Source organism: Methylomonas sp. BW4-1 (assembly GCF_052474385.1).
On the sequence record NZ_CP184125.1, the window covers coordinates 2,523,573 to 3,446,318 of the forward strand.

General features: G+C 51.7%; 840 protein-coding genes, 13 tRNA genes, 3 rRNA genes, 6 pseudogenes and 3 riboswitches (2 of these 865 running past the window's edge). Of the genes and pseudogenes, 415 read left to right on the forward strand and 447 right to left on the reverse strand.

Annotated elements, in window-relative coordinates:
- A protein-coding gene (locus ACH5Y9_RS11655) for a GGDEF/EAL domain-containing response regulator (RefSeq protein WP_445369734.1) crosses the window boundary here: on the reverse strand, window positions 1-1,909 show its 5' portion. 113 nt of this gene lie to the left of the window's left edge; only the first 1,909 of its 2,022 coding nucleotides appear in the window; it begins with the start codon at window positions 1,907-1,909; the stop codon falls past the left edge of the window.
- 43 nt (window positions 1,910-1,952) lie between these two features.
- Window positions 1,953-2,375: a response regulator gene (locus ACH5Y9_RS11660; protein ID WP_445369735.1), complete on the reverse strand. Its 423-nt coding sequence runs from the start codon at window positions 2,373-2,375 to the stop codon at window positions 1,953-1,955.
- 392 nt (window positions 2,376-2,767) lie between these two features.
- Between ACH5Y9_RS11660 and ACH5Y9_RS11665 the strand changes: the two genes are divergently transcribed.
- Both ACH5Y9_RS11665 and ACH5Y9_RS11670 read left to right on the forward strand, forming a co-directional pair.
- Window positions 2,768-2,855: transfer RNA gene (locus tag ACH5Y9_RS11665), tRNA-Ser, on the forward strand.
- A gap of 58 nt (window positions 2,856-2,913) precedes the next feature.
- Window positions 2,914-3,900 carry a DUF6538 domain-containing protein gene (locus ACH5Y9_RS11670; RefSeq protein WP_445369736.1) on the forward strand — a complete coding sequence of 329 codons (987 nt, stop codon included), beginning with the start codon at window positions 2,914-2,916 and terminating at the stop codon, window positions 3,898-3,900.
- 36 nt (window positions 3,901-3,936) lie between these two features.
- On the opposite strand, the gene ACH5Y9_RS11675 is transcribed toward ACH5Y9_RS11670, so the two are convergent.
- The 18 genes from ACH5Y9_RS11675 to ACH5Y9_RS11760 form a co-directional block, all read right to left on the reverse strand.
- A complete protein-coding gene (locus ACH5Y9_RS11675; protein ID WP_445369737.1) occupies window positions 3,937-4,977 on the reverse strand; it encodes an IS481 family transposase in 1,041 nt (346 codons plus the stop codon).
- A 96-nt stretch (window positions 4,978-5,073) separates the two neighbouring features.
- Window positions 5,074-5,736, reverse strand: a complete 663-nt coding sequence (locus tag ACH5Y9_RS11680) for a phage integrase (RefSeq protein WP_445369738.1) — start codon at window positions 5,734-5,736, stop codon at window positions 5,074-5,076.
- A 63-nt stretch (window positions 5,737-5,799) separates the two neighbouring features.
- Window positions 5,800-6,408: a hypothetical protein gene (locus tag ACH5Y9_RS11685; protein ID WP_445369739.1), complete on the reverse strand. Its 609-nt coding sequence runs from the start codon at window positions 6,406-6,408 to the stop codon at window positions 5,800-5,802.
- Between the two features lie 67 nt (window positions 6,409-6,475).
- Window positions 6,476-6,751, reverse strand: a complete 276-nt coding sequence (locus ACH5Y9_RS11690) for a hypothetical protein (RefSeq protein WP_445369740.1) — start codon at window positions 6,749-6,751, stop codon at window positions 6,476-6,478.
- A gap of 77 nt (window positions 6,752-6,828) precedes the next feature.
- Complete coding sequence (locus ACH5Y9_RS11695; RefSeq protein WP_445369741.1) at window positions 6,829-7,191, reverse strand: hypothetical protein; 363 nt, start codon at window positions 7,189-7,191, stop codon at window positions 6,829-6,831.
- A 72-nt stretch (window positions 7,192-7,263) separates the two neighbouring features.
- Window positions 7,264-7,638, reverse strand: a complete 375-nt coding sequence (locus tag ACH5Y9_RS11700) for a hypothetical protein (protein ID WP_445369742.1) — start codon at window positions 7,636-7,638, stop codon at window positions 7,264-7,266.
- A gap of 104 nt (window positions 7,639-7,742) precedes the next feature.
- Window positions 7,743-8,060 (reverse strand): hypothetical protein, encoded by a 318-nt coding sequence (locus ACH5Y9_RS11705; protein WP_445369743.1) that lies wholly within the window; start codon window positions 8,058-8,060, stop codon window positions 7,743-7,745.
- A 235-nt stretch (window positions 8,061-8,295) separates the two neighbouring features.
- Window positions 8,296-8,601, reverse strand: coding sequence for a hypothetical protein (locus tag ACH5Y9_RS11710; protein WP_445369744.1), 306 nt, complete (start codon window positions 8,599-8,601; stop codon window positions 8,296-8,298).
- Window positions 8,571-10,139 (reverse strand): DNA primase family protein, encoded by a 1,569-nt coding sequence (locus ACH5Y9_RS11715; protein WP_445369745.1) that lies wholly within the window; start codon window positions 10,137-10,139, stop codon window positions 8,571-8,573. Before ACH5Y9_RS11715 ends, ACH5Y9_RS11710 begins: the two co-directional genes overlap by 31 nt.
- A complete protein-coding gene (locus tag ACH5Y9_RS11720) occupies window positions 10,126-10,566 on the reverse strand; it encodes a hypothetical protein (RefSeq protein WP_445369746.1) in 441 nt (146 codons plus the stop codon). The genes ACH5Y9_RS11715 and ACH5Y9_RS11720 overlap by 14 nt, the downstream gene beginning before the upstream one ends.
- Before the next feature lie 111 nt (window positions 10,567-10,677).
- Window positions 10,678-11,388: a hypothetical protein gene (locus tag ACH5Y9_RS11725; protein WP_445369747.1), complete on the reverse strand. Its 711-nt coding sequence runs from the start codon at window positions 11,386-11,388 to the stop codon at window positions 10,678-10,680.
- Entirely contained in the window at window positions 11,385-11,687 is a 303-nt protein-coding gene (locus ACH5Y9_RS11730) for a hypothetical protein (protein WP_445369748.1), read from the reverse strand. The genes ACH5Y9_RS11725 and ACH5Y9_RS11730 overlap by 4 nt, the downstream gene beginning before the upstream one ends.
- Window positions 11,680-12,069 carry a hypothetical protein gene (locus tag ACH5Y9_RS11735; protein ID WP_445369749.1) on the reverse strand — a complete coding sequence of 130 codons (390 nt, stop codon included), beginning with the start codon at window positions 12,067-12,069 and terminating at the stop codon, window positions 11,680-11,682. The genes ACH5Y9_RS11730 and ACH5Y9_RS11735 overlap by 8 nt, the downstream gene beginning before the upstream one ends.
- On the reverse strand, window positions 12,066-12,452 hold the full coding sequence (locus tag ACH5Y9_RS11740) for a DUF7673 family protein (RefSeq protein WP_445369750.1): 387 nt from the start codon (window positions 12,450-12,452) through the stop codon (window positions 12,066-12,068). Before ACH5Y9_RS11740 ends, ACH5Y9_RS11735 begins: the two co-directional genes overlap by 4 nt.
- Window positions 12,449-12,748: a hypothetical protein gene (locus ACH5Y9_RS11745; RefSeq protein ID WP_445369751.1), complete on the reverse strand. Its 300-nt coding sequence runs from the start codon at window positions 12,746-12,748 to the stop codon at window positions 12,449-12,451. The genes ACH5Y9_RS11740 and ACH5Y9_RS11745 overlap by 4 nt, the downstream gene beginning before the upstream one ends.
- 2 nt (window positions 12,749-12,750) lie before the next feature.
- On the reverse strand, window positions 12,751-14,547 hold the full coding sequence (locus ACH5Y9_RS11750; protein ID WP_445369752.1) for a phage tail tape measure protein: 1,797 nt from the start codon (window positions 14,545-14,547) through the stop codon (window positions 12,751-12,753).
- A complete protein-coding gene (locus ACH5Y9_RS11755) occupies window positions 14,544-14,783 on the reverse strand; it encodes a helix-turn-helix transcriptional regulator (protein ID WP_445369753.1) in 240 nt (79 codons plus the stop codon). Before ACH5Y9_RS11755 ends, ACH5Y9_RS11750 begins: the two co-directional genes overlap by 4 nt.
- A gap of 206 nt (window positions 14,784-14,989) precedes the next feature.
- Entirely contained in the window at window positions 14,990-15,664 is a 675-nt protein-coding gene (locus ACH5Y9_RS11760) for a hypothetical protein (RefSeq protein WP_445369754.1), read from the reverse strand.
- A 152-nt stretch (window positions 15,665-15,816) separates the two neighbouring features.
- Between ACH5Y9_RS11760 and ACH5Y9_RS11765 the strand changes: the two genes are divergently transcribed.
- Window positions 15,817-16,104, forward strand: coding sequence for an ogr/Delta-like zinc finger family protein (locus ACH5Y9_RS11765; protein ID WP_445369755.1), 288 nt, complete (start codon window positions 15,817-15,819; stop codon window positions 16,102-16,104).
- A gap of 139 nt (window positions 16,105-16,243) precedes the next feature.
- Here ACH5Y9_RS11765 and ACH5Y9_RS11770 read toward each other — a convergent pair whose 3' ends face one another.
- From ACH5Y9_RS11770 to rpoH, 3 genes are all read right to left on the reverse strand, one after another.
- Entirely contained in the window at window positions 16,244-17,497 is a 1,254-nt protein-coding gene (locus ACH5Y9_RS11770; protein WP_445369756.1) for a tyrosine-type recombinase/integrase, read from the reverse strand.
- Window positions 17,498-17,673: 176 nt separating this feature from the next.
- Window positions 17,674-17,758: transfer RNA gene (locus ACH5Y9_RS11775), tRNA-Leu, on the reverse strand.
- A 48-nt stretch (window positions 17,759-17,806) separates the two neighbouring features.
- Window positions 17,807-18,661: an RNA polymerase sigma factor RpoH gene (gene rpoH, locus ACH5Y9_RS11780; RefSeq protein WP_319961376.1), complete on the reverse strand. Its 855-nt coding sequence runs from the start codon at window positions 18,659-18,661 to the stop codon at window positions 17,807-17,809.
- Between the two features lie 240 nt (window positions 18,662-18,901).
- Here rpoH and ACH5Y9_RS11785 point away from each other — a divergent pair, with 240 nt between their 5' ends.
- From ACH5Y9_RS11785 to ACH5Y9_RS11795, 3 genes are all read left to right on the forward strand, one after another.
- Entirely contained in the window at window positions 18,902-20,563 is a 1,662-nt protein-coding gene (locus ACH5Y9_RS11785; RefSeq protein WP_445369757.1) for a glutamine--tRNA ligase/YqeY domain fusion protein, read from the forward strand.
- A gap of 14 nt (window positions 20,564-20,577) precedes the next feature.
- Entirely contained in the window at window positions 20,578-21,462 is an 885-nt protein-coding gene (locus ACH5Y9_RS11790; RefSeq protein WP_445369758.1) for a fructosamine kinase family protein, read from the forward strand.
- A gap of 216 nt (window positions 21,463-21,678) precedes the next feature.
- Window positions 21,679-22,323 (forward strand): response regulator transcription factor, encoded by a 645-nt coding sequence (locus ACH5Y9_RS11795; RefSeq protein WP_445369886.1) that lies wholly within the window; start codon window positions 21,679-21,681, stop codon window positions 22,321-22,323.
- Between the two features lie 17 nt (window positions 22,324-22,340).
- On the opposite strand, the gene ACH5Y9_RS11800 is transcribed toward ACH5Y9_RS11795, so the two are convergent.
- The 13 genes from ACH5Y9_RS11800 to ilvA form a co-directional block, all read right to left on the reverse strand.
- Complete coding sequence (locus ACH5Y9_RS11800; protein WP_445369759.1) at window positions 22,341-22,790, reverse strand: hypothetical protein; 450 nt, start codon at window positions 22,788-22,790, stop codon at window positions 22,341-22,343.
- Window positions 22,791-24,014: a type II secretion system F family protein gene (locus ACH5Y9_RS11805; protein ID WP_445369760.1), complete on the reverse strand. Its 1,224-nt coding sequence runs from the start codon at window positions 24,012-24,014 to the stop codon at window positions 22,791-22,793. It lies immediately after the preceding gene.
- Window position 24,015: 1 nt separating this feature from the next.
- Window positions 24,016-25,668: a GspE/PulE family protein gene (locus ACH5Y9_RS11810; protein WP_445369761.1), complete on the reverse strand. Its 1,653-nt coding sequence runs from the start codon at window positions 25,666-25,668 to the stop codon at window positions 24,016-24,018.
- Between the two features lie 4 nt (window positions 25,669-25,672).
- Complete coding sequence (locus ACH5Y9_RS11815) at window positions 25,673-26,398, reverse strand: hypothetical protein (RefSeq protein ID WP_101051910.1); 726 nt, start codon at window positions 26,396-26,398, stop codon at window positions 25,673-25,675.
- Window positions 26,376-28,190, reverse strand: a complete 1,815-nt coding sequence (locus tag ACH5Y9_RS11820) for a hypothetical protein (RefSeq protein WP_445369762.1) — start codon at window positions 28,188-28,190, stop codon at window positions 26,376-26,378. Before ACH5Y9_RS11820 ends, ACH5Y9_RS11815 begins: the two co-directional genes overlap by 23 nt.
- Window positions 28,191-28,478: 288 nt before the next feature.
- Entirely contained in the window at window positions 28,479-29,672 is a 1,194-nt protein-coding gene (locus ACH5Y9_RS11825; RefSeq protein ID WP_445369763.1) for a type II secretion system protein, read from the reverse strand.
- Window positions 29,669-30,376: a type II secretion system protein gene (locus ACH5Y9_RS11830; RefSeq protein WP_445369764.1), complete on the reverse strand. Its 708-nt coding sequence runs from the start codon at window positions 30,374-30,376 to the stop codon at window positions 29,669-29,671. The genes ACH5Y9_RS11825 and ACH5Y9_RS11830 overlap by 4 nt, the downstream gene beginning before the upstream one ends.
- A gap of 129 nt (window positions 30,377-30,505) precedes the next feature.
- The gene (locus ACH5Y9_RS11835) at window positions 30,506-31,966 is read right to left on the reverse strand and encodes a Wzy polymerase domain-containing protein (RefSeq protein WP_445369765.1); all 1,461 of its coding nucleotides are present in this window, start codon (window positions 31,964-31,966) and stop codon (window positions 30,506-30,508) included.
- Between the two features lie 587 nt (window positions 31,967-32,553).
- The gene (locus ACH5Y9_RS11840; protein ID WP_445369766.1) at window positions 32,554-33,522 is read right to left on the reverse strand and encodes a type II secretion system protein; all 969 of its coding nucleotides are present in this window, start codon (window positions 33,520-33,522) and stop codon (window positions 32,554-32,556) included.
- Window positions 33,523-33,804: 282 nt separating this feature from the next.
- Window positions 33,805-34,008: a hypothetical protein gene (locus ACH5Y9_RS11845; protein WP_201799028.1), complete on the reverse strand. Its 204-nt coding sequence runs from the start codon at window positions 34,006-34,008 to the stop codon at window positions 33,805-33,807.
- A 32-nt stretch (window positions 34,009-34,040) separates the two neighbouring features.
- On the reverse strand, window positions 34,041-34,520 hold the full coding sequence (locus ACH5Y9_RS11850; RefSeq protein WP_445369767.1) for a tetratricopeptide repeat protein: 480 nt from the start codon (window positions 34,518-34,520) through the stop codon (window positions 34,041-34,043).
- The gene (locus tag ACH5Y9_RS11855) at window positions 34,517-36,388 is read right to left on the reverse strand and encodes a hypothetical protein (protein ID WP_445369768.1); all 1,872 of its coding nucleotides are present in this window, start codon (window positions 36,386-36,388) and stop codon (window positions 34,517-34,519) included. The genes ACH5Y9_RS11850 and ACH5Y9_RS11855 overlap by 4 nt, the downstream gene beginning before the upstream one ends.
- 603 nt (window positions 36,389-36,991) lie before the next feature.
- Entirely contained in the window at window positions 36,992-38,530 is a 1,539-nt protein-coding gene (ilvA, locus tag ACH5Y9_RS11860) for a threonine ammonia-lyase, biosynthetic (RefSeq protein WP_445369769.1), read from the reverse strand.
- A gap of 190 nt (window positions 38,531-38,720) precedes the next feature.
- On the opposite strand from ilvA, the gene rpiA reads away from it, so the two are divergent.
- From rpiA to ACH5Y9_RS11880, 4 genes are all read left to right on the forward strand, one after another.
- On the forward strand, window positions 38,721-39,398 hold the full coding sequence (gene rpiA / locus ACH5Y9_RS11865; protein ID WP_445369770.1) for a ribose-5-phosphate isomerase RpiA: 678 nt from the start codon (window positions 38,721-38,723) through the stop codon (window positions 39,396-39,398).
- Window positions 39,399-39,595: 197 nt separating this feature from the next.
- Window positions 39,596-41,269, forward strand: a complete 1,674-nt coding sequence (locus tag ACH5Y9_RS11870; RefSeq protein WP_445369771.1) for a formate--tetrahydrofolate ligase — start codon at window positions 39,596-39,598, stop codon at window positions 41,267-41,269.
- Between the two features lie 134 nt (window positions 41,270-41,403).
- Entirely contained in the window at window positions 41,404-43,281 is a 1,878-nt protein-coding gene (locus ACH5Y9_RS11875; RefSeq protein ID WP_445369772.1) for a methyl-accepting chemotaxis protein, read from the forward strand.
- Between the two features lie 24 nt (window positions 43,282-43,305).
- On the forward strand, window positions 43,306-43,689 hold the full coding sequence (locus ACH5Y9_RS11880) for a bacteriohemerythrin (protein ID WP_101051900.1): 384 nt from the start codon (window positions 43,306-43,308) through the stop codon (window positions 43,687-43,689).
- Window positions 43,690-43,798: 109 nt separating this feature from the next.
- Here the strand turns inward: ACH5Y9_RS11880 and ACH5Y9_RS11885 are convergent, their stop codons facing one another.
- From ACH5Y9_RS11885 to ACH5Y9_RS11915, 7 genes are read right to left on the reverse strand one after another with little or no spacing between them, the layout of a single operon-like run.
- On the reverse strand, window positions 43,799-44,344 hold the full coding sequence (locus ACH5Y9_RS11885; protein WP_171694887.1) for a chemotaxis protein CheW: 546 nt from the start codon (window positions 44,342-44,344) through the stop codon (window positions 43,799-43,801).
- Window positions 44,345-44,361: 17 nt separating this feature from the next.
- Window positions 44,362-46,398 (reverse strand): methyl-accepting chemotaxis protein, encoded by a 2,037-nt coding sequence (locus tag ACH5Y9_RS11890; RefSeq protein WP_445369773.1) that lies wholly within the window; start codon window positions 46,396-46,398, stop codon window positions 44,362-44,364.
- 47 nt (window positions 46,399-46,445) lie between these two features.
- A complete protein-coding gene (locus ACH5Y9_RS11895; RefSeq protein ID WP_445369887.1) occupies window positions 46,446-46,883 on the reverse strand; it encodes a chemotaxis protein CheW in 438 nt (145 codons plus the stop codon).
- Window positions 46,810-48,651 carry a chemotaxis protein CheA gene (locus ACH5Y9_RS11900; protein WP_445369774.1) on the reverse strand — a complete coding sequence of 614 codons (1,842 nt, stop codon included), beginning with the start codon at window positions 48,649-48,651 and terminating at the stop codon, window positions 46,810-46,812. The genes ACH5Y9_RS11895 and ACH5Y9_RS11900 overlap by 74 nt, the downstream gene beginning before the upstream one ends.
- Entirely contained in the window at window positions 48,648-48,980 is a 333-nt protein-coding gene (locus ACH5Y9_RS11905) for an STAS domain-containing protein (protein ID WP_445369775.1), read from the reverse strand. Before ACH5Y9_RS11905 ends, ACH5Y9_RS11900 begins: the two co-directional genes overlap by 4 nt.
- Before the next feature lie 31 nt (window positions 48,981-49,011).
- Window positions 49,012-49,380 (reverse strand): response regulator, encoded by a 369-nt coding sequence (locus ACH5Y9_RS11910; protein WP_033156659.1) that lies wholly within the window; start codon window positions 49,378-49,380, stop codon window positions 49,012-49,014.
- Window positions 49,381-49,400: 20 nt separating this feature from the next.
- On the reverse strand, window positions 49,401-50,609 hold the full coding sequence (locus ACH5Y9_RS11915; protein ID WP_445369776.1) for a methyl-accepting chemotaxis protein: 1,209 nt from the start codon (window positions 50,607-50,609) through the stop codon (window positions 49,401-49,403).
- A gap of 182 nt (window positions 50,610-50,791) precedes the next feature.
- Here ACH5Y9_RS11915 and ACH5Y9_RS11920 point away from each other — a divergent pair, with 182 nt between their 5' ends.
- From ACH5Y9_RS11920 to ACH5Y9_RS11930, 3 genes are read left to right on the forward strand one after another with little or no spacing between them, the layout of a single operon-like run.
- On the forward strand, window positions 50,792-51,583 hold the full coding sequence (locus tag ACH5Y9_RS11920; RefSeq protein WP_445369888.1) for a CheR family methyltransferase: 792 nt from the start codon (window positions 50,792-50,794) through the stop codon (window positions 51,581-51,583).
- Window positions 51,580-52,176: a chemotaxis protein CheD gene (locus tag ACH5Y9_RS11925; protein ID WP_445369777.1), complete on the forward strand. Its 597-nt coding sequence runs from the start codon at window positions 51,580-51,582 to the stop codon at window positions 52,174-52,176. Before ACH5Y9_RS11920 ends, ACH5Y9_RS11925 begins: the two co-directional genes overlap by 4 nt.
- A gap of 29 nt (window positions 52,177-52,205) precedes the next feature.
- On the forward strand, window positions 52,206-53,300 hold the full coding sequence (locus ACH5Y9_RS11930) for a protein-glutamate methylesterase/protein-glutamine glutaminase (RefSeq protein WP_033156663.1): 1,095 nt from the start codon (window positions 52,206-52,208) through the stop codon (window positions 53,298-53,300).
- Window positions 53,301-53,314: 14 nt separating this feature from the next.
- Here ACH5Y9_RS11930 and fucP read toward each other — a convergent pair whose 3' ends face one another.
- The 3 genes from fucP to nhaR all read right to left on the reverse strand — a co-directional run bounded on the left by fucP (window position 53,315) and on the right by nhaR (window position 58,035).
- Window positions 53,315-54,571 carry an L-fucose:H+ symporter permease gene (gene fucP / locus ACH5Y9_RS11935; RefSeq protein WP_445369778.1) on the reverse strand — a complete coding sequence of 419 codons (1,257 nt, stop codon included), beginning with the start codon at window positions 54,569-54,571 and terminating at the stop codon, window positions 53,315-53,317.
- A 21-nt stretch (window positions 54,572-54,592) separates the two neighbouring features.
- Window positions 54,593-56,785: a glycoside hydrolase family 3 N-terminal domain-containing protein gene (locus ACH5Y9_RS11940; RefSeq protein ID WP_445369779.1), complete on the reverse strand. Its 2,193-nt coding sequence runs from the start codon at window positions 56,783-56,785 to the stop codon at window positions 54,593-54,595.
- Between the two features lie 347 nt (window positions 56,786-57,132).
- On the reverse strand, window positions 57,133-58,035 hold the full coding sequence (nhaR, locus tag ACH5Y9_RS11945) for a transcriptional activator NhaR (protein WP_205453995.1): 903 nt from the start codon (window positions 58,033-58,035) through the stop codon (window positions 57,133-57,135).
- Between the two features lie 112 nt (window positions 58,036-58,147).
- Here nhaR and ppc point away from each other — a divergent pair, with 112 nt between their 5' ends.
- The 6 genes from ppc (at window position 58,148) to ACH5Y9_RS11975 (ending at window position 66,856) form a co-directional block, all read left to right on the forward strand.
- Entirely contained in the window at window positions 58,148-61,069 is a 2,922-nt protein-coding gene (gene ppc / locus ACH5Y9_RS11950; protein ID WP_445369780.1) for a phosphoenolpyruvate carboxylase, read from the forward strand.
- Window positions 61,070-61,178: 109 nt separating this feature from the next.
- Entirely contained in the window at window positions 61,179-61,619 is a 441-nt protein-coding gene (locus ACH5Y9_RS11955; protein ID WP_415878589.1) for a hypothetical protein, read from the forward strand.
- Between the two features lie 21 nt (window positions 61,620-61,640).
- A complete protein-coding gene (locus ACH5Y9_RS11960) occupies window positions 61,641-63,734 on the forward strand; it encodes a peptidase domain-containing ABC transporter (RefSeq protein ID WP_445369781.1) in 2,094 nt (697 codons plus the stop codon).
- On the forward strand, window positions 63,727-64,620 hold the full coding sequence (locus tag ACH5Y9_RS11965) for a biotin/lipoyl-binding protein (RefSeq protein WP_445369782.1): 894 nt from the start codon (window positions 63,727-63,729) through the stop codon (window positions 64,618-64,620). The genes ACH5Y9_RS11960 and ACH5Y9_RS11965 overlap by 8 nt, the downstream gene beginning before the upstream one ends.
- Window positions 64,604-65,038: a hypothetical protein gene (locus ACH5Y9_RS11970; RefSeq protein WP_445369783.1), complete on the forward strand. Its 435-nt coding sequence runs from the start codon at window positions 64,604-64,606 to the stop codon at window positions 65,036-65,038. Before ACH5Y9_RS11965 ends, ACH5Y9_RS11970 begins: the two co-directional genes overlap by 17 nt.
- A gap of 6 nt (window positions 65,039-65,044) precedes the next feature.
- Complete coding sequence (locus tag ACH5Y9_RS11975) at window positions 65,045-66,856, forward strand: TolC family protein (RefSeq protein WP_445369784.1); 1,812 nt, start codon at window positions 65,045-65,047, stop codon at window positions 66,854-66,856.
- Between the two features lie 75 nt (window positions 66,857-66,931).
- On the opposite strand, the gene ACH5Y9_RS11980 is transcribed toward ACH5Y9_RS11975, so the two are convergent.
- Window positions 66,932-67,408 carry an FKBP-type peptidyl-prolyl cis-trans isomerase gene (locus tag ACH5Y9_RS11980; RefSeq protein ID WP_445369785.1) on the reverse strand — a complete coding sequence of 159 codons (477 nt, stop codon included), beginning with the start codon at window positions 67,406-67,408 and terminating at the stop codon, window positions 66,932-66,934.
- A 57-nt stretch (window positions 67,409-67,465) separates the two neighbouring features.
- Here ACH5Y9_RS11980 and greB point away from each other — a divergent pair, with 57 nt between their 5' ends.
- From greB to ACH5Y9_RS12010, 6 genes are all read left to right on the forward strand, one after another.
- Window positions 67,466-67,957 carry a transcription elongation factor GreB gene (gene greB, locus ACH5Y9_RS11985; RefSeq protein ID WP_415878591.1) on the forward strand — a complete coding sequence of 164 codons (492 nt, stop codon included), beginning with the start codon at window positions 67,466-67,468 and terminating at the stop codon, window positions 67,955-67,957.
- Window position 67,958: 1 nt separating this feature from the next.
- The gene (locus ACH5Y9_RS11990) at window positions 67,959-68,123 is read left to right on the forward strand and encodes a hypothetical protein (protein ID WP_205453983.1); all 165 of its coding nucleotides are present in this window, start codon (window positions 67,959-67,961) and stop codon (window positions 68,121-68,123) included.
- Window positions 68,120-68,530 carry a gamma-glutamylcyclotransferase family protein gene (locus tag ACH5Y9_RS11995; protein WP_033156672.1) on the forward strand — a complete coding sequence of 137 codons (411 nt, stop codon included), beginning with the start codon at window positions 68,120-68,122 and terminating at the stop codon, window positions 68,528-68,530. The genes ACH5Y9_RS11990 and ACH5Y9_RS11995 overlap by 4 nt, the downstream gene beginning before the upstream one ends.
- Complete coding sequence (gene dtd, locus ACH5Y9_RS12000; RefSeq protein ID WP_033156673.1) at window positions 68,527-68,973, forward strand: D-aminoacyl-tRNA deacylase; 447 nt, start codon at window positions 68,527-68,529, stop codon at window positions 68,971-68,973. Before ACH5Y9_RS11995 ends, dtd begins: the two co-directional genes overlap by 4 nt.
- A gap of 311 nt (window positions 68,974-69,284) precedes the next feature.
- The gene (locus tag ACH5Y9_RS12005; protein WP_445369786.1) at window positions 69,285-69,854 is read left to right on the forward strand and encodes a hypothetical protein; all 570 of its coding nucleotides are present in this window, start codon (window positions 69,285-69,287) and stop codon (window positions 69,852-69,854) included.
- Between the two features lie 263 nt (window positions 69,855-70,117).
- Window positions 70,118-70,630 (forward strand): hypothetical protein, encoded by a 513-nt coding sequence (locus ACH5Y9_RS12010; RefSeq protein ID WP_445369787.1) that lies wholly within the window; start codon window positions 70,118-70,120, stop codon window positions 70,628-70,630.
- A 62-nt stretch (window positions 70,631-70,692) separates the two neighbouring features.
- On the opposite strand, the gene ACH5Y9_RS12015 is transcribed toward ACH5Y9_RS12010, so the two are convergent.
- Complete coding sequence (locus tag ACH5Y9_RS12015; protein ID WP_033156676.1) at window positions 70,693-71,088, reverse strand: CBS domain-containing protein; 396 nt, start codon at window positions 71,086-71,088, stop codon at window positions 70,693-70,695.
- Between the two features lie 410 nt (window positions 71,089-71,498).
- Here ACH5Y9_RS12015 and ACH5Y9_RS12020 point away from each other — a divergent pair, with 410 nt between their 5' ends.
- Window positions 71,499-73,529 carry a methyl-accepting chemotaxis protein gene (locus ACH5Y9_RS12020; protein WP_445369788.1) on the forward strand — a complete coding sequence of 677 codons (2,031 nt, stop codon included), beginning with the start codon at window positions 71,499-71,501 and terminating at the stop codon, window positions 73,527-73,529.
- A 30-nt stretch (window positions 73,530-73,559) separates the two neighbouring features.
- Here ACH5Y9_RS12020 and ACH5Y9_RS12025 read toward each other — a convergent pair whose 3' ends face one another.
- Complete coding sequence (locus tag ACH5Y9_RS12025; protein WP_101051892.1) at window positions 73,560-73,916, reverse strand: hypothetical protein; 357 nt, start codon at window positions 73,914-73,916, stop codon at window positions 73,560-73,562.
- Between the two features lie 207 nt (window positions 73,917-74,123).
- Here ACH5Y9_RS12025 and ACH5Y9_RS12030 point away from each other — a divergent pair, with 207 nt between their 5' ends.
- Complete coding sequence (locus ACH5Y9_RS12030) at window positions 74,124-75,293, forward strand: right-handed parallel beta-helix repeat-containing protein (protein WP_445369789.1); 1,170 nt, start codon at window positions 74,124-74,126, stop codon at window positions 75,291-75,293.
- Between the two features lie 3 nt (window positions 75,294-75,296).
- On the opposite strand, the gene ACH5Y9_RS12035 is transcribed toward ACH5Y9_RS12030, so the two are convergent.
- Both ACH5Y9_RS12035 and ACH5Y9_RS12040 read right to left on the reverse strand, forming a co-directional pair.
- On the reverse strand, window positions 75,297-75,425 hold the full coding sequence (locus ACH5Y9_RS12035; protein ID WP_445369790.1) for an MFS transporter small subunit: 129 nt from the start codon (window positions 75,423-75,425) through the stop codon (window positions 75,297-75,299).
- A gap of 19 nt (window positions 75,426-75,444) precedes the next feature.
- Window positions 75,445-76,839: an L-lactate MFS transporter gene (locus ACH5Y9_RS12040; protein WP_445369791.1), complete on the reverse strand. Its 1,395-nt coding sequence runs from the start codon at window positions 76,837-76,839 to the stop codon at window positions 75,445-75,447.
- 297 nt (window positions 76,840-77,136) lie between these two features.
- Between ACH5Y9_RS12040 and ACH5Y9_RS12045 the strand changes: the two genes are divergently transcribed.
- The 14 genes from ACH5Y9_RS12045 (at window position 77,137) to ACH5Y9_RS12110 (ending at window position 91,913) form a co-directional block, all read left to right on the forward strand.
- Complete coding sequence (locus ACH5Y9_RS12045) at window positions 77,137-79,488, forward strand: TonB-dependent receptor (protein ID WP_445369792.1); 2,352 nt, start codon at window positions 77,137-77,139, stop codon at window positions 79,486-79,488.
- The gene (locus tag ACH5Y9_RS12050; RefSeq protein WP_445369793.1) at window positions 79,488-80,009 is read left to right on the forward strand and encodes a hypothetical protein; all 522 of its coding nucleotides are present in this window, start codon (window positions 79,488-79,490) and stop codon (window positions 80,007-80,009) included. Before ACH5Y9_RS12045 ends, ACH5Y9_RS12050 begins: the two co-directional genes overlap by 1 nt.
- A 25-nt stretch (window positions 80,010-80,034) precedes the next feature.
- Window positions 80,035-81,069 carry an IS630 family transposase gene (locus ACH5Y9_RS12055; protein ID WP_445366854.1) on the forward strand — a complete coding sequence of 345 codons (1,035 nt, stop codon included), beginning with the start codon at window positions 80,035-80,037 and terminating at the stop codon, window positions 81,067-81,069.
- Entirely contained in the window at window positions 81,056-82,087 is a 1,032-nt protein-coding gene (locus ACH5Y9_RS12060; protein WP_445369794.1) for a hypothetical protein, read from the forward strand. The genes ACH5Y9_RS12055 and ACH5Y9_RS12060 overlap by 14 nt, the downstream gene beginning before the upstream one ends.
- 192 nt (window positions 82,088-82,279) lie before the next feature.
- Entirely contained in the window at window positions 82,280-82,804 is a 525-nt protein-coding gene (locus ACH5Y9_RS12065) for a hypothetical protein (RefSeq protein ID WP_445369795.1), read from the forward strand.
- A 358-nt stretch (window positions 82,805-83,162) separates the two neighbouring features.
- Window positions 83,163-83,645, forward strand: a complete 483-nt coding sequence (locus ACH5Y9_RS12070) for an MSMEG_0572/Sll0783 family nitrogen starvation response protein (protein WP_101051887.1) — start codon at window positions 83,163-83,165, stop codon at window positions 83,643-83,645.
- A gap of 155 nt (window positions 83,646-83,800) precedes the next feature.
- Window positions 83,801-84,796, forward strand: coding sequence for a Nit6803 family nitrilase (locus tag ACH5Y9_RS12075; RefSeq protein WP_171694872.1), 996 nt, complete (start codon window positions 83,801-83,803; stop codon window positions 84,794-84,796).
- Window positions 84,774-85,886: an MSMEG_0568 family radical SAM protein gene (locus ACH5Y9_RS12080; RefSeq protein ID WP_445369796.1), complete on the forward strand. Its 1,113-nt coding sequence runs from the start codon at window positions 84,774-84,776 to the stop codon at window positions 85,884-85,886. The genes ACH5Y9_RS12075 and ACH5Y9_RS12080 overlap by 23 nt, the downstream gene beginning before the upstream one ends.
- Before the next feature lies 1 nt (window position 85,887).
- Complete coding sequence (locus ACH5Y9_RS12085) at window positions 85,888-86,430, forward strand: MSMEG_0567/Sll0786 family nitrogen starvation N-acetyltransferase (protein ID WP_445369797.1); 543 nt, start codon at window positions 85,888-85,890, stop codon at window positions 86,428-86,430.
- A complete protein-coding gene (locus ACH5Y9_RS12090; protein WP_445369798.1) occupies window positions 86,427-87,524 on the forward strand; it encodes a sll0787 family AIR synthase-like protein in 1,098 nt (365 codons plus the stop codon). Before ACH5Y9_RS12085 ends, ACH5Y9_RS12090 begins: the two co-directional genes overlap by 4 nt.
- On the forward strand, window positions 87,521-88,696 hold the full coding sequence (locus tag ACH5Y9_RS12095) for an MSMEG_0565 family glycosyltransferase (protein ID WP_445369799.1): 1,176 nt from the start codon (window positions 87,521-87,523) through the stop codon (window positions 88,694-88,696). Before ACH5Y9_RS12090 ends, ACH5Y9_RS12095 begins: the two co-directional genes overlap by 4 nt.
- A complete protein-coding gene (locus ACH5Y9_RS12100) occupies window positions 88,689-88,976 on the forward strand; it encodes an MSMEG_0570 family nitrogen starvation response protein (RefSeq protein ID WP_064042487.1) in 288 nt (95 codons plus the stop codon). The genes ACH5Y9_RS12095 and ACH5Y9_RS12100 overlap by 8 nt, the downstream gene beginning before the upstream one ends.
- A 124-nt stretch (window positions 88,977-89,100) precedes the next feature.
- Window positions 89,101-90,372: an MSMEG_0569 family flavin-dependent oxidoreductase gene (locus tag ACH5Y9_RS12105; RefSeq protein ID WP_445369800.1), complete on the forward strand. Its 1,272-nt coding sequence runs from the start codon at window positions 89,101-89,103 to the stop codon at window positions 90,370-90,372.
- A gap of 107 nt (window positions 90,373-90,479) precedes the next feature.
- On the forward strand, window positions 90,480-91,913 hold the full coding sequence (locus ACH5Y9_RS12110; protein ID WP_445369801.1) for an aminotransferase-like domain-containing protein: 1,434 nt from the start codon (window positions 90,480-90,482) through the stop codon (window positions 91,911-91,913).
- Window positions 91,914-92,031: 118 nt separating this feature from the next.
- On the opposite strand, the gene ACH5Y9_RS12115 is transcribed toward ACH5Y9_RS12110, so the two are convergent.
- The 6 genes from ACH5Y9_RS12115 to ACH5Y9_RS12140 all read right to left on the reverse strand — a co-directional run bounded on the left by ACH5Y9_RS12115 (window position 92,032) and on the right by ACH5Y9_RS12140 (window position 97,429).
- Window positions 92,032-92,706 carry a hypothetical protein gene (locus tag ACH5Y9_RS12115; protein ID WP_445369802.1) on the reverse strand — a complete coding sequence of 225 codons (675 nt, stop codon included), beginning with the start codon at window positions 92,704-92,706 and terminating at the stop codon, window positions 92,032-92,034.
- A gap of 14 nt (window positions 92,707-92,720) precedes the next feature.
- On the reverse strand, window positions 92,721-93,275 hold the full coding sequence (locus ACH5Y9_RS12120; protein ID WP_445369803.1) for a cyclin-dependent kinase inhibitor 3 family protein: 555 nt from the start codon (window positions 93,273-93,275) through the stop codon (window positions 92,721-92,723).
- A gap of 37 nt (window positions 93,276-93,312) precedes the next feature.
- On the reverse strand, window positions 93,313-94,164 hold the full coding sequence (gene rlmN / locus ACH5Y9_RS12125) for a 23S rRNA (adenine(2503)-C(2))-methyltransferase RlmN (protein WP_445369804.1): 852 nt from the start codon (window positions 94,162-94,164) through the stop codon (window positions 93,313-93,315).
- 275 nt (window positions 94,165-94,439) lie between these two features.
- Window positions 94,440-95,135 (reverse strand): copper resistance protein B, encoded by a 696-nt coding sequence (locus ACH5Y9_RS12130; protein WP_240617962.1) that lies wholly within the window; start codon window positions 95,133-95,135, stop codon window positions 94,440-94,442.
- Window positions 95,122-96,774, reverse strand: coding sequence for a copper resistance system multicopper oxidase (locus ACH5Y9_RS12135; protein ID WP_445369805.1), 1,653 nt, complete (start codon window positions 96,772-96,774; stop codon window positions 95,122-95,124). The genes ACH5Y9_RS12130 and ACH5Y9_RS12135 overlap by 14 nt, the downstream gene beginning before the upstream one ends.
- A 247-nt stretch (window positions 96,775-97,021) precedes the next feature.
- Window positions 97,022-97,429 carry a DUF2750 domain-containing protein gene (locus ACH5Y9_RS12140; protein ID WP_225587397.1) on the reverse strand — a complete coding sequence of 136 codons (408 nt, stop codon included), beginning with the start codon at window positions 97,427-97,429 and terminating at the stop codon, window positions 97,022-97,024.
- Between the two features lie 255 nt (window positions 97,430-97,684).
- On the opposite strand from ACH5Y9_RS12140, the gene ACH5Y9_RS12145 reads away from it, so the two are divergent.
- Complete coding sequence (locus ACH5Y9_RS12145) at window positions 97,685-97,948, forward strand: RNA recognition motif domain-containing protein (RefSeq protein ID WP_445369806.1); 264 nt, start codon at window positions 97,685-97,687, stop codon at window positions 97,946-97,948.
- Window positions 97,941-98,174, forward strand: coding sequence for a VF530 family protein (locus ACH5Y9_RS12150; protein WP_445369807.1), 234 nt, complete (start codon window positions 97,941-97,943; stop codon window positions 98,172-98,174). The genes ACH5Y9_RS12145 and ACH5Y9_RS12150 overlap by 8 nt, the downstream gene beginning before the upstream one ends.
- Before the next feature lie 218 nt (window positions 98,175-98,392).
- Here ACH5Y9_RS12150 and ACH5Y9_RS12155 read toward each other — a convergent pair whose 3' ends face one another.
- A complete protein-coding gene (locus tag ACH5Y9_RS12155) occupies window positions 98,393-99,202 on the reverse strand; it encodes a bestrophin-like domain (RefSeq protein ID WP_445369808.1) in 810 nt (269 codons plus the stop codon).
- Window positions 99,203-99,498: 296 nt separating this feature from the next.
- On the reverse strand, window positions 99,499-100,401 hold the full coding sequence (locus tag ACH5Y9_RS12160) for a MerR family transcriptional regulator (RefSeq protein ID WP_101051880.1): 903 nt from the start codon (window positions 100,399-100,401) through the stop codon (window positions 99,499-99,501).
- 91 nt (window positions 100,402-100,492) lie between these two features.
- Between ACH5Y9_RS12160 and ACH5Y9_RS12165 the strand changes: the two genes are divergently transcribed.
- The 15 genes from ACH5Y9_RS12165 to ACH5Y9_RS12235 all read left to right on the forward strand — a co-directional run bounded on the left by ACH5Y9_RS12165 (window position 100,493) and on the right by ACH5Y9_RS12235 (window position 114,261).
- Window positions 100,493-101,752, forward strand: coding sequence for a sigma-70 family RNA polymerase sigma factor (locus ACH5Y9_RS12165; RefSeq protein WP_445369809.1), 1,260 nt, complete (start codon window positions 100,493-100,495; stop codon window positions 101,750-101,752).
- Window positions 101,753-101,802: 50 nt separating this feature from the next.
- Entirely contained in the window at window positions 101,803-102,966 is a 1,164-nt protein-coding gene (gene hflK, locus ACH5Y9_RS12170; RefSeq protein ID WP_445369810.1) for an FtsH protease activity modulator HflK, read from the forward strand.
- Window positions 102,963-103,829 (forward strand): protease modulator HflC, encoded by an 867-nt coding sequence (gene hflC / locus ACH5Y9_RS12175; RefSeq protein ID WP_033156700.1) that lies wholly within the window; start codon window positions 102,963-102,965, stop codon window positions 103,827-103,829. Before hflK (ACH5Y9_RS12170) ends, hflC (ACH5Y9_RS12175) begins: the two co-directional genes overlap by 4 nt.
- A 17-nt stretch (window positions 103,830-103,846) precedes the next feature.
- Window positions 103,847-105,751 (forward strand): ATP-dependent zinc metalloprotease FtsH, encoded by a 1,905-nt coding sequence (ftsH, locus tag ACH5Y9_RS12180; RefSeq protein WP_033156701.1) that lies wholly within the window; start codon window positions 103,847-103,849, stop codon window positions 105,749-105,751.
- A 98-nt stretch (window positions 105,752-105,849) separates the two neighbouring features.
- Window positions 105,850-106,239 (forward strand): hypothetical protein, encoded by a 390-nt coding sequence (locus ACH5Y9_RS12185; protein ID WP_192394995.1) that lies wholly within the window; start codon window positions 105,850-105,852, stop codon window positions 106,237-106,239.
- 164 nt (window positions 106,240-106,403) lie between these two features.
- Window positions 106,404-106,889: an SRPBCC family protein gene (locus ACH5Y9_RS12190; protein ID WP_033156703.1), complete on the forward strand. Its 486-nt coding sequence runs from the start codon at window positions 106,404-106,406 to the stop codon at window positions 106,887-106,889.
- A gap of 42 nt (window positions 106,890-106,931) precedes the next feature.
- Window positions 106,932-107,387, forward strand: coding sequence for a PAS domain-containing protein (locus ACH5Y9_RS12195; RefSeq protein WP_101051876.1), 456 nt, complete (start codon window positions 106,932-106,934; stop codon window positions 107,385-107,387).
- Window positions 107,388-107,425: 38 nt separating this feature from the next.
- The gene (locus ACH5Y9_RS12200) at window positions 107,426-108,256 is read left to right on the forward strand and encodes a sterol desaturase family protein (RefSeq protein WP_445369811.1); all 831 of its coding nucleotides are present in this window, start codon (window positions 107,426-107,428) and stop codon (window positions 108,254-108,256) included.
- Between the two features lie 35 nt (window positions 108,257-108,291).
- Window positions 108,292-109,248 (forward strand): protein-methionine-sulfoxide reductase catalytic subunit MsrP, encoded by a 957-nt coding sequence (gene msrP, locus ACH5Y9_RS12205; RefSeq protein ID WP_445369812.1) that lies wholly within the window; start codon window positions 108,292-108,294, stop codon window positions 109,246-109,248.
- A complete protein-coding gene (locus tag ACH5Y9_RS12210; RefSeq protein ID WP_445369813.1) occupies window positions 109,248-109,889 on the forward strand; it encodes a sulfite oxidase heme-binding subunit YedZ in 642 nt (213 codons plus the stop codon). The genes msrP (ACH5Y9_RS12205) and ACH5Y9_RS12210 overlap by 1 nt, the downstream gene beginning before the upstream one ends.
- A 59-nt stretch (window positions 109,890-109,948) precedes the next feature.
- Window positions 109,949-110,860, forward strand: a complete 912-nt coding sequence (locus ACH5Y9_RS12215) for a TIGR01777 family oxidoreductase (protein ID WP_445369814.1) — start codon at window positions 109,949-109,951, stop codon at window positions 110,858-110,860.
- Window positions 110,861-110,880: 20 nt separating this feature from the next.
- Window positions 110,881-111,390: a hypothetical protein gene (locus ACH5Y9_RS12220; RefSeq protein WP_445369815.1), complete on the forward strand. Its 510-nt coding sequence runs from the start codon at window positions 110,881-110,883 to the stop codon at window positions 111,388-111,390.
- Window positions 111,391-111,394: 4 nt separating this feature from the next.
- On the forward strand, window positions 111,395-112,786 hold the full coding sequence (locus ACH5Y9_RS12225; RefSeq protein ID WP_445369816.1) for a cryptochrome/photolyase family protein: 1,392 nt from the start codon (window positions 111,395-111,397) through the stop codon (window positions 112,784-112,786).
- 3 nt (window positions 112,787-112,789) lie between these two features.
- A complete protein-coding gene (locus ACH5Y9_RS12230) occupies window positions 112,790-113,308 on the forward strand; it encodes a lipocalin family protein (RefSeq protein ID WP_445369817.1) in 519 nt (172 codons plus the stop codon).
- An 11-nt stretch (window positions 113,309-113,319) separates the two neighbouring features.
- A complete protein-coding gene (locus ACH5Y9_RS12235) occupies window positions 113,320-114,261 on the forward strand; it encodes a YbgA family protein (RefSeq protein ID WP_445369818.1) in 942 nt (313 codons plus the stop codon).
- Between the two features lie 3 nt (window positions 114,262-114,264).
- Here the strand turns inward: ACH5Y9_RS12235 and ACH5Y9_RS12240 are convergent, their stop codons facing one another.
- The 7 genes from ACH5Y9_RS12240 to ACH5Y9_RS12270 form a co-directional block, all read right to left on the reverse strand.
- Window positions 114,265-114,465: a hypothetical protein gene (locus tag ACH5Y9_RS12240; RefSeq protein ID WP_445369819.1), complete on the reverse strand. Its 201-nt coding sequence runs from the start codon at window positions 114,463-114,465 to the stop codon at window positions 114,265-114,267.
- A 174-nt stretch (window positions 114,466-114,639) separates the two neighbouring features.
- Window positions 114,640-117,138: an EAL domain-containing protein gene (locus ACH5Y9_RS12245; RefSeq protein WP_445369820.1), complete on the reverse strand. Its 2,499-nt coding sequence runs from the start codon at window positions 117,136-117,138 to the stop codon at window positions 114,640-114,642.
- Between the two features lie 17 nt (window positions 117,139-117,155).
- Entirely contained in the window at window positions 117,156-119,459 is a 2,304-nt protein-coding gene (locus ACH5Y9_RS12250) for a PAS domain S-box protein (protein ID WP_445369821.1), read from the reverse strand.
- A gap of 243 nt (window positions 119,460-119,702) precedes the next feature.
- Window positions 119,703-121,883 (reverse strand): EAL domain-containing response regulator, encoded by a 2,181-nt coding sequence (locus ACH5Y9_RS12255; protein ID WP_445369822.1) that lies wholly within the window; start codon window positions 121,881-121,883, stop codon window positions 119,703-119,705.
- 17 nt (window positions 121,884-121,900) lie between these two features.
- On the reverse strand, window positions 121,901-123,754 hold the full coding sequence (locus tag ACH5Y9_RS12260) for an ATP-binding protein (protein WP_445369823.1): 1,854 nt from the start codon (window positions 123,752-123,754) through the stop codon (window positions 121,901-121,903).
- A 13-nt stretch (window positions 123,755-123,767) separates the two neighbouring features.
- Window positions 123,768-124,580 carry an HDOD domain-containing protein gene (locus ACH5Y9_RS12265; protein WP_445369824.1) on the reverse strand — a complete coding sequence of 271 codons (813 nt, stop codon included), beginning with the start codon at window positions 124,578-124,580 and terminating at the stop codon, window positions 123,768-123,770.
- A 42-nt stretch (window positions 124,581-124,622) separates the two neighbouring features.
- Entirely contained in the window at window positions 124,623-125,504 is an 882-nt protein-coding gene (locus ACH5Y9_RS12270) for a response regulator (RefSeq protein WP_225893071.1), read from the reverse strand.
- Between the two features lie 398 nt (window positions 125,505-125,902).
- Between ACH5Y9_RS12270 and gspE (ACH5Y9_RS12275) the strand changes: the two genes are divergently transcribed.
- From gspE (ACH5Y9_RS12275) to ACH5Y9_RS12335, 13 genes are all read left to right on the forward strand, one after another.
- The gene (gene gspE, locus ACH5Y9_RS12275) at window positions 125,903-127,609 is read left to right on the forward strand and encodes a type II secretion system ATPase GspE (protein ID WP_445369889.1); all 1,707 of its coding nucleotides are present in this window, start codon (window positions 125,903-125,905) and stop codon (window positions 127,607-127,609) included.
- Window positions 127,610-127,754: 145 nt separating this feature from the next.
- Window positions 127,755-133,475, forward strand: a complete 5,721-nt coding sequence (locus tag ACH5Y9_RS12280) for an autotransporter-associated beta strand repeat-containing protein (RefSeq protein WP_445369825.1) — start codon at window positions 127,755-127,757, stop codon at window positions 133,473-133,475.
- A 327-nt stretch (window positions 133,476-133,802) separates the two neighbouring features.
- Entirely contained in the window at window positions 133,803-135,020 is a 1,218-nt protein-coding gene (locus tag ACH5Y9_RS12285; protein WP_445369826.1) for a type II secretion system F family protein, read from the forward strand.
- A gap of 57 nt (window positions 135,021-135,077) precedes the next feature.
- Window positions 135,078-135,503 (forward strand): type II secretion system major pseudopilin GspG, encoded by a 426-nt coding sequence (gspG, locus tag ACH5Y9_RS12290; RefSeq protein ID WP_033159576.1) that lies wholly within the window; start codon window positions 135,078-135,080, stop codon window positions 135,501-135,503.
- Window positions 135,504-135,971, forward strand: coding sequence for a GspH/FimT family pseudopilin (locus tag ACH5Y9_RS12295; protein ID WP_445369827.1), 468 nt, complete (start codon window positions 135,504-135,506; stop codon window positions 135,969-135,971).
- Entirely contained in the window at window positions 135,958-136,377 is a 420-nt protein-coding gene (locus tag ACH5Y9_RS12300; RefSeq protein ID WP_415878620.1) for a type IV pilus modification PilV family protein, read from the forward strand. The genes ACH5Y9_RS12295 and ACH5Y9_RS12300 overlap by 14 nt, the downstream gene beginning before the upstream one ends.
- Window positions 136,377-137,090: a prepilin-type N-terminal cleavage/methylation domain-containing protein gene (locus ACH5Y9_RS12305; RefSeq protein ID WP_445369828.1), complete on the forward strand. Its 714-nt coding sequence runs from the start codon at window positions 136,377-136,379 to the stop codon at window positions 137,088-137,090. The genes ACH5Y9_RS12300 and ACH5Y9_RS12305 overlap by 1 nt, the downstream gene beginning before the upstream one ends.
- Window positions 137,083-138,063 carry a type II secretion system minor pseudopilin gene (locus ACH5Y9_RS12310; protein ID WP_445369829.1) on the forward strand — a complete coding sequence of 327 codons (981 nt, stop codon included), beginning with the start codon at window positions 137,083-137,085 and terminating at the stop codon, window positions 138,061-138,063. The genes ACH5Y9_RS12305 and ACH5Y9_RS12310 overlap by 8 nt, the downstream gene beginning before the upstream one ends.
- Window positions 138,041-139,213, forward strand: a complete 1,173-nt coding sequence (locus ACH5Y9_RS12315; protein ID WP_445369830.1) for a PilN domain-containing protein — start codon at window positions 138,041-138,043, stop codon at window positions 139,211-139,213. The genes ACH5Y9_RS12310 and ACH5Y9_RS12315 overlap by 23 nt, the downstream gene beginning before the upstream one ends.
- The gene (gspM, locus tag ACH5Y9_RS12320; protein WP_033159567.1) at window positions 139,210-139,788 is read left to right on the forward strand and encodes a type II secretion system protein GspM; all 579 of its coding nucleotides are present in this window, start codon (window positions 139,210-139,212) and stop codon (window positions 139,786-139,788) included. The genes ACH5Y9_RS12315 and gspM (ACH5Y9_RS12320) overlap by 4 nt, the downstream gene beginning before the upstream one ends.
- On the forward strand, window positions 139,785-140,402 hold the full coding sequence (locus tag ACH5Y9_RS12325) for a hypothetical protein (protein ID WP_445369831.1): 618 nt from the start codon (window positions 139,785-139,787) through the stop codon (window positions 140,400-140,402). Before gspM (ACH5Y9_RS12320) ends, ACH5Y9_RS12325 begins: the two co-directional genes overlap by 4 nt.
- Window positions 140,392-142,656, forward strand: a complete 2,265-nt coding sequence (gspD, locus tag ACH5Y9_RS12330; protein WP_445369832.1) for a type II secretion system secretin GspD — start codon at window positions 140,392-140,394, stop codon at window positions 142,654-142,656. Before ACH5Y9_RS12325 ends, gspD (ACH5Y9_RS12330) begins: the two co-directional genes overlap by 11 nt.
- 45 nt (window positions 142,657-142,701) lie before the next feature.
- Window positions 142,702-143,448, forward strand: a complete 747-nt coding sequence (locus ACH5Y9_RS12335; protein ID WP_445369833.1) for an MgtC/SapB family protein — start codon at window positions 142,702-142,704, stop codon at window positions 143,446-143,448.
- 68 nt (window positions 143,449-143,516) lie between these two features.
- On the opposite strand, the gene ACH5Y9_RS12340 is transcribed toward ACH5Y9_RS12335, so the two are convergent.
- The 3 genes from ACH5Y9_RS12340 to ACH5Y9_RS12350 form a co-directional block, all read right to left on the reverse strand.
- Window positions 143,517-143,729, reverse strand: coding sequence for a hypothetical protein (locus tag ACH5Y9_RS12340; RefSeq protein ID WP_033159564.1), 213 nt, complete (start codon window positions 143,727-143,729; stop codon window positions 143,517-143,519).
- A gap of 316 nt (window positions 143,730-144,045) precedes the next feature.
- Complete coding sequence (locus tag ACH5Y9_RS12345; RefSeq protein WP_445369834.1) at window positions 144,046-145,263, reverse strand: M20 aminoacylase family protein; 1,218 nt, start codon at window positions 145,261-145,263, stop codon at window positions 144,046-144,048.
- 18 nt (window positions 145,264-145,281) lie between these two features.
- Window positions 145,282-146,697 (reverse strand): sigma-54 dependent transcriptional regulator, encoded by a 1,416-nt coding sequence (locus tag ACH5Y9_RS12350; protein WP_101052137.1) that lies wholly within the window; start codon window positions 146,695-146,697, stop codon window positions 145,282-145,284.
- Between the two features lie 228 nt (window positions 146,698-146,925).
- On the opposite strand from ACH5Y9_RS12350, the gene ACH5Y9_RS12355 reads away from it, so the two are divergent.
- Window positions 146,926-148,170 (forward strand): HlyC/CorC family transporter, encoded by a 1,245-nt coding sequence (locus ACH5Y9_RS12355; protein WP_445369835.1) that lies wholly within the window; start codon window positions 146,926-146,928, stop codon window positions 148,168-148,170.
- Between the two features lie 207 nt (window positions 148,171-148,377).
- Here ACH5Y9_RS12355 and corA read toward each other — a convergent pair whose 3' ends face one another.
- The 3 genes from corA to xrtA form a co-directional block, all read right to left on the reverse strand.
- Window positions 148,378-149,655: a magnesium/cobalt transporter CorA gene (gene corA, locus ACH5Y9_RS12360; RefSeq protein WP_101052135.1), complete on the reverse strand. Its 1,278-nt coding sequence runs from the start codon at window positions 149,653-149,655 to the stop codon at window positions 148,378-148,380.
- Window positions 149,656-149,929: 274 nt separating this feature from the next.
- Window positions 149,930-151,330, reverse strand: coding sequence for a mannose-1-phosphate guanylyltransferase/mannose-6-phosphate isomerase (locus ACH5Y9_RS12365; protein WP_445369836.1), 1,401 nt, complete (start codon window positions 151,328-151,330; stop codon window positions 149,930-149,932).
- A 152-nt stretch (window positions 151,331-151,482) separates the two neighbouring features.
- Window positions 151,483-153,006, reverse strand: a complete 1,524-nt coding sequence (gene xrtA / locus ACH5Y9_RS12370; protein ID WP_445369837.1) for an exosortase A — start codon at window positions 153,004-153,006, stop codon at window positions 151,483-151,485.
- Between the two features lie 250 nt (window positions 153,007-153,256).
- Here xrtA and ACH5Y9_RS12375 point away from each other — a divergent pair, with 250 nt between their 5' ends.
- The 14 genes from ACH5Y9_RS12375 to ACH5Y9_RS12440 all read left to right on the forward strand — a co-directional run bounded on the left by ACH5Y9_RS12375 (window position 153,257) and on the right by ACH5Y9_RS12440 (window position 169,660).
- Complete coding sequence (locus ACH5Y9_RS12375) at window positions 153,257-154,495, forward strand: hypothetical protein (protein ID WP_445369838.1); 1,239 nt, start codon at window positions 153,257-153,259, stop codon at window positions 154,493-154,495.
- A gap of 36 nt (window positions 154,496-154,531) precedes the next feature.
- Complete coding sequence (locus ACH5Y9_RS12380) at window positions 154,532-155,485, forward strand: glycosyltransferase family 2 protein (RefSeq protein WP_445369839.1); 954 nt, start codon at window positions 154,532-154,534, stop codon at window positions 155,483-155,485.
- 56 nt (window positions 155,486-155,541) lie between these two features.
- Window positions 155,542-156,765 carry a glycosyltransferase family 4 protein gene (locus ACH5Y9_RS12385; protein WP_445369840.1) on the forward strand — a complete coding sequence of 408 codons (1,224 nt, stop codon included), beginning with the start codon at window positions 155,542-155,544 and terminating at the stop codon, window positions 156,763-156,765.
- Between the two features lie 20 nt (window positions 156,766-156,785).
- The gene (locus ACH5Y9_RS12390; RefSeq protein WP_445369841.1) at window positions 156,786-157,358 is read left to right on the forward strand and encodes a tetratricopeptide repeat protein; all 573 of its coding nucleotides are present in this window, start codon (window positions 156,786-156,788) and stop codon (window positions 157,356-157,358) included.
- A gap of 63 nt (window positions 157,359-157,421) precedes the next feature.
- A complete protein-coding gene (locus ACH5Y9_RS12395; protein WP_033158989.1) occupies window positions 157,422-158,240 on the forward strand; it encodes an ABC transporter permease in 819 nt (272 codons plus the stop codon).
- Window positions 158,241-158,283: 43 nt separating this feature from the next.
- Complete coding sequence (locus ACH5Y9_RS12400) at window positions 158,284-159,522, forward strand: ABC transporter ATP-binding protein (RefSeq protein ID WP_445369842.1); 1,239 nt, start codon at window positions 158,284-158,286, stop codon at window positions 159,520-159,522.
- A gap of 12 nt (window positions 159,523-159,534) precedes the next feature.
- Entirely contained in the window at window positions 159,535-160,527 is a 993-nt protein-coding gene (locus tag ACH5Y9_RS12405; RefSeq protein ID WP_415878632.1) for a class I SAM-dependent methyltransferase, read from the forward strand.
- A 4-nt stretch (window positions 160,528-160,531) separates the two neighbouring features.
- Window positions 160,532-161,545, forward strand: a complete 1,014-nt coding sequence (locus ACH5Y9_RS12410) for a glycosyltransferase family 2 protein (RefSeq protein WP_445369843.1) — start codon at window positions 160,532-160,534, stop codon at window positions 161,543-161,545.
- Window positions 161,546-161,608: 63 nt separating this feature from the next.
- Window positions 161,609-162,808, forward strand: coding sequence for a glycosyltransferase (locus ACH5Y9_RS12415; protein WP_445369844.1), 1,200 nt, complete (start codon window positions 161,609-161,611; stop codon window positions 162,806-162,808).
- 50 nt (window positions 162,809-162,858) lie between these two features.
- Window positions 162,859-164,256: a glycosyltransferase family 4 protein gene (locus ACH5Y9_RS12420; protein WP_445369845.1), complete on the forward strand. Its 1,398-nt coding sequence runs from the start codon at window positions 162,859-162,861 to the stop codon at window positions 164,254-164,256.
- Between the two features lie 30 nt (window positions 164,257-164,286).
- Complete coding sequence (locus ACH5Y9_RS12425; RefSeq protein ID WP_445369846.1) at window positions 164,287-166,335, forward strand: glycosyltransferase family 2 protein; 2,049 nt, start codon at window positions 164,287-164,289, stop codon at window positions 166,333-166,335.
- Window positions 166,332-167,660, forward strand: a complete 1,329-nt coding sequence (locus tag ACH5Y9_RS12430; protein ID WP_445369847.1) for a glycosyltransferase family 4 protein — start codon at window positions 166,332-166,334, stop codon at window positions 167,658-167,660. Before ACH5Y9_RS12425 ends, ACH5Y9_RS12430 begins: the two co-directional genes overlap by 4 nt.
- Before the next feature lie 123 nt (window positions 167,661-167,783).
- Complete coding sequence (locus ACH5Y9_RS12435; RefSeq protein WP_445369890.1) at window positions 167,784-168,689, forward strand: glycosyltransferase family 2 protein; 906 nt, start codon at window positions 167,784-167,786, stop codon at window positions 168,687-168,689.
- Between the two features lie 86 nt (window positions 168,690-168,775).
- The gene (locus tag ACH5Y9_RS12440) at window positions 168,776-169,660 is read left to right on the forward strand and encodes an FAD:protein FMN transferase (RefSeq protein WP_033158993.1); all 885 of its coding nucleotides are present in this window, start codon (window positions 168,776-168,778) and stop codon (window positions 169,658-169,660) included.
- Between the two features lie 494 nt (window positions 169,661-170,154).
- Here ACH5Y9_RS12440 and ACH5Y9_RS12445 read toward each other — a convergent pair whose 3' ends face one another.
- Window positions 170,155-171,132, reverse strand: coding sequence for a malate dehydrogenase (locus tag ACH5Y9_RS12445; RefSeq protein ID WP_445369848.1), 978 nt, complete (start codon window positions 171,130-171,132; stop codon window positions 170,155-170,157).
- Between the two features lie 207 nt (window positions 171,133-171,339).
- Here ACH5Y9_RS12445 and ACH5Y9_RS12450 point away from each other — a divergent pair, with 207 nt between their 5' ends.
- The 4 genes from ACH5Y9_RS12450 (at window position 171,340) to ACH5Y9_RS12465 (ending at window position 176,073) form a co-directional block, all read left to right on the forward strand.
- Window positions 171,340-172,197, forward strand: a complete 858-nt coding sequence (locus ACH5Y9_RS12450) for an NADP-dependent methylenetetrahydromethanopterin/methylenetetrahydrofolate dehydrogenase (RefSeq protein WP_445369849.1) — start codon at window positions 171,340-171,342, stop codon at window positions 172,195-172,197.
- Window positions 172,198-172,214: 17 nt separating this feature from the next.
- The gene (locus ACH5Y9_RS12455; RefSeq protein WP_445369850.1) at window positions 172,215-173,570 is read left to right on the forward strand and encodes a glycerate kinase type-2 family protein; all 1,356 of its coding nucleotides are present in this window, start codon (window positions 172,215-172,217) and stop codon (window positions 173,568-173,570) included.
- A 24-nt stretch (window positions 173,571-173,594) separates the two neighbouring features.
- Window positions 173,595-174,854 (forward strand): serine hydroxymethyltransferase, encoded by a 1,260-nt coding sequence (gene glyA / locus ACH5Y9_RS12460; protein WP_171694822.1) that lies wholly within the window; start codon window positions 173,595-173,597, stop codon window positions 174,852-174,854.
- Window positions 174,855-175,305: 451 nt separating this feature from the next.
- Window positions 175,306-176,073, forward strand: a complete 768-nt coding sequence (locus tag ACH5Y9_RS12465) for a hypothetical protein (protein WP_445369851.1) — start codon at window positions 175,306-175,308, stop codon at window positions 176,071-176,073.
- A gap of 588 nt (window positions 176,074-176,661) precedes the next feature.
- On the opposite strand, the gene lolD is transcribed toward ACH5Y9_RS12465, so the two are convergent.
- From lolD to fur, 3 genes are read right to left on the reverse strand one after another with little or no spacing between them, the layout of a single operon-like run.
- On the reverse strand, window positions 176,662-177,360 hold the full coding sequence (gene lolD, locus ACH5Y9_RS12470; protein ID WP_445369852.1) for a lipoprotein-releasing ABC transporter ATP-binding protein LolD: 699 nt from the start codon (window positions 177,358-177,360) through the stop codon (window positions 176,662-176,664).
- Window positions 177,353-178,600, reverse strand: a complete 1,248-nt coding sequence (locus tag ACH5Y9_RS12475) for a lipoprotein-releasing ABC transporter permease subunit (RefSeq protein ID WP_445369853.1) — start codon at window positions 178,598-178,600, stop codon at window positions 177,353-177,355. Before ACH5Y9_RS12475 ends, lolD begins: the two co-directional genes overlap by 8 nt.
- 2 nt (window positions 178,601-178,602) lie before the next feature.
- A complete protein-coding gene (gene fur, locus ACH5Y9_RS12480; RefSeq protein ID WP_026146882.1) occupies window positions 178,603-179,025 on the reverse strand; it encodes a ferric iron uptake transcriptional regulator in 423 nt (140 codons plus the stop codon).
- A gap of 115 nt (window positions 179,026-179,140) precedes the next feature.
- Here fur and ACH5Y9_RS12485 point away from each other — a divergent pair, with 115 nt between their 5' ends.
- Window positions 179,141-179,695 (forward strand): outer membrane protein assembly factor BamE, encoded by a 555-nt coding sequence (locus ACH5Y9_RS12485; protein ID WP_033159000.1) that lies wholly within the window; start codon window positions 179,141-179,143, stop codon window positions 179,693-179,695.
- Window positions 179,696-179,713: 18 nt separating this feature from the next.
- On the opposite strand, the gene ACH5Y9_RS12490 is transcribed toward ACH5Y9_RS12485, so the two are convergent.
- Genes ACH5Y9_RS12490 through ACH5Y9_RS12510 form a run of 5 tightly spaced genes read right to left on the reverse strand, consistent with a single transcriptional unit; the run spans window position 179,714 to window position 182,519 of the window.
- On the reverse strand, window positions 179,714-180,187 hold the full coding sequence (locus ACH5Y9_RS12490) for a LabA-like NYN domain-containing protein (RefSeq protein ID WP_445369854.1): 474 nt from the start codon (window positions 180,185-180,187) through the stop codon (window positions 179,714-179,716).
- 7 nt (window positions 180,188-180,194) lie between these two features.
- Window positions 180,195-180,509: a pyrimidine/purine nucleoside phosphorylase gene (ppnP, locus tag ACH5Y9_RS12495; protein WP_445369855.1), complete on the reverse strand. Its 315-nt coding sequence runs from the start codon at window positions 180,507-180,509 to the stop codon at window positions 180,195-180,197.
- 36 nt (window positions 180,510-180,545) lie between these two features.
- On the reverse strand, window positions 180,546-181,133 hold the full coding sequence (locus tag ACH5Y9_RS12500) for a class I SAM-dependent methyltransferase (RefSeq protein ID WP_445369856.1): 588 nt from the start codon (window positions 181,131-181,133) through the stop codon (window positions 180,546-180,548).
- On the reverse strand, window positions 181,108-182,163 hold the full coding sequence (locus ACH5Y9_RS12505; protein ID WP_445369857.1) for an NAD(P)/FAD-dependent oxidoreductase: 1,056 nt from the start codon (window positions 182,161-182,163) through the stop codon (window positions 181,108-181,110). The genes ACH5Y9_RS12500 and ACH5Y9_RS12505 overlap by 26 nt, the downstream gene beginning before the upstream one ends.
- A 5-nt stretch (window positions 182,164-182,168) precedes the next feature.
- Entirely contained in the window at window positions 182,169-182,519 is a 351-nt protein-coding gene (locus ACH5Y9_RS12510; RefSeq protein ID WP_445369858.1) for a HopJ type III effector protein, read from the reverse strand.
- 231 nt (window positions 182,520-182,750) lie between these two features.
- Here ACH5Y9_RS12510 and ACH5Y9_RS12515 point away from each other — a divergent pair, with 231 nt between their 5' ends.
- The 4 genes from ACH5Y9_RS12515 to ACH5Y9_RS12530 all read left to right on the forward strand — a co-directional run bounded on the left by ACH5Y9_RS12515 (window position 182,751) and on the right by ACH5Y9_RS12530 (window position 187,271).
- Window positions 182,751-183,395, forward strand: coding sequence for a polysaccharide biosynthesis/export family protein (locus ACH5Y9_RS12515; RefSeq protein WP_445369859.1), 645 nt, complete (start codon window positions 182,751-182,753; stop codon window positions 183,393-183,395).
- A gap of 94 nt (window positions 183,396-183,489) precedes the next feature.
- Complete coding sequence (locus ACH5Y9_RS12520; protein WP_445369860.1) at window positions 183,490-184,725, forward strand: TonB-dependent receptor domain-containing protein; 1,236 nt, start codon at window positions 183,490-183,492, stop codon at window positions 184,723-184,725.
- A gap of 128 nt (window positions 184,726-184,853) precedes the next feature.
- The gene (locus tag ACH5Y9_RS12525; protein WP_445369861.1) at window positions 184,854-186,470 is read left to right on the forward strand and encodes a lipopolysaccharide biosynthesis protein; all 1,617 of its coding nucleotides are present in this window, start codon (window positions 184,854-184,856) and stop codon (window positions 186,468-186,470) included.
- Window positions 186,471-186,488: 18 nt separating this feature from the next.
- Window positions 186,489-187,271 (forward strand): CpsD/CapB family tyrosine-protein kinase, encoded by a 783-nt coding sequence (locus tag ACH5Y9_RS12530; protein ID WP_033159009.1) that lies wholly within the window; start codon window positions 186,489-186,491, stop codon window positions 187,269-187,271.
- Between the two features lie 48 nt (window positions 187,272-187,319).
- Here ACH5Y9_RS12530 and ACH5Y9_RS12535 read toward each other — a convergent pair whose 3' ends face one another.
- The 21 genes from ACH5Y9_RS12535 to ACH5Y9_RS12635 all read right to left on the reverse strand — a co-directional run bounded on the left by ACH5Y9_RS12535 (window position 187,320) and on the right by ACH5Y9_RS12635 (window position 221,346).
- Window positions 187,320-189,707: a tetratricopeptide repeat protein gene (locus ACH5Y9_RS12535; protein WP_319962621.1), complete on the reverse strand. Its 2,388-nt coding sequence runs from the start codon at window positions 189,705-189,707 to the stop codon at window positions 187,320-187,322.
- Window positions 189,708-189,861: 154 nt separating this feature from the next.
- Window positions 189,862-190,521, reverse strand: coding sequence for a hypothetical protein (locus ACH5Y9_RS12540; RefSeq protein WP_445366299.1), 660 nt, complete (start codon window positions 190,519-190,521; stop codon window positions 189,862-189,864).
- Between the two features lie 9 nt (window positions 190,522-190,530).
- Window positions 190,531-192,225 carry a putative porin gene (locus ACH5Y9_RS12545; protein WP_445366300.1) on the reverse strand — a complete coding sequence of 565 codons (1,695 nt, stop codon included), beginning with the start codon at window positions 192,223-192,225 and terminating at the stop codon, window positions 190,531-190,533.
- A gap of 18 nt (window positions 192,226-192,243) precedes the next feature.
- Window positions 192,244-192,906: an energy transducer TonB gene (locus tag ACH5Y9_RS12550; RefSeq protein ID WP_445366301.1), complete on the reverse strand. Its 663-nt coding sequence runs from the start codon at window positions 192,904-192,906 to the stop codon at window positions 192,244-192,246.
- Between the two features lie 11 nt (window positions 192,907-192,917).
- Window positions 192,918-193,322, reverse strand: a complete 405-nt coding sequence (locus ACH5Y9_RS12555) for an ExbD/TolR family protein (RefSeq protein ID WP_445366302.1) — start codon at window positions 193,320-193,322, stop codon at window positions 192,918-192,920.
- An 86-nt stretch (window positions 193,323-193,408) separates the two neighbouring features.
- Window positions 193,409-195,196, reverse strand: a complete 1,788-nt coding sequence (locus ACH5Y9_RS12560) for a DUF2341 domain-containing protein (protein ID WP_445366303.1) — start codon at window positions 195,194-195,196, stop codon at window positions 193,409-193,411.
- Between the two features lie 194 nt (window positions 195,197-195,390).
- A complete protein-coding gene (locus ACH5Y9_RS12565) occupies window positions 195,391-205,977 on the reverse strand; it encodes a filamentous haemagglutinin family protein (protein ID WP_445366304.1) in 10,587 nt (3,528 codons plus the stop codon).
- A gap of 42 nt (window positions 205,978-206,019) precedes the next feature.
- Window positions 206,020-206,098: riboswitch (cyclic di-GMP riboswitch) on the reverse strand.
- A gap of 473 nt (window positions 206,099-206,571) precedes the next feature.
- Entirely contained in the window at window positions 206,572-208,161 is a 1,590-nt protein-coding gene (locus ACH5Y9_RS12570; RefSeq protein ID WP_445366305.1) for a ShlB/FhaC/HecB family hemolysin secretion/activation protein, read from the reverse strand.
- Window positions 208,162-208,270: 109 nt separating this feature from the next.
- The gene (locus ACH5Y9_RS12575; protein ID WP_445366306.1) at window positions 208,271-209,830 is read right to left on the reverse strand and encodes a hypothetical protein; all 1,560 of its coding nucleotides are present in this window, start codon (window positions 209,828-209,830) and stop codon (window positions 208,271-208,273) included.
- A 100-nt stretch (window positions 209,831-209,930) separates the two neighbouring features.
- Complete coding sequence (locus tag ACH5Y9_RS12580; protein ID WP_445366307.1) at window positions 209,931-210,722, reverse strand: hypothetical protein; 792 nt, start codon at window positions 210,720-210,722, stop codon at window positions 209,931-209,933.
- 39 nt (window positions 210,723-210,761) lie between these two features.
- Window positions 210,762-210,840: riboswitch (cyclic di-GMP riboswitch) on the reverse strand.
- Window positions 210,841-211,556: 716 nt separating this feature from the next.
- Complete coding sequence (gene gspM, locus ACH5Y9_RS12585) at window positions 211,557-212,072, reverse strand: type II secretion system protein GspM (protein ID WP_445366308.1); 516 nt, start codon at window positions 212,070-212,072, stop codon at window positions 211,557-211,559.
- Window positions 212,053-213,246, reverse strand: a complete 1,194-nt coding sequence (gene gspL, locus ACH5Y9_RS12590; RefSeq protein ID WP_445366309.1) for a type II secretion system protein GspL — start codon at window positions 213,244-213,246, stop codon at window positions 212,053-212,055. Before gspL ends, gspM (ACH5Y9_RS12585) begins: the two co-directional genes overlap by 20 nt.
- Window positions 213,239-214,165: a type II secretion system minor pseudopilin GspK gene (gene gspK / locus ACH5Y9_RS12595; RefSeq protein WP_445366310.1), complete on the reverse strand. Its 927-nt coding sequence runs from the start codon at window positions 214,163-214,165 to the stop codon at window positions 213,239-213,241. The genes gspL and gspK overlap by 8 nt, the downstream gene beginning before the upstream one ends.
- The gene (gspJ, locus tag ACH5Y9_RS12600) at window positions 214,162-214,740 is read right to left on the reverse strand and encodes a type II secretion system minor pseudopilin GspJ (protein WP_445366311.1); all 579 of its coding nucleotides are present in this window, start codon (window positions 214,738-214,740) and stop codon (window positions 214,162-214,164) included. The genes gspK and gspJ overlap by 4 nt, the downstream gene beginning before the upstream one ends.
- Window positions 214,733-215,107: a type II secretion system minor pseudopilin GspI gene (gspI, locus tag ACH5Y9_RS12605; RefSeq protein WP_445366312.1), complete on the reverse strand. Its 375-nt coding sequence runs from the start codon at window positions 215,105-215,107 to the stop codon at window positions 214,733-214,735. Before gspI ends, gspJ begins: the two co-directional genes overlap by 8 nt.
- Window positions 215,104-215,646 (reverse strand): type II secretion system minor pseudopilin GspH, encoded by a 543-nt coding sequence (gene gspH, locus ACH5Y9_RS12610; protein WP_445366313.1) that lies wholly within the window; start codon window positions 215,644-215,646, stop codon window positions 215,104-215,106. The genes gspI and gspH overlap by 4 nt, the downstream gene beginning before the upstream one ends.
- The gene (gene gspG / locus ACH5Y9_RS12615) at window positions 215,631-216,062 is read right to left on the reverse strand and encodes a type II secretion system major pseudopilin GspG (RefSeq protein WP_033159026.1); all 432 of its coding nucleotides are present in this window, start codon (window positions 216,060-216,062) and stop codon (window positions 215,631-215,633) included. Before gspG (ACH5Y9_RS12615) ends, gspH begins: the two co-directional genes overlap by 16 nt.
- A 96-nt stretch (window positions 216,063-216,158) precedes the next feature.
- A complete protein-coding gene (gspF, locus tag ACH5Y9_RS12620; RefSeq protein ID WP_445366314.1) occupies window positions 216,159-217,370 on the reverse strand; it encodes a type II secretion system inner membrane protein GspF in 1,212 nt (403 codons plus the stop codon).
- 6 nt (window positions 217,371-217,376) lie between these two features.
- Complete coding sequence (gspE, locus tag ACH5Y9_RS12625) at window positions 217,377-218,888, reverse strand: type II secretion system ATPase GspE (protein ID WP_445366315.1); 1,512 nt, start codon at window positions 218,886-218,888, stop codon at window positions 217,377-217,379.
- Window positions 218,875-220,779: a type II secretion system secretin GspD gene (gene gspD / locus ACH5Y9_RS12630; RefSeq protein WP_445366316.1), complete on the reverse strand. Its 1,905-nt coding sequence runs from the start codon at window positions 220,777-220,779 to the stop codon at window positions 218,875-218,877. Before gspD (ACH5Y9_RS12630) ends, gspE (ACH5Y9_RS12625) begins: the two co-directional genes overlap by 14 nt.
- Window positions 220,780-220,800: 21 nt before the next feature.
- Window positions 220,801-221,346 (reverse strand): type II secretion system protein N, encoded by a 546-nt coding sequence (locus ACH5Y9_RS12635; RefSeq protein ID WP_445366317.1) that lies wholly within the window; start codon window positions 221,344-221,346, stop codon window positions 220,801-220,803.
- Window positions 221,347-221,497: 151 nt separating this feature from the next.
- On the opposite strand from ACH5Y9_RS12635, the gene ACH5Y9_RS12640 reads away from it, so the two are divergent.
- Window positions 221,498-222,637, forward strand: a complete 1,140-nt coding sequence (locus tag ACH5Y9_RS12640) for a hypothetical protein (protein WP_445366318.1) — start codon at window positions 221,498-221,500, stop codon at window positions 222,635-222,637.
- A gap of 57 nt (window positions 222,638-222,694) precedes the next feature.
- The gene (locus tag ACH5Y9_RS12645) at window positions 222,695-224,944 is read left to right on the forward strand and encodes a hypothetical protein (protein ID WP_445366319.1); all 2,250 of its coding nucleotides are present in this window, start codon (window positions 222,695-222,697) and stop codon (window positions 224,942-224,944) included.
- 920 nt (window positions 224,945-225,864) lie between these two features.
- On the opposite strand, the gene ACH5Y9_RS12650 is transcribed toward ACH5Y9_RS12645, so the two are convergent.
- Complete coding sequence (locus ACH5Y9_RS12650) at window positions 225,865-226,194, reverse strand: hypothetical protein (protein ID WP_445366320.1); 330 nt, start codon at window positions 226,192-226,194, stop codon at window positions 225,865-225,867.
- A gap of 553 nt (window positions 226,195-226,747) precedes the next feature.
- Here ACH5Y9_RS12650 and ACH5Y9_RS12655 point away from each other — a divergent pair.
- Window positions 226,748-227,131, forward strand: a complete 384-nt coding sequence (locus tag ACH5Y9_RS12655; RefSeq protein WP_033159034.1) for a Rap1a/Tai family immunity protein — start codon at window positions 226,748-226,750, stop codon at window positions 227,129-227,131.
- A 101-nt stretch (window positions 227,132-227,232) separates the two neighbouring features.
- On the opposite strand, the pseudogene ACH5Y9_RS12660 reads toward ACH5Y9_RS12655, so the two are convergent.
- From ACH5Y9_RS12660 to ACH5Y9_RS12680, 5 genes and pseudogenes are all read right to left on the reverse strand, one after another.
- Window positions 227,233-227,757: pseudogene (locus ACH5Y9_RS12660) on the reverse strand (REP-associated tyrosine transposase).
- 74 nt (window positions 227,758-227,831) lie between these two features.
- A complete protein-coding gene (locus tag ACH5Y9_RS12665; protein WP_445366321.1) occupies window positions 227,832-228,419 on the reverse strand; it encodes a metal-dependent hydrolase in 588 nt (195 codons plus the stop codon).
- A gap of 160 nt (window positions 228,420-228,579) precedes the next feature.
- Window positions 228,580-229,362 carry a polyphosphate kinase 2 gene (ppk2, locus tag ACH5Y9_RS12670; RefSeq protein ID WP_171694790.1) on the reverse strand — a complete coding sequence of 261 codons (783 nt, stop codon included), beginning with the start codon at window positions 229,360-229,362 and terminating at the stop codon, window positions 228,580-228,582.
- Between the two features lie 43 nt (window positions 229,363-229,405).
- Window positions 229,406-230,725: an HD domain-containing phosphohydrolase gene (locus ACH5Y9_RS12675; RefSeq protein WP_101051627.1), complete on the reverse strand. Its 1,320-nt coding sequence runs from the start codon at window positions 230,723-230,725 to the stop codon at window positions 229,406-229,408.
- A gap of 19 nt (window positions 230,726-230,744) precedes the next feature.
- Window positions 230,745-232,529, reverse strand: a complete 1,785-nt coding sequence (locus ACH5Y9_RS12680) for a bacteriohemerythrin (protein WP_445366322.1) — start codon at window positions 232,527-232,529, stop codon at window positions 230,745-230,747.
- Between the two features lie 101 nt (window positions 232,530-232,630).
- Between ACH5Y9_RS12680 and ACH5Y9_RS12685 the strand changes: the two genes are divergently transcribed.
- Window positions 232,631-233,038 (forward strand): hypothetical protein, encoded by a 408-nt coding sequence (locus tag ACH5Y9_RS12685; RefSeq protein WP_445366323.1) that lies wholly within the window; start codon window positions 232,631-232,633, stop codon window positions 233,036-233,038.
- A 12-nt stretch (window positions 233,039-233,050) separates the two neighbouring features.
- On the opposite strand, the gene ACH5Y9_RS12690 is transcribed toward ACH5Y9_RS12685, so the two are convergent.
- The 6 genes from ACH5Y9_RS12690 to ACH5Y9_RS12715 form a co-directional block, all read right to left on the reverse strand.
- Window positions 233,051-234,937, reverse strand: a complete 1,887-nt coding sequence (locus ACH5Y9_RS12690; protein ID WP_415878666.1) for an ATP-binding cassette domain-containing protein — start codon at window positions 234,935-234,937, stop codon at window positions 233,051-233,053.
- Window positions 234,928-236,148 carry a competence/damage-inducible protein A gene (locus tag ACH5Y9_RS12695; RefSeq protein WP_445366324.1) on the reverse strand — a complete coding sequence of 407 codons (1,221 nt, stop codon included), beginning with the start codon at window positions 236,146-236,148 and terminating at the stop codon, window positions 234,928-234,930. Before ACH5Y9_RS12695 ends, ACH5Y9_RS12690 begins: the two co-directional genes overlap by 10 nt.
- Window positions 236,145-237,059: an AEC family transporter gene (locus ACH5Y9_RS12700; RefSeq protein WP_445366325.1), complete on the reverse strand. Its 915-nt coding sequence runs from the start codon at window positions 237,057-237,059 to the stop codon at window positions 236,145-236,147. Before ACH5Y9_RS12700 ends, ACH5Y9_RS12695 begins: the two co-directional genes overlap by 4 nt.
- 143 nt (window positions 237,060-237,202) lie before the next feature.
- Entirely contained in the window at window positions 237,203-240,508 is a 3,306-nt protein-coding gene (locus ACH5Y9_RS12705) for a bifunctional diguanylate cyclase/phosphodiesterase (protein WP_445366326.1), read from the reverse strand.
- 123 nt (window positions 240,509-240,631) lie between these two features.
- Window positions 240,632-241,318 carry a (5-formylfuran-3-yl)methyl phosphate synthase gene (locus ACH5Y9_RS12710; protein ID WP_445366327.1) on the reverse strand — a complete coding sequence of 229 codons (687 nt, stop codon included), beginning with the start codon at window positions 241,316-241,318 and terminating at the stop codon, window positions 240,632-240,634.
- Window positions 241,315-241,878, reverse strand: coding sequence for a DUF447 domain-containing protein (locus ACH5Y9_RS12715; RefSeq protein ID WP_033157449.1), 564 nt, complete (start codon window positions 241,876-241,878; stop codon window positions 241,315-241,317). The genes ACH5Y9_RS12710 and ACH5Y9_RS12715 overlap by 4 nt, the downstream gene beginning before the upstream one ends.
- Window positions 241,879-242,031: 153 nt before the next feature.
- Here ACH5Y9_RS12715 and ACH5Y9_RS12720 point away from each other — a divergent pair, with 153 nt between their 5' ends.
- The 5 genes from ACH5Y9_RS12720 to ACH5Y9_RS12740 all read left to right on the forward strand — a co-directional run bounded on the left by ACH5Y9_RS12720 (window position 242,032) and on the right by ACH5Y9_RS12740 (window position 248,927).
- A complete protein-coding gene (locus tag ACH5Y9_RS12720; RefSeq protein ID WP_033157448.1) occupies window positions 242,032-242,838 on the forward strand; it encodes a response regulator in 807 nt (268 codons plus the stop codon).
- A 280-nt stretch (window positions 242,839-243,118) separates the two neighbouring features.
- Window positions 243,119-243,730 carry a transcriptional repressor LexA gene (gene lexA, locus ACH5Y9_RS12725; RefSeq protein ID WP_445366328.1) on the forward strand — a complete coding sequence of 204 codons (612 nt, stop codon included), beginning with the start codon at window positions 243,119-243,121 and terminating at the stop codon, window positions 243,728-243,730.
- Window positions 243,727-244,341, forward strand: coding sequence for a translesion DNA synthesis-associated protein ImuA (gene imuA / locus ACH5Y9_RS12730; protein ID WP_445366329.1), 615 nt, complete (start codon window positions 243,727-243,729; stop codon window positions 244,339-244,341). The genes lexA and imuA overlap by 4 nt, the downstream gene beginning before the upstream one ends.
- 7 nt (window positions 244,342-244,348) lie before the next feature.
- Window positions 244,349-245,839 carry a Y-family DNA polymerase gene (locus ACH5Y9_RS12735; protein ID WP_445366330.1) on the forward strand — a complete coding sequence of 497 codons (1,491 nt, stop codon included), beginning with the start codon at window positions 244,349-244,351 and terminating at the stop codon, window positions 245,837-245,839.
- A complete protein-coding gene (locus ACH5Y9_RS12740; RefSeq protein WP_445366331.1) occupies window positions 245,823-248,927 on the forward strand; it encodes an error-prone DNA polymerase in 3,105 nt (1,034 codons plus the stop codon). Before ACH5Y9_RS12735 ends, ACH5Y9_RS12740 begins: the two co-directional genes overlap by 17 nt.
- 47 nt (window positions 248,928-248,974) lie before the next feature.
- On the opposite strand, the gene ACH5Y9_RS12745 is transcribed toward ACH5Y9_RS12740, so the two are convergent.
- Entirely contained in the window at window positions 248,975-249,493 is a 519-nt protein-coding gene (locus ACH5Y9_RS12745; protein ID WP_445366332.1) for an REP-associated tyrosine transposase, read from the reverse strand.
- A gap of 428 nt (window positions 249,494-249,921) precedes the next feature.
- Between ACH5Y9_RS12745 and ACH5Y9_RS12750 the strand changes: the two genes are divergently transcribed.
- The 3 genes from ACH5Y9_RS12750 (at window position 249,922) to ACH5Y9_RS12760 (ending at window position 251,827) form a co-directional block, all read left to right on the forward strand.
- The gene (locus tag ACH5Y9_RS12750; protein WP_445366333.1) at window positions 249,922-250,230 is read left to right on the forward strand and encodes a hypothetical protein; all 309 of its coding nucleotides are present in this window, start codon (window positions 249,922-249,924) and stop codon (window positions 250,228-250,230) included.
- Between the two features lie 330 nt (window positions 250,231-250,560).
- A complete protein-coding gene (locus tag ACH5Y9_RS12755; protein ID WP_445366334.1) occupies window positions 250,561-251,115 on the forward strand; it encodes a hypothetical protein in 555 nt (184 codons plus the stop codon).
- Window positions 251,078-251,827, forward strand: coding sequence for an IS5 family transposase (locus tag ACH5Y9_RS12760; RefSeq protein WP_445366335.1), 750 nt, complete (start codon window positions 251,078-251,080; stop codon window positions 251,825-251,827). The genes ACH5Y9_RS12755 and ACH5Y9_RS12760 overlap by 38 nt, the downstream gene beginning before the upstream one ends.
- A 247-nt stretch (window positions 251,828-252,074) precedes the next feature.
- On the opposite strand, the gene rluB is transcribed toward ACH5Y9_RS12760, so the two are convergent.
- The 9 genes from rluB to ACH5Y9_RS12805 form a co-directional block, all read right to left on the reverse strand.
- The gene (gene rluB, locus ACH5Y9_RS12765) at window positions 252,075-252,797 is read right to left on the reverse strand and encodes a 23S rRNA pseudouridine(2605) synthase RluB (protein ID WP_445369891.1); all 723 of its coding nucleotides are present in this window, start codon (window positions 252,795-252,797) and stop codon (window positions 252,075-252,077) included.
- A gap of 25 nt (window positions 252,798-252,822) precedes the next feature.
- The gene (scpB, locus tag ACH5Y9_RS12770) at window positions 252,823-253,665 is read right to left on the reverse strand and encodes an SMC-Scp complex subunit ScpB (protein ID WP_445366336.1); all 843 of its coding nucleotides are present in this window, start codon (window positions 253,663-253,665) and stop codon (window positions 252,823-252,825) included.
- 265 nt (window positions 253,666-253,930) lie between these two features.
- Window positions 253,931-254,752: a segregation and condensation protein A gene (locus ACH5Y9_RS12775; RefSeq protein ID WP_445366337.1), complete on the reverse strand. Its 822-nt coding sequence runs from the start codon at window positions 254,750-254,752 to the stop codon at window positions 253,931-253,933.
- 2 nt (window positions 254,753-254,754) lie between these two features.
- Entirely contained in the window at window positions 254,755-255,408 is a 654-nt protein-coding gene (locus tag ACH5Y9_RS12780) for a site-2 protease family protein (protein WP_192393999.1), read from the reverse strand.
- 5 nt (window positions 255,409-255,413) lie between these two features.
- Window positions 255,414-256,034, reverse strand: a complete 621-nt coding sequence (locus tag ACH5Y9_RS12785) for an L-threonylcarbamoyladenylate synthase (RefSeq protein ID WP_101051618.1) — start codon at window positions 256,032-256,034, stop codon at window positions 255,414-255,416.
- 102 nt (window positions 256,035-256,136) lie between these two features.
- The gene (gene tsaB, locus ACH5Y9_RS12790) at window positions 256,137-256,823 is read right to left on the reverse strand and encodes a tRNA (adenosine(37)-N6)-threonylcarbamoyltransferase complex dimerization subunit type 1 TsaB (RefSeq protein WP_445366338.1); all 687 of its coding nucleotides are present in this window, start codon (window positions 256,821-256,823) and stop codon (window positions 256,137-256,139) included.
- Window positions 256,820-258,778: an ATP-dependent DNA helicase gene (locus ACH5Y9_RS12795; RefSeq protein WP_445366339.1), complete on the reverse strand. Its 1,959-nt coding sequence runs from the start codon at window positions 258,776-258,778 to the stop codon at window positions 256,820-256,822. The genes tsaB and ACH5Y9_RS12795 overlap by 4 nt, the downstream gene beginning before the upstream one ends.
- A complete protein-coding gene (locus ACH5Y9_RS12800) occupies window positions 258,778-259,500 on the reverse strand; it encodes a tetratricopeptide repeat protein (protein ID WP_445366340.1) in 723 nt (240 codons plus the stop codon). The genes ACH5Y9_RS12795 and ACH5Y9_RS12800 overlap by 1 nt, the downstream gene beginning before the upstream one ends.
- A gap of 25 nt (window positions 259,501-259,525) precedes the next feature.
- A complete protein-coding gene (locus ACH5Y9_RS12805; protein WP_171694768.1) occupies window positions 259,526-260,065 on the reverse strand; it encodes a hypothetical protein in 540 nt (179 codons plus the stop codon).
- A 321-nt stretch (window positions 260,066-260,386) separates the two neighbouring features.
- Here ACH5Y9_RS12805 and ACH5Y9_RS12810 point away from each other — a divergent pair, with 321 nt between their 5' ends.
- Entirely contained in the window at window positions 260,387-261,799 is a 1,413-nt protein-coding gene (locus tag ACH5Y9_RS12810; RefSeq protein ID WP_445366341.1) for a PhoH family protein, read from the forward strand.
- A gap of 5 nt (window positions 261,800-261,804) precedes the next feature.
- Here the strand turns inward: ACH5Y9_RS12810 and ACH5Y9_RS12815 are convergent, their stop codons facing one another.
- From ACH5Y9_RS12815 to ACH5Y9_RS12880, 14 genes are all read right to left on the reverse strand, one after another.
- Window positions 261,805-262,902, reverse strand: coding sequence for an AI-2E family transporter (locus ACH5Y9_RS12815; protein ID WP_445366342.1), 1,098 nt, complete (start codon window positions 262,900-262,902; stop codon window positions 261,805-261,807).
- 72 nt (window positions 262,903-262,974) lie between these two features.
- On the reverse strand, window positions 262,975-263,274 hold the full coding sequence (locus tag ACH5Y9_RS12820; protein ID WP_445366343.1) for an STAS domain-containing protein: 300 nt from the start codon (window positions 263,272-263,274) through the stop codon (window positions 262,975-262,977).
- 44 nt (window positions 263,275-263,318) lie between these two features.
- Window positions 263,319-264,521, reverse strand: a complete 1,203-nt coding sequence (locus ACH5Y9_RS12825) for a methyl-accepting chemotaxis protein (protein ID WP_445366344.1) — start codon at window positions 264,519-264,521, stop codon at window positions 263,319-263,321.
- Window positions 264,522-264,525: 4 nt separating this feature from the next.
- Window positions 264,526-265,587 (reverse strand): protein-glutamate methylesterase/protein-glutamine glutaminase, encoded by a 1,062-nt coding sequence (locus ACH5Y9_RS12830; protein WP_033157432.1) that lies wholly within the window; start codon window positions 265,585-265,587, stop codon window positions 264,526-264,528.
- A gap of 9 nt (window positions 265,588-265,596) precedes the next feature.
- Complete coding sequence (gene cheD, locus ACH5Y9_RS12835) at window positions 265,597-266,235, reverse strand: chemoreceptor glutamine deamidase CheD (protein ID WP_020482354.1); 639 nt, start codon at window positions 266,233-266,235, stop codon at window positions 265,597-265,599.
- Window positions 266,232-267,068 (reverse strand): CheR family methyltransferase, encoded by an 837-nt coding sequence (locus ACH5Y9_RS12840; RefSeq protein ID WP_445366345.1) that lies wholly within the window; start codon window positions 267,066-267,068, stop codon window positions 266,232-266,234. The genes cheD and ACH5Y9_RS12840 overlap by 4 nt, the downstream gene beginning before the upstream one ends.
- Before the next feature lie 24 nt (window positions 267,069-267,092).
- Entirely contained in the window at window positions 267,093-267,602 is a 510-nt protein-coding gene (locus tag ACH5Y9_RS12845) for an STAS domain-containing protein (RefSeq protein ID WP_445366346.1), read from the reverse strand.
- A complete protein-coding gene (locus ACH5Y9_RS12850) occupies window positions 267,602-268,363 on the reverse strand; it encodes a ParA family protein (protein ID WP_033157429.1) in 762 nt (253 codons plus the stop codon). The genes ACH5Y9_RS12845 and ACH5Y9_RS12850 overlap by 1 nt, the downstream gene beginning before the upstream one ends.
- Complete coding sequence (locus ACH5Y9_RS12855) at window positions 268,360-268,866, reverse strand: chemotaxis protein CheW (RefSeq protein WP_033157428.1); 507 nt, start codon at window positions 268,864-268,866, stop codon at window positions 268,360-268,362. Before ACH5Y9_RS12855 ends, ACH5Y9_RS12850 begins: the two co-directional genes overlap by 4 nt.
- A gap of 45 nt (window positions 268,867-268,911) precedes the next feature.
- Window positions 268,912-271,257, reverse strand: a complete 2,346-nt coding sequence (locus tag ACH5Y9_RS12860) for a methyl-accepting chemotaxis protein (protein WP_101051608.1) — start codon at window positions 271,255-271,257, stop codon at window positions 268,912-268,914.
- A gap of 42 nt (window positions 271,258-271,299) precedes the next feature.
- Window positions 271,300-271,815, reverse strand: a complete 516-nt coding sequence (locus ACH5Y9_RS12865) for a chemotaxis protein CheW (RefSeq protein ID WP_101051607.1) — start codon at window positions 271,813-271,815, stop codon at window positions 271,300-271,302.
- Between the two features lie 19 nt (window positions 271,816-271,834).
- Window positions 271,835-273,466 (reverse strand): chemotaxis protein CheA, encoded by a 1,632-nt coding sequence (locus ACH5Y9_RS12870; RefSeq protein ID WP_445366347.1) that lies wholly within the window; start codon window positions 273,464-273,466, stop codon window positions 271,835-271,837.
- The gene (locus ACH5Y9_RS12875) at window positions 273,393-273,926 is read right to left on the reverse strand and encodes an Hpt domain-containing protein (RefSeq protein ID WP_445366348.1); all 534 of its coding nucleotides are present in this window, start codon (window positions 273,924-273,926) and stop codon (window positions 273,393-273,395) included. The genes ACH5Y9_RS12870 and ACH5Y9_RS12875 overlap by 74 nt, the downstream gene beginning before the upstream one ends.
- Before the next feature lie 39 nt (window positions 273,927-273,965).
- Window positions 273,966-274,328 (reverse strand): response regulator, encoded by a 363-nt coding sequence (locus ACH5Y9_RS12880; RefSeq protein ID WP_033157425.1) that lies wholly within the window; start codon window positions 274,326-274,328, stop codon window positions 273,966-273,968.
- 413 nt (window positions 274,329-274,741) lie between these two features.
- Here ACH5Y9_RS12880 and ACH5Y9_RS12885 point away from each other — a divergent pair, with 413 nt between their 5' ends.
- The 7 genes from ACH5Y9_RS12885 (at window position 274,742) to ACH5Y9_RS12915 (ending at window position 283,194) form a co-directional block, all read left to right on the forward strand.
- Window positions 274,742-275,374, forward strand: coding sequence for a GspH/FimT family pseudopilin (locus tag ACH5Y9_RS12885; RefSeq protein ID WP_171694761.1), 633 nt, complete (start codon window positions 274,742-274,744; stop codon window positions 275,372-275,374).
- Between the two features lie 6 nt (window positions 275,375-275,380).
- Complete coding sequence (gene pilV / locus ACH5Y9_RS12890; RefSeq protein WP_101051604.1) at window positions 275,381-275,851, forward strand: type IV pilus modification protein PilV; 471 nt, start codon at window positions 275,381-275,383, stop codon at window positions 275,849-275,851.
- Entirely contained in the window at window positions 275,848-276,918 is a 1,071-nt protein-coding gene (locus ACH5Y9_RS12895) for a PilW family protein (protein WP_445366349.1), read from the forward strand. The genes pilV and ACH5Y9_RS12895 overlap by 4 nt, the downstream gene beginning before the upstream one ends.
- An 8-nt stretch (window positions 276,919-276,926) precedes the next feature.
- Window positions 276,927-277,427 (forward strand): pilus assembly PilX family protein, encoded by a 501-nt coding sequence (locus tag ACH5Y9_RS12900; protein WP_445366350.1) that lies wholly within the window; start codon window positions 276,927-276,929, stop codon window positions 277,425-277,427.
- Between the two features lie 53 nt (window positions 277,428-277,480).
- Entirely contained in the window at window positions 277,481-282,286 is a 4,806-nt protein-coding gene (locus ACH5Y9_RS12905) for a PilC/PilY family type IV pilus protein (protein WP_445366351.1), read from the forward strand.
- Window positions 282,261-282,551, forward strand: coding sequence for a hypothetical protein (locus ACH5Y9_RS12910; protein ID WP_445366352.1), 291 nt, complete (start codon window positions 282,261-282,263; stop codon window positions 282,549-282,551). The genes ACH5Y9_RS12905 and ACH5Y9_RS12910 overlap by 26 nt, the downstream gene beginning before the upstream one ends.
- A 181-nt stretch (window positions 282,552-282,732) precedes the next feature.
- A complete protein-coding gene (locus ACH5Y9_RS12915; RefSeq protein WP_084153333.1) occupies window positions 282,733-283,194 on the forward strand; it encodes a type IV pilin protein in 462 nt (153 codons plus the stop codon).
- A 20-nt stretch (window positions 283,195-283,214) separates the two neighbouring features.
- On the opposite strand, the gene queA is transcribed toward ACH5Y9_RS12915, so the two are convergent.
- The 8 genes from queA to ACH5Y9_RS12955 all read right to left on the reverse strand — a co-directional run bounded on the left by queA (window position 283,215) and on the right by ACH5Y9_RS12955 (window position 289,499).
- A complete protein-coding gene (queA, locus tag ACH5Y9_RS12920; RefSeq protein ID WP_445366353.1) occupies window positions 283,215-284,234 on the reverse strand; it encodes a tRNA preQ1(34) S-adenosylmethionine ribosyltransferase-isomerase QueA in 1,020 nt (339 codons plus the stop codon).
- Between the two features lie 149 nt (window positions 284,235-284,383).
- Window positions 284,384-284,626 (reverse strand): FAD assembly factor SdhE, encoded by a 243-nt coding sequence (locus ACH5Y9_RS12925; RefSeq protein ID WP_445366354.1) that lies wholly within the window; start codon window positions 284,624-284,626, stop codon window positions 284,384-284,386.
- Entirely contained in the window at window positions 284,623-285,405 is a 783-nt protein-coding gene (locus tag ACH5Y9_RS12930) for a succinate dehydrogenase iron-sulfur subunit (protein ID WP_240348263.1), read from the reverse strand. Before ACH5Y9_RS12930 ends, ACH5Y9_RS12925 begins: the two co-directional genes overlap by 4 nt.
- Window positions 285,405-287,189 (reverse strand): succinate dehydrogenase flavoprotein subunit, encoded by a 1,785-nt coding sequence (gene sdhA / locus ACH5Y9_RS12935; protein ID WP_445366355.1) that lies wholly within the window; start codon window positions 287,187-287,189, stop codon window positions 285,405-285,407. Before sdhA ends, ACH5Y9_RS12930 begins: the two co-directional genes overlap by 1 nt.
- Before the next feature lie 3 nt (window positions 287,190-287,192).
- A complete protein-coding gene (gene sdhD / locus ACH5Y9_RS12940) occupies window positions 287,193-287,573 on the reverse strand; it encodes a succinate dehydrogenase, hydrophobic membrane anchor protein (protein ID WP_171694755.1) in 381 nt (126 codons plus the stop codon).
- A 13-nt stretch (window positions 287,574-287,586) separates the two neighbouring features.
- Window positions 287,587-287,958, reverse strand: a complete 372-nt coding sequence (gene sdhC / locus ACH5Y9_RS12945) for a succinate dehydrogenase, cytochrome b556 subunit (protein WP_445366356.1) — start codon at window positions 287,956-287,958, stop codon at window positions 287,587-287,589.
- Window positions 287,959-287,997: 39 nt separating this feature from the next.
- Window positions 287,998-288,174 (reverse strand): DUF1674 domain-containing protein, encoded by a 177-nt coding sequence (locus ACH5Y9_RS12950; protein WP_445366357.1) that lies wholly within the window; start codon window positions 288,172-288,174, stop codon window positions 287,998-288,000.
- Window positions 288,175-288,191: 17 nt separating this feature from the next.
- Window positions 288,192-289,499 carry a citrate synthase gene (locus ACH5Y9_RS12955; RefSeq protein ID WP_033157413.1) on the reverse strand — a complete coding sequence of 436 codons (1,308 nt, stop codon included), beginning with the start codon at window positions 289,497-289,499 and terminating at the stop codon, window positions 288,192-288,194.
- A 428-nt stretch (window positions 289,500-289,927) separates the two neighbouring features.
- Here ACH5Y9_RS12955 and ACH5Y9_RS12960 point away from each other — a divergent pair, with 428 nt between their 5' ends.
- Complete coding sequence (locus ACH5Y9_RS12960; RefSeq protein ID WP_445366358.1) at window positions 289,928-290,314, forward strand: flavodoxin domain-containing protein; 387 nt, start codon at window positions 289,928-289,930, stop codon at window positions 290,312-290,314.
- Window positions 290,315-290,399: 85 nt separating this feature from the next.
- Window positions 290,400-291,440, forward strand: coding sequence for an IS481 family transposase (locus ACH5Y9_RS12965; protein ID WP_445366359.1), 1,041 nt, complete (start codon window positions 290,400-290,402; stop codon window positions 291,438-291,440).
- 646 nt (window positions 291,441-292,086) lie between these two features.
- On the opposite strand, the gene ACH5Y9_RS12970 is transcribed toward ACH5Y9_RS12965, so the two are convergent.
- On the reverse strand, window positions 292,087-293,268 hold the full coding sequence (locus tag ACH5Y9_RS12970) for an NAD(P)/FAD-dependent oxidoreductase (protein ID WP_445366360.1): 1,182 nt from the start codon (window positions 293,266-293,268) through the stop codon (window positions 292,087-292,089).
- A 143-nt stretch (window positions 293,269-293,411) separates the two neighbouring features.
- Here ACH5Y9_RS12970 and ppdK point away from each other — a divergent pair, with 143 nt between their 5' ends.
- Entirely contained in the window at window positions 293,412-296,150 is a 2,739-nt protein-coding gene (ppdK, locus tag ACH5Y9_RS12975; protein WP_445366361.1) for a pyruvate, phosphate dikinase, read from the forward strand.
- A gap of 47 nt (window positions 296,151-296,197) precedes the next feature.
- On the opposite strand, the gene ACH5Y9_RS12980 is transcribed toward ppdK, so the two are convergent.
- Window positions 296,198-297,433: a diguanylate cyclase domain-containing protein gene (locus ACH5Y9_RS12980; RefSeq protein WP_445366362.1), complete on the reverse strand. Its 1,236-nt coding sequence runs from the start codon at window positions 297,431-297,433 to the stop codon at window positions 296,198-296,200.
- Window positions 297,434-297,606: 173 nt separating this feature from the next.
- On the opposite strand from ACH5Y9_RS12980, the gene ACH5Y9_RS12985 reads away from it, so the two are divergent.
- The 5 genes from ACH5Y9_RS12985 to ACH5Y9_RS13005 all read left to right on the forward strand — a co-directional run bounded on the left by ACH5Y9_RS12985 (window position 297,607) and on the right by ACH5Y9_RS13005 (window position 301,913).
- Window positions 297,607-298,143: a transcriptional repressor gene (locus tag ACH5Y9_RS12985; RefSeq protein ID WP_051670098.1), complete on the forward strand. Its 537-nt coding sequence runs from the start codon at window positions 297,607-297,609 to the stop codon at window positions 298,141-298,143.
- Window positions 298,144-298,337: 194 nt separating this feature from the next.
- Complete coding sequence (locus tag ACH5Y9_RS12990; protein ID WP_445366363.1) at window positions 298,338-300,293, forward strand: BRCT domain-containing protein; 1,956 nt, start codon at window positions 298,338-298,340, stop codon at window positions 300,291-300,293.
- Window positions 300,290-301,075: a bifunctional hydroxymethylpyrimidine kinase/phosphomethylpyrimidine kinase gene (gene thiD, locus ACH5Y9_RS12995; protein ID WP_445366364.1), complete on the forward strand. Its 786-nt coding sequence runs from the start codon at window positions 300,290-300,292 to the stop codon at window positions 301,073-301,075. Before ACH5Y9_RS12990 ends, thiD begins: the two co-directional genes overlap by 4 nt.
- Window positions 301,072-301,698, forward strand: coding sequence for a thiamine phosphate synthase (gene thiE, locus ACH5Y9_RS13000; protein WP_445366365.1), 627 nt, complete (start codon window positions 301,072-301,074; stop codon window positions 301,696-301,698). The genes thiD and thiE overlap by 4 nt, the downstream gene beginning before the upstream one ends.
- A gap of 5 nt (window positions 301,699-301,703) precedes the next feature.
- Window positions 301,704-301,913, forward strand: a complete 210-nt coding sequence (locus tag ACH5Y9_RS13005; RefSeq protein WP_033157405.1) for a dodecin — start codon at window positions 301,704-301,706, stop codon at window positions 301,911-301,913.
- A 4-nt stretch (window positions 301,914-301,917) separates the two neighbouring features.
- Here the strand turns inward: ACH5Y9_RS13005 and ACH5Y9_RS13010 are convergent, their stop codons facing one another.
- The 16 genes and pseudogenes from ACH5Y9_RS13010 to ACH5Y9_RS13085 form a co-directional block, all read right to left on the reverse strand.
- Entirely contained in the window at window positions 301,918-302,265 is a 348-nt protein-coding gene (locus tag ACH5Y9_RS13010; protein ID WP_445366366.1) for a hypothetical protein, read from the reverse strand.
- Window positions 302,265-302,966: a hypothetical protein gene (locus tag ACH5Y9_RS13015; protein ID WP_445366367.1), complete on the reverse strand. Its 702-nt coding sequence runs from the start codon at window positions 302,964-302,966 to the stop codon at window positions 302,265-302,267. Before ACH5Y9_RS13015 ends, ACH5Y9_RS13010 begins: the two co-directional genes overlap by 1 nt.
- 102 nt (window positions 302,967-303,068) lie before the next feature.
- Window positions 303,069-304,004, reverse strand: a complete 936-nt coding sequence (locus ACH5Y9_RS13020; RefSeq protein WP_445366368.1) for a 1-aminocyclopropane-1-carboxylate deaminase/D-cysteine desulfhydrase — start codon at window positions 304,002-304,004, stop codon at window positions 303,069-303,071.
- A pseudogene (gene folP / locus ACH5Y9_RS13025) lies at window positions 303,980-304,799 on the reverse strand (dihydropteroate synthase). Before folP ends, ACH5Y9_RS13020 begins: the two are co-directional and overlap by 25 nt.
- 132 nt (window positions 304,800-304,931) lie before the next feature.
- The gene (locus ACH5Y9_RS13030) at window positions 304,932-305,150 is read right to left on the reverse strand and encodes a Nif11-like leader peptide family natural product precursor (protein WP_033157401.1); all 219 of its coding nucleotides are present in this window, start codon (window positions 305,148-305,150) and stop codon (window positions 304,932-304,934) included.
- Window positions 305,151-305,373: 223 nt separating this feature from the next.
- Window positions 305,374-305,862: a flavin reductase family protein gene (locus ACH5Y9_RS13035; RefSeq protein ID WP_445366369.1), complete on the reverse strand. Its 489-nt coding sequence runs from the start codon at window positions 305,860-305,862 to the stop codon at window positions 305,374-305,376.
- A 54-nt stretch (window positions 305,863-305,916) separates the two neighbouring features.
- Complete coding sequence (gene lysS / locus ACH5Y9_RS13040; protein WP_445366370.1) at window positions 305,917-307,413, reverse strand: lysine--tRNA ligase; 1,497 nt, start codon at window positions 307,411-307,413, stop codon at window positions 305,917-305,919.
- 38 nt (window positions 307,414-307,451) lie between these two features.
- A complete protein-coding gene (locus ACH5Y9_RS13045) occupies window positions 307,452-307,808 on the reverse strand; it encodes a DUF5615 family PIN-like protein (RefSeq protein WP_445366371.1) in 357 nt (118 codons plus the stop codon).
- A gap of 8 nt (window positions 307,809-307,816) precedes the next feature.
- Window positions 307,817-308,047 carry a DUF433 domain-containing protein gene (locus tag ACH5Y9_RS13050; RefSeq protein ID WP_033157397.1) on the reverse strand — a complete coding sequence of 77 codons (231 nt, stop codon included), beginning with the start codon at window positions 308,045-308,047 and terminating at the stop codon, window positions 307,817-307,819.
- 69 nt (window positions 308,048-308,116) lie between these two features.
- Window positions 308,117-308,350, reverse strand: a complete 234-nt coding sequence (locus tag ACH5Y9_RS13055) for a hypothetical protein (RefSeq protein WP_129871371.1) — start codon at window positions 308,348-308,350, stop codon at window positions 308,117-308,119.
- Window positions 308,351-308,401: 51 nt separating this feature from the next.
- Window positions 308,402-309,499, reverse strand: coding sequence for a peptide chain release factor 2 (gene prfB / locus ACH5Y9_RS13060; RefSeq protein WP_171694740.1), 1,098 nt, complete (start codon window positions 309,497-309,499; stop codon window positions 308,402-308,404).
- An 85-nt stretch (window positions 309,500-309,584) separates the two neighbouring features.
- Window positions 309,585-310,373 (reverse strand): prolipoprotein diacylglyceryl transferase, encoded by a 789-nt coding sequence (lgt, locus tag ACH5Y9_RS13065; RefSeq protein WP_319960541.1) that lies wholly within the window; start codon window positions 310,371-310,373, stop codon window positions 309,585-309,587.
- A 95-nt stretch (window positions 310,374-310,468) separates the two neighbouring features.
- The gene (locus ACH5Y9_RS13070; protein WP_171694738.1) at window positions 310,469-310,783 is read right to left on the reverse strand and encodes a non-heme iron oxygenase ferredoxin subunit; all 315 of its coding nucleotides are present in this window, start codon (window positions 310,781-310,783) and stop codon (window positions 310,469-310,471) included.
- A 36-nt stretch (window positions 310,784-310,819) separates the two neighbouring features.
- Window positions 310,820-311,581, reverse strand: coding sequence for a class I SAM-dependent methyltransferase (locus ACH5Y9_RS13075; protein WP_445369892.1), 762 nt, complete (start codon window positions 311,579-311,581; stop codon window positions 310,820-310,822).
- Between the two features lie 19 nt (window positions 311,582-311,600).
- Complete coding sequence (gene sufU / locus ACH5Y9_RS13080; protein WP_033157393.1) at window positions 311,601-312,053, reverse strand: Fe-S cluster assembly sulfur transfer protein SufU; 453 nt, start codon at window positions 312,051-312,053, stop codon at window positions 311,601-311,603.
- A complete protein-coding gene (locus ACH5Y9_RS13085) occupies window positions 312,053-313,276 on the reverse strand; it encodes a SufS family cysteine desulfurase (RefSeq protein ID WP_445366372.1) in 1,224 nt (407 codons plus the stop codon). Before ACH5Y9_RS13085 ends, sufU begins: the two co-directional genes overlap by 1 nt.
- Before the next feature lie 80 nt (window positions 313,277-313,356).
- Between ACH5Y9_RS13085 and ACH5Y9_RS13090 the strand changes: the two genes are divergently transcribed.
- Entirely contained in the window at window positions 313,357-313,917 is a 561-nt protein-coding gene (locus ACH5Y9_RS13090; protein ID WP_445366373.1) for a Uma2 family endonuclease, read from the forward strand.
- On the opposite strand, the gene sufD is transcribed toward ACH5Y9_RS13090, so the two are convergent.
- The 5 genes from sufD to ACH5Y9_RS13115 form a co-directional block, all read right to left on the reverse strand.
- Window positions 313,912-315,201 (reverse strand): Fe-S cluster assembly protein SufD, encoded by a 1,290-nt coding sequence (gene sufD / locus ACH5Y9_RS13095; protein ID WP_445366374.1) that lies wholly within the window; start codon window positions 315,199-315,201, stop codon window positions 313,912-313,914. The two genes, ACH5Y9_RS13090 and sufD, sit on opposite strands and share 6 nt — an antisense overlap.
- A complete protein-coding gene (gene sufC, locus ACH5Y9_RS13100) occupies window positions 315,198-315,947 on the reverse strand; it encodes a Fe-S cluster assembly ATPase SufC (protein WP_445366375.1) in 750 nt (249 codons plus the stop codon). The genes sufD and sufC overlap by 4 nt, the downstream gene beginning before the upstream one ends.
- A gap of 572 nt (window positions 315,948-316,519) precedes the next feature.
- Complete coding sequence (locus tag ACH5Y9_RS13105) at window positions 316,520-317,089, reverse strand: hypothetical protein (protein WP_415878709.1); 570 nt, start codon at window positions 317,087-317,089, stop codon at window positions 316,520-316,522.
- A gap of 527 nt (window positions 317,090-317,616) precedes the next feature.
- Window positions 317,617-319,065 (reverse strand): Fe-S cluster assembly protein SufB, encoded by a 1,449-nt coding sequence (sufB, locus tag ACH5Y9_RS13110; protein WP_445366376.1) that lies wholly within the window; start codon window positions 319,063-319,065, stop codon window positions 317,617-317,619.
- A 15-nt stretch (window positions 319,066-319,080) separates the two neighbouring features.
- A complete protein-coding gene (locus tag ACH5Y9_RS13115) occupies window positions 319,081-319,530 on the reverse strand; it encodes an SUF system Fe-S cluster assembly regulator (protein WP_319960544.1) in 450 nt (149 codons plus the stop codon).
- Between the two features lie 385 nt (window positions 319,531-319,915).
- Between ACH5Y9_RS13115 and ACH5Y9_RS13120 the strand changes: the two genes are divergently transcribed.
- The 4 genes from ACH5Y9_RS13120 to ACH5Y9_RS13135 all read left to right on the forward strand — a co-directional run bounded on the left by ACH5Y9_RS13120 (window position 319,916) and on the right by ACH5Y9_RS13135 (window position 325,111).
- Complete coding sequence (locus ACH5Y9_RS13120; protein ID WP_445366377.1) at window positions 319,916-320,545, forward strand: polysaccharide deacetylase family protein; 630 nt, start codon at window positions 319,916-319,918, stop codon at window positions 320,543-320,545.
- Window positions 320,546-320,805: 260 nt separating this feature from the next.
- Complete coding sequence (locus ACH5Y9_RS13125) at window positions 320,806-321,678, forward strand: glycosyltransferase (RefSeq protein WP_445366378.1); 873 nt, start codon at window positions 320,806-320,808, stop codon at window positions 321,676-321,678.
- A gap of 58 nt (window positions 321,679-321,736) precedes the next feature.
- Window positions 321,737-322,999, forward strand: a complete 1,263-nt coding sequence (locus ACH5Y9_RS13130) for a putative O-glycosylation ligase, exosortase A system-associated (protein WP_445366379.1) — start codon at window positions 321,737-321,739, stop codon at window positions 322,997-322,999.
- A 36-nt stretch (window positions 323,000-323,035) separates the two neighbouring features.
- Window positions 323,036-325,111, forward strand: coding sequence for a sulfatase family protein (locus ACH5Y9_RS13135; protein ID WP_445366380.1), 2,076 nt, complete (start codon window positions 323,036-323,038; stop codon window positions 325,109-325,111).
- A gap of 54 nt (window positions 325,112-325,165) precedes the next feature.
- On the opposite strand, the gene ACH5Y9_RS13140 is transcribed toward ACH5Y9_RS13135, so the two are convergent.
- The 6 genes from ACH5Y9_RS13140 to ACH5Y9_RS13165 all read right to left on the reverse strand — a co-directional run bounded on the left by ACH5Y9_RS13140 (window position 325,166) and on the right by ACH5Y9_RS13165 (window position 331,187).
- Window positions 325,166-326,170 carry an NAD-dependent epimerase gene (locus ACH5Y9_RS13140; protein WP_445366381.1) on the reverse strand — a complete coding sequence of 335 codons (1,005 nt, stop codon included), beginning with the start codon at window positions 326,168-326,170 and terminating at the stop codon, window positions 325,166-325,168.
- A gap of 2 nt (window positions 326,171-326,172) precedes the next feature.
- Window positions 326,173-327,444, reverse strand: a complete 1,272-nt coding sequence (gene tviB, locus ACH5Y9_RS13145) for a Vi polysaccharide biosynthesis UDP-N-acetylglucosamine C-6 dehydrogenase TviB (protein WP_033157383.1) — start codon at window positions 327,442-327,444, stop codon at window positions 326,173-326,175.
- A gap of 45 nt (window positions 327,445-327,489) precedes the next feature.
- A complete protein-coding gene (locus ACH5Y9_RS13150; RefSeq protein WP_101051582.1) occupies window positions 327,490-328,095 on the reverse strand; it encodes a TetR/AcrR family transcriptional regulator in 606 nt (201 codons plus the stop codon).
- 63 nt (window positions 328,096-328,158) lie between these two features.
- Complete coding sequence (gene pgsA / locus ACH5Y9_RS13155) at window positions 328,159-328,719, reverse strand: CDP-diacylglycerol--glycerol-3-phosphate 3-phosphatidyltransferase (RefSeq protein ID WP_033157381.1); 561 nt, start codon at window positions 328,717-328,719, stop codon at window positions 328,159-328,161.
- Complete coding sequence (gene uvrC, locus ACH5Y9_RS13160) at window positions 328,709-330,547, reverse strand: excinuclease ABC subunit UvrC (RefSeq protein WP_445366382.1); 1,839 nt, start codon at window positions 330,545-330,547, stop codon at window positions 328,709-328,711. Before uvrC ends, pgsA begins: the two co-directional genes overlap by 11 nt.
- Window positions 330,540-331,187 carry a uracil-DNA glycosylase gene (locus ACH5Y9_RS13165; protein WP_445366383.1) on the reverse strand — a complete coding sequence of 216 codons (648 nt, stop codon included), beginning with the start codon at window positions 331,185-331,187 and terminating at the stop codon, window positions 330,540-330,542. Before ACH5Y9_RS13165 ends, uvrC begins: the two co-directional genes overlap by 8 nt.
- 408 nt (window positions 331,188-331,595) lie before the next feature.
- Between ACH5Y9_RS13165 and ACH5Y9_RS13170 the strand changes: the two genes are divergently transcribed.
- Window positions 331,596-332,663: an OmpA family protein gene (locus ACH5Y9_RS13170; protein WP_101051579.1), complete on the forward strand. Its 1,068-nt coding sequence runs from the start codon at window positions 331,596-331,598 to the stop codon at window positions 332,661-332,663.
- Window positions 332,664-332,749: 86 nt separating this feature from the next.
- Here ACH5Y9_RS13170 and ACH5Y9_RS13175 read toward each other — a convergent pair whose 3' ends face one another.
- From ACH5Y9_RS13175 to ACH5Y9_RS13225, 11 genes are all read right to left on the reverse strand, one after another.
- Window positions 332,750-333,643: a GNAT family N-acetyltransferase gene (locus tag ACH5Y9_RS13175; RefSeq protein ID WP_240348254.1), complete on the reverse strand. Its 894-nt coding sequence runs from the start codon at window positions 333,641-333,643 to the stop codon at window positions 332,750-332,752.
- A 188-nt stretch (window positions 333,644-333,831) separates the two neighbouring features.
- Window positions 333,832-335,484, reverse strand: coding sequence for an alpha-keto acid decarboxylase family protein (locus ACH5Y9_RS13180; protein WP_205453820.1), 1,653 nt, complete (start codon window positions 335,482-335,484; stop codon window positions 333,832-333,834).
- A gap of 248 nt (window positions 335,485-335,732) precedes the next feature.
- Window positions 335,733-337,811 (reverse strand): polyribonucleotide nucleotidyltransferase, encoded by a 2,079-nt coding sequence (pnp, locus tag ACH5Y9_RS13185; protein WP_445366384.1) that lies wholly within the window; start codon window positions 337,809-337,811, stop codon window positions 335,733-335,735.
- Window positions 337,812-337,894: 83 nt separating this feature from the next.
- Window positions 337,895-338,164, reverse strand: coding sequence for a 30S ribosomal protein S15 (gene rpsO / locus ACH5Y9_RS13190; RefSeq protein ID WP_171694720.1), 270 nt, complete (start codon window positions 338,162-338,164; stop codon window positions 337,895-337,897).
- 109 nt (window positions 338,165-338,273) lie between these two features.
- The gene (gene truB / locus ACH5Y9_RS13195; RefSeq protein WP_445366385.1) at window positions 338,274-339,191 is read right to left on the reverse strand and encodes a tRNA pseudouridine(55) synthase TruB; all 918 of its coding nucleotides are present in this window, start codon (window positions 339,189-339,191) and stop codon (window positions 338,274-338,276) included.
- Window positions 339,191-339,607 (reverse strand): 30S ribosome-binding factor RbfA, encoded by a 417-nt coding sequence (rbfA, locus tag ACH5Y9_RS13200; RefSeq protein ID WP_445366386.1) that lies wholly within the window; start codon window positions 339,605-339,607, stop codon window positions 339,191-339,193. Before rbfA ends, truB begins: the two co-directional genes overlap by 1 nt.
- Complete coding sequence (gene infB, locus ACH5Y9_RS13205) at window positions 339,607-342,318, reverse strand: translation initiation factor IF-2 (RefSeq protein WP_445366387.1); 2,712 nt, start codon at window positions 342,316-342,318, stop codon at window positions 339,607-339,609. Before infB ends, rbfA begins: the two co-directional genes overlap by 1 nt.
- Before the next feature lie 14 nt (window positions 342,319-342,332).
- Window positions 342,333-343,844, reverse strand: a complete 1,512-nt coding sequence (gene nusA, locus ACH5Y9_RS13210; protein WP_445366388.1) for a transcription termination factor NusA — start codon at window positions 343,842-343,844, stop codon at window positions 342,333-342,335.
- Window positions 343,834-344,319, reverse strand: coding sequence for a ribosome maturation factor RimP (gene rimP / locus ACH5Y9_RS13215; protein WP_445366389.1), 486 nt, complete (start codon window positions 344,317-344,319; stop codon window positions 343,834-343,836). Before rimP ends, nusA begins: the two co-directional genes overlap by 11 nt.
- Window positions 344,320-344,861: 542 nt before the next feature.
- Window positions 344,862-344,937, reverse strand: a tRNA-Phe gene (locus ACH5Y9_RS13220).
- A 23-nt stretch (window positions 344,938-344,960) separates the two neighbouring features.
- Window positions 344,961-345,036: transfer RNA gene (locus ACH5Y9_RS13225), tRNA-Phe, on the reverse strand.
- Window positions 345,037-345,228: 192 nt separating this feature from the next.
- Here ACH5Y9_RS13225 and ACH5Y9_RS13230 point away from each other — a divergent pair.
- Window positions 345,229-346,050 (forward strand): HAD-IIA family hydrolase, encoded by an 822-nt coding sequence (locus ACH5Y9_RS13230; RefSeq protein WP_445366390.1) that lies wholly within the window; start codon window positions 345,229-345,231, stop codon window positions 346,048-346,050.
- A gap of 33 nt (window positions 346,051-346,083) precedes the next feature.
- Window positions 346,084-347,070: a dihydroxyacetone kinase subunit DhaK gene (gene dhaK / locus ACH5Y9_RS13235; protein ID WP_445366391.1), complete on the forward strand. Its 987-nt coding sequence runs from the start codon at window positions 346,084-346,086 to the stop codon at window positions 347,068-347,070.
- A gap of 13 nt (window positions 347,071-347,083) precedes the next feature.
- On the opposite strand, the gene dhaL is transcribed toward dhaK, so the two are convergent.
- Window positions 347,084-347,731, reverse strand: coding sequence for a dihydroxyacetone kinase subunit DhaL (gene dhaL, locus ACH5Y9_RS13240; RefSeq protein WP_445366392.1), 648 nt, complete (start codon window positions 347,729-347,731; stop codon window positions 347,084-347,086).
- Between the two features lie 164 nt (window positions 347,732-347,895).
- A complete protein-coding gene (locus ACH5Y9_RS13245; protein WP_225893059.1) occupies window positions 347,896-348,408 on the reverse strand; it encodes a hypothetical protein in 513 nt (170 codons plus the stop codon).
- A gap of 272 nt (window positions 348,409-348,680) precedes the next feature.
- On the opposite strand from ACH5Y9_RS13245, the gene ACH5Y9_RS13250 reads away from it, so the two are divergent.
- The 8 genes from ACH5Y9_RS13250 (at window position 348,681) to cpdA (ending at window position 357,179) form a co-directional block, all read left to right on the forward strand.
- Entirely contained in the window at window positions 348,681-349,856 is a 1,176-nt protein-coding gene (locus ACH5Y9_RS13250) for an acetylornithine transaminase (RefSeq protein WP_445366393.1), read from the forward strand.
- 2 nt (window positions 349,857-349,858) lie between these two features.
- Window positions 349,859-350,758 carry an ornithine carbamoyltransferase gene (argF, locus tag ACH5Y9_RS13255; RefSeq protein ID WP_033157364.1) on the forward strand — a complete coding sequence of 300 codons (900 nt, stop codon included), beginning with the start codon at window positions 349,859-349,861 and terminating at the stop codon, window positions 350,756-350,758.
- 47 nt (window positions 350,759-350,805) lie between these two features.
- Window positions 350,806-351,444: a TIGR04211 family SH3 domain-containing protein gene (locus ACH5Y9_RS13260; RefSeq protein WP_445366394.1), complete on the forward strand. Its 639-nt coding sequence runs from the start codon at window positions 350,806-350,808 to the stop codon at window positions 351,442-351,444.
- 94 nt (window positions 351,445-351,538) lie between these two features.
- Window positions 351,539-353,389: a dihydroxy-acid dehydratase gene (gene ilvD, locus ACH5Y9_RS13265; RefSeq protein ID WP_445366395.1), complete on the forward strand. Its 1,851-nt coding sequence runs from the start codon at window positions 351,539-351,541 to the stop codon at window positions 353,387-353,389.
- 289 nt (window positions 353,390-353,678) lie between these two features.
- Window positions 353,679-354,506, forward strand: a complete 828-nt coding sequence (locus tag ACH5Y9_RS13270) for an AlbA family DNA-binding domain-containing protein (protein WP_445366396.1) — start codon at window positions 353,679-353,681, stop codon at window positions 354,504-354,506.
- Window positions 354,507-354,584: 78 nt separating this feature from the next.
- Window positions 354,585-355,898 (forward strand): amino-acid N-acetyltransferase, encoded by a 1,314-nt coding sequence (gene argA / locus ACH5Y9_RS13275; protein WP_445366397.1) that lies wholly within the window; start codon window positions 354,585-354,587, stop codon window positions 355,896-355,898.
- 36 nt (window positions 355,899-355,934) lie between these two features.
- Entirely contained in the window at window positions 355,935-356,387 is a 453-nt protein-coding gene (locus ACH5Y9_RS13280) for a GDP-mannose mannosyl hydrolase (RefSeq protein WP_445366398.1), read from the forward strand.
- 3 nt (window positions 356,388-356,390) lie between these two features.
- Window positions 356,391-357,179: a 3',5'-cyclic-AMP phosphodiesterase gene (gene cpdA / locus ACH5Y9_RS13285; RefSeq protein ID WP_445366399.1), complete on the forward strand. Its 789-nt coding sequence runs from the start codon at window positions 356,391-356,393 to the stop codon at window positions 357,177-357,179.
- Here the strand turns inward: cpdA and ACH5Y9_RS13290 are convergent.
- The gene (locus ACH5Y9_RS13290; protein ID WP_020482442.1) at window positions 357,176-357,703 is read right to left on the reverse strand and encodes an RNA pyrophosphohydrolase; all 528 of its coding nucleotides are present in this window, start codon (window positions 357,701-357,703) and stop codon (window positions 357,176-357,178) included. The two genes, cpdA and ACH5Y9_RS13290, sit on opposite strands and share 4 nt — an antisense overlap.
- Before the next feature lie 153 nt (window positions 357,704-357,856).
- Here ACH5Y9_RS13290 and ACH5Y9_RS13295 point away from each other — a divergent pair, with 153 nt between their 5' ends.
- Window positions 357,857-358,513 (forward strand): HAD family hydrolase, encoded by a 657-nt coding sequence (locus ACH5Y9_RS13295; RefSeq protein ID WP_445366400.1) that lies wholly within the window; start codon window positions 357,857-357,859, stop codon window positions 358,511-358,513.
- A gap of 60 nt (window positions 358,514-358,573) precedes the next feature.
- Here the strand turns inward: ACH5Y9_RS13295 and ACH5Y9_RS13300 are convergent, their stop codons facing one another.
- Window positions 358,574-358,804 (reverse strand): sulfurtransferase TusA family protein, encoded by a 231-nt coding sequence (locus ACH5Y9_RS13300; RefSeq protein WP_020482444.1) that lies wholly within the window; start codon window positions 358,802-358,804, stop codon window positions 358,574-358,576.
- Between the two features lie 74 nt (window positions 358,805-358,878).
- Here ACH5Y9_RS13300 and cysG (ACH5Y9_RS13305) point away from each other — a divergent pair, with 74 nt between their 5' ends.
- Both cysG (ACH5Y9_RS13305) and ACH5Y9_RS13310 read left to right on the forward strand, forming a co-directional pair.
- Window positions 358,879-360,270 (forward strand): siroheme synthase CysG, encoded by a 1,392-nt coding sequence (gene cysG / locus ACH5Y9_RS13305; RefSeq protein ID WP_445366401.1) that lies wholly within the window; start codon window positions 358,879-358,881, stop codon window positions 360,268-360,270.
- A 207-nt stretch (window positions 360,271-360,477) separates the two neighbouring features.
- Window positions 360,478-360,813: a c-type cytochrome gene (locus tag ACH5Y9_RS13310; RefSeq protein WP_020482446.1), complete on the forward strand. Its 336-nt coding sequence runs from the start codon at window positions 360,478-360,480 to the stop codon at window positions 360,811-360,813.
- 80 nt (window positions 360,814-360,893) lie between these two features.
- On the opposite strand, the gene ACH5Y9_RS13315 is transcribed toward ACH5Y9_RS13310, so the two are convergent.
- The 3 genes from ACH5Y9_RS13315 to waaA form a co-directional block, all read right to left on the reverse strand.
- The gene (locus tag ACH5Y9_RS13315; RefSeq protein ID WP_020482447.1) at window positions 360,894-361,508 is read right to left on the reverse strand and encodes a hypothetical protein; all 615 of its coding nucleotides are present in this window, start codon (window positions 361,506-361,508) and stop codon (window positions 360,894-360,896) included.
- 144 nt (window positions 361,509-361,652) lie between these two features.
- A complete protein-coding gene (locus ACH5Y9_RS13320; RefSeq protein ID WP_064010465.1) occupies window positions 361,653-362,864 on the reverse strand; it encodes an argininosuccinate synthase in 1,212 nt (403 codons plus the stop codon).
- Window positions 362,865-362,961: 97 nt separating this feature from the next.
- A complete protein-coding gene (gene waaA, locus ACH5Y9_RS13325) occupies window positions 362,962-364,221 on the reverse strand; it encodes a lipid IV(A) 3-deoxy-D-manno-octulosonic acid transferase (RefSeq protein WP_445366402.1) in 1,260 nt (419 codons plus the stop codon).
- 637 nt (window positions 364,222-364,858) lie between these two features.
- Between waaA and ACH5Y9_RS13330 the strand changes: the two genes are divergently transcribed.
- Entirely contained in the window at window positions 364,859-367,633 is a 2,775-nt protein-coding gene (locus tag ACH5Y9_RS13330) for a methyl-accepting chemotaxis protein (RefSeq protein WP_445366403.1), read from the forward strand.
- Between the two features lie 71 nt (window positions 367,634-367,704).
- Complete coding sequence (locus ACH5Y9_RS13335) at window positions 367,705-368,610, forward strand: transposase (RefSeq protein WP_445369893.1); 906 nt, start codon at window positions 367,705-367,707, stop codon at window positions 368,608-368,610.
- Window positions 368,611-369,106: 496 nt separating this feature from the next.
- Here the strand turns inward: ACH5Y9_RS13335 and ACH5Y9_RS13340 are convergent, their stop codons facing one another.
- The 24 genes from ACH5Y9_RS13340 to ACH5Y9_RS13455 form a co-directional block, all read right to left on the reverse strand.
- On the reverse strand, window positions 369,107-369,460 hold the full coding sequence (locus tag ACH5Y9_RS13340; protein WP_445366404.1) for a PEP-CTERM sorting domain-containing protein: 354 nt from the start codon (window positions 369,458-369,460) through the stop codon (window positions 369,107-369,109).
- A gap of 31 nt (window positions 369,461-369,491) precedes the next feature.
- Window positions 369,492-370,016 (reverse strand): hypothetical protein, encoded by a 525-nt coding sequence (locus ACH5Y9_RS13345; protein WP_445366405.1) that lies wholly within the window; start codon window positions 370,014-370,016, stop codon window positions 369,492-369,494.
- A gap of 342 nt (window positions 370,017-370,358) precedes the next feature.
- The gene (gene ppsA / locus ACH5Y9_RS13350) at window positions 370,359-372,752 is read right to left on the reverse strand and encodes a phosphoenolpyruvate synthase (protein ID WP_445366406.1); all 2,394 of its coding nucleotides are present in this window, start codon (window positions 372,750-372,752) and stop codon (window positions 370,359-370,361) included.
- A gap of 185 nt (window positions 372,753-372,937) precedes the next feature.
- A complete protein-coding gene (locus ACH5Y9_RS13355; RefSeq protein WP_445366407.1) occupies window positions 372,938-373,204 on the reverse strand; it encodes a hypothetical protein in 267 nt (88 codons plus the stop codon).
- Entirely contained in the window at window positions 373,201-373,410 is a 210-nt protein-coding gene (locus ACH5Y9_RS13360; protein ID WP_020482455.1) for a ribbon-helix-helix domain-containing protein, read from the reverse strand. Before ACH5Y9_RS13360 ends, ACH5Y9_RS13355 begins: the two co-directional genes overlap by 4 nt.
- 477 nt (window positions 373,411-373,887) lie before the next feature.
- Complete coding sequence (locus ACH5Y9_RS13365) at window positions 373,888-376,317, reverse strand: TonB-dependent siderophore receptor (protein ID WP_445366408.1); 2,430 nt, start codon at window positions 376,315-376,317, stop codon at window positions 373,888-373,890.
- 95 nt (window positions 376,318-376,412) lie between these two features.
- Window positions 376,413-377,378, reverse strand: coding sequence for a FecR family protein (locus ACH5Y9_RS13370; RefSeq protein WP_445366409.1), 966 nt, complete (start codon window positions 377,376-377,378; stop codon window positions 376,413-376,415).
- An 85-nt stretch (window positions 377,379-377,463) separates the two neighbouring features.
- The gene (locus ACH5Y9_RS13375) at window positions 377,464-378,018 is read right to left on the reverse strand and encodes an RNA polymerase sigma factor (protein WP_445366410.1); all 555 of its coding nucleotides are present in this window, start codon (window positions 378,016-378,018) and stop codon (window positions 377,464-377,466) included.
- Between the two features lie 437 nt (window positions 378,019-378,455).
- Complete coding sequence (locus tag ACH5Y9_RS13380) at window positions 378,456-379,592, reverse strand: GGDEF domain-containing protein (RefSeq protein WP_445366411.1); 1,137 nt, start codon at window positions 379,590-379,592, stop codon at window positions 378,456-378,458.
- Complete coding sequence (nosP, locus tag ACH5Y9_RS13385; RefSeq protein WP_445366412.1) at window positions 379,585-380,745, reverse strand: nitric oxide-sensing protein NosP; 1,161 nt, start codon at window positions 380,743-380,745, stop codon at window positions 379,585-379,587. The genes ACH5Y9_RS13380 and nosP overlap by 8 nt, the downstream gene beginning before the upstream one ends.
- 137 nt (window positions 380,746-380,882) lie before the next feature.
- On the reverse strand, window positions 380,883-381,824 hold the full coding sequence (rfaD, locus tag ACH5Y9_RS13390; protein WP_445366413.1) for an ADP-glyceromanno-heptose 6-epimerase: 942 nt from the start codon (window positions 381,822-381,824) through the stop codon (window positions 380,883-380,885).
- Window positions 381,825-381,828: 4 nt separating this feature from the next.
- Window positions 381,829-382,275, reverse strand: a complete 447-nt coding sequence (rplI, locus tag ACH5Y9_RS13395) for a 50S ribosomal protein L9 (protein ID WP_033157343.1) — start codon at window positions 382,273-382,275, stop codon at window positions 381,829-381,831.
- A gap of 46 nt (window positions 382,276-382,321) precedes the next feature.
- Window positions 382,322-383,185: a hypothetical protein gene (locus ACH5Y9_RS13400; RefSeq protein WP_445366414.1), complete on the reverse strand. Its 864-nt coding sequence runs from the start codon at window positions 383,183-383,185 to the stop codon at window positions 382,322-382,324.
- 67 nt (window positions 383,186-383,252) lie between these two features.
- On the reverse strand, window positions 383,253-383,483 hold the full coding sequence (rpsR, locus tag ACH5Y9_RS13405) for a 30S ribosomal protein S18 (RefSeq protein WP_020482464.1): 231 nt from the start codon (window positions 383,481-383,483) through the stop codon (window positions 383,253-383,255).
- Window positions 383,484-383,508: 25 nt separating this feature from the next.
- Entirely contained in the window at window positions 383,509-383,934 is a 426-nt protein-coding gene (gene rpsF, locus ACH5Y9_RS13410) for a 30S ribosomal protein S6 (RefSeq protein WP_020482465.1), read from the reverse strand.
- A 140-nt stretch (window positions 383,935-384,074) separates the two neighbouring features.
- Window positions 384,075-385,436: a flagellar hook-length control protein FliK gene (locus ACH5Y9_RS13415; RefSeq protein WP_445366415.1), complete on the reverse strand. Its 1,362-nt coding sequence runs from the start codon at window positions 385,434-385,436 to the stop codon at window positions 384,075-384,077.
- Between the two features lie 27 nt (window positions 385,437-385,463).
- Window positions 385,464-385,916 carry a flagellar export protein FliJ gene (gene fliJ / locus ACH5Y9_RS13420; protein WP_445366416.1) on the reverse strand — a complete coding sequence of 151 codons (453 nt, stop codon included), beginning with the start codon at window positions 385,914-385,916 and terminating at the stop codon, window positions 385,464-385,466.
- Window positions 385,916-387,265 carry a flagellar protein export ATPase FliI gene (fliI, locus tag ACH5Y9_RS13425; protein ID WP_020482468.1) on the reverse strand — a complete coding sequence of 450 codons (1,350 nt, stop codon included), beginning with the start codon at window positions 387,263-387,265 and terminating at the stop codon, window positions 385,916-385,918. The genes fliJ and fliI overlap by 1 nt, the downstream gene beginning before the upstream one ends.
- On the reverse strand, window positions 387,262-387,966 hold the full coding sequence (locus tag ACH5Y9_RS13430; protein ID WP_445366417.1) for a flagellar assembly protein FliH: 705 nt from the start codon (window positions 387,964-387,966) through the stop codon (window positions 387,262-387,264). Before ACH5Y9_RS13430 ends, fliI begins: the two co-directional genes overlap by 4 nt.
- Complete coding sequence (gene fliG, locus ACH5Y9_RS13435; RefSeq protein WP_033157336.1) at window positions 387,953-388,963, reverse strand: flagellar motor switch protein FliG; 1,011 nt, start codon at window positions 388,961-388,963, stop codon at window positions 387,953-387,955. Before fliG ends, ACH5Y9_RS13430 begins: the two co-directional genes overlap by 14 nt.
- Window positions 388,956-390,707 carry a flagellar basal-body MS-ring/collar protein FliF gene (gene fliF / locus ACH5Y9_RS13440; RefSeq protein ID WP_192394099.1) on the reverse strand — a complete coding sequence of 584 codons (1,752 nt, stop codon included), beginning with the start codon at window positions 390,705-390,707 and terminating at the stop codon, window positions 388,956-388,958. Before fliF ends, fliG begins: the two co-directional genes overlap by 8 nt.
- A gap of 17 nt (window positions 390,708-390,724) precedes the next feature.
- On the reverse strand, window positions 390,725-391,036 hold the full coding sequence (fliE, locus tag ACH5Y9_RS13445; RefSeq protein ID WP_033157335.1) for a flagellar hook-basal body complex protein FliE: 312 nt from the start codon (window positions 391,034-391,036) through the stop codon (window positions 390,725-390,727).
- 55 nt (window positions 391,037-391,091) lie between these two features.
- Window positions 391,092-392,474: a sigma-54-dependent transcriptional regulator gene (locus ACH5Y9_RS13450; RefSeq protein WP_445369894.1), complete on the reverse strand. Its 1,383-nt coding sequence runs from the start codon at window positions 392,472-392,474 to the stop codon at window positions 391,092-391,094.
- Window positions 392,461-393,666, reverse strand: a complete 1,206-nt coding sequence (locus ACH5Y9_RS13455; RefSeq protein ID WP_445366418.1) for a sensor histidine kinase — start codon at window positions 393,664-393,666, stop codon at window positions 392,461-392,463. Before ACH5Y9_RS13455 ends, ACH5Y9_RS13450 begins: the two co-directional genes overlap by 14 nt.
- 208 nt (window positions 393,667-393,874) lie before the next feature.
- Between ACH5Y9_RS13455 and prsT the strand changes: the two genes are divergently transcribed.
- A complete protein-coding gene (prsT, locus tag ACH5Y9_RS13460) occupies window positions 393,875-396,676 on the forward strand; it encodes an XrtA/PEP-CTERM system TPR-repeat protein PrsT (protein WP_445366419.1) in 2,802 nt (933 codons plus the stop codon).
- Window positions 396,677-396,910: 234 nt separating this feature from the next.
- Complete coding sequence (gene xdp1, locus ACH5Y9_RS13465; protein ID WP_445366420.1) at window positions 396,911-397,669, forward strand: exosortase-dependent surface protein XDP1; 759 nt, start codon at window positions 396,911-396,913, stop codon at window positions 397,667-397,669.
- A gap of 83 nt (window positions 397,670-397,752) precedes the next feature.
- Here the strand turns inward: xdp1 and argC are convergent, their stop codons facing one another.
- Complete coding sequence (gene argC, locus ACH5Y9_RS13470; RefSeq protein ID WP_445366421.1) at window positions 397,753-398,781, reverse strand: N-acetyl-gamma-glutamyl-phosphate reductase; 1,029 nt, start codon at window positions 398,779-398,781, stop codon at window positions 397,753-397,755.
- 78 nt (window positions 398,782-398,859) lie between these two features.
- Here argC and ACH5Y9_RS13475 point away from each other — a divergent pair, with 78 nt between their 5' ends.
- Both ACH5Y9_RS13475 and ACH5Y9_RS13480 read left to right on the forward strand, forming a co-directional pair.
- On the forward strand, window positions 398,860-399,837 hold the full coding sequence (locus ACH5Y9_RS13475) for an NAD(P)H-quinone oxidoreductase (RefSeq protein ID WP_445366422.1): 978 nt from the start codon (window positions 398,860-398,862) through the stop codon (window positions 399,835-399,837).
- A 2-nt stretch (window positions 399,838-399,839) separates the two neighbouring features.
- Window positions 399,840-400,685 carry a sulfurtransferase gene (locus ACH5Y9_RS13480; protein WP_445366423.1) on the forward strand — a complete coding sequence of 282 codons (846 nt, stop codon included), beginning with the start codon at window positions 399,840-399,842 and terminating at the stop codon, window positions 400,683-400,685.
- 104 nt (window positions 400,686-400,789) lie between these two features.
- On the opposite strand, the gene ACH5Y9_RS13485 is transcribed toward ACH5Y9_RS13480, so the two are convergent.
- The 7 genes from ACH5Y9_RS13485 to ettA form a co-directional block, all read right to left on the reverse strand.
- Window positions 400,790-402,085, reverse strand: coding sequence for an adenylosuccinate synthase (locus ACH5Y9_RS13485; protein ID WP_171694686.1), 1,296 nt, complete (start codon window positions 402,083-402,085; stop codon window positions 400,790-400,792).
- Between the two features lie 42 nt (window positions 402,086-402,127).
- Window positions 402,128-403,324 (reverse strand): ATP phosphoribosyltransferase regulatory subunit, encoded by a 1,197-nt coding sequence (locus ACH5Y9_RS13490; protein ID WP_445366424.1) that lies wholly within the window; start codon window positions 403,322-403,324, stop codon window positions 402,128-402,130.
- A 70-nt stretch (window positions 403,325-403,394) separates the two neighbouring features.
- Window positions 403,395-404,249, reverse strand: coding sequence for a protease modulator HflC (gene hflC, locus ACH5Y9_RS13495; protein ID WP_033157325.1), 855 nt, complete (start codon window positions 404,247-404,249; stop codon window positions 403,395-403,397).
- 1 nt (window position 404,250) lies between these two features.
- Window positions 404,251-405,444, reverse strand: coding sequence for an FtsH protease activity modulator HflK (gene hflK / locus ACH5Y9_RS13500; protein ID WP_033157324.1), 1,194 nt, complete (start codon window positions 405,442-405,444; stop codon window positions 404,251-404,253).
- A gap of 165 nt (window positions 405,445-405,609) precedes the next feature.
- Window positions 405,610-406,875, reverse strand: coding sequence for a ribosome rescue GTPase HflX (gene hflX / locus ACH5Y9_RS13505; RefSeq protein WP_445366425.1), 1,266 nt, complete (start codon window positions 406,873-406,875; stop codon window positions 405,610-405,612).
- An 11-nt stretch (window positions 406,876-406,886) separates the two neighbouring features.
- Entirely contained in the window at window positions 406,887-407,129 is a 243-nt protein-coding gene (hfq, locus tag ACH5Y9_RS13510; protein WP_020482487.1) for an RNA chaperone Hfq, read from the reverse strand.
- 191 nt (window positions 407,130-407,320) lie between these two features.
- Complete coding sequence (ettA, locus tag ACH5Y9_RS13515) at window positions 407,321-408,985, reverse strand: energy-dependent translational throttle protein EttA (RefSeq protein ID WP_445366426.1); 1,665 nt, start codon at window positions 408,983-408,985, stop codon at window positions 407,321-407,323.
- 93 nt (window positions 408,986-409,078) lie between these two features.
- On the opposite strand from ettA, the gene ACH5Y9_RS13520 reads away from it, so the two are divergent.
- The 5 genes from ACH5Y9_RS13520 to ACH5Y9_RS13540 are packed head-to-tail and all read left to right on the forward strand — an operon-like array spanning window position 409,079 to window position 412,312.
- The gene (locus tag ACH5Y9_RS13520) at window positions 409,079-409,780 is read left to right on the forward strand and encodes a TatD family hydrolase (protein WP_445366427.1); all 702 of its coding nucleotides are present in this window, start codon (window positions 409,079-409,081) and stop codon (window positions 409,778-409,780) included.
- Window positions 409,773-410,528 carry a tRNA threonylcarbamoyladenosine dehydratase gene (locus tag ACH5Y9_RS13525; RefSeq protein ID WP_445366428.1) on the forward strand — a complete coding sequence of 252 codons (756 nt, stop codon included), beginning with the start codon at window positions 409,773-409,775 and terminating at the stop codon, window positions 410,526-410,528. The genes ACH5Y9_RS13520 and ACH5Y9_RS13525 overlap by 8 nt, the downstream gene beginning before the upstream one ends.
- The gene (locus tag ACH5Y9_RS13530) at window positions 410,521-410,922 is read left to right on the forward strand and encodes a hypothetical protein (RefSeq protein ID WP_445366429.1); all 402 of its coding nucleotides are present in this window, start codon (window positions 410,521-410,523) and stop codon (window positions 410,920-410,922) included. Before ACH5Y9_RS13525 ends, ACH5Y9_RS13530 begins: the two co-directional genes overlap by 8 nt.
- A gap of 56 nt (window positions 410,923-410,978) precedes the next feature.
- A complete protein-coding gene (locus ACH5Y9_RS13535) occupies window positions 410,979-411,896 on the forward strand; it encodes a methyltransferase domain-containing protein (RefSeq protein ID WP_445366430.1) in 918 nt (305 codons plus the stop codon).
- 5 nt (window positions 411,897-411,901) lie between these two features.
- Window positions 411,902-412,312, forward strand: coding sequence for a hypothetical protein (locus ACH5Y9_RS13540; RefSeq protein ID WP_445366431.1), 411 nt, complete (start codon window positions 411,902-411,904; stop codon window positions 412,310-412,312).
- A 22-nt stretch (window positions 412,313-412,334) separates the two neighbouring features.
- On the opposite strand, the gene ACH5Y9_RS13545 is transcribed toward ACH5Y9_RS13540, so the two are convergent.
- From ACH5Y9_RS13545 to ACH5Y9_RS13590, 10 genes are all read right to left on the reverse strand, one after another.
- Window positions 412,335-413,471 (reverse strand): carboxynorspermidine decarboxylase, encoded by a 1,137-nt coding sequence (locus ACH5Y9_RS13545; protein ID WP_445366432.1) that lies wholly within the window; start codon window positions 413,469-413,471, stop codon window positions 412,335-412,337.
- Entirely contained in the window at window positions 413,468-414,067 is a 600-nt protein-coding gene (locus ACH5Y9_RS13550) for a 5-formyltetrahydrofolate cyclo-ligase (RefSeq protein WP_445366433.1), read from the reverse strand. The genes ACH5Y9_RS13545 and ACH5Y9_RS13550 overlap by 4 nt, the downstream gene beginning before the upstream one ends.
- Window positions 414,060-414,998 carry a tRNA (adenosine(37)-N6)-dimethylallyltransferase MiaA gene (gene miaA, locus ACH5Y9_RS13555; protein ID WP_445366434.1) on the reverse strand — a complete coding sequence of 313 codons (939 nt, stop codon included), beginning with the start codon at window positions 414,996-414,998 and terminating at the stop codon, window positions 414,060-414,062. The genes ACH5Y9_RS13550 and miaA overlap by 8 nt, the downstream gene beginning before the upstream one ends.
- A complete protein-coding gene (gene mutL / locus ACH5Y9_RS13560) occupies window positions 414,999-416,879 on the reverse strand; it encodes a DNA mismatch repair endonuclease MutL (RefSeq protein WP_445366435.1) in 1,881 nt (626 codons plus the stop codon).
- Window positions 416,880-416,964: 85 nt separating this feature from the next.
- Window positions 416,965-418,521: an N-acetylmuramoyl-L-alanine amidase gene (locus tag ACH5Y9_RS13565; protein ID WP_445366436.1), complete on the reverse strand. Its 1,557-nt coding sequence runs from the start codon at window positions 418,519-418,521 to the stop codon at window positions 416,965-416,967.
- Window positions 418,522-418,556: 35 nt separating this feature from the next.
- On the reverse strand, window positions 418,557-419,027 hold the full coding sequence (gene tsaE, locus ACH5Y9_RS13570; RefSeq protein ID WP_205453785.1) for a tRNA (adenosine(37)-N6)-threonylcarbamoyltransferase complex ATPase subunit type 1 TsaE: 471 nt from the start codon (window positions 419,025-419,027) through the stop codon (window positions 418,557-418,559).
- The gene (locus tag ACH5Y9_RS13575; RefSeq protein WP_445366437.1) at window positions 419,027-420,490 is read right to left on the reverse strand and encodes an NAD(P)H-hydrate dehydratase; all 1,464 of its coding nucleotides are present in this window, start codon (window positions 420,488-420,490) and stop codon (window positions 419,027-419,029) included. Before ACH5Y9_RS13575 ends, tsaE begins: the two co-directional genes overlap by 1 nt.
- Before the next feature lie 255 nt (window positions 420,491-420,745).
- Window positions 420,746-421,792, reverse strand: a complete 1,047-nt coding sequence (locus ACH5Y9_RS13580) for a hypothetical protein (RefSeq protein WP_445366438.1) — start codon at window positions 421,790-421,792, stop codon at window positions 420,746-420,748.
- A 48-nt stretch (window positions 421,793-421,840) separates the two neighbouring features.
- Complete coding sequence (locus ACH5Y9_RS13585) at window positions 421,841-423,274, reverse strand: S8 family peptidase (protein ID WP_445366439.1); 1,434 nt, start codon at window positions 423,272-423,274, stop codon at window positions 421,841-421,843.
- A gap of 134 nt (window positions 423,275-423,408) precedes the next feature.
- The gene (locus tag ACH5Y9_RS13590) at window positions 423,409-424,695 is read right to left on the reverse strand and encodes an ankyrin repeat domain-containing protein (protein ID WP_445366440.1); all 1,287 of its coding nucleotides are present in this window, start codon (window positions 424,693-424,695) and stop codon (window positions 423,409-423,411) included.
- Window positions 424,696-425,076: 381 nt separating this feature from the next.
- On the opposite strand from ACH5Y9_RS13590, the gene ACH5Y9_RS13595 reads away from it, so the two are divergent.
- Both ACH5Y9_RS13595 and dctA read left to right on the forward strand, forming a co-directional pair.
- Window positions 425,077-425,658, forward strand: a complete 582-nt coding sequence (locus ACH5Y9_RS13595; protein WP_445366441.1) for a hypothetical protein — start codon at window positions 425,077-425,079, stop codon at window positions 425,656-425,658.
- Between the two features lie 191 nt (window positions 425,659-425,849).
- On the forward strand, window positions 425,850-427,160 hold the full coding sequence (dctA, locus tag ACH5Y9_RS13600; protein WP_445366442.1) for a C4-dicarboxylate transporter DctA: 1,311 nt from the start codon (window positions 425,850-425,852) through the stop codon (window positions 427,158-427,160).
- Here dctA and ACH5Y9_RS13605 read toward each other — a convergent pair.
- A complete protein-coding gene (locus ACH5Y9_RS13605; RefSeq protein WP_445366443.1) occupies window positions 427,143-428,498 on the reverse strand; it encodes a type VI secretion system contractile sheath domain-containing protein in 1,356 nt (451 codons plus the stop codon). The genes dctA and ACH5Y9_RS13605 overlap by 18 nt on opposite strands.
- 123 nt (window positions 428,499-428,621) lie before the next feature.
- Here ACH5Y9_RS13605 and putA point away from each other — a divergent pair, with 123 nt between their 5' ends.
- The 9 genes from putA to ACH5Y9_RS13650 all read left to right on the forward strand — a co-directional run bounded on the left by putA (window position 428,622) and on the right by ACH5Y9_RS13650 (window position 443,100).
- On the forward strand, window positions 428,622-431,702 hold the full coding sequence (gene putA, locus ACH5Y9_RS13610; protein WP_445366444.1) for a bifunctional proline dehydrogenase/L-glutamate gamma-semialdehyde dehydrogenase PutA: 3,081 nt from the start codon (window positions 428,622-428,624) through the stop codon (window positions 431,700-431,702).
- 176 nt (window positions 431,703-431,878) lie between these two features.
- On the forward strand, window positions 431,879-434,962 hold the full coding sequence (locus ACH5Y9_RS13615; protein WP_445366445.1) for a hypothetical protein: 3,084 nt from the start codon (window positions 431,879-431,881) through the stop codon (window positions 434,960-434,962).
- A gap of 165 nt (window positions 434,963-435,127) precedes the next feature.
- Window positions 435,128-435,922, forward strand: coding sequence for a ParB/RepB/Spo0J family partition protein (locus ACH5Y9_RS13620; RefSeq protein WP_445366446.1), 795 nt, complete (start codon window positions 435,128-435,130; stop codon window positions 435,920-435,922).
- A gap of 203 nt (window positions 435,923-436,125) precedes the next feature.
- Complete coding sequence (locus ACH5Y9_RS13625) at window positions 436,126-437,118, forward strand: alpha/beta hydrolase (protein ID WP_445366447.1); 993 nt, start codon at window positions 436,126-436,128, stop codon at window positions 437,116-437,118.
- 122 nt (window positions 437,119-437,240) lie between these two features.
- Window positions 437,241-438,017 (forward strand): exodeoxyribonuclease III, encoded by a 777-nt coding sequence (locus ACH5Y9_RS13630; protein WP_445366448.1) that lies wholly within the window; start codon window positions 437,241-437,243, stop codon window positions 438,015-438,017.
- Window positions 438,018-438,577: 560 nt separating this feature from the next.
- A complete protein-coding gene (glnL, locus tag ACH5Y9_RS13635; RefSeq protein ID WP_445366449.1) occupies window positions 438,578-439,633 on the forward strand; it encodes a nitrogen regulation protein NR(II) in 1,056 nt (351 codons plus the stop codon).
- On the forward strand, window positions 439,620-441,041 hold the full coding sequence (gene ntrC / locus ACH5Y9_RS13640; protein ID WP_445366450.1) for a nitrogen regulation protein NR(I): 1,422 nt from the start codon (window positions 439,620-439,622) through the stop codon (window positions 441,039-441,041). The genes glnL and ntrC overlap by 14 nt, the downstream gene beginning before the upstream one ends.
- Window positions 441,042-441,212: 171 nt before the next feature.
- Window positions 441,213-442,580 (forward strand): hypothetical protein, encoded by a 1,368-nt coding sequence (locus ACH5Y9_RS13645; protein ID WP_445366451.1) that lies wholly within the window; start codon window positions 441,213-441,215, stop codon window positions 442,578-442,580.
- A gap of 19 nt (window positions 442,581-442,599) precedes the next feature.
- Window positions 442,600-443,100 carry a hypothetical protein gene (locus ACH5Y9_RS13650; protein WP_033157297.1) on the forward strand — a complete coding sequence of 167 codons (501 nt, stop codon included), beginning with the start codon at window positions 442,600-442,602 and terminating at the stop codon, window positions 443,098-443,100.
- On the opposite strand, the gene ACH5Y9_RS13655 is transcribed toward ACH5Y9_RS13650, so the two are convergent.
- The gene (locus ACH5Y9_RS13655) at window positions 443,086-443,901 is read right to left on the reverse strand and encodes a DUF2066 domain-containing protein (RefSeq protein WP_445366452.1); all 816 of its coding nucleotides are present in this window, start codon (window positions 443,899-443,901) and stop codon (window positions 443,086-443,088) included. The genes ACH5Y9_RS13650 and ACH5Y9_RS13655 overlap by 15 nt on opposite strands.
- Before the next feature lie 96 nt (window positions 443,902-443,997).
- On the opposite strand from ACH5Y9_RS13655, the gene purM reads away from it, so the two are divergent.
- The gene (purM, locus tag ACH5Y9_RS13660) at window positions 443,998-445,041 is read left to right on the forward strand and encodes a phosphoribosylformylglycinamidine cyclo-ligase (RefSeq protein ID WP_445366453.1); all 1,044 of its coding nucleotides are present in this window, start codon (window positions 443,998-444,000) and stop codon (window positions 445,039-445,041) included.
- Between the two features lie 185 nt (window positions 445,042-445,226).
- Here purM and ACH5Y9_RS13665 read toward each other — a convergent pair whose 3' ends face one another.
- The 10 genes from ACH5Y9_RS13665 to ACH5Y9_RS13710 form a co-directional block, all read right to left on the reverse strand.
- The gene (locus ACH5Y9_RS13665) at window positions 445,227-445,952 is read right to left on the reverse strand and encodes a hypothetical protein (RefSeq protein ID WP_445366454.1); all 726 of its coding nucleotides are present in this window, start codon (window positions 445,950-445,952) and stop codon (window positions 445,227-445,229) included.
- 145 nt (window positions 445,953-446,097) lie between these two features.
- Window positions 446,098-447,540 carry an alkaline phosphatase PhoX gene (locus tag ACH5Y9_RS13670; RefSeq protein WP_445366455.1) on the reverse strand — a complete coding sequence of 481 codons (1,443 nt, stop codon included), beginning with the start codon at window positions 447,538-447,540 and terminating at the stop codon, window positions 446,098-446,100.
- 709 nt (window positions 447,541-448,249) lie between these two features.
- A tRNA-Thr gene (locus ACH5Y9_RS13675) sits at window positions 448,250-448,325 on the reverse strand.
- A 73-nt stretch (window positions 448,326-448,398) separates the two neighbouring features.
- The gene (locus ACH5Y9_RS13680) at window positions 448,399-449,241 is read right to left on the reverse strand and encodes a sulfite exporter TauE/SafE family protein (RefSeq protein WP_445366456.1); all 843 of its coding nucleotides are present in this window, start codon (window positions 449,239-449,241) and stop codon (window positions 448,399-448,401) included.
- Window positions 449,242-451,692, reverse strand: coding sequence for a heavy metal translocating P-type ATPase (locus ACH5Y9_RS13685; protein ID WP_445366457.1), 2,451 nt, complete (start codon window positions 451,690-451,692; stop codon window positions 449,242-449,244). It lies immediately after the preceding gene.
- Window positions 451,693-451,761: 69 nt separating this feature from the next.
- On the reverse strand, window positions 451,762-452,376 hold the full coding sequence (locus ACH5Y9_RS13690) for a hypothetical protein (protein WP_445366458.1): 615 nt from the start codon (window positions 452,374-452,376) through the stop codon (window positions 451,762-451,764).
- Window positions 452,377-452,466: 90 nt separating this feature from the next.
- Entirely contained in the window at window positions 452,467-452,718 is a 252-nt protein-coding gene (locus tag ACH5Y9_RS13695) for a hypothetical protein (RefSeq protein WP_225587427.1), read from the reverse strand.
- A 63-nt stretch (window positions 452,719-452,781) separates the two neighbouring features.
- On the reverse strand, window positions 452,782-452,967 hold the full coding sequence (locus ACH5Y9_RS13700) for a heavy metal translocating P-type ATPase metal-binding domain-containing protein (RefSeq protein ID WP_033157280.1): 186 nt from the start codon (window positions 452,965-452,967) through the stop codon (window positions 452,782-452,784).
- 178 nt (window positions 452,968-453,145) lie between these two features.
- The gene (locus ACH5Y9_RS13705) at window positions 453,146-453,355 is read right to left on the reverse strand and encodes a hypothetical protein (RefSeq protein ID WP_064009365.1); all 210 of its coding nucleotides are present in this window, start codon (window positions 453,353-453,355) and stop codon (window positions 453,146-453,148) included.
- Window positions 453,356-453,633: 278 nt separating this feature from the next.
- Complete coding sequence (locus tag ACH5Y9_RS13710; protein WP_415878787.1) at window positions 453,634-454,854, reverse strand: aspartate kinase; 1,221 nt, start codon at window positions 454,852-454,854, stop codon at window positions 453,634-453,636.
- A 65-nt stretch (window positions 454,855-454,919) separates the two neighbouring features.
- Between ACH5Y9_RS13710 and ACH5Y9_RS13715 the strand changes: the two genes are divergently transcribed.
- On the forward strand, window positions 454,920-455,195 hold the full coding sequence (locus ACH5Y9_RS13715; RefSeq protein WP_445366459.1) for a hypothetical protein: 276 nt from the start codon (window positions 454,920-454,922) through the stop codon (window positions 455,193-455,195).
- Between the two features lie 360 nt (window positions 455,196-455,555).
- Here ACH5Y9_RS13715 and ACH5Y9_RS13720 read toward each other — a convergent pair whose 3' ends face one another.
- The 12 genes from ACH5Y9_RS13720 to ACH5Y9_RS13775 all read right to left on the reverse strand — a co-directional run bounded on the left by ACH5Y9_RS13720 (window position 455,556) and on the right by ACH5Y9_RS13775 (window position 464,568).
- Window positions 455,556-456,497, reverse strand: coding sequence for a hypothetical protein (locus tag ACH5Y9_RS13720; protein ID WP_445366460.1), 942 nt, complete (start codon window positions 456,495-456,497; stop codon window positions 455,556-455,558).
- A gap of 38 nt (window positions 456,498-456,535) precedes the next feature.
- Window positions 456,536-456,817 carry a hypothetical protein gene (locus ACH5Y9_RS13725; RefSeq protein ID WP_445366461.1) on the reverse strand — a complete coding sequence of 94 codons (282 nt, stop codon included), beginning with the start codon at window positions 456,815-456,817 and terminating at the stop codon, window positions 456,536-456,538.
- A gap of 58 nt (window positions 456,818-456,875) precedes the next feature.
- Window positions 456,876-457,118 (reverse strand): DUF2442 domain-containing protein, encoded by a 243-nt coding sequence (locus ACH5Y9_RS13730; protein ID WP_319960656.1) that lies wholly within the window; start codon window positions 457,116-457,118, stop codon window positions 456,876-456,878.
- Window positions 457,119-457,120: 2 nt separating this feature from the next.
- Window positions 457,121-457,300, reverse strand: a complete 180-nt coding sequence (locus tag ACH5Y9_RS13735) for a type II toxin-antitoxin system HicA family toxin (protein WP_319960657.1) — start codon at window positions 457,298-457,300, stop codon at window positions 457,121-457,123.
- Complete coding sequence (locus tag ACH5Y9_RS13740) at window positions 457,300-457,491, reverse strand: type II toxin-antitoxin system HicB family antitoxin (RefSeq protein ID WP_319960658.1); 192 nt, start codon at window positions 457,489-457,491, stop codon at window positions 457,300-457,302. Before ACH5Y9_RS13740 ends, ACH5Y9_RS13735 begins: the two co-directional genes overlap by 1 nt.
- 48 nt (window positions 457,492-457,539) lie before the next feature.
- Window positions 457,540-460,149 (reverse strand): alanine--tRNA ligase, encoded by a 2,610-nt coding sequence (gene alaS / locus ACH5Y9_RS13745; RefSeq protein ID WP_445366462.1) that lies wholly within the window; start codon window positions 460,147-460,149, stop codon window positions 457,540-457,542.
- A gap of 139 nt (window positions 460,150-460,288) precedes the next feature.
- Complete coding sequence (locus tag ACH5Y9_RS13750) at window positions 460,289-460,609, reverse strand: type II toxin-antitoxin system RelE/ParE family toxin (RefSeq protein ID WP_445366463.1); 321 nt, start codon at window positions 460,607-460,609, stop codon at window positions 460,289-460,291.
- Entirely contained in the window at window positions 460,606-460,824 is a 219-nt protein-coding gene (locus tag ACH5Y9_RS13755; RefSeq protein ID WP_171694640.1) for an addiction module protein, read from the reverse strand. Before ACH5Y9_RS13755 ends, ACH5Y9_RS13750 begins: the two co-directional genes overlap by 4 nt.
- An 81-nt stretch (window positions 460,825-460,905) precedes the next feature.
- On the reverse strand, window positions 460,906-461,421 hold the full coding sequence (locus ACH5Y9_RS13760) for a regulatory protein RecX (RefSeq protein WP_445366464.1): 516 nt from the start codon (window positions 461,419-461,421) through the stop codon (window positions 460,906-460,908).
- The gene (recA, locus tag ACH5Y9_RS13765; protein WP_319960662.1) at window positions 461,384-462,436 is read right to left on the reverse strand and encodes a recombinase RecA; all 1,053 of its coding nucleotides are present in this window, start codon (window positions 462,434-462,436) and stop codon (window positions 461,384-461,386) included. Before recA ends, ACH5Y9_RS13760 begins: the two co-directional genes overlap by 38 nt.
- 88 nt (window positions 462,437-462,524) lie before the next feature.
- Window positions 462,525-463,817: a cobyrinate a,c-diamide synthase gene (locus tag ACH5Y9_RS13770; RefSeq protein ID WP_445366465.1), complete on the reverse strand. Its 1,293-nt coding sequence runs from the start codon at window positions 463,815-463,817 to the stop codon at window positions 462,525-462,527.
- A gap of 28 nt (window positions 463,818-463,845) precedes the next feature.
- Entirely contained in the window at window positions 463,846-464,568 is a 723-nt protein-coding gene (locus ACH5Y9_RS13775) for a hypothetical protein (protein ID WP_445366466.1), read from the reverse strand.
- Between the two features lie 359 nt (window positions 464,569-464,927).
- Between ACH5Y9_RS13775 and ACH5Y9_RS13780 the strand changes: the two genes are divergently transcribed.
- The 3 genes from ACH5Y9_RS13780 to infA all read left to right on the forward strand — a co-directional run bounded on the left by ACH5Y9_RS13780 (window position 464,928) and on the right by infA (window position 468,215).
- Window positions 464,928-465,401, forward strand: a complete 474-nt coding sequence (locus ACH5Y9_RS13780) for a hypothetical protein (protein ID WP_033157264.1) — start codon at window positions 464,928-464,930, stop codon at window positions 465,399-465,401.
- Window positions 465,402-465,779: 378 nt separating this feature from the next.
- Window positions 465,780-467,894: a RelA/SpoT family protein gene (locus ACH5Y9_RS13785; protein WP_445366467.1), complete on the forward strand. Its 2,115-nt coding sequence runs from the start codon at window positions 465,780-465,782 to the stop codon at window positions 467,892-467,894.
- Window positions 467,895-467,996: 102 nt separating this feature from the next.
- Window positions 467,997-468,215, forward strand: a complete 219-nt coding sequence (gene infA / locus ACH5Y9_RS13790) for a translation initiation factor IF-1 (RefSeq protein WP_013819653.1) — start codon at window positions 467,997-467,999, stop codon at window positions 468,213-468,215.
- A 33-nt stretch (window positions 468,216-468,248) separates the two neighbouring features.
- On the opposite strand, the gene clpA is transcribed toward infA, so the two are convergent.
- Both clpA and clpS read right to left on the reverse strand, forming a co-directional pair.
- The gene (gene clpA / locus ACH5Y9_RS13795) at window positions 468,249-470,525 is read right to left on the reverse strand and encodes an ATP-dependent Clp protease ATP-binding subunit ClpA (protein WP_319960664.1); all 2,277 of its coding nucleotides are present in this window, start codon (window positions 470,523-470,525) and stop codon (window positions 468,249-468,251) included.
- A gap of 9 nt (window positions 470,526-470,534) precedes the next feature.
- Window positions 470,535-470,858 (reverse strand): ATP-dependent Clp protease adapter ClpS, encoded by a 324-nt coding sequence (gene clpS / locus ACH5Y9_RS13800; protein ID WP_020482550.1) that lies wholly within the window; start codon window positions 470,856-470,858, stop codon window positions 470,535-470,537.
- A 125-nt stretch (window positions 470,859-470,983) separates the two neighbouring features.
- On the opposite strand from clpS, the gene ACH5Y9_RS13805 reads away from it, so the two are divergent.
- From ACH5Y9_RS13805 to mtaB, 7 genes are all read left to right on the forward strand, one after another.
- Window positions 470,984-471,439, forward strand: a complete 456-nt coding sequence (locus ACH5Y9_RS13805; protein ID WP_319960665.1) for an NUDIX hydrolase — start codon at window positions 470,984-470,986, stop codon at window positions 471,437-471,439.
- Window positions 471,436-472,533, forward strand: a complete 1,098-nt coding sequence (gene mnmA / locus ACH5Y9_RS13810; RefSeq protein WP_445366468.1) for a tRNA 2-thiouridine(34) synthase MnmA — start codon at window positions 471,436-471,438, stop codon at window positions 472,531-472,533. The genes ACH5Y9_RS13805 and mnmA overlap by 4 nt, the downstream gene beginning before the upstream one ends.
- A complete protein-coding gene (locus ACH5Y9_RS13815; protein ID WP_445366469.1) occupies window positions 472,523-473,851 on the forward strand; it encodes an AAA family ATPase in 1,329 nt (442 codons plus the stop codon). The genes mnmA and ACH5Y9_RS13815 overlap by 11 nt, the downstream gene beginning before the upstream one ends.
- Window positions 473,852-473,853: 2 nt before the next feature.
- On the forward strand, window positions 473,854-474,546 hold the full coding sequence (locus ACH5Y9_RS13820; protein ID WP_445366470.1) for an HNH endonuclease: 693 nt from the start codon (window positions 473,854-473,856) through the stop codon (window positions 474,544-474,546).
- Between the two features lie 48 nt (window positions 474,547-474,594).
- On the forward strand, window positions 474,595-475,962 hold the full coding sequence (gene purB / locus ACH5Y9_RS13825) for an adenylosuccinate lyase (RefSeq protein ID WP_445366471.1): 1,368 nt from the start codon (window positions 474,595-474,597) through the stop codon (window positions 475,960-475,962).
- A 16-nt stretch (window positions 475,963-475,978) separates the two neighbouring features.
- Entirely contained in the window at window positions 475,979-477,208 is a 1,230-nt protein-coding gene (locus tag ACH5Y9_RS13830) for a nucleoside recognition domain-containing protein (protein ID WP_445366472.1), read from the forward strand.
- 73 nt (window positions 477,209-477,281) lie between these two features.
- Window positions 477,282-478,568 carry a tRNA (N(6)-L-threonylcarbamoyladenosine(37)-C(2))-methylthiotransferase MtaB gene (gene mtaB / locus ACH5Y9_RS13835; protein ID WP_445366473.1) on the forward strand — a complete coding sequence of 429 codons (1,287 nt, stop codon included), beginning with the start codon at window positions 477,282-477,284 and terminating at the stop codon, window positions 478,566-478,568.
- Between the two features lie 65 nt (window positions 478,569-478,633).
- Here the strand turns inward: mtaB and ACH5Y9_RS13840 are convergent, their stop codons facing one another.
- Window positions 478,634-479,416 (reverse strand): MlaA family lipoprotein, encoded by a 783-nt coding sequence (locus tag ACH5Y9_RS13840; protein WP_033157256.1) that lies wholly within the window; start codon window positions 479,414-479,416, stop codon window positions 478,634-478,636.
- A gap of 90 nt (window positions 479,417-479,506) precedes the next feature.
- Here ACH5Y9_RS13840 and rnt point away from each other — a divergent pair, with 90 nt between their 5' ends.
- Window positions 479,507-480,133: a ribonuclease T gene (gene rnt, locus ACH5Y9_RS13845; protein WP_205453725.1), complete on the forward strand. Its 627-nt coding sequence runs from the start codon at window positions 479,507-479,509 to the stop codon at window positions 480,131-480,133.
- A 122-nt stretch (window positions 480,134-480,255) separates the two neighbouring features.
- Here the strand turns inward: rnt and grxD are convergent, their stop codons facing one another.
- The 19 genes from grxD to cutA all read right to left on the reverse strand — a co-directional run bounded on the left by grxD (window position 480,256) and on the right by cutA (window position 499,411).
- Entirely contained in the window at window positions 480,256-480,576 is a 321-nt protein-coding gene (gene grxD, locus ACH5Y9_RS13850; RefSeq protein ID WP_319960677.1) for a Grx4 family monothiol glutaredoxin, read from the reverse strand.
- A 133-nt stretch (window positions 480,577-480,709) separates the two neighbouring features.
- Window positions 480,710-480,825, reverse strand: a 5S ribosomal RNA gene (gene rrf / locus ACH5Y9_RS13855).
- A 160-nt stretch (window positions 480,826-480,985) separates the two neighbouring features.
- Window positions 480,986-483,880 (reverse strand): 23S ribosomal RNA (locus tag ACH5Y9_RS13860).
- A 323-nt stretch (window positions 483,881-484,203) separates the two neighbouring features.
- Window positions 484,204-484,279: transfer RNA gene (locus tag ACH5Y9_RS13865), tRNA-Ala, on the reverse strand.
- 116 nt (window positions 484,280-484,395) lie between these two features.
- Window positions 484,396-484,472 (reverse strand) — tRNA-Ile (locus tag ACH5Y9_RS13870).
- A gap of 60 nt (window positions 484,473-484,532) precedes the next feature.
- A 16S ribosomal RNA gene (locus ACH5Y9_RS13875) occupies window positions 484,533-486,066 on the reverse strand.
- Together the 16S, 23S and 5S rRNA genes with 2 tRNA genes alongside form the textbook arrangement of a ribosomal RNA operon.
- A gap of 458 nt (window positions 486,067-486,524) precedes the next feature.
- Complete coding sequence (gene fcl / locus ACH5Y9_RS13880) at window positions 486,525-487,499, reverse strand: GDP-L-fucose synthase (RefSeq protein ID WP_445366474.1); 975 nt, start codon at window positions 487,497-487,499, stop codon at window positions 486,525-486,527.
- Between the two features lie 4 nt (window positions 487,500-487,503).
- Window positions 487,504-488,625 (reverse strand): GDP-mannose 4,6-dehydratase, encoded by a 1,122-nt coding sequence (gene gmd / locus ACH5Y9_RS13885; RefSeq protein WP_171694622.1) that lies wholly within the window; start codon window positions 488,623-488,625, stop codon window positions 487,504-487,506.
- An 80-nt stretch (window positions 488,626-488,705) separates the two neighbouring features.
- Window positions 488,706-490,307 (reverse strand): VPLPA-CTERM-specific exosortase XrtD, encoded by a 1,602-nt coding sequence (gene xrtD / locus ACH5Y9_RS13890; protein WP_445366475.1) that lies wholly within the window; start codon window positions 490,305-490,307, stop codon window positions 488,706-488,708.
- A gap of 185 nt (window positions 490,308-490,492) precedes the next feature.
- Complete coding sequence (locus ACH5Y9_RS13895; RefSeq protein WP_171694620.1) at window positions 490,493-491,020, reverse strand: hypothetical protein; 528 nt, start codon at window positions 491,018-491,020, stop codon at window positions 490,493-490,495.
- Window positions 491,021-491,199: 179 nt separating this feature from the next.
- Complete coding sequence (locus tag ACH5Y9_RS13900; protein WP_445366476.1) at window positions 491,200-492,396, reverse strand: class I SAM-dependent rRNA methyltransferase; 1,197 nt, start codon at window positions 492,394-492,396, stop codon at window positions 491,200-491,202.
- Between the two features lie 6 nt (window positions 492,397-492,402).
- Window positions 492,403-493,047, reverse strand: a complete 645-nt coding sequence (locus tag ACH5Y9_RS13905) for a zinc-ribbon and DUF3426 domain-containing protein (RefSeq protein WP_171694618.1) — start codon at window positions 493,045-493,047, stop codon at window positions 492,403-492,405.
- 4 nt (window positions 493,048-493,051) lie between these two features.
- On the reverse strand, window positions 493,052-493,936 hold the full coding sequence (prmA, locus tag ACH5Y9_RS13910; protein WP_445366477.1) for a 50S ribosomal protein L11 methyltransferase: 885 nt from the start codon (window positions 493,934-493,936) through the stop codon (window positions 493,052-493,054).
- A 65-nt stretch (window positions 493,937-494,001) separates the two neighbouring features.
- A complete protein-coding gene (accC, locus tag ACH5Y9_RS13915; protein ID WP_101051644.1) occupies window positions 494,002-495,345 on the reverse strand; it encodes an acetyl-CoA carboxylase biotin carboxylase subunit in 1,344 nt (447 codons plus the stop codon).
- A gap of 20 nt (window positions 495,346-495,365) precedes the next feature.
- Window positions 495,366-495,806, reverse strand: coding sequence for an acetyl-CoA carboxylase biotin carboxyl carrier protein (gene accB / locus ACH5Y9_RS13920; RefSeq protein WP_171694616.1), 441 nt, complete (start codon window positions 495,804-495,806; stop codon window positions 495,366-495,368).
- Window positions 495,796-496,257, reverse strand: a complete 462-nt coding sequence (gene aroQ, locus ACH5Y9_RS13925; protein WP_445366478.1) for a type II 3-dehydroquinate dehydratase — start codon at window positions 496,255-496,257, stop codon at window positions 495,796-495,798. Before aroQ ends, accB begins: the two co-directional genes overlap by 11 nt.
- Window positions 496,258-496,371: 114 nt before the next feature.
- Complete coding sequence (locus ACH5Y9_RS13930; RefSeq protein WP_415878812.1) at window positions 496,372-496,899, reverse strand: TlpA family protein disulfide reductase; 528 nt, start codon at window positions 496,897-496,899, stop codon at window positions 496,372-496,374.
- The gene (locus tag ACH5Y9_RS13935; RefSeq protein ID WP_445366479.1) at window positions 496,896-499,112 is read right to left on the reverse strand and encodes a protein-disulfide reductase DsbD; all 2,217 of its coding nucleotides are present in this window, start codon (window positions 499,110-499,112) and stop codon (window positions 496,896-496,898) included. Before ACH5Y9_RS13935 ends, ACH5Y9_RS13930 begins: the two co-directional genes overlap by 4 nt.
- Window positions 499,094-499,411, reverse strand: a complete 318-nt coding sequence (cutA, locus tag ACH5Y9_RS13940; RefSeq protein ID WP_445366480.1) for a divalent-cation tolerance protein CutA — start codon at window positions 499,409-499,411, stop codon at window positions 499,094-499,096. Before cutA ends, ACH5Y9_RS13935 begins: the two co-directional genes overlap by 19 nt.
- A gap of 72 nt (window positions 499,412-499,483) precedes the next feature.
- Here cutA and ACH5Y9_RS13945 point away from each other — a divergent pair, with 72 nt between their 5' ends.
- Entirely contained in the window at window positions 499,484-499,924 is a 441-nt protein-coding gene (locus ACH5Y9_RS13945; RefSeq protein ID WP_445366481.1) for an FxsA family protein, read from the forward strand.
- A 61-nt stretch (window positions 499,925-499,985) separates the two neighbouring features.
- Here the strand turns inward: ACH5Y9_RS13945 and ACH5Y9_RS13950 are convergent, their stop codons facing one another.
- On the reverse strand, window positions 499,986-500,222 hold the full coding sequence (locus ACH5Y9_RS13950) for a YgaP family membrane protein (protein WP_101051651.1): 237 nt from the start codon (window positions 500,220-500,222) through the stop codon (window positions 499,986-499,988).
- 101 nt (window positions 500,223-500,323) lie between these two features.
- Between ACH5Y9_RS13950 and uvrD the strand changes: the two genes are divergently transcribed.
- Window positions 500,324-502,489: a DNA helicase II gene (gene uvrD, locus ACH5Y9_RS13955; RefSeq protein WP_445366482.1), complete on the forward strand. Its 2,166-nt coding sequence runs from the start codon at window positions 500,324-500,326 to the stop codon at window positions 502,487-502,489.
- Window positions 502,490-502,556: 67 nt separating this feature from the next.
- On the opposite strand, the gene pyk is transcribed toward uvrD, so the two are convergent.
- Together pyk and gap are read right to left on the reverse strand one after the other, a co-directional pair.
- Window positions 502,557-503,990: a pyruvate kinase gene (gene pyk, locus ACH5Y9_RS13960; protein WP_445366483.1), complete on the reverse strand. Its 1,434-nt coding sequence runs from the start codon at window positions 503,988-503,990 to the stop codon at window positions 502,557-502,559.
- 9 nt (window positions 503,991-503,999) lie between these two features.
- Window positions 504,000-505,013, reverse strand: coding sequence for a type I glyceraldehyde-3-phosphate dehydrogenase (gene gap, locus ACH5Y9_RS13965; protein WP_445366484.1), 1,014 nt, complete (start codon window positions 505,011-505,013; stop codon window positions 504,000-504,002).
- A gap of 276 nt (window positions 505,014-505,289) precedes the next feature.
- On the opposite strand from gap, the gene ylqF reads away from it, so the two are divergent.
- The gene (ylqF, locus tag ACH5Y9_RS13970) at window positions 505,290-506,210 is read left to right on the forward strand and encodes a ribosome biogenesis GTPase YlqF (RefSeq protein WP_445366485.1); all 921 of its coding nucleotides are present in this window, start codon (window positions 505,290-505,292) and stop codon (window positions 506,208-506,210) included.
- 51 nt (window positions 506,211-506,261) lie between these two features.
- Here ylqF and ACH5Y9_RS13975 read toward each other — a convergent pair whose 3' ends face one another.
- Complete coding sequence (locus tag ACH5Y9_RS13975) at window positions 506,262-506,903, reverse strand: methyltransferase (protein ID WP_445366486.1); 642 nt, start codon at window positions 506,901-506,903, stop codon at window positions 506,262-506,264.
- A 364-nt stretch (window positions 506,904-507,267) separates the two neighbouring features.
- On the opposite strand from ACH5Y9_RS13975, the gene ACH5Y9_RS13980 reads away from it, so the two are divergent.
- The 3 genes from ACH5Y9_RS13980 to ACH5Y9_RS13990 all read left to right on the forward strand — a co-directional run bounded on the left by ACH5Y9_RS13980 (window position 507,268) and on the right by ACH5Y9_RS13990 (window position 509,543).
- A complete protein-coding gene (locus ACH5Y9_RS13980) occupies window positions 507,268-507,708 on the forward strand; it encodes a cupin domain-containing protein (protein ID WP_445366487.1) in 441 nt (146 codons plus the stop codon).
- Between the two features lie 486 nt (window positions 507,709-508,194).
- On the forward strand, window positions 508,195-508,464 hold the full coding sequence (locus ACH5Y9_RS13985; protein WP_445366488.1) for a hypothetical protein: 270 nt from the start codon (window positions 508,195-508,197) through the stop codon (window positions 508,462-508,464).
- 35 nt (window positions 508,465-508,499) lie between these two features.
- The gene (locus tag ACH5Y9_RS13990) at window positions 508,500-509,543 is read left to right on the forward strand and encodes a methyltransferase domain-containing protein (protein ID WP_033158951.1); all 1,044 of its coding nucleotides are present in this window, start codon (window positions 508,500-508,502) and stop codon (window positions 509,541-509,543) included.
- A 225-nt stretch (window positions 509,544-509,768) separates the two neighbouring features.
- Here ACH5Y9_RS13990 and ACH5Y9_RS13995 read toward each other — a convergent pair whose 3' ends face one another.
- The gene (locus ACH5Y9_RS13995; RefSeq protein ID WP_445366489.1) at window positions 509,769-511,115 is read right to left on the reverse strand and encodes a peptide MFS transporter; all 1,347 of its coding nucleotides are present in this window, start codon (window positions 511,113-511,115) and stop codon (window positions 509,769-509,771) included.
- A 269-nt stretch (window positions 511,116-511,384) separates the two neighbouring features.
- Here ACH5Y9_RS13995 and ACH5Y9_RS14000 point away from each other — a divergent pair, with 269 nt between their 5' ends.
- Complete coding sequence (locus ACH5Y9_RS14000; protein WP_445366490.1) at window positions 511,385-513,127, forward strand: NAD-dependent malic enzyme; 1,743 nt, start codon at window positions 511,385-511,387, stop codon at window positions 513,125-513,127.
- Between the two features lie 43 nt (window positions 513,128-513,170).
- The gene (locus ACH5Y9_RS14005) at window positions 513,171-513,683 is read left to right on the forward strand and encodes a YgjV family protein (RefSeq protein WP_445366491.1); all 513 of its coding nucleotides are present in this window, start codon (window positions 513,171-513,173) and stop codon (window positions 513,681-513,683) included.
- A gap of 57 nt (window positions 513,684-513,740) precedes the next feature.
- Here ACH5Y9_RS14005 and ACH5Y9_RS14010 read toward each other — a convergent pair whose 3' ends face one another.
- From ACH5Y9_RS14010 to ACH5Y9_RS14035, 6 genes are all read right to left on the reverse strand, one after another.
- Window positions 513,741-514,358 carry a hypothetical protein gene (locus ACH5Y9_RS14010; protein ID WP_445366492.1) on the reverse strand — a complete coding sequence of 206 codons (618 nt, stop codon included), beginning with the start codon at window positions 514,356-514,358 and terminating at the stop codon, window positions 513,741-513,743.
- A gap of 55 nt (window positions 514,359-514,413) precedes the next feature.
- The gene (locus ACH5Y9_RS14015; RefSeq protein WP_033158946.1) at window positions 514,414-514,749 is read right to left on the reverse strand and encodes a DUF1508 domain-containing protein; all 336 of its coding nucleotides are present in this window, start codon (window positions 514,747-514,749) and stop codon (window positions 514,414-514,416) included.
- A gap of 316 nt (window positions 514,750-515,065) precedes the next feature.
- Window positions 515,066-515,683, reverse strand: a complete 618-nt coding sequence (locus ACH5Y9_RS14020; protein WP_445366493.1) for a TIGR04282 family arsenosugar biosynthesis glycosyltransferase — start codon at window positions 515,681-515,683, stop codon at window positions 515,066-515,068.
- A gap of 3 nt (window positions 515,684-515,686) precedes the next feature.
- A complete protein-coding gene (locus ACH5Y9_RS14025; RefSeq protein ID WP_445366494.1) occupies window positions 515,687-517,837 on the reverse strand; it encodes an FAD-dependent oxidoreductase in 2,151 nt (716 codons plus the stop codon).
- A gap of 22 nt (window positions 517,838-517,859) precedes the next feature.
- On the reverse strand, window positions 517,860-518,822 hold the full coding sequence (gene arsS / locus ACH5Y9_RS14030; protein WP_445366495.1) for an arsenosugar biosynthesis radical SAM (seleno)protein ArsS: 963 nt from the start codon (window positions 518,820-518,822) through the stop codon (window positions 517,860-517,862).
- A gap of 2 nt (window positions 518,823-518,824) precedes the next feature.
- Window positions 518,825-519,520, reverse strand: a complete 696-nt coding sequence (locus ACH5Y9_RS14035; RefSeq protein WP_171694600.1) for a DUF3047 domain-containing protein — start codon at window positions 519,518-519,520, stop codon at window positions 518,825-518,827.
- A gap of 236 nt (window positions 519,521-519,756) precedes the next feature.
- Here ACH5Y9_RS14035 and queG point away from each other — a divergent pair, with 236 nt between their 5' ends.
- Together queG and ACH5Y9_RS14045 are read left to right on the forward strand one after the other, a co-directional pair.
- Entirely contained in the window at window positions 519,757-520,857 is a 1,101-nt protein-coding gene (queG, locus tag ACH5Y9_RS14040; RefSeq protein WP_445366496.1) for a tRNA epoxyqueuosine(34) reductase QueG, read from the forward strand.
- 212 nt (window positions 520,858-521,069) lie between these two features.
- Window positions 521,070-521,591, forward strand: a complete 522-nt coding sequence (locus tag ACH5Y9_RS14045) for a putative metalloprotease CJM1_0395 family protein (protein WP_171694596.1) — start codon at window positions 521,070-521,072, stop codon at window positions 521,589-521,591.
- Here ACH5Y9_RS14045 and ACH5Y9_RS14050 read toward each other — a convergent pair whose 3' ends face one another.
- Window positions 521,592-521,861 carry a PilZ domain-containing protein gene (locus ACH5Y9_RS14050; protein ID WP_020482610.1) on the reverse strand — a complete coding sequence of 90 codons (270 nt, stop codon included), beginning with the start codon at window positions 521,859-521,861 and terminating at the stop codon, window positions 521,592-521,594.
- A gap of 86 nt (window positions 521,862-521,947) precedes the next feature.
- On the reverse strand, window positions 521,948-523,192 hold the full coding sequence (locus tag ACH5Y9_RS14055; protein ID WP_445366497.1) for a glutaredoxin family protein: 1,245 nt from the start codon (window positions 523,190-523,192) through the stop codon (window positions 521,948-521,950).
- 159 nt (window positions 523,193-523,351) lie between these two features.
- On the opposite strand from ACH5Y9_RS14055, the gene mrcB reads away from it, so the two are divergent.
- Together mrcB and lolA are read left to right on the forward strand one after the other, a co-directional pair.
- Complete coding sequence (gene mrcB, locus ACH5Y9_RS14060) at window positions 523,352-525,679, forward strand: penicillin-binding protein 1B (protein ID WP_205453698.1); 2,328 nt, start codon at window positions 523,352-523,354, stop codon at window positions 525,677-525,679.
- Between the two features lie 2 nt (window positions 525,680-525,681).
- Window positions 525,682-526,308, forward strand: a complete 627-nt coding sequence (gene lolA, locus ACH5Y9_RS14065; RefSeq protein WP_445366498.1) for an outer membrane lipoprotein chaperone LolA — start codon at window positions 525,682-525,684, stop codon at window positions 526,306-526,308.
- A gap of 6 nt (window positions 526,309-526,314) precedes the next feature.
- Here the strand turns inward: lolA and ACH5Y9_RS14070 are convergent, their stop codons facing one another.
- From ACH5Y9_RS14070 to ACH5Y9_RS14085, 4 genes are read right to left on the reverse strand one after another with little or no spacing between them, the layout of a single operon-like run.
- Window positions 526,315-528,102: a sigma 54-interacting transcriptional regulator gene (locus tag ACH5Y9_RS14070; protein ID WP_445366499.1), complete on the reverse strand. Its 1,788-nt coding sequence runs from the start codon at window positions 528,100-528,102 to the stop codon at window positions 526,315-526,317.
- 42 nt (window positions 528,103-528,144) lie between these two features.
- Window positions 528,145-530,793, reverse strand: coding sequence for a response regulator (locus ACH5Y9_RS14075; protein ID WP_445366500.1), 2,649 nt, complete (start codon window positions 530,791-530,793; stop codon window positions 528,145-528,147).
- Complete coding sequence (locus tag ACH5Y9_RS14080) at window positions 530,790-531,248, reverse strand: hypothetical protein (protein WP_033158938.1); 459 nt, start codon at window positions 531,246-531,248, stop codon at window positions 530,790-530,792. Before ACH5Y9_RS14080 ends, ACH5Y9_RS14075 begins: the two co-directional genes overlap by 4 nt.
- Entirely contained in the window at window positions 531,245-532,264 is a 1,020-nt protein-coding gene (locus tag ACH5Y9_RS14085; RefSeq protein WP_445366501.1) for a hypothetical protein, read from the reverse strand. The genes ACH5Y9_RS14080 and ACH5Y9_RS14085 overlap by 4 nt, the downstream gene beginning before the upstream one ends.
- A 691-nt stretch (window positions 532,265-532,955) precedes the next feature.
- Between ACH5Y9_RS14085 and ACH5Y9_RS14090 the strand changes: the two genes are divergently transcribed.
- From ACH5Y9_RS14090 to ACH5Y9_RS14130, 9 genes are all read left to right on the forward strand, one after another.
- On the forward strand, window positions 532,956-533,144 hold the full coding sequence (locus ACH5Y9_RS14090; protein WP_415878856.1) for a hypothetical protein: 189 nt from the start codon (window positions 532,956-532,958) through the stop codon (window positions 533,142-533,144).
- 204 nt (window positions 533,145-533,348) lie between these two features.
- Window positions 533,349-533,657 (forward strand): hypothetical protein, encoded by a 309-nt coding sequence (locus ACH5Y9_RS14095; protein ID WP_205453693.1) that lies wholly within the window; start codon window positions 533,349-533,351, stop codon window positions 533,655-533,657.
- Window positions 533,658-534,140: 483 nt separating this feature from the next.
- Entirely contained in the window at window positions 534,141-535,145 is a 1,005-nt protein-coding gene (gene dusA, locus ACH5Y9_RS14100; RefSeq protein ID WP_445366502.1) for a tRNA dihydrouridine(20/20a) synthase DusA, read from the forward strand.
- A 39-nt stretch (window positions 535,146-535,184) separates the two neighbouring features.
- Window positions 535,185-535,730 carry a GTP cyclohydrolase I FolE gene (gene folE, locus ACH5Y9_RS14105; protein WP_033158934.1) on the forward strand — a complete coding sequence of 182 codons (546 nt, stop codon included), beginning with the start codon at window positions 535,185-535,187 and terminating at the stop codon, window positions 535,728-535,730.
- Between the two features lie 2 nt (window positions 535,731-535,732).
- Window positions 535,733-536,716, forward strand: coding sequence for a ferrochelatase (hemH, locus tag ACH5Y9_RS14110; protein ID WP_445366503.1), 984 nt, complete (start codon window positions 535,733-535,735; stop codon window positions 536,714-536,716).
- A gap of 33 nt (window positions 536,717-536,749) precedes the next feature.
- Window positions 536,750-538,342: a MutS-related protein gene (locus tag ACH5Y9_RS14115; RefSeq protein ID WP_445366504.1), complete on the forward strand. Its 1,593-nt coding sequence runs from the start codon at window positions 536,750-536,752 to the stop codon at window positions 538,340-538,342.
- Complete coding sequence (gene purT, locus ACH5Y9_RS14120) at window positions 538,339-539,535, forward strand: formate-dependent phosphoribosylglycinamide formyltransferase (RefSeq protein WP_445366505.1); 1,197 nt, start codon at window positions 538,339-538,341, stop codon at window positions 539,533-539,535. The genes ACH5Y9_RS14115 and purT overlap by 4 nt, the downstream gene beginning before the upstream one ends.
- Before the next feature lie 24 nt (window positions 539,536-539,559).
- Window positions 539,560-540,135: a lytic transglycosylase domain-containing protein gene (locus tag ACH5Y9_RS14125; RefSeq protein WP_033158930.1), complete on the forward strand. Its 576-nt coding sequence runs from the start codon at window positions 539,560-539,562 to the stop codon at window positions 540,133-540,135.
- Window positions 540,136-540,999 (forward strand): HDOD domain-containing protein, encoded by an 864-nt coding sequence (locus tag ACH5Y9_RS14130; RefSeq protein WP_445366506.1) that lies wholly within the window; start codon window positions 540,136-540,138, stop codon window positions 540,997-540,999.
- A 43-nt stretch (window positions 541,000-541,042) separates the two neighbouring features.
- Here the strand turns inward: ACH5Y9_RS14130 and ACH5Y9_RS14135 are convergent, their stop codons facing one another.
- Window positions 541,043-541,621: a Maf family protein gene (locus ACH5Y9_RS14135; protein ID WP_445366507.1), complete on the reverse strand. Its 579-nt coding sequence runs from the start codon at window positions 541,619-541,621 to the stop codon at window positions 541,043-541,045.
- 69 nt (window positions 541,622-541,690) lie between these two features.
- On the opposite strand from ACH5Y9_RS14135, the gene ACH5Y9_RS14140 reads away from it, so the two are divergent.
- From ACH5Y9_RS14140 to fabG, 6 genes are all read left to right on the forward strand, one after another.
- Entirely contained in the window at window positions 541,691-542,209 is a 519-nt protein-coding gene (locus ACH5Y9_RS14140; protein ID WP_445366508.1) for a YceD family protein, read from the forward strand.
- A gap of 1 nt (window position 542,210) precedes the next feature.
- A complete protein-coding gene (gene rpmF, locus ACH5Y9_RS14145) occupies window positions 542,211-542,393 on the forward strand; it encodes a 50S ribosomal protein L32 (protein WP_033158926.1) in 183 nt (60 codons plus the stop codon).
- Between the two features lie 210 nt (window positions 542,394-542,603).
- Window positions 542,604-543,632 carry a phosphate acyltransferase PlsX gene (plsX, locus tag ACH5Y9_RS14150; RefSeq protein ID WP_319962519.1) on the forward strand — a complete coding sequence of 343 codons (1,029 nt, stop codon included), beginning with the start codon at window positions 542,604-542,606 and terminating at the stop codon, window positions 543,630-543,632.
- Window positions 543,629-544,597, forward strand: a complete 969-nt coding sequence (locus ACH5Y9_RS14155) for a beta-ketoacyl-ACP synthase III (protein ID WP_445366509.1) — start codon at window positions 543,629-543,631, stop codon at window positions 544,595-544,597. The genes plsX and ACH5Y9_RS14155 overlap by 4 nt, the downstream gene beginning before the upstream one ends.
- Before the next feature lie 2 nt (window positions 544,598-544,599).
- Entirely contained in the window at window positions 544,600-545,556 is a 957-nt protein-coding gene (gene fabD, locus ACH5Y9_RS14160) for an ACP S-malonyltransferase (RefSeq protein WP_445366510.1), read from the forward strand.
- Complete coding sequence (gene fabG / locus ACH5Y9_RS14165; protein ID WP_445366511.1) at window positions 545,549-546,277, forward strand: 3-oxoacyl-ACP reductase FabG; 729 nt, start codon at window positions 545,549-545,551, stop codon at window positions 546,275-546,277. The genes fabD and fabG overlap by 8 nt, the downstream gene beginning before the upstream one ends.
- A 71-nt stretch (window positions 546,278-546,348) precedes the next feature.
- On the opposite strand, the gene ACH5Y9_RS14170 is transcribed toward fabG, so the two are convergent.
- The 3 genes from ACH5Y9_RS14170 to ACH5Y9_RS14180 all read right to left on the reverse strand — a co-directional run bounded on the left by ACH5Y9_RS14170 (window position 546,349) and on the right by ACH5Y9_RS14180 (window position 551,580).
- Entirely contained in the window at window positions 546,349-547,284 is a 936-nt protein-coding gene (locus ACH5Y9_RS14170) for a response regulator (protein WP_445366512.1), read from the reverse strand.
- Complete coding sequence (locus tag ACH5Y9_RS14175) at window positions 547,281-550,658, reverse strand: hybrid sensor histidine kinase/response regulator (protein WP_445366513.1); 3,378 nt, start codon at window positions 550,656-550,658, stop codon at window positions 547,281-547,283. The genes ACH5Y9_RS14170 and ACH5Y9_RS14175 overlap by 4 nt, the downstream gene beginning before the upstream one ends.
- 160 nt (window positions 550,659-550,818) lie before the next feature.
- Window positions 550,819-551,580, reverse strand: a complete 762-nt coding sequence (locus tag ACH5Y9_RS14180; protein ID WP_445366514.1) for a hypothetical protein — start codon at window positions 551,578-551,580, stop codon at window positions 550,819-550,821.
- A 273-nt stretch (window positions 551,581-551,853) separates the two neighbouring features.
- Here ACH5Y9_RS14180 and fmdA point away from each other — a divergent pair, with 273 nt between their 5' ends.
- From fmdA to ureC, 19 genes are all read left to right on the forward strand, one after another.
- Window positions 551,854-553,077 (forward strand): formamidase, encoded by a 1,224-nt coding sequence (gene fmdA, locus ACH5Y9_RS14185; protein ID WP_445366515.1) that lies wholly within the window; start codon window positions 551,854-551,856, stop codon window positions 553,075-553,077.
- 26 nt (window positions 553,078-553,103) lie between these two features.
- Entirely contained in the window at window positions 553,104-553,460 is a 357-nt protein-coding gene (locus ACH5Y9_RS14190; RefSeq protein WP_445366516.1) for an FmdB family zinc ribbon protein, read from the forward strand.
- Window positions 553,461-553,563: 103 nt separating this feature from the next.
- Window positions 553,564-554,814 carry an urea ABC transporter substrate-binding protein gene (gene urtA, locus ACH5Y9_RS14195; protein WP_445366517.1) on the forward strand — a complete coding sequence of 417 codons (1,251 nt, stop codon included), beginning with the start codon at window positions 553,564-553,566 and terminating at the stop codon, window positions 554,812-554,814.
- Window positions 554,815-554,919: 105 nt separating this feature from the next.
- On the forward strand, window positions 554,920-555,837 hold the full coding sequence (gene urtB / locus ACH5Y9_RS14200; protein ID WP_319962509.1) for an urea ABC transporter permease subunit UrtB: 918 nt from the start codon (window positions 554,920-554,922) through the stop codon (window positions 555,835-555,837).
- Window positions 555,838-555,848: 11 nt separating this feature from the next.
- Window positions 555,849-557,003 (forward strand): urea ABC transporter permease subunit UrtC, encoded by a 1,155-nt coding sequence (gene urtC, locus ACH5Y9_RS14205; protein WP_445366518.1) that lies wholly within the window; start codon window positions 555,849-555,851, stop codon window positions 557,001-557,003.
- On the forward strand, window positions 557,000-557,743 hold the full coding sequence (gene urtD / locus ACH5Y9_RS14210; protein ID WP_319962507.1) for an urea ABC transporter ATP-binding protein UrtD: 744 nt from the start codon (window positions 557,000-557,002) through the stop codon (window positions 557,741-557,743). Before urtC (ACH5Y9_RS14205) ends, urtD (ACH5Y9_RS14210) begins: the two co-directional genes overlap by 4 nt.
- Window positions 557,744-557,789: 46 nt before the next feature.
- A complete protein-coding gene (gene urtE, locus ACH5Y9_RS14215; RefSeq protein WP_445366519.1) occupies window positions 557,790-558,479 on the forward strand; it encodes an urea ABC transporter ATP-binding subunit UrtE in 690 nt (229 codons plus the stop codon).
- A 448-nt stretch (window positions 558,480-558,927) separates the two neighbouring features.
- Window positions 558,928-560,178: a hypothetical protein gene (locus ACH5Y9_RS14220; RefSeq protein WP_319962505.1), complete on the forward strand. Its 1,251-nt coding sequence runs from the start codon at window positions 558,928-558,930 to the stop codon at window positions 560,176-560,178.
- A gap of 35 nt (window positions 560,179-560,213) precedes the next feature.
- Complete coding sequence (urtA, locus tag ACH5Y9_RS14225) at window positions 560,214-561,503, forward strand: urea ABC transporter substrate-binding protein (protein ID WP_425257725.1); 1,290 nt, start codon at window positions 560,214-560,216, stop codon at window positions 561,501-561,503.
- A 155-nt stretch (window positions 561,504-561,658) separates the two neighbouring features.
- Window positions 561,659-563,323: an urea ABC transporter permease subunit UrtB gene (urtB, locus tag ACH5Y9_RS14230; RefSeq protein ID WP_445369895.1), complete on the forward strand. Its 1,665-nt coding sequence runs from the start codon at window positions 561,659-561,661 to the stop codon at window positions 563,321-563,323.
- An 809-nt stretch (window positions 563,324-564,132) separates the two neighbouring features.
- A complete protein-coding gene (gene urtC / locus ACH5Y9_RS14235; protein WP_445366520.1) occupies window positions 564,133-565,251 on the forward strand; it encodes an urea ABC transporter permease subunit UrtC in 1,119 nt (372 codons plus the stop codon).
- Window positions 565,248-566,057: an urea ABC transporter ATP-binding protein UrtD gene (urtD, locus tag ACH5Y9_RS14240; RefSeq protein WP_051670426.1), complete on the forward strand. Its 810-nt coding sequence runs from the start codon at window positions 565,248-565,250 to the stop codon at window positions 566,055-566,057. Before urtC (ACH5Y9_RS14235) ends, urtD (ACH5Y9_RS14240) begins: the two co-directional genes overlap by 4 nt.
- Window positions 566,057-566,830 carry an ABC transporter ATP-binding protein gene (locus ACH5Y9_RS14245; RefSeq protein WP_033158972.1) on the forward strand — a complete coding sequence of 258 codons (774 nt, stop codon included), beginning with the start codon at window positions 566,057-566,059 and terminating at the stop codon, window positions 566,828-566,830. Before urtD (ACH5Y9_RS14240) ends, ACH5Y9_RS14245 begins: the two co-directional genes overlap by 1 nt.
- A 94-nt stretch (window positions 566,831-566,924) precedes the next feature.
- Window positions 566,925-567,230, forward strand: coding sequence for a hypothetical protein (locus ACH5Y9_RS14250; RefSeq protein WP_033158915.1), 306 nt, complete (start codon window positions 566,925-566,927; stop codon window positions 567,228-567,230).
- 12 nt (window positions 567,231-567,242) lie between these two features.
- Window positions 567,243-568,094, forward strand: a complete 852-nt coding sequence (locus ACH5Y9_RS14255; RefSeq protein WP_033158914.1) for an urease accessory protein UreD — start codon at window positions 567,243-567,245, stop codon at window positions 568,092-568,094.
- 473 nt (window positions 568,095-568,567) lie between these two features.
- Window positions 568,568-569,218: a hypothetical protein gene (locus tag ACH5Y9_RS14260; RefSeq protein ID WP_133120635.1), complete on the forward strand. Its 651-nt coding sequence runs from the start codon at window positions 568,568-568,570 to the stop codon at window positions 569,216-569,218.
- A 292-nt stretch (window positions 569,219-569,510) separates the two neighbouring features.
- Window positions 569,511-569,813 carry an urease subunit gamma gene (gene ureA, locus ACH5Y9_RS14265; RefSeq protein ID WP_033158912.1) on the forward strand — a complete coding sequence of 101 codons (303 nt, stop codon included), beginning with the start codon at window positions 569,511-569,513 and terminating at the stop codon, window positions 569,811-569,813.
- Window positions 569,814-569,822: 9 nt separating this feature from the next.
- On the forward strand, window positions 569,823-570,140 hold the full coding sequence (locus ACH5Y9_RS14270) for an urease subunit beta (RefSeq protein WP_033158911.1): 318 nt from the start codon (window positions 569,823-569,825) through the stop codon (window positions 570,138-570,140).
- Window positions 570,137-571,840, forward strand: a complete 1,704-nt coding sequence (ureC, locus tag ACH5Y9_RS14275) for an urease subunit alpha (protein ID WP_033158910.1) — start codon at window positions 570,137-570,139, stop codon at window positions 571,838-571,840. The genes ACH5Y9_RS14270 and ureC overlap by 4 nt, the downstream gene beginning before the upstream one ends.
- 94 nt (window positions 571,841-571,934) lie before the next feature.
- On the opposite strand, the gene ACH5Y9_RS14280 is transcribed toward ureC, so the two are convergent.
- Window positions 571,935-572,504: a hypothetical protein gene (locus ACH5Y9_RS14280; protein ID WP_445366521.1), complete on the reverse strand. Its 570-nt coding sequence runs from the start codon at window positions 572,502-572,504 to the stop codon at window positions 571,935-571,937.
- Window positions 572,505-572,589: 85 nt separating this feature from the next.
- The gene (locus ACH5Y9_RS14285; RefSeq protein WP_129871365.1) at window positions 572,590-572,946 is read right to left on the reverse strand and encodes a hypothetical protein; all 357 of its coding nucleotides are present in this window, start codon (window positions 572,944-572,946) and stop codon (window positions 572,590-572,592) included.
- A 431-nt stretch (window positions 572,947-573,377) separates the two neighbouring features.
- Here ACH5Y9_RS14285 and ureE point away from each other — a divergent pair, with 431 nt between their 5' ends.
- The 6 genes from ureE to ACH5Y9_RS14315 all read left to right on the forward strand — a co-directional run bounded on the left by ureE (window position 573,378) and on the right by ACH5Y9_RS14315 (window position 577,532).
- Complete coding sequence (gene ureE / locus ACH5Y9_RS14290) at window positions 573,378-573,809, forward strand: urease accessory protein UreE (RefSeq protein ID WP_171694564.1); 432 nt, start codon at window positions 573,378-573,380, stop codon at window positions 573,807-573,809.
- On the forward strand, window positions 573,799-574,473 hold the full coding sequence (locus ACH5Y9_RS14295) for an urease accessory protein UreF (protein WP_415878883.1): 675 nt from the start codon (window positions 573,799-573,801) through the stop codon (window positions 574,471-574,473). The genes ureE and ACH5Y9_RS14295 overlap by 11 nt, the downstream gene beginning before the upstream one ends.
- 126 nt (window positions 574,474-574,599) lie before the next feature.
- On the forward strand, window positions 574,600-574,815 hold the full coding sequence (locus ACH5Y9_RS14300; protein WP_445366522.1) for a hypothetical protein: 216 nt from the start codon (window positions 574,600-574,602) through the stop codon (window positions 574,813-574,815).
- A gap of 62 nt (window positions 574,816-574,877) precedes the next feature.
- Entirely contained in the window at window positions 574,878-575,495 is a 618-nt protein-coding gene (ureG, locus tag ACH5Y9_RS14305; protein ID WP_319962491.1) for an urease accessory protein UreG, read from the forward strand.
- 71 nt (window positions 575,496-575,566) lie between these two features.
- On the forward strand, window positions 575,567-576,112 hold the full coding sequence (locus tag ACH5Y9_RS14310) for a glutathione peroxidase (RefSeq protein WP_445366523.1): 546 nt from the start codon (window positions 575,567-575,569) through the stop codon (window positions 576,110-576,112).
- A gap of 61 nt (window positions 576,113-576,173) precedes the next feature.
- Window positions 576,174-577,532 carry a DASH family cryptochrome gene (locus ACH5Y9_RS14315; RefSeq protein WP_445366524.1) on the forward strand — a complete coding sequence of 453 codons (1,359 nt, stop codon included), beginning with the start codon at window positions 576,174-576,176 and terminating at the stop codon, window positions 577,530-577,532.
- Window positions 577,533-577,565: 33 nt separating this feature from the next.
- Here ACH5Y9_RS14315 and ACH5Y9_RS14320 read toward each other — a convergent pair whose 3' ends face one another.
- The 4 genes from ACH5Y9_RS14320 to cysK all read right to left on the reverse strand — a co-directional run bounded on the left by ACH5Y9_RS14320 (window position 577,566) and on the right by cysK (window position 579,954).
- Window positions 577,566-577,976, reverse strand: a complete 411-nt coding sequence (locus tag ACH5Y9_RS14320; RefSeq protein WP_445366525.1) for a hypothetical protein — start codon at window positions 577,974-577,976, stop codon at window positions 577,566-577,568.
- A 38-nt stretch (window positions 577,977-578,014) separates the two neighbouring features.
- Window positions 578,015-578,431 carry a DUF6691 family protein gene (locus ACH5Y9_RS14325; RefSeq protein ID WP_445366526.1) on the reverse strand — a complete coding sequence of 139 codons (417 nt, stop codon included), beginning with the start codon at window positions 578,429-578,431 and terminating at the stop codon, window positions 578,015-578,017.
- 14 nt (window positions 578,432-578,445) lie between these two features.
- Window positions 578,446-578,862 carry a YeeE/YedE family protein gene (locus tag ACH5Y9_RS14330; RefSeq protein WP_445366527.1) on the reverse strand — a complete coding sequence of 139 codons (417 nt, stop codon included), beginning with the start codon at window positions 578,860-578,862 and terminating at the stop codon, window positions 578,446-578,448.
- Window positions 578,863-579,003: 141 nt separating this feature from the next.
- The gene (cysK, locus tag ACH5Y9_RS14335) at window positions 579,004-579,954 is read right to left on the reverse strand and encodes a cysteine synthase A (RefSeq protein WP_445366528.1); all 951 of its coding nucleotides are present in this window, start codon (window positions 579,952-579,954) and stop codon (window positions 579,004-579,006) included.
- A gap of 556 nt (window positions 579,955-580,510) precedes the next feature.
- Here cysK and pepA point away from each other — a divergent pair.
- Window positions 580,511-581,335: a flocculation-associated PEP-CTERM protein PepA gene (pepA, locus tag ACH5Y9_RS14340; protein ID WP_319962486.1), complete on the forward strand. Its 825-nt coding sequence runs from the start codon at window positions 580,511-580,513 to the stop codon at window positions 581,333-581,335.
- 53 nt (window positions 581,336-581,388) lie between these two features.
- On the opposite strand, the gene holA is transcribed toward pepA, so the two are convergent.
- From holA to leuS, 3 genes are all read right to left on the reverse strand, one after another.
- Complete coding sequence (gene holA / locus ACH5Y9_RS14345) at window positions 581,389-582,348, reverse strand: DNA polymerase III subunit delta (protein WP_445366529.1); 960 nt, start codon at window positions 582,346-582,348, stop codon at window positions 581,389-581,391.
- 72 nt (window positions 582,349-582,420) lie between these two features.
- The gene (locus ACH5Y9_RS14350) at window positions 582,421-582,924 is read right to left on the reverse strand and encodes an LPS-assembly lipoprotein LptE (protein WP_240348239.1); all 504 of its coding nucleotides are present in this window, start codon (window positions 582,922-582,924) and stop codon (window positions 582,421-582,423) included.
- 22 nt (window positions 582,925-582,946) lie between these two features.
- Window positions 582,947-585,535, reverse strand: a complete 2,589-nt coding sequence (gene leuS / locus ACH5Y9_RS14355; protein ID WP_445366530.1) for a leucine--tRNA ligase — start codon at window positions 585,533-585,535, stop codon at window positions 582,947-582,949.
- 91 nt (window positions 585,536-585,626) lie between these two features.
- Here leuS and ACH5Y9_RS14360 point away from each other — a divergent pair, with 91 nt between their 5' ends.
- Both ACH5Y9_RS14360 and ACH5Y9_RS14365 read left to right on the forward strand, forming a co-directional pair.
- Entirely contained in the window at window positions 585,627-586,115 is a 489-nt protein-coding gene (locus ACH5Y9_RS14360) for a zinc ribbon-containing protein (protein ID WP_445366531.1), read from the forward strand.
- 58 nt (window positions 586,116-586,173) lie between these two features.
- On the forward strand, window positions 586,174-586,947 hold the full coding sequence (locus ACH5Y9_RS14365; RefSeq protein ID WP_445366532.1) for a ParA family protein: 774 nt from the start codon (window positions 586,174-586,176) through the stop codon (window positions 586,945-586,947).
- A gap of 96 nt (window positions 586,948-587,043) precedes the next feature.
- Here the strand turns inward: ACH5Y9_RS14365 and phoU are convergent, their stop codons facing one another.
- Window positions 587,044-587,772, reverse strand: a complete 729-nt coding sequence (phoU, locus tag ACH5Y9_RS14370) for a phosphate signaling complex protein PhoU (RefSeq protein ID WP_445366533.1) — start codon at window positions 587,770-587,772, stop codon at window positions 587,044-587,046.
- A 291-nt stretch (window positions 587,773-588,063) separates the two neighbouring features.
- Here phoU and ACH5Y9_RS14375 point away from each other — a divergent pair, with 291 nt between their 5' ends.
- From ACH5Y9_RS14375 to ACH5Y9_RS14385, 3 genes are all read left to right on the forward strand, one after another.
- Window positions 588,064-588,873 carry a UDP-2,3-diacylglucosamine diphosphatase gene (locus ACH5Y9_RS14375; protein WP_445366534.1) on the forward strand — a complete coding sequence of 270 codons (810 nt, stop codon included), beginning with the start codon at window positions 588,064-588,066 and terminating at the stop codon, window positions 588,871-588,873.
- A gap of 255 nt (window positions 588,874-589,128) precedes the next feature.
- Window positions 589,129-591,663 (forward strand): ExeM/NucH family extracellular endonuclease, encoded by a 2,535-nt coding sequence (locus ACH5Y9_RS14380; RefSeq protein ID WP_445366535.1) that lies wholly within the window; start codon window positions 589,129-589,131, stop codon window positions 591,661-591,663.
- A 47-nt stretch (window positions 591,664-591,710) separates the two neighbouring features.
- Window positions 591,711-592,526: a hypothetical protein gene (locus ACH5Y9_RS14385; protein ID WP_445366536.1), complete on the forward strand. Its 816-nt coding sequence runs from the start codon at window positions 591,711-591,713 to the stop codon at window positions 592,524-592,526.
- A gap of 317 nt (window positions 592,527-592,843) precedes the next feature.
- On the opposite strand, the gene ACH5Y9_RS14390 is transcribed toward ACH5Y9_RS14385, so the two are convergent.
- Both ACH5Y9_RS14390 and ACH5Y9_RS14395 read right to left on the reverse strand, forming a co-directional pair.
- A complete protein-coding gene (locus tag ACH5Y9_RS14390; protein WP_445366537.1) occupies window positions 592,844-593,809 on the reverse strand; it encodes an IS110 family transposase in 966 nt (321 codons plus the stop codon).
- A 356-nt stretch (window positions 593,810-594,165) separates the two neighbouring features.
- Window positions 594,166-596,475: a TonB-dependent siderophore receptor gene (locus ACH5Y9_RS14395; RefSeq protein ID WP_445366538.1), complete on the reverse strand. Its 2,310-nt coding sequence runs from the start codon at window positions 596,473-596,475 to the stop codon at window positions 594,166-594,168.
- Window positions 596,476-597,050: 575 nt separating this feature from the next.
- Here ACH5Y9_RS14395 and ACH5Y9_RS14400 point away from each other — a divergent pair.
- The 4 genes from ACH5Y9_RS14400 to ACH5Y9_RS14415 all read left to right on the forward strand — a co-directional run bounded on the left by ACH5Y9_RS14400 (window position 597,051) and on the right by ACH5Y9_RS14415 (window position 600,603).
- The gene (locus tag ACH5Y9_RS14400; protein WP_033157978.1) at window positions 597,051-597,569 is read left to right on the forward strand and encodes an RNA polymerase sigma factor; all 519 of its coding nucleotides are present in this window, start codon (window positions 597,051-597,053) and stop codon (window positions 597,567-597,569) included.
- Window positions 597,570-597,642: 73 nt separating this feature from the next.
- Window positions 597,643-598,611, forward strand: a complete 969-nt coding sequence (locus tag ACH5Y9_RS14405; protein ID WP_445366539.1) for a FecR family protein — start codon at window positions 597,643-597,645, stop codon at window positions 598,609-598,611.
- 344 nt (window positions 598,612-598,955) lie between these two features.
- Complete coding sequence (locus ACH5Y9_RS14410) at window positions 598,956-599,600, forward strand: energy transducer TonB (protein ID WP_445366540.1); 645 nt, start codon at window positions 598,956-598,958, stop codon at window positions 599,598-599,600.
- A gap of 253 nt (window positions 599,601-599,853) precedes the next feature.
- Entirely contained in the window at window positions 599,854-600,603 is a 750-nt protein-coding gene (locus tag ACH5Y9_RS14415) for an IS5 family transposase (RefSeq protein ID WP_445366335.1), read from the forward strand.
- A gap of 113 nt (window positions 600,604-600,716) precedes the next feature.
- Here the strand turns inward: ACH5Y9_RS14415 and ACH5Y9_RS14420 are convergent, their stop codons facing one another.
- Window positions 600,717-602,411 (reverse strand): sensor domain-containing diguanylate cyclase, encoded by a 1,695-nt coding sequence (locus ACH5Y9_RS14420; RefSeq protein ID WP_445366541.1) that lies wholly within the window; start codon window positions 602,409-602,411, stop codon window positions 600,717-600,719.
- A gap of 1,045 nt (window positions 602,412-603,456) precedes the next feature.
- On the opposite strand from ACH5Y9_RS14420, the gene ACH5Y9_RS14425 reads away from it, so the two are divergent.
- Window positions 603,457-604,011, forward strand: a complete 555-nt coding sequence (locus ACH5Y9_RS14425) for a hypothetical protein (RefSeq protein WP_445366542.1) — start codon at window positions 603,457-603,459, stop codon at window positions 604,009-604,011.
- Between the two features lie 11 nt (window positions 604,012-604,022).
- Window positions 604,023-605,798 carry a bifunctional metallophosphatase/5'-nucleotidase gene (locus tag ACH5Y9_RS14430; RefSeq protein WP_445366543.1) on the forward strand — a complete coding sequence of 592 codons (1,776 nt, stop codon included), beginning with the start codon at window positions 604,023-604,025 and terminating at the stop codon, window positions 605,796-605,798.
- A gap of 91 nt (window positions 605,799-605,889) precedes the next feature.
- Here ACH5Y9_RS14430 and ACH5Y9_RS14435 read toward each other — a convergent pair whose 3' ends face one another.
- From ACH5Y9_RS14435 to ACH5Y9_RS14445, 3 genes are all read right to left on the reverse strand, one after another.
- Window positions 605,890-606,633 (reverse strand): hypothetical protein, encoded by a 744-nt coding sequence (locus ACH5Y9_RS14435; protein ID WP_445366544.1) that lies wholly within the window; start codon window positions 606,631-606,633, stop codon window positions 605,890-605,892.
- A 258-nt stretch (window positions 606,634-606,891) separates the two neighbouring features.
- Complete coding sequence (locus ACH5Y9_RS14440) at window positions 606,892-608,505, reverse strand: alkaline phosphatase (RefSeq protein WP_445366545.1); 1,614 nt, start codon at window positions 608,503-608,505, stop codon at window positions 606,892-606,894.
- A 128-nt stretch (window positions 608,506-608,633) separates the two neighbouring features.
- The gene (locus ACH5Y9_RS14445; protein ID WP_445366546.1) at window positions 608,634-610,274 is read right to left on the reverse strand and encodes a choice-of-anchor I family protein; all 1,641 of its coding nucleotides are present in this window, start codon (window positions 610,272-610,274) and stop codon (window positions 608,634-608,636) included.
- A gap of 189 nt (window positions 610,275-610,463) precedes the next feature.
- Between ACH5Y9_RS14445 and ACH5Y9_RS14450 the strand changes: the two genes are divergently transcribed.
- The 13 genes from ACH5Y9_RS14450 to ACH5Y9_RS14510 all read left to right on the forward strand — a co-directional run bounded on the left by ACH5Y9_RS14450 (window position 610,464) and on the right by ACH5Y9_RS14510 (window position 621,305).
- A complete protein-coding gene (locus tag ACH5Y9_RS14450) occupies window positions 610,464-610,823 on the forward strand; it encodes an ArsR/SmtB family transcription factor (protein WP_205453656.1) in 360 nt (119 codons plus the stop codon).
- A complete protein-coding gene (locus tag ACH5Y9_RS14455; RefSeq protein ID WP_445366547.1) occupies window positions 610,820-611,299 on the forward strand; it encodes an arsenate reductase ArsC in 480 nt (159 codons plus the stop codon). The genes ACH5Y9_RS14450 and ACH5Y9_RS14455 overlap by 4 nt, the downstream gene beginning before the upstream one ends.
- 18 nt (window positions 611,300-611,317) lie before the next feature.
- Entirely contained in the window at window positions 611,318-611,674 is a 357-nt protein-coding gene (arsD, locus tag ACH5Y9_RS14460; RefSeq protein WP_445366548.1) for an arsenite efflux transporter metallochaperone ArsD, read from the forward strand.
- Between the two features lie 17 nt (window positions 611,675-611,691).
- Window positions 611,692-613,503 (forward strand): arsenical pump-driving ATPase, encoded by a 1,812-nt coding sequence (gene arsA / locus ACH5Y9_RS14465; protein ID WP_445366549.1) that lies wholly within the window; start codon window positions 611,692-611,694, stop codon window positions 613,501-613,503.
- Between the two features lie 138 nt (window positions 613,504-613,641).
- The gene (locus ACH5Y9_RS14470) at window positions 613,642-614,088 is read left to right on the forward strand and encodes an ArsI/CadI family heavy metal resistance metalloenzyme (protein ID WP_445366550.1); all 447 of its coding nucleotides are present in this window, start codon (window positions 613,642-613,644) and stop codon (window positions 614,086-614,088) included.
- 21 nt (window positions 614,089-614,109) lie between these two features.
- A complete protein-coding gene (arsB, locus tag ACH5Y9_RS14475; protein ID WP_445366551.1) occupies window positions 614,110-615,162 on the forward strand; it encodes an ACR3 family arsenite efflux transporter in 1,053 nt (350 codons plus the stop codon).
- A 64-nt stretch (window positions 615,163-615,226) separates the two neighbouring features.
- Entirely contained in the window at window positions 615,227-615,433 is a 207-nt protein-coding gene (locus tag ACH5Y9_RS14480) for a hypothetical protein (RefSeq protein WP_033157910.1), read from the forward strand.
- Between the two features lie 155 nt (window positions 615,434-615,588).
- Entirely contained in the window at window positions 615,589-615,852 is a 264-nt protein-coding gene (locus ACH5Y9_RS14485; RefSeq protein WP_033157911.1) for a hypothetical protein, read from the forward strand.
- 331 nt (window positions 615,853-616,183) lie between these two features.
- Window positions 616,184-617,965 carry an NAD(P)H-dependent oxidoreductase subunit E gene (locus ACH5Y9_RS14490; protein ID WP_445366552.1) on the forward strand — a complete coding sequence of 594 codons (1,782 nt, stop codon included), beginning with the start codon at window positions 616,184-616,186 and terminating at the stop codon, window positions 617,963-617,965.
- A 1-nt stretch (window position 617,966) separates the two neighbouring features.
- Window positions 617,967-618,806: a 2Fe-2S iron-sulfur cluster-binding protein gene (locus tag ACH5Y9_RS14495; RefSeq protein WP_445366553.1), complete on the forward strand. Its 840-nt coding sequence runs from the start codon at window positions 617,967-617,969 to the stop codon at window positions 618,804-618,806.
- Window positions 618,796-619,335 carry an NADP oxidoreductase gene (locus tag ACH5Y9_RS14500; protein WP_445366554.1) on the forward strand — a complete coding sequence of 180 codons (540 nt, stop codon included), beginning with the start codon at window positions 618,796-618,798 and terminating at the stop codon, window positions 619,333-619,335. Before ACH5Y9_RS14495 ends, ACH5Y9_RS14500 begins: the two co-directional genes overlap by 11 nt.
- Window positions 619,336-619,347: 12 nt before the next feature.
- The gene (locus ACH5Y9_RS14505; protein ID WP_445366555.1) at window positions 619,348-620,859 is read left to right on the forward strand and encodes a Ni/Fe hydrogenase subunit alpha; all 1,512 of its coding nucleotides are present in this window, start codon (window positions 619,348-619,350) and stop codon (window positions 620,857-620,859) included.
- Window positions 620,856-621,305, forward strand: coding sequence for a hydrogenase maturation protease (locus ACH5Y9_RS14510; protein WP_445366556.1), 450 nt, complete (start codon window positions 620,856-620,858; stop codon window positions 621,303-621,305). Before ACH5Y9_RS14505 ends, ACH5Y9_RS14510 begins: the two co-directional genes overlap by 4 nt.
- Window positions 621,306-621,362: 57 nt before the next feature.
- Here the strand turns inward: ACH5Y9_RS14510 and ACH5Y9_RS14515 are convergent, their stop codons facing one another.
- The 4 genes from ACH5Y9_RS14515 to ACH5Y9_RS14530 all read right to left on the reverse strand — a co-directional run bounded on the left by ACH5Y9_RS14515 (window position 621,363) and on the right by ACH5Y9_RS14530 (window position 625,559).
- Window positions 621,363-621,959, reverse strand: a complete 597-nt coding sequence (locus tag ACH5Y9_RS14515; RefSeq protein ID WP_445366557.1) for a hypothetical protein — start codon at window positions 621,957-621,959, stop codon at window positions 621,363-621,365.
- A 230-nt stretch (window positions 621,960-622,189) separates the two neighbouring features.
- The gene (locus ACH5Y9_RS14520) at window positions 622,190-622,528 is read right to left on the reverse strand and encodes a hypothetical protein (RefSeq protein WP_445366558.1); all 339 of its coding nucleotides are present in this window, start codon (window positions 622,526-622,528) and stop codon (window positions 622,190-622,192) included.
- A gap of 111 nt (window positions 622,529-622,639) precedes the next feature.
- Complete coding sequence (locus ACH5Y9_RS14525; RefSeq protein WP_445366559.1) at window positions 622,640-623,548, reverse strand: hypothetical protein; 909 nt, start codon at window positions 623,546-623,548, stop codon at window positions 622,640-622,642.
- 223 nt (window positions 623,549-623,771) lie between these two features.
- Window positions 623,772-625,559, reverse strand: coding sequence for an alkaline phosphatase D family protein (locus ACH5Y9_RS14530; protein ID WP_445366560.1), 1,788 nt, complete (start codon window positions 625,557-625,559; stop codon window positions 623,772-623,774).
- A gap of 350 nt (window positions 625,560-625,909) precedes the next feature.
- Between ACH5Y9_RS14530 and ACH5Y9_RS14535 the strand changes: the two genes are divergently transcribed.
- The gene (locus tag ACH5Y9_RS14535) at window positions 625,910-626,560 is read left to right on the forward strand and encodes a hypothetical protein (RefSeq protein ID WP_445366561.1); all 651 of its coding nucleotides are present in this window, start codon (window positions 625,910-625,912) and stop codon (window positions 626,558-626,560) included.
- 314 nt (window positions 626,561-626,874) lie between these two features.
- Here ACH5Y9_RS14535 and eutC read toward each other — a convergent pair whose 3' ends face one another.
- Window positions 626,875-627,651 carry an ethanolamine ammonia-lyase subunit EutC gene (gene eutC / locus ACH5Y9_RS14540; protein WP_445366562.1) on the reverse strand — a complete coding sequence of 259 codons (777 nt, stop codon included), beginning with the start codon at window positions 627,649-627,651 and terminating at the stop codon, window positions 626,875-626,877.
- 2 nt (window positions 627,652-627,653) lie between these two features.
- On the reverse strand, window positions 627,654-629,036 hold the full coding sequence (locus tag ACH5Y9_RS14545; RefSeq protein ID WP_445366563.1) for an ethanolamine ammonia-lyase subunit EutB: 1,383 nt from the start codon (window positions 629,034-629,036) through the stop codon (window positions 627,654-627,656).
- Between the two features lie 196 nt (window positions 629,037-629,232).
- Here ACH5Y9_RS14545 and ACH5Y9_RS14550 point away from each other — a divergent pair, with 196 nt between their 5' ends.
- The 4 genes from ACH5Y9_RS14550 (at window position 629,233) to ACH5Y9_RS14565 (ending at window position 632,859) form a co-directional block, all read left to right on the forward strand.
- A complete protein-coding gene (locus tag ACH5Y9_RS14550; protein ID WP_445366564.1) occupies window positions 629,233-630,678 on the forward strand; it encodes a flavin monoamine oxidase family protein in 1,446 nt (481 codons plus the stop codon).
- 129 nt (window positions 630,679-630,807) lie between these two features.
- Window positions 630,808-631,437 (forward strand): DUF47 domain-containing protein, encoded by a 630-nt coding sequence (locus ACH5Y9_RS14555; protein WP_445366565.1) that lies wholly within the window; start codon window positions 630,808-630,810, stop codon window positions 631,435-631,437.
- Between the two features lie 10 nt (window positions 631,438-631,447).
- Entirely contained in the window at window positions 631,448-632,560 is a 1,113-nt protein-coding gene (locus tag ACH5Y9_RS14560) for an inorganic phosphate transporter (RefSeq protein ID WP_033157921.1), read from the forward strand.
- Between the two features lie 170 nt (window positions 632,561-632,730).
- Entirely contained in the window at window positions 632,731-632,859 is a 129-nt protein-coding gene (locus ACH5Y9_RS14565; RefSeq protein ID WP_445366566.1) for a hypothetical protein, read from the forward strand.
- 101 nt (window positions 632,860-632,960) lie between these two features.
- Here the strand turns inward: ACH5Y9_RS14565 and ACH5Y9_RS14570 are convergent, their stop codons facing one another.
- The 9 genes from ACH5Y9_RS14570 to ACH5Y9_RS14610 form a co-directional block, all read right to left on the reverse strand.
- Complete coding sequence (locus tag ACH5Y9_RS14570; protein ID WP_205450216.1) at window positions 632,961-634,001, reverse strand: IS481 family transposase; 1,041 nt, start codon at window positions 633,999-634,001, stop codon at window positions 632,961-632,963.
- Window positions 634,002-634,212: 211 nt separating this feature from the next.
- Window positions 634,213-634,770, reverse strand: a complete 558-nt coding sequence (locus ACH5Y9_RS14575; protein WP_445369896.1) for a DUF2799 domain-containing protein — start codon at window positions 634,768-634,770, stop codon at window positions 634,213-634,215.
- Between the two features lie 631 nt (window positions 634,771-635,401).
- Complete coding sequence (locus tag ACH5Y9_RS14580) at window positions 635,402-635,590, reverse strand: hypothetical protein (RefSeq protein ID WP_033157922.1); 189 nt, start codon at window positions 635,588-635,590, stop codon at window positions 635,402-635,404.
- 181 nt (window positions 635,591-635,771) lie between these two features.
- Window positions 635,772-637,703 carry an N-6 DNA methylase gene (locus ACH5Y9_RS14585; protein ID WP_445366567.1) on the reverse strand — a complete coding sequence of 644 codons (1,932 nt, stop codon included), beginning with the start codon at window positions 637,701-637,703 and terminating at the stop codon, window positions 635,772-635,774.
- Window positions 637,704-637,711: 8 nt separating this feature from the next.
- A complete protein-coding gene (locus ACH5Y9_RS14590; protein ID WP_445366568.1) occupies window positions 637,712-638,098 on the reverse strand; it encodes a type II toxin-antitoxin system VapC family toxin in 387 nt (128 codons plus the stop codon).
- On the reverse strand, window positions 638,099-638,329 hold the full coding sequence (locus ACH5Y9_RS14595; protein WP_445366569.1) for a hypothetical protein: 231 nt from the start codon (window positions 638,327-638,329) through the stop codon (window positions 638,099-638,101).
- Between the two features lie 24 nt (window positions 638,330-638,353).
- Window positions 638,354-639,211, reverse strand: coding sequence for a DNA damage-inducible protein D (dinD, locus tag ACH5Y9_RS14600; RefSeq protein WP_445366570.1), 858 nt, complete (start codon window positions 639,209-639,211; stop codon window positions 638,354-638,356).
- The gene (locus tag ACH5Y9_RS14605) at window positions 639,208-640,329 is read right to left on the reverse strand and encodes a restriction endonuclease subunit S (protein ID WP_445366571.1); all 1,122 of its coding nucleotides are present in this window, start codon (window positions 640,327-640,329) and stop codon (window positions 639,208-639,210) included. The genes dinD and ACH5Y9_RS14605 overlap by 4 nt, the downstream gene beginning before the upstream one ends.
- Window positions 640,326-642,749, reverse strand: coding sequence for a DEAD/DEAH box helicase family protein (locus tag ACH5Y9_RS14610; RefSeq protein ID WP_445366572.1), 2,424 nt, complete (start codon window positions 642,747-642,749; stop codon window positions 640,326-640,328). The genes ACH5Y9_RS14605 and ACH5Y9_RS14610 overlap by 4 nt, the downstream gene beginning before the upstream one ends.
- A gap of 464 nt (window positions 642,750-643,213) precedes the next feature.
- Here ACH5Y9_RS14610 and ACH5Y9_RS14615 point away from each other — a divergent pair, with 464 nt between their 5' ends.
- Window positions 643,214-644,410: a tyrosine-type recombinase/integrase gene (locus tag ACH5Y9_RS14615; protein WP_445366573.1), complete on the forward strand. Its 1,197-nt coding sequence runs from the start codon at window positions 643,214-643,216 to the stop codon at window positions 644,408-644,410.
- 48 nt (window positions 644,411-644,458) lie between these two features.
- Here ACH5Y9_RS14615 and ACH5Y9_RS14620 read toward each other — a convergent pair whose 3' ends face one another.
- Window positions 644,459-645,859 (reverse strand): Fic family protein, encoded by a 1,401-nt coding sequence (locus tag ACH5Y9_RS14620; RefSeq protein WP_445366574.1) that lies wholly within the window; start codon window positions 645,857-645,859, stop codon window positions 644,459-644,461.
- A 275-nt stretch (window positions 645,860-646,134) separates the two neighbouring features.
- Here ACH5Y9_RS14620 and ACH5Y9_RS14625 point away from each other — a divergent pair, with 275 nt between their 5' ends.
- Genes ACH5Y9_RS14625 through ACH5Y9_RS14635 form a run of 3 tightly spaced genes read left to right on the forward strand, consistent with a single transcriptional unit; the run spans window position 646,135 to window position 647,646 of the window.
- Window positions 646,135-646,791 carry a transglycosylase SLT domain-containing protein gene (locus ACH5Y9_RS14625; protein WP_445366575.1) on the forward strand — a complete coding sequence of 219 codons (657 nt, stop codon included), beginning with the start codon at window positions 646,135-646,137 and terminating at the stop codon, window positions 646,789-646,791.
- Between the two features lie 13 nt (window positions 646,792-646,804).
- The gene (locus ACH5Y9_RS14630; protein ID WP_445366576.1) at window positions 646,805-647,113 is read left to right on the forward strand and encodes a flagellar transcriptional regulator FlhD; all 309 of its coding nucleotides are present in this window, start codon (window positions 646,805-646,807) and stop codon (window positions 647,111-647,113) included.
- On the forward strand, window positions 647,110-647,646 hold the full coding sequence (locus ACH5Y9_RS14635; protein ID WP_445366577.1) for a FlhC family transcriptional regulator: 537 nt from the start codon (window positions 647,110-647,112) through the stop codon (window positions 647,644-647,646). Before ACH5Y9_RS14630 ends, ACH5Y9_RS14635 begins: the two co-directional genes overlap by 4 nt.
- 279 nt (window positions 647,647-647,925) lie before the next feature.
- Here the strand turns inward: ACH5Y9_RS14635 and ACH5Y9_RS14640 are convergent, their stop codons facing one another.
- From ACH5Y9_RS14640 to ACH5Y9_RS14665, 6 genes are all read right to left on the reverse strand, one after another.
- Window positions 647,926-648,249, reverse strand: coding sequence for a hypothetical protein (locus ACH5Y9_RS14640; RefSeq protein ID WP_445366578.1), 324 nt, complete (start codon window positions 648,247-648,249; stop codon window positions 647,926-647,928).
- Window positions 648,250-648,329: 80 nt separating this feature from the next.
- The gene (locus ACH5Y9_RS14645) at window positions 648,330-650,510 is read right to left on the reverse strand and encodes a heavy metal translocating P-type ATPase (RefSeq protein ID WP_445366579.1); all 2,181 of its coding nucleotides are present in this window, start codon (window positions 650,508-650,510) and stop codon (window positions 648,330-648,332) included.
- Window positions 650,511-650,654: 144 nt separating this feature from the next.
- Window positions 650,655-653,834 carry an efflux RND transporter permease subunit gene (locus tag ACH5Y9_RS14650; RefSeq protein WP_445366580.1) on the reverse strand — a complete coding sequence of 1,060 codons (3,180 nt, stop codon included), beginning with the start codon at window positions 653,832-653,834 and terminating at the stop codon, window positions 650,655-650,657.
- 8 nt (window positions 653,835-653,842) lie between these two features.
- Window positions 653,843-655,330: an efflux RND transporter periplasmic adaptor subunit gene (locus ACH5Y9_RS14655; RefSeq protein WP_445366581.1), complete on the reverse strand. Its 1,488-nt coding sequence runs from the start codon at window positions 655,328-655,330 to the stop codon at window positions 653,843-653,845.
- Window positions 655,327-656,661, reverse strand: coding sequence for a TolC family protein (locus tag ACH5Y9_RS14660; RefSeq protein WP_445366582.1), 1,335 nt, complete (start codon window positions 656,659-656,661; stop codon window positions 655,327-655,329). The genes ACH5Y9_RS14655 and ACH5Y9_RS14660 overlap by 4 nt, the downstream gene beginning before the upstream one ends.
- A gap of 96 nt (window positions 656,662-656,757) precedes the next feature.
- Window positions 656,758-657,201 (reverse strand): hypothetical protein, encoded by a 444-nt coding sequence (locus ACH5Y9_RS14665; RefSeq protein ID WP_445366583.1) that lies wholly within the window; start codon window positions 657,199-657,201, stop codon window positions 656,758-656,760.
- A 238-nt stretch (window positions 657,202-657,439) separates the two neighbouring features.
- On the opposite strand from ACH5Y9_RS14665, the gene ACH5Y9_RS14670 reads away from it, so the two are divergent.
- From ACH5Y9_RS14670 to ACH5Y9_RS14705, 8 genes are all read left to right on the forward strand, one after another.
- The gene (locus ACH5Y9_RS14670) at window positions 657,440-658,726 is read left to right on the forward strand and encodes an MFS transporter (RefSeq protein ID WP_445366584.1); all 1,287 of its coding nucleotides are present in this window, start codon (window positions 657,440-657,442) and stop codon (window positions 658,724-658,726) included.
- A gap of 426 nt (window positions 658,727-659,152) precedes the next feature.
- Window positions 659,153-660,391 carry a TolC family protein gene (locus ACH5Y9_RS14675; RefSeq protein ID WP_445366585.1) on the forward strand — a complete coding sequence of 413 codons (1,239 nt, stop codon included), beginning with the start codon at window positions 659,153-659,155 and terminating at the stop codon, window positions 660,389-660,391.
- Window positions 660,388-661,467 (forward strand): efflux RND transporter periplasmic adaptor subunit, encoded by a 1,080-nt coding sequence (locus ACH5Y9_RS14680; RefSeq protein ID WP_445366586.1) that lies wholly within the window; start codon window positions 660,388-660,390, stop codon window positions 661,465-661,467. Before ACH5Y9_RS14675 ends, ACH5Y9_RS14680 begins: the two co-directional genes overlap by 4 nt.
- Window positions 661,468-661,538: 71 nt before the next feature.
- A complete protein-coding gene (locus ACH5Y9_RS14685; protein WP_445366587.1) occupies window positions 661,539-664,613 on the forward strand; it encodes an efflux RND transporter permease subunit in 3,075 nt (1,024 codons plus the stop codon).
- Window positions 664,613-665,284 (forward strand): heavy metal response regulator transcription factor, encoded by a 672-nt coding sequence (locus ACH5Y9_RS14690; protein WP_445366588.1) that lies wholly within the window; start codon window positions 664,613-664,615, stop codon window positions 665,282-665,284. The genes ACH5Y9_RS14685 and ACH5Y9_RS14690 overlap by 1 nt, the downstream gene beginning before the upstream one ends.
- Window positions 665,265-666,674, forward strand: a complete 1,410-nt coding sequence (locus ACH5Y9_RS14695; RefSeq protein ID WP_445366589.1) for a heavy metal sensor histidine kinase — start codon at window positions 665,265-665,267, stop codon at window positions 666,672-666,674. The genes ACH5Y9_RS14690 and ACH5Y9_RS14695 overlap by 20 nt, the downstream gene beginning before the upstream one ends.
- Before the next feature lie 57 nt (window positions 666,675-666,731).
- Window positions 666,732-667,253, forward strand: coding sequence for a winged helix-turn-helix domain-containing protein (locus ACH5Y9_RS14700; protein WP_445366590.1), 522 nt, complete (start codon window positions 666,732-666,734; stop codon window positions 667,251-667,253).
- Between the two features lie 322 nt (window positions 667,254-667,575).
- Window positions 667,576-668,040, forward strand: a complete 465-nt coding sequence (locus tag ACH5Y9_RS14705; RefSeq protein ID WP_445366591.1) for a hypothetical protein — start codon at window positions 667,576-667,578, stop codon at window positions 668,038-668,040.
- A gap of 3 nt (window positions 668,041-668,043) precedes the next feature.
- Here ACH5Y9_RS14705 and ACH5Y9_RS14710 read toward each other — a convergent pair whose 3' ends face one another.
- From ACH5Y9_RS14710 to traF, 3 genes are read right to left on the reverse strand one after another with little or no spacing between them, the layout of a single operon-like run.
- Window positions 668,044-671,241: a conjugal transfer protein TraG N-terminal domain-containing protein gene (locus ACH5Y9_RS14710; RefSeq protein ID WP_445366592.1), complete on the reverse strand. Its 3,198-nt coding sequence runs from the start codon at window positions 671,239-671,241 to the stop codon at window positions 668,044-668,046.
- Window positions 671,242-671,272: 31 nt separating this feature from the next.
- Entirely contained in the window at window positions 671,273-672,724 is a 1,452-nt protein-coding gene (locus ACH5Y9_RS14715) for a conjugal transfer protein TraH (RefSeq protein ID WP_445366593.1), read from the reverse strand.
- Window positions 672,721-673,734: a conjugal transfer protein TraF gene (gene traF, locus ACH5Y9_RS14720; RefSeq protein ID WP_445366594.1), complete on the reverse strand. Its 1,014-nt coding sequence runs from the start codon at window positions 673,732-673,734 to the stop codon at window positions 672,721-672,723. Before traF ends, ACH5Y9_RS14715 begins: the two co-directional genes overlap by 4 nt.
- Before the next feature lie 501 nt (window positions 673,735-674,235).
- Between traF and mobI the strand changes: the two genes are divergently transcribed.
- Window positions 674,236-674,688: a conjugative transfer protein MobI(A/C) gene (mobI, locus tag ACH5Y9_RS14725; protein WP_445366595.1), complete on the forward strand. Its 453-nt coding sequence runs from the start codon at window positions 674,236-674,238 to the stop codon at window positions 674,686-674,688.
- 368 nt (window positions 674,689-675,056) lie between these two features.
- Here mobI and trfA read toward each other — a convergent pair whose 3' ends face one another.
- Together trfA and ACH5Y9_RS14735 are read right to left on the reverse strand one after the other, a co-directional pair.
- Window positions 675,057-675,926, reverse strand: coding sequence for a plasmid replication initiator TrfA (trfA, locus tag ACH5Y9_RS14730; RefSeq protein WP_445366596.1), 870 nt, complete (start codon window positions 675,924-675,926; stop codon window positions 675,057-675,059).
- Window positions 675,927-675,936: 10 nt separating this feature from the next.
- On the reverse strand, window positions 675,937-676,401 hold the full coding sequence (locus ACH5Y9_RS14735) for a hypothetical protein (protein ID WP_445366597.1): 465 nt from the start codon (window positions 676,399-676,401) through the stop codon (window positions 675,937-675,939).
- A 130-nt stretch (window positions 676,402-676,531) separates the two neighbouring features.
- On the opposite strand from ACH5Y9_RS14735, the gene mobH reads away from it, so the two are divergent.
- The 3 genes from mobH to ACH5Y9_RS14750 are packed head-to-tail and all read left to right on the forward strand — an operon-like array spanning window position 676,532 to window position 681,459.
- Window positions 676,532-679,000 (forward strand): MobH family relaxase, encoded by a 2,469-nt coding sequence (gene mobH / locus ACH5Y9_RS14740; RefSeq protein WP_445366598.1) that lies wholly within the window; start codon window positions 676,532-676,534, stop codon window positions 678,998-679,000.
- Window positions 678,997-680,823, forward strand: coding sequence for a conjugative transfer system coupling protein TraD (gene traD / locus ACH5Y9_RS14745; RefSeq protein ID WP_445366599.1), 1,827 nt, complete (start codon window positions 678,997-678,999; stop codon window positions 680,821-680,823). Before mobH ends, traD begins: the two co-directional genes overlap by 4 nt.
- A 3-nt stretch (window positions 680,824-680,826) precedes the next feature.
- Window positions 680,827-681,459, forward strand: a complete 633-nt coding sequence (locus tag ACH5Y9_RS14750; protein ID WP_445366600.1) for a DUF4400 domain-containing protein — start codon at window positions 680,827-680,829, stop codon at window positions 681,457-681,459.
- A gap of 143 nt (window positions 681,460-681,602) precedes the next feature.
- Here the strand turns inward: ACH5Y9_RS14750 and modC are convergent, their stop codons facing one another.
- The 4 genes from modC to modA are packed head-to-tail and all read right to left on the reverse strand — an operon-like array spanning window position 681,603 to window position 684,946.
- Window positions 681,603-682,673: a molybdenum ABC transporter ATP-binding protein gene (modC, locus tag ACH5Y9_RS14755; RefSeq protein WP_445366601.1), complete on the reverse strand. Its 1,071-nt coding sequence runs from the start codon at window positions 682,671-682,673 to the stop codon at window positions 681,603-681,605.
- Window positions 682,674-682,677: 4 nt separating this feature from the next.
- A complete protein-coding gene (gene modB, locus ACH5Y9_RS14760) occupies window positions 682,678-683,355 on the reverse strand; it encodes a molybdate ABC transporter permease subunit (protein WP_445366602.1) in 678 nt (225 codons plus the stop codon).
- 14 nt (window positions 683,356-683,369) lie between these two features.
- A complete protein-coding gene (locus ACH5Y9_RS14765) occupies window positions 683,370-684,173 on the reverse strand; it encodes a TSUP family transporter (protein ID WP_445366603.1) in 804 nt (267 codons plus the stop codon).
- A gap of 2 nt (window positions 684,174-684,175) precedes the next feature.
- Window positions 684,176-684,946, reverse strand: coding sequence for a molybdate ABC transporter substrate-binding protein (gene modA / locus ACH5Y9_RS14770; RefSeq protein WP_445366604.1), 771 nt, complete (start codon window positions 684,944-684,946; stop codon window positions 684,176-684,178).
- A 472-nt stretch (window positions 684,947-685,418) separates the two neighbouring features.
- On the opposite strand from modA, the gene ACH5Y9_RS14775 reads away from it, so the two are divergent.
- From ACH5Y9_RS14775 to ACH5Y9_RS14785, 3 genes are all read left to right on the forward strand, one after another.
- On the forward strand, window positions 685,419-685,850 hold the full coding sequence (locus tag ACH5Y9_RS14775) for a MarR family winged helix-turn-helix transcriptional regulator (protein ID WP_445366605.1): 432 nt from the start codon (window positions 685,419-685,421) through the stop codon (window positions 685,848-685,850).
- A gap of 80 nt (window positions 685,851-685,930) precedes the next feature.
- The gene (locus ACH5Y9_RS14780; RefSeq protein ID WP_445366606.1) at window positions 685,931-687,424 is read left to right on the forward strand and encodes a SulP family inorganic anion transporter; all 1,494 of its coding nucleotides are present in this window, start codon (window positions 685,931-685,933) and stop codon (window positions 687,422-687,424) included.
- Window positions 687,424-688,290 carry a universal stress protein gene (locus tag ACH5Y9_RS14785; RefSeq protein ID WP_445366607.1) on the forward strand — a complete coding sequence of 289 codons (867 nt, stop codon included), beginning with the start codon at window positions 687,424-687,426 and terminating at the stop codon, window positions 688,288-688,290. The genes ACH5Y9_RS14780 and ACH5Y9_RS14785 overlap by 1 nt, the downstream gene beginning before the upstream one ends.
- A 73-nt stretch (window positions 688,291-688,363) precedes the next feature.
- On the opposite strand, the gene flgK is transcribed toward ACH5Y9_RS14785, so the two are convergent.
- From flgK to ACH5Y9_RS14825, 8 genes are all read right to left on the reverse strand, one after another.
- Complete coding sequence (gene flgK / locus ACH5Y9_RS14790) at window positions 688,364-690,031, reverse strand: flagellar hook-associated protein FlgK (protein ID WP_445366608.1); 1,668 nt, start codon at window positions 690,029-690,031, stop codon at window positions 688,364-688,366.
- 183 nt (window positions 690,032-690,214) lie between these two features.
- A complete protein-coding gene (locus ACH5Y9_RS14795; protein WP_445366609.1) occupies window positions 690,215-691,525 on the reverse strand; it encodes a TolC family protein in 1,311 nt (436 codons plus the stop codon).
- The gene (locus ACH5Y9_RS14800) at window positions 691,522-694,629 is read right to left on the reverse strand and encodes an efflux RND transporter permease subunit (RefSeq protein WP_445366610.1); all 3,108 of its coding nucleotides are present in this window, start codon (window positions 694,627-694,629) and stop codon (window positions 691,522-691,524) included. The genes ACH5Y9_RS14795 and ACH5Y9_RS14800 overlap by 4 nt, the downstream gene beginning before the upstream one ends.
- A 9-nt stretch (window positions 694,630-694,638) precedes the next feature.
- Complete coding sequence (locus ACH5Y9_RS14805; protein WP_445366611.1) at window positions 694,639-695,754, reverse strand: efflux RND transporter periplasmic adaptor subunit; 1,116 nt, start codon at window positions 695,752-695,754, stop codon at window positions 694,639-694,641.
- 193 nt (window positions 695,755-695,947) lie between these two features.
- A complete protein-coding gene (locus tag ACH5Y9_RS14810; protein ID WP_445366612.1) occupies window positions 695,948-696,349 on the reverse strand; it encodes a hypothetical protein in 402 nt (133 codons plus the stop codon).
- Window positions 696,313-697,425, reverse strand: a complete 1,113-nt coding sequence (locus ACH5Y9_RS14815) for a glycosyltransferase (protein ID WP_445366613.1) — start codon at window positions 697,423-697,425, stop codon at window positions 696,313-696,315. Before ACH5Y9_RS14815 ends, ACH5Y9_RS14810 begins: the two co-directional genes overlap by 37 nt.
- A 367-nt stretch (window positions 697,426-697,792) precedes the next feature.
- Complete coding sequence (locus ACH5Y9_RS14820) at window positions 697,793-699,175, reverse strand: sensor histidine kinase N-terminal domain-containing protein (protein ID WP_445366614.1); 1,383 nt, start codon at window positions 699,173-699,175, stop codon at window positions 697,793-697,795.
- The gene (locus ACH5Y9_RS14825) at window positions 699,168-699,845 is read right to left on the reverse strand and encodes a response regulator (protein WP_445366615.1); all 678 of its coding nucleotides are present in this window, start codon (window positions 699,843-699,845) and stop codon (window positions 699,168-699,170) included. Before ACH5Y9_RS14825 ends, ACH5Y9_RS14820 begins: the two co-directional genes overlap by 8 nt.
- A 207-nt stretch (window positions 699,846-700,052) precedes the next feature.
- Between ACH5Y9_RS14825 and ACH5Y9_RS14830 the strand changes: the two genes are divergently transcribed.
- Both ACH5Y9_RS14830 and ACH5Y9_RS14835 read left to right on the forward strand, forming a co-directional pair.
- Window positions 700,053-701,441, forward strand: coding sequence for an OpgC family protein (locus ACH5Y9_RS14830; RefSeq protein ID WP_445366616.1), 1,389 nt, complete (start codon window positions 700,053-700,055; stop codon window positions 701,439-701,441).
- A 23-nt stretch (window positions 701,442-701,464) separates the two neighbouring features.
- Complete coding sequence (locus ACH5Y9_RS14835; RefSeq protein WP_445366617.1) at window positions 701,465-702,322, forward strand: cation:proton antiporter; 858 nt, start codon at window positions 701,465-701,467, stop codon at window positions 702,320-702,322.
- Between the two features lies 1 nt (window position 702,323).
- Here ACH5Y9_RS14835 and ACH5Y9_RS14840 read toward each other — a convergent pair whose 3' ends face one another.
- Window positions 702,324-703,595: an IS256 family transposase gene (locus ACH5Y9_RS14840; RefSeq protein WP_445366618.1), complete on the reverse strand. Its 1,272-nt coding sequence runs from the start codon at window positions 703,593-703,595 to the stop codon at window positions 702,324-702,326.
- Window positions 703,596-703,667: 72 nt separating this feature from the next.
- Here ACH5Y9_RS14840 and ACH5Y9_RS14845 point away from each other — a divergent pair, with 72 nt between their 5' ends.
- From ACH5Y9_RS14845 to ACH5Y9_RS14875, 7 genes are all read left to right on the forward strand, one after another.
- Complete coding sequence (locus ACH5Y9_RS14845) at window positions 703,668-704,093, forward strand: cation:proton antiporter (RefSeq protein ID WP_445366619.1); 426 nt, start codon at window positions 703,668-703,670, stop codon at window positions 704,091-704,093.
- A gap of 86 nt (window positions 704,094-704,179) precedes the next feature.
- Window positions 704,180-704,779 carry a DUF502 domain-containing protein gene (locus ACH5Y9_RS14850; protein ID WP_445366620.1) on the forward strand — a complete coding sequence of 200 codons (600 nt, stop codon included), beginning with the start codon at window positions 704,180-704,182 and terminating at the stop codon, window positions 704,777-704,779.
- A gap of 58 nt (window positions 704,780-704,837) precedes the next feature.
- The gene (locus ACH5Y9_RS14855; RefSeq protein ID WP_445366621.1) at window positions 704,838-705,380 is read left to right on the forward strand and encodes a hypothetical protein; all 543 of its coding nucleotides are present in this window, start codon (window positions 704,838-704,840) and stop codon (window positions 705,378-705,380) included.
- Window positions 705,373-707,100, forward strand: coding sequence for a glycoside hydrolase family 17 protein (locus ACH5Y9_RS14860; protein ID WP_445366622.1), 1,728 nt, complete (start codon window positions 705,373-705,375; stop codon window positions 707,098-707,100). Before ACH5Y9_RS14855 ends, ACH5Y9_RS14860 begins: the two co-directional genes overlap by 8 nt.
- Before the next feature lie 71 nt (window positions 707,101-707,171).
- Complete coding sequence (locus tag ACH5Y9_RS14865) at window positions 707,172-707,381, forward strand: hypothetical protein (RefSeq protein ID WP_445366623.1); 210 nt, start codon at window positions 707,172-707,174, stop codon at window positions 707,379-707,381.
- A 235-nt stretch (window positions 707,382-707,616) separates the two neighbouring features.
- Window positions 707,617-710,322, forward strand: a complete 2,706-nt coding sequence (locus tag ACH5Y9_RS14870; protein WP_445366624.1) for a cation-transporting P-type ATPase — start codon at window positions 707,617-707,619, stop codon at window positions 710,320-710,322.
- Entirely contained in the window at window positions 710,312-710,815 is a 504-nt protein-coding gene (locus ACH5Y9_RS14875; protein ID WP_445366625.1) for a hypothetical protein, read from the forward strand. Before ACH5Y9_RS14870 ends, ACH5Y9_RS14875 begins: the two co-directional genes overlap by 11 nt.
- A gap of 119 nt (window positions 710,816-710,934) precedes the next feature.
- Here the strand turns inward: ACH5Y9_RS14875 and ACH5Y9_RS14880 are convergent.
- Both ACH5Y9_RS14880 and ACH5Y9_RS14885 read right to left on the reverse strand, forming a co-directional pair.
- Window positions 710,935-711,552, reverse strand: a pseudogene (locus tag ACH5Y9_RS14880) (IS630 family transposase); the annotation flags it as partial.
- 437 nt (window positions 711,553-711,989) lie between these two features.
- Window positions 711,990-712,274, reverse strand: a complete 285-nt coding sequence (locus tag ACH5Y9_RS14885; RefSeq protein WP_445366626.1) for a helix-turn-helix domain-containing protein — start codon at window positions 712,272-712,274, stop codon at window positions 711,990-711,992.
- Between the two features lie 88 nt (window positions 712,275-712,362).
- Here ACH5Y9_RS14885 and ACH5Y9_RS14890 point away from each other — a divergent pair, with 88 nt between their 5' ends.
- The 4 genes from ACH5Y9_RS14890 (at window position 712,363) to ACH5Y9_RS14905 (ending at window position 715,037) form a co-directional block, all read left to right on the forward strand.
- Window positions 712,363-713,013, forward strand: a complete 651-nt coding sequence (locus tag ACH5Y9_RS14890) for a helix-turn-helix domain-containing protein (RefSeq protein ID WP_445366627.1) — start codon at window positions 712,363-712,365, stop codon at window positions 713,011-713,013.
- Window positions 713,014-713,043: 30 nt separating this feature from the next.
- A complete protein-coding gene (locus ACH5Y9_RS14895; protein ID WP_445366628.1) occupies window positions 713,044-713,520 on the forward strand; it encodes a hypothetical protein in 477 nt (158 codons plus the stop codon).
- Window positions 713,521-713,552: 32 nt separating this feature from the next.
- Window positions 713,553-714,335, forward strand: a complete 783-nt coding sequence (locus tag ACH5Y9_RS14900; protein WP_445366629.1) for a hypothetical protein — start codon at window positions 713,553-713,555, stop codon at window positions 714,333-714,335.
- 204 nt (window positions 714,336-714,539) lie between these two features.
- Window positions 714,540-715,037 carry a hypothetical protein gene (locus tag ACH5Y9_RS14905; RefSeq protein ID WP_445366630.1) on the forward strand — a complete coding sequence of 166 codons (498 nt, stop codon included), beginning with the start codon at window positions 714,540-714,542 and terminating at the stop codon, window positions 715,035-715,037.
- Window positions 715,038-715,079: 42 nt separating this feature from the next.
- On the opposite strand, the gene ACH5Y9_RS14910 is transcribed toward ACH5Y9_RS14905, so the two are convergent.
- Together ACH5Y9_RS14910 and ACH5Y9_RS14915 are read right to left on the reverse strand one after the other, a co-directional pair.
- Window positions 715,080-715,586: a hypothetical protein gene (locus ACH5Y9_RS14910; protein WP_445366631.1), complete on the reverse strand. Its 507-nt coding sequence runs from the start codon at window positions 715,584-715,586 to the stop codon at window positions 715,080-715,082.
- 440 nt (window positions 715,587-716,026) lie between these two features.
- Window positions 716,027-716,455 (reverse strand): annotated as a pseudogene (locus ACH5Y9_RS14915) (winged helix-turn-helix domain-containing protein); the annotation flags it as partial.
- Window positions 716,456-716,769: 314 nt separating this feature from the next.
- Between ACH5Y9_RS14915 and ACH5Y9_RS14920 the strand changes: the two are divergent.
- The 4 genes from ACH5Y9_RS14920 to ACH5Y9_RS14935 are packed head-to-tail and all read left to right on the forward strand — an operon-like array spanning window position 716,770 to window position 719,776.
- The gene (locus ACH5Y9_RS14920) at window positions 716,770-717,894 is read left to right on the forward strand and encodes an anion permease (RefSeq protein WP_445366632.1); all 1,125 of its coding nucleotides are present in this window, start codon (window positions 716,770-716,772) and stop codon (window positions 717,892-717,894) included.
- Window positions 717,895-717,916: 22 nt separating this feature from the next.
- The gene (locus tag ACH5Y9_RS14925) at window positions 717,917-718,960 is read left to right on the forward strand and encodes a methyltransferase domain-containing protein (RefSeq protein ID WP_445366633.1); all 1,044 of its coding nucleotides are present in this window, start codon (window positions 717,917-717,919) and stop codon (window positions 718,958-718,960) included.
- Window positions 718,961-718,968: 8 nt separating this feature from the next.
- A complete protein-coding gene (locus ACH5Y9_RS14930; protein WP_445366634.1) occupies window positions 718,969-719,574 on the forward strand; it encodes a sigma-70 family RNA polymerase sigma factor in 606 nt (201 codons plus the stop codon).
- The gene (locus ACH5Y9_RS14935) at window positions 719,567-719,776 is read left to right on the forward strand and encodes a zf-HC2 domain-containing protein (RefSeq protein WP_445366635.1); all 210 of its coding nucleotides are present in this window, start codon (window positions 719,567-719,569) and stop codon (window positions 719,774-719,776) included. Before ACH5Y9_RS14930 ends, ACH5Y9_RS14935 begins: the two co-directional genes overlap by 8 nt.
- A 48-nt stretch (window positions 719,777-719,824) precedes the next feature.
- Here the strand turns inward: ACH5Y9_RS14935 and merR are convergent, their stop codons facing one another.
- A complete protein-coding gene (merR, locus tag ACH5Y9_RS14940; RefSeq protein ID WP_445366636.1) occupies window positions 719,825-720,238 on the reverse strand; it encodes an Hg(II)-responsive transcriptional regulator in 414 nt (137 codons plus the stop codon).
- Between the two features lie 65 nt (window positions 720,239-720,303).
- On the opposite strand from merR, the gene merT reads away from it, so the two are divergent.
- The 10 genes from merT to ACH5Y9_RS14990 all read left to right on the forward strand — a co-directional run bounded on the left by merT (window position 720,304) and on the right by ACH5Y9_RS14990 (window position 728,433).
- Entirely contained in the window at window positions 720,304-720,654 is a 351-nt protein-coding gene (gene merT / locus ACH5Y9_RS14945) for a mercuric ion transporter MerT (RefSeq protein ID WP_445366637.1), read from the forward strand.
- A 9-nt stretch (window positions 720,655-720,663) separates the two neighbouring features.
- Window positions 720,664-720,951 carry a mercury resistance system periplasmic binding protein MerP gene (gene merP / locus ACH5Y9_RS14950; protein ID WP_445366638.1) on the forward strand — a complete coding sequence of 96 codons (288 nt, stop codon included), beginning with the start codon at window positions 720,664-720,666 and terminating at the stop codon, window positions 720,949-720,951.
- Window positions 720,948-721,169: a GDCCVxC domain-containing (seleno)protein gene (locus ACH5Y9_RS14955; protein ID WP_445366639.1), complete on the forward strand. Its 222-nt coding sequence runs from the start codon at window positions 720,948-720,950 to the stop codon at window positions 721,167-721,169. Before merP ends, ACH5Y9_RS14955 begins: the two co-directional genes overlap by 4 nt.
- 26 nt (window positions 721,170-721,195) lie before the next feature.
- On the forward strand, window positions 721,196-721,549 hold the full coding sequence (locus ACH5Y9_RS14960; RefSeq protein ID WP_445366640.1) for a hypothetical protein: 354 nt from the start codon (window positions 721,196-721,198) through the stop codon (window positions 721,547-721,549).
- Between the two features lie 132 nt (window positions 721,550-721,681).
- The gene (locus tag ACH5Y9_RS14965) at window positions 721,682-722,968 is read left to right on the forward strand and encodes a TolC family protein (protein ID WP_445366641.1); all 1,287 of its coding nucleotides are present in this window, start codon (window positions 721,682-721,684) and stop codon (window positions 722,966-722,968) included.
- Complete coding sequence (locus ACH5Y9_RS14970; protein ID WP_445366642.1) at window positions 722,965-724,254, forward strand: efflux RND transporter periplasmic adaptor subunit; 1,290 nt, start codon at window positions 722,965-722,967, stop codon at window positions 724,252-724,254. Before ACH5Y9_RS14965 ends, ACH5Y9_RS14970 begins: the two co-directional genes overlap by 4 nt.
- Window positions 724,251-727,376, forward strand: coding sequence for an efflux RND transporter permease subunit (locus ACH5Y9_RS14975; protein ID WP_445366643.1), 3,126 nt, complete (start codon window positions 724,251-724,253; stop codon window positions 727,374-727,376). The genes ACH5Y9_RS14970 and ACH5Y9_RS14975 overlap by 4 nt, the downstream gene beginning before the upstream one ends.
- A gap of 90 nt (window positions 727,377-727,466) precedes the next feature.
- Window positions 727,467-727,652 carry a sigma factor-like helix-turn-helix DNA-binding protein gene (locus ACH5Y9_RS14980; RefSeq protein ID WP_445366644.1) on the forward strand — a complete coding sequence of 62 codons (186 nt, stop codon included), beginning with the start codon at window positions 727,467-727,469 and terminating at the stop codon, window positions 727,650-727,652.
- Window positions 727,645-727,845, forward strand: coding sequence for a zf-HC2 domain-containing protein (locus ACH5Y9_RS14985; RefSeq protein ID WP_445366645.1), 201 nt, complete (start codon window positions 727,645-727,647; stop codon window positions 727,843-727,845). Before ACH5Y9_RS14980 ends, ACH5Y9_RS14985 begins: the two co-directional genes overlap by 8 nt.
- Before the next feature lie 162 nt (window positions 727,846-728,007).
- Complete coding sequence (locus ACH5Y9_RS14990; protein ID WP_445366646.1) at window positions 728,008-728,433, forward strand: cation:proton antiporter domain-containing protein; 426 nt, start codon at window positions 728,008-728,010, stop codon at window positions 728,431-728,433.
- Between the two features lie 94 nt (window positions 728,434-728,527).
- On the opposite strand, the gene ACH5Y9_RS14995 is transcribed toward ACH5Y9_RS14990, so the two are convergent.
- From ACH5Y9_RS14995 to ACH5Y9_RS15005, 3 genes are all read right to left on the reverse strand, one after another.
- Complete coding sequence (locus ACH5Y9_RS14995) at window positions 728,528-729,736, reverse strand: hypothetical protein (RefSeq protein ID WP_445366647.1); 1,209 nt, start codon at window positions 729,734-729,736, stop codon at window positions 728,528-728,530.
- Window positions 729,737-729,805: 69 nt separating this feature from the next.
- A complete protein-coding gene (locus ACH5Y9_RS15000; protein ID WP_445366648.1) occupies window positions 729,806-731,122 on the reverse strand; it encodes a CorA family divalent cation transporter in 1,317 nt (438 codons plus the stop codon).
- A gap of 112 nt (window positions 731,123-731,234) precedes the next feature.
- Window positions 731,235-732,131: an HD-GYP domain-containing protein gene (locus ACH5Y9_RS15005; RefSeq protein WP_445366649.1), complete on the reverse strand. Its 897-nt coding sequence runs from the start codon at window positions 732,129-732,131 to the stop codon at window positions 731,235-731,237.
- Between the two features lie 222 nt (window positions 732,132-732,353).
- On the opposite strand from ACH5Y9_RS15005, the gene ACH5Y9_RS15010 reads away from it, so the two are divergent.
- The 8 genes from ACH5Y9_RS15010 to ACH5Y9_RS15045 all read left to right on the forward strand — a co-directional run bounded on the left by ACH5Y9_RS15010 (window position 732,354) and on the right by ACH5Y9_RS15045 (window position 738,185).
- A complete protein-coding gene (locus ACH5Y9_RS15010; protein ID WP_445366650.1) occupies window positions 732,354-732,680 on the forward strand; it encodes an HvfA family oxazolone/thioamide-modified RiPP metallophore in 327 nt (108 codons plus the stop codon).
- Window positions 732,681-732,696: 16 nt separating this feature from the next.
- On the forward strand, window positions 732,697-733,569 hold the full coding sequence (locus ACH5Y9_RS15015) for an HvfB family MNIO-type RiPP peptide maturase (RefSeq protein ID WP_445366651.1): 873 nt from the start codon (window positions 732,697-732,699) through the stop codon (window positions 733,567-733,569).
- Window positions 733,566-734,327 carry an HvfC family RiPP maturation protein gene (locus ACH5Y9_RS15020; RefSeq protein WP_445366652.1) on the forward strand — a complete coding sequence of 254 codons (762 nt, stop codon included), beginning with the start codon at window positions 733,566-733,568 and terminating at the stop codon, window positions 734,325-734,327. Before ACH5Y9_RS15015 ends, ACH5Y9_RS15020 begins: the two co-directional genes overlap by 4 nt.
- A gap of 17 nt (window positions 734,328-734,344) precedes the next feature.
- Window positions 734,345-734,902, forward strand: a complete 558-nt coding sequence (locus ACH5Y9_RS15025) for an HvfX family Cu-binding RiPP maturation protein (RefSeq protein WP_445366653.1) — start codon at window positions 734,345-734,347, stop codon at window positions 734,900-734,902.
- Window positions 734,903-734,910: 8 nt separating this feature from the next.
- Window positions 734,911-735,561 (forward strand): DUF3047 domain-containing protein, encoded by a 651-nt coding sequence (locus ACH5Y9_RS15030; protein ID WP_445366654.1) that lies wholly within the window; start codon window positions 734,911-734,913, stop codon window positions 735,559-735,561.
- 2 nt (window positions 735,562-735,563) lie between these two features.
- Complete coding sequence (gene arsS / locus ACH5Y9_RS15035) at window positions 735,564-736,526, forward strand: arsenosugar biosynthesis radical SAM (seleno)protein ArsS (RefSeq protein WP_445366655.1); 963 nt, start codon at window positions 735,564-735,566, stop codon at window positions 736,524-736,526.
- 317 nt (window positions 736,527-736,843) lie between these two features.
- Window positions 736,844-737,056 carry a nitrate/nitrite transporter NrtS gene (gene nrtS / locus ACH5Y9_RS15040; RefSeq protein WP_445369897.1) on the forward strand — a complete coding sequence of 71 codons (213 nt, stop codon included), beginning with the start codon at window positions 736,844-736,846 and terminating at the stop codon, window positions 737,054-737,056.
- 64 nt (window positions 737,057-737,120) lie between these two features.
- On the forward strand, window positions 737,121-738,185 hold the full coding sequence (locus ACH5Y9_RS15045) for a cobalamin-independent methionine synthase II family protein (protein ID WP_445366656.1): 1,065 nt from the start codon (window positions 737,121-737,123) through the stop codon (window positions 738,183-738,185).
- Between the two features lie 175 nt (window positions 738,186-738,360).
- Here ACH5Y9_RS15045 and ACH5Y9_RS15050 read toward each other — a convergent pair whose 3' ends face one another.
- Window positions 738,361-738,855 carry a MerR family transcriptional regulator gene (locus ACH5Y9_RS15050; RefSeq protein WP_445366657.1) on the reverse strand — a complete coding sequence of 165 codons (495 nt, stop codon included), beginning with the start codon at window positions 738,853-738,855 and terminating at the stop codon, window positions 738,361-738,363.
- A 280-nt stretch (window positions 738,856-739,135) separates the two neighbouring features.
- Here ACH5Y9_RS15050 and ACH5Y9_RS15055 point away from each other — a divergent pair, with 280 nt between their 5' ends.
- From ACH5Y9_RS15055 to ACH5Y9_RS15070, 4 genes are read left to right on the forward strand one after another with little or no spacing between them, the layout of a single operon-like run.
- Entirely contained in the window at window positions 739,136-741,286 is a 2,151-nt protein-coding gene (locus ACH5Y9_RS15055) for an FAD-dependent oxidoreductase (RefSeq protein ID WP_445366658.1), read from the forward strand.
- 17 nt (window positions 741,287-741,303) lie between these two features.
- Window positions 741,304-741,987 (forward strand): TIGR04283 family arsenosugar biosynthesis glycosyltransferase, encoded by a 684-nt coding sequence (locus tag ACH5Y9_RS15060; protein WP_445366659.1) that lies wholly within the window; start codon window positions 741,304-741,306, stop codon window positions 741,985-741,987.
- Entirely contained in the window at window positions 741,987-742,778 is a 792-nt protein-coding gene (locus ACH5Y9_RS15065; RefSeq protein ID WP_445366660.1) for a sterol desaturase family protein, read from the forward strand. The genes ACH5Y9_RS15060 and ACH5Y9_RS15065 overlap by 1 nt, the downstream gene beginning before the upstream one ends.
- A gap of 3 nt (window positions 742,779-742,781) precedes the next feature.
- Window positions 742,782-743,408, forward strand: a complete 627-nt coding sequence (locus tag ACH5Y9_RS15070) for a TIGR04282 family arsenosugar biosynthesis glycosyltransferase (RefSeq protein WP_445366661.1) — start codon at window positions 742,782-742,784, stop codon at window positions 743,406-743,408.
- A 49-nt stretch (window positions 743,409-743,457) separates the two neighbouring features.
- On the opposite strand, the gene ACH5Y9_RS15075 is transcribed toward ACH5Y9_RS15070, so the two are convergent.
- A complete protein-coding gene (locus ACH5Y9_RS15075) occupies window positions 743,458-744,039 on the reverse strand; it encodes a carboxymuconolactone decarboxylase family protein (RefSeq protein ID WP_445366662.1) in 582 nt (193 codons plus the stop codon).
- A gap of 181 nt (window positions 744,040-744,220) precedes the next feature.
- Between ACH5Y9_RS15075 and ACH5Y9_RS15080 the strand changes: the two genes are divergently transcribed.
- On the forward strand, window positions 744,221-745,096 hold the full coding sequence (locus ACH5Y9_RS15080; protein ID WP_445366663.1) for an AraC family transcriptional regulator: 876 nt from the start codon (window positions 744,221-744,223) through the stop codon (window positions 745,094-745,096).
- Between the two features lie 10 nt (window positions 745,097-745,106).
- Here the strand turns inward: ACH5Y9_RS15080 and ACH5Y9_RS15085 are convergent, their stop codons facing one another.
- Window positions 745,107-746,006 (reverse strand): LysR substrate-binding domain-containing protein, encoded by a 900-nt coding sequence (locus ACH5Y9_RS15085; RefSeq protein ID WP_445366664.1) that lies wholly within the window; start codon window positions 746,004-746,006, stop codon window positions 745,107-745,109.
- Between the two features lie 136 nt (window positions 746,007-746,142).
- Between ACH5Y9_RS15085 and ACH5Y9_RS15090 the strand changes: the two genes are divergently transcribed.
- The 18 genes from ACH5Y9_RS15090 (at window position 746,143) to traN (ending at window position 763,029) form a co-directional block, all read left to right on the forward strand.
- Window positions 746,143-746,688 carry a carboxymuconolactone decarboxylase family protein gene (locus ACH5Y9_RS15090; protein WP_445366665.1) on the forward strand — a complete coding sequence of 182 codons (546 nt, stop codon included), beginning with the start codon at window positions 746,143-746,145 and terminating at the stop codon, window positions 746,686-746,688.
- Between the two features lie 147 nt (window positions 746,689-746,835).
- Window positions 746,836-748,125 carry a pyridoxamine 5'-phosphate oxidase family protein gene (locus ACH5Y9_RS15095; RefSeq protein WP_445366666.1) on the forward strand — a complete coding sequence of 430 codons (1,290 nt, stop codon included), beginning with the start codon at window positions 746,836-746,838 and terminating at the stop codon, window positions 748,123-748,125.
- Window positions 748,126-748,140: 15 nt separating this feature from the next.
- Window positions 748,141-748,746 (forward strand): glutathione S-transferase family protein, encoded by a 606-nt coding sequence (locus tag ACH5Y9_RS15100; protein WP_445366667.1) that lies wholly within the window; start codon window positions 748,141-748,143, stop codon window positions 748,744-748,746.
- A 31-nt stretch (window positions 748,747-748,777) separates the two neighbouring features.
- On the forward strand, window positions 748,778-749,251 hold the full coding sequence (locus ACH5Y9_RS15105; protein ID WP_445366668.1) for a nuclear transport factor 2 family protein: 474 nt from the start codon (window positions 748,778-748,780) through the stop codon (window positions 749,249-749,251).
- 217 nt (window positions 749,252-749,468) lie between these two features.
- Window positions 749,469-749,750 (forward strand): type IV conjugative transfer system protein TraL, encoded by a 282-nt coding sequence (gene traL / locus ACH5Y9_RS15110; protein ID WP_445366669.1) that lies wholly within the window; start codon window positions 749,469-749,471, stop codon window positions 749,748-749,750.
- The gene (locus ACH5Y9_RS15115) at window positions 749,747-750,358 is read left to right on the forward strand and encodes a TraE/TraK family type IV conjugative transfer system protein (protein WP_445366670.1); all 612 of its coding nucleotides are present in this window, start codon (window positions 749,747-749,749) and stop codon (window positions 750,356-750,358) included. The genes traL and ACH5Y9_RS15115 overlap by 4 nt, the downstream gene beginning before the upstream one ends.
- Window positions 750,355-751,317 carry a TraK protein gene (locus ACH5Y9_RS15120; RefSeq protein WP_445366671.1) on the forward strand — a complete coding sequence of 321 codons (963 nt, stop codon included), beginning with the start codon at window positions 750,355-750,357 and terminating at the stop codon, window positions 751,315-751,317. The genes ACH5Y9_RS15115 and ACH5Y9_RS15120 overlap by 4 nt, the downstream gene beginning before the upstream one ends.
- A complete protein-coding gene (locus tag ACH5Y9_RS15125) occupies window positions 751,317-752,687 on the forward strand; it encodes a TraB/VirB10 family protein (RefSeq protein WP_445366672.1) in 1,371 nt (456 codons plus the stop codon). The genes ACH5Y9_RS15120 and ACH5Y9_RS15125 overlap by 1 nt, the downstream gene beginning before the upstream one ends.
- A gap of 69 nt (window positions 752,688-752,756) precedes the next feature.
- Window positions 752,757-753,572, forward strand: a complete 816-nt coding sequence (locus ACH5Y9_RS15130) for a DsbC family protein (RefSeq protein ID WP_445366673.1) — start codon at window positions 752,757-752,759, stop codon at window positions 753,570-753,572.
- Window positions 753,569-754,078 (forward strand): TraV family lipoprotein, encoded by a 510-nt coding sequence (locus ACH5Y9_RS15135; RefSeq protein ID WP_445366674.1) that lies wholly within the window; start codon window positions 753,569-753,571, stop codon window positions 754,076-754,078. Before ACH5Y9_RS15130 ends, ACH5Y9_RS15135 begins: the two co-directional genes overlap by 4 nt.
- A 124-nt stretch (window positions 754,079-754,202) precedes the next feature.
- Window positions 754,203-754,502, forward strand: coding sequence for a TraA family conjugative transfer protein (gene traA, locus ACH5Y9_RS15140; RefSeq protein ID WP_445366675.1), 300 nt, complete (start codon window positions 754,203-754,205; stop codon window positions 754,500-754,502).
- A 7-nt stretch (window positions 754,503-754,509) separates the two neighbouring features.
- Window positions 754,510-754,776, forward strand: a complete 267-nt coding sequence (locus ACH5Y9_RS15145; protein ID WP_445366676.1) for an RRXRR domain-containing protein — start codon at window positions 754,510-754,512, stop codon at window positions 754,774-754,776.
- Entirely contained in the window at window positions 754,773-757,187 is a 2,415-nt protein-coding gene (gene traC, locus ACH5Y9_RS15150; protein WP_445366677.1) for a type IV secretion system protein TraC, read from the forward strand. Before ACH5Y9_RS15145 ends, traC begins: the two co-directional genes overlap by 4 nt.
- Window positions 757,177-757,494, forward strand: coding sequence for a hypothetical protein (locus tag ACH5Y9_RS15155; protein WP_445366678.1), 318 nt, complete (start codon window positions 757,177-757,179; stop codon window positions 757,492-757,494). The genes traC and ACH5Y9_RS15155 overlap by 11 nt, the downstream gene beginning before the upstream one ends.
- 4 nt (window positions 757,495-757,498) lie before the next feature.
- Window positions 757,499-758,029: a signal peptidase I gene (lepB, locus tag ACH5Y9_RS15160; RefSeq protein ID WP_445366679.1), complete on the forward strand. Its 531-nt coding sequence runs from the start codon at window positions 757,499-757,501 to the stop codon at window positions 758,027-758,029.
- A complete protein-coding gene (locus ACH5Y9_RS15165; protein WP_445366680.1) occupies window positions 758,016-759,218 on the forward strand; it encodes a TrbC family F-type conjugative pilus assembly protein in 1,203 nt (400 codons plus the stop codon). The genes lepB and ACH5Y9_RS15165 overlap by 14 nt, the downstream gene beginning before the upstream one ends.
- On the forward strand, window positions 759,215-760,246 hold the full coding sequence (locus ACH5Y9_RS15170) for a TraU family protein (protein WP_445366681.1): 1,032 nt from the start codon (window positions 759,215-759,217) through the stop codon (window positions 760,244-760,246). Before ACH5Y9_RS15165 ends, ACH5Y9_RS15170 begins: the two co-directional genes overlap by 4 nt.
- Window positions 760,246-763,029, forward strand: a complete 2,784-nt coding sequence (traN, locus tag ACH5Y9_RS15175; protein WP_445366682.1) for a conjugal transfer mating pair stabilization protein TraN — start codon at window positions 760,246-760,248, stop codon at window positions 763,027-763,029. The genes ACH5Y9_RS15170 and traN overlap by 1 nt, the downstream gene beginning before the upstream one ends.
- 16 nt (window positions 763,030-763,045) lie before the next feature.
- Here the strand turns inward: traN and ACH5Y9_RS15180 are convergent, their stop codons facing one another.
- From ACH5Y9_RS15180 to ACH5Y9_RS15205, 6 genes are all read right to left on the reverse strand, one after another.
- The gene (locus tag ACH5Y9_RS15180; protein ID WP_445366683.1) at window positions 763,046-763,318 is read right to left on the reverse strand and encodes an HU family DNA-binding protein; all 273 of its coding nucleotides are present in this window, start codon (window positions 763,316-763,318) and stop codon (window positions 763,046-763,048) included.
- A 209-nt stretch (window positions 763,319-763,527) separates the two neighbouring features.
- Window positions 763,528-764,097, reverse strand: a complete 570-nt coding sequence (locus ACH5Y9_RS15185; RefSeq protein WP_445366684.1) for a PIN domain-containing protein — start codon at window positions 764,095-764,097, stop codon at window positions 763,528-763,530.
- A 3-nt stretch (window positions 764,098-764,100) separates the two neighbouring features.
- Complete coding sequence (locus ACH5Y9_RS15190) at window positions 764,101-764,559, reverse strand: helix-turn-helix domain-containing protein (protein WP_445366685.1); 459 nt, start codon at window positions 764,557-764,559, stop codon at window positions 764,101-764,103.
- Between the two features lie 342 nt (window positions 764,560-764,901).
- A complete protein-coding gene (locus ACH5Y9_RS15195; RefSeq protein ID WP_445366686.1) occupies window positions 764,902-765,102 on the reverse strand; it encodes a DUF7706 family protein in 201 nt (66 codons plus the stop codon).
- Window positions 765,103-765,105: 3 nt separating this feature from the next.
- Window positions 765,106-765,774, reverse strand: a complete 669-nt coding sequence (locus ACH5Y9_RS15200; protein ID WP_445366687.1) for a hypothetical protein — start codon at window positions 765,772-765,774, stop codon at window positions 765,106-765,108.
- Window positions 765,750-765,959 carry a hypothetical protein gene (locus ACH5Y9_RS15205; protein ID WP_445366688.1) on the reverse strand — a complete coding sequence of 70 codons (210 nt, stop codon included), beginning with the start codon at window positions 765,957-765,959 and terminating at the stop codon, window positions 765,750-765,752. Before ACH5Y9_RS15205 ends, ACH5Y9_RS15200 begins: the two co-directional genes overlap by 25 nt.
- 262 nt (window positions 765,960-766,221) lie before the next feature.
- Between ACH5Y9_RS15205 and ACH5Y9_RS15210 the strand changes: the two genes are divergently transcribed.
- The 10 genes from ACH5Y9_RS15210 to ACH5Y9_RS15255 all read left to right on the forward strand — a co-directional run bounded on the left by ACH5Y9_RS15210 (window position 766,222) and on the right by ACH5Y9_RS15255 (window position 775,674).
- On the forward strand, window positions 766,222-766,662 hold the full coding sequence (locus ACH5Y9_RS15210) for a single-stranded DNA-binding protein (RefSeq protein ID WP_445366689.1): 441 nt from the start codon (window positions 766,222-766,224) through the stop codon (window positions 766,660-766,662).
- A gap of 147 nt (window positions 766,663-766,809) precedes the next feature.
- A complete protein-coding gene (bet, locus tag ACH5Y9_RS15215) occupies window positions 766,810-767,874 on the forward strand; it encodes a phage recombination protein Bet (RefSeq protein ID WP_445366690.1) in 1,065 nt (354 codons plus the stop codon).
- A 117-nt stretch (window positions 767,875-767,991) separates the two neighbouring features.
- Window positions 767,992-768,324: a hypothetical protein gene (locus tag ACH5Y9_RS15220; protein WP_445366691.1), complete on the forward strand. Its 333-nt coding sequence runs from the start codon at window positions 767,992-767,994 to the stop codon at window positions 768,322-768,324.
- Window positions 768,324-769,325 (forward strand): YqaJ viral recombinase family nuclease, encoded by a 1,002-nt coding sequence (locus ACH5Y9_RS15225; protein WP_445366692.1) that lies wholly within the window; start codon window positions 768,324-768,326, stop codon window positions 769,323-769,325. The genes ACH5Y9_RS15220 and ACH5Y9_RS15225 overlap by 1 nt, the downstream gene beginning before the upstream one ends.
- Before the next feature lie 219 nt (window positions 769,326-769,544).
- Entirely contained in the window at window positions 769,545-769,766 is a 222-nt protein-coding gene (locus tag ACH5Y9_RS15230; RefSeq protein ID WP_445366693.1) for a hypothetical protein, read from the forward strand.
- A gap of 153 nt (window positions 769,767-769,919) precedes the next feature.
- On the forward strand, window positions 769,920-770,861 hold the full coding sequence (locus tag ACH5Y9_RS15235; protein WP_445366694.1) for an AAA family ATPase: 942 nt from the start codon (window positions 769,920-769,922) through the stop codon (window positions 770,859-770,861).
- Window positions 770,862-770,863: 2 nt separating this feature from the next.
- Window positions 770,864-771,622, forward strand: coding sequence for a hypothetical protein (locus tag ACH5Y9_RS15240; protein ID WP_445366695.1), 759 nt, complete (start codon window positions 770,864-770,866; stop codon window positions 771,620-771,622).
- An 82-nt stretch (window positions 771,623-771,704) separates the two neighbouring features.
- Complete coding sequence (locus ACH5Y9_RS15245; RefSeq protein WP_445366696.1) at window positions 771,705-772,877, forward strand: DUF3150 domain-containing protein; 1,173 nt, start codon at window positions 771,705-771,707, stop codon at window positions 772,875-772,877.
- Window positions 772,878-772,966: 89 nt separating this feature from the next.
- On the forward strand, window positions 772,967-774,787 hold the full coding sequence (locus ACH5Y9_RS15250; RefSeq protein WP_445366697.1) for a VWA domain-containing protein: 1,821 nt from the start codon (window positions 772,967-772,969) through the stop codon (window positions 774,785-774,787).
- A 350-nt stretch (window positions 774,788-775,137) separates the two neighbouring features.
- Window positions 775,138-775,674, forward strand: coding sequence for a hypothetical protein (locus tag ACH5Y9_RS15255; protein ID WP_445366698.1), 537 nt, complete (start codon window positions 775,138-775,140; stop codon window positions 775,672-775,674).
- On the opposite strand, the gene ACH5Y9_RS15260 is transcribed toward ACH5Y9_RS15255, so the two are convergent.
- Window positions 775,652-776,029 (reverse strand): hypothetical protein, encoded by a 378-nt coding sequence (locus tag ACH5Y9_RS15260; protein ID WP_445366699.1) that lies wholly within the window; start codon window positions 776,027-776,029, stop codon window positions 775,652-775,654. The genes ACH5Y9_RS15255 and ACH5Y9_RS15260 overlap by 23 nt on opposite strands.
- A 166-nt stretch (window positions 776,030-776,195) precedes the next feature.
- Here ACH5Y9_RS15260 and ACH5Y9_RS15265 point away from each other — a divergent pair, with 166 nt between their 5' ends.
- The 4 genes from ACH5Y9_RS15265 (at window position 776,196) to ACH5Y9_RS15280 (ending at window position 781,185) form a co-directional block, all read left to right on the forward strand.
- Window positions 776,196-776,843: a hypothetical protein gene (locus ACH5Y9_RS15265; protein WP_445366700.1), complete on the forward strand. Its 648-nt coding sequence runs from the start codon at window positions 776,196-776,198 to the stop codon at window positions 776,841-776,843.
- Window positions 776,844-777,004: 161 nt separating this feature from the next.
- Complete coding sequence (locus ACH5Y9_RS15270; protein WP_445366701.1) at window positions 777,005-777,505, forward strand: hypothetical protein; 501 nt, start codon at window positions 777,005-777,007, stop codon at window positions 777,503-777,505.
- Window positions 777,506-777,621: 116 nt separating this feature from the next.
- Complete coding sequence (locus ACH5Y9_RS15275; RefSeq protein WP_445366702.1) at window positions 777,622-779,385, forward strand: DUF4942 domain-containing protein; 1,764 nt, start codon at window positions 777,622-777,624, stop codon at window positions 779,383-779,385.
- A 141-nt stretch (window positions 779,386-779,526) separates the two neighbouring features.
- A complete protein-coding gene (locus ACH5Y9_RS15280) occupies window positions 779,527-781,185 on the forward strand; it encodes an ATP-binding protein (RefSeq protein ID WP_445366703.1) in 1,659 nt (552 codons plus the stop codon).
- Window positions 781,186-781,338: 153 nt separating this feature from the next.
- On the opposite strand, the gene cysG (ACH5Y9_RS15285) is transcribed toward ACH5Y9_RS15280, so the two are convergent.
- The 15 genes from cysG (ACH5Y9_RS15285) to ACH5Y9_RS15355 form a co-directional block, all read right to left on the reverse strand.
- Window positions 781,339-782,727 (reverse strand): siroheme synthase CysG, encoded by a 1,389-nt coding sequence (gene cysG, locus ACH5Y9_RS15285; protein ID WP_445366704.1) that lies wholly within the window; start codon window positions 782,725-782,727, stop codon window positions 781,339-781,341.
- Window positions 782,728-782,744: 17 nt separating this feature from the next.
- On the reverse strand, window positions 782,745-783,104 hold the full coding sequence (locus tag ACH5Y9_RS15290) for a (2Fe-2S) ferredoxin domain-containing protein (RefSeq protein ID WP_445366705.1): 360 nt from the start codon (window positions 783,102-783,104) through the stop codon (window positions 782,745-782,747).
- Window positions 783,097-784,458 (reverse strand): precorrin-3B C(17)-methyltransferase, encoded by a 1,362-nt coding sequence (gene cobJ / locus ACH5Y9_RS15295; protein ID WP_445366706.1) that lies wholly within the window; start codon window positions 784,456-784,458, stop codon window positions 783,097-783,099. Before cobJ ends, ACH5Y9_RS15290 begins: the two co-directional genes overlap by 8 nt.
- A complete protein-coding gene (locus tag ACH5Y9_RS15300) occupies window positions 784,455-784,847 on the reverse strand; it encodes a cobalamin biosynthesis protein (RefSeq protein WP_445366707.1) in 393 nt (130 codons plus the stop codon). Before ACH5Y9_RS15300 ends, cobJ begins: the two co-directional genes overlap by 4 nt.
- Before the next feature lie 4 nt (window positions 784,848-784,851).
- Window positions 784,852-785,589 carry a cobalamin biosynthesis central domain-containing protein gene (locus ACH5Y9_RS15305; protein ID WP_445366708.1) on the reverse strand — a complete coding sequence of 246 codons (738 nt, stop codon included), beginning with the start codon at window positions 785,587-785,589 and terminating at the stop codon, window positions 784,852-784,854.
- Window positions 785,582-786,358, reverse strand: a complete 777-nt coding sequence (gene cobI / locus ACH5Y9_RS15310) for a precorrin-2 C(20)-methyltransferase (protein WP_033158752.1) — start codon at window positions 786,356-786,358, stop codon at window positions 785,582-785,584. The genes ACH5Y9_RS15305 and cobI overlap by 8 nt, the downstream gene beginning before the upstream one ends.
- Window positions 786,348-787,655, reverse strand: coding sequence for a bifunctional cobalt-precorrin-7 (C(5))-methyltransferase/cobalt-precorrin-6B (C(15))-methyltransferase (locus tag ACH5Y9_RS15315; RefSeq protein ID WP_036275536.1), 1,308 nt, complete (start codon window positions 787,653-787,655; stop codon window positions 786,348-786,350). The genes cobI and ACH5Y9_RS15315 overlap by 11 nt, the downstream gene beginning before the upstream one ends.
- Before the next feature lie 2 nt (window positions 787,656-787,657).
- Window positions 787,658-788,761, reverse strand: coding sequence for a cobalt-precorrin-5B (C(1))-methyltransferase (locus tag ACH5Y9_RS15320; protein ID WP_415878329.1), 1,104 nt, complete (start codon window positions 788,759-788,761; stop codon window positions 787,658-787,660).
- A 4-nt stretch (window positions 788,762-788,765) separates the two neighbouring features.
- Window positions 788,766-789,434, reverse strand: coding sequence for a precorrin-8X methylmutase (locus tag ACH5Y9_RS15325; protein WP_445366709.1), 669 nt, complete (start codon window positions 789,432-789,434; stop codon window positions 788,766-788,768).
- A 6-nt stretch (window positions 789,435-789,440) separates the two neighbouring features.
- Window positions 789,441-790,262, reverse strand: coding sequence for a sirohydrochlorin chelatase (locus ACH5Y9_RS15330; protein ID WP_020481835.1), 822 nt, complete (start codon window positions 790,260-790,262; stop codon window positions 789,441-789,443).
- Window positions 790,263-790,264: 2 nt separating this feature from the next.
- On the reverse strand, window positions 790,265-791,065 hold the full coding sequence (gene cobM, locus ACH5Y9_RS15335; RefSeq protein ID WP_445366710.1) for a precorrin-4 C(11)-methyltransferase: 801 nt from the start codon (window positions 791,063-791,065) through the stop codon (window positions 790,265-790,267).
- Window positions 791,062-792,360 (reverse strand): cobyrinate a,c-diamide synthase, encoded by a 1,299-nt coding sequence (locus ACH5Y9_RS15340; protein WP_445366711.1) that lies wholly within the window; start codon window positions 792,358-792,360, stop codon window positions 791,062-791,064. Before ACH5Y9_RS15340 ends, cobM begins: the two co-directional genes overlap by 4 nt.
- A 2-nt stretch (window positions 792,361-792,362) precedes the next feature.
- On the reverse strand, window positions 792,363-793,010 hold the full coding sequence (locus ACH5Y9_RS15345; protein ID WP_445366712.1) for a CbtA family protein: 648 nt from the start codon (window positions 793,008-793,010) through the stop codon (window positions 792,363-792,365).
- A 1-nt stretch (window position 793,011) separates the two neighbouring features.
- On the reverse strand, window positions 793,012-793,188 hold the full coding sequence (locus tag ACH5Y9_RS15350; RefSeq protein ID WP_081733726.1) for a CbtB domain-containing protein: 177 nt from the start codon (window positions 793,186-793,188) through the stop codon (window positions 793,012-793,014).
- An 89-nt stretch (window positions 793,189-793,277) separates the two neighbouring features.
- Window positions 793,278-793,407, reverse strand: a riboswitch (cobalamin riboswitch).
- An 80-nt stretch (window positions 793,408-793,487) separates the two neighbouring features.
- Window positions 793,488-794,450, reverse strand: coding sequence for a hypothetical protein (locus ACH5Y9_RS15355; protein ID WP_445366713.1), 963 nt, complete (start codon window positions 794,448-794,450; stop codon window positions 793,488-793,490).
- Window positions 794,451-794,572: 122 nt separating this feature from the next.
- Here ACH5Y9_RS15355 and ACH5Y9_RS15360 point away from each other — a divergent pair, with 122 nt between their 5' ends.
- The 5 genes from ACH5Y9_RS15360 to ACH5Y9_RS15380 are packed head-to-tail and all read left to right on the forward strand — an operon-like array spanning window position 794,573 to window position 797,150.
- Window positions 794,573-795,202, forward strand: a complete 630-nt coding sequence (locus tag ACH5Y9_RS15360; RefSeq protein ID WP_020481840.1) for a flagellar transcriptional regulator FlhD — start codon at window positions 794,573-794,575, stop codon at window positions 795,200-795,202.
- The gene (locus ACH5Y9_RS15365; protein WP_445366714.1) at window positions 795,183-795,800 is read left to right on the forward strand and encodes a FlhC family transcriptional regulator; all 618 of its coding nucleotides are present in this window, start codon (window positions 795,183-795,185) and stop codon (window positions 795,798-795,800) included. The genes ACH5Y9_RS15360 and ACH5Y9_RS15365 overlap by 20 nt, the downstream gene beginning before the upstream one ends.
- 32 nt (window positions 795,801-795,832) lie before the next feature.
- Entirely contained in the window at window positions 795,833-796,426 is a 594-nt protein-coding gene (locus ACH5Y9_RS15370; protein ID WP_445366715.1) for an STAS-like domain-containing protein, read from the forward strand.
- A 12-nt stretch (window positions 796,427-796,438) separates the two neighbouring features.
- The gene (locus tag ACH5Y9_RS15375; protein WP_445366716.1) at window positions 796,439-796,906 is read left to right on the forward strand and encodes a FlhC family transcriptional regulator; all 468 of its coding nucleotides are present in this window, start codon (window positions 796,439-796,441) and stop codon (window positions 796,904-796,906) included.
- Window positions 796,907-796,919: 13 nt separating this feature from the next.
- Entirely contained in the window at window positions 796,920-797,150 is a 231-nt protein-coding gene (locus ACH5Y9_RS15380) for a helix-turn-helix transcriptional regulator (RefSeq protein ID WP_445366717.1), read from the forward strand.
- A gap of 207 nt (window positions 797,151-797,357) precedes the next feature.
- On the opposite strand, the gene ACH5Y9_RS15385 is transcribed toward ACH5Y9_RS15380, so the two are convergent.
- The 5 genes from ACH5Y9_RS15385 to ACH5Y9_RS15405 form a co-directional block, all read right to left on the reverse strand.
- Window positions 797,358-797,433: transfer RNA gene (locus ACH5Y9_RS15385), tRNA-Asn, on the reverse strand.
- A gap of 23 nt (window positions 797,434-797,456) precedes the next feature.
- Window positions 797,457-797,533, reverse strand: a tRNA-Arg gene (locus ACH5Y9_RS15390).
- A gap of 56 nt (window positions 797,534-797,589) precedes the next feature.
- Window positions 797,590-797,680, reverse strand: a tRNA-Ser gene (locus tag ACH5Y9_RS15395).
- Window positions 797,681-797,690: 10 nt separating this feature from the next.
- Entirely contained in the window at window positions 797,691-797,882 is a 192-nt protein-coding gene (gene csrA, locus ACH5Y9_RS15400) for a carbon storage regulator CsrA (RefSeq protein ID WP_020482891.1), read from the reverse strand.
- 161 nt (window positions 797,883-798,043) lie between these two features.
- Complete coding sequence (locus ACH5Y9_RS15405) at window positions 798,044-798,235, reverse strand: hypothetical protein (RefSeq protein ID WP_033157950.1); 192 nt, start codon at window positions 798,233-798,235, stop codon at window positions 798,044-798,046.
- A gap of 870 nt (window positions 798,236-799,105) precedes the next feature.
- Between ACH5Y9_RS15405 and ACH5Y9_RS15410 the strand changes: the two genes are divergently transcribed.
- From ACH5Y9_RS15410 to ACH5Y9_RS15430, 5 genes are all read left to right on the forward strand, one after another.
- The gene (locus tag ACH5Y9_RS15410; RefSeq protein WP_445366718.1) at window positions 799,106-799,447 is read left to right on the forward strand and encodes a zinc ribbon domain-containing protein YjdM; all 342 of its coding nucleotides are present in this window, start codon (window positions 799,106-799,108) and stop codon (window positions 799,445-799,447) included.
- A gap of 606 nt (window positions 799,448-800,053) precedes the next feature.
- Window positions 800,054-801,529, forward strand: a complete 1,476-nt coding sequence (locus tag ACH5Y9_RS15415; protein WP_445366719.1) for a NarK family nitrate/nitrite MFS transporter — start codon at window positions 800,054-800,056, stop codon at window positions 801,527-801,529.
- 78 nt (window positions 801,530-801,607) lie between these two features.
- Window positions 801,608-801,895, forward strand: coding sequence for a hypothetical protein (locus ACH5Y9_RS15420; protein ID WP_033157953.1), 288 nt, complete (start codon window positions 801,608-801,610; stop codon window positions 801,893-801,895).
- Between the two features lie 28 nt (window positions 801,896-801,923).
- Window positions 801,924-803,651: a protein kinase domain-containing protein gene (locus tag ACH5Y9_RS15425; RefSeq protein ID WP_445366720.1), complete on the forward strand. Its 1,728-nt coding sequence runs from the start codon at window positions 801,924-801,926 to the stop codon at window positions 803,649-803,651.
- Window positions 803,652-803,885: 234 nt separating this feature from the next.
- Window positions 803,886-804,353 carry a hypothetical protein gene (locus ACH5Y9_RS15430; RefSeq protein ID WP_445366721.1) on the forward strand — a complete coding sequence of 156 codons (468 nt, stop codon included), beginning with the start codon at window positions 803,886-803,888 and terminating at the stop codon, window positions 804,351-804,353.
- A 468-nt stretch (window positions 804,354-804,821) separates the two neighbouring features.
- Here the strand turns inward: ACH5Y9_RS15430 and ACH5Y9_RS15435 are convergent, their stop codons facing one another.
- Window positions 804,822-806,699, reverse strand: a complete 1,878-nt coding sequence (locus ACH5Y9_RS15435; RefSeq protein ID WP_445366722.1) for a proton-conducting transporter transmembrane domain-containing protein — start codon at window positions 806,697-806,699, stop codon at window positions 804,822-804,824.
- Window positions 806,696-809,269, reverse strand: coding sequence for a YbcC family protein (locus tag ACH5Y9_RS15440; protein WP_445366723.1), 2,574 nt, complete (start codon window positions 809,267-809,269; stop codon window positions 806,696-806,698). Before ACH5Y9_RS15440 ends, ACH5Y9_RS15435 begins: the two co-directional genes overlap by 4 nt.
- A 326-nt stretch (window positions 809,270-809,595) precedes the next feature.
- Between ACH5Y9_RS15440 and ACH5Y9_RS15445 the strand changes: the two genes are divergently transcribed.
- The 8 genes and pseudogenes from ACH5Y9_RS15445 (at window position 809,596) to ACH5Y9_RS15480 (ending at window position 820,138) form a co-directional block, all read left to right on the forward strand.
- Window positions 809,596-811,242 (forward strand): SulP family inorganic anion transporter, encoded by a 1,647-nt coding sequence (locus tag ACH5Y9_RS15445; protein WP_445366724.1) that lies wholly within the window; start codon window positions 809,596-809,598, stop codon window positions 811,240-811,242.
- A 150-nt stretch (window positions 811,243-811,392) separates the two neighbouring features.
- On the forward strand, window positions 811,393-812,106 hold the full coding sequence (locus ACH5Y9_RS15450; RefSeq protein ID WP_445366725.1) for a DUF2490 domain-containing protein: 714 nt from the start codon (window positions 811,393-811,395) through the stop codon (window positions 812,104-812,106).
- Window positions 812,107-812,156: 50 nt separating this feature from the next.
- A pseudogene (locus tag ACH5Y9_RS15455) lies at window positions 812,157-812,327 on the forward strand (cation-transporting P-type ATPase); the annotation flags it as partial.
- 76 nt (window positions 812,328-812,403) lie between these two features.
- Entirely contained in the window at window positions 812,404-813,285 is an 882-nt protein-coding gene (locus tag ACH5Y9_RS15460; RefSeq protein WP_445366726.1) for an HAD-IC family P-type ATPase, read from the forward strand.
- Between the two features lie 26 nt (window positions 813,286-813,311).
- Window positions 813,312-813,617 (forward strand): hypothetical protein, encoded by a 306-nt coding sequence (locus ACH5Y9_RS15465; RefSeq protein ID WP_445366727.1) that lies wholly within the window; start codon window positions 813,312-813,314, stop codon window positions 813,615-813,617.
- A 138-nt stretch (window positions 813,618-813,755) separates the two neighbouring features.
- A complete protein-coding gene (locus tag ACH5Y9_RS15470) occupies window positions 813,756-814,457 on the forward strand; it encodes a hypothetical protein (protein ID WP_445366728.1) in 702 nt (233 codons plus the stop codon).
- A gap of 401 nt (window positions 814,458-814,858) precedes the next feature.
- The gene (locus ACH5Y9_RS15475) at window positions 814,859-816,106 is read left to right on the forward strand and encodes an ATP-binding protein (RefSeq protein ID WP_445366729.1); all 1,248 of its coding nucleotides are present in this window, start codon (window positions 814,859-814,861) and stop codon (window positions 816,104-816,106) included.
- Window positions 816,107-816,661: 555 nt separating this feature from the next.
- Complete coding sequence (locus ACH5Y9_RS15480; RefSeq protein WP_445366730.1) at window positions 816,662-820,138, forward strand: hypothetical protein; 3,477 nt, start codon at window positions 816,662-816,664, stop codon at window positions 820,136-820,138.
- A gap of 336 nt (window positions 820,139-820,474) precedes the next feature.
- Here the strand turns inward: ACH5Y9_RS15480 and ACH5Y9_RS15485 are convergent, their stop codons facing one another.
- From ACH5Y9_RS15485 to ACH5Y9_RS15515, 7 genes are all read right to left on the reverse strand, one after another.
- Window positions 820,475-821,104 (reverse strand): sulfite oxidase heme-binding subunit YedZ, encoded by a 630-nt coding sequence (locus ACH5Y9_RS15485; protein ID WP_445366731.1) that lies wholly within the window; start codon window positions 821,102-821,104, stop codon window positions 820,475-820,477.
- 3 nt (window positions 821,105-821,107) lie between these two features.
- Complete coding sequence (msrP, locus tag ACH5Y9_RS15490; protein ID WP_445366732.1) at window positions 821,108-822,040, reverse strand: protein-methionine-sulfoxide reductase catalytic subunit MsrP; 933 nt, start codon at window positions 822,038-822,040, stop codon at window positions 821,108-821,110.
- 46 nt (window positions 822,041-822,086) lie between these two features.
- Window positions 822,087-822,809 carry an SDR family NAD(P)-dependent oxidoreductase gene (locus ACH5Y9_RS15495; RefSeq protein WP_445366733.1) on the reverse strand — a complete coding sequence of 241 codons (723 nt, stop codon included), beginning with the start codon at window positions 822,807-822,809 and terminating at the stop codon, window positions 822,087-822,089.
- The gene (locus ACH5Y9_RS15500; protein ID WP_101052916.1) at window positions 822,806-823,327 is read right to left on the reverse strand and encodes a DoxX family protein; all 522 of its coding nucleotides are present in this window, start codon (window positions 823,325-823,327) and stop codon (window positions 822,806-822,808) included. Before ACH5Y9_RS15500 ends, ACH5Y9_RS15495 begins: the two co-directional genes overlap by 4 nt.
- 3 nt (window positions 823,328-823,330) lie before the next feature.
- Window positions 823,331-824,107 (reverse strand): HvfC/BufC N-terminal domain-containing protein, encoded by a 777-nt coding sequence (locus ACH5Y9_RS15505; RefSeq protein ID WP_445366734.1) that lies wholly within the window; start codon window positions 824,105-824,107, stop codon window positions 823,331-823,333.
- On the reverse strand, window positions 824,091-824,972 hold the full coding sequence (bufB, locus tag ACH5Y9_RS15510; protein ID WP_445366735.1) for an MNIO family bufferin maturase: 882 nt from the start codon (window positions 824,970-824,972) through the stop codon (window positions 824,091-824,093). Before bufB ends, ACH5Y9_RS15505 begins: the two co-directional genes overlap by 17 nt.
- A 134-nt stretch (window positions 824,973-825,106) precedes the next feature.
- Window positions 825,107-825,385 (reverse strand): BufA1 family periplasmic bufferin-type metallophore, encoded by a 279-nt coding sequence (locus ACH5Y9_RS15515; RefSeq protein ID WP_445366736.1) that lies wholly within the window; start codon window positions 825,383-825,385, stop codon window positions 825,107-825,109.
- Window positions 825,386-825,653: 268 nt separating this feature from the next.
- Between ACH5Y9_RS15515 and ACH5Y9_RS15520 the strand changes: the two genes are divergently transcribed.
- The 10 genes from ACH5Y9_RS15520 to ACH5Y9_RS15565 all read left to right on the forward strand — a co-directional run bounded on the left by ACH5Y9_RS15520 (window position 825,654) and on the right by ACH5Y9_RS15565 (window position 839,835).
- Window positions 825,654-827,522: a sigma 54-interacting transcriptional regulator gene (locus ACH5Y9_RS15520; protein ID WP_445366737.1), complete on the forward strand. Its 1,869-nt coding sequence runs from the start codon at window positions 825,654-825,656 to the stop codon at window positions 827,520-827,522.
- Window positions 827,523-827,924: 402 nt separating this feature from the next.
- Entirely contained in the window at window positions 827,925-829,274 is a 1,350-nt protein-coding gene (locus ACH5Y9_RS15525; RefSeq protein ID WP_445366738.1) for a TolC family protein, read from the forward strand.
- Window positions 829,275-829,296: 22 nt separating this feature from the next.
- Window positions 829,297-830,466, forward strand: a complete 1,170-nt coding sequence (locus ACH5Y9_RS15530; RefSeq protein ID WP_445366739.1) for an efflux RND transporter periplasmic adaptor subunit — start codon at window positions 829,297-829,299, stop codon at window positions 830,464-830,466.
- 21 nt (window positions 830,467-830,487) lie between these two features.
- On the forward strand, window positions 830,488-833,556 hold the full coding sequence (locus ACH5Y9_RS15535; RefSeq protein WP_445366740.1) for an efflux RND transporter permease subunit: 3,069 nt from the start codon (window positions 830,488-830,490) through the stop codon (window positions 833,554-833,556).
- 9 nt (window positions 833,557-833,565) lie between these two features.
- Window positions 833,566-833,892 (forward strand): P-II family nitrogen regulator, encoded by a 327-nt coding sequence (locus ACH5Y9_RS15540; protein WP_445366741.1) that lies wholly within the window; start codon window positions 833,566-833,568, stop codon window positions 833,890-833,892.
- A gap of 904 nt (window positions 833,893-834,796) precedes the next feature.
- Complete coding sequence (locus ACH5Y9_RS15545) at window positions 834,797-835,360, forward strand: carbohydrate porin (RefSeq protein ID WP_445366742.1); 564 nt, start codon at window positions 834,797-834,799, stop codon at window positions 835,358-835,360.
- A gap of 20 nt (window positions 835,361-835,380) precedes the next feature.
- Window positions 835,381-836,403: a PIG-L deacetylase family protein gene (locus ACH5Y9_RS15550; RefSeq protein ID WP_445366743.1), complete on the forward strand. Its 1,023-nt coding sequence runs from the start codon at window positions 835,381-835,383 to the stop codon at window positions 836,401-836,403.
- A 58-nt stretch (window positions 836,404-836,461) separates the two neighbouring features.
- On the forward strand, window positions 836,462-837,886 hold the full coding sequence (locus ACH5Y9_RS15555) for a sensor histidine kinase (protein ID WP_445366744.1): 1,425 nt from the start codon (window positions 836,462-836,464) through the stop codon (window positions 837,884-837,886).
- Between the two features lie 91 nt (window positions 837,887-837,977).
- On the forward strand, window positions 837,978-839,372 hold the full coding sequence (locus ACH5Y9_RS15560) for a sigma-54-dependent transcriptional regulator (protein WP_319961298.1): 1,395 nt from the start codon (window positions 837,978-837,980) through the stop codon (window positions 839,370-839,372).
- Window positions 839,373-839,544: 172 nt separating this feature from the next.
- A complete protein-coding gene (locus ACH5Y9_RS15565; RefSeq protein WP_319961176.1) occupies window positions 839,545-839,835 on the forward strand; it encodes a hypothetical protein in 291 nt (96 codons plus the stop codon).
- A gap of 111 nt (window positions 839,836-839,946) precedes the next feature.
- Here ACH5Y9_RS15565 and ACH5Y9_RS15570 read toward each other — a convergent pair whose 3' ends face one another.
- The gene (locus ACH5Y9_RS15570) at window positions 839,947-841,026 is read right to left on the reverse strand and encodes an acyltransferase family protein (protein WP_319961177.1); all 1,080 of its coding nucleotides are present in this window, start codon (window positions 841,024-841,026) and stop codon (window positions 839,947-839,949) included.
- 184 nt (window positions 841,027-841,210) lie between these two features.
- Between ACH5Y9_RS15570 and ACH5Y9_RS15575 the strand changes: the two genes are divergently transcribed.
- Window positions 841,211-841,474 carry a hypothetical protein gene (locus tag ACH5Y9_RS15575; protein WP_319961178.1) on the forward strand — a complete coding sequence of 88 codons (264 nt, stop codon included), beginning with the start codon at window positions 841,211-841,213 and terminating at the stop codon, window positions 841,472-841,474.
- 577 nt (window positions 841,475-842,051) lie between these two features.
- Here the strand turns inward: ACH5Y9_RS15575 and ACH5Y9_RS15580 are convergent.
- The 16 genes from ACH5Y9_RS15580 to ACH5Y9_RS15655 form a co-directional block, all read right to left on the reverse strand.
- Window positions 842,052-842,288 carry a hypothetical protein gene (locus ACH5Y9_RS15580; protein ID WP_445366745.1) on the reverse strand — a complete coding sequence of 79 codons (237 nt, stop codon included), beginning with the start codon at window positions 842,286-842,288 and terminating at the stop codon, window positions 842,052-842,054.
- 202 nt (window positions 842,289-842,490) lie between these two features.
- Window positions 842,491-842,721, reverse strand: coding sequence for a hypothetical protein (locus ACH5Y9_RS15585; RefSeq protein ID WP_445366746.1), 231 nt, complete (start codon window positions 842,719-842,721; stop codon window positions 842,491-842,493).
- Window positions 842,722-842,800: 79 nt separating this feature from the next.
- Window positions 842,801-844,564: an ABC transporter ATP-binding protein gene (locus ACH5Y9_RS15590; protein WP_445366747.1), complete on the reverse strand. Its 1,764-nt coding sequence runs from the start codon at window positions 844,562-844,564 to the stop codon at window positions 842,801-842,803.
- A complete protein-coding gene (locus ACH5Y9_RS15595) occupies window positions 844,561-845,742 on the reverse strand; it encodes an ABC transporter permease (protein WP_445366748.1) in 1,182 nt (393 codons plus the stop codon). The genes ACH5Y9_RS15590 and ACH5Y9_RS15595 overlap by 4 nt, the downstream gene beginning before the upstream one ends.
- Window positions 845,735-846,811 carry an ABC transporter permease gene (locus ACH5Y9_RS15600; RefSeq protein ID WP_445366749.1) on the reverse strand — a complete coding sequence of 359 codons (1,077 nt, stop codon included), beginning with the start codon at window positions 846,809-846,811 and terminating at the stop codon, window positions 845,735-845,737. The genes ACH5Y9_RS15595 and ACH5Y9_RS15600 overlap by 8 nt, the downstream gene beginning before the upstream one ends.
- Before the next feature lie 15 nt (window positions 846,812-846,826).
- Entirely contained in the window at window positions 846,827-848,680 is a 1,854-nt protein-coding gene (locus ACH5Y9_RS15605; protein WP_445366750.1) for a peptide-binding protein, read from the reverse strand.
- Window positions 848,681-848,852: 172 nt separating this feature from the next.
- The gene (fabV, locus tag ACH5Y9_RS15610; RefSeq protein ID WP_445366751.1) at window positions 848,853-850,043 is read right to left on the reverse strand and encodes an enoyl-ACP reductase FabV; all 1,191 of its coding nucleotides are present in this window, start codon (window positions 850,041-850,043) and stop codon (window positions 848,853-848,855) included.
- A 358-nt stretch (window positions 850,044-850,401) separates the two neighbouring features.
- Window positions 850,402-852,270, reverse strand: coding sequence for a SurA N-terminal domain-containing protein (locus tag ACH5Y9_RS15615; protein ID WP_445366752.1), 1,869 nt, complete (start codon window positions 852,268-852,270; stop codon window positions 850,402-850,404).
- Window positions 852,271-852,368: 98 nt separating this feature from the next.
- Window positions 852,369-852,445, reverse strand: a tRNA-Asp gene (locus ACH5Y9_RS15620).
- Between the two features lie 6 nt (window positions 852,446-852,451).
- Window positions 852,452-852,527 (reverse strand) — tRNA-Val (locus tag ACH5Y9_RS15625).
- 13 nt (window positions 852,528-852,540) lie between these two features.
- Window positions 852,541-852,813 (reverse strand): HU family DNA-binding protein, encoded by a 273-nt coding sequence (locus ACH5Y9_RS15630; RefSeq protein ID WP_020482925.1) that lies wholly within the window; start codon window positions 852,811-852,813, stop codon window positions 852,541-852,543.
- 207 nt (window positions 852,814-853,020) lie between these two features.
- Window positions 853,021-855,438, reverse strand: a complete 2,418-nt coding sequence (gene lon / locus ACH5Y9_RS15635) for an endopeptidase La (protein WP_171696286.1) — start codon at window positions 855,436-855,438, stop codon at window positions 853,021-853,023.
- Between the two features lie 172 nt (window positions 855,439-855,610).
- Window positions 855,611-856,888: an ATP-dependent Clp protease ATP-binding subunit ClpX gene (gene clpX / locus ACH5Y9_RS15640; RefSeq protein WP_020482927.1), complete on the reverse strand. Its 1,278-nt coding sequence runs from the start codon at window positions 856,886-856,888 to the stop codon at window positions 855,611-855,613.
- Between the two features lie 103 nt (window positions 856,889-856,991).
- Window positions 856,992-857,597 carry an ATP-dependent Clp endopeptidase proteolytic subunit ClpP gene (gene clpP / locus ACH5Y9_RS15645; protein ID WP_171697797.1) on the reverse strand — a complete coding sequence of 202 codons (606 nt, stop codon included), beginning with the start codon at window positions 857,595-857,597 and terminating at the stop codon, window positions 856,992-856,994.
- 46 nt (window positions 857,598-857,643) lie between these two features.
- Complete coding sequence (gene tig / locus ACH5Y9_RS15650; protein ID WP_415880132.1) at window positions 857,644-858,939, reverse strand: trigger factor; 1,296 nt, start codon at window positions 858,937-858,939, stop codon at window positions 857,644-857,646.
- A 108-nt stretch (window positions 858,940-859,047) separates the two neighbouring features.
- Window positions 859,048-859,131, reverse strand: a tRNA-Leu gene (locus ACH5Y9_RS15655).
- A 69-nt stretch (window positions 859,132-859,200) separates the two neighbouring features.
- Between ACH5Y9_RS15655 and ACH5Y9_RS15660 the strand changes: the two genes are divergently transcribed.
- Complete coding sequence (locus ACH5Y9_RS15660; RefSeq protein WP_445366753.1) at window positions 859,201-859,659, forward strand: DUF192 domain-containing protein; 459 nt, start codon at window positions 859,201-859,203, stop codon at window positions 859,657-859,659.
- Window positions 859,660-859,661: 2 nt separating this feature from the next.
- Here ACH5Y9_RS15660 and topA read toward each other — a convergent pair whose 3' ends face one another.
- The 4 genes from topA to ACH5Y9_RS15680 all read right to left on the reverse strand — a co-directional run bounded on the left by topA (window position 859,662) and on the right by ACH5Y9_RS15680 (window position 864,673).
- Window positions 859,662-861,983, reverse strand: a complete 2,322-nt coding sequence (gene topA, locus ACH5Y9_RS15665) for a type I DNA topoisomerase (RefSeq protein WP_445366754.1) — start codon at window positions 861,981-861,983, stop codon at window positions 859,662-859,664.
- A 16-nt stretch (window positions 861,984-861,999) separates the two neighbouring features.
- Window positions 862,000-862,467, reverse strand: coding sequence for a DUF494 family protein (locus ACH5Y9_RS15670; RefSeq protein ID WP_020482932.1), 468 nt, complete (start codon window positions 862,465-862,467; stop codon window positions 862,000-862,002).
- 8 nt (window positions 862,468-862,475) lie between these two features.
- Window positions 862,476-863,573: a DNA-processing protein DprA gene (dprA, locus tag ACH5Y9_RS15675; RefSeq protein WP_445366755.1), complete on the reverse strand. Its 1,098-nt coding sequence runs from the start codon at window positions 863,571-863,573 to the stop codon at window positions 862,476-862,478.
- A 68-nt stretch (window positions 863,574-863,641) separates the two neighbouring features.
- Window positions 863,642-864,673, reverse strand: coding sequence for a LysM peptidoglycan-binding domain-containing protein (locus ACH5Y9_RS15680; RefSeq protein ID WP_033158877.1), 1,032 nt, complete (start codon window positions 864,671-864,673; stop codon window positions 863,642-863,644).
- 280 nt (window positions 864,674-864,953) lie between these two features.
- On the opposite strand from ACH5Y9_RS15680, the gene def reads away from it, so the two are divergent.
- The 8 genes from def to rpsI all read left to right on the forward strand — a co-directional run bounded on the left by def (window position 864,954) and on the right by rpsI (window position 872,632).
- Complete coding sequence (gene def / locus ACH5Y9_RS15685; RefSeq protein WP_033158876.1) at window positions 864,954-865,457, forward strand: peptide deformylase; 504 nt, start codon at window positions 864,954-864,956, stop codon at window positions 865,455-865,457.
- Between the two features lie 12 nt (window positions 865,458-865,469).
- A complete protein-coding gene (fmt, locus tag ACH5Y9_RS15690) occupies window positions 865,470-866,396 on the forward strand; it encodes a methionyl-tRNA formyltransferase (RefSeq protein ID WP_445366756.1) in 927 nt (308 codons plus the stop codon).
- A complete protein-coding gene (gene rsmB / locus ACH5Y9_RS15695; protein ID WP_445366757.1) occupies window positions 866,393-867,688 on the forward strand; it encodes a 16S rRNA (cytosine(967)-C(5))-methyltransferase RsmB in 1,296 nt (431 codons plus the stop codon). Before fmt ends, rsmB begins: the two co-directional genes overlap by 4 nt.
- Window positions 867,663-868,229 carry a DUF4390 domain-containing protein gene (locus ACH5Y9_RS15700; protein WP_445366758.1) on the forward strand — a complete coding sequence of 189 codons (567 nt, stop codon included), beginning with the start codon at window positions 867,663-867,665 and terminating at the stop codon, window positions 868,227-868,229. The genes rsmB and ACH5Y9_RS15700 overlap by 26 nt, the downstream gene beginning before the upstream one ends.
- Complete coding sequence (locus ACH5Y9_RS15705; RefSeq protein WP_171696293.1) at window positions 868,211-870,367, forward strand: sensor histidine kinase; 2,157 nt, start codon at window positions 868,211-868,213, stop codon at window positions 870,365-870,367. The genes ACH5Y9_RS15700 and ACH5Y9_RS15705 overlap by 19 nt, the downstream gene beginning before the upstream one ends.
- Window positions 870,364-871,725 (forward strand): sigma-54-dependent transcriptional regulator, encoded by a 1,362-nt coding sequence (locus tag ACH5Y9_RS15710; RefSeq protein ID WP_445366759.1) that lies wholly within the window; start codon window positions 870,364-870,366, stop codon window positions 871,723-871,725. The genes ACH5Y9_RS15705 and ACH5Y9_RS15710 overlap by 4 nt, the downstream gene beginning before the upstream one ends.
- A 73-nt stretch (window positions 871,726-871,798) precedes the next feature.
- The gene (rplM, locus tag ACH5Y9_RS15715; protein WP_020482941.1) at window positions 871,799-872,227 is read left to right on the forward strand and encodes a 50S ribosomal protein L13; all 429 of its coding nucleotides are present in this window, start codon (window positions 871,799-871,801) and stop codon (window positions 872,225-872,227) included.
- Between the two features lie 15 nt (window positions 872,228-872,242).
- A complete protein-coding gene (gene rpsI / locus ACH5Y9_RS15720) occupies window positions 872,243-872,632 on the forward strand; it encodes a 30S ribosomal protein S9 (protein ID WP_033158870.1) in 390 nt (129 codons plus the stop codon).
- Between the two features lie 70 nt (window positions 872,633-872,702).
- Here the strand turns inward: rpsI and ACH5Y9_RS15725 are convergent, their stop codons facing one another.
- Window positions 872,703-873,215, reverse strand: coding sequence for a DUF2380 domain-containing protein (locus tag ACH5Y9_RS15725; protein WP_445366760.1), 513 nt, complete (start codon window positions 873,213-873,215; stop codon window positions 872,703-872,705).
- Between the two features lie 321 nt (window positions 873,216-873,536).
- On the opposite strand from ACH5Y9_RS15725, the gene ACH5Y9_RS15730 reads away from it, so the two are divergent.
- Together ACH5Y9_RS15730 and ACH5Y9_RS15735 are read left to right on the forward strand one after the other, a co-directional pair.
- Window positions 873,537-874,889 carry a histidine kinase gene (locus tag ACH5Y9_RS15730; RefSeq protein ID WP_445366761.1) on the forward strand — a complete coding sequence of 451 codons (1,353 nt, stop codon included), beginning with the start codon at window positions 873,537-873,539 and terminating at the stop codon, window positions 874,887-874,889.
- Window positions 874,886-875,569, forward strand: coding sequence for a response regulator (locus tag ACH5Y9_RS15735; RefSeq protein WP_445366762.1), 684 nt, complete (start codon window positions 874,886-874,888; stop codon window positions 875,567-875,569). Before ACH5Y9_RS15730 ends, ACH5Y9_RS15735 begins: the two co-directional genes overlap by 4 nt.
- Before the next feature lie 87 nt (window positions 875,570-875,656).
- Here ACH5Y9_RS15735 and ACH5Y9_RS15740 read toward each other — a convergent pair whose 3' ends face one another.
- The 8 genes from ACH5Y9_RS15740 to ACH5Y9_RS15775 all read right to left on the reverse strand — a co-directional run bounded on the left by ACH5Y9_RS15740 (window position 875,657) and on the right by ACH5Y9_RS15775 (window position 886,689).
- Window positions 875,657-876,073: a hypothetical protein gene (locus ACH5Y9_RS15740; protein ID WP_445366763.1), complete on the reverse strand. Its 417-nt coding sequence runs from the start codon at window positions 876,071-876,073 to the stop codon at window positions 875,657-875,659.
- A 270-nt stretch (window positions 876,074-876,343) separates the two neighbouring features.
- Entirely contained in the window at window positions 876,344-877,144 is an 801-nt protein-coding gene (locus ACH5Y9_RS15745; protein ID WP_445366764.1) for a 4'-phosphopantetheinyl transferase family protein, read from the reverse strand.
- A 2-nt stretch (window positions 877,145-877,146) separates the two neighbouring features.
- Complete coding sequence (locus ACH5Y9_RS15750) at window positions 877,147-878,355, reverse strand: DUF3322 domain-containing protein (protein ID WP_445366765.1); 1,209 nt, start codon at window positions 878,353-878,355, stop codon at window positions 877,147-877,149.
- Window positions 878,352-881,729: an ATP-binding protein gene (locus ACH5Y9_RS15755; protein WP_445366766.1), complete on the reverse strand. Its 3,378-nt coding sequence runs from the start codon at window positions 881,727-881,729 to the stop codon at window positions 878,352-878,354. The genes ACH5Y9_RS15750 and ACH5Y9_RS15755 overlap by 4 nt, the downstream gene beginning before the upstream one ends.
- Window positions 881,730-881,958: 229 nt before the next feature.
- On the reverse strand, window positions 881,959-882,591 hold the full coding sequence (locus tag ACH5Y9_RS15760; RefSeq protein ID WP_445366767.1) for a DUF4194 domain-containing protein: 633 nt from the start codon (window positions 882,589-882,591) through the stop codon (window positions 881,959-881,961).
- 264 nt (window positions 882,592-882,855) lie between these two features.
- Window positions 882,856-883,452, reverse strand: a complete 597-nt coding sequence (locus ACH5Y9_RS15765; RefSeq protein WP_171696299.1) for an SH3 domain-containing protein — start codon at window positions 883,450-883,452, stop codon at window positions 882,856-882,858.
- Window positions 883,453-883,454: 2 nt separating this feature from the next.
- On the reverse strand, window positions 883,455-884,570 hold the full coding sequence (locus ACH5Y9_RS15770; RefSeq protein WP_445366768.1) for an N-acetylmuramidase family protein: 1,116 nt from the start codon (window positions 884,568-884,570) through the stop codon (window positions 883,455-883,457).
- Between the two features lie 691 nt (window positions 884,571-885,261).
- Complete coding sequence (locus ACH5Y9_RS15775) at window positions 885,262-886,689, reverse strand: DUF3375 domain-containing protein (RefSeq protein ID WP_445366769.1); 1,428 nt, start codon at window positions 886,687-886,689, stop codon at window positions 885,262-885,264.
- Window positions 886,690-886,955: 266 nt separating this feature from the next.
- On the opposite strand from ACH5Y9_RS15775, the gene ACH5Y9_RS15780 reads away from it, so the two are divergent.
- From ACH5Y9_RS15780 to rimI, 13 genes and pseudogenes are all read left to right on the forward strand, one after another.
- Window positions 886,956-888,692: an acetolactate synthase 3 large subunit gene (locus ACH5Y9_RS15780; protein ID WP_445366770.1), complete on the forward strand. Its 1,737-nt coding sequence runs from the start codon at window positions 886,956-886,958 to the stop codon at window positions 888,690-888,692.
- A complete protein-coding gene (gene ilvN / locus ACH5Y9_RS15785) occupies window positions 888,693-889,184 on the forward strand; it encodes an acetolactate synthase small subunit (protein ID WP_101051816.1) in 492 nt (163 codons plus the stop codon).
- Between the two features lie 32 nt (window positions 889,185-889,216).
- Window positions 889,217-890,233, forward strand: coding sequence for a ketol-acid reductoisomerase (gene ilvC / locus ACH5Y9_RS15790; RefSeq protein WP_445366771.1), 1,017 nt, complete (start codon window positions 889,217-889,219; stop codon window positions 890,231-890,233).
- A 66-nt stretch (window positions 890,234-890,299) separates the two neighbouring features.
- Window positions 890,300-891,079, forward strand: a complete 780-nt coding sequence (locus ACH5Y9_RS15795; protein WP_445366772.1) for an outer membrane protein OmpK — start codon at window positions 890,300-890,302, stop codon at window positions 891,077-891,079.
- A 122-nt stretch (window positions 891,080-891,201) separates the two neighbouring features.
- A complete protein-coding gene (locus ACH5Y9_RS15800) occupies window positions 891,202-891,642 on the forward strand; it encodes a DUF6678 family protein (protein ID WP_445366773.1) in 441 nt (146 codons plus the stop codon).
- A 241-nt stretch (window positions 891,643-891,883) separates the two neighbouring features.
- A pseudogene (pssA, locus tag ACH5Y9_RS15805) lies at window positions 891,884-892,625 on the forward strand (CDP-diacylglycerol--serine O-phosphatidyltransferase).
- A 3-nt stretch (window positions 892,626-892,628) separates the two neighbouring features.
- The gene (locus ACH5Y9_RS15810) at window positions 892,629-893,480 is read left to right on the forward strand and encodes a CHAD domain-containing protein (protein ID WP_445366774.1); all 852 of its coding nucleotides are present in this window, start codon (window positions 892,629-892,631) and stop codon (window positions 893,478-893,480) included.
- 284 nt (window positions 893,481-893,764) lie between these two features.
- A complete protein-coding gene (locus ACH5Y9_RS15815) occupies window positions 893,765-894,649 on the forward strand; it encodes a hypothetical protein (protein ID WP_205453555.1) in 885 nt (294 codons plus the stop codon).
- Between the two features lie 161 nt (window positions 894,650-894,810).
- Complete coding sequence (locus ACH5Y9_RS15820; RefSeq protein WP_445366775.1) at window positions 894,811-895,689, forward strand: hypothetical protein; 879 nt, start codon at window positions 894,811-894,813, stop codon at window positions 895,687-895,689.
- A gap of 224 nt (window positions 895,690-895,913) precedes the next feature.
- On the forward strand, window positions 895,914-896,885 hold the full coding sequence (locus tag ACH5Y9_RS15825) for a glycosyltransferase family 2 protein (RefSeq protein WP_445366776.1): 972 nt from the start codon (window positions 895,914-895,916) through the stop codon (window positions 896,883-896,885).
- A 290-nt stretch (window positions 896,886-897,175) separates the two neighbouring features.
- Window positions 897,176-898,720, forward strand: a complete 1,545-nt coding sequence (locus tag ACH5Y9_RS15830) for a 2-isopropylmalate synthase (RefSeq protein WP_033158855.1) — start codon at window positions 897,176-897,178, stop codon at window positions 898,718-898,720.
- A 13-nt stretch (window positions 898,721-898,733) separates the two neighbouring features.
- Window positions 898,734-899,540 carry a uracil-DNA glycosylase gene (locus ACH5Y9_RS15835; RefSeq protein WP_445366777.1) on the forward strand — a complete coding sequence of 269 codons (807 nt, stop codon included), beginning with the start codon at window positions 898,734-898,736 and terminating at the stop codon, window positions 899,538-899,540.
- A gap of 4 nt (window positions 899,541-899,544) precedes the next feature.
- Window positions 899,545-900,099, forward strand: a complete 555-nt coding sequence (gene rimI / locus ACH5Y9_RS15840) for a ribosomal protein S18-alanine N-acetyltransferase (protein WP_445366778.1) — start codon at window positions 899,545-899,547, stop codon at window positions 900,097-900,099.
- Between the two features lie 103 nt (window positions 900,100-900,202).
- Here rimI and ACH5Y9_RS15845 read toward each other — a convergent pair whose 3' ends face one another.
- From ACH5Y9_RS15845 to lnt, 3 genes are all read right to left on the reverse strand, one after another.
- Complete coding sequence (locus tag ACH5Y9_RS15845) at window positions 900,203-900,370, reverse strand: hypothetical protein (protein ID WP_205453549.1); 168 nt, start codon at window positions 900,368-900,370, stop codon at window positions 900,203-900,205.
- A 1,284-nt stretch (window positions 900,371-901,654) separates the two neighbouring features.
- A complete protein-coding gene (locus ACH5Y9_RS15850; protein ID WP_445366779.1) occupies window positions 901,655-903,154 on the reverse strand; it encodes an alkaline phosphatase in 1,500 nt (499 codons plus the stop codon).
- A 51-nt stretch (window positions 903,155-903,205) separates the two neighbouring features.
- Window positions 903,206-904,729, reverse strand: coding sequence for an apolipoprotein N-acyltransferase (gene lnt, locus ACH5Y9_RS15855; protein WP_445366780.1), 1,524 nt, complete (start codon window positions 904,727-904,729; stop codon window positions 903,206-903,208).
- Window positions 904,730-904,966: 237 nt separating this feature from the next.
- On the opposite strand from lnt, the gene ACH5Y9_RS15860 reads away from it, so the two are divergent.
- Window positions 904,967-905,803, forward strand: a complete 837-nt coding sequence (locus tag ACH5Y9_RS15860; RefSeq protein ID WP_445366781.1) for a hypothetical protein — start codon at window positions 904,967-904,969, stop codon at window positions 905,801-905,803.
- On the forward strand, window positions 905,766-906,374 hold the full coding sequence (locus tag ACH5Y9_RS15865) for a hypothetical protein (protein ID WP_445366782.1): 609 nt from the start codon (window positions 905,766-905,768) through the stop codon (window positions 906,372-906,374). The genes ACH5Y9_RS15860 and ACH5Y9_RS15865 overlap by 38 nt, the downstream gene beginning before the upstream one ends.
- Here ACH5Y9_RS15865 and ACH5Y9_RS15870 read toward each other — a convergent pair.
- The 4 genes from ACH5Y9_RS15870 to ACH5Y9_RS15885 all read right to left on the reverse strand — a co-directional run bounded on the left by ACH5Y9_RS15870 (window position 906,352) and on the right by ACH5Y9_RS15885 (window position 910,075).
- Window positions 906,352-907,251 (reverse strand): 5'-nucleotidase, encoded by a 900-nt coding sequence (locus tag ACH5Y9_RS15870; protein ID WP_033158850.1) that lies wholly within the window; start codon window positions 907,249-907,251, stop codon window positions 906,352-906,354. The two genes, ACH5Y9_RS15865 and ACH5Y9_RS15870, sit on opposite strands and share 23 nt — an antisense overlap.
- A gap of 2 nt (window positions 907,252-907,253) precedes the next feature.
- On the reverse strand, window positions 907,254-908,978 hold the full coding sequence (locus ACH5Y9_RS15875) for an SPOR domain-containing protein (RefSeq protein WP_445366783.1): 1,725 nt from the start codon (window positions 908,976-908,978) through the stop codon (window positions 907,254-907,256).
- 63 nt (window positions 908,979-909,041) lie between these two features.
- Complete coding sequence (locus ACH5Y9_RS15880) at window positions 909,042-909,773, reverse strand: methyltransferase domain-containing protein (protein ID WP_445366784.1); 732 nt, start codon at window positions 909,771-909,773, stop codon at window positions 909,042-909,044.
- Window positions 909,770-910,075 (reverse strand): DUF1244 domain-containing protein, encoded by a 306-nt coding sequence (locus ACH5Y9_RS15885; protein ID WP_192394498.1) that lies wholly within the window; start codon window positions 910,073-910,075, stop codon window positions 909,770-909,772. Before ACH5Y9_RS15885 ends, ACH5Y9_RS15880 begins: the two co-directional genes overlap by 4 nt.
- Window positions 910,076-910,187: 112 nt before the next feature.
- On the opposite strand from ACH5Y9_RS15885, the gene ACH5Y9_RS15890 reads away from it, so the two are divergent.
- The 5 genes from ACH5Y9_RS15890 to ACH5Y9_RS15910 are packed head-to-tail and all read left to right on the forward strand — an operon-like array spanning window position 910,188 to window position 912,643.
- Window positions 910,188-910,517 carry a hypothetical protein gene (locus ACH5Y9_RS15890; RefSeq protein ID WP_445366785.1) on the forward strand — a complete coding sequence of 110 codons (330 nt, stop codon included), beginning with the start codon at window positions 910,188-910,190 and terminating at the stop codon, window positions 910,515-910,517.
- 26 nt (window positions 910,518-910,543) lie between these two features.
- Window positions 910,544-911,086, forward strand: a complete 543-nt coding sequence (locus ACH5Y9_RS15895) for a septation protein A (RefSeq protein ID WP_033158845.1) — start codon at window positions 910,544-910,546, stop codon at window positions 911,084-911,086.
- Window positions 911,086-911,388 (forward strand): YciI family protein, encoded by a 303-nt coding sequence (locus ACH5Y9_RS15900; protein ID WP_033158844.1) that lies wholly within the window; start codon window positions 911,086-911,088, stop codon window positions 911,386-911,388. The genes ACH5Y9_RS15895 and ACH5Y9_RS15900 overlap by 1 nt, the downstream gene beginning before the upstream one ends.
- Window positions 911,385-911,648: a BolA family protein gene (locus ACH5Y9_RS15905; RefSeq protein WP_020482975.1), complete on the forward strand. Its 264-nt coding sequence runs from the start codon at window positions 911,385-911,387 to the stop codon at window positions 911,646-911,648. The genes ACH5Y9_RS15900 and ACH5Y9_RS15905 overlap by 4 nt, the downstream gene beginning before the upstream one ends.
- A gap of 14 nt (window positions 911,649-911,662) precedes the next feature.
- Window positions 911,663-912,643, forward strand: coding sequence for a peptidylprolyl isomerase (locus tag ACH5Y9_RS15910; protein WP_445366786.1), 981 nt, complete (start codon window positions 911,663-911,665; stop codon window positions 912,641-912,643).
- Window positions 912,644-912,726: 83 nt separating this feature from the next.
- Here the strand turns inward: ACH5Y9_RS15910 and ACH5Y9_RS15915 are convergent, their stop codons facing one another.
- Window positions 912,727-912,930 carry a (2Fe-2S)-binding protein gene (locus tag ACH5Y9_RS15915; RefSeq protein WP_445366787.1) on the reverse strand — a complete coding sequence of 68 codons (204 nt, stop codon included), beginning with the start codon at window positions 912,928-912,930 and terminating at the stop codon, window positions 912,727-912,729.
- Between the two features lie 238 nt (window positions 912,931-913,168).
- On the opposite strand from ACH5Y9_RS15915, the gene ACH5Y9_RS15920 reads away from it, so the two are divergent.
- Genes ACH5Y9_RS15920 through ACH5Y9_RS15940 form a run of 5 tightly spaced genes read left to right on the forward strand, consistent with a single transcriptional unit; the run spans window position 913,169 to window position 919,132 of the window.
- Window positions 913,169-913,645, forward strand: a complete 477-nt coding sequence (locus ACH5Y9_RS15920) for a formate dehydrogenase subunit gamma (protein WP_033158843.1) — start codon at window positions 913,169-913,171, stop codon at window positions 913,643-913,645.
- The gene (locus ACH5Y9_RS15925) at window positions 913,645-915,189 is read left to right on the forward strand and encodes a formate dehydrogenase beta subunit (RefSeq protein WP_445366788.1); all 1,545 of its coding nucleotides are present in this window, start codon (window positions 913,645-913,647) and stop codon (window positions 915,187-915,189) included. The genes ACH5Y9_RS15920 and ACH5Y9_RS15925 overlap by 1 nt, the downstream gene beginning before the upstream one ends.
- A 20-nt stretch (window positions 915,190-915,209) precedes the next feature.
- Entirely contained in the window at window positions 915,210-918,062 is a 2,853-nt protein-coding gene (gene fdhF / locus ACH5Y9_RS15930; RefSeq protein WP_445366789.1) for a formate dehydrogenase subunit alpha, read from the forward strand.
- Between the two features lie 14 nt (window positions 918,063-918,076).
- Complete coding sequence (gene fdhD, locus ACH5Y9_RS15935; RefSeq protein ID WP_445366790.1) at window positions 918,077-918,916, forward strand: formate dehydrogenase accessory sulfurtransferase FdhD; 840 nt, start codon at window positions 918,077-918,079, stop codon at window positions 918,914-918,916.
- Between the two features lie 3 nt (window positions 918,917-918,919).
- Window positions 918,920-919,132 carry a formate dehydrogenase subunit delta gene (locus tag ACH5Y9_RS15940; RefSeq protein WP_205453537.1) on the forward strand — a complete coding sequence of 71 codons (213 nt, stop codon included), beginning with the start codon at window positions 918,920-918,922 and terminating at the stop codon, window positions 919,130-919,132.
- Window positions 919,133-919,259: 127 nt separating this feature from the next.
- Here the strand turns inward: ACH5Y9_RS15940 and ACH5Y9_RS15945 are convergent, their stop codons facing one another.
- The 4 genes in view from ACH5Y9_RS15945 to ACH5Y9_RS15960 are tightly spaced (at most 32 nt apart) and all read right to left on the reverse strand, a layout consistent with a single transcriptional unit that may run on beyond the window.
- Window positions 919,260-920,552, reverse strand: coding sequence for a TolC family outer membrane protein (locus tag ACH5Y9_RS15945; protein ID WP_445366791.1), 1,293 nt, complete (start codon window positions 920,550-920,552; stop codon window positions 919,260-919,262).
- Window positions 920,553-920,584: 32 nt separating this feature from the next.
- A complete protein-coding gene (locus ACH5Y9_RS15950; protein WP_165786264.1) occupies window positions 920,585-921,232 on the reverse strand; it encodes a response regulator transcription factor in 648 nt (215 codons plus the stop codon).
- Between the two features lie 21 nt (window positions 921,233-921,253).
- On the reverse strand, window positions 921,254-922,612 hold the full coding sequence (locus ACH5Y9_RS15955) for an HlyD family type I secretion periplasmic adaptor subunit (protein WP_445366792.1): 1,359 nt from the start codon (window positions 922,610-922,612) through the stop codon (window positions 921,254-921,256).
- Between the two features lies 1 nt (window position 922,613).
- Window positions 922,614-922,746 carry the 3' portion of a type I secretion system permease/ATPase gene (locus tag ACH5Y9_RS15960; RefSeq protein WP_445366793.1) on the reverse strand. 2,018 nt of this gene lie beyond the right edge of the window, so the window shows 133 of its 2,151 coding nt (coding positions 2,019-2,151); its start codon lies off the right edge, out of view; its stop codon occupies window positions 922,614-922,616.

Here is a 922,746-nt window from a genome sequence, read left to right on the forward strand (position 1 = left end):
CAAATTCGGCAACCGTGCGCATACCCAAGCGCCGCGCGGCATCGACTATGACGCGGGCAATCACTTCAGAATCCGGATTGTCGATAATATTCATGATGATGGAGCCGTCGATCTTTAAGTAATCGATCTTCAACCGCAACAAATGCACGAAATTGGAATAGCCGCTACCGAAATCGTCAATCGCAAAGTGACAGCCATAGCCTTTCATGCGATTAACAAACTGGCGCACTTCCTCGTAACTTTCGATACCTTCAGATTCGGTAATCTCCAATACAATGCGCGAACCGACGCCGGGCTGAGAGAGTTTTTCGGCAATAAAGCTCACCGTATTGGCATCGATAATATCCTCGACGGTTAAGTTGATACTCATCTCCCCCTCCGACTCAGGCAAGGCTTTCACGACTTGTTCGACGATGGTGCGAGTCAAGGCGGTATATTGCCGGGTGCGTTTTGCCACGCCGAGAAAGCTAGGCGGAATGACATTACCCTCTTCGTCTATCATCCGCATCAGCGCTTCATATTTCACGACTTTCCCGCTGCGATTGTCGATGATGGGTTGATAAAAAGGCACGATGCGGCCGTCGGCCAAGGCACTGCGAATTTTCTGGCTCCAGTGGATGTTATCCTTGTAGTGCGACTTGATCTGCATTTGATCTGTATAAATCAAATAATCCCGACGTTCGATCCTGGCGCGCTCCAACGCCAGCGCCGCATGCGTATAAGGACTGTCGGCCCCCGAACAGATGCCTGCAGTCACGCGGATGTTAATCTTGTCTTCGCCGCAATCAATCGCTTCCGATTCCAAACGCTTGATAATGCTGTCTATCAATTGCTCGAAACGGCCCGGATCGCCACCGGTTTTGGAGAGCAAAGCAAATAAATCGCCGCCGATACGGTAAGCCTGCGCATCGGCGCCGCTCATTTTTTGCAAACGCTCGCCAATTTCCAACAAAACTTTATCGCCGTTGCGCAAACCGTAAAAATCATTGATGGCTTTGAATTGATCGATGTTGATCATGCCCAATATCGACGGACCGGCGTCAGCCAAATCCTGCATCAATTTTACCCGGTTGGGCAAGCCGGTTAACGCATCCGTGGTCTGTTCCCGAATCAACTCTTCCTGTTTGATCAAATGGGTGACATTAACGCTGGTGGATATAAATTCGCGAATCGAGCCGTCGGCGTCAAGGATGGGGACGATGGTGTTGTTGATGTAAATCACCTCGCCACTTTTAGTAAGATTGCTGTAGGTCCCGCGCCAGATTGCACCGCCTAGAATCGTGTTCCATAACTCCCGATGCAAACCCGGAGCCGCGTCGGGATCTTTGAGAATCCGGCTGGTTTTGCCTATAACCTCCTCGCGAGTATAACCGTAGGTTTGCACAAACGCATCGTTTACAAAAGTGATGACGCCGTGCGGATCGGTGCGGAATACGATATTAGACACATCCGTGGCATGCCGGTATTCGCTCAGACGTTTCACCCGGCCTTCCAGAGCGCGGCGTAAGCGGCTCAGTTCCAGATGCGTTTTGACCCTGGCCCGTACTTCGTCAATATCAAACGGCTTGGTAATGAAATCGGCGGCGCCCATGGAAAAACCGCGAATTTTTTCGATGGACGCTTCGACTATCGTCACGAAGAGAATGGGTATCCCCGCGGTTCTAGGATCGCTCTTGAGCCGCCGGCAAACCTCATAGCCATCCATACCCGGCATTCTGACGTCCAGCAATACCAAATCAGGCGGCGTCGGGCCTTGCGCCAACTCCACCGCACGCATGCCTTCCGTCGCCACCATAATGCCGTAATCGTCCTTGAGTGCTTCGAGTAAGCCGTGAATATTTTCGGGAAGATCGTCTACCACCAAAATAGTCGGCCTGGGATTGAGCGATAGGGATTTGTCTTTGTTCATTATCCAAGGAAATAGTTAGATCAGCGTTGCTTGACCCCAACGATTATAGTCTGCCATAGCGTTTCCGATAGGTGGCTAGCTCCAAATGCAGTCTAACCCGAGCTAGAAGCAACTCAGGCACTACGGGCTTGAGTAAATAGTCGTCGGCGCCCAGCGCCATACCCTTGGCGTCGTCACCGACTTCGGCGGCCGCAGTCACAAAAATGACCGGGATTTCGGCCGTTGCCGGATCATCGCGCAGATATTCCAACACCTGGTATCCATCCATTTGCGGCATTTTTATATCCAGCAAAATCAAATCCGGAGCCGACGCGCGCCTGGCGATTTCCAGGGCTTTTTCACCCGAAGTAGCAGCCATCACCGCATAATCTTGCCGCAAAATATTCAGCAAGGTATGCAGGTTTTCGTGAACATCATCGACGATCAGAATTTTTGGTTTTTCGTTTGAAATACAAATATCGTTCATAGAGCTCCCCCGTTCACTCCGATAGGCCATCGACAAAAGGTGAGTTCACTCTCCGGCAAACTCCTGCGCAAACTTAGACCACGATCCACTGAAGAGCAAAATTCAACAATTTATTTATCCGACAGAATATGGTTAACCGAGTACAAGTAAGGGCTGATCGGGCGCTAAACCAATGACTAAACTGGATTGTCTTTTAGGGAAGTAACGACCATGGGAAATTCAAGGCCTAGGCCAATAACCGAGAAAATACTCGTCCGAATTGCAAAATAACCGTGTATCCATTATCCTAGTCGGGATTGGGTGGTCGCTATCACGGCGACAAACGCAGATTAAGTTATGAAGCGATCAATTTCTGAAGCACTAAATCTGCTGATCAGCCCAAAAATGTATTAGGAGAGATGGCCGAGCGGTCGAAGGCGCACGCCTGGAAAGTGTGTATACGGCAACGTATCGAGGGTTCGAATCCCTCTTTCTCCGCCAACTTATAAATTATTGAATAACAATAATTTTTTTCTAAAAAGCCTCAAGAAAACAGAGTTTGCTACACAACCCTGTTACACAAGAGGCTTTTTTTGTGGGGAAAATTCCCTATCTTTTTAGACGACGTAACATCTACTACTTCAGAATTCGAGTTCCTGCTGAGCATCAACAAGCGCTCAACGCAACAGAGATTGTACGAAGCTTAAAGACAGAAAGTCGTCACGAAGCAATTCCACTTGCTTTGCAACTTGCAGCAAATGTTGCACTGGCTTTCAATGAACTGAAGTCAGGGACAATCAGCGATTTTAGCGCTTCAGAGCTGATGTCTCGCGGTCCCCAAAACCAATTACCAGCAACAGTTTCACCAATCACCGTTAGACAAAATCTTCTTAAATCCCCTTTGCTTTCCGTCGTCGTAGCTGATTTTTTGAATCGCTACAATCCCAAAAACAAACCCACGCTGACTAAGCTAAAGTCAACGTTGCCAGTCTTTATTGAGCTGATTGGCGATAAACCGATCAATACCATTCTGCAAGCAGATGTAAACAACTACTTTGATCAAGTACAAAAGCTACCTGTCCGAAGAGATGCAAAGATTTTTAGAGGCATGTCCATTAAGGAGATTATTGCCACTCATGATGGACGCTGTATTGCTGAAGGTACGTTTGAAAGCACCTATCGCGCAATGGTCAGCATGTTCATCAACTGGGCAGCAGTTCATTACAAGGATCAAGGATTTCCTAATCTATCAGTCAACGGCGCTGTGTATCGCGGTAATCGTGCAAACGGCATTAACAAGCAACGCTCACTGACGCTAGATCAAATTCGATTGTTGTTTACCCATCCGAAAATGAAACAGTACGCTGCTGATCGGAATACAGCTCATTGCTGTTGGTTGCCTTTGATTGGTCTGTTTACAGGAGCACGCCTCAACGAGGTCTGTCAGCTCAACCCTTTTACCGACATTAAACAGGATGCCGCGACAGGCATTTGGTACTTCCACTTTACTGACGAGACTGAATCAGCTGTATTAGCTCAGACCTGATCTGACAGTTACCGTTTTTGCGGGGTGTCTGTCAGATTAGATTTGGTTCAGATTTTTTTGAGCCCAAATCTGTTTTCCATCCAGCAAGGTATCCATCGGCGTTCTGCCGTTGCACATTCTGCCCTGATGAGTTCGGTCATTGTTGTAATAAACCAGCCATTCGTCCAGATCTTTTTGGAGTTCATCCAGGTCGCTATAGAGCTTTTTGCGGAACGTGACCTGATAGAACTCCTGCAAGATGGTCTTGTGGAAGCGTTCGCAAATCCCATTGGTTTGCGGCGACATGGCCTTGGTTTTGGTATGGTCGATGTCGTTGATCGCCAGGTATAGCTGATAATCATGCTGTTCGACCTTGCCACAATATTCTGTGCCGCGATCCGTCAGAATGCGTAGAACGGGTAATGCGTTGGCTTCATAGAACGGCAATACTTTGTCATTCAGGATGTCCGCGGCAGTAATCGGCGTTTTGGTGGTGTACAGTTTGCAGTGAGCGACTTTGCTGTAGGTGTCCACGTAAGTCTGCTGGTAAATCCGCCCAACCCCTTTGAGGTTGCCAACGTAAAAGGTATCCTGCGAACCCAGGTAACCGGGATGGGCTGTTTCGATTTCGCCGCAGGCTTGATCATCCTGCTGCTTTTTCTCCAACGCCGCAATCTGCGCATCGCTCAGCATTAACCCTTCGGCGGCTACCTTGGCTTCCAGTGCTTTAAGCCTCTTTTTAAAGTTCTCCAGGTCATGCCGTAACCAGATGGAGCGAACGCCGCTGCCGGATACGAATACTCCTTGTTTACGCAGTTCATTACTGGTTCGATGCTGTCCATGCGCTGGCCACTCAACCGCATAGGCTTTCACTGCCAGCTCAATGCTTTCATCGACGCGATTCTTCAGATTCGGAGACCGGCGGTTTTTGTCGATTAAGGCATCGATACCAACTTCGGCTACCAGCTCTTGATAACGATAAAACGTATCGCGCGAGACACCCATCACCTTGCAGGCTCTGGAGACGTTATTCAGTTCTTGGGCTAAATTTAACAGCCCCGCTTTGTGTTTAATGATCGGATTGTTTGTATGGATCATGAGAGTTACCTTTTGTGTTTTGTGTAAGGATTCGACACCCCTATCAAAACCGGTAACTCTCATCTTTTCAAGTCGATGTGTCAGATCAAGTCGTGACTAATACAATTCAAAAGTAATCCGGCCGTTGTGTACCTGCTTACGCTTTAACTTCTCAGCCTCACCCCATCGGGCTCCGGTTCGCAAACAAATTTGCGTAACCCACCAAGTGCTAAGATTTGTGGAATACATCTTGATAGTTTCCAGCAACTCATCGATCTGCGACCGGCTGAAATAACTGAGCTGCCGTTCCTGGATCTTGAAAAACTCCACCTCGCAAATCGGCGATTGATACGTAATCACCTTCAACTTTTTCAAGCGGTTGAAAACCGCGGCTAGATAACCGTGCCGATTATTAAAGGTTTTCAAGCACACAGCGCCTTCGTTTTGCGTGACATGAAAGCGGTACATCACAAATTGTTCAGCCGTAATCTGGCTAGCTATCGGATTTTTTAAATCTACGGCCATCTGCAACAAAACCCGGCGCCGGCGCTCGGCATCGGCCAAGTTTATGCCGTGGTATATGTACCACGCCTCAATCAACTCTTTCAGGCTGCGCTCATCCATCGCCTGCTCGTAGTTGGTGCGATACTTGGCGAGATAATCGCGCTCGAACAGTTCGGCTGCCTCACGGTTTTCAAAGCCGCTGCGCCGCGTGCGCGGAATGCCTTTCCGGTCTACCTGCACGCGCCAGGAACCGTCATGATCTTGTTTAACCGTCATGGTGTTTTAAGTGTAGGGTGTGACAAATAGAGGCGGCAAGTTTGCGGCTTACCGCCAACTGACTTAAGCCGCTGTTTCTATCAGGTCTGCTATTTGGCGATAGGCATATCTTGTATCTGGCATCACATAACCGCCTTCACGACTGAACACCAATTGAAAAAGACGTTCACAAACCATAATGCTGACTTTCTCGGCATTTTCTATGCCTTTGTCAGCGATGATCGCTGTAACCAAATCCCTAAAAGGTTCGCCGGCTAATTCTATTAGCTTGGCCGCCGATTGCTCGACCATGCCGGCAGAGATTTGCTTAAAGGCGTAATTCATTGATCCGTTTAAACTCGACAGTTCTGATTCCAGTCTAGCAATCTCCCGATTTGTCTTTTCAATTTGACCTTGCAGGTCGGGAAACGTCGCTTCCAATTCCGCTACTGTTTGTCGCTGTGCCTCGTACTGTTCTTCGGTCAAGGTTGGCTGGCGTAACCGCGAAGGGTTTTCCAAGGCTAAATCCTCTTTCTTCAACAGTTCGCCAATCTCACCGATCCTTTGCCAATGCTCGGTTATTTGCCGTTGAGCACCGGCAACCGCCTGGCGTTTCTCTATCAGTCTTCCGTTCAATGAGTCGATGTCGGCTTTTGCCTGGCGATAAGTCGCGATGTGTTCTTCGTTTAACATGTTATTCTCCAAAATATTGAGTGCTTGATGGCGCTACACGGCATGCACCGCGTAGCGCTTCGCTGGGTTAAACCAAATGGTCGTATCGACGGGCGCCGGACGTCAGATTGAGCAAATCTCCCAATATGTCCGCTGCTTCCTTGTAAATCTCAATGTGTCCGACATTGCCATGGATGTCGCTAAACATGAAAAGATTTTCTTTCACGTCGTCAATTTCCTTCTGAAGGGTGTCGACTTCCTCGGATGACATAGACCTGCCTAATTTGATTTTGCCCGTTATGTCGCCAAGCTTTTTGACGGTTTCGCTCAGATATTGCTTTTGTATTTCGTTTAAGGTGTTCATGGTGGTTTCCTTATGTTCAGTGTGAATTAAGGCCGGCTAAATGCCCGGCCTAGTTTTCCTCAAGCCCTGCCCAAACGCTAAATAGCCAGATTGCCGTTCAAGCTATCCGGAATACTTTGAGTCACGGCGTCAAACGGCTTTGCACCGATATGCGTGCGCATTGTGCTGTTCAGCTGCCAAATTAAGACACCCTGAGACCGCAGCGAATTGCCGCCACTTTTAGCCTCGTATCCCAACCGGTCCGGATTCTTGCGGTAATACCCTTCAAGGTTCACTTCATCCACAATTGCTTCCAGGTTGTCCACGACAAACTGACGGATCGTATTGGTTATTTTGGGTTTCGGGTAAACAATCAGATGCGCAGTCATGAATTCCGCATCAAAACCTTGTGCCCTCAATTGGGTCAGCGGGGTATTTACTGGCCATGGTGTAATTGACATTTTTCATTCTCCAAAAAGATTATTAAGAATCCGGTTGCGACCGGAACCGCTCCTCAAGCCCAGTTAAAACAATCAAAAGCCCGGATTGAATTTCACGCCCAAAAACTCGTCAGGAATGTCGTCGCGAAAGTCGGTAGGCAACCCACCCAATTCAATGTGAATTGGATGATCACCGTGCCACCCCCAAAACAACACGCCCAATGAAATCCGTGAATCATGCGCATCAAGTTCTTGGTAACCCAGCGGGTCTTTACTCTTGGTGTAGTAGGCCTCTTGATATAATTCGTTTGCAATCGACACAACGTTGGCAGTGATGAAATCCCGAATCGAATTAGTAACCTTGGGTCTCGGGAACACCATTAAGCGGCATCGTTTAAATTTCACGTCAATCCCTTGTGCCCGCAATTGGGTCAAAGGCGAATTCACGGGTAATACGGTTAAAGCCATGTTAGTTCTCCAAAGTAATCATTAAGAAACCCGGTTTACGACCGGAAACGCTCCTCAAGCCTGGCCTTGCAATCGTTATTTGCTGTTCGTCTCCGTGGTGGGTGTTAGTCATACGCCGCCGCTTTAAAACCGGCAAAGCTTTCGCCGTTCATGTATTCGGGTATTTCCTCGGCTGTCGGATCTTCCGAAACACCGGCCTCGGTGCGCTGCGGCGCCGGCAAATCCCAAAGGAACACGTTATCGATACCTTTCATGTTGGCTTCGGCGATAAGCTGGCCGGAAATGGCCGACAAATTTGCCGTTACGAATTGGGCTAGCGATTTAGTCATCTTGTGCCTCGGCCAAACCCGCACGCGCTGTTGATGTAATTCGGCATCGAAGCCTTTCCGCCGAAGCTCGGCTAATGGGTTAAACGTTGTCATATCTCTAATCCTCGTTGATGGTTAATCAGCGACCACTACACAGCGGTCGATGTCTCCTCAAGCCCTGGCCAGCAACGCGGTTTTTTTATAAATTCAATTTTTTAATTTTTCCTCAAAACTATTTATTAGCCGTCATACCCAGCACACCCAGCACAGCCCAGCAACGGCGCGGGTTTAACCCAGCATTCAACCCAGCATTCAACCCAGCACAAACCCAGCACTGAAAAAAAGCGCCTCATTTTTTTCCAGCCTTTAGCCAACTTAATTCCGGATTTTCCCAATCCTTGCGAAGCCGGATCCCGCGAATGAATCGACCGGAAGCAGCGCGGCGTTGTGCGGCCTCAAATCCAAGGGTTTGGACCGTATCGATAACCAAATTCTTGAAACGTGTAGACGAAACGTCACGCTTACCGTTACGAATAGACCATTGCAAATAGCTCGGATAAAGTTGAGTTTTTGCGTTTTGGAATTCAACCTCTGAGCCCGGCTCGTTTATTTTTCGACCGTCGCCTATTTGCGTTTCCGCGTCCTTATCCGGCATACAGCATTCAACCAACCGGCAACCGAATTGCTTTCGGTCATTGCTTCAAAGTTGGCCTGTTTGGTTCGTGCTGGTGGGTTCCGGATAATGCGGGAAATGTCGTCCTGAGACAGTTCAAGCAACCAATTCACCAAGCCAGGTAATTCAGCATGCAACACGGCCACTTCACCGCCTCGCGCTTGCCAATCAAGCTTTTGCTCCTCGGTAACGCGCCGCTTAAGATGAACCGTGATTCGCCGGCGCTCTAGGCCTGACGAGTTGTCAGAGTTCTGCACATGTTCGTTGCTGATCAGAATGAACAGACCTTTGAATACAAAGCTCCCGGTCGATTGCTGGTGCTTAACTTCGTAGCGCAGCGGATCGCCACCAGTCGCCGCCTTGAAGTTTTGCAGGCTGCCGCCGTTACGCTCGGAATCGGCAATGATGGCCAGCATTTTTGAAAACAGCCTGGCCAGCTCAAACTTATCGGTTTCCAACGCATTGAATGAAGTGGACACGGTATTAGCGGCCCCAACTAAAGCACCAATCAAATTCAATAGTGTGGTTTTTCCGGTTCCACCTGGCCCGATTAGGTGCAAGAATTTTTGCAGGTCATAACGGCGGTGCAGTATCGCCGCCATAAAGGCGCGAATCAGTTCAACAGTGTCCGAGTCATCATCAACTGCCCATTTCAGCCAGGCCTTAATGCGTGGGCAATCCGCTCGCCGGTTGTATGCGTATGGCAGACACCACGTTAGTGCGGTTTGGTGTGTAATCCCCGCTAACGCCCGCGTCTCGATGTTCAACAAACCGTTTTCGAACGGCAGAAAGCCCGCAGAATCATTGGGTGCCGACAGCAAATAGCCGCTTTCCAAAATAGAACGAATACCACTCAGGAAAGCAGAGCGAAAGCCGATCCCATGGCAACCCAAATACAGCATTTTTATCAGCACGCGCTGAATCGTCTGTTTGGCGTCTTGCACGTTCCAGAATAAGCCGTTAAAAATGTACCAAACGCCCAATTCAGGATTAAACGCCGCATACCCTTTCAGCGCGACCGCAACTAAAACAGCCGCTTCCGATTCTATCCTGCGCTTCAAGCGGCCATCGCTATCAGCCATGAGAAGCGCACTAGCCTCTAACGCCGGCTCATTACTGCTCGATGTCGGGATGTTTTCCAGAATGGCGGCGATTGGGTTTAATTTTGGCGCGGATGTACGAATAGCTGCCTGCACTCTTCTATCAACCTCGGTTGATATTTTCCAAGCCTTTAAGGCAAGCTTGATGCGCGTGTATGCCTGCCTGTCGTCGCGGCTGATTGTAGCCAGAGCGCCAATTATCTCCGGAGTGTCCCAAGCCGCTTTATCCTTGTCGAGCGCCTCAGATGTTGCCTTTTGCCCGTCGATCTGGATAAAGGCGTTAATGATCGCAAGCGCCTGCTTCAGGCTTTGTTCTGCTTCGCCTTCGGCGGCATTCTCAATCAGTAGCCTGGCCTCTTCATCCCGTTCTAGTGGTTTTGAGCTGATTTCATCAGGTAAGAACTCTTCAGGCCGCAACATGGTTACCACCTGTTTGACGATGATAGACTCTGGTCATTTCCCGGCACTGCACCCAGCGTTCACCGAGCGGACGGGTGGCGTCGTAGCTGAAAGCGGGCGAGTTGGGATCGACAAAGCGCGGCCATACCACAACAAGCTCGGCTCCGGCAGTTAACAGGCATCTGGCTAAGGCAACAACCCGCTTTGAATCGGGACCTGAGCTCCATTCAATGACGCAACTGCAACCATTCACCGGCCAAATGACTTGCTCCGGATTTATGTCGGGTGGTAAGACCATGGCGCAATTTTCGCCGCGGGCGTTCCATCGTTTGGCGCTATTCCAGGCATCTTGCCCCATGCAAACGACAGCCAGGAACGGCAGGTTTAAGAATTTTTGCCGCTCGGCAAGAATGGTTCCATAAGGAGGAAGTTTTCGTTTTCTTTTCATAAGTTTAGGCTTGCGTGTCTATTTAATTAGCCATAAACTGTTCTCGGTGAAAGAAAGAACAGTGCTTTGCTTTAAATAGGCCGGCGGCCTCCTCAAACCGCCGGCCTTTTTTTATGCGTGCTGGCTTTTCGTTGCTTGGTGAAAAGCACTCACCACGGCTTTGATGTCGGTAAGTTCATCGCCAACTGACCGCAACGCGTAATACATGTCATCGTCACTTGGCCTAATCTGGTCATCCTCGCCGGCCACGGCATTGCCCAACATAGATAGGATCGATAAGGCTTTGTTGGCCATCATGTTGACTGTGTCGACGTGAGCCAGGGCGTTATCAGCGCCACCCAGCGGCGACAAGCGGTGACCGGAAACAGCCGGCGTTTCAGCCATGTTTTCCGCCGGTACCGCCCAAGTCACCATCGCCGGATCCAGCTCACCAAGCAACCAATCGACGGACCCAACCAAGTTGGCCGATAGCCTCAGCAATCCGCCCAACCAAGGCCGGGTGAAGAAGGCTTCCGACTGTCCAATATTTTCCAAGTGCCAGGTCAACCGATCCATGCGCTTGGCGACTTCCTCGAAAGTCGGTTTATGAATTTTCGGGCAATAGTCGAACAGCGGCGCCGATAGTTCGAATTTCTCGGACCACACCAAACCGATGGTTTCGTCGAATAACTTCACCATGGGCGAGAGCGCTGCCAATTCGCCGCCGGCTTCCGCCTTACCTTGTGCCGCCTGTGCCTTGCAATACTGGGCAGTGACCTCGCAAAACATGGCGTTCAACAAACGCAAATGCGCAGCCGGGGTTTGCATCGATTTACTTGTCATGGCTCACCTCGGCTTTGGCGGTCTGCTTTATCGTCCTTGGCGGGATAAGCGAACACCACGCCAGATGAGTAGAAAAAGTCCATTAACTCTCTATTGATCTTCACCATGTTTTTAATAAATGGCTCCGTTAAATTGGATATTTCCGAAATCGCCCGGTCTTGGTTTCCGGCCAACAAAATTTCAAGCGCCTTCAGCCCGTTGATAGCGTCTTCCATTCGCTCAGTTAAATCCCTAAAGTGGTTGCGTTGTTTATCGGAATCTTCGGCAATCACTGCCACGGTTTTTAATTTTTCACTCATGACCTTCCCCTTTTACGATGCTGATAATTTGCCGTTCTACGCTGAACAGCGCCTTGTCGTCCCAGCTCGGAACGTGTCGCATATAGATGATTTGTTGAAACAATCGCAAGGCTTCGGCATCCAGATTCACCAAGTAAAAAAGACTCTCGGTAAACGGTAGATTGCGGTAGGCGCTTAGAAAAGCAGTAGCCAGATAGTGACCGGAACCGTCCCGCCGTTTAATGCGCTGAATCAGTAAATCCGCTTCCAGCTTTAGCGGGCCGCGCCGGCATTTTTTGCACAGTAAGTTAGATAGTGCCGCCTTGTCCTGGCGGGTAATTGGCTGCAAGGGTGGCAGTTGCGAAGGCTCTGTCTGTGATTGATCGGGTAATATGAATGTCATTTGACACCACCTTGCGCCCAGCGCTCGAACAGCTCGCCGCCTTTGTAAACGTACAAGTGAATTTCTTGAGCGGTAACCCTGGCATCCAGCCTCAGCACTAACATGCAGTCATCGAACAAGGATTTATCGAGTCCGCGAAGAGTGACCAGGTTGAACGGGAATCGATAGCCGTTGTACAGGCCAAGCAAGAATAGGCGCACGGTTCCGGCTTGGCCGGAATCGCGCTCGGCAACTCTAATCAGGCGCTCTAATGCGGGTAAACCGGCTTCTTTAGCGGCTTTGCGCTCGGTTTCAAGTTCGGCCATTTGCCGGAAGAAATCGTTTACGGCTTCGGGTTGTTGGGTGGTATTTGGGCGTATTTTGCCCGTGGCTTGGGTGTTCATAACGGTGACTCCAGTTGATTTGAGTAACCGCCACGGATGCTTCTCACGGCATGGGTGACGGGCTGAAATGGGGTGAGAAAACCGCCAACTGGAGCGATCGGCCCGAAGGCCTCCCAAAACAGCCCGCCATAACAGAATGCATACGGCACAAGGCCGCGCTGAATGACAGGCATAAAAAAGCCGCGAATGACTGCGGCGACTTTTCGCCAGTTGAACACGGGTTTCTCACGCCCGACTTTCGTTTTTTTCGAAAGCGGGGCCAGAATAGCGCTGGGAATATTCGGTGTCAACAACATAATCAGCCACCCGCCATCATCACGTCGTCCACCAATTGCGACAGGCTGCGTTTAGACTCGTAATTATTGATCTGCACCGTGCCGATGCTGCGCGATTGGTTTTGGTTGTTGTTCAGCGTGCTGAACTTGTTCATCAGCCCGCCTTTGCCGCCGCCGCTATTCAAGCCGGCCGGAGCGGCTATCGGTTTCGGCGCGCCGCCCAAGTCGATGTTAATGCCGGGAATCATATTGATTTTGCCGATTAGCGCATCCACGCCGGACAACAAAAATTCCCACAAGTTGAAATTTTTAAACCAATTTTTTAGCCCTTCAAACCCCGTCATCACGAAATCAATGGCGGATGCCGTTTTTTCGATGAACTCAGTAGTGCCCTGTATCGCTGCTTGATAGCCGGCTGCAATGGTATCGAATATGCCTAAACCGTATGTCCACTGCGACCACGTATCCAGCAGCTTGTAGACAGCCCAGCCGATTGAGCCAATGGCAACCGCCGTCGCCACTGCCGGCGCCGTAGCCAACGCAAAACCAGCACCCAACAGCGTCCCAACACCCGACAGAATAGATAGCCCGGCCAACCCGGCAACAATGCCCACAATGCCACCCGCCAAAGTGGATACCAAGCCAGTGAGTTCAGGGAAAAGCGTGGACCACCGGGTAATTTTGTCGGCCACGTGCGCAAGATTGCTATTGAGTTTGCCCACCCACTCCACGATCTTCGGCAAAAATATCGTGCCTGCCGAGATCAAGACGTCATCCCAGTGATTACTAAGCAACTGCAAGCGGTTGGCCGTGGTCAAGGCCTTGATGTTGAACTCGTTTTGCATCGAGCCTTGATACTTGGTAGCGTCGGACACCAAGCCAAGCGTTTTTTGGTACACGCCTAAATTGCCGACCAGCAGCGTGATATTGTCCGAATATTCCTGGCCGAATAAATCGCCCAATACTAAAGCCTGAGAATGTTTGGACAGGCCGCTAATCCGCTGCAGAAAATCATCAATCGCTTGCTGCGGTCCGGATTGAAAATTACTTTCCAGTTTCTTGGCCGATAAGCCGATAGTCGCCAAAGCATCGTTAAAACCGTCGCCTTGGTTTCTGGCAGTGTAGAGTTTTGACAGAAAGGCATTGATCGACGTGCCGGCCACATCAACCGGCTGTCCAAGCGACAACATTGCAGCCGACAAAGCCGCCGTTTGCGCGGTGGTTAAGCCCACCTGATTGGCTATACCGCCGGTTCTGCCCAGCAAATTAACCATGTCCGACGCTTTGGCATTGGTATTGTTGGACAGGTGGTTGATTTGATCGCCTAAATCCGAAATCTTGCTGATGGGGATATTGAAAATATTGGCTAACTTGCCGATGCTTTCCCCGGCCGCCGATGTACCCATATCAAACGCGGTAGACATCTTGGCCACAGTGTCGATAAAGGGCAGTAAATCGGGTGATTGAATACCTTGCTCACCAGCGGCGGCGGCTATTTCGGCGAGTCCGTTGGCGGTAATCGGAATAACCCTGCTCATTTTCCGAAGCTCGTTTCCGAAATCTTTCACTCCTGCTGGACTTGGAAAATCGACCATCTTGTTGACGTCGGCCATTTTGCTTTCGAATTCGATGGCCTTTTGCGTATTGGCATGAAGAGCGGTACCCACACCCCACAAACCGGCCGCACCGTAAGCAATTTTGTTAGTGCCGTTTTGAAATTTGGTGGTCATGCTGTCGATTGACGACATGATCTTGGCAGTTGGGCCGGTAACCCGGTCCAACAGTGAAACCATGAAGGTAAGGTTTTGCATACCGTTCATACTGCCACCTCACCGCTGATTTCCGACACCAGCCGGTCTATGTCGGATTTACGCCAGAGAGAACAGCGGCCGAATTTAACCGGTTTTGCAATTTTGCCATCAGCCACCTTTTTCAAGAAGGTTCGCTTTCCGATTGGGATGATCGCCGGAACTGGCGGCGTTTTTTTGGGGTTACCGACTATTTGGTCTATTCGGTAGAACGACTCTTGGTTGGTTTTGTTTGCGGGGTCTGCCATGTAATGTCTCCACTTGCATTTGATTGCCGGGAGCATTTTTAGCGGGATTTGCGTTGGATACCAGGTCGATGCACCGCATCAACCTGACCACTTTGGCTATCTGCACCGTACAAATGTACGATGCAGATAGCCAGATATGTGCCCAACATTGGTCAAACTTCCAGTTGTCGAATCAAATGCTAATTAAAGCAAAACCGATTTATTACCTATAAGAGTAGGCCTTGCACCTTCATGATCTTGTATATGTAATCTGGCGTTAGAAATTTAATAACTCGATCAGCCGATAATTCACACCACTCAAGCTGTGATATTTCCCACGCAGCCGCCTCTTTTGACATAGAGCCGTCGTCATAGTTTTCTCGATAGCAATTAACAATTTTAATATGCAATTCCTTGGTGCCGTTATTCTCCCAACGCTTATCTGCAGCTTTTCTGGCACACTCTTTAGAGAGCATTAATATGTCTCTCCTGGAGACAAATAAACCAAAATAAAAGTTAGACTTCAATAACTCACTAAGCCCTAGGTCCATTTGTCGATTGTCACAATGAAAATAAGCCTTTAGAACCGAATTCCAAGCAGCCGAAAGGCTTATTTCAGCCACAAAAGCTGGTTCCGAGGAGTTGCCGCAAGCTTCCCAAAATAAATCATCTAAGCAATCATCGAATTTCTTTCCAGTTTTCTGGTGTTCGCATTCGGCTTCAATAATAATTTCTACATATAATTTCTTGACTCGCTTCAACTCAAGTTCTGCGTCACCATCTATTTTTAGATGGTCTCCAATAATTGCCCAGAGAATTAGGTTATATGTATCACTTAATTTTTCACTAAATTCGTAGCGAAATTCATCATCGCCAAATAGGATTGGTTTTTTGTAGTCCAATTTATCCACTCCGCTAAAAGTGAAAGCCGCTAAAAAGGGAAAACCGGAAACAGGCTAGCGACACCCGCTTTTCGCCCCGTCGGGCTATCCGGTTAAAATCATCATAATAAAATATTCGATCAACGTCCAAACTTGCCGACCGGCCGTGCATAATGCCGCTTTCGATCCAGGATCAGGCCGCCATGTCCGTTTATTGCCCGAATTGCCAAGAAAAAGCGCGGATCACCTCCCGCAACAACCTCACCGAAAGAAAAACCGTCGTCGACTTGTATTGCGAATGCAAAAACCCGCTGTGCCAGGCAAGGTTTGTACTCACAAAATCATTCACGCGCTGGATTAACCCGCCGGCCAACTCCACGCTACAACTAGCGGCCAATTTGCTGAATACGCTAAGCAAGGACGAACGCAACAAGCTGTTAAGCGGGATTTATCCGCCCTGATTTTTTGTTTTTGTGCTGGGTTAGTGCTGGGTTGAATGCTGGGTTATAGCCTCTGTAAGCCTTGATAGTGCTGACTGTGCTGGGTATGCTGGGTTTTTTAAAAACTATTTAAATTTTTTAGAAAAACATTGGTTAAGACTTATGCCTGGCGTTGAAACGGTATGATCTGAGCGCCGGCTTTGAGTCCATCCAAGTAATCAGCCCAGCTCTGCATCATCCGCCGGCGTTCTTCCAGATATTGAGCGCGATTGTACGCAGCGCGGACTTGGTCCTTGGGCATGTGGCAGAGTTGGCGTTCTATCGCATCCGGCGACCAGCCTTGTTCATTGAGCAAGGTCGATGCGGTGGTTCTGAAACCGTGAGCACTCATTTCTTCACGTTGGTATCCAAGGGTTTTAAGTGCGGTGCGTATTGTGCCATCTGACATAGGCCGACCATCGCCACGGCTGGAGGGAAAAACATACTGGCCAATACCGGTTAACGGCTTGATGGCTTCCAAAATCTCTATAGCCTGGCGCGACAAGGGAACAATGTGTTGTGTTTCCGTTTTGGTGACGAAGTAGCGCCACTCCATCGCCGCAAGATCGATGTCTTTCCATTCCATCTGCCGAATTTCGCCAGGTCGCTGGAACAGGTATGGCGAGAGTCTTAACGCGCATTGCACGACAAAGGTGCCTTGGTAGTTGGAGATGTCCCGCAGTAATTGGCCGACTTGCTTTGGCTCGGTGACTGCGGCGTTGTGTTTGACTTTTTGCGCCGGAATTTGGGCGCCAACGGCTTGCGCTGGATCGTAGTCGGTATAGCCGTGAGCGATGGCATAGGCAAAAGCCGCGCTAATGTCCGCACGCACGCGGTGGGCGGTTTCCAGTTGCTTTTTGATGATGAGTGGGCGGACGACCGCAAATATGTCGGGCGATTTCACTTCGCCTATGGGTATTTTGCCGATTTCCGGAAATACGTAGAGTTCGAATCGGCGAACTTTCTTTTGGTTGGTCACATCACGCACTGTATGTGACGTCGAAGCTATCCATTGCCGGGCGATGTCTTCGAAACTGTTGACAATGGGAAGGCCGGCGTTTACTCGACTTTGATCTTCGGCGGCTTGGGTAATTTCCGCCCGGGCTTGCTTTCTGATTTCGCTGGGATCGATGCCGTTGGCAAGGCTGTTTCTAGCATCATCAGCTTTGCGCCTGGCGTTTTCCAAGGTGGTATCCGGATACACGCCGAATGAGAGTTTTTTCCGCTTCCCTTCAAACGAGAAAATGAATTTCCATATCTTGGTGCCGTTTTTCCCGACGACGAGATAGAGTCCGCCGCCGTCGTTGATAAAGTATTCTTTATCGCGCGCTTTTGCCGCTCTGTAGACTGTGTCTTTATTGAGTTGGAGTGCCATAGTGTGTCCTCTATTGTGTCCTCGGCAGGAGGCATTATAGAAAAGGACACAATGAAGGACACACTTTTAGTTGCATGCCCCCGCATTTCGCTGCATTTCTTTGCACAATAAAAAACCCGCTAAGCCAGTCGGCTTGCGGGTTTGTACTTCTCTTTGCATTTGATTGCACTAATCAATGGTACCGAGGGTCGGAATCGAACCGACACTCCTTTCGGAACCGGATTTTGAATCCGGCGCGTCTACCAGTTTCACCACCCCGGCAAAGAAAGCGTCATTATACTGATTTTTGCAGAAATGCCAAACTATTTTTTACGCTGCCAATATTACCGCTGCTTTCAGCTTTTTCATGGCGTTTTGTTCAAGCTGTCTGATACGCTCGGCCGACACTTGATAACGGTCCGCCAATTCGTGCAAAGTGGCTTTTTCTTCCACCAACCAGCGGCTAGCCAGAATATCGCGGCTTCTGTCGTCCAAGCCAGCCATGGCATCCATCAGCAATTCTTCCTTGCGGTCTTCCCAGTCGCTATTTTCCAGCAATAAAGCCGGATCGGCACCATGCTGTTCCAGATAAGCGATGGGTGCTTGCACATGATCTTCGCTGTCATCGCCCGTTGGCTCAAGTCCTATATCGCGACCGTCCAAACGCCGTTCCATTTCGTAAACCGTTTTGACGTCCACGTCCAGGTTCTCTGCTATCGCTTCCGCATCGTCTTGCGATAGATAGTTCAAGTCGTTTTTAAACTTACGCAGATTAAAAAACAGTTTGCGCTGCGCTTTAGTGGTAGCAACTTTAACGATGCGCCAGTTTTTAATCACATATTCGTGAATTTCCGCTTTGATCCAATGTACGGCAAACGACACCAAGCGCACACCCATGTCGGGGTCGAAACGCTTGACCGCTTTCATCAAGCCGATATTGCCTTCCTGTACAATGTCCGCCAACGGCAAACCGTAACCGGCATAGCCTCTGGCTACATGAGCCACGAAGCGCAAATTGGACATCACCAGCTCACGCGCAGCATTCAGGTCGCCTTCATCCCGGTAACGTAACGCCAAGTCCTGCTCCTGCTCGACGCTGAGTTTGGGCATTTGGGCGACTAAGTTCAAGTAAGAATCAAACGTCCCAACCGATAAATTGATCGGCAAAGCCAAGCTGTTGTTCATATCACCCTCGTTTCCGCGGAATAAATTAACGTTAACCGAATTCTAGCACTCGAAACACGAGAGTGCTAATAATTTAGTAAAAATCTTTTGATACAGATAGTTACACTGACTTTTGCTTCAATTTTGCTGTGTAAGCAGCTAACGATGCCGCCTTTACGAATTCCGACCAAACTCGTTAAAATGCCGATTAAGTCATAAATCTCCGCCTAACTCATCAAAACCACAGCCATTTACTCAAACATGTCAGCTTCCGATAGCCCCGTATCATCCAACTTTATTAGACACATCATTGCCGCCGATCTGGCCGCCAACAAAAACAACGGCAAAGTTGCCACCCGCTTTCCCCCCGAACCCAATGGCTATCTGCACATCGGCCACGCCAAATCGATTTGCCTGAATTTCACCCTAGCCGCCGAAAACAACGGTACCTGCAATTTACGCTTCGACGACACCAACCCGGAAAAAGAAAGCGTCGAATATATGGAAGCCATCGAACGCGACGTGCAGTGGTTAGGATTTAAATGGGCTGGCAAATATCACGCTTCCGACTACTTCGAACAACTCTACGCTTACGCGGTGCAGTTGATTAAACAAGGCGATGCCTATGTCGACAGCTCGACGCCTGAACAAATGCGCGCCGACCGCGGCACCTTGACCGAACCCGGCAAAGAAAGCCCGGACCGTAGCCGCTCCATCGAAGAAAACCTGGATTTGTTCACCCGGATGCGCGCCGGCGAATTCGCCGACGGCCAGTATGTGCTGCGCGCCAAAATCGATATGGCCTCGCCCAACATTAATATGCGCGACCCGACCACCTACCGAATCCGCCGTGTTCATCACCAACGTACCGGCGATGCCTGGTGTTTGTATCCGATGTACGATTACACGCATTGCATTTCCGACGCATTGGAAGGCATCACCCACTCGATCTGCACCTTGGAGTTCGAAGATCACCGCCCACTCTACGACTGGGTGCTGGACAAATTGCAAACCCCTTGCCATCCGCAGCAAATCGAGTTCGCCCGCTTGCAATTGGAATACACCATCGTCAGCAAGCGTAAATTGTTACAATTGGTGACAGAAAAGCACGTCAACGGCTGGGACGACCCACGCATGCCAACCATTTCCGGCCTGCGCCGGGCCGGTTTTACCCCGGAAGCGATTCGGGATTTCTGCGAACGCATCGGCGTCACCAAAAATGACTCCTGGATCGAAATGGGTGTCTTGGAAAACTGCATTCGTGAAGACTTGAACGAACGCGCTCCGCGAGCGATGGCCGTGTTAAGGCCGTTAAAAGTGGTGATCAGCAACTGGGAAGACGGCAAAACCGAAACCTACCAAATCGCCAACCATCCGCAAAAGCCGGAAATGGGCAGCCGTGAAGTCAGCTTTTCCAAAACCATTTTGATCGAACAAGACGATTTCATGGAAAACCCGCCTAAAGACTTTAAGCGTTTGGTGCCAGGCGGCGAAGTGCGCTTGCGCGGTTCCTATGTGATCAAATGCGAGGAAGTGATTAAAGACGCGGCCGGTAATGTCATCGAACTGCGTTGCAGCTACGATCCGGCCACCTTAGGCAAAAACCCCGAAGGCCGCAAAGTAAAAGGCGTAATCCATTGGGTTTCTGAACAACACGCCCTGCCCGCCGAATTACGTTTATACGACAGGTTATTCAGCCACCCCAATCCGGACACGCTGGATAATTTCCTGGACGGCATCAATCCCAATTCGCTGGAAGTGTTGACTGATTGCCGGGTGGAAGCCAGCCTGGCCACCGCCACGCCGGATACCCGTTATCAGTTCGAGCGCACCGGTTATTTTTGCCTGGACTATGCCGACAGCACCGCGGAAAAATTGGTGTTTAACCGTACCGTGACCTTGCGCGACAGTTGGGCGAAATAGCCGGTTAATTCATCATGGCCGCGCTGCAAGCATTAATTAATCACCTCGAAGCACAAACCGGCCAATCACTAAACAACCACCGCCTGAGCAGTATTGGCGGTGGAGACATCAACAGCGCTTACCGGCTGCAAGCCGCCAATATCGACTGGTTCATCAAATTAAACCGGGCAAGCCTGGCAGAGATGTTTGTAGCGGAAGCGGCCGGTTTACGCGAGTTAGCCAGCATAGGCGCGGTGCGCGTGCCCAAGGTGATTTGCTTTGGCGAATGTCAACAACACGCTTATCTGGTGCTGGAATTCATCGAATTGGGCGCGTTGCATAGCCGTAGCGCCAGCTTATTCGGGGAACAACTGGCCTTGCTGCACCAGCGACCACAAGCCTATTTCGGCTGGCCCATCGACAACACCATAGGCTCCACGCCGCAGTACAACGCCAGACACGACGATTGGGTCAGTTTTTGGCAGCAACAACGCCTGGGCAAGCAATTGCAGTTTGCCGCCGCCAATGGTTATCGCGGCTCACTGCAAACGCAAGGCTCTAAACTGCTGGAAAACATTGGCGTTTTTTTCAGCGACTACCGCCCACACCCCTCCTTACTGCACGGCGACTTGTGGGGCGGCAATGCTGCCGCCGACAACCAACGACAACCGATAATCTTCGACCCGGCTTGCTATTACGGCGACCGCGAAGCGGACCTGGCCATGACCGAATTATTCGGCGGCTTCAGCCGCGATTTTTATGCGGCTTATCAAGCCGAATATCCGCTGGACCCTGGCTACAAAACCCGTAAAACCCTTTACAACCTTTACCACATCCTCAACCATCTCAACCTGTTCGGCAGCGGTTACTTGAACCAGGCCAACAGCATGATTGCTCGGTTATTGGCCGAATTAAACTAATCGCGTCCAGCGCCGAATGGCCAACCGAAGCGATAGGTTGACATAGCCAGTTGCGATTCCCCCTCCTCCATTTTCCAGGTTCATAAAAAGAATTTTTCCCGCATAAATCCAGGAATTTCCTCCCGGATAATAGTCGTCAACTTTAAGGCCGAAACATCAAGGCATATCTTCAGCCGCGTTTCGAAATTTATGACACCAACCCATCTCACCGCTGCCATGAGCAACACCCTAAAAATATTGTTAGTCGACGACCATGCTGTGGTACGCGCGGGTTTTCGCATGTTATTGTCGGTCAGCGGCAATGTCGAAGTCATCGCCGAAGCGGAACGCGGCGAACAAGCCATTCAGCTTTATGGTGAATCCAAGCCGGATCTGGTGGTCATGGATTTATCCATGCCGGGAATCGGCGGTCTGGAAGCCATTCGCCGGATAGTAGCGCGGGATGCGAATGCGCGGATTTTGGTATACAGCATCTATCACGAACAAGTTTACGTGCGGCGCGCCTTGGATGCCGGCGCGCAAGGTTACATCACTAAAAACATGGCGCCGAATCTATTGTTACCGGCGATAGAAAGCATTATGCAAGGTAAAGGTTATACGGAACCCGGCCTGCTTAAACCCGCGGACGAGCCGTCCGCCAATGCGCAGTATCAAGCGCTGATCGATGCATTCTCGCCGCGCGAGTTCGATATTTTCCGGCTACTGGCCCAAGGCCTGACGGTCTCGAAAATTTCCGTTCACCTGTGTTTGGGCAATAAAACCATCGCCAACTACGCGACGCAAATCAAGAAAAAACTGCAGGTGCAGACCACCACCGAATTGGCCCACATCGCCGTCAACCTAAACATACTCAATCAGTAAACCCTATCTAAAACCGCTCAGCGCAATACTCTGATCGAACCCAAGGTACCGGTTTCAACGGTCACGCTCAGCCGGGTAATTTTACTGACGCGGATCGCGTTCTTGGGTTGCGAGGGGTCGAAATTGAATTCATCGCCCTCGCGAACCATAAAAGTACCCACACCGCTGACTTCCAACAAGGCAATAAAAGCCTTGCCGGACGGATTCAACAAACCACGTAATTTCAGGTTCGGCACCTTCATGGTTTCCTGATTCGGCATAAACCCATACGCACCGGCGGCGGTGCCGCCCTGCGCGCCCGCCGTTTCGTACATCAGTTCGCTGGGCGTGAACGGATCGCGCAACTGCTTCGGCGCCGCAGGTGTCAACGGCAGCGGCGTGGCCGGCGCTTCCAGAGCCTGCGCGGCTAGTGCCACTATTGAAAGAACAAGGCCGGCAATCGGCTTGATTGAATTCGACAAACTCATTTAATGCCCCGATACCAAAGAGAATAAGGCTTGAAAGAATGCATAATAGACAAAGCCCACCATCAAGCCTATGACCAAAATCATCACCGGCTCGATCAAGGCCGACAGACGCTTGATCGCAATTTCCAACAGCTTTTCGTAATAAAGCCCCAGTTCCTGTAGCACCTCGTCCAGCGCCCCGGTCCCTTCGCCTACTGCAACCATCTGCACCACCAGCGGCGGAATGCGTGGATGATCGATGCTGCGCGCAATATCCCGCCCCTCTAAAATCTGGTTCGATGCGGCCAGCAACTGATCGACATAAACCCGGTTGCCCAGCAAATTAGCGGTAATTTTCAACGCTTCAAACACCGTCACACCGCTACGCAGCAAAATCGACAGCGCCCAGTTCATCTGCGCCATCGCACCGGTCACCAGCAAGGAGCCGATCACCGGCAGTCGCAGCAACAGCCGGTCTATCCACAAACGGCCGTTACGGGTTTGATAAATCAATATCACCAGCAGCAGCAAAGCCGCCGCACCGCCGACCAGCCACAGGCCATGCTGGCGCACGAAGTCCGATATATCCACCAGCAACTGGGTAGACGGCGGCAAGGCTTTACCTTTGCCCATCAAAAACTTGCTGAATTTGGGGATGATTTTTACCACCATGAAAATGCCGACGCCGATTGCCGCCAGCACCACAATCGCCGGATAAATCATCGCGTTGATGGTCTGCGCCCGCAATGCGGCTCTTTTATCCAGATGTATCGCCAACCTTTCCATGATCTGATCCAAATCGCCCGTGGTTTCGCCGGCAACCACCAAATTGATCGCCATTTCCGGAAACACCGCCTTGTGCTTACTCATTGCCGACGACAGCGATTGGCCCACCCGAATGTCTTTCAGCATCAGGCGTAAGGTCAAATTCAAGCGCGGATTGCTTAATTGCGCCTGGGCCAGCTCCAGTGCCTGCGCCACCGGCAAGCCCGCCCGCAGCATAAAACTCATTTGCCTGAAAAAGAAAATCAGCGCCGTGTTCGTTACCGAACGTTGCGAGGCCAACCAGTCCGAAAAATTGGCCTGGCCGAAAAAGCCGCTGCTGCCGCGCCCCTGCCGCAACGCCAATACCCGCAAACCGCGCTGGCGCAATTGTGATGCGGCATTACCCATATCGTCGGCTTGCAAGCGGCCACCAATCTCGTTGCCGCGCTCATCCAAGGCGGTGTAAACAAATTCAGCCATCTCAGTTTACGCCGCGCATACCGCGGGTTTTGTGGACCGCCACGTCGCGTAACTCGTCCAGCGTAGTCATGCCCAGCAACACTTTACGGCAGCCGTCCTCCCACATAAAACTCAGACGCTCACCGGCACTGGCTTCCAAGGTTTCCTCGTCGTTGCCGCGCGCTACCAAGCGGGCGAGGGTTTCATCCAGCCACAGGGTTTCGAACAATCCCAGCCGGCCTCGAAAACCGCTGCCCTGGCAGATCACGCAACCGCCCGGTTCGTAAATCTGCACGGCATCATCATCCCGCCCCAGTTCCGCCAGCTCGGCTGGCGTCGCCAAGCGTGGTTTGCGGCAATGCCCGCATAAGCGGCGCACCAAGCGCTGGGCGATCACCGCCGCCACCGTGGAACCGATCAGGAACGGTTCGCAACCGATGTCGATCAAGCGCGTGACGGCGCTCACGGCGTTGTTGGTGTGCAAGGTCGAAAACACCAAATGCCCGGTCATCGCCGCTTTTACGGCCACATCGGCGGTTTCCGGGTCGCGGATCTCGCCTACCATCAGCACATCCGGATCGTGCCGCAAAAACGAGCGCAGGGCGTCGGCAAAGCTGACTTTCGGCCCGGTCTGCAATTGAGAAACCCCGTGCATCACATATTCGATCGGGTTCTCCACGGTCATGATGTTGATGTCGGGCCGATTGATTTCCTGCAGCGCGGCGAACAAGGTAGTCGATTTACCGCTCCCGGTCGGACCGGTCAGCAGCACCATGCCATAGGGGCGGTGTATCACCTTGCGAAAATGCTGCAAGTCTTCTTCCATCATACCCAGATCGGCCAGCGTCAAGCCGAACGCCTCTTGGCCGAGCAGCCGCAGCGTCATCCGTTCGCCCAGCCGGGTCGGCGCAGTCGCCACCCGAATGTTAAAACCCTTATCAATAGGCTTGGGCAAATGATAAGAAAATCCGCCGTCTTGCGGCATGCGCTGTTCGGCTATATCCAAGCCGGCCAGCACCTTGACCCGCGACACCAAAGCCGCCGCCGCACCGGCGTTGGCAACCAAGGGAAAATCGCGCAATTTGCCGTCCACCCGCAAGCGGACCCGCAGACCCTGAGCATCCGGCAGCAAGTGAATATCCGAGGCCCGGTAAAAATAGGCTTCGCGGATAATGCCATCCAGCATGGCCACCAAATCGGTATCGGTCTCCGCCGTCACCGCGCCGCTTTGTTCCGGCGCCGACTTTCCGGCCAATGCCTGCTTAACCTGTAATTGCAATAAAGCCAGATCGGCCATTGCCAGCGGCAATACCTGACCCAACAAGCGCTGCACCGAATCGATGCCGGCCCGATCGCCCGGATCGCCGCAGATCAGTAAGACCTGTTCGCCATCACTAACCGGCAACAGCAACTTACGCTGCACCAGACTGGGCGGAATTTTTTTTAACAAGGTGTTGTCCACCTGCAAAGTATCCAGATCGACATACGGCATGCCGTATTGCTCGGCCACCGCCCGGTGCAACGCCGATAAGGGAAAGCGATAATGAGCCTGAACCATGGTCAGCAGACTTAAGCGTTGCCGCCGCGCTTCCAGACGCAGGCGTTCCAATTGCGCAGCTTCAATCAAACCGCAGCGCACACCAGCTTCCAGGAGATGTTCGTCATTGATAGCCATACGCTTACAACGCCAAAATCACTTCGGCCAACAAAGATTGCGGATAGCCGGGCATCGCCAACACCGGCATGCGCTCGACGCTGATACGCAGCACCGCCACTTGAAACGGCAGCCGATCCAAATCGTGAATAAACCTGTTCAAAGCCAGATAGGTGCCCTCCACCTCCAGGCGCCGCAACGGTCTTTCCAACAAGGAACCCGGCGACATCCGCGCCACCCAACCGGCACTCAGCGGCGGAATCACGGCAGCGATGGGCGCAGCGGCAGCGGCCGGCGTCACCGTCGCCGGTTTGTTTTTCCGGCTTTTCTTGGTGGTTGCCGGTGCCGCCGCAACCGGCGCGGCATTGTTGCTTACCGCCGCTTTGAAAACCTCGTTGGCGCGCACATGAATCTGCGCATCCCGCGCCACTTTGGAAATATTCACAATCAGAAACTGCGAGTCGTCCGGCGCCAGATGTTTTTCCACGCTGTCCGACTGCTCCTTGATAGCCGCCAGCAAACGCTCTTGTTCCGCTAATTGGCTCTTCAAACGCTCAATGTCCTCATCCGGTTCTTCCGGGATCTCGGCGGTACGCAGGCGTTTATCGGTGGCTTCCGCCGTTTGCTGCAATTGGCCGATTTCCCGGTTGGCCGGCACCCAGCGCAACCAGGCGTATCCGCCGATGACGATCACGCCGATAGCCAAAGCCGATAACCATTGTTCGCGCTTACTCAAAGGGGGTAGTTTCATGGGGGTTTGGATTGGATAAACGAATGATTTTGCCGTCTGGCTCGGCCAATTTGACCAGCCGCAAGGAAATACTGAAGCCGTTGCTCTGCAGCGGTCCTTTGCCGAAAGTCACTTTGGGGTCGCGGACCTGCAAGTCCCAGCGGGCGGCGGCGTCCCCCACCCGTTTGATAAAGGTCTGCGCCGCGCTGTCGCTGAGCGCCCAGGCTTCCAGCACCAGGTTTTCCGCTTCGATACGCTTGGCGTCGATAGGATTGGGCGGAGCCGCATTCGGCGCCGCGGCCGGTTTTAATGCCGACTTGTCCGGCTCATCCAAACGCTCGATCACCACCTCATTGTCAACCAGCGTTTGCAGCATACCCAACACGCCTTTCACCAAATCCATGCGCTCCGGAATATCTTCGTCGTAGAAGCGGGCCAGATTTTCCAGGCGAGACTGTTCGGTGCGCAAACTCTTGATCTTGTCCTTGATCTGAGAGATTTCAGCCGCTTGGGCGTTGATGCGCTTAATAGCCTCATCGATACTTTGCCAGCTGGCGTCCACCTGTTGTTTGTAGCTCTCGACGCTACTTTTGCGCGCCCACAACGACAGCTCGACCACGCCGACCATCAGCAATAGCAGCAGTACCAGCGCCGCGGCCCGTACCTCCAAGCGATCACGCAGTGCCGGCAATGGGCCGCCCAAGCGCACCCCCACGCAACGCTCAGCTTCGGCCAAGCCCAGGGCGTGGTAAGCCGCTCCGGCCATGCCCGGCGAGACCTTATCGCCAACGACAGCATGGGTTAGCGGGTGCAAGTCCAGTTCCAGCATGTGTTCCAAATTGGCGGCCAGCTCGGGTGCCGGCGGCCAACTAGCCAGCCAGACCGGCTCGCGCGGCGGCGCATGCAGCGCGTGATAGCTTTCCAGGCAAATATCCAGCGGCGCTTTGTGCAGATTCAAATAGTGGCGCAAGGCCGTAATCCCGCCAGCGGCTATCCGCGTGCTAAACCCCAAACCGGGTTGAGTCTCCAGCAGCACGGCGTGGGTTTCTGTCGGGGGCAATAAGGCCGCGCTGCAACCGGTCAAGGGATACATGGTTTGCAATTTCAAACCCTGCCGCGCGAAAGCGTCCGACCAGCGCTGCAATAAACTTTGGTGCACGCAACTAATCAGCCAGTTAAAAGTACCGGGTATATCGTCCACCGCACTCTGCGCCGCCCAGCCCACTTCGATGGCCTCGTCGGCGGCTTTCAGCCACTCCTGCCCGGTCAAGCAGGCATTGAGCTGGCTGCGTTTGATATACCCCAACTCCACCGCCAGATCGCCGAAACGCCGTAAGGAAAACTGCTCGGCCAACGCCAAACCGCCGCCGGCCCTGGATTTACCTTGCTGCAAATCCATCACCGCCCGCGCTTGTTCCTCGGTCATATAACCTTGGCCCACCAATAAATGCCCCACCGACCAGCGGGTGACGTGTTGCAGCAACAGAGGCTCCGCTTCCCAGCGCGCCAGCTCCAACATCTGCAACAACGGCCGGGGTTTGCGGGGATTGACCGGTAACTCCACCAGCGTGGAAAACACCGCCGGCGACAGCAGAATCGCCGAACCGCCGCCCTGCCAACCCTGGCTTTTTAGCGTAGTCAGCACATCGCTCAAGCCTTCGGCCATATCCACCTGCTCGGTGTTTGCCTGAAACAGCAATTCCATGTCCTGATCGGCACGGCGCAACACGGCGGCGCGCAAGGAAAAACCGTCGGTCTCGCAGACCAATAACTGCGACGGGATAGCGAAAGGGATAAAACGGTTAAATTTCATGGAGGCTTGGCATTAGAGATTTTTTAGCGGTTTCCGGACTGTGGCATTTTCGGCGCTGTCGCTTGGCGTCCCGACGATCCTCGGTCGCTACCATTAAGTTAACAGCAGGTGATTCCCTCTCCCCCCGGGAGAGGGTTAGGGTGAGGGGAATAAATAAAGAAAGAAGCGATATTTTGCTCCCCTCATCCCAACCTTCTCCCGGGGGGAGAAGGGGCTTTTTCCTTAGCGTATTGGCAGTGACGGCCCGCAGTGAGAGCACATGGCGAGACGGATTCGGACAAAGTGGACTCATGAGATGATCCAATTAAGGGCCAAATTCAGTGTCTGGCGGGGTAAGACGCTGAAACTGCGGATGTTGCTTACAGCCGGAACTGGATTTTCGGCCACACAATCGCCGTCGAAAATTCGGTAGTTATCAGGGTCACCAGACGGTACTTCGTGGCAAATGATTGCATACCCGCGTTGTCCGATAGGCAAAAGTGGCGGCGTGCTCAACTTAAAGCTCTCAGTTTTTTGACTGCTCCCCAATACTGATTCCTTTGTCAAAACCAAGTAATCAGGGGTTCCTTCGTCCGAATCGATGTAATCCGTCAAATCGGATAAATAAAGGCGCAACACCAAATTAACTGGGTTGGGCGTTGGCAATGGTGCCCCACTTTGATTCTCAAACGTCACACTCACTGCCGCCGGTAATGGCACCTGCCAATCGGCGCTGACAATCAGTTGCGGCGCGGCCACGTCATCGGTGGCAACAGTTAAATCCATACCTTCGCTAGCTAAACTGGCGGTCGCTGCGGTTACGCTGTAATCCCAGCCTGAATCCAGCGCATCAGCGGCCGCATTTGCGCCCTCGTTACCATAGCCATCTCTAAAACGCAGGCCGCCGCCGGATTCCGGGATAACCTGTAAATAGGGGCCGCGCCAGCCTATGCCGACACCCGTGTTCTGATCCAAATACCATTCGCTAACGATTTCAGTGCCATCGCACGGCGATTTAAAGGTTTTCGGAACGGTGGCCGGAAGCACTTCATCACCGAGCCTCAATAACTCCGCCAAACATAAGGGCAAGCGCCCCATATCCGCCACAAAGCCGCTAAGCTCCGGCGCGCCGTTCACGGTGCGAGTCGGGTCGCCGACGATGGCTTTACGGATCAGTTCCATCCGGCGTTTGGTTTCGTCGTATTTGGCCTGGTCTTCCACGCCCTCGGTCAGCATCAAGCCGGTGGACGCCACCAGCGCCATCAAAAAAATCACCAACAGCATTTCCAGCAGGGTAAAGCCGCGCTCGGATTTTTGATGTATCGAACCGACCGCAGGTAGGGTGGATAAGCGCAGCGCATCCACCGGGATAGGTTTGCATGCGGTGGATGCGCTGCGCTTATCCACCCTACGCGCTGTGCCCGAAAGCTGGCATCGATTCCCACGGCGGAGCGTGATAGCCTGCGCTTTGGCGTTTTTGGCGATTTCGATCAATAAGTTCATCTCAACAAACACAGCACAGTATCGTCGCCACTGCCGGCGATCTGGCAGGAACTGGGCGTTGGGTTATTGTCGGTGTTATCCGGACCCAGGCTGACCAGCCGGGCTTTGTCGGCGTCATCCAAATCCAGCATGAGGTAATTGGCTTGATAGGCATCGGTGATCACCCACAAATTATCGACACCGGCATAACTCATCAGAGCGCTTTTACGTTGCAAATACGGGCCGTTCCAACCGCGGCGGGTATCGGGATTCCAGCCGTTGCCGGAAGGATCGGCAAACAGCATCCAAAAATTGGCCGGCGATTCGCACCAGGCCAATTTTGCGGCGTCGGTAGTGCCCGCTTCGGAAGGTAAATTGACTAAATCCGGGTTGATTTTGCCGGCGTTTGCCGGGTCCTCGCAGACATAAACACCCTGCCCCGGCAAATCGTTGCTACCGCTATCGCGGCGAAACTGCAACAACGCATTGCGGATTTCCGCGATTTCAAACCGGGTAGCGTCTTGGCGGCCTTGATCCTGCACGCCTTCATAAGCCAGCACCGCCGTCCCGGCCACCACTGCCATCAGCGCAATCACCGCCAATAACTCCAGCAGGGTAAAGCCGGCTTGCGCGCGACTTTTCAGGGTTTTGGAACGCACGGCGGCAACATCGCGCCAGGCGACGCACCGCAACATCCCGCTAAGAACAAACAATAAACACCTCATTTACTTGCTTGTGAAAATTAAAAACTTAGCCATCCGCTGTGCACTAGGCGTTGAAAGCTGCAAGCGTGGTTCCCAAGAAGGACCGTGCGATCCAGATCAAGGCGAACTGTGGGACCAAGAACAACTAGATCAATTTAAAAATCCATCACGACCTTGAAGCGGCAAGCTGGCTTGCACGCCGGGTATCAGCATTTGCCCGAGGAAAGCTGCTTTTTGCCGATCCGCAGGGTTCAGCCGCTCCAATTCGCTACGAAAACGGTCGATCCATTGCGGATAAGCGCCCATTGCTAACCTAAGGGTGGCAATGGCTTCGGGTTTGCGACCGTTCAAGGCTTGCATCAATGCTTGCCGGTAGGACAAATCCTTGGTTGGCCAAAATCGATAACTGGCATCCGCTAGCGCTGTTAGCTCGGCGCGCATCTCAAAATTTTCAGCGGCGGACGCAAAGGTAAAAATCACCGGCACATACGGAAACAACAGGGGTGCTTTATCGGGCACTTGCTGACAAACCTCCACCAAATGCTCCATGCGCCGCTGCGAGCGATCCGCTATCGCGCCCAACAAGGCCAATTCCATTTTGGTGTATTGCCATTCGTGCATACCAGCCGCAAGCAGCGAGAAGCAGAGAGCGCCTGCGCTTACTAGCTTTAAGGCTTTACCTAAATCGATACGCCAAAAACGTTGCTCGCCCAGAGCTAACACCAGCGAAGTGACACCCAGAAATTGCGCATACCAAAGCGGGTATTCCAATAAGCTGTGTATCCCCAAAACTGCCAACAACATCAGCAGCCAGAGGCGTATGCAGGCCATCGGCTGATCGTTCTTTTTGGCCTCGTCAGTTTCATTTTTAAAAAAGGGCTTCAGCCAAGCAGCCATGCCTAATAGCAACAGCAATAGCGGCAGCAATCCCAATTCCGCCAACAAATGTAAAGGCAAATTATGTGCATGTTCCAGCCGGTTGCTTAGCTCCGGTATGTGCTGGCCGGCATTAAAATAGGCCCAATCGAACTGTCCAAAGCCCTGCCCCAGCAAAGGGCTTTGGATAAACAATTGCCAAGCCACCCGCCAAATATGCAAGCGCAACGGCGCACCACCAATCTCCTGCACCAATCGGACTGCCGCGGTTTGTTGGGCGGGTAATACGCCAGTGGCCCACAAGCCTTGCAGCAGCAGATAACCGGCAAATCCAAGTAATAAACCAAGCAACCAGGCCTGTTCGTAGCGCCAGGCCAATAAGCCCAAAGCTATCCAATAAAGCCAAACGCCACGCGATGGCGTCAAGCTCAAACCCAGGACAATGCTCACGGCCATCAGCCAGAATAAAGGACGAAACCTTTTGGTAGTGCTATGGCAATAGAGCAGGGATACACCGCCTAATGCCAATAAATCCGCATAATTATTGGGTTGGGCCATGCCACCCCAATTGCCCGTGGTGCCTTGCAAGCGAAACACCAACTCGCGTAAAGCGGCGCAGCTTGCGGCTAGCGCCAAACCAGCCGCCAACCAAAACGCGACGCACGCTATCCCCAATTGCTGACGCAATAAAGCGGTCAACACCATCAGTGCAGCCGCCCAGAGTAAATACAACATGGCCATTTGCGCATGAGACCGTTATCACTTGCGGCAGTATTTTTGCCTGTAGGGCCAAGTAAACTGCCAAGACCAACGGCAGCGCGACGGTTACTGGCATCTGCAATTGATCGGTGCGCCACAGTAAAGGTATAGCCGTCAGACAGGCTAACAAACCGGCGATAATCGCCAGCCATTCTTGATGAAACGACGGCACCGGCTCTAGATTCCAGGGTGCAAACAACGGCAATAGAGGCATTAGGGCCAAAAGCGACAAACCGGTGTTTGCCCAGGTCTTTGATTTCATGAAAGTCTTAGGTTTCTGCACGAAGCGAGCTTCGCTGTTTCAGTATTCAATGGTTAATAAGTTCAAAACTCGCGCTTTTCGTGTCATCGCTGTTGCGAAGGGATGCGCGCCCGACTAGAAGTGATGTATGGGTTCCCACATCGGACCGTGGGAACTAAAACAAGCTACAAACCCAGCGACCATAGGCTTCCCAAGCACCCTGGGTTTCTCGTTCCCACGCTCCGATGTGGGAATACCTGTTTGCCCTGCTAACTCAGATCTCTAAGGAGGATTGAATAAGCAGAGCTTGCATAGTCAGGGATTATTGACCGGTGTTAGCGCCGGCCAATGTTTGGTCAACGATACGACCTTCTGGGTCAACTACACCGATCAGACGTGCTCTTGCGAAAATATCGCCGGCGCCAATGGTGTTTGTAGCAGATGAACCAACATGGAAGAGAGCAACATAGCGGGCATAGTTGTTAGCCGGATTGATATTGGCAGATCCAGCAGTCGGAGCTTGGGAGATCGCAACGCGGCTACCTGCTGTGGTGCCGGGCACGTCTTTGCCAAAGCCCAGTGCCAATACGAGATGGCACTCGGTTTGAGATAAACTGTCGCTGATCAGGTTAAGAGCGCTGCTCAAGTTTGCTGTATTACCACTAAAGGTAGTGTTGATCGAATCCGTACCGACTTGACAACCCGCTACGCCGTTGGAAGGAACGATAGAAATAGAGGCACTGGTTATAGCGGTACCTTCGGGATATTCAGTTGCGCCAGTGTCGTCAATCACTAACTCGTCCGCAGGGTTAGCACCTGCTGCTGGGTTGCTCTCGTTAAATGCCAGGTTCGGCACGTTACCTGGGAGAAATGTGCTGGTATTTTGCAACGTTTGCAGTTCATCGATACCTACGGCTTCCAACGCAGTCGCGACATTCACCCATGTAGCATTAGCTGAAGTAGCGGTTGAAATCGTCCACTGTCCAAAGAAATCTCTGGTTTGGTCTGCTAACAGCGCTTGTGCACCACTTGTTGTTTGGCCACCCAAGTTCGCCAAGTTATCCCACTGGTTTGGATAACGATTTTCAACCGCGCGGAAGTTACGGATGGAGCTTTCGGCGCTGAGCAGGTTGTTGGACGCAGCCGCTTCATCGGCATTTTCGCCAATCCCCTCATACGCCACCAACGCCGCAGTCGCCAAGGTAGCGATCAGCGTGATAACGACCAGCAGTTCCAGTAAGGTGAAACCCGCTTGTCTGTGTTGCAGTCTTTTCAGTTGTTTGCCTTTCATACTGTTTTCTCAAATGTAAATGCCGCAACTGCCTCACGCAGCCTGTTGGTCATCTTATTTTTTGGTTTTTTGATGTGACCCCATCACACTCGTTTAGTTATGCGCATCCGTGCGCGGATTAGTCCTGAATTCTCTATATTCCTCGCCCCCACTGGGCAGAAGATGGGGGATTATTTAGACAATCTCCCCTGGCCCCTCTTTGCCAAAGAGGGGAATTAATAAGGCTAAAGCGGCCTTATTCCAATCTCCCGCCTTCCACTCGGACCGTGCGAACCCCAAGCATCAGGCTTGGCCCGGTAAGCTGCTGTCCACCACAAAGCGGTATTGTTTGCCGCAGTGCAGAATCACTTCTTTTTGCTGACGCTTGAGAATTTTGACCTCGACGCGGATTTCGCCGAAGCCGTCGTGCTGCAATACTTCATCAAGCAATTCCATCAGCTTGCTTTTGACGGGTTGGGCTTGCATGTGCTTATGGTTTCTCATCATCTCTATTTCTCCCTCATTCAATTCAAGCGTGTTCATTGCGCCGGCAAGGCCAGTTTGTAACCGCTATGGCGGGCCTGATTCAGCCAGTAATCGGCTTTTTCCTGTTGTTCCAGATTGGGACTGGTGGCGTGCACCCGGTACAGCATGTATTGCGCGTGGGCATGGCCCTGGCGGGCGGCGGATTCAAACCAACGGGCCGCCAACGTCATGTCTTGCGGACCGCCCAATCCCAGGTAATACAGTTCGCCCAGCAGAGCTTGGCTGTTGGCGTCGCCAGTACCGGCGGCGCGATGGCACCAATCGAAGGCCTGGGCAAAGTTGATCTTGCGCAATTTGTCGCCGTAGCGGTAGGCGTAACAATTTTCGGTGGCGATGTCGGCCGGGGTATCCAAGCCCATGTGGTTGGGCTGGCAAGCGCAACTAATTATTGCAGCCAGCGCCAGACTGGCTGCTCTGCTTACCGAGCCCTGGCGCGGAGATCCGCGGAGTGTTTGCAAAATGTTGCGGCTCATTGATCCGACTCCCTCAGGCGCGGCGGTGCGCAAAACTCGCCGCAAACCGGTTCGTCGGGATTTTCCGGCTTGGGCACCGGCTTGGCTTGCATCGCGGTATCCGGCGCGTAGCGGTGGTATTTGTCTGTGGGATCGTATTCTTGGTGGCTGTCGTTGCCTTGGTTCAGTACATAGGGCGTAATCAACAGCACCATTTCCGATTTGCTGTCGGCGTCGACGGTCTGCCTGAACACGTTGCCAAGCACCGGGATGTCGGCCAGATAAGGCACTTTACGGCGGTTGCGGGAAAAGCTGTCGCGAATCAAACCGCCCACCGCGACGGTATAGCCGTGCCTAGCAAAGATTTCGCCTTCCATACGAGCGGTAGTAATGGTGTCCACCGGCAAATCCACGACTTCACCGCTGGTGTTATTGGTCACTGGAATGGAGGCCGCGCCTTCGTTGAGCGTAGAGTTTTCCTGCCTGAGCTGGATGTGGATGGTACCGTCGGCGTTGATATGCGGGGTGACTTCCAGAGTGGTGCCGATTTCTTCCAACTCGGTTTCCGGGGTGGTGATGGTGCGGGTGGTATTCAGGTTATCGATATTATCGATGGAATAGCCGCGCACCATGATGCGTTCCTCACCGACGAACAGGTTAGCCGGGCGATGATTGGAGGCCACCAGCATGGGATTGGACACCACGTTGACGCGGTTATTTTTTTCCAGAAATTCGATATTGGCTTTGATTTTGTCGCTGAGAAATTCGTAAACAAAGCTGCCGCCGCCGGTCATGGCTGCCGCGCCGCCCATGATCAAGGGATTGAGGCTGTCGCCTTGAATCTTGGTATTCTTGATTTCGAAGTTGAACAAGGAGCTAAAGTCTTCGCCAACCTTGACGTCGATAATCTTCATTTCCAGCATTACTTGATTTTGCGGTTTGTCGAGTTGCTCAACCAGGCTGGAAATGGATTTAAGAATGGCATTGTCGCTGGTCTTGACGATCAGTTGATTGTGTTCAGCGTTGATGGTGACGTATATCACCTTGTTGATGCCGGACACCTCGGACAGTTCGCCGGGATCGACACGCTTGCCGTCGGCACCGAGTTCCGCGAGTTGTTCGACGCTTAAATCCTTGGGTACTTCTTCGCGGAAACCTTGCTGTAAATTGCCATAGCGACCGCCCGCTGCGCCTTGATTGCCCATGCCGCCGGAAAAACGGTTGTTACGTCCGCCGTACATATTGCCGCTGCTGCCACCGCCAAAGCCGCCTTGAAAACCTCCGAATCCGCCGCCCATGCCGCCGCCAAAACCACCCATACCGCCACCGAAGCCGGTATTGCCCATACCCCGGTTATTGCCGAAACCGCCGCCACGGTTGTTGCCGCCCCGTCCGTTCATGCCGCCCATGCCGCTCAACATCATCGCGTTGCCGTAGGATACCCGCACCCGATTGCCGTAAAGACTTTCAATAGCCATGGCAACCGCAATGACATTGGGGTTGCGCAACTGAAACACCCGCACATTGTCGTCTTGGCCCATCACCAGGTCTTTACCGTACTCTTCCTTAGTCATCAGTCTGAAGGTGCCAGCATCGCCATCATCACGCCGATACCAAAGATCGCTGATGCGGCAAATGGTGCGGATCGCGTCTTCCAGGGAGACCTTTTTTAGAAAAATCGTCACATTCTTTTTGCCGGCTTCCGGGGTAGCGACGATATTGACATTGGCATCCTCTGACAGTACGCGGATGATGTCGGAGACCTGGGAGTTTTTGAACTCCAGCTCCTGAATTTCGAAAGACTTAGCGGCAGCAAGCACGGTAAAGCCTGCCGACAGCAGCATGAGCATGCATAACACCTTGATGTGCCCTGGTTTGACGATTTTCAATTACACCCTCAGTAACTTGATAATTCATGTTTTGTACTTATCGAAAATCTTGCTGCGCCCGGACGCTTTAGTCCCAAGATGCTGGCCGTTTTCGTATCAGCAGGCTGTTTAAAACTTGAATATAAAGATGCTTCCGCCAAGTTGTAAAAACCGTCGATCAAGCTGTCCTTAGCCGAGCCCAAATCGCATGGATAAGTCGAAGCGTGCCCTCCATGGCTCTGGGCTACCCGCTCTTGTGCCCTGTGGGTATCCGGGCGGGAACGACGGTTTTTTGGGTCTGACAGAAGCATCTTTATATTCAAATCGCCATAGCACAAAATGGCGCGCATTGTATGTTGGCGATTTCCCAGTTGTCGTTAGGAGTAAATCCCGAATTGTTTGCCAATAATTCCGGGCGTTAAGGATTTTGGCGGAATAATGTGCCGAAGCGCTTAAGAACATTAAGCACCTGGTTTGTTGGTTTGAGGATTTAGCTGGAAATAACTTCCGGCGATTCTGATTGCACCGAATAGCGAAGTTATGCTCCCCTCTTTGAAAAACAGGGGCTGGGGGAATTTTTTAAATAGATCCTAAGATTGGGAGGCTAAACCGGAGCGGAAAAGCTTAGCAACCGATGTCGGCAGATTCGCTACCGCCCACGAACAGGCGGTAGGCCGGATTACTGGTCTCATCGCGATAGGCAAGCCCCAAAACCGACAAGCATTGTTCAAATCGCCGGCGTTGCTCGCCGTCGATCTGCAAACCAATCAACACCTTGCCGAAGGCTGCACCATGATTGCGGTAATGAAACAGGCTGATATTCCACTGACTGCCCAGCGATAGCAGAAACTTGAGTAGTGCGCCGGGCCGCTCGGGAAACTGGATGCTGTAAACACTTTCCTTTAGTTCGAATGGTGCATGACCGCCGACCATGTAGCGGATGTGATCCTTGGCCAGTTCGTTGCCGGTCATATCGGTCACCGGAAAACCGTCTTCGGCCAGTTGCTCGATCAGATGCTGCCGGTCGTTTTCCGCACCGCTGCTGCTGATACCGACAAACACTTGCGCCATGCGCGCATCGAAATAGCGGTAATTGAATTCGGTGATGCTGCGCTTGCCGATGACTTTGCAAAATCTTAAAAAACTACCCGGCACCTCCGGTATTTCTACCGCCAGCAGAATTTCTCTATGCTCGCCTACCAAGGTGCGCTCGGCAACGTAACGCAAGCGGTCGAAGTTGATATTGGCACCGCTGTCGATGGCAATCAGGGTGTGTTGTTGTAGATGCTGTTGTTCGGCGTATTTTTTCAAACCAGCCACCGCCAACGCGCCAGCGGGCTCGGCGACCGAGCGGGTATCGTCAAAGATGTCCTTGATGGCCGCGCAAATCTCGTCAGTGCTGACGGTAATCACCTGATCGACGTACTGCCGGGCGATGCGAAAAGGTTCCTCGCCTATCTGCTTCACCGCCACGCCATCGGCGAACAAACCGACTTGTTCCAATATTACGCGCTGACCGGCTTTTAAGGCTTGATTCAAGCAATCAGCGTCGTCCGGCTCAACCGCGATGACTTTAATATCCGGGCGCACGAATTTGACGTAAGCGGCAATGCCAGCCACTAGTCCGCCGCCGCCGACCGGCACGAAAATCGCGTGAATATCGCCGGTATGCTGCCGCAGGATTTCCATGCCAACGGTGCCCTGCCCGGCTATCACGTCCGGGTCGTCGTAAGGATGGATGAAGGTCATGCCTTTTTCCGCAACCAATTCCATGGCATGCGCGTAAGCATCGTCATAGGAATCGCCGTGCAGCACGATTTTCGCGCCGCGCGCCTTGACCGATTTGATTTTGATTTCCGGGGTGGTTTTAGGCATCACAATCAGGGCTTTGATCCCCAATTTTCTGGCCGCCAAGGCCACACCTTGGGCGTGATTGCCGGCCGACGCGGCGATGACACCGTGAGCAGTTTGTTCGAGCGGCAGAGAGGCGATTTTGTTATAGGCGCCGCGCAATTTAAACGAAAACACCGGCTGCAAATCTTCGCGTTTTAGATAGACCTTGTTGTTGGTTTTCTCCGACAAGGTGGCAGCGAAATCCAATGGGGTTTCCTCGGCAACGTCGTAGACTTTTGCCCGCAATATTTTTTCTATGTATGTTTGCATTATTGTCCTCGGCAACTGCTGGCGCAATTGCCGTCCATGCGTGGGTCCTGGGGCTGTTTAGGCGTAGCTGCCTGGAGCCGGTTCGGCGTAAAAACTGCTGAGAGATCAGCGTCAATCGGTTATTATCCCATACAATGACGGGTTAAACGCCGTGTCAGATTTATAAGAGCAATCCATCAGGACCATCACCATGACTCAAGACGAATTAAAAAAACAAGTCGCTCAGGCTGCCCTGCAATATTTGAAAAACGTACCCATCATCGGCATGGGAACCGGCTCCACCGTCACCCATTTAATCAATCTGTTGGCCGACTGCGATTTCAAAAGAGACATCGAAGGCGCTGTATCCAGCTCGGCGAAAACCACCGAACATTTGCAATCCATCGGTATTCGCGTCATCGACCTGAATCAATCCGGCGATCTGGACATTTACGTAGACGGCGCGGATGAAGTCACGCCGCATAAAAAAATGTTGAAAGGCGGCGGCGGCGCGTTGACCCGCGAGAAAATCATCGCCGGCGCCAGCAAAAAATTTGTCTGCATCGTCGACGAAAGCAAATGCGTGGACGTGATGGGCAAGTTTCCGTTGCCCGTCGAAGTATTGCCCTTGTCGCGCAGCTTCGTGGCTCGCCAATTGGCTAAATTGGGCGGCCAACCCGAATTGCGCATGAACAAAGACACAGGCGCCAGCTACATCACCGACAACGGTTGCGAGATTCTGGATGTGCATAATTTGAGCATCCTGGACCCTATCGAGTTGGAAAAAACCATCAACAATATCCCCGGCGTGATCACCAACGGTTTGTTTGCGATCCGTGCCGCGGATGTGGTGTTGGTGGGTAAAGGTAGCGAAGTGATTACTTACTAAACCGCTAATTGCGACAGGTTGTCCAGCGCGACGACCTTAATCGCCGAAAAGCCGGCAGCGCCCTACCCGTCTAGCCTTGCCGGCTTTTCTCCATTAAATTTCTGGCTGCCCAAGCCGTTGAACTCTACAATATCCGCCCATCGCAGCCGCCGGCTGCTCTGCTTTTGCAACATTTCTCAGAGTATTTAGGAACTACCATGTCTGACATTGAAATTGCCCAACAGGCAAGCATGCGCCCGATTATTGATTTGGCCGGCGAAAAATTCGGCATTCCCGCCGCACATCTGGACCCTTACGGTCATTACAAAGCCAAAATTTCCCTGGAATATGTCAACAGCCTGACCGATAAAACCGACGGCAAACTGATTTTAGTCACTGCGATTAGCCCCACCCCGGCCGGCGAAGGTAAAACTACCACCACGGTAGGTTTGGGCGATGCCTTGAACCGCTTGGGCAAGAAAACCATTATCTGCTTGCGCGAACCGTCGCTTGGCCCCTGCTTTGGTGTAAAAGGCGGCGCGGCCGGCGGCGGTTATGCGCAAGTGGTGCCGATGGAAGACATCAATCTGCATTTCACCGGCGACTTTCACGCCGTCGGTGTGGCGCACAATTTATTGTCCGCATTAATCGACAACCACATTAACCACGGCAACAAGCTGGACATCGACCCGCGCCGCATCCAATGGAAACGCGTGATCGATATGAACGACCGGGCGCTGCGCAAAATCACTATCGGCCAGGGCGGCCCGGCCAATGGCTATTTGCGCGAAGACGGTTTCGACATTGTTGTGGCATCGGAAGTGATGGCGATTCTATGCCTAGCCACCAGCCGCGCCGACTTGAAAGAACGTTTGGGCCGCATCGTCATCGGCTACAAATCCGATAAAGTCACGCCGGTTTACGCCAGCGATCTGAAAGCTCATGGCGCGATGGCCGCCATCTTAAAAGATGCGATCAAACCTAACCTGGTGCAAACCCTGGAAAACAATCTGGCGATTATCCACGGCGGCCCATTTGCCAATATCGCCCACGGCTGCAATACCGTCACCGCCACCAAAACGGCATTGAAACTGGCCGATTATGCGGTCACCGAAGCCGGCTTTGGCGCCGACTTGGGCGCGGAAAAGTTTCTGGACATCAAATGCCGGATGTCGGGTTTAAAGCCCTCGGCGGTGGTATTGGTCGCCACGGTACGCGCTTTGAAATTCCACGGCGGCGTGGCTAAAGACGATTTGAACCAGGAAAACCTGGCGGCACTGGAACAAGGTTTTGCCAATCTGGAACGCCATCTGCATAACATTACCCAGCATTACGGCCTGCCCTGCGTGGTCAGCATCAATCACTTTACTTTCGACACCGATGCCGAAATCGCCTTGCTACAGCAGAAATGCGAAGCGTTGGGGGTTAAATGCGTGGTCGCCAAACACTGGGCGCACGGTGGGGCCGGTGCGGAACAGCTGGCTCAGGAGATACTGAACATCGTCGATCATCGCGAGCCCGGTTTTAGTTATGTTTACGACAGCGAACTGCCGCTGTGGAATAAGATCGAAGCCATCGCCACCAAGCTATACGGCGCGGCAAACATCAGCGCCAGCCCGAAAATTCGCGCCGAGTTGAAGGCGCTGCAAGCCAACTACGGTCATTTCCCGGTCTGCATGGCGAAAACCCAAATGTCGTTTTCCACCAACCCCAACGCCAAGGGCGCACCGTCCGACCATATCGTGGAAATCAATGAAGTACGCTTGGCTAACGGCGCCGGCTTCATCGTGGCGATTGCCGGTGACATGATGACGATGCCCGGCTTACCCAAAGTACCGGCCGCCGAGCGTATCGATATTAGCGACGACGGCGTGATCAGCGGTTTGTTCTAAATATCGCTAGGCAAATTGGGTCGATTGTTCGAATTTTTTGCAATGCAATCGGCCCGTTTCCTTCAACCTTACACGTAGCAGGTATAAGCACCCTGGACTATGCTTGAGCATATGAATAGTCGCCGGGAGTGGACATGCTTGACCTGAAAACCGTTAAATTCAACCACAAAATAGCGGCCCTATCGCTGATACCCTTAGCAGGCTTACTGCTAATGGCCTCCTTCGTGGTCTACACCCATATTGTGGAGATGCGGTCAGCGGCAAAGATTATCTCCTTAGCCAACTTTTCCGTGTACGCCAGCGATCTGGTGCATGAATTACAAAAAGAACGCGGCTTGTCGGTCGGGCATTTGGGTAGTGGCGGCCAGAAATTTAAACAAGAACTGGAGCAACAACGCTTAGCCACCGACGAAAAACTGAAACAACTGAATGCTTTTCTCAAAGCATTCGACACCAAAGCCGCCGCCACCAATCTGGCGGCTGGTTTGGCGGCGGCAGACCGGCAAATCGACCAACTCGACGAGACTCGCCAGTCGGTCACCGCTTTAAGCGCCAGCGGCGAAGTTACCATCAATTACTATTCCAATCTAAATGCCGCTTATCTGACCATCATTGCCCAATTGCCGCAATTGAGCACCAATGTAGAAATCAATCACAAGCTGGATGCCTATGCCAATTTTCTGAAAGGCAAGGAGCAAGCGGGCGTGGAACGGGCCGTGTTGGCGAACACTTTTGCCAAGGACGCTTTTGGCCCCGGCATGTATGAAAAACTGGTCACGCTGATCGCTTTTCAGAATACTTATCTGGATATTTTCGCCTCTGTCGCCCCCCAGCAGTACCTGGATTTTTTACAACACACGCTGCGCGGCCAATTTATTGATGAAACGGCGGCGATGCGCAGCAAAGCTCTGAGCAATGCCGATAAAGGCGGTTTTGGGGTAGACCCGGCCCACTGGTTTGCCATGCAAACCGGCAAAATCAATCTGTTGAAAGACGTGGAAAACTATATCGCCAAGGACACCATAGATTCGTCCAAGGCGATTGAAAACAGCGCTAGTCGCCGATTGTTGTTCAACGGCGTGTTTATTATTCTGGTAGCGGGGTTGTCTTTTTCGCTATTTTGGATACTGCGTAAGGACATAGCCGCTCAGTTGGGCGGAGAACCATGGCAGGTCAATAATCTGGCGGTCAATATCGCTGCCGGGAAACTGGAACGGCGGGGCATGCCGCAAGCGGAGCAACATGTCGGCATTTTTGCGGCAATGCTGACCATGCAAAAACGTCTGGCCGATGTGATTGGCACTATCGGCAGTTGTTCGGCGCAAATCGCTCAAGCCTCTACCGAAGTCAATAATGCGGCGCAAACCCTCAGTCAAAGCAGCTGCGAACAAGCGGCCAGTATTGAACAAACCAGTGCCGCACTGGAACAATTGACCGGGTCGGTCGAACACAACCATGAGAATGCGCAGACTACGGAACAAATTGCCCTTACCGCCGCCCAATCGGCGCAAAGCGGTGAACAGGCGATCAGAGACACCGTGGAAGCGATGAACAAAATTGCCGAGAAAATCGGCTTAATCGAAGCGATTGCCTACCAAACCAACTTGCTGTCATTAAACGCTTCGATAGTCGCCGCCAAAGCGGGCAAACACGGCGCCGGCTTCTCGGTCGTAGCAACCGAGGTGCGGAAGTTGGCAACCCGCAGCCAGGATACCGCCAACGAAATCGGCGAACTCGCCAATACCGGCCTGGACATCGCTGAAAACGCCGGCCGTATCTTTAGCCAAATGCTGCCCAGCATTCAAAAAACCGCTACGCTGGTACAGGAAATAGCCATCGCATCTGACGAACAGGCTGCCGGCGTCCGGCAAATCAGTCAAGCGGTAGGACAATTGGATACGGCCATTCAGCATAACGCGGCAGCTTCAGAGCAATTGGCCGCCACTGCTGAAGAATTAAACGATCAAAGCCAAACGCTCATGCGGGAAGTTGGCTTTTTTAAGATGCACTAACAGACAAAAGATGACGGAAATAACATGAACGAATTCGTTTGGGAAAATCAATATCTGCTCGGAAACGAAGCCGTTGACCAACAGCACAGAGAGATTTTCGATCTGGCAAACCAATTGGTGAGCTCGAAAGATACGCAAGCGCTAGCCGAAAATATTATGTTGCTTTATCAACATGTTAGAGAGCACTTTCAAGCTGAAGAAGCCTTTATGAAACAGCACGACTATCCGGAATATCAACATCATGTGCAGACGCATAATGTGATGCTGGAGAAGTTGATCGCTTTTAGTCAGGGAATCCATCAGCAAAAACGACAGGAAATAGACGTGTCCGGCTTCATGCGCGACTGGATTACTCATATGGCAGAGGAAGATGCTGCCATTAATACTTATTTAAAAACCCAGAAATAGCGGAAGAACAACTACAGGATAGCAACGAGTGCTGCTACCTAGCCGTGAAGAAGGCAAGCTGCTGGGAGAATGCCTGACAATTCTTCCAGCATAGCTCCCAGATCAAAACCTAGTCCGCATTTGCGAGCAGATGGTCTTGAGATTGCGCCAAGTCGTTTAGTAACGATAGCTCGTCCAACGACAGTACCCGGCTAATCGCCAAAAGTATAATAAATACGTCGTCGACACGGGCCATGGCTTGAATAAAATCGGTACGTATATCGGTGCCGAAATCTGGTGCCGGCTGGATATTGGCGGGCGGAATTTCCAAAATCTCCCGGACTTCGTCCACCAGCATGCCGATCAGTTGCGAACCCTCGCCCGTTTCAACCGCCACCAACACAATGCAACTGCGCTTGCTCACTTCCGAGCAATGCCGGCTTAATCGTGCCGATAAATCGATTACCGGCACCACGCTGCCGCGCAAATTGATCACGCCGTGAATATAGTCCGGTGTCAACGGCACCCGGGTCACGTTGGCAATTTCGATAATTTCCTTCACATCCAGAATGCTGACGGCAAAACTTTCTGTCCCCACTAAAAAAGTCAGGTATTGGCCTACCTGCTCCTGAACCGCCACAGCGTGGCCGGTTTCTCTCCGAATCAGATTACTCATGGTCTGCTCTCCAGAGACTAAAAGCGCTCAAAATCTTGGTCGTTAAAATCCAAGGAGTTGTCGGCAAGGCTATTCACCGCCACGGGTTTTTTAACATAGTTTTGCGCTACCGCGCTACGAGACTGGTGCTTAGCGGCCGGCGGTGTTTTACCAAAAGATTGCGACCTATTGCTGTTGCCATCCAGTTTGAAAAACGCTACGGCATGCTGCAGTTGGGTGGCCTGTCCGTTTAATTCTTCCGACGTAGCGGCCAACTCCTCGGCGCTGGCGGCATTTTGCTGAGTCGCTTTATCCAACTGGCGCATCGCTTCGTTAATTTGATTAATGCCACTGGATTGCTCCATGGATGCGGCATTGATTTCCTGTACCAAATCGGCTGTTTTCACAATATTAGGTACCACGGCAGCAATCAAGGTACCGGCTTTTTCAGCTATTGCGACGCTATTGGTGGCAAGCTCGTTGATTTCTTCCGCTGTGACGCGGTTGCTCTCCGCCAGTTTTCTAACTTCTGCGGCCACTACGGCAAAGCCCTTGCCGTGTTCGCCCGCGGAGGCTGCTTCAATCGCCGCGTTTAACGACAGCAAATTGGTTTTGTAGGCTATATCCTCGATCAAGCCAATTTTTTTGGCGATATTCTTCATAGCCAGAACCGTCTCGTTCACGGCCTCGCCGCCGTCACGAGCTTCGCCTGCCGACTTAGTCGCCATTTGCTCGGTGACATGGGCATTTTCGGTGTTTTGTTGTACTGATGAATTGAGTTGTTCAATCGACGAAGTGGTTTCCTCGACGCTAGCCGCCTGCTCGGTGGCCATCTGACTCATGGACTGGGCGGTAGCACTGACTTGTTGCGAAGCACTGGCCAGCGTATCGGAGTTTGAGCGCACTTGCGAAACCACTTGGCTCAGCTTATCGCGCATTTCGCGTAAAGCCTGGGCAAGTTGGCCGATTTCATCTTTACCGTTGACTTCCAGCTTCGCTGTCAAATCACCTTCGGACAAGGATTGGGCAAATTTGACACCGACGATAATTGGCACGGTAATCAAGTTGGCCAGGAACATGGCGATGATAACGCCCAAAACCAATGCGGCAATAATGGTACCGATAATGATTTTATTGGCCTCGTCGACTAATTCGTTTGCTTGCGCCCTTGCTACCCCTAATTGGGCATACCCCGCTTCCTCTGCGCTTTGTGCTTGTTTAATGACGTTATCGCCCAATTCCAGCATTTCTTTTCGGACTGTATTCAGCTTGTCGTCGTTATCAATCCAGTTTTGCGCGGCTTGCTGATAATCACGGGTACTCGCGCGCGCCGTCTCAATCAGACGCAAGGCTTCTTCGGAATTGACGATTTTTTGTAAATCATCATAAGCCTTCATCAGTTCCGGCATTAAAACTTGCATCTTTTTCCAGGCGACACGGTCTTTGTAATTCACTTCCTCTTTTTCCGCGCGCATGATTTCCATCGCTTTAATATAAATATTGGCCGCGCCAATATAACGCTGAACGTATGGATCCAACTCTTGTGCATTAGTACCTTTTTTCATCGCCTCCTGATACAAACGCACTTGCCTATCCAAAAAATCATCCGCCGCTTTAGCGACATCATCACCTTCTTTTACCATTTCTTCTACAGCCGCTTTATTTTCCTTGACCGATAACACGACGGCTCTGAATTTTTCACCGAATTTCTGTGTGCCTTCCCGGGCGGTTTTAGACTGAGTCAATAACTCGGTATTGTTATATTTCTTGGCTACCTGATCGACCTTATCGAGATACTCAAATAACGTTTTCATGTTGTCTTCGACTTTTTGAGCATCTTCGTCTTTATTGGAAATACGGTATGCCCTTTGCGCCATGATCGTTTGCAAAGCCATTCTTTCTACGCCAGTAGCATATTCCACCGATTTGCCGTTGTTGTCGGTAATACCGAACAAAGCGCCGGCGACATCGCCAATATAAATTTTGGACAACACACCAAAAGCTATCGTGATAGCCACGAGCAGCATCGCCCCCGTCAGGATTTTTGTTTTTATTTTTAGGTCGTTGATATTCATCTGCTGTTCCCTCTAATAGGAATTTATAACCGTGAGAAATCGTTAACTTATTGAATTCGCCGCGACGTTAAGATCTGTGCCGGTCGGCTTTTATTTTTGATGGCCGCTTGAATCAAACCTTGTACATCCAGAATCAGTGCGACATTGCCGTCGCCGAGTACCGTCGCACCAGTGATACCATTCAACCTTTCGAACACTTTGCCCAGCGGCTTGATGACGGTTTGATGCTCGCCATGCAATTCGTCAACCACAAAACCCGCTTTGGTTTGCCCGGATTTAACCACCACGACGCTCTCACGTTTCCTGTTGGTATCGGCACTCTGATTATGGAAATAATCGCCTAAACGCAAGTACGGCAAGACCTGGCCGCGCAGATTGATGTAATGTTGTATGTCGTCTATCTCGCATTCGCTAGTGTTCATCTCGATGCATTCGTCGACCATACTCAGCGGGATGATGTAGCGGTCCCGACCGGTGCCGACCATAAAACCGTCGATAATCGCCAAGGTCAGCGGCAAGCGTATGGAAATGGTGGTGCCCTCGCCTTCTATGCTGTCTATCTCGACAGAGACCGCGTAAGGCTTCGATATTTTTTTTCACCACATCCATACCGACACCGCGCCCGGATAAATTGGTAGCTTGATCCTTGGTACTAAGTCCGGCGGCAAATATCAGATTATGAATTTCTTGTTGGGACAAATCGTGATCGGGTTTAATCAGGCCGTTGGCCAATGCTTTATTAAGTATTTTTTCGCTATTCAAACCGGCGCCGTCATCAGCAATTTGAATGACGATATGCCCGGATTCGTGATAAGCGTTGAGTTGCACGGTACCTTGTGCCGGTTTGCCGGCGGCAAGCCTCTGCGCGGGACTTTCTATGGCGTGATCCAGGGCGTTGCGGATCAAGTGGGTCAATGGATCGTTGATTTTTTCGACAACCGTTTTATCCAGTTCTGTTTCACCACCACTGATATAAAGTTCGATGTCTTTATTCAACTCCTTACTCACATCGCGTACGACACGCTTAAACCGGGAAAAGGTTTCGCCGATTTGTACCATGCGCAATTCCAAAGCCGTATCGCGGATACTACTGACCAAGGCATTCATGCTGGCGGCCACATCGCCGGCATCGCTGAGGCCATGCTTCTCGACGATCAAATTCATCGCCGCACTGGAAATCACCAACTCGCCGACCAAATTGATCAAATGGCCCAGTTTGGTAGCATCGACCCGGATGTAATTGGCTTCGCTTGCCAGTTTTTGTTTGGTCTGTTCCTGTTTTTTCAGCGCTTGATCGACTAATGGCTGCTGTACGACATGTTGCTCGACCAGTATCTCTCCCAAGGGTTTGCCGGGGACGATAACCTGTTCGGAATCAATATTGGCCTGCTGACGTTGCAAAGCGTGGTTGACATCATTTTGAGTCAACGCCCCAACCTGCACCAGCATATCGCCCAAGCGGTTGACATGATTGTCATCCTGGGCATTCAACAGATTTAAATATTCCTCCAGCTTGGAATTGGGCGGCAAAATTTTGATATCGCAATCGTCAGAGGCAAAATCAAACACCGCCTCTATCGTCTGTTTATTCGCATCACTCTGAAAAGCAATTTTGAAATGCAAATAGCAGCTTTCCGGGTCCATGTCGTCACCGACCGGCATTTCCGGGGCTACAGTAAGAATTTGTTTAATCTCACCCAAGGTGCGCAGATAGCGAATAAACGACAAGGGATCCATGCCGTTTCTGAAGGCATCTTTCTGAAACTCTAGAGAAATTAGCCAGTTATCGTCCACCGATATTTCACCGCCGCCTTCAATTTCCAGCTGGACGCTATCGTCGCTTTGCTGCATGTCGGTCGTTTGCCGGCCGGTCAATTGCCGAATCAAACGCTCTCCGTCCGCCGCCAAGCTTGCCGGTAACTCGGCGTCTTTCTGCGTCAAACAATGTTCGATCAATTTAGCCGTGTGATCCTTGCTGTCCAACAAAACAGAAATCAATTCCGCGTCGATGCCGCGTTCGCCGTTACGCACTTTATCCAGGACCGACTCCGCTTCATGGGTAAAGCCGACAATGGCGTTAAAACCAAACAATCCGGAAGAGCCTTTGATGGTATGCATGGCCCTGAATAAACTGTTGATAGTTTCGCTATCGTCCGGTTTACTCTCCAGAGACAACAAAGCGTCTTCCATATCCGTTAACAACTCTTCAGCCTCTTGGGCGAAAACCGTTAAGGCCGCATCTAATTCGCTCATGATGTTTTCCAATCTGCGGAGATTACGATAGGGTCGCCGAAATGCTTACTCAGGTTGAGCAGTTCCAGCACTTCAACGACCGCCTCGCTATGCTGAATAAGACTAAAGCGGATATCGCGGCTGACGGCTTCCTGCTTCAGAAACATCAGCAGTTGCACACCGGCGCTATCGATTTCAGTGACATCGGCAAGATCGATTTGCACGTCTTTAGCCGAGCTTAGATACGGGGATAGTGCTTGTTTGTGTTCCAGCACCGAGTAGATGGTCAATTCACCCTGAATGGCCAGATGGGTGATACCCTTTTTTTGTTGTTTTAGGTGGATAGCCAAGGTTTTCTCCCCTTGTGCAATGGAGTTGTTTTTAAGGCAACACCAATTTGGACACCGCGTCGAGTAAAGTGGGGGCTTGAAACGGTTTGGTCAGCCAGGCTTTCGCGCCGGCGGCCTTGCCAGCCTGTTTTTTATCGTCGGCGGCTTCGGTAGTCAGCATCATCATCGGGGTGAATTTGTATGCCGGGAGTTTTTTGGCTTCCGTCACAAAGGTTATGCCGTCCATATTTGGCATATTCACATCGGTAATGATCAAATTGATTTTTTGTCCGGTTAATTTACTCAGTGCATCCCTGCCGTCGCAGGCCTCAATCACATCGTAGCCGGCACCCTTTAGGGCAATGCCGACAACCTGTCGAATGGATGCCGAGTCATCAACAATCATGATGGTTTTAGCCATTGGTCAATCCTTCATCAAATTTAAAAAAATGTAATCTCATCGTTGGCGGAAGTGCTTTGGTGACTGACCGCCGCACTTGAAGAGTGATTCAACAACTCTTCCGGCATCGTGTAACTAAGCTCCATTCTCGACAATGTGGCGCCGACATCCAAGCTATTTGCTTGGCGCTCGCCGCTGCTGCGCGTGGCATCTACCGCAGTTTGCAGGCTGTTTAGATTATGTTCGACATGCGACAGCATTTGGCTAACCCGATCCTGAAACTGGAACGCCGTCAACACCGAGAAAATCTCGTCGCGAATTTGCGCGCTATTGCCCCGTAATTGATCCGCATCGTTTCTGAACATATCCAAAGCCACCCGCAAATCGTCAAGAGCGGTGCGGATGGCGTGTTCGGCATCGCGGATCGCTTTATCATCGGAAGAGCCGGATGCCTCGGACATTTTCAACGTCGAGGCCATGGCTTTGTTGATATCGGCAATGGCGTGGCTGATCTTTTCCCCGGTGGAAGACGAAAATCCGGCCAGTTTACGGACTTCGTCGGCTACAACCGCAAAACCCCGGCCATTTTCGCCTGCGCGGGCGGCTTCGATAGCCGCATTCAGCGCCAGTAAATTGATTTGTTCGGCGACCTTGCGCACTTCCTGCGCCATCGTGTCCAGTTGACCGGTATGTGCGGACAATTTACGAACCTCGTCGACTACCGCATGCTCAACGTCCTGGATTTCACTTAAAACTTTTAACACTGCCGTCAAAGCATCCCGGGTTTCGCCGAATAACACATCCACGCTACGACCTTGACGATTCTGCGCACCGCCGGAAATCAGTCTCTCCAATTGATTAACCATAGCGGCGAAACGGCTGGTCAGCACGGTGATTTCCTGTTCGGTATGCGTTCTGGATGTTTGTACTTGTCTGAGCAAAATGGGCACTACTTGCAGAAACAAACGCTCCAGCTCGATGGCGTATGCTTCAAGCTCTTGCAGTTTTAAATCTTCGTCACCACGCCAGGCGTTATTAGCTTCATTCAGAGCGGTTTGCTGTTTATTGTACAAAGTAGACCCAATCAGGACGCCGGCAAAACCAAGCGCGGCGGTAGCTCCCAAGCTGATCAAACTGAAACCGGTTTGCACGCAGGCCAACAATCCACCTGTCACTCCCAACCCCACCGTCAACAGATAAAAACCAAGTGGACCGGGGCTCTTGGCTACAGGATAAGGTTTTCGAAGCATGGGAATTCCGTCTGGGTTTTGGGTATGTTAAAGATAGTAGAGAGTTTTAAATTTGCATTCAACCCACTACCATCTTAGGTTTTTCGGTAATGTTAAGTCCTCAGCACTTCCTGTAATTATTTACTGACATAATTACGTCACATATCCTTACTAACGGAGACGGTTTTATTACTATTGCCCCGATCACAACCGAAGAATTCGAACGCTTCAGACGTTTGATTTACGACCATGCCGGCATCGCTCTGACACCGGAAAAGAAAGTCATGGTAGCCAGCCGGCTGGCCAAAAGGCTCGATTATTACCAGCTAGAACATTACGGGGAATACTACCAACTGGCTATCAGTCCCGATTACCCCCATGAATTTCAAACTCTGGTCAACATTCTGACCACCAATGAAACGTATTTTTTTCGGGAGCCAAAGCACTTCGAATTTTTTCAACAGCACATTCTTAAGACCTGGCGCGGCGAGCATTTTAGGGTTTGGAGCGCGGCTAGTTCGACAGGAGAAGAAGCCTATACTCTGGCAATGGTATTAGCGGAGAACCTAGGCGCGCACAACTGGGAGATTTTCGGCTCCGATTTGAGCACGCGAGTGCTGGAAGTTGCCCGCCATGGCGTCTATCCACTGGATAGGCTGGACCATATGGACAAACGCCTATTGGAAAAATATTGTTTACGCGGCGTGCGCAGCCAGGAAGGTTTTTTTCGCGTGGACAACAAACTACGCAGCCGCGTCAAATTTGATCAGGTTAATTTGATGAGTTCACTGCCGCATACATTGGGGAGGTTCGACGTAATTTTTCTGCGTAATGTTCTAATCTATTTTGACCAAGACACCAAAAAGCAGGTCGTCGAACGACTGATTACCGCGCTAAAGCCTGGCGGACATTTCATCATCAGTCATTCGGAAAGCCTGCACCGGGTCACCGAACAGTTAAAAATGCTGAAGCCTTCTATCTACCGGAAACCATGAAAATCCTGCCCTTCCGAGATACCCAGCGTATCGTCATCGATCCGGGCGAATTCTATGCCTCCCGCCGGCCGGAAGTCATTTCAACACTATTGGGCTCGTGCGTGGCTGCCTGCCTATATGACCCGATCAATCGGGTATTTGGCATGAATCATTTTTTGCTGGCTTATCGTTCCTACTCCAAAAACATGCCTATCATCGAATCCGAAGAGGGCCGTTACGGCATTTATGCGATGGAATTACTGATCAACGAAATGATGAAGCTCGGCGCCAACCGGCTCAATCTACAAGCCAAATGCTTTGGCGGCGGCAACGTGTTAAAACTGCGAGAAGACAAAAACCGCAAGGAAACCGTGGGCGACGTGAATGTTTTATTCATCAAAGAGTTTTTAAAAAAAGAAAACATTCCTATGCTTAGTGCCTGTTTAGGCGGCAATATCGGGCGAAACGTCCATTTCGTCGGCACTGATTATTCGGTGTTTATCAAAAAAATCGACCAAAATCAGCAACTGTCTCTTGAAAACGAAGAGCGCCGCTACTGGAAGAAAAATATCGACGAACATGAAAAATCCAGAAGCAGTGCCGAATTCTGGTAAATCATCCAAGACCATTAACAGGCAACACTATGACAGACACAAAAGTATTTATTGTCGACGACTCCGCCGTGGTCCGGCAGGTATTAACCGGATTGCTCGATAGCCTGCCTGGCGTCAAAGTGATCGGCGCCGCGCCGGACCCCATCTTCGCCTTAACACGCATGGAAAAAGACTGGCCGGATGTCATCATCCTGGACATCGAAATGCCACGCATGGACGGCATCACGTTCCTGAAGAAGCTGATGCACGAACATCCCACGCCGGTCGTGATCTGTTCGACGCTCACAGCCAAGGGCGCGGAAGTGACGATGCAGGCTATGAGTGCCGGTGCCGTCGACATCATCACCAAACCGACCGTCAACCTGAAGGGCTTTCTGCAAGATTCGAAAACCCTGCTGGCGGATGCGATTAAAGGTGCTGCGCATGCCAGACTAAAAAAATCGGCTATCCCAAGCGGCAAACCTCTGGATGGCAGCCCGAAATTAACCGCCGACGCCGTCATTTCCCCGACCAGCCTGATCTCGATGACGGAAACCACCGACCGCGTCGTCGCAATTGGCACATCAACCGGCGGCACCCAGGCTCTGGAATACGTATTGACGCGATTACCCCGTACCACGCCGGGTATCGTCATTGTTCAGCACATGCCGGAGGCATTTACCGCCGCGTTTGCCAAACGGCTGGACAGCCTGTGCCAAATTACAGTTAAAGAGGCCGAGCAAAACGACCGGGTCATTCCCGGTCTGGCTTTGATCGCTCCGGGCGGCAAACACATGCTGTTGCGCCGCAGCGGCGCCCAATACCGGGTGGAAATCAAGGATGGTCCCTTAGTCAGCCGCCATCGGCCGTCGGTGGATGTGTTGTTCCGCTCGGCCGCGCAAGCTGCCGGCAAAAACGTACTGGGCATAATCATGACCGGCATGGGCGACGACGGCGCCCACGGCATGAAGGAATTGCACGATACTGGCGCGCTGTGCGTCGCTCAAGACGAAGCCAGCTGCGTGGTTTACGGCATGCCCAAAGAAGCAGTGAAACTGGGCGGCACCGACGGCGAACTGCCGCTATCGGCTATCCCGAACTTGATCATGCAATCGCCGAATCGGGCAAAATTCTTGAAAGGTTAAAAGCGCGTTTTTATCTACAACCGGCGACAGCGATAACCGTAATAAGCGATATACAAGTAGCAAAGAGCAGGGATAAAAAAGGCGTGCTGTATACCGATACGATCCGCAAACGCGCCTTGCAGCAACGGTAAAATAGCCCCACCGACGATGGCGGCGCAGAGTATGCCGGAGCCTTGGCCGGTATGCCTGCCCAAGCCGGTCAAAGCCAGCGAAAAAATGGTGGGAAACATGATGGAATTGCACAAACCTACCGCCAGGATGGTAAGCATAGCCAGTGTGCCGCTGCCCAACATCGTCGCCAACACCAAACCAGCCGCAGCCAAGGCGTTAAAGGCCAACACTTTGCCGGGATGGATTTTCTGCATCACCGCCGATCCAATAAACCGGCCGACCATCGCCCCGCCCCAATAAAACGACACGTATTTGCCGGCCTCTTGCTCCGCCAAACCAGCGATATGCGGCTCGCCGAGAAAGTTAACCAGAAAGCTGCCGATCGACACTTCGCCGCCGACGTAGACAAAAATCGCCACGGCGCCCAATACCAGATGCGAATATTGCCAGGCGCTGCCATCCACTGCATTTGGGCCGGTTGCCTCGGCTTGCTGGTTAATCTTAGGCAACTTCAACATCGCAAACACTGCCGCCATGAAAAACAAGACTGCCGCGAGACATAAATACGGATTCTGCACCGCCGCCGCTTCCGCGGCCTGATACGCAGACAATTGCTCGGCGTCGAGCAGCTTTATTTCCTCGGCGCTTTTCACTGCATTGGACAAGATAAACAAGGCACCGAAATACGGCGCCAGCGTGGTACCCAAGGAGTTAAACGCCTGCGTCAAGGTTAAACGACTGGACGCAGTGTGCGGATCGCCCAGCACCGTCACGTAAGGGTTGGCAGAAACCTGTAGCAAGGTAATCCCGGACGCCAACACAAAAAAAGCCCCCAAAAATAAGGGATAGGAATGCAAGCCAGCCGCCGGATAAAACAGCAAACAACCGCCACCGGCAATCGCCAAACCGACGATGATGCCACCCTTGTAATCGATTTTTTCCACCAGATAGCCGCTGGGCACCGACATCAGAAAATAAGCGGTGAAGAAACAAAACTGGATCAGCATTGCTTGGGTGTAACTCAACGTAAACACGGCTTTCAAATGCGGAATCAGGATGTCGTTAAGACAGGTGATAAATCCCCAAATAAAAAATAGCGAAGTCAGAATAGCTAATGAGCCCGTATATGACTGTCTACCCAGGTGTTGTTGATCCTGCATGAGCGAATACCGCATATTGATTTAGGGTTTGAGGACCTGGAAACGTGCGGTCTCGTTACCGACCATCACCTCAAACTCGCCCGGTTCGACGATGCGCCGCATATCCACACCAATAAAAGACATATCCTGCGACGTTAAGCTAAATTGCAAGGTCTGCTCCGCGCCGGGTTTTAACTCAACTTTTTTAAACGCCTTTAGCTGTTTCACCGGCCGCGAAACCGAGGCCGCGACATCGTGCAGGTAAACCATCACGGTCTCCTTGCCGGTCAGCGTGCCGGTATTTTTCACCTTAACCGTCACGTCGATATTCTCGCCCATGGCAATCTTGTCTTGGCTCAAACGCAGGCCGCTGGTCTGGAAGGTGGTGTAACTCAAACCGTGACCGAATGGATACAGTGGCCGATACTGATTGCTCTCAAAAGCCTCTATCGGCTTGTGATCGTACATCACAATATCGTTAACATCCCGCGGATAGGAAATCGGCAACTTGCCGCTGGGATTGGTGTCGCCGAACAAAATATCGGCCATCGCTGCCCCACCTTCCATGCCCGGCAAAAAGCCCAACACCACCGCCTGCGCCTTGTTGGCAATTTCGGTGATGATGCGCGGCCGGCCGCCGAACGTGACTAAAACCACCGGCTTGCCGATTTCGAAAATCGCTCTAGCCAGTTGCAACTGTACCGGGTCCAAATGCAGAGATTCGATATTGCCTTCGGTTTCGGTATAGGTTTTTTCGCCCAGCGCCAAAATCACCACATCGTGTTGCCGGGCTTGCGTTACCGCCTGTTCGATATTGATTTCGTCGCTGAAGTTTTTGCCGCCAACATATGTAACCTTACCGCTGGTTTTTTGCTGAATGGCTTGCAGCAAGGTGGGTTTGTCTTTGGGGTACAAATGTTCGGCAGCGCCCTGCCAGGTGATGGTCCAACCGCCATTCATTACGCTCAACAAATTCGCGGTCGGCCCGGTGACCAGAATGCTGGCTTGCTTACTCAAGGGCAGAATATGTTGATCGTTTTTCGCCAGAATGATCGCTTCCCGCGCCGCTTGCCGATTCGCAGCAACTGCGTCTTCCGTCAGAAAATTGCCTTCCGCGGCCAGCGCCGGTTCGTGCCTGTCGAACAAACCGCTTTGATACTTCACGCGCAAAATGCGGGAGACCGCTTCGTCGATACGAGTCATCGGCACTTCGCCGGTTTTGGCTAAATCCAGCAACAAGTCGTAGAACGAATAATCGAACGGCACCATGCTCATGTCCACGCCGGCCATCACCGCCATTTTTACCGCTTCGCGTGGCGAGGCCGCCAGTTTGTCGCGGGTGTATAAGCGGCTGATGTCGGCCCAATCGGACACGGTAAAGCCTTTAAAACCCATCTCGCCGCGCAAAATGGTGTTCAGGTAGTAATGATTGACGTGGCCGGGAATGCCATCCACCTCGGCGGAATTGACCATCACCGTCGGCGCTCCGGCTTTCACGCCCGCTTCGAAACCCGGCAGAAAATATTCGCGCAAAGCTCGTTCGCCTATCCAGGCCGGGGTGCGGTCCTTGCCGTTCAAGGGATAGCTATAGCCGACGTAATGCTTCAAGCAAGTTGGCGCCTTGTCGGCGTCCGCAAAGTCGTCGCCGTGATGACCATGGATGTAGGCGCTGCCCATCGTCACCGCCAGATGTACGTCCTCGCCGTAAGTTTCCCACAAGCGCGGCCACAACGGTTGCCGGCCGATGTCCATCACCGGCATGAAATTCCAATCCAAACCCGACGCTTTAACTTCCCTAGCGGTCACTTCGCCTTCCTTGAAAGCTAAATCGGGATTAAACGTCGCCGCCATGCTGATGGCTTGCGGAAACAGCACCGCGTTTTCAGTGTAAGTTGCACCATGAATCGCGTCGATACCGTACAGCACCGGAATTTTCAGCCGGCTTTTTGCCGCCATATCGCGTATCGCTTGGGTCATGCGCCGCCATTTTTCGATGGGCTGAGTTTGGTTATTCGGCGTCGTCGGCGTGTTGAGTATCGAACCGATATGCCGATTCAAGATGGCGTCCTCCAGTTTGGCCTGATCGATAGGATTATCGGCTACCTCGCCATTCACGACCGAAACCACGCTAAAGTCGATCTGCGTCATCTGTCCGACTTTTTCTTCCAGGCTCATTTGCGCCAGCAAGGCCTGAACCTGCGCTTCAAAATTGTCGTTTGTTTCTTCTGCACTCACGCCGGACTCCAACACCACAAATAAGGAAAGAATTAAAAAAGCTAATTTTGTTTTCAAGAGATTGATTTAAGGTTTGATCGAGCCTACGCAATCGTTCTATCAACCTGCCGACCACACGGCAAAAATCCGATCAACGATAGCAAGGCATTCGTAGTTATCTGTAAAAATCGGCACATCATAGCCGGCGATAATTCGCTCATGTCAGCGGCAAGTGCCCATCAGGGACCCGGAATAGTTTATCCAGACCTGAAGATGCTGTCTTATATTTTAAGAGCAGCGGCGGCGTAGAGCCTGGCTTGGTGTTTTTCGTGGCAACTGCCACACCGGATGAACCATTCTCAGGATTGTTATTCCGGAAACAACTTATCCCGCGCATTCTCCAAAATTGCGGTCACAGCCGGATGCTTGAGTTTGCGGCGCATGGTGATGGCGTAAAAACGTTCATGCACCGAGTCGATACGGCCGATGGCTTCCACGCCGTATTGGCTTTGGATTTCGGCTTCGACATTACTCGGTGCGACAAACAAACCCACGCCACCACTGCCAAAGGTTTTGATCAACGCGCTGTCTTCAATTTCGGCTTGGATAGCCGGGCTGATGCTTTCGGCGTCGAACCATTGATCCAGCGAGCGCCGCAACGAAGTATTGGCGGTGGGCAGCAGGAACGGTGCGCCGCTCAAGCAGCGCGGGAAATTTTGCCTATAGGTCGCGGCCAAAGCCGGCGCGCCGAACACGGTAACCCCGCATTCGCCCAGCAGATGATTAAATGCTTTGGCGCCACTGGTTGGTGTCAGCGGCGCATCAGACAAGACTATATCCATCCCTTGCATGACCATCTCACTCAAAAGCCGCTCGGTTTTGTCCTCGTAACAAAGAATCTGCACCGACTCCGGTAAGCGAAAAGCCGGTGCCAGCAAGCGGTAAACCACCATTTTCGGTAACGCATCCGCCACGCCCACCACCAGACGCAGAGCCCTGCCGGTCGGCCGGCCTTTTAAGGTGTTACTTAGCTCTCTGCCCAGCGAAAAGATTTCTTCCGCGTAATTAAATACCACCCGCCCTGTGTCGGTGAGCACCAGTTTACGGCCCTGTTTATAAAAAAGTTTTTCGCCGATTTGCTGTTCCAGCACCGCTAATTGGCCGCTGATGGTCGGTTGTGCCAAATGCAGTTTCTCGCAAGCGCGAGTGATGCTTTCTTCACGCGCGACATTCCAGAAATAAAACAAATGTTGGTAGTTGATACGTTCCATAGCGCTCAATGTATAGGAATTTACGATGAATTAATTCTAAACATTCTATTTAACAATATCAAAATGCTGCGCTAGGCTATCACGCAACCCTAACCTACCCTGAGAACTGCACATGCAAAAGCTAAAAGCACTGCACAGCGAAGACATCGCGCCAAGTACCGGAGCCGCATTAGCGGAGTATGACAAGTCGGCGTTTGAATTGGATAACCTCGGCGCCAGCCAAATCCTCAGTGATCGCTTATCGGATGCTCACGGCGACGACAAAGAATTACGCAGTTCGATACGCCTGCTCGGTTCGATCTTGACTAAAGTGCTCACCGCCCAAGCCAAACCGGAAGTAGCCACCGCCGTCGCGCAGTTGCAACGCAAGTTTGCCAGCTTGCTCCGAGAGGGCAGCGCCAACCGCCGCCGCCAGTTTATGGAGATTCTAGAAGGCCTGGATGCGGAAGAAATAGGCGAAGTGGTACGGGTGTTTAACGGCTATTTCAGCCTGCTCAATATCGCCGAAGAATCGCATAACCTAACGTTGCGCCGGCAAAATCAGACCGGCCGCTATTGGCCCGGCTCGTTTCATGACACGCTAATTAAACTACGCGACAGCGGCGTCAGTGCCGATAAATTACAGGTGTTATTGGACGAAATGCTGTATTTGCCGGTGATGACCGCTCACCCCACCGAAGCCAAACGCCGCACAGTCAAAAGCGCGTTGCGCAATGTCTTCCTTAGCCAGGAGGCCTTGGACGATCCACGCTTACGCAGCCAGCAACGCAGCGAGGCCTTGGACAAACTGCAAGCACAGATTCAATTGCTGTTAAAAACCGACGAAGTGCGCGCCCGTAAACTGGGCGTAGCCGACGAAATCGACGCCGGTTTGTTTTATTTTTCGCTATCGCTATTTCAAGCTACCACCTTGGTTTACCGGAACTTGCAACGGGCGCTTAGCGATGTATTTGGTGCCGACGTTGCCGGCCAAATCCGCATCCCCAGCTTCCTGCGCTTTGGTTCGTGGATAGGCGGCGACCGCGACGGTAATCCGAATGTGAAACCTGAAACCACCGAACTGGCCTTGCGCATGCAGGCGCAAACCATCATGCAGGAATATTTGGCGCGCCTGGATCAATTGCGCGGCCAGTTGTCGCATTCTTATGGACTTTGTGACTTGACGCCGGAATTTATTGACAGCCTGCACGCCGACCGCGCCCTGCTGGGCGCGGCAGTCGCGGACTTGGAAAAGCCTTATTTGCAGGAACCTTACCGGCACAAACTGATATTGATGAAATATCGCATGCAATCCACCTTGCAGCGCGTGCAACAACAGTTACAGGGCCAAGCGGAACAAGCCAATCGCCTTGCCTATGCCAGCGTGGCCGAGTTTTTAGACGATCTGCGTTTGATCGATGCATCCTTGCGCAGCCACGGCGACGCCAATATCGCCGAGCTGGAATTAGCCGATCTGATCCGCTTGGCCGACGTGTTCGACTTTCACTTGATGCAACTCGACGTGCGGCAAGAATCGACTCGCCACAGCGAAGCAGTCGCGGAAATTCTGGCAACCGCATTGAACATTGACTACCTGGCGCTGGACGAAGCGCAACGCATCACCTTATTAGCCGAGGCGATTGCCGCACCGGGCGGTTTGATGTTCGACGCCGCCGCGCTGACGCCGGCCAACCGCGAAACCCTGGAGTTGTTTACCGTGATGGCGAAAATGCGCCGGGAAATAGGCCCGAACTGCTTTGGTAAATACGTAATTTCCATGACCCATTCCGCCAGTCATGTGTTGGAAGTCTTGCTGCTGGCTGCTCAGGCCGGCTTGGTCGGCAAAATCGGCGGCCATTGGCATTGCCATATCGGCGTCAGCCCCTTGTTCGAAACCATAGAAGATCTAAACCGAATTTCCGATGTACTAACTCAACTGTTCGATACCGATTGTTATCGGGAATTGTTGCGGGTCAGCGATGACCGCCAAGAAATCATGCTGGGCTATTCGGACTCCTGCAAAGACGGCGGCATCCTGGCGTCGGCCTGGGGCTTGTCGCGCGCGCAACGGCAAATTATTGCAATCAGTGAGCGTTACGGTTTGAAATGCCGATTATTCCATGGCCGCGGCGGCACTGTCGGTCGCGGCGGCGGCCCGACTCACGAAGCGATTCTGGCCCAGCCGCCCGACACCGTGCGCGGCCAGATCAAATTCACCGAGCAAGGCGAAGTGCTGTTTTATCGGTATAACAATATGGAAACCGCGGTCTACGAATTAACCATGGGCGTTACCGGCTTGCTGAAAGCCAGCGTCAGCCTGGTGCAAGCCGTGCCGGCGGATCATGCGGAAGATTTGGCAGTCATGGACGAATTGGCGCGGATCGGCGAGCAAAGCTACCGCGACCTGACCGAACGCACGCCCGGCTTTTTGGATTATTTCTACGAAGCCAGCCCGGTCGGCGAAATCGGCGGCTTGAACATCGGTTCGCGGCCTTCGCACCGCAAAAAACTGGATCGCTCGAAAAACTCGGTGCGGGCGATTGCCTGGGTATTCGCTTGGGCGCAATCGCGGCAGACGTTTCCGGCTTGGTACGGTATCGGTTTCAGTTTGGCCAGCTGGTGCGCCGGCAAGCCGGAGCGCCTGGAAACCCTGCGGCGGATGTATCGCGACTGGCCGTTTTTCCGCAACCTGCTCAGCAACGCGCAAATGGCGCTGAGTAAGTCGGACATGAACATCGCGCGAGAATACGCGCAATTGTGTAACGACCCGGAAACCGGCAAACGGGTTTACAACCTGATAGCCGGCGAGCATCAACGCTGCGTGGAGTGGATACTGGAGATAGCCAACACTGACCGCTTGCTGGCGGAGAATCCGGCCTTGGCCGCATCCTTGCAGCGCCGCGATGCTTATCTGGGGCCGCTAAACTATATCCAGGTATTTTTGATCCGGCGGCTGCGGGAAATGAATACCGAGAATCCCGCGGACAGCCCGTGGATGAAGCCTTTGTTGCGCAGTATCAATGCGATTGCTGCAGGTATGCGCAATACCGGCTGATGTTATTAGCCCGGCCCTGAAATTCCGGCCGTCCTGAACGGGTCGAAGGACGCTCCCCCCCTGAAAAGGGGAAAGGGCTTTTCGGCAGACTCTAAAAGGGAGGAGAACCATGCAATACGCCTACGCATTGGCACACTGGTTTAGAGTAATCATCATCAACACCGGGCGCTGGCTGTTTGAAAACAAGCCTGCCATGGCAATCTTGACCCTGATATTTTTGTATAAATTTGGCGACACCTTGCTACCCTTTCTATGGCACATTCTGCACTTGGCCATTGAGGTGGTCGAGATGTTGTTCGAGCATTTTTTGGAACACGTGTTCGGGGTAACGCCACGCCAAGCCGAATTCATCGTGTTCTGGTCCGGCCTAACCTTGCTCGGCACCGTCGTTTGGCGCTTGTCGTGCAAAGCTTACCTCGTGATCGCCCAGGCATGCGAAACTGCCTGGCTTAACTGGTGCGCCAAAGCCGGCCCGGCCAAATTGCTTGCCACACTAAAGGTTACACTTTTGCTGGGCATACTCGGCAAGACCATGCTGTTATTCGTTTAAACCGATAGGATTTCGTTACGTATGAGCATCACCGCCGGAAACAAGGAACACCCGCACAGAAAACAGTCGACGCAAACCTTGCTGGGATTCTTATTCGACCTGCTGGAAATCCCCAGCCAAGCCCAAGGCATCCGGGAGCGTTGGCTGGACTCAGTCAGCGACGACAGCCAGACAGCGCTGAGCCGCATCGGTGACCATTTGGGTTTGAATATGGAGAGCACGCTGCTTACGCCGATTGCGGCCGCCAACGCCTCATCCCCGCACACGCCGCTGCTCACCAGCCTCTCGGATGGCTGCGGTTGGCTGGTGTTGTGCGGATTTCGCGGCGGCAAAGTCAGAGTGGCCCTTGCCCAAGGCGAGGTGATCGAAGAGCGCTACGTCAAACCGGCTGACATCGCCGCACTAATGGGCCGAAGCGACGCCGGCATCAGCGAGTGGCTGTTAGTGCAAGCCCAGGCGCCGCTGGAGAATGCCGTCAGCCAAGACCATCACAACCACATGCCGCCATTTAGCCGCTTGCTGGAGCTGTTACGCGCTGATCGCCACGATCTCTGGTTATTGTTGGGTTTGGCTTTGGGCTCCGGATTGTTGGCGCTGGCTTCGCCGGTGGCGGTGCAAGCGCTGGTCAATACCGTAGCGATGGGCGGCATGGGCCAACCTTTGATCGTATTGGCGACCATACTGTTTTTCTTTCTAAGCTTCGGCGGTGCGGTTTTTGTGCTGGAATCTTATCTAGTGGAGATCGTGCAGCGGCGGATTTTTGTACGGCTGGCGGCCGACTTGGCCTATCGCTTGCCCAGGGTGCGCAGCGATGCCTACGACAGTCAACACGGCGCGGAACTGGTCAATCGCTTTTTCGATGTATTGACCTTGCAGAAAGCCGGCTCTGCACTGCTCTTGGACGGTTTGAGCACCGTGGTGCAAACTTGCGTCGGCCTGATCATGCTGGCTTTCTATCACCCCTTCCTGCTAGCCTTCGATGTGGTGTTGCTGTTGGCTATCACTGCCATCGTATTTTTGTTGGGCCGCGGCGCGGTCACCACGGCGATTCAGGAATCGATCAGCAAATATGCCTTGGTCGCCTGGCTAGAAAGCGTTGCCGGGAATATTCAAACCTTTAAATTCGGTAACGGTGCAGTAATGGCCGCCAACCGCACCGACCAACTCTCACTGCACTATTTAACGGCCAAACGCCAGCATTACCGCGTGCTGCTGGGCCAAGTCATCGCCTCCGTGGCGCTGTACGCCATCGCCAGTACGGCCTTGTTGGCTATCGGCGGCTACTTGGTCATAGACGGCCATTTAACTTTGGGGCAATTGGTGGCGGCGGAACTGATCGTCTCGTCAGCTTTGCTAGCCTTGATCAAATTCGGCAAACACCTGGAAGGCTTTTACGACTTGATGGCCGGCACGGACAAGATCGGCCATTTGCTGGATTTGCCCTTAGAAGATTCGGCCGAGTTGGACGCAGAATTTAACGGTCCGGCGTCACTCACAATCAGCGGCTTAAAATTCGGCTTCGGCGCGCAGCGGCCATTATTCTCGGATTTTGCGCTGCAGATTCAGCCTGGCGAAAAAGTCGCGATTTCAGGCGGTCCCGGCAGCGGTAAAACCGCGCTGGTGTCGCTAATCAGCGGGATGCGGCAAGCACAAGCCGGCCGGATACAAATCAACGGCCAAACACTGGATGAATTGCGCCTGAGTACTTTGCGGCAAAACATCGCCGTCGTCAGCCGACTGGAGATTTTTCACGATAGCCTGCTGGAAAATATTAGGCTTGGCGATGCGAATCTGAGCGTTGCCGATGTCCAAGAGGTCTTGGCCAAAGTCGGCTTAACTAGCTTGGATTTGGATACCGTCATGAGTCCCGGCGGCTCGCAACTTGCCCACAGCCAAGCCATACAAGTCATGCTGGCAAGAGCCATCATCGCCAGCCCCGCCTTGTTGATCGTGGATGGCATACTCGATGGCTTGGATAGCGGGTTACAGCAGCAGTTGGCATCAATACTATTGGCCGCTGACGCGCCCTGGACCCTATTGCTGCTGACCGGTTCGAAAGAATTGGCCGCACTTTGCGGGCGCGAGATCACTTTGCCGGGAGCCGCCCATGACTGAGTTACAAATTAGGCTGTCCGCGCTATCGGCGGCCCATACTCCTCGCCTGGTCAGCAGTTTAGCGCGCGCTTGCGTCTGGCTATTTCTGTTGACCCCTCCAGCCCTGCTGCTCACCCCGTGGCAACAAAACATCAACGGTATCGGCCGGGTCTCCGCCTTTGCGCCGCTGGAACGCCAACAGAACTTGGATGCGCCGGTTTCCGGCCGTATCGTCAGTTGGCATGCCAAAGAGGGCGCCAAAGTGAAGGCCGGCGATTTGCTAATGGAAATCACCGATGTCGATCCGGAATTGCTGGAACGCTTGCAACAACAACGCGCGGCAGCCGCGGCAAAATTGGCGGCCAAAGAAGACGAGCTGCGGGCGTATCGCCTGCAAATCGACAACTTGATTGCTACCCGCGATTTACAAGTGGCTACCGCGCAATACCGGCTGGATGTGGCAAGGCAACGTGCGCGCTCCGCCAGTGAAGCCATTGCCTCCGCCCGTGCCACACTGGAAACGGCCAGCGTGCAAACCCAGCGTCTGCAAAGATTGATCGGCGACGGCCTGGTATCCCAACGCGATTACGAAGTTGCCCAACGCGACGGCATCGTCGCGCAACGCAGTCTAAACAGCGCCCAAGCCAGTCTGGAAGGCGCTTTGGCCGAACAACGCGCCGCCGAAGCGGAAATCGGCCGAATTCGCGCCGATGCCCAGGCCCGTATCGACTCGGCGACGGCGTCGGCTAACAAAACCCAAAGCGAACTGGAAGACAGCCGCAGCAGCCTGTTAAAAAGCGAAGTGGATGTGTCCCGCCAACAATCGCAACAAATCAGAGCGCCGCGCGACAGCAGTATTCTTAGGCTGCTGGCCAATCCGCAGAGCGACATTGTCAGAACAAGGTGATCCCTTGCTGGTGTTGGTGCCGGATATGGATGTAAAAGCCGTGGAACTGTGGGTAGACGGCAACGATGCCGTATTGATCACCCCAGGCCGGCATGCACGTCTGCAATTCGAAGGCTGGCCGGCCTTGCAATTCGCCGGCTGGCCGGAAGTAGCCGTCGGCACCTTCGGTGGCTTAGTAGCCTTCGTGGACTCCACTGACGACGGCAAGGGTAAATTCCGGGTGCTGATCGTACCCGATCCCAACGACCGGCCCTGGCCGACAGAACGCTTCGCCCGCCAAGGCGTGAGAGTAAAAGGCTGGGTGTTGTTGAACCGGGTAACGATGGCTTACGAACTGTGGCGGCAACTGAATGCCTTTCCGCCGCAAATGACTATGGAAGCGCCGGCGACCGATTTGGTCAGGCAAAAACTGAAATAAGCGCTCATGAATCGTTTCGCATCCCGTCAACACCCATCAGGGGCTACGGCCAAACACTTGCAAGCCTGCCGGCGGCGTATCGGCGCACTCTTGCTGATACCTTTGCTGGTCAGTTGCGGACAATATCTCGACACCAGCCCCGACCGCAAACTGGTCAAGCGCGTGGAAGAACGCCTGAAACCTGATGAGGGTTTACCGCTACCGGCCATTTCGCAACTGCCGCCGCAAACTGTCGAGCAGGCCTTGCCCAAGTTTAAGGAAGGCCGGCCCAAGTCAACAACTATCCTGCCCCCTCCCAGTGCGACGAAGCCGGAATTACCCAAGGTACCGCCGGAAGCGAGCAAGCAATTGTCCATCGCTGCGGTGCGCAGTATGGCTTTGGAAAATAACCTGGATTTAAAAATCGCCCAGGCCGATCCGAAAATCGCCGCCACTGCAGTCAGCGAAGAGCAAGCCAAGTTCGATGATTTAATCTTCGCCAAAGCCAAATACGGGAAGAAAAACACCCCGGCGCAAAATCTGGATGTCGTCAGCTTTACGCCGGTGGACCCCACTTCGCCGCTGAAAAACGAAATCGACAAACTCACCGCCGTGCCGCAGGAAACCGAGGTGCTGGATATGGAAGCCGGGATCGTGATTCCACTGCGTACCGGCGCGAAAATTACCGTCAGTTCACCGTTCGACGGCAAACGGCAGTTTCGCGGTGTCGCTTCGGACCAGTATCAAAATGCGCTGCGGTTTTCCATCAGCCAGCCCTTACTGCGCGATGCCGGGATTGCCAATAACGTCGCCGGCATCCGCATCGCCCGTTACGAACAACAAGCCGTCGACGTGAAAACCCGCTTACAGGCAATTCGCGTGTTGGCGATGGTTGAGCGCGCGTATTGGAGCCTGTATGTGGCTTGGGGTGAACTGGACGTGCGCCGCCAGCAATACGAAAACGCCTCCAATAATCTGAGCATGGTCAGGAAGCGCGTGGCGGAAGGCTTGACAGCCAACGTGGAAATCAACCGGGCCGAAATCGGCGTGGCCGAGCGGCTGGAGTCTTTGATCATCGCCGAAACCAGCTTAAAAACCCGGCAGCGTCAGCTCAAATTATTATTGAACGCACCCGGCCTGGATCTGGATTCGCAAACGCTGCTGATTCCCGAGACCTCGCCGACCCTGCTGGAATTTAATCTGGACCGCGAACAACTGGCGCAACGCGCGCTGGACGGCCGCTTAGAATTGCTGGAACTGGAGTTGAAGCTGGCCGCTGACTTGACCAAAATCGACTACCTCAGCAATCAAACCCTGCCAATGTTCATGCTGGATTACAACTACGCCGCACTGGGCCGCGACACGTCGTCCTACGGTGGCGCTTTTGATCAGACCTTGAGCGGCAATTATTCGGATTGGTCGGTGGGCGTACGCATGGAAATCCCACTCAGCAATGAACTGCGCCGCGCGCGTCTGGATCGAGCCGTGCAAGAACGCATGCAACGTCTAACTACGCAACAACTCAGGGAATTGAGCGTACGCCGGGAAATCTACGACTCGCTGGATCAAATGAGCCAGAACTGGCAGCGCATTTTAGCCACCCGGCAGAACGTGGTACTGGCCGGTTTGAATTACGACGCCGAACTCAAACAATTTAAAGAGGGCTTGCGGACGATGACCGAGGTACTGGAAACCCTGACCCGGCTCGGTGAAGCGCAATTACGCGAAGTGCGCGCCATCGGCGATTATCAAGTGTCGATGATAGACTTAGCGTTTGCTACCGGCACTTTACTGGGGCATAGTCGGGTGGATTTGGGCCTGAGCGCGAGCGCTCAGTAAGCACGGTAGTGGGTGAATGTAAGCGATAAAAGCCGCGCGTTTATCGCTTACCGGTCTGATGTTGGAAAACGACGGTTAGTGATGGCAACCTGAACCGTGGATATGGCCGTGAGCCACTTCGTCGGCTGTGGCCGGTCTGACATCCATGACTTCCACGTCAAACGTCAAATCTTCACCGGCCAATGGATGGTTGCCGTCGATGGTAATATCGTCGCCGTCGATCTCCACGATGGTAATGATGCCCGGACCATGGCTGACATCGGCGTGAAACTGCATACCGATTTCAATATCCATCCCGTCGAACATTTTCTTGGAAACGACTTGAATCATTTCTTCGGAGACTTCGCCGTAGGCTTGATCGGCGGCGATGGTGACGTTGAATTTATCACCGGCTTGTTTGCCGTTTAAAGCGGCTTCCAGACCCGCAATGATGTTGCCCGCGCCATGCAAATACAACAAGGGCTCTTCGCCTCTGGAACTGTCCAGCTGCTCCCCGTCTTGGTTGGTTAAGGTATAATGGATGGAAACAGCCGTTTTGTCTGTGATTTGCATATGCATCTTCGCTGGATGAAAAAAGCCGACATCATATAACCTTTTCCCCGAAAAAACATGTCACGCTGGCGACCGCCCCGCCCCAAATCTTCACCGTACATCACCGCCGAAGGCTATCGCAGCCTGGAAACCGAGTTGAAACAGCTCTGGGAACGGCGCAAGCACGTGACCATCGCCTTGTCCGCCGCCGCTGCAGAAGGTGATCGTTCCGAGAACGCGGAATACATCTACCGCAAAAAAGAACTACGAGAAATCGACCGGCGTATTCATTATCTGCAAAAGCGCTTGCCGTCGTTGACTGTCGTGTCCGAGAAGCCGAGCAATCGCGATCAGGTATTTTTCGGTGCCTGGGTGACGTTAGAAACGATGGACGGAGAGGAAATCACCTACCGCATCGTCGGTGCCGACGAAATCGATACTACGGGTGGTTTGATCAGCCTGGACTCGCCTTTAGCAAAAGCCTTATTGAAGAAGATGCTGGACGACGAAGTGACAATCCGCCATGCCGAGCAGGAAACGCGGTATTACATTACCGCTATACGTTATTGAGATGAGTACGCAAGCCGCCTTTACCCGGTTCAAGTGGTTCGTAATCATTATGCTGCTGACCGTTGTCGAAATCGGCCCCTTTCCGCTGATGGGTTTGACGCTGCTGTATGTTATCGCGTTCCGCCCACGCTGGTTCAAGGCATTGGTCGATCAGATCTATTCATGAGCTGCGCGCAATACCTGTTTGTCTACGGTACGCTGCGCAGAAACCCGGACGATCAAACTCAACACCCATTTCTAGACGATTGCGATTACATAGGCCCTGCGTTTATGCACGGCGATTTGTATGAAATCGATAATTATCCAGGCGCCGTAACCCGCGGCACAACGCAGATCAAAGGCGAACTGTACTTACTTGGCACCCCCGAACACACACTGTCTGTATTGGATATTTACGAAGAATGCGCCACGCATTTTCCGCAGCCGCATGAATACATCCGCCGCCAACTTTTAGTAAACCTGCCCGACGGACAAAGCGTTTGCGCTTGGACCTACCTATACAACCGTCCGACGACCGGTTTGCAGCGGATCTTAAGCGGCGACTATCTTCATCATCTCAAGGACAAAACATGATCAGCATTATCCAGCGCGTGACTCAAGCCAAAGTCACGGTCAACTGCAACGACATCGGCGTGATCGGCACCGGCATTATGGCGCTGGTGGCTGTCGAGAAAGCCGACACCCCCAAGCAAGCGGACCGCTTGCTGGAGCGGATTTTGAATTACCGCATCTTTGCGGACGCGGACGACAAAATGAATCTGAGTCTGCGCGATATTCAAGGCGGCCTGCTGCTGGTACCGCAATTTACCTTGGCGGCCAACACCGATACCGGCAACCGGCCCAGTTTTGCCTCGGCCGCGCCGCCGGCAATGGGCCGGGAATTATTCGCGTATTTGCAAAAGCGCGCGCTGGAGATTTACCCAAGCAGCCAGTTCGGCGAATTCGGCGCCGACATGAAAGTAGCGTTGATCAACGACGGCCCGGTGACTTTTACCTTACGTTGTCTGGAAAAGTAATTTTGCATACCGTTTGGATTCGGGAATCACTGCCTGTCCGACCACCCAGTCGAATTACCAACCCGCCCTTAAATATTATCGCTCCCGCAAAGGCGCAAGCTCAGCCGCTAGAGTGGATTCGCCGTAAAATTTAACGGCTCCCGCCTTCGCGGGCGTGACAAACCCAAGGAAATTGAGAAACGGCTTGGCAATGACTGTCAAAGGCGCACTCGCCAATAAATTATTCTGTGTTAAATAACACAATTTTATTTGCCTAACGTGCACCTTACCCCTACAATTGCGCCTCCTTTATCACCCACAGAGAAATACTTATGAAAATTCAACATTTGCTAATCGCCTTAACCTTGCCGGCTTTGCTGACCCTGACAGGCTGCGAATCCGCAAAACCGGTCGAAGCAACTGCTGAGCCTGCGGTCGTGACACCTGTAACCGCTGCACCGGCTGAAACTGCTGTCCCCGCGCCAGCGGCGGCACCCGCCATGTCTCCGGAACATTGTGCTAAACATAAAGCCGATGCCGTAGCACATAACTGCGTCGAGCATTGCGCCAAACACAAAGGTAAAAAAGGCAAAGCTTGCCTGAAACATTGTGCCGACAAAGCTGCAGCCGAACACGATTGCGCGAAACATTGCGCCGATCACCCAGGTGCTAAGGATAAAGTCTGCGCCCAACATTGCGCGCAAGATGCCCATGCCAGCGCCCACCAATGCGGTGCCGAGCATTGTGCCCATCACGAAGCCGCCGCTGCCGCCAATTGCAGCAGCCACCATTGTGCCCATCATCAAGGCGGCGCAGCCCATGATTGCAGTGCGGATCATTGCAAAAAGCACGGCGGCGACATGGCCGATTGCTGCGGCTCCGCGCATAAATGCGATAAATAATCTGTAACCTCAGATCCGATTGGGCCTCACTGCGGTCACTTCATCACCCGCAGTGAGGGCCCGATCAAACCAGTCCAGCCCGCCCGAAAAGCCCCCTACCGCCCTTCTTCACTCGGCTAGATCCAGCCTCTTAACTCTCTCCCATTTATTCTGTAGCCGACCAGCGCATCTTTTAGATTGCCGAATCGTTTACATCTGCGCTAAATTCTCAATCTGTGCCACGCCAGGCGGCCGGACATTTTTATTCAGCAACAGAGGAACTTATGGCCGAATCCAATCAAAATCCCGCTATCGCTGCAGCGATCATTGGTGTCATCGGTTCGATCAGCGTCGCTATCATCTCTAACTGGGATAAATTGACTGGACAACAAAAGACCGCCGAATCGCCGCCGACTCAGCAAACCGTGACGGCAATTTCTCCGCCGATTGCCCCCGCAAAACCGGCAGTAGTGGAGCCTGCGCCAGTCATCAACATCAGCGGCGACTGGTATAACCCCGCCGCACCGACCGCAGGCGGCACCCACATCAACCAACTGAGCGACAGTTTTGAATTCCAGGGCTGGGGGATGTTGGCGCAAGGCGTGGGCTATACATCAAAAGGCAGCGGTAATCTGATCGGGCAAACCCTGACTTACGATTACACCGCGCAGTACCAAAACGGCTGGGTTTCGAAGGGCAATTGCACCGGCACGGTAACGCCGAACGGCGCGAAGATTACCGCAACCTGCACCGATACCATCATGGGTACCTACGTGTCGGCAGGCGTGCGGCAATAAGACGGGACAAGGGGCAGACCACCATCCCAGGGGAATGGCGGTCTACTCTTGAACTAAAACATCTAGCGAATGGCCAACAGTGCTCTTAATACATCAACGCGGCTAATCATGCCGACAAACTGATCGTTTTGAAAAACCGGGAAACTCCTGGTCGGCGATTCCTGAAATTTGCTGGCGACATCCACCAGACTGGCATCGGCACTGACAAATTGCGGGTCTTTGCTCATGAACTCGCCTACTTTTCCAGCCATGCTTTGGTTGTAAGCGGATTCGACAAACACCTTCATGCCGTCTTTTTCGGAAAATATCCCCACTAACTTACCGTGTTGGTCCACAACCGGCACGCTGGTTACTTTGTGGTCCAGCAAAATCTTAACAGCCTGAGAAATTTCGGTATCGGGGGTAACGGTAACGATTTTGGTCGACATGTAATCGACTACAGCTATTTTGGCTAGCATGGTGTACCTCCTGTTATTATTTTTTATTCTACGCTTGGACAGCCTCGGGACCGACCGGTTCGGCGGCCAGCTGACTTCTGTCCTATGCGATTATTATAAAAATTCCCCACACTAGCTAGCTTTATTATTCCAAAGCAGCAGCCACCGAAATACCGGTTGATTTCGGCGTCGGCCACCCATTCCGGGCTAACGGGTTAACGCTGCCCTCCACCCACCAACTCCTTGTAACGGCCATATTCAGTAATGTAAGAATTTTCTGCCAGACCGTTGAGATTTGCGTTCCCGGCCGTGCGGATACGACGACATTCAACGGCGGGCTTTGTAAGTTGCAAAATGCCTATGCAACTCGCGTATCAGTCTAAACTTGTGAAACCGCACATTGACGTTTCTGCTGAAAATGGATACCGCTTATGCTTGATCGCCATAGTAATCAGTCCGCACCCCAGGATTTTTCCTTACGCAAACTGTTGACCGTACTGACCGCCTCGGTGGCTTTATTGCTGATAGTCGGCAATATGTTTGTGTGGCTTAGCCACGGCAAACTGGAAACAGCGGAAGCCGAAAAACAGCGTCTGACAAACGCGACGCTGGCATTTAAAAATGTTCGCTATCACGTCGTACAAATCCAGCAATTTCTCACCGATGCATCAGCGGTAGGCGAAGACGATTACAGCGACGCCTTGGCGGAAAAAAATGCCGCTCACGCGGAACTGACGAGTTTACTGGTGATGATGCCGGACATGAACCCGGCGATTAAGGACGCCGATAACGCCGTGACAGAGCTTTATGCCACCGGCGAACGCATGGCTAACGCCTATTTTCAGCAAGGCCGTGAAGCCGGCAACCTGATCATGAAAGCGCCGGAAAATGGCTTCGACGCGGCTTCGGAAATTCTGGCCGACAAACTCAATCAGCTTGCCGGCAGCGTGGAACAGCAAGCCAACGCCGCCTCACAGCAGCAAAATCAGATGCAAAGCCAGATGTTTACGGTCAGCGCCACGGTTGCCGGTCTGGCTTTGCTTTTGATAGTCACCGCCAATATCTGGCTGACGCGAAAATTATTTAGCGTGTTGGGCGGCGAACCCAGCTATGCGTCAAAAATTGCCGGTAGCATCGCCAAGGGCCAATTAGACATCAAAGTCGCCACTGAGAAAAACGATACCAACAGCCTATTGGCGACCATGAAGCTCATGGGCCAGGAACTGACCAGCCATATGCGCGAGATCAATGCGGTTAGCAAGCAAATCGGCCAGTCTTCCTACCAAATATCCAATATTTCCGGCGGTATTTCCAATGCCAACCGCTCGGAACAAGCCAGATCATCCGAGGTAAAAACCGCTACCGAACAATTACGTAGCACCACCGAAGAAGTCGAACGCTTTTCCGTTGAGATTCGCCACCGCACCCAGCAAACGCAAAACACGGCACATAAAGGCATTGTCGCCGTTAACGAAAATCTTGATGAAATGCGCAGGGTTGTGAAGGAAGTGGAAAACGCGGAAGCTAAAACCGTGGCGCTGCGCCAAGCTAATCGGCAAATTCAGGATATTACCACCACCATCCGCAACATCACCGAGCAAACCAATCTACTGGCCTTAAACGCGGCCATCGAAGCCGCCAGAGCCGGCGAATACGGCAGAGGTTTTGCGGTGGTAGCCGATGAAGTGCGGAAACTAGCGCAAAACGCTTCCGGCGCTACCGCCGAAATTGCCAGCATTATTGGCGAATTAACCAAAATCATCGAAGAAAATACTCTGGCGATGGGCTCCATCATCCAGACCACCAAACAGGGCATGGAAAAAGCCGAAACCACCAGTGTAGTCATCAACGAGATTGTAGGTCAGATAGCAGAAAATGCGGGTACGGCGCAGCAAATATCCCAGGTGTCCAAATATCAACTGGAAAACGTCAACCAATTGCAGACCCGGGTATCAGCTTTATTCGACGCGCTGGGGCAGAACGAATCCAAAGTGCACATCACCCGGACCATCAGCGACGACCTTTACGTGGTGACCGAAAAAATGCGCACTATGCTGGAACACTTTAGCTTCGATGCGCAGTGGACGGCGACTCCCGCCGCCAACGAGAACCGCAAATTTCCGCGCAGCAGCCAATACTTGCTGGCCCATGTCGAAATCGCCGACTTGGTTCTCGACGGCGTCACTGCTGATTTCAGCATGTCCGGTGCCTGTTTGCGTCTGCCTGTGGAACTGCCCTGCCCGCTAAACAGCTCGATTGCTATTCAATTGCGTATTCCTTATGACAATATTCAGCAATATGAATCGCAACTACCGCTTGAACTGATGTGTAGCATCGTGTGGCACAAGCGTGTCGACGGCGAGCACCACTACGGGGTTAAATTCAACGAGTTCATGCCGCCGGAAACCGCGCAGAGCTTAAAAGCCTGTTTTGCCTTTTTCAATCACTCCGCAACCTATTAACCACGGCTTGGAAATACTTAGCGCAAAAATTCAATCGAATTCGTTGCAGCATGGACATTTCCAATCCACATCCGCTGGCCGCGTCGGATGCACGTGATTCAGCAGTTTTTTCGAGCCGCCGAAATCATGATAGTTTTGGCAGACTTTTTCGAATGCGGCCTTGGGCGATGCGGCATAGCTAAACTTAAATTTGGGATACCTGCCGACATGTTGCTTCAAGCGGGCGTTTAGGTCGGTTTCCGAACGGCCGACGTATTTGACGACAAACTTATTGGTTTTTTGATTAATAATGCCCAAGGCATAATTACCTTCAGCGCTTTCGGTGATTAACTCGTTGATTTTGGCATTGCTCAAATCGTAAGCCCCTTGCATGTCAAGTGAAGCCATAGTTCCTCCAGTAGCGTCTCGCTATTCTTATAATCAAGTCGTAGGTCTGGCAAATATGCCTGATGACAGGATAATACTCTTATCTGGCCCAAGTATTACTTTAAATATTGCAAGTTCAGTCCGACGCCTTTGTAAGGCGCTGCCGATCAGACAGAACATAGCGCTTGGGATTAGTGAATTTTACAGGTGCCCACACCAGGAGCCGGGATGCATCACTTGATATTTTCGCGGGGTTTGATCAGTGTGGTGAGTTGGCTGCTGGCCTTTCCAGCGCACGGCACCGAATGGCAAGTCGGCCCGCGGCGCGCGCTTAAACTGCCCAGCGCTGCTGCAAGTCTGGCCAAAGACGGCGATATCATCAGCATTGATGCCGGGCTATATCAGGGCGACGTAGCCAGTTGGCCGCAGCAGCGTCTGACCATCCGCGGCCTGGCGGGTGGCGCCCACCTGGATGCGCTTGGCAATTCAGCGGAAGGCAAAGCGATTTGGGTGCTAAAAGGCAACGACACGGTCGTTGAGAATATCGAACTTTCCGGGGCCACCGCGCCGGCGCTGAACGGTGCCGGCATCCGCTTTGAAGGTACTCATCTGACGCTGAGAAACTGCCATTTTCATCACAACCAAATGGGCATCTTGACCGGCGTTAACCCTGACAGCGACATCTTGATCGAAAACTCGGAGTTTAACGACAATACCGTCGATTATCCGCGCTACGGTAAACTTGGCCATAACATCTACATTGGCAATATCCGCCGTTTTACCCTGCAAAATTCTTATGTGCACGATGCCAGCACCGGCCATAACGTCAAATCGCGGGCCCGGGAAAATTATGTTCTTTACAATCGCATCACCGACGAGCGTGACGGTTCTAGCTATTTGGTGGATTTACCGGATGGCGGTGCCGGCTACTTGATTGGCAATCTGTTTCATCAAGGTACCAACACCGAAAATGCCGCAATGCTGGCGTTTGCCGCCGAACACAACCAAACCCAGCCGAATCAACAGCTATATCTGGTGAACAACACTTTCGTCAACGATTACCCCGGCGGCTCGTTTCTGCATAATCACAGTATTGCCACGGCGATGTTAATCAACAATCTGTTGATAGGCGAAGCCACCGCAATCATTGGCCCCAACCAGGAAAACCACGACCTCAAGACCACGGCCAACGTGTTACGTGATCCGGCAAATTACGATTACCGCCTGAAACCCGATGCGCCGGCAATCGATCAAGGCGTCGCCCCCGGATTCGCCGCCCACGGGATGCTACTGAATCCGCAACTTGTTTACCGTCACCCGCGCGGCAGCGATAAACGCGGGCAACATGGGCCGCTTGATGTGGGTGCCTACGAATATATCGCCCAACAACCCGATTAAACCTTAGCCGAACAGAGCCAAGGCCTTTTTCAACGTAGACCACACGCCCCAACTCAGCGGGATCAGCACATAAAGCCAGAAGACCGCCAACAGCCAGGGACTGGAAGATTTACTTGATTCGAAGTTATTCATAAAAAGTGCCCCGTCTTACTTAATGTTCGGCTTCGTCAGCCGGATAAATACCGTCCAGCTCGTCGAAATCGCCGTGTTTCATATGATGTTTCTCATGCACCGGCCGGATCGATAGATTAGCAATAAAGCCCACTACCAAGAGTCCGGCCATGATGTACATGGTCACGTTGTAGGCATCGGCCTTAGCCACGCCCTGGCCTATTTGATATTCGCGGATGTAATTCACCAATACCGGCCCCAAGACGCCGGCGGTTGACCAGGCGGTCAGCAGCCGGCCATGGATGCCGCCGACAAAACGGGTGCCGAAAATGTCCGCCAGATAAGCAGGAATCGTCGAAAACCCGCCGCCATACATGCTCATGATCAAAGCGTACAACAACACGAACAGCGCCATGTTGCCGGCCATGCCCATGCTTGGAATGGTCGCGTACAAACATGCCCCAACGACGAAGAAAATAAAATAAGTATTTTTACGGCCGAGATAATCCGAAGCAGAGGACCAGAAAAACCGCCCACCCATATTGAACAAACTCAACAAACCGACGAACCCGGCCGCCGAGGCCGGGGTTACCGAGCCTTTAAACATCTCCTGTATCATCACCGAAGCTTGCCCCAGCACACCAATGCCGGCCGTCACATTCAAGCACAACACCAGCCACAGCAAATAAAATTGCGGTGTTTTTAAAGCTTGGTCGATATGTACATGCTTATCGGTGATCATTTTGTTTTGCACCAGCGGCGGCGTCCAGCCCGCGGGTTGCCAATCAGGCGGCGGGATGCGGATAGTCAAGGCGCCTATCATCATCGAACAAAAATACAGGCCTCCCATCACCAAAAATGTTTGCACCACGCCAACCGATTCCGCCGATTTGAACTGGTCCATCAGCAACACCGACAAGGGCGCGCCTATCATCGCTCCGCCGCCGAAACCCATGATAGCCATACCGGTCGCCATACCGCGGCGATCCGGAAACCATTTGATCAACGTAGATACCGGCGACACATAGCCCAAACCCAAACCGATACCGCCAATCACCCCGTAACCCAGATAAATCAGCCAAATTTCATGCAGGTGCACGCCCAGTGCGGAGATTAAAAAACCACCGCCAAAACAGCAAGCCGCGACGAACATCGTCAACCTTGGTCCGACTTTTTCCAGCCATTTACCGCCGAACGCCGCCGATAACCCTAAAAACACTATCGCCAGACTGAAGATCCAGCCCAGCGTCGTCAGCTTCCAATCCTCCGGCGCGGAGGTACCGATGCCTATGACCCGAGTCAATGGATCGTTGAATACACTGAACGCATAGGCTTGGCCGATGCACAGATGCACCGATAAAGCGGCCGGCGGCACCAACCAACGGCTATAGCCGGGCTGCGCGACGCTATGTTGTTTGGAAAAAAATCCCGACATACTTGATCCATTGTTTAACTAAATTTTCGATAGTGGCGTTTTACCGTAGCGCCGGCCCATGCGGCATTTTAGCATTGCCGGCCGGCAGGCTTTAAGTCCAATATCCGCGGACCTAAACCAGTACCAAGCCGGCGAAACAAGCCATATACCGCGAAACCGTCCATTTATCTAACATAGATTAATTAAAAAACTCAGCCCTTATGCCCTGCAACACCCGCCGTGTTGGGACTTCCGTTCCCGGCACACTAATTGCTGCCACCCAAAAGCCTTCTAACTTCTAAATACCTGATAAAAACAATGAAAAAAACCAAGTTACAGGATTTTCCAGTTGCCCAAACCGGCCAAATAGCAGGCGTCGCCGCCTTGCTGTTTTCGCTGCACGGCATCGCACACGCCGCCGAGTCATCGCCGACCGAGGATCTAAAAACCAGCGAGACAACCAGCAAAACCAAAATCGCCAAAACCTCCAACCAAAGCCAAACCAGCGACACCGCCACTACGCTGGATACAGTCACCGTAGCGGGAACGGCTCCCTTTAATCCACCCAACCAAAAACCGCAACTGGATACCGAAGCCGCTACCGGCAACCGCCTGGGCCTGACACCTCGCGAAACGCCGGCATCGATCACGATTATTGATAGGGCGACCTTCGAAAAGCGCGGCGCGCAGACTACGCAGGAAGCCTTGGAAAAAGCCCCAGGCATACTCGTATCGTCGCAACCCGGCTCGGCGGGCTCGGTTTCGATGCGGGGTTTCACCGGTTCGCAAATCACGCAGCTGTTCAACGGCATCACCGTGCAATATGATGTCGTGGCCGCCCGCCCCATCGACAGTTGGCTCACTGATCGCGTCGAAGTCTTGGGTGGACCGTCTACATTTTTATACGGCCAAGGCGCAGTAGGCGGCTCGGTCAACTATGTCAGCAAAATCGCCCACCGCGGCCCGGACGAACATCACGGCTTAGTTTCGCTGGGTGAATACTTAAATCGCCGAGCTTCCTACGGTTTCAACGGCCAACTGGGTAATACCGATAATTGGCTGCAAGCCGACATCAGCTATTTGGGTTCCGAAGGCTATATCGACCACACGGAAGCCGATTCCGGCGTGATGTCGTTTTCCTTGTTAAGCGACATTACGTCCAAACTGTCGCACACCATCGCCTTCGAGCATCAGATGGAAGACCGCGATTCTTACTGGGGCACGCTGGTGCTGAATCCGGTCGTCAACGGTAGAATAGTCCCCTGGGGTACCGCCGGTTTAGGGCCCACCGAAGGCCAAATAGACCCCGGCACCCGCTTTAAAAACTATAACGCCAGTGGTTCGGTATTTGATCAGCAGGTGTTTTGGTTACGCGACATTGTCGACTATCAACTGTCCGATAACACCCAATTCAAAAACACCTTTTACTATTACAAAGCGGATCGCCAGTATTTAAACGTAGAAGGTTACGACTGGAACAGCACTAATACGCTGATTACCCGCAATAAATCGTTTGCGGTAAATCACGATCAGGCTTTGGTCGGCAACCGATTCGAAATCGTGCATAGCAGTAATTGGTTCAGCCTGCCTTCGAAAATTTCGGCCGGGGTCGACATTGCCTACAACAAGCAAACCCGCGCACCCAGCATGGAAAGCTCGACAGGCACCGTCAGTATCGTTAACCCATACAATTTCAGCACCGGCACCTACTACGACAACCCACTTGCCACCGGGCCAATCTCCAACGCCCGCAACGAACTCTACACCGTCGCCGGCTATGCCGAAAACCGCCTGACCCTGGTCCCCGATCTAAATTTGATCACGGGCGTGCGGGTGGACGACATTCGCCTGGATTCGAAAAACTTGCGTACTTCCTTCGTACCACCGACCGCCACCAACCCCGCCGCCTTCGGCCGGCGCTGGACCGCAGTGACCTGGCGGGCGGCATTGATGTACGACATTACCTCCACCTTTAACGTTTATGCCCAATACAGCACCGCAGCCGATCCGCCGTCCGGCATTTTGACCACCGGCACCTTCGCCGCGCTGCAAGACTTCGATCTCACCACCGGCCGGCAAGCGGAGGTAGGTACCAAATTCGATTTTTGGGAGGGCAAAGGCTCGGCAACCTTGGCGGGTTATTACATCGAACGGAAAAATCTATCGATAACCGATCCGACGGACCGAAATCGGCAGTTACCGATTGGCGCACAATCCTCTGGCGGTGTAGAGGCCAATATCGGGGTACAACTCACCGACGAATGGAGCGTGCAAGGCAACATGGCCTACGTCGATGCCCAGTACGACAAATTCCTGGAAACCGTCGGTACCAGCACGGTGTCAAGAAAAGGCAATCGGCCGGCCAATGTCGCCAAATGGGTGGCTAATGCCTGGCTGACCTGGGATTTCGATGCCGATTGGCAATGGAATTTCGGCTCGCGCTACGTCGGCGACCGTTTCGTCGATACCGCCAACTTGATCAAAACCCCGGCTTATGCGGTATTCGATACCCAACTGTCCTGGAAATTTAATCCAAAAGCCACGGTCACCGCGCGGGTTAAAAACCTGTCCGACGAACAATACGTCGAATGGGGTAGCGGCGGTAACGCCCCGTTATTTTTCGTCGCCGCACCGCGTACCTTCATGATGGAATTGAAAGTAGACTTTTAATGCTCAACGGGCTCAAGCGCAATCTATATCTGGTTCACCGTTGGCTGGGTATAGCCTTGTGCTGTTTCATGGCCATGTGGTTCGTATCCGGCGTCGTGATGATGTATGTCGGCTACCCCAAACTGACACCACAGGAAAAGCTGAGCGCCTTGCCTGGCTTGGCGGCTGAGCGCTGCCGCATCAACCTTGCACAAGCACTCGCAGCTAGTGCTCAAGCCAAAAGTCCCGATAGCGTGCGCTTGACCAGCGTGGCCGGCGCGCCGCGTTATGTATTTGCTTACGGCAAAACCCAAATCGCCGTGGATGCCGAAACCGGGAACCGTGTCGATCAGGTGACGCCGGCCCAGGCTTTGGCGTCAGCAGACAGCTTTCTGGCGACGGCTGACGGCTATTATCTGGATCGCATCGACGAAGACGCCTGGACGCATTCCAAAGCGCTGGACGAACATCGGCCGCTGCACCGCGTGCAAATGGCCGACGAGCAAGCCACGCTGCTTTATACTGCTCTTAAAATAAGTTAAGTCATATTCATGGGATAATATCCCCATGAAATGTAAACGAGATTCAGACGGCCGAGAAATTGATCACCATACTCTGCAAGTGATGCGGCAGCAGGCGGTCAAAGCGGTGAAAAATGGGCAGACTGTGGCGAGCGTGGCGGCAGCGATGGGCGTCAACATTCGCACGGTGTTTCGTTGGTTGTCCGACTTTGCAACGGGCGGTCAAAATGCGCTGCTGGCCAAAAAGATTACCGGACGCCCACCGCTGGTGACGCCCGACGAAATGCGCTGGATCGCCGAGACCGTGCGGGACAAAACCCCCTGGCAAATGAAGTTGGAATTTGGCTTGTGGACCTTGTCGCTAATCGGGGAAGTCATCTATCGCCAGTTTGGCAAACGCCTGACCGCGCCGAGTGTGGGACGAATCATGCGCTTGCTGGGGTTTACCCCGCAAAAGCCCTTGTATCGGGCTTGGCAGCAGGACCCGGTCTTGGTGGAAAAGTGGCAGGCCGACGAGTTTCCAGCATTGCAGGCTGAGGCGAAACGCACGGGGGCGGTGATTTATTTTGCCGATGAAGCCGGCGTGCGTTCTGACTTTCATGCCGGTACTACTTGGGCGCCGGTCGGTCGGACGCCGACCGTGAAGACCACTGGGCGACGATACGGTTTGAATCTGATCTCTGCGGTCAGCGCACGAGGCGATTTTCGCTTCATGGTGCAAGAAGGCAACGTCACCGCCGAGGTGTTTATCGAATTCCTGAAACGTCTGCTACGCGGTGCCGAACAGCCGATTATCTTGGTCGTCGACGGCCATCCGATTCACAAGGCTAAGAGCGTTAAAACGTTTGTGGAGCAACAGCAAGGCCGGTTGCAGTTGGTTTTTCTGCCACCGTACGCGCCACAACTCAATCCGGATGAACAGGTTTGGGGCTATATCAAACCGCGCGTCGCCAAGCAGATGCCGGAAAATAAAATCGAATTAAAGAAACTCGTTCAATCGGCCATGCATCGCTTACAGAAACTCCCGGATGTCGTGAAATCTTTTTTCAGACACCCAGAATGTCAATATGCTGGCGAGTGACAATACTTTCTTTATGAGCAGTATTTCCAACACTACCGGCGAAGTGGTACGCGATGCCAATCGCCGTGAACGCATCTGGAACTGGCTGGGGGCTTGGATTCATTGGCTATATCCGTTTCGCGGCGGTGCTTTGGATCGTTACGCGGCGGACATTGTCATTTACACCGCGCTGGCCGGTTCGATATTAAGTTTGCTTGGTCTAATCGTCGGCATACTGCGCTGGCGTTTTCAGGGCCGTTACAAACATGGCACAAAAACCCCATACCGCGAGGCCTGGATGCGGTGGCATCACCTACTGGGATTGGGTTTTGGCGTAATCGCCTTCACTTGGATACTCAGCGGTTTATTTTCGATGAATCCGTGGAAAATATTCGACTCCACGGCCGCCAAACCCAAGCTCCAGACCTACATGGGCGGAGACATTTCGCCGCAGTATTTCCCCTTGCCCGCAGCGGAAGCCTTGGCGCGTTTTCAAAATACCGGGTTTCAGCCGCGGGAAATCGAATGGCGCGTACTGAACGGCCAAGGTTTTTACATTGCTTTTGATGGTCAGGGCCACAGCCGTATCCAGACGGCACAGACTGATAGCCGGGTTTTCGAGACATTCGAGTGGCCTGCCCTGCAAACTGCAGCCGAACGGCTCATGGCTCCGAATAAAATTGCCAGGCAAAGCGTGTTAAACGAATACGACTTTTACTACTACAGCCGCGCCGCGCATACCATGACCGGGCACATCGACAAACGTTTGCCTATCCTGCGTTTGGAATTTGCCGACGCCGACAGCACCTGGCTGCATCTCGACCCCTACACCGGTCACTTCAGCAAACTCGATGCCGGTAGGCGCGTCAGCCGCTGGCTATTTGCCTTTTTACACAGTTGGGACTGGCTGCCTTTACTGAACAATCGGCCTGTCTGGGATATTGTGTTGATAGTATTCAGCACCGGCGGCTTGTTGATTAGCGCAAGCGGCATCGTCATCGGCTGGCGGCGTGCGAAGCGCAAGCTGGCTATTCATTAAGCCAACCCACGAACACCGATGCTTCCAAGCAGGCGGGAGCCACCCATCCCTTATCAGCGCTCCCCAAGCCTGATCGGCTTAGTCGATAACCGTTAGAAAACGTCAGCCAAAACGCTTATTCTGTCGGCACGTTTAACCTCGCCGGGTAGTCCCCTTCTACCAAAACGCCAAAATGCTACGGATACTAAAACCATGAACGACTCAAGAACCCGCTTGGACAGAATCAATACCCGGATTAGAAACAACCCGCTGCTGTCATTGTTGATTGCAGTCAGCACGCTGGTTATTGGCCTTTCGACGTTTACCAACGCCACCCGGAATCTAATAGATCTGTTAAGCGGCGCAGAACAGCGGCCGGCAATCAACGGATTATGGCAAGCCCAAGTCAGCTATGACTGGCCGAACGCTAATTATCAAGAGCGATTCGATTTCGCCGGTAGCGATACGCAGCTATATGGCAGCGCTACATTTACCGGCAGCCCAAACGGCATTTTAGAAGGCGAGATCGCCGGAGGCATCTTGCGTTTTATCACCAAAACCCCGGAATCGCTGGGATCAGGTCCCACACAACAGGCTATCCATCGGTATCAAGGCAAAATGGCCGGCGATGAAATTAAATTTGTGATGCAAACTGAAGGCGGTTATTCGACGCACGTGCCTGTTGAGTTTACCGCGAAGAGAACCGGCAATCCGGCGCTTCAGCCGTCAGCTAACTGATATTTGCGCAGAACAGCAAAGTGACAGGCTTCGCGCCGCTGCCCCTGGCGGCATTTCCAAGTAGACAGCACGATCCGGTGTTTGCGATCTAAAAATATGATCTGAGTTGATTGGCTCGCTCGCAAATTGAATGATTTGGCGAAATGCCACCATAACAGTTATGCGCTTTTTCAAGCCATACAGATTTCATTTCACTAAATCTGTACTTAAAAATTAGGCAATAAACTGAATCTGTTTGGCTTTTTCCTAGCTTAGTAAAGTATTCACCGTCGACCAGGCAACGCTGGCGGCCAGAAATACGTCCCTGTATCCATCCCGCCGATACAGGGCATTTTTTACTAACATCCAGGAGAACTTCATGCCCGCAGTCACCGCACCGGCACATCAAAAAGGCGATTGTTTTGTCGATTTCGAAGAAAAAGTATTTGAAGACGTCAAAGCCGAGCCAGGCCAGAAAGCCTTGGTCAAATTCCATACCGTCGCCTTTGAAGGATCGATCGGCTTCGTCAATCTGCTGCAAGCCACCCGTTTGCAACGCAAAGGCTTCGAAACCTCCATCCTGCTATATGGTCCGGGCGTGACATTGGGTTTGCAACGCGGTTTTCCGCGCCTGGGTGACGAATCATTTCCCGGCCATCAAAACTACGCCAATCAGCTTGCCAAATTCATCGAAGAAGGCGGCAAAGTCTATGCCTGCCGCTTTGCCTTGCAAGCCCTGTATGGTCATGGCGAACCCAGCCTGTTGCCGGGCATCCGTCCGATCAGCCCACTAGATGTGTTAGACATCGTGTTACTGCACCAGCGCGACAACGCCTTCATCCTGGATACCTGGACTTTATAAACCGTAACGCCGAACCCTTCATCGAGAGGGCGTCGTAAAAACCAAAATGTAGGTTGGGTTAGCGTAGCGTAACCCAACAAAATCAAATTGTTGGGCTTCATTGCATTCAGCCCAACCTACGTTTTGAGCTTGTTGATCATCCACAGGAGAAAAAAGTGACCAATCCCAACATCGTCAGAGCGGCGGCGGTACAGATTGCGCCGGTGTTCGAATCCGCCACCGCCACCGGCGACAAGGTTTGCCAAGCCATCAGCGACGCCGCCGCGAAAGGCGCACAAATCGTGGTGTTCCCGGAAACCTTCGTGCCTTATTACCCCTACTTTTCCTTCGTGATGCCGCCGGTCACCCAGGGCCGAGAACACTTGAAGCTTTACGATTACGCGCCGACGGTACCTGGCCCGATTACCGACGCGGTCGCGGCGCAAGCCAAGGCGCATGGCATTGTGGTGGTGTTGGGCATCAACGAGCGTGACCACGGCAGCTTATATAACACGCAACTGATTTTCGATGAAACCGGCCGCCTGGCGCTGAAACGCCGCAAGATCACGCCGACCTATCACGAGCGCATGATCTGGGGCCAGGGCGATGCATCGGGCTTAAAAGTCGTAGAAACCGGCATCGGCCGCATCGGCGCGCTGGCCTGTTGGGAACATTACAATCCGCTGGCCCGCTATGCCTTGATGGCCCAGCACGAACAAATCCATTGCAGCCAGTTTCCGGGCTCCCTGGTTGGGCCTATTTTTGCCGAGCAAATTGAAGTGACGATACGCCATCACGCATTGGAATCGGGCTGCTTTGTCGTTAACGCCACAGGCTGGCTTAGTGACGAGCAAATTGACTCAGTGACCACCGACCCTGGCCTGCAAAAAGCCGTACGCGGCGGTTGCTGTACCGCCATCATTTCGCCGGAAGGCCAGCACGTCGTCGAACCGTTACGGGAAGGCGAAGGCATGCTGATCGCCGATCTGGATATGAATTTAATCACCAAACGTAAACGAATGATGGATTCGGTCGGCCATTACGCCCGGCCTGAACTACTTAGTTTGCGCATCGACTACAGGCCGGCGGCACCGATGTTCAGCGACCTGCCAGCCGTTTCGTCTCAACCCATCCAAGAGAGCGACCACGATGACGCTATCAACACACACTAAAGTCGGCGTGGCAGAGCTGATCGCCGATCTGCAATCCTTAGGCTTACGCCTGGAAGACAGCGATGTTGGCGTAACCAGCCGCCGTGGCGGTGCCGGGCCTTCCGATCACAAGGCCGTCAATCTGGGCGGACGGACGGTGATGATCCCAATCGCCACCGCCTCGGCCTGCAACTCGCCCTTCGTCGCCGGTAAGCCGGACCGGCACGGCATCAGCGAAATTCGCCGCGAAGGCATCGTGGTCAGCCATATCGAATTTCCGCGCCAGCCGCGCTTTTACGGATTGAAAACCGCGGATGGCATTGCCTACTCGCAGATCGCCACGCTGCATTCGTCCGACGTGTTGGCGACCACGCTGCTGCAATCCTGCATCCGCTACGGCAACCGCAAGACCGCGTGCCAGTTTTGCGCCATCGGCCAATCGCTGGCAGCTGGCAACACCATTTTGCGCAAGACGCCTAAGCAACTGGCCGAGGTCGCCAAGGCCGCCGTCGAGCTGGACGGCGTCAAGCACATGGTGATGACCACCGGCACGCCGAATCTCAGCGACCGGGGCGCGGCCATCCTCTGCGAAAGCGCTCAGGCCGTCAAGGCCGCCGTCGATCTGCCGATTCAAGGCCAATGCGAGCCGCCGGACGACGACATCTGGTTCGAACGCATGAAGGCTTGTGGCATTGATAGTTTGGGCATGCATCTGGAGGCCGTGACAACGGCCGTGCGCGCCCGCATCATGCCCGGCAAGGCGGGTGTTTCCATGGAACGTTACATGGATGCTTTCGATGCCGCGGTGGCGGTATTCGGCCGCGGCCAGGTGAGCACCTATATCCTGGCTGGCTTGGGTGATACGCCGGAAGCGATTCTGTCAGTCTCCGAGCAGTTGATCGCCAAGGGCGTTTACCCCTTCGTGGTGCCGTTCGTGCCGATCAACGGCACACCCTTGCAAAACCATCCGGCACCGACGCCGGCCTTTATGGCGAAAATCCTGCCGCAACTGGGGGCGATGCTGAAGCAGGCGAACCTGCTGTCCCAAAACATGAAAGCCGGTTGCGCCAAATGCGCCGCCTGCTCGGCACTGGCCAGTTATGAGGTGTGAGATGTGGACAACCAACTTTAAACCGTTTTTTGCCAACGCTTACCTGATCAAATTCGTCACCGAAGATTGGGAACGCAAACAAATGCTGGCGTTACGCCAGGCCGTGTTCTGTGAAGAACAAGGTATTTTCGCCGGCGACGATCTGGACGACATCGACCACATCGCCACCCCCATCGTCGCCATCGCCTGCGTCGCCGGCCTGCCGGATCGCGTTGTCGGCACTGTGCGTATTCATCAGGAACAACCCGGCGTGTGGTGGGGATCGAGATTGGCGGTGAATCACGACTATCGCAAACAAGGCAGTCTCGGCGCGGCCTTGATCAAACTGGCGGTAACCAGCGCTCACGCCCAGGGTTGCACCCGCTTTCTGGCGCAGGTGCAAAGCCGCAACCAATTGCTGTTCCGTCGGCTGCACTGGAAATCGTTGCAGGAAATTTCGGTGCACGGGCGGCCGCATTATCTGATGCAAGCGGACCTGGCTTGGTATCCGCCTTATGCCGACGGCGCCATCGGCTTTGTAACGACCAGCCGGATCGCGGCATGAGTTCATTGACTGAATTGACCAAGAGCATCCAACAAGGCTTGGGGCTGGCGCATAAGCGCGACATCGCCGAGGTGGTGGGAAGACTCTATGGTTCCCACGCTCAGCGTGGGAACCCCGCCCCGGACGCTCCAGCGTCCCGAACTGCGGAGCGGTTCAGCATGCATTCCAACGCGGAGCGTGGGAACGATGTACGGGTCGGCGACGACTGCGCGGCCATCCCCGACGGCGACGGCTTTCTGTTGCTGGCAAGCGAAGGCTATTTGAACGACTTCGTCGCCAGCCAACCCTGGTTTGCCGGCTACTGCGGAGTGATGGTCAACGTCAGCGATATTTACGCGATGGGCGGCCGGCCGATCGCGGTGGTCGATGCGATCTGGAGCGACGGCGCTGGCCAAGCCAAGCCGATACTGGAAGGCATGGCAACCGCCTCGCAAGTTTACGGCGTACCGGTGGTTGGCGGCCATAGCAACTTGCGTAATGACCGCCCGCAATTATCGGTGGCGATTCTGGGCCGTGCCAAGAAACTACTCAGCAGTTTCGCCGCCAAACCGGGACAACAGCTGCTGGCAGCCATCGATTTACGCGGCCACTTGCGCGAGCCTCATTTGTGGTGGGACGCCAGCACCGGCGCGCCGCCGGAACGCCTGCGCCAAGACTTGGAAATTCTGCCGACCCTGGCCGAAACCGGTTTGTGCGCTGCCGCCAAGGACATCAGCAATGCCGGCATCGTCGGCACGCTGTTGATGTTGCTGGAATGTTCCGACCTCGGCGGCGTAATCGATCTCGAAGCAATACCTCGCCCCGAAGGTATGGAGCTGGAACGCTGGCTGCGTTGTTTTCCGAGCTTCGGCTTCGTACAGAGCGTCGACACAGGCGACAGCGATGCGGTTATCGAACTGTTCAGCCAACGCGGCATTGCATGCGCAGCGATAGGCACAACCGACTCCAGCCGCCAGTTACGCCTCGCCCGTGGCGATGAACAACAACTGCTCTGGGACTTGCACGAACAGCCCTTGACCGGCTGCGGCCCAACCATAACTGAAAGCCCCTCTCCCTCAGGGAGAGGGGATGGGGTGAGGGAGATAACCCTATGACAACACTCAAAATCGCCATGCTGACCCATTCCGTCAATCCGCGCGGCGGCGTGGTCCATGCCCTGCAATTGGCAGAAGCGCTGCACGACTTGGGCCACGACGTGACCTTGATCGCGCCGGCCGAAGCCGGCAAAGACTTCTACCGGCCGGTGCGCTGCAAGACAGTATTGATCCCGCTGTTGGCTGTGGCCGGCGATTGGGTGGCAACCGTCGGCCAACGCATCCAGGCCTATGCCGATTATTTCGCCCACGCCGACTTGGAAACTTACGACATTTACCACGCCCAGGACGCCATCAGCGGCTGCGCGATGGCTAACTTGAAAGAGCGCGGCGTCATCAATGATTTCGTCCGCACCGTGCATCACTTGGACCGTTTCGACGACATCTGGCTGACCGAGTGGCAGAATCGGTCGTTTCAAGCCGCCGGGCGCGTGTTGTGCGTCAGCCGCGACTGGCAAGAGCGCTTGCTCGGCGATTACGGCATCGCCGCATTGCCGGTCAACAACGGCATCGATGCCGCGCGTTACACACCCACGCCGGGCGCGAACGACGCAGCGCTGCGCTTATGCTTGGGTTTGACCCGCGGCGGCCCGCTGTTTCTGGCGGTTGGCGGCGTCGAGGCCAGAAAGAACACCTTGCGTATCTTCGAGGCATTTCTGGACGTGCTGAAACAACGCCCCGAGGCTCAGCTAATCATCGTCGGCGGCGCCAGCCTGCTGGACCATGGCGAATACCGGCAACGCTTCGCTGCGGCGGTCGCCGCCAGCGGCATCGAGGACGGCCCCGGCCAGCCCTTGGTGATGACCGGACCGTTACCGGACGCCGACATGCCGGCCTTGTTCCGCTTGGCCGACGCGCTGGTGTTTCCGTCGCTGAACGAAGGCTTCGGCCTGGTGGTACTGGAAGCGATTGTTTCCGGCACGCCGGCCGTGGTCTCGGCCCGGCCGCCGTTCACCGAATACCTGAAATTCGACGACTGCGTCTGGACCGATCCGGAAGACAGCACTTCGATTGCCAAAGCGATGATGGCGGCTATTGAAGCCTTCCCCAAGGAACGCCTGCCGGCCATCGCCCGGCGGCTAAGCGATGAATACTGCTGGCAGCACTCGGCACGCAGCCACCTGACCCTTTACCGCTCACTGATCAATACCGGAGAAACCGTCTATGCCTGAAATGCGCTTCAAAGTCCTGTGGCCGGACCACAGCGAAAGCCTGTGTTATTCGCCGTCGCTGGTAATCAAGGATTTCCTGGAACCCGGCCAAAGCTATGCCTTGGACGACTTCGTCGCTCGCAGCCGCGAAGCCTTGAACATCGCCAGCGAACGGGTGCGGCAGAAATACGGTTACACCTGCTCCAGCGCGATGAGCCAGTTGGCCGACATCGAAGCCACCGCGGTCCGGTTTTGGGGCGACGAAAATCCGACAGTCACGGTGGTCGAGTTCATCGAGTAACCCCAGTCGACCACTGTAGGGTGGATAAGCATGGCGCATCCACCGGCGGAAAAATTTGTTAGTTGGATGCGCTGCGCTTATCCACCCTACCCGAAACACAACACCACAAATAAAAGAGGACGCTATGAAAGAAAAACGCGAAACCACCAGTTTGCACTATGACACCATCATCGTCGGCGGTGGTCAGGCCGGCTTGTCGGTCAGCTACCACCTGCAAAAACTCGGCGTGGATCACATGATTTTCGAGAAACACCGCGTCGGCCATTCCTGGCGCAACGAGCGCTGGGACAGCTTCTGCCTGGTCACGCCCAACTGGCAATGCCAATTGCCGGATTTTCCGTACCCCGGCAACGATCCCAAGGGTTTCATGCTGAAGGACGAAATCGTCGAATACGTCGAAGCCTTCCGCCGCAAGGTCAATCCGCCGATCATGGAAGGCGTTACCGTCACCAAGGTTTGCCGCGGCGACAAAGGCTTGCTGTATGTCTCCACCACCGGCGGCGAATACAGCGCCTACCATCTGGTCGTCGCAACCGGCGGCTACGACATTCCCATCGTGCCCGACTATGCCCACAGCCTGCCTAAACATATCACCCAGATTCATTCGGTCAATTACCGTAACCCCGAGCAACTGCCGGAAGGTGAAGTGCTGGTGGTGGGCACCGGCCAATCCGGCGTGCAGTTAATGGAAGACTTGCATCTGGCTGGTCGCAAGGTACATCTGGCCGTTGGTAGCGCCCCGCGTTCGCCGCGCATGTATCGCGGCCGCGAAACCACGGAATGGTTGTTTGACCTGGGCTTTTATCAATTGACCATAGACCGCCATCCCCTGGGCGACGAAGCCAAGCATAAAACCAATCACTATTTGACCGGGCGCGGCGGCGGCCACGAAATCGATTTGCGTCAGTTTGCCTTGGAAGGCGTGAAACTTTACGGCAGCATGGCCAATATCGACGGCAGCTTATTGGAGTTTTTACCGGATTTGACCAAAAACCTGGACGATGCCGACGAAATCTACGTCAACATCCGCAATGACATCGACCGTTACATCGCCGAGCATAATATCGATGCTCCGGTAGAACCGCCGTTCCGCAAAGTATGGGAACCCGAGTTCGATCCCACCCGCATCGACGCCGACGCCGAAAACATCACCAGCATCATCTGGGCCATTGGTTTTAGACCGAACTATCGCTGGATAGAGCTGCCGGCATTCGATGGCCGCGGCTTCCCGCAATACGATCGTGGAGTCAGCAACGTGGACGGTCTGTATTTTATCGGCTTGCCCTGGTTGCATACTTGGGGTTCCGGACGGTTCCTGGGGATTGCCGACGATGCTGAGTATTTGGCGGATGTGATTCAGAGCAAATTGGCGGTTAAGACAGTGGTTGAGCTTTAATCGTTGGCTAAAGGCAGGCTTAGAGTTGGCTTTATAATACGGCTTCCTGATCCAACCAAAACCAGCGAATGCTCGGCGCAGACGCATAGCTTAACCTGGATAAACACATGAAACACTTATACGAAACCGTCGCGGATACGGTGATTGCGCATATCGAACAGGGTGTTTACAAGCCGGGCGAAAAACTGCCCGGCGTCAGGAAGTTGAGTCAGCAATTGCATGTCAGCATCTCAACCGCACTGGAAGCCTATCGCCTGCTGGAAGACAGCGGCAGGATTCAGGCGCGCCTGCGTTCCGGTTACTATGTCAGCGGCTTTCGCCGACAGGCGATTGTGGAGCCGGACATTTCCGATGCGCCGGTCACGCCCGCCAAGGTCACCGGTCAGTCGCTGACCCGGCAAATCCTCCGCGCCGCCAAGGACCCATATCAGATCAACCTGGGTTCGTCGGTACCGCATGCCGATTTCCTGCCCACTCATGCGCTGCAACAAGCGACCGGCAAGGTGGCGCGCAGCTTTGGCAAACGCTGTTTCGACGCCGACGAATTGCTGGGTAGTCAGGAACTACGCCGGCAAATCGCTAAGCGCATGGTGGAATTGCAATGCGCCGACAGCCCGGACGACATTGTGGTTACTCACGGTGCGCGCGAAGCGGTCAGGTTGGCGTTAATGGCGATTTGCGAACCCGGCGACTTGATTGCCATCGAATCGCCCACCTTTTACGGCTTATTGCAAGTCATCGAATCCTGCGGCATGGAAGCGCTGGAAATCCCTACGCATCCGCGCGACGGCTTGTCGTTGGATGCGCTGCAAATGGCCATCGAGCAATGGCCGATCAAAGCCTGTTTGCTTGTCTCCAATTACAACAATCCTCTGGGTTCGTGCATGAGCGACGAGCGCAAGCAAGCCTTGGTGGCCTTGCTGGAACGACATCAGATTCCTCTGGTCGAGGATGATGTTTACGGCGACCTGGGCTTTGGATTGCGGCGGCCTTCGGTTTGCAAAGCCTGGAGTCGAAACGGCCAGGTGTTGTATTGCAACTCCTTCGCCAAGACCCTGTCGCCAGGCTTGCGCGTGGGCTGGCTGGTGCCGGGCCGCTATATGGCGCGGGTGGAAAACCTGAAATACATGAAACACCAGGCCGTGCCGACCTTGAATCAGTTGATCGTCGCGCAGATGCTGGAACAAGGCGGTTACGACCGCTACCTGCGGCATGTGCGTCAGGACTATGCCCGCAACGTGGCGTTGGCGGTGAACGCGGTTAGCCTGTTATTCCCGGAAGGCACGCGAGTAACCCAGCCCGAAGGCGGCTTTGCCTTGTGGGTGGAACTGCCGGCCGGCGTCGATGCCATGGCACTGCACCGCCGGGCCAGCCAGGAAAATATCATCATCGCTCCCGGCCCCTTATTCTCGGCCACGCAAAAGAAATACGGCAATTTCATTCGCTTGAGTTGCGCCGTGCCTTGGAACGACAGGGTAGAAAAAGCGTTGAAGAAGTTGGGCGATATTGCCGGGGATTTGCTGACAGAAAATCCCCAGTGACTGCTGTTAATTTGATAACGTGGGTATAGTTGTCTTAGCTAATAAAATTGCATAGAGCCCCCCGACCGACGGGTTTTGCTGCTCGTAACCAATCCATTGACGCTGCCGCACAAACAGACTAGCGCCCTGCCATATCGGCTTTGCGTGCAATCATTTTGTCAGCCAATGCCAGGGTACCGCCGCTGTCAAGAATGACTTGGCGGATTTTCTCGTCCGGAATCCGTAACACCACGTTTATGGCCTGCTTGATGTCGTCGGCGCTCATCTCGGCAAAGAGTTTGACGGCGTGCGGGTTATCGGTATCGCGGCGCAACAGCTCCAGTTCGTCGACGCAGGTACCGAATGCTTTGCCTTTCGGATCGCCCTGAGCCCGAAAGGCCAATGCGCCGCCCACATCCAATGTCAGCACTTTGCCACCGGCAACACCTTGGTTATCGCCATTGTAGCCGGCGACATCCCAGTTGGCGGTCCAGGCGTGCACACCGAACCAGTACCGAGCCTGTTTGCGTTCGCTGTCATTCAGATGAGCGATGCATTTTTTGGTGAGTTCGACCCATTCTGTCGCCACCTGGTCCGCCGCAATTGTTCTCACATAGGTCAAAGTGGGCGCTCCAGCCAGTTGATAGAGCTCGGCTGCGATCAGCTCATTGCGCGCATGCGCCGCAGATTCCAGTGTTTTCACGTAGTAGCGTCGACCGTTACCGTCCTGAAAAATGCCTGCTGGATTGCTACCCAATTGCCCGCCTATCCGTTGCAGGGTGGTGGTATCAATAGTCGGAGTATCGGCACACATCGTTATGCGCCGGCTTAAGAGATGGGTTTAGTGCGACGCACCAGCGCCAGTTGTGCCGGTGTTTCGATGGCCCCCTTACGCACGTGCCGAACGGCATTGATCGCTTCTTCGGCATCCATGCCCAGTTCCACCAACAGCCGCGCCGCGATCATGCCCGCCCGACCCAAGCCGCCTTTGCAATGTACCAGCACATCTTGGCCGCTGCGCAACATCTCTCGGATCTCATGACCTTGTGTGACCCACTGCTGTTCGAAAGCCAGAGTAGGCACAGAAAAGTCAGCAATCGGCAAATGGCGCCATTCGATGCCACGTCGGCGAATTTCATGCCCGAGCTGCGGCACCTTGAGGGCTTTAAGCTCTGCGGGTTCAACGAGTGTCAACACCAGTTTTGCCCCCCAGGCAGCGATGGCATCCAAATCGATACCGAGGTCACGCTCCCAGGCCCCCGTGTAAGCAAAGTGGTCGTGCTTGCCGGGGCAGAAAGTAATGCCGATCCGTCCATACGAAGGACTCGCACGTAGTTCTGCGATCTGCAGCGGATGTGTGTGGCTGGTCCGTACAGCTGTCATATAGCCATCCTGCCGGAATATTGAAGGGAGGAGTTTTTTAATTTTTAGAATTAAGTTGTCCGCATGCCGCTAATACATCATCACCTTTAGTACCTCTTATTAAGGTCGGGATTCTAAAGGTATCTAAAATTGCCTTAAAATTTTCGACTTCAATCAGATCAGGACTCTCGTAACGTGAGCCAGGGAAAGCATTAAATGGAATTAAGTTTATACAAGCCCTTTTGCCTTGCAGTAACGCGCCCAATTTTTTAGCATCATCCGCAGTATCGTTTAAACCTTTTATCAGAATATACTCATAAGTAATAAATTGTTTCTTTTGCAAAGGTATGGCGTCAATATAAGTTAATACCTCAGCGAGCGGATATTTTTTATTAATCGGAATAAGTTCATTCCTTTTTTCAGTGAACGGTGAATGCAGCGATAAGGCCAAGTTCACGCCAGGCACTTCCTGGAGCCATCTTTTCAGTCCGGGAATATAACCTGCCGTTGAAACCGTAATTTTTTGTACGCCAATTGACGTACCACGTTGCGATAAAAAAATTTCACAGGCTTTTTTAACAGCGTCAAAGTTATGTAAAGGTTCGCCTTGCCCCATAAAAACAATATTTAAAATCCGCTCTTCTCCTGGCCTGTTGCTTGCCAACCAACGCCAAGCCTGCAGAAATTGTCCAACCATTTCACTGGTAGTCAAATTCCGCTTAAGCCCTTGTTCTCCGGTAAAACAAAAAGAGCAATTCATGGCGCAGCCAACCTGCGATGACAGGCAAATAGAATATTTGTTGTTAAACGGAATAAGGACAGTTTCGACTTTGTGCTGGTCCTTGAGCTTAAACAGAAATTTTACTGTTCGATCTTTCGACGACTCTTGCACGGTATCGATTTCCGGCAAGGAAAAATCGAAATGTTTTTCAAAAAAGCCAATGAGGATTTTGAAATATTATCTCGGCATTGCATGCTTTCTTTTTTCTTATAATGCCAATTAAATAGAATACCTGCTACCGATTGATTTAAATCATTCTGCTTTATAACAGCTTCTAAATCAGCATAATTTAAATCGTAAAAAGATTGTTTCAAAACTTCTCCTGGCAATGCCGACATTTTAGCTATCCCTATTAGCTTGGAAATTGGGTATTATTTTCCGAATGTATGCAGGTCCGCAACGCCTCAATACCACACTCGCACCCCGACTACACCGCGCAAACTGTGTTGGTGCTCGCGGAGTGATTCTTCCTCGACATAGTCCATACCCACATAAGGCGCAAATTCGCGTGCGATCTCGTAACGCAAGCGAAAGCCGGCTTCAAACTCGGTAATGCCGGCCTTGACGCCGCGATTTTTTATATCTTCTGCAGCGACATTCACTTCCACCCGCGGTTGCAGAATCAGGCGTTGGGTCAAGAGCATTTCGTAACCCAGCGTCAATCGCCCCAGCACGTTGCCTTTCTCGTTAATGAACATCGCACTGTCCACTTCAATAAAATACGGCGCCAGCCCTTGAAAGCCGATCACCGCATCGAAAGTACGTTCCGGTTCTATCGCCCGCCGCGCACCGATTTGAAAGTCCCAAAACGTGTCGATATTTCGGCTATACAGCACTTGCAAGTCGGCGCGGCCGAAGATATTTTGATCGGCGGAATAATCGCCTTCTGATTTCAACCACAGTTTATTTTCGTCGGTGCCGGTCCAGTTTTGCACGTCCCATTTGAACAGATGCAAGTCTTGATTACCTTCGTATTCCAATCTGTCGGCCTTGAAATGATTAAAAATCATCGAGCTATCGTGCGCAGTAGCGACGGAACAGAATAAGGCCAAGCAAACCCACAAATTGCGAGCACTGAACAGGGCTTTAACGATGTTCATGCTCAGCCCTTTCCACGATCAATTTACGAAACATGCCGGTATCCATGTGATACAGCAGATGACAGTGAAAGGCCCACTCGCCTTCCGCGTCGGCCGGCACATCGACGCTGACGGTCTGGCCGGGCTTGACGTTGATCACATGTTTTTTCGGGTTGTACATGCCATTGCCATTGTCCAGGTACTGCCACAGGCCGTGGATATGGATGGGATGGTTCATCATGGTTTCGTTGACATAGGTAAAGCGAATCCGCTCGCCGAATTTGACCCGAATCGGCTCCGCATCGGCAAATTTAGTGTCGTCGAACGACCAGATATAGCGCTGCATATTGCCGGTTAGCCTGAGTTTGATTTCCCGATCCGGCGGCCCCATTAGCGCATGGTTGGGTTGCACGGCGATCAACTGACTATAGCTCAACGGTTTGGCGGTTTCGCTGGCTTCTGCCACTGGCATTGTGCGGCCAGCATGGGGATTCGGCAGGGTCTCGGCAATGGCGTTCTGATGGCTGCTGTGTTCCATCATGGTGGAATCTGGTGCAAGGGAGTGTTCTGCGTGCGAGTGTTCAACTTCCGCAGCGACCGCTGGTTCAACTGGCGCTTGATGAGCAGAGTGGCCGGCATGCTCGCCTCCCATGTCCGCCAAGGTCAACAAAGTCATGGGGCGCATTGTCGGCAACGTGGCTTGCAAGTCTGCGCGAGGTGTCAGCGTCGCGCTGGCATAACCACTGCGATCCATCGCTTCGGCAAAAATACTGTAAGCCTGTTCGGTTTTCGGCTGCACCAACACATCGTAGGTTTCCGCCACTGCAATCCGAAACTCCTCCACATCAACTGGCTCAACCGCCTGTCCGTCTGCGGCAATCACCGTCATTTTCAGACCCGGCAGACGCACATCAAAATGCGTCATTGCCGAAGCGTTGATAAAGCGCAAACGTACTATTTCGCCCGGCTTGAACAGATAGTGCGGTTTCGCTTCGGCGGTTTGGCCGTTGATCAAAAACCGGTAATTGGCGCCGGTCACGTCGGCCAGATCGGTAGGCTCCATACGCATCTCGCCCCAGGCCAGCCGGTCACTGACGGTTTCCCAAAAACCCAAGCGTTGAATATCGGCGAAGAAATCGCCCACTGTGCGCTGCTGAAAATTGTAATAGTCACTTTGCTTTTTTAAGCGGGCCATGGTTCGCGCCGGGTCCGCGCGCGGCCAATCGGACAGCATGACCACATAATCGCGATCTACCGTTTGCTGTTCCTGTTGCGGGGCTATGATCAGCGCTCCAAACAAGCCCTGTTGTTCCTGCATCCCGGAATGGCCGTGATACCAGTAGGTGCCGCTTTGCTTGACTTTAAATTGATAGGTAAAAGTCTGGCCCGGCTCAATACCGTCGAAACTGATGCTCGGCACGCCGTCCATTTGATAAGGCAGAATGATGCCGTGCCAGTGAATTGACGTGGATTCTTTGAGTAGATTAGTAACCTCTAAGGTCACGTCCTCGCCTTCCCGCCAATGCAAGGTGGGCGCAGGCAAAGCAGCATCCACCAGCACGGCCTGCTGGGTTTCGCCGATTAGATTGATCGAGTTTTCCGAAACCGACAAACGATAAACATCGGCCTGCGTCAGGCTGGGTAGCAAATTTGCCAGCACCAGCCATGCAAGAGCATATCTATCGACCCGCCCCTTAAATTTCCTGCGCTCCTCATGTCCTGGACAGCCGGAATCGATTGCTTTAAGGGCCGGATTAATAAGGTGGGAAAATACCCAATAACGCATAACACCTCTAAAAACCGGTTAACAGGTGTTTACTCTAACATTTTTAAAAGAATCGATACTTCTGAGCGGCAACACTGGGATTACGGAAGCCGAAAATTCAGTCGGCCGCGCGATTACGGACTTAATCGTCCAGCACAAAGTCGCGCGAATCGCGCATACCTTCCAGAAAATTAAACAAGCGTTGCGGACTGATCAGACAGCCGGCCGCTGCTTTTCGGGGCATGATTTCTACTAATACGCCCTGTGCGGTCAGCTTGTTCAAGATTTGATACATGAAAAAATCCAGCGTTTCCGCCACGCCTATCATGTTTTCCCATTCGCCGACCGCCGCCTCGTCGGCGTAACGCCGGTACGGCCAGACCGGCAAGGTTTCGTGGCCGTCCACCACCCGCAAGATCCATTGCCGGCTTTCTTTCAAGCCCCAGACTTCGTCCATTTCGACGATGCGATACATAAAATATTCCAACAGATCTTCATCGCTCATGGATTGAGCTGCATCATATTCTTCTTGGTAGGGTTCGTAGCGCATAGTACCGATCCGGAAATGGAAAACCACTTTGCAGCAATAATCGCACCACGCTAATCGGCCACCATTTATCCCGCCAAACTCTGCGAATTGTCGGGTTTGCGCACAAATAAGCCCTATCGCCGCGCGTTGACTAAGCAATTGATTGTCGCGTAAGCGACAAAACCTCAAGCTATTGCCGCACAGCGCGTATTTAGCAAAAAAGCCTAATCCGATAAGTTGTATAGTTGCGGGCCCTTAGCATAAACAAGTAAACCCATGAAATTACTGATACGCAATCTTCCCCGCACCACCACCGAAGCCGAATTGCGGGCCATGTTCGCGGCATACGGCAGCGTGCAGTCCTGTTCGCTGGTGATGGACAAAGACACCCATAGCTCGAAAGGCTTTGGCTTTGTAGAGATGCCCAAAGCCGGCGAAGCCAAGGCTGCCATCAAAACCCTGAATGGTCTGGAAATGGACGGCAACCGGATTCGCGTGAAGAAGGCCGAAACCAACGCTGGCGAAGCTGCCGATGACTAAACCCGGCAAGCAAGATCCGTTGCATGGCATCACGCTGGAAACCCTGCTGACCCGTTTGGTAGAAAAATATGGCTGGGCGGAATTGGCCAGCCGCATCGACATCAACTGCTTTGCCAAAGACCCCAGCATTAACTCCAGTCTGAAGTTTTTGCGTAAAACGCCTTGGGCGAGGCAAAAGGTTGAGGCGCTTTATTTGCTGAGTTCGTGGACAAAAACTCAAGATTAGCGCGCTATTGCGGATGCGGCCTTATTGGCCGAGGGCAACCAGACGTGCAAGTCTTTGTGGTTAAAAACGATTGCCGGCGACGCGACCATACTGATGGACCGGGAAACTTGGAAAGTATCCGGCTGTCTGCTGGCCAATGCCAAAACAATCAGAGCAACAATGGCAATGAGGATCAGACAAGGTCCATCATGACGAGACGCTCCGGCTTTTAAAAAATGCTAACGCCGGCTCTCGGCACTGCCATCATCGCGAATAGCAGTCTGTAAATCGATCATGCTCTGCTGGCTCACCCGGATTACGCCCCGATACGGCCGGTCCAAATCCAGAATTATGAACACCATGACCACAATCAGCCAGACCATGATGTAAGTGACGAACGATGTGCGATGTCCGGCCAGACCATTGGTATAACCCACCAGCGCCCCGCTCATGACAAAGGTGATGTACAACAAACCCAGCACCAACTCGGGTACATGCCGCTTCACCTCGGCATCGCGTTTGCCAAAATTATCGATCAAATCGTTCAAGGCGGGGATAAACAAACCGGTGGTCACCGGACTGGGCGCCTGTTCATTCGCTTGCCGGGCGTAATCCCAAAGCTTCGCTTGCATCCGGCCGGCCTCGGCGATCAGCGCTTCCCTCTGCCCACGCTGAGTGAGATCGACAGTACCGGTTCTTACCCGCAAATCCAGGTAGTTGCGTATTAAGCTGCTGACTTCTGCACTGACCGGCTTCGGCAATAATTGCGCGCGCAAATAAGCAGTGCCGATAGCATTGGCTTCGTCGACCACCGCCTCGCTGCGACTATCGTAGCGCTGTAAGGACAAGGAGAAGGTAAACCCCAGCAGCAATGCCAGAATGCCGAGTAAAGACCCGGAGATCGAATTGACATGGGCTTTGAAATTATCATCCACCTTAGGGTTAATTTTTAAACCCAAGCGATAACCCAGTTCGATAGTGAGCGCCATGGATACCAGCAACACACAGGCGATCAGTAAACTATCGATGTCGTAAGTAATCTCGTTCATGATTTGAATTGGCAAAAGCAACTGACAGGAAATTTGGGCAAACTTGCCGTGGCTTGATTATGGAGGACAGGTGAAAATTTGTCATGCCGGCATCTGCCGGAAGCGCAAAGTTCTTCAGCTATTAATTCGGCCTTGTTTAATACGGGTATACCGTTGGGGCTGAATCTATCGACGCCTGATCTGGCATGTCTTTCGACAAGGCTCTCCTGAGCGCAGCCGAAGGACTCAGAGATTAAGGCCCAAGCCAAGCTCGGTAAGCAGCCTCGCGAGTCCGCTGCCCGAGTTTAACCTGTCATTCAGTTGGACAACTGCTGTTGCTGGGCCTTGGCGTTGAAATGATCAATATCGGTAATCAACTCGCAGTGGCTTAAATCATTTTGCAATTGCGTGTAATAAAAATAAGCGCCGCTGCCGCCCAACCATACCTGGGTGGGCTCACTGCTGACCGAATCTATGATCAGCTGCAATTCGTCAAGGGTCACTTGCTCCGGCGGCGTCTTGACCAAGCCCATGACTATGACGTCCGGCTTCAAATGCTGGCAGGCCTCGATAATATCTTTGGCTGGCAGATCGGCACCCAAGTAGTAGCAGTTGTATCCCTGGTTGGCGGCAATCAGGCAGCTCACCAATATGCCAAACTCGTGCGGATCGCCGCTCGGCGTGGCGAACAGCATGCCCGGATTGTTTTTCGAGTGGTGGTGCAAATTGTTCACCATGCTCAACACTATCCGCTTGATACAGCTGGAAAACATGTGTTCCTGGGCGATGTTCAACTTTCCGTCATGCCAAAGTTCTCCCACTGTTTGCAAGGCAGGCAACAAAATGTCTCTGGCGTAGTCCAAGGGCTCGGCGGCAATCAGAGCCTTCTTCAACAACTGTTCGCAGCGTTCGATTCTGTATTGTTTCAATGAGTCGATGATCTGAGCTAACAAAGGCGACTGTTCTTTCGCCGGTTGTACGCTGACTTGCTTCTGAAAGTCTTGTAGTTGCTGGTTGTCCAGGGTCGCCAGCTTGCCGATGGGATGGCCCTTTCGGGTCAGATTGACCAATAGCGTCAATTTTTCCAAATCCTGTTGCGAATAGAAACGCCGACCCGTGCTGTTCCGCGCCGGCATGATGCAGGCGTAGCGACGTTCCCAGGCTCTTAGTGTTTCCGCTGTTAATCCGGTTAAGGAGGTAATCGCTTTAATTGAGTACATTGTTCAACTTTTGTATAGAAAATACTTTGACAAACATTCTACATTCTAGTAAGTTATTTGCCAACAACTTAAATAACCAAGTGAATTGATTATGTCCAACTTAGCCGCACTGCCAATTGATAGCGAGATGGATTCGATAACAGAATCCCAACCTAACTCACTTGCCGTTCAAGTTGAACAGGCCAGGCAGAATCTGTTAGCGTTATTGCTTGAGAACAAGCAAACCAACGCCTTGATAATTAACAGGTTCTTGCATGATCTTGATGCGGGAGTGGACTCCTCGGATCTGATCTTAGCCAAGAACTCGGAAGACTATAAAAGGCTACTGCAATTACTGGTCAATACCGAGACAGCCAACAGACCTCATCAGCTTGCCTGGGGTGAGAATAACGGACAGGGCAAAGTTGTACAAGCCGAGAATGTTGTACAACTTATGGGTTCGGAGTTTGCACAACAATCCCTGATAGCTCGCTCAGTGAATCGCTTGTTGTACAGCCTGCACTTGTTACCGGTATTTTTGTTGGACAGTGCGGCGCAAGCAGAGGGCATATTGACCACGGACACAGAAGACGGCGCAGATTTCAAAAAACGCTTGGGCAAAGCCAAACGGGAATTAAGAAGCTTGCGCCAGGAAATGATCTCCGCCAACACCGGCTTGGTGGCGTTCGTGGCGCACAAGTACAAAACCAGTAACCTGAGCTTTGAAGATTTGATGCAGGAAGGCCTGGTCGGGCTAATTAAAGCAGTAGACAGATTCGACCCGGATCGCGGCATCTGCTTTTCCACTTACGCTATTTATTGGATCAGACAGGCCATATCCCGTCTGATCGTCAAACAAGAAAAAATTGTGCGTTTGCCGGTCGCCTTGGCCGAAAAAGCCGCCACCGTATTCGAAGCCATGCGCAGTTGCTACCTTAGATATGAGCGCTGGCCGAGCATCGCCGAATTAAAACTGGCTTGCGATTTATCCGAGCAAGAGATTAAAACCATCAGCAGCTACTATCAGGCCACGCATTCGTTGGATGCGTCTATAGGAGATGATGACGATAACCTGGAATTGATGGCAAAAATGCAGCAGCATCAATTCAGTCTGCCACTCGATGAACTAATTGATCAGGATCTGGCTCAATATGTCGACAAAGCAGTTGCTTCGCTACCGGAAAAACAGGCGGCGATATTAACCATGCGTTTCGGTCTGCGCGATCACACGGAAATGACCTTGCAGGCAGTAGCGGATCAGCTGCATGTTACTCGGGAGAGAGTCAGGCAAATTCAAAATGAAGCATTAAAAAAACTGAAACAACAATTTGGCTTTGACCTTATGCTATTTCTCGAACCCAAGGACGGCTAACAATAACAATCATTGACCCAGGTCAGGCTAACACTACAAGAGGAGTGATTATGTCATCAGAAAAACAAAACACCAGTAAGCAAACGCCGCAGTCCGACTGGAAGTTGGAATTGGATAAGCAGTGGAAGCACGTCTCTACCAAAGCGGGCGACTTCTTCAACGATCATAAAAGTATGTTTTCGTTGACCAACATCGCCGCAGCGGTGGGTGGCACGTTGACCGTCGTCTGGCTGGCCAGCGGCGTTTACATCGTGGACCAAGGTAATCGAGGCGTGGTAAGCCGCTTTGGCGCCTACACGGAAACCACCCTACCCGGCCCACACTGGCATATTCCTGCGCCTATCGAAAGCGTCGCCAATGTCAACGTAGAGCAACAACGGTTCATCGAAGTGGGTTACACCGACGCCAGCCGGGTGAACAAATCATCTGTGATTCCACAGGAATCGCTAATGCTGACCGCCGACGAAAACATCATTACCGTGCGTCTGGCAGTGCAGTATCAAATTAATAACGCTCGCGACTACTTGTTTAACGTCAAAAACAACGAAAACACGTTGAAACAACTGACTGAAAGCGTGGAGCGGGCGGTAATCGGCCGCAACAATATGGACTTCGTCTTAACCGAAGGCCGAAGCCAAATCGTCGCCGAGATCAAAGAACAAATCCAGGAAGCCATGGATGCTTACAAGGCAGGCATCAGCATTGCCAGTGTCAATTTGCAGGATGCACAACCCCCCGAAGAAGTGCAAGGCGCATTTGAAGATGCGATCCGGGCTAGAGAAGACAAGCAACGTTTGATTAACGAAGCGGAAGCCTACGCTAACGAAGTGATTCCGAAAGCGCGCGGCGCCGCATCCCGGATTATTCAAGAAGCGGAAGCTTACGAAGCCGAGAAAGTCGCCAAAGCCAAAGGTGAAACCGAACGGTTCGATCAGTTACTGGTGGAATACGAAAAAAGCCCTGCCATCACCCGCAAGCGTTTGTACCTGGAAGCCAAAGAAAAGCTGTACAGCAGCACCAATAAAATCATGCTGAACGAAGATCAATCCAGCCCGATGATGTATATGCCCTTGCCGCAAACCATGACTCAACATGCGCAGCCTGCGGCCAGCCATACGGAACCGGAAGTTAGTGCAGAACCGCACAACGGCGACAAAAACGGCGTTCGCAAATCAACCGGCAACGAATTACGCCCTAGCAGGAGCAAACCATGAGCAGCAAAACCACCCAAGTTTTAATTCCGGCCGGTTTGACCCTGTGTGTACTGGCCTATATGTCGGTTTTTTACGTCAAAGAAAACGAAAAAGCCATTCTGTTTCGCCTCGGGGAAATGGTCACGTCCGACTACACCCCCGGGCTACATTTCAAGACCCCCATCATCAATAACGTCAGTACATTTGATGCGCGTGTGCTGACCTTGGATGCCAAATCCGAGCGTTTTCTTACCTCCGAGAAGAAGAACGTTATTGTTGACTCATTCGTCAAATGGCGAATCGGTGATGTGGGTCTCTTTTACACCACGGTCGGCGGCGACGAGTTTCAAGCCAATCTGCGCCTGGACCAAATCATGAAAGACGCCATGCGTAGCGAGTTCGGTGTACGGACCATCAAGCAATTGATCTCCGAAGACCGCAACGAACTAAGGCAAACCTTGCTGGCTAAATTAGCGCCGGCCGCCGAAAAGTTCGGCATTGAATTGATCGACATTCGCGTCAAACGCATCGATCTGCCGCCGGAAGTCAGCAGCTCGGTATATCAACGGATGCGCGCCGAACGCGAGCGGGTCGCCAGAGAATTCCGTTCGCAAGGTGCCGAAAGCGCCGAGCAAATCAGCGCGGAAGCCGATAAGCAAAAACACGTGATAGTTGCCAATGCCCAACGCGATGCGGAAAGCATTCGCGGTCGCGGTGATGCGCAATCCGCGGAAATTTACGCAAAAAGCTACGGTAAAAACCCCGAGTTTTATGCGTTCTACCGCAGCTTGCAGGCATACCAAACCTCATTTGAAAAAACTCAGGATACTTTGGTGTTAAAACCAAACTCCGACTTTTTCAAATACTTCTCCAGCGAAAAGTAAGTTAGGAGACAGCTATCATGAAAAAAATGTTTATTTTTCTCTCCATCCTGATCGTAGCAGGGTTGGTGGTGTCGGCGGTGATGAACCGCAACATGCCGCAATACGATCCGCATTATGAAATTTCGTACTCCGACTTTATCGAAGACGTGCGTAACAAAGTGGTTACGGAAGTGGTGATAGACGGCAACTACGTTGACGGCCAGCGCCAGAACGGCACGCGCTTTGCCACCTACAATCCCAACGACTCCCGGATGATCGACGAGTTGCTGGAATACGGCGTGAAAATCAAAGTTGAGAAGCCCCAACAACCCTCCACTTTGATGAACATCCTAATTTCTTGGGCGCCTACCCTGCTGCTGATCATGGTGCTGGTGTATTTCATGCGCAAGCAGGCAGCGATGGGCGGCCGCGACGGCCAGATGGGTTTCGGTAAAAGCCGAGCCAAGTTGATGGCTGAAGACCAGATCAAGGTGCGCTTTACCGACGTGGCCGGCGTGGAGGAAGCCAAGGAAGACGTCGTGGAAATGGTCGACTTCCTTAAAGATCCGGGCAAGTACGAAGCCTTGGGCGGCAAAATTCCGCGCGGCGTGCTGATGGTCGGCCCTCCGGGTACCGGTAAAACCTTGTTAGCTAGAGCGATTGCCGGCGAAGCAGGCGTGCCGTTCTTCTCCATCTCGGGTTCGGATTTCGTGGAAATGTTCGTCGGTGTCGGTGCCTCCAGGGTCAGAGACATGTTCGAACAAGCCAAAAAGCGCGCACCCTGCATCATATTTATTGATGAGATCGACGCTGTGGGCCGGCAACGGGGCGGCAGCGGTATCGGCGGCGGTAACGACGAACGCGAACAAACGCTCAACCAATTGCTGGTGGAAATGGACGGTTTCAGCGGCAATGAAGGCATCATCGTCATAGCCGCTACCAACCGCGCTGACGTGCTCGATAAGGCTTTGTTGAGACCGGGCCGTTTCGACCGTCAAGTCCAAGTCGGTTTGCCGGACATCAAAGGCCGCGAGCAGATTTTAAGAGTGCACGGTGCCAAAGTCCCGTTGGCTGAAGACGTGAACATCAACGATCTGGCCCGCGGCACACCCGGATTTTCCGGTGCCGAATTGGCCAACCTGATCAATGAAGGCGCTTTGTTTGCTGCTCGTAACAAAAAGCGCGTCGTCACAATGAACGATTTGGATAAAGCCCGCGACAAAATGATTATGGGTGTAGAAAAACGCACCATGGTCATGACCAAGGAAGACTTGTTGATGACCGCTTATCACGAAGCCGGCCATGCCATCGTCGGTCGCAATGTGCCTGAACATGATCCTGTCTACAAAGTCAGCATCATGCCGCGCGGCGGCGCATTGGGCATCACCATGTTTTTGCCGGAGCGCGACCAATACAGTGCCTCCAAGGATAAGTTGGAAAGCCAGATCGCCAGTTTGTTCGGTGGCCGGGTAGCGGAAGCCTTGATTTACGGTAAAAACAAGGTCACCACCGGCGCTTCCAACGACATCATGCGGGCTACGCAATTAGCTAGAAACATGGTCACCAAGTGGGGATTATCAGACCGTTTAGGCCCGATGGATTACGGCGACAGCGAAGGCGGCTATATGGGTCCACAGTCCAAGCCGATGTCCGAAAAAATGGCCCAAACCATAGATGAAGAAGTGCGGGCGGTGATCGATGCGAACTACAACCGCGCCGAAGCCATCCTGAAAGAAAACATCGAAGTGTTGCACAACATGGCTCAAGCCTTAATGGATTGGGAAACCATCGATAAGTATCAGATTGACGAACTGTTACAAGGTAAAAAACTTGCACCACCGGAACCCGAAGTAGAAGAACCAAAATCGTTTGAAGAGATTGAAGACTCAATAAACGAAGAAACCGGCGGTCACCTGGATCAAGGACAAATATTGGCGTCCTAAAAGTCCTCCTCTATGTACCCTCCAAACGCTGTACTCCTGGAGGGTATCTTTTTTTCAGAGGTAGCAATATGCATACTCAATCGATAACCACAAAAACCATGAATTTCCTGCAATTGTTGTTGCAGATTAATTTTAATGCAGCGGTGATTTTATTATTGATCAGCGGTGCAGCCACCATATTCGGTAATACCCTGTTTTTTGAAGATAGCAGCGACTTGTACGGTCCATTGGCAAACAATATGCGGTTAATGATGTTTTATTTGTGCTTAATCCAAATCGCAGCGTACAGTTTTTATAAATTAAGCAACAGCCCGGAAGCATTGGCGGCGTTAGGGGTTTTTCTGCTGCTATTAATTGGCTCCCTGGAGTTTTACTGCTCGATTAATCAAATTGAAATCGACGAAAACTACCGGCAATTATTTATTTATTCGGGCTTATCGCACCTGCTTTATGGCGGCTGCGCGGCCATGCGCCACCAGCAAAACTAGAGATTGGTCATTTCCCGATAGAAAGCGGGCTAGAATTAGACATTAAAAGCCGAAGCGCCTGACGGTGATTTAATTGCATGATTTAAATACCGTTTTATTGGCTTTACCTGTCCAGAAAAATAATAACAACGCTGAGCAGAAAGCTCCGCGAGGGGGAACATCAAATGCACATCAAATTTCCGTTTGACTCACACAAGCCCATTGCCGGCGAGGCCTGCATCGATATAGACAAACCTGTTGACGATGTTTTTCATTATGTTGGTGAAAATTTTTTTGAAAACTATCCGAAATGGGCTGTGGAAGTAGTCGATTTTGAACCGCTCGACGGCAAGGAAGTATTCATCGGCGCCAAGGCCAAGCAAATTCGTAACGACAACAACGGCGAAATAGAATCGGTTTTTGAAATTACTGAATATCAACCCAAATCCAAGCTGATCTTTCAAGGACTGACCCAACCTTACAAACACAGCTATCTGCTCGAAGCCGTTCAGGAAGATCGTCAACCTACCCGCTTGACGTTTCGTTTTGAGTTCTTGGAGTTGGAGGTATTTATGCGGCCTTTTGAAAAATTAATTCGTTGCGCGATTGAAGACGGTGCGGAAAACACCGTCGAAAACATCAGGAATTTAATATTAGTAGAATGCAACTAGCATTTATAAACTCATAACTATTATAAAACCCGGAGTTTAACCATGGCTTTTATTGTTGAAAAAGATAGCGGACTGATTCCGCAAGTACTTTCCGCTATTTTGGACGAATGCGTCAACGGCGTCACGCTAGCCGACCCTGACATTGAAGACGCGCCGATTATCTATGCCAATAAGGCATTTGAACGTTTAACCGGATATAGCCATGACGAGATCATCGGCCACAACTGCCGGTTTTTGCAAGGTGAAGACAGAGAGCAAGATGCGCGTTTTAAAATTGTGGAAGCCATGAAAAACCACGAAACAGTGGAAGTCACCTTAAGAAACTATAAAAAAGACGGCACTTTATTCCACAATCATTTGAAAATAACCCCGCTATTGGATAAGAAAAATAGAGTCATTTATTATCTGGGCGTGCAATACGACATTACCCAACAAATAAATGCCAATAACGAAATAAAGGAATTGACAAATTTATTAAACGCTATTCAAGGAAATTAAAAAACCGTTCGATAAATAGCTCATTATTGGGGACTTCCATGAACACCACTGCAAATAGCCAAGGCGACAGTAGCCTATTTTTTAACGAAGCCTTATTCGGCTTAGCGATACTGGCTTTCGTGCTGTTGCTGGTCATAGAGAAAACCAAACCTTATCGTCCATTCCCGGCCAAAACCTATAAAGAGTCGTTTGTCACCAATACTACGGCTTTCTTGGTCAACAATTTAATCTTAACCGCGCTCCGAGCCTCATCCTTATTTCTGGTAGCGCAACAATTCGCCAGTTACGGCTTATTAAGCGGCCTGAGTAACGGTCCGCTTAAATGGATTCTGGCGTTTGCTTTTTTTGATCTGGCCATTTACCTGTGGCATTACGCCAGCCATCGGTCCGAGTACTTATGGCGCTTTCATAAAATTCACCACAGCGATAAATGCTTTAACGTTTCCACCGGTTTTAGATTTCATGTTTTCGATTTATTTCTGGAAATAATTTACAAATGTATATTCGTGGTAGTAATCGGCGTGGATGCTTATCTAGTGCTTTCCATCGAAATTATCGAGTTATTTTTCATCTTTTTTCATCACGGCAACATCCGCGTCCCCAACGAAGCTGCGATTTCTCAAATCATTATCACCCCTTCCTTGCACCGCACTCACCATTCCACTTTGCGCTCGGAACATGACAGCAATTACGGCATAGTGCTGGCGATTTGGGACCGGATGTTTGGAACCCGCAAGGAATTGGTACCCGCCAATATAGGATTGGACTTGATTGAAGCCGAGAATTTTATTCAATTGTTTTCTCTGGCATTTATTACCGAACGTAAAATCCGCCAATTGATGGGCTGGATTCCGAAAGGCAAAAAATAGTGGGACTTCTTCTATAAGTTACCGGTAATCAAGCCATGATTATAAAAACAATAAAAAATATTCCCGGCAGTGAAATTACCGATCCCCTGGTTTTTCAGCAACGCCGCACCCTCATCAAAGCGATGGCTGCGATGATGCTGACCGGTACCAGCATCCGCACCGGCTGGGCCGACGACTCAAAACCACTTTGGAGCGCCGCACCCAAAAGCCCGTTCTCAGCACCTGAGTTGGTGGTGACACCAGCGGCAGCCGCAAAAAATTACAATAACTACTACGAATTGGCCTTCAACAAAGAAGACCCCGCCAGTCTGGCCCAAAGCCTGCGCGTAGATCCCTGGTCCGTGGAGATCGGCGGTGAAGTGGAAAAACCCGGCATCTACCAGTTGGAAGATATTCTGAGCAGGCATACCTTGCAGGAATACATCTATCGTTTCCGGTGCGTCGAAGCCTGGTCCATGGTAGTACCCTGGGTGGGCTTTGCCCTGGGCGATTTGCTGAAAGCCGCCAAGCCTTTATCAAACGCCAAATTCGTAAAACTCACCTCGGTTCAACAACCGGACACCATGCCCAAGCAACGCGGCAAGGCCATGCTGGATTGGCCCTATGTCGAAGGTTTGCGTATCGACGAGGCCATGCATCCCTTGACCATACTGGCGGTGGGGATGTACGGCGACATTTTACCCAAGCAAAACGGTGCGCCGCTACGTTTGGTAGTGCCCTGGAAATACGGCTTTAAAAGCATCAAGGCCGTCGTCAAAATAGAACTGCTGAGAAGACCGCCCATTAGCAGTTGGAACAAGTTTGCCCCCAACGAATACGGCTTTTACGCCAACGTCAATCCAGACGTACCGCATCCGCGTTGGAGCCAAAATAGCGAGCGACTATTGGGCAGCGGCTTTTTTACCCCGCGTCGGCAAACCGAATTATTTAACGGTTACGGCGAACAGGTCGCTCACCTGTATCGTGATATGGATTTGAGGCATTTTTTCTAATGATTATGCCAATTAATAATTTGCGGCCTTTAACCATCGCGGTTTCCATTATCCCGCTGCTTTGGATAGTGTTCGATATTGCCTTCGATAATCTGGGCCCAAACCAAATGCAGGCATTGCATATTCGTTTAGGCGATTGGGCCTTGCGATTTCTATGGATAACCTTAGCCATTACTCCCGTGCAAACTGTCACAAAATGGCGCGGCATGACTGAGTATCGGCAACTATTCGGTTTATTCGCTTTTTTTTACGCCAGCCTGCACGTCCTGGTTTATTTAGCGGTAGATCAAGTTTTTGCCTGGCGAATGATCGGTATCGATATTCTCGAAAGCTCGTATATCTGGTTTGGATTAATTGCCTATATCATTGTTTTTTCATTGGGGATTACCTCTTCCAAAGCATCCAAAAAACTCTTGGGCAAGAGCTGGAAAAAACTGCATCGATTTATTTACATAGCAGCCGGTGCGGCAATGATTCATTATTTCTGGCAGCTTAAAGGTAACCTGGCCGAGCCTTTATTCTATTTGCTTCTGATATTTATGCTACTGGGTTTTCGCGCAGTAATCTGGCTTAAAAACAAACAGTTAAACCAAATGATGATCCCAAAAGGCCGCACTTCAACCGATACCGAAGCCGATTAAGCCAGCAATCCCATAATCGGCGATGCGGTTGGTTATCATTGGTTTCCGGAGCAGAAATTATGAATACAAACTCGATTTTAATCAGCGGCGGCACCGGATTCCTGGGCAATGCGCTGGCCAAACAGCTTATACAAAAAGGCTATGCGGTGACGGTCCTGAGTCGTAGCCGCGAAAAAGTCGCCGCTACTTTCGGCAACAGCGTGCAAGCGGTCAGTTCCGTAGCCGATTTACCGGATGCCGCCACGTTTAAAGCGATAGTCAATTTAGCGGGGGCCGGCATTTTCGACCAACGCTGGACGGAGGCGCGCAAGCAGTTGCTGCGCGATAGCCGGATTAAACTGACCGAGCAGTTGGTGGCCTGGATAGCCTCCTCCGCGCAGCCCGCGCCTGTGCTGATAAGCGGTTCCGCTATCGGCATTTACGGCGATCAAGGCGATAAGTTTCTGACTGAAAGTAGCGCGAGCATTGCCGATTTTTCCCAGCAGTTGTGCGCGGATTGGGAATCGGCAGCCTTAGCGGCGGAAAAATCCGGCAGCCGGGTCTGCCTGATACGCACCGGCTTGGTGCTGGGTGATAATGGTGGCATACTGAAACGCATGCTGTTGCCGTTTCGCTTGGGATTAGGCGGCCGCATGGGAAATGGCAAGCAATGGATGTCCTGGATACATCTGCACGACTGGTTGGCTATCGTCGAAACGATGCTAGATCAACCGGCAATGCGCGGCCCCTACAATGCCACAGCCCCAGAACCGGTCAGCAACCAACAATTCAGCGCCAGCTTGGCCAGCGTACTTCAGCGGCCACTGCTCCTGCCGCTGCCGGAAGCGCCCCTTAAATTATTGCTGGGCGAAATGGCGGCGCTAGTCTTGGGCAGCCAGCGCGTTCTGCCGGAGCGGTTACTGGCCCAGGGCTTTGCATTTAAATATTCACAGCTGGATACCGCATTGCGCGATATTTTGCATAAACCCTAGACATAAAAACGGGCATTCTTATGTTGATCGACAGTCTTTCCCTGCTATTTGCCTTTACCTCGTTCGTCACCTGGTACGAAGCGTTGTTGGTCGCGCTGGCATTGGGCACGCTGGTATTTTATCTGACGCCCTCACCCGCCCAGGAATGGGAAGAACGCACGCCGGCCACGCTGTATTTTTACCTACAATGGAGCTGGCTGGGTTATCTGCGCTTAAAAGATGCGTTCTACCCGTTTTTTATCCTGTACAACGCCGTACTGTTTTTCATCGACTACCAAATTAACGAAGGCAACTTCACCGTCGCCAGCTGGGTGACCATCCATATTATTATGGCCATGCCGCTGATTTACTGGACCGGCGCCGTGTGGCGTTGCTCCGACAAAGGCGCCAGAAGAGTTTGGGCCGCCGTGGCGCGACTGATGACGGTAGCGGCATATTTCGATTTGCTGCTGCGCTGGGTGATTTATCAGTATTACCCCAATATCTTGTTTAATTGCCAACAAATGATTATTCATTGGGGCGACTGTTGAGCCGATGGCCAAAAAAACCTACAAAACCTCGCTGTTCATTTTCCGCCGCGATTTACGCCTGGAAGATAACACCGCTCTGAACGCCGCACTAAACCAGTCCGGGCAAGTCATTGCCTGCTTTATCTTCGATGCCCGGCAAATCCAAACCCATCCTTACCAAAGCACGCCGGGCTTGCAATTCATGCTGGAGTCGCTGAACGATTTGCAGCAACAACTGCAACAGCAAGGCGCCCTACTGTACATTTTCAACGCTCAGCCGGCGCATCTGCTCCAGCCTTTGCAGCAGGACTTAGGCATCGAAGCGGTATTTGTCAATCGCGACTACAGCCCGTTCAGCCGGCAACGGGACAACGAGCTGCGCGAACAATGCGAAACACTGCATCTGGCTTTTCACAGCCAAGCCGATCTGCTACTGACCGAACCCGAGCAAGGTTTAAGAAGCAACGGCAAACCTTATCAAGTATTCACCGCGTTTCACCGGCAAGCCCGGCTACAGCCGGTATCGGCTCCGCAAGGCTTGGCAGCGGGTAAACTATCGGCAAAAGCCTATGCCGGACACAAACCAGAAGTAATACAGCAGCTGCAACAGCCGCACCAAAACGCCTTGCCCGGTGGCAGGCAAGCGGCATTGGCCCGATTAGCCATCATCGGCAACTGCAAAAACTACCTTGCCGTCCGCGATTTTCCGGCCATGGCCGCCACCAGCCAACTGTCGGCCTATTTAAAATTCGGCTGTTGCTCGGTACGCGAGGTTTTTTACAGCATCCAAGCCGAACTCGATCCCGACCATCCCTTGCTCCGGCAGTTGTATTGGCGGGATTTTTTCACCCATATCGGCTTTCATTTTCCGCATGTATTCGGTCACGCCTTTGATAGACGTTACGACGGTTTGCTGTGGCGCAACGGCCAGGACGATTTCTGGGCTTGGGCCAACGGCCAAACCGGCTTTCCGATTGTGGACGCGGCCATGCGCGAATTGAACCAGACCGGCTGGATGCATAACCGCTTGCGGATGATCGTCGCCTCGTTTTTGGTCAAGGATTTACACGTATCCTGGCGCTGGGGCGAACGCTATTTCGCGCAACGCTTGCTGGATTACGACCCTTGCGTCAACAACGGCAACTGGCAATGGGCAGCGTCCACCGGCTGCGACGCGCAACCGTATTTCCGGATCTTCAATCCCTGGCTACAGCAGAAAAAGTTCGATCCGCAATGTGTGTATATCAAGACCTGGATTCCGGAGTTGCAACGCTTCCCGGTAGAAGTCATCCACAAATGGGAAAAGCATCCGCAAGCCGGCGACTACCCTCGGCCAAGAGTTGACCACGGCTTACAAAGCCAGCTAATCAAAGCCCAATTCAAAGCCCTGGGCAATACCACGGCGCCAGCGGAGTAAACCATGCGTTATCTACCCGTACTGTTATTCAGCTTGCTATGCGCCTGCACTGGTATTCCTGAAGGCATCAAAGTGATAGACGGCTTCGAATTGAACCGCTATCTGGGCACCTGGTACGAAATCGCCCGCCTCGATCACAGCTTCGAGCACGGCCTGACCGACATCAGCGCCGAATACAGCCTGCGCGATGACGGCGGCGTCAAAGTGTTAAACAGCGGCTACGACGCCGAGCAAGGCCAACGAAAAATCGCCGAAGGCAAAGCTTATTTTATCGACAAACCGGACGTAGGCCGCCTGAAAGTGTCTTTCTTCGGGCCGTTTTACGGCGCCTATAACATCATCGCGCTGGATAAAATCGGCTACCGGCATGTAATGATCGCCGGCCCGGATCGCGATTATTTATGGATACTGGCCCGCAGCCCGGAGTTGGAACCGAGCATCCAACAAGATTTAATAGAACAAGCCAAAACCCTGGGTTTTGCCACTGACAAACTGATTTTTGACCAACACCCCAAGCAATAACAGGATTAAGTATGCAGAAAATTTCGGTGGGCATCAGCGCCTGTTTGTTAGGCCAAGAAGTACGCTACGACGGCGCGCATAAATATCACAGCTACATCGAACGCACGCTGGGCCAATACTTCGAATTTAGAGCGTTCTGTCCGGAAGTCGAAGCCGGTTTGGGTATCCCCCGCCCCTGCGTACAGTTGCGGGAAACCGCGGACGGCATTCGTTGCGTCGGCGTGAAGGATCATAGTTTCGACGTGACGGAACGCTTGGAACAGGCCTCCGCCCGCCAACACGATTGGCTGGGCGGCTTGTGCGGCTACATTCTGAAAAAAGATTCGCCCAGCTGTGGCATGACCCGCGTCAAAATTTATAAAAACGACATCCCCGCGCGGCAAGGCACCGGCATTTTTGCCGACTATTTACAGCGCACTTTCCCTAGCCTGCCGGTGGAAGAAGAAGGCCGGCTGGGTGATCCGGGCCTGCGGGAAAACTTTATCCAGCGCGTATTTGTGATGCGCCGCTGGCGGGACTTATGCGAACAGGGTTTAACAGCACATGGCTTGATCACTTTTCATAGCCGACATAAATTGATCGCGATGAGCCACGAGCAAAACCAGGCCCGCGAGCTGGGAAGAATTATTGCCGGCGTCACTAACGCAGATATTGAAAACACCGCCGCTGCCTATATCGGCGCCTTGATGACTTGTCTGAAAATCGTCGCCACCCGCGGCAACCATGTCAATGTCTTGCAACACATCCAGGGTTATTTAAAGCACAAGCTGGACAGCGACGACAAACAGGAACTGGTGGAAACCATCGAAAACTATCGGATTGGTTTATTGCCTTTGATTGTGCCGCTCACCCTGCTCCGCCATCATTTCCGCAGAGAGCCGGATGACTTTATCGACAACTCCTATTACATGCTGCCGCATCCGGCGGAATTGTCGTTGCTGAACAGTATTTAGCGGCTACTTGAGTTGCTGCCGCTCGCGCTGATAGGCGTCGTAACTTTGCCGCCGTTCGCAATCGTTGGCCATGGCTTTCTGGCACTGCAATTGTCCGGCGTTCTGCAGCACATGATAACCAAGCCGCTGCGGCCAATCCGCACAGCAAGCGCTGCACAAGCCCAACACCCAGGGCACACAGCTTATAGCTTTGATTCTTCGCATAATCCCGACTCCACGTCCTCTGTATAAAAAATTCCTAGTTTAATCCTTGCCGCAAAAACGGTGGTGCCTGTCAGCAAACAGTCATCGACGAGATATTGGAACTGCTGCCTCACCCAAGACAGCTGTACTCCTAAATCATCTTTACAAGTTACCGGTTTTTGTTAAATTTTAATTTCAAGGTTGATCGTTTGAGGTATTCGGAAGGTAGGTCTTAAAACCGGAATTAATAAAATCCTGTTGAAATTGTTCCGCACTCACGGGTCTGCTAAACATGTAGCCCTGCAGCGAATCGCATTTTTGCTCAGTTAGAAAGGATAATTGACCCTTGGTTTCCACCCCTTCGACCACGACCGACAAGTTAAGCTCATGGGCCAGAGCGGTGATGGCCCTGACAAGGGTTTTACTGCCGTCGTCGCCAGGAAGATCAATCACAAAGGATCGATCTATTTTGACGCTTTGTATCGGAAATCGGCGCAGGTAGGTCAAGCTGGAATAACCTGTGCCAAAATCGTCGATGCTGAGCCGCACCCCAAGCCCTTGAAACTGATGCAATACCTGGAGCGTGTTCTCGGGATCCTGCATAATTGCCGATTCGGTGATTTCAAGCTCCAGCGCGCTGGGATTAAGGCCGGTTTCGGCCAAGGTTCGTTTTACTGTTTGAAACAGGTTGGTGTCGAGGAATTGGCGCGCCGATACGTTCACGGCTACACCGCCGAATGGCCCATCATTTTCAATCCAGGTTTTGGCTTGTAAACAGGCCTCACGCAACACCCAGGCACCAATAGGCACGATCAGTCCGGTTTCTTCCGCCACGGTAATGAATCGGTCCGGATACACCAAGCCCCATTCCGGATGCTGCCAACGCACCAGCGCTTCCGCGCTGACCACCACGCCGCTGCCGGTACAGACCTGAGGCTGATAATGCAGCCGTAATTCATCATGGGCTAAGGCATGCCTCAGGCCCCGTTCCACCTTCATGCGTTCGATCGATTTTTCAGTCATTTCCAGGGTATAAAACTGAAAGTTGTTTTTACCGCGGTCCTTGGCCAAATACATGGCCGTGTCGGCGTTCATTAACAGCGAATGGCTGTCCTTGCCGTCGTCGGGATGAATACTGATACCAATGCTGGCGGTTACCACAAGATCATTGCCTTCCAAGGTAAACGGCTGGGTGAGGATGTCCAGGGTCTTTTGGGCAATTCTGGCTACATCGTCGATTTGATTGATGTCACTCAACAACACGATAAACTCGTCACCGCCCAACCGAGCCAGAATATCGTTCGAGCGCACCGAGGCTCTCAGGCGGTCGCTGACAGCTTGCAGCAATAAATCACCCAAGCGGTGGCCCAGCGTATCGTTGATCAACTTGAAGCGATCCAAATCGAGATACATCACAGCCAGTTTACGGTTATGTCTTTGACCGGTGGATAATGCTTGAGTAAGGCGGTTATGAAACTGGTCGCGATTCAGTAGCCCGGTCAAGGGGTCGTGATTGGCCAGATAGATCAATTGCTGTTCGGCGTATTTACGGTTGGAAATATTCTGAATTTGCACAATGAAATACTGCGGCTCGCCGCCGGCAGTGCGAACCAGCGAGGCGCTGATCATAGTCCAAATGGTCTTGCCGACCATTTTATGAAGGCACTCCACCTCGATCTGAAACGTCGGCAGTACGTCGGTTACCAATTGCCGCAAGTAAAGGTTGATTACTTTATCATGATGGTCTGCATGCGTGAGTATTTGCAGATTGGAGCCCAGCAACTCATCCCGCGTGTAACCAAAAATTTCACAGAGGGCATTATTGACTTGCAGGAAACTGCCGTCGAGGGCTATCAGCGCCATGCCGATAGCGGCCAATTCGAATGAGCTATGGAAACGTTCTTCGCTTTCCCGCAGCAAATGTTCCATTTGTCGACGGGCGGTGATGTCCCGAAATACCATCACAGCACCCAACAAGGTTCCATCGTCATCGAGTATCGGGGCGGCGCCGTCGTCCACCGGAATTTCCACTCCTGACTGACTAACGAACAAAGTGGGGCAGTCAATGCCGGTCACGGTCCGATTCTGTAATGTACTGAGGACCGGGTTTTCAATAACACTGCGGCTCGACTCAGCTATCAGCGTCATGAGTTCGCTGACCCGTTTACCTTTGGCCTGTTCCAGACTGTGTTCCGTTATCGTTTCGGCCACCGGATTCATGAATCGGATGACCCCTTCAGCGTCGGTGGCAATCACGGCGTCACTGATACAGTGCAGGGTTTTGCCAAACCACTGTTCGCTCTCCTTCAGCTTGCGTTCCAGCTGATACTTATACAAAGCGACTTCGATGGAAGCATGCAGTTCATCCGGACGGAACGGCTTGATCAAATAGCCGTATGCGCCTGTGGCTTTCGCGCGCAACAAGGTAGCCGGGTCGCTATAAGCGGTCAGAAAAATCACGGGAATATGCAGAGACTCAGCTATGGCATGCGCCGCGCTGATACCGTCCATCTCGCCTTTCAACACAATATCCATCATGACTAAATCGGGCTTATGCTCATTGGCCAGCGTAATGGCTTGGCCTCCCGAAAAAGCAGTCGCGACCACCTCATAGCCGAAACCTTCCAACTGCCTACGAATATCCATGGCAATAATGCCTTCATCCTCGACGATCATAATTCTACTGGCTAACATGCGGAGACCCCTCCCGCTTAACAAGTTTTAGTAAAACGCAGAGTAAAGGTGGATCCGTTTGTCCGATCCAGGCTCATCTGTCCCATGAGTTGATTGGTCAAGGTATCAACCAATTGCAGACCCAGCGAGCTGCTTTTTTTGAAATCCATTTCGCTGGGAAGGCCGATGCCGTTATCGGAGATTATCAGGATGTATTCGCCTTGCTCCTGTGTGAAAGCAATGCCGATTTCGCCGCGCCGATCTCCGGGAAATGCGTACTTAATGGCATTGGACAGTAATTCGTTGATGATCAGGCCGCAGGGTATCGCGGTATCGACATCGAGAAACACATTGTCTATCTTCATGTTGAGCTTGAGCTTGTCGGAATATGCGCCGTAGCCGAACAGCAAATTGTCGGATAGGCTACGAATGTATTCGTTGAAATCTATCCTGGCCAAGTCTTTGGATTGATAAAGTTTTTCATGTAACAAGGCCATGGCTTTGATGCGATCAGCACTTTGTTTGAGTAAATCGGCGGTCTCCGGACTCGTTACATTGCCGGCTTGGAGGTTGATCAGGCTGGACACCACCTGTAGGTTATTCTTGACCCGGTGATAGACCTCCTTAAGCAACATTTCTTTCTCGTTGAGGGTTTGTTTCAGCTTATCGTGGGCACTCTGGCGCTCGGTAATGTCAACGATGGAGCTGAGGACGATGATGCCGTTATCGTCATCGATCAGACCCAGGCCGATTTCGACCGGAAATTCGGTGCCGTCCTTGCGTAGCCCGTACAGATCGCGTCCGGCTCCCATCGGCCTCGAAACCGGATCGGCTAGGTAGGCCCGGCGGAAACCGACATGTCCGTCGCGAAATCGCTCGGGAATCAACATCTCCACCATTTGCCCGATCAGTTCGGTTCGCGCGTAACCGAAGGATGCTTCCGTTTGCGCATTCACCATCACGATGGTGCCGGACTCATTCACCATCACGATGGCATTCGGCGCCGACTCCACCGCTTGCCGGAATCGTTGTTCCAGGCGCTTGCGCTCGGTAATGTCGACGATCGAACTGAGCACCAGGGTTTCTTCATGGCTTTCGATCAGACCCAGGCCGATTTCGACCGGAAATTCGGTACCGTCCTTGCGTAGCCCGTACAGATCGCGTCCGGCCCCCATAGGCCTAGAAACCGGATCGGCAAGATAGGCCCGGCGGAAACCGATATGTCCGCCGCGAAAACGTTCTGGAATCAACATCTCCACCCTCTGCCCAATCAGTTCGGTTCGCGCGTAACCGAACGAGGCTTCCGTTTGCGCATTCACCATAACAATGGTGCCGGACTCATTCACCATCACGATTGCATTCGGCGCCGACTCCACTGCTTGCCGCAACCGCTCCTCACGTTGTTTATGTTCGGAAATATTGTCATGGATTACGATAAGCCGGGCTAAATTCTGGTCGGGAAACAGGATGACTTTCCCTGCAAACCAAAGCTGACCGGAACCGGTGTAATAAGGATATTCAAGCGAAAAGCGGGATAAAGCGCCGTTCAAAACCGACCTAATCCCCTCTGCGAACACCTTTCCGCCTCTATCGTTGGTCAGCCCGGTGTCCAGAAGGGCCAGATAATTTTGTCCGGGTTGAAGGCTTGCTTTATCCCCGGCGTATGCCTGATCGAAATCAAGCCAAGGCCTGCTGACTTTCAAGATATTGGCAGCTCCATCCAACACACAGTATTGTTTTGACAAGGAATCCAATATGGCGCCGTTAAAATGTTCGGCGTTGTGCGCTGTATCTTGCCGGCCCAAGTCAGCCGGCAAGGCTTGGGCCGTGGGTTTTTCCAGGATGTCCGACCGGCTTTTTTCCTTCTGTCTGCGCGCCAAGGCTGCACCGACTTGGCGAGCAAGAAGCTTGAGGCCCTCAAGTTGATTGACGCTTAACGCTCGTTGCACAACGTCGAACACACAAAGTGCGCCTAATGCTTCACCGGTGGGAATTAGAATCGGGCTGCCCGCATAGAAACGGATATGCGGCTCGGAAACCACTAGGGGATTGGCCGCGAAGCGACTGTCATGCTCGACATGCGGTACAACCAAGACATCCAGGTGTGATAGGGTTGGTGTGCCGAATCCACAGTCTCTGGGTTGTTCGTTGGCCGCTATGCCCTTTTTGGCTTTGAACCACTCGCGGTCACTATCGACCAGTGTGATCACCGCAAAAGGCGTATCGCACATTAGTGCTGCCAGCCGGACAATGTCGTCAAAGTTTGATTCGGGGGGCGTGTCGAGGATGCAGTATTCGTGCAGCTTTTGTATCCGCAGAGTTTCAGCTTTCGATTCAAGCATAGCGAGCACCCCACCTCGGTTTAGACACTAGGGCTAATCATAATCTATAATTCAAAATCAGGTGCTAATGTCAGTAAGGTAAAAATAGTCTCCTGGGGAGCTCGCCGGCAGTCCGCCGAATGGCATTCATTATCGGTTTTTGTGCTACAAAAAACTTTCATTTGCCAAAGTTACGCGGCTTATTTCATGATCATTAGATGAAAAATCCCGTTATCCGCGAATAAGCGAAATTGGCTGTCCCGGTCAGTTGGTTTTTTTCAGCAGTTGCTCCACTTCCGAAGCCGGCAACGGTCGACTAAAGAAATAACCCTGAATTTCATCGCAGCCATTCCGCGCCAAAAAATCCATCTGTGCCTGTGTTTCAACCCCTTCGGCTACCACTTTAAGTTTAAAGTTGTGCGCCATCGCAATAATGGTCAACACTAATGTAACATCGCCCTCTCCCAGCGGAATATCGTTGATAAATGCCTTGTCTATTTTAAGATTATCGAAGGGAAATCGTTTTAAGTAGCTCAAACTCGAATAACCCGTACCAAAATCGTCCATGGAAATGCGAATGCCGATATTCTTTAGCCGGGTCAAAGTAATGGCCACATTATCCGGGTCTTGCATCACCGCGCCTTCGGTTATCTCCAAATCCAGAAAACTCGCGTCCAATCCACTTTGCCGTAAAACACGGGTAATAGTTTGATCAAACGTGGGACTATGCAACTGCTTGGGTGAAACATTGATCGCCATATTCATGGCGGGTAGTCCCGCCAACTGCCAAGCTTTAGCTTGCAAACAGGCCGTATGCAACACCCATTCGCCTATCGGCAGAATCAAGCCGGTATCTTCCGTCAATGGAATGAAGTGATCGGGGGGAATCAAGCCCTTTTCCGGATGGTTCCAGCGCAGCAAAGCCTCCATACCGCTAATTTGTTCACTATGCAAATCGAACTTGGGTTGATAATAGACGACAAATTGCTCCAATCGTAAAGCCTGGCGCAAGTCTTCCTCCAGCATCAAACGCTGCATAAGGCGTTGGTTAAACGCTTGAGTATAAAAACTAAAGCTATTCCTACCCTTATCCTTAGCGTCATACATGGCGGTATCCGCATGCTGAAGCAGGGTCTCTTTGTCCGCCCCGTCTGCAGGATAAAAACTGATTCCGATACTTACCCCCCCATGCAGGGTGTGCCCATTCAGCTGTAGAGGCTGCGAGATTTCGGTAATGATTCGCGCCGCGATCAAAGCAGCATCATCGGTTTTAGCGATGCTTGGACATACACAGACAAATTCATCGCCGCCATATCGCGCTACGCTATCGCAAGCTCGGACGCAATTCAGCAGTCGCCCGGCAATGATTTTTAGGAACTCATCCCCCACCGAATGTCCCATCGTGTCATTGATGACTTTAAAGTCATCGAGATCCATAAAAAACAGGCAGAATACTTTGTGCTCGCGTTGCGCGGTACTGATGGCGTTATTTAGACGATCATTAAGAAGATTACGATTGACCAGCCCGGTTAGATCATCATAGTTGGCTCGATATTCCAACTGTGCCTGGTTGGATTTGAATTCGGTAATATCGTCGACGATGGCGACAAAGTGCGTCACTTCATCATTGGCATTTTTGATTGGCGCGATAGCCAGTTCATTCCAGAACAACGAGCCATCCTTGCGATAATTACGGATAACGGCATAGCCGGTTGTCTTCCGGCGAATTGCAATTCGGAGACTCTCCAAGCCAGGCTGATCATGATCCTCGCCCAGCAGAAACGAAAGGTTTCGGCCAAGTACTTCCGCTTTGTCGTAACCGGTAATGCGTTGAAACGCCGGGTTGGCATAAACCAGGGGATTGCCGGCTTGTCTGGCATCGGTAATGGTGATGCCATTGCGTGCAGCTTCAATGGCTTGATTGTGGAGCAACAGGGTTTTATTGGCTTGCGCCAGCTCTGCTGTACGTTGTTCGACTTTTTCTTCCAGATGTTCGTTGATGGCTTTCAGTGCATCGTTCTGTTGCCGGATGATAGCCGATAAGCGTTCCTGTTCTTCACGCAAACGTTTTTCTTGCAGTGCGTTATGAATCAATAGTTTTAATTCTTCGCCATTCCAGGGTTTCGTGCAATAACTGTAAATCCGGCCTTTGTTGACTGCTTGGATAGTCGATTCTAAATCGGCATAGCCTGTCAACAAGATACGCACGGTATCGGGCCATCGCTCAAATGCTTGAGCGAAAAATTCGGCGCCGTTCATTGTCGGCATCCGCATATCGCAAACAATTAAGTCAACCGTATGCTCGCGCAAAACCGTCAAGCCCTCCGCACCGCCCTCCGCAAGATAAAGCGTGTAATTTTCATGCCGAAACAGTCGATGCAAGGCTTTGAGCACATTGGTGTCATCATCGACAAACAGTAAAGCCGCCCGCCGATCATTAGTCATTGGTGATGGCGGCAAATTCATAAGTCGACCGGCTGTTCTTTTTTTGGCAATACCACGCGAAAGGTGGTGCCTTCGCCGATCCGGCTGTCTACCTTAATTTCGCCCTGGTGCTTTTTAACGATGCTGTAGGAAACGGACAGTCCTAATCCCGTTCCTTTGCCCACCGGTTTGGTGGTAAAGAAAGGGTCGAAAATTTTATTGGCGTGCTCGGGCAAAATACCTTGCCCCGTATCGCTCACCTCAACCCAAAGGGTGCCGTTTTCGCTGCCGGTACGGATGGTGATCGTACCTTCCTTTTCAATGGCGTGGGCGGCGTTGACCAGCAAATTCATAAATACTTGATTCAACTGATGCGGCAAACACCAGGCACGCGGAATGTCCCCGTATACTTTGACGACACGGGCTTTGTATTTGATTTCGTTATTGACGATATTCAGTGTGCTATCCAAGCAGTCGTGCAAATTCGTCCATTGCCACTCGTCTGCACCGCCAGCATGCGAAAAATCCTTGAGATCCTGAACGATTTTTTTGACGCGCGACGCCCCCTCGTGAGACTCAACCAATAAATCGAGCACATCGGTTTTTAAAAAAACCAGATCGATTTGCTGCTTGAAATCCTGAATTTGCCGAAGTTGTTCGCCGTCGGCGCATTCCCCCTCAGTTTTTTCATATTTTTCCACCAACGCCAGCAAATCTTCCACGTAGGTTTTCAATGAAGTGAGATTGGAGTTGATATAGCCGATAGGATTGTTGATTTCATGCGCGACGCCCGCCGCCAATTGGCCGATGGAAGACATTTTTTCGGACTGTACCAATTGCTGCTGGACTTCTTGTATGGTGTCGAGGGCTGTCTGTAATTCCTGATTGCGCTGTTTCAGCAAGTCTTCGGCATTTTTATGCTGGGTAATATCCACAGTGATGCCGTCGATGCGTACCGGTGAGCCGGCATCATCGCAAACGGCGCACATGCGATGAAACAACCAACGAAGCCCGCCATCGGGGCGGTGAATACGATAGATGACTTTCTGGATACTGTTAGTCTTTAAATCGGCCAGACTGGCTTCCACCTGCTTTCTATCAATCGGGTCAATAATATTCAGCCATAACTGCGGATCATTTAAAAAATCCTCGACCGGCCGACCGGATACCTCAGTGGCGGCCTTGTTGAGATACAGCAATTTCATCGTGACCGGCTCCATCGACCAGACCACGCTATCCAGTGAATTTAAAATGTCGTTGAGGCGTTTTTCCGACTCATTCAAGCGTTTGTGAGCCTCTATTAATTGCTGGTTGGCATTGGCATAGCGTTGATTTGCGTTGGCAAGCTGCTGGATGCGCTTGCGTTGATCACCATGTAACCTAATGTTGTCGATCACGAGCGTGATCGGATTAACTAATTTTTGCCCGTGGTCTAAATCCGCTCCCGTGTAACTACACTCATCGTTAAAACTGTTGACCGATAATGCGCCAATCAAGCGCTGGCCTATCTGCAATGGCCAGCACATGGAGGCAACCGGTATGCGGGTTTTGGTTTTGGGTGGGTAGCGGAGAAAGCGCGAGTCTTTATTGATATCGCCCTTGATCAATAGCGCCTGCTGGTTGGCCAATACCCAAGCTATCACGCCGTTGCCATTGGGTATCGCGCTGCCGACACATTCCTCAGGCAAACCGAGCGCAGCGACTATGGTTAAACAGCTGCTGTCTTCGCCTTCATACAAGACTAATGAGCCGGTATCGGCTCTAAATCCCTCTACAATATGACGCAGTAATTTTTCGAATATCTTGTTTGTATCCTCTTCAAACGCATCGGATTGCCCTAATTGGTAGAGGTTATAAATCCAGTCCCATTGTTGCGATTCAGTTAATAACATAATGCTCCCGAATTTATAGACTGGCGACGACCTGATTGGCGAATTGTTGACTAGAATTAGCCCAGTCTATGGCTTGGTCAAGAGGAATGTTCAGCATCTCAAGTATCTGCACAATAGACTCCGGATACTCAAAAGCCTGGTCGTCGCGTTGTTTGGCAAGTACCAGAAAATTGGCCATATGGATCATCAATTCTAACGATTTCCCTTCATCTTGCCCGCGTGGGATTTCGTGCTGTTCGATAGCATGCTGAATCGCCATCGGTAAATTCCAATGCTTTGCGACATTGCAGCCGATCTCGGCATGATCAAACCCCAAAACGTGCCGTTCCGCTTCAATTCTATTGAGATGTTGCCGCGTAGTAATACGGCTAAAATCGTCTGGAAATAACAAAACAATGGCCAGCAGCCCGATGTCATGCAACAATCCCGCCGTAAAGGCAATATCCTGATCCATACCGGTATGAATCGCCAATTGTCGAGCACACTCCGCGACTGCCATGCTGTGATACCAAAACTGTGAGTAGTCGAAATCTTGGCGGTCCAACCGAAACAGGTTCATAAAACCAAGGCCTAACAACAGGTTTTTTACCCGGTTAAGTCCCAACACCACCACCGCTTCCTGCAAAGAACCAATTTCTCGAGACCTACCGTAAAAAGGCGAATTGGCGACGCGCAAAATGCGTACCGCCATGTGTGGGTCTTGACTAATTTTGTTGGCGAGATTGGACAAGTTTTGCTTGTCTGCCGTGAACTGCAAGGCATCCATGATTACGGTGGGTAAGGACGGCAAATCAGCCAGCAGGGTCGCTTGGGATTTCGTATTCATGTCGGCAAACTCCACCTCTGTACTTTTCTGAGACAGTCAAGGTTATGTCTTGACTGACGAAAGCGCCACTATAGTGCCTTTTGATTGACTAAGTTCACCCATTGGGCTTATCCACACGTAAAGGGTCTTACTATTGCCTAAATCTAAGCAGCTGCCGTTAAATTCTGCTGCCGTTTCAGAATCCTTGGTTTGCTGTAATACATGCAATAAGGGGGCGGGCAAAACACTCTCTGCTTGCAGGCCAAGCAAGCATTCGTTGGGATAACGCTGGAATAGCGAGTCCGCAAGTCGATTGGAAGAGGCGATCATGTGTCGTTCATCAAGGCCAAGAATAGCCAACGGCAAATGTTCAAGTATTTCCTGAGATATTTCCAGCATTTTGATGTTATGTACGATTTCACGGGTTTTTTGCATCACTTGTTGTTCCAAACTTTGATTAAGTCTGGCAAGTAAATCGTTTGAATGTTGGAGCTCTCGAGTCAGCCGTTGATTTTCCTGTTCCATTTCATGATATTCAAACGCTTCGCGAACGTTCTTACGCAGCAACTCGTCATCCCACGGCTTAGTCATAAATCGGTAAATCGCCCCTTCATTGATGGCGCCAGTCACCGATTCAAGATCGGTAAAGCCGGATAACACCACCCGTACGGTTTTTGGATAGAGCTCTTTAACTTTGCGCAAAAATTCCACACCGCTCATCTTAGGCATACGCTGATCGGATATGATCAGGGCTATTTTATGATCGACAAGTAAATCAAGCGCTTCTTCCGCACCATTGGCAGTGAGTATGCTGTAGCCATCTCTGCGCAACGTACGTTTCAGCGCATTAATAATGTTCGGTTCGTCGTCGACCAATAGCAACGTTCTAGGGGGGTGAGTACTTTCTGCCATAGCCGTATATTTACGTTTTGTTGAGCTTGTCATGGATTGTATCGGCAATACCCGTTTGGTCAAACGCTTCAAATGATCTGACATCTGAATTTATATACGGATGGCTACAGACATTTGCTTTTGACAAAGGTGCAGGCAGGTATAGGGGCGATGCCAAGCCATTGGGGCTTGCCATCATGATCAACCTACCAAGCAATTGATCAGTATTTAACCGTCAACTCACCATGGTGCGATCTGACAAAAGCGGGAACCCAAGGGCGTCAAAATCCCCAACACTCGCCACCCCAAAAACAAGAAACTGTTCGAGCAGCGCCTCATTCCCTCTCTAACGCGGCGCAAGAGTCACCATCCCATAAACAATTACTGCCGGACTGAGTGGAAAATCGCTACAATGCGCCCGAGTTCTGCAAGTTTAGGCTGATACAGTGAACATGGAAACCGTGGAAAACCCCGAAAAATACGCCGCCTTTCTCAGCTTGTTAAAAAGGAAAGGTAAGCTCTCCGACAGCGATTTGAGTAAAGTCCGCCGCATGCAAAAATCGGCATTGGACGACTCCGTGCCGCAACTGCTGATCAAACTGGGTTTGTGTTCGGACAGCGACATCGCCGGCAGCTTCGCCGAAGCCAGCGGGATTGCTCGCGTAGGTCCGGCACAGTACCCGCCGCAAACACCGCTGCCGGATAGTGTTTCGCAGCGTTTTTTAAAGCAATACCATGCCGTAGGTCTGACGGCGGACGACGAACAGATCCAAGTCGCGGTGATGGACCCGGAAGATGACTATGTGACGCAAGCTTTGCAACTTGCCATCGGCAAACCCATTAAATTGCAAATCGGCCAACTTTCGGAAATCGACGCCGCGCTGGAATTGCAATACGGCGAAGGCAAGTCGCAAATGGACAAGCTGATGGACAACCTCAATGTCGAGGAAGAAGGCAGCGAAGACCTTGAACATCTAAAAGACCTGGCCAGCGAAGCGCCCATCATCAAAATGGTGAACTTCATCCTGCAAAAAGCCGTGGAAAGCCGCGCCTCGGACGTGCATATCGAACCGTTCGAGCAAAGCCTGAAAGTGCGCCTACGGATCGACGGCGTGTTGCAAGACATCGACTCGCCGCCGGTCGCCTCGACCGCCGCCGTGCTGTCGCGGATCAAAATCATGGCCAAGCTCAATATCGCCGAGCGTCGCCTGCCGCAAGACGGCCGCATCAAACTGCAAATGATAGGCAAGGAGCTGGATTTGCGGGTTTCCACCATCCCTACCCTGCACGGCGAAAGCGTGGTGATCCGCTTGCTGGACAAGGAAAACGCGGTATTGGATTTCGAAACCCTGGGCTTCGTCGGCAAACAGGCCGAGCGCTTTATTGAAGTACTGGCGCAACCGCACGGCATTTTGTTGATCACCGGCCCGACCGGTAGCGGTAAATCCACGTCGTTGTATGCCGCTTTAAAAACCCTGAATACCTCGGAACGCAAGATCATCACCGTCGAAGATCCGGTGGAATATCAGTTGGAAGGCATCAACCAGATTCAGGCCAAACCACAAATTGGTTTGACTTTTGCATCGGCCTTGCGCTCCATCGTCCGCCAAGACCCGGACGTGATCATGATCGGCGAGATGCGCGACCTGGAAACCGCAAAAATTGCCGTGCAATCGGCACTGACCGGTCACTTGGTGTTATCCACCCTGCACACCAACGACGCCGCCGCCGGCGTCACCCGCTTGCAGGACATGGGCCTGGAAGAATACCTGCTCAGCTCTACCATCAACGGCATTCTGGCCCAGCGCTTGGTGCGCCGCCTCTGTCCGCACTGCAAACAAGCCCACCCGGCCTCGGACACGCTGATCGAAGAAATGAAACTTAGACAGTGGCAACCTACCGGCGAAATCCTGCTGCACAAACCGGTCGGCTGTCCCACCTGTAACGGCATCGGCTATAAAGGCCGACTGGCGATCATCGAATTTTTGACGATGACCGACACGATCCGCAAGCAAATCATGAAACACGAAGAAGCTTTCGTGATCCAGCAAACCGCGATCCAGGAAGGCATGCAAACCATGTACGAAGACGGCGTCGGCAAAGCCTTGCAGGGTATCACCACCTTAGAAGAGGTATTAAGGGTAACGACCGAAGCTTGAGCTGTTTAATCGGCGCCCGACAACAAACTTTCGTTGATCTAAACCTAGAAAGGCTTTGAATAACAAAGCCAACATACCGCATAACAAATAGCGTCAAGTGGAATATGACTAAAACCCACTTTTTAATCAACATCATGGATTCAAGATGTGCCAATCGCCAGCCGAGTCTGCAAATAATCCAACGATAGCCAAACGACGTTCGCGCAGCGTCGGCGCCGATGCCTCTTTCGCTTTCTCGGCGTTGCTGATCGGATTTTTTTCAACTGCCGAAGCTGCCGTTTGTACCTGGCAAGGTGGTGATGATATTTGGTCTACGCCCGCTAACTGGTCATGTGCCGCAAGCCCCGGAGCGGCCGATGATGCGGCTATCAATGTCGGCCAAAATGTGGCTCTTGATATTTCGCCCACTGTGGCAAATTTCAGTATGGCGCATGCCGGGGCGACTTTGAGCGGTGCCGGCACATTATCCTCAACCAACGACTTTGATATGCAAGCCGGCACGGTCAGTGCGATATTGGGCGGTAGCGTCGGATTGACCAAAACTACTGCCGGCACCGTGACACTCAGCGGGGCGAATACCTACACCGGCAACACCCAAGTAAATGCCGGCACGTTAGCCTTGGGCGCCGGCGATGTGCTTGCCAATGCCTCGAGTCTGGTCGTCAACGGCGGCACCTTTGATTTGGGTGCGAACAACGACACCGTCGCCGGCGTGCAATTACTGTCCGGTTCGATTACCGGCACCGGCACTTTGACGTCTACCAGCACGTTTGATGTGCAAGCCGGCACGGTCAGTGCCAATTTGGGCGGCAGCGTGGGCTTGAACAAAACCACCGCAGGTACCGTGACCCTGAGCGGCGCCAATACCTACACCGGCAACACCCAAGTCAGCGCCGGCACGTTGGCCTTGGGTGCCAGTGACGCGCTTGCCAACACCTCCAGCTTGATCGTCAACGGCGGCACTTTCGATTTGGGTGCGAACAACGACACCGTCGCCGGCGTGCAATTACTGTCCGGTTCGATTACCGGCACCGGCACGTTAACATCAACCAGCGACTTTGATATGCAAGCCGGCACGGTCAGCGCGGCGTTGGGCGGCAGTGTGGGCTTGAGTAAAACCACCGCCGGCACCGTGACCCTGAGCGGGACGAATACCTACACCGGCAACACCCAAGTCAATGCCGGCACGTTGGCCTTGGGCGCCGGCGATGTGCTTGCCAATGCCTCGAGTCTGATCGTCAACGGCGGCACCTTTGATCTGGGCGCAAACAGCGACACCGTCGCCGGCGTGCAATTGCTGTCCGGTTCGATTACCGGCTCCGGCACTCTGACGTCGAACAGCACGTTTGATGTGCAATCCGGCACGGTCAGCGCCAAGCTAGGTGGCACCAATATCGGTCTAAACAAAACCACCGCCGGCACCGTGACGCTGAGCGGCGCCAATACCTACACCGGCAACACCCAAGTCAGCGCCGGCACGTTGACCTTGGGCGCCAGCGATGTGCTTGCCAATACGTCCAGTCTGGTCGTCAACGGCGACACTTTCGATTTGGGCGCAAACAACGACACCGTCGCCGGCGTGCAATTAACGTCCGGCTCGATTACAGGCACCGGCACGTTAACGTCAACCAGTGACTTTGATATGCAAGCCGGTACGGTCAGTGCCGCACTAGGCGGCAGCGTCGGATTGACCAAAACTACTGCCGGCACCGTGACCCTGAGCGGGACCAATACTTACACCGGCAACACCCAAGTCAACGCCGGCACGTTGGCCTTGGGCGCCGGCGATGTGCTTGCCAATGCCTCGAGTCTGATCGTCAACGGCGGCACTTTCGATTTGGGCGCGAACAACGACACCGTCGCCGGCGTGCAATTACTGTCCGGTTCGATTACCGGCTCCGGCACTCTGACGTCGAACAGCACGTTTGATGTGCAAGCCGGCACGGTCAGCGCGGCGTTGGGCGGCAGTGCGGGCTTGAGTAAAATCACCGCAGGAACCGTGACGCTGAGCGGGACCAATACTTACACCGGCAACACCCAAGTCAGCGCCGGCACGTTGGCCTTGGGCGCCAGCGATGTGCTTGCAAATGCCTCGAGTCTGGTCGTCAATGGCGGCACTTTCGCTCTAGGCAACCATAACGACACAGTAGATGGGGTGCAATTAACGTCCGGTTCGATTACCGGCTCCGGCACTCTGACGTCGAACAGCACGTTTGATGTGCAATCCGGCACGGTCAGTGCCGCACTAGGCGGCAGCGTCGGATTGACCAAAACTACTGCCGGCAGCGTGACACTGAGCGGGACGAATACCTACACCGGCAACACCCAAGTAAATGCCGGCACGTTGGCCTTGGGCGCCGGCGATGTGCTTGCCAATACGTCCAGTCTGGTCGTCAACGGCGGCACCTTTGATCTAGGCGCAAACAGCGACACCGTCGCTGGGGTGCAATTACTGTCCGGTTCGATTACCGGCTCCGGCACTCTGACGTCGAACAGCACGTTTGATGTGCAATCCGGCACGGTCAGCGCGGTATTGGGCGGCAGCGTCGGATTGACCAAAACTACTGCCGGCACCGTGACCCTGAGCGGGACGAATACCTACACCGGCAACACCCTAGTCAGCGCCGGCACGTTGGCCTTGGGTGCCAGTGACGTGCTAGCCAACACCTCCAGCTTGATCGTCAACGGCGGCACATTCGCTCTAGGCAGCCATAACGACACAGTGGCAGGCGTACGACTGCTGTCGGGGTCTATCACCGGCGCCGGCACCTTGACTTCGAACAGTGCCTTTGATGTGCAATCAGGCACGGTCAGCGCCAATTTAGGCGGCAGCGTGGGCTTGAGCAAAACCACCGCCGGTAGCGTGACGCTAAGCGGCAGCAATACTTATACCGGCAACACCCAAGTCAGTGCCGGCGCGTTGACCTTGGGCGCCAGCGATGTGCTTGCCAATACGTCCAGTCTGGTCGTCAACGGCGGCACCTTTGCTCTGGGCAGCCATAACGACACAGTGGCAGGCGTACGACTGCTGTCGGGGTCTATCACCGGCGCCGGCACCTTGACCTCGAACAGTGCCTTTGATCTTCAATCCGGCACAGTCAGCGCCAATTTGGGTGGTGGCGCGGGTTTGAACAAAACCACTTCGGGTACGGTGACCTTGAGCGGCACTAACAGCTACACCGGTAACACGCTGGTAGATGCCGGCGTATTGAATTTTACCGGCAGCAATACCCACTCCGGCAATTTCACCGGCAACGGCACCTTGCAATTCGGCGCAGGCACGCAACAATTCAATGCCGGCACCAACCTTGGCACAGCCAATATCACTTTTAGCGGTGGGACCAATCTAGTCAACGCCGGCGTTGCCCTAACGGCCACCGATGCGGTGTTCAGCGGCGGAACAACCACTATCGCCGGCGATTATTCAGTAAGCAATTCCACGACGGTATCGGGCGGCACCGTCAATTTTTCGTCCGCGGCGACCAAGCAGCTCAATCTGGGTAGCACTTTTACCATAAACAACGGCACCGTCAATTTACAGCACAGCAGCACCGAGGTGAGTCGTTACGTGCAGACTGGCGGCATATTATCGGGCCCAGGCGAATTAAGAGTGCAATCCGCAGTGCTTTCCGGGGGCGAGATGCGCGGCCCAGGTAGCTTGATTATCAGCGGCTCGGGAGGCTCCGCCAGCGACTTATTGCTGAACGGCAATTTCATCCTCAACAATCAATCGACGGTCATTAATTCCGGCAATGTGCGCGTGACCAGTAATGCCTCGTTTATCGGCAACGGCACTTACCGGCAGACCGCGGGCACTACCCGGGTAGACGGGGTTTGGAGCCAGGCTTTGACCGACATACAAGCCGGCAGCTTCGGCGGCAACGGCAACATCAGCGGTCCGCTCATCAACAATGGCACGGTCGGCATCGCCGGTTCGCACCTGACTTTGAACGGGCCGGTATCCGGCAACGGTTCTTACGCCGGCATCGTGGACATAAACAACAGTTTCTCGCCGGGTCCTGGTGCCAATGGGCAAGGGATAGCGGCCATTGACGCCGCATCGGCTGATTTGATTTTCCGCCAAGCCAGCAGCTTGAATTTGGAATTGGGCGGGGTAAACGGACAGTTGGTAACCGATTCGATTACTGCGCGCAGCATCGATATTCAAGGCGCAAAGCTTAACTTACAACGCTTGGCCAGCCAACCTAACTTCTCGCCGCAACAGGCTTTTTCGCAGTCTGTGCTGTTGCAAACCACCAGCGGCAGCATCTCCGGAAATTTTAACCAAAGCATTACCTGTCCGGAAGGCTCCAGCGATATGTTTATATTTTCCAAGCAGGAAAAGCAGTTTTTGCTGACCATGGTGCCCAGACTGCCCAATCTGGTTCCCGCCGACGTGCAATCCTTGGCCAACGCCTTACAGCAAATAGACTGCAGTGCCTCAACCCCAACTAATCTGCAGAATCTATTGAACGGCTTGAAACCGTTTTTAGCAAACGGTAACGCCGATGCCAGCAAAGTAGACCAATTCATCAGCGCGTTGCGGCAAATCAGCCCTGGCCAAATCGCGGCGGAACAAACCGTATCGAACCAAATAGCCAAATTGCAGACCGGCAACATCACTCAGCGACTCATCACCCTGAGGTCCGCAAGCGTCGGCGCCGGTTCCGCTTCAAGTTTCAAGTCGTCCCCCACGTTCAACACACCGGTAAGCAGTTCAATGGCTATCGGCAGCGCTCCGGGCGTTCTCAGCGCACCCGGCTCAGCCAACAGTATCAGCTCACCGAATGCGTCAAGCAGCATAAACACGCCTAGTAGTGCACCCAGTGCGCCCACCAGTTCAGTCAGTTCAGCCAGTTCACCCAACACACCCAGTTCTAACGCTATCAGCATTCAGGCTTCAACGCCGGAAAAAGACGGTCAACCCTCATCCAATGCCCCCTCCTCGGTCAGTATTTCCTTAAGCACGGATAACAACAACGACGGCACCGATCTTATCTCCGGCTTCAGCAATTTGGGCTTATTCATTAACGGCCAATTCGAATGGGCTGATAGAACCGCAACGGTCGTTCAACGCGGCTATGCGTCCTCGATGTCCGCTGTCACTGCCGGTGCCGACTATCGCTTGAGCAAACGGCTACTCTTGGGTTTGTCTGCCGGCTACGGCAGCAGCACGGCCCTGATTTCCCAACAGGGCGGCAGCCAAAGCATAGACGGGTACACCTTATCAGCCTTCGGCTCGTTAAACCTGACCGATAACTGGTACGTTGATCTGGTCAACAACCTGACTTATAACCAATACGATTCCAAACGTGTCACACTTTATAACGACGCCAACGGCACAGCGATTAATGAAACGGCATCCAGCCAAACCGATGGCTGGCAAAATCGCACCAGCCTCAGTAGCGGTTACGACATAGCGGTAAAAGAATGGACATTCGGCCTTAGAGGCCGCACGGAATACGGTTACAACTTTGTCAACGGCCGCAAGGAACAAGGTGCCGGTTTAGGCATGAACATGATAGTCGGCGAGCTGGACAACGAGTCGTTGAGCAGCAGTATCGGCGCGATGGTCTCGCATGCGCTGAGCACGCCGGTGGGCGTGCTGGTTTCGCAAGTGAATGTCGAGTGGGAGCATCAGTGGTTCAACAAAAACTCCTTGATTACCACCCGCTTCGTCGATTCGCCTAACAATGCCTTTACCACCAACAGTTTTAGCGTCGATAAGGATTACATCAATTTGCGCGCCGGTTTATCCGCCCAACTGCCGTTTGGCGGCTCGGCATTCGTGCAATACGACACCACCTTCGGCCAGCAATACGTTTCCCGCCACGCCTTTAATGTCGGGATACGCATGGAGTTTTGAGATACGCCCGCAACTACTTTATAGTGGCGAGCATGTTTTGCCGGCGGCATTAAGCCTCGCCAGACCGAATCTGCGTGATGATTAACCCGGCCCTTAAATAGCCGGTCACCTTTATGCCGTTGGCTATCGAAGCGCATATCCGTCTGGGCTTAGATGAACTCAACTTGATCGGAATATCCGTTATCAATAGGGCCGGGCTAGTAACATGAAATGTGATAGACATATACACGCTACGCCAAGGTTATCGAGTATCCATGTTTTGGCATTGCAAAAACATTGCCGAGTACCAAAACGCAAACCCAGCTAAAAAGCAAACTAAACAAATACATGCCTTTATTCTCCTACAAAGCCGTCAACAGTCAGGGTGTCGCCGAAGAAGGTGTGCGTAATGCTGCAGACGAGCAGGCCTTGCTGCTGGAATTGCAAAACCAGGGCTTGATTCCCATCCGCATTGAGTTGGCGAAAGATAAGACCTTTCTGGGGTTCAAACTAAAGTCGGCTACCGTCAAACTGTCGCAAAAAGAAATCGGTATGCTGACCGGCGAATTGGCGACTTTGCTGGAATCGGGTTTGCCGCTGGATCGGTCGTTAACGATTCTGATGCAGTTGACCGAGGAAAATCCGAAACTGAATAAACTGGTCGGCGAAGTGCTGGAAAAGGTCAAAGCCGGCAAGGCACTAGCCGATGCGTTGGAAAGCCAGAGCGGGGTGTTTTCCAAGTTTTATCTGAACATGATCCGCGCCGGGGAAATGGGCGGCAATCTGGGCGGCGTGTTGCTGCGCTTGTCGGAATACATGGAACGTTCGCAGGAACTGAAAGACACGGTCAGCACCGCGTTGATTTACCCGGCCATTTTGTTGCTGATGTCGCTGGCCTCATTGTTCGTAATGCTGACCTTCGTAGTCCCGCAGTTTAAGGAAATGTTCGATAGCGCCGGCCAAGCCTTGCCGGTGCCAACCCAGATAGTGATTGGCCTGGCCGAGTTTCTGCAAAGTTATTGGTGGGTGCTGCTGATTGTTATTGTCGGCAGCGTGCAAACTATAAAATTGCAGTTGGCCGATCCGGCCGGCAAGAAAGCCTGGGACGGCCGACTACTGAAGTTTCCGTTGTTCGGCGACATCATCCTGACCATGGAAATAGCCAATTTCAGCCGTACCTTCGGCACTTTATTGGGCAACGGCGTGTCGATTTTGAAATCGCTGGGCATCGTCCGGGAAACCGTCGGCAATATAGTCTTGGCCGATCTGTTGGAGCATGCCGAAGCCCAGCTCAAGCAAGGCCGGACCATGTCGGACGCCTTGGCCCAGCAAAACCTGTTTCCCAAACTGGCGGTGCAAATGATTAAAATGGGCGAGGAAACCGGCAAGCTGGAGGAAATGCTGATGCGGGTAGCCACCATTTACGACAAGCAGCTAAAGACCACCATCCAGCGGATGCTGGCGCTGTTGGAACCGGCCTTGATCATTTCGCTGGGCTTGATGATAGGCGGCATCATCGTTTCCATCTTACTGGCTATTTTGAGCGTAAACGATCTGGCGGCTTAGGCGCATGGGCGAATGAATTCGCCGGTACCATCCATTTTTATAGAAGGAGTTTTGCAAATGAAACACATGTTACGCCGCCACGGCGGTTTTACCTTGCTGGAATTATTGGTGGTATTGGGCATTATCGCCATGCTGGCCGGGATTGTCGGCCCGCAGGTGATGAAACATATGGGCGCCTCCAAAACCAAGGCCGCCAGAGTACAAATCGAGGATCTGGCGGCGTCGCTGGACATGTACAAACTGGATGAAGGCCGCTACCCCACCAGCCAACAAGGCTTGGCCGCGTTAGTGGAAAGACCCGCCGATGCCAAGCGCTGGAACGGCCCTTACCTGCGTAAGGACAAAATCCCGCAAGATCCTTGGAATCAGGATTATCACTATGTCTTCCCCGGCCAGCACGGTAAGTTCGATTTATTCAGCTATGGTGCCGATGAAAAAGAAGGCGGCGAAGGTGAAGACCAGGACATCAACAGCTGGGAATAAATGACCACCCAGCCCGCCCGCCAACGCATGCAAGGCTTTACGCTGATCGAGCTGATCATCGTACTGCTGATCAGCGTGCTGGCTTTTGCGGTGGTCGGCAGCAATATCGGCTCCGGCAACCGCAGTACCAAGCTACAAGCCGTCGCCAGGGATATGGCGTCGGCTCTGCGTTACGCGCACGGCCAGGCACTGATGACGCAAAAGCCGGTCAGTGTCGCCATCGACCTGCAAGACAACAGTTACCGCATCAGTAACCACGACAAAACTTATCCGTTTGCCGAAGAGATTGACGTGTCCTTAGTGGTCGCGGAGGAAGAGTTTAGCGAGGGCGAGCAAGGCCATATTCGGTTCTTTGGCGACGGCTCGTCCACCGGAGGCAGAATCACGCTGGAATGGGGCAATCAATTGCGCCGCATCGACGTTAACTGGATTACCGGCCAGGTCAGTATTTCCGATGCAGCGGCATAAAGGCTTTTCCCTGCTGGAAATTCTGGTCGCCTTTTCCATCATGGCGATAGCGTTGACGATACTGCTGCGCATCTTCGGCACCGGTGTTAACAATGCGGTTATTTCCGAGGAATACACTATCGCGGTGCAAATTGCCGAATCGCTGATGGCCCGCACCGGGGTGGAGACAGAGCTGACAACCGGCGAAAGCCAGGGCACGGAAGGCGATAAATACGACTGGCAAATCACGGTCAATCCGGCGACGCCAGTGCAATCCCGAGCCAGTCTGAAAGATACGGATCCCGATCAGCAAAAGCCGGCGCCGGTGTTGATGTCGGTGCGGGTAGTGGTGGCGTGGGGTGAGGATGAACAACCGCGTGCCGTGGAATTGCATACCCTAAAACTACAACAACCAGGTCCGGGCTAGTGTCGCAGCGTTCATCGGTAAAAGGATTTACGCTGATCGAAATGCTGATAGCCATCAGCTTGCTGGGGATCATGGTGGTCTTGCTCTTCGCCAGTTTGCGGATAGCCGCGGAAAGCTGGAACAGCGGTGAAGCCAAAATCAGCGAAGTGAATAAAAAAGCCGTGGTTTACCAATTCTTCAAACGGCATTTGAGCAATACCAAACCCTTCCCTATCATCCAGGAAAACCAAGCACAAAACGCTCAACAACTGGCATCGCAAGAATTGCCGAAACTGGCTTTCGAAGGCTTGCCGCAAAGCATCAGCTTTGTCTCTGCGCTGCCGGCCGCGTCGGCACGCAAGGGCTTACAAGTGTTTCATGTCGGCCTGGACCCGCAGCAACCGTCGACCCTGAAAGTCGCATTAACCCCTTACCGGCAAACCGAATCGATACCGGCCGACGCCGAACCGGTCGTGCTATTGGAAAACTTACGGCATTTCAAAATCAGTTACTTTGGCGCATCGGCTGACAACGTTGACGGTAATGGTGCTTGGCTGGACGAATGGCAAGGACAAGTCACCGGCCAGTTACCCAAACTGGTAAAAGTCAGCATCGCGCTAAACGACGACAGTTTTTGGCCGGACATGATATTTGCATTAAAAATCAACGGCCAGCCGAACGCAGAAGCGTTGCTCGGCGAGCAAAACCAGCAGCCCGGCATCGCGAATGAATAGCATGCTTTGTGCACAGGCCGCCCATCGGCAACGCGGTCTGGCGCTGGTAATCGTCATTTGGATTTTGACGCTGCTGAGCCTGATGGCCGGCAGTTTTGCGTTAAGTATGCGCCGGGAAAGCAGCGTCGCCGGCGCGTTGAAAAACAATGCCCAAGCCCAAGCACTGGCGGAAACCGGTTTAAACATTGCCCAATTCATGCTGCAACAGGCCGATCCCGAGCGGCGTTGGCACGCGGATGGCAGTATCTATCGAATACCGGGCAACGATAGCGAAATTCGGATCCGAATTATCGCCGAATCCGGCAAAGTCGATATCAACGCCGCGGAGGAACCTTTATTAAAGGCCTTGATTAGTTCGGTAAGCGACGACAAAAAGCTACAGCAGAATTTGTTGGATGCTCTTCTGGATTGGCGAGACGCCGACGATGATCCGCGTCCGCAAGGCGCCGAGAAAAAACAATATCGGCAGGCCGGGCTGGCTTATCAGCCCAGCAATCAACCTTTTCAATCCCTAGAGGAGTTGCAATTAGTGCTGGGGTTCAACGCCGATATTTTCGAGCAGCTGCAACCGTGGATTACCATCTATTCCGGACAAGCAGAATTAAACTTGCGGCAAGCACCGTCGGAGTTACTGGAAATGGTTGGTGACAACCTGAAGGCACAGAATATTCATGATGTATACTTGGACAAACGCTTTTCTGAATCGGCTGCGGCAGACGATATCACGGCCGATCAGACCGATCCGGCATTGGCGGATGAAGAGCAAACGTATACTATTATGGTGCAAACCCTGCTGGAAGATCAGGCGACGGCCGCTATCGAAGCAGTGGTAAGAATCCAGAACCAAGACCCCAGCCAAGCGCCCTACCAAATCCTGGATTGGAAACAAGGTCAGCAAGTATTGGCCTTATTCGACTCGGCCAAGGAATCCCAGCTCATTACCGTTCAAGATGAATTTACAAACCAGCATTGATTTCGATCTGAAACGTTTCTTCCAGTGGTGGGGGCGAGAATTGGCGTTTTTGGTACCGAGTCGTCTCAGATCTTTGCTGACAGACCGTAGTGGCGCACTCGTAATCAGCGCCGCCGACGCGGATTTTCAAATCCATTTTTACCGCGAGGCCGAACAGCAAACCCCGATGACATGGCGCTTGGACAGCAACCTCGCGGATAGTTATCAAACCTTGAAGACCCAACATCCAGACTTTGAAAAAGCCGAGTGTATCTTGCGCCTGGACCCGACACAGGCGCTAAAAAAAATCGTCTATTTACCCGCTGCGGCCCAAGAGAATCTGCAGCAAGTTGTCGGATTTGAATTGGACCGTTACACGCCGTTCAAGGCCGAGCAAGTCTATTTTGCCGCCATTCCGCTAGGTAAAACCGAGCATGGTCAAATTGAAGTATTACTGGTATTTACGCCTAAAACCGCACTGGACGAGCAACTGGTCAAACTACAGGCTTTGGGGATACAGCCGGTGCGGGTGGATTTCTGCCATGCCAGCACCGTTTGCCCTGCCGATGCGCCCGCTTACAATTTACTCCCTGAACGCTACCGGCCGCGCGGCAACGCCTTAGCTCAAGCCATGCACTGGCTGCTGAACAGCTTACTGTTACTGTTGTTTCTGGCAGTTTTGATTTGGCCGGTGTGGCAGGAAGGTCAAGCCGTCGATGTCTTGAAAAATCACATCAAAACGCTGGAAAAAGAAACCCGCGTAATAGAAGAACAACAGCACGAAATCGATGCCTTACGCCAGCAAACCCAACGATTGATAGACATTAAAACCCAGTCTCCCGCTCTGGTCGCGGTATTGAACGAACTGAGCACCTTGTTAAAAGATGACAGCTGGTTGACGCATTTTCAATTTGCGGACAAACGTCTGCAAATCCAGGGTCAATCGCCGGGCGCGTCGTCTTTGATCGGTTTGTTGGAAAGTTCCGGATATTTCAGCAATGTCAGTTTCGTCTCGCCGTTGACCCAGGATAAAGCCACCGGGCGCGAGCGCTTCCAAATTAGTATGGATGTTAGCCCGCCACCCGCCGAGCCTGCTGAGGATACTGAGGCGACGACCACCAGCCAGCCTGCTCCAGCTGAATCCGAGGCAAATGGAGGGGCCGAGCAATGAATGAAGCGCGCTATCAGCGCTGGCTGGCACTGGCTTTACTTGGATTGGTGTTATTTACCGTGATATTTTTGGTACTGCTGCCTTTATTCAGCAGCTGGCTGGATTACCGCGAGCAAAAAAACGACCTATTGTTTCGTTTGCAACGCCAACAAGCCATTGTCGCCCGCCGCGACAGCGTTGCCCAAAACCTGGAATCATTGAATCAACAATACCAACAGCAAGGCTATCTGAGCGACAGCGACACCGAAGCCTTGGCCTCAGCTGAGCTACAAAACATCGTCAAAACCGCAGTAACAGAAGCCGGCGGCCAACTGACCAGCACGCAAGGTTTGCCGGGCAAGGCCGAAGAGGATTTTGTGCGCATCGCGGTAAAAGTGCGCATGAGCGGCAGCATTGAAGCATTGCGCGCGGTGCTGCACAGTCTGGATACCAATATGCCCTTGCTGCTGGTCGATCAATTGGACATTTCCCCGGTACGCGGCGCGCGTAACCGCAGCACCAACAAAATGGACCCCAGTTCTCAGTTGAATGTCAGTTTTGAAGTGATCAGCTTTATGCGAGCCAAAGCCTCATGAATCAGAAACTGATCAGATTGCAATTACTGGGTTGCGGCACGCTGAGCCTGTTGTTGGCAGCCGAATGGACGTATAGTCAATATACGTTAAAGCAATTGCAAACACTGCTTGAGCCGCGCCCGCAAACCGAATCCCCGGCCGAGCAACTGCCCAATATCGCCGATAATAGCGGCTCTGCGGAAATCTACAGCGATATTGTCGACAGACCTTTGTTTGTGGAAGGCCGAAAGCCTGTCGCGGAAACCAATCCGACCGACAATTTGCAAACTCAAGATTCCGGACAAATCGACGATTGGGAGTTAATCGGCGTTTACGATAAAAATAACAAGCCGACCGCCTTGTTTAGAAAGCGCAACGAAGCCAAAAAGTTTTTAAAAATAACCGAAGAACAAAGCATATCCGGCTGGCTGCTGAAGCAAATACACGCCGACAATGTGCTGCTTCAGCAAGGCAGCCAGGAAAAATCGGTCGTATTGAGAAAGCCGCGTGCGCAAGTCAAGCCTCCGGTACCGGGCAAGCCAGCCGTACCGCCCAGACCGCCGCAGCCCAACGCCGTTACCAAACCTATAGAATCAGTACCTAATGAAAATCCCGAGAACATCAATGACAACTAAAAAAATCAACATTCCTCCAATGTTGGCGTTGGCGCTGTCCATGACCGGCTGTGAATTTATCGGCCCGCAGTTGCATGAAAAACTGGCTATTGCCGATCACAAACCGGCTCAAGAAGATACTTTGTTGATTCCGGAACTGGCTAACGAGGCCAATAAAAACGCCGAAAATAGAATCACTAAAGTCGAAATGTACCCTAGCGGCGACGCAAGCATCGCCCCGCAAGCCGGCCACCAAGGCAGCGGCAAAACCAGTGGTAAGGGCGAATACAGTTTGAATTTCGATGACGCCGATCTGGGCGAAGTGGCGAAAGTAATACTCAGCGATATTCTGGGCCGGAACTACACTATCAGTCCGCAAGTGGTCGGCAAAGTGACTTTGCAAACCTCCAAACCCCTAAGCAAGGACGAGCTGATCCCGACCCTGGATATGCTGCTGAGCTTGAATAATGCCGCCCTGACCGAACAAGGCGGTATGTATCTGATTAAACCGTCCAATGAAGCCTTGTACAGCAGCTCAATCAGCTCGCTGTCCGGCGCCAAAATGCCCAATGGTTATCAGGTGCGGGTAATTCCGGTCAAAAATGTCGCGGCCTCGGAACTGGCGGAGATATTGAAACCGTTATTGCCGGAAAAATCGTTGCTGCATGTCGATCCGAACCGTAATCTGATATTGGTCGCCGGTTCCGGCGCGGAAATCTCCAGGGCGTTGGATGTGGTCAATACCTTTGATGTCGATATTTTAAAAGGCCGCTCCTTTGCTCTGTTTACACCGGCTAACGTCAGCGCCGGCAAAATCATTGAAGAGCTGGAGCAAATCTTCAACACCAAAAAATCCAAAGAAGACGAAGCCAGCTTTTTCCGGTTTATCGAAATAGAAAGGCTTAACGCGGTATTAGCCGTCACCCATCAAGCCGGTTATCTGAAGGACATTGAAAACTGGGTATATAGGCTGGATCGCATTAACACAGCGGCAGCCGGCGGCGTGAATGTCTACCGGGCGCAACATGTCAGCGCCACCGATTTGGCCGAAACTTTAAGCAATATTTTCGGTAGCGGCGGTTCCGGCAAATCCAGCAAGGCTTCTATCGCCTCCGGCCGCAAATCATTATCGGCCACCAATAAAAAGTCGGATAGTTCATCAAGTAGCAGCGCAGGCGGCGCCAACCGGCAGCAGGATTCGATGAGCGATAGAACGCTCAGCGACCGAACCAAAGATAAAAGCGGCAGCGGCGCACTCGGCGGTAGCTTAAGCGGCAGTTCGGGTGGCAGTAATAACAATGACATGCCCAACGTCAAAATCATCGCCGACGAAGGCAATAACGCGCTGATTATCGTCGCGACCGCCCAGGAATATGCTGTGATTGAGCGCGTGTTAAAACAGCTGGATGTGCTGCCTTTACAAGTGATGATCGATGCCACGATTGTGGAAGTTACGCTGAAAGACGATTTAAAGTATGGATTGCAATGGTATTTTAGCCACAATAACGGAGGAAATAACGATACAGCTGGAGGCTCTGCACAAGGCTTGAGTCTCACAAATGTTGCTAAAGATGCTATGAAGGCATTTGGCACAAGTGGTTTCTCCTACGCTTTTTCTAGCGGTTCGAAGGACATTCAAGCCGTACTAAATGCCAGTGCTGTCAATAATAACGTCAATGTCATCTCCTCGCCGTCCTTGATGGTACTGAACAACCAGGAAGCCACGATCAAAGTCGGCGATTCGGTGCCGATACGTTCCTCAGTTTCCAGCAATTTGAGCAGCAACAATTCCAATAACGGTATCGTGCAAACCAGTTCGATCCAGATGATCGATACCGGTGTCAATTTGTCGGTTAGGCCCAGGGTGAATGCCGGTGGATTGGTGCTGATGGACATATTACAAAGTGTTAATCAGGCTATCAAAACCACGACCAGCGACACCATCGACTCGCCCACCATTCAAAAAAGGGAAATCGAGAGCAGCGTTGCGGTACAAAGTGGCGAAACCATTGTTTTGGGCGGTTTGATCAAAGAAAACAACGATTATTTGCGTGACGGCGTGCCGCTGCTGCACGAGATACCCTTAATCGGGCCGCTTTTCGGCGGTACGACGCGGAACAAGGACAAAACCGAGCTGGTGGTGCTGCTTACCCCGCGCGTGATGAAAAGCCGCCAGGATGCTCGGGATATAACAGACGAGTTCAAACGTAAACTGTCCGGCATCTATTATCAAAAGCCTGTTGAAATCAATGTTGAAGTGGAAACGGTGCCATAGGCCCAAGTCTGTAGCCCGTATCTACCAAAAACCCGGACGATAAACATGAATCCAATCTCGCCGGACCGGCTGATTTCGTTTTGGTCGCTTGCCCAATTGGAAGCCAGCGTGGTGATTCTGATGAATATCGTCGGCGCTTTGTTTTTGGGCATGGTGGTGGGCTACGAACGCTCCTACCACGGCCGAGCAGCCGGCATGCGCACCTATGGACTGGTGTGCATGGCTTCCGCGGCGGTAACGGTTATCGTCGGTTACCCGCAGTTCTGGTTTGGCGGCTTATTGCCGCTCACCACTACCGCCGACCCCACTCGGGTTATTCAAGGCATCGTGACGGGTATCGGTTTCTTGGGTGCCGGCGTGATCATGAAGGAAGGTCTGAACATCAGCGGCTTGACGACCGCCGCATCGATTTGGGCCTCTTCGGCGATTGGTATTTTATGCGGCGCCGGGTTTTATTTTGCGGCCATTTTGTTGGCTTTAATTGCGTCGGCGACGATGATCTGGGGCGGGCGAATCGAAGCAGCCTTGCCTTCCCGTCATGCAGTGTCGGTGATTTTGCGTTTTCAAACCGGCTATCGACCTAATCAGACCGAGATTAACGATTTGGCAAATGCCTTGGGTTATCGATTGGCCGAAGGCTCGATTAGCGTTATCAGCAACAATAAACACGAAGAATGGCATCTGGTTTTTATTGCAACCGGTAATCATAAAATATCGATTCCTGCGATTGCGGAAAGCCTGGAACGCTGCGATTTTCTCAGCGGTTATCAAGTCGCCTTTGCCCGAAACTGAGCGTCAGGAAGCAGTGAATCGTTAAGACGCCCTGCTTCCTCACCGCTTTTCTCAGTTGAATTGCCGGGTTATTCCAATACGTTTTTCACACATTGTCTGGCGAACGTATTAATCGACAGCGTATCGCTTAAGTATTGGTTGAATAAACCGCTGATATCGACCGGGTTGAGATAGACATAAACGCCGCAGCCGGTTAGCGCGATAAATTGCTGACTCAGCGTTTCAACGAATAAAGTGCGTGTGTTGCTGAGTTGGGTGATTTCGTTGCTTGAGGTTTTCATGACATCCACCTAATTTGCTGGTTAAACCCAACAATCAAGCAGCATGATCCACGCCAAATCACTCATCGATTACGCTTCAATAGCCTGAACGCAAACCGGAATCCGTCCAAGTACCTCAAAATCCTGCTTTTTCTAAAATAAAAGAAAACCGACTGATTTTTTCTCTGGGTTGATGCTTTAAAGGGAACCGCTTTTCCCATGAGTTATGCATGGAAAACTGTGCACTGACCTGGCAATTTTGTCGCAAAAACTGCCAGAGTTGTCACAAAACCGGCATTTTCAATCCACTCTGTCACAGTCGTTTGGCAGGCATTATTTAAGCCGGCAGACAAGTTTCTACCAATCTCACCCAATAGGTCGCGCCCAGGGGCAAAATATCATCGTTAAAATCGTAACTGGTGTTATGCAGGGCACAAGGACCGGCGCCATGACCAATACTGCGATGATCACCGGAGCCGTTGCCGATGAAACAGTAGCTACCGGGTAACTTTTGCAGCATAAACGCAAAATCTTCGGCGCCCATCGTGGCTTTTTGCTCCAAAACATGCCGGTCGCCAACAATAGAGGCCATGACGCTACGCGACGTTTCGACTGCCTCACTGTGATTAACCGTCGGCGGATAGCTACGTTTAAATTCAAAATCACATGCCATTCCATGTGCCAGACAAATATGCCGGGCTACTTCCTGCATACGGGTTTCGATCAAATCCAGTAATTGGTTGGAGAATGTGCGTACCGTACCGGCTAGCTCGCAGGTATCGGCAATAATATTGGTCGCCTCACCGGCATGTAACATCGTGACTGAAATCAAACCGTTATCCAAGGGATGGGCGCTGCGGGTTAAGATGGTTTGAAACGCCATAATCATTTGCGCGGCCACCGGCACCGGATCCAATCCCAAGTGCGGCAATGCTGCATGGCAGCCTTTGCCCCGAATCACGATACGAAAAGTATTCAAAGATGCCATCACCGGTCCGGGACTCACCGCAAATTGCCCAGCCGGCAACTCCGGCCAATTGTGCATGCCGTAAACCGCTTGCATCGGAAACAGTTCAAACAGGCCGTCCTTGATCATCTCATCGGCGCCGCCACCGCCCTCTTCCGCCGGTTGGAATATTAGATAGACAGTCCCGTCAAAATAACGCTGGGTTGCCAGATATTGCGCCGCAGCCAACAACATCGCGGTATGGCCATCATGCCCGCAGCCGTGCATTTTGCCTGGGTACCGCGAGGCATGTGCAAAGCTGTTTTGTTCATGCATCGGCAAGGCGTCCATATCGGCACGCAAGCCGATTGCCTTGTCGGAACTCCCTGCTTTGATGATCCCGACTACACCGGTTTTACCCAAGCCGCGATGAATAGGAATCCCCCATTCGGTCAGTTTAGCCGCGACCAAATCCGCGGTACGCATCTCTTCGAAGCACAACTCCGGATGGGCGTGTATATCGCGGCGCAATTGGCGAATAACGGCAATATTGGCGACAATTTCCGGTATCAGTAAGGCTGACGACAATTCAGCATCGAGTTTATTCATGGCAAGGCGGTGTGCGGTCTAAGCCGTATCGGTTTTGCGCAGCTTTTCCACGAGCGTGGTTCTGCGCATATTCAGCAGTTTGGCGGCATGCGCTACAACGCCATTGCATTCTTCCAAAGCCTGACGAATCAATTCGTTCTCGAGATCGGTCAAATATTCCTTAAGATCGATACCTTGTTCGGGTAAATGCACGGCCGCGACTGCACCGGGTGTCGGCATCGCCAGCGCTTCTCGCTCAGCCGGCCGCACAATGTGAATATCCTGCTCCGGCAATACAATCTGCACGCCTTCCGGTACTTCATAGCCCTGAAATTTTTCCGGTAAATCACTGACATCGACACTAGCATCCGGACTAATGATGGCTAAGCGCTCGATCAAATTTGACAACTCGCGGACGTTACCGGGCCAACTGTGTTGCATCAAGGTGGCGATTGCGCGAGGCGATAAACTGACGGTACCCCGGTTGGCGGCTTCCATGCGGGCAATCAGGTCGTTGATTAAATAAGGAATATCTTCGGCTCTTTCCCGCAAGGCTGGCACTTCGATCGGGAACACATTCAGACGGTAGAACAAATCCTCTCGAAAGCGCTTCTCGGCGATTTCCTGTTCGAGGTGACGATGCGTCGCGGCAATAATCCGCACATCGCAATGGATGGTTTTATTGCTGCCGACGCGCTCGAAAGTGCGCTCCTGCAATACTCTTAACAATTTAACCTGCATCGGCATCGGCATGTCGCCGATTTCATCCAAAAACAGCGTACCGCCTTCCGCCATTTCGAAACGACCTTGCCGCGAAGTCAACGCGCCGGTAAATGCACCCTTCTCGTGGCCGAACAATTCGCTTTCCAGCAGTTCACCGGGAATAGCCCCGCAATTGACCGGCACGAATGGCCTGTCTCGCCGCGCAGAGGCACGATGCAGCGCTTGCGCCACTACTTCCTTACCTGTGCCGGATTCGCCGAGGATAAGCACCGTGGCGTCGGATTTGGCGACTTGATCGATCTGCGCACGGGTTTTTTGAATGGCTTTGCTTTTACCCGCCAGACCCTTATCAGGCAGCGATTTTTTACTGGCTTGCGCAGGTTGCGGCAAACTGTCCAATAGTTGGATCAATAGCGGGTAGACAGTCGGCCACTCCAAGGTTTTATTGACCATTTGTTGAATGGCGCTAACTACCTGCGGCCCACCGGCGTCCACCAGCAAAACCACAGGAATGTCGCCGACGCTTTCGGTGACCGTTTTGATCAAGCTGGCTTGCTTGTCGCCGCCGCAGCCGACAAATACCGCACCGAAGCTGTCATGATCTCTAAACGCCGCTTCAAAATCGCTACTGGCAACCGCCTCCACGCGATATTCCAAAAACCGGAGTATGCCTTCCACTTGCTGACTGCGGTGGGTGTTGTCATCAATGAGCAAAATTTCTGGCAAAGCCATGCTTATAATCTCTGCAAACTACGTTGTTTTAAGGCGGAAGGGTGTTGCTGATTTTAAGTTAAGCATCGAATCCGGTTATTGTCAAAATGGCCCCATTTCAAGCTATTGCATAGTTTAGTTCATGTTGTTTACATCGATTGACTAATCAGCCATCCCATTTTGCAGCTTGACAAATTTTCCACAACATAGAAACTAGCTCGATGTTTAACAACCAAGAGCCCCGTTGCCTTGAACGACATATCTTTGAGTATACTGTTCGGTATACTGGCAGCCTTACTGATTATTTCAGCTTTTTTTTCCGGCTCTGAAACCGCCTTGATGACGCTGAACCGTTATCGCTTGCAGCATTTGGTGAAAAAAAATCATAAGGGCGCGATTAAAGCCCATCAACTCTTAAAAAGGCCGGACCGTTTGCTGGGCCTGATCCTGCTGGGCAACAATTTTGTCAATATCCTGGCGTCGTCCTTAACAACCTTGATTGCCATCCGCGTCAGCGGAGATAACGCTATAGCCCCCGCTATCGGCCTGCTAACTTTCGGCATGCTGGTATTTTCCGAAGTAACCCCAAAAACCCTGGGCGCCCTCAAACCTGAGTTGCTGGCCTTACTATCCTCCTGGATTTACATTCCCTTATTAAAGATATTTTATCCCTTGGTATGGGTGATTAACGCTATATCCAGCCTGTTGTTATGGCCGTTCGGTATTAAAAGCTCGAGTAATACGGCTATCGAATCGCTAAATAAAGACGAGTTAAAAAGTATCGTTTCGGATGCCAATCATTTGCCGACGCGCTATCAAAACATGCTGTTGAGTATTTTAGATCTGGAATCCGCCAGCGTTACCGACATCATGACCCATCGCAATGAAATTATCGGTATCGATCTGGAAGAATCGGTCGAAGACATTATCGAACAACTACAAAATAGTCCGCATAATCGCCTGCCGGTATACAAAAAAAATATAGACCGGGTGATAGGTTTTCTACATTTACGTACGATTTTGGCACAAATTAGCGACCCTGATTTCGATAAACACAATATCACCAATAGTCTGTCCAAGCCTTTTTTCATTCCGGCCAGCACCTCGATTCACAAGCAAATGCAAATCTTTAAGGCCGAAAAACTCCGTATCGGCTTGGTAGTAGACGAATATGGCGATGTACAGGGCTTAGTGACGTTGGATGATTTATTACAGGAAATCGTCGGTGAACTGGTCTCGGAAGAACCCGATATAAAAATGCAAAAAGACGGTAGCTATCTGGTGGATGCCGGCGTAACCATCCGCGAACTCAATCGCATCACCCACTGGGATTTGCCCACCGAAGGCCCGAAAACCTTGAATGGCTTGGTAATCGAATACATGGAAACCATTCCGGAACCGGGTACCAGCGTGAAACTGCATGGGCATATTATTGAAATAATTAAGCGCGATGAAAACGCGATCAAGCTGATTAAATTCAATCCCAAACGCTGACCAAAATTTATTTTAGGCAAAAAAAGGCGGTTATTTTTAATAACCGCCTTAGAAGCAATAGGAAGAAATATAACGCAACTTTAAACTATCAAACCGAACTAAAAAGTTAGGTTAATCATAGTGGCGAAAATTTCAAATTCAAATGTGACATATTGTCGCAGGTTGAGTTTGAGCGTTAAACAGTTCAGCGGTATGTAAATTGCTCGCTTACCTCAACCAACCCTTCCTTTTAAAGAAAATAAACGGCAATAATACCGAGATAGTCATCAATCCGAGTGCAAAAGGATAACCCAGCATCCACTGCAATTCCGGCATATTCTCAAAGTTCATACCGTAAATACTGGCAATCAGGGTGGGCGGCAACATTGCCACCGAAGCAACCGAGAAAATCTTGATTACCTTGTTCTGATTGATATTGATAAAACCGACGGTGGCATCCATCAGGAAGTTAATCTTGTCGAACAAAAACGCGGTATGGCTATTAAGCGATTCTATATCGCGCAGAATTTGCTGCGCATCTTCCAACTGCGTGGTATTCAGCAGTTTGCGGCGAATCAAAAACGACACGGCGCGCTGAGTGTCGAGCATATTCCGCCGGATTCGGCCGTTTAAATCCTCCTCTGCGGCAATATCGGTCAAAATATCCGCAGCTTCTTCGTCGCTAATATCCTGGCTCAAAACTTTTTTGCTGACAATTTCCAACTGCTCGTAAATATTCTCCAGCGCATCCGCGGAATACTCGGCTTCAGCGCCGTATAAATCCAGCAACATATCCTTACAATCGGAGACAAAGCCAGGCTGCGTGCGCGCCCGTAAACGCTGTAAACGAAACACGGGCAATTCTTCGCTACGTACCGAAAACAACATGTCACCGCGCAGTATGAAGGCGACCGGCACGCTGCGCGATTTGCCTTCGCGATCCAGTAAAAAATCCGAATGGATATGAATTTCGTGCTGATCCTCGACGTAGAACCGGGCGCTGGCTTCCAAATCGGTCAAATCCAGGGGGTCCGGCAACTCCAGGCCATAATGTTGCCCGATAAGCAGCCGCTGCGCCTTGCTTGGCGCCAACAAATCGATCCAGATCGGCTTGATGGCGTACAAATCGTGGCGGCAGGTAATCGCCACTTTGGCTAGGCGACCTTCGACCAACTCAAATGCGCTCATTTGTCCCACGCCACAATGCGGTTCTCGGTCGCCGACCAATTCCTCGCGCAAGGTATCGGACAACTCCCAAAGCACATCGTCCTGCCTGGATTCCTCGACCTGCTGCCAAACCAAATTCGCATCTTCCAGGTCCAGAGCATGCAGAATTTGCCCAATTTCGATAGCAGACAGCCGCGCCAACAGACTACGCAGTTCCACCATGTGCTGCTTTTGTACCAAAGCAGTGATCAGCTTACGGCGCGGCATAGGCTGATTGTTCAGCATGCCTTCGACAAGCTTATGTTTTTTCAACAAATCGTTGATTGTTTGTAGCGACAAGAGCAACTCCGGAATAAAGCAAGCACCAAATTTTTTATTCGGCGGGTATAAAACGGCTAACTTTAAACCAAAACGCTGACAAAAAATCGGTCGCCACTCTTGAGCGAACGGCGAACCACAGTAAATTTAGACAAAAGCACTTAATTTTGATGACACATCAAACGATGGATTGATGCAAACCATCTGCTTAAAGTAGTCACTGACAGATAATTTACACAATATACAAGTCCAGGCGCCACGTAAACAGACGCGGCGATAAGCAAACAATTCCGAGTTAAATACGGCCGTATTGATCTTCGTAACGGACGATATCGTCTTCGCCGAGATAGCTGCCGGATTGGACTTCCACCATTTCCAACGGAATCACCCCAGGGTTTTCCAGGCTATGAATAACACCTAAGGGAATATAAATCGATTCGTTTTCGGTGACCAAAATTTTCTCACCGTTTTTATCCACCCAGGCAGTTCCTTTGACGACAACCCAATGCTCGGCTCGGTGATGATGCTTTTGCACCGATAATTTCGCACCAGGCTTCACCACGATACGCTTGGTTTGATGGCGCTCACCGGCATCGACCAAATCGTAATGTCCCCAAGGTCTGTAAACTTTACGATGCACGCTGGCTTCACTGCGTTTCAATTTTTTCAGTTGATCGACTACTTCCTTGACGTCTTGCACCCTATCTTTCGCGGCGATCATGACCGCATCGTCGGTTTCGACCACTACCAAATTATCCACGCCGATCACCGCTACCAGTTTATTAGCCGAGTGAATATAGGAGTTGCAAGTATCCACCGTTAACACATCGCCTTTGATGGCGTTGCCGGCTGCATCTTTATCCGTTACGTCCCAAAGCGCGGACCAAGAACCGACGTCATTCCATTCCGCATCCAACGGGATCACTACCGCCTTATCGGTTTTCTCCATCACCGCGTAATCAATGGAATCTGATGGACACGTCGAAAAAATCTGCTTATCCAATCGAACGAAGTCCATATCCGGTTTAGCGACCCGCAGAGCCTCCCTGCATACTTCCAGCATTTCCGGATTGAATTTTTCCAGCTCACGCAAAAAGCAACCCGCTTTAAAAGCGAACATGCCGCTGTTCCAAAAATACTCGCCACTTTCCAGATAGCGCTGCGCGGTTTGCAAATCGGGCTTTTCAACAAATGCGGCAACTTTATAGGCTTCACCGTGGCGGGTATCGCCGCGCTTGATGTAGCCATAGCCGGTTTCCGGCTCGGTTGCGACGATGCCAAACGTCACCAAAAGATCCTGTTTCGCCAACAGTTCGGCTTGAACCACCGCCCGATGGAAAGCGGCACGATTACCGACCACATGGTCAGCCGGCAAAATCAACAACACATCGTCTTCGGAGCGTGCACTTAATGCCGCCATCGCTACGGCCGGCGCGGTATTTTTGCCGACAGGCTCCAAAATAATGGCAGCCGGTTTGATGCCGATTTCCCGCATTTGCTCCGCGAGCATAAATCGATGGTCTTCGTTACAAACCGCAATGGGTGCTTGTAAGCCGGCAACGCCATCAAGCCTTAAAATGGTTTCCTGCAGCATGGTGTTGCCGGACACCAAGGGCAAAAATTGCTTGGGATACTGACCACGAGACAAAGGCCATAGCCGAGTTCCTGAACCACCTGATAATACTACCGGGATCATAATGTCGTTTTCCTTACGGGCTGAATGAAAATGGGTTGAGCTAGTCTAACATTTAGGTAACTGCTGGGGTCAAGCCTTGGATCAGGTAATTTAACTCGCAAATTTGCCCCTGCGTTTTCATTGAATTGTCACAATAAGCTCGGCGCAGCCTTTTAATCACAACAAGCTATCGCGAGCTGTTTCAATTTTTGCCGGGCCAAATCGTAATCTCCATCCGGGGTTTCGGTATACAACACGACGAGCAATTCAGCCGATGCATCACCTGACAAACGTTTCAGCAATTGCCACCATTTCGCCAGATAGGCATTAGCGGTATTTTTGTCGCCAACCCTGTACCAACGCTCGACTAACAAGCTCCGATGTGTACTGTTTAGTACCGCTTCTTCAATATCGCCGCTTTTATCGGCTGCCCAGTGCATGGCAATGACGTCGTCATGCAGCATCCGCCATATCGGATGTTTTTGCGGCACCAGATAATTTTGCGAATTGACCAGTTCACCACCTTGGGTTTCATCGCCAAAATTGGCAAAATACATACCGACTATCGTTTGACCATGGCTTAAATAAACTTTGGCATCCGCCACCACGCCCTTAAAACTGGGCTCCCAACCCCAATCGGGCGCTGCAACCGGCTGCCAATCAGGCAAAGACGGGCGGCTAAAGCGCTCGGGTACCTCGACGTGGGCGGCCTGTAGTGCGGATAGACCTTGTGAAGCAAACGGCCAAATGAAAACGCATAAAGCGGTTACTGTTAAGGCCGGCCAATAATGTTTGTAAATCGTTGCTGCATCAGCAAGGTTAGAGTCACCCGCCAAATCCAGGGTCGATGCGGCCGCTACCCCAGCATCCGAATCGTGCCAAAAAGAGCCAAAATAAAACAACGCAAACATGACGATCCCAAAAAACACCCAGCCGTAAACGATGTGATCGACACCCGCAGCCAGTTTCATGTTACTGAAGTGGCCTATCATCACAATCAAATAGGCGCGCAGACCGTTAGCTAAAATCGGCACCAAGAAGGAGAGCGTAATGAAGATAGTTCGTTTCTTGTAGCTGCTGTAATTGAGATACGCATACACCGAACCCAGTGTTAGCGACGAAATCAAATAACGCAAACCACTGCAACCCTCTACCACCGACCAGTTGCCCGAGGTTAGCGTAAAAAACAAGCCTTCCCGGTAAACACTCATTCCGGTCAGCCGTATCAGCGTAACGACAAAGGTGGCGGTGTATTCCATTAAAGGCGGAATAAATGCTTCCCCGAATGGCACCATCAAAAATAAAAACACTATCGGAAATGACATTTGCGCGACGGTATGGCTGCCAAGCACGGCCCAAAAACCACCGACCAAAACACCAACCACTGCCCATTGCTGAATCACCGCAACATGCACCAAATCCGCAATTAACCAGCCAAATCCGCTAACGATAATAAACAGCAAACCTAACGGGCTAAAAGCCGGCCGTAAATCTCGATAGAGCTCCCGGCGCGACCAAATCAACCAAAGACTAACCGGGGCCACTAAAAAACCGTGCGTGAATGTGTCTGACCGCGACCAAATTGCGACAATTTCTAACCAGGTCTCAAAAAAAGCCGCTACTGAAACCAGGGTAACCAACACGACGCCCAGCAGCGGTTTACGCCAGTGTCCAGGCAGTCCTAAAGCTTTTAACATTCTATTTCCTCTGCTATTTAGTGGTTACTCAACTACGAACGCCCGCGTCGTCTATATGCTACAGAGCCTAGACTCAACCCAATGTTTAGCGAATGGCTATTTACCGCTGTTATCATAAGCCTGCTGCTATGTCGACCACATCTAAAGTTTGCGCTGTGGTTTTCAGCTAGTTCACTAATCTCTGCTACGATAAAAGTTCAGTGCGTTGGTCGACCCAATATTCAGGCTTTTTAATTATTAAACAAAATCCATGGTAGTTCTGTTTTTTTTAGGTTTCTGGCTGGCCTGCCTTACCGGCTTATGGCTGTGGAAAAAACCCTTATTTATCGCTACCTGGCGTGAGCCCTATTTTGCCGATACGCCGGTTTTAATCGAAAGCGACGACTGGGGTCCGGGTGGCGACTTCCACGCAGCCCGTTTAACAGAGCTGCTCTCCATGCTGGCTCAACACAAAGACGCTGTAAACCGCTCTGCGATACTTACCGCCGATATGGTGTTAGCCGTTCCGGATTTAGCAAAGATCGAATCCACGGGCCAATACCACAGGCGCATGCTGGACAAAGACTTCCCGGCCATTTTTGCAGCACTGCAACAAGGCATACAACAAGACACTTTAGTGCCGCAACTGCATGGCATGGAACACCTGAACGGCAAGGCCTTCGCGGAATTATGCCGGCAACAAGACCCCCGCCTGGCAACCGCCCGCGCAACTAAGGATTGGTGGGACTGGGAAAAACTGGATTCGCCGCTACAAGGCCACTATGTAGACGGACGCAATTTACCTACCCAGGCAATTGACGCTGCGGAAGCCAATTCACTGGTCGCAAATGCCATGCAATGTTTTACCGGCATGTTCGGCTATCCCAGCCTCAGCACAGTCGCCCCGTGCTATTTATGGAACGATGAGATCGAACAAAGTTGGCAACAGCAAAATATCATCGCCATTCAAACTGCTGGCTACCGCTGTACCGGGCGCAATGAAACCGGACATTATTTTCAGGATCCTCCGCTGATACGGGTCGGCAATACCAATCGTTTCGCACAACTTTACCTCGTTCGCAACGTGATGTACGAACCTGTTGACGGCAAAAACACACCGACCAGCGCGTTTGCCGAAGCTGAAATGGCTTATCGCCAAGCCCTGCCTGTGAGTATTTCCACACATCGCTACAATTACACGCGCTCAGAGGACGAATGCCAACAAGCTATACGTGGGTTAGATCATCTTTTAGGGCAAATCAGGGCAAATTTGCCCAACGTTCGCTTCTTGGCGTCCCCGGAACTCGCCGAATTCTTGCAAAACAAAACCGACAATATCGTGAATCGTTTCAATCAGCGTCAATGGCCAGCAATTAGCTTAGCTGCGACGCACCGCAAAACCGGTGCATTTCTATACCGTCTATACTACAGACACAGAAAATTAGCGCTGATCGGTTATTGCACCGGATTAATTGTACCGGCGTGGTTGATCTGCAAAACCAGTTTATAACCATTCTAACGTATCGAAAATTTTGATTAGCCCAAAATGAAAATCAGCGCCGTCATTCCAGCGTATAACAGCGCGACATTCATTCGTGCCGCCATCGAAAGCATCCAGGCGCAAACCAGCAAAGTTGACGAAATCATCGTGGTGGATGATGGCTCCACGGACAACACCGAACAAGTCCTTAAGACGTTTGCCCATACCGTCATTTATCACAAACAAGCCAATCAAGGCCCGTCCGCCGCGCGCAATAAAGGCATAGAATTGGCTAGCGGTGATTGGATTGCATTTCTGGATGCCGATGATCAATGGACTGTGGACAAAACCACCAAGCAAATCCAAGCATTGCAAACCAATCCGGAACTCCACCTGATTGCCGGCGACATGACGGAAATCGACAACGACGACCAACTGCTAACCCAATCGGTGTTAGCCAAACATAAAATGTTGGACTATTTCCAACAGCTGGCCGGAAAACCAATTCCCAACGCCCTTGCTGCGTTAGTGAAAAAAAATTTTATACCGACGGGTACCGTTTTGGCGAAGCGCCAAACCTTGCTTGAAGCAGGCATGTTCAATACCGAGATTCGTTATGGAGAGGACTTGGAATTGTGGGCAAAAATCGCCACCTTTCACGCAGTAACGTGCCTTCCCGACATTTTGATGCTGCGCCGCCAGCACGGCAACAATGCCACGCAAGCCAGCGAAGGTATGTTAATAGACTTGACCAAGGTGACTGAGTCTATTCGGAACTTTGCCTCGCCCCAGCTAATTGCCCAAGGCGTTTCGCCAAATAGTTTAGTGGCAGAGGCGCAATGGACGCTTGGCTACTGGTATTTCAGCGGCGGCAATAATGCCAAAGCCAGAGAAGCCTTTAAAAAAAGCCTCTCCCAGGATTTCACACTTAACAATCTACTCTATCTGATTTTCAGTATCTTGCCAGCCAGCTTAATTAATGCGCTACGTGTCATTAAACAAAAATTCGCAAAATTCTGAGTATATGAGAATATTCCTTAACGCTTTCTACGCTGATATTGCCAAACTCTGATTTCATGTCGACCAACAACCTCCCAAAAAGAATTATCTATGTCGAAAACGGAATTGGTTATGGTGGCGCCATTATCTGTTTGAGGCATTTAGTCAGAAATCTTGATCGTGATCGCTTTCTACCTCTAGTTGTTACAGGACGCGACGGTCCGCAATATCGGGAGATTGCCGATGAAGCTTTATGGAAACACATCCCGGACCGTCATATAGACATCGTGGCGTGGCGTGCAAAAGCGGAATCGATTCAATGGTTAACGAAGGCGTCTCCCCTGCGGTTTTTCGTCAATCAACTGATAGCCAGAAGCGACGATTTATTTAATTTTTTACCGTTTTTTCTCGACTTGCTTTGGACTGCATGGCGGTTCAAAGCGGACCTGATCCATGCCAATAACGAGCCGCTTTGTAACAGAGCCGCGCTCTTGGTAGCCAAGATTTTGCGTATCCCCAGTATTTGCCATGTCCGTGGCAACCCTGACGGACCGCATTCAGCGCGCTGGGCTTATTCCCTACCCGATCATTTTGTGTCCGTCTCCCATTGGGTTGCCAATAGCATGCGTGAAAAATTAGCCGTGCACGACGAGAAAATTAGCGTGGTCTATGATGGCATCGCTTTGGATAAGCTGAACAACCAAGCAGGTGGCTCCTTATTTAGGCAACGATTCGATTTACCTGAAAATATCTTTATCGTAGGTTTAGTAGGCTTACTTATTCCTTGGAAAGGGCAACAACTATTTATCGACGCGGCTAAAATACTGCAAGACCAAATACCCCATTTAAAAATGCTGATTGTCGGTGGAACGCCAGACGATTGCATCCCTTACGAACGAGAGCTTAGAGAACGTGTAAGACAGGAATCGTTGTCGGATACCGTCAACTTTATCGGCCACGTCAGCGACATGATAGAAGCCTACAAAGCGCTGGATATTGTGGTCTCAGCATCCACTAGCCCCGAACCATTAGGTACGGTCGTCATCGAAGCGATGGCGTTAGGCCGGCCATTGATCGTACCAAACCATGGCGGCGGCGCGGAAATGGTTGAAGATAATCAAACCGGACTGTTATTTAACAGCGGTGACGCGGAAAGTTTGGCAGCGTCTATCCTTAAGTTTTACCGCTCCAGCGAGTTGATGAATCGGTTAGCCAGTAACGCCCGGGGCAAAGCATTAGCCACCTTCGACGTCCGGCAGCACACAGAAGCGATACAGTCCATATATCAAAAGTTTTTATAAAACAGTACTCAAGCAAATTCATGCGCCAGAAAAAAGTCAGATTACTTCCATTGCTATTTATTGCCTGTATCCGGAATGCGGCAGCCGACTATCCGAAAACCGACGCCGATTACGCCTTCCTGCCACCCTACTGCAAGGCGCGCGCATCCGATCAAAAATCGCCTGACTACCAAAGCTGGAACCGAAAGTTCGGCGACGACTTCATTCATATCCACCACTATTGCGCAGGCTTACACACCATGAATTTAGCCTTCAGAACCCATGACGAGGCAGAAAAACAGTCTAAATACCGCGCGGCAGTGGGAGATCTTCTATATGTACCGGATCACGCCTCGCCTACTTTTAAGTTAATGCCAAAAATATTTTACGATGTCGGTCAAGCCTACCAATTCATGGGTGAAATTGATGACGCAATTGCCGCCAACTTAAAGAGTATTTCGCTTGATAAAAATAACTCTTTTCCTTATGCCGCCTTGAGCAGTTTGTATCAAAGAAAAAACATGAAAGCAGAAGCTAAAACCATTTTAGAAAAAGGCTTGGAACACAACCCCAACTCGAAAATATTGCTTAAACGCATGAAGAATTTCAAATAATCCCCATCTCTAATTAAAAGCTTAACCGCTACCGATTGGATTATTCAGTTAAAATAAATACCCATGTTACGAATCGCCAAAAACTTATATACCTACAGAGAGCTAATAGCCGCACTCACCTGGAAAAACATCGTTATCCGCTATAAGCAAGCATACCTCGGAATTTTATGGGCTGTATTAAAGCCTATTATGTTAATGCTGGTATTTACCTTGGTTAAAGGTTTTGTGGGCATAGAAACCGGCGGCTTACCTTATCCGCTTATTACGTTTGCAGCACTAATACCTTGGGTATTTTTTCAGGAATCAGTTTCTGAAGGCGTCAATAGCGTGACTTCGAATGCCAATTTGATCAAAAAAATATATTTCCCGCGTGAAGTGTTTCCATTAACCGCGATGGTTACCAAACTAGTGGAATTAGTTATCAGTTTTGCGATATTGGCGGCCATGATGATTTATTATCATGTCATGCCCACTCTGCATGCGGTCTGGATACCGGCTTTCGTGCTATACACGATGATAGTCGCCTTAACAATCAGCTTCTTTGGCGCAGCGATGAATGTATACTACCGCGATATAGCTCAAGCAATACCAATAGCATTATCTTTATTGATGTACGGTTCCCCAGTCATCTATCCGTTGAGCTTGGTACAAAAGAAATTAGTTATAGAACAGGCAGCGGGCGAATGGTCCAATGATTTGTATTTTTTATACACACTTAATCCATTAGTGGGCATTATAGATGGATTTCAAAGTGTTTTAATTAGAGCAACAGAGCCCGATTTAAATGTAATTTATCCGGGTTTAATTTTGATTTTGGTAATACTACCGTTCAGCTATTGGTTTTTTAAGCGCGCGGAAAGTTGGTTCGCCGATGTCATATAAGATTCGGCAAAAAACTTCAAAATTACATCATTAATTAGCATATATGGCCATCATAGAAGTCAACCACCTCACCAAGGAATACCAACTCGGTCACCTTACCAGTTTGAAGGAAACCGCTTTAAACACCATGAAACGCCTCGCCTTACAACCGGTTCACGAGCGCGAGCGCTTCAAAGCGCTTGACGATGTCAATTTTCACATCAATGAAGGTGAAGTAGTCGGTATCATCGGGCATAACGGCGCAGGTAAAAGTACTCTGCTCAAACACTTGGCCAATATCAGCAAACCCACCAAGGGCGAAGTCATTGTTAAAGGCAGCGTAGCGCCGTTGATTGAAGTGGGTGCCGGTGTCAATCCGGAACTAACCGGCCGAGAAAATATTTATCTTAATGGCGCCATCCTGGGTATTCCCAAAAAAATCATTCAACAGAAATTGGATGAAATCATTGATTTCTCCGAGCTGGAACAGTTTATTGACACACCGGTTAAACGTTATAGTTCCGGAATGACTGTTAAATTAGGTTTTTCTATTGCGACCAGTATGGAAGCTGATATTCTTATTGTTGATGAAGTATTGTCAGTCGGCGATCTAGCATTTCAAAGAAAGTGTTTTGATCGAATGGAAAACCTTATAAAACACAACAAAAAAACTGTTTTAATTGTCTCACACAATATAAGACAAATAGAAAGACTATGTACAAGAGCTATTTTATTCGATCATGGCAAAATTCAAAGCGATGACACGCCTGAAACAGTATGCGACCTATATTACTCACAAAGTGACACAAAAATAAACAAGCAAATTAAAGAATCTCGCCAACTATCAAAGAACAATCAAATAGGTAGTGGAGAATTTGAACTTATTCGAATGCATTTAACCACGCAAGACGAACAAGAAGTATCATCAATTATTCACAAAGGAAACATTGATGTAGTTATAGAGTTCTTTTTAACTTCACCACTGGAACATATAACTTTTGGATTAGGAGTGCATACTACAGACTTTTTATATCTCACAACACACAATAGTGAAAATGAGATTCCAGAAATGGCGTTAGCGGCAGGAAAACATCAAATTAAATGCACTCTAAAACACATTCCTTTACTACCCGGCATTTATTCCTTAAGGCTTGGAGTTACAGCATCTAAAGTTACACGCACGATTTTTTATTCAGAGAATATTTTGACATTCCAGGTTATGCCAGAATTAGGAAAATCGCAAACCACAACAATGCGGGATGGATTCTTCGCTTTAGATGCCCAATGGATCCCCGTAAATTAATTATTAAAGCACATGAAATCAGCCATTAAATGCCGTATTTGTGACTCAAAAGACAATCATCAACGCTTTATATTAAAGGAAATGATGTTTGGTTCCAACGAAGAATTCGAATACTTCAAATGCTCTCACTGTGGATGCCTTCAAATCACTGATATTCCTAGCAACTTATCTAGATTTTATCCTGATAATTATTATTCCTACCAAAAACCTATTTCAGATAAAACCTCTAAAATTTATACTTGGCTACAAAAACAACGCTGCAAAACGGCGATGTTCGGAAAAGGTGTTAAATTTAATAGAATACTATCGAGATTCATAGACTTACCATATGAATGGTACAAAACAGGACCATTACTCAAAAAGGCGCTATTTAAAAATTTCGACGACGCAATATTGGACATAGGTTGCGGAGAACATTCAAACTGGCTCATTGAAATAAAAAAATTTGGCTTTAAAAATCTAATTGGCATTGATCCATTCATTAAAATGGATAAAGAAGAACAAGGAATAACTTACTACAAAAAAAGCCTATTAGAAATGGAAGGGAAATTTAAATACATCACATTTCATCACTCGCTGGAGCATATACCAGACCAAATATCTCAGCTTGAAGCCGCCAGCAACTTGCTATCACCTGGCGGTATTTGTCTAGTTCGGATACCACTAGTGTCTTCATACGTTTGGGAAAAATATGGTGCTAGCTGGGTGGAATTAGATGCACCAAGACACTTATACCTTCATACAAACAAAAGCATAAAATTACTTGGAGAAAAGGCTGGTTTACGTTTGATTGATACAATCTATGACTCAGATGAATTTGAATTTGCAGCGAGTGAACAATATCAAGTAGGTATTCCGCTTTTTGACGAGCGATCATACCTAGTCAACCCTAAAAACAGCATTTTTTCCAACTCCCAAATGGATGAATTTAGAAAAGAAGCTGAACGTGTAAATAGAGAAGGTTCCGGTGGTAGAGCCGGATTTTATTTCGCTGCTAACAAATAAAAATATGGCATACAACCAACCAAAAGTTGCTATTTTAATATTAAACTGGAATGGAAAAAAAGACACGCTGGAATGTCTTGAATCATTGACATTATTAAAATATAAAAATTATCAAACCGCTGTGATAGACAATGGCTCCAACGATGACTCAGTGGAAGCTATAATGAAACAATATCCGCAAACCACAGTTCTACAGACAAACGCAAATCTAGGCTACGCAGGTGGAAACAATGTTGGAATTAGCTGGGCAATAGATAATAATTTTGATTATATATTTTTATTAAACAATGACACTATTGTCGACCCCTACTTAATTAATTCCCTCATAACTTCAGAACAAAAACAACATAATAAATCAATTCTTGGTGCAAAAATATACTTCTACGACAAGCCAAACACACTATGGTTCGCAGGCGGTCGTTGGCTAAAACAATTCAATCGATTTGAACATATAGGTTATGGCTCAACCGACAACATTAACTTCAACAACTTAAACGAAGTGGACTATATTACTGGCTGCGCACTGTTTGCATCTGCTGCCACATTTAAGGATGTAGGATTATTGGATGAGCAGTTTTTTCTTACTTACGAAGAAACTGATTGGTGCTACCGTGCACAAAAAAAAGGCTATAAATGTTATGTCGTCCCTGACGCCAAGCTTTGGCACAAAATATCCTCTTCTTTTGGAGGAGCAGAATCACCACTAGTAACTTATTTCATGACCAGAAATAAATTACTCTGGGGAAAAAAACATCTAACTTATCAAGCCATACTCAAACTTCACAAAGATAACTACCACATATTGCGTAATATTTTCTTACCACCCATTACCTTATACAACCCTGAATTACCTTTGATAAAAGGTCTGCTTTGGTCATTATCCACTTGGCTCAAAACAATCAAACTCAATATTTCGAAACCAGCAAATATAGCAACTTTAATTGCAATTCGAGACTATTATTTTAGCAGATTTGGCGACTGTCCTGAGAAAATTAGACAACTAAACATAAAAAAATAAAACCACAATTTTCAATCGCCGTATTTTTTTAAATTTACTCCAGAAGCAACTAACACATTAAAAATGAATATTCTAATAGTAAGCATGTGGTTGCCAATGCCTGACCGAGCATCCGCCGATCTTCGTTTTTATACTTTTTTAAAAATTTTATCGAAGTCGCATCAGATTACCATCTGTCCCTTCAACTTAAATGAACAAGTTGAAGAAATTGGAGAAGAAGCAGTTCAAGGCTATCTAAATATACTCAAAAACCTTAGCATTCATCTCGGCACTACAGATGTATTAACCACCCTTAGAATCGAAAAATTCGATATTGTTATTTTCGAATATTTTCATTACGTTAATCGCTATATTGATTTTGTTAGATTTTTTCAACCGAAGGCCCGTATTTTAGTTGACTCAGTTGACATTACGTATAACCGATTCTTTTCAAAGGCCAACTTAACTAAAGACTCCGCTGATTTTAAATACGCTGAAACTATAAAAAATCAAGAACTTTCAGCCTACGCCAGAGCGGATATGACTATCACTGTAACGATTGATGATGATTTACTGCTTAAAAAAGATATTTCCAATATAAAAACCTGTATTTTGCCTAATATCCATAAGATTCCTGAACGGCTCTCGCGCACTCCACCTTATACCAAATTATTATTTGTTGGCGCTTTCAAACACGAACCGAATATTGATGCCATTCATTATTTCTGCAAAGAAATTTTTCCAAAAATATTAGAAGTCAATCCTAATTTCCAATTGGAGGTAGTCGGGCCAAACCCACCAGAGTCGGTTCTAGAACTACAATCTGAAAATATTTTTATTCGTGGATTTATTGAAGATCTGGAAGAACATTACCGTAACGCTCACATATCTATCGCCCCACTACGTTTTGGCGGAGGAATGAAGGGTAAAATAGGTGAAGCGTTGAGTTACGGTATACCAGTAGTGACCACCCAAATAGGTGCTGAGGGGTTTGGGCTAACTAACAATGAAAATATTTTAGTCGCAGAAACCTCAAATCAATTTGCGGAACTTGTCTTAAAAGTTAGCAGAGATGAACAGCTTTACGAAAAGCTGTCAATCAATGGGTATAACTTCATTAAAGACAAATATTCCGAAGATGCAACCAACAAAAGAATTACAGAGATAATAGACTCTATCCCGCTAATTACACCAAAAAAACTAAGCGTTATTACGAGGATAAAAATGTTTGTAAAATTCAGTTACAACCGACATTTTGGTTGGCGGCTAAACAGTACTAAATGAATTTAATTTGATCATACTCCGACACTTTTCGTGATTCGACCAACCCCAAAATGATTACGCCGTACAAACCCAAAAGAATTCTATTTGTACAACACGGTGCCACCGTGATGGGCGGCGTCGAGCGACTGTTGTTACAAATCTCGGGGTCCTACCGAGACAGAGGTGTTGAATCCATCGTGGTATTGCCCGAAGACGGGGAGCTAGTGGCCCGTTTAAATGCTATTGGCATAAAAACCTATATAATCCCGAGCATTTTATTCCCTGGCTCAAACAACGCCGGCATCAATCTATACCTTGCAGGCACTATCGAACGAGCACAAGCGGTATTACAGATCATTAAAGACGAAGCAATCGATATAGTTCATACCAATACTGTCTACCCATTCGATGGCGCTTTAGCGGCAAAAATGGCCAATATTCCGCATATCTGGCATGTACATAGTAATTTCGATATCGATACCACTCCTACGCTGCTAAAGGCCTACAACTTATCCGATCAAGCGATTAGAGCGCTTTACGCCGATCTTTGCGATACTTTGGTAGGGGTGAGTAGGCGTACTTTGAAATTTTTTGAAGGAGACCCCAGGATTTCCTCGCGTGTCATTTTGAACGCGCTCAAGATAGACGAGTTTGATCATAAAACCTTATCCCAAAGCGGCGAACCAAACTTACGCGATTTATTAAAAATTAATAGTAATGACCCGATAGTCGGCATCGTTGGCAGGATATGCGATCAGAAAGATCCTTTAACATTTGTGCGAGCGGCCAAACTTATTTCCGAAAAAAATCCGGAGGCGCATTTTGTAATCATTGGCCCCCCAGATGATAAAACTCTAAAAAAGCTAGTCGAAGACGAAATTTGCCGTTCTCGTAATCCAAGCCATTTCCATTTCCTAGGCGAAAGAGAGGACGTTCCTGCCCTGTTGCCGCAACTCAGCGTCATACTCATCACATCGATATTCGAGGGACTTGCCGGCGTCTGCCTTGAGGCCCTTGCAGCACGCTGTCCTACCGTGTCAACACGTTGTGGGGGTTCTGAGGACGTAATTGTGGATGGTGAAAACGGTTTTTTGGTCGATATAGGGGATTATGAAGCTATAGCGCAAAAGGCTTTGAGAATTATTGAAGATCCTGAGCTCTCTAATAATTTAAAGATTTCCGGAAGAAAAATAGTTGAAAAAAACTTTTCCTGGGAATGCTTTATCGATAATTTTATAGCTTTATATTCTGAATTACTGAAAAAAAATAATGATCGGCAAAAATCCGACCCGGCCTTGGAGCTCTGCTTTCATCTTATCGCGCAAAATGCTGCGCTAAACTTAAAGCTCGAAGCCCACAATTCCAGACTTATTGAATTGGAAGGTTTTTTTGAGCGACTGCAAAGCAGTAATGTATACCGCCTCACCAAGTATATTTATAAAATACTTGGCGGGCATGTAAGGTCATAAAAGCCAATCATGCATATTAGGCCAAACGAAATGGTGCCGCCATCCATCAGCGTCATCATGGCCGTTTACAATACTCAACGGTATTTAACGGAAGCCATTCAGAGTATTCTGTCGCAATCTTTTACGGACTTTGAATTGGTGATCGTCGATGACGGGAGCACCGATGGCAGCCCGGAGATTTTGAAAAATCTCGCCCAACAAGATTCGCGCATCAAACTCATCACTCAAGTCAATGCCGGCATAGGTGCAGCAACCCAAAGAGGCATTACCGAAAGCCAAGGTGAATATATCGCCATCATGGACTCCGACGATATTTCCCTCCCCGATCGACTAAAGCTACAGAAACAGTTCCTCGATCAGCATCCAGACATTGACGCAGTCGGTAGCCAATGGCGAATGTTGCACGCCGACGGTCGAGATATTGGTATCGACACGCACCCGCTTGATTCAGAGAGAATTTCGGTGTTGATGTACGCTTTTTTTTCGCTGCATCACCCGACCACGATGATTAGACGACACGCATTGGAAAAAGTGGGCGGATACTCCGTAGACCGCAGTTGTCTGGTACCCGACTACGACGTATTTATGCGCATGCAATTGGCGGGATGCCGGTTCGCCAATCTGCCGGAAATTCTGTTCATCTGGCGCTTAAATCCAGCCAGTACCACACACCACAAAGCGCGAGCACAGTGTGCGTCGGTAGCGGAGGTTCGCGATGCGGGATTTAACCAACTGCTATTAGACGATCCTCGACGAGCTGCGGACACCGCAAAAACGGTTATTTGTACTTTTCCAACCGGCACATGGCAAGACGAAAGAATCAAACAACTATTACCCGAGCAGGGACCGTCATTGTTGTATCGCACCTGGCGGAATCTGCCAGACGCTACCTCGGGAGACCGTCTTAACAAGGCGCTGGTCTTGTGGCTGGAAAAGCCGGAGCTCTATTGCGAAACCTTGCGCGAACAACTGCTCGCCAACGACAAGGCTTGGTTGGCGGCATTACTCAATGCCTACCGCGGCATCGAAAACCTAGACCTAGCCCTGAATCCCGATACGCTGGCGATTATCCCCAGCAATCAGATAGCAGTAAGTTTATTCGTCACCTATAACCAAGCTGGCGAAGATTTCAATCAACGTCTGCAACAAGCCTTCGCCTTGAAGGCTCAGGCCAAGTTTTCGATAGAAATTATTGTAGTTTCGGTCAAACCAGAACTTAGCCTGAAACCTTTTATCCCGTTACTTGCCACTCATAATTGTATTTTCGATGAAAACGGCCTTGCGTGGCACACGGCATTGCATAGGGCTAAAGGTGCTTATTTTGCATATTTGGAAGTCAATTTTAGATTCAATATCGATGTAATATTGAAAATCCTGGCAAGTCACATCCAGCACAAAACATCTATTTCATTTATGCCGGATACTCGCTACTTTAGCGAAGCATGCGATGAAAAAGGTCAACCGGCTCTAGACAATCACTTCCATCCAGTTTGGACACGTAGCACTCTACTTGGAAAAAATCGTGTGCAGTCTAGTCACTTTATTCATCATCGCTCTTTATTGAACAACTTAAAAGGCAATTTAGCAGAGCTGGGAGTGGCAACAGGGCGATACTTGGGTAGATACTTGGCAATTAGAAACGAATTTAACATTATCGATGGAGCTGTAAGCTATTTTATGCCAGGAATAATTTTAAACGCCAACCCATTGCCTTTATTTCAACAAACTGTTGGCGATTGGTATCTGGATTATGGCATGACAAACTTTCCTGATCTTGTATTCCATGAAAACTTGTCAAAATCTGAAATTGCACATTATGCTCAAACCCTTTCAACAGCTTGGCTCAACAAAAATTTATATATATACCAAGGTAATATATCGGTACTGGAAAGCTTCTACCTCAATCGTGTCAATTTAGCGATCAGGATACCATTATTTAGATATTTACTCGCACACAATAAGAAAACTTATTTACTCGCCCTCTGGCGGAAGAAGGATTATCTAAATGCAACTTTGGCTTTATTTTATTGTGTTTATCAGACCATAGCTGTTCGTTTGTTTTCTCCGTATAAAAAATGAAAACTCTACATATTTTCCATAATAGTGGTTTAAAAAACGGGGTTGACAAAACCACCTGCACCTTGATGGTCGCATTAAAAAAACTAGGCATCGAACCTATCGCGGTGGTGCCCAAAGCTGGCAATGTCACGGAATATTTGCAGTCTCAAGCGATTCGTTACTGGCTGGTCCCATATTCCTGCTGCGTAAGCCGAACAGAGCGGGCGCAATTTAAGTTTTACGGAGATTCTTTTGCACAATTAGACAATTTAATTACGTTGATACAGCAGGAAAACCCTGACATTATTCATATTAACACCGGTCATTTACTGCATGCCGGTATTGTCGCCGCTCGTCAAAGAATACCGGCCATTTGGCACATTCATGCACCGTTTGCGGAAGATTTGTCCCGTTATGCGTCCAGCATTGGCACCGGCGGCTATATTCACCTTTTAAAACAATTGAGCAGCCGCATCATCGGCGTATCAGACGACGTTGCTAAATCGCTATCGGAACATTTGCCCCCAGACAGAATAAATACGCTCTACAACGGCATCGATATAGAAGAATTGCGTAGTTCTGCCAAGTCGTCTTCAACCGATATTCGCGCGGAATTGGACCTTTCCGCAGACGCAAAATTGGTAATCGGCGTGGGCCGCATCTCTGCGCAAAAGGACTTTGCTGCCTTTGCCAGAGTAGCCGCCAAGGTCGTTACGTTTAAATCGGATTGTTATTTCCTTATCGCCGGCCCAAAACAGGAACCGGAAGCTGTACGCCTGTTGGAAGACGAATTAGAGCGTGGCCAATTAAGCAACAAGTTACATATACTCGGACCGCGAGATGACATTGCCGCCCTGCTGGCACAAAGCACTATATTTCTCTCCACGGCAATTTTTGAAGGCCAGGGCATTGCCGCTCTGGAGGCAATGGCTTTGGGTACGCCAGCGGTCGCGATGGCGTGTTCGGGTCTACGGGAGTGCATCGTTAACGAACACGACGGCATTTTGGTAGATCCGGGCGATGAAAATTCCACCGCCACGGCCATTTTGCGCCTGCTGGACGACCCGGAATTTGCTCAAAAACTCACCGCCAACGCCCGTATCTCCGTCGCTGAAAAATTTTCCAGCCAAAAATACGCTAAGCAATTTTTGAACATCGCCAACGCTGCGCTGGCCTACGGCCCGGCGGCGATCTCAGATCAAGAACTTGATCTGCTATCGGGATTATTGGGACAAATCAATAATGCCCATCTGCGTTTGCTAGGCTTTGAACAGCAAACCTTAAATCAACGTATAAAAGGCATTCTTTGGGAATGGCGCCAACAGCTAAAGGCAATATTCCAATAAAAGCTCGAATTGCCACAATTTGATTTAAAATAAATTTCGCACAATCAACGGCCTGATTCAGGCGAATCCAGCATGCGACAAACTACTGATATATCTCAAGCTAAACCACTCATTTCCGTGATTATGCCTTGCTATAACTCGGCACATATCATTGGCAAAACCATCGACAATCTGTATCAACAAACTTTCAAAAATTTCGAATTGATAGTGGTCGACGACGGTTCCACGGACAACTCGCTAGAGGTTTTGCAGGTAATAACAACGCTGTATCAAAATATAATAGTTATTTCCCAACAGAATAAAGGCCCCGGCCCTGCGCGCAATCGCGGATTGGAAGCCGCATCAGGAGAATTTATCGCCTTTCTGGACTCCGACGACAGTTGGCACCCTGAGTTTCTGGCAAAGCTTCATCATCAACTTGAAGAAAATCCGGATTGCGTACTCACATACTGCGGCTGGCAAAATATTGGTCTTAGCGCAGAACAATGCCAACCTTATATTCCACCTGATTATGAAGAAAATGATAAGTTTGCCGTTTTGTTGCGCAATTGCCCTTGGCCAATTCACGCCGCATTGACGCGCAAATTTGCCATCGATCAAGTTGAAGGTTTTAACGAACACTGGCTAACCGCTGAAGATTTCGATATGTGGATCAGAATTGCAATGTTCGCCCATATTGTCCGCGTTCCTGAAGTATTGGCTTATTATCACCATCAACAAGGCGAACAAATTTCCAGCAACCGACTTAGGGCCATACTAAATCATTGGGGCGTGCAAAAAGGCTTGCTGCGAGACTTTCCCGTAATATCGCAAACACTGGGTAAAGCTAAAACCAATCTTTTGACAAAAGGCCAGTTATTGCAAAGAGCTTATGAGTTTTATTGGAAAAACGATTTACCTAGCGCGCATCATTTATTTAGAAAAACCTTGGGTTTGGGGTATTTTGGTATGAAGGACTTAAAATATATGCTACCCAGTTTACTGCCTCTATCGCTTTACCTGGCTCTAATAAAAAAAATACGGAGTTAATATTCCATCAGCCACGCTTATCACTTTAAAACCGACAAAGATTAATCGTGAGCCCAACATCCTTATTTCGCTTCCCATTCCAGGCTATGGGTACTCAATGCGAAATCCAATTGATTGCCACGGAGCATAAACAGGCCAAGCGTATTGCCGATATAGTAACAGCTGACGTGCAACGCTTGGAGGGCTTGTATTCCCGGTATAAACCCGACAGCCTGCTTTCAAGCATCAATCAAGTCGCAGCTATGGGCGGCCGCATTACCGTGGATGAGGAAACGGCTGGCTTACTGAATTATGCTGCAACCTGTCATCAACAAAGCGACGGCCTGTTCGACATCACGTCCGGAATTTTACGGCAGGCGTGGCGTTTCGAGTCCGGCCAGTTGCCGGATGAACAACTAATTAAAACACTATTGAAAAAAGTTGGATGGGACAAACTACGCTGGCAGGCACCGCTATTAGAGTTCCCATTGGCCGGCATGGAGCTGGATTTTGGCGGCATCGTCAAAGAATATGCCGTAGACCGGGCTGCGGTAATTGCACGGAATGCCGGCGCTCGCCACGGCTTTATCAATCTGGGCGGCGACATCAAACTGATAGGCCCACGTCCGGACGGCACTGCCTGGCGAGTGGGTATCCATCACCCCCGCCAAAGGCAGGCATTAGCAAGTACTTTGGCACTACATAACGGCGCAGTCGCCAGCAGTGGGGACTATGAGCGCTGCATTATCGTCAACGGCCAGCGCTACGGACACATCCTCAATCCGAAAACAGGCTGGCCGGTTCGGCATTTGGCATCTGTCAGTGTCGTCGGCGAATTCTGCGTAGTGGCCGGCAGCGCGTCAACCATCGCCATGCTCAAGGAAGAACAAGGCCCAAGTTGGCTGGAACAGTTGGCATTGCCGTACTTATGGATAGACGTACACGGCAATTCCGGAGGCTCGTTAGCCGTTGCAGACCCAGCAACGCGCTGAGTTTTATCCCTTACCGATACGGTGCCAATTCAATATGCCCAAAAATACGGCATATCCCTTGCCATTGCGGCATAAGCCTCAAAACCGGTACTTTGGCATCACCCATCACCCCGTACATGCCCCGTCAAACGGGAATTCATAATTGGCACACCTATTGCTTTATCTAAAAAAATAATAAAGCACTGTTTTGTTGCCTGCCCCACCCAAACAATTTCCGGGGTATCAATTAAAGCCCCCGACCCATTCAAGATTTTAAGGACGCGCTAAAAAACTCTCTCGCTGGATGAGGGATGGAGCGCTTTTTACCAGTCGTTAACAAGCTGCCACGGATGGCGGCGCCTTACGAATCGGCTAGCCGAGAGACCCGCCGACGTAAACACAAGAAAACATCAGCAACAAATAATGGAGCGGTAGTTATTGCGCTATACCGCGATTGTGATGCTCGATAAGCCCAGCCGCGCGGAATAGCCGCAGAGCTCCCCCATTCGGACAATTTAGAGTAGATGTTTGATGGCTTGTCGCTCTTCTTTTAACTCTACTTCGTTTTGACGCAATCTTGCCAAGCTGAACTCGTTAAGATCCAAGCCCTTAACGATGCCGATCTGCCCATCCACCACCGTCACCGGGAAGGAATAAACCAATCCTTCCTCAACGCCATAGCTACCGTCGGATGCCACCGCCATGCTCACCCAGTCTCCCGGATCGGTACCGAAGGCCCAAACCCGCATATGCTCAATCGCCGCATGCGCCGCAGACGCCGCGCTGGACTGGCCACGTACTTTGATAATTTCCGTACCTCGGTACTGCACAGTGGGGATAAATTCATCAACAAACCAGGATTGCTCGACCAAAGAGAATACATCCATACCCTTGACCTTGGCATGATGTAAATCAGGATATTGAGTGCAGGAATGGTTACCCCAAACCGCCACGTTTTTCACGTCTCTGCTCAGCACCCCGCATTTCTCGGCCACCTGACTTATCGCACGTTTATGATCGAGCATGGTCATCGCCGAAAAACACTCCGGCGCTAAATCCGGAGCGTTATGAATAGCGATAAGAGCATTGGTATTGGCCGGGTTGCCGGTCACTAACACCTTGACATTCCGGTTAGCGACTTCATTCAGCGCCCGGCCTTGGGTGATAAAAATCTGCGCGTTATCCAATAACAAATCGCTGCGCAACATACCCGGTCCGCGCGGCTTTGCCCCTACCAAAAAGGCATAATCGACGTTATCGAATGCCACTTTCGGATCGTCGGTAATGATGATTTTGTTGATCAACGGAAACGCGCAATCGTTCAACTCCATCACCACGCCTTGTAACTGCTTCATAGCCGGTGGAATTTCCAATAGACGCAGCACTATAGGCTGATCCGGCCCCAGCAATTCGCCAGACGCCAAATGAAATAGCAAGGAGTAACTAATCTGACCAGCTGCACCTGTTACAGCAATATCCACGGGCGTTTTCATCTGCGTTCCTCTTTATTGATTGGATTCTTCCACACCCGACCCAACGGCAGGCTTTTCCAATATGACATAAAGTTTTTGAGCAAACAATCACTAATTCCTGCTTGCCAAAACCCGCTTGGATTCTGCGGCGAGGTAAATATTATTCTGTATAATGCCGGCGGCTAACCTTCTCCCAACGGGCCACCATTATTCATATCAGGTAGCTTAATGAAAAAATTGTTATTCCAGTTCGACACCGACACCCATCCCTCGGCTTTTGATACCGTAGTCGCTTACGACGGCGGCGCAGATCATGTCATTGGTTACGGCAACATTACCCCCGATAACGTCGGCGGCCTGGTCGACGGTACGATCTTCACTCGCGCCCCCAAAGACAAAAAAAACACGGCGATTTTTATCGGCGGCAGCAATATCGAGGCCGGCCAGCGTTTACTGATAGCGGTGCAAAAACATTTTTTCCCCGGGTTTCAAGTCTCGGTGATGCTGGACAGTAACGGCAGCAACACCACAGCCGCCGCCGCCGTCGCCAAACTGGGCAGCAGCGCAAGCCTGGCCGGCAAAAAAGCGGTGGTATTAGCTGGTACAGGTCCGGTCGGTCAACGTGCGGCGGCAATGATGGCGCTGGAAGGCGCGCATGTCAGTATCACGTCCCGACACATATTTAACGCGGAAAAAGCCTGCTTCGCGATGAAGGAGCGTTTCGGCGTAGATCTGACACCCGTAGAAGCCGCCGATTACGACAGTCGCGCCGCCGCCATCCAAGACGCCAACGTCGTATTAGCGACCGGTGCTGCCGGTGTCCAATTATTAAAGCCGGAACATTGGCAAAACAATCCAAATCTGCAATTGTTGGCGGACGCCAACGCCACGCCGCCTGTCGGCATTGGCGGCACGGATGTACTGGATAGAGGTGAACAGCGACACGGCAAAATCGTCTGGGGCGCCATCGGCTTCGGCGCGCTAAAACTAGCCTTACACCGCGCCTGTATCACCAAGCTATTTGAAAGCAATAAGCAGGTGTTCGACGCGGAAATCATCTTTGCACTCGCTAAAGCCATGGCTTAAGGTTCTGCCGGATCGATATGTCCGCAGTCCAGCCAAGTTATCGTGAACACGCAGCCGCCATTTTTCGCGCCGGCGTTGCGGCGGCTGATCCGTATCTTGCCGTAAAACGTTTTCTCAGAGCCGATAGCGAACTGCTGCATATCGGTTCGGAACAAACCGGCTACCGCAGCGGCGACTGGCGACGCATTCATTTAATATCTTTCGGCAAAGCCGCATGCGCAATGGCCGATGCGGCACAAACGATAATTCCCGAGGCCTGGCTTGCGGCTAAAGGCATCGTCGTGACCAATTACGACAACATTGATGTCGTCGAAAACTGTCAGGTATTCGGCGCCGGCCATCCGCTGCCGGACGCCGCTGGGTTGCATGCGGCAAAGACCATCGCCACCCGCCTGAGCAACACGAATCCCGGCGAGTTGGTGTTGGTGTTGATTTCCGGCGGCGGCTCGGCATTGCTGCCCTACCCGGCCGTCGGCATCAATTTGGCGGATAAAATCGCCACCACCCGTCTATTACTGGCCTCCGGCGCAACCATCAATCAGATCAATTGCGTCCGTAAACATCTGTCTCGACTCAAAGGCGGCGGTCTTGCCCGATTTGCCGCACCCGCCGACTTGCACACACTGATTTTATCCGACGTGCTGGATAACGATTTGAGCACCATCGCCAGTGGCCCCACCGTGCCCGACGACACCACTTTCATAGACGCCGTCGCAGTACTGGAATCGTTCGGCATATGGCAGAAAATACCATCCAGCGTGCAAAACTATTTGCAACAAGGCGCTCAAGGCTTACAAATCGAAACGCCTAAAGGCAGTGACCCGCTCTTCCGGCAGACAAGCCACCATTTGCTTGGCAGCAATGCTATTAGCGTTGACGCTGCAATCGACAAAGCACGCGAATTGGGCTATGAAACCCAGCTTTACAGCAAACAGTTGTGCGGCGAAGCGCGCTTGGTTGCCGAGCAAATAGCACTGCATGCGCTATCCGCAACAGCCGGCATGACGCAACCGACAGCCGTTATCGCCGGCGGCGAAACCACCGTTACCTTAAAGGGCAATGGCAAAGGCGGCCGCAATCAGGAAATGGCTCTTGCCTTCGCGTTGGCCGCCGAAAAATACGGGCTGAACGGCGCTTGGACCTTTCTCAGCGGCGGTACTGACGGTCGCGACGGCCCTACCGACGCCGCCGGTGGCATCGTCGATAATGGCACTTTGCGACGCATCCGCGCCGCCGGACTCGACCCAGCGGCCCTGCTCGACGATAATGACTCATACCCTGCCTTGCAAGCGGCGAACGATTTACTGCTCAGCGGCGCAACCGGCACCAATGTCGCCGACCTGCAAGTCCTGCTGCTGCATCCCCACGAATAACCCGAACTTACTTTAGGAGACCCCATGTTTAGCGAATCGATGACCATCAAAGGCTTTGACGACGAACTATTTCAAGCGATGGAACAAGAACGCCAACGCCAGGAAGACCATATCGAACTGATCGCCTCGGAAAACTATGCCAGCCCCCGAGTTTTGGAAGCCCAGGGCACGGTGCTGACCAACAAATACGCCGAAGGCTATCCGGAAAAACGCTACTACGGCGGCTGCGAATACGTCGATGTCGTTGAGCAATTGGCGATCGACCGCGCCAAAGAATTGTTCGGCGCCGATTACGCCAACGTGCAAGCTCACTCCGGTTCACAAGCCAATATGGCAGTGTTCATGTCTTTGATTCAACCCGGCGACACCATCCTGGGCTTGAGCCTCGCCGACGGCGGCCATTTGACTCACGGCGCCAAACCCAATTTCTCCGGCAAAATCTACAACGCCATCCAGTATGGCCTGAACAAAGACACCGGTGAAATCGATTATGAACAGGTCGAAGCGCTGGCCTTGGAACACAAACCGAAACTGATCATTGCCGGCTTCTCGGCGTATTCGCGCATTTGGGACTGGCAACGTTTTCGCGACATCGCCGATAAAGTCGGCGCTTACTTCGTTGTAGACATGGCCCATGTCGCCGGCCTAGTCGCGGCCGGTTTATATCCCAATCCGGTGCCGATTGCGGACGTGGTCACCAGCACCACCCACAAATCCCTGCGTGGCCCACGCGGCGGCTTGATCTTGTGCAAAAGCAATCCGGATCTGGAAAAAAAGATCAACTCCAACATCTTCCCCGGCATCCAAGGTGGTCCGTTGATGCACGTGATCGCCGCCAAAGCCGTGGCGTTTAAAGAAGCCCTGACCCCGGAATTTAAAACGTATCAGCAGCAAGTCGTGAAAAACGCCCAAGCCATGGCGGAGGTTTTTATCAAACGCGGTTTTGATGTGGTTTCCGGCGGCACCGACAACCACTTAATGCTGGTGTCATTAATTCCAAAAGGCATCACCGGCAAAGCCGCCGACGCCGCCCTGGGCCGCGCCCACATCACCGTCAACAAAAACGCGGTCCCTAACGACCCACAGTCGCCGTTCGTCACCAGTGGCATCCGCGTTGGCACCCCTGCCCCGACCTCACGCGGCTTCAAGGAAGACGAAGTGCGTCAAGTGGCTGAATGGATGTGCGATGTGATGGATAACCTGGAAGATGAGAGTGTGATTGATGCGGTTAGGGAGAAGGTGCATTTGTTGTGTGCTAGGTTTCCGGTTTATTCAGCTGGGTAAGGTTATGTGTCGCTAACGCGACGGTTTGATTTAATGTCGGGTCTCGGCCCGACAACCGAGATACTTTTCTTTGCTTGTCCAAAGAAAAGTATCCAAAAGAAAAGACACCCGAATGCCGCTTATTTCCTGCGCTCCTCGCTTTTGAACGGGGTTGCCGAAAGGGGCTTCCTGCCCCTTCGGCAACGCGATGCATCCCTGCATCGCCCCTAACGGGCTAATCCGTTCAAAAGCTCCGGTGCTCGGCGCGACATACGGGAATCAGTACCATCCCAACAGTGAAAGATTTTGGAGGATTGCTCAGAATTTTGATTTAGCGCCGAATAACGCAGCGTATTCGGAGGAACGAGAAATTTAAATTACACGTATGTCCGATTACGCTGTGCTAATCGGAGTATCTACGAGCTTCAAAATTTTGTATGACGCATTAGCAATAGCGTAATGCACCGAATGATTGAAAACCACCTTAGCCTTAAGCAGCCAATTTATTTATGGAGGATTTATGGAAAAAGCCTGGATTTTTACGCTCACGACACTTCTAGCAGCTTGTTCCGCAACTGATATGCGGCCCCACCTGGAACAATCGATTGGAGACACTCCAAAAACTCAGTTTTCCACCGCTACAACTGTGGAAGAAATTAGAAATTTGCGCCCGCAGGCAACGATCCCATTGAAAGTCGCGGTAGTAACAGCCAACCACCGTCGAACGGAAATTTCAAAGGAAGAGCAAGAGGCTATAAACATTTGGGGCGAAAAGTTTAAGGCCTTGGGTTTTATCAAAAGCTTTGACATTGTCCCTCAATCCTTAATATCAAATTGTGGCTATCGAAGCGAAGGCAGTTGCTTCTCCAACGAATCACGCCTAGCCGGCGCACGGATGGGAGCCGACACCATCTTGTTCATCAACGATAGTACGGATACAGATTCATACTTAAATCCATTGAGTATGTTAAATATATCCATCATTGGAATGTGGTTAGCACCTGGGCACCACCGAGACTCATATTCGATATACGAGGCCTCCCTTCTTGACATAAACAATGGGTATTTGTACGGATTCGCGCGGGATAGCAGTGAGCACAAAGCAATCCGCCCGTATATGTACGCGAACCGTAATACAGGGCAAAACGAAGCTCGGCTGGAAGCGTTGAACAAAGTTTTTCAAAAACTCTATGCCGCAGCCGAAGAACAGATGCATAAAGGTTTAAGTTTGCACAAATAGCCTAGATGAAACTCAGCGAAATCCAGAATTATAGAAACCATCAAAACCTCGATTTCGTTTCAACCCATCAAGGCCACATCATTTGCTCACTAACTACTTTTTAGTGACGGGACGGTTTTCTCCCGTATGCCGCGCCGAGCACCGGAGCTTTTGGCGAGAATAGCCCGAAGGGGTGCGGCAGGGATGCCGCACGTCGGCGGAGGGGCTGGGAAGCCCCTTCTGCCGACCCTCGTCAAAAGCGAGGAGCGCAGGGAATAAGCGGCATCCGGGTGGCCTTTTCTTTGGATACTTTCTTTTGGCCACGCACAAATTCGTCTGGAACGAATTTGAACAGCCGACAGGCTGGCCCGAAGGGCGAAAACCAAGGATGGTTTTCGTAGCGAAAGTATCTCGGCTGTCGGGCCGAGACCCGACTTCAAAACATTCGTCGCGATAGCGACACAACTATTGAAACTCCTCACCCCTGCCCTCTCAGCAACCGCTCCCGGCGTTGCCCTACCTCCTGCATCCATGCAGTCGTCCAGCAGGAGATGGAGCAAACGCCCTGAGGAATTAAGGACAGTACCAGAAAATCGGAGATAGCCGCCTTCAGCTATGATGCACCCTTTCCGGCACAATCAACCCATCCTCCATATACAACACCTTATCCATCCGCCCAGCCAATTCCGGATCATGCGTCACCACCAAAAAACTCACCTGCAATTCCTGGTTTAACTCCAGCATCAGCTGATAAATTTGCTCGGCAGTTTTGCTGTCCAAATTACCGGTCGGCTCGTCGGCCAGGACGCATTTAGGCTGATTAATCAAAGCCCGGGCTACAGCAGCGCGTTGCCGCTCGCCACCGGACAATTCGCCGGGTTTGTGCAGCATGCGATGCCCCAAGCCGACACGCTTGAGTAACTCGGCAGCTTGTTGTTGGGCGTGCTTGATCGATTGGTTGCCGATCAACAGCGGCATTGCCACATTTTCCAGGATGGTAAATTCACCCAGCAAATGATGAAACTGGTAGATAAACCCCAGTGAACGATTACGAAGCTGACTCAGTTTGCCGGCGCTAATCTTGTTCAAATCGGCGCCATCCAGCATCACCGAGCCGGAGTTGGGTTTTTCCAGGCCGCCCAGCAAATGCAGCAAGGTGCTTTTCCCGGAGCCGGATGCACCCATGATGGCAACGCGCTGACCGGCATGAATCGCCAAATCGACGCCGCGCAACACTTCGACATTCAAATCGCCCTGCTCGTAACGCTTGGTTAACTGCTGGCACTGCAATACGATGGCATTATTCATAACGCAACACCTCGGCAGGATTGATACGCGCCGCCTGCCAAGCTGGATACAGCGTCGCCAGCAAGGACAATAAAAACGCCACGCAGGCTATCCAATACACATCGGTCCAGATCAGTTTTGACGGCACTTCGCTGATGTAATAGACGTCGGCAGCCATGAACTGCACGCCAAAGGCTTTTTCGATGGCCGGCACGATGGTTTCCACGTTCAGCGCCAGCAACACGCCACCGACGGTTCCCAATAAGGTACCGATGCTGCCGATGATGCAGCCCAAGACGATGAAAATGCCCATCACCGAACCGTTGGATAAGCCCTGGGTTTTCAGTATGGCGATGTCACCGCGCTTGTCGGTGACCACCATCACCAGCGTGGATACAATGTTAAACGCCGCCACCGCGACAATCAGCAGCAAGATAATGAACATCGCCCGCTTTTCGGTTTGCACGGCGCGGAAGAAGTTGCTGTGAGCCTTGGTCCAGTCGCTGACCCGAAACTCGTCGCCCAGCGTATCGGCCAAGCCTTGGGTGATGCGCGGGGCGTTGAATAAATCATCAAGCTTTAGGCGTAAGCCCGATACGGCTTGTTCCAGACGAAACAATTTGCCGGCATCATCGAGATGCATTAAAGCCATATTCCGGTCGTACTCGTACATACCAACCTTGAACACGCCGACCACGGTAAAGCGTTTCATGCGCGGCAGAATCCCGGCCGGCGTGGAGTTGATTTGCGGAGTGATGATGGTGACTTTGTCACCCATCATCACTCCTAAATAACTTGCCAATTCTGCCCCCAAGACAATACCAAACTCGCCGGGGACCAAATCGTTCAAGCTACCGAACATCATTTTATTGGCCACTTCAGACACTTTGGCTTCATATTCGGGTAACACGCCCTGCAACAAAGTGCCGCTGACTTGGCGGTCAGCATTAACCATCACCTGGCCATGGATAAACGGCGCAGCACCTTCGACATGCGGCATGCTGCGAGTGCGTTGCTCTAAAGCCTGCCAATCATCCAACTGCCCGAAGCGACCGGTTATAGTGCTGTGCGCAGTCATGCCCAGGATGCGTTCGCGCAATTCGGCTTCGAAACCGTTCATAACCGACAGCACGGTAATCAAGGCGGTCACGCCCAATGCGATACCGAGTACGGATGTTAAAGTGATGAACGAGATAAATTGAGTGCGTTTTTTAGCACGGGTGTAGCGTAACCCGATATACAGGATGAGAGGTTTAAACATGCTTAGGCTTTTGGGGGTTTACAAGCGGCGCAATAACCGTAAAGGTAAAGGCTGTGATCGGTAAGGGTGTAACCCAATCTCAGGGCAATTTCCGATTGGCGTTTTTCAATGACTTCATCGGTAAATTCGTCGACTTTTCCACACTTCATGCAGACGACGTGATCGTGGTGGCCGCCGCTATTTAGTTCGAATATCGAGTTGCCGCCCTCGAAATGATGACGGTTGACCAAGCCGGCGGCTTCGAACTGGGTCAAAACCCGGTAAACCGTCGCCAGGCCAATTTCCTCGCCTTCCGCCAACAGAATTTTGTAGACCTTCTCGGCCGACAAATGCCTATCGTCCTGTTGTTTTTCCAGAATCTCCAGAATTTTGATTCTGGGCAAGGTCACCTTTAAGCCCGCATTACGCAAATCCTGAGTTTCCACAAGCCCCCTCCTTTAAACCGATAATCCGCAACATTGTATCGTTTTTTGCGCCAAGCCGCTGACAGAATTATGGGATAATGACCCATCGTTTGTCGTCAGACTCCATTCTCTTCTCATGAAAAAATCGACTTTTTTGCTAGCGGCCGTCACCAGTTTATCGATTAACGCTTGCAGCACCATTCTCACTAACTTGCCCGGCGTGTACACCCTGGATATTGAGCAAGGCAATATCATCGATCAAAGCATGATTAACCAATTGCGGCCCAATATGACCAAGCGCCAGGTCTTGTATATCATGGGTTCGCCTATGCTGTCCGATGCCTTTCATGAAAAACGCTGGGACTATTTATACTCTGAGCAACCGGGCGGCGAAGACCGGGTGCAAAAGCGGGTGTCTTTATTTTTCAATGGTGACAATTTGATGGGCGTGCAAGGCGACTTCAGACCCAGCTCGATGCCGGTTGCCAAGGAATCCACGGAAACCAGTGTCGACGTACCAAAACGCGACCTGGAACGCTCGATGTGGGAAAAAATTAGCGGTTTATTCGGTAGCGACGAACCCGACACCTTTGCCCGCAGAAACAATCAAAACGCTACCGAACCCAAAGAAGCCGCCAGTTCCGCAGAGAAAGGCAAAGAATTGGTAGAAGAAGACGCCGACAAACAATAGGTAAAACACCCAAACGTCTTACAGCAATAATGCACCGGCAATGGCAATGAAATTGTCGGCCGCTTGAATCAAGGCCGGAGCGGTTAAACTATGAATGCCATAAACATCGCTGGCAGTACCAAAATCGCTGCGCACCTTTTGCAATAACAATTCGAAATCGCCATCCCCGGACAATAGAATAATCCGATCAGCCTGCGCCGCGTAATCCATTACATCCAGGGTAATCCCCACATTCCAATCGCCCTTACTGGTACCGTCGCGGCGCTGAATATAGGGTTTTAGTTTGACGGTAAAACCGATATTTTTCAGGATCTGCTGAAAACCTTGTTGCTTGCTGTCGCCACGGTCCGTCGCATATGCAATGGCAGCGACGACCTGTTTACCCGCGGTTGCCTGCTGCCAAAACGCGCTGTAATTGAAATGTTTCTGGTAGCGTTGCCGGGTGGTGTAGTAAATATTCTGCACATCGACAAAAATCGCTACCTTTTCCATCCAGCGCTTACTTCAAAAAAGAACAGCAGTAATCGCTGGCAACACTTACCTTCATGGTGAAAGCGGCATTGCCGGGCACATTGAAAGACTCGCCGCCTTTCACGGTTTGCCAGGCATCGTTGCCGGGCAGCAACACTTGCAGCTCACCTGCCAGTATTTCCATCAATTCAGGATCGGCCGTATTAAAGGTATATTCGCCCGGCTGCATAAAACCCAAGGTTTTTGAAGAGCCATCGGCAAACTTAATGGTGCGGCTGTTCACTTTGCCGTCGAAATAGACATTGGCCTGCTTGACGATGGTGACGTTATTGAATTCTGACATGATGCACATCTATTGCTAGTAAAAAAAGGAGCGCAATCATAGCAGATCGGCTTGTTTGCGAATAACAAAAAGCCGCGGTGCACTGGGCTTGTCGTGACTGCTAAGAACAACTTCCGTAGTAAAACGACTTCCATCCAACTGCCGACACCATGCCGCCAACTGCTCTGCCTCCAGATCACCGCCGGCGTGACCTGGATACGCCAACACCGTCATCACGGCGCGCGGCGCCAACAAGCCAGACGCGGCATTTAAGGCGGCCAACGTCGAATCGATTTGGGTAATCACGGTTTTGTCGGCGCCGGGTAAATAACCCAGATTGAACATCACTGCCCTCACCCGGCCACGCCACTGCTCAGGAACATGCAACAGCATATCGGCATGACTGGTGAGACACAGTATCACCCGGCGCTGTAAGTCATGCTGGAGTAATCGCTGAAAACTGTTGATCAGCGCTTGCTGCTGAATATCAAATCCGAACACATGACCACTCGCCCCAACGCTCTGCGCCAGAAACACGGTATCGTGGCCGTTACCCACTGTCGCGTCGACCGCCACATCGCCTGGCTCCAGGTAAGAACCAACAATATGATGGGCAGTTTTAAGCAGGGATATAGGTTTTGTCATAGCGGCGTATATCGCAACCGGGCGGCAAACCGGCGTGCTGTTGCAAGTAATCGGCAAAGCGGGCAGCGTACCAGGGAATCGCCAAGCTGCCCTTGGCGCCAAAGCCATTGAATATATGCAGTTGCCGATGCTGAGGATGGGTGCCGATAAACGGCTGTTTATCGCATGTAGCCGGCCGGATTCCGGCCCGATGTTGATAAACATCAAGGGCTTGTTGTTCAGGGCAGACCGCACGTAAGCTCGCCAATAAAGCGGTTTTCGCTGCTTCGGTCGCCACATGATCTACTTGATCTGTTTCGAAAGTCGCACCGGTCTTAAAGCGCCCGGACTCCAATGGAATCAGCCAATGACCGTAATTCAAAATCTGTTGCGGAATATCTTGCCTACTTTCGCAACCCAGTATTTCACCTTTTGCCAATTGAAACGGTAAATACTTAAACCATGGATTGCTAAGTGCTTGATAACCTTCGCAGAAAACAATATGCCGCGGATATATTTCCTGCCAACGCAGCGCCGGCTCGAGATTAATTTCTGCGTATTGCAGAGTGTATCGCCGATAACAGTGCTTGTTCCGTAAAAAATCACGCAACCGACTCAGCAAAGCCTCGGTCCGCAAATAGCCGGTCTGGCCTTGTTGCAACACACCGTAAGGCGCGTTGATTCTCTTGGGGGCCGCCGCCAACTTCGACAAATAACCACGATAATCCGCCTGACTCAAACGGCGTTCGGCAATTTCAAGCTCTTTGGCGGTGCGCAAAATTTTCAGCATTGGCATTTGCTGATAGAAGGCTTGTCCAAACTGTCTCTCAAGTTGCCGATAAGCATGCATTGCAGCCGGCAGCAGGTTTTCCACATCCATCTGCTTTACCAATCGCTGTCCGGTCACTGGATTGATTAAACCGGCCGCGACTTGCGAGGCGTTTTCGGCGCCATCATCCACCACCAAGATTCGCAGTTGCCGCTGCCATAACTCCCAAGCCAATAAACTGCCAGCCAAACCCTGACCGATCAGCAGTACATCGATTTGCACGGCAATTATTGGGCTTGCAAGGCCTCGCCTTCAAAAACAATGCCTTCCCAACCATCACGCATAAAGTGTCTGATATTTTGATGATCGTCGCCGGACGGGTTACCCAATACATCTTGGCGATAATAATCACCGAAGAGCGCCAGAGTTTGTTCGACAGTCAGTTTATGCAATTTGGCGAATGCAAAAATCTTGCAAGAGCCCTCATTACGACCCGCTTCGTTTACCAGAGGCTGTTGCAAGCCGTTACTAAATTCGGTGGGTTGGTATTGATAATGCTCGGCAATAAGCGCAATGGCTTCCTGAAATTCGACCGTTTGTCCGGACTTAACACGTTGTAAAAAATCGTTCACTGTCACTACCTTACTCCCGAAGTTTTATTAATTTTTGGTTAATTTACTGTTTGATTCGAACAAAACACAGTCATTCCCGGTTATAATCGCATGAAATGTCTAGGTGTTTCTCACCTAAGACTGCGTTTGGGATCGTCTTATTCTTGTTATATTCCGTTACTAAAATCCCGCCTTACTTTGGCGTTTGGCTCGAAAAGTGCGGTTTGCAACCTCAATAACATCATAAAGGAATACATTTTGAAACAGATAATTACTCTTTTCTCGTTTTGTCTGCTTTGCTCCACCACTGCCCTGGCAGAACCGGAAACCCCGATCCCACCTGCACCGCCAATAGAGCCCATTAACAACACTACAATCAGCCCTGCACCTACGGTGACTATCGAGCAGACCAATTATGCGGCTTACCAACTATCGCCGGGTGATGCCTTGGAAATCACGGTCTGGAAAGAAGAGGGTCTACAACAATTGCAAATCCTGATTTCCCCGGACGGCACGATTATTTTCCCCTTGATCGGCACCGTCGGTGCTGCCGGCAAAACCATTACCGAACTGAAAGACAATTTGACCAGCAGGCTGGCCGATTACATATCCGACCCCTCGATTTCAGTTAAATTACTCAACAACCAGGGCAACTCCATCTTTGTGATCGGTAAAGTCAACAAACCCGGACAAGTGTTTTCCGGCAGACGCCTGGATGTGCTGCAAGCGCTGAGCCTTGCCGGCGGCCTGACCGTGTTTGCCAAGGAAGGGTCTATCAGCATTATTCGCCGCACCGGCGATCAAGTTAAAGTGTTTCCTTTCGACTACAGCGATGTGATTGATGGCGAAGACCTGGAACAAAACATCCTGCTGGAACCGGGAGACACGGTTACCGTACCCTAAGCGGAATTAGATAGAAGCACTATCTATGAAGATAAAAACGGATTTTTTGCTACCTGCGTTGGTTTTATTCAGCACCGATGGCTACGCGCTGGATTTGTTGTTCAAACCGGAGTTCAGCTTTAAGGAGCGCTTTGACGATAATGTACGCATGCAGATTCATCCAAAGCATAGCAATTTTATCAGCACCCTTTCTCCAGGTGTGATGTTCGGCTATCTTGCCGACGACAACGAATTGAATACCCGTTTTAAGTGGAATGAGTTGATTTACAGTAGCGACTCGGCGCTGGATTTTTCCGAAAAACTGGTCAATCTTAGCCACAAATACCAAAGCGAACGTTTCAAAACCGATCTTGCGGCAAGCTATGCGGAAGAATCCTCGATTAATAACCAACTCGACCCTACAGTAATCGACCCAACGCAGATCAACGAAGCAGGTGGCGTGCAACTTCTCGTACCACGGAACACCAAATCAGTCTCCCCGACTGCCACTTATAATTTGAACGAAAAAAGCTCTCTACAATTGGGTTATAGCTACCAGGATGTGGCGTTTGACAGAGCGCAAAACCTGACAAACATCTTCAATTACTCGGATTATAGCTTCCAGCAATATTCGGCAACGGCTACCCATGCCTACAGCGAACGCCTTTCGTTCAATCTGACAGGTGCTTATTCAGACTATGAGTCGGCAAATCAAACCCCAGGATTAGCTTTTGGGCTCATCCCTATAACCACAGGCTTTAGTCAAAAATCAACAACTTTCACTTACCAAGCCGGCTTGCAATATTTATTTGACGAACAAACTCAGTTAGCATTTTCAGCGGGTATCCGCGACACAACGACGGAAAGCACGCAATTCACAAGCTCGTCAAATCCGTCGCCACTGTTCAATAGCCGTTCGTCCTTGCCACCTAAAAATGTTGTAGGTAACGTATTTTCGGCAAGCTTGGCTCGTAAAAGCGACTGGGGGGACTTTAGCTTAAGTGCCGGACAACAGCTCAACCCGGCCAGCACAGGTCAGCAACAAACCTCAACCACCTTTTCAGCCCGAGGCCGATACAATCTCACGGAGCGCTTATCCACCGGTATCAACGCCAATTACTTGCTATCTGAATCGATATCCACATTTAGTAACGATACCACCAGAACTAATAACCGCACTTACATTACCCTATCCCCGAATGTTCAATGGCGCTGGACGCCGGAAATTAATTTGGATCTGTCTTATAGCTATCGCCAACAGGTAATCGAGTCAAACAACCAGACCATCACCGGCGATAGCGTACAACTTCAATTCTCTTATCAACCGCAAATCAATCGTCAGGTGAAATAGCGTGGAAAATCAAGCCATCGACATCAAGGACTATCTAAAAATCATCAAACGACGTAGACGGTTTTTAGTTATTCCGTTTCTAATCATTGCGCTGATCAGCATCGTTTTGGCAGTACTGCTACCGGTCTGTGTACCGCTCGACCTCCACCATTTTGATCGAGGCGCAAGAAATCCCCGCCGAACTGGTGCATTCCACAGTGACCACCTTCGCCGACCAGCGGATTCAGATGATCAGCCAACGGATCATGACCCGACCGAATTTGACGGAAATCATCAAGAAATACGATCTCTATGCCGAGGAACGGCAAAAAAAGCCGGAGGAAGTGATTCTGGAAAAAATGCGTAAAAGCATCAAAGTAGAAACCATTAGTGCCGACGTCGCCAATAACAAAAGCGGCCCTGCCCAACAAGCTACGATAGCCTTTACGCTGACATTTGACGATAAATCACCCGCGCTCGCGCAAAAAGTCGCTAACGAATTGACTTCCTTGTTCCTGAAAGAAAACATCAAGTCACGCACAGAATCTGCGGAAAATGCAGCATTGTTTTTGAGTGAGGAATCCAAACGTCTTAAAGCCAAAATTCAGGAAATTCAACAAAACCTGGCTACGTTCAAGGAAAAGAACCTGAACCAACTGCCGCAAATCAGCGCCATGAACCAGCAAGAACTGACCTCTTTGAGTAATCAGTTATTGCAATTGGATAGCCAAGAACGAACGCTGCAGGATAGACGTTATTATCTTGAAGGCGAACTGGCGCAAATCGATCCCAACACCATGGCTACCAATGCCGTGGGCAATCGGGTGTTCGACATGAAAGACCGTTTGAAGGAACTACAATCGCAATATCCATCGGTGTTATCCAACCATTCTGCGAACCATCCCGATGTGATTAAAATCAAACGGGAAATCGACTCATTGCAAAAAGAAATCGGCTCCAACACCGATCTGAATGCGATGAACGGCGAACTAACCGACAGAAAAGCGGAATTGGCCTTGTTGTTGAAACAGTATTCGGACAAACACCCTGACGTGGTGAAACTGCAAAAACAAATCAGCGCCTTGCAACAAAGCTTGGCTAGCGCGAAACAAAGCGACTACAGCAATGCCAACATTCAACCGGATAACCCGGCCTATATCACCTTGAAGTCGCAACTGGCTTCAGTGAATACCGAAATCGAATCGTTGAATTTCACACGTAGTCGCGTACAGAGCAAAATGGAAGAGTTACGCTCAAGCCTACGCCAATCGCCATTGGTTGAAAAAGAATACATGGATTTGATCCAGGATCTGGACAATACCAATCTGCGCTACCGTGAAGTGAGTGCGCGAGAAATGGAAGCGCAAATCTCGCAGCAATTGGAAATGGAAAGAAAAGGCGAGCGTTTTACTTTAATCGACCCCCCCCAAGAACCATTACAACCGGTTAGCCCGAATCGAATTGCGATTATGGTACTGGGCATGGTGTTGGCGGTGGCAAGCGGCTTAGGAGCGGTGGCATTGACCGAAATGCTGGACTCGACCGTTAATAGCCCAAAAGCGGTCGCGGCGATTCTGGGTGTGGAACCTTTGGCGTCGATACCTTATTTCGAAAGCCAGAAGGAACATCAAGCACATAGGAACGAACGCCGGATGTTGTTGATAGGCATGGCAATAGCCGGCATTCTGGCTATCGTTGCATTTCATTTTATCGTCATGCCGCTAGATGTATTTTGGTACAAATTACTACGTGTCGTGGGCAATTAATCATTTAAGGGAAAATTCATGAACCCCATTGAAAACCTCGTGGAAAAAAGTAATCCAGCCGCAGCCGGATTGGCCAATCAACCCGGCGACAAAGTCAGCATCGCTTACACCAAAACGCGGGTGCACACTCCGGATCAAAACTTACTGAAGCAAAACCGGATTATTTCCGCGGCGTTACCTGGAAAATGGCTGGAATCCTACCGCATGCTACGCACCCGCTGCTTGCAGCAAATGGATGCGATGGAATGGAAAACCATGGCTATCACCAGCCCCAGCGAAGGTACCGGCAATAGCTTAACAGCCGCAAACTTAGCCATCAGCATGGCGATGGAACTTGACCGCACAGCCCTGCTGGTGGATGCCAATTTCCAAAATCCCAGCATTAATCAATTATTCGGCATTCAGCCGGGCGCAGGTCTTAGCGATTATTTGTTGAACGACACCGAATTAAGCTCCATGCTGATTAATCCGGGCATCGAGCGTCTGGTAGTACTGCCGGCCGGCAAACCTTTATTTAATTCAACTGAGATGTTGCGCTCACCGAAAATGGTACGACTGGTTAACGAGCTGAAAAGCCGTTACCCATCGCGTATCATTATTTTCGATATGCCGCCGATCCTGTCGCACGACGATACGCTGGGTTTTTCGCCTTATGTGGATTGCGTGTTGTTGGTGATCGACGAGGGGCATACCAAGACGGATCAATTGAAGCACGCGGCCTCTTTGTTAAAAGACACCAACGTACTGGGGACAGTATTCAATAAAGCCACCGACATTAAAATCGGCTATACCGGGGTTTAAGCCGGTTTGACGTGGCTACCTGCGGTAGCCACGTCCCTACATTTCCTATCAGAGTTTACTCAAAACATCCTTCGCTTCATTCAAGCCATCGAATTCCACTTTTTTATCGACCGCTTTTTGCAAATATTCGCGGGCTTTAACCGGATCGTTTTGCTTGAAATACACCATACCCAAATGATAATTGCTGATCGGCGATTGCGGATCGCGTTCAATCACTTTCAACAATATCTCTTTAGCCTTATCGTAATTGCTTTGTTTATAGGCAACCCAAGCAACCGTATCCATCATATTAGGATTATTGGTTTGCAATAAAGGCTCGGCCAATTTGGCTGCCCGTTCCAAACTATCCGGACCGGCGGAAAAATCCGACAAATAACTGGCCAGATTGTTAACTGCAACCACCGAATCCGGATGCAGTTTGTAAGATTCTTCGTAAAGCGCCAACACCTGCTCATGCTGACCGTCGCGATGATACAGACGCGCCAAGTCGTCGACCAGCTCCAATGCCCCTTTAGTTTTTTCAATCCCTTTTTTGTAGATATTGATGGCTTCGGCCTGGTTTTTTTGTGCCAACTCGATCAAGGCCAAGTTCCGATAAGGGCTATACCACTCTGGTTTGATATTCAAAGCCTTTGTGTAAGCTGTTTTTGCTTCGGCAAATTTCTGTTCGTTCAGATAAGCACCACCCAGCAAATTGTAAGCAACGAAATGATCGGGTTGCTGTTTAATGACTTGCTGCAATTTACCGATAGCCTTATCCGACTGCTTCAATACCAAATAGCTTTTGACCATCTCGGTCAAAGGCTCAATCGCATCCGGCTTACGCGCCAAGGCCTGTTGAAAGGCTTCGGTGCTGGCTTCCAGCTTGCCTTCCGCCTGATAGCCCAAGCCGGACATGTAAAAGCCGGTGGCATCCTTATCGGATAGCTGCTGCACCTGTTTGGCAATCTCTTGCGCTTTATCCCAATGCTTTTGCGACAACTCCATTTTAAACAGCGCCTCCAAGCCTTTCAGACTTTTCGGATTGGCTTTCATCAGCGCTTCAAGCTGCTGCTTGGCTTGATCTTGGTGCCCGGCTTTCATATGCAAGCCAACCAAATCCAGCCGGGCGGTCTCATCGCCCGGTGCGACGGCCACCACTTTTTCCATATTTTCTCTGGCCAGTTCTTCTTCGTTATTGCGCAGATGTGCTGCGGCCAGCATTTTCAACACACCGATATTGTTGGGTTGATCAACCAATACCGAGCGAAAATCGGCAATTGCGTCGGGAATTTTGTTTTCACCCAAAGCAAACTGACCGCGCAGCGTCAAAGCCTCGGCATCGCGCGGATTGTTATCCAACACTTCCTTGATCAAGGCCTTAGCCTCGTCGCCGCGCTTGGTCATTGCATACAAAGCCGCTAATTTATTTCGTGCGGTGATGCCGCTGGGTCCCAATTTATCCTGATCGACGACTTCTTTCATAGTCGCTTCGGCCTTATCGACTTGCTTTTGGGCCAGCTGGATATTAGCCAGTTTGAATTTCAACTCATACGCTTGCGGCTTTTGCTCTATCATCGGTAGCAGCTCTGCAATCGCCACTTCCGGACTGCGCTTTTCCAACAGGAAGTCGACCAAATAAGTTTTGGCGGTATCGTTGTCCGGCAATTTGCTAACCGCATCGCGTAGAGTCGCTTCGGCTTTATCGACTTGTTTGGTACCGACCTGGAACAAGGCTAACGTACGGTAGTGCTGTAATTGCTGCGGCTCCAGTTTGACAATTTCCAACAACATGGCCTCTGAATCGGCAATCTGATTGTTTTTAGCGTACAAACCGGCCAGCATGCTGCGCAACGCCACATTATCCGGCTTCTTTTCAATAGTTTGCTTCAATAAAGTAATCGCTTCGCCTACTTTATCCAAACGCGCTTTAATCGAGGCCATCATCAAGGTCGCCGGCACATCGTCCGGACTGTTTTTCAAGGCGCGCTCCACCGTCATAATCGCGCCATCGCTGTTATTTTTGGCTGCTTGGACGCCGGCGAACAACACCAAAGCCTCGACATTGTCCGGTTCCTTGGCCAAAGCTTCGCCGACCATTTTTTCCGCATCGTCTACCGCGCGATTCAATAACAGCAGCTGACCAACCCGCACCCGCGCCATCACATGATTTTCATTGCCGGCAACCACGGTGCTGTATTCCTTAAAGGCATTTTCGATTTTGCCTTGTTTACTCAGGGCTTCCGCAATCTGGAAGTGAGTTTCCCAGTCCTTAGGATCGATTTGCAGCACGTTTTTATAGGCAAGCAACGCTTTCTCATAATCACCCGCTTGATATAGCTGTTTGCCTTCTTCCATGTATTTCGCTTTCCGTTCATCGGCGCCGTTACAGGCCACCAAGCCGGTCGATAACACAACAATGCCTAGATTTTTTAAAAAATTTTGTTTCGTTGTCATTAGTCTCTCGATAATTCGTGCATTTGATTATGTAGCCGCCATGATGGAGCGCCGCTTTTTGGGATTTTAACTTATTTATGCGACCAAGCCTTAAGGCTTTCGGTAAATCAGCGAGGGTCGAGGTGCGGCATGTTGCCGCACCTGAGTAGAGAGCCTATTGGACGCCAGCCGGCGCTGTGCCACTATCAGCAGCAGATTGTTTTTGATATTTACCGGCGTTCAACTTGTCCTCATATTCCTGGACGATAGTTTCCATTTCCACACTGTTGAATTGCAGCAAGGCTTCATTCTGCAACACACTAGCCAGTGCGCCTTTGTTTTCGTAGCGTGCCAGCAATTCCTTGGCGGCCTCGTAAAGTTTGACATTATGAGTATCGCAAACCCCCAATTGCTGCTCGGTTGCTTGCTGTTTGGCATTTATTGCGTCTAATTGCGCTTGCAAATCGGCTTTAGCCTGGCTCACTTCCTTATGCTTTTCCATCACATCGGAGAGTCTGGCATTACTTTTCTCCAAACGCTCGCGCACCTCACCATTGGCATTTCGCTGCACGGACAACTCACTGCTGATTTGTTCCTTAGCCGCCACCGCCGCGGAATGGGCTTTTTTCAACCGCTCAAGCTCCTGTAACTCCTCGGCTAACTTGGCCGATTCGGCTTTTGCCGCATCGCGTTCGGCGGTCAGACTTTTGACCATGGCTTGCAGCTTTAACACGGCGCCGTCGTTCTTGGCAGCCTCACGCGGCGCGGCCTGACTGGCGGACCAAGCGCTGCTGATAAGCACAAACACTATGGCAACTCTCGGAAATGTATTCATCGCCGCTCCTTAGAATTGCGTATTGACGTCGATCTGCAACACATCGATGCCAAGAGGAGGTCCGGTGATGATGTCCGCACTCAACCAGCGGCCGGTCAACCAAACGTTCTTCATCAAGCCATAGTTGCCGCCGATGAACCAGCCCTTACTGTTGGTACCTCCGAGGTGGAAGTCAGAATCGGTGAATGCATCCAATACCGCATCGCGCTCCACGTACTTATACGCGGCAAACACATTCCAATGACCGGCCACTTCGGCTCTTGGCCAACCGAAATCCGCCCTAAACTGCCAGGCGTTGGTTTTACCCTCAACCACTGTGCCGTTCAGCATCCGGCTGACCGCGGCTTTATTAAAGCCGACGTTTTTAGCGTAGTCGCCGCTCAAGCGCAGATGGTAAGGGGCAAACAGAGTCATTTCATACGAAACATTGGCGTTGACGATATTGTAATCGGACGCCAAACCGACCATGCCCGGATTGGAAGCCAAAGCGCCGGTGCCTTCTCGGCAAATCGACGCCAAGGTATTACCGCCCTGCATGAATTCCGGACGCGAAGCGGTGTTGCCGCGCGTATTGAGATCGCAAGTGCCTAAAACGCTGGTATTTTGCTTAGCTTCGACGTTGACGTAATCGAAATAAGCCAGCGCGGCCTTTAAATTATCTTGATTGACAAAGCCCCAATCCACGCCGACTTGACCGCCGAACAACCATTTATCGCTGCTCAGCGCCGATTCTTGTAATGGAAACGCCCCGGCTGTCGCAAAAACGGAATGGGTGTGGTCGTCGTTAGCCATCAAGCTGTCCGATCCGCCCAAACGGTGGCGCACGGTGCCGGCAAAACCTTCGAAAGATAAATCCGTATCCCACACCAATTCGCTACCGCCGGTAAACTCACCGCCGCCGGTATACCAGGGGTTCTTGATCCGGCCGCCGGACAAGGTCAGCCATTTGAATTTATTGTCGTCAATCGCATCGTACTGCAGATAGGCCCGGTCCACGGTGAAATCGTATTTTTGTCCGGTAAAGCCCAAAGACTGGTTGGTAGATACCGGGTCACGTTGATTACCCGTCGCCAAACGCACACCGGCTTTCATACCATCGGTAATCGCAGCATCAATGCCCAAGCGCAAGCGCTCGCGAAAATGCTGTCTGTCGGTAGTCGTATTCAAGAATTGATCCACACCCGCCGCGTTCAGACCGCCTCTTTCGTTAACCGCTTGCCAGTCAATATAAGAATTGGCAATATTTTCCTTGGCCATCATCTCATGCTGGGAACGTAAACGAATATCGCCAGACAGCTTGAAACGCCTGGTCCACTCCGGCAACGCATTAGGCAAGCCCCACTGTTCGTTCTTGGCCTTTTGCATCACATCGCCGACCACTTCTTCGCGCAGCTCACTGCGCACTTGCTGACGAATCTCGTCTTTGACGAAGTCCGGCACATAAGCCACGCGCACTTCATCGGTCGGCACCGCTTCCTTGGCACCGGAGGCCTTGGCTTCAGCCACCTGCTGGCCGGCTTCGACTTCGGCTTGCTTGATCATCTCGTTGGCAGCCTTGTCGGTAATCACCCCTTGTTTGACCAGCTGTTTGATCAAATTGGTGGTGGTATTGCGCAGTTTCAGCAACTCTTCCTTTTCACCGGCCTGCACGGTGCCGATCAGCCCGGATAGTGCCAGGGCCATCAGCTTTTTTTTGTTCGCCATTGTTTTACCTGTGGATACTTAAATACGTGATGAAATTTTTAATTTGATCGGTTGCTGCATACCCGGTGGCGGCGCCTCCGCGACACGGTCGAATTTGTTCAACAAGCGGCTGAGCAATTCGTCGATGTCCGCATCGTTGCTGCCCTTGGCCAATTCCACCCGTTCTACAGAGCCGTCGGCTTTCAGCCAGACCTTGACGATGGCGGTATAGCCTTTACGGCGCAATTCTTCGTGGCTGCTGAGAATGTTCAAAATACCGTTCTTGACCAAACCGCCGTACCAGGCAAACGGGTTGCCGGCGCCACCGCCGAACAAGCCGGTACCGCCCTTGCGGGCCGCCAGACCGAAACCGTCCGATCCCGCCGTGCCCTCGGCATCCAGCCCCAGATCGCGCGGCGGCGCTTGTTCTGGCTCGGGTTCCGGCTCAGGCTCGGGCTCCGGGTCGGGTTCCTTGATTTTTTCCTTGATCTCCGGCTCGGGCGGCTTCTCAACTTTCGGCGGTGGCGGCGGAGGGGGCGGCGGTTTAAACAGGGTCACCGGCTGAATTTTTTTCTCGTTTTTCGCCGGTTTTTTGTCGACGAATTCCATAATGATTTTAACGACGTAAAAAATCGCGATAGCGGCGATTACGGCAGCGATGAGCATCGGAATATAAACCCGCCAATGTTTCTTCTTTGACATGTCGCAAGGCTTTATTTGGTCAGATTTTGAGTAACCAGACCGACCTGGGTGATTTCCAGTTTGCCGAGCAAAGCCAAAATATCGACGACGCTTTGATACTGCACTGTGGCGTCCCCTTTAACCACCACCGGCAATTCCGGATTGGCGGCCTTGTATTGCATCAGCGTCGATTCCAGCTGTTCCATCGTCACCGGAAAGGTATCCAGAAACAGTGTGCCGTCAGCGGTCACCGTGATGGCTTTGGTTTGCGGCTTGGCCAAACTGGGCGTATTACTAGCCTTGGGCAGATTGACCTGCACGCCTTGCACGGTTGCCGTAGTCATCAGAATAAACACCACCAGCAACACATAAGCCAAATCCAGCATCGGCGTGACGTTGATTTCGTCGTACGCCGCGTTTTCTTCTTGAACTTTCATTGAGTCTTCTCGGGTTTTCGTAGGGTACGCAGCGCGTACCGGCAGACTTTGGCAAGGTACGCATTGCGCACCCTACGAACGTTTAATTAGCTATGCTGCTCGGCTAGTTTGGCAACGAACTCGTCAACAAACACGTGCATGTCGGCGGTCACGGCCTTGATCATGCTGCCCAGGTAGTTGTAGGCAAATAATGCCGGAATCGCCACGCCCAAGCCGGCGACGGTCGCCGCCAAGGCCGCAGCGATACCCGGTGCGATAGCGTTGACATTCACTTCGCCGCTGGCGGCAATCGCCGCAAAAGTGATCATGACCCCGACCACGGTGCCCAGCAATCCCAGAAACGGACCACCGGAAATCGCGATGGTCAGCAGCACCATTTGCGAATTGAGTTTTTGCAGTTCCCGTACCAACACGCCATCCATCGAGGCCTTTACCGCATTCAAAGCCTGGGCGGACAAGCCCTGGTCGGCCGCCTCAGCGCCCACGCTTTTCGCCAGACGTTTATTCATTTCCTGCACGCCGACGTGGTAAATCCGGTAGATCGATGAACCCGCAAACGCCGCATGATTGCCGGTCAAGGACAGCAATAACGGCGATTCGTCATAATCTTCCTGGCCGTCTTCGTCCTGGTGATCCAAATTGCTGATATTTTTGGCGCCCAGTTGGCTGAAAGCCTCTTCGAATTTCTTGTTCTCACTGCGGGTACGGTTCAACACAATCGCCTTGCTGACAATCACCAAGGTACTGACAATAAACATCACGCCCAGAATCCCGATGATGACCCAGCCGTCCACGGTAACGTTATCCAGCGTCGACATCAGATAAGACTCACCGCCCTCTTCGCTGTCGGGCGTGCTGTCTTCGCCGTAATTCAACAATGCCGATGACTGGCCTTGCATCAGCGCCGCAAATTGCAGGTAATTCTGGTCACGAGTGACCTTGGCAATACCAAATTCATCAACGGCACCGACCAAGCCACGCGAACCATCCACTGCCGCGCCTATGCTCATATCACCCAACAGCGAAGGCACGCTGGCAGGCAGGATGCCCACCGGTTTACCATCCACATACAAGGTAAAACCGTCCTTGTTACCGGCAACCGACAAATACTGCCAAGTGGCCAAATTCAGATCGGCGGAACTGACCAACTGCTTACGATTAACCTCCAAAACCGGGGTTTGACCTCTAACAGATAAAATCAGCCCATCGCGCGCAAATATTACTCCGTCAGTCTGCGCCTGATCGATTTTCACCCATGCCGAAACGGTCCAGCCAAATTCGACAGCCATTTGAATCGCAGGCGTTGCCGTGATGCGTATCGCTTGACTACCGTTAAAACCGCCCGCTTCGCCAATGGCTCCACCTTCCACAACGGTTTGGGTAGCGGTGGCCGGTTGATTGGCGTAGGCCGTAGCGTCTTTAACCGGACCGGCTTCGAAGTGATAGGCAACCGCTTGCGCCACATCGAAAATTCCCGGCGCATCTTGGCCGTCTACAGCCTTGGGATTGCCGTAATACATCCAGAACATCGGCTCATCGGCCGTAGCAATGTCCTTGGGCAATTTCACCCAAATCAGCGCCATCTCGTTTACCGTATCGATCTTTTCGATATAAAACTTCAGCGGCGTTTTATCGTCGCCGGCCATGAAGCGCAAATCCTTGCCGTTTTCACCCAAATCGGCGAAGAAGCTGAAATTGCCGGTATGTAGTCGCACCAGCACCAAGCCTTCCGCTACCGGCGTCACGCCGCCCTGCTGCAATTGCTGGGCATCGATGGTTATTTTCTTTCTATAACCCCAGTCGTCATTCCACCAAGCTTGGGCCAGCCCGGGCATCGCCAACAGGGCCGCTACTAATAACACAATCCGTTTCATGATCACTCTCAAATCAAAACATAAACTGGATTATCCCAACGTTTTTTTACATGATTATGACGGGCGGGAAAGAATCGAAAAAACGGGAAAAAAATAGTATTAATCCGACCGTTATAGGGCAGGCCGACACGCCCACTGCCCGTGGCGAACACGGGCAATTCAGCCATTGTCAGCCTGAATGGTGACTAAGCGGGTTATTCACCAAAACCCAGAATATCCACGCTCAAGATACCCAAGGTGTTGGCCGCGGCCTTAGCCAGTTTTTCGGCTGCTTCCTTACCAACGCTGCCGGTGCTATCCAGCGATTTGCCGACCGCGGCCGCCACGTTGCTGACGCCGGTCAAACCGGCGGCGACACTGCCGGTCGCAGCCACCGGCACACCCACGGCAGAACCACCGATATCGATATTATCGGCGCCGACGATGGCGGTTGCCGCCAGCGTAATGTTATTGCCTCTGATACCCGCCTCACCGGCGTCGATGATGCCGCGCGGTGCAAACAACAACACGTCCCCTGCTCCCACCGTTCTGATACCGCCACCTTGCAACACCGGCGATACTTCCAGTACCGGCATACCCGCCGCATCGTAACTGACTTTAAGCGGCGGAGCCGCTAATGCGGTTTGCGCGCTACGACCGGCATCGACATCGCCCTCAGTGGAACCGCCGGTAATATTGCCGTTACCCAAAGTCACTACGCGCTGAATGTTCACATCGATATCGTTGCGGGCCAGCAGATTGGCTTCGCCCTGTTTTTTCACGATCACGCCCAACTCATCATCTTCCTTTGCCAAACCAATATCGGCGGTCGCCAAACCCACGGTAATGCCACCATTGGGAGTAAACAGATTGGCATCGCCGCCGTCCTTGGTTTGTATCGAACTCAAGAACAGCGATATGTTGCCCAGCTTGGGCCTGACCAGTTCGCGGGCATCGTCTTTCTCGCGGTCGCTAGCGCTGGCAAAAGTTTTGCCCTGCCGTGCCAACTCTGCCTCAATTTTTTGCTGCAGCGCGGCATTCAAACTATTCAAGATATTACTGGCGCTGGTATCGGCGTTAACTACAATGCCGTTCGCAGCATCAATGCGGTAATCGCTATTGCCTGCCAATAAGGTGGTACCGGGGAACAGCGACTCGATGGTAGCCAGCAATTTTAGCTCGGCCAGATCCTGCGCCTGTTTGGTGGTGGCTTTGGCCAGCGTGCTGGCATTGGCTTTTACCTCCTGCAAAAACACCGATTGCACGACGCTTAACAGCTTGCTGTCTAACCGGGCCTTATCCACCGTGGAAAGCCCGCTAAATGCCAGTTTGGCCGCATCGACACTTAACGACGGGTCGCCGGTGATGCTGCGCATTTCCTGCACGAACAAATTCAGGTAACGCTGATTTTCCAGGACGTATTTACCCGAGTTGAGCATAAACCCTTCGGCAAAGCCGTTGCTGTTCAGCGCACCGCCAGCCAAACCGGCAATCACGGTAATGTTGGCACCGTCATCGGCCAGCGCGGCGTTGGATTGATCGCCCGAAGATGTAATACCGATGGACGATCCCAAATTTACATCCCGGCCCGCCAGCGCGGTTAATTGTCCGGGACCGGCCACGTCTATACCTTGATCGGCTTCGATGATATTGCCAGTATCGGGGTGAATATTGACCCTGTAACGAATATCCCGACCGGCATTAAAGACACTGACAGCGTCTGGGTTATTGTGCTGAATTTTGAACGTGGCGCTCACAATGTCCCTACCGGCGCTGACTTCGGCGGGCTTCGCCAATACAAACACCATATCCTCTTTGATGTGGCCTATATTGCCGCTGCCGGTACTAATCAACACCGGATTGGGATCGTTGGCGTGCAGCGGCGTGCCGGCGTGAATCGCGGTGGGCGATTGCGGCTGCTGAATAGCCAAAACCTTCAGCACATTGTCCAAGTCGTCTAAATCGGTCCCGACGAAGGGCAATGCCACGCTCGGTAAGGCGATAGGTTCCGCATCACTCAGAATAATCGCAGGATTACCCTTGCCGGTTAAATTCTCAGCCGCGAATAACTCCAAATCACCCTGCGCAGACGGATACAGCGTAAAGCTCTTATCGACGGCAATATTGCCGTTCAGTGCGTAGGCTTGTAGGCCAGCGGGATAAACCAAAAAGTTTTTTGAAATATTGGCATTGGTAGCCAAAAGCAGGCTGGCAATGTCGTTTTCCAAGGTAAGATCACCGGAGAGCGTGGTCAATTTCACATTGCTATCGGCACTGTAGCGGAAGAACCGATTCGATGATTTATTTATCGCGTCGACCGGTTCCGACAAGGTCACGAACATCGGATCGACAATCGCTTCCAGGGCCATGGACTTGCCGGCGACGACATTAAACTGCGCATCGCCCAAGGCCAATATCGGATTCAGCTCTTTGCCTTTCGGATTCAGACCTTGGTTCGTACCCGCTTTCAGCGATCCGTGCGCATAAATATCCGCCGCACCGCCGTCCACGTAAAACACGCCGCCGGCTATGTCGCCACCCGCCTGCAATTGCAGATTACCGCCGCCATTCACCTCGACCACATTGGTCTTGAACGTGATGATGGTGGCATCCAAGATGTTCGGAGCATCCCGCTCGCCTACCTGTTTACCGGTGGTAGGGATCATCACCGACAGGTCTTCGACATTTCCGCCCGCGCTGATGCGGACATTACCGCCGCCGAAGGCGGTTACGCTTTGCTGGTGCTGACGAGAAACGCTGGTCGAGTCGCTGACGCCCAAGGCCACGCCCCAGGCTGTCGGACGTTCCGAGTCAAATTCCGTGCTGTGCTGATTGCTATTAGACCAATCGCCGGTGCGCACCAAGGCATCGCTGAGCAATTGCGCACTAGGTTTAGCAACTATATCGTGTCCGACCTGAATGCTGATGTCACCGCCGTCCACGGGATACTCGGCATAGAACAGCGCGGCCAAATCCGGTCCGCCGCTGCCCCAGCGTTTGGCATCATCCACATCCGCCCGCCCCGCCGTGTAGATCGCCGAATTTTCATTTCCGTACACCAGATCGCGCGCCGCGCGAATGTCAATATTTCCGGTACCGGTCCGTACGCTGACATTGTTGGCTAAAGTGACGTCACCATCCTCCGGTTTCGCCAGCAGACTGGCTGAGGCCAGCACCGCCATCGCATTCGCGGAATTCAAATCGGCGCCGCCGATCAACTGGTAACTCCATGAAGCACTGGTTTGCAAATAGTCGCTGATGCTGAACGATCCCAAATTTGCGGTATTCAATACGCCACTTGAAAAGCCGTCGCTCAAACTGGCATTAATCAACAAGTCGCCTTGGGCTCTAAGCGTTAACACCCCAACCAGATCGTTATTCGCGCCATAGCGCCAGGCTTCTCCGCTATCCAGTTTTCCCAAGTCCCAGGTCTCGTTCTTGGCGATAGTCAAATTGCCGCTGCTGCGAACTTCCACGCCGGGGATGATGGTAAACCCGGCGCCGAAGCGGCTATTAGCCACATTTGCCGTCGCCAAATCGGTCATATAAGCCAAATTGTCGTTATGCATATCCACTTGTTCGGCGGAGGCGATATTGCTGTTGTTATAAACACGCGCACCTTCAACCGTGACATCCGTATCGCCAACGATAGTACCGGCAGCAATGGCTTTGACGTTTATATCCGCAAAACCGTCGCTGTCGGTATCATCGCGGTCGGCACGTAAATACACCTCGCCCGCCGCACCAGCTCCGGCCGCTGCGACGTTGATAAGCGCGCCGGGCTGGATCTCAATGCCGGCGCCATCAGCCGTGGCCCCATCGATAGACGACAAACTGACCTTGCCGCCGTTGCCGTTCGCCGCTTGCGCGTTCGCCAGAATCAGCGCCGAGCTATTCAGCGTCAGCAGATCTTCCGCCGCCAAAGTCACCGAACCGCCATTCGCACCCGCAGCATCCAAGGTGCCGGCAATGCTGATACTGCCGGTGTCGGCGCTCAGATTGATCGCATTAGCACTCACAGTTTGCCCAGCCTCAACCACAATGTCGCCGCTGCGGGTTCTCAGTTCGACAGCACCACTAAACCCAGCGGCGGCAAATACATTATTCAAAGCACTAAAACCGCCGGCGCTCAAACTGCCGGTATCAATGGCAATCCGGCCACCATTGGCCTTACCGACGCCGTGAGCATCGATAAAACCGTTGAATTGCACCTGACCGGCGCCGGCTTGCGCGGACAACAATCCGGCCAGCATCTCGGCGTTACTGGCGTTTAGCAGTAGCTTGCTGCCGGCTTCGGTGCTGACATTGCCATGCTGAGAACTTAGACTGATTTTGCCGCCGGATAGATTCACCGGCTTGCTTAAACCCGCATACGCCACGGCACCGGATACATCAATCAAAGCATTCCCACCTAAGGTCACATTCCCTTGCAAGGCATTCAAAAACACATTACCGGTTTGATACAACAAGGCGGTGTTCAAACCGATGCTATCGGCTTCCAATAATAATTGCGCGGCGATGCCTTGGGTGCCCGCGGTTAGTGTCTGGCTACCTCCCGCAAGAGACAAGCCATGGCCGCTGGCATTGATGATGGTTTTAGCGCCGTTCTCCGCACTGACAAACGGCGTGTTCACGCTCAAGTCGGCCAATGCGGTTAAAGTGCTATCCCCCTTGCCCAACATACGCTCGCTAGCATTAACATTGACTGCGGCAAATCCCGAGAGCTGGAATTTACCTTGATCTAACATCAGCTCTTGTAGATTGACATTCAGTACCCCGCTGCCGTCACCCGCCAAAACACTACCCTTAGACTTACTGTTGGCAAGACTCAAGGTTTTCGCATTCAAAGACAGTGTTTTCCCGGCATTGGCTTTGCCGGCCAGACCCAAGGCATCAATGCGTATATCACCAAATTGAAAAGGCTGACCAAGGGCATCGGTTTGCAATAACTCGCCGTACAAATTGACCATACCCCGGCTGCTCAACACCAGCTCATTAACAGTCAAGTGCGCCAACTGACTATTATCCAGCGACAGACCAGTCGATACGCCGGCGGTTTCGCCGAGGTTGATAGTTTCCGCGCCGAGATACAAGGAACCGCCGGCCAGATTCAATTCGCCGGCCATTTTGGTTCGCCGTGTCGAGTCCAGCGCCACCGAACCCGCTCCGGCCGAAATGACCGCACCGGCATTTATAGTCAGATCGCCTTTCAAGCCTTTGTCGCCGGTACGGTTGATCGTTGCCTGTTTACCTGCCGACGCGCGCAGTAAGGCGCCATCGCCGCTCAGCTCCAGCACTGTATCGCTATCGGTATCCGCAACCGCGCCGCTGGCTTCGATTTTGGCGCCCTGTTCAAGCGTGACGTTTTCGCTAGCAGCCAGCAAGGCCTCCGGCGCTTTCAAGGTGGTGTTTTGGGCTAGCGTCACTGACTTGGCAATGACATCCAACTTGGTGTGGCCGGTCGTCGCGTCAAAGCTTCTCACCGCACCCAATAACAAGCTATCCACTCTAAACTTATCCAGGTCGCTCACCAACAATTCAACATCGTCGGTGGCGGCGGTTGTGCCCAAGGCCAATTTATCCGCCACGATGTCTACCAAGCCGCCACGTCCGCCCTCGACCACATCGGCCACCACGGTGGGCAGCTCCAGACGGGTTTTGGCGTTTAGCACCAATTGCCCGGCGTCTTGCGGCAGACGCGGAATCGCCTCTTCTTTGGTTACAGCTCTATCCGCGAAAAATTGGTTGGCCGAGCTGATGTTGTATTCGCTGCGGGTTTTCGCGATGCTGCCGGCTTCGACCACATACTCCGACCAATACTGATCACGGATGTCTGTTCCGGCAACGCTGCGGTAGCCAGTAACGACAGCAGCGCCATCGACCCGGGTTCTACTGGTGCCGGGAATGGCATTGGCGCTGCCGGCGACCGGCGACACCAAAAAGGCATCCGGCAATAGGGCGTAACGAGCCGGCAATAAGGCATAGTAGCCGGCGGCAAGCCCGCTACCGGCACCGATGTAAATGCTGTCGCCGGTTTTCAGGCCGGATTCTGGAAACGATTTGGGGTCGAACGGCGAATAACCGGATATACCCGGCACAACCGCAAAGCGCTGATCAGTATCAAGAACATCTACCGAACCGCCATCACCGGGAATAAATTCGAAGCCTAATAAATCGCCGCCGCCGGATAAATCCACCAAAGCACCATCTTCCCGAAGGATTTGCGCGGCTTTAACGGTTATTTTCTTCTCGGGGCTTTCAAACTTCCGCTTATTTTGAATATCCGCCGGTTTCAGATCGGGGTTGACCACGTTAAGATTGTTGCCGGTGCCGGCCAAGGGCAACAGCCATTCCAAGCCGCCCTGGGTGACGCCCAGCGGGATGATTTGCCCCTTGGCCGAGACCGACGTCATACTTTCGGCGCCGAAGGTCACCGATTTTGTCGCATCCAAAACGATCTCACCCAAGGGTGCGGCCAGCACGCCGTTTTGGACGATATTCGGACCTTGCACGGTCAAACTGCCCAAGGCCGACAGCACCGGCGTTGCATGACCGCTTTTGTTGAAAGTCACCGTGCCGTTCTGATCGCCGGTGACCGCCAAGGTAAACTCAGTCAAGGAGGTAGGATAAACCTGCGCCGCAGTTACATTTAGCCTGGAAAAGGTTTTAAACTCGCCGACAAAATCCAATTCCTTACTATCAATCCTTATACCTTTTAGGCGAATATCACCGTCGGCGGTAAGATCAACCGCTTTAAAACCGGTCGTTACCGAGCCACCGACCAAATCGATCAAATCGGCATTTACCGCCAATCTGCCATCGCCGTTGCTGGTTTTTACTATTGGTGCGCGATAGCTATCCGACCCCAAAGTCACGGTGGTAGCGCTGATTTGCACATTACCGGTATCGGCGGCGGTGTTCCGCTCCCAACCGAAATTGACCGCATCCAAAGCAATAGCGTTATTTAGTTGCAGATCGACATCGCCCGTAAACCGAATCTCACCCTTCTCTCCGGATACGGCCAGATCCAGAGAACTAAAGCCGCCCTCGCTAAGCTGCTCGGCCGCCAGATAGCCGACGCCGGTGAGCTGATCGCCGGGCGAATCTTTCTTGGGTAATGAATCGCCGGGTTTAGAAAACGCAGAGGAAAACGGTACATTCCGTTCCTGGGAGATTTTCAAAATGCGCGGCGCGCGCGGAAATATTGAGTTCTCCACATCCGGATCGGCACGATTATCCACGTTCAAAAACACCGACAATTTACCGCCCGAGGTGCCGGGCGCCGCGCCCCCCACGGCTTGCATATCGCCGCCCAGAAACGCGCCTTCGGCGGCAGTAATATTGATGCTGCCGGCATGCGAGCCCACTAAAGTAGCCGCAAAACTCGCGCCTATCGCGGCGGGACTATTAACCGGTAAATCCAGGAGGTCTTGACTACCGGAAACATTAATCAAAGAGCCGGCCTGGGAGGCAAAAAAGCCGCGTTTCGCATCGACGATTACCTTACCGCCGTCGAAGACCTTGCCTATACGCCGGCCCAAGCCGTCCTCGGTGATTTGACTGCCGCCCGCCACGTCGATGCCGGCAGTACTCCCCAACCAAATACCTTGATCCCGCCGGTATAGCGGGTCTACTTCGCTTTGATCGGGAATGAGTTTCAGTGTCACGGTACCGCCGGGCGCGACGATTCGACCGTCCATGACCAGAGACGAATCGGACTCCAACGTAACGCTGCTTAAATCGTCGGCGTTAATCGTCGCGCTGGCAGCCACCAGCAAATTGCTGTTGGCATTAATCCCGGCGGCATGATCGGCTCGCAAGGTCAATTTGCTGGGTGCGCGCAGTTCCGGCAACAAAGTCGTCAAATCCGAGAATGCCTCGATACCGTCAGCGTTGGCCTGTTCCAGATAGGTGTTGTTCAATACTCTATTCTGTTGGCGCAGCTGGATATTGACGCCGTCGTCCACCGTCAATCCGTTCAGATTTGCGCCGATATCGAACTCGGCAAAACCGCCTTCGCCGAAAAACGTCGTAGCGATTTGCAAAGGCTGTACGCCGCCATCGCCTATGCTAGGCGTCTCTTCCCGGCGAATGGCTACCGCATTGGCTTTTACGGTAAAACCGCCGCCTTGTTGCATGGCATAAGCGTGCATGACACCGTCCAGCAACACGTTGGCGCCGGCCTTGTCTATGGCAGGTTCGGCAACCAACACTATACCGCCCTCTTTAAAAGTATCACCCTCGCCGGTGTTTCTTTGCGCCTTACCGGCTTCCAGCCTGCGGTCTTCGTGCAACCAGGCCCCGGCGCTGATGTCGACCAAGCTGCCGGCCCGCAAATTCACGCCGCCGCCATTACCCATGGCCTTGGCGATAAAAGTACCGCCGTCTATCGCCACCGTCTTGCCGTCCAAATTTCCCGGTTGGGCGAAATCATTCACCCATTCCCCGCGCAAATCTATCGTAGCGCCGGCAGCAAGATTAATCTCGCCTTGCATTCCCGGTACGTTGTTTCGGGCGGTTTCCAGTTTTACCGTGGCGCCGGCACCAACGATATTGCCGCGCACGTCAACCGCGCCGCCTTGTAAAGTCAGATTGCCGCCGGCCGCCAAGCGCAAGGTCGCATTCTCGGCGACGCTGATTTTAGCGTTGGTTTTAAACACCGCATTGCGCACACCGCCTTCAATCAACTTGTTGGCATCCACAGCCAAGGCCATAGCCAAACCGTCATTGCCGACCGGCAAGGCCTCGTCGATATCCACATTGATGCTGTTTTGTACACCGGCGGAAAAAATCAATGCCTGGGCATTAGTCAGGGTAAATGCGGTATCGACCGTCAGACGGCTGCCCTTGGCCTGCTCTGCCAGCGTCCGTTGCCGCCTGCCGCTGGTGGTTTTACCCAGCAGGTCGCCGTCTAAAATGGCGCTATTGGCCCTAATCATCAGGGTACCGGCGTCCTGGCCTTCCACATAACCCGGCTCGAAACGGGCCAACGTGAACGGTCCGTCGATTTTCCAGACTTTGGTGACGCCCCATTTTTGATACGTTTTAACCACCTCACCGTAAATCGCCTCGTAAGGCACCAAAGGATCGGCTTCGCTAATATCCACCAAGCGGCCATTAGCTAGCAGTTTACTGGTGGTAATAAAGCCATCCAGATAGGTAATCTCGCCACCGGAAAAGTCCAGAACCGCACCTTTTTCCAGGATGACATCGCCTTCTGAGTTCAGCGCGATCTCGCCGCCTTTCGCCATCCGTTCGGCGACCGTGCGGCCGATGCCGGCCACGGTGGGCTCAATGTCCGTCAGCGGCGTACCTTCACGAATATCCACCAGGACGGTCTTACCTTTTAATATCCCGGCCTTCTGCAGCGGCGCATCTTTCAACTCGAAGTTGCGCAACTCGACTTCCAGCACGTTGCTTTCCATGGTGCGAACGACGTTGTCGGTACCGGATACGTCGATTTTCGCGCCGGCATCGATCAGGATGCGGCTATCGTTTTTGATGCTGTTGTTGGCAACCGGATTTAGCGGGGATTTAGTTGCGGTGATTGAAACATTACCGAAGGGTGCATTGATCTGCGAACCCGCTTGCAGATGCACTTTATCGGCCACAATCTCCACCCGAGACGGCGGCTGGTCCTGACCGGATACGGCGGTTTTTTCCACCAATACCTTAACGGTTTCACCGGATTCAAGGGTTTGCGTTTCCTCTATGTATTCCACCTCCGGCAGAATCTCGGTGGTGCTACCTTCGCCAAAAATCACCTGCGCTGAACGTCCCAAATCATCGCCTTTATCCGTGGTGCGGGTGGTAGCCTTGGCGGCAATCACCGTCTCGCCGCCTTCGGCTTTGGTCGTAAAACCTTCTCTAGCCAACAGGCGGATAGTGCCGTTGACGTTGGTGGAGGTAGTTGCCGACACCTTGCCGCTTTGTTTGACGGCAAAGCCCATCAAGGTGACGTTACCGCGATTGGCGGCGATGTTACCCAAGTTCTCCACACTGCCGCCGGTTTCGACTTCCACCAACAAACCGCGCACGTCGTTATTGGTTCTATTATCGGCGGTGGGCGCTTCCTGCAAATACACCTTATCGGTGGCCGCCGCCATGATCACCTGACCGCCGGGCGATTCCACATCGCCTTTGTTCATGATGGTCGGCGCAATTACCAGGATGCGACCGCCTTCGCTAGACTTGATCCGTGCCCCACTTTCCACTTTGATCTCAATGGGGACTTTTTTACCGTCGGCATCCAGTCTGAAACTATCGCCGGAGCCTTGAAAAGCGGCGCGACCATCCTTGGAGACAGTGCCGATGGTTTCTTTATCAAAGGTTTTTTCGAAACTGACATCCATCGTCGAAGCCACCAAACCGCGGGCATTGACCACGGAACCACTACCGAACACGAAACCGTTTTTATTCACCAAATATATCTGGCCGTTGGCAGTCACCGAGCCCAAAATCTGGCTGGGATTTTTAAGGGGATCGACGATTTTATTCAGCGCGATGGCACTGGCGCTAGGCTGCTTGAACTCGACGGAACTATCGGCGCTGACGTTGAATTTATCCCAATTCAGAATAACCCGGTCGGTTTCCTGATTAATGGTCATATTGTTGCCGATGACGGAACGACTGGCGCCACCCATGCTGGCCCAAACCGCGCTGGGCACCGGTAACTCGGCGCAGACCGGGGAAACGAAAGCGATCAGCATACTGCCCGCGACTGCCGACTTTACGCAAGCCGCAATAGGATTTAATCTGAAAAATACCGCGTCGCCATGCTGATGCTGTTGTCTATTAGTCATAATTTCGCCTGTGCCAATCCAAGAAACAACCGAATAAAATCAGTTGGCAACCCGGCTGTCTTGACTGACAAGACCCGCGGCTTTCCGCCCCCGCCTCGCAACGGGTTTAGCAATATTTAAATAAAATGGTAAAAATTATAAAAATAACTTTTAACTACCTTAATAAGCATAAAATGCTGAATAAATACTAATTTAAAACAGCCGCATAATAACTGTACAAAAGTAGTATCAAGGCAATACAAAATATTACAAATTTATTACATGCAAATAGATTTTTAATAAATTTGTAATATTAATTATTAAATAACCAATATCCCGAACCGAATAATCGGAAAATCACTAATCAATTTGGTGCGAATGCCGCCAGACATTCATGGTTCGACAAGCTCAACACGAAGGACTAACAGCATCCCCATCGGGAAAGACTCTTCCACCTCGAAAGCGAGCGGCTCGCTCATCGCTACCCGTTTTGTGCCGCCGGGTATAACAAGTTACAAATCACTTAGCGATTGCGGCTGACCGGGATTTTCCCGTTCGTCCTGAGCCTGGCGAAGGATGGACGGGAAAATTCGGGGAATCTCAACCCGCCAACGCCTAAAATTGCGTAGCAATCCTAAAGTCCACCCTATTCTCGCCGCGTCTGACAGTGCCTTGGTCCAGCAGCGGAATGCCGAAATCAAACTCGCCTTGCACATGCTTGAACATATCGAAACGCAAACCCACACCGGTGCTGGCTAGCGCCATTTCGTTGGCATTGCCCGGCAGGGCGTCGACAATCCAGCCTTTCCCGGCATCAACGAACACCAGCGCCCGCATTTTGTCGAATTCCTCCCATTCGTCCGGCACCAGCCTGGGGCTATACCATTCCAGTGAGGCGGTCACCCCATCATCGGAGAGCGCGTTGGTTTCCAAATATCCGCGCACGGTTTGAGAACCGCCCATCGAAAACTGTTCGTTACTGATCAGCGGCGAATCGCTGATCTGTCCGGACATGCGGGCTGCCACTTCCATACCCCACGGCAAATCATGCCGGTAATCCATACCGCCGCTCAGATAGATAAAATTGGATCGGGCTAAAAAGCGCTTGTCGGCAAACTGCTGCTCATCGCTGCCCAAGCCACGTATTGCAAAATTAACACCCACATTGAACGACAGCAAAGACTCGGCATCGCGCAAATTACCGCTGTACTGGGCCATGAACGGCAGATAACTGATAGGGGTTTTTAAGGTATCCGAACCTAATAAATTCAAATCTTCCTTAAAGTCTTTGTAATCGACGCCTAGCGTCGCAGTGTGGGTGTAATTATTTAGGGTCCTCAGCGGCGACACAAAACGCGCGCCGTAAATATCACCGGTACCAATCACCGATAAGGCGCCGGCGCTGGCAATTTGCGAGGTAGAAGACGAACTGACCGCGTATAAAGCCAAGCGCTTGTCGTCGTCGATGATAGGCATGACATAACTGCCCACCAATACCTCCACTTCGTCCGGATTTTCCGGCGAGGTTTGATACATAAACGAAGCACTGTGAAATTTTTGCCAGAGATTGTCGTAACGCAGCGATACCAAGGTCCGTAAGCGGCTGGTGTTTTGCGTATTGTGGGAATTCACTTCCACCTTGCCGTGCAAAGGCAGTTCGTCTTTCACCTTTAGATCCACTTCCAGCGTGCCCGGCGTTTCACCGGCACGCAGCACCGGCACCACGGTTCTATCCTGGCTCTCGCCGGCCAAAGTGGTCAATTGCTCCTGCATTTTTTGTAGATTGGGAACATTACCCTCTGCCAGCTCAGGTACTTTGGCTTTAATGGCACCCAACGAGAAATAACGAGAATCGGTGACCCGCAAGCGCGACACCTTACCTTCCGTCACCTGTAAATACACGACGCCGCCGACCACGTTCTGTTCCGGAATATCCACGGAGACGGTTTGATAACCTTTACTACGATAAAGCTCTTCCAGTGCGGTACGGGCTTCCTCCACGGTATCGATGGTTTTTTTCGGCCCCAAAAACCGGTAAACCGTGCGTTCAACCAGTTTCCGGTCCAATAAGGTGCTGCCCTTCATCCGCAGCTCCAGTAAATCGAATTGATTGCCGGTTTCTTCCGCCTGACCAAGCGCGCTGGCCATCAGCAACACAGCCGCGAGACCGAACCGGGCCGAGCCTAAAAACAAATGTTGTTTCATTTCACCCATCGCAAAAAAAGACAGCCTCCGCAAGCGAAGGCTGTTTGTATTCAATGCGCATCCTTACGCGAACCTCCAGCTATTACACTAAAGGTTTGTTACATGCTGATTACATCGGTTTGCTGGTGTTGGTAGAGTTTTTGATAACCGGCACTTGGCAGTTGCTCAAAGAACCTTTAACCGCATGCGAGTAAGGCATAACAGGTGCATTGACGTTCAAGGTGTCGGTAAAGTTGTTACCGTTACCGATAGCCAGATAACCTGATTGACCGAATGGGTGAACAAAACCAATGTTCAACTCGGTAGCCAGAATGGTTGGTGAAGCGGCGTCGGCAGCGATTTTAGCGATGATGGTGGATTTATCAGCGCTGATAGCTTTACGCCATTGGAAGGTTTGCTCAACCCAATCCATATACTTGCCTCTGAAGGCTTGTTCCAGAGTTGGTGCTACACCGTCCACTTTGATAAAGCGGTAATGCTTGGCATGCGTAGCATTGTTTTCCAAGCTTTGTTGGCCGATAGCCCATGCTCTATTACCGGCAGTGTTAACTGCGGTGTTGAACACATCAGGGTTAGTCGTGGTGATTTGTTTAGCAACCGCTTCGCCGTCGGCAAAGTCTTCCAGGCACAATTCCATATCGCCGGAACCGCTGATTTCATGCTTCACAGGACCCGCCAAAGGAGAACCCGCCCAGTCAGGATCCAGACCGGCCGTGCTGCAAGGGTTGTTTAGGAATTTAACGTACTGTTGCGCGCCGGTACCGGAACCGTCGATACGTTTGCAATAATGCACTTTAGTATCGTTAGGGGTTACGTTTCTGACAGTGCCGTCGGAATCGGTGTAAGTCAAACCAGCAGTCAAGGCGGTTAAGGCCGTACCGTTGACTTTAAACTCGGACCATCTTTTGATTTGACCGGAGATCAACTCAGCCACTTGTTGTTTGCTCAAGCTAGGCATACAGGCTTCGGTGTAATCGCCTGGTGCGCAGCTGCCGCCAAAACCGGCCAACAGGTTTTGCGCTCTTTGCAAAGCCACATACAAGTTATCGGAAACCGGCACACCAAACACCAAGGCCGCCGCAGGCACCACGTTCAGAGTCGCGTCGACGGCTACTGGATCAACCGCAGAAGCGTTTGAGGGTTTGTTTGGGCCCACAAACAATTTTGGCTCAACATCGGAAATACCGGCATCGGAGACCACGTTAGTCAGGTTAGCGCCGCTAGCGTTGCAAAACCAAGTGTTGGTTGCGCCTTGTTGGGTACAGTTACCGTTGTCGATACGCATCGCCGCAATCGCCACGCCGTCGATCAGCGGGTTAACGCCTTGCGCAGAACCGCCGGCAGAACGTTTGTGGAACAGGACTTTAGCAGTAGTTGCCGCAGAACCGTTAACGGTTAGGCCGGGTACGTTAGTAGAGTTCAGTGTGCAGAAATAAGCACTATGGTTTTTACCTTCGGAACCCGCTGTACCGTTGTCTTTAAATACATCCAAAGTACCGGCGTCGCACAAGTTCACAAACAAGGCAGCCAGGGCTTTGTCTTGCGCGGTAGCGCCGGACATGAAGATTTCGATATCCGGCGTGACGCTAGGCGCATGTGCAAATGCACCTTGCGAGAAACCTGCCAGAGAAGCCACTGCGATAGCAGCAGACAATAATTGCTTTTTCATTGTATATCTCTCAATTGATTGAATTTAAAGTGTGAGCCGACCCGTTCATGAAGGGGGAACCAGCGAAACAGAATCCGGCCGGCTCAAGACGTTTGCGGAATTAAACCGCCAGCGATTTACGACGAGTGGCGCGCAGTACGCCCATCAAACCGGCGCCGAACATCCAAACCGCGGCAGGTAGTGGCACAGCAGCAGGTGCAGCTGTATAGGTCAATGAGCCCACGTTACCGTTGATTGCAAAATTCCATACACCTGGGAAAGTTTCCAATTCGCCGGTATCGAAATCGTCGGCATTGACTTTTTCATGAACGAACGCCAAAGCGGTGCCCAGTTGGCCTTGCGCGGTGAATGGCAAAGCGGTTAAGAAATCGTTACCGTAAACAGCGGTGTAACCGTTTTGGCCGATAGTTTTGAAGGTGCTCAGGTTATTGGCGTTAGCATCTTGAGTTTGGACATAGCTGACCAAATCATTCCATACACCCATCGAATTACTGATGTCTGACCAATTTGTATCGATGCTAGCAGGAGAAGGTACTACTGAAGTGGTATAGAAGCCCGCTTTAACAACATCAGCTGGCTCGGCCAAAATCCCATGCCCACCAGAAACACCCCAAGTAACGTTGTTGCCGGCAGTGTAAGCAGCAGCGAACGATTGGAAGTTGTTGTCGCTCAGTGTGAATGACAATGGTTGGCTGGGGTTAGCCAAAAATTGTTCAACAGTGATGCCCAAATCCAGCGTGTAAGAGTTTTGTGCTGTGTAGTTAACCAGGTTAAACAAAAACTCACTACCGTCTGCTGTTGCATCGCCGATAGCTTGGATACGCGCTTCCGCGGCGCCTGAAGCGGCCGCTGCCAATACTGCAACTGCCAACAATTTTTTAGACAATTTCATTTTTAAAACCTCATGTTTAAATTTCGATTAATGACATAAGGTGACAGCCCAGCCGTCTTGACCAGCAAGACCCGTGACTTTCCGTCCCCGCTTCACAACGAGTTTGGCTTTTACACGCTTTAGATTGCACTCGACACCATCTAACATCCTGACAGCGCCGCTTTGTTGCCCCCGCGACCATGTTCCGCCTAGCCTCCTCCCTATCCTCTTCCTTCGCCGCTCCTTGTTCGTGCCGTCCGTGTTCCCTAGTTGCTCCCGAATCTTTGCTGAACGGCCGTTCCTCAACCCCTCAACTTGGCGCGAATTATTCCAGAGCAATAGCGGCGTTTCGGTTACAGCATTGTTAAATTAACGTGACATGTAATACATCTGTATTACAAAGCTGGCCGCTAACACGAAAATTCAGCTGATGACTGGGCGCGGGAGGGAGCTATGAAATTTAAGATTCTTTTTGCGGGCATTGCCTCACTGCCATTGAGCGAAAGAAGAAGCCCCTTCTCCCTCCGGGAGAAGGTTGGGATGAGGGGAGATAGAACCATCTGCTCTTAACTTAATAGCAGTGGGACGTGGTCTAGGTATGAATTGTCGTGAGCTCTCGACGGCAAAGCCCTTGCTGGCTATTGAGCAAGTTAGTTAAACCCAAAAAGTCCGTCATGCCGCCGGGATAAGGGCGTCCGGTGCCATGGATGGCAAGCTTCGAACTCTGCGTGCGCTGAACACGGCATTCCCCGACAAGCAAACGCCTTGCGACCGCTTCACCAATCCATTGCGACACTGGGCTCCCGCCTGCGCGGGAGCGACGGACGTTAAAGGCCAGGCTAATATGAAGGCGGGCTAAACAACGCCCAATAAGACTTTGGCGTTAACGATACCGTCCGCATCGGCCGGTTTTTCCACATCGATTTGCAGCACTTGCAAGCGGTGTTTGGTTTCCAAAATTGTCAACCATGACATCAGTCGGTCGAAGGCCAGATTTTCCAGCCAGACGCTGACTTTGTCCTCGCCTTCCGGGGACAGGTGTTTGATCGCCGGTTTTATCTCCAGCTGCTGGCTGCTGAAATCGACTAGAGCCAGCGGCGATTGATTAGCGCCATCCAATGCCGGTGCATCAACCGTAGCCTGTTGCCGCAAAGCCGCCGCTTCGTTGCCGACTTGTTGTAAGTAGGTATAGATTTGCTGTTGCGCCTGGATTTTTAGGTTCAGCAAGCGGCTTTGTTCAGCAATTGGTTGGTAAAACAGCAGGTATGCGCCATACATCAGCACGACCAACACACCACCCAGCGCCAGTACTCGCTCTCTGGGCGTTAATTCGGCGAAGCGTTGCGCTATGTCATTTTTCGCGAATCTCAAGTTGCGCCTCCACGCCGTTTGCACCGCTGTCGGCGGATTGAATTTTGACTTGCATGCTGCTTTGCAACTGCTGTTTGAATTGCTCCAGTTGGCCGATGTCGTCGGCAAGCAGATGTAACTGCAAACCGCCGTTCAGGAAATTGAGCTTTTTCAAGTGTACGGCCGGTGCGTCTTTCAACACCAAGCCGGAACGGTAGATCAAACGCATGAAGCCGCTACCGGCAAAAGCCTGTTGTTTTCTGAGCTGCGCCAGTTGTTGCTCGGCTTGGGCTTTGACATTGACGATGCGTTTCACCTCGGGAAAGCTTTGTTTGAACAGCGCTTGGGTTTTAGCGTCCAATTCGCTCAGCTCGGCTTGCTGTTGCCAGTAGGTGTGCAATAAGGCGTAGCTCTGCACCGCCAAGGCTACACCCAGAACAATGGCCGCCGGCAGCCACTGTTGCCAGCGGCCTACCTTTCGACTACTGACGGCATAAGCGCCGCTCAACAAATTCAGCTCGGAGGGCAATAATTCGACGGCACTCGCCATGAATGGCAAAGGCTTTGTTATGACTGTTTCCAAACAGGTATTTGCCAAACCGTCCGGCAGCTTGCTGTCTTCGCTGCCTTTGCATAGCAGTAACGTCTGAAAATCAGCACCTTCGGCACAGGCTTTTTCCAACAATTGCGGCAGAAATTGCGTATCCACGCCGCCGCCCAGATAGGCAGCGCTACGCAAAATAGCGTTGCTGTCGTCGAGCAACAAAGTGGCTTGCCCAGGCTGATACGGCAGGCATAAGGTTTCGGGATACGCGCCATCCAGCAGCAAACCGGCTTCTCGAAACGGTGTAAGCAGCGCCGCTAATGTTTCGTGGGTAATTGCCGCGACGGCGAGTTTGTCCCGGTCTTGCTTCAACCAAACCAGATGGTAATTTTCCACGTCCTCGGCAAGCAGGTCTTCCAAGGCAAACGGCAAGGCTTTTTTCAGTTGTGCGGTGGTTTTAACCGCCAGCTCGATTTGTAATAACAACACCGAGGCAGCCGGCAATAACAGCAGCACAGACTTACCCTGCGCAGCCGCTGCCAACTCGGCCATCGTGCCTGATGTCGGCTGGCTATCAGGCTCGACAAGATTCAACCATTCCAGTTTATCGGCCGATTCGGCGCCGAATCTGACCAGCAGTTTTTCAGCCATGCGCCAAGCCCTGGCGCTGGCGCTGGCGCTTCACCACTTGCGCGCCACCACTATCGCGCTGCAATTGCGACTCAAACTGCAAATGGGTTTTGCCCATATCGATTTGCCCTTGTAATAAAAAGTGTTGCGAACTGACGCCCAAGCCGTATTTACCGATGCCGGCGTCGGCAACCGTTTCATCTTTTAAAAATTCGGCGACTTTTGCAAAAGGCTTGCCTCGGGCTCTGAACATGGATTCCGCCTGATCGGCGCTGATGTCGTCCGCCAAGCAACGCAACACGGTGGCACTGGCGGTATTAACATTCAGCGGCGCGTAACCCTCCACCGCGTAGACATAAGGCAGCAATTTCAGATAGGTCTCGCGCGTCATGCCTTGTACCAACAGCAACTCGCTGACATCGGCAAATTGCCGGTTAGCGGCGCGATAAGCCGGCTTTTTGCGCGTGTAGGTTTCGTCTTCCGCGCCATGCGGATACCTGACATCCATATCCGCATCAACCCAATCGGCAATCGCCTGCACCAGCTCGGCTTTCAGTTTTAGAATGGCCAGCAAGCGTTCCAGACGCTTTATATCGTCCTTGGAAATTTTGCCCTCCACCAATAGGTTGTTCAGATTGATTCGCCCCTGCAAATCTTCAATCTGTGCTTGCATCGTGCCGCCAGTCACCACGGTCGTTGCCAGCGGTTTGGACCAGGTATCATCCACACCATCGACATCACCCGACAGCCGGCCAATCGCCCAACTTTCCAAGCCATACGCATATTCCCAGGCTTGCATGCTGCGCAGTTGATTTTCGGTGCGGCGTATATCCAGCTGCCGCGCGCTGGACATGGACACGACCGCGACCGTGGCGATGGCCAGTATCAGCATCACCGTGATCAACGCGATCCCTCGTTGATTCTGATCTAGCGACTTCATTCCCGCACCAGAAACAGCCGGCGCATGTCGCCCAGACCGGCCAAGTTAAAATTAGCTTCCACCGCTTTGGGTAATCCGCTGCCGTCCGCCGGCCAATGCGTCATCCAGTCGCTGCCGTAAAAGCGCAATTCAAGCGCGCTCACATTCAGCAATTTTTTCCGGCGAAATTGCGTCTGCTGGGTACGGTCCAACACGATCCAGACCTGCCTGTACAAACTGCCGTTTTCCAGTCGATAACTGACACGCTGCAGATCACTTCGCATCGACAACGCCGACCATTCCGGCACGCTGCGGGTCAATGTCAATAATTCCTCGCCATTTCCGCCGGAAAATGCCGGCTGTTCGCTGCCGAACTCGTCCCGAATCGAGCGCGGCAAAGCCTGGGCTAAATCTTCGTTCAGCAAGTACAAGGTTTGCTGCAACGCGGCGATGCTGTCCGAGCGCTGTTCGGTACCGGCTCTGGCGTCCAACACCGCACCCAATCCGGCGTAAGCCATTGCCGCCATGATCGCAAACACGGCCATCGCGATCAGGATTTCCAGCAAGGTGAAGCCGCGACTGGCGCTATTATTCATGGCCGGTCGGAACATAACTAAGCAATCCGGCATAAGGCGACTTGTCGCCTTCCAGAAACACTTCAATCCGATAATCCCAGACCGTGCCGCCGAGACTCGGCGTCACGCCGCGTTTGGCCTGCCAATACCAGCGCCGCCCGGCCATGGTTTCCCAGCCGTCCTGGTTCTCCGGCTTTTCGGTATCCAGACGCAATTGCACCGCACGATTGGCAGCTATCGTCGCCGCTATGGTTTTGTTTTCCAGATACCAAAGGTTCTTGGTGTTATCGGCGGTAATTTTGATCAAGCCGGCCATTAGGATGACTAACAGGGCCAAGGCAATCAGCACCTCCAACAGCGTAAAACCGCCGTCGCCGGGGTATTTCATGGCTTGAGAGCGGCGCTGGAAATGGCCAAGCCCTCGTCCGCCGTATTGCTCAGCCAAAACCGGAGATCGCTTTTTGCTAAATCCAAGGCAATTTTAAATGCGTCGGAGGCCCCGTCCGGGGTAAATACAATCTGCGGCTCTGGATGCACTTTGCTGCCAAAGTGCTTAGTCAGGTACACCGGCTTTTCATCCAGGGTCAATGCCAAGGTCATACCGGCTGGCAAATCCCGTTGTCTGAAGACCGCATCAGTATTCTCCGGCCGCCACTTGCCTTGGGTCGGCGACAGAAACCTATACCCTTGACCGACCAATTCCAGACCGATACTGTCGCCGCGTATCATCGCTTCCTGCTCAGCCAGCTCCAGCAATTTCGCCAGCCGCTGAATTTCCAATTGTTGCTGCTGGCTGTGATCAGCATTGCCCATCGCCAGCATCGCCATGCTGCTCATCACGCCGATCAGGACCATAGCAATCAATAGCTCGATCAGCGTAAAGCCGCGAACCTTCACGCCCTCAACCTGACTTATTTTTGCGCCCAATTGGTGATGTCCGCGCCGGCTTCGCTGCCGCCTTCCACACCGTCGGCGCCGAAGGAATACAAATCAAATTCGCCGTGCGCGCCGGGCTGCATATAAAAATACGCTTTGCCCCAAGCGTCGACTGGCAGTTGATCCAGATAGCCGCCCTGCTTCCAATGCGCGCCGGCCGGCAGATTGGCGGGTTTATGCACCAAAGCTTCCAGGCCTTGGTCGGTGGTGGGGTAGCTGAAGTTATCCAGTCTGTACAAGTCCAGTGCGGCGCTGATGGCTCTGATGTCTTGCAAGGTGCGCGTGGCCCGAGCCTCGTCCGGTCTGCCCATGATTTTAGGGACGACGATGGACGCCAAGATGCCCAAAATCACCACCACGATCATCACTTCGATCAGGGTAAAGCCTTGCTGTTTTTTATTGCTCATAACGGTTTAAAGTCGGATTGGTTTAAACAGGTCCCTGCCTGCGGGACAACGGGGAGAAGATTAGAAAGCCAACGTGACAGGCGTATGACAAAACCGCTATCTAATCAATTGGTTCATTTCAAATATCGGTAACAGAATCGCCAATACGATGGTCAGCACCACCAGACCCATGAACAAAATCAAGGCAGGCTCGAACAAGCCCATGGTCAGTTCGGTCAGCGCCTGAATATCGCGTTCCTGATCGTCGGCGGCACTTTCCAGCATGCGCGGCAATTGGCCGCTGGCCTCGCCGCTGGCGACCAAATGTATCGTCACCGGCGGGAAGAAACCGCTGGCTTCCAGCGCCTTGTTCAAGCTCTGGCCTTCGCGCACGCGAATCGCGGTATGCGCCACCGCCTGCCGCATCGCCTCGTTCGCCAACACCTGGCTGGAGATTTTCAAGGCTTCCAGCAACTCCACGCCGCTATTGGTCAAAATCGCCAAGGTGCGGGTAAAACGCGCGGTGTTTAAGCCTTTGGAAAAACGGGCGGTAATTGGCATGGTCAGCAGCCAACGGTGAAACAGCATGCGCGGCCGCTCCCGGCGCAGAATCAGCTTGGCGGCCACGGATAAAGCCCCCCCAATAGCCAGCAGCAGCAAGCCATTGCGCTGCAAAAAATCGCTGCAACTAATTAAGGCCTGGGTAATAGCCGGCAACTCGTGGCCCATTTTGTCGAACACCCCGGTGATTTCCGGCACCACATACGCCAACAGACCGATGACCACTAATATGGACACGGACGACAGCAAGACCGGATAAATCATCGCCATCTGCAACTTACGATGCAGCTGGCCTTTGTCGCTGAGATAATCGGCGAGTTTTTCCAGCACCTGATCCAGTTTGCCTGAGGATTCGCCGGCTTCGATAGTGGCGCGGTACAAGGGCGGAAAAGTACTGGGAAATGCCTGACATGCCACGGCCAGACTTTGCCCTTCCAGAATTCGGCTTCTGATCGCCAGCAAAATCCGTCTGGCGCGATTGGATTCCAATTGCCGGGCAATGATGCCCAGCGCTTCATCTATCGCCAAACCGGACTTTAATAAAGCCGCTAACTGCCGGGTGATATGCGCCAGCGCGCGCATGCCGATGTTTTGCGCCAATAAGGGCGACTGGCCGCTGCGTTCTTTTTTATGAACTTCTTGAATGTCCAGCAGGGTTAAGTCGTTGGCCTTTAATTGCTGGCGCGCGGTTTTGATCGTATCGCTTTCAAGCGTGCCTTTAACCGATTTGCCCTTGCCGTTCAGCGCTTGATATTCGAAGACCGCCATGCCCAGTTAGTCCTTTAAGGTGATGCGGATGGCTTCGTCGATGCTGGTGTCGCCGTTCAGGACTTTTTCCAGCGCGCTTTGTTGAATGCTGCGCGAAGTCAGTCGGGCATGCCGCTCCAGTTCCAAATCGCCGGCGCCATCATGGATTAACTGCTGCATCGCGCTATCCAGCATGATCATTTCAAAGATACCGGCGCGGCCCTTGTAACCGTGGTTATGGCACTGCGGACAGCCTTGGGCTTGATAAACCGTAACCGGCCCGCCGGCTGGGTTGCCATAGCCCAGCTTGGCTAAATCCTGTACAGGCACCTGCTCCGGCTTTTTGCAATGCGGGCAAAGTTTACGCAGCAGCCGCTGGGCTATCACGCCGACCAAGCTGGACGCCAACAAGAAAGGTTCTATGCCCATGTCGCGCAGCCGGGTTATAGCGCCGACGGCAGTATTGGTATGCAATGTCGATAGCACCAAGTGGCCGGTCAAGCTGGCCTGCACGGCAATCTCGGCGGTTTCCCGGTCGCGAATCTCGCCGACCATCACAATATCCGGGTCCTGCCGCAAAATTGCCCGCAAGCCCTTGGCAAAAGTCATGTCCACCTTGGCATTCACCTGGGTTTGGCCGACGCCGTCCAGGTAATATTCGATGGGGTCTTCGACGGTGAGAATATTACGGCTGCGTTGATTCAATTGATTAACCACCGCGTACAAGCTGGTGGTCTTGCCGGAACCGGTCGGCCCAGTCACTAAAATAATGCCGTGCGGGCGGGCGATCATTTGCTGAATACTGTTCAACTCGTAATCCGACATGCCGACTTGCTTCAGGCTTAACTGATTAGCCTGCTTATCCAACAAACGCAGCACCACCCGCTCGCCGTGGCCGGAAGGCAAAGTCGATACCCGCACATCCACTGTGCGACCACCGATATTCAAGGAGATACGGCCATCCTGCGGCAAGCGCTTCTCGGCGATGTCCAGCTTAGCCATGACTTTCAGGCGGGAAATCACCATCGGCGCAAATTCGCGTTGCGGCTCGATGATCTCCCGTAAAGTACCATCCACCCGAAACCGCACCACCATGCGCTTTTCGTAGGATTCTATATGTATGTCCGAGGCGTTTTCCTTGATGGCCTCGGTGAGCAAGGCATTAATCAAGCGGATGATGGGCGCCTCGTCCTCGCTTTCCAGTAAGTCTTCCGGCTTGGGCAAATGCTGGGCCATCTCCGACAAATCCAGATTGTCCTGCATATCGGCCACCATTTGCTGAGCATGGCCGGTTTTGTGTTCGTAAACCGCCTGCAATAGGCGCTCGAATTCTTCCGCGCCGACCGCTTCGTAACTGGCCGGCCGATCCACGAAGCGGCGGATTTCCAGCAAGGCTGTTACCGTGGCTTTTGGTTGATAGACGATACGCGCCTGCTGCGCGGAACATTCCGCGACCAGCACGCCGTGGCGTTTGGCAAAGCCGTAAGACGGCAGCCGGGTGTCGGTCGGCGCCGGCGCTGTTGGTTCAGCGCTGGCCATTGCCGCCAGCCTCGCCGTTATCTTGCGCAGCCGAATTGTCGTCCGCTAAGTTATCCAGCAGAGGCTGTTTCTGCTCCGGCATCAACAACACGCCGTCTTCGTTAAACTCTTGCTGCTTGTCGCGAATGTAGTTGTATTTGTCGTGGGTCAAACCGCTGGATTTACCCGCATCCCTGATGATTTGCGGCCGCAAAAACACCATCAGATTCTTTTTGGTGATAGTCGTGGAATTGGTTTGAAACAAATAACCCAGATAAGGAATATCGCCCAACAGCGGCACCTTATCCACCGTTTCGGTGATGTCGTCTTCGATCAAGCCACCCAATACCAAGACCTTGCCGTCATCGACCAATACGCTGGTTTCGATCTTGCGTTTATTGGTCTGCAAATCGGCGCCGGTAGTGCCTTGCACGACGCTGGAGACCTCTTGCGCCACTTTCAATTTAACCGCGTTGCCTTCGTTGATCTGCGGCAAGACCTTCAGTTTGATACCGATGTCTTCGCGCTGGATGGTTTGAAACGGCGTGCTCAAGCTGCCGCCAACCGACGGGGTATATTGACCGGTGGTTAACGGGATATTGCGGCCGACTATCATGCTGGCTTCCTCGTTGTCCATCGTCACCAGCGACGGCGTGGATAACACATTGACATCGGTATCGTTGGCAAAGGCGGTCAGCAGGGCTTTTAGTTCGCTACCGGCCAAATAACCGATACTTAGGCCCTTGCCCGCAGAGGTAATGAACTGCGAAAGATTCAAAGAATTACCTTCGCCTTTTCTACTGGCCGCAAACACGCTGCCATCGTCCTTGGTTTGCCATTCGACGCCGATGTTCTGCGATTTGTCATAGCTGACCTCGGCGATGATCGCTTCGATATGCACTTGCGCGCGGCGCACATCCAACTGCCGGACCACCGATTTCAATGTCAGCATTAAATCGTGCGGCGCGGTGATAATCAGTGCGTTGGCCGCCTCATCCGCTCGAATATCAAAGTCCTTGGCGGTGGAGGCTTTGGTTTTGGCTTGATCGGCTTTTTCGTCTTTTAAAGATCCCACCCCGGTCAGCGTTTCCACCAACTCCTTGGCTACGGCGTAACGCATATAAATCACTTCGGTGTTGCCGGCTTTTTCCATCGGCGTATCCAGATTGGCGATCAAGGCGCGCATCTGCAAGCGCATCTCCGGATCGCCGCCCAGAATAATGGAATTGGAACGTTCGTCGGCCACCATGGGCGGCGGGACGGCGGTGGTTTTTCCGGCATTATTGCTGGTAATCAGCGTATTCAGCGGCAGTATCAAATCGGCGGCGTTGGCATGCCGCAGATTGATGATTTCAATGTTTTGTAAATCGCTTTTATCGATTTGCTTGATCATCGCCGCCAAGCGTTTGACGTTGGCGGCGGTATCCGACAGGATGACGGTGTTACTTTCCGGCACCGCACCGATAAAGGCGTATTGCGGCATCAAGGGCAATAGGGTCTGCACCAATTGCGCCGCATCGACGTGATGCACCTGCAAAACACGGGTCAGTTGCTCGTCGCCGTTTTGCGGATTGCCGCGCAACTCGCTTTCCTCACCATCCTGCTTGGCCGTGACATTGGGAATGATTTTGACAATATTGCCGTTCGGAATCGCCGAGTAGCCGTGTACCTTTAGTATGGACAGGAATACATCGTAGACTTGCGCGGATTTCATGGGCGTGGAAGTCACCACCGAGATATTGCCGGTGATGCGCGGATCGATAATGAAGTTTTTACCGGTGACATCGGCCACCGTTTCGATCAGGGCGCGTATATCGACATCTTTCAGATTCAGCGAAAATTCGTCTTTTTCCGCCAGCACCATCGGGCAGAACATGGCCAGCAGCAAGCCGATCAACAAGCGTGTTTTCATTTGCAGTTTACAAGAGAGGGGTTATTCGGTGGCGGCTGGCACGCGGACGCTATCTTTTTTTAATAACAGGGATTCCCGGCGTTCGCCACGCTTTAACAACACCCGGTCGGCTTCGACAGAATGCAACACCGCGCCGCCAGGCAGTTCATCGCCTAATCTATATTTCTTTTGCTGGCCGTCGTCGGTTTGGATGATGCCGCTGGCATTTTCCGGATTCTTGGATAAAAACAGGATGCCCAACAGTTTGAGTTGCGATTGCGTCTCCGCAACGGCGCCATCACCAGACACGCTATCCGGGCTTTGCCCAAACAAATGCCAGGTGCCGATTTCCGATAAATCCATCGGCGGATTTTGCGTAGCCATATCGTTTGAGATGGGCGCCGCGGACTCTGCCGGCATCTGCCCGAAATCGGCCAACGCATCGGTCAGATTGGCATATAACACCGCAAGCAGATAAACCGTAGCCAGCGCTGTGGCAAGCCATTGCAAAGAGGTACCGCCACCCACTCCACGCTCGGCTGTTTTCCAATCGAAAGCAAATCTTGAAAATCCCGCAAATTTCATCATGGATGAATTATGCTGGGAAAACATGACTGTTTTATGACAAAGCCGACCCGGCCAATAGCGCCCCATCCGCGCCGGCGGTTGACTTGCCGACGGCCATCAAGCGCTGATAAAGTCAGCCGAAAACCCGAACCCAACCACATCAACTAAGCATATGAATGGATTATCAACCCTGGCACAGGCCTTTGGCGGCGAGGCGAGCCGCATCGAGGGAATCGATCAATTAGCCGGCGATTTAAATCGCTGGTATTTGCAACAGCCGCCGGACCGCAACTTTCTGCATCCCTGTTTAATCGGCGGCAAACCGGCCTTGGTGTGCCAAGCCGGCCTAAGCCGCGACGCCTCAGCAGCTTATGCCGAATTGGCAGCCATCGCCCGGCGCTACGGTATCCATCTAAAGGAAGACAGCCGGCAGCGCGACGATAGCACTATCCTGCATAACCGCCGCCGTGAAGTCAGCCTGGTATTGAGTTTTTGCATCGGCCTGATGGGATCATCGCGCATCGTAACCGCCAGCGATTTACAGCCATCCAATGCCGTGCAAGCCGTCTCCACCCAATTGGCCGAGCCGGCTAATACGATGCAGGCCAAGCTCTCGGTTGATCAGTACGGTGCCGCGACGATACGCTTGCGCCTGCGTAAACCGCCCAGCGCCGCGGAGGTGATGGCCGCCTACAGCCAAAAGCAAACCACGCTAAGCAGTAATCCGCAGGCGAAAACCGAAATTGCCAATTTTCTAAGCGCTATCTATCAGGCCGAGTCCTCCGATCCAGACAATATCGGCGCGGACTTGGCAATCATGGCCGAGTATTTTTCGCTCTACCCACAAGCAGTGAGTTTGCTTAACGAACTGCGCGGCCAAAAACTCACGCTTAAGTATCAACAAAACACCTGGCAAACCCAGGCATTTGGCAACGAATTTGGTGTGGATAGCGTGACGATTTATTTCGATACCCGGCTGGGCGCGCAATTGCTGAATGATCCGGGCTGCGACAGTACACCCGCCTGTAGCATCTCGCCCGCCGACGCCTTACTACACGAGTTGCTGCATGCCAAGTTAATGTTACTGGACAGCCAACATTTCATAGACGGCGGCGGCATGACCCAAACCCTTTACCCTTTCGAGCACGAACGCGAAGTGATTCATCACGAAAACCGGCTTTACCAAGACATGAATCAATTGGACGGCCGCGCCCGGCCTTTAAGGCATAGACATAGCGGCGAGTTATTGCAAGTCTCCTGCCCGGCCTGCAACCCAATAAAGCAAGTTGCGTCAGGCGACCCAAGTCTGTAAAACTAACGAAATTTCGTGATAGACATAACAAAAACTACTCAACACAGGAGACACACCATGACGCCCATATCCAGCCGCAATGTTGCCGAAAAATGGCGGTTTGCCCGACTCGGCGGTTTCGATCAGGTTGAATTGCAGCGCGGTAGCGATTTGATTGGACTGCCTGAACTGGATCAGAAATTATGGGCGGCGCTGAGTTGCCCGACCCACGGCTTGTTCTTCGACAACCAAACATTGGCGCTACTGGATACGGATAACGACGGCCGCATCAGAGCGAACGAGGTCATCGAAGCGGTGCGTTGGGTGAGTAAAGTGCTGAAAAACCCAGCCGATTTGATCCAACAAAACACCACCCTGCCGCTGGCGGCGATTAACGATCAAGATGAAGAAGGTCAACAGCTACTGGCTTCCGCCATTGAGATCTTAAAAAACCTGGGCAAGGCGGATGCAAGCCAAATCACCACCGACGATCTGGCCGATATGACCAAGATTTTCGCCAACACCCAATTTAACGGCGACGGCATTATTCCAGTTAAAGCCGCCGGCGACGAGGCCGGCCAGCAAGCCATCACCGACATCATCGCCTGCTTGGGCGAAATTCAGGACCGCAGCGGCGAGCCGGGTATTAATCTGGAAAAAATCGAACAGTTTTTTAAAGACGCCGGCGCATACTTCGATTGGTGGCAACAGAGCGACGCCGAAGCCGTGCGGATTCGCAATCAAATCGCCGACACCGAAGCGGCGGCGGCCTTGCTGGCGCAAGTAAAACCCAAAATCGACGACTTTTTTACCCGCTGCCAATTGGCGGAATTCGACACCGGCGCGACCGAGTTGTTGAACCCAGCCGACAGCCGCTACGAGCAACTGGCCGGCATCGATTTATCCGCCGGCAGCGAAGAGCTGGCTAAACTGCCGCTGGCCGCTATCGCTGCCGGCGCTAACTTGCCGTTAAATGCCGGCTTGAATCCGGCTTGGCGGGCTGCGATAGAGCAGTTAAAAACCCAGGTGCTGACGCCGCTGCTGGGCGCTTTGGATAGCTTGTCCGACGCACAATGGCAAAGCGTGGTCGGCCAATTCGCCGATTACCAGGCTTGGTTGCAGAAAAAACCTGCCAATGCCGTCGAAAGCCTGGGGCTGGAGCGCATCAAAACGCTGTTGCAAAGCGATACGCAAGCCAAATTGACCGGCTTGGTCGAACAGGATTTGGCTTTGGAACCGCACGCCAAAGCCATCGATTCTGTCGTGCGCTTGCTGCATTACTACCGCGATCTGTACACCTTATTAAACAACTTCGTGTCGTTTCGCGATTTTTACAGCCCGGAACCGCACGCTATTTTCCAAGCCGGTACCTTGTATCTGGACGGCAGAAGCTGCCAATTGTGCGTGAAAGTGGATGACGTGGACAGCCATAGCAAGTTGGCAGAACTGAGCAAGATTTTCCTGGCCTATTGCGTCTGCCGCCGCCAAGGCAGCAACGAAACCCTGACCATCGCCGCGGCCTTTACCGGCGGCGACAGCGACAATTTGCGCGTCGGCCGCAACGGCGTTTTTTACGACCGCAATGACGTGGACTGGGATGCGACCATCGTGAAAATCATCGAAAACCCGATCAGCATCAAAGAAGCATTCTGGGCGCCTTATAAACGTGTCGCGCGGATGATTAACGAGCAAATGGAAAAAAGCGCGTCGGCCCGCGACAAAGCGGCCCACGAAAATACGTTTAAAGGCATTTCCGAAGCCGGCGCCAACGCCGGACAAGGCAAGGAGCCGCCGGCCCCGTTCGACGTAGGTAAATTTGCCGGGATTTTCGCCGCCATCGGCTTGGCAATCGGCGCGATCGGTACTGCGCTGGCCACGGTGATGAGCAGCTTCATGGGCTTGGTTTGGTGGCAAATGCCGCTGGCCATCATCGGCGTAATGCTGGCGATTTCCGGCCCATCCATGTTTATCGCTTATTTGAAACTACGCCAACGCAATCTGGCACCGGTTCTGGACGCCTGCGGCTGGGCGGTGAATGCGAAAGCCTTTATCAACATCCCGTTCGGTCGCTTGTTGACCGGCGTCGCCAAATTACCGAAAGACGCGGAAATGCAAATGGTCGATCCATTCGGCGAAAAGCAAAGCCATTGGAAAAGCTACCTGTTTTTGCTGATCCTGCTGGCCGGCGCGGCCTACGCCTGGCATAAAGGCTATATCGGACCTAAGCAAGAACCGGAACAAGCGGCCCAGGTCGAGGAAAAAGCGGCGCCAGCCAAAGCGGAGGCACCGGCTGCAGCTCCAGCCAAGCCTGCGGAGCCGGCTAAGTAAGCCTTTCTTTGCAAACCACCGGAGCGGCGGCGCTTATCCGCTGTTGCTTCGGCCCTATCTAATGTTGTAAATGTAGGGCGTCAACAGGCGTAGCCGTATTGCGCCGCATGTCGGCCTTAATCATTCGGCGCATTGCGCTAACGATAATCCCCCGTACGCGGGCTTAAAATCATTTGTTGGGCCGTCATGAAAACTCAGCTAATCCTATTTTGTTTGAACTTTGCTCTTATAGGCTGCGCTTCGCGATCAGAAATTCATGACGACAACCCGATAAAAGACATATCGAATTTGTACAATAGAAACGGCATCGTTGCAGCTCCCACATTCGTTGGAAACGCTATTTGTGGCACACCGTTTATTTTGCTGGCTACTACGTTTGACGCCGTGTACATAGGTAAACTTGGGAAACGAACTGAAACGTACCGTTCCGCTATCAATAACAGCTACTTATTACCTGCTATGGCGTGTGGCTCAGCTACAGGCTTACCATTTATCCCGCTTTCCTATATTTTCGAGGAATCTCCTGTATATCTCTCAACCCCGTAGTACTCTGCTCCAAGTCAACAACCCCCTGTGATTTTTTACTCAATGCGGTACGTCAATAGGCGTAGCGCATGTTGGTATTAAATCATTCGGCGCATTGTGCTTACGCTAATGCACCGTACGCGGTGCGAAGATAGCCCATAGGATGCTGCCAACGTCAGGAGGCGCATCGCTCGCGTTACTCGACACCTTGAATTTCATATTGCTCATTACTTCCCCAATTATTTGAATAAACTCCACGTTTCAGAATTTGATGAAAACTGGAGTACGGCCTTTATGCCCTATGGGTAAATCCATCACCCATTTCACATATCCATGCTTCACCGGATTCCAATGGATATAATCGATATGCCGATTTAAATCATCTTGGTCTTCGATTAAATGCGCCCAAAACCGTCGCTGCCACTTGTGCCCTTCGGGTAAATACCGCGTTCACGCCGTTTTTGACGACTTTTTGAAACCCGTTCACCGGTTGATATTTTTCTGGAAAAACACCCTTTCAATAAATTCCATCGCATTGAATAATCGCCATCATCTGCCGGCAATGTCCAAATGCTCGGCAACTGCTCCATGCGTTGCCCTACCTCCTGCATCCATACAGTCGAATGCAAATGATCGGGCATGATCACCACGGCATTCATATAAAATGGTTTTCGGGTTTTTACATACCGAAAGGCTTGGCTTAATACGTCAATTTGCTCCATCAATAATCAATTGCTCTTGCGTTCCGCAAGATTGACGGTGAAAAACCACAAGGCTTTGGGTATATAAAAACGTCGATATTCGGTCATGACTTTTGGCTACTCGATCAATGCGCCTCCTAACGTCGGCTGCATCCTATGTGCGCACCTTATTGGGTTGGCCGGCGCGGCCTACGCCTGGCATAAAGGTTATATCGGGCCAAAGCAACAACCGGAACAAGCGGCCCAGGTGGAGGAAAAAGCGGCGCCAGCTAAAGTTGAAGCACCTGCTCCGGCAGGGACTCCACCGCCTGCGGAACCGGCTAAGTAAACCTTTCATTGCAAACTACCGGAGCGGCGGCGCTTATCAGACTGTTGCTCCGGTCCCGTCTAGTGTTGGAAATGTAGGGCGTCAATAGGCGTAGCCGTATTGCGCCGCATGTCGGCCTTAAATCTACGCGGACTGGTACTCTATTCGTTTAATATCAGTGGCAGGTTTATCAAATCGGCGTAATGATCGTTGGTTATTGCGCCTTACGGTCTTTTGTGTGTCAGACATAATCAAAATTATTGAAATTTTATGATGAAATTTTTAACCAAACTAACAAAAATCAGCTGCGCACTTATCATGAGTACAATCGTCCTATGTGAATGCGCATATGCGAATGCTAATACCCCTAAAATAAACGAAGACAGCGTAGATTTGCAGGCAAAAATATTTCTTGATGAGTTTGTAAGCTCAGATAGCAATACTCGAAAAGCGGCTAGGCTTTATTTGCTTGGCGTTTTGGACGCCACGGAAGGAAGGGTGTGGTGTGGCTTCAAGACGCTAAAAACTGCCACATTAAATGAATTTATATTTGAACATATGAAAAAACTTGAACCCACTCAATTGGAACGTCGAGCATCCGTGGTAATTGAAGAATCACTAAAAAAATCATTTCCTTGTAGAGAAAAGCCATGAAGCCAACTTTTCAGACACTTAAAAGTAATCATTACTCATCTGAACCTAGCAAGGCCGTAAGGCGCAATAACCAACGGGCATTGCGCCTTATTATTTTTCGATCACTCAAACTCATATAAATCTCCGTCAATTCCTGCCCAATTCAAAGGATAAGCGCCCTGCTCAACCCATCGGTGAACGGTCGAGTATGGCCAATCTTTTACGTGCTTTACCCATCCATGTTTCACCGGGTTGTAATGAATATAATTCATGTGCGCTTGAAAATCTGCTTCATCCCGTATCAGATGCTCCCAATAACGCCTTTGCCAAATACCACGTTCTCCCCGCTTGATTCTCACGCTCGATCTGCGCTCGGTTTTCGGTATGGCTTTGGAAAATCCAATTTTTATCAAACGTATTCGAGTAGCATAGTCAATATCGTTTTCCGGCAGTTCTATCAAGCAATGCATGTGCTCAGGTAATACCACCCAACCGTGAATTTTGAACGAGTGATGAGCTTTCACCGTTTTGACCGATTCCCGTAAAGATTGAATATGTCGTATCAACAAATCGTTATCTTTTCTTTATAACAAATTGATAGTAAAAAAATAGGCTCCGACTGAGTGCCAGGTTCGCAGGTAATCCATTTGTTTATTATCGATCATGTGCCTTCAATGCGGCGCAATGCCCGTTGGTTATTGCGCCCTACGCGGGCTTGTTTTTATCGTTTAAGACTAAACCCAACGAACATACCGACAACCAGGGTAATATAAAACACATAACGCATCGCTTTATATCTTTGAAACAATATTGTTTTTAATTTACATGAAATTAACATAGAAACAGGCATTAAAATCACTAACTCAATGAGTATATTACGCCAAAGATAAATGTTTTTTATATCGATATGCCCTGCGCTTGGCAAAATACCAAAAGGTAACTTTATTAAATTTGAATTTATTGGCCAAAACAGCGGCATAGGATGAACGCCCACCAGTAAATCCAATATCAAGTGAGAAAAGCTCGCCATATAAAACAACCCATGAGAAACCGAGATAAAAGTATTTTTTAATACAAATTTCTTGGCACATGAGGCAATCAAACCAATGACGAAACAAAATAATATTGAATGCGTTACTCTTGGCTCTATTTGATAGTCAAATACCCAATAAACCAAGTAATCCATGTCTGGACTTATACCCAGTCCGATAAAAAATATACACATAAAAGCAGCGCCGCCAGATTTAATTTCGTGCTTTCTGGCAAAAATGGCTGAACTAATCAAAGCATGCCCTACAATTGATGACATGTAATGTTTCCCATTTTTAAAATCAGTAACGTAGTAACGTAGGGTGGGCAACGCTTTTCTGTCCACCATTATCAAGCGATTACTTTAATTCCGCGTGGGCACAAAAACCGTGCCCACCCTACTTTTCATTACTCCACCCAAATCCTGACCATCAAGCGCCTCACGGCGCAATCATGCCATTGTGTAAATAGCTTTCTTCGTAATTAAACACGATGTTCGCGTCCGGCAAGACCAGCGATTCGTCCTTGCCCTTGTAATCCAAACGAAACAATAAATCCTTGATGATATTGATCCGTGCGGCTTGTTTATCGTCGGATCTAACGACAGTCCAGGGCGCGGATAAATGGTGGGTTCTAGCAAACATGATATTGCGGGCTTCGCTGTATTGCTGCCAGTGTTTTTGGGCTTCTTTGTCGATGGGGCTGATTTTCCATTGTTTCAGCGGATCTTTTTGGCGTTGTTTCAAACGTTCTTTTTGTTCGGCTTTGCTGATGTCCAGATAGTATTTCAAGAGCTTGATGCCGGAGCGCACCAGCAACTGTTCGTAATGCGAGACGGTTTCGATGAACTCGTGGTATTCGTCGTCGTTGCAAAATCCCATCACCCGCTCCACGCCGGCCCGGTTGTACCAACTGCGATTGAACAACACCATTTCCTGGGCGGCCGGCAAATGGTGGGTGTAACGTTGAAAATACCAGGTGCTGAGATCGCGGTCGGACGGTTTACCCAGTGCCACTACGCGGATTTCCCGGGGGCTAAGATGTTGAATGATGCGCTTGATGGTGCCGTCTTTGCCGCCGGCGTCGCGGCCTTCCAGGATGATCAGGATTTTGTCGCCATGCTTGATGATGTGATTCTGCAACTTGACCAGTTCCACCTGCAATTGCTGCAAGGTATCTTTGTAGACCTGTTTGTCGGACTTTGGTGGGTGCTTTTTACTCATATTTACCTGCCTGTCTAAAAGGGTTTCCAGCGTTCCGGCTTATTCAACCGCGTTGTCGCTCACTGCCCATTCTTACCCGCAAAATCAGATTTTTCTTTTGCTTCCTGAGTTCAAGAATGTCTTCGACGTTTTTTTCGTTGAGAATCTGATTCTTTAAATACAACACGTCGTTACAAATAATCTCGGCGGCTTCCATGCCTGCTTGCAACTGAGTCCAGGAAATTTCGATAATCGGCCGTTCGTCGACGGTTTCCGATTCGGCGAGCAGCGCCAGAAAGGTATCGACCACCCGTGGGTCGTAGTCCTTGGCTTTTTTGCTCAGCAGCCGCTCTTTCACTTGCTCGGTTGTCATCGCGGTGCCGGTGATCGAGCCATCCAGATAATTGATATAGTCGCGCACCAGAGTCAATATCCTGGTACCCAAGGGTATCTCCGCGCCCGCCCAACCCAAAGGTTGGCCGGAACCGTCGAAATGTTCATATTGTGCGGCGATGAGTTCGGCGGCGTTATGCAAGGGTTCCAGGCCTTTTAATAGCGTTTGCCCTTCCAAAGCGTGGTTTAAGTAGCGTTTGCGTTGCTGGCTGTTCATGCTTAACAAAGCCTGGGTCAGCAAACTGTCCGGCAAACTCATTTTGCCGATTTGCAGCAACAGGCCGGCATAAACCAAATCCTTCAGCTCGGCGGCATCCATACCCAGCCGCCGTCCGACTTCCCTGGCATTTTCCGCCACATATTTGGCATGTCCGCTTTTGATACCCGGCCGCATTTCAATGGTTTTGGCGAACACCTTAACCGAATCGGCATACTGTTTTTTCAAGGCATCGTGGGCTTGATCGATCATCTGCAAGGACTTTCTCAACTGCTCGGTGCGTTTTTCGACCTTGTCTTCCAAACCGGCGTTCAGCTCTTTCAGCTCCTGATTTTGCCGGTTGATAATATCGAACAGCTGCCGACGCTCGTCGCGCAGGCGCTTTTGTTCCAGCGCGTTGTTCACCAGAATTTTCAGTTCGTTGTCTTCCCAAGGCTTGCTGCAATAACTGTAGATCTTGCCTTTGTTGACGGCGGCTATAGTCGATTCAATGTCGGCATAGCCGGTCAGTAAAATTCGCACGATATTCGGCCAACGTTCAGCCGCCCGGGTGAGAAACTCGGCCCCATCCATCTGCGGCATGCGCATGTCGGAGATAATCAGATCGATAGGCTGTTGCGCCAAAATCTCCAGGCCGTCGGCGCCACTCTCCGCCATATAGACTTGATATTCCGCACCGCGAAACAGGCGTCGCAGGGCCTTTAAGACATTGGGTTCGTCATCGACGAATAATAAATTGGCAACGGTTTGGGGGTCTGGGGATAGCTCGGTCATGGCGCGGCTGCGATAATCGTTAACTGGCAGGAGTACGGGTCGGCAAATAAATCCGGAACCGAGTTCCTCGGCCTATTTCCGAATCTATCTCGATACGACCATGATGGTCCTGGATGATTTTGTACGATAGCGACAAGCCCAGGCCGGTACCTTTACCGACCGGCTTGGTGGTAAAAAACGGATCGAATATCCGCATTCGGGTTGCCTCGCTCATACCTTGGCCGTTATCCTCCACGTCCACCCAAACCCAATCGGCATCCTGATAACCGGTACGCACCGTGATTTTGCCGAAATCTTCAATGGCTTGCGCGGCGTTGACCAATAGATTCATGAATACCTGATTCAACTGCGCGCCAACGCATTCGAAAGGTTTGATACCGCCGTATTCCTTCACCACTTCGGCCTTGTATTTCAGTTCGTTGTTGACGATATTCAAGGTGGCATCAATCCCGGCTTCCAAATCGAACATCTCCCGGCCCTGCTTATCGATCCGGGAAAAATCGCGTAAATCCTGGACGATTTTCTTCGCGCGAGTCGCACCTTCCAGAGACTCTTCCACCAGATCGGCGGCGTCATCTTTCAGAAAATCCAGATCGACCGTATTTTTAAACTGTTTAAAAGCTTGTACGTCCGGGTGGTTATCCGCCAGTTGCCCGGCCAGACGCTCAGCCAATTCGGCGGCCTTGGTGAGTTCTTGTATGTATTGTTTCAGGCTGTTGAGGTTGGAATAAATATAACCGAGCGGATTATTGATCTCGTGCGCCACCCCGGCGGCCAATTGGCCGATCGAGGCCATTTTTTCCGATTGCACCAGATGGGCCTGAGTTTCCTGGAGTTTCTGATTGAGCAGGGTTTGCTGGTTTTTTTCCATCTGCAGCGTCTGATTCGCTTCTGTCAGCGCTTGGGTGCGCTCGCGAACCCGTTCTTCCAGTTGTTGGTTCAGTTTGAGCAAAGCGGTTTCCGCCTGCTTTTGCGTGCTGATGTCCATTCCACAGCCCATCAAGCCGGCAAATTTACCGTTCTTGCGCATCCTGGGCACAGCGGTTTCCAGAATCCAGGTTTCCTTGGCATCCTCGGTACACAGCCGGTACTGAATCTTGAACTTGGTTAATTCCTGCGCGGCTTGCTGATAGGTCTGCACCACCTTGTCCCTATCGTCGGGGTGTATCGTGCTCAGCCATTGCCGGCGGTCGACGAAACCGCGTTCGATGTGAAAGGTTTTAAACCAGAAACGATTGCAAAAAATCGGCAGGTTTTTGGCGTTGGTGATCCAGATCAGGGCCGGGAGATGGTCGGCAAGTTCCTTGAAACGCTCTTCGCTTTCCCGCAAGGCCGAATACAAATTGCTGTGCAAAATATCGACATGTTCATCCTTATCGATACTGACTTGCTCGGCGTCGATGCCCTGATTAAGGCTGATAGCCATCAACTTGTCAGTTTTTAGAATATGGTGGCAAAGCCAATCCACCAAAAAATCCAACAGATCCTTGGAAAGGACCGAAACATCGGATTGCGCCTCGACATGCACTTGCTGCATTTTATCGATAAATTCTTGATGTTGCTGGCAATGCTGGTCCTGCATCCGCGGATTGAAGCCTGCCTCCATCATCAGTTGCTCTTCGTGTTGGAAGTGCTCGACGGTATACTCGACCAACTGCTTGACGGTTTCCAGCATGGTTTGCAGGTCCGCGCCCAAGGCGTTTAGTTCATCCAGGCGATTAATCAGCGCGACCAGGTGCCGATGCTGATTATCCACACTCTCTATACCAACCAATAGTTGGTCGTTCCACGTTAAAATACTCATCCGCGATCCATTCTCAGGAGGGTCAAGTCTGATTGCCGACTTTTGGCATTATGGCACAATGCATTTACGCTGTCGGTTATTTCAAGACTCAGGTTATTGGTATGGATATTCAAGATTTCGACGGTTTACAAGCCTTGCTGGATTCAACGTTTCCGAAAACCTGTCGCAGTTGCGGTTACGTGTATATCTCGGCCGAGCAGTTTTTCATCGAAACCCAAGACATGCCCCATGGCCGTTCATCGTTACGGTCGGCTATTGAGGACGATGGCTTAATTCTAGTGGAAGTATTCAGAAACTGCCGCTGCGGCTCTACGCTGATGGATGAATTCGGCTGTCGGCGCGACCAAAACGAGGATGGCCTGCAGCGTCGTCTGGCTTTTGAGACGATACTGCGGGCCATGCAAGCCCGAAACATTCCCGCAGACGTGGCCCGCATGGAGATTATCAAATTTTTACAAGGCCAGCCCAATACGCTGGTGGCGCTGCTGAAACTTGAACTGTTGCCCTAAACAGCAACCTGCTCAACCCTGCAGGGCTTCCAATTCGTCCCAACGCTGATAGGCCTGACTTAGATCGGCCTCGGCGGTTTGCAATTGCGCCAGTTTGGCCGCCACCGCATCGGGACTTTGTTTATAAAAACCGGCTTCGTTCATTTCCGCTGTCAGCTGGGTTTGCAATGTTTCCAGTTGTTCGATCAGCGCCGGCAGTTGCTCGAGTTCCCGCTGTTCTTTAAAGCTAAGTTTCTTGGCCGGCGCGGTTTTGGGCTTCTCTTTTTTCACCGCTTGTTCGGCAATCTTTACTGCTTCGGCTTTTTTGTTCTGCTCCATCAGGGCAAACCAATCGGCATACCCGCCGATGTATTCTTCCACCCTGCCCTCGCCTTCGAACACCAACACGCTGGTGACGACGTTATCTAAAAACTCTCGGTCATGGCTCACCAGCAGCAAAGTGCCTTGATACTCGACCAGTTTTTCTTCCAGAATCTCCAGGGTTTCCAAATCCAAATCATTGGTGGGTTCGTCCATCACGATCAGATTGGCGGTCTTGGTAAACAGGCGCGCCAGCAGCAGGCGATTTTTCTCGCCGCCGGACAGGCTTTTCACCGGCGAACGGGCGCGGGCCGGCGCGAATAAAAAGTCGGCCAGATAAGACATGACGTGGCGTTTGCCGTCCGGCGTATCGACAAACTCGCCGCCGTCCAGCACGCTGTCGGCCACCGAAATTTCCGGATCAAGCTGTTCGCGCAATTGGTCGAAATACGCGATTTGCAGATTGGTGCCCAGCTCGATGCTGCCGGTGGTCGGTTGCAATTGGCCGAGCAGCAACTTCAGCAAAGTGGATTTGCCGGCACCGTTGTTGCCGATTAAACCGATCTTGTCGCCGCGTTCGATGCGCAGCGAAAAATCCTTGATGATGGGTTTGTCCTGATATTGAAAATTGACATCAATGGCTTCGACCACTTTCTTGCCGGACGCTTCGCCTTTATTCAAACTGAGCTTGGCGGTGCCTTGGGTATTGCGGCGTTCCGAGCGTTCGGCACGCAATTTCTTCAGCGCTCTAACCCGTCCCTCGTTGCGGGTCCGCCGGGCTTTGACGCCCTGGCGAATCCAGACTTCTTCCTTGGCCAGCTTCTTGTCGAACTCGGCGTTTTGATTGGCTTCGTCTTCCAAAGCAGCCGCCTTGCGAGTCAAATAGTCTTGATAATTACCGGCCCAGGAAGTCAATTGCCCGCGATCCAGATCGATAATCCGCGTCGCCAGTTTTTGTAAAAATGCCCGGTCATGGGTAACAAACATCACCGCACCCTGGAAGGCCAGGATTTGCTCTTCCAGCCAGGCGATGCTCTCGAAATCCAGATGGTTGGTCGGCTCGTCCAGCAACAACACTTCAGGCTCGATGACCAAAGCGCGCGCTAGTGCGACTCGACGTTTCCAGCCGCCGGACAAACTGCCGACCAGCACGTCCGCCGGCAATTGCAGTTTGCTCAATACCGCTTCGACGCGGGTTTGAAACTCCCAGCCATTGTCGGCTTCCAGCTTATGTTGCACATCGCCCAGGGCTTGCAGGGATTGCTCGCTGCCATCCATATGGCTCAATAATTCATGGTAACGGGCGATCACCCGGCCCAATTCGCCAAGTCCACCAGCGACGGCTTCGTAGATTGTGTCGTTTTCGTCCAGATTGGGCGATTGCTCCAGCCAGGCTAAACGCAATTCCGGCTGTTTCCATATTTCGCCATGATCGGCATGAATATCGCCGGCGATAATTTTCATTAAAGTGGATTTGCCTTCGCCGTTGCGGCCAAGCAGGCCGACCCGCTCACCGGCGTCGAGTTGAAAGGCGGCGTTATCGAGCAGCGCGTGGGTGCCGAAGGCGATGGAAACATTGGTTAAACGGATTAAAGGCATTTGTTTTGTAGGTAACGTCTAAGTAAGTCCAGCGCGAATAAAGCCGCCTGGTTTTGTTTGGTTTTAAGGGCGCCATAGGCGCTAAGCTGGGTCGAGACCACGCCGCTGGGTGTGGCTAAGGCATTGTAAAGGACTATGGCTTTATCTTTATCCCGGTAATCTTCGGCGCTGCCGGCAAAAAGCTGAACTAGGGCAAAATCGGTTTGCTCGCGCGCTTTCAGCTGTTCCGCCCAAATTTTGGCGATGGGCAGTAAATCGCCGCCCCCCGCTTCGCCTGCGCCGGTGTTGCGTCCCCAATCCAGATTGATTTCTACGCGCCTTAGCCAGTCGCATCCCAAGCATTTGGCAGCTAACCGGCCTTGGCTGGCGGTTTCCAGCAAGGCGAGCGAATAAGATTTCCGGCTCATGGCTTTGCTCACCACGTCCAGCAGATCGCCCTGCGCTTCTTCCAGGCCATCGATGGCAAACACGTAATCGCCAATGCTGTCGGCCACGGCGGCCACGCAGCCACGCTTTTCTTGCTCGGGGAAATTACTGGGAAACAATAGTTTGGTCTGCACTTCATCGGGTGCGGCACGAAACCCCAGCTGCACACCCGCGGGCAGATCAAAATCCGCCAAGCACTGCTGAATCGCCGATTCGCCTATACCTAGGCTGCGCAAGCTAACCAAACACGCCGGCTGTAGCTCAAAACCCTGCAGCAATTGCGGCCTGACTAGCGAGGTAAACATATTCTTCATTTCCGACGGCACACCCGGCAGACACACGAACCAGCAGCGTTTAAATTGCAAGGCAAAACCCGGCGCGGTGCCGTAAGTGTTGTCGATACGTATGGCCGACTGCGGCAGCATGGCTTGCTTGCGATTTGCAGGCGGCATCACGCGATTGCGGCGGGCGTAATATTGTTGAATGTCGGCAAAGGCCTGATCGTCGAATCGTAAAGGCTGACCGCTGGCGATACTGACTGCTTCGGCGGTTAAGTCGTCGATAGTCGGCCCCAAACCGCCGGTGCAAATACAACAATCGGCGCGCTCGGCAATTTCCGTGAACAAGGCCACCAAATCGTCCACGTCATCGCCCACTGCGGTGTGGCGTTTCAGCGTAAAGCCCAAATCAACCAATTGCTGGGAGAGCCAGGCGGCGTTGCTGTCCACGGTCTGCCCGCAGACAATTTCCTCGCCTTGCGAAAATATTTCGGCAATCTGTTTCATAACACCCGGTACCAGAGCGGTAAGCTCACTAAACTCAAGGCCGTCGTCACCGTCACGGCCATCGCATATAAGCCGCTGTCCAGCTTATAGCGGTCGCACAAGACGATGCCCATCACCATACTCGGCATGGCTATATCCATCACGGCCGCCGCCCTGGGCTGGCCGGTCAAATTGAGCAGGTTTGCCAGCCACAAGGCAATCAGCGGCATCAACCCTAGTTTAACTAATGCAGTGGGGACGATGAACGGTACGTTGCGCAGGCGTATATCCCGCCAGCTAAGCGCCAAACCTAACGAAAAAATCATCAACGGTGCGACCGCTCCGGAACATTTTTGCAGTAAGCCGGCCACCCAGAACGGTATCGGCACCTGATTGAGGTTTAACACGACCGCGACAAACGCAGCCCAGAACGGCGGCGCATTGAAAAATGCCAACACCGATTTTGGCTTAGGCTCCCCGCTAGCGCCGTAATGGCGGGCCAGCACGATACCTAAGGTATACACCAGGGGCGCTTCGGCAAATAAATCGATCTGAATGACCAAAGACCGGGTCCAGTCGCCGAAAATCTGCTCCAATACCGGCAAGCCCAGATAGGTGACGTTTGGAAAAGCCGCCGCCAAAATCACCGCCCCGGTTTGCGGGTTTTTAAATCTAAACAACTTAGCAAGCAGCCAGGTCGCCAAAATCGACAACAAGATGCTGATAAAACCCAACGCGGAGTATTGCAGCGATTGCCAACCAATATCGGCCCGCCACAGCACATCCAGCACCATAACCGGCATAAAAAAATAGTACACCACGCTGGTTAATACCAACCGGGTCTGGTCCGCCGTCAAGCGGTTAGGGGTTAATACTCGCCAACCGGCACCGCACAGCATCAGCGCGGTCATTTGCATCAAGGTTGTATTCATGCCGCGCATTTTATCAGGCTGGCGATGCTGCCACCCGGCTAAAGCATTCCGATCAACCAAGGCCCTTAAATTTTCCGGATGCGTGTCCCGCAAGAACGGGGGCGGCGATAGATAAAGGCCGGGTAATCATTCCAGTGTTCTGGCTAATGCCGTCCATCGCCGGACGGCGCTTGGGTAAAAGCCTTATCGAGCAACTGTTCGAATTGGTCGGCCGGGACCGGTTTGGAAATTAAATAGCCTTGTCCGTAATCGCAGCCCATTCGGTTTAATAGATCGTATTGCTCCTGGGTCTCTATACCTTCGGCGACGACCTTAATGCCCAATTTGTGCGCCATCACCACGATTGCTTCGCATAAGGCCATATCGCTGGAGCCGGCCACCAGACTCCGGACAAACGCCTGGTCTATCTTGATGTAATCGATGTCGAATTTTTTCAAATAGGCCAGAGACGAATACCCGGTGCCGAAATCGTCCAAAGCCACCTGCATCCCACCATCACGAAACGCTGACAGTTGCTCGCGCGTGCTGTTGCTGGCATCCAATATCAAGCCCTCGGTTATTTCGACGATTATGCTCTGGCCCGGCAAATCCAGTTCCTGCAATAAGGCAAGCCATTGGTTGGCTTCCATGGCTTGCCGGCGGAACTGCACCGGCGATTTGTTGACGCTGATCTGGAAATCCGGATGATAAGTTTGCCGCCACTGCTTAGCCTGGTGCGCGGCAGTGTCAAAAACCCAATCACCAATATCGACGATAACCCCGGTATCTTCGGCAACCGGAATAAATTCGGCCGGGCTGACCATGCCCAGCGTCGGATGCAGCCAACGCAGCAGGGCTTCGGCTTTGGCTATGCTGCCGCTGGCAAACTCGATAATCGGTTGGTAATGCAGTAAAAACTGCTGACGGGCCAGCGCGCCGTGCAAATCGTTGGCCAGCCGCATGCGCAGTTGGGCGTTCTGCTGCATCAAGGCAGTGAAATATTGATAGCGGTCGCGACCCTGATTTTTGGCGGCGTACATTGCCTGATCGGCGTTTTTTAATAAGGAATCGGTGTCCAGCGCATCGTCCGGATATAGGGCAATGCCGATACTCCCTGAAATATAGGCCGTCTCATTGCCTAAACGAAACGGTTCCGCCAAAGCCTGCAAGATGTTCCGGGCGATCCGGTTGACGCCATCCACTTGATCCAACTCGCCGAGAATCACGGTAAATTCATCGCCGCCCAGTCTGGCGATGCTGTCGCAATCGCGCACGCAGCCGCTGATGCGCCGCGCCGCTTCCTTCAACAAGATGTCTCCCATGAAGTGGCCCATACTGTCATTGACATCCTTGAAGCGGTCCAAGTCCAGAAACATCAATGCCACATGCCGGCCATGCCGAAAAGCCTTTTTGATTTCCTGATTAAGCCGATCTAAAAACATATTGCGATTCGGCAAACCGGTCAGCGGATCGAAGTTGGCTTGCCGCCAAATCAATTCCTCGGATTTTTTGCGTTCGGTAATATCGGCGATCAAGGCCACCCGCCTGTGCACACCGCCGTTCTCATTCAGAATAGAGTTGATGGTGACCCACTGAATGCAATCCTCGCCGTTCTTGCGGCGGCCGCTGATTTCGCCGGCCCACTGGCCGTGGGTATTGATCACTCGCAAGACGGTTTTATAGAAAGCCTGATCATGCGGCTCTGTGGTGGTACCGACAAAGGCCCGGCCTATCACTTCGTCCGCCGAATAACCGGTTACCGTGGTAAATGCCGGATTAACCGTGATGATGGTGCCCGTGGCATCGGTGACCATCATCGCTTCGCTGCTGTTCAAATACACCAGGGCCGCCAGTTGCATTTCCTCTTCGGCGCTTTTCCGCGCGGTGATGTCCTCATACACGCCCAGCACGCCAATGGTCTGTTGCTGCAAATTACGTAAGGGCACTCTTGAGGTTCTCAAATGCATGGTTTTACCTGCCGGCCCCATTAGCGTTTCTTCGTAATTCAATTTTGCCGTATTGCTCTCGATGACCTGCTTATCGTCTGCTCGATATAAGTGCGCTAAATCCCGCCAAACCAATTGCTCATCGGATTTACCGATCAATTCGGCCGGATTCTCTAACCCGGCATCTTGACTGAAGGCTAAGTTGGCGCCCAGATAACGGTAATTCAGGTCTTTCCAGAATACACGGCTGGGGATGGTGTTGATGACGGTTTGCAGCATGTTTACCGAATCGGCTAGTTTGTGCATCGCTTCCAACCGTTCGGAAATATCGCGCAAAATCAGTAATTGATTGCCGGCCAAGCTATCGCCTAACAAGACAATGTCGACCAACACCATCCGGCACCTGCCATCCTTGCAACAGACTTTTAATTCGGCGGTTTGGCCGGACTCGGTAGCAGACTGGGGAACACGCTGATAAGTATGCCAATTAGCGATGACCTGTTGCCGATATTCAGCGTCGGGATGGGCATGCCACCACCATTCCGCCAAGGTCGGAATATCGCTTAGCGTATAACCGAAGGTTTTTACGAAAGCCGAGTTCAAATAACTGATATTGCCCTGGCTATCATGCAAAGCATAGGCAATCGGCGACTCTTCGATAATGGCGTGAAATTTGGCTTCGCTAACAGACAGTGCCTGATGCGCTTGATAGAGCCGCTGGTAAGGCAGTTGGATGCTGTTGAGGAAAACCGAACGGTAAATCAGGCCATAGGCTACCAACTTATAGGCATGCCCGAGCAAAATATACAAATCGCTGACGCTGGCATAAAAGGTCGCGAACAACTCGCTCATGGCCATGATCGCAGCAGCCGCCGCCAAACCGGCCGGATCGTAGGTGTGTTGACGGCGGGTTTGGCGTAAATAGCCAATGGCGCTGACAGCATAGACGCCGGCCAATACATATTCGCAGGTCTTTTTAAAAGAGGTTAAACCATCAACTGCATCAAAGGTGCGCGGCAACCAATCTTGATGGAAAAACACCAGCCAGCAACTGAGGCCAATATAGAGCAGCACAACGCTCAGCATCAACGCCCGCGACACCGGGGTTATCGGCCGGTTTGGCAGCAACCATCCCATCACCAGACCTATCGCTGCAAACCCGCGGGCCATTAGCCAAAAAGCGATGGCTTTTTCCGGATCGCTCTCGGTGATAAAGGCCGGCATGCCGCTGAAAGACAGGGTATGCATTAAATCGAGGACCGCCACCCCCAAGAAGCAGCAGGCCAGCATCAGGAATCCGGCGGAATTCTCCTTTTGATAAACGCTCCAACCCACCGCGAAAACCAATGCGGAAATCACGATGGAAAAACCTTCCATCAAGGTATGCACGCCCAAGGATTGGCTGACAAAAGGCCGTAAGTAGTCTGCCAGCGGAAAATACAAGCTAAGCAACTGCGCAAGTAAAAGTAGTAGCACCGTCCAAAGCAGAGGCCTGGCCTGGTTTTGTTCGCGATATTGCTCCACAGTGATCCCTTGCTGTTTACCGGTCTGCCGACATTATGTAGATTTAAGTCTGTTGGCGGCTAGTGTTATTGTTATGTTTTGTCGATGTTGCTACGGGTACTGTCAATGCATCAGCGGGCTCATTCAGTACGCTAAAGCTCGCCAATGTTGCCTAATTATGTCGATTTGCCCGACGTCCAGTTGCGCAGTGCGGGAATGTTCCCGGCATAAGGCGCCGCGAAAGCCCAAATAATCCGGACCTATCTGCACTAAACCCGCTACATCGTCGACGCACAAGGAACCGGCCAAGCCACTCAGCAAACCCAGGCCGGCGACTCTATCGACAAAAAGTTGCAATTCGTCGAGCGTCATCAGCCGCGTCAATGAACCGAGTTGTTTATTGGCGGTATCCAGCATCACCCCGCGAAAACCGGCCTGGGCTAAAGCATCAATCATCGCAAAATCCGGGCGGGTATCGGCAAACAATACCGCCACCAGAGCCACACCCCGCGCGGCAATCGCCTGTAAACCCTCGACGCACGCCAGCCAGTCGCCGCCCGGAAAAAACCCGATTTTCACATAATTGACGCCGGTAGCCGCCATGGCTTGCACGGCCGGCAGGACCAATTCGGGCTGCATCGGTAAATCGCCGATAGTGGCACTAACACAGCTGCCCGGTTGCAAGCGGCGGACAATCTCGGCAACCTCGGCCACATCCAAAGCACCCAAGGCGCCGCGAGCCGGTTGTTTTAAATCGATAATATCGACGGCGGCGGCTTCGACCAACAGCGCTTCCGCCAAACTATTCACGCTTGCTAACATCGCGGTCATACTTGCACTCCCCGGCGATGTTGTTCAATCGCCGCCATCAGCCAATCCCAGGCCTGACGCTCCCGCTCACCGGCGGTTTTATCCAGGCCGATGCGCAAATAATCCAGTTCGGCTTGAATTTTCTCCCCAGGCAATCTATCCAGCCGGCTGATCAAAATCGCCGCTTCCAGCACTGAATATTGCGCCCGATTAAAGCCTTGAAATGGCTTATGGTTGACCGTGTGCACGGCCCGGCAAAACAATTTCGGCCGAGTGTCGTCGTCTTCGATTCGCACCAATTGCAGTTCGGTATGCGCCAAAGTATCGGCCAAATAATACCCCGCGACTTGTTGGGCGGGCAATAAGGGCCAGTCCCTACGCCCGGTCAGACAGCCGGCAAAAATCCGCACATCGTCGCAATAATTGATGACGGCGGTTTCGGTTGCCAGCAGATTATCCAGCGTGGTCGAGGGCCGAAACGGCAAGATAATGTAGTGATCTTGTTCAACATGCACTCCCATCGGCGCGATGTGCGTATCGCCCTGCAGATTGATGGTAGTGACGAGGGTTTCTTGAATCATGGTGGTTTAGGTCTATCCTGAAGCGTGAAATGTTGCCGGTTTACCGGCAAACCAACGCGCAATTTTAATCTCGCCGGCTACCCTTGGGGATTTTTTTTCCAGCCGGCGCCTGCAGGATGCAATTCCGTTCAACATTAACCAGGCCACACGCTTATGCACGCCATAGATATTGCCGACTTATCGATTTTGCTGATTGAACCTTCGACCACACAATTAAAAGTCATCATGCAGCATTTACGTGACGAAGGCATAGCCAAAATCGAAGGCGTTTCCAACGCGGCGGCGGCGCTGGAAAGCTTGCATAATCACCGCCCGGATTTGATTATCAGCAGCCTGTATCTGCCGGATATGATGGCCACCGAACTGGTCGAGCATCTGCGCAATGAAGAAGCCCTGAGCCATATCCCCTTCATGCTGATTTCCAGCGAATCCAGCTTTGCGGTACTCGACACCATCCGCCAAGCCGGCGTCGTAGCGATTTTGCCCAAGCCGTTTGCGCACGACGATTTAAAAAACGCCTTGCGGGCGACCATCGAGTTTATCGATCCGCAAGAAATCAGCCTGGAACATTACGACATCGAAAACGTGCGGGTATTGGTGGTTGACGACAGTCCGCTGGCGCGCAAACACATCAGCCGGGTGTTGAACAATATGGGCATCGTCAAGATTACCCAGGCCCAGGACGGCAAGGAAGGCGTCGATGTATTCGCTCGCGACCAAAACGCTTTCGACCTGATCGTCACCGATTACAATATGCCTATCATGGACGGCCAACAATTGATCAAAACCATCCGCCAGGATTTGGGCAATTCCATCGTACCGATCTTGATGGTGACCAGCGAAGAAAACGAAACCCGCCTCAGTAATGTCCACAAAGCCGGCGTCTCGGCGATTTGCGACAAACCCTTCGACCCGCAAACCGTGAAGGAAATGCTGTTTCGGGTGCTGGAGCCGGATTGAAGCTGCAATTACCGGCTTGCTTAAGCTTTATCTTGTTTAACCGTTCCACCCGCTAATAATTGACAGCCCCCTTCCTGTCATCACTCGTCCTTTACCTGCGCGTCTAGCATCCGTTTGCTCCGGGCAAACGCTTGCCCAGCCTAAGTTTGAACATATAAAACCCGCCCAACCGCTCAAAGCCGCTAGCGTGCAAGCGGCAGTTTTTATAGCTGCCGGATAGTTGCGCTAATCCCATTATCCGCACTATACTGCTTATAAAAGCAGTAACTATAAAAACAGCATGAAACCACTCACCGACCGCCAACAAGACATCCTGACCTTCATCGAGCGCAGCCTGTTACAGGATGGCTTTCCGCCGACCATCGCCGAAATCGCCGCTGCCTTTGGCGTGCGCTCCACCAACAGTATCCGTGGCCATTTGCAGGCCCTGGCGCGCAAGGGCGCCATCGAACTGGTGCCGGCCGCATCGCGCGGCATCCGCTTGCTGAAAGCGACACCCAATCCCGAGCAAGGCCTGCCCCTGGTTGGCCGGGTGGCGGCGGGTCAGCCGATTCTGGCCGAAGAACATATCGAGCGTTATTGCCGCCTGGGGCCGGAATTGTTCGATCACCGCGCCGACTATCTACTACGAGTGCAAGGCATGAGCATGCGCGATGCCGGCATTCTCGATGGTGATTTATTGGCCGTGCAACGCACACCGGAAGCGCGCAACGGCCAGATCGTTGTGGCACGGATTCACGATGAAGCCACGGTAAAACGGCTACGCCTGGAGGGTGCTAAAGCGTTTCTGGAGCCGGCCAACCCGGATTTTTCCATCATTGAAGTCGATTTGCAGCGTGAGCTATTGGTGATAGAAGGCGTGGTGGTCGGCGTGATTCGCAGCGGGCTATGAATGCAACTCCCCTGGATCAGCTGTTACGCACCCAGACCGGGATTTGGCGCGGATTGCATTCGGAAAATCAAAACTGGCGAACAATTGCCAGCGGTTTTGCCGAGTTGGATGCCTTGCTGCCCGGTGGTGGCTGGCCGCTGGGCGGCGTACTGGAAATTCTATCGCCCTGCTTGGGCATCGGCGAATTAAGCCTGTTGCTGCCGGCCATGGCCTCCCTATCTCAAAGCAAGCGCTGGATAACCTGGATCGCGCCGCCGCAACAAGTTTACGCACCAGCCTTGACCCAAGCCGGCATCGATTTGGCTTATGTGTTGGTCGTGGACTGCCGGCAAGCGGCGGACATTCCCTGGAGCCTGGAAAAACTGCTGCGTAGTGGCCGCTGCGGCATGGCCTTGGCCTGGCCACGCCGGCTCAGCGATCATCAAATCCGCCGCTTACAACTGGCCGCGGAAGCCGGCTCGGCGTTGGCAGTGCTTTTTCCCAAACAGCGCAGCGGCAGCGGCTACACGGCATTGCGATTGGAGGTCAAACCGACCAGCACAGGCCTGGCTTTACATATTTTAAAGGCGCGCGGCAGTTTGCAACGTTCGTCTTTGACCTTGCAGCTGTAAGACCGCCATGGCTGCCACCGCCAGGGCGCTATCGCCAACGCCGCCAGAGCGAATCGGCACCCTCGTAAAGCCCAATCCGGCCAACAGCCAACTTTGGCTATGCGCCTATTTTCCTGACTTGTCTTTGACTACACTGCATCTGGATTTAAATCAGGCTGTCGCCAGTGCTATGCCCCACAAAGGCCAGACTCGTCTACATACGGTCTCGGCGCCGGCCCGGCAAGCCGGCGTCGAAGCGGGCATGACTCCCGCCGCCGCTTTAGCCCTGTGTCCCGACCTGAGCATTCGTAACCGCGACCCGTTCGCCGAACGCCTGGCATTACAACAACTCGCCGAAATTGCGCTGGATTTCAGCCCATGGGTCAGCCTGGATCAGCCGGATTGCCTGCTGTTGGAAATTCGTTCCTGCCTGACATTGTTCGGCGGTGTAGAGAGATTACAAGATAAACTGCGACTTGCCTTACAGGTCAGCGGACATCATCCGCTCATCGCCATTAGCCCGTCCGCCACCGCCAGCAACTTACTGGCAAGACTAAGCCTGGAGACCATCATCACAGACCGCCAGGCCTTGCGCTCGGCACTGGGCCCGCTGCCCATCGCCGCCCTGGAGCTAGACGATAAACTCTTACACCGGCTAATGCGCACCGGCATTCGCCAACTCACCGACCTGTGGCGCTTACCGCGCGACGGCCTGGCGAAACGTTATGGTGCCGGGTTATTGCCAAAACTGGACAGACTTGCCGGCCGGCAAACTCAAGTTTTACAGGCCTTCCATAGTCCGCCGCTCTTCCAGGCCAGCCGGGAGATGCCCATCGAACTGGAACGTATCGAACATTTTTTTCCGGCTATCGAACAACTGGCCGGCGAATTTGCCGCGTTTCTAAAAACCCGCGACGCCACAACCTTAGGCATCACGCTGGAACTACAGCATCACGGCCGCCCGGCTACGTGTTTGGTATTGGATTTTCGCGCCGGCAACCGCGACCCTAAACACTGGTGCAGCTTGCTGCACGAAAAGCTGGAACGCTCACCGTTACCCGCGCCGGTGCTGGCCATTACCTTGCAGAGCGAAGCCATAGCGCCGTTTCAGCCGGAACGCTTCAGCCTGTTCGACGACCACGAAAAACTGGATAGCTACGCCGAATGGCAAGCGGTTTTGGATCAGTTGCAGGCCAGACTGGGGCATCAAGCCTTGAAATTCCCCGGCGCGCAAGCCGACCATCGCCCGGAACGCGCCATGACCGTTGCACCAAACCAACTAACCGCCAATCCCGATTTAGCGCCCAGGCCTTTGTGGCTGCTGGCTAATCCCGAACCGGTGCGGCTAAGCTGCCTTAGCCTGCTATCGTCGGCGGAACGCATCGAGTCCGGCTGGTGGGACGACCAGCCGATCCGCCGCGACTATCACATCGCCCAAGACAAACGCGGCCGCAAACTGTGGGTGTATCGCGACTTAAACGCCAAACAACAATGGTTTGTGCATGGCTTGTTCGGATGAGGCCAACGCGCCGGACAGCGGTTTTGCCGAACTGCACTGCCTGTCCAACTTCAGCTTTCTGCGCGGCGCCTCGCATCCGGAAGAACTGGTCGAGGAAGCCGCCCGGCTAGGTTACAAAGCGCTGGCGCTGACCGACGAATGTTCGCTGGCCGGCGTGGTAAGAGCGCATCTGGCCGCTAAGAAACACCATATCAAACTGATCATCGGCAGCGAGTTTGTCTTGGACGACGGTCTGAAATTGCTCTTGCTGGCCACTGACAGGGCCAGCTACGGCAACCTGTCCGCTTTGATCACCCTGGCCCGCCGCCAAGCCGAAAAAGGCAGCTACCTGCTAAGTAGATCCGATTTAACCGAACATTGTCCGCAAGGCTGTCTGGCGATCTGGCTGGCCAACGATTGTTACCGCGAAGAAGATGGCCATTGGTTGAAACAGCTATTTGCCGGCGATTTATGGCTGGGAATCGGCCTGTTTCTATCCGGCCGCGACGCAAGTTATTGCCAACAGGCGCAAGCTACCGCCCGACGCTTAGACATGCCAATTGTCGCCTGCAACGACGTGCATATGCACCGCCGCTCGCGCCAAGTCTTGCAGGACACGCTGACCGCGATCCGCCTTGGCCAGCCCTTATCGCAACTGGGCTATGCCTTGTTCGCCAACGGCGAACGGCATTTACGCCCGCTGCCCCGGCTGGCCGAGCTGTATCCCTCTAAATGGCTGCAACAGACCGTAGTTATCGCCGAGCGCTGCCACTTCTCGCTGGACGAATTGCGCTACGAGTATCCGCAAGAACTGGTGCCGGATGGCCATACGCCCACTTCCTGGCTACGGCATTTGACCGAAACCGGCGTTCGCAAACGTTGGCCGCATGGCGAACCACTAAAAGTACGCCAACAAATCGAGCACGAACTGGCGCTGATCGCCGACTTGGCTTACGAACCGTATTTTCTGACTGTGAACGACATCGTCAGATACGCGCGGGAGCAAGGCATCCTCTGCCAAGGCCGCGGCTCGGCGGCCAATTCGGCAGTGTGCTATTGCCTGGGGATTACCGAAGTCGACCCGAGCCGAATGAATCTGCTGTTCGAGCGTTTTCTGTCTCGTGAGCGTAACGAACCGCCGGACATCGACGTCGATTTCGAGCACGAACGCCGCGAGCAAGTGATTCAATATATCTATCAAAAATACGGCCGGCATCGCGCCGCGCTGGCCGCCACGGTGATTACCTACCGCAGCCGCAGCGCGGTGCGCGACGTCGGCAAGGCCCTGGGTTTGAACTTGGCGCAAGTCGAACGCCTGGCCGACAGCGTAGATAGATGGGATGGCTATCAGCTAATGCCGGAATCTCTGAAAGAATGCGGCTTCGACCCGGACAGCCCCACCGTACAACGCTTGGCCGTGCTGGTTCAGGCAATCAAGGGCTTTCCGCGCCATCTGTCGCAACACGTCGGCGGCTTCGTCATCGCTCGCGACGAACTCTCACGTCTGGTACCGGTGGAAAATGCCGCAATGGCCGACCGCACCGTGATTCAATGGGAAAAAGACGACCTGGAAGCGATGGGCCTGTTAAAGGTGGACGTGCTGGCGCTGGGCATGCTCAGCGCGATTCGTAAGGCCCTGGAATATCTTGGTCAATATACCGGTCGGGCCTGGACCCTGGCCGACATTCCGGCCGAAGACCCGGCGGTTTACGCGATGCTGCAACAAGCCGACAGCATTGGCGTGTTTCAAGTCGAGTCGCGGGCGCAAATGACCATGCTGCCGCGCCTGAAGCCGGCCAATTATTACGATCTGGTTATCGAAATCGCCATCGTCCGCCCCGGCCCAATTCAAGGGGAGATGGTGCATCCGTATCTAGCGAGGCGCAAGGGTTTGGAGAAAATCGAGTACCCCAGCCCTGAAGTTAAAGCCGTACTGGAACGCACCTTAGGCATCCCGATTTTTCAGGAGCAAGTCATGCAACTGGCGATGGTCGCGGCCGGGTTTAGCGCCGACGAAGCCGACCAATTGCGCCGGGCGATGGCAGCCTGGAAACGCAAGGGCGGCCTGGAGCCGTTCGAGCGCAAGTTACTGGACGGCATGCGGGCGCGCGGCTACAGCGCCGAGTTTGCCCAACGGATTTTTCAACAGATCAAGGGCTTTGGCGATTACGGCTTTCCGGAATCGCATTCCGCCAGCTTTGCCTTGCTGGCTTATGTGTCGGCCTGGTTGAAGCGCCATCATCCGGCGGCGTTTTGCTGCGCCTTGCTGAACAGCCAACCGATGGGCTTTTACGGCCCGTCGCAACTGGTGCAGGATGCACGGCGGCATGGCGTGGAGGTGCGGCCGGTGGACGTACAGACCAGTCTCAGCGAATGCTCGTTGGAGTTTCCCGCCAACGCCGCACCGGCCTTACGCTTGGGTTTTAATCAAGTTAAAGGTTTATCAGCACTAGCGGCGGCCAAGATTGTCCAAGCCCGCAGAGCTAAACCGTTTACCAGCGTCACCGATCTGGCCGAGCGCGCCGGACTGGATCGGCAAGATTTGGAACACCTGGCGGCAGCAGATGCGTTAAAAACCCTGGCCGGCAACCGGCATCGGGCCTTCTGGGCGGCTGGTGGTGTGGAAGCTGCGACGCCGGTATTTGGGGTCGCAGAGATTGCCGAAGCCACGCCGCTATTAAAAGCCCCCAAGCCCGGACAGGAGGTATTGGCCGATTATGCCAGCACCCGGCTCAGCCTGCGCGAACACCCGCTGAGCCTGCTGCGCGAACGCTTGCGCCGCCGCGGCGTCACCACCGCCGCATCCTTATGGCAACGCCGTAACGGCAGCATCGTCCAAGTCGCGGGCCTGGTGATCTGCCGGCAACGGCCGATGACGGCATCCGGCGTGACCTTTGTAACGCTGGAAGACGAAACCGGCCAGGTCAACCTGGTGGTCTGGCCCGCCACTGCCCTGGCCCAACGTAAACCCTTGCTGAAAGCTCGCCTGTTGTCGGTGACCGGCACGATTCAACAGGAAGACGGTGTGCTGCACTTGGTAGCCGGCAAGCTGGAAGACTGGAGCAGCTGGATCGGCGAATTGGAAACTAAATCCCGGGATTTTCATTGAAGCGCCAAATTTTAAAAGAATAGTTTTTATCCCTTAACCCAACTCGACTACTCGCAGTCCAAGTCCGCAATATCCGCAGCCAGGGCACACCCCCAACTGGCGGGATAAAACCCAGCATCTACAAAACGTTGAAACGAACTGTGTGGCCATTCACCGGGAGACAAAGCCAAACCATGTTTGACTGGGTTGTAATGGATGTAATCCAAATGCTTATTAAAGTCGGATTCGTCACGGATGCAATGCTCGAAAAAACGTGGTTGCCAAATGGTTTTTGCACCGCCTTTTTTCACACTCGCCGAAACTCTTCGAGAAAAAGCAGTTTTAATCATTTGCCACCGGGTTGAATAATCGAAATCGCCCTCCGGCAATAGCCAGAGGCAATGCAAATGATCAGGCAAAATGACGGCAGCGGTTATGTCGAAAGGTCGTTTGCATTTAACCTCTTGCAACGCCTGACGAAGCAACGCAACCCGCTGAATATCGGCGAAAATCGGTTGGCGACGATATGCCACAACCGTAAAGAAATACAAGCCGCCAGGGACATATAACCGCCGATAGTCGCTCATAATTCCATTAGTTAGCCAGTGTAAGATTATTTTTAGCCTAGTCCAAGGCGGACATTTCCAACAAAAATCACTGTCCTAGTGTAGGCCAGAATAAGCCGATAGGCGTTTCTGGCAATTGCACGTTTTGCCGGAAACGCTAACGCTTATTCCGGCCTACATGGCTTTACCGAGCCAAACAAAGCGGGCTCGTTAATCTGATTAGCCAGCGAAATCCGTTTGAGAACAAAAACCGACCCTATTAGCCGACGAACCAAAATTTTTGCCCGGGGGTATTTTCGGCCGGGCATTTAAAAGGATAACCCCTATCCTTAGCCGCCAATCATCAACTAATCTTTAATTTCATAAACTTAGCAAATCCGACAACCAGTAACACAAGTTTGTTAGACTGCACACTCAATCAACCAATCCCCGCGCGGGAGGAATGTGCCATGACCAAAGATGAACTGCTAGCAAAAATTAATACTTCGATTGACGAACAGCAAGTGAAATTAGAAGCGCTCAAACAAACAGCCCTAGACGAATCCCATGAGGCGTTGGAGGAAGCGCGCGCGGCCATCGCCGAACTAGAGCCAAAATTGGAACAAGCCAAAGCCAAGGCCGCAGAAATCGCCGCCGTCGCCGACGAGACCTGGGACGATGTTAAAGAAAGTTTTGAAAGCGGATGGAAAGAATCCGCCGCAAAACTAGAAGAAGGCTGGCACAGCTTCACGGACAAGTTGAAATCCTTCTTGTCTTGATCCGCGCCGAACGCACTACCCAAAAACGCCGTTCTTAGTTAGGTTAGAAACCTTTAAGCTGGGTTTCCGCTATCGCTCCTACCCAGCCTACGCAATATAAATTTGCGGACAGTTTTATCCCGTATGCCGCGCCGAGTACCGGAGCTTTTGATAGGAATAGCCCGCAGGGGCGAGAACCGGCATTCAATCAAGTTTCGCGGTAGCGAATCATCACTTATACCAACCATTCCGGGTAGGCACAAAAATAGACCCACTCTACTAAACTAATTTTTCGCTTGCATAAGCAGGTATTAGACAGTAACTACGAAACTTGCATCGACGGAGATTTATATGAGTTTGAGTAATCGAAAAATAATACGGCACAGTGCCCGTTGGTTATTACACCTTACGGCCTTGCCGATATTAACTATCTCACTAACCACTAAACCCGCATTTGCAGGCGACATGGATAAGTATTATTTCTGTACACCTTTGGGATTGAAAGTCATGGCTAAAGAGGTGGATGAATATTACCGTGGACTTGGGCCAAAATTTGTACCTTACCCGAAAATTAATTTTATAACGGATAAATTTGTCAATATCAGTTGCGACTTTGATGACCAAGTGAAAGTTATGAAGGAATTTGGATTCCAAGTTGAAAATATAGATAGAGGGCCAAATAAAATTGCGCTTGAATTACCAATGTTCAAAGAAGATTCGTTCCAAATTTTTCGACCGAGTTTGGAGCTAATTATCGAGCATGACGGCAAGAAAATTATTAGGGGCTGTTGCCATTTTGAAACGATAGCCTTGAAATCGAACGGCTCTGCCTCATTGATTGATTTTTCAATCAGAAGACAAGTGAGCTATGCCGCGACAAATGTTTACGGATGCATACTGGAATAAATTCAAAGCCATCCTGTTAAGCCTGGGGATTTATGACAAGCCTTCGCTCAGGCAAACGGTAGAAGGGATTTTTTATCGCATGCGAGTCGGCTGCCCCTGGCGAGACCTGCCTGCCACGTTTGGTAAGTGGAATGCAGTCTACAAACGGTTTAATGCGTGGTCACTGCAAGAAAAACTGATGGGCATCTTTCGAGGCCTGGTTGTGGCACCGGATTTGGAATGGACCTTTATTGACGGCAGTATCGTGAAAGCGCATCAGCATAGTAGTGGTGCGGCTCATGAACAGGATGCCGCGATTGGGAAATCCGTTGCGGGTCACACCACGAAAATCCATATGGCCGTTGATGCCTGTGGGCTGCCTATTCATTTCTCGATCACCGGTGGTGAAGTCCATGACTGCAAAGAAGCGCCGGAATTAGTGGCTAAACTGCCTTTGGCTGACTACACGGTCGCTGACAAAGGCTATGACAGTGAACCTCTACGGATTCAAATTCGAGAGAAAGGGAGTGTCCCTATCATTCCTAGAAAACAAAATTCAATCGTCGGGAATGACGGAATGGATTGGTGCCTCTACCAATATCGCCACCTCGTTGAAAATGTCTTTGCGCGATTGAAACATTTCAGAGCCATCGCGACGCGATATGACAAATTGAAACGCAATTTTGAAGGCGTTGTCGCTTTGGCCTGCGCTTTTATTTGGTTACCCATGTAAAACGGCAACAGCCCCTAGTATTCATTCAAAAGTAAATAATAAAATGCCATAGGAAATTGGCATGAGTTTAGAATCCATACAAATCGGTTACAAGCCAGTTCAAAACGCGGAAACATTTTTCCGTAAATTCATTATGTAAACCGATCAATATGACAATAAATCGGTGATCGAAATCATGTCTTAAAATGATAAGTAAAAACCTATAACTGATTTTACTTATTACAGGTACCCATAAGACCAAAACAGACTACAACCCCACAAACTCCATCAAAGCCGCCAATTCCTTGGCCTCCAATTCATAAAACGAATGCGCCCTAACCCGCTCCGGTAAGCTCACATCACCGTAGCGAACCCGAATCAAGCGGCTGACTTTAACGCCTTGAGATTCCCATAAACGCCGTACCAAACGGTTACGCCCCTGCTTCACCGTGGCATAAAACCATTTATTAGCGCCTTCGCCGGCGTAAAAGCTGACGTCTTCGAAATGTGCCGGGCCGTCTTCCAGTTCCACACCTTGTTTCAAGCGCGCCAGCATGGCATCGTCGACTTCGCCCAAGATTCGCACCGCGTACTCCCGTTCGACTTCGCGCGACGGGTGCATCAAGCGGTTGGCCAACTCGCCGTTGTTTGTCACTAAAATCAAGCCGGAGGTGTTGATGTCCAGGCGGCCAACCGCGATCCAACGGCCGACTTGCAAGCGCGGCAGTTGGGTAAAGATTACCGGCCGGCCTTCCGGATCACGGCGGGTGACCAGTTCGCCGACCGGTTTGTGGTACACCAATACGCGGGTCGGTTGTTCGGCGTATTTTTCCCACTTCACCACCCGACCATTGATTTGCAAGTGATCGTCAGGCTTTAAGTGATAACCCGGCTGCACAGGATTACCGTTGACGGTCAGCCGGCCTTCCTCTATCCAGCGCTCGATTTCCCGCCGTGAGCCGACACCCGCCCGCGCCAACAGCTTTTGGATGCGCTCGCCGCCGGCGGGCGCGGCTTTAGTGGAGGGTGAGGTTTTCGGCGCCGAGGCCGGCTTCGGTTTGGGCGTCGAACTCGGTTTCCGCGGCTGTGGTTTCTGGGTCCGTTTGTCCTGCGGGGCTGATGGATTGTTCGATCTCGGCGGTTTGCGGTCTTTCACGTTGGTCCTGCTCGGGTTGCGGTTGAGGCGAATTACCGAAATCGAAGTTGACGATTTCTTCCAGCGTCGGTAATTCGCTCAATGAGGTTAAATTGAAATAATCCAAAAATTGTTTGGTGGTGCCGAACAAGGCCGGCCGGCCCGGTACTTCCTTATGGGCGATAACGCGAATCCACTCACGCTCCAACAGGGTTTGAATGATGGAACTGCTGACACTGACGCCGCGAATATCCTCGATTTCACCACGCGTCACCGGCTGGCGATAAGCGATGATCGCCAGAGTTTCCAGCAACGCGCGCGAATAACGCGAGGGCTTTTCTTCAAACAAGCGTGTGACATACGGCGACAAGCCTTCCCGCACCTGAAACCGATAACCGCTGGCCAATTGCCGCAAGCCGATTGGCCGGTCGGCATAGTCGCGGGCGATGTCTTCCAGAGCCATTTGTACGGTTAGCGTGTCCGGTTGCTCTAGTTCCGGAAACGTTTCTTGAATCTGTTTAATCGTCATAGGCCGATTAGCGGCAAACAAAATGGCTTCCACGATGCGCTTGGTGTTCATGTCGCACTCTTTAATTATGTCGGGCTGTAGTCGGTGGCGTTCGACCACGATGGGTTCGTAGGTGCTGGCGCGAATAATCTCGGCCCAACGCAGCGGTAAGCGGGTTGCGCGCCTAGACTCGCTAACGGCCGCAGCCTCCGGCACGGGTGCTTGCCAACTACTCCGCCAACCCGGCAACAAGCGCACCGCGTGCCTACGGGAAATTGGCAAAACCACGGGTTTACTTGGTTCTTGGCTTTGAACAACCGCAACGCGCGGCTCGCTAGTCCAGATAGCCGGAAACCGAACGGCCCGCCGTTTGACCGGCACGAATATCGTAACCGGCTCGGGTTTGATGCGCGGCTTGCGGGGCGTTCTGGGTTTGGCTGTGGGAATAACATCATCAACGACGGTTTCGGCTAACTGCGAATCAGTCGCCGGTGCCGCTATCGAGGCGGATTCTGACCTGAATGCCGGCGTAGGGTTCGGATTGGAAGATGTCGATGATGCGTTCCTTGGAGAGTTCAAGGATGGCAAGAAACGCGACAACCACTCCGTTTTTTCCTTCACTTCGGGTAAAACACGCTGCGAAAGGGAGCTGATTTGCTCCGTTAAGTTTTTCCAAAATGGCTGCCATTCGTTCACGGACTGATAGGGGTTCTTTGGTTATTTGATGATGGGTAAGCCTCTCGGCGCGCTTCAAAATGTCCTGGAAGGCCAGCAGCAGTTCCTTGAGTTGCACATCCGGCAAAATTTGCTGTACATCCACGGTTGAAGTGTCGACGCCGAATTCAAAGGTATCGCGCTCGTTTCTGGGCAGCAGATCGATCTCTTCGGCGACTTTTTTGATCGCTTCGTATTCCTGCAATTTGCGAATCAAAAATGCTCTGGGGTCCTCTTCTTCCTCTTCGCTTTCCGGCTGCCTGGGCAGCAGCATCCGCGATTTGATCTCCGCCAGCAGCGCGGCCATCACCAGATATTCGGCGGCCAGCTCCAGACGCAAATTTTCCATCATATCGATGTAGGCGATATATTGCCGGGTGATCTGGGCGATGGGGATGTCGAGAATATCCAGATTCTGCCGACGAATCAAATACAACAGCAAATCCAGCGGCCCTTCGAACGCATCCAGAAACACTTCCAGCGCATCCGGCGGGATGTAAAGATCTTCCGGTAAATCCTGATAAGGCTGGCCTTGCACCAGCGCCAGCGGCGGCAGCGCGGCTTCAACCGGTAGTGCTACTTCGTTCAAAACTACATGCCCGCCAAACTAAAAAATAATTGTTGGGCGTAGTACATAGGATAAGCCAGCAAATATTGCAACACGTCGGTAGCGAGTAATATCAACAAAAAAATAAAACCAAACCGTTCCAAACGATTGTATTGCCAAGCCCAATAATCCGATAGCACTCCGGACAAAATCCGGCTGCCGTCCAAGGGCGGAATCGGCAGAAGATTAATCAAAGCCAAAACCAAATTGATGCTGATGCCTGCTACGCCGCTGTAAATCAGCGGAAAAGAGATGTATTCAATTTCCAACATGACGCCGATTCTAGCCAGCAAAGCCCAGGCCATCGCCATCAATAGATTGGAAAGGGGGCCGGCTACCGCCACAATCGCCATGGCTTGGCGCGGCTTTTTAAACGCGCGGGGATCGACCGGCACCGGCTTGGCCCAACCGAACACAAAACCGGTAAAGGTCAGCAATAACAAGCCGGGGATAATCAGGGTGCCCAGCACATCAATATGTTTGAGAGGATTCAGCGTTAAACGGCCTTGGTCGGCAGCGGTGTTGTCGCCTAACTTCTTGGCCACCCAGCCGTGCGCCACCTCGTGACCGGTGATCGCGAAAATCACCGGCAAAATCCAAACGACGATCCTTTGTATCAGGGTTAATTCGTCCATCATGGCTTTTACTCCAACATCGGCGCAATACCGATACCTTGCCGAACAATGTCAATCGACTTGTCGCCGCAAGCGATGACGGTAGTGGGTTGATATTCGATCACGCCCACATCTATGACCAGGGCCAACTCTTTTTCCAGCCGCTTGCGGATTTCGTAAGGATCGGCCAAAGGCTCCTCATCGCCGGGCATCATCAAGGTGGATGTCAATAATGGTTCGCCAAGCTGCTCGACCAAGGCTTGAGCTACCGGATGGTCGGTGATTCTGACGCCTATGGTTTTCTTTTTGGGGTGCTGCAACCGGCGCGGCACTTCGCGTGTGGCATCCAGTAAAAACGTAAACGGACCTGGCGTCAGTTTTTTGATCAAGCGGTGGGCTTCATTGCCCATTTTGGTGAAGGTGGAAACCTGCGACAGGTCGGTACACAACAGTGTGAAGTTATGATTATCGTCCAGCCGGCGGAGGCTGCGAATTTGATCCATGGCCGCCTTATCGCCGATCTGGCAACCCAGCGCGTAGGATGCGTCAGTGGGATAGGCGATGACTCCGCCGTTGCGCAAGATATTGACTGCTTGTTGAATCAAGCGCGGCTGCGGGTTCTTCGGATGAATTTCGAAATATTGCGCCATTGGCTAAAAAGATGGGCTTAGATAAAACGCCATTGTACCTTAGAAGGCACTTAAAAACGTCGCGACGCAGTTTTAGTGGTCGGTCAAAGAAGACTGGCCCACTTATCTTTCCGATTGTTTTTTTGCGACTTTATCGCGCAGATAAACCGGCATCGCTTGCTCGACAGCAACGGCCAAACCGTTGGCAAATCCATAAGCGCCCAGTTGAGCGACGCAGCCGGCGCACGGCCAAACCTCTACTTCGATGCCCAACACGCGCTCAGCTAAGCGCTGGCCCAGCTGCTCCGCATAAACGCCCCAACCGGAACCGACGCCAAAGCCAGTGAGATCGGGAAAGATCACTTCGCCGGCTGGGGTCACGGCTTCAGCACCAATCAACGCCGCCAGGCCCAAGTCGTTGCGTTGATACACACCCCAAAAAATCTCGTCCATCCGCGCATCCATGGCAGTAAAACTAAGCTCCGCTTCGGCGTGATGATTGAAAAAATCCTGCGCGATTGCTGCCAGCGTTGAAACCGGTACCACCGGCAAATCGGCGCCGTAAGCAATACCTTGCACCACGCCGCCAGCAATTCTGACGCCGGTAAACGAACCAGGGCCACGGCTCAAGCCGATGGCGTCGAGTTGTTGCGGCCTGAGCTGGGCGTCGGCCATCAATTGATCAATCATCGGCAAGATCAGTTTGGTATGCTCGCGCGGTGCTACGGCAAACTTTTCGGTGATCTCGCCATCAATAAACAAGGCCGCCGAACAGGCATCGGTGGAAGTTTCTACTGCCAGTAATTTCAAATGCTTTCCTCTGTTGCAAAAAACTGCCGCACATCCTCGATTTCACGGCTGCGTTTCATCGCCGGCACGCTGTCCAAAAACATCTGGCCGTAAGAGCGCTTCAACAACCTGGGATCGCAGACCATCAATACCCCACGGTCATTGACGTCGCGAATCAAGCGACCCACACCCTGACGCAGCATAATGATGGCGCTAGGCAATTGGTGTTCGAAAAACGGGTTGCGGCCCTGTTTTTCCATCGCATTCATCCGCGCTTTTAACACCGGATCGCCGGGCGAAGCGAACGGCAACTTATCGATAATCACGCAGGATAAGGCATCACCGCGCACATCAACGCCTTCCCAAAAACTGGCGGTGGCGAGCAATACCGCGTTACCCAATTCCTTGAATTGATCCAGCAACACGCCTTTAGAGCGAGTGCCTTGTACCAAGATTGGATGATCGAGCTTACCGTCCAGCAATTGTGCGGCGCGTTGCAAGGCGCGGTGGCTGGTAAACAGGAAAAACGCCCTGCCTCGGCTGGCTTCCAGCACCGGCAAGGCGAACTCGACAATTCTCTCGGTAAAGTCAGGATCGCTGGGTTGCGGCAAGCCCTTGGGGTGGTAAAACAAGGCCTGGTTCGGATAATCGAACGGGCTCTCCCAACTCTGGCTAAGCGCGCCGCTCAAACCCAGATTTTTGGAAAAATGCACAAAATTATTCGCCACGCTCAAGGTCGCGGAGGTAAAAATCCAGGTGGCTTTGTGCCGGGCCATGAAACCGCGAAATTCCTTGGCAATATCCAGCGGCGTGCGACTGAGCGTGAAAGACTTGCTATAAGTCTCGTACCATTTGATCCACTGCCCGTCCTTATCGTTGATCAAAGTTTCCAGCTGCGCGTCCAGCGCTTCGGCGCGGTCGAAGCATGATTCCAGGCCTTTGCTGCGCACCGAGGCGCGCTCCAATTGGTCGGTCAAGCGCGCCAACTGTTTTTGCAAGGATTCCAGCGCGCCGGCAATTTTGGGGTTGGTTTCGATATCCTGCCAGTCGCCACGACGCAGTTCCAGCCCAAACGCCAAGCGCAAATCCTTGACTTCGTGTTGCAGGTCCTCACAGGCGGTGCGCAAATCCGGCATGTCCTTGGCGTCGGTGAAATACTCGGCCAGGCTGTCGTCGGCCAAATCGACCAGTTGTTTGCCGCTAATCGTCACGCCCAAAAAATTGGAGGCGGTGTCGGCCAGTTGATGGGCTTCGTCGATAACGACGACTTCGGCATCCGGCAGCAATTCACCGAAGCCGGTTTCACGGATCGACCAATCTGCGCAGAGCAAATGATGATTGACCACCACGATCTCGGCTTCCTGGGCCTGCTTGCGGGCTTTGGTTAAAAAGCAATCGGCATAATCCGGGCAGTTCTGCCCCAGGCAATTGTCGGTGGTGGAGGTGGCGTGAAACCAGACCGGATCGCCGTCATGCACGTCAGCCACTTCCGAGACGTCGCCGGCCTTGGTGCGCTTCGACCAAGCCTTGATCTGCGCCAACGCCGCCGCGTCTTCCTGGCTGTAACCGAACGCGGAATTCAAAGCCTGTTCCAACCGGTAGGTGCACAAATAATTAGCGCGGCCTTTTAACAAGCTGGCTTTGAACGGCCTTCTGCTCAAGGCTTTGCGGATCACCGGCAAATCCTTGTTGAACAATTGATCTTGTAGATTTTTGGTGCCGGTGGAAACGATGACTTTCTTGCCGGACAGGATCGCGGGAATCAGATAAGCAAAGGTTTTGCCGGTGCCGGTGCCGGCCTCGGCAATCAGGTTTTGCTGGGACTCAATGGCATAGGCGATTTTTTCGGCCATCTCGATCTGCGCGGCACGCGGCGAATAACCGCTAATGATTTCGGCTAAGGCGCCGCCTTCGCCAAAAACATCGGTCAATTTGCTGGCGGCGCTGGCAAGCGCCGGCTTGGAACTGTCAACCACTAGCGACCGAAAAAGCTGTCCGCCTTGGCTTTAGCTTCTCTGGCCCCTTGGGCATTTTGCTGCATTTGTCGGGCTTCGGCGATCAGCAACCAGCTTTTGCGCTTCAGATCCAGATCACCACCAGCCAGCAAAGCGGCCTTGCCGGCCAATTCTTCGGCAAGTTGCGGTTTATTTTGCTTGATTCTGAGCTGCGCCAGCTTGTAAGTCAGCGTTGGGTTGCGTGAATCGATGCGTAGCGCCCGTTCCATCACGACCACTGCAGCATCCAGGTCGCCACTATTACGGCTGCGGTCTGACTCGCTAATTAAAGCCACCACCGCCGGCGGCGTGCCGCTGGGGATGCGCGCGTCTTCTATGACAAACTTCGGTGCCGGCGCAGTTGCTGTAGCCACCGCCGCAGGAGCGGGTGCCGCTAAAGCCGGACTGGCTGGTGCAGGCGGCGGAATATCGGCCGGCGGCATCAACGGCTCGGCGCGAAAGGTCGGCAGATTCGGTTCATCTTTAAAGTTATTGCTGACACTTTCGATAGGATAGGTGGCGGTATCGGGACTAGACACCGGTTTTTTAGCAGTAGTTGCGGGAGCTTTGTTTGCCGCTGATTTTTTAGCCGGGGCTTTTTTGGCCGGTACGCTGCCGGCCACCGGTGGTTCTGAGCCAGGATTACTACACGCCGTTAATATCAGTAACAGAGGGCACAAAATTAACAGAGATTTTTTTTTCATTTACGATTTGAGTAGCCAAGTAAAATTAAAACAGTTCGATTTCATCGTCGTCGCTTTGCCGATTTGCTTGTTGAAACAAGGCTAGCGCTTCATCGACGCTTTTGCCCTGATGGATAGCATCAAACATCACTTTTTCAGATTCCATAGTGTACTGGTTGCGAATGCTTTCCTGAAACTTATACCATTCGGCAGGATTATATAACCTCTGCGGCGTATCGATGATGACCGACAAGCCTTTTAGATTGTTGGACACGTGTTGTAAGCATTGCTGCAGGCGATCATAAAACTGGAACGCCACAATCGCCGAATAAATTTTATCCTGGGTCGCCTCGCAATGCGCCAGAGCTTGGTCGCGGCTCTCGCTCTGCTGAAAACTACTCAGTAACTGATGAATATTTTTCATATCTTCAACCATACCGGTAAACGAGTCGGCCAAGGCTGAGACCGACTCGTCGCCGGCTTTCATGCTGCCTTCAACCTGAGCAACCGAAACGGTCAACAGCTTGATGGTTTCCCTAATCTGGCTCCAACCCAAGTCTGGCTGGCTTGATGGTGAAAGTGTCATAAATAACTATCCTAAAAATACCGATACAAATGAAGTTGTCGCGACATATGCGCCCTATTGTAACCGACTATACAAAAGCAATGACGACGGCTTAAGTATAGAGAAACTGGAGATTAGTCGATTATTGGCGCCGGTATTTTTAAAAAACCCGGAATTGACGGTGAAATCGCACTACTCTTTTGCATAAGGTAGCAACGCTTATCGGGCACAGGGCAAGCGATAGCTCGGTTGACGATAACTCTACACTTGGAGTAGAAATACCTTTAGCGCAGCACCGGGTTTGCGTTGAAACCGCTTTTCCACGCTTTTTAAAAGGATAATATGAATATTCAATCCGCCGGCAAAAAATTGTTCGTGTTGGACACCAACGTACTGATGCACGACCCAACGTCCATTTTTCGCTTTCAAGAACATAATGTTTTCATTCCGATGGTGGTGCTGGAGGAATTGGATCACGCCAAAAAAGGCTTATCCGACGTATCGCGCAACGTCCGCCAAGTTAGCCGGTTTTTGGACGAATTAATCCGCGATGCCGATCAACAAACCATCAACGCCGGGCTACCGCTGTCGCGCATCGATTATGCTTTGAACGGCGAGCGAGAATTCGACGGCCGTTTGTATTTTCAAACCCGGCAATTGTCGCATCTACTCCCTGCCGACCTACCTGGACAGATTGCCGATAATTCTATCCTGAGTATCGTATTGGCCTTGGGTAAGGAATACCCGGATGTGAATGTAATCCTGGTCTCCAAAGACATCAATATGCGCATCAAAGCAGCCGCGCTACAGATTACTGCCGAGGATTACCATAACGATCAAACCATCGAAGATATAGACCTGCTCTACACCGGCACGATGCCGCTGGACAGCGACTTCTGGGAGGAACACGGCGGCAAGATGGAATCGTGGCAGGAAAACGACCACACATACTACCGCGTGAATGGTCCGCTGGTGGCCGAATGGTATCCCAACCAATATCTGTATATGGAAGGCGAAGATAACTTCGAAGCCATCGTGAAGAGCCGCGAAGGCGACACGGCTGTGTTGCAATTGGCCCGCGATTATCGGACCAAACACAATAGCATCTGGGGCATTTCCGCCAAAAACCGCGAGCAAAATTTTGCGTTGAATGCCCTGCTCGACCCAAACGTTGACTTCGTGACGTTAATAGGCTCTGCCGGCACCGGTAAAACCTTGCTGGCACTGGCAGCCGGCCTGTCTTTGACTCTGGAAAGCAAAGCCTATTTGGAAATTATCATGACACGGGAGACCATGCCGGTCGGCGAGGACATTGGCTTTTTACCGGGTACGGAAGAGGAAAAAATGGCGCCGTGGATGGGGGCGTTGATGGACAACCTGGAGTTGCTGGGCAGCCGCTCGGGCACGACCGAATGGGAACAAGGCGCGTCGCAAAACGTCATGATGAACCGGGTAAAAATTCGTTCGCTGAACTTTATGCGCGGCCGGACTTTTCTGAACCGCTACCTGATTATCGACGAGGCACAAAACCTGACGCCTAAACAGATGAAGACCTTGATTACCCGGGCAGGACCGGGGACAAAAATTATCTGCATCGGCAACCTGGCGCAAATCGATACGCCGTATCTAACGGCAACCAGCTCCGGTTTGACCTATGTGGTTGATCGTTTCAAATCTTGGCCGAATAGCGCCCATATTACTTTGCGGCGCGGCGAGCGTTCCCGCCTGGCGGATTTTGCATCCGATAATTTGTAAAGCCATCAAGCCGATGATTGACTGATCTCAGCCTTTGGCCACGCCATTAATACCGCTTTAACCAGCGTGGCCAAGGGTATCGCAAAAAATACCCCCCAAAAACCCCACAAGCCGCCAAAAAACAGGATGGCAACAATAATTGCAATAGGATGCAAATTCACGGCTTCAGAAAACAGCAGCGGCACCAATATGACACCATCCAGCGCCTGAATCACTGAATAGGCAATAAACACATACATAAAATGATCACTGCCGCCCACGCCCCACTGCACATAAGCCACCGCCAATACCGGAAAAGTGACTAATGTCGCGCCGACATAAGGAATCACCACAGACAAGCCCATCAGTACCGCAAGCAACATCGCATAATTCAAACCCAACAACCAGAAGACTATGTAACTGATCGCCCACAGGATAAACACTTCGAGAAATTTGCCTCTAACGTAATTGGCTATTTGCCTATCGACTTCATGCCACACTCGCAGGCTAAGACTGGTATCCCTTGGTAGAAACTGTACAAACCAGCCCAATAAAACCTGTTTATCTTTCAGAAAGAAAAACACCATCAACGGCACCAAAAACAAGTAAATGATGACCGCCACCAGTCCGACAAACGATTGGGCGGAGCCGGAGATCAAATCCTGACCATACTTGAGCAAGTCTTGCTGAATGGAGAACATGATTTCGCGAATCCGGACTTCCGAAATCAGTTCCGGATGGCGTTCAGGGAAGCGCATGATTTCGGCTTGGGTACTGGAAACAATCTCCGGTATGTGTTGCACCAGTTGCACGGTTTGCTCGGACACTATCGGCACCAGCACGAACAACACAAAACCCAGCACAGCCATAAACGCAAAGAATACGAGATGCACCGAAATCAAACGACCGAGTTGACGCTGTTCGGCTTTAACCACCAGCCCTTCCAGTAGATACGCCAACACAATCGCCACAAAGACCGGCATCAGCAAATCCAGCAAGCCGTATATCAATAAAAAGCCGCCCAGCAAAACTATGGCTAGGGAAACAACTTGGGAATTGGGTAGAAATCGCTGGAAAAAATTTCTAATGAAATCGGAACTGGAAAATTCAGTCTGCTGGTTCATGAGGTGTTGGCGGCTACGCAAACCGTTGTCGGTTTGATCGCGCCATTAGGTTATATAAAAAAGCGGGATTGCTCAGGACAGTGTAAATAATTTATCAAAATTAGCGATTTCCAAAATTTTTTTAACTTCGGTACGCGAATTTTTAATCCGTATTGCCGACTTATCACCCGCCATCTTATCTCGCAGAACTAACAGCATGCCAAGGGCTGAGCTATCTAAGTATTCGGTGCCGACCAAATCCACTTCTATCAACTTCACGCCACTTTCAACCAGCTTGGTGGCTTCGCGAAACTCGTTGTGCACGCCGAAATCGAACCGGCCGCTTATTTTAATCGACAGCACTCCCGCATCAACACGTGCATCAATACCCATATTCTTTAACCTCACAAATTTTCATGTCATCTCTTAACTTTAGCCTAAAACAGATCCACATCGCCTTCCTCCATGGAAGATTGCGACACAATATGCGATTTTCTGACTTGCCACTGTTGCTTCATGATTTTCAAGCGATCCGAGCCTTGCCGTAATTGGTCACGCCAATCCGTGCCGCCACCGGTTTTAAATACCCCCAAACCTATACTGACCTCGTCGGATAGCGAACCGAAATGTTCTAAATTGAATTGTAAGTATTCAATCAATTGCCGGGCCATATCCTCAAATTGCAGACCTCTCACCGCATTACCCACATTGAACTCGATTTGATTGGTCAGTTGGGAAATTTCGCCGACATTGTTGGAGATATTGGCATTAATGATGGCGATATCATCCATCATCTTGTCGATACTGGCCTTGGAACTAATCGCCACGTTCATGTCTTTGGAGGCCATTATTTCGATCATGGTTTGCGCTTCGCGGATATTATCCTTGGAGGCCTTCACCACGCGCTTAATTTCCTCGCTGAACTTATCGGAGTTTTTTGAAAGATTCCGCACTTCTCCCGCAACCACTGCAAAGCCTCGACCGGCTTCTCCCGCCCTGGCTGCTTCTATGGCGGCATTCAGAGCCAACAAATTGGTTTGATCGGCAATCTTCTGCACATCGCCCAATAGTTTCTCGACATGAGCCATATGGCCCCCAACGTCATTGATGACCGCGACCATTTCCATGCTCTGCTTACTGATTTGCAGAATATGGTCGATAAAAAACTGCAGGACATCATCGGTTTCCTGAGCAAAACTCGTGAAATTTAGAGTACTGCGCCCTTTGTCAGTACTTCCTTCCAGATCAGCTACCAACGAATATACTATCGATGACTGCCCGGACGTCAAACTAGCCAAGCTATTGAAGCTGTTGGACATCGTAGTCACCGCATCGGCAAGCATGGATTTGAGCTGTTCCAATTCCGCGCGAAAATAGGAGGCTTCTTGGTCGATACAATCTTTCAAATGCAGTAAATAGTCATCAATCGCGCGCACCAATTCGGCTTCGCTTAGACCCTTGCTGTTTGTCAAGGCTGACACTTGCGCACGTTGCGCACGAAATGCTTTGACCATCCACAACATCGTTGCGATGGGGGCGGCTAGCCAATAAACCAGCGCGTTGGACGAAAGCAACGGCAATAACAAAACTACCAGCGTGAATAAAACCAGAAGCGCGTTATCTTTTAGGAACTGCAACATATTTTCAATCCACCAGGGCCAGGATTTTTTCCGCTATTTTCCCCAAGGATAACACATGATGCGCGGCTCCCAGTTTGTAGGCCTCGCCGGGCATGCCCCAAACGATACTGGATGCTTCATCCTGCACTATGTTGACGGCCCCGGCCTCGCGCATCTCAAGCATGGCTCTGGCACCATCCGCCCCCATGCCCGTCAACATAACCCCAACCGCATTGCTACCCACATTCTCGGCAACTGATCGAAACAGGACATCCACGGAAGGCTTATGTCTGTTGACAGGTGGACCATCATCAAGGCGGCACGCATAACGAGCACCATCTCTCACAACCATTAAATGTTGATCACCTGGCGCTATATAGATATTTCCGGGCAATATCAGCTGCCCATCGCTAGCCACGCAAGCAGTCATCTCAGTGGCCTCGTTAACATGTTTGGCAAACGAAGCGCTGAAGGCGAGCGGTAAATGTTGGGTAATGACAATCGCCGGCGCCGTCCTGGGCAGGCTTTTTACCAGTTCCTTGACCGCTTCGGTGCCGCCCGTTGAAGAACCCAACGCCACTATTTTATGAGTCGTTTTGAAATGCTTTTTCATCGTACTGGCTGCATTCTCATTCACTGAATTAAGAGCTGGGACATTAACCCGATTGGTTTCCAAAGCTTTGACTTTTGCTTGAGCGGCCATCCTGATTTTACCGATAATCTCATCCGCATAGGCTCGTAAGCCATGGGAGACATCGATTTTTGGTTTTGCCACAAAATCAACCGCACCTAGCGCTAACGCATCAAGGGTGACTTCGGCGCCTTTTTCGGTCAACGTTGAAATCATGACCACCGGCATCGGTCGTAAACGCATCAAATTACGTAAAAATGTCAGACCATCCATACGCGGCATTTCTACATCCAGTGTTAATACGTCGGGATTCAAGGCCTTTATTTTTTCCCGGGCAATAATCGGATCACTGGCCGTGCCGACGACTTCAATATCGCCTGCCTCATTAAAAATTTGCGTCAACATTTGGCGAATTAATGCCGAGTCGTCAACAATCAATAGCTTAATTTTTGTCATCCTGGTTTCCTAAAATAGCTCTACGCTACCTTCAACCGGTGCGTCCTTGATACTCGAACTATATTGCTTCTCGCGCAGGAAGATAGTTTGGTTGTGTAAATCTTTAATTTTTTTCATTCTGACCCGTCCGGTATGCGGAAAAAAATTCACCTTACGCGGATAAATATCGCCCAAATCATGAGAAACCAGATTCAACGCTTCAGTATCCACATAATCCAAAACGAATTGAATGTTTCTGGCTCCCACATCACCCAGGGTAGCGATGATTTTGCCGCCGCCGAACAACTTAACTTCCAAGTTTTTACGCTTACCGCCATTTTTCAAAATAGCATTGATCAAATGTTCCATCGCGTAATTGCCATAGCGCGAGGCATTGCCAACGACGGCTTCGTCTCTGTCGTTCAAACGACTTTTACTGGTCTCCGGCAACATGAAATGATTCATCCCCCCGACGCCGGTCACCACATCCCTTATACAAGCTGCCACGCAAGAACCCAGCACGGTAGTAATCATTTCATCCTGTTTGGTGACGTAGTAGTCACCGGGCATCAATTTTGCCGCCACTATTTGATTTTCTTGATCCCAATACCGATTAACATTTTCGAAGCCGGCGATAAGCGATCTTTCCACATGGGGCACATGACTCACTTACTCGACTTCCTGTAGATAGTATTACCTACCAAACTGAATCCGGTATCGAGCTGATGCAAGGATTCTGAATGGCCAATGAACAAATATGAGCCCTCCTCCAATAAGCCGCAGTAACGATTCGCTAACATCGCCTTGGTTTCCCGATCAAAATAAATCAAAACGTTTCGGCAAAAAATAAAATCAAAATACCCTTTCAAGGGCCACTCCTGCATCAAATTCAATTGTTTAAACTCTATCAATTCTTTCAATTCCGGTTTAACTCGCACCTTGTTCGCTTGTCCACCCACACCTTTTTGAAACCAGCGCTTAAGGCGTTGCTCGGCTATTCCTGTCACGCGGTCAGCCATGTAAATACCGGCTGCGGCGGTGGCCAAAACATTCGTATCAAGATCGGTAGCCAGAATATTTATAGTCCAATCAGCCGGAACGCTTTCCTTCAAGGTCATCGCCAAAGAATAAGGCTCCTCACCTGTTGAGCAACCTGCAGACCAAACTTTAATCTGTTTAGTCCCTGCATGTTTTTTAAGCAAGCCCGGTACAACCGTCTTGCTTAAATATTCAAAGTGGTGATTTTCGCGAAAAAAAGAAGTGAGGTTAGTGGTGACAGCATTAATAAATTCAGTAAACTCAGTATCCGGGTTGTTTTTCAAATAGTGACAATACTGTTTGAAGCTGGTGAAGCCCAGCACGCGGACCCGTTTCGACAACCTCGAATAAAACATATCGAATTTATCGTCCGGCACCAAGATTCCGGAATATTGGTTGGATATTTTCCTTAGAACGTCAAAATCTGCTTGGGTATATTCAAACTCGCGCGCTTTTTCTTTCATTTTGTATATTCGGGTAGTACCCCATCAAAAGAAGCCGGATGTAGCCTGATCAACTTCCAACATTTCGGCAATCCCCAACAACTCCGAGGCTTCAATAAACTTATCGGAAGGAAAATCGATAGAAACGGATTTCTGCAAGCCAATTGCAGTCTGCTTTAAAATCAATAACAGTTGCAGAGTTGCGGTATCTATCATCGTCACGCCGGAAGCGTCGATATCGATAGCCTCAAAATTGCTGAGCATCTGCGTTAAGCGCTGGTGGAGAGCCGAGACATTTTGAATATTCAGTACCGAATCCAATACCAAAACCGCTCGCTCACTTTGAGAGGCGTATGACTCAGAGGCGTCGGCCGGCGCTTGATCCAAGTCTGTCTCAAGGTTTGACGCTGTTTCTGTCGAGCTCGCAAGTTCTGTCGAACTGTCCGCTTCCGCTTCACTAACTTGGGCTTTTTGCGAGTCGTGATTGAAATCTGATCGATGCATCCAGGCCAGAGGGTCGTAACCGATCAAACTATCTTCATTTTGTTCCGCCATTACATCATCCTCCCTTCTAAAAAGTCTTCGGCAAGTGCCATAAAATCTCGTGCGGAACGGCAGCCCGGGCGATATTCAAAAATGGTTTTACCAAAACTAGGGCACTCTGCGAGTAAAGCCGTTTCCCGAATGGTGGTCGCCAAAATTTGCCCAGGGAAGTATTTTTGTATGACACTCAATACCTCCTTTGACATGCGTCTGGCCGGTATATATCTGGACATGACCAGGGAAAATTTGTAGGGCCTTTTCAAAGCACTTTCAAATTTCCTGATGGTTCCCACCAAATGCGACAAGCCTTGCAATGCCAAATAATCACTGGTCATTGGCACCAATATTTCATCGGCGGCAAACAAGGCATTGGCCACCAATACCCCGGAAGAAGGGGGACAATCGATAAAGATAAAATCTTCATCGCGATTGCCGTCAAGCAAAGCTCTGCGGAGCAGATCGCCACGTCTGGCTCCACCATCCGTCAATTGCTCAATTTCCTGCAATCTTGGACCGGCAACCACCAAATTCAGATTCTTTCTAACCGGAATTGATTGCTCCGCGAGACTCGCCCCTTCCAACAAAACCTTATCAATCCCACTTGTTTGCGTATCTACGGAACCTAGCGAAACGGCCAAATGACTCTGTGGATCAAAGTCTATCACTGTAATTTTCTTACCGAGTTTAGCTAGAGCGTGGGTCAAATTGACCGAAGTGGTGGTTTTTCCTACCCCGCCTTTCTGGTTAAGGACCGCTACAATCCTCGCGCTCATTTACCCTCGGCAATAGCAGCAAGCCCGGCAATACCGACAAACTCTTCCGGATTTAAAAGCTTATCGACATCCAATAACATCACCATATTTTTCTTGCCGACGAACATGCCGCGCATATATTGAGTATTGATTTTCGACCCCAAATTCGGCGCTTCTTTTATATCGGACAACTTAATATCCAACACGTCGGATACGGCATCAGCGACGATGCCCATCACCGAAGTACCGGAAGCAGTATTGACACTCATCACAATAACGACCGTCACCGGGGTATATTCCACTTTTTGCATCTGAAAACGTTCGCGCAGATCGACAATCGGCACTATGGAACCGCGCAAATTTAACGCACCTTTTACAAAATCAGGGGTATTGGGAATTTTTCTAATGGGCTCCCAACCTCTAATTTCTTGGACTTTCAAAATTTCGATGCCATATGCCTCGCCTTCCAACTCGAAAGTCAGAAATTGCTCAACGTGCTGATTGGATTCTAAATCGGCTGTCATGGCGGCTATTCCCTATCTAATGGTTTGGTCAATCAAGCAACTCCGCTAAAAATCCTGCCACTCGTCGTCGGCTTGTGAGGTTTGCTTAAAACTACTCGGCTGACGAACCGCTGGCGATGATGCCATTCTATTGGCCTCTGCACGAACAACACTGGCACTATCGGCTTGATGAACAACTTTTTGCTGCCCGGATTTTTTTTCTGTTTTGAAAAACGCCAACATCTCGACCATATTCGTAGACAAGTCGCTCATTGAAACACTGGCGGCAGATGCTTCTTCGGCTAACGCCGCGTTTTGTTGGGTGATTTCGTCCATTTGCGCAACAGCCTGATTCACCTGCCCTATACCCGCAGACTGCTCAATACTTGCATCGGCAATCTGGGCGACGATATCCCCCACCTTCTGCACACCTGCCACAATTTCGTTCAGCGCTTTACCGGTTTCGTTCACAAACTCGGTGCCTGCTCTGACTTTTTGCACACTGGTTTGAATCAGCTCTTTACTCTCCCTGGCTGCCGTGGCACTGCGTTGCGCCAGATTTCTCACCTCTGTGGCAACAACGGAAAAGCCTCTACCTTGCTCGCCTGCTCTGGCTGCTTCCACTGAGGCATTCAAAGCCAACAAATTGGTTTGGAAGGCAATTTCATCAATCACGCTGATGATGTCAGCGATTTTATTACTGCTCTCGTTGATTTCCTGCATGGCGGAAACCGCCGCCTTGACGACATTCCCACCTTTTTCAGCCAATTCTCTGGCGTTATTGGCCACTGCGTTAGCTTGCTGAGCGTTATCGGCGTTATTTTTTACAGTACTGGTCAACTCTTCCATGCTGGCGGCAGTTTGCTGCAAATTCGCAGCCTGTTGCTCGGCGCGTTGCGATAGATTGTTATTACCGCTGGCAATTTCTTGGGACGAGTTGTTAATAAAATGAGCAGACTCGCTAACCTGACCGAAAATTTCGTTCAGTTTATCGATGGTGGTATTAATATCGTTCTTGCAGTTTAAATAAACCCCTTGGTAGTCACTGGTGATTCGATTGGTCAAATCTCCAGAAGCCATACTTTGCATGGTACTGCCAACATCTCGGAAGACATTTTCGATCACATCGGTCAGTTCGTTGATGCCTTCGCTGAGCGTTTCAAAAAAGCCTTGTTTGTCGGCCATCTCAATCCGGCTGGACAACTCACCCACTTTGACAGCTTCCACAATGCTGGCAATTTCCTGCTCGATTTTTACTTCATGCGTTCTATCCAACCACTCGACCACGATGCCGATACGCTCGTTTTCGTCGTTCTTAACCGGGTTGGCAACGATATTCATGTGTCTGCCGCCAATCACCAACGCAGAACTAAATGTGCTGGATAGGTTTGCCAACAGGCCTCGTTGGTGAGCTGGTTTTTTATGGAATTGATCGATGTTGGCGCCCATCAGTTTGCTGGCATTGAAGTCAGGCAACTGCTTGCGAATGTCTGCTTCCGCATTTTGGAACATATCGGTTACTGTCTTGTTCATGTAGATGATGTCTAAATCGTTGTTAGCCACCATGACACAGGACTGCACATTGTCGAGCGCCTGTTTGATGCGCATCGCTTCCGACGCTACCTGTTTGGAATAAGCCAAATCGGAATTCAATTTAACTTGCATGCCGTATAAGGCCCGATAGAAATCGCCGATCTCATCACCACGGTCCAAATCTATAGTATTCCGGAATTGTTCATCCGCCATCCGATAAGAAATACGTATCGAATTCTCTAGAGCCTTTACAACACTGCGAATCACCGAATATCCCAATATTGAGGCAAATCCGGCCAAGCCCAAAAACAGGAACATCTCCGGGTATTTTTGTTCGATATAGTGATCGTAAATGGAATTGATCGTCGGCAACAAAAAGATCAGATAGATAATCCCCACTTTTTTCCACAAGCCCAATTCCAGTAATTTCTTGATGAGCGCATTAATCCCCGTCGGCCGTATTGTGGCTTTATTGGCATTTAGTTTTTCATACAAAGATTCGGCTTGTTGGATTTGTTCCCGGGATGGCGCGTAACGAACCGACAGGTATTCCTGCACTTTGCCATTCTTGAACACCGGCGTTACGTTTGCTTCCACCCAATAATAATCTCCGGTCTTGGTCCTATTTTTGACGGGTGCGGTCCACGGGCGCCCAGCCTTCAAACAATTCCATAAATCTTCAAATGCCGCCGGCGGCATGTCAGGATGACGAACCATATTATGATTGGCCCCCACAAGTTCATCCTTGCTAAAGCCGCTAATTTCGATAAAAGCGTCGTTTGCATAGGTAATAATGCCTTTTAAATTAGTGCGCGTGACCAAAATGGTGCCTGGCTTCATTAAGACTTCGCGATCAGTCACAGGGTGATTGAGTTTCATTGCATATCCTCCATTACAAGCCAGCCATAAACAGCTCTTTTTTTAACTTTCATCTTCACCATCCAGGCCATCAAGTTTTAATAATTTATCTACATCCAACAGCATCACCATTCGGCCATTTACTGAAACCAGGCCATTGATAAATTCAGTACTGACTTTTGCACCAAAATTCGGCGCGCTTTGGATACTTTTTTTATTGACATCGACAACGTCTGAAACTGAATCCACCACGACCCCGATGATCCTGGTTTTATCGGCCATGTGCGCTTGCAAGACCACAACGACCGTCAAAGGCGAATAATCACTGTGTCCCAGTTGAAATCGCTCGCGTAAATCTATGATAGGCACTATCGCACCGCGCAGATTGACCACACCTTTTTCATAAGCCGGCACATTAGGAATTCGCGATACCGGCTCCCAACTGCGAATCTCCTGAACTCGCAGAATATCTACCCCATATTCTTCCTGGCCCAAGGTAAAGCTTAAAAACTGCAAACTAGTATCCAACCGCTTTGCATCTTGCTGGTCAGTGCTGCTGAGTTCGATTATTTCCGACATGACACGCTTTAGGTTAGGTTTATTGATTGGCTAAACGCACGAGACCGGGGATATCAAGAATCAGTGCCACCGAACCATCGCCCAGAATAGTTGCGCCGGATACCCCGTCAATCCGTCGATAATTCGCCTCGAGCGACTTGATTACCACTTGCTGCTGCCCAAGCAGATCATCCACGAACAATCCGCAACGCAACCCTTGCCCTTCGACAACCACAATTAAACCTTCGGTTAGCTTGGTGGTTTTCGCAGTGGGTACGTTAAAAATTTGATGCATTCTGATAATCGGCAGATATTGGCCGCGTAACAGGAAAGTTTCGCCTTTGCCCGCTACTCTATTAAGCCTGTCTTCCTTGACGTGGAGTGACTCGATAATAGAACCCAAGGGTAATATGTAGGTTTCGTCGCCAACCGCAATCGACTGACCATCCAGGATAGCCAGAGTCAGCGGGAGATGAATGGAAATGGTGGACCCTTTGCCTAACTCGGAAAGGATTTCTATGTTGCCGCCCAAAGCCTGGATATTACGTCGCACCACATCCATACCCACCCCGCGACCAGAAATATCGGTAAGCTTTTCGGCCGTAGAAAACCCCGGCATAAAAATCAGCTCGTATGTTTGCTTATCGCTTAAGATCGCATCGGGATCGATCAAACCTTTTTCAATGGCTTTGGCCCTTAATTTATCTTTGTCGAGGCCTTTACCATCGTCAGTCACTTCAATCACGATGTTGCCGCCGCGATGATAGGCTTCAAGGGTAACCGTACCCGTCTCGGGTTTGCCGGCCGCGAGCCTGACATCGGGCATTTCAATGCCATGATCCAAGCTGTTTCTGACTAAGTGAACCAAGGGATCACTGAGCAGTTCGACGACTGTCTTATCCACTTCGGTGTGTTCACCCACCAATTTAAGTTCGATTTTTTTACCTAGTTTGCTGCTGATATCATGCGCCAGCCGTGGGAAACGGCTAAACACGAAACTGATAGGCAGCATGCGAATGTTCATCACGCTTTCCTGCAGTTCGCGGGTATGCCGCTCTAGCTGAGAAAGTCCGTTTTTCAATTGATCAAGTTTATTCAGTTCGAAATGTTCGCCTAATAAGCTGAGCATGGATTGCGTAATGACCAACTCCCCTACCATGTTAATCAAGGTATCGATTTTGCTGGTATCCACGCGAATGGAACTTGAACCTTTCGGTGCGGCTTTTGCTTCCTCTTTTTTGCCGTTTTTACGCTCCAGCGTATTCGACTCAGATTCTCCGGTACTTGCAAACTCAGGGCTGATGTCTCTATGAACGCTGTTTGTAACGGGCGTTATAGCGATGTCTGCTGAGACCTCGGCTTGCGCAGAACCTGTGGACGTTTTGTAGATTGGCTGTTTAGCCAAATCGCAATCGTCCTCGACCCAATCGAAAATCTCGTCAATTTCCGCCTCCGGAATATCGCCCAAAACACGCAATTTCCAGGACAAATGACACTCTTCCGGATCCAAATCGTAAAGATCGGGTACACCTTGTAAATCAACGGTTGTCGTCAATTGGCCCAGGGCTGCCAACTCCCTGAACATCCGCACCGGTTCGTTACCGGTCTTCAACAAATGTAAATGTGGGCTGAAGGCTATCACCCAGACCGGCGATTTGTTCAGCTTCGTCAACCGGCAAATCCGCAGCACTTTTTGACGCCGAAGTGTCCGGAGCGTGTCTCCCTGCAGGGGAACTGGGCACTGTATTATTTAGCTCGTTATCCAATGCTAATTTATGCTCAGCGACATCAGACTGATCCACTTCACTGCCGTTTTGTATCGATTGCAGCATATCTCTCAAACAATCGACTGACCCCAACAATACATCAACCGCCGGTTGCGTGATCTTTCTGCGGCCATCGCGCATTTCATCAAGCAAGGTCTCCATGACATGGGTAAAGTCGGAAACCGCGGTAAAACCGAAAGTTCCGCTACCGCCTTTGATCGAATGCGCGGCGCGGAAAATGGTGTTGATGTCTTCGACGTTAACATCCCCCAAATCAAGATTGAGCAATCCCGATTCCATCGCATCAAGTCCTTCGAAACTCTCTTCGAAAAAAACCTGATGAAATTGCGCCATATCGATTGACATAGAATTACCCGGTGCTGATGTCTCTGAAGAGGCGGATACTTAGCCCATCACTTTTTTGATCGTTTTCAAGAGTTGGTCGGGATTGAATGGCTTCACTATCCAGCCAGTTGCACCGGCATCTTTGCCCTGCTGCTTTTTATCTGCTCCCGCTTCAGTGGTCAGCATCAACATCGGCGTAAATTTGTAGTTTGGTAAAGCGCGTAAGTCTCTAATCAACTCAATTCCGTCCTTGTTTGGCATATTGACATCAGTAACGACGCAATCAAAAGCTTGCGCTTTCGCTTTATTCAAGGCATCCGCTCCATCAACCGCTTCTACCACGTTATAACCGGCGCCTTTTAAGGTAAACGCCACCATCTGCCTCATTGATGCGGAATCGTCTACAGCAAGAATTGTTGCCACAATTTTCTCCTCAAAATTTATCGAACATAATTTAAAACTGTTAAATCAGCACAAACTGCGATTGCTAGTTCAGCTGATTCGAATTTTACATTGCTCAGATTGTAGCTAAGCTCAGCTAAGATTGTAGTTAGAGAAAGCTGATCTTGCCGAAAAACACTCATTTTAAAAATCTAAGACGCTTCGTTGCAGGGACCGCCATTTTGGCGAAAATCCGTAAACACTCACATTGCGATTGTGGTTTAACTCGCATAACTTTGTTGAATCCTGTGCTATCTTCAAACTCGATTTTGACGAGCCAACGCTTCCCTGTTCCCGGAGTAGAAATGCACTTTTCATAGGCCGGAGCGGCAAATAACAGCAACAGAGTTCGAGTTCATTTGCGCCCAACTACCTGAGTCACAATCCAATAAATCATGCAAAAATTATTCACCGAAACATCTAAAGGATTCACACTGGTTGAGCTGATGGTGACCATCGCTATCGCCGGCGTTCTGGTGGGTATTGCAATTCCAAGCTTCACTTCGATTATCAGCAACAACCGCTTAACCACATCAGCCAACGAATTAGTCACAGCATTGAATTTAGCGCGAAGCGAAGCGGTAAAACGTGGCGTATCGGTGACTGTGCGCAAAGTTGACGACAAATCATCGACTAATAAGAACAAGACCGCCTGGGCTTCAGCGAATTGGGAGCAAGGCTGGGATGTTTTCACGGATGCAAATGACAATGGCGAGTTCGACACAGGCGACGATGTGCTTCTCAAAACTTATGGAGCACTAAGCGCCTCTTATACCTTGCGAGGCAATAGTTTTTCAGACTTCATTAATTTTAGTTCTTCTGGACAAAGTAATGGTGGAGGTAGCTTTGTAATCTGCAACAACAGCGACGGCAATAACGTCCCCGAAGCAAACACCTCTAGGCTGATAATCGTTAGCCCTATCGGTCGATTGCGCATGGGCCTCGATGCAAACAACGATGGCATACCAAACAAGGACACGGTCGCAAGCACCGCCTCGAATATCACCTCCTGCTTACCCCCATTTTAGTTACCGATGAAAACAACCAACGGTTTCACATTAATAGAAGTCTTGATCGCCGTGGTGATACTTGCCCTGGGCTTGCTGGGTTTGGCGGGCTTGCAATCCACAAGCCTGCGGAACAATCAAAGTGCATATTTTCGCTCACAGGCTACTTTGCTTGCTTACGATATAGCCGACCGAGTACGAGCAAACGCAGTGGGTAACTACGATAACCAAGCAGAAACGAATAACGATTGCTTAGCAAACACTTGCACACCGGCACAAATGGCTGGTTACGATTTAAAACAATGGAACGACCAACTAAGAAGTCAATTACCTAGCGGCGAAGGTGTTGTTTGTAAGGACAAAACCCCGGGGGACGGAAATTCAAAATCCGCACACAACTGCGACGGGATCGGCGATGCGTATGCGGTAAAAATTTGGTGGGATGACGACCACGATGGGGCGGCGACGCAACGGTTTGTAATGAGTTTCCAGCCATGAAAAAAAATCAGACCTATTTCCTGCAAACAGGCATGACTCTCATAGAAATTATGATAGCGCTGCTTCTGGGCGCATTCCTATTAGGTGGGGTAATCAAGATTTTCGTTAACGCGAAGCAGACTTACGGGATGCAGGAAGGCTTATCCCGTTTACAAGAAAACAGCCGTTATGCGTTGGAAATACTCAGCAAAGACTTACGCTTAAGCGGTTTTCAAGGCTGTATATCCATAACCGATTTAACACCCACCAATACTGCCACAACCGCAATTACCTCGCCCGTTGTTGCGCCAGCTATATCGTCGCCAACACCAGCCACTATCATAGTCGGCTACAACGGCAGTGAGGCATCGCCGGTAACGACCACTTGGTCCCCAGCCTTGCCAAGCGCCTTGTCAGGTTTAGCTACGCCGATTACCCCTGGCACCGATGTGATAACAGTAGTTTTCGGTGAAAGTTGCGGCGGTTATTTGTCAGCAGATATGGCAAGCGCAACCTCGGATATACAAATTTCCAGTGCCAATACTTGCGGCATAGTTGATGGTGATCCGGTTTTAATATCCAGCTGTAGCAACGCCGACCTTTTCCGGGCCACCACGGGCACTACCTCGACACTGATAAAGCACAATGCGGTGTCTTTGCCGGCAACTTGCGCTTCCCCACCGTGCTACAAAACCAGCTCGGAAGTCTTTGCTTACCGCGCATACAGCTATTTCATCCGTCCAGGCGCAAGCGGAGAACCGGCTCTTTGGCGATACGACAATACCAAGGCTGCAAGTAGCAGCAGCAATCCAGTTGAAATACTCGATGGCATCGAAAACCTGCAAATTCTATATGGTGAAGATACTGATGCCGACGGTGTAGCCAACCAATATAAAACCGCAGCTAACGTCACCGATATCACCGATGTCGCCAGCGTGCGTATCTCACTCTTGGCGCGCACCAGCGAGAATCTGGCCTCGCAAACCCTCTCTTACGATTACAACGGCGCCACCGGCGTTAACCCTGGTGACCGGCGAATTCGCCGCGTTTTCAACGCGACGCTTGCAGTACGTAATCGGCTGCAATAGGTGGCACCATGAATAAGTCGAAAATAAAACAAACTGGCGCAGTGCTAGTCGTCGCCTTAATCATGCTGATGCTTCTGACGATCATTGGCGTGACCGGCACCAATGTCACCAGTCTGGAAGAAAAAATGGCCGGCAATATGCGTGACCGTAATCTTGCCTTTCAAGCGGCGGAGTCCGCCTTGCAAGGGGGGGAAACTTGGCTAAATACCCATGCCTACACCTGCAGCAAAGCTGCCGGGAGATTCAATCCGCGCGATAACGATTGCAATAGCGCAACAGCGGAAACGTCGGAAGTTTGGGACAGCATAAGTTGGGACGACAATGATTCGGTGCTTTATACGGGCGTTTTGTCAAACCTCAGCGCTAATCCTCGTTACATAATCGAAGACTTGGGCTGCTTGCCCGCACCTGCAGCATGTCCCGGAAAACATAACTATCGAATTACCGCCAGAGCAACCGGCGGCACAGCAGACACTATCGTCATGCTCCAGTCTATTTACCAAATTTAGTGAGTCGTACTGACTATGTTGATTTCAGACAGAAAAACGCAGAGGGCAAAATCATGAAAACTAAGCAACGCCAAGTAAAAGCCTTTTTTTTGCTGATTCTGTCTCAGACATTGCTAGCAAGCTTCAACGCTTCGGCAGGTATTTCTCAACAACCTTTATTTCTAACCTCCAGCGTTCCGCCTATTGTCATGCTGACCATGGGTCGCGATCATAAGTTGTATTATGAAGCCTATAACGATGCCTCTGACCTTAACGGCGATGGATTAATTGACGTTGGCTATAAACCGGCAATTGACTACTACGGCTATTTCGATTCAAAACGCTGTTACGATTACAACAGTTCCGGCTATTTCGAACCCAAAGATGCCACAACCGATAAAAAGTGCTCAAGCGTGGCCGGTGACTGGAGCGGCGACTTTCTTAATTATCTGACGACAGCCCGTATAGATGCTTTGCGCAAAGTCTTGTATGGCGGTTACCGCGGTGACGACAGCACCACGCAAACTATACTGAAACGCTCGTTTATTCCCCAAGACGCTCACTCCTGGGGCAAAGAATATGACCCGGCCAACACCCCAGGCTACTTAATTTCGGATTACACCCCCCTTAGCGAACCGGTGACGGGCAAACGACATTTATTTGCCAATGTTTCATTAAGTTACACGGGAGAGCCACTCTTACGAGTACTTAACGATACCCAATTCAGAGTGTGGGAATGGCTATCGATAGAACGTCCTGTTGCCGATACTAAATGCGACAACGGAACTAGAACAGATTGTGCAAAAGCAGGCTCTATATCTCCCACCTGGAATACGGTACCCGCTGCTGTTTTGAGCAATCTGGAACGTAAAACTTACAAAACTACGGACAGCAATTTCCCCGCACATCCGGCCAATGCTAGCGATTTTGCGACATTTATAACCACCTATGCGGTACCAGGCGGTCTACAAGGCACTGACACCATGACTACCCTTCAAGCCAGCGGTAATCCCTACCGTTCAAATGGGTATCTTACCGTAGTCAAAGGTAAAATTACGCCCGTCTTATCAGGTACCTATCAGTTTTCCGTCGATGGCGACGACGCAGTAGAAGTCAAAATTGGCTCGACAATAGTAGCCGGCTTTTACGACGGACATGCCAAATGCGATTGCAATGACAAGAAAGGCTCAATCTACCTAACGGGAGGCAAATCTTATGACATCGAGTTTCACCACGAAGAAGCGGATGGACAGGACAGTTTTGTTTTACGTTGGAAAGAAGTCATAGTTGTTGATTCGGCAATTGCAGACTACAACGTTAACGTTAAAGTCTGCGAAACCGGCAAATTGGAAGCCAACTGCAAAGCCTACAAAAGTGGATCAACCACAACCTATAAACCCACAGGGTTGCTACACACCTATGGCGAAAACGACTCGATGGCATTTGGCTTGCTGACCGGTTCTTATAAAAAGAACATCTCAGGCGGCGTACTCAGGAAAAACATAGAATCTTTCACCAACGAAGTAGACCCTACTACAGGCATATTTACGACAACCAACGGTATCGTCAAGACAATCAACAACCTACGTATCAACACCTTCAACTACTCGGATCATGCTTACGCTTCTGGGTGGATTACCACGCGCGCAATAACAGAAGGTGAAGCAGCCGAATGGGGTAACCCCATAGCGGAAATGATGTACGAGGGTTTGCGCTATTTTGCCGGTAAAGCAGCCCCCACCTCAGCCTACTCCATAACAGCCACCGACACCCCTGACGCGACACTAGGATTGCCTTTGCCGACTTGGCTTGATCCGTATTCAGATACAGGCGGTAAATATCTGAGCTGTGCGAAACCAATGCAACTGGTTATAAGCGATATAAACGCATCCTACGATACCAATCAGTTACCCGGCAGCTATTTTGACTCGTCGTTCTCAGGTGATTTGTCTGGTCTGAATGTATCGACTCTAGCCGATACAATATGGGGTAACGAATCCGAATCGAGCAATATTTTTATCGGTCAATCGGGGATTATCAGCGACGGTGCCCCCACGGCAAAATCGGCAAACAGCTTTAAAAATATCCGTGGCCTCGCTCCGGAAGAACCCACCAAATTAGGTGGATTCTACGCAGGCAGTATTGCACTTCATGGCGCCAGAACCGACTTAAATCCAAAATTTATCGATGATGGCAAAACAGATGAGTATGACGCCCAAAAGCCGAGTACTTTGGCTGTCGCTTTAGCCTCGCCGCTACCCAAAATCGAAATACCGGTCAACGGTAAGATAGTAACCTTGGTACCCTTCGCAAAATCCGTAGCGGGCTCCAGCATCACCCAGTCCTCAACAAGCTTTCAGCCCACCAATCAGATCGTAGACTTTTACGTGGAAAAGATTGTCAACACGGTAGAACCTGTCTCGGGTGTTACTCCAGGTAATAAAGATACCTCGATTAACGGAGGACGCCCATACGGAAAATTCCGCATAAATTACGAGGACGTTGAGCAAGCCGCAGATCATGATATGGACGCGATTGTGGAATACACATTCAGTGTTAATACATCAAATGAAATAGTGGTCGATCTGAATTCGACCTATGCCGCGGGTGGCATAACCCAACATATGGGTTACGTTATTTCCGGTACCACCAAAGACGGCGTTTATCTGGAAGTACGTGATAAACCCGATGCCGGAGAAAATGATAAAGATTATTTTCTTGATACACCTCCAGGCCAGTTTCCTGGTGGTACTTGGGCCGATGGCGTCTCTTTACCACTCACGACATCCCGAACATTTACCGTAGGCAACACCACCTCAGCCAGCTTTATTAAACATGACCCGCTTTGGTACGCGGCAAAATGGGGCGTAAACGACAAAAACAAAGACAACATTCTTGACCAAAATGAATGGGACGAAGATAAAAATGGTACTCCTGACGGTTATTTTCTGGTAACCAATGCCGGTAAACTCTCCGAGCAATTAGGAAAAGCTTTTGCCAAAATACTCAGCAACGTCAGTTCTTCCTCTGCGGTAGCCGCCAATACCGCAAAATTAAATACCGGGACATTGGTTTATCAAGCCAAATTCGATCCCAGAGACTGGAGCGGACATTTGTTGGCGATTCCGATCAATGACACTACTGGCGCATTGGAAACAAACAATCTCAACTGGGACGCTGCCACAAAGTTACCGACGCCAAGTAGCCGCAAAATTTACACGCTCAACCCAACGTTAACCAGTGCTCCACGCGGTATAGAGTTTCGCTGGGCAAACTTAACCACCGCGCCAACAGGCAGTTCGCAGCAGGACTATTTAAACCAAATATCGGGTACTGCTGACGGCAAAGGTGAGTTACGGCTCAATTGGTTGCGCGGGGATAACACAAACGAACAGCGTTTGAGTACCGGAAACTTTAGAAACAGAATCAAGAAATTTGACGGTACTTTCTTAGAAAACAGCACCGATCTCGCTAATGGCACAATTGCTACCAACAAGCTCGGTGACATCGTAAACTCAGACCCCGTCTATGTTGGAACCGATGACTTTGGATACAGTTCACTACCCGGAGCAGAAGGTAGCGACTACACGTCATTTCGAGCCAGCACGAGTTACCAAAATCGCAGACCCATGATTTACGTGGGTGCGAATGACGGCATGATGCATGGGTTCGACGCCAAAAAGAACTCCGGCTCAATCACCACTGGCGGTACAGAGGTTTTTGCTTATGTTCCGAATGCGTTATTTCCGGAATTAAGCAAGTTGACATCGCTCACTTATGCCCATCAGTATTTTATTGACGGCATGTCAAGCTTTGGCGACGTGTATTACGATTCGAGCTGGCATACCCTTCTCGCAGGTGTCACGGGGGCTGGGGGCAGAGCCGCATTCGCGCTCGACGTCACTAATCCGGATACGTTTGGCGCCAGCAGCGTTTTATGGGAGTTCACTAGCACGGATGACAATGACCTAGGCTATACGATAGGTCAACCCGCTATCGCTAGAATGAAAGACGGCACGTGGGCCGTTATCGTTGCGAATGGCTATAACAGCGACGCGGGTAAGGCAGTGTTGTTTGTATTGAATGCCAAGACAGGCGCGTTAATCAAAAAATTTGATACCGGAGTCGGTGACGCCGCACAAAAAAATGGTCTGTCATCACCAAAGGCGGTTGATACTGACGGGGACACAATTGTAGACACCATATACGCCGGGGATCTCTACGGAAACCTTTGGAAATTCAACGTAGGCACGACCTCCGCAACTAGTTGGACTATTGCTAACAGTGGCGCGCCACTATTCGTCGCCTGCACCACAACAGGCACGTCATGCACATCGGCAAACCGTCAACCGATTACCGGAAAACCTAGTGTTGGTGCAGTTGGCTCAGAGCAAACCGGTGGCATTATGGTGTATTTTGGTACAGGCAAATATTTTGAGACTACTGACAACGTCATACCGACGAGTCCACAGGTTCAGTCTTTTTACGGCCTGTGGGATGACAACTCTGGGGCAATCACCGACAGAGCAAAACTACAAGAGCAAACTATCACCTATGAGGGTAAACCCAAAAACTCTGCCGGCGTAGAGGGTACAGGCGTGGTACGGGTAAGCTCTAGAAATACTGTGTGTTACTCGGTGGCAACCATTCCGTCAACGGACGACGATACGCCCACCGCCACTTGCAGTGCAGCCAATCTTAAAAAAGGCTGGGCTATGAACCTCCTTAATCCCACGAACATCGCTCAAGGTGAAAGAGTCGTTAGTCCACCGGTGATGTATCTAGATTTAGTGATTTTCTCGACAATGATTCCGAGTGCTGATCCTTGCTCGGGCGGCGGTGTGAGACCGCGTCATGACTGTGGAGGCAATCACAGGTAAACGCCCCGCTACAGCCTCTTTCGATCTGTACGGTAATGATGGTAAAGCTGACGTAAATGACCTTATGCTAATTAATGGCAAATTAGTTGCTGCTACTGGCTTTGACATGGGCATTGGTATACATAAGAATCTTAGCCTTGTTGGGAATATTGGTATCGGATCAGGTAGCGAGAGCATCGACGAAATGAAATTTAAAGAAAGCCCAACTACCCCTGGCGGCGGCGGAGGTGGCGGCAAAAGAACTTCTTGGCGCCAATTGAGATAAATAGCTCAGTTGTTCAGAGCTTATTTTGGAATTAGTCTGATACTAAGAATTTAATGCCTGTGACTTTTGGGGAATCTTGGTTTAGCCGTGAACTTGCGTGCATTCACTGAATTAAACCGATATGCGATAACAGGCTTACATATTTCAATAAACGATAAAACCCAAACCGGTCAAAATTAAAATGAACAAAACACAACAAGGCGTAACTCTTATAGAGTTAATGGTTACAGTGGCGATCATCGGCATACTTGCAGGCGTCGCGATACCTGGCTATCAAGAGAGTGTACGCAAATCGCGAAGAGCGGATGTCAAAGGCGTATTGCTCGGACTAACCAATGCCATGGAGCGACGTTTTACGGAAGCCAATACCTTTTGTGACGCCGCTGCTGGAGGAACTGCGGTAACCGGTTGTGGGTCATCAACCGGCGATACCGGGACACCATCGATCTATACGATCCCAACAGAAACCGCCGGCTTTTACACGGTAACTATCAGTGGCGCCAGTGCTAGTAGCTATACCTTGAGCGCGGTTCCGACCGGAGCCCAAGCCAGTGACAAATGCGGTACCTTATTAATAGACAATACAGGCAGCAAAACCGTAGCGAGCGCAACATTAGATGCCTCAACATGCTGGAGCAGATAGAATCTTCGCTCAGAAAATTCTTAAATCACCAGCATCGCATCGCCATAGCTGAAAAATCGATAGCGTTGCTCAATAGCATGGCGATAAGCGTTCATGACTGCGTCATAGCCCGCGAATGCCGAAACCAACATTAACAATGTCGACTCCGGCAAATGAAAGTTGGTCAGCAACGCATCTACAGATTTGAACGAATAACCCGGCGTTATAAATAAGTCAGTATCGCCGCATCCAGCCTGCAATACGCCACTATGTGAGGCTGACTCCAAAGCTCTTACCGCAGTGGTACCTATAGCCACAACTCTGCCTCCCCTGGCCCTCGCCTGATTAACTGCATCTACACAATCTTGCGAGATGCTATAAAACTCCTTGTGCATCACGTGTTCGGATAGATCCTCGACCCGCACAGGACGAAATGTGCCGCTGCCGACATGCAAAGTTACAAAACTGCGCGCTACGCCTTTTTGATCTAAGCGATCCATAGTTGGCTGATCGAAATGTAACCCGGCTGTAGGTGCAGCCACGGCACCCAGTTGCTCGGCAAATACCGTTTGGTAACGATCCAAATCACTTGCTTCGTCAACACGGCTAATATAAGGCGGCAGCGGAATATGCCCTACTTCGTCCAATAGCGCCAACAAGCCGGCTTCCGTTTCAAACCGCAGCCTGAATAAATCGTTATGTCTACCCATAACCCTGCATACCGCGCCATTCTCCAAGCTCAACAAGGCATCGGTCTTTGGCGACTTACTTGCTTTAACATGAGCAAGCGCTGTGTGAGTATCCTCGATTCGCTCGATCAACATTTCGACTTTACCGCCGCTCGACTTACGCGCGAACAAGCGAGCAGGCATGACTTTGGTATTGTTAAAAACCAATAAATCGTTGCTGCTTATCATGTCGACAAAATCGGCAAACTGACAGTCTGCAATTGCCGCACTTTGTCTATCCAGACGCAACAATCGACTGGCGCTCCGTTCCGGCAGCGGATACTGGGCAATAAGTTGCTCCGGCAACTGATAATTGAAGTCGCTCTTTTTCATTCCGAATAGGTTTTAAATGACTTTTGAACAATCTTGGGACTTTATCTGCCGCAAGATACGTAAAAGAGAGTTTATTTGAAGTTTTTTAATACGTTAGATCATTTTGTATGGTGAGGAGCATCGCTTTTGCAGCCAGATTTTAGCAAAACTTAAACCGGCATAGTTCTGATTACCAAGACCAAGCTTTTCATATTCTCTTCGCTCGGCAATTGTTCACCCATCAAGTATCGCATCAGTTCAGTATCTTCAAGTTCCAACATTTGCAAAAACGTCTGCTGTTCCTTAGTGTCGGCGAAGAGGTAACGATGTTCTAAGTACCTGAGCAGCATCAAATCCAGCTCAAGGGTACCGCGCCGGCAACGCCAGCGCAGCTTATTGATGTTTTCGTTCACAGATGGTCGCGTTCCACCAAGAGCTTCTTGATTTCGGCAATTGCCTTGGCGGGGTTAAGTCCTTTCGGACAAGTATCCGTGCAGTTCATAATGGTGTGGCAGCGATACAATTTAAACGACTCATCGAGTTCGTCCAAACGTTCTTTATCGTTTTCATCGCGGCTATCGGCTAACCAACGATAGGCTTGCAACAGGATTGCCGGGCCGAGATATTTATCGCTATTCCACCAATAACTTGGGCAACTGGTTGAACAACATGCACAAAGCACGCATTCGTAGAGACCGTCGAGTTTGGCACGATCTTCCCTACTTTGCAGGCGTTCGGTTTCGGCAGGCGCTTCTGATTCAGCAGTTAACCAGGGTTTTATCGACGTATATTGTTCGAAGAAATGCGTCATATCCGCGACCAAATCCTTGACCACGGACATATGCGGCAACGGGAATATTTTCACGGTACCTTTGTAGTCGCTAATCGCTTTGGTGCATGCCAGCGTGTTTTTGCCGTTGATGTTCATCGCGCATGAACCGCAGACGCCTTCGCGACAGGAGCGGCGAAAAGTCAGACTACTGTCGATTTCATTTTTAATTTTGAGAATCGCATCCAGCACCATCGGTCCGCATTGGTCCATATCGATCTCATAGGTGTCGATGCGCGGATTTTCCCCAGAATCCGGATCCCAGCGATAAACTTCAAAATGGCGGACGTTAGTAGCGCCCTCGGCTTTATAGGTTTTACCCTTCTTAATCACCGAGTTTTTGGGCAGTGTAAATTCAACCATTAGTAAACCCTCTCTTTAGGCGCAACGACTTCGACTTCGTCGGTAAGCGTATACAGGTGGACGGGGCGGTAGTCGATTTTGACTTTGTTGCCTTCCCGCCAGGTCAGAGTGTGCTTCATCCAATTCTTGTCATCGCGTTTCGGGAAGTCCTCACGCGCATGGCCGCCGCGACTTTCTTGACGATTACCGGCGGCAGTAATAGTAACCTGAGCCTGGCCGAGCAAATTATCAAGCTCCAGGGTTTCCACCAGATCGGTATTCCAAATCAGTGATTTATCACCCACTTTTACATCATCAAACGATGCAGCAATCTCACCTATAGCCTTGATACCTTCGTTTAGCGTGTCCTCAGTTCTGAATACCGCCGCCTTAGACTGCATAGTGGTTTGCATATCCATGCGGATTTCCGCCGTTTTACGGCTACCGTTGGCATGGCGGATTTTATCGAAACGCGATAATGCTTGATCCGTGGCGTCTTTTGCCAACTGCTTATGCGGCATGCCCGGCTTGATCAGCTCTGTGCAACGAATCGCAACCGCCCGCCCAAATACCACCAAATCCAACAAAGAGTTAGAACCCAAACGATTGGCGCCATGCACCGAAACACAGGCGGTTTCACCAATCGCCATCAAGCCAGGAACCACATAATCAGGATTACCGTCTTTCAGTGTGACCACTTCGGCCTTGTAATTGGTCGGAATACCGCCCATGTTGTAATGCACGGTAGGTAAAACCGGAATCGGTTGTTTCGTCGCATCGACACCGGCAAAAATTCGGGCGGTTTCGGTGATGCCGGGCAACCGCTCATGGATGATGGCCGGGTCGAGATGCTCCAAATGCAAATGTACGTGGTCTTTCTTTGGACCGATGCCGCGTCCTTCGTTAATCTCAACCGTAATTGCCCGACTCACTACGTCGCGAGACGCCAAGTCTTTGGCATGCGGGGCGTAACGAGCCATGAAGTGCTCGCCTTCTGAGTTGGTCAAATACCCCCCCTCACCGCGCGCGCCTTCAGTCATCAAGCAACCGGAACCATAAATACCTGTTGGATGGAATTGCACGAACTCCATATCTTGTAAAGGCAAACCCGCTCTCAAGATCATGCCATTGCCGTCGCCGGTAACCGTGTGCGCCGAGGTGCACGATAGAAAGGTACGACCGTAGCCACCGGTTGCCATTACCGTTTGATGGCCGCGAAACAGGTGAATCGAGCCGTCATCCAGGCACCAGGCCAGGACGCCGCGGCACTCGCCCTCTTCCATGATCAAATCCAGCGCGATGTACTCGACGAAGAATTCAGCTTTGTGTTTTAAAGCCTGTTGGTACAGGGTATGCAAAATGGCATGACCGGTTACGTCGGCTGCTGCGCAGGTTCTTTGCGCTTGGCCTTTACCGTAATGCGTAGACATACCACCAAAAGCCCTCTGGTAAATTTTACCTTCTGCGGTTCTGGAAAACGGCACGCCGTAATGTTCCAACTCGATGATGGCCGGAATCGCTTCCCGGCACATGTACTCGATCGCATCTTGATCGCCCAGCCAATCCGAACCTTTTACGGTGTCATACATGTGAAAACGCCAGTCATCCTCACCCATGTTGCCGAGCGCGGCGCTGATACCACCCTGTGCTGCGACGGTGTGACTGCGGGTAGGAAACACTTTACTGATACAGGCGGTTTTCAGACCTTTTTCCACCATACCAAAAGTAGCCCGCAAACCGGCCCCGCCGGCGCCAACCACCACAACGTCATGTTGGTGTTCGATGATGTTATATGCTGAGGCCATGAGTTACCTTGCGAAAAAGATGATGATAATCGCGAGCAATGCCGCGACACCCAAAACTAAAAAAATCAGATTGGTGGCACGTATTGCCAAGTTTCTTACCGGAATAGTCGACACATAATCTTCGATCACCACCTGCACACCCAACGCGGCGTGATAAACCACTGCCACGGTCCAGGCGATAATCGCCAGGGTGTTAAATGGTGAAGACAACCAATCCACGGTGTCCGCATACGGCGCATTTAGAGCCTTGTTTAGTAGCACAATCAACCAAATAGACAATGGCACCAAGGCCACAGCGGTGACGCGCTGATACCAAAAATGGCCCGAGCCGCTATGTACCGAAAAAAAATCAGCGGCTTTTTCCAATGTTGCTTTGTAATCCATAACCAGCCCTCCTTTAAGAAACCACAAACGTAATCAATGTCAACGACGCCGAAGCAATCAGCTCGTAAACTGCATATTTGTCCAGTGTCATGCGTTCGAAGGTTTTGCAAAAATCCCAAATCAGATGGCGAATACCGTGCACCAAATGAAAAAATAGCGCATAAATAAAGCCCCAATAGACCAATTTAAACACCCAGTACGACATAAATGCCTGCATGGCACCGTAAGCACCTTCGCCAGCGGCGATGGCAAACAGCACATAGACAAACAGCACCAGGCCCATGGAAAGGAACACCCCGGTCATGCGATGGGTGATTGAAACCAGGCCGGTTAAGGGCAATCGATAGACTTGCAGATGGGGCGAAAGTGGTCTGTTTGCTGACATGATTTACCCTGTATTTAAAGTTGAAAAATAGTTTGTTATTTAAAAATCGACGCAACGACCTTTGCGTTCCCAATCGCCAAAACGAGTAGGCTCCGGCCCTTTCGGGCCATTAATTTCTGTCGGAATGGCAGGATCTTGCTCCACAGACGGCGTCTTCTCGGATTCTGTCTTGGCGTTCTCAGGCGGTTCTTGCGTATTGATTTGTGCTGACTTCATGTCGATTTTCTGCATATTTAGCGATTATTGACAGCGGTATAGTCACGGCGCGGCGGCCCGACGTATAACTGTCTCGGCCTGCTGATAGGCGTCGCCGGCTCTTCCATCATCTCCAGCCAATGTGAAATCCAGCCGGCAGTGCGGGCTATCGCAAACATCACGGTGAACATTTCGACGGGGATGTGCAGGGCTTTATAGATAATGCCGGAATAGAAATCGACATTGGGGTAGAGTTTTTTCTCGATGAAATACTCGTCTTTCAACGCATATTCTTCCAAGGCCAAGGCCAGTTCAAACAGCGGATCGTTGGTGTTGGTTCTGCTCAATACCTCGTAGCAGGTTTTGCGGATGATGGTAGCGCGCGGATCGAAGTTTTTATAAACCCGGTGCCCAAAGCCCATTAAACGGAACGGGTCGTCGTGATCCTTGGCTTTGGCGATATATTTGGGGACGTTTTCGACGCTACCGATTTGCGCCAACATATTCAAAACCGCTTCGTTGGCGCCGCCGTGAGCCGGTCCCCACAACGCCGCTATGCCCGCTGCCACGCAGGCATAAGGATTGGCGCCGGTACTGCCCGCCATGCGCACCGTCGAGGTACTGGCATTTTGCTCGTGGTCGGCATGCAGAATAAACAACAGATTCAGCGCTTGGACCAGATTGGGATCGATGTAATGTTCTTGATCGATATAGTTTTGCGAGGAACGAGAGAACATCATATTCAGGAAGTTCTCGCAATAACTCAGATCCATACGGGGGTAAACAAAAGGTCGACCGATGGAATGCCGGTATGACGCTGCGGCAATGGTGGGCATCTTGCCTATTAGCCGGGTCGCGCAGATCATGCGACTGGCAGGATCTTTAATGTTCAAATCACTGTGATAAAACGCCGACAAGGACCCCACCACCCCCACCAACATCGCCATAGGATGGGCATCGTAATGGAAACCATCAAAAAATTTGCGCAAAGCTTCATGGATGATGGCCCTATCGCTGACTTCCTCATTAAAATCACGCAACTGCTCCGCATTGGGCAGTTCGCCATTCATCAGCAAATAGGCAACTTCAGTAAATTCGCAGTTTTCCGCTAATTGCTCGATGGGATAACCGCGATACAACAAAATCCCGTTATCACCATCAATGTATGTAATTTTGCTTTTGCAAGCAGCCGTGGCAATAAAGCCCGGATCGTAAGTAAAACACCCAAGATCTTTGTTTAAAGAGCGAATATCGACAGTATCTGCACCCAAAGACCCCTTCAACAACGGATATTCAACTTCTTTTCCGGTGGCGTTATGCCTGACCAGTAAAGTATCGTTTGACATGGTTTCCTCAGTTTTCTGTTAGCAGAAGCTTAGCAGTTGAATTCGATTATCACACAGCGAATGTGATTAGGCCAACCGCTTGTACCATGAATCATCTCAAGATTAAGCCATTAATGATTACCGCCTATGCCCAGAAAGGTTCAAGCCATTGTTCGGCTGGTTGATAAAAAACCGTCTAATTCAGAAAAAGCGTTATGCATCAGCCAAACACGGCAACATTTCTGTCAGATTTTGTAAGCAACGGACAGAGTGTCTGTTTCATTGTTACAAAGATAACCAAATACGTTAGTCACTGTTTCGCCCCTTTCCACTGGGCAGTCTACCGCAAAGCGTTGAAGTTACCGACTTAGCGAGAACTCAGAACCCAAGATTACTGATGGTTTAAATTTTGCTTTGCTGCTTGTAGACAATTCGATGGAGATTTAACAATGAACAAGATTGGAATTTTCTACGGCACCGAGAAAGGTATGACAGCGATGATGGCGCAGGTCATGTACCGAGTTTTGGGCGACGAAATTGCCAGCGAACCGGTGAATGTTAATCAAGCAACAGTAACGGAACTGCTTGGTTACAAAGCCTTGATTTTGGGAATGCCCAGTTACGGCGTCGGCGAAATACCCGGCAGAACCACCGGCAGCGAAGAAGGCAACTGGGAAGAGTTTTTATTCCGCCTGGATGAGGCGGATTTATCCGGAAAGCGGGTTGCCTTGTTTGGTTTGGGTAACCAACAAAAATACTACGCGCGCTTTGCCAGCTCATTAATTCATTTGTATCACCACGTTCGGTCTTATGGTGCTGTATTAGTCACGACTTGATCTGACACATCGACTTGAAAAGATGAGAGTTACCGGTTTTGATAGGGGTGTCGAATCCTTACACAAAACACAAAAGGTAACTCTCATGATCCATACAAACAATCCGATCATTAAACACAAAGCGGGGCTGTTAAATTTAGCCCAAGAACTGAATAACGTCTCCAGAGCCTGCAAGGTGATGGGTGTCTCGCGCGATACGTTTTATCGTTATCAAGAGCTGGTAGCTGAAGGTGGTATCGATGCCTTAATCGACAAAAACCGCCGGTCTCCGAATCTGAAGAATCGCGTCGATGAAAGCATTGAGCTGGCAGTGAAAGCCTATGCGGTTGAGTGGCCAGCGCATGGACAGCATCGAACCAGTAATGAACTGCGTAAACAAGGGGTATTCGTATCCGGCAGCGGCGTTCGCTCCATCTGGTTACGGCATGACCTGGAGAACTTTAAAAAGAGGCTTAAAGCACTGGAAGCCAAGGTAGCCGCCGAAGGGTTAATGCTGAGCGATGCGCAGATTGCGGCGTTGGAGAAAAAGCAGCAGGATGATCAAGCCTGCGGCGAAATCGAAACAGCCCATCCCGGTTACCTGGGTTCGCAGGATACTTTTTACGTCGGCAACCTCAAAGGGGTTGGGCGGATATACCAGCAGACTTACGTGGACACTTATAGCAAAGTCGCACACTGCAAGTTGTATACAACCAAAACGCCCATTACCGCAGCGGATATCCTGAATGACAAAGTATTGCCGTTCTACGAAGCCAACGCATTACCCGTTCTACGCATTCTGACGGATCGCGGCACAGAATATTGTGGCAAGGTCGAACAGCATGATTATCAGCTATACCTGGCGATCAACGACATCGACCATACCAAAACCAAGGCCATGTCACCGCAAACCAATGGGATTTGCGAACGCTTCCATAAGACCATCTTGCAGGAGTTCTATCAGGTCACGTTCCGCAAAAAGCTCTATAGCGACCTGGATCAACTCCAAAAAGATCTGGACGAATGGCTGGTTTATTACAACAATGACCGAACTCATCAGGGCAAAATGTGCAACGGCAGAACGCCGATGGATACCTTGCTGGATGGAAAACAGATTTGGGCTCAAAAAAATCTGAACCAAATCTAATCTGACAGACACCCCGCAAAAACGGTAACTGTCAGATCAGGTCTGAGCTAATACAAGGACGATAAGCTATATTTACTCGGACAGTGTCCATTTTTACTCCTAGGTATTACAGCACAATCCGCGTTATGAGGAAGCCGATAGGCGTTACGCCGAATGATAGCCATCAAATTTGGCGGATTGTCTAACGACATCCGCACACCGCCGAACAATCTTCGCAAATACTAGATGTGTTTTGGAATTCACAACGGGGTTTTTTCCCGTTATGGCCGCGCCGAGCACCGGATGATTTGGCGAGATTTGCCCGCAGGGAAGCGGCAAGGATGCCGCTCGTTTTCGGAGGGGATGGGAAGCACCTTCCGAAAACCCTCGCCAAATCCTTCGGCGCGCAGGAAACAAGCGGCAACCGGGTCGCCTTTTCTTTGGATACTTTCTTTTGGCGACGCAAAAGAAAGTATCTCGGCTGTCGGTCCGAGAACCGACTTGCAAAACAATCCGTCGCAACAGCGACACTTCTCATTAGCCCGACCCTAAATTCCCAATGGTTGTAATTACCGCGAAAACGGGAATCCAGTGGGCAACTGGGCTCCCGCCTGCGCGGGAGCGACGACATGATAAGGACCAAGGGAATAAAAACTAAAACCAGACCTCAAACATACTGCCCCGCACACCACCCCGAAGCCCAAGCCCACTGAAAGTTATATCCGCCCAGCCACCCGGTGACATCCAACACTTCCCCAACAAAATACAACCCCGGCACTTGCAAGCTCTGCAGGGTTTTCGAGGAAATCGCATCGCAATCCACTCCCCCCACGGTTACCTCGGCGGTACGATAGCCTTCGGTAGCATTCGGCTTGATCGTCCAGTGGTGCAGATTTTCCGCGATCGCGTTCAGGTCTTTGTCGGCGCAATTAGCAACGGCTATATCCAACTGCCGCTCGTCCAATAAGGCTTGTAACAAGCGTTTGGGTAAGTAGTCGGCCAGTAAATTTTGGATTTTTAATTTGCTGCCTTGCCGCCGCTTTTCTTTCAATGTCTCCGCCAGATCCATATCCGGCAATAAGTCTACATGCAGCGCTTCGCCGGGATGCCAATACGAGGAGATTTGCAGGATGGCCGGCCCGCTTAAACCGCGATGGGTGAACAAAATATTTTCTTTAAACGACTGCTGTTGATTGCTTATCCGGCAAGGCACGGCGATACCGGTCAGCGGAGTAAAGCGCTCTGAATCGCCTGGTTGCAGCGTTAACGGCACCAAACCGGCTCGGGTCGGCCAAACTTTGATGCCGAATTGTTCCGCGATTTTATAACCAAACGGCGTGGCGCCCATTTTCGGTATCGATAAGCCGCCGCTGGCAATGACCAAGGCTGATGCAGACATCACACCGCTACTGGTGTTCAGTAAAAAATCGCCGTCGTCGCGTTTCTCCAATCGCTCCACCCGACAATTTAACGCCAGCGTCGCGCCAGCTTGCCCGCATTCTTTTAACAGCGCATCCAGAATATCCTTGGCGCTATTGTCGCAAAACAATTGCCCGTGCAGACGTTCGTGAAACGGTATTTGGTGGCGCTGTATAAAGCTCAAAAAATCCCATTGCGTGAAGCGGCTAAGCGCCGACTTGCAAAAATGCGGGTTATTGGAAATGTAATTTTCCGGGGCTATGCTGTAGTTAGTAAAATTGCAACGGCCACCACCGGACATCAGAATCTTTTTGCCCGGCCTGTTGGCATGTTCCACTATCTTCACCCGCCGGCCGCGCTTGGCGGCTTCGATAGCGCACATTAAGCCGGACGCGCCGGCTCCGACGATAATGACATCAAATTTATCCATGGCGCGTAACTTGTAATGACTCAAAAAAATAGGTAAAAAGTGGGGTATTCTAACCGCAATACCCGGCATCACGAGACGCCGACAAGCTACTCAAGGCGTTTCCCGCAGCCATCATTTAACTTCAACACTTCGACAAGGCCATAATGACTCCAAAATACAGCTATTCATTCAATACGGGCGACGGCAAAAACAAGGCATTACTGGGCGGCAAAGGCGCAAACCTTTGCGAAATGACGCAAATGGGCTTTAACGTACCGCCGGGCTTTGTCATCACCACCCAAACCTGTCTGACTTACCTGGAAAACAAACAGTTACCCGCCGATCTGATGGATGAAGTTCGTCAGCAAATCGCCGAAATCGAGCAACTGAGCGGTAAATCGTTTGGCGGCGCCAACGACCCGCTACTGGTTTCGGTACGTTCCGGCTCGGCCATCTCGATGCCGGGCATGATGGACACCATTCTGAACTTGGGCTTGAACAAGCAAACCCTGGCCGGCTTGATCGAAATGACCGACGACCCGCGCTTTGCTTACGATGCCTATCGCCGCTTCATCCAATTATTCGGCAAGGTAGCGCTGGGTATCGACGACGAAAAATTCGACGTCCATTTCAACAACGTTAAGCGTGCGGCCGGCATCAAAGCCGATGTGGCGTTGACTGCCGACCAACTCCAGGAAATTAGCGAACTGTTCCTGACCGTGGTGCATGAGGAAACCGGTCGGCCGTTTCCGGAAGACGTTTACCAACAATTGGAGATTGCCATTCGTGCGGTATTTAATTCCTGGCTGGGAAAACGTGCCGTCGATTACCGCCGCGAGTTTCACATCACCCCGGACATTGCCAACGGCACCGCCGTGAATATCGTCACCATGGTATTCGGCAATATGGGCGACGACTGCGCCACCGGCGTCGGTTTCACCCGCAACCCTGGCACCGGCGTCAACGAGATGTACGGCGAATACCTGGTCAATGCGCAAGGCGAAGACGTGGTCGCCGGCATTCGTACCCCCAAACCGGTTCACGAAATGGCCAAGGAAATGCCTGAGCAATATCGGCAACTGGTGGAGCTGCGCAATAAACTGGAAGCGCATTATCACGAGGTGCAGGATTACGAGTACACCATAGAGCGCGGCATTCTGTATTGTTTGCAAACCCGAAACGGCAAAATGAACGCGACCGCGATGGTGAAAACCTCCATCGATATGGTGGCGGAAGGCCTGATAAGCAAAGAACAAGCGCTGCTGCGGATCAATCCCGACATGCTGGAACAATTGCTGCATCCGCAATTGGCCCCCAATCACGAAGTCAAAGCCATTGCCCAAGGCCTGCCGGCTTCGCCAGGCGCGGCTTGCGGCCATTGCGTATTCGACGCCGACACGGCAGTTCGCTTGGGTAAAACCGGCCAAGATTTGATTTTGCTACGCGAAGAAACCAAACCGGAAGACATCCACGGCTTTTTCGCTGCACAAGGCATCTTGACCAGCCGCGGCGGCAAAACCTCGCACGCTGCGGTGGTGGCGCGCGGCATGGGTAAAGCCTGCGTGGCTGGTGCTGAAGACATCAAAGTCGATGTCCGCGCCCGCTTGGCTATCGTCGGCGACATCCATATCAAGGAAGGCGACCTGATTACCATAGACGGCAGCAACGGTAATATCTATTTGGGCCGGATCCCAACCATTCCGCCCTCATTCTCTGAGGAATTAAAAACCTTGCTGGGCTGGGCCGACAGCATAGCCCGCTTGCGTGTGCATGCCAATGTCGACACGCCGGAAACCGCGAGACTGGCGGTCAGCTACGGCGCCAAAGGTGTCGGTTTGTGCCGTACCGAACGCATGTTTAACGCCGCCGACCGTTTACCCTTAGTGGTAGATATGATTCTGGCGCACAACACCGAAGAACGCGAGGCGGCTTTAGCCAAACTGTTCCCGATTCAACGCGATGACTTCCAACAGTTGTTCGAAGCCATGTCGCCGCACCCGGTTACCGTGCGTTTGCTGGATCCACCCATGCACGAGTTTTTGCCCAATGAGCACCAATTGATTGATGAGCTGGATGCGCTGAAACACTACCTGACCATCGTCAAAGGCCAACGTGTCACGCTGGATACGCTGGCGCACCCGGCGGAAATGCCGGCACCGTTCAATATGCTGAACGAAGACGTGATTTTGGAAGCGATCAGTAAAAAACAGATGATGCTGGATAAAGTGCTGGAGCTGTACGAAGTCAACCCAATGCTGGGTCATCGCGGCGTCAGGCTGGGCATGAGCTATCCGGAAATCTACAAAATGCAGATCCGCTCAATTCTGGAAGCGGCGGCATTGTGTGTGAAACAACGGATTCCGGTCGAACCGGAAATCATGGTGCCGCAGGTGATCACCGCACAGGAATTGAAAACCGTGAAAACCTATGTCGACGAGATTCAAGCCGAAGTGGAAGCGCAATACAAGCTCAAGCTCAACTTCAAGTTCGGCACAATGATTGAAACGGTGCGGGCATGTACCCGTGCCGACCGTCTGGCCGCGACAGCTGCTTTCTTTTCATTCGGCACCAACGATTTAACCCAAGCCACTTTTTCATTCTCCCGCGAGGATGCCGAGAACAAATTCTTACCGCTGTACGAAGAATCAGGCCTGCTGGAAGACAACCCCTTCGAAACACTGGATATTGAGGGCTTGGGCAAACTGATGAAAATGGCCGTGGAACTGGGTCGTCAGCAGCGCCCGGATTTGAAAATAGGCATTTGCGGCGAACACGGCGGCCATCCGCGTTCGATTAAATTCGTTCACGACTTAGGCTTGAACTATGTATCGTGTTCCGCGCCGCGCATTCCCGTGGCTCGCTTGGCAGCGGCTCATGCCAAACTATTGGAAAAACATTCGTAACTAGACACATGGCAAGGGCCGGTCAAACACCGGCCCTTGCCATCGTTTCAAACCCGGCGTTTGCCAACCCGGTTTCTACCGGTGGCCTTGGCATCGTATAGCGCCTGATCCGCCGCGTGCAGCAGGCTTTCGAAAGATAGGTCGTCACTCGGAACGATACTGGCAACACCAAGACTGATAGTCACAAATTCGGAAATTTTGGAAGCCGGATGCGGCAGACGCATATTCTCCACGGCTTTACGCAGAATTTCGGCCAACACCATGATTTGTTCGGCATCACAAGCCGCGACCACGCAAAACTCTTCGCCACCGTAACGTGCAATCAAATCGCCCGGCCTTCTAAAGAAACGCTTCAAGGTTTTAGCCACTTGCCGCAAACAATGATCGCCCTCGATATGTCCGAGATTGTCGTTGTATAGCTTGAAGAAATCGATGTCTATCATGATCATCGAGATAGGATATTTATGCCGCAAGGCGCGCTTCCATTCCCTTTTTACAAAGGCATCGTAGTAACGGCGATTGGGTAGCAAGGTCAACGAATCCAGATACGCCAGTTGCATACGGCTTTTGGCTTTATCCAGGCGCTGGCTTAGTCTGGCTTGCGCCAAATAAGACAACAGCAATACGATCAAACCGATAACTGCCACAATTGCATGGGTGATTGTCAAATGCTCCAGACGCTCGCTCACAAAAGCATCGATACTGGCACTGGGAATACTGACACTAATACCGCCGCGAATTTCGCCCTCTTTATAGCCTTGCCGCTGATGGCAAACCAGACAACTTTGATCGACATGCAGCGGCGCCATGTAACGATAAAAAGATTGCCCGTTGATAGTGCCGATACTGCTCACACTTTTTTGACCTTGCTGGAACGCCAACAATGCCTCTGCTTCCCATTGGTCCGGCCGATTTTCCGGGCGAATCGGATTAAAACCGGTAATATGAAAGGCAATATCCGATTCGTCACCCATTTCCGAGAGCTGCCGAGTCATATAAGCTGGATTAATTAAAGTCAGGTGCTTGCCATCGGTGGTCTCTACATCGCGATGAGGAACTTCCAGGTAAGGATTGGGCTGAGTACTCTCGGTGATAGGCACGTAAACGCCGCCGTGCAACGCATTCCATTTTCTGATCAAGACGATATGATCGAAAAACATCTCGGCTTGGCGCGTGGCAATTTTTTGCGCGTACTGTTTGGTATCCGTGACTTGCTGGTAAAGGTTCAGGCTAATCAACAAAATCCATAGCACTGCATAAACCAGGAATGTAATCCTTCTCATTTATTGCCTCAAAATTACTTATAGCCGCTCGCAAAAGTCCGCCGAGAAACCGCCAAACAACCACACTATGGCGCTTAACCGCGCGCATTAAAAACACACAAAATTTATTTGGTAATTCGATTTGAAATGGGTTGTTTATGCTGGCACTATAACTTACCGCATCCACAAAATGAATGAACCCAATCACCCTTTGCAAAATGACCGACCAAGCAACTTTCCCGGCACCAGAGCATGACCATAACGTATGCATCCACAGGGCGATAAGTGTAGCCGAACAACTTTGCTTAACGCGCGGCGTACAACTGACCCCCATCCGCCATAAGATTTTGGAGCTGATCTGGAACAGTCATAAGGCCGTTAAAGCCTACGACTTGCTGGATCAAATCAGGCCGGTAAACGACGCCGCAAAACCCTCGACAGTCTACCGGGCCTTGGATTTTCTGTTGGAACAAGGCCTGATTCATCGGGTGGAGAGTTTAAATGCGTTCGTCGGCTGCCACTGCTCCGGCACTCAACACGATCAACTACTGTTAATCTGCACCGCCTGCCATACGGTTCAGGAGCGCGCCGCGCCTTCGGTACTCAGCGCATTATCCAAAGAACTTGGCGATGCCGGCTTCGTACCGCAGCGTAAAACCATTGAAATTCACGGCTTGTGTAAAACCTGCCACCCCGCCACCAACACGGCTGAAGAACAGGCTATTCAATAACCCGCCAAACATTGACCTAGATCAACGCTTGTTCCTTAGAAAACTTTATATTAAGCCCATGTCACGCGATTTCCTACCGTTGACATGATCCTCTTGAAAGATAGATGCTTCGGCGGGCGAGTTCTCTCTCCCGCCTTTTTTTTGCGATATTATCCTCTATAATCGCCGCCCTACCCGACACATCTATCCCCGGCATGCTTACCGACAGTCAAAAAGCTATTCTTTTGCAGACCACGCTAAGTTCGAACGATCTTGGTGAGAATCGTTTTTGCGAATTGTGCACACACGCGGATTTGCTGCATACCGTCACGGACAGTGAATTAGTGACGTTCCTGGAGATTGCCAACGCTTTGTATCGCGGCGGCGAACCGATTATCAGCGATGCCGATTACGACTTCGTTTATCTGGCAGAACTGAAAAAACGTCAGCCCGAGCATCCGCTGCTGCACACAGTCGAGCCGGAACCCGCTTTCGCGGGTAAAACCGTCGATCTGCCAACCGTGATGCTCTCCACCGACAAAGCCTATAGCCGCGAAGAAGTGGAGCGTTGGGCCAGCCGTATCGAGAAGGCTGCATTGGAATTGGATAAAAACTTTGCCGAACTGACTTTTAAAGTCACGCCCAAATTGGACGGCTACGCAGCCTATGACGACGGCCGGATGCTGTATACCCGTGGCGACGGCCGCAAAGGTACCGACATCACCCGCGTATTCGAACGCGGCTTACAAGTCGCCAATCAAGGCCCGCGCGGCCTGGGTGCCGGAGAGATCGTGGTCAGCCGCAGTTATTTCGACGCTAATCTGGCCGAATTTTTCGACAATGCCCGTAACTTCCAAGCCAGCGTGATCAAGGAAAAGGAGTTGGACGAACATGCCGAACGCGCCATCGCCGATCATGCGGCGGTGTTTTATCCGTTTGCTATATTGCCTTGCTGGGAGGGAGTCTGGCAGGACCTGATCGACAACTTCGAAACCATCGTCAAAGACATCTGGCATAAGCTGGATTACGACGTGGACGGCGTGATTCTGGAAATCGTCGACGAGCAACTCAAGCAAGCGATGGGCGCCACCCGCCACCACCACCGCTGGCAACTGGCTTATAAGGAAAATCTGGAAACTGCCGAAGTCAAAATCCTCAGCATCACCCCGCAAACTTCGCGTTCCGGGCGCATCACGCCGGTAGCGGAATTGGAACCGGTCCGCCTTAGCGGCGCCCTGCTTTCCCGAGCCACCGCCCATCATTACAAAATGGTGCTGGATAAAGGCATAGGCCCTGGCGCGCTGATCCGCTTGGCCCGCTCCGGCGAGGTCATCCCCAAAATCGAGGAAGTACTGCGTCCGGCCGAACCGCAAGTACCCAGAGCCTGCCCCAGTTGCGGCCACGAATTGATTTGGGACAACGATTATTTAGTCTGCCCCAACAACCTGGAATGCCCGGCGCAAATCAGCAACAGCATGGAACATTTCTTTCGGGTGCTGAAAAACAACGACGGCTTCGGGGCTGCGACCATCAAAAAGCTTTACGAAAACGAAATCCGAAGCGTCGACAAAATCTACGCCTTAACCGCCGCAGAATTCGAAAGCATGGGGTTCGGTCCCAAACAATCGCAAAACCTGGTTGATCAATTAGTGCGCAGCCGCAACGAAGCCATCGAAGACTGGCGCTTTCTGTCGGCCTTCGGCGTATTTCGAATGGGCCTAGGCAACTGCGAACGGCTGTTGGCGCATTATGCGTTGCCGGAGATTTTCAATCTCAGCGAAGCCAACATCGTCGCGATCGAAGGTTTTGCGGAAAAAACCGCCGCAGTGATCACCCAAGGTTTTGCCAAAATCAAACCCTTGTTCGATAGCCTGATGTCACTGGGTTTTAATCTAACCTCGACGCAAAACCAGGCCACCGACAACGCCCATCCGTTAGCCGGCAAAACCTTGGTCTTCACCGGCACCTTACACAGCGGCAGTCGCGACGACTTGAGCAAGCAAGCCAAAGGCAAAGGCGCTAAAGTTGGTAGCTCGGTGTCGGCGAAAACCGACTATCTGGTCGCTGGCGACAATGTCGGCGCCAATAAAACCAACGCCGCTCGCGAGAAAGGCGTCAGCGTCATCAGCGAACAAGAGTTTCTAGCCTTGCTGAATGGAGACGGCTTATGAGCCGCAACCGCCCGGTGGTAGTCTGTTTTTCCGGCCACGATCCCAGCGGTGGCGCCGGTGTGCAAGCCGACATCGAGGCCATAAATAGCCACCAATGCCATGCGGCTAGTGTGATTACGGCGTTAACCGAACAGGACAGCCGCAACGTCAAGACGCTGATTCCGCAACAGCCCGCAGACATTCTCAGCCAAGCACAAACGCTGTTGGCGGACTTTAAAGTCTCCGCGTTCAAAATCGGCCTGATCGGCGACGCCGGCGTTGCTGTAGCGATTGCGCAAATTTTGCGGCAACATACGGCTATTCCGGTGGTGCTGGACCCGGTACTGGCAGCCGGCGGCGGCACTGCATTGGCCGGCCAGCAATTAATTGATGTTATCGTCGAGCAACTGCTACCGTTGACTACCTTATTGACGCCCAACAGCGAGGAAGCCCGCCGTCTGTCCGGGCAAAACGATTTGGGCGACTGCGGCCGTTTCTTGCAGGGCAAAGGCGCCGAATTCGTGCTGATCACAGGCACCCACGAGAGCTCCGAGCTGGTACACAACCGCTTATACATGCCCGACGACCTGCATGAAACCTTTAATTGGGAGCGCTTGCCGCACAGCTATCACGGCTCGGGCTGCACGCTGGCCAGCGCCAGCGCCGCCCTGCTGGCTCAGGGTCTTGATGTGTTTACCGCCGTCAGCGAAGCTCAGGAATTTACCTGGCAATCGCTGGCCGCCGCCTACCGTCCCGGACAAGGCCAACACAATCCTGACCGCTTATTTTGGGTAGAAGCATGAAGTTTCCGCGCCAGGGCTTGTACGCCATCACCCAACCCGAAAACAAAACGATTGCCCAAGTCGTAAAAGACGTCGAAGCGGCCTTGCGCGGCGGGGCTAGAGTGATTCAATACCGCGACAAAAATCCGCTGGATGCGCCGCAATTAGCGAGGCTTTTGTTGGAAGTTTGCCACGCTTACGATGCTCCGCTGTTGATTAACGACAGTGTCGAGTTGGCGATGAGTATCGGTGCTGACGGTGTGCATCTAGGTCGCGACGATGGCGAAATCGCTGCAGCGCGGCGCCTGTTGGGTCCAGACGCCATCATTGGGGTATCGTGTTATAACGATGTGGACAAAGCCAAGAACATGGCCGCTGCCGGCGCCGACTACGTCGCATTCGGACGCTTCTTCCCGTCCGGTTCAAAACCATTGGCCGCCCCCGCCGACATTATCAGCCTGCATCGCGCCAAACAATTTATAAATGTGCCAATAGTCGCCATCGGCGGCATTCTGCCGGAAAATGGTGGAACTTTATTGGCGGCCGGCGCAGACTTATTGGCGGTGATAGGCGGCATATTTGACCATGAACCGGAAGCGGCCGCGCGCGCCTACCAAGCCTTATTCAACCCTCAAGCGGAGTAAATAACATGCCAGAACATGTCTATCAAAAAGTCGAACTAACCGGCTCATCCAGCCTAGGCATCCAACAAGCCATCGAGAACGCCGTCGCCAAAGCCGGCGAAACCATCCAAAACATGCGTTGGTTTGAAGTTGTGGAAACCCGCGGCCATATCGATAACGGCAAGGTCGCGCATTGGCAGGTCACCATTAAAGTGGGTTACACGCTGCCGCACTAGGCGATTAGACGCCGCTAAAGCGAATATAACGCCTTAGCGGCGAGCCGGCAGCCCACACAAACGCCTCGGTGTAATAATGCATCAAGGCCAAATATCCAAGAAAACCCAAGGTGACGGCTTTATAAATTTGCGTGGAAAACAGGGTTTGCAGCAATAAATTGACCAGATCGTCGCCATAAGCCTGTAACAGGTAGGTCAACACAAACGACAGCAGCGGCAATACCAGCCAAACAGGTAATCGAATTGCCGTTGCCGCCCGGAACAAATTATTCTGCGGCTGTTCGCCGTGACGATTCACGTCGTGAGTCACGTAAAAACTATAAGCGGTGATGTCGTGCACCAAACGGGGCATCAAGATCGCCAGGAAATAATACTGCTGGCTGTAAACATACCAACTGCTAACGACCAGCAGTGTGTTAGCCCACAAAAAATAGATACCCAAGCGGTCGGCACGTAACGTTGGCAAAACACCGTGCTGATAACCAAAGCCGTCGTCAGCACGCTGGCAATTTGCAACACTTGGGCGGCTTGTTCCGGCTCCAGGCTGTTTTTCAGAAAAATCCCCATGTAAATGAAGATACCGGCACCGACGCTGAGCCACAGTTGCAGGTAAAACGCCCAGCCCGGCAAGCGGCACGCGGCTTTGGCGATACCATGCTGTTGTTTCAAGACGTGGTAGACCGTCCAGCAGGCAGTAATGATGTACAGTGCGCGATAAGGAATAAACAGGCTGCCGATGCCGAAAAACACCATGATGAACAAAGTCATGGCGATTAATTTGCTTTTAAAGGCTTGCAGATAGTCCTGGTGGCTGACCAACAACAGATTACTGGCCACTATATGCGGAGTACCGAACAAAATTTGAAACAACAAAAAATGCGTGGGGCTACTGGGCAGCATATCGCGTAATGCGAAATTAAAGCCGAATTCGTCTACCCAAAGGACCAATAAGCACAGTGGCACAATGGCGTACAAACTCAGTAAAAAGCGGAAAGACACCGCCAGTTTATTGCTACTTTTTTGCTCGGGGAATGAAATGATCTGCGCAACCACGGTGCCACCTTGTTATTATTTTTTAGGCAGCGGCTATTATCACCATTTTGGGTAATGACTCAATATCTATCTGATTTTTAACTGGTAACACGACAGGGAATATTACTTGCGCTTGCCTTGCAAACCGCCGGTATGGATTGCCACTATCCGCTGCCCAGCCGGGAAATACCCCTTCCGGATTAAATCGTAGAGCGCAAACAGCAATTTTCCGGTGTAGATCGGTTCCAGCTCGATACCGTGTTGCCGTTGAAAATCCTGCATAAACGCCAACAAAGCCGGCGTCGTTTTGGCGAAACCGCCGAAATGGTAATCCACCAGAATTCGCCGGTCCGCATGACTGATGATTCCCTGATTATTCAGCAATTGCTCGACATCGTCGATTAGAAAGTCGCCACCCTTCAGCGCTGCCGCACCGATAGCCTGTTGAGTTAGCGGCGAGGTAAGCAAACCTGCCAAAGTGGTGCCCGTGCCGCAGGCAACGACCAGCGTATCAAAGCCGACGTCAATTTCATCGATCAGTTCGGCAACGCCTTGCAAAGCCAAGTCGGTGGCTCCACCTTCCGGCAGCCAATATTGGCCGGCCTGCAGTTCAGGTAAGCTGTCGTGACCTTTGTAATCGCGCAATTGCCGGTAGTCGCTACGCGACACAAAACGCAGCTCCATGCCCCAATCAAGCAGATCATGCAGCGTGGCATTAAGTTGCGCGGGCTGCTCGCCGCGAATATAGCCTATGGTTTTCAGCCCCAAGGCTTTACCGGTAAAAGCCAGAGCGTGTAAATGATTGGAATAGGCGCCGCCCATGCTGACGATAGTGTCGGCGCCATTGTGTAAGGCCTGATTGAGGATATATTTGAGCTTACGCCATTTATTGCCGGAGATAATCGGATGTAGCAAGTCATCGCGCTTGATCCACAACTCCAACTGTCGGTCCGCTAATTCCGGGTCGTTGATCTTAGTCAGCGGCGATACCGCCAATTTAGCCTGCAATTTCTGTAGCCGCGGATGAAGATCGGTCACTGTGCCTGCTTGATGGCCCACGCCACATCCGCTGCCTGCCGGTTGGCTTTGACATCATGAACCCGAAATATTTGTACTCCCGCCATCACCCCTAACGCCGTGGTCACGGCTGTCGCGGTAACCAACTCTGCGGGTTCGCTGACATTGCAGATGCTACCCATGAAGCGCTTGCGGTCTGGTTCCCAATAACACGGGATAACCCAAGTCGACGAAGCGGGATAAATGCGCCAACAGATCGATATTGTCCTGTTTGCCTTTGCCAAAACCGATCCCTGGATCTATCGCGATGTTTTCCGGCAACACGCCTGCCGCCAATGCTTCTGAAATGCGTTGTTGCAAAGCGGTGAGTACCTCGGTCAACACGTCGTCGTAATGCGGCCTATCTTGCATGGTTTTGGGCGTGCCCTGCATATGCATCAGGATGATGGGAACTTGCGTTGTTGCCGCAAAAGCCAACATCTTAGGGTCGCCTTGGCCGGCCGAGACATCGTTGATGATACTCGCCCCCGCCGTCACCGCTGCTGCTGCAACCTGGCTTAAGGTGGTATCTATACTGATTTGAACTTGGGGATTGTTCGCACGGATCGCGTTAATCACCGGCACCACTCGGCGAATTTGCTCATCCGCCATAACGGGATCGGAGCCAGGCCGCGTCGACTCACCGCCGACATCGATAATATCGGCGCCTTCAGCGATCATTTTTTCAGCTTGAGCTATCGCTGCCACCACGCCAGTAAATTTGCCGCCATCGGAAAAACTATCGGGCGTGACATTGAGTATCCCCATCAGTTGGGGAGCGTGGATAGCATTGAACATGTTTGAAAACTCCTCGATAGCCGCAAACGTTTAGTTTACCGTTGTCGAGTCGTTTTTAGAATTTACCGGCTGCCGTTTTCGCCTTACCGATAACGGTGCCACCCCGCCGGGAGGCAGGATGGCACTCAATCGTTAAACTCTGAGCAGAGCTTTGGCAAGTTTTTCTGAAAGCTGTTCTTCAACAAATTGCGGCTCGTTGGGTGGGTACAATTCCACTTCATCGATTTCGAACCCGTATTCCTTACCCAATAACAATAGCTCCTTGATTTTGAGACAGGCTTTCAGCTTTTCTTTCAAGCCCTCATCGCTTTTGGATTTTTCAGAAAACTCTTTGATAACCTTGATTGACATTGATAACTCCGTGATAACTCTGAAAGATGGATAAAATCCAATCTCTCCTAAGCAAAAAATCGGCCATATCTATATGACCGTTATTTTTCATGCGGTTCATGGCGTTACAAATCAACAAACCCGGCAACAATCGCGTCTATTCACACACAATTCATGAGAAATTTGTCGGGTATACGACAATTGTCTGCTCTATCAAGCAACAATTCGCAAGGAGGATTTTGGCTTAATCTTGCGCCGCCACCGTGCGGTAAGCGGAATGATAGTAAAGCAAAGGCTCGCCTTCCCGGCACACTACCCTATCGACTTCACCGATAATCACCCAGTGGCTACCAGCCTGAACTTGTTGCACTACCCGACACTCCAGTGCCGCCAGAGCTTCGTTCAAAATAGGCGCGCCATTTTCACCGGCTTGCCAAGCAATGCTGGCAAAGCGCTGTTCTTGGGTGGTACTGCCGGCAAATTGATTGGAAACGTCTTCTTGTGCACTATTCAGAATATTCACGGCGAAGCGGCGGCTTTCCAACAAAGCAGCACCAGTATCGGTCGCTTGGTTAAGGCAAACCAATATTTGCGGCGGCTCCACGGACACGCTGCTAAACGCCGTGGCGGTCATGCCTCGGGGCTGATTATCGCGCCCTTGGGTTGTCACCACTGTCACACCGCTGGCCCATAATTTCAGGGCATTTTTAAATTCTTTGGCTTCAACGCTCATAATTTTCTCTTAGATCCAATAGCGATAACACGGCATAGTCGTCTGATTGTGACATCAGTTTTTGGGACGCATGTGCGGGAACAACAGCACGTCGCGAATGCTCGGTGAGTTGGTAAACAGCATCACCAAACGGTCGATACCAATGCCCTCGCCCGCGGTCGGCGGCATACCATGCTCCAGCGCGGTAATGTAGTCGGCATCGAAATGCATGGCTTCGTTGTCGCCAGCTTCTTTTTCCTCGACCTGTTTCTGGAAGCGCTCGGCTTGGTCTTCGGCGTCGTTCAACTCGGTAAAGCCGTTGGCAATCTCGCGGCCGCCGACGAAGAATTCGAAACGGTCGGTGACATGCGGATCGTTGTCGTTACGGCGCGCCAACGGCGACACTTCCACCGGGTAAGCAGTGATAAAGGTCGGATTCATCAAACGGTGTTCGACGGTTTTTTCGAAAATCTCGATCTGTACCTTGCCCAAGCCATAACTGTCTTTCACCGGAATCTTTAAATTCTCGGCAACTTTCACGGCCGCTTCCCGAGTCGTCAGATCAGCCAAAGTCAATTCGGGGTTGAAATGCAGGATGGATTCCAACACCGTCATCCGCACGAACGGCTGGCCGAAATCGTATTGATCGCCTTGATATTCGATGATGCTGTTGCCGACCACGTCTTCGGCGATGCCTTTCAGCATCGCTTCGGTCAGGTCCATCAAATCGCCGTATTCGGCGTAGGCTTGGTAGAACTCCATCATCGTGAATTCGGGGTTGTGGCGGGTCGACAAACCTTCATTGCGGAAGTTACGATTGATCTCGAACACCCGCTCGAAGCCGCCGACCACCAGCCTTTTCAGATACAGTTCCGGCGCAATCCGCAGATACAACTCCATATCCAGCGCATTATGGAAGGTAGTGAACGGTCTTGCCGTCGCGCCGCCGGGGATGACTTGCATCATCGGCGTTTCCACTTCCAGGAAGTCGCGCGCGATCAAAAATTCGCGGATGTAATTGACGATTTTCGAGCGCATCAGGAAGGTTTTGCGCGTCTCGTCGCTCATGATCAAATCCAGATAACGCTGACGGTATTTGATCTCTTGATCGGCGATACCGTGGAATTTTTCCGGCAGCGGCCGTAAGGCTTTGGTCAGCAGTCGAATGTCATCGACTTTGACGCTGAGTTCGCCGACCTTGGTTTTGAATAAGATGCCTTCCGCACCGATAATGTCGCCGATATCCCACTTCTTGAACTGGTCGTTGTAAACCCCTTCCGGCAGATTATCGCGCGCGACATAGACCTGTATCTGTCCGGACATATCCTGTAAATGGCAGAAACTGGCTTTGCCCATGATACGCCGCGTCATCATCCGCCCGGCGATCTTCACCCGAATCGGTTCGGCTAATAATTCCTCTTCGGATTTATCGCCATATTCGGCCAGCAATTCGCCGGCCACCACATTACGCCGAAAATCGGTCGGAAATGCGATACCTTCTTCGCGTAGTGCGTTTAGTTTTTCGCGGCGTTGTTTGATCTGTTCTTGTTCGTCGTGTTCGAGTTCTGACATTTTCAAAAATTATTAATAGAGATAAATTAGGCTTAAATTTAGCGACTTAAGGGCAACAACCTTACTCTTTCGCGCAATTCGTCGGCAACGATCAAAGCACCATTATCAAGCTCCGTTTTGAAGCGGTGCAACAATTCAATAGCTCTCGGTCCGAGCACTTGTGGTGAAATATTTTGGGTACGAATTTGAAACACGCTCGGTGCTTCCACACCGGTCAACGCTAACAGCGCGCCAAAATCCAAATCGTGGGTAAATACCAGGGCTTCATTTTCCCTGGCCCATTTAAATAACTGAACGTCTGGAGCATCCGCAGGGCCGACTGTGGACCAGTGTACGGAATCGAACCCTGCTTGGTTTAGCACACCTGTCCAAGCAGGGGATAAATTCATGTCCAATAATATTTTCACGCGGCATTCAATGGTAACTCAATCTCCTCGGCTCTCCACGCGGCGAAACGAAGGGCTTCCGTAACATCATCGGCTTCCAAATAAGGGTACAACTCCAGTATCTGTTCGGTCGAATAGCCACTGGCCACCAAACCAACAAGCATTCCCGCTGTCACCCTTAGTCCTCGCAGACAGGGTTTTCCGCCCATCACCGTAGCGTCAAACGTAATCCGTGAAAAACCTTTCATAGTCCCTCCGACAGTAAATTCAGAGCTTGAAGTAAAGCGGGAGCGTTTCCCTATGATGCCCAGTGTGCGTCAATCAGTTTTAAGTAATGCTAGAATCGCAACAATTAGGCTTGCAAATGCTATCACCAAAGAAGCGATTGCGATTTTGTTGGATATTGTCGCTTGAGCTAAAGCACGCTCGGCCATGCGCCGACGTTCTTCTGCTCTAATCATTTCATGAACCCAAGGGTCTCCAGAATGCCCATACGCATCCACGAGTTCATGATCAGATAAAGATGAAAATTCGTTGTTATTTTGTGTCATTCAAACACACCACTCATGCTTTGGCGACGACGTAATTAATGATTATCAAACTTACAACCCGCTCTTCAAACTAGCCTCAATAAACTGATCCAGCGAGCCATCCAAAACCGCCTGGGTATTGCCGGTTTCGACATTGGTACGTAGGTCCTTGATGCGGGATTGATCCAATACGTAGGAGCGAATCTGGCTGCCCCAGCCGATGTCGGACTTGGAATCTTCAATCGCCTGCAAGCCTTCGCTACGTTTCAGCATTTCCATCTCGTACAGTTTGGCTTTTAGCTGCTTCATCGCAGTGTCTTTATTTTTGTGCTGCGAGCGGTCGCTTTGGCATTGGGTGACGATACCGCTGGGGCCATGGGTAATCCGCACCGCCGATTCGGTCCGGTTGACGTGCTGGCCACCGGCACCGCTGGCCCGGTACACGTCAATACGCAAATCGGCGGGATTAATATCAATTTCGACGTCATCGTCGATTTCAGGTGAGACAAATACCGAGGCAAACGACGTGTGGCGGCGGTTGCCGGAATCGAACGGCGATTTTCTCACCAAACGATGTACGCCGGTTTCGGTGCGCAGCCAGCCAAAGGCATACGGCCCTTCGAACTTGATAGTCGCGCTCTTGATGCCGGCCACGTCGCCAGGCGATTCTTCAATGAGCTCGGTTTTAAAGCCCTTGGCCTCGCCCCAGCGTAAATACATCCGTTCGATCATGGATGCCCAATCCTGGGCCTCGGTACCACCGGAACCGGCCTGAATATCCAAAAACGCATTGTTTGGGTCCATTTCCCCGGCAAACATGCGTTGAAATTCCAACGCCGCGACTTTCTTTTCGTACTCTTCGAGATCGGCGGCCACGGTATCGACGGTATCTTCGTCGTTTTCTTCCACCGCCATCAACAGCAATTCTTCAGCGTCGGACAGGCCTTGTTCCAGTTCCAGGATAGTATTGACAATGCCTTCCAACATTGCCCTCTCCTTACCCATGGCTTGCGCTTGTTCCGGCTTATTCCAGATCGCCGGATCTTCCAGCTCGCGCAGCACTTCCACCAAACGCTCACTTTTTGTATCGAAATCCAGATAGCTTTTCAGACCGGCGCTACGCTCACGCAGGTCGGCTATCTTGTATTTAATGGGATTAATTTCTTGCATGAACTCTCAAAACCGAAACAGATACCCCAACGGGGCAGCATACGCCGGGCAGCCCCGGCGATTGAAAGTCGGGGATTATAAACGATTAAGCGACAGGCTTGGGCTGATGGTTTTTCATAGACCAAACGATGCAGCCAATGCCGGCCAGCACGAACGGCATACTGAGTAGCTGGCCGGTGGTGAACATCACCCCGGTGTCGTACATGGCTTGCTCGGTTTTAAAGTATTCCAGAACAAACCGCACGCTGAACAGCATGCTGATGAAACAGCCAAACACAAAACCGGGCTTATCTGCGTGTTTTTTATAAATCGCCAACGAAATCCCATAAATCAGCAGATAACACACTGCTTCGTATAGCTGTACCGGATGACGCGGCAGCGGATCGATCCGCGCAAACACCACGGCCCAGGGTTGTTCTGACGGAATCCCTAAAATCTCGGAGTTGAAAAAATTACCGATGCGAATCAGCGCACCGGCCAACGCAGTCGGGATACTGACGCGATCCAACAACCAGAAATAACTATCACCGTATTTGCGCCGGTATAAATATAAAGCCAGAATGATACCCAGCGTCGCGCCGTGACTGGCCAACCCACCTTCCCAGACTGCCAGGATTTTCAAAGGGTGAGACAAATAATAAGCAGGATCGTAGAGCATGGTATGACCCAGGCGCGCACCGACGATGGTAGCAATCACCATGTACCAAAGCAAGGTATCCAGCTCTTCGATGTTCTTACCTTCACGCTGGTAAATCCATTGCATGGTTAAAAAACTGCCGACAAAGCCGGATGCGAACATCAAGCCGTACCAACGGATTTTCAAGAAGCCGAAGTCGACGAGAATAGGGTCTATATTCCAGATGAAGTGTTCCATGATGATGCGGGAGTTGTTACGGTTGAATCGCGAAAGATCGGGAATTCTAACGCCGACTGGCTTTTTTCGCCGTTTATCTTTTGCCTGGCGCCGGTTTAGTTAGGATTCTCGACTTGTATCCGGCCGTCAACTATCCGTACCGCAAAAGTAGCCACATCTTCGTAAGCCGGCGCACATTTTACCGCGCCGGTTTTCACGCAAAACCGGGCGCCGTGGCGCGGGCAAACAATTTCGTCGCCGTCAAGCTCGCCACTGGCGATTTCAGCGCCGTCATGGCTGCACACGTCTTCGATCGCATAACACTGTCCATCGATTTTAAAAACCGCCACATCGGTACCATCGACATCCACCAGCACATGCTCCCCGTTTGCCAGTGCCGATTCGGCCACCACATCTATCCAATCACTCATGCTTGCCTCGTTTGGGTTTAAGTTTCGTCTGCAAAGTCATTTCAGATAAACATCGTATCTAAGCAATTTACCCTGATAAGTTTCGCTAGGCTTGCCGCCCAGCGGCTCCGCATAGTCGGGGCTTTTCACTACCACCCGCTTGCCGGTAGCTTGCCAAGCAGTCGCGAACAATTCCGCCCTATCCAGGTCGTCCCCCAATATATCGCGCAGTATGGCCATCGATTTCCGGGTTGCCGCGGTTTGCTTGCGCTTGGCTGGAAACATCGGGTCCAGATAAATGCAATCCGGTGTTTCCGATAAACCCGCGAGTAATTCGATGGCATTTCCAACCAGTAACTCGGGCGTTTGCAGTTGCCGGTTTAGCACCCAATCCTTCCGCGCCAGACGCCGAAAACCATCGGCAATCAGTTCAGCCATCACCGGCGAGCGCTCGATGCAGGTCAGTTGATAACCCATGCGAAATAGCGCCAAGCTATCTTGGGCCCAGCCTGTGGTGCCATCGACGACGGTTTTGGTTTTCTTGCCGATGGCCTGCGCCAACAAGTCTTTTTTGGGAGCTGGGTAGGAATGCTGCTCGCCGGGACGCGGATCGACATCCACCGCCAAACCACCCTTTTTCAGGGTTTGTTTATCCAGCAACTTCAGACAAGCATCCCGATAACAAAGAAAGAACGTTTGCGGCAATTCAGCGGGTAAACTTTGCAAGGCCAGCAAAGGCCAGCCCAAGCGTTCGGCGAGAGCCTGACTGGTGGACAACACCGAGTCATCGGCACAAACCACCGCCCCCTGTTCGGACAAACTCGTCACGCGGGCGGAATTACTCGGTGGAAATAGACTGCGCTTCGTTTTTCAAAGCGGCATCCAAGGTATGCCAAGCCAAAGTCGCGCATTTCACCCGAGCCGGGTATTCGCGCACGCCGGCCAACACCGCCAGTTTACCGATGGCCTCCAGATTGATTTCCTCGGTTTTGCCGGTGGTCATTTCGTGAAATTGCTTGAACAAGGCATCGGCCTCGGCTTCAGTTTTGCCTTTAACAATTTCGGTCATCAACGATACCGACGCCGTGGAAATCGCACAACCGGAACCTTGAAAACTGGCGTCGCTGATCACGTGATCGTCGATTTTCAAAAACAAAGTCAGCCGATCACCGCACAAAGGGTTGAAGCCTTCTACTTGGCGATTGGCATCTGCCATCACCCGGAAATTGCGCGGATTGCGGTTGTGGTCGAATATGACCTCTTGGTATAGATCGCGTAAATCTTCAAACATTAGCCAAACACCTCTATTAGGGACTTGATGCCTTGCATCAACACATCGATTTCTTGGCGGGTATTGTACATGGCAAACGAGGCCCGCGCCGTGGCCGGTACGCCGTAAAAATCCATCACCGGCATCGCGCAATGATGGCCGGCGCGGATGGCAATACCCAAACTATCCAGCATGGTGCCAATGTCGTGCGGGTGAATCCGATCCAGCGTGAACGACAAAATTCCGCCCTTGTGGGTCGCCTGGCCGATGATGTTCAGACCCTTGATCCGCTCGGCTTGCTGCGTGGCGTAATCCAGCAGCTCGGCCTCGTAAGCGGCGATGTTGTCCATACCAATACCGCTGACATAGTCGATAGCCGCGCCCAAGCCGATGATTTCGGCGATGGCCGGGGTGCCGGCTTCAAATTTATGCGGCAGACCGGCGTACTCGGTTTTTGCGAAGGTCACCTGCCGTATCATATCGCCACCACCCTGGTAGGGTGGCATCGCTTCCAGCAAAGCCAGCTTGCCGTAGAGCACACCTGTGCCGGACGGTCCATAAATCTTGTGGCCGGAAAACACGTAAAAATCGCAATCCAGGGCTTGCACATCCACCGCCATATGCGGAATGGCCTGCGCACCATCCAACAGCACCGGAATGTTTTTGGCGTGGGCGGCCGCGATGATCTTCTCAACGGGATTGATGCTGCCCAAAGCATTGGACATCTGGGTGATCGCCACCAGTTTGGTATTGGCGTTCAACAGTTTTTCGAATTCGTCGAACAGCAACTCGCCCTGCTGATTCATCGGCGCGACTTTCAACACCGCACCGATTTGCTGGCAAAGCATTTGCCAAGGCACGATGTTGGCGTGATGTTCCATCGCGCTGATGATAATTTCGTCACCGGCTTTGAGTTGCGATTTGCCGTAGCTCTGCGCCACCAGATTGATCGCCTCGGTCGCCCCGCGCACGAAAATAATTTCCTTAGTGCTGGCGGCATTGATAAACGCCCTGACCTTTTCCCGCGCCCCTTCAAACTTATCCGTAGCGCGGACGCTTAAGGTGTGCACGCCGCGATGGATGTTGGCATATTCGTGACTATAGGTGTGCACGATGCTGTCGATGACCGCTTGCGGCTTTTGGCAACTGGCGGCGTTATCCAGATACACCAAGGGTTTGTTACGGATGGTTTCGCCGAGGATGGGAAAATCGGCGCGGATTTGTTCTACTGGAAATATGCTCATCGCTAACTGTTTGGTTTAATTGATTTCGTCTGTACTAAACACTAGAATCGAGTAAGTCGATTCGCTAATGGGATAACTCTATGGTCGCCGTCTTTCCGCAAAAACACCTCACCGACATCGCCGAATGGCACCGCATGGGCGAGGCCGGAATTTTTCCGCCCGAAAGCCGTTTGGAATTGATTGAAGGAGAAATTCTCACTATGGCACCTATAGGATTCAATCATGCTGGCCACGTCAATCGCTTAAATCGTATTTTTGCCAATTTATGGAATCAAGGTGTAGCCGTCCGCATACAAAGCCCACTCCAATTGGGCGACCTTTCGGAACCAGAGCCGGATTTGACTCTAGTCAAACCAGATGCCGATGATTACACGACCCGCCACCCTGAAGCCGCCGACGTCTTATTACTAGTCGAAGTCTCCGACAGCACACTGCGCTTCGACCGCACTCAAAAACTGCGGCTGTATGCCACCCACGGCATTAACGAATACTGGATCGTCAATCTGCTCGACCAGTGCCTGGAAGTGTATCGGCAACCGCAAGACGGCGACTATCTGGATCGATCCGTGCTGACAACCGCCGATAGCATCGATCTGGTGGCGTTACCGGCGCTTCAGGTCTCGGTAGCGGCTATCTTATAAACTGATCGCCGGAAACCGCACCAATAGCTGCTCCAACAGCAAGGCTTTTAATTCGGCGTTATCAACCTTATCCACCATCTCGTTGGCAAACGCAAACGTCAAAATGTTTCGGGCCGCCTCTTCATCCAGGCCGCGCGATTGCAGATAAAACACCGATTTTTCTTCCAACTGCCCTACCGTCACCCCGTGCGAACATTTCACATCGTCGGCGTAAATTTCCAACTGCGGCTTGGTGTCCACTTCGGCATCCGCCGATAACAGCAGGTTGCGGTTGTTCATTTCCGAATCGGTACGCTGCGCATCTTCGGCTACGATCACCCTGCCTTGAAACACCCCACGCGCCTTGTTATCCAACACGCCTTTGTAAAACTCGCGGCTAATGCCGTGCGGTTTTAGATGCTTAATCCGCGTGTGATTGTCGATATGCTGGCGCTTGCCGGCCACAAATAGCCCGTTCAATGAACACTCCGCTGCGGTATCCAGATCACTATGAATATCGCTGCGCGCCAGGCCGCTGCCCAAGGCAAAATTGTGGTGATTGAAGCGGCTATCCCGCGCCTGCTTCACATAGGTACCGCCAAAATGCTGGGCTTTTTCAGTTTCCAGCTGCACTTTATACAGCGTCAAACCCGCATTGTTGCCCAATAGGCATTCGTTAACCGAGGCGGTGAAATAACTATCAACGCTACCCACATAGGTTTCGATGATTTCCGCTTCGGCTTGCTCGTTGATCACTAGCAAATTACGGGGCGCCGCCAGCGCATCGGTCTGGGTCACCACATGCAGAATCTGCAATGGCCGGTCCAACTGCTGCTTGGCCGCCACTTCGATCAGCACACCGTCGGTAAACCAGGCATTATTGAACGCCACTAGATTATGTTCAGCGCTGCTCACAGCTTGACCCAATCTGCTTTCCAGCCAGGCGGGATTATCTTGCAAAGCCTGTTTCACACTGGAAACAGACACCTGGCCTGACAAATCTTGCAGCCGAGACAAGGACGCGGAAAATTGGCCATTAACCAACACCACACTCGCAGCATCCTCCAAGCGATATTGGTTCAACCAATCTTCATCGACCAGCTGGCTGGCACTGGGCGCAAACACGGTTTTATTCAACGCCGACAGATTGGTATAACGCCACTCTTCTTCGCGATTGCCGGGAAAACCGCTGACCGCGAAAGTCTGCAAGCCTTGCTGTCTAAAGCCTTGCAACCAAGGCAAATCCAGGCCCGGCAAGCTAGCCGCCAACGCCGGATAGGCTGTCAAATACGCCGCGCCGCTCATGCCGCTTGCCCTTCCAGCCAGCTGTAACCGCGCTCTTCCAATTCCAGCGCCAGTTCCGGGCCACCGGATTTGACGATTTTGCCGTCGGCCAACACATGCACGACATCAGGCTTAATGTAATCCAGCAAGCGTTGGTAATGGGTAATCATCAGGAACGAACGCTCGGCGGAACGTAGCGAGTTAACGCCTTCGGCCACGATACGCAGCGCGTCGATGTCCAATCCCGAATCGGTCTCGTCGAGAATGCACAATTTCGGCTCCAGCACCGCCGCCTGCAAAATTTCGTTACGCTTCTTCTCGCCGCCGGAAAAACCTTCGTTAACCGCGCGGTACAAAAACTTCTCGTCCATCTGCAACAATTTGACCTTGCTTTTGACGATGGTCAGAAAATCCATCGCATCCACTTCCGGCAAGCCGTGATGCTTGCGCATGGCATTGAGTGCGGCCTTCAACAGATAAATGTTGCTGACGCCGGGGATTTCCACCGGGTATTGAAACGCTAGAAACACGCCTTCGCGGGCGCGGATTTCAGGGGCCATCTCCAGCAAATCTTTGCCGTTGTTGGTCACGCTGCCTTCGGTGACTTCGTAACCGGGCTTGCCGGACAATACGTGCGACAAGGTGCTTTTACCGGCACCGTTGGGGCCCATGATGGCGTGGACTTCGCCTGGGTTTATGTCCAGGGTTAGGCCTTTTAAGATGGGTTTGTCGTTGATGGTTACGTGGAGATTTTTGATGCTGAGCATACGTTTAGTCACCTAAGTTTTTTAAATAATTCCGAACCTAATCGTTCCCACGCTCCGGCGTGGGAACGCAGCTTTTGACGCTCCAGCGTCATCATTAGCCTGGCTAGGTTGAATAACCCAGCATTTAAATTATGTGTCGCTAACGCGACGGTTTTTTAAAGTCGGGTCTCGGCCCGACAGCCGAGATACTTTTCTTTGCTTGTCCAAAGAAAAGTATCCAAAAGAAAAGACACCCGGATGCCGCTTTGACCCTGCGCTCCTCGCTTTTGAACGGGGTTGTCGAAAGGGGCTTCCTGCCCCTTCGGCAACGTGCGGCATCCTTGCCGCACCCCTTCGGGCTGATCCGTTCAAAAGCTCCGGTGCTCGGCGCGGCATACGGGAAAAAACCATCCCGAAAATTAAAGCTATAAATCAAAATAGTAGGTCCGATTAGCGAAGCGTAATCGAACGTATGTTTAAAATTGGATCTATTAGTTAAATACCTAAATATATTGCCAAAACAGAAAGACTAATCGTTTATTCAAATTCATTCGTCCGATTACGCTTCGCTAATAGGACCTACACTGGCTCGGCTACAATTCAAATGCCTCGATTTGAATTTCAATGCCAATATTCTTCTTTTTTAACCTTTCTATCTCAGAATTAATATTATCCATGTCTTCCTGTAAATAAGTTTTTGGCTTCCCATAAACTCCCAATTTCATCTGCTGCATAACTATACTTAAATCAATCTCAAAAGGCTTATTAAACTTCGCTTCTTTTTCAAATAAAGCCTGCTTAGAAAACTCGAGTTGAGAAATTCTAGTTAGATTCAAACTATGCAGAGCGGTCAAAGCAGCTAGCTTAACTTGCGCCTTCTGAGCTTTTGTTGAAACCTCAAGTAACTGCCTAGTATCTTGCAACTCTTTTTTTTGCAGTTCGTAAGTCTTACAAATTAGATAAAACGCAAATCCTGCGACAATTGGACTGAGGGTACCGCCAACATAACTACCAAAAGCACCCCAAACTTGAACGTCATCTGCAACACGGTCGTTAAAATTGAGAAAATAACTAACAAACACGAGTACAAATGCAACTAAAACACTTACGTAGATTACGATCATCTCTGTGGTCTTGAAAAGTTTTCCCACCAATTTGCTCATTTTTAACTCGTCTCAACTCACAAACTAAACCTCTTAGAAATAAGGGCTTATTCCCCTGATGCAGCTCATAGGATGTGCTGAACACAGTGAAACGCATATGTCGCGAACGATGCGCCTCCTGTCGTCGGCACATCCTACAAATTCATTCAACATCAAAAAATATCCAACTACTTTAAATCTGCGACGGGGTTGTTCCCGTTATTCCGCCCCGAGCATCGCAGCTTTTGGCGAGATCAGCCCGCAGGGGAGCGGCAGGGATGCCGCTCGTTTTCGGAGGGCCAGGGATGGCCCTTCCGAAAACCCTCGCCAAAAGCGAGAAGCGCAGGATTAAGGCGGAATTCCGGGTGGCCTTTTCTTTGGATACTTTCTTTTGGCCAAGCAAAAGAAAGTATCTCGACTGTCGGGCCGAGACCCGACTTAAAACATCCCGTCGCGTTAGCGACACCTTAAAACAGCAATGAAAGCTAGAGCTTTCAAGACCGCGTTCCCAAGCCGGAGCTTGAGAACCAGAAAAACCAGAAAACCTTTTAGCCAACAGCCCCTTCCAAGCTAATCCCCAACAACGCCTGCGCCTCCACCGCAAACTCCATCGGCAATTCCTTAAACACTTCCTTACAAAACCCATTCACAATCATCGACACCGCATCTTCGGCAGACAAACCGCGCTGCTGGCAGAAGAACAATTGGTCTTCGCTGATTTTGGACGTGGTCGCTTCATGCTCGACCTGGGCAGTCGGTTGTTTTACCTCGACATAGGGAAAGGTATGCGCGCCGCATTTATCGCCCACCAATAGTGAATCACACTGGGTGTGATTGCGCGCGTTTTCGGCCGATTTAGCGACCTTCACCAAGCCCCGATAAGTGTTTTGCGCCCGACCAGCAGAAATACCCTTGGATACGATGGTACTGCGGGTGTTTTTGCCGATATGGATCATCTTGGTGCCGGTGTCGGCTTGTTGCAAGTTGTTGGTCAAGGCCACCGAGTAAAACTCGCCAACCGAATCGTCGCCCAGCAACACGCAGCTTGGATACTTCCAGGTAATCGCCGAGCCGGTTTCCACTTGGGTCCAGGACACTTTGGAGTTATGCCCGCGGCATTCGGCGCGCTTGGTGACGAAGTTGTAGATACCGCCTTTGCCGTCTTTGTCGCCCGGATACCAGTTTTGCACGGTGGAATATTTGATCTGGGCGTTGTCCAAAGCCACTAACTCCACCACTGCCGCATGCAACTGGTTTTCATCGCGCATCGGTGCGGTGCAGCCTTCCAGATAAGACACATGCGAGCCTTCGTCGGCGATGATCAAAGTCCGTTCGAACTGGCCGGTGTTGGCGGCGTTGATACGAAAATACGTGGACAACTCCATCGGGCAACGCACGCCTTTGGGGATGTAGACGAAGGAACCGTCGGTAAATACTGCCGAATTCAACGCAGCGAAAAAATTGTCGCCGGTCGGCACTACGCTCCCCAAGTATTGTTTGACCAATTCCGGGTGCTCATGCAATGCTTCGGAAATCGGACAGAAAATCACGCCGGCATCTTTGAGCTTGCCTTTAAAAGTGGTGGCGACCGAGACGCTATCGAATACCGCATCGACCGCAATACCCGCGAGCCGCTCCTGCTCGTCCAGCGGAATGCCCAATTTTTTATAGGTATCCAACAATTCCGGATCGACTTCGTCCAAGCTTTTCGGACCGGCTTTTTTCGACTTAGGGGCCGAGTAATAGCTGATGGCTTGATAATCGATAGGATCGATCTTGAGTTGCGCCCAGTCTGGCGACGGCATGGTCTGCCAATGTCGAAAGGCTTTCAGCCGATATTCCAACATGAACTCCGGCTCGTTTTTGACCTGGGACAGCCGGCGAATCACGTCTTCGTCCAAGCCCGGCGGAAAGGTATCGACTTCCAGTTCGGTCACAAAGCCTTGTTTGTATTCCTGGCTGATGAGATGTTCAATTTCTTGGGCGCTAGTAGACATAATCGTTTTCAATAATTAGCGAAACAACTGGTTAACCGGAATCGAGACTTCGTCCGGCTGCTTAAACGGCAAAATCAGATCGGCTAAAGTGACCGATTCGAGCGCATTGGCGATTTTTTGGTTGATCAAATGCCAGTTGCCTTGTATCCGACAACCGCTGGCTTGATCGCAACCTTTGTGGGAAGCCGTGCACTCGGTCAGCGCAATCGGCCCTTCCAAAGCACTAATCACGGTTGCCACGGTAATTCGGCTCGGCTCTCTAGCCAACGCATAACCACCCTTGGCACCCCGCATGGAACTCAACACGCCGGCCTTGAGCAATATTTTTAATATTTTGCTAACTGTAGGCTGCGCGATGCCTGTCGCTTCTGCGATCTCCAGGGCACCGTGCACGCGACTCCTGTCTCTGGCCATATAGCTCAAGATAACCGTGGCATAGTCCGTCAACTTACTCAGCCTTAACATTACACTCTCTTTTCATTTAGGACTATTTTAGTCTTATTTAAATCCTGAGTAAATAGCTTGGTTATTAAAAATCTTACTTTCGCATGGACACCGCTTTTTTGGGTTTTCGCGCACTGCGCTATCTGGCTTAGCATCCCGGAAAAACAGCTGGAGATAACTTTTCCCTGAAAATCTTGGTTTTTTGCAATACACTTATTTTTAAGGAACGAAACATAAGCCATTTGATAAAAGCCATTTGATAAAAGCCATGTCCCAAACTCGCAGCCCTATTGTTTTGATGTATCACGGTACGCCCGACGCTCAACCCGAGTCGCATTACTCCATAAGCGCAGACTTGTTTGCGAAGCATTTGCGGTATCTAAAGCAAGAAGGTTGGACAACGGTTTTGTTCAAAGACTTGCAAAGTGCCAAATCGCTACCTGAAAAAAGTGTGGTCATTACTTTTGATGATGGCTACGAAGACAACTATCCGGGGGCTTTTTTGCCTCTGATGGCGCTTGGGATGAAGGCCACATGGTTTATCGCTACCGATTGCATCGGCGGTCATGCCCATTGGCTAGGCAAACCATCAACTCAGACACGTATGCTAACGACGGAACGACTGCTTGAAATGCATGCAGCCGGAATGGAAGTTGCTTCGCACACCTGCTCGCATCCAGACCTATCGATACTCAGCACAGACCAACAACAGTTCGAACTTTCAAAAGCCAAAGCTGTACTCGAAGATTTATTGTCAACCCAAGTCAGCAGCCTGGCTTATCCCTTTGGCAGATTCAACTCGGATTCAATCACCATAGCCGAACAGACAGGCTATAGCATGGCTTGCACCACCCGCCCCGGCTGGTTTGATAGCGAACCAAACCCTTACCTAGTTAGGCGTATTGCCATATTCTCCGGCGACAGCGTCAGCACACTAGCCCGCAAACTAAACTTTGCGGACAACGACGTATCGTGGAAAAAAATGACTCGCTACTATGCGAACCGTGTTTGGGATAAACTGCGTCATACGAGTTGATGGCAAATACCAATGCAGCGTTTAGCGTCGCTATGAACCAACAGCGATAAACAGCGCATAAATTCGTCCCCACCAGAATTCAATACTTTTACGCCGAGCCTAAAACCTAAAACCCTAAGAACATGACTTTGCCCGGCAACTCGTTACCACTCTCCGCATTTAGATATCGAAAATGAGCCTGGAAAAAGCCTCTAAAAAGCTCACATTCGCTTTTTGCACTTACAACCGAGCGGAAAGGTCTGGAGAACCTGGTCTTTGCCATGCGCGCACAATCTTGTCCGATTCCATTTGAAATTCTTGCTGTCAACAATAACAGTAGCGACGCGACAAGCGAGGTATTGAAACAACTTCAGCAACTACCCGGCCCGACGCTCCGTTGGGTGCACGAGCCCAACCAAGGCATAGTCGCAGCGCGCAACAGAGCCATACAAGAGGCAATCAATTCCGACATTCTGGTGTTTATCGACGACGATGAACTACCTTTAACCGGACTTTTAGAAACCGTTACACACGCATACCTCAGCGAAGGCGCCGAATGTGTTGGCGGACGAATCGATATAGACTTTACGCACCATAAGCGTCCGGAATGGCTTGACGACGAATTGTTGGGATTTCTAGGTGCGCTAGATCACGGCAAACAAGCTTTCTGGATAGAAGACAGCACCACACCGGTTTGGGCCGGCAACATTGCATACGACATGGCGATATTCCGAAACGATCCGGCATTGCGCTTTGATCGCAGGTATGACCGCAAAGGTAAAACCATAGGAGGAGGCGAAGATGTGATGATGTTTAATGTGCTGCTCCAGCAAAAGCGCCGAATACGTTACCGCCCGGACATGGCAATACTTCACGCCGTCGAACCTTGGCGACTCCGGCGGCGCTACTTTTTAGATGTTCATTTTCTGGCCGGCTATCGCGGAGCGATTAATGACTTTCCGGTCTACCATCGCACCTACCTGGGCATACCGCCATTCTTAATCTCGCAAATTGTCCGCCAAACTTGGCAATGGCTTGCATTGGCATTTACCGCAAAACATAGCCTGCGCCAGGCAATGAATGTCAGCTACTCTCTCGGACAAATATGTGGCTGTTTTTCACGTTGGAAAAACAAATTATTAATAAATAATTAAATTAAGCTGTCCATTAAAAGCTTAGTTAAATGCATTAAAACCTACTAAATTAAACTCCGTGCGCGACATAGTTGTTCTTATTTTTCTGATATGCTGCATAGTTGCCGCATTAAAAAAACCATGGTGGGGCGTGCTATCATTAGCAATATTCAGCTACTTGAATCCGCACGCCTATGCCTGGGGAGCGGTACGTTCGCTACCGGTATACTATGTGTTATTTTTGGTAGTTGTTGTCAGCACGTTCAACACCAAAGATAAACAGCCCATCCCTAAAGATTGGCGAATTTCAGTTTTTATAACACTTTGGTTCTATTTTATATTTACCACAACCCAATCGCCTTTACAGGATATTGCCTGGGAAAAATTTTTGTTCGTCTCTAAGGTATTTGTGCCATTCTATTTCACATGGGTACTCATCAATACCAGAGAAAAACTCTATTATTTGATTTCAACCATAGGCGCCTCTATCGGCCTTGTTGCAGTTAAAGGTGGTATATTTGCCATCCTAACCGGCTTTGGTCACCGCGTATACGGCCCCCCCAATACGCAATTCGAAGACAACAATTTATTTGCCGTTGCGATGTTGATTGCGGTGCCGTTGCTACTAGTATGGGAAAAAGAAGTACGGAAGAGCTGGCTTAAAAAAGGAATATTACTATCCATTCCTATCATTTATGCCGCTTCATTATCATCATGGTCGCGAGGGGCATTACTTACCATGATCGCTCTGACGTTTACGCTGATCTCAAACAGCAAACGTAAATACTTGATGATACCCCTGGTAATTGGCGGTACATTTTTTGTAATCCCCTATTTGCCTGAAGAATGGTTCGGACGCATGCACACTCTGGAGACCTATGAGGAGGACGCATCCGCCATGTCACGTATCGAAGCATGGACAGATGGCTGGAATCATGCACTAAGCCACCCGTTTACCGGGGCGGGATTCGATGGCTGGATACATGTCACGATGCGGGATTGGCACAGTTCTTACGTAGAAATGCTTGCTGAGCATGGCTTTATTGCATTCGGATTATGGATTTCGCTGATACTGGGTAGCGTTCTTGGCTTAACCCGTTTATCGAGTCAAGCGAAACAAGTAGAAGGCATGGAATGGGTACGCCATTACAGCCTAATGGTCAGAACCTCGATCATTTGCTATATGGTTGGCACCGCTTTCCTCGGTTTATCCTACTGGGATTTGATTTATCATTTAGTATTTATATCGATGTTAATTAAAAAATTCGCATTACAAGAGTTTTCGGAAAAAGCACGCACAAATGAACAGCAGTACAAAAAAAATCGAAATATAATAATTTAGCCACCAATCATACTCATCCAATCGAATAAAATAGAGATGGAAAAAATACTGGTGTCCCTCTACTGCTCATCTGCTGCCGCACTGCTTTTTACTATTACATTAATAATACTTACCTTACACAACTATTCCCGTACCGGACCCGGCATCCAAAAAGAAATAGAAAAAAAATTTGGGTATTATGTGATTTTCGCGCTAACCAGGTTAGCCGCTTGGTTATTTGTCATATTTTTTCTGACATCCTTACCCGGTTCTATTGCAGCTTATTCACTATCAAAGCTTACTACATTGATAGAATTTAATTTCATCACAGGCTTAAGCTGCTGCTTAATATCAACCACGCTAATTACTACCTACTTTTTTTTACACCAACTCCTGTATACACCTGGCACTATTCAATTATCTTTCCAGTATAGATTTTCCAGACTATTTGTTATATGGAAGATATTATCTCCGAAAATAATAAGTGGCATAAAGTTTTCATTAATTTCATTACTGTCTGTAACATCGGTAATCGCTCTATTTTTAGCTATCGAAGAAAATAATACGCCGCTAGTGCTCTATATAATAGCTTTGGCTGGTTTATATGCTTACATCTATTACGCAACGATAGTTAACGAACCAGCTGTCGTTAAAGCATCGTCTCAAACAAAACCCAATGTGATTATGATAGGTTCTGATACATTGCGCCATGACAGACTAGGCGGCAGCAACTATCACAGAAACCTCACCCCCAACATTGATAAATTAAGCGCGAACGGCTTACGACTCGATAAATGCATAACCCCTGTCGCCAGAACGGCACCAAGTATTGCGTCCCTATTTACCGGATTATGGCCGCATAACCATAAAATTCGCGATAATTATCCATCCTTGGCAGACTGTAAACTACCGCAACCGTCTTTGATCGACATATTAAACGAACAGGGTTACTTGACTGCATGCATCTCCGATTGGTGCGGAGCCGATTTCGCAAAATTAAGTTTTAACTTCAAGGAAATCTCGGTCGCTGAAGATCAATGGAATATCAAACTACTACTAAGACAAGGGCCGTCTTTAATCCGAAACGTATTATCGCTTTTCACCAATAACGCATTAGGAAAACGCTTCTTACCCGAGTTCTATTATCTGGCCGGCGTACCCTTGATCCGAAGTTTAAGCCGCGAATGCCGCCAATTAATTGCCCATTCGGCGAAAAACTCGCAGCCTTTTTTTATTAATTTATTCACTTCTGCCACTCACGTCCCTTTCAATTCAGAGTACCCCTATTACAACTTATTTACCCCAAAAGACTATAAAGGTGAGTCACGGTTTATTATGACCAGACTCGCCTCGGCGGAAGAAATTATCAAAAAACAGGAAAAAACCTCGGAGTTTTTCGACATCCCGCAAATTATTAATTTATATGACAGCTGCGTCAAACAATTCGACGATGAAGTGGGGAAAATAATAGACTATATTGAAAAGTCGGATTTATCCGATAATACCATCGTCATCATATATAGCGATCATGGTGCGGATTTTTTTGAAACGGGATGCTGGGGCCAGGGCAATACCTTGGTAGGAAACGACCCCAGCGGCAGAATTCCATTGGTGATGAAAGGCCCAGGGGTGCCTGGTGGCGTAAACTTTAAGCCGACCACCCGCTCCATTGACGTCATGCCAACTTTGTTAGATTTGTTGAATATAACCATTCCAACAACGCTCGACGGTGTTAATTTGATTCCTTATGTGAAAGCACAGACATCGCCGGAGCTTTTTGCTTTTCAAGAAACAGGGATTTGGCTAGGAAAGATACCTGGCTTACATCCTGAACAAATTTTATATCCCAATATTGTTGAATTACTGGATATTCCTGATAAAAAATCCGGCACACTGGTAGTCAACGAAAAACATTATCCCACGGTTATCCGCGCGAAAAGCCGTTCCGTACAGAATGAAAAGTGGAAACTAATATATATAGCGACTTATACAAAACCTGTGTATCAGCTATACGACTTAGAAAACGATCCATATCGGGATGTAATAGAGTCTCATCCCGATATATTTGCGGAGCTTAAAAAGCTATTGGATAGCCACATCGAGAGTGACCCTTTGTTTGAATCTGCTAATTAAAATACAAAGCTGTTGCACAGTTTAAAACTGCGCAATCGGGGTATCAAAAATTATTCACTGATAATACTGAAGATACCAAGCAACAAACCGTTCAATCCCCTGCTCGATAGTCGTGTTTGGTTTATAACCAACATCCGCTACCAAGGCCTCTACATCGGCGAACGTATCCGGGACATCACCAGGCTGCAAGGGCAATAAATTTTTCTCGGCAGTTTTACCGAGAAAACGTTCCAAGGTTTCTATATAAGACAGCAGTTCTACCGGATTCTGGTTACCAATGTTATAAACCCGCCAAGGTGCTCTACTGGTGCCTGGATCGGGTTTTTCGCCACTCCAGTCCGGATTCGGCGAAGCGTTATGATCCATGGTCCGAATCACGCCCTCAACGATGTCGTCTATATAAGTGAAATCGCGGCGGTGCTTACCGTAGTTGAATACATTGATTTTCTCGCCATTCAAAATCGCTTTGGTAAATAAAAACAACGCCATGTCTGGGCGACCCCACGGCCCATACACAGTAAAAAAGCGCAAACCTGTGGTAGGCAATTGATACAAGTTGCTGTAGGTGTGCGCCATCAGCTCATTGGCTTTTTTTGACGCGGCGTACAAGCTCAAGGGATGATCGACATTGTCATGCACGGAGAACGGCATGGATTCGTTGGCACCGTAAACCGAACTGCTTGAGGCATATACCAAGTGCTCCACCTGATTATGCCGGCAACCCTCCAAGATATTGATGAAACCGACAATATTACTATCGATATAGGCATGCGGATTCTCGATGGAATAGCGCACACCGGCCTGAGCCGCCAGATTAACCACTTTTTGCGGCTGGTGCTTTTTGAATAGTGCATCCATACCGGTTCTATCGGCAATATCCATCCTGACATCGGTATAGCCGGCAAAATCCTTGATCCGATCCAAGCGACTCAATTTCAGGTTAACATCGTAATAGTCGTTGAGATTATCGACACCAATAACTTCGTCACCACGCTCCAACAATCTGAGCGCCAAATGATTGCCTATAAAACCGGCCGTGCCGGTCACCATAATCTTCATTCTTAAAGCCTTGCGTCTGTTTGATCCGTAGGAAACAAGTATTTCAGGTCATACACAATGGCTTGCGGCGTACCTAAAGCTCTGACGTCTGAAATCGCCATTTTTCTGAACTCGTCATGGGCCACAGCCAGAATAATCGCGTCGTATTTTCCTGCTACCGGTTTAGCGACCGGCGTTATACCATATTCGTGTTTCGCTTCCTCAGCATTAACCCAGGGGTCGTAGACCTCGACATTGACGCCATAAGTCTTCAATTCGGCAATGATGTCTACCACCCGAGTGTTACGAATGTCCGGACAGTTTTCTTTAAAGGTCAAGCCCATGATCAACACATTAGCTTCCTGGACATGCACACGCTTTTTCAGCATCAGCTTTACTAATTGCGACACGACGTATACCCCCATGCCATCGTTGATTCGACGGCCGGAAAGTATCACTTCCGGGTTGTAGCCTATAGCTTGAGCTTTATGAGTCAAGTAATAGGGATCCACACCGATACAGTGTCCACCCACCAAACCTGGGCGAAACGGCAGGAAATTCCATTTAGTCCCCGCAGCCAGCAATACTTCTTCAGTATCTATTCCGAGTTTGTTAAAGATCAAAGCCAATTCGTTGATTAAAGCGATGTTGACGTCGCGCTGAGTGTTTTCAATGACTTTAGCAGCCTCGGCGACTTTGATGCTGCTGGCTTTGTGCGTGCCCGCAGTAATGATGCTTTTATATAAAGCATCTACTTTTTCGGCTATTTCGGGCGTAGAGCCCGAAGTAACCTTCAGAATATTGGTTACGCGGTGTTGTTTATCGCCGGGATTAATGCGCTCAGGGCTATAACCGACATAAAAATCCCGGTTAAACGTTAAACCCGACACTTTCTCCAGAATCGGTACGCACACCTCTTCGGTTGCGCCGGGGTAAACAGTGGATTCGTAAATGACGATATCGCCGGACTTTATTACCTTACCCAACAAATCGCTGGCTTTTTGCAGCGGCGTCAAATCAGGTTGTTTATGTTCGTTGATTGGCGTGGGGACTGTGACTATATAAACCGAACAATCGGCTATATCTTGTAAATCTGCGCTGTAAGTCAGTAACTTGGCGTCGGCGAGTTCTTCTTCACTAACCTCCAGAGTATGGTCGCGACCTGCGCGTAATTCCTGAATTCGATGCTGGTTAATATCGAAACCTACGGTTTGATATTTTCGTCCAAACTCGACAGCTAGCGGCAACCCCACGTAACCAAGCCCAATCATACCGATTTTAATGTTATCTAACATCTAGTAAATCCTCCTCCGCCCCGCTCTGAGTTTTAATGACTTGAATTACTTTTTAACTATACAGCCCCATGCCGTCAGCCAAGCTTGTGCCTGATAGCTTTCCGCCGTTTTCGGCAAGTTGCCGCTCAACACCATCGCCAAGGTATGATTGATAATGCCGAAGAAATAAGTGTAGGCCAATAAGGGATCCAGCGCCTTCATCTCGCCGTCTTTGACGCCATTCTGAAAAATCCGTTTTATTTTAATAAACGCGGGCGTTTCCAGCAGGGGCTTAGGCTCCGCCAAAAATTCTTCGCTTTTAACAAATAATAAGAACTCAACGATTTCCGGAGCGTCATCGGTTAATTTGAAGAGTAAATCGACTATTTCCCGCAATTGTTCGGCAGCTTTGCGATTACGGCGGCGAATATCATCAATCGATATGCTCAGGCTATCCAGAATATTTTCGTACAAGGTTTGCGCGATGGCTTGCTTGGTTTTGAAATACTGACTAATGCCGGTACTGGTTGTTATACCCGCCGCATCTTTAATATCGGTTAATGAGGTATTGAAATATCCCTTCTTGGCAAACAGCTTTAAAGCAGCCTGCAACACTTCATCCTGACTGATGGTTTTATTCGGTTTATTTTCTAATTCTAATTCTTGTTCCATGCTCTTATATACAGCTTTACCTGCTGTTTACTCTCTGTTGTGGCAGTATCGATACTGCTTTTATTATTCGTTGATGGTGGAGAACGCCGCGACAAGGTAATTAACCATAGACCATAAGGTTAAAATCGCAGACAAGTATAACAACCAGTAACCCATGGTATTGATAGGCAGGCCTAATAAATCATCCCTATAAAGCAACAAACTCACTGCCGTCATTTGCGCAGTGGTTTTCCATTTTCCCAATTGCGAAACCTTGACCTTGGCACGCTGACCAATCTCAGCCATCCATTCTCTCAGCGACGCAATCGCAATTTCCCTACCGATAATGATAGCCGCCGGCACCGCGAGATAAGGATTGCCTTGAGCCTGCACCACCAATACCAGAACAAACGCCACCATCAATTTATCGGCCACCGGATCCAGGAATGCACCAAAAGCGGTTTGCATATTCATTTTTCTGGCCAGATAACCGTCAAGCCAATCGGTGAAACCGGCAACCAGAAAAATTGCGGTACAGGCCAGATTGGAATATTGCCACGGCAAATAAAACACGATGGCCAATAAGGGAATCAGGGCGATCCGCAACAGGGTTAAATAGGTCGGAATGGTAAATCTAATGGCCATCTTGATGGTGAAATGTATCGTAAATTCGCTGCGCTAATTGTCGGCTAATGCCATCTATACTGGCTAAAGCATCCACACCCGCGCTGGACACACCCTGTAACCCGCCAAACTGTTTCAGCAAAACCTGTCGTCTTTTAGGCCCCAGTCCGGCAATATCTTCCAGTACCGATTGTTTGTTAACCTTACCGCGTCGCTGCCTGTGTCCCGTAATCGCGAAACGATGAGCTTCATCGCGAATCTGTTGAATCAATAGCAAGGCGGAAGCCCCCGGCGTCACATCCAAGGGCTGCCGATTACCGACCAGAATGATTTTCTCCATGCCGGCTTTGCGATCAGGACCTTTAGCAACACCGACTATCATAACATCGTTTATCTCCAATTCAGCCAAAGCCTTTTCCGCCTCAGCGACCTGGCCTTTGCCGCCGTCTATTAAAAGGATGTCCGGCGCCGGATGCTCGCCATTCTTCAAGCGGCTGAAGCGTCTAAAAACCGCCTGATGAATCGCCGCATAGTCATCGCCGGCAGTAATACCATCGATATTAAAGCGTCGATAGTCGGATTTCACTGGCCCTTCTCTGTCAAACACCACGCAAGACGCCACGGTCTGTTCCCCTTGGGTATGACTAATATCAAAACACTCCAGACGAGTGGGGGTGATATCGCAGCCCAATTCCTGCTGCAAACTGATAAAGCGCCCTTGCAAACCCTGTCGATCAGCCAGCCTAGCGTTAAGCGCACTGTCGGCATTGGTGATAGCCATTTGCAACCACTTCATCCGTTCGCCGCGCACATTATTGGCAATCGCTACCGCATGTTTGGCCTGTTCGGCCAATACTTCGGCCACCAAAGCCGCTTCGGGCAAGGCATGACTGACGATCAATTCGTGAGGTACGGTTTTGTCCAAATAATATTGGGCGATGAAAGCCTGCAAGATTTCCTCGGGCTGATTTTCATCGTCGACTTTCGGAAAAAACTGCCGGTTGCCCAAATGCTGACCGTTGCGGATAAAAAATACCTGCACACAGGCCGCACCGTTTTTAGCCGCGCACGCCAAAATATCCACATCGCCTTTTTCCCCTTCCACACAATGTTTTTCCAATACAGCGCGCAAGCGGGCGATTTGATCACGATAGGCGGCGGCTTGCTCGAACTCCAATTGCGCGGCCGCGGCTTCCATCTTCACTACCAACCGATCAATTAGTAAGCCGCCCTGCCCCTCCAAAAACAAAATGGTATTTTCGACATCGTTGGCATATTGCTCCTTGCTGACCAAGCCCACGCAAGGCGCGGTACAGCGCTCAATCTGATGCTGAAGGCAAGGTCGAGAGCGAGCACTGTAATAGGAATCTTCGCATTGCCGCACCGGGAAAATTTTTTGCAATAACTTCAAGGTTTCCTTTACCGCACTGGCGCTGGGATACGGCCCGAAATACCTGCCCCGCCGCTTCTTGGCGCCGCGATGAAAAGTTAGCTGCGGAAAATCGTGAAAACTGGATATAAACACATAAGGGTAGGACTTATCATCGCGCAAGCTGATGTTGTAGCGCGGCTTGTGGCGTTTAATCTGCTGGCTTTCCAGCAGTAAGGCTTCACCCTCCGTGTGGGTCACGGTTACCTCTATACCGGCGACCTTGGCTACCATGGCCTGCTGTTTGGGCGAAGCATTTTGAGTTCTGAAATAGCTGGAAACCCGATTTTTCAGATTCTTGGCTTTGCCGATATAAATGATCTCGCCTTTCTCGTCCAACATCTTGTAAATGCCAGGACGCTGCGTTAGCGTCTTCAAAAAGGCTTTGGCGTTAAATTCGCCCGGTTGCGTTTCAGTCACGGGCGGATAGCAAATTCTGAATGGTTACAAACACCGCCGCCAGCATCTCCATGCTCAGGCGTTTGGTCTGCACGTTATAACGACTGCAATGGTAAGAACTGACCAGCGTGTTGCCGTCCGGCAATTCAAAACTGACGTGATGAGCAAACTTAGCCGCACTAGTCTTCAACCCATATGCTCGCAATACCGCCTGATGGGCAATATTACCCAAAGCCAAAATCACCGAATGTTTCGGTAGGGTTTTAATTTCGGCCGCCAGATAAGGGTTGCATCGCTTAATTTCGTCACCAGTGGGCTTGTTTTGTGGCGGCAAACATTTCACGGCGTTGGTAATCCGACAATTGCTCAGCTGCAAACCATCGGCCAAACTCGTCGATGCCAATTGATTGCTATAACCAAAATCATACAAAGCCTGATATAACAACAGACCGGCATAGTCGCCGGTAAACGGTCTGCCGGTGGCATTCGCGCCGTGCATGCCAGGCGCCAGACCAACGACTAGCAAGTGCGCTTGCGGATCGCCGAACGGTGACACCGGCAAGGCGTGATAAGCAGGATATTTCGCCTTCACTTCACAGAGAAATTCGCTTAACCGCGGGCATGCTCGGCAGTCTTGCTTGAAATAGGATGAATAAGTCATAAAACGATAAACACTCAAATTGGCGGAATTTTACCTGAGCCCCAGATTTCTTGCGTCGCTCGCTTTGCTTATTAACTTGTGTATCTACAACATCCTTACTTCCGTCTTCGCCGGAATAACCTTATCCGGAGAGAATAAGCGACTGCTTGACCGCAAGCGGTCCTAGCCCGGACTTTCCAAATTACCATAACCCAAGCCCGGAAACAGCCGACTGGAATACCGCAAATACTGGCACCGGATAAACCTAAACGTTTGCTAATAGCCAAAATTGTGGTATTTTTACAACATGCTTAGCAGAATCTGCAATTCCCTTTGATTTTTAAAGCCTATTTTTCTAACCATGGCTTTATTACTCCCTCTCAAAAGCAACGAATTATCTATTTTTTACAAATAACAAAAGGAGTCTTTATGTTGAAGAAAAGTTTACTGGCAATCGCCATGATGGCGGCGCTCGGTTCCGTGTCGACGGCACAAGCCGACGAGTTCCTTGACGACAGATGGTACGCGGCGCCCTTCGGCACTTTCGTGCAACCGGGCGGTGATCGTAATGCGCATAGCGGTTGGGGCGGCGGTTTGGGCCTGGGTAAGATCATCAACGAACATCTGAATATTGAGATCAGAGGTTTGTACCAAAACCTGGAAGGCGCTAAAAGCAATGGCAACTGGGATTTGACCGGCGGTACTGTCGACGCGCAGTATTATTTGTTTAGAGATAAATTCTCGCCTTATGCAGTAATCGGCGTGGGTGGCATCAATAGCACCCACAATGGCGACAGCGGCGCGGGCTTCATCGGCGAAGCGGGTGCGGGTTTTACCTATGAACTGCACGATAATTTCCTGATTCGCAGCGACGTCCGCTACCGTTACAACAACAACTTCAACGCCAAACTACAACCCGGCACCGAAGAATTTCATGACATGACGGTTAATCTGGGTTTCGTGGTCCCGTTCGGCGAAAAACCTAAAGCAGTTGTCGCAAAAGCCGAACCAACCCCGCCGCCCACCCCAGTACCGGCTCCCGCAAAACTGGATTGCTCAAAAATGGATGACGACAAAGACGGAGTAAATAACTGCGTTGATAAATGTCCGACTACATTACCGGGCGTTGAAGTCAGCATTTACGGTTGCTGGATCGTTGATGTTAAGTTCGATAACGACAAAGACGTGATCAAACCGCAGTATTTCCCAAAACTGGATAAAGTCGTTGACCGCATCAAACAGTATCCTGACATGGCGTTTGAAGTTCAAGGCCATACCAGCAATACAGGTTCGTACAAACACAACCTGGACTTGTCGGAGCGCCGGGCATTGGCGGTTAAGAAATACCTAACCAAAGGCAGCCACTCTCCCAATATCACTTCACACGGTTATAGCTGGGATAGGCCAATCGATACCAACGAAACCGAAGAAGGCCGCGCCAATAACCGCCGAGTACAGTTGGAAGTGGATGGTAAAGCCCAACAGACATTGAAATAGTCAGCGAACCTGGTTAAGTCAATTGATTCAGCACAAAAACCCGCCGTTAGGCGGGTTTTTTATATGCGCACGAAGAAGATCAAAAATTACAAACTCAATGCCCTAAATTCCGCACAAGCACTTGAACGCTGCCAGACCCGCTCAAACTCTTCACGCAATGGCCGATGACGTGCCGGCAAATTAGGACTCCAATGCCCATCGTAGCGATTACCCAGCAAGCGAAATAAATAGCCGTCGCTATCGTTGATGATAAAAGCAGAAGGATATTGCAAATCTTCAGCTTCATCGGGCACACGAATCAAAAAATATGACGGTAAGCGCTGAGCTAATTCCACGATAGGATGAACCTGATGACGCAGGCTGGCTGGTTCCTGAACGATAATCTGCACACTGGCGTTACGATTGCCGAGAGTAAATTGTTTCAGAGCCTCGACAAGGTCTTTTTGTCCATATAAAACAAAGTCCAGATCCCGGCTGTAGATACAAATCTGCCGACGAGCCGTCATCACCAATTGCCGGGTAGCGGTTAAGGTCGATTCGACAGTCTCCAGGCGGACAGCGTCAACAGAAACTTCTCGGGTCTGGAGCACGGATCGCAACGTTTGTTCAAGCGGCTGCAATATAAGCCTGATAGCCTGATGCGGAATGCCGGCTTCAGCAAACCCTTCGCCTTCCGCGACAAAACCGAATTTTTGGTAGAACCTCAATGCGCTAAGTTGCGCGTTGGCGGTAATAGTAGTCAGCCCCAAGTTACGCGCTTTGTCGATTGCTGCACGCAACAAAGATTCACCAACACCTTGTCCGCGCCATTCGAGTAGAACCGCCATTCGTCCAAGCTTGCCCTCCGGCGAAAGTCGACACGTAGCGATTGGCCGATAATCCGCATCCCGCACTAAAAAATGATGGCAGTCCGCATCAAGTTTGTCGAACTCCACTTCTAACGGTATTTGCTGTTCGACAACGAACACCAAATTTCGCACATAACATATGTCCTCAAAATCAACGGCGTAGCTGGCTGGCTCGAGATAACAGTTGGCAATTTGCATAGCGCGACGGATGAGTAGTAAGTGAGTGAATCAGTTTAGATGCACTCTGCTGAAAATTCGACGCGGCAAGCCGATTGTATTACCTACCGGCGGATCGGATGGCAGAGAACACAAGCCTCGCTTCAAACCTCTCTTTTGATCTTCGATTGCAAATGCTCGGCAAGACGCTTCATCGCTTCCGACGAATCGTTGGCTGCCAGATGGACATTAATGATACTGGGCATGCTTTGGTTATTCAGGGCATTGAACAGAGCCTCTTCAAATTCAGCTTCCGTTCGCGCATCGTAGCCGGCTAAAGGCCCAAATAGCTCTCCCAAACGATCAAAACGCCATGGATTAATATCGTTGAATGGACCTTCAAGAATACAACGCTCCGTACTGTAACCGTCGTTGTTAAATACCACTACGATAGGATTCAATCCCAAGCGGGCATGAGTCGACAGCTCGGTGCCGGTCATTTGAAACGCCCCATCGCCGACTAAAATCAATGCCCGCCGATCCGGACGCGCGATTTGCGCCCCTAACGCAGCCGGCACAGCAAAACCCATCGTGGTGTAAAAAGCCGACGCCAAAAATTCGCTTTGCTCGTGGACGCGCAAATCAATAGCTGCGAACAGGCAATCGCCGACATCACACACCACGATCATGTCGTTACTTAACGCACTATTCAGCCGCTCGACGAGTCTGGCAGTGGTGATTGGCCGGTCCGATTCCGGAAAAGCATGGTTTTTTAACGGTTCCGGAATGGATACGCAACTGGTTCCGGAGGTATTAACTGAGCCGGCTAAAGCCCCGAGAAAATCTTCCAAGGCAATGCCTGGATAACGATGCGCGCTGATCACCACCTCGTTCAACGCGGCACGAATAGTTGAATGGGAATTGAGTTTTGCCGTGTAGATACCGGTATCGATTTCATTCAAGGTCACGCCTAACATCAACAGCAAATCGGATTTTTCGACTCTGTCGCGCACAGCCTCTGAGCTCATCGCACCTTCGTAAATCCCCAGATACGCTGGATGCCGTTCGGACATCACCGATTTACCGGTTAGCGTGGCGACCACGGGCAAACCGGTACGCTCCACGAAATCCGCCAAAGCGCTTTGCAGCCCGCGTCGATGCAATTCAACACCCGCCACGATCATCGGCGACTTCGCTTTGGATAATAACGCCATGGTTTCGGCAAGCGCTTCGGATAGAGCAGCTTGGTCACTGGTAAACTGTTCTACTGACTCAGTCGGCATGGGATAGCCTTCCGCCATCACCAAGTCGCGGGGAAGCTCGATGTATACCGGCTTGCAAAAACGGCGCGCGGCTTCGATAGCATGGTCGATTTGCCGAAAGGCGATCACCGGGTCGTTTAGCACCACCGACGCGCAGCTAATCCGTTCGAAAATTTCCCGCTGAAAAGTAAACGGCCCAAATCGATGGTGAATCAACGGATCGTCTTTCTGCTCGCCAACGCCGGGCGCGCCACTGATCAGTACCACCGGAGAGGATTCTGCATAAGCACCGGCAATCGCATTCACTGTGTTTAAGGCCCCAACGCCGTAGGTGACCGCCAACGCGCCCATGCCCGCGCAACGCGCATAACCGTCGGCCGCGAAGGCTGCGGAATCTTCTCGGGTGGTGCCGATATGCCGAACCTGACTTTTTATCATCAGATCATAAAACCCCAACACATAGTCGCCAGGCACGCCAAAGATGTCTTTTACACCGGCTTGATATAGGCGCTTGAGGAGGTATTGTCCAATCGTATCGAATTTGGCAGTGCTCATAGCGCTTTGTGACCTCCGAATAGAATTAAACTGTGAGCACTGATTCGTAAAAGACCCATATTGCTCAACCGTTTTAACAGGACGATTAAGAGTCAATACTGCTGAGCCCCGCCTAAAAAGTCAACAGACATTCGTAGTCCCCGGTAATTACGATTCAAAAGCATCACAATCGCGGCAACATAAGATTCTGAGTTTCAGCCACAAAAAAAGGGCCTTGCGGCCCTTTTCGTTGCGGAGTCGAACCGAACTTATTCGCTATCGACTTCTTTCATGCTCAAGCGTACGCGGCCTTGACGGTCGATTTCCAGTACTTTGACTTTGACGACATCGCCTTCCGACAGTTTGTCGCTGACTTTTTCCACACGTTCGTCGGAGATTTGTGAAATATGCACCAAACCGTCCTTGCCCGGCAGAATGGTCACAAACGCACCGAAGTCCATCAAACGCACCACTTTGCCTTCGTAGGTTTTACCCACTTCGACTTCGGCGGTGATTTCTTCGATCATGCGTCTGGCTTCTTCGCCCGCCGCTCTGTCGACAGAGGCTACGTTGACCACGCCGTCGTCGGTCAAATCGATGCTGGCGCCGGTGGCTTCGGTAATGGCACGAATAGTCACGCCGCCTTTACCGATGACTTCGCGGATTTTAGCCGGATCGATTTTGAAGGTGATAATGCGCGGCGCAAAGTCGGACATTTCGGAACGGGTGCTGGCCAGAGCTTTGTTCATCTCACCCAAAATGTGCAGACGACCTTGTTTCGCTTGTTCCAGCGCGACTTTCATGATTTCGGCGGTGATACCGTCGATTTTGATGTCCATTTGCAGCGCGGTGACGCCGTTTTCGGAACCGGCCACTTTAAAGTCCATATCGCCCAAGTGATCTTCGTCGCCCAGGATGTCGGACAATACTGCAAATTGATCGCCTTCCTTGATCAAACCCATCGCAATACCGGCAACCGGTGATTTGATAGGCACACCGGCATCCATCAAGGCCAAGCTGCTACCGCAGACAGAAGCCATTGAACTGGAACCGTTGGATTCGGTGATTTCCGAAACCACGCGGATGACATAAGGAAACTCCGCCATATTTGGCAGCACTGCCGCCACACCGCGTTTTGCTAACCGGCCGTGACCGATTTCCCGACGTTTTGGCGAACCGACAAAACCGGTTTCACCTACGCTATACGGAGGGAAGTTGTAATGCAGCATGAACGGGTCTTTATACTCGCCGGACAATGCGTCGATGATTTGCGCATCGCGCTCGGTACCCAAAGTCGCCACAACCAAGGCCTGGGTTTCACCGCGGGTAAACAACGCAGAACCATGAGTTCTAGGCAATACGCCCGTTCTAACGGTAATCGGTCTAACGGTGGTCAGATCGCGACCATCGATACGTTTGCGATCATTCAGAATCGCACCACGCACGATATCGTATTCCAGGTGTTCGATAACGTTACGGATGTCTTTTTCGTTATACAGGCCATCGGCAGTCAGTTTTTCGACTACCGCGCTTCTGATTGCGCTAAGTGTGTCTTGTCTAACCAGTTTTTCCGCCACTTGGTAAGCGGCTTTGATGCTTTGTTCGGCTTCGGCGGCCACTGCGGCTTTCAAAGCAGTATTGGTTTCTGCGGGTGTCCAAGCAACGGCCGGAGTGCCGACGGCAGCAGCGAATTCGTTAATCGCGTTGATTGCCACTTGCATGTGCTCGTGACCGAACAATACCGCGCCCAACATCACTTCTTCGGACAATAAATCGGCTTCGGATTCAACCATCAATACCGCATGCTGGGTACCGGCAACCACCAATTGCAGTTGCGATTCTTTCAGCGCGGGTTTGTCTGGGTTCAGCAAATAAGCGCCGTCCTTATAACCTACGCAAGCCGCGCCCAAGGGACCGTTGAAAGGTAAACCAGAAACGGCCAAAGCAGCGGAAGCACCTAATAAAGCTGGGATTTCGGTATCCACCTCTGGATTCAGTGACACGACCGTGGCAATGATTTGCACTTCGTTAGTGAAGCCTTCTGGAAACAGCGGACGAATCGGTCTGTCGATCAGGCGGGAAATCAGTGTTTCTGTTTCGCTAGGGCGGCCTTCACGTTTGAAAAATCCGCCGGGGATTTTACCGGCCGCAAATGCTTTTTCCTGGTAGTTAACGGTCAGCGGAAAAAAATCGCCGCCGCTAGCTTCTTTTTTACCAACCACTGTCACCAACAGCGAGGTGCCTTCGACATCAATCATCACCGCGCCATTGGCTTGGCGGGCAATTTCACCAGTGGATAAGGTGACGAGACGATCGCCGTACTGAAATTGTTTCCTGATAGGATTCACTATAAGGTTCCTTTGTTTAAAGGTTATGCTAAAAATTTGCCTTAAAGCAGAAACGGCGCCCGATGCGCCGTTTCCAGTTTGTGCTACTTACGAATGCCCAAACGTTCGATCAACGAACGATAACGAGCCACATCTGTGTCTTTCAGGTAATCCAGCAATTTACGGCGTTGGTTTACCATGCGCAGCAAGCCGCGGCGCGAGTGGTTGTCTTTTTTATGGGTCGCAAAATGCGGAGTCAGTTGGTTAATGTTGGCGGTCAACAAAGCAACTTGGACTTCGGTTGAACCTGTATCGGTATCCGACAAACGGTATTCTTCAACAATGGCTTTTTTTTGTTCTGCGGTTAATGACATTCTTAATCCCTATCGATTAATTTTGAGTGAATAAAGGCCATCGTTTGATGACCGTGTAGCCGCTATCTCCACAATAGGGTGTAGAAACTTTGCGGTTTTTCCCGGAAAATCAAGTTGTTTGATTTTCCAAAAGAAATAATTTTTTCGGCGCTAGTTTACCATCCAATAGAATTTCTCCCAACCCCAAAAAGGCCTGTGGCGAGTATATTCTGACCTGGCCGGCCATACCGCCGTTAAAGGCTATGCGCTGACCAAGCTTGATTTTTTCGGCCTGCTCAGTAGACAAAGATACCTCCGGGATCGCCTTCAGGGGTACATCCAGTTCGATTAAGGTATTCTGCAATTCTGCAAAGCCCATAGCCTGCAACTGCTGCAAGGTATAAGCTTGCTCCAGATCGAACATACCCGCCTTGGTTCTGCGTAACGCAGTTACCGTGCCGCAGGTCCCTAACCTGTGACCAATATCTTCCGCCAGCGAACGAATATAAGTACCCTTAGAGCAAAATACATCCAGCGTCAATTGCCCCAATTCGGCATCGAAATTTAACAGCTGCAATTCATAAATAGTGATGGCCCTGGGCTGACGGTCCACGGTTTTGCCTTCCCTAGCCAACTCGTACAACTTCTTGCCTTGATGCTTGAGCGCCGAATACATAGGCGGCACCTGCTCGATCGGCCCGGTGAAATGTTGCAAACAAGCTTGCAACTGCACGCCATCCAGGATTGGCACCGGCACTTCGGCGACGATTTTACCTTCGCTATCGCCGGTATCGGTCATCACGCCCAGTTGTATCGTTACCTGATAACGCTTATCGTCATCCAGCATCAATGCCGAGACCTTGGTCGCCTCACCGAAGCACAAGGGTAACAAACCGGTAGCAAGAGGATCCAGCGCCCCGGTATGCCCGGCCTTGTTGGCATTAAATAATCGCCTGACTTCCTGCAAGGCCTGATTGGACGATACGCCTAAACGTTTGTCGAGCAGCACGATGCCATGTACATCGCGCCCGGACTTACGTTTTGCCATCAATCGTCCTGATGCGGTTTATCGGCCCCAGCTTCCGGCGCAGCAACAGCATCCTTAACTTCGTCGTGATGCAAATCGCCCAGTAACTCGGCGACACGCATCCCGGTGTCGAAGGAGTGGTCATAGTAAAAATGCAGCTCCGAGATATGCCGTAAACGCATACGCCTAGCCAGCTCATGCCGGATAAACGGCGAGATTTCGTTCAACACCTTCACATTCGCACGCTTAGCAGCGTCATCTTGGGCATCCAACACCGTCACGAATATCTTGGCGACCGCCAAATCCTTGGACAATTCGACGTCGTTAATCGTGATAAAACCCAAGCGGCTGTCATCGACATCACGCTGTAAAATCGACGCCAACTCTTTCTGCATTTCCGATGCAACCCGCTGACTGCGGCCGAACTCTCTTGCCATTAGATTTCCCGTCTGACTTCGATACGTTCAAACACTTCGATCTGATCGCCGTTTTGCACATCGTTGTAGTTTTTCACGCCGATACCGCATTCCATACCCATTTTCACTTCATTGACATCGTCTTTGAAGCGGCGCAGGGATTCCAACTGACCTTCGTATATCACCACATTGTTGCGCAATACGCGAATCGGCAGGTTACGTTTGACGAAGCCGTCGATAACCATACAACCGGCCACCGCGCCGAATTTCGGCGAACGGAATACGTCCCGCACCTCGGCCAGACCGACGATTTTTTCCTGAATTTCCGGCGCCAACATCCCGCTGATCGCCCGTTTCACTTCGTCGATCGCTTCGTAGATGATGCTGTAGTAATGCAGATCGATGTCTTTTTCTTCGATCAATTTCCGGGCAACCGCATCGGCACGCACATTGAAACCGATCAAGATCGCGCTGGAAGCCAATGCCAAGTTAGCATCGCCTTCGTTGATGCCACCAACACCACCATAGATGCATTTGACTTGCACCTCTTCGGTGGACAAGCCTACCAAAGACTCACGCAAGGCTTCCAAACTACCTTGCACGTCGGTTTTGATAACGACGTTAAGCGTGGACGTTTCGCCGGCGGACATCCGCGAGAACACGTCGTCCAATTTTGACGCATGTTGCGCAGCGTGACGTGTGGAGCGTTTACGGTCTTCCCGATGCGCAGCCAGTTCGCGAGCCACACGTTCGTTTTGCACCACCAGAAATTCGTCGCCGGCGTCCGGCGTACCGGACAAGCCAAGAATTTCTACCGGCATACTAGGTCCGGCCGACTTAATAGCGTGGGCGTTTTCGTCGAACATAGCCCGTATCCGGCCATATTCGTGACCGCAGAGGACGAACTCGCCTTTGCTCAACGTACCTTTTTGAATCAATATCGTCGCCACCGCGCCGCGGCCTCTATCCAGACGCGATTCGATACAAATACCGGAGGCGATGCCATCGACCGGCGCTTTCAATTCCAGCACTTCCGCCTGAACGATCAGCGCTTCGATCAATTCATCAATACCAGTACCCACTTTCGCCGATACCCTCAGGAATTGCACATCGCCGCCCCACTCTTCCGGCACCACATTCAAGTTGGCCAGTTCTTGCATGACGCGGTCCGGATTCGCTTCCGGTTTATCGATTTTGTTCAAGGCCACGATGATGGGCACATTCGCGGCGCGCGCATGATCGATGGCCTCTCTGGTTTGCGGCATCACACCGTCGTCAGCAGCCACCACTACGATCACGATGTCTGTTACTTCCGCACCACGTGCCCGCATCGCGGTAAACGCGGCATGGCCTGGCGTATCCAGAAAGGTGACCGCACCGTGGTCGGTTTTAACCTGGTAAGCACCAATGTGTTGGGTAATCCCGCCCGCTTCGCCGGCAGCAACCCGGGTTTTGCGGATGTAATCCAGCAAAGAGGTTTTACCGTGGTCAACGTGGCCCATGATGGTAACGATAGGCGCTCTCAGCTGAACTTTACGTTCGTCGCTATCACCTTGCACCTCGGCCAGCATTTCCTGTTCAAAGTCATCTTCGCTCTGCATGATGGCTTTGTGGCCCATTTCCTCAACCAAAATCACCGCCGTTTCTTGGTCGATGGTTTGATTGATCGTGGACATGATGCCAAGCTTCATCAAATGCTTGATAACTTCGGCAGCCTTGATGTTCATTTTTGCAGCCAAATCCGAAACCACGATGGTTTCCGGAATGGTGACGTCATACACAGTCGGCGCCACCGGCTTCTCAAACTTATGTCTAGCCTGATTGACATCGATCTCGAATTCAGGTTTTTCCCGACGCGATGGCGCCTTGCCTTTTTTGCCTTTGCCGCCGCGACGCGCGGCGTCACCGCCGCCGCCAATATCGCCATCGGTAGACGGGCCGCGAGTGGGCTTGAATTCGGCCTTTTTCTTATGTAGCGTGGTTTGTTGCTGCTTGGCTTCGGCTTTTTGTTTGACTTTTTCCGCGGTTCTTTGCACCGCAGCTTCCAGCCTTTCTTTCTTTTCTTTTTCCAGACGCTGCTCTTCGGTCAGCTCCGGCGCCGCAATCGGCGCGGGTGCTTCAGCCTTAGCGACCCGCTCAGACTGGACTTCTGCAACAACGGGCAACGCCTCGGCCACCTGCTGCTCTGCAGCAACCGGTTCCGCACTCACCGTCACAGCTGGTGCGGACGCATCAACCGACTGAGCAATTTCCGCGCTAAGCACCACTTGCTCTTCTGAGGCAGACTGAACAGCCTTTTGTTCATGCAATTGTTTGCGCTTTTCTTCTTCGATAGCTTGTTGCCGTCTCTGTTCTTCCAAAGCTTGTTTGGCTAATTCGGCCTGTCTTAGCTCGTCGTTTACAGAGGAGGCATCGCTACGCTTGATATAAGTCTTTTGCTTGCGCACCTCGACACTGACGGTTTTCACCGCGGTACCCGGCGGTGAGGATTGCCTTAATTCGGTTTTGGTACTGCGTTTCAAAGTAATGCGTTTGGGGGCGGCGGCTTCCTGATCGGCGTCCGACTTGCCGTGGCGCTTGCGCAAATGCGCGAGTAATTTGACTTTCTCTTCATCGTTTATCACATCATCGGGCGCGCTGGCGGTCAAGCCGGCTTCCTTCAATTGTTCTATAAAACGCTCCAAAGGGATGCCAACAACCTCTGCCAATTCCTGTACTGTTTTATCGCTCATAGTATCCTCCTGCCTCAGCCCTTATCCTCTGCGAACCAAGATTCGCGGGCTTTCATGATTAGTTTACCAGCACGCTCCTCGGTCATGCCGGTAAATTCGATAATGTCGTCTATCGCCTGCTCCGCCAGATCGTCCAAGGTCACAATGCCCTTGGCCGCCATTTGGTGCGCCAACTCTTCGTCCATCCCATCCATGCTCAACAATTCCTCGCTAGGCACGGCGGTTTCAATTTTTTCTTCGGATGCGATAGCACTGATTAACAAAGCATCCTTGGCGCGAGTGCGCAAAGCCTCCACCAACTCTTCGTCGAAACCCTCTATTTCCAGCATTTCGTCGACGGGGATGTACGCAATTTCCTCGATGTTATTCAATCCCACATCAACCAGAATACCGGCGATTTCCTCGTCCACATCCAGCAGTTCCATGAATTGCTGCTTGGACTTGGCGGCAGCTTCGTCGTGGTTTTTATCTACTTGCGCAGCATCTTGAATGTTTAATTCCCAACCGGTCAATTCGGTAGCCAGACGCACATTTTGGCCGCCACGACCGATGGCTTGCGACAAACTGTCGGTAGCCACCGCCACGTCCATGCTGTGCTTATCTTCGTCGACCACAATCGATTGAATTTCGGCCGGCGACATGGCATTAATCACGAATTGCGCGTCGTTGCTGTTCCATAAAATAATATCGACCCGCTCGCCCGCCAATTCATTAGAGATGGCTTGTACCCTGGAGCCACGCATACCGACACAAGCACCAACGGGGTCCAGGCGCGGATCGTTGGCTCTGACAGCGATTTTTGCGCGGGAACCGGGATCGCGAGCCGCCGCCAAAATATCAATCAAACCTTCACCGACTTCCGGCACTTCCAATCGAAACAGCGCGATCAATAATTCCGGCGCGGTACGGCTAACAAACAACTGCGGACCGCGCGGCTCGGAACGTACGGCTTTCAAATAGCCACGCACCCTATCACCCATTCTAACCGGCTCTTTCGGGATCATATCTTCCCGGGCAATATAGGCTTCGACGTGACCACCCAAATCCAGGTAAACACTACCTTTTTCCAGGCGCTTGACGACGCCGGTGACCAACTCGCCAACCCGGTCCTGATAGGCTTCGACAATTTTCTTGCGCTCGGCTTCGCGAACTTTTTGAATAATGACTTGCTTGGCAGTCTGCGCGGCAATCCGGCAAAAATCGACCGATTCGATTTCTTCTTCTACGTAGTCGCCGACTTGAATATTAGGATTATCGAATTGCGCAACTTCCAGCAACACCTGCCAGCCAGGATGTTCGACGTCGCCGTTAATCTCGGGATTCGCATCGACGACCAACCACCGCCGATAAGTCAAGTAATCACCAGTATGCCGATCAATGGCTACTCTAGCTTTAATTGGATTTTCGTAACGCTTGACAGTCGCCGCTTCCAAAGCGGATTCAATGGCCTGAAAGATAATTTCCTTGTCTATTTCTTTTTCGTTAGCAAAAACATCTGCCACCAATAAAATCTCTTTATTTGCCACTGCGACCTCCTTTATTGATTATGTAATCCGGCACCAAGCGTGCCTTGCTCATTGCCTGAAACGGGATTTTTAACAACTGCTCACCATCCTGTAGCAGAATGGCATCGTCTTCGACCACCTTGATCTGGCCGGTAATTTTGCGGCGTTTATCGATGGGCTTGAATAAGCTCACCAGCACAGTGCTCCCCAAAAAACGTTGAAACTGGCTGAGTTTGAAAAACGGCCGATCCGCACCCGGCGAGGATACTTCCAGATGGTATTCACCTTGAATCGGATCTTCGACATCCAGCACCCCGCTAATCTGGTGGCTAACCTTGGTGCAATCGTCCAGCAATATCCCATTGTCGCTGTCGATATAAATGCGCAACATGCCGTGTGTTGGATGCGGGTTGTACTCTATCCCCACACACTCATAGCCAAGACCTTCCACAATTGGCTCGATCAATTCCACCAAATGTTCAGGAGCCTGTTTCATTAACGCCTCACCTTTTCAAACCCAAAAAAAAAGAGCCTCAGGCTCTTCCATAAACAACCAAAACCCGTGGGCTTCGCGTTTTTCGAAAGCCCACAAAAGAAAAAACCCCTGAAAGGGGCTTTCTTAGCAAAACCACGCCTGAAACAGCATTGAGGAGAACTCACTCGTTTATCGAGACAATAATCTCAAAAAACCACGCTTATCAGGAAACAATTTACCGCCTCAAAAACTACGGCGAAAAATTAAAAACCGAATTATAACCATATCTTTCAAGGATGTAAATCGACATTCCACGCCACCCTACAAGTACTTGGCTAAATCCTGAAACCTGCACTCTCGACAGAATTGTATTCACACCGAAATTTACAAGGATGACACAGGAGACAGAGCCCGCAGACTCGCTCACCATCGAAATCGTCCAAAGGTATGGCATTGAACCAAGCCGCTATTCGTCAGCTACTTACCGACTGAAACAAGGAAAATCTTGGATTTGAGAGACTCTAGCCGATCAAACGCTATTGCGAGGGGAATATTTGTTCAGGTGGTGCCCAGGGACAGAATCGAACTGTCGACACGAGGATTTTCAGTCCTCTGCTCTACCGACTGAGCTACCTGGGCAGCGACTTAACCTAAAACCAGAATGGTGCCCAGGGACAGAATCGAACTGTCGACACGAGGATTTTCAGTCCTCTGCTCTACCGACTGAGCTACCTGGGCGTCAAGAGCCGCGCATTAAACTAGGTTACAAACAATTAGTCAAGGAAAATACCACCAATCCCGGCTAACTGGACAGCAGGCGGTGATGTATGCAATTCTTCCGCACCGCAAATTCCTGACATTTTTAGCGCCAAATATCAGACTTTGCAGACACAAACCCCATTTAAACAACCCAAACAACCGAGACCGTTTATGCAAGCTTTCACCGACATCCGCGCCCTGATCATAGACATGGATGGGGTACTTTGGCACGGCGACCGAGCTCAAGCCGGACTCGTAGATTTTTTTCAGACTCTGCGCGAACTAAAGCTACCCTTTATCCTGGCCACCAATAACGCCAGCCTGACAGCGGAACAGTATGTCGATAAGCTGGCAAAAATGGGCGTAACAATCGCACTAAACGAGATTCTGACTTCTGGCATGGCCACCGCGCTATATTTGTCCGAACGCTACGACCCACAGACTACTCGCGTATTTGTGATTGGCGGCATCGGAGCCAGGCAACCGCTGCTGGATTTGGGCTTTAAACTTACCGGACTTTACGAGACCGAGCCAGACCAGCGCGCACATCTGGTTGTTTGCGGCATGGACAGAGAATTAAGCTGGGACAAACTGGCCACCGCCACCCTGAATCTGCGAGCCGGCGCGCACTTCATCGGCACCAACGGTGACCTTTCGCTACCGACCGAACGCGGCGAAACCCACGGCAACGGCGCCATTCTGGCAGGCTTGACCGCTTCCACCGGCATCAAACCAATAATTATCGGCAAGCCGGAGCCTATCATATACCGACAAGCATTGAACCTGCTGAATGTCGACCCCGCCTATACTGTCGCTATCGGCGATCGGCTGGATACCGACATTCTCGGCGCAGTGCGCACCGGTATCCGCAGCCTGATGGTGCTCAGCGGCGTATCCACCGAACAAGATGTCGCTGCAGCGGATTTCGGTCCAACCTGGATTATGCCGGACATACGCGACATCACCGAAAGCTTGCGCCACAGCAAACTCTAAGCTCATTCCACGCCCTAACAGCGGAGGCGAATCATGAAAAAATTTATCGACAGCCCGGACACCTTACTGCAAACCAGCCTGCAGGGCTTTGCCAAAGCCCATGCCGACATCGTGCAATTCAATCCTGAGCCGCGATTTGTATATCGCAACGCGCGTAAAACCGGCAAAGTCGCGCTGATTTCCGGCGGCGGCTCAGGTCATGAACCGCTGCACAGCGGCTTCGTCGGCGTCGGCATGCTGGATGCCGCCTGCCCCGGACAGGTATTTACTTCACCAACGCCTGACCAGATGCTGGCCGCGGCGCAAGCCGTGGACGGTGGCGCTGGCGTGCTGTTTATCGTTAAAAATTACGCTGGCGATGTAATGAATTTTGAAATGGCCGCCGAGATGCTTGATTTACCCAACGCCAGCGTCCTGATTGACGACGACATCTCCTTACCCAAAACCCACAGCATCGGCCGTAGAGGCGTGGCCGGCACCACCATCGTCGAGAAAATCGTCGGCGCCGCCGCCGAATCCGGCGCTGACTTAGCCACCTGCAAGGCACTGGGCGAACGGGTCAATCAAGCAACCGCCTCCATGGGTGTCGCCTTGACCAGTTGTACGGTGCCGGCCTTGGGCCATCCAACTTTTGCTATTGCCGACGACGAAATCGAGTTAGGTGTCGGCATCCACGGCGAACGCGGCCGCGAGACAAAGAAGCTGGTGAGCGCCAGCGAAATTGTCGACCAATTAGCCGGACATATTTTCGACGAATTGCAACCGGCCGCCGGTCAAGCCGTGTTGCTGCATGTGAACGGCTTCGGCGCCACACCGCTGATCGAACTACATTTGATTTACGAATTGGCCTGGCAATATTTCAGCAAACGCGGATTAATCATCCAGCGCTCTTTGGTCGGTAACTTCACCACCTCGCTGGATATGGCCGGCTGTTCGCTAACGCTGACGATGCTGGACGAAGAAATGCTGGGTTTGTGGGATGCACCGGTGAATACCGCTGCGTTGCGCTGGGGTTGTTGAAGCAAGCAACAATCTAAGCGGCTTGCGCCTGGGCGTTTTTCAACACCTCGGCAATCGCCGCGATCATCAACTGCGCAGTTTTGGCGCCGGCATCGATATGGCCCTTGCTGCGCTCGCCCAGAAACGAGGCGCGGCCCTTGGTAGCCAGCATGTCCCGAGTCGCTTCCACGCCTTCTGCCGCCACCAGGCTTAGGCTATCCAGAATCTCGGCCAGCGGCTTACCCGCAGCCGCAAGCTCCCGCAACGCCTTGGCGACCGGCACTAGCACATCCAGCATGGTCTTCTCACCAACATCAGACTTGCCGCGTTGCTTCACAGCCTCGACTGCCTGCAAAAATGCATCAGAAAACCCAGCAAGATCGATAAGCTTGTCCTTAGCATTCTTTGCCAGCGCGATAAACAAAGTCGCATACAAAGAGCCGGACGCACCACCGACAGCAGCCATCACCGTCATGCCAATTTTCTGCCACGCAACAACCCAGTCGAGTGTCGCTATCTCACCGGCATGCTCGCGTAAGGCCTGCAAACCACGCTGTAAATTAAACACATGGTCGCCGTCGCCTATCGCCTGATCCAGTTCGGTTACTTCTTCGGCATGCCCATCAATGGTCTCAATCAACGCTTGAATCAATTCCGGAAACAAAGATGGGGTCAATGACATGCCGCCTCCGCGCAACAAAACAATTAAGTTTGCTGAGCATAGCTAAAACGCCCTATTACTGTCCAGCCATACACATTCGCAGACATACTGTGCTAGAGAACATTTGGCAAATTCTCAGCTTCCGCCGAACCGATGACGGCCGAGATAGCTGAATGACTGACGATTTATCTATTCTCCAGCGCCAACGCATCCAGAAACGGCAACTCCGTATCCGCGTCATACACGCTAAAGTGGTATTTATCCTTCAAATATTCCAAAAGCCAGGCGTTAGTATCGGCTCTGCGCTGCCCGGCAGCCTCGTTCATTTGTTGCAAGCGCTGACGCACCGCGTGTTGCGGCAATAACAACAGCTCAATATCGGCCATTGATACGAATTTTTCCGGATCGGGGTTCTTGCCGTTAAAAATCTTGAATAGTTGATGCTTTTTTAAGCCCAAATGCGTGTTGAGCTCGTCCTTAAACTCGATGAATAACGGTAACAAATCGCTACCGACACACGAGTCTTCATGCAGCTTGTGTAACCGATTCAGCAAATGGTAGACCGCAAACCGGTACAATTCCGACTCACGCACAAACAGCCGAGCGGCCATGGCACGCACGGCAATCCGGTCGGAATTGTTCAACCGGATCGAAACGATGTGCTTTTTATCGTCTAAAAGATGTTCGTTGTCGTTCAACGCAAGTCCTTTGTGAGTAATCGCCGGCAAACTCAAACCGGTCGAAACAACTTAATTTCTGAGAATTTAAAGCATCAATGTTACAGATTTATAACAAACGCCCAGACACGCGAAAATTTCGGGCAAATCGCTCCACTATTGCTGCGGACATACGGCAAAACACCGGATTTTGAGGAAAAGTATTTATTGCGTACGCGGGATGAAAAAAATATAATCGCGCGCTTTTTTCGAGCGAATAGCGTTTTTCAAAACACTTTCAGAGTCTTAGCACAATGACCAGTCACATCATGCCTACCTATGCCCGCCAGTCGGTCACTTTTACACGCGGCGAAGGCGCGTGGTTGTGGGATACCGATGGACGCCGCTATCTCGACTCGGTCGCCGGCATTGCCGTGTGCAACCTCGGCCACGCCCATCCGGCCGTGCATGAAGCGCTCTGCCGGCAAAGCAAAACCTTGCTGCATACCTCCAATCTTTACGGCGTAGAGTTGCAGTCGCAACTGGCGGATAGACTGATCGAGCTAAGCGGCATGGATAATGTGTTTTTCAGCAATTCCGGCGCCGAAGCCAACGAAGCGGCGATAAAGATCGCCCGCAAATACGGCCACCAGCAAGGCGTTGAAAGCCCAGTAGTGTTGACCATGGAAAAAAGCTTCCATGGCCGGACTATGGGCACTCTGAGCGCCACCGGCAACACCAAGATCAAGCAGGGCTTTGCGCCGCTGCTGGCCGGATTTACTCATGTGCCGTACAACGACATGCCGGCTATCGAAGCAGCTCTCGCCGCCGATAAAAACATCGTCGCGATCCTGGTTGAACCGGTGCAAGGCGAAGGCGGGGTGAATATTCCGGCGGCGGATTATTTAAACCAAATCCGCGACCTATGCGACCGGCACAATCTGCTGATGATGCTGGATGAAATTCAAACCGGCACCGGCCGTACCGGGCGCTTTCTGGCATATCAACATAACGGCATCCTGCCGGATGTATGCACGATGGCTAAAGCCTTGGGCAACGGCGTGCCGATTGGCGCTTGCCTGGCGCGCGGCAAAGCAGCGGACGTGTTACAAACCGGCAATCACGGCTCGACGTTTGGCGGTAATCCCCTGGCTTGCAGTGCGGCCTTAGCGGTTCTAGAAACTTTATCGACCAGCACCTTGATCGCCGATGCGCAATCAAAAGGCGAACAAATTTGCCAGCGCTTCAAAAACGCACTGGCAAACACCCCGCATATCGTCGATATTCGCCATAAAGGTTTGATGATAGGCATTGAACTGGATCGGCCTTGCGGCGAGTTAGTCGGCAAAGCCTTGGCACAAGGCTTGTTGATCAACGTCACCGCCGACAACACTATCCGTTTGCTGCCGCCGCTTATCATCGACGACGCGCAAATATCAACGCTGACAGACACCCTGACAGCGCTCATTCAGGCATTTTGCAGACAATAACCATGCAACCCAGACACTTCATCAGTCTGCTGGATTTGTCCAGCGCCGAACTACACAACCTGATTCAACGGGCCATTCAGCTCAAATTGCATCGCACCCCGGACTATCAGCCCTTCAAGGGTAAAGTGCTGGCGATGATTTTCGAAAAATCCTCGACCCGCACCCGTATCTCCTTCGAAGCAGGCATGGCCCAATTCGGCGGCAGCGCCCTGTTTCTATCACCCAGAGACACGCAACTCGGCCGCGGCGAACCCCTGGAAGATAGCGCCAAGGTGATCTCCAGCATGGTGGACTGTATTATGCTGCGCACCAACAATCACGAAACGGTCACCACCTTTGCCAAGCACTCGCGAGTACCCGTCATCAACGGCCTGACCGATTTGCTGCACCCGTGTCAATTGCTGGCCGATATGCAAACCTATTTCGAACTGCGCGGCGACATCGCCGGCAAAACCGTAGCCTGGATCGGCGACGGCAATAATATGTGCCATTCCTATATCAATGCGGCTCGCCAATTCGACTTTAAATTGAACATCGCCTGCCCTGTCGATTACCGTCCGCAGCAAAGTATCGTCGATGCCGCCGGACATAGAGTGGCGTTTTTCAATACGCCGGAGCAAGCCGCACAGCAAGCCGATTTAGTAGTAACCGATGTCTGGGCCAGCATGGGACAGGAAGAGGAACAAAAAAAACGCGAATTCGTATTTAAGGATTTTCAGGTCAACAGCAAAACCATGGCTGCCGCCAAAACCGATGCGCTGTTCATGCACTGCCTGCCGGCACATCGCGGCGAAGAAGTGACAGCCGAGGTCATCGACGGCCCACAAAGCGTGATATTTCCGGAAGCCGAGAATCGCCTGCACGCTCAGAAAGCGCTACTGGAATTTCTCATCTGCCGATAATTTCGCTAGAATCGCCGCTTTCTTTACGCCGAACAAAGAGTGATACTGTGAAAAAAACTTTTGCCTACCTGTTTGCCTGTCTGCTGATTAGCCCGCTTGCCACGGCAAGAACCGCCTACGTCACCGACAAAGTCGAGGTGCCGTTGCGCAGCGGCGAAAGTGAACGCACCAAGATCGTCAAAATGTTGGAAAACGGCATCCCAGTCAGCGTATTGCAAGAAAGTACCGAAAACGGCTATACCTATATACAAACCAGCAGCGGCGCGGAGGGATTCATTCTCAGCCGCTACCTGACCGGCGAACCCAGCGCCCGCAATCAACTGGAAGCCGTCAGCAAAAAACTCGAAGCGCTGCAAGAAGAAAACAAACAACTTAAAGCCGGACAAGCCAACAGCCAGGAAATTGGCAAAGAACGCGATAAGCTCAGCGCCGACCTTAGCGAACTTCAGCAAACCGCCGCCAATGCGATACAACTCAAACAACAGCGCGACCAATTGCAGGAGCGCGTCATCTCCGTCGAGCGCGAACTACAACAATTAAAACGCGAAAATCAGGCATTGACCGACAGCAGTAACCAGGACTGGTTTTTGTACGGCGGCGGCTTGGCTTTATTCGGCGTATTGCTGGGCTTTATTCTGCCCAAACTCAGCTGGCGCCGCCGTTCCAGCGGCTGGGATAGTTTTTAGTTTTAAACGAATTAGCCGCAGGACCGCCCTGCTTCAAATGACGCCCTTTCCCGCGGCAGTTTAAGCGCCGCTTTTGCTTTCATCTGGAATCACCATGCCTGCATACCGTTCTCATACCACCACTCAAGGCCGCAATATGGCTGGCGCGCGCGCATTGTGGCGCGCCACCGGCATGAAAGACGGCGATTTCAATAAACCGATTATCGCAGTAGCCAATTCTTTCACTCAGTTCGTGCCGGGCCACGTACATTTAAAAGATCTTGGCCAATTGGTGGCGCGCGAGATTGAACTGGCCGGCGGCGTCGCCAAGGAATTCAACACCATCGCGGTTGACGATGGGATTGCCATGGGTCACGACGGCATGTTGTATAGCCTGCCCAGCCGTGATTTGATTGCCGACAGCGTCGAGTACATGGTGAATGCGCATTGCGCCGATGCGATTGTCTGTATATCCAACTGCGACAAAATCACCCCGGGCATGTTGATGGCGGCTATGCGCATCAATATTCCGGTGATCTTTGTCTCCGGCGGCCCGATGGAAGCCGGTAAAGTAAGGTTGGCGGAAAGCGCGGACATCAAGAGGCTGGACTTGGTGGACGCCATGGTCATGGCGGCAGACAGCAAAGTATCCGACACCGATCTGGCGGCTGTCGAACGCTCGGCCTGCCCCACCTGCGGCTCCTGCTCCGGCATGTTCACCGCCAATTCGATGAACTGTCTGACCGAAGCGCTGGGCTTGTCGTTGCCGGGCAACGGCACCGTATTAGCCACTCATGCCGACCGCGAACAATTGTTCAAACAAGCCGGCCGCCGTATCGTCGAACTGGCCAAACAATATTACGAGCAAAATAACGCATCGGTGCTGCCGCGCGCGGTGGGTTTTAAAGCCTTTGAAAATGCGATTGCCCTGGACATTGCCATGGGCGGCTCCACTAACACCATCTTGCATCTACTTGCTATTGCTCAAGAAGCCGGCATCGATTTCACCATGGCGGATATTGATCGCATGTCGCGCTTGGTGCCGCAATTGTGCAAGGTCGCGCCCAACACCGACAAATATCATATCGAAGACGTGCATCGCGCCGGCGGCATTATGGCAATTCTGGCCGAACTTAACCGGGCAGGCCGCTTGCACACCGATGTACCGACCGTGCACGCCAAAACTCTCGGCGATGCCCTGGCACAATGGGACATTACCGCCAACCCCAGCGATGCAGTAAAAACTTTTTATATGGCTGGCCCCGCCGGTATTCCTACGCAAGTGGCATTTAGTCAGAACACCCGTTGGCCCAGCCTGGACACTGATCGTGCCGCAGGCTGTATCCGCTCCATTGACCATGCCTTCAGCCAGGAAGGCGGGTTGGCGGTATTGCACGGCAATATCGCTGTGGATGGCTGTGTAATCAAAACAGCCGGTGTCGATGACAGTCTACTGGTATTTGAAGGCAATGCTCATGTCGTAGAATCGCAAGATGAAGCGGTAGAAAACATCCTCAATAACAAAGTCAAAGCCGGCGATGTGGTGGTGGTGCGTTATGAAGGCCCCAAAGGCGGCCCTGGCATGCAGGAAATGCTCTACCCAACCAGTTACATCAAGTCCAAAGGCTTGGGCAAGGCTTGCGCGCTATTGACCGACGGCCGTTTTTCCGGCGGCACCTCCGGTTTGTCCATCGGCCACTGTTCGCCGGAAGCGGCAGCTGGCGGCGCGATTGGTTTGGTAAAAAATGGCGACCGTATTCGTATTGATATTCCCAATCGCACGATCAACGTACTGGTGAGCGACGAGGAACTGGCCCAGCGCCGGACCGAACAGGAAAAATTGGGCTGGAAACCGGCCAAGCCACGTCCACGCAAAGTGTCAGTGGCGCTGAAAGCATATGCTTTTTTTGCCACATCCGCCGACAAGGGTGCGGTGCGGGATTTGTCCAGACTCGAAGATCAGTAAGTTGACTGATGCCGCATAAAGGCTTGATGATTTTAGCCACTAAAACATCATCAAGTCTTTAACTTTGCATATCAACGAACACGTGGTCATCTGCTGCTTCCAAAATGCCTGAAAGCCGCCTAACTATTCCGGTTAACGCCTGATAACCTTCGCCAAAATTTTCAGCGCCGTACCCCAGAAAGGGCCAGGGCATCATTTTTGGTGCAGATTGCGACTGAAGCGATCAAATCGGCTCAACCGAGTAATTGATCCATTACCGCCCCAACCTGGGCCTTAATCCAAATCGCTGATGAAACGCTTCCTCCTCCAACTGCTTTACATCTGGAAACAAAAGCTAAAAATCTATTTCATAGCCGGCTGGATAGGTGCTGGAATGGGAATATTTTTATTGGCACCCAGCTACGATTACATCAGCTCCCGCGAGCGCAATGCCGACCCGCTTTCCTCAGTTGAATTCGTATTAAGTCAGTTCAGAGAGGTAATGACCGGCCAAGTTAATCAGAATAATCTGATCCTTTTTTACGCCGAAATTGGCGCGTTACTCGGATTGATTTCACTAGGCTTTTATCAGATTCTACATAAACGACTGGTGGATCTGGACGCATTGAAAACCGAGCTGGAAAAAGATTTACCAACCATCATCCGCCAAGGCGAAGGACCGTTGCTGGAGTTTAAATCATCGCTGCGCTGGGATATTCAGGAGCAGCGGGTCAATAAGGCCCTGGAAGGCGTGATTATGAAAACGCTGGCCGGTTTCTTTAACAGTCCGGTTGGCGGCACCTTGCTGATCGGCGTGGCCGACAATGGCGAAGTCCTCGGCCTGGACTCGGATTTCCAAACCCTTAAAAAACCCGACCAAGACGGTTTCGAGCAAACCTTGATGACTGCGATCTCCAGCAATCTGGGGGCCGATTTGTGCCCGCTGATCCACGTGCTTTTTCATAAATTGGCCGACCGTGATGTGTGCCGGGTTATTGTTTCCCCCTCGCACCGGCCAGTGTTTCTGACGCAGAGCAACGCCCCCAAATTCTTCGTGCGAACTGGCGGCGGCACTCGGGACCTGAACATTCAAGAAGCGCTGGATTATGTGGCCAGCCGTTGGAAAAAAACCAAATAACCAGCCCTGATTGGGTTTTAACGCTGGCAAAGTTACACTAAGCAGCCAGCAACCCCGCAACCGATTCGTAAACACTCCATGGAACATCAATCAACTTTCGTTAATTGGTTCAGAAATTCATCGCCCTACATCCACGCGCACCGCAATCGCACCTTTGTGATCTTTTTCGGCGGCAATGCGGTAACGGAGCCGGATTTCGACAATCTGATTCACGACTTCGCGTTGCTAAGGAGTCTGGGCGTCCGGCTGGTACTAGTGCACGGCATTCGCCCGCAGATCGACGAACAAGTCACCGGGCATGGCAACACGCCGCAGTTTCACCACCATTTACGGATCACCGACGCCACGACCTTGCAATACGTCAAGCAGGCCGCAGGTCTGGTACGGGTGGAAATTGAAGCCCTGTTATCGATGGGTGTGTCCGGCTCGCCGATGGCCGGCGCCAAAATACGTGTCGCGTCCGGCAATTTCGTTACGGCCAAACCCTTGGGCGTACTGGATGGCATCGACTATTGCCACACCGGCAAGGTGCGGCGCATAGACGCCCAAGCCATCCATCAACTATTGGATCAACACAATGTGGTGCTGATTTCACCTATCGGTTATTCGCCCAGCGGCGAAACCTTTAATCTGTCAGCCGAGGAAGTGGCAACCGAAGTAGCCATCGCCTTGCAAGCCGAAAAGTTGATTTTGTTGACCGAACAAAATTGCGTATCGCCTGGCGATAATCATCCCATCCAACAGCTCACCACGGCTCAAGTTTCAGCACTATTGCAAGAGACGCCATCGGTCCCGGATGAAGTCGCCCGTTCATTACGCGCCGCGATGCAAAGTTGCGAAAAAGGCGTACAGCGCGCGCACTTGATCAATAGGCATGTGGACGGCGCCTTACTCCTGGAACTGTTTACCCGCGACGGTATCGGTACACTGATTAGCTCTAACGCCTTCGAAACCATACGGGCAGCGACATTGGACGACATCGGCGGCATTATGGAGTTGATCAAACCCTTGGAGCAGCAAGGCATCCTGGTCAAGCGTTCGCGGGAAAAGCTGGAGATGGAAATTGGCGACTATATAGTCATCGAGCGTGATGGCTTGATCATTGGTTGCACGGCGTTTCATGTGATGGCCGACGGCAACAGTGCGGAGATTGCTTGTCTGGCAGTGCATGCCGATTATCAAAAAGGCGCGCGCGGCAACAGCTTGTTGGACTATCTAAGCAACAAAGCCAAATCCGAAACTATTCGCCGCTTGTTCGTACGTTCCACGCAAACCGTGCATTGGTTCGTCGAGCGCGGTTTTACACCGTGCGAAATCGACGATTTGCCCGAACCGATGAAAAGCGCTTACAACTATCAGCGTAATTCCAAGGTATTGTATAAAGACGTTTAACATCACCTTCCACCCACTCAGCTCACGGAATATAGGATGCTCGATAAACAGGATTTTCTGACAGTCGTAAAAAACACCCCCCTAGTCGCTATTGACTTAATTGTGCGTTCCAGCAAGGATGAAATATTGATGGGCTTGCGCATGAATGAACCGGCGGCGGGTTATTGGTTCGTGCCGGGCGGTAGAATCTATAAATCAGAAACGTTGGCAGCCGCGTTTCAAAGAATTACCGAAACCGAGTTAGGCACTGCCCATAGCATCGAAAGCGCTGATTTACTGGGCGCCTTCACTCATTTGTATGAGACTAATTTTGCCAAACAGCCTGGTATCACTACCCATTACGTGGTTTTAGGCTATCAATTGCAGCTTGATCTGGATATTAATCAGCTACCGGCACAACAACATTCTAATTACCGCTGGATTGGCAAAAACGAAGACTTGAGCGAGGTTCACCCTAACAGCCAAGCCTACTATCCCTATCTGCGCTGAACCATGTCTGCGTTAAAAGTCTTGCAGTTAACCGACCTGCATATATTGCCGCATGCCGGCGACAGGATGCTTGGTATCGATACCGAACAGTATTTCCAAAACACCTTGGCCCACGCGCATGTCACGCACGGCCCATTCGATTTGATTTTATTGACCGGCGATTTGGGCCAAGACCCTAGCGCCGATAGCTACCGGCTAATTTGCCGGCATCTGCAAACTTATCAAACACCGTGCCTGTGTTTGCCGGGCAATCATGACGACTGGGAACTGATGCAAACCGAGTTGAACGTTGACTTCGTCAGTTGCCGTAAACATGTGTTGCTGAAGAATTGGCAGATTATTGCCTTAAACAGCCAAAAACCCGGCAGCCCCAGTGGGTTTCTATCACCGGAAGAACTGATATTTTTACGGCAAACGCTAAGCACACACGACATGCCTGCGCTGCTGGCGGTGCATCATCATTGTATTGCCAGCGGGAGCAGTTGGATGGATACGATGCAAATTGAGAATGGCGAGGCATTGCTGGCAATATTGGAAGAGTTCCCGCAGGTTAAGGCCATCACTTGCGGCCATTTGCATCAGGAAATGCAAACGAGTCATAAACAAATAGCGATATTCGCCACGCCGGCCAGCTGTTTTCAGTTCAAACCGTTTGCCACCGAGTTTGAACTGGACACGCTAGCACCTGGGTACAGGGTCTTCGAATTGGGGGATGACGGCGACTTGCGATCCAGATGCTATCACCTGCCCATCAGCATGAGCGGCTTACAAACCAACCAGCACAGTTACTAACCAAACGCCAATCTTCCGGATAAATAACTCTCGGCGTTGACACCCACATCGTTGGCAATCAGCAAAGCCCCTAATTCGTCCATCGCTTTGCGGTACACCCGGCGCTTGAAGTAGACCACGTCTTTTAGCGGGTACCAGTATTCCACCCACTTCCAGTTATCGAACTCCTGCTTGTGCCCGCAATCGAACCTAACATTCGATTCATCTGTCATCAAGCGCAAAATAAACCAAATCTGTTTCTGCCCGATGCACAAGGGCGTGGAATTTTTGCGGATATACCGATCCGGCAGTTTATAGCGCAACCAATAACGGGTGCGCCCCAGCAACTGCACATGCTCTGCACACAAGCCGGTTTCCTCCCACAACTCCCGATACATCGCGGTTTCCGGGTCCTCGTCGCCATCGATCCCGCCCTGCGGAAACTGCCACGAATTAGCGCCTTTGCGCTTTGCCCAAAACACACGACCCTCGTCATTGCAAAGGATAATGCCGACATTAGGCCGGTATCCTTTCGAGTCTATCATGTAAAAACCTGTATTATTTGCCGCCCTGTTGCTAATGCCTGGATGTTAAAATTAACAACGGCACGGCCATTAAAATGAATGGCGCAATTGTTCCACAAATAACCGGCGGACGCCACAGGCCGCTACTTTTTTCTTTATGACGACGGATTTGCCGTGAGCTTAGCGATTTTTGATCTGGATAACACGCTGATCGCCGATGACAGCGATTTTTTATGGGGCCAATTCTTGGTCGACCGCGGCATTGTCGACAAAGAGCAGTATGAACAGGCTAATAAAAAATTCTACGAGGATTACAAACAGGGCACGTTGGATATTGTCGAGTTTTTGCATTTCTCACTAGCGCCGCTGGCGCAGCACGACGCCGAGCAACTGTACCGCTGGCGCGCGGAATTCGTCGAAACGCTGATCGAGCCGATCACACTCGACGCCGCACGGACTTTGGTAGAAAAGCATCGCGCGGCCGGCGATACCTTATTGGTGATCACCGCCACTAATCGCTTCGTCACCGAGCCTATCGTCAAGCTATTCGGTATCGACAACCTACTGGCGACCACGCCGGAATTTGTCGATGGCCGCTACACCGGGAAATTCAACGGTACGCCTTGCTTTCAGCAAGGAAAAGTTGCGCAGCTAAACGACTGGCTGGCCAATTCCACGGAAACGCTGGTGGGCAGTTGGTTCTACAGCGATTCGCATAACGATTTGCCGCTATTGAACTTGGTCGATCAACCGGTTGCTGTCGATCCCGACGAAATACTACGGGAAGTTGCTCGGCAAGCAAACTGGCCGATTATTAGCTTGAGGAAATAAAAGCTGAGGACAAGGGTCAAAAGAAGCGCCCTTTTGACCCTTTGTAATATTGAATCGCTGCTATTTTTTCTGTATAAAGAATACTTGTTTATCGGCTTCCTTGAATATCTTCAGCGGAATATGTCCCGCCTGATCGATATAGACGCCGAAGTCCAAATGGGCCGCCGGATCGGTAGCAATCACTTTGACTACCCTGCCGCTTTCCACTTCCATAATCGCCTTTTTCAAACGCAGCAACGGTAACGGACATTGCAATCCGCTGGCATCGACTTCCAAATCAAATTCGATCATAGTGGTGTTCACTCAACTGTTCTTTAGACAACGCTTATAATAACACCAACCCCAGACCACGAAAATCAAGCACCATGGATTACTTCCCGCTTTTCTTAAAACTAAAAGACCAGCCATGCCTGGTTGTCGGCGCCGGCGAAATCGCCTCGCGTAAAATCGAGCTCCTGGCAAAAACCGGCGCGCGTATTACCGTGGTGGCGCTCGAAATTGGCGCCAGCGTTGCGGAAATGGGGCGCAATAATCAAGTAGTAATCCAACAAAAGGCCTTTGCTGCGGACGATGTGAAAGGCATGCGCGTGGTCATATCGGCCACCAACCAGCGCACGGTCAACGAAACGGTTGCGCAAGCTGCGACGGCTCAGAATATTCCGGTGAACGTGGTGGATAATCCCGATTTATGCAGTTTTATCTTTCCGGCGATTGTTGATCGCTCGCCATTAATCGTAGCGGTGTCTTCCGGCGGCGTGTCACCGGTTCTGGCACGCTTACTGCGTTCCAAGGTGGAAAGTGCCATTCCCGGCGCTTTCGGGCTGCTGGCGCAGTTTGCCGAGGATTTTCGAGCATTGGTTAAGGAACGACTCAAAGAACCCAACCGCCGCCGGGTATTCTGGGAAGACGCCTTGCAAGGCCACATCGCCGAATTGGTGTTTTCCGGCCGCCGCGAGCAAGCTGCAATAGAATTACAAGCCAAACTTGATGTGGCTGAGCAGACACAAAATCGCGGCGAGGTGTATTTGATCGGTGCCGGCCCCGGCGATCCGGATTTATTGACTTTCCGAGCCCTGCGCTTGATGCAGCAAGCGGATGTGATTGTCTACGACAGGCTCGTCTCCCAGGAAATATTAGAAATGGCTCGCCGCGACGCGGAGAAAATCTACGTGGGCAAGCAACGCAGCAATCACAGCCTACCGCAGGAATCGATCAACGAGTTGCTGGCGAATCTGGCTTTGTCGGGCAAGCGCGTCGCACGCCTGAAAGGCGGCGATCCGTTTATTTTTGGCCGGGGTGGCGAGGAAATCGAAACCCTGATGCAGCAAGGCATTCAGTTTCAAGTCGTACCAGGCATTACCGCTGCCGCCGGCTGCGCTAGCTATGCGGGAATTCCGCTGACCCATCGCGACCATGCACAGTCGTGCACCTTCGTTACCGGGCATTTGAAGGACGGCAATATCAACCTGAACTGGAGCCAGCTAGCCTCTCCCAACCAGACCGTCGTGATTTATATGGGTCTGGTCGGTTTGGAGACTATCTGCCAATCGTTGATCGATCACGGCTGCCCGGTCGATCAACCAATTGCATTGATTCAACAAGGCACTACCCGCCATCAGCGAGTCATTACCGGCACCCTGGGCGATATGCCTAAACGTGTCGAAAACGCGGACATTAAACCACCGACCTTGATCATAGTGGGCACCGTAGTGCGCCTGCGCAAACAGTTGGAATGGTTTCAACCCGGCCAAAACTAAGCACGTGTGAATTTTTCCTTATTTCAGACGATGTTAAGTTTTACTTGGAAAAATCAGCCCGCAAACCCGGTAAAGGCGCGAACGACAGAGAAAATCGATTGAATTTTTCGCTAAAGTTCCCTATCCTTTACCCGCTTAATTTCCCAATGAACTGCCTATGCAAATAACAATATGCAGTTCTTTTTTTAAACACAACGAGAGAATCATATGAAAAAATCATTCGGTTTATTAGTAGGCGCAGCTTTGATCGCTATCAGCGGACAAGTTGCAGCTAACGAAGCGGAAGAAATCGGCGCAAAAATTTATGAGCGTGCTTTCGGTCGTGGCTGCGGCGCTTGCCATGACATCGCTTCCAACCCACAATTATCGGCCTTGATCAGCGCCGGCAAACTGCCTAAAGACCAGTTCGCCAAAGTGTTGAAAGAAGGCAAAAACGGTATGCCTAAAGCTGTTGCAGCTATCATGGAAGTCGGTCCTGTGAAAAAAGCAGGTTACACCGAAGACCAAGCTATCGATGCAGTTTACGAATATCTGAAAAAATAATCGTAGCCTTTCGGGGCAAAGAAAAAGCCGCTACCCTTTCGGATAGCGGCTTTTTTATGTCGTAAAGAATATGCCCCGTATTAGTCTTGTTTACTGAGATACGCCTGTTGACTACGTTGATGGGTCAACCGGTAACGGTTGCGCAGCCAAACTCCGGCAATCGCCGCAATCATCAATCCACAAGACACAAAGGTCAGATAGACCAAATCCTTAATGTCATTCAGTTCTTTGATCAGAACTTGATTGACAGCCGCGCCTTCGACCTTGGCCGGCGAATCAACAGAATAAGTCGTCAGTATCTTCACATCGCCTTTCAAATCCTGAATGGTCTCCAGGGAATCGGCAACGCTACCCTTTTTGATATTTTCTTCCAGCGCTCTTAGTTTGCTGTCGATGGAACCGCTTAACAAGCCGAACAACTGGCCTTTCAAGGCGCTAATTTCGGCGGATAGCACCGGATTTTGGGTAGCGTAGGCTGTCGAGATAGCCTGGTGCTTTTGGATTTCGGTCAACAGATTTTGTTTAGGTAGTAATACAAAACCCAACAAAAAAACCGCCGCCATCAACGCCAGAACCAGCATTAACAAAAAGCGATTAGCCTTCATCAGCGCCTGATGCTGATGGGCGCGCAGATAGACTATCTCATGCTTATCGGTATTGACATCATCCAGATTAATCTCAGGCATATCGCTCATTATTCTTTTAGTGTTGCTAATCGGGAAGCTCTATAGATATTACCTAGAGCACGCGGCGCCTAAACGGCACCCCATGCCCAACGGAAATACATCGGCGCATTATACAAGCTAAATCAAAAATGTCCTGTTTTATACAAACCGCAATCAACGGCCTTTCTTTGCGGCAATCCGCATTCTCAAGGCGTTCAATTTGATAAAGCCTTCAGCATCTTTTTGGTTGTAAGCGCCGCCATCTTCTTCAAAAGTCGCGATATTTTCATCGAACAAACTATTGGTTTCCGAGGCCCGACCGACCACGACCACATTGCCTTTATACAATTTCACCCGCACCTTGCCATTAACATTGACCTGCGAGGCATCGATCATGGTTTGCAACAGCGCCCGCTCCGGACTCCACCAGTAACCGTTGTAAATCAAGGACGCATAACGCGGCATCAACTCGTCTTTTAAATGCGCCACTTCGCGGTCCAGAGTCAGCGATTCGATGGCCCGATGCGCTTTCAACATCACGGTACCGGCTGGGGTTTCGTAGCAACCTCTGGACTTCATACCGACATAGCGGTTCTCGACGATGTCCAGACGACCGACACCGTTAGCACCGGCGATTTTGTTCAATTTTTCCATCACTTGATGCGGCGTGTGCGGCACATCGTCGATGGCGACGATATCACCATTCTGATAGGTAAGCTCGACGTAGGTGGCTTGATCCGGGGCATTTTCCGGCGACACGGTCCAGCGCCACATATCTTCTTCCGGCTCCGTCCACGGATTTTCCAAGATACGGCCTTCGTAAGAAATGTGCAGCGAGTTGGCATCCATGGAATACGGCGATGTTTTACCTTTTTTCATTTCCACTGAAATGCCGTGTTGCTCGGCGTAGTCCAACAGTTTTTGCCGTGAATTCAAATCCCATTCGCGCCACGGCGCGATCACTTTGATGTCCGGACGCAAAGCGTAGGCGCCCAGTTCGAAACGCACCTGGTCGTTGCCTTTGCCGGTCGCACCATGGGAAATCGCATCGGCGCCGGTTTCGTTGGCAATTTCGATCAGGCGCTTAGCGATCAAAGGCCTGGCAATCGAGGTACCGAGCAGATACTCGCCTTCGTAAATCGTATTGGCACGAAACATCGGAAATACGAAATCGCGAGCAAATTCTTCGCGCAAATCGTCGATATAAATTTCCTTGATGCCGGCCGCTGTGGCTTTGGCGCGAGCCGGATCCAACTCTTCGCCCTGACCGATGTCGGCGGTAAATGTCACCACTTCACAGTCGTACACATCTTGTAGCCACTTCAAAATAACCGAGGTATCCAAACCACCGGAATAGGCCAACACCACTTTTTTAATATCCGACATAATGCGCTTCACACCTTTTACAAATTAAAAAACTGGAGAATTATAACGGAAAACCTCAATGAATTGCCCGCTAACCACCCTAGCCCAAGCGTAAAACTTACAGGTACTCCGCCAACAATCCCGCCACCCGTTTTGTAGCGCCTTGGTTATTTTGTACAAACAACCTGCCGTTATCGATCAATCTGTTTCTAAACGCTATATCTCGATAGAGGCGTAACACGGCATCCATTATGGCTTGGCGATCACGACACTGCATCGCGCCTTCCAAGGCTAAAATCCGCTCGGCAATTTCCTGAAAATTAAACATTTCCGGGCCAAATAACACGGGTACGCCAATAGCGGCCGGTTCCAGCACGTTGTGACCGCCTACCGGCACCAGACTACCGCCGACAAAAGCCAGATCGGCAGCGGCATACAACATTTTTAACTCGCCCATGCTGTCGGCGATATAAACATCGGTTTGCTCATGAGGTTGCGTTTGCTCGCTACGCATCACCACCGCCAAACCCTGCTGTTCGCAGAGCTTTTTAACCGTTTGAAAACGCTCGGGATGACGCGGCACAATCAATAACAGCAATTCGGGTATCGATACTTTAAGAACCGGATAAAGCGCTAGAAATATCTCTTCTTCGCCCTGATGAGTGCTGGCGACAATCCAAACCCAGCGTTTTGCGAATAACTGCTGCTTGAGCGCTCGCCCCTCCGCGATAACGGCGGCGTCTATCGTCACATCAAACTTAATATTACCCAACACTTGAACTTGCTGAGGAGCGGCGCCGATTTCGATAAATCGTAAGCGGTCCTCCTCTGTTTGCACAGCAACAGTGGTGACGCAAGTCAACGCCGGCTTTACCAATCCGGGAATTTTCCGATAAGACCGCGCGGAACGCGCCGACAATCTGGCATTGACGATAAACAGCGGGATGTTCTGCGCCGCGCAGGCAGCAAACAAATTGGGCCAGATTTCTTTTTCCATTATGACCGCTAGTCCGGGCCGAAAACATTTCAAAAAACGCTCAATCACAAACGGCAGATCATACGGTAGATAGACATGCTCTACTTGACCGGCCAATGCCGCCTGCACCCTGGCAGAACCGGTTGGGGTGGTGGTGGTAACGAGTACCGGCAACTGCGGATGGCAGTGGCGCAAATGTGCGATTAATGGGAAAGCCGCTTCCGCCTCCCCCACTGAAACAGCATGTATCCAGATTACCCCCTGCCTGGACGGCCTTTGGTAAAAGCCCAAGCGCTCTAACCAGCGTTGCCGGTATTGCGGCGCCTTGAAGCCCCGCCAATACAATCGCAATAAAACAGCAGGCAACAACAATCCATAAAGCAGCGTGTATAGGTTACGCATTACATCCGTTCTCGCAAATTATTGGGTTAAACCCATACAATCTTAAACTATTAACCGGCCAAGTTCGCCCGTAAGCTATCTTTAACAGCCACATCGAAATCGTTTAAGCGTGCAGATAAAACGACGACCCGGCATCCAATCCTTCATTTGCGGAAGCATCCGCCAAGCATGACAGCCTCTAGTGCTCCGCGGATATTTAAAAGCATAGTCAGGATCGAAACTACGTCGCGCAGCCACATTGCTAACACAGTTGTTTAGTCGCTGCATATAAGCTATTCCCGTCTATACTGATCGTCGGACCAGCCCCATCAAGGTAAATTTATTTCGCTACTCAGAGACTCACGCATCAGTCAACCTAACTGGAGCGATAGGGTTATATACCCGAAAGACGGCTTTTGGATTCAACTAACAGCAAAGTATTTTTTACGCTCATGTTCAATTCTGGTTTTGGCATTGAATCGAGATCGCAGCGCAGCGGTTTCCAAATAGCCTTCGCTCTTCCCCTTATACCCGGAGACCAAACAACAAGTCAGATCCAATTTGCTTTTGAAAGTGCGTTACATCTAGCAAGAGGAGTAATTCGGCATCTTGCAACCATGTTTTAATTTCGAACAAAACCAACCGAGGAGATCGATTTATGAAGTTAACTCATTTGTTTTCAAGCCATAAACAAGCAGCGGAAAAACAGACCACCCTCGAAATAGAAAGGGTCGCCCAGGCCATCGTCGCCGGGCAATGGGATGCACGCGTCAATACTGCGGGATTTGCCGAGAACAGCATGCAATTCGGTCATGCGAATAATCAGATATTGGATGCCGTTACCCAACCGTTCAATGCAGTTGCCGATTGCATCGAACAAATCGCCACCGGCGCCGTTCCGGCTAAAATCAGCGATCATTACCGAGGCGATTTCAACACACTCAAAAACCACCTCAATCAGCTTATAGAGGCTATCGCCCAGCAATCAACCGCCGCCCAGGCCATTGCCGATGGGAATTTCTCTATTCATATCAATGTTCGTTCCGAACGCGATACGCTGGCGAAGAGCTTGATCAAAGTCGTTGATGTGCAGCAGAACTTGAAAACCGAACTCCAGCGTCTGACCGGGGCGTCAAAAGACGGCCAACTAACCGAAAGGGGTAACCCGGCACAATTCAAAGGCGCTTACGCCGAAGTCATTCATGGGGTCAACCAAATGTTGGACGCCATTCTGCTGCCGATTGGCGAGGGTAATCGCATCCTGGCGCAGATTTCTAGCGGCAAAATCGATGAATTGATCAACGACACTTACCGGGGCGATCACGAGAAAATGAAGCAGGCCGTTAACAATGTCGCCACCACCTTGCAAGGCCTGCAACATGAATTACAACGTCTCACCATCGCTTCCAGACAGGGACAGCTTACCGAGCGGGGTAAAGTCGAACAGTTTAAAGGCGCCTATGCGGAAGTCATCGGCGGCGTCAATGAAATGCTGGATGCCATTCTGCTACCGATTGGCGAGGGCAATCGCATTCTGGCGCAAATTTCCGGCGGCAAAATCGACGAATTGATCGAACAAACCTACCAAGGCGATCACGAGAAAATGAAACTGGCTGTCAACAACGTCGCCATCTCGGTACAGGGCCTGCAAAAAGAGCTACAAAGACTCCAAGAAGCTTCCAGAGAAGGACAATTATCCAAACGCGGCAACACTGAGCAATTTAAAGGCGCGTACGCCGAAGTCATCGGCGGCGTCAATGAGATGCTGGACGCCATTCTGCTACCCATCGGGGAAGGCAATCGCATCCTGGCGCAGATTTCCGGCGGCAAAATCGACGAATTGATCGAGCAAACTTACCGGGGCGATCATGAAAAAATGAAATTAGCGGTCAACAATATGGCAATCACCTTGCAAGGCCTGCAGAGAGAGTTGCGCCGTTTAACCACAGCATCCGGGAATGGTGAACTCTCGGAAAGAGGCAAAGCCGAGCAGTTTAAAGGCGCTTACGCCGAGATTATTAGCGGTGTCAACGATATGCTGGATGCAATCCTGATTCCCATCGGTGAAGGCAACCGCATTTTACGTATGATCAGGGGCGGCGATTTACGCCAACGCGTGGAAATCGCCTGTAAAGGCGACCATGACCAGATGAAACAAGCCGTTAACGGCGTACACAGCTGGCTATCGGATTTAATCGCTTACGTTACCAAGCTCGCCAACGGCGACATGACCGCGGAAATGGGCAAGGCATCAAACGACGACCAAATCCATGAATGGCTGATGCTGCTAAAAAGAAATGTTCAGGCTTTGGTATCCGATGCCGAAAAACTCTCGATTGCCGCCGTGGAAGGCCGTTTACAAACCCGCGCCGACGCCGGCAAACATCAGGGCGACTTCCGTAAGATCGTGGAAGGCTTCAACAATACCATGGACGGCGTCATTCTGCCGCTCAACGAAGCGGTAGAAGTCCTAACATTGGTTGAACAAGGCGATCTGACCCGGAAAGTCAAAGGCGACTACAAAGGCCAGCTTAATGACTTTAAAGATACGGTCAACAATACCATTACCAAACTTTCACAAACCATCGCCGAAGTCGTCAGCGCCGCCGATCAGTTGGGAAATGCCTCCGGACAAATCAGCGCCACATCGCAATCCTTATCGCAAGCATCCAGCGAACAGGCGGCCGGCGTCGAGGAAACCACGGCCAGTATCGAACAAATGGCGGCAAGCATTAACCAGAACGCGGAAAACGCCAAAGTCACCGACGGTATAGCCGGCAAGGCCAACCAGGAAGCCATCGAAGGCGGTATCGCCGTTAAACAGACGGTGACCGCCATGAAAGACATCGCGAGCCGAATTGGCATCATCGATGACATTGCCTATCAAACCAATATGCTGGCCCTCAACGCCGCCATTGAAGCGGCTCGGGCCGGCGATCATGGCAAAGGCTTCGCGGTTGTGGCGGCGGAAGTCCGGAAACTGGCGGAGCGGAGCCAGATAGCGGCACAAGAAATCGGTCAACTGGCGGGGAACAGCGTGAAGACCGCCGAAAGCGCCGGCCAATTGCTGGACGCCATCGTGCCCAGCATCGCTAAGACCTCGGATCTGGTGCAAGAAATTGCGGCGGCCTCTCAGGAACAATCCGCGGGCGTAAAGCAGGTTAATATCGCCATGAGCCAGATGAATCAAATTACGCAGCAAAATGCTTCTGCGAGCGAGGAATTGGCGGCAACCGCAGAAGAAATGACCAGCCAAGCCTTGCAATTACAGAATCTGATGAGCTTTTTCAAAATCAAAGATTTACAACCAACGCTTTCCCGCAATACCACAAGAACGCCGCCTAAATCGCTAAAGGCAATAGTGCCGGCAACGCATATTAATCACGCAGACAATGCTGATGGGTACGACATTAACCATTTCGAACGCTTCTAATGCGAATTAAGAGCTAATAGAGCCAGTCCAAAGGTCCGTTAAACTATAGAGAAAAACACGACTCTCCCTCAATAGCGCAGGAACCGAGGGACTGGCAAGATCAATTAGTAACGCTTTATCTTTATGTCTGCAAGCATTATCAACAGAGCCTTTGGACGTATTGCCAAAGGATGAGTACGTTTGCCGATTTGAGCTTTAGTGACGAAGAGGTTATTACGCTCTACCTCTTTGGTGTCATCGACAAAATGCGAACGCTGAAAAATATCTACACTTACGCGGTGCGGCACTTGCGCGATTGGTTTCCAAGGCTTCCCAGCTATGTCGGATTCGTTCAACGCCTGAATAAAGTCGCGGATGTGTTTGCACCGTTATTGACGATCATTCAGCAAGAATCGGGACACCTATCGGCGCAAACCGCCTGGTTAATCGATTCGTTCCCTGTGGCGTTAGCCAAACAGGGTCACCGGTTTAAGGCCAAAGTCGCGCCCGAACTGGCCGATCATGGCTATTGCTCGACCAAGAAACTCTACTATTACGGCGTTCGGGTCCATGTCGTTGGCCGCGCACAAGCCGGCACATTGCCAAGCCCCGACTACATTGGCGTGACCGGCGCTAGCGATCACGATGGCAAGGTGTTCGACCAGATTCCACCCAAATTGACGAATAATGTGCTTTATGGCGACAAAACCTACCAACAGCCTGATGCCGACGAGGTCCGGCAAGTCCAGAATCTTACGGTCCTCACGCCCGTTAAAAAACAAAAAGGGCAGCGTGACTTGGAACCCCAAGACCAGTGGCTGTCCACCGCTGTTTCTCGTGTGCGGCAGCCTATCGAAGCTTTGTTTGGTTGGATTGAACAACAAACCGGCATCGAATGCGCCGCTAAGGTCCGCTCGTATAACGACCTGATGGTTCATGTGTTTGGCAAATTGGCGGGCGCTATGTTTTTCTGGAACTTCTTACGCGCTAGCGCTTAATTCGCATTCTAGTGATTAGTTATTGACTGAGACCGGGTAGATCATCCTTTGACATTTTTGTCCCATAAATAAGTCTTAAGCATAAAAGACTGTTTCCTGACAGCTTTGTCGAAGGACGAGCGGGATTTTCAATCACGGCGGGGAGTATGTTGCAGGCCCTCCATGCTTCGACCTTGCTCAGCACCAACAGTCTACCCCACAACGGCTATTTTTAGGTTGATCGGCACAGCCACAAAACGGTATCGGTGATGCAATTGGCTAAGATACCGTGGACCGGACCGAACATGCGTGTACGCTTTGACGTGAGGTAGCAACAACCTGGCGTGGGTATCAGCCCAAGAATTAGCTACGGGTAGACAACACCAACCAGCTTTCGCTCATGGATTGAGCCGGTGACGTTAGAAAGCCACCGGGATAGGTGCGCCATCCCTGGCGATCATCCCTAAAACAAATCCTAACGCTACAAGTTTTTAGACTTGCAGGGGCATTTCAGGCCTTAAGCTGCTACCGCCGCTTTACGGCGACCGCCAAAACCGATCATACCGGCCATCGCGCTACCGAATAACCAAACGGCGCCAGGAACTGGCACAGCGGCAATGGATAACTCATAGCCGGAGACGTTTGCATTCCATCTGCCGACGCCGTTACCACCCAGCGCAATCGTATAAACTTGGCCTGCCTCTGCGAAAAACTCAAGATAATTCACAGCATCGACGGTAGCGTCATGAGTCAGGTACTCCATACCGGAACCAACCCCCGTGTTGTAGAAAGGGTTGCTGGTATTTTCCGGCTTGCCGGTGTTATTCCAACTACCGTGGTGGCTATAAGCTACCGAGTTGGTAGTATCCATACCTTTAAACACGGTAACGCCAAAATTACCGTTAATGGTGCCCAGCGAGGTCAGGTTCAGACCTCAGTACAGTAGAGATGTCGGATTTAATCAAACCCATGTCAATTTGGTGTTTCCAACCGGTTGGACCTGTTGCGGTAGGTACGCCATTAGCATCCAGACCATTATCTTTCCAAGCACCAGCGCCGGTATCAATTTCCGCTGCCACGCCATAATCAGCCAGTGCGTCGGCGGCAGACACCTCCAAGGTTCCTGGTCCGTGAATCGCCGCAGCCCAGTTCAAATGCGCGCGACCGGTATATCCGAACGGCAACGCACCGCCTGCTGTACCAAGCCAAGGCACTTGGGTACCTTGATAACCGCCGCTTTCAGGGCCGGTAGCAATGGTATCGACATCAGGACCGTCATAAGTGTAATTCCAACCATCGGTTGCACTGGCCGCCGTTGTCGTGAAGGTGTTGTACATGACGTGCGCCGATGCGGTAGATGCACCCGCTGAAAGCGCAACACCCGCGACCGCCATGGAAACAGCTTTAGCCAATTTTGTTTTGATCATACGTTTTTTACCTTAAATCTTAAGTTTTGGGGAGAAAGCACCTTAAGCCCAGGACTTAACAATCTTGTAAGCCATCACTGACAGGCGCCTGTCTCCCTAACGCAATCCTTATGCCACCTATAAAACGTATTAATTACAAACAATTAGAATTTACTTATTCTCAACCCCTAATCAAATTCCGTGATTTAGCTCACAAAAAACAGGTGAAATAACATAATTTAGATTTTTCCCTTACCCGAGCAACCGTTTCCGACCAAAGTTCGAGAGCAACACAAATTTAGGTGTAACACGGTATTGAAAACATCAGCGGCAAGTCATAGAGCCATCAAACGCCCAGAGTAGCTATCGTCTCAACCTACGTTCTAAATCCAGCAGACGCTGGGTAGTCTGCAACACCGTATCCGGATTCAAGCTCATCGAATCAATGCCGATTTCGACTAAATATTCGGCCATTTCCGGGTAATCCGACGGCGCTTGACCGCAAAGACCTGAATGCCTGCCGTTGCGGCGAGCACCTTCCACCGCCAGGCGAATCATGGTCTTCACGCCGGCATCTCGCTCGTCGAAGTCGTTGGCAACGATTTCCGAATCCCGGTCCACACCCAAAGTCAATTGGGTTAAGTCGTTGGAGCCGATAGAAAAACCGTCGAACAATTTGGCGAATTCGTCGATCAGGATGACGTTATTCGGTATCTCGCACATCACGTAAATTTCCAGGCCGTCATCCCCGCGCTTTAAACCCTGCTCCGCCATGTAAGCCAATACCCGCTCGGCCTCGTCTATCCGCCGACAAAAGGGGATCATCAACACCACGTTCTTCAAGCCCATCTGCTCGCGCACGCGCTTCATTGCCGCGCATTCCAGTGCAAACCCCTCGGCATAAGCCGGGTGCACATAGCGCGAAGCACCGCGAAAACCGATCATCGGATTCGCCTCGTCGCGCTCGAACCAACGTCCGCCCAGCAAGGTGGCGTATTCGTTGGTTTTAAAATCCGACATCCGCACCACCACTGGCTTCGGATAAAACGCTGCGCCGATGGTGCCGACACCTTCCGCCAGACGTTGAATAAAGAACTCTTCCGGTCGGGCATAGCCTTCGGTCAACTGCTGCAGTTGCTCCAGTTCGCCGGCATCCGCGACTTTTTCGGGATGAATCAACGCCATTGGATGGGCCTTGATGTACTCGGTGATGATGAACTCCATCCGCGCCAGGCCGACGCCGTCGTTGGGCAGGAAGCTGAGTTTAAACGCCAACTCCGGATTACCCAGATTGAGCATGATCTTGGTTTTTGGCCGCTGGAGCTGCGACAAGTCCGTCTGTGTCACGTCAAAATCCAGCCGGCCGGCATAGACCTTGCCGACATCGCCTTCCGCGCACGATACCGTGACCAGGCTGCCGCTCGCTATCGCGGCTGTCGCGTTCTCGCAACCGATCACCGCCGGCACGCCCAACTCGCGGGCAATGATAGCCGCGTGACAAGTGCGCCCGCCGCGATTGGTGACGATGGCGGCGGCAGTTTTCATCACCGGTTCCCAATCCGGCGTGGTCATATCGGCCACCAACACTTCGCCGGGTTTGAAACTGCCGAGTTTGGCGACGTTGTCTATCACCCGCGCCTGCCCGACTGCAATCTTGCTGCCTACGGCATGGCCTTTGACGATGGTGTCGCCAGATTGTTTGAGTTGATATTGTTCCAAGACATTGCCAACCTTTTGTGAGGCCACGGTTTCCGGGCGGGCCTGCACGATATACAGCTTGCCGTCCAAACCATCCTTGGCCCATTCCATATCCATAGGCCGGCCATAATGGCGTTCAATTTTCAGCGCGTAATCGGCCAATTGCAGCACTTCCGCATCATCGATACAAAATTGCCGGCGCTCGTGATTTGAGGTGGCGACGTTGCGAATCGGTTCGCGAGTGCGGCCGTCGCTATAAATCATCTTGATTTTTTTAGCGCCCAGCGTACGCCGCAATACGGCTCGATAGCCTTGGGCGAAAGTGGGTTTATGCACGTAAAACTCGTCCGGATCGACCGCGCCCTGCACCACGTTTTCACCCAAGCCGTAGGCCCCGGTGATAAACACGGCATCGCTGAAGCCTGACTCGGTATCCAGCGAGAACATCACGCCGCTGGCCGCCAAGTCGGAACGTACCATTTTCATCACCCCAATCGACAAACCGATTTTGAAATGATCGAAGCCCTGATCCAGCCGATAATGAATCGCCCGGTCGGTAAACAGACTGGCAAAACAACGCTTGCAGGCATCCAGTAAAGCTTGGCCGCCGCAAATATTCAGATAGGTATCTTGCTGGCCGGCAAAGCTGGCGGTCGGCAAATCCTCCGCGGTCGCGGAACTGCGCACCGCGACGGTTAAATCGTCTTGATATTGTTGTTGTAATTGCCCGAAAGCATCCAGAATTTGCTGCTGCAAATCGGCCGGCAACGGCGCCGCATACACCAAATCCCGCGCCTGCTGCGCACGGTGCACCAAGTCTGCAACATCGTCCGCATCGACGTCGTCGAGTAAGGCGTGCAAACGCGGCCAAGCATCGGCTTGGTCCAGCATATAACGGTAGGCTTCGGCGGTAATCGCAAAACCATTGGGGACCATCACCCCATCAGCGGCCAACTCGCGATACATCTCGCCGAGCGAGGCATTTTTACCGCCGACCAGCGGAATATCGTTAATGGTAAGTTCTGCAAACCAGCGGATGTATTGATTGTGCGTGGACATGTTGCGCTCCTTGGCTGTTGTTATGCTTTTCCTGATAAGCATACGCCGTTGACAGTAATCGGCAAGGGTCTGGAGCTATCGCCTGGGGCGGGTGTAATTCCGGTAAGCGAGGTTTTAGCGAAATTTTAAAGCGGGTGGATTGTGAAGGTCAGGGATAACTCCCCGCCCCGCCAAGAATCGGTGAATTATTTACGCAACAGATAACCGATTATCCCGCCTGTCGCCGCGGACAAGATCGACATCGCCCACTGTTTTTCCTCCGCGCTGGTGGTAGTTGCCACCAAAGTGGCGTAGCACAACCATACGATTAAAACCACAAAACCAAGCGCAACAACGAATAGCGCTAAATCCTTGAATAAGCGGACATTCCGTTCGGCGTCGGTTTCCTGACGGTCAACCGAAACGCTGAACGTATGATTGGGCGGTGGATTATTGAGATCGATATGGCTCATAAGCCGATAATTTCGGTTTCCAGCTTTTGGGTTTCGGGTTCGACCAAACCGATTTTCAGGCCGCGCCGACGCCCATCCTTGGCCGCCAAATACAGGGTGATCGCTTTGCGCAAAATTTCGCTTTTATTGGTTTCTCCTTCCTCAGCGGCCTTGTCCAGTTCGCGATTCAGATCATCGGACAACACAACATTGAAACGTACAGACATGGGCAGTTCCTCTTGGTTAAATGATGTGTTTTTTGTACAGATATTTTACACATCAGGCAAGCAGAATGCTTGGGCTCCAGCCTGTCGAGTTTAATCAATTCGAAACCTGCTTGGCTGTCGCACATTTAGCCACGCCGAGCCGGTTCCGGGCAGTATGAGCCAAGCGTCAATCTCACTGACCTAAACCCCGCCCATAAGGTTTCGGACGGGGTTTGGAACGGGTTTTAAACCATCGGGCCGGAAGCCGATCCCTTGCGTTTAGGGATTAAAACTCAATCGTGCGGGTACGGTAATTTCGTGCCGCAGCGCGGCCGGAGTTTTGAATTCCCACGCAGCGCGTGGGAACGAGAACAGCCCCCTGGTTCCCAAGCTCCCGCTTGGGAACCAAACACTTGGGAGCTCTTGCTTCCTGTAGAGTTAGAAAGCTGGAGCTTCCAAGGCCGAGGTTCCCAACCTAGAGGTTGGGAACCAGAAAGACTAATACTCCACTCTTACTGATCCCATAAATGTCCTCGGAGTGCCGACTTCGATAGCATTACGGCTGAAAGCCGCGCTGGGAAAATACTCTTTGTCGAGCAGGTTGTTGACATTCAACTGAGTAGTCAATTTGCTGCCGCCAACTTTCCAAGAATAACTGGTCAATAGATTTACCGTCGCATAGCCGGGCAGTACGACGTCAGTGTTACTTGTTTCGGTAGTTTGCGAGCCGCGAACCAGTACCCCACCACCGAACTTCAAGCCTCGCAACGTACCAGCTTGTAGCTCGTAAGTGGTAAACAAACTGCCACCATGTTTGGGAACTCCTGGCAAGCGTTGACCATTTTCACCCGGATAACCTTTAATAACTTTCGCATCGGGTGTATAAGCATAAGCACCGATTATGTTCCATCCGGGTAGGATTTCTCCTTTTACATCGGCTGTTTTAGCCTCTCCTATCGCTCTTGCGTCGATAAAAGTCGGTGGCTGATAAATTGCCATATTTTGCTTGGTCAGATCGAACCAAGCCAACGTAGCCATCAATTTTTTGTCGAAGAGTTCTGTCTTGGCTCCAAACTCCCACTGCTGTGCAGTTTCAGGACTTAATAACGAACCACCAATTGATCTACCAGATTGGACACCAACAAAGTTTTCAGTGTAACTGCCGTACACACTAAATTCCGGAATAGGTTGCCAGATCAAACCGCCGCGAGGTGTCAAGCTATCCTGCATGGGATTTTCAGTAACCGTCCCACTGACAAGATCGACATATTCATTTTCCGCACCGTCATAACGAAAACCCGCCAGCATAGAAAAGTTAAATGGCAATTTGATTTGATCTTGTAGATAAAGCCCGAACCATTGCTCCAATGCTGAGCTATTAACAACGGGTGCATTAGCTATTTGATTTTGGATGGCATTAGCTCCGAGATAAGTAGGATTATAAATATCGACGGCATTGAAATAATATTGCTCAGTACCTTGCCTAAAGGTACGAAAATAGTCCCCCCCTAATAGTAACGTATGCTGTAATCCCCATGTATCGAAATGCCCCGTCAAATTGATCGCATTAAAATAGCTGGCATCATCTTCCGGCGGGCGATGTCCGACCACGCCAAATATATTTAACATTCTGTTGTCAGTATTTAACCCTGTCGGATTAGCTGCGTAAGTCTCTATACCATTGTAGACCGCGGTGAAACGATGGCTGAGCGTCCAATTGTCATTAAAGGCATGAGACCAATTCATGCCAACCAGAACCCGTTCGAAAGTACTTCGCGGGTCTGCTTCACCTAAAAATCGACTGCGTGGTACATCGGCTGGTCGATTGCCAATTGCAGGTATGCCTCGGTCAAATACCACATGACCGTAATCGTATTCCAATTCAAAATTCACCTGGGTTTTAGGGCTAATGTTCCAAGTAACCGTCGGTGCGATAAAAATACGGTCGCTGCTTACCATGCCACGAAACGAGTTGGCATCCTTATAAGCCAGATTAATACGGTACAGTAACGATTTGTCGTCGGTAATCGGCCCGGTGGCGTCCACAGTGGTGCGATAGAAGTCGTAAGAACCGAATTGTTGTTGTAAGGAATAATACGGCGTTGCCAACGGTTGTTTGGTGACGTAATTGACCACACCGCCGGGCGCAGTCAGTCCATAGAGTAGAGAAGCTGGGCCTTTCAAAGCTTCTACACGTTCAACATTCGCCAAATCCCGGCCGCCCCAAGCCCCTCCCAACGGGAATGGCGCACCATTGCGATAATCGCCTGCGGGATAATTATCAAAACCTCGTCGTCTTGACCAGTCCAGCCAATCACCCGAATTTGCAGTACCTTGATAGATACCGCTGACATAATTCAGCGCGTCGCCCGGACGGACAGCTTGCGTGTCTTCCAAAACCTGTTTTGGCACGACCTGCACCGAGAACGGTGTTTCCATGATCGGCGTGTCAGTCTTGGTCGCAGTGGAAGCATTAGGCAGGCTGTAATCAGCGTTATAAGGATCAGTCGAATCATAAACAGCCCTCCCCATCACCGTTACCGCCGGCATCGTCGTCGCCGCGCGCGGCTCGGCATTCGCTGCTGGTTCCAGCGTAAACGTATCATCCGCCGTTTTCCGCACCGTCAAGCCCGAATCCTGCAACATCCGCTGCATGGCCTGCTCCGGGGTGTATTGGCCGGACACTTGGCTGGAGCGGCGTTTACCGACCAGGTCCGCCGGGTAGAGCAGGCGCAGGTTGGTCTGGTAGGCGAGTTCGGTCAGCGCGCTGTCCAGGGCTTGCGCCGGGATGTTGAAGGCTTGCGCAGCGTCGCCGGCCATCGCCGCCAGACTGACCGTGCCGAGCAGGAATAATGCGGCAATAGGCTTGGGTTTAAACATACGGGCCTGGCCGGGATGGACGCTGCCGGTATCGAGTGATTTTTTCATCTGTAATCCTTAACGTGGCGGCGGCACCATTGCCGCGTACCGGTTAAGACGGACGGCTGGAAAAATCTTGTAATGGCGGCGGGATTTTTTTTGCGCTAGCCGTGCAATATGGTTAACCAAGGCGTGATTTGACTGATTTTTACCGAGAGGATTTGTTGCAGCATCGCCAGCGTGGCGGCGCGGTCCGCCAGGGGGAAGACGCCGCTGACCCTTAGCGCCGCCAGCTTGGCGTCGCTGATAACGATCTTTCCGGGAAAATAGCGGTCCAGTTCCGCAACCACATCGGCCAGGGCTTGATTTTTAAAGACCAGTTTACCGCGTTGCCAGGCGGCGCTTTGCTGGGGATCGGCCGGCACTGCAGCTTGCAAGCCGTTGGCGGCACTGTAAACCGCTTGTTGCCCTTCTTGAATGCGGGCGTCGGGCGGGTAATCCGGGGCCTGCAGACCTTTAACGCCCACCGCGTGTTCCTGCACCGTGATGCGGACGGAGTGGTCTTGCTGCAGTACTTCAAAAACCGTTCCTAAGGCTTTGACCACTGCGGTATCGGTGGCAACCTCAAACGGCCGTTTACGGTCGGCGGCGACCTTGAACAAGGCCTGGCCGTGTTTCAATATCAGTTTGCGGCCGGTATCCGAATAGGTAATCGTCAATGCGGTATCGGTATTCAACAGTATCTGGCTGCCGTCGGCCAAGGTCACGGTTTTCTGTTCGCCGACAGCGGTGTAATAGTCGCTGAACCAGCGGTCGCCAAGGCCGGAAAACGGCAAAACCAGCGCCAAGGCAACAGCTGCCGCGGCAAAGCCGCGCCAGAGGGGCCGGCTAAATCGGCGGCCCATGGCTTGCGTCGGTATCGGCAGATCCGTTACCGCCCAGCCCTCGCCCATGTCCAGCCACAGTTGCTCGGCCTCGGCAAAGGCGCGACGGTGCGAGGGGCTGCGATTTTGCCATTCGGCGGCCGCGCGCCGCTCCTGCTCGCCGGCGTTTCCGGCGCGCAGCCGTATCACCCAATCGATGGCCTGATCGGACAAGGTGGTGATTTCGGAAACGGGTGCGTTACTCATCGGCATAAGGTGTGGACGGTTGAAACTATTATGACGGATGACGCGGCGGTTCTTGCTGATATTTTCCGGGCGGTCGGCATGTGCCTCAATGTTGCTTGAGCCTGTCCCGACAATGCCGCATGGCCCGCGCCAGATGCTTGGCAACCATGCTTTCCGAGATGCGCAGGCGGGCCGCGACTTCGATATGGCTGAGGCCTTCGACCCGGTTCCAGTAAAAAGCCAGACGGCAGTCTTCGGGCAATTCCGCCAAGGCCTGATGAATGGCTTGCAAACGCTGGTTCTGTTGATAACGCTGCTCGGGGCCGGGCGACTGTTCGGGAACGGCGTTGAAGGTGTCGTCGTCGACATCCTGCTTGAGACGATTGGCGCTAAGGCGTTGGTAGTCGATCACCAGATTGCCGACAACCCGAAACACGAAGGCGCGCGGATTCTCGATAGAATCCTGGGTTTGCTGGCGACTCAGCCGCAAATAAGCATCTTGCAGTATGTCCGCGGACAGGTCCGCCGAACCCAGTTTACGCACGATAAAACGACTGAGCTCATCACGATGTTTATCGATGAATGCCGCAATTTGTTCTGCGCTGAGTTCGGCTTGCTCGCCGCTGTCGGAAGGTTTTGCGGAAAATACTTGGTCGGACATGTGCCATCGCTGCGTTATTGTCCGGATGTTACCAGCACGATACGCGCCCAATCGCACAAGCAAATAGAAATCAGGCAATTAAGCTTTTTTGCCGGCGCATACAGGGAATGACGGGTGGAGAAAATACGTGATATGCCACAGCGCTTTGCGGCGAATCCCTGATTGGCAGCGACATTCTAGGTTTGGTTACGCCCCGTGCGAAAGTATCGAGAATGTGTTTTGGTAAATCAGCGGGCAATGGTGCCGGGCGCACCAAATCGCACGCATGCTGAGCGCGTTGAGCCGAATCCGCCAGAACATCGGCATCTAACGTATCGAATAAAGCGCGGCCAGGCTGCAGCTAGAAGCGGTCAACCTCAGCAGCGGCGAGCAATTGGCAAGCACTTCGCAGCAGAAACAAACCGAATCGGGCTATCCGGAAAGTGGACTAAAAACGCCTATTGCAATGGCTGGGCAGCTGCGACGACCTGATTGCGACCAGCGTCCTTGGCTAGATAGAGCGCTTTGTCCGCCGCCCCGATCAAGGCCACCGGGGATAGGCCGTTTGCCGGGTAGGTGGCTACACCAAATGATGCGGTGACATGGATACTGATGTCGGCAACGGCAATGGGCTGCGCACCCAACGCCAAACGTATCGATTCGGCGCGTTCACTAGCGGTTTGCAGCGAAGTATCCGGCAACACCAGAAAAAACTCTTCGCCGCCATAACGGCAATCCAAATCGCTGGCGCGGGCATGACGCTTCAGGATGTCGGCAAATGCTTTCAAAACTGCATCACCGGCCTGGTGTCCATAACAATCATTGATCATTTTAAAATGATCCAGATCGCTCATCACCACGCTCACCTCGTAGCCTTGTCGCTCTGCCAAAAGCAATTCACGTTCCAAATTCTCGTTGAGGAACAGGCGGTTATACAGTCCGGTCAACGGATCATGAATCGCCTGATATTGGAGTTGCTCGTGTAGCGCTTGGACTTGCCGCTCAGAGCGCAATCGCTCGCTAATATCCGCCAAGACCGCTATCAATGCAGGCTTGCCACCAATATCTATGGCCGGACTCACCGATACCTCCACCGTGATCATTTGGCCATTCCTACGCACGGCGTTGGCGACAAAATTAATTTTGGCAAGCTCTTGGTTCAGCGCTTTCTGCATCGCTGCGCGTACGGTAGGTTCATCGGCATCGCTGACGAGTTCCATGATGTCCATCGTCATGAGTTCATCGACCGGGTAATCGAAGATTGCCGCGAACTTGGGATTCACATAATGAAAGCGGTCTTCGATAATCATGGTGATACCGACCAAGGATTGATCCAGCACCCGGTGAAATTTCTCCTCGGCTTCCTGCAGGGCCCGATTGATCTTCTCGTTTTCCCGCAATGCCGCATCCAGTTCCTTTGTCCGCGCCCGCACCAAATTTTCCAGCATAATGGTGGTTTGAAACTGATCAAAATCCGAATAGTGTTGAGTGGAACTATGCTCTACTCGATTCATTAAGGCTTCCACCACCTTATTCAGGCGAACGATTTCCGCCCTTAATTCGCTCTCTATATCGAGTGCATCTGTATCAATCATACTCGTCACACCTATCTACTGCCCCGATGGCAACCGCGGCGAAGGTCTGATTCACATGCACGCCGCGAAACTGTTCGCCATAAGTATTGAAACCTATCACCTTATTATCACTCAGGATTTGTTCAGCCTGCGCCGTCAACCCGCGCTGCACCAGCTCGAGCTTTCTAAGGATGCAATCGCAAGCGACAACGACCTGAGGTTGGCCTATCTCGGCCCGAACTTCGGCAAAAACCTGTTGCAGACTTTCGATAGGATCGACGCCCAGCGCCACTCTCAATACCAAGCCTTCCTCAATCGCGCAGTAAAAAGTCAGGCTTTGATCTTGGTTGGCGCTACGAATCGCCCGCACATAATAGTTTCCGTCGATAGATACCACGACCGGCGCCGCGGCAAAGTGCGCATGGCTTAAAGCGTCTGTCGAAACCCCAATGAGTCTGGCGTATTCCGGCGCGGCTGGTAGACCGTTGATTTCATATACGACGCGGCGTCTGGCATCGGCGAGAGTGACCACCAATCTTTCCGCGGTCGGCTCAAAATGCTGGGCTTTGAATATTTTGAACGGTAACGAGGTATGCACCAGCAACAACACGGCACTGTCGGTATGAAAGTCGCCCTCGCAATAAACGTATGTTTTATGGAACTGCAAGTCGTCGGCCGCCGAGCCGCCAATCATGGCGATATTGCCTAATGCGTCTTGTATCGCATGGGTGACCTGCTCTTCACGGACCGATAAGCCGTCGATCAACAAAAAACCGAAGCAATTTTCGGCATTAAGATGCGTCACTCTATGTTGCAAGCCATACAAAAGCTCGTTGGCAAGCGCGTGCCCTTCGGCGATGCGAAACTGTTGCAAATTAGGGATTAGGCCACTGGTCGCCATAAAATCCGGTGCGGAAAAGCCGACACCTACCAGGCTTTGTTGACGTAATCCTGCACCGCCAATTTCGCCGGAAGTCGTACAGCCAAGCACTTGGATACCTTGAAATCGACGCCTTATTTCGGAAGCCAGCACAGTTCGGTCATAACTATTCGAACAAAAGAAAATGACCAAGGTGGTGTCGGCGTGCTGCAAACCTAAAGCAAGCTCTTCGACCGCCCGCTGGGGGTCAGCTAAACAGGAATGGGCAATGCGAATTGCCGTGCGGGGACTCATCTGCGTTCTCGGCAGTTACTGTTGACGAAGTAGGGAAATATTCTACAACCGGGCTCCAGACCATGCTGTAGAAAAATCGAGATTTGTCGTTATTTGCTTACAAAAATCATCTGGATCGATGACAGAAATTGACCTGACTAGCCGTTCAACCATTCCATATAAAGTTGTACGCCTTGCTCGACGGTTTGGAATGAATGTTTGCAACCAGCGGCGCGTAATTTATCCAGATTGGCTTCGGTGAAGCTTTGGTAGCAGCCTTTCAGGTGCTCGGGGAAGGGAATATATTTGATATGCCCGCGCTGGTGAAATTTGATCACCGCATTGGCTACGTCATTAAAGGTTTGGCTACGACCCGTGCCACAGTTGTAGATGCCGGACACTTGCGGGTTATCCAGAAACCAAAGATTAATATCTACCACATCGCCGACATAAACAAAATCGCGGCGCTGCTCGCCGTTGCCGTAACCGTCGCAACCTTCGAATAAGCGTAATTCGTCGGAATCTTTGATCTGATTATTCAAATGAAAGGCTACGCTGGCCATGCTACCTTTGTGGGCTTCGCGCGGACCGTAGACATTGAAGTAGCGTAAACCCACCACTTGCGCGGTCAATTTTTGCTGTCTGCGCAAATATTGGTCGAACTGAAACTTGGAATAACCGTAGACATTCAGCGGACCTTCATAAGCCAATTCTTCCTTGAAGGTTAAATCGGCACCATAAGTAGCTGCGCTGGAGGCGTAAATGAACGGGATTTTATGGCTTTGGCAATAATGAAACAGCGTTTTGCTGTATTCATAATTGTTGTCCATCATGTAGCGGCCGTCCCACTCTGTCGTGCTGGAACAGGCGCCCTGATGAAATATGGCTTCTATCGATTCTGCTTGGAAAGCACCTTGTTGCAGTCGTTCCAAAAAGGTGCTTCTGTCCAGATAGTCCGCTATATTGCACTCGACCAAGTTCCGGTATTTGATACCGTTAGTCAAATGGTCGACGACCAAAATATCATCATAACCGCGGGCATTCAGGCCCAATACCAGATTGCTGCCAATAAAGCCGGCGCCACCGGTTACGATGATCACGGTTTTACTCGGCTACCACTTTCACCGGCAGCGTAATAACGACGTCGGTATGCAGATTGATAGCAATGTCGTATTCGCCGATGTTACGGATGACGCCGTTTGGCATACGGATTTCGTGCTTCTCAACTTTTACGCCGGCAGCGGTAATGGCATCAGCAACGTTTTGTGTACCAACAGAACCGAACAAACGGCCTTCGTCGCCGGTTTTGTGGGCAATGGATACGTTCAATTTGCTGATTGCTTCGCCGCGAGCAGTCGCAGCAGCCAATTTTTCAGCCGCTTGTTTTTCCAGCTCGGCGCGACGCTCTTCAAACTCTCTGATTTTCTTGGGCGTAGCAGGCACTGCTTTGCCTTGCGGGATCAAATAGTTTCTGCCATAACCCGCTTTGATGGTTACTTTATCGCCCAGGTTACCCAGATTGGCGGTTTTTTCCAGAAGAATGACTTCCATCGTTTTCTACCTCTTAGATCGACTTGATTGTCGAAAAATCGGGAGCTTACGCTCCATTTGGTTTTAGTTTATTTCGTAAGTCCAGCCAGGTGTCAGTCAGTCCGCATAACACGATCACCACCATCACATGCGGGATCAACATCAATGTGACATATAAAAAAGGCACCATGAAACGACTACCCTTCATCACCGAGAACGCCGCGTGCAACACTGCGGTGCCTATCATTGTGTAGGTCACCAGCAGCACCAGTAGCACGTTCCAACAAAGTTCCGCGGTTTTACCGGAAGTCAGCATGGCTACTCCGGCCACCAACAAGGTGCCTAATGTCAGATGCACATGCCCTTTCAACGCCAAAAACTCGGCTCTGAAACCGCCCGGGTTGTATAGCGCTGCTTGCCACCATCTGGCCAAAAACAAACCGAACAGCAAGCCGTAAACGCTGCCTGCCGCGGCAACTCCGGACATGAAATGCGCCAACAATTCTGCAGACTGCCTAATTTGCTCAAGCGGCACATCGGTTTTGCCTTCAAGCATGGGCTGCAGCATAAAGCTCAACACTTCGCGCCAAAGCTGTACCGGCTGGTCCCGAATCATGTAAATACCCAGCACCACCGCCACACCCAGCAACACGGCAATTTCAATTGCCAGTGTCAGATAACGGCCTTCGCGCAGTACTATCGAAATCAGCCAAACCGGTAGCCAAAAGGCCAGACCGTAAAGCAATGCGTACTGGTAATTACCGATCAATAAGGTGCTTAAGACGGCGGCAGCCAGGCATGAGCACATCAGCACATACAAGCCTTCGCTAGCCCCACGCCTCAATGTTACCAATGAGACAGCGGCTGAACTTACGATACTGACAGGAGGAAACAGCAGCGATAGCAAGGCCAGGCTGGATGCGACCGTCATGGCCTGCATCCGTCCTTTCATAATGAAAGTAGCCAGAAATTGCACGCGCTACGCCCCCCGTGCTAAATCACTTGTGTGCGTCGCAGAACGGCAACAAAGCCAGAAATCGCGCTTGTTTAATCGCAGAAGTCAACTGTCTTTGATATTTCGCACTGGTACCGGTAATGCGGCTAGGAATGATTTTGCCGGTTTCGGTAACGTACTCGCTCAATAAATCCAGATCTTTATAATCGATTTTGATCGCGTCTTCGCCGCTAAAACGGCAACCTTTTTTGCGTCTAATGTTGTTACGTGCCATCACAATTCTCTTGGTTCAATGTTGATTATTCGGAATCCGCTACGACTTCAGTCTCGACGACTTCTACTTCAGCTTCTTCGGTTTCTTCTTCGACTTCTTCCTTAACGCGGCTACCGGCTTTTTGACCGTCGTTACCGCTGACAGCAATCGCAGAAGGCTCGGTTACGGCCGCTTTTTGCGCCAGAGTTTGGCTACGCAGAATGGCGTCGTTGAAACGAAAACCGCTTTCCAGTTCTTCAAGAGTGGCTTGATCGCATTCGATGTTCATCAACACGTAGTGTGCTTTATGAATTTTTTTGATAGGGTAAGCCAAATGTCTACGGCCCCAATCTTCCAAACGGTGAATTTTGCCTGCGGCTTCTTCAACGGTGGATTTATAACGTTCTATCATAGCCGGCACCTGAGCACTTTGGTCAGGGTGGACTAAGAAGACAATTTCATAATGTCGCATGATTTCTCCTTACGGGTTTAAAAGCCTCCCATCCGTTTGAACAGTGAGGCAAGGGTGGGGATAAATTCCCCAAAAAGCTGGGCATTATAGAAATAGGCGCTGTTTTTGCAAAGCAATTTTTCAACAGCGCCTAAAGTTGACTAGGCAAACAGACTCAATAAGCCATTGCTGGCGATGGCGCGGCCTGCTTCAATTTCATCGAGAATAGCGTTGGAGGCATCGGTTGCCGCACTATCGGCATGGCCTTGGCTTTGACTATTGCCACCGCGATTTTGCTCGCCGGCCATTTGGAAGGACTCGCGCCCCGGTCTTTGTTCTGATTGTTGCTGGGAAACATTAACATCCGCCAAATTCAAGTTTTGCCCACCCAACATTTCCCGCAACTTGGGGATTGCCGCTTCGATTGCGTCCCTGACCGCCGCGTGCTGGGCGGTGAAGACCACATTGGCTTGATCTTGATTGACATCGATCTTGATGGAAATAGGGCCGAGATGCTCAGGATTCAGGCGAATTTCAGCGGAAGGCACCGCTTGTTTATGCATCCACAACAATTTTTCACCCAGCTCGGTGTTCCATTCAGGATGAGTCAAATGTTTTTCCATCGTCGGCGCTGACGTTTGCCCGACGCTATTTACCGATTTATTCAGCTGGTTGATGTCGGCCGTCATTCTCGATAACCCCACATCAGCCTCGCTACCGCCAATTTGCTGTTTCGGCACATCGCGCTGCTCGGTTTGAAAAGTATCAGCCGCGCTGTCTTGCGCAAATTGCGGGGACGCGCCGTCTTCGGCGGCCAGGGTTTTGGCAAAACCGCTCTCCGCTACCATCGTCTTCCGCCCTTCATCAGCGCCACTCAATGCCGTCAACGCCTCTTTTTTGGCATCCATACCCAACAGCTCCGGATTGTTTTTGATGGCAGACATCGCCTCGCTGGTTGCTACCGCTGATTTCAGCGCGTCGTTAACAACACTCACGCTATCCGCCACCGGCAAGGGCTGAGCTTGCGTGCTTACATACATCGCAGCATTCACCGCCTGCTCATCATGTGCAGCCTCGGTATTTTCCGTCACTATATCGGCAAGATTCTCTTGATTGGCCGATGCAACCGGTAAAACCGGAGCTTGCGGCGCGGCACCGGTGGCCTCCAAGCCTTGCAAGTATTGCAAAACATCCGCCAAGGCTTGCATGGTATCGTCGAGATTAATATCCTGATCAAGTTTGGTTGCCGTCGGCAAACTCTTGCCGAATAGAGCGGTAAAATCCTGCAAGCTTTGACTGTTCAGAGCATCCGTCCCCAATCCGCCCAGCTGCTGTAAATTCGCCAAGCCGGCGTCACCGGCCGCCCCTTTACTCAATAAACTGTTTTGCAATTGTGCCAGCTGCTCAAGCAGCGTCGCCGAAAACACGCCACCACCACCTTCGCCCAATAGAGCTGTCGTCGCAGCACCGGCGCTATCGGCAGAGGCTAATAGAGACAGCGGATTTAAACCTTGGATATTCATGGCATTTCTCCTGACATTTTTATTTAATCAAGCACTTCCCGTGCCATCCTTGCGTCCTGATCGCGCCGCCCGGTCATCTTGCTCGGCCTGCTCGCGCTTTTGTTCGACTTTCATTTCTTCAATCAAAGCCAGCTCACTGACTTTTTGCAAACTTTTGGTACGTTGATGCGCCTCTTCCCAGCGCTTACGGGCCCGCTGCACCTCGCGCTCATGGTTGCTTACCGTCTGCTGCTGGCTTTCAATAGCCTGATCGAGCTTATCGGCAAAAGCCCTGAATTCCATCAACTGATTGATGTTGATCCCCGCCTGCTGTCTGACGGCGAACTTACCTAAATAATCCAAACGGTAACTTTGTAAATTTTCCAGCTGGGCCTGCTGCTCTTGGAGTTTTTGCTGACAGATACCCAAAGCCTGCAAAGCGTCATGTTCCTGACGCGCATGTAAGTCGATAATGACTTTCAGTCGTTGCGACTTTTTCATCAGCTCGCCAGCAATTGCGCCAACTCGCTCAGACTCCGGCTCAAGTCGACCGATTCATCCATGCTTTGTTGCAGAAAATCCATGATCGCCGGATTTTTTTCTATCGCTTTATCAATGCGCGGATCAGCTCCCGGCCGATAGGCGCCTACACTGATCAAATCCTTGTTCTGTTGGTAGGTGGAATACAAACGCCGCAAATCCCGCGCCATTTGCAGATGTTCCGGCTCTATGATGTCCGGCATCACCCGACTGATCGACGCTTCAATGTCGATTGCCGGATAATGACCGGATTCGGCCAGGGAACGCGACAGCACCACATGGCCGTCCAACACACCTCGCGCCGCATCGGCAATCGGATCGTTGGTATCGTCGCCTTCCGCCAATACCGTATAAAACGCGGTAATCGAACCGCCGCCTTCATCGCCGTTACCGGCGCGCTCCACCAATTGCGGCAATTTCGCAAACACCGAAGGCGGATAGCCCTTGGTTGCCGGCGGCTCGTCTATCGCCAAAGCAATTTCCCGGTACGCCTGAGCATATCGAGTCAAAGAGTCCATCAGCAACAACACGTCCAGGCCCTGGTCACGAAAATACTCGGCGATACTGGTCGCCAACAAGGCGCCGTGCACCCGCATCAACGGCGAATCGTCAGCCGGCGACGCAACGACTACCGCTCGGCGCAAACCTTCTTCACCGAGGATTTTCAGTACAAACTCGTTAACCTCCCTGCCCCGCTCACCCACCAGGCCCACCACGACGACGTCGGCATTGGTAAACTTGGTCATCATCCCCAGTAATACGCTTTTGCCGACACCGGTACCGGCGAACAAACCCATACGCTGACCGCGGCCAACACTGAGGATGGCATTGATAGCCCGCACCCCAACATCCAAGGCCTCGCGAATGGGTTTACGGCTGAGCGGATTGATGGTGGTGCCGGATAAGGAAACTTTGGCATCGGTATCCAGCGGACCCTTACTATCCAGGGGTTTGCCCGCGCCGTCGAGCACTCTACCCAACAGACCAAAACCGACGTTGGCCAGACTGTTCTTGCCCATAGGAATGACACGACAACCGGGTTCCAGACCGTGCGTATCGCCGGTCGGCATCAAAAACAAGCGGGATCCGCCAAAACCGACGACCTCAGCCGTAATGATCTTGCCGGACTTGGTAATTACTTGACACAATGAACCGATTGCCGCCCGGCAACCTTCCGCTTCCAGGGTTAAGCCCACCATCCGCGACAATTTGCCTTCAACCACCAACTCCAGCGGGTCCGCAGCCAATCTTTCCCGATACGGCTGCAAGCGCGCCAACCACAAATCGGAACGGTCGGCACTGGGAATCATCGCCCAAAATCCTCACGCCGCTCGCCGCCCAATACGGTGGCGATCACTGCAGCTACCCGGCTTTCGACGCTGGCATCAATTCTGGACATCTCGGTTTCGACGGTGCACCCACCGCGACTTAACAAGGGGTTTTCCTGCAAGCGCCAAGGCGGCATGTTTTCATCGAGTTTTAACGCGGTGCGGACCAAGGCCGCATCTTCGGGGTGCAAGTTGACGGTGACCTTCTGAGATGCCAGCGGCAAGGCATTGATCGCCTCCCTGACTACGCCGACGATCTCGCCGGGTTCTAACTTCAACTCCCGGCGAATCAATTGACTGGCAATCGCGATGGTTAATTTCACCAACTCCTGCTCAACCGACTCGTCGAGTTGTTTGAAGGGCTCGCTGAGCGCCTCCAATAAATTGGCGAACTCGGCCGCTTGCTTTTGCAGCAAATGCACGCTTTCTTCATAGCCTTGTTTGCGCCCTGCTTCAAAACCTTCCTTTTGCCCGTCCACATAACCTTGCTGCTTACCTTGTTCGAAGGCTTCTGCGTAGGCCTGCTTTTGAATTTCTTCAATCTGTTCGGCGGTCAAAACCTGGGTTACTTCCTCCAATTCGACGGCTTCGGAACGCGGGTTGCTGAAATCCTGCAGATTGGTCCAGCGATCCAGAGCCTGTAATTCAGACTCGGAAAACTTATTGCCCTTAGACGAACTCATCGCCACCGCCACCGCCACCCAAAGCTATTTCACCCGCATCGGACAAGCGTTTGGCTATCGCCAGAATATCTTTTTGCGCGGCCTCCACTTCGCTTAAGCGTGCAGGCGGTGCAGCTTCCAAGTCGTCACGCAACATTTCCGCCGCGCGTCTGGACATATTGGCAAACACTTTGTCGCGTAAACCGGTTTCCACGCCGCGCAGAGCCAATAGCAGCTGATCGGTGGACACTTCGCGCAACAGGGTTTGAATGCCGCGATCATCGACATTGATCAAATCGCCGAACACAAACATTTTATCCTGGATACGTTGACCCAAATCGGCGTTGGCTTCGTTGATGTCTTGCATCATCGGATCGCTGATACCGCTTTCGATAAAGTTGAGGATATTGGCCGCCGCGTCGATACCGCCGATTTGCGAGGATTTGACGCCGTCGCTGCCGGTCAACTGTTTCTCCATGATGTCGTCCAACTCGCGCAAAGCGGCGGGTTGCACGCCTTCCAGCGTGGCGATGCGCATCAAAATATCCGAGCGCATGTTTTGCGGCAATAAGGTCAGCACGTCGGCGGCCTGATCAGCATCCAGCAAGGACAAAATTATGGAAATGATTTGCGGATGTTCCAGACGAATCAAGTCGGCGATGGACCGAGTATCCATCCACTTTAGTTGTTCGATCCCCTTGCTGTTGGCGCCCAACAAAATCCGGTCGATGATGCTACCGGCTTTATCCGCGCCCAGCGCGTTGGTCAGCATGTTGCGGATGTATTCGTCGGAGTCCAGCCCCAGACCCGTTTCGTTTTTGATTTCGATGATGAATTCTTCCAACACCTCATCAACCATGCCCGAACTAATCGGCCCAAGCTGCGCCATGTTCGAACCGATCAATTGCACTTCTTTCGGTCCCATATGCCGCAATACCGAGGCTGCTCTATCCTGCCCCACCGCCAATAACAGCAGCGAAGCCCGTTGCGCATGCGTTAATTTCTCTTGCTCAGCCATCGTCTTTCAACCAGGTTTTGATCACTTGCGCGACCAATTTAGGATCTTCGTCTATGAGTTTTTGCACATATTCCAAACGTTTTTCATAGCTTTGCGGCGCTTCGAGTAACAATAAATCCTCCACGCCAGTGGTGATGGTGCGCACTTCGCCGGTTTCTTCATCCACCGACACCGCCACAGCCACCGGCTTGCCGGTCTCGTCGAAACGCACCACACCACCCGTCGCTTCCGCGATTGCTTTGGCTTGCTCAAGGGCTTCTAACTGTTCTTCCTTCGCCACCAAGGTGCGCAGGCCGGGACGCAATACCCCCATGATCAGCAACACCACCACAGCAACGGCGGCCAATTGTTTCAGCGCGCTGGCAAACCAGGGTTGTTGCCAGATGGGTTCGGAAGGGACTTCTTCCAGCGCATCGGGCAATCTAAACGCGACATTGGTGACAGTTACCTGATCGCCGCGGCTGTTATCATAACCCACTGCCTGTTTGACCAAGTCGCGAAGTTGATTCAGATCTTCTTGCGAGTAAGCCACTAAGGTCGCTTTACCGTCGGCTTGCACTACTTTTTTATCGTCAACGACAACCGCCACCGACAAGCGTCTTAAAGCACCTGTGGCCAGTCTAGTATGGGTAATGGTTTTATCCAGTTCGTAATTACGGGTCGCGGTTTTGTTGGACGAGCCGGAACCGGATTCTGCGGCGGCTTGTTTTTCCTGGCCGCTAGCAACTTCCGGCGCGGTGCCCGTGGGTGGGGGTTGATTGGATAAAGCGCCGGGCACACCTTGCACTTTGGATAAGGAGTTATTTTCTTCCTGAGTTTGCTCGCTACGCAAAGCTGGCAAATCCGGGTTAAACATTTCTTGGGTTTTTTCGGTGACGGTGAAATCGACGTCCGCAGAAATTTGCGCCCGCATGCCGTCGCCGCCTACCAGTGGCGTCAGGATGTTTTCGATCCGGCCACGCAGATGCTCTTCTATATTTTTCTTGTATTCGAACTGCTTGCTGGACAAGGACATGTCTTCACCGCCTTCCTTGCTGTTCAACAAGCGGCCTTTCTGATCCACGACCGTCACCTGACTGGCTTCCATCAATGGCACGCTGGAAGCGACCAAATGCACAATAGATTCGATTTGCTCTTTTTCCAGGGTGCGGCCTTGATAGAGCTCTACGACCACCGAGGCGCTGGGCTTTTTGCGTTCCCGGACAAATACCGATTGCACCGGAATAGCCAGCAGCACTTTTGCGGATTTGACGTTTTGAATGGTTTGAATCGTCAGGGCAATTTCGCCTTCCAGTGCGCGTTGAAAACGCATTTGCTCGACATTTTTGCTGGCGCCGAAGCCATTGTCCTTATCCAGCAATTCATAGCCCAAGCTGGCACTGCGCGGCAAGCCTTGCGCGGCCAATTTTAATTTCAGCTCCCGGATATTGTCGGCTGGCACCATGATCGCGCCGGAGCCGGTTTCGACCTTGTAATCGACATTTAACTTGGTCAATGCATCGAGAATTTCCGCAGAATCTTTTTCCGCCACGCCGGAAAACAGTAAATCGTAAGACGGGGCCTGCGACCACAACACCACCGCCACGCCTATTGCCACGCTGAGCGCCAAACCCAGCATCAGACCCAGCTGGCGCACCATCGGCATTTTGCTCAGGCTTTTCAAAGCAGGGTGCATTTTGTCGGCGTTTGCCATACTTGATTGGGTATGGGCCTCCATCGGTAGATTTCTGTCTAGTTCGCTCATGGCTTATCTTCCGCTGCCTACATTGACATGCCCATCACGTCCTTATAAGCATCCACCAGTTTGTTACGCACCTGGAGCATAGCCTGAAAAGAAACGCTGGCTTTTTGCGAGGCAATCATCACTTCCGCCAAGCTGACGTCGCTCTGACCCATCTCAAAGGATTTAGCCAAACCGCTGGCGGTTTGCTGAGTGTTATTCACTGCGTCGATGGATTGTTTCAACATGGCGGCAAAATCGCCGGAGGTGTCGCTAGGCTGTGGCTTGGCACCGGCCTCTATGGACATTGCCCGCATCTGGGCGAGCACTTGGTTAACATTCATATCTGACATGATAATGACTCTTTTAGGTTGCCTTGCTTAGCATAAGCATTTTTCAAGCCAAGATTTAACCTGGTACCATCACTCCCGCTTCTTTCATTCGGGCAATTTTATAACGCAAGGTGCGCGGACTGATCCCCAGCTTGGCGGCTGTGGTTTTCCGGCTGCCGCTGACGTCGCGTAACATTTGCAAAATGATTTTTTCCTCAGCCGAACGCACGCCGTCGCCCAAGCTGCCGAGCTCGAAAGGGCTATTCTCGCCGTCGGTTTGCCGCGATTCTACGGCAAGACTTTGCACAGCAGCGGGCAAACTCGGCAAAACCAACATATCTTCCTCAAAAATAAGGTCGTCGGCGCCAATTTGATGCCGGCTTTGCAGGATCAAGGCCCGCTGCACCACGTTTTCCAACTCTCTGACATTACCCGGCCAACTGTATTCAGACAACTTGATCATGGCCGCCTCGTCAAAGCCTCCAACCGCTTTCCCAGCCGGACTATGCTTCTGCAACAACTCCAGCGCCAGCGGCAAAATATCGCCCGTTCGTTCTCGGAGTGGCGGAATTTTGAGTGGAAATACGCTCAAGCGGAAATATAGATCTTCGCGAAACCGGCCATCCTGCACATACTCTTTTAATTTGCGATTGGTAGTCGCCAAAATTCTGACGTTCAGCGCGATTTTGCGATGGCTACCCAGGCGTTCAACCTCTTTTTCCTGCAACACCCGCAGCAATTTGGCTTGCAGCGAAATATCCATTTCGGAAATCTCGTCCAGTAATAAGGTGCCGCCTTGCGCCAGCTCGAACTTGCCGGGCGCCGATTGAATCGCGCCGGTAAATGCGCCTTTTTCATAACCGAACAACATCGCTTCCAGCATGTTTTCCGGAATCGCCGCGCAGTTAATAGCCTCGAACGGGCCGGCATGATAATGCGAGTTGCGATGAACGTAACGGGCCAGCACTTCCTTACCGGTACCGCTCTCGCCTTCCAGTAACATGGTCACGTCGGTTTTGGCAACTTTGCTGGCCAAGGCATAAAGCTTTTTCATACTCTCGTCAGCCACCACCCGCTCGTTAACCACTGGAGCTTGCCGCGTAATCAACGACGCCACCTTATCGACCAACATCCCGGCTTCGAACGGTTTGATCAGATAGTCGGCCGCACCGGACTGCATAGCTTCCACCGCTTTGGGAATGGTGCCGTAAGCCGTCATCAGCAACACCGGTAACTGTTCGAACTTTTGCTGAATATTCTGTAAGAGCTGAAAACCGTCCATCACCGGCATTTGTACGTCGCTGACTACTAGCCGGACCGGATGCTTGGCTAATTGGCTCAAGGCCTCGATACCGTTTTTAGCGGAGATGACCCGATAACCTTCGATTTCCAAGGTATCGCATAGGGCCTCGCATAAAGCCACGTCGTCTTCGACGATAAGTACATCATACTGTTTCATCATTTTGCTCCATTTTGGCATGACCGACGGATAAGCCGAGGGTGTATTGACTGACACAGGGCAGACTCAAACTAAAACTCGTCCCCAGCCCCGGCGTCGAACGGCATGTGACACTGCCGCCATGGGCGCGTGCGACACTGTCCACCACCGCCAACCCCAAGCCGGTGCCATTGGATTTGGTGGTGTAGAACGGTTCGAATACTTTAGTTTGCTGGGCTTGGGCTATACCGGGCCCATCATCCGTCACCGTGATGTCGATGCAGCCTAAATCGCTACGCCGGACCGTTAATGCAATGTTGCGCGCCCCCGCCTCAGCCGCGTTATTGATTAAGTTCAACAGCGCCCCTCGTAGCGCATCCTCATTGCCAAGCAACTGATCGGTGCTGATGCGGTTTTCAATGCTAAATTCGCCGGCAAAACTATCGGCCGCTTCGGCAAGATGCGCCAGTAGCCGCCGCAATGAAAAGCTTTGCATGGCCATTCGACCCTGTTTAGCAAAAATCAACATGTCGTTCACTTGGCGCTCCAGGTGATGCAGGCGTTCTAAAATTTTCTCGGAGAACTGTTGGCGTTTTTCGTCGCTTATCGCGGGTTTGCTCATTTGCGACGCATACAGAATCGCGGTTGCCAGCGGTGTGCGTACCTGATGCGCCAGACCGGCCACCATTTCCCCCATTGCGCTTAGCTGCTTATGTTGAGCCAGCGTGTCTTGTAAGGAACGCAATTCGCTGACATCCGATAACAAAATAATTTGCTCGTTATCGTTACCCAATGAACTATGAGTGATATTGACTTTACGTCCGTCTCGGAGCTGACGCTCATGCGGCGATTCGAACACCGGTTGCAAACTGCGCGCCGCCACACTCGACCACAATTGGCCCAACAAAGGTTCACCCAAAAAGTCCACGGAATGAACATTGCAATCGATGATTAAACCGTGCGAATTAAGCACAACCACTGCCGCCGGCAAGGCTGCCAGAATTTGTTGCAAGCGGCTGGCGAGCTTTTCCTTCTCAATCAGCGTGTTTAGTCGCTCGCTACGGGCAGCCTGTAACTCGCGATTCAGCTTAGCTACTTGCTCTTCCAAACCTTGGTAAGAATGCGCCAGATTTTCTGAAAGTTCGTTAAATATCCGGAATGCATCGGTCAAGCGCTCGGTTTTTTGTTGTTGATGCAGCTCTAAAGTACCCATATTTAGTCGCCTAATTGATTGTCTAGACTCTAAAAGCAAAATTTAGACCATTTAAATTTACATTTAAAATCATATTCTTAAATGCGACCAGTCAAGTTTTTGACGACAAGAAGCCGGCTGTTAGCTCCGGACTGGTGGCGAGTTGGCTTTGCGACTATGCTATGTGCACACTTGAGCAACTCCCAATTTCGTTATGCGCAAACATCCGATGAAATCCAATTTCCCGTTAAACAAACTACTGCTGATTCTGGCGCTCAACCCCTTACAGATAAGCTTTGCCGACGACATCCAGGCCGGCAAGTTTTACGAAGAGGCGTTACAGTCCTACAGAAATCAGAACAACGCCGAAGCGATCATCCAGTTAAAGAATGCGCTGCAGCAAAATGAAAGGTATGTTTCGGCTCACATGCTGCTTGGCGAAATTTACTTGCAGCAGAAATCGTTGACGGAAGCAGAAGTCCAGCTCGGCCTAGCCAAACAATTAGGCGCAGACCCATCTTTAATAGTGGAAAACCTGGCCAAGCTCTATACCTACCAAATCCGTTACAACGACCTGCTGAAGGAAATCGATCCGGCGCAGTTCAATAGCGGTTTGCGTCCGGTTTTGCATGTTTACCGCGGTAACGCATACCTGCAACTCAATCTAATCAGCGAAGCGCTGAATGAATTCGACATTGCCTTGCAAATTGCTCCCAATCAGGTGAACGCCACAATCGGGCGCGCGAATGCCCTGTTAAAGCGTGGCGACATTAAAGGCGCCGATCAAGCTGCCGAGAAAGCCATACAAATCCAAGCCAGCGATGCCGGCGTTTGGTATACAAAAGGCTCGATCAAGCATGCCAACATGGAACTGGACGAAGCTTTAAAATTTTACGACAAAGCAATTGAGCTCAACCCCGATCACGTAGACACACGACTTGCCAGAGCAGGCCTGTTAATGGACTTGAAGCAAGATGATCGGGCACGGCAAGATTTGGAATATGTGCGCCGGGCTTATCCATTTGAACCGAAAGCAGCCTATCTACATGCGGTTTTACTCGAACGCAATAACCAGAAAGAAGCGGCGACCAAAGAATTGGAAGTGACGGCCGACATCATCACCGGCATAAAACCGGAATATTTATCGGCACATGGTCCGACTTTAATGCTCTCCGGCTTGGTTAACTACAGCCTGCAACGATACGACTTGGCAGCGGAGTATTTGCGTCTGTACGTTAAGCAATACCCGGAACAATCAGGCACGTATAAATTGTTGGCCACCATACTTTTAGGAAAAAACGAACCCGAGCAAGCTATTGATCTGCTCCGCCCGGTGCAAATCCGCAATCCCCAGGATCAGCGTCTGGCATTTTTATTGGGAAGTGCTTTCATGAAGGCCGGCAAACACGATATGGCCAATAATATGTTTGGAAAAGCCGCTGCTTTAGGGAATGACAGTGGCAGCCTACAAGCCGAAATAGGCCTTAACCGATTAGCAATGGGCCAGGAACAGGCAGCAGTTCAAGACCTTGAAGTGGCATTCAAAAAAAATCCGGATGCGGTCAAGGCCGGTATTCCTCTCGTGGCGCTTTACATGAGCCGTGGCGAACCGGAAAAAGCGTTGAAAACCGCACAAGCCCTGCATGAAAAAGCGTCGAAAAACTTTACACTACTAAATTTACTGGGGACCGCTCAAGTCAATACCGGGCAATACAAGCTGGCCCGACAAAGTTTCGAGAAGGCGATTGAACTGAACCCCAATTTTCTCGACGCGCAAATTAACCTAAGTAAACTGGACGTCGGCGAGAACAAACTTGATCAAGCCAGACAGCGCCTGCAAACCTTGCAGCAGAATCATCCGGGGGACATAGATATTCTTATTGAGCTGGCCAAAGTCGAACAAAGTGCCGGACGCTATGAGCTAGCCAATGACTGGCTGGCAAAAGCGAAGATGGCTGATCAAAAGTCATTACCGACACTTTTGGCTTTGGTTGAGCTGAATCTGAAGATGGGCAAAGCTGCTGAGGCCAATGCGGCCGCACAAGCAGCGGAAATGATCGACAAGAATAACCCCCAGGTTATGGACGCCCTGGCTCGAAGTTACTTGGCTAATAACAATAAGGACAAAGCCTTAGGTGTATTTATCCGCATGGCTGACCAAGCCCGGTTTAATGTCAAACAACTTTACAAAGCGGCTCGTTATCAAATAGATGCAGGCGATTATTTTGAAGCCATAAAGACCTTGAAAAAAGCCGTTTTGGTCGACGAAAATCATATACCTTCGCAAATTGCCTTGGTGGAAATGGAACTGCTCCATGGGAAACCGGTATTTGCATTGAGCCGCGCAGAAAGCCTGTTAAAACAATATCCCAAACGCGCCTTTCCCCACCGACTATTGGGAAACATCGCCGATCATGACAAAAACCTTAGTTTGGCCAACAGCCATTACCAAGCAGCTTTCGAGCTGGAGCCGGATACAGCTTCATTGATGCTGCTTTATGAAAATTTGAAAAAAATCGATCAGCCGGACAAAGCTTACAATTTACTGGATCAGTGGGTCAAAAAGCATCCTCAAGACCAGCTACCGATGGCAGCCTTTGCAAACGAATTACTGAAAAGCGGAAAGTTTAAAGAGGCGGAAAAGTACTACGTCGAGCTATTGAAACAATTCCCCAACGAACCGCAGTTCCTGAACAACCTTGCTTATGTATATCTCAATAACGGTAACAGCAAAGCCCTGTCGATTGCCGAACAGGCCCATAAATTGGCTCCTGACCAACCGGCAACGAACGACACCTTGGGCTGGATTCTCGTTAACACGGGACAAATAGAACAGGGGCTTCATTACTTAAGAAATGCACACTCACTACTCTCGCAAGATCCTGAGATACGCTACCATATCGCAGTTGCCCTTAATCAGTTGCAACGCCAGGAAGAGGCTAAGCAAGAATTACAAGAAGCGCTAAAAGGCGAAGCTATTTTCAATGGCCGCGAACAAGCCAAAGCACTGCTTGAAAAGCTGAGCAGATAGTCGATTTTTCAAAACATGTCGTAATTTTTTACACCATGCGTAGTCGCCGACTAATTTTATTCACAAAAAAACAATTAACGCATTGTATTAGAATAATAATTTTTACTATGGCCCAATAAGTGCTTACATATAAACAGACCGTAAAACTTTGTTCATGACCAATAGTACAATGGTTATTTCCAGGCCGACGAAGACAATACCGGAAGGTAAAATTTCAAAAATTGCGAGGACATTATGACCCCAAAACTCTTGGCTATAGCAACTCTGCTGCTGGCCCCGTGGTCGGTTAACGCCACCATATGGACTATAAACGGTACTAGTTCAGTGACACCGACGGGCATTCAAAGTATGGCTGCATACTCAGTTGGGACTACAAGCACTTCAACTTTTTCGGCAGCCACACTGGCTTGGTACGGCAGTGCTAACGGTCTGGGTGTATTAAGCGGCTCGGAGACGACAAATAGCTACCCAGACCATGCGGTTGATAACAACGGCAGAATCGAAGCGGTACTATTTCGGTTTGATGGCAGCACGATTTTAGACAAACTAACTGTCGGTTGGCCGGATACCACGGCCTACGACTCAGATATATCGGTTCTCAGATACAAAGGCACGGTACCGGCTACCGGTGCGCTTACTGGCGCAGCAGATATTTCCGGAAAAAGTATTTCCAGTCTTCTTAGCAACAGCTGGGAATTCGTAGGTAGTTACAATACCGTTGGCGACGTGGCTGAAGACATCAACCCAAACAGCCTGTCTTCAAGTCTTTGGTTGATTAGCGCGTACAGCAGCAGATGGGGTTCCGGCTTGGGAGACTCTAACGTCGACAACAGCAACGACTACTTCAAGCTCACCAAGCTTGAAGGCACATCAGGAACGCCAGGCGGTGGCGGCGGTGCCGGCAGCGTGCCGGAGCCAACCAGCCTGTTGTTGCTGGCTGGCGGCATGCTGGGCTGGAGAATGAATCGCAAAACTCAAGCCTTGGCCGCATAAGCGCACAGAAGCTCTAAATAAGAAACCGTCTTCCGAATAAAACCGGAAGACGGTTTTTTTATGCACCACGTTTTTAATACATATTAAGGATATAAAGCAACCGTCTCTAAAGACAGATACTCGGGCAGCCCGAACATCAGATTCATATTTTGCACCGCCTGCCCCGACGCGCCTTTCACCAAGTTATCAATCACCGACAAAATCACCACCGTATCGCCGCTTTGCGGTTGATGCACGGCAATCTGACAGCGATTGCTGCCGCGCACATTGCGTGTGTCGGCATGACTGCCATTCGGCAACACATCCACAAATCTTTCTTCGCGATACTTCTCTTCAAACAGATTTTGCAAATCCAGCTTTCGGTTTAATCGCGCATACAGCGTGGCGTGAATACCGCGTATCATCGGCGTCAGATGTGGCACGAAAGTTAAACCAACTGCCTGTTTGGCAACATTTTGCAAACCCTGCCTGATTTCCGGCGAATGTCTGTGCCCGGCGACTGCATAAGCCTTAAAACTCTCACCTGCCTCACTCATCAACGACGATATTTCCGCCTTGCGTCCGGCACCGCTGACGCCGGATTTCACATCGGCGATCAAATGCTGCTGATCAATCGCGCCGACCTCCAATAACGGCAAAAACCCCAATTGCACGGCAGTCGGATAGCAGCCAGGGCATGCGATCAAGCGCGCCTGTTTGATCTGCTCGCGATTGACTTCCGGCAAACCGTAGACTGCTTCGGCGATCAAATCCGGGCTGGCGTGCTGCATGCCATACCATTTTTCCCATTCCTGTTGGTCTTTGATCCTGAAATCGGCCGACAAGTCGATGACCTTGATACCAAGCGCGAGCAGGGCTTCGGCCATCAGCATGGCCGTGCCGTTCGGCGTCGCAAAAAACACCACGTCGCAGTCTTTTAAATTGTCCAGTTCCGGCAGGCTAAATGTCACATCACAGCAGCCCCGTAGACTCGGATACAACTGATCCACTCGCATTCCGGCATCCGCGCGCGAAGTCACCACACTCACTTCGACCTGGGGATGCAATACCAAAATTCTTAATAATTCGACGCCGGTATACCCGGTACCGCCGACAATGCCTGCACGTATCATGAATGTTCTCGTTGAAAAAATACTGTTAATCTAATGCGGCGCATATAATACGCCACTCTCCCCGCAAAGCTTAACACCATGCGCGCCATCGAGATTTATCGCTCCTCTGAGTTGACCGATTTAATCGTCACCGATCAAGCTCTACCCTCACCCGCCCCACATCAAGTATTGATCAAAGTGGCCGCAGCCGGAGTAAACCGCCCGGACCTGATGCAACGCAAAGGCCTGTACCCTCCGCCACCCGGCGCCCCCCCGGTTCTAGGCCTGGAAGTAGCGGGCACTATCGCTGAACTTGGCAGCCAAGTAAAACACCTCAATATTGGCGACCGTGTGTGCGCATTGCTGACCGGCGGCGGTTATGCGGAATATTCCCTGGCAAGCGCCTGTTGCTGCCTGCCAATACCGCAAGGCTTCAGTTTTATTCAAGCCGCCGCGCTACCGGAAACTTTTTTTACAGTGTGGAGCAACCTATTTGATCGCGCGAAACTGCAAGCCGGCGAAACGTTACTGGTGCATGGTGGCACCAGCGGCATCGGCACCACCGCCCTTCAGCTTGGCAAAGCATTTGGCGCGCAAGTGATTGTCACCGCAGGTAACGAAGATAAATGCCAGTATTGCGAAAAATTGGGCGCAGACCTTGCGATCGATTATCGGCAGCAGGACTTTGTCGAAGCCGTTATGCATCAGACAGATGGCAAAGGCGTTAATGTCGTTTTAGACATAATCGGCGGGGACTACTTGCCGCGTAACTTGAAATGTCTGGCTATCGATGGCCGACTCCAACAAATTGCCATCCAAAACGGCGGTAAAAGCGAAATTAATCTGGCATCCGTGCTAATGAAGCGCCTGACCATTGCCGGCACTACCTTGCGCCCCCGCAACGATGATTTCAAAGCTAAAATAGCCCAACAACTTTTTGCAAAGGTTTGGCCGCTACTGGAATCCGGCCAAATCAAACCCATCATCGATTCGGTTTTTCCACTAGCTAGGGCCGCGCAAGCCCACGAGCGCATGGAAAGCAGCCAACATATCGGTAAAATTATTTTGGAGATATAAGCATGCCCTACACCACACTGGTTTCCACAGACACTCTGGCTGCTAATTTGAACAATCCGGATTGGCGAATATTCGACTGCCGTTTCTCGCTTGCCGATGTGACAGCCGGTCATAAATCCTATCGACAAGGCCATATTCCCGGTGCGCGCTATGCTGATTTAAACCAGGATTTGTCTTCACCGGTGCGATCGTATACCGGCCGCCATCCATTGCCTGACTTTAACGTATTAGGTACAAAGTTGGGCGATTGGGGCGTCAACAACCGCAGTCAAATCGTGGTGTACGACGATGCCGGTGGCGCGTTTGCCGGGCGGATGTGGTGGCTGCTACGCACGATGGGCCATACTCAAGTCGCGGTGCTGGATGGCGGATTTACGCGCTGGCAAAAGCAAGATTTTCCGGTCACTACCGTGCTTCCAAACATTACCGCCAGTCAATTCCGCGTCTATCTTGACAACAAACAATGGCTGGATGCCGATCAAGTGGCAAACGGTTTGGCGACACGAAAATTCACCTTGATAGATGCCAGAACACCTGAACGCTTTCATGGTCGACAAGAGCCTATAGACCCAGTAGCCGGCCATGTACCCAAAGCGCGAAATAGGCCCTTGCAAACCAATCTGGACAAATCGGGATTATTTTTACCCACCGATCAGTTACACCAGCAATTTAGCGCGCTAGTAGCTCCTTATCCAGCCGAGCAAGTAGTACACATGTGCGGATCGGGTGTGACCGCCTGTCACAACCTGTTAGCGATGGAAATTGCAGGACTAAAGGGTTCTAAACTTTACACCGGCTCATGGAGCGACTGGATTACTAACCGGAATAGAGCTGTCGCTAGAGATTGACCCCAGCATAAACATAAACAGCTGTGCTGTATTTTCTGAACGACTAAAACTGTAAAGACGCTGAATATATTCAGCGTCTTAAAGGCAGGTTTATTGCTTAAGCGTTAAGCCTGGAACGGATTTTCCAAGACTATGGTTTCGTTCCTGTCCGGGCCCGTAGACAAGATCGTGACTTTTACACCGACCAGTTGTTCCAGCCTAGCAATATAGGCTTTGGCATTTTCCGGCAATTGTGCAAAATCAGTAACGCCAGCAGTCGTACCTGTCCAACCCGGCATTTCCTCAATAACGGCTTCACACGCCGCATATTGATCAGCACCTAGCGGGGCGGTCTCAGTCATTTCACCGTTAATCTTGTAAGCGGTGCAGATACCAATTTTATCCAGACCATCCAGCACGTCGAGCTTAGTCAGGCAGATACCGCTCAAGCTATTTAATTGCGCCGATTTACGCATGGACACCGCGTCGAACCAGCCGCAACGGCGTTTACGGCCCGTGGTGGCGCCAAACTCGTGGCCTTTCACGCCCAGATGCTCGCCGTAATGATCCAGCAATTCGGTGGGGAACGGGCCGTTACCGACGCGAGTGGAATAGGCTTTAGTAATACCCAACACATAATCCAGCGCCAAAGGCCCTACTCCAGTACCGGTAGCCGCACCGCCCGCCGTGGTATTGGATGAAGTGACGTAGGGATAAGTACCGTGGTCTATATCAAGAAGTGCGCCTTGCGCGCCTTCGAACAGCACGTTTTCGCCTTGGTTTTGATAGCTGTAGATAGCCTCGCCAACGTCGGTCAGCATCGGCTTGATGATCTCACCCAAACGCAAGGTATTTGCCAGTACCTCGTCATAATTAACCGGCTCGACATGGTAATAATTAATCAACATGAAGTTGTGATATTCGACCAGCTCTTTTAAGCGAGCGGCGAATTCTTCGGTATTGCGCAAATCGCCGGCTCGCAAGCCGCGTCTGGCTACCTTGTCTTCATAGGCAGGCCCAATACCGCGGCCAGTCGTGCCGATGGCCTTGCTGCCTCTAGCCTTCTCACGAGCCTGATCGATAGCAACATGTATCGGTAAAATCAAGGCGCAGGCTTCGCTGATCTGCAACCTATGCCGGACCGGTACGCCGGATTTTTCCAAAATCTCGATTTCCTTCAATAATGCTTCCGGGCACAGCACGACGCCATTGCCTATCATGCATTGCACGCCTTCCCGCAATACACCGGACGGAATCAGATGCAATACGGTTTTTTCGCCGTTAATCACCAAGGTGTGACCGGCATTGTGGCCGCCTTGAAAGCGCACCACCGCAGCAGCTTGTTCGGTTAAAAGATCGACCAGCTTACCTTTACCTTCATCGCCCCATTGCGTGCCGATAACAACAACATTCTTTCCCATATTTCTAACCTTAAACTAGTGGTTTAACGACAGCTTATTGATCTAACGACAGCTTATTGATTTAACAACCCAGCGTTGATTGTGTTTTTCTAAAATAGCATTGCAGCCCTGCTGTTCAGCGCCGCCTTGTTGTTCCGGCAGATGTTGAATCACTGCCACGCCTTGCGCACGTAAATCTCTAATAGCTTCCCGCAAATCAGCATCTTCCGCAAAAGGGGCAAACACTAACTGCGCTGCTTCGTCATCGACTTTATACATGCCCGCCAATACTTTTAAATCTGCACTAAAACCGGTAGCGGCTCGCGCTCGGCCGAATACTTCGCCGATATTATCGTAGCGGCCGCCGCGGGCAATTTCCTTGCCCAAAGCAGGCACGAAAGCGGCGAATACCATGCCGGTATGATAGTGATACCCCCGCAACTCGGCCAAATCGAAACTCACCGTCAACGCCGGAAAATCTCGGCGTAATTTATCGGCTATACCCTGCAAATCCGCCAAGGCGCCGGCAATTTCATCGGCACCGGCAAAACCGGTCAATAAGGCTTTAGCTTTATCAAGTACATCCCGGCCGCCATTCAGTTTAGGCAAAGCATTGAAGACGTCTTTATAGCGCGTGTCTATATTAAACTCGGCAAGCAATTCCGCCAGTTCAGTTCTGGCCTTACGCTGCAGAACATCGAACAATTCAGCTTCCTGTTGCGGATCAAGACCGGCATGTTCAGCCAAAGCTCGGTAGATAGCGACGTGCCCTAAATCCAAGTGCACGTTTTGCAAACCGCTAATCGCCAGCATTTCCAGCATCAACTGGATGACTTCGTAATCGCTTTCCAGGCCGGCATGCCCGTAAAGTTCAGCACCAATTTGCATCGGGCTACGGCTTTTTTCCAGAGGATCGCCCAAAGTGTGCAGCACGGTGCCGGCATAGCATAAGCGAGTCGGACCGTCGTGCTGGAAGTGATGAGCGTCGATTCTCGCCACTTGCGGCGTCATATCTGCGCGTACCCCCAACATTTCGCCACTCAATTGATCGGTCAGCTTAAACGTCTGTAAATCCAGGTCATGTCCTGAACCGATCAGCAAGGAGTGGAGAAAATCCACAAACGGCGGAATGACCAACTGGTAACCCCAGCAGGCAAAAGTATCCAAAAGCTTTCTACGCAACTTCTCCAGATGCGCGGCCTGTTCCGGCAATACTTCGCTAATTCCTTCCGGCAATAGCCAGGTGTCTTTTTTTTGCATTTTGTCTGTCTCAAACACAGCAAACGCCCCGCATGGCGGGGCGTTTGACTACACGTAACTCAAATGGAGGTTATTTCTGATTCTTGAAATATTTGAAGAAGTCGGAATTCGGTTCCAGCACCATGATGTTGCCGGATTTGCCCAGGCTTTCTTTGTACGCTATCAGGCTGCGATAAAACGCAAAGAAATCGCTGTCTTCACTGTATGCTTTAGCGAAAATATCCGCAGCTTTAGCGTCACCTTCACCTCGCATTACTTCGGAATCGCGATAAGCGTTGGCCAAAATGATCTCCCGCTGCTTATCAGCATCGGCGCGAATCCGCTCGGCGGCTTCCGAACCTTGTGAACGGAACTCCCGAGCCACCCGCGCCCGTTCGGCTTCCATTCTTTGATAAACCGAGGTACTCACTTCAGCCGGCAAATCGATACGCTTGACTTGAACGTCAACGATGGTAATGCCTAATTTTGCTGCATGCGGCGAGACATTGGTAATCAAAGCATCGCGAATGGCACTGCGATCCGTAGATACCAATTGCTTGATCTCGCGTTTACTGAATTCGCTACGCGCGGAATCTTTGATGATTTGATCGAGACGAATATTAGCCTGGTTCACATCACCGGCAACGGTGGTGTAAAAGGTCTTGACATCACCTATCCGCCATTTGACAAACGAATCAACGATAACATTTTTCTTTTCCGCCGTTAAAAAGCGCTCCGGCGTGGAATCCATGGTCAGAATGCGCGCTTCGAACTTTTTAACATTATTGATAAACGGTAGTTTAAAGTGCATGCCCGGTTGGAAATCGGCACCGACAATCTCGCCTAATTGAAACTTAATTACCCGCTCGGTTTCTGCCACGGTAAATACCGACATCGAGAGCAAGATTACTACTGCGCCAACGGCGACTAAAATCTTATTTCCCATCTTAGCGTCCTCTCACATCGCGTTCACGGCTTGACGTGCGCACATCGGTTTTAATTTCTTTCACAGGTTGGGGGCTTAAAGAAACCGGCTCGTGGCTGACTACGGGGGCCGGAGCGGCATCTTCAGCAGCCTTATTCGCCAACTTTTCCAACGGCAGATACATAATATTGTTACCGCCTTTGACATCCACCAGCACGTTGTTGGAACGGCCCAGGACCAATTCCATCGCTTCGATATACATCCGCTGCTTGGTTACCGCCGGTGCTTTTTTGTATTCGGCCAGCAATTGCGAGAAGCGGCTGACATCACCGTTTGCGCGGGCAATCACTTTTTCTTTGTAGGCTTCAGATTCCTGCACGATACGTGAAGCGGCACCACGGGCTTTGGGCACTACATCGTTAGAATAAGCTTCAGCTTCGTTGATCAAGCGCTGCTTGTCTTCCCGCGCCTTGATGGCATCTTCAAAGGAACCTTGTACTTGTTCAGGTGGCTGCGCGTCCTGCAAGTTGACGCTGGTGATCAAAATACCGGTTTTGTAGGCATCCATGACCGCTTGAATTTCTGACTTAACCGCCAAAACAATGTCGCTACGGCCTTCGGTCAGCACAAAATCCATATCGCTACGGCCAATCACACCGCGCTGCACGCTTTCGGTGACTTGTTTCAGCGTTGAGGCAGGGTCGAGTACGTTGAACGCATAGTCCTTGGCATCTTTGACTTGGTATTGGACGGCTAAACGGACGTCGACGATATTTTCGTCTTTAGTCAGCATCATCGCTTCCTTAGGCACTGAACCCATACCCTGCCCGCCACCGGAACGGTAACCCACTTCGATAAAGCGTTGTTGCTCGACATTGATGACCGCCACTTGCTCTATAGGCGACGGGATATGCCAGTTCAGACCGGGCTGTGTGGTATTGACATAGGCACCGAAGCGAGTCACCACGCCGCGCGTACCTTCGTCGACGGTATAGAATCCGCTCAAACCCCATAGAACGATTGCACCGGCAGCCAGCAAACCGACACCTTTCATCGACGGGCCATTGCCGATACCACCTTTAGAACCGCCACCGAAAATACCGCCCAGCTTGTCCTGTAGCGAACGAATTACCTCGTCCAAATCGGGTGGATCATTCTTATCATTACGACCACTCCAGGGGTCTTTTTTACCACCGCCGGGTTCATTCCAAGACATACCAAACACTCCAAAGATTGGATTTGAAAACTCTAAAGCTATTTCGTAATGACCGCCTGTTCGATGATTCGAAGCACTGGCTGGTCTATCCGAAAAGTCGCCATTCTATCGTAACTTAACCATTTCCGAGCAAATAACTGGGGGATTCTTACGTCAATCCCCCGGCTAAGCCTGCTCATGAACGTCAATACCCTTCAACAAGCCCAAATGCTTTTTGTCAATTTCTATCGTCAATTCGCAATCGCCGCTATCGTTATTGACCTCGTCGATTATTTTCACAAAAGTGAATAACTTTGCTTTTAATCCGGCTTGGCTGGCTGGCAAAAAGCACTTTCGAATCACCTTACTGCTCGCGAATAATTCGGACAGAGCCTGCTGCAACAAATCACAGCCTACCCCGTTTTGCGCGGAAATCCAGACGCTGACAGGCTTACCGTCAGCATCGTAATCGATATGCGGCGCCACGTCCTCCAGCAAATCGATTTTGTTGAACACCATCAACTGAGGAATTTTAGCGGCGTCGATGTCGTTTAAGACTTGGTTAACCTGATAGATCGTATCTTCGCGATCTTCCGCCGCCGCATCAATCACGTGCAACAGCAAATCCGCCTCGCTGGCTTCTTGCAACGTAGATCTGAACGCCGCCACCAATTCATGCGGTAAATGCCGAATAAAGCCCACGGTATCGGCCAAAATGATTTCGCCGCCATTACTCAGCGACAATTGCCGCAAGGTAGGATCCAATGTGGCAAACAATTGATCGGCCGCGTAAATGTCGGCACCGGTTAAGGTGTTAAACAAGGTGGACTTACCGGCGTTGGTATAGCCAACTAAAGATACGGTGGGAGTTTCGGCCTTTTTACGCTTACTTCGGCCTTGATGACGCTGCTTTTCAACCTTACCCAGGCGCTGCTGAATCTGCTTGATACGCACCGCCAATAATCGCCTATCGGTTTCCAACTGGGTTTCGCCAGGACCACGCAAACCGATACCGCCTTTTTGCCGTTCCAAGTGCGTCCAGCCGCGAATCAATCGAGTCGACAAATGTTTAAGCTGCGCCAGTTCAACCTGTAATTTACCTTCGAAGGTTTGCGCCCGCTGCGCAAAAATATCCAGAATCAGGCCGTTGCGATCCACCACCCTGACTTCCAGGGCTTTCTCCAAATTACGCTCTTGGCTGGGTGTGAGTGGATGATTGACGATAACAATATTGGCTTCATGTTCGATGATCGCCGACCTGATTTCTTCAACCTTGCCCGTGCCGACAAAATATTTCGGATCAGGCCGATACCGGCTACCGGTGACTACATGAGTGGGTTGGGCGCCTGCGGATTTGGTTAGTTCTTTCAGCTCGTCGAGGTCTTCTTGACCAACTTGCAAATTGAGGTGAACGAGAATGGCTCGTTCACCCGCATCGGGACGTTCAAACAAAAAATAACCTCTTAGCTTTCGTCGCTAACGTCGGGGTCACGGTGCATCGTAACATTTTTGCCGGGAACGATAGTGGATATGGCATGCTTGTAAACCATCTGATTCACAGTGTTTTTCAGCATCACCACGTATTGGTCGAAAGAATCGACGCGGCCTTGCAGTTTGATACCGTTAACCAAAAAAATCGACACGGGGGTGTGTTCTTTTCTGAGGGCATTCAAAAAGTTGTCCTGCAAGTTTTGTGCTTTCGACATCCTATTTCTCCTTATTATTGTTCGGTGCGCTATTAATACATTACCCGCTAGACCCACCAATTTCAACACGCGGGCTGCGGATCAATAAAAAACTGTTAGTGACTTTGGGACTGCTCGCCGCTATTTCAAGTTCAATCGAATCTTTATTAGCAAAGCCGTTGCGAAAATAACAACGGCTGCTTAAGTTCAGCTTAGCCGATTTTTTTATATTTGATACGACGCGGATTGTCGGCGTCTGTGCCCAGGCGTCTATGACGGTCAGCTTCGTAGTCCGCATAATTACCCTCAAACCACACAACTTCGCTATCGCCTTCGAACGCCAACATATGTGTGGCGATCCGATCCAAGAACCAACGATCATGCGAGATCACCACCGCGCAACCAGGGAAAGCCAGCAGAGCCTCTTCCAGTGCCCGCAACGTTTCCACATCCAAATCGTTGGTCGGCTCGTCGAGTAGCAACACGTTGCCGCCGCTTTTCAGCAGCTTGGCCAAATGCACGCGATTACGCTCGCCGCCGGACAATTCACCTATGCGTTTTTGCTGATCCCCGCCCTTAAAGTTGAAACGGCCGATATACGCTCGCGACGGTGTTTCATATTTGCCGACGGTAATCATGTCCAGACCGTCGGAAATTTCTTCCCAAACTGTCTTATTGTTGTCCATGTCGTCGCGCATCTGATCGACATAGGCCATCTGCACGGTCTGACCGAATTTGATGTCGCCGGCATCCGGTTTTTCAAATCCCGCCATCATCCGGAACAAGGTGGTTTTACCGGCACCGTTCGGGCCGATGATGCCGACGATACCGCCCGGCGGCAATTTGAAACTCAAGTTGTTGATCAACAACCTGTCGCCAAAACCCTTGCTGATGTTCTCAACGTCGATCACCACATCGCCCAGACGTGGACCGGGTGGAATATAAATTTCCTGGGTCTCGTTACGTTTTTGCGTTTCGACCGACGACAACTCTTCAAAGCGCGCCAGACGCGCCTTGCTCTTGGCGTGCCGGCCTTTTTGATTGGATCGCACCCACTCCAGTTCGGCTTTCATGGCTTTCTGCCGAGAAGACTCTTGTTTCTCCTCCAGCTCCAGACGTTTTTCTTTTTGTTCCAGCCAAGAAGAGTAATTTCCTTCCCAGGGAATCCCCATTCCGCGGTCCAGCTCCAAGATCCAGCCGGCAACATTGTCGAGGAAATACCTGTCATGGGTTACCGCAACCACGGTACCAGGATAATCATGCAGAAAGCGCTCCAGCCAGGCCACCGATTCGGCATCCAAATGGTTGGTAGGCTCGTCCAGCAGCAGCATATCAGGCTTGGACAGCAACAAGCGGCACAGCGCCACCCGGCGTTTTTCACCGCCGGACAACTTGGTGACATCGGCATCCCAATCCGGCAGGCGCAAGGCATCGGCCGCTACTTCCAGCGTGCGATCCAGGTTATGCCCGTCACACGCATTGATAATGTCCTCCAGCTTGGCTTGTTCAGCGGCCAGCGCGTCGAAATCGGCATCCGGCTCCGCGTAAGCGGCATAGACGGCGTCCAATCGAGCAAGCACGTCTTTGATTTCCGCAACCGCTTCTTCGATATTGCCGCGCACAGTTTTATTCGGATCCAGTTGCGGTTCTTGCGGCAGATAGCCGATCTTGGTGCCTTTCAGCGGAATCGCTTCGCCTTCGATTTCCTTGTCGATGCCGGCCATGATGCGCAGCAGCGTGGATTTACCGGAGCCGTTTAAACCGAGCACACCGATTTTGGCGCCAGGAAAAAACGATAAGGAAATGTCTTTAAGGATGTACTTCTTGGGCGGTACGATCTTGCCGACCCGGTTCATCGAGAAAATATATTGCGCCATTGTTTTTCTGCTGAAGAAATAAAATAGCATTATACCGTGCGATAACGGTTTTTTAAGGGTGTTAATTTTTATCGAGTATCAGGTGGTAATTCAGTGATTATTGAAACAGCTAACAACACGCTGAGCTTGGCCGATGCCTACATTGACATTCATTGCCACCAAACCGGCAGCCAGCAGACCGTTGAAATGATCAGCCTCGCCACCCAGGATTTCGACGGCACGGCAACACGCCACGGCTTTTACAGCTTGGGTTTACATCCCTGGCATCTCGACGAAGAAAACGCCGAAACCGCTTTAATGAAAATCAGCTCAGCCAGCCAGGATCCACAGCTATTGGCAATTGGCGAATGCGGACTGGACAAAGCTATTGCCACGCCGTTGGCTATGCAAATCCCCGCATTCATAGGCCAGATCAAGCTCGCCAACCAACTTGGCAAACCGTTGATCATTCATTGCGTACGCGCCTTCAACGAGCTGATCCAGATTAAAAAATCCACTCCAAACATCCAGACGCCGTGGGTCATTCACGGCTTTAACGGCAACCCTGCCTTGGCTGAACAATTACTGAGACACGGGGTTTATCTATCCTTTGGCGCCGCCTTGCTAAATCCTCGCAGCCATGCCGGCGAAGCACTAAGATGCACGCCAACTGATCGCCTATTCCTGGAAACCGACACCGCAAACGTATCCATTGACGCGATATATGCCGCAGCGGCTAAAATGCTTGATTTGGACATCGCAACCTTGCGCCAACAAATCCTGAGCAATTTCAAACGAGTATTTCTGCATGACTGATTTAAGCTGGCTTTCCCGCACCGAACTACTGATCGGCAAGCCCAAACTGGACAAGCTGCAACAATCCCATGTGTTGGTGGTGGGCATGGGCGGCGTGGGCTCGTTTGCCGCCGAATTTATCTGTCGGGCCGGCGTCGGCGAAATGACCATCGTCGATGGCGATGTGGTAGACCCGAGCAATCGTAACCGCCAACTGCCTGCATTATCGACCACGCACGGCCAATCCAAGGCCGACATCATGGGCGAGCGTTTGTTGGCAATCAATCCGGAATTAAAACTGCATATTCGCCACGAATTCATCACCCCGGACACCGCCGCCGATTTGCTGACCACCCATTACGATTATATAGTCGACGCCATTGATAGCCTGACGCCGAAGATCCATCTAATCCGCGCCGCCAAAACCAACAAAATGAAAATCGTCAGTTCCATGGGCGCGGGAGGCAAGATGGACCCCACGCACCTAAAGGTGGTGGACATCTCCAAAACCTATAACTGCCCATTTGCGCAATTCATTCGCACACGTTTGCGCAAACATGGCATCAGCCGGGGCGTGAAGGTGGTATTTTCGCCGGAAGTGGTGAATAAAGATTCGTTGATGTTTACCGACGGCAGCAATTATAAAAAGTCGGCTTACGGCACCATTTCGTATTTACCGGCGGCGTTCGGCGGCGTCTGCGCTTCGGTAGTCATCCGCAACTTGATTCACGATCCCGCGCATTCCACCCATAACAAACATCATGGCTAAATCACCCACCCGCCCAGCGGATTCGCTGTTGGTCAATCCAGGCAAAAGTTCACGTTTGCAGGAGATGCGGCAGCGCGCGACCACGGCAAATCAGCCAAACCCCGTGCCCACCCAACCCACTTTCCAAGCCAAGGACGAAGGTTTAAGTCCCGAACTGGCTTTAGCTCGACAATTGATCGATCAGCGTTTAAGCGAAATTCTGGCAGCACTACCGACCGGTAAACAGCGGCGCTTGTTCAAGATCCGCTTTGGCATGGAGCCCGAGCAAATCAAAGACTTAGCAATAAAACAAATATTTGCGCTGCTGGAAATCAATCACCCGCAATTAAACAATCTGTCGGCCAGCATGAAGCGAATCGCCGATCTGAATTATAATGGCCGGCAACCCAACTAATTCGGCCGATTACCTTGCCTTACGTTCAGTCGTCCCGTTCCTCGATTCCCGCTACGATGTACACCCTAGAACCCGATCAAGACTACCGCGACCAAAGCCTGCGCGATAACGTCGAATTATCCAGCAGCGAACTACAGGCCGACGCGGCCAAACACTACGATGACTGCTACAACGATTATCTGGTGGCTTGGTGTAACCGCGACAATCTGGCCTTGCATTACGGTTATTGGGACGAGGCCAAGCCTTACGATCAACATCAAGCCTTGCTGAACAAAAATCAGGTGCTTTATGAAAAAGCCGGGATTCAAGCCAGCGATAAGGTTCTGGACGCCGGTTGCGGCATCGGTGGCAGCACGATCTGGATGGCTAAACAACACGGCAATCGGGTAACCGGCATCACCATCAGCGCCAAGCAAGCCGACTATGCCCGTCAGCACGCCAAGCGCCACGGCGTTGCAGAATTAGTTGATTTTGAAGTCGCGGATTTTTGCGCCACGCCCTTCCCCGACGCCTCTTTTGATGTCGTCTGGGCTTTGGAAAGCTCCTGCCATGCGTTAAAAAAAGGCGACTTTTTGCGCGAAGCCTGGCGGGTGTTGCGTCCCGGCGGCCGAATTGTGGTTTGCGACGGCTTTGTATTACAGCGGCAATTTAACGAACAGCAATGGCAGGCGGTCGTGACCTGTTTGAACGGCTGGGCCGTACCGAATCTGTGTGCGCGCGACGAATTTACTGACTTGTTGGAACAGCAAGGTTTTCAAACGATTGTTTGTCACGACATCACCGCGCAAACCCACGCTTCAGTCGAGCACATGTTCAGAGTCGCCAAACGCCTGAAACCGGTACAAACCATCAGCCAATGGCTGGGGCTGCGTTCCAAGGCACAAACCGCCAATTATTTGGTCGGTCTGGCCCAACATCAGTTGTTTACCGAAAAACTCACCGAATATTGCATTTTTACTGCGCAAAAGGCTTAAACACGATGCCGATGGTTCTACCGCGTTTGAAGTTTCTGACTCTATTTACATTGGTAGTATGCGGTGCAGTGGGTTGCGCAAGCGTGCCCGCCAATAGCCAGCATGACAGCTTTGCCGACTACGCCGAATCGGTATTCCGCCACCAGAGTGCGCTATTAAGCCGACTGATGATGCTCAGTGAAGCCGAGCAATTGCCGGATAACGAGACCTTCGAAAATGCCGAACAAACCATGCACGATGCCTGTCATCTGTTGAATGAATATGCGGAACGGGAAAGTGATGGCGAACACATGGGCTTGCGCTTTAAAGCCAAGGTACAAGCCAGCATCGAAGGTTGCGATGCCAGCATTCAGAAGATGGAAGCGCTAATGAGCGGCATGGACCAAGAGCAAGCGCCGCCGCACGCCCACCCTTAAACGTAAAACCGGCAGCGAAACGCTAATCGCCGCTATTCGCCCATTGTCGGCGATAATCGGCATAGCTATCACGTTTTTGCAGCACCCAGCCGGCCCGATTGACACTGTAAACATCCGGCAATTGATAACCGTTAAACCGGTTAGCCTTGATCAGCGAATACGCCCCCACGTCGGCAAACACTAAACGCTCGCCAACCTCGGGAATCCGCCCAAACCGATATTCGCCGAACACATCACCAGCCAGGCAGGTCGAGCCCGCCAAAATTGCCGACTGTTCACCGGCACCCTCTTCTTCCAGCAACCGCGGTTTCATCTGATATTCGAACACTTCCGGATGATGATTCACGGAGGTATCCAAAATCAACACCTGCTTGCCGTCACTGACAAACCGGTCCAACACGGTGGCCAACAAATAACCGGCATTACCGACCACCCCCTTTCCCGGCTCCAGATACACATCGACGCCAAATTCGGCTCGCACATCCCTGATCAATTCGGCAACATCCTGGTGATCGGCGATGGCGTGATACAAATAGCCGCCGCCCAGATTCAGCCATTTAAGCCGATTGCATTTTAGAATGGGCCGCAGCTTTTCCAGCGTGTGTTGCAAGGGCCTAAAATCCCGGCAGGCAAATACCGAGTGAAAATGCAGTCCTTCAACACCAGCCGGCAAACCATCCCGCAACAGCTCGATATCGACGCCCAATTTGGAATGCGGCCGGCACGGGTCATAGCGTTGATCGTCAGCAAAAGACAGCTTGGGATTAACTCGCAAACCTGGCGAATAATCGCCGACCATCCCCTGTAGCCGCTGATGCTGCGGCAAGGAATTGAAACTGATATGACTGCAAAGCCGGCCCAACTCTGCGAACTCGTCGGGGCGCAAGCCCGGCGTGGTCAAATGAATACTGCCGCCGTCACCCAAAACCTCTTTCGCCAGTCGCGCCTCGAACAAGGAACTGACCGAAAAGCCGTCGATTTGATCTTTTATCAGCGCCAGCAATGCCGCCAACGGCAGCGCCTTCATCGAATACAAAATCTTGCAGCCGCTTGCCTGCTTTAGCGCTTGTAGCGGTGTTAGATTGGCGAGAATTTGCGTCTCGTCCAGCACCAAGGCGGGGCTGGTGGGAATTTGTTGCTTTAGCTCGAGCCAATTCATCGTTGAGCATGCCTGTTGCCTGAATAAATCGCGCGCTCGGTAAGCACATAGTCCATGAACACATCATGTGCATCCATTGCCACCTGCGGCAATAGTTGGGCTTCATAGCAAATCGCCGCCAACACCGCGTCGGGCCGCACTTTTTGCAGTAGCCAGTCGTAATAACCGGCACCGTTGCCCAAGCGCCCGCCTTGCTTGTCAAAAGCCACGCCGGGCACAATGACCACATCCAGCTCATCGGCGGCCACTTGTTTTGCCGGCTCCAGCCAACGTGCCCGCGGCGGCTCAAGAATATTCCACATGCCCGCTTGCAATTCGTCGAGTGATTCCAGCTGCCACAAACCCAGTTGCTTATGGCCCGCGGTATCGACCGTACAATAAGGTACGACTATGCGCTTACCGGCATTTAGTTCAGCTTCTACGCTAGACAGCGTCTGCACCTCTGAACGGCAATGCAAATACCACATCACCGTCTTAGCTGCTTGATACCAGGCTTGCTCGACGACACGCCGGCAAATGTCGGCGCTGATCGCATCTTTATCGGCCTGCGCATGACGCGCTGCGTAGGCGATTTGGCGTTGTTCGGCTTTATTCATAGGCGCGGCAATAGGCTAAGGCTTGGCTGACTAGGTCTTTAGAGCCGGTGATCAAATGCTGGGCATCCTGTTCTTTACGTAGCCAGGTAAATTGCCGTTTGGCCAATTGACGAGTGGCGATGATGGCTTTATCCCGCATGGTTGCCAGGTCGTATTCGCCGCTTAGATAGGACCAAGCCTGCCGATACCCAACACAGCGTATCGACGGCATGCTCTCGTCCAGATCGCCGCGTCGCCATAAAGCCTGCACTTCGTCGAGAAAACCGTGTTTCAGCATCAGATCGAAGCGCTCGGCGATCTTGTCGTGCAAGGTGTTGCGCTGCTCAGGCGCAATAATCAATTTGATAAACCGATACGGATGCTCGGCCTGCTGATCGGCGTCGAAGAAACTGGATAGCGGCCGGCCGCTGATTTCAAAGACCTCCAGCGCCCGTTGAATCCGTTGCGGGTCGTTGACGTGGATCCGCGCCGCGGCTTGCGGGTCGACTTGCGCCAGTCGGGCATGCAAGGCGTCTTTCCCCAAGGTTTGCAATTCGTGGTCCAATCGTTGGCGAATCTCTGGGTCCGCGGCCGGCAATTGCGCCAAACCTTGGGTCAAGGCGCTGAAGTACAGCATCGTGCCACCCACCAAAATCGGCAACTTGCCACGTTCAGTCATATCCGCCATCAACGCCAAAGCGCGGTCACGGAATTGACCGGTGGAAAAACTTTCGCGGGGATCGAGAATGTCGATTAAATGATGCGGCACGCCGTCGCGCTCGGCTAATGTGGGTTTGGCGGTGCCGATGTCCATGCCACGGTAAACCAAGGCGGAATCGACGCTAATGATTTCCGTGTCCAAGGCTTGCGCCAGCGCCACGCCCAGCGCGGTCTTGCCGGATGCGGTCGGCCCCATCAACAGAATGGCCGACGGTTTTTGCAACTCGCTCATTTATTGCCCACGCATGAAAAACCGGTCCAAGTCCTGATGGCTCAGCGCCACCCAGGTCGGTCTGCCGTGGTTGCATTGGCCGATGCGCTCGGTTTGCTCCATGTCGCGCAGCAAGGCATTCATTTCTTCGATGCTGAGTTTGCGCTTGGCCCGCACCGAGCTGTGACAAGCCATGGTCGCCAAAATCGCGTTAATACTTTCCTGGGCTTTGTGACTGACGCCGTGGGTGACCAGATCGGCCAGAATGTCGCGCACCAACTGATCGACATCAGCTTTAGCCAGCAGGGCCGGCGTGGCTCTGAGGACCACTGTTTCCGGGCCGGAACGGTTGATTTCGAAACCCAGATTCATAAAAAATTCGTGCTCTTGCTCCGCCAGATCGGCCTCGGCGGCGGTGACTTGCAATTTGATCGGCAACAGCAAGGGCTGGGAGACTATCGCCCGATTGTGGTAATGCTGTTTCAACCGTTCATACGTCACCCGCTCGTGGGCAGCGTGGGCATCTACCAAAATAATGCCGTGGGCCGTTTCCGCCAGAATGTAAATATTGTGGATGTGCGCCAACGCAAAACCCAGTGGCGGTATCGGCGAGTCGCCGACTGGCTGGGTTGAGCTGGCGCGCTCGGTCTGCGGATACAGCTTGCCGTACGCTTTAATTTGCTCGGCCACATCCGACATATTGGCTCGCTCCGACGGGTAGCGATAAGCGCCGAATGCTTCGGGTGCGACTCGTTGCGGCATGCTATCCACACCCGACTCCGGCATCGTCAGCGGTAAAGAGGTTTGCTGATTCAAAGGCGTCCGCAACTGCGTCATCGGCGCTTGCGCAGGCGAAACTTCGCCTACAGTTTCAATGTGCTGCGCCACCGCGGTAGCGCCGGGTCGTTGATCGGCCAAACTACGATGCAAGGCCTGAAACAGAAAATCGTGCACCATCCGCCCTTCCCGGAACCGCACTTCCAATTTGGTCGGATGCGCATTGACGTCAACCAGCGCTGGGTCGAGTTCCAAGTACAACACAAACACCGGATGCCGACCGTGATACAGCACATCCTGATAGGCCTGCTTGACGGCGTGGGCGACCAAGCGGTCTTTGATTAAGCGACCGTTGACGTAGAAAAACTGCATATCCTGCTGGCTGCGAGAAAAGGTCGGCAAGCCGACCCAACCATGTAAATGCAAGCCCGACGCCGCAAAATCTATCTTCACGCAATTCTCGACAAAAGCCGAGCCGCAAATTGCCGCGATGCGTTTTTCCTGGGCGGCTTGGGTGTCAGCCGGTTTGAGATTCAGCACTTCGCGCTGATTGTGATTCAACACAAAACCGACATCAAAACGCGCCAAAGCCAATTTTTGAATCAGGCTTTCTATGTGAGAAAACTCGGTCTTCTCGGCTTTTAAAAACTTACGCCGAGCCGGGGTGTTGTAAAACAGGTCGCGCACATCCACCGTGGTACCGGGCGGATGCGGATCGGGTTGTGGATCGAAGTTTTGCTCGGTGCCGTCGGCGCTGACCTGCCAGGCGCAGTCGGCATCGGCAGTACGGGAAATCAGAGTCAAACGCGCCACCGAACTGATGCTGGGCAAGGCCTCGCCGCGAAAGCCCATGCTGATCACATGCTCCAAATCATCCAACGAAGCAATCTTGCTGGTGGCATGCCGGGATAAAGCCAAAGCCAGGTCATCCTTAACGATGCCGCAACCATTATCGCGGATTCGAATTTGCCGAGTGCCGCCCTGCTCCACATCGATTTGAATCTGGGTGGCGCCAGCATCGAAACAATTTTCCACCAGTTCTTTGACCACGGACGCCGGCCGCTCGACCACCTCGCCGGCAGCGATTTGATTGACTAATTGGGTAGGTAAAGCATGAATCCGCATTGGCCGCGCTCAAACAAAAGCGCGTATTTTAGCGGATGGAAATGAAACGGGGCGAAATGATTCGCCCCGTTTTAAGATAGTTTAATCAGCTGTCATGCGGAATTTGCAACACCTGACCAACCCGAACATTGCCGTCATTCATCGCATTCGCCATCCGCAAGGCCCGCATGCTTATGCCGTATTGCTGGGCGATGCCGGACAGGGTTTCGCCGCGATTGATGACATGGTGAGTGCCTGCATTACTTGCCACCACTGCCGGAGCGGCATCCAGCTCTCTAGCAGCCAACACCGGTTTTTGTTCCGGTTTTGCTTTAGCCACCGGTTCATTGTCATCCAGATCCACTGCCGCCAATTGCACGGCTTTGGATTTGCCGGAACGATTCAGCTGCGCCATCATCGTATCGGCCGGAGCATATTGTTTAAAGTGGCCGACAATGCCGCTAAATACGGCTGATGCCATCTTGTTTTGATAAGCCTTGGTGTTTAAACGGCGCTCTTCTTCCGGATTGGAAATAAATGCGGTTTCGACCAGGATAGACGGAATTTCCGCCGACTTTAACACGACGAATCCGGCTTTTTGCACGGTATTGCGATGCAAATGACCAACACCCTTCACGCTTCTCAACACCTTATTACCGATGTTTTGGCTGGCTTCCTTCGCCGCCTTATTGGATAAATCCATTAAGACTGACGTTAAGGTATCGTCCCTATCTTCGCCGGCACCGCCGTCCACCGCGTTTTCGCTGTTAGCCAGCCACGTGGCGCCGGCACTGGACGCGCCTTTATTGGCCAACGTATAAACCGAAGCACCGTGCGCCTGGCTGTCGCTAAACGCATCGGCGTGTATCGACACAAACAAATCGGCCTTCGCCGCGCGAGCAATGCGGCGGCGTTCGTTTAATTTCACAAAATAGTCACCATCGCGAATCATCACTGCTTTCATACCCGGCTGGCTGTTAACCATGCCTTGTAGACTCTTGGCAATCGCAAACACCACGTCTTTTTCTTGCGTGCCGTTCGCGCCCTGCGCACCGACATCTTTGCCGCCATGACCAGCGTCGATAGCAACGATGATGTGACGGCCTTTGGCTTTGGCGACCGATTTAACCGCGACAGGTTTGGCAGTGGTCTCGGATTTTTTAGTGGATTTATCGGCTTTTTCGGCAGCAGCAACCTCCGGGGTAGCTGTCGGCTTTTCCGTTTTAACCGCCGCAACCAGAGTAAATGCTCTTTCCGCCGGCTTGGCTGTCAATTGCGGCTGCGCTGGCTGATCTTTTGCCGCCAAATCGATTTGTAAATTCTTACCGACCATCGCGACTTTGGCGTCCGCATCAGATTTCAATTCGACGACGATACGCAAATCCTTGTTGTTACGCATTGCGCTGCGGGCAAAACCAAACAAGGGATGATCCGCAACCGGTTGATTCAAATCCTGCGCCATTTTGGCATCGCTAAAATCCATAACCAGACGATTGGGACTTTTCAACACAAACGCATGATGCTTGACCGTGCTCGGCAAATTGACCAGCAGTTGGTTGGTGGATGAATAACTGATCGGACCCAGTTCAGTCTGAGCCGCGAGCACCGAAAACGTGGGTAATAACAAACCCCATATCCAGAAAATTTTAGACATCTGCTGCATACCCCACATTTCCACTAGTGACAACTTCGTTGAAATTATAGCAGTAGGTTATTGTTTTTCCAGTTTAGTTTTATGTCGCCAAGCCGATTTTTTGCTAACACATTGATTTCAGCGGTACGTTGCTGTTGAAAATAATTCAAGCTAACCTCCACATCGGCATTGGGCAGAAAGCCGGCACCCATTTGCGGCCATTCGATGCAGCACAATGCGTTTTGGTTGAGATAATCGTCCATGCCCATCCACTCCAATTCCTCGGGGTCCTTCAGCCGATACAAATCAAAATGAAACAAGCGCCGACCATCAACTTCGTATTCCTCGACCAAGGTGTAAGTAGGGCTTTTTACCGCGCCTGAGTGGCCGGCAGCGCGCAATAAGCCGCGCACCAGCGTCGTCTTGCCGGCACCCAAATCGCCGTACAAAAACAGCAGGCATTTTGCCGGCAAGGCTTGCCAAAGCGCGGCACCCAGCGCTTCGGTATCTTCGGGGGTTTCCAGCGTGATGTTCATTAATTCAATAATTTCCTGATTCGTTCCGGCAAATCACCGGCCAACAAGCCGCGCTCGCCCAATTCTGCAGTCAGACTGTCAGCCGCTTCGCCATGCACATAAACACCCAGCCTAGTCGCCTGCTCCAAACTCAAGCCTTGCGCCAGCAAACCGCCGATCAAGCCGGACAACACATCGCCCATGCCGCCGCTGGCCATGCCGGGATTACCGGTGGTGCCGACATATACCGTTTCACCGTTGCTAATCAAGGTACCGGCGCCTTTTAACAAACAGATACCACCGTACTGACTCTGAATATCCGATAAGGCTGCAAAGCGGTCTGCCGAGATTTGCCGGGTATTACATGCCAACAAGCGCGCGGCTTCGCCGGGGTGCGGTGTTAAAACCCAGTTGTCGTGGCGCTTCGGTTGCTCCGCCAGCAAATTCAGCGCGTCGGCATCAAGCACGCAAGGCTTATCGCGACCCATGACGGTGCCAAACATTTCCCTGGCCCAATCGTCCTGACCAAGGCCGGGCCCGATCACGATGACGCTGGCTTTATCCAGTAAGGCGTGCAGCGTTTCGCCGCATTCCACGCCGTGGCACATCAACTCCGGCCGGCCGATATTGATCAGCCCGCTATGCGCGGCGCGGGTGGCGATACTAACCAGACCAGCCCCGGAACGCAAGGCCGCCTCACCCGCCAAACGAATCGCCCCGGTATAACCCAGGTTGCCGCCGATCAAAAGTACGTGACCAAAATCGCCTTTGTGCGCCGTCCGCGGACGGCGCGGTAACGCTAACTTTTCCAGCAATTCCGCGAACGGGGGCATTGCCGCCAACACTGCCGCGTCGATATCCAAATTATTGCAAATAATCTCACCGCAATATTCCGGTGCTGCGCCGGTAAACAAGCCGCACTTCAAACCGATAAAAGTCACCGTCACATCGGCCTTAACCGCGCAGCCCAACACCGAACCGGTGTAGGCGTGTAAGCCGGACGGTACATCCACGGCAACTACCGGACAGGCTGAATCGTTAATCGCGGTGATAGCTAACGCATAACCTTGCCCGACTTCCCGACTCAAACCAATTCCGAATAAAGCATCGACGATCACGCCTTGCAGCCTGGATTGCCCGGCTTCGAAGTCGCTGACACAACCTCCAGCATTTAAAAAATCTTGATACGCAGCAAGCGCATCGCCCGGCAATCCATGCGGATCGGTCAAGGCGTAAACGGTTACCTGATAATTAGCCTGCAAGGCCAGCGTCGCCACCTCATAACCATCGCCGCCATTATTGCCGCCGCCGCAAAACACCGTGATCGCGGCGTGTTCCGGCCAACGCCGCTGTATTTGTTCGAACAGCGCGTATCCGGCCCGCCGCATCAATTCCCTACCAGAAATCCCCAGTTCGTCGATCACATAACGCTCGGCTTCGCGGATTTGGGCGGTGCAATAGAGTTTGTTTGAGGGTGTTTGCATAGCTTATGCCTTGGGGAAATCGAAGGGGGTTTCGCTGATCTTGCCGGGACTACTGAAAAATCAGCCAAGAGTTGCCGTTTAACTCCGGTTCTTCAGCGTCTGCTTACGTGCAGATAGCGTAAGTAGACCAGTATGCAATCAGCGTTTACGAAACAAACCGAACGCAAATATCCAATGCCGAATGTTTATCTGCATTCAAAGGGATGAGTTCAAAGACGATTGTAGTCCAATAGTTTTCCGACACGCTTCCTCTATTTAATCGCCGGGCTTACTAGGACCCGAGTTAATAGTCGTCATGCGCCGCATCGCGCCTGCGCCGATTCTTCCGTTAAGGATATCTTCCCCACAAGCACTACCCGCACTACATTCGAGCATCATGGAATTGAAATCGTAAATACTCGAATGGCCGCAATCGCCCTTCGGGTAAGGAACTCCTTTGGCGACATAGAAATTTGCAGAATGGCTACCATATAATCCGGCAGGACAGACAAATTCTTTCAAGACCATAAATGCATTATCCAGATACGGAGGAATATCAGGTGGCTTTTTATGCATTTGAGCATACTTTTGTGTAAGCAATCTGGTCCATTCCGCGACATCGTTTAATGTTGCCTTTCTTAATATGTTTTCCTTCAAGGCCTGTTCCAAGCCGGCACTCCCGGCTAGCGGTGTATTCGGCTCACGAAATGATTCGAGTGGGTTTGCGTTCGAAGTCACCAAACTCACACCATAAGCTATAGGGTCGCCAATCGTCACTTTACCTCTCGCCACTCGACTAAAACCCGCTATCGGCCGATTAAAAAGTTGCTGGGCTTGTTTGTCTTCATTCGAACCCGTTTTATTGTTTGTTAGCGCCGTTAATTCGCACGGACCACCTTCATCGTAACTACTTACCAATACCGGCGTACCGGCAGGCAATCCGGAAACACGTTGTTTGTGATAACCAAAAACGGAAACGGCTAAAATTTTGGTGCCAGGCGTCCAGCCTATATTCCAAATCGTGGGGTTATAAGTACCCAGCATCAATACAACCGGTTTATCGATTGAGTTGACTGCAACATCTATTTTTTTAGCAGCATTACCGCTTTTTTGCTCTATGACAAAATCAAGCTCTTTACCCTCTCCGCCGCCAGCCGCTAGGACAACAACACTGTCATTCAACTCCAGATTTCCGAAACTGCAACTGGGCGGTTGCTCGACAGGAAATGGAATGAGGGTATCGTTGATCGGATTATCTAAAGGCTTTTCTGTTGTACATGCCTGTATCAACAGTAACGCGGCAGAACTGAGTAATTTACGCATGGTGATCCCTAGTTGCTTAATAAAGCTTATCGCCCCGATATGCGGGAATTATTGCTCATTGGACAAAGCCTTCAGAGCTTTGTCGGCGGCGAGCAACCCATATCCCGTTGACGAGTCATAACCGATGTCTCCCAAATCCAAACTGCTACGCCGTAACACTTCGTAAAGTTCGAGAGGCTGCAAACTCAGACCTTTTTTCGATGCAGCCTGCAGCACCAAAGCAGCCACTGCGGCGGCATGGGGAGCCGCAGCAGAAGTGCCGGTGAAGTTAGGCTTGCCGTCTTTTTCCAGATCCGGACGGGTTTTGGAAAAGAAACTGGTATTGACGTTGGTGGGAGCCACGGCATCGACATGTTGCCGGACGACAGGCTCGGCTAAACGCTTGCCTTGATTATCGAATAAGACCGGCAAGCCGCCGGGCGAGGAATAGTAACTCGGCGCTGACGGCATTTTGCCCTGGCCGGCTTCTATGGCGCCGACGCTGAAAACGTTCGCAGCATTAGCATGACCGAACACTGAAGAGATGGTTTTCGGATCGTTGCGGTACTCGTCGATACTTGGGTGTTCGCTAGGTAGCGAGCTGCCGCTCAGGATGTATTTCAGTAAGCTAGGCGAGGGACCGGCCACTTTCAAAATGCTCAAACCGACGGTCTTTCGACGGCGGTTGCCTTTATTATCGAATCCGACCACTTCAACGGGGTCCCCACCCAAATTATCGGTTGAACCACCGATGACCCAGGCTTGACTGACGCGCTTGCACGCCGGATCATCATAAACCACAACGTCCAGATCACTAGCCGAACCATTACCGCCGCTAATCGACTTGGCCGGTTGATCCCACTGCAAACTCAATACAGTAAACGCATCGGCGCCGACCGTAATCGTTTGGCAGATGTCGGTTTTGTTTGGATCGGGATTGAAGTCGTGGGCGACACCATGCTTTTCACCCAAAGGATAGCGACCGCTATCGGTAAATGCAGATTGATAGCTGTTAAGGCCGGCGTTGCCTGCCGACGAGAAAATAGCGATGCCGCGTTCGACTACCAGCCGATCAATCGTTTGCGATGCAGGCCCATCCTGAAACATTGGTTCGCTAAAATACACCGCATCATCAACGATAATTTGCGCACCGTGATCGGCCACTTGATTCAAGGCGTGCGTCAAATCGCCGGGATTGTCGCCCATCGCGTGAAACAGCAAATTGGCGCCAGGCGCCAGATCATGTACCACTTCCAGCATCGCCCGGCCTTCGTCGAGCGTCTTTTCGCCTTTACAATCGGCTTCTTTCACTACCGTCACTGTTGGTGGCAATTCGCCGCTGGCTTGCCCAATATCCGCACCGCCCAAGCAATTGAAACTGTCGCTGATAACGGCGACGGTAATACCCGCTCCGTTCAGAGCGTAGTCAGTTCTCGTCTGATTTACTCGTAAAATTGTGTCTCCTTGGTTGGTCGTAGGTTCGGCGGCTATTTCCGCTCTCACGTCTTTTGATAACCAACAGGCAAAGGTGGCGCAAACGTAAAGCGAAACTATTTTATGCATCAGACAATAAAAGTTACGTAACAAAAAAAATTGATAATTTTATTATGAAAAATACATTTTAAAGCCCCAAGAATCTATTTTGACAACTGATCTATTAGTGCTTTTGATTCTTGATAGCAAGCCAAATTTCCATCAGCTGGATGACGCAAGTCCGATGCATTCGTTATTTTGGCAGAAAGACCTTTTTGCAGAAAAAATCGGACGATATCGGGCTTGCATAACCACGCAGCATAATGGACCAAATTATTGCCGTTGTTTTCATAATCCAACGGCACACCTTTCTGAAAAAGAAATTTTACCAACTCAAGTTGCTTAGCATCTGAGTCTCGGTAATTCAAATTATAGTCTATTGCCCTCGCCATCAAATAGGGGCTATCCAAACTAGCACCTTTCTTTACCAAAAGCTTAATCAATTCGATATTTATTGGCGCATCGATACTATACATTAGAGGATCAGAAAGAAATGCTGTCGAAATCGGCTCATCTAACTTAAGGCCAGCATTGAATACAAGCTCTGCCAATTCTGAATTTTTACTATTAATTGCGAAATAGAGCGCCGACGCCCCATTAGAATCTCGGACATGAATATTAGCGCCATGCGATAAAAGCACTTTGGCGGCTTTTACAAGGCCCAAGTTAATAGCCAACAATAGCGGCGATTTTCCTTCGGCCATCTCTTCAATATTGGCGCCACTCTTTAATAATTTTTCAATCTGCTTTAAATCATTATCGAGCACCGACTTGTGCAAGTCCGGTTGCATCAAATATCGTCGAGCGGGATCGTGTTTATCGATCAAACCCTTGTCGGACGGCTTCCAAGTTTTACCGCCATCCAGCGACCGGAAGAGCCGGCCGCCAAGCCATCCTGCGAACAATAGGTTAGGATCGCGCGGGTCAACAGCCAAAATGATGGCAAACCAACTGCCTGGTAAACCATCACCTAGTATTTCCCATGTTTCGCCATAGTCAATGCTTTTCTTGAAGTTGCTATGGCCTCCTGAATTGGAGTCTCTATAACAAATTGCATAAATAATATTAGGCGACGAAGGCGCCTCTACTCCATCAACACAAAGTTCGCCCATATTATTCTTGCTCGTATTTCTAGTTTTTATGTCAAAAGATAGCTTAGTCCTTCGATTCTGATAAGCCCACGATAAGCCTTTATCGAAACTTATGAATTTATCTGAATTTCCGATAACCGCATAAATAACATTTTTATCTTCTAACGAAAATTTTATTTCTTTTATTACAGGGCCAACATAACCTGGCTTATTTGCTTCAGCGATGCAACTAAAAAATAAAAATAGAAAACAAATATTAGATTTTATAAATTTTTTTATTTCCTTGTGTTTGCTACGCATCTTTTGCACCGCTAAATCCAAAATTCATTTAATTACGAAATATCACGAGTAGCATAACAAGCGGTTGCATGATGTCCCTATACTTTCCAGAAATTAGTCAGAGATGAGGCAGTTTCTAGAAAATATTCAACATTTCTCGCCGCATTTATAATGTCTTCGAGTTACAATAATTGGTAACGATAAATTTTAGTCAATCAACCAGATAATGCCACAGACTGTAAAGGGCAAATGTTTGTCGATCCCCAAAAGTTCCAGACATCCCATCGCAGAAAAACACTACCGAAAAACACTCTGCCAAATCTCGCCGGGCATTATTTTACGGACAATCCATCACGCCGCTTATGTCACAATTGCCCCACTAAATCGATACGGAGCAAAACCATGCGCCAATTTCTGTTAATCATCATGACACTGCTTGCGCTGAGCGGCTGCGCGTCGGAATCCTGCGATAAAGATGTAGTGGGCATCCTCAACCCCAATCAAACCAGCGCGAAGTTGCTGATGGATTACGCCAAAACCGCCGTCTGTAAGACAGATTCAACGAGCACGGCAAAGCCTACAACTGTAGACGAAGAGCGCAAGCTGGTGTTGATTTACGATTTGTATGTTAAAGCCAGGAGTTATGCGATTTTAAATAAAGTGTTTTTCTGGCTGTCGCTGATTTCGGCGGTGGCGGTATTTTTGTGGCCTTCGCTGGGGGTGTTGTTGAAAGACCGGCTGGGCGAGCGCGAATGGTATAAGTCGGCGATAGTGCAAACCACGGTGACAGGCATCGCCGCATTGATGTTCGCGTTTTACAGCCAGTATAAGGACAAGCAAACCTACACGGAAAACCTGATGCGCTATGCGGTGTTTTCCGATAAGCCGGTCGGCGAGTTAAGCCAGAAAGTGATAGAGGAAATCGGCAAAATCGATATTGGTTTTAGTTTTAGCGGCGTGTTCGACAAGAAGGAAGAAAAATAACCGGAAGGCGCTAACAACTGCTTTGTAGAAGTCGAACAGCCATAGCCTTGTAGTTTAAGGTGCCGACGAGCGGCTCGCTGCCATCGTAGGACGGGCTGTTAGCCTTGTAACTTATCCTTGCCTTACACGCCGCTTTTAAACGATAGTGCGCTCAACACCCGCGCAAAATCCTGAGAGCCACGCGCTAAACCATGAACTCGGAAAACCTCAGCAAACCGCTATCGTCACAAACATCCAGCCCCTCCGCCCGCCTCTATCTATGGGTTCTAATGGCTATCGGTGCCGGCGGCCTGTTCGGTTATCTGGAGGCTGAACATGCCGTGACGCTCAAACCCATAGGCGACGGCTTCATCAGCCTGATCAAGATGCTGATAGGGCCGGTGGTGTTTTGCACTATTGTGCTGGGCATCGCCGGTGCCGACGATATGAAAAAGGCTGGCCGGGTGGGCGTCAAAGCCTTGCTGTATTTTGAGATTGTCTCGACTTTCGCGCTGGCGCTGGGCGTGCTGGTGGCCAATCTGCTCAAACCCGGCCAAGGCTTTAACGTCGATCCGAGCACGTTGGACGCGCAAGCCGTCTCCGGTTATGTGAAACAAGCCAGCCAGCAAAGCACAGCCGACTTTTTGTTGCATATCATCCCCAAAACCTTTACCGATGCCTTCACCGGTTCCGGCGATTTGCTGCAAGTGTTACTGGTGGCGGTGTTGTTTGGGTTTGCCTTGCAACAAATGGGCAGCGCCGGCAGATCGGTGTATGTGTTTATCGAAGAATGCTCGCACATCTTTTTTGCGATGATGAGCGTGATCATGAAGCTGGCGCCGTTCGGGGCCGGCGCGGCGATGGCGTTTACCATCGGTAAATACGGTGTGGCTGCATTGAAACCGCTGGCCGCGCTGATGGGTAGTTTTTATCTGACCTGCGGCTTGTTTATCGTCTTGATACTGGGCAGCATAGCCGCGCTGACCGGCTTCAATATTTTTCGACTGCTGCGTTATATCAAGGAAGAAATGTTGCTGGTTCTGGGCACTTCTTCGTCGGAATCGGCGCTGGTGCCGCTGATGAATAAGCTGGAAAAACTGGGCTGCTCGCGTTCGGTGGTGGGCTTGGTGATACCGTCCGGCTACTCGTTCAATCTGGACGGCACCAATATTTATCTGACCATGGCCGCGCTGTTCGTCGCCCAGGCCTTGAATGTCGATCTAACGCTAACGCAACAATTAACGCTATTGTTGGTCGCGATGTTGACCAGCAAGGGCGCGTCCGGTGTCACCGGCGCCGGCTTTATCACCTTGGCGGCTACACTGGCGGTAGTGCCGGCAGTACCGGTCGCGGCGCTTTCGTTAATCCTGGGCATAGACCGTTTCATGTCGGAAGCACGGGCCTTGACCAATATCGTCGGCAATGCGGTAGCGACGATAGTGGTGTCGCATTCCGAAGGCGAACTGGACCGGCAAAAAATGCAGGCGCAGCTAAGTCCGGCCCCATCAACTCAAGGTATCTAAACCCAACAATCGCAAACCTTGCCGCTGCCGGTAGCCGATGACCGGCATGATATTTTGTGCCAATAGATTATTCGCCTGCGCTTCGTTCAACACCACTTCCGTCGCCGGCTGCAATACCTGCTCGCCGTCCAGTTCGTAGCTAAACGCCGGCACATCGGCAAAAAAGAATTGCTCTGCGGTGGCGTCATCCTGAGCAGCTCTCAACAATACCCTGGCCGCCAAAAAGGCCGGATTTCCCCACAACAACTCGTCGGTCTGCGGGATATTACTGCACTCTTCAAACGTCAAGCTCTCCAGTGGATCGCGTTTACTGCCGTAAGGTAAACGCATCAGCACGCGGGGATAGGTCAAGATCACACTATCGGCCTGGATCTGTTGGCGATATGCCAGCCAATCCGACGGATTCTGCAATGCCTCGACCACCAAACCGTTCCCTGCGCTCGCCAGAAAACCCGCCCCGCACTTGGCGGCTAAATCCGCACAATAACCCAGCAAAGCCTTATCGTCCGCATTATCGGCAAACAGATAATCGGCCACGATCAACACATCCTGCTCGCCGTCACCGGTTTGAATATGTTGCTGCAAACGCTGGACGACACTCTCACCGCCTTTTTCCAGCTCCGCCAGCAATTGGGCTTGGCTAATATCCAGCAAATAGAGCTGTTGCGCGTCGGCGGCTTCTTCATGCACCAATTCATACGTCGCCCGCCACAAAGCTTCCAACGCTTGAAAATCCTGCCGATGCAGCAAGGCTTTCACAAACTGTGCGGTCGCGGCGTCGATCACATCAATTAACGCCCGATGCTGCGGATTAGCGTCCTTGGCGACATGCGGCTCCACAATCTGTTTCAACAAACTATCCAAGGAATCGGATGCCGCGACCGCGCCTTCCGGCTTTTTCCCCAACAGGCGTTCCAACATATCGTCCTGGCTTTCCGTTTCCGCCACAGGCGCTGCTGCTTCGCTGGCGACTACGCCAGGAAAAAAGGCCTGAATTTTCGCCGCCGCCTGCGCGGCGGTATTGGGGTTGCCCAGTTCCGATTTTAAAGTCCGCAAATCGGCCAGCAGCTTGACTTTTCCCAACCAGGCATCGGGATGAAAATCCTCCAACGCCGGAAATTGCAGCGTGATGCCCGAGCTGACTTCCAGTGTCGGTGTGACTTGCGCCTGCACTTGCTCAAAGTTATCGACATCGATTTTGCGGATTTTGCTTTGCTCCCAAGGCACGGCGGCACCGGAAAAATTGCCGAACACATAAACCCGGTAGCTACTGTCGCCGCCGGCCTTGGCCGTTTTTCCGGCATTAAAACCCATCGTAAAATCAATTCTGCCTGACATGTTTTCTCCTCGCGCGTTCAGTGCTTTACCATCAACAGTAGCAGAGCAAACCCGGTCCAACAAGCCAGCCGGTTTTTCCGGATAGCGGTATGCTTATGGGTGTCAGTCCAACAGGTGATAGCCATGAGCAACGCCAACCGTTTAGCCGAACTGCGCCAGCGCATCAATCAAGTCTTTACCCAAGCAGAGCCGCAAGCCATCTCCGGCCTAATCGCCACGTTGGGCGATTACGATAGCCAGAGCATCGGCGCCTGTTCGCAAGCCTTGATAGAAGCGGTACGCGCCAAGCATAAACAGCCGGGTATTTTCGACGCCTTCTTGCACGAATACAGCCTGAATAGCGATGAAGGCATCGTGTTGATGAGCATCGCCGAAGCCCTGCTGCGGATTCCGGACAGCGACACGCAAAACCTGTTCTTGCGCGACAAACTCGCCGATGCCGATTGGTATAGCCATTGGTTGCACAGCGATTCGGTAGCAGTCAATCTGGCTAGCGGCGGCTTATGGATCAGCGGCAAAATGGAGGCGTTGGTTCAACAACGGGTTTTCGAAGGCGTGTTAAGCCGGCTGGGAGAACCGCTGATTCGCAGCGCAATCAAGCAAGCCATGCAGCAAATGGCCGAACATTTCGTCATTGCAGAAAATATAACGGCCGCTATCGAACACGCCGACCGCGCGCCGGCCTACCGCTATTCCTTCGATATGCTAGGCGAAGCGGCCTTGACCAATGACGATGCGGAACGCTATTTCGCGGCCTATCGGCATGCCATTGAAACGCTGGCCGAATCAGCAACAGCCGATTTATTTACCAACCCCGGCATTTCCATCAAGCTGTCGGCACTATATCCGCGTTACGAGCCATTACAGCAGCGTTATGCGGTGCCGGTCATCAGCGACAAGCTGTTAGCTTTGGTTAAGCTGGCCCGCGCGGCGAATATTTCTGTGACTGTCGACGCGGAAGAAGCCGAACGGCTGGATATGTCTTTGGATATTTTTGCGACTGTATTTAACGATCCGGCGCTAGCCGGTTGGCCGGGCTTCGGCCTGGCGGTGCAGGCTTATCAAAAACGCGCTGGCGCGGTGATCGAATGGCTAGCAGCCTTGGCCGAATCGCAACAACGCCTGATTCCCGTCCGCTTGGTGAAAGGCGCGTACTGGGATAGTGAGATCAAACGCGCCCAGGAAAACGGCTGGGACGACTACCCGGTGTTCACCCGCAAGCCTGCTACCGACTTGTCCTATTTAGCTTGCGCTCGGCTGATACTTTCCAAGCCTCAGGCTTTTTATCCGCAATTTGCCACGCATAACGCCCACAGCGTGGCGGCGATTGGTGAGTTTGGCAAAGAGCATCCGGGTTTTGAGTTTCAGCGTCTGCATGGCATGGGCTCTGCGTTGTATGACGAGTTATTGAACCATGACTCGATCAACTGTCGCGTCTATGCGCCGGTCGGCAGTTACCGGGATTTGCTGCCTTATCTGGTTCGGCGCTTACTGGAAAACGGCGCGAATACCTCGTTTATCAATCAAATCGAACATCCGGCGATTAGCTCTGCCATGCTGTCCGGCGATCCGTTGACCCAGTTAAACCAAGTGGAATCTAAGCCGCTAGCTGTACCCGGCGACTTATTCGGCGCGCAACGCCGGAATTCGGAGGGGCTGAATTTGAGCGATCCCGAAGTGTTACAGCAGTTGCAACAGGAATTGGCTGCCATGTCGGGCCAGACTTGGCAAGCCGCACCATTGATTGCTGGTCAACAAATTCGTGGCGAACCGCATCCGGTTTATAGCCCGCACGACCAACACAGCCTAGTTGGCGAGGTGGTGTTCAGTTCCGCAAATGATATAGAACAAGCCTTGCAACAAGCCACGCGCGCGTTCGATGACTGGCGTTTATGCCCGGTTGCAACCCGCGCCGGGTATTTGCAAAAAGCGGCGGATTTATTGGAGCAGCAGCGCCTGGAATTGGTGGTGCTGTGCCTCCGCGAAGGTGGCCGAACCGTACGCGACGCGCTCGCGGAAGTGCGGGAGGCAGTCGATCTCTGTCGGTATTACGCGGCCTGCGCGGCAGAGCAATTCGGGAAGCCACGCCAATTGCCCGGCCCCACCGGCGAAGATAATCAGTTGTTTCATTTTGGGCGCGGCGTGTTTGTCTGCATCAGTCCCTGGAATTTTCCGATTGCGATTTTCGTCGGTCAAATCGCCGCCGCGTTGGTGGCCGGCAATACGGTGATCGCAAAACCGGCGCTACAAACATCATTAACGGCCATGGCCTGTTTGCGCCTGTTGCATAGCGCCGGCATCCCTGAACAGGTACTGCAGTTTTTGCCGGGCGACGGCGCCGAGATTGGTCGGCACTTGTTGAGCGACGAGCGCGTCGCCGGCGTGGCGTTTACCGGTTCCAGCGCCACAGCCCACCTGATCAATCGGCAACTGGCTGAGCGTGACAGCGCCATCGCCAGCTTGATTGCCGAAACCGGTGGGCAAAACGTGATGATCGCCGATAGCTCGGCGCATCAGGAACAGCTGGTCGTAGACGCAATACAATCAGCATTTAACAGCGCGGGCCAACGCTGCTCGGCGTTGCGGGTATTGTTTCTGCCGGAGGCTATCGCCGACAGCGTCATTGCGCGCTTGATCGGCGCGATGCGCTTGCTGCGGGTCGGTTCGCCGCTGGATATTGCCACCGACGTCGGCCCTATTATCGATCAACGCGCGTTAGCCGCCCTGCATCAGCACATCGAGAAGCTTGAACACGACTCCAAGCTGTTATATCAACTGCCCTTGACCGACGATCTAACAAACGGCTGTTTTTTTCCACCGACGTTAGCGGAAATACCGGCCCTATCCTTCCTTGACCACGAAGTGTTCGGCCCCATCCTGCATATAGTCCGTTACCCAGCCAACGAGCTGGCAAAAGTGGTCGAGGCCATCAATGCCAGCGGCTACGGCTTGACACTGGGCATCCACAGCCGCATCAACGCCAATATGCACTATATCCAACAGCACACGCGGGTCGGCAATATCTACATTAACCGCAACATAATAGGCGCGGTGGTGGGTGTGCAACCGTTCGGCGGCATGGGCCTGTCCGGCACCGGCCCGAAAGCCGGCGGCCCCCATTACTTGCAACGCTTTGCCAACGAACAAACCCTGACCACCAACCTCACCGCTATCGGCGGCAATCCTTGGTTGTTGCGAAAATAAACATGGATTTTATGGTCTCGGTTCGCGAAATTTGGAATCCACGCCCTGATCGATAGTGTAATTTTACAAAAAACGTTGTTAGTTTCTGCCTTTGAAGCCGAAAACCTCTAGTGTTAGTCTAGTTGCACAACCGGGTATGCCCCACTACTCTCCATCGCAATCAGAGATTGGCGCTTATGTCTAAAGAAAACAAATCCACAGCGATCTCGCCTAACTTATTAAGCGTGCTATTGATCATTTTGGGCGGCAGCCTGTTCGTAGGCCAAAGCCCTTTCAACGATTCCAGACCCAATAAAGCGTCCTTATCGCAATTGCAACAAGCCGGCTTTAAGTCCGACGTAGACGCGCGCTTGTGGCAAGATCCATTCGAAGCTATCGCCAACCAAAATGTGAATAGTCAGGGGTATCAGCAATATAAAGACCAGAAGGAATTGATAAAAACCCTTCAGTCCCACTTGGAAGACATTCCCGACGGGCGGCAAATCGTCATCGCCACACTAATGCCCAATGGTCATTATCAAGAAGACGTGGAAACCCGGCGCCGTATCCGCTACGCGGTATTATCAGGGTTAATCGGCAATTCCAAACAAGAGTACGGCCCAAGCGACGAGGAGCATATCGGTTACGTCAATTACCTGCTGAACAAATCGAGTACCTTGATCGCATTCGAACATTTGGTTTGGAAAGCCCAACCGATGGCCCGGAGTCCGGAAGCGGAGAAACATCCGCCTATTTTGCTGCTATACCTTGACAGCAAAGCCTTCGGCTATGAGCCGCTAAAAGATCTTTTCAAAAATTTGCGCAACCTTTACGAGAAAAACAACAAGCTAGAGCTCAACGTACTGGGACCGGCAACTTCGGACGATCTGCAAGCCATGGCGAGCGCGGCACTGAAAGTCGGCAAGCCCAAGGACGCGCCGTTGTTTCGAATGTATTCGCCCCGAGCAACGGTCGATGAAGGTAAATTAATGTACGGCAACCAAGCGGCAACGGCCCATCAACCGAGCAACTTGGCCGAGCACTTCAAAAATCACCTGTCGTTCCTCCGCACCACGGCGACCGACAGCCAGCTGGCGGGCGCGCTGAGCCAGGAACTGGAACTCCGCGGCGTACGGATCGGCGACCAAGCCGAGCTGGCTAAGCCCACTAAACACGTGGTATTGATCTCCGAAACCGAATCACTGTACGCCTACCATATTGGCACTACATTTGCCGATGCGTTAGTCGAAACCGCCATGAACGGAAAACACTCGTTTGGCGCATGCCGCGACCCCATGATTTCAACAGCGGATTGCACGAATTACTTGCAAAAATACGTACACCAATACACCTATTTCCGAGGCTTGGACGGCAAAACCCTGCGCGGCCAAAGTAGTACCAGCACCGGCAACAAATCCGGCAACAATGATACCAACAGTGCCGCCGAGGCTTCCAAAGCCATGGAGCATGCCGACGGCGACAGTCAGTTTGATTACATGCGCCGGTTAACCGATAGGGTTGAAGAACTGGAACAGGAACTGGAAGACCACGACCAAGCCATAGGTGCCATCGGCATCCTCGGCAGCGATGTCTACGACAAACTACTGGTGCTGCAAGCGCTGCATGCCAAATTTCCGGATGTTTGGTATTTCACAAACGTGATGGATGCCCGACTTCTACACCCGGAGCAAAACGAGTGGGCTCGTAACCTGATTGTTGTCTCGAGTTTCGGTTTGCAATTACCGCCGGCATTACAAACTCGTATCCCGCCGTTCCGCGACAGCTATCAAACTGCATATTTTTTAGCCGCGCAAATGGCCTTGTGGGATTCCAACCATAAGCCCTCGGAAGCGACTGGCGCAGCAACCGGGTGCGATACGACCAAGCGCCAACAATTGCTGGACAGCGAGGTATTCAATCAACCCGCCTTGCATGAAATAGGCCGCAGCAAAGCTTTCCGTCTCACCCCGGAAACCGACAAAACCGACCAAACCGACCAAACCGACCAACAAAATTGTGACGCCTCCGGACCTATAGCGACACTGGTTAAGACCGGCAGCGATCTTAGCGACACCGCCCCGACACCGGATTCGGCAGCCGCGCAACCGTTTTCAAGATTTCCGCGCCTGACATTGAAAATTTTAATCGGCGCATTCGTATTGATCGGGCTAGGGCTGTATTTTCGGCGCAAAATCAAAATCGCGACTGCCGCCAAACTCCCGGTGAAAGCCGCCGTGCTGCGCCGACAAAGAGTCTGGTTGCTAACCGCTTTCGCCATTGGCTGCGGACTAGCGGCTTTCGTGCTCAATACCCCACAAACCGAACCATTGGCCTTAATCGAAGGCGTAAGCATGTGGTCGACGGAGGCCATCCGCTTCGCCGCACTGATTGTCACAGTGTATTGGGTTATCGAAACCACCAAGTTTCCGCTATTGCTTTGGGAACAGCTGAACTTCAGCGGTAAGTTCGGCGTATCCGCCGACAATCGCTGTTACGCGCACGATAGATATTTGGACAGGCGACTGAAACGAAATATGCATGTTAGGCGAATCAGCATTTTGACATTTTTAGCGTGGATCTTATCGTTTGTGGTGATTTTGTCCTTGGGCGTGCCTTTTACGCCGTATCGCGGCCCTTTCGTCTATTACCTCGATTTAATCCTGCTGAAGGCGATCTTGGTGCCGGCATTCCTGTTTTTGATGATCAGCGTCACCGAGGCAGCGCAAGCGATCATCCAGTTTATCCGCACCATTCCGCGCGCGGCGCCCTGGCCGGCGTCCATGACGAAGGAATACAGCGACACATTGAATATCGATGCAGCGTACCTTCAGGACTGGGTGACGATACGTTTGGTCGGCGATATGACGCAACAGACAAGCCGCCTGATCTCGTATCCGCTATTCGCCGCCGCTCTGATGGTTTTGGCGCGCATGAGTTATTTCGATAATTGGCATACGCCGCCCGGACTGCTCATCGTGATCGGCGTTTGCATCGCATACTTGTTCTATTGCGACTTCCGCCTGAAAGCGTTAGCGGATGAAACCGAGCAAAACGCCATGAAAAACCTGCGCCGATTATCGATAGCCAATCATGGCAACGTGAAAGATTCATCCCTCACCGGTAAACTGACCAGCCTCTCCGAGTTGGCGGAACGCTACGCCGAAGGTACCTATAAACCGTTTGTGCAGCGCCCGATTTTTCAGGGCATGCTGCTAATTATCATGGCCGCCGCCATCGGTTATACAGACTACTTATCCATCATGATGAAAGTACTCGGTTAGCCTCGCAAAGCCGTCCACCGTCCGCAGGAGCCGCGTATCGCCAATGCCAAACGATTGAATTTCGTTAGAAAAAATGCGATGGTGGCTGCTTATCTGCCCGGACAAGGGAATAGGCACCAGGCCGACACACCCCGAGGCGGACCCCGCTTTCTCGGAGAATCGAATATGCTAGCCACCAAACGCTATGAATATCTTCCCATCGACCAAATCGAATTTCACCACACCCTGACCAACCACCGGGAATTGGATCGGGCCAAGGTCAGTCATCTAGAAAAAGATATTCTGGTCAACGGCCTGTTTGAGCCACTGGTGGTATGGGAACGTAACAATCGCGAATATTATCTGGTCGGCGGCTTTCATCGCATGGAAGCCATTCAAGGCATCCGCCGCACCAATCCCGGCTATTTCGACAGAGTGGACGTCAGAATCGTCACCGGCGATCCGGATGAAATCAAGGCACTGAATCTGAAGCTGAATTCCGACCGAGTCGATACCCGCATCACCGATTATTTTCAAACGGTGATTTACTTGAACAATGCCAACTGGTCGAGGGAGCGCATCGCCGAATTCTTCGACAAAAGCATCAGTTGGATCGACGACATCATTCGCTACGCGCCACTGACGACGGAGGCGATGCGCGAAAAACTGGCCGGCGGCGAGCTGTCCTGGACCAGGGCGCGTGACATCTTGCGCAAAGCCTTAAACGCACCGCCCGGCAACGAAAAAGAAATTATCGAAAACGAACTATCTAGGCCCGTGCAACCGGTCGCCAAACCCCTGCCCTTCCACACCACGATCAAGCGCTTGTCCAGCTCCGTAAAAACCGATCCCAAACGCACGTTTAAGGTCAGCACCCAGGATATTTATGCCTTGGTATTGACCTTGCGCGGTAAAAACGTCGATCAAGAGGCCATCGAGCGGGTGCGTAAAGCATTTCCCGTGTTGTGGGATGATGAATAGTTCGATAACAGGAAACTAGCCATTTTTGAATTGTCATAAAATTGGGCATCCGCTTCAGCTAAGATAAGTTTGACCGGAACAATTCCCCGCTTTGTGCATCCTACACGGGGATATTTCGGAACATTCAATACTGAAATAATGTGTTAGCGATGAACAATCTTGTTTTGAAAATAGTGAACGCTCGCAGGCCATATCGACAACGCATGCCACACGCCAGCACGCTGGCCAGCTTGTTAGTGCTGCTCTCGCTGAGTGGCTGCATGCCGATGAGCTATCCGCCCGGTGCCAAGACCAATAGCGCGCAGTTGGGCGACAATACGTTTCTAACCGAAGACGGCGCGACGCTGCCGCTACGGAGGTGGCTGCCCGAGGCAGAGCCCAATGCAATCATCATCGCGCTGCACGGTTTTAACGATTACAGCCACTTTTTCGATGCGCCTGGCCGCTATTTCAGCAAACTCGGCATCGCCTGTTTCGCTTACGACCAACGCGGTTTCGGCGCGGCACCGCAGCGCGGTTTGTGGGCCGGCAGCGAGGCTTACGCGCAGGATTTAAAACAATTAACCCGACTGCTGAAACAGCGCTACCCGAACAAACCGATTTACCTGCTGGGCGAAAGCATGGGCGGTGCGATTGTGATCACGGCCATGCAGCAGGAAAACATGCCGGACGTCGCCGGCATCATCCTGGCCGCGCCGGCGCTATGGGCCAGATCGACCATGCCCTGGTATCAAACCAGCTTACTGTGGACACTGGCGCACAGCATGCCCTGGCTGACTTTGACCGGCAGCGGACTGGAAATTTTACCGTCGGATAATATCGATATGTTGCGGGCGATGGGCCGCGATCCGATGGTCATCAAAGCCACCCGTGTGGAAACGGTATACGGCTTAACCAACCTGATGGATGCGGCGTTCGATAGTGCAAACTCGCTAAGGGCTCATACCTTGATGCTGTACGGCGAGAAAGACGAAGTCATCCCCAAGGAACCGACTTACGCTTTTTTGCAACAAATGCTAACCACCGATACCGCGGAAAAAACCGTGGCCATTTACCAGAACGGTTACCACATGCTGCTCCGCGACCTACAAGCCCCCACCGCCTGGCAGGACATCGTGGCCTGGATAAAAATCGGCCCGAACCAGCTGCCTTCCGGTGCGGACGCACGCGCCCGGCAATTGTTGAGTAAGGGCTAAAGCCTCATTCCCGACAGACGTGCGCGGAGTGTCGGCCAAGCGGCCGTAAGCGCTTTGGGGCGATGGCATCGAAACCGTTAAACTGCGACGCAGTTTATTAACCTATTCCCCAACCAAAGTCCATGCTCCGCATCATCTCCGCCAATCTAAACGGCATTCGCTCGGCAACCAGAAAAGGTTTTTACGACTGGTTAGACACCCAAAATCCAGACTTCGTCTGCCTACAAGAACTTAAAGCCCAGGCCGGCGATATGACAGCCGAAATGCTGACACCGAAAGGCCTGCACGGCTATTTTCATTATGCCGAAAAGAAAGGCTACAGCGGCGTCGGTATCTACAGCAAACAGCCGGCCGATAACGTCATTGAGGGCTTGGGCTATGCCGACATTGATAGCGAGGGCCGTTACCTGGAAGTGCAAGTCGGCAATCTATCGGTCATTTCCCTGTATCTGCCGTCCGGCTCCAGCAGCGAGGAACGACAAACTGTCAAATACAGCGTGATGGAACGCTTCTATCCGCATCTTGCCGACCTCAAAGCCAGCGGCCGGGAAGTGGTCATTTGCGGCGATTGGAATATCGCCCATACGGAAGCCGATTTGAAAAATTGGCGCGGCAACCAGAAAAACTCCGGTTTTTTGCCGGCGGAACGGTCCTGGATGACCCAAATATATGATGAGCTGGGCTGGGTAGATGTTTATCGCAGACTAGATCCCGACGCTACCGACGCCTGCTACACATGGTGGAGCAATCGTGGCCAGGCTTGGGCCAAAAATGTCGGTTGGCGTATCGATTACCAAGTCGCCACGCCGGGTATAGCCAATCGTGCACAGTCAACCAGCATTTTTAAAGAGCAACGCTTCAGCGACCATGCGCCATTGATCGTTGATTACGCAGACTAGCCGCCAATCGACAAACGCACCGAATTAGCAAAGCAGCTGTTCGACTGACGCACCAGCCTGGTTACCGATGCCGAAAGGCGCACCAATTCAGTTCAAAGTGTGCCATTGCCAGAGATCACCTACTGGTTTTTCACTAGCCCTTCAACCCATGACGCCTTCATCTCCGCTGGAACAGCGACCAGAATACACGATGCAAACGGCTTGAATGGGTCACTCTCACCCCGGAACGTCGCTTGATTCAACTCAACCTTTATCGCACCAATATTGTGCAATCATATGACACATAACCGCGTATTCGAGCTGCTGATAAGGTTCCCAAACATTTTAGCCGCCTTAATCGATATTGATCGTATTCCTAAGCATAAGGCTTAAAGCCGGGATAGCGATAAAAATCTCACTCAGCATCCACCCTTGCACTAACATGAACCATCAAATTGGGCAAACGCACCAATATTATGCATTAGAGCCGTTTTTTATCAGACAAATGAAGCAATAAGGCAACTTTACGCTTGGCGTACAAATTGCTTATTCACTACAACTCTTAACACTTAAATTAACCCGTGCACAAAAAGATACTGGATCATTTAAACGAAGCAATCCTGCTGTTCGACAAGGACTTGCGCCTGACCTATATCAATCCCGCCGGCGAAATGCTGCTTGCCGACAGCGCCAAGCATTTGCTCGGCCAAACGGCGCACAAACTGTTCAAAACCGCGCACAACACGCTATTTAACGATTTATTACCGCGCTTGTATTTGCTCGAGCCGCTGGTCGATAGAGAATTAATCCTAGAACGGCTCAGCCAATCGATTACGGTTAACCTCAGCGCCACACCCTTGCTCGAGGATGGGAAATTAAGCGAAATCCTGATCGAACTGCAACAGGTAGACCGGCATTTGCGGATCACCAAAGAAGAACAGTTGCTGGCCCAGCAAAACACCAGCCGCATGCTGGTGCGCGGCCTGGCGCATGAAATCAAGAACCCGCTAGGTGGTTTGCGCGGCGCAGCACAATTGTTGGACCTGGAATTGCAAGATCCTGAGTTAAAGGAATATACGCAAATCATTATCGCCGAATCGGACCGCTTGCAGGATCTGATGGACAAAATGCTCGGCCCCAACAAACCCGCGCATAAAAGCCAACTGAATATTCACGAGGTATTGGAACGGGTCCGGCACCTGGTTACGGTGGAGGCCGCCCACGGCATTATGCTGCAGACCAATTACGATCCGAGCATCCCGGAGATTTTCGCCGACAAAAACCAGCTGATCCAGGCCATACTCAATATCGTCCGGAATGCCGTGCAAGCCGTGCAGAACCACGGTGTGATTACCATGAAAACCCGGGTGCAACGGCATATGACTATAGGCCGCAAACGCTACAAGCTGACCGTCAAAATCGACATTATCGATAACGGCCCGGGCATCAAACCCGAGCTGATGGGCCAGATTTTTTATCCCATGATCACCGGCCGCGCCGAGGGTACCGGACTTGGCCTGTCGATTGCTCAATCTTTGATCAACCAGCATAACGGCTTGATTGAATGCGAAAGCGAGCCGGGCAATACCGTATTTTCCATCTACCTACCTTTGGAGACGAATCATGCAAATACCTGACAAGGTCTGGATTGTCGATGATGACAAATCCATCCGCTGGGTACTTGAAAAAGCCTTGCAAAAATCCGGCGTGCATACGCAAAGCTTCGCCAGCGCCAACGAATTGCTGAAATCGCTACCCGGCGGCTTACCGCAAGTGCTGATCACCGATATTCGCATGCCGGGCATGGACGGCTTCGAGTTACTGCGCAATATTCAAAACAGTTATCCGGATTTACCGGTGATCGTGATGACCGCGCATTCCGATCTGGAAAGCGCGGTGTCGGCATTTCACGGCGGCGCTTTCGAATACCTGCCCAAACCCTTTGACGTCACCGAAGTGGTCGAAACCGTACAACGCGCCTGCGCGCACAGCAAACAGCGGCAAAGCGACCTTGTGCAAGCCCCGCCTACCGTCGAGGAAACCCCGGAGATCATAGGCGAAGCGCCGGCCATGCAGGAAGTGTTTCGGGCGATAGGCCGTCTGGCCCGCTCGCATATCACAGTGTTAATTAATGGAGAATCGGGTACCGGCAAAGAACTGGTCGCCAAGGCCCTGCATCGTCACAGTCCGCGCGCGGACCAGCCATTCATTGCCTTGAATATGGCGGCCATCCCCAAAGACTTGATGGAATCGGAACTGTTCGGCCACGAAAAAGGCGCTTTTACCGGCGCCCAAGCCAGACGGATCGGCCGTTTCGAGCAGGCCAACAATGGCACATTGTTTCTGGATGAAATCGGCGACATGCCCGCCGAATTGCAAACCCGCTTGCTGCGGGTGCTGGCAGATAACGAGTTTTATCCGGTGGGCGCGCATACCTCAGTGCGAGTCAACGTGCGGATCATTGCCGCCACCCACCAGGATCTGGAAGCGTTGGTGGCGCAAGGCCGGTTTCGCGAAGATTTGTTTCACCGCCTGAACGTGATTCGGATTCATATCCCGCCCTTACGCGAACGCCGGCAGGATATAGGCTTGTTGATGCGGCATTATCTCTATCAAAGCGCGAAGGAACTGAATACCGAAATCAAACTGTTAAAACCGGAAACCGAGGCATTTTTAAGCGGCTTGAGGTGGCCAGGCAACGTGCGGCAATTGGAGAATATCTGCCGCTGGCTGACGGTGATGGCCTCGGGCCGGGAAATTCATCTGGAAGATTTACCGCCGGAACTGACGCACAATAGCGGCGATTCCGCATCCGGCGACACAACACCGGGAGATTGGGAAAGCCAGTTTAAAAATTGGGTCAAGCAGCAATTATCGACCGGTAAAGTGGACATCGCCAAGCAGGCTATCCCCACCTTGGAAACCCTGTTGATCGAGGCGGCTTTGAATCATACGCATGGCCGCAAACACGAAGCGGCACTATTATTGGGCTATGGCCGTAATACCTTGACCCGCAAAATCAAGGAGCTGGATATTAGAGAATAAGCGCGGCCGGAAAGCCGCCATTTCCGGCGCAGCTTGGTATTTGCGACGCCCGTTTGCGGGGGCATTTTGACCGGCAAAAACCGGCAGGTTTTTTTATCCGTTTAAATGCCATCGGTGTATACTCCCGCCGTCTGATTAACCTCAATAACAAGCAGAGAAGGTTCATATCTAATGGCGGATAAAACGGTAAGTAAACACCTGAGCAATCTTGAACGGCAGTTCGCGGCGAACGATCCGGTTTTGCAAAAAACCGCCAAGATATTCCAGGACCTGGATGAAATCGAGTTTGAACTGGGGTTGATCGATAACGACGAGACCACCGCACGCAAGACAAGTTGGTGGCCCATCGTCAGTACGCTGGGCGGTTACTCGCCCGCCAAATCAGACTTTGTTAATCGTTACCTGGGCGTGCAACTACACACCGCCCGCCATAAATTCACCGTACTGCAATATACGCCACAAACCAATACCGCGACGCTACCCGGCACCGCACTGGACGCCGACCACCGTTTACCTTTCTATCAAATCAGCCGTCAAATCGATTTGGTCGCCAACGGCGAAGGCAGCAAACTCAACGGTTATCTGGAACTGGTCACCGTCAATAGCGGCAAATTAAAAAACAAGCTGTTGATTGACACCCCGGTATTAAATCCGGCTGCGGAAAATCCAGTCTCCGGCCTGTTGCGAAAATACGTGATAGGCATCTCCGATTTGGTATTGGTATTTAACGACTTGTTCGAGGCCGATGCCGATTTGATCAAGGACACCCTAGCAGAGATCGTTGCTCACCAGGATGCCAATAAATTCATTTTCGTGATCGATCATTCCGAAATAATGATCGATGCGCTGAAAAGCCAGGAAATCGCCGCATCCTGGCAACGCCGCCTGGCCGAACTGGGCATCCACACCGGCCAATTTATTGTGTTATCGCAGTCGGGCGATACTTCGCTGTTCGATCAGCGCTTCAACAACATTTATAACGACCGCTCGTACCGCATACTCGGCACGCTGGAAAACAGCATCCGCGCCATCGACGACACCATTTTTTCGGAAGTGGAAGAAGCGTTAACCACCTGGAAGGACAGATGCAACGCCTCCACCCTCATTGTGCTGGGCTTTATCGTAATGCTGATGTTATTTGCGGAAATTGCGGTGGGGATACTCGAACTACTGATCGACCCGATTATCGGCCCGGCCATCCTCGCGACACTGATTGCCTTATTAACCCCGCTACATATAATCGTCAGCCGCGTGCATGCCAAATTCCTGATCAAGCACTTGCACAAGCGGCAGAAACAATTGAATCTCAGTGAAGACTTGGCGGGTTTGTTTGAAAAAAGCCTGAGTTTCTGGCGAATTTTAATGCCCATCACCGACCCAGTCGGTAAAAACAAGAAAAACCGCAAAAAACTGAACGGTCTCATAGAACAAACCAAAGATCTGGTACAAGCATTGAACGACCAGTTCAGCCACGGTCAGCAACCGGAATATCGCAGCCAATACGACGCATATTCTTATGCCGACTCAGAGGAAAACTGATTAAGTAGCGTGCGTCGTGATGGAAATTTTCAGACATTATTTCCCGCTGTGCTGGTTCAATGTCTCGGTATTGGATCTGCCCAGATCGACGCGCTTTTTTAAAAACAATGCGATTTTTTATTTTATCGCGGTGTTTTTTATTCAATTCAACATGTCGGACGACATTGATTCGGCCTTCGAAGTGCTGCTGGAGACCTTGCTAACGCTGGGCTTTATCGCGCTGGTTTTACTGCTGAATAGAACTTTTAACACCTTCATACAAGTCGCGTCGGCTATTTTGTTTTGTGAAAATGTCGTCGCGATCTTTCTGATTCCTATCGTATTTTGGGTGACCGTAGCGGAAGATACGCCCAGCTATGCAACCTTGGCGTTGTTTTTGATGTGGGACATGGCGATTATTGCGCGGATATTTAAAGACGTATTGCAGGTTAATACTCCGGCCAGTTTGGTGGTGTCTTTATTCTATTTTCTAACCACTTACGGCGGGGCCTACGGCATCTACAGCTTAGTGGGCGGCTGAGGACTCCGGTTTAACGCCGTAATAATTCGACAGCACATCATAGGCGCCTTGCACGCCCGCAACCGTTGCCGCTTTCAAAGGTAAACAAGCCCCGCTCCATTGCTTGATCTTGCCATCGAAATAAAACGCCCATTCGCCCTGCCAGCAATCGCCTTTTTTGGCGATGCGGCCAGCCATCACGGAGGTCACTTCGTAGCGAGCGGATACCGCCAACAAATTGCGCGAATCCGCTCCCAACACTTCGCTCAGTGAGATTTTTTGCTGTTCTTCCAAATCCAGCATCGGAAATATCATCGGCACGCCCTTAATTTTCGACGCAAACGCCAATGCACTTTCCAACTCCGGCATACTGTCAGCGTTGTAAAACCGTCTACCCTCTTCGTCATCGACAACCAGCCACACCAGGGTTTCCGGCCGAATTTCACTCCAGATACCCACTTGGCTTTTGCGCATGACTTCCATCAATTGATCTTCATCAAACTGCACTCTGAGCAAGCGCGCGTCGGTGTCAGGCAGTTCATCGGCGGAAATCAAGGAAAATTGCGATTGCTTGACATAGTTCTGCGCACTGGACAACGCCTGCTGCACTACCGGAATTTTGGAAATATCCTCAGACACCAAGACCCGACTCAAAACGGCATACATGGCCTGCTTGATTGCTTGCGTCCTATCCTCTGCCGATTGGCTGTTGGCGATCAGTTCAATCTCATACAAACCTTTTACTTCGACAGCCTCCGCTATTGGGCAATTGCACAACAATCCCCACATACATAGGCTGAAAAACCCCGATTTACCCTTCATAAAAACCTTGACCACAAGCCTACCCTGACAGTGCATTAATGGGAACTATAGTACAATATCGCCCGTTTCAACCTTAACTTTAACGAGAGACTGACATTGAGCGAACAACAACAAGACCGCCTGAATTATAAAAGCGCGGGCGTCGATATTGAAGCCGGCAACGCTTTGGTCGAGCGCATCAAACCCATCGCGGCCAAAACCCGTAATGCGGGCGTCATGGCCGGTTTAGGCGGCTTCGGTTCGCTGTTCGAATTACCGCTGGATCGCTATAAACAGCCGGTGTTGGTCTCCGGCACCGACGGCGTCGGCACCAAATTGAAACTGGCGCTGGATTTGAACATTCACAACAGCGTCGGTATCGACCTGGTCGCGATGTGCGTGAACGATATTATCGTGCAAGGTGCGGAACCTTTGTTTTTCCTGGATTATTTCGCCACCGGCAAACTGGAAGTCGATACCGCCGCCAGCGTCATCGAAGGCATAGGCAAAGGCTGCGAGCAATCCGGCGCGGCTTTGGTTGGTGGTGAAACGGCGGAAATGCCCGGCATGTATGCCGACGGCGATTACGACTTGGCCGGCTTTTGCGTCGGCATCGTCGAAAAAGATCGTATCATCGACGGCAGCCAAGTCAAAGCCGGCGACAAACTGATCGCCCTCGCCTCCTCCGGCCCGCATTCCAACGGCTATTCCTTAATTCGCAAAATCGTCGCCCGTAGTGGTCTGGCTTGGTCCGACAATGTCAACGGCAAACCACTAGGCGAAACCTTGCTGGCTCCAACCCGTATTTACGTTAAGCCCCTGCTGGAACTCCTAAAAACCGTACCGGTACACGCAATGGCCCATATCACCGGCGGCGGCATTACCGAAAACCTGCCGCGCGTATTGCCAAATGGTTTGAACGCGAGCGTTCAGCTTTCCACCTGGCAATTACCGGAGATTTTTGCCTGGCTGCAAGAACAAGGCAATGTCGAATTAGCCGACATGCTGGTCACCTTTAATTGCGGTATCGGCATGATTGTCTGCGTCGCGGCAGAAGACGAAGCCGCTACCTTGGAAATATTGGCACAGCAAGGCGAAACCGCCTTCAGCATCGGCGACATAGTCCTCGGCGACGGCAAACCACACGTAATCTACTCCTGACTCTGAAAATATCTCCGCCATGCCTGAAATCCACAGGCATGGCGTTAAAAGATCTTCAGTTTCATCTGCGATCAATTCAACACCAAGAAGGTCATTTCCTGATCAGTGAGTTGCCAACGGCTTTGAAGCAAGCCACCTCATGTCGCCATTCCTAAAGAAATTGCCAATATCTTGAACTACGGTGATTAAGCTTTGCGACGAACGCCCAAAAAACCTAACAATGCGGAACCGAACAACCAAACTGCGCCAGGGACTGGCACGGCTGCTAACGCAGTGCCTGATACCGTTACCATATCAAAACGCCAGGTGCCGGTAGAACCATAAGTACCGGTTGGAGAAGATGCCGCGTATGCGCTTGTTGAAGGCGCGAATGCCGCTAAGACACGAAAGCCGAAATTAGCATTGTTGGCTACCCCGGCGATACTGCTGAAATCGACTGAACGGCCGTTGAACCAAGTATCGCCTGCTGCGCCGCTAAACAAGGCAAAATCAGTCCAGGTACTACCGTCCGTAGTGTATTGCACTTGCTCATATTTAGAAGACGTATTGCTGTGGCGTAAGTCGTAACTAACCTGAATGTTATTGAAACCCACCGTGCTAACCAGATACCGCGTACCGCGGGTTTTATTGCCGGCACCTTGAGCCGCATAACTGGTGGTATTCCAACCACTGTCATCGCCTATCGCCGGGTCGGATGAACCGCCACTCGCATCGCCGCTAGCAAAAGTTGCTGTGGTGCCTCCTACCAGCGAAACCGAGCCGCTACCGATGCTAGGGGCGCCTGTGCCGGTGCCGGTGGCAGAATCAGCAGGATTCGAGTTGAAATTCCATTGTGTAATTACAGCCGCTTCCGCGCCGGCGCTTACAGATAGAACCACTAGCGCGCTAGCCATCATCATTTTTTTGTTCATGTTTGGATTCACTTAATTATTGGTGGTCAAGAAGACATTTCCGGACTGCTTATCTGGCCCGAAAGACTGCCCATCACAAAAAAGCCCGACATAAAGTCGGGCTTTCGATCAATCAATTTGGGAACACGCCCTGCCCCCTAAGCAATCAGGCTTTACGGCGGCGCAGGCCGATCATGCCGGCAATTGCTGAACCGAACAACCAAACCGCGCCAGGTACCGGTACTGGCGCAGCAGTCAACTCAATGGTGCGATCAATGCCATCAGCTGGATGCTGCACGTTGATATACGCTTTGTTTGGATTGAATTTGTCGAAATACAAACCGGTGCTTTCAGCACCTTGAGTAGTCAAACTGATCCATTTGGAGAGAGACTCGGCAACCCCGTCACGATCTGCATCCTTGGCAAACCATACATCTTCCACGCCACCATCTTGATCTTCAACGATGTAGATATTGCCTTCGGCATCAATAGCCAAGTTATCGGCATTTTTGAATTCACCGCCTGCCGCCAAACCAGTCGCCAAATCGATGGTGTTGCTGTCGGCAAACAGTTTGACTTCGCTAGTGCCAAGATCAATAGAATAAACGCGGCTGCGGCCGGTGCCTTGGTTGCCGTCGGTGTCTGAATCGGTAGTCGTGAAGTACAAAAACTGGTTACCGTTAGCCAAGTTTTGAATTTCCATGTCTTCAGGGCGATTAAAACCTGTGCCTTTTACAGCGGCATTATCAGCGCTGACGCGGCCGTCGATCGTGCCGTCGCTAAGCTGTGCGGAAATACCGGCTAAAACGCCACCGTTGACATCGGTAATAGCTTCCCATGTTGATGCACCTGTGATAGCAGCACCGGTAGTGCCTTCAAACTGGGCTCCTGCACCGACTTTTAAAGCAAATGTTTGCCCCGCGGCAAAAAAGCTGTCGCCGCTAGTGGCAAATGGATTGGCCGATACATATTTGTATACAGACCCACCGTTCAATTCATCGACAAAATACAAGTTGTTGTTTTTGTCGAACGCCAAACCTTCGTGAGAAACACGCGGCAGAATGGAACGTTGGATAAATGTGCCGCCATTCGCCGCCGCAGTGGTGGCATTGGTCACTTCAAACAAACGGCCTTTGCTGCTGCCAGTTCCCCAAGATTCTTCAGCGGTCAAATAACCACCCCATGGTGTCCATAATGAGGCATCGCCGGAAACAAAACCTTGCGTACCTGGCGCCACGATAGTGGTGGTGCGCGAGTTGTAGTCGTTATTCCAAAGATCGATACGTTGCACGCCCGCGGAACCGGTTTCGAACGGCATGAACAAATAACGGCCGGCGTCAGGACCGGTTTCGTTGGCGGCTATCATGTCCCAGCTACCTGAGTTGGAACCTGGCACCAAGGTGTTTTGGGTCTTACGGTCGGCGATGGTTTGTTGAGTAAAATTGGGCGAAGACAATTTATAAGGTGTCGCTGAACCTGGGTTAACAGGAACCGTGTTGCCTGTCATTGGCGTAAAATTGTCGAATTCGGTTGAAGCCGCTTGCGCAGTCAAAGGTGAAACGACAGCGGTAACAGCTGCGGCAATCAGAGTTAATTTAAAAGCTTTCATAAAAAAGTCATTCCTAAAGCAAAGTCGGTTAATTGTTTTTGGTCTTCCGCAAAAATCTGCCTCACAGAATTTGCAGAAAGAATGTTAACCAGCGCTCAAGAAATTAAAGTTGCAGTTCTGTTAAGTTTTCGTGACATGTAATACGCCGCTAGTACCCATTCTGGTGCGACTAAAATCACCTTATCGACTCTTACTGGCAGCCACTCCTGCCCTTCAACCCAGAAGAAATTGAACCCCCGACAATGCGTGGCGACAAACGTCGTGCCCATCAGAGACTCAGCATGGCCAGTAGGCTACAAAACGCTCAAGAGCGGATATTGCAGTCCTGTCCCTAAAAAAGTTTGGCGAAATAAGTCCGAATGGACGAAAACTGCTTATTTTCTCTGTTTTGCTCAAGAAACCTCAGCGAATTGGCATGTGCAGAACGGCACATCATCAAATATTTCCGGAATACAGAATTACTTCGGTAACACTGAAAGACACCCAACATGAGAAAAGCATCAACTGGAGAACTGCGCACAGAAAACCGCACACACCTTTCGGAGGAAAGGGAGATTTAACGGCAGTCCCTATCGGTGACAGGGAACTTAAGAACCGGGTGAAAATTTGTCACCAGGGGTTTTACCGATTACACAAACGATTTTGGACGGTATTTTGTACAAGCAATAAAAAAGGCCTAGGTGGAAAACACCTAAGCCTTTGATATATATGGAGCTGGCGATGGGACTCGAACCCGCGACCGGCTGATTACAAATCAGCTGCTCTACCAACTGAGCTACACCAGCAATTCATTCGCGCATTATACCTGTAATTTCGAACATTTCCAGCACTAAGTTCGGTCAACTCGCCGAATTGCAGTCACACCCCTTGAATACTGCTCAGCATACTGCCGATGTAATTGAGAGTTTCGTGCAGAAAAACGATTAGTTCATCAAGTTTATCCTGCACAAACACCAGAAAATGACTGTGGTTGAAGTTTTGATCTTGGTAAAAACTCAAACCGTTGTTAATGGTATTGGCCCCCATCAACAACATGATGAACGCCGCCGCTTTCAACATTAAACCGCGTAATTTCACACTCATTTTGCCGAAAGCGACGCTGATAAACAGCATCATCGGCAAAGTACCGGCGCCAAATGCCAACATCAACGCTCCACCCTCAAGCAAGGTAGCAGCCGTGGTGGCTTTCACAGCCATCGCAAACGTCAACATACAGGGCATCAAACCATTCAAGAGACCCGCGATAACCGAACCTAACAGCGGCCCTTTTTGATTCGCCGCAGCATAGCCTTTGCGCAACACTTGCATGGGAATCAAGCGTATCGAGCCTTGCCAAGGTATCCAGCCCAATACCCCCAGCGCCAACACAATTACGACAGTGCCCATCAACATTTGCAGGATGCTTTGAATTTTGCCGAACAAGCCGCTGGATACCAGCACTACGCCCAAAGAAGCAGCCAATACGCCGATCAGGGTATACACGGAAATACGAGCGGCTTGATAGGCAATATAAGGTAGATAACTGCGGCTTATCCCAGCTCGCATGAAGTAACCGGATACTAGCGCCCCGCACATCCCCAGACAGTGCCCGCTACCCAAGAATCCGGCAACGAACGCCAGGGAGTAATCGAATCCCGTGGCCGCAGCCATTTCGGTCATGCCGTGCATGGCATGATCCATACCTTCCATATTGTGTTCCATTTATTTGTTCAATCGAAGTGAATTGACGATGACAGACACCGAGCTCAAGGCCATCGCCGCGGAGGCTATCATCGGATTGAGTTTGCCCAACGCCGCCACCGGAATCGCTATGGTGTTGTAACCGAACGCCCAGAATAGATTTTGTTTAATAACGCGGATGGTAAATGCGCTCAGTTCGATAGTAGCGGTGACTTTGCCTATATCACCTTGCACCAGCGTCAGGTCCGCTGATTCGATGGCGATGTCGGTGCCGCTGCCTACTGCGAAGCCAACATTGGCGGCCGCTAGCGCCGGCGCATCATTGATACCATCGCCTATCATGCCGACGTTGTGCCCTTCATCCTGCAACTGGCGAATGATTTGCAGCTTTTGTTCGGGCTTGGCATTAGCGACCACATCGGCTATGCCGACTGTATCCGCGATGCGATACGCGGTTCTTTCGGTATCGCCAGTGACCATCATGGTTTTAATACCCAATTCGTGCAGCCGCGCAATAGCGGCTGCGGCTTCCGGGCGCGGATTGTCGGCAATCGCAAATATGGCCGCTTCCTTGCCGTTGATCGCCATATAAACTGGAGTTTGCCCTTGATCAGCAAAATTATCGGCCTGCTCCACTAATCGACTCACGTCAACTTGCTGATTCTCCAGCCAAGCCCGGTTGCCCAGCAATAATTTATAACCGTCCACCTCGGCGCGAATACCGTGACCGGTTTCGCTATAAAAATAGGCGCAATCCTGTAACTCGACACCCGCGTCGCGGGCATAGGCCACCACGGCTTTGCCGAGAAAATGCTCGGAGTTGTTTTCGGCGGATGCCGCCAACATGATTACCTTGTTTTCAGCCAGACGAGATAATTTATAGACCTTGCTTACCCGGGGTTTGCCCTCGGTGATGGTGCCGGTCTTATCGAAGACGATGGCGTTCAGTTTACTGGCTATTTCCAGACTTTCGCCGTTGCGGATATACACGCCCTGCTTAGCGGCTTGACCCGTGCCGACCATGATCGCCGCCGGCGTCGCCAGACCCAACGCGCAAGGACAAGCAATCAACAAAACGGTGATGGCATTGCCGAAAGCAAACGCAAATGGGGCGCCAGCCAGCAGCCACCCTACCAGCGTTGCACCGGAAATCGCCATCACCGCCGGCACAAACACCGCCGAGATTTTATCGACCTGCTTTTGAATCGGCAGCTTGGCCGCCTGGGCTTGATCGACCATATGCACAATGCCGGCCAGCACGGTGTCCATGCCTATCGCCGTGGCCTTGATATGCAATACGCCATTGCCGTTGACACAACCGCCGACCACGGAGTGACCGACACTTTTCACCACCGGCATGCTTTCGCCGGTGATCATTGCCTCATCAACCGTAGAAAGACCGGATACCACCACGCCGTCGGTGGGAATTTTTTCACCCGGCCTGACCAGCATCACATCGTCGATCTTAATTTCGTCTACATCGATGCTGCGCTCGCTGCCGTCGCTCATCAACAAGGTCGCTGTTTGCGGTTGCAGATCGACCAACTTGCGAATCGCTTCGCCGGCCTTGCCTCTGGCCCGCTCCTCCAGATAACGCCCCAACAGCACAAAAGTAATGATAGCTGCGGCGGCTTCGAAATACACATGGCCGCGCCGTCTGAATAGAGACGGAATGCTGTAGCCGTAAGCGGAACCCACGCCCAGCGCGATCAAGCTATCCATGTTAGCCGCGCGTTGTTTGGCCAGCCGATACGCCTTGCTGAAAAACTGCCAGCCTGTGCCAAATACTACCTGCGTGGTCAGCGCAAACTGCAACCAATGCATCCAGGTTCGGCCGCCCATCATCATGGCTATCGTCACCACGGGTGTGGTTAACAGCCCTGCCCATACAAATCGACGCCGGGCTACGTCAATTCGTTGCAACTCCTTTTCGATGAGCTTCTTCCGCTGCGACAGCGTGTCGATAGGCATGGCGCTGTATCCCAGCTTTTCGATTTTATCGATCACCTCCGCCTTGCTGATCTGGCCCTGCACCGTGACGGTTTCAGTGGCAAAATTAACGCCGGCTTTTTTAACCCGTTCGTCGCGGTTCAAGACCATTTCGATCAAAAGCGCGCAGGATGCGCAACTCATGCCTTGCACGGCCAAATCAACTTCTTGCAACGGCCCGTCGAATGCTTTTTTCTTGTCCTTTTTTAACTCAGTCTGCTTTAACGCGATATTACCCAACACCGCGTCCAACATGATCAGCAAGTTTTTCGCCGGCAAAAGGCTGGAATCGAATTCGATGACTACCGAACCGATTTCAAACACCGAGCGCACACTTTTGATTTCCGGGCGCTTTTTCAGCAAGATTTCCAAAATATAGCCGCGCTCTGGGTCGTTAAGCAACACCGGCGTAATGATCCGGATTCGATTTTTTAGCTGATGTCGAACGGAAAAATGCGCGTAATTTAGAATATCGGTTTCCATGGGCGACTGAGGATTTGATGGACTAGCGAGCCCATCCTATGGAAATCATAGGATGGGCGTTGACAATCTCTACTTGGGCCGGCGCGAACGTACTAATAAGAAAAACATATAAAACAGCGCCATCCACTCGTAACGATGCACAATTGGTTTGACTAACCACTCTTGCGTGATGCGGGTCCAGTGGGTTTTGATCAAATACAAGACCAGCACATCGTTCAAGAAATCTATCGTGGCTTTCTCGGGATCTTTAAACAGGGCTTTCGGGCCTTTGGTACTGACTTTGCCGATAATTTTGGCCGCCTGCACCGTTTCCTTGCCGGCTTGATATTTCTTACTAAACCAGCCACCAATCCGGGTGCCTTTCAAGCGCTTTTTAATGCCGAGAACAGACTTTTTAGCCTTCTCCGCTAGCGGCTTACTGTCGAAATAACCTTGCTGTTCCAGCTCGGCAAGAATTTGAAACAGCTGTGCCGCCAAACTGGTAAAGCCACAGACAGCCCCATCGTATCGGATTGATAATTTGCCCTGCCCGCGATAAAGGTTCACTGATTGGACGCCATTAATTGCGGCAAGCTTGGTGCTGATTAAGTTCGCCGCAGTCGGTTGACAAGCTTGCGCGGGTACCTGAAAACGCACATGACCGTCATGGCGGTAACGTAGTACAAATTCTTTTTGGATAGCCATAGTCAACAGGGAAAAGTAAAACGGGCGGTCCTGCCATGGCAACGACCACCCGTTTCAAGTTACAGCCAAATGTCCAAGAATCGAACGGGATTAATTGCCTTCTTTCGCTTCGGCAACGATGTCTTCGAGGTTTTCTTTTTGATGCAATACAAAATCCTTGCCGGCATCAATCGTTTTTGTGGCGCTGGAAATAATTTCCTTTCTGTATTTGTACACAAAATAGCCCGCCACCATGCCTGCACCGAACACCAACAGAGGGTGTTTCGCTAATTTAGTCATCAATTTTCCTCCAGTGTTTACAGTTGCAGTGGCTAGTGTACCAGCCACCACCTGCTTAGTCATGGATGAATCGTTCGAGCTCTTCTTTGGGTTGTGAACATGTGCCATATGCGTCCTCGTTGCTGTTTAAGACTGGGGCTGGGTTGAATCGTCGGCGTCTTCAGGTAAAACCTGTGCCTCGTGCAACATTTGATAGATTCCCTTGCAGCCCTCGCAGCAAAAGCGCTTGTCGCCTTGCAGGGTTTTTAATCTAAACCCTTCCACTTCAACAGCTAGCCCGCAAAGATCGCAGCTTTTCTTATTATCATCCATTGTTACACGAACTCACTTATTACCTGTGCACATGTGCGGATTATAGCGCCTAAATAACCTTGGTAAACACGGCACGAGCGAAAACAAAATCATACGCTGACAAGGCCAGCGCAAGCAGGAAATGATCGATCACTCTGAAGCTGACCAATCAATACATCCGCTGAGGTAGCGACTGCGATCATCGTTTGCCGTGCGCCGCTCGACTGGATGCCTTCATCAAAGCAATTCTCAGTGCGCCAGTCAAACTCGCGCTCAAACCAAGGCGCATCGCCAAGGCTGGCACCAAAATCATAGAGGCCACCGCCAAACCTGCCCCCAACATCAAGCCGGCTGTATTGATTTGCTGTGCCACGACTTCTTGATTTACAACGATTAATTCTTGAGCCATTTAGATACCTCACGCAGAATAAATTTAAAATCCACCGGAGCTAAACAGCATAAAGAATGCCAAAATATAATCGTTTGATTATATTGACCAAAAGTAAATGCCTTATAAAAAACCAGAAAAAATCAGGGAAATGCCTCGTTATTTTTAAGTTATTTAACATAGTTTTTGCAAAGGGCATTCAAAAAAAATCCCCAGCCTTGTATCTGAATACGATTCAAAAAACTGGGGATTTATTGACTCTCTAGCGCTCGCAAACTGCAAACATTAGCGTGCCGGAACTATTCCTGATCGAGACCAAACGCTTTGTGTAACGCACGCACCGCCAGTTCCAGGTACTTCTCGTCGACCACCACGGAAATTTTGATTTCGGATGTAGAAATCATTTGGATATTGATACCCTCGTCGGCCAGCACTTTAAACATCGTGCTGGCAATACCGGCATGCGAACGCATACCAACGCCGACAATCGACACTTTGACGATACTGTTATCGCCAATCACCGTGGTATTGCCGCCCAGGTCGGCGCGCAAACCTTCCAATACCTTTTGTGCGCGCGCGAAGTCGTTACGGTTGACGGTAAAGGTAAAATCCGTGGTGCCATGCGCGGAGATGTTCTGCACAATCATATCCACTTCGATATTCTCGGCGGCAATCGGCCCCAGGATTTTCGACGCCACGCCCGGCAGATCAGGCACGCCGGTCAAGGTCAACTTGGCCTCGTCCCGGTTAAACGCGATGCCTGAAATTAACGCTCTTTCCATTTCTGATTCCTCGTAGGTAATTAAGGTGCCGTTGCCTTCCATGAACGAAGACAACACGCGCAATTTGACATTGTATTTGCCGGCGAACTCGACCGAACGGATTTGCAAGACTTTGGAGCCGAGGCTGGCCATTTCCAGCATTTCTTCAAACGTGATGCGATCCAGGCGGCGGGCTTTCGGCACCACGCGCGGGTCGGTTGTATACACACCATCCACATCTGTGTAGATATGACATTCATCGGCCTTCAAAGCAGCAGCTAATGCCACACCGGTAGTATCCGAGCCGCCGCGACCCAAGGTCGTGATGTTGCCATGCTCGTCCACGCCCTGAAAACCGGCGACAACAACAACCCGGCCGGCGTCGAGATCAGCACGCATATTGGCTTCGTCGATCTCCCGAATCCTCGCCTTGGTGTGCGCGCTATCGGTCAGAATGCGCACTTGGGCGCCGGTGTAGGAGCGCGCCTCGCAACCGAGCTGGTGCAAGGCCATCGACAGCAAAGCAATGGTGACTTGCTCGCCGGTGGACAGCAACACGTCCAGTTCCCGGTCGGTCGGCTGCGGCTGCAACTCTTTTGCCAAGGCCACCAGACGATTGGTTTCGCCGCTCATCGCCGACACCACCACCACAATCTGATCGCCCGCATCGCGGGCTTTTTTGACTTTCTCGGCGACCGCCTTGATACGTTCCACCGTACCAACGGAAGTGCCACCAAATTTATAGACGTACAATGCCATGCTCTTTTAGACCTTCTCGGCTGTTAGGCTTATATAGTTGTGTCGCTATCGCGACGGGTATTTTAATGTCGGTTCTCGGACCGACGGCCGAGATACTTTCTTTTGCGTCGCCAAAAGAAAGTATCCAAAGAAAAGGCGACCCGGATGCCGCTTATTTCCTCCGCTCCTCGCTTTTGACAGGGGTTGACGAAAGGGGCTTCCTGCCCCTTCGGCAACGCGATGCATCCCTGCATCGCCCCTTCGGGCTATTCCCGCCAAAAGCTCCGGTGCTCGGCGCGGCATACGGGACAAAAACCATCCAGGCATTTATTGAAAAACCTATAATATTTCTTTCGCGTTAATCAGCCGATTTCCTAGAGATGTTACATATGACAAATGTAACAAGAAAAATTTGCACCAAGTTATTTATAAAAGACATAAGTAACAAATAGAACGGCAAAGAATTGCTATTTGGAGAAAATCCGTAAACCGATAACGAAGCAGTGATTAATAAACAAATTATCGAAAAATAATAGGTAAAGAAAAACGTATCGAGGTATCCATTTCTTTTATAAGCCTCAAAATTAGGCGATTTCGTGAAAACAAATAAAATAGTAATTACAGTCGCTAGAAAACCAAGCATTGTGTAAGAAAAACCAGCAATCATATTAGCCAGATCTTTCTTGTTTTCGGATAACAACCAAGGAGAAATCCAGTGAAGCTCAGTCGTTTTCTTGTAGATCAGATAAAGCACTGGACCAGGAACCAGCATCGCAAAACTTAGAAATAGATTCAACATTACCTTGCTTGATCGCTTCATCCTGCTCATGTTCGATCACCTTCTTTTTGAGAACTGAATTGTTGGTAATTTTCTCCCTAATCTTTGTAGCAATTTCTCTCTCATCCCGCGTGTTGATATTGTCTGCTACTATCCCATTGCCAGCCAGATATAAATCAATCAAGGATGGGTGAAGATCATCTTTTGCGCGAACAACAAGCTTCTCAAGACCTTCATCAGGAATTCTTGCCATCATTTTTTTGACAGCTTTTCCGATATCCTTTCTAGCTTTAGGTTTGATCACAATTTCTAAACTATCAACATCTTCAAACTCATCAGCGCTACCTCCAAGGTAATTGGCGATATCATCAAAAAAATCATTCGATTTATTTATCTGAATCGTCGATTTCCCAATAAAAGGCATAGACATAGCTTCTGCTTTCGTGGCTTGGTGAAGAAATGGTATTAAGTTAAATTGATATTCCGTAATTCCTATCGACGACAAAACGTCATTTATGAAATTACCAAACGATGCAAGACGTGGCGCCATCGTTGTAGAAGCAAATCCAAGGTAGCTATCCATGACAAAAACGTAAGATGCAAAACCGAGCATCTCATCCTTATCAAGTACATCATAAATTTCACCCACACTAGTATCTTGCGAATTTATCTTTTTGATAACTTCTTTGCTTCGAGTCTGGATAAACAAATACAAGTCACCAGGCCCATGCAACAAAAAGATATGTTCTCCATTATGTGTAAATTTGTTTTTATAATTTGGATCTTTAAACTGACAAAAGGCTTGAATGAAGTTCTTAATAGGCATTCTGTATTTAACGCCAGTTTTTACCTCAGTAAAAACATATCCATAATAGCTCAGTTTCATGTCTGCTTTTTTATCCTAAAAGTTAAATAACCGCTTATCTATGACAGTTTTTGTTTACCCGTGCTGAATGCCGCTTCATAGGTTGGGGCGGGCTTTATCCCGTATGCCGCGCCGAGCACCGGAGCTTTTAACGGGAACAGCCCGCAGGGGCGATGCAGGGATGCATCGCGTTGACGAAGGGGCAGGAAGCCCCTTTCGGCAACCCCCGCCAAAAGCGAGGAGCGCAGGGAATAAGCGGCATCCGGGTCGCCTTTTCTTTGGATACTTTCTTTTGGCGACGCAAAAGAAAGTATCTCGGTCGTCGGTCCGAGAACCGACATTCAAATACCCGTCGCGATAGCGACACATTTAACCCAAATAGCTTTTAATAAATAAAAACTAAACAACCTCACCCTCTTCATACAAAGTCTCCGGCGCAATATCCGCCCCATTCGGCCAAGAAATACTCCAGCCGTCGACAAAAAACTTCTGAAAATATTGCTGATCTTTCAATGGCTCAAAAACCTCGCCATTCAGCCATTTCCAACAATCGGCAATTCGCTTTTCGCCATTGTCGAAAGTCAGCTTGATTTTATAACCGCTCAAATATTCGGCATCGACGACAACTGGCATGTATTGCATAGCTATTTACCACTCAATTTCTTGATAATAGTTTTCGCCAGATAATCATTAATTTCACTATGCCTTGGCACAGCTTGAGATTGCCGAGTTTCATCGTTGGTATACCAGTCATGATTACCACCATGTCTAGAAAGACGACACCCCATTTCTTCCAAGATTTTCAGCAAATCCCTTCTTTTCATCAAGCGACCTGCAAGGTCTCCACTTTGCGAATGAAAGGAATTTCTTGAGTTTCAAGATCCTTATACAAATCCAGCAAGTTTCCCTGTAATTCTTGTTTGGTTTCACCTTGTGTCAAATAATCAGGATATTCATTCAAAAAACCCAAATAAAAATCGCCGTCTTTCCAGCAAGTATATTCAATCGTTTTCATGGCCATCTCCCAACAAAAAGCTCAAACCACCCGCCGTAATAATTAATCCTAACCCAACCGCTCCCTCACCCACTCCGGCACCGCCGCCAATGCCGCCGGCAATCCAGCCGGATCATTACCTCCGGCCTGCGCCATGTCCGGCCGACCACCGCCTTTACCACCGACTTGGGTAGCGACGAAATTCACCAATTCGCCCGCTTTGACCTTGTCCATCGCATCCTTGGATACGCTGGCAATCAGACTGACTTTGTCACCGCTGACCGCCGCCAAGACCAAAGCTGCGCTGCCCAATTTGTTTTTCAACTGATCGGCCAAGTCGCGCAAGGCTTTTGGGTCGACGTCGTCCAATTTTACGGCCAGCACTTTCACGCCGTTGACATCGACGGCTTGGCTGGTCATTTCATCGCCGGCCGAGCTGGCCAGTTTGGCTTTGAGTTTTTCCAATTCTTTTTCCAGGCCGCGAGTTTTTTCCATCAGTTGATGGACTTTGTCAGCCGCTTTGTCCGGTGCGGCTTTCAGCAAGCCGGCGATGCTGAGCAAGGCTTTTTCGCGCTGGTCGATCCAATCCAAAGCGCCTTGACCGGTCACGGCTTCCAGACGTCTGACGCCTGCCGCGACGCCGGTTTCGCCGATGATTTTGAACAAGCCGATGTCGCCGGTACGTTGCACGTGGGTACCGCCGCAAAGCTCGGTGGAAAATTCGCCCATCGTCAGCACGCGCACTTCATCGCCGTATTTCTCGCCGAACAAGGCCATCGCGCCGGCTTTCACCGCATCATCCTTGGCCATGATTTCGGCGGCAACCGCGTTGTTTAAACGAATCTGTTCGTTGACCAAGCGTTCGACGGTGGCAACTTCCGCTGGCGTCATCGGTTCGAAATGGGAAAAGTCGAAACGCAAGCGTTCGGAATTGACCTGCGAACCTTTTTGCTGAACATGCTCGCCCAAGGTTGCCCGCAGCGCAGCGTGCAATAAGTGCGTCGCCGAGTGATTGCGTTCGGTGGCTTTGCGGATTTCGGCATCGACGCTGACTTCGCAAGCCAGGCCTTCGCTGAGCGTGCCGCGCAAAACCTTGCCTTTATGCAGGAACAATTTACCGCCCTGCTTTTGGGTATCGTGAACCTCGAACACCGCATCGCCGCATTCGATTCGGCCGGTATCGCCGACTTGGCCGCCGGACTCGGCATAGAATGGGGTTTGATCCAGAATCACCACGCCTTCGTCGCCGGCTTCCAACGCTTCGACCGGCTGGCCTTGCTTGAATAAGCCCAGAATCTGCACCGAACCGTCCAGATGGAAATAACCGGTAAATTCGGTGCTGCTGTCATGTTTGATGTCTTGATCGTAATCAGCCGCGAAACTACCGCCAGCCCTTGCGCGGTCGCGCTGCGCAGCCATTTCCACTTCAAAGCCGGCATGATCGACGCTGAGCTTATGTTCGCGGGCGAAGTCGGCGGTCAAATCCACCGGGAAGCCGTACGTGTCGTACAACAAAAACACCACATCGCCGGGAATGACATGGCCGTCCAGTTTGGCGACGCAGGCTTCCAGAATTTTCATGCCCTGTTCCAAGGTTTCCGCAAAGCGCTCTTCTTCTTTCTTCAATACCCGTTCGACTTGCTCCTGAGCCTTAGCCAATTCCGGATACGCCGCGCCCATTTCGGCGACCAGCGGCGCGACCAGTTTGTAGAAGAAGGTATCCTGAATACCCAAGCGGTAACCGTGACGAATCGCCCGGCGCACGATGCGACGCAAGACATAGCCCCGACCTTCGTTGGACGGCAACACACCATCGGCCACCAGGAAGGCGCAAGAACGAATGTGGTCGGCGATTACCCGCAGAGAGCTATTCGCCAAGTCGTTGGTACCGGCCAGTTGCGCGGCGACTTTTAACAAGTTTTGGAACAGGTCGATTTCGTAGTTGCTGTGCACGCCTTGCATCACCGCCGAAATCCGCTCCAGACCCATGCCGGTATCGACCGATGGCGCCGGCAGCGGCGTCAGATTGCCGTCCTTGTCCCGGTCGTATTGCATGAACACCAAGTTCCAGATTTCGATGTAACGGTCGCCGTCTTCATCCGGGCTACCGGGAGGGCCGCCAGCCACGTGTTCGCCATGATCGTAGAAAATCTCGGTACAAGGACCGCAGGGGCCAACATCGCCCATCGACCAGAAATTGTCCTTGGCGCCGATGCGTGAGAAGCGCTTGGGATCGTGTTTGACGTCTTCCAACCAGATCGCTTCGGCTTCGGAATCTTCATCAAATACCGTCACCCACAGCCTTTCTTTGGGAATGCCCAGCTCCTTGGTCAGGAAGTCCCAGGCAAAATGAATCGCATCGCGCTTGAAATAATCGCCGAAACTGAAATTACCGAGCATCTCGAAGAAGGTGTGATGGCGCGCCGTATAACCGACGTTTTCCAAATCGTTATGCTTGCCGCCGGCCCGCACGCAGCGTTGGCTGGTGGCGGCACGGGTGAAATCGAGCTTTTCCCGCCCCAGGAATACGTCTTTGAATTGCACCATCCCGGCGTTGGTAAACAACAAGGTCGGATCATTACCCGGCACCAGCGAACTGGAGGGACGCACGGCGTGGCCGTGTTGGCGAAAGAATTCCAAAAAGGCGGCCCGCAATTCGGCGCTAGTCATTTTTTTCATTGTGGTTACTTCAATGTTTTTCGTTTTAACAAATTGTTTGTAAGCATGTGCCGATGCCAGAGCTGCATCAATCGCGATCGATGCGCTTCACTTCGTTCAGCACATCCTACGGGCTCCGCGAATCCCAAAGCTATTAAAGTCAATCACCCCATCGCCTAATTCGCTCATTTTCCAAACGCGCTTTAATATTTATAGGGTCTTGCCGACAATCCATCACGGCATAAACAGAAACAAATTCATCATCGACAGTGTAATAAATCGCATACGGAAAGCTTCTTGCTAACAGCCGATGAAAGTCAGTAAACTTTTGGGGATGAATGCCGGCATAAAGAGCCAGCGAATCAATATCCGCATAAAGAGAGTCCAAAAAATAACGGCCGACGCCCTCTTGTTGCCGCTCGTAAAACTCAAAGCCATCCAGCAAATCAAATTTCGCGCTGTCAAAAATTCGAATTTTCATCGAATCCTATCTTGAATTTCCCGCTTTGCTGCTTCCCAATCCGTAAAACCAATCTCACCCGACTCCGCCAGGCGCTTTCTTTCCGCCAACAAATGACCATGCCAATCAGGTGATGAATAGTCAGCTGCTCGAGTGGATAAATCGTTCCATAGCTCTTCCATCATGCCAATTTTCTCGGCAACCGACATTTCTTTTAGCGGCAGTGTAACTTTCATAAATTCGCTCCCGAAAGGCCTAGCAGGAAACCGAGGCGGATCGCGGAATGCACGATTGGGTCCGCCAAATGCCAACTTAGTTTACTTTGCATGCGTATTGGCATCCGCTCTAGCCAATTTTATTTTCAATTCCGCAAACAAGCGCTTGATCATCTCGCCGCTAAAACCCCGTTGTTGCAGGAAGCGACTGCGCTTCAACCATTCGTTTTGGGTCAGCAATTTTTCGTCGTCGTATTTACGCGAATACACATCCAGCAGCACATTTTGCCAGCCGCCTTGCGCCTCGGCCTGTGCATCCAGATCGGCATCATTGATACCGCGCTGTTGCAGTTCATAGCGAATTCGCATCGGACCATAGCCATTCTGGATACGTTGTCGGACATAGGCTTCGGCATAGCGTGCATCGTTTTGCCAGTTCTGCTCGGCTATCTGATCGATAACCGGTTCAACGTCTTCGCGGTCAAAACCGCGCAAGGCCAATTTATCCAGCAGTTCCCGGCGGCTATGTTCGCGCCGGGCCAACAACCTCAGGCAAATGGCTTCGATCTGTTGCCGGCGCTCAATCGCCGTCAACAAACTCGGCGTCGTCGTCTTCACTGACTGCAGCCGGCGCGTTCGCTAATTTGGCAAAGGCTTTCTCACGAATCGCTTTTTCCAATTCGGCGGCCTTATCCGGGTTATCGCGCAAAAACTGCTTGGCGTTGTCCTTGCCTTGGCCGATTTTCTCGTTGTTGTAGGCGTACCAGGAACCGGACTTTTGGACGAAGCCAAATTCCACACCTAAATCCACCAGTTCGCCGAAGAAGGACACGCCTTCGCCATACAGAATTTCGAAATCGGCTTGCTTGAACGGCGGAGCCACTTTGTTTTTGACCACTTTGACGCGGGTCTCGTTACCGATCACCTCGTCGCCTTTCTTGATCGCGCCGATGCGGCGAATATCCAGTCGCACCGAGGCATAAAACTTCAGCGCATTACCTCCGGTGGTAGTTTCCGGGTTGCCGAACATCACGCCGATTTTCATCCGCAACTGGTTGATGAAAATCACCAAGGTATTCGAGCGTTTGATATTGGCGGTCAGTTTGCGCAAGGCTTGCGACATCAAGCGGGCTTGCAAACCCATGTGCGAGTCGCCCATGTCGCCTTCGATTTCGGCCTTGGGTGTTAAAGCGGCCACCGAGTCGACCACCACGATGTCGACCGCACCGGAGCGCACCAGCATATCGGTGATCTCCAGGGCTTGTTCGCCGGTATCCGGCTGCGAAACCAACAAATCGTCGATATTGACGCCGATTTTTTGCGCATAGATCGGATCCAGCGCGTGTTCGGCATCGACGAATGCCGCCGTGCCACCCAACTTTTGCATCTGGGCGATGGTTTGCAGCGTCAAGGTGGTTTTACCGGACGACTCAGGCCCGTAAATTTCGATAATCCGGCCGCGCGGCAACCCGCCGACACCCAACGCAATATCCAAGGATAGCGAGCCGGTCGATACGACTTCGATGTCGCGGCTGGCGGCGACATCGCCCATCCGCATCACGGAGCCCTTGCCGAATTGTTTTTCGATCTGCATCAACGCGGCGCCCAGCGCCTTTTTCTTGTTTTCGTCCATTTTAGTACCTGCTGTTGTCTGGCCGGTGAAAGCCGCGCATTATCCCATAGACCCTGGCTGTGAAACAGTTTTAATCGTTCTGCAAAGCCTAGAAAAAACCGGCAGCAAGTTGCGGGTTGAAAGGAAAATACAGGTGCAGGTAAGAGGCTTGCAGCGAGCCACTACGAAAAAATCCTTCGCCGTGGCCAAAGCTGCGTTGCGCCGTGGAGATAGCGCACGGCTCCAGCGTGGTTTCCAGCTTGGAAAAATGAAAGCTGTGACCGCGAATCTCGCCCTGCGCCAGTTGCAGGCTATGCATGCCCAAATTGGCCAAACGGGTTTGCATGACTGCGCAGCCGGGTAACAAGCCTACCATCGCCGCGCACAGACCGTCTTTATCAACCAGACTATCCAGCAAATACAAGAAGCCGCCGCATTCGGCATAGATGGCTTTACCGGCTTGATGATGCGTGGTTAAAGCCTGCTTCATCGCTAAATTGTCGGCCAAAACTTGCAAATGCAGCTCGGGATAGCCGCCAGGTAAATAAACGCTATCGGCCTCCGGCAAGGCACTATCGACCAACGGCGAAAAGAATAATAGCTCCGCACCCATAGCTCGCAAACAATCCAGATTGGCTTGATAGATAAACGAAAATGCCGAGTCGCGCGCCACCGCGATGCGTTTACCCAACAACAAGCGTGGCGGCGGATCGGTGGAAACGGAGGCAAAGGCGACTGGCTCGGGTAACACACAGGGCGTGAAACTATTTAATAATTCCGCGGCCCGCGCCAACCGGGTATCCAGATCACCAATTTCGTCGGCCTGCAGCAAGCCCAAATGCCGGGAATGTAAGCCGACTGCCTCGTCTCGACTCATCGCCGCCAACAAGGGCATGCCGGCTGGCAAGGCTTCTCGCAGCATCCTGGCGTGACCCGCGCTACCGACTTTATTGGCGATCACGCCCGCGAACGCCAAATCCGGCCGATAGTTCGCCAAACCGAATGCGACTGCGGCAAAGGTTTGCGCCATGCCCTGGGCGTCGATCACCGCCGCCACCGGCACCGCCAAGGCTTGGGCCAGATCAGCACTACTGCTGTCGCCATCGAATAAACCCATCACGCCTTCGATCAAGATCAGATCGGCTTCGCCGGCGGCGCGGTACAGCAGTTCGCGGCAATGCGCCTCGCCCATCATCCATAAATCCAGCTGATAAACGGGCTGCCCGCTGGCGTAAGCCAAAATCTGCGGATCGATGAAATCCGGGCCGGTCTTGAATACCCGAACCCGACGGCCTTGCTGTCTATGGTAATAAGCCAGCGCGGCGGTGACGGTCGTTTTGCCTTGCCCGGAAGCCGGGGCGCTGATTAACATGGCCGGACAACTGCGCGGGTTGGTCGTCATGGATGAAACGGGAGAAACAGTCAAAATATCAGTCCTTTTGGTAAAACCACATTTGATAAACACTCATTAATATTTGGACGCCCATCGATAAGCCCATCAACGCACCGCTAAGCACTACCACATAGGCAAATTCGGAAATATGCTTGGTGACAAACCAGGACACCACGTCCAATAGCATTGCAAAAAACGGAATCACCAGCGCCACCCGCTTGACGTAGATATTCATATCGCAGAGCAGAAAAATTTTGCCAATGAAAAACAGGATGAAGGCAATGCCGAATAAATGAATATGCGACACCCTGACCAGCGCCGGCGTCGACGCCCCGCCTTTATGCGCCACTTCCGCGACACCTTCGTAATGCGTCAGATTGGGCAGGCTCGGGTTGGCGGCGGGGTTATGACAGTGGATACAGTCGCGGTTCAAAATCGGCGCAATTCTTTGCTCGTAAGCAGGCTGCTCCGCGCCATCCTGGATCCATTTCAAGATCACTTCCTTATCGCTTTTGTACTTCAGATTGGGCTCCATGATGCCGTTGATCGCCGCGCCCAGCCGCGACTGGGTGGTCGAACCGTGATACATGATGACAATGTCGTCTATCGACAAACCGCGCTTGCCGTCGCGGCCTTGATGGGTGTAATACAAATTCACCAGGGCCATCAGATAACCGAGACCTATGGTCAACAGGAACACGGTGTTTAATATTTTCTCACTGGTGGAAATATCTCGAAAACGGCGATATTGCTTCGGCATAGGCAATTTAGAAAAAGGCAAAGTGGGCACGATCCATGGCGCTAGACTGGTGCTGCGGAAGCTTCCGGCAAGCCAAATCGGCTCCCCAGCGGCTCAATGGCATCAAACTGCTTTTAGAATAATCGATATGCAAATATTGATCTATGCCAAGTTCGCGGAAAAATCCTACCGGCGATTTTTATTTTTATCGCATAATCGACCATGGTTAAGCGCCAAGAGTGCTTCAAGCTCTCAGAACAGCACGTTCTGGTTTTGAATGAATTTTTCCAACGTCCACGTTTGCTAATACCGCAAAAACAACGATGAAACCATCCCCAGCGCTTTAAGTCATTGGGGGATCCAACACAGCAGGAGAACATATGCGTACTTTATTACTTTCCTTACTTGCCGCTACCACCTTTTACAGCAGCTTATCAACCGCTCAAGCCCAAGATTCCGCTAGCGTGGCAATCCCGGATAAAGTCAGGGCCAATATTTTGAAACGACACCCGCAAGCGCAGGACCTGAAAGCGACTCAGGAAACCCACTTTGGTCAACAGCTACTGGAAGTCAGCTTTAAGGATACGGAAGACGAATTGAAGCATGAGTTATTTAGAACCGACGGCGCGTTGTTTGCGAACGAAATCCTGCTGGACAACGGTCTAGAAATATCACCTGACGTGACCAAAGTGCTGGCCGATAACTTCCCCGGCTATAAGCTGCATAAGGCGGAATTGGTGATTAATCCGAACGGCGTGGGCGAAGAATACGAATTGTTTATTGAGGTGGGTGGCAGCAAATGGAAGGTGGCGGTCAACGACAAGGGCAAAATCACGGATAAAGATGCTTATTAATAGCTGTCTCCCCAGGCACTTAATGCTAAGAATCTTAGAATTTCCTGCCTGTTAACCGGACACTTAAATTTCCCTGCTCCGTCATTCCCGCGTAAGCGGGAATCCATCTTGAAAACTCGGCCTTAGCATAAGCGTGAGCGACTTTATTGAGGGCCGGTTTAATAAATCCGGCCATACTTGAGTGGTTTTCTTACTGCCTGAGTAGGCTGCTTGAGAGTGTCCTGAATTTTGCCCAATAGCTTTGCCCGTATAGACACTCGGGGAACGCGGACGGGTAAAGCGCGTCGCTAGCCGTTTAATCTGACGCCTGGATTCGAACCCCAAGTTTCAGGAAATTCCCTATTTTCCGCCCCACCTCGCTAGTCTTACAATATTGGTATGACTCAAAATAATTCTTCCGTCAGCAAACTGTTTCCCGGGTTTTCAGACGCCGATAGCTTACAGATAAGCCACGCGCTGAAGCTGGTCGAGCAACTTTCGGCAAACTGCAAGGACACTCTCCGCCCCAAAGGCGTCGATGTCGCCTCAATTTTAATGAGTGTGCATATCGATCTGGAAACTATTCTGGCGGCGCTGCTCAGCGATTCACGTGTTGCCGGGAAACTCAGCGACTCGACAATACGCGAGCAATTCGGACCGGTAGTCGCCGACTTGGTTAAAGACGTGAGTTGGTTGAATAATGTCAGCATTTACAGTACCGACATGGCAAACCAGCCCAATCAAGCCGAGATATTGCGACGCATGCTGCTGGCAATGACCCATGACGTGCGGGCGGTGCTGATTAAATTGGCTTTTCGTATTCAGCGGCTGCGCGGACTCCAACACGAGCAAGACAATATCCGCCGCTTCATTGCCAGGGAAACCCTGGATATTTATGCGCCACTCGCCAATCGCCTGGGTATTAATCAATTCAAATGGGAATTGGAAGACCTGGCGTTTCGTTATGCCGATCCTGAGCATTACCGCTTTGTCACCGACTCATTGGCTGTCAATCGGGAACAACGCCAAGCCTTTATTGAGCGGTTTTTAGCGGCACTTCAAGACCGTTTAAACCAGGAAGGCATACAGGCCAAGGTCTACGGTAGGCCCAAGCATATCTATAGCATCTGGAACAAGATGCGCCGCAAGCAACTGGCGATAAACGAACTGTACGACTTATTGGCAGTGCGCGTGGTGGTGGACAGTTTGTCGGCCTGCTACATGGTGCTAGGCTTGGCGCACAGCCATTGGCAGCATATTCCGCGGGAATTCGACGATTACATCGCCAACCCTAAGGAAAACGGCTATCAGTCCCTGCATACCGTAGTTTTGGATGAAGACGGCAACCGTATCGAAATTCAAATCCGTACCAAAGCCATGCACGACTTTGCAGAGCTGGGTGTGGCAGCGCACTGGCGTTATAAAGAGGGCAGCAAGTTCAACGCCGCCACCGAGAAGAACATCGCCTCGCTCCGACAACTGCTGGAAGACAAAGATAACACTGACGGCTTGCTGGAAAACTTTCATACCGAGCTGTTCTCCGACCGGGTATTCGTGCTGACCCCTGCCGGCAAATTGATCGACCTGGTCAAGGGCGCTACGCCACTGGATTTTGCTTATGCGATCCATACCGAGGTGGGTCATAGCTGCCGCGGCGCCAAAGTTAATGGCCAGATCAAGCCCTTAACTTACAAGCTGTGCTCTGGGGAGCAAGTGGAAATCATCACGGTCAAGAATGGTCAGCCCAATCACAACTGGCTAAATCCCAACCTCGGTTACCTAAAAACCCCGCGAGCCATCAGCAAGGTAAAAAGCTGGTTCAAACAACAACAGCAAGCCGAAAATATTGCGGCCGGCAAATTGCTGCTGGATAAGGAAAGCAAGCGGCTAGGCTTGAAAACCGTCGATATCAACGAATTGTTAAGGCATTTTAAATTCGCGGATACAGAACATTTTTATGAAGCGCTAGGCCACGGCGACATCAACAACCGACAATTGGCCGGTGCGCTGAAAATTCCGGAATTGGAGCCTACGCCGATTAAGTTGGTGCCAAGCAAATCCTCGACGCAATCAGCGATTACTATCGATGATATTGATAATGTAGTGACCACGCTGGCCCATTGCTGCTCACCGGTAAAGGGTGACGAGATTATCGGCTTTATCTCGCATAAACGCGGTATCACTATTCATCGCCGTGACTGCGAGAATATTCGGCATCTGTCGCCCGAGCAGCAATTGCAATTGTTGAAAGCCGATTGGAGCGGTCAACAAACTGTACATCACAGCGTACCGATTTTGATTCATGCCTTTAACGCGCAAAATTTGTTGAACGACGTTTCTCAGGTATTAGCCGCCGGGAAAGTACATATCAGCAACGCCTCATTGAAGACCCACGACGATTTGTCCGCGATTCTGAATATGACAATTCAAATCGAAAATACCGAGCAACTTAGTTTGGTGCTGGCACGTATCAGCCATTTGCCAAATATTATTGAAGTGAGAAGGAAAGTCTGACGCGCCCTGTATCAGCACTAATTCAACTATCCGGGAGACTTTTTTAGCGGCTCGGCAGAGGATTCATGCTAACATAGGCGTTTTAAATTTAGAGCTTTGACTATGGCAAAAGAAGATCAGATTGAAATGGATGGCAAGGTTATCGATACCCTGCCCAACACTATGTTTCGCGTCGAATTGGAAAATGGTCACATCGTTACCGCCCACATCTCCGGCAAAATGCGCAAACACTACATCCGCATCCTGACTGGCGATAAAGTCCGCGTAGAAATGACACCTTACGACTTGACCAAAGGCCGCATTACTTTCCGCAATCGCTAACCCTCCCCCGGGAAAGCGATTGCTTCCCTCGCTTTATACTACTTGATTCAATTCCGAAACGATTAGTTGTTTGCTCTCGATGGCAAAAGCCAACGCATCGTTCTCGACATGCACTCGCACGTGACCGCCATTCGCTAAACGACCGAACAATAAATCTTCTGCCAGCGGTTTTTTGATCTTTTCCTGAATCAATCGCGCCATTGGCCGCGCCCCCATTTTTGGATCGCAACCATGTTCGGCCAGCCACGCTCTCGCCGCAGGCTCTAAAGTCAATGTGACATTTTTGTCCGCCAATATGGCTTCCAGCTCGAAAATAAACTTATCGACCACACTGCCCACCACCGCCAAATCCAGCGGTTTGAATTGCACAATTGCGTCCAGACGATTTCTAAATTCCGGCGAAAACCCTCGCTCGATCACTTTCATACTATCGGAAGCATGATTTTGCTGGGTAAAGCCGATAGATGCCCGGCTGCTTTCTTCCGCGCCGGCATTGGTCGTCATGATCAAAATGATATTTCTAAAATCCGCTTTGCGACCGTTGTTGTCGGTCAATGTGCCGTGATCCATCACCTGCAGTAAAAGGTTGAACACATCCGGGTGCGCTTTTTCCAACTCGTCCAGCAACAACACAGCATGCGGATGTTTGGTCACCGCTTCGGTCAGCAATCCGCCCTGATCGAACCCGACATACCCCGGAGGCGCGCCGATCAAGCGTGATACAGTATGCCGCTCCATGTACTCAGACATATCGAAGCGAATCAACTCTATGCCCAATACTTTGGCTAGCTGCCGAGTCACTTCCGTTTTACCGACACCAGTAGGACCGGCAAACAGGAACGAACCGATCGTTTTAGTGGTATCGCGCAAACCCGCTCGCGATAGCTTAATTGCCGACGCCAGCTCTGAAATGGCTTCGTCTTGGCCAAACACCAGCATCTTCAGGTTTTTTTCCAAGCTCGACAATTTATCAATGTCGTTTGACGATACCGATTGTGCCGGCACCCTGGCAATTTTGGCGACGATTTCTTCTATCTCGGCAGTATCGATCAGATCCTTGCGATCAATACCGGCAAACAATCGCTGCCTGGCCCCGGCTTCGTCGATCACATCAATGGCTTTGTCAGGCAAATGCCTGTCTGTGATATAGCGCGCTGATAATTCCACCGCCAGTCGCAATGCTTCTTGGGTGTATTTCAGGCCATGATGCTCTTCAAAGCGCGACTTCAAGCCCTTCAATATTAATACAGTATCTTCTATTGATGGCTCTATCACATCGATTTTCTGAAAGCGCCGCGCTAAAGCGTGGTCTTTTTCGAAAATACCCCGATATTCTTGATACGTAGTAGACCCAATGCACCGCAACTGTCCGGACGCCAACACCGGCTTGATCAAGTTAGAGGCATCCATCACCCCACCGGAAGCGGAACCCGCACCAATAATGGTATGAATTTCGTCAATAAATAAAATCGAGTCCGGTTCTTTTTTGAGCTGGCTAATTAAAGCCTTGAGTCGTTTTTCAAAGTCGCCGCGATACTTGGTACCCGCCACCAGTGCACCCATATCTAGTGAATAAATCACACTATTCAACAAAATATCCGGCACTTGTTCTTCAACAATTCGTTTCGCCAAACCTTCAGCTATAGCGGTTTTACCGACACCAGCCTCCCCTACCAATAGCGGATTATTTTTGCGGCGGCGGCAAAGCACCTGAATGGTTCTTTCCACTTCCAGCTCGCGGCCGATTAAAGGATCGATGTTGCCTTTCAGGGCTTCTTCGTTCAAGTTGGTTGCGTATTTTTCCAATGGGCTGGACAAAGCTTCATTGCTGCCGCGCTCGGATTCTGATTCTTCGTTATTTTCTTTTCTGAACTGCTCGATTTTGGAAACCCCGTGCGCCAGATAATTGACCACATCCAAACGAGTGATGTCTTGTTTGTTCAACAGATAAACCGCGTGCGAATCCTGTTCACTAAACAAGGCAACAAATAAGTTCGCGCCGGTGACTTCTTTTTTGTCGGAAGCCTGGACATGAAATACGGCGCGCTGTAAAACACGCTGAAAACCCAAAGTGGGTTGCGTTTCGCGCTGTATACCTTCCGGAATCAAGGAAATGGTTTCATCTATAAATCGGGTTAGTTCGGCCCGCAATGCATTAACATTGCAGCCGCAAGCGATCAAAATCGGTATCGTCGTGACATTGTCCAACAAGGCCAGCAACAAATGCTCGACCGTGATGAATTCGTGTCTTTTGGCATGAGCTCCGGTAAAAGCAGCATTCAATGTCACTTCAAGTTCTTTACTTAGCATGGTTACCCCTCACGCCTCTTCCATCGTGCACATCAGCGGGTGATGGTGCTCACGGGAATATTCATTAACAATATGTACTTTGGTTTCAGCCACGTCTTTGGTGTAGGTACCACAAACGCCGACACCCTGCGTATGCACTTGCAACATCACCTGCGTTGCTTTCTCTTGGCTCATGTTAAAAAAATCAGTCAATATTTCGACGACAAAATCCATCGGCGTAAAGTCGTCATTAAGCAACATAACCTTATACAGTGGCGGTCTTTTCAGCTGCGGTTTGGCTTCTTGCAGCGCGGTGTTACCGTCACCATCTTTCAAGGGTTCAAAATCTGACATAATCTTTGATGCTGTGAATCATTGTGGTCTTAAAAATAGCGTCTTAAACATTAAATTTCAATCTTTAGGCACATAAAAAACATTTCTAGTAAAATGCGCGCCTTTTACCGTTTTCTATCAATATCATGGTTTGGAAACCTCACGTCACCGTCGCCGCCGTGATCGAAAAAGACGGTCGCTTCCTGCTGGTTGAGGAGACAACGGCACGAGGCCTTGCGTTCAATCAGCCTGCTGGTCATTTGGAAGAAGGTGAAGATTTAATCAGTGCCGTCAAACGCGAAGTTTGCGAGGAAACAGCTTGGCAATTCGAACCGGAGGCTTTAATCGCCACACAGCTATGGCGCAGAAATCCGCATATGCCCAGCTTTGTTCGCTTCTGTTTTTCCGGCACAGTCAACAACCACAATCCAGAACAAGCTCTCGACGACGGCATTATCGACACTCACTGGTTAAGCCGCAATGAAATTTACGCAAAACGCCAGCAATTGCGCAGCCCTTTGGTATTGACCACCGTGGACGAATACCTGAAAGGTCACCGCTATCCGCTTAGCATCTTACAGTCTTTTATCGATTTAGAATGAGCAAACACATCATCGTCGGCATGTCCGGCGGCGTCGATTCTTCCGTTACCGCTCTAGCCCTGCAAGAACAAGGCCACAAAGTCACAGGCTTGTTCATGAAAAATTGGGAGGAAGACGACGGCACCGAATATTGCACGGCGATGCAAGACTTAGCCGACGCACAGCAAGTTTGCGACAAACTCGGCATAGAGCTTAAGACCGTCAACTTCGCCGCCGAATATTGGGACGAGGTATTTGAAGTGTTTTTGTCAGAGTTTAAGGCCGGCCGCACTCCCAATCCCGACATACTTTGTAACAAACACGTCAAATTCAAAGCGTTTCTGGATTACGCCATCGAAGACTTGGGCGCCGAATATATTGCCACCGGCCACTATGCCCGCGTTCGCGAACAAGACGGCGAATTCCAGCTATTAAAAGGCTTAGATCCCAACAAAGAGCAAAGCTATTTTCTCTACGCAATGGGGCAGAAAGCCCTGTCTCGTACCCTGTTTCCAATAGGCCACCTACACAAGCCGGAAATCCGTGCGATGGCGGATAGAGCCGGTTTTGCCAACAGCCGCAAGAAAGACAGCACCGGCATTTGCTTCATCGGCGAACGCAAATTCAAGGAATTTCTGCAACGATACCTGCCGCACCAACCTGGTGAAATGCGCACACCGGAAGGGCAATATATCGGCAAACATCATGGCTTGATGTATTACACGCTGGGCCAGCGCCAGGGCCTCGGCATAGGTGGGGTCAAGGATGCGCCGGATGAACCATGGTTCGTACTGGAAAAAGACCTGGACAATAACGTGCTGATTGTCGGCCAGGGCCACAACCACCCGTTAATGCTGCACAACACCCTGGAAGCCGGCCAACTCGATTGGTGCGGCGACCAACCCTTGACCGAAACGATCCACTGTGCCGCCAAGACTCGCTACCGCCAACCCGACCAGGATTGCGTCGTCGAACCCATCGACGGCGGCACCCGCGTCAAAGTCCGCTTCGACGAACAGCAACGGGCGATCACGCCGGGTCAGTCGGTGGTGTTTTATCAGGGCGAGGTTTGTTTGGGTGGCGGGATAATTGAGAGCAAATACAATGAAGATTAACAGGTTGACACTGAATAATTTTCGCTGCTTTGACATATACGAACTAAATCTGTCTGACAAATTTACGCTGTTGATTGGCGACAATGGCAGCGGAAAAACTGTTGTTTTAGATGCCATCTCTATTATTACTCAGGACTTATTAGCTGAGTTCTCTTTAAATGAAATTAGTAGTAAAAGAACACTCTCGCGAAACGACTTAAGATATGTTGAACAAAAAATGGGGCAAACATTTACGCGGGAGCTAGCCCAAAGTACATTCATTACTATCGATTACACACTAGATAATAAAGTTTTCAAATGGCAGCATGGCAGAGACACAAATAATATATTTGCATTCAATAAAAACTTCATTTCTCTCCAAGGAGAAGATTCGACAGTTAATGCATTAACAACACGCTTTTCACAAAGAAACGACCCATTAACGATTCTTCCAATAATTGCTTATTACGGTACTGGCCGTTTATGGAAAAAAGTCGATGGTTCTGAAATTGAAACGTTAGCACCAGATTCACGCCTATTGGGCTATCGAGACTGTCTAAATCCTGCATCTAATTTAGAGCAGCTATTCCGCTGGTTTAAAACTCAAGAATTAGCTGCTCTCCAAAAACAGGAACGTCGCCATGTATTAGAGGTTGTACGCGAAGCTATCGTTAGCATGATCCCAAATGCCAAAAAGGCTTGGTGGGACATTGATTGGGATGAATTGATGTTTCAATCTATCAACGACAAGAAATCGCAAATAGTGCCATTTTCCATGCTCAGCGACGGCTACCGCAACATGATAGGCATGGTCGCCGACATTGCTTATCGTATGGCGACCCTCAATCCACAACTGGAAGCCGATGTCATCAAGCAAACCGAAGGCATCGTGCTGATCGACGAAATCGATCTGCATTTGCATCCCAAATGGCAACGTGAAGTTGTTGGTCGTTTGCTGAATACCTTCCCCAAAGTGCAGTTCGTCGCCAGCAGCCATTCTCCGTTTATTATTCAGTCGCTGTACGGGCGGGACGATTGTTTATTGTGGGATTTGGAGAAAGCCCAGCCGATCGCGATTGAAAGCGAAAGTATCGAAGATATTGCCGAAGATCAGCAGCATGTCGAAATTCCGCAAAAGAGCAAACGCTATCTGGACATGATGGAGGCTGCCGAAGCTTACTATCGAAAACTGCACGAAGTAAATAACGAATCGGATATGGAAGTCATGCAGTTACGCTCGAAATTGGACGAATTATCCATTCCTTTCAGTGACGATCCGGCATTCGCAGCACAATTAAAATTCGAACGCGATTCCGTATTAGCCTCAAAAGATAAATAACCATGCGTCCGGTTAATAAAGGAACAGACCTGGGCGAAATTAAACCCTATGAAAATGCTCAACAGCCGTTAATAGAGCGGCTCGGCGAATATTGTTCATATTGCGAACGCTGGATTGCTAGTGGCATTCATGTCGAGCATAAAAAACCAAAAAATGAATACCCGGAAACCAAATTCAGTTGGAATAATTTTTTGTTAGCCTGCGGCAATTGCAATTCAGGCAAAGGCCATGGCCAATTGAACCTTGACGATTATGTTTGGCCCGACAGCGACAACACCTTGCTAGCCTTTAGCTACGATTCGCAAGGCCGGGTATTGCCGAATAAAATACATGCCGAGCCTATCAACCGAAAAATCGAAAAGACCTGGTTGGCATTAGGCCTAAATAAACATCCTGATCGCCAGATTAATGGTCAACAAGTTCCAACAAACAAAGACAAACGATGGCTGCATCGGCAACAAGCTTGGCAAAATGCCGCGAAGCGAAAATCACAGCTGGCAGCCTTCGACACCGAGGAACGTAGAGCCGAAATTGTCGAAATGGCAACGCAACGAGGTTTCTGGTCTGTCTGGATGACTGTATTCCGGGACGATGCCGACATGCGCCACCGCTTGATCGAAGCTTTTCCCGGCACTAGCAGAAATTGTTTCGACGGCCAATTTCAACCCATTTCACGCCCCGGCGGCCAAATTTAAAACCACCGCCAACAGCTATCCCATTTCAGTTTTATTCAGGAAACGTACATGAGCCATTCAGAACTCACCGCCATCTCCCCCATCGACGGCCGCTACGCCGGCAAAGTCGACGCCTTGCGCCCCATCTTCAGCGAATACGGCTTGATCCGTTACCGGGTCGAAGTCGAAGTGCGCTGGCTGCAAGCCTTGGCTGCCGAAACCAAGATCGCCGAAGTGCCGGCCTTGTCCGCCGAAGCGAACGCCATACTGAATAAAATCGTCAGCGATTTCTCCGAAGCCGACGCCCAAGCGGTCAAGGACATCGAGAAAACCACCAACCATGACGTCAAGGCGGTCGAATATCTCCTCAAGGAAAAAGTCAAAGGCAACGCCGAACTGCACGCGATCAACGAGTTCTTTCACTTCGCCTGCACCTCGGAAGACATCAACAATCTGTCGTATGCCTTGATGTTGAAGGAAGGCCGCGTCCTGATCCTGGCGGAGATCGATGCGACAATAAACGCGATCAAACAATTAGCTTTGGACAGCGCCGATCAGCCTATGCTGTCGCGCACCCACGGCCAATCGGCCACACCGACCACGGTCGGCAAGGAATTCGCGAACGTCGTCGCCCGCATGCAACGCCAACGCGAGCAATTGGCTAAAGTCGAACTCTTGGGCAAAATCAACGGCGCGGTCGGCAACTACAACGCCCATTGCGTCGCTTATCCGGATGTCGATTGGCCGGTGTTCGCACAAAACTTCGTTGAATCGCTGGGTCTGACTTTCAACCCTTACACCATCCAGATCGAGCCGCACGATTACATGGCGGAATTCTTCCATGCTTTGTCGCGCTTCAACACCATCCTGCTGGACTTCGACCGCGACGTCTGGGGCTATATTTCGCTGGGTTATTTCAAGCAAAAAACCGTCGCCGGCGAAGTCGGCTCCTCGACGATGCCACACAAGGTCAATCCGATCGACTTCGAAAACTCCGAAGGCAATCTGGGCTTGGCGAATGCGATTTTCGGCTTCCTGGCCGACAAATTACCGGTCTCCCGTTGGCAGCGCGACCTGACCGATTCCACGGTATTGCGCAACATCGGCGTCGGCATCGCCCATACCAGCATCGCCATTCAATCGACCTTGAAAGGCATTTCCAAACTGGAATTCAACCCGGCCTTACTCGATCAAGACCTGGAGCAAAACTGGGAAGTGCTGGCCGAGCCTATCCAGACCGTGATGCGCCGTTACGGCATCGAAAAACCTTACGAAAAATTGAAAGAACTGACCCGCGGCAATCGCGTCACCGGCGACGGCATGCGCGCCTTCGTCGAAAAGCTGGAAATTCCGGCGCAAGCCAAAGCCGAACTGCTGGCGCTGACCCCGCACAGCTACACCGGTTATGCCGCGGCTTTAGCCAAGAAAATCGACTAAACGTTAGGATAGGTTGTTGCTGAACTTCATCTGGATATTCTTCTTCCTGAGCGCCTTCGCCACCGCCGCCTTCAAGCTGTTGGTGCTGGGTGATACCCAGGTGTTTTCCGAGTTGATGAATGCAATGTTCAGCCTGTCCAAAACGGCGTTCGAGATTTCGCTGGGGCTTAGTGGCTTGCTGGCCTTATGGCTGGGCATCATGAAAATCGGCGAGCATAGCGGTTTCATCGATTTGTTGACCAAGGCGCTGAATCCATTGTTCAGCCGGCTGATGCCGGAAATACCGAAAGATCATCCGGCACTCGGGGCGATGGTGATGAACATCGCCGCCAACATGCTGGGCTTGGACAACGCCGCGACGCCGATGGGAATCAAGGCCATGCAGGAAATGCAGACCTTGAATCCGCATCCCGAGCGGGCCAGCGATGCGCAGATTTTATTTCTAGTGATCAACACCTCCTCGGTGACGCTGTTTCCGGTAACGATCTTCGCTTACCGGGCTCAACTGGGTGCCGCCAATCCGACCGACGTGTTCATTCCGATATTGATCGCCACCTATATGTCGACGCTGACCGGCCTGCTGGCCGTCGCCGCCGTGCAGAAGATCAATTTGCTGGACAAGGTGGTGATGGCTTATCTGGGCGGCATCACCATCTTGGTCGGCGGCATACTGGCTTATTTCGCGGGCTTGGATCAGGCAGAAATGCTCAAGCAATCGGCTCTGGTCAGCCATGTGATTTTGTTCGGCTTGGTGGTGTCGTTCATCGCCGCCGCTGCCTACAAAGGTCTGAACGCCTACGAATTGTTCGTCGAAGGCGCCAAGCACGGTTTCCAGACCGCGATCACCATCATTCCTTATCTGGTGGCGATGCTAGTGGCTTTCGGAGTGTGCCGGGCCAGCGGCGCGCTGGAATTGATCACCGACGGTGTAAGGCTATTGGTCAATGCTGCCGGCATCGACAACCGTTTCATCGACGGCCTGCCGACTGCACTGATGAAGCCGTTCAGCGGCAGCGGCGCGCGGGCGATGATGATAGACACCATGCAGACCCATGGCGCCGATTCCTTCGCCGGACGGCTAGCATCGGTGGTGCAAGGCAGCACCGAGACCACGTTTTATGTGTTGGCGGTGTATTTCGGCGCGGTCAACATCAAGCAGATACGCCACGCCGCCGCCTGCGGCATCGTCGCCGACCTCGGCGGCATCGTGACCGCCATTTTGGTGACTTATTGGTTTTTTGGTTAATTCTTCCAGTAGACGGTGCATAACGCTACGCTAATGCACCCTACGCTTTATCGATTCAACGTTTCACGACAACATGCAGATACATTTAAAAACCCTGGGCTGCCGCCTCAACGAAGCCGAACTGGAAACCTGGGCGCAAGCCTTTCAGGCTAAAGGCCATAGCATCACCCGCAACTTGAGCGACGCACAATTGGTGATCATCAATTCCTGCGCGGTCACCCAAGACGCGGTGAAAAAATCCAAGCAAATGATACGCCGCATTCACCGTGAGAATCCGCAATCCAAGCTGGTGGTCAGCGGTTGTTACGCGACACTGAACGAGGAAGAAGCCGCGCAATTGATGGGCGTGGATTTGATCGTCGGCAACCAGGACAAAAACCAGCTGGTGGAGAAAACCCTGGCCGAACTGAATCTGGACAGTATGCCGGCGATGTCGACCGAACCCGGCGAAGTGTCGCTGTTCAGCCGTGGCCGCCAGCGCGCCTTCGTCAAAGTACAGGACGGCTGCCGCTACCGCTGCACCTTCTGCATCGTCACCGTTGCTCGCGGCGAGGAAAGCAACCGGCCGATTCAAGCAGTCATTGACGAGATCAACGCACTGCACGCTCAAGGCATCAACGAAGCCATCATCACCGGTGTGCATTTGGGCGGTTACGGCAGTGACATCAACAGTAATTTGGTCGAATTGGTTAGCGAAATCCTGGCTAAGACGGAGATTCCACGCCTGCGCATGGGTTCTCTGGAACCTTGGGAATTGCCGGATGGTTTCTTCGAGTTGTTCAAAAATTCAAGACTGATGCCACATCTGCATTTGCCCTTGCAGAGCGGCAGTGACAGCGTACTACGGCGCATGGCCAGGCGCTGTAAAACGGAGGAATTCGGCCAGATTGTTAAACTGGCCCGAGCGACGATTCCGCATTTCAATATCACTACCGACATCATCGTCGGCTTTCCGGGCGAAACCGAACTGGAATGGCAGGAAAGTTTTGATTACATCAAAAGCCTGGGTTTTGGTCATATTCACATTTTCAGCTATTCGCCTCGGGAAGGCACCAAAGCCGCGGGTTTGCCGGATCAAGTCGATCAGAACACAAAGAAACTGCGCAGCAAGCAATTGCATGAATTAGCCGACACAATGAAGCATAACTTCATTGCCGAAAACCTCGGCGAACAGGCCAACATTTTATGGGAAGGGCAAAAAGAAGCTCAGCAAGATGGCGTGGTCCGCCATTTCGGCTACACACCGAACTATCTAAGGGTAGCCTGCGATGTGGCACCCGACCTCATTCTGGAAAATAGGATAATGTCGGGAGTACTGGTAGAAGCGAAACCGGATTTCGTGCTCGTCCGCTTGGATTGAAGCAATAAAAAAGCCGCAAAGCTATTTGCTTTACGGCCTTTTACATAAGAGTAGAACAGTTTAAATCAATACGGATTCGGATCGAGCGGTCCACGCCCACCGCCCTGCATTTCGTCGAATTTCAACACATCTTCGTCTGGAACCTTGCCATCGTGAACCAGATAATTACGTCTGGAAAGATAGGCATTTTTAAAAAACTCGTAACGATCCAGTGCCGCCTCGGTAGCGACTTTTTCCATACCCAGCAGATCTGAGCGCGCGTCGATGACTTTCAATGCACCAGGACCAATCGAAACCGCCGCGCCAATCCAATTTGGATTTATGTAGATACCGGCATAAGTAAACGGATTCATCGCGGCATCGCCAACCAACCCGAACACGCCACGTGGCGAACTGGGTCCGAAAAACGGCAGGACCAAGTAAGGGCCGGTAGGTATTCCCCAATAGCCTAAGGTTTGATCAAAATCTTCATTATGCTTCGGCAAATCGATCATCGTCCCAACATCGATAAGCCCGGCGACACCGATGGTGGTGTTCACCAAGAAACGCGCGCCGTCCTGACCCGATTGCAGGAGTTTTCCTTGCAAAACATCGTTGGTACAAACACCTATGTCATCGACATTGCTGAAAAAATTAGTAACCGCTTGGTCCGCAAAATCGGGCATCACCCAATCGTAGCCTTTGGCAACCGGTTTCATGACATAATCGTCCACGCCGTCATTAAATGATTGCACGCCTCTGTTCCAGCCCTCCCAAGGATCTTTAGGATCGACACCGCGGGTCGTGGCACAACCGTTTAATACGGTCAGTAACCCTAAGATAACCCAACCTTTTTTCCGATCTTGCATAACTTCACCTCACCAATTGAATATTGTTTATACCTATCCAAAACTCACGTAACATAACGCACAACCGACTTTTTTAGCCCATCAAACTCAATGGAAATAAACCTAAATCCGTTAGGCAACCGTTTCAGAGGTTACCTTCCTGTTATTGTCGATATAGAGACCGCCGGCTTTAATTCAAAAAAAAATCCACTATTGGAAATCGCCGCCGTAATAGTCGAACCAGACACTGATGGATGGCTGCATGTCACCGAAAAACATCACTGCAATATCATTCCTTTCAAAAACTCAGAGCTGGATGACGCAGCGCTCAAATTTACCGGTATCGATCCATACCATCCTTTCCGCATGGCTATAGAAGAGAAGGATGCGCTTACCAAGCTGTTTACCCCTATCAAAGCCGCTGTAAAACGTAACGAATGCAAGAGAGCTATTTTGGTTGGTCACAACCCAGCTTTCGATATCAATTTTTTGAACGCCGCTATTGAACGAACCAACTACAAACGAAGCCCGTTTCATCCATTCAGTAGTTTCGATACCGCCACACTCGGAGGGCTAATGTACGGACAAACAGTTTTAGCAAAAATTGCTCAAGCTGCCGGAATTGTCTGGGATAACGAAAAAGCACATTCAGCACTTTACGACGCCGAACAAACTGCCGAATTGTTTTGTATGATTATCAACCGCTGGAAAAAATTAAGCGAGTACGAAGCGACGTAAATGTAGCCAATTAGCGACTTAGAACACATTACACCCAAACATATTGGCGAGAATGGCAGAAAATCCATCGCAATACACGGTCGAATAGGCACGCTGCTGCTTAATTAATATACCTTTTTCGACTAAAGTTTGGAGCCAACGCTCGCCAGCATATTATCAAGCTCGCCTTTATTAAAGAGATCGATGACAATGTCGCAGCCGCCGATTAACTCGCCGTTGATATACAGTTGGGGATAGGTAGGCCAGTGCGAGTATTCTTTTAAGGCTTCACGCACTTCAGGGTCTTCGAAGATATTGATATGGGCATAATCCGCATTGCATGCCCGCAAGACTTGCACCACCCGGCTGGAAAACCCACACTGGGGAAAATCTGGCGTGCCTTTCATGTATAAGACCACAGGATGGCTGGCTAATTGGGCTTGGATTCTGTCTATTGCACTCATGCGTTTTCTCGTTAAACATTGATGAGAGGGGATTCTAACAACCCCGTCCGCAAAAGAGAAGGGAGCAGCAGTGGGGTGATTTTGGGTCAAAAAAAAAGCCCTGCTATGGGTAAGCAGGGCTTTTGGTTTAAGAGCTTGGCGATGACCTACTTTCACATGGCAACCTGCCACACTATCATCGGCGCTAAGCGGTTTCACTTCCGAGTTCGGGATGGGATCGGGTGGTTCACGCTTGCTATGTTCACCAAGCAAACTGGTTTGGCTGTTTTGCAGCCGTCATGCACAGGCTTGAAGCGTATTCGCTTCCCGGCATTTGCCGTTTACCTGTCTTCATGGAAATCTGTATCGAGTGTGTCGTTATCTTACGTTTATCAGCGTGTCAGTGACACCCAAACGCATTGGGTGTTATATGGTCAAGCCTCACGGGCAATTAGTACACGTTAGCTACGCCCATTACTGGACTTCCACACCGTGCCTATCAACGTCGTAGTCTCCGACGGCCCTTCAGGGGACTTAAAGTCCCAGTGAGATCTCATCTTGGGAGGGGCTTCCCGCTTAGATGCTTTCAGCGGTTATCCTGTCCGAACGTGGCTACCCGGCAATGCCATTGGCATGACAACCGGAACACCAGAGGTTCGTCCACTTCGGTCCTCTCGTACTAGAAGCAGCTTCCCTCAAATCTCAAACGCCCACGGCAGATAGGGACCGAACTGTCTCACGACGTTCTGAACCCAGCTCGCGTACCACTTTAAATGGCGAACAGCCATACCCTTGGGACCTGCTTCAGCCCCAGGATGTGATGAGCCGACATCGAGGTGCCAAACACCGCCGTCGATATGAACTCTTGGGCGGTATCAGCCTGTTATCCCCGGCGTACCTTTTATCCGTTGAGCGATGGCCCTTCCATACAGAACCACCGGATCACTAAGACCTACTTTCGTACCTGCTCGACTTGTCCGTCTCGCAGTCAAGCACCCTTATGCCTTTGCACTCATTGCCTGATTTCCGACCAGGCTGAGGGTACCTTCGTGCTCCTCCGTTACTCTTTAGGAGGAGACCGCCCCAGTCAAACTACCCACCAGACACTGTCCCTAATCCAGATAATGGATCGAGGTTAGAACTCCAAACATACCAGGGTGGTATTTCAAGGTTGGCTCCACGAGAACTGGCGTTCCCGCTTCAAAGCCTCCCACCTATCCTACACAAGTAGGTTCAAAGTCCAGTGTCAAGCTATAGTAAAGGTGCACGGGGTCTTTCCGTCTAGCCGCGGGTACACTGCATCTTCACAGCGATTTCAATTTCACTGAGTCCCAGGTGGAGACAGTGTGGCCATCGTTACGCCATTCGTGCAGGTCGGAACTTACCCGACAAGGAATTTCGCTACCTTAGGACCGTTATAGTTACGGCCGCCGTTTACTGGGGCTTCGATCAAGAGCTTCTCCGAAGATAACCCCATCAATTAACCTTCCAGCACCGGGCAGGCGTCACACCCTATACGTCCACTTTCGTGTTTGCAGAGTGCTATGTTTTTGCTAAACAGTCGCAGCCACCGATTTTTTGCAACCCCCTTCCGCTCCAGTCGCGAGGACCTTCACGTAATGAGGGCATACCTTCTCCCGAAGTTACGGTATCATTTTGCCTAGTTCCTTCACCTGGGTTCTCTCAAGCGCCTTAGAATTTTCATCCCACCCACCTGTGTCGGTTTAGGGTACGGCCACTAGTAACCTGAAGCTTAGAGGTTTTTCCTGGAAGCAGGGCATCTATCACTTCGCTGTTCTTTCGAACCGCTCGTCATCACGTCTCGGCATAGAGCACCCCGGATTTGCCTAAGATGCATGCCTACCTGCTTAAACGGCCACTTCCAACCGACCGCTGATATAGCCTTCTCCGTCACCCCATCGCAGTTACTACTGGTACAGGAATATTAACCTGTTTTCCATCGACTACGCTTTTCAGCCTCGCCTTAGGTGCCGACTAACCCTGCGTCGATTAACGTTGCGCAGGAAACCTTGGGTTTTCGGCGAGGGGGTTTTTCACCCCCTTTATCGTTACTTATGTCAGCATTCGCACTTCCGATACCTCCAGCCGACTTCTCAATCGACCTTCGCAGGCGTACGGAACGCTCCTCTACCACTCACACTTACGTGTAAATCCGTAGCTTCGGTACTATGCTTAGCCCCGGTAAATCTTCCGCGCAGACCGACTCGACCAGTGAGCTATTACGCTTTCTTTAAAGGATGGCTGCTTCTAAGCCAACCTCCTGGCTGTCTGTGCCTTTCCACATCGTTTCCCACTGAGCATAGATTTGGGGACCTTAGCTGACGGTCTGGGCTGTTTCCCTTTTCACGACGGACCTTATCACCCGCCGTGTGTCTCCCGTGCTGGCACTTGCTGGTATTCGGAGTTTGCATCGGGTTGGTAAGTCGGGATGACCCCCTAGCCGAAACAGTGCTCTACCCCCAGCAGTGATACACGAGGCGCTACCTAAATAGCTTTCGAGGAGAACCAGCTATCTCCGAGCTTGATTAGCCTTTCACTCCGATCCACAGCTCATCCCCGTCTTTTTCAACAGACGTGGGTTCGGCCCTCCAGTTAGTATTACCCAACCTTCAGCCTGGCCATGGATAGATCGCCCGGTTTCGGGTCTACACCTTGCGACTAAACGCCCTATTAAGACTCGCTTTCGCTACGCCTCCCCTATTCGGTTAAGCTTGCCACAAAATGTAAGTCGCTGACCCATTATACAAAAGGTACGCAGTCACCCCACGAAGGGGTTCCCACTGCTTGTACGCATACGGTTTCAGGTTCTATTTCACTCCGCTCTCCGCGGTTCTTTTCGCCTTTCCCTCACGGTACTGGTTCACTATCGGTCAGTAAGGAGTATTTAGCCTTGGAGGATGGTCCCCCCATATTCAGTCAAAGTTTCACGTGCTCCGACCTACTCGATTTCACTAGAAAAAGGTTTTCGTGTACGGGGCTATCACCCTGTATCGCCGGACTTTCCAGACCGTTCCACTAACCTTATCCTAGCTTAAGGGCTAGTCCCCGTTCGCTCGCCACTACTTAGGGAATCTCGGTTGATTTCTTTTCCTCCGGGTACTTAGATGTTTCAGTTCTCCGGGTTCGCTTCAGTGAGCTATGTATTCACTCAAAGATGACGCGCTTATGCGCGCCGGGTTTCCCCATTCGGACATCTCTGGATCACAGCCGGTTTGCAGGCTCCCCAAAGCTTTTCGCATGCTACAACGTCCTTCATCGCCTCTTACTGCCTAGGCATTCACCGTATGCGCTTATTCACTTGACCATATAACCCGAATACGTCTGTACTTTGGTTATACTGTCAGCTGACATTTTCGCTGATTTTTTCTGCTTGAGAACGACATGCCGTTTGTTTTCTGCCTTTCCCTTTCGAGAACGACGTCATTCAAACCGCAACTCGTTTTAGTGTTGATCATTGCTGATCATTACTATAGTTACAGATTTCCATATTGTTAAAGAGCTATCGGTACGAATACCAATGCTATAAAGTCTTTATCTGTTGCCGCCGATAAAACCCTATAGCGTTGATGTTCACCCACTATTTTTCTTACGTTTGACGAACTGGTTGACCCTCAGCGTTCAGCATGATGGTGGAGCCAGGGAGGATCGAACTCCCGACCTCCTGCGTGCAAGGCAGGCGCTCTCCCAGCTGAGCTATGGCCCCTAAAGCAGACTAAAGCCAAGACTCAAGCCGAAACGTGACTAAGCACAGCGCCAGTTATTCTAACCAGGCGTGTGGTCTGATTGTGTTTCGCCTTATTGCTTTCGCCTTTTATGCGTTGGTGGGTCTGGGAGGAGTTGAACCTCCGACCTCACCCTTATCAGGGGTGCGCTCTAACCAACTGAGCTACAGACCCAGGTGCGTCTTTCAATCGAAATAATTTGTTGTGAGTACGTGTAACGGTGTGCCGTCTTTGTAAGGAGGTGATCCAGCCCCAGGTTCCCCTAGGGCTACCTTGTTACGACTTCACCCCAGTCATGAATCACAAAGTGGTAAGCGCCCTCCCGAAGGTTAAACTACCTACTTCTTTTGCAACCCACTCCCATGGTGTGACGGGCGGTGTGTACAAGGCCCGGGAACGTATTCACCGCGGCATTCTGATCCGCGATTACTAGCGATTCCGACTTCACGCAGTCGAGTTGCAGACTGCGATCCGGACTGGGACCGGCTTTTTGGGATTCGCTTACTCTCGCGAGTTCGCAGCCCTCTGTACCGGCCATTGTAGCACGTGTGTAGCCCTACCCATAAGGGCCATGATGACTTGACGTCGTCCCCACCTTCCTCCGGTTTATCACCGGCAGTCTCCCTAGAGTTCCCGGCATGACCCGCTGGCAACTAAGGATAAGGGTTGCGCTCGTTACGGGACTTAACCCAACATTTCACAACACGAGCTGACGACAGCCATGCAGCACCTGTCTCAGAGTTCCCGAAGGCACTCCGCTATCTCTAACAGATTCTCTGGATGTCAAGGGTAGGTAAGGTTCTTCGCGTTGCATCGAATTAAACCACATGCTCCACCGCTTGTGCGGGCCCCCGTCAATTCATTTGAGTTTTAGCCTTGCGGCCGTACTCCCCAGGCGGTCAACTTAATACGTTAGCTCCACTACTAAGTTCTTTAAGAACCCAACAGTTAGTTGACATCGTTTACGGCGTGGACTACCAGGGTATCTAATCCTGTTTGCTACCCACGCTTTCGTACCTCAGCGTCAGTTTTAGTCCAGGGAGCCGCCTTCGCCACTGGTGTTCCTTCAGATCTCTACGCATTTCACCGCTACACCTGAAATTCCACTCCCCTCTACTAAACTCTAGTTGCCCAGTATCAAATGCAGTTCCCAGGTTAAGCCCAGGGCTTTCACATCTGACTTAAACAACCGCCTACGCACGCTTTACGCCCAGTAATTCCGATTAACGCTTGCACCCTCCGTATTACCGCGGCTGCTGGCACGGAGTTAGCCGGTGCTTCTTGTATAGGTAATGTCAGTCTACCGGGTATTAACCGATAGGTATTCCTTCCTATTGAAAGTGCTTTACAACCCTCAGGCCTTCTTCACACACGCGGTATTGCTGGATCAGGCTTTCGCCCATTGTCCAATATTCCCCACTGCTGCCTCCCGTAGGAGTCTGGGCCGTGTCTCAGTCCCAGTGTGGCTGATCATCCTCTCAGACCAGCTACGGATCGTCGCCTTGGTAGGCCTTTACCCCACCAACTAGCTAATCCGACATAGGCTCATCTATTAGCGCCAGGTCCGAAGATCCCCAGCTTTCCCCCGTAGGGCGTATGCGGTATTAGCGTGAGTTTCCCCACGTTGTCCCCCACTAATAGGCAGATTCCTATGCATTACTCACCCGTCCGCCACTCGTCAGCGCCCGAAGGCCTGCTACCGTTCGACTTGCATGTGTTAAGCATACCGCCAGCGTTCAATCTGAGCCATGATCAAACTCTTCAGTTTAATTTTAACTTGTCACTAAATAAGATTAGTGACCAATCTTGGCTCGACTACAGAACATCTTTTCTTGCGAATTGACGTGGTTTCTGTGTCGACTATTTCTAACAGCACATAGTCGCTACACATACCCACACAAATTATTTCGATTTCGTTTGTTAAAGAGCCAGAGCATTTCGCTCTGTTGAGCCGACATATTCTACAGCGTTTTCAGTGTTTGTCAAATTTATTTTTAAGTCATTTCAAAAACCGAAACTCAAAAAACAAACCCGTCAATCAACAGCTTCAAACCTGCCGAACTAAACCGACCGCTTCACCGCTAAAACTTAAAAGCCAGATCAGTGAAGAGCCGCTCATTCTAATCACCCAACATCCTCGCGTCAAGAAATTATTTCTATTCGCGCAAACTTTCTTTTCCCTACTTGATAAACATGCCTCGCAGGCGCGCCGGGATTTGGGCAAAACTATTCTGCTTTAAACTGGCCTTGATGCTCTAAAAACCAACGATAGGTAAGCTCCAGACCTGTTTTAAGCGGTATCTTTGGTTGCCACCCCAAAGACTTAAGCTTTGAGACATCCATCAGTTTTCGCGGAGTACCATCCGGCTTGGTACTGTCCCAGCTAATTTGCCCTTGAAAACCAACGACATCTTGGATGGTTTCAGCCAATTCACGCACCGTTACATCTTCACCAGTCCCAACATTTAAATGCGATAGCATGGGTTCAGTGCAAGATTGATATTGCTCTTTGCCCAAGGCCATTACATGCAAACAAGCAGCAGCCATATCCTCGACGTGCAAAAACTCGCGCATAGCCTTACCAGTTCCCCACACGCTGACAGTCGGTGAATTGCTGACCTTGGCATCATGAAATTTTCTAATTAATGCTGGAATAACATGGCTATTTTGCAAGTGAAAATTATCATTTTCGCCATACAAATTGGTCGGCATCACGGACCGATAATCTACGCCGTACTGCCGATTATATGATTCGCATAACTTAATCCCGGCAATCTTAGAAATTGCGTACGGTTCATTGGTCGACTCCAATACCCCGGTCAACAGCGCATTTTCTTGCATAGGCTGCTCAGCGAATTTTGGATAAATACAAGAACTGCCCAAAAATAGCAGTTGCTCACATCCAACCCGCCAAGCCTGATGGACCACATTACTTTCCATCATCAGATTTTGATAGATAAATTCCGCCGGATATTCATTGTTTGCATGAATACCGCCAACCTTGGCCGCAGCGAGAATCACCTGATTCGGGCGTTCTTGTTGCATAAAGTCGCGCACAGCCGCTTGATCGGTCAAATCCAATTCAGCATGCGTACGCACTACAATGTTTTGATAACCCGCCTCAGTCAATTGCCGATAAATCGCCGAGCCTACCATACCTCTATGGCCCGCCAGATAAATCTTATCTTTCTTGTCTACCATGCTGTTACTCCCGGCTAACCGCCACGTTATAACCTTGTTCTTTCAGCAGAGCATGTTTTTGCGCTTGCTCAAGATCATAAGCCACCATTTCGGATACCATTTCTTGCAAAGTAATTTGCGGCACCCAACCCAATTTGTTCTTGGCATTAGTCGGATCGCCCAACAGCGTTTCCACTTCGGCAGGTCTAAAATAGCGCGGATCGATAGCGACGATGTTTTGTCCAACCGCCATACCAGGCGCTTTGTCACCGGTAATAGCATCGACATAACCTTTTTCTTCAACGCCCGCACCTTCCCAACGAATAGTCACACCCAATTCTTTAGCCGACATTTCGATAAATTGTCTCACCGAATACTGCACACCTGTAGCAATCACAAAATCTTCAGGCTGATCTTGCTGCAACATCATCCATTGCATCCGCACGTAGTCCTTCGCGTGCCCCCAGTCTCGTAGAGAATCCATATTGCCCATATATAGACATTTATCCAGACCAATTGCGATATTACTGAGGCCGCGAGTTATTTTGCGCGTCACAAAAGTTTCGCCTCGGCGCGGCGATTCGTGGTTGAACAAAATACCGTTACACGCATACATGCCATAAGCTTCACGATAATTAACGGTGATCCAATAGGCGTAGAGCTTGGCTACTGCATAAGGCGAACGGGGATAAAACGGCGTGGTTTCTCTCTGCGGAATTTCTTGGACCAGACCATACAACTCAGAAGTGGATGCCTGGTAAAAACGCGTAGTTTTCTCCATACCGAGGAAACGAATGGCTTCCAAAAGCCTTAATGTCCCCATACCGTCTACATCGGCCGTATATTCAGGAGACTCAAACGATACAGCAACATGGCTCATCGCGCCCAAGTTGTAGACTTCATCCGGACGAATTTCGCTAAGGATACGGGTGAGGTTCGAACTATCCGTCAAATCGCCGTAATGAAGAAAGAATTGGGGATCCTTAATATGTGGGTCTTGATAAATATGATCAACGCGTTCGGTATTAAATAATGACGACCGCCGTTTGATGCCATGCACTTCATAGCCTTTTTCCAACAGAAACTCGGCAAGATAGGATCCGTCTTGCCCGGTTATGCCTGTGATCAATGCTTTTTTTCTACTCATTTACAGCTCCTTTTCTTTTGAGTCAAATCGACGTAAAACCGCATAAATTCGTCAGGCAATAAAGCCGACGTCTTAATTGATTAACCCGGTAAAGCCGAATAAACCGGCTCAATGATCTTACCCGGCAAATAGGCGGGTAACTCAGGCAATAAATCTTTTAAAAATAAATGCAGGCGTTTGTCGGCAACGGCAATATCTTCCACCTTATCCACAGGAGTCACCAAGCGAATCAAAGCCCCATCGGTGCGATTCATAGTGATGGCATCATAAAATAGATACCATTTGACCATATATTCGTTAGTTATCATCCGTCCGCGCTGTTGAAACCAAAAATACACTAATTGTCTGCTTTCGCCTTTTTGGATAATGGCCCGATTTACCTGCAATGCCTGCCCGTCCAGTTGCAAATCTGTGAACTCGCGCTGCTCGAAACTGCTGATCTGCCAACCATCCCCAGGAATACAACTGCGGGGCGAATGTACTACGGCGCCCTTGCGTTGCGATTGGTAGTACGCGCTGTAAAAATTAACGCTGTTCCGAGTTTCAGGCTGAACAAAATTGACAATAACATAATCCGTCAATTTCAACTCGTTTAGATAAAATTGCGTTAAATAGTCATTGCGTCCCTGCCAACTTCCCAACGTCGTCGGAAATGTTAAAAACGCTTTTCGCGCTGGAATAATGTCTTCCCGCCCCTTAAAGACCTCTGAAGCACCTGCACCTATACAAAGCAATAGCAACACAGCGAAAACCGATTTGTTCAATATTGCGACAATATCTCGACGCGCCGTGTGGCTCCATTCTTCCGGAATCTGCACCAGTTCGCCCATTGCCAGTTTCCTACCGCTGATTCGGCTAAAAACCCACATCTCGATAAATAGCAGAAACATGCACAGCAAAAATACCGCCCAGCCTTCAAAATCATGCAAAAAGCCTTCAGCCATCTCAGTGCCCCAGTTATCAACCAGGACCCCGATGACACCAATCCGAAAGCTGTTCATGAAAATAGTCAGGGGCATCGACGACAGAAAAATCAGCAACTTCTGCCAGAATGGACCTTTAAACAGATAAGCGCATAGGAAAGCCAGACTGGCCAAAGGAAACAAATAACGCAATCCGCTACAGGCATCGACCACTTGCAACTTATAGCTGCCTAGATCGATAACATTCCCTTCCAGGTAAACCATGATGTCGCAAGCGCGTATAAATTCCACGCCCAACCAGGAAGAAATCAATTGCAGCTTTGACGACAGGTTATTCAGTATGAAAGATGGAAACGGCACCATGAAGACTAAAAACAACAGTGGGATAGCCCCAACCCGCAGCCCGCGCAGCCCGAAAGCACTGCCAAACATCCCAGTCAACACCACCAGAAAAGCATACTGCTCCATGGTTTTTATGGTTGCCAACCCGCCCAGAATAAAAAGAATCAACCCTAAGCAGATAATGATGATACCGGGCAACGACGCTTTAAATCCTTGAACCAAGACTAGCTCGCCGCGCCTCACCCAAAGCAGGTAAATAGTGATGATAGGTATAAAAAACCCGTGACTGTATTCCTCGACATTCGTCCATGTCGTCGCCATTTCGATAAGGCTATCTCTGAACACCACGCACAGCAGCAATAAAGCCGCACCCCATAATGACCAGACAATGGCCGGTTTCGTATTCTCTGTATTCATTCCGTGTCGAAAATAAGAATTGATGTTTAAATTTCCCCCATACCGGCACTGTTTGTTATGCGGTATGGAAATTTTGTCCTACTTACTAACCCGATCAATCGCAATAGCCCTGACCGGTAAATCCAACCATTATCCCCGAGCTTTATTAAAGCCGAGTGACACATCATGACAGACAAATAACACTTTTAGGCTTCGGGATCGGCAGTAAAAATCGGGTTTGTTTTGTCGTCTTCATGCAATTTAGCCTTTTCTTCAGGATAAATATGCCAAAAAGATTGATCGATAGCACCGTCGGTATAGCTGTTTTTACGATCATGGGTAAATGGACACCACCAGTTTTCCACCACTTTCACCAAGTAAGCATGCCATTCGAATAAGCCCACACTCACCGGACAATACCAGGTGCAATTCAATATCCAGAATAATTTTGATTGCGCCATGCTGAATTTGAATGACCCGTCCATCGTAATCTGATTTTTTAAATCATACCGATGGCTCGCCCTGGCCGGCAGAAAATCACTCCATTTTTTAACATTTTCCGCACCGACCAATTTCAGGCTGAAATAAGTCAAATAAGCGCTGGTAATCACAAACGGCAAGGTCAAAATCGGCAAATAGATAAACAGCAAACCGATAGCTCTGGATATAACCGGCATTTGTTTATGATGGCAACCGATATTGACGCGGTCTGCACAAGATTCGCAGGCTTTCATGTTTATTTCTCCTCTGGAGTCGTTATTATTATTTGCTCGCTATGGAGCAGTTGAAAAATGCTGCGACAACCTTCGCAACAGAATTTTTTTTCGCCCAGCAAAGTGTTGAGCTCAAATCCGGGAATCAACACCCGCTGACCGCACAGACCGCATTGGGGCTTGGAATCCACCATAATTGACTATAGCCGGCTCGATACTGCACAAAAAAAGGTTTTCAAATAATCGGTCTCAGGCAAGGCCGGATGAATCGGATGATCCGGGCCTTGAGTGCCGGCACCGAAAAACACCAAGTGCCGGTCAATGTGCCGCGCCGAAGAACGCAATATTTCATGCAAATTATCTCTACTCAAATGATGCGAGCATGATGCCGAGACCAAAATACCATTATTCGACAAAACCTGTAGCGCCAAATGATTCAAGCGCCGATAGGCTTCGTACCCGGCTTTGAAATCTTTTTTACGTTTAATCAGCGCCGGCGGATCCAGGATGATCGCGTCGTAATGTTGTTGCTGTTCACGGGCTTGCTTCAAAAACTCGAACACGTCATTGCGCACGAATTGCATTTTGCCCTGCACCTGATTCAATTCGGCACTAGCGGAAGCTAAAGCCAACGCACTCTCGGAGCTATCCACACAACACACTTCCGCAGCGCCCGCCACTGCGGCAGGTATACCCCAAGCACCGGCATAGCTGAATAAATCAAGCACCCTTAAACCATGGCAAGCTTTAGCAAACTGCGCCCTGCTGTTGCGATGATCGTAAAACCAACCGGTTTTTTGGCCTTCGGCCACATTGACGATAAAACGCACGTTGTTTTCTTCAATCAGCAATTGCTCAGGCAACTCGCCGTAAATCAGCTCAGGCTCCAGAGAGAGACTTTCCAACTGGCGCTGACTATTATCGTTTTTCAGCAAAATAGCCGTTGGCGCCAGCAGCTCAAGTAGGATCTTGACCAGCACATCCTTATAACGCTCCATTCCGGCAGTGGTAATTTGCACGGAAAGCACAACCCCAAAGCGATCAATTACCAAGCCTGGTAGACCATCGCTTTCGCCGAACACCAAGCGATAATAGGGCTTATCGAACAAACGCTCACGCAACCCTAAAGCTTGGGCCAAGCGCGCTTTAAAAAAACTTTCATTGATTTTGATATTGGTTTTACGCGTCAACAAGCGCGCGCAAATGAGTGCATGAGGATTCAGATACGCTATCCCCAAAGCTTTACCGCCAGAATCGTGAACAAGGACTAAGTCGCCTGCCGCAAACTGCTCCAAAGGGTTGCGCTGGGTATCGACCTCGTTGCTGAACACCCACAAATGCCCTTGCCGCAGACGTTTGTCTTCGTTTTTTTTTAGAAACAGTTCCGGGTAGCTCATATTGCCCTAAAGTAAGGTAAAGGTATAACCGCCAATTGGCGCAGCAGGCGCCACAACAAACAACCGAATTTCGACCGTTTGCTCCGGGGCGAGTGTTGTGGGTTTTAGAAGGTACTCCGCAGAACTAAACACCCGCTCCGCAATGGCCTGTCCATTAAAATTCAACACACTCAGCTTCAAATCAGGCGCGGCTTGCGCAAAAGGCGCCTGATTACTAAGTACAGCGTTAAACAAATAACTGCTATCGCTTCGAACTCGCAAATCGCTATGCGAAACGCTCAATTCCTCAAGATTTCTATATGGCGGTAACCGACAAGATAATGTCGCACAAACTTTATCTAAATGTGCTCTGAGCTGAGGCTGCATAGTTAAACGATAACCTTCGAAATACAGTATTTGTGCCACCAATAACAATGCCAATAAGCTGGTGGCAACAAACCAAACCCGCCGAGTCTGCGGCCCCTGGTCTAAAGTTTGGAGGTCTGGATACGGCAAGTCGTCGTTCAGTCGCGAATCTTTATCTTCACTAAGGAATCGCAACGCATCGAAAGAGTTACCGCAAACCGAACAATCCAACAAGCCACGCGATTGCCGCAAATGCTCGACGGTAACTTCGTGCTGCTCAGCGCAATGCGGACACCGGCTAAACATCTATTCAGTCGGGTTTATGGGCATCCAATCGACACCAGTCTTCCTGGCTGACCGGCGGCGCCACAACAAACCCCTGCTCTCGATAAGCTGCCGCTACAGACTCGGCTTGTTCGTTCAAGATGCCCGACAAAACCAACTGCCCGCCCGGCCTGACCAATGCGCCAATCGTTGGGGCCAGCTCAATCAGCGGTTTAGCGAGAATATTGGCAAGTACCAAATCAGCTGCAAACCCGGAAAACTGTTCGGGCAGATAATAATCAATCCGTTGCTGAACCTGATTTTTTTCGGCGTTGTATTGACTGGCGGTCAACGCCTGCGGATCAATATCTACCGCATGCGCCCGCTTGGCACCCAGTAACAACGCTGCGACGGCAAGAATCCCCGATCCACAGCCGTAGTCGATTAACACTTTATCCTTAATATCGTTACCGGCCAACCACTCCAAACACAATGCAGTCGTCGGATGAGTTCCGGTACCGAATGCCAAGCCGGGATCCAAAGTCATGCAAACCGTACCCGGCTTGTGCTGTTCCTGGCCGCTGGGGCAAATCCATAAACGATTGGCAAACTTCATCGCCTGGAAATGCTCCATCCACGCCCGCTCCCAGGCTTGATCTTGCAAAACCTCAGCTACCCATTCCTGCAAACGCTGACCGATAAACTGATTGAACAACAAGTTGCGAACAATATCCGGATCGGTATCGAGCTCGAACAAAGCCGTGACCCGAGTACGAGTCCAGATTTTGGTTTGATCAATGGCCGGTTCGTAAACCGGCTCATCATCGGCATCGCTGTAAGTCACCGAGACCGCGCCCAATTCGCTGAAAAACTCCGATATGTCCGGAGCGGTGGTTTCGTCGGTGATAACGGAAAGCTGATGCCAGGCCATAGTTATATAAAGCGTTTAGCAGGGAAAGAAGACGCCATTTTCGTCATCTCCTCGCCCATACCGAATTAATGGATACCCAATTTCTTTTCGAGGTAATGGATATTTTGCCCACCCAGAGCGAACGCCGCGTCAGCCATAATGCTCTGTTGCAAGGGGATATTGGTTTTGATGCCGTCTATCACCATTTCACTCAGTGCGGTCTTCATCCGGGCAATCGCACTGGCTCTATCGTCGCCGTGTGCAATCAGCTTGCCGATCATGGAATCGTAATACGGCGGCACTTTATAGCCATTATAGATATGCGTCTCGCAACGGATACCTGGGCCACCCGGCATATGGAATTGATCGATCACGCCGGGGCTGGGCATAAAGGTTTTCGGATCTTCGGCATTCAAACGGCATTCGATCGCATGACCGGTAAACTTCACCTGTTCTTGCGTGATCGATAACGGCTCGCCCGCAGCGATGCGTAGCTGTTCCTTCACAATATCGAAACCGGTAATCATCTCGGTGACCGGATGCTCGACCTGCACCCGCGTATTCATTTCTATGAAGTAAAACTGGCCTTTTTCATAGAGAAACTCGAAAGTACCGGCACCTAGATAACCAATTTCCCGGCAAGCCAGCGCGCAACGCTCGCCCATCTGTTTGCGTTGCTCTTCGGTAATACCCGGCGCAGGCGCTTCTTCCACCACTTTTTGATGACGGCGCTGCATGGAACAATCCCGCTCGCCCAGATGTATCGCATTGCCGTGCGAGTCTGCCAACACCTGAAACTCGATATGCCGCGGATCTTCCAGAAACTTTTCCATATAGACGGTGCTATTGCCAAACGCGGTGCCGGCCTCGGCCTTGGTCATTGCAATGGCATTTAGCAACGCGCTCTCGGTGTGCACAGTGCGCATGCCACGACCGCCGCCGCCGCCAGCAGCCTTAATGATCACAGGATAACCAATTTCCCGCGCCATTTTCAGATTGGTTTCCTCGTCATCCCCCAAAGGATCGCCGTTACCCGGCACACAAGGGATACCCGCAGCCTGCATGGCTTTTTTTGCGGCGATTTTGTCACCCATCATCCGAATGGTATCAGGCCTTGGACCGATAAATACAAAGCCGCTTTGACTCACTTTCTCAGAAAAATCGGCATTTTCGGATAAGAAACCGTAACCGGGATGGATGGCTTCGGCATCGGTGACTTCTGCGGCGCTGATAATCGCCGGGATATTCAAATAGCTGGCGGCCGACGCAGCAGGACCGATACAGACTGCTTCATCGGCCAGTCTGACGTGTTTTAAGTCACGATCTGCTTCGGAATACACAGCCACGGTTTTAATACCCAATTCGCGACAGGCCCGCAAAATGCGCAAAGCAATCTCGCCGCGATTGGCGATAACAATTTTCTCAAACATTAGTCCAGCCCCTTTGTCCGTTATTCAATGATGAACAAAGGTTGGCCATATTCGACCGGATGGCCGTTTTCAACCAGAATCTGTTTGATTTTGCCGCTTTTATCCGCTTCGATCTGATTCAAAATCTTCATCGCTTCGATGATGCACAAGGTTTGACCATTGCTAACCGACTGACCTACCTCGACAAATGCCGCTGAACCAGGCGATGCAGAGCGATAAAAAGTCCCAACCATCGGCGACTTCACAACATGACCACTGACTTTCTCTTCCACTGGCGCGACCGCGGCGGAGGCTGCAGCAACCGCTACCGGTGCCGAAGCCACCGGGGCAGCATATTGCACCGGCGCAGCCGCCGAATAACGGCTGATTTTCACTGATTCTTCGCCTTCGCGAATCTCTATTTCAGCAATATCGGATTCCTCGATAAGATCAATCAGTTTTTTTATTTTTCTAATATCCATTGTTCTGAGTTCTCTCTAGTAATATCTGATGAGCGGCTTGCAAAGCCAATTCGTAACCGTTCGCCCCCAATCCGCAGATAACGCCGACGGCGATATCCGAAAAATACGAATGCTTCCTGAAAGGCTCACGGGCATGCACGTTCGATAAATGTACTTCTATGAATGCAATCTTGGTTGCCAGCAAGGCATCGCGAATCGCCACGCTGGTATGGGTAAATGCGGCGGGATTGATAATGATAAAGTCGACGCCCTGCCAATAAGCCTGATGAATTTGTTCAACAATTTCATGCTCGGCGTTACTTTGCAGGAAATTTAATTGATGCCCCAATGTTTGGGCCAACCGCTCCATCCCCTGCTGAATGCTTTGCAATGTTTTGCTACCGTAAAGCCCAGGTTCCCGGACGCCTAACAGATTTAAATTGGGTCCATTGAGAACCGTGAGGTTTGCCATTGCCGGTGTCGAACAAAAATTAGCCAAATAAGAATGAATTCTGCCTAATTTGTAAGTTTTTGTCCAGATAAACCGCTTTTCACTTCATTAGCCTGCGTTTTAGCGATTTTTCAGTCATTTTGCCGTCAACAACGGTGCAATCACTTCCAGCACTTTTTCTCGGGTCAATTCGCCTAATTGATGATGCACAATTTGCCCTTGTTGATTAATGATCACCGTGAATGGCACGGTGTTGATGACATTGCCCAGCTGTTGAGCCAACATCGTTGCACCTTCGCCGCCAATCAACACCGGATAATTGATCTTGATACGCTTAAGGTAGTCTTCTACCGGTTGCTTGTCTTCGATGGCAATACCGACAAACTGCACTCCTTTGTCTTTATACTCGTCCTGCAGCTTGATGAACTCGGGAATTTCCTTCAAACAGGGCGGACACCAGGTTGCCCAGAAGTTGATAATCAATATTTTGCCTTGCCATTGCGCGACCGATTGCGGCGTATCCGCCAGGTCAGGCAAGCTGAAATTGATTTGCGGAGTCGGTTTACCGGCTTCAGGGGCTGCGAAATATTGTCTGACAAACAGACCGGCCGCCAGTGCAACAAAGGCAATAGCGCTGACTATCAGTATGATTTTTTTATTCATAGTTGTTGCAAGGTTCTTAAAAAAGTAGCGGCATCCTGGTAGCCGATCACGCGCCGCGCCGCCTGTTCACGGCCATCGGCACCGAAAAATATGATGCCCGGCGGCCCAACTAGCTCGAAGCGTTTTAACAAGGCTTTATCCGCCTCAGTGTTATCGGTCACATCGGCCTGGAGCAGCACAAAATCAGCCAATTGTCGCTTAACCTGCGGATCGGTGAAGGTGTAAGCCTCCATCTCTTTACAGGAAATACACCAATCGGCATAGAAATCCAGCATCACCAGCTTGCCGCTGGCCGTTGCCTGCTGGATGCGTTGCTCCAATTCCGCCACCGACGCCACCCGCTGAAAACTAAGCCCCTGAACCGGTTCCTGCGCTTGCGCATTGAAACCCATGCCTTGCAGGGGCTGTAGGGGATTGTCGTTTCCGGCGCTCAAGCCGATCAACTGCAGAATGCCGAATACGAGCATGATAATGCCTAAACCTTTCCACAGTTTACGCCAACCGGAAGACGCCTCCGGCAAAGAATCGATTGCCCCCAAAAATATGGCCGGAATAACCAACAGCAAAGCCCACAAAAACATCGTCACCGCAGCCGGCAGAATCCGCGATAACATCCACACCGCCACGGCCAGCATCGCGACGCCGAACACGGCTTTGGTGGCATTCAGCCAATCACCGGCCTTGGGCAGCAGTTTTCCAGCTGATGCGCCCAACAGTAATAACGGTGCGCCCATACCAAGGCCCATCATGAACAACGCCAAACCGCCCAACACCACATCACCGGTTTGACCGATGTAAATCAATGCCGCTGCCAGCGGGGCTGCCACGCAAGGCCCGACGATCAGCGACGACAGAGCCCCCATGATACCGGCACCTAGGTAAGACCCATCGCGATGCTTATCGCTGGAGTGATGCAAGGCAGACTGCAGCGATTTCGGCAGCTCCAAATGGTAAAAACCAAACATCGACAGCGATAACAGCACGAATAATCCTGAAAACACGGCGATTACCCAAGGCTCTTGAAAGGTCGCTTGCAGATTGCTGCCGAACAAAGCCGCCAAGATGCCGAACAGCGTATACATCAACGCCGAAGCCAGCACATAACTCAAAGACAGCAAGAAGGCCTTGCGCGTACCGATTTGGTCACCATGGCCGACGATGATGCCGGACAGAATCGGAATCATCGGAAACACACATGGGGTAAAGGCTAGCAACAAGCCAAACCCGAAAAAACTGAGTAAAGTCAGCGCCAAACTATCATGCCGCAAAGCATTGACGATTTTGTCCTGCTCCGATAACTCGCCCCCGGCCGGCTTGGCTCGCTGCAATACATCAGTAGCCGGCAAGTCAAGGTTCAGCTTGGATTGCATAGGCGGATAGCACACACCGCGGTCGGCGCAACCTTGAAACTTTGCCAGCAACTCAATGGTTTCGGCAGCCTTGCTATCTCGTAACAGCGGTATATCGACGCTGATCTGGTTTCGGTAGATTTGCACCTGACCAAACTCAGCGTCGTGGTAAGCAGCCCCTTCCGGAAGTTGCAAAGGCGACAACCGCGTCTGGCTAGAGCCTTCCGCTTTAACCGACAACTTATCCTTATAAAGGTAATAACCCTCGGCAATTTGCCAAGTTGCTTGCACAGTATGCGGGTCTTTCAAAGTCGCGAAAAACTGAAAGGCTTGTTCCGCCGGCAATAACTCCTCGGAAAACAAGCCGGGCGACAAGCCCTTTAGACCTTTGACAAACTGGTTGAGCGCCCCATTGTTTGCGGGGGCCGAAGCTGCAGGGAGCGCCACATCCAGCAGTACTTTTTGCGGCGGATAACAAACCCCGGCATCCGCACAACCTTGGTATTTAACCAGCAGCTTTAATTGGGTTTCACGACCTTGATTAATCAGCGGCACCACTACATCCAGCGTGTTGCGATACACCACCACGTCACCCAGACTTGGATCATGCTCGGTAACGCCTTCCGGCATACTCGCCTGGCCCAGCTGAATCGATTCGGTTTGCGACTGGAACTTGGTCTTATCGCGATACAGGTGGTAGCCTTCGACTATCTGCCAATGCAATTCAACTTTATCGGCAGTTTCGGCCGTAGCAGTTAACTTGAATGCCTGCTCCGGGGGCAAAAAATCCTGGCTGTCCAGCGCCGCCGCAGTGCGCCAAAAAACAGCGAATAAACATAATAAAATCAGTCGATGCCAAGGCATGAGTCTATCCATTTCAAATAATCCAGCGAGCCGCTTTCTATCGCGACCGCAATAATTTCCGGGAGTTGGTAAGGGTGTAGGCTTTTCAGCGTCGCTTCAATGGCCGCATAGCGGTCTTGATGACTTTTGATGAGCAGCAAATGTTCCTGAGCGATTTCAATTTCACCTTGCCATTCATAAACCGAGCGCACACCTGGCAAGATGTTCACGCAGGCCGCTAATTTTTGGGTTATCAGAGTGCCGGCCAGTTTGTCAGCAACCTCTAGGTCCGGGCAGGTACAAAGAATCAATTGATACATCGCGATATTATCCTGGAATTTGCACCAAGATGCTCTTAGTATTAGCGGCTTTTTACCGCAACCGGACTCACCATGAAAACCATGCAAATTCTGTTTATCGCTTTTTTGATCGTGCCGTTTGTGGAAATATACGTGCTGCTGCAAGTCGGCGGCTTGATCGGCGCTTTTCCCACTATTTTGCTGGTGGTTTTTACTGCTGTACTGGGCGCTTCGCTATTACGTCGGCAAGGTTTCGCGACCTGGCAGCGCTTCCAGTCCGGGTTGGCACAAGGGGAAATTCCGGCTTACGAAATGATCGAAGGACCGATATTGCTGGTAGGTGGAGCGCTGTTATTGACGCCGGGATTTTTCACCGACCTGTTGGGTTTCGCTTGTCTGATTCCAACCTTACGCAGAAAGATTGCTCAGTACATTATCGAGCATCATTTGCTGCAAACTCAGATGGGCTCTGTGTTTAAACAGGCACGAGACTCGCAAACCATTATCGAAGGCGAGTACAACAAACAAGATTAATAAGGTTTTTTTGAATCCGAATCCGCGCCAAAGGCGCAGATTCGGAGCTAGCCACTAGCAGTTATTGACCGGTAGACCCTGCATCGGCACCCAAGGTATTTTTGTCCATACCGGAATATACCGGGCACCAGCCGGAATAACTGGTCGCAACCAAGACCAAGCCAACCAACAACATCAGGATGCTGGCGGTAAACAGCGATACGCTGAGCAACACCACGCCAGAAACCATGCGAACTTTCTTATCTTTCTCGCCGATGTTGTGCTCAAATTTGATCAAACGTTTATAATCGAAGCTCATTTCCAATCCTCTCTGTGTTGTAGTTATTAGTCCCGACGCACGGCTTTCCCTTAAAGGCAAGCAAATATACACAGCTCCTCAAAATCTGCAAGCTATAAAAAATGGACGTCTCCTCTATCATCACTTCCTTAAACGACGACCAGCGCCTGGCCGTTTCCGCTCCCATGCAAGCCATGCTGGTATTGGCCGGGGCCGGTAGCGGCAAAACCCGGGTACTGGTCCATCGCATTGCCTGGCATATTCAAGTCAACCACATTTCGCCCTACAACATCCTGGCGGTGACCTTTACCAATAAAGCCGCCAACGAAATGCGCAACCGTATCGAAGAGTTGCTCGAAACCCCGGCCCGCGCCATGTGGATAGGCACTTTCCACGGCCTGGCCCACCGCCTACTGCGGCAACACGCCAAACAAGCCAATCTGCCGGAAACGTTTCAGGTGATGGACAGCGATGATCAATTGCGCATCATCAAACGGCTGATGAAAAACCTGAATCTGGACGACAGCAAATGGCCGCCCAAGCAAGCGCAATGGTTTATCAATGCCCAAAAAGACGAAGGTATCCGTGCCAAGCACATGCAGGACAGCGGCGATTTTTATAATCGGCAGATGAAGGAAGTTTATCTGGCTTATGAGGAAGTATGCCAACGTTCCGGTCTGGTGGATTTTGCCGAATTATTGCTTAGAGCCCACGAGCTGCTCCGCGATAACGAAGATTTACTGGCCTTTTACAAGCAACGCTTTCAGCAAGTGCATGTTGACGAGTTTCAAGACACCAACACCATTCAATACGCCTGGTTGCGCCTGCTTACCGAAGGCAACAACAATCTGTTCGTGGTCGGCGACGACGATCAATCGATCTACGGCTGGCGCGGCGCTAAAATCGAGAATATTTTCAATTTCCAAAAGCACTATCCCGAGCACGGCATCGTTCGCCTGGAGCAAAACTACCGCTCCACCGGCCACATTCTGAAAGCTGCCAACACCCTGATCGCCAACAACGACAATCGAATGGGCAAGGAATTATGGACTGCTGCCGGCGAAGGCCAGGCCATTTCCTTGTACTCGGCGTTTAACGAGCAAGACGAAGCCTATTTTGTGGTCGAGAAAATCCGGCAATGGGTGAAAGACGGCGGCCTACGCAGCGAGACCGCGATTTTGTATCGCTCGAACGCTCAATCACGGCAATTCGAAGAACGCTTGATGACCACCGCCACACCTTACCGAGTATATGGCGGGCTGCGCTTCTTCGAGCGCATGGAAATCAAGAACGCCCTCGCCTATCTACGCCTGTCGACCAATCCGCACGATGACCCTTCGTTTGAACGGGTAGTGAATACGCCAACACGCGGCATTGGGGCCAAAACCCTGGACGATATGCGCATTTTGGCCCGCGAACAGCAACTATCGATGTGGCAAGCTGCGTTGGCGATGTTGGAAAGCAATCAACTACCTGCCCGCGCCAGCAATGCCCTGCGTGGTTTTTTAAACCTGATTATCGCGCTCGGCGAAACGACTAAAGATTTGAGTCTGCATGAAACGGTCAAACAAGTCGTAGAGACCAGCGGCTTGATCGAGCTGTATAAAAAAGAAAAACAAGATAAAGGCGAAGCCAGAGTGGAAAACCTGGAGGAGTTAGTCAACGCCGCCCGCTTATTCGATTACGACAGCGAAAACGCCGAAAACCTGGGCGAGTTGGACATGTTCTTAGCGCACGCCGCATTGGAAGCCGGCGAAATGCAAGGCGAAGTCGATGAGGATTGTGTGCAACTGATGACACTGCATTCGGCTAAAGGCTTGGAATTCAAACTGGTGTTTCTGGTGGGCCTGGAAGAAGGCCTATTCCCTTCGCAACAAGCGCTGGACGATCCCGGGCGATTACAGGAAGAGCGCCGGTTGTGCTATGTCGGCATAACTCGGGCAATGCAACAGCTATATCTGACGCACGCCGAGTCGCGGCGGCTTTACGGCAAGGATAGTTATCCGCGCGCCTCGCGGTTTTTGCGCGAACTGCCGCCGGAATCGATTCAGGAAATCAGGTTACGCGCCAATGTCAGCAGACCGGCTACCAATAGCGCACCGCAGTCCAAAGGTTTGGGCAGCAAGGGTACTTACAAACTCGGACAGCCTGTCAGGCACGAAAAATTCGGCGAAGGCGTGGTACTACAAATGGAAGGCGAAGGCGAACAAGAGCGGGTGCAAATCAATTTCCGCAATGCGGGCATCAAATGGCTGATGCTGGCTTACGCCAAACTGGATGCTGCTTAGAATATATTAAAAACGCGGCGTGCGGATAAACCGAACGCCGCGAAACAAGCCAATCCGACTAAGAGGATTAGTCGGTGACAGTAATGACCTTCAGGGAGTTAGTCCCGCCGCTGGCGCCGGTCAAGTCGCCTTTGGTGCGGATCAGTGCATCGCCCGCTTTTACGACACCACGGACTTTCAAAGCCTTGATCAGGCTATCGGTCACGCTGGCCGACTCCATTTTCTCCTTAGCAAACGGAATCGGAAACACACCTTTGTAAAGAGTCACACGCCCCAAAGTGCGCTCCTGACTGCTGAAGGCAAAGATAGGAATATCCGAGCTGATCCGCGACATCCAAAGCGGAGTAGAACCCGACTCGGTCAAAGACGCTATACCGGCAATTTTGGTATGGTTGGCCATATACATCGCGGACATCGCAATCGCTTCGTCCATCCGTTCGAACTTATCAGTCATCCGATGCATGGATTTGGTCACGCTAGGTTGCTTTTCCGTTTCCAGACAGATACGCACCATGGCTTGCACGGTTTTCACCGGATGCTTGCCGGAGGCGGTTTCCGCGGACAACATGATCGCATCGGTACCATCGACAATGGCGTTGGCCACATCGAATACTTCTGCACGGGTCGGGATCGGATTCTCGATCATCGACTCCATCATTTGCGTCGCAGTGATCACCGCCCGGTTCAACTCGCGCGAACGCTGGATCAGCAATTTTTGCGCAGCCGGCAAATTGGCGTCGCCGATTTCCACACCCAAGTCGCCACGCGCGACCATAATCGCGTCGGAGGCCAAGATGATTTCGTCGATGACTTCCATCGCTTCCGCACGTTCCACCTTGGCAACCAAACCGGCGTAGGAGCCAGCCGCTTGCAACAGCTCACGAGCTTCATTCATATCAGCTGCCGTGCGTGGAAAAGAAATCGCCACGTAATCGGCTTGAATCACCGCGATGGTTTTGATGTCTTCTTTGTCCTTGTCGGTCAAAGCTGCCGCGGACAAACCGCCACCCAACAAATTGATGCCTTTGTTGTTGGACAAATCGCCGCCAACTACTACCGTGGTATTGACGCGGGTGTTGTTTTCAACATTGACCACGTCCAATACAACCCGCCCGTCGTCCAGCAACAACCGTGTACCCGGTTTCACTTCACGCGCCAACGGCTCGTAGCTGATGCCGACTTGGGTGTTGTCGCCATCCAGTTTGCCTAGATTAATGTCCAAAGCAAAAGCTTGACCTTCTTCCAACCAAACTTTGTTCTCTTTAAACCGCTCGATACGGATTTTCGGACCTTGCAAATCAGCCAGAATACCGACCCTGCGGCCGGTTTTCTTGCTTAATTCGCGAACGCGGTTGGCGCGGTCGATATGATCCTGTGCCGAACCGTGCGAGAAATTAAGCCTGACAACGTCGATTCCAGCCTCGAACAACTCTTCAAGTACACCGGGTTTGTCCGTAGCAGGTCCCAGCGTAGCCAGGATTTTCGTTCTTCGTAACAGCATGTAAACCCTTTATTTGGCGTTAAACAAAGCAACCGTGGTATCGAGCATACGGTTTGAGAAACCCCACTCGTTGTCATACCAGGACAGGACTTTCACGAAATTGCCGCCGGTGACTTTGGTCAGGCCCGCTTCGTAGATAGAAGAATGTGGGTTGTGGTTAAAGTCCATGGATACCAAAGGCTCGTCATTGATGGCCAAAATGCCTTTTAATGGGCCGGCAACCGCTTCGCGCAGCACGCTATCGATTTCTTCTTTGGTGGTGTTGCGTGAAGCTTGGAAGCACAAATCCACGACAGACACGTTGATGGTTGGTACGCGCATAGCAAAACCATCCAGTTTGCCTTTCATTTCCGGCAATACCAAACCTACTGCGGCAGCAGCACCGGTTTTGGTGGGGATCATCGATTGCGTGGCTGAACGCGCACGGTGCAAGTCGCTGTGGTATACGTCGGTCAATACTTGGTCGTTAGTGTAAGAGTGAATGGTGGTCATCAAACCGTGATCGACACCAATGCTGTCCATCAAAGGTTTAACCAAAGGCGCCAAGCAGTTAGTGGTACAAGAAGCATTGGAGATAACGGTGTCGGACGCTTTCAAGGTTTGGTGGTTAACACCGTAAACAATCGTGGCATCGACATCGTTGCCGCCAGGTGCGGAGATAATGACTTTTTTCGCGCCGGCAGTGATATGCGCAGACGCTTTGGCTTTGCTGGTGAAGAAGCCGGTGCACTCATGAACCACATCAATACCCAACTCAGCCCAAGGCAATTTAGCGGGATCTCTTTCAGCAAATACCCGGATTTTATCGCCATTGATTACGATGTAATCACCGTCTACAGACACATCAAACGGAAATTTACCATGTACGGTGTCGTATTTGGTCAAGTGTGCGTTGGTTTTGGAATCGCCCAAGTCGTTGATAGCGACCACTTGGATCTCGTTGGTGCGACCTGATTCGTACAAAGCGCGCATGACATTGCGACCGATACGACCATAACCGTTAATTGCAACTTTAATTGCCATAGAGTTTTCTCCGGGATGAGTGTGAAAGACTTGCGTCGAGATGTGCCAAAAGCACCAAAAATAGACTGGATTGTAGCAACAAGCAGCCCTCTACGTCTACCGCCGCGGCGCGTTGCGGCGTACAGAAATCCGGCTTTTTAAACATGTCGGGGCTCTACCCCTGTTGAAGGGCGCTTACCATCCTGCACCTATAGGCCCTAAAGGCAAACCAGTAATCAATAGCGCCGGCCCGATAAAAGGTACAATTCTATTTTTCCACTTACCGCAGCACAATCCATGCAAATTCAATGGTATCCCGGCCACATGCACAAGGCCAGCAAGGAGATCAAATACGCCTTGCCCGACATCGATTTGCTGATCGAAATTCTCGACGCCCGCATTCCTTACAGCAGCCAAAATCCCATGCTGGCGAATCTACGTGGAGACAAACCCACTATCCGCGTTCTCAGCAAAACTGACTTGGCCGATCCTGAACTGACTAAAACATGGCAAGCCTATCTGGAGCGAGAACAAGCGGTAAAAACATTGGCCGTCACCACTCAACAGCCGGAAAAAATCAAACAGATTATCGACTTGTGCGCGAAGATGCTGCCGGATAAAACCGCCGCCAACAAAGTGATCCGCACCATGATCATGGGCATACCCAACGTCGGCAAATCCACCATTATCAATGTGCTGGCCGGCCGTACCATCGCCAAAACCGGCAACGAACCTGCCGTTACCAAACAGCAGCAACGCATCAATTTGGCCAATAACATCGTACTATCCGACACCCCTGGCGTACTCTGGCCCAATGTGGAAAACCGCCACAGCGGCTACCGACTGGCAGTAAGCGGCGCCATCAAGGATACGGCTTTCCAACACGACGACATAGCACTGTATGCCTTGGAGTATCTGCGTACAGCCTACCCGGAGCAGTTAAGCCAGCGCTATCGTTTGGCACCTTTGCCAGAAGAACCACTTGCACTGCTAGAAGCCATCGGCGCGAAACGCGGCTGTTTGCGTAGCGGCGGCATCGTCGAATTGGACAAAGCCGCCAAGCTATTAATGAATGAATTGCGCGCCGGTACTTTGGGTCAAATCACCCTGGAAACCCCCGAGATGATAGAAGCGGAAATGCTGGAACTGGCCGCCATCCGCGAGCAAAAGGCCGCTAAACAAGCAGCCAGACGGCGCGGCGGCAACCCACAGAATTAAAAGTCGCCAGACTAGAGCTCATCTCATCCCAAGTCCCAAGCGCGTCAGCTATTACGCTTTCATGACCTTATAAATATGATGCGCGCCGGCATGATTAACGGTGCTTTCTTCCACGGTAACCGAAAAACCGAAATCCGGACCAATGTTTTTCGGATCGTGTTCCTCGCCGACAAAATCCGAGTAGGGAATATAAATCCGCGTGTGCTCGGTAATATAGTCTTTCACTTGATGGAAAAACCGTCTCAATATGTCCCGCCCACCGTCTTCGTTCAGCCCGAAGGTGCCGTCTGACGGGTAATAATTGAAATTAAAAACGATCAGGTCGAACAGCGTGTGCGGCACATCGGCAAATAAATCGCTGTGCAGAAAATCGATAGGCGCCAATTCAGGATTAAAGCGCGTGTTTTCCAAGGTGCAATCTACTGCGTCCCGATTAAAATCGACACCCATGACGCTAGCGCAGCCAATTTTTTTTAACAAAAACGCGAAATAGCCGCTGCCGCAGCCCATATCCAAAGCCATTTCGGCGGGCGGTTGTTGCAGAATGAAATTCCCAAAAAATGAGCTGGTCAACCCAAAGTCGGACGGAAACACATTTTTCGCAATCTTCAAAGTGATGCCATCCAACTCCGTCATATAGGGTTGTTTTTCCAAATAGTGGGCCAATTCCTGCTTGCGAGCATCGATGCTCATATCCGGCTGTTTCATAATTTGCGATAGAGTTGAGTGGCGCCACGCTTTTGGACGCGATTGTTTCAGGAGCCCACCATAAACGGCTGGCCGGTTGATACTTGAATCCTACAACAAACAGCGGCGGGCAACCAAACCCTGTGCAGTTATTGCCCACCGTGCCAGGCCTGCATCATTGGCCAACTGCCTGCCTTTGATGTCGGTCACGCGGTTCGAGCACCACGTAAGAGCGGGCAAATTGCCCGCCCTTTTCGGGCAAATATCAGCTTACCCAGGCCACCGCCTCACCTACACTGCAACTGTCCGCGATATTCAGAGCCCAAACATCAGCCTGCATACCCAGCCACCATCAAGCAGAGAACACACCATGAACACATATCTTTTCGACGACCGCCGTATCGATTGGCAAACCCTGGAGGGGTTCGAGCATTTACGCTATTTCATTCTTAACATCGACACCGACGCCAACATTATCGACGTCTTGTTCAAATTTGCCGCCGGCCAACAAATAGTGCTGCACCGACACAAAGCGCCAAACCACATTTTCGTCATTCAAGGCGAACACAGAATCTACCGCGCCGACGGCACCTTGAAGGAGATCAGACCAGTCGGCAGCTACACCGTCAGCCCGGCCAGCGAGCTTCCGCACCGGGAAGGCGGCGGCGACATTGACGTCATCCTGTTGTTCAGCATCCGCGGCACGGGGGTGCTTTACGACATACTGGACAACGATGCCAACGTTATTGGTAGCCTGACGATGTCCGACTTCGTGGCATTACACCAAGCACAGTCCGGGCAAACCGGATAAAAATCGCGCAATCCCGATCATTTTGAAAGGGTGCAATGAAAACCTCGCTCTCCGCTCCGTTACTATTTGCTCAGGAATTGAGCTGTACCGGCACTATCCAGTAGCGCCAGACTTTACTACTATTATCTCAGCTCGGCCGTCTATTCATGGCTTGGGCTTTAACTATTTATTAACCCGAGCCTATTTATCGTGGGTATGCCGTTGGGGCTGAGATTCTATGATTATTTGTCAAGCAGTGCCTGAAACAATCAGTCTTTCCGTTCACAGAGGCGTCATCATCAATAACATCAAATTTAAGTCCTTCCCCTTTTAAAAAGAGGATCGATGGGGCTTATACGGCATGAACAATGCCCAAGCGGAACTTAACGGCATTGCGTTTATCATCAGAACCAAGCAGCGATTTATCTATTGTGGAATATTGTTGTAAGGTTTAAGCCAACCCTTACAACTTAGAGCGTGTCACCGATCCGATTAAGGAAATTTCCCATGCTCTCCCCTATTCTATTCAGCAGCAGTAGCGCCAATTTCCCGGACGAGTTGATACGTACATTACCGTTCAGAATTGCCTTCAGAGCTTATGCCAGAATGCCGGTGATTCTGACGACCCATCACAGCTTTTCAGACACACAAACCAATTCGGTATCGACTTGGCAGCGGCTAGGCCAATACTGGAGTGATTGCATCGATTGCCTTATCCTGGCTACGGGCCTTACCCTGCGCGGCTATCTGTGCCGCAGCCATTTAAAACGCCCTTAGCACTTATCTTCAATAATAAAAACACGAGGCTTTCCATGACTACCAGTATCGAAATCAGCGAATCGGTCCGCCATTATTATGGTCAGGTCTTGCAATCCAGCAACGATCTGAAAACCAGCGCCTGTTGCAGCATCGACGCCATGCCAAGCTATTTAAAAGCCTTGCTGACCAACCTGCATCCCGAAGTGTTGGAACGGTTTTACGGCTGCGGCTCCCCCTTACCCCCCGCATTAACGGGTAAAACCGTGCTGGATTTGGGCTGCGGCACCGGCCGCGATTGCTATCTGTTGTCGAAGCTGGTCGGCGCGTCAGGACGGGTAATCGGCGTAGACATGACTCCCGAGCAACTAGAAGTGGCCGTGCGTCATCGCAACTGGCATGCCGAGCGCTTTGGATTTGCCAATGTTGAGTTTTTGCACGGTCACATCGAAAACCTGCACACCGTAGGTATCGCCGACAACAGTGTCGACGTGGTGGTCTCCAATTGCGTGATCAACCTGTCGCCGGAAAAACCCAGCGTGCTGGCGGAAATATTCCGGGTGTTGAAGCCCGGCGGCGAGCTGTATTTTTCCGATGTTTTTGCCGATCGCCGCATCCCGTTCAAACTGCGCCAGGACCCGGTGCTATTAGGCGAATGTCTGGGCGGCGCATTGTATTGGGAAGACTTCCGACGCATATTGCACGACTTAGGCTGCCCCGATGTCCGCAAGGTCAAACAAAACGCCATCAGCATCGACGACCCGGACGTGTTCGCCAAAATCGGCATGGTCAAGTTCGATTCGGTGACGGTGCGCGCCTTTAAAATGCCCCTGGAAGACCGTTGCGAGGACTTCGGCCAGGTCGCAACGTATTTGGGCACTATTGAGCAGCACCCGCACAGCTTTGATTTGGACGATCATCATCATTTCGAAACCGGCCGGCCGTTAAGAGTCTGCGGAAACACCGCCGACATGCTGGCGGGTAGCCGCTATGGCGAACACTTCCAAATACTAGGAGACAAAACCCGGCATTTCGGCTTATTCGACTGCTCGCCCGGACCCGGCAGCGAATCAGCCAAGGCTGACAGCGCCTGCTGCTGAGATGGACTGATCCGGTAAATTGGGCGAACGACAGGCGATGTTGTTCATGTGGTTATACGCTCGCGTTGCCGCAATAAAGCCACGCATCGCCATACCGACAACTGCAAAACCGGTCGGATAAAGAATCCTGAGAAGAATCCAAAAATTGTCAGCTAGCGACTAAACGCAGCCCCCTACCCCAAAGCTGTCAGTGGTAAATGTGCAGCCAACACTGATACATGATGGTTAATCCGACCCGACCGCCCTCTTTAATAGCGGTTTGAACGCCCATGTAGCTAAGCCGGTAGCGCCGCCCATCACTGCCAGTAACAGAAAGAAATCCTGTTTCGACATTTGTTCGTAAAAACCGCCGATATAACCCGACAAATAATTACCGAAAAATGTCGACAGAAACCACATGCCCATCATCATCCCCACCAAACGCGGCGGCGAGACTTTACTAACCAGCGACAAGCCAACCGGTGACAGATAAAGTTCGCCGAGCGTGTAAATCAAGGTACATAACGCCAGCCACAGAAAGCTGATTTTGTCGGTGGATTGCACACCGCTGATCGCGAAAATCAGTACCAAAAACGACGCACCCAACAATATCGAGCCGAATGCCATTTTGCCGACACTCGAACTTTGCCGGCCCTGGCCGGCGCGGTAGCGAGAAACACGGTCGATCAACGGTACCAACAAGAATATAAAGGCCGGATTCAGGGATTGAAACCAGGTGGAGGGCATTTCCCAGCCCAGGATATGCCAATCGGTGTTGTGCTCGGCGAACAGTTGCAGCGTGTTACCTTGCTGTTCGTAAACTGCCCAGAATAAAATATTCAACACCGCTAAAGCCATTAATCCGCCTAGTGCCTGCCATTCTTTAGTAGTCAGCGGTTCGGGCTTTATCACCTCAGCCGCAGGTTTAACAAATTGATCCGCGACCAGATATTTCTGCCCAAACAGATAGACCAGCAAACCCAGCAACATCCCGACGCCGGCGGCGCCAAAGCCGTAATGCCAGCCGTAGCGTTGCCCCAAGGTGCCGCAGATCAACGGCGAGAAAAACGCCCCCAGGTTGATGCCCATATAAAAAATCGTAAACGCGCCGTCGCGGCGCGCATCGCCGGGCGGATATAAACTGCCCACTTGAGTCGAAATATTGGGCTTGAAACAGCCGTTACCCGAAATCAAAAACAGCAGCGCCAACAAGAAAAATGCTTCGGCCACCATCAAAAAATGGCCGATAGCCATCAACACGCTACCGACTATCACGCATTTGCGCGGCCCCAACACTCGGTCGGCCAAAATACCGCCGAACAGCGGGGTGAAGTACACCAAGCCGGTATATAAACCGTAAATCTGCGAAGCCAAGGCTTGCGTGGACAAAGGTCCGAACAATCCCTGCAAACCAGTCTGAAGCGGCGCAAATCCCAACACCAAGGTATCGGTTTGCGCGGCTTGAATTAAATGCTGGGTCATATACAACACCAGCAAAGCGCGCATGCCGTAATAAGAAAAACGCTCCCACATTTCGGTGAAAAACAGCACGTACAAGCCGATGGGATGACCAAACAGAGTTTTTTGATTCACGTGGAAAAAGTGTTGTTAAGTTTCTTTGTTAAGCCTGATGAACATCATCTCACAAGCGCCAATCTGGGGCATTTTTGCGGTAAACACTCAGTAATTGCACCGCCTTGAAACACGGCAACTATAAGCGACAAAAAAAGTGCCGATTCAGCGTGTTTTCGGCTACCGCATCGCCGATTAGGCTGTTATAAAGGGAACACGCGCCATCGTTTGTGCTATTCGAACTCCTGGTTCGCCCCGGGATTTCGATCAAATATTTTCAAGGAAACTTAATGACAACGCTAAGCGATTATTTCGACTACCGGCTAGATGCCGACGGTAATAAATATGTAGAGGTTTCGATTCGGGGCGTGACCTTACTCAGGCTGCCGGCCACCAACAAAGGCACGGCGTTTAGCGTGCAGGAACGTATTGAACTGGGCTTGGATGGCATGCTGCCGCCGCAAGTGACGGCTATGGAACAGCAACTCGACCGCTTATATGCCAATTATCAAAAACAAGCGGATGGTATTTCCAAGTATCAATTTCTCAGAGCTCTGCAAGACCGTAACGAGGTGCTGTTTTACGCGCTGTTGGAGCGGCATCTGGAGGAAATGGTGCCTATTGTCTACACCCCAACCATAGGCTTGGCGGTGCAACAATTCAGTTCCAACTTTACCAGCACGCGCGGTTTGACTTTTTCGGCAGCCAACATTGATCGGGCCGAAACGATTTTACAAAACTACCCGTCACACGATATTCGCATGATTGTGGTGACCGATTCTTCGTCGATTTTGGGTATCGGCGACCAAGGTATGGGCGGTTTGGCGATTTGCATCGGCAAACTGGGGCTGTATACCGTCGGCGGCGGCATGTGCCCGTTTCAAACCTTGCCGGTCAATCTGGATGTGGGCACCAACCGCAGTGAATTGCTGAACGATCCGTTCTATTTGGGCGCGCATAGCAAGCGCTTGCACGACCAGCCTTATTTCGAATTGGTCGATAAATTTGTTAACGCGGTACAAACAGTCTGGCCCAAAGCCATTATCCAATGGGAAGATTTTGCGAAAAACATCGCCTTCGATTTGTTGGCCAAATACAAAGATCTGCTGCCCTGTTTTAACGACGACATCCAGGGCACCGGAGCGATGGCCTTGGCCGGCCTACTCTCGGCTTGCCATAAAAAAGGCGAAACCCTCGCAGAACAAACCGTGGTGGTGGTGGGCGCCGGTGCCGGCGGATTCGGCGTGGCCAGTACCATTAAAAAAGGCATGCTGCGCGAAGGTTTAACCATGGAGCAAATTCTGCAGCGGATTTTCGTGGTGGATGCGCATGGCCTGGTGGTCAAGGAAGCTACGACCGAGGCCTACAAATTACCGCTATCGCATACTCAGGAAAGTTACCACGACTGGGATATTCCGGATGATAGAGTGCCCAACCTACTGGAGGTGGTCACTCACGCCAAGCCGACGGTATTGCTCGGACTAACCGGTGTAGCGGGATTGTTCACCGAGACTGTGATTAAAACCATGGCGGCGAACCACGCTCAGCCGATTATTTTCCCTTTATCCAACCCCACCGCCAACTGCGAAGCCACGCCGGAAGACATCTTGGCGTGGACGCAAGGCACAGCTATGGTCGCGACCGGCAGCCCATTCGCCGACGTAGAATATCAAGGCCGGCGTTATCCGATTGGTCAGGGCAATAATGCCTTTATTTTTCCGGGCTTGGGCTTTGCCGCAGTGTTGGGCGAGTGCAGCCGGATTAGCGACGCAATGGTCTTGGAGTCTGCCTATGCCTTGGCCGACTACATCGTGGAAAAATGTTCGGCTGCCGACCTGATTTTCCCGCCGGTGGGCGATCTGAAGCAAGTCAGTTTATTTGTGGCTAATCGGGTATTGGCTAAAGCACTGGAAGACGGCTCCGCGACCCGGCAGGATTTAGTGGGTATCGATCTGGAAGCTTACGTTAAAGCCAATCTCTGGAAAGCCGAGTACCTGCCGTTCAAATATGCCGGGGCAACGGCAACGCATTAATGGAGTTTGCCCGCTTACAAAGCTCAGCGGTAAGGCTTAACGCTTGCAATTGGATTTGAATCTGCTGCATCTCGCCTACCTGATTGGCGGGATTGGTATTCTGGTGGAATGGCGGGCTTATTGTTTGCCGGATGGCTTAGCGTTTCGGCGTTGGTCCGCAGCCGGGGCCGTGCTGTGGGCCGCTCAATACCTGTTGCTGGATGCCTGGACCGCTGGTTTGACCATGGCCAGTACCGCCCTGCGCACCCTGCTGTCCAGCCGTTTGCAGAAAGGTGTGCACAAACACTGGACGGCGGCGAGCTTCGTGGCTTTGTTTAGCGGGCTTACGGCATGCTCTTGGCAAGGCCCTGTCTCTTTATTGCCGGCCTTTGCGGTGATCAACACCACACTGGCTCTGTTTTACCTGAACAATCGCCACATGCGCGTTGCGCTGTTGGCTTCCAGTCTTGCATGGATAAGCAACGATTACATCTGGCAGGCCTGGCCGGCATTGGTGGCCGAGACCGTGGCGATGGGCATTAATCTGCGGACGATACGCAAGCTGTTTGCCCAATAACAACGCGCCCCTTAAATATGCCGCCCCCTACCCCATAACGGCGTTTCTGAAATGGCTTTATGCCGTTTCAGTCTGCCCAACGGGTTCTTCCAGGACTATCCAGTTATTTTCAAGCAAGGCGCAATACGGGCGTAGCGCGGCCATCAGCGTTTGATAAATAGTGAATGCATCGGTTGGGTCTTTTTGCTTAAGCTCGGATACCCCGGTCAGAAACCGATACAGCATTTTTACCAAATTCTCGATGGACATCGCCAGCCAGGCATCGTTGGTTATCCATTTATCGATAAACTCATCCAGGCGCGCAAAGGTCAGTTTTAGCAGCGGATAAGCAGTTTGGGTCTCCTTAAATTCCCGGAGCAGCATGTAATCTAGGTAAGCCCGCTCCGATGCCACCCGTGGCCGGTTGGTAATACTGAGGTAAGTGGCTTTGTGGTGGGCATAGACGGCATCGAATTGTTCGCAAAACTCGGTTTCGGTGGTCATCGCCAGCCAAGTCTCTAGACTCTCGATGCTTACGCCGTAACACTCCTTGATTGAGTTTGCCATTTTGTCGAATTGCTCGATGAATGCCGGCTTGGTCAGTTCGCCTTTAAGCAGATTTTCAATCGCCACCAGTTCGCTTGCAGTCACGCATACCGTGGCCAACTCTCGAACAATTTTTAGCTCGACACCCATATTGTCTTTACCTATTTTCGCTATGTAAAAATTAAAGCAGCGCTTTCAGCCCAAGTTACAGCGTCAGATCGACGATTTCGGCAACGCAGGCATTGTCTTTAACCGTGTGCAGCGCATTGTCGAATACCATGTTGGAGTTGAATAAAACGCTTTTGACAATGATGGCGCCGGCTGCATCTTTAATCACAAAAAAAGTATCGCCCTCAGGAACCTTGCTGGCGGCAATCTGGTTGCTCATTAAGGAGCCGGTTCGCACTTCTTTAATGCCCTGGAGAGCTTCTTCTTTGTTATCGTAATCGCCGCTGATCAGAATCAGCTCGCCCTTACTGTTCACAAACGAAAAGGAATATTGATTGTCGTCGTTGGTTTTAAGTTGAAAAGTGGCTGGCATATTCTGTCCCGGAAGTTAACAGTTGAAGTTCATCGCCGATCAAATTTCAGCCTCCCGATTACAGAGGAGCTATAGCGTGACCGGCAGAGGCTATTAATCCAAAAGCAAGCGTTATGCCAATAAAAAATCCTTAAAAATCAGCCAGAAACAGCTCAACAGGGATTCAATTGTCGGATTTGCTACACAACATTGACGACGAGCCGATCGTCAGTGAACTGTTCTCATCAAGTAGCGGCCAACTCGCTTTGCAGCCTATGCCTGAATTCCGCCCCCTCCCGGCAATAACGCGAATCAAGCTGGGTTCTGCCCATAATGTTTACATAGCCGAATAACGCAACCAGTCGGAGTAAGTATCCACATCCCATTGGCTATCCAGCTCGTAAAGGTTCAGACCAATATCTTTTGCCCGATTGCGGGTGGTGACCATGACCTGATCATGGCCCCAACTCATGTCGCTGAACAGTCCCGGCTGTGTTTCGTTTAAGCCGATCAGCACATACCCTCCGTCGTCGGCCGGTGCGATAACCGCATCGTGGCCTTCGTGTAACACCGCCGATGCGCGAAGCAGATCGTCACTCGACAGACTGGGGCAATCGCAACCCATCAGCAAGGCATGGCGGTAACGGCCTAGGGCATCATTAAAGGCCTGTTGCATGCGTTCGCCCAAGTCGGCTCCGTACTGCCCTTTGAGCGTCAACGGATAACGCCGCGCACAATCCTGAAAAAAGCCATGGCTGGCGTCTGGCGCGCAATGCAATTCAACCGCACACAAAGGCTGCTCGAAGGCGCGATCCAGTGTCATATAAGCCAGTTGCCGGTGTGCTGCGGCAGCCTGTTCCGCGCTTAAGGCTGGTTGCAGCCGGGTTTTGACTTGGCCGGGAATCGGCGCTTTGCAAAAAATCATAAGCACACTGTCGGGATAGATCGCTGGCATGGCTTAAACCTTGCGCCGCCAAGCGTGATAACGGCCCAGCCATTTCAGCAGACCTTGCGGGGCGTGATTGCGTTTCCAGACGCCCGCCACATATTTATTGGCTTCCGCCAGGGTGGGATAGATATGAATAGTGCCAAGGATTTTAGTCAGACCAATGTTGTGTTTCATCGCCAGCACGAACTCGGCCAGCAAATCCCCAGCATGCTCACCGACGATAGTGACGCCGAGAATCTTGTCCTTGCCGGGGACGGTCAGCACTTTAACAAAGCCATGTGCCTCCCCGTCGGTAATTGCTCTATCCAGATCGGCCATGCCATAGCTAGAGACTTCATAAGCAATATTCTGCGCTTGCGCTTCCTGCTCGTTCAAACCCACGCGGGCCACTTCCGGGTCGGTAAAGGTCGACCAGGGTATCACCGAATAATCGGTACGGAATTTCTTGAATTGGCCAAACAAGGCGTTGACCGCTGCATACCAGGCCTGATGCGCGGCGGTGTGGGTAAATTGATACGGCCCGGCCACGTCGCCGACCGCGTAGATGTTGGGATAATTGGTTTGCTGAAATGGATTGGTGTCCAAGGTACGGCGCGGCGACAGGGCGATGCCCAGCTCTTCCACGCCGTAACCCTGCACATTGGCCGAGCGGCCAAGCGCCACCAGCACCTTATCAAAGACAATCCTGACCGTCTGGCCGTCATATTCGGCCAGCAGAATTTGTTCGCCATTTTCGACGATGAATTCCTTGGCTGTATGCAGAACTTTGACCTCCACGCCGTCCTCCTGGAAACGAGCCTGGACCATGTCCGATACCTCCGGATCTTCCCGAAGCATAATGCGCGGGGCCATTTCCACCTGCGTAACCTGACTACCCAAGCGAGCGAAGGTTTGCGTCAGTTCGCAGCCTATTGGACCGCCGCCCAACACCAACAGGCGTTTGGGCAATTCGCGCAAGTCCCAGATGCTATCCGAGGTTAGATAGTCGATGTTTTTCAGACCGGGAATCGGTGGCACGAACGGCCTAGCGCCAGCGGCGATGACAATGGCGCGGCTGGTGAGGGTTTGCACACCGGTGTCTGTGGTGACTTCCACCGCCCAGGGTGAAACAATTTTGGCGCTGCCTTGAATCACATCCACGCCCAACTCGCTATAACGCTCGATGGAATCGTGCGGCGCTAAGGTTTTGATCACCTGTTGTACTCGCTCCATCACGTCTGCAAAATCAAATTCAGCCTCGGCTTTGGCGATGCCGAATTCTTTGGCGCGTTTGATTTGCGACAACAACCTGGCCGAGCGAATGAGCGCCTTGGACGGCACGCAACCGGTGTTCAGGCAGTCGCCGCCCATTTTATGCTTTTCGATCAGCGTGACTTTAGCTTTGACGGTTGCGGCGATATAGGCCGACACCAAACCACCGGCGCCCGCGCCGATGACGATCAGGTTATTGTCGAAACGCGCCGGTTTGGTCCAGCGCGCGTAGACTTTGCGCTGTTGAATGACTTCGAGTATTTTCTTCGCCGCTAATGGAAATAGACCGAGCAAGGCAAACGAACCCAACAAAGCGGGAGAGAGAATAGCGGATAGGGAGTCGATTTTCGCCAACTGGGTGCCGGCATTAACGTAAACCAAGGTGCCGGCCAGCATGCCTAGCTGGCTAACCCAGTAAAAAGTCCTGGTCTTGATGGGCGTCAAACCCATCGCCAGATTGATCATGAAGAACGGGAACAACGGCACCAGGCGCAAGGTAAACAAATAAACAGCACCGTCTCGTCTCACGCCGTCGCCGATAGCCTGCAAACGGGTGCCGAAGCGGGATTTGACCCAGTCTCGGAACAAAAACCGTGCCGCCAAAAACGCCAGCGTCGCGCCGATGCTGGAGGCAAACGAGACGATCAACGTCCCCCAGAGCAAACCGAACACCGCGCCGCCGGCCAGCGTCAATATCGTCGCCCCCGGTAATGACAACGCAGTAACCGCGATGTACAGCGCGGCATACAGGGTAAGCGCTGATAGCGGATTGTTTTGGCGATAATCCGCTATCGCCGCTTGCTGTAATTTTAGGTTGTCCAGACTTAGCTCATGCTCGAGATCAAAGCTGAAAAACAGCCCGATCAATCCCGCCATTATCAGTAGTAAGATGAGTCTTGACGGTTTCATGAGAGGGGGCATGCCCTTGGATTTATCCTAAAGCCCCACCGCAACTGCTACCTTGGCCGGCGGTGCAACCGTAACAATGGGCGGCGGTGGCGATGGGGGCGTTTTGCAGCTGGCCTAGTCGCAACTCGCTGATATGGGTTTGGGGTTTGGCTGTATCGCCCAAAGGCAAAGCCAGCATCTGGTTGAAATCGCAGTCGTAGACATAGCCTTGCCAGTCGATGCTGAGGGTATTCAGGCACATCAGGTTTTCAAGGTTGTCGGCGCGAAAACTGTCTTTCAGTAATGTTAGATAAGCTTCGAAACAGCCGTGACTGACCAAGGTGCTGCCGAAACGCTGAATCGGCATATTGGCGATGGCAAACAGGCGGTTGAAGACGATGCCGTAATGTTGCTGCAAATGCTGTTTATATGCCCGTTCCAGATTATGTTGATCGGGCGGCAACACCGCGTCTTGCGGGTTGAACACCAGATTCAATTCCAGTCCGCTGTCCGGCTGGCCATAACCCAGCCGATTCAAACGCTGCAAGGCCGCCAGGCTGTCTTTGAACACGCCTTTGCCGCGTTGTTTGTCGACATTTTCTTCCAGATAACACGGCAGAGAGGCGACGATCTTGACCTGCTGCGCGGCCAGAAACGCGGCGAGATCGGCGTATTCAGGTTCTTCCAGAATGGTCAGATTGCAACGGTCGATCACCGCTATGCCACGATCCCGCGCGGCTCGCACCAAATAGCGAAAATCTGGATGCATTTCCGGCGCGCCGCCGGTCAGATCCAGGCTGTGAATGTTGGCGGCGTCGGCCAGCGCCAATATTTCATCGATAGTCTCCCGACTCATCATTTCGGTACGTTTGGGGCCGGCGTTGACATGGCAATGCACGCAGCTCAAGTTGCACCGATAGCCCAGATTGATTTGCAAAATCTGCAACGACTTGCGAAAAATGGCCGGAAAATCGCTGTCGGCCAGTAGTGGTTTGGTGTCGTGCATGCTTAATCCTTGGAAAACCAGATGTCGCCATACACGGCGGAAACCTGGCCGCCACTGTTGTCGGTATCGGTCATGATGGCGACGGCATCGATGCTGCGAATGTCTTCACCGAATAGTTGCTTGAAGTCGGTCCGGATATTTCGTTTTTCGTGTTCCCAGACATTCAACGGTGCCTCCTGATCGCGTAAAGCCATCATCATCGCATGATCGCCGGCAAACGCATTCGGCCAGACGCTATCCCGTTTGCTGTTGCCGGCCCAGACATAATTAACAGCCTTAGTTTGCCAAAACGCCAGCCCGCCTTTGACCACCACATACACCCTCGCCGCATAATCATCACCAGCCTTACTTTGTTCGTTCAAGCCGGATAAACGATTGCCGATGCGCCAAGACCAGTTCAGAAACGGAGTTTGGTCCAAATCGATGCGTTGCTCCTTGAACAGGCCGGAGCCGGCGGCGCGGCTATCGGCTACCAGCGCTGTCACGCCGTCGATTGCTTGCAATCGGTAGTGGGTTTCACCTTTGAAGCTTTTATGTTCCCAGCCGTCCAGGCGATTCTGGCTGAACTCACCGATAGATAGCTTGTTATCGGCAAGCACTGGGTGATGAGACAACCACATAGCCAGGCACAGCAATAGCTTATGCTTCACCATTGTCAGTCTGCCGCTGGTATAAGCCGGATACAGGGAAATTGTCATAATCGGTCGTCCAAGTTTTGCTTGATAAGGATGTCGCGCTTTTCCAGTCGATAATAAAACGCCCCGCTTAGCTTTTCTACGTAATCCTTCGTGACTGGCAGGGATTTCTTACCAATGACTTGAACAGCTTAACGGTTGATCTTCATGTTTGATACGGTTAGCTTATCCAGCTATCCGCGAGCCATTCCTTACTAGGCCACGACAACCTCCCCTAATATTTCCCAAGGTTCCGTAAATTGCACACGCCTTTAACCCAAGCCGAAGATCTTAACGCACTTGTCCAACGCATCAAGCACTGGGGCGAGGAATTGGGATTTCAGCAGATTGGTGTCAGCGATACGGATTTGAATACCGCCGAAGAGCATCTGCACAACTGGCTGGACAAGGGCTTTAACGGCGAGATGCAATACATGGCCGCACACGGTTTGAAACGCAGTCGCCCGGCTTTGTTGCAGGAAGGTACGCGCAGCATTATCTCGGCACGGATGGATTATTTGCCGGAACCATCGGCAACCAGCAAACAATTATTGGAAGACCCGGCCGCCGCCTTCGTATCGCGGTATGCCTTAGGACGCGATTACCACAAGCTGCTACGGAATAGATTGCAAAAACTGGCGGACAAAATCGCCGAGGCCATCGGTCCGTTCGGCTATCGGGCGTTTGTCGACAGCGCACCGGTGTTGGAAAAAGCCATCGCCGAGAAAGCCGGCTTGGGCTGGATAGGCAAGCACAGCAACCTGATCAATCGCCGCGCCGGCTCCTGGTTTTTTCTCGGGGAAATTTATACCGACTTGGCCTTACCCAGCGATCAGCCCGTCAGCAACCACTGCGGACAATGCCGGGCTTGTCTGGACATTTGCCCGACGCAAGCCATCGTCGGCCCGTATCAGGTTGATGCGCGCCGTTGCGTCTCTTACTTAACTATCGAATTGCACGGCAGCATTCCAGTGGCATTACGACCCTTGCTGGGTAATCGAATTTACGGTTGCGACGATTGCCAATTGGTGTGCCCGTGGAATCGCTTCGCCAAACTCAGCGCGGAAAGCGATTTTAAACCCCGGCATCGTTTGGATCAGGCGACTTTGCTTGAATTGTTTGCCTGGACCGAAGCCGAATTTCTGCAAAAAACCGAAGGCTCGGCGATTCGCCGCATCGGTCATCAGCGTTGGCTGCGCAATATCGCCGTGGCGCTGGGAAATGGCAAAGCCACTGATGCCGCTAAAACGGTATTGGCCGGCAGATTGAGTGATGAATCGGAGATGGTGCGCGAGCATACACAATGGGCTTTGCAGAAATTGGACAGTTTGCACATTGAACCGGAACTTCCGACAATTTAGAAGCGTCTTTCCCAGCGCAAGCCGGAGCCGAGTGCCATTAACAAACGGGATTGGTAGTTGCGGGAATGACGAGTAAAAGGGATTTAATCAGCCAGACTGCGATAATCGCCCTACCGCGAAAACTCAGGCTAAAAATGCTTTGGTTACTTGAACTCGCATGAAGTCAAGGTGTATTCTTAGAGCCAGTTAACACAATTCGTTCGAGGCCCAATATGCTGGTCACCGCCTCTTCCCATCAAACTTCGCTATATCGGCTGACCGGCCGCAATCTGGCCGCGAGCGGCGAACAGGCGCCTGTCGAACCTATCGCCCAAACTGCGAAAAGCGCAAACGCCCAATCCGACCAATACAGTCCGGAACAGCTAAGCCAAATTGCCGAGCTTAAAGCCCGCGACCAGGAAGTTAGAGCTCACGAACAAGCTCATTTAAGTGCCGCCGGCGGTATCGCCGTCAGCGGGGCGCGTTTTACGTTTGTGACGGGGCCGGATGGCCAACGTTACGCCACCGGCGGTGAAGTGAATATTGATGTCTCAGAGGTTGCCGGCGATCCGGAAGCGACTCTGCGCAAAGCCGAGACTATCCGCCGTGCAGCATTAGCGCCGGCCAGTCCCTCAGGCCCGGATCAAAGCATCGCCGCCAAGGCAGCGGCGATGGCTAATAAAGCTCGCGGAGAATTGTTGAATTCGCAAAAGCAACCCAGCCGTAACGGCGAGCTCCTCGACCTGACCGCCTGATCAACGCGGCGCAAACTCCAGACCAAACCCCACGTCCGGCTCTACCCGCACCACAATCGCAGTTTGTATCGGCGCATCGTCGAATTCGGTGGTTTGCACTTCCACTAGCGCGCCAATCGGCGGGATTAATTCGTTGGCACACAGTAAAAACAATCCAGTCTCGGAAAAGTCCCGCATATCCACCACGACCGCTTCAGCCGATGCCGGCACCGTCATCCTGATTTTGGCACGGTGCTTTAGGCGCGGGTGCCTGCGCTTGTTATCAATCACGAATTCTCCTATCTCGTTTCGGTTCTATCGCACGTGTAGTGATAAAGAAAAGCGCTGTTAATCAGCGCCCCAAGCCAACCGGCCATCTACTCGCCTAAACCGCGCAATATTAAATACAACCCTAAACTTACCATCGCCAAGCCGCTAAGCAATTTCAGCCAACGACCTTCTTTTTCCTGCAAACGACGCTGACTCAGGGTCACGACTCCCACACCCAGCACAACGACGTCATCTAGCATATAGGCCAGATTGTACAACATTAAATAACCGTAATAGTCCCAGCCGCTTAATTCCCGCAAGGTGAGTATGCGCGTGTAAAGGCCCGGAAATCCGGAGGTACACAACAATTCGACGATCTGGACCAGCAAAGCCAGTACCACGGCCCCCAACATGGCGCCCGCCAAATTCTCGGCTTGCAGGATGCGCCGAATCCGGTTGTAGATACCGGGTTTGGCGGCGGCGGGAATCGACAGGGAAATACCCCTGCCAAACGCCCAAAAATCTTTCAGGTTGATCGCGCCGGCCAACACGGCAATGCCGGCGATAGCCAATTCCGAAGCTCGCGATAAGCCTATCAGTAAAAACAGATTCAACCAGGCGGCCATAAACACGAAGTAAGCCATCCCTTCGACGACAACAAACGTGCCGGCCACCGCCAACATCCGGGGCCGATTATTCATAGGTGCCAGCATCGAAATCATCAAAATCAACACCCACATCGAACAGGGATTGAAGCCATCCAGCAAGCCCATGGCTAGTGTAAAAGCCGGCAAACCAACCTCGTCAAGACCGATGCGCCAGCCAAACCAATTCACGGCAAACACCTCAGGCCCGGGTGCGACTGGTTGGCTTTTCACCGGCACATCGCACGACTCGCTGACCTGCACTTCGCAGCTACCGGCCTCAGTATCGGAGACTTCAGTCGACTGCGCACCGGCACGCAAGGCATTTCTAATCAAACCGCTACTATCGGCTTCTGCGGAATAACCGACGATATATTCGCCACGCACCAAAAATGTCGGCAACCTGATTGGCCCGGCTTGCCGGGATTCGGTAATCTGCTGCAATCGCTCCAAGGCGGTCGGCTCTGCAGAGATATTGCGAATAACTATCCGTAAACCGGGTTGTTCGCCTTGCAACACCGCCAAAAATTGTTCGGCTTGTTGGCAATGCGGACAACCGTTACGTACAAAGGCTTCGATATCGATCCGGTTTTCGACCGCGCCGACACTCGGCATGGTTGCCAGCGCAAGCACTAGCAGCAAACCAAAACGCATCAGTATCGACGGTAGCTGGACCAAGCATTCGGGAAACAGTTTCAGTATCAACACTCGCCTATTCTCCTCAATAACGCCAGCAATCTGTGCGGAAGTGGGCATTTTATTAGATAATAGCAAGCTAAATGAACTGCGCCGAACCAGCAGGTGCCATCTTCGCCCCATTCACACAGCCGCCGCTAACTGCCGCCGGCGAGATCAGATACCGACTTAATGCCTAGACGACCCAGAAGCAGCAAATCGACCGTTAGACGCAGAAAATCGCAACCCCAGGCATCGTGGCTGAAACGCGCGTTGGTTTCACTGCTGCTGATCGGGGCTTTCGTATTGGCGGTGTATGTTAGCTACCTAGATTACACGGTACGCCAGCAATTCGAGGGCAAGCGTTGGTCCATTCCTGCCCGCGTCTATGCCAGCCCCGTCGAGCTTTACGCCGGCTACGAAATCTCCAGCAAAAATCTGGAAGACTTATTGCTGGAACTGCATTACCGGCAGGATAATCAACTGGCCGGCGAAGGTTCTTATTCCATTAAGGGCGGCCAGATCAACATCCGCACCCGCGCCTTTAATTTCGGCAATACGCCTCAGGAAAGCCGCAATATCAGCGTGAGTTTCACGAGCGGCGGCATCGCCGGTATTACTGACGCCGCCACCGGCGAGAGTTTGGCCATTGTCCGCATGGACCCGGTGCAAATCGGCAGCTTTTATCCCACCCGCAAGGAAGACCGAATTCTGATCAAACTGGACGAAGCGCCGCCAACCCTGGTGCAAGGCCTGCTGTCCACCGAAGACAAGGACTTTTACAACCATTTCGGCATCTCGCCCAAAGGCATCGTCCGCGCCATGTGGTCCAACGTGAAAGCCGGCGGCATGGTGCAAGGCGGCAGCACCATCACCCAGCAGTTGGTGAAAAACTTTTTCCTGAATCCCAAACGCACGCTACGCCGCAAGCTGAAAGAAGCCTTGATGTCGTTTATTCTGGAATATCGCTACAGCAAAGACGAAATTCTGGAAGCCTATCTCAACGAAATATTCCTGGGCCAAGACGGTGCCAGCGCGGTGCATGGCTTTGGTTTGGCCAGCGAATTTTACTTTGGTCAATCGCTGAAAACTCTGAACCTGCATCAAGTCGCCACGCTGGTCGCTTTGGTACGCGGGCCGTCCGAGTATGATCCGCGCCGCAACCCGGAACACACTTTAGAGCGCCGCAATATCGTGCTGGATGCGATGCATACGGAAGGTTTTATCGACGCGCAACAACTGAACGAAGCCAAAAAACAACCAATAGGCGTGGCGACAGTGATTCATCGCTCCGCCAACCGCTATCCGGGTTTTATCGATCTGGTGAAACGCCAACTGAAACAGGAATATAAAGAAGACGATTTGACCTCGGAAGGCTTGCGCATCGTCACGACCTTGGACACCCGTATCCAGGACACGCTGGAAAAATCCATCGCCAGCAAGCTGAAACACCTAGAGAAAAGTCCGAAAAGTAACGATTTGGAAACCGCCGCCATCGTTACCCGCCGCGACAGCGGCGAGATTGTCGCCCTCGCCGGCGGCCGCGACGCCGAGGACACCGGCTTCAATCGCGCTTTGGACGCGGTGCGGCCGATAGGTTCGCTGATCAAACCGGTAGTGTATTTGACCGCACTGGAATACCCGGACCGCTACACCATCGCCACGCCGATCAGCGATACCCGCCTGGAAATCCCCGCCGAAAGAGGTAAAACCTGGTCGCCGGACAACTACGACAATCAGGAACACGGCGTCGTGCCGCTGCATAGCGCCCTGGCCCACTCCTACAATATGGCGACGGTGCGGATTGGCATGGACATTGGTTTGGCCAAAGTCGCCAACACTTTAAAAAGCATGGGTGTCAGCCGGCCGGTGGATTTATTTCCGTCCTTCCTGCTGGGCGCGCAACCGCTGACGCCGCTGGAAGTCACCCAGCTCTACCAAACCTTGGCCGGCGACGGTTTTGCCACACCGTTGCGCTCGATCCGCGCGGTCAATGCCGCTGACGGCAAGGCCCTGCAAAGTTATCCGTTTACCGTGCGTCAAGCCGTTGATCCTGCCGCTACCTTTATCACCAACACCATTTTGCAGGAAGTGATGTATGCCGGCACCGGCCATTCTGCGTATAACTATCTGCCGCAGAACATGGCTTTAGTCGGCAAGACCGGTACCACCAACCAATTACGCGACAGCTGGTTTGCCGGTTTTAGCGGCGATTTTCTATCGGTGGTGTGGGTAGGCCGCGACGACAACAAACCAACCGGTTTGACCGGCGGAACCGGCGCCTTGCAAATCTGGTCCGAGCTGATGCGGCAAGTGTCGAAGAAGCCGGTCAGTCTGGTACCTCCGGATAATGTACAGATGACCTGGATAGACGCTGCCAGCGGTTTGCTCAGCAATGAAGGCTGCCCCGGCGCCAAACTCATGCCGTTCGTGGATGGCTCCGGCCCCAGCCAATTTGCCGACTGCGGAGCAAGCCCGGAATCCGGCGAAAGCTGGCTTAATAACCTGAACCCATTTTAACTATGTTGCTTAAACACATTTTTGCTCTGATTTTCCTGATCGCCACCACCCCGTCAGCCTGGGCCGACGATGCGCCGATTGCCCGATTGAAAAGCTTTTTAGCCAGCAGCAGTTCCTTGACGGCGGACTTCAAGCAAACCAGTTTCGATAAAAGCGGGCGCCCCGCGCAAAACAGCACCGGTAAATTTTATCTGAGCCGACCCGGCAAATTTCGTTGGAACTACCAAAAACCCTTTGTGCAAGAGATTGTGTCCAATACCGGCAAAGTCTGGTTTTACGATGCTGATCTGGAACAGGTGACAGTCAAACAGTTGGACGATTCGCTGGGTTCCACGCCGGCATTGTTATTGACCGGCGAAGTGGATATAGAGGAAAAATTCATCCTGCAGGAACAAGGCAAGGAAGACGACGGCATGAACTGGGTGAAGCTATCACCCAAGAATGAAGAAAGCGGGTTCAAGTACATTTTGATCGGCCTGAACGGTAACCAATTGGGCGGTATGGAATTGAGCGACAATTTCGGCCAATTAACCCGAATTTATTTTTCCAACATCCAGCTCAATCCCAAGCTGGACGACGCCTTGTTTAATTTCAAAGCGCCGAAAGGCGTGGATGTGTTTGAAAATTAGCCGACGTCAGGCCGGTTTACTAATCCCCAGCTTTTCCATCCGCGACCGCAAAGTCGTGGATGGCACCCCCAAAATCTTCGCCGCCCCCTGATTACCGGCGATTCGCCAGGACGTGGCTTCCAGCGCTTTCAGAATATGCGCGCGCTCGGCTTCGTCCAGCGTGACAATCGGTGCAGCGTTGGGCGCGCCGCCGACCCCCATCACATTCACGCAATCCACGGCGGCCAGTTGACTGCCTTTAGTTAAAATCACCGCACGTTCGATGATATGTTGCAGCTCGCGAATATTGCCGGGCCAGAAATAACTTTGCAGATCGGCCATCATCCGTTCCGGAATAGACTGGATTTTCTTGCCGAATTTAGCGGCGTACTTATCGATGAAATGCTTCACCAAAAACGGCACGTCTTCCTTGCGTTCGCGCAGCGGCGGCAAATTGATGGGAAACACATTTAAACGGTAATACAAGTCGGCCCGAAATTTACCTTGTTGGGAAAACTGCGCCAAATCCCGATGGGTGGCGGCGATGACCCGCACGTCGCAAGTCAGGGTTTGCGTGCCGCCCACCCGTTCGAATTCGCCTTCCTGTAGCACCCGCAATAATTTGGCCTGCATCTCCAACGGCAATTCGCCGATTTCATCCAGAAACAAGGTACCGCCGTTAGCCAGTTCAAAACGTCCCAATTTGCGAGCAATCGCCCCGGTAAACGAGCCCTTTTCGTGACCGAACAACTCGCTTTCGGCGAGATTTTCCGGGATCGTCGCGCAATTCAATTTCACCAAGGTTTTGTCTTTGCGAGCGCTGAGATTGTGAATCGCCCGGGCTATCAATTCCTTGCCGGTACCGGTCTCACCGGTGATTAACACCGTTGCGTCGGTGTTGGCTACCTGCCTGACCAGATCCATCGCTTGATGCAATGCCGGAGAATTGCCGATCAATTCCTCGCCATCGCGGCTGGCCAAGACTTCTTCTTGTAGATAAAGATTGATGCCGCGCAAGGTATTGCATTCCGCTTCGGCCTGTTGCCGGGCTTTGCGTTCGTTGATGTCACGCAAAATCAGGATATACAGTTTCTGCCCAATGGCTTCCACGCGAGAGATAGTAGCTTCAATGGGAAAAGTACTCTCATCCGCGCGTACCGCACTCATGCCTTCCGACACCCAAATGGCCTGCTCGGCCGGCACGCCGTTGCGAAAATTGGTTAGCGTTTTGTAAAGCTCGGGCGACAAAAATCTATCCACCGCCCGGCCAATGCTGTCGGCGGCTTTACAGCGAAACATCTGTTCGGCCGCCGCGTTGAATAAGGTAATCCGCCCGACGTCATCCAGCGTCAGAATCGCATCCATCGCATTCTCGAAAATCCGCGACAGGCGCTGCTCTTTTTCTTGCAACTCCAGCTTCAACTTTTGCAGCGTCAGATGGGTTTGCACGCGGGCAAGCACTTCTTCGTATTGAAACGGCTTGGTGATGTAATCCACCGCCCCAACTTGAAAACCTTTTAATTTATCAGCGGTATCGGCCAAGGCCGTCATGAATAACACCGGAATATCGCGCGTCGTCGGAATGGTTTTCAAGGTCTGGCAGACGGTAAAACCGTCCATGCCCGGCATCAGCACGTCCAACAGAATCAGGTCTGGCAATTGGGCCACGGCTTGGACCAAGGCAATTTCGCCCGTTTCCGCACGCAATACGTCAAAGCCGGCTTCATCGACCAAGCCTGCCAACTCTTCCAAGTTAACCGGATTGTCGTCCAGCATCAAGATTAACGGTTTATCGCGCTGGCGCTTATGAGTCATGCCTATCTCCTTCTTAACCTATCCCAAATACTGGCGGCAGCATCATTCCTGAAACTCGTGCAAATATTCCTGAATAGCCGGCTCCAGCCGAATGCTGGCTTGTTGCAGTAACTCGTAACTGGCGGCCGCATCAGTAAAGGCAGCCTCGTGGCCCATAGTCTCCAGCTGCTGGGCTATCTTGCCGAACGGGAAGGCGCCGATGCTGTTGGCCGAGCTTTTCAGGGTATGTGCGGATAGCCGTAACAATTCGGCATCCTGACGCTGTATCGCATCGGCCATGTCATTCAGCAGCGGCGCTGACTGTTCCTGAAATAAAGTCATCATTTTGCACAACATCTGCTGTCTACCGCGCACCCGACTTAAGGCTTGTTGCCAATCCAGCGCCGGCTCAGCCAACAGCGCCGAGGCCATGCTGTGGTTATCCGCTTGTTCTGTTCCCGCCATATTCCAACACTCCACCATTGCCAACAAATCCTGCTCCTGCACGGGTTTTGCGATGTAATCATCCATACCAACGGCTAAACAGCGTTCCCTATCACCTTTCAGGGCGTGCGCGGTCATCGCGATAATCCGCATATGTTTACCCGTCTCGCGCTCGCTGGCCCGAATCGCTTCGGTAGCCTGAAAACCATCCATTACCGGCATCTGCACGTCCATTAAGATCAGATCGAACAAAATATCGGTAGCCAATATATCCAGCACCTCCTGGCCGTTGTTGGCCACCTTGACGGTGTGGCCGCGCTCTTCCAGCAACACCACCGCCATGTATTGGTTAACCGGATTATCTTCCGCCAACAAAATTCTTAATTTACGCGGCGGCTCAGCCAATACTGTCAGCGAGGCTTCTGCGGCTTTAGCGGATTTACCCAACGCCGATTGAATGGCATTCCACAATTCCGAATGTTTGACCGGTTTACGCACATACAAATTGATACCCAAATCGTGGCAGCGTTCGCAATCGTCCGGCCGGTCGGCAGACGACAACATCATGATGGTTACCGGTTCGAAGCGTTGATCCTCTCTGATGGCTTGCGCTACCATAAAGCCGTCCATGATCGGCATCATCGCATCGAGTAAAATCAAAGCGTAGGCTTCGCCGGTTTCCGCCATACTCTTCAATGCGGTAATGGCCGCCTCGCCGCTATCCACCGTGGTGGGCCGCATGCCCCAATGGCTCAAGATTTCCGAGAACACCCGTAAATTGATGGCATTGTCGTCGACGATCAACACCGGTAGATTTTTCACGTCTATCAGTGGCTGAAATGGCGCGTCGGCCTCGCTTTTGGTGTGCCGGTCAAACACGGCGGTAAAGAAAAAAGTGCTGCCTTTATGTTCTTCGCTTTCCAATGACAAATGCCCGCCCATCAATTCGACGAGGCGAGAAGAAATCGACAAACCCAGGCCGGTGCCGCCGAATTTGCGCGTGGAGGATGCGTCTATTTGCGCGAAGGCTTCGAAAATAAGCTGTTGTTTATCGGGGGAAATACCGATACCGGTGTCGCTGACCGCAATCTGCAAACAAACCTTGTTTTCATCGACCGATTCCGGTTTGACTTGCACCACGATTTCGCCGTGCTGGGTAAATTTGATGGCATTGCCGACCAGATTAATGATGACTTGATTCAAACGGCCAACGTCGCCCAGCAAATCGTCCGGGGTTTCCGGGTCGATGCGCAACATCAACTCCAGATCTTTTTCATGGGCATGGCCAGCCAGCAGTTTTAAGGTGTCGCCGAGGCTTTCGCGGACTTTGAACGGTGCATGATCGAGTTCGAGCTTACGCGCCTCAATCTTGGAGAAATCCAGAATGTCATTGACGATGCGCAGCAAAGCATCCGCCGAGCTGTTCGCCATCCCCAAAAACTCGCGTTGCTGCGGAGTGAGTTCGGTACGCAAAGCCAAACCTATCATGCCGATGATGCCGTTCATCGGTGTGCGGATTTCATGGCTCATATTAGCCAGAAACTCGCTCTTCGCGCCGGCGGCCTGCAACGCAGCGTCGCGGGCGGACAGCAAGGCTTGGCGCATTTTTTCCAGATGCTCGGCCAACGCCGCTACTTCGGTAATTTTGGTGCCGGAATTAAATTGCCCGGTGTGATTGCCGGCGGCGATTTGTTCGGCTTCGTCGCGTAAACGTTCCAGCGGCATAACCAGTTTGCGCCCGAACAATCCCACCACCAGCAGCGTCAAACCCATGTAAACCGCGACAAAATAGGCGCTACGCTGATAGATCGTGGCAATGTCGCGTTGAATCTGCCGCTCGTCGTAACCCAGCCTTAGCATCGCCAAAGAGCCGTCTTCGGGATTCAAAATCGGTACGGCCAAAAAATAAATATCGTCGTCGTGCTCGCCGAAGAAAAAATCTTCCTGAAATTGCTGCTGGGCGTTCAGTTCGATGTCGGCGCGAATATTGCCGCGCTCGGTGGCGATTTCCGCAAACGCCAAACGGCCATTCAACAGAAACTCCCCTAACAAGCCTTGCAATTCGCCGGCCTTACTGTGTTGCAGGCGCGGTGTCACCAGATTACTGAACAGCAAGGCATCGGAGCGGACGTAATTGACAAACTGCGCTTCCAAACTGGGTTTGATTACCCGATAAATGCCGAACAACAACACCGGCACCAGCAGTAAATGAATGCCGACAACCGCCAGAATCATTCGGCCGTTAAAACTATGAAAAAACCGACTCATTCCAGGGCTCCCTGCCATAACACGTTAACTGCTTTAAGGCCTTGATTGGCCCGGACTTGATCTTCCCACAAATAGGTCACCGTACCCGGATTTTGTTGCAGCGTATCGACCAAGCTCTTCAGATCGTTAAAACTCTCCGGACGCTTACCGCCGAGGCGGAAAACCACTGATATGGTTTGACTTTCATAGGCATTAGCCGACATGAAAGCCACTTTTTGCAGAAATACTTCGAAAATTAACGGATCGCTGATATTCAATAAGGGCACGGGGTGTTCGCCGCCCTTCTCCAGCGGCACGCCCAAGAACAATTTTCTGGCTTCTTGCACGGTTAGAGCCGGCATCGACGAGTTGGCGCTGGTGGCCAATACCAGAGAATGGCGAGTGATAGCCCATAGGCTCTGCGCTCCAAGCAGCAACAGCAAAACAATGATGCAAAGACCGCGCAGCAGTTTCATGGGAACACCGCGCTCCATTGAAACATCACTTGCCCGAAATGATCGTCGCGCAAATGATCGCGCGAGGCTTCAATCTTTAGGGCATTCGTGTGGTTGAGTTTATAGCGTATGCCGCCGAGAAACCTGTCCTCGACATATTTAGGAAACATCGCCAGGTAGGGATCGTCCCTGCCGCCAAAAGTGCCTTCTACGCGCCCGACCACAGTCCAGGCCGGATTGAGGTCCCATTCCACTTGCCCGTAAGCGCTGAGAAAATCGTCGTAAGTTTTGCCGCCCAACGGGCTTTCCAAGGTATTGTTCACATAGACAATTTCGCTTAATAGTCTTAGCGATTGGATTTGCTTAGCGGCATAGGCACTGGCGACGAACTGATTAACGTTTTTAACGGCCAGTTCGTCGGAATGAATTTGATTGTAGGCCCCGGAAATGCCGAATTCGTCGACCCCATAGCTGATAGGTTGGTAGCCCAACCGAAACGACACACCAGGCCGGCGGGAACCTCCCGGCTCCACCAGATTGAACGCTTCCAAACCTTTATTAATTTGCGGGCCCGCACCAGCGCCAACCGTGTAATACAAGCCGCCCTCACCCAGATCGTGGACGCCTTCCCATAAAAACCCGGTCAAATGATTGGGAATCACGCCTCCCGCCGTTTCGAAAGCCATAATACCTGGCCTGCTAATCGTGGTTTGCAGAAACGCGCCGTGGTGGAACTGCATGTTCCAATAGCCGATCGGGTTATGAAAGCGCCCCAACCACAGCGTGGCTTCGTCGCCAACATGCATGCCTAATTGAAAGCGTTCCAGATTATGGGTTTTGGTGCTGACCAGCCATTCGCCGAGAAAGCGGAAGCGCTGATAGTCGGTGGTGTAAAACACGTTAATCTCGGGGATAACGTCACCTGTACTGAGTTTTTTCTGCGGTTCTTGATCGAAACGCTCGATGCCGGTCACAGCCGGAAACAATAACAAATCACCCGGCAGCCCGGTGGCGCCATGGCTGGGCATATGTCCCATATGGCCCCCGGCAACTACAGAGGCAGGCACTAGGGCTGCGAGTGCGCAGACATAGGAAACGATAGCAGCGTTTAGCGTTTTGAATATGGCCGGATAGTATCGTTGCCGCATGCGGACTCTCAAGCATTTCATCGGTAGCACACTCATACTACCCAGTTAATTGGGAATATTTTCCCGATACGTTTAAAGCGAAATGTATCACATATTTTTGAATGGTTGACGATATTTCGTCAAAACTTAAGTGCAGATCAAGCACCTGAGCAGCATCATTCAAGACAGAGGTAGATTTGATTAAACCCGCATTTGCCCGCCGATTACAAATCTTCGAGCCAGCGCTGGAGCTACCCCAGTAGCGGCCGCCATTAACCTAAAAACTCATACCAACTTTAAACCTGCAAAAGCGTCTAACGCCCCTGGATCATCGACTGGCCCTGACACCTTGTACGACATTTCGTAAGCGATACGATATTTAGTGCTGAAATCAACAATTTCTTGTGCATTTTTTCACTGTTTTCCAGCATTGCCAGCTCATAAAATAATGCATAAACAATTACTTAGAATAATTAAGGTGCACGCGGTTTTGTAGTGGCATTGGTTTTGCCCTGTATAGCGTAGCTCTGCGATGACGAAGAGCCGGAAAACAAACCCATAGCGCATTATTTTCAGACATTCGGATTACGAGGTGATCACCATGAAAACACTCCAGCAGATTACTCGTTGCAAAAGGTGCGGCGACTTATTGTCAGCCCATGAAAAGTCACATACCGCCCACGAAGGCCTCTGTGCATTTTGCGCCCAGATGCGTAGTGAAGCACTGGAAATTCACCAAGAAATACAGGCAAAAAACCGCGTGGCAAAAATTCACTTCAGATTTGTTTAAGCATGGCCTTGTTATAAGGCTGGCCGCGCCACAATGAAAGTTTGCCGATAACCACCGTAGGCTTGAGGGCACGTTCAACCGGATCGCGAAATGGCGTCGTTATTCAGCGCCTTAGCTGCCCACAGCGAAACGATTGGCGCGAATACCTGAAACATGCGCATTAGCTCGCTAAGTTTTTATAACCCCAACATAAGGAGACAAACTATGAATTCCGAAGACATCCTGAAAACGTGTATACGCGAATTAAAGCGCTGCGGCATAAGCTTCGTACTGATCATAATCGGCGTATTTCTGGCCACCCAAAACGCCCCCGCCGCAACCATGCCAAAACCCAAGCAATGCATAGGCAGCATGGAAACGATTAACGCACTTGCCTCTCGCCCTCTAAAACCCGGCACTCGTGCTTTGGTCCAGCCGGTTAGCAATTCGCTCCATCAGTTTCATACCAAACAAACTTACAGTAAATGCGTTGGTAGCCTGACCGAAAACAAAGCTAGCAAACAATACAAATGAGTGTTTTTCGGCAATCCGTATAATTTTGAATCGTCCGCGCGGACAACCCAGATAGCCATCCCGAATCCCAAGTCACTCGTCAAGGCGACGTCAACACGGCACCAAGGCTTTTTTTGATCTATCTGCAACATTCAGATGCAAGTTGTTAACTTTTAGCTTCATCTAATAGCAGCGGGCCAATACGCATCCCACAAGCCTGAGCAGAATCAACTGGGCGATTGTCTTTATCGTGTTTATGCTGTTTAGTGCCAGCCCCATCCCGATTACCAGCAGCATCGGTTTATACCTAGTGATTTTCAGGCCGCGTTGGTTTAAAGAACTGACCAACAAAGTCTACGCCGATAAAGCAGACTGATATTCTCCTATCGCCTTCCTGCTTCAGCCTTCAGCACGGGCTGATTTCCTACTGCGGTTTTTATTCAGCCCGGCAAAGTATAATAAATCACCAATTTGAATCCTGATTCCCAACCACCAGAACCACCCATGACCGCTGACCGCGACCATACCGCCCCCCAAGCTGACAAACACCTGGCCTACCGATTCTCAGTGGCCCCCATGCTGGATTGGACTGACCGACACTGTCGGTATTTCCACCGCACCTTATCCCGTCATGCCTTGCTATACACGGAAATGGTCACCACTGGCGCCATCTTGCATGGCAACCGTGGCCGGCATTTACAGTTCAGCCCGGAGGAACATCCACTGGCTTTACAACTAGGCGGCAGCAATCCAGCCGATTTAGCCGAATGCGCCAAAATTGCCGCCGATTATGGTTATGACGAGATCAATTTAAACGTCGGCTGTCCCAGCGACCGTGTGCAAAATGGCCGCTTCGGCGCCTGCTTAATGGCAGAACCCGAACTGGTCGCCGAATGCGTAGCGGCAATGCGGGAAGCAGTATCGATGCCGGTGACGGTGAAATCGCGGATTGGTATCGATGATCGCGATTCTTACGCAGAACTGACACACTTCATAAGCACTGTAGCGGCGGCCGGTTGCGAGACCTTTATCGTGCACGCCCGCAAAGCCTGGCTATCCGGGCTGTCGCCGAAACAAAATCGCGACGTACCGCCGCTGCGTTATGAGGTGGTGTTGCAATTGAAGCAAGATTTTCCGATGCTGAATATTGTTATCAACGGCGGCATCGAATCCTTGGATAGCTCGCTGGATTTATTAGAGCAACTTGACGGCGTCATGCTAGGCCGGGAGGTTTATCACAATCCCTATCTACTAGCAGAAGTAGACCGGCGCTTGTTTAACGACGAGCATTCCATCCCGTCGCGGCAAGAAACGGTATTAGCCCTGTTGCCTTATATAGAGCAGCAATTACAACAAGGCGTGAGACTGCATTGCATCACCCGACACATGCTGGGGCTGTTTCATGGGGTCGATGGTGCGCGGGCCTGGCGCCGCCATCTCAGCGAAAACGCTACCCGTTTTGGCGCCGGTAGCCAGGTGGTTTTGGACGCCTTAGAATTTACAGTTTGATGCTGTATACTCACAACATTTTTTTACTCGAGGGCGGCAATGGAAGAATATTTCTCCAAAATCATTCAAGCAATAGGCGAAGATGTGAATCGGGAAGGTTTGCGGGACACGCCGAAACGTGCCGCTAAAGCCTTCAAATTCCTGAATAACGGTTACGAAAAAACCCTGGAAGAGGTATTGAACGGCGCGATATTTGAAGCCGATACCGAAGACATGGTGATTGTAAAAGACATCGAGCTTTACTCTTTGTGCGAGCATCATTTATTGCCCTTTATTGGCAAATGCCACATCGGTTATTTGCCTAAAGGCAAAGTCTTGGGTTTGTCCAAACTGGCCCGTATCGTTGATATGTACGGTCGGCGGCTGCAAATTCAAGAACAATTGACTCGGCAAATCGCCAAAGCGGTGGAAACCGCCATCGACGCCCGCGGCGTAGCGGTGGTCATCGAAGCCAAGCACTTGTGCATGATGATGCGCGGCGTGGAAAAACAAAACTCGGTGATGACCACATCGGTCATGCTGGGGATTTTCAGAGAAGAAATCAGCACCCGTTCCGAATTCCTGAACCTGATCAATCGCAAGTAACCATGACTGAAACCGGCCAAAAAAAGATCGGGGTGTTACTGGTCAATCTGGGCTCGCCCGCCTCCCCAAAAACCGGCGACGTACGCCGCTTCCTGCGCGAATTTCTCGGCGACCCGCGGGTGGTCAATCTGCCCAGGCCCTTGTGGTGGCTAATCCTGAATTTGTTCGTGCTGCCGTTTCGCCCGAAAAAATCGGCGCATGCCTATCAATCGATCTGGACCGAGCAAGGCTCGCCCTTGATCGTATTCACCGAAAAGCTGACCGCCAAATTGCAAGGTTTTACCGGTATAGACGACGCCGATTTAATCATCGATTGCGCGATGCGCTACGGCAAACCGGCCTTGCGGGAAAAATTGCAAAACTTTCAGAAGCAAGGTGTCCACGAAATCGTTATCCTGCCGCTCTATCCACAATATTCCTCCACCACGACCGCCTCGATTTTCGACGTGGTGGCCGAGGAATTTGTCAGTTGGCGGCACATGCCCGGCCTGCACTTCATCAGCGACTTTCATGAACACCCCAGTTACATCGAAGCCCTGGCGCAATCGGTGCGCCAGCATTGGCAAGCCAACGGCCAAGCGGAATTGCTGTTGCTGTCATTTCACGGCTTACCGGCCAAACTGACCGAATGGGGCGATCCGTATTTCTATCAATGCCAAACCACCGGCCGTCTGCTCGCCGAGCAATTAGGCCTCAAGGACGAACAATGGAAATTGGTATTTCAATCGCGCTTCGGCAAAGCCGAATGGCTGAAACCGTACTGCGTGGACGTGTTGCAAGAACTACCGCAGCAAGGCGTCAAAAATGTCGACGTGATTTGTCCGGGATTCTCGGTAGACTGTCTGGAAACGCTGGAAGAGATCGCTATCGCCAACCAAGAGATATTTCTGGAAGCCGGTGGCGAGACGTATCGTTATATTCCGTGTTTAAACGACAGCGACGCTCATGTCGAGGTGATGCTTGATTTAATTAAAACCGTGCACTAAATAAAGCACGGCCACTAAAAAACCGGGGGTAATATGCAACAAAACATCTTACAAAGCTGGAACGGCGAATGGCCGACGGTGCGCTCGAGCCAATCCTTACCCACCGGTGAAGGCGTCATCGACCAAGGCGCGTTTAACACCATAGAAGTTGACGAATTGTTCGATTACGTCAACTACGCTAGCACCACCGCCGGCAAAACGGTGCTGTATCGTTCACTAAGCCAACCCTTGGACGATCTGGAGGCGATAGCCGCCAAACAAGCCGCAGTGCGTGAAATTCAAGACAATCCCGATGTCCGCGCCAACGTGGAAAACATTATCGCCAATGCCGCCGCCTCGGAAAACCGGCTTTACTTGTTATTGTTCGGCGAGTTTCTCGGCGGTTTCGGCACGGCTCGAGAGGATAATCAAATCGAAGGTTACGGCTACAAACAATATGTTCGTGGTGTGCGCGTGGTCTTGAATCTGGTCGGTGCGATCTACAACTCCGGCAAGCCGCAAAGCCCTTATCTGCAAAGCGTGTTCGAGAAAATCGGCAATTTTTCGCACAGCAACGAATATTCGCTGATGGTCGGCCCGGTTTACAACAGCGAAAAAGGCCTGCAAAGCAAGGAAGAACGCAAAAACTCCTTCTCACCGGCGACGATTTTCCGCCCCACCCTGTTCAAACCGATGTTGATCGCTCTACTGATCGCCGCCATCTGGGGCTTGATGCAGATTTTCCCAACCGATATGTTCCAGGTCACCCGTGACGGTTTGTCGGTGGCTTCGGTGTTTTTCCTGCCCTTAGCCTTGGCTTATATTCCGGTCATTGGCGGCTACGATAGAGACAACTGCATCATACCCCTGCGTAACATTTATAAAAATTCGCAGGCGCTCGGCGATATGCTGGACGGCCTGGGACAGTTGGATGAGTTATTGGCTTTTATTAAATACGCCGAAGACTTCGGCAGCGAGATGGTACTGCCGGAACTGAACGCCGGCGAACATCACAATATCAAATTAGTCGCTGCGAAAAACCCGGTACTGGGCCAGAAAAATCCCGCCTACGTCGGCAACGATTTCAGCATGGACGACGAACGTCTGGTGTGCGTGACCGGCCCCAACAGCGGCGGCAAAACCGCATTTTGCAAAACCATCACGCAAATTCAATTGTTGGCGCAGATCGGTTGTTTCGTGCCGGCTCAGGCTGCCAATTTAAGCGTGGCGGACCGCATTTTCTATCAATGCCCGGAGATCAGCCATCTCGATGACGGCGAAGGCCGTTTCGGTACGGAATTGAAACGTACCCGCGATATTTTCTTGGCCAGCAGCGCAAAAAGCTTGGTGGTGCTTGACGAAATGGCGGAAGGCACTACTTTTGAAGAGAAGATGCAGTCGTCTATCGACGTGCTGGACGGTTTTTACCGCAAAGGTAACAGTACTATTTTGATTACCCACAACCATCAATTGGTGGATGAATTCGTGAAAAGAAAAATCGCCGTGCCTAAACAAGTGGAATTTGCCGACGACTTGCCGACTTTTAAATTGATCGCCGGCATTTCCAGAGTCAGCCACGCCGACCGGGTCGCGAAGAAAATTGGTTTCTCCAAACAAGACATCGATAACTATTTAGCAAAATCATGAAAATCGGCACCCCTGACAGCAGCAGCGCCACCAAAGCTTTATTGCTGGGCAGCGGCGAATTAGGCAAAGAAATCGCCATTTCGCTGCAACGCTATGGCGTGGAAGTGATTGCGGTTGACCGCTATGCCGGTGCCCCGGCTATGCAGGTGGCGCATCGCAGCCACGTGATTGATATGACCGACGCGACAGCAGTAAAAACCCTGATTGCCCGCGAACAGCCGCATTACATCATCCCCGAAATCGAAGCGATTGCCACCGAGGCCTTAGCGGAGATTGAAGCTCAAGGTGAAACCACTATTGTCCCTAATGCTAGGGCAATTCAATTGACTATGAATCGTGAAGGCATTCGCGAGCTGGCAGCCGCTGAACTAGGTCTACCGACATCGAAATACGCTTTTGCCGAAACCTTCGAGCAATTGAGGAGCGCAGTTGATAGCGGCATAGGCTACCCCTGTTTTATCAAGCCAACGATGTCGTCTTCCGGCAAAGGCCAGTCCATGGTAAAAAGCGCGGACCAATTACAAGCCGCCTGGGATTACGCCAAGGCCGGCGGGCGCGCCGATACGGGTAAGGTGATCGTCGAAGCCAAGATTGATTTTGATTTTGAAATCACCTTACTCACCGTGCGCGCCCTGAACAGCGACGGCCAAGTAAAAACCTATTTCTGCGAACCCATCGGCCACCGCCAGGAGAACGGCGACTACCGGGAAAGCTGGCAACCACAGGCGATGAGCAGCAAGGCCATTGAGTTATCTCAGCAAATCGCCGATAAAGTGACTACCGCACTAGGCGGCTTGGGTTTGTTTGGCGTGGAATTATTCATAGCCGGCGATCAAGTCTGGTTTAGCGAAGTCAGCCCCAGACCGCACGATACCGGCATGGTGACGATGGCCAGCCAGCGGCAGAGCGAATTTGATTTGCATACCCGCGCCATTCTTGGCCTGCCGGTCAACACGGCGCTAGATAAAACCGCCGCCAGCGCGGTGATTTTAGGTGGCATAGACGCCAAAGCCGTGAGCTATTCAGGCTTGGCACAAGCATTGGCGGTCGCAGACACCGACATTCGCCTGTTCGGCAAACCGGATGCTTTCGTGTCAAGGCGCATGGGTGTGGCGCTCGCCACGGCCGTCAACGTCAATGATGCTCGCGCTAAAGCGTTACAGGCCGCCAGCCTAATTCGTGTGACTGAATGAGGCCAATCGGTAAAAGGTGACGCGATGAAACCCCTGTTGATTGCCACACTATCGATAGCGCTCATCACCGATGCGGGGGCCGACATTTTTAAATACACCGATCCTAGCGGTCGGGTGTATTACACCGACGAACCCAAAAAAGGCTTCGATTACCGCTTAATCATCCGCACCCGGCCGCGTACTTATAAACACGACCTAAAGTTCATGTCGGGCAACAAGCTCAAGTTCAACGACTTAGTTGCCAAGGCCGCGGCCAAACATCAAATGGACCCCAAACTGCTGCACGCAGTGATTCAAGCCGAATCAGCCTATAACCCCAATGCGGTGTCCTCGGCCGGCGCGGTGGGCTTGATGCAATTAATGCCGGATACCGCACGCCGCTATGGCGTGACCGACCGGCGCGATGCCGAACAGAATGTCGATGGCGGTACCCGCTACTTGAAAGATTTACTGGCGATGTTCAACTCCAATCTAACCTTGGCGGTAGCCGGTTATAATGCCGGCGAAGGCGCGGTGATGAAATACAATAATAGCGTGCCGCCCTATCCCGAAACCCGTAATTATGTGCAGCACGTCATGGCGCTGTATCGGAAGAGTTAATTGAAAGCTGCTGCCATCAAGCAATTGATTGCCGGCTCGACCGAACTGTTTTCCCTGCCCGATATTTATTTTCAACTCAGCGAAATGATTCGGGATTCGCGTTATTCTCTGGCTGACATCGGCAAGGTCATTGCCAAGGACCCTGCACTCAGTGCGCGTTTGTTACGGGTAGTAAATAGTCCTTTCTACGGTTTTCAAGCCAAAATCGACACCATTTCCCGCGCCGTTACCGTAATAGGCATCGACGACTTGAGCAACCTGGTATTGGCAACCACGGTCGTTGATCGCTTTGGAAAAATCCCCGGCGAACTGATCGACATGACCTCGTTTTGGATGCGCAGCATTCATTGCGCGGTGATAGCCCGACTGCTGGCAAAAGCCAGCGCCGTGCTGCATACCGAAAGACTGTTTCTGGCCGGCCTTTTACACGACATAGGCTCACTGATACTCAGTCAAAAAATGCCCGAGCAATATCTAAGCGTATTGCTTGCCGCAGACCACAACCGCGCTTTGTTGGCCGGTTTCGAACAAGAACTGATTGGTTTCACTCATGCTGAGGTCGGCGGGGAATTACTAAAAATCTGGGGCTTACCGGAATCCCTCTACGAAACCATAGGCTGTTATCTGAATCCTGCCGATGCACAAATACACAAACTGGACGCGCATTTGCTGCATATGGCGGCGCACTTGGTCGATAGCGGCCAACAAGCCGATGGCTTGGAAATAGCCGTAGCTGAATTTTCTAACCAATCGTTAACACTAGTGCGTCTGACACGAGAGCAAACCATTTCGATAATGGAGCAGGTGGAAGAGGAGTTTTTGCAGATGTTTGAATTACTCGGACCGAACAAAAAATTTCACTAAACGGTACTGGCAAGCATTTTCTGCTACCGTAAGTCGCGGTAAATCAGAGAATATTGACCCCAAACTTGTCGAGTAAAGCCACCAATTTTATCAAGGGCAATCCTACTAATGCATTGGGGTCCTCGCCGACAATTTTACTAAATAGCGCGATCCCTAAACCCTCGGATTTGAAGCTGCCGGCACAGTCGAAGGGCCGATCCAAATCAATGTATCTCTCAATCTGCGACGAGGTCAGCGTTTTGAAGTGCACACTACAAACATCCATATCGCTCAGGTGCCGGCCCGATACGCTATTAAAAACGCAGACTCCAGTATAAAATTGCACGGCCCGGCCGGATTGCTTGGCAAGTTGTTGAATTGCCGCGTCGCGCCCGCCGGGTTTTCCCAATATCTCTTGGTCGAGCACGGCAACCTGATCGGAACCAATGATCAAATGATTAGGGTATGCTTTGCCAACTTCTTCAGCCTTCGCCAGCGATAATCTGCGCACCAAAGCATAGGGCGATTCGCCGGCTTGCGGGCTCTCATCGACGTCACTGCTGCAACTTAAAAAAGCAAGACCCAGTTTTTCCAACAACTGGCAACGGTATTTCGAACTCGAAGCAAGGACTATGGCGGTCATCGGCTAGGTAGTGGTTTGAGTCGGTGTGCGTTTGACGCAACAGTTAGTTATCTGTATCATTGTACAGTTATGTCAGACAAGTTTCCCGACCTTATCGATCCCTTATTATTCGCCGAAAGACGCGGCGCGTTTTCCGGGGATATAAAAATCGCTGCGCTCGAGCGCTTGTCTGGTAGCGTGATCGATCATGGTGGCAGCGTTAGCGCCAAGATCGAATTTGGTAAGGAAGGTAAACGCATTGTCGTTGCCGGCCATATCGAGGGGGTTGTGGAATTGGCGTGTCAGTCTTGTTTGCAAGCACTGGCCTGGCCGCTGAATATCGATTTTAAATTGGCTGTTGTTGCTTCGCTACAGGAAGCAAAGCAACTGGACGATTTCGAACCGCTATTGCTGGACGGCGACACCCTATCATTAAACGCGGTGATCGAAGACGAAATCCTGCTGGCATTGCCCGACTACCCTCGGCATGAACACGATTGTCTCGCCCACAACCGTTCGGAAGATGCCGATTACAGCGCAACAGATAGTCAGACTAAGGCTAACAACCCTTTTTCTGTTTTAGCAAAACTTAAAAAAACTGGAGATTGAAATGGCAGTACAAAAGAGCAAAGTATCGCGTTCCAGACGCGGTCAACGTCGTTCACACGATGCATTAGTCGGTAAAACCCTGTCTCAGGATCCGTTGACCGGCGAAACCCATCTGCGTCACCACATGACGCCGGACGGTTTCTTCAAAGGCCGTCAAATCATTGCCGGCAACGACGAAGATTAATCGTTTTAAACTGCCATAGGCCGACTCGTAACTCATTCGCAAATCGAGTCGAGCAGCCCTTAGTCCACGACGGGCCGCAAGCATCGCGTTTTCCCGCGCAATCGTCAGCACGACGGGCAGTAATATTTGATTTATTGATAGTCTCTGAGTAAGCCAACACGTCGCTGGATAGCTGTTGGCTCCTTTCAACTTCTGGAGTTAGTCCTAAGCGTGAGCTCAACTCTCTCAATTGATGCCATGGGCGGGGATTTCGGTCCTCAAGTTACCGTACCTGCTTCACTGGCCTGTTTACGAAAAAGTCCGGACTTAAATCTGATCATGGTGGGCGATGAGGCGGTTCTTGGTAACCTTCTATCCCAAGCGCTGGTCGAGTTCAAAGGCCGGATCAGTATTCAACACGCCTCGCAAGTCGTCGAGATGGACGAAGCGCCGCAAAAAGCCTTGAAGAACAAAAAAGATTCTTCCATGCGCGTGGCGATAAATCTGGTACAGGAAGGCAAGGCCGACGCCTGTGTCAGCGCAGGTAACACCGGCGCGTTAATGGCAACAGCCCGTTTCGTACTGAAAATGATTCCCGGCATCGAACGCCCGGCGATTATTTCCACACTACCTTCTACTTTCGGCCACACCCACATGCTCGATTTAGGCGCCAATGTCGATTCCAGCGCCGAACAACTCTACCAATTTGCCGTCATGGGCGAAGAAGTGGTCAAGGCCGTGGAAAAAATCGAACGCCCTCGTATCGGTTTGTTGAACATCGGCGAAGAAGACATGAAAGGCAACGAACAAGTCAAAGCCGCCGCTAAATTGCTGGAAAGCTCCGGACTGAATTACATCGGTTACGTGGAAGGCAATTCGATTAACGCCGGCAGCGTCAAAGTCGATTTAATCGTCTCGGACGGTTTCGTCGGCAACATCGCCCTAAAATCTATCGAAGGCGCGGCGAAAATGATAGGCAGCAAACTGAAAGACAGTTTTTCGCAAAACTGGCTGACCAAATTAGCCGGATTGATCGCGTATCCTGTTCTGAAACGCTTCAAAGACAGCATAGACCCGCGCCTCTACAACGGCGCCAGCTTCATCGGCCTGCGCGGCTTGGTGATCAAAAGCCACGGCGGCGCCGACGCTCTGGCTTTCGAAACTGCCATTCATCTGGCGGAAGTCGAAGTCGCACAGGGCCTTATTCGTAAAATCAGCGAAAAACTAGAACTCGCGCTGGCCCAAAAGGTTGATGAATGACACGCTGGACTCATGTTATCGGTACGGGCGGCTATCTGCCCGAAACCATCCGCACCAATGACGATATATCCGCCACGGTGGACACATCCGACAGCTGGATCTACGAAAGAACCGGTATCAAAAGCCGCCGCATAGCCGGTCCCGACGAAACCGCTTCCAGCATGGCGGAAATCGCCGCCAGACAAGCCATTGACGCAGCCGGAATTGCAGCTGACGAGATCGACATGATCATCGTCGCCACCGGCACACCGGATCGCGTCTATCCCAGTACGGCCTGCCTGTTGCAGGAACGCTTGGGCATCAAGCAATGCGTCGGTTTCGATATTCAGGCCGCCTGCTCGGGTTCCGTTTACGGACTCAGCATCGCCGACCAATACCTGAAAACCGGTTTTGCCAAAAACGTACTGGTAGTCGGCACGGAGATTTGCTCACGCATCGTCGATTGGACCGACCGCGGCACCTGCATTCTGTTCGGCGACGGTGCCGGCGCGATTTTGCTGACCTCCAGCGATAAGCCGGGCATCTTGTCCACGCATATCCACTCCGATGGCGGCTACGAAGATTTATTGTATTGCCCCAATCCGCAGGTAGCGGCAGTCGCTAAGCAAAACGAGCCCGCTTACATCAGCATGCGCGGCAACGAAGTTTTCAAGGTGGCAGTCAACACCTTGGGCAGGATTGTCGATGAAACCCTGGAAGCCAACGGCTTACAGCAAAGCGACATCGATTGGCTGGTGCCGCATCAGGCCAATACGCGCATCATCGCCGCCACCGCCAAGAAGCTGGGCATGTCGATGGACCAAGTGATTCTAACCCTGGAAAACCAAGGTAACACGTCCTCCGCCTCCGTGTTATTGGCGTTTAACGAAGGCGTGCGCGACGGCCGTATTCAACGCGGACAAACCGTATTAATGGAAGCTTTTGGAGCCGGTTTTACCTGGGGTTCCGCATTAATCAGGTACTAAACATGACGACGATAGAACAAAGTTACAATCTGGCATTCGTATTTCCCGGACAAGGCTCGCAAGCCGTCGGTATGCTGGGCACCCTGGCCGCCGCCAACCCATTGGTCAAGCAAACTTTCGAGCAAGCTTCCGACGTGCTCGGTTTCGATCTGTGGAATATGATCGCGAACGGCCCGGACACCGACTTGAACCAAACACATAACACCCAGCCGGCTATGCTGGCGGCCGGCGTTGCGGTATGGCGGGCCTGGTGCGAAAAATCCGACATCAAACCCGCCTGGATGGCCGGCCATAGCTTGGGTGAATACACCGCCCTGGTCTGTTCCGGTGCGCTGGGTTATGAAGACGCCATTCGCCTGGTCGCCGAGCGCGGCCGCCTGATGCAGGAAGCGGTACCAGCCGGAAAAGGCGCGATGGCGGCTATTCTGGGCCTGGAAGATCATCAAGTCGTTAACACCTGTGCCGAAGTCGCCAATGGCGAAATCGTTGCGGCCGCCAATTTCAATGCCCCAGGCCAAGTGGTGATTGCCGGCGAAACCGTCGCAGTGGAAAGAGCGATGGAAGCCTTAAAAGCGCTGGGCGCCAAACGTGCATTAAAACTACCGGTTAGCGTGCCGTCCCACTGCGCATTGATGGAAGCGGCTTCCGACAAATTAAACGAAATATTGCAAAGCCTTAACGTCGAGATGCCCAATAGCACGCTGATCCACAACGCCGACGTCAAATCGCACGGCTCGCCGGAAGTGATTCGCTATGCATTGAAAGAACAATTGTTCAAACCGGTGCGCTGGGTGGAAAGCGTCAAATTCATGCACGAACAAGGCGTCACCGCTTTTGTTGAATGCGGACCCGGCAAAGTATTAGTCGGTTTAAACAAACGCATAGCGCCTGATGCAACGCATTACACCATTTACGACCCCGAAACCATTGACAACGTTGTGGAGCAACTCCGTGGATAAAAAACTCGCCATTGTTACCGGCGCTAGCCGCGGCATAGGCCGGGCCATTGCCGAAAAATTGGTCGCCGACGGCTTTTTTGTGGTCGGCACCGCCACGTCCGAAAGCGGCGCCGATGCGATCTCCGCTTATCTGGGCGACAACGGCAAAGGCTACAAATTAAACGTCGCCGACGCTGCCGACATAGAAAACTTCATCAAAACCACCGGCGACGAATACGGCACCCCGGCGGTGCTGGTCAATAACGCCGGCATCACCCGCGACAACCTGTTGATGCGGATGAAGGACGAGGAATGGGACGACATCATCAACACCAACCTGACTTCGATCTTCCGGATGAGCAAAGCCGTCTTGCGCGGCATGATGAAAGTCCGTTACGGCCGCATCATCAATATTTCCTCGGTGGTCGGCTCCACCGGCAACGCCGGCCAAGCCAACTACGCGGCAGCCAAAGCCGGCATGATCGGCTTTGCCAAATCCATGGCCAAAGAAGTGGGTTCACGCGGCATTACCGTCAATACGGTCTCGCCGGGCTTTATCGATACCGACATGACCAAGGAACTGTCGGAAGACATCAAGAATGCACTGCTGGGTTCAATTGCGCTGGGCCGCTTGGGTCAGCCGGAAGAAATCGCCCATGCCGTATCGTTCCTGGCCTCCGAACAGGCATCCTACATCACCGGCGAAACGCTGCATGTGAATGGCGGCATGTATATGCCTTAAAGGTCAAAAGTTTCTCCAGACCAAATAAAAGGCCGGCAAACAGTTAGTTGCCGGCCTTTTTTATTGCCGATTCACCCTCGCTGCAACACCATCGCCACCGCCGCCGCCCGCGTCGAAACGCCGAGCTTTTCAAAGATATGCTCCAGATGTTTATTTACGGTTCTAGGGCTGGTGGTCAGGATGATACCGATCTCTTTGTTGGTTTTACCTCGGGCAATCCACATCAAAATTTCGGCCTCGCGAAAAGTCAGCTTCAGCTTGTCGCGCAGGGTTTCCGGGGTCCATTGCGCGTCTTCGCGCTGCAATAACAGCAGATATTCATCCGGATTCTGGCAGGCGCTGACCCGCAACGCAAAGCCCGGAGCCAGACGATGCGCTTCCGTTTCGGCTGCCATCTCGCTGCGCCCGCTTTGCCGCAACCAGCGTTGAAACCAGCCGCGCATGCTTTCCGGCAATAGCTTATCCGCAGTATGCTGCGCCCCTCCTTCTTGTAATTCGGCAAAATCCTCCAACCATTCGCGAGCCGCCGGCGTCAGCCAGACAATGCCGCCCGCCGCATCCACAGCCACCGCAGCAAAATCGTGATGATCCAGTAAACTCTCGGCTCGGCGTAAATTGCGCGATTGGGTCAGATGCACTTCAATCCGCGCCAGCACCTCGGCCGGCCGAATCGGCTTGACGATGTAATCCAACGCCCCCTCGCCAAAGCCGCGCAGCAAATCGTCCAATTCGCTAAGCCCAGTCATGAACAACACTGGAATCGGCGCGGTGGCCGGATCGGCTTTCAAACGGCTACAGGTCTCGAAACCATCTATGCCCGGCATCATCACGTCCAGCAAAATGATGTCGGGTTTGACATATTGAATCTGCTCAATGGCCGAACAGCCGTCGGTCGCCACCAACACCCGATAATTGGCCTCGGAAAGCGTATCGGATAGTAGAGCCAGATTGCCGGGCGTATCGTCGACTATCAACACCGTGCCATTGCTGGCGGATACTTCCATCATCGGGACACCTCCTGTTTGTGCATATTCAATAGTTTTCTAATTTCGCCTATCCGAAATTGACTGGCCAACGCTATCAGTTTGGCAAAAAAAGCACCGTAACGCGGCTCGGTTTCGGCAAGCTGTTCCAAGACCTTTTTCAAACCTAATAAATCGCCAATCCGCACGCATTCCACACACCCAGTTAACAACTCAGGCGGCGGCATTATCAGCGGCTCGGCTGCTTTTTCCGTGGCAACTGGCGCAACCTCGTTCTGATATAACCAAGCCAACGACAAATACAACTTCAATTTCTTCATTAACTGCGGCACTTGAATCGGCTTGGATAAAAAGTCGTTACAACCGGCATTCAAAGCCGCCAAGCGATCGCTGGGATAAGCGTTGGCGCTGAGTACCAGGATCGGCATGGTCCATGCCTGATCACGCAACTGCATCGCGGTTTCGATACCGCTGATTCCGGTCATCGAAATATCCAACAAAATGATGTCGGGTGGATTTTCCGGCACTTTGAGCAAACACTCTTCGCCGGAACACGCCTCACTCAAATAAAAACCCAAAGGCTCCAGCATGGACAGCAATAACTCGCGGTGATCGCGTTGGTCATCTACCACCAATATTTTTCGGCGCGGACCTTGGTAACCAATAATCGCCGCTTTGGGATCGGCATCCGCCTCCGCCCCCAAACTGGGCAGCAACAAGCGCACGGTAAAGGTGGAACCCTGGCCGATTTGGCTTTTCACCGTCAACTCCCCACCCATGACCTCGGTGAGAATCTTGCTGATCGTCAAGCCCAAACCGCTACCGGCCACCGCGTTGCCGGTGGGATTATGCAAGCGGGTGAAGGGCTGAAAAATATCCTGCAACTGCTCTTCGTCGATACCGCTACCGGTATCGCTCACCTGAAAATTGGCCACGCCACCGCTGTAACCAATCCGAAACACGATGTCCCCAGCCGAGGTAAATTTCACCGCATTGCTAAGCAAATTGATCAAGATCTGCCCCACCCGCTTTTCGTCGCCGCGGATGCGCTGTGGCAAGGTATGAGAAATCTGACAGACAAAATTCAGACCCTTGTCTTCGGCCTGCAATTTATAGGTGTGTACCAAATGATCAATAAAATCCGGAAAATGAATAGGCTGGTACTTCAATTCAAATTTTCGGGCTTCGATCCGGGCAATATCCAGTATATCCTCAATCAGCGCGCATAAATGCTCACCGCTGCGTTTCAAGGTTTCCACAGCTTGCTGGCGGTGCGCCGGAATACTGGGATCTTGATGCAGGATATGCGCGTAGCCGATGATACTGTTCAAGGGCGAACGAATTTCATGGCTCATATTGCTCAGGAATCGACTCTTCGCTTGATTGGCGGTGTCCGCCATTTTCAAAGCCCGTTGCAGTTTGCCATCCGTCTGTTTATGCTCTTCGATTTCCATCAAAAGCAACTGGGTTTGCTTGGCCGTTTCCTCATGCGCGACGCGGCGACTTTCTGCATTCAGAATCAACCACCAGGTACACAGCCCGATAAACACCAGCAACGACGCATAAATCTTTAGAAAATTATTCAGCAGTAACTGAAACGCCCCCATGTCGTGTTCGACGCTCAGCAAATCCTGATAGTAAATAATGCTGACAAAAATGCCGCTCAACACCGACAAAAACAAAAACATCAAGGTAAAGCGCAGCAACCTCAGGCGGGCGTCCAAACTCATCGCCGCCGGCATGCAACATCGAGCGAGTTTTTCCAGATAGTCTTCAAAACGAAAACCTACTTTGCAGCCATCCAGACAGCGCGCATCCAAGGTGCAACACAAGGAACAGATGCTGCCGGCATAAGCCGGGCAATAGGCTATATCCTCGTGTTCAAACTCGTTCTCGCAGATCGAACATTTGTTGTGCGATTTACGATTATTCTCCTCCCGATTCCGCGCCAGATAATGTTTACCGTCCGATAAGTAAGCAATCGCCGGCACCAATACAAACGCCAATCCCAAGGCAATAAACGCCGAGAACGCCTGCGGATAGACCCCAAATACCCCGGCGTAGGCCAAGATAGACAGCAAGGACGCGCAAAACGTGGAAATGATGCCTACCGGATTTAAATCCGACAGATACGCGCGCTTGAACTCCACCACTTTGGGACTTAAGCCAAAAGGCTTGTTGATCATCAACTCGGCGGCGATGGAACTGATCCAGGCAATCGACATATGCGAAAACAAGCCCAGCACTTTTTCCAAGGCGCCAAACACGCCAAACTCCATCAGCAACAGCGCAATCAGCACATTGAAAAACAACCACACCACACGCCCCGGGTGACTATGGGTTAATCGCGAAAAGAAATTGGACCACGCCAAGGAGCCGGCGTAGGCATTGGTAACGTTGATCTTGATTTGACTGACAATCACAAATAGAGTGGTAGCCGCCAACGCCCATTTTGGATCGTCAAACAATTCGTTATACGCTACCAGATACATTTGCGTCGGTTCGTGGGCATGCGCGGGACTGATACCATGGCGGATCGCCAAATGCGCCAGCAACGCCCCCAACAGTTGCCTTAATGCGCCAAACACAATCCAGCCAGGCCCTGCAGCCACCATGGCCAGCCACCAGCGGGTTTTGTTTGCCTGGTTTTTTTGCGGCATGAACCTTAGAAAGTCTACCTGTTCGCCAATCTGCGCCACCATGGAAAACGCCACCGTCGCCGCTGTACCGAACAATAACCAATTGAAGCCTTGCCCACTGCCGGCGATCCAGAAATAAGTACTCAAGGTTTCTAGTGCTTCTGGCTCCCGCAAGGCCACCGCGATATAGGGTGCGACGAGCAACAACAACCAAAGCGGTTGCGTCCACAGCTGCATTCGGCTAATCGTGGTAATCCCAAACGTCACCAGCGGAATCACCACCACGGCGCTGACGATATAGGCAACCTCCAGCGGTATATTGAAATACAGCTCGATGGCCAACGACATGATTGAGGCTTCCAGTGCGAACAGCGTGAACGTATAGGACGCATAGATCAACGAGGTCACCGTCGAGCCGATATAGCCAAAACCGGCGGCGCGAGTTAAAAGATCAATGTCGATATGGTAGCGGGCCGCGTAATAGCCGATGGGCAAACTGACGATAAAGATGACGACAGCAACGATGGCGATGGCCCAAACGGCATTGGTAAAACCATAATTGATGGACAGGAATCCGCCGATCGCCTCCAATACCAAAAACGACGTAGAACCGAAAGCCGTATTGGCAACCTCAAACTCCGACCATTTCCGGAACCGGCGCGGCGCAAAACGCAAGGCATAGTCTTCCAGTGTCTCGTTGGCGACCAGACCGTTATATTCCCGGCGGATTTTGGTGATGTTTTGATGAATGGTTTTCATGGCTCAGGAGTATCTAACGCGCCGGCGAATTTTAGATGTCGGCGCGAACCAGCATTAAACGCTACCATCGCAGCGCAACACCTTTTAACATCCTGGATGACTGCTGACCACACCCAGGATTAGGCAATCGCCCCCGACGGCGTATCAACAGCCACACGAATCACTTACGCTCGTAGCCAAACTCAAGGATTACCGGCGATCCTTGATTGTGAATAATGATCTGCTTCTTGGTCTCACCGCCGACCTCCTCGACCCGCGTGGCCGCCGGATCTTCAGGTTTAGATAGAGCCGGCACCTGTTTTACTTCCACTTGCACATCCGGCATCCAGCCCGGTTTGAAGGTGTGGGTATCCATACGGTGTCCCGTCGCAGGCAGCTTGAGTTCATCCAACAAATCAAAACACACGGTGCTGACATGATCGATGACTTTGTCAGTGACTTTGCTTTGGTTGGATTCATTGATGAGTTGATGGGCGCTGACGGTCGCCTTGTTTTCGATACTGGCTTCGTCACTGCCAATTTTTTTTAGATGGCAACTGATCGGCAGCACCTTGGCTTTTTGAAACCCCAGGCCACGCGGGTCCGAATCACCGCTAGTCCAGGAAAAACCGACCGGGGTATCGCCGGTGGCCGCTTTCCCCAAACTGATCAGCAGCGTATGCGAGCTATCCACACGGCTTGACTTGACCGGATACTGCCACTCCGCCAAATTCTTGCCGACCTGCTCGGCAATCAAGCTGGGCGACAGTTTGAAACCAAACTGCCCGAGGTTCTGATCAGCCACATCAATCACGATGCCGCTAATCGACGCCCGATCGATGGCCTCCACTCCGCTGGCGGCCACTGCCTGCCCCAGAAAACACCAGGGCAATACCCATAACCCGGCGCGGATATGTCTTAAAAACAGCTTATACCTACTCACAATACTCTCCTAACGGTTCAAGTTCACTCTACGGAAGCCCTGCGTTGCCTGCCATACGTCAAATGACTAATGAGTCATCTGACGAATTGTGGGAACGGTCGGCGAATTTAACAATGAACCCCGGCAGAACTGCTAACACGCCTTACAAAAGACTGCCTTTATTTCCATCGAGATTACGCAAAACAAGGGGATTTTATATGAATGGTGTTATCGCAAGGGCTTTAACCGCAGCATTAATTTCTTGTCATTGAAATTCACCGTTGAGGAGGCCGCATGAAAACGTTAATTAAGTTAGATTTAGACAAAAAGCCCTGGGAACAGGATGGTCTGATCCACAACCGCTGGCATCCGGACCTGCCGATGGTCGCCATGGTCAAACCCGGCGACGAATTTCGGGTGGAATGCATGGACTGGACCGGCGGCCAGATTGGCAACAACGACAGTGCCAACGACGTCCGCGATGTGGATTTGACCCAGGTACACTATTTAAGTGGCCCGATAGGCGTGGAAGGCGCGGAACCCGGCGACTTGATGGTCGTGGAAATTCTGGATGTCGGCACCCTGGACGACTATCAATGGGGCTTCAACGGCCTATTCGCCAAGGAAAACGGCGGCGGCTTCCTGACAGACCATTATCCGGAAGCGCGCAAATCCATCTGGGATTTTCACGGCATCTACACCACCTCCCGCCATATTCCCAATGTTAAGTTTGCCGGCATCATGCATCCCGGTTTGATTGGTTGCTTACCGTCCCGGGAATTGCTGGAAAACTGGAACGCCAGGGAAGCGGCGTTAATCGCGACCGACCCGGACCGGGTGCCGGCCTTGGCGCTGCCCCCCAACCCGCAATCAGCCGTCATGGGCCGCTTAACCGGCGAAGCTGCCGTCGCAGCCGCGGCGGAAGGCGCCAGAACCGTGCCGCCGCGCGACCACGGCGGTAACTGCGACATTAAAAACCTCACCAAAGGCTCCAAAGTATTCTTCCCGGTTTACGTCAAGGATGGCGGTCTGTCCATGGGCGACTTGCATTTCTCGCAAGGCGACGGCGAAATCACCTTCTGCGGCGCGATCGAAATGGCCGGCTATCTGGACATCAAGGTCAGCTTGATCAAAGAGGGCGTGAAAAAATACGGCATCAAAAACCCGATCTTCCAACCCAGCCCGCTGTCACCGGCGTATCGCGACTACCTGATTTTCGAAGGCATTTCGGTCGACGAGCAAGGCAAGCAACATTATCTGGACGTGCATGTGGCTTACCGCCAAGCCTGTCTCAACGCCATCGAATATCTGAAAAAGTTCGGTTACACCGGCGCTCAAGCACTATCGATTCTCGGTACTGCCCCAGTCGAAGGCCATATCAGTGGCATCGTCGACATCCCCAATGCCTGCGCGACCCTCTGGCTGCCCACCGAGATTTTCGATTTTGACTTAAAACCGAATGCGGATGGACCAACCAAAATCATTACCGGCACCGCCGACATGGCGTTCACCAGTTAATTCGGCAATCGATCAGGAGCTTGAATATGCCTTTGTACGAATATCAGTGTCACGACTGCGGGCCGTTTACCGCAATCCGGAAAATGAGTGAATCCGCCAGTCCCGCCATTTGCGCGCAGTGCGGAGCAGTCAGCGAGCGGGTGATTTCCGCGCCGCATTTTGCATTATTGGGCAAGGCGCAACGCCAGGCTCACGAAACCAACGAACGCTCGACGCACGAACCAAAATCCATGCGCCGCTCAAGTTGCGGATGCAGCGGCGCCCATACCTGTAAGCCCAAGCAGGACAGTACAAAGGAAAAAACCAGCGGCGATCAGCCAGCAGCAAACGGCTTCCAGATGCAAACCAAGAAAACAGCACGACCTTGGATGCTGGGGCACTAGCCGTTTTGTAATTGAAGAGAGATTTAACAACGTGTTACGCGGTAAATGGATTTGTCTATTCAACAAATCTTGAGTGTTTGATTCATCAATATGGAGAAACTAAATGAGTAATTCCGATAGACGACAATTTATGAAAAAGACCACGGCCTTAGTCGCCGTATCGCTGGCACTGGGCTTACCCATTGGCATCGACGTCGCCAACGCCGCCGACTTTCCGACGGCTACGGTCAACACCACTGGCCTGGCTGTCACCGATACCACGGTAAAGGTGGGCATTTTGCATTCCGCAACCGGCACCATGGCCATCAGCGAAACTGGCTCCATCCAGGCGGAAAAATTGGCGATTGCCCAAATTAACGAAATGGGCGGCGTTTTAGGCAGAAAAATCGAGGTGATCCAGGAAGACGGCGCCAGCGATTGGCCTACTTTCGCAGAAAAATCCAAAAAGCTGCTGGAAAACGACAAAGTAGCCACCGTATTCGGTTGCTGGACCTCGGCATCAAGGAAAGCGGCATTACCGGTGTTTGAAAAAGATAACGGCCTGCTGTTCTATCCAACCTTCTACGAAGGTTTGGAGCAATCGAAAAACGTGTTTTACACCGGCCAGGAAGCCACTCAGCAAATTCTCGCGGGTCTGGATTGGATCGCCAAAGAGAAAAAAGCCAAAACCTTTTATCTGATCGGTTCGGATTACATTTGGCCACGTACCTCCATGAAAATTGCCCGGAAACATATCGAGCAACATTTGGGCGGCACGGTGGTGGGTGAGGAATACATCGCCTTGGGCGACACCCAGTTCGGTTCGGTGATCAATAAAATCAAACTGAAAAAACCGGATGTGATTTACGCAGCGGTGGTAGGCGGCAGTAACGTGGCTTGGTTCAAGCAATTGAACGCGGCCGGTCTGAACGCCAAAAAGCAAAACATGCTGACCATCTCCGTGACCGAGGACGAGGTATTGGGTATCGGCGGCGAGAACCTGGAAGGCTTCTATTCCGCAATGAAATACTTCCAATCCTTGAAAAATCCTAACAACGAAAAGTTCGTGGCTGAATTCAAGAAAGCCTATGGCGACGCTGCCGTGATCGGCGACGTCACCCAAGCCGCCTACCTGGGACCCTGGCTATGGAAAGCAGCGGTCGAGCGCGCCGGCAGCTTTGATGTCGACAAAGCCGTGGCCGCCTTACCCGGTTACGAGTTGACCACCGCGCCGGAAGGCTACGTCAAAGTCGATCCTAACCACCACTTGCACAGTAAGTTGCGGATCGGTCAATGGCGGAAAGACGGTCAAGCCGATGTGGTGTACGAGTCCGATTTGATCGCGCCCGACCCATTCCCTAAAGGTTACCAATAAGCGCCAAGGCGCTAAGCGAGCCAACCGTGGCAACCCGCAATTGGGCGGTTGCCACGGTGTTTTAAACGCGAGTTGTTTCATGTCAGTGAGTTAGCGGGAGGCCTTATGTTTGGATATTCGATGGAAGAAGTGGGCAACATCGTGGTGATGCAGGGCTTTTCTGGATTGAGCCTGTTTAGCGTCCTACTGTTGATGGCGTTGGGCCTGGCCATTATTTTCGGGCAGATGGGTGTAATCAATATGGCCCACGGCGAATTCATGGCCGTCGGCGCTTACACCACGGTATTTATGTCAAAAATTGCGGTGTCCTACGACATCGTCAATTCCTATTTTGTATTTGCGATCGTCGCGGCCTTTATCCTCGCCTTTTTGATCGGCTATCTCATTGAATATGTGTTGATACGCCATCTTTACAAACGGCCTTTGGATACGCTGTTGGCGACTTGGGGCTTAAGTCTGGTCATGCAACAGATTTTTCGCTCCACCTTTGGCGCCAAGGAAGTGAGCGCCGAATTGCCGGAATGGCTTTTGGGTTCCTTCAAGCCCACAGAGGATATCGATATTCCGATTAACGGCGTGTTCGTGATGGGATTGGCTTTGATCGTCACCGTCGGCGTCTACCTGTTCATGTACCGCTCACGTTGGGGCCTGCGCGTCCGGGCGACCATGCAGAACCGGGTGATGGCGGGTGCGGTGGGTATCAATACCAAAAAAGTGGACCGCTTGACCTTTGCTTTGGGTTGCGGGATTGCCGGCGTCGCCGGTGCAGCCTTCACCACGATTGCATCCACCGGCCCTACGACCGGCTCTTTATACATCGTCGACAGTTTCATGGTGGTGGTATTCGGCGGCGCGGCCAGCCTGATGGGCACCATCGCTTCGGCCTTCGGCATCGCCCAGGCCCAATCGATATTGCAATTTTTTATGACCAGTTCAATGGGCAAAGTGGCGACCTTGATGACCATCGTCATCATCTTGATGATGCGTCCGGAAGGCTTGTTTGCATCCAAAGTACGTAAATAGAGGGATATATCATGAAGCTACTATCAGAGAAATTATTAGGCGGCAAACAGGGGGCGATTGGGCTGGCGATATTGTCTCTGCTGCTGTTTGTCATCTTCCCGCTGTGGTTGGACCTGTTCCGGCTGGGCTTGATCGGCAAATACGTCACCTACGCCTTTGTGGCCATCAGCTTGGTGCTACTCTGGGGTAACGGCGGCATCTTGAGTTTGGGCCAAGGCATGTTTTTTGGTTTGGGCGGCTATTGCATGGCGATGTTTTTGAAGCTGGAAGCCTCCGATCCGATCAGCACCAAAATCCAAACCACCCCCGGCATCCCCGATTTCATGGACTGGAATCAGCTCACCGCCCTGCCCTGGTTTTGGGAACCGTTTAAAAGCCTGACGCTAACGATTCTGTTGGTACTGATCGTCCCCACCTTACTGGCCTTCATCATCGGCTTTGCGATGTTCAAACGCCGGGTGGGCGGCGTGTATTTTGCCATCATCACCCAAGCCATCGCCCTGATCTTGAGCATTCTGATCGTCGGCCAGCAAGGCTATACCGGCGGGGTTAACGGCATTACCGACCTGAAAACCATGCTGGGTTGGGACATCAGAACCGATAGCGCCAAATATATTCTCTACTTTGCCAACGCCGGCCTGTTGATCGCTTGCATGCTGCTGGCACGTTACATCCTCACCTCCAAGTTTGGCATGCTGCTGCTGGCGATGCGCGACAAGGAAGAGCGGGTACGCTTTTCCGGCTACGACGTTTCCAATTTCAAAATCTTCATTTTTTGCATCGCCGCGATGATTTCGGCAATCGGCGGGGCGATGTTTACCCTGCAAGTCGGTTTTATGTCACCCAGCTTTGTCGGCATTGTGCCGTCTATTGAAATGGTGATTTTTGCGGCGGTCGGCGGCCGCATGTCTTTAATCGGCGCGGTGTACGGCACCCTGTTGGTGAACTTTGGCAAAACCATGTTTTCCGAAACCTACCCTGAGTTGTGGCTGTTCTTGATGGGCGGTTTGTTCATTGCGGTGGTGATGTTCTTCCCCGACGGTTTGGCCGGCATCTACGAAAACTATGCAAGCAAGTTCAATCTGGCCGGCAAATTTTCCAAACTCACGGCTAAATTCACTAAATCAACCGCGGCAGTAGACGAATTGGTAGGAGAAAAACCATGAGCAATCCTGATTTCGTACTGGCGATTGAAGACCTGACCGTGTCTTTCGATGGCTTCAAAGCGGTTGACGCCCTGAATATGTACATCGACAGCAATGAGCTACGGGTGGTGATCGGCCCCAACGGCGCCGGCAAAACCACGGTGCTGGATCTCATCTGCGGCAAAACCAAATCCACTTCCGGCTCTATCAAGTTTAAGAACAAAGAACTGACCAAATTACCGGAGCACGAAATCGTCCGTGCCGGCGTGGGCAGAAAGTTTCAAACCCCGTCGATTTACGAAAACCTGACGGTTTATCAAAACCTGGAAGTGTCCTATCCGGTGGGCCGATCGGTGTGGGGCAGCCTGACTTTCAAACGCACTCCAGAAGTCGTCGAGCAAGTGCATAAAATCGCCGCTGAAGTGCTGTTGACCGAGCAATTGCAAATGGAAGCCGCCCTGCTCAGCCATGGTCAAAAACAATGGTTGGAAATCGGCATGCTGTTGATGCAAGACCCGGAGTTATTGATGCTCGACGAACCGGTAGCGGGCATGAGCGCCAAGGAACGCGATCAAACCGCCGACTTATTGAATCGAATTTGCAAAAACCGCTCGGTATTGGTGATCGAGCATGACATGGAATTCGTGAAAAAGATCGCCCATAAAGTGACGGTACTGCATCAGGGCAAAATCCTGGCGGAAGGATCGATGGAGAAAGTACAGGCCGACGAAAAAGTCATTGAAGTCTATTTGGGCCACTAAGCTAACGCCATCCGCACTGCCAGCACCTAACAAGAGGAAATAGACAATGTTTGAAATTTCGGATCTGCAAGTCAGTTACGGGCAAAGCCAAGTCATACACGGCTTGAGCTTTACCGCAGAAAAAAACGAGACCCTGGCGATCATGGGCCGTAATGGCATGGGCAAAACCACCCTGTTCAAATCCTTGATGGGCATCTTGCCCAGCAAAGCCGCCAAGGCCACCGTCGACGGGGAAAACCTGAACGGCGTGGACACCTATCAACGAGTCGCCAAAGGTTTGGCCTATGTGCCACAAGGTCGGATGATTTTCTCGACCATGACCGTGCAAGAAAATATCGAAACCGGCCTGGAAAGCTCCAAATTTCGGGAAATCCCGGACGACATCTATGCCCTATTTCCCGTGCTGTACGATATGCGCAAACGCAAAGGCGGCAATCTGTCCGGCGGCCAACAGCAACAGTTGGCGATTGCCCGGGCTTTGGTCACCAACCCCAAAGTGCTGCTACTGGATGAGCCCACCGAAGGCATTCAGCCCTCGATTATTAAAGACATAGCAAAAGTGCTGAATGAAATCCGCAAAATGCGCGAAATCACCATCATCGTTTCCGAACAAGTGCTGAGCTTTACCATGGAAGTGGCCGACCGCATCATTGTGATCGACAAAGGTAAATTTATTCATGAAGACAAACGCGGCGACGTCGACGCCGCCAAGATTAAAGGCTATTTATCGGTTTAGTAGCTAAACCCGCGCCGACTTCTCTCCCCAAACGCTCCCATCTGCCCTGATGGTTTTGTGAACACCAAAACTATCAGCGGCCATCCCGGCCTATTTTCTGATTCAAGCCGCTCACGCTGAAACAGAAATCCGCTCTGCTTTGACAAATTCAGGCTCAGCAAAACCGATTTTTTACGCCCAATCTAGCCGTATCGGCGCCGTTTTCTGACAATTCCACCCACGGTATTTCACACGTAGCCATTCCGCCAAACCCAAGATTAACCATTTTTAATCAATAGCTTAATCAGATTAAAACTCGTTGTAGGCAGCCATACGTCAAATGACTGATGAGTCATCTGACGGATTGTTGAAAATCGCCACAAATTTAACAATCGTCCTCGCTAGATTCTGCCGCATCGCTCGTCCGGGCATGCTTAATCATTTGTGCTTTTAGACTAGGGGACTTTACATGAAAGCTTATATTGAACATCCTGCAAGCTCGCTGAACACGCGACTCTTCCTCAGCTCTGCAATCGCCGCACTGGTCATAGGCTACGCTGCGGAGAGCCAGGCAGGTGCCACCTTTAAAATCGACGACACCAAATGGGTCAGCGTCGGTGCGGGTTTACGTTCCAGCTTCCGGGCCCAGGAAAGTGGAGCGGGCGCTAACGGCGACAAATGGAGCAACAACTTCAATCTGGACAACATTCGTTTGTATTTGAATGGTCAAATTCATAAATATCTAAAAGTCGAGTTCAACACTGAATGTCCCATGTGCGGTAGCGGCGGCGAGATACATGTGCTGGACGCGGTGGGTAAATTCGAAGTCACGCCTTATGCCAACTTATGGGTAGGCCGGATGTTGGTGCCCGCTGAGCGCCGGGAATTGAACGGTCCTTTCTACAGTGCGGTTTACAACATCTTCTCTGCTGGCACCCCTTTCCAACCCTCCGATTACAACCTGACTATCCAAAACAACGGTACGTCGGCGGGTTCCATCGGTCGTGACGACGGTGCCACCTTCTGGGGTGCGGTTCTGGACGGTCGACTGCAATATTCTGTCGGTTTCTTCCGTGGTCTAAGAGGCGGCGCCAACGTCGACGACAACATTCTGTACGCCCAACGCGTGTCCTATAACTTTTGGGAAGTTGAGAAAAACCCCGGCTATTACACCTCGGGTACCTACCACGGCAAAGGCGGCGACATCCTGACCGTCGGTGTAGCTAACCAGTATCAAGAAGACGGTGCCGGCACAGCAGCCAACCCCGCCAATTTCCGCGGCACCACCGTAGACTTGTTAATGGAAAAAGTATTACCTGGCGGCGGCGTCGTGACATTTAACGGCGAGTACAAAAACTATGGTCTATCGAATGGTTTTGGCCAGGCCCAACGTGATGCGGTGGCGCCGTTTTCCAATGGCGTTTTTGCGATGTTTGAAGGCAATGCGTACGACGTTAGCGGCATGTATTTATTCCCGCAAAAAGTCGGTATCGGCCAATTCCAGCCTTACCTGCGTTATGTCAACGTCGAACCCAGCACCAGCGCCAGTCGTGAAGTCTACGAAGGCGGCGTCAACTACGTCATCGACGGCCATAATGCGAAAATTTTTGCGTCCTACCAATACGGTGATTTGTTGACCAAGGGCCTCCTGGATTACAGATCAAACGTCACCGGCGAGAACGCCAGCCAAGTTATGGTCGGCTTCCAATGGCAAATCTAAAATACTAATAACAGAGGGCTATCAAGATGAAATTAATGCGTAACACATTCCGTAAACTGGCACTGGGGGCGGCGCTTTCGTCGCTGCTGATCGGCGGCCAGGCAGCCAATGCCGAAGACACCATTAAAGTCGGCGTGCTGCACTCGCTATCCGGCACGATGGCCATCAGCGAAACCACGCTGAAAGACACCATGCTGATGTTGATCGACGAGCAAAACAAAAAAGGCGGTTTGCTCGGCAAGAAGTTGGAAGCCGTGGTGGTCGACCCGGCTTCCAACTGGCCCTTGTTCGCGGAAAAAGCCCGCGAGCTGATCACTAAAGACAAAGTCGCGTCCATCTTCGGTTGCTGGACGTCCGTTTCCAGAAAATCGGTGTTACCGGTCATTGAAGAGTTGAACAGCATCCTGTTTTACCCAGTGCAATACGAAGGCGAAGAGTCTTCCAAAAACGTGTTTTACACCGGCGCCGCGCCTAACCAGCAAGCGATCCCAGCGGTCGACTACCTAATGAACGACCTGAAAGTACAACGTTGGGTGTTGGCCGGTACCGATTACGTCTATCCGCGCACCACCAACAAAATCCTGGAAGCGTATCTGAAATCCAAAGGCGTTAAACCGGCGGACATCATGATCAACTACACCCCATTCGGCCATTCCGATTGGCAAAGCATCGTCGCCGACATCAAGAAATTCGGCTCGGCCGGCAAGAAAACCGCTGTCGTTTCCACCATCAACGGCGACGCCAACATCCCGTTCTATAAAGAACTGGGCAACCAAGGCATTTCCGCCGAAAAAATCCCGGTCATCGCCTTCTCGGTGGGCGAGGAAGAACTCTCCGGCATGGACACCAAACCGCTGGTCGGTCATTTGGCGGCCTGGAACTACTTCATGAGCGTTGATACCACCAAAAATGCGGCCTTTATCCAACAGTGGAAGGACTACATCAAGAATCCAAAACGGGTGACCAACGACCCGATGGAAGCGCACTACATCGGTTTCAACATGTGGGTGAAAGCAGTCGAGAAAGCCGGCACCACGGATTCCGACGCGGTACAAAAAGCGCTGATTGGCGTCGAGTACCCCAACCTGACCGGCGGTATGTCGAAAATGCTGCCTAACCATCACATCAGCAAACCGGTGTTGATCGGCGAAATTCAAGACGACGGCCAATTCGTCACCGTCTGGCAAACCAACAAACTGGTCGATGGCGACGCCTGGTCGGACTTCCTGCCGGACAGCAAACCGATCATCGCCGACTGGACCGCACCGATCAGCTGCGGCAACTACAACACCAAAACCAAAAAGTGTTCAGGACAGAACTATTAACAGCGGATGTTACCCGCGAGGTTCACGGCAGGATGCCGCGGGCCTCGCCCCCCAAAAGAGGACAGACGATGCACACACCCCGTTTTAGAACCCGTTTAAAAACGCCGCCCGGTTCGCTGCCGGCTTATCGTTCCCCCAAGGACAGCTTCTTGAGCATGATGACTAAAACTTCTACTCAGGCCGGATTAACAGCCGGCGGCGTTTTTAAACAGCTTCTCAAACTTACCGGCTACTTGCTGGCGATGCTGCTGCTCAATACCCACGCAGCCCTTGCCCAAGAGGCAGGTAGCGCGTTGGAGCAACTCAGAACAGGCAGTATGACGGAGCGCGAGCAAGCCATCGAAACCCTGGGCGGCGACAGCAATAACCTGAAACTATTGCAAGCCCTGCAGGACGGCAAACTGTTCGACTTCAAAGCGGAAGGCAAGCTGGTCCTTGCGCAGGAAAGCGCCGCCGGTTACCAACTGAGCGATCCGCTCAGCGGCGCGGCATTGGCGGAAGTAGAGCGCGGCGCGGTAGGTAAAATCAATTTAAACAACAAGCTACGCGGCGTGCTGCGCAAAACCATCGCGTTGCTGCAATTGAACGACGCAGATCCGGTGTTGCGCCTGATCGCCGTACAAACATTGGCCAATGAGATAGACGACAAAGCCGTGATTTTATTACGCGATCATCTGGCCAACGAAACCGATGCCGACATCAAAGCTGCGATCAACAAAATGCTGTTATTGCAAGACATCAACAGCCCGGAAAAAGACCAACGCATAGCCGCTATCGCCGCCTTAAAAGACCTGGACAGCCAGGACGTGGTCAACAAACTGCAAGCGGTTATCGACAAAGACGCCGACGGCAATTTTGTCGAAGCCGACAGCGACGTGCGCAATCTGGCCGAAGCGGCTTTGATTAAAATCCGCGAACGCATGCAAGCTTACGCCGTCGCCGAAACCGTGTTCTTTGGCTTGAGTTTGGGCGCGGTGCTGGTGTTGTCCGCGATTGGCTTAGCCATCACCTTTGGGGTGATGGGTGTGATCAACATGGCCCACGGCGAACTGATGATGCTGGGCGCTTACACCACTTATGTGATGCAACAAATCATGCCGAATTATTTGGGCACAGCCTTGATCCTGTCGATCCCGATGGCGTTTTTAGTTGCCGCCTTGGTCGGTATAGCCATCGAACGAGGCATCATCCGCTTTTTATATGGCAGACCGCTGGAAACTTTACTGGCTACCTTTGGCGTGAGTTTGTTTTTGCAACAAGCCGTGCGTTCGATCTTTTCACCATTGAACCGCAGCGTCTCAACGCCCGAGTGGATGAGCGGCTCCTGGCAAATCAACGACTTTTTATCACTAACATGGAACCGCTTTTACATCCTGATCTTTTGCCTACTGGTGTTTACCGCGCTGCTGCAAATCCTGAAGCGTACCAAACTAGGCCTGGAGGTCCGCGCTGTCGCTCAGAATCGTGGCATGGCCAGGGCAATGGGTATTCCTACTGCTAGAGTCGATGCGATGACGTTTGGCTTGGGTTCCGGTATAGCTGGCGTGGCTGGCGTGGCCTTGAGTCAGATCACCAACGTTGGACCAAATCTGGGCCAGGCTTACATCGTGGATTCGTTCATGGTGGTGGTGTTTGGCGGGGTGGGGAACTTGTTCGGGACCTTGGTGGCCGGGTTTTCGTTGGGGATTGCGAATAAGGTGTTGGAACCTTACGCCGGAGCGGTGTTGGCGAAGATTTTAGTGTTGGTGTTTATTATTTTGTTTATTCAGAAGAAGCCGAGGGGGTTGTTTCCGCAGAAAGGAAGGGCGGCGGAATCGTAATTCCAAAAAATGTAGGTTGGGTTAGGCGTCAGCCGTAACCCAACACGAAAGCTTTTGGATTATTTGATGACTTTGGTTTTTGTTGTGTCGCTGCCGCGACGGAGTTTGTTTGAAGTCGGGTCTCGGCCCGAAAGCCGAGATACTTTCTTTTGCTTGGCCAAAAGAAAGTATCCAAAGAAAAGGCCACCCGGCATTCCGCCTTAATCCTGCGCTTCTCGCTTTTGGCGAGGGTTTTCGGAAGGGCCGTCCCAGCCCCTCCGAAAACGAGCGGCATCCCTGCCGCTCCCCTACGGGCTGATCTCTACAAATACCCACGGGGCACAAGAGCTGCGATGCTCGGGGCGGAATAACGGGACTAACCCCACTTGAGACGCAGTCGTAGGGTGGGCACGATTGAGTGCCCACGCAAAACAACAGCTAACGGTGGGCAAAGTTGCCCACCCTACGCAAATTTGGGCGGCTGATTGTTTTAACCCCGTATGCCGCGCCGAGCACCGGAGTTTTTGAATGGACAAATCGGCAGGATTGCCGATTTGCATGCACAGCACCCGAAGGGCGAGGTACATGGATGTACCGAGTGAGCAGCCCGCAGGGGCGATGCAGGGATGCATCGCGTTGACGGAGGGGCAGGAAGCCCCTTCCGTCAACCCCATTCAAAAACTTCGGCGCGCAGGACACAAGCGGCATCCGGGTGTCGTTTCTTTTGGGTACTTTTCTTTGGACAAGCAAAGAAAAGCACCTCGGCTGTCGGGCCGAGACCCGACTTACAAAAAAACCGTCGCGATAGCGACACCAAACCAGGCAGTCAAATGAACCTACAAAATCTGACTCAAGACAAAACCTACGCCACCACCCTAACCACACTGGCGGCGATAACTCTCTTGATCCCCCTCTGTAACCTAATCTTCCCCGAAGACTCGGCCCTACATTTCTCGGCTTACAGCGTATCCCTAATCGGCAAATACCTAACCTTCGCCCTACTCGGCCTGTCGCTAGACATGGTCTGGGGCTACGCCGGCATTCTGGTATTGGGCCAAGGCGCATTCTTCGCACTGGGCGGCTATGCGATGGGTATGTATCTGATGCGGCAGATCGGCACGCGCGGTGTTTACGGCAACGCCGAGCTGCCGGACTTCATGGTGTTCCTGAACTGGACCGAGCTGCCCTGGTACTGGCACGGCTTCGAACACTTCGGTTTCGCGATGCTGATGGTATTCCTCGCCCCCGGTTTGCTGGCCTTCGTGTTCGGCTGGCTGGCGTTTCGTTCGCGGGTCACCGGCGTTTATTTGTCCATCATTACCCAAGCCCTGACCTACGCCTTGTTGCTGGCGTTCTTCCGCAACGAGATGGGCTTCGGTGGCAATAACGGTCTGACCGATTTCAAAGACATCCTGGGTTTCAACATCCAATCCGAAGCAGTCCGCTCGGTGTTGTTACTAATGACCGGCCTGAGTCTGATTGGCGCCTTGTTGCTGTGCCGCTGGATTGTGAATAGCAAACTCGGCCGGGTGGTCACGGCGGTTCGCGACCAAGAATCGCGGGTGCGTTTTCTCGGTTACCGGGTGGAATTATTCAAACTGTGGGTGTTCGTGTTCGCGGCGATGCTGGCCGGCTTGGCCGGAGCGTTGTATGTGCCGCAAGTCGGCATCATCAATCCCAGCGAATTCTCGCCGCTCAACTCCTTGGAAATCGTCATCTGGGTCGCGGTCGGCGGGCGCGGCACTTTATACGGCGCCATCATCGGCGCAGTGCTGGTCAATTACGCCAAAACCGTATTGACCGGCCTGATGCCGGACGCCTGGCTGTTTTGTTTGGGCGGCGCTTTCATCCTGGTCACCTTGTTAATGCCCGACGGCATCGTCGGCCTGCTGCGCCGGCGCAGCAAACCCAAACCCACACTTAACGCTACCGGAGGACAACCGGCATGATGATCTCGGCTGCAACTACCACAGAAGGCGGCGCCAGCCTGCCGCTGGACGGCGAAGTCGACGCCCGCCACGGCCCGATTCTATACATGGAAGACGTCAGCGTCAGCTTCGACGGATTCCGGGCGCTGAACCACCTATCGCTGTACATCGACGACGGCGAATTGCGCTGCCTGATCGGGCCCAACGGCGCCGGCAAAACCACGCTGATGGACGTCATCACCGGCAAAACCAAGCCCGACAGCGGCTCGGTATTCTTCGGGCAGACCATCGATTTGCTGGAATTGGACGAACCGGCCATCGCCCAGGCCGGCATCTGCCGCAAGTTTCAAAAGCCCAGCGTGTTTGACGCCTTGACCGTGTTCGAAAACCTGGAACTGGCCTTAAAAACCGATAAACGCACCTGGTCGACTCTATTTCATAAACTCAACAGCGAGCAACGCGACCGCATTCATGATGTGCTGCAAACCATCGCCCTGCCCGCTCAGCAACGGCAACTGGCCGGCGCCTTATCGCACGGTCAGAAGCAGTGGTTGGAGATCGGCATGCTGCTGATGCAGGACCCAAAAGTGATGCTCGTCGACGAACCCATCGCCGGCATGACTCATCAGGAAGTCGAGCGCACCGCCGAGCTGCTGTTGTCGTTGCAAGGCAAACACTCCATCGTTGTTGTCGAACATGACATGGAATTTGTCCGCAGTATTGCCCGTAAAGTCACGGTGCTGCACGAGGGCTCGGTGCTCACTGAAGGCACGATGGACGAAGTGCAAAACGATCCGCGCGTCATACAAGTTTACCTGGGGGGATGATGTTAAATATCAGCGCATTGCAACAATACTACGGCGCCAGCCACACTCTGTGGGACCTGGATTTGCGCGTACCGGCCGGCGCCTGCGTCTGCCTGATGGGCCGCAACGGTGTCGGCAAAACCACGCTGCTGAAAGCCATCATGGGCCTGCTGCCGGTGGCCGACGGCAGCATTCAATTCGACGGCGTGGAACTGGCCAAAGCCAAGGCCGAATCCCGCGCCGAACTGGGCATCGGCTACGTGCCGCAGGGCCGGGAAATCTTTCCGCTGCTGACCGTGGAAGAAAACCTGAAAACCGGCCTGCGCGCCGCCCACAAACACGGCATCAAAAAAGTCCCGGACAGCATTTTCGAAATCTTCCCGGTACTGAAACAAATGCTGAAACGCCGCGGCGGCGACTTGTCCGGCGGCCAGCAACAACAATTGGCCATCGGCCGGGCCTTGGTATTGAATCCACGGCTATTGATTCTGGACGAACCCACCGAAGGCATCCAGCCCAACATCGTCAGCGAAATCGGCGACGTGATTATTCGCCTGAACAAGTCGCGCGGCGTGCCCACGCCAAGCCCCAAACCGGAAACCGGCGAGATTCACCAAGCCATCGACCGTATCCATAAAGAACTGGGCGTGACGGTGTTGCTGGTCGAACAAAAACTGCCGTTTGCTCGCAAGGTGGCCAATCAGTTTTGCATCATGGACCGGGGTAGGCATGTGGCGGTGGGGGCAATGGAGGAATTGGCGGACGATATGGTGAAACGATATTTGACGGTGTAACCCAATTCCCCCTTTTAAAAAGGGGGTCAGGGGGATTTTCAAAGCGGGCGCAGCCCATCAAGTTAATTCAACGCAGGATCAGGGAGAATCGAAGATGAAATCCGAACAACTTTTACTGGCCGCGGGTGCTTTATTATTGGTGTGGTCAGTGCGCAGCGAGGCACATAGCAGTTACGAAGCCATGCTGGACGGCGGCAACCTGCCGCAATTGACCCGCGCCGCCTTGCATCCTTTGTTTGAAGTACCGGATCTACCGACCCTACTGATCAGCGTTTTAATTTTGGGATTCGTGTTCGGCCCGGTTATATTGCACATCGCCCGGCAGCGGCACGCTAACAAAGCGCAGCATCCGCCTTTGTCGGAGAAATCTGCCATCGCGCCTAAGACCAAACACTTGTAACCCAAGAGCACCATGCCCGCCAATTGCGCTGCTTCAGCCCATCCCGCTGCCTCAACCGATACCACGGCGTGGGAAGCCGAATTAACGCTGGGCTTTAGCCAACGCGGCGACAAAACCGCCCTGGTCAACCGCAGCCATCGCGGCCCGTTGACCGTGCAGCGACCGTTTTATCCGGAAGGCGAAATCTGCCATGTCTACCTGCTGCACCCGCCCGGCGGCGTGGTGGCCGGCGACCGTTTGACGATCAACACCAATGCCAACACCGCCGCCCAGGCCCTGATCACCACGCCCGCCGCCGGTAAGTTTTACCGCAGCGGCGGCGGCGAAGGCCGGCAAACGGTGAATTTAACCGTCGCTAACGGCGCCAGCCTGGAATGGCTGCCGCAGGAAACCATCGTCTACGACGGAGCCCGCCTAAGTGCCAATATGCATATCGAGCTAGCCGAACAGTCTCGCTTCGTCGGCTGGGAAATCACCGCCCTCGGCCGCCCCGCCGCCGGCGAAGGCTTCAGTGACGGCCACGCCGAACTGAACTGGCGCATCCAACGCGACGGCCGCTTGTTCTACCTGGAACGCCAGCATCTGGACGCGCAAGCCTTTCAAGCTCGTTGGGGTCTGGCCGGGCATTCGGCGTGCGGGACGATGTTTGTGTATCCGGCAACACCTTTGCATTTGGAGGCGGTACAAGCATTGATTGGCGAGAAGCCGAATCGCGGGGTCACTTTGATTGAGGGTTTGTTGATTTGTCGAGGCTTGGATCGTAGGGCGGATTTGTTGAAGGGGTTTTTTGAGAGGGTTTGGGGGTTGGTGAGAGGGGATGTTGTTGGGAAGGAGGTTTGTGCGCCGAGGATTTGGGCGACATGAGATTTTGATTTTGCTCGGGGGCTTAACTCCCTCGCCCTCCGGGAGAGGGTTGGGGTGAGGGGCTTAGTGTCGCTAACGCGACGGTTGTTTTAAAGTCGGGTCTCGGCCCGACAGCCGCGATACTTTCTTTTGCTTGGCCAAAAGAAAATATCCAAAGAAAAGGCCACCCCATGCCGCTTGTATCCTGCGCTCCGAAGGGTTTGAACGGGGTTTTCGGAAGGGCTATCCATAGCCCTCCGAAAACGAGCGGCATCCCTGCCGCTCCCCTGCGGGCTGATCCGTCCAAACCCTTCGGTGCTCGGCGCGGCATACGGTGTTAAACCCGTGGCGCGAACAAAGGTTTTTGGATGATTTTGTAGTTTGAGTTTCATGCTCTATTGTAGGATGCTGCCGACGATAGGAGGCGCATCTGTCGCGAACGATACGTTTCGCTTCGTTGATTACATCCTAAGGACCTAGATGAAACAATAGTTATGTCAAAAATTAATGGAACGATTATTGGTTATGACCCAGGCGGAAATAATTCGAATGGTTTTGCTTTATTAAGAATACAAGACAATGTCGCAACAGAGATCGAAATAAAAACATTAGATACGGCCGAATCTATTTTGTCCCAAATTTCCAATGAGGACGTTATTGGCCTTGGAGTAGATACATTGTCCTGCTGGTGTACCGGCGATAGCGGGTGGAGGCCAGCAGATATCTGGCTTCGTAAAAAATATCCCGAGGTAAGAAATAGTGTAATGTCGCCAAACACTCTATCTGGATCAATGGGTATAAATGGTATGTCGGTCCTTATTGAAGTTTTGAAAAACAAAAGGAACTTAATCTTATCGGAAACCCATCCAAAAGTTCTTTATTACGCTTTAACCAAAATAAAATATGATTATAAATCCAATTATTTAAACATGGATTTATTCTTGTCAAAAGAAATTGGCATACCTATTAAAACAAATAACGATCATGAATGGGATGCTGTTATTTCCGCATACGCATTGCTAAATGGAATTTCAGGTAAATGGACAAGAGATTTACATCAATTACCAGTAATTAATGGTCGAATTGTAAATCCTTGTGGAAAAACCGCATATTACTGGCCTGATGACTCATTTTATAACCCGTGATTTGTATTTCACGGACGGTTTTCTCCCCTAATGCCGCGCCGAGCACCGGAGGGTTTGAGCGGATTTGCCCGCAGGGGAGCGGCAGGGATGCCGCTCGTTTTCGGAGGGCTAGGGATAGCCCTTCCGAAAACCCCGTTCAAACCCTTCGGAGCGCGGGATAAAAGCGGCATGGGGCGGCCTTTCTTTTGGGTACTTTTCTTTGGCCGTCCAAAGAAAAGTACCTCGGCTGTCGGGCCGAGACCCGACATTAAAAACAACCGTCGCGGCAGCGACACAAAACAAGACAAACGCCATGCAATTAACTCCAAGAGAAAAAGACAAACTCCTCCTCTTCACTGCCGCCCTCCTCGCCGAGCGCCGCAAAGCCAGAGGTTTGAAACTTAACTACCCGGAAGCCGTGGCCTATATCTCTGCCGCCATTATGGAAGGCGCCCGCGACGGCCAGACCGTGGCCGAGTTGATGGCTTATGGTCGAACGTTATTAAGCATCGACGATGTGATGGACGGCATCGCCGAGATTTTGACCGAGGTGCAGGTGGAGGCGACCTTCCCGGATGGCACCAAATTAGTCACCGTACACGACCCCATCGTATAGGAGCAAAGCATGATTCCTGGAGAAATCTTCCCTGCCGACGGCGACATCGAACTCAACGCCGGCCGCGCCACCGTCAAAGTCCTTGTCGCCAACAGCGGCGATCGGCCAATACAAGTTGGATCGCACTATCATTTTTACGAAACCAACCCGGCCTTGCATTTCGACCGAGAAGCGGCGCGCGGCTTTAGGTTGGACATCCCGGCCGGCACGGCGGTGCGGTTCGAGCCGGGCCAGCAGCGCGAGGTGCAATTGGTCGAGTTTGCCGGCAAGCGCGAGGTCTACGGCTTTCGCGGCGAGGTGATGGGCGCATTGGAGACAAACGCATGAGCAAAATCAGCAGATCCGCTTACGCCGACATGTTCGGCCCCACCACTGGCGACCGCTTACGGTTGGCCGATACCGATTTGATTTTAGAGGTGGAAGCCGATTACACCATCTACGGCGACGAGGTGAAATTCGGCGGCGGCAAGGTGATCCGCGACGGCATGGGCCAAAGCCAGTTCGGCAACGACCACGCGGTGGATTTGGTGATTACCAACGCATTGATCATCGATTATTGGGGCATCGTCAAGGCCGACGTCGGCGTCAAGGACGGCCGCATCTTCAAAATCGGCAAGGCCGGCAACCCGGATGTGCAGCCCGGCGTGGACATCATCGTCGGCCCCGGCACCGAAGTCATCGCCGGCGAAGGCCAGATTCTGACTGCCGGTGGCATCGACGCCCACATCCATTTCATTTGTCCGCAGCAGATCGAGGAAGCGCTGTGTTCCGGCGTTACCACCATGATCGGCGGCGGCACCGGCCCCGCCACCGGCACCAACGCCACCACCTGCACGCCGGGGCCGTGGCATATCCAGCAAATGCTGAAAGCGCTGGACGGTTTGCCGATGAACTTTGGCTTGCTCGGCAAGGGCAACGCCAGCCTGCCTAGCGCTTTGGCAGAACAAATCAAAGCAGGGGCCATGGGCCTGAAACTGCACGAAGACTGGGGCACCACGCCGGCATCGATTGATTGCTGCCTGGGCGTGGCCGAGGATTACGACGTGCAGGTCGCGATCCATACCGACACCTTGAACGAATCGGGCTTTGTCGAAGACACTTTCGCCGCCTTCAAGGGCCGCACTATCCATACCTACCACACCGAAGGTGCCGGCGGCGGCCATGCCCCGGACATCATCAAGGCTTGCGGCTTGGGCAATGTGCTGCCGTCGTCCACCAACCCGACTCGGCCGTACACGGTCAACACCGTCGACGAACATCTGGATATGTTGATGGTCTGCCATCATCTTGATCCGAGCATCCCGGAAGACGTGGCTTTCGCCGAATCGCGCATCCGCCGCGAAACCATTGCTGCCGAAGACATCCTGCACGACCTGGGCGCGTTTTCGATGATTTCCTCGGACTCGCAAGCCATGGGTCGAGTCGGCGAAGTGGTGATCCGCACCTGGCAGACCGCGCACAAAATGAAGGCACAACGCGGCGCACTGACCGGCGACCCGGCCAGCAGCGACAACCTGCGCATCAAACGCTACATTGCCAAATACACCATCAATCCGGCCATCAGCCACGGCATCAGCCACGAAGTGGGCTCCATCGAAGCCGGCAAACTGGCTGACCTGGTGTTGTGGCAACCGGCCTTCTTCGGCGTCAAACCCAGCCTGGTGATCAAAGGCGGCCTGATCGCCGCCGCGCCGATGGGCGACGCCAACGCCTCCATCCCCACCCCTCAGCCAGTGCATTACCGGCCGATGTTCGGCAGCTTCGGCCGCACCGCCGCCAACACCTCGATGATCTTTTTGCCGCAAGCGGCGGTATCGGCGGGTGTTGCCGGGCAATTGGGCTTGCAGAAACGGGTCGGCACGGTGCGCAATACTCGCAACATCGGTAAGGCGGATATGAAATTGAACGACTACAAGCCGGTGATGGAGGTGTGCCCGCAGACTTATCAGGTCAAGGCGGATGGGGTGTTGTTGACTTGCGAACCGGCGGTGGTGTTGCCGATGGCGCAGCGGTATTTCCTGTTTTGAGAAGGGTCAGGGTTTTCGGTAGAGCCATCCGTGGCCCTGCCGAAAACAAACTGTATGCAACTGAAGCGATGGCAGTGTTTGCCATCCGTTAAAACTAGGAACCTGGGATATGGTTTTTGTGCGGTAGAACCGGTTCGTCCGTGGTGGTTGCGCCGGCTTCGAGTGGCTGAGCCATGGCATTGATGATTTCCGGCGGAGCACCGGATTGCTTTAGGCTTTCGCGTAGCTCGGCGCTCAATTCCGCGTTGGTTCGTTCGGATACCGGCTCTTCAGGCTGAACGGGCGTGGCGGACTCTTGATCTTTCAGAGTCTGCTCCAATTGAGCGACCTGCTCTTCCGGTAAGTGGTTGGCTCGCATCGACGCAATCAAGTCGGCATTGGCTTCGCTACGCGCAACCTCATCTTCGGGAGACAAGCCATTAGCGAGCGCCTGCCGTTGCTGTTCGTGAGGGGGCAACCGAATTTCCTTAGAGACCGGGACGTTTGTCCGCGACATATCCAGCTTTCTGTTAGCGCCGACCGCGATAACAGGCGCGGAAACTGAAGCGGTATTCTCCGGCAGCGCCGCTGAATGGCTGTCGCTGCGACCGGGGAATTGCTGACCGGCAAAATATCCACTCGCAAAAACGCTAGCCACACCCAGTATTGAGACAAGTTTGTTCATGATCTTGACCTAGGTTGATGTTACTCAGAGCGGAATCTCGGTCGGATGGGCCAGACCAAAGATTCCGCATGATCGGATGCTGCGATTAGTACTCGTACAGGTAGGATAAAGTACCCAAGTAGCGATAAGAGCCGGAGGTTGGGCAGGCAGCAGTGCCTGAGTCACCATACAAATAGTAAGTTTGATGGTTTTGCAGCGCCATTTTGGCCTGAATCAAAGCCTCTTTGTTATAGGTGACGAAATAGTTGGTATAGGCTGGCAGTACGTTGTGTTCCGGCACGGTGTAGATATAACCGTATGTCGTACCGTTAACGTTATATTCGTAAACACCGGTGACATTCACCCAACCGGCGGAACAAGTCGCCGCATTGGCCGCACTGGCACCAAACATGGAAGCAGTAATGACAGACAGCATTAGAAACAGATTTTTGATAGTTTTCATGACCTTCACCTTTTGTAAATTAAACACGAGAGTGGATGAGTTAACGCTGTACTTGCTTCTCGGGTAAAAAATTGGCCTACCTGAAAATTCAAGGGCAGCGTGTCCTTAGGCATTTACGCTGTGGTCTTACTGGCGGCGTAATTAGCGGGGACGGTGATAATTTAGGGAAACTGAAGGGGTTTCTCTGTTAACTTTCTGGCTGGAGAAGTGTGAGGTTTTTCACAGTTTTATGAGGATATAGCTTTGCTGGGTTTTTGGGGTTTTGTGTCGCTGTCGCGACAGATGTTTTATATGTCGGTTCGCGGACCGACATATAAAACATCTGTCGCGACAGCGACACAAACCCAATGAAAGCTAGAGCTTTCGAGACATCGTTCCCAAGCTGGAGCTTGGGAACCAGCGTGACAAGCAAAATCTAACCAAACCAAACAATGTTAAAACTCACCGAAACCACCCAAACCGAAGAAACCCCAGACGACACCCTCACCCTCCCCTTCGAGGCTCGGCAAAAATCCCGGCAACCGGCTACCACCCAAGGTGGTATTCAAGTCGGCGTGTTCCTGCCAAGGGGCCAAACCCTGAGACACGGCGCAATCCTCACCAACGGCCAGGGTTTCAAGGTACGAATCAACGCCGCGCCGGAACCACTGTCGGTAGTGAAATGCGCCGATCCGTTGCTGTTTGCCCGCGCTTGTTATCACTTGGGCAATCGTCACGTAGCCTTGCAAATCCTGCCCGGCGAATTGCGGTTTTTGACCGACTATGTACTGGATCAAATGCTGATCGGATTGGGTTTAGCCGTCGAGCACGACACCCTGCCGTTCGAGCCGGAAGCCGGCGCTTACCATAGTCATGGTCACTAATTTAAGCCTGCTGCGGCTGCTGCAACTGGTCAGCCCCAGTTTGCCGATTGGGATGTACAGCTATTCACAGGGGCTGGAGACTGCGGTGCACGACGGCTGGGTAACCAATGCCGAGCAAACCGGCGATTGGCTGCGTGGTTTATTGCACAACGGTTTAGGCAAGGTCGACGCACCGTTGTTGGCGCGGCTGTACGACGCTTGGCAGATTAATAACATTGAGGCTGTCACGCATTGGAGTCAAACCCTGACCGCTTACCGCGAAACTGCCGAATTGCGCGCCGAAGACAGGCAAACCGGTCAGGCCCTGGCGCGCTTGTTGGTCAAGTTAGAGATGCCGGAAGCCCAGGTTTGGCAAAAACGGCCCGATGCTACGTTGGCGACCTTGTTTGCTTTGGCGGCGACACGCTGGCAAATCGATAAAGCCGATGCGATAGCCGGTTATTTATGGGGCTGGCTGGAAAATCAGGTGTTGGGCGCGATTAAATTGGTACCGCTGGGCCAGGTGGCGGGGCAGCAGTTGTTACAAGGTCTGGCCGGCGAGTTGCCGGGCTTGGTCGAGAGCGCATCACAATTGAAAGACGATGAAATCGGCGGCAGTTGTTTTGGTTTGGCCTTGGCCAGCAGCCGGCACGAAACGCAGTATTCGCGGCTGTTTCGGTCGTGAAACTCCGGCTGCTCAATATAACGATTACCTAGGTCACGTTTGCCGCGAGACCGGTTACGTACCTTTAAAATATTCCGCAATTGTCAGAGAGCACTATGCGCACCCTGACCTACTCACTGCTTTGTTATGAACATAAAAACTGGAACGTTAGGCAAGATTGAATCTGGCGATGAAACTGGCGCGTTCATCAAGATTATTGACGATAGTCAAAACACAGGTGGTTTCATAATTGTCACCTCGAGTTCACCTGAATTGAAGAATGGCTTTGACAATTGGGTTAAAGACAAAAACACGCTTGATCAATATTTCCAGGAATCAGGATGGGTCATCACATGGTTCTGATGAATGCGCCAATTAACTTAATTCTAAAAAAGTAGATTTTATTAATATTTGAGAGGAAAGCCATGAACGACAAACAAATTTTAAGAGTAGGCATCGGCGGCCCGGTGGGTTCCGGCAAGACTGCGCTGGTGGATGCCTTGTGCAAGAGGATGCGCGACGATTACGAAATCGGGGTGGTCACCAACGATATTTACACCCGCGAGGACCAGCAGTTTTTGATTCGCAGCCAGGCGCTGCCGGAAGAGCGCATCCTGGGCGTGGAAACCGGCGGCTGTCCGCATACCGCCATCCGCGAGGATGCCTCGATGAATCTGGCGGCGGTGGACGAGTTGTGCGAACGCTGGCCTGAGCTGGATTTTGTGATGGTGGAAAGCGGCGGGGATAATCTCAGCGCGACCTTCAGCCCGGAATTGGCTGACCTGACGATTTACGTGATCGATGTCTCTGCCGGCGACAAGATTCCGCGCAAGGGCGGCCCCGGCATCACCCGTTCGGATTTATTGGTGATCAATAAAATTGATTTGGCGCCTTATGTCGGCGCGTCGTTGGAGGTGATGGACCGCGATGCCAAAAAAATGCGTGGCGAACGACCATTTGTGTTTACCAATATCAAAACCGGCAATGGCTTGGAAGCGGTCGCTGACTTTATTGTCAAGCAAGGCATGCTGCAAACGCATTAATGGCGATAGTCAGCCAAGGTTGACTTTTAACCAGTACTGGTATGCTCAAGAATAACGAATCAGGAGGAACCATGATGAAAACCGCGTTTTTAGTCGCCAGCCTCTGGGCGTGCTCCGTGTCGGTAGCCGGCGCCGAGCCTTGCCCGGCATTGCTGAATTACAAGATGACCAAGCTTCGTTCCAGCGAGCAAATCGATTTTTGCCAGGCGTTTCAAGGCAAGGTGATCCTGGCCGTCAATACCGCCAGCAACTGCGGCTACACTCCGCAATTCAAGGGTCTGGAAGCCTTGTACCAAAAGTATAAGGATCAGGGCTTGGTGGTAGTTGGTTTTCCTTCCAATGATTTTAATCAGGAGTTCAGCGAAGCGGAAAAAACTGCCAACGTCTGTTACATCAATTACGGCGTCACGTTCCCCATGCTGGAAAAAAGTCAGGTGAAAGGCGCGGCAGCGAACGGTTTCTTCCAAAAACTGATTAAAGCCACCGGTCAGGCGCCGGCCTGGAATTTTCACAAATATTTGATTGATCGCAGCGGCAACAGCGTGGCGGCCTTCCCCAGCGCTGTGACGCCGGAACAGCTGGATTCTAAGGTCAGCGCCTTGTTATCAGCTAAATAGGGTTGTAAACCTCAGCTCTCGCCGGCGGCATGCCGGCATTTTTTATCAGGACGAGACGGCAATGCGCAGAATTGGACTTTACTGGTTTGGTAATGATTTGCGGGTGCATGATAACGCCAACCTGCAACAAGCCAGCGCAGTCGTAGATCAGTTGCTTTGCGTGTACTGTCTGGACCCTGCCTGGTTGGCGCCCAACCCATACGGGATGGCTAATTTGTCGGCGCAGCGTTGGCGATTTTTGAAAGAAGCCTTACAGGATCTGGATAGAAATCTTCAGCAAGTTGGACAACATCTGCTGGTTTGTTACGAAACACCGCTGGCAGTCATCGGTGGGCTAGTCGCCAAGCATGGTGTATCGGTGATTTATCGAAGCCGCCATGCTGGTTTTCAGGAGCGGCAACAATGGCAGGGCCTGCAAAAACATTTGCCGGGCTTACGTTTTGTCGAATCGGATACGCAAACCTTGTTCAATCTGCGCGAATTGCCTTTTACCCAATTGCCGAAGTCTTTCACGCCATTCAAGGATAGCGTCGAACATTTGCGAGTCGATCACCCTTTGCTGCCGCTCGATGCGCTGCCTCCCAACCCTGAACCCAAGTCGGATTGGCTATTGAATTTTCCGGTGTATTTGCCGGCCGTTTCAGCGCTCGATGCGGAGTTGGCGTTTCATGGCGGCGAGACCGCCGGTAAAAAACAGCTTAAAGCGTATTTTCGCAGCAGCTACCCCAGCCGTTACAAAGACTTGCGTAACGAACTGGACGGCTGGGAAAACTCCAGCAAGTTTTCGCCTTGGCTGGCCCATGGCAATCTGTCGGTACGAAAAATCTATTCCAGTTTGCGCCGTTACGAAGAGGAGAATGGCGCCAATGAATCCACCTATTGGCTGTATTTTGAATTGCTCTGGCGAGAGTATTTTCAATGGTACGCCCTCCAGCACGGCAAGCGGCTGTTTGCGTTTCGTGGCATTAAACCACGCAAACCTTTAACCTGCTTTTATCCGGAACGTTTTCAAAAATGGTGTCACGGTTACACGCCCTATCCATTAGTAAACGCTTGCATGAAACAACTGAACGCGACAGGTTATATGTCCAATCGCGGCCGGCAAATCGTCGCCAGTTGTTTGGTCAATGAATTGGCGGTGGATTGGCGTTTCGGCGCGGCGTATTTCGAACAGCAATTGCTGGATTACGATGTGGCCAGCAATTGGGGAAATTGGCAATATCTGGCCGGTGTGGGTGCGGACCCGCGCGGCCAGCGGCATTTTGATCTGGAAAAACAAACCCGGCTTTATGATCCGGACGGCAAATTCATCCGCAAGTGGCAGGCTGAAGTCCGCAATTTGCCATTGGATTCTGTTGATGCCGCAGATTGGCCCGTAGACCCGGCTGACGCGAAATTGGCATCTATATTGTCGGCTTAGGCTAACGATCAAACGCCTCCGTTTGTAGAGACACTAACGGCTTGAGCCAAAACTTTTCGCGCAGGATTTGCACCCCAAATAAAATTCCACCCCATCGTCTTGGGTGACGGAAATATTACCGCCGGCACGGATCGTCCATTTACTGAGGCGTCCGTGAAAATTAGCGGTTCCTTGCACGTAACAAGGTAGATAGGGATAGCTTTCCAGATATTCCGCCGAAGTTATCGGTCTGGCTTTGCGCAAAACGCTTTTGGCTTGCGGTGTGGAAAGTTTAAAGTCTTCGCAGAATGCCCCAGGCTGGTCGATACCAGCCATCGCCACCCGCACCTGCGTAAACCCATCAATCGCAAAGGCATTTAACGGGAACATGACCGCGTAAAACCAAAAAGCGGTGTGTACTATGTTTGCCAAAACCGAGCGCATCAAATTTACCACTTTACCCATCCGCTAGCGCTTTATACCCCCATCAGACCGCCACTTACCTAGCGTTGATGCAATAAGCGAAACAACCAAAACCCGGCAAACATCGCCGCAACAAACGCATAATTACCCAACACGCCCGCACTCAATCCTAATAAAGCCGGCCCCGGACAAAAACCCGATAAGCCCCAGCCCACGCCGAATATCGCCGCTCCGGCAATCAGTTTGGCATCGACGCCGGCCGGCACGATAGCCGAAGGCTCTTGCTCGCAGTCCGCCGCGTCGTTATTACGATGCATCAAATAACGCGCCAGCCCCAACGTCGATAAGGCGCTAGCCATCACCAAGGCCAGACTGGGGTCCCACGCCCCCGCTACATCCAGAAAAGCCAAGACTTTGGCTGGGTTGCTCATACCAGCCACGATCAAGCCCAGCCCAAACAACAGCCCGTAGGCAAATAAATAAACAGTATTTTTCATCGAGAATTTCCGGTTTAGAGCAGATGCCGAACAATAAATACCGTAATGCCGGCTGTCAGCATGAAAGTCAGCGTCGCGACGATGGATCGCATGGACAAGCGGGCGATACCGCAAACACCGTGCCCACTAGTGCAGCCGCCACCTAGCCGGGTGCCGTAACCCACCAGCAGGCCGGCAATTGCCAGCAAACCAGGCGAGGCTGCCAAATCCAACGTAATGTCTGCACCGCTTAAGCGATAAAGAGGCCCACTCGCCAGCAGGCCAGCCAGAAACCAGCCGCGCCAGACACTGCTCTCGTTCCAAGGCGGTAACATGCCTGCGGCGATGCCGGAAATCCCAGCGGTATGCTTATGGGTAAACAACAGCAAAGCGGCGGCCAGCCCAATCATGGCTCCCCCGGCCAGCGCGGATAAAATCGTCAAATAGTTCATGCGTCATTCTTGCCAAAAATGGGCTATTGAAGCAGAAACCGTAACACCAAACCAGATTTACTAGCTTTAACTCCCGATTTAAGTTGGCCAATCTGGCCACTTTTAACGCCCCCTCTTATTCGCATAGACAGCAGGCTCTCGTTATTCACCAAACAACGACGAACTCAAATAGCGCTCACCGGAATCCGGGAGCACTGCGACGATGAGTTTACCGGCATGTTCCGAACGCTTGGCCAGACGAACGGCAACCGCAAGCGCCGCACCGCTGGAAATACCGGCCATAATCCCTTCTTCCTTGGCGAGGCGTCGTGTATAAGCGATGGCTTCAGCGTCTTCTACCGGCTCGATCAAGTCGATCAACGACAAATCTAAATTCTGCGGCACAAAGCCGGCGCCTATACCTTGAATGCCATGCGGCGCGGCTTGCAAAGGCAACCCGGCGCGAGTCTGGCTTAATACGGGGCTGCCCGCCGGCTCGACTGCGACACTGAGTACCGACCTGCCGCAATGCTTTTTCAGATAACGCGACACACCGGTAATCGTGCCGCCGGTGCCAACGCCGGCTACGAAAATATCGACCTGACCGCCGCTATCGCGCCAAATTTCGGGGCCGGTGGTTTGTTCGTGTATCGCCGGATTGGCCGGGTTTTTAAACTGTTCCAGCAATAGATAATGCTCAGGGTCCGCTGCGGCAATCGCCTCGGCCTGCTCCACCGCCGCGCGCATGCCGAGCGCGCCATCGGTCAACCGCAGGTTCGCGCCATACGCCAACAACAACGTGCGGCGCTCCTGGCTCATGTTGTCCGGCATCGTCAATGTGATCGGAATGCCACGCGCAGCCGCCACCGCAGCCAATGCAATACCGGAATTACCGCTGGTGGCTTCCAATAAAGTCTTGCCCGGCGTCAACAGGCCTTGACGCTCCGCCGCCCAGACCATCGCCGCACCGACCCGGCATTTCACCGAATAAGAAGGATTACGGCCTTCAATTTTCACCAACAAGGTCGCGTTCAATCCTTGGCTAATATGATTGATCCGTACTAAAGGCGTCCTGCCTATCGATTGGGAATTATCTGCGTACCAAGCAGGCATTGAGGGCTTCCTGTGGGATAAGGGGTTTACTTTGCATGAAAAAAATGATCCGGGCTATTGTGACGGATTCTAAGACGATTAACGGATAGTCTTTCAAACAAAATGGCTGCAGTTGCGTTGGTGTTTGTGTTTAGTAACGCCGCCAAATTTCCTGGCTTCGTCATTTTGGGCCCATTTAACAACAATACCAACAATCGTCGCCATCGACACCTTGGGAAATCATTAATTGCCCCAGAACACCCGGCGTAAAGATTCCGACGATTCAGTGTATCGTCGATCATTTGCTTTTTAGAACAACCGGCTTTTATCAAGCTTCCCACGACTTCTAGCGGGCATTTTCCAGAAAAATCTTGTACAAGCAGGACGCTGTTTTTATTGAACATTGCACACGAATTTGTAGTGAGCCCCGGCTCAGATGATTTACGCTTTCCATTGCGACTAAACTGAAAGCCCATTCGGGGAGTTTCAGTAATAGAACTGTAATTTGTGTTGGTTCACAAAATCAGCTATAACCGCATTTTGGGGGAATACAATCTAACTTTTATGAGGTACAGCAATGAGCAGTAAAACTTTAAGCAAGCATCTCAAGCGAAATGCAATTTTAACGGCAGGACTGGTTATTGCCGCCCCTGCTGCGATGGCGAGTACACAATGGGTTGGTACTGCAGATTATAAGTTAGCACCAAACGCTGCCGGCGATGAAGGACCCGCAGTTGGACCGTTTGACAGCTACGACTTTGCCCCTGGCGCCGCCATGATAAAATTCACACCCAATAGTGCCACATCTGGAACGGTAGAGGGTTGGTATCAATCCTATGTGAGGTCACACGACCTAGGCTTCGTTGGCGTCTCAAACGGTAATCTTGGATCAACTTATGAATTGACTGCGGTTGCTCATTTTTTTGGTAACTATTCCAACAGCATCGACGGTAATACCCAGTCGGTGGACAACATGACAGGCGACGTAGCACTGTATTTTGACACTACTCCTGATCACAGCTTCATCAACGACACCGGTTTTTCTGACGTTAACTCACAACGAATTCTTTGGGGGAGTATAAACTCCGGAAACGGCAGTTTGTTCAAAGGTACTGGAGGCCAAGAACTAACCCTGAATTTTGCTGGTGCGGCATCGGGTTCCGACCAGGCTGTGTATAGTCCAAATACAATCGGCGGTGCAGACGCATTCTTTTCCATTACCACTAAAGGACTGCAAAGTGTTAACTTTAACAGCGTTCAGGGACATGCAGACGGTCAAAAATTTGTATCCGACGGTTACATGCAACTGACAGCGGTACCCGTACCAACCGCCGTATGGTTATTTGGTAGCGGTTTGCTTGGTTTACTCAGTACCGGCAAACGTAAAAAAATCACTGGTTAAGGCATTCAATTCCATCTTAAAGCTACCGCTCAAATTTCTTTTGGACAGTAGCTTTAATATTCCACTGCGCGGATACCTGAGCCCTTCGAAAACAACAAACAAATCCTAAACAAGCCCTCCCATTCATCTCCGGCAATATGGCCTTTGATTTGGCAATCCACATTGGCGCTGGCTTGCAAAATACCCTGTAGCTCCTTGCTCTTCAACCTCTGCATGGCCTCATGCACCAACTGCTTGCGCTTGTCCCATATCTGATATTTTTTGTAGAGAACATCCGGGTTACCACCGCGTTTCAATTCAGTCTTGATACTAACCAGGGTTCGGGCTTCGCGGCTGATAGCCCACAACACCACCGGCGCTGCGACGCCTTCCGCTTTGAGCCCGGCAAGAATTTTAACGGATCGATTCACCTTGCCCGACAACAAAGCATCCATCAACTTAAACACGTCGAACCTAGCGCTGTCAGCCACATCGCCCTCAACCATGGCTTTGTTGATACGGTTAGCCCCGTGCAAGATATATAGTTTTTCAAGCTCCTGAGCCGCGGCCAGCAAGTTGCCTTCGACTCGCACGGCCAGGCTTTTCAACGCCTCCGCGTCAAGATGCATGCCCTTCCGCTCCGCGCGGCGCTGCAACCAGTGCAACAACTCCGGCCCTTGTAATGGCCAGACCTGGATGACGGTTGCAATTTTATCCAAGGCCTGAAACCATTGCGATTTCTGGGCCCCACTATCCAGTTTGCCGGACGTGATCAGCAATACGGTATCTTCGGGCGGACGCTGACAATACGCGCTTAGGGCTTTGCCGCCTTCTAACCCAGGCTTGCCGGAAGGCAAGCGCAAATCGATGAGTTTTTTGTCGGAAAAGATAGAAAGGGATTCGGCTTCGAGCGTCAATTGCGGCCACTCGTTACCGGTATCGATGGCAATCACTTCGCGGGTGGCATAGCCTGCAGTGCGAGACCGCACGCCGAATGTCGTCGGCCGCTTCACCAAGCTGTAAAGGCTCGTCACCGCTCACCAGATAAACCGGTGCCAGCTCTTTCTGCAAGGCAGCGGTCAACTGGTCAAGCTTTAAACGCATACTTATTTTTTCTGCGTATCGACGGCTATCCTGGCTCTGGCCAATATCATCCGCGCCACTTGTTTATAGATTTCGTTGCGAATCAATTGTTCTTCGTTGCCTTTCGCCAGTACCGCCGTTTGGTCGTTGAAAAACTCCCTGGATATTTCGATCACTTGCTCGTCCATCAGCGCATTTTCCTTGCTGTCGAAAAATTGAAAGCGCAGATAATATTCCAGCTCGGACTCGCTGGATTTACCGGTTGAACCGATGGTCAGTACCCGGTTACGCATGTCTTCCCTAAGCACCTTGACCACCACGCCGGCATCATTGGGAGAACCCACTATTTTGCCTTTCGATGCCTTCATGATGGACTGCAGCTCACCCTGAAGCGGCGTGGAAGCACCAAACACATACATGTTTTTCAGCACTTCCGGCATCTCTATCGAACCGCGCAGATGGTATCCGCAGCCAAGCAGCAACGCCAAAGTTCCAAACAAAACCATTCGGCTCAAGTGATTTATCATTTGCTTCTCGAAAACCCAGCGTTTAAACAACGATATTCACCAGTTTCTGCGGCACCACAATCAGCTTTTTCACCGGTTTACCTTCCAGATAACGCTGCACATTGTCGTCGGCCAGGGCCAAGGCTTCGACTTGCTCCTTGGACGCCGTTGCCGCAACGGATAATTTACCGCGCAGCTTACCATTCACTTGCACGACCATTTCGATGGCGTCCTGTTGCAATGCGGATTCGTCGATTACTGGCCAAGCGGCAAGCACGATGTCATCGTTATGCCCCAACTGATTCCACAATGCTTGAGCCGCATGCGGAATAATGGGCGCTAGCATCAAGACGATAGCCTCCAACACTTCCTGACGGGTTGCCCTGCCATTATCGCTATTGTCTTCAAATTTATTCAGCGCGTTGACCAGCTCCATGTTGGCCGCAATCGCGGTATTAAAGGTATGGCGACGGGCCATATCGTCGGTGACTTTTTGCAACGCCTGATGCAACTGGCGGCGCAACACTTTTTGATCATCGCTCAAGGTCGCCTTGTCCAGCGCTTGCTGAGGCAATTCGGCTTCGACATGCAAATAGACTTGCCGCCACAAACGTTTCAGGAAACGGAAAGCGCCTTCCACACCAGCGTCATTCCATTCCAGCGATTGGTCGGGCGGCGAAGTAAACATCGTGTACAAGCGCACCGTATCCGCACCGTATTTATCAATCAAGACCTGCGGATCAACACCATTGTTTTTCGACTTCGACATTTTCTCCACGGCGCCGACGGTGACCGGCGAACCATCTTCCAGCAATTTGGCGCCAATTATTTTGCCTTTGCCATCGCGTTCGACATCGATTTGGGTCAGATTGAAATAGCGTTTGTGGCCGTGATCGTCAATTTGATAGAAGGTTTCGGCGATCACCATGCCTTGCGTCAACAAGTTCTTGAACGGCTCATCGCACACAACCAAACCTTCATCGCGCAACAATTTGGTGAAAAAACGCGCATACAGCAAATGCAAAATCGCATGTTCGATACCGCCAATGTAATGATCGACCGGCAACCAGTAATTGGCGCGCTGGTCCAGCATTGCACTTTCGCAGTCTTTGCTGGCATAACGCGCGAAATACCAGGACGATTCCATGAAGGTATCGAATGTATCGGTTTCGCGCCGCGCCGGCTTGCCGCATTTCGGGCAATCGGTATGCGGAAAAGTAGGATGCGCGGCCAAGGGTGATTGTGAACCGTCCAGCACGACGTCGCGCGGCAAGGTCACCGGCAATTGCTCGTCGGGCACCGGCACTGTGCCACAGTCGTCGCAATAAATCACTGGAATCGGCGCGCCCCAATAACGCTGACGAGATACGCCCCAATCGCGCAATCTAAAGTTGGTTTTGCGTTCGCCTTTATTGATGCCGGCCAGTTTGGCGGCGATGGCGTCGAAGGCTTGCTTGAAATTCAAGCCGTCAAATTCGCCTGAGTTTTTCAATATGCCTTTATCGGTAAAAGCTTTTTCCGCAACGCTGTCGTCAGAGCCATCCGCGGCGGCAATCACTTCCTTGATGGCAATGCCATATCGCTTAGCGAATTCGTAATCGCGCTGATCGTGTGCAGGCACGGACATGACCGCGCCCGTGCCGTAGCTCATCAACACGAAGTTGGCGATCCATACTGGGACCGATTCACCAGTCAGCGGATGAATGGCGTGGAAACCGGAAGCGATACCGCGCTTTTCCATGGTTTCCATCGCCGCTTCAGAGGTTTCCATCAGCTTGCAGGACTCGATGAACGCGGCGATGTCGGCATTGGCTTGTGCGGCTTTCAAGGCCAAGGGATGTTCGGCAGCGACGGCGACATAAGTCACGCCCATCACAGTATCTGGACGAGTGGTGTAGATGCGGATCGGCGCGTCAAAACCATCGACGGCAAAATCCATCTCCACGCCTTCGGAGCGGCCTATCCAATTGGCCTGCATGGTTCTAACCTGTTCCGGCCACCCCGGTAGTTTATCCAGCGAGGTCAGCAACTCGTCGGCATAAGCGGTGATTTTTAAAAACCACTGCGAAATTTCTTTTTTCTCGACTTGGGTATCGCAACGCCAGCAGCAGCCGTCGATGACTTGTTCGTTGGCCAGCACGGTTTGGTCGTGCGGACACCAGTTGACCGGCGCGGTTTTTTTATAAACCAGACCCTTTTCCAGCAAGCGGATGAAAAACCATTGTTCCCACCGGTAATAACTCGGATCGCAAGTCGCCAGTTCGCGGCTCCAATCGTAACCAAAACCCAGCCGTTTCAGCTGGTCACGCATGTAATCGATATTCGAATAGGTCCAGTCGGCCGGGTGCACCTTGTTTTGCATGGCCGCATTCTCGGCCGGCAAACCAAAGGCGTCCCACCCCATCGGTTGCAACACATGCTTGCCCTGCATCCTTTGAAAACGGCTGATCACGTCGCCTATCGTGTAGTTGCGGACGTGGCCCATGTGCAGCTTGCCGCTGGGATAAGGAAACATCGACAGGCAATAGTATTTTTCTTTGCCGGTGTCTTCAGAAGCGGTAAACACCCCGGATTTTTCCCAGTCGGCCTGTACTTTTTGCTCTATTTCCGACGGCTTGTAATGCTCTTCCATCCTATTCGTCTTTTGCTGTAAAAAGGCGCTAGAATACCTTAGAGACGCTTAAAGCTAAAGCGTGAAAATTAAAACAACACAAGGAGCAGCCATGGGCGAAAACAAACTGATCAAAGCGTATGACGATCTGATGGGCCATCTTTACGAAGCCCTGGACGATACCTTACACACCGTCGCCGACGCATTGGAAATAGCCAAGGAAAAAACCAGCGCGCTGGGCGGCCACACACAAGAAGAAATCAATAAAATCGCCGACTATGTGATGCGCGATGTAGAACACGTCGCCACCGCGCCGTCGCAACAAAACGACAGCAATTCGTTGTCCGAATGGTTGAAGTTTGACATCGATTTGATCGAGAACTTTGCTTTGGACGCTTTCATGGACATTGCCGACAAAACTAAGGTCAAGCTGGCCGCGTTGGAGATGGAAGCCAAGCTCTATCATCTGTATAAAAGCGGTGAAGTAGCCGGCCCCGGCACTTTTGTCTGCGATGCCTGCGGCAAACAAATCGCCTTCAAATCCACCAGCGTGATACCGGCCTGCCCGGAATGCAAGGGCGGCAGTTTCTCGCGCGTTTGATATTGCAGGCTTTAACCTTATAATGCGGGCTTTTATTTTTTAGCAATCGAGGGCGATTATGCGCAGGGTGATCTTCAATCAGAAAGGCGGCGTGGGTAAATCTACCATTACCTGTAACCTGGCAGCCATCAGCGCCGTAGAGGGTAAAAAAACCCTGGTGATCGATCTCGATGTACAAGGCAATTCCACCCAGTATTTGCTGGGCAATAAAGTCGCCGATTCCGACAAGACCATCGCCCATTTTTTCAAAGACAGCCTGGGATTGGGCTTATTCGGCGGCGGGAAGGAAGGCTTGGACGGTCTGATTCATGAAACCCCCTTCCCCAACCTTTTTGTGTTGCCATCTCATAGCGATTTGGAAGGTTTGCAAAGCCGGTTGGAATCGCGGCATAAAATCTACAAATTAAAAGAAGCGTTGGAAAGACTGGAAGGCTTCGAGCAAATCTATATCGACACCCCGCCGATTTTAAATTTTTATAGCCTATCAGCTTTAATCGCCGCCGAAAAATGCCTGATTCCGTTCGACTGCGACACCTTCGCTCGTGAAGCACTTTACACATTGATGCGCGCCATCGCCGAAGTCAAAGCCGATCATAACGACAGACTGGAAGTGGAAGGCGTCATCGTCAACCAATATCAAAAGCAGGCCAACCTGCCGCGGCAGTTGGTGGAAGACCTGATCGCCGAGGGTTTGCCGGTCCTGGAGACCAAAATCTCCACCTCGGTGAAAGTCCGCGAATCGCACAGCGATGCCCAGCCCTTGATTCACTACGCGCCAACCCACAAATTGACCGAAGAATACCGGGCTTTGCATTTGGAAATCCACAAATAACGGTCTAGCATTTACCCACATTAAAAAAGCCGGCAATGCCGGCTTTTTTGTTTTTAAATGACGGCAAATACCGAAGAGGCAGCCGCGCGCAAATGCTTAGCCAGCAAGACTAGCCTGAGTCGCCAGCCCACCATGCCGCACATCGATACCGTCCAACATAAAAATCGCGTGCTCGGCGATATTCCGGCAATGCTCGCCGCAACGCTCCATGGCTTTCATCATTTGCATCACATCCAGAGCTCGGCGGATCATGCGGGCATCGTGCAATACTAAGGTTAGTTGATGCTTGATACCCTCCTGCAATTCCGACTCGCAATCCCTGTCGCATTGCAACAGGGCGTAAGCCTGCTTGGAATCCCGACTTTCGAAAACCACCATCAGTTTATCCAAAATCAGCTTGATTAAACCACCCATTTTTACTATGTCCGTCAGCAGCTTTTGATTGGGGTCGCTAGTGTTCGGGTCGAACAACACCGTAATCAGCTTGGCGAACTCGACAATCTCGACACCGATTTTCTCCAGCTCCACCGCGATTTTCGATGTTGACAACACATAGCGCAGATCATTTGCCACCGGGCAGTGCCGGGCAATGATGTTCAATACTTCGCCATCAATCTTGCTTTCGAAATGTTTGACCTTTTTATGCCGCGAAACGACTTTTTGCGCCAGTTCGCCGTCGCCGTAATCCAGGGCCTGCATCGCCTGCTCCAGCTGATAAACCAAAAGGTCCGTCATATCCAGCATCAAACTGTGCATATGCCCCAAATCGGTGTCATACGCATGCAAGGTATGCACATTATTGGGTGTGTCTGTTTGCTTCGTCATCGTCAGTTCTCTTGCTTGTTTAGCCAGGGTCTCGGTAATAAGCAAACCTTAGAACAAGTACATTACAGGAATGTGACATAACCCTGTCAGACACGCGAAACGTGGCTCGTTAGCTATTGTTTTTAAAAAACATATTTCTAACAGCCATAGTCTAAAGCCTGCAAAAAGCCCCCAAAAAAATCCGTGGCCCACATTCACCGGCAAAAAAGCGACAAGCCGACTCTGTCATGCTGTTGTCATAAACGCAGACAAGAATAGCCTACGTCCGATACCAATATTTGGCGTTTGCTTATGAATACCTCTTTTTATCGCACCATATGGATTTCCGACCTGCACATTGGCTCGACCCAATGCCAAGCCGATGCCCTGCTGGATTTTTTAAAACATAACGACAGCGAAAAACTGTACCTGGTCGGCGACATCATCGATTTTTGGGCCTTGTCCAAAAAAATGTACTGGCCGCGCGATCACAACACCATCATTCAAAAAATCCTGCGTAAAGCCAGACACGGCACGCAAATTATCTACGTACCCGGTAACCACGACGAAAACGTCCGCGATTACGACGATTACGTGTTCGGCGACATCGTCGTGAAAAACTCGGACATTCACACCACCGCAAAGGGCAAACGCTTCCTGATCGTGCATGGCGACGAATACGACACTATCGCCAAACATCACCAGTGGCTGGCAAAGATCGGCAGTTTGGGTTACGACTGGCTGATAGAAATCAACCGCTTCCTGCGCCTGTTTAGACGCCTGTTCGGTAGGCAATCGCACTTCTCATTGGCCGCCTTTGTGAAGTTCAAAGTCAAGAATGTGGTGCAATTTATTTCCGATTACGAGGAAAGTATTGTTCGCACCCTAAAAAACGAAGGCCTGGACGGCGTAATCTGCGGGCATATTCATCATGCCGAAATCAAGGAAATCGAAGGCTTCTTGTACGTCAATACCGGCGACTTCGTGGAAAGTTGCACGGCCATCGTCGAACATCAGGACGGCAGACTGGAATTGATCCGCTGGCTAGCCCAGGAAACGCCGCAGTTAATGCAACAGCACGATGGAGAATGCCGCACCTTGGCTAAACCGTCATCCGGCTAATTGCTAAACCCTTAGCACGACTGGCTTGATTGGCGTTTGTATTACATGTCACAAAAACTTCGCTAAACCGTCACGGTATCTTAACCCTCCCGCAAGCGTAATCCCGGAAAATGTGACCGGGCTTGCAGAATTTTGGGAAATTACCCAATGACGCGCTCGTCGCCTTCCCCCTTAGGCCGACGAGTGCGTTTCTCTGCGAGTCAGCTCAGGCCCAAGGCCTGTTTACTGATTTTTAAGCACAGAGACCATCCGACCATGATCGCAAAGCATATCCGCAGCTACCCGCTGCTGGCGGCAGTGAGTGCCCTCAGTTTCTTCGGCAACGCCCAGGCTGCCACGCCGGTGTTTATCAACGAGATCCACTATGACGACAGCGGTGCCGCCGACAGTGGCGAAGCTATAGAAATTGCCGGCCCAGCCGGCACTGACCTAAGCGGATGGTCGATTGTCCTGTATAACGGCAATGGCGGCGCGGTTTACAATACCAAAAGCCTCAGCGGCACCATTACCGACCAAACCGGCAACGGGTTTGGAACACTGAGTTTCAGTTACCCAAGCAACGGCATCCAAAATGGATCACCAGACGGTATAGCCTTAGTCAACGGCAGCACGGTAGTTCAGTATTTAAGCTACGAACCCTCACCGTTTGCAGCTGTTGGCGGCCCTGCCAACGGCATGACGAGTAAGGACATTGGCGTCACCGAAACCAATTCAACACCCGTCGGCCATTCGCTGCAACTGAAAGGCAGTGGCAGCAGCTACGAAGATTTCACCTGGGCCACGGCTTCGGCTAACTCATTCGGTGCTGTCAACACCGGTCAAAACTTCGGTGGCGTCACACCTCCTCCGCCTCCACCACTATCCCAATGCGGCCAAGCCGCAACGCTAATTAGCACAATCCAAGGCACAAGCGGCGTTAGTCCCTTGAGCGGCAGCGTGCAACATGTGGAAGCCGTTGTTAGCGCCGATTTCCAAGGTAGCACGAATTTAAACGGTTTTTTCGTACAACAAGTTAGCGGTGCGGATGCTAACGACGCGACCTCCGAAGGCTTGTTCGTCTCGTCCAGCCTGCCGGTTAATGTCGGCGACAAAGTACACATCGTCGGCACCGTGACCGAAACATTCTCTATGACCCGCCTGGAAGCCGTCAGCTCGGTCGATGTCTGTTCTTCCGGCAATACCTTGCCAGCCGCGGTTGAAGTCAACCTGCCTTTCGACAGCGCCGGCAATGATCCCGAGCGCTGGGAAGGCATGCTGATTAGTCTGCCGCAAACCCTGACCGTCACCGAAAACTTCAACCTAGGCCGTTTCGGCGAATTCTTGCTGTCGTCCGGCGGCCGCTTATTCACACCCACGCAAGTAGCTACACCCGGCCAGGCCGCTATCGATGTCGCCGCACAAAATTTGGCTAACCAACTGTTGGTAGACGACGGTATCAACGTACAAAATCCGGACCCGGTAATTTACCCGCAACCGACTGGTTTGAGCGCCGCTACTCCGTTGCGCAGCGGCAATTCGGTGATTGGCGCTACCGGCGTATTGGCTTACGACTTTGGCGTGTATCGCCTGCAACCGACCCAGCCATTAACTTTTGTCGCCGATAATGCGCGCAGCCCGGTTCCGACCTTGTCAACATTGGGTTCATTAAAAGTCGCCAGCTTCAACGTTTTGAATTACTTCAACGGCAACGGTTTGGGCACCGGCTTCCCGACTTCTCGCGGAGCTGACACGCTAACTGAGTTTAATCGCCAGCGCGCCAAAATCATTCCTGCCATACACGCTCTGAACGCCGATGTGGTCGGTTTGATGGAGATCGAAAACGACGGCTACGGCAGCACCAGCGCGATTGCCGATCTGGTGAACGGTTTGAATCAACTGGCCGGCGCCGGCACTTACACCTTCATCAATCCCGGCTTGAGCAAAGTCGGTACCGATGAAATCGCCGTGGGTATTATCTATAAACCTGCAAAGGTTTCGCCGTCCGGCTCGGTGGCTATTTTGGATTCCTCGGTCAACCCCTTATTTATCGACACCAAAAACCGCCCTGCCCTGGCCCAAACCTTTTTGGATAAAGCCTCCAACAAGCTGCTGACTGTGGCAGTCAATCATCTTAAATCCAAAGGTTCGGCTTGCGACGATGTCAATGATCCCGACACCGGCGACGGCCAAGGCAATTGCAACCAAACACGCACCAATGCTGCGCAAGCCTTGGCCATCTGGTTGGCTGCCGATCCTACCCACAACGGCGCCAACAATGCTCTGATCATCGGCGACCTGAACAGCTACGCTCAGGAAGACCCGATCACAGCCTTGAAAAACGCCGGTTACCAGAACCTGCTCGAAACTTTCGTCGGCAATCAGGCCGCTTACAGTTACGTATTCGATGGTGCGGCCGGTTATCTGGATCATGGCCTAGCGAATGCCGCACTCGCGCCGCAAGTTAAAAGTGCCGGCGAATGGCATATCAACGCCGACGAACCACGCTCTCTGGATTACAACACCGAGTTCAAAACAGCCAATCAATTAAGCAGCTTCTACGCGGCCGACGCTTATCGCTCATCGGATCACGATCCGCTGTTGATCAAGTTGTTCGTACCGGGTGATTTGGATAACGACGGCGATGTCGATGGTACCGATGCCAATTTGATCAAGGCTCAAGTTGGCAAATGCAGCGGCAAGGCTGGTTTTAACCGGGAAGCGGATTATGACGCAACCGGCTGCGTCAGCATTGCCGACTACCGGACTTGGTATGGCTATTTCAATAACTACCTAGCTATCAGCAAGCCGTAACGGCCGCGAACATTGCCGATTAATTTTTATTTGTTAAAGAAGGTTTTATGAAAAATATGACATGGCGTCATTGCCTGATACTTGCGTTGGCATTTTGGTCTGGTGTCAACCAAGCGAGTACGCTTAGCACATCCGGCGATATTCAAATTAATCCGGGCGGCAATATAGAACTCCAAACGGGTCAAACCCCAGGAAATCTGCAAGCTAAACAACCACCACTTATTACAGGGGGTGACATTCAAATTTTGCCTCGAGGTAGTATTGCAAGCCAAGCGGGACAAACGCCAACCAATTCGGGATCAATTTCACCGTTAACCCTTGTCTCTCCTATTGAACCCACATTTTTGGCGCTACAGCAGACCTCAGGCTTTACCCATATTGGCGATCATTTTGATGTTGAAGTGCTGGCTCTCGCGTCTTTTGCTAATGCCAGCCCGGACGAACTGGTGTTGGGCTTTGGTTTCAACACGTTATTAGGCGGCACGGGCGCTGCGCAATTCTTGGGTAGCAGCATTAACCCGTTGTTCACCGACATTTCAACACAGGATGGCGTGAATTTAGACGCTGCCGGCCTGGCCTTTCCGGGCTTGAGTGCAAATGACGTGGGCTCGTTCATTTCTCTGGCGGTTTTGCATTTTCAGGCCGTCGCGTCAGGTGACTTGAATATCGCGATCACCAGCGATTTGCATGATCTCAACCAAGGTTTGATCTTTTTAAATCAAGGGCCGCTGGCGATCAGTGCCAGCGTCGGCCTCAACATCACGGCTGTGCCGGTACCGCCCTCTTTGTTGCTGTTTATGAGTGGCTTGGTGGTGGGTTTTGGGGGAATTCGGAAGCGCGCGGCATATCTGCATCGCCCCTGACGGACTATTCTCGCCAAATACCCACGGGGCACAAGAGCTGCGATGCTCAGCGCGGAATAACGGGAGAAAACCACTACCAAAATCAAGAGAAAACAAAACGCAGGGTGAGCAACGGTTCTCTGCAAACCGATTATCGGTATAGGCTTATGCCAGGTAAGCACAAAGACCGTGCCCACCCGGCATATTGGCTACTGGTGCAGACGGTTTTGTAGGTCGTTGCCGGCAGGATCGGAACGTTCTTTTGTTTTTGAGGTTCCACGCAACGAGTCGGAAAGAGCCACGTCCAAAGAAAATCCGCGTAGATACTGTTATCCAAGTCAAGCCAAATGAATAGCCGAATCGAAGGGTTTGGCGGATTTTAAGACGCCGAACGCCACATGAATCAATTTTCGCATCATGGCGCCGATAATGAGTTTATTGGGCTTACCGGCGCAGGCTAATCGGTTTCTGAATTGTTTTCCCCAGGCCGTTTTATAAAGTGTCACCATGGCAGGCATATACATGGCTTTTCGCAAGAACGAGTGGCCTATTTTGGAGAGTCTGGGTTTGCCCTTGATACTACTACCCGATTCGTATTGCCGGGGATCGAGTCCAGCGAAGGCGGCGGCCTGCCGACTGTTGGCGAAGCGGGAGGTATCGGCATAAAACGCCAGGATGATGGCGCTGGTGCGCTCGCCAATGCCGGGGATGCTGTCGAGTAATTCGCGCTGTTGCTTCAGATCGGGATGACGATCAATGTGATCATTGATGGCGTCGATCAATTGTTGGATAGCGGTATCCAGCCAATTCAGATGCTGCTGAATGTCCTCGCGTACCGCTTCGCGAGCCACCTGCAAACGGTTGCTTTCTTGGGTGCGCATGGTTTGCAGGGCGTCCAGGCGTAGCACTAGTGCGCGTAACGTGACTTCCGCCTCGCAACGGGGTTGCCAAGCGGATGGTTTGCGTTCGGCGCAGAAATCGGCAATGAGTTTAGCATCGACCATGTCGGTCTTGCTGCGGGTGAGCCGTGAAGCGCCATAAGCTTTGATTTGTGCCGGATTGACGACGCTGACAGTTAAGCCGTTGGTTGCCAGATGCTGAGCAACGTCTTCCCAATAAATGCCGGTCGCTTCCATGCAGACATGAGGCGATTCGGCCTTTTGAGCGGCCAACCACGTCAACAACGTCGCGAAGCCGTCGAGAGAATTGGGAATGACTTTGGCGCGAAACTTACCGCTGGGCAAGCGCAACGCGCAGTCCAGCTTGGCTTTAGCAACATCGATACCGAGATAAAAATGGGACATTGAAAACCTCAAATGATCTACCTTGTGAATGCAGGCTGCCGGAATCCGGGCCGAAGAGACTGTCCGATCGTTGATCGAGGGTGGGTCACTGCTGCAGGGGTCTACGTCTCGGGCTTCAATAGTCCAAGGTCCGATACGGCATCCAGTGACCCAAACCTGAGGTGCCCCTCAGGCATGTTTTTCGAGATTTTATTATCTCCTGAAAAACACGGGTGGATAATACAAGGTGCGATTAGCGAAGCGTAATCGCACGTATTTGGGCACAAGTTTCAGGATTGCATGCGTCCGATTACGCTGCGCTAATCGGACGAGCTGTAACGCACAGGAACGAGCCCAAAGATATGCGGCCTCCTGGCTTAAAACTCCACCTTTACCGATCCCAGCAGCGTTCTTGGCGTACCGATATTAACCCGCGAGTTCGGCCCCAGGCCCGGAATCACGTCTTGCAGATAATTTTTGTCCAACAGATTGTTTACATTCAGCTGGAAAGTGACTTTGGATTGGCTGACTTTCAGATTGTAGGCAGCCATTAAATCAACCGTAATAAACCCCGGCACATTATAGGTATTCGGCACATTGGTGGAGGCATCGCGCATAGTGATGCCTCCGCCGACTTTAAACCCTTTCAATGACTCCTGTTGAAAGTCGTAAGTATTCCAAAACGTGCCGACGTTTCTGGGGATCGCGAACATCCGCCGACCTTCTCGGCCGTCGTTGTCTTTGGTAACGCGGGTGTCCAGATTGGCGTAGGTGGCAATCATGTTCCAGCCCGGTAGGATTTCGCCTTTAATGTCCAGCTCCGGTCCGCGGCTACGCACCTCGCCGACCGCGATGGAATACAAGGGATTGTTGGGGTCGGTGGTGGCGACGTTTTGTTTGGTCAAATCGAAATAGGCCAGCGTGGCGCTGAGCCGGCCATCGAAAAACTCGCTCTTGGCGCCCAATTCCCATTGCTGGGCGCTCTCGGGCGGCAGCGGCTTGCCGCCCTGGCCCAAGCCATTGGTGGCGCCAAAGTTTTCGACATAATTGCCGTAAAGGCTCAACCAGTCTTGCGCCTGCCACAGTACCCCGACGCGCGGCGTCACGGCATCTGCGGAAAGCTTGGATTGCGCCACTTTATCGGCTTGATCGACTACCTGGTAACGCAAACCGCCCATCACGTGAATCCCGTGCGGCAACTGAATCTGATCCTGGGCGTACAAGCCGTAAAAATCGGTGTCGGTGTCGTAGCGGTCAAATCCGGTCGGAAAGCTGTAGCCGGTGTGGATAGGGTTATAGATGTCGATGCCGGTCGCGGGATCGCCGTAATAATATTGGCCTGTCGAACGGTTGTTGTAATAGTCGCCGCCGACCAACAGTGTGTGCTTTAACCCAAAGGTATTGAAATGGCCGGTCAAGTCCAGCGTCGTGTAATAAGTATTGATGTCGGCCGGATTGGCGACCACGATTCGATTTAACTGGCTACCCGTCAGTCCGTCTCCCAGCATCGCTACGCTGTTTGGCGTGTCCCGGCGCTCGGTGACGAAACGGTGGCTGATGCTCCAGTCGTCGTTAAATTGGTGCGACCAATTGAAGCCCAACAAAATGTCGTCGTGATTCTCCGGGGTCTTTTCCATTAAATTGCGCCCGCGCGGCATATCGATAAACCGGCCGTCGACGTAAGGCCAAACCATGGTGTCGTTGACCAAATTGTCGTGTTTGTATTCCATCTCGAAGGTAATTTGCGTTCGAGCGCTGATGTTCCACTTCAGCACCGGCGCCAGAAAGATGCGTTCGCTATCGACCAACTCGCGGTAAGAGCCGCTGTTTTCGTAAGACGCATTCATCCGGTACAACAAGGTATCGTCGTCCGTCAGCGGACCGGTGGCATCCATTGTGGTGCGGTAAAGATCGAACGAACCGAACTGCTGCTGTAAGGCGTAATAAGGGGTATTCAGCGGCTGCTTGGTCACCACGTTGACCATGCCGCCCGGTTCCATCCGCCCGTAAAGAATGGATGCGGGGCCTTTGACCACTTCCACCCGTTCGACATTGGCCATCTGCCGCTTGCCCCAAGAACTGAACTCGGAGTCGTAGCGGAAGCCGTTGCGAAATAGTGCCGAACTGCGAAAGCCGCGCAGATAGAGATCTTCGGACAGGACCCCGGAACCCGCGCCCAGGGTTACGCCGCTGACATTTTTTAACGCGGTTTCTATTGTGATCGCTTGTTGATCGTTCAATACCGCTTTCGGCACGATTTGAATATTCACCGGCGTTTCCATCAATGGCGTATCGGTTTTGGTGGCCGTCGCGGAATCTCGCAGCGCATAATCCTTGTTATACGGATCGTTCGCGTCATAAGCCGCCCTCCCCATCACCGTTACTGCCGGCATCGTAGCCGCCGACTGCGGCTCGCTGTTATTGACCACCGGTTTGGCTTCGATAATCGCCGTACCGTTGCCCACCAAGCGATAACCCAACCCGCTGTCCTTCAGTAATTTGTTCAGCCCTTGTTCGACGGTGACCGTCTCACGCAAAGCCGGTGCGCTTAGGCCTCGCGTCAATTCGGCATTGAATACCAGTTTCAGGTCGGCTTGGTCGGCAAAGGCCGTATAGCTGGCAATGCTCAGTGCCAGCGCCGTGATGGCAAATGGCGCGCTTAAGGGCGCGAGTATGGGTGTCCTCATAAAATCTCCTGATTGCGTGAATGACTGCGCCGATAACCGGCGTTACTCTTCACAACGTTTCAGGGAAGAAATCATGAACACTACCTTAAAAATTTTTCAACATATGGCCGGTATTGCCGAAGGGCACGCTAGCCTGAGTTTCGACGAGCTCAGCCTTTATGCCCCTGAGGGTACGAACGGAATACCGGTAATAAATAGGGCCGGGGAGATTTTCCGAATAAATGCTCGCCGATCCACTTTATGCCTCCGATGCTTTGAAAAACAACGAGGAGCGTCTTCAGTCCATTGGGTAGAGCAATATTGGCCTGCTTGCAGTGTGTCATATCACGCCTTATGCGGCATTTCACACAGCTCAGTTGATGCAAATTCAGGCCAAAATAGGCATTTGACGTATCCCGGCGGCGGTCAAATGTTGGATTTTTGAAGACGCTAAAGCCGCATTAATAGCGCCTATCACGGCCGTTGCTGCCCGGCCGCGTGCCTAAATTGATACGGAATAAAGGCCATTGGCGCCGATTTTGCTTCGTCAAACGTCTTGATAGATAACCCACTTGTATCGCTTTCAAAAACGACTGATGACTGCTGTTTCGGACACACTGGATCATTTCTTTCGGGAAAATCGGGACGATTTAATCGGTTTTTTTCTGCGCCGCCTGCATTGTCCCGATACCGCCAAGGATTTGGCCCAAGAAACCTTTGTGCGGCTATTGTTCTCAGAACAGCGGACGCCGACTCAGGATAGGCGGGCGTTGGCGTTTTTTATCGCCGGCAATTTGGTGGTCGATCATATCCGCAAGGAATCGGTACGCGCCCGTTATGCGCCAAGCCAGGAGATACCGGCCGAACTACTGGAGGCGGTTGCCGGCAATGATCCGGACGCCGAAAAACAGTTAATGGCCTGGCAGGATCTGGATACGGTCAATACGGCCCTGAATGAATTGCCGGAGGAGTGCCGGGCGGCGTTTTACTTAAGCGCCATCGAAGGCCTGACTTACGCGCAAATTGGCGAATGTTTGGGCGTGTCCGAACGGGCCATCGCCAAACGCATTGCCAAAACTTTGAAGCATTGCCGTGACCGTCGCGAGCAACACTGAATTGGCCTGCGGTTTATTTTCCGGCAACATTGTTTTATCGTTCGCCCACTCCTTCCCCGTTTCAGCAGCCTTGATGAACACCGACCCCGACAACTCCAATGAAAGCTTGGCCGACCAGGCGATAGACTGGCTGGTGCTGATGCGTTCCGGTTCGGTTACAGACGCCGCGCGCCACCAATTCGAGGCCTGGTATGGTCAAGACGACGCCAACCGGCAAGCCTACGCCGAGGCCGAAGCGCTGTGGGGTTCCGTCGCGCAAGCCGTTAAAACCACACCGCCCGCCAATTTCCAGCCAAAGCAAATTCATGCCGTTCCGCGTTTGCCGCGGCGAGCCGGTTTGGCGCTGGCCGCGTCGTTGATGCTGGGCCTGCTGATAGGCCGGGATAGGCTGCACGATTGGTTACTCAGTGATTATGCAACCGCCGTCGGCGAACAAAAGCAGATTCAATTGGCCGACGGCAGCAGCGTGTTGCTGAATACCGATACCGCGTTGGACATAGACTGGTCGGCGGACAAACGGCGCGTGGTATTGCTCAGAGGCCAGGCCGAGTTCAAGATTGCTAGTGATGCCAATAGGCCGTTCGAAGTGGAGGCCGGCGATACAGCGGTGCGGGCCTTGGGGACGGTGTTTGATGTCGCGCGCCCTGCCGCCGATAAGGTCGAAGTCAATGTTACCGAGCATGCGGTAGCCGTGCGCTTGACCGATCAAGCCGATGTCGCCGCGATACGGGTGGAGGAAGGCCAGCGATTGACGTATTCCAATGGCGGTGGGTTGGATAAGCCGGCACCAGCCAATCTCAACCAGTTAAATGCCTGGAAACGCGGCAAACTGATTTTTCACGATCAGGCACTGGCCGACGTGGTAGCAGAGTTAAACCGCTATTCCAAAGCCAAAATCATTCTGAATGGTGCGGATGTCAAGCAATTGCGAGTTAGCGGGGTATTTCCAACCGACGGTATGGCAATGCTGGATGCCTTGCAAAAATCCTTGGCGCTACGTCAGACCGCATTGGGACCGTGGCTGGTGATTTTGCATTCTTGACGCGAAAACAGAATCGGCCGGGCCGTATAAGGAACCGCCGCTGCGGCAATTGGCCGCATTCCTGGCGGCAAGGCTTTTGTCATAATTAATTTTAAATCGTCTTAACTTGGCGAATTTAGTTGTTTGGAAGAATCACGCCAGCTCAGGGACGCCGCCGCATGTTTAACCGCCAATCCTAAAAACCCGTGCCATTTATTAGAGCGAATCGAATCGGACTTGTTATTGCTCAAAATCCGGCAGCATCTTTTCTTGATGCATCCGTCGGCGTCGAAGCCGGCCGCGCGGTGTTGCTAAAACCAACCCGCAACAAAGAAAGTTCGCGCAACATCGCCGTGCTATTTTTGATGTTAGTTACCGTTATGTTGCTGCACTTGGCCGGGGTCAGCTGCTTCTTGTGCCCCGACCTGCCGGAGGCAAAAGCCAGTCCGCTTAAAATGGAAGTGTCGACGATCACGGTTCCGGCCAGCAAGCCAAGCCTTGAGCGAACCCAACCGCCGCCGCCCAGCGTTGCCCAACCCAAACCTAAAAAGCCGCAACTCAAACCCAGGTTGAAAAAAGTGACGCCGCAGGCGCCGCCGTCCGATTTTTCAATGCAGGAACAAGTTTTTGATCAACAGCCTCGGCTGATCGACGATGCCACTCAGCCGGCGATTGCCGAGAAAGTAAGTGCCGACAATCCAAGTCCGACGTTTACCGAGGCGTATCTGAATGCCGCTTACCAACACAATCCCAAGCCGGAGTACCCCGGTATCGCCCGCAGCCGAGGCTGGCAGGGCAAAGTGGTTTTGCGCGTGGAAGTCAGCGAGGATGGCCTGGTAGTGGGCGTTGCCGTCGAACAAAGCTGTGGTCACGAAGCGCTGGACGAATCCGCGGTCGAAGCCGTCAAACAATGGCGCTTCGTACCGGCCAAACGCGCGGAAATCAATGTCGCCAGCGCGGTATTGGTGCCGATCATTTTTACGCTGCAAGACCAAGCGCCGGCTTTTTAGATTTTCCGCCAGTATTGCAGTACGCTGGAAACAGCAGGCGGTCGCGGGTTTTCCGGATAATACTGTGCTTGCCAGAGCCGCACGCCGTGTTTCCAATCAAATTGATTAATCATTTCGAGAGCTCACGCGCCATACAAAAAAGTACTAATTTCGTTCACTCTGTTTAGGGGCTGTTGCCATTTTGAAACGATAGCCTTGAAATCGAACGGCTCTGCCTCATTGATTGATTTTTCAATCAGAAGACAAGTGAGCTATGCCGCGACAAATGTTTACGGATGCATACTGGAATAAATTCAAAGCCATCCTGTTAAGCCTGGGGATTTATGACAAGCCTTCGCTCAGGCAAACGGTAGAAGGGATTTTTTATCGCATGCGAGTCGGCTGCCCCTGGCGAGACCTGCCTGCCACGTTTGGTAAGTGGAATGCAGTCTACAAACGGTTTAATGCGTGGTCACTGCAAGAAAAACTGATGGGCATCTTTCGAGGCCTGGTTGTGGCACCGGATTTGGAATGGACCTTTATTGACGGCAGTATCGTGAAAGCGCATCAGCATAGTAGTGGTGCGGCTCATGAACAGGATGCCGCGATTGGGAAATCCGTTGCGGGTCACACCACGAAAATCCATATGGCCGTTGATGCCTGTGGGCTGCCTATTCATTTCTCGATCACCGGTGGTGAAGTCCATGACTGCAAAGAAGCGCCGGAATTAGTGGCTAAACTGCCTTTGGCTGACTACACGGTCGCTGACAAAGGCTATGACAGTGAACCTCTACGGATTCAAATTCGAGAGAAAGGGAGTGTCCCTATCATTCCTAGAAAACAAAATTCAATCGTCGGGAATGACGGAATGGATTGGTGCCTCTACCAATATCGCCACCTCGTTGAAAATGTCTTTGCGCGATTGAAACATTTCAGAGCCATCGCGACGCGATATGACAAATTGAAACGCAATTTTGAAGGCGTTGTCGCTTTGGCCTGCGCTTTTATTTGGTTACCCATGTAAAACGGCAACAGCCCCTATTAACATGGGATAAAAACTACTCCCAAAATCGGATAAATAATCAAAAAACGCCTGATCAATTACGCTTGACTCCGCCAAAAATAAAAGCTGTCAAGTCAGATTGGATTAAGGGACGTTTTATTTTTATCGCAAGTCCCCAAACCCACAGAACAATTCGCGCATACCACTTTGTTGCGGCCGGTTTGTTTCGCTTCGTAGAGCGCTTGATCCGCTGCCTGCAAAATAACATCCAAACCTGGAAACTCATCCGTCAATCGGCTTATCCCAATCGAGACTGTCACGTTTATCTGTTCTTGGTTTTCGGATAGTACCGGCGCCAAAGCAACTGCTTTACAAATGCGGTTTGCGATAAGCTCGGCTTGATTCACGGTAGTGTTGGGCAGCAGTGCGACAAACTCCTCGCCGCCCAAGCGCGCAAACAGATCGATTTCTCTCAACACACTAGAGCAAGTAGCCGCGAATAACTTAAGGACTTCGTCGCCGGTGGCGTGGCCGTATGTGTCGTTGATTCGTTTGAAATGGTCTATGTCCAGCATCATTAAGGACAGCGGCTCCGGCCTCCGTAAATGACGTGCAATTTCCCGCTTCGCAAGTTCAAGGAAACGCCGCCTGTTAATCAAACCGGTTAGAACATCGGTATGCGCCTGACGCTCCATTTCCAACATGTGCTCGGCTTGCAGCTGCCGCCGCAATTTTCTTTGCAGTAACAGATAAGCGAAACCAGCGCTGGTCAGTGCCAGCAACACATAAAATAGAATCACCAGCGGCCAAGTAAAGGCTTGTGCCGACAAAGACGTTTTTGAGAGAGACAGCGGCGGCAACCACAATACCAACTTCCATCGATAAGCCTGGGCGCTTGTAATTGCAATGCCGTCATCCGCCGATTGCGGCGCCAAACCCCAATTGCCTAACGAAGCGCTATCCAGGGGGCGAACCGTTTTGAACAGGAACATACCTTCTTCGTTAAAAATTGTCCCCCCCTCTTCTTGGCTAACATGAGGCCAAACACTGGGAAACTGATTACCAAAAACCTCGGCTGATTTGTCACGAGCAAACCCCCATTCTTTTTCCGGTGCATGGCCATTGCTGAGCCAATAACCGTCCTCATTCATCAGCATGACGACATGCAAAGCCTCCGCTAGCTCACTGCTACCGACAACCTTCAATTCATCGAGCATTTCTTGCGCGTCGTAATTGTAAATAATGATCCCTTTGCTGTTGCCATTATCGTCATAGACATGCCTGGCAAAACGCACCATGGGTTTGTATGGGACTTCGAGCTTGCCGTTTTCCATGTTCAGATCCAATGGCGAGACGTAGAGGCCTTTTTCGTCAAGCGCCATGGCTGCTTTGAAAAAGTAACGGTCCGCTTTATTTTGCAGCTCAGACTCAGGTGTGACGAAAGAACGATTTTGCTGACGCGACACCCTGACAATTTCAATCCCGTCGTTGGCTATGAAGCGAATTTTGTAATAGCGGCGGTAAGCCTTCGAAATCGCCAGAAAAGCGCGCGTCATGGCGGCGAGATTTTCCGGATTGGGGTTGTTTAAGTAATGTCTAACCACAGGTAATTGGGTCACGACATTTAAATCGGCAATCGGTTCGAACATGGCGCGCTTGATGATTTGCTCTGATACTGCCAAATATCCGCTTTCCCGAGCCCGAATCACATCCAGCCGGCGATCCTCGGTAAATCGATACGCGCTATACACCAATGCTGACAGCAGCGAGGCTAAACCCAAAAATAAGGAAATGCTGAGAATCAAAAATTTGGTACGAGGAATGTACATTCTAATCTCCCTGTACAGTTGAGCAACACGATGATCGCTAACGGTAAGGCCGTAAGACATCATTCGTAGACTTCAATAGCCACAGCCGCATTGAGCCGCATGGTGGCCTAGAGCATTCGGCGCATTACGCTATCGCTAATGCGCCTACAAAACTGCGCAAATATTAGCTGGATTTCAAACATCGCGGCGGGGTTTTGTCCCGTATGCCGCGCCGAGCACCGGAGGGTTTGGACGGATGAAGGCCGTAAGGCGCAATTCGTAGGGCGTCAATAGGCGCAGCCGTATTGCGCCGCATGTTGGCCTTAAAGCATTCGGCGCATGACGCTATCGCTAATGCGCCCTACAAAACTGCGCGAATATTAGCTGGGTTTCAAACTTCACGGCGGGGTTTTCTCCCGTATGCCGCGCCGAGCACCGGAGGGTTTGAACGGATGGGCCCGAAGGGGCGCCGCAGGGATGCGGCGCGTTGCATGCAGGGGCTGGGAAGCCCCTTCGGAAAACCCCGTTCGAACCCGAGGAGCGCAGGATCAAAGCGGCATCCGGGCCGCCTTTTCTTTGGATACTTTCTTTTGGCGGAGCAAAAGAAAGTATCTCGGTCCTCGGTCCGAGAACCGACTTTAAAACAATCGTCGCGATAGCGACACCAATCCTAATAACCCAGCTTCGATCCCGAGCAACCTGGAAGTTTTCTCCAACATTCATGCTCGGAACGACACGATTGGAATAATTTTGTTCAACAGCCAAGCTCTGTACTCAAACAGTCGAAAACCAGGCCGGACTAACGACATCCCGAAATACCTCATTCCGCGAATTTCATCGATTGCCTTCCAGCCACCCAAGCCAGAGTCAGCGCCCGAATAAAACCCGCAACACCCGTGTATTACATTTCACGAAATCTTCATTTAGCAATCACAAGTTCATCACAAAATTTCCTTAGGCTGTACTTGCTTTACCCATAGCGATGGAAATTTCTCAACCCCATATGAACGAGCAGCCAGCGGCTTATAACAAAAACGCCCGCGCTGTCTTTATCGGAGCACTCTAAATGATCAAACAATCTGTTCTTGCCGTGGCCTTGCTGTCGGCAATCTGCACGCAAGCCGAGGCGATTACCCTTAATGCCGACGGCGCTTGGCATGCGTTCGACGTAGACAATTCGGTGTCTAATTCCGGTGACTTGGAATGGATAGACCTGAATAACAATGCTTTAAGCTTTGAATTCACCTTAACCGGCTCGGCGATTTTGCGCGTAGTGGACGCCGGCTTCGCTGGTGATAGATTCAAGATTTTTAACGCGGCCAGCGTACTCGGTGAAACCTCGGCCGCCGTTAACAATTATCCAACTTCTGTTTACAGCGATTTTGACTTGGCTTACGCCAACTCAGCCTACAGCCGCGGCGAATTTCTGCTGGGTGCCGGCAGTTATCGAATCAGCGGTCTGCTGATCGAATCGGCTCTGGATGATACCTCCACCGAGCTTAACGCCACCGTCGGCGCTGTCAGCCTGACCGCCGTACCTCTGCCCGCCGCTGCGGGCTTATATGCAGCCGGTGCCGGCCTGCTGGGCTTGGTATCTCGTTGCCGCAAATCCACTAAATAAGGGTTAAACCAATGAAATTAAAAAAACTTGCCATGGGCATTGCCTTGGGTTTGGGCACACTGGGCGCGGCCAATGCCGTGACCACCATCCCCACCACCACGATTAAAATCGTCGCGTTCAACGACTTTCACGGCCAACTGGAATCTCCCGGCACATTCCGGCAAACACCCACCAGCGCCGCGTCCACCAATATTCCAGTCGGCGGTGTAGACTGGATGGCGGGTTACATTAACGATCTGAAAAACCAAAATCCCAGCACTGTGGTGGTCTCGGCCGGCGACATTATCGGCGCCACGCCGCTGGTTTCCGCGTTGTTTCACGACGAACCGACCATCGAAACCATGAATCGCCTGGGTCTGGAATTCAACGCGGTCGGCAATCACGAGTTCGACGAAGGCAAGGACGAGCTGAAACGCATGCAAAACGGCGGCTGTCATCCGACCGATCCTAACTCCTGCCAAGGCGCTTCAGTCGGCACGCCGGTTCCGTTTGAAGGCGCGGATTTCAAATTTCTGGCTGCCAATGTGGTCGAAACTGCCTCCGGCAAAACCTTGTTCCCGCAATACGCGATCAAAGTCATCGGCGGCGTGCGGGTGGGCTTTATCGGCATGACCTTAAAAGAAACCCCCACCATCGTCACACCTACCGGCGTGGCCGGCCTGGAGTTCAAAGATGAAGCGGCAACCGTAAACGCCTTGATCCCAAAATTGCGCGCGCGCGGCGTCGAAGCGGTGGTGGTGATGATTCACCAAGGCGGCACGATACCGGTCACCCAAAGCAAATCTACCATCAACAACTGCGATGGCGGTTTGGACGGTTCGCCGATTAAAACCATCGTCAATCAGTTGGACGACGAAGTCGATTTGGTGATTTCCGGCCACACTCACCAAGCCTATAACTGCCAAATCGCCAACAAGGCCGGCCGCTTGATTTCGGTGACCAGCGCCAATTCGCAAGGCCGGGTACTGACCGACATCGACGTGGCCATCAACACCGTGAACGGCGAAGTCAGCAGCGTCAGCGCCGAGAACATCGTCGTTGATCGTAGCAACACCGCCATCACGCCCAATGCAGCAATTAAAACCATCGTCGACAATTACAAAGCCCTGTCCACGCCCATCGCTAACCGGGTGATCGGCAGTATCAGCGCGGCGATTACTCGCACCGCGACCGCAGCCGGCGAGTCGGCTTTGGGCGATGTGATTGCCGATGCGCAATTACTGGCGACGCAAAACGTCGGCTTTGGCGAAGCAGTGGTGTCATTCATGAACCCCGGCGGCATCCGCGCCGATTTGACCTTCCCATCCAGCGCGGCTAACGAAGGCGACGGCAAGGTGACTTACGCGGAAGCCTTTACCGTGCAGCCGTTCGGCAACACCTTGGTGACATTGACCTTGACCGGCGCGCAAATCCACACTTTGTTGGAGCAACAATTCACCGGCTGCACCGTGGGCTATCCGGCCAGCGCACCGGCTGCCGGCCAAGCGTTCAACCGCATCATGCAAGTTTCCAACGGCTTTAGTTACGAATGGAAAGAAAAAGGCACGGCTTGCGATAACGTCGATCCCGCCAGCATCAAAATCAACGGTGTAGTGGTAGACCCTGCCGCCAGCTATCGGGTTACCGTGAATAACTTCATGGCCGACGGCGGCGATCAATACTATGTGTTGACACAAGGCACTAACCGTCTGGGCGGCGCTTTGGATCTGGATGCGCTAGAAAACTACTTCACCGTCAACGGCACGGTAGCCCCAGGCCCGCAAAACCGGATTTTGCCGGCACCTTAAGTTTTAGGGATTAGTTGTAAGCTCTGTAGTAGTACTCGGGCCCGCTGGTACGCGATACAGCGGGCTTTTTTTTGCCTGACGGTTCTAGCGCTTAATGATGATGCTCATGCCCCATTTGCGCTTGTACCTTGATCACGAACGGGTCGGATTCCTTGTCGCCCAAATCGGCGAAATCGATCACGTCATAGCTGTCAATGGGGGTCGGTTGCCAGGGCGCGGCGCTTAAAGAATAAGCCTGCAACAGTTCGGTGCGCTCGGTAAATTCGCCCTGTTGCCGTTCGATCAAGGCCGGTAACGCAAGGTCCAAACGCATCACCAAATGCCATTCGGTATCGGTGACTTTACCGCTATATTCGCGGGTCGGGATGCCGTCGGTCCATTCGATTTCTTCGGCAGTCAGTTTGTCGAGCAGCTGGCTATCCAGCAGCAACGCCAATTTTTGCCAGGACGGCGTGATGTCCAGCATCCTTAGATCGCCGGCCTGAAATTCGATTGCCCGCTGGTCTTGGTGATACAGCTTACGGTGAATCAGCTCTTGGCCGTCACGCTGCCACAGTTCGCCTACGCCCAGTTGCGGCCGTTCTATCGTGATCTGCTGGCTATCGCGCCAGAAGCGCCAGCTCACCTCCGTCGGCAAGGCTTGGTGCTCGTCTTGTTCGTGCTCTGCGCCGGTGCGGGTGGTGACAAACTCGGCGGCAACGGCGGGTAAGTTTGCCGAAAACAAATCGGTGATGTTAGCGGCATGCTTGGCCGGTGCATGGCTGCAAGCCGCTAAAACGATCAATAAATTGAGACCAAGCAGTTTGGGTAAAAATTTGAAATGGGTGTTGAACATGGATCCTGCACTTTAGCGGTATTCAAAAAAATGTAATTATTCAGTGAATTGCAAAACTCTGACAATCGCCGAGAAATTGCTCCCTCTCCTGATGGAGAGGGTTGGGGAGAGGAGAATTAAACTAGCAAAATACTTTGTTTTCATCCCCTCACCCTACCCTCTCCCGCTGGAGAGGGATTCTTGTACTTCGCAGTGAATAATTCCAAAAAATCAGGGACGGCCAGCGTCCCTGATTCGGCTTTGGGAAAGGTTCCCGGACTATTTGCGCATGCCTAGGGCATCCGCCATCACATGATAAATCACGTTTTGTTCCAGCGTACCGCGTACCAGGTAAGCGCCCGGACCGTCCGCATAGATCGCCACGTCTTCGCCGGCATGGGTTTCCGCGCTCATCGGTACGGTGGCTTCCTGCATGTAGTTTGGATTGGCGGTATCAACCGCTGTCAAATCAGGACGCAATTTGCTGCCTGCATATGCGGCGGCCACTGTGCCTTCGTTGGCAGGATTAAATTCCTTGCGTTGCAAGCCACCGGTCCAGCCTGGGCCGTTAGCATAGGTCAGCGTCGTGTAAGGCAAACCTAAAGAATCTTTAGTAACAACGCCGTCTACCGCGGTTTTACCCAGGATAGGATTGCCGCGCGACGGATAACCGGCGATGGTGAACACATGGCTGTGGTCGGCGGTGACCAGGATCAAGGTGTCTTCGTCGCGGGTTAGTTGTTTGGCTTTTTTCACTGCATCAGACAATGCCACAGTATCGGTCAGCGCCCGGTAGGCATTGCCGGCGTGGTGCGCGTGGTCGATCCGGCCGGCCTCAATCATCAGGTAATAACCTTTGCGGTTTTTTTCCAGAATTTTGATGGCTTTTTCGGTCATCTCGGTCAGAGACGGTTCACCGGCGGCGTCTTGCGCGCGGTCGGCTTCATAGCGCATATGCGAACGTTCGAACAAACCCAACAAATGATCGGTAGACGCGGGATTTACCGCGTCGAACTGCGCTTTGTTCCAAACATAGTCGGAATTATTGTATTGCGATGTCCACTCCAAAGTTAGGTCGCGGCCATCGGCACGGCGGCCTTTTTGGGTTGGGTATTCAGGGTCGGCAACATTATTAGGCATGAAATAGCTGCGGCCGCCGCCCAATGCAACTTCAAGGCCGTCGCCGTAAGGAAACTCCAGCAACTGGCGAGCAATATCCTTCACGGTGGCGCCGGCAGGCAGATTGCTGTCGGCTTCCCAATCGCGGTTGGAAATGTGGGCGTAATTCACGGCGGGCGTGGCGTGGGTAAAGCGCGCGGTTGTGACGACACCGGTGGACATACCGCGTTCTTCAGCGCGTTCCAGGATGGTTTTCACGCTTTTTGCGGCGGTGACTTCCGCTCTAGGTTCGGTACGGTTGATGCTTTGATCGACGGAAATAGCACCGTCGTTGGTTTTGACACCGGCCACCATCGCGGTAGCAGTAGGTGCTGAATCCGAGGTTTGTTGATTGGCGCTGGCCGTAACCGAATGAGCGATATTGTTGAATTTTTCAAATTGCAGACGGTTAAATTCTCCGTCGCGGCCAGCCATTTGGCCTTCCAAAATCCGTGCGGCAGTGACGGTTGACACGCCCATCCCGTCGCCGACGAACAAGATAACGTTTTTGGCTTTGCGCAGCTGTTCCACGTCTCTTTTATTGACCAACACCGCAGCCTCACCGGCTTTGAACCATTCAGCGCCGGATGTCGGTACTTGGCTGGTTTGCGCGGGTTTATGAGAATCGTGATGATCGCGGTCGGCATGGTCGTGGGCGACTGCGGCGACCGACAAGGTAAAACCGAAGGCGCCGACAGCGACTGCCGCCAGTTTTTTTGGATGTGTTTTTTTCATGTGTTGCCCCGAGAGCGGTTGATGGAGCGGCAACATTAGCGATTGAATATTACAAGCGCGTTACGGGATAAAACGGGAAAGCCAGCTTAGCCGATATAGCTCGGCCAAGCTGGCTTCAAGTGCGGATCTTAATGTTTACGGCCGCGTTGCATTCCCATCAAGCCCACCAGCGCGGAACCGAACAACCAAACCGCGCCCGGCACCGGCACGGCCGATACTTTGTACAGCGAAGTGGTTTCGCTTACCTCATCGGCCACCGCCAGATAACTGCCTTGGGCATTGCTGAAGAAACTCAACCCCTCGGGACCGATGTCGCCGCCGGTGAACAACATGTCCAAAAACGTCGGACTGTTCAGGTCGGTCAAATCCCAAACCATCACCGCATTGGAACGCTCCAAACCCAGGAACAACAAGTCACGGCCGTCCACTTTACCCACCACCGCAGTTTCCGGCTCAGGACCTTTGTTGTCGCTACGGCCATCGTCCCATAAGGCTGCGAAAGCCGCGTTACCAGGGTTCGCCGCAATCAACGCTTTGATGGTTTGTTCCAGTTTGTCGCCGGAATCAAACACCATGCTGCCATTGGCATCCAGAATCGAGAACGAGCGGGCGCCGAAGACTTGCAGTTGATCCAGGTCACCATCGTTGTCCAAATCCCCGCTCCTGGAAACCGTCAGTCGATTCAGCTTGTCATTGTTCGTGGCCCAATCCGGTCCGTGCAAGGCTGTCATGGCGGCATTCAAGGCGGGATCGATAGTCGCTGCGCCCACCCGCACTTCTTCCGCACCGCCCGGCCAATCCTCGCGAGAGTCACCTTCGTTGGCGGTCACGTAATATTGATTGCTGTCTTTGCTAAAACTGGCGATGCCGTCGGGCATGTACATACCCATCACATTCCAGTTCTGGATGTTGCCTTTTAAAGCCGCAGTGCCGGGACCGTCGCGATCCGAGACATCCAGACCGTTGCCGGCTAAATTGTGATCCTTCAAACCCAGGGCTTTAATGTCGGTGACAGTGGCGCTGGCAATGTCGATGACCGCAACCGAGTTAGCCTCTTGCAGCGTCGCAAAAGCTTTGCTGCCGTCTTGGCTAACCGCAATGTATTCCGGTTCCAGATCTTGCGCGACGCTGGCGTTCGGCCCGGTCAGACGCACGCCGCTGGCTTTCAAAGCCGCCGCTGCACCGTTGAAAGCGGTAAATCCGGCCGTTTGGACGGCAAAGCTGTTGGTGTTGATAATACTCACCGAGCCTTCCGGATCGCCGCTTGGCCCCACCAAATAGCTGCTGGGCTCGCCTTCGTTAGCCACCAGCAAGCGGCTGCCGTCGGGCGTGTATGTCACTGCGTCAGGGTTGGCACCGACGGTTACGCTGTGTTGCAATGTGTAGTCAGCCGCATTGTAAAAACGCACCAAACCCGGATCGGTTTTCGTCGGCGCCGTCAAAGCAATGGCCGCTTGGCCGTTTTTCACCGCCACGCTGTTGATCCCGCCGAGCGCGCTCGTGGAAATGCTTTGCAGCAAATTGCCGTTCATATCCAACACGTCGATGCCGCCTTGGCCAATATTGGCCTGATTGGCATCGGTTCCCGCTACCCACAAGCGATTGTTAACCGCATCGTAGGAAACGATTTCCGAACCCATGGCGCTTGAACCATTAGCTGCAGTGTGATTGAAGGTCCATTGATGCGACCATTGAAAATCCCCCGCAGCGCTGGCATTGGCAGAGGCCAGCACAGCAGCGACGGCGGCGGCGATTGAAGTGAGTTTCATAAAAATGCTCCTGAGGCCCTATTCGTTTGGTGTTTGAAGAAAGGATGTGTAAGTACCATCTCACCGACAGCGTCGGAACGGTAGTCTTGCGAATGGTAAATAGCCTTTATGACAGTAGCGTTACGCGACAGCCGCATCGTAAACGCCCGGAAAATTGACTTGTTTCCATATTTCAATTATTGTTGAAATATGGAAAATAAAACTGCTGTGATCGCCCTGGCCGCACTGGCCCAAGAATCCCGTCTGGCAATTTACCGCGCGCTGGTGCAAGCCGGCCCGGAAGGGTTGGCCGCCGGAAAAATCAGTGAAGCCACCGGCATTGCCCCATCTTCCCTATCGTTTCATTTGAAGGAATTGACTTACGCCAACCTGGTGAACTCGCGCAACGAAAGCCGCTTTGTGATTTATACGGCCAATTTTTCCGCGATGAACGATCTGTTGGCTTTCCTGACTGAGAACTGTTGCGACGGCCATCCCTGTCTATCGCTCTCAGCCTGTTCCACCAATAACGAATCTTTACCCTCAACCCCGACCGACACTCCATCATGAACGTATTGTTTTTGTGTACCGGCAACTCCTGCCGTTCCGTCCTTGGCGAAGCCACTTTCAATCATTTGGCACCGGCCGGCTGGCGTGGCCTGAGCGCCGGCAGCAAACCCACCGGCAAGATCCACCCCCGTTCCTTGGCCTTGCTGGCCCGAGAAGGCATTTCTACCGACGGCTATTACAGCAAGTCCTGGAATGACCTGCCGGTGACGCCGGACATTGTGCTGAGTGTGTGCGGCAATGCCGCCAACGAAACCTGCCCCGCCTACCTGGGCCCGGTCATGCGCAGCCATTGGGGCGTTGAAGATCCGGCTCACGTCGAGGGTACCGACGAGGAAATCGACGCGGCCTTCATGGTCGCGTATCGGATTCTGCGCCATCGCATCGAGCAGTTTTTTGCTTTACCGTTGGAAGAGTTAAAAAACGATCCCGAGCGTCTGAAAGCCGAACTGGATCGCATCGGCACCTTGTTGCCTTAGTTGTTAAGGAGTTTCCTTATGACCAGTATTCAAATATTTGATCCTGCATTGTGTTGCAGCACCGGCGTTTGCGGTGTGGAAGTCGATCAGCAGCTGGTGGGTTTTGCCGCCGATGTCGATTGGGCCAAGCAAAACGGCGCCGCCATTGAGCGCTTCAATCTGGCGCAAACCCCGTTGGCATTTGCCGAAAACCCGGTGGTTAAAGCGTTTTTGGAGCGTTCCGGCGCCGAAGCCCTACCGTTGATTTTGGTGGATGGTGAAGTCGCCTTGGCGGGCCGCTATCCGAATCGAACCGAATTGGCGCGTTGGGCAGCCATTAGCGTAGCGGAACAGCAAGCCCCGTCGGGCTGTTGTAGCGGCAGCAGCTGTTGTTAACTTCTGGTGATCGTGCCGTGAGCAGCGATTGCAAATTTCTCGATCAAGCGCCACGCTTTCTATTTTTTACCGGCAAAGGCGGTGTGGGCAAGACCTCTATCGCTTGCGCCTCGGCCGTAAAATTGGCGGATGCCGGCAGACAGGTGTTGTTGGTGAGTACCGACCCGGCCTCGAACGTCGGCCAGGTATTTGGCATCGCTATCGGCAATCAGATCACCGCCATTCCGGCGGTGTCCGGCCTGGCGGCATTGGAAATCGATCCGCAAGCGGCGGCGCAAGCCTATCGCGACCGTATCGTCGGCCCGGTGCAGGGCGTGTTGCCGGACAGCATCGTTAAAGGCATAGAAGAACAGCTCTCCGGAGCCTGCACCACGGAAATTGCGGCATTCGACGAATTCACCGCACTATTAACCGACTCTGATTTGACCGCCGGCTACGACTATATCGTGTTCGATACCGCCCCGACCGGCCACACCATCCGCCTGTTGCAATTGCCGGGTGCCTGGAGCGGCTTTTTGGAGCAAGGCAAAGGCGATGCCTCTTGCTTAGGCCCCCTGGCCGGTTTGGAAAAACAGCGTAGCCAATATAAAGCCGCCGTCGCCGCATTGGCCGATCCGCAACGCAGCCGTTTGATCCTGGTCGCCCGCGCCCAACCATCGACCTTGCGCGAAGTGGCGCGCACCCATGAAGAATTAGACGCCATCGGCTTAACGCAACAATATTTGGCCATCAATGGCATCTTGCCGGCAAGCGAAACCGCGCAAGACCCGCTGGCGAATGCCATCTACCAACGCGAGCAACATGCTTTGGCCGACATGCCGGCAGCGTTAAATAGCCTACCGATGGACCGCATTGAACTAAAGCCCTTCAATCTGGTTGGACTGACGGCTCTCAGACAATTGCTTAGCAATGCCGCACCGCTAGCAATGCCTGACAGTGAAGTGATGCCAGCCCTACCCGCAGCCAATCTATCGACACTTGTGGACGAGATTGCCACTGACGGTCATGGCCTGGTGATGCTGATGGGCAAAGGTGGCGTTGGCAAAACCACCCTGGCCGCAGCATTGGCGGTGGAACTGGCACAACGCGGTTTGCCGGTGCATCTGACCACCTCCGACCCAGCCGCCAATTTAACGGACACGCTAAACGGGGCTTTGTCGGACCTGACAGTCAGCAAAATCGATCCACATGCGGAAACCGAACGCTACCGTCTGCATGTGCTGTCCACAAAAGGCGCCAAACTGGATGAACAAGGCCGCGCCTTGCTGGAAGAAGACTTGCGCTCGCCGTGTACCGAAGAAATTGCCGTTTTCCAAGCCTTTTCCCGCATCATCCGCGAAGCCGGCAAGAAATTCGTGGTGATGGATACCGCCCCTACCGGCCATACCTTACTGCTCTTGGACGCTACCGGCGCTTACCATCGCGAGGTGGCGCGGCAGATGGGCGATTCCAATCAGCATTTCACCACGCCGATGATGCAGTTGCAGGACCCGCGTCAAACCAAGGTGCTGATCGTCACTTTAGCGGAAACCACGCCGGTACTGGAAGCCGCTCATCTGCAAGACGATTTACGCCGGGCCGGCATCGAGCCCTGGGCCTGGGTGATTAATAACAGCGTGGCGGCGACCACCGTGCATTCGGCGCTGTTACGCCAACGCGCGGCCAATGAATTGGCGGAAATTGCCGAGGTAGCGGATCGACACGCCCAACGTTATGCGCTCGTGCCCTTGTTGCGGGAAGAACCGACAGGTGTGGAACGCTTGCTGGCATTGGTCGGCGGCCAAACTTCTTCTCCTTTAGTACCTACAGATCATAAAGGAGAAGGTTGAGATGAGGGGATTAAAATCAGTTATTTACATCCCTCACCCTAGCCCTCTCCCTGAGGGAGAGGGAATTTTCAGAGGTCCCCACCAAACAATGCTAGCTAATCTCCAATCTCATTCACTCTTTACCCCGGAGCAAACGCGATGAAACGCCTGCATATCCATCTCGCCGTCGATGATCTGGCAAAAAATATCGACTTTTATAGCGCGCTGTTTCAAAGCGCACCGAGCGTGCGCGAAGCCGATTACGCCAAATGGCTGTTGGATGATCCGCGCGTCAATTTCGCTATTTCCAGCCGCGGCCGCCAGCCGGGGTTGGATCATTTGGGAATACAAGTCGAATCTGGTGAGGAATTGGAAGCAGTCCAGGAAAACCTAGCCGCTGCCGAGCTACCGGTCGCCGCGCAAAAACAAGCCAACTGCTGCTACGCCCAGTCCGATAAATACTGGACCGTCGATCCGCAAGGCATCGCCTGGGAAGCGTTCCACTCCTTGCAAACCATTCCCTTATTTGGCGACGACCAAGTCGTGCAACTGGAACCCGCCAGCAGTTGCTGCAAACCGCCGGTAGCCGATAACGCTGCACAGTAAATAGCAGACTTGGAGATTTAAATGAGTACCCCGCATTGCCCCAACGCCCGCTTATCCTTTCTCGACCGTTTTTTGACGCTATGGATTTTCATCGCCATGGCGATTGGGGTCGGCATCGGTTTTCTGTTTCCCACGGAAGTAACTGGCTTTAACACGGCGGTATCGGTCGGCACTACCAATATTCCGATAGCTATCGGCTTGATCGTGATGATGTACCCGCCACTGGCCAAAGTCCGTTACGAAGAACTCGGCGACGTGTTCCGCAACTGGCGGATATTGGCCGTGTCCTTGCTGCAAAACTGGCTGCTCGGACCGCTGTTGATGTTTGTATTGGCTATCGTGTTTCTGCGCGATTATCCGGAGTACATGGTGGGCCTGATCCTGATCGGCCTAGCGCGCTGCATCGCGATGGTCATAGTCTGGAACGAATTGGCCAACGGCGATAATGAATACGCGGCGGGCTTGGTGGCATTTAACAGCGTATTCCAGGTCTTATTTTACAGCGTCTATGCCTGGTTGTTCATCACCGTGCTGCCGCCCCTGTTCGGCATGCAAGGTAGTCTGGTTGATATTACGATTGGCGAAATCGCCAAGAGCGTATTCATCTATCTGGGCATTCCATTTATCGCCGGCTTTAGCACGCGCTTTCTATTGGTCAAAGCCAAAGGCAAGGATTGGTATCACCAGCATTTCGTCCCGAAAATCAGCCCACTGACCTTGATCGCCCTGCTGTTTACCATCGTGGTGATGTTCTCGTTAAAAGGCGATTTGATTGTGCAATTGCCGCTGGACGTGGTGCGGATTGCGATACCGCTGTTGATTTATTTTGTGGTGATGTTTTTACTGAGCTTTTGGCTGGGTAAAGCCATCGGCGCCGGTTACGGCAAAACCACCACACTGGCGTTTACCGCCGCCAGCAATAATTTTGAATTGGCGATTGCGGTGGCGGTGGCGGTGTTTGGTATTAATAGCGGCGCGGCGTTTGCCGCGGTGATTGGACCCTTGATCGAAGTGCCGGTGATGATCGCCCTAGTCAATGTGGCTTTCTTTTTCCGTAAACAGGGGATGATTTAAAAATAGCAAAACGTTTACCCAACGACTGCATTACCCCTCTTTAACCTTACAAAGGAATACTCTCATGGCTACTGATAAATCGAAAAACGATAGAAAGAAAATTGCGGTGGAAGAACCCACTTACGACCAACTGAAAAACTTTTCCCGCTTTAACGGCTTAAAAACCCGTACGGTGGTGGCGTGTATGGTGAATATCATGCTGCAAGATGAAGTTTTAAGCCGCCGTGTCGTCGAGCAGTGCCTGGCTGCCGACTCAGAGGAAGCCAATTAGCGTCAGCCGGATCAAAATCGCCAACAATTTTAAGCGGCGTTGATTAAAGTCAAAGCTATCAGAACAAGCCTGTTTGATAATTCAGCCGGACATGTTCAATCGCACATGCCACGCGGTTTTTTTGGATTCATCAGCGATTAAGTCAGGTTATGACTATGGACAATGACATTTTAATCGATCAAGCCCGGCAGCTTTATGCGGCATTGCATGCCAGACAGATTGGGCTGTTGGCTCCCAACCTTACGGCATTGGATCGCCTGGAGCGTTTGATTTTCAGTGCCTATGGCCGTTACCAGCGCCGCTTGAACCGTTGCGCACTTTGTTACCAAACCCGCAAGCATGACTGTGAGCGGGAGCCCGGTAAAAAGCGTATTTCTTGCCAACGCCGCAACCCCTTCGCCGCTGTTGCCCGGTTTTAACCGGCAATATTTTGCTGTCCACGCCTGGCTTATTTGTTTAGTATTGCGCCATGGATGACGGCGAATTTGCACAGCTTCCGCGGCGGTATCGATAGGCATCGCGCGCTTGAGTTGTCTGCATTGACGCTTGGAGAGACAGGGCAGACACTTTCACTTGGCAAGCGGAATGTATCGCCGCCGACAAGGCGTCTTGTGGAGGCGCCCCGCCAAATAACTGCCAGTGAACGATTTGAAAAATCTAGCGCCAAATCAAGAGTGGTGTGTAGATGGCCTATGATTTTTCAATTGCAATGGAACACGACGACTCAACCTAACTGCCCAGAACTCGACGATGAATAGTTTTATTCGATCCGTACTTGCAGAGGCGGACTGTAAACCGGAAAGGCTCTTGCAGATGCTAAGAGCCGTGCAGGCGCAGTACCTGCATATTCCCCAGGCGGCTATCGAACAATTGGCCGCTGCTTTGCATATTCCCCGTACCCAGATTATTGCCGTCGCGGAATTCTATAGCTTCTTGCACCTGACGCCGCAGGGCCGTTACGACATTCATATCAGCGACTCGATTACCGACCGAATGCTGGGCAAGGAAAAATTGCTGAATTACCTGGCGGAAAAGTTGCACGTCAAAGTGGGTGAAGTCCGCGCGGACGGCTTGGTCAGTCTGAATAATACCTCCTGCACCGGCATGTGCGACCAAGGCCCAGCCGGTTTGGTTAACGGCTATGCGTTGACCCGTCTGGCCCCTACCAGAATCGATGTCATCGCCAAGCTGATCGAACAACAAGCGCCGTTAAGCGATTGGCCACCGGAGTTCTTTGCGGTGGAAGAGCCGATCCGCAAACCCGGCCTACTGCTCAACCAGCCATTCGAAAACGGCGCGGCGATAGCAGCCACCTTTGCCCGCGGCCTAACTGAAACCCTGGCGGAAGTGGACAGTTCCAATCTGCGCGGCCGCGGCGGCGCGGGCTTTAAAACCGCGTTGAAATGGCGGACTTGTGCTCAACAAACTGCCACGCCACACTACGTCATTTGTAACGCCGACGAGGGCGAACCGGGTACCTTTAAAGACCGGATGCTGCTCGATCTTTACGCCGACCAAGTCTTTGAAGGCATGACCTTGTGCGCGGCGATTATCGGTTCGGACCAGGGCTTGCTGTATCTGCGCGCCGAGTATTTATTCCTCTACGAGCAATTGCAGCGCGTGTTAAAGCGCCGCCGCGATAGCGGTTTGCTGGGGCGCAATATTCTCGGTCACGACGGCTTTGATTTTGACATCGAAATCCGCATGGGCGCCGGTGCCTATATTTGCGGCGAGGCATCCGCGCAAATCGAGTCCTTGGAAGGCAAGCCTGGCATACCTCGGGTTAAGCCACCCAACTCGGTGATCTGCGGCTATCAACGCAAACCCACCGTGGTCGATAACGTCGAGACTTTTTTCGCCGCCACCCATATTGCCATCCAAGGCGGGCCATGGTTTGCCGCCGTCGGCACCCCACAATCGACCGGCAGCAAACTGCTCAGCATCAGCGGCGACTGCGCGCGGCCAGGCATTTACGAATACCCGTTCGGCACGTCAATTGAAGAGATTTTGCAAGACTGCGGCGCGGACGACGTCATGGGTGTGCAAGTCGGCGGGCCGTCCGGCACTTTTATTTCCAATCGGGAATTGCAACGGCGCATAGCCTTCGAGGACCTATCCACCGCCGGCTCGTTTATGGTGTTCAACAACAGCCGCAATATTTTCGACATCGTGCAAAATTTCACTGATTTCTTCGCCCATGAAAGCTGCGGCTTTTGCACACCGTGCCGGGTCGGCACCACACTGTTGAAAAATCAGCTGCGGAAAATTGTCGAAGGCAACGGCGCTGCGGTCGACCTGGAAGAACTCAACGAGATATGCCTGGTCGTCAAAAACAACAGCCATTGCGGTTTGGGGGATTCGGCCGCCAATCCGATTTTAAGTACCCTGGCCAGCTATCCGGAGCTGTATCTTAAGCAATTAAAGCAGAGCAGTTTTACCCCGGGTTTTGATTTGGACGCCACCCTGGCCGTGGCCCGCCGTATGGCACAGCGCGACGACGACGCAGCGCATTTATCGCAAGTGGAGAATTGAGATGAGCGGCACTCTTTGCATCGACGGCATCGCCGTACCGTTCAGCGACGGCCAAACCATTATCGAGGCGGCGCGCACCGCCGGCGTCTACATTCCGTATCTATGCCACCGGCCCGGCTACGCGCCTTACGGCAGTTGCAAATTGTGCACGGTGAAAGTTAATGGCCGCACCAATACCGCCTGCACGCTGCCGGCCGCCGACGGCCAAACCGTGATCAGCAACAGCCCCGACCTGCAATACGACCGCCAACGCATCACCCAAATGCTGTTTGTGGAAGGCAACCACTTCTGCCCTTCCTGCGAAAAATCCGGCAATTGCCAGCTACAGGCCGTGGCCTACCATCAAAATATGCTGGATAACCACTACCCGCATTTTTATGCACAGCGCGGAATGGACGCCTCCCACCCGGATATTTTGATCGACCACGACCGCTGCATTTTCTGCAATTTATGCGTGCGCGCCAGCAAGGAAAAAGACGGCAAGGAGGTGTTCGGCATCGCCGGACGCGGCATCCACAAACGCCTGGTCATCAACTCGCCTAGCGGCAAGCTGAAAGACAGCGAGATTAGTGTCGATGACGAGGCCGCCCATGTCTGCCCGACCGGCGCGATTCTGGTCAAACGCAGCGCCTATCTGGCACCGATTGGTGAACGCATCTACGACGGGCATCCCATCAGCGAAGTCGCCTGCGAAAAAGCGGTTATCAAAGCTGGCGAGGCCAGCGGCTACCCAAGCTGCGACCCGACCAAGCTGGCGGAGTCAGCTCAGCAGAACGGTGGCCCGGATTCCCACTACGCGGCGACCATGCCGCCCGCTCCGGACATCAAACATGGCCGCTAAGATTAAAATCGCCACCACGTCCTTGGCCGGCTGCTTCGGCTGCCATATGTCGTTTCTGGATATTGACGAGCGCTTGCTGAAATTGGCGGATGTCGTCGAATTCGACCGCTCGCCGCTAACCGACATCGAGCACTGCAGCCCGTGCGATATAGGCCTGATTGAAGGCGGCGTTTGCAACTCCGAAAACGTGCACGTGCTGCGCGAGTTTCGCCACAACTGCAAAATTCTAGTGGCGGTCGGTGCCTGCGCGATCAACGGTGGCCTGCCGGCTCTGCGCAACTTTTTTAAACTGGAAGATTGTCTGCTGGAAGCCTACCAAGACGGCATAGGCGTGGACAATCCGCAGATACCCAATGATCCGGAATTGCCATTATTGCTGGATAAAGTGCGACCGGTCCACGAGATCGTCAAGATCGATTATTTTATGCCCGGCTGTCCGCCGTCCGCCGATGTGTTTTGGACCTACCTGAGCGCATTGATCGAAGGCCGCGACCCGACTCTACCTTATGCATTAGTCCATTACGACTAATAGGGAACCGCTGTGTACGAACATCTTGAAACCGCCGATCCGGCTTTAGTCGCAGCCGGCAAGTTAAAACGGGTGGCTGTCGATCCCGTCTCCCGCGTCGAGGGCCACGGCAAAGTTACCCTGCTCTTGGATGAAGACAATAAAGTCCAGCAAGCTCGCTTGCACATCGTCGAATTTCGCGGCTTCGAAAAATTCATCCAGGGCCGCCCTTACTGGGAACTGCCGGTGATGGTGCAGCGCTTGTGCGGCATCTGCCCGGTCAGCCACCATCTGGCGGCTGCCAAGGCCATCGACCAATTGGTCGGCGTAGATCCCGCCAATCTGCCACCGGCAGCGGATAAATTACGCCGCTTGCTGCATTTCGGTCAGGTCTTGCAATCGCATGCTTTGCATTTTTTCCACCTCTCCAGCCCGGATTTGCTGTTTGGTTTTGAAAGTGAGATCGGCAAGCGTAACGTGATGGCAGTGCTGGCCGATTATCCGGATATTGGTCTGCAAGGCGTAAAACTACGTAAATACGGCCAGGAAGTGATACGCATGGTCTCCGGCAAGCGTATCCACGGCACCGGCGCCATTCCCGGCGGCATGAACAAAGCCCTAACTAAAGAGGAGCGCGACTATTTAAAACAAGACATCGCGCAGATCGTAAGCTGGGCACAAGCGGCTTTGCAACTGGTCACCAAAGTCCACACCTCCCACCTACCCTATTACGACGACTTCGCCACCATCCGCAGCAAATACTTGAGCTTGACCAAACCCAACGGCGCACTGGAGCTTTATCACGGCGGGATTCGGGTGAAAGACGAGCAAGGCGAAACCCTTGTCGATCATTACGATTACTGCAATTACCCTGAATTGATCCGCGAAGAAGTCCGTTCCTGGACCTATATGAAATTCCCTTACCTGACTTCGCTGGGTAAAGCCGATGGCTGGTACCGGGTGGGACCGTTGGCGCGCGTCAACAACTGTGATTTTATTGACACGCCGCTGGCGGAAGCCGCCCGTGTGGAATTTAAACTACATAGCGGCGAAGCCATGGTACATAGCACCCTGGCCTTCCATTGGACGCGGATGATCGAATTGCTGCATTGCGCGGAAAGCATCCAAGCCTTACTGGACGATGCCGATTTATTGAGTAGCTATCTGGTAGCCAAGGGCGAAAAGCGCTACGAAGGCATAGGCGTCATCGAAGCACCGCGCGGTACGCTGTTTCATCATTATCAAATCGACGAAAACGACATCGTCACCAAAGCCAATCTGATCGTCTCCACCACCAGCAACAACACGGCGATGAACGAATCGGTGCGGCAAGTCGCTGCGGAATATCTGTCAGGCAGGGAATTAACCGAGCCCCTACTGAATAATCTGGAAGTGGCGATCCGCGCCTACGACCCGTGCCTATCCTGCGCTACGCACGCGGTCGGCAAAATGCCATTGCAGTTGGAATTGGTCGATGCCGAAGGCAAGTTGGTGGATAAACTGATTCGGCATAGCAGCGGCGAATTTATTCACGGTAGCGAATGACCAAACCCATCCTGGTGTTCGGCTACGGCAATCCCAGCCGTGGCGACGACGCCGTTGGTCCTTTGGTATTGGATTATCTGGCCGAGCATCTGGACCTGAGCACTATCGAACTACTCAGCGACTTTCAGTTACAAATCGAACATGCGCTGGATTTGCAAGATCGCGAACTCGTGATATTTGTCGATGCCGCGGAAAATTGCCCGGACAGCTTTACCTTTACCCCATTAACCCCAGCCCAAGACCACAGTTACTCCAGCCATGCGCTGAGCCCGGCCGCGCTGCTGTCGGTCTATGAAACCCTCGGCAAACAGCCGCTACCGCCCTGCTTTTTATTAAGCGTCCAAGCCGAAGCCTTCGAACTGGGCAGCGGGTTAAGCGAACGCTGCTCGGCCAACTTAGCGGAGGCCTGCCGGTTTATAGCGGCGTTTTTGAAACAAAGGCCGTAAGGCGTTTTCCAAATCCGGCGAAACGTCTTTCAGCCTTAAAGTTTGAAAGCTAAGCGGCTAGCGCGATGCCCGGAATTTTCGGCTTCCCAATAGCCCGAGTAGACCGCTGCCAAACAACCAGACCGCTGCAGGCAGCGGTACGGGGGCCGCTAAAGGCGTCATTTTGAAAGCACTACCACTTCCGGTAAACGTCAAACCGGTAACAAAACCCAGCGGATCGCTGGGATCGATCATGGCGGAAGTTTCGATGCCGGCTATGCGGAACTTGCCAACGCCGTTTTGAAAACCCAATTCGCCGAAATTAAACCAAACGCCCGCCAACAAGCGGATACCGCTGTCGACGTATTCACCGCTGGTCTCATCCCAAATCAGCAGTTGGAATTTACCGTCGCCGTATTGGTTGGGAATCATCACATCGCCGAATAAGGTGTCGGCATTTAACGCTTCATAGGTGTAAGCCACCGCCACATCCGGGTCGTAAAACCCGCCTGGTTTTGGATTTCCGTTGCCATCCAAAACCGGCATGGGCGGTGTACTGAATGTAAATCTATCGTTGCTTGGTGTTGGTAAAACCGGTGCGGAAGGCAATGCAACCTGAGACGTTGGCGTGCTGACATTAAAGGTATCGATCAGGCCGCTAATACGAAAATCCAATAAACCGTTGGTGACTTTGTTGATGGAATAACCAAATTTAAGTGGCTGCGACTGGAATATGCTGTTTAAGTCTACGGTTTGAAACGAAGCAATATTGAAGCGAGATGGATCGAATAATGCTGTAATGGAAAACTCGGTTCCAGTAACAGTTTGCTCGTCATTGCCAAGGTTAATCGCCTCGAAAGAGACTACGCCGTAAATTCCCGCATTTACATAGCCGTGATAACCGTTTACATCGACTCAGTTTGGGTGATGTTTTGATTGTCTTGAAATGCAGCCCCAATACCTTTATTACTAACAAAAGAAAACTTATTTTGAATTGCCGTGGACAGATAAGTATTGTTCCAAAAACCACTTTCCCATTCGGTATAAGGCGGAGTGGCCGGATTAAAATGGCCACCATCCGGTTGATCGGGATTGAACAAAAACTGGCCCGAGAACGAATCGCCAATATTCGCCACATTGCCGTCGCTAAAAATAATATGGCCTTTATAGGAAATTTGCTGGGTGGCGTGAGCGTTAACCGAGGCAAGACACAACCAGAGTAAACCGAAGGTTTTTATTTTCATGATAATCTCCAGACTAACGTGGATTTATGAGTGTCAAAAAGCGGGTGGTTTGACCACTTTTCCACAGCCGTACTGACTTGGCTTGAGTAAGTACGAGGCCAAACCGTCCAATTAAGCATTGAGAACCATCTCCATGATCTTTTCCGCCTGATTGTCCGGAAAACCCAACGCGATGATGTATTGCCGAAACACGGCTTTTTTGTTTCTACCTACTTTACCTTCCACCGACATCACGGTCGCAATCCCGGTTAGTAAAATGTTTCTTTGCTGATCGTTGAGATTGCCAGCGACCGCCTTGATATAAGCAATCAATAGCTTTCTTGATAATTTCCCTGCAGGCATATCCTCGGGGTTAAGCTTAGCGAGGTCGTTAACAGCAATCCCCAGCCGCTGCATAACAGCGAGTATGGCATGTAATTTATTAGCATCAAAATTCCGATCTATACGCGCAACATCGACTAACACCTCGCGCAATAACAGCACAAAACTACCATGCAAGACTTTATCAACTTTAGCGACGACACGTCGTTGCAGCTTGCCGGACAAAAAAGCTTCCAGGGCAACAATAACTACCAATCCAGCCAAGATAGCCAGGCCCCAAAGCCACTGGCCGCCAACAGTGTCATCCCACGGCACCTGCAGCGGCGGCATGGGGTTTGGCAGCACCCCAGACTTTTGCAATGATTGAATGGTAGTTTCGTCCAAAGCCCAGTATTGGCTTGAATTTTTGGCATAGACGGCATAACCGACCACGTCTGTTTTAGTCGGAACGAGCAAACAGTGATCCTGTAAATGAATACCAAATAGATACCCACCGGAAGCCCATTCGACCGGCATACCCGTTGTTTTAACCTGTTGATCCGAGGCTTTTAATTCACCCAAATCGTAAAAATGATCCTCAGTACCAAAGCAAACGTTAACTCTTCTGGCTTCAGCCGGCGAATTAATCAATAACAACAAAAGAACACAGACCTTCAGCAGAATTGGTGTGTTTGAGGAGTTTCTGATCAATTTATCCATGCTAAATTTCGAGTCTAATTACAAGGCTGAGCCCCAAATATATACAGACAAAACACTAAGACCATATCGCCGATGCATCCGCGCCAGCTGTCAATCCACCACCGCATGTGCTTCGATACACTAGTCCCCTGCAAAACAGCTGATGTTCTGCGAAAAACCTCAATCCGCAGTTGCTGTTGCAGATAATGCGGCAACTGACAGACATCCCCTGCCGACCACTTAACTAGGCTTTTTTGCGTTTGCCAAACGCCAGACCCAATAAAGAGCTACCAAACAACCAGGCCGCGCCGGGAACCGGTACGGGTTGTACGGAGCTTGGCGTGATTCTGAACTGGCTGACGATTTGTGGCGTGCGGTTGACGATGCCGCTCAAATCGTTGGCAATATCGCCGACGTTGTAGGCGGGAATGCCATAGGTGGTGACCAGCAGTTGTTGAGTGACCTGATCGATTTCAAACTCGGTCCAGCCAAAGGTGTGCGTGGCGACGTAATCGCCTTGCAGCAATTCGGCCTGGATTTTGCCGTCGGCGCTAGCCAGATTGGCATCCAAGCCCAGCGGGTCGTAGCCCAGCGGCGTCAAAGCGCCATTGGTTACCGACTTGATGAAACTGTCCTTGGCGGCAATGCTGGGCAATGTGTCGTAGAAGGCTTTTTGTTGCGGCGTCAATAAACCTACCGCGGCCGCCAATTGCGCGACTGTTGGGCCAAACGGCGCGTCATAGGCTACGGAACCGGTGGTGATTTCGAAGGCGTTGGTGGCTTTTTGCTCACCGAAGGGTGTGAGTTGATAAGTCAGGTTATTCACCAAAGTACCGTGAATGTCGGCCGACAGGAACACCACGTTATCGATTTTGTTGTCGTCGATAAACTTCAGGATTTCGGTACGTTCGGCGGCATAGCCTTCAAAGCGGTCGCCAGCGCCAACCACCCCCAGGTTTTGCATTGGCTCAGGGACAGCGATAAATTTCCAGGTGACGTCATTTTGCTCCGCTGACAGCAGATCGGCTTTCAGGTCGGCGATTTGCTGCTTGCCCAGCATGGTCCGGCTCGGGTCGAACGAGTTGGCCAAAAAGCCGCCAACCGAAGCTTGGCTTAAAGGATTCGCATCGGCTAGTTCTTTGTCGCGGAACGAGCGCGCATCCAACACCATCAAGGCCGCATCATTGCCGAAGGTTTGGTTGCGGTACAACTTGACTTCGCCGGCCGTGCGAATGTCGCCGGTGGCGCCATAGGTTTCGTTGCGCAGCGGATTGTATTCCTGAAAAGCCTGGATGCCGTTGTTGTACAAGGTACTGTCATTGATCCGAGTGCCTGCAGGATCGGCATTGAAACGCGCGTCGGTCGCTACATCGGCGCCGCCGGCGAAGTCGTTAGTCACTTCGTGGTCGTCTATCGTCGCGAATACGGCGGTGGATTGGCGCAGATCGGCCAGACCGTTCAATCCGCCTTTGGCGCTATATACTTCCGCGTGCTTGTTGCGGTAGTCGGCCAGGGATTGCGCTTGTTGCTGACCGCCGTTGGCGTTGGAGGCCACATCGCCGTAAATGGTATCGCCCATCGCCACAAAAAAATCCAGGTTTCGCTGGCTGGCGTTTTTCACGGCCGGATACGGCAGTAATTCACCGCGCCAATCGCCGGATACACCAAAGCGCAGACCAGTGGTGTTACCCAATGCCGCAGCGGTTTTAAATTGGCCACTTGCGAAATTGCCAACGCTATCGGTAGCGCGGTAGTAGTAGGTGGTATCAGCGGATAAACCGGACACATCCCATTTGACCGGTGCGAGCGGGTCATTCACCGTTTTAAAGCTGGAGCCGACATTCTGAGTGAAAGCGCTGTCGGTCGCGTACTTGAAATATAAATCGCCGATGGTATCGGACCGGCCCCACAGTACGGCGGAAGTTTGGCTAACGTCGCCAGCGGCCACACCGTTGGGCAATGCCGCCTCAGCTTTACCGGCTAAAGCAACCAGCGTCGCGACGGCGGTTAATCGAACTACTTTGAATTTCATGAGGGTCTCCAAGGCTTTAAGACAAAAAACGTGAACGAGTCGGCAACGCCGGAGTCTAAAACCGTTCGGTGACAATTTGATGAATGGTGTGACGGCTCGATAACCTGGGGTGTTATCGATAACGGTAAACGAACTCGTGAAGCACGAATCAACGGTAAATCTGCCCGAACCGCTTACCAAAACAATCGTGGATTTTTAGAGACTCCCATAAACCATTCGGGTTTCAACTATACTTACGAGACAACGCCGAGAACGCAATACCGGGCGTGAGGCCCGCCCGTTTGCCCACCGGGACAGCGGAAAGTGGGGCGCTTGCAATTGCCAAGAATCAAACTCTAGAGGGTTCAACCATGCTGGTGGACGAAGGCGAAAAAATCAAGGTTCTAGTCAGAGAGTTCTTTAAAAAAGGCCATAAATCCAGTAACAAGCTTTACGACGTGGACCTTGCCGGGCATGCCGTTCTAGTGAGTATGAGCGTTAAAGGCAAGACCCGATATCAGCAAGCGCGCGAGTCTGGCAAACACAGGCTCAGCGGCAGCACATCGCACTTGGACTTGGCCGAGAAATTGGTCAAGATGACTATTGCGGATCGATCAGGCAACTGCGAAGAGATGGCAGTCTTGAGCGCTTATTACGCTAAGAAAATCTACAATATCAAGCGCGACTTACTCTATATCTGCTACGTTCACGACAAAGGCGACCACGCCTTTTGCCTGGTTTCCCAGGAAGCAATCCCCGATTCGGCGCAAGACTATGCTTCGATGGCCGATTTCACCAACCGCAAGATCGCCCAATCCTGGCTAGTCATCGACCCCTGGCTGAATACTGTTTGCTACGCATCCGACTACCTGACCAAAAGCGGCGAGAAACTTGAGAAATGGGCCTCGGAAGGCAAGCGCGTGGCTTGGATGAACGGCTCTCAAGGCCCCGGTTGGTACGTGCCAAACGGCGAATACAAGACCGAGTTCGGCAAAGCGCCGGTGTTTTTGGACCCTTTCTAGCCGCCCGCTCCAATTGCAATAGCGGCCAATTGCATTGCGACGAAAGCGCAGGTTCAGCGAGCTATTACAGCCCAATCGGCCAATCATCTCTCCAGCCATCATTGATCAAGTCTCGTCAAGTCGCCGGCTTGAACCAAATCAACAACCTTATTGAGCGGCATCACCGGTCCTAAATCGGTTTAATTCGGCGGCATGCGACATGAAAGCGGCCATCAAATCTTCCGCCGATTCGAACAGAAAATGGCACATTGTGTCGACTGTCAGGATGCGGGAGCCGTTGCCGAGCCACTTTTGCCTTGGCGTAATCAACTGGTTCAGAGTTTGTTTAACAACTCCGCGCCGCCAATCTCGGTAAGCCACTGCACCGGCATATCGTCTTTCAACGCTACCCCCGAAAAACCCAGTTGCAGCGCCTGCTTGCTCAAATAAACCAGTTTGGCAGCCGCGGCGCTGTAGCTCAGGCCGGCGGGCGGGCGAATGTTGGAGATGCAGTTGCGTTCGGCGTCCGTGTTGCCGACTTGCGGGGCGTAGGTGAGGTAAATCCCCAGGCTGTCTGCGGCGCTTAGACCGGGCCGCTCGCCGACGATGATGACAGCCAGGCGCGCGTTCAATAATCCACCGATTTCGTCGGCCAAGGCCACCCGGCCATTGGGCACCAAACACACCGGCCCCAACCGCAGCTTGGCGGCCCGGTAAGCAGCAACGATGGCGCTGAGCAAGGGCAAGCCGTGCGCATCCAGTGCAGCGGATGACAAGCCATTGCTGACAATCAAAGCTACGTCGACTGCGGATTGTTTGCGCGCCGTCAGGTGTTCCCGGCTGTCCGGTGCCAGGCAACGCCCCCAATCGGGACGTTGCAAGTACTGCGCGCGGCTGACGACTGGCGTGGCAAGTACCAGCGGCTCCAAATCCACAGCTTCTAAGCCTTTGGCAAATGCTGCTAGATCCCAAACTTGATGCACCGCATCCCGCGCGGTCGCGTGGGCCAATTGAAATTCCAATAGCGCTGTCGTCGGCAGGCTGCAACCGGCGCAGCCTTGGGCAATTCTGGCCTGGGTAAATTGCCGTAAGCTAATCCACGGATCGTTCATCGTTAAGCCCGCGGCAAGCCATGAAAGTTGGCCAGCAATGGTGTGGTGTTGCGCGCCTCGGCCAAGCGGTTTTGACTATCGAAAATACCCATGCGCTGCAACCAGGCTTCGAACTCCGGCGCCGGCCGCAAGCCCAATACTTGTCGTAGATACAACGCATCGTGAAACGAGGTACTTTGATAAGCCAGCATTACGTCGTCGGCACCGGGGATGCCCATGATAAAGTTGCAGCCGGCCACGCCCAGCAGCGTCAGCAGGGTATCCATATCGTTCTGATCGGCCTCGGCATGATTGGTGTAACAAATATCACAGCCCATCGGCACACCCAACAGCTTGCCGCAAAAATGATCCTCCAGACCGGCGCGGATGATTTGCTTGCCATCGTATAAATATTCCGGACCGATGAAGCCGACTACGGTGTTCACCAGCAACGGATCAAACGCCCTGGCGACCCCATAAGCCCGCGCTTCGCAGGTTTGCGCATCGATACCGTGATGCGCATTGGCGGATAAGGCACTACCCTGCCCGGTTTCGAAATACATCAACTGCTGGCCGGCACTCGCACGGCCCAAATTTTCCGCCATGGCCTTGGCTTCGCGGAGCATTGCCAGATCGACACCAAAACTGCGATTGGCCGCTTCGGTGCCGGCGATGGATTGAAACAGCAAATCCACCGGCGCACCGCGCCGCATCAATTCCATGCTGGTGGTCACGTGGGACAGTACGCAAGACTGGGTTGGAATTTGATACTGAGCAATGATCTCGTCCAGCAAATTCAACAAGCTGTGGACGTTATGCAGATTGTCGGTGGCGGGATTGATGCCGATCACCGCATCCCCGCTACCGTAAAGCAAACCATCCAAAATACTTGCCGCAATGCCGCGCGGATCGTCGGTCGGATGATTGGGTTGCAGGCGAGTAGATAAGCGGCCCGGCAAGCCGATCGTGCTGCGAAAGCGGGTAACCACGCGGCAACGGCGCGCCACGGCAATCAAATCCTGGTTACGCATGATTTTGCTGACCGCGGCCACCATTTCCGGCATTAACCCGGCCGAGATTGCCGCCAGATCGTTGTGCTCGGTTAACAGCCACTCGCGAAACTCACCCACACTTAAACTCGCAATCGGTGCAAACGCTTGCGGATCATGGCGCTCCAGAATCAAGCGCGAGACTTCATCCAGTTCCGGCGCAATCAAAGGCTCTTCGATAAACCGCCTTAAGGGTACGTCGGCCAAAACTCGCTGAGCAACAGCCCGCTCCACTTCGGAATCCGCCGCCAAACCGGCCAACTCATCCGCTGCCCGGCGCGGCGTAGCCTTGGCCAGCAAGGTACGCAAATCGCGAAAATGAAAGCTTTTGCCGTGTGCGGTTGCGGAATATTTCATCAGTCGGGCAGCTTACGATGGGGTAAAACGCGAGAATACGACAAGTTTGTGACTATTATGTGACGTAGCCGGCTGCAGACCTGCAGTTACGCTCAAGTCATTTGCCTGCAATATTTGGCTCGTACCGTAGCGAGAATTCGCTGCCAATTCCAACGGCAAACGGCTGGCAACCCATAAACACGCAGAGGCGACGCAGATGACCACCCTATCCCTCAAGCAACTCAACCGTTCCATCTATTTCATTGCGTTGGCCCTGTCGCTAAGCCTGCGCTCCGCTACCTTAGCCGCCGAACCACTTAGCGCCGATGTGTTGATCGTCGGCGCCGGCCTGTCGGGTTTAAGTGCGGCCTATCATTTAAAGAAAGCCGGCAAAACCGCCGTGATTTTGGAAATGAGTCCGCGTGTTGGCGGCCGCATCCGCACCGCTGCTTATCCGGACGGCACGCATGCCGAAGTGGGTTTGGAAGAGTTTTGGGAAAATAACCCGGCTATCGAGATTTTCCGGGATTTGCATGTGCCGATGGAAACGGCTTACAGCAGTTTTTCCAGTTTTTATTACCTGGGCAAGCTGTATCCGTTTACGCAAAATACCAATCTGGAGTTTCTGGCATCGGTGTTGGATAGCGACGAATTGCAAGCCTATCAACGCTGGGACGCCAAAATGGCCGAGCTTTACCGGCAATTGGCTTTGCGGCCTTTGCCCGAGGCGATGCTGGCACTGCAAGAGATTTCCTTCGCCGACTGGATCGAAAACACCAGCGGCCTGTCGCCCAAGGCCCAAGAGCTGGTGCGCATTGAAACCGAACCGGAATACGCTACCTCCTGGCGAAAAATCAGCGCGCTGGACGGCATTGCCGAATGGCATTATTTTTCCGGCAATGGTCTGGCACCCCGCCATGTAGTCGGCGGAAATCAACGAGCCGCGCAAGCGCTGGCCGATTTTATCGGCCGGGACCGCATCCTGCTGAACCAGCAGGTCACCCACATCACAACCACCGACAATAATGTGGAAGTACTTACGTCCGACCAAGGTAGCTTGCGGCAAAAGATATTCCGCGCCAAATACGTGATCACTGCCATTCCATTATTCCGGCTCAACGACATTCAGTTCAATCCGCCGTTGAGCGCCGAGCGAAAACAGGCGATACAAACTCAATCGGCCGGCGCCTACTTTACCGCGCACGTCACGGTGGATAAGGCCGCCAGCAGCTTCTGGACCCGCGACGGCGATAGTATATTGCCGATTATGACCGACAGTCCGCTGGGGGTGATTTATGAGGGTGGATCAAAATCCGGCGGAGATGCGCTGTTGAATTTATTAGTCAGCGGTGCCGACGCGGAGCGGTTTAACTCGCGGATGAGCGATCCGGACCAGATTCGCGAAGCGTTGCTGGCGGCGTTTGACAAACAGTGGCCGGGCTTCCGGGAGTCGGTCAAACGGATGAATTTTTACCGTTACCATCCGCGCGCGATAGCATCATGGCCGGTCGGCCGGTCACGCTTCGATAGCCTGTCTGAGTCGTTAAGAAAACCGCAGGGCCGCGTCTATTTTGCCGGAGATTTTACCGAGGACAGCCACTCCAACGGCGCCAGCCTATCGGCAATACGCGCGGTTAAGGACATTTTGCAAAAACGCGATTGACCCGCGTTTGGCAGTTTAGCGCCGGATGACATCCGCTACGCATGCGGCCGGCAAATTGCCGACAGTTTCTGCACATGCCGCCACGCTGTTATACAATATGCAACAAAACCGTCACAATTAAGGTACACCATGTTCTCTCTACAAACCATCTTTGGCAAAGGCGATAAATTTTATGGATTGCTTGAAGCTAGTGCGGAATCGGCACACGCCTCGGCCAAAGCCTTGATAGAACTACTAAGCACACCCACCACCCAACAGTCATTAGAAAAATTTAAACAGGCGCGGCGCCGGGAAAAGAATTTATTCGGCCAAATCAGCGAGGAATTGGTCAATACCTTCGTGACCGTCCTGGACCGCGAGGATATCGAAGCCCTAAACGGCGCGCTGTATAAGATTCCGAAAGTCGTCGAAAAATTTGCCGAGCGTTATACGCTGGCATCGGAGCGGATCGGCGATGTCGATTTCAACAGCCGCGCTGTCATGCTGGAACAAGCCTGCCAAGTTTTGGAACAAATGGTTGGTCAACTGCGCAAAGGCATGGATTTGGACGAAGTCAAAAAACTCAACGATCAACTGCAAACGATTGAAGCGGAAGCCGACGAACAGATACTTGAGCTGTATCGCGACGTCTACGCCAACGAAACCGATCCGATCCGTTATCTGGTAAAAACCAATTTGTTCGAAATCCTAGAAAAAGCCATTGACCGCTGTCGCGATGCCGGCAACGTGGTTTACCACATCGTATTAAAAAATTCTTAGTGGCTCCGTCATGCTGACATTGCTTTTGCTGGTCATTCTGGCGGCGCTGATATTCGAGTTCGTCAACGGTTTCCACGACACGGCCAACTCGATAGCCACGGTAGTCGCCACCAAAGTATTAACCCCCACCCAGGCGGTGATCCTGGCTGCCGTGACCAATCTGGTCGGCGCCTTATCCGGCACCGCGGTAGCCAAAACCATTTCCTCAGGGCTGGTCGATACCGGCATGGTTACGATTACCTCCGAAGTGTTGATTTGCGCACTGACCGGGGCGATTATCTGGAACCTGATCACCTGGGCCTTGGGCCTGCCCTCTTCTTCCAGCCACGCCTTGATCGGCGGCTTATGCGGCGCAGCTCTGGCGGCGGGGCACAATAATCCCGATGTGTTGATATGGTCGAAAACCGCATTGGTGTGGACCGAAAACAAAGGCCTACTCTGGAAAGTGGTGATTCCGATGATCAGCTCGCCGATTGCCGGCTTTACCTTGGGCATTTTGATCATGGGTTTGTTGATGGCAATCATCAGCGGCATGAATTCGGCCGGCGGTGTCATGGCGCAAATCTCCCGGCCGAGATGGATCAATGCGCTGTTCGGAAAAGCACAATTGCTATCGGCCGGTTATATGGGCTTTGCCCACGGCAGTAACGATGCACAAAAAACCATGGGCATCATTGCGCTGGCCATTTTTGCGGCCAATAACGCCGGCACGCTCGATCAGCTGCCCAGTTGGGCGGAGTTCCTGCGTCCGGACGGCGGCGAAAAGGACATCGACACCTGGATCGTCTTCAGTTGCGCCTTGATCATGGCGCTCGGCACGTCGGTGGGCGGCTGGCGCATCATCAAGACCCTTGGCCACAAAATGGTCAAACTGCACCCAATCAACGGCTTCGCGGCGGAAACCAGCTCCGCCACCATTCTATTGGCCGCCGCACATTTCGGCATGCCGGTTTCCACCACGCATAGTATCTCTACAGCAATCATGGGTGTCGGGTTTGCCAAAAATCCTTATACCCTGAAACTTTCCGTGATCGAACGGATTGTTTGGGCTTGGGTTCTGACGATTCCCGCCGCCGGCGGCATAGCCTGGGGCATGGTGAGTTTATTGCCGCTGTTGCAGTAAGCCGCTAATTTGACCATCAGGTTAATCATTGACTATGCAAATTCCCAGGGTAGTCTGTTAGGAGAGGGAAACTAATGTTGTAAAAACCTTATTCTTGTAGCCCGTCCAAAAAAATCATTAGTTACCCCACTGAAGTAACAAGGCTTTTTCCTAAACGAAAGGTGGCTGAAATGATGAGAGAAATACTGGAAGTCGTAATGCTGTTTGGCCTGATGGGGGGCCTGTTTTTCGTTAAACACGAGTTCGAGAAAGACAAGCAGGAAAGACTAAGCAGCGGCAAACCAGAACCGAGAGAATGAGTTAAAGGCAAATACGCTGCCAGGCAAGTTAAAGGCAGCGTTAATTTGTATTAGCTCAGACCTGATCTGACAGTTACCGTTTTTGCGGGGTGTCTGTCAGATTAGATTTGGTTCAGATTTTTTTGAGCCCAAATCTGTTTTCCATCCAGCAAGGTATCCATCGGCGTTCTGCCGTTGCACATTCTGCCCTGATGAGTTCGGTCATTGTTGTAATAAACCAGCCATTCGTCCAGATCTTTTTGGAGTTCATCCAGGTCGCTATAGAGCTTTTTGCGGAACGTGACCTGATAGAACTCCTGCAAGATGGTCTTGTGGAAGCGTTCGCAAATCCCATTGGTTTGCGGCGACATGGCCTTGGTTTTGGTATGGTCGATGTCGTTGATCGCCAGGTATAGCTGATAATCATGCTGTTCGACCTTGCCACAATATTCTGTGCCGCGATCCGTCAGAATGCGTAGAACGGGTAATGCGTTGGCTTCGTAGAACGGCAATACTTTGTCATTCAGGATATCCGCGGCAGTAATCGGCGTTTTGGTGGTGTACAGTTTGCAGTGTGCGACTTTGCTATAAGTGTCCACGTAAGTCTGCTGGTATATCCGCCCAACCCCTTTGAGGTTGCCGACGTAAAAAGTATCCTGCGAACCCAGGTAACCGGGATGGGCTGTTTCGATTTCGCCGCAGGCTTGATCATCCTGCTGCTTTTTCTCCAACGCCGCAATCTGCGCATCGCTCAGCATTAACCCTTCGGCGGCTACCTTGGCTTCCAGTGCTTTAAGCCTCTTTTTAAAGTTCTCCAGGTCATGCCGTAACCAGATGGAGCGAACGCCGCTGCCGGATACGAATACCCCTTGTTTACGCAGTTCATTACTGGTTCGATGCTGTCCATGCGCTGGCCACTCAACCGCATAGGCTTTCACTGCCAGCTCAATGCTTTCATCGACGCGATTCTTCAGATTCGGAGACCGGCGGTTTTTGTCGATTAAGGCATCAATGCCACCTTCGGCTACCAGCTCTTGATAACGATAAAACGTATCGCGCGAGACACCCATCACCTTGCAGGCTCTGGAGACGTTATTCAGTTCTTGGGCTAAATTTAACAGCCCCGCTTTGTGTTTAATGATCGGATTGTTTGTATGGATCATGAGAGTTACCTTTTGTGTTTTGTGTAAGGATTCGACACCCCTATCAAAACCGGTAACTCTCATCTTTTCAAGTCGATGTGTCAGATCAAGTCGTGACTAATACAGTTAATTCAAAAAATTATCAATGCCCAGATACCGCGTTTTGCTGACGCCATATCCGTGCTTAATCCGGATACTTGCAACGAATCCTCCCGGAATCCCAAGAAGCCACTCAGCGATAAGACTGAGACTCATGGCGAAACTCGTTGAGTTGCCGTTCGTGGTAGTAAAGATCATCCCGAGCCCGGTCTCGGTTACGCCGCAGTTGACTTATATCGTTACGAATTCTGGCCCGGTCCTTGTCGTTTAACTTGTTATCCCCCAAGCTGATTTCTTTGCTGGAAAGTTCGTTATCTATCCTATCCAGTTCGGCGCGTTCTCTATGTACAGCGTAAGCCGCTGCGTGGTAACGGCTGAATACACCATCAATCGATGGCGGGCAAACATGGCGGTAATCATGTCCTTGCAACCCCACTTCAAAAGCGTTATCGATACGACAGTATTCTCTTATACCGTGTTCGCGGCCAGCAAAATACTGCGAATCATTCACCGCCACACCGTATTCGGAGCATGCCTTTCGGTGTTCGCTCAACCGCTCACTCGCCTCTCCAGAACGACCGTCTTGAACCCCTAAACCAAACCAATCACCCCGCTTGCAGTCTTGTTGGCTAAGCGTTGCACAGCCGGTAAAAAACACAACACATAAATACCCCGTTAAGCGCTTCACCATGATTTTGTCTTCCCAATAAAGATTCACCGCACCGCCAGAACAGCCGCAATGGCTTGAAGCCCCAGGTATCCTGAAACTGAACTGGAATCGCTGGAAATTATAGTCAACATTGAAAATTAGACGAACAGGTGCCGGCCCACGGCAAAATCGATTCAGGCCAAAATGCCAATGACTACTACCGGGAAAGTTGGGATGACTAAGCCAGTCAAAACCATTAACTGAAAGCCCTAAAGACCGCGAATTTAGAACTGCAACACGCCATGGCTTCTACGTGATGTGCAGAAGCTGTCCAGCGTGCGATAAGAGATTATTTCCAACGGCGGTTGAATGTCCGACCGTAAATAGATAAGCGTAATCGATAAAGCGTGATCGTTACGACGCCGGATTCATCGCGATGGCAACCGAATCCAGGGTGCGTAAGATCTTCAAAAAAGACATGGTAACGTTTAAGTTGCAGCTCTGCCGTCATCGTATTTCTGATCCTATTGCTGTGAAGACGCAGCCACTATAGGCTTAAAAATAAAGGATTTTTTGATCTACAACAATCATTAGCGTAATCCTATACCTACGCGACAGCCAATCCAAAACCGCGCGCTTACTTCTGGCGTGAGCATGACTCAGAGAGAACGTTCTAATGAGAAGCCCAATGCTGGCGAATAGTGTCCGCATGTGCCATCAAATCATTAAACGCTTGAACACAATCTCGATGGTAAGGATGTCTTTTGTTATTCACCGGGTGGCTCAGGTCTTCCATCAATTCGTTAACCACTTGTTCAATCTCCAAAAGCTCCATCGGCTTTTTGTTGAAAAATTCGCTCATTTTCCTGACTCATTTTTTATTTATTTGAAGCTTTAGCTTACAAATACCTTATGACATCAATGTGACAAAAAGCGAGTTCAACAGCATTTACAAGAATTCCTAGCACTTGAGCAAAATGCATAAGTCCTTCGTTCGATGTTACAAACCCAGGTTATTACCATGCATTCGGAACGACACAGCGTTAGATCATGGCTGTCAAATTCGCCATAGCCCGCGCGACTACCTCGCCTTGATGATTGATGTTGTCGATAATCTGCTGCACGGTGCGGGTATCAGTAACGGCTTTGGCATGCGGATTCACAGCTTTCAGGTCGAAAACGGCGGCGTCGATGTCGCTGGCTTTGGCCTGGGCTTCGCGGATGGCTTTTTCCTTGGTTTTAATCGCATCTTCCGCGGCGGCGATTTTGTCCTTGCCGGCTTTGTCGCGTTTCAATGCCTTCAAGGTTTCCCGTAACGGCAATAGTTCTTCTGTTAGCCGGTTGGCTTCGTCGATAAAGGGCTGTAGGTCTGCGCGGGCTTTGGCGCGGCGGGCGGCGAAATCGACCGTCCAGGAAAAATCGCTGTCGGCTTCCGGCGTGCCGTGTTTCGCCAGCAAACGGGCAAACGACGGGAAGAGCTTGTCTTTATTTTCTTCCACCGCCAGCCAGTCGGCCGTCAGTGTGGACGGCAATTCGGCATCGCTCAATAGACCGCCGTGTCGATCAAAACCGAAATGCGCCAACGTCATCGGCGACTTTTTACCGACTTTGACTTGCGACAAATCGTAATACCAAATGCGCTCGGTTTTGCTGCCTTTGCGGAAAAACAGCAGGTTGGTTTTAACGCCCGCGCCGGCCGTCGAAAACACCCCACCCGGCAAACTGACGATGCACCACAAATCGCATTCATCCACCAATTTACGTTTGGTTTCCACGAAGGCGCTTTCGTTGGTGCGAAACAGCAAACCCTCGTCCAGCACGATACCGCAGCGCCCGCCCGGCTTACCGTCCAGCGGCGCTTTCAATTCGTCCAGAATATGCTGCACAAACAACACTTGCGTGGAGCCGGTTTCAAAATCGTAGTTTTTCTGCGCGTCCGAGCCTTCCTTGCCGCCAAACGGCGGATTGGTCAGGATCACATCAAAGGTTGCCGGCGCGTGTTCGAATAAACCGTCGTAGGTTTGCTTGCCGGTCAGCGTGTTGCCGTGCCAGAGATTGGGCTGGTCAATGCCGTGCAGAATCAGATTGGCTAAGGCGATGGGAAACACCAGATTTTCCTTTTCCCGACCGAAAAACGTATCGTGCTTCAGCGTTTCCAACACCGTCGAGGCCGGCGATTGCCCTAGTTGATAGGCGATATGCTCGTAAGCCACCGCCAAAAAGCCGCCGGTGCCGCAACACGGGTCATACACCGTTTCGCCCGGCTGCGGATCGAGCACATTCACCATCGCCCGAATCACTTCGCGCGGCGTGAAAAACTGGCCGCCGTCCGAGTTCTTTTCGCCCATTTTCAGCAGCAAATCTTCATAGACTTGCGACAGGGTAAAGAAATGGGTGTCGTCGATATGATCGATGTGGATTTCATGCACCTTATCGAAAATGTCGCACAGATTGGTTTCGCTATCCACGCGCACCTTTTCCACCGCCGTCATGATGCGGCCAATCACGCGCTGCTTCGGGCTGGCGCCGGCATTAGGCAGTTGAGTACGCGGATCGACATCCAGCCGATGCAGATGCGGCAGCAATTGGTTATTGATGAAATCGAACAGACTGCCTTCACCGGCTTCGAACAAGGCTTGCCGCTTCCAACCAAACCGATAACCTTCCGGCGTTTTCGGCGCATCCGGCTTCTCGGAATACGGCGCCGCCCAATCCTGCCAGCGATACGGCGCCCGCAAAGCCGGCGAATAATCGTTGCCCAAGGCTTCCGCTTGTTCCAGGGCTTTTTGCTCCTGGGCATCGAGAATGCGCAAAAACAGAATCCAGGTCAGTTCCGGCACATATTGCAAGGCGCTGGCGCAGTTGGAACGGCGCATCACGTCGCAAATGGCTTTGACGAAAGACGACAGGGATTGGGTGGAGGCGATGGTTTTAGGGGATTTGGCGCGGCGTGCCGATTTAACTTTTTCAAGCATGTTTTTTCTCACCACAACGTCGCGACGGGATACTGGCTAATCAGACCATCGGCAGTCAAAATAACCAAATCATGTGCCATCGCTTGGCATATCAACATGCGATCAAAAGGATCGCGGTGCAAGGTTGGCAAGCGACTTAATTGGAAAACGGCCTTTTCATCCAGTGGCAGATAATCGATCAAATGGTCGCGGCATTGTTGGCGAACAAACGCTTCGGGTGCCAGAGGTAGTGGCAACTTTCCCAACTGATGCTTGACCAACACTTCCCAAATCGACACGCTACTTAACAACACCGTGTTATCACGGTTTTGAAACACGGTCTTGGCCTTTTCGCTCAATGCCGCGTCATCGCTGGTCAACCAGAGAAAAGCACAGGTATCCAATAAAACGTTCATTTAGCGCCCTTCAAATTCATCCAGCAAATCCGCTGGTAACGGTGCAAAAAAACTATCCGGCACTTTAAAACTGGCTTTGGCCAGGCCTATGGGACGTCGTTGTCCGGTAGCGGCAGGCTGCGATGCTTCTCGCTCCAAACCCAGGCGAAAGTAATGCACCAAATCGTAAATCTCGCCCAGCTTATCGCTGGGAATTTGTTTGATTTCTTCAATCAGCTGTTTTTGCAACATAATTTCTATCCTCATAGATTCAAATTACTCATTAGTATCGTCGGACTTGATCAGTTTCTTCCGCGCCGATTCAATTTGTTTAATACTTTTTCCCGGCGTAGGTAGTGATTCCGGCATTGTCCCGCCCAAATCCTTAATGGTCTGACGGACTTTTTTACCCACTTCCAAGTGCGTTTGGTTGGCCTGCCGTTTACCTTTGACTTGGTCGCGTTTCAGTTTTTCTTCGGTTTGGGTGGCGCGAAACAAGTTTGCGGCCAATTCGGTGCTACCCATGTGATCCAGAATTTTCTGGCTTTTTTTCAAACCTTTACGAGCGTGAATATCCTTGGCCGCCAACCCACCATACAAGCCGCGATAGCCATGATCCTGAAAAATGGCGTAATCCAGCGATGTTTCCACCCCGGCATCCTTGGCCGCGGCGGCCAGTTGTTTGTTATGTAAAGCCAGCTCATTACGAATGGCCAAACGTTTTTCATCTTCGGAAAGCCGGGCGAACTGTTCGTCATCCGCCAATTCCTGCCGCCGAGTCTGCATGGCAAAATAAGTTTGGCCATTGGCAATCACCGGCTTGCTGGGGTCGCCGTTTTGCACCACCAGATAGCAGGCATAGCGTGATAAGCGTACATCCGCTACTTCCCGTTTTGCGCCAGAGCCGATTTCGACCATTGTGAGGACATCCTCAATATGGTCGGCAACGTCTTGCCCGCTATTCCTACAAGCTTCCTTGGCGCGTTCTAAAACCGGCAAGAAATGACGATATTGTGAATATTCCAACACAACAGCCAGTTGACGAGCATGCCAATACTCATTGCCGTCGTCATCCAAGTGACGAATGCTCTCGAAGGTTACATGGTGCTGTTCGGCGATATGTTTGGTGGTCATGACGATCTCCTTTCGTGATTAAAATCGAAGGCCTTAGCCAGCAACCGTTCAGGGATTTTATTCAAGTCGTCGAGCTGTTGTTTAATGGCCGCTTTGACCGGTTGCAATTGTTTCAGCGCAGCGGATATTCGGACTTGCTCGGAATACGGTGGCAGTTGAATGAAGCCTTCTGCAAGGCGATTAAACAACATCCGTTCGCGTACTGCACCGCGCGCCAGCGAATTGATGCACTGCACACCGAAAGGCGAACGTAGCCAGTAGTAAAACCAGCGGGAATCGACCACACCAGCCTTACCCCGCAATGCCACGTAATCCGGGCTGGTGATGCCGGGTTGATCGTCGTCATCGACAAAGGCAATCGAGCCGATCAGGATACGCATTGGATTGTAAAACACGGTGCCGGAGAAAACCGGTTTATAACGTTGCGGTTGTTTGCCCGGCGGCTCCTTGGCCGGGGCCAAGCCATCACGGGTTGCACCCAATACCGGGTAATCGGCCCAATGTTCACCAATGCCCTTTTTCACTTCATCCAGAACATCACCTAAAGGGCATTCGCTAACCTTGGAATGCTCGATGCTTTGGCGAATATAGGCATTGGCAAGTTTGACAATTTCTTGCTGTTGGATTTCTAAAGCCTGTCGCGCGGTTTCGACTTCGGCGAGTTGGGTCTTGAGTTTGGCGGCGATTTGACGCTGTGTATCTAAACCAGGCAAAGATAACTTGACCGCTCCAAGCGTAAGAGACGAGAGATGCTTTACAGTCGTCGAAGGGGTTTTGTCTTCGATTTCTTTCAAGTCTTGATCAATGCGATACAGCAAAAAATCAGAATCGAGTTTTTCGGGCTTCGGCACCAATCGACAAACTCTTTGATTTAATAAGGCATCATATCCTGACCACTTATATATCCTGAACTCGCCGTCCATCCCAACCAAAAGATCTCCAGCTTTGACGATATAGCTTTTGTCAAAATCACCGAAAAACCTTAGCGAACAGACGTTTGCCTTTAAGTCTCGAATTCTGATAAGAGGCATTCCCTGTGTTTCTGAAAATTTGCTACTGTCAAACGCATAGCCATTTTGAATTTGACAAACCTCTAAAAGCTCGAATTCAGACCTCATACCCCAAACAACCTTCCCTTAGCCTGCAAAATCACCTCCACCGGTTTTCCCAGTTTTTTCAACGCCGCCAAACCACCCGCCTGCTGAATTTCCGGCACGTCCCACAGCGTCGACGTTTCCAATGCTTCGGTGCCGCCCAGCGCGAATTGCTGACCGAAGCCGCGCAACACTATGGCGCTGTCGCTTGGCATGGCGTCGAACCAGGCTTGATTGCTGTCGATATACGCCTGGCCGCGTTGCGGTTGCTTCAAGGCTTGGGCGCGGTAGCCGTGGTGGGCGAAGATGTCGTAATAATCAAAATCCTGCATGTCTTCCAGTTCGCGCAATACTTCCGGCGAGTAATGGTCCCCCAGCAGATGGTCGATCAATTGCCGGCGTTTTTTGGCTTCTATCCACAATTGCCGAAACTGGTTGAGGTCGTGCGCTTCGCTGACCACGCGCTGCAGGATTTCCCGGCGGTATTCGTCGCTGGGGATTTGCACGTCGCGGCCATCGCGGCGGGTCAGAATGTAACGGCCTTGCGGGGTGACGCTAACGTATTGGCCTTTGATCTCTGCTACCGAGGGTTGATGGCCTTGTCCGCCATCGCCATCATCACCGCCGCCGTCATCCTCGTCATCTTCATCATCGCCGCCCGATTTTTTCTTTTTGCCCGAGCTGTTCGCGGTGATGAAATCGGTGCCGAATAAGTCGGTGACGCCGGTGTAGTCGTAGAGCCAAAATTTGTATTTTTGGGTATCTTCGTCGATGCGGGTGCCGCGTCCGACCATTTGGTAAAACAAGATGCTGGATTCCAGGTAGCGGAAGAACACCACGGCATTGAGGCGTTCGATGTCGACGCCGGTTGCCAGCAGATCGACCGTGCAGGCGATGAAAGCGCGTTCGCCGGAACCGCGCATGGGCTGGATCAGGTCGCGGCCGCCTTTGTTGGTGCATTTAAAGGCGTACAGGTCTTTCGGGGTTTTGCCGTGCTGTTTGCACCATCGGCTGTACAGGTTGTTCATCTGTTGCACGACGCGATCAGCATGAATGTCGCGGGTGCAGAAAATAATCACTTTTTGCTCGGGGCCGCCGTGGCGGCAGAGTTGCTCGAACAAGTCTGCGCACATGGTTGGGGTGCGCAGTTCGATAAAGATTTCGTCGTCAAAGTCTTTGGCGGTGTAGAGGTCTTTTTTTAAATCCGTCTCGCAAATGGGTTTGCCGGTGCGAAGGTCGGTGGGTTTGAGGTCGAGTATTTGTTGCTTGGTATAGCTGATGTTGTCGATACTGGCCTTGCGTTTGACGATTTCGCAGGCGGCGAGGTAGCCGTCTTCTTGCGCTTGGATCAGGGTGTATTCGTAGACCGGTTCGCCGAAGTATTTGAGATTGTTGGCGGTGATGGCGGCATCGTCGGCGGTTTGCTGTTTGGATTCGCGCAACTGGCGCGGCGTGGCGGTCAAGCCGATTTGCACCGCGTTAGGATTACGCAGCAAGACCTCCGACCAACGGCCCCAGGCGGAGCGATGGCATTCGTCAATGATGATGACGCTGAAGGCATCGGGCGGATAGTGATCGGTTAAAAAACTGCTGGCGCCGGATTCTTCGTCATCCAAACCCAAGGTTTGATAGGTGGCGATATGCACGCGGGCGTTTTTGGCGGCGTTTTGACCGTTGGCGGTTTCGACGATGCGGGCGCTATCGCCAAAGGCCGCTTTCAGTTTGTTATAGCCTTGAGTACGCAGTTCGTCGCGGTCGCACAAAAATAATGCGGGTTTGGTCAGACGTTGGGCTTGTTGCAGGCGCCACAGCAAGTTGGCGGCAATCACCGTTTTACCGGCGCCGGTCGCTAGGGCCAGCAAAACACGACACGGCTTTTGTGCCCGTTCGCAATGCAGGATCTTCTCGAACACGGCGCGAATCGCGGCATCCTGGTAATAGCGGCTCTTGGGATAGGCTTTGCTGTCGGCTGTGAATAACAGCGCCGCTTCCGGTTTATGCAGGTCGATGCCGGTGTCGTTGAGGTAGCGCTGGGTTAGCGCGGTGTGCGTTGGAAAGTGTTCTTTGAACGCATGCGGCCCGGTTTGCAAGCCGGTGGTTTTATCGAATTCACCATAACGATGGCCGTTGGTGGCAAATACGTATTGCACATGAAAGCGGCTGCATTCCGCGTAGGCCTTGGCTTGCTGCATGCCTTGCAGCGGGTCGGCCTCTTCCTTTTTGGCTTCCAGCACACCGACGGGTAGCGGTTTGGTGGCATCGGGCGTTCGTACGCAAAGTAGATAATCAGTGCGACCGCAGCCGGGGCGTCTGCGACCTTTGTGGCCGATCGCTTCCACAGGTGCGGGTGTTTCCAATTTTAGCTTGCCGGCGTCGTCGTAGCCTTTATCGCGCAGAACGGGGTCGATCAACCAATAACGGGTTTCAGCTTCGTTGTAGCTCATTTTTGGTGACTTTCCCTATCTTAGAATTTATTGGAAACGGCGTCCGATGGGCAATAGTCTATCAAACCCATTAAAAAATCCTTGCCCTGGATTTTATCAGTAGGTCGATTTCAAATTGAATGGGTTGCTCATCTAATTCCAAACCGAATTTGGATATTCGAATCAGATAGACAGAACTGGATGAAGCTAGACGTCCCTCGGATCAGCGGAGGTCCGGAGCGGGCAAAAAAAAGCCCCACATTTACATGTGAGGCCTTAATTATTTGGCTCCCCCGGACGGGCTCGAACCGCCGACCTAGTGATTAACAGTCGCTAAAGACCATGTTAACACTTATTTCTGCATGTTGCATAATATCCCTAAATGCCCGATTATATTGAACTTTATAACATCATCCGTTTATGGTTGTTTCATTTTGCAAACTTATGTTGCGGAATTCAAGTGACCACAAAGTGACCACGAAATCATGTTTACTGACAAATCAATCAAAGGGCTAAAGGCAAAACCATCGGCGTATAGACTCTATGAAAAAGGGCCCGATAAAGGCTTTGGTGTCAAAGTCACCCCCGCAGGAAGTGTGTCCTTTTTTATCCAGTATGCTGGTGCAGACGGTAAACAAAAGTTCTTGAGTCTGGGACGGTATCCATCTGTTTCATTGTCTGAAGCGCGGGATAGGTGTCGTGATCTTAGACGAGATATTGACCGAGGAATCGACCCTCAATCCCGCAACGAGCTTAGACACGGCAGCGTAGCTGACTTGTTTGACTACTACATCAAGCACATGGTTGATTCTGGTAAACGAACTTTTGAAAAGGTCGAGACTGATCTCCATTACAACTGTAAAGATATTTTGGACTTACAAGCCAAAGACGTAACTCCAGCCCATATAAGGAAAATACTTCACACAATTATTTCACGAGGCTCGAATGTTCAAGCTAATCGAATTCGATCTTACTTAAGAAGGGCATTTGAATTAGGGGTTTATCACGACAACGATCCGAAAAACCTATCAAATGATTTTACTTTTCAGATACAAACCAACCCTGTCGATTCAATTCCAAAAGACACAAGTGCCGAAGTAGCTGGAGAAAGAGCACTATCATTTTCTGAAATCAAAGTGCTTTGGAACGAAACATGCCTACATGAACAATTCCATCTAGCTACCAAATTATTACTCCTATATGGCTGCCGCTCTTGGGAACTCTGTGGCGCAATGAAACATGAGTTTGATTTTGAGTCCATGATTTGGAGTGCCCCACCAGAACGCGTGAAAAACGAACGCTGGTTGGTATTGCCTATCACTCCGTTAGCTAAAAAATTACTTAATGAATTATGGCCGTATTCTGGAAACTCTGACTATCTTTTTCCAAGTAGATATAATGAAGAAAAACCGATTCATAAAACATCTTTGGCGCACGCTATTACTCGCATAAGCAGCATCGACACTTTCACACCAAGAGATTTGCGGAGAACAGTAAAAACTCGTATGGGAGAAATTGGCATAGAGAAAGGCATTAGAGATAGGATACAGAATCATGCTTTAAATGATGTAAGTTCAAAACATTATGATAGATATGACTACTTACAGGAAAAACGAAACGCCTTATTAAAATGGGAAAACCATCTAACCGAGTTGAATGCAGATAAAAATTCCTTCCAATGATTTTTTATTGGATCTTTTTTAACGTAATAATTTTTTAATTCAGTACGATCACAGACTTTTATTTCTTTCCCGCCATGCCGAAAACTCTAGCGGACGCAGCCCAAATCGAATTGCATTTCCCGCATGCAAAGTTTTAAGTTCGTTTTGTATCAAAATAATGAATCGTTGCTTGTCTTCTGGAGACACTGAATCCGGAATGCCTGCCATGATCGACATTTCATCCGCAGCCATTCCCTCCCTGACAATGGCTCGTATCACTTCAGCCAATTCGTTTCTATAACGTAATCGAACGATATCCGGCGGCACTAGTTGCTGCTGCACAGCAACGTACTGCTGGCATGAACGCTCGTAAGCCCAGATGAAGACATCTCTCAATAATTCAATTCGATTTAGTTCATAGACTCCGAGGACCGCGTCCACGTAAGCCTGTTGAGGCACATCGATAAAGGACAGTGGACAGAGATTGTGTTGAATCAGGGGGATATTGGCCGCCAACCGCGAAACCCGTTTGTTGACATCTTCAAAGGGTTGCAAGTATGGCAAATGCACCATCAGGAAAAACGATTGTTCAAACGGATCGCTGATTTCAGCAGCCATATCAATGACAATCCCGAACAACTCCTCAATACGTTGTGGCATGGCAATGGGTAAATAAACACTGCCACCAATATCCACCGCCCGATTGCGAAGCCGACCGCAACTCAGCGGGTCCGCTAACAGTCCATCTGACAAAAAGGCGTGTAATGCAATGATGGTTTCAGGTGTCACACCGGCATGCTCGGTATCATGCACTAAATACTCAATAGCCGATTTGTGGTTTAGGATCATCTGGGTTTCCATCGCATCCTTGCCTTCAGCGGCTTGACCAAATTCAATCAAGCGCTCTGTATCCAGACGACTATAGGTGTTACCTTCCAACATCGAAGACGCCCACGCAAGATCAATGAGCAGTCGATTCAGAATATCTCGAGCAAACGTGCCTGCCGGGGTTTGCTCAGATGGTGACCGACCCAGGGAATGTAATTGTTCGCGCAAGTCGGCCGGTAGGTAATAGGTATTGTTGGGATAGTATTGCGCTAGAAAGTCAGATTTATAGCTGACAGGTTGTCGATGTGTCCGAGGTTGGCGGATGAAAGCCTTGATTGCCTCCCCCTCTTGAGAAATTGGCACATACGCTTCGGGTACGACTTCCGGAATTGAACTATCTGTAATTTCTGTGGCGACGCCGCCGTGATCATGCTTCGCAGTTCGATACTTCAGAGCTCGTCCATCACCCTCACTAAAAATGCGTTGTTCTGCAACCAACGCAGCTAAGCGACGTTGCAAAGTACGACGCTTAATTTCGAAATCAAGCTGTTGCGTAATTTCATCAACGCCAACACCTTCCTGATATTGGGCAATGAGCTTTACGATTCGATCAAGTTCTTCTGATGGGACTATTTTCGGCATGATTTGATTTTTTTGTGGCTAGACGGGCTTTATCGCGCCAATTAATATGTCACTTAACAAAAAATTGCGCCATAAAAATATTTTATGTGGCGCAATTAAGTCTGAATCCATCTTCAACCAGTTCTAATCACAATTCTCGCTCTTAGCCCAAGTCCAAACCTAGTCATAAACTCACCAAAACCAACTAAAAACAGCTCAAAGGGACGTTTTTCGAACATATAGAATTTTTGACAACGTCGTAAACTCGCCTCAAGACCAATAAGGTGAGCTTGACCATGCCCATTACCCATTCGAAAAATCGTACGCTTAAGTGCCCTAGCATTTCGACTCAACGCCATCTTACCCTGCTTCGTAGGGGACTGATCGGTGGTCTTTGTATCATCAGCCAACCCCAGCAATCAATTGCTGCTGATTATGCCAAAGCGAATGCCAACATTCTGCACACTGCACCTTCTACAACAAAATTACAAAACACCCTCTGGTGGCAAGTCGCCAGGCGGCATCAAATCGACCCCTACGTTTTGTACGCCGTTGCTTTGGTAGAGTCCCGGAAACATGGCGAACAGAATCATGTTACGCCGTGGCCATGGGCTATCAATAATGCCGGTAAATCTTTTATTCCCAAAAGTCAGCAAGAAGCTGAGTTGCTTCTCAACAAAATGTTGGATGAAGGTCGGCGCAATGTCGATGTCGGCATTATGCAAGTCAATCTACGTTGGCATGGTCATCGTGTCACGAAGCCTGAGCACTTGCTCAATCCAAACACCAACCTTGAAATTGGCGCCATGGTATTAGCCGAAGCAATATTGTCCGCCCCAAATAATCTAGCTTTGGGTGTAGGACGATACTACAGCTGGAAAAATGTACCGGCGGCAATCGAGTATGGACAACAGGTGATTGCATTGGCCGATCAAATCAGAACCTTGATTTAGTGGTGGGAACCCTATGGATGAAAATCTCTATAACCTCAATCTGGAATATCTGATTGTCGCCCAAACATTAATACTGTCCGAAAGCGAGCAGAAAGCAATGTTCTGTTTGGGATTGACTCCAGAAGCGGTTTCTCTGCTGCGAACCATGCCGCTGACGCAATTAAAAATAGTGGCTCGAAGTGAGCATCTAACTTTTATCCCCCGATTTAATCCTCATAAATGGGGAGAGTTTCTCCAGATAGAAAAACGGGAACCCGAAACATCCGACAAACGTGCGCGTGATTTGTTGATGTTCCTACCCAGCTGCGGCGGCAATTCATGAGCCGAAGATCTTCTTTTGAAGCACGCCTGAACGATCAATATTGGGCTTATCAATTACTAAAACGAAAACTCCGCACGTCCTTGGCCAGCAAGGTCGTAATAACTCTTCGTCCAACTGATCTACGCAACATTTATCACGCCATTCATCAGGAAAGACCTCAATCGGGAATAGCCCCCAACATTGAAGCCATTCCCAAGACCCGAGAATCATTCTTGTATATGGCATTATTCGCCTCGATCTACCGTAGTGCCAGCAAAGTCGATATTAAAATGGAGATCGACATCAATGCCATCATTTTTGCCTGGGATTTTTTTTGCGAAATCTTCCCTAACCATATTCGCGAGCGCCGACCGTTCGGCCGAATACGGCCTGCTAACTTCGATGACGCCTGGGTCATTGCCCTTGCCATACAAGATGGCTTGGCTGAGTTGCGCTACTGTACGACCTGTCATCGAAATTTCATGGTGATCAATGGCTGCAAATATCAGCCAATCTGCCAAGTTTGCGTGTTGGACAGTTTTCGCAAGAATTAAGCATTTCAAATAGAAATTGATACTATCGGGTGACATTTAGTGAAAAGTGGTCAATTGATTTTGAAGTGATTTTTCATTATTTTTGTCACTCACCATACCCACTTTTGACACAAAAAATTAAATATTCCGTATTTTGTGCCACCAATAGTGAAAAATTTCCCGGCTGTAAGAATCTGGTAAAAATGGCTAGATTTCGGACAGCTGGTTTTCAAGTATTTATCTGTCAACCATAGGCTTGACGGTTCAAGAATGGACACAGCAGAACGCTAGGTACTACAACTAATGGTCCGCTTCTCGCAACATTTCCGCCATGTCTCGGTTTGCAGTGACGGCCTGCTGGTAAAGATCAATCACTTCTTGGCTATGCGCTTTAAGATCGCTCGCATGTCTACCATAAACATATCGTTGTGACTCAAATTGGCTGAGAAATTTTTTGTGTTCCTCAATCTTGGTCTGCAATTCGTTCGCTTCGTCTTCGAAGTGTTTGGCTAGTGCTACATGCTGAATGTTTAGATCGGTATCCATGGCATGAGGCTCCATGAAGCTACAAGCGGACAATAAGGATTCAGCTAAAACTAAAGGAATCAGTGATTTTAATTTCATGGTTATTTCCAAAGGTATCTTGAAATTTTGCAGTCTAGGCAATTTCGATGTTAAAACTATCCTTAATGGATTCAGGCTACTTAAAAGGCTGTATTTTTGGGATGAAGTAATCTCAATCCGTTGGCAACGACTAACAAAGAAGCCCCCATATCCGCCGCAATGGCTTCCCATAACGTCGCTACGCCGGCAAAGGCTAATACTGCAAATGCGGCTTTGATCGTCAGGGCAAAGGTAATATTCTGTCGAATGATCGAGAGCGTCCTTTTGGAATGGCCGATCAGCCAAGGGAGCTTGGACAGATCGTCGCCCATCAAGGCAATATCGGCGATTTCGATGGCCGCATCCGACCCTAACACACCCATGGCAATACCTAGGTTGGCCCGTCCCAGCGCCGGTGCGTCGTTGACACCATCACCGATCATAGCTACCTGTCCGTACTTCTCGACCATTTGACTGACAATCTCAACTTTATCGGCCGGCAATAATTCGGCATGCACTTCATCAATGCCGATTTGGGCCGCAATATTATTCGCCGTGACTTGGTTATCACCGGTCAACATGACCAAATGTTTAATGCCTGTCTGTCTCAGCGCTTGCAAAATCGCTTTGATTTCAGCGCGAGGCTGATCGGCAACGGCAATGAGGCCGCAAATATGCCGATCATTGCCAATGGCAATCACGGTTTGCCCTGTTTGTTCAAGGGCAATCGCTTTGTCGCTGATTTCTGGAACTTCCTGACTGCACTCTAATAAGTACCGACGAGATCCCAACCAGTAATTCGTGCCATTGAATAGTCCAGTGACACCTTTACCCGGCAGAACGGTCACGTTGTCGGCACTGGCCACACTAATACCCAGGTTTTCCGAATGGCGCAGAATGGCTTTTGCCAACGGATGATTACTACGCGTTTCCAGAGCGGCTGCGCGACTTAACAGTTCAGCTTCGCTGTGACTATTAAACGGAAATACACCGGTGACTATCGGCTCACCGCAGGTCAGCGTACCGGTTTTATCAAAGGCAATCGCCTTGATATGGGCCGGAGCTTCGATATAGATGCCTCCTTTGATTAGCACACCTTGCCGGGCAGCACAGGCCAAGGCGGCGACAATGCTGACCGGTGTAGAAATGACTAATGCGCAAGGGCAGGCAATCACCAACAACACCAAGGCATGGTAAAACCATTCGTTCCACACACCTTCGAAAAACAACGGCGGGATAATGCACATGGCCAGTGCAATCAGCATCACGACTGGAGTATAAATACGCGCAAACTTTTCCACCCATTGCTCAACATCCGCACGCTTACCATGGGCTTCACCGACCAGTCGCGTGATCTGTGCCAGCGTAGTATCCGTGGCAAGTTTGGTGGACCGTATTTCCAGGGTTCCCTCGCCATTGATACTACCGGCAAACACCTCATCGCCAACCTGCTTCGCAACGGGCATGCTTTCACCGGTGATCGGTGCCTGATTAACGGAACTGAACCCCGTCATCACCTCGCCATCCAAGGGGATTTTAGCGCCTGGCACTAGAATGAAGCAGCTACCTATACTCACGTCTGCGGCTTTTACCACGCGTTCCTGTCCGGTTTCATCCTTAACCGTCACTGTTGATGGTGCCAAATCCAGTAACGCTACTACCGCATGCCAGGCACGGCCAATACTCCAGCTTTCAATCGCCAGAGACAGGGCAAACAGAAAACTGACAGTTGCCGCTTCAAACCATTCATCAATGAACATCGCACCGATGACAGCAATCGTCATCAATAAATTCATATCCGCCCGCAAGCGTTTCAAAGCATAAAACGCCTTAACAATCACATGCCGCGCACCGCAAGCCACCGCTAAACCAAAGGCTATTTTTTCAGGCAAAGGCATCGCTTGCTGAGCATGTGCATTCAGTAAGCTATACAGATAGTGACTGACCACATCCCAATGTAGGGTTCCGTTTCCTACCGCGCTAAAAACAGTTTGAATATCCACAAGGCCGCCAGCTATGGCGATATGAATCAACATGCCGGCCACGATAAACAAACCGCTAAGTACTGTATAAATGGTCTTCGAGCGGTGTAGTTGCTTGGCATCCGCATCGGTCTGACCTGCTTGCCAGCGAGCGGCCGTCATACCCGTTGCAGCCACCGCTTTGATGAGCGTTTTTTCAGTCACGGGCTCGGCATCAGGCAACAGCGTCATGCGTCCGTTTAAAACATCAAATGCCAGTTTGTCACTGCCCCCCACTAGCGGCCCTATCGCGCTTTTCAAAGTAGCGACCTCTTCGGCGCAATCCAGTCCCTCGATTTTGAACGTCAGGCCCCTCGACTAGTTTGATACCGTTGACTGGTGACTATCCGCTTGCTCGCCAGGACAACAACAGGCTTTTTCTGATTGATGGCATGAACTCAACGCTTACCCCTCATTGAAATCAATCTGTCTGTTTCCCAATGTCGCAAAATCAACTTGTTCATCTTTGCGATATGCGAGCCAATATAAAATCGGTAACACCAGCAACGTCAGCATTGTCGATGACAAAATCCCGCCTATCACTACGGTCGCCAGAGGGCGCTGTACCTCGGCACCGGTCCCGGTGGCAATCGCCATCGGTACAAAACCCAAGGATGCGACCAGTGCGGTCATCAATACCGGTCTTAGCCGAACCATAGCGCCTTCGCGGACCGCATGTATCAACACCACACCGTCCTGCCGCAATTTATTGATAAACATAATCAATACCAAGCCATTGAGCACCGCCACGCCGGAAAGTGCAATAAAACCGACGGCCGCTGAAATCGACAGCGGAATATCTCGCAGCCACAACGCCATGATACCGCCGGTCAGCGCAAACGGCACGCCGGTGAACACTAAAAGGCCGTCGCGGATATTGCCGAACGTGGCGTACAGCAACAGAAAAATAATCAGTAACGCCACGGGCACCACGATTTGTAGTCGCTCGGTGGCGGCGATCATTTGCTCGAACTGGCCACCCCAGGCAATCCAGTATCCAGCGGGTACCTTAACCTCGGTGCTGATTTTTTCCTGTGCTTCGGCCACAAAGGAGCCCAAATCCCGGCCACGCACGTTAGCGGTTACTACCACCCGCCTTTTACCGTTTTCCCGGCTGATTTGATTGGGTCCCTGAGTCAATTGAAAGTCCGCTACGGTTCCGAGCAGAATAAAGGACTGTTGCGTTGATTCCTGTTGCTGGATCGGTAAAGGAATCGGGATTTGTCGCATGGCGTCAGGGTCGCTACGCAGTTTTTCCGGTAAGCGCACTAACAAATCAAAACGCCGGTCGCCTTCAAAAACCTCACCGGCGTTAGCCCCACCCATCGCCGCCTGAACCGCCGCCTGCACATCCGCTGTATTCAAACCAAAGCGAGCCAACATGTCCCGTTTCATCTGCACTGTCAATAGCGGCAGTCCGGTCGCCTGTTCGACTTTGACATCCGAAGCGCCCGGTATTTTTTCCAGAACGCTGCTCATATCTTCGGCTATTTCCAGCAGGCTATCCAGGTCGTCGCCAAATACCTTAACCGCGACATCGGCACGCACACCGGCAATCAGCTCGTTAAAACGCATTTTGATCGGTTGTGTGAATTCATAGTTATTGCCCGGCACTTCTTTAACGGCTTTTTCCATGGCAGCGACCAAGTCGGCCTTGGAACGGCCCGGATCAGGCCATTCGGAGCGTTCCTTCAGCATAATCAGCGTGTCAGCCACACTGGGCGGCATGGGATCGGTCGCGATCTCCGCCGTGCCGAGTTTGGCGAATACGCGATCGACCTCCCGGAATTGAGTAATCTTCTTCTCCAGCGTATGTTGCATCTCAACCGCCTGCGACAAACTGGTGCCGGGAATGCGTAATGCATGCAAGGCGATATCGCCTTCATCCAGCGTGGGCACAAACTCCGAACCCATACGCGTGGACAACAGCAAACTCAAGACAACCAACACCGCAGCGCCGGTCAAAACCAGCGGTGCATTGGCCAAGCCCCGCTCTAACAACGGCCGGTAACTCTTGTGCGCAAAACGCATCAGCGGATTTTCTGTTTCGCTAACCCGTTCGCCGATAAAGATCGCCAGCGCAGCAGGGATAAAGGTGATGGATAGCAACATGGCTCCCAATAAGGCGGTCACAACGGTAAATGCCATGGGATGAAACATTTTGCCTTCGACGCCAGACAACGTGAAGATTGGCAAATACACCGTCATAATAATAGCCTGACCAAACAGTAGTGCTCGTCTTGCCTCTTGGGAGGCGCTGAACACCGTATCGAGCCGTTCACTCAAGGTTAATGGCCGTTGCAGACGATGTTGTGTGATCGCCAAATGGCGGACGCAGTTTTCAACGATGACTACGGCGCCATCAACAATAATGCCAAAATCGAGCGCACCTAAACTCATCAAATTGGCGCTCACACCTTGTGTCACCATGCCGGTGAAGGTAAATAGCATCGCCAGCGGAATCACCATCGCCGTGATCAACGCAGCGCGTAAGTTGCCCAGAAACAGAAACAACACGGCGATAACCAGAACGGCGCCTTCCAGCAGATTTTTTTTGACCGTTGCGATGGTTTTATCGACCAGAATGCGTCGGTCATAGACCGCAGTGGCCTTAACGCCGACCGGTAAACTACGATTGATGTTATCCAGCTTGTCACTCGCCAGTTGTGAAACCGTTCGACTGTTTTCGCCCACTAGCATAAAGACCGTGCCGAGCACGGTTTCACGGCCATTTTCGGTGGCAGCGCCGGTGCGCAGTTCCTTGCCGATCAAGACCTCGGCTACATCCCGGATAAAAATGGGCGTTCCTTGATGATTGCCAACGATAATGTGCCCGATATCCTCAAGGTTTTTGACTTGGCCGGGCACCCGGATCAGGTATTGTTCGCCGCTATGCTCGATGTAACCGGCGCCGACATTATCATTATTAAGGGTCAACGCGGTGACTACATCTCGCAGACTCAGTCCGTATGCCATCAATTTTGTGGGGTCGGGCGTCACGTGATATTGCTTGACATAACCGCCTATACCGTTGACGTCGGTGACGCCGGGTACAGTCCGCATCTGTGGACGCACCACCCAGTCTTCCAGTGTGCGCAGATCGATCTCATCGTAGGGGTTGCCGTCGGCTTTATGTGCATTAGGTTCGGCGGTCACCGACCACATAAAAATCTCGCCAAGCCCGGTCGCAATCGGCCCCATGGCTGGTTCTAGTCCCGGCGGCAATTGACTTTTTGCCTCCTGAATGCGCTGGCTGACCAGTTGCCGGGCAAAGTAGATGTCGGTTCCGTCTTTAAAAATAATGGTCACCTGAGACAGGCCATACCGGGACAGAGAGCGCGTTTGTTCCAGGCCCGGAAGCCCTGACATGACGGTTTCAATCGGAAAGGTGACGCGCTGTTCCGCCTCCAAGGGCGAATAACCGGCTGCGGCGGTATTGATTTGCACCTGAACATTGGTAATATCCGGCACGGCATCAATCGGCAGGCGCTGAAAATTGTAGATCCCCAAAGCGGCCACCGCTAAAGTGGCAAACATAATCAGCCAGCGGCTTTGAATGGATAACTTAAGTATGCGTTCGAACATGATGCCTCCTAATGATCGTGAGTCGCGCCGGCTTTACCCAATTCCGCTTTCAACACGAAACTGTTGGCCGCTGCGTAGCGTTCTCCGGGCGCAAGTCCCTCCAGAACCTCCGCTCGCTTTGCATCACGCCGTCCCACAGATACCGGACGTACTTCAAATTCATCTCCAGACTGGACAAACACCGCATCTTCATCATGCCAGCTTTGTATGGCTTCAAGGGCTATCGTGACCGGCACGGTGGCTGCCGCTTCGACCACTTCAATGCTGACAAACAAACCTGGCCGCCATTGTTGCTTGGGATTATCGATATGTAGATGGGCAGGCGCCGACCGGGTTTGTTCGCCGACGATGGCACCCAGATAATCGATGGTTGCTTCACTTTCCAAGCCTAGCTCCGGCACTTGAACGCGCACTTGCTGACCGGTTTTAACTTGGTTTAAGTTATTGGCAGGCACGTTGAAATTACCCCAAACCTGGTTCAAGTCGGCAATGACCATCACTTTGGTGTCGACCTGAATGGCTTCGCCGACCACCAAATGTTTTTCAACCACATTGCCATCCAGAGGTGAACGCAGTTCGTATCGGGCCAAGCTTTCGCCACGCTTGCCTGGATTCGCTGGGATACCCAAAGCATCCAACTGGTCATTGGCCGCTGTGACCGCAATCTCCGTCTCCGCCAATTCCGTGCGGGCACGCAAATAATCCTGCTCGGCGGAAATCTTTTCACGCCACAAGCGTTCTTCACGCTGATACAACGATTGGGCTAGTTCCAAGCGTTTACGCGCGCTTGCCAAGCGACTTTTCAAATCCGCCAGATCACGGCTTTCGAGGATGGCCAGCACATCGCCCTGCTTGACGGATTCACCCAGTTTTTTACGTACATCCACCACGATACCGCCCACGCGAGGCACGACATGAGCCAGTCGGTTCTGATCAAACTCGATGGTGCCTGGCAATTTCAAAACGCTTTCAATGCTAGCCGGCCCCACCGTTTCGACTGTGATACCGGCACTTTGCAGTGAGGCAGCGTCTAAATGCACCCGTCCTTCCACCTGTGAGTAAGTGAATGGGAAAGTCTTGCCGTTAAAACCGGCGTTGATATCCACATCAAAGGAATGCGGCTCTTCAATCACCGTATTTCCGAGTAAATAGTCCGCTTCCGGCTTAAATTGAATGTGCTCGATCCGTCCACCGAAACGATGCAGGGTTATGGTTAGTTGCACCTGTTCGGGCGACAGTGGTTTTTCGTTTTGATAGGCATACACGCGAAACTGCGGCGGAACGCCTGTTTCGTAGATCGTAACCTCCAGCGCAAAGTCATCCTGAGTCAACAGCCTGCCGCGATGCGGTCCTCGCGGGAATGTTTCGCTGTGTTCGGCGGACTCTTCATGTTCTTCATCGCTAACCATCGTTACCTTCAAGGTCAGAATCAGACTGGCCAGCACCAGGCCGATCACTAATAAACCCCCTATCGTGAATAAAGATTTTTTGTTCATTTTGAGTCCTCGCTGAGAGCGCCGCCCATGAGCCGCTCGATGTCGGCAACGCCTTGATGATAGGCCGTCAAGGCGCGCAGATATTGGCCTTTGGCATTAAATAGTGTCCGTTGAGTATCCAACACATCCAATAAGGCAAACTTGCCTAACTTATAGCCCTTTTGCACGGCCTGATAGGCGCTCTCGGCCCCCGGGAGAATAGTCGAACGGTAGTTCTCAACTTCGGCATGGATGGCAGCCAGATTCAGATAGGTCGCGTTGAGTTCAGTGCCGATTCGCACTTGAGTGGCCTCCTGTTCGTTTTCAGCCTTGCGACGCAACCGTTCCGCCTTTTGAATATTGCCTTGATTTCGGTCAAAAACCGGTAGTGGCAAGGAAAAACCAGCATTCATCACGTAATCCTGACGGTCCAGATAATTGCTACCGCCAACGATCACGGTCAAATCGGGAACGGCCTTGGCTTTTTCCTGATCCAGCAGCTCCTCTTGTCTAGATAGTTCGGATGTCCAGCGGGCAAATTCCGGATTCTGCTTCAGCCGATCAGTCAGCGATGGCAAAGAAGGTAGCGTTTGAATAGCGTCTAAATCGCCCTCAACCTTTGAAAACTGAGGGGTCGTGCTACCCCAAAAAGCGGCAAGTTTTCGCCTGGACACTTCCAGTTCCCGTTCGGTGCGCATCATTTCGCTTCTGGCTGTCGCTAAGGCCACTTCAACGCGGGTCTCTTCAACCGGCGACACTTTTCCGGCCTTAACCTGATTACTGACGGTTTGAACGACTTTTTCCGCGAGTTCCAGCGAATGCTTGACCAGTTCGGTATGCGCCTGGGCGCCCAGCACATCGATAAAGGCTTGTGCAGCACTCGCCAAGACCATTACACGTTGGATTTCATAGTCCCATTCCGCAACTTCCCGTCCTATCCGGGCGACCTGGATACGGGCCGCACGTTTGCCGCCCAACTCAATTAATTGGCTCAGTGCCAACGTAACGACATCGCCATCGAAGCCCCTAGCGGCCTTATTACCGAAATTAGCGGCATTGGCATCGAATACCGGATTCGGAATCAAACCCGCCTGCAACTCCGCCGCTTCCTGTACGCGTATTTCCTCGGAAAATGCGGCTAAATTTGGATTTTTGGTTAATGTTAAAGCCAGTGCTTGAGGCAATAACAGAGACCCCGTCGGCTCGACGGATGAACTTAAGGAGCCATCCGTCTTGTCTGGACTTTCCGGTTGGGATAGCGACAGTTTTCCGTCTATCGAAGTGGCATCGACAGGACGGATGACGAATAAACAGAGTGCAATGCCAAGCGGCAACGCATAATTTGAGAACATGGAAAGTTTCTCCGTAGCATAGATAAAACAAACGTCAGCGCAGAGACAGGTATTAAATCTGGTCTTTGAGCTAGTGAGTACGGCTAGGAGATGGGGCTAAATCAGTAGAACGATACTGCGTAAGGCGAGCAGTTTGGAATCGGTGAACGGCGGATCAAAAAAAGCCGGCTGCCGAATTATGGCTCTGGAGTAGAGCGTCAGGAGTGAGAACAGGAAAAATACCGGCAAAAACCCAATATCAATCGCTATTTTTAATAAATTCGTCAGTGACAGTGGGATGTGGTCATCACCGTCTAGGGAGATGTCGGTACATGGGGATTCGCCATCAGTGAAATAGGCGTTGGTTGGATCCTTGAGCGGGGCGGCTTTGTTCAAACCAATCTCATGATCGTGTCCGACATGTTCTACCCCTACATGACCGTCGGCTCCAAAACACAGCACAAAGGCCGACACATCTCTATGCCCCAGGCCAAAATGACCGAGCACCGCGAGTATCAGCACAATAGAGATCCAAGTTTTGGATTGTCGTAAGGTATCCATCTAGTAAGAATCTATCACACTATGTAAACTCGCTTTCAATTTTTTAGTACTCTCTTGGCTGGTAATGTTCAAAGCTGTTTGGCAGTATTTAGATTCATTATTAACATGGCAGCGTTATTGTCAGAGCAAAGTGCACCACTGGCCGCCATCTTCCAAATATCATAGAGTTGCGAGGGGAACGAAATGGATAGAAAACAACTTACCAAAACATTAAAAGTAGGCATAAGGCAATTTTAGCGTGAGCCAACCTCCTCAGTATCCAAATACTCTCTTCCGCAATCGCAATTTCAAATTACTATTTTCCGCCCAGGTTATATCGCTAGTGGGCAGCGGTGTTACGACTGTGGGTCTGGCATTGTTCGCACATCAGTTGGTCGGCGGTGGTTCCGCCGCCGCAGTTATCGGCAATGCCTTGATGTTACGCATCCTGGCGTTTTTATTATTTTCTCAGCCTGCCGGGGTTCTTGCGGATAGTGCGAACCGCAAACTCATGCTGATAATGGCCGATCTTGTGCGCTTTGGCCTCATGGCTTTGTTCCCATTCGTCCATAGTGTGTGGCAAGTCTATTTGATGATTTTTTTGATCAATGCTGCTACTGCTTTCTTCACACCCACGTATGACTCGACCATTCCTGAGGTAGTCGGATCCGAGTACTATGTCGGTGCGTTATCGCTGTCACGGGTGGCGGTCGATGTGGAGGCTGTTTTAGGCCCGGCATTGGCTGGATTGCTGGTTTCTCTGCTGGGTCTTGACTGGTTATTCTGGTTTGATGCAGCCACCTATTTAGTCTCTGCTGCTCTGGTAGCTTTTAGCACCTTGCCTCACACTGCCAATCAAAATATTCAATTCTCGCTCAGGACGTTTTTGCGAGAGTTGACTGTTGGTACTCGGATACTTTTAGGCCAAGCAGTCTTGCGACGTGCGCTGATGTTGAATTTGGTTGAAGCGATCGCCGGGGCGGCAGCGATTGTCGCCACCGTTGTTTATGTAAAGGATGTGTTGATACTAAGTGAAACGGCATTTGTTTTAGCTATGACCGGCCTGGGTCTTGGGTCCTCGGTTACCGCGCTGTGTTTGGGTTGGGTCACCGGTCGCTACGAATCACGAGCAAAGAAACCTTCCGAACTGCATGGAAGGCGTCATCGTTGGACGGAACGGGCTCTGCTGACGGGAGGTGCCGTACTCGGCCTGATACTGCTACCCGGGGTATTGCAACCGCCATTTATGATTTTTGCGTTGCTCTGGATTTTGAATGGTGTGGGCCAGGCTCTTGTTGCGCTATCCTCTTCGACCTTGCTTGCTGAGCATACAACGGCGGCTAATCGTGGGCGAGCCTACGCCGCGCATTTCGCATTGACGCATGCTTTCTGGCTGATTACCTACCCAGCCATCGGGCACGGAGTCAGTAGACTTGAGGCGCCGCTGACTTTTACCATAGCCGGTGCGGTTTGCCTGATCATCGCTATGGTGGCGATCTTTTCACGAAAACCCAATAGCGATCATGTACACCAGATCAATGACTAGCCTCTACTTGTAAATTTCCTTTATTGTAGCCTCGCACACCTGGATTTTATGGAACTCAACCTAATCTGACAGATTAGCCGACAAAAACAGAACCCGAGCTGACATTCGAAAATTCGTGCACTGTGCAACCGGTTATTGTTTATAAACTGATGACTAAAAAGAACCCTGAAAACCCATCTGCAATTCTGACAAAAATGTAATCTTCCCGTCATGCTGGCGTCAGGAACGGATTGTTATCCTCCGTTCATGCGTCGATTATTTTCTATCTTGCTCATTTTTCCGGTTTTCATTCTGACTATCGTCGGCTGTGCGAGTTTTCAGAATCGGGAACTCAATCCGGCTGATTCTATGATTCAATTGGAAAATAGGAGCTTGTCGAATCCGGAACTATTAAGTTTTATTGAAACGGTTACCGGAAGCACATCCGTGACGCCGCCCAAAACATGGAACATAGATCGTTTAACCTTGGCGGCGATTTATTACCACCCAGACCTTGCCTTGGCCCGCGCCCAAGCGCAATCGGCCAACGCCGCCATCAAAACCGCCGGGCAACGGCCTAATCCCAGCATCACGATTTCACCCACCTGGATACGCAATCTGGCAACCGCAGCCATTCCCTGGATCGCTGCCAGCTCGATTAGCATTCCCATCGAAACTGCCGGTAAACGTGATTTTCGTATCGGCAAAGCAGAACATTTGGCCGACGCTGCTCGCTTACGCATTGCGGATGCGGCCTGGTTGGTACGAGGACGATTGCGTTTAGCCCTCCTGGAAGCCTACTCAGCTCAGGAAGCGGAGCGATTGGTTCATCAACAATACTCTATCCAGCAAGCGATCAATCAACGTTTGGAACAACAATTGGCAATAGGCGAGATTAGCCAGCTCGAAGTCACCCGATCCCATCTGGCAGTCAACCAATTAAAACTGAACGAGAATGCTGCACGCAAACGGGTTGCGGAAAGTGCCATATTGTTAGCCAGCGCAATGGGTGTACCTATTGAGGGATTAACGGGTATCGACCTGGATTTTAGCGACCTTTCCAAGCCGCCCGCCTTGCAGACTATTCCTGTCAGCAATATGAAAGAACACGCTTTGCTGACACGCCCCGATGTGTTGGCTGCATTGGCAGACTACGCGGCGGCGCAATCCGCACTGCAACTGGAAATCGCCAACCAGTATCCCAACATCCAGGCCAATCCCGGCTATGCCTGGGAAATGGGCGAACACCGCTGGACGCTAGGCGCAACCATGCAATTGCCGATTTTGCATCAGAATCAAGGCCCCATTGCCGAAGCCGAGGCTAAACGCCGAGAGTTTGCCGTGCGTTTCGAATCCTTACAAATGCGTATTGTCAGCGACATCGATCGAGCCCATTCGGGTGTAGCGGCAGTTTTGGCTAAATGGAGAGATGCCGAAAAACAAATCCAGCTTCAACAACAGAACCTCAGCTCAGTCCAAGCCCAATATCAAGCGGGAGAAATCGATCATTTAACCTTGCTCGGTGCTGAGCTGGAAAAGGCCATAGCCGAGCGTGCCCAACTGGATGTGCTTGTCGAAACTCAACAAGCGCTCAATGGCTTGGAAGATACCTTGCGTCAGCCCCTCGGATCGACATTGACCGATACCTTGATTGCTGACTCTGCTAACCGAAAAGGACTTCAATGAAAAACCATGCTTCATGGCAAAAAATATCCGCGCTAACCGTCTTCATAGCCATGCAAGCACCGACCCCACGGGCTGCCGACGAACCAGAAGCCGTTACCGAAGTAGCGGTGCAAACCGGCAAGATTTCACGTGCCACGTTGCATCGCTACGTCATGGCTTATGGTGTGGTCGAACCTGAACCTGCTATGCATGGAAAACCGGCAGCCAGTTCGAAAATTGCCGCCCCGATTGCCGGTATTCTCACTCAAGCCTTTTGCGAGGAAGGCCAAGCAGTTAAAAAAGGCGCGACCTTGTTCGAGCTGGATACCCGCGCCGCGGATGCGCTGGTTGCCAAAGCAGAAGTCGCCGTGGCGTTTGCCGAGAAAAATTTTGCTCGTAAACAGCAACTAAATGCCACCGACAATGTTTCGCGCAAACTTTACGATGAATCCGAACAGTTACTTCAGGCTGCACGCAAGGATTTAACCAATGCCCAGACGCAAAGGGAATTGCTGCGAATCAAGGCGCCTTTGTCCGGTACCGTCACGGCCATTCATGTCAAGGTGGGGGAAACCGTCGGCTTAAATATGGTGTTGGTGGATTTGATTGATCTGGATCGTCTGGACATCGCGCTTAAAATACCGAGTCAAGAGGCCGGTCTACTTCAATTGGGTCAGGACGTCGAAATTAAGTTTGGTACGAAAACAGCGGGCAATTTGGATACCCAACCAACACAGCAAGGAAAGGTGGTTTTTATTAGTCCGCAAGTTGATCCACTGACCGATACCGTTCTGGTCAGAGCATCCATTAACAGCGGTTCTGCGATGCGTCCTGGGCAATTCGTTAGCGCCAGAATAGTCGTAGAAGCCCGAAATAACCGCTTGGCAGTGCCGGTCGAAAGCGTGGTGAATAAAGAAACAGGTAGCACGATTGCCTTGGTCGAAGGCAATACGGCCAAACAAATTGCCATCTCACCAGGATTGCGTGATGGCAAGCTGGTAGAAATAACCGGCGACTCGCTCCAGGAAGGCATGACAGTGGTCACCCAAGGGGCATACGGGCTGCCGGCTGAAACCCATATCCGCGTCATAGAATAATGTTGGCATCGGCTTTAGCGTTTCCGCTTCGTCACCGATTGGCTATCGTTTTCCTTTGCGTAGCACTGTGTATGGCCGGAGCCTATGCGGTGTTCAGCATGCCGTCGTCGATTTTTCCGCAGACCAATTTCCCGCGCGTGGTCATCCTGATCGACAACGGCGTGATGCCTGGCAATGAGATGATGGCGACCATTACCCGTCCCGTCGAGGAAGCCATGAAAGACATTCCCGGCGTGCGCACTATTCGTTCGAAAACCGGGCGGGGCTCGGCGGAAGTCAACGTGTTTTTCAACTGGCAAACCGATATGGTGCAGGCAGAACTGTTTGTTCAGGGACGACTGGCAACTGTGCAAAAATCGCTACCGGCCACGGCGACTTCGGCGGTTTGGCGGCTGACGTTTGCCGCATTTCCGGTCATCGGCATCAGTCTGACCAGTCCCGAGCATTCACTTACTGATCTTTGGGAAACCGCACGTTACACGCTTCAGCCCCGGTTGTTGCGAATCCCTGGCGTAGCCCGAACCGGCATCGTCGGTGGACGCGCGCCGGAATATCACGTCATCGTTGATCCTTTACGTCTTCAGGCTGTGAATCTAAGTCTTAGCCAAGTCTCCGATGCGCTGGTCAAAAACAATTTGATTGTCCCCACCGGTATGCTGGAAGAGGATTACAAACTCTATCTGACTGTCGTGGATGGGCGTGTGCATACCATTGAAGAGCTGGAAAACCTCACGGTTTCAGCATCCATAGCCAGTGTCGTTCAAACGCCGGCAACTTTGCAATCTTCGCCTACTGCCAGCCATCCCATTCGTATCAAGGACTTCGCACGGGTCGAGCGGGCTCAGGAGCCGGTATTCAACGTCGTCACCGCCAATGGCGTGAATGCGGTTTTGCTGAATGTCTATAGCCAGCCGGACGGGAGTACGCTGGATATTGCCAATCAACTCAAACAGGAATTGGCATCGCTCAAGAAAAATCTGCCGGCAGGTATGCAAGTACAGGTTTTCTACGACCAATCACTATTGGTCGGCGACTCCATTCAAAGCGTCTGGGAAGCCATCATTCTGGGACTGATCCTTTCGGTGGTCATACTGTACGTTTTTCTGAAAAACTGGGGAACCACCCTGGTCGCCGCTACCGTGATTCCGGCTACGGTGTTAGTGACCTTTTTGGTTTTGCGGGTCATGGGATTCGGTTTTAACTTGATGACGCTGGGCGGTATTGCGGCAGCCATCGGTTTGGTCATCGACGATGCCATCGTGGTGGTGGAAGCCATCCATGCAAAACTACAGCAAGGCGCTGAGCGACTTGATGCGGTGACTCAGGCATTGGCGGAAATCTTTCGGCCATTGCTGGCCTCTACCTTGACGCCGGTTGTGGTATTTATCCCGCTAGCGTTTCTGGATGGTGTGGCAGGTAGCTTTTTTAGGGCGCTGGCATTGACCATGGTGGTGTCTCTGCTGACTTCGCTGGTGTTGGCCATTACACTTATTCCGGCATTAGCGAGCTGGTGGTTGTCGTCCGGCAAACATTTTGCACACACTGCAAAATCTTCCGAAAGATCGGTATCTCATTCTCGGCACCATGCTGCTGGTTGGTTTGAGCGTCTGAGCGAGGCTTATGAGAGAACTTTGCGTAGAGCGCTTAAGCAGGCAAAACTAGTGTTGTTGTCTTGTGGATTGATATTAGCCGTGGGTATTTGGCTTTACGGACGCCTGGAAAGCGAATTTCTGCCCTTCATGGATGAAGGCGGTTTCGTGCTCGATTACCATGCTCCATGGGGTACCAGTCTGACTGAAACGGATCGGCAATTGCGACAAGCCGAAACCCTTCTGCGTGCGATACCTGAGCTGGAAAGCTATTCCCGGCGTACTGGCGCACGTTTAGCCTTGGGCATTTCACAGGCGCACAAAGGCGATTTCTTGGTCAAGTTGAAAGCGGATCGACAGCGCAAAACCGATGAAGTCGTTGCCGATTTACGCAAGCATCTCCATGTTGCAGTTCCGGGACTAGAGTGGGAGTTTGCCGGTATCCTAGGCGATCTGATCGGCGATTTGACTTGGTCGCCACGGCCGATTGAAATCAAACTGTTCTCGACCAATGTCGAATGGCTAAAGCAAAAGGCACCGCAAATCCAGGCGGAACTCGATAAGATTACCGGCGTGGTCGACAGTTTTGACGGTTTGGAAACCACCGGCCCGTCTTTAAGCATAAGAGTGCGCTACAGCGATGCGCTACGTTTCGGATTAACCGTCAACGATGTGGCAATAGCGACCAGTACAGCAATGTTGGGGCAAAAAGCCTCCTATGTTTTGGAAGGTGATCGTGTCGTCAATATCCGTGTGCGTATGAACACTGAGGCAACGGCGCAAATCGCCGATCTTAACGAATTACCGTTACGAGCAGCCGATGGTCGAACAGTCAAGTTATCGCAAGTCGCTGATGTTGTGACCGAGCCGGGCCAATTGGAACTGCAAAGGGAAGATCTTCGACAACTGGTTGCGGTTTCCGCCCGCCTGGAAAACCGCGACCTTGGCAGCGCTATTGCGGAAATCAAAGCCAAATTCCAGCAAGATCCAACTTTGCCCCCTGGTGTAGTTGAATTGGGTGGCCTTTATCAGCAGCAGCAAGAGTCCTTTCACAATCTGCTGATTGTATTGCTGGCTTCTATCTTTCTGGTGTTTACCGTACTGTTAATTGAGTTTCGCTCGTTCCATGAGCCCATCGCCATACTGTTTGGATCGGTATTAGCTTTGTGCGGCACGGTTCTGGCCTGGTTTATCACCGGCACGTCGGTCAATATCGTGTCGATACTCGGTGCGATTATCGGCATCGGCGTGGTGGCAAAAAACGGTATCCTGATGTTGGATTCGGTACACCAGTTCAAAGCAAAGGGCTATAACTTGGAAGACGGACTGATTGAATCCGGACGGCGGCGTTTGCGTCCGGTATTGATGACGTCCATGGCGGCGGCATTAGGGCTGCTGCCTTTGGCCTATGGTATCGGTGCCGGATCGGACATGTTGAAACCCTTGGCTATTGCCGTGATCGGTGCGCTAGTGCTTTCGGTGCTGCTGTCGCTGGTTGCCACGCCGACAGTTTATTTTGTCATGCAAAGTTGGTTGGGAAATAGGAAATATCGTTGATGCGCATCCTGATCGTCGAAGACGAAAAGAAAACCGCTGCTTATCTACAAAAAGGTTTGAGGGAGCAAGGCTTTGTCGTCGATATTAGTCCTGATGGTGAAGACGGTTTGTTGCTCGCCACAACAGTTGACTATGACCTGATCATTCTCGACGTGATGGTGCCGCTACGAGATGGCTGGTCGGTGATTAGGGAGTTAAAGCGTAGAGGCCAACAATCGCCGGTATTGTTTCTCACCGCCCGCGATAGCATCGATGATCGTGTGAAAGGTTTGGAATTAGGTGCGGATGACTATTTGATTAAGCCGTTCGCTTTCGTCGAATTGCTGGCACGCATTCGCTCTATTCTCCGCCGTGGTCCGAGCCGACCAGTGGAACAACTGCAAATGGCCGATTTGACTCTCGATCAGATTCGGCACAAAGCCTTTCGCAATGGCCAAGCGCTGGATTTGACACCGAAAGAGTTTACCCTGTTGGCGTTATTCCTGAATCGGCCTGCGGAAGTGCTTTCTCGAACACTGATCGCCGAACAGGTTTGGGACGTTCACTTCGAATGCGATACCAATATTATTGATGTCGCCATTCGCCGCTTACGGCAAAAAATAGATGACCCGTTCCCGCAAAAATTACTACACACTGTGCGAGGAGTTGGCTATGTCCTTGAAGAACGTTAACTCCGATATCAGCCCCAATCCTTGGTCGATTACTACGCGGCTGACTGCGCTGTACATCGGCTCTGCCACGCTGATTTTATTGTTGATTGGCTTTTACTTGCATCAATCGTTAGCCAATACACTGGCCCAGGACAATAAGCAATTTTTGCTGAAGGAAATTCAGTTGCTGCGTAGCGTATTGCAAGAGCAACCGCCCAATCTGGAACGCTTGGCCGACGAGCAAAGCGAAGGATTGGATTTACCGACTGGGGGATATTATTCGCGTATCCTGGATAAAAGTGGTCACAGCCTGATCGAGACACCGGGGATGGACGCTTTGCCTGTTGCCGGTCAATTTCCTGTGCTGTCAGGCAAGCCAGAAACGACCGAAATAGTACAAGAGTTGGCTGACGGACGGACCTTCCTGCTGATGACGGCATCCAGTAAAACCAGCCCACAGCACACCATTCAAATCGGACTCGACATCTCCCACGAAACCGAATTACTTGCCGCATACCGCAGTAATCTATGCTGGTCACTATTGCTTGGTCTACTTTTTTCCAGCATCGCCGCCGTCTTGGTTGCGCGCCAAGGCTTGAATCCACTTACTGAGATGACTCGTCATATCGAAGGCATCACCGCGACCCAACTCCATGCACAACTTGATCCTGCACGCTACCCCAAAGAACTGTTTGCTCTGGCGTTTGCGTTTAACGCCATGCTATCCCGTCTGTCGAAATCCTTTGATCAACTCACGCAGTTTTCTGCGGATTTGGCTCATGAACTACGTACACCGATCAACATTTTGATGGGCGAAAGTGAAGTGGCGCTTTCTCGCCCACGGAGTGCCGATGAATATCAGCAAATCCTCGAATCCAATTTGGAAGAATACGGCCGACTATCGCAGATCATCGAAACGCTGCTGTTTTTGGCCAGGGCCGAAAATACCGAGATTGCTCTGCACAAGATACGCCTAGACGGTCGGGCTGAACTGGAAGCTGCCTGTAGTTATCTTGAAGCGTTGGCTGAAGAACACAATGTTAGATTAATCTGCCAAGGCCAAGGCTTTCTCAATGCCGATGCCCAACTGCTCAAACGGGTGCTCAGCAATTTGTTGCTCAATGCAATCCAACACACGCCGGCAGGTGGTGAAATTTGTTCATCAATACAAACTGCTGACGATGGTTCGGCGCTCATCACCGTAAAAGACAGGGGTTGCGGCATCTCGGCGGAACATCTGCCGAATCTGTTTGATCGCTTTTATAGAGTAACCTCAGCGCGATCCGAGGAAGGTACAGGCTTGGGTCTGGCCATCGTCAAATCCATTATGGATTTGCATGGTGGAACAGCAAGTATGACTAGCGAGCCCGATCATGGTACGCTAGTGACGCTTCGTTTTACTGCTGAATAAAGGCACCTGGTTTAAAGAGGGTTCAATTGTTATCCAGGGAATTGACGCCTATAAAGTTTGAATGGCTTATTACTGTATTTTGTTCTTTATTTCGTTTATCTCATTATGAAAAACTCAAAAAACACCCCTGAAAAACCAGTCGCTAAAGCCGAACAGCCTGTTGTGGTCAAAACCACTAAAGCCGCACCTAAAAAGACCAGTTCGGATCAGACATCTCAAAAAAAGGCTGAAGCCGTGGCCCCCAAGACTAAAGTTGAACAGCCCATCGTGACCGTAGCGACTGAAGCAGCGCCTAAAAAACCAAGCCCAGAGCCGGTCGCCCCAGCAAAGGTTCAAGCCGCGGCCCCCAAATCTTCAGCGACAACACCAGAATTAACAATGTCTGAGCGCGTTGGATTGACCGCTGGTAACATTTGGTCTTACTTGTCTGAAAATGGTGCAACTCCTGTTACAAAGTTGGTTGAAGCACTTACCGAAGAAGAGAAAGTTATCCAACGCAGTATCGGCTGGTTGGCTCAGGAAGACAAAATAACGATCGATGCCGCAGCCCGGATTGAGACCATTGCGCTGAAACAATAACTTTCTATGAGGGTGCATTATCGGCAAAAAGCAACAGCCGGGTTGCCCTCAAATGGAGGATCGTATCGCTTTGACAATAGCATTCATCAAGGTTTGCTTTGTCCATTTCCGACCCAGGGAATGAGGCAAACGAAAGCCAGTTAAAAGACTTGATATTTTGTCCGTTAGATAGCACGATTAGAGTATGTTTTGATTCAGGGGACGGAATATGTCGACTCATCCATCTCGATTAACTCTTAAAGCCAACCCATCGCAGTCAGCTCTTTCATCTTACATCTCCACCGTTGAATGCAATTGCTGTCAACGATCCATGGTGCCGAGAGTGATCAGTTATTACGGTCGTCCTTTGCGCTCAGTATGTCCTTTTTGCGGGGCTACTTTTATGAGATTCCCCAGTGGATTTCAGCGATTTTTTCAGCGGTTTTCTGAGAAGAAGATTTCGTTTGCTACTTTCAATCGTATCGCGGCTCTATCAAGCTGTTTCGGCATAATTTGGTTCTGCGCAACGCTCGGATTTTTGCCAAATGAAATAACACCCTTTGCGATTTTTGGTTTCATCATTTTTGGTGCCTTTACATTGGCAGAACTAATATATCAATCTATTGAACTAATGGCGGCGAAGTTATCGCATGACAGCCGTTATTATTGGGTCGCCCTAGTCTTATTGGCTGTTTTTACAGCTAACCTTAGAACCGATTTTACCAATTATTTGGTGATATTTGCTTTGGTAATGACTGTTAGATGGATACTCGCCGGATTTGCTGCAGCCTCAAACGCCCAAAACTGATCGCTAATAATTTATTCGCCCGTTCGCGCGATTAAAGTTTCCTATCTGATCAATCAAATCCATACGATTTTGGCCGGCCGCACTTTTTAGCAGTTTAGCAATATTGTCGCCATCAACAGCACCGTCCTCTTCGACTAACTGCTTTCTTGCGGCACCTAAGTTACCGCCATATTCACCGGCCACTGCAATGCCAGCAAACGCTTCAAACATTGCGGCCCGATAATAGGCTTGTTGGCTTGGCGTCAGCTTGTCGGCTACTTCATTTACACGTTGATCAGCCCATATTTGAGAGGCTTCTTTAAATCCGGAGTAAGACTGGGAAGCTCCATATTTTATGGCTCCCCAAAAATCCTCTCCTTGTGTATAAGCATGCTGAACATGGCCAGTGAATTCCTTGACATGTTGATTGCCAACCGAACCCGCTGCCTCGATATTTTTAGCCGTATTGTAAAGACTACCTCCCAAAAAGTTATATGACGCTTCAGCCATGGACGGCGTGTCATTTGCAGCTGCGGCAATCGACTGCCTGAAATGTTCGGCCTTGATGTCGGCCAATTCGGTAAAGCCCTCCTTCGAATACGTCTCCCGAGATTGCAGATTGCTATCATGGTCAGCTTCGATGCGTTTCTCGCCGGTAGTAATTTTGTTTGTAGCCCTGCTGGTTCGAGCCTCGGCACGCTGGCTGACAGTTTCGGCCTCGGCGGTGGGGTCGGCGAGATGAGCCTGTTCGACTTTAGATTGAACGACTCCAGCTTCCGGTACTTTAGCTTTTACGGATTCGTTTTGGTTAGGATTCCAAGTCGAATCGGCTTTGGGTGCGTTGAACGTATCGGCCAGCAGTTGGTATCCGGCGATTTCCGCCTGGCGTGATTGCTGACTATCCAGAGTACGGTAACTGGGTGATGAAAATCCAGTGAGCAATGACATACCAGCTGCGGCATACGCTTGATCGCCATTACTGATCCAACCAGCCGCTTTCCATTGTGAAGCTAGTCGTTGTGTGTCGCCCCTTAAACCATATTTATCCAAAGTCTGATCGAGTTGTTCCATCAAGGTAGGATTGTTGGCAATTTGGTAGCCGGTTTCCGCAGCTCCAAAACTAGTCTGGGTACCGAAACGTTGCTGTGCAGATAGCGTTTGTTGATAAGTTTCACTGGCCGAAACTGCGTCGGTTGCACTGTGTTGTAGCGAGGACAGGGACTGACTTTGCAAGCCCATAGACGCCACATTGCGAGTACCGGTTTGTGCATCCATGGCCAGGCTTTTCGCCAGTCCGGCTTGGTATCCTTGACTGTCATTGACAGTTTGGCTGATGTCAGCGGCAATAGCATCGGATTTGTCCTGCCCGACCTTGAAGTCGTTCTGTAGTCGGCCAGAAATCACTCCGCCCAATTGATCGTTACCAAGCTTGGCACCGGCATTGGCGCTGCCGGCAACTAGTGCCGAGAATTGATCCGCGGATATTCCGGTATCGGCATGCTTCTTGGCGAAGGCTTCGCCAAACTGACGGTTGTAGGCATCGGTATAGCTATTACTGCTGGCAATCTGATTGCCCAGTGAGCGACTGTCGAAGGCATCGCTGCTGATACTGGCCGATTTCGAGGCTGTTGATGACAGACTGTGCATGAAACTGCTGGTCGCCTGTTCGGATGCGCTATAAGTCGACGACACCGCCGCACTCATATCCTTGCCGGCGGTGAAGGTCGGCAAGACTTTGTCGACACCGGTTTGAGTCACTGCAGACAGTGGACTGTATTGATGCTGCGGTTGGGCATTCAATACCGGCGCCGGACTGATCACATCCGGCGTGGCGATTTTCTCGTTCACATAATCGCCGCCATCCATCCGTCCCAGGAAATGCGTGGCCGTTACTGCACCACGATAAATCAGCATCAAGGTAATAGCCGGTGTCGAAGCCGCTAACATGCCGCCGATCGATAACCATTGCTGCAACTCCATGTCCATCTGATAAATGCCCATCATCGACGGCAAGTTGTAATTGGCTGAAGTTAGCGCCGCCATCTTGCCAGCGGCCGACATCTGGATGAACAAATTAATCACCGCCAGAATCGGCATCCACAACTGTATCCATAGCAGCATCGAAAAATAGCCGATGTTCATCCGCAATCCAACACTGCCCAGCATCACCACGAAGGCCATGATCGGGGCAATGGCATAACTCAGGCCTTCGATGAAGGCCATCATCGGCCGCACGATTTTCGAGAACAGGGTTTGTTCCGCCGCCCACTGGGTATTACGTTGCTGAATGGCTTGCTCAATCATCGACGCCTTGGTCCAATGCATCGCGTCCTCGTGCCGGCCCACCACGCCTTTCTCGAACATCGGCATGATAGCCGACATCAACATGTAATCGGCGGCATCGATGACACCGGGGCCGGCCAGTGCATCGAAAGCATCCTGAATTTTTGGAACAGTATCCGCTGCCGCCGGGACACCCAAAGTCGACTGCAATAAGCCTTCCAGCGCAGTAGTGAAATTACCGTTTGCCACAACACCCAAATCGGCCCAGGCGTCCGTGCAAGTTTTGGTTTGCGGTTGACCACCCATATAGATTTCGGTCATGTAGATATCGGAGTCAAAGCGGATGGCATTCATCGGGTCAGCGTCGCGCAAAATCGCATCGACCGATTTTTGATTCAAATCTACACCGGTCAACGTACATTCACGCACGTAGTTGGCAAACGAGGTTTCCATGTCGCTACCGGCATTCGGTGTGTTGGCCGCGCCTAAATTGATCCGCGACAACAGATTCTTCCTCACCGCCGTCAAGGTTTGCAGGCTATCGGCAAAGCCATTGCCGGTCATCGACGGTGTGGCAAAGCCTTGTTCGAACAACCTTGTGGTGCGATAGCCCATGTTCGACATCACGCTGCCGACCACGGCTGGCCCCAATGGTACGTTGTCTACCACTACCACGCTGCCGGTATAAGCATCCTCGATCGAGACGCGAACCGAAGGCGCATATAGCATCAGCCACAATACATAGGCCAGCAACAAATCCTGATAGCGTATACCTCGACCATCCCATTGCAACAACGCTCGGAGCATGACGATGATGACGCCAATCAATCCACCCACGGCAGCGGCGGTGCGATAATCACCGGTACCGGAAATCATTGCCACGGCATTGAGGACTGCTTGCAGATAGGCGGAATCGCCTACGGAAAAGATTTCAAACATAGGAGATGGCCTTTAACGAGATGAGGTTGGACTAAGGCGTTGGCCAAGCGGTGCCTGAAGCCGGCAATTGCGCCACGGTACCGTAATGTTTGGGTTTCACGGTATTCATCAATTGCTGGTAGAACGCCATCAGGGTTTGTGGGTTGCCATAGCGGCCGGCGATGGTGACGTACTCGTCCTGGATCTGCTCACGAGCGTCTTTCAAGGCATCCATCAGCAACTTAGCATAAGCATGATCGTTCATGTGCGCGGCGGTTTGCACCGCCGTCAGCAAATCGTTGACGATCAACTGTGCCAGTTCCAGCGCAATCACTGGGGCTGCTTCTTCGGCCCAAAGCTTGGCGATACCGACATCTTCCCGCGCTAGGTTATGGATCATGCCGCCAATGGCATCCGGCACGGTTTGCATGAAGGCTTTTTCGCTGTCGGTTATCTGACCGGCGTTGGTCGCAAATTTGTAAATCAGGCCATTGCCGTTATTGGGCGAGCCCAACAGTATTTCCATTACCCGCTGTTTCAATCCCACCAGATTGACGTTCTGGACGATGGGTTTCAGACACTGATCGGGATCGTGACCATCTGTGCAGGTATACATCCTGACAGTTTGATAACTATTGCCGGCGTCGTTGCCATACATCAAATCTTTGATCCTTAAAATCGGCGGCGGCGCGCTGATGGCATTGTTCTCGCCTTTGCCGTCTGGAGCCGCCTGAGGGGCGTCGACGATCACCGTACCGGAAATACTCATCGCCGCTTCCAACAAACTGTTGCCACCAAAACGAAACCATCCGCCAGCGTTCTGATTGACCAAGGCTCGCCACACCAGATTGCCCTGAATGATCTTGGTCATGTCGGCAGGATCGTTCTGTTTGACTTGTTGTACGGGATCGCCCAAGGTGCTGGTGTTGGTCCAACTGGAGAACACGTCGCTGATGCCCTGAGTGAAGGAAGCATTGGATAGGTTGGTTTTACTCTGCAAATCGAAGGCTTTGACCGTATCGTTAACCAGGCCTTGCGACAAACGGCAGGAATTACTGAACATCTGGTTCATCTCCTGGATTTTCTTTTGCAGATCGGTCATCACCGAAGCACACCAGGGACACATCGCCCCCACTGCCAACTGGAACGCATAACCCGCAGCATTGCCGGCGACATTGCGCATTAATTGCACAAACTGATTGAAGTTGATGAAACTGAAACTACCGGCGAACAAGTCGATACCGCCACAACCCGCGCTGAATGACGGCGGTACGAACGAGACCAGGTTGGTATTGGTGATGCCATTACGAGCTACCAAGCTGCCGCCGGTAATCACCCCACGTCGCTGACCTAAATGCGCGGTCGGTGCGGTAAAGTTGGTCATGGTGCCGAACATCCCGTCCATTTCCTGTTGCAAGTCGGCATAGGCAGGTGCCGCACTCTCGATCAGCAGTAGCAACACGACAACCTGCCGAGAGCGAAGTGGAAGCGAAAACGAAGTCATGGTGTGCTCCCCAATTGCGCACCGCGTTGCAGCGCTTGAATCAATGACAAAGGATCTTGAGCTGTGGCAGGGCTAATACTGCCGGCCGTCGGTAACAGCATCGGCGTATTACGAATACCCTGAGTGGTTTGATATTGCGAAGCATCGATCCAACCCGCTTCCTTGGCGGCTAGCAGAATCCGACCGGTGATTTCTTCCAGCGACAATGCACCTTGGGCTAACGGTACGATTTGCCGGGGTGGTTTCATCAGGAACAATGCTGGAGTCTGTTCAACCCCTAACATCGCCGCCTGACCCTGATCGCGTTTGAACTGACTGAAAAAGCCGTTGGGCATCGGTAAGCCATCCAACGACACGGGATAGATTTTGAAACCATAGGCATTTTCCAGCATGGCCAGAATCGGTGCCTGCACATGGCAATAGGGACAGTCGGAACGAAAGAAAAACAGAATACCCGCTTGTTCGGCAATGGCTTTTAAGGCTTTTTCCGCCACAACACTGGCTTGATGATTGGCTTCATTGGCTGCATACGTCGCGACCGGACGACGAACCGTTTCATCCAGTTGCGGATCAGACATCACCACGTAACGGGCGGCGTTGGTGAAACGTTCAGCTTTATCCATCATCACCCGCTGCAAATAGTAAAACGCCGCGACGTTTTCCTGACTGGGATCGTCGATCGCTCGGTTAAGGTAGCGTTCCATATTTTGTTTCAGCCAGGCGGATGACAAAGGTGCGGGAGCAGCCTGATCTGGCAATGACGGTTTGGATTCAGTCTCAGCTGCCGCTGGTTGCAAGACTTCAGACTTAGGTTGTTCAGGTTCAGGCTTGGCTTTCTTGACCGGCTCCGGCAATCGCTCGTACCAAAACCAACCTCTCTCCTTGTCCGCAAAGTAAGAAACCTCGGACACGTCGCCATCCTTCCCCAACGCAAACGGGGTACGGAGCAGCAACCAGATCAGAATCAGCAATGTGGCGTAGGTTCGGTTCATCGCCGCATTGTCCTTCACCTTTTCCTCCATCAACTTGCAGCAAATGTCGAAAAAAGCGTTTGCTGCAGGATTACGAAAATTTATTTTCTTGAAAGATTGGCTGATTGACAGGCGATTGCGAATCCCCCGTTTGCTGAAAAAGGCCTCGGCTAAAACTTGCCTAGAATGCGCCACGATACATGATGACCGATGGGGAATTCGTACCTAGCTAGGGAACCGGAACCGACTTCCCTATGAAATTAGGGAACCGCACCACAGAAATCACCGTGTTTAGAATCGCAATTACCTAGATAGGGATTGATGGCGGACGGGGTCATTAGGGAAATGACGGTTCGAGATCAAGCGATTCAAATCTGAAAATCCCTAATGCTATGGGGATTTCGATGACAAAAACCTATCTAGGAAAACCATCATAAATCACTGCTATCGCCTCACATTTCACCCAAAAATCCTTTAGGGATTTATCTGCTATATCCCTACAGTTAAGTAATAGGTATTTGCATGCACGACGAAAACACGATGAATCCTACTTCCTCGCTATCGGAAGTTGACCTGCTGATCTGGGTTGAAGCCAGATCGGAACAACTTTATGCCCAAGCCAGGATGTTGGTCGACGATTACTGGCGGCAATTGAAGAGCCGTCATGAAAAATACGGTAAAACCGAATCGGGACGAATCGGTGTGCGGATACGCCGGCGGGAAAGCAGTTTTTCTTTCAGCATCGAGTGGTACCGCATGGCGACATTACGCCAAAACGGTCAGAACAAACCCATCGCTCAATACCTGAAAAAAGGCCTGGGTTATCGCTATCCGTTGCAACGGATCCTGAAAGGCGAGCCAGATTGGGAGGTTAAACTGGTCGAAGAGTTGGAAACCGAGTTTGTCGATATTCGCAAGCAAGTCGATTGTCTGGGGAAAATTCGCGACGCGGTCCAGAATTATCGCAAGGCCACTCAAACACGTATCGAGTGAAGTGTGAACGTCGATCACAGCCGTCAAAGTTATCCACAGAACGGTCTTCCCTATATTTAGATTAAAAAAAGATTAGATATAGATTAGCGCCACCATTTTGCCGCTTAGAAAAACCACTGCAAGCCCTATTACGTCTGGCTTACAGCGGTTTGATGAAATTGACTTTGCGTCGGTCTAATGCCGTGTCAAACGTCGGCCTAATGCCGTGCTTTTTGTCGGTCGAATGCCGTGCCCGTCGGCCTAATGCCGTTACTGCGTCGGCCGAATGCCGTGCCACTGTCGGTCTAATGCCGTACCCGCGTCGGCCTAATGCCGTATCGAGAGGGTTCGACCGACCCAAAATAGCGTCGGTCGAATGCCGTGCTTTTTCAGTGCGGTTTGGTCTCCAGAAAGCGTTGTTGACTGGGTGTGGGTTGCCGCTTGATTTTCACCGTGTCATCAACGAATTCGAAGCTGGCCAAGGTACCGATGCCCACTAGAGCGTCCAGCGCTTTGCATAAACGGTACTTGAAATCGCGTAGGGTTTTCGCACTACTACCGCTCAAGCGGTGAATAGTCGTGATTTTCAGGGGATAAGGCGCCGCATGGGACGACAAAAACCCATGCAACCACAACGCCAATGGCTGTTTACGCAGTTTCTGCCGCTGTTCAAACTCGATGTAGGTGTAGCCTTCCTCGAACAGGCGCAGCATTGATTCGGTCAGTTCCACCACGTAGCGATGCGTCAGCTCGTCACGGTAATAGCGCAGGAAGCCTTTTTCGCCAAAGGCATCGCGCCCTTGAAAGGTGATTTCGACAAAGGCGCCACCCAAGCGAGCCATCGATTCCTTCAACCATTCATGCTGACTTTTGCCACTGCCACGACCCAGTGCCATCAACATCGCATGAGCACTGAACGTCACGCTAAATCCGGGTAATTGTTGCCGGGACAAATGCACGATCTGCATCCAGACATCGAGATCGGATTGATTGAGCTGAATACCCAAATAGCGAACCTCGATACCATCGACCGAAGCTAGCAAGGTGCGTTTTTTGTAGGCGATACGTTCCTTACCCTGCACACCTGCAAATAGCGCACTACGTAAACAGGCATTCGGCGTACCTCGTATGGCCGTTGGCCAACTGGGTAAAGATTTCAGCGGTTCAACGACTTTCAGTTTGGCTTTTTTCCGTTCTGCCAAGGTTTGAAAGCGTTCGGTCAGATTATCCAATTTATTGTCTGTTCCATTTCTTTCCATGACAACCACCTCACTTCTTGAGACTGCCGGGATTGCAGCCATGGTTCAAGATGTTGTGCGGTATCGGTATGTGCTTGACCAGTGCCTGCTCTTCAGGCGTCATGTCGAGTTGATGGTGACAATATTTACGCCAGGCACGCTCGATGGCGAATGAATCGTCATCGTGGTCAGGAAGTTGCGGAAAGCTGGTATACATAAACTCATCAGCTGTATTGGCAGTGGCCACCTGAAAACGCAACGGTTGGTCGACTTGCCTGACGACATGCTCGACTGACGCCACGCGTAAGGCCGAACCGCCTAGTCCTCCCTGTTGCCAAGCATTGTCGAGTCGCCAGGGTTGTTCGGACTGGTTAATCGGCAAAACTGATTCAATCACGGCTTCGCTGACCGAGGCATCAGGCTGAATCAGCGAGGTACAAGCCGTGCCGTACAGCACGGGCAAAATGCAACAAACAGCAAGGAAATTGCGTTTCATGATAGCTCCAAAGGTTTTTAAGGGAGCTCCTTACACTAAACACTCTTTTTCCCGACCTGCTTGCAGCTAATGACGAATTCGCCATTTACTGCAAGCAACACCTCAAAAAGGCCTGTCATGATGGGGTGCCATGGAAAATCCTTATTCAACTTTCATCTCCCGAATCGGCAAACGTCTGTTTGGCGATAAACCTGCGCCCGTCGGCGAGGTTTTGCCTGCGATCAATGAGGAGATCCCTCGTTACCCTCCATTCATGAAGGGGCTGCCGGCGGCACCGGTGGAACGCATCCTGTCCACCCAAACCGAACTGATCAAGGCCATCGAACAAGCCCTGGCATTGCCGGACGATCTGTATCAGAACATCGCAGCACCGGTGATTGCCCGCTATGCAGCATTCAGCCATCTGTTACCCGCTTCGGAATCGCATCATCATCGTGGCGCCGGCGGTTTGTTTCGGCATGGGTTGGAAGTGGCGCATTGGGCGACTTTGGCGTCTCAAGGCTGTTTGTTCGCGACCCATGCCTCACCCAGAGAACGAAAAGCACAGGAGTTACGTTGGCGTCTGGCTGTGTGCTTTGCCGGACTTCTGCATGACATCGGCAAGCCGGTGTCCGACATGGCAGTGGTTGACAGCCAGGGGCAACACACATGGAACCCTTGCGATGAAAATCTGACCGATTGGGCCGAACAACATCACATCGACCGCTATTTTTTGCGCTGGCGGGAAAACCGTCATAAACGCCACGAACAGTTCTCGGCCTTGGTGATCGAACGTGTGCTAACCCGCGAATCGCGGAGCTTTATCCTGGAGCCCGGCCCCGACATCATGCAGGCCATGCTGGAAGCCATTCATGGTTTGGATCGTGGCTCGAAATTGTATGAACTGGTGATGACCGCCGATTGCAAAAGCGTGGAACGTGATTTGAAAGCGCATTACCACAGCATTGACTCGGCCATGGGTATGCCGGTGGAGAAATACTTGTTCGATGCGATGCGTCGTCTGGTTAAATCTGGGAACTGGAGCGTCAACGAAAAAGGCGCGCGGCTATGGCGTTTCAAGGAAGGACTGCATATTGTCTGGCGTATCGGCGCGCAAGACATCGTGATCACGCTGGCAAAGGACAAAGTCCCTGGAATTCCCCGTGATGAAGATACCTTGGCGGACATTTTGATCGAACGCGGCTTGGCGATTCCTAAATTGCTACCCGATGGTCGGCAATATCGCTATTGGCGGATGCAGCCCGAGGGATTGGAAAACCCACTTTACATGCTGCGCCTGACTTCGACTGAATCGATTTTCAGCAATGAACCGCCGGTCGTAGTTGCAGCCATCGAAATGGGTGAACAGGCTGAAACTGATCAAGAACCAATCGCCAGGACATCCGCCAAACTGCCAAAGTCTTCGCCGGACAAAACCATGGTTGTTCAGGTCAAAGCTGAAGAGGAGAAACCCAAAGCAACGGTCACAAAAGGATCGGAGCAGCGGATTGACAGCCCTGACACCGTTGCTGAAATACCGCCTATTCAATCCGAACCATCACCTGAAGTTCCTCGACTTGAAGAAAACAGAGAGTCGGAAAACGTCAAGTCCAGGAAAGACGATCAACCGGTCTTGAAATCGACGGATGAAAGTAGCAGCAATAAAACATCTGAGGCTTCCAATCATCAATTCCAATCTGACCAGGCTAACCAACCCGCTACTCAACGGGCAAATATTGAATCACCTGAAGATGTCGCAAAGTCTTGGCTGAACAAGCAGGGTTTGGCTGGCGAGTGGTTGCTTCGAATCGTCTCCGAACTTAACCTGGGTGCTTGGCAATGGGGCATCGATTTGCTGGAAACCCAAGACAAATATTTACTGCCATTTCCCGGTATACCGGAAAAACTCGCTGTCGACGCCAACTTCTTCATCAAAACGCTTGAGGAAGTCGGTTGGCTGGTCACTGATGTCTTGTCACCGATGCGTAAGGTGCAGACCATCCAACAGGTTCGTGGTGTGCTGTTGGCGGCAGAACCCAGCTCAGTTATCAAACAGCTACTGACCGTAACGGAATCATCAACAAACGTTGGTCAATCCAGTAGTCGATCAACGGCTACTACGGATAAATCCAACGCCAAAAATGCATCCACTTGGAACGATGGCTGCGGTAAAACAAGCAATAAGAAATCAAAAGCAGCTAATCATCCTTCATCCCGAAAAACCGAATTAGTCAGTAAGCCAATAAGCAAAGATTCCGATCAGATCGAGAGCGCTCAGAATTCCAACAAAACATCGTCAATTTTCGAAACGTGTACTCAACCCGAAACTGAGCAGCAACCGGCTTCCGATAAAAAGCCAGAGGTAAATACCACCCAAGCCGAGCTGACTATCGCACCTTCAATCGATCTCCTAATCGAACACGTCAGGCAATTACAAAAACCTCCCGAGGAAAAATCCGCTGAGGGCAATTGGTATGCCATTTCCAATACCGAACTCGAACAATTCCTGGCGCAAAACCCAGGCATCAAACGTACCCGCTTCATGCTCGACATTGCCAATCATCCCGCTTGTCGATCGATCGGTGCCGGCAAAGGCATCCAAGTGCGCATCCAATCATGAAGTCCGATTACGACTACCAGTTTCCCTGGCGTCCGATCTATGAAGTGACAGCCATTGCCGGCTGGACAAGCGGTGCCGGATTGGCCTATCTGACAAGTCGTTGGTCGGGATTGCCGCGAGAGCCGTTCGATTGGTTGATGATCGCCTGTGGCGTGATGGTCTGTTACCGACTGCCGGCGGCGGTCAATCTCTGGTATCGAAAACGACGTCTGCGGCAATTTCGTTTTCAATATCTGGATGCCGAAAAACTCAAAGCACTCGTCAAACGCCATCCTGACGAATTATGGTTCGGCTGGGGTTTCGATTGGGTGCAAAAACATGCGCAGTTGGCGTATGAAATTCTGAAGCGTGATGTCTCGACCTTGATACCAACCGATCATCAACGTATGGGCTCTGCCTGGATACATGGCTTGGAAATTGCGGAAAGCAATGTTCGGCAACCGATTCAACATACGGCTGGCCACACTTTGCTGGTGGGCACAACCGGTGCCGGCAAAACCCGAGCCTTCGATGTGTTAGTGACTCAGGCGGTATTGCGCGGTGAAGCGGTGATCATCATCGATCCTAAGGGCGACAAGGATTTGATGGCTTCAGCCAAGCGAACCTGTCAATTGGCTCAGCGTCCGGATCGGTTTGTGTATTTCCATCCAGCCTTTCCGGAAGACAGTGTTCGACTTGATCCTTTACATAATTTCAACCGTCCTTCGGAAATTGCCAGTCGAATCAGCGCTATTTCGCCTGGTGAAAACACCAACGATCCTTTTAAGGCGTTCGGTCAGAAATCGCTGGATAACGTGATTCAAGGATTGATGGTGATCGAAGAGCGACCAACCCTAGTCAAGCTTCGCCGTTATCTGGAAGGCGGTCCTTCAACATTGGTGATTCAGGCTTTGGAACGCTATTACGACAATTGTCTGGGTAATTGGCGGCAGGAGGCCAAACCTTATCTGAAAGCCGCCAAGGACATTGATTCCAAAGCGGCCGGACTGGTGCGCTTCTACCGGGAATATGTGCAGTATCAAGCGGCTAATCTGGATTTGGAAGGCTTGTTGTCTTTGTTCGAACATGACCGCGCTCATTTCAGCAAGATGGTGGCATCGCTGATTCCGATCATGAACATGCTAACTTCAGGTCCGTTGGGGCCTTTACTGTCACCCAATCCCAATGATGCTGACGACCTGCGTCCGATTACTAATACCGGACATATCATCGAAAAAGCCCAGGTCGCCTACATTGGCCTGGACTCGTTATCCGATGGTCTGGTCGGTAGCGCCATCGGTTCAATCCTGCTCGCCGACCTCGCGGCCGTCGCTGGCGACAGATACAACTATGGTGTCACTGACAGACCGGTGAATGTGTTTGTCGATGAAGCCGCCGAAGTGATCAACGATCCTTTCATTCAAGTCCTCAACAAAGGCCGCGGCGCTAAGATACGTTTGTTCATTGCCACCCAAACCTTCGCTGATTTTGCCGCCCGCACCGGATCGCAAGACAAAGCCCGGCAAGTGCTAGGCAACGTCAACAATTTGATTGCCTTGAGGATCATGGATAGCGAAACTCAGCAGTACATCACCGACAATCTGCCCAAGACGCGGCTGAAATACATCATGCGCACCCAGGGTGTCGCGACCAGCGCCACCAACCCGACGGTGTTTTCCGGCAATGTCGGTGAACGACTGATGGAAGAGGAAGGTGATTTATTTGCGCCGCAGTTATTGGGGCAACTGCCCGATTTGCATTACATCGCTAAGTTATCCGGCGGCCGGATTGTCAAAGGCCGCTTACCTGTGCTGCAATCCTCGTCGGATGCCAAACAAGTCTGACTAATGCAACGTAATCTGCTGTTCAGTCTGATGATCTGGTTGTTGGAAGTGATTCTGGTGGCCAGTTTTGTTTCGGACCGTTGGACTCGGGAAATCCAAGTAACCGAAGATCGAATGTTGATCGCTTATTTTGGCGTCAACAAAGAACTTGAAATTCGTTACACGGCTCAGGAATGGTTCGACGACCTCTTTGTTCGCACCGGTATTAGGCAAAGCGTTTACCGGTACTTCATTCCGACCGAGCGTGAGCGGCAAATGTCCAAAGGTTTCGAGGATGTCGGCCGTCATGATTTATTTCCTTTCATCCAGAGTAGGCTGGACGTGCTGTGGGACACGGTGTATCAGATGATCAAGCGATTCGTCATGGTTTGCGCCTGGTTACCCTTTTTGGCGGTTGCTGTGCTGCCATTTGCCATTGATGGCTTGATTCGGCGTAAAGTTAGCCAGACCAATTTTGACTACCCCAGTCCTATGGCGCACCGTTACAGCATCTATATCATGCTAGGGGCGTTATATCTATTGCTGATGGGATTGACCCTACCATTTCCTGTGCCGCCACAATCATTGCCGGTAGGGATTTTTATCGTTGCCTGGTCGATGAATGTATTGCTGGCCAATACCCAGAAGCGAGTTTGAACGGGGGAAAATTACTATGTCGAGACATGCCGGAATTGGCCTGGAAATTGGGTTATCCGTTCGCTTTGGCCTTGACGCTGGTGTCCGTCGTGCCGTTTATCTATTTCAAGCGCAAAGGCTGGTTGGCTTAAGAACAAAGCCGATCATTCCATCAGGGCGACAGATTTGACTTGTAGCCAGACGTTTTGGCCCACAACCACGCAGAGTTCGGCGGCCGAACGTTTGGTCAGTCTGGCGACCAATACTGTATCGCCGACCGATACGCGTACCAAGGCCAGACCTGGATGCTCGTCATTTGCTATGGCGTCGACTCGCCCGTGTAAGACATTCTGGATGCTGCTTGATCCAGGATGGGTTTGGGCCAGACTGACATCCCTGGCCAACACTCGAATCCTTACTTTCCGGCCGACAGACAAATCATGATCGCGCGTCCATAGGCTGCCACCTGAAAAATCGACACGCGCCAGATGCCATTCATGATCGACGATGCCTATCTCGGCTTCAATGACGGCGCCGACATCTTCACCCAGGCGAATGGGTAAATCCAGTCGAGCCAGGGTTTCGGTCAAAGGCCCATTAGCGAGCACTTGGCCTGCGTCCATTATCACCAGGTGATCTGCCAATCGCGCGACTTCATCCGGCGAATGACTGACATACAACACCGGAATATTCAATTCATCATGTAATTGTTCCAGATAAGGCAAAATTTCTTGCTTACGTTTAAGGTCTAAAGCGGCCAGCGGTTCGTCCATCAGCAGAATACGCGGACTGACTGCCAATGCTCGGGCAATGCCGACCCGTTGGCGTTCGCCACCGGATAGACGATCCGGCTTGCGATCCAATAAATGGCCGATGCCCAGCAATTCGATCGCTTGAGTCAAGCTGACTTGTTGGACATCGGAGATACGTTTTATGCCATAACGTAAGTTTCCCATCACTGTCAGGTGGGAAAACAGGCTGGCCTCTTGAAACACGTAACCCAATGGACGTTTGTGTGTCGGCACCCAGCATTGTTCATCTTGCCAAACTTCCCCATTGACGCTAAGAAACCCCTGTTGTGCGCGTTCCAGACCGGCGATACAACGCAGTAGCGTGGTTTTACCTGAACCAGAATGACCAAACAACGCCGTAACACCGCGCCCTGGAATGGTGATGTCTACGTCGAGCGCGAAGCCGGGCCAATTCACCTTAAAGCGAGCCGTTATGCTATCCATCCAATTAACCCTTTTTGGGATTGGGTCGCCAAACATAGAGTGATAGCAACACCAGAAAGGAAAAGACCAACATCACCGCCGCAAGATGGTGGGCTTGGGTATATTCCAATGCTTCGACGTGATCGTAAATTTGTACCGAGGCGACTCGGCTAACCCCAGGGATGTTACCGCCTATCATCAGCACGACGCCGAATTCTCCGACCGTATGGGCAAAGGTGAGGATACTGGCACTCAAAAAACCCGGTAATGAGAGGGGAACAGCAACGGTAAAAAAGGCATCCAGCGGCGAAGCTCGCAATGTTGCAGCGGCTTCCAGCGGTCTATCGCCAATCGCTTCGAATGCATTTTGCAAGGGCTGCACCATGAAAGGCAGCGAGTAAAATACGGAGGCAATGACCAGGCCCCAGAAGGTAAAAGGCAATAGTCCAAGTCCCATGGTTTGGGTGATATAACCCACCGGGCCATTCGGCCCCATCGCCAACAATAGGTAAAAACCCAGGACGGAAGGCGGCAGGACTAATGGCAAAGCCACGACTGCCCCAATCGGCCCTTTCCACCAGGCTTTGGTTCGCGCTAACCACCAGGCGATGGGCGTACCGAGCATCAAAAGGATGAGGGTGACAATGCCCGCCAAGCGGACGGTCAGCCAGACGGCTTGAAGATCGCTATCAGTCAAAATCATGGTTATTATTTGCTTTAATGGGCATGTTGGAAGGTTTTAACAGCGGAAATCAACAGGATCAAACCGAGCAGCGTCATCAACAGATTCATAGGTATAAGTCCCAATAACAAGCCGCCTGCCGCCGCACCCAGAACTGAACCGACAACCATCCAGCGAAACAAGCATTGTTCATGTTGTAGCACAGCGAAAGCATCGGAGCGTGTGTAACGAGCAAAGCCGACAATCATCGTCGGTAGGCTTACCGTCAAGGATAGACTGCCCGCCAGTTTGATGTCTAAGCCGTAGAGCAGCACAATCGTGGGGATCAACAATTCGCCGCCCGCAACGCCTAGCAGTGCAGCCACCACGCCGATACCGAAACCGGCGATTAGCCCGACTATCCATCGCAATAGCCCGGCATCAACCAGTGCTGTAACGCCATTGTGTAAATCAAACCACGCCTCTGACAACATGACTAACGATAATCCCGCCAGTAAGGTCATGATGATACGGTTGAGCCAAACCCGCGACATGGTCATCGCGTGACCCGCCGCCCACCATGCGCCGATCAAACTGCCTGCCAGCAGATTCAACGTAACATCAACATTTGCAAACTGTTGATCAATTGGAATTTGCCTAGCTCGAAAAACCAATGCGGCGCTGACGACCACCAGACTCATAGCCTTGTTTAAGATGATGGCTTCCAGGGTGGGTAGCTTGAATATCCCTACCAATACCGGCAGACGGAATTCCGCACCGCCTAAACCAATTAATCCGCCCAAGATGCCAATCAGCGATCCAGCAATGAAACTTTGGCCGCTACGGAGACGTGAACTCATATCTATTTGCCGGCCACTTCGCTAGGCAGTACAAAACCGTATTTGCTCATCACAAGGCGCACAGGACTACTCAACATATAGTCGGCAAATCGTCGGGCTAAGGCATTGTTCTCCGCCCTCTTGGTAATGATAAAGCCTTGTTCCAGCGGTTCATGCAAATTGTCTGGAATCAGCCAGTAACCGCCTTTTTGAGACAGCTCTGGATTGCCTGCCAGTGACAGGGCAATGATGCCGATTTGGGCATTGCCGGTTTGCACGAATTGGGTGGTTTGAACGATGTTTTCACCATAGACCAGTTTAGGTTCAATGGTTTCCCACAATCCCGAGGCACGTAACGCTTCTTCCGCCCGCTTACCGTAAGGCGCATGTTTCGGATTGGCGATGGCGATGCGTGTGATGTTCGGATCGGTAAGGCTGGCTAGCGTCATTTTGGTGGCATCCAGACTGGCACTCCACAACACAATACGACCCAATGCATAAGGCTTTACCTCGGACGCTGCAAGGCCATTCTTGACCAGTTCACGGGGGAAGCCAATATCCGCCGAAAAGAACAGATCAAAGGGAGCGCCCTGCTGAATTTGGGTATTGAAATTGCCGGATGAACCATATGCCACATCTATTTGCTCGTCAGGGTTGGCCTGTTTAAAGCTGGAAACGATTTCGTCCATGGCAAATTTAAGATCGGATGCCGCAGCAATCGTGATTTTTTCGGCATGGGCTAATGCAGATAACAGGCTGAAAATAACAATCAGCGGGACTTTAGCAAAGTTCATAATTTGGCTCCCTCTATTGCGATGAAATTAAAGACACCGGAAACTAGCCTTCAGAAATGGATTCCGGCTCGATGACGTTATATACTTAACTACATATAGATAAGAATCAAGCAATTCTTGTTCCAATGGTAAATGCTTCGTAATAAACAGTGCCATAAAGCGTAAAGCTATGAAATTAAAAATATTTAGCCAGCCATACCCTGAAATTCTTTAATGAGAAGACGTGAAATATTCACGAGCACCTTGTCAGTTTGTCGGAACCCAGACAATCTGAAAACGTGACGATCGTGGATTAAACTCGATCCAGACGATCAGTCGTCACTTTGGCTCTCATCGCAAATGCCGTCAACAACTCACCTTCGCCATCCCTTGCCCGAACGACATGAAGTTTGTATCCATCGTTGTTTGATTGTTAAATAAGCTTTGTTTTAATATAATACCGTTTACTTATTATATTGAAGGTTTTATATCTGTGCATTCCAAATTCGGCTTTCTCAGTTACGAAATCAGCCACATCATTCGCCAGCGCTTCAACAAAGCCGCTGAATCCATCGGCTTTACGCATGCCCAATGGCGAGCCTTGGTGCATTTGTCGGAAAATCAAAACTGCCGGCAGATCGATCTGGCTGAGATTCTGGAAATCAAACCGATTACCTTGGTCAAACAGATCGATTTACTCGAAGAGTCCGGCATGGTTGTCCGTAACAAGGATGTGGATGACAGGCGTGCCTATCGCCTGTCTATTACCGACAAAGCACACGCGGTCATGCAAGAACTTTGGAAAATTGCCGACGCCGTCGAAAACGAAGTGCTTGCGGCCTTAAGCACGGACGAAAGACGCCTGATTACCGACTTGCTCGATCGCGTCAAAAGCAGCCTCGCGACCAGCGACAGTCCACCCTAACGACGGCACCTTCATCTATCTTTTACCCTGCTCCTACCTTTGGCTATGCCCTGCATAGCCTTTTTTTACTTAGGTTAAACATGCTTTTTTTATCGAAGAAACAAGACTGGCTAGGCAACATCCGTGGCGATGTGCTCGCGGGCACCGTGGTGGCGCTGGCATTGATCCCCGAAGCCATCGCCTTTTCCATCATTGCCGGGGTCGATCCCAAAGTGGGGCTGTATGCCTCGTTTTGCATCGCGGTGATTACGGCATTTATCGGTGGCCGGCCCGGCATGATTTCGGCGGCGACCGGCGCGATGGCTTTATTGATGGTGACACTGGTCAAGGATCACGGCTTGGAGTATCTGCTGGCGGCGACCTTATTGACCGGCGTTTTTCAAATCATCGCCGGCTATCTGAAGCTAGGCAGTCTGATGAGTTTTGTGTCACGCTCGGTGGTGACCGGTTTCGTCAATGCCTTGGCGATTCTGATATTCATGGCGCAGTTACCGGAACTGACCAACGTCACTTGGCATGTCTATGCGATGACGGCGGGCGGCTTGGCGATTATCTATCTATTTCCCTACTTGCCGGTCATTGGTAAAACACTGCCGTCACCCTTGATTTGCATCATTGCCTTGACTGTCATTGACGTCGTTTTGAACCTGGACATCCGCGCCGTCGGCGACATGGGGCAATTGCCGGACACCCTGCCGATATTTCTATGGCCCGAAGTACCGCTAAATCTTGAAACCTTGAAAATCATTCTGCCTTACTCGCTGCCTTTAGCTGTGGTGGGCTTGCTGGAATCCATGATGACCGCGACTATCGTGGACGATTTAACCGATACCACCAGCGACAAAAACCGCGAATGCAAAGGCCAGGGCTTGGCCAATATTGGCGCCGGCTTACTGGGCGGCATGGCCGGATGCGCGATGATTGGTCAATCCATCATTAACATCAAATCCGGTGGCCGCGGCCGCCTGTCAACCTTGGTTGCCGGCACCTTTTTGTTGATCATGGTGGTGTTTCTGGATAAGTGGATTTCGATGATCCCAATGGCCGCATTGGTGGCGGTGATGATCATGGTCTCCATCGGTACCTTTAGCTGGCGATCGATAGTCAACCTCAAGCAACATCCGCTGTCGACCAATATTGTCATGGTCTCTACCGTGGTCGTGGTGGTGTGGACCCATAACTTGGCCATGGGCGTATTCGTCGGCGTATTGTTGGCATCCCTGTTCTTCGCCAACAAGATCAGCCATTTCATGTATGTGGACTCGAAATTTGAGGAAACCAGCAACACACGTACTTATAAAGTGGTCGGCCAGGTGTTTTTCAACTCGGCGGACAAATTCGTCGCCAGCTTCGATTTCAAGGAAGCCGTGGACAAGGTCATCATTGATCTAAAGCGTGCCCATTTCTGGGACATTACCTCGGTCAGCGCCTTGGATAAGGTGGTGATCAAATTACGCCGCGAAGGTGCCGATGTGGAATTGATCGGTATGAACGAAGCCACGACGACGATCATCGACCGCTTTGCGATACACGACAACCCCGAAGAAATCGAAAAAGTCATGGGAGGCCATTAATGAGCACCGCACAAAATATTGTACTAGCCGGCATTGACGGCTCATCTTTAACCGGTGCCGTATGCGACTACGCCGCCTGGATTGCGCAAAAAGTGGATGCACCCCTGAAATTGCTCCACACCATAGACCATCATCCGGAAGCAACCGAGCATACCGATTTGACTGGCAATATCGGTATCGATAGCCGCGATCATTTAATGGATGAACTGACTCAACTGGAACAGCAACGCAGCAAGCTGCGGCTGCAACAAGGCAAGCAACTCCTGCAAACCGCCAGGGAACGGGCCATGCAAGCCGGTGTTATCGACCCCATCACCAATCAACGCCACGGCAGTTTGGTTGAATCGCTGATCGAACTGGAAAACGCCATTCGGGTATTGGTGATCGGCGTGCGCGGCAAGGTACACGACAATCAGCCGGACAAGATCGGCGCCAAACTGGAATCTATCATCCGCTCGCTGCATAAACCGATTTTGGTGGTCAACGCCGAATTCAAACAGCCCGAACGCATCATGCTGGCCTACGATGGCAGCCAGGCCGCCGAAAAAGCCTTGGCGATGGTGGCCAACAGTCCACTGTATAAAGGTCTGACGTGCCATCTGGTCTGCGTCAGCCAAGATGAAGGCAAAGGTCAATTACTCGAAGTGGCCGCCAACAAGCTCAAGTTGGCGGGCGGTATTGAGGTTATCGCCAAAAAACTGATCGGCAAGCCCGAGCAGGTGCTGTGCGACTATCAAGATCAGCACGCCATTGATATGACCGTGATGGGCGCATTCGGCCATACCCGTATTCGCGACTGGCTGCTGGGCAGTTTTACCGTAAAGATGTTGACGCATAGTCACAAACCACTGTTGTTGCTGCGTTGATAGATACGATTGAAATTTTGCTTGATTTAAGCTTTTTTGCGAACGTCTGGATCTGAAATAATTGTTCTTTAAACTACCGAATCGCTTGTATTAAGGTATCAAACAGATTTTTGGCAATAGAAACTACATGCGCTGCTGCCTGATATGAATGCTGATACTTAATCAAATCGGCGGCCTCTTCGTCCAGGTTGACCCCCGATACGCTTTCTTGAGCACCTTTTGCCCTTTGAAACAAGGTTTGTTGAGCATCGCGGTTTAATTGGGCTGAATGCGTTTTTGAACCAACATCCGCAACCAATTGGCCGTATACCTGAGTAAAAGTCACCTTGCCATTTTGCATAATTGACTGTGTCTCAATCTTTGCTAATTTCAGAGCATTTCTATTATCCCCTGACAACCCCGGCATATCAGCAGCGGCGACTTGTCTTGGGCTGGTAATAGCCGCATTGGTTCGAAGTGTGCGTGCAGCATCGATACCGGGACTGATCTTAAAACTATCACCCGCATTCAACACGCCACTTGGAAAGGTGATACTAAATCCAGCCGCTACGGTCGCAGTCGGCAAGGAGGCGTTATTCAAACCATTGATTGAAGTGCCATCGGATAGATTGGTCAAATTGTATGTGACGTCAGGAACCGTGGCAGATACGTCTAAGCGATAGGACGCTCCAATATTCGCCGCTGACGGCGGGGCTGAAAAACTCGCTGTAACTATCAGATTTGAATCCTTCGCAACACTTTTGACGCCTATGCTAGGTGAGCCCAAATCAAACAGCGCTAGCCCAGGATTACCGTTCAGATCGAAACCGCTCTGATGTACAGAATTAAATTCGATGGCAATTCCCATCGCCAGAGAACCTAATTGTTGTTGAGCAACATCCAGCACTAGGTCGCGAAAGTGTAAATTGCCGTAAAGTTCGCCACTGGTTATTTGAGGCGATATATCTTGCCCATTGAGCAGAATCGATTTGTGCGCAGAATCTGTTTTCGACGCTTGCACCGAAAGATTGGCAGCGTAACTACCCAATACCAGTGGTTGGCCTTGACCAATAAATACACTGACGGAGCCATCCGTCTGATTGATGACCGATACGTCGACTTTTTGGGCAATATTGCTTAATAGCCAATCGCGTTGATCCAACGACTCATTTGGTATTTGCTTGCCCGCTGAACGCCCCATATCACTCACAATATTGTTATTCAACTTGGCAAGGGCTTTGGCAAAGTTGTTTAGATCGCCCACGATACTGTCGAGTTGACTATTGACCTGCTTACCCATTTCATTAAAACGAGAAGCCAAGTTGTTAAATTGTTTCGCCATGGTATCGGCTTCAGCCAATATCACTTGTCTGGCAGGCACAGAACTTGGATCATTTGAGACATCGTTAATCGCGTTGAAAAACGATTTTATAGCCGGTGATAACCCTGTAGATTCATTAGCAATTAGATTATCGACTTGTGTAATCAACTTCTGATAAGTATCCGCACCGGCAAAGGCTGATGTACTGGACCGTAATTGTTCGGTAATAAACTGATCATAGCTACGAACAATGTTGACGGCATCAACCCCGTTACCCACATATCCCGAACCCGTGTATTGTTCTGATCGTGTCGCTAATTCTACTCGCTGACGACTATACCCCTCTGTGCTGACATTGCTGATGTTATTACTGGTCGTTTCGAGCGCCCGCTGTGACGCAACCAGTCCCGATAATGCCGAGCCTAGGATGTCCATACTCATTTCGGCCTCCTACTGATTGAGGTAGTTATTAACATGCGTCAAATCCGGATGTTCTTGAGCTGAGGATGGACGGCAAAACCTTGCCGCCACCAACGCTAATAATGGAAAATCTCTCGCTTATATATTGCCATTACCGTTATTTACGTCACTTGTAGGATTTATAAGCAATAATTGCACCCGATATTATTTTTGGGTTAGCTCTGAGTCGACAGTGTTTACCAGCAAACCGGCCACTTTTAGAATTTCCAGCTCAGCCTCGATTTCCGCCTGCATCAAATCCAGATGCGTCAATTGTGTTTCGGTTCGGGAGCGTGAGGCGTCGAGCAGTTCCAGCAAACTCCCTTTACCGAGCCGATAACTGGCTTCACCCATCGCCTTAAGATCACTCAGTCTCCCCATCACTTCCTGTTCAAATTTAATGCGTGTAGTTCGGCGTTTGCTCAATTGGTCAACTGCACGTTCCAAGGCGCTACGGGTTTGGGCGTTCGTTAACCCTCGCGCTAAGATAGCTGCTTGTTTTTCGGCATTCGCGCGGGCCATGCCACCTTGACCACGATCAAAAATCGGCAGGTCGACGGATACACCCGCAAAGCTGGTATTACCGTAAGGTTTGTCGGTAAAGACCGAGCCGACTTGCAGCGACGGAGTAGGCCAGCGTTCTCTCTCGGCGCGTTCCAGTCCCGCATCGGCGGCGATTTCGCCACGTCTTGCCGCCTCAAGCGCTGGATTCAGATTGACGGTATCCGCCCAAAGCTTTTCGATATCGGTCGGTACATTCAGATAATCCAGCTTGCCGGCCGCTTGCGGTTTCCAGCCGGATAAGCCCACTAACACCCCTAACTCACCGGCGGAGGACGATAGATTATTGCTGACCGTTTCCAGCCGGGTTTGCACCGCCTTGGTTTCGATTTCGATACGCAGCAAATCGTAGCGACTGGCATTGCCGGCCTGAGCGCGTCCCAACACGATGTCGGCCAGATGTCCCATATACCGGGTGGTTTCATCCAGCACCGCGATTCGTTGCTTATCCGCCAGTTGTTTGACGAATAAGCCCCACTCCTGGTGAATCAAATCGGCAAATTCGGCATCAATGTCGGCGGCAGTCACTTCGCGATTTTTTTCAGCGGCATCGATGCGGGCACCACGCTGACCCGCTATCAACACGGGCACCTCCAGGGTGACTTGTTGCTGGACATTGCCGTCGTACATGGTGTTCTGCCGGGTCAACAGGTCGTAACGGCCGTAACTGATTCTGGGATTAGGCAACACCCCGGCAGCCACCACTTCAGCATTGGCCGGTTCGATACGTTGCCTCAGGGCGGCAAAGCGGGGGCTCTTTTCGCGGGTAATTTCCATTAACTGTTGGATGGTGACCGTTTCCGGCAGCAATGTCGAATCCTCGGCAAGCACCGGCGAAGACCAGGAAACAGCGCTCACCAAGCAAAAACAGACGGCTGGCAAGACAAGGTGTTTTTTCCAATCAGGCTTTTTCATACGGATTCCTCCGGTAATTCATCCGCTTCTTCCGGGGTGATGAGCCGTTCAGTGGTGATATAGGAATAAATCACCGGCAATACCAGCATCGCGACGAAAAAGGTGGTGAACATGCCGCCGACGATAACCACTGCGAACGGTTGTTGCGTTTCACTGCCGATACCGGTCGATACGGCCATGGGTAGCAAGCCGAGTAAAGCCAACATCGAAGCCATCAATACCGGCCGCAAACGGTCGGTAGCACCGTTCAGGATAGCCTCCATAACCGATAGCCCTTGTCGCCTTCGATCTTCAGTCGCGCTCAGCACGAGTAGCCCCATCAATGACACTTGACCCAGCAAAGCAATGAAACCAATTGCGGCGCTGACCGACAAAGGGATGCCGGCCAGCAATATCACGAATGCGCCACCGGTCATGGCAAAGGGGGCGCAGAGCAAGATGGCCAATGCGCTACGCGCGGACTGTAAGGCGCCATATAACAGAGCCAAGACGATCAGCACCGCGATAGGTACTACGACACCGAGTCTGGCCATCGCCCGTTGCTGGTTTTCGAACTCGCCTCCCCAGACCAGAAAATCTCCCTCGGGCAATTCGATCTTGCCTTCGACAGCTTCCATCGCGTCATGCACCACCGACCCCAAGTCGCGATTTTCCACATTGAATTTCAAAGCCAAGAAGCGGCGATTGGCCTCGCGCTCAATGGACGTGCGACCACGTTCGGTCGGCAAATCCGCCACTTCTCGCAGCGGTATGCGTGCGCCGGACGGCGTCGGCAGCAACAAACCGCCGATTTGCTCGCTATCACTTCGCTCGACACTGGGTAAAATCACCCGTACCGGCACGGGACGTTCATCCTGCCAAAGTTCGGTGACGACCATACCGGCCAGGCCCGTTTCAATCGTATCCTGAGCAGCATCGATGGTAATACCTTGCCGGGCCAGCGCGGCGCGATTTAGTTTGATTTGTAATTGCGGCACAATGGATTCTCGATAGAGATCCAAATCGATAACGCCTGGAATCTGTTTAAGTCGGCCTTTGGCCTGCTCCAATACAGCACGCATTTTTTCCAGATCGTTACCGTAAATTTTTAACACTACCTTGCCACGCACACCGCTAACCGCTTCTTCCACATTGTCTTTGATGGGCTGAGAAAAATTGAAACGCACGCCCGGTATGGCGGCCAGTGACGAGCGCATGGCATCTACCAAGGCTTCCTTGTGCCATCCCGGTCGCCATTGTTCATGCGGTTTGAGATGGACGAAAGTTTCGCTCATGTTGACGCCTTCATTGTCGGTGCCGTCTTCGGACCGGCCCTGCTGACTGAGAATGCCTTTGACTTCCGGAAATGCCAGCAGACGTTGACGCATATCCAGCAATACGTCTTGTCCGTTTACCAGGGAAATACTGGCCGGCATTTCGACGAACACATGCACATCGCCTTCATCCAGTTCCGGCAAAAACTCGGTGCCGAGACCGCCCACCGCAACCGCACCTGCCAGCAGTAAACCTGCTGCGGCGCCAAGGGTAGTAGTTCGGCGAGCTAGCGCCGCGCTGAGGATGCGTTTGTATGCCCCTCGTAGATGAACTAAAAATTTCGGCTCTTCGATCATGGCATGTTTAGGTTGAATCAGTGCCGCACAGAGCGCCGGTACCAAGGTCATCGCGAATACCAAACCACCCACCAGCGCAAAACTATAGGTCAATGCCAAGGGTCGAAAAATGCGTCCTTCGACCTGTTCCAGGGTGAAAACCGGAATCAGTGCGGCGATAATGATCAACATCGCATAAAACGTCGGCTTGGCCACATCAAAGGCCGCATTGACAATCAAATGCACCATGTCTCGGTGATTTTTGGGATGCTGATGGCTGGCTTGGTGAATGACGTTTTCCACCAGCACCACGGCGCCATCCAAAATAATGCCAAAATCGATAGCCCCCATGGAGATCAGATTGGCCGGTAGTTCCAGACGATACAGACCGGCAAACGCCACCAACAGCGACAACGGGATGACGCTGGCCACAATCAATGAGCCACGGATACTGCGTAGGAACAGCCAGACCACGCCGACGACTAGCAAGAACCCGTGCAACAAATTGTCGTAAACGGTATGCAGTGTCTTGTCGACCAACTCGGTGCGATCCAAAAAGGGTACTAGTTTCATGCCGGCAGGCAGAATACGAGTATTAAGTTCTTCTACTTTTTCATGCACGGCGGCTAATACGCGTGAAGGATTCTGTCCGCGACGCAGTAGCACGATACCTTCCACGGCTTCCTTCTGGTCGTTCATCCCCACCGCACCTTGGCGGGGCGTATAGGCTTGCACCATGCGGGCAATATCGCCGACTGTCACCGGTGTGCCGCCTTCGCTTTTCAGCACAATTTTCTTCACATCCTCGGCCGAGCTCAGGTAGCCGACGCTACGGATCACCATTTGCTGATCGCCATGGCGTAAAAAGCCGGCGCCGACGTTGCGGTTGGCGCTGGCAATGGCTTGATTGACTTCATCCAGGGTCAGACCAAAAGAGTCGAGCCTGACCGGGTCGATTTCGACATGAAACTCCTTGTAATAGCCGCCAAACGTCAGCACGTCGGCCACGCCTTGTACTTGGCGCATCACGCGTGACACGTTCCATTCCATTTCGGAACGCAGTTCGTACAGCGAATGGCGATCGCTGACCACCACAAATTTGTAGATTTCCCCCAGCGGCGTGTAATCCGGGGCCAACACCGGTTTGACGGCTGCGGGGAGCTCCGCGCCCGTCATGCGCTCCGTAATCAGTGTTCGGGAGTGGAAGCTGTCGACATCATCGGCGAACGTGATGGTCACCAAAGACAATCCGAACAAGCTTTGACTGCGCATTTTCAGCATGCCGGGCGTACCGTTGAGCACACGTTCTAGCGGTACGGTGACCTGGCGTTCGACTTCTTCCGGCGCGTAGCCTGGCATCAGACTAATCACGGTCACCTGAGTATTGGTGACATCCGGATAGGCTTCTATCGGCGTTTCGATATAGGCATGAATGCCGAACAAGGCAATAACACAGGTGACCACCATAGCGGCAATACGCCGGTGGACACAGTATTCGATCAAGATCTTTAGCATAGTAGCCTCCTACAGTAGTAAAGAGGCTTCGCCGTCGAGTAGTAGCGCACCGCTGACCACGACACGCTCTCCACCGGACAGGCCTTTTAGCACCGGCGTAATGCCTTCGCGAGATTGCCCCACTTGCACCGGGCGAGCTTCGAAAACGTTGGGCGCAGTTTCCACGTAAACCAGGGTTTCGCGACCATCCTTGATGAGTATCGACGCAGTGGGCAGGATAATGCGGTTGGGCGTAGACGCTTCAATCGTAACCCTGGCGTACATGCCGGGCCGCAACGATAGCTTCGGATCATCCGGCTCGATAAACACCGATGCCCGCCGCAAGTCGGTCTGAATGGCAGCGCTTTCCGCCACTACATGCCCTAGGATGGGCTCCGGCGAAGAGGCCAGTTCAATAACGGCTTTGGCGCCTTTTTCCACCAACAGCAAATCTTTCTCAAACACGTCGGCGATGATCCACGCAGCGGAAGGTTCGCCCAGATCAAACAATGGCGCTCCCGGTGCCACTGCCGCGCCTGTCGAAACATGCGCCTTCAGAATCATGCTATCCATGGGCGCACGCACGATCACTTCAGCCGCCGATCCGTCGCCCAAAAGTTTTAGAAAATCCCGGCTGCGCTCCAACTCCGTTTTGGCTTGCTTGAGCTGAGTGTCAGCTTCCACCCGTTCAATCTCAAGACCCACTCCCGTGCGCTGCATTTCCATTTGACGCCGTAAATGATCCTCGGCACGAGTCAGTTCGGCTACAGCACGAGCATAATCCGAACGCATTTGCGTCGCTTCGCCGCTAGCCAGTGTTGCCAAGGGCGCCCCGGCCTTAATCCTGTCGCCGATTTGCACATGAATTTTGGTGATGCGGCCAGCGACTACCGTACCTGCCGTGGAGATCGCCTGAGCCCGAAAATCGACACGGGCCGGAGCGGAAATCGTACCCGCGAAGGCTTCCGGTTGAATTTCCTGGACTTTGATATAGGGGAGCGAATCAGGGCGAAGAGAAACTGTTCGCTTTGCGGTGGCAGACGGTTGTTCCGCGGGGTTTGATTGAGCCTCTGACTCCGGATTGTGCTGTTCGCAGCCGGAAATAAACAGAAAACTGATAAGACAAAACAAATGGGAACAACGCATGTCGGTTCGATGAAAACGCTAAGGGGTTAGGGAATATTGGTATAGGCGTAACATCCTACCGATATAACCTTTCAAGAACCTTTCAACGAAATATTGAATCGAACAAAGCAGGTCACGATATTCGGCTTCCTTGGTTGCAAGCGCCTAAGTCAGTACACCTTTAAATTTGCCGGCCTAAACTTAATCGCCATCATTACTCTATTGTGTCGGACGCTTTATCCGGCAGTAGTTCGAGTAAGTCGGAGAACTCAGTGATAAGCGTGATGTCGGGCTCCTCAAGCAGTTTGGGCGACTTGGGATCGATGACGAAGGGAGTATCTGCTAGCCGCAACATTTCCAAATCATTAAGGTTATCGCCGACAGCCCAGATCAGTTCGACTGGTGGTGGTGTTTTATCAGCCAAGAAGCAGCGCAAAACATTGCTTTTACAAATCGCCGAAGCAGGATTGCCCTCGTCGGGCAGGAAAGCCGGATTGATTTGAATTTGTCCATTGCAGACATCTCCCTCGAAGGTCAAGGTATGAGCTAGGGCAAAATCGGCAAATATGCGGCGTCTAATCACGTCGGCGGCCACAAAATAGCTGTCGCTGAGCACGACCGGTCTCGCCTTGCCTGTTTGACGAATTCGATGACGCCTGGGCGAATTTCCAGCGAGCGCGCTACCTGTTCGAATTGCTGCTTGTGTATGAAACGAAACAATTCCGCGATGCGTTCGCTACGGGTCGCGGCATCGCTGTCCGGCGTATCCAGCAATTGCATCAGCGCCGCTTCATTTCCGGTAGTGCGTGCCAGTTCCAGCACAAACCGCGAGGGCGTTATTGTGCCGTCCATGTCCAACAAAATTAGGCGTCGTCGTCCCTTGCGAAGGGTCAGCACATAATCGATGCCGGCAGCGACCTGCCGTTGGCTTTCGTGCATCGCGGCGACCTGTTCCACATGCAGGCGTCCGGCAATTTTGGCGCGGACAAAAATGGCGCGACTGACCTCACTGGCCATCAACGACAGGTCGCACAACGGCTGGCTATCATGTTCCAATGAGCCGATGTCGACTTCCGCCAGTTTGGCGCCGGCCAAGTGCGCATCAATCAACAAGCCCACATCGACACCGTAACCATCCTCGAAGGTCAGCGTTTGCAGCAAATTTTTCCGTACGGCGATGATACCGCCCAACGGCTGGGCCAGATGCGCCAGTTCGGGAAAGAAAACCTTCAGCATCGGTTTTGCGGTGAGCTCAGTGACCCGACCACCGCTTCGTCCGAAACGAGCTTTGACGAAGTCTGCCCCTTCATTTAGCAGAGGAAAACAGAGACGGGTAATAATGCCGGGATGTAAGTTGGCGAGATCGCCGTCCAGATAAACAATCAGATCATGGCTGGCCGCTACCGCGCCGTCGCGCATCGACATACCTTTGCCAAGCATGCTACTGGTCAGAACTTTGGCGCCGGCCCGTCTTGCCAATATTGCGGTGTCGTCAATGGAGCTATCGTCGACGACAATCACTTCGGCGGTAGCCGAGTCGGCCAAGGCGTAAGCGACTACTTCCTGAATGCGTTTGGCTTCGTTCAACGCCGGTATGACGACGGTCACACAGGCGTTTTCGTCGCGAGATTGATGCGCCTGTCTGGTTTTCTTTGTGCTGTTTGCCAATCGGCAACGAAGTTTCGATTTCATGCGGTATTCCTGAATTTATTTGCGGTCCCGCAGTTAATGCCGCAATTATTTTTGGTACAACGTGGCTAGTTTGATGGGCGCCCGCCACTGAGGCACATTTACGGATAACTGATTGCGGATTTGCAGAGTTAAGCAGTCGTCGATGAGGGTTGGTCTATAGGTTTTGGATTCTGACAAGTACAACCGGACGTGAGCAAGATGACCGAGACAAAGCAAATCAAATAACCGAGCTGTCTGATGTGATTTTTAGAAAACATGGCAATTTCGTATCCTTTATAGGCGTTGCGTCGATATTCTAGTTGCCTAAGCTTTCACGAACCTTTCAACAATAGAATTAAACTTTAAGAAGTACCGTAATATGTTGTTTTTATAAGCAACTGCCGAAGACAATTTCAATTCGGGTGCCACTATCGCGTGGCCCGTTGCGGATATTGATCCGCGCGGAATGAAGGTCGGCGATTTCCTTGACGATTGCCAACCCCAGTCCGCAACCCTCGCCACGACTGCCCGGAATACGGTAAAAACGCTCAAAGACCCTGTCTGCTTCGTTTGCCTGGATGCCGGGGCCGTCATCTTCGATAATCAATCTCGGCTCAAGGCTGGGCTCGATTTTCACACTGATATGTCCACCCGGATTGCCGTAACCAATGGCGTTATCCAATAAATTACTAAGCAATTCTCGAAGCAAGGTTTCGTCTCCAGCAATGCAAACAGGAGTAGTTGGGGCATCAAACTCCAATTCGATGTTGCGTTCCAAGGCTTTGGGCACCCAGTCCATACAGCAGGCGCGAGCCAGTCCGATCAAATCGATAGCTTTAAACTCTTGAGCACTTTGCGACACCGACTCCGATCGAGCCAAAACCAGCAATTGGGTACTAAGGTGAGCAACGCGATTCGCGGCATTTTTGATGTGCGCCAAAGCCGGCTTCATGGTCTCAAGGTTATCCGCTAACAGCGCTCGTTCTGCCTGGACTTTCAATCCAGCCAATGGTGTACGCAATTGATGTGCCGCGTTTTCAATAAATCGCTGCTGCGTCTTCAGATTAGCGCCGAGCCGATCCAGCAAGGCATTGATGGTATGGGTCAGCGAGCGGACTTCCAGCGGGACACCGGCATCCGAAATTGGATTTAAGTCTCTGGCCGAACGTTGGGCGATGAGTTTTGCCAGGTCGTTCAACGGACCGAGCCCCCGATTGATACCGGTCCAGATGTGAAAACCGGTAATCAACACCAGCAAAATCTGTGGCAGCACCACTGCCAATAAAATTTCATTCATCATGCCACGCCGCTTGTTGAGGGTTTCGGCGACAGAAATCAGCACGTCGTCGGTGTCATCAGGCGTCGGCGCGGTGAGCACCGACACAATCCGCACTCTTTGCCCCTGGATTTCGCCGTCGGAAAAAAACGGTTCATCATTAGCCATGGTCGCCAACATGGGGCTGGGCAGCCCCTTATCGCCGGCGATAAAGCCGGCAGCCTCGGATTCCACTTTGAAAAAGGTTTTATCCATGGCATCCCAACGAAACACTTCGACCGCAATGGGTGGCAGTTCGAAGGTGACTTTATCCTTCTGAGCCTTGACCTCTTGCGCGAGGGATTTTGCCGAATCCAGCAACCAGCTGTCGTAAGCCTGGTCGGCATAATGCAGCGCCACAAAGTATGATACCGAGGCATCCAGAATCACCACTATGAATAACGGTAGCGTCAGGCGTGACAGAAGCTGTGCTCGCAAGCTTTGGGGTTTACGCATCGTCGTTTTGCTCCAACAGATAGCCTAATCCGCGTAAGGTGCGGATACGTATCCCCAAAGGTTCCAAACGTTTACGCAAGCGATGGATATAGACTTCGATGGCGTTGTCGGCCAGCTCTTCCGAACGAACCGACAGGCGCTGGGCAATAATATCCTTGCTCACGACGCGCCCGGCTTGCAACAACAAGGCTTCCAATACGCCATATTCACGAGGTGGCAAGGTCATCGGCACACCATGGATTGTGATCTGTTGATGGCGGGCATCCAACACCAGTTGGCCAAAGCGAATGTCGTGATTGAAGCCACCTTGACTGCGGCGCAGTAAGGCTCTGACCCTGGCTTCCAGTTCGCGCAGTTCGAAGGGTTTGGTCATGTAATCGTCTGCGCCCAGCTCCAGGCCTCCGACTCTATCATTAAGGCCATCGCGGGCAGTCAAGATCAATACGGGGATAGCCGACTGGTAGCGACCGCGTAATTGCCGTAATACATCCCGTCCATCCATATCCGGCAATCCCAGATCGAGAATTAACAAGTCGTAAGGTTGCGTACTCAGTGCGCTGTCGGCAAAAGCCCCCGTAATGGCCAGTGTGACATCGAATCCCCAATCCGCAAGACTACGGGACAAGCCATCGCCTAATACAGTGTCATCCTCGACCAATAAAATTCTCATGAAAAGATTTGCGCCGTTGAAAGGTTAATGAAAGGTTACGCCAGTACTATTATCGGGTTTGCAAGAAATCCAGCTCTACACATTAAGTCAAAACTGGAGTCATGGTATTTCGTGTCACCTAGATTTTAGGGGGCATAACCATGGGCTTATTCAGAATAACAAAAACTTAGCGGAAGCTGATCCGCCTTAATCGCCAAAGGATTCATTATGGAATCACAGCTCAATCCAGTGCAAGCGCGCAACCTGCAACTGGATTTTTTTCGCGGCATCGCCTTGATGATTATCTTCATCAACCACATGCCCGCCAATCCTTGGTTCTGGCACACGCCGTCACGATTCGGTCTTAGCGATGCGGCGGAAATATTTGTGTTCCTGTCCGGATTTGCCTCGGCGATTGCCTATGGGCGCAGCTTTGATCGAGCCGGACTTTGGCTGGGTAGCGTCCGAGTGCTGCATCGCTGCGGGCAAATCTACGCCGCTCATCTGGCGTCGTTTTTGTTGATGGCAGTGATTTGTGTGCTCGGTAACCGCTGGATGCTCGATACGGATTACATTCAACGCCTGAATATTGCTTACTTCTTCGAGAATACCCAACAAGCCGTTTTAGACATATTCAGCTTGGCCTACGTCCCTAATTATTTTGACATTCTCCCCATGTATCTGGTGTTGATCTTGTGGGTGCCTTTGGTCTGGGCTTTGTCTCGTCTGCACATTGCATTAGCTTTGGGCTTTTCCGTTTTGATTTACTATGCGGCATGGCAATACAACTGGGAATTGACGGCAGACCCGACTACCGGGCGCCCCTGGTATTTCAATCCTTTTAACTGGCAATTGATGTTCTTTACCGGTTTTGGGTTTGGCGAAGGTTGGCTTCGAATACCTGACAGGCACAGGGGACTCATCCTGTTTTGCGCGATTATCGTGTTGGTATCTATTCCGCTGGGACATGAAGCAACTTATAGTCAGGTAGCATTTTGGGGAGATTTACGCGTACATCTGGAGCCACTATTGGATAAAAGTCATCTAGGGCTGTTGCGCTGGGTTCACCTGTTGGCACTGGCCTATCTGATGAATCAACTCTTCAAATGGAAACCCCAGTGGTTAACGATGGGTTTACCACGTTGGATCATCAGAATGGGGCAACAATCCTTGCCGATTTTCCTATGCTGCATGAGTTTGTCATACATTGGCGGTATCGCCTTGGATTGGTTGGGACGAGACGCGACCAACGTGGCGATGGTTAACCTAGCGGGCATTGCGCTAATGCTGTTGACTGCTAAGACATTGGCCTGGCTGGATGGAAAACCTTGGAAATTGCCTACTGATCAATACAACCAAAGGCAAGATTCAACTCAAAGCACGTCGGCAGATTTAAAGGATATTTCTTGCACCTGGGGCAAACAGGCACTGTTGCTGCCTTTCTTGATCGGTTTGGCGGTATTACCGATGCTGTTATTGCAGGGGAAAAACACAATCGGCACCGCTTCACCAGACATGATGGTGAAATCGCCAAACACCGATGATTTCCAGAAAGTGAACGCCGTTATGCCAAAGAGCGATCCCGAAACAGCATTGGAAAACCAACAACAGCTTTAGCCAGAACTTCAGGGGATAGCGCGATGGAAGATCAAGCGGTTCATCAGTTTTTCTTTCAGTTGATGGTTATTTTGCTGACCGCACGGCTGTTCGGCGAATTGTTCGCACGCTTGAAAAGTCCTCCGGTAGTGGGTGAATTGCTAGCCGGCGTAATCCTCGGCCCCAGTTTGCTGGGTTGGATGGAGCCGAGTCAGGTCATCAAGTTATTAGCCGAGATCGGCATCATTTTGTTGCTATTTGAAGTCGGGCTGGATACCGATATTCGCCAATTGGCAAAATCCGGCTGGCAAGCGTTGTTTGTGGCGGTCAGCGGTTTCTTCTGGCCGTTCGTGTTTGGTTTCGGCCTCAGTCATTGGCTGTTCAACCGCAGTTTGCTGGAATCGCTATTCATCGGCGGGACCCTAACCGCCACCAGTATCGGCATTACCGTCCGGGTTCTTACCGATTTAAAACGTCAACACAGCCGGGAAGCGCAAGTGGTATTGGGCGCGGCAGTGATTGACGATATTCTCGGCGTTGTGCTTTTGGCCGTTCTTTACGATTTTTCTCGGGTAGGTCAAATCAACACAGCCAATGCCATGCAGGTCATAGGCTTCATCGCGATGTTCTTCGTTTTGGCACCGCTATTCGCCAAAGCCATTTCCTTAATGATTCGGCAATTTGCCAAAATCAGTCAAACCGAAGGGCTGATTCCCACCCTGATCGTCTCTCTGGTGTTGTTCTTCGCCTGGTTAGCTCACGAAATGGGTGCGCCGGAGTTATTGGGCGGCTTTGCCGCGGGCTTGGCGCTTTCGCGACGGTTTTTTCTGCCTTTCGGTATGGCTTTGCATGAAGATGCGGGTTTTAGAGAAATAGTCAAATCTGGTGTACAGGCAAATTGAATCAGGCGGCGGCCTGCTGATTTTCTTCTTCATTATCTGGTTCAGTGATGACAGCCATGCCATCCTGAAACCGGATGCCGTTGATCACATCCGGTAGTTGTTTAAATCCGCGTATCTTGCGCCAACTTTTTTCGGCAGTCAGTGCCAACTGGAATACCAGGCCCAGCAACGTATTCCGTGATACACAGTTCTTGGTCCGCGTCGTCCGATGGCGAATGGTCGCAAAGCTCGATTCGATCGGATTGGTGGTGCGGATGTGAACCCAGTGCTCGGCGGGAAAGTCGTAAAACGCCAGTAGCGATTCACGGTCTTTTTCCAGAATATTGACTGCTTTGGGGTATTTGGCCTCAAAGTTATGCCGGAAGCTGTCAAAGGCTTTGCTCGCTTGAGCCTTGGTTTCCGCCATCCAGATTTCCTTCAAGCCTGCCTTGGCTTTTCCTTGGATGGAATCCGGTAATGCCGCCAGCACATTCGCCGTTTTATGCACCCAGCAGCGTTGTGTCCGTGTCTGCGGCCAGGCTTCATTCACCGCCGCCCAAAAGCCCAGGGCACCATCGCCGGTGGCGAGTTTCGGCGCGTCTTGTAAGCCGCGAGTCTGCAAATCTTGCAACACGCTCAGCCAGGATGCCTTGGATTCCCGATAACCATCCGAGAGTGCCAGAAGCCGCTTTTCACCGCGCTCGTTGACACCGATGATCACCAACAGACACAAGCGGTCATCTTCGCCGCGCAGGGTCGAATAGATGCCGTCGGCCCAGACATACACATAACGTTCATTCGACAAATCCCGCCGATGCCAGGCTTGATAATCATCCGCCCACTGCGCTTTCAAGCGGCTAACCACCGCTGGCGACAAGCCTTTCGCCTCTGCCCCCAGCAATACCGACAAGGCGTCCTGCATGTCACCCGTCGAAATGCCTCGCAAATACAACCAGGGCAATGCTGCTTCCACCCGCTTGGCCTTACGGACATAAGGCGGCACCAAGGACGAGTTGAATTTGATGCCACCGCCGGAACGGTCTCGTACCTTAGGAACTTTCACGGCCACATTACCCACCCCAGTGACGATTTCCCGCTCGGGTAAATAACCGTTGCGAACTACAGTCCGGCGGCCTTGCAAGTCAGTGACGTTCCGGTAGTCGTTCAAAAATGCTTGGAGCTCCGCTTCAACGGCCTGTTGAATTAAGGCGCGAGCACCGCTTCTCAATAAATCAGTCAAGGCATCCTTAATGGAGCCTGCACATTCCCAGTCTTTTGCGTTATCTTTGTTCATGGCGTCTCTCGTGATTGCTGTTATTCGATCTCGTCAATCTCATTTCAGCAGAGGACGCCACCTCTCTTCAAGTTGGGCCGTACACCAGATTTAGTTATAACTCCGGGTTTTACCGGTCATATCGAAGCCCAAATGCTGCCTATCGTTCAATTATTCGTGCCGATATTTTTCGTGATGGTCGGGCTTTCCCTCAATCTGCGCGAAATCGACTGGACCTCGCCATTCATTTGGTGGTTTTCAGCCAGCCTGTTCGCTGTGGCCATAATCGGCAAGCTATTAGGTGCGCTATTACTACGTGGGCCTTGGACGGAGCGTCTGGCTATCGGTATCGCCATGATTCCGCGTGGCGAGGTCGGCTTGATCTTCGCGGAACTTGGGCGAACGTCAGGTATCTTGAATAACGATATCTACGCCGCGCTGATTATTGTCATCGCCATGACCACGCTGCTTGCGCCGATGTTGTTGAAAGGTTATTACCGTTACCTGCGATTAGGATGACCTGTTTTTGCTAAATGCCAAACGTTTCCGATGGTGTCTGTAACAGGCTTACATCCGAACAAACGTCACTTCATAAGGGGTAAAACATGAAAGAAAACATTCGAAAATTTCTGGACTATTTCCTGCTGGGTGTCCTGTCGGTATTGCCGATTCTGGTGGTCGTGCAAATCGTTGTCCTCATAGAACGTTTGCTGCGGGATACATTTCTGAGCGTTCATGGTTATTACGAAAATTACTGGATGACGTCTTTTTTATTCGCCATCACCATTCTGTTGCTGATCTTTTTAGGCTATCGGATTCGGCATGGGAAAGGAAAGACTTATATGGTTTCCCTCTTGGAATCGTATCTTGAGAAGCTGCCGATACTCAGTACCGTATATCGCGTGAGCAAAAAAATCATCGGCATATTTTCCGGCGAAGGCCAGGATAAGCCACGGGAAGTCGTCTACGTCGAATATCCCAAGGACGGTGTCTGGGTGCCGGCCTATGTGACCAATCAGAAGGACGAGCTTTATGTTTTGTATGTGCCCACTTCGCCAAACCCCACTTCCGGATTCACCGTAATGGTCCACGAATCCAAGATCGTTAAATCCACCATGACCTTTGAAGAAGCCTCCAGTTTTGTCATCAGCGTGGGCGTCGATTTTGCGAAACTCGAGGATGCGGCAGCCAAATTGATTCAGTAACACCCCAAATGACGATTGTCCGCAGCACAGATTAATAATAACCAAAGGAACCCGAAACATGTATGACGATGAAATAATGGCAGAGAGCAACCCCGGAAAACGCCATTTCGGTATTGAGCAAACGGTGTTTATCCTGTTGGTCCTCTTGTCGCTGGTAGGCATTTTCATCACCGACTTTAATCCCGATGACGGTTACGGCTATTGGCTGTTAATGGTGTTCGTCTTTGGTTTGCTGTCCGTTTTCATTGCCTGGTTACAGGCCAAAAGCAGTGATGTAAGCTTCGCTGACATCATCAAGGCACAAGGCATGCATTGGCTACACACAATCATCGTCGTAATTGCCGCCACTTTTCTGAATAAATCCGGGCAGTTATCCGGTGTTAGTGCTGACTTGGTGATACTGTTGATATTGGGATTATCCGCCATGCTCAACGGTTTTCATGTTGGCTGGGAATTTAGCTTGCTGGGTTTTTTCCTAGTGGGGTGCGCGGTGATCATTGGCTATGTCCATGCCTTTATGTGGGCCTGCGTAGTGTTTGGCATAGTCATTGTGATCGCGTCTTTTATGCGCGCGTTTTGGTTTCGTTCCGCGGATGATTAATTCAAAACACAAATTTAATCGGGAAACCACCCAGATTCTGCTCTGCCTGATTTTTATAGTATTCGTTCATGGAATGTTGGCTTGGATTGCCAATTTGCCGGAAGATGTTGGTGTCGATGTACCTTCGGGTCGATTGATGAGCCTATCGTTTGCGCCGTATCGGGATGGATTCAGTCCCATAAAACATAAATTTCCGCTACCTGAACACATTGATGAAGATTTGGGGCTTCTGGCGGACAAAACCTTTGGCATTCGCACTTACTCCACCCTTGGCGGCATGGAGTCTACCCCTGATTTTGCGCGCAAATATGGGGTGGATATGATACTGGGCGGTTGGCTCGGTGATGGCAAGGAAGGCAATGCGCAGGAACTTGAGGCATTGATCAAATCAGCCAATGCTCATCCTGACGTGGTGAAACGAGTTATCGTCGGCAACGAGGTGTTGCTGCGAAATGACTTGGACGTCGACAGCCTGATCGGTCATATTCGCGACGTCAAGCAGGCGATCAATCAACCGGTTTCGTATGCCGATGTTTGGTCGATCTACCTGCGCTACCCTCAACTTTTCAATGAGGTAGATTTTATTTCCATTCACATCCTGCCTTACTGGGAAGACGAACCGATAGACATTGATCGAGCAGCCGAGCATATTCAAAGGATATTCAAACAAGTCGAGGACAAAATGCTCAGCATGGGACTGAGCAAACCTATCATGATTGGTGAATCCGGTTGGCCGGGTATCGGCCGGCAACGCGGTTACGCAAGACCCAGCATCGTCAATCAAACCAAATTCATCCGCAGCATGGTGCAAGTCGCAAACCAACATGGTTTCGACTACAACCTCGTCGAAGCCTTCAACCAACCCTGGAAGAGCCATCATGAAGGTGTGGTGGGAGCGAATTGGGGCTTGCTATCCATCGACCGTAAGCCCATCCTGTCGTTGACCGGCCCGGTCAGCGAAAATCCGAACTGGCTTGTACATTTTTCCTGGGCGACGATCTTGTGGTTAGTGATTGTGGCTGCCTACTTCAAAAAACTCCGGTGTTTTTCGTTGCCACGTTTGTTGTTGTTCTTGGTTCTGGGCCAATCATTTTCGGTTTGTCTGGTCACGATGGCGAATTTCCTTTGGCTCACCAGTTACAGCGCGTCGCAGCGCGCATATACCCTATTCATGGTGTCGGCTAATGCCGCTCTGGGCGGTTTATTGATGCAGCGTTTTCACGATATATTGATTGGCAAACCCGATGATAGGCGACTCGCAAAACTATTGAGAGCCGTTTACCTGATTTTTATTCCGATAGCGCTCTATAAAACCCATGGTCTGGCCCTTGACGGCCGCACGCTCAGTTTTCCGAATGAGGAATTCGCAATCCCCATGCTTGGCGTGTGCGGTTTGGTGGTTTGCATGTGGATCGGGCTAAGAAGATTCGAGTGGCAAACGCTGGCTTTTGACCGAATGACAGGGGGGAACTTGCATATGCCTATTGATAAGTTGCTCGCCTGCGCTTTAAGCATCGAGGCCGTAGCGTTGGTAATGGGTGAAACCAAGGCATTTATGGCCGGATATGATTTCATTCAGGCTCATCCTGATTTCATGGAAGGCCTGCCATTCGCATTGGGTTACACGTTTCAAAATCAGCAATTAACGACCTGGTTGCTTTGCATACTGATTTTGTCCATCCCATTTTGGTTCCAGGTCCCTCGTAGAAGGAGGGTCTAAATGTGAGCGCTTCTTGTATGCGCGCATTTTGGTTTCGGTTCACGGATGATTAACTCAATTGGAGTAGAACTATGAACATGAGCCTTAATTGGTTTACGAGATTGAATAAAAAAAATCGAATTGCTTTAGTACTATCTATTTTATGGATAGTTATCGTGCCTTTTTTCATGATCCCTTATGCCGGGGAATCAGGTGGCCCTATTGAACATTTTCTTTGGTGGGGGCTATTTCCTTTGTTTTTGTATTGGGGGCGTCGCTTTTGGGTCAAAAAATGGTTTTAGGCCGAATCGTTAGATTCTTTTAAGGCATTCAGATCAACATCCCACCTAACAGATGTCCTTTGTTGTTGGCCATTTCATATTAAGACAAGCAAACGGATGCAAACGTGGTCGTTCCGCCCCCATAAAGCCGGTGTTTGTTCACCCGCAGGAAACAAACAACTCGACCTGCACATTCAGGATCTTGAACAGCAAGGTTGCCGAAGATTTACTCATAAATATGCCAATACTAAAACAAATGAAACCCCAGAAAACAAATTGGCCTAATCTGCCACCGGAAACATTGATAACAGACCTTCAAGTTGATGTTCAGCAAGGTCTCACTGACATCCAGGCTGAACAGCGCCTGAGACAACACGGTTTGAATTGTCTCACGCCACAACGCGGTAAAAGTCCGTTTCGGTTACTGTTTGAACAGGTGAACCAGCCTCTGGTTTACATCTTATTGCTAGCCGCGGCGATTACCGGTTTTCTCGAAGAATGGGTGGACAGCAGTGTCATTTTTGGTGTGGTATTGGTCAATACCATTATCGGATTTATTCAGGAATCCAACGCGCTGAAAGCCATTGATGCACTCAGTCGGGTGTTGACGGTCACGACCACCGTTCTGCGCAATGGTCAACGCCGTTCCATTTCGGCTAACGAGTTGACGGTTGGGGATGTGGTATTTTTACAATCCGGCGACAAAGTACCGGCCGACTTGCGCTTGTTGCAAATCCGAGAGTTGCAAATTGATGAGTCCGCGCTGACGGGGGAATCTGTACCGGTAGAAAAAAAGCTAGCGACGCTAAGCGAGGAAACTCTATTGGCGGATCGTTTAAATATGGCGTATTCCTCAACATTGGTCACTTATGGCAGTGGAACAGGGGTCGTTGTTGAAGTCGGCGATCACACTGAAATTGGCCGTATTAATAGTCTACTCAGTAGCACCATTGAGCTGGAAACGCCGCTGACGGTTAAAATTGCTCAGTTTAGTAGGTTATTGCTTTGGGTCATCCTGGGCTTGGCGGCGGTTACGTTTTTAATCGGGGTATGGCGAGGCCAGTCGCTGCTGGACATGTTCATGGCGTCGGTGGCCTTGGCTGTAGGCGCTATCCCGGAAGGATTACCCGCCGCCTTGACGATTACCCTGGCGATTGGCGTGTCGAGAATGGCAAAACGCAATGCCATTATTCGCAAACTGCCCGCAGTCGAAACATTGGGGAGTACGACTGTCATTTGTTCAGACAAAACCGGTACCTTGACCCAAAATCAAATGACGGTTCAAGTCTTGTTTGCCGGTGGAGAGTTTTTTGACATCACCGGCAGCGGTTACACGCCGGACGGCGACATTGGTGTAAATGGCAAAACCATAGCCCACCAACATTTTCCGGCTTTGATGGAATGCCTAAAAGCCGGATTGTTATGCAATGATGCGCGATTAATTGCCGATCCCGAAAGTTGGCGTATCGAAGGCGATCCCACCGAAGGTGCATTATTGGTAGCGGCGCACAAGGCCGGTTTACATCATTCAGCGGTTTGTAGCGCTCATCCACGCCTGGATGCCATTCCGTTTGAATCCCAACATCAGTTCATGGCGACCTTGCATCATAATCTAGCGATTGATAGCCGCCATGTGTATTTGAAAGGTTCATTAGAAAGTATCTTGGAACGTTGCGATAAAGCGTTTGACTCGCAACTGCAGCTAACCGGATTGGATAAAGCCTCGATGCACCAACAAGCTGAACGCCTAGCGGCTCAAGGGCTTCGTGTGTTGGCGTTTGCGCGTAGCGATCATGACTATGCCGATGTAAACCATGATCAGGTGAAAGGCGGATTCATTTTTCTGGGTTTCCAGGCAATGATCGATCCGCCTCGTCCTGAAGCGATCACCTCAATCGCCGCCTGTTATAGGGCAGGCATTCAAGTCAAAATGATTACCGGAGACCATCCTGTCACGGCTTTGGCAATTGCGAAACAACTGGGGATGCGGCATGTCGAACGGGTTGTGACGGGTGCGGAATTGCAGGCGACACATGAAACACACTATCCGCAACTGGTAGAAAAATGTGCCGTTTATGCCCGAATTGCGCCTGAACAAAAGTTACAGCTGGTGCAAGCCTTACAGGCCAATGGACATATCGTCGCCATGACCGGTGACGGTGTGAATGATGCGCCGGCTTTGCGTCAAGCTAATATCGGGGTAGCAATGGGGCTTGGCGGTACCGAAGTTGCCAAGGAAGCGGCGGCCATGGTATTGACCGATGATATGTTCTCTACCATTGCCGCAGCGGTAGAAGAAGGGCGTGGCGTGTTTGATAATCTGATTAAATTTATTGTCTGGACTTTACCGACCAATGGCGGCGAAGGCTTGGTGATAAGCGCCGCCATTTTTGCCAACGTCGCTTTACCAATTACGCCGGTACAAATCCTGTGGATCAATATGTCCACAGCGGTATTATTAGGGCTGATGCTGGCATTTGAACCCAAAGAACCCAGATTAATGAGTCGAAAACCGCGTGACCCGCAACAGCCGATTCTCAACGGTGTGCTGATTTTTCGGATTTGCCTGGTCTCGACTTTAATGTTGATAGGTGCCTTTGGGCTGTTTGAATGGGAGCTGGCACACGGCGAATCCCTGGCTTCAGCACGTACCGTGGCCGCCAATGTATTTGTTTTTAGCGAAATGTTTTACTTGTTTAACTGCCGATCTTTGGAGCATTCAATGTTTCATGTTGGGGTGTTTTCCAATTTATGGGTGATTATTGGCGCATTGGCTATGACGCTGTTGCAATTGCTATTTACCTATTGGTCGCCCATGCAAAAACTCTTTGGTACGGCTGCGTTTGCCCATGGGCAATGGTTATTAATTTTAGGCGTTGCTACAAGTGTTTATTTGATAGTCGAATTAGAAAAAATATTGCGTCGCCATTTTTTAAAAGCGAGAATAAGACATGAAAAATAATTTATTGCTATTCACAATTTTGCTAGACATTATTTTTAGTAACAATGTTCTGGCAAAGCCTTATTCACCGGTATTGCCAACTCAATTTCCGCTAAAGAAGATACAAGTAACTATTTCCAGTCAATCTACTAAGGAAAATGCAGAAAGCTATCAAATTTTATTAAATGGCAATGGAAACAGTTATTTTATTAAAAATAACCAACAACAACCATTAAACGTTACTAACGATACCTTGATCGAGCTACTTAATGATTTCTATGCCGTGCATTTTTTTGAAATTTCGGATACTTTTAATGTTAAAAAAAAGGTAGTGCTCAAGGATAACGAAACCGCAACTACCGTTATAAATAAAGAGCCTGTTACAGAGAGTAAAAAGGTTTGTGTTCAATTACGTGCTTATAAAAAATGCCTTTCAATTGTTGACAATCAACCTTTGGGTGTTTCACAAATAGTGAATAAAATTGAATCCTTAATTAGAAAAACGGGAAATTGAGGATAAGCGCCTAGCAAAAAGTTAGCGTGTATTTTGAGCCAAACCCTTGGCTGATTTCGTCAATGGCCTGTTCAAGTTCATCATGGCTAAAGGTTTTACTGCTCATAAAGAAAGTATTGTCACTGGCCAGCGTATTGACATTCTGGGTGTCTGAAGAAAGATTTCACGACATCCGGGAGTTTCTGTAAGCGATGCATGGCAGATTGAACGAGTTTCTTTAATTCGATTTTATTTTCCGGCATCTGCTTGGCCACACGTGGCTTGATATAGCCCCAAACCTGTTCATCCGGATTGAGTTGTGGCGCGTACGGTGGCAGAAAAACCAACTGCAACCGGCCTTGCTGTTGCTCCACAAACGTTTTAACGCTCTTAGCCTTGTGAATCGGATGGCCGTCGACGACCAAGATGATCGGCTGTTCGGCACCGCGTAGCAGACGTTTCAGAAATTCGATAAACACCTCGGCGGTGACGTTGCCTTCTTGCACCATGAAGCGAAAATCGCCTCGTGCGCTGACCGCAGAGATCAGATTCAAACCGTATCGTCGCCCGGTGGTCTTCACAGTCGGCGTCCGCCCGACAGGTGCCCAGGTAGTACCGGCATGAAAGTCAGAACGTACGCCAGCTTCGTCGACAAAATAAATCACCGCACCGGTGCGTTTGGCTTCGGCTTTCAAGGCAGGAAACGCCTCCGACTGCCATTTTTCCACCAACACCGGATCCTACTGCCAAGCCGCATATTCCATCCCAAACCCACCACCTGTTCCGATAAAAAACCCGCCAGCAGGCGGGTTCTGTTTGATGCCTGAATCCGGCGGGATTATTCTTTAGACTTCCAGCAATCTGCCGGCGGCTGAGTTTAGATTCATAATGCAGGCGTAGCACCTGGCGGATTTTTCTCATGGCAATTCTCCTGTTGGCCATCATTAGACCTCGTTGGCATCGGCCAACGTTTTTCTCCAGCTTGGGGGTAGATACCGGCGCGTTGCAGCCTCACAGCGCAAGTGGCGGCGATGAATATACATATAGGCAGGCCTCCCGTACTTGACAGACGGGCAAGGGAATCGCAGAATTGACATCGAAGGCTCACTTCAAATGCAGTTCCGCAAAGCCCCTAGAGTTGGCGCTCTAAGGGCTTTGTTATTCCTGGCCTTGTTTACGGTCAGTAAGTTTTAAGTCATGTTTTTTCTCCAGTTGTCGATTCGGCTTTGATTTTGGTGCGATGCGATGACGGCCCTCTCGGTTTGAAACTGTAACGTTCAGGCCAAACCTCCTCGATCCGGCATCCCAACAGACCGGCGATATAGCGGGCAATCTCGTAGACCGTAATCCGGTCATGAATGACGTTATTCACCACACCACCTGACACGCCTAATTCGCGAGCAATTTGCGCCTGGCTTTTGCCCAGGCGTTGCAAACGGTAAATGATTTCAATGGCGTCCATCGTGGCTAAAGGTGACATCGTTTCGGGCTGCGAGTAATCTATCGTTAATTAAACAACAATTATTGTAACTCAATAGAGTTTCAATATAACTCTATAAATTATGATTATGCAACGTAACCCGCCTCAAAATGCTAGTTTGGGTCTGGAGGGTTTCGCTACTCGACTGACACAGCTCATTGCCCAATCCACGCCCAGTCAAGCCGAATTTGCCCGCCGTATTGGCATATCCACCGGCTTTCTGAGCGATGTAGTCCGCGGACTCAAGAAGCCAGGTACCGAATTTTTCTATGCCATCCGCACCGAATTCGGCGCATCGATCGATTGGCTGCTCACCGGCGAAGGCACGATGTTTGGGCGTAACGATATCGATCTGGATTTACTGAGGAACATCGAGCTCTATATCGCCGTCGCCCGTTCGGCCGTTGTGGATGGCGACCCAACCGCCAAAGCGCTGCTACTGCTTTGCCAAGCCGGCCACTTGCAAGAGGCCCTGGCCGATCCTGCTTTAACTGATTTTCTGGAACGCATCGCGCCCCACAGCGACCTCAATTTAGCGGCGGAACTCTACAACAGCCATCTCTGGTACCACGATCCGACATTCCGTCGGCGCAACCTGCTCGCCGCCGCCCAAGCCCACTTCGAAGCGCAAAAACCGCACGACAAACGGGCCGCGTTTGCCAATATGGCTAATTCTACAGTCCAGATCAATTTTGGCGGTTCGCAACGTAACGCCGGCCGCGACTACTACGAAAAATAGGCGCTCGAAACCGCCAGAGATGACCAAGCGATGAACCAGGAACAAAACCAAAATACCAATCACTCCAGCACCCACCTCAACATCGACGGCATTCAGCGCAATGCCGGCCGTGATTACTACGAATACATTGCCTTAAGTTCGATTAAAACCCTGCTGACATGCGCCCCAAAAGCGCTGCTTGATCGGATAGCGTTGGATAACCCAAGAATGTTTGAGTGTCGGTTTGGTTTCGAAACGTCCCTAACGATTCGGCAGCAGATTCTGGCGATCCAGAATCGCTACGACTTTACCGACAAACAAATGCGCGGATTCCGTGTATCGGGCACGTTAAAAATCACCCCCGAAGAAGCCAAATTGGTGCCCAGTCGGTTGGCGTTGGCCGCCGGCTGGGCGCAGGTCTGGATACTCAGCCTCTACAGCATAGTGATGCTATATTGCACGTCTCATAAGTTATTGCATGGTTTATGCTGTCACTGCTTGAGCTTAAGCAGGGTTCAAGGGGACTGATGTGCGGAAACTTATGCGACGCGCTATACCTCGTGGGATATTCGCTTCCGCCAACGCCGAAACAGCTACAAGCCCTGGTGCTGCTCGGCGGATTCTGGCTGATCATGGCCTGGATGCTCAACAAGCTCTGTATCGCGTCATGGTACATCGCCAAACAGGCTGGCGTCCCGACGGCATTCCGTCGGCGCAGACTGTTCGCTGCCGCCCAATCCCATTTCGAAACCCCAAAACCCCACGACAAACGGGCTGCATTTGCCGATACACCCAGCGCGCCGGTTCAGATCAATTTCGGCGGTTCGCAACGCAACGCCAGCCGCGACTACTACGAGTATTTAGTGCCAAACTCCCTCAAATTGCTGTTAGCGTGGACATCAATGGCGGAACTTGACCGGAGAGCGCTGGATAACCCCGAGCTATTCAAGTGTCGTTTTGGATTTGCACCGCCGACTACCATTCGCGAACAGGTCATTGCCATTCGCCGGCAGTACGACTTCACGGATCACCAAATCCGCTGGCTCCGCTACTCCGGCTTGTTAAAAATCACCGCCAAGGAAGCTAAGCTAGCGCCCAGTCAACTGATATTCATTGCAGGATGGATGCTATTGCTCGTGGTTAGCCTGGTCTGTTCTTCCATGCTGTTTCGGATTAGCTATCCCACGACCATGATCCCCGCTTGGAAACAAATGGCAGGATACCTGTTCATTTGCGGATACTGGACGATGATGGCCTGGCCGCTAGGCAAGCTCTATCTGGAGCCATGGTACGTACTGAAACGGGCAGGTGCATTAGCTGCCAAAAATTACCCGATAAGTTGATACCTGTATGTGGCCCCGAAACAATGAGCCAAAAACAAAAACTGATAGGTAATTTGTTTGGCGATAGGGATTCGGACGGATTTATCAAACCGACGATGAATTAGTGGAGCCGCTTACAATTGTCGCTAAAGATTATCTCTGGGTAGCCGATAGCAAATAAATACACTTTGCCATCTCGGAACCAATGAGCCTAAGGAGGATGCAATGATAGTCAGCTTGAATTCAACGGGAAGTGCAAACCAATATAAACTTCTTGATAAAGCAGAGGCAATGCCTTGGAAAAATCGGTTTACCACATCGAAAACACAGCCCATTGGCCAGGGATTCGACGCCCAACAAGCGGCATTAAAACCAATCGAAATAAAAAAACTGTTAGCGAGTGTCGATCTAAGAAATATATCGCCACATGACTTGGGTATGTTGGGTGGTTTTTTGAATGGAAACGGTGAAATATCGGACAATTCTGCTAATGAATTTGTCCTTTCGACCATAACAAAAGATAATATGAACGCTAATACCTCCATGGATATGATCAAATTTTTTGAAGAACACTATACTCTTGTTGACAAGCTTATCGCCCAAGGCGAGCAGGGAATGGAAGATGCCAGGAAATTTTTAGGAGATGCTCTCCATACACTATATAGCATGGATGAGTTTATAAAAAATATGGGAAGCGGCGTTTTTGTCGATGAGAAAGCGTAATGCGCGGGAATCAAGGGGGAACATCCCCCTTGACTCTGCTTGTTACAGAAGGAACGAGTATTTCAAAGACCAGTATCCAGGTTGGGAGCTATAGGGGCTATTAACGACTACCCATCTATACGTACCTGCTGTCCCGTTATACATAACGGGCTCTGTCGCTACAGTTGACCATAAGCCGCCTAAATATTTTTGCAAAGATAGAGTTAGGGATGCTGAGGACATCGGAGTTAAAGTTGCCCATTGATACCCTGCACAGTTTGTCGTGTAAGGTCCATAAGCAACTGCTGCGGCTCCTGGAGCCAAAGGACCTCCGGTTACGGTATTGGTATATCTAACGCAGGTCGCGGCGGCTTGCTGTACATTGACTTGTGCAGATGGAACTATCTTATAGATTGTGGATTCTCCATTTTCATCCAGTATTTCAAGATATTCCTGTGGGGCCACAATAGTTGATGATGTTGTTGCCTCTTGTTCATCCGCGAAGGACAGCGTTGAAAGAAAACTTATAAATAAGCCCATGAAAATGGCATATATCGTTGTTTTTGACATCTAATCTCCTTGAACTTGAGCGTTCTAGATCAATAGTAAATTTGAGAACTCATGTTGTGGGCGTTATTTATGCCCGAAAGCAAGTATAGCGTGAACACTAACACGTAAAATGCGTCACATTGCCGCAGACTCAAGCCCTCCGTTAGTCGGCTGTCGCGCATTCTGAATTTCCTTTTCCAACTCCTTCCAAACCCAATCCTCACCATAGGAATTCACGGTTTCCAGGCGGAGGTGTATCCAACCCCATTGCCTTCCATGAAATCCAATTGCCAGACATTCCACTGCCGTTCGGTCGGTGGCCCGTATTGCCAATTGGGCGCGAGTACCATAGCCTTAGCTCAACAGCCAACCTCAACATCGGCGCCACCGGCTGTTTTGGTGTCGGAATGCCTGGTGGTTTTGAAGTCGGAATAGGTGGCGGTTTTAATCGGAATACGCAGCCAAGCCCGATACAAGGGCTTTTGCGGCTTAAAACCCAGCAGCCGCATGATTCGCCCCACACTTGGCGAGGTCAGACGTTTGCCAAACTGGCGGTAAATGACTTCGCCAATCAACGACAATGTCCACAAGCCAAACTCCAGCCTCATTTGCCAGGGTGTTTTATCCCGCACGGTCTCGGCGATCCAGCGCATTTCGTCGGGCGTGACCAGCGGTGGGCGTCCGGTAATCTTTTTGGCCAACAGCGCATTTTGACCGCCCGTTGTAAAGTCGGACAACCAACGAAACACCGTGCGAATGTTGACACCCATCGCTGCCGCCACACTGGCCGCTGTCTGCCCATTTTTCACCGCTTTGACCGCCTGCTGCCGCATCACTTGCAGAGTATGGTGATCAATTTCTCGGCCGTCTGAATCTCGTTTACATTTCATGGGCATATTATCCCACGAACATGACTTAACTTATTTTAAGAGCAGTAAAAGGAAGACATTCATAACGGTTCAGTTCAGGGTCTAGGGAGGCAGAAAATAAAATCGCATTCCTTTCTCTTCCAACAAATCCCAATAAGGTTTCAGTTTCTTGGCAGTATGAATGTACGCATTGTCCAAAATCGCTTCAGGCGAAAATACGACAGTCATCTATGTCGATTATTACCCGAACTTTAGATAGTCGAATATTTTTTGTAAGGTTTGATCCTCTCCTAACGACTTATAGCAACTAGTCGACCCAATCCAGGAGATTTCTTATGCTCACCAGCATTTTATTTATCAGCGTTTGCTTTCTGGCCTATGCCAACGGTGCCAATGATAACTTCAAGGGCGTGGCGAGTTTGTTTGGCAGCGGCACCGCCAATTTCCGTCAGGCGCTGACGTGGGCGACGCTGACAACGTTTGCGGGTTCGATTACAGCGCTGTTTTTAGCTCAGACTTTGCTGGTTAAATTTTCCGGCAAAGGCTTGGCGCCGGATGAATTGACACACACTCTACCCTTCATGATTGCCGTCGCGGGTGGTGCCGGAATGACCGTGATTCTGGCGACGCGTTACGGCTTCCCAATTTCCACGACTCACGCGTTATTGGGCGCCATGGCAGGTAGCACTCTATTAGCAACGTCCGGCAATATCAGCTTGGCGCCTTTGCTGAACAACTTTGTGTTGCCGTTGCTATTGAGTCCGTTTGTGGCGGTATTATCCGCCGGCTTGTTGTATCGAGGTCTGAGTATGTGGCGTAACCATAGGCAACTAACTAACAACCTATGTTTATGCATAGAAAACCCGGAAAGTCTGGCGCTGGCCAGTAACGTCAATATGACCCTGGCAATCGATTCGGCAATCGTCCCGTCTCTAACGCTCGATCGTCAAGAGGCTTGCGCCGAGCGACAGTCTAGCCTGGTTTTGGGCTTTAATCTTGAACGCCTGCGCGATGGACTGCATTTTTGCAGCGCCGGCGCGGTCTGCTTTGCGCGCGGCCTGAACGACACGCCGAAAATTGCCGCCTTGTTATTGCTGGCACCTGGTTTTGATCTGCAATGGATCATTATCGTGGTAGCCACTACCATGCTGCTGGGTGGCGTATTCAACGCCCGGCGGGTAGCGGAAACCATGAGTCATAAAATCACCACCATCACGCACGATCAGGGCTTGTCCGCCAACTTGGTGACGGCACTGTTGGTGATTTTCGCCAGCAAATTTGGGATGCCGGTTTCCACCACCCATGTATCGGTGGGTTCATTATTCGGTATCGGCTTGGTCAGCGGCAAGGCCAATACCGGCGTGATCGCATCCATTGCCTTATCCTGGCTGTTGACCTTGCCCTGCGCGGCTGCCTGTTCTGCCGCAATCTATTACACTGCCATTGGCGCCAACCTTTGATAAAAAACACACGAGAAATCCCATGACTACCAGTATCGAAATCAGCGAATCGGTCCGCCATTACTATGGACAGGTTCTACAATCCAGCGATGACCTTAAAACCAGCGCCTGTTGCAGCATCGACGCCATGCCAAGCTATTTAAAAGCGCTACTGGCCGGATTGCATCCGGAAGTGCTGGAACGTTTTTACGGCTGCGGTTCGCCGTTGTCGCCGGCCCTGGCAGGTAAGACAGTGCTGGATTTAGGCTGCGGAACGGGCCGCGACTGTTATCTTTTGTCGAAACTGGTCGGACCGACAGGCCGGGTAATCGGCGTCGATATGACCCCCGAGCAACTGGAAGTGGCCGTACGTCATCGCGACTGGCACGCCGAGCGCTTTGGTTTTTCGAATGTTGAATTCCTGCATGGCCATATCGAAAACCTGCACACCGTCGGCATAGCCGATAACAGCATCGACGTGGTGATCTCCAACTGCGTCATCAACCTGTCGCCGGAAAAACCCCGCGTACTGGCGGAAATCTTCCGGGTGTTGAAACCGGGCGGCGAACTGTATTTTTCTGACGTGTTTGCCGACCGCCGTATACCTACCGAACTGCGCCAAGACCGGGTATTACTGGGTGAATGTTTGGGCGGCGCGCTGTATTGGGAAGATTTCCGGCGCATTTTGCAGGACTTAGGCTGCCCGGATGTCCGTAAGGTCAAACAAACCCCCATTAATATCGACGACCCCGAGGTGTTCGCCAAAATCGGCATGGTCAAGTTCGATTCGGTCACGGTCCGCGCCTTCAAAATGCCTTTGGAGGATCGTTGCGAGGACTTCGGCCAAGTCGCGGTCTATTTAGGCTCTATCGACCAACATCCGCACAGTTTCGATCTGGACGACCACCATCATTTCGAGACCGGCCGGCCGCTAAGAGTATGCGGCAACAGCGCCGACATGCTGGCTCTCAGCCGTTACAGCGATCATTTTCAAGTGTTGGGTGATAAATCCCGGCATTTCGGTTTATTCGATTGCTCGCCAGGGCTAGGCAGCGAATCGGCCAAGGCTGATAGTGCATGTTGTTGAGCGCCGAGATGAACACATCCGATCAACTGAACGAAGCCCTAATGGCCGAACATCGGCCGGTGCTGTTTCGCTATGCCTTGCTGCAACTGAAGGATAAGGAACTGGCCGACGACGCAGTGCAGGAAACCTTACTGGCCGCTTGGCAATCCTCGGCAAACTTCGAAGGCAAGGCTGGGTTACGCACCTGGCTAATCGGTATTTTGAAACACAAAATTGCCGACCACTGGCGGCGTAGCGCCCGTGAAGTTGCCACCTCTGACTTCGATCAAATCGATAACGGCGAGGACGAAGCAGACGAAGACGCGTTTTTCATGAGCAACGGCCACTGGAACGGCGGCCCCACCACCTGGAACGATCCCGAAGCGGCGCTCAAGCAACAGGAATTTTGGACCATTTACGAAACCTGCCAGAACAATCTACCGCCGAGAATGGCCAAGGTATTCATGTTACGCGAGTTGGTCGGTCTGGAAGCCGAGGAAGTCTGCCGGGAAACCGGCTTAAGCGACGCCAATTACTGGGTCACCATGCATAGAGCCCGATTGCGGCTGCGTGAATGCCTGGAAATCCGCTGGTTCAATCAATCGAAAGCAAAAAAGGAGTATCGTCATGCGTAGTTGTCGCGACATTACCGCCCTGGTGTCACAGGGCTTGGACAAGAAACTCAGCGTTGGCGAACGACTGGCGATTGGTTTGCATGTGATGATGTGCTCGCGCTGCCGCAATTTCCAGAGTCAGAGCCAGTTTATCCGTAAAGCGGCGCATGGTTATACAGAACAGTTACAAAATCGTTTGGTTAAAAAACCTGAGTCAGATTGAAACTTGCATATTGACGATGGATGAATAGGCGCTTTGCTATGCCGCATTTCAACGGCGTTTTTCCTGCAACGCCAGAATCAGCGGACAACTCGCCTCATTCTGATTGATTTGGCAACGTCCGATCAATTCCTGCAAGGCCGTTTCCATACGGCGTAACTCAGCGATGCGGTGTTGAACATCTTCGAGTTTATGTTCGGCTAGTGTGCGTACCTCGTCACAATGACGGCTGTCCGCCAGTTTTAACAAATCGACCACTTCGTCCAAACTGAACCCTAGCCGTTGCGCAGATTTGATGAAGACGATCCGCTGAACGTCCGCCGTACTGTAACGGCGGATGCCGCCCAAAGGTCTGTCTGGCTCGGGCAATAACGCCCGACGCTGATAATACCGTATGGTTTCCACACCAATTCCAGCCGCTTTGGCTAATCCGCCAATCGTCAGGCCGTCCACGGTTTTGTTCATAGCTATTGACTCCGTACTTGACTACGGGAATAAGCTTACCCCAGCTTGATCAATCAGGAAAATCCATGTCCGAATCTTCATACAGCCGTCACTTTCTATTCGTTAGCGGATTGGGTGCCGTATTGGCATCCCTGTGTTGCCTGGGGCCGTTATTGTTACTGGCGCTGGGTTTTAGCGGGGCTTGGCTAGCCAATCTGACCGTGCTGGAACCCTATAGGCCCATTTTTATCGGTTTTTCGCTGCTGGCGTTATTTTTGGCCGGACGACGCTTATTTCGGGCAAGGCCCTGTTGCCAGCCCGGCGAATCCTGCATTCAACCGCCGATGCGTCAACGACAGGTCGTTATCTTTTGGTGCGTGGCGATGCTGATTCTGTTGGCGTTGGTTTTTCCTTATCTGCTTCCCTGGTTTTATTAGGCCGCCCTCATGAAACGATACTTTGCCTGGCTGATGATAAGTTTCGCCATGACTCAACCGGTATGGGCCGAATCTCGTACCGCCGTACTCACGATACCCGGCATGAGTTGTGGCGCCTGTCCGCTGACGATAAAAATGGCGCTGAGCCGGATAGCGGGTGTGACAGGGATGACGTTCAACGTCGATAGCCGTCAGGCCATCGTGCAGTTCGATGCAGCTAAAACCACTGTCGAAGCACTGCTGCGTGCTACCGGCGACGCCAGCTATCCCGCTACACTTAAAGAGATAACACCATGAGCAATGTTATTTTGGAATCCACACTGATCTGTCCGGAATGCGGACACCGCAAAACCGAGACCATGCCCAGCGATGCTTGTCAGTGGTTTTACGAGTGTCAGGGTTGCCATACCCTGTTAAAACCGAAACCCGGCGATTGCTGTGTGTTCTGTTCCTACGGCAGCGTCGCTTGCCCGCCGATTCAGTCGCATGGCAAGCATTCGGGGTGTTGCGGGTAAGCGGGCGTTTCCCCTATACTTTCGCCATGCGCCTATTAAACCTGTTTCTGATCACATTACTCTGCGTTGCGATTCCGCTTCAGGGCATCGCCAGCATGGTAGTGACCAAAACCCCTTGTCCGGCGGAAACCATGGACATGGCGTCTATGGATATGGATACAGATCACCAGCATAGCTGCTGCAACGATGCCGATACCGTGGCTAAAACCGGCAAGCCCTGCAAGGCAGAACAGGATTGCCAGCCCGCTAGTCCTGGCCTGGTCAATCATGCCGACAAGCCGTTATCGGCTGTTGTCGGCACCCAATTACCCCTCTTTAACAGCCGCTCAGCGCTAAGTTTCGACCCTTCCGCCACTTGGCGACCGCCCGATCTCATCTAATTCCGACATCATCCATCCGTATCGCATTGTCAAAAATGCCCGATACGGTTTAAGACCATCGTTCAAGCGACTGTTGTGCATGGCTGCATTTGTTCACGCAAATGACGGGCATTGGTCGCAAGGAATTAGACCATGTTTATTTCATTCCCTTTTGCGCAAGGCTTGGCTCGTCGCGCACGCTTTGCCATGCTGTTGGCGGTATTGCCTTGCAAAGTCATGGCTGTCGGCTTGTCTTTTGACAATGCGCTGGCGCTGGCCTTGCGTGAAGCGCCGGTGCTGACCGCCAATGAGGCGCAGACCGACGCCGCCCGTCAGGCGGCGATTCCGGCTGGCGAACTGCCAGACCCGCAATTAGCATTGGGCATTGACAATCTGCCGATACAAGGCGCCGACCGCTTTAACCTGTCACGCGACTTTATGACCATGCAGCGCGTCGGCGTCAGCCAAACATTTACCAACCCCTACAAGCTCGACGCCCGTACTGCCGCAGCAGAAGGCCGTGTTGCACTGGCGAAAGCGCAAACCCGGCTCACGCGTTTGCAGGTGTTGCAGGAAACCGCCATGGCCTGGATTAGCCGGGAAGCGGTCGAGCGCCAGCTTGCCCGTATTGCCGGGTTAGAGGATGAAAATCGGCTGTTTGAAGGTGTCGTCAAGGCACGCTTTGCCGGTGGTGCGGGGATGGCGAGCGAACTGCTGGCGCCGCGCCAGGAAGCCGCGCTGATTGCCGAACGCCGTGACGAGCTCGACAGCCGTCATGCCCAGGCCGTCGCCCAGTTGAAACGCTGGATAGGCGAGGCGGCATCGCAAGCGCTGATTGGCTCGGCGCCCGACTGGCCGATCAATCGCGAAGCCTTGTCGCATGGTTTGCATCGTCATCCCGAACTGGATTTGTTCGATCCTAAAAACCGGGTGCTGGATGCCGAGCTGGACGAAGCCAAAGCGGATAAAATCCCCGATTGGGCACTGTCTTTGGCCTATCAGCGGCGGGGTTCGGCCTATAGCGACCTGGTGTCGTTACAGGTAAGCGTCGATTTGCCGGTCTTTTCAGGTTCCCGGCAACAGCCGAAGCTGGAGGCCAAATTATTAGAACGTAATGCGTTGGCTGCCGAACGCCAGGCGGCCTTGCAGGAACACACCGCGATGCTGGAAACCGGTCTGGCCGAACACCAGCGCCTGTCGAATGCCGTCAAACGGGCCCATGAAGTATTGATACCCTTGGCCGAGGAAAAAGTCTCGCTGACCTTGGCTGCCTGGCGTGGTAATCAGGGCGATTTGCCCACCCTGCTCGCCGCCCGCCGGGAACGCATCGACGCCGAGCTGAAAGCCATTGCGCTGGAAGGCGAACGCCGATCCGTGGCCGCGCGTCTGCACTACGCCTACGGCGAACAAACCTTGGAAGATGCGGAGCCGCAACCATGAAAGCGCTGAATAAACCACTGATCCTCTCAATGCTGGCCTGTCTATTGCTGACGCTGGGTGGCGGCATGGGCTGGTGGCTGGCCCTGCGCAACAACCAGCCAATAACCGGCCATATCGCCAGTCATGCCGAAGCAACACCGCCCGACAAGCCGCGCAAAGTCCTTTACTGGTACGACCCGATGATGCCGCAGCAGCACTTCGACCAGCCCGGCAAATCGCCCTTTATGGATATGGAGCTGATTGCCAAATATGGCGATACTCCCACGGATACAGCCGAAGCAAAAGCCGCCGAATTAAGCATCGATCCTGTGGTATCGGCCAGCATCGGCATCCGTCTGGCAACGGTGTCCCGCTTGCCGTTGAGCCGTCAAATCGATGTCAGCGGCCTGCTTGCGTTTAACGAGCGCGATGTTGCCGTGGTGCAGACTCGCAGCGGCGGCTTTGTCGAGCGCGTCTGGCCGTTGGCGGCTGGCGATATGGTCAAGGCCGGCCAGCCGCTGGTGGAGATTCTGGCGCCCGAATGGGCGGCGGCGCAACAGGAACTGCTGGCGGTGCGCGGCCTTGCCGACCCTGCGTTGCTGAGCGCGGCTCGCGAACGCTTGCAGTTGCTGGGTATGCCGGATAGCCTGATCCGACAACTGGAAAAATCCGGCATGGTTCAGTCGCATTACACGATCAGCGCGCCCATCGCCGGTGTTGTCCAGTTGCTGGAGGTGCGCAACGGCATGACGCTGATGAACGGTCAAACCCTGGCGCGGATCAATGGCTTGTCCAGCGTCTGGCTGGATGTTGCCGTGCCTGAAGCGCAAGTGGATGTGGCCCGCATCGGCAATCGCGCCGAGGTGAGGCTGGGCGCATTCCCTGAACATGCTATCGACGCTCAGGTGTCGACGATTTTGCCGGCGTTAAACGAAAGCAGTCGCAGCATCCGGGTCAGGATAGAACTGAAAAATCCCCGGCTGCAACTGCGGCCCGGTCAGTCGGCGCAAGTCAGGCTGAGCGGTGTCAGCCAGGAAACGGCACTGACCGTGCCGACCGAAGCCCTGATCCGAACCGGCAAACGCACGCTAGTGATGCTGGCCGGCGAGCATGGGCGTTTTTCACCGCTTGAAGTCAGCGTCGGCCACGAGATCGGCGACCGGACGCAAATCGTCAGCGGGCTTGAAGAAGGTCAGCAGCTTGTCGCCAGCGGTCAGTTCTTGATCGATTCTGAAGCCAGTCTCAACGGTATCGAAGCGCGTTCACTCGTGTCGGAGCACAGTCATGGCACGGACGGTGCGCCATGATCGCCGCATTGATACGCTGGTCGGTCGGCAACCGTTTTCTGGTGTTGCTGGGTACGCTGTTTATTGCAGCCTGGGGCGTGTGGTCGGTCAAGACCACGGCTATCGATGCCTTGCCGGATTTGTCGGACGTGCAAGTCATCATTCGCACCAGTTACACCGGACAGGCGCCGCAAGTGGTCGAAAACCAGGTGACTTATCCGTTGGCGACCACCATGTTGTCGGTGCCGGGCGCCAAAACGGTACGGGGTTTTTCCTTTTTCGGCGACAGCTTTGTCTATGTGTTGTTTGAAGACGGGACTGACTTGTATTGGGCGCGTTCGCGGGTGCTGGAGTATCTGAATCAGGCGCAAAGCCGGTTACCCGCCACGGCGCGCGCCAACCTGGGGCCGGACGCCACCGGCGTGGGCTGGATTTATCAATACGCGCTAATTGATCGGACCGGTCGGCATGATCTGGCCCAGCTGCGCTCGTTGCAGGACTGGTTTCTGAAATACGAGCTGAAAACGCTGCCCAATGTCGCCGAAGTCGCCACGGTCGGCGGCATGGTTAAACAATATCAGGTGGTGCTGGATCCCATTAAAATGGCCAATCTGAATATCAATCAGCAGCAGATCAGTGCAGCCATCAATCAATCCAATGCCGAGACTGGCGGGGCGGTCCTGGAACTGGGCGAAGCGGACATGATGGTGCGTTCCAGCGCGTACTTGAAAAATATTGACGATTTTAAATCGATAGTCATCAAGCTGGCGGACGGCGTGCCGGTGTTGCTGAACGACGTGGCGCATATCCAGATCGGCCCGCAAATGCGTCGCGGCATCGTCGAACTGGATGGCGAAGGCGAAAGCGTGGGCGGGGTGATCATTCTGCGTTCCGGCAAAAACGCCCGCGCAACCATCGCGGCGGTGAAGCAGAAACTGGATGCCTTGAAAGCCAGCCTGCCCAACGGCGTGGAAATCGTCACCACCTATGACCGCGGCAAGCTCATCGATCGAGCGGTCGAAAATCTCAGTCATAAACTGGTTGAGGAATTTATCGTGGTGGCGCTGGTTTGCGCGGTATTCCTTTGGCATCTGCGTTCATCGCTGGTAGCGATCATCGCCTTGCCGCTGGGGGTGCTGACGGCGTTTGCCCTCATGCGCTATCAAGGCATCAACGCCAACATCATGTCGCTGGGCGGCATCGCCATTGCGGTGGGGGCGATGGTCGATGCCGCCGTGGTGATGATCGAAAACGCGCACAAAAAAATTGAGCGTTGGCAGCATGATCATCCCGATCAGGAACTCGCAGGCGAGGCACATTGGCAGGTGATGACTGAAGCGGCGGTCGAAGTCGGCCCGGCGCTGTTTTTTTCCTTACTGATTATCACCCTGTCATTCTTGCCGGTGTTCACGCTGGAAGCGCAGGAAGGACGGTTGTTCAGCCCGCTGGCGTTTACCAAAACCTATGCGATGGCCGCATCGGCAGGGCTGTCGGTGACGCTGATTCCTATCCTGATGGGCTATTGGATACGCGGCAGGCTGCCGAGCGAAGCCGACAATCCTTTGAATCGCTGGCTGATCAAGGCTTACCAGCCACTATTGAATGCCGTCCTGCAGAAACCCAAATCCACACTGGCGGTGGCTGCCCTGCTGTTTTTGACCGCACTGTGGCCGGCCAGTCAACTCGGCGGCGAATTCCTGCCGCCGCTGGACGAAGGCGATTTACTGTATATGCCCAGCGCCTTGCCTGGGCTGTCCGCGCAAAAAGTCGGTGAAGTGTTGCAGCAAACCGATCGCATGATCAAAACCGTACCCGAAGTTGAACGCGTCTACGGCAAAGTGGGCCGGGCCGAAACGGCCACCGATCCGGCGCCGCTGGAAATGTTCGAAACCACCATCCAGTTTAAGCCGCGTAGCGCATGGCGGCCGGATATGACGCCGGAGAAACTGGTTGAGGCACTGGATAAAGCCGTCAAAGTACCGGGACTGACCAATATCTGGATTCCGCCGATCCGCAATCGCATCGACATGCTGGCCACCGGCATCAAAAGCCCGATCGGCGTCAAGATTACCGGCAGCCATTTAGACGACATCGACCGGGTCGCTCAACAAGTGGAACGGGTGTCCAAACAGGTGGCCGGCGTGTCGTCGGCGCTGGCGGAGCGACTCGGCGGCGGACGCTATATCGATATTGACATCGACCGCACGGCGGCGGCCCGTTATGGTCTGAGTATCGCCGAACTGCAAGCAGTGGTGGCCGGTTTGATCGGCGGCGACAATATCGGTGAAACCGTGGAAGGGCTGGCCCGCTATCCGATAAACCTGCGTTATCCGCGCGAATGGCGCGATACGCTGGAACGTTTGCGACAACTCCCCATTATCACCGCAACCGGCAGCCAGATCACGCTGGGCATGGTGGCGCGGATTCAGGTCAACGACGGGCCGCCGATGCTGAAAAGCGAGAACGCCCGCCCCAGCGGCTGGGTGTATATCGATGTGCGCGGTCGCGATCTGGCTTCTGTCGTCGATGATCTTAGGGCTGCCGTGTTACACGACGTCAAACTGACACCCGGCATTACGCTGAGTTATTCAGGACAATTCGAGTTTCTGGAGCGTGCCAATGCCGGTTTGGCACTGGTGGTGCCGGCGACATTGCTGATTATCTTTGTCCTGCTCTATTTGACCTTTTCCGCGTTTGATGAAGCCCTGCTGATCATGGTCACGCTGCCGTTTGCGTTGATCGGCGGCGTCTGGTTTTTATACCTGATGGGGTTTAATTTATCAGTGGCCACCGGGGTGGGTTTTATTGCGCTGGCCGGGATTTCTGCCGAGTTTGGCGTGATCATGCTGCTGTACCTGAAGCAGGCCTGGGCTGAACGCATGGCAAACGGTCAGCACAGCGAAGCGGATTTATTGGCGGCCATCAGAGAGGGCGCAGTGCTGCGAGTACGGCCCAAAGCGATGACCGTGGCGGTGATCATCGCCGGCTTGTTGCCGATTTTATGGGGCAGCGGTAGCGGCAGCGAAGTGATGAGCCGGATTGCCGCGCCGATGCTCGGCGGCATGGTCACGGCGCCGCTTCTCTCATTGTTGGTCATTCCGGCGGCGTATCGCTTAATGCGCGGTCGAACGCCTAAAAAATAACGAATCAACCCATTTCTTGGTTAGGCAATCTCATCACAGGCGTCGCCGCTTGTCCTTGCGTCATCTATCTACGCCTTTACGTTACAGCCAATGGCCAAGGTATTCATGCTGCGTGAGTTGGTCGGTCTGGAAGCCGAGGAAGTCTGCCGGGAAACGGGCCTAAGCGACGCCAATTACTGGGTCACCATGCATAGAGCCCGATTGCGGCTGCGCGAATGCCTGGAAATCCGCTGGTTCAATCAATCGAAAACCAAAAAGGAGATTTGTCATGCGTAGTTGTCGCGATATTACCGCCCTGGTGTCACAGGGTTTGGACAAACAGCTCAGTTTAGGCGAACGTTTGTCGATCAAACTGCACGTGATGATGTGCTCCCGCTGCCGTAATTTCCAAAGTCAGAGCCAGTTTATCCGTAAAGCGGCGCATGGCTATATCGAACAGTTGCAAAAGCGCTTGGATGGGGAGTGGTAGGCCCTTGAAACAGGTTAGCGCAGGCGTAGGGTTGGCAAATTCGCCCACCATTCCAATCTGCGTGGGTACAAAACCGCCCCACCCTTGTATGATGATTTTTAGCAGCGTAGCTACCAGGACACGGCCCTTCCTGGTTCCAAAACTCCAGTTTGGGAACAGCATGTGGTGGTTGGCGGCTTTGCGGCCGGCATGGTGGTGAGCCTTGCCAACAAAGGGAAAGGCGGCGTAATTCTCCGGCAGAAACTGGATGCCGTCGGCTATGGCTTTTTAATTCCTATCTTCTTTATTGTCGCCGGCATGAAATTTGACATCAGTGCACTTTGGGCAAACCCGTTGGTTCCGGTCCAGATCATCTGTCTATTGGGTTTGCTGATTCTAATTCGTGGCGTACCGGTACTCCTTTACATCCAAGCTTTAGCACCAAACGACAGGTTGCCCTTTGCGCTTTATTCTGCTACAGGCCTACCCATGATCGTCATCATTTCAGAAATAGGTGTCTCGTCCGGCCTTATGGCTCCTGATCGCGCTGCGGTTCTAGTCGGTGCCGGCATGATTTCCGTATTGCTATTTCCTGTTCTTGCCGAATGATTGAGACAGCAAAATACCAGTATCAATGAGCAATACTCATAAGGTTGTTTTTAAATTTATTCCTATCCTCGGACAGCGTTGCCAGAAACTGTGACTATTTGGAGATGGTAATTTCTGGTGCGCCCTGTTGTGACAACTCTGTCATGGTCATTTGGAATATCTGATGTAGTAAGCGAAAACTCTCACGATTCCATTGATAGCCTACTTCCGGCTTAATCGCATAATGCAATCCGCCGTACTTTACGCTCATATCCACATCGTCGGGCTTAGACTCTGATACCAATACCTCTAGGGTATGAATCGGATTTTCGCTAACAAAAGGTGAGCGCGGGTCTTTATCCACGTTAAATTCAGGTTCGTCTTTGATGTCGCGACCGATGAAATTCACGATACTGTAAAAACTGCGCAAACGGAAAAAACCATGTATTGGCACTTCGCCACCTGGATAGCCAGAACGAATATCGACCATCACGTCATTACTGGCGCCATTATCGGCTTCTTCGTTGAGCTTAATACGCTCCTCGTTGCTCAATGACTGAGGGTCGTAATTGGTCAAAATAATGTGTCCGGTAACCCGTTTGCTCAGCTTCAACTGGCGATTTTCAGCGTCATAGACAACCTTGAAGGTCTTTTGCAGTTCAACCAACCGCTCCGGTGGCAGAGCGTCCGCAGCTAATTCCCAGTTGGCATCAAACAGCAAGGGTTCTACGAATAAAGCATTACGATCCTGAATCGATGAAAGATGGGACACAACTTGTCGAAATAATCGATAGCCATCCTTATCAGATGGCTTGTTATTGTAAACCCTATCTTGATGATCGTTTTCGATACGCAATTCGCCCGCAAGTAACCGGAGAATAAGGTCAACATCTGCGCCTTGCCGCAGTAACATTGTGAGTTTGCTTTCCTGAAAAGGCGTTAATAAACGTTTGGTAAATTCCTCGCCTTCCATCGGCACGATGCTAATCGTTGGATTTTCAGAAACCGAACCGCCAAATATTGGGGTTATCAACGATCCGGTTGGGCCAGTCACTGCCGGGGTGGCACCTGCATTGAATTGGAAATTAAAGGTGGCGGCGATATTCGACACCCCCGTAAAATGTAAGGGTTGATGCTGATGCGCACGAGCAATATTGAGTAACAGCAATTCAGAAAGAATGTCAGAGGTCGCTTGGTCATAACCAATTACCGCATAATCCAGCGCAGATGGCGAGACGCAGGCTTGCAGCCCCAGCAGGCTGGATAACAGCATCACACGCAGTGATTTTTTCGTGCAGGTCGCCCGCAGGCTCTGTTCTGTCATTGCCGAATTCCGTTTTGAGGTGAATTGAGTCGATCCTGTGGTTTCGCATGCCGTCTTACCGGCGCGGGACTATTTGCGTAATTTACCATTAGCCGCTTGTTTTACCTTTTTACTCTCGAAATGCTTCAGCCCGACGAAAGTACCCCATCCGATTAAAGTCATGCCCACAATGAAAGCGCCGTAGGCATAAGGCCAGGGAATGCTCTCGGTCATCATGGAAAACTCCGACATACCGCCAATACCCGCCAGTATATTGATGGGCATGAACACCACACCCAGCACGGTTAGCTGATTAACGCGACCATTTTGGTTGATATTAATAAAACCAATCGTCGCATCCATCAAAAAATTGATCTTGTCGAACAAAAAAGCGGTATGACTATTCAATGACTCGATATTACGCAGAATCGGCTTGATGTCATTCACCTGTCTTTTGGAAAGAATTCTGCTTTGCATCAAGAAACCCAGCGCGCGTTGTGTGTCCAAAATATTGCTGCGGATTTGACCATTCAAATCTTCTACCTCGGCAATTTCGGCCAGAACAGTCGCCGCTTCCTGATCGGACATCTTTTCACTTAAGACTTGTTTACCTACTTTGCTGAGCGTCCTGTAAATGTCTTCAAGGGAGTCAGCCGAATATTCCACATCGGCGCCGTAAAGATCGATCAACAAATCAAGATTATCGGTGACATAGCCAGGGCGAGTACGGGCACGTTGGCGTTGCAAGCGAAAGACGGGTAATTCTTCATTGCGCAGTGAAAACAAAGTGCCTTCATGCAGAATGAAGGCTACCGGAACGCTACGCGAATGATCGTATTTATCGAGTAAAAAATTCGAGTGAAGATGAATATCGTCATTCTCTTTGACGTGAAACCGTGTACTGACCTCAAGATCGGTTTCATCACCCGGATCGGGTAATTCCAGTCCGAAATGCCGGCCAACATACACACGCTCCGCCGGGTTGGTACTGAGCAGATCGATCCAAATCGGTTGAAAACCGTCCAGGTCTTTGCGGCAGGTCACCGTAACCTGTCGAAGCCGACCATTAACGAGTTCAAAGGCATTGATCTGGCTGTCGGAGAAATCAGGTTCCTGAATTCCCGCAACCTGTTCACGAATAGCGTCCGAGACTTCCCAAAGAATGTCGTTTTTTCGTTCGTCAGGCATTTTCTGCCAAAGCAGTATTGCATCATCAATCGGTAAAGCCTCAAGGATAGCGGCAATCTCACCAGCAGGCAGTCTTTTCAATAGGGACTCAATTTCAGCCAAGTGCTGGCGATGAACCAGGGTCTCGACGATGTCTTGGCGCGGCGTATGTTGGCTATGAACCATGCCCTCCACCAGTTTATGTTTGTTGAGTAGCTCCTGAATTTTTTCTAGGGACATGGCAATTGTACTGACCCGAATTTGTTGACATAACTTCAACCATTATAAGTTACCAACGTAACAATCCCCATCAAGGAGTTAATCAAATCATCGTTGATATGTATTTGATACATCATAACCAACTGCGTAAACGCCGCAGCCAGCTTTTGCCGCTGTCGCCAACGACCGGCAAATACGGCAGCGATTCCTCCAGCAATCTTGCCAGCAAATCATGATCGATCAGGGCTTGTAAATCTTCGGCGCTGCCTTTTTGCATCGTCGGCTTGAGCGCCAGTTTGCCTTGCTGTTTTTCCAGCGCAAAGCCGTTGCCGCATACCCGGCAAAACACCTTGTCGCCGACTTTCTGGTGTCTATGCACGACTACAACCGGGCCGCACATCGGGCATTCGCGCATCGGAATACCGGTATCACTGTGACCGATAATGCCATCCAGTTCATTGGATTGTGCCAACTCGATGAAACGGCGGCCGAAATGCAGATCAAATTGCTGGTCCAGATTCACCTCCATCTGTTCGATGGCCGCTGCCACCGGCATACCCTTGCGATAAGGCCGCGTGCTGGTCATCGCATCAAAGGCATCGGCAATCCCAACGATACGCGCAGATTCCGCAATTTTCTTGCCGAGCAACCCGGATGGATAACCCAGGCCATCAATGCGTTCATGATGTCCCAATATCGCATCCATCGCCAACGGCGCCAAGGGATGTCCTTGTAACACTTGAGCGCCCAAAGCAGGATGAGTTTTCATCACGGCATATTCCGCATCGCTGAGTTTACCGGGATTATTAAGAATGCTGTCCGGCACGCCGACTTTGCCCAAGTCATGTAAAAAGCCGCCCAGGCCTGCAATGACAGCGTCCTGTTTGGAAAACCCACACGTCAAAGCCAATCGCGTCGAATACTGCGACACCCGCCATAAATGCCCGCCGGTATAAGGATCGCGGGCTTCAACCAGAAACGCCATGCTGTAGAGCGTGTGCAGTAAATCCTGAGTATGGGTATTTTTCATAGCTTGCTCTTATTGGATAAATCAATGGATGCGGACTTGACCACTGATTAAGTCGCAAATTGACAGTATTTCCTTACAGCGCTATTTGAAGTTTTTTTTGGGCTGAATCATGTGTCGATAGGCCGAAAAAATTTGTAAGGAATTCAAACTGACTCCGACTGATGGGGCAGGAAGGCATTGTTGCTTGTCCTGATCATTCATCAACCCACTGGAGAGAACACCATGAACAAAAAAACCTTATCTTTGACTTTGAGCAGCGCGTTGGCTTCCACTTTACTGAGCGCGGCGCCCGCGATTCAAGCCGGCGAAAATCCGTTTGCGATGTCCAACATCAATCCTGCTCAACAATTGGCGGCGGCTGACGGCAAATCTGCCGAAGCAGGTTGCAGCGCCAAGATGAAGGAAGGTAAATGCGGCGAAGGCAAATGTGGCGCCAACAAAATGAAAGATATGAAAGGCGCCGAGGGCGGTTGCAGTGCCAAAATGCCGGAAGCCGGCTGTAGCGCCAAGATGCCTGAAGGTGGTTGCAGCGGTAAAACAGCGAAATAAGCCAGGGGGACCACCGATGACCACTTCCAATTCTTTCGGTCTCACGGGTTCCGGTTTAGGTTTGCGGCGGGCACTATTGCCAGCGTTGCAAGCCGACGTACCGGACAGCATAGACTTTTTCGAAGTATCACCGGAAAACTGGGTGGGCGTTGGCGGTCATCTCGGCAAGCAATTCCGCAGACTGACCGAGCGTCACCGTTTTGTGGCGCACGGTTTGGCCTTGTCGTTGGGCGGCCCCGCGCCGCTCGATACGGTGTTTTTAAGCGAACTGAAACAGTTTCTCGATCATCACGATTTTGCCCTGTACACCGAGCACTTGAGTTTTTGCAGCGACGAAGGGCATTTTTATGACTTATACCCTATCCCTTTTACGGAGCAGGCGGTAAAACATGTGGCCGACCGTATTCGCCGGACGCAGGATATTCTGGAACGGCGCATCGCCCTGGAAAATGCCTCTTACTATGTGCAGCCGCCACGGGCGGAAATGGACGAATTGACATTCATCAATGCGGTACTGAGCGAAGCCGACTGTTATCTGCACCTGGATGTCAACAACATCTACGTCAACAGCGTCAATCACGGCTACGATCCGGTGGCGTTTTTACGGGGGTTACCCGGCGAGCGTATTGTTTACAGCCATGTAGCCGGTCACGACCTGGAACCTTCCGGCTTGATCATCGACACCCACGGCCAGAACACCATCGAACCGGTATGGGGCTTGCTGGCCGAGGCCTATCGGAGTTTTGGTGTGTTTCCGACCTTGGTGGAACGCGACAGTAACATTCCGCCCATATCGGAGTTACTGACTGAAGTGGAACGGATTCGTGCTTTGCAAAAGAATCATCAGCATTGCCACAGCGCATATGACACCAGCGAGGTGGCGGCATGAACCCGACACCCGCATTTCAACAACAGCAAAGGCAATTTCTGAATTACTTGCGTCAACCACAAGCAGCCCTGTTACCTGCGGGTTTTGTCCCTGAGCGAATGGCCGTGTATGTCGATCTGCTCTACAACAAATTCGACGAGAGCCTAACGGCCTGTTTTCCGGTCATCTACAGCATATTATCCAAAGATGACTGGCGGGCGTTGCTGCTGGATTTCATCGCCAAACATCGCTGCCTGACACCCTATTATCGGCAGATTCCCGATGAGTTTGTGCAGTATCTGCAACAGGAGCGTCAACCGACCAATGACAGGGCATTTTTGGCCGAACTGGCGCATTTCGAATGGATTGAGTTGCAGTTGTCGATTGCCGAGTCCGAACCGGTGACGCGAAAGCAGTTGTCCGATACCGAATTACTGACCAATATCCCCGTGTTTGCACCGGTCATGCAATTGCTGCACTACCAGTGGCCGGTGCAGGACATCGGTCCAAACTTTCTGCCGAATGAACCGCCCGAAACGGCTACTCATATCCTGGGTTTTCGCGATAGCGAGGATCAAGTGCAATTTGTAACCCTAAACCCGGCCACGGCGAAGCTGATCCTGCTGTTAAATAACGGCTTGACCGGGCAACAGGCCTTACAGGCAATGAGCGGCGGCGACCTCTCGGACGCACAGTTTTTAGAATTAACCCACTTCGGTCAGTGCATTCTGACCGATCTGCATAGCCAGGGCGCGATCATCGACGTTCGCCTGGTTTGAACTTTGGAGCCTCAATCATGAACGACCTCGTTAAATCCGCCCAAAACTCTTGCACAGCCTGCCTGATTCCAGCCTGCATCGAGCAGATATGCACCACGCCCGGCCAGCTTTCTCGCTGGTTCGATCATAACCTGCATGGCTTGGCGCCGATTTTTCCGCGTGTATTGTTAGCTTACGAATTCGGCGAAGCCGGTCTGGAAAAACTCCATGGCGACAACTGGTTTGCCGATTTGAGCTTCCCATTTCCGTTCAGCTTATTGCCTACGGATTTTAGCTGGACCTTGGCCACCGGCTTGGAAATCATCGCTCCGATTGCATTGATATTGGGATTCATGACCCGCTTTTTCAGCGCGGCGCTAATGGTGTTGACCGTGGTGGCCATCGCGGCCGTACATTGGCCCGCCGAATGGCACACATTGGCCGAATTATGGAAAGGCTATGCCATCACCGATCAAGGTTATGGCAATTACAAGCTGCCGTTGGGTTATTTGTTCATGCTCAGTTCTTTGCTATTGAGTGGTAGCGGCCGCTTGGCTGTCGATGTCTGGTTGAAACCACGCGCGTCCTTAATCTAAACGGGTGAATGATGAAAATTGTTTGGTGGGTTTTATTAACGATATTACCACTGCATCACGTAGCGGTCGCAGATACTAAACTGCCTATCGGCGAGTTCAGCCAAAATCGCCTGGAGGGTTGGGAACATAAAAGCTTCAAAGGCGAAACGCAGTATCGGTTGCAAGCACTCGACGGCGTGACGGTACTGACGGCCGATAGTCATGCCGCTGGTTCCGGCATGTTCAAGGAGCAACGCATCGATCTAACCCAAACGCCATTCCTGAACTGGTCGTGGCGTATCGGCAATCGTTTGACCGGCTTGAATGAACAAAGCAAGGCCGGCGACGATTACGCGGCACGGGTGTATGTGGTAGTTAAGGGTGGTCTGGCGTTTTGGCAAACCAAGGCCATCAATTATGTCTGGGCTGGTAACAGCAAAAAGGACAGCGTCTGGCCCAATGCCTTTGCCGGCGATCATGCGATGATGCTGGCTTTACGCGGCCCGGAAGCATCGCTGAACGTCTGGCATACCGAAAAGCGCAATATCAAAGCCGATTTCAAACAACTATTGGGTGAAGACATCACCACTATCGATGCCGTCGCCATCATGACCGATACCGACAACAGCGGCGGACAGGCTGGCGCCGCTTATGGCGATATCTGGTTTTCCAAGGATTAAGCATGCACGATACCAAACCGCTGCTGCTCGACAGCGACTTTCCGGCCGTTTTTCGCAAGTCGTTGGAGATTTTGCAACTCAACCTGGGCTATTTATGCAATCTGAGTTGCGTGCATTGCCATGTCAACGCCGGCCCCAAGCGCACCGAGATGATGAGTCGGGAGACTATCGATCAAGTGCTGGCTCTGGCCGAAGCCGCCAATATTCACACGCTGGACTTAACCGGCGGCGCTCCGGAAATGCATGCCGATTTTCGGTATCTGGTGCGAGCCGCGCGTGATCGTGGCATAGAGGTGATCGACCGTTGCAATCTGACCATTCTGGAAGAGCCGGAATACACCGATCTCGCGGAGTTTCTGGCCGCGCAGCAGGTCAACATCGTCGCCTCCCTGCCGTGTTATCTGGAAGACAATGTCGACAAACAACGCGGCAAAGGCGTATTCAAGGATAGCTTGGCCGCCTTGCAGCGCCTCAATCGACTGGGTTACGGCCATGAAGATGGCGAGCTAACATTGAATCTGGTCTATAACCCGCAAGATGCCGTTTTGCCGCCCGACCAGCAGGCGCTGGAGCAGGCTTACAAGCAGCACTTGCAGCAACATTACGGCATCGTCTTCAACCGTCTATATGCCATTGCCAATATGCCGATTCAGCGCTTCGGCAGCACCTTGATCAGCCATGGCCGCTTCGAATCTTATCTGACTTTACTAAAAAACAGTTTTCGTGCCGACAACCTCGAAAACCTGATGTGCCTTAACACCCTCAGCATCGACTGGCAAGGCACTGTCTACGATTGCGATTTCAATCAGATGCTGGACATGCCTGTGGGCATTTCCGATAAGCCTCGAATGCATATTAGCGAATTGAATCTGCAACAACTGCAAGACGCACCGATCGCCACCGCCGCCCATTGTTACGGCTGTACTGCAGGCCAAGGCAGCAGTTGCGGCGGGGCTTTGCTCTGACTTTGGCCTTATCCGGGCTTAAGCAAGCCATGCAAAAGTGCTTGCTTGGAGGTTCGGCGCATTACATAAAACGTGCAAGAATTTACAGAATATAACCTTAATGATATATTTTGAACAAAGAGCGTTACTTAGCGTTTTTGTCGCCAGTATTTAATCGCATGGATTTATGCGCATTGATTTTTGCCATACAGCGCGCGCCAAATCTACATTTTTGTTAGAGGTAATTCTGGATGTTGAAGTGGATTGGTCGCAATAACGCAGCAGGAAATTGCTTTGCAAAATTACTTGATCTGCATCGCACCGCCATCTAACTCGACATATACAGCCGCTCCGGCAAGGTTGCCTTAGTCGTCGGCACCCTGTTGAATTTGATCAATCAACCGCAAGCAGTAATTGGTCTGCTGTCTTTGGATTACCCGGCGATGCAGAGACTCGATGTGGTCAAGGCATTATTAACCTATAGCTTGCCTTTTTTGGTGTCTTGTTACGGCGCCTTAACCGCGATTGCCCATCATCGGATAGACCCGTAAAGCCAGCCATTTCCTTGACCTTAGCCCCGCAACCACTTCCCTTAACGCCATACAGGAACGCACCATGTCCATACCCACCGAATCGATAGGCAGTATTCCCCGTCCGCCGCAATTGCTGGAAGCACTCCGGGAGTTTCGCGCGGGCCGAATATCGCAACAGCGACTCGATGCCTACTACGACGAAGCGGTACGCGACACATTGCAACGTTTTGCGGACACGGGTTCACCGGTGATCTCCGATGGCGAACAGACCAAGTCAAGTTTTGCCACCTACCCGTTACAAGGTTTGAACAACATCGCCGAGGACGGCATCGTGATTCCATTTGCCGACGGCCATACCCGGCAACTACCCCGATTAACCGCGGGACCGTTTCGATACGGCGTCTATGCCGGCGCATTTGTGCAGGCCGCCAAACGCTATACCACGCGCCCGCTCAAGCAGGCGGTAATTTCGGCTTCCGCCTTGAGCCTGCTTTATCCGCCAGAAGGCATAGTCGGTTACTCACGAGAAGCGTTCATCGATGACTTAGTCAAGGAAACGGTGGCGGATATTCGCGGCTGTTTGGACCAAGGCGCACACCATGTGCAAATCGATTTCACCGAAGGGCGCTTGTCGGTCAAACTCGATCCCTCCAAGCAATTGCTACGGCAGTTTATCGACCTGAACAACCGGGTATTGGCGCACTTTACCCCGGAGCAACGCCAACTCATCGGCGTACATACCTGTCCCGGCGGCGACCATGATTCCACTCACAGCGCCGATGTCGATTACGCCGACCTGCTGCCGAGTTTGTTCCAACTCGAAGCTGGTAATTTCTACATGCAGATGGCCAGCGAAAAAGATCCGGAACATGTTTTAGCCATCATCAAGGACAATCTTCGTCCTAACCAACGGGTGTTTGTTGGCGTGATCGACGTGCTGAATCCCGACGTGGAAACACCGGAATTGGTGCGGGATCGGGTATTGCGCGCAGCCGAATTTATCCCGCTGCATCAGCTCGGCACCACCGACGACTGCGGCTTTTCGCCTTTCGAAGACGATACCTCGACCGGCCGGGACACGGCACTCGCCAAAATCAAAGCCCGCGTTATCGGCACGGAACTGGCTGCTAAGGTGTTGAATAGCTGAATGCGGTGCGATTTGCGGTTCGAACGGGCCACAAAGCGCAATGACTAACGGGTAATGCACCGAATGTAAACAATGCATGCGACGAAATAAGGCTACGTCAATTGAGTTCCTTCGGATTACGCCCTACAGCAATAAATGACATTAACGTAATATTTGAAATGGCCCGGCAACTCGGTCACGGACAACTCGGATCCCAAACCAGGCGCCCTATGTTGGTCAAATCGACGTTTTTATTCACCGGACATTCCGGGCAATCCTGGCGATTGGGGCGATTGTGACAATTCCCGCATTGGCGGATCAACATGTCCGCCCGCTCCAGGTCGCGATCCAGTTCTTCCAGATCATTTAGCAATCCCCGTATTCTGCTACGCAAATCATGCAGGAGTGGCTGCATCGCGGCTGATGCTTCTTTGCCGGAAGCATATAGCTGTCGGGTTTGAGCGAGCTTTTGCACCGATTCCAGCTCGATGCCGACACGGCCAAGCTGCAACGCGATAGCCATGCGCTTCAAATCTTTGCGGGCATAAAGACGGGTGCCGCCCTCGGTGCGGTCGGGGGCGATCAGTCCTAGCTCTTCGTACAGGCGAATGGTTCTCGGCGTAGTGCCGAGTTCATCGGCCAATTCACCGATTTTGAGAACATCGCGCTGGTGTTTGGGCGGCAGGCGCATAATGAGTTACAAAATATAAGGTAGACGTCACATAGTGTAGGTATTGCAATAACCGAATACAAATTTTGCCTATCAGGAGTGCCTGAAAGAATCTTGATCTACTAAGTGGCGATGATGTCTATTAAACCAGTGAAATTAACTTTGCCGAGATAGTTGTCAGGAATGACTGGCAAACACGACTAACAGGCAAGCCCAATAGTACTTAAGGAACATAAATGTTTAGCCAGACAAACCGCCAACACCCTTCGAAGCCTAGCCCACTCAGAATTGGTAGGTCGGCATGAAAACCTCCAGACTTTTGTTATTGCTGGGTATTGCCGCATTGGTGGCAACATTTTTTGCCTTGGACTTGCAGCACTATCTGACGCTGGATAACTTGAAGGCACAGCAGACCAGTATCGCCGATTACCGTCAGGCTCACCCAGTACTGGCTATGGCACTCTATGCCGTGTTGTATATTGCGGTTACTGCGTTGTCATTACCGGGGGCGACGATATTGACGCTCGCCGGCGGCGCAGTGTTCGGTTTGACCTGGGGTACGCTGATCGTCTCGTTCGCCTCAAGCATCGGCGCAACCCTAGCGTTTTTGGCGGCGCGGTTTTTGTTGCGCGACTGGGTCAAATCTCGGTTTAGCGCCCGCTTGCAGGCCATAGATGAGGGCGTGAGTCGCGACGGCGCTTTTTATTTGTTTACCTTACGTCTGGTGCCGTTGTTTCCGTTTTTCATGATCAATCTGGCGATGGGTTTGACGCCCATCAAGACCAGAACGTTTTACTGGGTTAGTCAGGTCGGTATGCTGGCCGGCACACTGGTTTATGTCAATGCCGGCACCCAATTGGCGAAAATCGATTCGCTCTCCGGTATTCTGTCTCCAAGCTTGCTGGGTTCGTTTGCCTTGCTCGGTGTATTTCCTTGGGTGGCCAAACACATGCTCGAATTTTTCAAGCAACGCAAAATTTACGCGAACTGGCCTAAACCCGACCGTTTCGACAACAATCTAATCGTGATCGGTGCCGGCTCAGGTGGTTTAGTGTCGGCCTATATCGCCGCCGCCGTCAAAGCTAAAGTGACCTTGATCGAAAAGCACAAAATGGGCGGCGACTGTCTAAACACCGGTTGCGTACCGTCTAAGGCACTGATTCGCTCGGCCAAGTTGCTGTCGCAAATCAAACGCGCACCCGAGTTCGGTTTCACCAAAGCCCAGGCTGAATTTGCTTTCGCGGATGTGATGGAGCGGGTGCAACAGGTAATCAAATCCGTAGCGCCGCACGATTCCGTCGAACGCTATACCGAGTTGGGCGTGGAGGTCATCGAAGGCTCGGTCAAAATCGTCTCGCCCTGGGCGGTGGAAGTCACTACAGTCGACGATGTTAAAACCATCACCGGCCGCGCTATCGTCATCGCCGCCGGTGCCCGCCCTTTCGTGCCGCCGATTCCGGGCTTGGACAAAGTCGATTACCTGACTTCGGATAACGTCTGGAACTTGCGCGAATTACCCAAACGCCTGTTGGTCTTGGGCGGCGGGCCGATAGGCTGTGAACTGACGCAAACCTTTAACCGGCTGGGCAGTCAGGTCACGCAGGTGGAAATGGCGCCGCGCCTTATGCTGCGGGAAGATACGGATGTGTCGGAAATCGTGCAGGCCCGTTTCCGGGCGGAAGGCGTGGAGGTCAAAGTCAATCACACTGCCAAGGAATTCATCGTCGAAAACGGTGAGCACATTCTGCTGGCCGAGCATGACGGACAAATCGTCAAAATTGCCTTCGATAACGTCCTGGTTGCCATTGGCCGCGCCGCCAATGTGCAAGGCTATGGTGTCGAGGAGCTGGGCATCGCCTTGTCGCCGCGCAAGACCCTGGACACCAATGCTTTTCAGCAAACCAACTTTCCGAATATTTTCGCCGTCGGCGATGTGGCAGGCCCCTATCAATTTACCCACACCGCCGCGCATCAAGCCTGGTATGCGGCAGTCAACGCCTTGTTCGGTCAATTCAAGCAATTCCGTACCGATTACTCGGTGATTCCCTGGTCGACCTTTACCGACCCGGAAGTGGCTCGCGTCGGCTTGAACGAACAGGATGCGCAGGCGCAAAACATTGCTTATGAAGTATCGACTTACGACATCGACGATCTGGACCGGGCAATTGCAGACGGCGAAGCGCATGGCTTTGTCAAAGTGCTGACCGTGCCGGGCAAGGACAAAATTCTGGGCGTGACCATCGTCGGCGAACATGCCGGTGACTTGATCGCCGAGTTCGTCCTGGCCATGAAACACGGTATTGGTCTGAACAAGATTTTAGGCACCATTCACATCTATCCGACATTGGCCGAAGCTAATAAATATGTAGCGGGCATCTGGAAACGTAACCATGCCCCCAAGGCTTTGCTGGAATGGCTGGGCCATTATCATGCCTGGCGGCGGAACGCTTGAGGGACCAGTTTCAGGACATGACTTACCAAATCACCATCGTCATCCCGGTGCTCAACGAAGCCGGACATCTCGTCAGCAAATTACAAGCTTTGCAGGGGCTTCGTGATCGTTGCCAACTGCTTCTGGTCGATGGCGGCAGTACTGACGATAGTCCGTTTATCGCCGCCCCATGGGTGGATAAAGTCGTGCACAGTCCCCGCGGCCGGGCCATGCAAATGAATGCGGGTGCAGCGCAGGCCGAAGCCGAGGTATTTCTGTTTCTGCACGCCGATACCCGATTACCGGATGATGCCGTTAGCTTGATCGGCCACGCCATTGCCGAAGGTTTCCATTGGGGTCGTTTCGATGTAACGTTCGACAACGCCAAGCCTATTTTTAAACTGATTGCCTTCATGATGAATCAGCGTTCGCGACTGACCGGCATTGCCACGGGTGACCAAGCTTTGTTCATGACCCGGCAAGCATTTACTGCGGTGGATGGATTTCCGGCGATTGCGTTGATGGAAGATATAGCCATCAGCAGCAAGCTGAAAAAACGAGGTAAACCCTGTTGTATAAAGACCGAAGTGCTGACTTCGGCACGGCGCTGGCAACAACACGGACTATTCAAAACCATCCTACTGATGTGGTGGCTACGCTTGGCGTATTTTTTTGGTGCCGATCCCAATGATCTGGCCATGTGTTATGACGGGAGACGGTGATGGAAGCCATGCTGCGCTTTGGCGTGTTTATCGGTATTTTAGTGTTGATGGCGAGTTGGGAATTGCTAAATCCTACTCGGTATTTAAGCATCCCACGCCGTCAACGCTGGAGCATCAATCTTGGTTTGGCGGCCTTGAATGCGGGTGTGATGCGCATCAGCATCGGTGCGGCGGCCTGGCTGGCAGCGAACTGGGCCGTCGACCAACAGCTTGGCCTGCTTAACAACTTACCCGTACCTGATTGGCTAAACATTTCGCTAAGCCTGCTTTTACTGGATTTGGCGATTTACGCGCAACATGTCGCGGCCCATCGTTGGCAATGGTTCTGGCGTTTGCATCAGGTGCATCATAGCGACATCGATTTCGACACCACCACTGCCGTGCGCTTTCATCCCTTAGAGATCATGCTGTCCATGCTGTACAAGGTATTGCTGGTGATTGCACTCGGTGCCGATCCGCTGGCAGTCATCGCGTTCGAAATAATCCTTAATGGCTGCGCACTGTTCAACCACGGCAATGTCAGTCTGCCGCCGCTGGTCGGGCGCGGGCTGCGTTATCTATTAGTGACGCCAGACATGCACCGGATTCATCATTCCGCCCGGCAAGCGGAAACCAACAGCAATTACGGCTTTTCGCTGTCGTGCTGGGACCGATTGTTCAACACCTATTGTCATCAGTCGCAGCAAGCACAAACCGAGATGACAATTGGCTTGAACGGTTTCCGAAATACACAAGAACTGGGCTTCTTGCAATTATTAGCCATGCCGTTTCGACCTTTGCGCAAGCGCTGAACCATGACCTATCAATTTCCCGACAGCGTAATGCTGATTTTCTGCAAAGCACCGATAGCCGGACAGGTGAAAACCCGCCTACAACCTGAATTGACAGCTGAGGAAGCCGTGGCCGCACACATCAAGTTAACACAGATGACACTGGCTCGGACCTTCCAAAAACGGCTTTGCCCGGTCGTATTGTGTTGCTCGCCTGACAGCGAACATGCGTTTTTCCAGCAATGCGCGAAGGATTACCCACTGACACTAAGCCGGCAACACGGTATCGATCTGGGTGAGCGTATGCATAACGCTTTGAAGGATGCGTTATCAATGTATCGTCACGCCGTGCTGATGGGTTGTGACTGCCCCAGTTTGACCGTAAATGATTTAGAGCAGGCTTTGCTGATACTACATACTGATTCAGATGTGGTGATTGCGCCGGCTGAAGATGGGGGGTATGTGCTGATCGGCTTGAATACCCCGCAGCCGAATTTATTTAATGACATGACCTGGGGTACTGATAGTGTCATGGCGGAAACCCGCCATCATGCTAAAGAGATGGGATTAATGTTACATGAGCTGGAGCCGCAATGGGATGTCGATTCCATTGCGGATTGGACACGATATTTATGCGCGCAAAATGCCTGATGTGAAGCCAAAATCAAACCACCACATCAGGCTATGCCATTACTAACTGCTACGCACATTGTTGGCTGGCACACTGCGCCGGTTCTTCCCAGGTTTCGGCCTGGAATGCGGTATCCAGCGGTGTATCGATAATATGATTGGTGTAGTTACTAAGGGTTTTAAGCGTCACGCCCAATACCACTTCCAATACTTGCGCTAGGGTGTAGCCTGCCGCGATAAATTTATCCAAGGTTTGGCCGCAAACTACGCCGCGGTTCTTCACGACGTTACGTGTAAAGCTGGCCAAGGCATCCAGTTTGGTATCCGGCAAGGGTTGCAAGTTTCTGATGGCATCGACGATAGCCGGATCGGCCTTGATCATCTGTTTGGCAATCATCGAATGTGCAGCTACGCAGTAGATGCAATGGTTCTCCGTGCTGACGACCAGCAATACGACCTGTCTTTCCATCGGGCTCAACGAAGTTTGATCGAACAGCGCCGTCAACTCGATATAAGCTTTCAAGGCTGCGGGGGCTTCGGCCAGGCCGCCGTGCAGATTGGGTATGAAACCGTATTTTTTTAACGATCCTTCCAGCAGTGGTTGTGCAATGGCAGGTGCTGTCTGGATAGAATGTATTTTGAATTGGGACATGGTGTCTCTCCTATCAGTTTAATAACAAAATAAGGTGTGTGCCGATGCGAAATGGTGGTTTGTACAGCGCTGATGCGCGTTTAATTCGCTCTCGTTTCGACGGGGACAGATTAAGTAAATCGGGCAAGGCATCCCATGCTTGCGCTTCCGGCATCCTTGTCCGATTTTCCGGGAGTAAACGATGGATGCATTAACCCCGCTGATCAACGGTTTGAATCTGCATGCCAAATTGGTGTATTCCGGCGGGGTATGCGGACGCTGGCTGATGGACCACAATTCCGAGACCTCGGTGTGGTTTCATCTGGTCAGTAAGGGACGGGGCTTCGTGCATTCTCCGCGCTGGCCTGCGCCATTAGCTTTGAATACCGGCGATTTGATATTGTTTCTACCTCACGCTGCCCGGCATTTTTTGTCGTACAGCCCGGAACATTTGCCGGACAGCGATCAAGACACCCGTTTGACTCCCTGGCTGGATGGCGAAGCGGCCTTTGTGTGCGGCGAAATCGAGCTGGCTGCACCCAAATCGACATTGTGGCAAGCCTTGCCCGCCGAAGTCGTGATCCGGCAAAACCAGGCAGGGAACATTCTGCCTCGCTTGATTGAACTGGTCATCGGCGAAACCTCGGCGCAACGCTTCGGTAGCGAGTCGGTTATCGAACGCTTGTGCGATGGCTTATTCGTACTGGTGATCCGTCACTGTATTGAGGAAGGTCTTGTACGCGACGGTGTGTTTGCGGCCATGCAGGATAAGCGATTGTCGACAGCGCTGGGCTTGATTCATCAACAACCTTGGCATGGTTGGACGCTCAACGAATTATGCACGCGGGCCGGTATATCGAAATCAGTATTGTCGGAGAAATTTTCCGCATTGATCGGCCATTCCCCCATTGAATATCTGACATTATGGCGTTTGCAAATTGCTGCACACTGGTTGATAGAGCCGGCTATGAGCGTGGAGCGCGTGGCGGAAAGGAGCGGTTACGAGTCGGTGCCGGCCTTTAGCAAAGCCTTTAAGCGTCACTTTGGCGTATCACCGGGAACGTTGCGCAAAAGTTAAAAGGCGTTCGTCAGTTCAACGCCAATTCTGCCCGAAGCCTTTCAGCCATCAAATCGACGAACGAACGAATTTTCGCCGACGAGTGACGGCCCTCCCGATGCAGGATATGCACAGGGACCGGCGGGCTTTCGAATTCGCCGAGCACGATTTTTAGTTGGCCGGTCCGTAGCGGCTCGGCGATTTGATAATTCAGCAAGCGGGTGATGCCCAAATTGGCCATAGCCGCGCTGGCCGCCGAGTCGTTGTCGCTGACACTCAATATCGGTTGCAATTTGACCGTCTGCGCCTGTCCATCGTATTGAAAGCGCATCTCGTTGTGCGGATTTAGACCTCGTGCCAGAATGGTGCGATGTTCGGTTAATTCGTCCGGCGTTTGCGGTATACCGTGTTCGGCCAGATACTCCGGCGAGGCACACAATACCCGCCGCACCGAGCCGACCCGCAATGCTCGGTATGAGGAATCCGGCAAATCGCCGATCCTGATCGCCACGTCGACGCCTTCTTCCAGCATGTTGACTACCCGGTCGACAAACAGTGCGTTGACTTCCACCGCCGGGTAACGGCGCAAATACTCGACGATACCCGGCATCACAAACAATCGCCCGAACAACACCGATGCGGTAACCGTGAGAAAGCCGCGCGGTTCGGCATGGATGCCCAGCACTGCGTCGTCGGCTTCATCGGCCAAGGCAATGATGCGTTTGGCATCCTCGTAGTATTTCTGGCCGGCCTCGGTCATCCTTACATAGCGGGTAGTGCGGTTCAGCAGTTTAACCCCCAAGCGCTCCTCCAGCGCCGCCACCGCACGCGTCACGGCCGGTGGCGACATGTGTAGCTTGCGGGCGCCGCCGGCAAAGCCTTCGGCCTCGACCACCGCGACATACACGCTCATTAAATGCAGCCTATCCATTGATAATTCCAATAAACGGAATAGTAAATTGATAATTCTAGCTATTCTTTATTTTTATGCAATAAAACACACTATACCCGCCTGCTGAATTTCACCCAGGCCTATCACAAACCCTTTCATTATTTGGAGAACTATCATGAGTCGTATTACCACCGTTAGCAACGAAACCGCCAACACCGAACAACGCAGCCTGTTGGATGCGATCCAAGGCCAGTTGGGCATGGTGCCTAATTTTTTGGGGGTGTTCGCTCACTCGCCGGATGCCTTGAAAGCTTTCCTCGGCTTGCATCACATCGCCAATCATGGCTCTCTGGATGCCAGCACTCGCGAACGTATTGCACTGGCCCTCGCACAACAGAACCAATGCGCATACTGCCTATCCGCCCATACCGCTATCGGCCGCGAGGCCGGTTTGAACGGCGCGGAAATTGAAGCTAACCGGGCCGGCACCAGCCAGGACGCCAAAGCGGCGGTGGCGGTCAAATTCGCCCGCTCCCTGGTCGAGCACAAGGGAGAAGTCACCAATGCCGAGTTGCAGTCCATGCGCGACGCCGGTTACAGCGAGGCCGACATCGTCGAGGTGATTACCCACGTCGGCATGAACCTGCTGACCAATATCTTGGGCAAAGCCAGCCGGGTCGATATCGACTTCCCGAAAGTGGCGTTGAAACAGGCAGCTTAACCCTGTGCCGGACCATGCTCAGGGACGAGCTTGATCCTGATTCTTACGCGGAATGGAATAAAGTATTGCAAATTATGGCTATTCAACGCCGCTGGCGGCTGTGTCACAGTTAACGCCAATGTTTCAATCTCAATCAGGAGCAAGGTCATGGCCCGCGCTTTTGCCAAAATCAGTTTCACCCCTGACGTGCAGGCAGTACAAACCGAAATGGGTAGCCGCGCCGCGTATCGATCAGCAGAACTCGGCGAGGCCGAAACGGTGGCGTTGAGTGCCTTCGAACAAGCATTCATTGCCGAGCGCGACAGCTTTTACCAAGCCACGGTGAGTCAAACCGGCTGGCCCTATGTGCAGCATCGCGGTGGGCCGGTGGGATTCTTAAAAGTGTTGGATGAACAAACCATCGGTTATGCCGATTTCAGCGGCAACCGCCAATACATTTCGGTCGGGAATTTGCGCGGCGATGACCGAGTGAGCTTGCTGCTGATGGACTATCCGGGGCGGCAACGCTTAAAAATCTGGGGCCGGGCACGGGTGGTGGACGAACGTAGTGAACCGGAATTGCGGTCTAAGCTGGAACTGGCCGACTTTCGCGCCCCGGTCGAGCGGGGTATCGTGATCCAAGTCGAAGCCTTCGACTGGAATTGCCCCAAGTACATCACTCCGCGCTACAGCCAACGCGAAGTCGAAGCACTGTTGGAGCAAACTCGGCCTCAACAACAAATCAATCCGTTAGCACCGCAAGCACCCATCGTTTTGGGAAATGGCGTGTTACCCCTGACCATCTGCGGAATTCGCCAACTGACGCCGCGCGTTCGCGCCTATGAATTACGCCATGTCGACGGCGAGTCGCTGCCGATATACCAAGCCGGAGCCCATATTCGTGTGCCGATCGCACTGCCTGACGGTAGTGTTACCAGTCGTACTTATTCGCTGACCGACGCATCGGACGATCCAGATTGCTACCACATAGCCGTATTGCGGGTCGACGACGGCGAAGGTGGTTCGTCGGCATTGCACGACGGCTGGCAATTGGGTAGCCGCATCAACATCGAAGTGCCGGACAATTATTTTCCACTGCACGACGATAAACGGCCGGCGCTGTTGATCGCCGGCGGCATCGGCATCACCCCCATCAAAGCCATGGCCGAAACCTTGGCCGCACAGGATACGGCATTTCAACTGCATTACACCGGCCGAGCGCCGCAAGACATGGCTTTTGTTAAAGACTTGCAACGGCAGTTTTCCGATCGATGCCGGATTTATTTCAGCCAAGCGCAAAACCCCACCCGGTTGGACGTTCCAGGCTTGCTGGGTAATGCAACGGCCGATACCGTCATTTACGTCTGCGGCCCGACTCGCTTGATCGAAAGCGTGCGCCAAGCCGCCCGCCAGCTCGGCATTGCCGACGACCGGGTGCAATTTGAAAGTTTCACATAACCGAAGGAGACCAACATGATCACCCTGTACGACATGCCGCTATCAGGCAATTGCCATAAAGTGCGCTTATTGCTCAGTTTGCTTGAGTTGCCCTATCAAATCCAAGCCGTGGATTTACGCGGCGGCGAACAACGCAGCCCGGACTATTTGCAACGCAACCCGTTCGGTCAGGTACCTGTGCTGGATGACGATGGCCTGATCATCCGCGACAGCCAGGCCATTTTGGTCTATTTGGCCAAGCGCTACGGCGGCGAAACTTGGTGGCCGGACGATGCCTACCCACTGGCGCAAATCGCCTCCTGGCTATCGACCGCCGCCAATGAAGTTGCCAACGGTCCTGCCAAACTGCGCGTACACCTCAAATTCGGTAGTCCTATCGATACGGCAGTGGCCGGGCAAACCGCCGACAAAGTGCTGGGCATTATCGACCGCCATCTGCAAAGCCGCGATTGGCTGGTCGGCGATTCGATATCCATTGCCGACATCGCCGTCTATCCCTATTTGGCGCTGGCACCGGAAGGCGGCATAGTCATCGGCGCTTACGCCAATATCGTCGCCTGGTTTCAACGCATTCGCGCCGTGCCCGGTTATGTGACTATGCCAGGCATGTGGCAGGCTTAACTCACTCACCCTTCAATAATGGAGAGACATCATGACCGAAGAAATCAAAGCCCCCGTCCCGCCCTTTACCGCCGAAACCGCAGCGCAGAAAGTGCGCATGGCCGAAGACGCCTGGAACTCGCGCGATCCAGACCGCGTCGCGCTGGTCTATACCGAAGACACGCTCTGGCGTAACCGCGCCGAGTTTCCGCAGGGCCGCGACCAAGTCCGCGAATTTTTGCAATGCAAATGGGCCAAGGAACTGGACTACCGCTTGATCAAGGAATTGTGGGCGTTTACCGACCATCGCATTGCGGTCCGCTTTGCCTACGAGTTCCGCGACGATTCGGGCCAGTGGTTCCGCAGTTACGGCAACGAGAACTGGGAATTCAACCCGCAAGGCTTCATGCAACGGCGCTTCGCCAGTATCAACGATCTGCCGATCAAGCCGGAACAACGCCTGTTCCACTGGCCGTTGGGTCGCCGGCCGGACGACCATGCCAGTTTGAGCGATTTGGAGTTGTAAATGGCCGATTGACGGTGCGGTTGAGCCATCTCGAGGAAACATCTTGCCCCTATTAGCCTCGGAGAGGATTGCATCCGAGACCAAGCCAAGGGGCGTTAAAGTTTAGAAATCTCAACCTGCCGTCAATTTTTACAGCTAATCGCAAATTCGTCATTAGCTGCAAACGACCTTCCCAAAATCCGCTTCACAATAATGACCATCCCAACTGGAGGTCATTATGGAACCCGTTGCCATTCCCCAAACCATCGACGACCCGATTCACATTCTATTGTGGAGTGCGGACGAGATCGTGCCCTTCATGGTGTGCATGCTCACCGGCATGTTGATCGATCATTTCATTCCGGCGTTAGCGATTGGCCTGATCGCGGTTAAATTTTATCGCCGCTTTCGCGATAACCGTCCCGATGGTTATACCCTGCATGCACTGTATTGGTTGGGTCTACTACCTAGTCGGGCGATGACCATCCCTAATCCGTATATCCGGCGGTTCCTGCCATGAAGTTGTCGGATTTCCTTCGCACTTGGGAAGGCCACGAAACCGAGAACCGTTTCAGCCGGGTCATTATCATCGGCCTGCTGGTGATTTGCGTGATTACCTCGCTCGCCGCCTGGCGTACCGAGCGTAGCATCATTTTGGTGCCTCCCACGCTGGCCACTGAAGTTGAAGTAACACGCAGTAGCGCCTCTAGTGAATTCAAAGAGTCATGGGGCTTGTACATGGCGGAGCTGCTTGGCAATACCACGCCAGCCAATGCCGATTTTCTGAAGGTAGCCATCGAGCCTCTATTGGCGCCAGACATTTATCGTAGTGTCCTGGATGCGATGACTGACCAAATCAAAGCCATCAAAATGGATCGGGTGGCGATAAGTTTTACCCCACGTCATGTCGATTACGAAGCCGAGACCAATAAAGTATTCGTCAGCGGAGAACTCAAAAGCCAGGGGCCTAGCTCCAAACCCGACATCAAACCGCGCACCTACGAATTCATCATCGCCATCAAAAACTACCGGCCTCGTCTGGAGTTTATCGATGTCTACCCCGATTCGCCCAGAACCTTGGATCGTCTGAAAGCAATGAAAAGCCAAACCCGCGAGGCTCAACCATGAAACGATCATTCCCGCCATTTTTGTTACTGCTGACCGTTAGCACTGCCTTATCTGCGGATGAATTACCCGTGACCGTTTTACCACCGGTCACCACAGTAGCAGATACTTTGCCACCATCAGGGGAGGCAGCTGGACAGCATTCGGATTTAGGCATCGAGCTACCACCGGTCGATGCCAGCGTATTACAGGCTGCCAAGCAACAGGCTGCTACTACATCGACAACCTCCGTCGCCCCGCAACACATTCAAGTCAAACCAGGTATTAACGAACTGATGCCGATTGCCGTCGGCCATTTGAATCGACTGGTGACGCCGTTCGAACATCCAGTAGTGACGACCACTAGTCAAGCGACCACCAGCACCAAGGGCAAAATCGTCTACGTCGCTGCCGCCGATGAAACCCCCGTGACCTTGTACATCACCCCCGGCGACAACCAGGACATCGCCTTGTCGCTGACCTTGATCCCCAAACGTATTCCTGCACGGGAAATCCATCTCAGCCTGGATAAAGACAGCTACAAACTACTCAGCAAACTGCAATCGTCCAATCTGACTTCCGGCAAAACCAGCGATCAGGAACAAGCTTACATCGCCCAAATTAAAAAGCTATTCCGCGACCTGGGTCTGCAAAAGACACCGCCTGGTTTTTCCCTGCGCGATCCGAGCAAGAGCGAACATATTCAATGCCTGCAAGATCGGGTGCAGATTAAAACCGGCCAGGTATTGGAAGGTCACGACATGTTGATCCTGGTCGGCCTGGCTCGTAACATCGGTATGGAGCCATTGGAGTTTGACGAGCGGTCTTGTGCGACCACCCAAAACGAGGTGTTGGCCGTTGCCACTTGGCCCAAAGTCGTACTGGGACAGAACGAATCCACCGAACTTTATGTTGCGGTCAGACATGCACCGGAAGTCTCATCGACACTCAGGCCATCATTACTCAATGGGAGTCAACCCTGATGGCCGGCATGGACAACTGGTGGTCACGCTTGAGTCCTACTGCCAAGCGAAATTTAATGGTGGGTAGCATGGGTACCGTGCTGCTGGCTACCATTATTGCTCTAGCCTCGGTGTCACCGGAGATCGCCAAGCCAACCAGTAAACAAGCGACGATCCAGCACATCCTGACCGACAGCGATCCTCGTTCTTTAGGCATCGACGGCATTTCCTCCCAGCTTCGTGATCTACTCCAAAAGAACGAAGAGCAAGGACGGCGGCTGGCGGCGATTGAGGAACAACAAAAGCGCGAGCAGCAATCCGATGAACTGCGTTTCAAGCAATGGACCAGTGCAGAACGAGAAGCCTATGAAACCAAACTCCTAGCTGTTAGCGGTGAAGTCGAGTCGTTAAAAAACAAAACCACAGTAACGCCGCCCACAGAGAGTGTTGATCCTAATGCATTGCCTGGCAACAACACAGCACTGCCCACTTATGCTGGCCGCCGTTACAACTCGACTAGGCCAAATAACGCTCAAGAAGATCTGAACAGCGTGTTTGAACAGGCGGCGATTCCGTCACCGACGACTGGTAATGCCGGCATATCGGGCGGACGAACCGGTGCCAATGCACAAGCGCCTGCAGCGATGCAGATTCGTGTGATCCAGGAAGATAAATCGTCGAAATCGACCACAGACACCAAAGCAACCGGCGAGAACAGTGCCACTAATTCTGCCCACAACGACGTATTCATCCCTGCTGGCAGCATCCTGACCGGCGTCTTGTTGAACGGTCTGGATGCGCCAACCGGTAAGAAAGCCAAAAAAGAACCGATGCCAGTGCTGTTTCGGATCAAGAAGGAAGCCATTCTGCCCAATCGTTTCCACGCCGATGTTCGCGAGTGTTTTCTGCTGGCTGCTGGCTTCGGCGACTTGAGTGCCGAGCGCGCCTATTTTCGCGGCGAGACCTTTTCCTGTGTCCGTGAAGACGGTGGAGTGATCGAAGTGCCGATGAATGCCTACGCTACCGGCGAGGACGGCAAAAACGGTGTCCGCGGCCGGGTGGTGTCCAAACAAGGTGCGCTGCTCGCGCAATCGATGATGGCGGGTTTTCTGCGCGGATTTTCAGATGCCTTTGGCCGCAATCAAATTCCGGTGCTGATGACGGGTGGACTAGGCAGTCTCGCCGGTACCACCCCATTCCAAAATGCCTTTTCCTCACAGTCCATGGAAGGCGGCGCCTTGAAAGGTGCCGGCTACGCCATGGAACGACTGTCGCACTTTTACATGGATATGGCCGAAGAGATTTATCCGGTCATCGAAGTCGATGCCACCCGCCAGGTCAATTTCATCGTGCAAAAAGGCACTGCGTTGAAATTGAAGTCACCTTCGTAACGGAGTCATGAGCACGATGCCAATGATACCGACACCCATTCAATCACACTCGATTCGGATACTGATCCCATGAAGATACGTCCAACCAACCCACTATGGCTGATCCCGCTAGTCTTGTTGGGAGCGTCGGCGCTTGCTGCCAACCCACCAAAACCAGCCGTCTCGGAGATCGCAGCCAGCTTGCTGTCGGTGAAGATCGACGGCATGCAGGACTTGCCGATCAGCGGATTGAAGATGATCAAGACCGGCGAGCAAACGGTGTTCATTTCGAGTAACGGCCGCTTTGCCTTTTACGGCGGCAAACTGATGGATGTCTGGACCCAGCAGGAAATCAAGGATCTGCCGGACATCGACAAGATCGCCAATCGCATCGATCTATCGCGGATGAAAATCAATGTCGATGATCTGGGACCGGTCACGATTGGTCACGGTAATGAATCGGTACTGATCTTCATCGATCCGCGTTGCCCCTATTGCGGCAAGGTGATGAAAGATCTGCAAGCCTTGCAGGACCGATACACCTTCAAGCTGGTGATGGTGCCGATCCTCGGTGCCGAATCGCAAAACATCGTCGTGCAACTGGCATGTCAATTGGGTTCAGCGGATACCAAAACTAAGGACGCCGTGCGTGATCGTCTGCTGAAGCAGGACTATGCCGGATTAGCCTCCGAATCTCCTGCGCAATGTAATAAAGAGCCCCTGCAAAAAGCCGTGGTTACCGCCAAGTTGTTTGGTTTGCAGGGTGTGCCGTTTTTGATTGCACCGGATGGTCGTACTCATAGCGGAGCACCGGAGGTGTTAGTCGATTGGCTGTCAAACAAACCGACAAAACCAGCCAACGTCTCATCAACCACGGATACTCAAAAAGCGGAGAAGAAGCCATGAAGCTAACAACCATGAAACCAATGCTGTTATTGGGTCTCTCGTTCCTATTGAACGGTTGCGCGACCCAATACGGCTGTAAAGGCATGCCGGACGAACCGCAGTGTTTGTCGACCACACAAGCCTACCAAGTGACTAACCCAGCCTTAACGGAACCCTCAGTCGATCAGGACACGCATGTGGAACCTCAACTTCAGCCGAGCCCACCCTTACAACAACCCGCACCGAAGATTGACGACCCCACACCGATTCGCACACCGTCGCAAGTCATGCGCATCTGGATCGCCCCTTGGGAAGATGCCGAAGGCGATTTGATGGTTTCCAACTACGTCTACACCGAACTGGAGCCACGGCGCTGGATGATCGGTAAGTCGGCACCGACATTGAGTCCATCACTCATTCCGCTGCAAGTCGAACAACGACCACCTGAAAAACATTTTGATCGAGAACAGTTTGATTCAGAGAACCAAGCATTTCCCAAAGATGTAACAGCCATAGGCCATCACTAATTTATTTCACCGCCGGCACCTTCGGGATCGGCGAGTCTTAGCGGGCGACCGCTGATGTTGAGCCGGAGCATGACTCCGAGATCGAACGGGTAACCGTCGTTATTCAACTATGAGGTCGTCTTGTATGAAAGTCTCCTATCGAACCGGGGTTCTAGTCGCCCTGGCTTCCTTGTTTTTTGTGTTGTTGGCGCCCGACGCCATGGCCGGTGCCGGCGGCACCGAGTTCAACAACGTCTGGACCTTGCTGACCGGCTGGGTCGAAGGCTTGTTGGGCCGGATCATCGCCATCGTGTTCGTGATCGTCGGCTTGGTGGCCGGTGTGGTACGCGGCAGCATCATGGGCTTTGTCCTGGGCGTGGCCAGTGGTGTCGGCTTATTCGCCGCACCGACCATCATCACCAATATCGTCACCGCGACGCTCTAGGGTTGCCATGAGTGAACTTACCGGAACACCTGTCAGAACCGAGATGACGGCGGGCAACCGTCGTATCACAAGCAAACACAGCGATCATCGCACTGTCCTGGTTCAGGCCGCCGATGGCAAACCGCTTAATCCCTGTCATCCGGCTCGGGCGCGGGAACTGCTGCGCAAGAAGCGTGCGGTACGCGTCAGTCGGCATCCTTACACCATTAGGTTGTTGCTGCAAAATCAGGCCGAAACCATGATGTTGTTGTACGCCGAGGAGGAATCGGCATGAAACAGTCCAGAACATTTACCGCTGACACGCTGTTTTCAACCCTCGCTTATGACCACGAACATCATCTTTTTTTGTTGGCAGACTCGAGTATCGGTTTTGGCTTCATTTGTCGCCCGCTGACCGGTGCCGATCCCAGCGTTTCCGCGCGGGTCAACGTCCTGCTGAATCAAGACTGGCCCACCGAAACGCTGCTGCAAGTCAGTCTTTGGACGTCGCCGGATATTGAAGAATCGTTGGCCGTGATGCAAACCCGGCGTCTGAAGCAGCAAAAGCAAACCTATAAAACCATGACCGGTGCCAGCATCGACTTCCTAAGGCAAGGCACCACCAAACCGCCGGAATCCATTTCTGGCGCTCGGCTTAGACGCAGCCATGTCATCGTCACGGTCAAGCTGCCGATGGCCGATCCCAGACCGAGTGAAGCGGAAATCCGCCGCGCCACCGAATTGCAACTCGCCACTCAGCAGTCCTTATCGACGATTGGCTTATATCCCTCGATTTTGGACTCCGACCAATATGTGCGGGTATTGAATACCATCCTTAACTGGCAGCCGGATGCCGGCTGGAAAGACCGTGTGGTTCCGGAATGTGACCCCACGCAACTGATTTGCGATCAGCTATTAGATTACGACAACGCGATTCGGACCGATGAGAAAGGCATCTGGCTTGGTAACAAGCGAGTAAAGACGCTATCCGCCAAACGCACACCCGATCATTTTTACTTCGGCAGCGCCAAGAGTTATCTGGGCGATATTTTGTCCGGCACGCGCGGCATTCGCCAGAATGCGCTGATCAGTCTGACCCTGCATTACCCCGACGCCGAATCCACCCGTAGCCGGCAAGAAGGCGTTCGGCAATTCATCACCAACCAGGTCAACACACCGATTGCCCGATTCTTACCGGTATTGGTGCAACGCAAACATAACTTCGATGTACTGTTCGAAGCTTATGGCGACGGTGATCGGCCGATCCGCAGTTATTTCGGTGTGCTGTTGTTCTGCGATGAACAGGAAGAAGCGGCGGCTGTCTCCAATGCCCGCGTATATTTCCGGGAGATGGGTTTTCAACTGTTGGAAGACAAATATTTCTGCCTACCATTTTTTCTGAATTGTTTGCCGTTCGGTCCTGAACGCACGGCGATTGCCGACTTGAAGCGTTACCGCACATTGGCCACCCGTCATGCCATTCCCTTGTTACCGCTGTTTGGCGACTGGGCCGGCACCGGCACACCGACCTTGAATTTTGTTTCCCGTAACGGCGAGCACATGGCCGTGTCGTTGTTCGACACCACCGGAAATTACAACCTGTGCATTGCCGCCGAATCCGGTAAAGGTAAATCGTTCCTGACCAACGAGATCATCGTCAGCTATCTGACCGAAGGCGCGCAAATATGGGCGATTGATGTCGGCCGCTCCTATGAAAACCTCTGTGAGGTGCTGGAAGGCGATTTCGTTAAATTTACCCACGGCTCAGGCATCTGCATGAACCCGTTCGAGATCGTGCAGAATTTCGAGGAAGAAGCGGATATGTTAGCCGGATTGGTCAGCCAGATGGCGGCACCAACCGAGAAATTGACCGATTTTCAAACCGCCGGCCTAAAACGGATTTTGAAGCAACTCTGGACCGAAAAAGCCCAGTTCATGTCGGTCGATGACATTGCCAAGCAACTGTGTTCCGAAACCGATCAGCGCTTGAAGGACGTCGGAGAGCAGTTGTTTCCGTTCACCACCAGAGGCGAATACGGCCGTTACTTCAATGGCCAAAACAACGCCAAATTTGCCAGTGACTTTACCGTGCTGGAACTGGAAGAACTCAAAGGTCGCAAGCATCTACAACAGGTGGTCTTGCTGCAACTGATCTACCAAATACAGCAGGAAATGTATCTGGGCGAACGCAACCGTCCCAAGATTGTGATCATCGACGAAGCCTGGGATTTGCTCACCGAAGGCGATGTGGCCAAATTTATGGAACACGGCTATCGGCGCTTTCGCAAATACGGCGGCGCGGCAGTCACCATCACCCAGTCGGTGAATGATTTGTATCGCAATGCTGCTGGCCGGGCTATTGTCGAGAACTCGGCCAATATGTACTTGCTGGGCCAAAAGGCCGAAGTCATCGAAGGCATGAAACAGGATCGTCGCCTCCCTTTATCCGACGGCGGCTACGAACTCTTAAAAACCGTGCATACCCTACCGGGTGCCTATTCGGAAATCTTTTTCATCACAGAAATGGGGTCAGGCATTGGACGTCTGATTGTCGATCCCTTCAAACGCATTCTGTTTTCCACCAAGCCTGAAGATGTGCAAGCACTGAAACAACTGCGCCGACAAGGTTTAAGTCTGGGCGATGCCATTCAAAAACTCATCGATAGCCGCCAATCCAAATCACGGGAGTTTACCCATGGACGCTAAATCGCAATGGCTCAGTATCATTTTGATCGCTTCCAGTTTGGGCTGCCTCAGTGGTTGGTTTGCTGCCCTTCAGCAATTACAGCAACCATTAGCACGCCTGAATCTGGTCACGCCAGTGTTCGTACTGGATCGGGCCGAATTGATTCAATCAATTCCGCCCAACGCTAGCCAAGACCAAATGGACAAGATCGTCGGCGATTGGCAAGCCCAATCCAAGAAACTCAGTGACGCCGGCTATCTGGTGATCGATTCAACGGCGGTAGTCGCCGCACCTGACGATGTCTATGTCCGTCATGACGGTAAGTGATGTCATGAATAAGTACATTCTCTCCAGAAAAGTATCCAGCAAACCGCCGTTGCGCAAATTCCTGCTCAAAGCCTTGCCAATATTGATTTTCGTATTGGCCGTCGAACGTTACGTTGGCCAACGCTTTCTAATCGGCGGCGACGATCAAGTCGATCGTTGTTTGCCGGACAAATGGATTTATCTGATCGATACCTACAACAAGGACATCTGGCGGGGCGATCTGATGGCTTTTCGTGCCGAGCGCATGTCACCGTATTTCAAGGACGGCCAGATCATCGTCAAGATTGCTGCCGGTGTTACTGGCGATCATGTTCAAGTCGATAGCCATCAAACCATGATCAATGGCTCGTTGATCATCGAAGGTTTGCCGTTAGCGGAAAAACTCAAGAAACCTACCTCCAGCTTCAAACGTGACGAAACCATTCCGCCGGCGGCCTATTGGTTGACCGGCAAAACGGATAAGAGTTTTGACTCTCGGTATTGGGGCTATGTCTATGACCATCAAGTGATTGGGCGGGCCTATGCGCTATTTTGACTTTCTACCCAGTCGCCCGCGTAAAGTCGTTTTCTTTTGCTTGGCGAATGTATTACTTGTGGCCTCGGTGAAAGCCGAAGAGGAATGGTTATCCCGATCGCAGCGGATTCTTCATGCCTTGGATGGTCAAGCTAAACCTGCTTGGCTGGAAGGCAATCCCTATCAGTCGGAAGCAAATCGGCAAGCCCTGGAGCTAATACAGAACTCGAATGCTATGCAATCAATTTCAGCATCCTCAAACCCACTCGACAAAACGGTAATACCTCATCCTGGCAAACCGCTCAAAGTGATGTTCATCTCCTTCTCGCTCGGCGATACCGCATTGAAAGGCCTATTCGAAGAAGCATCGGGACAAGACGATGCATTGTTGGTGTTTCGAGGCCCAAAACCCGGTCAAAAACTGCCTGCTCTGTTTGCCGATCTGAAACGACTTCTGAAAGACGTCGATCCCGTCCCAAACATAGTGATCGATCCAGTTCGTTTTCAAAAATGGGCGGTAACGTCGGTGCCGGCGATGGTCGTCGAATCGGAAGACAAGGCTTTGCTACAGGTGAAAGGCGTCAGCAGTTTGACCTGGCTGAACGACAAATTCAAAGCCGGTGCTACCGGCGATTTAGGCCGCTTGGGCGAGATCTTCGACATTGCCGAAATCGATCTGCTCGAAGAAATCAAACGACGAATGGCTGCGATCGATTGGCGGCAAAAGCAACAACAAGCCATCGCCCGTTTCTGGGAACAGCAAAAATTCGAAGTGTTGCCAGTCGCGTTGGAAGATCGTGAGCGATTGATAGATATGTCTATCACCGCGCCGCGCAATCTGACTGCGCCGAATGGTCAACTCATTTTCCGGGCAGGACAAACCGTCAATCCCTTGGACAACATGCCGTTCGGCTTATGCCTGATTGTATTTGATGCTACCGAAACCGCTCAAGTCCAATCGGTTCGCCATTTGTCATGCCAGGACAAAAAAGCCCGCGTGATGTATCTGGCCACGTCGGTGTCGCGTCAGGATGGCTGGGACGGGTTGAAAGCATTGGAAACATCGCTTAATTCGTCGGTGTACTTGTTGACGCCAGACGTGCGCAGCCGATTTCAATTACAGCACGTACCGAGTCTGGTTGAGCAAACGGGCAATCGTCTAGTGGTTCGCGAACGAAAACTGCCGGCTTCGGTGGGAGAACCGTCATGAATTGCCTGATTTTCCCTTGGGCTTTTTGGCTGCTGATGACCCTGGTAACCAACCTTCATGCCGACACCACAACCAACGCCACCGATCCGCTCTGTGCCGATGCCGAGCTGTGGTCGGGCAAACTGGTCACGGACATTTGCTGGAGTTGCCTGTTTCCGATACGTGCCGCCGGTGCGTCATTGGGTGGAGGCAATGTGCCCAGCATCGCCACCGATGTGAAGTTTTGCTTCTGCACCGACCCGATGGGCATACCGGAATTGGGGATGACCATGGGTTTGTGGAATCCGGCCCGGCTGATTGAAGTCGTCCGCAATCCCTGGTGTTCGCCGGCACTGGGCGGACATAAAATCAGCGCGTCAAATGTGCGACTGATCGCCACTACCGGCAAGGCGGATTTCGACGCCAGCGAGATGTCGTTTTTCAATTACCACTACTTCGCCTTTCCGTTGACCATCATGCTGGATCTGTTCTGGGATGGACGCTGCAATAGCGACGGCTATCGTGATTTCGATTTGCTGTACGTCTCGGAACTGGATCCGACCTGGAATAGCGATTTGTTGGCGTTCTTCACCAGTCCGGAAACAGCATTGTTCGCCAATCCGGTGGCGATTTCCGCCTGCGTGGCCGATGCCGCGGCGGCTGCGACAGGTAATCCACTGGATGCGTTGTTTTGGTGTGCCGGTGCTTGGGGGCATATGTATCCCTTGTCCGGCATTTCACCGACCAGTTACGGCACCGATCCGCGCATCACCAGTTTGTTGGCCACCCGTGCCACAGCCTCCTTACATCGCCGCGGATTAGCCTGGAAAACCTCCGGCAATGATGCCTTGTGTGGCGGGACGATTTACCCCTTCATACCCAAGTCGCAGTACCGGCTGAGCATGTTTTATCCGGTCGCGGAAACCGAGTCCAATCACGTCATCGGCGAGACCACTTTCAAATGGGGTGCGGGGCGGACTTTTCCGGGACCGGGTGAGGATCATCTCTACATCCTGTGGCGCTGGCAGGACTGCTGCGTGGGGTTGTGATGAGTTTCTGGGTATTATTCGAACCGCAGCGCCGGTTTACACAAGCACTGTCCGCAGTTTTATGCGTGACGATGGCCTGGACACCATTTGGGGTGTCTTGGGCTGATGCCATGCAAGCTGCAGGAACCGAGGGCCAGCAGACCGGGCAACAACTTGTTGGCGGCTTTCAATTCCCCATTGATACCGGCAGCGGATCGCTGACGCTAAATCCAGGCACTTCGCAGGAAAGCGCGATATCGATCGGCACACTGTTTCCGTACACAAACAGCGCCGGTACATCGGCCAGCGACTTTGCCAATCTCTATGGCAACAATCCTGGTACCCTCGCAGCGGGGCTAAATGCCCAAACCACCTTGAACGGTGAAAGCAGTTTCACCGGCGAAGCCTACCGCACGCTGATCGACAATGCCCACCAGTCGCATCCGGATTTACACAACGATAGCGTCTGGAACGCCGGCGATCAGGTGTTTGCCGATTTTACGCCGTGGGCGCAGTCGTTTTCGGACTGTACCACGGTGACCACGCAAACCGAGACCAGCCATTCGGTCCGTATCCCCGACTATCAATTGTGTCTGCGCCAACCGACGGTACCGCAAAGTTGTACGGCCACCCATCAAGTCAATGTTGAGACGCTACTCAGCTTTGTCTCCGGTAACGGAGGCATGTCCAGCTGTGGTTCTGGCTGCATGGATTTGTATGTCGGCCGTGTTGGCGATAACTATTGGTCGGCCGGTTGCGGCATATTCAACTGGGAAGTCACGTATAACATCCTGCATCCGGAAGCCATCATCAGTGCCACATTGGAGGATGTCGAGTTCGATGACCATGCTCGCGTGTACTATGGCGGCAATCTGATTTACACCGGTTCGACCGGCTGGGGCGGTTCTTGTGAACTGAGTAATAGCTGGGTCGATCATCCCAATCGTGATGTCACCTATGCCTTCAACAGCACGGGTAACAAAGTCTTCAAACAGGAAACCATGGTCGGTGGTAATGGCGAGGGCTATTCGCGAATAAGGTTGCGTTATGACTTATCGAAACTGATTACCCAGGATCAATGGAGTTGGAGTGGCCCGAATTGCCAGAATCTGGCCAATGCCATTACCGACGGTATTTGCCAGGCGGGCAGCCAGCTCAGTTGCAGTCATGATCCCGCTAATGCCTCGGGATGTTATGTCGATCCTACTTCGCAGGTCATGGTGTGTGGCTCCGATTTGGCCCAAGCACCGGTTGCCAGTTCGACCAGTATTCGCAATACCTGCATGCGTATCGATGCGGCGGGGCAATGTGATCTCAACCAATACGGTCAGTGCTGGACCGATACAGCGGGTACCCATTGTTTAGCGCCACCTGCCAATGGTACGCCCACGAAGAGTTGTTCATCTTTAGAGACTCAAGGCTGCTCGTTCATCAAAAGTCAGTGTCTGGATGTGCTGGCGTCGGGGACCTGTTGGGACAGCATCGATACTTACGACTGCGGACAATCGGTCGGTATTCCCGGCATTCAAAGCAACACCCAGCAGCAATGCGCCGGGCCGATTCGGTGCATGGGGGAAGATTGCATCACCGTGAACCGCACCCAGAGCCAGGATTTCAGCAAGGCTGTAGCCTTGCTGAATAGCGCCCAACAAATGGCGATGGATCTGCATTGCGACTACGCCAATGCCGATCTGCAGCAAAAGGATCCGACCACTTGCCAGGTGTTCCAAGGGAAACCTGCCAGTTGCAAAATGGTCGGCGGCGCCCTAAGTCTGGTCGATTGCTGCGAGACACCGTCGGGTAGCATGGGTCTAGGCAAATATATCGATTTATTAATGGCGACCAGTCAAATGGATAATGCGATTATGACCATGGATGCCACCTCCGCGGTTCGGGGCGCCTGGGAAACCATGCGCACGCCGTTTTCGGTGGCCGGTGATGCCTGGAACAGTTTTCAGGCGGATTTTGCCTCGGGCGTAAATGACTTGGTCGGCACCGACATGCTTAGCACCTCAGACGTCGCCTCGCAGGGTTTGCTGGACTCGCTGAAGGGCGAACTGATGAAATCGGTCGCGGAGTGGATAGGCAATATCTTTGGTGAAGCAGCCGGTAATGCCCTGTTCAGTGCCGGCGGGCAAGCGGCTTTCGATTCGGCGGGCAATCTAACGCCGGCGGCGGAATCCGGCGGTGTCGAACTGGGCGGCGGTGCTGCCGTGGCTGGCGAAATGCTCAGTACTCTGATGACGGCTTATACCGTGGTGATGATCATCATCATGATTATCCAGATCGTCTACGCCTGCGAACAAGCAGAATACGAACTGGCGGCGAAGAAGCAGCTTAAAGTCTGTACCGACTTGGGTACAGTCTGCGAAAGCAAGGTGGCGGGGCTTTGTCTGGTAAGAAAGGAAAGTTACTGCTGCTACAACTCACCGCTGGCCAGAATCCTCAACGAACAAATCAAACCGCAATTGGGAATGGATTTTGGCACGCCGGAAACTCCGGTCTGTACGGGGATTAAGGTGTCCGATCTGGATAGAGTCGACTGGACGCAGGTCAATCTCGATGAATGGTTGGGTATTCTTGCCCAGACCGGGCATTTGCCGACTGCGGCCAATTCCGCTGCCATGCTGAATCTCGATCAACTGACCGGCACTGGCAGCAGACTCAATCCGCAAAAATACGGCGCCGCCACCAGTGGCCGGCAAGATACCTTAACCCGCACCCAAGGCCGGATGACCGAATTGGACGTGCCCACGGTCAAACGGCAGTCTGAATTGGAAGGCTGGGGCATGGGGCCGCAATAAACTCGCGTCCAGTAACTTACTGGACGGCGTCTTTCAAGCCCTTACCGGCTTTGAAGGATGGCAATTTGGCTGCGACAATCGTAATCGCAGCACCGGTTTGCGGATTACGGCCAGTACGCTCGGCGCGTTCTTTTACTTCAAATGTACCGAAGCCAACTAACGCCACGGAATCGCTGGCTTTAAGTGCAGCTTGGATCGATTGAGTAATACCATCCAGCGCCCGGCCGGCATCGGCTTTAGTCAGGTTGGCGTGGCTGGCAATGGCATCGATGAGTTCGGATTTGTTCATTCAGGCATTCCTTAAATAGCATTGATAAAATAGACTGGGGTTAAATTTCCGGTGTTTTTTAGCACTAGTTACAAACGGGCGTGTAATTATTGCAAAAATTGGAGATTTTCTTGAAATGCTCGGTGGATTGACTGCTATCGGTCATTCAGCCTTGAAAACCAATTACTCTGAAATACTACATCTCAACCGTTGCCGCGGCAAATGTCCGATTAAAACGCGAGCTCCCATTGCCTTAACTGGCTTATGGTCTCAGGCAAACCCTGTTTTAGAATCGTATCGAGATATTCCTTGCTTGTTTTGGGTGGATTCTTGAGTGATTGTCGGTGTCTGGCAACAGCTGCCAATACCTTGGCTGGATTTAAGTCAATCAGGTCGGAAATAAACTCGTCCGGGTGCAGGGCCTCGACATCGTATTTTTCCAACTCCTTTGCCGGAAAATCTTTCAGATTGAATGTGAGAATAACGCTCGATTGACTGCGTATTGCAACCGCTAATACATGATGGTCATTGGGATCTGGCAATTGCAAGGTTGGGATCAGAAATTCGTAACCGGTTACCAAGCAGTCACGAGCACTGCTATCCATCAACTGGCGTGTTCGCTCCAGTTGTTCTCGAGTCAAATCTTGACGGACAGCCAGAACATTTCTAATCCATTCCTCGTGGATTCTCTCCGTCCATTTGGCTCGATAAAGATCGGTGAGAGAAAGGTACATCAATAAATCGCGCAAGGGTGCCGGATATAGCACACAGGCATCGTAGACTACGGAAAAGCTCGTCATCAATTAATAACCCATATTTAATTCTTGTGCCTGTGCCGTCAGGGCTTCTAATGTTTTTAACCGTTCCGTATCGACCTTAGCTTTGTAATCAACCAAATTTTGATAACGCACGCGGCGATGTGTCCCCACCTTATGAAATGGAATCACCCCACTATCTAGCAACTTGATCAGATGCGGGCGGGAAACATTGAGCATATCAGCCGCCTCTTGCGTTGTGAGTTCCGCATGCACAGGAATCATGCTAACTGCATTGCCTTGAGCCATTTCAGACAGGACATCAATCAATAGTCGAAAAGCGGCGGTCGGAATGCGAACAGCCTCGTGCTCACCTGACTGATCGATTATCCGAATCGATTGAGATTCTGCTTTACTGCTCAAGTACAAGGCGAGCAATCTGCTACTTTCCTTGGCCAGCGAAACCTCGGCCTCCGTTGGGAGGTCTGGACTTTCTTTTGTGTTCATCGTTTTCTCTATTCTGGTCAGTTAGCGCCGTATTCAGTTTCTTTGTCAGCACTCTATCGTAAGAGCATGGCTCGAAAAACGGCTTTAAGAACACTATACACAACCGAAATAAACGAAACAAGTGAAATAAACGAAACGGATTGCCTATTCTATTGATCCGGCCCTTTAATGTTTGAAACTGAAACGTTGCTTTTCTCCAGCAAGCCAACTAGATCAAGGGTTACATCAAAACCAGTCTGGCCAATGTTAAAACTTCAGAGGGCCAGTTCTATAAGTAAGAAATTATCGGGCAAACACGGATTTTGTTCGCAACAAGCGGAAGGCGAAAGAATAAATTGGTATTCAGCGAGGATTGATGCCAAACGCTATCAATCCTTGTCTGACTTTCTCAGCGGTATTCTGCATCCGATACGCCTCGTCGTCATCAACGGCATTGCTTCGAAAATCTGAATAGCCAACGCGCTTTAAGAACTGCGCTAAATCCCAAGCCTCTTGCTCCGATAGCTGAACCACTAAACTGATTTGCGTTGATTTGTTGGTCATTTATCAATCACGATCATCGACTTCGTTTGCCATGCCGAGTTGATCCGCCTCAGCTTCGTTTTCGGAAACGGTTTCTGGCTCAGCTTGTAGCCCGATTTCTTCGCGAGCAATCTGCAACTCTTCCCCATGCCCTTGTGCATAAGCCGCCCGGTGCGCCTGCCGTTCTATCGTGACAATCCGGTTGGCCAAGCGCTGTAAGCGTTGCTGCCAATGGTAGCGAGCTTCGACGCAATGCTTATTGTCAATAACCTGGCAGAGCCACAAGGTGTCCATAACTATCATGAGCTGATCCAACAAGCGGATCAGTTCAACAAACTGGGCAATTTGCGGTGAGGCAATCCTAGCAACGAATTCGGTGGGATGAGTGTAGGTCGGTGTTTCAGTTATGCCATTGTCCGCCTTCAGTTTTTCCAATCGGGCTTTTTCCTGCTGCAACTGCTCGGCACAATCGGCAATCATCGTGCTAACAATGGCCTCGATTTCATCAATGGCTTGTTCCTGGCCGACGATGCGCAAAATGACATCGATCGCGTACAGCGCCTTGATCAGACGGTCATAACTCTTGCGAATGACTCGAATCGCTTGCTCGCTATTGATCTTGAATGTGCGTTCGAAGACCGGGCGGCTAATCTCGGGTCGAGCGGGTTTTACGGGAGGCGATAATTCGGCCATGCGCGTTCCTTATTGAGTGTGAGGGATCGCACTCGATAGTAAGGCAATCTTTTTTCATCCATCTTGCAGCAAATTGCGAATTTGACATTTGCTGCAAGATCACTCCAAAAATTTTCTGATTCAATGTCGGCAACCGTTGTTGGCTGGAGTTTGACACCAATTTCACGCAAATCGATTCTGCCCATCAACGCTATCCGACAGTTCACGTTGTCTTTCCAGAACAACTTGATCCGGCTTTAGCCGGCGTTCCGTCTTCAGGCGGCGTCGATGGTTTTCATCGGCGAGTCAGGTGCGTCAAGCCTGATGTGTTTTCTGTTGTTTGATCAGTTTTCGACCCTGTCCTGGGAAGCTAATCCCCAGTGGGGTCAGCCTGCGGGACTTTGCCCATCACCGCGCAGGTGGGTTTGTTTCTCACTTGTCGGGCGCGGCCGATTGGAGGATTTCATCATGGCAAGTCGTGGTGTGAACAAAGTCATATTGCTGGGCCGACTCGGCGCCGATCCGGATATTCGGTATTTACCCAATAGCGGCGGCAAGGTGGTGGCAATACGTTTGGCGACTAGCGAAGTCTGGAAGGACCAAGCCAAAGCCAAACAGGAACACACCGAGTGGCATCGATTGGTGTTTTTCAAAAAACTGGCCGATACCGCCGAGCAGTACCTGAAAAAAGGCAGCAAGATCTATGTGGAAGGCAGCCTTCGCACCCAGCAATGGGATAAAAATGGCGAAAAACGCTACCGCACGGAAGTGGTTGTCCGTGAGTTACAGATGCTGGACCGTGCTGATGAAAACGGGGCACCTCGTCAATCCGGCCCCCCCTCTACACCTCCGACTGCGGCTAATGACGCAGGGTTAGATGAGGACTTCGATGACATTCCGTTTTTCTGATTAGCCACTGGGCAAAAGTTATCCGCTATTCAGATTGATCTTTAATTTACCCACCTGGCAGCATCCGCTGTTGAGGTGTTTCACCCGATGGGGACGTCACCCCCCAACCGGGGCATTGCGTCCTCTATTTTTTTAAGGAGACACGCCATGAGCAATCAACCTCGCAATAATCCTGCAAAAACCCGCAATCTGCCAATGCCCATCGATGTAAATCAGGTCTATGGCCTTTCCGAGCAGTCCTGGAAAGTCCTCACCGACGTGACGTTCCCAACCGCTAAAACCCCGGAAGCCATCATGATGGCGCTGGATTACTGCAAGGCCCGCAAACTGGATATTTTCAAAAAACCAGTGCATGTGGTGCCAATGTGGAGTGCCGCCTTGGGTCGTAATGTCGAAACCGTCTGGCCGTCCATCATGGAAATCCAGACTACTGCGTCGCGTACCGGCCTTTGGGTTGGGATGGATAGACCGGTATGGGGCCCCGATGTGACCAAAACCTTCACCGGGCGCTACAAGGACGACAACGACCAATGGCAAGAATCCAATGTCACCGTAACCTTCCCGGAATGGGTCGCAGTCACGGTGTACCGGATTGTGGGCGGCAAACGCTGTGCATTCACCGAGGAAGTCTACTGGCAAGAAGCGTATAGCACCGCTGGCGGCAAAAACTCGCAAGTGCCCACCGCCATGTGGATCAAACGGCCCAAAGGTCAGCTGGCCAAGTGCGGTAAAGCGGCGTCGTTGCGTGCAGCCTTTCCGGAGGAATGCGGATACGCCGCCGAGGAAATGGATGGCAAAAGTATCGACGACATAAATGACAGCAGCGTGATTAACGGCACTGCCAGTCGTATCGACGAAGCGGACGTTATCGATGATGCGATTGTCGGCAGCGTCGAACCACCGCGGGTGATTGATTTGTCCATGATACCGCCCAAGGTACAAAAAGCGGTCAGTGAACTGGTTAGACGCACAGCACTTGCAGGCGCCTGGAAAGCCGCCTACGACTATGCCAATAACAAGTTTGTGGGGCTGGATTTAACCTATGCCATTGCTGAACTGGATAAAGCCTCAGCCGTTGCTAAGGCGACATCGGCTAAGGGTGATATTAATCATCAGCCAATAGATGCTTCTGGTATGCCACCCGCTCATGATCCGGCTTCGGAGGCTCTGAACAAGGCTCGCGAGACCTTGGGATCGGCACGTCAGTCATAGCCGTTTTACCCATCAACCGCCGGTAAAAACTGCCGGTAATTATTTTCAACCCTACCAGGGCGTATTGAATCGCCCTTGGGTGAATTCATGCCGCCCTTTTGTTTAAGAGGAGATGTCATGAATGCCATTGATCAATCATCCAACCGCATACCGTGTCATACCGACTGGCATCGCTACGATTCACCGACGGTGATTCGCCGGCATGGCCGTGGTTACTTGGAGCGTAACTGGAGTCCGGGCAATTCTGTCCATGAAATCCAAGCGCCCACCAAACCTGAGCTGCAAAGTCTGGTCGAAAGCTATGGCGGTCACTATCTGCCCACAGCTGATCAAACCCTGCTGCTCTTTGCCGACTATCACTGGGCTCGGCGTTGTGAAAACCAACTTATCAAACGCGGCGTGTCGACACTGCGGCTAGGCTGCCATATCCAATTGCAGGAGCATCGGTGATGAAGTTCATCAATGTCTCGCAACGATCACCGGAATGGCGTTTATGGCGTTCACAAGGGGTTAGTGCTAGTGAAGCGGCGATCATTATGAATCGTTCGCCGCACAAAACCCCTTGGCGCTTATGGGCGGAAAAGACTGGTCTCGTGCTGGAACAAAGCCTGGACAACAACCCGTTGATCCGAGTAGGTATCGAGCAAGAACCTGAAGCCTTACAGCGTTTTGAAGAAAAGCACGATGTAATGCTGCTACCCCTCTGCGGTGAATCGGATTGGTATTCGCTAATGCGGGCGTCATTCGACGGTTTGTCGGAAAACAACGAACCGGTCGAAATCAAATGCCCGCATGAAACGACTTTTCTGGATGTGGTGCTGAACCGCGAACAGTCTGAAGCCTATCAACTTTATTGGTGCCAGGTGCAACAGCAAATGTTGGTGGCGGATGCACAGCGCGGCTTTTTGTTCTTCTATCACCAAGGTCAGGATGTGGAGTTTGAAATCGAGCGGGATGAAGTGTTTTTAAACCGGCTCGTCGATACCGCCATGGAATTCTGGTCGAACGTCAAACAGCGACAGGAACCCGAAAAAAATCCTGACCGCGATCTTTATCTACCCAAAGGCCATGCCGAACTGCAATGGCAGCAATTGGCGGCGAATTATCGCAGCCAGGCGGTAAAGATCGATGACCTGAAAGCTCAACTCAAAGCCCTGGAAGCCAATCAATTCGACATCGAGCAAACCTTGGTGTTGTTGATGGGGGATTACATGGCAGCCGAGCATTCGGGTTTACGTGTCAGTCGCTTTCAGATCCAGGGTAGTGTTGATTACAAAGCGGTGATGAAGGCGTTACTGCCGGATGTCACCGAAGCACTGCTTGACGCTTACCGAAAACAACCGGCTAACCGTGTTCGCATTACTTGTCGTGATGACTCCGGCAGGCTGGCGGAAGTGCCTTTCGATGCGGACGCGTTGAAAGAAATGGTCGGTGCTGATTTCTGGTTCTGAACTGGGTAACGGTGCTAATCGAGAATTTAGCTCGAAAACAGTTTGGCTGTTTCTTTGGAAACACGCTGACTCCGGTGTAAACCGGCGTTCCGCTGTTAAGCGGCATGAAGGTGAATCGCTTTCATGTGCCAGGTGCGTCAAGCCTGGTTTGCAGTCCCGTCGGGGTTAATCACCCTAGCGGGTCATGGTGATCCCTTTTATCAACAAAGGAGGTTCGCCATGAATAAAGACTTTTGTAAATGCCTATTTTGCTGGTTGGAAACGGCCAGTGTTGAAGAGATTAGGCATAAGCAAGGCGTAGTTCGGCAGATGCTCGGTCAAACCCGAGATCCGGATTTCAAAACGGACATTCGCCGGATTTTGCGCTTTATGGATGAGGAAATCCTCGCCCGCGCGGAATTGGCGAAGGTAATGCGCATTTCAGTATCGATGCCTCGCTAAAGGTAGTTTTGACACCTCTTTAACCTTTTATCGTTCAACGTACTAAACCCCTGGCTAGCCAGGAATTTATCTCAACCCGACGGGGACACACTACCCGTCAGGGGAATGGTGCGCCTCGTGTTACGGGTTTGACCCAAGCATAAGGAGTTCACCATGTATCAATCCTATTCGATTGCCGACACTTTCGGCATACCTGCACCAGCCTCCATGAAAGTGGAAGGCTTTATTCCAGGCAATAACCCCTATGTGCCAACGACAAAGCCGTATGTGTTTCGCAAGGATCATTTACGCGATGTGTTGGCGTTTTTAGGTGCCCACAATGGCGATGGCTTATACCTGACCGGTCCTACCGGTTCCGGAAAAACCTCGTTGTTGGAGCAAGTCGCGGCGCGCCTGCATTGGGGCGTACATTCAGTCACCGGTCACGGTCGACTGGAACTCAACGATTTGTTAGGTCAGTACATGCTGGTCGACGGCGGCGCGATGAAGTGGATCGATGGTCCGTTGACCTTGGCGGTTCGCCTAGGCCATGTATTGCTGATCAACGAAATCGATGCCATCGATCCAGCCGAACTGATTGGCTTGAATGAAATTGTTGAAGGCAAACCGTTGACGATTCCGCAAACCGGCGATGTGATTACCCCTCACGCTAAATTCCGGTTAGTCGCCACCGGCAATAGCGCTGGATCAGGCGATCAATCGGGTTTGTACCAAGGGGTGTTGCGGCAGAACCTAGCGTTTTTAGATAGATTTCGACTGATGGAAGTCGGCTACCCCGAACCTGAAGACGAAATGAAGCTGTTGGCCGATGTAGTGCCAAGCATGCCGGAAACAGTACGCGAAAGCATGATCAAGGTCGCCAATCAGATTCGCAAAGTTTTCATTGGCGGTGCAGATGGCGGCGGCATGTTATCGGTGACCTTATCGACGCGCGGTTTAGTGCGCTGGGCATCGTTAGTGGCCACTTTCAAAAGTGCGCCGAATGCCTTGGCGTATTCGCTGGACCGGGCCTTGACCTTCCGAGCCGAACCCGCCGAACGCGAAGCGATTCATCGCATCGCCAAGGATGTGTTTGGCGATGATTGGCAGGTGTGACCATGGCCGCCTGGAATCTATATCGTCATCGTAATAGCGATGGCAGTTCCAAGGACTGGGCGGTCAGGAGTAATTCGGATGGATCGATCACTACACGTTGGGGGAAAACGGCAGATAGTTTGCCGGGCGTTAGCAACCGATACGGCGTTAAGCAGCTCGACATCGAACGACAAAAGCAGGCCAAAGGCTATGTGTTGGTCGGCGCAGTTGATATTGATGTTAACGGCAATGTGACGTTTCCGGGTAAGACTTTGCCGGCAACCCAACCACAAATCCCAGATCCTGAGCCAATGCCAACACCACCGATCGAGGCGCTGTATTGGACCATCGAATGTCGGGCAAAACAGGCTGTCCGAGTGGACTTGGGCATCGAGGTCAGGCGACTGATCGGGGTTATTCAAGCTTTGTCGGAGTGTCATGCTACGCCTGAACAGGAATGGAATGGCTGGCAACAATTCATTGATGCCAGCCTAAATGCTGAAGTCTTTGAACTAAGCGGTCAGATCAAATCGGCTCACGGCGTTTTGCCATGGCTGTTTTTACTGGCGCTGAAAGCAAAAGGCTTCAAAGGCGTGGAGATCGATATTGCCACCGAAACCGCCCGAGAGCTCTCGGTCGATCTGAAAGTGGAACAGGAGGTGTTGGCATTTTTCGGCACTGATCTGGACAGCATTCGTGAAACCGCTGAAGTCTTAGGTTTGCTCAAACCCCGATTAAATCTGGCAGCGGCCATGTCCGACACGGACGACTGCTGGTTTTAACCGGTTTGATATTTTTATTTAACCCTAAGGGGCACATCAGCCCCAGCGGGACGGGTGTGCCTCTTTTCTTTAGGAGGTTCCCATGTCGCATGAAACGCAAGTGATCTTAGATCGCGTGGTCTTGGTGAAAGTCGAAGCCAATATCTACGGTGCCCGCAAGAAACTGAAAAAAGAAGACCTGGTGCTGGCCGACGGCAGCAAATTGCCGCCTGAGGATTTAGCCAGCCTGGGTTCCAAACGTTTGCTCGATCCGGATCAGTTGACGGTATTCAACCGCCTGAAGAAGGAAGCCGAACGCATTTGTTTACGCGTCGGCACCCGCTTTCTGGGTGGCTTTGCCGTACCGGTTGAATCGGCCGCCAGTATTACTGCGGAACTCGAGCGCATTGCGCTGGATTTTGCAGCGGCTAAAACCGAGTTTATTGCCGGTTACGATGCGGCGGTGACAGACTGGGTGGTTCGTCATCCGGAGTTTGCCGGCATCATCGAGCAAGCGGTGGATTCGGTGGAGTTTGTCTCGACGCGATTGTCGTTTGATTTTCTGGTGGTCAGTGTCGGTTTGCCCGATCGCTTGCCGCCGGCGGATGTCGCGCGTCTGGACAGCAAAATCAGTTCACTCAGTGAGCAGATGTTCTACGAAATTTCCGTGGAAGCCAATCAACTCATCGAGCAATCGTTGCTGGGCAAGGAGCAAGTGACGCGAAACGCGTTACGGCCGATTCGCCGCATGCGCGACAAACTCGATGGTTTGGGTTTTCTGGATCATCGGGTCGCGCCGGTCGTCAGCACCATTGACGACCTACTGGCGAGAATTCCCAACAAAGGTGCCATTGAAGGCAGCATTTTGCAGGAGATTCTGGCCACGGCGATGCTGTTATCCGATCCGGATAAAACCCGGCGGCACGGTGAAGGACTATTAGCGGCTCAACCACCCGTCGTTGATGATGATGAAGTCATCGAACACGCGGAGCCAGAGCCACCAGCGACACCAACACCTGTATTCGCTGAAACCGTTCCAGACAACCACGATTTTGCCGATCTGTTTGACGGCATCTTTGATGATGAAATCGAACCTGAATCGGTATCGGAGGACTGGGCGCTTGGGGTCTTGCTAGATAAAAGCCAAGCCGATGCTGCTACTAATGATTCTGATGAAGACATCCAACCGGATGATCAATCCGATTTGGTAGCAGTCACTGCTGATGGCGATGATGAGGATGCTGTGGAGCATTCTGACCAGGACTACTGGTTCTGAATGATCTGACGCCATTTAACTATTCACCCACTGGGGCAAATTCATGTCCCTTTGGGGCCGTGGTTTGCCCCCAACTTTTGGAGCACATCATGAAAAATAGAACCTTACACAACGCATTCCCCATCGTCGCGGCGGCCATTGGCAATCGCTTTGGCATCAAAGTCAGCGTCGGTGGTGATCAAGCCTATACCGATGGCCAATCGATTCAACTGCCGGCTTATGAGGGTGATGATCCCGATTATCAGAATGTCGCCTGGGGGCTTTTAGCCCATGAAGCGGCGCATATTCGTTATTCGGATTTTACGTTACATTACGGGAATTCGGTCTTACGCCGGCGGTTATGCGGTGCAATTGAAGATGTCCGCATTGAGCACGAACTGGCCAAGGACTTTCCGGGGACACGGCTGACGATACGAACGGTCATTGACAAAATGATTGCAAGTGGCGGCTTTGTGTCGGCTAGTGAAAGCGACCATCCGGCCAACGTACTCTACGGTTTTGTATTGAAAAGCCTGCGGGCTCGTGTACTTGGACAAGCGGCCTTACATCCCTTGGTCGAGCAAACGGAAACAGCACTCAAGGCAAAGTTTCCTAAAGGTGCGGTGACCCGGCTAAAGGGCTTGTTGTCAGAAGTGCCGGAGGGCTTGCAATCGGAGAGTGATTGTCTGAAGTTGACCGATCGCATCCTGACCATGATTGAGCAGGAGTTCGAGCAACAACGGCAGCGCAATCAGGCACAGCCAGCGGCAGATGAGGACACACCGCCTGAACCGGATGATACGGATCAGGCCGCTGTATCAGCAGATTTGAACGGTTCGAACGGCTCGGATTCCGAGGATGATATGGAACACGATCAACGTTTACCTGCCGATAATGACGACGAACAGTCTTCAGAATCCGGTGGTAACGATGATTCCAATCCGGAAAATCCTGACGTTGAACCCAGTGCGCAGGCAGACAATTCTTCATCCAATCCTCAAGGTGATGATGAAGAGTCAACTGAAATTACCGATCCAATGGGTGTCTTACAGACCTTATTGTCCGCTGCTGACAGTGACATCGACCAGGATATGTTCGAATCCCTGAAATCGGTGTTGTCGTTAGCCGCTGAAAACGTGTCGGAACTGCTAATGCCGAGTGGCAACGAGCCGCCCATGGACGAGCGGTCCGGTGCATTTTTGCTGCGTAAGGTGCAAAGCGAATCGGGAAAAATCCGGTCCGCTTTACAAGGCCTGGTGCAATCGCAAACTCTCAACCGCTCGCAACACGCTTGTCGTGGGCGGCGGATGGATGGCAAGCGCTTACACCGCTTGCCGTTAGGCGAAACCAAGGTGTTTCAGCGCAAACAGGCCAAATCGGCACCGAATACGGCGATTCATCTGTTACTCGATAAATCCGAAAGCATGGGCTATCAGGTATCGGACAGCCAAGGTCAGCCCATTGGATCGCGTATGCCAATTGCGCTGGAGGCTACTTTGGCACTGGCGTTGGCCTTTGAAGGTATTTCGGGGGTCAACCCAGGCGTCACTGCGTTTCCAGGGCACCAGGATGATTCGGTGTTTCGATTACTGGAGCATGGCCAACGCGTGAATGCCCGAACAGGCGCCTTCTCGCTGGCGGCTACCGGCAGTACGCCGATGACTGAAGCGATTTGGTTTGGTGCCGCGTCGCTATTGCGTTGCCGGGAGCCTCGCAAGGTATTGATGGTAATGACCGATGGCCAACCCAACGATTCCTTGAGCACGCTGGATATTTTGCAGCGCTGCCGCGATAGCGGTATTGAAACGGTGGGCGTGGGATTGGGATTGGATGTCAGTCATCTATTTCCGATTGCGATCACCATTAACGATCTATCAGAGCTGAGAGCGCAATTGTTTGAACTCTCGAAATCGGTGTTGTTGGCGGCCTAACCCCAGTCAATTATCCGTAGCCCAATCCTTAGGTCTTCACCTGAGCGATTGTGGCTATGGGTAGCTGATTGCAAACGCAGTTTGTCGAATGCACTCACTTCCTGGAGCCCATTCGACAAACAGACATTTCATGCGTTCTTTTCAAAGAATGCTGAATCCGACTTCGGTCGGCGTTCCGTCTTTAGACGGCGAGCACGTTAAGCCGTGATCGTGTCGGGTGCGTTAAGCCCGATGTTAATCGCAGTTTGCCCTGGCGAATTGTCTGCAATTCATCCCACTTCGGGCGACCATCGCCCGACTGGGCGCTGTTCATTCGAAGTGTTTTCTTAAATTTTCAAAGGAGAACTTCAATGAACTTTATTTTCGGCATCATCCTACTGGCTATGTTTATCCTCGCCTTGCGGGTGATTTGGGCAACAGCATTGCAATTGTTGAATGAGTTGAAATACGTAACTCAAACGTTTAACCGGTATCGTGCGCAGCGTTTGGCACGACACCGGCTACCGGTCATCATGCCTCAAATCCGTCATGAGATGGATTGGGTGGCCATGTCCGATTCGGTACGTCAGGAAATCCAGAGTCGCAATCGTGAAACCAATCGCGATTTGGAACGCTTGGAACTTCAATATCAAGCCAAACAGAAAACGATCAAACTCTACGAGGCGGATATTGAAATCGCCAAATTGGAGCGGGAGCTATTGAAAATCAAACCGACGATTATCTCGGCGGAAACCGAGGCTAAACCCCGTCGGCGGTCTAAAAAAGTGGGCGAATCAGGCTTGGTGAATGACAAAACCACCAAAACCGCTCAACAGGTTTTTCAATTGCGGGAAGCGCTGAAAGGTAATGCCAATGCATTACCGGCTAGTCAGCAAGCCCGCCATTGAATACCCGCAACGTGGTTCCGGTTGCCGTATTGATACGGCGAACTGGAAGCTCGTGTTGATTCGATTCATCAGCAAATACCCAGCTGCCTTCGGGCAATAACGACAACAAATCGTTCTGGGTTTCCCGGCGAATTTGTCGAATCTTATTTAGAAACGGCCAGGCTTGTTCAGGATTATCAACCCGCTTGAGCACGTCGGCTTCCAAAACATCCAATTTTTGGAAAATTTGTTGGCAATGTCGAATGACTTTTAGTGGTTCGTCGACCGGAATCGCCATCGGTTTTCGACTTGGATACGGCTCCTCGGTCTGCTTAGGACTGAGGAAATCAAAAATGCGCAAAATATCGTCAATCATGGCTGTTTCTCTGCTTTTTAATGAGTTTTAGCCACCATATACCGATTTTTACGCGAATTCAACCCCGCTGTATGAGCCAATTTTCAGCTTTGATCAGCGTTTTTAACCCTGCGGGAACCTCATCCTGCCGGGTGGTCGTTCCTGCGATTTTTTGGAGGCAATGACCATGTCATCAACACTAGAAAATGGCGTTAGCCATTCGCATTCTGAAATTGAAGGTGTTCGGTATTTGAATCAGTACCGCTGCCCTTACTGCAAAACCGAATGGGAGGATGGTTGGGATTGCGGCTGTAACGATCGCTGCCCGGACTGTAACAAGGAGATCGAGCCTTATGAAAGCGCATTGATCGAGGGTGAATCGGCGGAATCCGACTCGCCAGTCCAAGAACCAGCCTTAGCCAATGCCACGCCGGAAGGCATGAATCGACTATTCGTAGTGTCCTACGAGATCGACTATGTCCATCGCGTGTCGGTAGGCATAACCGCGGAGTGTCCCGAATCGGCACAACAGATTGCCGAACAGGCATTCAATGACGCCACCATTTGGGATGACACCGCCGCCATACCGTTATTGTCGGATGAATACCTTGAGTCTGGCGAAGAAAGCTTGGTATGGGAATGCGTGGCCGTTGAACAACTGCCGGAGCCGGATTATTCGGTAAGGCAATTGAAGCAGGAACAAGCGGCCATGCGAGTTTGCCGGGGATTGGTTGAAGCCTATCAACAAGGCGAAGCCAAAGGCGGCAGTATCGATTGGGACAATTTGAATCAGTTGATTCCTGTGGCCTTACAAGCCTTGGGAAAACAGCGCTAGAAATCCAATCCTGAAAAATGTGCGAGGTGTTTAAGCGCAATTTGTAAAAGCCTGGGTTAGCCAAGTCACTCGATTCGGCGCTCATTTTTTCCACCCACGCGGGAATATCCAATTCCCGCTGGGGATGCGTGATGTTTCCGTTTTTCATTGAGGACAACATCATGAACCCACACATTTTTGAACACACCTTCGGCACGGGTCATTGCATCCAATATCAGCGTTTGCCATCGGGCACCTGTTATCACGCTGATACACCGGAGCCAGTAGTCGATCTGTTGGAACAGCTTCGCCAAAGCCGGCGCAAAATCCGGCTTTATTACGGAGATACCCAAACCGGCCAGTCCTGGCACGATGAACACGATGTCATCGGCTGGATCGGTCGCTCGACCGGCACGATCAAAGTGCCATTACTGATCGAACCCGGTGATATCGGCGGTCCGGCATTACTGGATCACTGCATAGTCCGTGTCGACAGTCCCCGCCAGGTGCTTTACCAACACGACGACTTTCGGGTTGGCACGGTGGAACTGGTCAGAGGCGAGCTTAAACGCTTGCCTTGGGAAATCTGGATCGACGGCAGCGTACATGCCCGATTCAAAGCAAAAAATGAAGCCCGGCAGTATCAGGACTTCATTCAAGGTAAGCGGTTCGCGTTGATCTGACGCGCCGTTTTCATTTTTGACACTCGGTTAAGCCGAGTTTTTTCAATATACCCCTGCGGGATGATTCTATCCCGCCAGGGTTGAATCTATCGTCAGGGGTCTCATCGGAGATCACCATGATAGACAATTATCAGTATTATCCAACGCCTGAAGCTTTGAGTATCAAGGCCTGGGAAACCTTCAAAAACCGGCAGTTCGTTCGTGTATTGGAACCTTCTGCAGGTGAAGGTCATTTATTAAAACCTCGTCCTTTCAATCACTGGCAGAAAATTCCGGTCGATTGCATTGAAATCGATATGAGCAAACACCCGATCTTGCGTACGCTGGGCTATTCGGTGGTGGGTATGGATTTTATGCAGTTCAAAAGCGGTAGTCTGTACTCCCATGTGTTGATGAATCCACCGTTTGCCGACGGCGCACAACATGTGCTGAAGGCTTGGGAGATTTTATTCGACGGTGAGATCGTTGCAATCCTCAATGCCGAAACTTTGAAAAACTCGTTTTCCAAGGAAAGAAAGCATTTGGTCCGACTGATTGAGCAGTTTGGCGAAGTGGAATACTTGTCGGAGATGTTTGCTAGCCAGGATGTTGAGCGCAAATCCAATGTGGAAATCGCACTGGTCTGGCTGAAGAAAACCTCAACGTTCGAAGAGGAGCTCTTAGGCAACATACTTGACGACTTACGTCGCGATCAAGCTAGCGCCGAGAGCCTGGTTGGCGATTGCCAGCCGATCCATGAACTGGCGTTAGCCAATGCCTATATCGACAATGCGGTGCTGATGTTCAATGCCGCGGTCGAAGCGGCCCGGCAATCGGCATTTAGTGAAGCGCGCGCCATGCGTTATCGCAAGATGCTGGGGCAATCGCTCGGTGAATTGAATGGCGATGCGGTGGTCAAATCCACGCATACCACGCTGGATTGGGTGAAGAATCAGCTTTATACCGATTACAGCGATCTGAAAGATCGTGCCTGGTCCGGTATTTTGCGTTCCACGCAAGTCACCTCGCGGTTGTCGTCGGCGGCGCAAAAACGGCTGGAGTCGGATTTCGAGACGATTAAGTCACTGGAATTCACCGTACCTAATATCTACGGATTTTTACAGGGCATCATTGATCAGCAAGGTGATATTCAGCTGAGTATGGTCTGCGATGTGTTCGACTTAATCACCCGCTACCACAGTGACAACACGGTATTTTTCATGGGCTGGAAATCCAATGATAAACATCGCACGCTGGGCATGCGCATCAAAACCACCCGCTTTGTCATTCCAGGTCATGCCACCGAATCGTATCAAAACGATTTGTCGTGGGAGTCCCGACGAATGCTGGCGGATTTTGACAAAGTGTTTGCGATGTTGGATGGCAAGTATGAAGTTGCTGTGGGGCTGGAATCGATTTTCCGAAATCACTTCCATGCCCTGCGTTCCGGGCAACGGATTAGCGGCAGCTATTTTGATGTTCGCTACTATCCGGGCGTGGGCACGATTCATTTCTTCCCCAGCAATAAATCCCTGATTGATCGAATGAATCGTCTGGTTGGCAATCATCGCCGTTGGCTCCCGCCGGCGGAAACCAAAGCAGGAACCGGTTTTTGGCAGCAGTTCGACCAAGCGGAAAAACTCGATAAGGCCTTCCGGACCGAAGTCAGTAAACACGGTAAGGGGGTTGGCCGACATTATCACTTTGATCCTTTTTGGGCGATCAAATACGGCGGCGAATCGGAACGGGAACATGGTCACGCCATGCTGACCCAAGCCATGAGCACTATATTGGTGAATCATGGCATTGATCCAGATAGCTTGTTGGATAGCGATCAAAACGGTGTCCGGCAATTGGATTGGGATGGTCTGCCTGATAGCCATTTGGCTTTAGCTTCATAGCCAGGGCGCAAAACCTTTAGCATTACTTTTACATAACCACTGGTCTAACCAGTATCACCTGCCTCGGGGAGATGAACGACTCTCCCCAAGGGGTTAGTCTGTTTCATGTCCTCGGGGCTTTTTTATACCCGGAGATAATACATGAACACACAAACCAACGAAGTCGCGATGAAAGTCAACCAAGCCAATTTGGTTAAAAGTCTACGCTTCAGCTTCACCAACAAAACCACGGTTCTGGGCGAGCTAATCCAAAATGCTCGCAGGGCCCATGCGGCCATGGTGGTGATTAACTTTTGTCCTGAAACCAAAACGCTACAGGTTGTGGATGATGGCTGCGGCATCGACTCGATTGCCACACTACTGACAGTCGCCGAATCCGGCTGGGACGCTGACTTGGTAGCCCACGAGCATCCGTTCGGAATTGGCTTTCTATCGGCTCTGTTTGCCTGTCGGCACATCAGCGTCATCAGCAAAAGCGGCTCGATCGATGTCGAAACCGACCACATTCTGGAATTTAAGCCGGTGGTGATCACGCCAGTTCACGACTGGAACGGCATCACTAGCATTACCTTGCACGATGTAGCGTTGGAGATGGGTCAAATTGCCACGACGCTGAAACGCTTGGTGCGCGGCTTTCCCATTCCAGTGCTGTTCAACGATCAATTACTTGAACGCTCATGCGCGCTGGATTGCGGATTGACCTTTGTTGACAGCGAGATTGGCGAGATTTATCTGCATGGCATGGACCAACCCAATGGGGCGCAATATGAGTTCGATATTTATCTGCAAGGTTTGCCCATTTATTCTTCGCATAGCTACACATCGCATCGCCATATCATTCATCTGGACTCTTCTCGTTTTCACGCCCGCTTGCCGGATCGTGACAAATTGGTCGATGAAGCTGATGTGATCAAACGTGTTAAAGCGGTTCTGGCTCAAACCATCGAACAGCAGTTTATCCAGATGAAAGCCAGTCTGACTGCCGAAGCGTTTGTGGGGTTTTATGAAATGCTGCGGCATTGGGAGCTTTTGAAGTTACTCAATGATGTGCCAGTAGTGCCGCCTGAGGCTTTACGCGAAATCATCGCTTATCCGGTTTGTGATACCGAAGTTTTTGATAGCTTTGAGCAGCGGCCGGATAAAGCCATGACCCGTGTAGAAATTATGGCTCGCGGTATCGTCTCAATTGACGATGACATCAAAGTAGACGGCGCTGGGCGTTATTTGTTTGCCTGGAGCCGGGATTATTTGCTGTACCAAGGCTCGCTGGATAATGGGCATTGGCTTCATTCACTGGTTCGGCATCTCAATGATGAAGAACTGGTGATTGAAACGGTCAATGAAACCCATCAGGCTCAATTCCAAGGTGATTGGTGTTGGGTCTTCGTGCGTTTTTGCGAGGCTTACCGAATCCGGCTTGGACAGGATGTTGTTGAGATCACGGATAAGGCTTGCTACCAAGGCCAGGAAAACGCTGATGACATCATTGTGCCCAGAGGCGAAAGCTCGGCTCAGGTGTTGCAACAAATGGCCAGCTTCAGAAGCGAATACGATGAATTTCAGGAATCGACCTTTGAAAGCGATTCGGATGCTTTCGTTGCTTTTGTGGTGGCCAATACCGCCAGCGATCCAGCTAATGCTATGCAACGCTTGTTACCGGATTTTTGCGGCTGTCCTGCGCTGTACGGCAAAACCTTCGTGGTGGAGTTGGATCAGCAAGGCAAACCGGCTTCGGTGATAGCATATCCAGCGGCTCAATCCGTTCAAGCGCAAACACTTGTAGCTGATATAGGTAGCTAAGTCTCTTTTATATACGAGCGCATTATCCAGCCGGATAATGCGCTCGTTTTCATCACCGCAAATGAAATCACGCTAAAGTTCCATTCATGAATAGTGATAAGGAACCTTACATGGACGCCCCAGTTTCGAGTAATGCTAACCTCCGCTTGTGAATTAGTCCGAACGCTGAAACCAGTCCAATTGTTGATGGAGTGTAACTACCGTACCGACAATAATCAGTGTCGGCGGCGTCATCTCGGCCTGTTCCACACGACTGGGCATATCCGCTAGTGTTCCGGTTAAAACCCGCTGGTTTCGGGTTGTACCTTCCTGAATGACGGCAATGGGGTGATTGGCCGGACAACCGTACTCGATCAGCGATCGGCAGATGGTTGCCACTCCAGCCAGTCCCATATAAATCACAATGGTTTGATTGGGACGAGATAATTGCTGCCAGTCGAGATTGATACTGCCGTCTTTTAAGTGGCCGGTGACAAATGTGCAGGATTGAGCATGATCGCGATGGGTCAGCGGAATGCCCGCATAGCTGGCACAGCCTGCCGCTGCAGTAATGCCAGGCACAACCTGAAAGCTGATCCCTAGTTGTATAAAGGACTCGATTTCTTCACCCCCACGACCAAAGATAAAAGGATCGCCCCCCTTTAATCGGGCTACCCGTTTGCCGGCCAGGGCTAAATCAATTAACAGTTGATTAATCGACTCCTGCGGTAGGCTATGGTTATCCCTCTGTTTGCCGACATAGATTTTCTCGGCGTCTCGTCGGGCCATATCGAGCACTTCTATAGAAACCAGCCTGTCATAAACAATAACGTCTGCCTGCTGCAGCAGACGCAAGGCTTTAAACGTTAATAAATCGGGATCGCCAGGACCGGCACCTATTAAATACACTTCACCCCGATTTGCTGTAGGGTCAGCCTGCTGCAGTTGCGACCGCAGCAGTTCTTCCGCTTCGTTCTGCTTGCCTACAAAAACTAATTCAGCCACTGGCCCTTGTAAAATCTTTTCCCAGAAAACTCTACGCAGACTCGGTTGTGGAATGCGTTGTTTGACCAATAATTTGAATTTTTCAGCCAATTGCACCAACAGGCCAAACGATGCCGGAATGGCACTTTCCACCCTAGCCCGTAAAAGTCGCGTTAATACGGGAGATACACCACTTGAGGATATGGCGACAAGTAGGGGCGAACGATCAATAATGGCCGGGAATATAAAGGAACATAACGCCGGATCATCAACCACATTAACGGGGATTTTCCGCTGATTCGCCAACTTGGAGATATCTACATTCGTGGAGCGGCAATTGGTAGCGGAAACCACGAGTCCCATGCCGTCTATATCCTCATGTGTAAATGCTTTTTGACGGATAACGATTTGATTTGACTGTTGCATAGCGGCTACCGCGCCACCAATTTCCATAGCAACAACGACGATGTTAGCTCCAGCCCGGAGCAGTAATTCAATTTTTCGCGCCGCAATTTCGCCAGCGCCTACCACTAAACACGTTTGGTCTTTAACTTTTAAGAAAAGAGGAAAATAATCCATAACGCTTTGTTTTACTGCTATGGAACCGAGCAAGTACTTTGATGATAAATCAGCGCTTCGACAGGTCGACCGCCCACCAAATGCTCATCAATGATGCGCTGTAAATTGGTTTCATTGACGTTGTAATACCAGATACCATCGGGTTGCACGCATAGGATGGGGCCGGATTTGCAGGTGGCAAAACAGTGGGTGCGGGTGCGCTTAACCCTGAGTTCGCCTTTGTCGATACCGGCTGCTTTAAACTTCTCGCCCAGGGTTTCGAATAAGGCCTGCGCTTCGCCATTTTCGGTGCAGCGAGGACCGGTACACACCAGCAAGTGGCGTTTGTAGTCACCCATTTTGGGTTTTTCTGGCATAGGTGTCGTGTTATCAGTCATGGTGGGTAGGTTCCAGAACAGTTGGGGCGCTAAATTGCGCTCGGTCATCGCGGTAATGTTGTAGGGCTGTGCTGTCGAAGCCTGCTTCGTCAGCGACTAACCATAAGTTGAATAAGGCGTCGCCGTGTTGATCGAGTACCTGAATGCCATAGGCTTGATCATCACGGCTGACAAACCAAATCTGCTGCGTTTTGCGCCAGTCGATGTGCAAATGAAAGGCGTCGTTGACGATACTCACCCAGCCGTTTTTGCTTTGCAAATCAGCGGCGTTAATCAACAATTCCGCCACGGCACCCGCTTCGCTGCGCACCACGGCGCGTAATTTGCCCCAAGTCTGGAATGATTCCAGCAAACGATCATGGCTGTCCGGGATTGCCCGTTGCGCGCTGAAGATGCCGGCAGGATCGTCCGGTGTGGCTTGACTGACAGCATCGAGTATCTCCGACAACGGCTGGGCGAAGTATTCCGCCGCCTGTAGCAGAGTCGCCTTGGGTGTGTCGCGCAAATATTGCCGCACACAAGCTTTCCAGCCCTCCAGGCCCATGCTCAGCGAACGCCCCGCCTGTTCGCCTGCTCGGGTTTCGCCGGTCATGGCGTCATATTTGTTGGCATAGCCGCGTGGCGTCACCATCAACCCTGCACGGACGAAGGTGCTGCTGTTGCCAACCAAGACCGTGGTCAACATACCAATATCGCAATCGGCCATCTCCTCCAAGCGAACCAGCTGAATGTGTTGCCGAGCACGATAACCGGATTTAACGATGGCAACCGGCGTGTCCGGGCTACGATGACGCAGCAATATAGTTTTCGCTTCGACGATATGCTGCGTGCGGCGACCGCTTTTCGGGTTATACAAGGCCACCACGAAATCCCCGCGCGCCGCGCTTTCCAGGCGGCGGGCGATCACCGGCCAAGGCGTCAACAAGTCGGACAACGAGATCGAACAAAAATCATGGGTCAGCGGCGCCCCGACCAGGGATGCGCAACTCGACAATGCGGTACTACCGGGCACCACTTCCACTTGAATCGGATCATCCGGCGTCCAGCCACTGTCCAGCAGCAGTTCATAAGTGGGTCCGGCCATGCCGTAAACGCCGATGTCGCCGGACGACACCATAGCGACGATCTTGCCCTGCTTGGCATGTTCATACGCTTCGATACTACGATCCAGTTCTTCGGTCATGCCTTTTTTGATGACTTCCTTGCCATCGAGCAAGTCTTGCACCAGTTTGATGTAAGTGCTGTAACCAATCACCACATCCGCTTCCGCAATCGCTTGGCGAGCGCGAGCAGTCATGTGCTCATGCGCGCCGGGGCCGATACCCACCAGTAAAATTTTGCCTGCTTTTGTCATTTAATTCTCGCTATCGAAACGGTGGCGTTCTTGCCGTCCACACCGCAATATTTATGTTTCTCGACCAGTAAATCCGACAACTCGGCATTGGCGGCTTTCAAAGCGGCCGCTTCCGCCACCGCCGGGGTACCCATGTATTTCATGACGACCTCGGATGGATTCGGTACCGGGATGCTGGCCAGTGTTTCAGCCGGGTAAAAATACAACGGCCAATCGAATATTTGGGCCAGTTGTAACAAGGCTGCTTCATCATTTTTTTTGTCGATGCTGGCCAAGCCGGCTACCGTAGATACATCGAGCCCGCAACGCCACAAGGCCTGGGCCAAGGCTTGCCGCAAGGTATCCAGGCTGGCATTGCGGTCGCAACCCATGCCAATCATGACTTTCATAAGCTTACGCTTGATCCCTGGGCGGCCGATACACCACCAATCGCTCAGCCAGTTGTTGCCAAACAGCCGGATCGATTGCCCGGTGTGTGACCCATAGAATCGACCGGTATTGTTCGGTGTTGACGTCCTCGAAGCGCTGGAACAGATGAATATTGGCCGGTAACGGCGATGGGCGCGTCCACCAATTTGAACTACCGGCTTCTTGCACGAAGGCAATCGGCAGTTGATTGACCACGTCCGCCGACACACGCGTGATGTTGATCTTAGGGGCTTCCACTTGCCAGCCCAGTTCGCGGCCCAAAATGTCCACCGGAATGGTTTTACCCACATCCGATGCGGTGGTCAGCACCGGCGTGGCATTTAGCAACGCGGCGACCTTTTCGGCATAAGCATTGGCACCGCCGACATGGCCGGATAGCACCGGAATTACGAATTCGGCGGCATCGTCGATCACCAGCACACCGGGATCCACATCCTTGGATTTAAGATGCGGCGCAATCAGCCGTACCACCGCACCCAGCGACACCAGAAAAATAATTTGGTCGTAGGCTGCGAACAACTCGCCGATGTGCGCGCTCAACGCCCCCTGATACACGCAACGCGGATTGGCAAAATCACCCAAATGTTCGGATTGCTTCTCCGATACCACCACCTCCGCTTCGGGGAGTTGTGGTGCCAGGCGAGTGGCAATCCCGGCGCCGTGTTTGGTAATCGCCACCAGGGCGACACGCACTTCATTCATCGATTGAGTCCTTTTTCTTGCGGCAACCGCGCTGCATTTCGCTGCGCTGACGGCCTGGGTTTTTGATGATAAGTAACGACAGATAATTGACCTTTTGCCCCTCGAGGCTGGCGATGTCGTGCACCATGCGTTCTTCCGGCGCCCCGGCTTTTTCGATAAACCAGCCTTGACCGAGCAAATCACGGCGGCGCAGCAAATCGATTACATCGTCCAGCAAAGGTTTGACCTTAAGCAGCACCAAGGTGTCGAAATCCTCGAGCAGGCGTTCAATCTGATCAATGCCGTATCCGGCGGGGATGATGGCGATAGTGTCATCAACATCAGCCAGCGGTTCGCCACTACGCGCCGCAGCGGCATGAAACGACGACACCCCCGGCACGACTTCCACGGTGACATCGGCTTGCAAAGCACGCACGCTGCGTTGCAAATGGCCGAAAGTGGAATAGGTCGAGGCGTCGCCCTCCACCAGAAACAACACATCCTCGCCGCGTTGTAATAGTGCCAACACGGTTTGTGCTGCTGCCAGCCAGTAACGGGCCAGAATCTCGGCATCGTGAGTCATCGGAAAATGCAGCTCGCTATGTTCGACAGGCAGTTTCAGGCCGGCGCGCAAGGCTATATTCAAGGCATAACTGTCGCTATTTTTCTTGCGTACCGGATAGGTCCAGTGCCGGGACCCCGATAGTAAGTCCCAGGCACGGCGGGTAATCAAGCCAGGGTCGCCGGGGCCGAGTGAGACGCCGTAGAGTGTGCCGAGTTTAGTGTTCATCGTGACCGAATAATATGGGCTGTAAAGAATGGGTGGCAGATACGATCCACACTGGATTTTCGGCCTGCATGCGATGCATATTGAGAATCGGGCTACTACGCGAGGCTTGAATCTGACAGACGTCCCAGTCTGCGCCGAGTTGTTTCAGGGTATCGACGGCGGTGGACAGGTTTTCCAGCGTGACGAAGTTCATCACCAGCCAACCCGCCGGGCGCAAACGCCCTAAACACAAGGCTATCAATTCCGCCAATTCGCCACCGGAACCGCCGATGAATACTGCATCCGGATCGGGCCAGGTGTCGAGAAATTGCGGCGCCTTGCCATGCACTAAGCTGTAATTGCTGATACCCCAGGCAGCCTGATTCTGTTCGACATTAGCCATGTCATCGGCGTTTTTTTCGATGGCAAAGACATGACCCTCCGAACACAGCCGCGCCGCCTCCAAACCCACCGATCCGGAGCCGGCGCCGATGTCCCAGACAATACTTCGACGCGCCAATTGCATCCTCGCCAACGATACCGCACGCACTTCGCGTTTAGTGATCAGGCCTTTTTCCGGCTTGCGCTGCTGAAAGCTGTCGTCGCTGACGCCAAACAATACCGGTGCGGACAAAGCCGTTTTGCGTTTTAGAATGACGACGTTGGGATCGAGATAACGGCTTTGAGCGACCTCCGCGATACTCAGCCAGGCGTTGATTCGCTGTTGCGGCTGCTTTAGAGCTTCAGCAATCGCCATTTCGAACGCATCGGCCAAGCCTTCGATTTGCAATAAGCGGGCGATACGTGCTGGGGTGTTGTCCGGGCTGGTCAATATCGCCAGCAAATCGTGTTGGCGGCAGCGCTGAGCTAATTCGTACAAGCCATGCTCCGGCGTGGCCCCGCCCAGCCATTCACCGGCATCCTTGCTGTGGATCGAAACGATAGCGGCGGTTTGCCAAGATAATTTCAACTCGGCAAAGGCTAGTTGTATCGTACTTAGATTGGGCAAGATGCGTACCCTTCTGGACTCCAGCTTGCCGGCCAGGAAACCGGCGATGCCGTGGCACAAGGGATCACCAGTCGCTAGTACAGCTACTGCTTCATTTTGCGCCAACGCGACATTGATCCAGTCCGGCACTTGTTTGAGTTGCCCGGTTAAGTCGTAGTGTCTGGCCTGAGTAATGTCTTTAGCCAGCGTTGCCAGCAGACGGCTGCCGGCGATAACATGCTTTGCTTCGCGCAATGCCTGCAAGGCCTCCTGGCTCAGGCTGGCGACGCCGTTGTCTAGTACGCCGATAAAACTGCACATCGCTTGCATGATTAATTCCTGCCGGCTTCGGCCAGTTTGTTGCCATCGAAATCGCACACCAGAACACTGATGTGAAAACCGCCGGGATAACGGTTTTCCAAGGTGGCGATGACTCGGTTGGCCAGTTCGACATGAAATTCGTATTCCAATCCCAGCTCGGCCATGCATTCGGAGGCGTAACGAGCGGTTTCCTGGGCGGCGATGGCGTCGCATACATCGTCCGGCGCTCCGATGCTGCGGGCAATGTCGGCCACCAGTTCCACATCGACTGGGGCGCGACCGGCATGCGTAATGGTTTCACCCTGAGCCATTTTGGTCAGCTTGCCGACCATACCGCCAATGATGATGTTTTGAATGCCGCAACGAGCGGCGGTGTCCAGTGCCGGTGTCAGAAAGTCACCCATTTGCACGAAACAGCTTTCATCCAGGTCGGGCAATTCGCGCATCACGAATTTCTCGGTGCGGCCGCCGGTGGTCAGCACCACGCTAGCCTGCCCCTGATTGGCCGCAACTTCCACGCCTTGCACCACGCTAGCCCGAAACGCCGCCGTGGAATACGGATGCACGATTCCGGTCGTACCTAGAATCGAAATACCGCCGATAATGCCCAAACGATAATTCAGGGTTTTTTTCGCCATCTCTTCGCCGCCCGGCACCGAGATCGTTACCTGTAGACCTCGGGTTTTTAGCGCTTCGGCGGCGATCAGACGGATGTTATCCTCGATATTTTTGCGCGGAACCGGATTGATGGCCGGACCGCCGACCGCCAGCCCCAAACCGGGCCGAGTGATCAGGCCTATGCCCGCGCCGCCTTGCAATACGATAGTGTCCGGTTGTTCTATCCACATCACATCCGCCGTCAGCCGAGCGCGATGGGTGCAGTCCGGATCGTCGCCGGCGTCTTTTTCGATGACAGCATGTGCTCGGTCGTTCTGTACGAAGCTTTCTTCGACTTTGAATGCCACGTCTTGCCCATTGGGCAGCACGCAGTCGATAGTGTCCGGCACGTGCCCATTCAGCAAACCCTGCACTGCCGCCCGTGCAGCTGCCGCCGAACAGGCGCCGGTGGTGTAACCCTTGCGGGTACCTTTGGGTTTGCGTTCCGGCATTGCCATGTTATCAGCCGTTTTTCTGCCGGGTTTCCGCCAAGCTCAACAAGGCATGAATCGCCGCGACGACCAATGTCGAGCCGCCCTTACGTCCACGGGTGATGATCCATGGCACATCGGCTAATTCGGCGAGTAAATCCTTGGATTCCGCTGCAGAGACAAAACCGACTGGCATCCCGACGATCAGTGCCGGCTTGACGCCTTCTTCTTTGATCATCCGCAACACTTCCAACAGCGCGGTCGGTGCGTTGCCAACTGAGACGATACCGCCGGCGATTAAACCAAGGCGCTGCGCTTTACGCATGGCTTGTACCGCGCGGGTACTATTGACCTGTTTGGCGGCGGCTATGACATCCGCATCGGCGATGAACTGGCGGGCGCTGATGCCAAAATGCGCCAGGCGCGGCTGCGATAAGCCGACGCAAATCATTTCCACGTCGGCAACGATAGGCGCACCATTTAAAATGGCTTGAATACCATCTTCGATTGCATGCGCGGAAAACTCGGTCAGGCCATTGAATTCAAAATCCGCAGTGGCGTGGATCATGCGACGCACCACTTGCCATTGCCCATCGGAATAATGGTGCTCGCCGACTTCGCGGTCGACGATGGCAAAGGAATCGTGTTCGATTTGTTGCCCAGCCTGGGTCAGTTGTTCGGTTTGAATGTTGTGGCTCATGGCTAATCAATGATGGTGGTGATGTTCGGCTTGCTCGCGATACTGACAGCCGTCGCATTCCAGCATTTTCGGCGCGAGCGGGTCCCAGGCTTCGGTAACCCGTTGATCCAGCAATTTAAAAATGGCCGGATCAAAACCAAAATACGTACCGGCACCGAAGACAATCTGCGGATATTGGCTTTGCAAGCGTTCGATTTGTTTGCCGATGCGCTCGATCAGCAAGCCGGTAAACAGGTAATAGGGCAAAATCGCAATCTGCGTCATGCCCAGTCGTACTTGACGTTGCACAGCGGTTTCCAAACGCGGATGGGTAATACCGGTGAAGGCAATGTCGACGAGTTCATGCTCGGTAGCTTCAAACAGCCAACGCCCCAGTTTTGCTAGTTCGCCGTTGGCGACTTTGTCGGAGGAGCCGCGGCCTAAAATGATCACGCCGGTAGTTTTCGGGTCTGGCATGGCCAAAGATTTGAGTGCCGTTTTGAGCTGTTTTTGCAGAATGGCCAGCAAGGTTTCGTTGCTTCCTAGATGCGGCGCGTAGATGAATTCGACCGCCGGAAAATTTTCGCGGGCCTCCTCGATATGCTCGGGAATTTCCATCTTCACATGCCCGGCGGCGCTGATGATCAGCGGCACGACTATCACGCGGCTAGATCCTTGCGCGGCGCGGCTCAATCCTTCTTCCAACAGCACCTCGGCGAGTTCGATATAGCACAACTCAATGCGCCAGTCAGGGTGTTGCGCCTGCCATTGTTGTTGAAATTCGCGAATTTCATCATTGCCGGCCTGATTGCGCGAACCGTGGCCGACCAAGAGAACTGTGGTTGTCATGCTTATTCCTTAGGCTGAGGCCGCTCGGCGCGGCGAAAACGATGGGTAAAACCGGCATCATAAAGTTTGGATTTTTTTAACGATGGCCAGTGCCGCGCGCCCAAGGCGGGGCTGATGACGATCATGGCCTGACTGTTGATTTTGGCGGCCCGGCAGCGTTCGCGAATATCAGCCAGGGTGCCGCGAATAATCTGTTGTTCACCCGGCCAGCTGGCCTTATGAACCACCAATACCGGGGAATCATCAGCCCAGTTGGCGGCTTTTAATTCGCGCTCGATCAAGGGCAACAAGGTGATCGATAAAAACAGGCACAGCGTGGTGTGATGGCTGGCCAGTTCTTGCAAGGATTCACCGTCCGGCATCGGCGTGCGGCCTTCAACACGGGTTAAAATCACGGTTTGCGTGACTTCGGGCAAGGTCAGGCTTTCCACCGCGCAAGCCATCGCGGCGAATGCCGACGAGACGCCCGGCACTACTTCGACGGCAATATTGGCCGCATCCAGCGGTTGCACCATTTCGATTAATGCGCCATACAAGCCAGGGTCGCCGGTTTGCAGGCGAATGACGGTTTTGCCAGGACCGGCTTGTTCGGTTAGCCAGTTGGTAATCTGCTCCAAAGTCATGTCTTTGGAATCTTTGATCACGCAAGCGCTTGGGGCCCATTGCGTCGCTGCGGCCTGTACCAGCGAGCCTGCGAACAAAATGGCATCCGCTTTGGCGATTAAGTCGCGGCCTTTGACGGTGATTAGATCGGGGTCACCCGGACCTGCGCCGACAAACCACACTTTAGGTTGAATGCTCATAGAAAAAATCCAGCCGCGACCTGGGGGTTGAACGGAAAGTAGGTGTGCAGATAAGACGCTTGCAACGAACCCAGCTGATAAAAGTTTTCGTTACGGCGACGATTGCGTTGGGGCTTCGATTCGGTGAACGGCTGCAGTGTGGTTTCCAGTTGCGAGTGATGAAAGCTATGCCCGCGAATTTCACCTTGTTCCAACTGCACGCTGTGCATGCCAAGATTGACCAGCCGTTTTTGCATCTGCGCGCTAGCGGGTAGTAATCCTGCCATCGCTGCCGCATTGCCGTCTTTATCGGCCAAACGTTCCAGCAAATATAAAAAACCGCCGCATTCGGCGTAAATCGGTTTACCGGCTTGATGATGTTGCTGCAAGGCTTGTTTCATGGCGACATTGTCGGCCAATGTTTGGAGATGTAGTTCCGGGTAACCGCCGGGCAGGTAGATACTGTCTGCCTTGGGTAATGCCTGGTCTGCGAGCGGCGAGAAAAACGTCAGTTCAGCGCCCATGGCTTGCAAACAATCCAGATTTGCTTGATAGATAAACGAAAATGCGGCATCGCGAGCTACCGCGATACGCTTACCAGTCAGCAATTTCGGCGGCGGATCGGTAGTAATCGGCGCGAAGGCGACCGGCTGCGGCAATCGGCACGGCGCAAGGCTGCTGAGCAATTCGGCGGCTCGCGCCAGGCGAAGATCGAGATCGCCGATTTCGTCGGCCTGCAACAAACCCAGATGCCGCGAAGGTAAGCCGACCGCGTCGTCTTTCGCCATCGCCGCCAGTAGCGGCATGCTGTCCGGCAAGGCTTCTTCCAGCAATTTAGCATGACCCGGACTGCCTACTTTGTTGGCGATGACGCCGGCAAACGGCAAGTTGGCTCTGTAATGGGCTAAGCCATAAGCCACAGCGGCAAAAGTTTGTGCCATGCCGCCCGCATCGATGACAACGGCCACAGGCACGTCTAGTGTTTGTGCCAAATCGGCGCTGCTGCTATCGCCGTCGAACAAGCCCATGACACCTTCAATCAAGACGATGTCAGCGTCGGCGGCGGCGTTATAAAGCATCTCACGGCAATGCGCTTCGCCCATCATCCATAAATCCAGCTGATAAACCGGTTGTTCGCAAGCAAAGCTCAATATTTTCGGATCGATAAAATCCGGGCCGGTTTTGAACACGCGTACCTTGCGGTTTTGCTGGCGATGGTAATAGGCCAAAGCCGCAGTAATGGTGGTTTTGCCTTGCCCGGAGGCAGGGGCGCTGATCAATATCGCCGGGCAATGGCGTGTTGCAGTAGCATTCATCACTAAAACGTTACTTTACGCAACAATCGGCCCGATATGGCGCCTAAGGTCAGCCAGAAAATAGCGTTGTTGATGGATGTTAACACCACAAAATGTTGTTGTAAGGCTTCGGGCGCTAAAGCCTGGGCAACCTCCGGATGCGGTGCGCCGATCAGATGCGGTAAGGCCAGTAAGCCAGCGCCGCCGATTTGCAGCCAGCGCTGTTTGGTCAAAAAAAGACCAAACAAGCCAATCGCGGTAGCGGCGGCCGTAAAAAGCCACCACGCTTGGCGACTGTGCAATTCGGCGCTGTCGGTGCCGGGCAACTCCGGCGGCAAGCCCAATGATGGCGCGACAAAAAATACCCAATAACCGGCCAAACCCCAGCCGAGTCCGCACAGGTAACCGCGTTGATCCCGCCAGTACAGGGCGGCACTGATCAACAAGGCAAAGCCGAAGCCGGTCAGGCCATTGAACAGCAAAGTAAAGCCATTGCGTTGCCAGCCGTCCGTCGGTTGCCAGTCATGCACATGCTCAGCCGATGGTGTTTCGAATTGTTCGGCGGCCAAAATCAAGGGCAAGGTTTGATAGTGTTGTAGCACGCTGAGTAACAAGCCGCCCAATAGTCCCGCCAGTAGCGAGATGGCGATCAGCCTACGAAAATCCGCCATGTTAATGGCAGGGAAACGCAGCGCTATGGCGTCCGTCGTGGGCGGCGTTATGCAGGTAGTTGTTGGCGTCCTGCAAGAAACCCAAACCTAAAACGACGGTCAGGCCCAAAACAATAGCACTCAGGCCGGGCAGGATTTTTGAGGAAGAAAGGGTGGTAGATACCGCGAGTGTTTTCATGGTTGTCTGTTCCGAATAAGGTGGACGGAATAACAGAGGGAAAGACAAACCAAAAAAAACCGATTTGACAGATCGCCCTCCGCAATACTGTGGTGTATCCGTTTTAGGCCTGTCTCCGGGCTCGTGACGAATCACCTACCGTTGCGGGGGCAGCGTCGGCATTTAACCGACTTCCAGTTTCACCCGTGAATGACGGGAACCTTAAAACCAGCGGCGATTGTATGCCGCAGCTAGTCGTAGGGCAAATGAAATGTATTGAAATAAGAATAAACTGTGCGGCAGCAGTTCCTCTCGACAAGTTATCGATCAACCAGTAATCGCCCGCAACGAGTGATTCTATCAAAACTAAACACATGCTCTCTCGGGCTTTCATAACAACGCCCCACCAATCTTCGTCTGTAATCCGGCTCGCCTTTTTCGAGATAAATAGTGGCGCCACAAATGGGACATGCCGCCGAATACCGAACTAACCGAATTACTCTTAAATCCCCGTCTCGTAGCAGTTCGAACTGGGCAGACTGTTCATGAAAATTTGTAAACAGTTCATGAGCTACGACGATTCGATCATCCAACAATAATATCCAAGGCTTGATGATCGTGACCCAGGAACCATAGGGAATCGCGAAAATACTGACCAGTAATGTCAAATCTTGCGTTGTCACGGATCTGGGTACGGATAACGATAGCCATCCAGCATAAGCAATTAACACCGAGAACCCAGCTATGATTGCTAGCCAACCCGCTATAACCCAGACATGCCATTGTCTTAATTCGATTTGTCCACGCCGAAATAACCGACTCGCGATCCAACTGGGTTTGACTTCACCTAGTTCAGTCATTTGATAGCTGGCTTGCAAATCGGCTGCATTGTTCCTGCCAAGGACGCCGTCAATCGTTTGGTCTTCTTCCGTTATTTCCGGTATCGGTTCTGCCTTGATATAGAACGTCGTGAGTTGTCCCGGACCGCCCTTTGTGCTTTTACGGTCAGGTTTTGGATAACAAGACAACCCACGTTTACGAGCAAACTCTAAGATTTGCGGCTCTCGGGTTTCGCAATATTTCTTCAACGAACCCGGCCAATCGATCCACTTTTTAGGATCGGAAATTCCTATAGATTCACCGACTGCGGCGACGATTTCATCAGCCGTGAACCGGCGCTTCGACTCTTCGAATTCTGACTTCTTCAACGATTCCTGGGCTAACGCGCGCAATATGCGGTGCCCTTTTTCATCGCTTGGCTCGCTATCCAACCAATCGATCAAGCATTGAATTACCTCGCGCATAAACCACCCCAAACCAGGTAACCAGCAGTAGTTGTCTGGTTAGCGAATAGCCGATTCATAACAATTTCCTCCATAACAAATTCAAGATAAGCAATATAAAAATGATTTTGGAATGCAATTATTCAGGTCAAACACCAATTAAGGCTCTACTTCTTGTAGGCAAAGTCCCTGGTAAGCAGAACGAGATTAGAAGAATTTCAGGATCATTCAATTCATTGGACCCTGCAATTAGCCTGGCGTTATCAAATTGGCCGTCCGTTATTTGCCGAAAAAAGCGTCGCCAGCGCAATAGGACAATTATTTTCAACAAAGCCAAATCATATCTATCGGGGGTTCCGGAGGTTTGTGACCCAAATCAGGTCACTTTGCGACCGGGACATTTCCGCGTTGCCTGCCTAGCATATCGACAACAGTCGTTAATCAACTCAGAGGCGTTTATGTCAACACTGGATGAAGATCTTGCCCGGTTAAATTTCGAATATCTCATGCTAGCCAGGGAATGCGCACGCAGTAATCCTGAAGAAACGGCCTGGCGCTTTGGATTAGATCGGAATGGTATAGACCATCTCGCCGGCACGACACAGGAGCAACTTCGTGAACACGCCGAAAGCAGTCGCGCAGTGATTCAGTTATTGCCTGTTTATGTTCCAAGCAACTTGCCCATGGTCGCCTATGTGGATCTTCTCCAACCGTGTATCACTGGAACTGCGGATGAAACCAATGCCCTTTAAAAGCAGGTCAAATATAGGCGCGGACTTGCTATTGGCCGAAAGGCTAATCCAGCTTGGCGCACGTCCTCCGATTGTCAGCCAACTCTGCCATTTAACCCGAAAGCAAAGCATCGAATTATCTAAAGCGGTACAAGGACAACCGCCCAAACAAGGCATGCTGCCTCATGATCATCAATGGGCCATCCGCTCGGCGTTCAACAACATTCATGCCTCGCTATTTTTAAGCATAATTGAAGACATCAGACACCGACTTTCTACTCCGAACCTGAGTGCAACCTTACTGGTTACGGCCTATGAGATCTACAGCAACGTCGCTTCCAAAATTTTAGCCGATCGGCAATTTATCCAACCACGCTCCAGCCAACATTATCCGTTAGACATCAACCGGGCTTGGTATTTAATTAGCCTGCTCTCGGCGGGTGATTTGGTTTTCATTCTTTGCGGGCGTTGCCGCGCCCGTTACCTAGGCATGATTCACCCTGAAGCCGCATTTAGTCAATGCCCTATCTGCGAGGTGTGGACTGATCGCTCAGGTCGGCGACGCTGGGTTTCCGCAAAATCAAAAATGCTCACATTGAACAAACCAAGAGCTCGTTAGAGACGATCCATCAGCTACTAAGGAGAAGTCGCATGCATATCGTTGTTGTCACAGCCACCCATTCCCAAATACCCCAGCCAATCCATGGCAAAAATCTAGCCCGCTTGGCCCGAGAATGCTTTGCCAATCAGCAATCGCTGACGATTGATTTTAAGGACGTCAAAACCATCACGCAGGGGTTCTTTCAGGAATTGTTTTTGCCACTGGTCGCCGAATTCGGATCCGATTATCTGAAATCGAAACTGAAAATAGTCAATATGGCGGGGCACATCGACAACATGATGCAGTCAGCATTCAAAAATCTCGAGGTCTACTTTGACAAACTGACGGCGATCGATCAACTGGGTTGCGATGAAGAAATTTATGCCATGAATCAAACTTGGCTCATCAAAGCCAGAGAAATCACACGGGAGAACCCGGTACTGACCGAATTGGTACTTGGCATTACGGATGAAACCATGCGATTGGCTGTTGGAAGTTTATCTTTAGAAGACATCGATTTTATTGCCCGCTCCAACTGGCTATGTTTTACCCCCCGATTTTCGAGTCAGTTTATTCAAAACATCAACCGAGAATCGCCACCGATGGTGGAAGCCATGCTTGGATTAAGTGGCGCTATTGAATAAGGGAGGCAGTTCATGCTCAAGAAATATCAGCAGCAATCCCTGGCAATTGAACTGCTCAATCGCCACGCCAAGGTCAAAATCGTGCATCAAGCAACGGGAATTCCGATCAAGCTATTGCGGCAGACCTACCGACAATTACATGGCCGTTCGCCCAGCCGAGGATCCATCAAATTTTCCACCCGTGGTCTGACTGGAAGCCGGCGGAAATACAAGGACGTAACGCTATTTGCCGTGTGCTATCGGGCTGCTTCAAACAAATCGCCCGACAGTCAAATCCAAACACTGATAAGCGCTTTTGACGCCTACAAGCGTTCCTATCCTTCCGGGCAACTCGACTTTTCGGCTGCTTGGGTGGTGGCCCAGGACATCAAAGATAAAAAAGTTCAGATTTCGACATGCAAGAATTGTCGAGCCTGGGTTTTATTGAATGCGAGGGAAGATCTATCTGAGCGTTGCGGTGTGTGTAACAACTCTTTGTAATTAGGTTGATCCTGTGAATACTGAAAGCGAACAAAAGACGACAGAAATTACCAAAGAAAAAGAGTTCTTAAAAATCAGTGACATGTTGGAGAAATTAGGTGTGACTCGCACTCAATTTTGGCGAATGAGGAAGGCTGGCGAAGTACCTCCACCGGTAATTAAGAATCCGCAAATGTGGCTAGCAAGCAAAGTAAACGCTTTCTATGAAAGTAGGGCAAACAAAGAGAGTGACAGTTCACTTTAGACAGCCAGTGCAGTGCTTTCAGATATACAAATCTTTTGATTTCAGGCGGCAACTATGACTGTGGCGAAAACACTTGCTTATGTGAATTACGTTTTTCAGATAGCACACCGAAAATTTTTCGGTTTTGAGAGAAAAACAAAGTGACCATAAAAGTGACCACGCATAAAAAAAGGGCTCAGGTATTTCTACCTAAGCCCTTGATTTATTTGGCTCCCCCGGACGGGCTCGAACCGCCGACCTAGTGATTAACAGTCACCCGCTCTACCGACTGAGCTACAGGGGATTAATTTCGGTAATTTACTCAAATGGCGCGCCCGGAGAGATTCGAACTCCCGACCGCACGGTTCGTAGCCGTGTACTCTATCCAGCTGAGCTACGGGCGCTTATCTGAGCCGCTTATTTTCTTATTTTTGTTATTCTTTGTCAAACTTTAATTTAGTGGCGGAGAGAGAGGGATTCGAACCCTCGATGCGCTTTTGGCACATACTCCCTTAGCAGGGGAGCGCCTTCGGCCTCTCGGCCATCTCTCCTATAACTTAATCAGCCTTCCGTACTCCCTGCTTCAGACTGCTCTTTCTTAATTCTCTCGTAGATTTCTTCCCTATGAACAGATATATCTTTTGGTGCGTTTACGCCAATTCTAACTTGATTTCCTTTTACCCCGAGAACTGTAACAGTCACATCGTCACCAATCATCAAGGTCTCTCCTACTCTACGAGTCAAGATAAGCATACTATCTCCCTACACTATTAATGCGCTTTGTTACTGCAACATACTCGAACCGACGATTATATCCGTTTTTGAGAAAAAATAAAGATATATTTGCTAGCCATAAAGAAAAGCATACGAACAGCTAGGACGTCAGAATAAACAAATCCGTGCGTTTTTCTGAACTATCCCTTAGACAACCACTCATGGCGCATTGCATCCAGACTCTGCATCAACTCATCTAATGCTTTAACCGATTCCTTGTGCAAAGGATGAGCATGGTTGTGAACCGGGTGCTTGGTGTCGTTCATTAGTTCATCAATGAAACGCTCTGCCTCCATAATATCTTGTGGAAGCGAATCTGATTTTTCGGCCATCTGAAATAACAAACAGGTTTATGGTAATTGGCGCATAAAAAAGCCCACGATTAAGTGGGCTTCGTCCGGTGTTATTTTTATGTTTTTTGGACGCCTGATATCTGTGATAGCAGGTTAATAGCTTGCGCTTTTATTATTGTTGTACCGTTACACGGTCGCATTCCCTCCCCCAATAGATACGAAGCTTTTCGGCTCGTATTGACCTAAGTCAAGGTGGGCGCATTCTAGTGCACTTAAATCGCTTTGTCCAGAAAAAGTGCGACGATTTGTCGCAACCTTAAAACACCGACATGTCAAGACTTTCGGCAATGGGCCAAACAGATGCGTTTTTACCGTTATCATTCTCCGCACCGTCACCTTCTGACTGGTCGGCCAGTCGCGTTTCGATGAGTTCTGGTTCCGCAAAAAAAGCAACATAGCTTGCATCCGGCTTCCCAACACTAAATCCGCGCGAGATACCAATAATTCCTAAAGCCGGGTTATGATTTGTCGTCGAATCCCGGTATTAAGCACAGTACATATTCGACTACAGAAAGCCAGCGGGTTCCAATACCGGACTGAAAGTCCGGATACTCGTCGCTTTAGCTTAAATACCCAGGATTCGTCATTCCAGAAAATGGCAGCCGCTAGACCGAGCAGCGAACTCGTTACAGTCGCTTGCTTTATAAATCAACCTTTCAGCCGGGTGCCGGAAAGGTTGATAGCCAAACCTAAATGTAAATCGGAATAGCTGGAAAATAGTGATCACTGCCTGTCGATGCTCTTATTCCCGGCTGGCATGATGGAGTTTATGGTTTAAAGGATGCGGCTAATCTGGATTTTTTATATTAAACCTGCTGTCTCGCAGCTAATCAAAACAACGGAACAACCATGAACGATTTACCTAACTGCCCAAAATGCGGCTCTGAATACACTTATAACGACGGCACCATGAATATTTGCCCGGACTGCGCCCACGAATGGTCAGCCGATGCCGCCGGTGACAGCGACGAGGAGACGAAAGTAGTCAAGGACGCCAACGGCAACCTGCTGCAAGACGGCGACACCGTCACCGTGATCAAAGACCTAAAAGTGAAAGGCTCTTCACTCGTTGTCAAAGTCGGCACCCGCGTTAAAAACATCCGCCTGGTGGATGGCGACCACGATATCGACTGCAAAATCGACGGCATCGGCGCGATGAAGTTGAAATCGGAATTTGTGAAAAAAGTCTGATCCCACCGACTAACCGCAAACCACATGTTGCTCTAATAACCCGGCCCTAAAATACCGTTCGCCTCAACACCTTGAAGGTACTGAGTTTATCGAAGAGCGCGCCCGCCAGGGCTTCGACGAGCTCAGCCCGAGCGGAATACCCCTGGTAAAAAGGGCCGGCTTGCTAAGCTGATTGCCCCCCGCCACCCGTGACTCACAGACACCCGCCAAAGCGGCCTGAACCCACTTCGGCATTTTGATACTCGGAGCCAAACCCCTCCACGATTAGGGTCTGCAAAACTGCTTAGCCGGCTCATTCCGCATTCCCGCCAAACAGCGGAATTGAATACTTTGGCATAATGGGTGCTATCATATAGCCCGTGCAACGCTGCACCTTCTGCTCCCTTCAACAACGACGTTGAAAATAGGCTGATCAACTTCAGCCAAGCTGTTTATTCGTCTGTTGTGCCTTGCCTTCGCTCGTTTCAGGACACCCACACTTCATGAGTAAATAAGCCCTTTTCAAGGGGAGCAATAGCTTGTACATACAAGCTACTTGATACGAATTTCCGACGCTCGATCCGGCCAGCGGAATTCATTTTATCCTCCACTTTTCAAAGGTAAGTTATGTCCTCGAGCAAACTCAATCTTTTTAGCTTTACCGGCAAAATGCAGATTTTGCACATGAGCTGGCTGGCGTTTTTCATCAGCTTTGTGGTCTGGTTCAACCATGCACCGCTGATGTTGGCGATTGCCGAGAGCCTTAAACTCAGCCAAGCCGAAATTAAAACCATCCTGATATTAAACGTGGCATTGACCATCCCTTCGCGGATTGCCATCGGTATTTTGGTGGATAAATTTGGCCCCAAACGCACCTACTCTACGTTATTGGCGATCAGCAGCATTCCCTGCTTCATGTTTGCCGCTGCCGACGACTTTCAGCAACTGGCGCTGGCGAGATTTTTAATGGGTTTCGTCGGCGCCGGCTTTGTCATCGGAATCCGAATGGTCGGCGAATGGTTCCCGGCCAGACAACTGGGTGTTGCCGAAGGCATCTACGGCGGCTGGGGCAATTTCGGTTCAGCCGCGGCCGCCATCGCCCTACCGTCATTGGCCTTGGCATTCGGCGGCGAAAACGGTTGGCGTTATGCGATTGCCTGCACCGGCATCGTGGCTTTGCTCTATTCAGTGATTTATTTTTTCAGCGTCAGCGATACCCCTAAAGGTTCGACGTATTTCAAACCCAAAAAAGCCGGCGCCATGGAAGTCACCAGCATCTGGGATCTGTTCTTCTACATCCTGATGACCATTCCCTTGTATGCAGCGTTAAGCTTGCTGACCTGGAAACTGTCTCCAACCGGCATGAAGTTGTTATCCGGTGACACCACCATCGGCATTTACATAGCGATTTGGCTATTGTTTCTCTACAACTTGTACAAAATCGTGCACGTTAATCAGGAACATCTCACCCAACCCATTGAACCGATACACCAATACAAGTTTAAGCAAGTCGCCATTCTGGATCTGGCATACCTGGTGACCTTCGGCTCCGAACTCGCCGTCGTGTCGATGCTGCCGCTGTTTTTCCACGAAACCTTCAAACAGACCGGCATTACCCCGGTGCAAGCCGGCCTATTGGCATCCAGCTTCGCGTTCATGAATCTGGTCGCCCGGCCTGGCGGCGGCTGGCTGAGCGATAAATACGGGCGAAAATTGTCGTTGAGCGTGTGCGTGATCGGTTGCGCAGTGGGCTATGCCGCCATGTCGCAAATCAATTCGGCATGGCCGATTGCCCTGGCGTTTGCCGTGACCTTCTTATGTTCATTTTTCGTCCAAGCCGGATGCGGCGCGGTCTACGCGATGGTGCCCTTGATCAAGCGCCGCATGACCGGGCAAATTGCCGGCATGGTCGGCGCTTACGGCAATGTGGGCGGTGTTACCTTTCTAACAGTCTTGTCGTTCGTCACACCGGAAGCCTTTTTTCTGACCATCGCCGGTACGGCTGTCGTGGTTGCACTGGCGGTGCAATTTATCGAGGAACCCGCCGGCCACATGGCAGAAGTCATGGAAGACGGCACCGTGGCCATGATCGAAGTGGTTTAACCGGCAAAGCATTCCGGCGTCATCCGCCGAAGTATCGTTTTAGTAATTTTTAATATTGAGTTATTTAGAGGAATACCCATGATCGAAGCATTATTAGCCGTCCTAGCCTTGACTTTAATCGTTTGCTGGCGTTGCGCTTGCCAGGCATCCGGCGGAGAACACCACTTCGTCCAGTCCAAAAACCATCCTTTTTTGCCGGAAGATGCCGTTTTGAGGCGGCATGTCATTTCCCTGGTCCACCACGAAATCGAAGCCACCCTACCCCCACGCCCCAGCGACTCGGTGTTACTGCGCCATCACCAAGCCTTGCTGATGACTAAACTGGACCAGCGCCTGGCGGAATTGCGCCATTACCGCACCTGCTAAGCCGCGCAACATCCATTATCCGCAGACTATGGGCAAAACCTTATCAGTCAAGCTCGGTTCGCACAGCGACAAAGGTGTGAAACCCGAAAACGAAGATTGCTGGGGGGCAGTCGTCCCCGAGGAACCGCAACTCACCCTAAAAGGCATCGTGGCGGGCATTGCGGACGGCATGAGCGGCAGTGAAGCCGGCAAGGAAGCCAGCCATTGCTGCATTACCGCGTTTTTGGAAGATTATTACAGCACGCCGGATTCCTGGTCGGTGGCCAAGGCCGGACAAAAAATCCTCTCTGCCACCAACTCCTGGCTGCACAGCCAGGGACAAATCCGCTATGCCTCGGTTAAAGGTATGGTGAGCACACTCAGTGTGCTGGTGCTTAAATCCAACACCGCCCATATTCTGCACGTCGGTGATTCGCGGATTTATTTATGGCGACAACATGGGCTGGAGCAACTGACGCGCGACCACAGGCTTTGGGTGTCCAACGACAAAAGCTATCTGAATCGGGCGATGGGTATCGAGCCGCATTTGGAGGTCGATTACAAATCGCTGACCGTCGAAAAAAACGACTTGTTCATAATGACTTCGGACGGGCTCCACGATTTTATTAGCGAGCACCACCTAAAAGCCCTGCTCGCGCAGGATTCCGATCTGCAAACCCTTGCCGAAGCCTTGGTAACAACCGCCTTGGCTAACGGCAGCGACGACAATGTGACCTGCCAACTGGTTTGCATCGACGACTTGCCGCAACTGCGCGAAGACGAGATATTGCGCCACCATGGGCACTTGCCCTTCCCGCCGCCGCTGTTACCCGGCATGCTGCTGGATGGCTACCGGATCGAAGCGGAATTACATGCCAGCAAGCGCACGCAAATTTACCAAGCCTTCGATACGCTGCATAACCGGCGGGTGATTTTGAAAACACCATCGGTGCTGTATAACGACGACACCCATTATATCGAGCATTTTTTGCACGAAGAATGGGCCGGCAAACGCCTTAACCATCCCAACGTCTTGACGGTACTCGAATCCGACCGCGCCAAAAGCTGTCTTTACTATGTGACCGAATTTATCGAGGGGCAAACCTTAAGAGAATGGATCAGTCAGAACCCCAAGCCTGAGATCAAGCGAGTTCGCGCCCTGATCGAACAAATCGCCAAAGGGCTACGCGCTTTTCATCGCATGGAAATGCTGCATCAGGATTTGAAGCCGGAAAACATCATGCTCACCAACCAAGGCAGCGTTAAGATCATCGATTTCGGTTCAGTGAAAATCGCCGGCATTGCCGAGATCACCCCGCTTGACCGGCATCAGACCGAGAATATTCTCGGCACACTGAACTACACCGCGCCGGAATATCACCTGGGGCAAACCGGCACGGTGAAGTCGGATTTGTTCTCCTTAGGCGTCATCTGTTACGAAATGCTCAACGGCAGCCTGCCATTCGCCAACATGCCGGAAAAACCCAATCGCCACAATCTCGAGCGCCTGGTTTACATTCCCAGCATCCGCCGCAACGAAATGGTACCGATCTGGATAGACGGCGCCTTGAAAAAGGCCACGGCCGTTTCGCCACGATCCCGCTACGACGAATTGTCCGAATTCCTGCACGACCTATCCACCCCCAACCCGCAATTCCTCAAAGCGGAAGACAAGATTCCGCTTATAGAACGCAATCCTTTGTTGTTCTGGAAAAGCGCGACAGCGCTGTTCTTTCTGATCAGCGTGGTTTTACTGTTCTTGCTGAGCCGGAAATAGCGGCCTGCATAAAAAGGCAATTGGTGTGCATGTCGTGGTCTGTTCCTGCTGGCATTCGAAATGTAGATACTGTTAGCTTGCGTAATCGCACATTTCAAAGCCATCGTCCTCCATGCGCATCGCCAAACGGCACGGGCTTGACATAAAACACCTACCTGATAAAGTCAGTGGCATATCAATACGAAGGCAAAATTGCCTGATAATCAATAGTTAGCGTTCATCCATAAGACATTCATGGCATTCGTTTCAGAATCACTGGCATCGACTGTCAGCAGCTTTGTATCAGAGCACGAGCACGCTCGAGCCTTGATCACCAAGAAAGGAGAGCGAAATACGAGATGGGTCGATGCTCAGTCAAATTCGGTGTTGTATCTGCTATCGAAAGAGGACTTCGCACACTGTATCGCTTCCTTTGAATGGCTCTTTTTTGTCGACTCGGTGGCGCTGAGCTTACGGACATCAGGTCACGGTGGCCCTAGTGCGGCATCTTGGCAACTTCAGCGTGTTTCATCTGGTCAGGCGATCCCAGAGCACCAAAGAATAAGGCTGCTTCATCTGATAGAGGATGCATCAAGGGCCTACATGGAGTGGTATGACAGACAGTTCTGGGAAGCTGAAGTTTGGCTTGATAGCAACCTGTCAATTGACAGCAAAAGCACCAAGTGGCTGGATATGAACGGAATAGGTGACGATAATCGCTAACCCGGCTCTCAAATTCGCTCCCTCTGGTCGCCCGCGCCGGTTAGCTCTAGGTTAGCGCGCAGTGGGTCTTTCCAAGTCAGTCAGTAGCCTCAATGAAATCGAGGGTTCGAAGGGCACCACCCTTAAAATTTGCCGATGTTAGTCTGATGATGGGCCGACACCCTCGATTCCGCTAACGCTGCATCGAGGCTACACAAAACCTACCCCGGACTTGCAATCTCAGAGGCTATCCATTCCACTGCGATCAATAAAGCCGAAGCCCGGTAGGGTACGCACCGCGTACCTTTTGGCTTGCGCTGCCAAAAAAGCCATTAAATGGTACGCGGTGCGTACCCTACATCTGATATGCAATTAGCATTTGATCGAGCGTTATAGGCTCCGAACCGGGCTGAAAGGAAGGAAGCCCAACAGCCCAGTTCTGACCACTCTCGTCGGTCCACCTTCGTAAATGTTGAGCGCCAACAAACCTCAAACCGCCCCTCTTAGCTCTACCGGCCGCCCCATGCAAAGCCTTAAATACACTCTGGCGATGGCGATACCGTTGATCACAAAGGACACGGTAATCGGCGCGGCAAACCAGGGATGTTGGCTGCTGGCATGCGACAAGAGCAAGTCCTCGCCCAAGAATGCCGGCGTGATGGGAAATCCAACCAGACCTAAGAAACTCAAAAATAGCATCAGCGACCAACCGGGCCGGGTTTCGGCGAAGGCGCGAAATACAAAAGGTTCGTCGGCGAAATGGTAATGTCTCAACAAGACGCTGAGCGCCACAATGCCCAAAGCCCAGGAGGGAATGATGCCGCTGAAAAACAACGCGACATCGTACCAAGCAGCAGGCACCATCAACCACACCGCCACGCCGGCCAAAATACTGCTCAAGGCCACGCTGTGCCAAACCTGAAACGGGCTGCGTTTGTTACTGAATGCGCTTAAAGACACGACCGCCATCGCCAGGGAGATCGGCATGGATAGATAGATTCTGGCAACGCTACTGATACCGGACGCGGCAATGGCGATGATCGCCAACATGGCAAGGCCTGCTAAAATTTTGATCCACAAACTTACCGCGTTTAACTGCCGACCCAGGTTTTTCAAGGGCTCCCACAAGATTTTCTTCACCAACAATTCCAACTGCCCTTCCTGCAAGGCAAAGACATACAAGGTATTTTGCAATACGTCAGGCAAGGAATCGCGAATCGACGCCGGCAAAAACATCAGTTGTTCATTGTTTTTAATATAAAAATCGCTATCGACATTGCCTTCCACCCGCAGTAAATGCGCCACAATGGATGGCGATACCAACAACTGATAACAACGCAAAAAGGCATTACCCATAAAGTGCAGCAACACCAAGTCTTCCAGACCTAATGCCAACTCGACAAACATAATCCCTACTTGCGCGATGGAGGCGTAAGCCACTTGGCCTTTGATATTGGACTGGGTTTTCTCCGCCAAGGTAGCGACAAACACCGTCAGAACACCGATGCTGAGCACAATCAAACGCGGCAGGTAGTGATAACTCCAGATCGGCATGGTCCGCAATAACAAAAACACACCCAGATGAATCGATAGCGCCCCGTAGAATATGGCGCTGGACGGCGTCGGTCCTTCCATGGCCCGAGGCAACCAGAAACTAAACGGAAACTGCGCTGACTTACCGGAAGCAGCCAAAATAATCAGCCAGGATAAAATCGACAAGGAGGCATACCCGGCGGGCGGAATATTGTTGGGATCGAACATGGTCAACAACTGGCTAAAATGCTGGCTTTCATGAAACAGCAAATGGCTCATCCAGGTACCGACCAGCAAGCCGACATCGCAAAACCGATAAATCGTGTAAGCGCGCAGAGCATTGCGCACGGGCTGCGGCCGATGCCGGTAGAAGGCAATCAGCAAGAATGAGGAGATGCCGACGATCTCCCAACCCGCAAACAGCATATCGATACTGCCGGACAGCACGATCAGGTTCAAGCCAAAGGCAAACCCGAAAATAGCCTGAAAGAAGCGTTTGTAGCCCGCTTCGCGGTGCAGATAAACCCGGCAATATTTGACAATGGCCGAGAACACCGCCCACACCACAAACAAATACACGGCGCCGACTCGATCCAGAAAAAACAGCAAAGGGAATTGGTAATCGTCGTGTTGATACAACACCAGCCATTGATATTCAAAGTTGGCAAAGCCATGGGCGGCCCATGCAGCCAGTAAACCTAGCACAGTCACCCCTTTGATTCGGGTCATCCACAGACTGATCGCGGCAATTCGATGTTCGTTGTCCGGGCTGAAAAAAATCAGCAAAAATCCAAGCAATGGCAATAACACACACGCCAATAATAAAGCATTCACGCCTGTCTCCTTTCTAATGCGTGGACCGGAATGGTCCGGGTTTGTCCGACAATAATTTTTTCCGAGTGACTGGCAACCGGCAACGGCCTGCCGGCGGCGGGTTCGGCCACTTTCCAGCCATCGCTGCTGTACAAATACAGGGCGCGGCTCACCGGATCGCAAGCCACCAGGCGAATCCACTCGTTATCCAACCATTCCCGCCAGCCGCCCAACATCGCAATAGCCTGATCGGCAATCGCGGTGGTTTGCTCCACCACCATCAGCAAGCGCGCCGGCTCATGAACTTCAATCATTTGCGACGGCAAGCCGGTGCGTAAATCGCCTTCCACTCCGTTGGCCACGCCTAACAGACCGATCACGTTGTGCGGCAGCTTGGTGCCAGCGCCGTAGACCGAATTGTCGATGCGCGAAAACAGGTACTCCAGATTGATACCGCCGCATACCGGAATGACCGCCGACAGCACCTTGACCAAGATCGAACCGTCGCTATCGCTGTTGGGGTCGTAGGATTGCAGAAACGCCCTTCTATCCAAGAATAGATGCCGGGTCAAGTCGCGCCGCCCCACCACACAATACAGATTATTGGAATGATTCAATTCCGGACGCGGCTCGAAAATCGACGAGGCCCGCGCCACCACATGACTATGCGCTTCCGCGTTGTTATGCGATTTCGGCCCCAATTCAAACCAGCGGCAGCGTTCGCGCGCGTTGCGCTGCAAGGCATGCTGCATACTGTGTTGGAAACTGTGAAACTCGTGACGCGCGGCTTTATCCAGTTCCTGTTGATCGAAATAACTGATCTCGTCACGGCTAGTGTTGTGTAAGGCCGGCACAAAATGGGTGCTGGCGGGAATATCGATGCCGCGCTCCCGCAAAATCTCTCGTACCTGCGGGTGATTGGCCATCCAGGCAAAGGCCCGCGCATTGGGCGCACCCGGCTTACCGGAGCAAGCACCGCAATCGTAAGCGGCGAAATGCGGATTGTTGACGCTGCTGGAGCCGTGGGCCACCACCACGATTAAGGGCGCGAACTGCTTAGTCAGGCCGATATTGCGCAACAAACCGCTCACCCTATCCGCCATTTCCATCAACGAAAACCCCAGCAGGTAGCCGTCCTCATTCGGTTCGTCGCTCTCCCGCAATAGATGTAAATGACCATGCGCCTCCACTTCGCTCAAGCTTTGGATGCCCGGCAACTGGCCACCGGGGCGCAACACACTCCAGCCCAGTCTTAAGGCGTAGGCCAAGCCCAAAGTTTGCGTATACAGCCAACCACGGAACATGGAATGCGCGCCAAAATGCAGGATCGACAGCGACTCGCCCTTCTCGGGTTTGTCGGACTGCGGCGTATCGGTCGATTCCAAAATGAGATGTTTGGGTTTGATCACCACCGGACACTGCGCCACCGGATACACATCATCCAAGCCTTGGTAGAGAAAATCGATACCAAAAAATCCCGGTGCGCCGAAGGTTTCAATACCCGGATCCATTTCTTCCAGATAGCGGCGCAGCGAACATTCCCTATCGTCTATGCAAAATAGCGCCTGCACTTTGGGCACTTGCTCCGCCGACGGGTTAATCGGCGCTTGCTCGCGCAAGGCTATGAGTAATTCAGAATGCAGCGACCACTCCATTGCCTCGTGCCACACCCGCATTTTCAGCGGTACCTGGGGTTGGGTGGCATCGCGCTCCAGTAAAGGAATAGCGTGTAAATTCGGTAGCTGGGCGATCTGTAAAAACCGACCTCCGTGCTTTTTATCGATAAACGCCAACTCGCAAGCCAGTTCCACCGCTAACAATTCTTTCAGCGAAATAGCCCGTGGCGCCAGCAACACATTCGGCTGGGTTTCGATTATCCGCACCATCCCCGACCAACCGGGATGGGCCAGCAATACTTCCAATAGATATTGGCCGTACAAGGTTTCGTCACCGACGATTTTGCTTAAACAATTCAAAATCACCTGATCGGGCCCGGCGTCCAGCATTTGCCGCACCACCGGCTGATGAAACGGATACAGAGGTAACAGGCTGTTTTGCACCAAACGTAACACGCAATCCCAGAAACGCTCGTCCGGCTTGGGCATGGCCCAACGGCTTATACCCTGATCAAGAAAGTTACTTAACAATCTGAACATCACCGGATGCACCATACCGTTCAAGTCGATTTCCAGGTGATTGAGCCAAGCAGTGCGGATACCGTGGTTAGCCAAGGACTGCGGCGGATAATGACTGTGACCGTCCGGCTCAAACAAAGATGACCGCAACGACTGCTCTTGATAGACGCTGCAATTGGCCTGCGTAATCGCCCATTCCAGTGCTTGATCGCTGATCCGGCCTTCGTCATAGCGTTTCAGATAATCGGCCAAAGGCAAATAGCTTTTCGCGCCATATACCTGAGCCGCCACCGCCACCCCCTCGTGAAACGGATAGTCCTGCACGGCATGCAAGGTGTTGTGGTGAATAAAATCCTTAATAGGCCCCTGGCTGGGCAGCCAATGGGCGATGTGGTCGATAGCCGCATTGAGATCGAACGCAGCTTTGTGAACATTGTGATGGGCAGAAGCAGACATCTGTAACTTAAACCTCGCTAGTCAAACAGAAGTTGAGGCGAACAGCCTCTTATGCTTCACACAGCATAGTGCGTGCCAAATCCCTAAACCCTGGCATATCAACGTTTCCAGCTAATTATTTAAACCCCAAGCTAAGCCCCATCGGTGCAAATAAACCACCCAATTGGTTGAAGCTGACGAATCAACCAGGCCAATCCATCAAATCGACAACCATTTTCCGAGCAACCACGTCCACAACCCTTGATATACCTGCACTGACGCAGTTCATGCAAAACTGGCATGTTTCTCGCTGCACTTTGGTTTTCCTAGGCTACTTGAGAAAGACCATGACCACATCCTCTTCGGCCACCTTGCCTAAATCCGGGCTCCCCGGTTTAATCGAAAACTGGCGTAGCGATCTGCTATCCGGGTTTTTAGTATTTTTGATTGCCCTGCCTTTGTGCCTGGGTATCGCCATGGCGTCGGGCTTTCCGCCCATGTCCGGCATCATCACCGCGATTATCGGCGGCGTGGTGGTTTCCCGAATCAATGGCTCGTATGTCACGATCAACGGCCCGGCAGCAGGTTTGATCGTGGTGATCGTCGATGCCGTTCAAGCGCTGGGCCAAGGTGATGCGATGGCCGGCTACCGCTACACACTCGCCGCTATCGTCATCGCCAGCGTGTTGCAAGTGCTGCTGGGCGTGTTTAAGGCCGGCAAGCTCAGCGCCTTTTTCCCCTCATCCGTGGTACACGGCATGCTGGCCGCCATCGGCATCATCATCATGGCTAAGCAAATTCATACCTTGCTGGGGGTTAAACCGGAAGCGAAAAGCCTATTGGGGACCATCGCCGAAATCCCGCACTCGCTGATGGACATGAATCCGGAAGTGTCGCTGATCGGCTTGCTCGGCTTGTTGCTGTTGATACTCTGGTCGGTAATCAAACATCCCACTTTAAAAATGATCCCCGCCCCGCTGCTGGTGGTATTACTCGGCTTAGCCTTGGGTCAGTATTTTGATTTAGACCATATCCACCAATACCTGTTTTTGCCGGATGCCGCGATTCTGCCGCACCATGAATTCAGCGTTGGCCCGTCATTTTTGGTAGCGGTACCGGAACATTTTCTGGCCGGCTTTTATCTGCCCGACTTTTCCAAAATCGCCACCGGCGAATTCTGGCTGGCGGTATTAACCATCTGGCTGGTCGGTAGCCTGGAAAGTTTGTTAAGCGCCTCGGCCGTGGACAAACTCGACCCGTTTAAGCGCAGCTCCAACCTGAATCGCGATTTAACCGCAGTCGGTATCGGCAACGTGATTGCCGGCATGTGCGGCGGTTTACCGATGATTGCCGAGATTGTCCGTAGCTCCGCCAACATCAACAACGGTGCGAAAACCGGCTGGTCCAACTTCTTTCATGGTTTATTTCTGCTAATCTTCGTGGCGCTGTTTCCCAAACTGATTCACGAAATCCCGTTGTCGGCTCTGGCTGCCCTGTTAGTGTTCACCGGTTTTCGCTTGGCCTCACCCAAAGAATTTGCGAAAACCCTGGCCGTGGGTGTGGATAATTTTGCCGTCTTCGTCATCACGATTCTCGGTGTGTTGGCGACCGACTTGCTGGTTGGCGTGGCAATCGGCATCGGCGTGGAATTGGCGATCCACGTCAGCCGTGGCCTCAAGCTGCGCAACGCCTTTTCGATGGCTTTTCATGTGCGTCAAACCGATGCCGATACCCATCATATTGCGGTATCCGGCGCAGCGGTGTTTTCCAACTTCATCACCTTGAAAAGCTTGCTGGCCGATTTTCCGCAACGGAAAACGGTATTTTTTGATTTGACCGAAGCCAATTTAATCGACCATACGGTCATGGAATTCATCCACCACTTTGCCGAAGATTACAACCAAGCCGGCGGCCGCTGCCAAATCGTCGGCTTGGACGATCACGAAAGTTATTCCGACCATCATCTCGCGGCACGCCGAAAAATAGCACTTTGACCCAGCTTAGGCCCACGCGACAGCAACAACAGTCGCGTGACGCCCCAGCCGTCCTCAGCACCACACCTTAACAACCCCGCCAAAAGCCCGTTCCTCTCCCGATAACACCGGGAGATACAGACGCTTTTGCTTAAATTTTGGAGAATCGTCATGCACACACTATCGCGAACATTATGGTATTCCTGCTGCGTATGCTCGCTACTGGTTACTTCGACCGCTGTAAACGCTACTGAATTGCTTGAAGACTCCGGCGCCTGGTTACAAGCCGTGGCCGAAGGCAGCATGGGCTTTATCGATCCCAGCCTGAAAAACGGCCGGGTTTGGCTGGAAGGCCAATCGCGCTTCGATGGCGAATGGGGTCATTGGTATCAAGGCATGGTGCGCACGGCGGCCGGTTATGCCCTAAGCGACCGAGCCACACTCTGGGCCGGTTACACTTGGCTACCGACTCAAAACATCGGTAAATCTTATGTCTCGCAACAGGATATTTGGCCGGCATTTCGGTATGTATTGCCCACGGAGATCGGCACTTTTACCTTCCGGACCATGTGGGAAACCAACTTTTTAAATGGCAGCCAATTACGCGAACGTCCCCGGCAAATGATCAAATTCATGCATCCGCTTGAGTTCGAACCGCGCTTTAGCCTGATTGCTTGGGATGAAGCCTTTTACCGGGTCAATTCCACCACCTTCGGCGGCAAGTCCGGATTTGATCAAAATCGGGCGTTTGCCGGCTTCGGCTGGAGCTTCAACAAAAACGTTAGAACCGAACTGGGCTATATGAACCAATATCTCGATAACGCCAATCACAGCGCGGCGACGATGCGGCATTTGGGGATGGCGTCGGTGTTTGTTAATTTTTAAGCAGCGGGCTTTAAACACCAGCGCCGCTCCAACAATTATCGAGGTCGCAGATGCCCATCAAAGCTATCCCCAAACAAGTAAAAGCATTTTGGCATCACCCGATCCAGGCACTATTCCAGCAGTTGCAAGCCGATGAACACGGTCTGACCCGGCAGGAATCCGTATCGCGGCTAAAACAGTATGGCGATAACCGTTTACAGAATCACAAACCGCCCAGCACTATCAGCTTATTTTTCGGGCAATTCAAAAGTTCGATTATTCTGATCCTGCTGTTTGCCACCGGCCGATCTGGCCGGGATGAGCGAAACAGCCTTGATCAATCAAGTGGCCCAAGTCAATTTATTCGCCGAAATCGAGCCCAATCAGAAAGAGCGCATCATCGTCGCGCTAAAGAAAGCCGGCTTCGTGGTCGGTTACATGGGCGACGGCATTAACGATGTCTCGGCGCTGCACGCTGCGGATGTAGGTATTTCGGTGGACAGCGCCGCCGACGTCGCCAAGCAGACCGCGCAAATCGTGTTGCTGGAAAAAAATCTGCGGGTGTTGCTGGCGGGGATACGCGAAGGCCGCACGACCTTTGCCAATACCCTTAAGTATGTGTTCATGGCCACCAGCGCCAACTTCGGCAATATGTTCAGCATGGCCGGCGCGTCACTGTTTTTACCGTTCCTGCCGCTACTGCCCAAGCAAATCTTGCTGACCAATCTGCTGACCGATTTTCCGGAAATGACCATCGCTTCCGACAACGTCGATCCGGAAATGCTCGGCAAGCCGCACCGCTGGGATATCTCCTTTATCCGCAAATTTATGATTACCTTCGGCATTATCAGCTCGGTGTTCGATTACCTGACCTTCGGCGTGTTGTTGTGGCTGCAAGTACCGGTCGAGCAATTCCGCACCGGCTGGTTTTGCGAATCGGTGATTTCCGCTGCGCTGATCGTGTTCGTGGTGCGCAGCCAAAACAGCTTATTCAGCAATCGTCCCGGCCGATATTTAATGCTCACCACCGCCACCATCGTCGCGCTGACGTCGGCATTGCCTTATACGCCTTTGGCGCCGTTCATAGGCTTTCAACCGCTGCCGACGGCGATTATCGGTTGGCTGAGTTTGATCGTATTGCTTTACATCCTGACCGCGGAATTGGCGAAACGGATTTTCTATCGCCACGTAAACCTATAGCCACCATAGTGCTTAAAAAATATTCAATGAAACACGCTCTCAATAACGACCTTTCCCACCACATTTTGCCCAATTCGGCCACGATGGTAGGTGTTTGCATTATGGTCATCAGCATCGTCAAAAGTCAGCCTTCAGGCATGGTCGGTTACGTGATCGACAAGGCGTTGGCAATAGACAGTTTGCTATTCACCATCAGTGCGTTGTTATCGTTTTTGTCGATTCGGCTGGAGCGCTCAACCATAGGTTTGGAACGCTGGGCGGAAGTGCTTTTTATCATTGTGCTGGTGTCGATGACAGTCATTGCCCTCATTTTTTCTTTCGAAATTGTATGATTGATTTTCGCTTTCCCTGCGAATGCGGCAGACTCGCTTCGAAGCGAAATTTAACTTAACCCTAATGTGGAATTAACATTCAATTCATCGCCAAATAGTAATTTAGACCGCTCTAATTAATCTAAAGGCATTTGGAATATGAAAACGATAAAAAGCTTGTCAATACAGCTATTGGCAATTCTCTCGGTCTTATCTGCAATCCCTAGGGTTGAGGCTGCAACGACCATTCAAATCGGCCCAAGCGGAAAAACCTTTGCCTCGTCTATGGTTCAGTGTGCGGTAAATCCAGCCACCGGCCTGCAAGCGGCAACCGTTCAAACCGGCCTCTTCAACCCAAGGTCAAAAGATAAGGCCACGATTACTCTCAATGGCGGAATTGTGACCAAAGTTACCGCGTCGCAACCCGATGTCGCTGTCTGGCTTGTTGATGGTAATAACTCTGTTGTGGTCGCCCTGTCTAGAAGAACAGCTGATACCTACGCCTTCACCGTACAACCGGGCTTCTGCGATCTACCCGATACGTCAGCTAACACTTTCAGCGCTGACGGCGTTCTCGAATACGCTGCCAGTAGAAAATCTTATACCACCGTCACCCCAGGCTGTGCCTTAAACCCGGCTAGCGGTAATACCCAGTACTTCGTCAACCTGTTCGATAATGGCAGTTACCTATTAAACGTATCTGTCAATGGCACGCCGTTAACCCAATTGAACGGAACCACCCGAAAATCAGTACCCGTGTTTCTGGGGTCGGGTTTGAACGTAATCTCGGCAGCCAATGGCACGGTTTCCACCGACTACTACATTAGAGACGGCGGCAACGGCACTTGCACCTTACCGTAAATCAGAATAAGCGCCATGCCCTGTAAATGTCCCGGCAGTAACAGCATGGCGTCACTATTAACCCGGTCCTATTTATCACCGATATTCCGTTCGGACTGAGCTGGTCGAAGCCTGATTTGGCGCACCCTTCGATAAAGTCAGGATAAAAGGTATTTAAGGGCCGGGTTAATGACAACTTAGCAGACGCCACGGCTATTGCCGATGACATCATTAACTTGGTTAGTCATTTGCCGGAAGCATTGCTCCACCAGACTGCGTACGATAAAAAGTAAAAATGGTTGGCATTGGCCTTGAAGGGATTTCTTAAATTATGCCGGCAAAACTCAAGGTTGACGCGAAACAATAGACAAGGACCTGCTGCTGGCTTTACGATACTGAGTAAATTTACTCAGTATCGTAACATGAAATACACCCGCCCCCAGGAAGCGCTACTCAAAAACCGTCTCGGCGATCCAGTTCACTTTATCAACTTACTCGCCGGCCCAAGGCAGGTCGGCAAAACCACCATCATCCGCGACATTGTTTCAGCCAAACCGACGCAAGGCTACTACGTGTCAGTGGACGATGAATTTGCTGCCGACTTTGATTCGTCCGCAACTATCTCCCCGCCGCAAAAGAAAGATAGGGGTTGGCTGGCCTTCCATTGGCAAGAAGCGAGAAACCGCACTGCCGCCTGGCTGAAAACCGCGCAAAGCGACGACATCTTTGTGTTTGCGATAGACGAAATCCAAAAAATCGAGCATTGGTCAGACATCGTCAAGGGCTTATGGGATGCCGATCGCGCCAATGGCGTGCCGATGCATGTCGTGCTGCTAGGCTCGGCGCCATTGTTGATGCAAAAAGGCTTGTCGGAGAGTCTGGCCGGACGTTATGAAACCCTGCCCGTCAGCCACTGGGGCTTTGCCGAAATGCAACAGGCCTTTGATTTTTCACTCGAACAATACATTTATTTCGGCGGTTATCCCGGCAGCGCCTGGCTGATAAAAGACGAAACGCGCTGGCGCCGCTACGTACGCGATAGCTTGGTTCAGCCCAATATCGAAAAAGACATCCTGCAAATGGTGCGCATCAAAAATCCGATGCTGCTGAAACAGTTGTTCGAACTAGGTTGCCATTATTCCGGCCAGGAATTGTCGTTAACCAAAATGATAGCAAGCATCATCGAAGCCAAACACACCGAAACCTTGGCCGATTACCTGCATCTACTGACCGAAACCAAACTATTAGCTGGCCTGCATAAATACGCCGGCCAGGAAGTCCGCAAGCGCAATTCCGCGCCTAAACTGCATGTGTTCAACACAGCGCTGATGTCGGCGCTACAGGATTACAGCTTCGCCGAGGCACAGGCCGATCGCAGTTATTGGGGACGTTTGGTGGAAAGCAGCATCGGCGCGCATCTGCTCAATACCGCCGACGAAGACACCAAACTTTACTATTGGCGCGAAGGCAACCAGGAAGTCGATTTCGTGCTGGCTAAAGGCAAGAAACTGGCGGCGATAGAAGTCAAAAGCGCGCCCAAGCCGGTGGTATCGGCAGGGTTAAACGTGTTTGCCGAAAAATATCCCCACGCTACAAAAATTCTGGTCGGCGCTGGCGGTGTGCCGCTGGCGGAATTTCTGTCTCAACCCGCCGAATATTGGTTGGATTAGTTCATGCTGTTTCGCGTCCCCCGCACCGTCACCGAAAAAACCACTGAAGACACTCCTGCCGAAAGCCTTCCTATCGCCGACTACAGAGACCGGCCGGCCTATGTATTGCTTGGCGAACCGGGCGCAGGGAAATCCACGTTGTTCGAAGTCGAAGCCAAGCTTACCGGCGGTCATTACATTTCCGCCAGAGACTTTATCTATTTAGATAATGAGGAATGGCAGGAGAAAACCCTGTTCATTGATGGCCTAGACGAGGCCCGAGCCGGCAAGGACGACGCGCGAACGCCACTGGACGCCATTCGCGGCAGACTCAATAAATTGGGTTGTAAACGGTTCCGCATTTCCTGCCGCGAAGCCGATTGGCTGGGTGCGCTGGATAGCAGAGATTTATCTAAAATCAGCCCTGTTAGCGTGCTGTATTTAGACCCATTAAACAGTGGCGACGTGACGGCGATACTTGCTAACGACAAGCGTGTCGGCGATACCGATAGTTTCATCGAAAAAGCGGAACACTCCGGCCTGTCCGGTTTGCTGGACAACCCACAAACCCTGGACATGCTGATTGATGCCGTCAAGGGCGGGCGGGAATGGCCATCCACCAAGCAACAGCTATACCGGCTGACATCGGAACAATTGGCGGCGGAATTTAACGACGAACATAGGGTTGCCGAAAAATCCACGGTTAATATTCCAGCGTTGCTCGACGCGGTAGGCTTGCTATGTGCGATTCAATTGCTCGCCAACCTGTCGGGTTTCAGCGAAGGTTACGCCCAACCGGGCCGCATCAGTCTTGCTTCTCTCGACCTTCCTGTGGCGAGCCGCGCCGCCTTAAAGTCCCGCTTGTTCAGAAAGGTGGGCGACGAATATAGCTATGTACATCGTAGCGTCGCGGAATATCTCGCGGCGTACTTCATTGCCGGCAAGATCAAGGATGGCTTATTGGTCAATCGAGTATTGGCGCTAACGATCGGCGTAGACGGCGGCATCGTTGCCGCGCTGCGCGGTTTGATGGCCTGGTTGGCCGTATTGTCGGAGCCGGCGCGCGACCGCTTGATCGAAATCGATCCCTTGGGTGTGGTGGTGTATGGGGATGTGCAGTTGTTTCCGACGCACACGAAATCCAGATTATTGCGTGCCTTAATTCGGGAAGCGCAAACCACCGGTTTTCCCAACCGAGATTGGCATACCACGGCGTTTTCGGCCTTGTGCACAAAGGATTTGGCGGGCGATTTAATACAAGTACTCGTCAGTCCGGGGCGTGGCGATGGTGAGCAATATCTGCTGTATTGTTTATTGCAAGGGCTATGCAGCACGGTAAATGAGCTAAATATAAATCGTCAATTATTAACGATTGTCAGAGACAAAACGTATTGGGAAGCCACTAGAAGTTATGCCTTGAGTGCTTTTTGTCGACTATATCCAGGCGACTATGAGAGCTTATTGATCTTGTTGGAAGACATTCACAATAAAGTCGTTGAAGATGCACGTAATGACTTATTCGAAGTTTTATTAAGCAAACTGTATTTATCAAAAATTAAATCTGCGGATATTATTCGATTCATAGGCAAGCAGGGTGACGGCAACAGAGTCTCTTGTATTCGTTTTTGGAAAAATCAATTTTTGCACGGTATAACTGATGGTGAACTCCCTGAAGTTTTAGACAGACTATCTTGCATTGGAACAGAGAAGATACATGCCATATTAGATGATTTATTTGGTGTGGCTGGCGACTTATTGGTGCGGGGATTAACTTTGCATGGTCTATCTATTTCTGATGAAAGGCTTTATTGTTGGTTATCGATCGGAATTGACGAATACGATGAGTGCAGATTGCCGCAGGAGCACAAAACGAAAATTTCGGAATGGCTGGAGGCAAACCCTGGAAAATATTTCCACTTGATTTCAGAAGGTTTGAGACACATAGGAAACGAGGAAAATATAAGATATGAGATCGCTAAAATATTCGAGCGCTTCCGAAAAGCTGTTCCTCCGAAAAATATAGGCGCTTGGTGGTTAAATTTGGCGTTAGTCCAAATCGGTCAAGATCGAAAAAATATTTATTTCGAACAAGCGTTTTCAACTCTCTACAGCCAAAACAGCATTTTGACTCTTGAGGAATTAACCGCATTTGTCTCACAGCATCATGAATTTATTGGTATTTTTAATAAGCTAAAGGTTTGCCACATTCCTGAATGGTGGAAAAAACGAGTCGAATCCAAAGCCCAGTGGCAGCGTCAACGCAAACAGGAATTGGATGAGAAATTAAGTTTTTTTTATGCAAATTTGGATGGCATTGCTGCTGGCACGGCTGAGCCTTTTGTTTACGACCAAATTTCACAATATTTTGATGATAGAGTTAGTGTAAGCGGGAAGTCTAATGAACAGCGATTAGCTGAGTATCTAAACGATGACGAGATTCTGATTAAATCCGCAAAAAGCGGATTGCGAAAAATATTGGATAGAACTGATATTCCTGGAGCGGAAGAAATATTGGCCGCTGATGTAAAAAATGAATATCACTATATCAGGCGACCGTTCCTGGTATGCATTGAAATTTTGTATTTAGAGAACAATAAATTTCTAGAAACCTTAAACGATAGTTTAATTAATAGTGCGATTGCATTTTGCTTTACGCAGAGTGCGTTCGAAGACGAATGGTTTAAATCATTATGCTATTCTAGGCCTGATTTTGTTGCTAAAGCATATTTCGATTACATCGCAACCTTACTAAATGCCAAGGCTAAATTTATTCATGGAATTTCTTATTTTACCTCTGACGCTCACGGCTTACCGATAGCCCGTCGCATTGTATTGCCGTTACTCGAAAAATATCCGGTTCGCGGCTACAAAGATCACATCCACCATCTTAAATATTTATTGAAAGCGGCTATCTCTCAGGCTGACAAAAATTCGTTGTTAGCTCTAATTGAAAAAAAATTAGCTTGCAAAGGCATGGATTTAGCACAGCGTATTTATTGGCTTGCCACGGGGTTGGTCATTAATCCAAGCATTTACGAAACGAAGATCAAACTGGAAGTGACCGACAACGCTATCCGTATCAATCATTTGTCTTCGTTCTTATTGCCGATGCATGGTAACGAACCCTACTTCAGCCTTGAAAGGGTTACTACGATAGGTATGCTGATAGCGTTGCTGGCACCCCGCTGTCAACCAGTTTGGCCTAGAGGAAGCGGATTCGTCACGCGGGCAATGGAAGAGCGGGATTATGTTCGGAATTTGATAAACAACTTGGCGGCGAATCCCGAAGAGGAAGCCGAAAAGGTTATGGCCGAATTACTCGAACAGCCAAACTTGATTGCCTGGCACTCACTAATCCGTGACGCCCAACAAACCCAACAAATCAGCCGCCGCGAAGCGCTCTATAAACACCCCGACGCATGCCAAGTCATCGAAACGTGGAATGATCGAAAACCGGCTAACGTTGCCGATCTTTCCGTATTGGCGTTGGATTGTTTGCAGCAATTGGCGGCGGAAATGCATACCAGCAGTACCAATCCGTACCAGCATTTCTGGAATTTAAGGGGTAAGGAAGCTTTAGACCCTAAAGAACCTTACTCCGAAGAAGATCCTAGATACGAAGAAGTCAGTCGCAATTATCTGGCCGATCGACTCACGCCGATGCTACTGAAATACGAAGTCGCCGTCGACCCGGAAGCATTACAAGCCAATGAGAAGCGCGCCGACATCAAATTGTCCTTCATCCATGGAGGCCGATCATATTACCTGCCCATCGAAATCAAACGCGATTATCACCGCGATTTGTGGAAGACCATTCACCAACAATTGATACCGCGCTACACCATCTCACCGGAAACCGAAGGCCGTGGCTTGTATTTGGTTTTGTGGTTTAACTTTAAAAGGTTGCCGACTCATCCAGACGGTCTGCCGCCGCCTAAATCCGCCGCCGACTTGGAAGAAATGCTGAAGGCCACATTGACACCGGCGGAACGAAAATTAATCGACGTCTTCGTGCTTGACGTTTCTGCAACAACGCCATCAAAACTAAATTAAGACGGCCTGCAACTGGTTTTAAATCAACGCTTGATTTTAGCTAAATCCGAGGCCGTGGGGACATGTCCGAGTATGCGTAAACATCACAAACTCGGGCAGGGTATTTAGGTGTTTTGGCTAGCGTTGGCGTAACAAGCAAACGGGGTAATTGTGTCACAACTATTAAAATTCCGGACACCCGCGTAGCGCAACATTGCAGTCACCGCCTATATGCTGACCTCAAACAAGAAATGACCGATCCCAACACTTCTAACCTTCAATGACTGTCACTGAATACGGGCGTCATTAAGCCGAAACCGGTGGCCGATTTCCCGAGGGAAATACTCACAAGGCCAACTAAACAGCCTTTTGATGTGCAGCGCGGTTACCGGCCAAGCGGTAAGCCACGCGCATACCCAGCAGCAAAGCCAGTACAAGCGCAAACATCATAGGTCTGCTTAGATCTTTTTTCACCAGCCAGCCGAAATGCACCACGCTGGCAATTGCGCACGGATAAGTTAAGCGATGTAATGCCCGCCAGCGTTTGCCGCCCAGGCGGCGGATAATGGTGTCATTTGAGGTCAAGGCCAGCGGAATCAGCGCCACAAATGCGCTAAAACCGACGGTGATATACGGCCGTTTCAGGATGTCTTTAGCGATTGCCTGCCAATCGAAATATTGATCCAAAACCAAGTAGATCGCAAAGTGCAACGACGCATAAAAAAACGCAAACAAACCCAGCATGCGCCGCAAGCGCATCAGCCATAAGCAGCCCGACAGACGCCGCAGCGACGTGACCACCAAAGTGATCAGCAAAAAACTCAAAGCCCAGTACCCGGTAACGTGGGTCATCTTTTCAATGGGATTGGCGCCCAATTCATCCGCATAAGCGGCGACGGCCAATTTGGCGAACGGCAGCAAAGCCGTCAGAAATACGGCCGCTTTCACCCGGAGCAGTACACGGTTGTCGAGATTTTTGATCGTCATGGCTTAAAAATTCCGCTGCAAGTCCATGCCGGCGTACAGTGCCGCCACTTCGTCGGCATAACCGTTGAACATCAGGGTTTTGCGTTTCAGAAATTCGCCGATGCGCCGCTCCTTGGCCTGGCTCCAGCGCGGATGATCGACCTCGGGATTAACGTTGGCGTAAAAGCCGTATTCACCCGGCCCGGCTTTCATCCAACTGGTCAGAGGTTGCTGTTCGACCAGCCGGATTTTGACGATGGATTTGGCACTTTTAAATCCATATTTCCAGGGCATGACGATGCGGACCGGCGCGCCGTTTTGCTTGGGCAACACCTCCCCGTACAAACCAAAGGTCAATAACGTCAAAGGATGCATGGCTTCGTCCATCCGCAAGCCCTCGCGGTAGGGCCAATCCAGCACCGCGGACTTTTGTCCCGGCATTTGGGCCGGATCGTGCAGGCTGACAAATTCGACGAACTTGGCATTGCCGGTCGGTTCCACCCGCTTGAGCAATTCCGCCAGCGAATAGCCGAGCCAAGGCACTACCATCGACCAGGCTTCTACACAGCGCAGGCGATAAACCCGCTCTTCCAGCGCCGCCATTTTCAGTAACTCATCAATATCAAATACCTTGGTTTCTTTCACTTCGCCTTCTACCGTGATGGTCCAGGGCCGGGTTTGCAGGCTGCCGGCATTGATGGCCGGCTGATCTTTGCTGGTGCCGAACTCATAAAAGTTGTTGTATTCGGTAACAGCCTGCCGAGGTGTGAGTTCATCCGTCACGCTGTATTTAGATTTTCCAAGCCCGCCTAAATTATCCATCGCCCATAGTGTCTGCGGCCACACGGCTGCCAGCGCGGCACCGCCTGCCGTTTGCATAAATTTTCGCCGCGCCTGGAACAGGGCTTGCGGTGTGATTTCCGACGAGGGGATAGCGGGTGGTTTATACGGTTTCATTTCGATGAGCCTCTGCTCTAATAATGATGGTAATTCGCCAGACTGGTTAATCTGCGAGCGCAGCCAAGCCGACGGCGGTTTTTGCTATTTGCTCCGGATCGGGTGATAACAGCGCTATCGAGTCCGGCGCCGGCAGGCCGTTCCAAGTTTCAATCAAATGTTTCGCGGTCGGCACACCGACAGGGCTGTCCGCATTTTCTTGACCACGCGCACCAACCAAAGCCTTGCATAATCCGGCCGAGTCGGCCTTACAGACTGCATAGTAGGGTTGCTCGCTATCGCCTGGGCCGCCCTGAATAGTGGATACGCAGATGATGTTGCTCGGTGCCGCTGCGCTAGCGGTTTGCCCGCCGCGTTCGGTAAACTCGCGCAGCGCCTGTCTGACGCATAAAAACTGCTCGGCCAAATTTTGCCGCAAAACTTCCCGCCATTGCTCCGGATCTATACCACCAGTCGGCACAGCAAGCGCCAGATCGGCATTCGTCACTAGCACATTCAAGCGGCTCCAATAGGCGGCAAGTACATCGAACATACTGATAACCTGGCTTTCTCGGCTAAGATCGGCTTGAAATATCATGGCTTGTCCCTGCTTAACCCGAATCCGCTGGGCGATGCGGTCCGCTGCCGCGCTTTCGTGCGGATAATTGAGCAACACCTTGGCACCGGCAGCGGCAAACGCCTCCGCCACCACCGCGCCGATGCCGCAGTCGCCGCGAACCACCAACGCGGTTTGCCCCGATAGCGGCGCTCCGCCGTTCGGGACGTTCATGCATTCTCCCGTTTTAATGCCGACCTGACTGCGCCAACATTCACTGGGAACAAGTAGCGGCAGATTAATTCATCAAGCGACAGTTTGCCCGGACCCTGCAAGCAACAGATCAACAACATGACACCCCATTGTTTATGTTGCTCAATGCCGGCACTGCCCAAATCCGGGTAGGAAATCACCGCGACGATATTGAATAAAAACAGCACTATTGCCGCGGCGCGCCCGCAAAGACCCAGGGCCGATAAGGCCGGACCGATAAGTTCGACTGCGGTCGCCAGCACCGCTGCCAACCCGGCGGGCAATAGCGGCACCGCGTATTCGTTTTCGAAGAGATATAAGGTGCTGTCCCAGCTTTGGAGTTTCAGCAATCCAGAAATCCAGAACGCATAAGCAACCCAGCAGCGCAGCAGCAAACTACTCAACGGAGTCAAACTGCCCAGTAACAGGCCGCAGCGACGGCCCCAGCTTTGCGGCCGATAAAACGGCGCTAATAATTTGGCAATGATGTGTGTATGCATGTGTTAGACATCCGCGAGATAAAAATCGGTTAACAGGCCTTTAAGCAAACAGCGTTGCAACAGGACAGGCACATTTGCATCGGGGTGATCGGCAAGCACGGTCTCGACTGTTCCGTTTAGCGTCGTGCCAACAGCCAACAACCGTAGAAATTGATATTCCGCTTGATCCAGACTATCGATTTCCACCTGTCGATCCGGACGGTACAGCAACAAGCAACAAGCTCCGTTACGCAAATCGATGTATTCCCGGCTGGCGTCATCGGCCTGGTTATTGGCCCAGATCCGGGCTATTGGATACTCCGAGGCAATGAAGCGTGCGCTGGGATGCAGCCTGAAAACCAAGCGGCCGTAGGCAGCTGGATCGATCTGCGCCAACGCTGTAGCGGACAGTATCGGCGCATCGGCAGCGTGGTAGGCTTCGTGCCACAGCCACTCCAGCTTGGCGACATCGGCTAAATAAGCCAAGCTTTGCGCGGCGGCAAACCCGCTTATCAGCTCGGAAAAATGCGCGCCGTATGCCAACAGGCAAGCCGATTGCGGCGGGTAGCTTTTGATGTAAGCAGCAGCCAGCCCGGCAAAAAAGCCCTCACCGACCAGTCGGTTCACGACCGGATAGCTGTCGCGCAAGGCCGCCGTTAAACCAAGCCGGGTATTATTTCGATAAATAGCCAGCCGTTGCTCGGCACTCAAGCCCATCGACTTCACGCCCGTCGGCAATTGCTGGGATTCTTGCAACACAAAGCGGGAAAAATCCCGCTGTAACTCACGCAGCCTGTGCATAAGCCTGCTCCAGAAACCTGTCGGCTTTTGCGGCTTCCGCCACCAACACCGGCCAGGGTGGCAGATCGGCATCCCATTCGATCAAGGTCGGACGGCAACCGAAACGCTGTATAGCTGTTTGATAGAGTTGCCAGACTGCATCGCTGACCGGCGCGTTGTGGGTGTCGATCAGAATGCTCTGCCCGCCGAATTGATTGACGGCATGCCCGGCCAAATGAATTTCGCCGACCTTGTCGGCAGCTATGTCGTTTAAATACGCCAGCGCCTGCCAGCCGTGATTTACGCAAGACACGTAAAGGTTGTTCACGTCCAACAAAATCCCGCAGCCGCAACGCCGGGTAAGTTCGTTGAGAAATTCGCTTTCCGTATAGCTGGAAAAGCCGTATTCCAAATAACTGGAAGGATTCTCGATCAACAGCGGTCTGCCTAAAAAATCTTGTGCCTGCAAGATGCGCGCAGCTAAATGGGCCAACGTCTCATCGGTATAGGGTAATGGCAGCAGATCGTTCAAGTACCTACCGCCAAAGGCACTCCAGCTTAAATGCTCGGACACCAACCCCGGTTCGATCCGCTGAATCAGATCGCGCAGTTGCCGTAAGTGTTGCCGATTCAACGGGTCAACAGAACCCAGCGACATACCAACCCCATGTAAGCTGATCGGATAATCGGCTCGGATGGCTTCCAAGTCGCGTAACGGAATACCGCCGTTGCCGAAGTAGTTTTCGCTATGGACTTCCAACCATGCCGGCCGGACGGGGTGGTTTAGGGCATCCCGGTGATGCTGAGAGCGAAGGCCGATTCCGGCTTGCGCCGGAATCGCCGAGCTCACTGATACCTGTTTAGCGAGTGGCTTCGTGAGAGTCATGTGGTACTCGATTTAATGGTGAAAGGGTGTCGTCTAAACAGCGCAGAACCTTATGAGTGGGATGCCGGCAATCGCTGCCGGCATGACTGCGCTCTTTAACGGTTCGCGCGGCCTAGTAACCGGCGCCTGTGCCGTTATTTCATGTCCGCGGGCGCTTCCATGCTACCGCCGACGATGCGCTCGCAAGTGCCGGCAGGCACGGCGATAAAGGCATCTTTTTGATTATCGGCGGTGGAATGTCCGGCACAGGCATTAGACAGCGTTTTGCAGTCGTTTTTGCCGGCTTTGGCTACGCCGTAACATTTCTCCATATCTTTTTTGTCGGCGGCAAAGGCTAGCGATGGCAAGCCTGACGCCCCTAATACGATCAAAGAAGCCATGGCGGTCGATACAACAGTGTTTACGTTTTTCATCAGTCTTTTCCTAGTCGTTAAATGATTTGGTGGAGTCCACCGATTTCCCGGCAGACGCTTAACTAATCGCAAGCGGCATGCCAAAACGCTTTAAAACAAAACATGCAAATAAAAACAAACACTTATAAATTACCAAGTAAATTCAAGCCGTATCCCAATCGCCGAAAATCCACCAATAGTTGTGGCTACCGCGAATAGTTGCGGCTTGGTGTTGTGGCGGCCGCTGGTTAGAATGCTATTCAATGCAAGCAACCGGACCATTTCACTCATGCAAACTGTCGACTCGTCGGAACTGGCCATACTGCGGGCGCTGGTGGAAGGCACCGTGCAAACCACCGGCGAGGATTTTTTAAGATCGCTGGTGCGTAGTCTGTGCACGGCCATTGGAGTAGCGAACGGCTTTATCGCCGAATTCACCAGCGATAAAACCCGGATAAGGTCCTTGGCCTTCTGGGAGCACGGTCAATTTATAGACAATCAGGAATGGGAACTGGCCGGCACCCCCTGCGTCGATGTGCTGGCCGGCAAGTTGTGCCATTACCCGTCGGACTTGGCAAAAATCTTCCCCAAGGAAGAAGGCATAGAAAGTTATCTCGGCGTGCCCTTGCAAGACGCCGATGGCCAAATCCTCGGCCACCTGGCGATATTCGACGAACGGGCAATGCCCGAAGAACCCCGCTTGCTCTATACCTTCAAGATTTTCGCGGCTCGGGCGGCGGCGGAGCTGAACCGGATTCGGGTAGAAGAACTGCGGCAGCAGAGCGAACAGCGCTATAAGGATTTGTTCGACGAAGCGCCGATTGCTTATGTGCACGAGGACACCGATACCCGTTTCCAGGCCGCCAACCAGGCCGCCATGCGCATCCTGGGCATTACTCCGGAACAAGTGCCGGGTCTAATTGGCAGTTCCTTCGTACCCGACACGCCCGAAGCACAGCAGCGATTACAGCTGGCGCTCAAGTCCATCGAAGACGGTACGAATAGCGATGGCGTTGTTCTGGAATTGCGCCGCAGGGATAACTGCCAGCCGATTTGGATACAGTGGTGGTCCAAACTCGACCCCAGCCGGCAATACATGCGCACCATGTTTATCGACATTACCGAACGGGTGTTGATGGAACGGGAACAGGCCAGGCTGCAAGCGCAAAACCTGTATTTACAGGAAGAAATTAAATCGACGCATAATTTCGACGACATCATAGGCCGCAGTCCGGCGCTGCAATCCTTACTAAACCAAGTCCAGCGCGTCGCGCAGACCGACGCCTCGGTATTGATCCAAGGCGAATCGGGTACCGGTAAAGAACTGATCGCTCGCGCCATTCACGCCGCCAGTCCCCGGAAAAACCGGCCGTTGATTAAAGTCAATTGCGCGGCATTGCCGTCCAATTTGATTGAAAGCGAATTATTCGGTCACGAAAAAGGCGCATTCACCGGCGCTATCAACAAACGCATCGGCCGCTTCGAATTGGCTGAAGGCGGCACGCTGTTCCTCGATGAAGTGGGCGAAATTCCGCTGGATGTGCAGGTCAAATTATTGCGGGTGATTCAGGAACGGGAGTTCGAAAGGGTGGGTGGGCAAATACCCATCAAAATGGATGTGCGGGTGATTACTGCGACGAATCGGGATTTGCTGACGGAAGTGGCGGAAAAGAATTTTCGCGAAGACCTATTTTATCGGCTGAATGTGTTTCCACTGCGGACACCGTCGCTACGCGAACGGCTGGAAGATATTCCGTTGCTGGTGAACTTTTTGATCGCTAAATTCGCGCCGAAAATCGGTAAAAAAATCACCGGGGTCAGCGCCCAATCGATGCAACGTTTGCAGAACTATCGCTGGCCGGGCAATATCCGCGAGCTGGAAAATATCATCGAACGGGCCGTGATCCTCACCGATACGCCGATATTGGACATCGGCCCGGAGCAGTTGCCCGCGACGGCCGACGCCGGCCTAAAACTCGTGGCAGCAGGCGGCGACACCAGCCTGGATAGCATCGCTAAAGAGCACATCCTCAGCGTTATGGAACAAACCCGCTGGGTCATTGAAGGCCCCAATGGCGCCGCGCAACGCCTCAATTTAAAACCAAGCACCCTGCGTTACCGCATGCAAAAATTGGGGATCGCCAAAACCAATCGCTAGCGATAGCCGTTTCGAGAAAACGCTATCCCCCAGGCCTTTCGGGCTGAGCGGCGGCGTCGCCCCAAACAGCAGGAATGCTGAATAAGGCTGATAAAAAACTTGCCCCAGGGTATCTCCGACATTTCGGTATCCCCTGCTTGCCGGCAATCCGCAGCTTCAACTAGCGTGCCTCAGGACCGCGCAGGAATATCAGGCTTAGAATTTTTTCGGCCACGCGCCGATATTAATTGGTTTATATAAACCGTTTCTAGTCAATAGAACCGCTAACATCCTAATCCCCGCCGATAAATAAGGTTGAAATAAGCCAAATTTCCAGGCCTGTCGATCTCACATTGGCTTTGGCAGACTACTTGCTTTGAGTGCTTACCAAGCACGATAAAGTGCTCAACTCCGGGATCGATCATGCAAACCAAACGTTTCATCCATAGCGCGGCACTCGGCTTGCTGGGGTCTATGCTGACTTTCCAGGTGCAGGCCCAAAATGTGCCCATATCCCTGGACGAGGCGCTGACGCTGTTTTACCAGCGCAACCTGGATTTAATAGCCGCGCAATACAACATCGACCAATCCCGCGCCGATGCGGTGATTGCCGCCGCGATACCTAATCCAACCCTGGGCGTGCAGATTTCCGAAATCAGCAACCGGCCGAACATGGGCTCCAATGCCACGGGCTGCAATCACGATGTCAACGTCTCCTGCGGCCCCGCCGAATATTTTTCCTTCAGCCAGTTAATCGAAGTCGCCGGCAAACGCGGCCTGCGCATCCAAAGCAGCGGCTTCGCCACTCAGGCGGCGGAAAGCGACTTCCGCGATGCGGTGCGCATCTTTTCGAATATGGTCGAAGACGCCTATTACGATCTGCTGCTGGCGCAAAAAAACCGCTGGCTAGCCCAGGAAATTGTCGATCATTATCAAACCCTCTCTAAGGCCAATCAACTGAGGATGAGCAGCGGCGACATTGCCGAATCCGATTTTCTAAGGGTGAAAATGGAAGCGATGCGCGCCAACTCCGATCTGGATACTGCGCAAACCGCCGTAGAACAGGCGCAAGCCGCTTTGGCGGTGATCCTGCGCTGGCCGAACGACAGCCTGCATTTCGAAGCCAAGGAACAATGGCCGCAGATCCAAGACATCGGCCAAAACCTGTCCAAAGACGAGTTGATGAACAAAGCCCTACAACAGCGTCCGGATTTACTGGCCGACAAACAACGGGCCGCCCAGGCCGAGAGAGAACTGGAATTGGCCAGGCGCCTGAAATACCCGGATGTCACCGTCAATGCCGGCTATGCGCGCGATCCCAGCAATAACGCACTCAATTCGTTTTTTGTCGGCGTCAGTGTGCCGGTGCCGGTGTTCGATCAATATCAAGGCCAATCGGACAAGGCGGCGGTCGCGTTAAACCAAAACCAACTGGCGGTGGAACAAACCGAACTGAGCATTCGTAACGATGTCGCCAATGCTCTAGCCACCTGGAATAGCGCGGACAAAATCGTCCAGCGTTTTCAAAGCGGTTTACTCGACGATGCGCTGGCGGTGCGTAACAGCGCGGAACTGGCTTACAGCAAGGGTGCTACCGGCGTACTGGATTTTATTGAAGCGCAGCGTAGTTATAAAAACGTGATGCGCGATTACAGCCAGGCCATGATCAACCGCGCCAATGCCTATTACGACTTGGTCAAAGCCTTGGGCGAGGAAGTTGCTAACGACAATACCGCCAACAACAAGGCGCAGGCACCTATTCAATTACCATAGCAGCCTCAAACGAATAACCGATATGAATACTTCCATACCACCTTTCACCCAAAATTCGCTGGTCTGCTGTTGTGCGCTAGCCGCTATTCTATTATCGGGTTGTTCGGACGCCACCGACCCTAAACCTGCACCGCCCAAACCGCCCACACCCGTTGGCGAAGTGGTCCTGGCGCCCGACTCCCCGAAAAAAGCCTACGTCAAAACTGCGCATTTGACCTTGTCGCAACATCCTTTGCTGGAGCCTTTGGCCGGCAAAATCGTGTATGACGAAAGCCTGACCTCGCGTATCAGCTCGCCCGTCGCCGGCCGGGTTGTCACCGCGCCGATTGCCCTGGGCTCGCCGGTGCAGACTGGTTCGACCTTATTGGAACTCGACAGTCCGGATGTCGCCGACGCGGAAGCCGATTTCGCCAAGGCCCAAGCAGCGGCCACTCTCGCCAATCATGCTTTCAATCGACAACAGGAACTGTACGCCGGCAAAGCCATTTCTCGCAAGGAACTGGAACAGGCGCAGAGCGATTTGAGCAGCGCCCGTAGCGACCTGCAACGCGCTACCGACCGCTTGAAAAATCTGCACTTGTCCGCCCGCCAAGCCGACGGCCGCTTCGCGCTGCGGGCGACACTGCCAGGCATCGTCGTGGAACGCAACGTCAATCCGGGCATGGAAGTACGCCCGGATTTGGATACGCCTTTGTTTGTGGTTTCAGATCTCAAACATTTGACCGTGCTGATGGAGGTGTTTGAAGTCAACATCGGCAAAATCAAACTGGGGCAGCAAATAGCCGTGTCGGTACCCGCCTACCCCGGCGAGACCTTTACGGCGACGGTGCAGTACATCGGTCAATTGCTGGACGAAAACACTCGCACCGTGCAAGTCAGATGCAAATTAGACAATCCGGATGGCCGCCTGCTGCCGGGTATGTATGCCACCATCAGCGTGGAAAGCGCTACGGACGACCAAGCATTCGTGATTCCATTGACAGCCGTATTTACCGAAGGTGACGCCGATTATGTATTCACAGCTTTAGACGACAACCGCTACCGGCAGCGCCGGGTCGAGATCGGCTTGCGTTTGAAAGACAAGGCGGTCATCACGCAAGGCCTGGATGCCAATGAACTGTTGGTAACCGAAGGAGCGCTGATGCTGCGCGCCGAAGAAGAAGTCGAAACCGAAAGTACTCACCAGCCCTAACGCCAAAACCGGGACACTGACATGATCGAGCGCCTTATCGCGTTTTGTTTGCAACAACGGCTGATGGTCATCGGCGCCACCTTGGCGATTGCCGTCTCCGGCATCATCGCCTTCGAAAATCTGCCGGTACAAGCCTTTCCGGACGTGCAAAACGTCTTTGTGCAGGTCGTCACCCAGTTTCCCGGCCAGGCCCCGGAAGAAGTGGAAAAACAGATTTCGCTGCCCATTGAGCGGGAAATGAACGGCCTGCCGCATCTGCTGAATATGCGGTCGGTATCCATCTTCGGTCTGTCGGTGGTAACGCTGACTTTCGATGACACCGCTGAAGATTATTTCTCGCGCCAGCAAGTGCTGGAACGGCTGCAATATGCCGACATTCCCAGCGAAACCAAGCCGCAACTGGGCCCCTTGTCCACCGGCGTCGGCGAAATTTTGCGCTACGTAATCGATGCAAAAAATTTACCCTTGGTCGAGCAGCGCGCGTTACAGGATTGGATTATTGAGCCGCGCTTGCGCTCGGTGCAAGGCGTCGCCGACGTGGTCGGATTCGGCGGCGGCGTGAAGGAATACAAAGTCGCCGCCAAGCCGGACCGCTTAAAAAACTATCGGATTGACCTCAATCAGGTGTTTCAAGCGATTGCCGCCAACAACACCAATACCGGCGGCGGCTACATCGAACACGGCGACGAAGCGCTCGTCGTGCGCGGTACCGGCTTGCTGAAATCCGCGGAGGAAATCGGCGAAATCGTCGTCACCTCCAACGACGGCGTACCGGTGCGCATCAAGGATGTGGCCGACATCAGCGTCGGACCGCAGCCGCGTAACGGTATGGTGGGCATGAACCAGCGCGACGATGTGGTCGAGGGCATTGTGTTGTTGATCAAAGGCCGCGACGCGGTCAACGTGCTGGATGGCGTGAAACAGAAAATCAAGGAGCTCAACGAGTTTGGTTTACCGCCGGGTGTAAAAATCACACCGTTCTACGACAGGACCGAGTTGGTGGGCCACACCATCCATACCGTCGAACATAATATGATCGAAGGCGCGGTGTTGATCCTGATTATCCTGCTGGTATTTTTACGGCGCTTTGTCGCGGCCTTGCTGGTCACGCTGATTATCCCGCTCTCCTTGCTGTTCGCATTCATTTTGGTAGATCTCGGCGGCATTTCTGCTAACCTGATTTCCTTGGGCGCCATCGACTTCGGCATCATCGTTGACGGCGCAGTGGTATTGGTCGAAGCCGTGATGGTGCAAGTCACGCTGGATTTGCAACGCAATGCCGACATTCGCCACCTGCGGCAATCGCTACTCACCACCGCCACCGAAATGGGCCGGCCCATCCTGTTTTCCAAGGCCATTATCATCATCGCCTTTTTGCCGATTTTCACGTTCCAGCGCGTGGAAGCCAAAATCTTCTCGCCAATGGCCTATACCCTGAGCTTTGCACTGGTGGCCTCCATGTTGTTCAGCCTGACTTTTATGCCTGCCATGCTGACCTATTTGTTGGGCCCGAAGCTGGCCGAGCAACACAACCCGCTGGTACATGCGATGGAACATCATTACCGGCGGGCGCTGGAATGGGTGTTAAGCCACGCGCGGGCGGTGTTTATCACTGCGATAAGCGCACTGCTGTTGAGCTTCATGTCCGTAAAACTAATCGGCACCGAATTTATGCCCAAACTCGACGAGGGCAATATCTGGCTGACTATTACCCTGCCGACGCCGGTATCGCTCACCACCGCCAAACAACTGGAACGGCAAGTGCGCGAAACGCTGGAGACCTTTCCGGAAGCCAAAACCATCATTACCCAACTGGGCCGCCCGGAAGACGGCACCGATCCGAAAGGCTTCAACAATCTGGAGGTATTGATAGACCTGAAACCCAAGGATACCTGGCGCTATCCGCGCAAAGACGATCTGGTGCAGGCCATGGACAAGGCGCTGGCGATTTTTCCGGGCATACTCACCAACTTTTCCCAGGTGATTCAGGACAACGTCGAAGAAGCCATTTCCGGCGTGAAGGGCGAAATCGCCATCAAAATCTTTGGTAGCGATTTGCAAACCTTGCAGGACAGAGCCGATCAAGTCACCCATATCCTGGCCGGCATTCAAGGCGCCACCGATGTCGCCGCCGAGCAGCAAGCCGGCCTGGCGCAAGTGATCGTCGACATCGACCGGGCCAAGGTTTCCCGCTACGGCATCAATGTTGCCGATGTGGAGCGGGTGATGGAAATCGGCATGGGCGGCAAGGCGGCATCGCAGTTTCTGGAGGGCGAACGCCGGTTCGACATCACCTTGCGTTACGAGGACAGCGCCCGCAATTCGGTGGCCAATCTGGAAAGTTTGACCGTGCAAACGCCAACCGGCCAACGCATTCCGTTATCCGAGCTGGCCACCATCAAAATCAACCAAGGTGCGTCCCGCATCAGCCGTGAAGACAATATGCGGCGGATTGCCATCAAATGTAACTTGATCGACCGCGACCAAGGCAGCTTCGTCGCCGAAGCACAGGAAAAAGTCGCGGCGCAAGTCGATTTGCCGCCCGACTATCACATCGTTTGGAGCGGCCAGTTTGAAAACCAACAACGGGCGATGAAACGTTTAGCCATCATCGTGCCGATCAGTTTGGGACTCATTTTCGTGTTGCTGTTCTGGGCGTTCATGTCGGTTAAAAATGCCTTGTTGATCGTGATGAACGTGCCGTTTGCGATGATAGGCGGCTTACTGATTTTATTAGCAACCGGCATTAACTTGAGCGTATCGGCCGCTGTCGGCTTTATTGCCTTGTTTGGGATTGCGGTGCAGAACGGCGTGATTTTGGTCTCGCAATTGAACAAACTGCGCCGGGACGGCCAGAAATTGCATGACGCCATCGTCAACGGCTCCGTAAGCCGCTTACGGCCGGTGGTGATGACGGCCTTGATGGCGATGCTGGGCTTGTTTCCGGCAGCGCTGTCCACCAGCGTCGGTTCAGAAACCGCCAAACCGTTTGCTATTGTCATCATCGGCGGCTTGATCACTGCCACGATTTTAACCTTAACCTTGCTACCCGCTTTGTATCGTTATTTTGCCGAGCCTGACGAGCTTTAGGGGACTACTATGAAAGAAATTCGCGCCTACGTGCAGCCGCACAAGCTCAGCCAGATCACGATGGCATTACTGGAAATACCGGGTTTTCCGGGAATGTCGATCATGGATTGCGAAGGCTTCGGCCGCGAGCGCACTGAGCACAGCCAAGATTACAAGCCGTTTCTCGTAAAAAAGCGTCTGGAGATTTTCGCCCCGGATGACTTGGTGGAGATTATTTTCGAAACCATCCTGCGCACGGCCCATAGCGGGCATCATGGTGACGGCAAGGTGTATATCCTCGACGTACAAGAAGGTGGCCGCGTCAGCAGCGGCGAACGGGATAAGGATTTGGGCTGAACCCCATGAGCCATCGATCTCTCCCGGCATTTTTCTACGGCGCACTGCTAGCACTAACGCTTTATTTTGCCAACGCGGATGCCGAGGAATTACAGCCTGCTGCCGACGACGGAAATTTTTCGTTTATGCGGTTGCTAGCCGACCACGACCTGCACGATACGGCCGACGAACGCTGGAATGCCTATGGCCAGGCCACTTACATATCCAGCTGGAAACCGGCCTTCCCTGCTCAATACACCAATCTCAACGGTACGCCGCACTCGCTGTTGCCGAATGCCGAACGCGCCTTTACCGGTACCGTCACCGCCTATTTTGGTTTGAAAGCCTGGCAAGGCGGCGAGATCTATCTGGCCCCAGAAATGATTTCCGAACTGCCCTTGTCGGACTTAAAAGGTCTGGGCGGCAGCATCCAAAACTTTGAACTGCAAAAATCCGGCTCGATCAGCGCCACTTGGTATAAATCGCGCTTTTACTTAAAACAAACCTTTAATCTGGGTGGCGACAGCCATGCGGTGAGCTCCGGGCCGCTGCAATTGGCGGGCAATTTTAATAGCCATCGTTTGGTGATCACCGGCGGCAATCTCAGCATCCTGGATATTTTCGATAAAAACAGCTACGCCGCCGACTTGCGCCAGCAGTTTCTGAACATGGCGTTTCTGACCAACGCCGCTTACGACTTTGCAGCCGACGCCCGCGGTTATAGCGTGGGGTTGGCAGCGGAATACTATTTTGACGACTGGACATTTCGATTGGGTCGCTTCGCCACACCGCAAAATCCGAACGACTTGCCGCTGGATTTTCGGCTGTTCAAATATTACGGAGACCAAATGGAACTTGAGCATCGCCACAGCCTATTTAAGCAACCCGGCGCGGCAGGCTGTTGGCGTACCGGAACCGTGAGCGGATGGGACGCTGGGACGAAGCGATCGCCGCCTACCAAGCCAATCCGGCTCAAAACGCCGCCAATTGCACGAGCTTCAATTACGACTCTGAGAACAGCAGCGCCCCTGATCTGTGCTGGGTGCGTAAAGCTAACATCAAAACCGGCATAGGCATTAATGTGAAACAACAGTTAATCGACGGCGTCGGCGTGTTTCTTCGCGGAATGGTCAGCGACGGCAAAACCGAAGTGTATTCCTATACCTCGGCGGATCGCTCGCTCTCCTTCGGCGGCTTAATCGGCGGCGACAGTTGGGGCCGGCATTACGATGCTCTCGGAGTCGCTTACGCTTGCAGCTGGATTTCCGCCGGACATGCCGAATATTTACGTCTGGGCGGCGTGGACGGTTTTATCGGTGACGGCAACCTGCGTTACCGGCCCGAACAAGTAGTGGACATTTATTACAAACTGCGCCTGCTGCCTTCCGCCTGGATGACTCTGGACTATCAGCACATTGCTAATCCGGCTTATAACGCGGACCGCGGCCCAGTCGATGTCTATGGCGTCAGAGCGCATTTTGAGTTCTAGGCAACACTTCAGGAGTTCCCATGCCCCCCTCTTTAAAACATCTAAGCCTTTGTCTGCTGTTACTGCTTACTCCGCACATTAGCGTCGCGGAACAATCTTTGGCAATTGGCGAGGGTGAACGCCTACTGGTGCTGGCGCCGCATCCCGACGATGAAAGTTTAAGCGCTGCCGGACTCAGCCAACAGGTTTTAGCCCGAGGCGGCACAGTGCGCAGCTCAGTCGTCACCGCCGGCGATGCTTACGTTGGTGCAGTCATGCTGGACAGCGGTAAGCGCAACCCGTCGGCAGCGGATTATCTGGACTTTGGTGAAAAACGGCTGGAGGAGTCGCGGCGCGCGGCTCAGCTACTCGGCAATGGCTTTATCCATCTGGATTTACTCGGATTCTCGGATGGCAGTATCTACTCGGCGTTAATCTCGCATTGGCGGCGCAACCAGCCGATGCGCTCCGAATATACCGGCTTTGACCACGTCCCCTACCGGGAAGCGGAAGATCGGGGCCTGGCCCAAGACGGCCAGGATCTACTCAACGAGCTGGCAGCCATTCTGCGCGACACCAAGCCGACGATCATCGCCTTCCCGGATGTGATGGAAAACGATTCCGACCATGCCGGCTTGGGTATGTTTACGCTGCTGGCCGTCCATCAATGGCTATTGGAAACCCCGACACCGCGCCCACAGCCCAAATTACTGGCCTATCTGATTCATTGGCAACACGGCTGGCCGACCGGCTCCAATTGGGGCATTGCGCAGGACTGGAGCGATAAACCGCTGGTATTGCCCGCTGATTTGCCGCTACGCGGCCATAGCCGGGCTTGCGTCAATCTATCGCCCGCGCAAATCAACTTAAAGCGGGTTGCGCTGGCCGAGTACAAAACCCAACAACGCATCATGGGCGATTTTTTGTCGGCCTTCGTACGCAGCAGCGAGTGCTTTACCCTAGTCAAGCCCAACGACGGCAACCGTATCGAACAGGTTTTGGCGCATTGGCGGCAGGTACGCAAGACATTTGATAATCATCCCTTGAGTCGGCGTAAAATTTGAACGGACCTGCCCGCAAACTGGCGCTGCGCATGGCCTTCAACAACCAGAGATCTCGAATATGCTAAAACTTTTGCTACGTCCGGTCATTTTCGTCACGATCGTGATGAGCATACTGGTGATCGGCGAACTGCTGGCTATTGGCCGCCTGACCTGGCGCAATCATCAACGCATCCAGACCATAGAAACCGACATCGGCAAAGGCCACCACCTGGAAGAAACGATCTTCGAATTGCTGGAGCTGCAATCCCAATTGGCCTTGCATCGCAGCAACCCTGACCTGTCGGCCGAACACCTGAATGACATACAAGATCGACTGCTGGATTTACTGCAAGCCCACAACAACGGCACTGATTTCACGGTCTCGGTCGATTTGAACACCCTGCAAGCCAAATTCGCCGCCGCCAGCAACGGCGATCCGCAGGCGCTGATCGATTCCGTGAATATGATCCGGCAAGTCCTGGATCGGCAAACCAACGAAGAAGAGAAAATGCTGATCGGCGTTGAGGACGACAGCCAGTTGGAACTGCAACTGGCTGTCATTTTGCCGCTGCTGCTGTTTTGGATCGGCCATTATTTTTTTCGCAACAATGTGTTAGAGCCGCTGGATGCGCTACGCGATTTATTGTCCGGCCTGGCGGAAGGCGTGAAGCAGCCGATCACCCGCGAAACGGCTGATCCGATTTTGCGGGACTTGTTCGACCGCTACAATCACTTGGTCGAGCACTTGATCGAACTGGAACAGGAGCATCTGCATTACACCAATCGTCTGGAGCAGCAAGTGCGGCAGACCAGTCACGCTTTACTCGAACAAAGCCAGCGCCTGGCTAAAGCCGAGCGCTTGGCAGCCTTGACCGAAATGGCCGCCAGCACCGCCCACGAATTGCGCAATCCGCTGGCGATTATTCAATTTGCGCTGGAAAATTTGCTGTCTGAAGCCATAGACCCCGATCTGCGCCAGCGTATCGGTCTATTGCATAGCGAAGTGCAACGCTTGACCAACCACCTGAATGACCTGCTGAGCTCGGCGCGCCATGGCAATAAAATTGCCCAACCTACCGATGTGAATGCAGTGGTCAACGACTTGATCACGCTATTCAAGTACCAGGCCACCGATAAAATCCAATTTACGGTGCAGGGAACAGCCGACAGTTCCTTGATGCTGCCGGAAATCGAATTCCGCCAAGCACTGTTAAATTTGCTGCAAAACGCTGTGCAGGCCATCGGTACCCGCAACGGAAGCGTGGAGGTGCAGATTGCCCAAGACGCCCAGCGCCTGTCGCTGACGGTGGTTGATAGCGGCGACGGCTTCGATGAGGCCTTTTTGCGGCAAGGCATTCGTCCGTTTGTCAGCTTGAAGGAGAAAGGCAGCGGCTTGGGATTGGTGATGGTGCAACGCTTCGCCAAAGACCTGGGCGGCCAGCTCAAACTGGACAACGATGCCGCCGGCCACGGCCGGGTCAGCCTGAGCTTACCTTTGACTTGAAACGACACACCCGCACAAATTCCAGCAATGCGCCGGCGAATACCCGTCAATCGCATACAATGCCGTAACTCGCAAACCAGCCATAACCATGATGACCAATACCCTGTTAATTATTGAAGATGAAGCCCTGTTAGCCTCCGAATTGGCGCGTTACTTTAGCAAGGGTGGCTGGGAAGTCAGCATTGCCCATTCCCTGCAACAAGCCGAACAGTTTCTCAGCGGACAAGCGCTGGACCCGCTGGTGGTGTTATCGGACATGAACCTGCCGGACGGCAACGCGCTGGATTTGCTGGAGAAACTCAAACCGGAAATCGGCAGCAGCGAATGGGTGTTTCTGACCGGCTACGGCAGCGTCGCCGATTCGGTGCGCGCGGTGCGCCTGGGCGCGTACGACTTTATCGAAAAGCCCTGTTCGCTGGACCGCTTGAATCTGTTAGTGGAAGGCGCCGCCCGTAGCGCTCGCGCCCAACGCCGCCTGGAACAACAAACCGCGTCCCAGAACCATCAATACAGCATCGACAGTTTGATCGGCTCCAGCCCGGCCATGAACCAGCTGCGGGCCATGCTGAAACAAATCGCCAACGTCCCGTTCTCCAGCCTGATCGTCAGCGGCGAAACCGGCACCGGCAAAGGCATGATCGCCCGGATTCTGCACTATTCCGGCAGCCGCGCCGCGGCACCGCTGGTCGAAATCAACTGTGCCGCCCTGCCGCGCGAATTATTGGAAGCCGAATTATTCGGTTACGAAGCCGGCGCTTTTACCGGCGCGAAAAAACGCCATCGCGGCCTGTTTGAACAGGCGCATACCGGTACACTGTTTCTCGATGAAATCGGCGAAATGGACCTGGATTTGCAAAGCAAGCTGTTAAAAGCCGTGGAAGATCTACGCATCCGCCGGGTGGGCGGTGAAGCGGAGATTAACATCGACGTGCAAATCATCGCCGCCACCAACCTGGACCTGGTGGAAAAAGTCGCCGAAGGCTTGTTCCGCCGCGATTTGTACCATCGTTTGAACGTGATCAACATCCGCATGCCGGCCCTGCGCGAACATAAGCAGGACCTGGATCAATTGGTGCCGCAATTCATCGCCGAATGCAATCGCAAATCGGCCAAGTCGGTCAGCCACATTCCGGAGCAAGCCTGGCAGATGCTGAAAAGCTACGATTGGCCCGGCAATATCCGCGAGCTGCACAATGTGCTGGAGCGCTGCGTGTTGTTGTCCAACGATCATAATTTGCCGGTGGAATGGTTGCAGCTACAAGCCCCGCAAGCGACGACGGCCACACACAACGCCAAAGTCAATCAGGAAGGCGTGTTCATTCCGCTGGACGGCAGCATCAGCCTGCACGAAATGGAAAAATTCATCATCCAGGAAGCGCTAAACCGTAATGACGCCAACGTCACCGGCGCGGCGCGCATGCTCGGCACCACCCGGGAAACCCTACGCTACCGCGTGCAGAAATATCATTTGAAATGTAAATTTTGAGCAAAGCTGGTGTTGGTTGGCTAATACGGAAGAGATTTATCTCGGGCAAAAAAATGCGCCCTGCCTGTCCGAAGAACTTCGACCAAACAGAGCGCCACGTCCACACATGAGAACAGGTAGGAGTAACAACACGATCTAAGTAGAGCAAAGTTGATGCCAAATAGCCGACGCCTTGATTTTTATGGACTTATGCGAATGGCAGCCGATAAAACGCCGGGAGATTTGCACCAGATACAACCAAAATCCGGCTGTTTTGCACCAGGATGGCTCAATTGGTGTGTCCACACCGAATGCTGCGTTCACGAAGCGCAGCATTCGCCAAAATTTGCGGGCCGCTCTCGCTTGGAACTCAGCGATTGCACAAAATTACGCCAATCAACGAGCCCCCGGCGAGAATGCTCGAGTTGTTTTGGAGAACCGTGGAGAAAAAGACTCGACGCATCTAGAAGAAATGCCAGAATAACCAAGCAGGGTTTCCCGCCGACGAATTCAAACCACCAAGCGGTCAAAGCCGGATATCTGGCGCTCGAACAATCAAACCGCATGGGTACAAAAACTGTGTCCAGCCTCGGCTTTATTGAAGCTTCCTTTTAAGGTACTTTTGAGCTGGAATTTCAATATAACGATAGGTTATAAATGAGAGCACGAATATTACGAACATCAAAGAAAAATACTTTAATATTGAAACATTCATAGGACTATAGTTACTTGACAGCGCGCCAAAAACATAAACACCATAAAACAAGTATGCCTTATAAATAATCCAATGATTGAGGTAAATCGAATAAGACAGCGTACCAAGAAGTACAAATATTCGTGTATTTAAAAGTTTCGCTAGGAAGCCACAATCACTCGCTGTTGAATACAATAACAAGCCAAAGGAAGCAATAACCACAGAGTGACTCAAGCTAAAATGCATCGCAAACAATACGCCACTCCCGCCTATTAACTGCAAGCTCGTAGCAACCCCATAGTCAGTAACCGGCATTTCCTTATATACTATAAAAACAAAAATACCCAACATAAAGCCTGCAAAACAACGAATAACAACAAAACCGTCCTTCTCACCATAATATATTAAATACAACGCGATAGATAAGCCAACAACTATCATGCCAACAAAAAACATATTGAACCGTAGCCATTTTATTATAAAAGGAAAAACTAAATAGCAAGCCATCTCCGTACTAATACTCCAGGCAGGACTATTCAAGGGTGCCAAGGTCAAATCAGATAAGATCCAGCCCTGAATTAAAAGCAAACTCGCAATTAAGCTTTCAAAACTTACACCAGGCATACCAACCACTTCACGCCGATAAAAGTAAAAAGAGAACTCTAAAAAAAGGTATAAAATAAGTGTAAAAAGATGAAGAGGATAAACTCTAGAAAAGCGTGCAACGTAAAAATATTTAATCAAACTACTCTTATAATCATACAAAAACAATGAAGCATAGACATACGAAAGAATATACCCACTCAAAATAAAAAAGAAATCTACCCATAAGTACCCCATACTAAAAAAAGACGTTACCGAATCAAGAGCCACACCTTTATCGTAAGATACTTCCCTAATATGAAAAAACACAACCAATACTGCAGCAATCCCTCTCAGAGAGTGGTGAGAAACAATAGTTTTTCGATACCGATTATCCATTATTAAATAAGCACCTTACAAAAAGTTAACATGTATTTTTAGCCAAACCCATGTCCAAATATAACACACGGTTTTACACCATTCCGGGATCGATCATTGCTGAATGAATAAAGCGATGGAATTTTGCTGACTTGGAACAGAGTATCTTACGGCCTTATTCTTAAACTTACCCCGGATTACAACCATGAGAAAATTGGTTTTTAGTACACTACTGGCCGCCATCACCCAACTTAGCTACGCCAAGCCTCCAGAAGCCCGCTCCCTGCCGCTGGAGCAGATCAGTATCGAACACATCGACCTTCAAGGCCAGGTCCGAACCTGGAAACTGAATAAGGTATGTATCGACCAGCAAGCCTACCTACTGCTGATGAAAGGTTTGACCGAACCGATCAGTATCTCGCCGTCCTTCAAAGATGGGAAACCGGAGCAATGCCGAGTCGCAGACTAAAGCCGGAAACGCTCACGATTATTCCAGCCGATGGTTTTATCGGGGTGGTTTTCTTCGCGTATGCCGTGCCAAGCATCGGAGCTTTTGAACGAGCAAATCAGCAAGATAGCCGACTTGCATGCGTAGGACCCAAAGTTTTGTAGGGCGCATTAGCGATAGCGTCATGCGCCGAATGATTGAAAGCCAACATACGGCGCAATACGGCTACGCCTATTGACGCCCTACGAATTGCGCCTCACGACCTTACCGTGAAATCAGGATGGTTTTCTTCCCGCATGCCGCGCCGAGCACCGGAGCTTTTGAACGGATTAGCCCGCAGGGGCGCCGCAGGGATGCGGCGCGTTGCCGAAGGGGCAGGAAGCCCCTTTCGGCAACCCCGTTCAAAAGCGAGGCGCGCAGGGAATAAGCGGCATCCGGGTGGCCTTTTCTTTGGATACTTTCTTTTGGCCAAACAAAAGAAAGTATCTCGGCTGTCGGGCCGAGACCCGACATTAAAACAAGCCGCCGCGATAGCGACACATCCCCCCCAATCACCGCGTGGGCAAAAAAAGCCGTGCCCAGCCTAAGCGGCTAGTTATTAGTCACTGATTTCTTTAACCAAGCTTTCAAGTTGCCGTAAGGCTTCAGGTAATGTTTCTAAAATCGTAACTAGGTACGTACCTCCCAAGGCATGGACAAGGACAGAAACTGTCTCGTCTCCGTTTTCAACTATCGAAACCCGCTGAACGTCCTTATGGCGAATGTAAGACTCTTCTGCTTTTTTGTCCGATGGATACTCACGGACATTCACCCAACCACGAATTGATTTACCCACGCTTGATCCCCTTAGTTTGCTATGCCCAACATTACGGTAGAGGTGGCTACGCCTAGAAAGCTTAAACGAAGCCGCCGAACCTTGACAAAAAACGGACGTTAAAACCGCCAAGGCGGCACTTCCCTTCGACCAAATTCTTAGGCCGGGTAACAATCCCGCCGACACTTTACGTGGCAAAGGATTAAAACAAAATGCACTTAAACTACCTTTGCCAAATGATTGTTGCGACACCTATACATACTGCTATTGCGGTACCCCAAAGCCATTGCCAATGATGAAAGTAAAAAGAAACCAAGGAGCGAAAAATTTTAGCCGACCAATGAAACTCTTTTTTTGTTTCATGCAAGACCGTCATGCCTCCAATGGAGTCAGGCTCATCTGGGTTAACAGGAATATCTTTGCCTGCATACCACTTACGCAATCGCTTCAACATAAACATACCTGAATTATTTCATTACTAAAGTGGGACGCCGAGAAATGAAACATGACTTTACCCCGTGTCATCGAGCAACTCACATCACCAACCTCGGCACCGCCGCCAACAACCTCTGCGTATAAGCATGCTCCGGCGCCCCACAAACCTTCGCAGTTAAACCTTCTTCTACAATCTTCCCCTTATACATCACCACCGTCCGATCACTGAGATACTCCACCACCCCAATATTGTGCGTGATGAATAACAAGGTCAGATTCCGCCGCCGCCGAATGTCGAGCAGCAATTGCAGAATTTCCGCCTGTACCGACACATCCAGCGCGCTGGTAATTTCGTCGCACACCACAAACTCCGGATTCAAAGCCAAGGCCCGCGCCAAACCGATGCGTTGCCGTTGGCCGCCGGAAAACTCGTGCGGGTAACGCCACAGCGATTCGCGGCTAAGTTGCATGTCTTCCAACAATTGCCCGGCCAGTTCGATACGCTGTTCTTGATTGGCGCCAATGCCATGCACCTTCATGGGTTCGGTCAAGGTGGTTTCCACCAGCAAACGCGGGTTGAGCGAGGATTGCGGGTCTTGAAAGGCAATCTGCATCCTGCGCCGCAGCGGCCGCAGTTCGCGCGCGGACAGGCCGGTAAGTTCCTGGCCGTCGATGCGGATACTGCCGGCAGTGGGCAATTCCAGTTGCAACACTGCCCGGCCCAAGGTGGTTTTGCCACAGCCGGATTCACCGACCAAAGCGACGATTTCGCCGCGCGGAATATCCAGCGATACTTCATCCACGGCTTTAACATAATCGACGGTTTGCCGGAACAAACCTTTTTTGATGGGGAACCAGACTTTCAAATCACGGATTTGCAGCAAGGGCTGCTCATCTGCACTTGGCGGCGCTCCGGGCGTAGGGACCAACGAAACAGGCTGCTTAGACTTTCCACGTAACCCGGCGCGCGTCAGCACCGACAGCAGTTTTTTATCGCTGTCACTCAGGCTTTCGTCGTCGGCTGGGTCGGGGTCTTCGGCTTGCGCAGGCTCGACCACCGGCTTGGCCAGATTCTCCGGCACCGCCGCCAGCAATTGTTGGGTATAGGGATGCTGAGGATGACGCAATACCGACTGACATGTGCCGACTTCCACCAGTTTGCCTTGCTGCATCACACCTATCCAATGCGCCATCTGTGCCACGACGCCGAAATCGTGGGTGATGAACAACATGCTCATGCCGGTGTCGTCCTGAAGTTTGCGCATCAGGCGTAAAATCTCAGCTTGCACGGTCACATCCAGCGCGGTGGTCGGCTCGTCAGCGATCAGCAATTGCGGCTGGCAGGCCAGCGCCATCGCGATCATCACCCGTTGGCGTTGACCGCCGGAGAGTTGGTGCGGGTAGTCGGCAAAACGGCTGGAGGCATTGGGGATTTGCACCTGTTCCAAGGCCTTGATGGTGCGTTCCATGGCTTCGGCATCGTCCATATCGGCATGATGCAATTGCAGCGCTTCCGTGATTTGCTCGCCTACGCTCATGACCGGATTTAAGGAAGTCATTGGCTCCTGGAAAATCATGGCGATTTGTAAACCGCGCACCGCACGGATGCCGGGATCGTCCAGGGTTAGCAAGTCCTGCCCGTTCAGCAAAATCTCGCCGCTGGGATGCGAAGCCACACCGTCCGGCAATAAGCGAATCACCGATAAGGCGCTGACCGACTTGCCGCTACCGGATTCGCCGACCAGGCAAAAGGTTTCGCCTTTGGGGATGCTGAAACTGATGTCGTCCACCGCCCGCACTTCGCCGCCGCCGGACCTTAAATAAGTGCGCAGATTGCGGACTTCCAGCAAGACTTGGCTCATGATTTGACCCCGGCCTTGTCAGACAAGCGCGGGTCAATCGCGTCCCGAAACGCTTCGCCGATCAGGTTGTAGGCAAACACCGTCATGAAGATAGAGCCGCCGGGAAACACCGCCATCCACCAGTTAAACGTGGAGGATTTGACGGCCTGATCCAGCATCGCCCCCCAGGATGGCGCATCGATCACGCCCAAGCCCAAAAAGCTTAAGGTCGCTTCCGACAGAATCGCCCCGGCCACGCCAAAACTAACGGCCACCAATAAGGGCGCGACGCCGTTGGGCAGCATGTGGCGGAACAAAATCGAGCTTAAGGGCAATCCGCTGGCTACCGCCGCCTGCACATAATCCTGCTTGCGCAGCTTCAGAAATTCCTGGCGCACGTAACGCGCGTAGCCGGACCAGCCGGTGACGCCGATGATCACCATCATCATGTACAGACTGCGGCCGAAGAAAGCCACGAAAGTCAGCAGCAGAAACAGCGTCGGAATGTCTTCGAAGATTTCCACCAGCCGCATACCCAGCATGTCGACCACGCCGGAGAAATAGCCCATCAAGCCGCCGACTACAATACCGATAGCCAAGGCAATGCCGGAGGCGATCAGGCCGATGCTCAAGGAAATCCGGCAGGCATGAATCATCCGGCTTAACACGTCGGCACCGTTTTCTTCGGTGCCCATCAGATGGGTATGGCCTTCCGTGGCGAACGGCGCTTCCAGGCCTTTGCTGCCCAAATCCCGCAGATAATCGACCGGCGCATACGGTATCGGCGGCATGATTTTCCAATCGACCTTGGTGTAAGCGGCGCTACGGAAATCGTCGTAAATCACCAACACCGGCGGTTTGACGAAGCTATTAACCAACAAAGCCGCCACAGCACTACTCAATAAAAACAACAGAATCTGCTTACCGCCGTCGATGTTTAGCCGGTAGACCGCCAGGGCAATGAAAAAGCTGGCCAAGATCCAGGCGTCTTCGACGCTGAGGTATTCCAGCACCGGCGCGGAAATCACGCCATCCTTGCTCATCAATAAAGGCATGGAGTTGGCCAGAAACGGCGCAAACACCGCGCAGAACACCAACAGCCCTACCCAGCCCAAGCCGAATTTGACGCCGACGCCGGCCAGGGTTTTGCGCCAGATCCGCGCAGAAAAAGATTCGCGGCTGCTCACGGGCTTAGTCATAACTCACCCGCGGATCGGCCAGGGTGTAACAGAAGTCGGCAATCAGATAGCCGATCAGCGTCAGAAAGCCGCTGATCCAGGTGATCGACAACACCAGTTCGCGGTCGCGGCCTTTCACGGCTTCCACCGCCAATTGGCCCATGCCGTTGATGCTGAATATGTTTTCGACGATCAAGGAGCCGGCCAACAAACTGGGCAACAAACCCGCAGAGACGGTTATCAAAGGCAATAAACTATTGCGGAATACGTGTTTCCACAGCACATCATTCTCAGCAAGGCCCTTAGCGCGGGCGGTGCGGGCGTAATCGGCGTGTAGGTTTTCCAGAATCGAGGTGCGGGTGAGTTTGGTCAGCGCGGCAAAGCCGCCGTAGGACAGGCAAATCACCGGCAAGATCAGATGCCAGATTCTATCCAGCAGAAAACCGCGCACGAACCCGTCGTCGTCCCAATACGGCAGGAACGGCATATCCTGCGCCTCCCGGCTGCTGATGCCGGCGGTGGGGAACCATTGAAAATATTGGACGTTGGCAAAAAAACCCAGTAGTAAGACGCCGGCCAACATGGTCGGAATCGACCACAAGGCCAACATCGACATGCCGGCACCGACATCAAAAGCGCTACCGCGCTGGGTGGCGGCCTTCATGCCCACCATGATAGCAATGAGATAGGTAAACGGCAGGGTGACCAGATTGAGCAGCAAGGTGATCGGGATGCGCTCGGCCAGAATGTCCGATACCGGCCGGCCGTATTGAAAGCTGGTACCCAGATCCATACCCTTGGTAAACGAAAACTCGCCGCGCTGGCCTTGAGCGTCGGTGACAAAGCCAATCGGCGAGGCATTATTCAGCCAGCGCAGATATTGCACCGGCGCCGGCAGATCCAAGCCGTAGCGTTTATTGTAATAGTCCAGCAAAGCCTGTTTTTCCTGCGGTTTCATGTCCATGCCGCCGATCAAGGTCTGTGCGCTGATGCCGCCCGGCGACATGGCCATCACACTGAACACCAGTACGGTGATGCCCAGCAAGGTGGGGATCATCAGCAGCAATCGCCGCAGCAGATAGGTCAACATCGGCGAATCCTTGGCCTATTGGCTGTATTTTTGCTGCGCCAGCGGCACGTAGTTTTCCAGCGGCAAGGAGCCGAAATTCAAGCCCAGCTTGGTCATTTGCAGATTGTGGATGCGCTTGTCGACGAACAGCAGACTCTTGCGGCGCATCAGGAAGGTATAGGGTTGGTCTTCGTAAAGAATATGTTCGGCCTGCTGCCAGAGCGGCATGCGTTTGGCTTCGTCGACGGTACGGCGGGCGTCGTCGATCAATTTGTCCAAAGCCGGATTTTTGTAACTGACGTAGTTATCGCCTTTGCTGACGGCTTGCGAGCTATGGAACATCTGGTACAAATCGGTTTCGATACCGCTGGTCCAGCCCAGAGTAATGGCATCGAAGTCTTTTTTATCCAGATTTTCCAGCATGACCGGCCATTCTTGCGGAGTGGGAATCAGTTTGACGCCTGCGCGGGCGTACAAGTCTTTCAACAACAACACCATGCGTTTGGTGTCTTCGTTGGCTTGGAAGTAAGTCAGTTTGAACTCAAAGGGCTGGCCCGATTTGTCTTCCAGTACGCCGTCGCCATTTTTATCCTGGTAACCGGCTTCTTTTAATAAGGCTTTGGCTTTGTCCAGATCCGCCTGATAAGGTTGTAAAGCCGCATCGTGCTGCTTGCTGGTTTTACTGAACGGACTGACGGCCGGCTCGGCGTAATCCAGCATGACGTCCTTTATTATCCGGCTGACGTCGGTCAGGTAAGTCATGGCCTGGCGAACGCGCTTGTCGGCAAAGCGCGTGGGCTTACCAGCGCGCTCCTGGTTCCAGCCGATGTAGCTGTAGCCGACGACCGGCGGCATGTATTCGAAGTTTTGGCTCTTGGCCTGGATTTGCGGGTCTTTTTTTAATTCCTGATACTCGACGGGTCTAGCTGAATAGGAATCGATGTCGCCGTTGCGGAAAGTGGTTAAGCGGGCGCTATCGTTTTGGATGATCTTCCAGAGAATCCTATGGTACGAAGGCTGCACATCTCCCCAGTAACGTTCGTTGCGTACCAGCTCAACATTGCCTTTGTCAGGCGTCCAGTTTTTCGGATCATTTAATCGGTAAGGACCACTGCCCAATAACAAACCTTTGGACTCGTTGAATTTTTGCGGCTCTTTTAAATACGGCTCGTAAAAATGCTTGGGCAGGATGCCGATGCTACCGGCCAAAGACAACGCTTCGAAGTACGGCTCTTTGAAGGTAAACACCACTTCGTATTTACCATTCGTTTTGACGCTCTTGATTTTTTCCAGATAAGCGCGTTCGCGCGGCGCCTGGATCGCGTCAGTCATGATGAAATTGAAACTGAATACCACATCATCGGCGGTTAAGGGTTTGCCGTCGGAAAAACTGACGTCTTCGCGCATCCGGAAAGTAATCACCAAACCGTCCTCGCTAATCGTCCAGTCCTTGGCGACCAGGCCCTCCCATTCCAGGGTGTCGGGGTTGCGGGTGATCAGGCTCTCCAGCACATAGCTTTGCACATTGGATGCATAGGCATCACTGGACACCAGCGGCGTGATGGTCTTTAGGTTGGTAAAAAAGGCATCCACACTCCAGTCGCCTTGAGCGTAATCCGGTTGACGGCTGGCGGCGTAAGCACGTTGAAACGCTTGGGCAACTTCGCCGTTCGCGGTGGAATTTGTTGATGCATTTGCGGCAAGCACACCTGAGGCAATCGCCCCGCGCAGTTCGCGCATATCTTTGGCTTGCTCAGACAGCGCAGCTTGCATCTCGCTCAATTTCAGCCATTGCCGGTCGATTTGATACATGGCCAATACGATCAGCACAATGGTTAAACTGAGCAGCGAATAGAGAATCCAGTCTCGGGTAGTGGATGGTGTTTGCATGTGTCCAATGTTTCGCAAAAATTAAACAGAAACTTGAGCGACGCTTTTGCTTGTGGCTAGCACTATCCGCATCGGTTTGGGGTTCGCCGATAAAGCCGCCTTTGCAAAAACGCCAGGTGTCCTTACTTTTTAACCCGGTGGCTCACCGCCGCGCTAGCCACCGGGGTAATCTTTACAGCAAGTTGGCAATCGGTGCCTCGGGATTGACGTCGGCATCGTAATTCACGCCGTCTACCTCAAAACCGAACAACTTCAGAAACTCGTGTTTGTAGCCGGCAAAGTCGCTCAATTCGTTGATATTGTCGTTGTTTATTTGTGACCACAAAGCGTTGACCGTGTCTTGAATTTGCGGCTGCAGTTCTTTTAAATCGGCACGAAAACGACCGGTGTCATCCAAATGGGGATTGGCGCCGTAGAGGCTATCTCGGAATAGGCCATTGACCTGTTCGATGCAACCTTCATGCGTCCCCGCTTCCTTCATGGTTTTAAAGAGTAAGGCCAAATACAAAGGCATGACCGGGATCGCGGCACTGGCTTGAGTGACTACGGCTTTTAGCACCGACACCCTGGCATCGCCACCCAAGGCAGCTAACTTGCTGCGGATATCGATGACACGTTTGTCCAAATCTTTTTTGGCCGCGCCGATGGTGCCGTCCCAATAAATATCCCAGGTAATTTTTTCGCCTAGATAGGTGTAGGCCGTGGTTTTGGCGCCTTCCGCCAAGACGCCAGCATCGGCTAACGCATCGATCCACATCTGCCAGTCTTCACCGCCCATCACGGCCACCGTGTTGGCTATTTCTTCCTCGGTGGCTGCCGGCAGGGTGAATTCTTTGATAATCTCTTTATCGGTATCGATACCGTTTTGCACCAAATCCTTGCCGATCGGTTTCAACGTAGAATTATGCGTGACCCCGGTTTTTGGATGCGTACGGCGCGGGGCGGCCAAGCTGTAAATCACCAGATCGACTTTGCCCAAGTCCTGTTTGATAGCGTCTATGGTTTTTTGTTTGATCTCGTCGGAAAAGGCGTCGCCATTGATGCTTTTGGCATACAGGCCTTCAGCTTCGGCAAATTTATGGAATGCCGCAGAATTGTACCAACCGGGAGTACCCGGCTTATCGGCCGTACCCTCGCGCTCAAAAAACACACCCAGCGTTTTCGCACCGGCACCAAAAGCCGAGACAATCCGCGATGCCAGGCCGTACCCGGTAGAGGCGCCTAAAATCAGGACATTTTTCGGGCCGTTGCTAATCGCACCAAAGCTTTTGACATAATCGATTTGCTGTTTGACATTGGCTTCGCAGCCGACCGGATGGGTGGTGACGCACATAAAACCGCGTACGCGAGGTTTGATAATCATGTTGATCCTTAAATCAAGCTATTAAAAATTAAGACGAGTGTCGCTTTCGCAGCGATGTTTGTTACAAATTTTAAAGTTTATCCCATGATATGGCTGAACAGGAAAATAATATCGATGGTATCCGAAGCGAAAAATCGCCTTATTCGGCTATCCGCGACTATGTTAATAAACGTCAGCCTAAAAGCCAATGTGGGTTAAACGCTGCTAGCTATTCACGCACCGGCAACGGTTATAGCCGAATGCCTCAAAGTCTCTAACTAAAATCCGCAACAACATCCTCTTTGCTAAGCAGCTAACCGCTTAATCAAGCAAAAAAAAGGGAGCGCTAAGCTCCCTTTTTGCAGGTCCACCTAACGGTTTACTGTTTTTGCGTATTGATAACGATCTCGGCTTTGGTCTGCAACGCATTCAATACGGCTTCCATCTGCGCCTTGCCGAAGGCGGCAGAGATGTTTTTGGCAATCAAGGCTTGCTTGCTCTTATCGCTATCCGACATGACACCCTCGTGTACATTGTTGACGCTAACCACCAATTTACCGCCCTTGGCTTCGTCGATTACCGCCACGCTAGGCTGACCGGCCTTCGGTTTGGCGGTTCTAAAAATCTCTTGAGTGACAGCCGCCGGCAATTCGCTGGCAGTGCGTGTCAAGCCATTGATTTTTTTGGTCTGAAAATGCAGCGCTTCGGCGATTTGCGCAAGCGTTTTACCGCCCGTCAATTCCTGCTTCACTTTATCGGCAGTGGCGACGGCCTGTTGTTTTGCTTTCTCTTGCTGAATCGCGGCAATGACCTCAGCCTTAACTTCCTTGAGCTCTCTGCTGGCGGCAGGTTGATGCGATAACATACGCAACACCACGACTTTGTCGCCGCCAATTTCCAGCGGCTCGCTGTTGCTGCCTTTTAACACCTCGTCGGAAAACGCAGCCGCCCGAACTTTTTCGTCGGCAGCGATACCTTCACCCGCGGTGCGAGTAAACGCTTCGGTCTTGCTGGTCGCTCCACCCAACAGTTGCGCAACCGCCGCCAAACTATCAGGATTTTCATAACTGACTTCGGCAACTTTCTCGGCCAAGGTATTAAATTTGGCTTCGGCCTGCGCTTTTTGATAAGCCTTGCTGACTTCGGCTTTTACCGCTTCGTAAGGCTTTACGTCGCCCGGTATCAATTCGGTGACTTTAATTAAATGATAACCAAAAGCCGATTTAACGGGCTCGGAGACTTCGCCCAATTTTAAGCTGCTTGCGGCATCTTCAAAGGCTTTCTCCATCACGCCGACATTAAATAAACCCAGGTCGCCGCCATTTTTAGCGGTTAATTTATCGTCGGACACTTCGGCGGCTAAGGCAGCGAAATCCTTGTTTTTCAAATCTTGTTTGGCTTTCAGGGCTTTTTGCAGCGCTAAATCGTCGGCCGTTTTATCCTTGTTGAACGCGAACAGAATATGGCTGATTTTTCTGCGCTCTTTCGTAGTGAATTGGACTTTTTGTTCTTCGTAGTAAGCCTTTAACTGCTCTTCGGTAGGGCTAATATCTGCGGCCAATTTATCCAATGATAATTCAACGTATTCGATAGCCACCTGCTCGGGAGTCTGATACGAGTCCTGGTGCTGCTGATAATAAGCGGTAATTTCCTCTTCGCCAGGCTGTTGACTGACAACCGTTAACGGCACGGTCAAATATTCCACATCGCGGGTTTGGTTCTGGATTTTAAAGAAGTTGTTGATTTCCGCCTGCGTGACAAAGCTGCTATCTACCACGGCTCTTTGGAATTGCTCCATCACCAAAGCTTTTTTGATGCGATTGACGAACTCGGCGGAAGACATGCCTTGCGAACCGAGCATGGTTTGGTATTGCGTCTTATCGAACTTTCCGTCTTTTTGGAAATACTCGAGAGTTTGAATGAAGTCCCTGGCCGTCTCATCGCTAACCAACAGGTTTTGATCCTGAACGTATTGCAACAACACCTCGTCGCGAACCAGCTTTTGCAAAGCCTGTTTTTTTATCGTCTCTTCGTCGAATTTCATGCCTGCCAGATTTTGCGCATATTGCTGATAGGCCTGACTGACATCCCGCTGAAAAAACTCCTTGTCTCCCACAGACACCACCGGGGCCTCTTTACCGCCGCCAAGGTAGTTTTGGATGCCCCACAATCCGAAAAGCACACAAATCAAAATCAATATGATTGATGCAAACAGACCGTGCACCTTTTCTCTAATCTCTAAAAGCATAAACGCTGTCCTTAAACAGTATTAAACCCGATCGCTTCAGGCCATAAAATTAACAGGCAAAAAAAAACCTCGGACCATACGGCCCGAGGTTTCTGTTTTGGCGGAGCGGACGGGGCTCGAACCCGCGACCCCCGGCGTGACAGGCCGGTATTCTAACCAACTGAACTACCGCTCCAAAGTCTGGTGGGTGCTGAGGGGTTCGAACCCCCGACCCTCGCCTTGTAAGGGCGATGCTCTCCCAGCTGAGCTAAGCACCCGACTAAAGAGCGGCTAGTTTACAGCATCTTTTAAAGATTTGCCAGCTTTAAATGAAGGAATTTTCGCGGCTTTAATGGTGATCTCTTCACCTGTCTGCGGATTGCGGCCTTTACGCTCTGCTCTTTCTTTAACATCGAATGTGCCGAAGCCAACCAAGGCAACGGAATCGCCTTGTTTCAAAGCATCTTCTACTGCTTTGATAAAACCATCTAAAGCCCGCCCTGCATCAGCTTTAGTTAACTGGGACGCACTGGCGATTGCATCGATAAGTTCCGATTTATTCATTTATTTCCCCTTAGGATGTCGTTGTATTAATTATGCTCAGCAAACAAATGTTTGGATTTGTCCACTAACCGGTTTTCCACCAACCCGATTTACAGCCTCTCCTGGTGCGAGAGGTCGACATTTATATCAATCGCCTGCAAGCGATGTCAAGCACAGAAGTCCGCGGAAGCCACGACGCTGATGGTTTCCGCCGACCCGACTCAACTTTTAATGGGCAACAACACCCGGCTTTTTTACCTCTGCCTTGCTGGCGGCAGTTTCAGTTATTTCTGCCACCGGGATTGCAGCAATGGGGGTGGGCATATGCTGTAGAGCCAACTCCAACACTTCATCTATCCAACGGACACACTTAATCGCCAAATTACGTTTGATATTTTCCGGGATCTCGGCGAGGTCCTTTTCGTTTTCCGCCGGAATCACCACTGTCGCAATGCCGCCGCGATGCGCAGCCAACAATTTCTCTTTCAGTCCGCCAATCGGTAGTACTTCACCGCGCAGGGTAATCTCTCCGGTCATCGCCACATCAGCACGCACTGGAATTTTGGTCAAAGCTGAAATAATAGCGGTACACATGCCAATACCGGCACTAGGCCCGTCTTTTGGGGTCGCGCCCTCCGGAACGTGAATGTGAATATCATTTTTTTGGAACACATCGCTGTCGATTCCCAAGATATTAGCTCGACTCCTGACCACCGTGACCGCCGCTTCAATCGACTCCTTCATCACATCGCCGAGCTTACCGGTCGTTAACTGTTTGCCCTTACCCGGCATTACCGCAGTTTCAATCGTCAACAACTCACCGCCGACTTCAGTCCATGCCAAACCTGTCACTTGACCAATTTGATCGCTGTCTTCGGCCATGCCATAGCTAAAGCGTCTGACGCCTAGATACTTGTCCAGTGTTTTCTCGGTAACCGAGGTTCGACTTTTTCGGGATTTCAACAACAGGTCTTTCACGACTTTTCGGCAAATTTTCGAAATTTCCCGTTCCAGTCCGCGCACACCCGCTTCCCGCGTGTAGTATCTGATAATATCCTTGACCGCTGCTTCGGAGATGGAAATTTCCGACTCTGCCAGACCGTTGTTTTTTATCTGCTTCGGAATCAAAAAGCGCATGGCGATGTTGATTTTTTCATCTTCCGTATAACCAGCCAAACGGATTATTTCCATCCTGTCCATCAAGGCAGGCGGGATATTCATCGTATTCGCGGTAGCCACAAACATCACGTCGGATAGATCGAAATCGACTTCCAGATAATGATCCGAGAAAGTATGGTTTTGCTCCGGATCCAACACTTCCAACAACGCGGAAGCGGGATCACCGCGAAAATCTGCCGCCATCTTGTCGATCTCGTCCAGCAAGAACATGGGATTCCGGGTTTTGACTTTCGACAGATTTTGCAGAATTTTACCGGGCATAGAGCCTATGTAGGTACGCCTGTGTCCGCGAATTTCCGCTTCGTCTCTTACCCCGCCTAACGCCATTCGCACGTACTTGCGATTGGTGGCCCGTGCAATCGACTGACCCAGAGAGGTTTTACCAACCCCCGGAGGACCGACCAAACACAGAATAGGCCCTTTCAACGCTTTAACACGTTGCTGCACGGCGAGATATTCAAGTATCCGCTCTTTTACTTTATCCAGGCCGTAATGTTCGGCTTCCAACACCTCTTCGGCGACTTTTAAATCGTGCCGAACCTTGGTTTTCTTTTTCCAAGGCACATTGACCATCCAATCGATGTAATTGCGTACAACCGTGGCTTCCGCGGACATCGGCGACATCATTTTCAGTTTATTCAGCTCGGCCGTCGCCTTGGTTTTCGCTTCGGCGGACATGCCGGCCGCGGCAATTTTTCTTTCCAGTTCTTCGATCTCATTGCTGGCTTCGTCCATTTCGCCCAGCTCTTTTTGAATAGCCTTCATTTGCTCATTCAAATAGTATTCGCGCTGATTTTTTTCCATCTGTTTTTTAACACGGCCGCGAATTTTCTTTTCCATCTCCAAAATATCGACCTCACCTTCCATCAAGGTCATCAAATTTTCCAGACGTTTGGCGACATCGACCATTTCCAGCATCAGCTGTTTTTCTTCAACTTTTAAAGCCATATGCGCCGCCATCGTATCGGCCAGGCGGCTTGGGTCGTCAATGCCGGCCAGGGAATTAAGCACTTCGGGCGGAATTTTATTATTCAATTTCACATACTGATCAAACGAATTAATCGCGGTCCGCTGCAAAACCTCCGCTTCCTGTTCGGAAATATTTAATTCGTCACTCAACTCGACGACGCTGGCCGCGCAATAATTATCAACTTCTTGGTATTTTGTTACGGAGCAGCGCTGACTGCCTTCAACCAATACTTTCACCGTACCGTCCGGCAATTTCAACAGTTGTAGGATGTTGGCCAAGGTACCGACCCTGTATAAGTCATCAAAACCCGGTTCATCGACATCGGCCTGTTTCTGGGCAATCAGCAACACTTGTTTGTCTTGTTTTATGGCGGCATCAAGGGCATCAATCGACATACCTCTACCGACAAACAATGGAATCACCATATGCGGATAGACCACCACGTCCCGTAACGGCAAGACAGGAATTAATTCATCTTTGGTTTTTAACTCGGTCATTTCATTTGCTCCCTTGAGCAGCTCAAAACATTGGATGTCATCCTATATGAGGATGAACTCCCAGAAAACAAGTATCTTTAATTTCAGGCAAAAAAAAGGGGGCTTTATTGAAAAAGCCCCCTTTTTTGGTTATTTCTTCGCGAGAGCGCGAGAAACGTTCAAAGCCCCTTATCTAAGAAGCGTCCGAAGCCACCAGCTTTTGCTCTGCTTCGTAAACCAAAATTGGCTCCGAATTACCCAAAATGACGTTTTCGTCGATGACAACTTTCGATATTTTGTCGTTGGAAGGCAGTTCGTACATGGTATCCAACAACACATTCTCGACAATTGTGCGCAAACCTCTGGCACCGGTTTTTCGTTCCATCGATTTGCGGGCAATCGCCGCTAACGAATCATCTCTAAACTCTAGCTCTGCACCTTCCATTTCAAACAAATGCTTGTACTGCTTGATCAAAGCATTTTTGGGCTGTGTCAGAATTTGAATCAGCGCGGCCTCATCCAACTCGTCCAGCGTAGCGATAACCGGCAGACGACCAACAAACTCCGGAATCAATCCGTACTTAATCAAATCCTCGGAACGCACATCGGCAAAAATCTCGCCGACGTTGCGCTTATCGTCCTTGGTTTTAACTTCCGCAGAAAAACCGATACCGCCCTTCTCGGTGCGATGTTTGATGACCTTATCCAAACCCGCAAAAGCGCCACCCACGATAAACAAGATATTGGCAGTATTCACCTGCAAAAAATCCTGCTGGGGATGCTTGCGACCGCCTTGCGGCGGCACAGAAGCAACAGTACCTTCAATAAGTTTTAGCAAGGCCTGCTGCACGCCTTCTCCAGACACATCCCGCGTAATGGAGGGGTTATCGGATTTGCGGGAGATTTTATCGATTTCGTCGATATAAACGATCCCGGTCTCCGCTTTTTCCACGTCGTAATCGCACTTTTGCAGAATCTTTAAAATGATGTTCTCAACATCTTCACCGACATAACCAGCCTCGGTCAGCGTGGTGGCGTCTGCTATGGTGAAAGGCACATCCAGCAATCTGGCCAAGGTTTCGGCTAACAAGGTTTTACCGGAACCCGTGGGCCCAATCAGCAAGATATTACTTTTCGCCAACTCGACTTCGTTCTTTTTGCTGTTGCTGCGCAAGCGCTTGTAATGATTGTAAACAGCCACGGCCAGAATTTTTTTGGCATTTTCCTGACCGATGACATAACCATCCAATTCTTGCTTGATTTCCTTCGGCTTAGGCAACGCACCACCGGCCACGGACATTTCATCTTCCAGCAACTCATCTCTGATGATGTCGTTGCACAATTCCACACATTCGTCGCAAACATAAACGGATGGACCTGCAATCAGTTTCCTGACTTCATTTTGACTTTTACCGCAAAAAGAACAGTAAAGAAGTTTTTCATCGTCTTTACCTTTCTTGTCTCTACTCATAGACAGACTCCACCGTGATACATTACCTCGTCATGGCGATGAAATATATCAAAAACCAATATTCAAATCACGTCGCAGTCTTGACGAAGCGACGCGACACTTATCAGGCAATACGACTAGTCAATACTTTGTCGATCAAACCGTAATCAACCGCTTGCTGAGAACTCAGAAAATTATCTCGATCCGTATCTTGCTGAATTTTTTCCAACGGTTGCCCGGTATGATGGGCCAGGATTTTGTTCAACCGCTCACGAATAGCCAAAATCTCCCGGGCATGAATATCAAAATCCGAGGCTTGGCCTTGAAACCCCCCCAAAGGCTGATGAATCATCACCCTGGAATGAGGCAAACAATAGCGCTTACCCTGCGCACCACCCGCTAACAGCAGCGCCCCCATACTGGCGGCCTGACCGATACACATGGTGCTGACATCCGGCTTGATAAATTGCATGGTGTCGTAAATCGACATCCCTGCTGTCACTGAGCCACCGGGAGAGTTGATATACAAATGTATATCCTTATCAGGATTCTCGGACTCCAGGAACAGCAATTGCGCTACCACCAGATTAGCCGAGTAATCCTCCACTTGACCAACTAGAAAAATTACCCGCTCTTTCAGCAAACGGGAATAAATATCGAACGATCTTTCCCCACGGGCTGTTTGTTCAACCACTATAGGCACTAGACCGCCCGCCGCTTGCGGCGCCATCATTTCGCTCATCACATTTTGGTTAAACACGTTTAGCCCTCATTCGTTACTGTTTTTCCATGACATCATCAAAACCAACTGTTACGTCGGTGATTTTAGCCTGACTGACAATCCATGCAACAGCTTGATCCTCTAAGACCATCTGCTGCACATCATTTAGCCTGGCCTTGTCGGCATAATACCAGTTCACAACGTCTTCGGGGCGCTCATAACTCTTCGCCATATCATCAATGACCGCACGCACTTTATCGGCATCGACCTTGATGTCATTCTTTTGGATGATTTCACCCAGAATCAAACCCAAGGCCACTCGACGCTTGGCCTGAGCTTCAAATGCATCCCTAGGCAAGTTCAGGTCTTCCAATTTCAAACGCATGTTTTTCGCGCGTTCGGCATAAGGCTTCATCAACGCTTGAATTTCTTGATCGATCAATGCGTTAGGCATCGCTATCACAATGTTCTCGTATAACGCATCCATCACCGCATTTTTCAACTTGTTTTTCAGACCTTGGTTCAGCTCTCTTTCCATGTTAGCCCGCACATCGCTACGGAAACTGGCCGCATCACCGTCTTCAACACCATAAGCCTTGATAAATTCCGCATCGACGACAGGTAAAACCGGCTCTTCTACTTTAACCAATTCGATCTCAAATTCGGCCACTTTGCCAGCTAATTTTTCACTGTTGTATTGCTCTGGGAAGGTCACAGAAAACGTTTTGCTCGCACCGGCGACCAAGCCTTTCAATTCGTCTTCAAAACCGGGAATCATTTGTTTGCCGCCGATTTCCACCTGGTAATTTTCGACTTTACCATCGGTAAAATTCTCGCCGTCGGCCACGCCGGAGAAATGAATGGTTACGCGGTCAGCATCCTGCGAAGCGCGTTCGACCGTATTCCAGGTTTTCTTTTGCTGACGCAGTTTTTCGATCATGTTATCGACATCAGCCTCTTCCACAGTTGCTGAGGGGCGATCCACTTTCAATGCGCTAACGCCGTCCAGAACGATCTCCGGATAAACTTCGAACTCGGCGATATATTCAAAACCTTCGGCTTTCTCGGTAGGATGGATATGCGGATGACCGGCGGGGTTTAAATCCTGTTGTTGCAACGCTTCAAAATAAGTCGATTGAATCAAGTCACCGGTTACTTCGTTTCTCACTCTATCGGCGTACAACTTTTTTACCATACTCGCGGGCACCTTACCCGGACGGAATCCGTCCACTTTGACTTCGCGCGCGAGTTTTTTAAAGCGAGTTTCCATTTTCTCCTGAACCACGGCATCAGGAATGCTAACAGTCATTTTTCGGCTTAACTCTGATGTCTTCTCGACAGAAACTTGCATTGCATTACCTCAAAAAATTAAAAATACGGTTTTATATTTTGGGAGACCGGCCGGCGATGTTTAGATCTGGGGAACTTAAGGTCGTATCGTTACGAATAACGCAGGATATGGTGCGAGCGGGGAGACTCGAACTCCCACGGGGTTACCACTGGAACCTAAATCCAGCGCGTCTACCAATTTCGCCACGCTCGCTAAATAATTGAACGCGGCATTATAATCAGCCGCATCTTTAAAGACAACCTTATATTACTGACATCGCGCATGCACTCTTATCTTTCCAGCACCATTTTCGGCGTCGCTTTTATTATGACGCTCAGCAGCGCGCAGGCTTCAGCAAACGGGTTTACCGAGTTCAACCACCCCATCAGATTTGTAAATCAACAACGTATCGTCTACGCGGCTATCGCCGCTAACGAAAGCGAACGCGAGCACGGATTGATGTTTCGGCAGACACTTGCCGAGGACCAGGGCATGCTGTTTGTCTATCCGGATCAGACCCATCGCGCGGTATGGATGAAAAATACCCTACTGGCTTTGGACGTGTTGTTTTTAGCGGGTGACGGCCAAATTGTAGGGCTGTTAAAAGATTTACAGCCCTGTGCCAAAGACCCGTGCCGAATTTATGATTCCAAAGTCCCGGCCAGATACATACTGGAACTACCAGCCGGCTTTATCGACAAACACGCAATTCAGGTCGGGCAAACAGTCGCACTACCCTAGGCTCAAGCCGGTCCGTTTGCGTCGTCCGGATCACCCTCGTACGGTGTTGCGTATTTGCACTCTTTCTGCGGACAAACTTTTTCGGTGCCACGGCGCTTGGTGGTTTTCAAGGTCAAAATCGGCCAATTACAATCCGGGCAACTTTCCTTGAGCGGCGCGTCCCACAAGGCATAATCGCATTTTGGATATTCCGAGCAAGAATAAAAAATCTTCCCGCTACGCGCCTTGCGTTTTAGGATCGCCCCATTCTTGCACTGCGGACATTCAACCCCGGTATCTGAAGGCTTTTCCAAGGGCTCGATGTGTTTGCATTTAGGATACCCACTACAACCGACAAACTTGCCATACTTGCCGGTCTTTATAACCAGCGTCGACTCGCATTTCGGACACACCCGCCCTTCCACCACTTCCGGTTCCGCAGACGTAGCGCCGGCATTGTCATCCCCCAAATTTCGTGTATACGAACACGTCGGATAATTGGTACATCCAATAAAACGGCCATTCCGCCCCAAACGAATCGACAGCGGACTGCTGCACTCCGGACATTTTTCGTCGATACTTTCCTGAGTCACATCCTTGCGCTGTACACTTTCTTCTTTCTCGTTGATCAACTGAGTAAACGGCCGCCAGAAGTCGTTCATCAATGGGATCCAATCCTTCTCGCCGCGCGACACGGCATCCAGATCGTCTTCGAGATTAGCGGTAAAACTGTAATCGACGTATTTTGTGAAATGCTCGGTCAAGAACTTGTTAACAATGCGCCCCACATCCGTTGGATAAAACCGCTTGTTGTCGATTGTCACATATTCTCGGTTTTGCAAGGTCGAGATTATCGTCGCATAAGTGGACGGCCGGCCGATGCCATGTTCTTCCAAGGCTTTTACCAGACTCGCCTCGCTGTAACGCGGCGGTGGCTCGGTAAAGTGCTGGGTAGCTGCAATTTCATTCAATACAACAGGCCGCCCTTCTTCCATCGGCGGCAACAGGCTATCCTGATCGTCGGCTGCCTCCTTGCTGTCGTCCACGCCTTCCAGATACACCTTCATGAAGCCGGGATTGGTTACCGTAGAACCGGTAGCGCGAAATACATTTTTATCGCTGCCGCAATTCAGATCGACCGCCACTTGATTCAAGGTGGCGTGGATCATCTGGCAGGCGACGGTACGCTTCCAGATCAGATCGTAGAGCTTGAATTGCTCCGCGCTGAGCCGGTCTTTCACCTGTTCGGGCAAACGCTGCACGGACGTCGGCCGAATCGCCTCGTGAGCTTCCTGAGCGTTTTTAGATTTGGTTTTGAAACGGCGCGGCTCTTTCGGCACATCATCGGCGCCATATTTTTCCGCGATCAGCGCCCGAATATCGGCAAGCGCCTCTTCGGCCAAATTAACCGAGTCGGTACGCATATAGGAAATCAAACCGACGGTTTCACCGCCCAAATCGATACCCTCGTAAAGCTGTTGCGCCACCATCATGGTCCGCTTGGTGGTAAAACCCAGCTTGCGAGCTGCTTCCTGCTGTAAGGTCGAAGTGATAAACGGCGGCGCCGGATTTTTACTGCGTTGCTTTTTTTCTAGCTTGGCGACGATCAGCTGACCATCGGCGGCTTCCAATAAGTTTTGCCTGACTTCAGTGGCTTGCGCTTCGTTGGTAAAACTGAATTGATTCAGTTTTTCGCCGTTGAAATGCGTTAATTTGGCTTTAAACGGCAAGCCTTGCGCGCTGGCTTCGGCGGTATGCGACCAGTATTCACGAGTCTTGAACGCCTCGATTTCCATTTCGCGTTCGACGATCATCCGCAACGCCGGGCTTTGCACGCGACCAGCGGATAAGCCGCGGCGGATTTTCTTCCACAGCAACGGCGATAAATTAAAACCGACTAAATAGTCTAAAGCGCGCCGAACCTGTTGCGCGTTGACCAGATTATTGGATAACTCGGTGGGATGGGCGATAGCCTCGGTGACGGCCTTTTTGGTGATTTCATGAAACACCACCCGCCGCACTTCCTTGTCTTTTAGCAGTTTTTTCTCCTTGAGATGCTCGAACACATGCCAGGAAATCGCCTCGCCTTCGCGATCAGGGTCAGTCGCCAGATAAAGCGTATCGGCATTTTTTATCGCTTTGCCTATCTCTTGCAGATGGCGTTGGTTGCGATCAATCACCTGGTATTTCATCGCAAAACCGTTTTCCGGATCGACCGCCCCCTCTTTGGGAATCAAGTCGCGGACGTGACCGTAAGAGGCCAATACCTGGAAGTCCTTACCCAGATATTTTTCGATGGTTTTGCATTTTGCCGGCGACTCTACAATGACTAAACTTTTGCTCATGCTATCCGTAGAAAAATCAATGTAAAGAAGTGGGTATCAAGTCGTAAACTATGTCTTCCATTCGGGAAAAAGCGGCACTATCGCCGGGTTGACTTAATAACACCATCAATACAATCCATTTCAATTTATCCAGCGTAATATTTTCGTCTTTCAAGGCCATTGCCCGATCAATCGCTATCTCGCGATTAATCGGTGTCAAGATGCCGCTGTGCTCGAGATACATCAAGAAATTCCGGCACTCCATGTCGAATACGGAGATTTCCTGACCGCTAAAAATGCGGAACGAAGAGGAAACCGCCGGTGTGATGCTCTCAATTTCGGCCAAAGACTCGAGCCAGTCGAACGCCTTGTTGACATCAGGCTGCTGAAAACCCGCATCCAGCAACTCGCTGGCAATCACGGCAGTATCCGGATAGTTATCGCTGTCGCCATCCAGATAATTCTCAAACAGATAAATGAGCACATCGAAAATATCTTCTTTCATTAGAACCTTTATTTGACTCTGAGGTAGCCACCACCGGCAAGTGCGGCAATGTAGCCTTGTAACTCCAGCACCAACAGCGTCGAGGAAACTTCTTCCGCCGACCAAGCGCTTTCTTGGACCAGAGCATCGACCGTTGTGGGACTGTACGGAATCAATTTCAATAGATTTTGCTGCTCCAGGTCAAGCGAAGTCTGATCTAATTCTGACTCGGATCGCATATACCTTTGATTATAATGACCTAATTCCTCAAAAATATCTTGCGCGGTTTCGACTAATTTGGCGCCTTGGCGAATTAACGCATTACAACCGCGCGCCAAAGGGTTGTGGATCGAACCGGGAATCGCAAAAACCTCACGATTCTGCTCAAGCGCCAAGCGCGCGGTGATCAACGAACCGCTTTGCTGGGCGGCCTCGACCACCAATAATCCGACGCACAAACCGCTGATGATGCGGTTTCGCCTGGGAAAGTGATTGGCTTTGGCACCAGTACCGGGTGGAAACTCGGAGACCAGCGCACCATGCTCAACTATTTGGGTAGCCAATTGCTTATGGCAAGCCGGATAAACTCGATCCAAACCGGTGCCGGCCACGGCTATGGTTTGCCCGTTTACGTTTAAAGCACCTAGGTGACTCGCGGCATCGATGCCCAAGGCCAAGCCACTGGTTACGACAAACCCGGCTGCAGCCAATGTCTCTGCAAATTGAATTGCCGTGCTGACGCCGACGGGAGAAGGGTTACGGCTACCGACTATTGCTAATTGCGGCTCAAGCAACAATGCAGGATTGCCTTTGACAAATAAAACCGGGGGAGGATTTGCAATTTCTCTCAGTTGCGCCGGATAGTCGGCATCGTCCAAGGTCAACGCATAATTTCCGGCTTGCTCCAGCCAACCAATATCGTCTTCGACCTTTTGCCAATCCGGTTTTTGCAGCGCATCGATGAGCTTTTCGCTGAAGCCCAAGCCAGTTAAAGTGGTTCGCGATGCCGAGAATATCTGTTCTGGCTCAAAATGTGCCAGCAAGCGCTGAATGGCCTGACTGCCGACGCCGGGACTACGCAGCATCGCCAGCCAGTACTTGATTTGCGGATTGAGCGCGGCTTCCAAAACAGGTTAAAGAACAAACCGGAGCGGCTTAAACCAACCCGATTGAATATCGTTAGCTCGGGCATCCATTAGGGCGTTTGCACTCTATCCAGCGTGTGCATCGCAGCGGTTGCCTGCATCACTAATGCATAGCTGACCCGTTCGAACGGCCGAAACACCATCAACACGCCGGCCAGTTCATCCGGCATTTTCACCGCCACAGCTTCCTGGGATTGATATCTATCCACGACGACATGCCCTTTGCGATACACATCCAAGGTATGCCCCACTTCCAAACCGTCGGCAGTACCTTTATCGATAACCACCACATCGCGCTGACCGATCTGCGACACACCACCCTTCACCTGAATGATGCTGCCCACCACCTGATGCTTAGGTGGTCTTGGAAAATAATTTAAGGCTAACTCACCCTCAGAAGTAGGCATCAAGCGGTCGCCGCGTTGAATTTCCATATCGGATTTATTAATCAGCAAGGTGGCCGGATCACCCGGTTCCTGTAGCGTGGTATCAGCGATATATTGCGCTTCGTAGCCCAAAATTTCCTTGGTAACCGGACTGACATAGGCTTTGCCTGCCCGGTAAATGGTATACCCCAAGCCTGGCGGGTTTTCGATGGCCCGAACGTAAACACCGTCTCCTGCCCCGGCGATCAAATGTTCACCGACAAAGCCGATGACATAAGGCGCCTGCTGCAACTCCTCCGCGGTGACGACTTTCGGCGAATTCAAGAATTGCACGATGGCATCGCTGGGAATCATTTTAATGGCTTGATCAATATCGGACTCGCGCACGCGCGGCAACAGTTTTTCGTCATTACCATCCGGTGAGAAGCTCAAGCGCGGCACACCGTTCACGTAGGAAAAATATAAGGTGTCGCCCGGGTAGATCCAATGCGGATCCTTGATTTGCGGATTGTTATGCCAAAGCTGCGGCCACTCCCAGGGGTGCTGTAAAAACTTCCCGGAAATGTCCCACAAGGTATCACCTTTAACAACCGTGTACTGATCGGGATGATTGGGGTTTATTTTCAGCTCGTCGGCCCAAGCCACTGCGGCAAAAACCAGTGGTATCAATATTCCCAGTATCGCGCGAAAAAACATAATTTATCCTGCCAGAGCTTATAAAACCGTTCAAAATCCGCCGGACGAAGCGTCCAAATGCAAAATCGGCAAGCGCCGCTGCTTTGCATGCCGCCCAGTCCAATTTGAAACAAATGCGTAAAAAATCAACCATCGATTTGCCGCACAGTTTAGATTAATTCGGGCATTATGCCAGCACGAGCCGTTCCAGACTAAACCCGGCCCTATTTAGTCTTCACATTCAAACCCAAGGCAATTTCGGATAAAATCCCACTATTACAGTTCGCAAGTGGAGTGATGGGTGAGTATTCTTAAAATTCTGGAGTTTCCCGATAAACGGTTGCGCAACGTCGCGGCCGAGGTAGACACAGTCGATGACAGCATCAAAACCTTGGTCGATAACATGATCGAAACCATGTACGCCGCCAAGGGCGTGGGCTTGGCGGCTACCCAGGTAAATGTGCATAAGCGCGTGATCGTGATGGATGTCAGCGAGAACAAGGACGAACCGATCTGCCTGATCAATCCGCAAATCATAGAGCGCGACGGCGTCGAAGAGTCCGAAGAAGGCTGCCTGTCCGTACCGGGCTTTTTCGAAAAAGTCAGCCGCGCCGAACATATCAAAGTCAAGGCGTTAAACCGCGACGGCGAAAGCTTTGAACTGGAAGCGCGCGACTTGTTGGCTGTCTGCATTCAGCATGAAATGGATCATCTGGAAGGCAAGTTATTCGTTGATTATCTCTCGGCTTTCAAGCGCAATCGTATCAAAGCCAAGCTGGATAAAATTCACAAGTCGCAAGGCTAATCAGGACATCCCATGAAAATCGTGTTCGCCGGTACGCCGGATTTTGCGGTTCCTACCCTAAAAGCCTTGCTGGATTCGCCGCATCAAGTCTGCGCGGTTTATACTCAGCCCGACCGGCCGGCCGGCCGTGGCCGCAAGCTGACCGCCAGCCCGGTCAAAGCCCTGGCCGTAGCCGCCAACATTCCGGTGTATCAGCCGGAAAACTTCAAAAGCCCAGAATCTATCGCCCAATTAGCGGCACTGGATGCCGATTTAATGGTCGTCGTCGCTTACGGTCTGATTCTGCCGCAAGCGGTTTTGGACATACCTCAACAAGGCTGTATCAATGTGCACGGTTCGCTGCTGCCGCGCTGGCGCGGCGCGGCACCGATTCACCGAGCCGTCATGGCGGGCGATGCTAAAACCGGCATCACCATCATGAAAGTCGTAAAAAAACTCGATGCCGGCGACATGCTATACAAAGCCGAATGCCCGATCAGCGCCGACGCCACATCCAGCAGCCTGCACGATCAATTGGCGCAAATGGGCGCCGAAGGGCTGGTTAAAGTGGTCGACCAGATAGCCAATGACTCGTTGCAAGCGGAACCGCAAGACGAAGCGCTGGTTACTTACGCCCACAAACTGGAAAAACAGGAATCCAACTTGGATTGGCAAAACTCTGCTGTAGAACTGGATCGTAAAGTCCGCGGCCTGAATGCCTGGCCGGTAGCGCAGACCCTGTATCGAGGCCAAGTATTGCGGGTCTGGCGCAGCCAGGTGCTTGATCGACGGGCAGAACAAGCACCCGGCACCATCCGTTGCGCGGAACACGCACTGGATGTCGCCACCGGCGACGGTGTGCTGCGCCTGCTGGAAGTGCAACTCCCCGGTGGCAAACGCATAGCCGGCAAAGACTTTATGAATGCCCACCCCTCTGACCGCGTTATGCTTGGCCTATGAATCTGCGCGGCTGCTCGGCACAGATCCTCGCCCACGTTCTCAACGACGGCCAATCGCTGACCGCCGCGCTGGGACACGGCCTGCCCAAAATCAAGGATATCAAAGACCGGGCTTTCGTCCAAGCCTTGTGCTACGGCGTCATCCGCCATTACTACGCACTAGATTTTATGCTGGGCCGCTTGCTCAGCAAGCCGCTCAAACAAAAAGACGGCGACATTAAAGCCTTGCTGCTAATCGGCCTGTATCAACTGCAACACATGCGGGTTAAATCGCACGCCGCCGTATCGGAAACGGTCGCCGCCACCAGCCATAAACCTTGGGCCAAGTCTTTGGTTAACGCGATACTCAGACAATATTTACGCGAGGTCGAAACCTTGCAGCAAGCCTGCGCCGCGGACACCCAAGCCCACTACAACCATCCGAACTGGATGTTGGATGTGCTCAAGCAAGACTGGCCGGAACATTACGAAAAAATCCTACACGCCAACGACCAGGCACCGCCGATGGCTTTGCGTGTCAACCTGTTGCAAGGCAACCGAGCCGCTTATCTGGACGAACTTGCCGCGCAAGGCATCGCCGCCCAACCGGTAGACTGCTGCGAGACGGCGATTAGACTAGACCAAGCCTTGGCCGTCGAGCAATTGCCCGCCTTTAGTCAAGGCCGAGTTTCAGTGCAGGACACTGCCGCCCAACTGGCCGCAGAACTGCTTGATGCCCTACCCGGCCAACAGGTGCTGGATCTATGCGCCGCGCCGGGCGGCAAGACGGCGGCGATTCTGGAGCGCCAACCCGCTTTGGGCGGCCTGTTGGCGGTCGATGTCGATCAACAACGCCTGCAGCGCGTGACCGATAATTTACAGCGCTTAAACTTACAAGCCGAAACCTTAGCCGCCGATGCCAGTCAATCCGGATCATGGGCTGGCGACCGCCAATTCGACCGGATACTACTGGACGCGCCCTGCTCCGGCTTCGGCGTGATCCGCCGGCATCCCGACATCAAAATACTGCGCCGCGCCGACGATATTGCCGCCCTGCAAGCGCTGCAAACCAAGATTCTTGATAACGCCTGGCAATTACTAAAACCTGGCGGCATCTTGCTGTACGCCACCTGCTCGGTATTGAAGCAGGAAAACGAGGCGCAAATTGCCGCTTTCCTTGCCCGACACAGCAATGCCAGCGAAATTCATATCGAGGCGCACTGGGGCATGTCCCGTCCGCACGGCCGGCAAATCATCACCGGTGACCGGCAAATGGACGGCTTTTATTATGCCAAGCTTTACAAAGCCCCTTAGTTACGCGGCATTGATGCTCTGCCTGCACATTGCGCCAGGCATGGCTGAAGCCGGCGAATATGCCGCGCGCATCGAATATGCCGATTTGGATCGTGTCGATGACGGTTATGACGTGCAGGCTCATATCGATTACCAGCTCAGTCCGACTGCCAAAGAAGCGCTGCACAAAGGTGTGCGCTTAACCTGGGACGTCGCGATAGAACTGCGCCAACCCGGGGTGCTGTGGGATACGATAATCCATAAACACAAACTGACTTACAGCCTGCAATTCCATGCCTTGCTGAATCAATATGTGGTGCAAACCCCGTTCGACCGCAGCGAAATGTTTTTAACCTTGAGCGCGGCCATGAATTTCATGTCCGCGGTGCATGACAGCATGCCAATTCCCGCAGAACTTGTTGTGGGCGGCACACCTTACCTCCTGGCGGTAAAAACTCAATTCAACCGCGAGCAGTTGCCAATACCGCTGCGTCCGGTCGCCTATCTGGACAACCAGTGGTTTCTTTCTAGCGCCTGGCACACATGGCCCATTCAAAAATAAAATTACCGGCCAGCGCCACGATTATCCTGCTGTTCGGCTTCGTATTGCTGTCGCTGCAATTGATGAGCAGCGCCACCCAAGAATCATCGGAACTCGGCGAAATGTATTCCTGGCTGTTGGTCATCAACACGCTGGGATCGGTGATCTTGCTGGGCTTGGTGGCGTTCAACACCTATTCGCTGGTGCGGGAGTTAAAGAAAAAGGAAGCCGGCTCCCGGCTGACCACGCGCATGGTGTCCTTGTTCGTCTTGCTGGCTTTGGCGCCGGCGGCCATCGTGTTTTATTTCTCCGTGCAATTTCTGCATCAAGGCATAGACAGCTGGTTTAACGTGGAAATAGACCGGGCGATGGACGATGCACTGGAGTTGAGCCAGTCCTCGCTGAATCAACGCATGAACTGGCATATCAAGCAAACCAAGCAAATGGCCGATCAACTCCGCGACAAATCGGAGGCCCTTATCGCAATGGAAGTGGGCTCGTTATGGGCGGATTCCGGAGCGCTGGAAATCGCAGTATTTTCCAATCAAGGCCGGGTATTGGCCTCCAGCAGCGTCAACCCCAGCGATATTTTGCCGCACCTTCCCGATGAACAAATCTGGCTACAGCTCCGGCAGAATAAGGAATATTTTGCTTTCGATCCCGGCGATAATGATGAAATGCTGGTGCGTATCATCGTGGCTATCGAAGCCGATCAAAGCCGATTTTTGCAAGCCTTGTTTCCGATTCCCGTGCGGGTAACCGACTTGGCCGACTCGATTGAATTTGCCTTCATCCGTTACCAGGAAATGAATTTCCTGCGTGACTCGCTGAAAACCAGCTTCTCGCTAATCCTGCTGCTGGTGTTGCTGCTCAGCCTGTTGGCTGCGATTTGGGTGGCTTTTATCAGCATCCGCAACATCGTCGCGCCGGTTAAAGAGCTGGTAAAAGGCACGCAAGCGGTCGCCGACGGCGATTATCAGCAACAACTACCGGTGATGAATCAGGATGATCTGGGCTTTTTGGTGGAATCCTTCAATCAAATGACCCGGCGCATCGCCCGCTCCCGCGACGAAACCCGTGTTGCCGGTCTGGAAGTGGAAAACCAACGCGCGTATCTGGAAACCATCCTGGCCAATCTCACGGCCGGGGTGATCAGTTTTGACGCCGCCTTTTACATCCGTACCGCCAACCAGGCCGCCTACCGGATTTTACATATCCCGGTCAGTCATTTCGTCGGCGAGACTTTACCGACTTTGGCGACCCTGCACAGCGAACTAGCCGATGTACTCAATGCGATCCAAAGCCTGCTGGAAAAAGCCGACGACATCTGGGAGCAACGCATCGTGTTTCTCGGCCCCAACGGCCGTCAGGAACTGTTGTGCCGAGGTACGCCGCTGTTCTCGCAGCACGGTGCCCGCACCGGTGCGGTGGTAGTGTTCGACGATGTCACCGACCTGATTCAGGCACAGAAAAACGCAGCCTGGGGCGAAGTGGCGCGGCGTCTGGCGCATGAAATCAAAAATCCGTTGACGCCGATCCAGCTGTCCGCCGAGCGTTTGCAGCACAAACTCTCCAAGGAATTACAGGATGGCTCCGCCGAATTTCTGCAACGCGGCACTCGCACCATCGTCCAGCAGGTGGAAGCGATGAAACGCATGGTGGACGATTTTTCCGAATACGCCCGCCCGTCCAAGAAACAAGTGGAAAAAATCAATCTGGTTGACCTGATTCAGGAAGTCGTGGCTTTATACCTGCCCTCCGGCATTGTTTTCAGCACCAAGTTTGCAAGCGACCGAGTGCTGGTCGAAGCGGATCCGGTCAGCCTGCGTCAAGTACTGCACAACCTGATCAAAAACGCCCAAGAGGCCACTACGGCGCCCTGCCGCATCGAGATCAAAATCGCCAAAGTCAGCCGGAACAACACCGACTATGTCGAATTGGGCATCTACGATAATGGCAACGGCTTGAACGCGGAACAGCTTGAAACCATTTTCGACCCCTACGTAACCAGCAAGGCCAAAGGTACCGGCCTGGGCCTGGCTATTGTCAAAAAGATCGTGGAAGAACATGGCGGGGTGATTTGGGTGGATACGTCTTATAATGGCGGCGCGGGGTTTTTACTGCAGCTGCCGGTTTTTGAATTTGGGAACTTTAAATGAATAAGCAAGCACCGTATATTTTGGTGGTCGATGACGAGCAGGACATTCGTCAGTTGGTGTCGGAAATTCTTGAGGATGAAGGTTACGATGTCGCCATGGCGGAAAACGCCACGGAAGCTAAAGCCCTGAAAAATCAGCGCCCGCCTAATCTGATCCTGCTGGACATCTGGATGCCGGACAGCGACGGCATCACGCTGCTGCGGGAATGGGTCAGCGAAGACGATTCGCTTTGTCCGGTGGTCATGATGTCCGGGCATGCCTCGGTAGAATCCGCGGTGGAGGCAACTCGGCTTGGAGCGTATGACTTTTTGGAAAAACCGCTGTCGCTGGCTAAGTTATTGTTGATCGTCGAACGCGCGTTGGAGACCAGTTCCTTGCAACGCGAAAACGCCGGATTGAAACAACAGTTGATGATAGGCGTGGACCCCGTCGGCAAAAGTGCTGTGGTGGAACGCACCAAGGATAAGTTAAAGCGCCTGGCTCAGCACGACGCCAGAGTGTTATTCGTCGGCGAAGCCGGGGTCGGTAAGGAAATGTTCGCCCGCTATTTGCACAACAATAGTTCGCGGCGCGACGGCTCGTTTGTTGATGTGTCGGTCGGCAGTATCTCCCCGGAAAACTCGGCGGTGGAGTTTTTCGGCCGCGAAGACAACGGCCGAGTATATCGCGGCCTGTTGGAACAAGCTCATCGCGGCACGCTATTTCTGGGTGAAATCGGCGGCATGGACCCGGAAACTCAAACTCGCTTGCTGAGTGCGCTGGAATCCAGCTCGTTCCTGCGGGTTGGCGGCAGCCAAGCGGTGCGTGTTGACGTACGAGTCGTCGCTTCCACCCGCATGTCTTTGGAAGAAGAAGTCAACAGCGGCCGCTTCCGTCAGGATCTTTACTATTTACTGAACGTCGTGACACTGGAGATTCCGCCGCTACGCGAACACAGTGAAGACGTACCCAGCCTGTTGAATTTTTATGTCGATCATTTCGTCACCCAGGAAAAGCTGCCGTTCCGGCGTTTCTCGATGGCCGCGCAAAATTATTTGCGTAATTACAGCTGGCCGGGTAATGTACGCGAACTGCGTAATCTGGTACAGCGGCTGATGATACTCGGTGCCGGCGACGACATTGAGCTTGACGAAGTCAAAACCGCGCTGGGTTCGATCGCCGAACAACCCAAACTAGGCTTGAATGTACCGGAGTTTTTTAATTTGCCGCTGAAGGAAGCCCGCGACCATTTCGAAAAATCCTACCTGGAATATCATTTCGAAAAAACCGGCGGCAGCGTCGCCAAACTGGCATCGGCTATCGGCATGGAGCGCACGCACTTATACCGAAAATTGCACTCCCTGAAAATTAAGCTTTAATTGGACTTGAAGTTAACGCCCCTATTAAGTACAATTCACGGTTTTTATAGCCTCAACAGACTAAAAAGCAAAGATGAAAACATTTAGTGCAAAGCCCGCAGAAGTTAAGCGCGATTGGTACGTGATTGATGCAGAAGGAAAGACATTAGGTCGCCTTGCTACTGAAATTGCACGACGTCTTCGCGGAAAACACAAACCCGAATTCACACCACACGTTGACACCGGCGATTACATCATCGTCATCAACGCCGAAAAAATCGGCGTGACCGGCAACAAAGAAAAAGACAAAATGTATTACCGCCATACCGGTTATGTCGGCAACATGAAGTCAGCTTCTTTGGGCAAGTTAAGACAAACTTTCCCGGACCGGATCATCACCACCGCCGTACAAGGCATGCTGCCCAAAAATCCATTGGGCCGCGCCATGTTCAAAAAATTGAAAGTTTACGCAGGTTCTGAGCATAATCATCAATCTCAGCAACCTAAAGTTTTAGAATTCTAAGCAGGTAGATAGTTTATGGCAGCTCAATACTACGGAACAGGTCGTCGCAAAAGCGCAATCGCTCGCGTCTACGCCACAGTCGGTTCAGGAAAATTCACCATCAACAAACTCCCTGTTGAACAATATTTCGGCCGCAAAACCGACGAAATGATTGCCAGACAACCTTTGGAGTTGTTGGGTAAAACCGGTGATTTCGACATCAACATCGTCGTTACCGGCGGCGGCCCTTCAGGCCAAGCTGGCGCCATTCGCCACGGTCTGACCCGTGCATTGATGGTTTTCGACGAAGCCTTGAGACCACCATTGAGAAAAGCCGGTTACGTTACTCGCGATGCTCGTGAAGTTGAACGTAAAAAAGTCGGCTTGCACAAAGCCAGAAAACGTCCTCAATACTCAAAACGTTAAACGTTTCTTATTGGGAACAAAGAAAAGCCGCTACTCAGCGGCTTTTTTTATGCCTATTGCAACCGTAAAACTAATTGATGCTGTACCCGGCGAGCGTAGCTCTGATCTTTCCAGCCAAGGTATCGATAGCGTGCTGAGTGACTTTCTGATGACTACCCTTCAACTCGATGTCATAACGCGCTACCGCCGCTCGCTTATTAACGTCGATCAAATATACCCACAGATACGAGAACAAAAAGCTCGGTTTGCTATGTTGACCAACCAGCACCCAATCCGCGCCCCGCTGCTGCCCCAAGTCTGCTGCCAAATCGTGAAAGCGAAACAAGTAGCCGAAGCCGCTGTTGGCGGTTTTCTGACTTTCCGCATCGACAGCTACGATTTGATAAGCACCCGACCGGTTTAAGGCTGCCATCAACAAAGGCGCCATACTGGAAGTACGGCTAATTTCCGTCGACGTGTTCGGCAGCGACGTTATGTCGTTCAATTCAAAATCCAAAACCGCTATCCGCGGCGCGGCGTTGACCTCTGTGGCTGACATACCCACAACCAACGACACGCATTTGATCAAGCTGACAATATTCATAATACCTCCGAACTCAGATAACGACTCACCGGAAACCATCGCTCCAAACCCCCAATACCGGCCATCGCAGACCATACCGCTTCGCGCGGTATAGCCATAATATTTCTGACAGTCACTGTTTTAAGCATGTTGAGCCTCCCAATTAAGCCGATTTAGAGGATCTCAGCTTAAGTAAGCAACTGCCGCCCGTAAGCCGACATTCACCCGGCAAACTCGGGCAAATTGCCCGCATCTCGCTATCAAGCTATTCAGCACCCACTCAACTACCTAAAATGCCTTTTCAGCAACATCCACCGGCTATCAGCGCGCCACGAATCGATCATGAATCTAAAACTGTATTTGTTAACCCGCATTGCGGGGGTAGCCTTACTGTGTTTACTCGCGACGCTGACCTATGTGCTGCATCGCAGCGCTCAACAATCGGCAGCGCAAGCACAAAACACTTTAGCCGCGCTGGGCAAACAACTGGAGTTGCAGTTATTCAAAGCCAGCGCGGGCGAAAACCCGGCCAACCCCTTCCCGGATTTTGACTTATGGAAACAGACCGCTAGCGAACCGGGCATTTGCGCCAACTATCTGGCTAATGACGGCAGAACCATACGTAACTACTGCAAAGGCATCGACTTGTCCACCCATCACTATCCTGAGTATTTTTCCGAACTATATCGACGAATTTTTGGACCGAACTTCGACTGGCAGCGGCCGATAACTTACAACGGCCAGGCTTACGGCGTATTAACTGTTTCGGTTAGCGCAGAGTTGTCAATAACCCGCGCTTGGGACGACGTCCGAGATTTACTGGCGTTGTCGGCGGTAACGATCACAGCGGTTTGCTTGCTGGTTTACTTGGCCATCAGCCGGGCCTTACTTCCCGCTCAGACTATTGTGGCGGGATTAAACCGGCTCAGTACAGGCGATTTGGCGTTCCGGCTACCCGCGTTCGACTTAGTGGAATGGCGGCACACCGCCACGGCAATCAACCAACTCGCCGACAATCAGCAACAACTCTTAGCGGAACGGCAAAAACTGGCTGTGATGTTGATGAACTTGCAGGAAGAGGAACGCCGCTGCCTGGTACGGGAACTTCACGACGAATTAGGCCAATGCTTGACTGCAATCCACGCCGTCACGACGGTCATCGCTCAAACGGCGCAGCAAAATTGTCCTGAGTTAGTCACAGAGGCCGAGCAAATATCCCGCTTTACCCAAGCCATGCAACAAAGTGTGCGGAACTTATTGACTCGCTTACGCCCAGCAGAGCTGGAAGAATTAGGCTTGGACGCCAGCCTGTGCACCCTGGTGGCAAGCTGGAACCGTCTGGGCAAGACGCACTTTAGCCTGCGCATCATCGGCGATTGCAGAACGTTGACGGAATCGCTGGCAATCAGTCTGTTTCGCATCACCCAAGAGGCCGTCAGCAATATCGCCAAACATGCCTCTGCCAGCCGAGCCGACATTACACTAACAATCAACGGCACCGAGACATCGATCACCATACAAGACAACGGCAACGCCATCACTTTGCCGTTTGTGCCAGGCGACGGCATAGGCTTGCTGGGCATGCGCGAACGCATCCTTGCCTTAAACGGCAAATTCAATTTAAGCATAGCCAAGCCGCATGGTCTGATAATCGAAGCCCGCTTGCCAACGGCGCAGCCGGAGAGCGCCCAATGATTAAGCAAACCACTATCAATATTTTGCTGGTAGACGATCACGCAATAGTGCGGGAGGGCTACCGCTCGCTGATCAGCAAACAAGCAGACTTAAAGGTCATTGCCGAAGCCGCGAACGGCGCTGACGCCTATTGCCTATACAAGGAATGCCAACCCGACGTGGTGGTAACCGATTTAACCCTGCCCGGCTCAAGCGGCCTGGAATTGATAGGCCGCCTCAAACAACGCGACCACAAAGCCAGGATACTGGTTTTCAGTATGCATCAAAACCCCAGCTTTGCCCGCCAAGCCTGCCGTGCCGGCGCTTTGGGTTATGTCACCAAAAGCAGCACACCGGATTTGCTGTTGCAGGCGATACGGCACGTCTATCTTGGCAAACACATTCTCAGCACCGACATCGCCCAAGCGTTGGCATTGGAAAAACTCGGCAATGATTCGATAGCACTGAATAGTTTAACCGCCAGAGAATTCGAAATTCTGCGCCTACTGGTCGAAGCCAACACGCAAGACGACATTGCCAATACGCTGAACATTAGCCGGAAAACCGTCGGCAACTGCCATTACCTGATCAAAAACAAGCTGGGAGTGAACAGCGACATCGAGTTGACGCGGTTAGCGATCAAACTGAATGTGGTTAGCTTGCTGGACTTGACCGATCCAGTTCAAGCAGGCCACTATTGACCCGGCGTTATTTATCACGGGTATTCCGTTCGCGCTGAGCTCGCCGAAGCCCAGACGGGCACGCCCTTCGATAAACTCAGTTATCGATTAATTGATCGCATAGTGTTCACGCACCACCAGCGCCTCCGCCAACGCCAAATGCCCGGCTGCATCAAACAATATGCGCTGCTCGGTGAAAAATTCGGCAGCGGCGTCGATGGTGTCCATCATCACCGCGACAACAAAACGCTCCGCGTGAGTGGATGCCACCATTTTTTCCGGTACGGCGCATTCTATCCGCAAAGTCTGCGAGGTTTTATCGAACGAATGCAAACGCAAGCCCTCGAAATCAGCCCTCTCCTGGCGGCTGGGTAATAGAAATATCAAGTCCAGGATCGGCGTCCGTTTTTGTATCGGCTCCTCACGAAATCTTGCCAAATCAACGGCAATTTTCGTAATAGCTTTGGCGATGACACTCTCGTCAAGCGCGCGGTCCGGCATCATGGATGCAATGTGTATAGTCATATCAACCTCACTAAATAGTCCGTTTTTTAGTCTACTCAGCAAATCCCGTTCCAAGTTACTAATTGACAGCAACAAAGCCGGCAAACCGCTGTTAGCGAGCAATCCGGCGCCGTGTGTAGCTCAACAAAGGCAATTATTCAGAGGGGCGCGTTAATAACAGGAAGAGATATTTGTTATAAAACCCACATAGCCGGCAAATGCAACCACATAGACGGGACAAACCACAAAGGGTTTTCGATCGCTGCAAGCCGATTGAGGCTTCAGTAAGCCTCAATCGGCTTGCAGCAACAACCGCCGTAAAGCATAGCACCGGGCCGGCGTAACCAATGCCGCGCAGTTGTTGCCGACTCGGTTCTGCAATACTTCAGAGCCGTCATCACCGCCAAATCCGAACTCTAATTCAGGTGCCAAACTCGCGCCACCGCCAGAACACGAAACGCTAAGGGCCGAATTAACAGCAGCAACACTCAATTCGTGAACCAGCCACGCACTGGCCGAACCATACTCGTCGGGAATAGTTCGCAACTGCCCACCCGCCTCCACTAAAAACTCGCATTGCTCCAAGCCCAAAGCAATTCCGCGACCGACTGCTTTGACAAAGGCCTCTTTCTTGGTCCATAACCGATAAAACGCTTCCGCCTGCCACTCAACCGGCAGTTCGCACCAACCTTGATACTCCCGCACGGAAAAGCAACGCTGCGCCAAATTTTCAAAATTGCGCCGCAGCTTAACCGTCTCCACATCAATTCCAATGTCAGCAAAATTAGCGACAGCAATTAACAATAAATCAGCAGTATGCGAGATATTGAATTGTAAAGGCTCATCAAGCAAAGCCGGCTTGCCGTAGGGGCCGGACACGAATTTTAACGTCGCCGGATCGACCGCCAAATAGCCGGCCAGCGTTTCTCTCAACATGCCGCGCGTGGCAACGTAGCGATCACGTAAGGTTGGAAGCTTGAACGCTTGCGCCTTCAACATTTCGTCGTCCGATAATCGCGACGCCAATCGCGCTAATGTGTCGGCAGATACGCTCAGCCGGCCTTGCCAAACATCCACGAAATACGCACTCACCGCTACGTACCCTCGCCGCCAGCCGTTAGCAAATCCAGCGCCGCCAGCCGTTCCGACAGTAACGCAAAGCTGACATACTCCTGTTCCAGGCGCAGCCTACAACCGTAGCGATGATCCCGCAACACGTCGTATAGCGCCGCCTCGTCCACTGTCAAATAAGCCAATTCGGCGTTAATCGGGCTAGCTTCTTCGACCCATTGCGAGCGATGCGCGATTAAAGTGGCCTCGTCCATCAGCAAGGATTGGGCTTGCGGAAAATGCTGGCGAAACTGGCTGAGGATAGCGAAGCCGTGGGTGTCGATGTCGCCCCAGTAATGAATGTCCTTATCCTTCACCCATTCGGCTTGCGCCAAGGCATCGAAGCCGTAGCCTCGGCCGAAGATCACCATGCTATCGGCAAACGGCGGAAACGCCAGGCCGTTGATGTCGTTTTCGGTGACGAATACCCGCTTGACCTGCAAATTCAAAGTCGCGAATTCCCCGGCGGTCACCGTCAGATCGCTCAAGCCGGCAATCCGCAGCCGGCTATCCAGTAAGCGGAAACGAATCGTCGCCGGCTTCGCCAAAAAGCCGTAGCGCAACTCGAAGCCGGCGACGCCGGTTTGCGTGGAATCGATCGCTGCGGCCGGCAACAGCAAATCCAGCCATTCGCCAAGCAACTTCTTGCGGCTTTCTATGAACTTGCTGTCGATGCCGGGCAAGCTGATTTGGCGTAGATAAATGCCTGGCTGCGGATGTTCGACGACCCAGCCGGCCACGCTCAACAATTTTTGCCATTCGTCGGCGTGCTCCAAGGCACGTAACGGATATTTCAATAACCAAGGCCGCAGTGCGGCGAAATCGTCAACCAGCGATGCCGCCAATTGCCCGAAAACCGCCAACTCCTTGGCTTGTTTCAAATACGCCGCCGCGTCGTCCGGCTTGTCGAAAACCACCGCCGCCGGCAAACGATTGCGCCCCGACAGCCGATGATTGATGTCGCGCCATTCGACGGCAAAATGCTTGGCCTCGACGGCCAACCAATGTTCCACCCAAGCCTGCACGGCAGAAAAATCGGCGGCCAGTTGCGCCGGGCTGGGTGACTTTAACGGAATGCTTAGCGGAAACAATCCGCTGGGCACGAGACTTTCCGTCAAGATTTGCCCGCGCCGCCAGCGCTTGTCCAGTTCGGCGCGCAACTCGGCCGGCGAGGTCCAGACCGGCTTGCTCATCCGCAGCGTGCCGCGCGTTCGGCGCGGTAGTCTTCGATGCTCAGATTGCGCAGCTTGGAGGAACGGCCTTCTTCGTTGTGGACGAAGCCGACCGCCGCGACGTAGGGCTCGATGATGTGGATTTTCTGCAGCGGCGTGACGATCAGCAGTTGCAGATTCAGTTTTTCAAACAATCGCAAACCGTATTGCGCCGATTCGTCCGAGCCGCGGCCGAAGGCCTCGTCGATGACTACGAAACGGAACGAGCGGGAACGCACCGCGCCCCATTCCAAACCAAACTGATAAGCCAGGCTGGCCGCCAGGATCGTGTAAGCCAGTTTTTCCTTCTGGCCGCCGGATTTACCGCCGGAGTCGGAATAGTGCTCGTGCTCGCTACCGTCTTCCCGCCAGCGCTCGCTGGCGCCGAAACTAAACCAATTGCGCACGTCGGTGACCTTGGCGGTCCAGCGCCTATCTTGCTCGGCCTGGCCCTCGCGGCCGCGAAAGCGCTCGATGATTTTTTTGACTTCCAGAAACTTGTTTTCCGAATATTGCTCGTCATCGGAGCCGGTCAGCGCGCCCTCGGTGCAGGCGCGCAACTCGCTTTGAAAGTCCCGGACGTCGGCGTCCGGCGTCGGTTGCGCTTCCAGCACGATGAAGCGGTTGGTGTTGTAGTCGATTTGGGTCAAGGATTCGTTGATCAGCGCGATGCGTTCCTTGATGGTTTCCCGCTCGCGGGCCAGTTGCGACTGGAAGTTGGCGACCTCGCGAATGGTGTTTTCGTTGAGCAATTCCTTGAAGCGGGCTTCGAAGCGCGGCAAGTCGTCGGCCTGCAAGCTTTGCAGCATGGTTTGATATTCGTGCGCTGCGGCGATGCCGACATCGACTTCCTGGGTTTCCAACGGGAAGGCCGCGCAATAGCCGCGCATCGCGTCGATGATTTTGTCGCGCAAGTAATTGAGCCTTTTGGTGTCGTTTTCGATTTTGGTCTGCAACCAATCGCGCATCTCGCGTTCGCGGTTGTCGCAGGACTCCACCGTGACTTGCCGCTCGGCCAACACTTCGCCGCGCAGCGCTTCCAAAGCAGGATATTGTGCGGCGTGCGCGTCGCCGGCTTCGTTTAGGATGTCGGCGGTCTGCGCCAGTAGCGCTTCGGCGGCCTGTTTGCGCTGTTCGGTGGCGCCGCTTTCCTTGATTTTGTCATTCCAGGCGCGCTCGGTTTCCAGCAACGCGGCTTGCGCCGCCGCCAGTTGTGCGCCGAGTTGCTGCAACAAATCGGAAGCCGCCTGTAATTGCCGGCGTTCTTCGTCCAGCGCGGCGATGTCGGCGGCCAAAGGTTGCCAGTCAAGTTCGCGGAAATCGCGGTATTCGCCCAGCTTGGTCAAAGTTTCCAATTGCGCCTTGACCGTGGCTTGCGCTTTGGCGATGTCGGCCAAGCGGCCCGCCAAATCGGCTAGCTGCTTTTCCAGCAGTTTGGCCTTGTTCTCCAACGCGGCGATCTTGGCGGCGTTGCTCCAGCCCAGCACGTAGCGGCTGCGGTCGTCGAGGCGGTGGCGGTCGTCTTTTTCGTGGCGCTCGCCGGGCGCCTTGATCTGGCCGGCGCGGGTGATGGCTTTTTGCTCGCGGCGGAATTGCTCCTGGGTCGCGCAGCAGGCCACGTCGAAGCGATGGCCGATCTCGCGCTCCAGCCAATCGTAAAACGCCGAATCGGGTTTAATCGCCAATTTGCGCGCCAACGAATCGCGGTGTAGTTCCGGCAGCTCGGCGCGTTGGCCCGGCCGCACCCGGAAGTAGACCAGGCGGCCGCGCAAATGGGTTTGCTCCACCCAATCAGCCACCGCCGCGTAATGCCGGTCCGGCACCAGCAGCGACAAACCGAAATTGCGCAGCAGCCGTTCGGCGGCGCCTTCCCAGCCCTTGTCTTCGTCGCGCACCTGGATCAATTCGCCGGCGAACGGCATCTCGTCCTCGGCCAGATTCAGCGACCGGCACAGCGCCTGGCGCATTTTGATTTGCGTATCTTCGATGTTGCTGCGCCGCGCCTTCAGGCTGGCCAGCTCGTTTTGTAAGTCCTGGTGCTCGCTACGGCCTTGGGCGAAGGCCACGCCGATTTCGTTGGCCTGGTTTTGCAGATCGGCTTCGCGCACCGCCGCAATGTCCCGTAGTTCGGCGAAACGCATTTGCTGCGCCAGAAAGGCTTCATCGTCTGGCGGCGCCGGCAAATCCAAGCTTTGCAGCAACTGTTCGTAACGGCCGGACTTGTCGCGGCGGCGCGTCAGCTCCTCTTGCAAACGCTCGATTTCCAGGCCCAATTGCGCGATGCGGTCGCCGCCGTTGGCGGCAATATTGCGCTGCAATTCGCGCTCGTCGAGTTGCTGTTGCCGCTTGCGCAAATTCAACCGCTCCAGTTGGGCGCTCTGTTTTGCCAATTCCTCGTCCAAGCCGGCCAGCCGCTTTTCCAGCAAGCCGCGCTTGAGGCCCGCGAAAAACGGCCGCAAGGCTTCGCGGCAGGCGCGCAGGGTTTCGGTTTGCTCGTTGAGTTGCGAGTGACGCTGGCAATCGGCAACCAGCGGCGTCAACAGACTCAACTGCCGCTTGGCCTTCAGGACCGCGTCGTGGGCGCGATTCAGGTCATCGAAATGATTGATCAGCGCGGTGATACGCGGCGCGACTTCGGAGGGTTCCAGCATGTGGCTGCGCACGAAGTCAGTCAGATTGCCGACCGATTTCATCGATACGGTTTGGTGAAACAATTCCAGCGCCTGCTCGTTGTCGATGCCGAAACGGCGGCGAAACCAGGCGCCATAGGGCGGAAAGCTGTCGTGCAACTCGGCGCCCAGGCCGCGCAACTTTTTACGCAATTGGCCTATGTCGCTGCCGAAATCGGCGAAGTCGGCGGCGATGTTCAAGTCGCGTTCGCAACCGGCGTACAGCCGCGCCGGCTGGCCCTGGCGGTCGCTGATCCAGAACACCTGCGCCAAGGTCACGGTCTGGTCGTAGCCAGCGTTGTGGAACACGCCCAAGATTACCGAATAACTGTTGTCGCCGCGCAAGGCCACCGGCTTGGCGCTGCCGCTGACCTCGTTGCGCTCGGATTTGTAATGGCCCAACACATAGGAACGCAGACTGCGCTCCTTGGCGTCCGCTCCGGCCGCCTTGTTGTAGGCGATGCGATGGGCCGGCACCAATAAAGTGGTCACCGCATCGACCAGCGTCGATTTACCGGAACCGATGTCGCCGGTCAATAGCGCATTGCGGCCGTTCAAATGCAAGACCCAAACCCGGCCGTCGAAGGTGCCCCAGTTGTAGACTTCCAGGCGTTGCAAGCGAAAGCCGGACAAGGCGTCGTCGTCGACGAAGTCCAGGGAGAATTGCAGGTCGTTAGTGGCGATCATGGCGCGGCGGAATTTTGGTCGAGACAATGTAAAACGGAATGGACGTACTCCCTCCCTGCGCGAATGCCGCTTAGGTTAAGGAGCCGCCCCCTTTGCAAAAGGGGGATCGAAGGGGATTTATTTAATAAATCTCCCCTAGCCCCTCTTTGAAAAAGAGGGGGATAAACCACGATATACCTAACGGTATTGTCCCGACGAGAAAGAGCGGCGGGGATCAATCTACGAACAATCACTCTCCGCCTTCCCCGCCGCTAACTAACTGCGTTTGATACTCCTCCAGCCGGGCGTCGAACTCGGACAACCACTGAGCATCGACAAAAGCTTTGAGTATCCGCCTGACTTCGTAATTGGCCGACTGCCCGGAAGCCGCCTTGAGTTTGCGCAAGAAACCCAGTTCGACCACCTTGTTGATATGAGTTTCGATCTGATCGATCAGCCGCGCCTCGTTGCTGCGTGGCGGCAAAAACACCCGGATCAACTCGACGATGTCCTCGCGCGACAAGACCAACCGAGTCTCGCCGCCGCCCCTGTCGAACTCGGCCAGCCGCTTGCGCAATAAGGCCAGCAACAAGCTGACCGGAAACGACAACGGCCGGCGCGCGATCAAACGCGGCAACTTGGCGGCCGCTTCGTCGTCTTCGGCATCGGTCTGGCGCGAACGCAAAAACGCATAACCCTCGGCCTGATCCAACACCAATTCCAAACCCAACACCGCCACGTAATCCCGCACCCTGGCTTGCAGATTCAGCAAGGCGTTCCACAAACCGCCGTCGGTTTCCTGGTAGATCACGCCTTTCAATAACGGAATGACCAAGGCCGACAGGTCGTATTGCGGCGCCATCTCTAGGTCGGTTTCCGTCATGTTTATCTCTTATTGATTGAGCAGGTGTTGAATTGCGCGTATTTTAGGGCAAAACTAAAACCAACAGAGATAATCTGCTGATGCCACTATCCATGACCAACTGGACTGGAAAAACGGAATTTTACGCGCTTAACAAACAAAGCCCCATGAATCTTCAGACGGGTTTTTCAACCGGCTGTAAACGAGTATGGCTGCTTCGGCCATATTTAAATGTTTATGGCTGGATAGCAAAACCCGCCTCGTAGAGGGGAATCTTGCCTACGACTATTGACCTGACTTAAATACGGCTAAATCACTGTTACTGATCCAGCCGCGGATCATTTTCTTTGTCCCTGGGTACTCAACCTGCAGCCAGTCTCCCTCGGCACCCACCACGCCAACTACATCCCCTTTCACCAAATAAGACTTGAGCTTGGCGTCAGCCTTAGGTTCGGAATGGAAGTAAGTCTTGGGACTCGATATGACCCTCAACTCAGTCCATTGGGTTTCCGTCACCTTATCGTAATTCAGGCCTTGTTCGATGGCCGGTGGCAACAGCATTCCGCATCCTGGATGTTCGTTACCGTGCTCCACCTTCAAATTGACTCCGGCGGCCTGGATGCGGAGTTCGCCGGGAAAGTGATCAACATTCCATGTCGTCAGCGAGGCCGAATCTCCATTTGATTGTCCACGCAGGTAAAAGCTGCAGGTTTTGCTCACGCCTTCCCCTTGCTCTTCACGATAGTAACCGGTAATTTGGCCGTCCGGCGCCACCGCCAAGCGGAGTTGCTCATAAACACCCGAGTGAAATTGGTTGGTTTCGACGGCTCCGACTTCGGTCGCCATCAATATTGCCATGATGAAACCAAAACGATTAAACATGATCAGCTTCCCCCGTGGCGCTTGTAGGCTTGTTCAAGCAAAACATCATAATTTCCATAATCCTCTCCGTTATATAAGGTCGCAATGGTCGCGAATTTCTTGTCTTTAAGGGCTTGTAAGCGAGCAGGTTTGGCCTTGCACCAGCCAACGAAAGCATCGAGTTGCCCGCGTTCGCCCGCTTTCATGGATGTGACAAAGTCCTCAACTTTGCTAAAGCCGCAATCTTTGAAGTTGAAGCCCATTACTTGAAACATACCCCACGAACAAGCCTGCAACGCGGCGTCGGAATCCAAGGCGATGGCGTCGTTGAGGGTTTTCCAGGCCGTTTCCTGATCCTTATTATTGGCTTGCCACTCCGGCCCCGCTTTCTTGACATATTTGTAAGACAGCATGGGATGCGTTTGGTCGTATTTCTTATTCGTCAATTTCCTAAACCAATGCCCTTCGAAGGCAATGACCGGCAGGCCGGCGGGGCCGAATCCGCTTTTCCCGCCCGACTCCACTTCGGCAAAGGCCTTGACCATGGCCAGGGTAATGCCGTTACCCAGAGCCGCCAACGCGGCCTGAAAATCCGCATCGGTCAACTTGGAAAATGAACCGCCACTATTGACGGCCGTTTTGAGACGGTGAAGCTTGCCGGCCGCAGCGCGCTCCCGCAAGGACAAATAGCTATCAACAACCGCCCGGTGCGCTGTACCGGGCTCTTGCGTTTGCTGGCTGGCAGGCGGTCTTTTAAATTCCAAGAATTCCAATAATCCGGCGACCTCACCACTGGGACCGCACCAAGAACCTCCGGCCAGATAGGGGCGCGACGATTTGTTCAGATCGGTACGTTTAGGCCGTAGCGTCCGCGCCTTTTCGACCAAGGCGTGGAGAGTTCTACCCGCCGGATCGACGCGCCCATCGGCATGAGGATATCTAAGTTCGTTGCGCTGATAGCGGCGAATTTCCATGATCAAATCAGTGGAACAACGCCCGGATTCCGGAAACGGCCGGCGAATGACGCTGTTGCAGATATTGAATAGATATTCGACGATTAGGACGTCCTTGGGATCGTTGGCTGCACCTTCTCCCACAGATGCCTTCAAAAGGTTTTCTTTCGTACTTCTTCGCTTCATTATTTCTCCTTGCGAGTTAATGGGTGAACTATCGATCTTGTATTTAGTTAGATTGCCTGCCTTGATGCCCCCCGTTCCAGCTAAATTTAGATTTACACGCTACCACAGCCCTTAATCAGGTTTTTCCGCCAAAACCCGCAATCCAGGTGTCGATGCGACGGCTTCTTTGCGGAAGGATCGTCACCGCGGCTGTTACTATTCAATCCAGCCAAGCTAGCGCGTGCACAACATAGTCCTTGCCGTGAGCATAACGCCCATGCACGTCAAACCGCACGAAGCAAGCCGGAGCACCATCAACAGCATGCTCCAAGTTAAACCCCAAACTCCTGCCGGTTTCATCGCGGCAGCGGTATGCAAAGATTCGAGTTGACCAAAATAGAGGAAGGTGTCGGCGGAAACGATGACATCGAACCCACCGGGATGGCTTTCCAGCTAGTGACAGAGTTCCGCTTCCGCCAGATCATCGTACAGAGTTCGATGCGGACTAGATGACTGCAAACCGTCTTGGAGGCTGCGGCGAAGAACTTCTCAATTTGGCCCTTTACCCCCGCTCAAGCCGGCAACCAGGACATTTGTGTCTACAACCACTCTAATTGCCAGCATGTAGCACCCACCTATCCTAGCATATGCCTAAATTTTGGAAAGATTTCCGCCCCCCCGTATTCGATAAGAACATCCTGTGCCGCTCGCGTCACCTGACAAAAATCACCCTCGGCAAGCGCGCCTGCTTGCTCACTTCCCGCCCTTCACCGTCCGTCGTTTGCCAGACGATGACGTCTTCGGCGGTTTCGTCGACGGTGGTGTTGAAGCTGTCCCCGCCCAGTTGCAGATAGGCGGCCAGTTCCGCCAGACCGTGTTGCAAGGGGTGACTACGGCAGAGTTCGGCCAGGGTGATTTGCGGTTTGTCTTGCAGGGCGTGGCGGATGTGACGGGCCAGTTGCGCCTTGTCGATGACGATTTGCGAGAATAGCGCGGCGGCGTCCAGGTCGTCGTCGCCGGCTTCCGGGATCAGGCTAGCGATGCGCGGCTTGACGGTCGGCGTATGCAGCGGGCGCTCCATCGGCAGTTCGATGTCGGCGGCAGCTTCGGCGATGCTCATCACTTCGCCGGACGGTTGATCGTCGCGCAGAGCCAAAGCCTTGGCTTCGATGCCGTGTAAGATTTCCATGATGCGGCGGTTTTCCAGCCAGGCCTGGTCGTCGAGGAAGCGGCGCAGTTGCCGGCTGAGTTCGGCGACGGTGCGCTGGGTGTGTTCGCCAGCTTCCAGCCAGTCGTAATGTACCCGGCGCAAGCGGGCTTCGGGGCGCAGTTCGGCCACCGGTTGCAAGGCCAGCACTTTTTCCAGCAAGGCCGATAATTCTTCCTGACGCCGGCTGGACATCAGGAAATCCCAGAAGGCGCGGAAGCTGCGGCCTTGGTCGGAATCAGCGATAGCATCGCGTTCGCCCATGATGTCTTGCAGCAATTCGCCCTTGCCGCCTTCCCACAAGGCGATGCGCTCGCGCACCCGCCGGTCCAGGCCGCGAAAGTTATGCTCGACTTCGCGAAAGTCGCCGAGCAGTTCGCGGGCCAGCGCGGTGAATTGCAGAAAGCGGTCTTTCAATGCGGTGTCGTCCAGCAAGGCCAGTTCGCCGGCCTCGGCTCTGGCGATTTCGGCGTCGATGTCGGCGCGGCGCTTGCGCAGTTCGGCGATGCGGGTCTCGGGATCGGTTTCGCTGCCTGCGCTGATTTGCTTGAGCAGTTCGAACAAGGTCAGCAAGCGCGACTCGGTGCCGACGAAGCTGCGTTCGGTCAAGCTACTCAACCAGGCGATGGCTCTTTCGGTGGGCGGAGTCAGGTCGAAATAGGGTTCGTCCGAGCCTTGGCGATAGAATTTGCGCAGCCAGCCCTTGTCGTTGCCGGCCCAATCATTGAGATAGTCCAGCGCCGATTTCGGAAAGATGTCGTTACCGAATTGTTCACGCAAGCCGAATAATTCGTCTTCCAAGGCCTCGGCAAGATCGGCCTGGGCAATCAAGCGCTGGTTTGGGATGACAAACACCCGGTTCAAAAAGCCGGCAACTAGTGGCGCATGCGGCGAATTAAGTAGCCGCCACGCCGGATGATTTTGTTTGAGCAAATCGAGAGTACGGTAATCCAGTTTGAATATCCTTTATGTGCTCGCCACTCGTTGCCGTGGCTTAAACTTTAAAACAACGCAGCTGTCCCGCTCCGGCAATTGTAAATTTGCGCGAATTTCCAACGGAAAAACCCATCTGTAGGCAAGAAAACCCAAGTGAAATCCTTGGTTTTCCTTGACGAAAAGGGTCAAAAACAGTAGCTTATCCAACCTTTTTTGTAAAATCTGCATTTCCCCCGATCGATTAGTTTTTTGAGGACGTAAAATTGGAACTCAGTGGCGGACATATTCTTGTCCAATGTCTTAAAGATGAAGGTGTCGAATTTGTATTTGGCTATCCGGGTGGCTCTGTCTTGCACATCTATGATGCCATTTTCCATCAAGACGAAGTGAAACATATCCTGGTCCGCCACGAACAAGCGGCGGCCCATGCAGCTGACGCTTATGCGCGCGCCACCGGCAAACCGGGCGTGGTGCTGGTCACCTCGGGCCCAGGCGCGACGAATGCCGTCACCGGCATTGCCACCGCGTATATGGATTCTATCCCGATGGTGATTATCTCGGGCCAAGTGCCGTCGCCGGTAATAGGCAGCGATGCGTTCCAGGAAGTCGATACGGTGGGCATTACTCGGCCCTGCGTTAAGCACAACTTCTTGGTCAAGGATGTCAACGATTTGGCCGAAACCATGAAGAAGGCCTTTTACGTCGCCACCACCGGCCGCCCCGGCCCGGTATTGGTCGACGTGCCGAAAGACATCACCGATCCTAACATCAAGGTGCCTTATAAGTACCCGAAAAAGATCAGCATGCGTTCTTATAACCCGGTGGTAAGCGGCCACAAGGGCCAGATCAAACGCGCAGTAGATATGCTGTTGACCGCGCAGCGGCCGATGATTTATTCCGGCGGCGGCGTGATTCTCGGTGAAGCCCATAAAGAATTAACCGAGTTAACCCAATTGCTGGGCTATCCGATCACCAACACCCTGATGGGATTGGGTGGCTACCCTGCCACCGACAAGCAATTCGTTGGCATGTTGGGCATGCACGGTACTTATGAAGCCAATATGGCGATGCACGAAAGCGATGTGATTCTCGCTGTCGGCGCGCGCTTCGACGACCGGGTCACCGGCAAACTGGCTGAGTTTTGCCCGTACGCCAAGATTATCCATATCGACGTTGATCCCGCCTCGATTTCCAAGACCGTTAAAGTCGACGTGCCCATCGTTGGTGAAGTTAAACCGGTGTTGGAGCAAATGATAGAACTGATTAAAGACAGCAAAACCAAGCCGTCGAAGTCAGCGCTTGAATCCTGGTGGCAATTGATAGGCAGTTGGCGGGATGTGCATTGCCTGGATTATGACCGCACCAGCAGCGTCATCAAGCCGCAATATGTCGTGGAGCAGTTGTATCAAGTGACTGGCGGCGAAGCTTTTGTCACCTCCGACGTCGGTCAGCACCAAATGTATGCCGCACAGTACTACCACTTTGACAAACCCCGGCGCTGGATCAACTCTGGCGGCCTGGGCACGATGGGCTTTGGCTTGCCGGCGGCGATTGGCGTGAAACTGGCGTTTCCAGAAGCCAATGTCGCCTGTATTACCGGCGAAGCCAGCATCCAGATGTGTATCCAGGAGCTATCCACTGCCCTGCAATACAACGCGCCGGTGAAAATCATCAACCTGAACAACCGCTACATGGGCATGGTGAGGCAATGGCAGGAGTTCTCTTATCAAAGCCGGTATTCGCAGTCCTACATGGATACCATCCCCGACTTCGTTAAATTGGCGGAGGCCTACGGTCACGTCGGTATGTTGATTGAAAAACCCGAGGACGTGCGCGGTGCACTTGAAAAGGCGTTTGCTATGAAAGACAGAACCGTATTCCTGGATTTCATCACGGATCGCACGGAAAACGTTTACCCCATGATAGAAGCAGGCAAAGGCCATCACGACATGAAATTGCGCGTCGCACCCGGCACCCCGGTAGACAGGGAGTTGTCATAAATGAGACACATCATTTCGATCCTGATTGAAAACGAATCCGGTGCTTTGTCGCGCGTCGCGGGCTTGTTTTCCGCGCGTGGCTACAACATCGAATCCTTGACCGTGGCCCCCACCGAGGATTCCAGCCTGTCGCGGATGACCTTGGTCACCAGCGGCAGCGACGAGATTATCGAGCAAATCACCAAGCAACTGAACAAGTTGATCGACGTGGTCAAATTGATCGATTTGGCGGAATCCGCACATATCGAACGCGAGCTGATGCTGGTAAAAATCAAAACCAGCCACGATACCCGCGAAGAAGTGAAGCGTATGGTGGACATTTTCCGCGGCAAGATTATCGACGTCACCGCCAACAGCTACGTGGTGGAAATGACCGGCCAATCCAGCAAACTGGACGCCTTTATCCACGGTTTTGAAGAAGGCAGCATCATCGAAGTGGTGCGCTCCGGTCCGACCGGCATCTCCCGTGGCGAGAAAGGCTTACACCTGTAACATTTATTATTTACCCAGCAACGAGAAAACCTATGCAAGTTTATTACGATAAAGACGCCGACCTTTCTGTTATCAGAAGCAAAAAAGTAGCGATCATCGGCTACGACTCCCAAGGCCACGCGCACGCCAACAATCTGAAAGACTCAGGTGTTGACGTCGTTGTCGGCTTGCGTGCCAATTCAGCGTCAGTCGCCAAAGCTCAAGCCAGCGGCTTGACTGTCAAAGACGTACCGGAAGCTATCGCCGGCGCCGACGTGGTGATGATTCTGACCCCGGACGAGTTTCAATCCAAACTGTACAAAGAAGAAATCGAACCCAACATTAAACAAGGCGCGGCCTTGGCTTTCGCGCACGGTTTTGCGATTCTGTACAACCAAGTCGTACCCCGCAAAGACCTGGACGTAATCATGATTGCGCCTAAAGCACCTGGTCACACCGTGCGCTCCGAGTTTGTTAAAGGCGGCGGCATTCCTGATTTGATCGCGATTCATCAAGACGCTTCCGGCATGGCTAAAGCCATCTGCTTGTCGTATGCATCAGCGATCGGCGGCGGCCGTTCCGGCATCATCGAAACCACATTCCGTGACGAAACCGAAACCGATTTGTTCGGCGAACAAGCGGTATTGTGCGGTGGCGCGGTGGAACTGGTGAAAGCCGGTTTCGAAACCCTGACCGAAGCCGGTTACCCGCCCGAAATGGCTTACTTCGAGTGCTTGCACGAACTGAAACTGATCGTGGATTTGATGTACGAAGGCGGCATTGCCAACATGAACTACTCGATCTCAAACAACGCGGAATACGGCGAATACGTCACCGGCCCGAAAGTGATCAACGAAGAAAGCCGTTGGGCGATGAAACAAGCGCTGGAAGACATTCAGCAAGGTAAATACGCCAAGCAATTTATCCTGGAAGGCCAAACCGGCTACCCTGAAATGACCGCCAGACGCCGCCTGAATGCCGAGCATCCTATCGAAACCGTCGGTGCTAAACTGCGGGCCATGATGCCTTGGATCAAAGCTAACCAAATCGTCGATAAAAGCAAAAACTAAGCTTATCGGCTAGGATTAAAGCCCATCTACACGATGGGCTTTTTTTTGCCCGCTGGATTTTGCCAAATGCTTGATCGCTATCGCTTAAACCGGTTTTATCTTGGTATCATCACCGCGACCTTGGCCCAGCCCTGCCCTGCTGATTTCATGCAATGGAGTAACAGCGAGATCCAATATCTGCACGGCGGCAACTACCAGGAACCGTTCAACGCCAACGACGTCAGCCAGTCCATTATCACCGTCACCCACGCCCACGGCTGGGCTTACGGTCGCAATTTCTTCTTCATGGATACGCTGTTTACCGAATCCGGCCAAACCGCGCAAACCAATCTTTACGGCGAGGCATACAGCACCTTCAGCCTCGGTAAAGTCATCGGCTTGGACTTGTCTTACGGCATTTTCAAAGATTTCGGCGTAACCGCCGGCGTCAACCTCGGGGAAAACATGAACAGCTCGCGCAGCGGCTTTCGCGCTTGGCTTTATGGCGTTACCGTCGATTTCGACCTGCCGGGCTTCGACTATTTCAACGTCGACTTTTTACGGCAGCGCGTCACCGAAACCGCCGACATAGGCACCTCCTGGCAGATTACCCCGGCGTGGAAACTGCCGTTCGAAATTGCCGGCACAAAATGGAGTTTCGAAGGCTTTGCCGACTTCATCGGTCATAACCACACCGCCGCCCGCCAAGCTCTGGCGCAACCGCAACTTAGATTAGACCTCGGCGACTTATGGGGTGATAGCAACCATTTGTATATCGGCATCGAATACCAATATTGGCATAATAAATACGGGATTAAGGGCTTGCTTGACAGGGTGCCGCAGGCGTTGGTGGTGTGGAAGTTTTGAGGTAAATGAAAATGAACAGCAGCCGTGGCAATTAATTATTTGGTTAGCATGCATATAGCACTTTATTACACCGGACGCGGCAAACAGCGCCGCGCCGATTAACATTACGGTAGGCCAATTCGATGCGCGAACTTCCCGACGCCACGGCAACACCGCTTGGTTCTGACCGAGACAAGATCATTTTTCAAGCTAAATGCAAGTATTTTGGCGCACTTGCCAATGACACCAAGTGGAATGAATTAATCAATTACTTTCGGCAAAAGCCGGGCTGGCGGCCTTCGTATAGAAGTAAATGGATAAATGGTCATATCTCCGAATGGGATTCCGAGTGGCATTACCATCTGCCATTTCCATTTGTTGGCGTAGAGTGGTTTGATATTGGGCTGCATCAGCATGAATTCATGGGGCATTTAATGCCGCCCAGGATTATTGATCACAGCACTGAGATTGCTTCAAAACTTTCCAGCATCGGCTTTGATTATGAGGTAAAGGGGGATGTCGCACGAATCTGGGGCTACTTTCCAAAGTCATATGAAGACTTCCCTCCCCAACAATTAGCCTAACCTTTCGATCAACGTGACAGCCAGCGTAGCCTGGATGAAGCGCAGCGGAATCCGGGTTGAAAATCAAAAATTATCAATCGTGGCAATATATCAACCCCGTATTCCGCTGCGCTGCATACGGGCTACAATCTCAATAATCACAAGCCTTCTCTCATACCCACGAAACGGGCCACATTAGTTAAGCATCTGTCATATTCAGCATGTACAATGCCGCCAACTATTCAACCTTTGTAGACACATTATGATCAAGAAGCAACCGCTTACTCGTCATCGTGGCATTTACCTACTGCCCAATCTATTCACCACGGGCGCCATGTTTGCCGGGTTTTATGCAATCACCTCGGCAATTAACGGCCGTTTCGAAACAGCGGCGATTGCGATGTTCATTGCGATGGTACTGGATGGCTTGGACGGCCGCGTTGCCCGCCTGACTAACACGCAAAGCGAATTCGGCGTGCAGTACGACAGCTTGTCCGATATGGTTTCGTTTGGCGTTGCTCCGGCTATTGTCATGTATTTGTGGACTCTATCCACCATGGGCCAAGCAGGCTTGTTCGCCGCATTTGTGCATATGGCCGGTGGAGCGTTACGTTTGGCGCGTTTCAACACGCAAGTGGAAGTGGCCGACAAACGCTATTTTCAAGGCCTACCCAGACCCGGCAGCGGCGGCTATTTTGGCCGGTGGATTGTGGTTCTGCGTGGAAAACGGTTATGACGTGGAAAACATCAAGTATCTGGTATTGCTGACCACCATCACTACCGGTTTGCTAATGGTCAGCAACTTCCGTTACTCCAGCTTCAAAGAAATCGATTTTAAAAACAAGGTGCCATTCATCGTTGCCATTATCGCGATGCTGGTTATCAGCTTCATAATGGCGCAACCGCAGCGAATGCTGTTCCTGCTATCGGTCGGCTATGCCATATCCGGCCCTATAGTTACCTTGGTTTTGCGCAAACGTAAGCTGCAAAGCCGTAAAAGCTAGCGGATGAAAAATACCGGCGGCAAACCGTTGCTCGACGCCTTGGAAATACACTGGCGCCAATATCGCAAACGCTTGAAAGCCTGCCGCCAAACCGCCAGCGAAGATAACGTCCACGAATTACGCATTAGCACCCGGCGCTTGTTGGCGCTGATAGAATTGCTACATGCCTTGGAGCCACAACCCACATTACTAAGCATTCGCAAAGTTTTGAAAAAGCAACTCGACGGTTTCGACGAATTGCGAGATACCCAGGTCATGCTGTTCGAGGCGGCCAAGACCCTGCCTATACTTCCCGAGCTAGAGCCTTTTTTAGCGTACATGCATCGCTGCGAACAGCGTTTACTGCTGGAAAACCATTCATTTATTGCCCGCCTGTATCAACCGAAACTGCGTCGCAAGTTGAAAAAAGCCGGTAAATACTTCAAAACTCAAACAACCGACATCGATCTTAAACAGGCATTACCAAGCGCCATTAACAATATTTATGGCCTAGTGATAAATCGTTATGAAGCACTGGATCCCAACATACCTGCCAGCATTCATCATCTGCGCATCGCTGTTAAAAAATTGCGCTATACGCTTTTAGCAGCGCAATGCCTTGATTCCACTCACGCTGAAACGGACTCTAGCCTGTTGAAAAGCCAGTTAACTCGCATGGGTGACATTCAAAACTCTGTAATCATGTTGCAAACCCTTGAGCTATTTTTTCAACATCAGATACCGAGCGCAATAGAGCAGTACTATCGACGACAACAACAAGAGTTGATCGACTCATTTATGACCTGTTGCTCGGAGATTTTGGTGTTTCGGCATGTGACCCAAAACGACAGAAACTGGGTTTTTGAATCCGCTTAGAAACTAGCTATACTCATTGTCGGCTTATTTATTGGCACCAACGACGAGATGATTTACCAGAAATAAAAAATTTTCTATTAAGCAATTGAAAAACAATGTACCTCGGCAAACCGTACGAACCATTAACTCTACTGTCAATTGAGTTTATATTTTATCATTGCCTCAGGACAATCAGCTGCTGCCGAAAAAACTAAAGCCGTCAAACTTAAACGCTATCCCCAAACGTCAAAATCAACAAGAAAAAGTTCATAACGTGGCATTACGAAATATTAGAGGCGGTTTCAATGGCATCAGATGATAGAAACTCACCTAAAATAGGTGTTCCGTCGTCACCCTATCTGGTTTACACCTCAGCCGGTCACCGATCCAATATAAAAAAATGGGTCACGGGCAAAAAAAATTTCGACTTATGGGTTACTCAATACGAAGGCGAAAGTGATTATCACCGGAGCGTTGCTGATTTTTACAACGAGCGAAAAGGCGGCAAATATCCAAATTTACACGATATATATAACCGCTGGGGAGAGTTACTCACCCCCTATCGGGCAATATTTGTACTTGACGACGATATAGAATTGAGCGCCAGCCAAATTAGCCAGTTATTCCGCATTTTAGAACGCTACAAACTCGTCTTGCTACAGCCTGGTTTCTTGAGCGTCGGCAAAATAAGCCATGAAGTCACAAAAGCAAATCATTTCAGATTTGCGAGGCTTACCAATTTCGTGGAAAACTGCGTGCCATTGTTCTCTAAGCCTATTCTGGATCGGTTTATGGCAACTTACGACCCGGGCTTAATTGCCTTCGGAACTGATTGGTGGTATTTACACCTTCTGACCAATGAAGAGCGCGAAACCGGAGTGGCGGTAATTGATTCGGTACCTTGCGTAAACCCGGACGAATGGCTTGAACAAAAACCTCGAAAAATAGATCAAGTTGAGCCCGTCAATAAAGGTATAGAGATTTGGCAGGAATTTAAGCGCGAGCGCGGCATCGAGATGCCGCCAGGCGGTGTCAGAAGTTTGGGGCTATTATCGCCTACAGCCTTAGAAGACTGGCTTACGCTAATTTCCGCTCCGTTAATCCGCTGCAAAACATTTCTGTTCTACCCCCATTATTTCATGCGTCTGAAACGCTTTTATTGGGATATTCATAGGCGAAAAATATTTTAAAATTCGCCATTCAGCAATGGCGAAATGCTGACTATCCAAAACAACACAGCAGATCTTATTCAATGAGAATATAAGTTTACTTGCTCAAATTGGAAACTGAGTTCGGCCAACCTCCTTAAGAATAGCATTTCGCAACTAGATGACGGCCCAAGGAATTATTCGTGAACTATTTAAACGAAATTAAATGCTATTTAAAAATCAAAATTTCCCAGATATTGATGCGGTACCCTACCCATCACAAACCACTAAAAATACAACATGCGCCTAAAAACAAACCGAAGGTACTAATTTTAGGAATATATTTAGAATACAGAGAAAACACATTTAATCACCTGATAAGTGCGTTTAATCAATCAACAGCATGTGCGGTTGATCAAATCTGGGTATCATTGAACCCTAAAAACTCTCTAAAAGACAACCAAGCCGAATATAAAAACCACGCCAACCTAATTCTGGTTAAGCAGATATTTGAGCTTAAACCAAAATTTACGATATTAAATGAAATTCTAGAAGAGGTTGACATAAGCAAATACGATTATCTTGTCTTTACCGATGACGACATTTTTGTTGACGATAACTTTCTCGATGCTTTTATCGGATGGCAACAGCATTTAAACTTTTGCTTGGCTCAACCCGCCCGCACGAGAACCAGTACAGCTGATAATACATTTGTTGTTTCCAGGCCTTGGCTAAACGCACGCGAAACACATTTTGTTGAAATTGGCCCGCTATTTAGCATGCATAAATCAATTGTAAATGAATTACTACCGTTTGATCTTGAAAGTCCAATGGGATGGGGATATGACCTCGTTTGGCCAATAAAGGTGAGTGCATCGGAAAAAACCATGGGGACTATTGATGCGACTCCTGTACAGCACAGCCTGAGACCTCAGGGCGCGGCATATTCGACCGCAAAAGAATCTGTGCTAATGAATGAATATCTTTCAACAAAACAGCACCTAAACTTCCGAGAGGCCTGCACTATTGTTAAAAATTACTCAAAAATAAGCTTCCTCAAAAAATCGTTCAATTTATTTTAATGCCTATCTGTTTTAATTTCTCGAACAAAGCACCGCTTAATTCCGATCAGCCCCAACAACCTATTTATCTTATTGGCACTGCCCGATACTACTTAAACATAATAAGCGACACCATCATCGACTTAAAGATATAATAGCCCAACTACCAGCATTTATTTGATTCATCTTATGCATCACAATATTTCCGTTAAACCTTTTGTAATTTAATCGGCCTAATCGATGCTATGAGCTGCCTAGTTACCGTCATCATACCCACTCACAACCGCCCCGACCTTTTGGACGAAGCCATAAGCAGCGTAGTCAATCAAACCTTGGCGGATTGGGAAGTCATTGTCGTTGACGATTGCTCAACCCCTCCGGTAAACCCCGCTCAGATCCAGGAAAAGTTCGGAACGAAGATTAAAGTTTTGCGGCACCCAAGCTCTTTGGGGGGAACCGCAGCGAAAAACACCGGCATCAAAGCCGCTTCTGGCAAATACATTGCGTTTCTGGACGACGACGACCTTTACGCACCGACTTATTTAGAAAAAGCTGTTTCAACTTTAGAAAACCATCCAGAAATTAACACGCTGTTCATGAGCGTCGCTTGGTTTGGTCCAAATTCAAAATGGACGCACGAATCCTACACTGACGCCATGAACAAAATATTGGCAGATCTGGCTGGAACGCAAGTGACGGAAACCCTACTGGAATTTGACGCAGACCGTCTATTCAAAGCTTTGCTAAAAAGGGTCCCTATGGCGTTTCAACGACCAGTGGCAACCAGGGAACAGGTTAGGCAAATCGGCTTATATCAGGAAGATTGCCTACTTTGGGATTGCGATTGGGCTTTGCGCGCTGCGCTGAATGGCCGATGCGGATTAGTAACAGAAGGCTTGTACCTGCAACGTAGCGCGGGCCAGGGATACTCGTCTCAGCCTCGCCGCCGGATGGATCACTCCTTATCCAATCTGGAAATAAAAAAACAACTGATTAAGCGAAATGTCAGGCCTGATCTAGCCAAGCTGATCAGGCTCAACTACATCCAATCCGCCCAAGATTTGAGTTGGGAATACATCAATCAAAACCAAGGCTTGCTAGCAGTCAAAACCATGCTGGCTAGTTTCCAATACGGCATTCACTTTCTGCAGATTAAGTTTTTAGCGCACGCTCTTTATAGCTGCGGATTGAGTTTATTTTCTAAAATACAACGATAGCCTAGTTAGATTCGGAATCGAAACAAAAGGTAAAATGGATTTAGCAGACTCAAACGCCGCAGCATCGTAAGCTTGAGCCTTAGTCGGCAATCAAGTATAGTTTCTAACCATGAACAATCAGAAAAACGAATTTCATAGTCACTTAGTTTTCATGCCAGCCATTGGCAGACAATTGTTCGGCCTGTCTTTAAGATTGCTGCCCTGAGGGGCGCACTCTATCCTCATTTAAACAATACCACCCTTTTCTGTTCCTCGGCCTCAGCGCCGAACATTTCATGAACGGAGTTCTCATGAAAGATAAATTAATTATATTCGACACAACTTTGCGCGATGGTGAGCAAAGCCCAGGCGCCTCAATGACCCGCGATGAAAAAGTCCGCATTGCCCGAGCTCTGGAGCGCATGAAAGTCGATGTCATCGAAGCGGGTTTCCCGGCAGCCAGCCAAGGCGATTTCGAAGCAGTGCAAGCGGTCGCCGATGCGATTAAAGACAGCACAGTTTGCGGTTTGGCGCGGGCGCTGGACAAAGACATCGACCGGGCTGGCGAAGCCTTGAAAGGCGCAAACAGCTCGCGCATCCATACCTTTATCGCGACTTCGCCGATCCATATGCAAAAGAAGTTGAATATGCAGCCGGATCAGGTCATCGAATACGCAGTTCGGGCAGTAAAGCGCGCCCGCCAGTACACCGATAACGTCGAATTCTCCCCGGAAGATGCCGGCCGTTCGGAAGAAGATTTCTTGTGCCGTATCCTGGAAGCAGTGATCGATGCCGGAGCGACGACACTTAATATCCCGGACACGGTCGGCTATAGCATGCCTCAGCAGTTCGGTGCGACTATCGCCAATTTGATCAAGCGCATCCCCAATTCCGACAAGGCTATCTTCTCAGTACATTGCCACAATGATTTGGGCTTGGCGGTTGCCAATTCCTTGTCGGCGGTGATGAACGGCGCGCGGCAGGTAGAATGCACGATCAACGGTTTGGGCGAACGCGCGGGCAATGCCTCTTTGGAGGAAGTGGTGATGGCGGTGCGCACCCGCCAGGATTTCTTCGGTTGTGATACCGGCTTGGACGCGCGCGAAATTGTCACTTGCTCAAAGCTGGTGTCATCCATCACCGGCTTTCCGGTGCAGCCTAACAAGGCCATCGTCGGCGCCAATGCTTTTGCGCACGAATCCGGCATCCATCAAGACGGCGTATTGAAAAACCGCGAAACTTACGAAATCATGCGCGCCGAGGATGTGGGCTGGACCACCAACCGCATGGTTTTAGGCAAACATTCCGGCCGCAACGCCTTCAAAACCCGAATGGCAGAGCTGGGCGTGGACTTTGCCGGCGAAGCCGATTTGAACGATGCTTTTTTCCGCTTCAAACAATTGGCCGACAAAAAGCACGATATTTTCGACGAAGACTTGCAGGCCTTAATTTCCGAGCAAGGCTTCGAAGCTGAAGACGAACATATCAAACTAGTAGCCTTAAAAGTCTGTTCCGAAACCGGCGAAGTCCCTAACGCCACCGTCACGATACGTGTCGATGGCAAGGAAGTCACCGGCAGCGGGCAAGGCGGTGGCGCAGTGGATGCCAGCTTGAAAGCGATAGAAAGCCTGGTGAAAACCGGCGCGACTTTGGCGTTGTACTCGGTTAACAACATCACCACCGGCACGGATGCTCAGGGTGAAGTAACCGTCCGACTGGAAAATGCCGGCCGTATCGTTAACGGTTCCGGCGCCGACACCGACATCGTAATCGCCTCGGCCAAGGCTTACATTAACGCGGTTAACAAACTGCAAACGCCCGACCAACGTCAGCATCCGCAAAAAGGCGATGTCTGATTTTTGAGCCGCCATGGATAACGCGACCCGCTTGCAGTACATGGAGGCGATGGGCATTGACGTCTGGACACTTAGGCGTCTACCCATCGCAGTTCCGCAAGCGGCCGTTCATTGTGAAAGTCGAATCGAACACGTAGTACCGGCTACCCCCTTTGCAGCCCACGAAGTTGAGCCTTCCGAGCAAACGGTATCAAGCATCATCGAAACCGTTAATATCGAATTTCCGCGACATTCCGCTTCGTCGCCATCATCACACGCCAACGATCAAATATGGAGAGACCTGCAACACGAGGTTTCTTTATGCGAAGCCTGCTCGCTGTGTAAAACCCGCACCCAAACCGTATTCGGTGTCGGCAATAAACAAGCAAGCTGGATGCTGATTGGTGAGGCGCCTGGGCAGAATGAAGATTTACAAGGCGAACCGTTCGTCGGCAAAGCCGGCCAATTATTAACCGAAATGTTGCGGGCGATAGGTTTAAAGCGGGAAGAAGTCTATATAGCCAATATATTGAAATGCCGGCCGCCGAATAACCGTGATCCGCAAGCCGAAGAAGTCGCCGCCTGCAATCGCTTTCTGCAGCAGCAAATCGAATTGATACAACCGAAAATAATTTTGGCGGTAGGCCGGATTGCTGCGCAAAGCTTGCTAACCACCCAACAACCTCTGGCAAAATTACGCGGCGTTCAACACCAATTACACGATATTCCGCTGATTGTCATTCATCACCCGGCTTACCTATTGCGCTCGCTACTGGAAAAGGCAAAGGCCTGGAGCGACTTGCAGTTTGCGCTGTCGGTCTATCAAAAACTAGAAAAATAAAACCATGTGGAAACTGTTACATAAACTGAAAGATGCAGTGATTTACGACGCGGACCGCGAGTTTTACGCCAAGGTGTTTCCAGACTCGGTAGATAGCAAAGACTTAATGCGGATGCGCAAAATGGATCATGCTGATTTAACCAGCGTCTTGAAGATAGAAGAGTTAAATTACGAATTTCCGTGGTCGGAAGGGATATTTAAAGATTGTTTCCGCACGATGACTTACACCAGTTGGGTGTGCGAGGCGCCAGATGACAACATAGTAGGCTATTGCATCATCAATGTAGCCGCTGGCGAAGCTCACATTATGAACATCAGCGTTAACCCCACCTTTCAACGCCAGGGAACCGGCCGCAAAATGTTGGAACACTTAATCGAATACGCCCGGCCCCGCGCTGAGAAAATATTCCTTGAGGTGCGCCCCAGTAATCCTGGCGCCATCAATTTGTATCGAAAAACCGGTTTTCGCGAAATCGGCACCCGTAAGAATTATTATCCAGCCAAAAACGGTCGCGAGGACGCGATTATGTTTGAGTTGGATCTGGTACCTATGCTCTAGCCGGGTTATGTAGATTCACTGTCGGCCTAAATTATCCCGCCAACACTATTCCTCGGAAACGGTAACCGATCCAATTAGAGCCGTACATTGGGCGTTTAACAAGTTATACAGCCGGATATTTTTTCAATCTATTTTTCAATTGCTGAGTCTCTTGCTTCAACCAATTTGCCGTTTGGACTCTGAGGTCAATTTCGTAAAGATATATTGGATTTGCTTGAAAACCAGCATCACGAGTTTTAAGCGAGTTGGATTTACCGAATTTAGTTTTCATCGTAATTCCCTTATTTGAAGCTTGTCTAATCCCCACAAGCAATTGAATTGGTTAGCTTACAAATACTGCTCAGAAAAGTAACTAGTCGTACCGAAAATGTAGGTTGCTAACATTTGGCAAGAGGTACAAAGCAAATATCACACCATTTTCTGGCAACGGAATGGCCTTCGCCTGCTCGAAGGATCTGCGTAAATAAGACTATTTTTTTCAGCGCAGTATTGCCATAAGTGACAGTTACCTGACATTTTTGGTCAGTAACGCAAAAGATCGCTTATCTTTGCCTCATACGTCGACGCACCAAAGCCAAAAGCTAATCTGTTAGGCTGATGACGAGATCGTTTGATTACACAAACATAGCGCCACCACCAAGCTATGGCAGTTCAAATGAATAAATTTGTAAAATTTAATTGACTTTAAGAAAGCGAACCAAGGGTTTGTTTTGGATGATTTTGTCCAATTTTTCGGAAACACGCCATCTACAAGAGTGACCAAAACGCTGTTGAGTTTTAGCAAAAAGGTGGCAGAATCGGTCCAGCCGATAGCTTTTGGGAGGTCTTATGAAAATACTTGCAGTACTGATACTCGCCGGACTTACTTATGGTCTTGCGTTATTCATACTTGGAATAATCAAAGAATTGGCGGAATTCGCCGTTGAGGCATGGCGTGACGTTGAGATAGGAAGATAATTTTATTTAATAGCAGTCAGACCGACCTATTCAGTTTTCAAGAACGCATTAAATTGTCAACTAGACAATCATAGCCGGGAGCAATACCCGGCTTTTTTGTGTTCGTGGTTTTCTCGCGCACATATCTAAACTATAAATACGGGCAATCTTGAAGGCGGCATGGTTTTTATTGGCACGCTATTTGGCACAAATGCCGCCTGTCGGGCCGTCGATTTAGATAACAGTCGCCCGCATTCCGTACAGATAAAATTCCCGGTTGGCGACCCGTAGGCGAATTCCATGGTCAAGTTAGAGTGGTCGCAATAATTGCCGTCTGTATTGCTGGTTATTGGTATCGCTTTTAAATTGTCCATAATTTTTCCTTATAACCGTCTAAGCTAGATTTGTATGTCGGTACTTTCTTCAGATTTCCTTAAATCTAGATTATGTGTAAATTAAGATTGCATTATTAGTGGCCCGAGCAAATCCGGCCACGCGCTAATTTGCCATGAATTTTTAAATTTGCCGACATAGTTGGCTCGTTACGCTTAATCGGTCTTAATGCCTTATCTGCAGCCCAAATTGCGCCGAGAATCCCGTGTTCACGATTGGTGAGATTTTACCGCCCGGCTTTAAACTTCAAGGCATGCGCCATCACTTGATAGATGTAACTTTGCTCTTGTACGCCATGAAATAAATGCGCTTTGGGACCGAACGCGAAAATGGCCACATCTTCGGCGCCGTGCGTTTCGCTGCCTAGCGGTACAACGGCTTCCTGCAGAAAATCGGGATGCGTGGTATTGACGGCGCTCAGATCGGGGCGGCCTTTTTGACCTCGATAACCCGGACCGTTGGCGTATCCCAACGTCGCGTAAGGCAATCCGTTACTGTCCTTGGCAAAACCTTTCTCGCCAGCTTGCTTGACCAAGCCCATGATCGGATTACCGCGTTGCGGATAGCCGGCGATGGTAAAGGTATGGCTATGGTCGGCGGTAACTATGATTAACGTATCCTGAGGATTGGTTTTTTCCAACGCCTTGCGTACCGCATTAGAGAGCTCGATGGTTTCCGTCAAAGCTCTATAAGCATTACCGGCGTGATGGGCATGATCGATACGGCCCGCCTCCACCATCAGCACATAGCCTTTTTTATTTTTCGACAATATCTCTATGGCTTTTTCGGTCATCTCGGTCAAAGACGGCTCGCCACCCTTGTCACCAAACCGATCATGCTCGTATTCCATATGCGAACGTTCGAACAGCCCCAGCAAATGCTCGGTTTGCTTAGGATCTATCGCATCGAAGCCGGCTTTGTTATAGACATAGGCGGATTTCGGATACTGGGTTAACCAACGCTGGGTCAAATCCATACCATCTTTACGGCTACCAAACTTATTACTATCTTCCGGATCCGGCGTTGTTTCGGGCAAAAACATGCTGCGCCCGCCACCCAAAGCCACTTCCAGGCCGTTGCCGTAATCGAAATCCAGCAGTTGCTTGGCTATATCGCGAACGGTGGCGCCCGCGGGAATTTGCGCATCGGACTCCCAATCGCGTTCAGAGGTGTGGGCGTAACAAGCAGCCGGCGTGGCATGCGTGACTCGGGCAGTAGAGACCACGCCAGTTGATAGACCTTTTTCCTCGGCTTGCTCGAGCAAGGTTTTCACCTTATAGGTATTGACGACCTCCGCACTCTTTTCCTGGCGAGCCACCTGCATGCCTACCGACAATTCGCCATCATTGGTTTTCACACCGGTAATAATCGCTGACATGGTCGGCGCGGAATCCGGAGTTTGTTGATTGGCGCTATAAGTTTTCGATAACGCTACATAGGGAGCTGTTTCGAAACTTAGCGAATTTTCCTCGCCACCGCGATTGCCCGGTTTGCGCTGCCCCTCCAGAATACGCGCGGCGGTAATAGTCGAGATGCCCATACCGTCACCAATGAACAGAATGACGTTTTTGGCGAATGCTCGATTAGCTTCCAGTTGCTCAGCCGCCTTGATACGGTTTTGCCCCGATTCCAACCAGAATGCCGGCGTTTCCAAAACCGGTTCAGCCTGGGATGTCCCGGCCGCCAAGCTCAGTGTGCTTATCAGAATTGCGGATTTACAGTGCATAGGAAGCATAAGTACTTTTGAGGAATGTTTTTTAAATCAATCGCCGCAGTTCTAAACGACTTCAGCACCTAGCTTTAAAATGCCCGCATTGAACCGGCGATACCAGATATACATCACTAGCAGCAACACCGCCAACATCCCGAAAAAACCTTTGTCACCCAAGATGACGTAAGGCGTAAGACCACGCATCGGCACTATATAATCGGTTAAAGTCGTGGTGGTAAACAAAGGCGCTTGCTTATGTAATGCCCCGTCCGGACCAACAAAACCGGTCACGCCGGTATTGGTCGTGCGAACCAGATAGCGGCCGGTTTCCAGCGCCCGCATTTGCGCTATTTGCATGTGTTGATGCGGCTGTGAGGAATCGCCAAACCAAGCATCGTTAGTCATATTGACGATATACGCTGCATCCGCCACTTGCCTGGCAACCAGTTCGCCGAAGGCATCTTCATAACAGATCGTGGTGACAAACGCATGACCGCCCGCCGTCAACAATGTTTGCCGGTCGCCACCGGCCGCGAAATCGCCCAGCGGTATTTGCAATTTATCCAATACCCAACCTGATAAAGGCTGAAGCGGCAGATATTCGCCAAATGGCAGTAAGTGATTTTTATGATACAGGGCTTGCTTTTCGCCCAGGGTCATGACGCTGTTGTAATAATCCTTACCCTGCCCGCTACTGGGTAGCCCAACCACCAAGTCAACCCCATGCGCTTGCGCGGCAGTTTGTAGCGGATCAATGTAGAACTCTTTTACTTGCGACAGAAAGGCCGGAATTGCGGTTTCCGGCCAGATAATCACATCGGAATCCCAATGCTGTTCGGTAAGTTCCTGATATAGCCTGAGTGTGTTGAGTTTCTGATTTTTCTGCCACTTCTGATCCTGGCCGATATTGCCTTGCACCAAGGTGACCTTGATCGGCGCGCCGAAGGCTTGAGTCCACGACACCGTTTGCAAATAGCCACCGCCCGCCCAAATCACCCCTAAAACCAGCAGCCCCGGCAAAGCCGGCAATTTGCCACGCACTAATTCGACTAAGGAAAAAGCCGATACCGCCAACAAAAACCCGACCCCATAAACCCCGGCCAGTGGAGCGTAACCGGCCAACGGCGTAGATAGTTGACTGTAAGCGATTTGCAGCCACGGAAAACCGTTCAACAACCAATAACCGCGGAAATACTCGACGGCTACCCAAGCAATAGCGGCAGCTATTATGCGTAGCCAAGCCCCGGAACAGATTGAGGTTTTGGCGATAAACCAGCCGGTTAAGCCCGGAAATAAGGCCCAAACCGCTACCAGCAGAGCCGTCAACGCTATCGAGCTATACGGGTCGCCGCCGCCGAAATCGTGAATACTGATATACGTCCACCAAATCCCCGATCCGAACAAGCCCAAACCGAACAAATAACCACTAAGAGCAGCCCTGTTCGGCGCCTGCCGCTGCCAAACCCAGTAAATAAAAGCTAATGCGCCAATTGCTGCGTAAGCGTAACTGTATGGCGCAAACGCCAAGGTGAGCAATGCTCCAAAAACGGGGGCGGCAAGTTCCCATTTACAATTCAATATTCGCTTCATTACTCTGCTGTGTTTATTCGATGGAATCGGCATTTTATGCAGCTGCCGAGGTTTCGTAAAATCGGCAACTGCCTATAGCCGTCAATCTGAACTAAACTGAGTTTATGTTTTCAACACATCTTAACTCGCAAGTACATGACCGATAACGCATCACTGCCTTTTGAGCTGTCAACGGAATCCCTCGGCGGATGGATTAATTCACTAAGCGCGCTACCCGCGGCGAACGCGGCAAACCAGTTGAATCTGGTCCTTAAACAACTGAGTCGCTTTAACGGCACAGCCGCAAACGTGTTGCCGATACTCGTAAACTTAACCCCGCTGACATTGCATTTATCCAATGGCTTGACCAACGCGGCGCGTTCCGAAACAGACATAGCCACCAACACCAAAGCGCTGAAAATTGCGAAGCTAGCCATCCAGTTACTCAGACATTTGAGTCTGGCTTTTTGCCGCACGGTCGAGACCAAACAACTCGATACATCGCTGACCCAACAAGCGATATTTTATGCCTTGCAGCTCGTGGGGTATTGTCTGCGCAGCACGGCGCTGTTTTACGAAATGCCGTCCACGACCTTGTGGAAAAAGAGCGGCCTGCTTTACACCATAGCCGGCGAACTGCAACTGCTAAAAAAGCCAGTCTCGTCCAAACCGCAGGAATTCAAGTTACAAAGCACCATTGAAGCAGTCATCAAGCGCAACCTATTGTTTGCACTCAGCAAACCCAACCAATATTCAACAACTGAAATCAGTCAATTATTTCAGTTGGTCAGTCGGCATCAGGATCGCCTGGAGATCAGCAAAACACCCAATCCGGATTGCCGTTTTATTTGGAATCTGGGCAGTGAACCAAGCCCTATGCCGCGTACTAACAGCACATTGCCACGCGGTCTCGGTGTACATCAGTTGCCAGAACTTCGGCCATGCCTTGCAACTTGGCGAAATCGAGACCGAACTGAATTCAAACATGCAAACCAAACTGGCCTTGCATTTGACGGGATACAGCAATATTTTCGCATCGGTGGCCATCGGCCCGCCGATGCCGGCACACTTACTCGAGGGCTTCGTTGCGGTTAGCGCCCATCTACAAGGTGAAGAAAAATTATCGAAAATCATGAACCTGAGCTCGCAGTTATCGCGCGGAAGATCCCTGGCTCGCGATATGTCTCTAGTGCCGTTGGAGCATGAAAAAAGTTTCTACAAACCGTTAAATTCTTCGCTGATCAGTTTTCCCGAGCATGGCACCAGTCTGAGTCTGTTACGCAATGTCAGTAAACAATTTCTGGTAGCGGAAAGCCCCGCACCCAATTGTTCAACAGGTGATATTGGCTTACTTTGCCGGGAGCAGCAACCCGCCAAACTGGTGATAGTTCGCCAGCAAACGCTCTATGAAGATGTGACACTAATTTTGCTGGAACCCATAATTGGCAACATTACCATCCACGATATCGAAAATGCCGGTGACAGTAACAGCCAGAAAGCGATAGTCATCGGGATGGAAACCGCTCAACCTGAAGTGTTGTTAGCCAACGGCAAATACACGGTAGGCAGTAAAATCAAACTGCTATACGGCAACACCTTGTATTTGAAAGCTTGCGTGGACAGTACGCCCTGGTTAGTGCGCTTCAAGGCCGGTGTTGATTTGTGACGCCATGCGGGACGTGGGCTGCTGCAATTTGATGTGACTCCGCGGAATCGCAATGGCCTTTTTGATCATCGAAGAAAATATCGGCCCCGAACGCTTTTAAAAACGCCCCCTTGGGCATGCCGCCTAAAAATAAGGCTTCATCTATCCTGATTCCCCAAGCACGCAAGGTTCTGACGACCCGCTCGTGCGCGGGCGCGGCGCGTGCGGTGACCAATGCCGTGCGAATTGGCGACAAATCTTGATCGAAATGGGTTTGAATGCGGTGCAAAGCACTTAAAAACTCTTTCAATGGCCCGTCCGATAAAGGCTTATGCGCTTCGTTGCGCTCGTTGGCCGCAAAAGCCGCCAAACCGTGTTGCTGATAAATGCGCTCGGATTCGTCGGAAAACAGCACCGCATCACCATCGAAAGCGATCCGCAATTGCGGAGAAGGATTGGCTACCGCGCCGGAGACAATGGTTGCGGCGGCATAGCCCGCAGCCAAGGCCTTTCTGACATCCTCACCATTGGCGGATAGAAACAAATGCGCGCCGAAGGCCGGGATATATTCGTAAGGGGATACGCCGCTGGTAAACGCCGCCCGGCTAATCGCCAAATCGTAGTGGTTGATTGAGTTAAAAATACGCAAGCCGGTATCCGCGCTATTTTGCGACAGCAGGATAATCTCCACCAGCGGCGCACCGGGAAAGGCTTTGTTGATATCTAAAAATTTCTTGACCAAGGAAAAGCCGAAACCCGGCGGCAGAATTTCATTTTCGTGTTCAATCTGATAATGACAAAAGGCTTCCTTGCCCTGGGTCTCGAAAATCGCATGCGATTCATCGAGATTGAATAAGGCCCTGGACGATACTGCAACTACCAGTTTCTGATTATCCATGACTAATCTTTATTGCGGGTAACCCACACCGAATCGAGATTGAGGGTTTTCTTGATTTTCGCCGCGTACGCCGCCGCTTCATATTGTGTTTTAAAACCGTCCACAAACAAACGATACCAGTTCTCGCCCTTGGATTCGGTTTTGACTACTTTGGCAGGGACGCCCTTGCCCGCGAATTCTTGGGCTTTACTCTTGGCGTACCAATCCTGTTTAAACGCAATTAAATTGACCGCCCAATTTTCTTCCACCGGTTCCGGCTTTTTCTTCTCCGGTTTAGGGGCCGGCGCGGCAGCTTGCGCTCGACCTTTTTCCAAGGCGCTCACCTTGTTTTGCAAGGCTTCTATGGTTGCGCCTATTTGCATGATCTGGCTGCTGATTTCGGCAGAAGGCTTGGCTTGATCACCGTTGGCCTTTGCCGCACCAGGGTCAGCATGCCCAGCCTTACTTAATTCAGCGATCTGAGTGGCCATCACACCATTGCTGACCGTCAATTCATCCAGCTGTTTGCGCAACATTTCCTTGTCCGCGGCATCGCTGGTGGGCGCGGCATTCACTTGTTCCTGCAATTTCCCGATAATAGTCACCAACTCGCCGACTTGCGACTTGGCAATCATGCCTTGTATGCCTAACCCAGTGCCAATCAGCAGCGCCGCCACCGCGATGCCGTTCGCCACATAGGCAGCTACCGGTTTTTTCGCCGCCAAGGCCTCCACGGCCCGTTTGGTTTTCTTCTGTTCGGTCTGCACGCTTTCCAGACTATCCAGACAACCCAGCAGCTCATTTTTACCCGCCGCCTCGGTTAAATCGTGGCGCATCTGCTGCTGATGCTTCTTGAGGTCGACGATATTCCGATTCAAAGCGGCAATTTCGCTGCTATGATCGATGACTTGTACCTGCGGCACCGGGCTTGCTTGAACTTGTTCGGCCGCTGCGGCAATCGGCGCTGTTTCCGGCTCGTTAGCCTGGACAACGACTAATTCTTCCTCGTTTTCTTGCTCACTGACAGCCGCCGCCAATATCTGATCCAAATCTGGTTCCGGTTCCGGCACGCTTGGTTGGACACTATTATCGGGTTCCTCCAAATCGGCGAACTCGTCGACAATTGGCGTTGCCGCTGGTGCAAATTCGTCATCAGCCGAAATATCGAAATCCGCAATTAGAAAATCGGCATTACCGCCTGCCAAGTCAGCGTCATCGGAAAACTCGTCTATTTCGGCCATATTTTCCAGGTCGTCCACCGCGGTTTCCGGCAAACCCACCACGGCCACCGGGGCATCCTCCGCAAAATCATCGATTTGCCCTACCCTTTCTAACTCCGCGACTTCTTCAAACACGTCATCAACCGGCACCTCCAAAAGGTCCTGCTGATTGACGGCATCGACGATGTCGACCAAATCATCATCAACTACTTGCTGCTCGCGTCCGGGATTAATGCCTAAATCAACCGCCAAATCGTCGCCAAACTCGTCAATATCGTCTGCCAAACTTGATGTAGCCTTAGGTTCATTCGCACTCAGTAATTCATCGATATCCGCGAACTCGTCGATTTCCTGTTGCGCATCCGGCTCGAATGTCTCGTCGCCCACCAGCAAACGATCAATGGCTTCGTCATCATCTATCGTGCCAACCTGTTGTTCGGAGGGGTCGCCAATATTAAGCATGGCATCCAGATCGTCGGCAAACGCATCCAAGGTTTTTTTATTTTTACTAGCAGTCGATTCAGCCATGTTTTTTCTCGTTTAAGCTGCACACAGTTCAGCAAATCCTGATTTGTAGAACAGCACAAAATATCATTTAAGCGCAGTGACCAAGGCATTGACCTCCATGCGTTGCTGCAATTCGATGTCCCGAAAACCCGCCTCAGCCATCTGCGCCAACACGACGGATTCGCGCATCACGTGATTTTCCGACTCGTCGTTAAACAGATGGACTATCCAATGTTCGAGTAAATCCAAGCGGTTGATTTCGGTCAAAACCTTAAAGTAGCCGCCAACCTCTCGCTGTATGCTGCGGGTATGCGCGCTAATATCATCCAAAGCATACCGGTCGCCGTTGACGAATTTTCCACCCGGCTTTAATACCCGATATATTTCTCCCAACACTTGCCGCCGGTAATCGCTATGGAAATTATGCAAAGTGTATGCCGACGCCAAAATATCGACGCTGTTGCTCGCTAAACCCTGCAACGCCGTCAGCGCATCCTCGCCGGAAAAACGTAATCTGCCCGCAGCAACCCAATCGCGCAAACTCTGCTTCGCCTGGTTTTGCATGGTGGGTTCGTTATCGACACTTAATATATTGAGGTTGTCCGCGGCGGTCAGGATCGCCAGCGTAGTAATACCCGTGCCGCCCCCGAGCTCAACCACTGCCTGCGGCGTGCCTTGCTCCTCACAGTAATTGCCAACAATTTCACCGACCAAGCGACTCATTTCCGTCGCAAATGGGCAGATCAAATTTAACATTTGATATTCTTGACCCATCACGCTGGAGAACATCGCATCGAAGCGTTTTTCGACTGTCATGATTGTGCTTTCAATTTTTGTTTTGCGTCATACGCTGCCAGTTGTTCAGGTGTGGCCTCGCGTTGATATTTGTCTTTCCATTCACTGTAAGGCATGCCATAGACAATCTCCCGCGCTTGCTCGTAATTGATGTCAATTTCGCGCTCGGCGGCGGCGGCGGCATACCATTTAGCCAGGCAATTCCGGCAGAAATCGGCGAGTACCATCAGCTCGATATTTTGCACTTCGGTGTGCTGTTGCAAATGGGCCAGCAATTGCCTGAAAGCAGCAGCTTCCAGCTCGACGTTATTGGACTGAATCATGAAATCCTCCTTTAAAACCGGCATTTTAGCAGCAAAGCCGTTAGGCTCATGTACAATTGCAGCCAAAGATTCTACAATGAAGTAATTGATACTCGGGCTCTAATCGCGCTTTGTGAACACAATACATAGTTCATCCTTGGCTTTTTATCCGGTCGGCTATAACCAGCCGAGAGCCGCACGGCCGGATAATAATCTTGAACAAAAGCAAAAGCCTAATAATGACGAAACCGGGATACCTCGGCAGAATCCTGATTTACCTAAAACATCGTCAACCGCTCAAATCAAGGCCGCTTTGGCGGACAACGGATTGACCGTAAGCAATAACGACCAACCAAATAATTCGCGCACCTTGAAAGCATTGAACGCCTACACAGAAAACCGCAATCAACCCGCTCAAAGCCGGGTTGCCGAGATCATTTCCGGTATCGATCTTTACGTCTAACTCCCTCCCATCTTTCAACACCAATCATGAAGCCGCTTTTAGAGTTTTTCCCAATCGTTCTATTTTTTGTCGCTTATAAACTGTACGACATTTACATTGCCACCGCCGTCGTAATCGCCGCCACGGTTGTGCAGGTCATCAGCTATTGGCTGCTATATCGTAAAGTGGAAACCATGCAGTGGATTACGCTGGGGTTGATTTTGGTCATGGGTGGAGCAACTTTGTACTTACAAGACGAGCAATTCATTAAGTGGAAACTGACCATAATTGAGTGGCTATTCGGCGGTGCATTTTTAGTCAGCCAATTCGTTGGCAAAAAGACTTTCATAGAACGCATGATGGGCGCAAACCTGGAATTGCCTGATCGCATCTGGAAACGCCTTAACATGAGCTGGTCCATGTTTTTTATCGGAGTCGGCTGTTTAAATTTGTACGTAATGGCGAACTACAGCACCGACGACTGGGTCAGTTTTAAAACTTTCGGTGTTCCTGGCCTGATGCTTATTTTTATTGCCGTACAAATAGTGTTCTTGTATAAGTTTATTCCCGCACCAGAGGCTAAAGAGTAATGTTGTATGCCGTCATTGCCGAAGATGTCGCGGACAGCTTGAGTAAACGTCTGGCCGCCCGTCCACAGCATCTGGAACGATTAACCGCGTTACAAAACCAAGGCCGCTTGGTTTTGGCCGGACCGCATCCTGCGATAGATAGTGATAACCCCGGCGATGCCGGATTTAGCGGCAGCCTGATTGTTGCCGAGTTTGCCAGTCAGCAGGATGCTCAAGACTGGGCCGATGCCGATCCATATATCTCCGCGGGCGTCTATGCTCGTGTTACCGTTAAACCATTCAAACAAGTATTTCCCCAATGACAGCCGACCATATCAGACAGAAGCTGGAAGAAGCTTTTAAGCCAGAATTAATCGAAATCATCGACCATAGCGCCGCGCACGCCGGTCACGCCGGCAACAAAGGCGGCGGTCATTTTCATGTCACCCTCATATCCACTCAATTTGAAGGTAAATCCCTGGTACAAAGACATCAGCTGGTTTATCAAGCTTTGGGCGACATGATGAAGGATGAAATCCATGCCCTGGGCATTAACGCTTTAACCCCCTCTGAAAACAGCTAAAGGAAATTCTTAAGATGAAACTGAAACTTATTCCCCTGATACTAGCCAGTAGCGTATTGTTACCCGGTTGCTTCGAAGAAAAAGCTAAGGAAGCCGCCGCACCAGCAGCGCCGACTGTCAGCAAAGAGGACGCGGTTGCTTCGGTTAACGGCACCTATATCAGCAAGAAAACTTTGGAAACCTTGGAAAAGGAAATTGCGGAACGCAGCCAAGGCCAAACATTCCCAAAAGAACAGCTACTGGAAGAACTGATTCAACGCGAATTGCTGATTCAACAAGCGGTGCAAAAACAACTGGATAAATCGCCGGAAGTAATCGAACGCATGGCAACCGTAAGAAACTCCTTGCTGTCGCAAGCAGCATTACAAGATTACCTAAAAGCCAATCCGGTCACCGACGAAGAAATCAAAGCGGAATATGACTCGAAAATGGCTAACATGGGCAGCGAATACAAAGCCCGTCATATTTTAGTTAAAACCGAAGACGAAGCAAAAAAACTGATTGCAGAACTGGAAAAAGGCGGGGATTTTACCGCGCTGGCTAAAAAGCATTCTATCGATCCAATGGGCTCCGAAGGTGGCGATTTAGGTTGGTTTACCGCAGACCGTATGGTCCCGCCATTTTCTGAAGCAGTGGTTGCACTGGAGAACGGCAAATTCAGCAAAACACCGGTACAAACTCAATTTGGCTGGCACGTGATTCTGCGCGAAGAGTCCAGAGCTTTGACACCACCGCCATTTGATTCCGTCAAAGAACAAATTCGCCCAATGTTACAGCGCCAAAAAGCGCAAGCCATGATCGAAAATTTGCGTAAAAACGCCAAAGTTGAAGTCTTGCTGCCGCCGACACCGCCAAAGCAAGAAGAGGCTCAACCAGCAGCGCCAGCTGATCAGGCTGCACCAGCACCTACTACGGAGGCCACTCCGGCCGAACCGGCCAGCGCCGCACCTAACGCAGACGTAAAACCCACCGAACCTGCGGCTACAGCTAAATAACGCACACCCAACAGGGCGGTCCAACCGCCCTGTCTTTTTACAGCAAAAGTCTTTTATTGCTATAAGCTCAGCTTTCTAAATAACTATGCCGCTTGGACTTGAACTCGGGCGTGCATCTTCCGATTCTGCGTATTTTCATCCAGTAAAGCTTTAATACTGGCTGTGCATTTTCCACATACACCGCCCGCCCCCGTGCACTGCATTAGTTGCCTGCGATTGCACACACCCTGGCTAATTGCCTGCCTAACCTGCCTATCGGTGACCGATTTACACACACATACGTACATGACACCCTCACTTAAATCATATGCGCATTAATGATAACAATTATCATTTAAAAGTAAAGTATCCACCATCACATTTTTTCCACGCGAACTTCCGAAACCAATCAGAGTCCGAAGATGCAATTACCTTGCTTTGCTTAGGAAATACGCGGGATTGAGGCATGAACCCGAATTGCAAACCCAGGTTTGTTCATGATTAAATAGGACGATAACCTTTTCGTCATTTATTACAGAGCCAATGATGCAAGACTATCAAACCCAAAAACCCACCGTGTTGGAAATACTGGACACTCATCAAGCAATGCCGGGTAATCTGTTGCCCATATTGCATGGTATTCAGGACACACTGGGCTACATCCCGCCGGCTGCCGTAGTAGACATTGCCAAATCACTCAACCTTTCCCAAGCGGAAGTCCACGGGGTTATTAGTTTTTATCATTACTTCCGGGAAACTCCGCCCGGAGAGCACACGATAAGGATTTGTCGGGCCGAATCATGCCAAGCCATGAACGGTAAAGCATTGGAAACCCATGCCAAACAACAGCTTGGCATCGACTTTCACGAAACAACAGCCGACGGAATTTTTTCATTAGAACCTGTTTATTGTTTGGGTAACTGCGCTTGCTCGCCATCAATCACGATAGACGACGAGGTGATTGGCCGCGTCACAACCGAAAAATTCGACCGATTGCTAGCCACTTATAAAGGTGCCAAATAATGACCCGCGTATTCATATCCCGCGACTCCACCGCGCTTTCCTTAGGTGCGGAGCAAGTTGCCAAGGCCTTAGCACAGCAAGCCTCCAGCAAAAACCTATCAGTAGAAATTGTCCGCAACGGCTCGCGCGGATTGTTCTGGCTGGAAACCCTCGTAGAAGTCGAAACCAGTCACGGCAGAGTTGCCTATGGCCCCGTGCAAGTAGAAGATGTGGAGTCTTTACTCAATAGCGGCCTGCTGGAAGGCAAGCAACACCCGCTTTATTTAGGCAACATTGAAGAAATAGCTTATTTCAAAAATCAAAACCGTCTTACCTTTGCTCGCGTTGGCTTAACCGACCCAGTCAACATCGACGACTATTTGGCTCACGATGGATACCGTGGCCTGAAAAACGCACTGGCTTTGCAAGCCACCGAGATCGTCAAGCAGGTCACTGACTCAGGCCTGCGTGGTCGTGGCGGCGCCGCGTTTCCGACAGGCATAAAATGGAACACAGTACTAAACGCCCCTGCAGACCAGAAATACATCGTCTGCAACGCCGACGAAGGCGACTCAGGTACCTTCTCCGACCGGATGATCATGGAAGGCGACCCCTTCGTATTGATCGAGGGTATGACTATCGCTGGCTTGGCGGTGGGCGCTACCCAAGGTTATATTTATCTGCGCGTCGAATATCCGCACGCCAAAATCGCACTGAATCAAGCCATCGAAGCCGCCTACAAAAACGGCTATCTGGGCGAAAACATTCAAGGTAGCGGCAAAACCTTCCACTTGGAAGTGCGTAGCGGGGCGGGCGCTTATATCTGCGGCGAAGAAACATCTTTATTGGAAAGCTTGGAAGGTAAACGCGGATTAGTGCGTTTTAAGCCACCGCTTCCCGCTATCGTCGGCCTGTTCGGCAAACCCACCATCGTCAACAACGTCATTTCGCTGGCCTCGATTCCGGTGATCCTGGACAAAGGCGGCGAATATTATAAAAACTACGGTATGGGCCGTTCGCGCGGTACCCTACCCCTACAACTGGCGGGCAACATCAAACATCCAGGGTTGTTTGAAGTGGCTTTCGGCATGACCTTGCGCGAGCTGCTTTACGATTACGGCGGCGGCTCCGCCAGCGGCAGGCCGATACGCGCGGTTCAGGTGGGTGGTCCATTGGGTGCCTATCTTCACGAAGGCCAGTTCGATACCCCGTTGGATTATGAAGCCTTCGCGGCTATATCGGCGGTATTAGGCCATGGCGGCATCGTGGTTCACGACGACACCGTCAATATGGCCGACATGGCCCGTTATGCAATGGAGTTTTGCGTGGAAGAATCCTGCGGCAAATGCACACCTTGCCGAATCGGATCGACACGCGGCGTCGAAGTAATAGACCGCATTGTCGACGGCGTGCAAAAGGATAAAAACACCGTGTTGTTGCGCGATTTATGCGACACCATGACTTACGGATCTTTGTGTGCGATGGGCGGCATGACACCATTCCCGGTGTTGAGCGCGCTGAATCATTTCCCTGAAGACTTTGGCCTCGAAGCCGCCAAAGCCTGATCGATTACCAGGAGATAAATATGTCTGCCAATAACGAAATAGATTACGGAACTCCCGCGAGTTCGTCTGCAAATCAAGTCACTCTGGAAATCGACGGCCATAAGGTCACTGTCAATGCCGGCAGTTCCGTAATGCGCGCCGCCGCCGAAGCAGGGATCAGCATTCCTAAACTGTGCGCCACCGACAGCCTTGATCCGTTCGGCTCGTGCCGAATGTGTCTGGTGCAAATTGAAGGCGCCCGCGGCTATCCAGCGTCTTGTACCACCCCGGTCGCGGACGGCATGAAGGTCTGTACCCAAAACGATAAATTGGCCAGCATCAGACGCGGCATCGCCGAACTTTATATCTCCGACCATCCTTTAGACTGTCTGACCTGTGCCGCCAACGGCGACTGCGAACTGCAAGACACCGTCGGTCAAGTTGGTTTACGCGAAGTCCGTTACGGCTTCGATGGCGAAAACCATCTGAATTCCGAAAAAGACACCAGCAATCCTTATTTCAGTTTCGACCCGGCGAAATGCATCGTCTGTTCGCGTTGTGTGCGCGCTTGCGAGGAAGTGCAAGGCACCTTCGCGTTGACCATCGACGGTCGCGGCTTCGACTCCAAAGTCTCTCCAGGCCAAAACCAGCCATTCATGGAATCCGAATGCGTATCCTGCGGCGCTTGCGTACAAGCCTGCCCTACCGCGACGCTGATGGAAAAATCGGTGATCGACAACGGCGTCCCTGAGCACAGCACTATCACCACCTGCGCTTATTGCGGTGTTGGCTGCTCATTCAAAGCCGAAATGAAAGGCGAACAACTGGTGCGCATGGTGCCCGACAAAAACGGTCAGGCCAACCATGGTCACTCTTGCGTCAAAGGCCGTTTCGCGTTCGGTTATGCGACCCACAAAGACCGCATCACCACTCCCATGGTCCGGGAAAAAATTTCCGATCCTTGGCGCGAAGTCAGCTGGGAAGAAGCCATTAGCTTTGCTGCCAACAAATTGAAAGGTATCCAGGCCAAATACGGTAAAGACTCAATCGGTGGCATTACTTCATCGCGTTGCACCAACGAAGAAACCTATCTGGTGCAAAAATTAATCCGCGCCGGCTTCGGTAACAACAATGTCGACACCTGCGCCCGCGTTTGCCACTCACCGACCGGCTACGGATTGAAAAGCACATTTGGTGAGTCATCCGGCACCCAAACCTTTGACTCGGTGATGCAGTCCGATGTGATTATGGTAATCGGCGCCAACCCAACCGACGGCCACCCGGTATTCGGTTCGATGATGAAACGCCGCTTGCGCCAAGGCGCAAAACTAATCGTGGTCGATCCACGCAGCATCGATTTGGTTAGCAATAGCCCGCATGTAAAAGCCGACTATCATCTTAAACTGCGCCCCGGCACTAACGTTGCCGTTGTCACTGCATTGGCTCACGTCATCGTCACCGAAGGCCTGGCGGACGAAAAATTTGCGTTGGAACGTTGCGATGTCGAGTCGTTTAACAAATGGAAAACCTTCGTTGCGCTGCCTCAGCATTCACCTGAAGCCGTTGCCGAATTGACCGGCGTGCCTGCCGAGAGCATGCGCGCAGCAGCCCGCTTGTACGCAACAGGCGGTAATGGTGCGATCTATTACGGCTTGGGCGTTACCGAACATAGCCAAGGCTCGACGACCGTCATAGGTATCGCCAATTTAGCGATGGCTACCGGCAATATCGGCCGCGACGGCGTCGGCGTCAATCCATTGCGCGGACAAAACAACGTGCAAGGCTCTTGCGATATGGGCTCGTTTCCGCACGAGTTCGTCGGCTACCGCCATGTTTCCGATTCGCAAACCCGCATTCAGTTCGAGACAGCTTGGAACGTAGCGCTGTCATCCGAACCCGGCTTACGCATCCCGAATATGTTTGCCGCCGCTATCGACGGCAGTTTCAAAGGCTTGTACGTACAAGGCGAAGACATCGCTCAGTCGGATCCAGACATAACGCACGTTCACCACGCGCTGCGCGAACTGGAATGCTTGGTGGTACAAGACATTTTCCTGAACGAAACGGCCAAATTCGCCCACGTATTTTTACCTGGCTCCTCGTTCCTGGAAAAGAACGGCACGTTTACCAATGCCGAACGCCGGATTTCACCAGTTCGCAAAGTCATGACCCCACTGGGCGGTAAGGAAGACTGGGAAGTGACCCAGGACTTGTCCAACGCGCTGGGTTATCCGATGAATTACAGTCATCCTTCGGAAATCATGGATGAAATCGCGGCGCTGACGCCACAATTTGCCGGCGTCAGTTACGAAAAAATCGACGAAATGGGCAGCATTCAATGGCCTTGCAACGACGAAACCCCGGACGGCACGCCGATTATGCACGCCGATCACTTCGTCCGCGGCAAAGGTCGTTTCATGCTGACCGAATACGTTGCCACCGAAGAACGCACCAGCAGCAAGTATCCGTTGATCCTGACAACCGGCCGCATCTTGTCGCAATACAACGTTGGGGCGCAAACCCGCCGCACTGAAAACGTTGCTTGGCATGAAGAGGACCGTCTGGAATTGCACCCGCACGATGCCGAAGTCTTAGGCATCAGCGATGGCGATTGGTGCGGCGTGAAAAGTCGCTCCGGCGAAACGGTATTGCGCGCCAAGGTCACGGACCGCATGCAGCCGGGCGTGGTTTATACCACTTTCCATTTCCCGCATTCGGGCGCCAATGTTATAACCACTGATAACTCGGACTGGGCAACCAACTGTCCGGAATACAAGGTTACAGCGGTGCATGTCGCCAAAGTGGCGCAACCGTCGGCATGGCAACAGGAATACCAAGACTTTTCCGACAATCAGTTGTCTTTGCTGGAAAACCGCATCGCGGTCAACGAGTAAACCGCAACCGATTTATGGATGCAGTCTCAAGCGAACTGGGCTGGACCAGCTATCGAACCGGCACGTTCGATAGCTGGCGCGGGCCTGTTCATACCGCGAAGGAAGATTATGTCGCCGAAGAAGTGCCGGTGGTGTTGGTCTACAACACCATCCCGCACGTGGTAATGCTGGCAACGCCCCTTAATTTGGAAGATTTTGCGATGGGTTTCAGCCTGACCGAGGAAATCATCGGTCATCCATCCGAATTGCAATCCATACGTGTCGTACAACGCTCCAAAGGCGTTGAAGTCAGAATGACGATTCCGGAAGCCCGATTCGAGAAACTGCACGGCAAGGGCAAAAACATGACGGGCAGAACCGGTTGCGGTTTGTGCGGTGCCACTACGTTGGAACAAGCCATCCGCCACCCGCATCATGTCGGCCACGGTTTAGCGCTTAGCGCGAATCTATTGAGCAGCGGTTTCGCCGATATGGCGCAAAAACAATCTCTGAATTTATTGACCGGTGCGGTCCATGCGGCAGCGTGGCTGCATCCGGAACGCGGCATCGTTGCGGTACGGGAGGATGTCGGCCGCCACAATGCACTGGATAAACTAATCGGCTCATTAGCCAAAGCCAACTGCAACTTTGAAAATGGCTGGCTGCTGGTAACCAGCCGCGCCAGTTACGAAATGGTACAAAAAGCAGCCAGCGTCGGTATTACCTTGCTCGCGGCCATATCCGCGCCCACCGCGCTAGCGATTCAATTGGCGGAAGAGTGCGGACTGACTCTGGTCGGCTTCGCCCGTCACGAGAATCACATGATCTACACTCACCCTCATCGTTTACAACATTACCAAGAATCAGCCGCATAGAACATGGATAACCATAATCTCATTAAAATGGCCAATAACATTGGCGCTTTTTTTAAATCCGAACCCGACCGGGAATTGGCCATTAAAGGCGTTGAACAACATATCCGCAACTTTTGGGAACCGCGCATGCGTACGGCCATTATCGAATATGTGCAAAAAGGCGGTACGGAATTAATGGATATTGTGTCGGAAGCCGTATTGCATATTGCCAAATAATCTCTAGTTGGCTTGGCACTCAGCTGCAAATTACTTGAAATAAACGGTCAAGCTAATCACAGCTTTCCCCAAATAAGACCTATTTGGGGAAGTCTAGTCAGAAGTCCTTTGCTTACGCGCGAACACCTTAATCGGCGGCGCTTAGGGGCTGAACCTCAGCGGGCAAGGTCGTACCCAAATACTTATTCAATTGGCCTTTGCTCGCTAAAATCCGAAATTGCGAGAACAACTCGTCATATTTGGCATTGATATACGAACTTTTGGCGATATAGGCCTCGTTGAAGGTATCCAACAAGTCCAATAACGTCCGTTGCCCGATATTGAATTGCTGCTGATAAGCGCTGATGGTCTTCTCGCTGGAATCGACGTGCTGTTTAAAAAACTCCAACTGACTTTTCACGGTTTGGTGAGCCACCCACGACAAACGCATGCTTTCAATCACCTGCCTATGCGTATTATCGCGAATATCCTTGGCCTGATTGATTAACTGCGCGGTTTGTTCGCGGCGGGCTACGTCCTTACCCCCGTTAAAGATGTTATAGCGCATGCGTAACATTGCCGTCATATCCGAGTTGGTACCGCGGATGCCGTCCAGATTGTAGTTATGACTGACGCCGGTCTCAATATCAAAACGCGGAAAATAAGGCGCCATAGCCGTAGCATGTTGGGCAAATGCCGAATCGATATCGGAATTCGCCGATTTCAGAATAGGATGGTCGGCCAACGCTTCCTCTATAGCTTGATCAAGCGTATGAGGTAATGCGGCTTCAGGGGACTGAATCGGCTGAATCCCTTCCGGCAGCATACCTATGACTCGCAAGAAACTGGTCTCGGCATCTTTCAAATTACCGATTTCGGACAACACATTCTTTTCCGCCAAGGCTACCCTGCCCATTGACTGGTCGACGTCGGCCCGTTTGCCCACGCCGCGTTCACTACGCAGTTTGATTTGATCGTTGGTACCTTGATGGCGTTGCAGATTTTCCTTAGCCAGATTCAACAACTCCTGACGCCGCAACACCTTGATATAGGCTTCAACACCATCAAGCGCGGTTATTTCCGATCGGCCAAATACGGTGTAGGCTCTTGAGTCGGTGCGAGCTTCCTGTCTCTCCACTTCATTCGGAGTAGCCAGACCATCAAACAACATTTGTCTGGCCAGAATCGCCCCTTCCTCCCTATGATAAAAAACCGAGCCGTCACCGCGGCCACGAGTGGTAGGGTTATTCGATTCTTCCCAGCCGATGCCGGCTGTGACATCCACCGTTGGAAAATAGCCGGCCTTGGCTTGGCCGATTTCCTCTTCAACCGCGCGGCGTTCTGATTTGGCAGCTTGGACTTGGGGATTTTCATCCAATACTTTCTGAATAGATTCTTGCAAACTCAACGCCTGGCTGCTGGATACACAGGCCAAATGCATGGCTATTCCTAAACTCAAACTCCTGCTGACTCTCATAACATTCCTCTCTGATATTGGTCGATTTCTTTTAACAATAGGGCTAATCTCAATCGGTCGTCGACATTCAATTTCCTAAAAATCGACGATAAATGCGCTTTTACAGTACGCTCGGAAATATTCATCGCAAAAGCAATACGCTTATTACTTTCGCCCTGCCGTATCATGTCCGCCACTTCCACTTCGCGCGCGGATAAACTAGCCAGTTGCTTTAGCTTTAGTTCGGTATCGACAGTATTAGGTGCAAGTTGTGGACGCCTGGCACTGGTCAACACACCAATGACCTTGGGCACCAAAGCCCGACGAATCCAAATATCGCCCGCCAAAATACAAGCTACCGCACGAGTTAAAAGCTCCGACGCTTCGGATTGTTCGCAATAGCCGGCGGCACCGTTAATCAGCACCTCGATCTGCTTATGTTCCGGCCAATCGCAACCCATCACCAGAAACCGGACCTTTTTGTTAGCAAAAACCGTTAACAAGCTGGCATCGTCATCCAGTTTTTTTGCATCGAAAATCACTGCATCGGCGGTATATTCACTGCGGATACTGTGCAGCATACTAACGTTATATTCCGCGATCAGCGCATGAGTCCACTGCGCCGTCAGCTGAGGATTATTGGAATAAATCAGTATGTTAGCCACAAATGTAATTGTTGTTATGAGTTATCGTTCTCTTAAAGCCCTATCCCTGGCTTTCAATATCGGCTTCAAGAGGTAATCAAGCACTGTTTTTTTTCCGGTCAAAATATCAACTTCCGCGGTCATCCCGGCAATAATTTCCAAACGTTCGCCGCCCTTTTCCAGGTAATTTTTAGAGGTGCGCAAACGAATCAAGTAGTAACTGTCTTCATCTTTCTTTTCGCCGGGTATGCTGTCGGCGCTGATATGTTCCAAAGAGGCCTCCAGGCCGCCGTAGATCGAAAAATCATAAGCGCTTAGTTTTACCACAGCTTTCTGCCCAGGGCGAAGAAAAGCAATGTCCGCCGGCCGAATTTTCGCTTCTATCAACAACTGATCTTCCAGCGGCACGATTTCCAGCAAATCCATGCCGGGTTGAATAACACCGCCCACCGTAGCCACCTTGATGCGTTTTACCGTGCCTTTTACCGGCGACAGCACTCTAGTACGGCTAACCCTATCTTCTAAAGCAACGGCAGATTCGGATGTACGATCCAGTTCCGCCTTCACCTCGTTCAACTCTTTCAAGGCTTCGGTTTTATAGCGAATCTTGATCTCCGCCAATTTGTTGCGCGCTTCGTCCAATGACGAACGTAGCCGCGGCATCGCCAGATTGGCAGAATTCAGCTCGCCCTTCAAATCGTTGGCGGCACGCTGCAAACGCAATAATTCAACTTGCGACATCGCCCCGTCAGCCACCAACGGTTCAGACATCTTCACTTCATCTTGCAATAATTTGTAGCTACGCGCCAACTGGTCGCTTTTCGATTGAATTTCAATAATTTCCTGCTCTTTCTGCCGTACCTGCTCAGCGAAAATGTCGCTATTCGATCTTATTTCGCTCTGCTTGGAAACCAGCAATTGCCTGGCATTCTCGGCAATTTGCGGCGCGTTTTTCAAAACCTCCTCAGGAATCGCCAAAGGCGTGCCGTTGACTTCGGCATTCAAGCGCGCGGTATTCGCCAGTAACTCGTAATACTTTAACTTGGCTTCCTTAAACGAGGAAGCAAAACGGACTTGATCCAGTTGCAGCAACACTTGATCCTTGTCCACCAATTGGCCTTCTTGAACCAATATTTCCGAAACGATACCACCCTCCAGATTCTGCACCACCTGGACCTGACTGGACGGTATGGTCTTGCCGTCACCACGTGTGACTTCGTCCAAGCTGGCAAATCCGGCCCAAACCAAGGCCACCACCACAAATGCCACCGAGGACCACAGGATCAAATGGCTTTGCAAGGGTAATTCGTAAAGATTGGCGGCGTTGACGTCGCTTAAAAAGCCCTGATCTTCGGCTCGATAGCGATGCTCAGCGCGCCACTCGGCTATTTTTTTCAACATATCAAATAGCCACCTTGATCTGTCCTTGGCGCAAGGCTTCCAGCACATGATCCTTGGGACCGTCGGCGACCATATGCCCGCCGTCCATTACGATCAATCTATCCACCAAACTCAGCAACGACATGCGGTGCGTA

Bases quoted from the DNA above. Each gene is read 5' to 3' on its own strand.
- ACH5Y9_RS12410 (WP_445369843.1), top strand. From the start codon at position 160,532: ATGGCATACAACCAACCAAAAGTTGCTATTTTAATATTAAACTGGAAT.
- ACH5Y9_RS11720 (WP_445369746.1), bottom strand. From the start codon at position 10,566: ATGAAAAGAAAACGAAAACTTCCTCCTTATGGAACCATTCTTGCCGAG.
- ACH5Y9_RS14175 (WP_445366513.1), bottom strand. From the start codon at position 550,658: ATGAAAACCATTCATCAAAACATCACCAAAATCCGCCGGGAATATAAC.
- ACH5Y9_RS13685 (WP_445366457.1), bottom strand. From the start codon at position 451,692: ATGGAAACCGATATTCTAAATTACGCGCATTTTTCCGTTCGACATCAG.
- ACH5Y9_RS14420 (WP_445366541.1), bottom strand. From the start codon at position 602,411: ATGTACATTCCTCGTACCAAATTTTTGATTCTCAGCATTTCCTTATTT.
- ACH5Y9_RS14555 (WP_445366565.1), top strand. From the start codon at position 630,808: ATGTTCTCTCTACAAACCATCTTTGGCAAAGGCGATAAATTTTATGGA.
- ACH5Y9_RS12535 (WP_319962621.1), bottom strand. From the start codon at position 189,707: ATGACAACGAAACAAAATTTTTTAAAAAATCTAGGCATTGTTGTGTTA.
- cpdA (WP_445366399.1), top strand. From the start codon at position 356,391: ATGTCTGCGTTAAAAGTCTTGCAGTTAACCGACCTGCATATATTGCCG.
- ACH5Y9_RS13725 (WP_445366461.1), bottom strand. From the start codon at position 456,817: ATGTCGGTTCTCGGACCGACGACCGAGATACTTTCTTTTGCGTCGCCA.
- mnmA (WP_445366468.1), top strand. From the start codon at position 471,436: ATGAGCAAACACATCATCGTCGGCATGTCCGGCGGCGTCGATTCTTCC.
- ACH5Y9_RS15210 (WP_445366689.1), top strand. From the start codon at position 766,222: ATGGCAAGTCGTGGTGTGAACAAAGTCATATTGCTGGGCCGACTCGGC.
- ACH5Y9_RS15270 (WP_445366701.1), top strand. From the start codon at position 777,005: ATGAACCCACACATTTTTGAACACACCTTCGGCACGGGTCATTGCATC.
- ACH5Y9_RS14445 (WP_445366546.1), bottom strand. From the start codon at position 610,274: ATGAAACTCACTTCAATCGCCGCCGCCGTCGCTGCTGTGCTGGCCTCT.
- ACH5Y9_RS12260 (WP_445369823.1), bottom strand. From the start codon at position 123,754: ATGTTATTAACTGAATCGCAACAATGGGACTGGATTTATAACCTCTAC.
- ACH5Y9_RS14480 (WP_033157910.1), top strand. From the start codon at position 615,227: ATGGCTACTGATAAATCGAAAAACGATAGAAAGAAAATTGCGGTGGAA.
- ACH5Y9_RS14025 (WP_445366494.1), bottom strand. From the start codon at position 517,837: ATGAAACCGTCAAGACTCATCTTACTACTGATAATGGCGGGATTGATC.
- ACH5Y9_RS12570 (WP_445366305.1), bottom strand. From the start codon at position 208,161: ATGAAACAACATTTGTTTTTAGGCTCGGCCCGGTTCGGTCTCGCGGCT.
- rpmF (WP_033158926.1), top strand. From the start codon at position 542,211: ATGGCAGTACAAAAGAGCAAAGTATCGCGTTCCAGACGCGGTCAACGT.
- ACH5Y9_RS13645 (WP_445366451.1), top strand. From the start codon at position 441,213: ATGGCGGATAAAACGGTAAGTAAACACCTGAGCAATCTTGAACGGCAG.
- gmd (WP_171694622.1), bottom strand. From the start codon at position 488,625: ATGAGTAGAAAAAAAGCATTGATCACAGGCATAACCGGGCAAGACGGA.
- ACH5Y9_RS15480 (WP_445366730.1), top strand. From the start codon at position 816,662: ATGCTGATTGATGCCGTCAAGGGCGGGCGGGAATGGCCATCCACCAAG.
- ACH5Y9_RS13895 (WP_171694620.1), bottom strand. From the start codon at position 491,020: ATGAAAGCCTGCGAATCTTGTGCAGACCGCGTCAATATCGGTTGCCAT.
- imuA (WP_445366329.1), top strand. From the start codon at position 243,727: ATGAATGCAACTCCCCTGGATCAGCTGTTACGCACCCAGACCGGGATT.
- ACH5Y9_RS13455 (WP_445366418.1), bottom strand. From the start codon at position 393,666: ATGGGTACTTTAGAGCTGCATCAACAACAAAAAACCGAGCGCTTGACC.
- ACH5Y9_RS12045 (WP_445369792.1), top strand. From the start codon at position 77,137: ATGAAAAAAACCAAGTTACAGGATTTTCCAGTTGCCCAAACCGGCCAA.
- ACH5Y9_RS15590 (WP_445366747.1), bottom strand. From the start codon at position 844,564: ATGAGCCAAGTCTTGCTGGAAGTCCGCAATCTGCGCACTTATTTAAGG.
- fabD (WP_445366510.1), top strand. From the start codon at position 544,600: ATGACGACGATAGAACAAAGTTACAATCTGGCATTCGTATTTCCCGGA.
- rimP (WP_445366389.1), bottom strand. From the start codon at position 344,319: ATGAAACAGGCTCCTGAACATTTGGTGGAATTGATCGAGCCAATTGTG.
- ACH5Y9_RS15815 (WP_205453555.1), top strand. From the start codon at position 893,765: ATGGCATCAGATGATAGAAACTCACCTAAAATAGGTGTTCCGTCGTCA.
- arsB (WP_445366551.1), top strand. From the start codon at position 614,110: ATGAGTACCCCGCATTGCCCCAACGCCCGCTTATCCTTTCTCGACCGT.
- ACH5Y9_RS15495 (WP_445366733.1), bottom strand. From the start codon at position 822,809: ATGAACGTCCCGAACGGCGGAGCGCCGCTATCGGGGCAAACCGCGTTG.
- ACH5Y9_RS13575 (WP_445366437.1), bottom strand. From the start codon at position 420,490: ATGCAAACACCCTCAAACAAACTCTATTGCACCGCCCAAATCCGCGAA.
- ACH5Y9_RS14835 (WP_445366617.1), top strand. From the start codon at position 701,465: ATGGAAGATCAAGCGGTTCATCAGTTTTTCTTTCAGTTGATGGTTATT.
- ACH5Y9_RS15190 (WP_445366685.1), bottom strand. From the start codon at position 764,559: ATGAACACAAAAGAAAGTCCAGACCTCCCAACGGAGGCCGAGGTTTCG.
- lolA (WP_445366498.1), top strand. From the start codon at position 525,682: ATGTTGCTTAAACACATTTTTGCTCTGATTTTCCTGATCGCCACCACC.
- ACH5Y9_RS12400 (WP_445369842.1), top strand. From the start codon at position 158,284: ATGGCCATCATAGAAGTCAACCACCTCACCAAGGAATACCAACTCGGT.
- ACH5Y9_RS15725 (WP_445366760.1), bottom strand. From the start codon at position 873,215: ATGAATATTGTCAGCTTGATCAAATGCGTGTCGTTGGTTGTGGGTATG.
- ACH5Y9_RS12245 (WP_445369820.1), bottom strand. From the start codon at position 117,138: ATGTTAGCCAGTAGAATTATGATCGTCGAGGATGAAGGCATTATTGCC.
- ACH5Y9_RS12485 (WP_033159000.1), top strand. From the start codon at position 179,141: ATGAAAAAATCGACTTTTTTGCTAGCGGCCGTCACCAGTTTATCGATT.
- ACH5Y9_RS15520 (WP_445366737.1), top strand. From the start codon at position 825,654: ATGCAAACTGTCGACTCGTCGGAACTGGCCATACTGCGGGCGCTGGTG.
- ACH5Y9_RS15135 (WP_445366674.1), top strand. From the start codon at position 753,569: ATGAAGCTAACAACCATGAAACCAATGCTGTTATTGGGTCTCTCGTTC.
- ACH5Y9_RS15145 (WP_445366676.1), top strand. From the start codon at position 754,510: ATGAGTGAACTTACCGGAACACCTGTCAGAACCGAGATGACGGCGGGC.
- ACH5Y9_RS11880 (WP_101051900.1), top strand. From the start codon at position 43,306: ATGAACGAATTCGTTTGGGAAAATCAATATCTGCTCGGAAACGAAGCC.
- queA (WP_445366353.1), bottom strand. From the start codon at position 284,234: ATGAAAAAGAGCGACTTCAATTATCAGTTGCCGGAGCAACTTATTGCC.
- ACH5Y9_RS15020 (WP_445366652.1), top strand. From the start codon at position 733,566: ATGAACCCGACACCCGCATTTCAACAACAGCAAAGGCAATTTCTGAAT.
- grxD (WP_319960677.1), bottom strand. From the start codon at position 480,576: ATGAGTGCAATAGACAGAATCCAAGCCCAATTAGCCAGCCATCCTGTG.
- folE (WP_033158934.1), top strand. From the start codon at position 535,185: ATGGAAGAATATTTCTCCAAAATCATTCAAGCAATAGGCGAAGATGTG.
- ACH5Y9_RS12850 (WP_033157429.1), bottom strand. From the start codon at position 268,363: ATGAGCGCGAGGATTGTAGCGGTCCTTAACCAGAAAGGCGGGGTAGGA.
- ACH5Y9_RS14155 (WP_445366509.1), top strand. From the start codon at position 543,629: ATGACACGCTGGACTCATGTTATCGGTACGGGCGGCTATCTGCCCGAA.
- lnt (WP_445366780.1), bottom strand. From the start codon at position 904,729: ATGAAGCGAATATTGAATTGTAAATGGGAACTTGCCGCCCCCGTTTTT.
- ACH5Y9_RS13815 (WP_445366469.1), top strand. From the start codon at position 472,523: ATGAAGATTAACAGGTTGACACTGAATAATTTTCGCTGCTTTGACATA.
- ACH5Y9_RS13480 (WP_445366423.1), top strand. From the start codon at position 399,840: ATGCCCTACACCACACTGGTTTCCACAGACACTCTGGCTGCTAATTTG.
- ACH5Y9_RS11675 (WP_445369737.1), bottom strand. From the start codon at position 4,977: ATGATCCATACAAACAATCCGATCATTAAACACAAAGCGGGGCTGTTA.
- ACH5Y9_RS14620 (WP_445366574.1), bottom strand. From the start codon at position 645,859: ATGCCGAAAATAGTCCCATCAGAAGAACTTGATCGAATCGTAAAGCTC.
- ACH5Y9_RS15485 (WP_445366731.1), bottom strand. From the start codon at position 821,104: ATGACGATCAAAAATCTCGACAACCGTGTACTGCTCCGGGTGAAAGCG.
- urtB (WP_319962509.1), top strand. From the start codon at position 554,920: ATGTTTGGATATTCGATGGAAGAAGTGGGCAACATCGTGGTGATGCAG.
- ACH5Y9_RS14090 (WP_415878856.1), top strand. From the start codon at position 532,956: ATGAAAACACTCCAGCAGATTACTCGTTGCAAAAGGTGCGGCGACTTA.
- urtD (WP_319962507.1), top strand. From the start codon at position 557,000: ATGAGCAATCCTGATTTCGTACTGGCGATTGAAGACCTGACCGTGTCT.
- ACH5Y9_RS14385 (WP_445366536.1), top strand. From the start codon at position 591,711: ATGAAAAATATGACATGGCGTCATTGCCTGATACTTGCGTTGGCATTT.
- ACH5Y9_RS15875 (WP_445366783.1), bottom strand. From the start codon at position 908,978: ATGGCTGAATCGACTGCTAGTAAAAATAAAAAAACCTTGGATGCGTTT.
- ACH5Y9_RS12270 (WP_225893071.1), bottom strand. From the start codon at position 125,504: ATGACAAGCTCAACAAAACGTAAATATACGGCTATGGCAGAAAGTACT.
- ACH5Y9_RS14010 (WP_445366492.1), bottom strand. From the start codon at position 514,358: ATGGGTGTCGAGCTAAAAATTGTTCGAGAGTTGGCCACGGTATGCGTG.
- ACH5Y9_RS15555 (WP_445366744.1), top strand. From the start codon at position 836,462: ATGCTAAAACTTTTGCTACGTCCGGTCATTTTCGTCACGATCGTGATG.
- ACH5Y9_RS15265 (WP_445366700.1), top strand. From the start codon at position 776,196: ATGTCATCAACACTAGAAAATGGCGTTAGCCATTCGCATTCTGAAATT.
- bufB (WP_445366735.1), bottom strand. From the start codon at position 824,972: ATGACTCTCACGAAGCCACTCGCTAAACAGGTATCAGTGAGCTCGGCG.
- ACH5Y9_RS11850 (WP_445369767.1), bottom strand. From the start codon at position 34,520: ATGAGCCGCAACATTTTGCAAACACTCCGCGGATCTCCGCGCCAGGGC.
- ACH5Y9_RS14765 (WP_445366603.1), bottom strand. From the start codon at position 684,173: ATGAGTTCACGTCTCCGTAGCGGCCAAAGTTTCATTGCTGGATCGCTG.
- ACH5Y9_RS13170 (WP_101051579.1), top strand. From the start codon at position 331,596: ATGTTGAAGAAAAGTTTACTGGCAATCGCCATGATGGCGGCGCTCGGT.
- ACH5Y9_RS13780 (WP_033157264.1), top strand. From the start codon at position 464,928: ATGCGTACTTTATTACTTTCCTTACTTGCCGCTACCACCTTTTACAGC.
- rimI (WP_445366778.1), top strand. From the start codon at position 899,545: ATGTGGAAACTGTTACATAAACTGAAAGATGCAGTGATTTACGACGCG.
- cysG (WP_445366401.1), top strand. From the start codon at position 358,879: ATGGATTACTTCCCGCTTTTCTTAAAACTAAAAGACCAGCCATGCCTG.
- ACH5Y9_RS15260 (WP_445366699.1), bottom strand. From the start codon at position 776,029: ATGATTGACGATATTTTGCGCATTTTTGATTTCCTCAGTCCTAAGCAG.
- ACH5Y9_RS14360 (WP_445366531.1), top strand. From the start codon at position 585,627: ATGGGCGAAAACAAACTGATCAAAGCGTATGACGATCTGATGGGCCAT.
- phoU (WP_445366533.1), bottom strand. From the start codon at position 587,772: ATGACGAAGCAAACAGACACACCCAATAATGTGCATACCTTGCATGCG.
- ACH5Y9_RS15530 (WP_445366739.1), top strand. From the start codon at position 829,297: ATGAATACTTCCATACCACCTTTCACCCAAAATTCGCTGGTCTGCTGT.
- ACH5Y9_RS15885 (WP_192394498.1), bottom strand. From the start codon at position 910,075: ATGATTCAGTCCAATAACGTCGAGCTGGAAGCTGCTGCTTTCAGGCAA.
- ureC (WP_033158910.1), top strand. From the start codon at position 570,137: ATGAGCAAAATCAGCAGATCCGCTTACGCCGACATGTTCGGCCCCACC.
- ACH5Y9_RS14500 (WP_445366554.1), top strand. From the start codon at position 618,796: ATGGCCGCTAAGATTAAAATCGCCACCACGTCCTTGGCCGGCTGCTTC.
- gspD (WP_445369832.1), top strand. From the start codon at position 140,392: ATGACAACTAAAAAAATCAACATTCCTCCAATGTTGGCGTTGGCGCTG.
- ACH5Y9_RS11915 (WP_445369776.1), bottom strand. From the start codon at position 50,609: ATGCTTCGAAAACCTTATCCTGTAGCCAAGAGCCCCGGTCCACTTGGT.
- ACH5Y9_RS11690 (WP_445369740.1), bottom strand. From the start codon at position 6,751: ATGAACACCTTAAACGAAATACAAAAGCAATATCTGAGCGAAACCGTC.
- ACH5Y9_RS13550 (WP_445366433.1), bottom strand. From the start codon at position 414,067: ATGAATAAAGCCGAACAACGCCAAATCGCCTACGCAGCGCGTCATGCG.
- pgsA (WP_033157381.1), bottom strand. From the start codon at position 328,719: ATGGCCATTAGATTTACCATTCCGACCTATTTAACCCTGTTGCGGATC.
- ACH5Y9_RS15800 (WP_445366773.1), top strand. From the start codon at position 891,202: ATGCGCGAACTTCCCGACGCCACGGCAACACCGCTTGGTTCTGACCGA.
- ACH5Y9_RS13670 (WP_445366455.1), bottom strand. From the start codon at position 447,540: ATGAAAGCTTTTAAATTAACTCTGATTGCCGCAGCTGTTACCGCTGTC.
- ACH5Y9_RS15205 (WP_445366688.1), bottom strand. From the start codon at position 765,959: ATGGGCAGAATCGATTTGCGTGAAATTGGTGTCAAACTCCAGCCAACA.
- ACH5Y9_RS13300 (WP_020482444.1), bottom strand. From the start codon at position 358,804: ATGATCGAATTTGATTTGGAAGTCGATGCCAGCGGATTGCAATGTCCG.
- ACH5Y9_RS12235 (WP_445369818.1), top strand. From the start codon at position 113,320: ATGCAGAAAATTTCGGTGGGCATCAGCGCCTGTTTGTTAGGCCAAGAA.
- ACH5Y9_RS13370 (WP_445366409.1), bottom strand. From the start codon at position 377,378: ATGAGTAACGCACCCGTTTCCGAAATCACCACCTTGTCCGATCAGGCC.
- ACH5Y9_RS14320 (WP_445366525.1), bottom strand. From the start codon at position 577,976: ATGGGTAAAGTGGTAAATTTGATGCGCTCGGTTTTGGCAAACATAGTA.
- ACH5Y9_RS14550 (WP_445366564.1), top strand. From the start codon at position 629,233: ATGACCACCCTATCCCTCAAGCAACTCAACCGTTCCATCTATTTCATT.
- ACH5Y9_RS15280 (WP_445366703.1), top strand. From the start codon at position 779,527: ATGAACACACAAACCAACGAAGTCGCGATGAAAGTCAACCAAGCCAAT.
- tig (WP_415880132.1), bottom strand. From the start codon at position 858,939: ATGCAAGTTTCTGTCGAGAAGACATCAGAGTTAAGCCGAAAAATGACT.
- ACH5Y9_RS15375 (WP_445366716.1), top strand. From the start codon at position 796,439: ATGCTCAAGAAATATCAGCAGCAATCCCTGGCAATTGAACTGCTCAAT.
- ACH5Y9_RS12020 (WP_445369788.1), top strand. From the start codon at position 71,499: ATGCTTGATCGCCATAGTAATCAGTCCGCACCCCAGGATTTTTCCTTA.
- gspE (WP_445369889.1), top strand. From the start codon at position 125,903: ATGGAAACCGTGGAAAACCCCGAAAAATACGCCGCCTTTCTCAGCTTG.
- ACH5Y9_RS15325 (WP_445366709.1), bottom strand. From the start codon at position 789,434: ATGAGCCACAACATTCAAACCGAACAACTGACCCAGGCTGGGCAACAA.
- xdp1 (WP_445366420.1), top strand. From the start codon at position 396,911: ATGACCCCAAAACTCTTGGCTATAGCAACTCTGCTGCTGGCCCCGTGG.
- purT (WP_445366505.1), top strand. From the start codon at position 538,339: ATGAAAATCGGCACCCCTGACAGCAGCAGCGCCACCAAAGCTTTATTG.
- ACH5Y9_RS15300 (WP_445366707.1), bottom strand. From the start codon at position 784,847: ATGAAAGTCATGATTGGCATGGGTTGCGACCGCAATGCCAGCCTGGAT.
- ACH5Y9_RS15250 (WP_445366697.1), top strand. From the start codon at position 772,967: ATGAAAAATAGAACCTTACACAACGCATTCCCCATCGTCGCGGCGGCC.
- ACH5Y9_RS12395 (WP_033158989.1), top strand. From the start codon at position 157,422: ATGTTACGAATCGCCAAAAACTTATATACCTACAGAGAGCTAATAGCC.
- ACH5Y9_RS15350 (WP_081733726.1), bottom strand. From the start codon at position 793,188: ATGAAAACACTCGCGGTATCTACCACCCTTTCTTCCTCAAAAATCCTG.
- ACH5Y9_RS14350 (WP_240348239.1), bottom strand. From the start codon at position 582,924: ATGATAAATCACTTGAGCCGAATGGTTTTGTTTGGAACTTTGGCGTTG.
- ACH5Y9_RS12315 (WP_445369830.1), top strand. From the start codon at position 138,041: ATGAATTTACAAACCAGCATTGATTTCGATCTGAAACGTTTCTTCCAG.
- ACH5Y9_RS13415 (WP_445366415.1), bottom strand. From the start codon at position 385,436: ATGAATATCCAAGGTTTAAATCCGCTGTCTCTATTAGCCTCTGCCGAT.
- ACH5Y9_RS15290 (WP_445366705.1), bottom strand. From the start codon at position 783,104: ATGACTGATAACACGACACCTATGCCAGAAAAACCCAAAATGGGTGAC.
- ACH5Y9_RS12450 (WP_445369849.1), top strand. From the start codon at position 171,340: ATGAAAAAATTGTTATTCCAGTTCGACACCGACACCCATCCCTCGGCT.
- ACH5Y9_RS15235 (WP_445366694.1), top strand. From the start codon at position 769,920: ATGTATCAATCCTATTCGATTGCCGACACTTTCGGCATACCTGCACCA.
- clpP (WP_171697797.1), bottom strand. From the start codon at position 857,597: ATGGCGCCGCAAGCGGCGGGCGGTCTAGTGCCTATAGTGGTTGAACAA.
- ACH5Y9_RS14545 (WP_445366563.1), bottom strand. From the start codon at position 629,036: ATGAAATATTCCGCAACCGCACACGGCAAAAGCTTTCATTTTCGCGAT.
- ACH5Y9_RS15845 (WP_205453549.1), bottom strand. From the start codon at position 900,370: ATGAAAACTAAATTCGGTAAATCCAACTCGCTTAAAACTCGTGATGCT.
- ACH5Y9_RS12745 (WP_445366332.1), bottom strand. From the start codon at position 249,493: ATGAGCGACTATCGGCGGTTATATGTCCCTGGCGGCTTGTATTTCTTT.
- cobM (WP_445366710.1), bottom strand. From the start codon at position 791,065: ATGAGCATTCAACCTAAAGTGTGGTTTGTCGGCGCAGGTCCGGGTGAC.
- ACH5Y9_RS15010 (WP_445366650.1), top strand. From the start codon at position 732,354: ATGAACAAAAAAACCTTATCTTTGACTTTGAGCAGCGCGTTGGCTTCC.
- dhaL (WP_445366392.1), bottom strand. From the start codon at position 347,731: ATGTCATTGACCCCATCTTTGTTTCCGGAATTGATTCAAGCGTTGATT.
- ACH5Y9_RS12440 (WP_033158993.1), top strand. From the start codon at position 168,776: ATGGGTACTCAATGCGAAATCCAATTGATTGCCACGGAGCATAAACAG.
- ACH5Y9_RS14960 (WP_445366640.1), top strand. From the start codon at position 721,196: ATGCGCCTATTAAACCTGTTTCTGATCACATTACTCTGCGTTGCGATT.
- ACH5Y9_RS12110 (WP_445369801.1), top strand. From the start codon at position 90,480: ATGAAACACTTATACGAAACCGTCGCGGATACGGTGATTGCGCATATC.
- ACH5Y9_RS15345 (WP_445366712.1), bottom strand. From the start codon at position 793,010: ATGGCGGATTTTCGTAGGCTGATCGCCATCTCGCTACTGGCGGGACTA.
- ACH5Y9_RS12350 (WP_101052137.1), bottom strand. From the start codon at position 146,697: ATGGCTTTGCCAGAAATTTTGCTCATTGATGACAACACCCACCGCAGT.
- ACH5Y9_RS12035 (WP_445369790.1), bottom strand. From the start codon at position 75,425: ATGAATAACTTCGAATCAAGTAAATCTTCCAGTCCCTGGCTGTTGGCG.
- ACH5Y9_RS15955 (WP_445366792.1), bottom strand. From the start codon at position 922,612: ATGTTGAAAAAAATAGCCGAGTGGCGCGCTGAGCATCGCTATCGAGCC.
- ACH5Y9_RS15425 (WP_445366720.1), top strand. From the start codon at position 801,924: ATGGGCAAAACCTTATCAGTCAAGCTCGGTTCGCACAGCGACAAAGGT.
- ACH5Y9_RS13430 (WP_445366417.1), bottom strand. From the start codon at position 387,966: ATGAGTTCGTCTAAGGGCAATAAGTTTTCCGAGTCTGAATTACAGGCT.
- ACH5Y9_RS14970 (WP_445366642.1), top strand. From the start codon at position 722,965: ATGAAAGCGCTGAATAAACCACTGATCCTCTCAATGCTGGCCTGTCTA.
- greB (WP_415878591.1), top strand. From the start codon at position 67,466: ATGTCACGCTGGCGACCGCCCCGCCCCAAATCTTCACCGTACATCACC.
- modB (WP_445366602.1), bottom strand. From the start codon at position 683,355: ATGATTTTGACTGATAGCGATCTTCAAGCCGTCTGGCTGACCGTCCGC.
- urtB (WP_445369895.1), top strand. From the start codon at position 561,659: ATGATGACTAAAACTTCTACTCAGGCCGGATTAACAGCCGGCGGCGTT.
- ACH5Y9_RS14470 (WP_445366550.1), top strand. From the start codon at position 613,642: ATGAAACGCCTGCATATCCATCTCGCCGTCGATGATCTGGCAAAAAAT.
- ACH5Y9_RS12960 (WP_445366358.1), top strand. From the start codon at position 289,928: ATGAACAAGATTGGAATTTTCTACGGCACCGAGAAAGGTATGACAGCG.
- ACH5Y9_RS11820 (WP_445369762.1), bottom strand. From the start codon at position 28,190: ATGAAATTTAACCGTTTTATCCCTTTCGCTATCCCGTCGCAGTTATTG.
- ACH5Y9_RS13650 (WP_033157297.1), top strand. From the start codon at position 442,600: ATGGAAATTTTCAGACATTATTTCCCGCTGTGCTGGTTCAATGTCTCG.
- ACH5Y9_RS11830 (WP_445369764.1), bottom strand. From the start codon at position 30,376: ATGAGGTGTTTATTGTTTGTTCTTAGCGGGATGTTGCGGTGCGTCGCC.
- ACH5Y9_RS14885 (WP_445366626.1), bottom strand. From the start codon at position 712,274: ATGTCACCTTTAGCCACGATGGACGCCATTGAAATCATTTACCGTTTG.
- ACH5Y9_RS15895 (WP_033158845.1), top strand. From the start codon at position 910,544: ATGAAGCCGCTTTTAGAGTTTTTCCCAATCGTTCTATTTTTTGTCGCT.
- ACH5Y9_RS15445 (WP_445366724.1), top strand. From the start codon at position 809,596: ATGACCACATCCTCTTCGGCCACCTTGCCTAAATCCGGGCTCCCCGGT.
- hflC (WP_033156700.1), top strand. From the start codon at position 102,963: ATGAGCAGCAAAACCACCCAAGTTTTAATTCCGGCCGGTTTGACCCTG.
- ACH5Y9_RS13180 (WP_205453820.1), bottom strand. From the start codon at position 335,484: ATGAGCACTGCCAAATTCGATACGATTGGACAATACCTCCTCAAGCGC.
- ACH5Y9_RS14075 (WP_445366500.1), bottom strand. From the start codon at position 530,793: ATGAGTCGGTTTTTTCATAGTTTTAACGGCCGAATGATTCTGGCGGTT.
- ACH5Y9_RS14140 (WP_445366508.1), top strand. From the start codon at position 541,691: ATGTCAGACAAGTTTCCCGACCTTATCGATCCCTTATTATTCGCCGAA.
- ACH5Y9_RS14490 (WP_445366552.1), top strand. From the start codon at position 616,184: ATGAATAGTTTTATTCGATCCGTACTTGCAGAGGCGGACTGTAAACCG.
- ACH5Y9_RS14955 (WP_445366639.1), top strand. From the start codon at position 720,948: ATGAGCAATGTTATTTTGGAATCCACACTGATCTGTCCGGAATGCGGA.
- ACH5Y9_RS13805 (WP_319960665.1), top strand. From the start codon at position 470,984: ATGGTTTGGAAACCTCACGTCACCGTCGCCGCCGTGATCGAAAAAGAC.
- ACH5Y9_RS12210 (WP_445369813.1), top strand. From the start codon at position 109,248: ATGATTATGCCAATTAATAATTTGCGGCCTTTAACCATCGCGGTTTCC.
- ACH5Y9_RS15125 (WP_445366672.1), top strand. From the start codon at position 751,317: ATGGCCGGCATGGACAACTGGTGGTCACGCTTGAGTCCTACTGCCAAG.
- ACH5Y9_RS13355 (WP_445366407.1), bottom strand. From the start codon at position 373,204: ATGAGCCATATCGATCTCAATAATCCACCGCCCAATCATACGTTCAGC.
- ACH5Y9_RS15550 (WP_445366743.1), top strand. From the start codon at position 835,381: ATGCCCCCCTCTTTAAAACATCTAAGCCTTTGTCTGCTGTTACTGCTT.
- ACH5Y9_RS13150 (WP_101051582.1), bottom strand. From the start codon at position 328,095: ATGGAACAAGAATTAGAATTAGAAAATAAACCGAATAAAACCATCAGT.
- ACH5Y9_RS13250 (WP_445366393.1), top strand. From the start codon at position 348,681: ATGACCAGTCACATCATGCCTACCTATGCCCGCCAGTCGGTCACTTTT.
- ACH5Y9_RS12760 (WP_445366335.1), top strand. From the start codon at position 251,078: ATGCCGCGACAAATGTTTACGGATGCATACTGGAATAAATTCAAAGCC.
- urtE (WP_445366519.1), top strand. From the start codon at position 557,790: ATGTTTGAAATTTCGGATCTGCAAGTCAGTTACGGGCAAAGCCAAGTC.
- fmt (WP_445366756.1), top strand. From the start codon at position 865,470: ATGAAAATCGTGTTCGCCGGTACGCCGGATTTTGCGGTTCCTACCCTA.
- ACH5Y9_RS13720 (WP_445366460.1), bottom strand. From the start codon at position 456,497: ATGAAACTGAGCTATTATGGATATGTTTTTACTGAGGTAAAAACTGGC.
- ACH5Y9_RS11800 (WP_445369759.1), bottom strand. From the start codon at position 22,790: ATGAGTTTGTCGAATTCAATCAAGCCGATTGCCGGCCTTGTTCTTTCA.
- sdhA (WP_445366355.1), bottom strand. From the start codon at position 287,189: ATGGCCTCAGCATATAACATCATCGAACACCAACATGACGTTGTGGTG.
- ACH5Y9_RS15070 (WP_445366661.1), top strand. From the start codon at position 742,782: ATGACCTATCAATTTCCCGACAGCGTAATGCTGATTTTCTGCAAAGCA.
- ACH5Y9_RS15630 (WP_020482925.1), bottom strand. From the start codon at position 852,813: ATGAATAAATCGGAACTTATCGATGCAATCGCCAGTGCGTCCCAGTTA.
- ACH5Y9_RS14860 (WP_445366622.1), top strand. From the start codon at position 705,373: ATGATTAATTCAAAACACAAATTTAATCGGGAAACCACCCAGATTCTG.
- mobH (WP_445366598.1), top strand. From the start codon at position 676,532: ATGGAAAATCCTTATTCAACTTTCATCTCCCGAATCGGCAAACGTCTG.
- ACH5Y9_RS14910 (WP_445366631.1), bottom strand. From the start codon at position 715,586: ATGTCAAAAACAACGATATATGCCATTTTCATGGGCTTATTTATAAGT.
- ACH5Y9_RS14925 (WP_445366633.1), top strand. From the start codon at position 717,917: ATGACTACCAGTATCGAAATCAGCGAATCGGTCCGCCATTACTATGGA.
- nosP (WP_445366412.1), bottom strand. From the start codon at position 380,745: ATGAGTCCCCGCACGGCAATTCGCATTGCCCATTCCTGTTTAGCTGAC.
- ACH5Y9_RS13030 (WP_033157401.1), bottom strand. From the start codon at position 305,150: ATGTCAATCAAGGTTATCAAAGAGTTTTCTGAAAAATCCAAAAGCGAT.
- ACH5Y9_RS14525 (WP_445366559.1), bottom strand. From the start codon at position 623,548: ATGGATAAATTGATCAGAAACTCCTCAAACACACCAATTCTGCTGAAG.
- ACH5Y9_RS12700 (WP_445366325.1), bottom strand. From the start codon at position 237,059: ATGAATACAACCTTGATGCAAATGACCGCGCTGATGCTGTGCGGTGCC.
- arsS (WP_445366655.1), top strand. From the start codon at position 735,564: ATGCACGATACCAAACCGCTGCTGCTCGACAGCGACTTTCCGGCCGTT.
- argA (WP_445366397.1), top strand. From the start codon at position 354,585: ATGGAACATCAATCAACTTTCGTTAATTGGTTCAGAAATTCATCGCCC.
- ACH5Y9_RS14520 (WP_445366558.1), bottom strand. From the start codon at position 622,528: ATGAAAATAAAAACCTTCGGTTTACTCTGGTTGTGTCTTGCCTCGGTT.
- tviB (WP_033157383.1), bottom strand. From the start codon at position 327,444: ATGTTAGATAACATTAAAATCGGTATGATTGGGCTTGGTTACGTGGGG.
- ACH5Y9_RS11870 (WP_445369771.1), top strand. From the start codon at position 39,596: ATGTCTGACATTGAAATTGCCCAACAGGCAAGCATGCGCCCGATTATT.
- thiD (WP_445366364.1), top strand. From the start codon at position 300,290: ATGAGCCGCAACCGCCCGGTGGTAGTCTGTTTTTCCGGCCACGATCCC.
- ACH5Y9_RS12980 (WP_445366362.1), bottom strand. From the start codon at position 297,433: ATGAGAAGGATTACATTCCTGGTTTATGCAGTGCTATGGATTTTGTTG.
- ACH5Y9_RS13715 (WP_445366459.1), top strand. From the start codon at position 454,920: ATGTCGGTTCTCGGACCGACGGCCGAGATACTTTCTTTTGCGTCGCCA.
- ACH5Y9_RS13700 (WP_033157280.1), bottom strand. From the start codon at position 452,967: ATGGATGATAATAAGAAAAGCTGCGATCTTTGCGGGCTAGCTGTTGAA.
- ACH5Y9_RS12685 (WP_445366323.1), top strand. From the start codon at position 232,631: ATGGATATTCAAGATTTCGACGGTTTACAAGCCTTGCTGGATTCAACG.
- fliI (WP_020482468.1), bottom strand. From the start codon at position 387,265: ATGATTCCCAGTGCCGACCGTTCCGATTTGTGGTTGGCGCGCTTGCAG.
- ACH5Y9_RS12500 (WP_445369856.1), bottom strand. From the start codon at position 181,133: ATGACAAAACCTATATCCCTGCTTAAAACTGCCCATCATATTGTTGGT.
- ACH5Y9_RS11765 (WP_445369755.1), top strand. From the start codon at position 15,817: ATGCCGCTTTCGATCCAGGATCAGGCCGCCATGTCCGTTTATTGCCCG.
- ACH5Y9_RS14245 (WP_033158972.1), top strand. From the start codon at position 566,057: ATGTTAAATATCAGCGCATTGCAACAATACTACGGCGCCAGCCACACT.
- sufB (WP_445366376.1), bottom strand. From the start codon at position 319,065: ATGTCTACTAGCGCCCAAGAAATTGAACATCTCATCAGCCAGGAATAC.
- ACH5Y9_RS15005 (WP_445366649.1), bottom strand. From the start codon at position 732,131: ATGAAAAATACCCATACTCAGGATTTACTGCACACGCTCTACAGCATG.
- ACH5Y9_RS15330 (WP_020481835.1), bottom strand. From the start codon at position 790,262: ATGACAACCACAGTTCTCTTGGTCGGCCACGGTTCGCGCAATCAGGCC.
- ACH5Y9_RS14535 (WP_445366561.1), top strand. From the start codon at position 625,910: ATGCTGGTGGACGAAGGCGAAAAAATCAAGGTTCTAGTCAGAGAGTTC.
- ACH5Y9_RS15405 (WP_033157950.1), bottom strand. From the start codon at position 798,235: ATGGCCGAAAAATCAGATTCGCTTCCACAAGATATTATGGAGGCAGAG.
- rpsR (WP_020482464.1), bottom strand. From the start codon at position 383,483: ATGGCACGTAACAACATTAGACGCAAAAAAGGTTGCCGTTTTAGCGGC.
- merP (WP_445366638.1), top strand. From the start codon at position 720,664: ATGAAACGATACTTTGCCTGGCTGATGATAAGTTTCGCCATGACTCAA.
- ACH5Y9_RS12755 (WP_445366334.1), top strand. From the start codon at position 250,561: ATGAGTTTGAGTAATCGAAAAATAATACGGCACAGTGCCCGTTGGTTA.
- ACH5Y9_RS15015 (WP_445366651.1), top strand. From the start codon at position 732,697: ATGACCACTTCCAATTCTTTCGGTCTCACGGGTTCCGGTTTAGGTTTG.
- ACH5Y9_RS13135 (WP_445366380.1), top strand. From the start codon at position 323,036: ATGGAAAAAATACTGGTGTCCCTCTACTGCTCATCTGCTGCCGCACTG.
- ACH5Y9_RS12810 (WP_445366341.1), top strand. From the start codon at position 260,387: ATGAATATTCAATCCGCCGGCAAAAAATTGTTCGTGTTGGACACCAAC.
- ACH5Y9_RS15595 (WP_445366748.1), bottom strand. From the start codon at position 845,742: ATGACTAAGCCCGTGAGCAGCCGCGAATCTTTTTCTGCGCGGATCTGG.
- ACH5Y9_RS13005 (WP_033157405.1), top strand. From the start codon at position 301,704: ATGCCAGAACATGTCTATCAAAAAGTCGAACTAACCGGCTCATCCAGC.
- ACH5Y9_RS11840 (WP_445369766.1), bottom strand. From the start codon at position 33,522: ATGAAAGGCAAACAACTGAAAAGACTGCAACACAGACAAGCGGGTTTC.
- ACH5Y9_RS13125 (WP_445366378.1), top strand. From the start codon at position 320,806: ATGCGCGCACAATCTTGTCCGATTCCATTTGAAATTCTTGCTGTCAAC.
- cysK (WP_445366528.1), bottom strand. From the start codon at position 579,954: ATGCCTGCTTGGTACGCAGATAATTCCCAATCGATAGGCAGGACGCCT.
- ACH5Y9_RS13980 (WP_445366487.1), top strand. From the start codon at position 507,268: ATGAACACATATCTTTTCGACGACCGCCGTATCGATTGGCAAACCCTG.
- ACH5Y9_RS11660 (WP_445369735.1), bottom strand. From the start codon at position 2,375: ATGAACGATATTTGTATTTCAAACGAAAAACCAAAAATTCTGATCGTC.
- ACH5Y9_RS15670 (WP_020482932.1), bottom strand. From the start codon at position 862,467: ATGAAAGAAGATATTTTCGATGTGCTCATTTATCTGTTTGAGAATTAT.
- ACH5Y9_RS11740 (WP_445369750.1), bottom strand. From the start codon at position 12,452: ATGAACACCCAAGCCACGGGCAAAATACGCCCAAATACCACCCAACAA.
- putA (WP_445366444.1), top strand. From the start codon at position 428,622: ATGAGCAACGCCAACCGTTTAGCCGAACTGCGCCAGCGCATCAATCAA.
- ACH5Y9_RS14895 (WP_445366628.1), top strand. From the start codon at position 713,044: ATGAACCAGGAACAAAACCAAAATACCAATCACTCCAGCACCCACCTC.
- ACH5Y9_RS13930 (WP_415878812.1), bottom strand. From the start codon at position 496,899: ATGAATAAAAAAATCATACTGATAGTCAGCGCTATTGCCTTTGTTGCA.
- ACH5Y9_RS13900 (WP_445366476.1), bottom strand. From the start codon at position 492,396: ATGAGCTACCCGGAACTGTTTCTAAAAAAAAACGAAGACAAACGTCTG.
- ACH5Y9_RS13055 (WP_129871371.1), bottom strand. From the start codon at position 308,350: ATGACACAAAATAACAACGAATTTTCATCTTTATCTGATCATGAACTC.
- ACH5Y9_RS12530 (WP_033159009.1), top strand. From the start codon at position 186,489: ATGAACCCCATTGAAAACCTCGTGGAAAAAAGTAATCCAGCCGCAGCC.
- lgt (WP_319960541.1), bottom strand. From the start codon at position 310,373: ATGGAACACTTCATCTGGAATATAGACCCTATTCTCGTCGACTTCGGC.
- ACH5Y9_RS14170 (WP_445366512.1), bottom strand. From the start codon at position 547,284: ATGATGGAAGTATCCGCCAGCAATGGCACGGTGTTGATAGTCGACGAT.
- ACH5Y9_RS15360 (WP_020481840.1), top strand. From the start codon at position 794,573: ATGATTTTGGAATGCAATTATTCAGGTCAAACACCAATTAAGGCTCTA.
- gspL (WP_445366309.1), bottom strand. From the start codon at position 213,246: ATGGCTGAAAAACTGCTGGTCAGATTCGGCGCCGAATCGGCCGATAAA.
- ACH5Y9_RS11835 (WP_445369765.1), bottom strand. From the start codon at position 31,966: ATGTTGTATTTACTCTGGGCGGCTGCACTGATGGTGTTGACCGCTTTA.
- hfq (WP_020482487.1), bottom strand. From the start codon at position 407,129: ATGTCGAAAGCACAAAACTTGCAGGACAACTTTTTGAATGCCCTCAGA.
- traA (WP_445366675.1), top strand. From the start codon at position 754,203: ATGAAAGTCTCCTATCGAACCGGGGTTCTAGTCGCCCTGGCTTCCTTG.
- ACH5Y9_RS12575 (WP_445366306.1), bottom strand. From the start codon at position 209,830: ATGAAAAAGCAATTATTGTCTGCTGCTATCGCAGTGGCTTCTCTGGCA.
- ACH5Y9_RS12265 (WP_445369824.1), bottom strand. From the start codon at position 124,580: ATGAATACGAAATCCCAAGCGACCCTGCTGGCTGATTTGCCGTCCTTA.
- ACH5Y9_RS11885 (WP_171694887.1), bottom strand. From the start codon at position 44,344: ATGAGTAATCTGATTCGGAGAGAAACCGGCCACGCTGTGGCGGTTCAG.
- ACH5Y9_RS12875 (WP_445366348.1), bottom strand. From the start codon at position 273,926: ATGTCAATCGATATGGCGCAATTTCATCAGGTTTTTTTCGAAGAGAGT.
- ACH5Y9_RS11755 (WP_445369753.1), bottom strand. From the start codon at position 14,783: ATGGCAGACCCCGCAAACAAAACCAACCAAGAGTCGTTCTACCGAATA.
- rplI (WP_033157343.1), bottom strand. From the start codon at position 382,275: ATGGAAGTCATTCTTCTGGAAAAAACCGCCAATCTGGGTAACCTGGGC.
- ACH5Y9_RS12430 (WP_445369847.1), top strand. From the start codon at position 166,332: ATGAAAACTCTACATATTTTCCATAATAGTGGTTTAAAAAACGGGGTT.
- ACH5Y9_RS15450 (WP_445366725.1), top strand. From the start codon at position 811,393: ATGCACACACTATCGCGAACATTATGGTATTCCTGCTGCGTATGCTCG.
- ACH5Y9_RS15415 (WP_445366719.1), top strand. From the start codon at position 800,054: ATGTCCTCGAGCAAACTCAATCTTTTTAGCTTTACCGGCAAAATGCAG.
- fliG (WP_033157336.1), bottom strand. From the start codon at position 388,963: ATGGCTGAGCAAGAGAAATTAACGCATGCGCAACGGGCTTCGCTGCTG.
- ACH5Y9_RS15230 (WP_445366693.1), top strand. From the start codon at position 769,545: ATGAATAAAGACTTTTGTAAATGCCTATTTTGCTGGTTGGAAACGGCC.
- ACH5Y9_RS14125 (WP_033158930.1), top strand. From the start codon at position 539,560: ATGAAACCCCTGTTGATTGCCACACTATCGATAGCGCTCATCACCGAT.
- ACH5Y9_RS15170 (WP_445366681.1), top strand. From the start codon at position 759,215: ATGAATTGCCTGATTTTCCCTTGGGCTTTTTGGCTGCTGATGACCCTG.
- ACH5Y9_RS15080 (WP_445366663.1), top strand. From the start codon at position 744,221: ATGGATGCATTAACCCCGCTGATCAACGGTTTGAATCTGCATGCCAAA.
- ACH5Y9_RS13375 (WP_445366410.1), bottom strand. From the start codon at position 378,018: ATGTCCGACCAAGTATTTTCCGCAAAACCTTCCGACAGCGGCGAGCAA.
- ACH5Y9_RS12455 (WP_445369850.1), top strand. From the start codon at position 172,215: ATGTCCGCAGTCCAGCCAAGTTATCGTGAACACGCAGCCGCCATTTTT.
- ACH5Y9_RS12220 (WP_445369815.1), top strand. From the start codon at position 110,881: ATGTTGATCGACAGTCTTTCCCTGCTATTTGCCTTTACCTCGTTCGTC.
- ACH5Y9_RS11695 (WP_445369741.1), bottom strand. From the start codon at position 7,191: ATGTCAATTACACCATGGCCAGTAAATACCCCGCTGACCCAATTGAGG.
- ACH5Y9_RS14750 (WP_445366600.1), top strand. From the start codon at position 680,827: ATGCAACGTAATCTGCTGTTCAGTCTGATGATCTGGTTGTTGGAAGTG.
- ACH5Y9_RS13035 (WP_445366369.1), bottom strand. From the start codon at position 305,862: ATGAGCGTTGAAGCCAAAGAATTTAAAAATGCCCTGAAATTATGGGCC.
- ACH5Y9_RS15560 (WP_319961298.1), top strand. From the start codon at position 837,978: ATGACCAATACCCTGTTAATTATTGAAGATGAAGCCCTGTTAGCCTCC.
- ACH5Y9_RS13820 (WP_445366470.1), top strand. From the start codon at position 473,854: ATGCGTCCGGTTAATAAAGGAACAGACCTGGGCGAAATTAAACCCTAT.
- ACH5Y9_RS14530 (WP_445366560.1), bottom strand. From the start codon at position 625,559: ATGAAATTCAAAGTAGTTCGATTAACCGCCGTCGCGACGCTGGTTGCT.
- ACH5Y9_RS14780 (WP_445366606.1), top strand. From the start codon at position 685,931: ATGCTTTTTTTATCGAAGAAACAAGACTGGCTAGGCAACATCCGTGGC.
- ppnP (WP_445369855.1), bottom strand. From the start codon at position 180,509: ATGTCAGAATTCAATAACGTCACCATCGTCAAGCAGGCCAATGTCTAT.
- ACH5Y9_RS13540 (WP_445366431.1), top strand. From the start codon at position 411,902: ATGCCGATGGTTCTACCGCGTTTGAAGTTTCTGACTCTATTTACATTG.
- ACH5Y9_RS15095 (WP_445366666.1), top strand. From the start codon at position 746,836: ATGGCCCGCGCTTTTGCCAAAATCAGTTTCACCCCTGACGTGCAGGCA.
- pilV (WP_101051604.1), top strand. From the start codon at position 275,381: ATGAAAACAACCAACGGTTTCACATTAATAGAAGTCTTGATCGCCGTG.
- ACH5Y9_RS11955 (WP_415878589.1), top strand. From the start codon at position 61,179: ATGCAATACGCCTACGCATTGGCACACTGGTTTAGAGTAATCATCATC.
- ACH5Y9_RS12300 (WP_415878620.1), top strand. From the start codon at position 135,958: ATGCAGCGGCATAAAGGCTTTTCCCTGCTGGAAATTCTGGTCGCCTTT.
- ACH5Y9_RS15765 (WP_171696299.1), bottom strand. From the start codon at position 883,452: ATGTTTAATCGTTTTGGTTTCATCATGGCAATATTGATGGCGACCGAA.
- gspI (WP_445366312.1), bottom strand. From the start codon at position 215,107: ATGAAATACCCCGGCGACGGCGGTTTTACGCTGTTGGAGGTGCTGATT.
- aroQ (WP_445366478.1), bottom strand. From the start codon at position 496,257: ATGGCAAACCTCACGGTTCTCAATGGACCCAATTTAAATCTGTTAGGC.
- hflC (WP_033157325.1), bottom strand. From the start codon at position 404,249: ATGGGAAATAAGATTTTAGTCGCCGTTGGCGCAGTAGTAATCTTGCTC.
- ACH5Y9_RS13490 (WP_445366424.1), bottom strand. From the start codon at position 403,324: ATGCAAAAAAAAGACACCTGGCTATTGCCGGAAGGAATTAGCGAAGTA.
- ACH5Y9_RS14365 (WP_445366532.1), top strand. From the start codon at position 586,174: ATGCGCAGGGTGATCTTCAATCAGAAAGGCGGCGTGGGTAAATCTACC.
- ACH5Y9_RS14655 (WP_445366581.1), bottom strand. From the start codon at position 655,330: ATGAACAAAAAATCTTTATTCACGATAGGGGGTTTATTAGTGATCGGC.
- rnt (WP_205453725.1), top strand. From the start codon at position 479,507: ATGGAAATAAACCTAAATCCGTTAGGCAACCGTTTCAGAGGTTACCTT.
- gspF (WP_445366314.1), bottom strand. From the start codon at position 217,370: ATGGCGGTCTTCGAATATCAAGCGCTGAACGGCAAGGGCAAATCGGTT.
- cobI (WP_033158752.1), bottom strand. From the start codon at position 786,358: ATGAACACTAAACTCGGCACACTCTACGGCGTCTCACTCGGCCCCGGC.
- ACH5Y9_RS12375 (WP_445369838.1), top strand. From the start codon at position 153,257: ATGGTAGTTCTGTTTTTTTTAGGTTTCTGGCTGGCCTGCCTTACCGGC.
- ACH5Y9_RS11680 (WP_445369738.1), bottom strand. From the start codon at position 5,736: ATGACGGTTAAACAAGATCATGACGGTTCCTGGCGCGTGCAGGTAGAC.
- ACH5Y9_RS13630 (WP_445366448.1), top strand. From the start codon at position 437,241: ATGCTCCGCATCATCTCCGCCAATCTAAACGGCATTCGCTCGGCAACC.
- ACH5Y9_RS13360 (WP_020482455.1), bottom strand. From the start codon at position 373,410: ATGTCTGTACGTTTCAATGTTGTGTTGTCCGATGATCTGAATCGCGAA.
- ACH5Y9_RS15085 (WP_445366664.1), bottom strand. From the start codon at position 746,006: ATGGATAGGCTGCATTTAATGAGCGTGTATGTCGCGGTGGTCGAGGCC.
- ACH5Y9_RS14965 (WP_445366641.1), top strand. From the start codon at position 721,682: ATGTTTATTTCATTCCCTTTTGCGCAAGGCTTGGCTCGTCGCGCACGC.
- gap (WP_445366484.1), bottom strand. From the start codon at position 505,013: ATGGCAATTAAAGTTGCAATTAACGGTTATGGTCGTATCGGTCGCAAT.
- ACH5Y9_RS12640 (WP_445366318.1), top strand. From the start codon at position 221,498: ATGAATGGATTATCAACCCTGGCACAGGCCTTTGGCGGCGAGGCGAGC.
- ACH5Y9_RS13755 (WP_171694640.1), bottom strand. From the start codon at position 460,824: ATGAAAGTTACACTGCCGCTAAAAGAAATGTCGGTTGCCGAGAAAATT.
- ACH5Y9_RS13115 (WP_319960544.1), bottom strand. From the start codon at position 319,530: ATGTTAAGGCTGAGTAAGTTGACGGACTATGCCACGGTTATCTTGAGC.
- ACH5Y9_RS12155 (WP_445369808.1), bottom strand. From the start codon at position 99,202: ATGAACGAGATTACTTACGACATCGATAGTTTACTGATCGCCTGTGTG.
- ACH5Y9_RS14395 (WP_445366538.1), bottom strand. From the start codon at position 596,475: ATGAGGACACCCATACTCGCGCCCTTAAGCGCGCCATTTGCCATCACG.
- urtA (WP_425257725.1), top strand. From the start codon at position 560,214: ATGCGTAACACATTCCGTAAACTGGCACTGGGGGCGGCGCTTTCGTCG.
- ACH5Y9_RS14640 (WP_445366578.1), bottom strand. From the start codon at position 648,249: ATGAAATTAAAATCACTGATTCCTTTAGTTTTAGCTGAATCCTTATTG.
- ACH5Y9_RS13935 (WP_445366479.1), bottom strand. From the start codon at position 499,112: ATGCCTTGGCATCGACTGATTTTATTATGTTTATTCGCTGTTTTTTGG.
- ACH5Y9_RS15545 (WP_445366742.1), top strand. From the start codon at position 834,797: ATGGGACGCTGGGACGAAGCGATCGCCGCCTACCAAGCCAATCCGGCT.
- mobI (WP_445366595.1), top strand. From the start codon at position 674,236: ATGAATCCTACTTCCTCGCTATCGGAAGTTGACCTGCTGATCTGGGTT.
- ilvA (WP_445369769.1), bottom strand. From the start codon at position 38,530: ATGCAAACATACATAGAAAAAATATTGCGGGCAAAAGTCTACGACGTT.
- ACH5Y9_RS12695 (WP_445366324.1), bottom strand. From the start codon at position 236,148: ATGAAACAGATTGCCGAAATATTTTCGCAAGGCGAGGAAATTGTCTGC.
- ACH5Y9_RS15735 (WP_445366762.1), top strand. From the start codon at position 874,886: ATGATTAAGCAAACCACTATCAATATTTTGCTGGTAGACGATCACGCA.
- ACH5Y9_RS15760 (WP_445366767.1), bottom strand. From the start codon at position 882,591: ATGACGGAAACCGACCTAGAGATGGCGCCGCAATACGACCTGTCGGCC.
- ACH5Y9_RS15585 (WP_445366746.1), bottom strand. From the start codon at position 842,721: ATGTTGAAGCGATTGCGTAAGTGGTATGCAGGCAAAGATATTCCTGTT.
- ACH5Y9_RS15535 (WP_445366740.1), top strand. From the start codon at position 830,488: ATGATCGAGCGCCTTATCGCGTTTTGTTTGCAACAACGGCTGATGGTC.
- ACH5Y9_RS11805 (WP_445369760.1), bottom strand. From the start codon at position 24,014: ATGGCTGAATTTGTTTACACCGCCTTGGATGAGCGCGGCAACGAGATT.
- ACH5Y9_RS14610 (WP_445366572.1), bottom strand. From the start codon at position 642,749: ATGAGCTACAACGAAGCTGAAACCCGTTATTGGTTGATCGACCCCGTT.
- ACH5Y9_RS11795 (WP_445369886.1), top strand. From the start codon at position 21,679: ATGAGCAACACCCTAAAAATATTGTTAGTCGACGACCATGCTGTGGTA.
- ACH5Y9_RS13625 (WP_445366447.1), top strand. From the start codon at position 436,126: ATGCCACACGCCAGCACGCTGGCCAGCTTGTTAGTGCTGCTCTCGCTG.
- cutA (WP_445366480.1), bottom strand. From the start codon at position 499,411: ATGTATCAATTGATTCTTTGTACCTGCCCGGACCTAGAGGTTGCTGAC.
- sdhC (WP_445366356.1), bottom strand. From the start codon at position 287,958: ATGTCAGCAAACAGACCACTTTCGCCCCATCTGCAAGTCTATCGATTG.
- ACH5Y9_RS15925 (WP_445366788.1), top strand. From the start codon at position 913,645: ATGACCCGCGTATTCATATCCCGCGACTCCACCGCGCTTTCCTTAGGT.
- ACH5Y9_RS12475 (WP_445369853.1), bottom strand. From the start codon at position 178,600: ATGTTTAAACCTCTCATCCTGTATATCGGGTTACGCTACACCCGTGCT.
- ACH5Y9_RS14665 (WP_445366583.1), bottom strand. From the start codon at position 657,201: ATGGATACCTTACGACAATCCAAAACTTGGATCTCTATTGTGCTGATA.
- ettA (WP_445366426.1), bottom strand. From the start codon at position 408,985: ATGGCGCAATATATTTTCTCGATGAACCGGGTCGGCAAGATCGTACCG.
- ACH5Y9_RS13165 (WP_445366383.1), bottom strand. From the start codon at position 331,187: ATGACTTATTCATCCTATTTCAAGCAAGACTGCCGAGCATGCCCGCGG.
- ACH5Y9_RS12065 (WP_445369795.1), top strand. From the start codon at position 82,280: ATGAACGACTCAAGAACCCGCTTGGACAGAATCAATACCCGGATTAGA.
- rpsO (WP_171694720.1), bottom strand. From the start codon at position 338,164: ATGTCATTAACCGCAGAACAAAAAAAAGCCATTGTTGAAGAATACCGT.
- ACH5Y9_RS12560 (WP_445366303.1), bottom strand. From the start codon at position 195,196: ATGAAACGGATTGTGTTATTAGTAGCGGCCCTGTTGGCGATGCCCGGG.
- ACH5Y9_RS12195 (WP_101051876.1), top strand. From the start codon at position 106,932: ATGGCTTTTATTGTTGAAAAAGATAGCGGACTGATTCCGCAAGTACTT.
- ACH5Y9_RS14455 (WP_445366547.1), top strand. From the start codon at position 610,820: ATGAACGTATTGTTTTTGTGTACCGGCAACTCCTGCCGTTCCGTCCTT.
- ACH5Y9_RS12675 (WP_101051627.1), bottom strand. From the start codon at position 230,725: ATGACCGAGCTATCCCCAGACCCCCAAACCGTTGCCAATTTATTATTC.
- ACH5Y9_RS13985 (WP_445366488.1), top strand. From the start codon at position 508,195: ATGCTCTCCCCTATTCTATTCAGCAGCAGTAGCGCCAATTTCCCGGAC.
- fdhD (WP_445366790.1), top strand. From the start codon at position 918,077: ATGGATGCAGTCTCAAGCGAACTGGGCTGGACCAGCTATCGAACCGGC.
- ACH5Y9_RS12100 (WP_064042487.1), top strand. From the start codon at position 88,689: ATGCCTGAAATGCGCTTCAAAGTCCTGTGGCCGGACCACAGCGAAAGC.
- dhaK (WP_445366391.1), top strand. From the start codon at position 346,084: ATGAAAAAATTTATCGACAGCCCGGACACCTTACTGCAAACCAGCCTG.
- ACH5Y9_RS13945 (WP_445366481.1), top strand. From the start codon at position 499,484: ATGAAAACCATGCAAATTCTGTTTATCGCTTTTTTGATCGTGCCGTTT.
- ACH5Y9_RS12420 (WP_445369845.1), top strand. From the start codon at position 162,859: ATGATTACGCCGTACAAACCCAAAAGAATTCTATTTGTACAACACGGT.
- ACH5Y9_RS15090 (WP_445366665.1), top strand. From the start codon at position 746,143: ATGAGTCGTATTACCACCGTTAGCAACGAAACCGCCAACACCGAACAA.
- ACH5Y9_RS13140 (WP_445366381.1), bottom strand. From the start codon at position 326,170: ATGAAGATTATGGTGACCGGCACGGCCGGTTTTATAGGCAATCATTTG.
- ACH5Y9_RS12025 (WP_101051892.1), bottom strand. From the start codon at position 73,916: ATGGCTTCACTTGACATGCAAGGGGCTTACGATTTGAGCAATGCCAAA.
- ilvN (WP_101051816.1), top strand. From the start codon at position 888,693: ATGAGACACATCATTTCGATCCTGATTGAAAACGAATCCGGTGCTTTG.
- ACH5Y9_RS14585 (WP_445366567.1), bottom strand. From the start codon at position 637,703: ATGCTTGAAAAAGTTAAATCGGCACGCCGCGCCAAATCCCCTAAAACC.
- ACH5Y9_RS15755 (WP_445366766.1), bottom strand. From the start codon at position 881,729: ATGATCGCCACTAACGACCTGCAATTCTCCCTGGACTTCGTCGACGAC.
- ACH5Y9_RS13320 (WP_064010465.1), bottom strand. From the start codon at position 362,864: ATGTCGGATATTAAAAAAGTGGTGTTGGCCTATTCCGGTGGTTTGGAT.
- ACH5Y9_RS15470 (WP_445366728.1), top strand. From the start codon at position 813,756: ATGAAAACGATAAAAAGCTTGTCAATACAGCTATTGGCAATTCTCTCG.
- pepA (WP_319962486.1), top strand. From the start codon at position 580,511: ATGAGCAGTAAAACTTTAAGCAAGCATCTCAAGCGAAATGCAATTTTA.
- gspJ (WP_445366311.1), bottom strand. From the start codon at position 214,740: ATGAATAATAGCGCCAGTCGCGGCTTCACCTTGCTGGAAATCCTGATC.
- ACH5Y9_RS14375 (WP_445366534.1), top strand. From the start codon at position 588,064: ATGAATACCTCTTTTTATCGCACCATATGGATTTCCGACCTGCACATT.
- ACH5Y9_RS15740 (WP_445366763.1), bottom strand. From the start codon at position 876,073: ATGACTATACACATTGCATCCATGATGCCGGACCGCGCGCTTGACGAG.
- ACH5Y9_RS15420 (WP_033157953.1), top strand. From the start codon at position 801,608: ATGATCGAAGCATTATTAGCCGTCCTAGCCTTGACTTTAATCGTTTGC.
- ACH5Y9_RS12050 (WP_445369793.1), top strand. From the start codon at position 79,488: ATGCTCAACGGGCTCAAGCGCAATCTATATCTGGTTCACCGTTGGCTG.
- fliE (WP_033157335.1), bottom strand. From the start codon at position 391,036: ATGTCAGATATGAATGTTAACCAAGTGCTCGCCCAGATGCGGGCAATG.
- traN (WP_445366682.1), top strand. From the start codon at position 760,246: ATGAGTTTCTGGGTATTATTCGAACCGCAGCGCCGGTTTACACAAGCA.
- ACH5Y9_RS14080 (WP_033158938.1), bottom strand. From the start codon at position 531,248: ATGAAACTGCTGCGCGGTCTTTGCATCATTGTTTTGCTGTTGCTGCTT.
- ACH5Y9_RS12385 (WP_445369840.1), top strand. From the start codon at position 155,542: ATGTCGACCAACAACCTCCCAAAAAGAATTATCTATGTCGAAAACGGA.
- ACH5Y9_RS12340 (WP_033159564.1), bottom strand. From the start codon at position 143,729: ATGAAAACCTCAAGCAACGAAATCACCCAACTCAGCAACACACGCACT.
- ACH5Y9_RS14660 (WP_445366582.1), bottom strand. From the start codon at position 656,661: ATGTTCTCAAATTATGCGTTGCCGCTTGGCATTGCACTCTGTTTATTC.
- ACH5Y9_RS12885 (WP_171694761.1), top strand. From the start codon at position 274,742: ATGCAAAAATTATTCACCGAAACATCTAAAGGATTCACACTGGTTGAG.
- ACH5Y9_RS14995 (WP_445366647.1), bottom strand. From the start codon at position 729,736: ATGACAGAACAGAGCCTGCGGGCGACCTGCACGAAAAAATCACTGCGT.
- ACH5Y9_RS15605 (WP_445366750.1), bottom strand. From the start codon at position 848,680: ATGCAAACACCATCCACTACCCGAGACTGGATTCTCTATTCGCTGCTC.
- ACH5Y9_RS12680 (WP_445366322.1), bottom strand. From the start codon at position 232,529: ATGAGTATTTTAACGTGGAACGACCAACTATTGGTTGGTATAGAGAGT.
- merT (WP_445366637.1), top strand. From the start codon at position 720,304: ATGTCCGAATCTTCATACAGCCGTCACTTTCTATTCGTTAGCGGATTG.
- ilvD (WP_445366395.1), top strand. From the start codon at position 351,539: ATGCCTGCATACCGTTCTCATACCACCACTCAAGGCCGCAATATGGCT.
- ACH5Y9_RS15700 (WP_445366758.1), top strand. From the start codon at position 867,663: ATGCCAAGCTTTACAAAGCCCCTTAGTTACGCGGCATTGATGCTCTGC.
- accC (WP_101051644.1), bottom strand. From the start codon at position 495,345: ATGTTTGAGAAAATTGTTATCGCCAATCGCGGCGAGATTGCTTTGCGC.
- ACH5Y9_RS11810 (WP_445369761.1), bottom strand. From the start codon at position 25,668: ATGGCTATCAATGACGAACATCTCCTGGAAGCTGGTGTGCGCTGCGGT.
- ACH5Y9_RS13950 (WP_101051651.1), bottom strand. From the start codon at position 500,222: ATGAGCTTCGATTATAAACGTTTGATCAAATTTGAGCACAACATCGGC.
- gspM (WP_033159567.1), top strand. From the start codon at position 139,210: ATGAATGAAGCGCGCTATCAGCGCTGGCTGGCACTGGCTTTACTTGGA.
- ACH5Y9_RS14695 (WP_445366589.1), top strand. From the start codon at position 665,265: ATGTCCTTGAAGAACGTTAACTCCGATATCAGCCCCAATCCTTGGTCG.
- traD (WP_445366599.1), top strand. From the start codon at position 678,997: ATGAAGTCCGATTACGACTACCAGTTTCCCTGGCGTCCGATCTATGAA.
- ACH5Y9_RS11785 (WP_445369757.1), top strand. From the start codon at position 18,902: ATGTCAGCTTCCGATAGCCCCGTATCATCCAACTTTATTAGACACATC.
- ppc (WP_445369780.1), top strand. From the start codon at position 58,148: ATGCAAAAGCTAAAAGCACTGCACAGCGAAGACATCGCGCCAAGTACC.
- ACH5Y9_RS11875 (WP_445369772.1), top strand. From the start codon at position 41,404: ATGCTTGACCTGAAAACCGTTAAATTCAACCACAAAATAGCGGCCCTA.
- ACH5Y9_RS11965 (WP_445369782.1), top strand. From the start codon at position 63,727: ATGACTGAGTTACAAATTAGGCTGTCCGCGCTATCGGCGGCCCATACT.
- modA (WP_445366604.1), bottom strand. From the start codon at position 684,946: ATGAACTTTGCTAAAGTCCCGCTGATTGTTATTTTCAGCCTGTTATCT.
- ureG (WP_319962491.1), top strand. From the start codon at position 574,878: ATGAACGACAAACAAATTTTAAGAGTAGGCATCGGCGGCCCGGTGGGT.
- ACH5Y9_RS12415 (WP_445369844.1), top strand. From the start codon at position 161,609: ATGAATATTCTAATAGTAAGCATGTGGTTGCCAATGCCTGACCGAGCA.
- ACH5Y9_RS13785 (WP_445366467.1), top strand. From the start codon at position 465,780: ATGACTCAAAATAATTCTTCCGTCAGCAAACTGTTTCCCGGGTTTTCA.
- ACH5Y9_RS15600 (WP_445366749.1), bottom strand. From the start codon at position 846,811: ATGTTGACCTATCTGCTGCGGCGATTGCTGCTGATGATCCCCACCTTG.
- ACH5Y9_RS14690 (WP_445366588.1), top strand. From the start codon at position 664,613: ATGCGCATCCTGATCGTCGAAGACGAAAAGAAAACCGCTGCTTATCTA.
- cysG (WP_445366704.1), bottom strand. From the start codon at position 782,727: ATGGATTATTTTCCTCTTTTCTTAAAAGTTAAAGACCAAACGTGTTTA.
- tsaE (WP_205453785.1), bottom strand. From the start codon at position 419,027: ATGAACATCACGCTGGAAACCCCCGAAGATACCGAAGCGCTGGGTGCC.
- ACH5Y9_RS12490 (WP_445369854.1), bottom strand. From the start codon at position 180,187: ATGGAAAAGGTAGCGATTTTTGTCGATGTGCAGAATATTTACTACACC.
- ACH5Y9_RS15615 (WP_445366752.1), bottom strand. From the start codon at position 852,270: ATGCTTTTAGAGATTAGAGAAAAGGTGCACGGTCTGTTTGCATCAATC.
- ACH5Y9_RS14425 (WP_445366542.1), top strand. From the start codon at position 603,457: ATGATCAAACAATCTGTTCTTGCCGTGGCCTTGCTGTCGGCAATCTGC.
- ACH5Y9_RS12115 (WP_445369802.1), bottom strand. From the start codon at position 92,706: ATGTGTGCCGATACTCCGACTATTGATACCACCACCCTGCAACGGATA.
- ACH5Y9_RS14635 (WP_445366577.1), top strand. From the start codon at position 647,110: ATGAGCCGAAGATCTTCTTTTGAAGCACGCCTGAACGATCAATATTGG.
- topA (WP_445366754.1), bottom strand. From the start codon at position 861,983: ATGAGCAAAAGTTTAGTCATTGTAGAGTCGCCGGCAAAATGCAAAACC.
- ACH5Y9_RS12380 (WP_445369839.1), top strand. From the start codon at position 154,532: ATGAAAATCAGCGCCGTCATTCCAGCGTATAACAGCGCGACATTCATT.
- ACH5Y9_RS14400 (WP_033157978.1), top strand. From the start codon at position 597,051: ATGACTGCTGTTTCGGACACACTGGATCATTTCTTTCGGGAAAATCGG.
- urtC (WP_445366520.1), top strand. From the start codon at position 564,133: ATGAACCTACAAAATCTGACTCAAGACAAAACCTACGCCACCACCCTA.
- ACH5Y9_RS14330 (WP_445366527.1), bottom strand. From the start codon at position 578,862: ATGAACTATTTGACGATTTTATCCGCGCTGGCCGGGGGAGCCATGATT.
- ACH5Y9_RS13615 (WP_445366445.1), top strand. From the start codon at position 431,879: ATGTCTAAAGAAAACAAATCCACAGCGATCTCGCCTAACTTATTAAGC.
- lexA (WP_445366328.1), top strand. From the start codon at position 243,119: ATGAAACCACTCACCGACCGCCAACAAGACATCCTGACCTTCATCGAG.
- ACH5Y9_RS11900 (WP_445369774.1), bottom strand. From the start codon at position 48,651: ATGAGCGAATTAGATGCGGCCTTAACGGTTTTCGCCCAAGAGGCTGAA.
- ACH5Y9_RS11715 (WP_445369745.1), bottom strand. From the start codon at position 10,139: ATGTTGCGGCCTGAAGAGTTCTTACCTGATGAAATCAGCTCAAAACCA.
- ACH5Y9_RS13775 (WP_445366466.1), bottom strand. From the start codon at position 464,568: ATGCCGAAGCAATATCGCCGTTTTCGAGATATTTCCACCAGTGAGAAA.
- gspD (WP_445366316.1), bottom strand. From the start codon at position 220,779: ATGAAAACACGCTTGTTGATCGGCTTGCTGCTGGCCATGTTCTGCCCG.
- ACH5Y9_RS13565 (WP_445366436.1), bottom strand. From the start codon at position 418,521: ATGCAGCAGATGTCTAAAATTTTCTGGATATGGGGTTTGTTATTACCC.
- ACH5Y9_RS12345 (WP_445369834.1), bottom strand. From the start codon at position 145,263: ATGAATAAACTCGATGCTGAATTGTCGTCAGCCTTACTGATACCGGAA.
- ACH5Y9_RS14260 (WP_133120635.1), top strand. From the start codon at position 568,568: ATGTCAAAAATTAATGGAACGATTATTGGTTATGACCCAGGCGGAAAT.
- ACH5Y9_RS13770 (WP_445366465.1), bottom strand. From the start codon at position 463,817: ATGACGACCAACCCGCGCAGTTGTCCGGCCATGTTAATCAGCGCCCCG.
- ACH5Y9_RS15115 (WP_445366670.1), top strand. From the start codon at position 749,747: ATGAAGTTGTCGGATTTCCTTCGCACTTGGGAAGGCCACGAAACCGAG.
- ACH5Y9_RS14415 (WP_445366335.1), top strand. From the start codon at position 599,854: ATGCCGCGACAAATGTTTACGGATGCATACTGGAATAAATTCAAAGCC.
- ACH5Y9_RS11710 (WP_445369744.1), bottom strand. From the start codon at position 8,601: ATGCCGGATAAGGACGCGGAAACGCAAATAGGCGACGGTCGAAAAATA.
- ACH5Y9_RS14220 (WP_319962505.1), top strand. From the start codon at position 558,928: ATGAAAGCTTATATTGAACATCCTGCAAGCTCGCTGAACACGCGACTC.
- ACH5Y9_RS13525 (WP_445366428.1), top strand. From the start codon at position 409,773: ATGACTGATTTAAGCTGGCTTTCCCGCACCGAACTACTGATCGGCAAG.
- ACH5Y9_RS15365 (WP_445366714.1), top strand. From the start codon at position 795,183: ATGAAACCAATGCCCTTTAAAAGCAGGTCAAATATAGGCGCGGACTTG.
- ACH5Y9_RS12805 (WP_171694768.1), bottom strand. From the start codon at position 260,065: ATGACACTTTCACCATCAAGCCAGCCAGACTTGGGTTGGAGCCAGATT.
- ACH5Y9_RS15340 (WP_445366711.1), bottom strand. From the start codon at position 792,360: ATGAATGCTACTGCAACACGCCATTGCCCGGCGATATTGATCAGCGCC.
- ACH5Y9_RS14785 (WP_445366607.1), top strand. From the start codon at position 687,424: ATGAGCACCGCACAAAATATTGTACTAGCCGGCATTGACGGCTCATCT.
- ACH5Y9_RS11895 (WP_445369887.1), bottom strand. From the start codon at position 46,883: ATGGTCGGCACCGGTCGGGACCGCTACATCATCCCGCTGAGTATGGTC.
- ACH5Y9_RS15255 (WP_445366698.1), top strand. From the start codon at position 775,138: ATGAACTTTATTTTCGGCATCATCCTACTGGCTATGTTTATCCTCGCC.
- ACH5Y9_RS12130 (WP_240617962.1), bottom strand. From the start codon at position 95,135: ATGAACATCGTTAAAGCCCTGTTCAGTGCTCGCAATTTGTGGGTTTGC.
- ACH5Y9_RS12645 (WP_445366319.1), top strand. From the start codon at position 222,695: ATGACGCCCATATCCAGCCGCAATGTTGCCGAAAAATGGCGGTTTGCC.
- ACH5Y9_RS14430 (WP_445366543.1), top strand. From the start codon at position 604,023: ATGAAATTAAAAAAACTTGCCATGGGCATTGCCTTGGGTTTGGGCACA.
- ACH5Y9_RS14450 (WP_205453656.1), top strand. From the start codon at position 610,464: ATGGAAAATAAAACTGCTGTGATCGCCCTGGCCGCACTGGCCCAAGAA.
- ACH5Y9_RS12030 (WP_445369789.1), top strand. From the start codon at position 74,124: ATGCATCACTTGATATTTTCGCGGGGTTTGATCAGTGTGGTGAGTTGG.
- ACH5Y9_RS13315 (WP_020482447.1), bottom strand. From the start codon at position 361,508: ATGAGCGATATGCCTGAGATTAATCTGGATGATGTCAATACCGATAAG.
- ACH5Y9_RS14830 (WP_445366616.1), top strand. From the start codon at position 700,053: ATGGAATCACAGCTCAATCCAGTGCAAGCGCGCAACCTGCAACTGGAT.
- ACH5Y9_RS12825 (WP_445366344.1), bottom strand. From the start codon at position 264,521: ATGTTGCAGTTCCTAAAAGATAACGCGCTTCTGGTTTTATTCACGCTG.
- ACH5Y9_RS12225 (WP_445369816.1), top strand. From the start codon at position 111,395: ATGGCCAAAAAAACCTACAAAACCTCGCTGTTCATTTTCCGCCGCGAT.
- ACH5Y9_RS12540 (WP_445366299.1), bottom strand. From the start codon at position 190,521: ATGAATACATTTCCGAGAGTTGCCATAGTGTTTGTGCTTATCAGCAGC.
- ACH5Y9_RS11910 (WP_033156659.1), bottom strand. From the start codon at position 49,380: ATGGCTAAAACCATCATGATTGTTGATGACTCGGCATCCATTCGACAG.
- ACH5Y9_RS12055 (WP_445366854.1), top strand. From the start codon at position 80,035: ATGAAATGTAAACGAGATTCAGACGGCCGAGAAATTGATCACCATACT.
- ACH5Y9_RS15370 (WP_445366715.1), top strand. From the start codon at position 795,833: ATGCATATCGTTGTTGTCACAGCCACCCATTCCCAAATACCCCAGCCA.
- ACH5Y9_RS12310 (WP_445369829.1), top strand. From the start codon at position 137,083: ATGAATAGCATGCTTTGTGCACAGGCCGCCCATCGGCAACGCGGTCTG.
- ppsA (WP_445366406.1), bottom strand. From the start codon at position 372,752: ATGTCCACGCACAATCAATACATCCGCTGGTTTGCAGAACTTACCATT.
- ntrC (WP_445366450.1), top strand. From the start codon at position 439,620: ATGCAAATACCTGACAAGGTCTGGATTGTCGATGATGACAAATCCATC.
- fmdA (WP_445366515.1), top strand. From the start codon at position 551,854: ATGAAAACGTTAATTAAGTTAGATTTAGACAAAAAGCCCTGGGAACAG.
- ACH5Y9_RS12830 (WP_033157432.1), bottom strand. From the start codon at position 265,587: ATGACAAAAATTAAGCTATTGATTGTTGACGACTCGGCATTAATTCGC.
- fliJ (WP_445366416.1), bottom strand. From the start codon at position 385,916: ATGAAAAAGTCGCAACGACTGAAAGTCATTATCGACTTACATGCGCGT.
- ACH5Y9_RS13605 (WP_445366443.1), bottom strand. From the start codon at position 428,498: ATGTCAGGCAGAATTGATTTTACGATGGGTTTTAATGCCGGAAAAACG.
- ACH5Y9_RS15880 (WP_445366784.1), bottom strand. From the start codon at position 909,773: ATGACAGTCGAAAAACGCTTCGATGCGATGTTCTCCAGCGTGATGGGT.
- ACH5Y9_RS14650 (WP_445366580.1), bottom strand. From the start codon at position 653,834: ATGTTCGAACGCATACTTAAGTTATCCATTCAAAGCCGCTGGCTGATT.
- truB (WP_445366385.1), bottom strand. From the start codon at position 339,191: ATGGCAAAACGTAAGTCCGGGCGCGATGTACATGGCATCGTGCTGCTC.
- ACH5Y9_RS12580 (WP_445366307.1), bottom strand. From the start codon at position 210,722: ATGAAATTGTCTAAAAAATTGTTGGCAGTTGCAGTATTGGCAGCGGCC.
- ACH5Y9_RS15460 (WP_445366726.1), top strand. From the start codon at position 812,404: ATGAGCGAAACAGCCTTGATCAATCAAGTGGCCCAAGTCAATTTATTC.
- ACH5Y9_RS13475 (WP_445366422.1), top strand. From the start codon at position 398,860: ATGCGCGCCATCGAGATTTATCGCTCCTCTGAGTTGACCGATTTAATC.
- arsS (WP_445366495.1), bottom strand. From the start codon at position 518,822: ATGCACGACACCAAACCACTACTGGCCGACAGCGATTTTCCGGCCATT.
- ACH5Y9_RS14095 (WP_205453693.1), top strand. From the start codon at position 533,349: ATGAATTCCGAAGACATCCTGAAAACGTGTATACGCGAATTAAAGCGC.
- rpsF (WP_020482465.1), bottom strand. From the start codon at position 383,934: ATGCGACATTATGAAATTGTCTTCTTAGTCCACCCTGACCAAAGTGCT.
- fliF (WP_192394099.1), bottom strand. From the start codon at position 390,707: ATGAGCGAACTAGACAGAAATCTACCGATGGAGGCCCATACCCAATCA.
- infA (WP_013819653.1), top strand. From the start codon at position 467,997: ATGGCAAAAGAAGATCAGATTGAAATGGATGGCAAGGTTATCGATACC.
- ACH5Y9_RS15810 (WP_445366774.1), top strand. From the start codon at position 892,629: ATGAAAAATACCGGCGGCAAACCGTTGCTCGACGCCTTGGAAATACAC.
- alaS (WP_445366462.1), bottom strand. From the start codon at position 460,149: ATGAAAAAAATGACTAGCGCCGAATTGCGGGCCGCCTTTTTGGAATTC.
- ACH5Y9_RS15075 (WP_445366662.1), bottom strand. From the start codon at position 744,039: ATGTCCCAATTCAAAATACATTCTATCCAGACAGCACCTGCCATTGCA.
- prsT (WP_445366419.1), top strand. From the start codon at position 393,875: ATGAAATCCAATTTCCCGTTAAACAAACTACTGCTGATTCTGGCGCTC.
- ACH5Y9_RS15540 (WP_445366741.1), top strand. From the start codon at position 833,566: ATGAAAGAAATTCGCGCCTACGTGCAGCCGCACAAGCTCAGCCAGATC.
- prmA (WP_445366477.1), bottom strand. From the start codon at position 493,936: ATGGCCTGGCATCAGCTTTCCGTTATCACCGACGAAACCACCGCTCCG.
- ACH5Y9_RS12690 (WP_415878666.1), bottom strand. From the start codon at position 234,937: ATGCCTTTAATCCGTTTAACCAATGTTTCCATCGCCTTCGGCACCCAC.
- ACH5Y9_RS14575 (WP_445369896.1), bottom strand. From the start codon at position 634,770: ATGGTGAAGCGCTTAACGGGGTATTTATGTGTTGTGTTTTTTACCGGC.
- ACH5Y9_RS14580 (WP_033157922.1), bottom strand. From the start codon at position 635,590: ATGAGCGAATTTTTCAACAAAAAGCCGATGGAGCTTTTGGAGATTGAA.
- fcl (WP_445366474.1), bottom strand. From the start codon at position 487,499: ATGGTAGACAAGAAAGATAAGATTTATCTGGCGGGCCATAGAGGTATG.
- ACH5Y9_RS14820 (WP_445366614.1), bottom strand. From the start codon at position 699,175: ATGCGTAAACCCCAAAGCTTGCGAGCACAGCTTCTGTCACGCCTGACG.
- ACH5Y9_RS12840 (WP_445366345.1), bottom strand. From the start codon at position 267,068: ATGAAAGAAAAAGCGCGCGAGTTTGAATATACCCAAGCAGATTTTGAC.
- ACH5Y9_RS14570 (WP_205450216.1), bottom strand. From the start codon at position 634,001: ATGATCCATACAAACAATCCGATCATTAAACACAAAGCGGGGCTGTTA.
- ACH5Y9_RS15185 (WP_445366684.1), bottom strand. From the start codon at position 764,097: ATGACGAGCTTTTCCGTAGTCTACGATGCCTGTGTGCTATATCCGGCA.
- ACH5Y9_RS11930 (WP_033156663.1), top strand. From the start codon at position 52,206: ATGACAGACACAAAAGTATTTATTGTCGACGACTCCGCCGTGGTCCGG.
- ACH5Y9_RS15500 (WP_101052916.1), bottom strand. From the start codon at position 823,327: ATGCATACACACATCATTGCCAAATTATTAGCGCCGTTTTATCGGCCG.
- dinD (WP_445366570.1), bottom strand. From the start codon at position 639,211: ATGACCACCAAACATATCGCCGAACAGCACCATGTAACCTTCGAGAGC.
- ACH5Y9_RS11825 (WP_445369763.1), bottom strand. From the start codon at position 29,672: ATGAACTTATTGATCGAAATCGCCAAAAACGCCAAAGCGCAGGCTATC.
- ACH5Y9_RS14980 (WP_445366644.1), top strand. From the start codon at position 727,467: ATGGCCAAGGTATTCATGCTGCGTGAGTTGGTCGGTCTGGAAGCCGAG.
- ACH5Y9_RS11750 (WP_445369752.1), bottom strand. From the start codon at position 14,547: ATGAACGGTATGCAAAACCTTACCTTCATGGTTTCACTGTTGGACCGG.
- traC (WP_445366677.1), top strand. From the start codon at position 754,773: ATGAAACAGTCCAGAACATTTACCGCTGACACGCTGTTTTCAACCCTC.
- ACH5Y9_RS11730 (WP_445369748.1), bottom strand. From the start codon at position 11,687: ATGAGTGAAAAATTAAAAACCGTGGCAGTGATTGCCGAAGATTCCGAT.
- dctA (WP_445366442.1), top strand. From the start codon at position 425,850: ATGAACTCGGAAAACCTCAGCAAACCGCTATCGTCACAAACATCCAGC.
- ACH5Y9_RS14795 (WP_445366609.1), bottom strand. From the start codon at position 691,525: ATGAAAAAGCCTGATTGGAAAAAACACCTTGTCTTGCCAGCCGTCTGT.
- ACH5Y9_RS11705 (WP_445369743.1), bottom strand. From the start codon at position 8,060: ATGACAACGTTTAACCCATTAGCCGAGCTTCGGCGGAAAGGCTTCGAT.
- miaA (WP_445366434.1), bottom strand. From the start codon at position 414,998: ATGAGCGAGTTGCAAAAACCGTCGGCCATTCTGTTGATGGGGCCGACC.
- lysS (WP_445366370.1), bottom strand. From the start codon at position 307,413: ATGTCAGAACTCGAACACGACGAACAAGAACAGATCAAACAACGCCGC.
- ACH5Y9_RS11770 (WP_445369756.1), bottom strand. From the start codon at position 17,497: ATGGCACTCCAACTCAATAAAGACACAGTCTACAGAGCGGCAAAAGCG.
- ACH5Y9_RS11685 (WP_445369739.1), bottom strand. From the start codon at position 6,408: ATGTTAAACGAAGAACACATCGCGACTTATCGCCAGGCAAAAGCCGAC.
- ACH5Y9_RS14595 (WP_445366569.1), bottom strand. From the start codon at position 638,329: ATGTTGCAAAAACAGCTGATTGAAGAAATCAAACAAATTCCCAGCGAT.
- ACH5Y9_RS12715 (WP_033157449.1), bottom strand. From the start codon at position 241,878: ATGATTCAAGAAACCCTCGTCACTACCATCAATCTGCAGGGCGATACG.
- ACH5Y9_RS13580 (WP_445366438.1), bottom strand. From the start codon at position 421,792: ATGCGTAAATTACTCAGTTCTGCCGCGTTACTGTTGATACAGGCATGT.
- ACH5Y9_RS12405 (WP_415878632.1), top strand. From the start codon at position 159,535: ATGAAATCAGCCATTAAATGCCGTATTTGTGACTCAAAAGACAATCAT.
- ACH5Y9_RS12160 (WP_101051880.1), bottom strand. From the start codon at position 100,401: ATGTACTCAATTAAAGCGATTACCTCCTTAACCGGATTAACAGCGGAA.
- pyk (WP_445366483.1), bottom strand. From the start codon at position 503,990: ATGCTGTTACGAAGAACGAAAATCCTGGCTACGCTGGGACCTGCTACG.
- glyA (WP_171694822.1), top strand. From the start codon at position 173,595: ATGTTTAGCGAATCGATGACCATCAAAGGCTTTGACGACGAACTATTT.
- ACH5Y9_RS12230 (WP_445369817.1), top strand. From the start codon at position 112,790: ATGCGTTATCTACCCGTACTGTTATTCAGCTTGCTATGCGCCTGCACT.
- mtaB (WP_445366473.1), top strand. From the start codon at position 477,282: ATGCAGATACATTTAAAAACCCTGGGCTGCCGCCTCAACGAAGCCGAA.
- ACH5Y9_RS14825 (WP_445366615.1), bottom strand. From the start codon at position 699,845: ATGAGAATTTTATTGGTCGAGGATGACACTGTATTAGGCGATGGCTTG.
- rpsI (WP_033158870.1), top strand. From the start codon at position 872,243: ATGGCAGCTCAATACTACGGAACAGGTCGTCGCAAAAGCGCAATCGCT.
- ACH5Y9_RS14435 (WP_445366544.1), bottom strand. From the start codon at position 606,633: ATGTTCAACACCCATTTCAAATTTTTACCCAAACTGCTTGGTCTCAAT.
- ACH5Y9_RS15055 (WP_445366658.1), top strand. From the start codon at position 739,136: ATGAAAACCTCCAGACTTTTGTTATTGCTGGGTATTGCCGCATTGGTG.
- ACH5Y9_RS14680 (WP_445366586.1), top strand. From the start codon at position 660,388: ATGAAAAACCATGCTTCATGGCAAAAAATATCCGCGCTAACCGTCTTC.
- ACH5Y9_RS12990 (WP_445366363.1), top strand. From the start codon at position 298,338: ATGCTTACCGACAGTCAAAAAGCTATTCTTTTGCAGACCACGCTAAGT.
- xrtA (WP_445369837.1), bottom strand. From the start codon at position 153,006: ATGTTAAAAGCTTTAGGACTGCCTGGACACTGGCGTAAACCGCTGCTG.
- ACH5Y9_RS15440 (WP_445366723.1), bottom strand. From the start codon at position 809,269: ATGTCTGCTTCTGCCCATCACAATGTTCACAAAGCTGCGTTCGATCTC.
- dusA (WP_445366502.1), top strand. From the start codon at position 534,141: ATGACCGCTGACCGCGACCATACCGCCCCCCAAGCTGACAAACACCTG.
- ACH5Y9_RS13750 (WP_445366463.1), bottom strand. From the start codon at position 460,609: ATGAAAATTCGAATTTTTGACAGCGCGAAATTTGATTTGCTGGATGGC.
- clpS (WP_020482550.1), bottom strand. From the start codon at position 470,858: ATGTCAGATTTTGAACCCTTGAAAGATGGTGACGGTAACACCGCGCTG.
- ACH5Y9_RS13990 (WP_033158951.1), top strand. From the start codon at position 508,500: ATGACTACCAGTATCGAAATCAGCGAATCGGTCCGCCATTATTATGGT.
- argF (WP_033157364.1), top strand. From the start codon at position 349,859: ATGCAACCCAGACACTTCATCAGTCTGCTGGATTTGTCCAGCGCCGAA.
- ACH5Y9_RS12985 (WP_051670098.1), top strand. From the start codon at position 297,607: ATGAACCCAATCACCCTTTGCAAAATGACCGACCAAGCAACTTTCCCG.
- ACH5Y9_RS12200 (WP_445369811.1), top strand. From the start codon at position 107,426: ATGAACACCACTGCAAATAGCCAAGGCGACAGTAGCCTATTTTTTAAC.
- hflK (WP_033157324.1), bottom strand. From the start codon at position 405,444: ATGTCTTGGAATGAACCCGGCGGTGGTAAAAAAGACCCCTGGAGTGGT.
- ACH5Y9_RS14870 (WP_445366624.1), top strand. From the start codon at position 707,617: ATGAAACCCCAGAAAACAAATTGGCCTAATCTGCCACCGGAAACATTG.
- clpA (WP_319960664.1), bottom strand. From the start codon at position 470,525: ATGCTAAGTAAAGAACTTGAAGTGACATTGAATGCTGCTTTTACCGGA.
- ACH5Y9_RS14685 (WP_445366587.1), top strand. From the start codon at position 661,539: ATGGCCGGAGCCTATGCGGTGTTCAGCATGCCGTCGTCGATTTTTCCG.
- ACH5Y9_RS15030 (WP_445366654.1), top strand. From the start codon at position 734,911: ATGATGAAAATTGTTTGGTGGGTTTTATTAACGATATTACCACTGCAT.
- ACH5Y9_RS15660 (WP_445366753.1), top strand. From the start codon at position 859,201: ATGCACTCTTATCTTTCCAGCACCATTTTCGGCGTCGCTTTTATTATG.
- ACH5Y9_RS14855 (WP_445366621.1), top strand. From the start codon at position 704,838: ATGTATGACGATGAAATAATGGCAGAGAGCAACCCCGGAAAACGCCAT.
- ACH5Y9_RS12255 (WP_445369822.1), bottom strand. From the start codon at position 121,883: ATGACTAATGATCGGCGGGCGGCTTTACTGTTTGTCGATGATGACACC.
- ACH5Y9_RS15570 (WP_319961177.1), bottom strand. From the start codon at position 841,026: ATGGATAATCGGTATCGAAAAACTATTGTTTCTCACCACTCTCTGAGA.
- ACH5Y9_RS15130 (WP_445366673.1), top strand. From the start codon at position 752,757: ATGAAGATACGTCCAACCAACCCACTATGGCTGATCCCGCTAGTCTTG.
- ACH5Y9_RS12855 (WP_033157428.1), bottom strand. From the start codon at position 268,866: ATGACAGCCGATTTAGAATCCAATCAGCACGTTGAGCAATTTCTGACT.
- ACH5Y9_RS14865 (WP_445366623.1), top strand. From the start codon at position 707,172: ATGAACATGAGCCTTAATTGGTTTACGAGATTGAATAAAAAAAATCGA.
- ACH5Y9_RS12040 (WP_445369791.1), bottom strand. From the start codon at position 76,839: ATGTCGGGATTTTTTTCCAAACAACATAGCGTCGCGCAGCCCGGCTAT.
- ACH5Y9_RS15920 (WP_033158843.1), top strand. From the start codon at position 913,169: ATGCAAGACTATCAAACCCAAAAACCCACCGTGTTGGAAATACTGGAC.
- infB (WP_445366387.1), bottom strand. From the start codon at position 342,318: ATGAGCGATAAAACAGTACAGGAATTGGCAGAGGTTGTTGGCATCCCT.
- ACH5Y9_RS14380 (WP_445366535.1), top strand. From the start codon at position 589,129: ATGATCGCAAAGCATATCCGCAGCTACCCGCTGCTGGCGGCAGTGAGT.
- ACH5Y9_RS14000 (WP_445366490.1), top strand. From the start codon at position 511,385: ATGACAACGCTAAGCGATTATTTCGACTACCGGCTAGATGCCGACGGT.
- ACH5Y9_RS12120 (WP_445369803.1), bottom strand. From the start codon at position 93,275: ATGACAGCTGTACGGACCAGCCACACACATCCGCTGCAGATCGCAGAA.
- ACH5Y9_RS14805 (WP_445366611.1), bottom strand. From the start codon at position 695,754: ATGCGTTGTTCCCATTTGTTTTGTCTTATCAGTTTTCTGTTTATTTCC.
- ACH5Y9_RS12365 (WP_445369836.1), bottom strand. From the start codon at position 151,330: ATGATCCCGGTAGTATTATCAGGTGGTTCAGGAACTCGGCTATGGCCT.
- ACH5Y9_RS11960 (WP_445369781.1), top strand. From the start codon at position 61,641: ATGAGCATCACCGCCGGAAACAAGGAACACCCGCACAGAAAACAGTCG.
- gspG (WP_033159026.1), bottom strand. From the start codon at position 216,062: ATGAGCAATAAAAAACAGCAAGGCTTTACCCTGATCGAAGTGATGATC.
- ACH5Y9_RS12895 (WP_445366349.1), top strand. From the start codon at position 275,848: ATGAAAAAAAATCAGACCTATTTCCTGCAAACAGGCATGACTCTCATA.
- ACH5Y9_RS12435 (WP_445369890.1), top strand. From the start codon at position 167,784: ATGCCTTGCTATAACTCGGCACATATCATTGGCAAAACCATCGACAAT.
- ACH5Y9_RS12010 (WP_445369787.1), top strand. From the start codon at position 70,118: ATGGCCGAATCCAATCAAAATCCCGCTATCGCTGCAGCGATCATTGGT.
- ACH5Y9_RS15100 (WP_445366667.1), top strand. From the start codon at position 748,141: ATGATCACCCTGTACGACATGCCGCTATCAGGCAATTGCCATAAAGTG.
- ACH5Y9_RS12240 (WP_445369819.1), bottom strand. From the start codon at position 114,465: ATGCGAAGAATCAAAGCTATAAGCTGTGTGCCCTGGGTGTTGGGCTTG.
- ACH5Y9_RS14410 (WP_445366540.1), top strand. From the start codon at position 598,956: ATGTTAGTTACCGTTATGTTGCTGCACTTGGCCGGGGTCAGCTGCTTC.
- ACH5Y9_RS14485 (WP_033157911.1), top strand. From the start codon at position 615,589: ATGGACAATGACATTTTAATCGATCAAGCCCGGCAGCTTTATGCGGCA.
- ACH5Y9_RS14605 (WP_445366571.1), bottom strand. From the start codon at position 640,329: ATGAGGTCTGAATTCGAGCTTTTAGAGGTTTGTCAAATTCAAAATGGC.
- recA (WP_319960662.1), bottom strand. From the start codon at position 462,436: ATGGACGAAAACAAGAAAAAGGCGCTGGGCGCCGCGTTGATGCAGATC.
- ACH5Y9_RS12145 (WP_445369806.1), top strand. From the start codon at position 97,685: ATGAAATTACTGATACGCAATCTTCCCCGCACCACCACCGAAGCCGAA.
- ACH5Y9_RS15105 (WP_445366668.1), top strand. From the start codon at position 748,778: ATGACCGAAGAAATCAAAGCCCCCGTCCCGCCCTTTACCGCCGAAACC.
- ACH5Y9_RS11975 (WP_445369784.1), top strand. From the start codon at position 65,045: ATGAATCGTTTCGCATCCCGTCAACACCCATCAGGGGCTACGGCCAAA.
- ACH5Y9_RS14935 (WP_445366635.1), top strand. From the start codon at position 719,567: ATGCGTAGTTGTCGCGACATTACCGCCCTGGTGTCACAGGGCTTGGAC.
- ACH5Y9_RS12565 (WP_445366304.1), bottom strand. From the start codon at position 205,977: ATGACTAATAGACAACAGCATCAGCATGGCGACGCGGTATTTTTCAGA.
- ACH5Y9_RS11890 (WP_445369773.1), bottom strand. From the start codon at position 46,398: ATGAATATCAACGACCTAAAAATAAAAACAAAAATCCTGACGGGGGCG.
- ACH5Y9_RS14310 (WP_445366523.1), top strand. From the start codon at position 575,567: ATGATGAAAACCGCGTTTTTAGTCGCCAGCCTCTGGGCGTGCTCCGTG.
- ACH5Y9_RS14045 (WP_171694596.1), top strand. From the start codon at position 521,070: ATGCTGGTCACCGCCTCTTCCCATCAAACTTCGCTATATCGGCTGACC.
- lon (WP_171696286.1), bottom strand. From the start codon at position 855,438: ATGACCGAGTTAAAAACCAAAGATGAATTAATTCCTGTCTTGCCGTTA.
- ACH5Y9_RS15830 (WP_033158855.1), top strand. From the start codon at position 897,176: ATGAAAGATAAATTAATTATATTCGACACAACTTTGCGCGATGGTGAG.
- ACH5Y9_RS12955 (WP_033157413.1), bottom strand. From the start codon at position 289,499: ATGTCAAACGATACTTTACTGGTCAGGCATAACGCCACCGGAAAAGAA.
- hemH (WP_445366503.1), top strand. From the start codon at position 535,733: ATGACTGAAACCGGCCAAAAAAAGATCGGGGTGTTACTGGTCAATCTG.
- ACH5Y9_RS14920 (WP_445366632.1), top strand. From the start codon at position 716,770: ATGCTCACCAGCATTTTATTTATCAGCGTTTGCTTTCTGGCCTATGCC.
- ACH5Y9_RS14285 (WP_129871365.1), bottom strand. From the start codon at position 572,946: ATGAAAACTATCAAAAATCTGTTTCTAATGCTGTCTGTCATTACTGCT.
- eutC (WP_445366562.1), bottom strand. From the start codon at position 627,651: ATGAACGATCCGTGGATTAGCTTACGGCAATTTACCCAGGCCAGAATT.
- ACH5Y9_RS14625 (WP_445366575.1), top strand. From the start codon at position 646,135: ATGCCCATTACCCATTCGAAAAATCGTACGCTTAAGTGCCCTAGCATT.
- rpoH (WP_319961376.1), bottom strand. From the start codon at position 18,661: ATGAACAACAGCTTGGCTTTGCCGATCAATTTATCGGTTGGGACGTTT.
- ACH5Y9_RS15220 (WP_445366691.1), top strand. From the start codon at position 767,992: ATGAATGCCATTGATCAATCATCCAACCGCATACCGTGTCATACCGAC.
- urtA (WP_445366517.1), top strand. From the start codon at position 553,564: ATGAGTAATTCCGATAGACGACAATTTATGAAAAAGACCACGGCCTTA.
- ACH5Y9_RS14590 (WP_445366568.1), bottom strand. From the start codon at position 638,098: ATGAACGTTTTATTGGATACCTGTGCTTTTCTCTGGTTGACCAGCGAT.
- ACH5Y9_RS12815 (WP_445366342.1), bottom strand. From the start codon at position 262,902: ATGAACCAGCAGACTGAATTTTCCAGTTCCGATTTCATTAGAAATTTT.
- ACH5Y9_RS13085 (WP_445366372.1), bottom strand. From the start codon at position 313,276: ATGAGCATATTTCCAGTAGAACAAATCCGCGCCGATTTTCCCATCCTC.
- ACH5Y9_RS15710 (WP_445366759.1), top strand. From the start codon at position 870,364: ATGAATAAGCAAGCACCGTATATTTTGGTGGTCGATGACGAGCAGGAC.
- urtD (WP_051670426.1), top strand. From the start codon at position 565,248: ATGATGATCTCGGCTGCAACTACCACAGAAGGCGGCGCCAGCCTGCCG.
- ACH5Y9_RS13655 (WP_445366452.1), bottom strand. From the start codon at position 443,901: ATGAAGGGTAAATCGGGGTTTTTCAGCCTATGTATGTGGGGATTGTTG.
- ACH5Y9_RS12665 (WP_445366321.1), bottom strand. From the start codon at position 228,419: ATGTCATCAATTGTAGGGCATGCTTTGATTAGTTCAGCCATTTTTGCC.
- ACH5Y9_RS14070 (WP_445366499.1), bottom strand. From the start codon at position 528,102: ATGACTCATAAGCGCCAGCGCGATAAACCGTTAATCTTGATGCTGGAC.
- sufD (WP_445366374.1), bottom strand. From the start codon at position 315,201: ATGAGCGGCGCGGCGTATTTGACAGCCTATCCGGCGTTGGCGGCTAGC.
- lepB (WP_445366679.1), top strand. From the start codon at position 757,499: ATGAATAAGTACATTCTCTCCAGAAAAGTATCCAGCAAACCGCCGTTG.
- dtd (WP_033156673.1), top strand. From the start codon at position 68,527: ATGATCAGCATTATCCAGCGCGTGACTCAAGCCAAAGTCACGGTCAAC.
- ACH5Y9_RS14135 (WP_445366507.1), bottom strand. From the start codon at position 541,621: ATGACCGCCATAGTCCTTGCTTCGAGTTCGAAATACCGTTGCCAGTTG.
- ACH5Y9_RS13620 (WP_445366446.1), top strand. From the start codon at position 435,128: ATGCTAGCCACCAAACGCTATGAATATCTTCCCATCGACCAAATCGAA.
- ACH5Y9_RS13975 (WP_445366486.1), bottom strand. From the start codon at position 506,903: ATGAGCATCGATGCTCGCAAGCAGGAATTGGCCCACTATTTGGAAAAA.
- ACH5Y9_RS13710 (WP_415878787.1), bottom strand. From the start codon at position 454,854: ATGGCATTGTACGTCTATAAATTTGGTGGCACTTCCGTTGGTACGGTG.
- ACH5Y9_RS15155 (WP_445366678.1), top strand. From the start codon at position 757,177: ATGGACGCTAAATCGCAATGGCTCAGTATCATTTTGATCGCTTCCAGT.
- ACH5Y9_RS13365 (WP_445366408.1), bottom strand. From the start codon at position 376,317: ATGAAAAAATCACTCGATACCGGCAGCGTCCATCCCGGCCAGGCCCGT.
- ACH5Y9_RS14020 (WP_445366493.1), bottom strand. From the start codon at position 515,683: ATGCCAGCGATCTATCCCGACAGTGTGCTTATGATTTTTTGCAAAGCG.
- ACH5Y9_RS15705 (WP_171696293.1), top strand. From the start codon at position 868,211: ATGGCCCATTCAAAAATAAAATTACCGGCCAGCGCCACGATTATCCTG.
- ACH5Y9_RS14035 (WP_171694600.1), bottom strand. From the start codon at position 519,520: ATGACAATTTCCCTGTATCCGGCTTATACCAGCGGCAGACTGACAATG.
- ACH5Y9_RS12060 (WP_445369794.1), top strand. From the start codon at position 81,056: ATGCTGGCGAGTGACAATACTTTCTTTATGAGCAGTATTTCCAACACT.
- sufC (WP_445366375.1), bottom strand. From the start codon at position 315,947: ATGCTCAGCATCAAAAATCTCCACGTAACCATCAACGACAAACCCATC.
- ACH5Y9_RS12015 (WP_033156676.1), bottom strand. From the start codon at position 71,088: ATGCTAGCCAAAATAGCTGTAGTCGATTACATGTCGACCAAAATCGTT.
- ACH5Y9_RS12185 (WP_192394995.1), top strand. From the start codon at position 105,850: ATGAATTTCCTGCAATTGTTGTTGCAGATTAATTTTAATGCAGCGGTG.
- fdhF (WP_445366789.1), top strand. From the start codon at position 915,210: ATGTCTGCCAATAACGAAATAGATTACGGAACTCCCGCGAGTTCGTCT.
- ACH5Y9_RS14440 (WP_445366545.1), bottom strand. From the start codon at position 608,505: ATGAAAAAAACACATCCAAAAAAACTGGCGGCAGTCGCTGTCGGCGCC.
- ACH5Y9_RS12740 (WP_445366331.1), top strand. From the start codon at position 245,823: ATGGCTTGTTCGGATGAGGCCAACGCGCCGGACAGCGGTTTTGCCGAA.
- ACH5Y9_RS12910 (WP_445366352.1), top strand. From the start codon at position 282,261: ATGACTGTGGAGGCAATCACAGGTAAACGCCCCGCTACAGCCTCTTTC.
- ACH5Y9_RS13050 (WP_033157397.1), bottom strand. From the start codon at position 308,047: ATGAAAGGTTTTTCACGGATTACGTTTGACGCTACGGTGATGGGCGGA.
- ACH5Y9_RS14390 (WP_445366537.1), bottom strand. From the start codon at position 593,809: ATGTCCCATTTTTATCTCGGTATCGATGTTGCTAAAGCCAAGCTGGAC.
- ACH5Y9_RS15320 (WP_415878329.1), bottom strand. From the start codon at position 788,761: ATGGCAATGCCGGAACGCAAACCCAAAGGTACCCGCAAGGGTTACACC.
- ACH5Y9_RS12735 (WP_445366330.1), top strand. From the start codon at position 244,349: ATGGCTGCCACCGCCAGGGCGCTATCGCCAACGCCGCCAGAGCGAATC.
- gspK (WP_445366310.1), bottom strand. From the start codon at position 214,165: ATGAAGTCGCTAGATCAGAATCAACGAGGGATCGCGTTGATCACGGTG.
- csrA (WP_020482891.1), bottom strand. From the start codon at position 797,882: ATGCTTATCTTGACTCGTAGAGTAGGAGAGACCTTGATGATTGGTGAC.
- ACH5Y9_RS15940 (WP_205453537.1), top strand. From the start codon at position 918,920: ATGGATAACCATAATCTCATTAAAATGGCCAATAACATTGGCGCTTTT.
- ACH5Y9_RS12635 (WP_445366317.1), bottom strand. From the start codon at position 221,346: ATGATGAAATTTGCGGGATTTTCAAGATTTGCTTTCGATTGGAAAACA.
- ACH5Y9_RS15305 (WP_445366708.1), bottom strand. From the start codon at position 785,589: ATGAATGAAGTGCGTGTCGCCCTGGTGGCGATTACCAAACACGGCGCC.
- ACH5Y9_RS14560 (WP_033157921.1), top strand. From the start codon at position 631,448: ATGCTGACATTGCTTTTGCTGGTCATTCTGGCGGCGCTGATATTCGAG.
- rsmB (WP_445366757.1), top strand. From the start codon at position 866,393: ATGAATCTGCGCGGCTGCTCGGCACAGATCCTCGCCCACGTTCTCAAC.
- ACH5Y9_RS15065 (WP_445366660.1), top strand. From the start codon at position 741,987: ATGGAAGCCATGCTGCGCTTTGGCGTGTTTATCGGTATTTTAGTGTTG.
- ACH5Y9_RS12445 (WP_445369848.1), bottom strand. From the start codon at position 171,132: ATGAAAACGCCCGTGGATATTGCTGTAACAGGTGCAGCTGGTCAGATT.
- ACH5Y9_RS12005 (WP_445369786.1), top strand. From the start codon at position 69,285: ATGAAAATTCAACATTTGCTAATCGCCTTAACCTTGCCGGCTTTGCTG.
- ACH5Y9_RS12095 (WP_445369799.1), top strand. From the start codon at position 87,521: ATGACAACACTCAAAATCGCCATGCTGACCCATTCCGTCAATCCGCGC.
- ACH5Y9_RS12080 (WP_445369796.1), top strand. From the start codon at position 84,774: ATGACGCTATCAACACACACTAAAGTCGGCGTGGCAGAGCTGATCGCC.
- ACH5Y9_RS13345 (WP_445366405.1), bottom strand. From the start codon at position 370,016: ATGATCAAAACAAAATTGGCTAAAGCTGTTTCCATGGCGGTCGCGGGT.
- nhaR (WP_205453995.1), bottom strand. From the start codon at position 58,035: ATGGAACGTATCAACTACCAACATTTGTTTTATTTCTGGAATGTCGCG.
- ACH5Y9_RS12425 (WP_445369846.1), top strand. From the start codon at position 164,287: ATGGTGCCGCCATCCATCAGCGTCATCATGGCCGTTTACAATACTCAA.
- ACH5Y9_RS14015 (WP_033158946.1), bottom strand. From the start codon at position 514,749: ATGCCAGCCACTTTTCAACTTAAAACCAACGACGACAATCAATATTCC.
- ylqF (WP_445366485.1), top strand. From the start codon at position 505,290: ATGCAAATTCAATGGTATCCCGGCCACATGCACAAGGCCAGCAAGGAG.
- ACH5Y9_RS15025 (WP_445366653.1), top strand. From the start codon at position 734,345: ATGAACGACCTCGTTAAATCCGCCCAAAACTCTTGCACAGCCTGCCTG.
- ACH5Y9_RS14985 (WP_445366645.1), top strand. From the start codon at position 727,645: ATGCGTAGTTGTCGCGATATTACCGCCCTGGTGTCACAGGGTTTGGAC.
- gspG (WP_033159576.1), top strand. From the start codon at position 135,078: ATGAAACACATGTTACGCCGCCACGGCGGTTTTACCTTGCTGGAATTA.
- ACH5Y9_RS12105 (WP_445369800.1), top strand. From the start codon at position 89,101: ATGAAAGAAAAACGCGAAACCACCAGTTTGCACTATGACACCATCATC.
- ilvC (WP_445366771.1), top strand. From the start codon at position 889,217: ATGCAAGTTTATTACGATAAAGACGCCGACCTTTCTGTTATCAGAAGC.
- ACH5Y9_RS12250 (WP_445369821.1), bottom strand. From the start codon at position 119,459: ATGCTTGAATCGAAAGCTGAAACTCTGCGGATACAAAAGCTGCACGAA.
- uvrD (WP_445366482.1), top strand. From the start codon at position 500,324: ATGGACGTCTCCTCTATCATCACTTCCTTAAACGACGACCAGCGCCTG.
- waaA (WP_445366402.1), bottom strand. From the start codon at position 364,221: ATGCGTAACCTATACACGCTGCTTTATGGATTGTTGTTGCCTGCTGTT.
- ACH5Y9_RS12285 (WP_445369826.1), top strand. From the start codon at position 133,803: ATGCCTTTATTCTCCTACAAAGCCGTCAACAGTCAGGGTGTCGCCGAA.
- ACH5Y9_RS13400 (WP_445366414.1), bottom strand. From the start codon at position 383,185: ATGACGGTCGCATCCAGCCTGGCCTTGCTATCGCTGCTGTTTCCTCCT.
- ACH5Y9_RS15825 (WP_445366776.1), top strand. From the start codon at position 895,914: ATGAGCTGCCTAGTTACCGTCATCATACCCACTCACAACCGCCCCGAC.
- ACH5Y9_RS13680 (WP_445366456.1), bottom strand. From the start codon at position 449,241: ATGGAACACAATATGGAAGGTATGGATCATGCCATGCACGGCATGACC.
- ACH5Y9_RS15750 (WP_445366765.1), bottom strand. From the start codon at position 878,355: ATGAGCAAGCCGGTCTGGACCTCGCCGGCCGAGTTGCGCGCCGAACTG.
- ACH5Y9_RS13665 (WP_445366454.1), bottom strand. From the start codon at position 445,952: ATGAACAAAAAAATGATGATGGCTAGCGCGCTAGTGGTTCTATCTGTA.
- ACH5Y9_RS11735 (WP_445369749.1), bottom strand. From the start codon at position 12,069: ATGACATTCATATTACCCGATCAATCACAGACAGAGCCTTCGCAACTG.
- ACH5Y9_RS11790 (WP_445369758.1), top strand. From the start codon at position 20,578: ATGGCCGCGCTGCAAGCATTAATTAATCACCTCGAAGCACAAACCGGC.
- ACH5Y9_RS13905 (WP_171694618.1), bottom strand. From the start codon at position 493,047: ATGTTTAGCCGGTGTCCGCATTGCGCTGAGCAGCACGAAGTTACCGTC.
- ACH5Y9_RS12750 (WP_445366333.1), top strand. From the start codon at position 249,922: ATGACCAAAGATGAACTGCTAGCAAAAATTAATACTTCGATTGACGAA.
- ACH5Y9_RS15240 (WP_445366695.1), top strand. From the start codon at position 770,864: ATGGCCGCCTGGAATCTATATCGTCATCGTAATAGCGATGGCAGTTCC.
- ACH5Y9_RS12950 (WP_445366357.1), bottom strand. From the start codon at position 288,174: ATGAAGTCAGCACAAATCAATACGCAAGAACCGCCTGAGAACGCCAAG.
- ACH5Y9_RS12865 (WP_101051607.1), bottom strand. From the start codon at position 271,815: ATGTCGGAAATAATCGAACTCAGCAGCACTGACCAGCAAGATGCAAAG.
- ACH5Y9_RS13590 (WP_445366440.1), bottom strand. From the start codon at position 424,695: ATGCGTAGCAAACACAAGGAAATAAAAAAATTTATAAAATCTAATATT.
- ACH5Y9_RS15000 (WP_445366648.1), bottom strand. From the start codon at position 731,122: ATGTCCCTAGAAAAAATTCAGGAGCTACTCAACAAACATAAACTGGTG.
- ACH5Y9_RS13705 (WP_064009365.1), bottom strand. From the start codon at position 453,355: ATGGCTCAAGAATTAATCGTTGTAAATCAAGAAGTCGTGGCACAGCAA.
- ACH5Y9_RS13330 (WP_445366403.1), top strand. From the start codon at position 364,859: ATGAAGTTAACTCATTTGTTTTCAAGCCATAAACAAGCAGCGGAAAAA.
- urtC (WP_445366518.1), top strand. From the start codon at position 555,849: ATGAAGCTACTATCAGAGAAATTATTAGGCGGCAAACAGGGGGCGATT.
- ACH5Y9_RS15870 (WP_033158850.1), bottom strand. From the start codon at position 907,251: ATGGATAATCAGAAACTGGTAGTTGCAGTATCGTCCAGGGCCTTATTC.
- lolD (WP_445369852.1), bottom strand. From the start codon at position 177,360: ATGAATAATGCCATCGTATTGCAGTGCCAGCAGTTAACCAAGCGTTAC.
- ACH5Y9_RS13380 (WP_445366411.1), bottom strand. From the start codon at position 379,592: ATGATTGATACAGATGCACTCGATATAGAGAGCGAATTAAGGGCGGAA.
- ACH5Y9_RS11995 (WP_033156672.1), top strand. From the start codon at position 68,120: ATGAGCTGCGCGCAATACCTGTTTGTCTACGGTACGCTGCGCAGAAAC.
- ACH5Y9_RS12140 (WP_225587397.1), bottom strand. From the start codon at position 97,429: ATGCGCTACGAACCCTACCAAGAAGAATATGATGCAGCTCAATCCATG.
- ACH5Y9_RS14615 (WP_445366573.1), top strand. From the start codon at position 643,214: ATGTTTACTGACAAATCAATCAAAGGGCTAAAGGCAAAACCATCGGCG.
- ACH5Y9_RS14565 (WP_445366566.1), top strand. From the start codon at position 632,731: ATGATGAGAGAAATACTGGAAGTCGTAATGCTGTTTGGCCTGATGGGG.
- trfA (WP_445366596.1), bottom strand. From the start codon at position 675,926: ATGGAAAGAAATGGAACAGACAATAAATTGGATAATCTGACCGAACGC.
- ACH5Y9_RS14975 (WP_445366643.1), top strand. From the start codon at position 724,251: ATGATCGCCGCATTGATACGCTGGTCGGTCGGCAACCGTTTTCTGGTG.
- gspE (WP_445366315.1), bottom strand. From the start codon at position 218,888: ATGGCCAGCGCTGAACCAACAGCGCCGGCGCCGACCGACACCCGGCTG.
- ACH5Y9_RS15225 (WP_445366692.1), top strand. From the start codon at position 768,324: ATGAAGTTCATCAATGTCTCGCAACGATCACCGGAATGGCGTTTATGG.
- ACH5Y9_RS14300 (WP_445366522.1), top strand. From the start codon at position 574,600: ATGAACATAAAAACTGGAACGTTAGGCAAGATTGAATCTGGCGATGAA.
- ACH5Y9_RS15575 (WP_319961178.1), top strand. From the start codon at position 841,211: ATGAGAAAATTGGTTTTTAGTACACTACTGGCCGCCATCACCCAACTT.
- prfB (WP_171694740.1), bottom strand. From the start codon at position 309,499: ATGCAAGAAATTAATCCCATTAAATACAAGATAGCCGACCTGCGTGAG.
- ACH5Y9_RS12845 (WP_445366346.1), bottom strand. From the start codon at position 267,602: ATGGCGGAACAAAATGAAGATAGTTTGATCGGTTACGACCCTCTGGCC.
- ACH5Y9_RS13450 (WP_445369894.1), bottom strand. From the start codon at position 392,474: ATGAAACAGTATGATGTACTTATCGTCGAAGACGACGTGGCTTTATGC.
- ACH5Y9_RS14850 (WP_445366620.1), top strand. From the start codon at position 704,180: ATGAAAGAAAACATTCGAAAATTTCTGGACTATTTCCTGCTGGGTGTC.
- argC (WP_445366421.1), bottom strand. From the start codon at position 398,781: ATGATACGTGCAGGCATTGTCGGCGGTACCGGGTATACCGGCGTCGAA.
- ACH5Y9_RS15850 (WP_445366779.1), bottom strand. From the start codon at position 903,154: ATGCACTGTAAATCCGCAATTCTGATAAGCACACTGAGCTTGGCGGCC.
- ACH5Y9_RS13690 (WP_445366458.1), bottom strand. From the start codon at position 452,376: ATGGCTATCCAAAAAGAATTTGTACTACGTTACCGCCATGACGGTCAT.
- cobJ (WP_445366706.1), bottom strand. From the start codon at position 784,458: ATGACAAAAGCAGGCAAAATTTTACTGGTGGGTATCGGCCCCGGCGCG.
- ACH5Y9_RS14735 (WP_445366597.1), bottom strand. From the start codon at position 676,401: ATGAAACGCAATTTCCTTGCTGTTTGTTGCATTTTGCCCGTGCTGTAC.
- ACH5Y9_RS13530 (WP_445366429.1), top strand. From the start codon at position 410,521: ATGGCTAAATCACCCACCCGCCCAGCGGATTCGCTGTTGGTCAATCCA.
- ACH5Y9_RS13595 (WP_445366441.1), top strand. From the start codon at position 425,077: ATGCGCCAATTTCTGTTAATCATCATGACACTGCTTGCGCTGAGCGGC.
- ACH5Y9_RS13340 (WP_445366404.1), bottom strand. From the start codon at position 369,460: ATGGATACTACCAACTCGGTAGCTTATAGCCACCACGGTAGTTGGAAT.
- ACH5Y9_RS15180 (WP_445366683.1), bottom strand. From the start codon at position 763,318: ATGAACAAATCCGAACTCATCGATGCCATTGCCAGCCACGCCAACCTG.
- ACH5Y9_RS15835 (WP_445366777.1), top strand. From the start codon at position 898,734: ATGGATAACGCGACCCGCTTGCAGTACATGGAGGCGATGGGCATTGAC.
- ACH5Y9_RS12070 (WP_101051887.1), top strand. From the start codon at position 83,163: ATGCCCGCAGTCACCGCACCGGCACATCAAAAAGGCGATTGTTTTGTC.
- ACH5Y9_RS12295 (WP_445369827.1), top strand. From the start codon at position 135,504: ATGACCACCCAGCCCGCCCGCCAACGCATGCAAGGCTTTACGCTGATC.
- ACH5Y9_RS12090 (WP_445369798.1), top strand. From the start codon at position 86,427: ATGAGTTCATTGACTGAATTGACCAAGAGCATCCAACAAGGCTTGGGG.
- ureE (WP_171694564.1), top strand. From the start codon at position 573,378: ATGTTAAAACTCACCGAAACCACCCAAACCGAAGAAACCCCAGACGAC.
- accB (WP_171694616.1), bottom strand. From the start codon at position 495,806: ATGGATATTAGAAAAATAAAAAAACTGATTGATCTTATCGAGGAATCC.
- ACH5Y9_RS15245 (WP_445366696.1), top strand. From the start codon at position 771,705: ATGTCGCATGAAACGCAAGTGATCTTAGATCGCGTGGTCTTGGTGAAA.
- msrP (WP_445369812.1), top strand. From the start codon at position 108,292: ATGATTATAAAAACAATAAAAAATATTCCCGGCAGTGAAATTACCGAT.
- ACH5Y9_RS11980 (WP_445369785.1), bottom strand. From the start codon at position 67,408: ATGCAAATCACAGACAAAACGGCTGTTTCCATCCATTATACCTTAACC.
- ACH5Y9_RS15465 (WP_445366727.1), top strand. From the start codon at position 813,312: ATGAAACACGCTCTCAATAACGACCTTTCCCACCACATTTTGCCCAAT.
- ACH5Y9_RS15770 (WP_445366768.1), bottom strand. From the start codon at position 884,570: ATGAAGCGAAGAAGTACGAAAGAAAACCTTTTGAAGGCATCTGTGGGA.
- ACH5Y9_RS15680 (WP_033158877.1), bottom strand. From the start codon at position 864,673: ATGTTTTTTCGCGCGATACTGGGAATATTGATACCACTGGTTTTTGCC.
- ACH5Y9_RS14325 (WP_445366526.1), bottom strand. From the start codon at position 578,431: ATGAAAAATACTGTTTATTTATTTGCCTACGGGCTGTTGTTTGGGCTG.
- ACH5Y9_RS12900 (WP_445366350.1), top strand. From the start codon at position 276,927: ATGAATAAGTCGAAAATAAAACAAACTGGCGCAGTGCTAGTCGTCGCC.
- ACH5Y9_RS11745 (WP_445369751.1), bottom strand. From the start codon at position 12,748: ATGTTGTTGACACCGAATATTCCCAGCGCTATTCTGGCCCCGCTTTCG.
- ACH5Y9_RS12930 (WP_240348263.1), bottom strand. From the start codon at position 285,405: ATGGTTGAATTTACACTGCCCAAAAACTCGGTGATTAAGAAGGGTAAA.
- ACH5Y9_RS14890 (WP_445366627.1), top strand. From the start codon at position 712,363: ATGCAACGTAACCCGCCTCAAAATGCTAGTTTGGGTCTGGAGGGTTTC.
- ACH5Y9_RS12820 (WP_445366343.1), bottom strand. From the start codon at position 263,274: ATGGGTATTGATGCACGTGTTGATGCGGGAGTGCTGTCGATTAAAATA.
- ACH5Y9_RS14250 (WP_033158915.1), top strand. From the start codon at position 566,925: ATGAAATCCGAACAACTTTTACTGGCCGCGGGTGCTTTATTATTGGTG.
- ureA (WP_033158912.1), top strand. From the start codon at position 569,511: ATGCAATTAACTCCAAGAGAAAAAGACAAACTCCTCCTCTTCACTGCC.
- ACH5Y9_RS12720 (WP_033157448.1), top strand. From the start codon at position 242,032: ATGCACGCCATAGATATTGCCGACTTATCGATTTTGCTGATTGAACCT.
- ACH5Y9_RS15475 (WP_445366729.1), top strand. From the start codon at position 814,859: ATGAAATACACCCGCCCCCAGGAAGCGCTACTCAAAAACCGTCTCGGC.
- ACH5Y9_RS15525 (WP_445366738.1), top strand. From the start codon at position 827,925: ATGCAAACCAAACGTTTCATCCATAGCGCGGCACTCGGCTTGCTGGGG.
- ACH5Y9_RS12655 (WP_033159034.1), top strand. From the start codon at position 226,748: ATGATGAAATTTTTAACCAAACTAACAAAAATCAGCTGCGCACTTATC.
- ACH5Y9_RS13280 (WP_445366398.1), top strand. From the start codon at position 355,935: ATGCTCGATAAACAGGATTTTCTGACAGTCGTAAAAAACACCCCCCTA.
- ACH5Y9_RS12860 (WP_101051608.1), bottom strand. From the start codon at position 271,257: ATGAAACTCAATCACCCTGTGACTGATCGCGAAGTCTTAATGAAGCCA.
- ACH5Y9_RS13695 (WP_225587427.1), bottom strand. From the start codon at position 452,718: ATGACTAAGCAGGTGGTGGCTGGTACACTAGCCACTGCAACTGTAAAC.
- ACH5Y9_RS15060 (WP_445366659.1), top strand. From the start codon at position 741,304: ATGACTTACCAAATCACCATCGTCATCCCGGTGCTCAACGAAGCCGGA.
- ACH5Y9_RS12970 (WP_445366360.1), bottom strand. From the start codon at position 293,268: ATGGATAAATTTGATGTCATTATCGTCGGAGCCGGCGCGTCCGGCTTA.
- ACH5Y9_RS12710 (WP_445366327.1), bottom strand. From the start codon at position 241,318: ATGACCGCGATGTTAGCAAGCGTGAATAGTTTGGCGGAAGCGCTGTTG.
- ACH5Y9_RS15120 (WP_445366671.1), top strand. From the start codon at position 750,355: ATGAAACGATCATTCCCGCCATTTTTGTTACTGCTGACCGTTAGCACT.
- ACH5Y9_RS14510 (WP_445366556.1), top strand. From the start codon at position 620,856: ATGACCAAACCCATCCTGGTGTTCGGCTACGGCAATCCCAGCCGTGGC.
- ACH5Y9_RS11990 (WP_205453983.1), top strand. From the start codon at position 67,959: ATGAGTACGCAAGCCGCCTTTACCCGGTTCAAGTGGTTCGTAATCATT.
- ACH5Y9_RS11815 (WP_101051910.1), bottom strand. From the start codon at position 26,398: ATGAAACTACCCCCTTTGAGTAAGCGCGAACAATGGTTATCGGCTTTG.
- ACH5Y9_RS12915 (WP_084153333.1), top strand. From the start codon at position 282,733: ATGAACAAAACACAACAAGGCGTAACTCTTATAGAGTTAATGGTTACA.
- msrP (WP_445366732.1), bottom strand. From the start codon at position 822,040: ATGAAACCGTATAAACCACCCGCTATCCCCTCGTCGGAAATCACACCG.
- ACH5Y9_RS15200 (WP_445366687.1), bottom strand. From the start codon at position 765,774: ATGGCCGAATTATCGCCTCCCGTAAAACCCGCTCGACCCGAGATTAGC.
- ACH5Y9_RS12325 (WP_445369831.1), top strand. From the start codon at position 139,785: ATGAATCAGAAACTGATCAGATTGCAATTACTGGGTTGCGGCACGCTG.
- ACH5Y9_RS13735 (WP_319960657.1), bottom strand. From the start codon at position 457,300: ATGAAAAGAAGGGATTTGCTGAAAATCTTGGAAGAAATGGGGTGTCGT.
- ACH5Y9_RS11725 (WP_445369747.1), bottom strand. From the start codon at position 11,388: ATGACAAGTAAATCGATGCAAACCCCGGCTGCGCATTTGCGTTTGTTG.
- ACH5Y9_RS12780 (WP_192393999.1), bottom strand. From the start codon at position 255,408: ATGATGGACGAATTAACCCTGATACAAAGGATCGTCGTTTGGATTTTG.
- ACH5Y9_RS15165 (WP_445366680.1), top strand. From the start codon at position 758,016: ATGCGCTATTTTGACTTTCTACCCAGTCGCCCGCGTAAAGTCGTTTTC.
- ACH5Y9_RS12190 (WP_033156703.1), top strand. From the start codon at position 106,404: ATGCACATCAAATTTCCGTTTGACTCACACAAGCCCATTGCCGGCGAG.
- ACH5Y9_RS15865 (WP_445366782.1), top strand. From the start codon at position 905,766: ATGCCGGCACACTTACTCGAGGGCTTCGTTGCGGTTAGCGCCCATCTA.
- ACH5Y9_RS15410 (WP_445366718.1), top strand. From the start codon at position 799,106: ATGAACGATTTACCTAACTGCCCAAAATGCGGCTCTGAATACACTTAT.
- ACH5Y9_RS12085 (WP_445369797.1), top strand. From the start codon at position 85,888: ATGTGGACAACCAACTTTAAACCGTTTTTTGCCAACGCTTACCTGATC.
- ACH5Y9_RS13230 (WP_445366390.1), top strand. From the start codon at position 345,229: ATGCAAGCTTTCACCGACATCCGCGCCCTGATCATAGACATGGATGGG.
- rplM (WP_020482941.1), top strand. From the start codon at position 871,799: ATGAAAACATTTAGTGCAAAGCCCGCAGAAGTTAAGCGCGATTGGTAC.
- ftsH (WP_033156701.1), top strand. From the start codon at position 103,847: ATGAAAAAAATGTTTATTTTTCTCTCCATCCTGATCGTAGCAGGGTTG.
- ACH5Y9_RS12215 (WP_445369814.1), top strand. From the start codon at position 109,949: ATGAATACAAACTCGATTTTAATCAGCGGCGGCACCGGATTCCTGGGC.
- ACH5Y9_RS12785 (WP_101051618.1), bottom strand. From the start codon at position 256,034: ATGGCGCAATATTTCGAAATTCATCCGAAGAACCCGCAGCCGCGCTTG.
- ACH5Y9_RS12800 (WP_445366340.1), bottom strand. From the start codon at position 259,500: ATGAAAAAAAAATCTCTGTTAATTTTGTGCCCTCTGTTACTGATATTA.
- ACH5Y9_RS12555 (WP_445366302.1), bottom strand. From the start codon at position 193,322: ATGAAAGTTCAAGAAGAAAACGCGGCGTACGACGAAATCAACGTCACG.
- flgK (WP_445366608.1), bottom strand. From the start codon at position 690,031: ATGAGTATGGACATCCTAGGCTCGGCATTATCGGGACTGGTTGCGTCA.
- ACH5Y9_RS12280 (WP_445369825.1), top strand. From the start codon at position 127,755: ATGTGCCAATCGCCAGCCGAGTCTGCAAATAATCCAACGATAGCCAAA.
- modC (WP_445366601.1), bottom strand. From the start codon at position 682,673: ATGGATAGCATAACGGCTCGCTTTAAGGTGAATTGGCCCGGCTTCGCG.
- ACH5Y9_RS13310 (WP_020482446.1), top strand. From the start codon at position 360,478: ATGAAAAAATCATTCGGTTTATTAGTAGGCGCAGCTTTGATCGCTATC.
- ACH5Y9_RS15315 (WP_036275536.1), bottom strand. From the start codon at position 787,655: ATGCAAGCGATGTGCAGTTTTATCGGCGTACTAGACAACGGCGTCGCC.
- merR (WP_445366636.1), bottom strand. From the start codon at position 720,238: ATGAACAAAACCGTGGACGGCCTGACGATTGGCGGATTAGCCAAAGCG.
- ACH5Y9_RS13545 (WP_445366432.1), bottom strand. From the start codon at position 413,471: ATGAATTGGCTCGAGCTAAAGCAACAAATTCCCACCAGCCCCGCCTTG.
- ACH5Y9_RS14930 (WP_445366634.1), top strand. From the start codon at position 718,969: ATGAACACATCCGATCAACTGAACGAAGCCCTAATGGCCGAACATCGG.
- sdhD (WP_171694755.1), bottom strand. From the start codon at position 287,573: ATGGATTACAAAGCAACATTGGAAAAAGCCGCTGATTTTTTTTCGGTA.
- bet (WP_445366690.1), top strand. From the start codon at position 766,810: ATGAGCAATCAACCTCGCAATAATCCTGCAAAAACCCGCAATCTGCCA.
- ACH5Y9_RS12150 (WP_445369807.1), top strand. From the start codon at position 97,941: ATGACTAAACCCGGCAAGCAAGATCCGTTGCATGGCATCACGCTGGAA.
- ACH5Y9_RS11845 (WP_201799028.1), bottom strand. From the start codon at position 34,008: ATGATGAGAAACCATAAGCACATGCAAGCCCAACCCGTCAAAAGCAAG.
- ACH5Y9_RS13730 (WP_319960656.1), bottom strand. From the start codon at position 457,118: ATGCAATACATGCCAGTTGTCGTCGATGCCGAATATTTGAGCGGTTAT.
- ACH5Y9_RS15275 (WP_445366702.1), top strand. From the start codon at position 777,622: ATGATAGACAATTATCAGTATTATCCAACGCCTGAAGCTTTGAGTATC.
- sufU (WP_033157393.1), bottom strand. From the start codon at position 312,053: ATGTTTGAAGATTTACGCGATCTATACCAAGAGGTCATATTCGACCAC.
- ACH5Y9_RS15795 (WP_445366772.1), top strand. From the start codon at position 890,300: ATGCTTGATCGCTATCGCTTAAACCGGTTTTATCTTGGTATCATCACC.
- mrcB (WP_205453698.1), top strand. From the start codon at position 523,352: ATGCCTAGACGACCCAGAAGCAGCAAATCGACCGTTAGACGCAGAAAA.
- ACH5Y9_RS14840 (WP_445366618.1), bottom strand. From the start codon at position 703,595: ATGAACAAAGATAACGCAAAAGACTGGGAATGTGCAGGCTCCATTAAG.
- ACH5Y9_RS14405 (WP_445366539.1), top strand. From the start codon at position 597,643: ATGAACACCGACCCCGACAACTCCAATGAAAGCTTGGCCGACCAGGCG.
- ACH5Y9_RS15505 (WP_445366734.1), bottom strand. From the start codon at position 824,107: ATGCACAGGCTGCGTGAGTTACAGCGGGATTTTTCCCGCTTTGTGTTG.
- ppdK (WP_445366361.1), top strand. From the start codon at position 293,412: ATGACTCCAAAATACAGCTATTCATTCAATACGGGCGACGGCAAAAAC.
- purB (WP_445366471.1), top strand. From the start codon at position 474,595: ATGAGCCATTCAGAACTCACCGCCATCTCCCCCATCGACGGCCGCTAC.
- ACH5Y9_RS14280 (WP_445366521.1), bottom strand. From the start codon at position 572,504: ATGAACAAACTTGTCTCAATACTGGGTGTGGCTAGCGTTTTTGCGAGT.
- ACH5Y9_RS12165 (WP_445369809.1), top strand. From the start codon at position 100,493: ATGTCCAACTTAGCCGCACTGCCAATTGATAGCGAGATGGATTCGATA.
- ACH5Y9_RS12965 (WP_445366359.1), top strand. From the start codon at position 290,400: ATGATCCATACAAACAATCCGATCATTAAACACAAAGCGGGGCTGTTA.
- ACH5Y9_RS15195 (WP_445366686.1), bottom strand. From the start codon at position 765,102: ATGACCAACAAATCAACGCAAATCAGTTTAGTGGTTCAGCTATCGGAG.
- hflK (WP_445369810.1), top strand. From the start codon at position 101,803: ATGTCATCAGAAAAACAAAACACCAGTAAGCAAACGCCGCAGTCCGAC.
- ACH5Y9_RS15515 (WP_445366736.1), bottom strand. From the start codon at position 825,385: ATGAAAAACGTAAACACTGTTGTATCGACCGCCATGGCTTCTTTGATC.
- ACH5Y9_RS13535 (WP_445366430.1), top strand. From the start codon at position 410,979: ATGTACACCCTAGAACCCGATCAAGACTACCGCGACCAAAGCCTGCGC.
- ACH5Y9_RS15050 (WP_445366657.1), bottom strand. From the start codon at position 738,855: ATGCGCCTGCCGCCCAAACACCAGCGCGATGTTCTCAAAATCGGTGAA.
- ACH5Y9_RS14190 (WP_445366516.1), top strand. From the start codon at position 553,104: ATGCCTTTGTACGAATATCAGTGTCACGACTGCGGGCCGTTTACCGCA.
- ACH5Y9_RS13485 (WP_171694686.1), bottom strand. From the start codon at position 402,085: ATGGGAAAGAATGTTGTTGTTATCGGCACGCAATGGGGCGATGAAGGT.
- ACH5Y9_RS15730 (WP_445366761.1), top strand. From the start codon at position 873,537: ATGAATCTAAAACTGTATTTGTTAACCCGCATTGCGGGGGTAGCCTTA.
- ACH5Y9_RS14710 (WP_445366592.1), bottom strand. From the start codon at position 671,241: ATGTTTGAAATCTTTTCCGTAGGCGATTCCGCCTATCTGCAAGCAGTC.
- ACH5Y9_RS13090 (WP_445366373.1), top strand. From the start codon at position 313,357: ATGGTCGCCGTCTTTCCGCAAAAACACCTCACCGACATCGCCGAATGG.
- ACH5Y9_RS14630 (WP_445366576.1), top strand. From the start codon at position 646,805: ATGGATGAAAATCTCTATAACCTCAATCTGGAATATCTGATTGTCGCC.
- ACH5Y9_RS13070 (WP_171694738.1), bottom strand. From the start codon at position 310,783: ATGAGTGATTGGATAGATGTGGTGGCCGAATCGGCACTGGCAAACGGG.
- mutL (WP_445366435.1), bottom strand. From the start codon at position 416,879: ATGCGGATTCATGCTTTACCTACCCAATTAGTCAATCAAATCGCTGCC.
- traL (WP_445366669.1), top strand. From the start codon at position 749,469: ATGGAACCCGTTGCCATTCCCCAAACCATCGACGACCCGATTCACATT.
- ACH5Y9_RS14085 (WP_445366501.1), bottom strand. From the start codon at position 532,264: ATGGGACATATGCCCAGCCATGGCGCCACCGGGCTGCCGGGTGATTTG.
- ACH5Y9_RS13270 (WP_445366396.1), top strand. From the start codon at position 353,679: ATGAAACGCTTCCTCCTCCAACTGCTTTACATCTGGAAACAAAAGCTA.
- ACH5Y9_RS12335 (WP_445369833.1), top strand. From the start codon at position 142,702: ATGAATCCAATCTCGCCGGACCGGCTGATTTCGTTTTGGTCGCTTGCC.
- ACH5Y9_RS12390 (WP_445369841.1), top strand. From the start codon at position 156,786: ATGCGCCAGAAAAAAGTCAGATTACTTCCATTGCTATTTATTGCCTGT.
- ACH5Y9_RS12550 (WP_445366301.1), bottom strand. From the start codon at position 192,906: ATGTCAAAGAAGAAACATTGGCGGGTTTATATTCCGATGCTCATCGCT.
- ACH5Y9_RS15900 (WP_033158844.1), top strand. From the start codon at position 911,086: ATGTTGTATGCCGTCATTGCCGAAGATGTCGCGGACAGCTTGAGTAAA.
- ACH5Y9_RS15945 (WP_445366791.1), bottom strand. From the start codon at position 920,552: ATGCATTTGGCCTGTGTATCCAGCAGCCAGGCGTTGAGTTTGCAAGAA.
- ACH5Y9_RS12905 (WP_445366351.1), top strand. From the start codon at position 277,481: ATGAAAACTAAGCAACGCCAAGTAAAAGCCTTTTTTTTGCTGATTCTG.
- ACH5Y9_RS15905 (WP_020482975.1), top strand. From the start codon at position 911,385: ATGACAGCCGACCATATCAGACAGAAGCTGGAAGAAGCTTTTAAGCCA.
- ACH5Y9_RS15915 (WP_445366787.1), bottom strand. From the start codon at position 912,930: ATGTACGTATGTGTGTGTAAATCGGTCACCGATAGGCAGGTTAGGCAG.
- ACH5Y9_RS14495 (WP_445366553.1), top strand. From the start codon at position 617,967: ATGAGCGGCACTCTTTGCATCGACGGCATCGCCGTACCGTTCAGCGAC.
- xrtD (WP_445366475.1), bottom strand. From the start codon at position 490,307: ATGAATACAGAGAATACGAAACCGGCCATTGTCTGGTCATTATGGGGT.
- ACH5Y9_RS12545 (WP_445366300.1), bottom strand. From the start codon at position 192,225: ATGGCGAACAAAAAAAAGCTGATGGCCCTGGCACTATCCGGGCTGATC.
- ACH5Y9_RS13290 (WP_020482442.1), bottom strand. From the start codon at position 357,703: ATGATAGACTCGAAAGGATACCGGCCTAATGTCGGCATTATCCTTTGC.
- arsD (WP_445366548.1), top strand. From the start codon at position 611,318: ATGACCAGTATTCAAATATTTGATCCTGCATTGTGTTGCAGCACCGGC.
- clpX (WP_020482927.1), bottom strand. From the start codon at position 856,888: ATGAGTAGAGACAAGAAAGGTAAAGACGATGAAAAACTTCTTTACTGT.
- rbfA (WP_445366386.1), bottom strand. From the start codon at position 339,607: ATGGCAAGAGAGTTCGGCCGCAGTCAGCGGGTTGCATCGGAAATGCAG.
- ppk2 (WP_171694790.1), bottom strand. From the start codon at position 229,362: ATGAGTAAAAAGCACCCACCAAAGTCCGACAAACAGGTCTACAAAGAT.
- ACH5Y9_RS14815 (WP_445366613.1), bottom strand. From the start codon at position 697,425: ATGAAATCGAAACTTCGTTGCCGATTGGCAAACAGCACAAAGAAAACC.
- ACH5Y9_RS13840 (WP_033157256.1), bottom strand. From the start codon at position 479,416: ATGCAAGATCGGAAAAAAGGTTGGGTTATCTTAGGGTTACTGACCGTA.
- ACH5Y9_RS14875 (WP_445366625.1), top strand. From the start codon at position 710,312: ATGAAAAATAATTTATTGCTATTCACAATTTTGCTAGACATTATTTTT.
- ACH5Y9_RS14800 (WP_445366610.1), bottom strand. From the start codon at position 694,629: ATGCTAAAGATCTTGATCGAATACTGTGTCCACCGGCGTATTGCCGCT.
- ACH5Y9_RS13010 (WP_445366366.1), bottom strand. From the start codon at position 302,265: ATGCCCCGTTTGGTGCACGACATCACCGCTTATAGTTTTTACGTGACT.
- ACH5Y9_RS14315 (WP_445366524.1), top strand. From the start codon at position 576,174: ATGCGCAGAATTGGACTTTACTGGTTTGGTAATGATTTGCGGGTGCAT.
- ACH5Y9_RS15430 (WP_445366721.1), top strand. From the start codon at position 803,886: ATGGCATTCGTTTCAGAATCACTGGCATCGACTGTCAGCAGCTTTGTA.
- ACH5Y9_RS14905 (WP_445366630.1), top strand. From the start codon at position 714,540: ATGATAGTCAGCTTGAATTCAACGGGAAGTGCAAACCAATATAAACTT.
- ACH5Y9_RS13105 (WP_415878709.1), bottom strand. From the start codon at position 317,089: ATGAGCAAATTGGTGGGAAAACTTTTCAAGACCACAGAGATGATCGTA.
- ACH5Y9_RS15910 (WP_445366786.1), top strand. From the start codon at position 911,663: ATGAAACTGAAACTTATTCCCCTGATACTAGCCAGTAGCGTATTGTTA.
- fabV (WP_445366751.1), bottom strand. From the start codon at position 850,043: ATGATTATCAAACCTCGCGTACGCGGTTTTATGTGCGTCACCACCCAT.
- leuS (WP_445366530.1), bottom strand. From the start codon at position 585,535: ATGGAAGAGCATTACAAGCCGTCGGAAATAGAGCAAAAAGTACAGGCC.
- ACH5Y9_RS13740 (WP_319960658.1), bottom strand. From the start codon at position 457,491: ATGAAAACGATTGAATATACTTGCTGGAAAGACGGCGATTTTTATTTG.
- thiE (WP_445366365.1), top strand. From the start codon at position 301,072: ATGAAGTTTCCGCGCCAGGGCTTGTACGCCATCACCCAACCCGAAAAC.
- ACH5Y9_RS11700 (WP_445369742.1), bottom strand. From the start codon at position 7,638: ATGGCTTTAACCGTATTACCCGTGAATTCGCCTTTGACCCAATTGCGG.
- fucP (WP_445369778.1), bottom strand. From the start codon at position 54,571: ATGCAGGATCAACAACACCTGGGTAGACAGTCATATACGGGCTCATTA.
- ACH5Y9_RS14715 (WP_445366593.1), bottom strand. From the start codon at position 672,724: ATGACTTCGTTTTCGCTTCCACTTCGCTCTCGGCAGGTTGTCGTGTTG.
- rpiA (WP_445369770.1), top strand. From the start codon at position 38,721: ATGACTCAAGACGAATTAAAAAAACAAGTCGCTCAGGCTGCCCTGCAA.
- ACH5Y9_RS14295 (WP_415878883.1), top strand. From the start codon at position 573,799: ATGGTCACTAATTTAAGCCTGCTGCGGCTGCTGCAACTGGTCAGCCCC.
- ACH5Y9_RS14255 (WP_033158914.1), top strand. From the start codon at position 567,243: ATGCCCGCCAATTGCGCTGCTTCAGCCCATCCCGCTGCCTCAACCGAT.
- ACH5Y9_RS14115 (WP_445366504.1), top strand. From the start codon at position 536,750: ATGCAACAAAACATCTTACAAAGCTGGAACGGCGAATGGCCGACGGTG.
- ACH5Y9_RS14270 (WP_033158911.1), top strand. From the start codon at position 569,823: ATGATTCCTGGAGAAATCTTCCCTGCCGACGGCGACATCGAACTCAAC.
- ACH5Y9_RS15045 (WP_445366656.1), top strand. From the start codon at position 737,121: ATGTCCATACCCACCGAATCGATAGGCAGTATTCCCCGTCCGCCGCAA.
- ACH5Y9_RS11925 (WP_445369777.1), top strand. From the start codon at position 51,580: ATGAAAATCCTGCCCTTCCGAGATACCCAGCGTATCGTCATCGATCCG.